The organism is Promicromonospora sp. Marseille-Q5078 (assembly GCF_050315395.1).
Lineage (GTDB): Bacteria > Actinomycetota > Actinomycetes > Actinomycetales > Cellulomonadaceae > Isoptericola.
The window spans coordinates 2,596,790-3,507,827 of sequence record NZ_JBNPQG010000001.1 but is presented as its reverse complement, the minus strand read 5'-3'; the positions used below and the strand labels follow the sequence as shown (position 1 = coordinate 3,507,827).

General features: G+C 74.0%; 777 protein-coding genes, 8 tRNA genes, 3 rRNA genes, 1 other RNA gene, 22 pseudogenes and 2 riboswitches (2 of these 813 cut by a window edge). Of the genes and pseudogenes, 486 read left to right on the top strand and 325 right to left on the bottom strand.

Features of this window, described 5'->3' with window-relative positions; all coding sequences use genetic code 11:
• Both ACQFYA_RS16140 and ACQFYA_RS16135 read left to right on the top strand, forming a co-directional pair.
• Positions 1-370, top strand: the 3' portion of a protein-coding gene (locus ACQFYA_RS16140; protein WP_499125833.1) for a hypothetical protein. Its footprint begins 5 nt before the window's first position; 370 of the gene's 375 nt are visible here — the last part of the coding sequence; its start codon lies beyond the left edge, outside the window; the stop codon is at positions 368-370.
• Positions 367-1,326, top strand: coding sequence for a carbon-nitrogen hydrolase family protein (locus tag ACQFYA_RS16135; RefSeq protein ID WP_499125831.1), 960 nt, complete (start codon positions 367-369; stop codon positions 1,324-1,326). Before ACQFYA_RS16140 ends, ACQFYA_RS16135 begins: the two co-directional genes overlap by 4 nt.
• 165 nt (positions 1,327-1,491) lie before the next feature.
• Here the strand turns inward: ACQFYA_RS16135 and trhA are convergent, their stop codons facing one another.
• The gene (trhA, locus tag ACQFYA_RS16130; protein WP_499127573.1) at positions 1,492-2,169 is read right to left on the bottom strand and encodes a PAQR family membrane homeostasis protein TrhA; all 678 of its coding nucleotides are present in this window, start codon (positions 2,167-2,169) and stop codon (positions 1,492-1,494) included.
• 367 nt (positions 2,170-2,536) lie between these two features.
• Here trhA and ACQFYA_RS16125 point away from each other — a divergent pair, with 367 nt between their 5' ends.
• The 4 genes from ACQFYA_RS16125 (at position 2,537) to hemQ (ending at position 5,896) form a co-directional block, all read left to right on the top strand.
• Positions 2,537-3,298: an isoprenyl transferase gene (locus ACQFYA_RS16125; RefSeq protein WP_499125829.1), complete on the top strand. Its 762-nt coding sequence runs from the start codon at positions 2,537-2,539 to the stop codon at positions 3,296-3,298.
• A gap of 56 nt (positions 3,299-3,354) precedes the next feature.
• The gene (locus tag ACQFYA_RS16120; protein WP_499125827.1) at positions 3,355-3,873 is read left to right on the top strand and encodes a MarR family winged helix-turn-helix transcriptional regulator; all 519 of its coding nucleotides are present in this window, start codon (positions 3,355-3,357) and stop codon (positions 3,871-3,873) included.
• Positions 3,874-3,966: 93 nt separating this feature from the next.
• Complete coding sequence (locus ACQFYA_RS16115) at positions 3,967-5,112, top strand: ferrochelatase (RefSeq protein ID WP_499125825.1); 1,146 nt, start codon at positions 3,967-3,969, stop codon at positions 5,110-5,112.
• A gap of 19 nt (positions 5,113-5,131) precedes the next feature.
• Positions 5,132-5,896 (top strand): hydrogen peroxide-dependent heme synthase, encoded by a 765-nt coding sequence (gene hemQ / locus ACQFYA_RS16110; RefSeq protein ID WP_499125823.1) that lies wholly within the window; start codon positions 5,132-5,134, stop codon positions 5,894-5,896.
• A gap of 92 nt (positions 5,897-5,988) precedes the next feature.
• Here the strand turns inward: hemQ and ACQFYA_RS16105 are convergent, their stop codons facing one another.
• The 4 genes from ACQFYA_RS16105 to ACQFYA_RS16090 all read right to left on the bottom strand — a co-directional run bounded on the left by ACQFYA_RS16105 (position 5,989) and on the right by ACQFYA_RS16090 (position 10,630).
• Positions 5,989-6,846 (bottom strand): putative protein N(5)-glutamine methyltransferase, encoded by an 858-nt coding sequence (locus ACQFYA_RS16105; RefSeq protein ID WP_499125822.1) that lies wholly within the window; start codon positions 6,844-6,846, stop codon positions 5,989-5,991.
• Positions 6,843-8,366 carry a M48 family metallopeptidase gene (locus ACQFYA_RS16100; RefSeq protein ID WP_499125820.1) on the bottom strand — a complete coding sequence of 508 codons (1,524 nt, stop codon included), beginning with the start codon at positions 8,364-8,366 and terminating at the stop codon, positions 6,843-6,845. The genes ACQFYA_RS16105 and ACQFYA_RS16100 overlap by 4 nt, the downstream gene beginning before the upstream one ends.
• Before the next feature lie 129 nt (positions 8,367-8,495).
• The gene (locus ACQFYA_RS16095; RefSeq protein WP_499125818.1) at positions 8,496-9,827 is read right to left on the bottom strand and encodes a Glu/Leu/Phe/Val family dehydrogenase; all 1,332 of its coding nucleotides are present in this window, start codon (positions 9,825-9,827) and stop codon (positions 8,496-8,498) included.
• A gap of 209 nt (positions 9,828-10,036) precedes the next feature.
• A complete protein-coding gene (locus ACQFYA_RS16090; protein WP_499125817.1) occupies positions 10,037-10,630 on the bottom strand; it encodes a biotin transporter BioY in 594 nt (197 codons plus the stop codon).
• Positions 10,631-10,837: 207 nt separating this feature from the next.
• Here ACQFYA_RS16090 and ACQFYA_RS16085 point away from each other — a divergent pair, with 207 nt between their 5' ends.
• Positions 10,838-12,133: an Nramp family divalent metal transporter gene (locus ACQFYA_RS16085; protein ID WP_499125815.1), complete on the top strand. Its 1,296-nt coding sequence runs from the start codon at positions 10,838-10,840 to the stop codon at positions 12,131-12,133.
• Between the two features lie 58 nt (positions 12,134-12,191).
• On the opposite strand, the gene ACQFYA_RS16080 is transcribed toward ACQFYA_RS16085, so the two are convergent.
• Complete coding sequence (locus ACQFYA_RS16080) at positions 12,192-13,013, bottom strand: helix-turn-helix domain-containing protein (RefSeq protein WP_499125813.1); 822 nt, start codon at positions 13,011-13,013, stop codon at positions 12,192-12,194.
• Between the two features lie 53 nt (positions 13,014-13,066).
• Here ACQFYA_RS16080 and ACQFYA_RS16075 point away from each other — a divergent pair, with 53 nt between their 5' ends.
• From ACQFYA_RS16075 to ACQFYA_RS16060, 4 genes are all read left to right on the top strand, one after another.
• Positions 13,067-16,603 carry a proline dehydrogenase family protein gene (locus ACQFYA_RS16075; RefSeq protein WP_499125811.1) on the top strand — a complete coding sequence of 1,179 codons (3,537 nt, stop codon included), beginning with the start codon at positions 13,067-13,069 and terminating at the stop codon, positions 16,601-16,603.
• A gap of 125 nt (positions 16,604-16,728) precedes the next feature.
• Complete coding sequence (locus ACQFYA_RS16070; protein WP_499125810.1) at positions 16,729-17,574, top strand: patatin-like phospholipase family protein; 846 nt, start codon at positions 16,729-16,731, stop codon at positions 17,572-17,574.
• Entirely contained in the window at positions 17,571-18,632 is a 1,062-nt protein-coding gene (locus tag ACQFYA_RS16065; RefSeq protein ID WP_499125809.1) for a 1-acyl-sn-glycerol-3-phosphate acyltransferase, read from the top strand. Before ACQFYA_RS16070 ends, ACQFYA_RS16065 begins: the two co-directional genes overlap by 4 nt.
• A gap of 97 nt (positions 18,633-18,729) precedes the next feature.
• Positions 18,730-20,337: an APC family permease gene (locus ACQFYA_RS16060; RefSeq protein ID WP_499127572.1), complete on the top strand. Its 1,608-nt coding sequence runs from the start codon at positions 18,730-18,732 to the stop codon at positions 20,335-20,337.
• A 100-nt stretch (positions 20,338-20,437) separates the two neighbouring features.
• On the opposite strand, the gene ACQFYA_RS16055 is transcribed toward ACQFYA_RS16060, so the two are convergent.
• The 6 genes from ACQFYA_RS16055 to ACQFYA_RS16030 form a co-directional block, all read right to left on the bottom strand.
• A complete protein-coding gene (locus ACQFYA_RS16055) occupies positions 20,438-21,448 on the bottom strand; it encodes a LacI family DNA-binding transcriptional regulator (RefSeq protein ID WP_499125807.1) in 1,011 nt (336 codons plus the stop codon).
• Positions 21,449-21,457: 9 nt separating this feature from the next.
• Positions 21,458-23,062, bottom strand: coding sequence for a glycoside hydrolase family 1 protein (locus tag ACQFYA_RS16050; RefSeq protein ID WP_499125806.1), 1,605 nt, complete (start codon positions 23,060-23,062; stop codon positions 21,458-21,460).
• A gap of 80 nt (positions 23,063-23,142) precedes the next feature.
• Positions 23,143-24,057: a carbohydrate ABC transporter permease gene (locus tag ACQFYA_RS16045; RefSeq protein ID WP_499125804.1), complete on the bottom strand. Its 915-nt coding sequence runs from the start codon at positions 24,055-24,057 to the stop codon at positions 23,143-23,145.
• A complete protein-coding gene (locus ACQFYA_RS16040) occupies positions 24,054-25,217 on the bottom strand; it encodes a carbohydrate ABC transporter permease (protein WP_499125802.1) in 1,164 nt (387 codons plus the stop codon). The genes ACQFYA_RS16045 and ACQFYA_RS16040 overlap by 4 nt, the downstream gene beginning before the upstream one ends.
• A gap of 107 nt (positions 25,218-25,324) precedes the next feature.
• Positions 25,325-26,650 carry an ABC transporter substrate-binding protein gene (locus tag ACQFYA_RS16035; RefSeq protein ID WP_499125800.1) on the bottom strand — a complete coding sequence of 442 codons (1,326 nt, stop codon included), beginning with the start codon at positions 26,648-26,650 and terminating at the stop codon, positions 25,325-25,327.
• Positions 26,651-26,861: 211 nt separating this feature from the next.
• On the bottom strand, positions 26,862-27,383 hold the full coding sequence (locus ACQFYA_RS16030; RefSeq protein WP_499125798.1) for a DUF2505 domain-containing protein: 522 nt from the start codon (positions 27,381-27,383) through the stop codon (positions 26,862-26,864).
• A 63-nt stretch (positions 27,384-27,446) separates the two neighbouring features.
• On the opposite strand from ACQFYA_RS16030, the gene ACQFYA_RS16025 reads away from it, so the two are divergent.
• Positions 27,447-28,931, top strand: coding sequence for a sensor histidine kinase (locus ACQFYA_RS16025; protein WP_499127570.1), 1,485 nt, complete (start codon positions 27,447-27,449; stop codon positions 28,929-28,931).
• 105 nt (positions 28,932-29,036) lie between these two features.
• On the opposite strand, the gene ACQFYA_RS16020 is transcribed toward ACQFYA_RS16025, so the two are convergent.
• From ACQFYA_RS16020 to ACQFYA_RS16005, 4 genes are all read right to left on the bottom strand, one after another.
• Positions 29,037-29,285, bottom strand: a complete 249-nt coding sequence (locus tag ACQFYA_RS16020; protein ID WP_166849954.1) for a WhiB family transcriptional regulator — start codon at positions 29,283-29,285, stop codon at positions 29,037-29,039.
• 130 nt (positions 29,286-29,415) lie between these two features.
• A complete protein-coding gene (locus tag ACQFYA_RS16015; RefSeq protein ID WP_499125796.1) occupies positions 29,416-34,128 on the bottom strand; it encodes an FtsK/SpoIIIE domain-containing protein in 4,713 nt (1,570 codons plus the stop codon).
• Positions 34,129-34,187: 59 nt separating this feature from the next.
• Entirely contained in the window at positions 34,188-36,815 is a 2,628-nt protein-coding gene (locus ACQFYA_RS16010; RefSeq protein ID WP_499125794.1) for an FtsX-like permease family protein, read from the bottom strand.
• Entirely contained in the window at positions 36,812-37,606 is a 795-nt protein-coding gene (locus tag ACQFYA_RS16005) for an ABC transporter ATP-binding protein (RefSeq protein ID WP_499125792.1), read from the bottom strand. Before ACQFYA_RS16005 ends, ACQFYA_RS16010 begins: the two co-directional genes overlap by 4 nt.
• Positions 37,607-38,013: 407 nt before the next feature.
• Here ACQFYA_RS16005 and ACQFYA_RS16000 point away from each other — a divergent pair, with 407 nt between their 5' ends.
• The gene (locus tag ACQFYA_RS16000) at positions 38,014-38,946 is read left to right on the top strand and encodes a hypothetical protein (RefSeq protein WP_499125791.1); all 933 of its coding nucleotides are present in this window, start codon (positions 38,014-38,016) and stop codon (positions 38,944-38,946) included.
• Positions 38,947-39,060: 114 nt separating this feature from the next.
• On the opposite strand, the gene ACQFYA_RS15995 is transcribed toward ACQFYA_RS16000, so the two are convergent.
• Both ACQFYA_RS15995 and ACQFYA_RS15990 read right to left on the bottom strand, forming a co-directional pair.
• Entirely contained in the window at positions 39,061-39,786 is a 726-nt protein-coding gene (locus ACQFYA_RS15995) for a response regulator (protein WP_499125790.1), read from the bottom strand.
• Between the two features lie 166 nt (positions 39,787-39,952).
• Positions 39,953-41,173, bottom strand: a pseudogene (locus ACQFYA_RS15990) (sensor histidine kinase); the annotation flags it as partial.
• Positions 41,174-41,368: 195 nt separating this feature from the next.
• Between ACQFYA_RS15990 and ACQFYA_RS15985 the strand changes: the two are divergent.
• Genes ACQFYA_RS15985 through purE form a run of 4 tightly spaced genes read left to right on the top strand, consistent with a single transcriptional unit; the run spans position 41,369 to position 45,232 of the window.
• Positions 41,369-42,052 (top strand): response regulator transcription factor, encoded by a 684-nt coding sequence (locus tag ACQFYA_RS15985; RefSeq protein WP_499125788.1) that lies wholly within the window; start codon positions 41,369-41,371, stop codon positions 42,050-42,052.
• A gap of 26 nt (positions 42,053-42,078) precedes the next feature.
• Complete coding sequence (locus tag ACQFYA_RS15980; protein ID WP_499125787.1) at positions 42,079-43,422, top strand: sensor histidine kinase; 1,344 nt, start codon at positions 42,079-42,081, stop codon at positions 43,420-43,422.
• A gap of 32 nt (positions 43,423-43,454) precedes the next feature.
• A complete protein-coding gene (locus ACQFYA_RS15975) occupies positions 43,455-44,696 on the top strand; it encodes a 5-(carboxyamino)imidazole ribonucleotide synthase (protein WP_499125785.1) in 1,242 nt (413 codons plus the stop codon).
• Entirely contained in the window at positions 44,693-45,232 is a 540-nt protein-coding gene (gene purE, locus ACQFYA_RS15970) for a 5-(carboxyamino)imidazole ribonucleotide mutase (RefSeq protein WP_499125783.1), read from the top strand. The genes ACQFYA_RS15975 and purE overlap by 4 nt, the downstream gene beginning before the upstream one ends.
• 27 nt (positions 45,233-45,259) lie before the next feature.
• Here the strand turns inward: purE and ACQFYA_RS15965 are convergent, their stop codons facing one another.
• The 4 genes from ACQFYA_RS15965 to rfbB (ACQFYA_RS15950) form a co-directional block, all read right to left on the bottom strand.
• Positions 45,260-46,315, bottom strand: coding sequence for a TIGR00341 family protein (locus ACQFYA_RS15965; protein ID WP_499125781.1), 1,056 nt, complete (start codon positions 46,313-46,315; stop codon positions 45,260-45,262).
• 247 nt (positions 46,316-46,562) lie between these two features.
• On the bottom strand, positions 46,563-47,924 hold the full coding sequence (locus tag ACQFYA_RS15960; protein WP_499125779.1) for an LCP family protein: 1,362 nt from the start codon (positions 47,922-47,924) through the stop codon (positions 46,563-46,565).
• A 13-nt stretch (positions 47,925-47,937) separates the two neighbouring features.
• The gene (locus tag ACQFYA_RS15955; protein ID WP_499125777.1) at positions 47,938-49,299 is read right to left on the bottom strand and encodes an LCP family protein; all 1,362 of its coding nucleotides are present in this window, start codon (positions 49,297-49,299) and stop codon (positions 47,938-47,940) included.
• Positions 49,300-49,416: 117 nt separating this feature from the next.
• Entirely contained in the window at positions 49,417-50,412 is a 996-nt protein-coding gene (rfbB, locus tag ACQFYA_RS15950; RefSeq protein WP_499125775.1) for a dTDP-glucose 4,6-dehydratase, read from the bottom strand.
• 115 nt (positions 50,413-50,527) lie between these two features.
• On the opposite strand from rfbB (ACQFYA_RS15950), the gene ACQFYA_RS15945 reads away from it, so the two are divergent.
• Genes ACQFYA_RS15945 through ACQFYA_RS15930 form a run of 4 tightly spaced genes read left to right on the top strand, consistent with a single transcriptional unit; the run spans position 50,528 to position 55,387 of the window.
• Positions 50,528-52,228 carry a DUF2142 domain-containing protein gene (locus ACQFYA_RS15945; protein ID WP_499125773.1) on the top strand — a complete coding sequence of 567 codons (1,701 nt, stop codon included), beginning with the start codon at positions 50,528-50,530 and terminating at the stop codon, positions 52,226-52,228.
• Positions 52,225-53,262, top strand: a complete 1,038-nt coding sequence (locus tag ACQFYA_RS15940) for a glycosyltransferase family 2 protein (RefSeq protein WP_499125771.1) — start codon at positions 52,225-52,227, stop codon at positions 53,260-53,262. Before ACQFYA_RS15945 ends, ACQFYA_RS15940 begins: the two co-directional genes overlap by 4 nt.
• Complete coding sequence (locus tag ACQFYA_RS15935) at positions 53,259-54,422, top strand: glycosyltransferase (RefSeq protein WP_499125769.1); 1,164 nt, start codon at positions 53,259-53,261, stop codon at positions 54,420-54,422. The genes ACQFYA_RS15940 and ACQFYA_RS15935 overlap by 4 nt, the downstream gene beginning before the upstream one ends.
• A complete protein-coding gene (locus ACQFYA_RS15930) occupies positions 54,419-55,387 on the top strand; it encodes a lysylphosphatidylglycerol synthase domain-containing protein (protein ID WP_499125767.1) in 969 nt (322 codons plus the stop codon). Before ACQFYA_RS15935 ends, ACQFYA_RS15930 begins: the two co-directional genes overlap by 4 nt.
• 91 nt (positions 55,388-55,478) lie before the next feature.
• On the opposite strand, the gene ACQFYA_RS15925 is transcribed toward ACQFYA_RS15930, so the two are convergent.
• A complete protein-coding gene (locus ACQFYA_RS15925; protein WP_499125765.1) occupies positions 55,479-56,090 on the bottom strand; it encodes a dTDP-4-dehydrorhamnose 3,5-epimerase family protein in 612 nt (203 codons plus the stop codon).
• A gap of 155 nt (positions 56,091-56,245) precedes the next feature.
• On the opposite strand from ACQFYA_RS15925, the gene rfbD (ACQFYA_RS15920) reads away from it, so the two are divergent.
• Together rfbD (ACQFYA_RS15920) and ACQFYA_RS15915 are read left to right on the top strand one after the other, a co-directional pair.
• Positions 56,246-57,082, top strand: a complete 837-nt coding sequence (gene rfbD / locus ACQFYA_RS15920) for a dTDP-4-dehydrorhamnose reductase (protein WP_499127568.1) — start codon at positions 56,246-56,248, stop codon at positions 57,080-57,082.
• 67 nt (positions 57,083-57,149) lie between these two features.
• Complete coding sequence (locus ACQFYA_RS15915; RefSeq protein ID WP_499125763.1) at positions 57,150-57,908, top strand: class I SAM-dependent methyltransferase; 759 nt, start codon at positions 57,150-57,152, stop codon at positions 57,906-57,908.
• Between the two features lie 65 nt (positions 57,909-57,973).
• On the opposite strand, the gene rfbA (ACQFYA_RS15910) is transcribed toward ACQFYA_RS15915, so the two are convergent.
• Positions 57,974-58,837, bottom strand: coding sequence for a glucose-1-phosphate thymidylyltransferase RfbA (gene rfbA, locus ACQFYA_RS15910; RefSeq protein WP_499125761.1), 864 nt, complete (start codon positions 58,835-58,837; stop codon positions 57,974-57,976).
• A gap of 78 nt (positions 58,838-58,915) precedes the next feature.
• Positions 58,916-59,671 (bottom strand): TIGR03089 family protein, encoded by a 756-nt coding sequence (locus ACQFYA_RS15905; RefSeq protein ID WP_499125760.1) that lies wholly within the window; start codon positions 59,669-59,671, stop codon positions 58,916-58,918.
• A gap of 161 nt (positions 59,672-59,832) precedes the next feature.
• Between ACQFYA_RS15905 and ACQFYA_RS15900 the strand changes: the two genes are divergently transcribed.
• The 3 genes from ACQFYA_RS15900 (at position 59,833) to ACQFYA_RS15890 (ending at position 65,338) form a co-directional block, all read left to right on the top strand.
• On the top strand, positions 59,833-60,168 hold the full coding sequence (locus ACQFYA_RS15900) for a WhiB family transcriptional regulator (RefSeq protein ID WP_499125758.1): 336 nt from the start codon (positions 59,833-59,835) through the stop codon (positions 60,166-60,168).
• 92 nt (positions 60,169-60,260) lie between these two features.
• On the top strand, positions 60,261-63,671 hold the full coding sequence (locus tag ACQFYA_RS15895) for a glycosyltransferase (protein ID WP_499125756.1): 3,411 nt from the start codon (positions 60,261-60,263) through the stop codon (positions 63,669-63,671).
• Positions 63,668-65,338, top strand: coding sequence for a DUF5719 family protein (locus tag ACQFYA_RS15890; RefSeq protein ID WP_499125754.1), 1,671 nt, complete (start codon positions 63,668-63,670; stop codon positions 65,336-65,338). The genes ACQFYA_RS15895 and ACQFYA_RS15890 overlap by 4 nt, the downstream gene beginning before the upstream one ends.
• A 22-nt stretch (positions 65,339-65,360) precedes the next feature.
• On the opposite strand, the gene ACQFYA_RS15885 is transcribed toward ACQFYA_RS15890, so the two are convergent.
• Entirely contained in the window at positions 65,361-65,837 is a 477-nt protein-coding gene (locus ACQFYA_RS15885; RefSeq protein ID WP_499125753.1) for a metallopeptidase family protein, read from the bottom strand.
• Between the two features lie 96 nt (positions 65,838-65,933).
• Here ACQFYA_RS15885 and ACQFYA_RS15880 point away from each other — a divergent pair, with 96 nt between their 5' ends.
• The gene (locus tag ACQFYA_RS15880) at positions 65,934-66,290 is read left to right on the top strand and encodes a DUF3499 domain-containing protein (protein ID WP_499125751.1); all 357 of its coding nucleotides are present in this window, start codon (positions 65,934-65,936) and stop codon (positions 66,288-66,290) included.
• A 21-nt stretch (positions 66,291-66,311) separates the two neighbouring features.
• On the opposite strand, the gene manA (ACQFYA_RS15875) is transcribed toward ACQFYA_RS15880, so the two are convergent.
• Positions 66,312-67,520: a mannose-6-phosphate isomerase, class I gene (gene manA / locus ACQFYA_RS15875; protein ID WP_499125749.1), complete on the bottom strand. Its 1,209-nt coding sequence runs from the start codon at positions 67,518-67,520 to the stop codon at positions 66,312-66,314.
• A gap of 103 nt (positions 67,521-67,623) precedes the next feature.
• Here manA (ACQFYA_RS15875) and ACQFYA_RS15870 point away from each other — a divergent pair, with 103 nt between their 5' ends.
• The 8 genes from ACQFYA_RS15870 (at position 67,624) to ACQFYA_RS15835 (ending at position 80,640) form a co-directional block, all read left to right on the top strand.
• Entirely contained in the window at positions 67,624-69,069 is a 1,446-nt protein-coding gene (locus tag ACQFYA_RS15870; protein ID WP_499125747.1) for a phosphomannomutase/phosphoglucomutase, read from the top strand.
• A complete protein-coding gene (locus tag ACQFYA_RS15865; protein ID WP_499125745.1) occupies positions 69,066-69,284 on the top strand; it encodes a Trm112 family protein in 219 nt (72 codons plus the stop codon). The genes ACQFYA_RS15870 and ACQFYA_RS15865 overlap by 4 nt, the downstream gene beginning before the upstream one ends.
• Positions 69,285-69,461: 177 nt before the next feature.
• Positions 69,462-70,880: a polysaccharide pyruvyl transferase family protein gene (locus ACQFYA_RS15860; RefSeq protein ID WP_499125742.1), complete on the top strand. Its 1,419-nt coding sequence runs from the start codon at positions 69,462-69,464 to the stop codon at positions 70,878-70,880.
• 19 nt (positions 70,881-70,899) lie between these two features.
• A complete protein-coding gene (locus tag ACQFYA_RS15855) occupies positions 70,900-73,794 on the top strand; it encodes a glycosyltransferase family 8 protein (protein ID WP_499125740.1) in 2,895 nt (964 codons plus the stop codon).
• Entirely contained in the window at positions 73,784-76,039 is a 2,256-nt protein-coding gene (locus ACQFYA_RS15850; protein WP_499125738.1) for a polysaccharide pyruvyl transferase family protein, read from the top strand. The genes ACQFYA_RS15855 and ACQFYA_RS15850 overlap by 11 nt, the downstream gene beginning before the upstream one ends.
• 28 nt (positions 76,040-76,067) lie before the next feature.
• Positions 76,068-77,978 (top strand): glycosyltransferase, encoded by a 1,911-nt coding sequence (locus tag ACQFYA_RS15845; protein WP_499125737.1) that lies wholly within the window; start codon positions 76,068-76,070, stop codon positions 77,976-77,978.
• Positions 77,979-77,980: 2 nt separating this feature from the next.
• On the top strand, positions 77,981-79,078 hold the full coding sequence (locus ACQFYA_RS15840; RefSeq protein WP_499125736.1) for a sulfotransferase domain-containing protein: 1,098 nt from the start codon (positions 77,981-77,983) through the stop codon (positions 79,076-79,078).
• The gene (locus tag ACQFYA_RS15835) at positions 79,075-80,640 is read left to right on the top strand and encodes a glycosyltransferase (RefSeq protein ID WP_499125734.1); all 1,566 of its coding nucleotides are present in this window, start codon (positions 79,075-79,077) and stop codon (positions 80,638-80,640) included. The genes ACQFYA_RS15840 and ACQFYA_RS15835 overlap by 4 nt, the downstream gene beginning before the upstream one ends.
• Here ACQFYA_RS15835 and ACQFYA_RS15830 read toward each other — a convergent pair.
• Positions 80,624-81,991, bottom strand: coding sequence for a SpoIID/LytB domain-containing protein (locus ACQFYA_RS15830; protein ID WP_499125732.1), 1,368 nt, complete (start codon positions 81,989-81,991; stop codon positions 80,624-80,626). The two genes, ACQFYA_RS15835 and ACQFYA_RS15830, sit on opposite strands and share 17 nt — an antisense overlap.
• Before the next feature lie 156 nt (positions 81,992-82,147).
• Here ACQFYA_RS15830 and ACQFYA_RS15825 point away from each other — a divergent pair, with 156 nt between their 5' ends.
• From ACQFYA_RS15825 to glf, 5 genes are all read left to right on the top strand, one after another.
• Positions 82,148-84,115: a peptidoglycan recognition protein family protein gene (locus tag ACQFYA_RS15825; RefSeq protein WP_499125730.1), complete on the top strand. Its 1,968-nt coding sequence runs from the start codon at positions 82,148-82,150 to the stop codon at positions 84,113-84,115.
• Between the two features lie 169 nt (positions 84,116-84,284).
• Positions 84,285-85,526 carry a hypothetical protein gene (locus ACQFYA_RS15820; protein ID WP_499125728.1) on the top strand — a complete coding sequence of 414 codons (1,242 nt, stop codon included), beginning with the start codon at positions 84,285-84,287 and terminating at the stop codon, positions 85,524-85,526.
• Between the two features lie 10 nt (positions 85,527-85,536).
• A complete protein-coding gene (locus tag ACQFYA_RS15815) occupies positions 85,537-87,429 on the top strand; it encodes a glycosyltransferase (protein ID WP_499125726.1) in 1,893 nt (630 codons plus the stop codon).
• 10 nt (positions 87,430-87,439) lie between these two features.
• The gene (locus ACQFYA_RS15810; protein WP_499125724.1) at positions 87,440-89,311 is read left to right on the top strand and encodes a glycosyltransferase; all 1,872 of its coding nucleotides are present in this window, start codon (positions 87,440-87,442) and stop codon (positions 89,309-89,311) included.
• Positions 89,312-89,366: 55 nt separating this feature from the next.
• Entirely contained in the window at positions 89,367-90,500 is a 1,134-nt protein-coding gene (gene glf / locus ACQFYA_RS15805; protein WP_499125723.1) for a UDP-galactopyranose mutase, read from the top strand.
• A 33-nt stretch (positions 90,501-90,533) separates the two neighbouring features.
• Here glf and ACQFYA_RS15800 read toward each other — a convergent pair whose 3' ends face one another.
• Both ACQFYA_RS15800 and manA (ACQFYA_RS15795) read right to left on the bottom strand, forming a co-directional pair.
• Positions 90,534-91,643 carry a hypothetical protein gene (locus tag ACQFYA_RS15800; RefSeq protein ID WP_499125721.1) on the bottom strand — a complete coding sequence of 370 codons (1,110 nt, stop codon included), beginning with the start codon at positions 91,641-91,643 and terminating at the stop codon, positions 90,534-90,536.
• Positions 91,644-91,769: 126 nt separating this feature from the next.
• Entirely contained in the window at positions 91,770-93,062 is a 1,293-nt protein-coding gene (manA, locus tag ACQFYA_RS15795) for a mannose-6-phosphate isomerase, class I (protein WP_499125719.1), read from the bottom strand.
• Between the two features lie 180 nt (positions 93,063-93,242).
• Between manA (ACQFYA_RS15795) and ACQFYA_RS15790 the strand changes: the two are divergent.
• The 4 genes and pseudogenes from ACQFYA_RS15790 to ACQFYA_RS15775 form a co-directional block, all read left to right on the top strand.
• Positions 93,243-94,367, top strand: a pseudogene (locus ACQFYA_RS15790) (cytidylyltransferase domain-containing protein); the annotation flags it as partial.
• 198 nt (positions 94,368-94,565) lie between these two features.
• Positions 94,566-95,447 (top strand): N-acetylneuraminate synthase family protein, encoded by an 882-nt coding sequence (locus ACQFYA_RS15785; protein WP_499127566.1) that lies wholly within the window; start codon positions 94,566-94,568, stop codon positions 95,445-95,447.
• Between the two features lie 90 nt (positions 95,448-95,537).
• The gene (locus ACQFYA_RS15780; protein WP_499125718.1) at positions 95,538-96,587 is read left to right on the top strand and encodes a glycosyltransferase family 2 protein; all 1,050 of its coding nucleotides are present in this window, start codon (positions 95,538-95,540) and stop codon (positions 96,585-96,587) included.
• Positions 96,588-96,717: 130 nt separating this feature from the next.
• Positions 96,718-98,721, top strand: a complete 2,004-nt coding sequence (locus tag ACQFYA_RS15775) for a CDP-glycerol glycerophosphotransferase family protein (RefSeq protein ID WP_499125717.1) — start codon at positions 96,718-96,720, stop codon at positions 98,719-98,721.
• Here the strand turns inward: ACQFYA_RS15775 and ACQFYA_RS15770 are convergent.
• Both ACQFYA_RS15770 and ACQFYA_RS15765 read right to left on the bottom strand, forming a co-directional pair.
• Positions 98,683-99,882 carry a DUF6716 putative glycosyltransferase gene (locus ACQFYA_RS15770; protein ID WP_499125715.1) on the bottom strand — a complete coding sequence of 400 codons (1,200 nt, stop codon included), beginning with the start codon at positions 99,880-99,882 and terminating at the stop codon, positions 98,683-98,685. The genes ACQFYA_RS15775 and ACQFYA_RS15770 overlap by 39 nt on opposite strands.
• Positions 99,879-100,919, bottom strand: a complete 1,041-nt coding sequence (locus tag ACQFYA_RS15765; protein WP_499125713.1) for a hypothetical protein — start codon at positions 100,917-100,919, stop codon at positions 99,879-99,881. The genes ACQFYA_RS15770 and ACQFYA_RS15765 overlap by 4 nt, the downstream gene beginning before the upstream one ends.
• A gap of 131 nt (positions 100,920-101,050) precedes the next feature.
• Here ACQFYA_RS15765 and ACQFYA_RS15760 point away from each other — a divergent pair, with 131 nt between their 5' ends.
• Complete coding sequence (locus ACQFYA_RS15760; protein WP_499125712.1) at positions 101,051-101,932, top strand: TylF/MycF/NovP-related O-methyltransferase; 882 nt, start codon at positions 101,051-101,053, stop codon at positions 101,930-101,932.
• A 64-nt stretch (positions 101,933-101,996) separates the two neighbouring features.
• Here ACQFYA_RS15760 and ACQFYA_RS15755 read toward each other — a convergent pair whose 3' ends face one another.
• Positions 101,997-104,459 (bottom strand): hypothetical protein, encoded by a 2,463-nt coding sequence (locus tag ACQFYA_RS15755; protein ID WP_499125710.1) that lies wholly within the window; start codon positions 104,457-104,459, stop codon positions 101,997-101,999.
• A gap of 134 nt (positions 104,460-104,593) precedes the next feature.
• On the opposite strand from ACQFYA_RS15755, the gene ACQFYA_RS15750 reads away from it, so the two are divergent.
• The 3 genes from ACQFYA_RS15750 to ACQFYA_RS15740 are packed head-to-tail and all read left to right on the top strand — an operon-like array spanning position 104,594 to position 108,114.
• Positions 104,594-106,099: a glycosyltransferase gene (locus ACQFYA_RS15750; RefSeq protein ID WP_499125708.1), complete on the top strand. Its 1,506-nt coding sequence runs from the start codon at positions 104,594-104,596 to the stop codon at positions 106,097-106,099.
• A 24-nt stretch (positions 106,100-106,123) separates the two neighbouring features.
• Positions 106,124-107,422: a CDP-glycerol glycerophosphotransferase family protein gene (locus ACQFYA_RS15745; RefSeq protein ID WP_499125707.1), complete on the top strand. Its 1,299-nt coding sequence runs from the start codon at positions 106,124-106,126 to the stop codon at positions 107,420-107,422.
• Positions 107,419-108,114, top strand: a complete 696-nt coding sequence (locus ACQFYA_RS15740) for a phosphocholine cytidylyltransferase family protein (RefSeq protein WP_499125705.1) — start codon at positions 107,419-107,421, stop codon at positions 108,112-108,114. Before ACQFYA_RS15745 ends, ACQFYA_RS15740 begins: the two co-directional genes overlap by 4 nt.
• Positions 108,115-108,366: 252 nt before the next feature.
• Here the strand turns inward: ACQFYA_RS15740 and ACQFYA_RS15735 are convergent, their stop codons facing one another.
• Together ACQFYA_RS15735 and ACQFYA_RS15730 are read right to left on the bottom strand one after the other, a co-directional pair.
• Positions 108,367-108,660 carry a GIY-YIG nuclease family protein gene (locus ACQFYA_RS15735; protein WP_499125704.1) on the bottom strand — a complete coding sequence of 98 codons (294 nt, stop codon included), beginning with the start codon at positions 108,658-108,660 and terminating at the stop codon, positions 108,367-108,369.
• A 290-nt stretch (positions 108,661-108,950) separates the two neighbouring features.
• On the bottom strand, positions 108,951-110,210 hold the full coding sequence (locus ACQFYA_RS15730) for a CDP-glycerol glycerophosphotransferase family protein (RefSeq protein ID WP_499125702.1): 1,260 nt from the start codon (positions 110,208-110,210) through the stop codon (positions 108,951-108,953).
• Between the two features lie 216 nt (positions 110,211-110,426).
• Between ACQFYA_RS15730 and ACQFYA_RS15725 the strand changes: the two genes are divergently transcribed.
• Together ACQFYA_RS15725 and ACQFYA_RS15720 are read left to right on the top strand one after the other, a co-directional pair.
• Complete coding sequence (locus tag ACQFYA_RS15725; RefSeq protein ID WP_499125700.1) at positions 110,427-111,425, top strand: ABC transporter permease; 999 nt, start codon at positions 110,427-110,429, stop codon at positions 111,423-111,425.
• Positions 111,418-112,377 carry an ABC transporter ATP-binding protein gene (locus ACQFYA_RS15720; protein ID WP_499125699.1) on the top strand — a complete coding sequence of 320 codons (960 nt, stop codon included), beginning with the start codon at positions 111,418-111,420 and terminating at the stop codon, positions 112,375-112,377. Before ACQFYA_RS15725 ends, ACQFYA_RS15720 begins: the two co-directional genes overlap by 8 nt.
• 65 nt (positions 112,378-112,442) lie before the next feature.
• Here the strand turns inward: ACQFYA_RS15720 and cysC are convergent, their stop codons facing one another.
• Entirely contained in the window at positions 112,443-113,666 is a 1,224-nt protein-coding gene (cysC, locus tag ACQFYA_RS15715) for an adenylyl-sulfate kinase (protein WP_499125698.1), read from the bottom strand.
• Positions 113,663-114,655 (bottom strand): sulfite exporter TauE/SafE family protein, encoded by a 993-nt coding sequence (locus ACQFYA_RS15710; protein WP_499125697.1) that lies wholly within the window; start codon positions 114,653-114,655, stop codon positions 113,663-113,665. The genes cysC and ACQFYA_RS15710 overlap by 4 nt, the downstream gene beginning before the upstream one ends.
• A 129-nt stretch (positions 114,656-114,784) precedes the next feature.
• On the opposite strand from ACQFYA_RS15710, the gene ACQFYA_RS15705 reads away from it, so the two are divergent.
• The 6 genes from ACQFYA_RS15705 (at position 114,785) to ACQFYA_RS15680 (ending at position 124,712) form a co-directional block, all read left to right on the top strand.
• Positions 114,785-115,711, top strand: coding sequence for an inositol monophosphatase family protein (locus ACQFYA_RS15705; RefSeq protein ID WP_499125696.1), 927 nt, complete (start codon positions 114,785-114,787; stop codon positions 115,709-115,711).
• Entirely contained in the window at positions 115,708-116,610 is a 903-nt protein-coding gene (gene cysD / locus ACQFYA_RS15700; protein ID WP_499125695.1) for a sulfate adenylyltransferase subunit CysD, read from the top strand. The genes ACQFYA_RS15705 and cysD overlap by 4 nt, the downstream gene beginning before the upstream one ends.
• Positions 116,611-116,613: 3 nt before the next feature.
• A complete protein-coding gene (gene cysN, locus ACQFYA_RS15695) occupies positions 116,614-117,924 on the top strand; it encodes a sulfate adenylyltransferase subunit CysN (RefSeq protein ID WP_499125694.1) in 1,311 nt (436 codons plus the stop codon).
• A 25-nt stretch (positions 117,925-117,949) separates the two neighbouring features.
• Positions 117,950-118,666, top strand: a complete 717-nt coding sequence (locus ACQFYA_RS15690) for a sulfotransferase family 2 domain-containing protein (protein WP_499125692.1) — start codon at positions 117,950-117,952, stop codon at positions 118,664-118,666.
• A gap of 246 nt (positions 118,667-118,912) precedes the next feature.
• A complete protein-coding gene (locus tag ACQFYA_RS15685) occupies positions 118,913-122,296 on the top strand; it encodes a bifunctional glycosyltransferase/CDP-glycerol:glycerophosphate glycerophosphotransferase (protein ID WP_499125691.1) in 3,384 nt (1,127 codons plus the stop codon).
• A 115-nt stretch (positions 122,297-122,411) separates the two neighbouring features.
• Positions 122,412-124,712, top strand: a complete 2,301-nt coding sequence (locus tag ACQFYA_RS15680; RefSeq protein ID WP_499125689.1) for a LicD family protein — start codon at positions 122,412-122,414, stop codon at positions 124,710-124,712.
• Between the two features lie 19 nt (positions 124,713-124,731).
• On the opposite strand, the gene ACQFYA_RS15675 is transcribed toward ACQFYA_RS15680, so the two are convergent.
• Positions 124,732-126,828, bottom strand: a complete 2,097-nt coding sequence (locus ACQFYA_RS15675; RefSeq protein WP_499125688.1) for an acyltransferase family protein — start codon at positions 126,826-126,828, stop codon at positions 124,732-124,734.
• A gap of 217 nt (positions 126,829-127,045) precedes the next feature.
• Between ACQFYA_RS15675 and ACQFYA_RS15670 the strand changes: the two genes are divergently transcribed.
• Both ACQFYA_RS15670 and rfbB (ACQFYA_RS15665) read left to right on the top strand, forming a co-directional pair.
• Positions 127,046-128,722: a glycosyltransferase family 61 protein gene (locus ACQFYA_RS15670; RefSeq protein WP_499125686.1), complete on the top strand. Its 1,677-nt coding sequence runs from the start codon at positions 127,046-127,048 to the stop codon at positions 128,720-128,722.
• Between the two features lie 165 nt (positions 128,723-128,887).
• Positions 128,888-129,882 (top strand): annotated as a pseudogene (gene rfbB, locus ACQFYA_RS15665) (dTDP-glucose 4,6-dehydratase).
• 85 nt (positions 129,883-129,967) lie between these two features.
• Here the strand turns inward: rfbB (ACQFYA_RS15665) and ACQFYA_RS15660 are convergent.
• A pseudogene (locus ACQFYA_RS15660) lies at positions 129,968-130,584 on the bottom strand (dTDP-4-dehydrorhamnose 3,5-epimerase family protein).
• 43 nt (positions 130,585-130,627) lie between these two features.
• Here ACQFYA_RS15660 and rfbD (ACQFYA_RS15655) point away from each other — a divergent pair.
• On the top strand, positions 130,628-131,512 hold the full coding sequence (gene rfbD / locus ACQFYA_RS15655; RefSeq protein ID WP_499125685.1) for a dTDP-4-dehydrorhamnose reductase: 885 nt from the start codon (positions 130,628-130,630) through the stop codon (positions 131,510-131,512).
• A 1-nt stretch (position 131,513) separates the two neighbouring features.
• Here the strand turns inward: rfbD (ACQFYA_RS15655) and rfbA (ACQFYA_RS15650) are convergent, their stop codons facing one another.
• Both rfbA (ACQFYA_RS15650) and ACQFYA_RS15645 read right to left on the bottom strand, forming a co-directional pair.
• Positions 131,514-132,377 carry a glucose-1-phosphate thymidylyltransferase RfbA gene (gene rfbA / locus ACQFYA_RS15650; protein WP_499125683.1) on the bottom strand — a complete coding sequence of 288 codons (864 nt, stop codon included), beginning with the start codon at positions 132,375-132,377 and terminating at the stop codon, positions 131,514-131,516.
• 46 nt (positions 132,378-132,423) lie between these two features.
• The gene (locus tag ACQFYA_RS15645; protein ID WP_499125682.1) at positions 132,424-133,254 is read right to left on the bottom strand and encodes a class I SAM-dependent methyltransferase; all 831 of its coding nucleotides are present in this window, start codon (positions 133,252-133,254) and stop codon (positions 132,424-132,426) included.
• Positions 133,255-133,495: 241 nt separating this feature from the next.
• On the opposite strand from ACQFYA_RS15645, the gene ACQFYA_RS15640 reads away from it, so the two are divergent.
• Both ACQFYA_RS15640 and ACQFYA_RS15635 read left to right on the top strand, forming a co-directional pair.
• Positions 133,496-135,589: an acyltransferase family protein gene (locus ACQFYA_RS15640; protein ID WP_499125681.1), complete on the top strand. Its 2,094-nt coding sequence runs from the start codon at positions 133,496-133,498 to the stop codon at positions 135,587-135,589.
• A 135-nt stretch (positions 135,590-135,724) separates the two neighbouring features.
• A complete protein-coding gene (locus ACQFYA_RS15635) occupies positions 135,725-136,696 on the top strand; it encodes a polysaccharide pyruvyl transferase family protein (RefSeq protein WP_499125679.1) in 972 nt (323 codons plus the stop codon).
• Positions 136,697-136,856: 160 nt separating this feature from the next.
• Here ACQFYA_RS15635 and ACQFYA_RS15630 read toward each other — a convergent pair whose 3' ends face one another.
• From ACQFYA_RS15630 to ACQFYA_RS15610, 5 genes are all read right to left on the bottom strand, one after another.
• Entirely contained in the window at positions 136,857-138,773 is a 1,917-nt protein-coding gene (locus ACQFYA_RS15630; protein ID WP_499125677.1) for a gamma-glutamyltransferase family protein, read from the bottom strand.
• Positions 138,770-139,462, bottom strand: coding sequence for a YoaK family protein (locus tag ACQFYA_RS15625; RefSeq protein WP_499125676.1), 693 nt, complete (start codon positions 139,460-139,462; stop codon positions 138,770-138,772). Before ACQFYA_RS15625 ends, ACQFYA_RS15630 begins: the two co-directional genes overlap by 4 nt.
• Positions 139,463-139,585: 123 nt before the next feature.
• Positions 139,586-140,509 (bottom strand): glycine betaine ABC transporter substrate-binding protein, encoded by a 924-nt coding sequence (locus ACQFYA_RS15620; RefSeq protein ID WP_499125675.1) that lies wholly within the window; start codon positions 140,507-140,509, stop codon positions 139,586-139,588.
• A gap of 65 nt (positions 140,510-140,574) precedes the next feature.
• On the bottom strand, positions 140,575-141,453 hold the full coding sequence (locus ACQFYA_RS15615; RefSeq protein WP_499125673.1) for an ABC transporter permease: 879 nt from the start codon (positions 141,451-141,453) through the stop codon (positions 140,575-140,577).
• On the bottom strand, positions 141,450-142,796 hold the full coding sequence (locus ACQFYA_RS15610; protein ID WP_499127564.1) for a quaternary amine ABC transporter ATP-binding protein: 1,347 nt from the start codon (positions 142,794-142,796) through the stop codon (positions 141,450-141,452). Before ACQFYA_RS15610 ends, ACQFYA_RS15615 begins: the two co-directional genes overlap by 4 nt.
• 653 nt (positions 142,797-143,449) lie before the next feature.
• Here ACQFYA_RS15610 and ACQFYA_RS15605 point away from each other — a divergent pair.
• From ACQFYA_RS15605 to ACQFYA_RS15580, 6 genes are all read left to right on the top strand, one after another.
• Complete coding sequence (locus tag ACQFYA_RS15605; protein WP_499125671.1) at positions 143,450-145,525, top strand: Rv1352/Rv1906c domain-containing protein; 2,076 nt, start codon at positions 143,450-143,452, stop codon at positions 145,523-145,525.
• A gap of 250 nt (positions 145,526-145,775) precedes the next feature.
• The gene (locus ACQFYA_RS15600) at positions 145,776-146,393 is read left to right on the top strand and encodes a sunset domain-containing protein (protein ID WP_499125669.1); all 618 of its coding nucleotides are present in this window, start codon (positions 145,776-145,778) and stop codon (positions 146,391-146,393) included.
• 180 nt (positions 146,394-146,573) lie between these two features.
• Positions 146,574-148,112, top strand: a complete 1,539-nt coding sequence (ahcY, locus tag ACQFYA_RS15595) for an adenosylhomocysteinase (protein WP_499125667.1) — start codon at positions 146,574-146,576, stop codon at positions 148,110-148,112.
• A 164-nt stretch (positions 148,113-148,276) separates the two neighbouring features.
• A complete protein-coding gene (locus ACQFYA_RS15590) occupies positions 148,277-149,722 on the top strand; it encodes a sensor histidine kinase (protein ID WP_499125665.1) in 1,446 nt (481 codons plus the stop codon).
• Between the two features lie 71 nt (positions 149,723-149,793).
• Positions 149,794-150,462: a response regulator transcription factor gene (locus ACQFYA_RS15585; protein WP_499127562.1), complete on the top strand. Its 669-nt coding sequence runs from the start codon at positions 149,794-149,796 to the stop codon at positions 150,460-150,462.
• A gap of 290 nt (positions 150,463-150,752) precedes the next feature.
• Entirely contained in the window at positions 150,753-151,823 is a 1,071-nt protein-coding gene (locus tag ACQFYA_RS15580; protein ID WP_499125664.1) for an acyltransferase family protein, read from the top strand.
• Positions 151,824-151,899: 76 nt separating this feature from the next.
• On the opposite strand, the gene ACQFYA_RS15575 is transcribed toward ACQFYA_RS15580, so the two are convergent.
• Entirely contained in the window at positions 151,900-152,718 is an 819-nt protein-coding gene (locus ACQFYA_RS15575; protein WP_499127561.1) for an RDD family protein, read from the bottom strand.
• Between the two features lie 48 nt (positions 152,719-152,766).
• On the opposite strand from ACQFYA_RS15575, the gene ACQFYA_RS15570 reads away from it, so the two are divergent.
• Positions 152,767-153,756 (top strand): stage II sporulation protein M, encoded by a 990-nt coding sequence (locus tag ACQFYA_RS15570; protein ID WP_499125662.1) that lies wholly within the window; start codon positions 152,767-152,769, stop codon positions 153,754-153,756.
• Positions 153,757-153,772: 16 nt separating this feature from the next.
• Here the strand turns inward: ACQFYA_RS15570 and ACQFYA_RS15565 are convergent, their stop codons facing one another.
• From ACQFYA_RS15565 to ACQFYA_RS15545, 5 genes are read right to left on the bottom strand one after another with little or no spacing between them, the layout of a single operon-like run.
• Positions 153,773-155,173: a DUF58 domain-containing protein gene (locus ACQFYA_RS15565; protein ID WP_499125660.1), complete on the bottom strand. Its 1,401-nt coding sequence runs from the start codon at positions 155,171-155,173 to the stop codon at positions 153,773-153,775.
• Between the two features lie 13 nt (positions 155,174-155,186).
• Positions 155,187-156,317, bottom strand: coding sequence for an AAA family ATPase (locus tag ACQFYA_RS15560; RefSeq protein ID WP_499125659.1), 1,131 nt, complete (start codon positions 156,315-156,317; stop codon positions 155,187-155,189).
• Entirely contained in the window at positions 156,314-157,594 is a 1,281-nt protein-coding gene (locus ACQFYA_RS15555; protein ID WP_499125658.1) for a DUF4350 domain-containing protein, read from the bottom strand. The genes ACQFYA_RS15560 and ACQFYA_RS15555 overlap by 4 nt, the downstream gene beginning before the upstream one ends.
• On the bottom strand, positions 157,591-158,280 hold the full coding sequence (locus ACQFYA_RS15550; RefSeq protein WP_499125656.1) for a DUF4129 domain-containing protein: 690 nt from the start codon (positions 158,278-158,280) through the stop codon (positions 157,591-157,593). The genes ACQFYA_RS15555 and ACQFYA_RS15550 overlap by 4 nt, the downstream gene beginning before the upstream one ends.
• Entirely contained in the window at positions 158,280-159,506 is a 1,227-nt protein-coding gene (locus ACQFYA_RS15545; protein ID WP_499125655.1) for a DUF7847 domain-containing protein, read from the bottom strand. The genes ACQFYA_RS15550 and ACQFYA_RS15545 overlap by 1 nt, the downstream gene beginning before the upstream one ends.
• 176 nt (positions 159,507-159,682) lie before the next feature.
• Here ACQFYA_RS15545 and mtrA point away from each other — a divergent pair, with 176 nt between their 5' ends.
• The 9 genes and pseudogenes from mtrA (at position 159,683) to ACQFYA_RS15500 (ending at position 171,959) form a co-directional block, all read left to right on the top strand.
• On the top strand, positions 159,683-160,363 hold the full coding sequence (gene mtrA / locus ACQFYA_RS15540) for an MtrAB system response regulator MtrA (protein WP_499125653.1): 681 nt from the start codon (positions 159,683-159,685) through the stop codon (positions 160,361-160,363).
• Complete coding sequence (gene mtrB / locus ACQFYA_RS15535; RefSeq protein WP_499125652.1) at positions 160,350-162,134, top strand: MtrAB system histidine kinase MtrB; 1,785 nt, start codon at positions 160,350-160,352, stop codon at positions 162,132-162,134. Before mtrA ends, mtrB begins: the two co-directional genes overlap by 14 nt.
• Complete coding sequence (locus ACQFYA_RS15530; RefSeq protein WP_499125650.1) at positions 162,131-163,852, top strand: LpqB family beta-propeller domain-containing protein; 1,722 nt, start codon at positions 162,131-162,133, stop codon at positions 163,850-163,852. The genes mtrB and ACQFYA_RS15530 overlap by 4 nt, the downstream gene beginning before the upstream one ends.
• Before the next feature lie 109 nt (positions 163,853-163,961).
• A complete protein-coding gene (locus tag ACQFYA_RS15525) occupies positions 163,962-164,795 on the top strand; it encodes a ComF family protein (protein WP_499125649.1) in 834 nt (277 codons plus the stop codon).
• 187 nt (positions 164,796-164,982) lie between these two features.
• Entirely contained in the window at positions 164,983-165,645 is a 663-nt protein-coding gene (gene hpf / locus ACQFYA_RS15520; protein ID WP_499125647.1) for a ribosome hibernation-promoting factor, HPF/YfiA family, read from the top strand.
• A 238-nt stretch (positions 165,646-165,883) separates the two neighbouring features.
• On the top strand, positions 165,884-167,128 hold the full coding sequence (locus ACQFYA_RS15515; protein ID WP_499125646.1) for a winged helix-turn-helix domain-containing protein: 1,245 nt from the start codon (positions 165,884-165,886) through the stop codon (positions 167,126-167,128).
• 85 nt (positions 167,129-167,213) lie between these two features.
• Positions 167,214-168,827 carry a cation:proton antiporter domain-containing protein gene (locus ACQFYA_RS15510; protein ID WP_499125644.1) on the top strand — a complete coding sequence of 538 codons (1,614 nt, stop codon included), beginning with the start codon at positions 167,214-167,216 and terminating at the stop codon, positions 168,825-168,827.
• Positions 168,828-168,998: 171 nt separating this feature from the next.
• Positions 168,999-171,795, top strand: a pseudogene (gene secA / locus ACQFYA_RS15505) (preprotein translocase subunit SecA); the annotation flags it as partial.
• Between the two features lie 41 nt (positions 171,796-171,836).
• Positions 171,837-171,959 (top strand): SEC-C metal-binding domain-containing protein, encoded by a 123-nt coding sequence (locus tag ACQFYA_RS15500; RefSeq protein WP_499127559.1) that lies wholly within the window; start codon positions 171,837-171,839, stop codon positions 171,957-171,959.
• Between the two features lie 129 nt (positions 171,960-172,088).
• Here ACQFYA_RS15500 and ACQFYA_RS15495 read toward each other — a convergent pair whose 3' ends face one another.
• Together ACQFYA_RS15495 and ACQFYA_RS15490 are read right to left on the bottom strand one after the other, a co-directional pair.
• On the bottom strand, positions 172,089-172,769 hold the full coding sequence (locus tag ACQFYA_RS15495; protein WP_499125642.1) for an Rv3235 family protein: 681 nt from the start codon (positions 172,767-172,769) through the stop codon (positions 172,089-172,091).
• A 46-nt stretch (positions 172,770-172,815) separates the two neighbouring features.
• Positions 172,816-173,706 (bottom strand): LysM peptidoglycan-binding domain-containing protein, encoded by an 891-nt coding sequence (locus ACQFYA_RS15490; protein ID WP_499125641.1) that lies wholly within the window; start codon positions 173,704-173,706, stop codon positions 172,816-172,818.
• A gap of 158 nt (positions 173,707-173,864) precedes the next feature.
• Between ACQFYA_RS15490 and ACQFYA_RS15485 the strand changes: the two genes are divergently transcribed.
• Entirely contained in the window at positions 173,865-174,413 is a 549-nt protein-coding gene (locus ACQFYA_RS15485) for a hypothetical protein (protein ID WP_499125640.1), read from the top strand.
• An 18-nt stretch (positions 174,414-174,431) separates the two neighbouring features.
• Here the strand turns inward: ACQFYA_RS15485 and ACQFYA_RS15480 are convergent, their stop codons facing one another.
• Positions 174,432-174,641 carry a helix-turn-helix domain-containing protein gene (locus ACQFYA_RS15480; RefSeq protein ID WP_499125638.1) on the bottom strand — a complete coding sequence of 70 codons (210 nt, stop codon included), beginning with the start codon at positions 174,639-174,641 and terminating at the stop codon, positions 174,432-174,434.
• A 130-nt stretch (positions 174,642-174,771) separates the two neighbouring features.
• On the opposite strand from ACQFYA_RS15480, the gene ACQFYA_RS15475 reads away from it, so the two are divergent.
• The 6 genes from ACQFYA_RS15475 to ACQFYA_RS15450 all read left to right on the top strand — a co-directional run bounded on the left by ACQFYA_RS15475 (position 174,772) and on the right by ACQFYA_RS15450 (position 180,662).
• Complete coding sequence (locus ACQFYA_RS15475; RefSeq protein ID WP_499125637.1) at positions 174,772-175,428, top strand: CpaB family protein; 657 nt, start codon at positions 174,772-174,774, stop codon at positions 175,426-175,428.
• Complete coding sequence (locus ACQFYA_RS15470) at positions 175,428-176,798, top strand: CpaE/TadZ family protein (protein ID WP_499125635.1); 1,371 nt, start codon at positions 175,428-175,430, stop codon at positions 176,796-176,798. The genes ACQFYA_RS15475 and ACQFYA_RS15470 overlap by 1 nt, the downstream gene beginning before the upstream one ends.
• 33 nt (positions 176,799-176,831) lie before the next feature.
• A complete protein-coding gene (locus ACQFYA_RS15465; RefSeq protein ID WP_499125633.1) occupies positions 176,832-177,362 on the top strand; it encodes a DUF6912 family protein in 531 nt (176 codons plus the stop codon).
• Positions 177,363-177,487: 125 nt separating this feature from the next.
• Entirely contained in the window at positions 177,488-178,018 is a 531-nt protein-coding gene (locus tag ACQFYA_RS15460; protein WP_499125632.1) for a PadR family transcriptional regulator, read from the top strand.
• Positions 178,015-178,731: an ABC transporter ATP-binding protein gene (locus ACQFYA_RS15455; RefSeq protein ID WP_499125631.1), complete on the top strand. Its 717-nt coding sequence runs from the start codon at positions 178,015-178,017 to the stop codon at positions 178,729-178,731. The genes ACQFYA_RS15460 and ACQFYA_RS15455 overlap by 4 nt, the downstream gene beginning before the upstream one ends.
• Complete coding sequence (locus ACQFYA_RS15450) at positions 178,728-180,662, top strand: FtsX-like permease family protein (protein ID WP_499125629.1); 1,935 nt, start codon at positions 178,728-178,730, stop codon at positions 180,660-180,662. The genes ACQFYA_RS15455 and ACQFYA_RS15450 overlap by 4 nt, the downstream gene beginning before the upstream one ends.
• Before the next feature lie 86 nt (positions 180,663-180,748).
• Here ACQFYA_RS15450 and hisN read toward each other — a convergent pair whose 3' ends face one another.
• The 3 genes and pseudogenes from hisN to ACQFYA_RS15435 all read right to left on the bottom strand — a co-directional run.
• On the bottom strand, positions 180,749-181,570 hold the full coding sequence (hisN, locus tag ACQFYA_RS15445; RefSeq protein ID WP_499125627.1) for a histidinol-phosphatase: 822 nt from the start codon (positions 181,568-181,570) through the stop codon (positions 180,749-180,751).
• A gap of 186 nt (positions 181,571-181,756) precedes the next feature.
• Entirely contained in the window at positions 181,757-182,329 is a 573-nt protein-coding gene (locus ACQFYA_RS15440) for a hydrolase (RefSeq protein WP_499125625.1), read from the bottom strand.
• A pseudogene (locus ACQFYA_RS15435) lies at positions 182,329-183,507 on the bottom strand (MFS transporter); the annotation flags it as partial. The pseudogene ACQFYA_RS15435 and the gene ACQFYA_RS15440, both read right to left, overlap by 1 nt.
• A gap of 71 nt (positions 183,508-183,578) precedes the next feature.
• Here ACQFYA_RS15435 and ACQFYA_RS15430 point away from each other — a divergent pair.
• Entirely contained in the window at positions 183,579-183,716 is a 138-nt protein-coding gene (locus tag ACQFYA_RS15430; RefSeq protein ID WP_499125623.1) for a hypothetical protein, read from the top strand.
• 55 nt (positions 183,717-183,771) lie between these two features.
• Here ACQFYA_RS15430 and ACQFYA_RS15425 read toward each other — a convergent pair whose 3' ends face one another.
• The 5 genes from ACQFYA_RS15425 to ACQFYA_RS15405 all read right to left on the bottom strand — a co-directional run bounded on the left by ACQFYA_RS15425 (position 183,772) and on the right by ACQFYA_RS15405 (position 187,576).
• Positions 183,772-184,266 carry a MarR family winged helix-turn-helix transcriptional regulator gene (locus ACQFYA_RS15425; protein ID WP_499125622.1) on the bottom strand — a complete coding sequence of 165 codons (495 nt, stop codon included), beginning with the start codon at positions 184,264-184,266 and terminating at the stop codon, positions 183,772-183,774.
• Positions 184,267-184,339: 73 nt separating this feature from the next.
• A complete protein-coding gene (gene rsgA, locus ACQFYA_RS15420; protein WP_499125620.1) occupies positions 184,340-185,383 on the bottom strand; it encodes a ribosome small subunit-dependent GTPase A in 1,044 nt (347 codons plus the stop codon).
• The gene (aroA, locus tag ACQFYA_RS15415; protein ID WP_499125619.1) at positions 185,383-186,744 is read right to left on the bottom strand and encodes a 3-phosphoshikimate 1-carboxyvinyltransferase; all 1,362 of its coding nucleotides are present in this window, start codon (positions 186,742-186,744) and stop codon (positions 185,383-185,385) included. The genes rsgA and aroA overlap by 1 nt, the downstream gene beginning before the upstream one ends.
• An 85-nt stretch (positions 186,745-186,829) precedes the next feature.
• A complete protein-coding gene (locus ACQFYA_RS15410) occupies positions 186,830-187,384 on the bottom strand; it encodes a DoxX family membrane protein (protein WP_499125618.1) in 555 nt (184 codons plus the stop codon).
• A 45-nt stretch (positions 187,385-187,429) separates the two neighbouring features.
• Positions 187,430-187,576 (bottom strand): hypothetical protein, encoded by a 147-nt coding sequence (locus tag ACQFYA_RS15405; protein ID WP_499125617.1) that lies wholly within the window; start codon positions 187,574-187,576, stop codon positions 187,430-187,432.
• Between the two features lie 93 nt (positions 187,577-187,669).
• Between ACQFYA_RS15405 and ACQFYA_RS15400 the strand changes: the two genes are divergently transcribed.
• The 3 genes from ACQFYA_RS15400 to rsrA are packed head-to-tail and all read left to right on the top strand — an operon-like array spanning position 187,670 to position 189,854.
• On the top strand, positions 187,670-188,641 hold the full coding sequence (locus tag ACQFYA_RS15400; protein WP_499125615.1) for a helix-turn-helix domain-containing protein: 972 nt from the start codon (positions 187,670-187,672) through the stop codon (positions 188,639-188,641).
• A 50-nt stretch (positions 188,642-188,691) separates the two neighbouring features.
• Positions 188,692-189,582, top strand: a complete 891-nt coding sequence (locus tag ACQFYA_RS15395; protein WP_499125614.1) for a sigma-70 family RNA polymerase sigma factor — start codon at positions 188,692-188,694, stop codon at positions 189,580-189,582.
• Positions 189,579-189,854, top strand: a complete 276-nt coding sequence (gene rsrA, locus ACQFYA_RS15390) for a mycothiol system anti-sigma-R factor (RefSeq protein ID WP_499125612.1) — start codon at positions 189,579-189,581, stop codon at positions 189,852-189,854. Before ACQFYA_RS15395 ends, rsrA begins: the two co-directional genes overlap by 4 nt.
• Before the next feature lie 100 nt (positions 189,855-189,954).
• Here rsrA and ACQFYA_RS15385 read toward each other — a convergent pair whose 3' ends face one another.
• Positions 189,955-190,029 (bottom strand): 50S ribosomal protein bL37, encoded by a 75-nt coding sequence (locus tag ACQFYA_RS15385; protein WP_375791718.1) that lies wholly within the window; start codon positions 190,027-190,029, stop codon positions 189,955-189,957.
• Between the two features lie 155 nt (positions 190,030-190,184).
• Between ACQFYA_RS15385 and ACQFYA_RS15380 the strand changes: the two genes are divergently transcribed.
• Both ACQFYA_RS15380 and ACQFYA_RS15375 read left to right on the top strand, forming a co-directional pair.
• Complete coding sequence (locus tag ACQFYA_RS15380) at positions 190,185-190,985, top strand: DUF4097 family beta strand repeat-containing protein (protein WP_499125611.1); 801 nt, start codon at positions 190,185-190,187, stop codon at positions 190,983-190,985.
• A gap of 37 nt (positions 190,986-191,022) precedes the next feature.
• Positions 191,023-191,550: a mycothiol transferase gene (locus ACQFYA_RS15375; protein ID WP_499125609.1), complete on the top strand. Its 528-nt coding sequence runs from the start codon at positions 191,023-191,025 to the stop codon at positions 191,548-191,550.
• Between the two features lie 27 nt (positions 191,551-191,577).
• On the opposite strand, the gene ACQFYA_RS15370 is transcribed toward ACQFYA_RS15375, so the two are convergent.
• Positions 191,578-192,180 carry a GDSL-type esterase/lipase family protein gene (locus ACQFYA_RS15370; protein WP_499125607.1) on the bottom strand — a complete coding sequence of 201 codons (603 nt, stop codon included), beginning with the start codon at positions 192,178-192,180 and terminating at the stop codon, positions 191,578-191,580.
• Between the two features lie 136 nt (positions 192,181-192,316).
• Entirely contained in the window at positions 192,317-193,243 is a 927-nt protein-coding gene (locus tag ACQFYA_RS15365; RefSeq protein WP_499125605.1) for an aldose 1-epimerase family protein, read from the bottom strand.
• Positions 193,244-193,377: 134 nt separating this feature from the next.
• Here ACQFYA_RS15365 and ACQFYA_RS15360 point away from each other — a divergent pair, with 134 nt between their 5' ends.
• On the top strand, positions 193,378-194,373 hold the full coding sequence (locus ACQFYA_RS15360; RefSeq protein WP_499125603.1) for an aldo/keto reductase: 996 nt from the start codon (positions 193,378-193,380) through the stop codon (positions 194,371-194,373).
• 157 nt (positions 194,374-194,530) lie between these two features.
• On the opposite strand, the gene ACQFYA_RS15355 is transcribed toward ACQFYA_RS15360, so the two are convergent.
• The 3 genes and pseudogenes from ACQFYA_RS15355 to ACQFYA_RS15345 form a co-directional block, all read right to left on the bottom strand.
• Positions 194,531-198,361 (bottom strand): multifunctional oxoglutarate decarboxylase/oxoglutarate dehydrogenase thiamine pyrophosphate-binding subunit/dihydrolipoyllysine-residue succinyltransferase subunit, encoded by a 3,831-nt coding sequence (locus ACQFYA_RS15355; protein WP_499127558.1) that lies wholly within the window; start codon positions 198,359-198,361, stop codon positions 194,531-194,533.
• 297 nt (positions 198,362-198,658) lie between these two features.
• Positions 198,659-199,045: pseudogene (locus ACQFYA_RS15350) on the bottom strand (sensor histidine kinase); the annotation flags it as partial.
• A 198-nt stretch (positions 199,046-199,243) separates the two neighbouring features.
• Positions 199,244-199,753 (bottom strand): annotated as a pseudogene (locus tag ACQFYA_RS15345) (response regulator transcription factor); the annotation flags it as partial.
• 291 nt (positions 199,754-200,044) lie between these two features.
• On the opposite strand from ACQFYA_RS15345, the gene ACQFYA_RS15340 reads away from it, so the two are divergent.
• The 3 genes from ACQFYA_RS15340 to ACQFYA_RS15330 all read left to right on the top strand — a co-directional run bounded on the left by ACQFYA_RS15340 (position 200,045) and on the right by ACQFYA_RS15330 (position 203,489).
• Positions 200,045-201,385: a hemolysin family protein gene (locus ACQFYA_RS15340; protein WP_499125601.1), complete on the top strand. Its 1,341-nt coding sequence runs from the start codon at positions 200,045-200,047 to the stop codon at positions 201,383-201,385.
• Positions 201,382-202,419, top strand: a complete 1,038-nt coding sequence (locus ACQFYA_RS15335; RefSeq protein WP_499125599.1) for a hemolysin family protein — start codon at positions 201,382-201,384, stop codon at positions 202,417-202,419. The genes ACQFYA_RS15340 and ACQFYA_RS15335 overlap by 4 nt, the downstream gene beginning before the upstream one ends.
• A gap of 209 nt (positions 202,420-202,628) precedes the next feature.
• On the top strand, positions 202,629-203,489 hold the full coding sequence (locus ACQFYA_RS15330; RefSeq protein ID WP_499125597.1) for a M15 family metallopeptidase: 861 nt from the start codon (positions 202,629-202,631) through the stop codon (positions 203,487-203,489).
• Positions 203,490-203,874: 385 nt separating this feature from the next.
• Here ACQFYA_RS15330 and ACQFYA_RS15325 read toward each other — a convergent pair whose 3' ends face one another.
• The 4 genes from ACQFYA_RS15325 to ACQFYA_RS15310 all read right to left on the bottom strand — a co-directional run bounded on the left by ACQFYA_RS15325 (position 203,875) and on the right by ACQFYA_RS15310 (position 208,236).
• Positions 203,875-204,501, bottom strand: coding sequence for a CYTH domain-containing protein (locus ACQFYA_RS15325; RefSeq protein ID WP_499125595.1), 627 nt, complete (start codon positions 204,499-204,501; stop codon positions 203,875-203,877).
• A 55-nt stretch (positions 204,502-204,556) separates the two neighbouring features.
• Positions 204,557-205,732 carry a bifunctional 2-methylcitrate synthase/citrate synthase gene (locus ACQFYA_RS15320; RefSeq protein ID WP_499125594.1) on the bottom strand — a complete coding sequence of 392 codons (1,176 nt, stop codon included), beginning with the start codon at positions 205,730-205,732 and terminating at the stop codon, positions 204,557-204,559.
• 63 nt (positions 205,733-205,795) lie between these two features.
• Complete coding sequence (gene prpB, locus ACQFYA_RS15315; RefSeq protein ID WP_499125592.1) at positions 205,796-206,707, bottom strand: methylisocitrate lyase; 912 nt, start codon at positions 206,705-206,707, stop codon at positions 205,796-205,798.
• An 11-nt stretch (positions 206,708-206,718) separates the two neighbouring features.
• Positions 206,719-208,236: an MmgE/PrpD family protein gene (locus tag ACQFYA_RS15310; RefSeq protein WP_499125590.1), complete on the bottom strand. Its 1,518-nt coding sequence runs from the start codon at positions 208,234-208,236 to the stop codon at positions 206,719-206,721.
• A gap of 388 nt (positions 208,237-208,624) precedes the next feature.
• Between ACQFYA_RS15310 and ACQFYA_RS15305 the strand changes: the two genes are divergently transcribed.
• Positions 208,625-210,121 (top strand): MFS transporter, encoded by a 1,497-nt coding sequence (locus tag ACQFYA_RS15305; RefSeq protein WP_499125588.1) that lies wholly within the window; start codon positions 208,625-208,627, stop codon positions 210,119-210,121.
• Positions 210,122-210,252: 131 nt separating this feature from the next.
• On the opposite strand, the gene ACQFYA_RS15300 is transcribed toward ACQFYA_RS15305, so the two are convergent.
• Positions 210,253-210,325 (bottom strand) — tRNA-Arg (locus ACQFYA_RS15300).
• A 119-nt stretch (positions 210,326-210,444) separates the two neighbouring features.
• Between ACQFYA_RS15300 and argS the strand changes: the two genes are divergently transcribed.
• The 23 genes from argS to ACQFYA_RS15185 all read left to right on the top strand — a co-directional run bounded on the left by argS (position 210,445) and on the right by ACQFYA_RS15185 (position 234,443).
• The gene (argS, locus tag ACQFYA_RS15295) at positions 210,445-212,112 is read left to right on the top strand and encodes an arginine--tRNA ligase (RefSeq protein WP_499125587.1); all 1,668 of its coding nucleotides are present in this window, start codon (positions 210,445-210,447) and stop codon (positions 212,110-212,112) included.
• A complete protein-coding gene (lysA, locus tag ACQFYA_RS15290) occupies positions 212,109-213,527 on the top strand; it encodes a diaminopimelate decarboxylase (RefSeq protein ID WP_499125586.1) in 1,419 nt (472 codons plus the stop codon). Before argS ends, lysA begins: the two co-directional genes overlap by 4 nt.
• Positions 213,528-213,691: 164 nt before the next feature.
• The gene (locus tag ACQFYA_RS15285) at positions 213,692-215,005 is read left to right on the top strand and encodes a homoserine dehydrogenase (protein WP_499127556.1); all 1,314 of its coding nucleotides are present in this window, start codon (positions 213,692-213,694) and stop codon (positions 215,003-215,005) included.
• Between the two features lie 2 nt (positions 215,006-215,007).
• The gene (gene thrC / locus ACQFYA_RS15280; RefSeq protein WP_499125585.1) at positions 215,008-216,114 is read left to right on the top strand and encodes a threonine synthase; all 1,107 of its coding nucleotides are present in this window, start codon (positions 215,008-215,010) and stop codon (positions 216,112-216,114) included.
• 35 nt (positions 216,115-216,149) lie between these two features.
• Positions 216,150-217,151, top strand: a complete 1,002-nt coding sequence (gene thrB / locus ACQFYA_RS15275) for a homoserine kinase (RefSeq protein WP_499125583.1) — start codon at positions 216,150-216,152, stop codon at positions 217,149-217,151.
• Between the two features lie 262 nt (positions 217,152-217,413).
• Positions 217,414-219,444: a transcription termination factor Rho gene (gene rho, locus ACQFYA_RS15270; protein WP_499125581.1), complete on the top strand. Its 2,031-nt coding sequence runs from the start codon at positions 217,414-217,416 to the stop codon at positions 219,442-219,444.
• 140 nt (positions 219,445-219,584) lie between these two features.
• On the top strand, positions 219,585-219,794 hold the full coding sequence (gene rpmE, locus ACQFYA_RS15265; RefSeq protein ID WP_380325151.1) for a 50S ribosomal protein L31: 210 nt from the start codon (positions 219,585-219,587) through the stop codon (positions 219,792-219,794).
• 175 nt (positions 219,795-219,969) lie between these two features.
• The gene (gene prfA / locus ACQFYA_RS15260) at positions 219,970-221,061 is read left to right on the top strand and encodes a peptide chain release factor 1 (protein WP_499125579.1); all 1,092 of its coding nucleotides are present in this window, start codon (positions 219,970-219,972) and stop codon (positions 221,059-221,061) included.
• An 88-nt stretch (positions 221,062-221,149) separates the two neighbouring features.
• Positions 221,150-222,034: a peptide chain release factor N(5)-glutamine methyltransferase gene (gene prmC, locus ACQFYA_RS15255; RefSeq protein WP_499127554.1), complete on the top strand. Its 885-nt coding sequence runs from the start codon at positions 221,150-221,152 to the stop codon at positions 222,032-222,034.
• 5 nt (positions 222,035-222,039) lie between these two features.
• On the top strand, positions 222,040-222,867 hold the full coding sequence (locus ACQFYA_RS15250; protein WP_499125577.1) for an L-threonylcarbamoyladenylate synthase: 828 nt from the start codon (positions 222,040-222,042) through the stop codon (positions 222,865-222,867).
• Positions 222,864-224,132 carry a glycosyltransferase family 4 protein gene (locus tag ACQFYA_RS15245; RefSeq protein ID WP_499125575.1) on the top strand — a complete coding sequence of 423 codons (1,269 nt, stop codon included), beginning with the start codon at positions 222,864-222,866 and terminating at the stop codon, positions 224,130-224,132. Before ACQFYA_RS15250 ends, ACQFYA_RS15245 begins: the two co-directional genes overlap by 4 nt.
• On the top strand, positions 224,129-224,590 hold the full coding sequence (locus ACQFYA_RS15240; RefSeq protein WP_499125574.1) for a Cg1360 family ATP-synthase-associated protein: 462 nt from the start codon (positions 224,129-224,131) through the stop codon (positions 224,588-224,590). The genes ACQFYA_RS15245 and ACQFYA_RS15240 overlap by 4 nt, the downstream gene beginning before the upstream one ends.
• Before the next feature lie 154 nt (positions 224,591-224,744).
• Complete coding sequence (atpB, locus tag ACQFYA_RS15235) at positions 224,745-225,632, top strand: F0F1 ATP synthase subunit A (protein ID WP_499125573.1); 888 nt, start codon at positions 224,745-224,747, stop codon at positions 225,630-225,632.
• Between the two features lie 101 nt (positions 225,633-225,733).
• Positions 225,734-225,964: an ATP synthase F0 subunit C gene (locus tag ACQFYA_RS15230; protein ID WP_344244801.1), complete on the top strand. Its 231-nt coding sequence runs from the start codon at positions 225,734-225,736 to the stop codon at positions 225,962-225,964.
• A gap of 2 nt (positions 225,965-225,966) precedes the next feature.
• Positions 225,967-226,572, top strand: a complete 606-nt coding sequence (locus tag ACQFYA_RS15225; RefSeq protein WP_499127552.1) for a F0F1 ATP synthase subunit B — start codon at positions 225,967-225,969, stop codon at positions 226,570-226,572.
• Positions 226,572-227,387: a F0F1 ATP synthase subunit delta gene (locus ACQFYA_RS15220; protein ID WP_499125572.1), complete on the top strand. Its 816-nt coding sequence runs from the start codon at positions 226,572-226,574 to the stop codon at positions 227,385-227,387. Before ACQFYA_RS15225 ends, ACQFYA_RS15220 begins: the two co-directional genes overlap by 1 nt.
• Before the next feature lie 83 nt (positions 227,388-227,470).
• Complete coding sequence (gene atpA / locus ACQFYA_RS15215; protein WP_499125571.1) at positions 227,471-229,099, top strand: F0F1 ATP synthase subunit alpha; 1,629 nt, start codon at positions 227,471-227,473, stop codon at positions 229,097-229,099.
• 2 nt (positions 229,100-229,101) lie between these two features.
• Complete coding sequence (locus ACQFYA_RS15210) at positions 229,102-230,001, top strand: F0F1 ATP synthase subunit gamma (protein ID WP_499125570.1); 900 nt, start codon at positions 229,102-229,104, stop codon at positions 229,999-230,001.
• A gap of 58 nt (positions 230,002-230,059) precedes the next feature.
• Positions 230,060-231,541 (top strand): F0F1 ATP synthase subunit beta, encoded by a 1,482-nt coding sequence (atpD, locus tag ACQFYA_RS15205; RefSeq protein ID WP_499125569.1) that lies wholly within the window; start codon positions 230,060-230,062, stop codon positions 231,539-231,541.
• 103 nt (positions 231,542-231,644) lie between these two features.
• Positions 231,645-231,929, top strand: coding sequence for a F0F1 ATP synthase subunit epsilon (locus ACQFYA_RS15200; protein ID WP_499125567.1), 285 nt, complete (start codon positions 231,645-231,647; stop codon positions 231,927-231,929).
• A gap of 11 nt (positions 231,930-231,940) precedes the next feature.
• Positions 231,941-232,360 carry a DUF2550 domain-containing protein gene (locus tag ACQFYA_RS15195; protein WP_499125565.1) on the top strand — a complete coding sequence of 140 codons (420 nt, stop codon included), beginning with the start codon at positions 231,941-231,943 and terminating at the stop codon, positions 232,358-232,360.
• A gap of 55 nt (positions 232,361-232,415) precedes the next feature.
• Positions 232,416-233,111: an endonuclease NucS gene (gene nucS, locus ACQFYA_RS15190; RefSeq protein ID WP_499125564.1), complete on the top strand. Its 696-nt coding sequence runs from the start codon at positions 232,416-232,418 to the stop codon at positions 233,109-233,111.
• Positions 233,112-233,165: 54 nt separating this feature from the next.
• A complete protein-coding gene (locus tag ACQFYA_RS15185) occupies positions 233,166-234,443 on the top strand; it encodes an N-acetylglucosamine-6-phosphate deacetylase (RefSeq protein ID WP_499125562.1) in 1,278 nt (425 codons plus the stop codon).
• A gap of 9 nt (positions 234,444-234,452) precedes the next feature.
• Here the strand turns inward: ACQFYA_RS15185 and ACQFYA_RS15180 are convergent, their stop codons facing one another.
• A complete protein-coding gene (locus ACQFYA_RS15180; protein ID WP_499125560.1) occupies positions 234,453-237,500 on the bottom strand; it encodes a glycoside hydrolase family 3 C-terminal domain-containing protein in 3,048 nt (1,015 codons plus the stop codon).
• Between the two features lie 279 nt (positions 237,501-237,779).
• On the opposite strand from ACQFYA_RS15180, the gene ACQFYA_RS15175 reads away from it, so the two are divergent.
• Genes ACQFYA_RS15175 through ACQFYA_RS15165 form a run of 3 tightly spaced genes read left to right on the top strand, consistent with a single transcriptional unit; the run spans position 237,780 to position 241,419 of the window.
• Entirely contained in the window at positions 237,780-239,450 is a 1,671-nt protein-coding gene (locus ACQFYA_RS15175) for a type 2 periplasmic-binding domain-containing protein (RefSeq protein WP_499125559.1), read from the top strand.
• 47 nt (positions 239,451-239,497) lie between these two features.
• The gene (locus tag ACQFYA_RS15170; protein ID WP_499127550.1) at positions 239,498-240,427 is read left to right on the top strand and encodes an ABC transporter permease; all 930 of its coding nucleotides are present in this window, start codon (positions 239,498-239,500) and stop codon (positions 240,425-240,427) included.
• Positions 240,424-241,419, top strand: coding sequence for a carbohydrate ABC transporter permease (locus tag ACQFYA_RS15165; protein WP_499125558.1), 996 nt, complete (start codon positions 240,424-240,426; stop codon positions 241,417-241,419). The genes ACQFYA_RS15170 and ACQFYA_RS15165 overlap by 4 nt, the downstream gene beginning before the upstream one ends.
• Positions 241,420-241,438: 19 nt before the next feature.
• Here the strand turns inward: ACQFYA_RS15165 and ACQFYA_RS15160 are convergent, their stop codons facing one another.
• Both ACQFYA_RS15160 and ACQFYA_RS15155 read right to left on the bottom strand, forming a co-directional pair.
• A complete protein-coding gene (locus ACQFYA_RS15160; protein ID WP_499125557.1) occupies positions 241,439-242,443 on the bottom strand; it encodes a LacI family DNA-binding transcriptional regulator in 1,005 nt (334 codons plus the stop codon).
• A 2-nt stretch (positions 242,444-242,445) separates the two neighbouring features.
• Positions 242,446-245,007 carry a glycosyl hydrolase family 95 catalytic domain-containing protein gene (locus ACQFYA_RS15155; RefSeq protein WP_499125555.1) on the bottom strand — a complete coding sequence of 854 codons (2,562 nt, stop codon included), beginning with the start codon at positions 245,005-245,007 and terminating at the stop codon, positions 242,446-242,448.
• Positions 245,008-245,219: 212 nt separating this feature from the next.
• Here ACQFYA_RS15155 and ACQFYA_RS15150 point away from each other — a divergent pair, with 212 nt between their 5' ends.
• The 10 genes from ACQFYA_RS15150 to nrdF all read left to right on the top strand — a co-directional run bounded on the left by ACQFYA_RS15150 (position 245,220) and on the right by nrdF (position 258,219).
• Positions 245,220-246,542, top strand: a complete 1,323-nt coding sequence (locus ACQFYA_RS15150) for an ABC transporter substrate-binding protein (protein ID WP_499125554.1) — start codon at positions 245,220-245,222, stop codon at positions 246,540-246,542.
• Positions 246,543-246,546: 4 nt separating this feature from the next.
• Positions 246,547-247,506 (top strand): carbohydrate ABC transporter permease, encoded by a 960-nt coding sequence (locus tag ACQFYA_RS15145; protein ID WP_499125552.1) that lies wholly within the window; start codon positions 246,547-246,549, stop codon positions 247,504-247,506.
• Positions 247,506-248,414, top strand: a complete 909-nt coding sequence (locus ACQFYA_RS15140) for a carbohydrate ABC transporter permease (RefSeq protein ID WP_499125551.1) — start codon at positions 247,506-247,508, stop codon at positions 248,412-248,414. The genes ACQFYA_RS15145 and ACQFYA_RS15140 overlap by 1 nt, the downstream gene beginning before the upstream one ends.
• A gap of 34 nt (positions 248,415-248,448) precedes the next feature.
• Positions 248,449-250,755: an alpha-xylosidase gene (gene yicI / locus ACQFYA_RS15135; protein ID WP_499125549.1), complete on the top strand. Its 2,307-nt coding sequence runs from the start codon at positions 248,449-248,451 to the stop codon at positions 250,753-250,755.
• Positions 250,752-252,191: a GH1 family beta-glucosidase gene (locus ACQFYA_RS15130; protein ID WP_499125547.1), complete on the top strand. Its 1,440-nt coding sequence runs from the start codon at positions 250,752-250,754 to the stop codon at positions 252,189-252,191. Before yicI ends, ACQFYA_RS15130 begins: the two co-directional genes overlap by 4 nt.
• A 31-nt stretch (positions 252,192-252,222) precedes the next feature.
• Positions 252,223-253,641, top strand: a complete 1,419-nt coding sequence (locus ACQFYA_RS15125; RefSeq protein ID WP_499125544.1) for a serine hydrolase domain-containing protein — start codon at positions 252,223-252,225, stop codon at positions 253,639-253,641.
• A gap of 582 nt (positions 253,642-254,223) precedes the next feature.
• On the top strand, positions 254,224-254,466 hold the full coding sequence (gene nrdH / locus ACQFYA_RS15120; RefSeq protein ID WP_499125542.1) for a glutaredoxin-like protein NrdH: 243 nt from the start codon (positions 254,224-254,226) through the stop codon (positions 254,464-254,466).
• A gap of 137 nt (positions 254,467-254,603) precedes the next feature.
• Positions 254,604-255,035: a class Ib ribonucleoside-diphosphate reductase assembly flavoprotein NrdI gene (nrdI, locus tag ACQFYA_RS15115; RefSeq protein ID WP_079569590.1), complete on the top strand. Its 432-nt coding sequence runs from the start codon at positions 254,604-254,606 to the stop codon at positions 255,033-255,035.
• Complete coding sequence (nrdE, locus tag ACQFYA_RS15110) at positions 255,032-257,197, top strand: class 1b ribonucleoside-diphosphate reductase subunit alpha (protein WP_499125540.1); 2,166 nt, start codon at positions 255,032-255,034, stop codon at positions 257,195-257,197. The genes nrdI and nrdE overlap by 4 nt, the downstream gene beginning before the upstream one ends.
• Positions 257,198-257,238: 41 nt before the next feature.
• Entirely contained in the window at positions 257,239-258,219 is a 981-nt protein-coding gene (gene nrdF / locus ACQFYA_RS15105) for a class 1b ribonucleoside-diphosphate reductase subunit beta (protein ID WP_499125539.1), read from the top strand.
• A gap of 107 nt (positions 258,220-258,326) precedes the next feature.
• On the opposite strand, the gene ACQFYA_RS15100 is transcribed toward nrdF, so the two are convergent.
• Both ACQFYA_RS15100 and ACQFYA_RS15095 read right to left on the bottom strand, forming a co-directional pair.
• Complete coding sequence (locus ACQFYA_RS15100) at positions 258,327-258,839, bottom strand: phosphoribosyltransferase (RefSeq protein WP_499125537.1); 513 nt, start codon at positions 258,837-258,839, stop codon at positions 258,327-258,329.
• A 120-nt stretch (positions 258,840-258,959) separates the two neighbouring features.
• Positions 258,960-259,925, bottom strand: a complete 966-nt coding sequence (locus ACQFYA_RS15095; protein WP_499125536.1) for an FKBP-type peptidyl-prolyl cis-trans isomerase — start codon at positions 259,923-259,925, stop codon at positions 258,960-258,962.
• Between the two features lie 119 nt (positions 259,926-260,044).
• Between ACQFYA_RS15095 and ACQFYA_RS15090 the strand changes: the two genes are divergently transcribed.
• The 3 genes from ACQFYA_RS15090 to ACQFYA_RS15080 are packed head-to-tail and all read left to right on the top strand — an operon-like array spanning position 260,045 to position 262,059.
• Entirely contained in the window at positions 260,045-260,344 is a 300-nt protein-coding gene (locus ACQFYA_RS15090) for an Rv1322 family protein (protein ID WP_499125534.1), read from the top strand.
• A 51-nt stretch (positions 260,345-260,395) separates the two neighbouring features.
• Complete coding sequence (locus ACQFYA_RS15085; protein WP_499125533.1) at positions 260,396-261,178, top strand: alpha/beta hydrolase; 783 nt, start codon at positions 260,396-260,398, stop codon at positions 261,176-261,178.
• Positions 261,179-261,213: 35 nt separating this feature from the next.
• A complete protein-coding gene (locus ACQFYA_RS15080) occupies positions 261,214-262,059 on the top strand; it encodes an alpha/beta fold hydrolase (protein WP_499125531.1) in 846 nt (281 codons plus the stop codon).
• Positions 262,060-262,152: 93 nt separating this feature from the next.
• Here ACQFYA_RS15080 and ACQFYA_RS15075 read toward each other — a convergent pair whose 3' ends face one another.
• The gene (locus tag ACQFYA_RS15075; RefSeq protein WP_499125529.1) at positions 262,153-263,655 is read right to left on the bottom strand and encodes a hypothetical protein; all 1,503 of its coding nucleotides are present in this window, start codon (positions 263,653-263,655) and stop codon (positions 262,153-262,155) included.
• 310 nt (positions 263,656-263,965) lie between these two features.
• Here ACQFYA_RS15075 and ACQFYA_RS15070 point away from each other — a divergent pair, with 310 nt between their 5' ends.
• Genes ACQFYA_RS15070 through ACQFYA_RS15060 form a run of 3 tightly spaced genes read left to right on the top strand, consistent with a single transcriptional unit; the run spans position 263,966 to position 267,303 of the window.
• Positions 263,966-265,315, top strand: coding sequence for a hypothetical protein (locus tag ACQFYA_RS15070; protein WP_499125528.1), 1,350 nt, complete (start codon positions 263,966-263,968; stop codon positions 265,313-265,315).
• The gene (locus ACQFYA_RS15065; RefSeq protein ID WP_499125526.1) at positions 265,312-266,325 is read left to right on the top strand and encodes a DUF8094 domain-containing protein; all 1,014 of its coding nucleotides are present in this window, start codon (positions 265,312-265,314) and stop codon (positions 266,323-266,325) included. Before ACQFYA_RS15070 ends, ACQFYA_RS15065 begins: the two co-directional genes overlap by 4 nt.
• Before the next feature lie 24 nt (positions 266,326-266,349).
• Positions 266,350-267,303, top strand: a complete 954-nt coding sequence (locus tag ACQFYA_RS15060; RefSeq protein ID WP_499125525.1) for a tetratricopeptide repeat protein — start codon at positions 266,350-266,352, stop codon at positions 267,301-267,303.
• Positions 267,304-267,406: 103 nt separating this feature from the next.
• Here ACQFYA_RS15060 and glgB read toward each other — a convergent pair whose 3' ends face one another.
• Complete coding sequence (gene glgB, locus ACQFYA_RS15055; RefSeq protein ID WP_499125523.1) at positions 267,407-269,629, bottom strand: 1,4-alpha-glucan branching protein GlgB; 2,223 nt, start codon at positions 269,627-269,629, stop codon at positions 267,407-267,409.
• A 102-nt stretch (positions 269,630-269,731) separates the two neighbouring features.
• On the opposite strand from glgB, the gene ACQFYA_RS15050 reads away from it, so the two are divergent.
• A complete protein-coding gene (locus ACQFYA_RS15050) occupies positions 269,732-270,748 on the top strand; it encodes a LacI family DNA-binding transcriptional regulator (protein WP_499125522.1) in 1,017 nt (338 codons plus the stop codon).
• 112 nt (positions 270,749-270,860) lie between these two features.
• A complete protein-coding gene (locus tag ACQFYA_RS15045) occupies positions 270,861-273,500 on the top strand; it encodes a glycoside hydrolase family 2 protein (protein WP_499125520.1) in 2,640 nt (879 codons plus the stop codon).
• Positions 273,501-273,504: 4 nt separating this feature from the next.
• On the opposite strand, the gene ACQFYA_RS15040 is transcribed toward ACQFYA_RS15045, so the two are convergent.
• The 4 genes from ACQFYA_RS15040 to ACQFYA_RS15025 form a co-directional block, all read right to left on the bottom strand.
• Positions 273,505-274,950, bottom strand: coding sequence for a maltokinase N-terminal cap-like domain-containing protein (locus ACQFYA_RS15040; protein ID WP_499125518.1), 1,446 nt, complete (start codon positions 274,948-274,950; stop codon positions 273,505-273,507).
• On the bottom strand, positions 274,947-276,725 hold the full coding sequence (gene treS / locus ACQFYA_RS15035) for a maltose alpha-D-glucosyltransferase (RefSeq protein WP_499125516.1): 1,779 nt from the start codon (positions 276,723-276,725) through the stop codon (positions 274,947-274,949). Before treS ends, ACQFYA_RS15040 begins: the two co-directional genes overlap by 4 nt.
• A gap of 22 nt (positions 276,726-276,747) precedes the next feature.
• On the bottom strand, positions 276,748-278,823 hold the full coding sequence (locus ACQFYA_RS15030; protein ID WP_499125514.1) for an alpha-1,4-glucan--maltose-1-phosphate maltosyltransferase: 2,076 nt from the start codon (positions 278,821-278,823) through the stop codon (positions 276,748-276,750).
• Between the two features lie 155 nt (positions 278,824-278,978).
• Positions 278,979-280,745, bottom strand: coding sequence for an FAD-binding dehydrogenase (locus ACQFYA_RS15025; RefSeq protein WP_499125513.1), 1,767 nt, complete (start codon positions 280,743-280,745; stop codon positions 278,979-278,981).
• Positions 280,746-280,831: 86 nt separating this feature from the next.
• Here ACQFYA_RS15025 and ACQFYA_RS15020 point away from each other — a divergent pair, with 86 nt between their 5' ends.
• Together ACQFYA_RS15020 and ACQFYA_RS15015 are read left to right on the top strand one after the other, a co-directional pair.
• Positions 280,832-281,071 carry a ribbon-helix-helix domain-containing protein gene (locus ACQFYA_RS15020; RefSeq protein WP_499125512.1) on the top strand — a complete coding sequence of 80 codons (240 nt, stop codon included), beginning with the start codon at positions 280,832-280,834 and terminating at the stop codon, positions 281,069-281,071.
• The gene (locus tag ACQFYA_RS15015; protein WP_499125510.1) at positions 281,071-281,385 is read left to right on the top strand and encodes a type II toxin-antitoxin system PemK/MazF family toxin; all 315 of its coding nucleotides are present in this window, start codon (positions 281,071-281,073) and stop codon (positions 281,383-281,385) included. Before ACQFYA_RS15020 ends, ACQFYA_RS15015 begins: the two co-directional genes overlap by 1 nt.
• A 6-nt stretch (positions 281,386-281,391) precedes the next feature.
• On the opposite strand, the gene glgX is transcribed toward ACQFYA_RS15015, so the two are convergent.
• Positions 281,392-283,686: a glycogen debranching protein GlgX gene (glgX, locus tag ACQFYA_RS15010; protein WP_499125508.1), complete on the bottom strand. Its 2,295-nt coding sequence runs from the start codon at positions 283,684-283,686 to the stop codon at positions 281,392-281,394.
• A 136-nt stretch (positions 283,687-283,822) separates the two neighbouring features.
• On the opposite strand from glgX, the gene ACQFYA_RS15005 reads away from it, so the two are divergent.
• The 8 genes from ACQFYA_RS15005 (at position 283,823) to ACQFYA_RS14970 (ending at position 292,375) form a co-directional block, all read left to right on the top strand.
• On the top strand, positions 283,823-284,269 hold the full coding sequence (locus tag ACQFYA_RS15005) for a hypothetical protein (RefSeq protein WP_499125506.1): 447 nt from the start codon (positions 283,823-283,825) through the stop codon (positions 284,267-284,269).
• 122 nt (positions 284,270-284,391) lie between these two features.
• Positions 284,392-285,198, top strand: a complete 807-nt coding sequence (locus ACQFYA_RS15000; RefSeq protein WP_499125504.1) for an electron transfer flavoprotein subunit beta/FixA family protein — start codon at positions 284,392-284,394, stop codon at positions 285,196-285,198.
• 12 nt (positions 285,199-285,210) lie between these two features.
• Positions 285,211-286,230: an electron transfer flavoprotein subunit alpha/FixB family protein gene (locus ACQFYA_RS14995; RefSeq protein WP_499125502.1), complete on the top strand. Its 1,020-nt coding sequence runs from the start codon at positions 285,211-285,213 to the stop codon at positions 286,228-286,230.
• Positions 286,231-286,314: 84 nt separating this feature from the next.
• Positions 286,315-287,445: an ROK family transcriptional regulator gene (locus tag ACQFYA_RS14990; RefSeq protein WP_499125501.1), complete on the top strand. Its 1,131-nt coding sequence runs from the start codon at positions 286,315-286,317 to the stop codon at positions 287,443-287,445.
• Positions 287,442-288,764, top strand: a complete 1,323-nt coding sequence (locus ACQFYA_RS14985; protein WP_499125499.1) for an extracellular solute-binding protein — start codon at positions 287,442-287,444, stop codon at positions 288,762-288,764. Before ACQFYA_RS14990 ends, ACQFYA_RS14985 begins: the two co-directional genes overlap by 4 nt.
• 43 nt (positions 288,765-288,807) lie before the next feature.
• Positions 288,808-289,773: a carbohydrate ABC transporter permease gene (locus ACQFYA_RS14980; RefSeq protein WP_499125498.1), complete on the top strand. Its 966-nt coding sequence runs from the start codon at positions 288,808-288,810 to the stop codon at positions 289,771-289,773.
• Positions 289,774-289,796: 23 nt separating this feature from the next.
• Positions 289,797-290,672: a carbohydrate ABC transporter permease gene (locus ACQFYA_RS14975; protein WP_499125496.1), complete on the top strand. Its 876-nt coding sequence runs from the start codon at positions 289,797-289,799 to the stop codon at positions 290,670-290,672.
• A gap of 80 nt (positions 290,673-290,752) precedes the next feature.
• Positions 290,753-292,375 carry an alpha-L-arabinofuranosidase family protein gene (locus ACQFYA_RS14970; protein ID WP_499125494.1) on the top strand — a complete coding sequence of 541 codons (1,623 nt, stop codon included), beginning with the start codon at positions 290,753-290,755 and terminating at the stop codon, positions 292,373-292,375.
• A gap of 25 nt (positions 292,376-292,400) precedes the next feature.
• Here ACQFYA_RS14970 and ACQFYA_RS14965 read toward each other — a convergent pair whose 3' ends face one another.
• Genes ACQFYA_RS14965 through ACQFYA_RS14945 form a run of 5 tightly spaced genes read right to left on the bottom strand, consistent with a single transcriptional unit; the run spans position 292,401 to position 296,195 of the window.
• On the bottom strand, positions 292,401-292,685 hold the full coding sequence (locus ACQFYA_RS14965) for a MoaD/ThiS family protein (protein ID WP_499125493.1): 285 nt from the start codon (positions 292,683-292,685) through the stop codon (positions 292,401-292,403).
• Positions 292,682-293,788, bottom strand: coding sequence for a GTP 3',8-cyclase MoaA (gene moaA, locus ACQFYA_RS14960; protein WP_499125492.1), 1,107 nt, complete (start codon positions 293,786-293,788; stop codon positions 292,682-292,684). The genes ACQFYA_RS14965 and moaA overlap by 4 nt, the downstream gene beginning before the upstream one ends.
• A 4-nt stretch (positions 293,789-293,792) precedes the next feature.
• Entirely contained in the window at positions 293,793-294,107 is a 315-nt protein-coding gene (locus ACQFYA_RS14955; RefSeq protein ID WP_499125491.1) for a DUF6457 domain-containing protein, read from the bottom strand.
• Positions 294,104-294,856 (bottom strand): molybdenum cofactor guanylyltransferase, encoded by a 753-nt coding sequence (mobA, locus tag ACQFYA_RS14950; protein ID WP_499125489.1) that lies wholly within the window; start codon positions 294,854-294,856, stop codon positions 294,104-294,106. Before mobA ends, ACQFYA_RS14955 begins: the two co-directional genes overlap by 4 nt.
• A 1-nt stretch (position 294,857) precedes the next feature.
• Positions 294,858-296,195, bottom strand: a complete 1,338-nt coding sequence (locus tag ACQFYA_RS14945) for a molybdopterin molybdotransferase MoeA (RefSeq protein WP_499125487.1) — start codon at positions 296,193-296,195, stop codon at positions 294,858-294,860.
• A gap of 361 nt (positions 296,196-296,556) precedes the next feature.
• On the opposite strand from ACQFYA_RS14945, the gene ACQFYA_RS14940 reads away from it, so the two are divergent.
• The 3 genes and pseudogenes from ACQFYA_RS14940 to ACQFYA_RS14930 all read left to right on the top strand — a co-directional run bounded on the left by ACQFYA_RS14940 (position 296,557) and on the right by ACQFYA_RS14930 (position 301,893).
• Positions 296,557-297,906: an MFS transporter gene (locus ACQFYA_RS14940; protein WP_499125486.1), complete on the top strand. Its 1,350-nt coding sequence runs from the start codon at positions 296,557-296,559 to the stop codon at positions 297,904-297,906.
• A pseudogene (locus ACQFYA_RS14935) lies at positions 297,903-300,208 on the top strand (molybdopterin oxidoreductase family protein). Before ACQFYA_RS14940 ends, ACQFYA_RS14935 begins: the two are co-directional and overlap by 4 nt.
• The gene (locus tag ACQFYA_RS14930; protein ID WP_499125484.1) at positions 300,205-301,893 is read left to right on the top strand and encodes an FAD-dependent oxidoreductase; all 1,689 of its coding nucleotides are present in this window, start codon (positions 300,205-300,207) and stop codon (positions 301,891-301,893) included. Before ACQFYA_RS14935 ends, ACQFYA_RS14930 begins: the two are co-directional and overlap by 4 nt.
• Here ACQFYA_RS14930 and ACQFYA_RS14925 read toward each other — a convergent pair.
• Positions 301,860-302,597, bottom strand: coding sequence for a class I SAM-dependent methyltransferase (locus ACQFYA_RS14925; protein ID WP_499125483.1), 738 nt, complete (start codon positions 302,595-302,597; stop codon positions 301,860-301,862). The genes ACQFYA_RS14930 and ACQFYA_RS14925 overlap by 34 nt on opposite strands.
• Between ACQFYA_RS14925 and ACQFYA_RS14920 the strand changes: the two genes are divergently transcribed.
• From ACQFYA_RS14920 to ACQFYA_RS14900, 5 genes are all read left to right on the top strand, one after another.
• Entirely contained in the window at positions 302,596-303,093 is a 498-nt protein-coding gene (locus ACQFYA_RS14920; RefSeq protein WP_499125481.1) for a P-loop nucleotide/nucleoside kinase family protein, read from the top strand. The genes ACQFYA_RS14925 and ACQFYA_RS14920 overlap by 2 nt on opposite strands.
• 174 nt (positions 303,094-303,267) lie before the next feature.
• Positions 303,268-305,970 carry a nitrite reductase large subunit NirB gene (nirB, locus tag ACQFYA_RS14915; protein ID WP_499125480.1) on the top strand — a complete coding sequence of 901 codons (2,703 nt, stop codon included), beginning with the start codon at positions 303,268-303,270 and terminating at the stop codon, positions 305,968-305,970.
• Entirely contained in the window at positions 305,967-306,404 is a 438-nt protein-coding gene (gene nirD, locus ACQFYA_RS14910) for a nitrite reductase small subunit NirD (protein ID WP_499125478.1), read from the top strand. The genes nirB and nirD overlap by 4 nt, the downstream gene beginning before the upstream one ends.
• Positions 306,401-307,213 carry a uroporphyrinogen-III C-methyltransferase gene (gene cobA, locus ACQFYA_RS14905; RefSeq protein ID WP_499125476.1) on the top strand — a complete coding sequence of 271 codons (813 nt, stop codon included), beginning with the start codon at positions 306,401-306,403 and terminating at the stop codon, positions 307,211-307,213. Before nirD ends, cobA begins: the two co-directional genes overlap by 4 nt.
• 28 nt (positions 307,214-307,241) lie before the next feature.
• Positions 307,242-308,342, top strand: a complete 1,101-nt coding sequence (locus ACQFYA_RS14900) for a uroporphyrinogen-III synthase (protein ID WP_499127548.1) — start codon at positions 307,242-307,244, stop codon at positions 308,340-308,342.
• Positions 308,343-308,345: 3 nt separating this feature from the next.
• On the opposite strand, the gene ACQFYA_RS14895 is transcribed toward ACQFYA_RS14900, so the two are convergent.
• Complete coding sequence (locus tag ACQFYA_RS14895; protein ID WP_499125474.1) at positions 308,346-310,049, bottom strand: DHA2 family efflux MFS transporter permease subunit; 1,704 nt, start codon at positions 310,047-310,049, stop codon at positions 308,346-308,348.
• Between the two features lie 311 nt (positions 310,050-310,360).
• Here ACQFYA_RS14895 and ACQFYA_RS14890 point away from each other — a divergent pair, with 311 nt between their 5' ends.
• Entirely contained in the window at positions 310,361-312,043 is a 1,683-nt protein-coding gene (locus ACQFYA_RS14890; RefSeq protein ID WP_499125472.1) for a polymorphic toxin-type HINT domain-containing protein, read from the top strand.
• Positions 312,040-312,438, top strand: a complete 399-nt coding sequence (locus ACQFYA_RS14885; protein WP_499125470.1) for a hypothetical protein — start codon at positions 312,040-312,042, stop codon at positions 312,436-312,438. Before ACQFYA_RS14890 ends, ACQFYA_RS14885 begins: the two co-directional genes overlap by 4 nt.
• Before the next feature lie 140 nt (positions 312,439-312,578).
• On the opposite strand, the gene ACQFYA_RS14880 is transcribed toward ACQFYA_RS14885, so the two are convergent.
• Genes ACQFYA_RS14880 through ACQFYA_RS14865 form a run of 4 tightly spaced genes read right to left on the bottom strand, consistent with a single transcriptional unit; the run spans position 312,579 to position 315,641 of the window.
• On the bottom strand, positions 312,579-313,634 hold the full coding sequence (locus tag ACQFYA_RS14880; protein ID WP_499125469.1) for a sulfate/molybdate ABC transporter ATP-binding protein: 1,056 nt from the start codon (positions 313,632-313,634) through the stop codon (positions 312,579-312,581).
• Positions 313,631-314,443, bottom strand: a complete 813-nt coding sequence (locus ACQFYA_RS14875; protein ID WP_499125467.1) for an ABC transporter permease — start codon at positions 314,441-314,443, stop codon at positions 313,631-313,633. Before ACQFYA_RS14875 ends, ACQFYA_RS14880 begins: the two co-directional genes overlap by 4 nt.
• Positions 314,440-315,222, bottom strand: coding sequence for a molybdate ABC transporter substrate-binding protein (gene modA, locus ACQFYA_RS14870; protein ID WP_499125466.1), 783 nt, complete (start codon positions 315,220-315,222; stop codon positions 314,440-314,442). Before modA ends, ACQFYA_RS14875 begins: the two co-directional genes overlap by 4 nt.
• A 23-nt stretch (positions 315,223-315,245) precedes the next feature.
• Positions 315,246-315,641 carry a TOBE domain-containing protein gene (locus ACQFYA_RS14865; RefSeq protein ID WP_499125464.1) on the bottom strand — a complete coding sequence of 132 codons (396 nt, stop codon included), beginning with the start codon at positions 315,639-315,641 and terminating at the stop codon, positions 315,246-315,248.
• A 104-nt stretch (positions 315,642-315,745) separates the two neighbouring features.
• Here ACQFYA_RS14865 and ACQFYA_RS14860 point away from each other — a divergent pair, with 104 nt between their 5' ends.
• The 6 genes from ACQFYA_RS14860 (at position 315,746) to mnmA (ending at position 323,591) form a co-directional block, all read left to right on the top strand.
• Complete coding sequence (locus ACQFYA_RS14860) at positions 315,746-317,038, top strand: molybdopterin molybdotransferase MoeA (protein ID WP_499125462.1); 1,293 nt, start codon at positions 315,746-315,748, stop codon at positions 317,036-317,038.
• Positions 317,035-317,571: a cyclic pyranopterin monophosphate synthase MoaC gene (gene moaC / locus ACQFYA_RS14855; protein ID WP_499125460.1), complete on the top strand. Its 537-nt coding sequence runs from the start codon at positions 317,035-317,037 to the stop codon at positions 317,569-317,571. Before ACQFYA_RS14860 ends, moaC begins: the two co-directional genes overlap by 4 nt.
• On the top strand, positions 317,568-318,629 hold the full coding sequence (locus ACQFYA_RS14850) for a molybdenum cofactor biosynthesis protein MoaE (protein ID WP_499125458.1): 1,062 nt from the start codon (positions 317,568-317,570) through the stop codon (positions 318,627-318,629). The genes moaC and ACQFYA_RS14850 overlap by 4 nt, the downstream gene beginning before the upstream one ends.
• A gap of 163 nt (positions 318,630-318,792) precedes the next feature.
• Positions 318,793-321,036, top strand: coding sequence for a PhoX family protein (locus tag ACQFYA_RS14845; RefSeq protein WP_499125457.1), 2,244 nt, complete (start codon positions 318,793-318,795; stop codon positions 321,034-321,036).
• A 234-nt stretch (positions 321,037-321,270) separates the two neighbouring features.
• On the top strand, positions 321,271-322,464 hold the full coding sequence (locus ACQFYA_RS14840) for a cysteine desulfurase family protein (RefSeq protein ID WP_499127547.1): 1,194 nt from the start codon (positions 321,271-321,273) through the stop codon (positions 322,462-322,464).
• On the top strand, positions 322,461-323,591 hold the full coding sequence (gene mnmA, locus ACQFYA_RS14835; RefSeq protein WP_499125455.1) for a tRNA 2-thiouridine(34) synthase MnmA: 1,131 nt from the start codon (positions 322,461-322,463) through the stop codon (positions 323,589-323,591). Before ACQFYA_RS14840 ends, mnmA begins: the two co-directional genes overlap by 4 nt.
• Before the next feature lie 39 nt (positions 323,592-323,630).
• Here mnmA and ACQFYA_RS14830 read toward each other — a convergent pair whose 3' ends face one another.
• Both ACQFYA_RS14830 and ACQFYA_RS14825 read right to left on the bottom strand, forming a co-directional pair.
• The gene (locus tag ACQFYA_RS14830; protein ID WP_499125454.1) at positions 323,631-324,443 is read right to left on the bottom strand and encodes a TrmH family RNA methyltransferase; all 813 of its coding nucleotides are present in this window, start codon (positions 324,441-324,443) and stop codon (positions 323,631-323,633) included.
• Between the two features lie 42 nt (positions 324,444-324,485).
• Positions 324,486-324,956 carry an ester cyclase gene (locus ACQFYA_RS14825; protein ID WP_499125452.1) on the bottom strand — a complete coding sequence of 157 codons (471 nt, stop codon included), beginning with the start codon at positions 324,954-324,956 and terminating at the stop codon, positions 324,486-324,488.
• Positions 324,957-325,133: 177 nt separating this feature from the next.
• Here ACQFYA_RS14825 and ACQFYA_RS14820 point away from each other — a divergent pair, with 177 nt between their 5' ends.
• From ACQFYA_RS14820 to ACQFYA_RS14755, 14 genes and pseudogenes are all read left to right on the top strand, one after another.
• A complete protein-coding gene (locus ACQFYA_RS14820) occupies positions 325,134-326,171 on the top strand; it encodes a uroporphyrinogen decarboxylase/cobalamine-independent methonine synthase family protein (RefSeq protein WP_499125451.1) in 1,038 nt (345 codons plus the stop codon).
• 133 nt (positions 326,172-326,304) lie between these two features.
• Positions 326,305-327,072 (top strand): HAD family hydrolase, encoded by a 768-nt coding sequence (locus ACQFYA_RS14815; RefSeq protein ID WP_499125449.1) that lies wholly within the window; start codon positions 326,305-326,307, stop codon positions 327,070-327,072.
• A complete protein-coding gene (locus ACQFYA_RS14810) occupies positions 327,069-329,546 on the top strand; it encodes a glycoside hydrolase family 65 protein (protein WP_499125448.1) in 2,478 nt (825 codons plus the stop codon). Before ACQFYA_RS14815 ends, ACQFYA_RS14810 begins: the two co-directional genes overlap by 4 nt.
• A 229-nt stretch (positions 329,547-329,775) precedes the next feature.
• A complete protein-coding gene (locus ACQFYA_RS14805; RefSeq protein ID WP_499125446.1) occupies positions 329,776-330,771 on the top strand; it encodes a LacI family DNA-binding transcriptional regulator in 996 nt (331 codons plus the stop codon).
• Positions 330,772-330,907: 136 nt separating this feature from the next.
• Positions 330,908-332,122: a sugar ABC transporter substrate-binding protein gene (locus ACQFYA_RS14800; RefSeq protein ID WP_499125445.1), complete on the top strand. Its 1,215-nt coding sequence runs from the start codon at positions 330,908-330,910 to the stop codon at positions 332,120-332,122.
• On the top strand, positions 332,119-333,069 hold the full coding sequence (locus ACQFYA_RS14795) for a carbohydrate ABC transporter permease (protein ID WP_499125443.1): 951 nt from the start codon (positions 332,119-332,121) through the stop codon (positions 333,067-333,069). The genes ACQFYA_RS14800 and ACQFYA_RS14795 overlap by 4 nt, the downstream gene beginning before the upstream one ends.
• A 6-nt stretch (positions 333,070-333,075) precedes the next feature.
• Positions 333,076-333,888: a carbohydrate ABC transporter permease gene (locus ACQFYA_RS14790; protein ID WP_499125442.1), complete on the top strand. Its 813-nt coding sequence runs from the start codon at positions 333,076-333,078 to the stop codon at positions 333,886-333,888.
• A gap of 53 nt (positions 333,889-333,941) precedes the next feature.
• A complete protein-coding gene (locus ACQFYA_RS14785) occupies positions 333,942-334,763 on the top strand; it encodes a ThuA domain-containing protein (protein ID WP_499125441.1) in 822 nt (273 codons plus the stop codon).
• 32 nt (positions 334,764-334,795) lie between these two features.
• On the top strand, positions 334,796-335,905 hold the full coding sequence (locus ACQFYA_RS14780; RefSeq protein ID WP_499127545.1) for a Gfo/Idh/MocA family protein: 1,110 nt from the start codon (positions 334,796-334,798) through the stop codon (positions 335,903-335,905).
• 55 nt (positions 335,906-335,960) lie between these two features.
• Positions 335,961-337,087, top strand: a pseudogene (locus ACQFYA_RS14775) (Gfo/Idh/MocA family protein).
• A 142-nt stretch (positions 337,088-337,229) separates the two neighbouring features.
• Positions 337,230-337,316: riboswitch (glycine riboswitch) on the top strand.
• A 3-nt stretch (positions 337,317-337,319) separates the two neighbouring features.
• Positions 337,320-337,398: riboswitch (glycine riboswitch) on the top strand.
• A 51-nt stretch (positions 337,399-337,449) separates the two neighbouring features.
• A pseudogene (locus ACQFYA_RS14770) lies at positions 337,450-337,590 on the top strand (DUF5058 family protein); the annotation flags it as partial.
• A 121-nt stretch (positions 337,591-337,711) separates the two neighbouring features.
• The gene (locus tag ACQFYA_RS14765) at positions 337,712-338,206 is read left to right on the top strand and encodes a DUF5058 family protein (RefSeq protein ID WP_499125439.1); all 495 of its coding nucleotides are present in this window, start codon (positions 337,712-337,714) and stop codon (positions 338,204-338,206) included.
• A 125-nt stretch (positions 338,207-338,331) separates the two neighbouring features.
• Entirely contained in the window at positions 338,332-339,060 is a 729-nt protein-coding gene (locus tag ACQFYA_RS14760; protein ID WP_499127544.1) for a hypothetical protein, read from the top strand.
• 56 nt (positions 339,061-339,116) lie between these two features.
• On the top strand, positions 339,117-340,583 hold the full coding sequence (locus tag ACQFYA_RS14755) for an amidohydrolase (RefSeq protein WP_499125437.1): 1,467 nt from the start codon (positions 339,117-339,119) through the stop codon (positions 340,581-340,583).
• A gap of 79 nt (positions 340,584-340,662) precedes the next feature.
• Here the strand turns inward: ACQFYA_RS14755 and ACQFYA_RS14750 are convergent, their stop codons facing one another.
• Positions 340,663-342,885 carry a prolyl oligopeptidase family serine peptidase gene (locus ACQFYA_RS14750; protein WP_499125435.1) on the bottom strand — a complete coding sequence of 741 codons (2,223 nt, stop codon included), beginning with the start codon at positions 342,883-342,885 and terminating at the stop codon, positions 340,663-340,665.
• Between the two features lie 189 nt (positions 342,886-343,074).
• Between ACQFYA_RS14750 and ACQFYA_RS14745 the strand changes: the two genes are divergently transcribed.
• From ACQFYA_RS14745 to ACQFYA_RS14725, 5 genes are read left to right on the top strand one after another with little or no spacing between them, the layout of a single operon-like run.
• Entirely contained in the window at positions 343,075-344,481 is a 1,407-nt protein-coding gene (locus tag ACQFYA_RS14745) for an ATP-binding protein (RefSeq protein WP_499125433.1), read from the top strand.
• Positions 344,478-345,014 carry a roadblock/LC7 domain-containing protein gene (locus tag ACQFYA_RS14740; protein ID WP_499125431.1) on the top strand — a complete coding sequence of 179 codons (537 nt, stop codon included), beginning with the start codon at positions 344,478-344,480 and terminating at the stop codon, positions 345,012-345,014. The genes ACQFYA_RS14745 and ACQFYA_RS14740 overlap by 4 nt, the downstream gene beginning before the upstream one ends.
• Before the next feature lie 10 nt (positions 345,015-345,024).
• Positions 345,025-345,390, top strand: a complete 366-nt coding sequence (locus ACQFYA_RS14735; RefSeq protein WP_499125429.1) for a DUF742 domain-containing protein — start codon at positions 345,025-345,027, stop codon at positions 345,388-345,390.
• The gene (locus tag ACQFYA_RS14730) at positions 345,371-345,976 is read left to right on the top strand and encodes a GTP-binding protein (RefSeq protein WP_499125427.1); all 606 of its coding nucleotides are present in this window, start codon (positions 345,371-345,373) and stop codon (positions 345,974-345,976) included. The genes ACQFYA_RS14735 and ACQFYA_RS14730 overlap by 20 nt, the downstream gene beginning before the upstream one ends.
• Positions 345,973-347,202: a cytochrome P450 family protein gene (locus tag ACQFYA_RS14725; protein ID WP_499125425.1), complete on the top strand. Its 1,230-nt coding sequence runs from the start codon at positions 345,973-345,975 to the stop codon at positions 347,200-347,202. The genes ACQFYA_RS14730 and ACQFYA_RS14725 overlap by 4 nt, the downstream gene beginning before the upstream one ends.
• 32 nt (positions 347,203-347,234) lie before the next feature.
• Here the strand turns inward: ACQFYA_RS14725 and ACQFYA_RS14720 are convergent, their stop codons facing one another.
• The gene (locus tag ACQFYA_RS14720; protein ID WP_499125423.1) at positions 347,235-348,731 is read right to left on the bottom strand and encodes a flavin-containing monooxygenase; all 1,497 of its coding nucleotides are present in this window, start codon (positions 348,729-348,731) and stop codon (positions 347,235-347,237) included.
• A 142-nt stretch (positions 348,732-348,873) separates the two neighbouring features.
• Here ACQFYA_RS14720 and ligA point away from each other — a divergent pair, with 142 nt between their 5' ends.
• Together ligA and ACQFYA_RS14710 are read left to right on the top strand one after the other, a co-directional pair.
• Complete coding sequence (ligA, locus tag ACQFYA_RS14715) at positions 348,874-351,387, top strand: NAD-dependent DNA ligase LigA (RefSeq protein ID WP_499125421.1); 2,514 nt, start codon at positions 348,874-348,876, stop codon at positions 351,385-351,387.
• Between the two features lie 22 nt (positions 351,388-351,409).
• Positions 351,410-352,531, top strand: coding sequence for a hypothetical protein (locus tag ACQFYA_RS14710; RefSeq protein ID WP_499125419.1), 1,122 nt, complete (start codon positions 351,410-351,412; stop codon positions 352,529-352,531).
• Positions 352,532-352,549: 18 nt separating this feature from the next.
• Here the strand turns inward: ACQFYA_RS14710 and ACQFYA_RS14705 are convergent, their stop codons facing one another.
• Together ACQFYA_RS14705 and ACQFYA_RS14700 are read right to left on the bottom strand one after the other, a co-directional pair.
• On the bottom strand, positions 352,550-353,464 hold the full coding sequence (locus ACQFYA_RS14705) for a dihydrodipicolinate synthase family protein (RefSeq protein WP_499125417.1): 915 nt from the start codon (positions 353,462-353,464) through the stop codon (positions 352,550-352,552).
• A 25-nt stretch (positions 353,465-353,489) separates the two neighbouring features.
• Positions 353,490-354,671, bottom strand: a complete 1,182-nt coding sequence (locus ACQFYA_RS14700; RefSeq protein WP_499125415.1) for an ROK family protein — start codon at positions 354,669-354,671, stop codon at positions 353,490-353,492.
• Positions 354,672-354,746: 75 nt separating this feature from the next.
• Between ACQFYA_RS14700 and ACQFYA_RS14695 the strand changes: the two genes are divergently transcribed.
• From ACQFYA_RS14695 to ACQFYA_RS14670, 6 genes are all read left to right on the top strand, one after another.
• Positions 354,747-356,300, top strand: coding sequence for a sugar ABC transporter ATP-binding protein (locus ACQFYA_RS14695; RefSeq protein WP_499125414.1), 1,554 nt, complete (start codon positions 354,747-354,749; stop codon positions 356,298-356,300).
• Entirely contained in the window at positions 356,297-357,301 is a 1,005-nt protein-coding gene (locus ACQFYA_RS14690; protein WP_499125412.1) for an ABC transporter permease, read from the top strand. Before ACQFYA_RS14695 ends, ACQFYA_RS14690 begins: the two co-directional genes overlap by 4 nt.
• A gap of 97 nt (positions 357,302-357,398) precedes the next feature.
• The gene (locus ACQFYA_RS14685; protein WP_499125410.1) at positions 357,399-358,466 is read left to right on the top strand and encodes a substrate-binding domain-containing protein; all 1,068 of its coding nucleotides are present in this window, start codon (positions 357,399-357,401) and stop codon (positions 358,464-358,466) included.
• A 54-nt stretch (positions 358,467-358,520) separates the two neighbouring features.
• Positions 358,521-359,720 carry a Gfo/Idh/MocA family protein gene (locus ACQFYA_RS14680; RefSeq protein WP_499125408.1) on the top strand — a complete coding sequence of 400 codons (1,200 nt, stop codon included), beginning with the start codon at positions 358,521-358,523 and terminating at the stop codon, positions 359,718-359,720.
• Between the two features lie 73 nt (positions 359,721-359,793).
• Positions 359,794-360,795, top strand: coding sequence for a sugar phosphate isomerase/epimerase family protein (locus tag ACQFYA_RS14675; protein WP_499125406.1), 1,002 nt, complete (start codon positions 359,794-359,796; stop codon positions 360,793-360,795).
• A gap of 137 nt (positions 360,796-360,932) precedes the next feature.
• Entirely contained in the window at positions 360,933-361,910 is a 978-nt protein-coding gene (locus ACQFYA_RS14670; RefSeq protein ID WP_499125404.1) for a sugar phosphate isomerase/epimerase family protein, read from the top strand.
• Between the two features lie 33 nt (positions 361,911-361,943).
• Here the strand turns inward: ACQFYA_RS14670 and ACQFYA_RS14665 are convergent, their stop codons facing one another.
• A complete protein-coding gene (locus tag ACQFYA_RS14665; protein ID WP_499125403.1) occupies positions 361,944-362,561 on the bottom strand; it encodes a GNAT family N-acetyltransferase in 618 nt (205 codons plus the stop codon).
• Between the two features lie 506 nt (positions 362,562-363,067).
• Between ACQFYA_RS14665 and ACQFYA_RS14660 the strand changes: the two genes are divergently transcribed.
• From ACQFYA_RS14660 to ACQFYA_RS14630, 7 genes are all read left to right on the top strand, one after another.
• A 16S ribosomal RNA gene (locus ACQFYA_RS14660) occupies positions 363,068-364,593 on the top strand.
• Positions 364,594-365,131: 538 nt separating this feature from the next.
• Positions 365,132-368,245 (top strand): 23S ribosomal RNA (locus ACQFYA_RS14655).
• Between the two features lie 123 nt (positions 368,246-368,368).
• Positions 368,369-368,485, top strand: a 5S ribosomal RNA gene (gene rrf / locus ACQFYA_RS14650).
• The 16S, 23S and 5S rRNA genes sit together here, the layout of an rRNA operon.
• Positions 368,486-368,914: 429 nt before the next feature.
• Positions 368,915-369,418, top strand: a complete 504-nt coding sequence (gene uraD, locus ACQFYA_RS14645; protein WP_499125402.1) for a 2-oxo-4-hydroxy-4-carboxy-5-ureidoimidazoline decarboxylase — start codon at positions 368,915-368,917, stop codon at positions 369,416-369,418.
• A complete protein-coding gene (gene uraH / locus ACQFYA_RS14640) occupies positions 369,415-369,753 on the top strand; it encodes a hydroxyisourate hydrolase (RefSeq protein WP_499125400.1) in 339 nt (112 codons plus the stop codon). Before uraD ends, uraH begins: the two co-directional genes overlap by 4 nt.
• Before the next feature lie 134 nt (positions 369,754-369,887).
• Positions 369,888-370,832 (top strand): factor-independent urate hydroxylase, encoded by a 945-nt coding sequence (gene pucL, locus ACQFYA_RS14635; protein ID WP_499125398.1) that lies wholly within the window; start codon positions 369,888-369,890, stop codon positions 370,830-370,832.
• Between the two features lie 40 nt (positions 370,833-370,872).
• Positions 370,873-372,567, top strand: a complete 1,695-nt coding sequence (locus ACQFYA_RS14630) for a nucleobase:cation symporter-2 family protein (RefSeq protein WP_499125397.1) — start codon at positions 370,873-370,875, stop codon at positions 372,565-372,567.
• Positions 372,568-372,647: 80 nt separating this feature from the next.
• Here the strand turns inward: ACQFYA_RS14630 and ACQFYA_RS14625 are convergent, their stop codons facing one another.
• Positions 372,648-373,397, bottom strand: a complete 750-nt coding sequence (locus tag ACQFYA_RS14625; protein WP_499125395.1) for an IclR family transcriptional regulator — start codon at positions 373,395-373,397, stop codon at positions 372,648-372,650.
• Between the two features lie 186 nt (positions 373,398-373,583).
• Here ACQFYA_RS14625 and ACQFYA_RS14620 point away from each other — a divergent pair, with 186 nt between their 5' ends.
• The 14 genes from ACQFYA_RS14620 (at position 373,584) to ACQFYA_RS14555 (ending at position 390,112) form a co-directional block, all read left to right on the top strand.
• The gene (locus tag ACQFYA_RS14620) at positions 373,584-375,065 is read left to right on the top strand and encodes an NAD-dependent malic enzyme (RefSeq protein WP_499125393.1); all 1,482 of its coding nucleotides are present in this window, start codon (positions 373,584-373,586) and stop codon (positions 375,063-375,065) included.
• Positions 375,062-376,318, top strand: a complete 1,257-nt coding sequence (locus tag ACQFYA_RS14615) for a DUF6986 family protein (RefSeq protein ID WP_499125391.1) — start codon at positions 375,062-375,064, stop codon at positions 376,316-376,318. Before ACQFYA_RS14620 ends, ACQFYA_RS14615 begins: the two co-directional genes overlap by 4 nt.
• Before the next feature lie 260 nt (positions 376,319-376,578).
• Positions 376,579-377,391: a hydroxypyruvate isomerase family protein gene (locus ACQFYA_RS14610; RefSeq protein WP_499127542.1), complete on the top strand. Its 813-nt coding sequence runs from the start codon at positions 376,579-376,581 to the stop codon at positions 377,389-377,391.
• Between the two features lie 49 nt (positions 377,392-377,440).
• Positions 377,441-378,319, top strand: a complete 879-nt coding sequence (locus tag ACQFYA_RS14605; protein ID WP_499125390.1) for a 2-hydroxy-3-oxopropionate reductase — start codon at positions 377,441-377,443, stop codon at positions 378,317-378,319.
• 47 nt (positions 378,320-378,366) lie between these two features.
• Positions 378,367-380,154 (top strand): glyoxylate carboligase, encoded by a 1,788-nt coding sequence (gene gcl / locus ACQFYA_RS14600; protein WP_499125388.1) that lies wholly within the window; start codon positions 378,367-378,369, stop codon positions 380,152-380,154.
• 72 nt (positions 380,155-380,226) lie between these two features.
• A complete protein-coding gene (locus ACQFYA_RS14595; RefSeq protein WP_499125387.1) occupies positions 380,227-381,420 on the top strand; it encodes a glycerate kinase in 1,194 nt (397 codons plus the stop codon).
• On the top strand, positions 381,417-382,754 hold the full coding sequence (gene allB, locus ACQFYA_RS14590; RefSeq protein ID WP_499125385.1) for an allantoinase AllB: 1,338 nt from the start codon (positions 381,417-381,419) through the stop codon (positions 382,752-382,754). The genes ACQFYA_RS14595 and allB overlap by 4 nt, the downstream gene beginning before the upstream one ends.
• A 47-nt stretch (positions 382,755-382,801) precedes the next feature.
• Positions 382,802-383,278 carry a thioredoxin-dependent thiol peroxidase gene (gene bcp, locus ACQFYA_RS14585; protein WP_499125383.1) on the top strand — a complete coding sequence of 159 codons (477 nt, stop codon included), beginning with the start codon at positions 382,802-382,804 and terminating at the stop codon, positions 383,276-383,278.
• 124 nt (positions 383,279-383,402) lie between these two features.
• Positions 383,403-384,989, top strand: coding sequence for a malate synthase A (gene aceB / locus ACQFYA_RS14580; RefSeq protein WP_499125381.1), 1,587 nt, complete (start codon positions 383,403-383,405; stop codon positions 384,987-384,989).
• Between the two features lie 168 nt (positions 384,990-385,157).
• Entirely contained in the window at positions 385,158-385,454 is a 297-nt protein-coding gene (gene gatC / locus ACQFYA_RS14575; protein ID WP_380245487.1) for an Asp-tRNA(Asn)/Glu-tRNA(Gln) amidotransferase subunit GatC, read from the top strand.
• 1 nt (position 385,455) lies between these two features.
• On the top strand, positions 385,456-386,976 hold the full coding sequence (gene gatA / locus ACQFYA_RS14570) for an Asp-tRNA(Asn)/Glu-tRNA(Gln) amidotransferase subunit GatA (RefSeq protein ID WP_499125379.1): 1,521 nt from the start codon (positions 385,456-385,458) through the stop codon (positions 386,974-386,976).
• A gap of 25 nt (positions 386,977-387,001) precedes the next feature.
• Entirely contained in the window at positions 387,002-388,507 is a 1,506-nt protein-coding gene (gene gatB / locus ACQFYA_RS14565) for an Asp-tRNA(Asn)/Glu-tRNA(Gln) amidotransferase subunit GatB (RefSeq protein ID WP_499125377.1), read from the top strand.
• Complete coding sequence (locus ACQFYA_RS14560; protein ID WP_499125376.1) at positions 388,507-389,094, top strand: GNAT family N-acetyltransferase; 588 nt, start codon at positions 388,507-388,509, stop codon at positions 389,092-389,094. Before gatB ends, ACQFYA_RS14560 begins: the two co-directional genes overlap by 1 nt.
• Positions 389,095-389,284: 190 nt before the next feature.
• A complete protein-coding gene (locus tag ACQFYA_RS14555) occupies positions 389,285-390,112 on the top strand; it encodes a bifunctional allantoicase/(S)-ureidoglycine aminohydrolase (RefSeq protein ID WP_499125374.1) in 828 nt (275 codons plus the stop codon).
• 30 nt (positions 390,113-390,142) lie between these two features.
• On the opposite strand, the gene ACQFYA_RS14550 is transcribed toward ACQFYA_RS14555, so the two are convergent.
• Positions 390,143-391,519 carry a cryptochrome/photolyase family protein gene (locus tag ACQFYA_RS14550; protein WP_499125372.1) on the bottom strand — a complete coding sequence of 459 codons (1,377 nt, stop codon included), beginning with the start codon at positions 391,517-391,519 and terminating at the stop codon, positions 390,143-390,145.
• A 108-nt stretch (positions 391,520-391,627) separates the two neighbouring features.
• Here ACQFYA_RS14550 and ACQFYA_RS14545 point away from each other — a divergent pair, with 108 nt between their 5' ends.
• Positions 391,628-393,148 (top strand): peptide MFS transporter, encoded by a 1,521-nt coding sequence (locus ACQFYA_RS14545; RefSeq protein WP_499125370.1) that lies wholly within the window; start codon positions 391,628-391,630, stop codon positions 393,146-393,148.
• Between the two features lie 37 nt (positions 393,149-393,185).
• Here the strand turns inward: ACQFYA_RS14545 and ACQFYA_RS14540 are convergent, their stop codons facing one another.
• Positions 393,186-393,761 carry a DoxX family protein gene (locus ACQFYA_RS14540; RefSeq protein WP_499125369.1) on the bottom strand — a complete coding sequence of 192 codons (576 nt, stop codon included), beginning with the start codon at positions 393,759-393,761 and terminating at the stop codon, positions 393,186-393,188.
• A gap of 319 nt (positions 393,762-394,080) precedes the next feature.
• On the opposite strand from ACQFYA_RS14540, the gene ilvD (ACQFYA_RS14535) reads away from it, so the two are divergent.
• From ilvD (ACQFYA_RS14535) to ilvC, 14 genes are all read left to right on the top strand, one after another.
• Positions 394,081-395,943 carry a dihydroxy-acid dehydratase gene (ilvD, locus tag ACQFYA_RS14535; protein WP_499125367.1) on the top strand — a complete coding sequence of 621 codons (1,863 nt, stop codon included), beginning with the start codon at positions 394,081-394,083 and terminating at the stop codon, positions 395,941-395,943.
• A gap of 88 nt (positions 395,944-396,031) precedes the next feature.
• Positions 396,032-396,946, top strand: a complete 915-nt coding sequence (gene kynA / locus ACQFYA_RS14530; protein WP_499125366.1) for a tryptophan 2,3-dioxygenase — start codon at positions 396,032-396,034, stop codon at positions 396,944-396,946.
• Positions 396,943-397,977, top strand: coding sequence for an amidohydrolase family protein (locus ACQFYA_RS14525; protein WP_499125365.1), 1,035 nt, complete (start codon positions 396,943-396,945; stop codon positions 397,975-397,977). The genes kynA and ACQFYA_RS14525 overlap by 4 nt, the downstream gene beginning before the upstream one ends.
• Complete coding sequence (locus ACQFYA_RS14520) at positions 397,974-399,233, top strand: kynureninase (RefSeq protein ID WP_499125364.1); 1,260 nt, start codon at positions 397,974-397,976, stop codon at positions 399,231-399,233. The genes ACQFYA_RS14525 and ACQFYA_RS14520 overlap by 4 nt, the downstream gene beginning before the upstream one ends.
• The gene (locus ACQFYA_RS14515; RefSeq protein ID WP_499125362.1) at positions 399,230-400,060 is read left to right on the top strand and encodes a PaaX family transcriptional regulator; all 831 of its coding nucleotides are present in this window, start codon (positions 399,230-399,232) and stop codon (positions 400,058-400,060) included. Before ACQFYA_RS14520 ends, ACQFYA_RS14515 begins: the two co-directional genes overlap by 4 nt.
• 104 nt (positions 400,061-400,164) lie before the next feature.
• On the top strand, positions 400,165-401,874 hold the full coding sequence (ilvD, locus tag ACQFYA_RS14510; RefSeq protein ID WP_499125360.1) for a dihydroxy-acid dehydratase: 1,710 nt from the start codon (positions 400,165-400,167) through the stop codon (positions 401,872-401,874).
• Between the two features lie 61 nt (positions 401,875-401,935).
• Positions 401,936-402,505 carry a pyridoxamine 5'-phosphate oxidase family protein gene (locus tag ACQFYA_RS14505; RefSeq protein WP_499125358.1) on the top strand — a complete coding sequence of 190 codons (570 nt, stop codon included), beginning with the start codon at positions 401,936-401,938 and terminating at the stop codon, positions 402,503-402,505.
• A 67-nt stretch (positions 402,506-402,572) separates the two neighbouring features.
• On the top strand, positions 402,573-402,899 hold the full coding sequence (locus ACQFYA_RS14500; RefSeq protein ID WP_499125357.1) for a 4a-hydroxytetrahydrobiopterin dehydratase: 327 nt from the start codon (positions 402,573-402,575) through the stop codon (positions 402,897-402,899).
• A gap of 92 nt (positions 402,900-402,991) precedes the next feature.
• Positions 402,992-404,320: a VOC family protein gene (locus ACQFYA_RS14495; RefSeq protein WP_499125355.1), complete on the top strand. Its 1,329-nt coding sequence runs from the start codon at positions 402,992-402,994 to the stop codon at positions 404,318-404,320.
• Between the two features lie 148 nt (positions 404,321-404,468).
• On the top strand, positions 404,469-405,527 hold the full coding sequence (locus tag ACQFYA_RS14490; RefSeq protein ID WP_499125354.1) for an ABC transporter ATP-binding protein: 1,059 nt from the start codon (positions 404,469-404,471) through the stop codon (positions 405,525-405,527).
• Positions 405,527-406,618 carry an ABC transporter permease subunit gene (locus ACQFYA_RS14485; protein WP_499125353.1) on the top strand — a complete coding sequence of 364 codons (1,092 nt, stop codon included), beginning with the start codon at positions 405,527-405,529 and terminating at the stop codon, positions 406,616-406,618. Before ACQFYA_RS14490 ends, ACQFYA_RS14485 begins: the two co-directional genes overlap by 1 nt.
• Before the next feature lie 287 nt (positions 406,619-406,905).
• Positions 406,906-408,732, top strand: coding sequence for an acetolactate synthase large subunit (locus ACQFYA_RS14480; protein WP_499125352.1), 1,827 nt, complete (start codon positions 406,906-406,908; stop codon positions 408,730-408,732).
• Positions 408,733-408,761: 29 nt separating this feature from the next.
• Positions 408,762-409,283: an acetolactate synthase small subunit gene (gene ilvN / locus ACQFYA_RS14475; RefSeq protein ID WP_499125350.1), complete on the top strand. Its 522-nt coding sequence runs from the start codon at positions 408,762-408,764 to the stop codon at positions 409,281-409,283.
• A gap of 87 nt (positions 409,284-409,370) precedes the next feature.
• Positions 409,371-410,399 carry a ketol-acid reductoisomerase gene (gene ilvC / locus ACQFYA_RS14470; protein ID WP_499125349.1) on the top strand — a complete coding sequence of 343 codons (1,029 nt, stop codon included), beginning with the start codon at positions 409,371-409,373 and terminating at the stop codon, positions 410,397-410,399.
• Positions 410,400-410,562: 163 nt separating this feature from the next.
• Here the strand turns inward: ilvC and ACQFYA_RS14465 are convergent, their stop codons facing one another.
• The gene (locus tag ACQFYA_RS14465; protein WP_499125347.1) at positions 410,563-410,997 is read right to left on the bottom strand and encodes an NUDIX hydrolase; all 435 of its coding nucleotides are present in this window, start codon (positions 410,995-410,997) and stop codon (positions 410,563-410,565) included.
• Positions 410,998-411,047: 50 nt separating this feature from the next.
• Here ACQFYA_RS14465 and ACQFYA_RS14460 point away from each other — a divergent pair, with 50 nt between their 5' ends.
• Complete coding sequence (locus ACQFYA_RS14460) at positions 411,048-411,578, top strand: ASCH domain-containing protein (RefSeq protein WP_499125346.1); 531 nt, start codon at positions 411,048-411,050, stop codon at positions 411,576-411,578.
• Between the two features lie 44 nt (positions 411,579-411,622).
• Complete coding sequence (locus ACQFYA_RS14455) at positions 411,623-412,120, top strand: GNAT family N-acetyltransferase (RefSeq protein ID WP_499125344.1); 498 nt, start codon at positions 411,623-411,625, stop codon at positions 412,118-412,120.
• Positions 412,121-412,146: 26 nt separating this feature from the next.
• Here ACQFYA_RS14455 and ACQFYA_RS14450 read toward each other — a convergent pair whose 3' ends face one another.
• Entirely contained in the window at positions 412,147-412,860 is a 714-nt protein-coding gene (locus ACQFYA_RS14450; RefSeq protein WP_499125343.1) for an SAM-dependent methyltransferase, read from the bottom strand.
• A 139-nt stretch (positions 412,861-412,999) separates the two neighbouring features.
• On the opposite strand from ACQFYA_RS14450, the gene ACQFYA_RS14445 reads away from it, so the two are divergent.
• From ACQFYA_RS14445 to ACQFYA_RS14435, 3 genes are all read left to right on the top strand, one after another.
• Complete coding sequence (locus ACQFYA_RS14445) at positions 413,000-414,055, top strand: 3-isopropylmalate dehydrogenase (protein ID WP_499125342.1); 1,056 nt, start codon at positions 413,000-413,002, stop codon at positions 414,053-414,055.
• 217 nt (positions 414,056-414,272) lie between these two features.
• On the top strand, positions 414,273-415,430 hold the full coding sequence (locus tag ACQFYA_RS14440) for a branched-chain amino acid aminotransferase (protein WP_499125341.1): 1,158 nt from the start codon (positions 414,273-414,275) through the stop codon (positions 415,428-415,430).
• Positions 415,431-415,509: 79 nt separating this feature from the next.
• Positions 415,510-416,688 (top strand): winged helix DNA-binding domain-containing protein, encoded by a 1,179-nt coding sequence (locus ACQFYA_RS14435; protein WP_499125339.1) that lies wholly within the window; start codon positions 415,510-415,512, stop codon positions 416,686-416,688.
• On the opposite strand, the gene ACQFYA_RS14430 is transcribed toward ACQFYA_RS14435, so the two are convergent.
• Positions 416,636-417,121 carry a DUF6069 family protein gene (locus ACQFYA_RS14430; protein ID WP_499125337.1) on the bottom strand — a complete coding sequence of 162 codons (486 nt, stop codon included), beginning with the start codon at positions 417,119-417,121 and terminating at the stop codon, positions 416,636-416,638. The two genes, ACQFYA_RS14435 and ACQFYA_RS14430, sit on opposite strands and share 53 nt — an antisense overlap.
• 404 nt (positions 417,122-417,525) lie before the next feature.
• Between ACQFYA_RS14430 and cimA the strand changes: the two genes are divergently transcribed.
• Entirely contained in the window at positions 417,526-419,175 is a 1,650-nt protein-coding gene (gene cimA, locus ACQFYA_RS14425) for a citramalate synthase (RefSeq protein WP_499125336.1), read from the top strand.
• A gap of 77 nt (positions 419,176-419,252) precedes the next feature.
• Here the strand turns inward: cimA and ACQFYA_RS14420 are convergent, their stop codons facing one another.
• Together ACQFYA_RS14420 and ACQFYA_RS14415 are read right to left on the bottom strand one after the other, a co-directional pair.
• Positions 419,253-420,131 (bottom strand): MurR/RpiR family transcriptional regulator, encoded by an 879-nt coding sequence (locus ACQFYA_RS14420; protein ID WP_499125335.1) that lies wholly within the window; start codon positions 420,129-420,131, stop codon positions 419,253-419,255.
• Complete coding sequence (locus ACQFYA_RS14415) at positions 420,121-421,242, bottom strand: N-acetylglucosamine kinase (RefSeq protein ID WP_499125334.1); 1,122 nt, start codon at positions 421,240-421,242, stop codon at positions 420,121-420,123. Before ACQFYA_RS14415 ends, ACQFYA_RS14420 begins: the two co-directional genes overlap by 11 nt.
• A gap of 140 nt (positions 421,243-421,382) precedes the next feature.
• Here ACQFYA_RS14415 and lplB point away from each other — a divergent pair, with 140 nt between their 5' ends.
• The 6 genes from lplB to murQ all read left to right on the top strand — a co-directional run bounded on the left by lplB (position 421,383) and on the right by murQ (position 429,787).
• Positions 421,383-422,459 carry a lipoate-protein ligase small subunit gene (lplB, locus tag ACQFYA_RS14410; RefSeq protein WP_499125332.1) on the top strand — a complete coding sequence of 359 codons (1,077 nt, stop codon included), beginning with the start codon at positions 421,383-421,385 and terminating at the stop codon, positions 422,457-422,459.
• A 305-nt stretch (positions 422,460-422,764) separates the two neighbouring features.
• A complete protein-coding gene (locus ACQFYA_RS14405; protein ID WP_499125330.1) occupies positions 422,765-424,069 on the top strand; it encodes a sugar ABC transporter substrate-binding protein in 1,305 nt (434 codons plus the stop codon).
• Positions 424,070-424,072: 3 nt separating this feature from the next.
• A complete protein-coding gene (locus ACQFYA_RS14400) occupies positions 424,073-425,044 on the top strand; it encodes a carbohydrate ABC transporter permease (RefSeq protein WP_499125329.1) in 972 nt (323 codons plus the stop codon).
• An 89-nt stretch (positions 425,045-425,133) separates the two neighbouring features.
• Positions 425,134-425,934: a carbohydrate ABC transporter permease gene (locus ACQFYA_RS14395; protein ID WP_499127540.1), complete on the top strand. Its 801-nt coding sequence runs from the start codon at positions 425,134-425,136 to the stop codon at positions 425,932-425,934.
• Positions 425,931-428,807, top strand: a complete 2,877-nt coding sequence (locus ACQFYA_RS14390) for an anhydro-N-acetylmuramic acid kinase (RefSeq protein ID WP_499125327.1) — start codon at positions 425,931-425,933, stop codon at positions 428,805-428,807. The genes ACQFYA_RS14395 and ACQFYA_RS14390 overlap by 4 nt, the downstream gene beginning before the upstream one ends.
• Entirely contained in the window at positions 428,804-429,787 is a 984-nt protein-coding gene (gene murQ / locus ACQFYA_RS14385; RefSeq protein WP_499125326.1) for an N-acetylmuramic acid 6-phosphate etherase, read from the top strand. The genes ACQFYA_RS14390 and murQ overlap by 4 nt, the downstream gene beginning before the upstream one ends.
• A 123-nt stretch (positions 429,788-429,910) precedes the next feature.
• Here the strand turns inward: murQ and ACQFYA_RS14380 are convergent, their stop codons facing one another.
• Positions 429,911-430,675, bottom strand: a complete 765-nt coding sequence (locus tag ACQFYA_RS14380; protein WP_499125324.1) for a YggS family pyridoxal phosphate-dependent enzyme — start codon at positions 430,673-430,675, stop codon at positions 429,911-429,913.
• An 81-nt stretch (positions 430,676-430,756) separates the two neighbouring features.
• Here ACQFYA_RS14380 and ACQFYA_RS14375 point away from each other — a divergent pair, with 81 nt between their 5' ends.
• A complete protein-coding gene (locus tag ACQFYA_RS14375) occupies positions 430,757-431,185 on the top strand; it encodes a YccF domain-containing protein (protein WP_499125323.1) in 429 nt (142 codons plus the stop codon).
• A gap of 28 nt (positions 431,186-431,213) precedes the next feature.
• On the opposite strand, the gene ybaK is transcribed toward ACQFYA_RS14375, so the two are convergent.
• A complete protein-coding gene (gene ybaK, locus ACQFYA_RS14370) occupies positions 431,214-431,714 on the bottom strand; it encodes a Cys-tRNA(Pro) deacylase (protein ID WP_499125321.1) in 501 nt (166 codons plus the stop codon).
• A gap of 37 nt (positions 431,715-431,751) precedes the next feature.
• On the opposite strand from ybaK, the gene ACQFYA_RS14365 reads away from it, so the two are divergent.
• A complete protein-coding gene (locus tag ACQFYA_RS14365; RefSeq protein WP_499125319.1) occupies positions 431,752-432,507 on the top strand; it encodes a sulfite exporter TauE/SafE family protein in 756 nt (251 codons plus the stop codon).
• Positions 432,508-432,531: 24 nt separating this feature from the next.
• Here ACQFYA_RS14365 and ACQFYA_RS14360 read toward each other — a convergent pair whose 3' ends face one another.
• The 3 genes from ACQFYA_RS14360 to ACQFYA_RS14350 all read right to left on the bottom strand — a co-directional run bounded on the left by ACQFYA_RS14360 (position 432,532) and on the right by ACQFYA_RS14350 (position 437,184).
• Entirely contained in the window at positions 432,532-435,285 is a 2,754-nt protein-coding gene (locus tag ACQFYA_RS14360) for a DEAD/DEAH box helicase (RefSeq protein WP_499125317.1), read from the bottom strand.
• Between the two features lie 37 nt (positions 435,286-435,322).
• Positions 435,323-436,090 carry a phosphotransferase gene (locus tag ACQFYA_RS14355; RefSeq protein ID WP_499125316.1) on the bottom strand — a complete coding sequence of 256 codons (768 nt, stop codon included), beginning with the start codon at positions 436,088-436,090 and terminating at the stop codon, positions 435,323-435,325.
• Positions 436,091-436,155: 65 nt separating this feature from the next.
• Entirely contained in the window at positions 436,156-437,184 is a 1,029-nt protein-coding gene (locus ACQFYA_RS14350) for an EamA family transporter (protein WP_499125314.1), read from the bottom strand.
• Between the two features lie 39 nt (positions 437,185-437,223).
• Between ACQFYA_RS14350 and ACQFYA_RS14345 the strand changes: the two genes are divergently transcribed.
• Both ACQFYA_RS14345 and ACQFYA_RS14340 read left to right on the top strand, forming a co-directional pair.
• The gene (locus tag ACQFYA_RS14345) at positions 437,224-437,766 is read left to right on the top strand and encodes a CGNR zinc finger domain-containing protein (protein WP_499125312.1); all 543 of its coding nucleotides are present in this window, start codon (positions 437,224-437,226) and stop codon (positions 437,764-437,766) included.
• A 129-nt stretch (positions 437,767-437,895) separates the two neighbouring features.
• Positions 437,896-438,348 carry a peptidoglycan-binding domain-containing protein gene (locus ACQFYA_RS14340; RefSeq protein ID WP_499125310.1) on the top strand — a complete coding sequence of 151 codons (453 nt, stop codon included), beginning with the start codon at positions 437,896-437,898 and terminating at the stop codon, positions 438,346-438,348.
• Here ACQFYA_RS14340 and ACQFYA_RS14335 read toward each other — a convergent pair.
• Positions 438,326-439,273: a 3-methyladenine DNA glycosylase gene (locus ACQFYA_RS14335; RefSeq protein WP_499125308.1), complete on the bottom strand. Its 948-nt coding sequence runs from the start codon at positions 439,271-439,273 to the stop codon at positions 438,326-438,328. The genes ACQFYA_RS14340 and ACQFYA_RS14335 overlap by 23 nt on opposite strands.
• A gap of 55 nt (positions 439,274-439,328) precedes the next feature.
• Between ACQFYA_RS14335 and ACQFYA_RS14330 the strand changes: the two genes are divergently transcribed.
• The 3 genes from ACQFYA_RS14330 (at position 439,329) to ACQFYA_RS14320 (ending at position 442,453) form a co-directional block, all read left to right on the top strand.
• Complete coding sequence (locus ACQFYA_RS14330; protein ID WP_499125306.1) at positions 439,329-440,198, top strand: PhzF family phenazine biosynthesis protein; 870 nt, start codon at positions 439,329-439,331, stop codon at positions 440,196-440,198.
• 113 nt (positions 440,199-440,311) lie between these two features.
• A complete protein-coding gene (locus tag ACQFYA_RS14325) occupies positions 440,312-441,328 on the top strand; it encodes a phosphodiester glycosidase family protein (protein ID WP_499125305.1) in 1,017 nt (338 codons plus the stop codon).
• Between the two features lie 3 nt (positions 441,329-441,331).
• Positions 441,332-442,453: a glycosyltransferase gene (locus tag ACQFYA_RS14320; RefSeq protein ID WP_499125304.1), complete on the top strand. Its 1,122-nt coding sequence runs from the start codon at positions 441,332-441,334 to the stop codon at positions 442,451-442,453.
• Between the two features lie 439 nt (positions 442,454-442,892).
• Here ACQFYA_RS14320 and ACQFYA_RS14315 read toward each other — a convergent pair.
• Positions 442,893-443,516: pseudogene (locus ACQFYA_RS14315) on the bottom strand (heparan-alpha-glucosaminide N-acetyltransferase domain-containing protein); the annotation flags it as partial.
• Positions 443,517-443,638: 122 nt separating this feature from the next.
• On the opposite strand from ACQFYA_RS14315, the gene ACQFYA_RS14310 reads away from it, so the two are divergent.
• Genes ACQFYA_RS14310 through ACQFYA_RS14290 form a run of 5 tightly spaced genes read left to right on the top strand, consistent with a single transcriptional unit; the run spans position 443,639 to position 448,168 of the window.
• The gene (locus tag ACQFYA_RS14310; RefSeq protein ID WP_499125303.1) at positions 443,639-444,550 is read left to right on the top strand and encodes a methyltransferase domain-containing protein; all 912 of its coding nucleotides are present in this window, start codon (positions 443,639-443,641) and stop codon (positions 444,548-444,550) included.
• Between the two features lie 35 nt (positions 444,551-444,585).
• Positions 444,586-445,368: a fumarylacetoacetate hydrolase family protein gene (locus ACQFYA_RS14305; RefSeq protein ID WP_499125302.1), complete on the top strand. Its 783-nt coding sequence runs from the start codon at positions 444,586-444,588 to the stop codon at positions 445,366-445,368.
• A 1-nt stretch (position 445,369) separates the two neighbouring features.
• The gene (locus ACQFYA_RS14300) at positions 445,370-445,939 is read left to right on the top strand and encodes an NUDIX hydrolase (RefSeq protein WP_499125300.1); all 570 of its coding nucleotides are present in this window, start codon (positions 445,370-445,372) and stop codon (positions 445,937-445,939) included.
• On the top strand, positions 445,936-447,363 hold the full coding sequence (gene gltX, locus ACQFYA_RS14295) for a glutamate--tRNA ligase (protein ID WP_499125299.1): 1,428 nt from the start codon (positions 445,936-445,938) through the stop codon (positions 447,361-447,363). The genes ACQFYA_RS14300 and gltX overlap by 4 nt, the downstream gene beginning before the upstream one ends.
• A complete protein-coding gene (locus ACQFYA_RS14290) occupies positions 447,356-448,168 on the top strand; it encodes an HAD family hydrolase (protein ID WP_499125296.1) in 813 nt (270 codons plus the stop codon). The genes gltX and ACQFYA_RS14290 overlap by 8 nt, the downstream gene beginning before the upstream one ends.
• Positions 448,169-448,172: 4 nt before the next feature.
• Here ACQFYA_RS14290 and ACQFYA_RS14285 read toward each other — a convergent pair whose 3' ends face one another.
• Complete coding sequence (locus tag ACQFYA_RS14285; RefSeq protein WP_499125295.1) at positions 448,173-449,321, bottom strand: YeiH family protein; 1,149 nt, start codon at positions 449,319-449,321, stop codon at positions 448,173-448,175.
• 69 nt (positions 449,322-449,390) lie between these two features.
• On the opposite strand from ACQFYA_RS14285, the gene ACQFYA_RS14280 reads away from it, so the two are divergent.
• Complete coding sequence (locus ACQFYA_RS14280) at positions 449,391-450,299, top strand: LysR family transcriptional regulator (RefSeq protein ID WP_499125294.1); 909 nt, start codon at positions 449,391-449,393, stop codon at positions 450,297-450,299.
• A 20-nt stretch (positions 450,300-450,319) separates the two neighbouring features.
• On the opposite strand, the gene ACQFYA_RS14275 is transcribed toward ACQFYA_RS14280, so the two are convergent.
• The gene (locus ACQFYA_RS14275) at positions 450,320-451,141 is read right to left on the bottom strand and encodes a class I SAM-dependent methyltransferase (protein WP_499125293.1); all 822 of its coding nucleotides are present in this window, start codon (positions 451,139-451,141) and stop codon (positions 450,320-450,322) included.
• A 150-nt stretch (positions 451,142-451,291) separates the two neighbouring features.
• On the opposite strand from ACQFYA_RS14275, the gene ACQFYA_RS14270 reads away from it, so the two are divergent.
• From ACQFYA_RS14270 to ACQFYA_RS14260, 3 genes are all read left to right on the top strand, one after another.
• A tRNA-Gln gene (locus ACQFYA_RS14270) sits at positions 451,292-451,363 on the top strand.
• 95 nt (positions 451,364-451,458) lie between these two features.
• Positions 451,459-451,531 (top strand) — tRNA-Glu (locus ACQFYA_RS14265).
• A gap of 62 nt (positions 451,532-451,593) precedes the next feature.
• Positions 451,594-451,666 (top strand) — tRNA-Glu (locus tag ACQFYA_RS14260).
• Positions 451,667-451,744: 78 nt separating this feature from the next.
• Here ACQFYA_RS14260 and ACQFYA_RS14255 read toward each other — a convergent pair.
• The 3 genes from ACQFYA_RS14255 to ACQFYA_RS14245 all read right to left on the bottom strand — a co-directional run bounded on the left by ACQFYA_RS14255 (position 451,745) and on the right by ACQFYA_RS14245 (position 453,628).
• A complete protein-coding gene (locus tag ACQFYA_RS14255) occupies positions 451,745-452,563 on the bottom strand; it encodes a PH domain-containing protein (RefSeq protein ID WP_499125292.1) in 819 nt (272 codons plus the stop codon).
• Positions 452,564-452,567: 4 nt separating this feature from the next.
• Positions 452,568-452,735, bottom strand: a complete 168-nt coding sequence (locus ACQFYA_RS14250) for a hypothetical protein (protein ID WP_499125291.1) — start codon at positions 452,733-452,735, stop codon at positions 452,568-452,570.
• A gap of 173 nt (positions 452,736-452,908) precedes the next feature.
• Positions 452,909-453,628, bottom strand: coding sequence for an IclR family transcriptional regulator (locus ACQFYA_RS14245; protein ID WP_499125290.1), 720 nt, complete (start codon positions 453,626-453,628; stop codon positions 452,909-452,911).
• A gap of 153 nt (positions 453,629-453,781) precedes the next feature.
• Between ACQFYA_RS14245 and leuC the strand changes: the two genes are divergently transcribed.
• Both leuC and leuD read left to right on the top strand, forming a co-directional pair.
• Positions 453,782-455,257 (top strand): 3-isopropylmalate dehydratase large subunit, encoded by a 1,476-nt coding sequence (leuC, locus tag ACQFYA_RS14240; protein WP_499125288.1) that lies wholly within the window; start codon positions 453,782-453,784, stop codon positions 455,255-455,257.
• Positions 455,258-455,285: 28 nt separating this feature from the next.
• Positions 455,286-455,924 carry a 3-isopropylmalate dehydratase small subunit gene (gene leuD, locus ACQFYA_RS14235; protein ID WP_499125287.1) on the top strand — a complete coding sequence of 213 codons (639 nt, stop codon included), beginning with the start codon at positions 455,286-455,288 and terminating at the stop codon, positions 455,922-455,924.
• Between the two features lie 226 nt (positions 455,925-456,150).
• On the opposite strand, the gene ACQFYA_RS14230 is transcribed toward leuD, so the two are convergent.
• Positions 456,151-457,014 carry an LLM class flavin-dependent oxidoreductase gene (locus ACQFYA_RS14230; RefSeq protein ID WP_499125286.1) on the bottom strand — a complete coding sequence of 288 codons (864 nt, stop codon included), beginning with the start codon at positions 457,012-457,014 and terminating at the stop codon, positions 456,151-456,153.
• A 182-nt stretch (positions 457,015-457,196) separates the two neighbouring features.
• Between ACQFYA_RS14230 and rnhA the strand changes: the two genes are divergently transcribed.
• From rnhA to ACQFYA_RS14210, 4 genes are all read left to right on the top strand, one after another.
• Positions 457,197-457,616: a ribonuclease HI gene (rnhA, locus tag ACQFYA_RS14225; RefSeq protein ID WP_499127539.1), complete on the top strand. Its 420-nt coding sequence runs from the start codon at positions 457,197-457,199 to the stop codon at positions 457,614-457,616.
• A gap of 89 nt (positions 457,617-457,705) precedes the next feature.
• Positions 457,706-459,109, top strand: coding sequence for a dihydrolipoyl dehydrogenase (gene lpdA, locus ACQFYA_RS14220; protein WP_499125285.1), 1,404 nt, complete (start codon positions 457,706-457,708; stop codon positions 459,107-459,109).
• A 365-nt stretch (positions 459,110-459,474) separates the two neighbouring features.
• Positions 459,475-459,756, top strand: a complete 282-nt coding sequence (locus ACQFYA_RS14215) for a BrnT family toxin (RefSeq protein WP_499125284.1) — start codon at positions 459,475-459,477, stop codon at positions 459,754-459,756.
• Complete coding sequence (locus ACQFYA_RS14210; protein ID WP_499125283.1) at positions 459,753-460,085, top strand: hypothetical protein; 333 nt, start codon at positions 459,753-459,755, stop codon at positions 460,083-460,085. The genes ACQFYA_RS14215 and ACQFYA_RS14210 overlap by 4 nt, the downstream gene beginning before the upstream one ends.
• 28 nt (positions 460,086-460,113) lie before the next feature.
• On the opposite strand, the gene ACQFYA_RS14205 is transcribed toward ACQFYA_RS14210, so the two are convergent.
• On the bottom strand, positions 460,114-460,347 hold the full coding sequence (locus tag ACQFYA_RS14205) for a DUF3024 domain-containing protein (protein ID WP_499125282.1): 234 nt from the start codon (positions 460,345-460,347) through the stop codon (positions 460,114-460,116).
• A gap of 43 nt (positions 460,348-460,390) precedes the next feature.
• Between ACQFYA_RS14205 and ACQFYA_RS14200 the strand changes: the two genes are divergently transcribed.
• Entirely contained in the window at positions 460,391-460,867 is a 477-nt protein-coding gene (locus ACQFYA_RS14200; RefSeq protein ID WP_499125280.1) for a hypothetical protein, read from the top strand.
• A 56-nt stretch (positions 460,868-460,923) separates the two neighbouring features.
• Here ACQFYA_RS14200 and ACQFYA_RS14195 read toward each other — a convergent pair whose 3' ends face one another.
• Positions 460,924-461,319 carry a winged helix-turn-helix transcriptional regulator gene (locus ACQFYA_RS14195; RefSeq protein WP_499125278.1) on the bottom strand — a complete coding sequence of 132 codons (396 nt, stop codon included), beginning with the start codon at positions 461,317-461,319 and terminating at the stop codon, positions 460,924-460,926.
• A gap of 113 nt (positions 461,320-461,432) precedes the next feature.
• Here ACQFYA_RS14195 and ACQFYA_RS14190 point away from each other — a divergent pair, with 113 nt between their 5' ends.
• Positions 461,433-462,083, top strand: coding sequence for an NADPH-dependent F420 reductase (locus tag ACQFYA_RS14190; RefSeq protein WP_499125277.1), 651 nt, complete (start codon positions 461,433-461,435; stop codon positions 462,081-462,083).
• 195 nt (positions 462,084-462,278) lie between these two features.
• Entirely contained in the window at positions 462,279-464,975 is a 2,697-nt protein-coding gene (locus tag ACQFYA_RS14185; RefSeq protein WP_499125275.1) for a beta-glucosidase, read from the top strand.
• Positions 464,976-465,105: 130 nt separating this feature from the next.
• Here ACQFYA_RS14185 and ACQFYA_RS14180 read toward each other — a convergent pair whose 3' ends face one another.
• Both ACQFYA_RS14180 and ACQFYA_RS14175 read right to left on the bottom strand, forming a co-directional pair.
• Complete coding sequence (locus ACQFYA_RS14180) at positions 465,106-465,558, bottom strand: MarR family winged helix-turn-helix transcriptional regulator (protein ID WP_499125273.1); 453 nt, start codon at positions 465,556-465,558, stop codon at positions 465,106-465,108.
• Positions 465,555-466,499, bottom strand: coding sequence for an alpha/beta hydrolase family protein (locus ACQFYA_RS14175; RefSeq protein WP_499125272.1), 945 nt, complete (start codon positions 466,497-466,499; stop codon positions 465,555-465,557). The genes ACQFYA_RS14180 and ACQFYA_RS14175 overlap by 4 nt, the downstream gene beginning before the upstream one ends.
• Positions 466,500-466,843: 344 nt before the next feature.
• On the opposite strand from ACQFYA_RS14175, the gene ACQFYA_RS14170 reads away from it, so the two are divergent.
• The gene (locus ACQFYA_RS14170) at positions 466,844-467,152 is read left to right on the top strand and encodes a hypothetical protein (protein ID WP_499125270.1); all 309 of its coding nucleotides are present in this window, start codon (positions 466,844-466,846) and stop codon (positions 467,150-467,152) included.
• A 16-nt stretch (positions 467,153-467,168) separates the two neighbouring features.
• Here the strand turns inward: ACQFYA_RS14170 and ACQFYA_RS14165 are convergent, their stop codons facing one another.
• Complete coding sequence (locus ACQFYA_RS14165; protein WP_499125269.1) at positions 467,169-467,492, bottom strand: hypothetical protein; 324 nt, start codon at positions 467,490-467,492, stop codon at positions 467,169-467,171.
• A 693-nt stretch (positions 467,493-468,185) separates the two neighbouring features.
• Positions 468,186-468,926: an SHOCT domain-containing protein gene (locus tag ACQFYA_RS14160; RefSeq protein ID WP_499125267.1), complete on the bottom strand. Its 741-nt coding sequence runs from the start codon at positions 468,924-468,926 to the stop codon at positions 468,186-468,188.
• A gap of 211 nt (positions 468,927-469,137) precedes the next feature.
• Here ACQFYA_RS14160 and ACQFYA_RS14155 point away from each other — a divergent pair, with 211 nt between their 5' ends.
• A complete protein-coding gene (locus ACQFYA_RS14155) occupies positions 469,138-469,761 on the top strand; it encodes a hypothetical protein (protein WP_499125266.1) in 624 nt (207 codons plus the stop codon).
• A gap of 185 nt (positions 469,762-469,946) precedes the next feature.
• Here ACQFYA_RS14155 and ACQFYA_RS14150 read toward each other — a convergent pair whose 3' ends face one another.
• From ACQFYA_RS14150 to ACQFYA_RS14140, 3 genes are all read right to left on the bottom strand, one after another.
• Positions 469,947-470,675 (bottom strand): 8-oxoguanine DNA glycosylase OGG fold protein, encoded by a 729-nt coding sequence (locus ACQFYA_RS14150; RefSeq protein ID WP_499125265.1) that lies wholly within the window; start codon positions 470,673-470,675, stop codon positions 469,947-469,949.
• Positions 470,676-471,112: 437 nt separating this feature from the next.
• Positions 471,113-472,768, bottom strand: coding sequence for an SIR2 family protein (locus tag ACQFYA_RS14145; protein WP_499125263.1), 1,656 nt, complete (start codon positions 472,766-472,768; stop codon positions 471,113-471,115).
• 102 nt (positions 472,769-472,870) lie between these two features.
• Positions 472,871-474,781 (bottom strand): lipase family protein, encoded by a 1,911-nt coding sequence (locus ACQFYA_RS14140; RefSeq protein WP_499125261.1) that lies wholly within the window; start codon positions 474,779-474,781, stop codon positions 472,871-472,873.
• A gap of 188 nt (positions 474,782-474,969) precedes the next feature.
• Between ACQFYA_RS14140 and ACQFYA_RS14135 the strand changes: the two genes are divergently transcribed.
• Positions 474,970-475,836: an endonuclease/exonuclease/phosphatase family protein gene (locus ACQFYA_RS14135; protein WP_499125260.1), complete on the top strand. Its 867-nt coding sequence runs from the start codon at positions 474,970-474,972 to the stop codon at positions 475,834-475,836.
• A gap of 15 nt (positions 475,837-475,851) precedes the next feature.
• On the opposite strand, the gene ACQFYA_RS14130 is transcribed toward ACQFYA_RS14135, so the two are convergent.
• The 3 genes from ACQFYA_RS14130 to ACQFYA_RS14120 are packed head-to-tail and all read right to left on the bottom strand — an operon-like array spanning position 475,852 to position 482,274.
• Positions 475,852-479,082: a helicase C-terminal domain-containing protein gene (locus ACQFYA_RS14130; protein WP_499125258.1), complete on the bottom strand. Its 3,231-nt coding sequence runs from the start codon at positions 479,080-479,082 to the stop codon at positions 475,852-475,854.
• Positions 479,079-480,950 (bottom strand): phospholipase D family protein, encoded by a 1,872-nt coding sequence (locus ACQFYA_RS14125; protein WP_499125257.1) that lies wholly within the window; start codon positions 480,948-480,950, stop codon positions 479,079-479,081. The genes ACQFYA_RS14130 and ACQFYA_RS14125 overlap by 4 nt, the downstream gene beginning before the upstream one ends.
• A complete protein-coding gene (locus ACQFYA_RS14120; protein ID WP_499125255.1) occupies positions 480,943-482,274 on the bottom strand; it encodes a DUF6361 family protein in 1,332 nt (443 codons plus the stop codon). Before ACQFYA_RS14120 ends, ACQFYA_RS14125 begins: the two co-directional genes overlap by 8 nt.
• On the opposite strand from ACQFYA_RS14120, the gene ACQFYA_RS14115 reads away from it, so the two are divergent.
• Positions 482,255-483,079: a GIY-YIG nuclease family protein gene (locus tag ACQFYA_RS14115; protein ID WP_499125253.1), complete on the top strand. Its 825-nt coding sequence runs from the start codon at positions 482,255-482,257 to the stop codon at positions 483,077-483,079. The genes ACQFYA_RS14120 and ACQFYA_RS14115 overlap by 20 nt on opposite strands.
• A 310-nt stretch (positions 483,080-483,389) precedes the next feature.
• On the opposite strand, the gene ACQFYA_RS14110 is transcribed toward ACQFYA_RS14115, so the two are convergent.
• Genes ACQFYA_RS14110 through ACQFYA_RS14095 form a run of 4 tightly spaced genes read right to left on the bottom strand, consistent with a single transcriptional unit; the run spans position 483,390 to position 484,941 of the window.
• Positions 483,390-483,638: a hypothetical protein gene (locus ACQFYA_RS14110; RefSeq protein WP_499125252.1), complete on the bottom strand. Its 249-nt coding sequence runs from the start codon at positions 483,636-483,638 to the stop codon at positions 483,390-483,392.
• On the bottom strand, positions 483,635-484,150 hold the full coding sequence (locus ACQFYA_RS14105; RefSeq protein ID WP_499125250.1) for a hypothetical protein: 516 nt from the start codon (positions 484,148-484,150) through the stop codon (positions 483,635-483,637). Before ACQFYA_RS14105 ends, ACQFYA_RS14110 begins: the two co-directional genes overlap by 4 nt.
• Before the next feature lie 29 nt (positions 484,151-484,179).
• On the bottom strand, positions 484,180-484,413 hold the full coding sequence (locus tag ACQFYA_RS14100; protein ID WP_499125248.1) for a hypothetical protein: 234 nt from the start codon (positions 484,411-484,413) through the stop codon (positions 484,180-484,182).
• A 21-nt stretch (positions 484,414-484,434) separates the two neighbouring features.
• Positions 484,435-484,941 carry an NYN domain-containing protein gene (locus tag ACQFYA_RS14095; RefSeq protein ID WP_499125247.1) on the bottom strand — a complete coding sequence of 169 codons (507 nt, stop codon included), beginning with the start codon at positions 484,939-484,941 and terminating at the stop codon, positions 484,435-484,437.
• Positions 484,942-485,378: 437 nt separating this feature from the next.
• On the opposite strand from ACQFYA_RS14095, the gene ACQFYA_RS14090 reads away from it, so the two are divergent.
• From ACQFYA_RS14090 to ACQFYA_RS14080, 3 genes are all read left to right on the top strand, one after another.
• Positions 485,379-488,564, top strand: coding sequence for a PD-(D/E)XK nuclease family protein (locus ACQFYA_RS14090; protein WP_499125246.1), 3,186 nt, complete (start codon positions 485,379-485,381; stop codon positions 488,562-488,564).
• A complete protein-coding gene (locus ACQFYA_RS14085; RefSeq protein ID WP_499125244.1) occupies positions 488,561-491,923 on the top strand; it encodes a UvrD-helicase domain-containing protein in 3,363 nt (1,120 codons plus the stop codon). Before ACQFYA_RS14090 ends, ACQFYA_RS14085 begins: the two co-directional genes overlap by 4 nt.
• A gap of 411 nt (positions 491,924-492,334) precedes the next feature.
• A complete protein-coding gene (locus ACQFYA_RS14080; RefSeq protein ID WP_499125243.1) occupies positions 492,335-494,710 on the top strand; it encodes a HelD family protein in 2,376 nt (791 codons plus the stop codon).
• A 201-nt stretch (positions 494,711-494,911) separates the two neighbouring features.
• On the opposite strand, the gene ACQFYA_RS14075 is transcribed toward ACQFYA_RS14080, so the two are convergent.
• Positions 494,912-496,099 (bottom strand): DUF932 domain-containing protein, encoded by a 1,188-nt coding sequence (locus ACQFYA_RS14075; RefSeq protein ID WP_499125241.1) that lies wholly within the window; start codon positions 496,097-496,099, stop codon positions 494,912-494,914.
• 925 nt (positions 496,100-497,024) lie between these two features.
• Here ACQFYA_RS14075 and ACQFYA_RS14070 point away from each other — a divergent pair.
• The 9 genes from ACQFYA_RS14070 to ACQFYA_RS14030 all read left to right on the top strand — a co-directional run bounded on the left by ACQFYA_RS14070 (position 497,025) and on the right by ACQFYA_RS14030 (position 513,044).
• Positions 497,025-497,219, top strand: a complete 195-nt coding sequence (locus tag ACQFYA_RS14070; RefSeq protein ID WP_499125239.1) for a helix-turn-helix domain-containing protein — start codon at positions 497,025-497,027, stop codon at positions 497,217-497,219.
• 67 nt (positions 497,220-497,286) lie between these two features.
• Complete coding sequence (locus tag ACQFYA_RS14065) at positions 497,287-497,889, top strand: DUF1819 family protein (RefSeq protein WP_499125238.1); 603 nt, start codon at positions 497,287-497,289, stop codon at positions 497,887-497,889.
• A complete protein-coding gene (locus ACQFYA_RS14060) occupies positions 497,889-498,497 on the top strand; it encodes a DUF1788 domain-containing protein (protein ID WP_499125236.1) in 609 nt (202 codons plus the stop codon). Before ACQFYA_RS14065 ends, ACQFYA_RS14060 begins: the two co-directional genes overlap by 1 nt.
• 4 nt (positions 498,498-498,501) lie before the next feature.
• A complete protein-coding gene (gene brxC / locus ACQFYA_RS14055) occupies positions 498,502-502,005 on the top strand; it encodes a BREX system P-loop protein BrxC (RefSeq protein WP_499125234.1) in 3,504 nt (1,167 codons plus the stop codon).
• A complete protein-coding gene (gene pglX, locus ACQFYA_RS14050) occupies positions 502,005-505,481 on the top strand; it encodes a BREX-1 system adenine-specific DNA-methyltransferase PglX (protein WP_499125232.1) in 3,477 nt (1,158 codons plus the stop codon). Before brxC ends, pglX begins: the two co-directional genes overlap by 1 nt.
• The gene (pglZ, locus tag ACQFYA_RS14045) at positions 505,474-507,966 is read left to right on the top strand and encodes a BREX-1 system phosphatase PglZ type A (RefSeq protein ID WP_499125231.1); all 2,493 of its coding nucleotides are present in this window, start codon (positions 505,474-505,476) and stop codon (positions 507,964-507,966) included. Before pglX ends, pglZ begins: the two co-directional genes overlap by 8 nt.
• A 7-nt stretch (positions 507,967-507,973) precedes the next feature.
• A complete protein-coding gene (brxL, locus tag ACQFYA_RS14040) occupies positions 507,974-510,175 on the top strand; it encodes a BREX system Lon protease-like protein BrxL (protein WP_499125229.1) in 2,202 nt (733 codons plus the stop codon).
• 662 nt (positions 510,176-510,837) lie between these two features.
• Positions 510,838-512,496, top strand: coding sequence for an arylsulfatase (locus ACQFYA_RS14035; protein ID WP_499125227.1), 1,659 nt, complete (start codon positions 510,838-510,840; stop codon positions 512,494-512,496).
• A complete protein-coding gene (locus tag ACQFYA_RS14030) occupies positions 512,475-513,044 on the top strand; it encodes a hypothetical protein (RefSeq protein WP_499125226.1) in 570 nt (189 codons plus the stop codon). The genes ACQFYA_RS14035 and ACQFYA_RS14030 overlap by 22 nt, the downstream gene beginning before the upstream one ends.
• 15 nt (positions 513,045-513,059) lie before the next feature.
• On the opposite strand, the gene ACQFYA_RS14025 is transcribed toward ACQFYA_RS14030, so the two are convergent.
• Complete coding sequence (locus ACQFYA_RS14025; RefSeq protein WP_499125224.1) at positions 513,060-514,364, bottom strand: DUF1214 domain-containing protein; 1,305 nt, start codon at positions 514,362-514,364, stop codon at positions 513,060-513,062.
• Positions 514,365-514,510: 146 nt separating this feature from the next.
• Between ACQFYA_RS14025 and ACQFYA_RS14020 the strand changes: the two genes are divergently transcribed.
• Genes ACQFYA_RS14020 through ACQFYA_RS14005 form a run of 4 tightly spaced genes read left to right on the top strand, consistent with a single transcriptional unit; the run spans position 514,511 to position 517,261 of the window.
• On the top strand, positions 514,511-515,140 hold the full coding sequence (locus tag ACQFYA_RS14020) for a TMEM175 family protein (RefSeq protein WP_499125222.1): 630 nt from the start codon (positions 514,511-514,513) through the stop codon (positions 515,138-515,140).
• A gap of 10 nt (positions 515,141-515,150) precedes the next feature.
• The gene (locus ACQFYA_RS14015; RefSeq protein ID WP_499125221.1) at positions 515,151-515,876 is read left to right on the top strand and encodes an MSMEG_4193 family putative phosphomutase; all 726 of its coding nucleotides are present in this window, start codon (positions 515,151-515,153) and stop codon (positions 515,874-515,876) included.
• Between the two features lie 10 nt (positions 515,877-515,886).
• A complete protein-coding gene (locus ACQFYA_RS14010; RefSeq protein ID WP_499125219.1) occupies positions 515,887-516,450 on the top strand; it encodes a DUF3090 domain-containing protein in 564 nt (187 codons plus the stop codon).
• A gap of 25 nt (positions 516,451-516,475) precedes the next feature.
• Positions 516,476-517,261, top strand: a complete 786-nt coding sequence (locus ACQFYA_RS14005; protein ID WP_499125217.1) for an SCO1664 family protein — start codon at positions 516,476-516,478, stop codon at positions 517,259-517,261.
• Positions 517,262-517,330: 69 nt separating this feature from the next.
• Here ACQFYA_RS14005 and ACQFYA_RS14000 read toward each other — a convergent pair whose 3' ends face one another.
• From ACQFYA_RS14000 to ACQFYA_RS13975, 6 genes are all read right to left on the bottom strand, one after another.
• The gene (locus ACQFYA_RS14000) at positions 517,331-518,371 is read right to left on the bottom strand and encodes an NAD(P)-dependent alcohol dehydrogenase (RefSeq protein WP_499125215.1); all 1,041 of its coding nucleotides are present in this window, start codon (positions 518,369-518,371) and stop codon (positions 517,331-517,333) included.
• Between the two features lie 102 nt (positions 518,372-518,473).
• Complete coding sequence (locus ACQFYA_RS13995; RefSeq protein WP_499125213.1) at positions 518,474-519,208, bottom strand: SprT-like domain-containing protein; 735 nt, start codon at positions 519,206-519,208, stop codon at positions 518,474-518,476.
• A 99-nt stretch (positions 519,209-519,307) separates the two neighbouring features.
• The gene (locus ACQFYA_RS13990) at positions 519,308-520,729 is read right to left on the bottom strand and encodes a glucosidase family protein (RefSeq protein ID WP_499125212.1); all 1,422 of its coding nucleotides are present in this window, start codon (positions 520,727-520,729) and stop codon (positions 519,308-519,310) included.
• Between the two features lie 161 nt (positions 520,730-520,890).
• A complete protein-coding gene (locus tag ACQFYA_RS13985; protein ID WP_499125210.1) occupies positions 520,891-521,193 on the bottom strand; it encodes a hypothetical protein in 303 nt (100 codons plus the stop codon).
• Between the two features lie 177 nt (positions 521,194-521,370).
• Positions 521,371-522,834 (bottom strand): MATE family efflux transporter, encoded by a 1,464-nt coding sequence (locus ACQFYA_RS13980; protein ID WP_499125209.1) that lies wholly within the window; start codon positions 522,832-522,834, stop codon positions 521,371-521,373.
• Positions 522,835-522,954: 120 nt separating this feature from the next.
• Positions 522,955-523,398, bottom strand: a complete 444-nt coding sequence (locus ACQFYA_RS13975) for a MarR family winged helix-turn-helix transcriptional regulator (RefSeq protein ID WP_499125207.1) — start codon at positions 523,396-523,398, stop codon at positions 522,955-522,957.
• A gap of 163 nt (positions 523,399-523,561) precedes the next feature.
• Here ACQFYA_RS13975 and ACQFYA_RS13970 point away from each other — a divergent pair, with 163 nt between their 5' ends.
• On the top strand, positions 523,562-524,224 hold the full coding sequence (locus tag ACQFYA_RS13970; RefSeq protein ID WP_499125205.1) for an SDR family NAD(P)-dependent oxidoreductase: 663 nt from the start codon (positions 523,562-523,564) through the stop codon (positions 524,222-524,224).
• Positions 524,225-524,235: 11 nt separating this feature from the next.
• On the opposite strand, the gene ACQFYA_RS13965 is transcribed toward ACQFYA_RS13970, so the two are convergent.
• Complete coding sequence (locus ACQFYA_RS13965; protein ID WP_499125203.1) at positions 524,236-525,435, bottom strand: DUF2254 family protein; 1,200 nt, start codon at positions 525,433-525,435, stop codon at positions 524,236-524,238.
• A 28-nt stretch (positions 525,436-525,463) separates the two neighbouring features.
• Complete coding sequence (locus tag ACQFYA_RS13960) at positions 525,464-525,844, bottom strand: SHOCT domain-containing protein (protein WP_499125201.1); 381 nt, start codon at positions 525,842-525,844, stop codon at positions 525,464-525,466.
• 211 nt (positions 525,845-526,055) lie between these two features.
• Here ACQFYA_RS13960 and ACQFYA_RS13955 point away from each other — a divergent pair, with 211 nt between their 5' ends.
• Positions 526,056-526,376, top strand: coding sequence for a carboxymuconolactone decarboxylase family protein (locus ACQFYA_RS13955; protein ID WP_499125199.1), 321 nt, complete (start codon positions 526,056-526,058; stop codon positions 526,374-526,376).
• Between the two features lie 4 nt (positions 526,377-526,380).
• Here ACQFYA_RS13955 and ACQFYA_RS13950 read toward each other — a convergent pair whose 3' ends face one another.
• The 3 genes from ACQFYA_RS13950 to ACQFYA_RS13940 all read right to left on the bottom strand — a co-directional run bounded on the left by ACQFYA_RS13950 (position 526,381) and on the right by ACQFYA_RS13940 (position 531,065).
• Positions 526,381-528,630, bottom strand: a complete 2,250-nt coding sequence (locus tag ACQFYA_RS13950; RefSeq protein ID WP_499125198.1) for a helix-turn-helix transcriptional regulator — start codon at positions 528,628-528,630, stop codon at positions 526,381-526,383.
• 48 nt (positions 528,631-528,678) lie between these two features.
• On the bottom strand, positions 528,679-530,085 hold the full coding sequence (locus tag ACQFYA_RS13945) for an MFS transporter (protein WP_499125196.1): 1,407 nt from the start codon (positions 530,083-530,085) through the stop codon (positions 528,679-528,681).
• 128 nt (positions 530,086-530,213) lie between these two features.
• The gene (locus ACQFYA_RS13940) at positions 530,214-531,065 is read right to left on the bottom strand and encodes a TetR/AcrR family transcriptional regulator (RefSeq protein WP_499125194.1); all 852 of its coding nucleotides are present in this window, start codon (positions 531,063-531,065) and stop codon (positions 530,214-530,216) included.
• Between the two features lie 82 nt (positions 531,066-531,147).
• Here ACQFYA_RS13940 and ACQFYA_RS13935 point away from each other — a divergent pair, with 82 nt between their 5' ends.
• On the top strand, positions 531,148-531,756 hold the full coding sequence (locus ACQFYA_RS13935; RefSeq protein ID WP_499125192.1) for a hypothetical protein: 609 nt from the start codon (positions 531,148-531,150) through the stop codon (positions 531,754-531,756).
• 3 nt (positions 531,757-531,759) lie between these two features.
• Here the strand turns inward: ACQFYA_RS13935 and ACQFYA_RS13930 are convergent, their stop codons facing one another.
• Positions 531,760-532,170: a VOC family protein gene (locus ACQFYA_RS13930; protein WP_499125190.1), complete on the bottom strand. Its 411-nt coding sequence runs from the start codon at positions 532,168-532,170 to the stop codon at positions 531,760-531,762.
• 118 nt (positions 532,171-532,288) lie between these two features.
• Here ACQFYA_RS13930 and ACQFYA_RS13925 point away from each other — a divergent pair, with 118 nt between their 5' ends.
• Positions 532,289-532,474, top strand: coding sequence for a helix-turn-helix transcriptional regulator (locus tag ACQFYA_RS13925; RefSeq protein ID WP_499125188.1), 186 nt, complete (start codon positions 532,289-532,291; stop codon positions 532,472-532,474).
• Between the two features lie 213 nt (positions 532,475-532,687).
• Here ACQFYA_RS13925 and ACQFYA_RS13920 read toward each other — a convergent pair whose 3' ends face one another.
• Together ACQFYA_RS13920 and ACQFYA_RS13915 are read right to left on the bottom strand one after the other, a co-directional pair.
• Positions 532,688-533,317 carry an NADPH-dependent F420 reductase gene (locus ACQFYA_RS13920; RefSeq protein ID WP_499127537.1) on the bottom strand — a complete coding sequence of 210 codons (630 nt, stop codon included), beginning with the start codon at positions 533,315-533,317 and terminating at the stop codon, positions 532,688-532,690.
• 26 nt (positions 533,318-533,343) lie between these two features.
• Positions 533,344-534,438, bottom strand: coding sequence for an LLM class flavin-dependent oxidoreductase (locus ACQFYA_RS13915; RefSeq protein ID WP_499125186.1), 1,095 nt, complete (start codon positions 534,436-534,438; stop codon positions 533,344-533,346).
• A gap of 112 nt (positions 534,439-534,550) precedes the next feature.
• On the opposite strand from ACQFYA_RS13915, the gene ACQFYA_RS13910 reads away from it, so the two are divergent.
• On the top strand, positions 534,551-535,018 hold the full coding sequence (locus ACQFYA_RS13910; protein WP_499125184.1) for a MarR family winged helix-turn-helix transcriptional regulator: 468 nt from the start codon (positions 534,551-534,553) through the stop codon (positions 535,016-535,018).
• A gap of 66 nt (positions 535,019-535,084) precedes the next feature.
• Positions 535,085-536,731, top strand: coding sequence for a DHA2 family efflux MFS transporter permease subunit (locus ACQFYA_RS13905; RefSeq protein WP_499125183.1), 1,647 nt, complete (start codon positions 535,085-535,087; stop codon positions 536,729-536,731).
• Between the two features lie 54 nt (positions 536,732-536,785).
• On the opposite strand, the gene ACQFYA_RS13900 is transcribed toward ACQFYA_RS13905, so the two are convergent.
• Positions 536,786-538,147: an MFS transporter gene (locus ACQFYA_RS13900; RefSeq protein ID WP_499125181.1), complete on the bottom strand. Its 1,362-nt coding sequence runs from the start codon at positions 538,145-538,147 to the stop codon at positions 536,786-536,788.
• Between the two features lie 291 nt (positions 538,148-538,438).
• On the opposite strand from ACQFYA_RS13900, the gene murA reads away from it, so the two are divergent.
• The 3 genes from murA (at position 538,439) to ACQFYA_RS13885 (ending at position 541,654) form a co-directional block, all read left to right on the top strand.
• Positions 538,439-539,755 carry a UDP-N-acetylglucosamine 1-carboxyvinyltransferase gene (gene murA / locus ACQFYA_RS13895; RefSeq protein ID WP_499125179.1) on the top strand — a complete coding sequence of 439 codons (1,317 nt, stop codon included), beginning with the start codon at positions 538,439-538,441 and terminating at the stop codon, positions 539,753-539,755.
• Between the two features lie 85 nt (positions 539,756-539,840).
• On the top strand, positions 539,841-540,599 hold the full coding sequence (locus ACQFYA_RS13890; RefSeq protein WP_499125177.1) for a lysophospholipid acyltransferase family protein: 759 nt from the start codon (positions 539,841-539,843) through the stop codon (positions 540,597-540,599).
• On the top strand, positions 540,596-541,654 hold the full coding sequence (locus tag ACQFYA_RS13885; protein ID WP_499125176.1) for an NAD(P)H-dependent glycerol-3-phosphate dehydrogenase: 1,059 nt from the start codon (positions 540,596-540,598) through the stop codon (positions 541,652-541,654). Before ACQFYA_RS13890 ends, ACQFYA_RS13885 begins: the two co-directional genes overlap by 4 nt.
• Positions 541,655-541,661: 7 nt before the next feature.
• Here ACQFYA_RS13885 and ACQFYA_RS13880 read toward each other — a convergent pair whose 3' ends face one another.
• On the bottom strand, positions 541,662-542,357 hold the full coding sequence (locus tag ACQFYA_RS13880; protein ID WP_499125174.1) for an AMIN-like domain-containing (lipo)protein: 696 nt from the start codon (positions 542,355-542,357) through the stop codon (positions 541,662-541,664).
• A gap of 125 nt (positions 542,358-542,482) precedes the next feature.
• Between ACQFYA_RS13880 and ACQFYA_RS13875 the strand changes: the two genes are divergently transcribed.
• Positions 542,483-543,199, top strand: coding sequence for an HAD-IA family hydrolase (locus tag ACQFYA_RS13875; RefSeq protein ID WP_499125172.1), 717 nt, complete (start codon positions 542,483-542,485; stop codon positions 543,197-543,199).
• Here ACQFYA_RS13875 and ACQFYA_RS13870 read toward each other — a convergent pair.
• From ACQFYA_RS13870 to ACQFYA_RS13860, 3 genes are read right to left on the bottom strand one after another with little or no spacing between them, the layout of a single operon-like run.
• Positions 543,192-544,337 (bottom strand): trans-sulfuration enzyme family protein, encoded by a 1,146-nt coding sequence (locus ACQFYA_RS13870; protein ID WP_499125171.1) that lies wholly within the window; start codon positions 544,335-544,337, stop codon positions 543,192-543,194. The two genes, ACQFYA_RS13875 and ACQFYA_RS13870, sit on opposite strands and share 8 nt — an antisense overlap.
• Before the next feature lie 29 nt (positions 544,338-544,366).
• The gene (locus ACQFYA_RS13865) at positions 544,367-545,923 is read right to left on the bottom strand and encodes a pyridoxal phosphate-dependent decarboxylase family protein (protein ID WP_499125168.1); all 1,557 of its coding nucleotides are present in this window, start codon (positions 545,921-545,923) and stop codon (positions 544,367-544,369) included.
• Positions 545,920-547,296 carry an MFS transporter gene (locus tag ACQFYA_RS13860; protein WP_499125166.1) on the bottom strand — a complete coding sequence of 459 codons (1,377 nt, stop codon included), beginning with the start codon at positions 547,294-547,296 and terminating at the stop codon, positions 545,920-545,922. Before ACQFYA_RS13860 ends, ACQFYA_RS13865 begins: the two co-directional genes overlap by 4 nt.
• A 59-nt stretch (positions 547,297-547,355) precedes the next feature.
• Here ACQFYA_RS13860 and ACQFYA_RS13855 point away from each other — a divergent pair, with 59 nt between their 5' ends.
• The gene (locus ACQFYA_RS13855; protein ID WP_499125163.1) at positions 547,356-548,303 is read left to right on the top strand and encodes an aldo/keto reductase; all 948 of its coding nucleotides are present in this window, start codon (positions 547,356-547,358) and stop codon (positions 548,301-548,303) included.
• A gap of 114 nt (positions 548,304-548,417) precedes the next feature.
• Here the strand turns inward: ACQFYA_RS13855 and ACQFYA_RS13850 are convergent, their stop codons facing one another.
• Genes ACQFYA_RS13850 through ACQFYA_RS13840 form a run of 3 tightly spaced genes read right to left on the bottom strand, consistent with a single transcriptional unit; the run spans position 548,418 to position 552,110 of the window.
• Positions 548,418-549,638, bottom strand: coding sequence for an acyl-CoA dehydrogenase family protein (locus tag ACQFYA_RS13850; RefSeq protein WP_499125159.1), 1,221 nt, complete (start codon positions 549,636-549,638; stop codon positions 548,418-548,420).
• Positions 549,639-549,666: 28 nt separating this feature from the next.
• Positions 549,667-550,707 carry a hemolysin family protein gene (locus ACQFYA_RS13845; RefSeq protein WP_499125157.1) on the bottom strand — a complete coding sequence of 347 codons (1,041 nt, stop codon included), beginning with the start codon at positions 550,705-550,707 and terminating at the stop codon, positions 549,667-549,669.
• Complete coding sequence (locus tag ACQFYA_RS13840; protein ID WP_499125155.1) at positions 550,704-552,110, bottom strand: hemolysin family protein; 1,407 nt, start codon at positions 552,108-552,110, stop codon at positions 550,704-550,706. The genes ACQFYA_RS13845 and ACQFYA_RS13840 overlap by 4 nt, the downstream gene beginning before the upstream one ends.
• 231 nt (positions 552,111-552,341) lie before the next feature.
• Between ACQFYA_RS13840 and ACQFYA_RS13835 the strand changes: the two genes are divergently transcribed.
• Together ACQFYA_RS13835 and ACQFYA_RS13830 are read left to right on the top strand one after the other, a co-directional pair.
• A complete protein-coding gene (locus tag ACQFYA_RS13835; RefSeq protein WP_499125152.1) occupies positions 552,342-553,973 on the top strand; it encodes an AMP-binding protein in 1,632 nt (543 codons plus the stop codon).
• Positions 553,974-554,040: 67 nt separating this feature from the next.
• The gene (locus ACQFYA_RS13830; protein WP_499125149.1) at positions 554,041-555,222 is read left to right on the top strand and encodes a D-alanine--D-alanine ligase family protein; all 1,182 of its coding nucleotides are present in this window, start codon (positions 554,041-554,043) and stop codon (positions 555,220-555,222) included.
• Between the two features lie 7 nt (positions 555,223-555,229).
• Here the strand turns inward: ACQFYA_RS13830 and ACQFYA_RS13825 are convergent, their stop codons facing one another.
• On the bottom strand, positions 555,230-555,643 hold the full coding sequence (locus ACQFYA_RS13825) for a VOC family protein (RefSeq protein ID WP_499125146.1): 414 nt from the start codon (positions 555,641-555,643) through the stop codon (positions 555,230-555,232).
• Positions 555,644-555,709: 66 nt separating this feature from the next.
• Entirely contained in the window at positions 555,710-556,210 is a 501-nt protein-coding gene (locus tag ACQFYA_RS13820; RefSeq protein WP_499125143.1) for a DUF3515 family protein, read from the bottom strand.
• Between the two features lie 53 nt (positions 556,211-556,263).
• Here ACQFYA_RS13820 and ACQFYA_RS13815 point away from each other — a divergent pair.
• A pseudogene (locus ACQFYA_RS13815) lies at positions 556,264-557,252 on the top strand (thiamine-phosphate kinase).
• A 43-nt stretch (positions 557,253-557,295) separates the two neighbouring features.
• Here the strand turns inward: ACQFYA_RS13815 and ACQFYA_RS13810 are convergent.
• Positions 557,296-557,814: a GNAT family N-acetyltransferase gene (locus ACQFYA_RS13810; protein WP_499125141.1), complete on the bottom strand. Its 519-nt coding sequence runs from the start codon at positions 557,812-557,814 to the stop codon at positions 557,296-557,298.
• A gap of 215 nt (positions 557,815-558,029) precedes the next feature.
• Positions 558,030-558,221 (bottom strand): 50S ribosomal protein L28, encoded by a 192-nt coding sequence (gene rpmB, locus ACQFYA_RS13805; protein ID WP_069984843.1) that lies wholly within the window; start codon positions 558,219-558,221, stop codon positions 558,030-558,032.
• 157 nt (positions 558,222-558,378) lie between these two features.
• Between rpmB and ACQFYA_RS13800 the strand changes: the two genes are divergently transcribed.
• The 4 genes from ACQFYA_RS13800 to rsmD are packed head-to-tail and all read left to right on the top strand — an operon-like array spanning position 558,379 to position 563,969.
• Positions 558,379-560,085 (top strand): DAK2 domain-containing protein, encoded by a 1,707-nt coding sequence (locus ACQFYA_RS13800; protein ID WP_499125136.1) that lies wholly within the window; start codon positions 558,379-558,381, stop codon positions 560,083-560,085.
• Positions 560,082-562,346 (top strand): ATP-dependent DNA helicase RecG, encoded by a 2,265-nt coding sequence (locus tag ACQFYA_RS13795; RefSeq protein ID WP_499125133.1) that lies wholly within the window; start codon positions 560,082-560,084, stop codon positions 562,344-562,346. The genes ACQFYA_RS13800 and ACQFYA_RS13795 overlap by 4 nt, the downstream gene beginning before the upstream one ends.
• A 37-nt stretch (positions 562,347-562,383) precedes the next feature.
• Entirely contained in the window at positions 562,384-563,373 is a 990-nt protein-coding gene (locus ACQFYA_RS13790; RefSeq protein WP_499125130.1) for an endonuclease/exonuclease/phosphatase family protein, read from the top strand.
• Positions 563,374-563,396: 23 nt separating this feature from the next.
• Positions 563,397-563,969 carry a 16S rRNA (guanine(966)-N(2))-methyltransferase RsmD gene (rsmD, locus tag ACQFYA_RS13785; protein ID WP_499125127.1) on the top strand — a complete coding sequence of 191 codons (573 nt, stop codon included), beginning with the start codon at positions 563,397-563,399 and terminating at the stop codon, positions 563,967-563,969.
• Here the strand turns inward: rsmD and ACQFYA_RS13780 are convergent.
• A complete protein-coding gene (locus tag ACQFYA_RS13780) occupies positions 563,936-564,301 on the bottom strand; it encodes a hypothetical protein (RefSeq protein WP_499125124.1) in 366 nt (121 codons plus the stop codon). The two genes, rsmD and ACQFYA_RS13780, sit on opposite strands and share 34 nt — an antisense overlap.
• Before the next feature lie 47 nt (positions 564,302-564,348).
• Between ACQFYA_RS13780 and ACQFYA_RS13775 the strand changes: the two genes are divergently transcribed.
• The 7 genes from ACQFYA_RS13775 (at position 564,349) to mutM (ending at position 568,593) form a co-directional block, all read left to right on the top strand.
• A complete protein-coding gene (locus ACQFYA_RS13775; RefSeq protein ID WP_499125121.1) occupies positions 564,349-564,831 on the top strand; it encodes a hypothetical protein in 483 nt (160 codons plus the stop codon).
• A gap of 4 nt (positions 564,832-564,835) precedes the next feature.
• Positions 564,836-565,318, top strand: a complete 483-nt coding sequence (gene coaD, locus ACQFYA_RS13770; RefSeq protein ID WP_499125119.1) for a pantetheine-phosphate adenylyltransferase — start codon at positions 564,836-564,838, stop codon at positions 565,316-565,318.
• A 46-nt stretch (positions 565,319-565,364) separates the two neighbouring features.
• Positions 565,365-565,952 (top strand): hypothetical protein, encoded by a 588-nt coding sequence (locus ACQFYA_RS13765; RefSeq protein ID WP_499125116.1) that lies wholly within the window; start codon positions 565,365-565,367, stop codon positions 565,950-565,952.
• Positions 565,953-566,123: 171 nt separating this feature from the next.
• Positions 566,124-566,675, top strand: a complete 552-nt coding sequence (locus ACQFYA_RS13760; RefSeq protein ID WP_499125114.1) for a YceD family protein — start codon at positions 566,124-566,126, stop codon at positions 566,673-566,675.
• A gap of 2 nt (positions 566,676-566,677) precedes the next feature.
• The gene (gene rpmF, locus ACQFYA_RS13755; RefSeq protein WP_079574722.1) at positions 566,678-566,872 is read left to right on the top strand and encodes a 50S ribosomal protein L32; all 195 of its coding nucleotides are present in this window, start codon (positions 566,678-566,680) and stop codon (positions 566,870-566,872) included.
• 1 nt (position 566,873) lies between these two features.
• Positions 566,874-567,620, top strand: a complete 747-nt coding sequence (gene rnc / locus ACQFYA_RS13750) for a ribonuclease III (protein ID WP_499125111.1) — start codon at positions 566,874-566,876, stop codon at positions 567,618-567,620.
• A complete protein-coding gene (mutM, locus tag ACQFYA_RS13745) occupies positions 567,613-568,593 on the top strand; it encodes a bifunctional DNA-formamidopyrimidine glycosylase/DNA-(apurinic or apyrimidinic site) lyase (protein WP_499125109.1) in 981 nt (326 codons plus the stop codon). Before rnc ends, mutM begins: the two co-directional genes overlap by 8 nt.
• A 45-nt stretch (positions 568,594-568,638) precedes the next feature.
• Here the strand turns inward: mutM and ACQFYA_RS13740 are convergent, their stop codons facing one another.
• Positions 568,639-569,586 carry an NAD(P)-dependent oxidoreductase gene (locus tag ACQFYA_RS13740; protein ID WP_499125108.1) on the bottom strand — a complete coding sequence of 316 codons (948 nt, stop codon included), beginning with the start codon at positions 569,584-569,586 and terminating at the stop codon, positions 568,639-568,641.
• A 126-nt stretch (positions 569,587-569,712) separates the two neighbouring features.
• Here ACQFYA_RS13740 and gadC point away from each other — a divergent pair, with 126 nt between their 5' ends.
• The 3 genes from gadC to ACQFYA_RS13725 are packed head-to-tail and all read left to right on the top strand — an operon-like array spanning position 569,713 to position 573,135.
• The gene (gadC, locus tag ACQFYA_RS13735; protein WP_499125105.1) at positions 569,713-571,215 is read left to right on the top strand and encodes a glutamate/gamma-aminobutyrate antiporter GadC; all 1,503 of its coding nucleotides are present in this window, start codon (positions 569,713-569,715) and stop codon (positions 571,213-571,215) included.
• Position 571,216: 1 nt separating this feature from the next.
• A complete protein-coding gene (locus ACQFYA_RS13730) occupies positions 571,217-571,720 on the top strand; it encodes a hypothetical protein (RefSeq protein WP_499125102.1) in 504 nt (167 codons plus the stop codon).
• Positions 571,717-573,135 carry a dipeptidase gene (locus ACQFYA_RS13725; protein ID WP_499125100.1) on the top strand — a complete coding sequence of 473 codons (1,419 nt, stop codon included), beginning with the start codon at positions 571,717-571,719 and terminating at the stop codon, positions 573,133-573,135. The genes ACQFYA_RS13730 and ACQFYA_RS13725 overlap by 4 nt, the downstream gene beginning before the upstream one ends.
• Here the strand turns inward: ACQFYA_RS13725 and ACQFYA_RS13720 are convergent.
• Positions 573,104-573,607: a hypothetical protein gene (locus tag ACQFYA_RS13720; protein ID WP_499125098.1), complete on the bottom strand. Its 504-nt coding sequence runs from the start codon at positions 573,605-573,607 to the stop codon at positions 573,104-573,106. The two genes, ACQFYA_RS13725 and ACQFYA_RS13720, sit on opposite strands and share 32 nt — an antisense overlap.
• Before the next feature lie 104 nt (positions 573,608-573,711).
• On the opposite strand from ACQFYA_RS13720, the gene ACQFYA_RS13715 reads away from it, so the two are divergent.
• Positions 573,712-575,370 carry a phytoene desaturase family protein gene (locus tag ACQFYA_RS13715; RefSeq protein ID WP_499125095.1) on the top strand — a complete coding sequence of 553 codons (1,659 nt, stop codon included), beginning with the start codon at positions 573,712-573,714 and terminating at the stop codon, positions 575,368-575,370.
• Here the strand turns inward: ACQFYA_RS13715 and ACQFYA_RS13710 are convergent.
• Genes ACQFYA_RS13710 through ACQFYA_RS13685 form a run of 6 tightly spaced genes read right to left on the bottom strand, consistent with a single transcriptional unit; the run spans position 575,367 to position 583,312 of the window.
• The gene (locus ACQFYA_RS13710; RefSeq protein WP_499125093.1) at positions 575,367-576,185 is read right to left on the bottom strand and encodes an ABC transporter permease; all 819 of its coding nucleotides are present in this window, start codon (positions 576,183-576,185) and stop codon (positions 575,367-575,369) included. The two genes, ACQFYA_RS13715 and ACQFYA_RS13710, sit on opposite strands and share 4 nt — an antisense overlap.
• Entirely contained in the window at positions 576,182-577,105 is a 924-nt protein-coding gene (locus tag ACQFYA_RS13705) for an ABC transporter ATP-binding protein (protein WP_499125090.1), read from the bottom strand. Before ACQFYA_RS13705 ends, ACQFYA_RS13710 begins: the two co-directional genes overlap by 4 nt.
• 9 nt (positions 577,106-577,114) lie before the next feature.
• Positions 577,115-578,935 (bottom strand): thiol reductant ABC exporter subunit CydC, encoded by a 1,821-nt coding sequence (gene cydC, locus ACQFYA_RS13700; protein ID WP_499125087.1) that lies wholly within the window; start codon positions 578,933-578,935, stop codon positions 577,115-577,117.
• The gene (gene cydD, locus ACQFYA_RS13695) at positions 578,932-580,698 is read right to left on the bottom strand and encodes a thiol reductant ABC exporter subunit CydD (RefSeq protein WP_499125084.1); all 1,767 of its coding nucleotides are present in this window, start codon (positions 580,696-580,698) and stop codon (positions 578,932-578,934) included. Before cydD ends, cydC begins: the two co-directional genes overlap by 4 nt.
• A 34-nt stretch (positions 580,699-580,732) precedes the next feature.
• Complete coding sequence (gene cydB / locus ACQFYA_RS13690) at positions 580,733-581,782, bottom strand: cytochrome d ubiquinol oxidase subunit II (protein WP_499125081.1); 1,050 nt, start codon at positions 581,780-581,782, stop codon at positions 580,733-580,735.
• 30 nt (positions 581,783-581,812) lie between these two features.
• Positions 581,813-583,312 (bottom strand): cytochrome ubiquinol oxidase subunit I, encoded by a 1,500-nt coding sequence (locus tag ACQFYA_RS13685; RefSeq protein WP_499125078.1) that lies wholly within the window; start codon positions 583,310-583,312, stop codon positions 581,813-581,815.
• 445 nt (positions 583,313-583,757) lie between these two features.
• Between ACQFYA_RS13685 and ACQFYA_RS13680 the strand changes: the two genes are divergently transcribed.
• Positions 583,758-587,339, top strand: coding sequence for an Rne/Rng family ribonuclease (locus ACQFYA_RS13680; RefSeq protein WP_499125075.1), 3,582 nt, complete (start codon positions 583,758-583,760; stop codon positions 587,337-587,339).
• A gap of 117 nt (positions 587,340-587,456) precedes the next feature.
• Positions 587,457-588,044: a thymidine kinase gene (locus tag ACQFYA_RS13675; RefSeq protein ID WP_499125073.1), complete on the top strand. Its 588-nt coding sequence runs from the start codon at positions 587,457-587,459 to the stop codon at positions 588,042-588,044.
• A gap of 59 nt (positions 588,045-588,103) precedes the next feature.
• On the opposite strand, the gene ACQFYA_RS13670 is transcribed toward ACQFYA_RS13675, so the two are convergent.
• The 3 genes from ACQFYA_RS13670 to ACQFYA_RS13660 all read right to left on the bottom strand — a co-directional run bounded on the left by ACQFYA_RS13670 (position 588,104) and on the right by ACQFYA_RS13660 (position 590,797).
• Complete coding sequence (locus tag ACQFYA_RS13670) at positions 588,104-589,198, bottom strand: fatty acid desaturase family protein (protein ID WP_499125070.1); 1,095 nt, start codon at positions 589,196-589,198, stop codon at positions 588,104-588,106.
• Between the two features lie 77 nt (positions 589,199-589,275).
• Positions 589,276-590,148, bottom strand: coding sequence for an inositol monophosphatase family protein (locus tag ACQFYA_RS13665; protein WP_499125067.1), 873 nt, complete (start codon positions 590,146-590,148; stop codon positions 589,276-589,278).
• 31 nt (positions 590,149-590,179) lie between these two features.
• A complete protein-coding gene (locus ACQFYA_RS13660; RefSeq protein WP_499125064.1) occupies positions 590,180-590,797 on the bottom strand; it encodes a protein-L-isoaspartate O-methyltransferase family protein in 618 nt (205 codons plus the stop codon).
• 114 nt (positions 590,798-590,911) lie between these two features.
• On the opposite strand from ACQFYA_RS13660, the gene ACQFYA_RS13655 reads away from it, so the two are divergent.
• The 9 genes from ACQFYA_RS13655 to nadD all read left to right on the top strand — a co-directional run bounded on the left by ACQFYA_RS13655 (position 590,912) and on the right by nadD (position 598,522).
• Positions 590,912-591,121, top strand: coding sequence for a dodecin family protein (locus ACQFYA_RS13655; protein WP_499125062.1), 210 nt, complete (start codon positions 590,912-590,914; stop codon positions 591,119-591,121).
• Positions 591,122-591,341: 220 nt separating this feature from the next.
• Positions 591,342-591,650: a 50S ribosomal protein L21 gene (rplU, locus tag ACQFYA_RS13650; protein WP_430545896.1), complete on the top strand. Its 309-nt coding sequence runs from the start codon at positions 591,342-591,344 to the stop codon at positions 591,648-591,650.
• A gap of 83 nt (positions 591,651-591,733) precedes the next feature.
• The gene (gene rpmA / locus ACQFYA_RS13645) at positions 591,734-591,991 is read left to right on the top strand and encodes a 50S ribosomal protein L27 (protein WP_499125059.1); all 258 of its coding nucleotides are present in this window, start codon (positions 591,734-591,736) and stop codon (positions 591,989-591,991) included.
• 93 nt (positions 591,992-592,084) lie between these two features.
• Positions 592,085-593,605, top strand: a complete 1,521-nt coding sequence (gene obgE / locus ACQFYA_RS13640) for a GTPase ObgE (protein WP_499125057.1) — start codon at positions 592,085-592,087, stop codon at positions 593,603-593,605.
• A 25-nt stretch (positions 593,606-593,630) separates the two neighbouring features.
• A complete protein-coding gene (gene proB / locus ACQFYA_RS13635) occupies positions 593,631-594,752 on the top strand; it encodes a glutamate 5-kinase (protein WP_499125055.1) in 1,122 nt (373 codons plus the stop codon).
• 87 nt (positions 594,753-594,839) lie between these two features.
• Positions 594,840-596,276 carry an alpha/beta hydrolase family protein gene (locus ACQFYA_RS13630; protein WP_499125052.1) on the top strand — a complete coding sequence of 479 codons (1,437 nt, stop codon included), beginning with the start codon at positions 594,840-594,842 and terminating at the stop codon, positions 596,274-596,276.
• 43 nt (positions 596,277-596,319) lie between these two features.
• Positions 596,320-597,645, top strand: a complete 1,326-nt coding sequence (locus ACQFYA_RS13625) for a glutamate-5-semialdehyde dehydrogenase (RefSeq protein WP_499125049.1) — start codon at positions 596,320-596,322, stop codon at positions 597,643-597,645.
• 90 nt (positions 597,646-597,735) lie between these two features.
• A complete protein-coding gene (locus ACQFYA_RS13620) occupies positions 597,736-597,885 on the top strand; it encodes a hypothetical protein (RefSeq protein ID WP_499125047.1) in 150 nt (49 codons plus the stop codon).
• A 19-nt stretch (positions 597,886-597,904) separates the two neighbouring features.
• Positions 597,905-598,522: a nicotinate-nucleotide adenylyltransferase gene (gene nadD, locus ACQFYA_RS13615; protein ID WP_499125046.1), complete on the top strand. Its 618-nt coding sequence runs from the start codon at positions 597,905-597,907 to the stop codon at positions 598,520-598,522.
• A gap of 126 nt (positions 598,523-598,648) precedes the next feature.
• On the opposite strand, the gene ACQFYA_RS13610 is transcribed toward nadD, so the two are convergent.
• Complete coding sequence (locus tag ACQFYA_RS13610) at positions 598,649-598,909, bottom strand: hypothetical protein (protein ID WP_499125043.1); 261 nt, start codon at positions 598,907-598,909, stop codon at positions 598,649-598,651.
• A gap of 390 nt (positions 598,910-599,299) precedes the next feature.
• On the opposite strand from ACQFYA_RS13610, the gene ACQFYA_RS13605 reads away from it, so the two are divergent.
• From ACQFYA_RS13605 to ACQFYA_RS13590, 4 genes are all read left to right on the top strand, one after another.
• The gene (locus ACQFYA_RS13605; protein ID WP_499125040.1) at positions 599,300-599,620 is read left to right on the top strand and encodes a hypothetical protein; all 321 of its coding nucleotides are present in this window, start codon (positions 599,300-599,302) and stop codon (positions 599,618-599,620) included.
• Positions 599,617-600,063 (top strand): ribosome silencing factor, encoded by a 447-nt coding sequence (rsfS, locus tag ACQFYA_RS13600; protein ID WP_499125038.1) that lies wholly within the window; start codon positions 599,617-599,619, stop codon positions 600,061-600,063. Before ACQFYA_RS13605 ends, rsfS begins: the two co-directional genes overlap by 4 nt.
• Positions 600,060-600,749 carry a histidine phosphatase family protein gene (locus ACQFYA_RS13595; RefSeq protein WP_499125036.1) on the top strand — a complete coding sequence of 230 codons (690 nt, stop codon included), beginning with the start codon at positions 600,060-600,062 and terminating at the stop codon, positions 600,747-600,749. Before rsfS ends, ACQFYA_RS13595 begins: the two co-directional genes overlap by 4 nt.
• 91 nt (positions 600,750-600,840) lie before the next feature.
• A tRNA-Ala gene (locus tag ACQFYA_RS13590) sits at positions 600,841-600,913 on the top strand.
• An 84-nt stretch (positions 600,914-600,997) separates the two neighbouring features.
• Here the strand turns inward: ACQFYA_RS13590 and ACQFYA_RS13585 are convergent.
• A complete protein-coding gene (locus ACQFYA_RS13585) occupies positions 600,998-601,762 on the bottom strand; it encodes a DUF4389 domain-containing protein (protein ID WP_499125034.1) in 765 nt (254 codons plus the stop codon).
• Between the two features lie 122 nt (positions 601,763-601,884).
• Here ACQFYA_RS13585 and ACQFYA_RS13580 point away from each other — a divergent pair, with 122 nt between their 5' ends.
• Together ACQFYA_RS13580 and ACQFYA_RS13575 are read left to right on the top strand one after the other, a co-directional pair.
• Positions 601,885-602,643: a TetR/AcrR family transcriptional regulator gene (locus ACQFYA_RS13580; RefSeq protein ID WP_499125031.1), complete on the top strand. Its 759-nt coding sequence runs from the start codon at positions 601,885-601,887 to the stop codon at positions 602,641-602,643.
• A gap of 76 nt (positions 602,644-602,719) precedes the next feature.
• Positions 602,720-603,346, top strand: a complete 627-nt coding sequence (locus ACQFYA_RS13575; RefSeq protein WP_499125028.1) for a methyltransferase domain-containing protein — start codon at positions 602,720-602,722, stop codon at positions 603,344-603,346.
• Here ACQFYA_RS13575 and ACQFYA_RS13570 read toward each other — a convergent pair.
• On the bottom strand, positions 603,318-605,042 hold the full coding sequence (locus ACQFYA_RS13570) for a helix-turn-helix domain-containing protein (protein WP_499125026.1): 1,725 nt from the start codon (positions 605,040-605,042) through the stop codon (positions 603,318-603,320). The genes ACQFYA_RS13575 and ACQFYA_RS13570 overlap by 29 nt on opposite strands.
• An 88-nt stretch (positions 605,043-605,130) precedes the next feature.
• On the opposite strand from ACQFYA_RS13570, the gene ACQFYA_RS13565 reads away from it, so the two are divergent.
• Together ACQFYA_RS13565 and ACQFYA_RS13560 are read left to right on the top strand one after the other, a co-directional pair.
• Entirely contained in the window at positions 605,131-606,243 is a 1,113-nt protein-coding gene (locus ACQFYA_RS13565; protein ID WP_499125025.1) for an alcohol dehydrogenase catalytic domain-containing protein, read from the top strand.
• A gap of 68 nt (positions 606,244-606,311) precedes the next feature.
• Positions 606,312-607,532: an MFS transporter gene (locus tag ACQFYA_RS13560; RefSeq protein ID WP_499125022.1), complete on the top strand. Its 1,221-nt coding sequence runs from the start codon at positions 606,312-606,314 to the stop codon at positions 607,530-607,532.
• A 15-nt stretch (positions 607,533-607,547) separates the two neighbouring features.
• Here the strand turns inward: ACQFYA_RS13560 and ACQFYA_RS13555 are convergent, their stop codons facing one another.
• Positions 607,548-608,321: an NAD(P)H-dependent oxidoreductase gene (locus tag ACQFYA_RS13555; RefSeq protein ID WP_499125020.1), complete on the bottom strand. Its 774-nt coding sequence runs from the start codon at positions 608,319-608,321 to the stop codon at positions 607,548-607,550.
• Between the two features lie 126 nt (positions 608,322-608,447).
• Here ACQFYA_RS13555 and ACQFYA_RS13550 point away from each other — a divergent pair, with 126 nt between their 5' ends.
• From ACQFYA_RS13550 to ACQFYA_RS13535, 4 genes are all read left to right on the top strand, one after another.
• Positions 608,448-609,446, top strand: coding sequence for a GlxA family transcriptional regulator (locus ACQFYA_RS13550; protein WP_499125017.1), 999 nt, complete (start codon positions 608,448-608,450; stop codon positions 609,444-609,446).
• A 51-nt stretch (positions 609,447-609,497) separates the two neighbouring features.
• Positions 609,498-610,745 (top strand): aspartate aminotransferase family protein, encoded by a 1,248-nt coding sequence (locus ACQFYA_RS13545; protein WP_499125015.1) that lies wholly within the window; start codon positions 609,498-609,500, stop codon positions 610,743-610,745.
• Positions 610,746-610,809: 64 nt separating this feature from the next.
• Complete coding sequence (gene doeA / locus ACQFYA_RS13540) at positions 610,810-612,057, top strand: ectoine hydrolase (RefSeq protein ID WP_499125012.1); 1,248 nt, start codon at positions 610,810-610,812, stop codon at positions 612,055-612,057.
• Positions 612,058-612,112: 55 nt separating this feature from the next.
• Positions 612,113-613,495 (top strand): aldehyde dehydrogenase family protein, encoded by a 1,383-nt coding sequence (locus tag ACQFYA_RS13535; RefSeq protein WP_499125008.1) that lies wholly within the window; start codon positions 612,113-612,115, stop codon positions 613,493-613,495.
• 40 nt (positions 613,496-613,535) lie between these two features.
• On the opposite strand, the gene ACQFYA_RS13530 is transcribed toward ACQFYA_RS13535, so the two are convergent.
• The 3 genes from ACQFYA_RS13530 to ACQFYA_RS13520 form a co-directional block, all read right to left on the bottom strand.
• Positions 613,536-615,236: a rhamnogalacturonan lyase gene (locus tag ACQFYA_RS13530; protein WP_499125005.1), complete on the bottom strand. Its 1,701-nt coding sequence runs from the start codon at positions 615,234-615,236 to the stop codon at positions 613,536-613,538.
• A 282-nt stretch (positions 615,237-615,518) separates the two neighbouring features.
• Positions 615,519-615,848, bottom strand: a complete 330-nt coding sequence (locus ACQFYA_RS13525; RefSeq protein ID WP_499125002.1) for a cupin domain-containing protein — start codon at positions 615,846-615,848, stop codon at positions 615,519-615,521.
• A gap of 90 nt (positions 615,849-615,938) precedes the next feature.
• Entirely contained in the window at positions 615,939-616,736 is a 798-nt protein-coding gene (locus ACQFYA_RS13520) for an HAD hydrolase family protein (RefSeq protein WP_499124999.1), read from the bottom strand.
• A gap of 157 nt (positions 616,737-616,893) precedes the next feature.
• Here ACQFYA_RS13520 and ACQFYA_RS13515 point away from each other — a divergent pair, with 157 nt between their 5' ends.
• Positions 616,894-617,547 (top strand): maleylpyruvate isomerase family mycothiol-dependent enzyme, encoded by a 654-nt coding sequence (locus tag ACQFYA_RS13515; RefSeq protein ID WP_499124996.1) that lies wholly within the window; start codon positions 616,894-616,896, stop codon positions 617,545-617,547.
• Between the two features lie 57 nt (positions 617,548-617,604).
• On the opposite strand, the gene ACQFYA_RS13510 is transcribed toward ACQFYA_RS13515, so the two are convergent.
• The 3 genes from ACQFYA_RS13510 to ACQFYA_RS13500 are packed head-to-tail and all read right to left on the bottom strand — an operon-like array spanning position 617,605 to position 621,005.
• Entirely contained in the window at positions 617,605-619,215 is a 1,611-nt protein-coding gene (locus ACQFYA_RS13510) for a UxaA family hydrolase (RefSeq protein ID WP_499124993.1), read from the bottom strand.
• The gene (locus tag ACQFYA_RS13505) at positions 619,212-620,237 is read right to left on the bottom strand and encodes a LacI family DNA-binding transcriptional regulator (RefSeq protein WP_499124990.1); all 1,026 of its coding nucleotides are present in this window, start codon (positions 620,235-620,237) and stop codon (positions 619,212-619,214) included. Before ACQFYA_RS13505 ends, ACQFYA_RS13510 begins: the two co-directional genes overlap by 4 nt.
• A gap of 57 nt (positions 620,238-620,294) precedes the next feature.
• Positions 620,295-621,005: a rhamnogalacturonan acetylesterase gene (locus ACQFYA_RS13500; protein WP_499124987.1), complete on the bottom strand. Its 711-nt coding sequence runs from the start codon at positions 621,003-621,005 to the stop codon at positions 620,295-620,297.
• A gap of 169 nt (positions 621,006-621,174) precedes the next feature.
• On the opposite strand from ACQFYA_RS13500, the gene ACQFYA_RS13495 reads away from it, so the two are divergent.
• The 3 genes from ACQFYA_RS13495 to pntB are packed head-to-tail and all read left to right on the top strand — an operon-like array spanning position 621,175 to position 624,603.
• The gene (locus ACQFYA_RS13495; protein WP_499124984.1) at positions 621,175-621,597 is read left to right on the top strand and encodes a pyridoxamine 5'-phosphate oxidase family protein; all 423 of its coding nucleotides are present in this window, start codon (positions 621,175-621,177) and stop codon (positions 621,595-621,597) included.
• 10 nt (positions 621,598-621,607) lie between these two features.
• Complete coding sequence (locus tag ACQFYA_RS13490; RefSeq protein WP_499124983.1) at positions 621,608-623,176, top strand: Re/Si-specific NAD(P)(+) transhydrogenase subunit alpha; 1,569 nt, start codon at positions 621,608-621,610, stop codon at positions 623,174-623,176.
• A complete protein-coding gene (gene pntB / locus ACQFYA_RS13485) occupies positions 623,173-624,603 on the top strand; it encodes a Re/Si-specific NAD(P)(+) transhydrogenase subunit beta (protein WP_499124981.1) in 1,431 nt (476 codons plus the stop codon). The genes ACQFYA_RS13490 and pntB overlap by 4 nt, the downstream gene beginning before the upstream one ends.
• Before the next feature lie 67 nt (positions 624,604-624,670).
• Here pntB and mqo read toward each other — a convergent pair.
• The 6 genes and pseudogenes from mqo to ACQFYA_RS13455 form a co-directional block, all read right to left on the bottom strand.
• A pseudogene (mqo, locus tag ACQFYA_RS13480) lies at positions 624,671-626,236 on the bottom strand (malate dehydrogenase (quinone)); the annotation flags it as partial.
• Between the two features lie 106 nt (positions 626,237-626,342).
• Entirely contained in the window at positions 626,343-627,035 is a 693-nt protein-coding gene (locus ACQFYA_RS13475) for a maleylpyruvate isomerase family mycothiol-dependent enzyme (RefSeq protein ID WP_499124979.1), read from the bottom strand.
• Entirely contained in the window at positions 627,032-627,745 is a 714-nt protein-coding gene (locus ACQFYA_RS13470) for a pyridoxine/pyridoxamine 5'-phosphate oxidase (RefSeq protein ID WP_499124978.1), read from the bottom strand. Before ACQFYA_RS13470 ends, ACQFYA_RS13475 begins: the two co-directional genes overlap by 4 nt.
• Entirely contained in the window at positions 627,742-628,341 is a 600-nt protein-coding gene (locus tag ACQFYA_RS13465) for a TetR/AcrR family transcriptional regulator (protein ID WP_499124975.1), read from the bottom strand. Before ACQFYA_RS13465 ends, ACQFYA_RS13470 begins: the two co-directional genes overlap by 4 nt.
• Positions 628,342-628,396: 55 nt before the next feature.
• Positions 628,397-629,209, bottom strand: a complete 813-nt coding sequence (locus ACQFYA_RS13460) for a sterol carrier protein domain-containing protein (protein WP_499124974.1) — start codon at positions 629,207-629,209, stop codon at positions 628,397-628,399.
• Between the two features lie 67 nt (positions 629,210-629,276).
• Positions 629,277-629,600, bottom strand: a pseudogene (locus tag ACQFYA_RS13455) (GNAT family N-acetyltransferase); the annotation flags it as partial.
• On the opposite strand from ACQFYA_RS13455, the pseudogene ACQFYA_RS13450 reads away from it, so the two are divergent.
• A pseudogene (locus ACQFYA_RS13450) lies at positions 629,599-631,026 on the top strand (MFS transporter); the annotation flags it as partial. The pseudogenes ACQFYA_RS13455 and ACQFYA_RS13450 overlap by 2 nt on opposite strands.
• A 48-nt stretch (positions 631,027-631,074) precedes the next feature.
• Here the strand turns inward: ACQFYA_RS13450 and ACQFYA_RS13445 are convergent.
• Positions 631,075-633,294, bottom strand: coding sequence for a GNAT family N-acetyltransferase (locus tag ACQFYA_RS13445; protein ID WP_499124971.1), 2,220 nt, complete (start codon positions 633,292-633,294; stop codon positions 631,075-631,077).
• A 140-nt stretch (positions 633,295-633,434) separates the two neighbouring features.
• Here ACQFYA_RS13445 and ACQFYA_RS13440 point away from each other — a divergent pair, with 140 nt between their 5' ends.
• Entirely contained in the window at positions 633,435-634,445 is a 1,011-nt protein-coding gene (locus ACQFYA_RS13440) for an NAD-dependent epimerase/dehydratase family protein (RefSeq protein ID WP_499124969.1), read from the top strand.
• Between the two features lie 38 nt (positions 634,446-634,483).
• On the opposite strand, the gene ACQFYA_RS13435 is transcribed toward ACQFYA_RS13440, so the two are convergent.
• The gene (locus ACQFYA_RS13435; RefSeq protein ID WP_499124967.1) at positions 634,484-635,494 is read right to left on the bottom strand and encodes a S66 family peptidase; all 1,011 of its coding nucleotides are present in this window, start codon (positions 635,492-635,494) and stop codon (positions 634,484-634,486) included.
• Between the two features lie 243 nt (positions 635,495-635,737).
• Between ACQFYA_RS13435 and ACQFYA_RS13430 the strand changes: the two genes are divergently transcribed.
• Positions 635,738-636,505 carry an SDR family NAD(P)-dependent oxidoreductase gene (locus ACQFYA_RS13430; protein WP_499124964.1) on the top strand — a complete coding sequence of 256 codons (768 nt, stop codon included), beginning with the start codon at positions 635,738-635,740 and terminating at the stop codon, positions 636,503-636,505.
• 69 nt (positions 636,506-636,574) lie between these two features.
• On the opposite strand, the gene ACQFYA_RS13425 is transcribed toward ACQFYA_RS13430, so the two are convergent.
• The 3 genes from ACQFYA_RS13425 to ACQFYA_RS13415 are packed head-to-tail and all read right to left on the bottom strand — an operon-like array spanning position 636,575 to position 638,271.
• Positions 636,575-637,081, bottom strand: coding sequence for an SRPBCC family protein (locus ACQFYA_RS13425; protein ID WP_499124963.1), 507 nt, complete (start codon positions 637,079-637,081; stop codon positions 636,575-636,577).
• The gene (locus ACQFYA_RS13420; protein ID WP_499124960.1) at positions 637,078-637,443 is read right to left on the bottom strand and encodes an ArsR/SmtB family transcription factor; all 366 of its coding nucleotides are present in this window, start codon (positions 637,441-637,443) and stop codon (positions 637,078-637,080) included. The genes ACQFYA_RS13425 and ACQFYA_RS13420 overlap by 4 nt, the downstream gene beginning before the upstream one ends.
• A 30-nt stretch (positions 637,444-637,473) precedes the next feature.
• Positions 637,474-638,271: a DUF2599 domain-containing protein gene (locus ACQFYA_RS13415; protein ID WP_499124958.1), complete on the bottom strand. Its 798-nt coding sequence runs from the start codon at positions 638,269-638,271 to the stop codon at positions 637,474-637,476.
• 90 nt (positions 638,272-638,361) lie between these two features.
• Between ACQFYA_RS13415 and ACQFYA_RS13410 the strand changes: the two genes are divergently transcribed.
• Complete coding sequence (locus tag ACQFYA_RS13410) at positions 638,362-639,234, top strand: siderophore-interacting protein (protein ID WP_499124956.1); 873 nt, start codon at positions 638,362-638,364, stop codon at positions 639,232-639,234.
• An 18-nt stretch (positions 639,235-639,252) separates the two neighbouring features.
• On the opposite strand, the gene ACQFYA_RS13405 is transcribed toward ACQFYA_RS13410, so the two are convergent.
• From ACQFYA_RS13405 to ACQFYA_RS13395, 3 genes are all read right to left on the bottom strand, one after another.
• Positions 639,253-640,392, bottom strand: coding sequence for a M24 family metallopeptidase (locus ACQFYA_RS13405; protein WP_499124953.1), 1,140 nt, complete (start codon positions 640,390-640,392; stop codon positions 639,253-639,255).
• Positions 640,393-640,432: 40 nt separating this feature from the next.
• On the bottom strand, positions 640,433-641,356 hold the full coding sequence (locus tag ACQFYA_RS13400; protein WP_499124951.1) for an NADP-dependent oxidoreductase: 924 nt from the start codon (positions 641,354-641,356) through the stop codon (positions 640,433-640,435).
• 68 nt (positions 641,357-641,424) lie between these two features.
• On the bottom strand, positions 641,425-642,648 hold the full coding sequence (locus tag ACQFYA_RS13395) for an amidohydrolase (protein WP_499124949.1): 1,224 nt from the start codon (positions 642,646-642,648) through the stop codon (positions 641,425-641,427).
• 109 nt (positions 642,649-642,757) lie between these two features.
• Here ACQFYA_RS13395 and ACQFYA_RS13390 point away from each other — a divergent pair, with 109 nt between their 5' ends.
• The 3 genes from ACQFYA_RS13390 to ACQFYA_RS13380 all read left to right on the top strand — a co-directional run bounded on the left by ACQFYA_RS13390 (position 642,758) and on the right by ACQFYA_RS13380 (position 644,942).
• The gene (locus tag ACQFYA_RS13390; RefSeq protein ID WP_499124946.1) at positions 642,758-643,402 is read left to right on the top strand and encodes a GntR family transcriptional regulator; all 645 of its coding nucleotides are present in this window, start codon (positions 642,758-642,760) and stop codon (positions 643,400-643,402) included.
• Between the two features lie 83 nt (positions 643,403-643,485).
• Positions 643,486-644,280 carry a hypothetical protein gene (locus ACQFYA_RS13385; RefSeq protein ID WP_499124943.1) on the top strand — a complete coding sequence of 265 codons (795 nt, stop codon included), beginning with the start codon at positions 643,486-643,488 and terminating at the stop codon, positions 644,278-644,280.
• A complete protein-coding gene (locus ACQFYA_RS13380; RefSeq protein ID WP_499124942.1) occupies positions 644,280-644,942 on the top strand; it encodes a class F sortase in 663 nt (220 codons plus the stop codon). Before ACQFYA_RS13385 ends, ACQFYA_RS13380 begins: the two co-directional genes overlap by 1 nt.
• A 12-nt stretch (positions 644,943-644,954) precedes the next feature.
• Here the strand turns inward: ACQFYA_RS13380 and ACQFYA_RS13375 are convergent, their stop codons facing one another.
• Entirely contained in the window at positions 644,955-647,537 is a 2,583-nt protein-coding gene (locus tag ACQFYA_RS13375; RefSeq protein ID WP_499124938.1) for an ATP-dependent DNA ligase, read from the bottom strand.
• Positions 647,538-647,648: 111 nt separating this feature from the next.
• Here ACQFYA_RS13375 and ACQFYA_RS13370 point away from each other — a divergent pair, with 111 nt between their 5' ends.
• Positions 647,649-647,948 (top strand): hypothetical protein, encoded by a 300-nt coding sequence (locus tag ACQFYA_RS13370; protein WP_499124937.1) that lies wholly within the window; start codon positions 647,649-647,651, stop codon positions 647,946-647,948.
• 16 nt (positions 647,949-647,964) lie between these two features.
• On the opposite strand, the gene ACQFYA_RS13365 is transcribed toward ACQFYA_RS13370, so the two are convergent.
• The gene (locus ACQFYA_RS13365; protein ID WP_499124934.1) at positions 647,965-648,510 is read right to left on the bottom strand and encodes a DUF402 domain-containing protein; all 546 of its coding nucleotides are present in this window, start codon (positions 648,508-648,510) and stop codon (positions 647,965-647,967) included.
• A 152-nt stretch (positions 648,511-648,662) separates the two neighbouring features.
• Here ACQFYA_RS13365 and ACQFYA_RS13360 point away from each other — a divergent pair, with 152 nt between their 5' ends.
• Genes ACQFYA_RS13360 through ACQFYA_RS13345 form a run of 4 tightly spaced genes read left to right on the top strand, consistent with a single transcriptional unit; the run spans position 648,663 to position 650,346 of the window.
• Complete coding sequence (locus ACQFYA_RS13360) at positions 648,663-649,001, top strand: YciI family protein (RefSeq protein WP_499124931.1); 339 nt, start codon at positions 648,663-648,665, stop codon at positions 648,999-649,001.
• Between the two features lie 30 nt (positions 649,002-649,031).
• Positions 649,032-649,808, top strand: a complete 777-nt coding sequence (locus ACQFYA_RS13355; protein ID WP_499124928.1) for an SDR family NAD(P)-dependent oxidoreductase — start codon at positions 649,032-649,034, stop codon at positions 649,806-649,808.
• A 38-nt stretch (positions 649,809-649,846) separates the two neighbouring features.
• A complete protein-coding gene (locus ACQFYA_RS13350) occupies positions 649,847-650,128 on the top strand; it encodes a glutaredoxin family protein (RefSeq protein ID WP_499124925.1) in 282 nt (93 codons plus the stop codon).
• The gene (locus tag ACQFYA_RS13345) at positions 650,125-650,346 is read left to right on the top strand and encodes an SCO4848 family membrane protein (RefSeq protein WP_499124923.1); all 222 of its coding nucleotides are present in this window, start codon (positions 650,125-650,127) and stop codon (positions 650,344-650,346) included. Before ACQFYA_RS13350 ends, ACQFYA_RS13345 begins: the two co-directional genes overlap by 4 nt.
• 16 nt (positions 650,347-650,362) lie before the next feature.
• On the opposite strand, the gene ACQFYA_RS13340 is transcribed toward ACQFYA_RS13345, so the two are convergent.
• A complete protein-coding gene (locus ACQFYA_RS13340) occupies positions 650,363-650,665 on the bottom strand; it encodes a hypothetical protein (protein WP_499124921.1) in 303 nt (100 codons plus the stop codon).
• A 74-nt stretch (positions 650,666-650,739) separates the two neighbouring features.
• On the opposite strand from ACQFYA_RS13340, the gene ku reads away from it, so the two are divergent.
• Entirely contained in the window at positions 650,740-651,684 is a 945-nt protein-coding gene (ku, locus tag ACQFYA_RS13335; RefSeq protein WP_499124919.1) for a non-homologous end joining protein Ku, read from the top strand.
• Between the two features lie 21 nt (positions 651,685-651,705).
• Here the strand turns inward: ku and ACQFYA_RS13330 are convergent, their stop codons facing one another.
• Positions 651,706-652,263, bottom strand: a complete 558-nt coding sequence (locus ACQFYA_RS13330) for a TetR/AcrR family transcriptional regulator (protein ID WP_499124917.1) — start codon at positions 652,261-652,263, stop codon at positions 651,706-651,708.
• A 101-nt stretch (positions 652,264-652,364) separates the two neighbouring features.
• Here ACQFYA_RS13330 and ACQFYA_RS13325 point away from each other — a divergent pair, with 101 nt between their 5' ends.
• From ACQFYA_RS13325 to ACQFYA_RS13285, 9 genes are all read left to right on the top strand, one after another.
• Positions 652,365-653,933 (top strand): MFS transporter, encoded by a 1,569-nt coding sequence (locus ACQFYA_RS13325; RefSeq protein WP_499124916.1) that lies wholly within the window; start codon positions 652,365-652,367, stop codon positions 653,931-653,933.
• Between the two features lie 61 nt (positions 653,934-653,994).
• Positions 653,995-655,752 (top strand): metallophosphoesterase family protein, encoded by a 1,758-nt coding sequence (locus tag ACQFYA_RS13320; RefSeq protein ID WP_499124914.1) that lies wholly within the window; start codon positions 653,995-653,997, stop codon positions 655,750-655,752.
• 20 nt (positions 655,753-655,772) lie between these two features.
• Positions 655,773-656,480 carry a metal-dependent transcriptional regulator gene (locus tag ACQFYA_RS13315; protein ID WP_499124912.1) on the top strand — a complete coding sequence of 236 codons (708 nt, stop codon included), beginning with the start codon at positions 655,773-655,775 and terminating at the stop codon, positions 656,478-656,480.
• Positions 656,481-656,674: 194 nt separating this feature from the next.
• Positions 656,675-657,811: an MFS transporter gene (locus ACQFYA_RS13310; protein WP_499127536.1), complete on the top strand. Its 1,137-nt coding sequence runs from the start codon at positions 656,675-656,677 to the stop codon at positions 657,809-657,811.
• A 53-nt stretch (positions 657,812-657,864) separates the two neighbouring features.
• Positions 657,865-658,521, top strand: coding sequence for a vitamin K epoxide reductase family protein (locus tag ACQFYA_RS13305; protein WP_499124911.1), 657 nt, complete (start codon positions 657,865-657,867; stop codon positions 658,519-658,521).
• 43 nt (positions 658,522-658,564) lie between these two features.
• Positions 658,565-661,498 carry a leucine--tRNA ligase gene (leuS, locus tag ACQFYA_RS13300; protein ID WP_499124909.1) on the top strand — a complete coding sequence of 978 codons (2,934 nt, stop codon included), beginning with the start codon at positions 658,565-658,567 and terminating at the stop codon, positions 661,496-661,498.
• A 29-nt stretch (positions 661,499-661,527) separates the two neighbouring features.
• Complete coding sequence (locus tag ACQFYA_RS13295; RefSeq protein ID WP_499124908.1) at positions 661,528-663,096, top strand: DUF3375 family protein; 1,569 nt, start codon at positions 661,528-661,530, stop codon at positions 663,094-663,096.
• Positions 663,093-663,818 (top strand): DUF4194 domain-containing protein, encoded by a 726-nt coding sequence (locus ACQFYA_RS13290; RefSeq protein ID WP_499124906.1) that lies wholly within the window; start codon positions 663,093-663,095, stop codon positions 663,816-663,818. Before ACQFYA_RS13295 ends, ACQFYA_RS13290 begins: the two co-directional genes overlap by 4 nt.
• The gene (locus ACQFYA_RS13285; protein WP_499124904.1) at positions 663,815-667,216 is read left to right on the top strand and encodes an ATP-binding protein; all 3,402 of its coding nucleotides are present in this window, start codon (positions 663,815-663,817) and stop codon (positions 667,214-667,216) included. The genes ACQFYA_RS13290 and ACQFYA_RS13285 overlap by 4 nt, the downstream gene beginning before the upstream one ends.
• A gap of 25 nt (positions 667,217-667,241) precedes the next feature.
• Here ACQFYA_RS13285 and ACQFYA_RS13280 read toward each other — a convergent pair whose 3' ends face one another.
• Complete coding sequence (locus ACQFYA_RS13280) at positions 667,242-667,883, bottom strand: TetR/AcrR family transcriptional regulator (RefSeq protein ID WP_499124901.1); 642 nt, start codon at positions 667,881-667,883, stop codon at positions 667,242-667,244.
• A gap of 180 nt (positions 667,884-668,063) precedes the next feature.
• On the opposite strand from ACQFYA_RS13280, the gene ACQFYA_RS13275 reads away from it, so the two are divergent.
• Positions 668,064-669,569 carry an MFS transporter gene (locus ACQFYA_RS13275; protein ID WP_499124900.1) on the top strand — a complete coding sequence of 502 codons (1,506 nt, stop codon included), beginning with the start codon at positions 668,064-668,066 and terminating at the stop codon, positions 669,567-669,569.
• Between the two features lie 79 nt (positions 669,570-669,648).
• Positions 669,649-672,117 (top strand): glycogen/starch/alpha-glucan phosphorylase, encoded by a 2,469-nt coding sequence (locus ACQFYA_RS13270; protein WP_499124897.1) that lies wholly within the window; start codon positions 669,649-669,651, stop codon positions 672,115-672,117.
• A 27-nt stretch (positions 672,118-672,144) separates the two neighbouring features.
• Here ACQFYA_RS13270 and ACQFYA_RS13265 read toward each other — a convergent pair.
• Positions 672,145-672,440 (bottom strand): annotated as a pseudogene (locus tag ACQFYA_RS13265) (helicase HerA-like domain-containing protein); the annotation flags it as partial.
• Between the two features lie 101 nt (positions 672,441-672,541).
• Between ACQFYA_RS13265 and aztD the strand changes: the two are divergent.
• The 5 genes from aztD to holA all read left to right on the top strand — a co-directional run bounded on the left by aztD (position 672,542) and on the right by holA (position 679,512).
• Positions 672,542-673,828, top strand: a complete 1,287-nt coding sequence (aztD, locus tag ACQFYA_RS13260) for a zinc metallochaperone AztD (protein WP_499124894.1) — start codon at positions 672,542-672,544, stop codon at positions 673,826-673,828.
• Positions 673,829-673,884: 56 nt separating this feature from the next.
• A complete protein-coding gene (locus ACQFYA_RS13255) occupies positions 673,885-674,763 on the top strand; it encodes a DegV family protein (protein WP_499124891.1) in 879 nt (292 codons plus the stop codon).
• Between the two features lie 82 nt (positions 674,764-674,845).
• On the top strand, positions 674,846-675,868 hold the full coding sequence (locus tag ACQFYA_RS13250; RefSeq protein WP_499124889.1) for a ComEA family DNA-binding protein: 1,023 nt from the start codon (positions 674,846-674,848) through the stop codon (positions 675,866-675,868).
• Positions 675,865-678,438, top strand: a complete 2,574-nt coding sequence (locus ACQFYA_RS13245; RefSeq protein ID WP_499124887.1) for a ComEC/Rec2 family competence protein — start codon at positions 675,865-675,867, stop codon at positions 678,436-678,438. Before ACQFYA_RS13250 ends, ACQFYA_RS13245 begins: the two co-directional genes overlap by 4 nt.
• Before the next feature lie 132 nt (positions 678,439-678,570).
• Positions 678,571-679,512: a DNA polymerase III subunit delta gene (gene holA, locus ACQFYA_RS13240; protein WP_499127534.1), complete on the top strand. Its 942-nt coding sequence runs from the start codon at positions 678,571-678,573 to the stop codon at positions 679,510-679,512.
• A 111-nt stretch (positions 679,513-679,623) separates the two neighbouring features.
• Here holA and rpsT read toward each other — a convergent pair whose 3' ends face one another.
• From rpsT to ACQFYA_RS13215, 5 genes are all read right to left on the bottom strand, one after another.
• Entirely contained in the window at positions 679,624-679,884 is a 261-nt protein-coding gene (gene rpsT / locus ACQFYA_RS13235; RefSeq protein ID WP_499124885.1) for a 30S ribosomal protein S20, read from the bottom strand.
• Between the two features lie 221 nt (positions 679,885-680,105).
• Entirely contained in the window at positions 680,106-680,618 is a 513-nt protein-coding gene (locus tag ACQFYA_RS13230; protein ID WP_499127533.1) for a type II toxin-antitoxin system PemK/MazF family toxin, read from the bottom strand.
• Between the two features lie 113 nt (positions 680,619-680,731).
• Positions 680,732-681,541, bottom strand: coding sequence for an alpha/beta fold hydrolase (locus ACQFYA_RS13225; RefSeq protein ID WP_499124883.1), 810 nt, complete (start codon positions 681,539-681,541; stop codon positions 680,732-680,734).
• Positions 681,542-681,599: 58 nt separating this feature from the next.
• Entirely contained in the window at positions 681,600-682,412 is an 813-nt protein-coding gene (locus ACQFYA_RS13220; protein ID WP_499124881.1) for a maleylpyruvate isomerase family mycothiol-dependent enzyme, read from the bottom strand.
• A gap of 20 nt (positions 682,413-682,432) precedes the next feature.
• Positions 682,433-682,996 (bottom strand): DJ-1/PfpI/YhbO family deglycase/protease, encoded by a 564-nt coding sequence (locus tag ACQFYA_RS13215; protein WP_499124878.1) that lies wholly within the window; start codon positions 682,994-682,996, stop codon positions 682,433-682,435.
• A gap of 198 nt (positions 682,997-683,194) precedes the next feature.
• Between ACQFYA_RS13215 and lepA the strand changes: the two genes are divergently transcribed.
• On the top strand, positions 683,195-685,069 hold the full coding sequence (gene lepA / locus ACQFYA_RS13210; protein WP_499124876.1) for a translation elongation factor 4: 1,875 nt from the start codon (positions 683,195-683,197) through the stop codon (positions 685,067-685,069).
• Entirely contained in the window at positions 685,069-686,334 is a 1,266-nt protein-coding gene (gene hemW / locus ACQFYA_RS13205) for a radical SAM family heme chaperone HemW (RefSeq protein ID WP_499124874.1), read from the top strand. Before lepA ends, hemW begins: the two co-directional genes overlap by 1 nt.
• Before the next feature lie 24 nt (positions 686,335-686,358).
• Here the strand turns inward: hemW and ACQFYA_RS13200 are convergent, their stop codons facing one another.
• The gene (locus tag ACQFYA_RS13200; protein ID WP_499124871.1) at positions 686,359-686,640 is read right to left on the bottom strand and encodes a DUF4870 domain-containing protein; all 282 of its coding nucleotides are present in this window, start codon (positions 686,638-686,640) and stop codon (positions 686,359-686,361) included.
• Positions 686,641-686,972: 332 nt separating this feature from the next.
• Between ACQFYA_RS13200 and ACQFYA_RS13195 the strand changes: the two genes are divergently transcribed.
• On the top strand, positions 686,973-687,539 hold the full coding sequence (locus ACQFYA_RS13195; RefSeq protein WP_499124869.1) for a DUF4282 domain-containing protein: 567 nt from the start codon (positions 686,973-686,975) through the stop codon (positions 687,537-687,539).
• 14 nt (positions 687,540-687,553) lie between these two features.
• On the opposite strand, the gene ACQFYA_RS13190 is transcribed toward ACQFYA_RS13195, so the two are convergent.
• From ACQFYA_RS13190 to ACQFYA_RS13175, 4 genes are all read right to left on the bottom strand, one after another.
• Complete coding sequence (locus ACQFYA_RS13190) at positions 687,554-688,435, bottom strand: DUF3097 domain-containing protein (RefSeq protein ID WP_499124867.1); 882 nt, start codon at positions 688,433-688,435, stop codon at positions 687,554-687,556.
• A gap of 95 nt (positions 688,436-688,530) precedes the next feature.
• Positions 688,531-688,725, bottom strand: a complete 195-nt coding sequence (locus ACQFYA_RS13185; RefSeq protein ID WP_499124865.1) for a hypothetical protein — start codon at positions 688,723-688,725, stop codon at positions 688,531-688,533.
• A 162-nt stretch (positions 688,726-688,887) separates the two neighbouring features.
• Positions 688,888-691,722 (bottom strand): ATP-binding protein, encoded by a 2,835-nt coding sequence (locus ACQFYA_RS13180; RefSeq protein ID WP_499124862.1) that lies wholly within the window; start codon positions 691,720-691,722, stop codon positions 688,888-688,890.
• A gap of 101 nt (positions 691,723-691,823) precedes the next feature.
• On the bottom strand, positions 691,824-692,030 hold the full coding sequence (locus ACQFYA_RS13175) for a hypothetical protein (protein WP_499124860.1): 207 nt from the start codon (positions 692,028-692,030) through the stop codon (positions 691,824-691,826).
• Between the two features lie 260 nt (positions 692,031-692,290).
• Here ACQFYA_RS13175 and hrcA point away from each other — a divergent pair, with 260 nt between their 5' ends.
• The 13 genes from hrcA to ACQFYA_RS13110 all read left to right on the top strand — a co-directional run bounded on the left by hrcA (position 692,291) and on the right by ACQFYA_RS13110 (position 707,141).
• Positions 692,291-693,382 carry a heat-inducible transcriptional repressor HrcA gene (hrcA, locus tag ACQFYA_RS13170; protein ID WP_499124859.1) on the top strand — a complete coding sequence of 364 codons (1,092 nt, stop codon included), beginning with the start codon at positions 692,291-692,293 and terminating at the stop codon, positions 693,380-693,382.
• A gap of 75 nt (positions 693,383-693,457) precedes the next feature.
• Positions 693,458-694,582, top strand: a complete 1,125-nt coding sequence (dnaJ, locus tag ACQFYA_RS13165) for a molecular chaperone DnaJ (protein ID WP_499124857.1) — start codon at positions 693,458-693,460, stop codon at positions 694,580-694,582.
• Positions 694,583-694,672: 90 nt separating this feature from the next.
• A complete protein-coding gene (locus tag ACQFYA_RS13160) occupies positions 694,673-695,464 on the top strand; it encodes a 16S rRNA (uracil(1498)-N(3))-methyltransferase (RefSeq protein ID WP_499124856.1) in 792 nt (263 codons plus the stop codon).
• Positions 695,465-695,534: 70 nt separating this feature from the next.
• Positions 695,535-695,891, top strand: a complete 357-nt coding sequence (locus ACQFYA_RS13155; RefSeq protein WP_499124854.1) for an HIT domain-containing protein — start codon at positions 695,535-695,537, stop codon at positions 695,889-695,891.
• Between the two features lie 102 nt (positions 695,892-695,993).
• Positions 695,994-697,082, top strand: a complete 1,089-nt coding sequence (locus ACQFYA_RS13150; RefSeq protein WP_499124851.1) for a PhoH family protein — start codon at positions 695,994-695,996, stop codon at positions 697,080-697,082.
• On the top strand, positions 697,079-697,531 hold the full coding sequence (gene ybeY / locus ACQFYA_RS13145; RefSeq protein WP_499124849.1) for an rRNA maturation RNase YbeY: 453 nt from the start codon (positions 697,079-697,081) through the stop codon (positions 697,529-697,531). The genes ACQFYA_RS13150 and ybeY overlap by 4 nt, the downstream gene beginning before the upstream one ends.
• A 16-nt stretch (positions 697,532-697,547) precedes the next feature.
• A complete protein-coding gene (locus ACQFYA_RS13140) occupies positions 697,548-698,915 on the top strand; it encodes a hemolysin family protein (RefSeq protein ID WP_499124847.1) in 1,368 nt (455 codons plus the stop codon).
• On the top strand, positions 698,912-699,886 hold the full coding sequence (gene era / locus ACQFYA_RS13135) for a GTPase Era (RefSeq protein WP_499124844.1): 975 nt from the start codon (positions 698,912-698,914) through the stop codon (positions 699,884-699,886). The genes ACQFYA_RS13140 and era overlap by 4 nt, the downstream gene beginning before the upstream one ends.
• Before the next feature lie 103 nt (positions 699,887-699,989).
• Positions 699,990-701,555 (top strand): alpha/beta hydrolase family protein, encoded by a 1,566-nt coding sequence (locus ACQFYA_RS13130; protein WP_499124841.1) that lies wholly within the window; start codon positions 699,990-699,992, stop codon positions 701,553-701,555.
• A gap of 164 nt (positions 701,556-701,719) precedes the next feature.
• Entirely contained in the window at positions 701,720-703,495 is a 1,776-nt protein-coding gene (locus ACQFYA_RS13125) for a DUF7937 domain-containing protein (protein WP_499124838.1), read from the top strand.
• A gap of 227 nt (positions 703,496-703,722) precedes the next feature.
• On the top strand, positions 703,723-705,495 hold the full coding sequence (gene leuA / locus ACQFYA_RS13120) for a 2-isopropylmalate synthase (protein ID WP_499124835.1): 1,773 nt from the start codon (positions 703,723-703,725) through the stop codon (positions 705,493-705,495).
• Positions 705,496-705,586: 91 nt separating this feature from the next.
• Complete coding sequence (gene recO, locus ACQFYA_RS13115) at positions 705,587-706,318, top strand: DNA repair protein RecO (protein ID WP_499124832.1); 732 nt, start codon at positions 705,587-705,589, stop codon at positions 706,316-706,318.
• Positions 706,319-706,334: 16 nt separating this feature from the next.
• Complete coding sequence (locus ACQFYA_RS13110) at positions 706,335-707,141, top strand: isoprenyl transferase (protein WP_499124830.1); 807 nt, start codon at positions 706,335-706,337, stop codon at positions 707,139-707,141.
• A gap of 12 nt (positions 707,142-707,153) precedes the next feature.
• On the opposite strand, the gene ACQFYA_RS13105 is transcribed toward ACQFYA_RS13110, so the two are convergent.
• From ACQFYA_RS13105 to ACQFYA_RS13065, 9 genes are all read right to left on the bottom strand, one after another.
• Positions 707,154-708,209, bottom strand: coding sequence for an iron-siderophore ABC transporter substrate-binding protein (locus ACQFYA_RS13105; RefSeq protein ID WP_499124828.1), 1,056 nt, complete (start codon positions 708,207-708,209; stop codon positions 707,154-707,156).
• A gap of 63 nt (positions 708,210-708,272) precedes the next feature.
• Complete coding sequence (locus tag ACQFYA_RS13100; RefSeq protein ID WP_499124826.1) at positions 708,273-709,151, bottom strand: ABC transporter ATP-binding protein; 879 nt, start codon at positions 709,149-709,151, stop codon at positions 708,273-708,275.
• Complete coding sequence (locus tag ACQFYA_RS13095; RefSeq protein WP_499124824.1) at positions 709,148-710,212, bottom strand: FecCD family ABC transporter permease; 1,065 nt, start codon at positions 710,210-710,212, stop codon at positions 709,148-709,150. The genes ACQFYA_RS13100 and ACQFYA_RS13095 overlap by 4 nt, the downstream gene beginning before the upstream one ends.
• Before the next feature lies 1 nt (position 710,213).
• The gene (locus tag ACQFYA_RS13090; protein WP_499124821.1) at positions 710,214-711,257 is read right to left on the bottom strand and encodes a FecCD family ABC transporter permease; all 1,044 of its coding nucleotides are present in this window, start codon (positions 711,255-711,257) and stop codon (positions 710,214-710,216) included.
• Positions 711,254-711,826 (bottom strand): DedA family protein, encoded by a 573-nt coding sequence (locus ACQFYA_RS13085; RefSeq protein ID WP_499124818.1) that lies wholly within the window; start codon positions 711,824-711,826, stop codon positions 711,254-711,256. The genes ACQFYA_RS13090 and ACQFYA_RS13085 overlap by 4 nt, the downstream gene beginning before the upstream one ends.
• Before the next feature lie 79 nt (positions 711,827-711,905).
• On the bottom strand, positions 711,906-712,280 hold the full coding sequence (locus ACQFYA_RS13080; protein WP_499127532.1) for a Fur family transcriptional regulator: 375 nt from the start codon (positions 712,278-712,280) through the stop codon (positions 711,906-711,908).
• 86 nt (positions 712,281-712,366) lie between these two features.
• Positions 712,367-713,290 (bottom strand): metal ABC transporter permease, encoded by a 924-nt coding sequence (locus ACQFYA_RS13075; protein WP_499127531.1) that lies wholly within the window; start codon positions 713,288-713,290, stop codon positions 712,367-712,369.
• Between the two features lie 14 nt (positions 713,291-713,304).
• On the bottom strand, positions 713,305-714,174 hold the full coding sequence (locus ACQFYA_RS13070) for a metal ABC transporter ATP-binding protein (RefSeq protein WP_499124815.1): 870 nt from the start codon (positions 714,172-714,174) through the stop codon (positions 713,305-713,307).
• Positions 714,171-715,148 carry a metal ABC transporter solute-binding protein, Zn/Mn family gene (locus tag ACQFYA_RS13065; protein WP_499124812.1) on the bottom strand — a complete coding sequence of 326 codons (978 nt, stop codon included), beginning with the start codon at positions 715,146-715,148 and terminating at the stop codon, positions 714,171-714,173. The genes ACQFYA_RS13070 and ACQFYA_RS13065 overlap by 4 nt, the downstream gene beginning before the upstream one ends.
• Positions 715,149-715,340: 192 nt before the next feature.
• Here ACQFYA_RS13065 and ACQFYA_RS13060 point away from each other — a divergent pair, with 192 nt between their 5' ends.
• Positions 715,341-716,732 (top strand): glycine--tRNA ligase, encoded by a 1,392-nt coding sequence (locus tag ACQFYA_RS13060; protein ID WP_499124810.1) that lies wholly within the window; start codon positions 715,341-715,343, stop codon positions 716,730-716,732.
• A 103-nt stretch (positions 716,733-716,835) separates the two neighbouring features.
• Here ACQFYA_RS13060 and ACQFYA_RS13055 read toward each other — a convergent pair whose 3' ends face one another.
• Complete coding sequence (locus ACQFYA_RS13055; protein WP_499124807.1) at positions 716,836-717,789, bottom strand: LysR substrate-binding domain-containing protein; 954 nt, start codon at positions 717,787-717,789, stop codon at positions 716,836-716,838.
• A gap of 91 nt (positions 717,790-717,880) precedes the next feature.
• Here ACQFYA_RS13055 and ACQFYA_RS13050 point away from each other — a divergent pair, with 91 nt between their 5' ends.
• From ACQFYA_RS13050 to dusB, 8 genes are all read left to right on the top strand, one after another.
• Positions 717,881-719,071: an NAD(P)/FAD-dependent oxidoreductase gene (locus ACQFYA_RS13050; protein ID WP_499124804.1), complete on the top strand. Its 1,191-nt coding sequence runs from the start codon at positions 717,881-717,883 to the stop codon at positions 719,069-719,071.
• A 17-nt stretch (positions 719,072-719,088) separates the two neighbouring features.
• Entirely contained in the window at positions 719,089-720,465 is a 1,377-nt protein-coding gene (gene hglS, locus ACQFYA_RS13045; RefSeq protein WP_499124802.1) for a 2-oxoadipate dioxygenase/decarboxylase, read from the top strand.
• The gene (amaB, locus tag ACQFYA_RS13040) at positions 720,462-722,003 is read left to right on the top strand and encodes an L-piperidine-6-carboxylate dehydrogenase (RefSeq protein WP_499124800.1); all 1,542 of its coding nucleotides are present in this window, start codon (positions 720,462-720,464) and stop codon (positions 722,001-722,003) included. Before hglS ends, amaB begins: the two co-directional genes overlap by 4 nt.
• 192 nt (positions 722,004-722,195) lie before the next feature.
• Positions 722,196-723,146 carry an ABC transporter ATP-binding protein gene (locus ACQFYA_RS13035; RefSeq protein ID WP_499124797.1) on the top strand — a complete coding sequence of 317 codons (951 nt, stop codon included), beginning with the start codon at positions 722,196-722,198 and terminating at the stop codon, positions 723,144-723,146.
• Positions 723,143-723,949, top strand: a complete 807-nt coding sequence (locus tag ACQFYA_RS13030; protein WP_499124795.1) for an ABC transporter permease — start codon at positions 723,143-723,145, stop codon at positions 723,947-723,949. Before ACQFYA_RS13035 ends, ACQFYA_RS13030 begins: the two co-directional genes overlap by 4 nt.
• A gap of 124 nt (positions 723,950-724,073) precedes the next feature.
• On the top strand, positions 724,074-725,201 hold the full coding sequence (locus ACQFYA_RS13025; protein ID WP_499124793.1) for a histidine kinase: 1,128 nt from the start codon (positions 724,074-724,076) through the stop codon (positions 725,199-725,201).
• The gene (locus tag ACQFYA_RS13020; RefSeq protein ID WP_499124790.1) at positions 725,198-725,803 is read left to right on the top strand and encodes a response regulator transcription factor; all 606 of its coding nucleotides are present in this window, start codon (positions 725,198-725,200) and stop codon (positions 725,801-725,803) included. Before ACQFYA_RS13025 ends, ACQFYA_RS13020 begins: the two co-directional genes overlap by 4 nt.
• A 31-nt stretch (positions 725,804-725,834) precedes the next feature.
• The gene (gene dusB, locus ACQFYA_RS13015; protein WP_499124787.1) at positions 725,835-727,088 is read left to right on the top strand and encodes a tRNA dihydrouridine synthase DusB; all 1,254 of its coding nucleotides are present in this window, start codon (positions 725,835-725,837) and stop codon (positions 727,086-727,088) included.
• A 67-nt stretch (positions 727,089-727,155) separates the two neighbouring features.
• On the opposite strand, the gene ACQFYA_RS13010 is transcribed toward dusB, so the two are convergent.
• Both ACQFYA_RS13010 and ACQFYA_RS13005 read right to left on the bottom strand, forming a co-directional pair.
• Positions 727,156-728,982, bottom strand: a complete 1,827-nt coding sequence (locus ACQFYA_RS13010) for a glycoside hydrolase family 13 protein (RefSeq protein ID WP_499124785.1) — start codon at positions 728,980-728,982, stop codon at positions 727,156-727,158.
• 155 nt (positions 728,983-729,137) lie between these two features.
• Positions 729,138-730,160: a LacI family DNA-binding transcriptional regulator gene (locus tag ACQFYA_RS13005; protein ID WP_499124782.1), complete on the bottom strand. Its 1,023-nt coding sequence runs from the start codon at positions 730,158-730,160 to the stop codon at positions 729,138-729,140.
• A 217-nt stretch (positions 730,161-730,377) separates the two neighbouring features.
• Between ACQFYA_RS13005 and ACQFYA_RS13000 the strand changes: the two genes are divergently transcribed.
• From ACQFYA_RS13000 to ACQFYA_RS12975, 6 genes are all read left to right on the top strand, one after another.
• A complete protein-coding gene (locus ACQFYA_RS13000; RefSeq protein WP_499124779.1) occupies positions 730,378-731,613 on the top strand; it encodes a sugar ABC transporter substrate-binding protein in 1,236 nt (411 codons plus the stop codon).
• Positions 731,613-733,190 carry an ABC transporter permease subunit gene (locus tag ACQFYA_RS12995; RefSeq protein WP_499124777.1) on the top strand — a complete coding sequence of 526 codons (1,578 nt, stop codon included), beginning with the start codon at positions 731,613-731,615 and terminating at the stop codon, positions 733,188-733,190. Before ACQFYA_RS13000 ends, ACQFYA_RS12995 begins: the two co-directional genes overlap by 1 nt.
• Complete coding sequence (locus ACQFYA_RS12990) at positions 733,190-734,098, top strand: sugar ABC transporter permease (protein WP_499124775.1); 909 nt, start codon at positions 733,190-733,192, stop codon at positions 734,096-734,098. The genes ACQFYA_RS12995 and ACQFYA_RS12990 overlap by 1 nt, the downstream gene beginning before the upstream one ends.
• Positions 734,099-734,237: 139 nt before the next feature.
• Complete coding sequence (locus ACQFYA_RS12985) at positions 734,238-734,888, top strand: hypothetical protein (protein WP_499124773.1); 651 nt, start codon at positions 734,238-734,240, stop codon at positions 734,886-734,888.
• 28 nt (positions 734,889-734,916) lie between these two features.
• Positions 734,917-735,705, top strand: coding sequence for a metallophosphoesterase family protein (locus ACQFYA_RS12980; protein WP_499124771.1), 789 nt, complete (start codon positions 734,917-734,919; stop codon positions 735,703-735,705).
• 48 nt (positions 735,706-735,753) lie between these two features.
• Positions 735,754-737,046 carry a deoxyguanosinetriphosphate triphosphohydrolase gene (locus ACQFYA_RS12975; protein ID WP_499127529.1) on the top strand — a complete coding sequence of 431 codons (1,293 nt, stop codon included), beginning with the start codon at positions 735,754-735,756 and terminating at the stop codon, positions 737,044-737,046.
• A 10-nt stretch (positions 737,047-737,056) separates the two neighbouring features.
• On the opposite strand, the gene ACQFYA_RS12970 is transcribed toward ACQFYA_RS12975, so the two are convergent.
• Positions 737,057-737,515 (bottom strand): VOC family protein, encoded by a 459-nt coding sequence (locus ACQFYA_RS12970; protein ID WP_499124770.1) that lies wholly within the window; start codon positions 737,513-737,515, stop codon positions 737,057-737,059.
• A gap of 91 nt (positions 737,516-737,606) precedes the next feature.
• Here ACQFYA_RS12970 and ACQFYA_RS12965 point away from each other — a divergent pair, with 91 nt between their 5' ends.
• Both ACQFYA_RS12965 and dnaG read left to right on the top strand, forming a co-directional pair.
• A complete protein-coding gene (locus ACQFYA_RS12965; RefSeq protein ID WP_499124769.1) occupies positions 737,607-738,527 on the top strand; it encodes a helix-turn-helix domain-containing protein in 921 nt (306 codons plus the stop codon).
• A 9-nt stretch (positions 738,528-738,536) separates the two neighbouring features.
• The gene (dnaG, locus tag ACQFYA_RS12960; protein ID WP_499124766.1) at positions 738,537-740,480 is read left to right on the top strand and encodes a DNA primase; all 1,944 of its coding nucleotides are present in this window, start codon (positions 738,537-738,539) and stop codon (positions 740,478-740,480) included.
• A gap of 37 nt (positions 740,481-740,517) precedes the next feature.
• On the opposite strand, the gene ACQFYA_RS12955 is transcribed toward dnaG, so the two are convergent.
• Both ACQFYA_RS12955 and ACQFYA_RS12950 read right to left on the bottom strand, forming a co-directional pair.
• The gene (locus ACQFYA_RS12955) at positions 740,518-741,057 is read right to left on the bottom strand and encodes a GNAT family N-acetyltransferase (protein ID WP_499124764.1); all 540 of its coding nucleotides are present in this window, start codon (positions 741,055-741,057) and stop codon (positions 740,518-740,520) included.
• A 24-nt stretch (positions 741,058-741,081) separates the two neighbouring features.
• Entirely contained in the window at positions 741,082-742,536 is a 1,455-nt protein-coding gene (locus tag ACQFYA_RS12950; protein WP_499124762.1) for an MDR family MFS transporter, read from the bottom strand.
• A gap of 117 nt (positions 742,537-742,653) precedes the next feature.
• Between ACQFYA_RS12950 and ACQFYA_RS12945 the strand changes: the two genes are divergently transcribed.
• Entirely contained in the window at positions 742,654-743,637 is a 984-nt protein-coding gene (locus tag ACQFYA_RS12945) for a nucleoside hydrolase (protein WP_499124760.1), read from the top strand.
• A gap of 55 nt (positions 743,638-743,692) precedes the next feature.
• Complete coding sequence (locus tag ACQFYA_RS12940) at positions 743,693-744,640, top strand: ribokinase (protein WP_499124758.1); 948 nt, start codon at positions 743,693-743,695, stop codon at positions 744,638-744,640.
• 74 nt (positions 744,641-744,714) lie between these two features.
• Here ACQFYA_RS12940 and ACQFYA_RS12935 read toward each other — a convergent pair.
• Both ACQFYA_RS12935 and ACQFYA_RS12930 read right to left on the bottom strand, forming a co-directional pair.
• Positions 744,715-744,787 (bottom strand) — tRNA-Asn (locus ACQFYA_RS12935).
• 52 nt (positions 744,788-744,839) lie between these two features.
• A complete protein-coding gene (locus ACQFYA_RS12930) occupies positions 744,840-745,355 on the bottom strand; it encodes a hypothetical protein (protein ID WP_499124757.1) in 516 nt (171 codons plus the stop codon).
• A gap of 100 nt (positions 745,356-745,455) precedes the next feature.
• On the opposite strand from ACQFYA_RS12930, the gene ACQFYA_RS12925 reads away from it, so the two are divergent.
• Positions 745,456-746,298, top strand: a complete 843-nt coding sequence (locus ACQFYA_RS12925) for a hypothetical protein (RefSeq protein WP_499124755.1) — start codon at positions 745,456-745,458, stop codon at positions 746,296-746,298.
• Positions 746,299-746,344: 46 nt separating this feature from the next.
• Here ACQFYA_RS12925 and ACQFYA_RS12920 read toward each other — a convergent pair.
• Positions 746,345-746,418 (bottom strand) — tRNA-Ile (locus ACQFYA_RS12920).
• A 69-nt stretch (positions 746,419-746,487) separates the two neighbouring features.
• Positions 746,488-747,666, bottom strand: a complete 1,179-nt coding sequence (locus tag ACQFYA_RS12915) for an acyltransferase family protein (RefSeq protein ID WP_499124754.1) — start codon at positions 747,664-747,666, stop codon at positions 746,488-746,490.
• Between the two features lie 81 nt (positions 747,667-747,747).
• Between ACQFYA_RS12915 and def the strand changes: the two genes are divergently transcribed.
• Positions 747,748-748,233, top strand: a complete 486-nt coding sequence (gene def / locus ACQFYA_RS12910) for a peptide deformylase (RefSeq protein WP_499124752.1) — start codon at positions 747,748-747,750, stop codon at positions 748,231-748,233.
• Positions 748,234-748,393: 160 nt separating this feature from the next.
• Positions 748,394-748,894, top strand: coding sequence for a DUF3145 domain-containing protein (locus tag ACQFYA_RS12905; RefSeq protein WP_499124749.1), 501 nt, complete (start codon positions 748,394-748,396; stop codon positions 748,892-748,894).
• Between the two features lie 105 nt (positions 748,895-748,999).
• Here the strand turns inward: ACQFYA_RS12905 and ACQFYA_RS12900 are convergent, their stop codons facing one another.
• From ACQFYA_RS12900 to ACQFYA_RS12880, 5 genes are all read right to left on the bottom strand, one after another.
• Positions 749,000-750,253, bottom strand: a complete 1,254-nt coding sequence (locus ACQFYA_RS12900) for a beta-ketoacyl-[acyl-carrier-protein] synthase family protein (protein WP_499124748.1) — start codon at positions 750,251-750,253, stop codon at positions 749,000-749,002.
• A gap of 84 nt (positions 750,254-750,337) precedes the next feature.
• Complete coding sequence (locus ACQFYA_RS12895) at positions 750,338-750,589, bottom strand: acyl carrier protein (protein WP_430579608.1); 252 nt, start codon at positions 750,587-750,589, stop codon at positions 750,338-750,340.
• A 126-nt stretch (positions 750,590-750,715) separates the two neighbouring features.
• Complete coding sequence (locus ACQFYA_RS12890) at positions 750,716-751,741, bottom strand: beta-ketoacyl-ACP synthase III (protein ID WP_499124746.1); 1,026 nt, start codon at positions 751,739-751,741, stop codon at positions 750,716-750,718.
• Positions 751,738-752,718 carry an ACP S-malonyltransferase gene (locus ACQFYA_RS12885; protein WP_499124743.1) on the bottom strand — a complete coding sequence of 327 codons (981 nt, stop codon included), beginning with the start codon at positions 752,716-752,718 and terminating at the stop codon, positions 751,738-751,740. Before ACQFYA_RS12885 ends, ACQFYA_RS12890 begins: the two co-directional genes overlap by 4 nt.
• 128 nt (positions 752,719-752,846) lie before the next feature.
• The gene (locus ACQFYA_RS12880; protein ID WP_499124742.1) at positions 752,847-754,097 is read right to left on the bottom strand and encodes a PucR family transcriptional regulator; all 1,251 of its coding nucleotides are present in this window, start codon (positions 754,095-754,097) and stop codon (positions 752,847-752,849) included.
• A gap of 97 nt (positions 754,098-754,194) precedes the next feature.
• Between ACQFYA_RS12880 and ACQFYA_RS12875 the strand changes: the two genes are divergently transcribed.
• The gene (locus tag ACQFYA_RS12875; RefSeq protein ID WP_499124739.1) at positions 754,195-754,869 is read left to right on the top strand and encodes a hypothetical protein; all 675 of its coding nucleotides are present in this window, start codon (positions 754,195-754,197) and stop codon (positions 754,867-754,869) included.
• 78 nt (positions 754,870-754,947) lie between these two features.
• Here ACQFYA_RS12875 and aceE read toward each other — a convergent pair whose 3' ends face one another.
• Positions 754,948-757,695 (bottom strand): pyruvate dehydrogenase (acetyl-transferring), homodimeric type, encoded by a 2,748-nt coding sequence (gene aceE / locus ACQFYA_RS12870; RefSeq protein ID WP_499124737.1) that lies wholly within the window; start codon positions 757,693-757,695, stop codon positions 754,948-754,950.
• Between the two features lie 371 nt (positions 757,696-758,066).
• Between aceE and ACQFYA_RS12865 the strand changes: the two genes are divergently transcribed.
• The 3 genes from ACQFYA_RS12865 (at position 758,067) to ACQFYA_RS12855 (ending at position 759,124) form a co-directional block, all read left to right on the top strand.
• Positions 758,067-758,477, top strand: a complete 411-nt coding sequence (locus ACQFYA_RS12865) for a DUF3052 domain-containing protein (protein WP_499124734.1) — start codon at positions 758,067-758,069, stop codon at positions 758,475-758,477.
• A gap of 15 nt (positions 758,478-758,492) precedes the next feature.
• Complete coding sequence (locus tag ACQFYA_RS12860) at positions 758,493-758,969, top strand: peroxiredoxin (RefSeq protein WP_499124732.1); 477 nt, start codon at positions 758,493-758,495, stop codon at positions 758,967-758,969.
• 78 nt (positions 758,970-759,047) lie between these two features.
• Positions 759,048-759,124, top strand: a tRNA-Val gene (locus tag ACQFYA_RS12855).
• A gap of 865 nt (positions 759,125-759,989) precedes the next feature.
• On the opposite strand, the gene ACQFYA_RS12850 is transcribed toward ACQFYA_RS12855, so the two are convergent.
• From ACQFYA_RS12850 to ACQFYA_RS12840, 3 genes are all read right to left on the bottom strand, one after another.
• A complete protein-coding gene (locus tag ACQFYA_RS12850) occupies positions 759,990-761,258 on the bottom strand; it encodes a DUF1254 domain-containing protein (RefSeq protein WP_499124731.1) in 1,269 nt (422 codons plus the stop codon).
• Positions 761,259-761,503: 245 nt separating this feature from the next.
• Positions 761,504-762,016 carry a GNAT family N-acetyltransferase gene (locus ACQFYA_RS12845; RefSeq protein WP_499124730.1) on the bottom strand — a complete coding sequence of 171 codons (513 nt, stop codon included), beginning with the start codon at positions 762,014-762,016 and terminating at the stop codon, positions 761,504-761,506.
• Between the two features lie 119 nt (positions 762,017-762,135).
• Positions 762,136-762,513: an ArsR/SmtB family transcription factor gene (locus tag ACQFYA_RS12840; RefSeq protein ID WP_499124728.1), complete on the bottom strand. Its 378-nt coding sequence runs from the start codon at positions 762,511-762,513 to the stop codon at positions 762,136-762,138.
• Between the two features lie 84 nt (positions 762,514-762,597).
• Between ACQFYA_RS12840 and ACQFYA_RS12835 the strand changes: the two genes are divergently transcribed.
• Both ACQFYA_RS12835 and ACQFYA_RS12830 read left to right on the top strand, forming a co-directional pair.
• Positions 762,598-764,016: an FAD-dependent oxidoreductase gene (locus tag ACQFYA_RS12835; RefSeq protein WP_499124726.1), complete on the top strand. Its 1,419-nt coding sequence runs from the start codon at positions 762,598-762,600 to the stop codon at positions 764,014-764,016.
• Positions 764,013-764,258 carry a hypothetical protein gene (locus tag ACQFYA_RS12830; protein WP_499124725.1) on the top strand — a complete coding sequence of 82 codons (246 nt, stop codon included), beginning with the start codon at positions 764,013-764,015 and terminating at the stop codon, positions 764,256-764,258. Before ACQFYA_RS12835 ends, ACQFYA_RS12830 begins: the two co-directional genes overlap by 4 nt.
• A gap of 81 nt (positions 764,259-764,339) precedes the next feature.
• On the opposite strand, the gene ACQFYA_RS12825 is transcribed toward ACQFYA_RS12830, so the two are convergent.
• From ACQFYA_RS12825 to ACQFYA_RS12810, 4 genes and pseudogenes are all read right to left on the bottom strand, one after another.
• Entirely contained in the window at positions 764,340-764,768 is a 429-nt protein-coding gene (locus ACQFYA_RS12825) for an arsenate reductase ArsC (protein WP_499124723.1), read from the bottom strand.
• A 23-nt stretch (positions 764,769-764,791) separates the two neighbouring features.
• Positions 764,792-765,772, bottom strand: coding sequence for a metalloregulator ArsR/SmtB family transcription factor (locus ACQFYA_RS12820; protein ID WP_499124721.1), 981 nt, complete (start codon positions 765,770-765,772; stop codon positions 764,792-764,794).
• Positions 765,769-766,884, bottom strand: coding sequence for an ACR3 family arsenite efflux transporter (gene arsB, locus ACQFYA_RS12815; RefSeq protein WP_499124719.1), 1,116 nt, complete (start codon positions 766,882-766,884; stop codon positions 765,769-765,771). The genes ACQFYA_RS12820 and arsB overlap by 4 nt, the downstream gene beginning before the upstream one ends.
• Positions 766,881-767,408 (bottom strand): annotated as a pseudogene (locus tag ACQFYA_RS12810) (NAD(P)/FAD-dependent oxidoreductase); the annotation flags it as partial. The gene arsB and the pseudogene ACQFYA_RS12810, both read right to left, overlap by 4 nt.
• Before the next feature lie 289 nt (positions 767,409-767,697).
• Here ACQFYA_RS12810 and ACQFYA_RS12805 point away from each other — a divergent pair.
• Together ACQFYA_RS12805 and ACQFYA_RS12800 are read left to right on the top strand one after the other, a co-directional pair.
• Complete coding sequence (locus ACQFYA_RS12805; RefSeq protein WP_499124716.1) at positions 767,698-768,153, top strand: MmcQ/YjbR family DNA-binding protein; 456 nt, start codon at positions 767,698-767,700, stop codon at positions 768,151-768,153.
• A gap of 271 nt (positions 768,154-768,424) precedes the next feature.
• Positions 768,425-769,078 (top strand): response regulator, encoded by a 654-nt coding sequence (locus ACQFYA_RS12800; RefSeq protein ID WP_499124714.1) that lies wholly within the window; start codon positions 768,425-768,427, stop codon positions 769,076-769,078.
• A gap of 2 nt (positions 769,079-769,080) precedes the next feature.
• Here the strand turns inward: ACQFYA_RS12800 and ACQFYA_RS12795 are convergent, their stop codons facing one another.
• Genes ACQFYA_RS12795 through ACQFYA_RS12780 form a run of 4 tightly spaced genes read right to left on the bottom strand, consistent with a single transcriptional unit; the run spans position 769,081 to position 773,287 of the window.
• Complete coding sequence (locus ACQFYA_RS12795) at positions 769,081-770,694, bottom strand: GAF domain-containing sensor histidine kinase (protein ID WP_499124711.1); 1,614 nt, start codon at positions 770,692-770,694, stop codon at positions 769,081-769,083.
• Positions 770,695-770,722: 28 nt separating this feature from the next.
• Complete coding sequence (locus ACQFYA_RS12790; RefSeq protein ID WP_499124708.1) at positions 770,723-771,304, bottom strand: DoxX family membrane protein; 582 nt, start codon at positions 771,302-771,304, stop codon at positions 770,723-770,725.
• Positions 771,301-772,317 carry a universal stress protein gene (locus ACQFYA_RS12785; RefSeq protein WP_499124706.1) on the bottom strand — a complete coding sequence of 339 codons (1,017 nt, stop codon included), beginning with the start codon at positions 772,315-772,317 and terminating at the stop codon, positions 771,301-771,303. The genes ACQFYA_RS12790 and ACQFYA_RS12785 overlap by 4 nt, the downstream gene beginning before the upstream one ends.
• Positions 772,318-772,333: 16 nt before the next feature.
• The gene (locus tag ACQFYA_RS12780) at positions 772,334-773,287 is read right to left on the bottom strand and encodes an Acg family FMN-binding oxidoreductase (RefSeq protein WP_499124704.1); all 954 of its coding nucleotides are present in this window, start codon (positions 773,285-773,287) and stop codon (positions 772,334-772,336) included.
• A 267-nt stretch (positions 773,288-773,554) separates the two neighbouring features.
• Here ACQFYA_RS12780 and ACQFYA_RS12775 point away from each other — a divergent pair, with 267 nt between their 5' ends.
• Positions 773,555-774,577 carry an Acg family FMN-binding oxidoreductase gene (locus tag ACQFYA_RS12775; protein ID WP_499124701.1) on the top strand — a complete coding sequence of 341 codons (1,023 nt, stop codon included), beginning with the start codon at positions 773,555-773,557 and terminating at the stop codon, positions 774,575-774,577.
• Between the two features lie 139 nt (positions 774,578-774,716).
• Here ACQFYA_RS12775 and ACQFYA_RS12770 read toward each other — a convergent pair whose 3' ends face one another.
• Positions 774,717-775,241, bottom strand: a complete 525-nt coding sequence (locus ACQFYA_RS12770; RefSeq protein ID WP_499124699.1) for a flavodoxin family protein — start codon at positions 775,239-775,241, stop codon at positions 774,717-774,719.
• A 220-nt stretch (positions 775,242-775,461) separates the two neighbouring features.
• Here ACQFYA_RS12770 and ACQFYA_RS12765 point away from each other — a divergent pair, with 220 nt between their 5' ends.
• Positions 775,462-776,076, top strand: coding sequence for a CBS domain-containing protein (locus ACQFYA_RS12765; protein WP_499124697.1), 615 nt, complete (start codon positions 775,462-775,464; stop codon positions 776,074-776,076).
• On the opposite strand, the gene ACQFYA_RS12760 is transcribed toward ACQFYA_RS12765, so the two are convergent.
• Positions 776,066-776,998, bottom strand: a complete 933-nt coding sequence (locus ACQFYA_RS12760; RefSeq protein WP_499124694.1) for a universal stress protein — start codon at positions 776,996-776,998, stop codon at positions 776,066-776,068. The genes ACQFYA_RS12765 and ACQFYA_RS12760 overlap by 11 nt on opposite strands.
• 375 nt (positions 776,999-777,373) lie before the next feature.
• On the opposite strand from ACQFYA_RS12760, the gene ACQFYA_RS12755 reads away from it, so the two are divergent.
• On the top strand, positions 777,374-777,700 hold the full coding sequence (locus ACQFYA_RS12755; protein ID WP_499124691.1) for a DUF1876 domain-containing protein: 327 nt from the start codon (positions 777,374-777,376) through the stop codon (positions 777,698-777,700).
• The gene (locus tag ACQFYA_RS12750; protein ID WP_499124689.1) at positions 777,684-778,400 is read left to right on the top strand and encodes an SRPBCC family protein; all 717 of its coding nucleotides are present in this window, start codon (positions 777,684-777,686) and stop codon (positions 778,398-778,400) included. The genes ACQFYA_RS12755 and ACQFYA_RS12750 overlap by 17 nt, the downstream gene beginning before the upstream one ends.
• Here the strand turns inward: ACQFYA_RS12750 and ACQFYA_RS12745 are convergent.
• On the bottom strand, positions 778,390-779,178 hold the full coding sequence (locus ACQFYA_RS12745; protein ID WP_499124687.1) for an SDR family oxidoreductase: 789 nt from the start codon (positions 779,176-779,178) through the stop codon (positions 778,390-778,392). The genes ACQFYA_RS12750 and ACQFYA_RS12745 overlap by 11 nt on opposite strands.
• Positions 779,179-779,424: 246 nt before the next feature.
• On the opposite strand from ACQFYA_RS12745, the gene ACQFYA_RS12740 reads away from it, so the two are divergent.
• Positions 779,425-780,129, top strand: coding sequence for a PAS and ANTAR domain-containing protein (locus ACQFYA_RS12740; protein WP_499124684.1), 705 nt, complete (start codon positions 779,425-779,427; stop codon positions 780,127-780,129).
• 221 nt (positions 780,130-780,350) lie between these two features.
• The gene (locus ACQFYA_RS12735) at positions 780,351-781,439 is read left to right on the top strand and encodes an FUSC family protein (protein WP_499124681.1); all 1,089 of its coding nucleotides are present in this window, start codon (positions 780,351-780,353) and stop codon (positions 781,437-781,439) included.
• A 200-nt stretch (positions 781,440-781,639) separates the two neighbouring features.
• On the opposite strand, the gene ACQFYA_RS12730 is transcribed toward ACQFYA_RS12735, so the two are convergent.
• The 4 genes from ACQFYA_RS12730 to ACQFYA_RS12715 all read right to left on the bottom strand — a co-directional run bounded on the left by ACQFYA_RS12730 (position 781,640) and on the right by ACQFYA_RS12715 (position 784,389).
• Positions 781,640-781,984 carry an ANTAR domain-containing protein gene (locus ACQFYA_RS12730; protein ID WP_499124678.1) on the bottom strand — a complete coding sequence of 115 codons (345 nt, stop codon included), beginning with the start codon at positions 781,982-781,984 and terminating at the stop codon, positions 781,640-781,642.
• A gap of 130 nt (positions 781,985-782,114) precedes the next feature.
• Positions 782,115-782,813 carry a GAF and ANTAR domain-containing protein gene (locus ACQFYA_RS12725; RefSeq protein WP_499124676.1) on the bottom strand — a complete coding sequence of 233 codons (699 nt, stop codon included), beginning with the start codon at positions 782,811-782,813 and terminating at the stop codon, positions 782,115-782,117.
• Positions 782,810-783,508: a GAF and ANTAR domain-containing protein gene (locus ACQFYA_RS12720; protein ID WP_499124674.1), complete on the bottom strand. Its 699-nt coding sequence runs from the start codon at positions 783,506-783,508 to the stop codon at positions 782,810-782,812. Before ACQFYA_RS12720 ends, ACQFYA_RS12725 begins: the two co-directional genes overlap by 4 nt.
• Before the next feature lie 113 nt (positions 783,509-783,621).
• On the bottom strand, positions 783,622-784,389 hold the full coding sequence (locus ACQFYA_RS12715; RefSeq protein WP_499124671.1) for an ANTAR domain-containing protein: 768 nt from the start codon (positions 784,387-784,389) through the stop codon (positions 783,622-783,624).
• Positions 784,390-784,528: 139 nt separating this feature from the next.
• Here ACQFYA_RS12715 and ACQFYA_RS12710 point away from each other — a divergent pair, with 139 nt between their 5' ends.
• From ACQFYA_RS12710 to ACQFYA_RS12695, 4 genes are all read left to right on the top strand, one after another.
• Positions 784,529-785,434, top strand: coding sequence for a DUF4397 domain-containing protein (locus ACQFYA_RS12710; protein WP_499124669.1), 906 nt, complete (start codon positions 784,529-784,531; stop codon positions 785,432-785,434).
• Entirely contained in the window at positions 785,431-786,099 is a 669-nt protein-coding gene (locus ACQFYA_RS12705; RefSeq protein ID WP_499124665.1) for a class F sortase, read from the top strand. The genes ACQFYA_RS12710 and ACQFYA_RS12705 overlap by 4 nt, the downstream gene beginning before the upstream one ends.
• Positions 786,100-786,161: 62 nt before the next feature.
• Complete coding sequence (locus tag ACQFYA_RS12700; RefSeq protein ID WP_499124662.1) at positions 786,162-786,803, top strand: RNA polymerase sigma factor; 642 nt, start codon at positions 786,162-786,164, stop codon at positions 786,801-786,803.
• Complete coding sequence (locus ACQFYA_RS12695) at positions 786,787-787,482, top strand: anti-sigma factor (protein WP_499124659.1); 696 nt, start codon at positions 786,787-786,789, stop codon at positions 787,480-787,482. Before ACQFYA_RS12700 ends, ACQFYA_RS12695 begins: the two co-directional genes overlap by 17 nt.
• 14 nt (positions 787,483-787,496) lie before the next feature.
• Here the strand turns inward: ACQFYA_RS12695 and ACQFYA_RS12690 are convergent, their stop codons facing one another.
• The 5 genes from ACQFYA_RS12690 to ACQFYA_RS12670 form a co-directional block, all read right to left on the bottom strand.
• Positions 787,497-787,784, bottom strand: coding sequence for a hypothetical protein (locus ACQFYA_RS12690; protein WP_499124656.1), 288 nt, complete (start codon positions 787,782-787,784; stop codon positions 787,497-787,499).
• Between the two features lie 10 nt (positions 787,785-787,794).
• Positions 787,795-788,010 carry a hypothetical protein gene (locus ACQFYA_RS12685; protein WP_499124653.1) on the bottom strand — a complete coding sequence of 72 codons (216 nt, stop codon included), beginning with the start codon at positions 788,008-788,010 and terminating at the stop codon, positions 787,795-787,797.
• The gene (locus ACQFYA_RS12680; RefSeq protein ID WP_499124652.1) at positions 787,997-788,197 is read right to left on the bottom strand and encodes a hypothetical protein; all 201 of its coding nucleotides are present in this window, start codon (positions 788,195-788,197) and stop codon (positions 787,997-787,999) included. The genes ACQFYA_RS12685 and ACQFYA_RS12680 overlap by 14 nt, the downstream gene beginning before the upstream one ends.
• On the bottom strand, positions 788,194-789,180 hold the full coding sequence (locus ACQFYA_RS12675; protein WP_499124650.1) for a hypothetical protein: 987 nt from the start codon (positions 789,178-789,180) through the stop codon (positions 788,194-788,196). Before ACQFYA_RS12675 ends, ACQFYA_RS12680 begins: the two co-directional genes overlap by 4 nt.
• A gap of 202 nt (positions 789,181-789,382) precedes the next feature.
• Positions 789,383-789,583, bottom strand: coding sequence for a hypothetical protein (locus tag ACQFYA_RS12670; RefSeq protein WP_499124648.1), 201 nt, complete (start codon positions 789,581-789,583; stop codon positions 789,383-789,385).
• 176 nt (positions 789,584-789,759) lie between these two features.
• On the opposite strand from ACQFYA_RS12670, the gene ACQFYA_RS12665 reads away from it, so the two are divergent.
• From ACQFYA_RS12665 to ligD, 3 genes and pseudogenes are all read left to right on the top strand, one after another.
• Complete coding sequence (locus tag ACQFYA_RS12665) at positions 789,760-790,467, top strand: PAS and ANTAR domain-containing protein (protein ID WP_499124646.1); 708 nt, start codon at positions 789,760-789,762, stop codon at positions 790,465-790,467.
• A gap of 93 nt (positions 790,468-790,560) precedes the next feature.
• Entirely contained in the window at positions 790,561-791,424 is an 864-nt protein-coding gene (locus ACQFYA_RS12660; RefSeq protein ID WP_499124644.1) for an SDR family oxidoreductase, read from the top strand.
• Positions 791,425-791,447: 23 nt separating this feature from the next.
• Positions 791,448-792,368: pseudogene (gene ligD / locus ACQFYA_RS12655) on the top strand (non-homologous end-joining DNA ligase); the annotation flags it as partial.
• 230 nt (positions 792,369-792,598) lie between these two features.
• On the opposite strand, the gene ACQFYA_RS12650 reads toward ligD, so the two are convergent.
• The 3 genes from ACQFYA_RS12650 to ACQFYA_RS12640 all read right to left on the bottom strand — a co-directional run bounded on the left by ACQFYA_RS12650 (position 792,599) and on the right by ACQFYA_RS12640 (position 796,505).
• Positions 792,599-794,305 carry a serine/threonine-protein kinase gene (locus ACQFYA_RS12650; protein WP_499124641.1) on the bottom strand — a complete coding sequence of 569 codons (1,707 nt, stop codon included), beginning with the start codon at positions 794,303-794,305 and terminating at the stop codon, positions 792,599-792,601.
• Between the two features lie 169 nt (positions 794,306-794,474).
• Entirely contained in the window at positions 794,475-795,032 is a 558-nt protein-coding gene (locus ACQFYA_RS12645; RefSeq protein WP_499124639.1) for a GNAT family N-acetyltransferase, read from the bottom strand.
• A 57-nt stretch (positions 795,033-795,089) separates the two neighbouring features.
• Positions 795,090-796,505 (bottom strand): dihydrolipoyl dehydrogenase family protein, encoded by a 1,416-nt coding sequence (locus ACQFYA_RS12640; protein WP_499124636.1) that lies wholly within the window; start codon positions 796,503-796,505, stop codon positions 795,090-795,092.
• A 150-nt stretch (positions 796,506-796,655) separates the two neighbouring features.
• Between ACQFYA_RS12640 and ACQFYA_RS12635 the strand changes: the two genes are divergently transcribed.
• The 4 genes from ACQFYA_RS12635 to ACQFYA_RS12620 all read left to right on the top strand — a co-directional run bounded on the left by ACQFYA_RS12635 (position 796,656) and on the right by ACQFYA_RS12620 (position 800,898).
• Positions 796,656-798,440 carry a bifunctional 3'-5' exonuclease/DNA polymerase gene (locus ACQFYA_RS12635; protein ID WP_499124634.1) on the top strand — a complete coding sequence of 595 codons (1,785 nt, stop codon included), beginning with the start codon at positions 796,656-796,658 and terminating at the stop codon, positions 798,438-798,440.
• Positions 798,441-798,521: 81 nt separating this feature from the next.
• Positions 798,522-799,406 (top strand): Nif3-like dinuclear metal center hexameric protein, encoded by an 885-nt coding sequence (locus tag ACQFYA_RS12630; RefSeq protein WP_499124632.1) that lies wholly within the window; start codon positions 798,522-798,524, stop codon positions 799,404-799,406.
• Positions 799,407-799,453: 47 nt separating this feature from the next.
• Positions 799,454-800,203 carry a zinc ribbon domain-containing protein gene (locus tag ACQFYA_RS12625; RefSeq protein ID WP_499124630.1) on the top strand — a complete coding sequence of 250 codons (750 nt, stop codon included), beginning with the start codon at positions 799,454-799,456 and terminating at the stop codon, positions 800,201-800,203.
• Positions 800,203-800,898, top strand: coding sequence for a histidine phosphatase family protein (locus ACQFYA_RS12620; protein ID WP_499124628.1), 696 nt, complete (start codon positions 800,203-800,205; stop codon positions 800,896-800,898). The genes ACQFYA_RS12625 and ACQFYA_RS12620 overlap by 1 nt, the downstream gene beginning before the upstream one ends.
• A 68-nt stretch (positions 800,899-800,966) precedes the next feature.
• On the opposite strand, the gene ACQFYA_RS12615 is transcribed toward ACQFYA_RS12620, so the two are convergent.
• A complete protein-coding gene (locus tag ACQFYA_RS12615; RefSeq protein ID WP_499124625.1) occupies positions 800,967-801,803 on the bottom strand; it encodes a YaaA family protein in 837 nt (278 codons plus the stop codon).
• 79 nt (positions 801,804-801,882) lie between these two features.
• Between ACQFYA_RS12615 and ACQFYA_RS12610 the strand changes: the two genes are divergently transcribed.
• Positions 801,883-802,266: a tautomerase family protein gene (locus tag ACQFYA_RS12610; protein ID WP_499124622.1), complete on the top strand. Its 384-nt coding sequence runs from the start codon at positions 801,883-801,885 to the stop codon at positions 802,264-802,266.
• Positions 802,267-802,314: 48 nt separating this feature from the next.
• Positions 802,315-802,704: RNase P RNA component class A (rnpB, locus tag ACQFYA_RS12605), an RNA gene on the top strand.
• 98 nt (positions 802,705-802,802) lie between these two features.
• Here rnpB and ACQFYA_RS12600 read toward each other — a convergent pair.
• The 5 genes from ACQFYA_RS12600 to ACQFYA_RS12580 form a co-directional block, all read right to left on the bottom strand.
• Positions 802,803-803,111, bottom strand: coding sequence for a toxin (locus ACQFYA_RS12600; protein WP_499124621.1), 309 nt, complete (start codon positions 803,109-803,111; stop codon positions 802,803-802,805).
• 161 nt (positions 803,112-803,272) lie between these two features.
• Positions 803,273-804,115, bottom strand: a complete 843-nt coding sequence (locus ACQFYA_RS12595) for an alpha/beta hydrolase (RefSeq protein ID WP_499124619.1) — start codon at positions 804,113-804,115, stop codon at positions 803,273-803,275.
• A 13-nt stretch (positions 804,116-804,128) separates the two neighbouring features.
• Positions 804,129-804,953, bottom strand: a complete 825-nt coding sequence (locus ACQFYA_RS12590) for an alpha/beta fold hydrolase (RefSeq protein WP_499124616.1) — start codon at positions 804,951-804,953, stop codon at positions 804,129-804,131.
• A gap of 101 nt (positions 804,954-805,054) precedes the next feature.
• Positions 805,055-807,787, bottom strand: a complete 2,733-nt coding sequence (locus tag ACQFYA_RS12585; RefSeq protein ID WP_499124614.1) for a helix-turn-helix transcriptional regulator — start codon at positions 807,785-807,787, stop codon at positions 805,055-805,057.
• Positions 807,788-807,890: 103 nt separating this feature from the next.
• Positions 807,891-808,772, bottom strand: coding sequence for an alpha/beta fold hydrolase (locus ACQFYA_RS12580; RefSeq protein WP_499124612.1), 882 nt, complete (start codon positions 808,770-808,772; stop codon positions 807,891-807,893).
• A 170-nt stretch (positions 808,773-808,942) separates the two neighbouring features.
• Here ACQFYA_RS12580 and ACQFYA_RS12575 point away from each other — a divergent pair, with 170 nt between their 5' ends.
• Positions 808,943-811,657 carry a cation-translocating P-type ATPase gene (locus tag ACQFYA_RS12575; RefSeq protein WP_499124609.1) on the top strand — a complete coding sequence of 905 codons (2,715 nt, stop codon included), beginning with the start codon at positions 808,943-808,945 and terminating at the stop codon, positions 811,655-811,657.
• Positions 811,658-811,673: 16 nt separating this feature from the next.
• Here the strand turns inward: ACQFYA_RS12575 and ACQFYA_RS12570 are convergent, their stop codons facing one another.
• Positions 811,674-814,376: a winged helix-turn-helix domain-containing protein gene (locus tag ACQFYA_RS12570; RefSeq protein ID WP_499124607.1), complete on the bottom strand. Its 2,703-nt coding sequence runs from the start codon at positions 814,374-814,376 to the stop codon at positions 811,674-811,676.
• Between the two features lie 381 nt (positions 814,377-814,757).
• On the opposite strand from ACQFYA_RS12570, the gene ACQFYA_RS12565 reads away from it, so the two are divergent.
• The 3 genes from ACQFYA_RS12565 (at position 814,758) to ACQFYA_RS12555 (ending at position 816,632) form a co-directional block, all read left to right on the top strand.
• Positions 814,758-815,681 carry a DUF8691 family protein gene (locus ACQFYA_RS12565; RefSeq protein WP_499124605.1) on the top strand — a complete coding sequence of 308 codons (924 nt, stop codon included), beginning with the start codon at positions 814,758-814,760 and terminating at the stop codon, positions 815,679-815,681.
• An 85-nt stretch (positions 815,682-815,766) separates the two neighbouring features.
• Entirely contained in the window at positions 815,767-816,066 is a 300-nt protein-coding gene (locus ACQFYA_RS12560; RefSeq protein WP_499124603.1) for an SHOCT domain-containing protein, read from the top strand.
• Positions 816,067-816,248: 182 nt separating this feature from the next.
• Complete coding sequence (locus ACQFYA_RS12555) at positions 816,249-816,632, top strand: STAS domain-containing protein (protein ID WP_499124602.1); 384 nt, start codon at positions 816,249-816,251, stop codon at positions 816,630-816,632.
• 45 nt (positions 816,633-816,677) lie between these two features.
• On the opposite strand, the gene ppgK is transcribed toward ACQFYA_RS12555, so the two are convergent.
• Positions 816,678-817,451 (bottom strand): polyphosphate--glucose phosphotransferase, encoded by a 774-nt coding sequence (ppgK, locus tag ACQFYA_RS12550; RefSeq protein WP_499124600.1) that lies wholly within the window; start codon positions 817,449-817,451, stop codon positions 816,678-816,680.
• Between the two features lie 28 nt (positions 817,452-817,479).
• Here ppgK and ACQFYA_RS12545 point away from each other — a divergent pair, with 28 nt between their 5' ends.
• On the top strand, positions 817,480-817,680 hold the full coding sequence (locus ACQFYA_RS12545; protein ID WP_499124598.1) for an SPOR domain-containing protein: 201 nt from the start codon (positions 817,480-817,482) through the stop codon (positions 817,678-817,680).
• Between the two features lie 149 nt (positions 817,681-817,829).
• Complete coding sequence (locus tag ACQFYA_RS12540; RefSeq protein WP_499124596.1) at positions 817,830-818,690, top strand: alpha/beta fold hydrolase; 861 nt, start codon at positions 817,830-817,832, stop codon at positions 818,688-818,690.
• Positions 818,691-818,705: 15 nt separating this feature from the next.
• Here the strand turns inward: ACQFYA_RS12540 and panB are convergent, their stop codons facing one another.
• On the bottom strand, positions 818,706-819,557 hold the full coding sequence (gene panB, locus ACQFYA_RS12535) for a 3-methyl-2-oxobutanoate hydroxymethyltransferase (protein ID WP_499124594.1): 852 nt from the start codon (positions 819,555-819,557) through the stop codon (positions 818,706-818,708).
• A gap of 129 nt (positions 819,558-819,686) precedes the next feature.
• Between panB and glnA (ACQFYA_RS12530) the strand changes: the two genes are divergently transcribed.
• The 3 genes from glnA (ACQFYA_RS12530) (at position 819,687) to ACQFYA_RS12520 (ending at position 825,317) form a co-directional block, all read left to right on the top strand.
• Positions 819,687-821,024, top strand: a complete 1,338-nt coding sequence (gene glnA / locus ACQFYA_RS12530; RefSeq protein ID WP_499124593.1) for a type I glutamate--ammonia ligase — start codon at positions 819,687-819,689, stop codon at positions 821,022-821,024.
• On the top strand, positions 821,021-824,194 hold the full coding sequence (locus ACQFYA_RS12525; RefSeq protein ID WP_499124591.1) for a bifunctional [glutamine synthetase] adenylyltransferase/[glutamine synthetase]-adenylyl-L-tyrosine phosphorylase: 3,174 nt from the start codon (positions 821,021-821,023) through the stop codon (positions 824,192-824,194). The genes glnA (ACQFYA_RS12530) and ACQFYA_RS12525 overlap by 4 nt, the downstream gene beginning before the upstream one ends.
• Positions 824,195-824,315: 121 nt before the next feature.
• Positions 824,316-825,317 carry a DUF808 domain-containing protein gene (locus tag ACQFYA_RS12520; protein WP_499124588.1) on the top strand — a complete coding sequence of 334 codons (1,002 nt, stop codon included), beginning with the start codon at positions 824,316-824,318 and terminating at the stop codon, positions 825,315-825,317.
• Between the two features lie 21 nt (positions 825,318-825,338).
• Here the strand turns inward: ACQFYA_RS12520 and ACQFYA_RS12515 are convergent, their stop codons facing one another.
• The 8 genes from ACQFYA_RS12515 to ACQFYA_RS12480 all read right to left on the bottom strand — a co-directional run bounded on the left by ACQFYA_RS12515 (position 825,339) and on the right by ACQFYA_RS12480 (position 831,593).
• Positions 825,339-826,052: an ABC transporter permease gene (locus tag ACQFYA_RS12515; RefSeq protein ID WP_499124585.1), complete on the bottom strand. Its 714-nt coding sequence runs from the start codon at positions 826,050-826,052 to the stop codon at positions 825,339-825,341.
• A complete protein-coding gene (locus tag ACQFYA_RS12510; RefSeq protein WP_499124582.1) occupies positions 826,049-826,999 on the bottom strand; it encodes an ABC transporter ATP-binding protein in 951 nt (316 codons plus the stop codon). The genes ACQFYA_RS12515 and ACQFYA_RS12510 overlap by 4 nt, the downstream gene beginning before the upstream one ends.
• Positions 826,999-827,901 (bottom strand): ABC transporter permease, encoded by a 903-nt coding sequence (locus ACQFYA_RS12505; RefSeq protein WP_499124579.1) that lies wholly within the window; start codon positions 827,899-827,901, stop codon positions 826,999-827,001. The genes ACQFYA_RS12510 and ACQFYA_RS12505 overlap by 1 nt, the downstream gene beginning before the upstream one ends.
• Positions 827,888-828,802, bottom strand: coding sequence for an ABC transporter ATP-binding protein (locus ACQFYA_RS12500; RefSeq protein WP_499124578.1), 915 nt, complete (start codon positions 828,800-828,802; stop codon positions 827,888-827,890). Before ACQFYA_RS12500 ends, ACQFYA_RS12505 begins: the two co-directional genes overlap by 14 nt.
• 62 nt (positions 828,803-828,864) lie before the next feature.
• A complete protein-coding gene (locus ACQFYA_RS12495; RefSeq protein WP_499124577.1) occupies positions 828,865-829,323 on the bottom strand; it encodes a maleylpyruvate isomerase N-terminal domain-containing protein in 459 nt (152 codons plus the stop codon).
• A 181-nt stretch (positions 829,324-829,504) separates the two neighbouring features.
• On the bottom strand, positions 829,505-830,086 hold the full coding sequence (locus ACQFYA_RS12490) for a potassium channel family protein (protein WP_499124576.1): 582 nt from the start codon (positions 830,084-830,086) through the stop codon (positions 829,505-829,507).
• A 17-nt stretch (positions 830,087-830,103) separates the two neighbouring features.
• Positions 830,104-831,252 (bottom strand): AI-2E family transporter, encoded by a 1,149-nt coding sequence (locus ACQFYA_RS12485; protein WP_499124574.1) that lies wholly within the window; start codon positions 831,250-831,252, stop codon positions 830,104-830,106.
• A 5-nt stretch (positions 831,253-831,257) separates the two neighbouring features.
• Complete coding sequence (locus ACQFYA_RS12480) at positions 831,258-831,593, bottom strand: carboxymuconolactone decarboxylase family protein (RefSeq protein ID WP_499124572.1); 336 nt, start codon at positions 831,591-831,593, stop codon at positions 831,258-831,260.
• A 241-nt stretch (positions 831,594-831,834) separates the two neighbouring features.
• On the opposite strand from ACQFYA_RS12480, the gene ACQFYA_RS12475 reads away from it, so the two are divergent.
• Complete coding sequence (locus ACQFYA_RS12475) at positions 831,835-832,269, top strand: DUF7144 family membrane protein (RefSeq protein ID WP_499124570.1); 435 nt, start codon at positions 831,835-831,837, stop codon at positions 832,267-832,269.
• 112 nt (positions 832,270-832,381) lie between these two features.
• On the opposite strand, the gene glnA (ACQFYA_RS12470) is transcribed toward ACQFYA_RS12475, so the two are convergent.
• Entirely contained in the window at positions 832,382-833,806 is a 1,425-nt protein-coding gene (gene glnA / locus ACQFYA_RS12470) for a type I glutamate--ammonia ligase (protein WP_499124569.1), read from the bottom strand.
• 190 nt (positions 833,807-833,996) lie between these two features.
• On the opposite strand from glnA (ACQFYA_RS12470), the gene ACQFYA_RS12465 reads away from it, so the two are divergent.
• Positions 833,997-834,458 carry an RDD family protein gene (locus ACQFYA_RS12465; RefSeq protein WP_499124567.1) on the top strand — a complete coding sequence of 154 codons (462 nt, stop codon included), beginning with the start codon at positions 833,997-833,999 and terminating at the stop codon, positions 834,456-834,458.
• A gap of 139 nt (positions 834,459-834,597) precedes the next feature.
• On the opposite strand, the gene ACQFYA_RS12460 is transcribed toward ACQFYA_RS12465, so the two are convergent.
• From ACQFYA_RS12460 to ACQFYA_RS12445, 4 genes are all read right to left on the bottom strand, one after another.
• The gene (locus ACQFYA_RS12460) at positions 834,598-835,347 is read right to left on the bottom strand and encodes a DUF4191 domain-containing protein (protein WP_499124564.1); all 750 of its coding nucleotides are present in this window, start codon (positions 835,345-835,347) and stop codon (positions 834,598-834,600) included.
• 11 nt (positions 835,348-835,358) lie between these two features.
• Positions 835,359-836,369: a lipoyl synthase gene (lipA, locus tag ACQFYA_RS12455; protein ID WP_499124562.1), complete on the bottom strand. Its 1,011-nt coding sequence runs from the start codon at positions 836,367-836,369 to the stop codon at positions 835,359-835,361.
• Between the two features lie 80 nt (positions 836,370-836,449).
• Positions 836,450-837,151: a lipoyl(octanoyl) transferase LipB gene (gene lipB / locus ACQFYA_RS12450; RefSeq protein ID WP_499127527.1), complete on the bottom strand. Its 702-nt coding sequence runs from the start codon at positions 837,149-837,151 to the stop codon at positions 836,450-836,452.
• Between the two features lie 18 nt (positions 837,152-837,169).
• Positions 837,170-837,688 carry a MarR family winged helix-turn-helix transcriptional regulator gene (locus ACQFYA_RS12445; protein ID WP_499124559.1) on the bottom strand — a complete coding sequence of 173 codons (519 nt, stop codon included), beginning with the start codon at positions 837,686-837,688 and terminating at the stop codon, positions 837,170-837,172.
• Between the two features lie 36 nt (positions 837,689-837,724).
• On the opposite strand from ACQFYA_RS12445, the gene ACQFYA_RS12440 reads away from it, so the two are divergent.
• The 3 genes from ACQFYA_RS12440 (at position 837,725) to ACQFYA_RS12430 (ending at position 842,550) form a co-directional block, all read left to right on the top strand.
• Positions 837,725-840,016, top strand: a complete 2,292-nt coding sequence (locus ACQFYA_RS12440; RefSeq protein WP_499124558.1) for an MMPL family transporter — start codon at positions 837,725-837,727, stop codon at positions 840,014-840,016.
• Positions 840,017-840,042: 26 nt separating this feature from the next.
• Positions 840,043-841,131 (top strand): Gfo/Idh/MocA family protein, encoded by a 1,089-nt coding sequence (locus tag ACQFYA_RS12435; RefSeq protein WP_499124556.1) that lies wholly within the window; start codon positions 840,043-840,045, stop codon positions 841,129-841,131.
• Positions 841,132-841,206: 75 nt separating this feature from the next.
• On the top strand, positions 841,207-842,550 hold the full coding sequence (locus tag ACQFYA_RS12430; RefSeq protein ID WP_499124554.1) for a serine/threonine-protein kinase: 1,344 nt from the start codon (positions 841,207-841,209) through the stop codon (positions 842,548-842,550).
• Between the two features lie 66 nt (positions 842,551-842,616).
• Here ACQFYA_RS12430 and sucB read toward each other — a convergent pair.
• Positions 842,617-844,402 (bottom strand): annotated as a pseudogene (gene sucB, locus ACQFYA_RS12425) (2-oxoglutarate dehydrogenase, E2 component, dihydrolipoamide succinyltransferase).
• 251 nt (positions 844,403-844,653) lie between these two features.
• On the opposite strand from sucB, the gene ACQFYA_RS12420 reads away from it, so the two are divergent.
• Complete coding sequence (locus ACQFYA_RS12420; protein ID WP_499124553.1) at positions 844,654-844,998, top strand: oxidoreductase; 345 nt, start codon at positions 844,654-844,656, stop codon at positions 844,996-844,998.
• Positions 844,999-845,012: 14 nt separating this feature from the next.
• Positions 845,013-845,768 carry a class I SAM-dependent methyltransferase gene (locus tag ACQFYA_RS12415; protein ID WP_499124551.1) on the top strand — a complete coding sequence of 252 codons (756 nt, stop codon included), beginning with the start codon at positions 845,013-845,015 and terminating at the stop codon, positions 845,766-845,768.
• 104 nt (positions 845,769-845,872) lie between these two features.
• Here ACQFYA_RS12415 and ACQFYA_RS12410 read toward each other — a convergent pair whose 3' ends face one another.
• Positions 845,873-847,369, bottom strand: a complete 1,497-nt coding sequence (locus tag ACQFYA_RS12410; protein ID WP_499124549.1) for a leucyl aminopeptidase — start codon at positions 847,367-847,369, stop codon at positions 845,873-845,875.
• 129 nt (positions 847,370-847,498) lie between these two features.
• On the opposite strand from ACQFYA_RS12410, the gene ACQFYA_RS12405 reads away from it, so the two are divergent.
• From ACQFYA_RS12405 to ACQFYA_RS12390, 4 genes are read left to right on the top strand one after another with little or no spacing between them, the layout of a single operon-like run.
• The gene (locus ACQFYA_RS12405; protein ID WP_499124547.1) at positions 847,499-847,858 is read left to right on the top strand and encodes a hypothetical protein; all 360 of its coding nucleotides are present in this window, start codon (positions 847,499-847,501) and stop codon (positions 847,856-847,858) included.
• Positions 847,855-848,352 carry a hypothetical protein gene (locus ACQFYA_RS12400; protein ID WP_499124546.1) on the top strand — a complete coding sequence of 166 codons (498 nt, stop codon included), beginning with the start codon at positions 847,855-847,857 and terminating at the stop codon, positions 848,350-848,352. The genes ACQFYA_RS12405 and ACQFYA_RS12400 overlap by 4 nt, the downstream gene beginning before the upstream one ends.
• Positions 848,352-849,452 carry a quinone-dependent dihydroorotate dehydrogenase gene (locus tag ACQFYA_RS12395; protein ID WP_499124544.1) on the top strand — a complete coding sequence of 367 codons (1,101 nt, stop codon included), beginning with the start codon at positions 848,352-848,354 and terminating at the stop codon, positions 849,450-849,452. The genes ACQFYA_RS12400 and ACQFYA_RS12395 overlap by 1 nt, the downstream gene beginning before the upstream one ends.
• Positions 849,449-849,655 carry a hypothetical protein gene (locus tag ACQFYA_RS12390; RefSeq protein ID WP_499124542.1) on the top strand — a complete coding sequence of 69 codons (207 nt, stop codon included), beginning with the start codon at positions 849,449-849,451 and terminating at the stop codon, positions 849,653-849,655. The genes ACQFYA_RS12395 and ACQFYA_RS12390 overlap by 4 nt, the downstream gene beginning before the upstream one ends.
• Positions 849,656-849,661: 6 nt before the next feature.
• Here the strand turns inward: ACQFYA_RS12390 and ACQFYA_RS12385 are convergent, their stop codons facing one another.
• Complete coding sequence (locus tag ACQFYA_RS12385; protein ID WP_499124540.1) at positions 849,662-850,774, bottom strand: aminotransferase-like domain-containing protein; 1,113 nt, start codon at positions 850,772-850,774, stop codon at positions 849,662-849,664.
• A gap of 154 nt (positions 850,775-850,928) precedes the next feature.
• Positions 850,929-851,162 (bottom strand): annotated as a pseudogene (locus tag ACQFYA_RS12380) (GntR family transcriptional regulator); the annotation flags it as partial.
• Between the two features lie 61 nt (positions 851,163-851,223).
• Here ACQFYA_RS12380 and yczE point away from each other — a divergent pair.
• Positions 851,224-852,093: a membrane protein YczE gene (yczE, locus tag ACQFYA_RS12375; protein WP_499124538.1), complete on the top strand. Its 870-nt coding sequence runs from the start codon at positions 851,224-851,226 to the stop codon at positions 852,091-852,093.
• 97 nt (positions 852,094-852,190) lie between these two features.
• Here yczE and ACQFYA_RS12370 read toward each other — a convergent pair whose 3' ends face one another.
• Both ACQFYA_RS12370 and ACQFYA_RS12365 read right to left on the bottom strand, forming a co-directional pair.
• Positions 852,191-853,204, bottom strand: coding sequence for an aldo/keto reductase family protein (locus ACQFYA_RS12370; protein ID WP_499124537.1), 1,014 nt, complete (start codon positions 853,202-853,204; stop codon positions 852,191-852,193).
• Positions 853,205-853,238: 34 nt separating this feature from the next.
• Entirely contained in the window at positions 853,239-853,856 is a 618-nt protein-coding gene (locus ACQFYA_RS12365) for a DUF3043 domain-containing protein (RefSeq protein ID WP_499124535.1), read from the bottom strand.
• Between the two features lie 39 nt (positions 853,857-853,895).
• On the opposite strand from ACQFYA_RS12365, the pseudogene ACQFYA_RS12360 reads away from it, so the two are divergent.
• Positions 853,896-855,337, top strand: a pseudogene (locus tag ACQFYA_RS12360) (dipeptidase).
• A gap of 60 nt (positions 855,338-855,397) precedes the next feature.
• Here the strand turns inward: ACQFYA_RS12360 and ACQFYA_RS12355 are convergent.
• Both ACQFYA_RS12355 and ACQFYA_RS12350 read right to left on the bottom strand, forming a co-directional pair.
• Positions 855,398-855,760: an Hpt domain-containing protein gene (locus ACQFYA_RS12355; RefSeq protein WP_499124533.1), complete on the bottom strand. Its 363-nt coding sequence runs from the start codon at positions 855,758-855,760 to the stop codon at positions 855,398-855,400.
• A complete protein-coding gene (locus tag ACQFYA_RS12350) occupies positions 855,757-856,143 on the bottom strand; it encodes a response regulator (protein WP_499124532.1) in 387 nt (128 codons plus the stop codon). The genes ACQFYA_RS12355 and ACQFYA_RS12350 overlap by 4 nt, the downstream gene beginning before the upstream one ends.
• Positions 856,144-856,253: 110 nt before the next feature.
• Between ACQFYA_RS12350 and ACQFYA_RS12345 the strand changes: the two genes are divergently transcribed.
• From ACQFYA_RS12345 to ACQFYA_RS12335, 3 genes are read left to right on the top strand one after another with little or no spacing between them, the layout of a single operon-like run.
• The gene (locus ACQFYA_RS12345) at positions 856,254-859,202 is read left to right on the top strand and encodes an ATP-binding response regulator (RefSeq protein ID WP_499124530.1); all 2,949 of its coding nucleotides are present in this window, start codon (positions 856,254-856,256) and stop codon (positions 859,200-859,202) included.
• Positions 859,199-859,705 (top strand): pyruvoyl-dependent arginine decarboxylase, encoded by a 507-nt coding sequence (locus ACQFYA_RS12340; RefSeq protein ID WP_499124529.1) that lies wholly within the window; start codon positions 859,199-859,201, stop codon positions 859,703-859,705. The genes ACQFYA_RS12345 and ACQFYA_RS12340 overlap by 4 nt, the downstream gene beginning before the upstream one ends.
• Positions 859,695-860,237: a hypothetical protein gene (locus ACQFYA_RS12335; protein WP_499124527.1), complete on the top strand. Its 543-nt coding sequence runs from the start codon at positions 859,695-859,697 to the stop codon at positions 860,235-860,237. Before ACQFYA_RS12340 ends, ACQFYA_RS12335 begins: the two co-directional genes overlap by 11 nt.
• A 28-nt stretch (positions 860,238-860,265) precedes the next feature.
• Here ACQFYA_RS12335 and ACQFYA_RS12330 read toward each other — a convergent pair whose 3' ends face one another.
• The 3 genes from ACQFYA_RS12330 to nadA form a co-directional block, all read right to left on the bottom strand.
• On the bottom strand, positions 860,266-860,802 hold the full coding sequence (locus ACQFYA_RS12330) for an acyl-CoA thioesterase (protein WP_499127525.1): 537 nt from the start codon (positions 860,800-860,802) through the stop codon (positions 860,266-860,268).
• 62 nt (positions 860,803-860,864) lie between these two features.
• Positions 860,865-861,464, bottom strand: coding sequence for a DJ-1/PfpI family protein (locus ACQFYA_RS12325; RefSeq protein ID WP_499124525.1), 600 nt, complete (start codon positions 861,462-861,464; stop codon positions 860,865-860,867).
• Between the two features lie 55 nt (positions 861,465-861,519).
• Positions 861,520-862,737 carry a quinolinate synthase NadA gene (gene nadA, locus ACQFYA_RS12320; protein ID WP_499124523.1) on the bottom strand — a complete coding sequence of 406 codons (1,218 nt, stop codon included), beginning with the start codon at positions 862,735-862,737 and terminating at the stop codon, positions 861,520-861,522.
• Positions 862,738-862,859: 122 nt separating this feature from the next.
• Here nadA and ACQFYA_RS12315 point away from each other — a divergent pair, with 122 nt between their 5' ends.
• Both ACQFYA_RS12315 and ACQFYA_RS12310 read left to right on the top strand, forming a co-directional pair.
• Positions 862,860-863,348 carry a glycerate kinase gene (locus tag ACQFYA_RS12315; protein WP_499124521.1) on the top strand — a complete coding sequence of 163 codons (489 nt, stop codon included), beginning with the start codon at positions 862,860-862,862 and terminating at the stop codon, positions 863,346-863,348.
• An 89-nt stretch (positions 863,349-863,437) separates the two neighbouring features.
• Entirely contained in the window at positions 863,438-863,788 is a 351-nt protein-coding gene (locus ACQFYA_RS12310) for a HesB/IscA family protein (protein WP_499124519.1), read from the top strand.
• A gap of 64 nt (positions 863,789-863,852) precedes the next feature.
• On the opposite strand, the gene ACQFYA_RS12305 is transcribed toward ACQFYA_RS12310, so the two are convergent.
• Positions 863,853-864,185, bottom strand: a complete 333-nt coding sequence (locus ACQFYA_RS12305) for a sulfurtransferase TusA family protein (RefSeq protein ID WP_499124517.1) — start codon at positions 864,183-864,185, stop codon at positions 863,853-863,855.
• Entirely contained in the window at positions 864,182-865,393 is a 1,212-nt protein-coding gene (locus ACQFYA_RS12300) for a cysteine desulfurase family protein (protein ID WP_499124515.1), read from the bottom strand. Before ACQFYA_RS12300 ends, ACQFYA_RS12305 begins: the two co-directional genes overlap by 4 nt.
• Before the next feature lie 367 nt (positions 865,394-865,760).
• Here ACQFYA_RS12300 and ctaC point away from each other — a divergent pair, with 367 nt between their 5' ends.
• The 5 genes from ctaC (at position 865,761) to ACQFYA_RS12275 (ending at position 870,923) form a co-directional block, all read left to right on the top strand.
• A complete protein-coding gene (ctaC, locus tag ACQFYA_RS12295) occupies positions 865,761-866,684 on the top strand; it encodes an aa3-type cytochrome oxidase subunit II (protein ID WP_499124513.1) in 924 nt (307 codons plus the stop codon).
• Complete coding sequence (gene ctaD, locus ACQFYA_RS12290) at positions 866,684-868,516, top strand: aa3-type cytochrome oxidase subunit I (protein WP_499124512.1); 1,833 nt, start codon at positions 866,684-866,686, stop codon at positions 868,514-868,516. Before ctaC ends, ctaD begins: the two co-directional genes overlap by 1 nt.
• The gene (locus tag ACQFYA_RS12285; RefSeq protein WP_499124510.1) at positions 868,513-868,914 is read left to right on the top strand and encodes a cytochrome c oxidase subunit 4; all 402 of its coding nucleotides are present in this window, start codon (positions 868,513-868,515) and stop codon (positions 868,912-868,914) included. The genes ctaD and ACQFYA_RS12285 overlap by 4 nt, the downstream gene beginning before the upstream one ends.
• Positions 868,915-869,101: 187 nt before the next feature.
• Positions 869,102-869,935 carry an SCO4651 family lipoprotein gene (locus ACQFYA_RS12280; RefSeq protein ID WP_499124508.1) on the top strand — a complete coding sequence of 278 codons (834 nt, stop codon included), beginning with the start codon at positions 869,102-869,104 and terminating at the stop codon, positions 869,933-869,935.
• Positions 869,936-870,149: 214 nt separating this feature from the next.
• Positions 870,150-870,923 (top strand): SCO4651 family lipoprotein, encoded by a 774-nt coding sequence (locus tag ACQFYA_RS12275; protein ID WP_499124506.1) that lies wholly within the window; start codon positions 870,150-870,152, stop codon positions 870,921-870,923.
• Positions 870,924-871,054: 131 nt separating this feature from the next.
• On the opposite strand, the gene ACQFYA_RS12270 is transcribed toward ACQFYA_RS12275, so the two are convergent.
• The 5 genes from ACQFYA_RS12270 to ctaE all read right to left on the bottom strand — a co-directional run bounded on the left by ACQFYA_RS12270 (position 871,055) and on the right by ctaE (position 876,101).
• Complete coding sequence (locus ACQFYA_RS12270; RefSeq protein WP_499124503.1) at positions 871,055-871,681, bottom strand: superoxide dismutase; 627 nt, start codon at positions 871,679-871,681, stop codon at positions 871,055-871,057.
• A 175-nt stretch (positions 871,682-871,856) separates the two neighbouring features.
• Complete coding sequence (gene qcrB / locus ACQFYA_RS12265; RefSeq protein ID WP_499124500.1) at positions 871,857-873,554, bottom strand: cytochrome bc1 complex cytochrome b subunit; 1,698 nt, start codon at positions 873,552-873,554, stop codon at positions 871,857-871,859.
• Entirely contained in the window at positions 873,551-874,603 is a 1,053-nt protein-coding gene (gene qcrA / locus ACQFYA_RS12260) for a cytochrome bc1 complex Rieske iron-sulfur subunit (RefSeq protein ID WP_499124498.1), read from the bottom strand. The genes qcrB and qcrA overlap by 4 nt, the downstream gene beginning before the upstream one ends.
• Positions 874,600-875,379, bottom strand: coding sequence for a cytochrome bc1 complex diheme cytochrome c subunit (qcrC, locus tag ACQFYA_RS12255; RefSeq protein ID WP_499124495.1), 780 nt, complete (start codon positions 875,377-875,379; stop codon positions 874,600-874,602). Before qcrC ends, qcrA begins: the two co-directional genes overlap by 4 nt.
• Before the next feature lie 68 nt (positions 875,380-875,447).
• Positions 875,448-876,101, bottom strand: coding sequence for an aa3-type cytochrome oxidase subunit III (ctaE, locus tag ACQFYA_RS12250; protein ID WP_499124493.1), 654 nt, complete (start codon positions 876,099-876,101; stop codon positions 875,448-875,450).
• 265 nt (positions 876,102-876,366) lie between these two features.
• Here ctaE and ACQFYA_RS12245 point away from each other — a divergent pair, with 265 nt between their 5' ends.
• Both ACQFYA_RS12245 and trpD read left to right on the top strand, forming a co-directional pair.
• Complete coding sequence (locus ACQFYA_RS12245; RefSeq protein ID WP_499124490.1) at positions 876,367-876,807, top strand: response regulator; 441 nt, start codon at positions 876,367-876,369, stop codon at positions 876,805-876,807.
• A 60-nt stretch (positions 876,808-876,867) separates the two neighbouring features.
• Positions 876,868-877,935, top strand: coding sequence for an anthranilate phosphoribosyltransferase (gene trpD, locus ACQFYA_RS12240; protein WP_499124487.1), 1,068 nt, complete (start codon positions 876,868-876,870; stop codon positions 877,933-877,935).
• A gap of 49 nt (positions 877,936-877,984) precedes the next feature.
• Here trpD and ACQFYA_RS12235 read toward each other — a convergent pair whose 3' ends face one another.
• The 3 genes from ACQFYA_RS12235 to ACQFYA_RS12225 all read right to left on the bottom strand — a co-directional run bounded on the left by ACQFYA_RS12235 (position 877,985) and on the right by ACQFYA_RS12225 (position 881,976).
• On the bottom strand, positions 877,985-878,266 hold the full coding sequence (locus ACQFYA_RS12235; RefSeq protein WP_499124485.1) for an Lrp/AsnC family transcriptional regulator: 282 nt from the start codon (positions 878,264-878,266) through the stop codon (positions 877,985-877,987).
• Positions 878,260-880,059, bottom strand: a complete 1,800-nt coding sequence (locus ACQFYA_RS12230; protein ID WP_499124484.1) for a DEDD exonuclease domain-containing protein — start codon at positions 880,057-880,059, stop codon at positions 878,260-878,262. Before ACQFYA_RS12230 ends, ACQFYA_RS12235 begins: the two co-directional genes overlap by 7 nt.
• Before the next feature lie 102 nt (positions 880,060-880,161).
• On the bottom strand, positions 880,162-881,976 hold the full coding sequence (locus ACQFYA_RS12225) for an AMP-dependent synthetase/ligase (RefSeq protein ID WP_499124482.1): 1,815 nt from the start codon (positions 881,974-881,976) through the stop codon (positions 880,162-880,164).
• A 241-nt stretch (positions 881,977-882,217) separates the two neighbouring features.
• On the opposite strand from ACQFYA_RS12225, the gene ACQFYA_RS12220 reads away from it, so the two are divergent.
• The gene (locus ACQFYA_RS12220; protein ID WP_499124480.1) at positions 882,218-883,162 is read left to right on the top strand and encodes an ROK family glucokinase; all 945 of its coding nucleotides are present in this window, start codon (positions 882,218-882,220) and stop codon (positions 883,160-883,162) included.
• A gap of 8 nt (positions 883,163-883,170) precedes the next feature.
• Here the strand turns inward: ACQFYA_RS12220 and ACQFYA_RS12215 are convergent, their stop codons facing one another.
• Positions 883,171-883,725 carry a hypothetical protein gene (locus ACQFYA_RS12215; protein ID WP_499124479.1) on the bottom strand — a complete coding sequence of 185 codons (555 nt, stop codon included), beginning with the start codon at positions 883,723-883,725 and terminating at the stop codon, positions 883,171-883,173.
• Between the two features lie 116 nt (positions 883,726-883,841).
• Here ACQFYA_RS12215 and ACQFYA_RS12210 point away from each other — a divergent pair, with 116 nt between their 5' ends.
• Entirely contained in the window at positions 883,842-884,567 is a 726-nt protein-coding gene (locus ACQFYA_RS12210) for a lysophospholipid acyltransferase family protein (RefSeq protein WP_499124478.1), read from the top strand.
• A gap of 62 nt (positions 884,568-884,629) precedes the next feature.
• Here ACQFYA_RS12210 and ACQFYA_RS12205 read toward each other — a convergent pair whose 3' ends face one another.
• Entirely contained in the window at positions 884,630-885,193 is a 564-nt protein-coding gene (locus ACQFYA_RS12205) for a GNAT family N-acetyltransferase (RefSeq protein WP_499124476.1), read from the bottom strand.
• A 167-nt stretch (positions 885,194-885,360) separates the two neighbouring features.
• On the opposite strand from ACQFYA_RS12205, the gene ACQFYA_RS12200 reads away from it, so the two are divergent.
• Together ACQFYA_RS12200 and ACQFYA_RS12195 are read left to right on the top strand one after the other, a co-directional pair.
• Positions 885,361-886,587: a pyrophosphate--fructose-6-phosphate 1-phosphotransferase gene (locus ACQFYA_RS12200; RefSeq protein WP_499124474.1), complete on the top strand. Its 1,227-nt coding sequence runs from the start codon at positions 885,361-885,363 to the stop codon at positions 886,585-886,587.
• 32 nt (positions 886,588-886,619) lie between these two features.
• The gene (locus ACQFYA_RS12195) at positions 886,620-887,984 is read left to right on the top strand and encodes a class II 3-deoxy-7-phosphoheptulonate synthase (protein WP_499124472.1); all 1,365 of its coding nucleotides are present in this window, start codon (positions 886,620-886,622) and stop codon (positions 887,982-887,984) included.
• A gap of 45 nt (positions 887,985-888,029) precedes the next feature.
• Here ACQFYA_RS12195 and ACQFYA_RS12190 read toward each other — a convergent pair whose 3' ends face one another.
• Both ACQFYA_RS12190 and ACQFYA_RS12185 read right to left on the bottom strand, forming a co-directional pair.
• A complete protein-coding gene (locus tag ACQFYA_RS12190; RefSeq protein WP_499124470.1) occupies positions 888,030-888,794 on the bottom strand; it encodes a PASTA domain-containing protein in 765 nt (254 codons plus the stop codon).
• Complete coding sequence (locus tag ACQFYA_RS12185; RefSeq protein WP_499124468.1) at positions 888,695-890,014, bottom strand: protein kinase domain-containing protein; 1,320 nt, start codon at positions 890,012-890,014, stop codon at positions 888,695-888,697. The genes ACQFYA_RS12190 and ACQFYA_RS12185 overlap by 100 nt, the downstream gene beginning before the upstream one ends.
• Positions 890,015-890,064: 50 nt before the next feature.
• On the opposite strand from ACQFYA_RS12185, the gene ACQFYA_RS12180 reads away from it, so the two are divergent.
• On the top strand, positions 890,065-890,478 hold the full coding sequence (locus ACQFYA_RS12180) for an Rv2175c family DNA-binding protein (protein ID WP_499124466.1): 414 nt from the start codon (positions 890,065-890,067) through the stop codon (positions 890,476-890,478).
• 45 nt (positions 890,479-890,523) lie between these two features.
• Here ACQFYA_RS12180 and ACQFYA_RS12175 read toward each other — a convergent pair whose 3' ends face one another.
• Entirely contained in the window at positions 890,524-891,630 is a 1,107-nt protein-coding gene (locus tag ACQFYA_RS12175; RefSeq protein WP_499124463.1) for a polyprenyl synthetase family protein, read from the bottom strand.
• A gap of 61 nt (positions 891,631-891,691) precedes the next feature.
• Positions 891,692-892,141 (bottom strand): hypothetical protein, encoded by a 450-nt coding sequence (locus ACQFYA_RS12170; protein ID WP_499124460.1) that lies wholly within the window; start codon positions 892,139-892,141, stop codon positions 891,692-891,694.
• Between the two features lie 401 nt (positions 892,142-892,542).
• On the opposite strand from ACQFYA_RS12170, the gene ACQFYA_RS12165 reads away from it, so the two are divergent.
• The 3 genes from ACQFYA_RS12165 to ACQFYA_RS12155 all read left to right on the top strand — a co-directional run bounded on the left by ACQFYA_RS12165 (position 892,543) and on the right by ACQFYA_RS12155 (position 896,137).
• Positions 892,543-893,862, top strand: coding sequence for a DUF4192 family protein (locus ACQFYA_RS12165; protein ID WP_499124457.1), 1,320 nt, complete (start codon positions 892,543-892,545; stop codon positions 893,860-893,862).
• Positions 893,863-893,871: 9 nt separating this feature from the next.
• Positions 893,872-894,228, top strand: coding sequence for a universal stress protein (locus ACQFYA_RS12160; RefSeq protein ID WP_499124454.1), 357 nt, complete (start codon positions 893,872-893,874; stop codon positions 894,226-894,228).
• Positions 894,229-894,544: 316 nt separating this feature from the next.
• A complete protein-coding gene (locus tag ACQFYA_RS12155) occupies positions 894,545-896,137 on the top strand; it encodes an RNA polymerase sigma factor (RefSeq protein WP_499124452.1) in 1,593 nt (530 codons plus the stop codon).
• 89 nt (positions 896,138-896,226) lie between these two features.
• Here ACQFYA_RS12155 and ACQFYA_RS12150 read toward each other — a convergent pair whose 3' ends face one another.
• Positions 896,227-897,654 carry an FAD-binding oxidoreductase gene (locus ACQFYA_RS12150; protein ID WP_499124450.1) on the bottom strand — a complete coding sequence of 476 codons (1,428 nt, stop codon included), beginning with the start codon at positions 897,652-897,654 and terminating at the stop codon, positions 896,227-896,229.
• Positions 897,655-897,830: 176 nt separating this feature from the next.
• Positions 897,831-898,046: a DUF7455 domain-containing protein gene (locus ACQFYA_RS12145; RefSeq protein ID WP_499124448.1), complete on the bottom strand. Its 216-nt coding sequence runs from the start codon at positions 898,044-898,046 to the stop codon at positions 897,831-897,833.
• A 135-nt stretch (positions 898,047-898,181) separates the two neighbouring features.
• On the opposite strand from ACQFYA_RS12145, the gene ACQFYA_RS12140 reads away from it, so the two are divergent.
• The 9 genes from ACQFYA_RS12140 to ACQFYA_RS12100 all read left to right on the top strand — a co-directional run bounded on the left by ACQFYA_RS12140 (position 898,182) and on the right by ACQFYA_RS12100 (position 909,127).
• The gene (locus tag ACQFYA_RS12140) at positions 898,182-900,308 is read left to right on the top strand and encodes a DNA gyrase/topoisomerase IV subunit B (protein ID WP_499124446.1); all 2,127 of its coding nucleotides are present in this window, start codon (positions 898,182-898,184) and stop codon (positions 900,306-900,308) included.
• A 71-nt stretch (positions 900,309-900,379) separates the two neighbouring features.
• A complete protein-coding gene (locus tag ACQFYA_RS12135) occupies positions 900,380-900,799 on the top strand; it encodes a DUF4430 domain-containing protein (RefSeq protein ID WP_499124443.1) in 420 nt (139 codons plus the stop codon).
• On the top strand, positions 900,796-901,440 hold the full coding sequence (locus ACQFYA_RS12130) for a DUF6580 family putative transport protein (RefSeq protein ID WP_499124442.1): 645 nt from the start codon (positions 900,796-900,798) through the stop codon (positions 901,438-901,440). Before ACQFYA_RS12135 ends, ACQFYA_RS12130 begins: the two co-directional genes overlap by 4 nt.
• A gap of 61 nt (positions 901,441-901,501) precedes the next feature.
• Positions 901,502-901,846 (top strand): DUF2200 domain-containing protein, encoded by a 345-nt coding sequence (locus ACQFYA_RS12125; protein ID WP_499124440.1) that lies wholly within the window; start codon positions 901,502-901,504, stop codon positions 901,844-901,846.
• A gap of 116 nt (positions 901,847-901,962) precedes the next feature.
• Complete coding sequence (locus ACQFYA_RS12120) at positions 901,963-902,958, top strand: IS481 family transposase (protein WP_499127523.1); 996 nt, start codon at positions 901,963-901,965, stop codon at positions 902,956-902,958.
• 108 nt (positions 902,959-903,066) lie between these two features.
• Positions 903,067-904,803: an ABC transporter ATP-binding protein gene (locus ACQFYA_RS12115; RefSeq protein ID WP_499124438.1), complete on the top strand. Its 1,737-nt coding sequence runs from the start codon at positions 903,067-903,069 to the stop codon at positions 904,801-904,803.
• Positions 904,803-906,578, top strand: coding sequence for an ABC transporter transmembrane domain-containing protein (locus ACQFYA_RS12110; RefSeq protein WP_499124436.1), 1,776 nt, complete (start codon positions 904,803-904,805; stop codon positions 906,576-906,578). The genes ACQFYA_RS12115 and ACQFYA_RS12110 overlap by 1 nt, the downstream gene beginning before the upstream one ends.
• Before the next feature lie 162 nt (positions 906,579-906,740).
• Positions 906,741-908,015 carry a class I SAM-dependent methyltransferase gene (locus ACQFYA_RS12105; protein ID WP_499124433.1) on the top strand — a complete coding sequence of 425 codons (1,275 nt, stop codon included), beginning with the start codon at positions 906,741-906,743 and terminating at the stop codon, positions 908,013-908,015.
• A 116-nt stretch (positions 908,016-908,131) separates the two neighbouring features.
• Complete coding sequence (locus tag ACQFYA_RS12100) at positions 908,132-909,127, top strand: IS481 family transposase (protein WP_499127521.1); 996 nt, start codon at positions 908,132-908,134, stop codon at positions 909,125-909,127.
• Here the strand turns inward: ACQFYA_RS12100 and ACQFYA_RS12095 are convergent.
• Both ACQFYA_RS12095 and metH read right to left on the bottom strand, forming a co-directional pair.
• A complete protein-coding gene (locus ACQFYA_RS12095; protein WP_499124430.1) occupies positions 909,090-909,686 on the bottom strand; it encodes a hypothetical protein in 597 nt (198 codons plus the stop codon). The genes ACQFYA_RS12100 and ACQFYA_RS12095 overlap by 38 nt on opposite strands.
• 34 nt (positions 909,687-909,720) lie before the next feature.
• Positions 909,721-911,038, bottom strand: the 3' portion of a protein-coding gene (gene metH, locus ACQFYA_RS12090; RefSeq protein WP_499124428.1) for a methionine synthase. 2,258 nt of this gene lie beyond the right edge of the window; 1,318 of the gene's 3,576 nt are visible here — the last part of the coding sequence; the start codon falls outside the window, past its right edge; the stop codon is at positions 909,721-909,723.

Here is a 911,038-nt window from a genome sequence, read left to right as displayed (position 1 = left end):
CGCCGTTTGGACGATGCTGCCGGCGCTCGCCGCGGCCCCGAGCCCGAGCCCCAGCCCCACGCAGGGCCCGACCGAGCTGGAGGTCACGCCGGGCCTCGCGGGCTTCGTCGCGACGTTCGCGGTGGCGCTGGCGTGCGTGCTGCTGTTCCTGTCGCTCACGAGGCACCTGCGCCGGGCGCGGGCCAACGCCGAGGAGCAGGGCATCCCCGTGGAGGAGCCCAAGCGCGTCGGCGTCCGCCGGGCGGACGACGGCGGCGAGACCGACGGGCCCGACGGCGGCACGAGGAGCGGCGGCGACCAGGACGCCGGCCCGGACGACGGGTCGCCCGACGGCGCCGGACCGGACGAGGACGGCCAGGGGCGTCGATGAGCACGGTGCGCGTGACGGTCGGGCAGCTCGCGATCACCGCCGACCACGACGCGAACCGGGAGGCGGTCGCCGAGGCGTTCCTCGCGGCCGGGCGGGTCGGGGCCGACCTGCTGGTGCTGCCCGAGTACGCGTCCGGGTACGACCCGCACGGCGTCGGCGTGGAGCACGCCGAGCCGCTCGACGGGCCGTTCGTCACCGCCCTGCGCCAGCACGCCGCGCGGTACCGCATCGCCGTGGTGGCGGGCACGACGCTGCCCGCGGGCGGCGCCCCCAGCGGCCAGGTCCCGGCGGTCAGCGGCGCGTTCCCTGCGGTGAGCGGCGCGTTCCCGGCCGTCACGGGGTCCTTCCCCGCCGTCACGGGCTCCGTCCCCGCGATCACGGGGACGACGCCCGAGGCCGGCTCGACGTCGCCGGACGACGTGCCGCAGCGGGCGTACAACACCGTCGTCGCCGTCGACGCCACGGGCTCGCTCGTCGGCGCGTACCGCAAGGTGCACCTCTACGACGCGTTCGGTACCCGCGAGTCCGACCGGCTCGAGCCGGGGCCGCCCGGCGTCCCCCCGCTCGTGATCCGGATGGGCGACCTCACGTTCGGGGTCGTGACCTGCTACGACCTGCGCTTCCCGGAGTCGGCCCGCCGCCTCGTGGACGCGGGCGCGGACGTCATCGTCGTGCCGGCGGCCTGGATGGACGGGCCGCTCAAGGCCGACCACTGGCGCACGCTGCTGCGCGCGCGGGCGATCGAGAACACGGCGGTCGTGATCGGCGTCGGGATGGCGGGCCCGGGCCTCGTGGGCCGGTCGCTGCTGGCCGGGCCGGACGGCGTCGTGGGCCTCGAGCTCGACGAGACGCCGCAGGTGCGCACGGTCGACCTCGACCCGGAGCCCCTGGCGCAGGTGCGCCGGCAGAACCCGTCGCTGGCCAACCGCCGCTACCTGGTGGTGCCCGCGGGCTGACCTCGTCGGTCGAGCCTGCTCGTCGGTCGAGCGTGATCTCGTCGGTCGAGCGTGATCTCGTCGGTCGAGCCTGCTCGTCGGTCGAGCCTGATCTCGTCGGTCGAGCCTGTCGAGACCACGCACCGGGTCTCGACGGGCTCGACCAGCGGGGGTCTCGACCAGCGGCTACAGGGCCGCCAGGTAGATCGCCACGGTGTGGCACGCGAAGCCGACGACGGTGAGCGCGTGGAAGATCTCGTGGAACCCGAACCACCGCGGCGACGGGTCGGGGAACTTGGTGCCGTACACGACGGCGCCGAGGATGTAGGCGACGCCGCCCGCGGCGACCAGCCAGGCGACGGCGGCGCCGCCCGCGGCGGCGAACTGCGGGATGTAGCCCACGGCCACGCAGCCGAGCGCCACGTACACCGGCACGTACACCCAGCGCGGCGCGCCCATCCACAGCACGCGGGCGACGAGGCCCAGCAGCGCGCCGCTCCAGACGACCGCGAGCAGCACCGTGGCCGTGTCGCGCGGCAGGAGCATCACGGCCAGCGGCGTGTAGGTGCCCGCGATGATGAGGAAGATGTTCGCGTGGTCCAGGCGGCGCAGCACCGCCGCCGTGCGAGGCGACCACGTGCCGCGGTGGTAGACGGCACTGGTGCCGAACAGCAGGACGGCGGTGACACCGAAGACGCTGCACGCGATCTTGTCCGCCGGGGTGTCGGCCAGCACGACCAGCACGATCGCCGCGGCGAGGGCCAGCGGGGTGGTGACCGCGTGGATCCAGCCGCGCAGGTGGGGCTTGAGCCGCGCCGCCTGCGTGGCGGCGGCCTCGGAGACGGTCTGCACCGCGTCGCTCACGGCGCCCCGCGCCCCGCTGACGGCATCCTTCGCACCGTCGACGACCTCCTTGACGTCGGAGACGTCGTGGTGGTCGCGGGCGCGGCCGTTCGGCCGGGCGGCTGCTGCCACGGGTGCTCTCCTCGCTCGAGACCTCACCTACGGTTCCGTAGGTTACGTCAGCGTAGGGGACGTGGAGCGGGCGGGTCGACCACGCGCCGTGAAGATCGTGCGCAGGGGTTGGGGCGCGTCCTGCACGGTGCCGCAGGGGCGGGACCTGCGGCTCCGCCGGAGCGGTACCGTTGTCCCGCTCTCCGTCCGTCCCGCCCGCCGGGTGCCAGCGCCGTCGCGCGCCGGCGCGGCGTGGCCCGATCCTCCGAGGTCTCGCGTGCGCATGCCCCACCTGCTCTACGGCCTGTACGAGCGGCGCCTCGCCGCCTCGCTGCCGACGGCGCAGTCGCCCCGGCACGTGGGCGTCATCCTCGACGGGAACCGCCGCTGGGCCCGCTCGTTCGGGGAGACCGCGGCCACGGGGCACCGGCGCGGCGCGGACAAGATCGCGGAGTTCCTGGGCTGGGCGGAGGAGCTCGGCGTCGAGGTCGTCACCCTCTGGATGCTGTCCACCGACAACCTCGCGCGCCCCGCGTCCGAGCTCGCCGACCTGCTCGACATCATCCGCGACGCCGTCCAGGACCTCGCGGAGTCGGGGCGCTGGCGGCTGCGCGTCGTGGGCCGCCTCGACCTGCTGCCGGGCGAGCTCGCGGACGCCGTGCGCTCCGCCGCCGAGGCCACGAAGGACGTCCAGGGCCTGCAGGTGAACGTCGCCGTCGGCTACGGCGGCCGGCACGAGATCGCCGACGCCGTCCGGTCCTACCTCAAGCAGGAGTCCGCCACCGGGGCGTCGCTCGAGGAGCTGGCCGAGCGGATCGACGTCGACGACATCGCCGCCCACCTGTACACCAAGGGGCAGCCGGACCCGGAGCTCGTCATCCGCACGTCGGGCGAGCTGCGCGTGGGCGGCTTCCTCATGTGGCAGAGCGCGCACTCCGAGCTGTACTTCTGCGAGGCCTACTGGCCCGACTTCCGCCGCGTGGACTTCCTGCGCGCGCTGCGCGACTTCTCCCGCCGGGAGCGCCGGCTCGGCCGCTGACCCACCCGGCGACCGCCGGGCGCGCGCCCGTCGGTGGCCTGCGGCACACTGCCACGGTGACCCCGCCCGAGCCGACGACGACGTCCGGACCCTCGCCCGAGCCCCGGCCCACCGCGGACGTCCGCCTCGCCGCCGACGCGTGGGAGTCCCTGTTCCGCGCGCAGGTCGCCCTGATGCGCCGCTTCCAGGCCGACGACATCTGGCGCGACCTCACGATGCGCGAGTACGACGTGCTGTTCACCTTGTCGCGCGCGGAGGGCGGCGAGCTGCGGCTGCGCGACCTCAACGAGGGCATGCTGCTGGCGCAGTCGTCCCTGTCGCGGATGGTCGAGCGGCTGGAGGGGCGGGGGCTCGTGGAGCGGACCGTGCCCGCGGACGACGCCCGCGGCACGCTGGTGCGCCTCACCGCGGAGGGCGCGCGGCGGCAGCGCGAGACCGGCCTCGCCCACGTCCGCACGATCGCCGCGTACGTGGGCCCGGCCCTGGAGCCCGCCGAGCTGGAGGAGCTGACGGGCCTGTTGGACCGGCTGCGCGCCGCCCAGGGACGGATCCCGGACCGCCCGTCGTCGCCGTGACCGACTGAGATGACAAGGCGTGCCATCAACGTCACGTCGCCGCACGGGCGTTCTCGGCGGGCCGGGCCGCGCCCTGGTGGGAGGATGGCGGTCATGTCGCTGACCCCCCAGTCGGCCGATGCCGGCCCTTACGACGCCCTGCTCCTGTACTCCTTCGGTGGTCCGAACCAGCCGGAGGACGTGGTGCCGTTCCTCCGCAACGTGACCGCCGGCAAGGGCATCCCCGACGAGCGGCTCGAGGAGGTCGGCGAGCACTACTACGGCTTCGGCGGCAAGAGCCCCATCAACGAGCAGAACCTCGCGCTGAAGGCGGCGCTCGAGGCCGAGCTCGCCGACCGCGGGCTCGACCTGCCGGTCGTGTGGGGCAACCGGAACTGGGAGCCGTACACCACCGACGCGGTCGACGAGCTGGAGCGCCTGGGCGCGAAGCGTGCCGTCGCGCTCGTGACCTCGGCGTACTCGTCGTACTCCGGCTGCCGCCAGTACCGCGAGGACCTCGCGGTGACGCTGGAGAAGCGCGGCCAGCTCGGCGCGGAGGGCTCCACCACCGTGCAGTTCGACAAGATCCGCTCCTACTTCAACCACCCCGGCTTCGTGGCGGCCAACGCCGAGGCCGTGCTCGAGGCGTACGACGCGCTCGAGGCCAAGGGCGGCGACCCCGCCGCGGCGAAGCTGGTCTTCGTCACCCACTCCATCCCCACGACGATGGAGGAGGCGTCGCGCGTCTCGCACGCCACGTACTCCGCGCAGCACCTCGACGTCGCGGCCGTCATCGCGGCCGTGGTCTCCGAGGTGCGCGGGCACGCCGTCGGGTGGGAGCTGGCGTACTGCTCGCGCTCCGGCCCGCCGTCGCAGCCGTGGCTGGAGCCCGACGTCAACGACCTGCTCACCGAGCGGGCGGGCGAGGGGCTGAAGGACGTCGTCATGTCGCCGATCGGCTTCGTCTCCGACCACATGGAGGTGGCCTACGACCTCGACACCGAGGCCATGGCCACCGCCACCGAGCTGGGCATGACGGCGGTGCGGGCCGGCACGGTCGGCACGCGGCCCGTGTTCGTGTCCGGCCTGGTCGACCTGGTCCTGGAGCGCGCGGCCCTCGCGCGCGGCGAGGACGCCGCCGAGGAGACGGTCGGCGCCCTGCCCCCGTTCCGCTCGGTGTGCGCGGCCGACTGCTGCCTGCGCCGCGACGGCGAGCCGAGCGGCGTCCCGGCCCTCTGCAGCGTCGACCTGCACTCCTGACCCGGACCGAGAGGACGTCATGACCGACACGCACACCCACGGCGACACCGGCGAGAGCGTCGACGCCGCCGCGATCAACGAGACCGTCCGGTACGCGATGATCGCCGTCTTCTCGCTGGCCGAGCCGCTGCCGGCGGGCGACGCCGAGCGCGCCGCCGTCGCCGCGGAGGCCGAGGCCGCGCTGTGGGACGGCCAGCCCGACGCCGCCCGCGACGCGGCCCGCGCCGACGGCGACGTCGTCGTGCGCGGCGTGTACGACGTCGCCGGCCTGCGCGCCGACGCCGACCTCATGGTGTGGGTGCACGGCCCGTCCGTCGAGTCCGTGCAGGGCGCCTACCAGCGGCTGCGCGCGTCGCGGCTCGGGTCGGCCCTGGCGCCGAAGTGGTCGGTCGTCGCGCTGCACCGTGCCGCCGAGTTCAACAAGGGCCATGTGCCCGCCTTCCTCGCCGGCGAGCGCCCCCGCGACTACCTCTCCGTGTACCCCTTCGTGCGCTCCTACGAGTGGTACCTGCTGCCCGACGACGAGCGCCGCACCATGCTGCGCGACCACGGCATCGCCGCGGCCGGCTACAAGGACGTGCGCGCCAACACGATGAGCACGTTCGCGCTGAGCGACTACGAGTGGCTGCTGGCGTTCGAGGCCGACGAGCTGCACCGCATCGTCGACCTCATGCGCGACCTGCGCGCCACCGAGGCTCGGCGCCACGTGCGCGAGGAGGTGCCGTTCTTCACCGGCCCGCGTGTCGCGCTGGCCGACTGGGCGGACAAGCAGCCGCGCGCCTGACCCGCGAGATAGAGAAGCTCCTCGCCGAGATAGAGAGGGGTCGGGCCGAAGATCTTCGGCCCGACCCCTCTCTATCTCGGCGAGGAGCTTCTCTATCTCGCGGTACCGAGGACCACCGTGCCGCCGGTGGCGTCGTCGGCGTCCGGGTCCGCGTCGGTGACGACGGCCGGGCGCAGGCCGTGCGCCTCGACCAGCGCCGTCGCCCCGGCGACCTGGTCGGTGCCGACCTCGAAGAGCAGCGAGCCGCCCGGCGCCAGCCAGCCGGGCGCGGCGGCGACCACGCGGCGCAGCACGTCGAGCCCGTCGGCGCCGCCGTCCAGGGCGACGGCGGGCTCGTGCTCGCGGGCCTCGGGCGGCATCGTCGCGATCGCGCAGGTGGGCACGTAGGGCGCGTTGCACAGCAGCAGGTCCACGCGGCCGCGCAGGATGCCGGGGACGGCGCCCAGCAGGTCGCCCTCGTGCACGGCGGCGCCGAGCGGCTCCAGGTTGTGCCGCGCGTGCACGACGGCGGCGGGCTCGACGTCGCTCGCGTGCAGCACGGGCGCCGCCCCGGCGGCCCGCAGGCCGAGCAGCACGGACCCGCCGACCGCGCCGCACCCGCAGCACAGGTCGAGGACCGTCGACGGGGCCGGCAGCGCGAGGGCGGCCGCCACCATCAGCTCGGTGCGCCGGCGCGGCACGAACACGCCCGGCCCCACCGACCAGCGTCGGCCGCCGAACGCGACCCAGCCCAGCAGGTGCTCCAGCGGCTCGCCGGCCACGCGACGCGCGACGAGCTCCTCGAGCGTGCCCGTGTCATCTCCGCGTGTCCGGTCGGGCGCGGCGTCGAGCAGGAGGGCGGCCTCTTCCTCGGCGAACACGCAGCCGGCGGCCCGTAGTCGGGCGACCACGGCGGCGGTGACGTCGTCGCCGGGAGCGTGGCTGCCCTCGACCGGCGGGGGTCCGGTCATCGGCCCGCCGTCGCGGCGGCGGGCAGGTCGGCCGCGGACAGCTCGACGCCCGCGGCGACGAGCCCGGCGCGGGCGTCGGCGACGGTGGCCGGCTCGGTGGCGAGCGCCACGAGCCGGTCGAGCTCGACGGGCTGCCCCGCGGCGTCGCCGGCGACGACCGCGGCGGGCCCGCTCCACGACCCGCGCCAGGCGCCGACGCCCGACCGCACCGCGGACTCGTGGACCCCGAGGCCCAGGAGGTGGGCGAGCGCGTCGCCCAGGGCGCCCGGCTCGTCGACAGGCAGCTCGGGCATCACGGCGCGGACCAGCTCCGTCGCCCGGCCGCCCTCCACCAGGTCGAGCAGGGTGCCGAGCCCCGCCGCGGGCTCTCCGCTCAGGCCACCCGCGGCCGCGTACACCGCCTCTGCGTTCCCGCGCGTGGCCGCGGTCATGAACGCCGGGACGAGGCGGTCCCACTCGAGCCGTTCCCGGCCCTCGAACGCGACCACGTGGCCGGCCAGGGCGGCCGCCGCCTCGTCGAACCCGGGGACCAGGACGGACGCCGGGCGGTCGTCGACGTGCGTCGAGCCGTCGTCGGGCACCCGGTCCATGGCGGCGAGGCGCTGGGCGATCGGCGGGTGCGAGTCCCACCGCGAACGCTCGCCGGGTGCGTCCTCGCCCCGCAGGCGCGCCAGCTCCTCCGAGCGGGCGCCGAGGAGGAGGCCGAAGCCGCCGAAGAACCCGCCGGGCGTGGTGGCGTACCCCGACGACCAGGCCGGGCCGAGATAGCGCTCCTGGTAGAACGACCAGGCGGCGTCGATGACGGGCAGCTCGCGCAGCGCGCCCTGCGCCGCTGCCCGCCCGGCGACCTGGACGGACAGCCGGTCGGCCTCGAGCTCCTGGGCGCGGCTCACCGCCGCGGACGCCGCCAGGTACGCCTTCGCGTACTGCCGCAGCAGCCAGCCCACGATGTTGCCCTCGAGCCGCGTGACGGTCTCGCCGACCACGACCCGGCCGCGGTACGCGATCGGCGTGAGGCGGGTGTGCGCGTTCGAGTAGTGGCCGATCTCGTGGCCGAGCACGGAGCGCAGCTGGCCGACGGTGAGGCCCTGTACCAGCGGCACCCCGAGGACGAGGCGGCGCGGACCCCCGACGAGCCCCAGGAGACGTGACTCCTCGCTCACGGCGGCGTTGACCACGGGCACGAGCACGATGGTGTCCGGCGCTCGCGTGCCCGCGACGTCGGCGAGCTCGCGCACGACGGCCCACAGCTCGGGAGCGGCCTCGGGGGTGACGGCGACGTCGTCCGCGGCGCCGGCCCTGCCGGCCGCTCGCTCCGAGCGCGCGACCCGCACCAGGGCCATGACGATGCCCACGGCCACGATGATCGTGAGGATGCCGAACTTGAGCGCCGCCGCGCCCGAGCTGTGTTGCGCGGCCAGGACCGTGACCACGCCACAGCCGACCAGGAGCGCGAGCGCGAGCACGTAGAAGCCGACGAGCATGAGGACGGAGAGAAGGGCGCGGAACGCCGTGGGCATCGGGTCTCCCGAGAGGTCGGTGCGGGCAGCGTCGTCCGCGTGTCGAGCACGGACGATATCGACCGCAGGCCACCGGGCACCAGAGGGCCCGGCCCCGGGTTCGGGGCCGGGCCGACGCAGGTCAGCGGGTCAGGGGTACAGCCCCCGGATCCGGTGCGCCTCGGCCGTGCGCTGGACGCCGATGACGAGGGCGGCGTCGCGCAGCGACAGGCCCTCCCGCGAGGCGAGCGCGGACACGTCGCCGAACGCGGACGTCATGCGGTGCTCGAGCTTGTCGGCGATCTCCTGCTCCGACCACCAGTACGTCTGGTTGGCCTGCACCCACTCGAAGTAGGAGACGACGACGCCGCCTGCGTTCGCGAGCACGTCCGGCACGACGGTCACGCCGTTCCGCGCGAGGACGCGGTCGCCCTCGGTGGTCGTGGGGCCGTTCGCGCCCTCGACCACCCAGCGGGCCCGCACGCCCGCGGCGCTGACGCCGTCGAGCACGCCCTCCACGGCGGCGGGCACGAGGACGTCGACCTCGAGGGCGAGCAGCTCGTCGTTGGTCAGCGGGTCGCCGCCGTCGAACCCGACGACGGAGCCGGTGGCGCCGACGTGCGAGAACAGCCGGTCCATCGCGAGGCCCGCGTCGTTGCGGACCCCGCCGTACTGGTCGCTCACGGCGACGACGGTGGCGCCGCGGGCGGCGAAGATCGCGGCGGCGTGCGAGCCCACCTTGCCGAAGCCCTGCACGGCGACGGTCACGTCCGACAGCGGCACCCGGGCCTCCCCGAGCGCCGCCGCCGTGACGTGCACGATGCCGGCGCTGGTGGCCGTGCCGCGCCCGCGGGAGCCGCCCACGGCCAGCGGCTTGCCGGTCACGACGGCGGGGATCGTGTACCCGCGGTTCACGGAGTAGGTGTCCATGACCCACGCCATGGTCTGCTCGTCGGTGCCCATGTCGGGCGCCATGACGTCGGTGTCCGGGCCGATCATCGGCATGATCTCCGACGTGTACCGCCGGGTGACGCGCTCCAACTCGGCCGTCGAGTAGTCGCGCGGGTCGATGGCGATGCCGCCCTTGGCGCCGCCGTAGGGCAGGTCGACGATGCCGCACTTCCAGGTCATCCACATGGCCAGCGCCCGCACCTCGTCGATGTCGACGCCGGGGGCGTAGCGCAGGCCGCCCTTGCCTGGGCCGCGGGAGATGTTGTGCTGCACGCGGAAGCCGTGGAACAGGACGGTCTCGCCGTTGTCGCGGCCGAGCGGCACGGCCACGTGGATCTCGCGGCGCGGGGTGGCGAGCATCTCGTGCTGGCCCTCGTCGTAGCCGAGGACGGCCACGGCGCCGGCGAGCTGGCTGTGCGCGGTGGCGAGCGGGGAGCCGGCGCGGGGGCGGGGCCGGCCGGGGCGGCCGGGGTGTCGGGCAGGGGTGTCGAGGTCATCGACGTCGTCGTCGTCACGGGTCCTCCAGGACACGGTGCCGGAGACCCCGGGTGAGGGGCCGGCAGGGTGGCGCGGCCCGGGATGGTGGGCCTCGGCGCCCACGGTAGCCCCTCGCGCGGCGTCCTCGGCGGGCGAAACCCGCGGGTGGCAGAGCCGTGTCCGAGCGTTGACCGGGACATGGTCGTCGGTCGAGCATGTCGAGACCACGGGAGGGCCTCGACAGGCTCGACCGGCGGGCGGCGTCAGCGCACGAACCGCCACGCGGTCGGCAGCAGGGCGGCGGCCAGCGCGGCCTTGAGGGCGTCGCCGGGCAGGAAGACGACGGCGCCGGAGAGCAGCGCCGCGCCCACGGGCATCCCGGTGCTGGCGGCGAGCCACGGCACGCCGACCGCGTACACGGCGAGGGTGCCCAGGGCGTAGGTCCCGACGGTGGAGAGCACGCGGCGGTCGGCGCCGCGGCGCGCGAGCGCACCGACCACGACGCCCGCCAGGAGGAAGCCGACGAGGTAGCCGCCCGACGCGCCGGCGACGGACTCCCAGCCCGCCGTCGCGCCCGCGAAGACCGGCAGACCGGCGACGCCGGCGGTGAGGTAGACCGCCTGGGCGGCGACGCCGCGCCACGGCCCGAGCGCCGCGGCCCCCAGGAGCACGGCGAACGTCTGGCCCGTGAGCGGCACCGGCAGCCCGGGCACAGGGATCACGACCTGGGCGGCCAGCGCGGTGAGGGCGGCCACCGCGACGACGAGCACGACGTCGCGGGCGAGGGCCCCGGGGAGCAGGTCCGCGAGGACGCGGCGCGGGCGGGCGGGGGCGAGGGGGAGTGCGGCAGCGGTCATGCCGACGACGCTAGGGGCACCGGCGGGCGCGGGTCTGACCGTTCTGCGCCCAGACCGGGGGCCGGGCGTTTGTGCAGGGCGCACCCATGGGGCGCGGACACCGGTGAGCCGCGCCCGGGGCTTTGTGGGAATCGTGCACGCCGATCCGCGACACGCCGGGCACGTCTCCGCGGGGGAGGGCGGCGGACGTCGATAGCCTCCGGCACCATGGCCGACAAGGACGTCACCCCCGCCCTCGATCACGAGCTCGTCGACGACCGCGGTGCGGAACGACCACGCTGGCGCATCGTCGGCCCGGGGCTCGTCGTCGCCGCCACCGGCATCGGCGCGGGCGACCTGGTCGCCACGCTGGTGGCGGGCAGCCGGTTCGGCTACACGCTGCTGTGGGCCGCGGTGATCGGCGTCGTCATCAAGATCGTGCTGGTGGAGGGCGCCGGGCGGTGGTCGCTGTCCACCGGCCGCACGATCTTCGACGGCTGGAAGTCGCTCGGGGCGTGGGCGAGCGTCTACTTCGGCGTCTACATCGTGGTGTGGGGCTTCAGCTACGGGGCCGCGGCCATGTCCAGCTCGGCGCTGCCGCTCGTCGCGCTGTTCCCGCAGGTGGACCTCGTCTGGTTCGCGATCGGCACGGGCCTGATCGGCGCCGCGATCGTGTGGCTCGGCCGGTACAAGATGTTCGAGATCGTCATCGCGGTGCTCGTGGGCGTCATGTTCGTGACGATCGTGGGGTCGGCGATCCTCACGGTGCCGAACCTGGGCGAGATCGTCCGCGGCCTCGTGCCGCGCATCCCCGAGGGCTCGATCCTCTACACCCTCAGCCTCGCCGGCGGCGTCGGCGGCACCATCACCCTGGCGGCGTACGGGTACTGGCTCAAGGAGAAGGGCTGGCACACGCCGCGGTGGATGAAGGTCATGCGGATCGACAACGCCATGGCCTACGTGATCTCCGGCGTGTTCGTCATCTCGATGCTCGTCGTGGGCGCGGAGCTGCTGTACTCGTCGGGCATCACCGTCGCGGACGGCGAGGGCGGCCTCGTCGACCTCGCCGACGTGCTCGCCGAGCGGTACGGCTCCTTCATGGCGCCGCTGTTCCTCGTGGGCTTCTGGGCGTCGTCGTTCTCGTCGGTGCTCGGGGTGTGGAACGGCGTCTCGCTGATGTTCGCCGACTTCGTCGCCACGGCCCGCGGCCTGGCCGAGGACGACACGCGGCGCAAGGCCGGCGGCAGCTACTACAAGGCGTACATCCTGTGGCTCACCTTCCCACCCATGCTGCTGCTCCTGCTCGACAAGCCGATCGCCCTCGTCGTGGCGTACGGGGCGCTCGGCTCCCTGTTCATGCCGTTCCTGGCGATCACCCTGCTGATCCTCATGAACTCCTCGCGCGTGCCCGAGCGGTGGCGCAACCGGCCGCTGACCAACGTCGTCCTCGTGCTGGTGGCCGCGATGTTCGTGGTGCTGGGCGTGCAGCAGCTCGTCGAGGCGCTCGCACCGGTCTTCGGCTGACCGTCGGTCGAGCCTGTCGAGACCACGTCCTGGGTCTCGACAGGCTCGACCACCGGGCTCAGCCGGCGGCCCGCGCCCGGCGGCGGAACGACGACGGCGTCTCGCCGGTGAGCCGCGCGAACGTGCGCGTGAACGACGGCTGGTCGTAGAAGCCGGCCGCTGCCGCGACCTCCGCGAGAGGCGTCGTGGTGGACGTGAGCAGGTGCGCTGCGCGGTCCACCCGGGTGCGCAGCACGAGCTGGCGGGGCGAGAGCCCGAACACCTTGCGCACCCGCCGGTCCAGCACGGCGGGGGTGCTGCCCGCCATCGCGGCCAGGTCGGCCACGGACAGCGGGTCGCCGGGGGAGGCGTCGAGGTGCCGCTCGACGGCGGCCACGAGGCGGGCCATCGCGTCCATCGTGGCGTCGTCGGCGTCGCCCGAGCGCAGGTCCTGCGACACGGACACCAGCCCGACCACGCGGCCCGCGTCGTCGCGCACCGGCAGCTTCGCGGTGAGGAACCAGCCCGGGGTGCCCCCCACGCGGCGGATGAGCTCCAGCTCGTTGCTCAGCGGACGGCCGGTGCGCAGCACTTCCGCGTCCTGGGCCTCGTAGCGCTCGGCCAGCTCGGGCACGAAGAGGTCGACGGCGCGCCGGCCCAGCACCTGGCGACGGGAGCGCTCGTTGGTGCGGCGCACGAACACCTGGTTGACGGCCAGATACCGGCCGTCGGCGTCCTTGGCGCAGAACATGACGTCCGACAGCTCGTCCATCAGGGCCACCATCACGGGCGACAGCGCGGCCATGAGGGCGGCGGTGCCGGGCACGTCCACGGGCGCCTGCGCGGGGTCGCCGGAGGTGTCGCCCGGTGTGCCGGTGGTGTTGTCGGAATCTGCGCCCATCGCGCGCCCGATCGTACAAGACGGCACCCGGCGGGAGGGTTCACCCTGGGGGCATGAGTACCTCCGTTCCGGCGCGCGGCGCCCACCCCTCCGCCGCGCGCGACGTCTCGGGCACGCAGAGCGCCGAAGCCCTGGTCGAGGACGCCGTCGCCCTCGCCCACCACTGGATCGCCGTCGCCTCCGGCTCGTCGCCGCAGGGCGGTGGCGGGTCGACGACGCGGGCCGACCGCAAGACCCGCGCCACGGCCGAGCGGCTCGGCTCGCTCGTCTCCGACCCGGCGGGGCTCGAGCTCGCCGTCGGCTTCGTCGACGACGTCGCCCGCCCGCACGACGTGGGCGTCGCCGCCACGGCCCTGGCCCGCCTCGGCCGGGACGCCGGCTCCGCCACGTTCCTCGGCCCCGTCGACCGCGCCCTGTTCAAGGTCGGCGCCGTCGTCGCGCCCGCGCTGCCGTCCGTCGTCGTTCCTGCCGCGCGGATCCGGCTGCGCCAGCTGGTCGGGCACCTCGTGGCCGACGCCGGCAAGGGCCTCGGCCAGCACCTCGCCCGCACCCGAGCCGAGGGCTACACGCTCAACGTCAACCTGCTCGGCGAGGCCGTGCTCGGGGCCGACGAGGCCGCCGCCCGCCTCCAGCGCACCGTCGACCTGGTGCGCCGCCCCGACGTCGACTACGTCTCCGTCAAGGTGTCCTCCGTGGCGGCGCAGCTCGTCACCTGGGACCTGGACGGCTCGCGCGAGCGCGTCGTCGAGCACCTGCTGCCCCTGTACCGGGCGGCGCGCGACCACGGCGTCTTCCTCAACCTCGACATGGAGGAGTACAAGGACCTCGCCCTGACCACCGCGGTCTTCACGCAGGTGCTCGACCGCGACGAGTTCCGCGACCTCGAGGCCGGCATCGTCCTGCAGGCCTACCTGCCCGACGCGATGGGCGCGCTCGACGACCTCACGGAGTTCGCCCAGCGCCGCGTCGCCGCCGGCGGCGCCCGCATCAAGGTGCGCCTCGTCAAGGGCGCCAACCTGGCGATGGAGCACGTCGAGGCCGAGCTGCACGACTGGGCGCAGGCGCCGTACCCGACCAAGCCGGACGTGGACGCGAACTATGTGCGCATCCTCGACCACCACCTGCGCGCCGACCGCACCGCCGCCGTCCGCCTGGGCGTGGCGTCGCACAACCTCTTCCACGTGGCGCTCGCGGTGCTGCTCGCCCGCGGCCGCGGGGTCACCGAGGGCCTCGACATCGAGATGCTGCAGGGCATGGCGCCCATCGAGGCGCGCCTCGTGCGCGACGAGGTGGCCAAGGACGGCGGCCACGTCGTGCTGTACACCCCGGTGGTGCGCGACGAGGACTTCGACGTCGCCATCTCCTACCTGGTGCGCCGGCTCGAGGAGAACGCGGCCGAGCAGAACTTCCTGCACGCCGCCTTCGCCCCGGCCGCCGGGCACGACGGCGTCGAGTCGACGGCGATGGAGCGGCAGGAGCTCGCCTTCCGGACGTCGGTGACGCACGGCGTGCACTACGAGCCGGTGGACGTCGCCCCGCGGCGCCGGGACCGGTTCGCCGGCGGCGCCACCGCGCCCACGGCCGCGGGCTGCCCGTCCGCGGAGCCCTTCCGCAACGCCGTCGACACCGACCCGGCCGTCGCCGCGCACCGCGCCTGGGCCCGCAGCGTCGTCGGCCCCGACTCGGGCTACGTGCCCGTCCAGACGCCCGAGGTCACCGCCACCGCGGAGATCGACGAGGCCGTCGCGCGCGCCGTCGCCGCGCAGCGCGCGTGGGGCGAGGTCGCCCCCGCCGACCGCGCGCGCGTGCTGCGTGCCGCCGCCCGCCAGCTCGAGACGCACCGCACCGACCTCGTCGCCGCGATGGTGCACGAGCCGGGCAAGACCGTCGCCGAGGCGGACCCCGAGGTCAGCGAGGCCATCGACTTCGCCAGCTACTACGCGGCCTCCGCCGAGGCCCTCGAGCAGGTGGACGGCGCCACGTTCACGCCCGACGGCGTCACCCTCGTGACCCCGCCGTGGAACTTCCCCGTCGCCATCCCCACGGGCGGCGTCCTGGCGGCGCTCGCGGCCGGGTCGTCCGTGCTCGCCAAGCCGGCACCGACGACGCCACGCTGCTACGAGCTCGCGATCGAGGCCGTGCACGCCGCGTTCGACGAGGTCGCCCCGGAGATCGGGCTCGACCCGCAGGTCGCGCGCGACGTCGTGCAGCTCCTGCGCGTGCCCGACGGGGACTTCGGCCGGCACCTGGTCACCCACCCCGATGTGGCCCGCGTCCTCCTCACCGGCTCCATCGAGACGGCCGAGATGTTCGCGTCGTGGCGCCCGGAGCGGCCCGTGCTCGCCGAGACGTCGGGCAAGAACGCGCTGGTCGTGACGCCGTCGGCGGACCTCGACCTCGCCGTGTCCGACCTCGTGAAGAGCGCCTTCGGGCACGCCGGGCAGAAGTGCTCCGCCGCGTCGCTGGTCATCCTCGTCGGCTCCGTGGGCGACCCGGCCAGCGAGACGGGCAAGCGGTTCCGGCGCCAGCTCGTGGACGCCGTGCAGTCGCTCGCCGTCGGCTCGGCCACCGAGCTGTCCACCGTCATGGGGCCGCTCACCGAGCCCGCGCAGGGCAAGCTGCTGCGCGCCCTCACGACGCTCGAGCCGGGGGAGTCCTGGCTGGTGCGCCCGCGCCGGCTGGACGACGCGGCCGCGGCCGCGGGGATCGAGGCGGACCGCCTCTGGTCGCCGGGCCTGCGCGACGGCGTCGCCCCGGGGTCGTTCTTCCACCTCACCGAGGTGTTCGGCCCGGTGCTCGGCGTCATGACCGCCCAGGACCTCGACGAGGCGATCCGCCTGCAGAACCAGGTCGACTTCGGCCTCACCGCCGGGATCCACTCCCTCGACGACGACGAGATCGCCACCTGGCTGGACCGCGTCGAGGCCGGCAACGTGTACGTGAACCGGCACATCACCGGCGCCATCGTGCAGCGCCAGTCGTTCGGCGGCTGGAAGGCCTCGGCCGTCGGGCCGGGCGCCAAGGCGGGCGGGCCCAACTACGTGGCCGAGCTGGGCGCGTGGGCGGACGCCGACGGCGTGCCGTCGCGCACCGCCGACCCCGAGGGCTGGCTCGCGGCGGCGCAGGCCTCCGACGACGCGGCCTGGGCCGCCGAGATCGGCGTGGGCCACGACAGGTCGGGCCTGCGGGTGGAGGAGAACACCTTCCGCTACCGGCCGATCGAGCGCCTCACCGTCCGCGTCGGCGAGGGCGCCCTGCCGATCGAGGTGCGGCGCGTGCTCGCCGCGGCGAAGCGGGCCGGTGTCCCGGCCGTCGTCGTCCCGGACTCCGACTCCGGCTGGGGCGTGCCGCACGAGGCGCCGACGTCCCACGAGGACTTCGCGGCGGCCGTCGCGGCGGGCCGCGTCACCGGCCGCGTCCGCGTGGTCGGGCGCGCGCCCGGGCTGCACGAGGCCGCGGCGACGCGCCTCGGCTCGGTCACGGTCCTCGACGCCCCGGTGGTCGCGTCCGGCCGCCGCGAGCTGCTCGCCGTCGTGCGCGAGCAGGCCGTCAGCCGCACCCGGCACCGGTACGGGCACGTGCACGCCTGACCCGCCTTCTCCCGCCGAGATAGAGAGGCAAGTCGGCGAGATAGAGAGCAGCCCGCCCCGTCGGGGCGGCGAGCTCTCTATCTCGCCGACTTGCCTCTCTATCTCGGCGTGGAAGCATCGCGGCCATGACGGTCGCGTTCGTGCTGGGCGGCGGCGGCGTGCGCGGCGCCGTCCAGGTCGGGATGCTCCAGGCGCTGTTCGAGGCGGAGGTGCGCCCCGACCTGGTGGTCGGCACGTCGATCGGCGCGATCAACGGGGCGGCGGTGGCCGCCGAGCCGAGCGTCGCCGTCGTCGACCTGCTCGGCGAGGCGTGGGCGTCGCCCACCGCGAACGAGGTCTACGGCGAGCCCTGGTACCGGCAGCTCTCCCGCCTCGCCCGCTCGCGCACGCACCTGTACGACCCGGAGGCGCTGCGGCGGCTCATCGCCGGCACCGTGGGCGAGCGCACGGCGTTCGAGGACCTGCGGGTGCCGCTGGTCGTCGTCGCGGCGAGCATCGAGCGGGCGTCGGAGCGCTGGTTCGACTCGGGCCCGCTGGTGGAGGCCGTGCTCGCCTCGGCGTCCGTGCCGGGCGCGCTGCCGCCCACCGAGATCGGGGGCGAGCACTTCGTCGACGGCGGCATGGTCAACTCCATCCCGCTCGGCGAGGCCGTGCGGCGGGGCGCGACGACGGTCTACGTGCTGCAGGTGGGCCGCGTCGAGGAGCCGCTGACCGTGCCCACCAAGCCGTCCGACGTCGCGCGCGTGAGCTTCGAGATCGCGCGGCGGCACCGCTACTTCCGGGAGCTGGAGGAGGCCCGCCGGGTCGCGACGGTACACGTGCTGCCGACCGGCGGCGCGCTGCCGGGCGACCAGAAGCTCGGCGCGTTCCGCCGCATGGACGCCACCCACCGGCGCATCAAGCAGTCGTACACGGCCGCCCGGGACTACCTCGCGGGGCTCGCCGCCCCCGGCGCGGGGACGTCGGCGTGATCGCGCCCCCGCCGCGCTGGGTGCGCCGGCTGACGCTGGCGCCGCTCGTGGTGCTGCTCGCGGTGCTCCTGGTCCCGACGACGATCATGCTCGCGCTCGTGGTGGGCGCCGCGCTCACGTGGCTGCTGCCCGGGCGGCTGCGGGTGCTGCGCCTGCTGTGGATGCTGTCGTTCTACGTGCTGTGGGACGCGGCGGCGGTGGTGGTCCTGTTCGTCCTCTGGGTCGCGTCCGGGTTCGGCCTGGCGATGCGCCGGCCGGGGATGCAGCGGGCGCACGTCGCCGTGGCCCGGTGGGCGCTGGCCGTGCTGTTCTGGCAGGTGCGCTGGACGCTGCGGCTGAAGATCGTGGTCGAGGCGCCCACCGGCGCGACCGTGCCCGACGTCCCCGTGCTGGTGCTCAGCCGGCACGCCGGGCCGGGGGACTCGTTCATCCTGGTCGACACGCTGCTCGGCCGTGCCGGGCGCACACCGGCCGTCGTGCTCAAGGACACGCTGCAGTGGGACCCGGCCGTCGACGTGCTGCTGAACCGGCTGCCCGCCGCGTTCGTCACGCCCCGCTCGCGGCGCCGTCCCGGCGCGCCGGGGGCGACGGAGACCGTGGCCCGGATCGCGGGCGACCTCGGGCCCGACGACGCCCTGGTGCTGTTCCCGGAGGGCGGCAACGTGACGCCGCGGCGGCGGGCGGCGCGGATCGAGGCGCTCCGGGCGGCGGGCCAGGGGGCTCTCGCCGACCGGGCCGAGCAGATGCCGCACGTGATGGCGCCCCACACGGGCGGGTACCTCGCCGCGCTCCGCGCCGTCCGGCCGGACGCGGCCGTCCTGGTCGTGGCGCACAGCGGGCTCGAGCGGCTCGTCACCGCGCGGGACATCTGGCGGGAGCTGCCCATGGACAAGACGATCGTGCTCGGGGGGCGGATCACGCGCGTGGCCGACCTGCCCGCCGACGCCGAGGGGCGCGAGCTGTGGCTGTTCGACCAGTGGGAGGGGGTGGACGCGTGGATCGCCGACCAGGACGCCGACCGCCCGACCGTCCGCCTGCGCAAGGATCGCTCCGGCTGAACGCCCCCTTCACGATGTCGTGGCGTCGGGTAAGGTCTCCCAGCCGCCGGGACCCGGTGGTATGGACCACCCAGTAAGGAGCACCCACGTGCAGCTCATGCGGAGGCGCTCGATCGAAGCCACGATCGCAGCGTCCGACGAGCCCCAGCGTCAGCTCAAGCGCACCCTCGGAGCCTGGGACCTCGTGGTCCTCGGCATCTCGGTCGTCATCGGAGCCGGCATCTTCTCGAAGGCCGCGCAGGTCTCGGCCACGCAGACGGGCCCGTCCGTCGTCATCTCGTTCGTCATCGCCGGGATCGTGTGCGCGCTGGCCGCGCTCTGCTACGCGGAGTTCGCCTCGTACATGCCGGTCGCCGGATCGGCGTACACGTTCTCGTACGCCTCGATGGGTGAGCTGCTCGCCTGGATCATCGGCTGGGACCTCATCCTCGAGATGTTCTTCGCCGCGTCCGTGGTCGCGAAGGCGTGGGGGCTGTACTTCGACAACTTCCTCAACGTGTTCGGCCTCGGCGGCGTGGACTCCGAGGGCGTGGCGTCCGGGATCCACAACACGGTGCACCTCGGCGGGGTCTCCTTCGACTGGGGCACCGCGATCCTGATCGCCGTGCTCGCGACCCTGCTCGCCGTCGGGACCAAGCTCTCGACGCGTGTCACCGGCGTCCTCACCGCCATCAAGGTCGCCATCGTGCTGCTCATCATCGTGGTCGGCTTCGCGTTCTTCAGCGCGTCCAACCTGAGCCCGTTCGTGCCCAGCCCCGAGTCGTTCGGCGAGTCCACGACCCACGGCACGACGATGACGCAGACCCTCTTCTCGTGGATGGCGGGCGCCGAGCTCTCCGTCGGCGGCGTCATGGGCATCCTCGCCGGCGCCGGCACGGTGTTCTTCGCGTTCATCGGGTTCGACGTCGTCGCCACGGCGGCCGAGGAGACCAAGGAGCCGCGCAAGAACGTGCCCCGCGGCATCCTGGGCGGCCTCGCCATCTGCACCGGCCTGTACATCGCGGTCTCGATCGCGCTGTCCGGCATGGCCACCCCGCAGCAGCTGCGCGACGCCACGCCCGACGGCGGCGCGTCCGCGACGATCATCACGGCGTTCCAGCTGCAGCCGAACGCGCCGGCGTGGGCCACGCAGGTCATCACGGTCGGCATCCTCGTGGGCCTGACCACCGTGGTCATGGTGCTCATGCTGGGCCTCACCCGCATCGTCTTCGCGATGAGCCGCGACGGCCTCCTGCCCCGCGGCATGTCGAAGACGTCCGAGAAGCGCGGCACCCCGGTCACGATCCAGATCGGCACCGCGGTGCTCCTGGTGATCGTCACCTGCTTCTTCTCGGTCGACGTGCTCGGCAACATGGTGAACATCGGCACGCTGTCCGCGTTCGTGCTGGTGAGCTTCGGCGTCCCGATCCTGCGCCGGCGCCAGCTCAAGGCGGGCGGCGGCGAGGCCAAGGCCGACCACTTCAAGGTGCCGTGGTCGCCCGCGCTGCCGATCATCTCCGGCGTGCTCTGCCTGTGGCTGATGCTCCAGCTGGACGTCGAGACGTGGCTGCGGTTCCTCGTGTGGCTCGCGCTCGGGTTCGCGATCTACTTCGGCTACAGCTACCGCAACTCGCAGCTGGGCAAGCATCCGGAGCACCTCGCCGCCGACTACCGCGAGGGCCGGAAGACGGCCGTCGGGGTCGACGGCGCCGCGTCGCGCGACTGACGCCGAGATCGGTCCTCCGGTTCGAGATCGGTCCGCATGACGACCGATCTCGCACCGGAGGACCGATCTCGCTCTCCGGCCCGATCCTTCGGAGCGGCGGCTAGGCCGACTCGCCCTCGACCAGGCGCGGCACGAAGATCTGCGGCTCGATCGGCTCGTTCGCACCGGCGAGGACGTCGAGCAGCGTCGACGTGGCGGCCGTGACCATCGCGACGACGGGCTGCAGCACGGTGGTGAGCCGCGGCGTGGTGCGCTCCGCGCCGAGGGCGTCGAAGCCGACCACGGCGACGTCGTCGGGCACGCGCCGTCCCGACTCCAGCAGCACCTGCAGCGCTCCGGTGGCCATGAGGTCGGAGGCCGCGAACACGCCGTCGACGTCCGGGTGCTCGGCGAGGATCCGCTCCATCGCCGTGGCGCCGCCGGCGACGGTGAAGTCGCCGTTCTCCACGGCGACCGGCGGCAGCCCGGCGTCTGCGAGCGTGCGCTGCCACGCGTCGTGCCGGTCGACGGCCGCGGTCATGTCGAGGGGCCCGGTGATGGTGGCGATGCGCCGGCAGCCGCGGTCGACGAGCCGCTGCGTGGCGGTGCGCCCGCCCGACGCGTTGTCCACGTCGACGAAGTGCAGCGACTCGGTGTCGAACGGGCGCCCCACGAACACGGCGGGCAGGTGCGAGCGCGCCAGCTCGGGCTCGAGCTGGTCCTCCTTGTGGTGGGACGCCACGATCACGCCGTCCACGTGCCCGGAGCGCAGGTACCGCGCAATGTGCCCCGGCGGCTCGCCCGGCCGCGCGAGCAGCAGCACGAGCTGCAGCTCCGTGCCGGTCAGCCCCTCGCTGACGCCGCGCAGCACCCCCGCGAGGAACGGGTCGGTGAGGATGCGGGCGTCGGGCTCGGGCACGACGAGCGCGATGGAGTCCGTGCGGCGGGTGACCAGGGAGCGGGCCGCCCGGTTCGGGGCGTACCCGAGCCGGGCGACGGCGTCGTCGACGGCGGTCTGTGCCTCGGGCGACACGCGGTCGCCGCCGTTGATGGCGCGGGACGCCGTGGACCGCGAGACCCCAGCGGCCCGGGCGACGTCGTCCAGCGTCGGGCTGGCGTGCTCGATGACCACGAGCGGAGACTACTCTGCGTCCGCGCCGGTCACCGGGCCGGGCGCAGCGCCCGTCCCGGCGGGTGCGCCGAGCGCCGGCACGACGCCCGTGCGGGCGACGTCCGCGTACCAGCGCCCGGACGACTTCACGGTGCGCTCCTGCGTCTCGTAGTCGACGTGCACCAGACCGAAGCGCTTCGAGTAGCCGAGGGCCCACTCGAAGTTGTCCATGAGCGACCACGCGAAGTAGCCGCGCACGTCGGCCCCGGCGTCGATCGCGTCCATGACGGCGCGCAGGTGCGCGTCGACGAACGCGAGCCGGTCCTGGTCGTCGATGCTGCCGTCGGCCTGCACGACGTCCGGGTACGCGGCGCCGTTCTCCGTGATGAACATCGACGCGCCGCGCGGGCCGGTGTAGTCGCGCTGCAGGCGGGTGAGCAGGCGCGTGAGCCCCTCGGGCTGCACCTCCCAGCCCATGTCGGTGGTGGGCAGGCCGCGGCTGTGGTGGTGGATGCCGTCGGGCACCGGGTTCGGGGACCGGGTCTCCCACACCGGGGCGCCCTCGGTGGTCTCGCGCGCGCCGTCGGGGCCGGCGGTCCCCTCGGGGGTCTCGCCGGCGGGCACCTGCGGCGTGGCGGAGACGGCGCCACCGTTGTAGTAGTTCACGCCGAGCACGTCGATCGGGGTGGAGATCACCTCGAGGTCGCCCGCGCGCACGACGTCGGCGAAACCGAGGTGCGCCACGTCGTCGAGCAGGTCCTGCGGGTAGGCGCCGCGCAGGATCGGGTCGAGGAAGAACCGGTTGAACATGCCGTCGTCGCGGCGCGCGACGTCGACGTCGGCGGGGTCCGCCGGGTCGACGGGGTCGGACACGGTGAAGTTCAGCGTGAGGCCGAGGATCGCCTCCGGGTCGCGCTCCCGCAGCGCCTGCACGGCGCCGCCGTGGGCGAGCATCAGGTGGTGCGCCGCGGCGAGGCCGAGCTCGGGCGACTTCTTGCCGGGCGCGTGCGCTCCGGAGGTGTAGCCGAGGAAGGCGGAGCACCAGGGCTCGTTGAGCGTCGTCCAGACCTTCACCCGGTCGCCGAGGGCCTCGTGCATCGTCGTGGCGTAGTCGACGAAGCGGGACGCGGTGTCGCGGTTCGGCCAGCCGCCGAGGTCCTCGAGCGCCTGCGGCAGGTCCCAGTGGTACAGGGTCAGCCAGGGCAGCAGGTCCGCGCCGAGCAGCTCGTCGACGAGGCGCGAGTAGAAGTCCAGGCCCGCGGTGTTGACCGACTTCCCGTCCGGCATGACGCGCGCCCACGACGTCGAGAACCGGTACGTGTCGAGGTGCAGGCGCTGCATCAGCGCGACGTCCTCGCGGTAGCGGTGGTAGTGGTCGTCGGCGACGGACCCGTCGTCGCCGTTCTTCACGGCGCCGGGGATCCGGCAGAAGGCGTCCCAGACCGAGTCCTGGCGCCCGTCCTCGGCGGTCGCGCCCTCGATCTGGAAGGCGGCCGTCGCGGTGCCCCAGAGGAAGCCGTCCGGGAACGTGACCGGTCCCGCGGCGTGCGCGGAGCCCGTGAGGGGTGCGGTGGGCGTGAACGGCACGGCGGTGCCGGGGGCCGCCCGGCGCGCGCCGGGGGTGGGGAGCGTCATGAATTCGGATCTTTCCATCGGTGGGGTGCCCTCGCAGCCGCATGGTGCGGCGGCTGCGAGGGCGGGACGACGAGCGGTGGTCAGCCCTTGACCGCGCCGGCCATGATGCCCGCGACGAGCTGCTTGCCGACGAAGGCGAAGATCACCAGCAGCGGCAGCGTCACGAGGAAGATGCCGCCCATCACGAGCGAGTAGTCCACGAAGAAGTTGGCCTGCAGCGACTGCACCACGAGCGGGAGCGTCGGGTTCTGGCTGTTCAGCACGATGGACGGCCAGAAGAAGTTGGTCCACTGCTGCACGAAGGTGAACAGGCCCAGCATGGCCGCCGCCGGGCGCGCGGCCGGCAGGGCCACGGACCAGAACGTGCGGATCATGGAGGCGCCGTCGACGCGGGCGGCCTCGATGAGCTCGTACGGCAGGGACTCGGAGAGGTACTGGGTCATCCAGAACACCCCGAAGGCCGTGACCAGGCCCGGCACGATGACGGCCTGCAGCTTGCCGATCCAGTCCAGGTCCGACATGAGGATGTACATCGGGATGACGCCGAGCTGGGTGGGCACCGCCATCGTGGCGATCACGAACACCAGCAGCGGCCCGCGCCCGCGGAAGCGGAGCTTGGCGAACGAGTAGCCGGCGAGCGTGGAGAACAGGACGACGGACGCCGAGGTGATCACGGCGACGATCACCGAGTTCACCAGCGCCTTCCAGAAGTTGATCTGCTCGGACGCCATCACCGTGGCGAACTGCTGGAACAGGGTGGCGTCGGGCAGCCACTGCGGCACGGCGTTCTGCGCGATCGTCACGGGGTCGGAGGACCCGAGCAGCAGCGTGAAGTACAGCGGGAACACCGAGATCAGCAGGACGATCCCGAGCAGCACGTAGGTGACGCGGCCCGGACGGCGCTGGGCCGAGCGGGTGCCGCGGCTGCGGCGCTTGGCGGCGGCACGGGCGGCCCGCGGGCCGGCGGTCTGGGCGGTGACGGCGACGGAGCTCATCGGCGGTCCTCCCGGTCGGTGGTGGTGTCGGAGGGCGTTCCCGTCGACGGTGACGTCGGGGGGAAGGAGGGCGGCCCGCCGACGGGAGGCGAGGCGGGACGGCCGGACGCGGCCGCGGCGCCGCCGGCCGCCTGGGCCTGGGCGAGCAGCTGCCGGGTGTGCCGGCGGCTCACCTTCGTCGCCTTCGGCCCGGAGGTGGAGATCCGCTGGGTGATGAGGAAGTTGATCAGGCCGATCACGAGGATCAGCAGGAAGAGCAGCCAGGCGACGGCCGACGCGCGGCCGAAGTTCTTCTGGTTGCCCCACGCGACGTCGTAGAGGTACACGACGGTGGTCATCCAGTCCTTGTCGGGGCCGCCGAGACCCTTCGGGTCGTACATCCGGACCTCGTCGAAGATCTGCAGGCCGCCGATGGTCGACGTGATGACGACGAAGATGATGGTGGCCCGGATCTGCGGCACGGTGACGGAGAAGAACTGGCGCGCCCGGCCGGCGCCGTCGATGACGGCGGCCTCGTAGAGCTCGCGCGGGACGGCCTGCATCGCGGCGAGGAAGATCAGCGCGTTGTAGCCGGTCCAGCGGAAGTTCACCATCGAGGCGATGGCCGCGTGGCTGGCGATGCGGTCGGTGTGCCAGCCCACCGGGTCGATGCCGACGAGCCCCAGGAGCTCGTTGATCAGGCCGTAGTCGTCGGCGAACATGCGCCCGAAGATCATGGAGACCGCGACGGGTGCCACGACGTAGGGGATGAGCACGCCCATCCGCCAGAACGTGGCCGCGCGGAGGTTCTGGTCGAGGAACGCCGCGATCGTGATCGCCAGGATCACCTGCGGCACGCTCGAGAGGACGAAGATCGAGAACGTGTTGACGAGCGTCTTCCAGAACATCGGCTGCGCCAGGACGTCGGCGTAGTTCTGCAGGCCGACGAAGTCGCCCTGCCCGCCGAGCAGGTTCCACTGGTGCAGGGACACGAACGCGGTGTACCCGAGCGGGAACAGGCCGGTGAGCGCGAACAGCAGGAAGAACGGCGAGATGTACAGGTAGGGGGACACCTTCACGTCCCAGCGGCCGAGCCGCTGGGAGAACCCGACGCGTCGGGCGGGACGGGGCCCGGGGGCACCGCGCTGGTGCGTGGGTTGGGTGGGGGAGAGGACGGCCATCTGCTGCTTCCTGTACGTCGCGCCGGTCGGGCCGGTCGCTGGTCGAGCCTGTCGAAACCCGGTTTCGACAGGCTCGACCAGCGTGGGGTCAGTGACTGGTCAGGGGGTCAGAGCCCGAGCGAGGCGTACTCGTCGAGGGCGCCCTGCCAGCTCTTCTCCGGGTCGTCACCGTTGAGGTCGACCCGGTTGAGCGCGTCCTGCACGGCCTGGTGGATCGAGAAGTAGTTCGCACCCTTGAACGGGGCACCCTCGATCGCCTGCGCGCGGGCCGAGAAGATCGGACCCACGGGAGCGTCGTTGAAGAACTCGTTGGTGGACGACTGCACCTGCTCCGAGGCCTGCGCCTCGAGCTGCGACGGGAACGTGTTCGCGTTCTCGTACGCGGTGGTCTGCTGCTCCGGCGCGGTCAGCCACGCGGCGAGCTCCTTGGCTGCCTCGGCGTGCGCGCCGGAGGCCGGGACGGTGAGGAACGAGCCGCCCCAGTTGCCGCCGCCACCGGGGAAGACGTCGGCGACGTCCCAGCCCTTGACGCCGCCGGCGTTCTGCTCGATGGACGCGGTCATCCACGGCGGGCAGAGCATGGTGGCCCAGGCGTTGTTCTGGAACCCGGCGGTCCAGTCCTCGCCCCACTGCTCGAGGCCGGCGGACAGCTTGTCGTCCACCGAGGCCTTGAGGACCTGGTCGTACAGGTCCTTGATCTCCTGGTTGGTCGCGAGGTCCTTCGGCTCGCCCGACGAGGGGTCCTCGTAGGCGCCCTCGAGCTGGTTGACCATGCCCTGGTAGGTGGGCACGGCGCCGTCGAACCAGGCGGACTCCGACTTGGCGACGAACTGCTTGCCGACGTTGAAGTAGTCGTCCCACGTCGCGTCGTCGCCGCCGAGGAGCTCCGCGACCTTCTCGCGGTCGGTGGGCAGGCCGGCCGCCTTGAAGAGGTCGGAGCGGTAGCAGATGGCCTCGGGGCCGATGTCGGTGCCGTAGCCGATGACCTTGCCGTCGGTCGTGGTGGCCTGCTGGACCTTCCAGTCCACCCACCGGCCGTCGAGCTCCGGGTCCGCGAGGTCCTCGAAGAGGTCGGGGTAGGTCATGAGCTCGGGGAGCCAGTCGACCTCGATGGCCTCGATGTCGGCCAGGCCCTCGCCGCCGGCGGCGAGCTTGGTCGTGAGGTTGTTGCGCGCGTCCTCCGAGGTTGCCGCGGTGACCTGCTTGACGGTGACGTTCGGGTGCTCCTCGGTGTACTTGGCGAGCATCTCGTCGGTGTACCCGAACTGGTTGAAGGTGGCGACGGTCAGAGTGACCTTCTCGTCGCCGGATGCGGTGTCGCCGTCGTCGTCCGAGCCGCCGCAGGCGGTCAGGGCGAGAGCGAGGGTCGCGACGCCGGCGGTGACCGCGACGGCGCGGCGGGTTCGGCGGGTGGGTCGGGTGCTGTCGAGCACGGTGACTCCCTTGTCTGGTTCGGGCTTGCGAGTTGGAGGGTTGGTAGCGCTCCCACCTCCGTGGTGGTAGCGCTCCCACAGCCAGGAGATGATGCTGGACTTCGGTAGCCGTGCAAGTCAAGCCCGCTGCGGGCGCCGTTGCCGCTTCGTGACGTGAGCAGTGGTGTCGCCGCAGGTCAGGGACTTGCGCGATGGGGGCGTGTCCGGATCGTTACCGGTCTTCACCCGGTCCGCGACGCTCGGCGAGCCACTCGCGGCCGGCCGCGCCCTCGGCCTCCAGGGTGGTCCTGACGGCCCGCGCGGCGGCCTCGGCCACCGCGGCGCCGAAGAGCGGCACCGTGGCCCGGACCTCGCCGTCGTACACCTGCCGGGTGCCGCCGCCGGGCAGCGGCTCGAGCCGCACGGTGCCGGTCACGCGGACCGGGGCGCCGGCGATCTCGACGGCGATGGTGCCGGTGCGCAGGTCGCCCGCGGGTGCCTCCCAGACCTCCGCCTGCCGGACCTCGAGGTGGTCGCCGACGAACGGCCGGACCTGTGCGGGGATGAGGTCCGTGGGCAGCGTGCGCCGCACCACGACGCTGAACCCCGTGGCCGGGCTGCCCGTGACGTCCGTCTGCTCGACGTCGCCTGTCGGGCCCCGACGCGCGCGCCATCGGACGAACGCCTCGTCGGCGAGCATCGCCGCGACGTCGTCCGCGTCCGCCGCGTAGGTGAGCTCCACGGTCAGGTGCACGAGGTCACCCTACCGACGCCGAGGGAGACCGGGGACGCCCGTAGGCTGGTGGGCGTGTCCGCCATGAGTGACCTCATCGCCCAGAACACCGACCTCTCCGAGGGAGACGTCGAGTGGTTGCACCTGCTCGTCGGCGACTGGCAGCTCGTGTCAGACCTCGCGTTCGCCGACCTGGTGCTCTGGCTCCCGACCACCGACGGCGGGTTCGTCGCCCTCGCGCAGTGCCGGCCGTCCACCGGCGCGACCGTGCACTACGACGACATCGTCGGGTCGTTCGCCCCCGACGGGCAGCGCCCGCAGCTCGCGGCCGCGATGACCGAGGTGCGGTCGCAGCGCTCGCGCGAGCCGCGCTGGTTCGGCGCGTACGCCGTGCGCGAGGAGGCCGTGCCCGTGGTGCACGACGGGCGGCCGATCGCCGTCGTCGCCCGGCAGACCAACCTCGGCTCCGGCCGCACGCCCAGCCGGCTCGAGCTCAACTACGTGGAGTCGGCCGACGACATCCTCGCGATGATCGCGCGCGGCGAGTACCCCGCCCCCAACGCGGCCACCGGGCCCCGGCGCGGCGCCCCGCGCGTCGGCGACGGGCTGATCCGCCTCAACTCCGAGGGCGAGGTGCTGTACGCCAGCCCGAACGCCCTGTCCTGCTTCCACCGGCTCGGCGTGATCGGGCCGCTCGTCGGGCAGTCGCTGGTGGAGGTGACCGCCGACATCGTGCAGTACCAGTCCACCGTGGACGAGTCCCTGCCGCTGGTCGTGATGGGCCGTGCGCCGTGGCGCACCGACATCGAGGCGAAGGGCGTCGCGCTGTCGCTGCGCGCGCTGCCGCTGACCGACCGCGGTCAGCGCATCGGCGCCGTGCTGCTGTGCCGCGACGTGTCCGAGCTGCGCCGGCGCGAGCGCGAGCTCATGACCAAGGACGCGACGATCCGCGAGATCCACCACCGCGTGAAGAACAACCTCGCGACCGTCGCCGCCCTGCTGCGGCTGCAGGCCCGGCGCATGGACGTGCCCGAGGCGCGGGCCGCGCTCGAGGAGGCGATGCGCCGCGTCGCGACCATCTCGATGGTGCACGAGTCGCTGTCGCAGACCCTCGACGAGCACGTGGAGCTCGACGACATGCTGAGCCGCGCCCTGCGCCTCGCCGCCGACGTCGCGTCGACGAACACCCAGGTGCGTACCCGCCAGACCGGGTCGTTCGGGATGGTGCCCGCGCAGGACGCCACGCCCCTCGCGCTGGTCCTCACCGAGCTGGTGACCAACGCGGTCGAGCACGGGTTCCCGGGGCGGGAGTCGGGCACCGTGGAGATCGACGTGCAGCGCGACGGGGGGTCGATGCGCGTGGTCGTCGCCGACGACGGGGTGGGGATGCCGGACGGCATCGCCACGCTCGGTCGGGCGTCGCGCAGCGGCCTCGGGTCCCAGATCGTGCAGACGCTCGTGACCAACGAGCTGGGCGGCACCATCGACTGGGAGGCGCGCGAGGGCGGCGGCACGCAGGTGGTGCTGGAGCTGGAGCTGCGCGACGGCCAGCCGGCGTCGCGCTACTGACGTCGGGCCGCTGACGGCGGGGCGCCGACGAGTGCTCCCGGACGAGACGAAGGGACGGACCGCGGTGCGGTCCGTCCCTTCGGGTGTCTCGTGGCGACCCGGAGGTCAGCCGGCGCGGCGCGCGCGCGCCGTGCGGCGCTTCAGCGCCCGGCGCTCGTCCTCGCTCATGCCACCCCAGACGCCGGCGTCCTGGCCGGACTCGATGGCCCACTTCAGGCACGTGTCGACGACGTCGCAGCGACGGCAGACGGCCTTGGCCTCCTCGATCTGCAGGAGGGCGGGGCCGGTGTTGCCGATGGGGAAGAAGAGCTCAGGGTCCTCGTCGAGGCAGGCGGCCTTGTGGCGCCAGTCCATGTCCATCTCCTCGGTGCAGGGAACCCGGTCCGTCTGGGGGCGCGCCGCGGCGCGCCCGTCCGGGTCCGGTGGGTGGGGGTTGCGGAATCTGCTGTCCAGCGTCACACCTCGTGAAGCGCCGCACAAGGGGTTACGCGGAAGTTTCTCGCGCATGAAGCGTGAGTGCTTCATCACACTGTCGTGAAACTGCAGGTCGCACGTATTCTGACGTGTCATGCGCCCTCCTGTCACCCCCTCGCCCGGCGCCGACGACGGCCCTCACGGCTCCCGGCCACCCGGCCTGCGGGTGGTCGCGGCGGGGATCGCGATCGAGGTGCTGCTGCTGGTCGTCGCCGCGGCGCTGGTCGGTCTCGAGCTGGTGCGCGGCGCCTCGAGCAGCGTCGCCGGGAGCGCCTTCCTGGTCGTCTTCTGCCTCGGGCTCGGCTGGCTGCTCGTCGTCGCGTGCCGCGCCCTGTGGGCCGGGCGTCGTGGCGGGCGCGCGCCGGTCGTCGTATGGCAGATCATGCAGGGCCTCGTCGGCGTCAGCCTGCTCACCGCGGGCGCCCTGTGGGGCGTGCTCGCGGGCGTCGGCCTCCTCGTGGTCGCTGTCGCGGTGCTGCTCGCCGTCATGTCCCGCCGGGTGGTCGAGGTGACCTCCGGCTGACGCGGGCGGGTCGTCCCCCGGCCGCGCCACCTGCACCGCCCGCACCCGGCCCGACACGACGAGCGCGGCCCGACCCGCCCGCGCCGGGCCGGGGTCGGCCGCGTCCGCGAGGGGCACCCCCAGCAGGTCGTCGGCGCCGCGCTCGCCCGGGTGCAGCACGACGCCCGTACGCCGCGCCCGCAGCTCCGCGAGCGCGCCACGGTGTGCGAGCACCGTGCCGGTCGTCGTGGACGACGCGACGAGGGCGCGCCCGCCGGCGTCGACGAGCCCGGCGAGCCGCTCGGCCTCGAGCGGGAGCTGCTGGGCAAGGGCGTCCAGGTCGTCCACGACGAGGACGCCGGGCCCGAGGGCGTCCAGGAACCCGCCCAGGGCGGCCGGGGACGGGGAGACCGCGGGCGCCGCGCCCGCGTCGCGCCGCAGGGCGGCGTCGCGCGAGACCACGCCCGCGAGCCGGCCCGCGGCAGCCAGCCGGCGGGCGACCACCCGCAGCACGGTGGTGCGCCCGCTGCCCCGGGGGCCGGTGACGAGGGCGCCGTGCGCGACGTCGAGCCCGACGGGGGCCGCGTCGTCGCCCCCGACCCCCACCGGGACGACGACTCCCTCGACGACTCCCTCGACGACTCCCTCGACGACTCCCTCGACGGTGCCCGCGCCGCCCGGCGGCGCGGCGCGATGGCGCCCGGCGGGGGCGAGGTCCCGCTCCTCGACCGTGGCGGGGAGCGGGCGCACGACGGGCGGCGGCGTCGCCGGGCGGATCGCCGTGCGTGCCGGGCCGTCGGCGGGGAGGAGCACCTGGCACAGGAGCTGCTGCCGTCCGAGCCAGGCCGCCCGCCCCGGCGGGCCGCCGCGACCCGCCAGGTCCGACGGGGCGCCGAGGACCACGTCGGCGTGCGCCTCCCGGCCCAGCAGCACGATCCTCGGGCCGACGCGCGGGGCCAGCCCCCCGAGGGTCGCGCCGTCCGACGCGAGGGCGAACGCCACCCCGGGCGTCGCCAGCGCGCGTGAGAGCGGGTCCCACGGCTCCGGCCCGGCGAGCGCGGCGCGCAGCTCCTCGACGCCGTCGACCAGCACGAGCGACGGCACGGGCGACGGGCGCTCGGCCAGCAGCCGCAGCAGCCGAGCCGCGCGCCGCGGGGACTGCGGGCCGGCGAGCGTGCCGAGGCCCGGACGGTCCTCGAGGGCGGCGAACCGCGCCAGGACCGCCGACGGGGCGAGCACGTGTACGTGCCACCCGCGGTCGAGGGCGGCCTGCGCCAGCGTCACCAGCGTGGTCGTGCGGCCGGAGCGCGCGCGGCCGACGACGCCCAGGTGACCGGCCTCCGGGTCCCAGCGCAGCAGGGTGCGCCGCTGGCGGTCGGGGTCGTCGCCCATCGCCACGGGCAGCCCGCGCGGCGTGCCGGTGGCACCCGCGTCGTGAGTGCCGGCGTCGTGGGTGTCGGCGTCGTGGGTGTCGGCGGCGTCGGACAGGTCGGCGTCGTCCGCCGGGAGGTGTTCGGGCAGCGGGGGCAGCCACGGTGCCCGGCCGGGCCGCAGGCCGCGTGCCTCGGCCGCGGCGCGGGCACCGTCCACGAGCCGCTCCACCACCCCAGACGCGGTGGCGTCGGCATGGTCGTCGGCATGGTCGTCGGCATGGTCGTCGGCATGGTCGTCGGCCGTCGGCGGCGCGCCCCACGCCGGCGCCCGCCGCACGACGCTCCCGGCGGTGGGACGGCCCGCGGCGTGCGCGCACTGCACCACGACGGGCGGCTCGGCGCCTCGGCGCAGGACCGCGCGACCGGGCACGCCCGGGGGTATCCGCGCGGCCGCGGCCGTCTCGACGACGTCGAGCGAGTCGGCGACGTCCACCACCCGTAGGGCGAGCCGCGCGGACACGTTCGCACGGACGTCGGCGCTCACGGCACCGGCGGGTCGCTGCGTCGCGAGCACGAGGTGCACGCCCAGCGAGCGGCCCTGGGCGGCGACGCGGAGCAGCCCGGGCAGGAAGTCGGGGAGGTCGTCGGCCAGGGCGCGGAACTCGTCCACGACGACGACCAGCCGCGGCGGGGCGTCGGGGAGCCCGGCCGGCAGCGCGGCCAGGTCCGCGACGCCGTGCCGCGCCAGCACGTGCTCGCGCCGGTGCAGCTCGGCCCGCAGGCCGGCGAGGGCGCGCCCCGCGAGCCCGGGGTCGAGGTCGGTCACCTGGCCGACCACGTGCGGCAGCCGTGCGCAGGCGCCGAACGACGCGCCGCCCTTGAAGTCCACCAGCGCCAGCGCGAGGTCCCGCGGGGAGCGGCGCGCGGCGAGCCCCAGCACCAGCGACTGCAGCAGCTCGGACTTGCCCGCGCCGGTGGTCCCCGCCACGAGCAGGTGCGGGCCGTCCGCGACCAGGTCGAAGGGCACCGCGCGCCCCCGGGCGTCCCGGCCGACCGGCACGGCCCAGCCGTCGGCCGCGTCCCAGCCCGCGCCGGGGTCGTCCGGCTCGTCGAGCAGCGTGACGAGGGGGACGACGGCGGGGAGCCGGGGGTCGACGGGGTCGCCGTCACCGGCGCCGACGTCCACCGCACCATGGCCGCTTGCCGCACGGCCGTCCGGGAGGTCCAGGGTGCCGAGGGACCGCCGCAGCCCCGCCAGCCCCGCGACGAGGCGTGCCGCGTGCTCCGCCCGGTCCGCGGTGACCCCGACCAACGGGCCGGAGGCCGCGGAGCCGTCCGGGGCGGACCGACGCACCGACCCTCCCCGCACCCGCCACGTCGTGCGGCACCACGCCGGCACGGGCGCGCCGTCGGGGAGGCACAGGAGCACGGCCCCGCCCCGGGCGGCGACGTCCTCCCGGCGCGCGGCGTCCACGAGCGCGCCGGCGTCGTCCGCCGAGTCCGGCAGGTCGACGACCAGCACGGGCGGGCCTCCCGCGGGCAGCCAGCGGCACCACGACCAGGCGTCGTCCGCGCCCGCGACGTCGACCGACGCGCCCGCCGCGGCGAGCTCCACGACCGCCGACCGTGCGGCGGCCAGCACGTCCGCGCGGCTGCCGACGACCGCCATCGCGCCGTCCGGGACGAGCCGGGCGACGACGCCCTCCGTGGCGGCCGCCCCCGGACCACCCGGGCCGTGCCCGGGAGCGCGCGCCCGGGTCGCGGCCCGGGCGACGGCGGCCCGCCATGCGCCGTCCGAGGCGTGGTGCGCCGCGACCAGCCGGGCGAGCAGCGGGCCCGGCGCGTCGCCCACGACGTGGCCCGCCGGGGTGCCCGGGCCGGCCCCGTCGCCGGGCGCCCCCGGCCCGGCGCCTGCGGGGTCCGGGGCGGTCGCGCCGGTGCGGCGCCGGCGCCGGGCGGCGACGAGCTGCGGGACCAGGGTCGCAAGGCCGAGCAGGGAGAACAGGGCGTAGGCGGGCTGGCGCAGCACGGCGGCGAGGACGAGGGAGCCGACGACGGGGAGCGCGGCCGTGGCGAGCATGCCCGCGCCCGGCGCCCCGGACGTGCCGGCGCTGCCGCCCGCGGCGCGGCCGGGGACGGCGTCGAGCCACGTCGCCGCGTCGCCGGAGCGGTGCAGGGTCCACGCGCGGCTCCCGTGCGGCCCCGCCAGCTCGAGGCGCTCACCCGGTCGCCACCGGCGGGGGAGGCGCCCGACGCGCCGTGGTCGTCGCCGGGCCGGGGCGTCGGGCCGCACGAGACGCGGCGACCCCGCCGCCCGGCCGGCCCGGGCGCGGACCGTGACGCGCTCGGGCCGCCGCGGGTCGGCGCGCACGACGACGCCGGTCGGGGGGCCGCCGTCGCGGGGAGCGCCTGCGGAGCGGTCGTCGTCGCGAAGGGCTGCGGCGACGCCGGGAGCGAGGGAGGCCGCCGTGCCCGCGGCCGAGCCGTCGGCCCGGGCGACGAGCCACGGCCGGCCGAGCACGACGGCGGGGTCGGCGCCGCCGCGGGCGCCCGACCGCTGCCGCTCCGCCGACGGCTCGTGCAGGGTGAGCACCGCCCCCGGCAGCAGCGGGCGGTCCCCGACGACGTCGGCATCGGTCACGGGGACCCCGTCCGCGGCGAGCGGGGAGTGCCGCAGCTCCGGCCGGCGCAGCAGGGCGGCGAGGTCCGCCCGGCAGGCGCCGAGGATCGCCCCGGCCGGCAGCAGGACGTCCTCGCCAGGGTGCACGGTCACGCGCACGTCGCCGTCCCCGCCGGCGCGGGGCGCAGGGCGGGAGACGGCGAGGGCGGGCACCGCGGAGGTCGACATGACCTCCAGGGTGCCCGCCCCGGGCGGCCGTCACGGACGGCCTGTGGACAACTGCCGGGTCACTCGCTCGCGAGCGCCTCCACCGGCGACGTGCGCGCCGCGGTGCGGGCCGGCGCGACCGATGCCACGAGCCCGGCGACGGCGGCCACGACCAGCATCAGCAGCACGTCGCGCCACGGCACGACGATCGCCGGGGTGCCGGCCCAGCCGAGCGCCGCCGCGGCGCCCGCCCAGCCGTAGACCAGGCCGAGCAGCACGCCGAGCACCGCGCCGACGACCGCGATGAGCAGCCCCTCGACGGCGAGCATGCCGCGCAGCTGGCCCTTGGAGAGCCCGATCGCCCGCAGCGTGGCGGACTCCCGCCGCCGTTCGATGACCGACAGGGACAGCGTGTTGGCCACGCCGATCAGCGCGATCACGACCGCCGCGGCCAGCAGGCCCACGACGATCCCCAGCGCGGTGTCGATCACCTGCTGGAAGCCGGCGCGCTCCACCGCCGCGCCCACCACGTCGGCGGGCGCCTCGGTGTCGGCCACCGCGTCCTGGACGTCCGGCACCACGTCGACCGCGTCGGACGGGTCGTCGAGCCCCACCCAGAGGCTGGTCACCGGGGCGTCCGCGTCGAGCGCGGCGAGGTCGTCCGGCACCACGAGGAAGCCGCTGTCGGCGAGGTCGGTGACCGCCGCCGTGACCTCGAGCCTCCCGTCCGGTCCCGCGAGGGTGAGGGTCTGCCCGTCGGTGATGCCCCACGCCTCGGACAGCTCCTCCGGCACGACGGCCGTGCCCGGTGCGAGCGGGGCGACCATCTCGGTGCTGCGCAGCACCGACGTGGCGTCCGCCGGCTGCACGCCGCGGACCGTGACGGCGAGGCCGTCGTCGACGCCGTCCCCGGTGACCTGGGCCGCGGAGGCCGGCGACTCCACCACGGTGGACACGCCGGAGACCTCGCGGACGGTGTCGGCCAGGGTCGTGGGGACCGGCGCGACGGTGCCGTCGCCGGCGGCGACGCTCGTGGGGTCGCTCGACAGGTCGGTCGAGACGGTGACGTCCACCGGGTAGCGGGAGTCGAGCTCGGAGTCCATGGTGACCCGCGCGCTGGCCGCGCCGGTCGACATCATGCCGACGAGCGTGACGCCGATGAGCAGGGCCGTGGACGTGGCGGCCGTGCGGCGCGGGTTGCGCAGCGTGTTCGCGGCCGCGAGCCGCGCCGTCGGGCCCGACAGGCCCACGAGACGCCCGGCGAGCGCCACCACGCGGGGCAGCCAGAACACGGCCCCGACCAGGACGCCGACGAACGACAGGACGCCGCCCGCGACGCCGACGAGGAGGCCCGCGCTGGGCTCGCCGCCCGCGGTGCTCAGGGCGACGCCGCCGCCCAGCACGACGAAGCCGATCACGGAGACGAGGATCGACAGCACCAGGCGGACGCGACCGGCGCCCCGGGCGGCCGAGGGTGCGTCCGCGGGGCGGAGCGCCTCGAGCGGGGCGACGCGGGTCGCGGCACGGGCGGGGGAGAGCGCCGCGACGAGGGTCACGACGACGCCCACGACGAGCGGGACGAGGACCACGGCGGGCGTGACGTGGACCGTCGACGGCAGCGGGACGCCCAGGTCCATGCTCCCGCCCACGGCGAGCGCGGCCTGACCCAGGCCGATCCCGGCCAGCAGGCCCACGGCCGAGGAGAGCAGGCCGAGCACGGCCGCCTCGAACAGCACCGACCGGCGCAGCTGGCCCTTGTCCGCCCCGACGCAGCGCAGCAGCGCCAGCGTGCGGGTGCGCTGGGCGACCAGCACCTGGAACGTGTTCGCGATGACGAGCGCGGCGACGAGCAGCGCGACGGCGGCGAACACGAGCACGAACGCCGTGAAGATGACGTTGTCGCCGCCGGTCATCTCGTTGGCGACGGTCTCCGCGTGCTCGGTCGGCGTCACGACCTGCAGGTCCGCGGTGTCCGCGCCGGAGGCCGACGCGGCGCTGGTGAGCGCGCCCGAGATCGCGGTGCGGGCCTGCTCGACGTCGGTGCCGCCATCGAGCGTGACGAGCGCGGTCGCCGGGTCGGTCGGCTCCTCGCCGGGGGCGCGCAGGGCGTCCTCCCAGGCGGTGACGTCGGCCGCGGGGGCGACGGCGGCGCCGCCCTGCATCGAGTACGCGCCGAACGGGTCGGTGAGGGTGCCGGAGACGGTGAGCCGCTCCCGGACCTCCTTCCACGTCGCCTCCTGCGGGTCGTCGAGGACGTTGCGGACCAGGGTGACCTGGTCGCCCGCCGAGACCTTGAGGCGCTCGGCCACGTCGACCGGCAGCGCGATCTGGCCCGAGGCGTCGGGCAGCGCGCCGTCGGCGACCTCGAGCGGCAGCACCGACGTGTCCGACGGCTCGGCCAGCACGGCCTGGTAGATCGTGCGGCCGCCGTTCTCGAGCTGCTGGAACGACATGAGCTGCTGGTCGGCCGTGGCGACGCCGTCCACGCCGCGCACGGCGTCCAGGTCGGCGTCGTCGACGGGGACGCCGCGGACGACGAGGTCGGCCCCCGTGTACTGGGCGGCGATCGAGTCGTAGGTGGTGCGGGTGATGACGTTGCCCGCGAGCAGCGTGATCGCGACGAACGCCGTGCTGATCACGATCGCGAGGCCGGCGGCGGCGAGGCGCCCGGCGCTCCGCCGCATCTGCGACAGGGTGAGGCGGATCATCGCGCGCCCACCGTCCGCAGCGCGTCGAGGCCGGCGAGGGCGGACTCCGGCGTCGGGTCGGAGATGTCGCCCGCGATCTTGCCGTCGGCGATGAGGACGACGCGGTCGGCGTACGCGGCGGCCGCCGGGTCGTGGGTGACCATGATGATCGTGCGGCCGAGCTCGCGCACGGAGCGGCGCAGGAAGCTGAGCACCTCGGCGCCGGAGCGGGAGTCGAGGTTGCCCGTCGGCTCGTCCGCGAACACCACGTCGGGCTGGGCGACGAGGGCGCGCGCGATCGCGACGCGCTGCTGCTGGCCGCCGGACAGCTCGCTCGGGCGGTGGGTGAGCCGCTTGCCGAGGCCGAGCGTGTCGACGAGCGTGCCGAACCACGCCCGGTCGACCGTGCCGCCCGCCAGCTCCACCGGCAGCGTGATGTTCTGCTCCGCGGTGAACATGGGCAGCAGGTTGAACTGCTGGAAGACGAAGCCCACGCGGGACCGGCGCAGCGCGGTGAGCGCCTTGTCGTTCAGGCCGGTCACCTCGGTGGAGCCGATGAAGGCCTGCCCGCCGGTGGCGCTGTCCAGGCCGGCCAGCAGGTGCATGAGGGTCGACTTGCCCGAGCCGGACGGGCCCATGATCGCGGTGAAGCGGCCGGCCGTGAAGTCGACGTCGACGCCGTCGAGGGCGCGCACCTGCGCCTCGCCGCGCCCGTACGTCTTGGTGAGGGCGCGGGCCCGCACGGCCGGGGTGACGGTGGGCCGGGCGGCGGTGCCCTCGTCGGGGATCGGGACGTACACGGTCGTGTCCACGGAAGCTCTCCGGTGTCTCGGGGTGGTGGTCCGCGGGCTGCCAGCAGGCCGTGGACCAGGACACCAGCGACGCTACGGAGCGCCGGACGCGCGGACATCGGTCCGGGGGCTGGTCCTGCGCGGCTCCCAGGTCATCCTCAGGTATGACACCGACCCTGAGCGCCACCCTGAACTGTCCCTGACCTGCGCGCCTGCGAGTTGTCAGGACCACGCGCGGGTTGCGGTGCTCCTGGTCCTGACAACTCGTCGGCCCGAGCGGCTGTCAGGGCCAAGAGCGTGTTCCGGTGGTCGTGGCCCTGACAACTCGCGGGGGAGAGGCTGCCCACAGACCGGGCGGGGAGGGTGACGTCCACAACGAGCGGCCCGCGGGACGACGCCCGACGCCCGCCCTTGCCACGCTCGCCGCCATGACCGGATCACGCGACGTGTACATGAAGGTCCCCGTGCTGCGGGAGATCATCCGTCGGCAGCACGGCGTCGTCACTCGCACGCAGCTCGCCGCCCTCGGCGTCGGGCACCACGAGGTGGCCTGCCACCTGGCAGCGCTGCGGTGGCGGGCGCTGAGCGAGCAGGTGCTCGTCACCCACCGAGGCCCGCTGAACCGGGCTGGACGACGATGGGCGGCCGTGGTCGGCGCACCGCGGGGCAGCGTGATCGGCTCATGGAGCGCGCTGGAGGTCGACGGGCTGCAGGGCTGGCACCGTGAGCCGATCCACCTCGTCGTCCCGCGCGGCGCCTACCCCGACCGGCACCCGTGGCTCGTGGTGCACGAGTCACGGCGGCTGCGCGACGAGGACGTCGTCGATGCCGGCGGGCTACCGGTGCACAGCGTCGCCCGGGCCGCCGTCGACGCCGCGGCGTGGCAGCGCTCGTGGCGCACCGCTGCCGGGCTGATGGCCGCCGTCGTGCAGCAGCGCCTCGCCACCACCGACGACCTGTTCGCCATGCTCGACACGGTGGGCAAGGTGCGGCACCGCAAGGTCATGCGCCTGGCGCTCGCGGACGTCGTCGGCGGCGCGGACTCGCTCGCCGAGATCGACTTCGCCCGGCTGTGCCGGGACGGTGGGCTGCCCGAGCCGCACCGACAGGCGGTCCGCGTCGACGCACGCGGTCGACGGCGCTTCCTCGACGTCGAGTGGCGGCTGCCGGGCGGGCGGCGGTTCGTCGTCGAGATCGACGGCGTCGGGCACCTGGAGCGCGACCGTTGGTACGACGACCTGCTGCGCGACGCCGAGATCGGCGCCGACGCCGCCACCGTGCGGGTCCGCCTGCCCGCGATGGCCGCACGCTACGAGCCGGACCGGGTGCTCGCCGTCGTGCGCCACCATCTCGGCTGGTGACTTGTCAGGGCCAAGAGCACCAGAACGCGCGCGTGGCCCTGACAACTCGACACGCCCGGCGGTTGTCAGGGTCAGGACCACAGGAACGTGCGTGTGGTCCTGACAGGTCGCGGGTCAGGAGCCGGGGCGGACGAGGCCGGCCTCGTAGGCCGTCACGACGGCCTGCACGCGGTCGCGGGCGTCGAGCTTGGCGAGGATGCGCCCGACGTGGGTCTTGACGGTGGCCTCGGCGACGAACAGGTCGGCGGCGATCTCCGTGTTGGACCGGCCGCGCGCCATGAGGACCAGCACCTCCCGCTCGCGCTCGGTCAGCGCGGCCAGCGCGTCGTGCTGGGGCGCGGCCTCGTCGGCGGGCAGGGCGGTGACGAGGTGCTCCAGCAGGCGGCGGGTGGACGACGGCGCGATGACGGCGTCGCCCGCGTGCACGGTGCGGATCGCGGCGAGCATCTCCTCCGGCGGGGCGTCCTTGAGGAGGAAGCCGGAAGCGCCGCTGCGGATGGCCTCGAGCACGTACTCGTCGAGGTCGAAGGTGGTGAGGACGATGACGCGCGGGGCGTCGGGCGTGGCGGTCAGGCGCGCGGTCGCGGTGAGTCCGTCCAGGTGCGGCATCCGCACGTCCATGAGGACGACGTCCACGCGGTGGTCGGCGAGCAGCCGGAGAGCCTGGGCGCCGTCGCCCGCCTCGAGCGCGACCTCCAGGTCGGGCTGCGAGTCGATGACCATGCGGAACCCCGCGCGCACCAGCTGCTGGTCGTCGACCAGCGCGACGCGCACGACGCCGGCTCCCGGGCTCCCGGCCGGGCCGGGCGGGGGCGGGACGTCGGTGGCGGGCGGGGTCATGCGTCCTCCTGCGGGGTGGTCGTCGGGGTGGGCCGGGCCGCGGGCGGCTCGGCAGCGGGCGGCTCGGCGGTGGCGGGCGCGCCGGGCAGCGGGAGCTCGAGGTGCACGCGGAACCCGCCGCCGGGGCGGGGGCGGCCTCGAGCGCGCCGCCGTACAGGTTGGCGCGCTCGCGCATGCCGCGCAGCCCGAACCCGGGGTCGTTCCCGACGGCGGAGGCGCCGCGTCCGTCGTCGAGCACCTCGAGCTCGACGACGGAGGGCGTCCACCGCACGGCGACCGTGACGGCAGGGTCGGGGCCGGCGTGCTTGCGCACGTTGGTGAGCGACTCCTGGCACACGCGATACAGCGTCAGCCCCATGCCGGCGGGCAGGGTGCGCGGCTCGCCGACGCGCACCAGCGACACGCGCTGGCCGCCGTCGCGCGCCTGGGCCACGAGGTCCTCGATCTCCTCGACGCCGGGCTGCGGGGCGGGGCGCGCCGCGCGGGGCTCGCCCCGGGACGGGGTCGGGGCGGCGCCGGCCGTCGTCCCGGCGGCGGGCGGGGGCGCCGGGGCGGCCCCGCCGTCGGACGACGCCTCGTGCGCGGCGTCCTCGTCGTCCTGCGAGCGCAGCACGCCGAGCAGCCGTCGCATGTCGGTGAGGGCGGTGCGGCCGGTCTCGCTGATCGTGCCCAGCGCGCGCACCGCCGACTCGGGGTCGGACGCGGCGGCGTACCGGCCGCCGTCCGCCTGCGCGACGACGATGGACAGCGAGTGCGCCACGATGTCGTGCATCTCCCGGGCGATGCGGGCGCGCTCCGCGGCGGCGCTGATGCGTGCCTGCTGGTCCCGCTCGACCTCGAGCCGGTGGGCACGGTCGCGCAGGGCGTCCATGGTGACGCGGCGGGAACGGCGCACCAGGGCGAACGCCCAGACGGCGAGCGCGGTGACGAGGCAGAAGATGCCGACCGGCACGACCTCCACCATGCCGGCCGTGCCCGCGTCCCCGAGCATCGCGACGGCGACGGGCAGCACGATCACGGTGCCGACCGCCGTCGAGCAGATCGCGGTCACGTGCGCCCAGGTGGGCCCGTACACGGTGACGGAGAACAGGGCGACGAGGATCAGCAGGTCGCCCGGCATGATCAACGGGTAGCCGGCGAGGACGTGCGCCAGTGCGACGACGTAGACGGCCACGGCCGACGGCACGGGCCGCGTGCGGCGCCAGGGGAGGGGCGCGAGGAGGGCGAAGCTCCAGGCGATCGACGCGTTGCGCGAGAGGTACGGCTCGGCGGAGTACAGGTCGGTGGCCGAGCTGAGCACGAGCACCGCGAGCAGCACGGTCGTCGTGAGGTCGACGCCGAAGCGGTGCGCCTCGAACCAGCGCCCCACCCTCTCGATCCAGCTCATGACCGCCAGGGTAGGTGGGCGCGGTGGCGGGTGCGTCCGTCCCGGGTCGTACCGCCCCGCGCCGGCGTCGGCCCGGGGGAGGACGCCTGGTGCGTCGCCGTGTGCCGCGCACGACCGCGCGCGGGCCGCCGGTGGCGGCGGAGGGTGGTGTCGCTCACGTCCCAGGACCAGCGATGATGCCGCTAGCATGAGGGAATGACCCACGTACTGCTGGCCGAGGACGACCCGGCTATTGCCGAGCCTTTGGCGCGGGCTCTCACGCGTGAGGGTTACGACGTCATCGTGCAAGGAACTGGTCAAGGAGCCGTTGACAACGCCGGGAACGCGGACATCGTCGTCCTCGACCTGGGCCTCCCGGACATGGACGGGCTGGACGTGGCGCGGGAGATCCGCGGGTCCGGGCTGACGGTGCCGGTGCTGGTGCTCACGGCGCGGGCGGACGAGGTGGACCTGGTGGTCGGCCTCGACGCGGGCGCCGACGACTACGTGACGAAGCCGTTCCGCCTCGCCGAGCTGCTCGCCCGCGTCCGCGCGCTGCTGCGCCGCACGCACGGCGAGACGGGCGAGGACGAGGAGCTGCGCGCGCAGGACGTGCGCGTCGACGTGGCGGCGCACCGCGCGTTCCAGGGCGACCGCGAGCTGCACCTCACCACCAAGGAGTTCGACCTGCTGAAGGTGCTGGTCGCGAACTCCGGGTCGGTGGTGGTGCGCGACACGCTGATGCGCGACGTCTGGGGCTCGGACCCGGTGGGCTCGACCAAGACCCTCGACATGCACGTGTCGTGGCTGCGCCGCAAGCTCGGTGACGACGCCAACGCTCCGCGCTACGTCTCCACCGTGCGAGGGCTCGGCTTCCGCTTCGAGCTCGGCGCGAGCTGACGGCGCCGGCGGACCAGGGCTGACCCGTGCGTCGCCGCGTCCTGCTGGCGACCATCTCCGCGGTCGCCGTCGCAGTCCTCCTGCTCGGTGTCCCCCTGGGCATCTTCGGTGCCCGCTACGTGCTCTCCAACGAGGAGCAGCGCGTCACCGACCGGGTGGACACGCTCGCGCGGAGCCTCGACAACACGCTGGAGCGCGGCGACATCGTCGGCGACGTCGTCGTGGAGCGCGCCAGCGAGGGCCGGGACGGCGACCTGCCCGCCTACGTCGTCGTCACGCTCCCGGACGGCACCCAGCTCACCGCGGGGGAGCCGGTCTCGGCGCCCACGATCGAGAAGGCCAAGCTCACGGACCAGAACGTGGCCGTGTCGATGACGGTGTCGGCGGTCAGCGCCTACGTGAAGTCCGCGCAGACCGTCGTGCTCGTCATCATCGCCGGCATCGTCGCGATCGCGGCCGGGATCGCGGTCGCCGTCTGGCAGGCCAACCGGCTGTCCGCGCCGCTGGTGTACCTGGCGGCGTCGGCCGAGCAGCTCGGGTCGGGACAGGTGCGCCCGCGCCTGGAACCGTCGGGGGTCGAGGAGATCGACCTCGTCGCGGCCGAGCTCGCGCGCTCGGCCGACCGCCTCGCCGGGCGCCTCGCCGCCGAGCGGCAGTTCACGCAAGACGCGTCGCACCAGCTCCGCACGCCCCTCACGGCGCTCACGATGCGGCTCGAGGAGATCACGCTCGCCTCGGACGACCCGGAGGCCGTCGAGGAGGCCCGCATCTCGCTCGAGCAGGTGGAGCGGCTCGTCACCGTCGTGGACGACCTGCTCGCCGCGTCGCGCCGGTCGCAGGGCGGCACCACCGAGGCCGTGGTGCTGGCGGACGTCGTGCACCAGCAGGAGGAGGAGTGGGCGCCGACGTTCGAGCGTGCCGGGCGCCGGCTGGTCATCGAGGTCCCCGACGGGATGCAGGTGCTGGCCACCCCCGGCGCCCTGGCGCAGATCATCGCGACCCTGCTGGAGAACTCGCTGAAGTACGGGGACGGCGTCACGACCGTGCGGTCCCGTCCCTCGGGCACGACGGGCGCGGTCGCCGTCGAGGTCGCGGACGAGGGACCCGGGGTGGCGGACGACGTCGCGACCCGCATCTTCGAGCGGGGCACGACGACGGGCGGAAGCACCGGTCTGGGCCTCGCGCTGGCGCGGGACCTGGCCGCCGCCGACGGCGGGCGGCTCGACCTCGTGCAGCGCCGTCCCCCCGTCTTCGCGCTCTTCCTGGCCGGGGTGCCGCGCACCCTCGACCCGCACCTCGTGCTGCCGCCCGGCACCACGATCTCCTCGCGGGGCCGCCGCCGCGGATGGCTCCACCACCACGGGGACTGAGGGCGCGGACCGGGCCGGTATCCTCGGACACCGTGACCGGACGAACCTCAGCCTCCGCACCCGTCGTCGCCGTCGTCGGGGGCGGCCAGCTCGCCCGCATGATGGCGCCCGCCGCCGCCGAGCTGGGGGTGGGCCTGCGGGTCCTCGTGGAGGACCCGGCGTCGTCCGCGGCGCAGGTGGTCACCGACACCCCCGTGGGCGCGGCGAGCGACGACGCGGCGATCCGCGACCTCATCGCACCCGGTGACGGGCGCGCGCCGGCGGCCGTGCTGACCTTCGAGCACGAGCACGTGCCGAACTCGCTGCTGCAGGACCTCATCGACCACGGCACGCCCGTGCGCCCCGGCCCGCACGCGCTGGTCCAGGCGCAGGACAAGATCGTGATGCGGCGCCGGCTCACCGACCTCGGCCTGCCGTGCCCCCGCTGGGCCGCGCTGCCGACCGACCCGGCCGCCGCCCGCGAGGCCCTCGCCGCGTTCCTGGCGGACGAGCCGGCCCACGAGGCGGTCGTGAAGACCTCGCGCGGCGGGTACGACGGCAAGGGCGTGCGCGTCGTGTCGTCCCCGGACGACGTCGCCGACTGGCTGCAGGCCGTCGCCGACGGCGGGCCCGCGCTGCTGGTCGAGCGGAAGGTGCCGTTCGTGCGCGAGCTCGCCGCGCTGGTCGCGCGCCGCCCGTCCGGCGAGGTCCGCACCTGGCCCGTCGTCGAGTCCGTGCAGCGCGACGGCGTGTGCGCGGAGGTCGTGGCGCCCGCGCCCGACCTGGACCCGGCGGTCGACGCCGAGGCGCGCCGGATCGCCGTGGCCGTGGCCGAAGGGCTCGACGTCACCGGCGTGCTCGCGGTCGAGCTGTTCGAGACGCGTGAGGCCGACGGCAGCACCGCGGTCTGGGTCAACGAGCTCGCGATGCGCCCGCACAACTCGGGCCACTGGACCATCGACGGCGCCGTGACGAGCCAGTTCGAGCAGCACCTGCGTGCCGTGCTCGACCTGCCGCTCGGCGACACCGCCGCCCGCGCGCCCTGGACCGTCATGGCGAACGTGCTGGGCTCGACCCTCGACGCCCTCACCGACGCCCTGCCGGAAGTGCTCGCGCGCTTCCCCGAGGCGCGGGTCAACCTGTACGGCAAGGGCATCCGCCCGGGCCGCAAGCTCGGGCACGTCAACGTCAGCGGCTCCGACCTCGACGAGGTGCGCGGCCGCGCCCTCGCCGCGGCCGCGCTGCTGCGCGGGGACTCGAGAGGCTCGACCACCGGGAACGAGGAGCAGGCATGAGCACGCAGCCCGTCGTCGGGATCGTCATGGGGTCGGACTCCGACTGGCCCGTCATGGAGGCGGCCGCCGACGCGCTCGCCGAGCTCGGCGTCGAGGTCGAGGTCGACGTCGTCTCCGCGCACCGCATGCCGACCGAGATGATCGACTACGGCCGCACCGCCTCCGAGCGCGGCCTGCGGGTGATCGTCGCGGGTGCCGGCGGGGCCGCGCACCTGCCCGGCATGCTCGCCGCCGTCACGCCGCTGCCGGTGATCGGCGTCCCGGTGCCGCTGCGCCACCTCGACGGCATGGACTCGCTGTTGTCGATCGTGCAGATGCCCGCGGGCGTGCCCGTGGCGACGGTCTCGATCGGCGGGGCGCGCAACGCCGGGCTGCTCGCCGCACGCATCCTCGGTGCCGGCACGGACGCCGACGCGCTCGCCCTGCGCGAGCGGATGGTCGCCTTCCAGGCCGAGCTCGGCGACGTCGCGCGGGCGAAGGGCGAGAAGCTGCGTGCGGCCCGCGACGGCGCGCAGCGCACCGGCTTCTCCGCCTGACGAGGGCCCCTGGGGGGCCGCCGGGCATCAACCCTCGACGCGCTCGCCCACGGTGTGCACGACGGTCACCTCGGGGTGCCAGGGGACCAGGTCGTCGACCGTGTCCTGGAGCTGCGCGACGTCGGGCAGGTCGCCGGGGCCGCGGACGTCGACGAGCACGTCGGTGCCCTGCCAGGTGACGTCCTCGACGGCGGCGTCGGGGGTGCCCGCGAGCCACGACTCCGCCGCCGACCGTACCTGCCCGGCCCAGACGTCGGCGAGCGTGGCCTGCACGGTGTTCGCGACCATCGGCAGCGCGACCAGGACGACGGCGGCGGCGCCGAGCACGACGGCGCGGCGGGGTCGGCGGCGGCCGCCCGCGTCCTGCCGCACCTGGGCGGCGTCCGACGCATAGCCGGCGCCGGTGAACACCACGGTGGACGCGATGACGAGCGCGACCACGTTCGAGCCGAAGAGCAGCAGCGCGCCCGCCGCGAGCGACGGCTCGCCGGCCCCGAGGCACACGCCCACCACGCCCAGCGGCGGCACCAGGGAGATCGCGATGGCGATGCCGGGCAGCACGTCGCCGAGGTCGCGGCGGGCGAGGGCGATCGCGCCCGCGAACCCGGTGGCGAACGCGGCGACGAGGTCGGCGACCCCCGGGGAGGTGCGCCCCGTGACCTGCGAGTTGGTCACGACGTCCGACGTCTGCGGCAGGACCAGCGCCACGAGCCAGCCGAGCACCACCACGACGACCAGCCCGCCCAGCACGTACAGCGCCGACCGGCCGAGCAGGCGAACGCGCCCGGTGACGACCCCGAGCCCGAACCCGAGGATGGGGGTGGACAGCGGGGCGATGATCATCGCCCCGATCACGGTGGCGGTGGAGTCGGTGACGACGCCCGAGATCGCGATCAGCCCGGACAGCACGAGCATCGACCAGAACGCGGAGTGCTTGGCGCGCACCGCGCCCGAGGACAGGTCGAGGCGGTCGGTCAGCTCCCCGAGGTCGCGGCGCTGGGCGGCGGGGACCAGCACGGACAGGAAGCGACCCCGCCGGGACACGGGTGCGGGTGCGGCGGCATCGGGGACGGTCGCGGACATCGGGCCTCCGTGGGGACGACGCCCCGCGCGCGGCCGGGCAGCCCGGGGCACGGCGCTCCGAGGCGAGGAAAGTATGCCCTCGGCCGGTCGGTTCGGCGAGGTGGTCCAGGTCCCGCCGAGGTAGTTCGAATCTCGCCGAGGTAGTGGACCAGACCACTACCTCGGCGAGATTCGGACTACCTCGGCGAGATTCGGACTACCTCGGCGAGATTCGAACTACCTCGCGGGGACTTGGACTACCTCGGCGTCAGCCGGGCATGCCTCCGACGGTGCTGCCAGGCTTCAGCTCCCCGTCGCGGACGTCGGCCCAGAACTGGTCGACCTTGTCCTCGTCGAGCAGCACGGTGGAGCCGACGCCGGTGCCGGGGTCGTAGCCCGGGTCGGCGATGGGCGGGGTGCCGGTGACGCCCTCGGAGCCGGTCGCCGCCTTGAAGGCCAGGCCGAGGCGGCCGAGGTCGACGATGCCGGACTTCTCGTCCACGGTGAGCGCGTCGGTGCCCGCGTTGACGAGCTGCACCTGGTCCACCGGGTTGAGCAGGACGCTGGGCTTGACCACCTTCGCGGCGACCGCCGCGATGACCTGCTGCTGCCGCTCCGCGCGCCCGATGTCGCCCTTGGGGTCGGAGTAGCGCATGCGGGAGAAGGCCAGCGCCGTCTCGCCGTCCGCCATGTGGCAGCCGGACTCCCAGGTCAGGCCGCTCTTGGGGTCGTCGACGTCGTCGTCGTAGCAGAGCTTGACGCCGCCGACGGCGTCGACGATCTCCTCGACGCTGCCGAACCCGACCTCCGCGTAGTGGTCGACGGTGAGGCCCGTCAGCCCCTCGACGGTCTGGACGAGCAGCGGGGCGCCGCCGTACGAGTAGGCCGCGTTGATCTTGTTGGGGTCGTGGCCCGGGATCTCCGTGTACGTGTCGCGGGGGATGGAGATGAGGGACGCCGGCCCGCTGGAGGGCTTGTGCAGCACCATGATCGTGTCGGTGCGGGCGCCCTCGGTGCCGTCGTCGGCGACGCTGCCCGTGCCGCGCGCGTCAGACCCGGCGAGCAGGTAGGTGGTGCCCGGGGTGTTGTCGGCGCCGGAGAGGGCGTCGACGTGCTGGATCTTGCCGTTGGCCCACACGATCAGGCCGATCGGCCAGGCCAGGAGCAGCACCAGCAGGAGCACGAGGACGAGGGCGGCGACGCGGCCCTTGCGCACGTGGAAGCCGCCGCCGTCGGCCGTCGCCGCGGCCGCTCCGCCCGTCCGTGCGGGCGGCGGGGTGCCCCGTCCCTGCGCGGGCATCACGCGCGTGCCGGAGCCCTGCCGCGCCGCGGGCGCGCGGGACGCCGGGGACGCGGACTGGCTGCCGCGCGGTGCGTACGAGCGCGGCTTCTGCTGCGCACCGCCGCGCCGCTCGGGCGGGGTGGTCGGGATCTCGCGGGAGGACTGGCGGCGCACACGCGGCTCGACCGGCGCGGCGTCGTCGCGCCGCCCGACGCGGCCGCCCGTGGGCGGGGCCGGCGGGCGGGACGTGCCCCCCACCGGGATCGCGTCACCGGCGCCGTGGGGCCGGTCGGACCGGCCGCCGGACGGCGTGAAGCTCGGCGGGATGCGCTGGTCGTCGTTGCTCATCGGGCCCCCGCGCTCATCCGCACACCGACGTCACGTCGGCGCCGGTGAACGCCTCCTGGCCGGCCTCGCGGGTGCGCGTCGGCTCGGGGTCCTGCGTCTTCTCGCCGGACCCGTCGGTGGCCTTCTCCTCGGCGGCGGTGTCGTCGTCGGCCACCGGGGTGGCGCCGTCGACGTCACCCTCGGCCTCGGTCGCGCCGGAGTCGGAGCCCGAGTCCTTCGCGTCGTCCTTCGACTTCTTGCCGTTCTTCGACGCGTCGGCCTTGATCGCGTCGCTGAGGGGCTTGTCGTCGTACAGGTTCTTCCAGACCTCGTCGGCATCGGCCGTGAGCACCACGTTCGCCGCGTTGTTCGGGTCGTACTCGTACGGCGCCGTCATGAACGCGATGGTGTCAGGGCGGACGTTGCGGGCGCTGTACGCGAGCCCGGCGAGTCCCTTGATGGACGCGAAGTTGCTGCTCATGGTCATCGAGTCGGTCACGGCGTTGAGGAACTTGAGCGACTTGCCCGGGTCGGCGAGCGTCCCCGCGCTGAGCACCTCGCGGGCGAGGGCCGCCAGGAGCTCCTGCTGCCGGCCGATGCGGTTCAGGTCCGAGCCGTCGCCCAGCCCGTCGCCGGTGCGCGCCCGCGCGTACTTGAGCGCGGTGTCGCCGTCGAGCTCCTGCACCCCGGCCGACAGCACGAGGTGGTCGGCCTTGGGGGCCCTGACGTCCTCGGGGATGCACAGCTCCACGCCGCCGAGCGCGTTGACCATCTTCTCGAAGCCGGCGAAGTCCACGACGACGAAGCCGTCCATCTGGACGTCGGTGATCGTCTCGATCGTCTTCTGCGCGCACAGGGCGCCCGACTCGACGTCGCCGCCGGACATGACGCCCTGGGAGAAGGCCGCGTTGAACTTCACGCCGTACAAGGGCGAGGTCTCGCCGCCCGAGGACGTCGGGCAGGACGGGACGTCGATGGTCGTGTCGCGCGGGATGGACAGCAGCTCGACGCGGGACCGGTCGGAGGAGATGTGCATGATCATCGTGGTGTCCGAGCGGGCACCCTCGGTGCCGTCCCCGACGATGTCGGCGTTCTCGCCGCCGCGGCTGTCGGAGCCCATGAGCACGATGTTCAACGGCATGTCCGCGTTCGGGTCCTCCGGCATCTTCTTCTCGGGCCGGTCGTCACCGAGCAGCTTGTCCGCGTCGACGGAGGTGATGTTGCCGGTGAGCCGCACCGCCGCGGTCGCGCCGCCGACGGCGGCGAACGCCAGGACGGCGGTCAGCCCCATTCCCAGGGCGCGCGCGAGCGAGTGCCGGCGCAGCGTGTGTGCGTGCGAGGGCCCCTTGACGGACTCGGGGCGCGAGGCGACGTGACGTGGGGTGGAGCGGCTCACGGGAAGCGAGCATAGAGGGTCCGTGTTACGCGGCTGAGGTGCCCGCGGACCGGGACGGTAGAGGAAATGTGTGGGTCGGTCACCGACCGCGCCATGTCGCCGCCCGTCGCCGCCCGATCACTGGCCGGTGCGGGCGTACTTCGCCTCGACGGCGGCCTTGGCGGGCCGCCACCAGTCCTCGTGCTCGCGGTACCAGTCCACGGTCGCGGCCAGCCCGGAGCGGAAGTCGGTGAACCTGGGGGTCCACCCGAGCTCCTCGCGCAGCCGGGTCGCGTCGATCGCGTACCGCAGGTCGTGCCCGGGCCGGTCGCTGACGTGGTCGAAGTCGTCCGGGTCACGGCCGAACAGCTCCAGCAGGGTCCGCACGACGTCCAGGTTGGACGTCTCGCCGTCGGCCCCGATCAGGTACGTCTCCCCGATCCGGCCCGCCTCGATGATCGACCACACCGCGGCGTTGTGGTCGGCCACGTGGATCCAGTCGCGCACGTTCAGCCCGGCCCCGTACAGGCGCGGACGGATCCCGTCGATCAGGTTCGTCACCTGCCGCGGGATGAACTTCTCCACGTGCTGGTACGGCCCGTAGTTGTTCGAGCAGTTCGAGATCGTGGCCTCGATGCCGAACGAACGCACCCAGGCGCGCACCAGCAGGTCCGACCCGGCCTTCGTCGACGAGTACGGGCTCGAGGGGTTGTACGGGGTGGCGGGGGTGAACTTCTCCTCGCCCTCCAGCGGCAGGTCGCCGTACACCTCGTCCGTGGAGACGTGGTGGAACCGCACCCCGTGCCGGCGCACCGCCTCCAGCAGCGTGAACGTGCCCACCACGTTGGTCTGCACGAACGGCGACGGGTCCTCCAGCGAGTTGTCGTTGTGCGACTCCGCGGCGAAGTGCACCACCACGTCCGACCCGGCGACCAGCTCGTCGACCAGCGCGGCGTCCGTGATCGAGCCCTGCACGAACGAGACCTGGTCCGCGACCGGGTCCAACGACGACCGGTCCCCGGCATACGTCAACGCGTCCAGCACCGTCACCACCGCCCCCGGACGCTCCCGGACGGTCTGCTGGACGAAGTTCGCGCCGATGAACCCGGCGCCTCCCGTGACGAGGACCCGCATGCGCGGCACACTACCGGCGGCCGGCCGGCCCAGGGCGGGCGCGTGCGGGCGAAAGTCCGCGCCGGCGACGCCGGTCCGGGCCACCCGCGCGGCGTCGCTCTGGGACACTGTGGTCGTGACGGACACCACGCCGCACGCGCGCCCGGCTCCCGCGCCGGCGGCGGGTGGCACCCCCCTTCCTCGCACGGGCCTCGTCCGGCCCCCCGCCGGCCGCCGGTACCGGCGGGCGCTCGCCGTGCTCACGCTCGCGGTCGCGGCGTGGGGCGTCGTGTGGGCGGTCGTGACGCCGATGTTCCGCTCGCCCGACGAGCAGAACCACGTCAACAGCGTGCTGCGGATCGCGTACGGCGGCGGCTGGCCGGCTCCCGGCGACGCCTACTTCTCGCCCGCGATCGCCGAGGCCGTCGACGAGGCCGGCTACCCGGCCGACCTGCCCGGCCGGTGGCGCCACCGCGAGGACGCGCCGCAGTTCGTCGACGTCGTGCCCGTCCCGCGCGACGAGCGCACCCACGTCGACGCGGGCAACGCCCTGGGCGACGCGTCGACGGGCACGGACGTGGACCAGATGACGCAGCACCCGCCCCTGTACTACGCGCTCGGCGCGGGGCTGCTGCACGCCACCGGGCTCACCGACGCGCGCTGGGACCAGATCACCCTCGCGCTGCGCCTGCTGGACGTGGTGCTGCTCGCGCTCGTCGTCCCGCTCGCGGCGGAGTCCGCGCGCCGCGCCACCGGGTCGGCGTCGGCCGGGCTCGTCGCCGGCGCCTTCCCCCTGGTCCTGCCGCAGCTGGGGCACGTCATGGGGGCCGTGAACAACGACGCCCTCGTCGTGCTGGCCTGCGCCGCCGCGACGTACCTCGCCGTGCGGGTCGTCACGGGCGACCTCCGCTGGCGGGTGGCCGTCGCCCTCGGCGTCGTCCTCGGGCTCGGCATGCTCACCAAGGTGATGGTCGCGTTCGCCGTGCCCATGGTGGTCGCCGCGTACGCGCTCGCGCGCGGACGGCCGTGGACGGCGCGGCTCGGGCGGCTCGCCGGCGCCGGCGCCGTGACGCTCGTCGTCGGCGGGTGGTGGTGGGTGCGCAACGTCGTGACCCTCGGGGCCGTGCAGCCCGTCGGCCGGCCCCGCGAGCTGAACATCCTGGCGACCGTGCCCGACGGCGACGTCCCGTCGATCATCGCGGGGCGCCTCGCGCAGTCGTTCTTCGGCAACCTGTCCTGGCTCGAGGTCCATCTCGCCGGCGCGTGGGTCGTGTGGGGCACCGTCGCGCTCATGGCCGCCGCCCTGGCGGCGCTGGTGCTGCCCGGCGCGCGGCGCACCGCCCTCGTCGTGCTGCTGACGCCCGCGGCGCTCGCGGCCGGCGTCGCCTACAACGCGTGGGACTTCCACTCCGAGACCGGCCGCCTCGTCGCGATCCAGGGCCGCTACGTGTTCGGCGGGGTCTCGGCCCTCGCGGTGGCGGTGGCGATCACCGCGTGGCACCTCGCGCGCCGGTCCGACCGGCGGCTCGCGCGCGGCGTCCCCGTCGTGCTGGCGCTGGCCCTCGCGGCCGCCGTCGGCGGCCTCGTGTGGGCGTTCGGCGCGTTCTACCGGGGGCCGGGGGAGTCGTTCGGCGCCGCCGTCGACCGCTGGCTCGCGTGGAGCACGCTCCCCGAGCCCGCGCTCGTCGCCCTGCTGGCGGTGGCGGGCCTGGTGCTGGCGTCCGCGCTGGCCGTCGGGCTCCGGTGGCCCCGTAGACTCGCGGCGGTCTCGCCGATCGACCCGCCCCCCGGCCCCGCGCCAGCGGTGGTGCCCGGTCCCCCGAAGGATGCGCGATGAAGCTCTTCGTCCAGATCCCGTGCCTCGACGAGGCCGGGACCCTCCCGCTCGTGCTCGCGACGATCCCGCGCGAGGTCCCGGGCTTCGACAGCGTCGAGGTCCTCGTGGTCGACGACGGGTCGACGGACGGCACCTCGGAGGTCGCGCGCCGGCTCGGCGTGCGGCACGTCCTGCGGCACACCAGCACCATGGGGCTGGCGCGGTCGTTCCGTGACGGGGTGGACTACGCGCTCGCCCACGGCGCCGACGTCGTGGTCAACACGGACGGCGACAACCAGTACCCCTCGGAGCGCATCGGCGACCTGGCGGCGCCGATCGTCGCGGGGGAGGCCGACATCGTCGTCGGGGACCGGCAGACCGCGACCATCGAGCACTTCTCCCCGTTCAAGAAGCGGATGCAGCGCCTCGGCAGCCGGGTCGTGAGCGCCGCGGCGGGGACCTCCCTGCCCGACGCCGCGAGCGGGTTCCGCGCGTACTCGCGGGGCGCGCTGCTGCGGCTCAACGTGGTGACGCAGTTCAGCTACACCATGGAGACGATCATCCAGGCGGGGAACAAGCGCCTGCGGATCGCGAGCCTGCCCATCACCACCAACCCGAAGACGCGCGAGTCGCGGCTGTTCTCCAACATCTGGCAGCACATGGGCCGCTCGGGGCGGGCGATCGTGCGCTCGTCGATCATGTTCCGCCCGCACCTGGTGTTCCTCACGCTCGGCGGCCTGTTCTTCGTCGCGGCCGCCGTGCCCGCCGTGCGGTTCCTTGTCTTCCTCGCACAGGGCGACGCGGGCGGGCACGTGCAGTCCCTCGTGTTCGCCGGGGCGATGCTCGTCGGCGCGCTGCTGTGCCTCGCGCTCCTGGTCATCGCCGACCTGCAGCGCACCAACCGCACGCTGATGGAGGAGACCCTCGAACGGGTCAAGGAGCTCCAGTACGGCCCGCGGCCCGCGGTGCGGTCCGTCGTCCCCGACGCCGTGCCCGACGTCATGCCCAAGGCCCTCCCCGACGCGCTGCCCGACGATCAGGACGCGCCCGCGTGATCGTCGCGTTCGGCACGTACGACGCGTCCCGGCACCCACGCGTCGGGGTGCTCGTCGCCGGGCTCCGCGCCCACGGGTACACGGTGCACGAGCTCGACCGGCCGCTCGGCCTGAGCACCGCCGCACGGGTGCGGATGCTGCGCCAGCCGTGGCGGCTCCCGGCCCTGCTGGTACGCCTGCTGCGCTGCTGGGCCCTGCTCGTGGGCGACGTCGCGGCGCACCGACGGCGGCACGGCCGCCCGGACGCGGTGCTCGTGGGGTACCTCGGCCACTTCGACGTCGTGCTCGCGCGCCTGCTCTTCGGCCGCACCCCCGTCCTGCTGGACCACCTCGTCTTCGCGGGCGACACCGCCGCCGACCGGGGCGCCCGCGGGGCGCGGGTCACCCTGCTGCGCGGCCTGGACCGGCTCGCCACGTCGTGCGCCGACGCCGTCCTGCTCGACACCCCGGAGCACGCGCGCCTGCTGGGCGAGCTGGTGCCGTCCCGCGCCCGGCGGGGGCTCGTCGTGCCGGTCGGCGCGCCGCAGGAGTGGTTCGACGCCGCGCCCGGCGCGGGGCCCGGTGCCGCGTCGGGCCCCGAGGGCGACGGCCGGCCGCTGCGCGTCGTCTTCTTCGGCCTGTTCACGCCCCTGCAGGGCACCGACGTGCTCGCCGAGGCCCTCGCCACTGCGCTGCCGCGCGCGGCCGCCGACGCCGCGCGCGGCGGGCGGGGCGTCGAGGTCACCCTCGTCGGCTCCGGGCAGGACCTGCCCGCCGCCCGCGACCGGCTGCGCGACGTCCCCGGCGTCACGTGGCGCGACTGGGTGGAGCCCGCCGACCTGCCCGCGCTCGTCGCGGCCCACGACGTCTGCCTCGGGATCTTCTCCGCCACCCCCAAGGGCCTGCGCGTCGTGCCGAACAAGGTCTTCCAGGGCCTCGCGGCGGGCTGCGTGGTCGTCACCTCGGACACCGAGCCGCAGCGCCGCCTGCTGGGCGGCCACCTCGAGCGGGTGCCGCCCGCCGACCCGGGGGCGCTCGCCGAACGCCTCCTCGCGCTGCGCGACCCGGCCACCCTCGCGTCCGCCCGCGCCCGCGCGTCGGCCGGCCGTGACCTGGTGCGGCCCGAGTCCGTCGTCGACCCGCTGGTGCGGGCGCTCGTCGCGCGCGGGGTCCGCCCGTGACCGGCGAGGTCGGCGAGACCGGCGAGACCGGCGAGACCGGCGGGGCCGGCGCGCTCTCCCGCGCGCTGGCGGCGCTGCGCTCCCCGTGGGTGCGCTGGGGCTTCCTCGTCGTCGCGATCGGCCTCGCCGTCTACGCCGTCGTCGCCGCCCGAGACGACCTGGCCCAGGCGGCCGCGGCGCTGTCCTGGCAGCGGATCGCGCTCGCCCTCGTGCTGTCGGTCGCGTTCGTGCTCTGCACCTTCGCGTCCTGGCGCGTCGTGCTCGCCGACCTCGGGTCCCCGACGGGCCTGCGCGTCGCCCTGCGCGTGTTCGGCGTCAGCCAGCTCGGCAAGTACGTGCCCGGCGGGGTGTGGAACGTGGTCGCGGCGGCCGAGCTCGGCGTCGACCACGGCATCGCCCGCCGCACCTCCGTCACCACCACGGCGGTCGCCACCCTGGTGGGGGTCGTCTCGGGGGCCGTCGTGGGCCTCGTCGCGCTGCCCTTCGTCGCGACCGGGACGCTCGGGTCCGCCGGGCCGGTCCTGTGGGCGCTGCCCGCCGTCGCCGTCGTCCTGCTGCCCCCCGTGCTCAACCGCCTCGTCGCCCGGGCGCTGCGCCTCGCCCGCCGCCCGCCGCTCGAGCGCCCGCTCGGCTGGCGGGGCCTCGGCGGCGCCACCCTGTGGTCCGTGGTCGGCTGGCTGCTCGCCGGCGCGCAGGTCTGGGTGCTGGCCGTCGGCCTCGGCATGACCGCCGACGTCCGGGGCGCCGCCCTCGCCGTCGGCGGCTACGCGCTCGCCTGGGTGGTCGGGTTCCTCGTCGTGGTCGTGCCCGCCGGCGCCGGCGCGCGCGAGCTCGTGCTGCTCGCCGTCCTCGCCGGGGTGCTGCCGCACGCCGCCGTGCTGCTGCTGGTGCTCGCCAGCCGCGTGCTGGTGACGGTCGCGGACCTGCTGCTCGCGGGCCTCGGGGCCCTCGCCCGGCCGAGGTAGTTCATGTCTCGCCGAGGTAGTGGTCCAGTCCACTACCTCGGCGAGAGGTGAACTACCTCGCGGAGAGCCGGACTACCTCGGCGGGCGTGGGTCAGAGGGTGCGCAGGTGCGCGTCCACCGCCGCCTGGGTGGGCAGGATGCCCTGCCGGCGGGCCTCGGCGAGGGTGGGCGCGGCCTGGTCCTTGTCGGACAGCTGGGGGGTGAGCGGGGCGCCGTCGCGCGTGGTGGTGGGCCAGTCGATGCCGAGGTCGGGGTCGAGGGGGCGGATGCCGTGCTCGGCGGTGGGGTTGTAGCCGGTGGAGCAGAGGTAGACGACGGTGGATCCGTCGGCGAGGGACAGGAAGGCGTGGCCGAGGCCTTCGCCGAGGTAGACGGCGCGGCGGTCGATGTCGTCGAGCAGGACGGTGTCCCAGGTGCCGAAGGTGGGGGAGTCGGTGCGCAGGTCGACGACGACGTCGAGGACGGCGCCGGCGGGGCAGGTGACGTACTTGGCCTGGCCGGGCGGGACGTCGGCGAAGTGGATGCCGCGCAGGACGCCGGCGGCGGAGACGGAGGCGTTGGCCTGCTGCAGGTCGAGCGGGTGGCCGACGGCGTCGGCGAAGGTGTCGGCCTTGAACCACTCGAGGAAGCGGCCGCGGGGGTCGCCGAACTGCTTCGGGGTGATCTCGTAGGCGCCGGGCACGGCCAGCTCGCGGAACTGCACGGGTGCTCCCTGGGTGGGTCGGTGAGGTGGTGCGGTGCTGCCGCCCGCCGGTTCCCCGGCGGCGCACGCCTAGGATCCTAGGCGTGAGCACCGCCGACGCGACCTCGACCGCCCCTGCCGGCCCGGCTGCAGGCCCGACCGAGGGACAGCGGTGGGTGGTCACCGGCGCGGGCGGGATGCTCGCCACCGACCTCCTCGCCGTGCTGCGCGCCGCGGGCGCCGACGTCGTCGCGGCACGCCGCGCGGACCTGGACGTCACGGACGCCGCGGCGGCCGCGGCCGTGGTGCGGGGCGCGGACGTCGTGGTCAACTGCGCCGCGTGGACCGCGGTCGACGACGCCGAGTCGCGCGAGCCCGAGGCGTTCGGCGTGAACGCCGTGGGTGCCGCGCTCCTGGCCAGGGCCGCGCACGGGGCGGGCGCGCGGTTCGTGCAGGTGTCCACCGACTACGTCTTCGACGGCCGGGCCGTCGCGCCGTACGCGGAGGACGCGCCGCTGGCGCCGGTGTCCGCCTACGGGCGCACGAAGGCGGCGGGGGAGTGGGCCGTGCGTGCCGAGGCGCCTGACCACCTGATCGTGCGCACCGCCTGGCTGTACGGGGCGCACGGTGCCTGCTTCCCGAGGACGATGGCGCGCCTCGCCTCCGAGCGTGACGAGCTGACGGTCGTGGACGACCAGGTGGGCCAGCCCACGTGGACGCGTGACCTGGCCGACCTGATGGTGCGGCTGGTCGCGGCGGGGGCGCCGGCCGGCACGTATCACGGGACCGCGTCGGGGCAGACGTCGTGGTGCGGGTTCACCCGGCGGATCGTCGCGGGTCTCGGTTCCGGGACCCGGGTCGTGCCGACGACCAGCGACGCGTTCGTGCGGCCTGCCCCGCGGCCCGCGTACTCGGTGCTCGGGCACGACGCCCTGCGCGCGGCCGGTGTCGCGCCGATCGGCGACTGGGCCGCGCGGTGGGACGCCGCCGCAGCCGAGGTGCTGGCAGGCTGACCCCCGCCGACGTCGGCAGATCGCAGAGCCGCCGCCGGTGCCGCCGAGGACGAAGGAGCGCCCGCCCGTGCCGAACCCCGCCACCACCCCGCCCCCGCTCACGCTGTACGGCAGCCTGCGGTGGGACGTCGTGGAACCGCTGCTGCCCGGTGCGGCGGGCCGCGTGCTCGAGGTCGGGTGCGGCCAGGGCGCCGTGGGCGTGCGCCTCGCCGCCCGCGCCGCCGCGTACACCGGGGTCGAGCTCGACGCCGACAGCGCCCGCACCGCCGAGCAGCGCCTCGTCGAGGCGGGCGTGCCGGGCACGGTCGTGCACGGCCCGCTCGACTCCCTGCCCGCCGCCGAGCGCTTCGACCTCGTCTGCGCCTTCGAGGTGATCGAGCACATCGAGGACGACGCCGCCGCCCTGCGCGAGTGGGCCGCGCGCCTGCGTCCGGGCGGCACGCTCCTCCTCTCCACGCCGGCCTGGCAGCGCCGGTACGGCCCGATGGACGAGGCCGTCGGCCACTTCCGCCGCTACGACCCGGCCGTCCTCGTCGCCCTCCTGCGGGACGCGGGCCTCGTCGACGTCGGGCTGCGCCTGTACGGCGTGCCCCTCGGCTACGCGCTCGAGGCGGTGCGCCACCAGGTCGCCCGGCGCCGGCCGGGCCTCCGCGAGGAGGGGAGCGCCGCCGACCGCACCGCCCGCAGCGGCCGCCTCTTCCAGCCGAGCGGCGACGTGCAGGGCGCGGCCGTGCGCGCGGCGACGTGGCCGTTCCGGGTCGCGCAGCGCGCCTTCCCGCGCACGGGCACCGGGCTCGTCGCCTGGGGCCGGGCGCCGCGCGCCTGATCGCCGTGGGTCGAGCCTGTCGAGACCACGCCGTGGGTCTCGACCGGCTCGACCATCGGTCGGAGTCAGGTGTCGAGCAGCCCGAGCAGGTAGGCGCCGTAGCCGGACTTGACCAGCTTCTCGGCACGGACGCGCAGCTCGTCGTCGGACAGGAAGCCCCGGCGCCAGGCGACCTCCTCGGGCGACCCGATCTTGAGGCCCTGCCGCCGCTCGATCGTGCGGACGTAGTCCGACGCCTCGAGCAGGGAGTCGAAGGTGCCCGTGTCGAGCCAGGCCGTGCCGCGGGGGAGCACCTCGACCTGCAGGGTGCCGCGGCTCAGGTACTCGCGGTTGACGTCGGTGATCTCGTACTCGCCGCGGGCGGACGGCCGGAGGCCCTTCGCGATCTCGACCACGTCGTTGTCGTAGAAGTACAGGCCGGGCACGGCGTAGCTGGACCGCGGCTCGCGGGGCTTCTCCTCCAACGACAGGGCGCGGCCGTCCTCGTCGAACTCGACGACGCCGTACGCGGTGGGGTCCGCGACCCGGTAGGCGAAGACGGCGCCGCCGGTGAGGTCGTGGAAGCGGGTGAGCTGCCGCCCGAGTCCGGGGCCGTAGAAGATGTTGTCGCCGAGCACGAGGGCTGCCTCGTCCGCGCCGATGAAGTCCGCGCCGAGCACGAACGCCTGGGCCAGGCCGTTCGGCTCCGCCTGCACCGCGTACTCGATCGACACGCCGAACTGGGAGCCGTCGCCCAGCAGACGGTGGAACTGGTCGGCGTCGTGCGGGGTGGTGATCACCAGGATGTCCCGGATGCCCGCGAGGATCAGCGTGGACAGCGGGTAGTAGATCATCGGCTTGTCGTAGACGGGCACGAGCTGCTTGCTCACGCCGAGCGTGATGGGGTGCAGGCGGGTTCCGCTGCCACCGGCCAGGATGATGCCGCGCATGGCAGTTCATTCTGGACCACGCAGCCCTTTCGGGCCGGGTGAACTCCGTGCAGCGCTCCTGAGGCGCGCCGGGGGAGATCAGGCGGTGATGCGCTCGGTCTCGCGCAGGCGTGCGAGCCGGGCCGGGTCCGCGGCGAGCTCGGCGGCGGTGGCGGCGGACGCGAGCACCACGGAGCCGTCGGCGGCCCAGGTCGCGAGCAGCTCGCGCAGCACGTCGCCGAGCGGTCGCGCGCCGTCGACGAGCACGCGCTCGGCCGTCGGCGCGGGCGTCGGGACCAGGTCGGCGTGGCGCACGGGCTCCGCGCCGGGCGCCTCGAGCGCGACCGCGTCCGCGTCGGTGCCGGGCACCCAGCCGATGACGTCGCCGTACGTCATGACGGCCGCCGCCGCGTCGACCGCGCCGGCCGGCAGGTCGCCGTCGAACGACCGGGCGAGGGCCGGGAGGGCCACGGCCACGAGGTCGGCCGCGCCCGCGCCGGCGAGGACGTCGCCCCACGCGCCGGGGCGGGACGTCACGACGACGTCGCCGCCCGCGGCGGGGGTCTCGGGCGCGAGCTGCACGGTGGCGCCGCTGCGCCACGCGGCGAGCGCCCACAGCACGCTCCGCCAGTGCGCGGGCAGGTCGAGCGTCACGACCGTCCCCGGGGCGGCGTCGAACTCCTCCACGAGCAGGTTGACCGTCTTGCTCACCCAGTTCTGCAGCACGGCGCCGGAGAGCTCGACGCGTTCGCCGCCGTCGCCGTACCAGGTGAGCCGGGGGCGGCCCGGATCGGATATCAACCGATCGAGAATCTGCGAGATCGTCGACGGGCGGGCGGCGGGGGACGGGTTCACGCAGGTCAGCCTACGAGGGTCCGCGGCCGCGCCCGGTCGGGGCGCATGTGAATGGGCAGTGGAGATCGCTATCACTAGCACATTTCGACTTGACGCTTTCGAAGGACACGCGTGTAATTCCAGGTATGCAGTTTCCCTAGAACGGCATGGAGGGGCACGCCATGTGGAACTTGCTCGATGGGGACCGGGGGGTCTTCCCGTCAGACGTCGGTCGTGAGCCCGAGCGCGTTGCGCCGGTGCTGCCGTTGTTCGGTGACGATGCGATCGATGACGAGACTCTCCTGGGGTGGCAGGAACGAGCCCTGTGCGCCCAGACCGACCCGGAGGCCTTCTTTCCCGAGAAGGGCGGGTCCACTCGCGAGGCCAAGAAGGTCTGCACGTCCTGTGAGGTCCGGGCAGAGTGCCTGGACTATGCGCTCGCGAACGACGAGCGGTTCGGCATCTGGGGCGGGCTCTCCGAGCGTGAGCGTCGCAAGCTGAAGCGCCGCGCCGTCTGAGCCGGCACTGACCGGAGGGGATGTCCGGCCCGACACGCACGGGTCGGATATCCCACGACGGGATCGGGGCCCGTCGCATCATGGCGGGCAGGATGACTGCTCCGCACCCGACCCCAGCCCGCCCCGGCGGTGAGGTCGCACCCCCGGGCGCGACCACCACCGTCGCGCCTGCGCCCTCCGGCGACCATCAGCTCGACGGCACCGGTGCCGTCCCCCTGACGGTCACCGTGACGGCCGTGGTCGTCACGCGCGGACGCACCCCCTTCCTCGACGCCACGCTGGACGCCCTCGCGCGTCAGGAGCGCGCCGCGGACGACGTCGTCGTCGTCGACGTGGGCGCCGCGGAGTCGACCGCCCGGCACCCTGACCTCCGGCTCGGCGGCGCACGCTTCGTGGCGGCGTCGGGGGTCCGCAGCCTCGGCGAAGCCGTGGACCGCGCGAACGAGGCGGTGGGCGTCCCCGAGACCGGCTGGCTGTGGATCCTGCACGACGACTCCGCCCCCGAGCCGGACGCGCTGAGCCGTCTGCTGCGCGCGGTCGAGCACTCCAGCGCGGTCGCCGTCGCCGGGTGCAAGCAGCGCCGCTGGCCGGTCGCCGCGGACGGCACCCCCGCCGCCGAGGCGAGCATGCTGGTCGAGGTGGGCAGCACCGTCTCCCCGCTCGGTCGGCGCATGACGGGCATCGACGACACCGAGATCGACCAGGGTCAGCACGACGCCCGCGAGGACGTGCTCGCCGTCGGGCTGGCCGGCGCGCTGGTGCGGGCGCACGTCTGGGCGGAGCTGGGCGGCACCGACCCGGAGCTCGGCCCGTTCGGCGACGGCCTGGACCTCTGCCGCCGGGCGCGGCTCGCGGGGCACCGCGTGGTCGTGGTGCCCGACGCGGTGGTGCGGCACGCGCAGGCGTCGCTGCTCGGGCTGCGCGGCCGGCCGAACGCCACCCCCGACGTCGAGGCCTCGCGCTACGGCCGGCGTCGCAGCCAGCTGTACCTGCGGCTCGTCGAGGCGCCCCTGCCCCTGCTGCCGTTCGTCTGGCTCGCGACCCTGCTGTGGGCGCCGTTCGCTGCCATGTACCGGCTGGCGCTCAAGCGTCCGGCGCACGCCCGCGACGAGCTCCTCGTCGCGGTGGTCACGGCGCTGCGGGTGGTGCCGCTGTACCGGGCGCGGCGGCGGGCCGCGCGCTCCCGGCGGTTGCCGCGGCGGGTGCTCGCCCCGCTGCGCGGCACGTGGCGCCAGGTGCTGGGCGAGCGCCGCGACGTCCGCCTCGCGCGGGCCGAGGCCCAGCGCGCCCGGTGGGCGCCGAGCGAGCTCGAGCGCGCCGACCTGCGGCGGCTCGCGCGCACCCGGCGCATCGTGCTCGCGGTCGTCATGGTGGCGGTGGTGGCCCTCGACGTCGCGCTCTTCGGGCCGTGGCAGGGGGTGCTGGTCGACGGCGGGCGCGTCGTGGGCGGCGGCCTGCTGCCCGCGCCCGGCACGGTCGGCGACGTCTGGGAGGCGGCCACGTCCGGGTGGGTGCGGGACGGGCTCGGCGTCCGGGCCGCGGCCGACCCCCTGCTGCTGCCGCTGACGGCGTTCGCCGCGCTGGCGGGCGGCGGCCTGCAGACGGCGATGAACGCGCTGGTCGTGGCCGCGCTGCCGCTCGCGGCGCTCGGCGGCTGGTTCGCCGCGGGCAGCCTCACCCGGTCGGTCGTGGTGCGCGCCGTCGCCGCGCTGGCGTGGGCGGCGGCACCCGGGTTCCTCGCGTCGCTCGGGTCGGGGCGGCTCGGCGCGCTCGTCGTGCACCTCACGCTGCCCTGGCTGCTCGTCGCGGTGCTGCGCACGGTCGGGGCGCACGCGCGCGACGTCGTGCACACCCCGGTGCGCCGGCGGGGGTCGCTCGGCGCCGCGGGCGCGGCCGGCCTGCTGCTCGCCGTCGCCGTGTGCGCGGCCCCCGTGCTGCTGCCGGTGGCCGTGGTGCTGATCGGGGTCGCCGCCCTCGTGGTGCGGCGGTCGTGGCGGTCGCTGCTGCTCGTGCTGCTGCCCGCCCTGGTGGTGCCGCTGCCGTTCTGGGGCGAGGTGCTGGGCACCTGGTCGGACGGCGGTTGGCGGCTGCTCGTGGCCGAGCCCGGCGCGCCGCTGGTCGCGCAGGGCGCGCCCACGGCCGTCGAGCTGCTGCTCGGCCTGCCCGGGGACACCGCGTGGTTCGGGTCGTGGCTCGGGGACGACGGCGTGCTCGGGCGGGTCGCCGTGGTCGGACCGGCGCTGCTGGGCGGCGCCGTCCTCGTGCTCGCGGCGGTGGCGCTGGTGCGTCGGCGCGCCGTGCGCGGGGTGCGCCTGGCCTGGCTCGCGGCGGCGGCAGGCCTCACGACGTCCGTGCTGGCCGTCGCGACGGCCGTGGCGAGCGGCACCACCGCGGACGGGACGGTCGCGAGCGTGACGGGGTGGCCCGGCGTCGGGCTCTCGGTGCTGCTGCTCGCCCTCGGCGCGGCGGCGATCTGCGCGCTGCCCTCGACCGGGCGGCGGCACACGCCCGTTCCGGTGTCGCCCGCGGACCGCGAGGAGCGCGGCGTGCTGCAGCGTCTGGCGACGGCGGGGGTCGTGGCCCTCGGCGTCGTGGCGGTCGCGCTGCCGGCCGCGCAGCTCGGGTCCTGGGTGCTGGGTTCCACCGGCGGGGGCGCGGTCGGCGAGCTCCGCGCGGCGGAGAACCCGGTGGTGCCCGCCGTGGGCACCCAGATGCAGGCGCCGCCGCGCTCCGCGCGCGTGCTGCAGATCGACCGGGTCCGGCCCGGCGGCGAGGGCGACGACGAGGCCGGGACGTCCGCCGAGGTGGTCGACTACGCGCTGCTGCACGCCGACGGGACCCGGCTGGAGGACTCGTCCACGGTGGTGCGGGCGCGGGCGGCCGGCCTCCTCGCGGGGCCGGAGCGCACGGACACGGCGCTGCTCGACCAGGTCGTGGCCGAGGTGGCCACCGGCCGGTCCACCGACGTGACCGACCGGCTCGCGGCGCTCGGGATCGGGGCCGTGCAGGTCCCGGCGGGCGGCGACGCCGAGCTCGCCACCACGCTCGACCTCGTGCCCGGGCTCGCCCGCGTCACCGAGGAGGGCGCCCTGGTCTGGCGCGTCACGACCGACGGGCCCGCGCCCGGCTGGGCCACCGTGCTGCGGGGCACCGGCGAGGCCGGCGACGGGACGCCGAGCCCGTTCTACGCGCCGGGCGACTCCGTGCGGACCCTGCCGTCGGACGGCACCGGCGCGAGCGGCCGGTTCACGGAGGGTCGCGAGGGCCGCACGCTGCGCCTGGCCGAGACCGCGGACACCGGCTGGCACGCCACCCTCGACGGGCGGCGGCTGCCCGCCGTCGACGCGGGCGGCACGCAGGCGTTCGCCGTCGGGCCGGAGGCGGGCCACGTGCGCGTGGCGTTCGAGACGCCCCACCGCACCGCCTGGCTGGTGCTGGCGGGCGTCGTGCTGCTGGTGCACACGCTGCTCGCGCTGCCCGTCGGACGGCGGCGGGGACGATGACGAGGACGCCGACCGGAGGGACGGGCAAGGACGTGCGGGACACCCGGGTGCGGCGCGGCGTGCGCGCGACGGCGGCCGCGGTCACGGGGGTGGCGGCCGTCGCGGCGCTCGCCGCCGTGGCCGTGCTCGGCGACCAGTGGGCGCAGTCGTGGACGGGCGCGGAGCAGCGCGCCGTCGCGGCCGGGACGCGGACGGTCGGCGTGCAGCCGGCCGACGCGACGCTGGTCTGCCCCACCCCGGTCGCACTCCCGGAGGGCGCCGACGTCGGCGACGCGCAGTTCGACGCCACCCCCGTGCCGACCACGAGCGACCTGGGCGCCCTGGTGCTGGGCGGCGCGGAGGACGGCGCGCGCACGACCGGCCTCGACGGGAAGGACGAGGCGCCGTTCGACACGGGCGACGCCGCGGCGGCGCAGCAGGGCGCGGTGAGCGGCACGCGCGTGCTGCGGGCCACGCCGGTGGCCGACGAGGCGTTCCGCGCCGCGGGCGCGACGGGCTCCGTCACGACGGCGGGCGACCTGCGCGGTCTCGGGGCGGGCGCCTGCACCGCCCCGTCCACGTCGCAGTGGCTGGTGGGCGGCAGCACCCAGGTGGGCGAGACCGCGACGCTCACGGTGCAGAACCCGTCCGAGCGCCCCGCGACGGTGGCCCTCGACGCGTATGGGCCGAACGGCCTGGTGGCGCTCGGCGGCAGCGGCACCTTCACCGTCGCGCCGCACGAGCAGGTCACGACCCGGCTCGAGTCGGTGGCCCCCGAGCAGGAGCGGCTCGCGGTGAACGTGCGCGCGTCCGGGGCGCGGGTCAACGCGACGCTGCAGACGCAGGCCATCGACGGGCTGCTGCCGGCCGGGGTGGACGTGCTGACCGCGGGCGCGACGCCGCGCGAGTCCCTCGCGGTGGGCGCGGTGCTGAGCCGCGGCGAGGCCGTGGACGACCCGCACGCGCCGCGGCTGCGGCTGCTTGCGCCCGGCGACGCCGGCGGGACGGCGCGGGTCACCGTGTACGGGCCGTCGGGGCCGGTCGTGCTGCGCGGCGCCGACGAGGTGGAGCTGGAGGCGGGCGTCGTGACGGACGTCCCGCTGGGCGGGCTGCCGGCGGGCGCGTACACGGTGGTCGTCGACGCGGACGTGCCGGTCGTCGGCGCGGCGCGGTCGGACCAGCCGGGCGAGCAGCCCGAGGACTCCGTGGTCGGCGGCACGCCGTACGACGTGGCGTGGTCGGCCGGCCAGCCGGTGACCGCGTCGGGCAGCGCCGGGCCGGCGGGCCAGGTCGGGGTGCCGGGCGGCGTCCGGACCGGGATCACGCTGGCCGCCGCGCCCGCGGACCGGGACCCCGACACGGACCCCGAGGGCACCGTGGCCGTGACGGTGCGGGCCTACGACGCGTCGGGCGCCGAGATCGGCAGCCACGAGGCCGAGCTCGCCGCCGGGACGACGCAGGCGCTCTCGCTGGGCTCGGTCGCCGACGAGGGCACCGTGCCCGCGGGGGTGAGCGTCGAGCGGGCGGAGCCCGAGGGCGCCGACGGCCTCGCCGTCACGTGGGCCGCGGTGCTGCGCGCCGACGACGGGACGGCGGCGACGGGCACGCTCGTGGCGGCGGTCGCGCCGACGGCGGCCGTCACGACCCCGGGTGCCGTCGACGTGCGCGCGGTGGACGCGGCGGGCTGACGCGACCGGACCCCGCGGCGGGTCAGGCGTCGTAGCCGGGGTCGATCTCCTCCGGGGCGCGCCCGAGCAGGTGCGCCACCTGCTCGACGACGACCTCGCGCACGAGGTCGGCCCGGTCCGTGTCGTCGAGGGCGCGGAACTCGACGGGACGGCGGTACACGACGACGCGGGCCGCGCGCCCGGACTCCGCCGGGAAGCAGCGCCCGAGCGGCACGCCCTCGGTCTCCCACGGCGCGGGCTCGGACGGCGGCACGTCCTCGACGGCGAACTCGGTGCCGGTCAGCTGCGGGCCCCACCGGCGCTGCAGGGCCTCGACGACGTCGAGCACGAGGTCGTCGAACTGCTCGGCCCGGGTGCGGTGAGCGGGCATCCCCGGCGGCAGGAGCGGGCCGCGCACGCCCCGCCCGCGACGGTCGCGGCGGCGGGCCGGAGCGTCGCTCCCAGCCTTGGAGGCAGTACCGGGCTCGGGGTCGGGTGCGGGGCTGGCGAGGTGGTGCACCCGTCGAGCCTATGCCGAGGTCACGACGCGATCACGACCGTCGCCGCCCGGCGAGCCCTGCGCACGGGGGCCGGGGTGCGGCGTAGTGTGCCCGGCGTGAGATCGGTGAGGCAGTGCTCGCGCACGGCGTGCTCGCGCGCCGCCGTGGCGACGCTCACGTACGTGTACGCGGACTCCACGGCCGTGCTGGGTCCGCTCGCGCAGCACGCCGAGCCCCACAGCTACGACCTGTGCGCGGAGCACGCCGAACGGCTGACCGCGCCCCGCGGGTGGGAGGTCGTGCGGCTCACCCCGGCCTTCGAGGAGCCGGCGCCGTCGCCCGACGACCTGTCCGCGCTGGCCGAGGCCGTGCGTGAGGCCGGGCGGGTGCGGCAGGAGCCGGCGGGCGAGCCGTCGTCCGTCACCGAGACCGCGCGCCGCGGCCACCTGCGCGTGCTGCGCGAGGCCGACTGACCGACCCCGCCGCGGGAGGGCTCAGGGCACCCAGGCGCACACGGCGTGGCCGGAGCCGGACAGCCGCAGCGCCCCGGCGTCGTGCGGCACGAAGACGGACCCTCCCCGGCGCAGCGTCGCCGGCGCCGCGCAGCCCTCGGCCGCGAGCTTCAGGTCGCCGGAGAGGCACAGCACGATGCGCGGCCCCTCCGCGGGCAGGTCAACGTCCTCGTCCGGGTCCACGTCGGCCACCGTGAGCGCGAACTCGCGCACCGGCACGCGGTACGTGCTCACCTGCCCGCGCCCGCCGGCGGACCGGGTGCGCGGGGGCTGCGGGGGCCGTGGCACGAAGGACGCGCACTCCACGAGCGCCGCCTCGTCCACCCGCTTGGTCGTGAGGCCGGCGCGCAGCACGTTGTCCGACGACGCCATGATCTCCACGCCGAGGCCGGAGAGGTAGGCGTGCACCTCGCCGGCCGGGAGGTAGAGCCCCTGGCCGGGGTCGAGGGTGACGCGGTTGAGCAGCAACGACGCGAGCGCGCCGGGGTCGCCCGGGTGCTGCCGCGCCAGCTGCAGCACGGTGGCGTCGGCGCGGGAGGACGGCGACCCGGCGGCGAGGCGCGCGGCGACCGCGGCGACCGTCGTCGCGACGTCCGCCGGGGTGCCGGGGTCGCGCCGGGCGGCGACGAGGTGCGAGAAGGCGGCCTTCGCGCCGCGCGGCGACCGGTCCGCCGCCAGGAGGTCGCGGACGGCGCCCACCAGCACGCCGTCGAGCCCGTCGAGGAGGTCCAGGACGGCGCGCGGCGCGCGGAACCCCGCCAGGCCCTCGAACTCGGTGAGCGCGACCACCATCTCCGGCTTGTGCTGGTCGTCGTGGAACGACCGACCCGGATCGCCCGGGGGCAGGCCCAGCCGGTTCTCCCGGTTGAACCCGGCGCGGGCGGCGTGCGGCTTCGGGTGCACCTGGAGCGACAGGGCCCGGTCCGCGGCGAGCACCTTGAGCAGATAGGGCAGCCGGGGGCCGTACTCGTCGGCGACGCGGCGGCCCAGCATCGCGTCCGGAGCCGAGCGGACGAGCTCCCGCAGCGAGCCGTCGCCGCTCACGCGCGACGGGGCGCTGGGGTGGGCGCCGAGCCACAGCTCGGCCGCCGGCTCGCCGTCGGGGGCGGTGCCGAGCAGGTCGTGGAGCCGCGTGGGCGAGCCCCAGTCGTAGTGCTGGACGGCGTTCTCCAGCGGGTAGAGCTCGGGCACGAGGACCACCCTTCCACACGCGGGGCCGCGCGGACCCTCGCGCGGGGCAGAACCACCCGCCCGGCACGGTGCGGGTCGGGCGCGGGCACGTACGCTGTGGGACGTGACGATCGACCTGGCCACCATCATCAAGGCGTACGACGTGCGCGGCACCGTGCCGGACCAGCTCTCGCCGGACGTGGCCCGCGCGATCGGCGCCGCGTTCGCCCGCGTGGTCGCCGCCCCGGAGGGCGCGGGCCGGGTCGTCGTGGGGCACGACATGCGCGACTCGGGCCCCGCGCTCGTCGACGCGTTCACCGCAGGCGTCACCGCCGCCGGGATCGACGTCGTGCGGATCGGCCTGTGCTCGACGGACGGGCTCTACCACGCGTCGGGCGCGCTGGACGCCCCGGGCGCGATGTTCACGGCCTCGCACAACCCCGCCGTCTACAACGGCATCAAGCTCTGCCGCGCGGGCGCCCGGCCCGTGGGGCAGGACACCGGCCTGGCCGACGTCCGCGAGCTCGCGCAGCGGCTCCTCGACGACCCGTCGTCGGTCGAGGTGGAGACCGCGGCCCGGGTTTCGACAGGCTCAACCACCGACGTCGACACCCTCGCCGACTACGCCGCGTTCCTGCGCGGCCTGGTCGACCTGTCGGGCATCCGGCCGCTCAAGGTCGTCGTGGACGCCGGCAACGGCATGGCCGGCCACACCGTGCCGGCCGTGCTCGGCACCGGCGCGGGGCTGCCCGCCCTCCCGCTCGACATCGTGCCGCTGTACTTCGAGCTCGACGGGACCTTCCCGAACCACGAGGCCAACCCGCTGGAGCCCGCCAACCTGCGCGACCTGCAGGCGGCCGTCGTGGAGCACGACGCGGACCTCGGCCTCGCGTTCGACGGCGACGCGGACCGCTGCTTCGTCGTCGACCAGCACGGGGACCCGGTCTCCCCGTCGGCGATCACGGCCCTCGTGGGGCTGCGCGAGGTGGCCAAGGAGCTCGAGGCCGGCCGCACGCCCACGGTGATCCACAACCTCATCACCTCCCGCGCCGTGCCCGACCTGCTGCAGGCGGCCGGCGCGACGACGGTCCGCACGCGCGTGGGCCACTCGTTCATCAAGGCGCAGATGGCGCAGCACGACGCGGTGTTCGGCGGCGAGCACAGCGCGCACTACTACTTCCGCGACTTCTTCTTCGCCGACACGGGCATGCTGGCGGCGCTGCACGTGCTGGCCGCGCTGGGCGGGCAGCCGCACGCGCTGTCGGTGCTCGGGGAGATGTACTCCCCGTACGTGGCGTCCGGGGAGATCAACTCGACGGTGGCCGACGCCGCCGCCGCGACCGCGCGGGTGCGCGAGGCGTACGACGCCGCCTACCCGCAGGCCGACGTGGACCAGCTCGACGGGCTCACCGTGGCCCACTGGGACGGCCACCCGCAGTGGTGGTTCAACCTGCGCGCGTCGAACACCGAGCCGCTGCTGCGGCTCAACGTCGAGGCCGCGGACGAGGACATCATGGTCAAGGTGCGCGACGACGTCCTGTCGCTCGTGCGGCAGACGGAGGAAGCATGAGCGACGGTGTGAGCGACCTGCGACCCGGTACGCCGGGGATCGACCCGTGGGTGCGGGGCATCCTGCGCTGCCCCGTCACCGGGGCGGAGCTGGTCGACGGCGTCGGCCCCGACGGCGAGCCCGAGCTGCGCTCGACCGACCCGGGACGGCCCCTCGCGTACCCCGTGCGCGACGGCGTCCCGGTGCTGCTGGAGAGCGACGCCCGACCGCTCTGAACGGCAAGGACGCGCGGCAGCCCGGACCGGGCGCCGTCGATCCCACCGACCCCGTCCCGGTGGCTGGGAGAACACGCGCGGAGCACTCCGTGGCCCGCAGATGAACAGTCGATGAGCAGCCGGTGATCTCGCCGGATTCCGGCCTTTCGGCGGTCATCCGCTGCCTACGCTCACGCCGTGCCGACTCTCGACGCCGCCCCCCGCGCCGCACGTCCGGGGCGCCGCCTGCGCCTGTTCCACTTCGACATCAAGACGTACGGGAACTACGGCGACACGCTGCTGTTCGAGGCCGTCCGCCAGACGTTCGAGGGGTTCGCCGGGGGCGACGCCTTCGAGGTCGCGGGCAGCCGGTCCCTGCGCGACCCGGTGGGGCCGCGGCTGGTGGACCACATCAACGAGCACTTCGACGCTGTGGTCGTGGGCGGCGGCGGGCTCTTCCTGCGCGACACCAACGCAAACGCGCGCTCCGGCTGGCAGTGGAACATCTCCCTGGAGCAGCTGCGCCGCCTCGAGGTGCCGATCGTCGTCTTCGCCGTCGGCAACAACCGCTTCATCGACCAGGAGGACTTCGCGGACCCGTTCCGCGAGCACCTCAACCTCACGCTCGACAAGTCCGTCTTCTTCGGGCTGCGCAACCACGGCTCGGTCCGCACGATCCGCGAGTACGTGGACCGGGACCCCGAGCGGGTCACCTACCAGCCGTGCCCCACGACGATCTCGTCGTACCTGTTCCCGGACCTGTACCGCGAGCACCCGGCCGGCGCCGGTGAGGGCCGGGTGCTCGCCGTCGAGTCGATCATCGGCAAGCGGCAGATCGCGGCGGGCTTCGACCGGGACCGGATCTACGCCGACCAGGCGGACGTGCTCGCCCGGCTGAAGGGCGAGGGGTGGCGGCTGGTGAGCGTGCCGCACGCCCGCGCCGACATGCTCTTCCACGAGGTGCTCCGCGAGCGGGGCCTCGTCGACTCGGAGCACGTGCTGTGGGGCAGCCGCGACGTGCTGTTCTCCGGGGTCGAGACGTTCGCCGACCTGCCCGTCATCCTCGGCACCCGGGGCCACGCCCAGATGGTGCCGTTCGGGATGGGCGCCGTCCCGCTGTCGCTGTACGTGCACCACAAGACGCGCTACTTCGCGAGCGACCTCGGGCACGCCGAGTGGGCGATCGACCCCCGCGCGGAGACGTTCACCGACGACCTGTACCGCACCGTGCACGACGTCACGGAGCGCCGGGTCGAGCTGCGCGCCGAGCTCGCCGACGTGCGCCGCGGGATGTACGACACGACGCTGACCAACCTCGCGACCATCTACGAGCGCCTCACGGGCGAGGCCGTCGCGCCGTCGTTCACGGCGCTCACGCCCAAGGAGCGCCGCCTCGCGGCCCGGACCTATGACGCCGCCGTCGAGAAGGCGCGGGCCGAGGAACGGCTGAAGAGCAAGGACCAGGAGCTCGGGGCCAAGGACGCCCAGATCCGCACCCTGGGGGCGGAGATCGACCAGGTGCGCGCCACGCTGCGGACCGTGCGGGACTCCGTCGCCCGCGGGTCCCTGGTGTCGCGCGCCGCGAACCGAGCACGCCGCCTCGTGCGGCCGCGCTGAGCAGGGGAGACGACCACCGATGACACATGTGACACAGGTGAACCAGGCGGACCGGGTGACGACGGGCGCGGCGGTGGCACGGCTGACGCCGGCGCCTGCGCCGTGGCCGCGGCCCGCGCCGGCGGCCTCGCCGTTGCGGCGGCTCCCGGGCCGGGGGCTGCGCCGGCTCGCGCGCTCCGCGGACCGGATGACGGGCACGCCGGACCAGGAGCGCGCGCGCCGCCGCGTGCTGGAGGAGCGCACGCGGACCCAGGCCGGCGCGCTCGAGGAGCAGGGCGCGGCGCTCGCCGCCGCCACCGCGGCGGCGGCCGCCGCCACCGTGGAGCTCGAGCGGTACCGGCTGGCCTACCGCCGCCTGGTCGCGGCCGTCCGCGGGGTCGACGAGGCCGAGATGCCGCTGCACGCCGGCACCCCGAACCGGCGCTGGAACCGGCTCGCCGCCGAGACGCGCGGGGAGGCGAACCTGGCCGTGCGCCTGCGCGAGGGGCGCGACGTCCCGGAGGCCGTGGTCGACGCCGTCCGGCCGCTGCTGCGCGACCGCCACGTCGACGCGCGGGCGCTGTGCCACGCGCTGTACGCGCGGCCGGAGACGCGGGTGGCGGGCGCACTCGGCGGCGCGCTGGTCGCGACGCGGCAGGACCTCTTCGACCTGGCGTGGGACCTGTTCGCCGAGGTGCCCGCCGAGCTGGTCGCCCGGCTCGCCCCCGCGGAGTACGTCCGCGTCGGGGTGCGCGTGGGCGACCCGGAGGCCGTCGCGCGGGCGGAGCGCTGGCTCGACGGCGCCGAGACCGGGGACGCCGTCGCGACCGACGCCGCGACCCTCGCGGAGCTGGCCGAGGTGCTGTTCGCGGCCGACGCCCACGCCGCGGCCGTCCGCGCCGCCGACGCCGCGCTCGCGACCGGCACGCTCGACGAGGTCGGGGTACGGCGCGCCGAGCTGCTGCGCGCCTGGGCCCTCCGAGGCGCGGAGCCCGCGGCGCCCGCCGCGGTGCCGGCCGGCCGCGTGTCGTTCGGCGTCATCGACTACAAGCAGCCCGACGAGGCCACGACGTCCTCCAACATCGGCGACTACGTCCAGACGATCGCCAGCCTCGGGCACCTCGTGCGGCACGCGGGGCTGACGTTCCACGGCGACCCCGACCTCGCGCAGGTCGTCACGGAGCTGGGGGAGCGGGTGCGCCCGGGGCTGCGCGTGGACGGCCCGGGCGCGGACGTCGAACTGACGGTCGTGAACCGCGACTCCTCCAGCCTCGACGCCGTCCCGGAGAACACCTGGGCGATCGCTTTCGGCTGGTACATGCAGAGCGCGTTCGGGCTGCGCTACGACTTCCCGTTCCACGAGAACCTGAAGCCGCTGTTCGTCTCGTTCCACGTCAACCGCCCGTCGATGCTCACCCCCGAGGCCGTCGCGTACCTCCGGGCCCACGGCCCGGTCGGCTGCCGCGACTGGAACACGGTGTTCCTGCTGCTCAACAAGGGCGTGCCCGCGTTCTTCTCCGGCTGCCTCACCACGACGATCGACACCGTCTTCCCGGAGCGCACCACCACCGCGCCGCCCGGCGCGCCCACCGTGTACGTGGACACCGCCGCGCCGTCGCCCGACGACCTGACGATCACCCAGGCCCGCGAGGACGTGCGGTGGACGCCGATCGTGCCCAACGTGCGCGAGGCGCTCGGCCTGCTGGAGGACTACCGCACGTCGTACGGCGGCATCGTCACGTCGCGCCTGCACTGCTACCTGCCGTCGTGGTCGATCGGCGCCCCCGTGACGTTCACGCCGCGCAACCGCGCGGACGTGCGGTTCGCGGGCCTGCTCGACGCCGACGAGGACGGCCTGCGGGCGATGCGCTCACGCATCCGCGACCTGCTCGCGCCGAGCGTGGGGCTCCTGCTGTCCGGCGCGCCCGCCGACGAGGTGTACGCCGCGTGGCGCGAGGCCTGCGCGCCGGAGGTGGCCCGCGCCCGGGCCGCGTTCGAGCGCCCCGCCGCCGAGCTGCCGCTGTCCTTCGACGTCGACGCGGCGTGCGCCACCGCCCGCCGGTCGCGCGTCGTCGTGCCGGCCACGGCGTCCCGGCTGGGGGAGACCGTGCACGCCGCGGTCGCGCTCGACGCCAACCTCAAGGCCGAGATGGAGGTCGTGGTGCAGGGGATGGTCGCGGGCACCGAGCGGCCGCTGCACGTGGTCGCGCTCACCCGCGACCACACGTCCGCCGACCACGACCGGCTCGCCGCGCTCTTCCCCGAGGTGACGTTCGAGTGGATCGCCTGCGACGCGATCGACTACGGCCCCGTGCTCGGGATGCTGTCGCACATCACGGTCTCGACCATGGACCGGCTGCTGCTGCCCGAGCTGCTGCCCGACGTCGACCGGCTGGTCTACCACGACATCGACGCCCTGACGCTGGTCGACCTCGCGGACCTGTACGACATGGAGCTGGACGGGGCGCCGCTCGCCGCGCGCGCGTCCGTCGGGCACGGCGTGCGGTCGGGGCTGGGCAACCTGCTGCGGTCCGGCCGGCGGCTCAGCGCCTCGCCCGGCGCGGCGAACGAGCTGTTCCGCACCATGTACCGGCGGCACCCGGGGGACTTCGCGGCGTTCAACGCCGGCATCCTCCTGCTGGACCTGGCGCGGATGCGCGCCGACGCGTTCACCCGGCGGTTCGTGCCGTTCGTCGAGCACTACGGGCTGAACGACCAGGAGGTGCTGAACTGCTACGCGGGCTCGACGTACCGCCCGCTGGACCCGGCGTGGAACATGTGGCCCGCGCAGGAGTCGGTCCGCGACCCCAAGATCCTCCACTGGGCCGGGCACCAGAAGCCCTGGGACACGGGGCGGTACGTGCTCGAGCGCGAGCGCTGGGACGCCGCCGGTGCGGCCGTCGCGGAGCGCCGGCGGGGGACGCGTGTCGGCTGACCGGGCCGGGCGGGCCGACGACGTGGCGCGGGGCAACGCGCACGCCCTCGCGGTGCTGCGCGCGGCGCCCGGCGACGAGGCCGACCGGGCGCTGCGCCGCACCCGGCCCGCGCCGGTCCGGCTGCGGTTGCGCCTCGGCCGGCTCGACTGGACGCAGGTCCCCGGGCTGCGGCCCGCGGTGCACGACCTGGCCCGGGCCCACCTCGACGCGTCCCGGGCGGACGCCGCCCGGCCGCTCGTCGGGCTGCTGGGCGCGCGCGACCCGGGCCGCGCCGCGCACGAGCTGGCCGGCCGGCTGCACCTCCTGGACGGCGACGACGTCGCCGCGGAGGCCCGGCTGACGGCCGCGGCCGAGGGCCCCGACGGCCGCCGCCGCGCCACCGCCCGGCAGCAGGTCGGGGACACCCGGCGCCGCCTCGACCTGCGGGCCGCCGTCGCGGCCCGCCCGGTCGCGACGCCCCGCGCCGCCGCGGCGCGCGACGACGTCCTCGCGGCGCCGTGGTGGACGCCCGGTGCCGTGCCGGAGTCGGACGCCGTGCCGGGTGCGGCGCCGAGCGCCGTGCCCGGTGTCGCGCCCGGTGCCGTCGAGTCCGAGGCCGCCCGCTACCTGGCGGCCGCGGTCGCCGACGGCGACGCCGCCGGCCTGGACCCGGTGCTCGACCTGCTGTTCGCCGGGCAGGCCCTCGCCGTGTCGACCCTCGACGCCCCCGGGGTGACGTACGTCCTGGACCGGGCTGCGGTGCTCGCCGCCGACGCGGACCACGACGGCGCGCTGCGCGCCCTCACCGCGCTCCCGGCGCGTCCCGAGGCGCTCACCGGCCCCGCCCTGCTGCAGCTCGCGACGAGCCTCACCGCGACCAGCCGGTACGACGAGGCCCGCACCCTGCTGCGGCTCGCCGCGACCGCCGACGACGAGCGGGTGGTCGCCGAGGCGCACGTCCTCGCCGCACGCGCGGCGTGGGTGACGCACGACGACGCGGGCACCGTCCGCGAGGCGCGCGCCGCCCTGCGCGCGGGCGCGTCCCGCCGGGTGGCGCGGGGCCTGCAGCGGCGCGGAGAGCAGCCGGTCACGCCGCCCGCGGCCGAGGCGCCCGCCGGGGGGATCGGCCACGTGGCGTTCTACGTCGAGGAGGGGGAGAACTTCGGCGACGTCGCGCTCCCGCTCGCCGTCCGCGAGGCCGTCGAGGCCGCCGCGGGGCCGCAGGAGTGGGTGCCGTTCCATGCGCACCAGCTCTTCGACGCCGAGCGGGTGCGGGTCGCGAACACGCAGCGGGCGCTCGTCGTCGGCGGCGGCGGGCTCTTCCTGCCGGACACGTCCCCGAACGGGCACAGCGGCTGGCAGTGGAACGTGCCCGCCGCGTCGCTGGAGGCGCTCGACGTGCCGCTGTTCGTCTTCGCGGTGGGCTACAACCTGTTCGACGGACAGGAGTTCCACGGCACCCGCTTCCGGGAGTCCCTGGTGGCCCTGGCCGGGCGGGCGGAGCTCGTGGGCCTGCGCAACCACGGCTCGATGGACCGGGTGCGCGACCTGCTCCCCGCCGGCCTGCAGCACAAGGTCCGCTTCGTGCCCTGCCCCACGACGGTCTACGAGCGCCTCCACGCCGACCTCCCGCCGGCCGAGACCGGCACCGGCCGGATCCTGGTCAACGCCGCGTTCGACCGGTCCGCCCGCCGCTTCAAGGACGGGTACCCGGCGTTCCTCGCCCAGGTCCACGACTTCGCCGGGCGCGCGGCGGCCGCGGGCGCCGAGGTGCGCCTGGTCGCGCACACGCGCGGCGACGTCCGCCTCGCCCAGGACCTGCGCGAGGCGCACGGCCTCGACCTGCCCGTCGACGAGCTGCACCTGGCGACCCCCGCCGAGGCGTTCGCGCTGTACCGGCGGGCGTCGCTCGTCGCCGGCATGCGCGGGCACGCGACGATGGTCCCGTTCGGCCTCGGCACGCCCGTGGTGAGCCTCGTCTCCCACCCCAAGATGCGGTACTTCCTCGACGACGTCGGCCGTCCCGAGTGGGGGATCGACGTCGCCGACCCGCGGCTCGCCGACCGGCTCGCCGAGCGGGCGCTCGACGTCCTCGCGCGCGAGGAGGACTACCGCGACGACGTGCGGGCCCTGCAGCTCGAGCTGCTCCCGCACGTCCAGGACGCCGCCGGGAGGGTCGCCGCGGCCCTCGGGCCGGAGGCGCCGGCCCGGCCCGGGCGGGTGCCCGCACCCGAGCCCGCGGGGCTCGCGCACCACCAGCACTGACAGCCACCACCCCCAGAAGGAGCCCTCGATGCCCACCATGCGGAGCGTCCCGCTCGGCCGAGAGCCGGGCGAGCCGGAGATCGAGTCGTTCGCCGACCTCGTCGACCGGCCCCTGCTGATCGTCGGCAACGGCCCGTCGTCGGCGATGCCGCCGTACCACCGCATCCCGGCGGACGTGGTGGTCTTCCGGATGAACTGGTTCTTCCTGGAGAGCAACTACCACTTCGGCGACCGCGTCGACGGCTGGTTCAGCGCCGTCCCGCACGAGCGCCTCGAGAAGCTGCTCCAGGACGAGATCCGGTCCGGCCGCTACGACGTGCGCCGGATCCTGTCGCCCATGCGCCACGCCGCGCACCGCGACGGGGACCGGTACGGCCTCGAGCCCCTCACCGACGTCGCCGAGCTGGACTCCTGGAGCGTGCCGGCCCGCAACCCTCGGCTCGCGCGGCACTTCATGAGCCGGCCCGGCCTGCCCACGACGGGGATGCAGGCGCTGGCGTTCGGCCTGGGCGTCGGCTTCCGCGAGGTCTACCTGGCGGGCATCGACCTGTACGAGTCCAAGGACGTGCGCTACGGGTACACGATGCCGCAGGTGGCCGACCTCGGGCTGCAGACGAAGGACGCGACGCCCGGGTACGAGGCCGCGCACGGCCTCGACTCCGACCTCGCGTTCCTGCGGTCCTGCCTCGCCGCGTACCCCGAGGCCACCGTCCGCTCGGTGAGCCAGTCGGAGATGCTGCACTTGTACGTGCCGCCGGCCGAGGAGCTGCCGGCGGGCCGCCCGGCCCTCGCGCCGGGGGAGGGGTCGACGGTCGGCGCCACCAAGGACACGGTCGAGATCGAGCTGCCGGCCACCGAGGGCGTCCAGGCGCTCACGGTGCCGAAGGTGGACGGCCCCCTGTGGGCGGAGGTGGACGGGCGCCGGTGCGCGTACGTCACCGTCGTCTCGGGCTCCTACCACCACGGCGCGCGGGCGCTCGCGAACTCGCTGCGGCGGGTGAGCGACGTGCCCCTGGTCGCGCTGTGCACCCCCGACGCCGACAAGGCGGCCCTCGCCGCGAGCGGCATCCTCACCCTCGACGTCCCGCCCATCGCCAACCCGGCGCTGGGCAAGGGCCGCAAGCAGAAGGTGCAGGAGCGGTTCGCCGCCACCTACACCAAGCTGCACGTCTTCCGGCTCGACTTCCTCGACCGCGCCGTCTACGTGGACAGCGACGCCGTCGTGAAGCAGAACATCGACGACCTGTTCGCCGGCGACGACTTCGCGGCCGTGCCGGACGCGGGCCTGGACGCCCCGAACCCGGACGTCTTCAACTCCGGGGTGTTCGCCTTCACCCCGTCGTACCCGACGTTCGAGTCGATGATGTCCCGCCTCGCCCACACGCCGTCGTACGACGGCGGCGACCAGGGCTTCCTCAACGTCTTCTTCGACTCCTGGCGCGCGCTGCCGCCGGAGAACAACACGACCAAGCGGATCTTCTCCCACCACCCCGCGCTCTTCCACGACGAGGACGTGCGGGTGCTGCACTACGTGGGGAAGAAGCCCTGGGAGCCGGCCGGTGGCGACGACCGCTACGACACGCTCGACCTCGAGTGGCTCGACTACCTCACGGACACCGAGAAGAACGAGCTGATCCGCGACCTGCGCCGCCAGACGGACCTGTCGACCACGACCGCGGAGCCGCCCGCCGAGGTGCTGCGGGCCGTGAAGGCGCACCTGGCCGCAGGCCGGGCCGAGCCCGCCGCCCGCCTGCTCGCGGACACGGCGCGCAAGCGCCCGCTCACCACCGCCGAGCAGCGCCAGCTCGCGATCGCGTCCATGCGGCTCGGGCGCCGCCGCGACGCCCTGCGCACCCTGGAGCGGGCGAAGGGACCGATCGCCACCGCCGCCGTCGGGAGCGGCATCTTCGTGCAGTACTACCGGAACCGGAGGAAGTGACGATGGTCCGCTGGCTCACCGCCTCGCGCACGGCCAAGAAGGTCCGCGCCGCCGCCGAGGAGCGTCTGCCGCCCCACCTCGGCCCCGCCCTGCTGACCCGCGACTGGGAGACGCTGGCCGCGCACGCGGGCACCACGTCGAAGGACGCCCGCCTCGCCGGCGCGCTCACCGGGCTGCGGGCCGGGGAGGACGCCGAGGTGATCGCCGCGCTGCCCGAGAACCCGGGGGAGGCGCTGCGCTACCTGGGCGACGTCGCCCGGTGGCGGCTCGGGACGCTCGCCGACGCGCGCGGGGACGGCTTCGCCGAGGCGTTCGACCGCCTGCACGCCCCCGACCTGGTGACGGTCGCGACGATCCAGAAGTCGGGCACGCACTGGATGCGGTTCTTCCTCACCAACTACGCGCGCGCCCTCGCCGACCCGGACGTGCGGAACCCGATCTCCTACCCGCAGCTGCTGCAGGAGTTCTACGGCAACAACCGGTGGCAGGTCTTCCGCGAGGCGGAGCCCTACCGCGAGCCGAGCAGCCTGCTCGCCGCGCACGGCGTCTCCGACGTGACGATGCAGCACTTCCGGCACGACGTCGACCCGTTCGTCTTCTCCCCGGGCCGCAAGATCATGCTGTACCGCAACCCGCTCGACTACGTGGTGTCGCTCTTCCACTACACGATCAAGCAGCGGCCGCAGCACCGGGACGAGGCCGCCCACCCGCGCGACGTCATCGAGCGGATGCTCGACACCTACGCCCGCGAGTACCTCACCCTCGACAGCTACCGCGACCACCCCGACGTGCACGTCGCCTCCTACGAGTCGCTCAAGGCGGACCCGGGCGCGCGCTTCCGGGACGTGGTGCGGTTCCTCGGGCTGCCGCTCGAGGACGACGCCGTCGAGGTCGCCCTCGCGCTGTCGGACATCTCCACCATCCGCGCCATGGAGGAGCAGACGGGGCGGTCGATGGTCGTGAAGCTGGACGGCTACTTCACGCGCGACGGCTCGATCGGGCAGTGGAAGCAGTTCTTCGACGACGCCGACGTCGAGCGCGCCCGGCGGACCCTCGCCGCGCACGACATCGACCTCGACGCCTTCACCGTCGACGGATGACCGTCGGTCTCCCGCCCCGGCGGCGTGGCGCGCGGCCGGACGAGGTCGTGATGTTCGTGCGGACCCTCGCGACGACCGTCGCGGGCGGCACCCGCGCGGTGCTCGCCCGCGCGAACGCCTACGCGGCGGCGGGGCACCCCACGACGCTGGTCGTGACGAGCGTCGTGCCGGACGGCGGGGCCTGGGCCCGGGAGACGGGCCTGCTCGACCCCCGGGTGCGGGTGCGGCACTTCTGGCGGGACGGGCCCGGCCCGGCCGAGCGCGCCGCCGCGGCCGGGCTCGCCCCGCTCGAGCCGCCGCGGGTGCCCGACGGCGACGGGGTGGTGCGCCGGCGGCGGCGCACCGACGCGGGGGAGCGGTGGCGCACGACGGTCGACGGCGTGCTGCGCACCCAGGAGCTGCGCAGCCCCGGCACCGGGGCGCTGGTCTCCTTCGTGACGTACGCCGACGACGGCCGTCGCGAGTCCGTGTGGACCTGGGTCGACGGCCGGCTCGCCACCGTCGACCGGTTCGACCCGGCGGGCGGGCGCGTGCGGGAGTTCGTCGTCGACGGGCGGCTGGTCTGGCTGACCGCCGAGCTCACCGGGTCCGAGGGCACCGGCGCGGTGACGTACGCCGTCCGCGACGGCGCCGCGCCCGGCACCTTGCCCCAGGACTACGCCGGGGCGCTGGCGGCCTGGCTGGACGAGGAGCTCGCCGGCCGGGAGCGGGTCGTGGTGGTCGCCGACGGCGAGAACGTCTGGCAGCGCACCCTGCGGCTCCTGCGCCACCCCGGGGTGCGCGGCGTCTCCGTGCTGCACAACTCGCACCTGGCCCCGCCGTACGGCCCCGACGCCCCGACCAAGGAGCACTGGCGGGGGTACTTCGACGACCTGCGGAACGTGGACGCCATGGTCTGCCTCACGGGGCGCCAGCAGCGGGACCTGACCCGGCGCTACCCGGGGCTGCCGCTGCGCGTCGTGCACCACGCCGCCGGGCGTCCCGACGCGGGCCGCGTGCCGCGCGACCCGCGCGCCGTGGTGTTCGTCGGCCGCCTCGCGCCGCAGAAGCAGCTCGACCACCTGCTGCGCGCCTTCGCCCTGGCGCGCCGGGAGGTCCCCGACGCCCGGCTCGACCTCTACGGGGAGGGCCCGCTCGAGGGCGAGCTGCGGGCGCTCGCGGCCGACCTCGGCCTGGACGCCGCGGTCACGTTCCACGGGCTCACCGACGCGCCGCTGCGGGCGTTCGCGGGCGCGCGGGTCGCGGCCATGACGTCGCTGCACGAGGGGCTGCCGCTCACGCTCACCGAGGGGATGTCGGTGGGCACGCCCTTCGTCGCCTACGACTGCTGCTACGGCCCCGGCGAGGTGCTCCGCGACGGGGAGAACGGCTTCCTCGTGGCCCCGGGCGACGTCGACGCGTTCGCCGCCCGGCTCGTCGACGTGCTGCGGGACGATGCGCTCGCCCGCCGCCTCGGCCGCGCCGCCCGCCGGGTGCGGCGCGAGCTCGGCCCGCGGCGCTACCGCCGGGCGTGGCTCGACGTGCTCGACGACGTGCTGGCGGTGCCTACGCCACCGCGGTGATCTTCGTGATCCACGCCGCGGGCATCGAGCCCGCGGTCGTGCGCGCGCCGATCTTCGAGCGCAGCACGTCCGCCTTCCCGGTGACCGTGACCTTGGTGCCGTTCGGCGCGGTGGCCGTCAGCGTGCGGACCTGACCGCTGGACCACTTGGCCGTCACCGCGATCGACTGGACGTTCGTGAGGCCGAAGAGCGCGCGGGCCTGCGCCTGCGTGATCTTCCGGGTCCACGAGGCGTACGAGTTGCCGGGGGCCGCCTTGCTGTACGGGTCCGACACGGACCGCTCGTAGGCGATCCGCGACGACCAGACGTCCTCGGAGTTCGCCGTCCGGCCTCCGCTGGAGGAGAAGTAGTGCGCCACGACGGGCGTGCCGCCCGAGGTCAGCACCCGGGCCCGGGTGCGGCTGGACGTGGTGGCGTCGACGCCCTTCTTCCAGACCTTGCCGTACCTGGCGTCCGTGCCCTCGCTCTCCTTCTTCCAGCCCGAGTAGTACTGGTCGCGCACGTCGTCGACGACGTTGCACCGGCAGGCGGCGAGGACCGGCTTGGTCATCACGTACGAGCGCGCGGTGATCGCCTGGGCGGCCAGCGCGGACAGGCCGCCTCCCAGGCCCCACGACGACGGCATCTCCGCGATGCCGTACAGGTACTCCGTGTTGAGGAGCACGTCGTTGGTGATGTTGGGGACGCCGCCCTTGGCGGACGTGGTGAGCCGGCCGTGCTTGTACGAGCCGTGCGCCCCGGCGACCGTCGCGACCGCGGTCTTCCCGGTGGGCTTGTAGTAGCGGGTGCCCGACCACTGGATGCGCAGCAGCTGGTCGTAGTACTTCGTGCCGTTCACGGTGATCCGGGAGCGACCGCCGGCCGTCACCGTGACGGCGAAGGTCTCGGTGCCGGACCCGGAGGCCAGGGTCTTCCCGTCCTCGTTGTTCAGCCGCCAGTCGCCGCCGCGCACCGTGACGGTGGTCGTCTTGTTCGAGTCGCCGTAGCCGGACCGCCCCACGGGGTCCTTCCCGTAGACCTGGACCAGGATGTTGTTGCCGGTCGTGGTCTTCCAGGCGACCTTCGCCCCGGAGTAGTAGTGCTGGAGGATGTCCCAGCTCGGAGCGCCCTGGCGGGCCATCTGGTAGGCGCCGTACTGGGGCATGCCCACGCCGTGGCCGTAGCCGGAGCCGGTCAGCGTGAACGACGTCGGCACCGCCGCCTGGGCGGAGGAGGCGGCCACGACGGTGCCGCTCACCGCCAGCACGCCGGAGACCACCGCGGCCACGAGCGTCCGTGCCCGGGTGCGTCGTCGGTGGTGCCGGCGCGGCCGGGCCGCGCCGGGCAGGTGCGTCGAAAGCTCGTGCGACATGTCGTACCCCCTCCCCGCACTGTGCCCCACGCGCTGCGGGCAGGCATCCGGAAGGGGCGCGGGATCGCACGTTCGAGGTGCCGCGGGGCCGATCCGTCCCTATCGTCGTGCGGGTCAGGTGCCCGGCGCGACCACGGTGGACGAGCGGAGACGAGCATGACGGCGAGAACCCTGGGACGACGCACGGTCCGGATCACCGTCACGACGACGACCGTCGTGGCGCTGGCGCTCACGGGGGTCGTCCTCCCCACCGTCACCCTTCCGGTCCCGGAGGCGCACGCCGTCTCGCCGGACGTGGAGCACGTGCCCGTGCGCGGCATCGACGCCGACGCCCGGCACGCGAAGGGGGCGCTCGACGAGGCCGTCGGGCACGAGCACGTCGCCCCCGAGAAGTCCGAGGTCGCCCAGGAGGTCGCCCCGGACGACGGCGCCGCGACGACGCTCGCGCAGGAGGAGCCCGACGAGGGCGACCTGGCCGCGCTGAGCGAGCGCACCACCACGCAGGACTTCCTCGTCGCCGGCGTGACGTGGGACGAGGCCGCGAGCAGCGAGGTCACCGAGGTCGCCGTCCGCGTGCGCGAGGGCGGCGCCTGGACCGACTGGCAGTCGCTGGGCCTGGACGGGGTGACGGTCGACGGCGGCCGCGCCGGGACCGAGCCGATCGTCTCGACCGGTGCGGACGGCGTGCAGGCGCGGGTGCGCACCGCCGACGGCACCCCGCCGAGCGGGATCCAGGTGGACGTCGTCGACCCCGGGACGTCGCGGGCCGACGCCTACGTCGGCGACGACTCGGCGCCGGCGTCCTCGGCGAACGCGGGGACGGGCTTCGAGATCCGGCCGCACGTCGTGACGCGGTCCGGCTGGGGCGCCGACGAGTCGCTGGCCGGCACGTGGCCGGAGACGTCCAAGGAGCTCAAGGCGATCTACGTGCACCACACCGCGGGCACCAACGGCTACCGGGAGAGCCAGTCCGCGGCGCTGGTGCGCGGCATCTACGCGTACCACACCAAGTCGCGCGGCTGGCCGGACATCGGCTACCAGTTCCTGGTCGACAAGTACGGCAACATCTTCCAGGGCCGCAAGGACGCGCGCGTCGACAACCCGATCGGCGCCCAGGCCGGCGGGTACAACACCGGCACCATCGGCGTGTCCGCCATGGGCAACTTCGACACCGCGAGGCCCACCAGCGCGCTCCTCACGGCGATGGCGAAGGTGATCGCCTGGAAGTCGTACCAGTACCGCATCGACCCGAAGGGCACGACGACCCTCATGACGGGCGGCAGCACCGGGACGGGCACCCGTGCGAAACCCGGCACCAAGGTCAGGGTGCCCACCGTGCTGATGCACCGGACGACCAACGAGACCGCCTGTCCGGGCCGCTATCTCGCCGCGAAGATGAGCACGCTGCGCAGCGGTGCGGCGTCGCGCAAGGCCGCCGCGATCAAGAAGTACGGGTCGATGCGATGGGCCGTCTCCGCCCCGACGCGGTACTCCCCGACCGCCGCCCAGTCCCCGGTGCAGTGGTCCACCCGGGCCACGTACAAGTGGAAGAAGGTGTCGGGCGCCCGGTACTACCAGGTGCTCTACCGCGACGCGCACTGGAACTCTGACCTGCCCAGCTCGAACTACTGGCGGGTGCTCAAGTCCGCGACGACGGCCACGTCGGTCACCGTGAACCTCGACCGCGGCACGGCCCGGCAGATCGCGGTGCGCGCCGTCAGCAAGAACTACCACCGCGGGCCCATGACGACGCTGGTGTGGACCAGCACCACGATCATGCCGAAGTCGTGGTCGTTCTCCAGCGGGTGGAAGAAGGTGCAGCACAAGGCCTACTACGGCGACTACGCCTACCAGACGTCCACCGGCGGCAAGACCATCACCCTCAAGAGCGCGAACGAGGTGCATCGGGTGGTGGTGCGTGGGGCGACCGCGCCTGGAGACGGCAAGGTGCAGGTGCTCGTGGGAGGCAAGGTCCGAGGGACGTTCGACTTCAACAAGCCCTCCGACGGCGACCGGATCTTCTCGCTCGTCCTCTCCGGTCACCAGGACGGAAACGTGACCCTGCGGAAGGTCGCGGACGGCAAGAAGGTGCGGATCTCCCAGATCTCCCTCGCGCGCTGGTAGTCGACCGCGAGGACGCACCGTCGAGCCTGCCGGGACCAGGTCCCGGCAGGCTCGACGGCGTTCCGAGCCCGAGGCAAGCGCTCGCAGCGAACATGCAAGGCGTGCCGGTAGCCTGCGGGTCACGAGCTCGGTGTCGAGGGGACCCACGCAGGGTCCCGGAGGAGAACTGATGTCTACCAGCGAGGCTCCGGCCGATTCGTTGCAGCTGCCGGAGCGGGCGCTGCTGCTGCACATCGGCCTGATGAAGACGGGCACCACGAGCCTGCAGAACGCCGCCGCGGTGCTGCGGTCGGAGCTGCTGGCCGGCGGGGTCCGGTACCCCGGTACGAGCACCAACCACCGCAGCGCCGTCAACGACTTCATGGGCCACTCGTGGGGCTGGGGGACGACGCCGGTCGCCGGGGCGTGGCGCAAGCTGCGTCGCGAGATCGACCGGGACACGGAGAACCGGGTCTGGATCGGCCACGAGTTCGCGGCCAACGCCGACGACGAGACCGCCAAGGCATGGCGCGAGGAGCTCGGCGAGCGCGCCCACGTCGTCGTGACGCTGCGCAACTACGCCGAGATCCTGCCGTCCCTGTGGCAGCAGATGACCAAGGAGGGCGAGCGGGCCGACGCCGAGTCGTGGCTCCGGGGCGTGCTCTCCGACGACCCGGAGAGCGACCTGCGGTCGTTCCGTGACCGCATCGACCAGGGCCGGGTGGTGACGCGCTGGGCGGAGGCGTTCGGCCCGGAGAACGTCACCGTGGTCGTGGTCGACAAGTCGACGCCGGAGCTGTTGTTCGACGCCTTCGAGTCGATGCTCGGCCTCGAGCCGGGCCTGCTCCGCACCGCGAAGCTGGACGGCAAGGCTTCGAACCGGGGGATGTCCCTGGAGGAGGCGGAGCTCCTGCGCGCGCTGAACCTCAAGCTCCGCACGCAGCTCACCTGGCTCGAGTACTGCAAGTGGCTGCGCGACGCGGCGTCCACCGCCGTGCTCCGGTGGCGCCGCCCCGGTGACCACGACACCAAGCTCGTGCTCCCCACGTGGGCGGCCGAGAAGGCGCAGGAGCGCGCCGCGGCGCACGTCGAGCAGATCGCTGCGTCGGGGGTGCGGGTGGTCGGCGACCTGGGGCTGCTGCGCACCGAGGTCCGGTCGGACGACGACCCGCCGCTGCGCAGCGACGTCGTGCCCCTGGACGCCGCCGTCGAGGCGATCCTCGGGGTGATCCGCCAGGGCCGCCGCGACGAGGAGCGCCTCGCCGCCGCCCGGGCGGAGGTCACGGACCTGAAGGCCGCGGCCGCGGCCGCGGACGCCGCGGCGGCCGCCGCGGCGCGGCGGAAGGCCGGCCCGACGGTGTCCGAGGCGAGCGGTCGCGAGCTCGCCCGGGCGCTCGGCTCGCGCGTCAAGCGTCGCCTGCGGCGGCGCTAGGCTCGCCCGCGTGCACCTCGCCCAACAGCTGGTCCTGCTCTCCGCCGACGGGTCGTCCGACCGCCGCGCCCTGTGCGTGGAGGACGGGCCGGGCGTCGTCGAGCCCGGCGGGGTGCGCGTGCCCGCGGGCACGAGCCAGGGGTTCGCCACCTACTTCTCCGCGTTCCCGGCGTCCTACTGGGTCCGCTGGGCCGGCGTGCGGACGGTGCGGCTGGAGGTCGACGTCGTCGGCGCGGGCGCCGTGCGACTGGTGCGCTCGGACGCGGGCGGTGCGGCCTCGCCGGTCGGGACCGCGTCGGTCGGGACCGTGTCGGTCGAGCCTTCGCCGGTCGAGCCTTCGCCGGTCGAGCCTGTCGAGACCACCGTCGCCCTCGACGTGGACGTGTCCGGCACGGCGGCCGGCGGCTGGCTGTGGTTCGAGGTGGACGCCGCCGACGGCGACGTGGTCGTGTCCGACGCGCGCTGGCTGGTGGACGTCGGCCCCCGCCGGACGGGCGACGTGTGCCTGTCGATCACCACGATGGACAAGCCGGAGTTCTGCGTCGCGACGCTGGAGCGGATCGTGGGCTCGACGGCGCTGGCGGAGGCCGTGGGCACCGTGCTGGTCGTGGACCAGGGCGCGCGCCGCGTCGTCGACCATCCCGGCTACGCCGACGTGGCCGCGGCCCTCGGCGACCGGCTGACGGTGATCGAGCAGCGCAACCTCGGCGGGTCGGGCGGTTTCTCCCGCGGGATGCTCGAGGCGCTGGACCGGCCGGACGCCGACGCCGTCCTCATCCTCGACGACGACGTCGAGGTGGAGCCCGAGGCGCTGCTCCGGGCGATCCGGTTCCACCGCACGGCCCGGACGCCCGTCGTCGTCGGCGGGCACATGCTCGACCTGCACCGCCCCACGGTGCTGAACTCGTTCAGCGAGGTGGTGCACGAGCGGTCGTTCATGTGGGGCCCGCCGCGGCCCGACCAGCAGTGGCACGACCTCGCCGCCGGGCCGCTGCGGGACACCCCGTGGCTGCACGCCCGCGGGGAGAGCGACTTCAACGGCTGGTGGATGTGCCTCCTGCCCACCGACGTGCTGCGCTCCGTCGGGCTGTCCCTGCCCCTGTTCCTCAAGTGGGACGACGCGGAGTTCGGCCTGCGCGCCCGCGACGCCGGCCGCGCCACGGTGTCGTTCCCCGGCGCGGCGCTGTGGCACGTGGCCTGGACCGAGAAGGACGACACCGTCGAGTGGCAGGCCTACCTGCACGTGCGCAACCGCGTGGCCGCCGCGCTGCTGCACGCGCGCCGGCCGCGGGCCGGCCTGCTGCTGCCCCTGCTGCTCGCGAACGACCTCAAGCTGCTGCTCGGCCTGCGGTACTACGCCGTCGACCTGCACGTGCGGGCGCTGCGCGACGTGCTCGCCGGCCCGGGCGACCTGCACGCCGACCTCGAGCGGGTCGTCCCCTCCGCGCGGGCGGTCGGCGCCGCGTACCCGGAGACGGTCGTGCGTCGCGCCGGCGACCCGGCGTTCGACGCCGCCGCGCCGCGGGTGCGCGACGGGGAGCCGGGCCCGAAGCCGACGTCGCCGGTGGTGCTCGCCCGGCTCGCCGCGCGCGGCCTGCTGCGGAACCTGCGCCGCGGCGTCCGGGGCCCCGCCCCGCGGTCCGCCCTCACCCGCGAGCAGGCGACCTGGTGGGAGGTGCCGGCGCACGACTCGGTGCTGGTGCTCGCCGGCGACCGTGCCTCGGGCGTCTGGCTGCGCCGCGACCCGCGCCGCTTCTGGCGGCTGGCCGGCGCCTCCGTCGCGGCGCACGTGCACCTCGCGCTGCGGTGGCGTCAGGTGTCGGCGCGCTGGCGCGCCGCCGCGCCCGGCCTCGTCGACCCCGAGGCCTGGCGGGCGACCTTCGCACCCCGCGCGCCCCACTAGGATGGTCCGGATGTCCACCCCCTCCGTCGTCGCGGTCGTCGTGTCGTACAACAGGGCCGCGCTGCTCGGCGCGGCCCTCGACGCGCTGGCCGCCCAGAGCCGGCCCGTCGACCGCGTGGTCGTGGTCGACAACGCGTCGACCGACGACGCCCTCGACGTGGCGCGGGCCCATGCGAGCGCCCCCGAGGTGGTGGCGCTCCGGCGCAACACCGGCGGCGCCGGCGGCTTCGCGGTCGGCATCGCGACCGCCGTCGCCGACCTCGACGCCGACCTCGTGTGGGTCATGGACGACGACACCGTCCCGACCACGACCGCCCTCGAGGCCCTGCTCGGCGCGCGCGACGCCTACCCCGGCGACGTGACCGCCATGGCCAGCCGCGTCGTGTGGACCGACGGCAGCGACCACCCGATGAACACGCCGCGCACCCGGCCCGGGGCCACGCCCGCGGAGCTGCAGCGGGCGCGCGCCGCCGGCGCGGTGCCGGTGCGGTCGATGTCCTTCGTGTCGATGCTGATCGACGCGCGCTCCGTGCGGGCAAACGGGCTGCCGGTGAGCGACTACTTCATCTGGAACGACGACTTCGAGTACTCCACCCGGCTGCTGCGCCGCGGCACCGGCCTGTACGTGCCGGGCAGCGTCGTCGAGCACCGCACGGCCCGCCTGGTCGGGACCGACGACGACCCCGGCCCGCGCTTCTACTACGAGGTGCGGAACAAGGTCTGGATGTTCACGCGGTCGTCGGCCCTGCGCGCCTCCGAGCGGGTGCTGTACGGCGGGTCGACGCTGCGCCGCTGGGCCCGCACCGTGGCGCGCTCGTCGGACCGCGGCACCCTGCTGAAGGCGGGCGGCCGCGGCCTGTGGCACGGCGTCGTGCGGCGGCCCCGCGCCGACACCGAGGTGCTGTCCGGCGTCGGGCCCGCCGCGCTGAGCGTCGCGCGGGTGGAGGTGGGCGGCGTCGACGGGCCGGTCGCGGTCGAGCTCCCGGCCGTCCCGCGCGCGGCCACGTCGCCCACGGGCCCGCCGCCGGTCCCGCGCGGCGCCCTCGACGACCACCGGTTCTCCGTGCTCCTGCCCGTGTACGCCGGCGACGACGCGGCGCACCTGGAGCGCGGCCTCCTGTCCGTGACGCGCGACCAGACGCTGCGGCCCGACGAGGTCGTCGTCGTGCGCGACGGGCCCGTGGGCGACGAGGTCGCCGCGGTCCTCGGCCGGCTGCACGAGCTGACCGACGTCCCGGTCACGCTGGTGCCGCTGGATCGGAACGTCGGCCTGGCCCGCGCCCTCGAGGCCGGGCTGGAGGCGTGCAAGCACGAGATCGTGGCGCGCGCCGACGCCGACGACATCTCCCGGCCCGAGCGGTTCGCCGTCCAGGTGCCCATGGTCGCGCAGGGGCGCGACATCGTCGGGTCCGCGATCCAGGAGTTCGACGACGACGAGGACGCGCCCGGGATGGTGCGCGTGCCGCCCACCGGCGACGACATCGCGACCACGGCCCGGTTCCGCGACCCGTTCAACCATCCGTCGGTCGTCTACCGGCGCTCCGCCGTCGCCGCCGCGGGCGGCTACGAGCACCTGGACCTCATGGAGGACTACCTCCTGTTCGCCCGCATGATCGCGGGCGGCGCGGACGCGGAGAACGTCGTCGACCCGCTCGTGCTCTACCGCGTCGGCGCCGGCGCGTACGCGCGCCGCGGCGGGCGGCGCCTGCTGGCGTCCGAGCTCGCGCTGCAGCGCACCCTGCACTCCGAGGGCTTCCTCACCGGCCCGCAGATGGTGCGCAACGTCGTGGTGCGCGCGGGCTACCGCGTGGTCCCCGAGTCGGTGCGCAAGGCCGGGTACCGCACGTACACGCGCCTGCGCGGCGGGTACGAGCCCGACTGACCGACCCCACGGTGGTCGAGCCCGTCGAGACCACCACCACCTGGAGGAACCTGACATGACCGACCTCGTCGTCGTCGGCACCGGGCTCTTCGGCCTGACCGTCGCCGAGCGGATGGCCGAGCAGGGCCGCAAGGTGCTCATGATCGACCGCCGCGACCACATCGGCGGCAACGCGTACAGCGAGCAGGACCCGGCCACCGGCATCGAGGTCCACCGCTACGGCGCGCACCTGTTCCACACCTCGAACGAGCGCGTGTGGGAGTACGTCAACCGGTTCACCGCCTTCACGGACTACGTGCACCGCGTGTACACCACCCGCCGCGGCGAGGTGTTCCCGATGCCGATCAACCTCGGCACGATCAACCAGTTCTTCCGGTCCGCGCACGGGCCGGACGCGGCGCGTGCGCTGGTGCGCGAGCAGGCCGCCGAGCTCGAGGGCCGCCGGCCGCAGAACCTGGACGAGCAGGGCGTGTCGCTCATCGGGCGACCCCTGTACGAGGCGTTCATCCAGGGGTACACGGCCAAGCAGTGGCAGACCGACCCGCGCGAGCTGCCGGCGTCGATCATCTCCCGCCTGCCCGTGCGGTACACGTACGACAACCGGTACTTCAACGACACCTACGAGGGCCTGCCGGTCGACGGGTACACCGCCTGGCTGGAGCGGATGGCCGACCACCCGAACATCGAGGTGCGGCTGTCCACCGACTTCTTCGACGACGCGCAGGCGGTGAGCAAGAAGGCCGTCGTCGGGCAGGTGCCCGTCGTGTACACCGGCCCGGTCGACCGGTACTTCGACGACGCCGAGGGGGCGCTGTCGTGGCGCACGCTCGACTTCGAGCGCGAGGTGCTCCCGGTGGGCGACTTCCAGGGCACGCCGGTGATGAACTACGCCGACACCGAGGTGCCGTACACCCGCATCCTCGAGTTCCGGCACTTCCACCCCGAGCGCGAGTACACGGGCGACAAGACCGTCATCGTGCGCGAGTACTCGCGCTTCGCCGAGCGCGGCGACGAGCCGTACTACCCGGTGAACACCGCCGCCGACCGCGAGAAGCTCAAGAGCTACCGCGAGCTGATGGCCGGCGAGCCCGACGTGCACTTCGGCGGCCGCCTCGGCACGTACCAGTACCTCGACATGCACATGGCCATCGGCTCCGCCCTGTCGATGGTGGACAACAAGCTCGTCTAGTGCCGAACATGCAGTTCCGCTCGCTCTGAGCGCTCAGAGCGAGCGAAACTGCATGTTCGGCGCCGCCCGGGCGAGGAATCCTCGCACCTGGCGGCCGACGAGGCGCTCACGGACGTGTCGCACGTCGAAGCGCAGCACGTCGACCCCGGCAGCGGCCGCGAAGGCGTTGTCGCGATCGCGGTCACGTCGGTCGAACCGCTCCTCGCCGTCGTGCCACGCGTGACCGTCCATCTCGACGACGAGCACGCGGCCGTCCGCCAGATCCCAGGCCATGTCGCCGCGACCGAGCAGCCGGCCGGTCCCGTCCCTGACGGGACGCTGGAGCGCGTCGGGCGGCACGCCCTCCTCGATGCACTGCCAGCGCCCGACCGACTCGAGCCAGGACTCGGCGTCGGGATCGGCCCACTCCCAGAGCTCGTGCCGGAGCGCGATCCCACGCCGACCGCGGGCGAGGTCGTGGGCCCGGGCGGCCCCCGCAGGGCGCACGACCTCCAGACGCAGGCTCGAGTCCAGCACCGCGAGCCCGTTCTCGAGGGAGAGCTCCGGGACCGCCTGAGCGAGCGCCCACTCGGGGGAGGCGATCCGACGGGTGCCCGTGCGCGGGTCTCCGAAGGCCACCGTCGTCATGCCGCTCTCGAACTGCCGCAGCCGGATGCCTGCGCGATCCGGGCGGTTCGACCCGCGCGGCAGGGCGACCTCCGGTGAGATCCGGGACGGGAGACCCTCGACTCCGTGGAGCGCCAGGGCGCAGGCACCGACAGCGATCGCCTCGGGCCCGTACGCCAGGAGCCCGGCCCAGGCGGACCGCCGACGGAGATGATCGAAGAGGAGGTCGCTGCCCGAACGCTCACGGAGCACCGCCGCCGTCGCCCGGCTGGACCGACGCTGCGCGGCGTCGAGGTCGGTGACGACGAGCGGCGGCAGAGCGTGCCGGGGCACGTGGTCGACCGACCTGGCTTCGGGCGGGACGGGGACGGTGTCCACGACTCCCCGGGCCACGACCCGCCACCGTCCGGCACGCAGCCACCGCGCACGGCGCGACCGGTCCACTCCGTGCCGTGCGCACTGCGGGGTGCTCAGCAGGCCCTCCTGGGCCGGGGCGAGCGAGAGCAGGGGGGCAGGGAGCTCGGCCGGGATGCGCACGCCGCCATCTCAGCAAGACCCGAGGTCGACCGGGCCGCCCCTGTGGACAAGCCGCCGACCATGCACCTGCGCTCGTTCTCAGCGCTCAGAACGCGCGCAGGTGCATGGTCGAGGCGGGGGGCCGGGTCAGGGAACCCAGGCGCAGACGACGTGGGCGGCGCCGTCGACGGTGAGCGGCCCGGCGGAGTCGGGCACGAAGCACGACTCGCCGCGCCGCAGCTCGAGCTGCCCGGAGGCGGTGAGCAGGCGTGCGTCACCGTCGAGGGCGAGGACGACGCGGGGCCCGTCGACGGCGAGCGCCACGGGCTCGCCGGGAACGACGTCGGCGAAGGTCAGCGCGAACTCCTCGACCGGCGCGCGGTAGGTGACCACGACGCTCTCCCCGCCGGACACCAGCGTGGCGGGCCGGGCGGGCGGGCGGGGGGCGAACGACGCGCACTCCAGCAGCGCGGGGGCGTCGACGTGCTTGGTGGTGAGCCCGGCACGCAGCACGTTGTCCGACGCGGCCATGACCTCCACCCCGAAGCCGCTGAGGTAGGCGTGCACCTCGCCGGCGGGCACGTACATCGCCTCGCCGGGCTCCAGCGTGACGCGGTTGAGCAGCAGGGAGACGAGGGCCCCGGGGTCGCCGGGGTGCTCGTCGGCCAGCGTGAGCACCGTCGCGTCGGCGCGCGCGGTCGGGCCCGCTCCGCCCCCGGCGCGGTGCCGGCGCGCGACGGCGGCCACGGCGGCGGCCACGTCGCCCGCGCACGACGGCGAGCGGCGCGCGGCGACGAGCGCCTCCGTGGCGGCGCGGACGCCCGCGGTGGACGGCCGCTCGGCGAGCGCGGCGCGGACCGCGTCGACGAGGGCGCCGTCGAGCCCGTCCAGCAGCGCGAGCACGGAGCGCGGGCTGCGGAACCCGGCGAGCGCCTCGAACGGGCTGAGCGCGACGATCATCTCGGGCTTGTGCTGGTCGTCGTGGAACGACCGGTGCGGGTGCCCGGCGGGCAGTCCGGCGCGGGTCTCCCGGTGGTAGCCGGCGCGCGCGAGGTGCGGGCGCGGGTGCACCTGCAGGGACAGGGCCCGGTCGGCGGCGAGCACCTTGAGGAGGAACGGCAGGCGCGGCCCGAAGCGGTCCGCGACGCGGCGGCCGAGGGCGTCGTGCGGCTCGGCGCCGACCAGGTCGTCGAGGGTGCGGCCGGTCGTGCCCACCCGCGACGGCGCCCCTGGGTGCGCGCCGAGCCACAGCTCCGCCGCGGGCGTGCCGTCGGCCTCCCGCCCGAGCAGGTCGGGGATGCGGGTGGGTGACCCCCAGTCGTACGCGCGGACAGGGTTGTCGAGTCGCAGCACGGGCAGGCCGCCGGCGGCGGCGGCGGTCGCGCGCGCCCCCGGCGTCGCGCCGGCGCGGGGGTGCGTGCGGGTGGTCAGGGCGTCCATGGGACCTCCTCGGACAGGGGAACTCTCCCGGTGACTTCTCCCATGAAAGGGCACCAGGAATGCGGGACCGACCATTCTCGAAGGGCGTCGGAAAGTGTTCACCTGACGGCATCCTGATGTTCGGCGACAGTTCCCCGGAAAAGGCCGATCGCGTCTTGTCGCGCTCTTAGTGTCGGCGCCATGAACGACATCCACCCGGGGTTCGACCCCGACCGTGGTGCGCTCGTCGTGATCCCCGCCCGCGGCGGCTCGGCCGGCATCCCGCTGAAGAACCTGCAACGCGTGGGCGGCACGACGCTCGTCGCCCGGGCCGTGCGCTCGGCGCTGGCGGCGCCCTCGGTGACCGCCGTCGTGGTCTCCACCGACCACGACGAGATCGCCCGCGAGGCGACGGCGCACGGGGCGCGCGTGATCCGCCGCCCGGCCGACATCGCCGGCGCCACCGCGAGCTCCGAGTCCGCCGTCCTGCATGCGCTCGACGCCGTGCGCGGCGACGCCACGGCTGACGGCGCGGCCGACCCGGCCGTGACCGTGCTGCTCCAGGCCACGTCGCCGTTCGTCGACCCGGCCGACCTCGACGCCGCCGTGCGCCAGGTCGCGGACGGGGAGCACGACGTCGTCGTGGCCGTGTCGCCGACGCACGACTTCCAGTGGCGGCTCGACGGCGACGTGCCCACGCCCGTGGGCCACGGCACCGACCACCGCCCGCGCCGGCAGGACCGCGCCCCGCACTTCCGCGAGACCGGCGCGTTCTACGCGATGCGCACCGCCGGCCTGCGGGAGGCGGGCAGCCGCTTCTTCGGGTCGGTGGGGCTGCAGCCCGTGGCCCCGGAGTGGTCGATGGAGATCGACGAGCCCCGCGACCTGTGGCTCGCGCGCACCCTGCTCGAGCAGCCCGATGAGACCGCCGCGCCGGTCGAGCCTGTCGAAACCTCGACGAGCTCGACCGACGGGGGGCCGATCGACGTCGACGCCCTCGTGACCGACTTCGACGGCGTGCACACCGACGACGCGGCGTACGTGGCGCAGGACGGCACGGAGAGCGTGCGCGTGCACCGGGGCGACGGGCTGGGCGTCGCCCGGCTGCGCCGCACCGGCATCCCGCTGCTGATCCTGTCCACCGAGACCAACCCGGTGGTGGCCGCCCGCGCCCGCAAGCTCGGCGTCGACGTGCTGCACGGCGTCGACGACAAGGCGGCCGCGCTGCGCGACTGGTGCGCCGTCAACCGTCTGGACCCGGGGCGGGTCGCGTACGTCGGCAACGACGTGAACGACCTGCCCGCCCTCGACCTCGTCGGCTGGCCCGTGGCCGTGGCCGACGCCCACCCCGAGGTCGCCGCCACCGCGCGCGTCGTCCTCGACCGACCGGGCGGCCACGGCGCCGTCCGCGAGGTCTGCGAGCGGATCCTCGCAGCCCGCCCGGACGCCGCCGTGCGTCACACCCCGCAGCACCACGAACGGAAGGACACCCCCGTGACCACCACCGCCAGCACGACCAACCCCATCCCCGAGGCGCCCGTCGTCCGCGTCGGCGACCACGAGGTCGGCACCGGTCAGCCGGTGTACGTGATCGGCGAGATCGGCATCAACCACAACGGCGACGTCGAGATCGCCAAGCAGCTGATCGACGTCGCGGTGGCCGCCGGCTGCCAGGCCGTGAAGTTCCAGAAGCGCACGCCGGAGATCAGCACCCCCAAGGACCAGCGGGACAAGATCCGCCAGACGCCCTGGGGCGAGATGACCTACCTCGAGTACAAGTACCGCGTCGAGTTCGAGCACGAGCAGTACACGGAGATCGACCAGTACGCGAAGGCGAACGGCATCCAGTGGTTCGCGTCCCCGTGGGACGTGCCGTCGGTGGCGTTCCTCGAGGAGTTCGGCGTCCCGACGCACAAGATCGCCTCGGCCTCCGTCACGGACCACGACCTGCTCCGCGCGCTGGCCGAGACGGGCAAGCCGCTCATCCTGTCGACGGGCATGTCGACCCTCGAGCAGATCGACGCCGCGGTGGAGATCCTCGGCACGGACGGGCTCGTGATCCTGCACGCGACGTCGACCTACCCGCTGCCCCCCGAGGAGGCGAACCTGCGCACGATCGCGACGCTCCAGGAGCGCTACGGCGTACCGGTCGGCTACTCCGGCCACGAGACGGGCCTGCAGATCTCCCTCGCCGCGGTCGCGCTCGGCGCGGTCGCCGTGGAGCGGCACATCACCCTCGACCGCGCGATGTGGGGCTCGGACCACGCCGCGTCGCTGGAGCCCAAGGGCCTGGCGAACCTGGTGCGCGACATCCGCATCCTGCAGGACGCGCTGGGCGACGGCGAGAAGCGCGTCATGCCCGGCGAGCTGTCGCCGATGTCGCGCCTGCGCCGCGTCGACGCCTGACGGGCGGTTCCGATGTCGGACGCGCATCCGGCGACCGTCGGTCGAGCCGCTCGGGACCAGGTCTCGACAGGCTCGACCGACGGCCGGGACATGGTGGTCGAGGTCGACGCGCCGCCCGGTGTCGCCGTCGTCGCGTGCGTGCGCGACGAGGAGGCGTACCTGGCCGAGGCGGTCGCGTCCGTCCTCGGCCAGGAGTACGCCGGGCCCCTGCGCCTGGTGCTCGCCGTCGGCCCGTCCCACGACGCGACGGCCGAGGTCGCGGCGCGGCTCGCGGCCTCCGACCCGCGGGTCGTCGTGGTGGACAACCCGACGGGCTCGCGATCGATCGGGTTGAACCTCGCGATCGGGCACGCGACCCAGGTGCCGGACGAGGGCGACGCGGTGCTGCTCCGCGTCGACGGGCACACGGTGCTGCCGCCGGACTACGTGACGCGGGCCGTCGCGACGCTCGAGCGCACGGGCGCCGCGGGGGTCGGCGGGCTGATGCACCCGGTCGGCACGTCCACCGTGCAGCGGGCGGTGGCGCGGGCGATGAGCCACCCGGCGGGCATCGGCGCGGCGTCGTTCCACGTGGGCGGCGACGCGGGCCCGTCCGAGACCGTGTACCTCGGGGCGTTCCGGCGCTCGGCCGTCGCGGCGGTCGGCGGGTACGACCCGTCGCTGGTGCGGGCCGAGGACTGGGAGCTGTGCCTGCGCCTGCGCCGCGCCGGCGGGCTGCTCTGGTTCGACCCCGCCCTGCAGGTCACCTACCGCCCGCGGCGCACGCTGCGGGCGGTGGCCAAGCAGTTCTGGCGCACCGGCATGTGGCGCCGCGAGGTGATCCGCCGCGACCGGTCGACGGCGAGCGTGCGCTACCTCGCCCCGCCCGTCCTGGTGCTCGGCCTGGCGGCCTCGGCCGTCGTCGTCGCCGGGGGAGCGCTCGCCGCGCTGCCCGGGGTCGTCGCGGTCGGGGCCGTGGTCCCGGCGGCCTACGCGGCCGGACTCCTGGCCGCCGGCGCGCACGCCGCCGGGCGGCGTCCCCGGCTGGGGCTGCGCGAGGCGCTGCTGCTGCCCCTCGTGGTCGCCATCATGCACGTGGCCTGGGGGGCCGGCTTCGTGCGCGGCCTCACCGAGCGGGCCGTCGCCGACCACCGCGCCTGACCGCGTCGTCGCCTGCTCTCGTTCCGGTACAGTCTCGCTCTCACGGAGACGACCTGGGGGAGCGGTGGCGGAAGTACGGACGGAGCGCGAACGGGTACGGAGCACGTTGGCGGTCGGCCTGCATCCTGAGGTGCTGCGGCTGACCGTCGACCGCGGTGGGGCCTCGCCGGTCGTGGCCGTCGGCACCGCTCGTCGGGGCAGCGCGGTCGACCACTGGACGCCCTGCCGCGCGACCGCTGACGGCGACGTCGCGGAGATCGACCTCTCGGGGGTCGTCGCCCGCTATCCGGCCGACGCCGTCGTCGACCTCTGGTACCGGCTCGAGCCGGGGCCGCGGGCCGGCGCCGCGCCCCGGCCCCGGCGGCTCGGGAGCTTCCCCTGTACCGTCCGGGAGGACCCGAGCGCACAGGTCGTCGTGGACGGTACCCCGGTGCGGCTCCGCGTCAACGTGCACGGCAACCTCGTGCTGCTGACCGGCGAGGCCGTGGGGCCCCGGGGGTTCGGGGTCGAGGGGACCTCGCTCGATCACGACGGCGGCACGCTCTCGTTCGCGGGCAGGGTCACCGCCTTCGACCGGCAGCTCGCGTCCGTCGAGCTGCGGGTCCAGGCGCGGCAGAGCGAGACGGCGACGTCCGTGGTGCTCGCGACCGAGCCGGACCCGGAGGCCTCCGAGCGCGCGTTCGGTGCCGCCGTGCACCGTGTGGCGGGCTCCGTGGACCTCCGCGAGCTCCTCGCGCGGGCAGAGCCGCACGACGTGCTCCTCGACCCGCGGCTCGTCCTGACGGACACGGCGGGGAACGTGCAGACGATGAAGCTGCACGAGCGGCACGCCACGAGCGGCACGCTCGCGCCGGCGCCCGTCCACGTCGGGGGGACGGTCGTCCACCTCGTCCCGCGCTTCACGTTCCTGGGCGGGAACCTCTACCTCAACGCGGATCGCTTCACCCCCGCCGCGCACGCCGCCATGGAGCGGGTCATGCGCCGGCCCTGGTGGACGGCGGTCGCCCGCAGGACCCTCGGCATCTGGCTGATCGGCGAGGTGCCGTACAAGGCGCAGGACAACGGCTACCACTTCTTCCGCTGGGTCCGAGAGCGGCACCCGCTCCGGCTCGCCTTCTACGTCATCGACCGCGACTCCCCGGACCGCGAGCGGGTCGCCGCCCTCGGCCGCGTGGTGGAGCGGGGCTCGGTGAAGCACATGGTGCTGTCGGCCTGCGCGGCGCGGGTGGTGGGGACGCACCACGCGGAGTACCTCCTGCCCACCGCGGACCCGCGGATGCTGCGTGCCGCGCCCGCAGTGCGGGTCATGCTGCAGCACGGCGTCCTCGGGACCAAGAACATGGTCTCCACGTACGGCCGGGACGGTCAGCGGATGCAGCCGCCCGACGTCTTCCACGTGAGCTCGCCCCGTGAGCGCGACATCGTCGTCGGCGACCTGGGCTTCGACCCCGAGCAGGTGCCGGTGACAGGGCTCCCACGCTTCGACCGGCTGCTCGCGCCCGTGACCGATCCCCCGCGGGGGATCCTGGTGATCCCCACCTGGCGCAGCCGGATCGGCACGAGGCAGCAGTTCGAGGCGAGCGACTTCCGCGCGCGGTGGCAGGCGTTCCTGCACCATCCGGCGGTCCGCGAGCTCGTCGAGGACGGCGAGCGGGTCTCGTTCATCCTGCACCCCAACATGCGCAAGTTCGCCGACGGTCTCGACACCGCGGGAGCGACCGTCTACGAGCAGGGGGAGCGGGCCGTCCAGGATCTGCTGCGCGACCATGCAGCGCTCGTCACCGACTACTCCTCGGTGGGGTTCGACTTCGCGCTGCTCGAGCGCCCGGTCTTCTACTTCCAGTTCGACCGCGCCGCCTACTTCGGATCCGCGCCGAGCCACCTGGACCTCGACGCCGAGCTCCCGGGGCCGGTGCACGCCGACGAGGACGCCCTGGCGGCCGCTGTCGCGGAGAGCCGCGCGGGAGGGTTCCGCATGGACGACGAGTACCGGGAGCGCGCCCGGCGGGTGTTCCCCGCGCACGACCGGAAGAGCTCGTCGCGCGTGTACCGGTCCGTGCGGGGTGCGCGGAGGTACCGGGCGCCGCAGGCGGGGTCAGGCGCGCACGAGACGGGACGACAGGCCGACGGGTAGGGCGGACCGGGCGGCGCTCCACCAGTGCCGGCGCCACGACCACGGGGTGACGGACAACGGCGGCAGGTCGCCGGTGCGGGAGCGGCGGGCGAGGTCGTGCACCGCCGCGGGGAGGCCGGACGGTGCGGTGTGCAGGTAGTGCTCGTCGAGCCACGCCGGGTCGGGCGCGGGCCCGCCGGCGCGGAGCGTCGCGGCGACCTCGTCCAGGCGGCGCAGGCACCCCGACGCGGCGAAGGGCTCGTTGAGGAGCGCCGGGCCGACGCCGAAGTCGGCGAGGAACACCGTGGGCAGGCCGCGCGCGAGGGACTCGAGTCCCGCCGTCGAGCTGACCGTGAGCAGGGCCGCCCCCGGGGTGAGCTGGTCGGCCATCGGGCCGGTGACGAACCCGACGGCGTCGGCGGGCCGCCCGAGGCGGGCGTGCTCCGCCGCCCAGAGGGCGTCGAGCGGGTGCTGCTCGTTGTGGGTCTGGCGCTCGCCGGCGCGGGCCCGCAGCTTCACGACGACGTCGAGGCCGTCGGCGGCGAGCCCGGCGAGGCCGTCGAGCAGCGCCACCCGGTCGACGCGGGAGGCCGGCACCTTCGCCTGCGCGGCGAGCACCACGCGTCGCACGCCCGCGGGGGCGTCGCCGGCGGGGCCGTCGAGGAACGGCAGACGGGTGAGCACGAGGTCCGGCCGGGCGCCCTGGCGCGCGAACGCCTCGACGTAGGGGGCCGTCTCGACGCGGGCGTGCACGAGGAACGCGTCGCACCAGCGCCGCCACCCCGCCCCCTGCGGCGTGGCGGGCAGCGCCATGCCGGGGAGCCCGGTCACGAGGGCGGGACGGCGCCCGGGGCGCGTCGCTCGCAGGACCTCGCGGGCCACCAGCTCCGCGACGGGGCCGGTGGCGGCGACGAGGACGACGTCGGGGCGCTTGGTCCGCACGAGCCTGCGCAGGCCCCGCGGGGACAGCACCGCCGGCCCGGGGATGCCCGAGCCTCGGACGGCGGCCGCCACCTGCTCGGGCGTCGGTGCGATCGGGGACCGGACGAGCGCGGCCGAGGCCTCCACGTGCCCGTCGTCGCGTCGCAGGCCAGCCAACGTCCACACCGCCCACTTGAGGTACGAGTCGGAGTCGGCGACGGCGAGCACTCGCGGGGCGGTCGTGGCGGAGCGTGCCCTCATGCGGGCGAGACCGCGGCCGACGGTCGCCCCAGCAGCGGCGTGACCGGGGCGCTCGGCGCGGCGGCGCTCTCGGCGGCCGCGCGGGTGGCGAGCTCGTGCGTGCGCCCCAGGTGCCGGCGCAGCTCGGGCGTCGCGCGGCCGGTCCACCAGGCGTCGGGCACGTCGTGCGGCGCGACGACCACCCCGCGGGGCACGAGCAGGCGCGACAGCGTGACGGCCGACGTCGACGGCAGCATCACCGCCCGCTGACCGGGCCGCAGCCCCCGCAGACGGATCTCGACGGGCGCGCCCGGCTCGTCCACGGTGACGCCGGGCAGCCGCTCCAGCAGCGCGGAGACCAGCGGGTCGTGACGGCGGTGCGGGATGTAGCGCACGGGGCCGTCGGCGGCGATCCCGCGCACCCAGGCGGCGTAGCGGTCGGCCTGCACCAGCCCGTCGGCCACGAGGGCGGAGCCGACGACGACGGTCGACTCGTCGGGCGCGTTGCGCTGCGGGCGGGAGCGCAGCCAGGCGAAGTCCTGCGGGCGCGCGCGCACGCCGAGCGCGCGCAGCCCGGCGAGCACGTCGTCGTCCAGCGGGATCGTCGTGCTGAGGGTGAGGCGGCCCGCGGCGACCAGCCGGCGCAGCCGGCGCGCGGCCAGCGCGCCGAGGCCGTAGCGCAGCGGGTCGGGGGGAGCGGTGAGCCGGACCAGCGGGGAGCCGGTCAGCACCCGGCGCGCGAGGTCGAGGGTGGCCAGGCCGTCGTCGACGACGACGAGGCGCTCCGGCGGGCGCGGCGCGCGCACCAGCGCGGCCTGGAAGGCGCCCGAGAACGGGTCGCCCACGACCACGGTGCCGTCGGGCAGGCGTCGGGGGGCCGGCGCGGCGTCCACGTCCAGCCCGGGGGGCAGGCCGAGGGCGCGGACGGCGTCGATGCCGGCGGTGAGCGCCGGGACGTCGGCACGGGCCAGCACGTGCGTGCTGGCGCCGGCGTGCCCGGCGGCGTGCGCCTCGACGGCGCACAGCAGCTGGAGCGGGGACTCGACGAGCGCTGTCACGCCGCCAGTCTCACCGCGGAGGACGACGCGCAGGGGACCTCGGCGTGGCCGGCGGATGAACGTTGGGTGCCGTCGACCGCGCCCCCGTCCGGCCCCTGGCCATCCGGCCCCCGGTGGGTTTCGATGGGCACATGCCCGAACGGAGTGCGCGGGAAAGGCTCGTGGCCGCCCTGCGGGGAGGTGCACGGGCGACGACCTCGGCGTCGGCTGGCGAGGGGGAGGGGGCCGCCGAGCTGCGCGCGGAGCTGCGCCGCACCCGGCGGGAGCTCGAGGCCCGCCGCACCGACGTGCGCCGGCTGCGGAAGAGCGTGCGCGAGCTCGAGGCGGACCACCTCGACGACCTGCCCGACCCGGTGGCGGCGGCCGTCCGCGCGGTGCGGGAGGAGCACCTGACCCTCCTCGGGATTCGGCCGCTGCACGACCTGGCGCACGCCGTGCTCGACGCCGAGGCGCGGGCGCTGCCGGGCGTGCTGCTCGAGTGCGGCACGGCCCGCGGCGGGTCCGCCATCGTGATCGCGGCCGCGAAGGCGCCGGGCCGGCGCCTCGCCGTCCACGACGTGTTCGGCCTCATCCCGCCGCCCACGGCGGACGACGGCGAGGACGTGCACGCCCGGTACGCGACGATCGTCGAGGGGCGGGCGAAGGGCGGCGGCGGCGAGACCTACTACGGCTACCGCGACGACCTCTACGCCGAGGTGCGCGAGTCCTTCGCCCGGCACGGGCTCCCGGTCGAGACCTCCGACGTCGAGCTCGTGCGGGGGCTGTTCGAGGACACGCTCACGGGCGACGAGCCCGTGGCCGTGGCGCACCTGGACGGCGACTGGTACGCCTCGACGCGCACCTGCCTGGAGCGGGTGGTGCCGCGCCTCGTCCCCGGCGGCCGGGTCGTCGTCGACGACTACCTGGCCTGGTCGGGGTGCCGCACGGCGGTCGACGAGTTCCTCGCCGCGGACCCGGCGCAGCACGGGCTCGTGCGCGAGATGCACTCCCGCCTGCACCTCGTGCGCGCCTGACGCAACGGACCCGCCAGGCCCGGGCCGTCACCGAGGACACGGGCGGCTCGACCGACGGCCGGGATCAGTGCGTGAGGGCGACCGCGGGGGTCTCGGCGCGCTCGAGCCACAGCTCCTGGCGGGCGACGTACGCGTCGTCCCACGGCTTGACCGAGTCCGCCCAGTGCGCGAGCTTCGCCTCCGCCGTCGGGAGGTCGCGCGTGGGCACGTGGTCCCACGCCTCGTCGAGCTCGGTGCGGTGGGGGCCGGCGTACAGGTGCAGGGCCTCGCGGGCGTCGATGCGGAACTCCCGCATGGCGGTGAGGCACTCCGCCGCGAAGCCGTCCGCCCGCAGGCGCGCGAGGTCGAGCACCAGCACGTCCGTGTCGAACGCGTTGAAGTCGAACACGTGGCGCGCGTGGATGCGGCGGTAGAAGTCGTACGCCGTGGCGGAGGCGTCGTCGAGGCGGCGGGCCGCCCGGTACAGCAGGCCGAAGCCGCTCGGGTCGGCGTGCGACGTGTGCCGGGCGGCGACGGCCGTGTCCCCGAGGTCGACGGCGGCGAGCTCGGCGAGGTCGCCCAGCACGACGGCGTCGACGGGGAGCACGACGGCGCGGCCGACGCCGGGCAGCAGGTGCGGCAGCAGCGCGTGGTACGCCCGCTGGCCCGCGGTCACGCCCAGGGCCTTCAGGTCGAGCCCGGTGGTCGGCACCCGGTGCACGGTGGTGCCTTCGGAGAGCTCGGGGAGGCTCACGCTGCTGACCTTCGGGCCCACGAGCCAGACCCGCAGCGGGGCGCCGGCGGCGACGTCCAGCGCCTGCACCGCCGCGCCCACGTGGGGCAGCTCGCCGGGCCGGGGCAGGAGCACGACGTCGACCGCCCCGTCGATGGCCGGCGCGTCCACCGCGGCCGCCGCGGCGAGGACGGCGGGATCCACCGGGAGGTCTGGCAGCGGGGTCGCGGCGGTGTGCCGCGCCCGCGCCGCCTCGACCTCGGGCGCGACGGTCTCCCGCCACAGGGCGTACACGGCGTCGGCGTCCTGGCCGGCGAAGATCGCGCTCAGCACGGGCTCGAGCCGGGCGATCATGCCCGTGCGGATGGCCTCGAAGCCGTCGTGATCGAGCGGGTGCAGACCGCTGAAGCGCACGTCGGCGAAGCTCGCGGGCTGGAAGTCGACGTCCAGCCCGAGCGACGTCGTGGGCAGGTAGCAGTGCAGGCGCTTGGTCACGACGTGCGTGAAGTTCGTCCGGTACCACTCGAGCAGCCGCACGGCCTCGCGCATGTTCTCCACGAACGTGCGGTCCTTGACGCCGCGGTAGCTCTGCTTGATGTTCTCGTGCCCGTCGGGCACGGGCTCGCGCACGGCGTCGACGTAGACGGTGGCGGGCTCCGGCCGCTCCTCGAGCTCGGGGAAGACCGTGCTCACGGTGGTGGTGAGGCAGCCGGAGAAGAAGGCGGGCACGTCGAGCGAGAGGAGCAGGTCGACGGTGGTCCAGTCGCGGCAGCCGATCGGGCCGTGCGCCCGCAGGTAGTCGAGCGCCTCCGGGGTGAGCAGGCCGCGCTTGTTGCAGTGGAACGAGACGAAGACCGGCCGCAGGTTCTCGTGCATCGGGAAGTCCCACACGCCGGTGTCGGCGAGGTCGTGGGAGTGCCAGCCGAACTCCAGCAGCCAGGTGCCCTCGGGGAACGCCTGGAACGACGAACCGTCGCGGTCCACGCGGTACAGCTCGACGTCCGTGGCGTCGCCGTCGAGGCGCAGCTCCGGGCGCACCCGTCCCTGCAGCTCGCGGACGAGGTCGGTCAGCTCGGGCTGGCCGTGGAAGCGCAGGTTCTGCCGCCGCACGACGTGGCCGAGGGACGACAGGGTCTGGACGTGGTCGCCGATGTTCTGCGACGACTTCCCCCGGCCCGGCTGCACGTAGTCCATGACCGCGAACGGCACCCGCGTGCCCGGGGCGGGCGCGGTGGTGTGCCGCTCCGCACGCCTCCACCGCTCGAGCCACGCGACCTCCGCGGCGCCGCCCGGCCACTGCCGCGCGGCCCCGCGGTAGGCCGCCACGAACCGGTCGTGCACGGCGTGCCGCAGCGCGGTGTCCCCGTGGGCGAAGGCGTAGCGGAGCACGGTGTGCCAGGTCCGCGCGTCGAGCGTGGTGGCGCCGTCCAGCCAGGTGCGGGTGAGCGCGAGCCCCCGCTGCGGGTCCACGCGGAAGAGGGACTCGACGAAGGAGCCGGGGCTGACCGCGAGGGCGTCGTCGCCGGCACGGTCGAAGAACGACAGGGCGCGGTCGTGCAGGTGCCGGCGGTGGGCGACCAGCCCGGCCGCGACCAGGACGTCGGCCCCGGGTGACGGCTGCGCCAGCGCCTCGTCCACGAGCGACTGCGCCGCCCGGAGGTCCTTCGCCCCCAGGAGCGCACGCACCTCGTGCACCGTCGGGTGGCTCTGCGCGAGGGCGTCCTGGGGCGAGGAGCCCCTGGGGCCGAGGGCGGAGCGGAGTGCGCGGCGGGCGCCCCGGAGCCAGGTGGCGGGGTGCAGCGGGCGGCGGGGCATGAGGTCTCCCGGGTCGGGGGCCGACGAGTCGGGCGATACTACATCCGGGCGGTCGGATTACCGCCGTCCCGACCGGCGCAGGTTCCACCCCGTGGGACGGCCGGCGGGCGCCTCCGAGCCCCTACGATGGGCCGGTGCCCCACAGTCACGGACACCCGACGACCGAGCTCCCGCCCGGGAGCCACGCCGCGGCGACCTGGACGATCCCCGCCGACTACGGCGGCATGACGTCGGCGTTGCTGCGGCGCTCGCGCGCCTTCGTCCGCGAGGCCGGCGTGCCGGTGCGGATCCTGACGTTCGCTCCGGAGCTCGACCTCGAGGCGACCCGGCAGACGCTGGAGGCGCGGGGCGAGCTGGTGCCCGGGATGACGCTGCACAACGTCTGGCACGACCTGCGCGAGCTGCCGGACGACATCGTGGCCCCGCCGCCGGGCAGCCGCCCGACCGGGCGGCCCCGCGCAGAGCCGGGGGAGCTGGTGCGCACCGTGTCCGGTCCGGACGGGGAGGTGCTGCGGCAGCTGCACTTCCGCGCCGACGGCACGCTCGCCGCGGTGGACGAGCGCGCGGAGGCACGCCGCATCACCCTGTACTCCCGCGACGGCCGGCCGGGCCGCCGCTGGAGCACCGCGTGGTCCCTCTACCGCTACTGGCTCGACACCGTGCTGCCGGAGCGGCCGGGCTACGTCGTCGTCGACAGCAAGACGCTGGTGAGGTTCTTCGCCTCGCTGAGGCGCAAGGACCTGTACACCGCGCACCTGGTGCACGGCGCGCACCTGTCGGCGTCGGCGACCGACGCGCACGGGCCGCTCACGGTGGCCCGGACGCCGCTCGTCGAGCACCTCGACGACTACGACGCCGTGGTCTTCCTCACCGACGGCCAGCGTCGCGACGTCGTGGACCGGGTGGGCGCGCGGATGCATACGTACGTGGTGCCCAACAGCACCGACCTGCCGGACGGGCCGGTGCCCGCTCACGAGGACCGCTACCGCGGCGCGGTGCTGGCGTCCCTGCACGGGCGCAAGCGGGTGGGGCAGGCGATCGTCGGGCTGGACCGCGCGCGGCGCCGGACCGGGCTGGACCTCACCCTCGACGTGTACGGCGACGGCCCGGAGCGCGCGCGGGTCGAGGCGCGCGCGGCGAAGGTGCCCGGGGTCACCGTGCACGGCTTCGTGCGCGGCGCCGCCGACCGCCTCGACGACGCGTCGTTCCTGCTGCTCACCAGCCGGTCCGAGGGGCTGCCGCTGGTCTTCGCGGAGGCGATGTCCCGCGGCTGCGTGCCCATCGCGTACGACATCCGCTACGGGCCCGGGGACATCATCACCGACGGGGTGGACGGCTTCCTCGTGCCCGACGGCGACGTCGACGCCCTCGCGGCGGCGATCGAGCGGTTCGTCACGCTCGACGACGACGCGGTGCGCCGCATGCGTGACGCCGCCGTCGTCACCGCCCAGGGCTACGCGGACCACGCCGTCGTCGCACGCTGGGCGGACGTCCTCACGGACGTGACGCAGCGGCGCCCCCAGCCCGCGACGCGGGCCGCGTCCGGCGTCCGCTCCACCACCTGGCTGCCCGCGGCGCCCGGCTTCCGGCAGGGGGCCATCCGGCGTCTGGCCGGTATGCTGCGACGCGCCCCCCGCTGACCGACGACGCTTCAGGAGACCCTCTTGCCTGCCACACCCCGGGGCGCCACGCTACGGCGCCGGATCCGATCGCTGGGGGGCAAGGCGATCCGCCGCCTGGGCATGCTGCCCGGCGGGATGCCGGACGGTCTGGGCGAGGACCAGGAGCTGCTCGGCACGTCGTGGCCGTACGAGGTGCTCGTCTACTTCGCGGACACCCCCGAGGCGCTGTACCAGATCGAGCAGTGGTACGAGACGCTCCGTGCCCTGCACGTCGAGCACCCCGTGGTCGTCGTCACCCAGGACTCCCGCACGGCCCGCGCGATCCGCCGCGACAGCGGCCTGGACGTGCGCACGGTGGCGCACTACACGACGCTCGACGACGTCCTCGGCCGGTCGTCGACGAAGCTCGCGCTGTACGTCAACCACAACCCCGAGAACTTCACCTGCCTGCGCTTCGGGCAGCTCGTGCACGCCTCCCTCATGCACGGCGACAGCGACAAGCTCGTGACGGTCTCCAACCAGACCAAGGCGTACGACTTCTCCTTCGTGGCCGGCCAGGCCGCCGTCGAGCGGATGGCCCGGTTCAGCACCCTGTACGACGCGCACGCCCGCTGCGTGCCCGTCGGCCGCCCGCAGCTCGACGACCAGCTGCGCCTGCGCGCCCAGACGCCGCGCGGGCCGCTGCCCACCGTCCTGTACGCGCCGACGTGGGAGGGCGGGCAACCGTCCGCGGAGTACGGGTCCGTGGCCACGCACGGGCTCGCGATCGTGCGCGCGCTCGTCGGGGCCGGCCGCTACCGCGTGCTCTACCGTCCGCACCCGCTCACGGGCGTGCGCGTGGCCGCGTACGGCGACGCAGACGCGGCGATCCGCGACTACCTCGCCTCCGCGCCGGCCCCGGCCGAGGGTCCGGGCCACGGCACCGACACGCACGGGGACGTGGCGTCGGCGTTCGCCGCGGCCGACCTGCTGGTCTGCGACGTCTCCGGGGTCGCGATGGACTGGCTCGCCACCGGTGAGCCGATCGTCGTGACCCGGCCGGTGGGCGACGCCGTCATCGCGTCCAGCCCGCTGCTCGAGCTCGCGCCGGCGCTGCCGGCGTCCGCCCTGGGCGAGGTGCTGGCCACGGTGGACCGCGAGCTGACCGAGGACCCGACGCGGGAGCAGCGACTCACGCTGCGCGAGCACTACCTCGGCGACACCGCCCCCGGGGCGGCCACGCGGCGGTTCGTCGCGGCGTGCGAGCGACTGATGGAGATCCGCGACCGCGAGGTCGCGCGGATCGAGGCTTACGGCGCGCCGAGCGCCGCACCGACAGGTAACGAGAGAGGAACGCGATGAGCATCCAGACAGTGATCCTGGCGGCGGGCATGGGGACCCGCCTGGGTCGGCCGCACCCCAAGCCGCTGACGGAGCTGCGCGACGGTCGCACGATCCTCGCCCAGCAGCTCGGCAACCTGCGGTCGGTCTACGGCCGCGAGGCGGAGGTGCTGATCGTCGTCGGGTTCAAGCTCGAGATGATCCTCGAGGCCGCCCCGAACGTGGCCTTCACCTACAACGAGGTCTACGACCAGACCAACACGTCGAAGAGCCTCATGCGCGCCCTGCGCGTCACCGGGGACCGCGGCGTGCTCTGGATGAACGGCGACGTCGTCTTCCACCCGGACGTGCTGCGCCGCGTGCAGCCGCTCATCGACGAGGGCAAGTCGTTCGTGTGCGTCAACACGTCGTCCGTGGGCGACGAGGAGGTCAAGTACACGGTCGACGACGACGGCTACATCAAGGAGCTGTCGAAGAAGGTCGGTGCCGGCGCGCTCGGCGAGGCCGTGGGCATCAACTACGTCGCGGCCCAGGACAAGGAGAAGCTGCTCCGGCGCCTCGACCAGGTGGACGACCAGGAGTACTTCGAGGGCGGCATCGAGCTCGCGATCGCGAACGACGGCGTCAAGGTGACGCCGGTCGACATCTCCGACCTGTACGCCGTCGAGGTCGACTTCGCCGAGGACCTGGAGAGGGCGAACCAGGAGCTCTGAACCCGGTCTCGCTGGTTGAGCCTGTCGAGACCCGGCCTCGCTGGTTGAGCCTGTCGAAACCCGGTGACGTGGTCTCGACAGGCTCGACCGACGGTCTCGCTGGTTGAGCTTGTCGAAACCGGGTGAGGTGGTCTCGACGGGCTCGATCGAGGAACCTGCTGGTTGAGCTTGTCGAAACCCGGCGAGATGGTCTCGACAGGCTCGACCGACGGTCTCGCTGGTTGAGCTTGTCGAAACCCCGACGAGCCCGCGTCAGTCCGCCGACCTGTGCGAGCGACTGCGCGAGAGCTCGACGAGGTCGCCCAAGCGACCGTCAATGAGCGCGCGTCGCTTCGCGCGCGACCACCCTTGAACCTGTTTCTCGAAGGCGTACGCCTCGTCGACCCTGTCGAAAGTGGCGGCGTAGACGAGCCGTACCGGTCGCCGCCGACGGGTGTACGCGGCTCCGTCGCCGGCCTGGTGCTGGGCGAGGCGGAGGTCGAGACTCGTCGTGCTGCCGACGTAGTACGAGCCGTCCGCGCACTCGAGGATGTAGACGTGAGCCATGGCGGCAGCGTGCCGCGGAAGGGTGCTGTCGGGGCCCGCCGGTCCCCGCCCTGTGGACCGTCGCGCGCTGTGGGCAGGCTCGCGGCGGTGGCAGCCTGCGACACGTCGGCAGCTGAGTGAGTGACGGCTGTCGACGGGGCTCGTCGGGGCCATGTCGCTGGGTTTCGACAGGCTCAACCAGCAGGGTCGCTGGTTGAGCTTGTCGAGACCACGTCACCGGGTTTCGACAAGCTCAACCAGCGAGGCCGGGTTTCGACAGGCTCAACCAGCGAGGCCGGGCTTCGGCAGGCTCAATCAGCAGGGTCGACGAGGGCATCGCGCCGCGCGACGCAGTCGGCCACGAAGTCCAGGAACCGCCGGCTGCTCTCGCCGCGCGCGAAGCCGAAGTAGTGGTCGCGCGCGGCGGCACGGGCGTCGCGGTGGGGGTCCTCGGCGAGGTTGGCGGCGAGGAGGCCGGCCACGTCGCCCACGGTGTCGCCGTCGACGATGTCGACGGCGCTCGCGACGGGCGCCTCGGCGACGATCCGGGCGCGGTCCGTCCGTCGGTCGGTGAGCACGATGGGCGCGTCCGGCCGCAGGTAGAGGAAGTCGAGGCCGACCGACGAGATGTCGGTCACCAGGAGGTCGGCGCCCTCGAAGAGGCCCAGGATGTCGGCGTCGAGCGGCAGCGTGTGCGGCTCGCCGGCTCCGGCGGCCGCGGTGACGAGACGCACGATCTCGGCGTGCGCCGCGACGATCGCCGGGTCCACCGCGGTGAGCACGCGGGGGTGCGGCTTGTAGACGAGCCGGACGTCCGGGCGGTCCAGCAGCGCCCGCACGATCGCGACGCCGTACAGGTCCAGGGACGTGTAGTTGTTGGCGGCGTCCTCACCGGACCAGGTGGGTGCGTAGAGCACGGTGCGGCGGCCCTCGACGGGCTTCAGGGCGGGCGGCACGTCCAGGTCGAGCTGCGGGCGCCCGCACACGACCAGCCGGTCGAGGTCGAAGTTGATCAGCGCGCGGCGGTGCCGTTCGACGGCGGCCTGCCCGGCGACGACGACGTGGTCGTAGGCCTTGGCCTGGTTGGAGACCATCGAGATCTTGTCGGACTCGCCGTGGTTGACGTGCACGTGCAGCGCGCGCTGGTAAATGAGCGACTGGAAGTTGCGCCACCCGTTGTTGACGTAGACGACCGTCTTGACGTCGACCTGCTCGTACAGGCGGCGCAGGCCGTCGAGCTGGCGGGTGTAGAGCACGGGCAGGGTCGTGCTGCGCCGCAGCAGCTCGGTGAGGTCCCAGTGACGGGTGACGACGGCGACCGGTTGCCGCTCGGCGACGCGCTCGAGGACGGGGAGCCACTGCCGCAGCTGGTACGCCTGGTCCGGGGTGTCCGCGAAGTAGGCCACGACCGGGTACGCGGGGAGCTGATCGACCGGGGGGTCGAAGAGGGGGAGGTCGACGTCGATCGCCCGTCGGAGCTGCCTCTTGACCCACGCCCCGCCCCGGAGGAGGCCCTGCGCGGCGAGCGCCCTACCTCGGCTGACGAGCCTCGAGCTGCTGACGTGCGACATCCGTTCCTTCCCGCGGTGCCTCGGTGGTGCGGCCGGAGAGAGTGCGCACCGGCGGCGTCGGCCGCTGGGAGTATGTCACGCACGGGCCGCTGCATCGCGTATCGTTGCGGGTCGCCCGGCCACCCGCGTGCGGAATCCGCGACGGGTGCCCGCTGTAGGATCGACAGGGCCGGACAGCCGCCTGGCCGTACCTCGGAAGACAGGTATGCAGGATTCGTGAGCACCGACACCACTACGGGCGCCGCCCCCGGCGACCGCGGGTCGCCGGACACCGAGCGGGACCCGTTGGCCCCGCCGGCACCGATCGTCCCTGACATCAGCTCGTCGGAGCGCCGCGCCCTCGCGGAGCAGTTCGGCCTCCAGCAGATGGGCGTCCGCCCGCCGCTGGGCCGGTATATCCGCGACGTCGCCTCCCGCTGGGCGTTCATCCGCGTGCTCGGCACCGCGACGGCCTACTCCAAGAACCAGAACAACTACCTGGGTCAGCTGTGGGCCGTCCTCAACCCGATCCTCAACGCGACCGTCTACGTGCTGATCTTCGGCATCCTGCTCGGGGCAAACCGCGGGGTGGAGAACACGATCGCGTTCATCACGATCGGGACGTTCCTGTATCGGTTCTTCGAGCAGTCGGTGCACGCCGGGTCGCGGTCGATCGCGCAGAAGACCAACCTCATCCGCTCGCTGCACTTCCCGCGCGCGGTGCTGCCCATCGCGCAGGTGGTCTCCCTGCTCACGACCCTGTTGCCCGCGCTGGTTGTCATGTGCGCGATCGTCCTGCTCAGCGGCCTGCTCCCGGCCTACCCGATGGTGCACATCACCTGGAGCTGGCTGCTGCTGCCGGCGATCATCGCGCTGCTGTGGGTCTTCAACACGGGTATCGCCTTCATCGTCGCCCGGGCGGTGGCCATCACACCCGACCTGGACAACATCATCGGCTTCGTGCTGCGCCTGGTGATGTATGCGTCGGGCGTGATCTTTCCCGTGATGCACTACGTGAAGGACCTGCCCGAGCAGGCGCAGGCCATCATCGGCCCGATCCTCGAGTACCAGCCGATCGGCGTGTTCCTCTACGTGGCGCGCTCGATCCTCACCCAGGAGCCTGAATTCCCGCAGGACCCGTGGATGTGGGTCTGGGCGGCCGGCTGGGCGGTCGTGGCGTTCGTGGTCGGGTTCATCATCTTCTGGCGTGGAGAGGAGCGGTACGGCCGTGACTGAGTCCGACCTTCATCTCGACGTCGACCTCGACGAGGACTTCGAGCCCGAGGACCTCGAGGGGCCGCGGCCCGTCGCGACGCCGGGCGACCCGGTGCTCGTCGTCGACGACCTGCACATCGTCTACCGCGTGTTCGGCGGCAAGGCCAAGCAGGTGGCCGCCAAGGGTGCCGACAACGTCCACGAGGCCAAGGCGCCCAAGCGCTCGCTGCTGCGCCGCCTGGTCAGCTCGACGTCGCAGCACGTGGGCGCCGTGAGCGAGGTGCACGCCGTGCGCGGCATCTCGTTCGTCGCCCGGCACGGCGAGTCCATCGGCATCGTCGGCATCAACGGCTCCGGCAAGAGCACGCTGCTGCGCGCCGTCACCGGCCTCATCCCGCCGCACTCCGGTGGGGTGTACGTGGCCGGCGAGCCGGCGCTGCTGGGCGTGAACGCCGCCCTGATGCCGCAGCTCTCGGGCGAGCGGAACATCTGGATCGGCGGCCTTGCGCTGGGGCTCACGCCCAAGCAGGTCGAGGAGCGCTTCGACGAGGTCGTGGACTTCGCCGACATCGGCGACTTCGTCTACATGCCGATGAAGACGTACTCCTCCGGCATGGGGGCCCGCCTGCGTTTCGCGATCTCGTCGGCGGCGACGCCCGACATCCTCATGATCGACGAGGCGCTCGCCACCGGCGACGCCGCGTTCAAGGCGCGCTCCAAGGCCCGCATCGACGAGGTGCGCAAGAACGCGGGCACGATCTTCCTGGTGAGCCACTCGATCAGCACCGTCGAGGCGATGTGCACCCGCGTGCTGTGGGTGCACCAGGGCCAGCTCGTCATGGACGGCGGTACCGAAGAGGTGCTCGCCGAGTACCGGAAGTTCGTGCGCGCCCACCGCCAGGCCAACTCCTCCGGCCGGGCCGGCGGCGTCGGCCCGCGGGCGCGACGCAAGAAGAAGCCGCAGCAGGTCTGACTCCGTCGCTGGTGGAGCCTGTCGAGATCGTTGGTTGAGCCTGTCGAAACCTGGTTTCGACAGGCTCAACCAGCGAGGCGCTCGTCCAACGCCGCGCGCACCTGCGCGACGGCGTCGGCCACCTCGACCTGCGACGTGTCGATCACGAGGTCCGCGTCGGTCGGGGCCTCGTAGGGCGACGAGATGCCCGTGAACTCGGGGATCTCGCCCCGTCGTGCCTTGGCGTACAGGCCCTTGCGGTCGCGCGCCTCGCACACTTCGAGCGGGGTGCTGACGTGCACGAGCAGGAAGGTGCCCGCCGCCTCGGCGAGCTCGCGCACGCGCGCCCGTCCCGAGGCGAACGGGGCGATGGGGGCCGCGACCGCCACCCCGCCGTGGGAGGACACCAGCGACGCGACGTAGCCGATGCGCTCCACGTTGAGCTCACGCGACTCCTTGTCGAAACCGAGCCCCTTGGACAGGTGGTGCCGCACCTCGTCGCCGTCCAGCAGCGTGGTGTGCAGCCCCTCGTCGTCGAGCTCGGCGGCGAGCGCCCGGGCCACGGTCGACTTCCCCGACCCGGACAGCCCGGTGAAGAACACGACGGCGCCCGTCCGCCGCGCGGTGCGCGCGGCGCGGACGATCTCCGCGGCGGCCGGCGCCGTGTACAGGGCGGCGACCTCGTCGGACCACAGCGTGCTCAGCCGCGCGATCCCCTCGCGGGCCTCGGCGGACCGGTGCTCGGCGAGCACCTCGGTGCGCGCGGCGCCGTAGCGGGCGCCGACGTCCGGCCAGCGCAGCCCCTCGGGCGCGTCCGCCGGCCACGGGACGACGACGACCGTGGCGGGCCGGCCGGCCCGCTCCGCGAGGTCCTGCGCGACCCGCACGAGGCCCGGCGCGCCGACCTCGCCCGCCGCGGGGGAGCGGCGCGCGGCCGGGACGAGCACCAGCACCGACGTCGCGCCCTCGAGGACGCCCGGGAGGGCGTCGACCTCGGAGCGGGTGGGTGGCTCGGTGACGGCGACCGCGACGGTGCCAGGCTCCAGGTCCTCGCGGACGGCGGCCGCCGCCCGGCGCAGCGCCGGGTCCCAGTGCGGCCCGGCGGCGCGGGCGAAGGGCTTGACGGCCTGCGGGCGCCCGCCGGCGGCGGGGTCGAGCACGGCGAGCGGGGTGTTCTCCGCGTCCGTCAGGGTGACCGGCCCCGCGGGCAGGCCGGCCGGCGGGAACCAGGCGGCGCCGTTCGAGAGGGCGAGCTCCAGCAGGTCCAGCTCGTCGGCGGACAGGACGTGGGTGGCGGTGGGCGTGCTCATGACGGGGTGGACTGGTCCTTCGTGGTGGGAGCCGGGTCGTCGTCGGCACCGGCGCCGGTGGCGGGGGCGGTGACGGTGCCGAGGGGGAGGGGCTTGGGCGGCAGCTTCTTGATGCGCTCGCGGACCACGATCCACAGCAGGTTGCCGACGACCAGGGCTCCGACGGCGGCCGCGAGGACGACGCCGAGCGAGGCGCCGAGCAGCTTGAGGCCGGACGCGAGCAGGAGGATCGCGAGGGCGCGCCGGATGATGCCGCCCGGGGCGCGGCTGGACACGTGGGCGCCGAACCAGGCGCCGGGGATCGCGCCGATCAGCAGGGAGGTCGTGAGCCCGAGCTCGAAGTCGCCGTAGAGGATGTGCCCCAGCGAGGCGGCGGCGACCAGCGGAACGGCCTGCACGAGGTCCGTCCCCACCAGCTGCGACGCCTTGAGCGCGGGGTAGAGCAGCAGCAGCACCACGATGATGATCGAGCCCGCGCCCACCGAGGTGAGGCCGACCATGAGGCCGGCGACGGCGCCGAGGATCACCGTGGGCACCTTGCGCACCGCGACGTCGGGGCTGGTCGGGACGGCCGGGCCCTCGCCGAGGGCGGTCCGGCGCTGGAGCATGCCGAGTACCGCCCGCACGACGAGGCCGGCGGAGGCGATGAGCAGCGCGACGCCCAGGACCTGCTTCAGCACCTCGTCGAACCCGTCGCCGAGCGGCAGGTAGCGGATGAGCACCGCCCCGGAGAACGCGGCGGGGACCGAGCCGATGCAGAGCCACAGCACGAGCTGAAGGTTCACGGTGCGGCGCCGGAGGTGGACGATCGCGCCGGCCGGCTTCATGAACAGGCTGGCCACGACGTCGGACGAGACCGCGGTGAGCGGGTCCACGCGGAACACGAAGATGAGCATCGGCGTCATCAGGGCGCCGCCGCCCATCCCCGTCAGCCCCACCACGAAGCCCACGACGAGGCCCCCGAGGACCAACGGGAGTTCGACCGCCAAACCACACCATCCCTATCGGAAAAAGAGAATTCAACAATGCGAACTCTCAGGGAACACTCCAATTCGGAATGGTAGCGTCGGCGGCGGCCCGCCCGGGCCTCCGTCCAGAGCCGTCAGCCGAGGAGCCCCATGTCTGCGTCCGCCCCGTCCTTCCCGGACCCGGGCCTGCCTGACGGCGAGCTCGCCGTCGCGCTGGCCCGTGGTGCCGGCGAGGTGCTGCGTCGCCTGCGGGCCGATGTCGACGCCGCCGGCGGGGCCTTCGTCGCGGGGGAGCTCAAGGACGCCGGCGACACGGCAAGTCAGGCCTGGCTCGCCGCCGCCCTCGCGCACGCCCGCCCCGACGACGCGGTCCTCTCCGAGGAGGCGAAGGACGTCGGGTCCCGCGGGACGGCGGACCGCGTGTGGATCATCGACCCGCTCGACGGGACGCGGGAGTTCGCCGAGCGCGTCTCGCCGGTCGAGCCTGTCGACCCGCCGGTCGAGCCTGTCGAGACCCAGGTCCCGACGAGCCCGACCCACGGGGAGTGGCGCGACGACTTCGCCGTGCACGTGGCCCTCTGGGAGCGCGGCATGGCCCGCTCCGACGGGCTCGTCGCCGGCGCGGTCGGGCTCCCAGCACGCGACGCCGTTCCCAGCACCAGCGCGCCCGCCGCCCGCCCGTCGGACGCGGACGCCGTGCTCGCCGGCCGCCGCCCCCTGCGGATCGCCGCGAGCCGCAGCCGCCCGCCCGAGTTCGTGCGCGAGCTCGCCGAGCGCGGCGACGTCGAGCTGGTGCCCATGGGGTCGGCCGGCGTCAAGGTCGTCTCCGTCGTGGACGGTACTGTGGACGCCTACGTGCACGCCGGCGGGCAGTACGAGTGGGACTCGGCGGCGCCCGTCGCGGTCGCGCTCGCCGCCGGCCTCGAGTGCACCCGCCTGGACGGCACCCCGCTCGTGTACAACCGCCAGGACCCCTGGCTCCCCGACCTCTTCGTCTGCCACCCGGCACTCGCGGCGCGCCTGCGCGCGGCACTGACGGAGGTCGGGGTCGACATCAAGGAAGGTGCCCAGTCGTGACGTCTCACGTCCTGAGCCAGCTCCGCAGCCTCGAGGCGGAGAGCATCCACATCATCCGCGAGGTCGTGGCGGAGATGGAGCGCCCTTGCCTGCTCTTCTCGGGCGGCAAGGACTCGATCGTCATGCTGCACCTCGCAGCGAAGGCGTTCGCCCCGGCGCGGATCCCGTTCCCGATCATGCACGTCGACACGGGGCTGAACTTCCAGTCCGTGCTCGACACGCGGGACCGCTGGGTCGAGCGCACGGGCGTGCAGCTCGTCGTCGCCTCCGTGCAGGACGCGATCGACCGCGGCCTGGTGACCGAGGAGCCGAACGGCTCGCGCAACCGCATCCAGACGCCGGTGCTGCTGGAGGCCGCGGAGAAGAACGGCTTCGACGCACTGTTCGGAGGCGGCCGCCGCGACGAGGAGAAGGCGCGTGCCAAGGAGCGCGTGTTCTCCTTCCGCGACGACTTCGGCCAGTGGGACCCGAAGAACCAGCGCCCCGAGATCTGGAGCCTGTACAACGGTCGCGTCCACCAGGGCGAGTCGATCCGGGTGTTCCCGCTGTCCAACTGGACCGAGCTGGACATCTGGGCGTACATCGCGGCCGAGGAGATCGACATCCCGGACCTCTACCTGGCCGAGGAGCGCGAGGTCGTGGACCGCGGCGGCATGCTGTTCGCCGTGAACGAGTTCACGCCGCTCAAGGACGGCGAGACGGCCGAGGTGCGTTCGGTCCGCTACCGCACGGTCGGTGACGCGAACCTCACCGCGGCGGTCGAGTCGACCGCGTCCACGCTGCTCGAGATCGTCGAGGAGGTGGCAGCGGTCCGGCTCACGGAGCGCGGCGCCACCCGGGGCGACGACAAGGTGAGCGAGGCCGCCATGGAGGACCGCAAGCGAGAGGGCTACTTCTAAGCCATGACCACCACGATCGAGACCACGGCCGAGGCTCTGACCGACGGCTCCACGGACCTCCTGCGCTTCGCGACGGCCGGCTCGGTGGACGACGGCAAGAGCACCCTCATCGGGCGCCTGCTGTTCGACTCCAAGACGATCTTCGAGGACCAGCTCGAGTCCGTCGAGAAGGTCAGCACCGAGCGCGGCAACGACTACACCGACCTGGCGCTGCTCACCGACGGCCTGCGTGCCGAGCGCGAGCAGGGCATCACCATCGACGTCGCGTACCGCTACTTCGCGACGCCGAAGCGCAAGTTCATCATCGCGGACACCCCCGGCCACATCCAGTACACCCGGAACATGGTCACCGGGGCGTCGACGGCGGACGTCGCGCTCATCCTCGTGGACGCGCGCAAGGGCGTCATCGAGCAGAGCCGCCGGCACACGTTCCTGGCGACGCTGCTCGGCGTGCCCCACATCGTGGTCTGCGTCAACAAGATGGACCTCGTCGACTACTCCGAGGAGGTCTTCGAGAACATCCGCAAGGAGTTCACGGAGTTCGCCTCCCGCCTGCGCGTGCCCGACCTCACGTTCATCCCGGTCTCCGCGCTGGTCGGCGACAACGTGGTGAACCGCAGCGAGAACACGCCGTGGTACGAGGGCTCTCCGCTGCTCAGCCACCTCGAGCGGCTGCACGTCGCCTCGGACCGCAACCTGACGGACGTCCGGTTCCCGGTGCAGTACGTGATCCGCCCCCAGTCCCACGAGGCTCGGGACTACCGCGGCTACGCGGGCACGGTCGCCAGCGGTGTCATGAAGCCGGGGGACACCGTGCGGGTGCTGCCGTCCGGGCTGGAGACGACGATCGAGTCCATCGACACGGCCGACGGCCCCGTGGACGAGGCGTACCCGCCCATGTCCGTCACGGTGCGTCTCGCCGACGAGATCGACATCTCCCGCGGCGACATGATCTGCCGGCCCAACAACTCGCCTGCCGCGCTGCAGGACATCGACGCCCAGATCTGCTGGATGGACGAGACGGCGCCGCTGGTCAAGGGCAAGAAGTACGCGATCAAGCACACCAGCCGGTGGGCGCGCGCGATGGTCAAGGACATCAACTATCGCGTGGACGTGAACACGTTGCACCGGGACGAGGAGGCGACCGAGATCAAGCTCAACGAGATCGGCCGCATCCAGCTGCGCGTCACCAAGCCGCTGTTCGTGGACCCGTACCGGCAGAACCGTGAGACGGGCTCGTTCATCCTCGTCGACGAGTCGACCAACAAGACCGTCGCCGCCGGGATGATCGGCAGCCTGCCGCACTCGTCCTGAGCTCGTCCTGAGAACGACGGAGATCATGCCTGTCTTCACCAAGGGCGACCGCAACGTCCTGTTCGTCCATGTCCCCAAGACCGGCGGGTCGGCGCTGGAGAAGCACTTCCGCGCCGACGGCTGGGCGATGTCCTACCACGACGGCAAGATGAGCAAGGGGGACCCGAACTACCTGCGCCGGTGCACCCCGCAGCACATGCACGGCCTGCTCCTGCGCGAGACGTTCCGGCTGCGGCGCTTCGACGCGATCTTCGCGGTGGTCCGCGAGCCGGTGGCACGGTTCCGCTCCGAGTACGTGATGCGGCACAAGCAGGAGCTGTCCACGAGTGCGGACGCCGTCGAGGCGTGGGCGCTCGAGCGCTTCGAGAAGTTCGCGTCGAACCCGTACGTGCACGACAACCACATCCGCCCGCAAGTCGAGTTCCTCGTGCGGCACACGCAGGTCTACCGGCTCGAGGACGGGCTCGACGCGGCGGTCGCGGACCTCAACGAGCGCTTCGACCTCGACCTGCCCACCACCGTGGCGCGGGTGCGCACCAGCGAGCGGACGCGCGGCATCTCGAGCGGCGACGTCGAGGTGTCGGCGTCGCTGCAGGCGCGGCTCGAGAAGTTCTACGCCGCCGACTTCCGCCGGTTCGGGTACAAGGACATCCCGGTGCCGAGGCTGCCCGCGCGCAGCCTCGTGTCGCGGGTCGCGTCGCGGGCGTCGCGCGACCTGGCGAACCTCGCCGACCGGATCTGAGGTCCGTCCGGAGGCCGGCGCAGGCATGCGGGGAGGGTACCCTGCCGCCGGACCCTTAGAGTTGGCTGATGCTCTGCCGCCCGCCGGCGGGGTCCGCCCACGAATCGTCCGTCCGTGCCCGAACGCGAGTTGATGTCTACCGTGCTGCTCACTGATCTCCTGCGGTCCACCTACCGTCGTCTGCCGGTGTCCTGGCGAGCACGTGCCTCGGAGCTGCGGCGACCCGGCCGACGCACCCTCGTCTCGGTGATCGTGCCGGTGTACAACGTCGAGCGGTACGTGGGCGAGTGTCTCGAGTCGATCCTCGCGCAGAGCCACCAGCGGCTCGAGGTCGTCGTCGTCGACGACGGCTCGCCGGACCGCTCCATCGACGTGGTGAACGCGATCGCGGCCGCCGACCGCCGCGTGCGGGTGATACGCCAGGAGAACGCCGGCCTCGGCGCCGCGCGCAACACGGGGGTGCGGCACGCTCGCGGGGCGATGCTGTGCTTCGTCGACTCGGACGACACCGTGCCGCCCCTGGCGGTCGAGGCGATGCTCACGTCGCTCACCCGCAGCGGTTCCGACTTCGCCGTCGGCTCCCTGCTGCGCGACACGTCCGCGGGCAAGCACATGCCGCCGTGGGCGCGGAAGCTGCACGACCGCACCCGCACGGGCGTGACGATCGCCGACGAGCCCGAGGTGCTCAAGAACGTCTTCGCGTGGACCAAGCTGTTCCGCGCCGAGTACTTCCGGCGGGTCGTGGGCGGGTTCCCGGAGGGCCTCTACGAGGACCAGGTGCCCTCGGCCAAGGCGTACCTGCACGGCCGGTTCGACGTGCTGCAGGACGTGGTGTGCCACTGGCGGATCCGTGACGACGAGTCGTCGATCACCCAGCAGAAGTCCACGATGCGCGACCTCACCGGCCGGTGGCGGATGCTCGACGAGCTGCACGAGGTGATGCGCGACGCCCCGGCGCCGGTGCGGCGCGCGTGGGAGGCGAAGGTCGTCGGCTTCGACATGCGCCCCTACTACGAGCAGGTGCCGCGCACGGACGACGAGTACTGGTCGTTCCTGCAGCGGGAGGTGCGCGGCTTCGTCGACATGGCCGGCTACGAGCGGCTGGCGGAGGTCCCGGTGGCCGACCGCCTGCTCGCGGCGGCCACCTACCACGGCCTGCGCGACGACGTCGTCGAGCTGGTCGCGCGCCGCGAGTCCGCGACGTGGAAGGTCCACGGCGTGGCCGAGGACGGCAAGGTCGCCCTCGGGGCCGACTTCATGGCCGGCCTCGAGCTGGCCGCGGACGGTGTCGTGGACGACCTCGAGCCGGATGTCGAGGTCGTGCCCCGCGTGGCCGACGTCGTGCTGGACGACGGCGCGATCACGATCGAGGGGAGCGCGTTCCTGGCCTTCGTCGATCTCGCCGGGACCGCCAGCGAGATCACCGTGGACGCGGTCTCGGACCTCGACCACCGGGTCCCCGGCCGCGTGGAGCGCTTCGCGGACGAGACGATCGACATGCGTGCGGTCGACCCCTGGAACGACCACGCGGCGTCCGGGTTCCGCGCGCGGTTCGACCTCGGCGCGCTCGTGTCCCCGCCCTACCGCTTCGAGGTCGGCGTGCGGGTGGCCGGGGTCGAGCGCACCGCCGCGCTGCCCCTGCCGGACCCGCGGGGCGCGGGCCGCCTCCCGAAGTACGGCGCGCTGGACGCCACCGGGCGGTGGTACGTCGACGCGCCCGCGGGGGCGGAGACCCTCGAGCTGCGCTGCATGACCTCCCCTCGGATCCCGGTCCAGGACGTGCGCCTGGTCGGCCACCGCGTGGAGCTGGTGCTCGCCGGGAGCCTGCCGCCGGTCCGGGGCTGCGTCGCCCGCGCGGGCTCGACGACGGTGCCCGGCGTGCGGCGGCACGAGGACGGGCACGAGATCGTCGCGTTCACGTTGCCGGAGCCGGCCGCGCAGGACCGGGCCCGGAGCTGGGCCTTCGCGGCGCGGCCCGCGGAGGGCGGGCGCGAGCGACGGTTCTCCTGGAGCGTCCCCAGCCGCGCGCTCGAGACTCCGGTCCGCGGCGACGTGCTGGTCGGCTCCACGCGGTTCGGGAACCTCGTCGCGCAGACGGGCCCGCTCCAGGGCGAGGTGGAGGAGCTGAGCCTCGGCCGGGACGGGCTCCGCGTGCGGGGCTGGGCCACCCTCTCCGCCGGGCTGCGGCGCGAGCGGCTGACGCTCGCGCTCGCGCACGACGTCACCCCCGGCAGTGCCGTCCCCGTCGCCCTCGACGCTGACGGCGGGTTCGACGTCACGGTCCCGGTGGTCGACGCGCTCGGTAGCGCGCTGTCGAAGACGGTGAACTTCGTGCTGGCCCTGTCCGCCGGTGAGGTCACGGCGCGACCGCGCGCGGCGTCCGGCCTGGTGCGCACCCTGCCCCTCGACCTGACGGACGGCGTCGTGGCGGCCACGGTCTCGGCGACCCCGAAGGCCGGCTCGGTGAGCGTGCGCCTGCGCACGGGCCTCGACGACGGCGAGCGGAGCAGGCGGGCGCAGCAGCGACTGCACCAGCGGTACCGCCGGGGCGAGCAGCCGCCGCTGGAGGCGGTGCTGCTCGAGTCCTTCGGCGGCCGGACTGTCGGCGACTCGCCGCTCGCCCTGAGCCGAGAGCTGCACCGGCGCGGCGACACCCGGCCGCAGTACTGGTCGGTCGCGTGCCTGTCGACGCCGGTGCCGGAGTGGGCCACCCCCGTGCTGCGGTTCTCGACCGCCTGGTACGACCTGCTCGAGCGGGCCACGCTGCTCGTCAACAACAACAACTGGCCCTGGTACTTCCGCAAGGGGGAGCACCAGACATACCTGCAGACGTGGCACGGCACCCCGCTGAAGCGCATCGGCAACGACGTGCCCGGCGCGAACCTCACGATCACCTACCGCAGGCTCATGCAGCGCGAGGCGCAGTCCTGGGACTACCTGCTCGCGCAGAACGAGTACTCCGCGGAGATCTTCCCGGGGGCGTTCGGCTACGACGGCAAGGTGCTCGTCGAGGGCTACCCGCGCAACGACGCGCTCGTGGACGGCACGGCGGAGGCCACCCGCGCCGCGGTGCGGCAGCGGCTGGGGATCGCGGACGACGTCCGCGTGCTGCTGTACGCGCCGACGTGGCGGGACAACGTCAAGGAGGGCGCGCGGTACGGCCGGGTGGCCTACCTCGACTTCGACGAGCTGGCCCGGGCCGCCGGTGAGCGCACCGTGGTGCTCTACCGCGGGCACTCCAACACCGCGTCGTCGTCGAGCGATCTCCCCGCCGGCGTGGTCGACGTGACGAACCACCCCGACGTGAACGAGCTCATGCTCGCCTCCGACGGGCTCGTCACGGACTACTCCTCGATCATGTTCGACTACGCCGTGCTGAACCGGCCGATCTACTTCCTCGTGCCGGACCTCGAGCTCTACGGCACCAAGACCCGCGGCTTCTACCGCGACCTCGAGGAGGTCGCGCCCGGCCCGCTGTGCGCCGACACGACGGCGCTGGTGTCCGCGCTCGGCGCCGACCACTGGTCGGTGTGGGGGGACGCGCACGGTAGGTTCGTCGCGGAGTTCGCCCCGAGGGACGACGGTGCCGCCTCGGCGCGCGTGCTCGACGTCACCGGCCTGTCCTCCTGACCGCCCATCCACCACCGGAGCACACACCATGTCGATCTACCGTTCCGCCCGGGACCGGCTCGGACGGGTGGTGAGGGCCCGGCGCGGACGTCGACAGCCGGACCCTGTCGAGGCGTTGCTCTCGCAGCGTCTGCTCGACGACTACGAGGTGGCGGAGGACATCCTCGAGGTGGACGGCCGGGTCCCGGTCAACTACTTCACCTTCCGCCCCAGCTTCGGTGACGCGCTGTCGCCGTGGCTCGTCGAGCGGCTGACGGGCCGCGCGACGAAGGTCGCGGACCGTTCCCAGCCCCACTATGCCGTCCTCGGGTCGGTGATCAACCAGGGCACCGACGAGTCGATCTTCTGGGGGACCGGCGCCTATGGCACGGAGGACGTGTCCGAGGTGCCCGCAGGGGCGGTGTACACCGCGGTCCGCGGCCCGCTGACGCGCGCGAAGCTCTCCGCGACGAAGGGTTTCGGGATCCCCGTCCCCGCCGTGTACGGCGACCCGGCGCTCCTTCTCCCGCTCGTGCACCACCCGCAGGTTCCCGTGGTCCACGAGTACGGCGTGATCGTCAGCTGGAACGAGCGTCGCTGGGCGGAGGCGACCTACGGTCCGGGCGTGCTGCTGATCGACGCCGGGCGGGTCGACGTCGACGGGGTGCTGCACGACATCCTCTCGTGCCGGCGGATCGTGTCGTCCGTGCTGCACGGCCTGGTGGTCGCCGACGCCTACGGGATCCCGAGCGCGTGGATGGAGTCGGACGCCCCCCGCGGCGGTGCGTTCCCGTTCTACGACTACTTCGGCGCCGTGCAGAAGTTCCGTCCGCCGCAGGCGTTCGACCCTGCGGCGCAGCCGGTGACGACCGACCTGCTCCGGACGACCCTCACCTTCGCCGGCGACTCGATCCGGTTCGACCACCGCGCCTTGCTGGACGCCAGCCCGATCCTGCAACGCGCGGGGTCTCCGCGCCGGCAGCTCGAGCGACTCCCGCGCCGTGAGACGAGCTCGCTGCTGGAGCTGGAGGGCACCCGGCGGCTGCTTCCCTCGCTGGGCTACTTCGGCGGGATCGCGGCGAGCTATCTACCGATCCGGTGTGCCGGCCCCGTGAGCGAGGTGCGTTTCTCCCTCCCGCGGGACGGGCAGCGCCAGCTCGACCTGCGCGGCCTCGAGCTCTTCCGTCGGGGAAGGCGAGTCGCGGTCGACAGCTCGGCCACGACGGTCAGCCAGAGCTCCGACGTGACGAAGGACGACCGCTCGCCGTTCGGGCTCGGCGGCATCCGCACCGCACGGGAGACCGGGCCCTGGTGGTCGGTCCGGTTCGACCCGCCGATCGACGCGGACGAGATCCGCGTGTACAACCGGCTCGACGGGTACGGCATCCGCAACCGGTCGCTCACCGTGGCCGTCAGCCGCCCGGGAGACGGGCCCCGCACCGTCGTCACGGTGGACTCGGACCGGGTGGTGCGACAGACCGTCGACCTCGCTGCTCGCCTGACCGGGCAGCACCTCGACGACGAGGTCCTCGCGTCGGCCGGGGCCGCCGACGCCGCGCGCGCGGACGTGCTCGCCCGGCTCGCCGACCGCGCCCGCAACGGACTGCTGACCGACGACGCGACGGAGCAGCGACTGCTCGCCTCGCTCCTGCGCACGGACAGGGTGCCCGAGGAGGAGAGCCTCTCGGACGACGAGTGGGCGCTGCTCGGCCACCTCCTGGCCGCGGAGCGACACCGCACGCCCGGGACGGCCACGTCGATGAGGTCCTATCAGCTCGTGCTCCGCTCGAAGGCGGACCTGCATCGACTGGCCGACGAGGTCAACCGCGCAGGCGAGGCGCTCGGCGCCTCCCGGGCGGTGCTCACGCGGCACGGGATCGTCGATGTCGGCGGTCTGCGCGCGCGGTCGGACGAGTACATCGCGACGATCGAGCACGCGGCCGAGGTGCTCGCCTCGTGCGGCTACCCGACGATGCTGGCCTACGGCACGCTGCTCGGTGCGGTGCGCGAACGCGACTTCCTGGCGCACGACGACGACGTGGATCTCATGGTCCCCCTCGTGGCGGCGGACCGCGCCGCCGGCGAGACGGAGCTCGCGGAGCTCCGGCGTGGGCTGCAGGAGAAGGGCTGGAAGGTGTCGCGGCCGAACTCCTATACGAACTTCCACCTGCACGACCCGCAGACCCGGCTCCACGTGGACGTCTTCCCGCTGTTCGTCGACGGTGAGTCGACGACCCTCCACATGGAGAAGATGCGGTTGCGCTCGATCCCGACATCGATCGTGATGCCGCCACGGACGCTGTCGTTCAAGGGACACGACCTCCTGGTCCCGGCTCAGCCCGAGGCCTTCCTCGAGGAACGCTACGGGGAGGGCTGGTCCGTGGCCGACCCGTTCTACGACTGGCCCTGGAAGCTCGCGGACGACGTCGCGGAATGAGCCGGGAGCATCCCCGTGCTCAGGACAGGGCGCCCGCTCTCCTGAGCTCGCGCAGCACGTACGGCGCCATGGTCTGGGTGTAGGTCGTCGTGAGGTGGCTGTTGTCGCGATAGACGTTCACGCCGCCGATCACCGACGGGCACGTCTTCTCGTTGCAGTAGTAGTCCGTCAGGTCGACGGACTTCGCCCCGGGGGTCTCCTTCGCCGTGGCGGCGAAGGTGTCCGGGAACGGGAACGCCTTCTTCCGGGTGGTGTCGCAGCTGTCCGGCTGGACGACGTCGAGCTCCTCGAGGCAGCGCGACGGCCCGGTGCGGTGCCAGGGGTTGTCCGACAGGCCCACGATCGGCACGTCGCGGTCCGCCATCGGCTTCCAGGCGGCGGCCATCTCGCGGCGCTGCTGGTCGGCGTCGCCGGACAGCATCTTGGCGTAGCCGGTCGTGACGATGAGGTCGATGTCCGAGGCGTTCTTCACCAGCCACGGGTCGAGCTGGTCCTTCCACGTCTCGCAGGTCTCGGACCGCTGCGGGTCGTCGAAGTTCATGGTGCCGGTGGTCCACGCGCAGGTCGCCTTGAGCTGCGGGGTCAGGCTGATGGTGCCCTGCTCGGCCATCCGGATGAAGGCGGGGAGCATCGCTCGCGCGTGCGAGTCGCCGATGAGCACCACGTGCGGGACCTTCGGGTCGTCCACGGGACCGAAGGAGCAGTCCTTGAGGCGGTCCTCGTACCCCTCGACCCAGCAGTCCGGGTAGTCCGCGTAGTCGCCGCCGACCGCCTCCGGGGCGGGGACCAGCATGCCGTCGAGGTCCGGGTTGTCGCAGGGCTTGTCCGGGTCCATCGACGCGGCGCCGAAGCAGGGCGGCATGTCGGCCACGAGCCGGGCCGCGAGCTCCTCCTGCTGCTGGGCGCGGTGGTCGGCAACGGCCAGGCCGGCGCCGGCGACGAGGGCGAGCACGGCCGCCGACGCGGCGGTGATCCCGAGGGCACGCCCGGTGCGCTGGAGGCCCCAGCGGGGCGTGAACCGGAACGTGTCCTCGACGTACCGCTTGCTGAGCGCGGCGAGCAGCAGCACGCCCACGAGCAGCGCGACCCGCTCGACGAGGCCGGGGTTGTGCCCGATCACGTACGGCAGGAGCACGATCGCCGGCCAGTGCCACAGGTACAGCGAGTAGGAGATCTCGCCCGTGTACTGCACGGGGCGCCACCGCATGAGCCGAGCGGGGCTGAGCGTCTCCGCGGGCGTGCCCGCCCAGATCACGGCGACGGTCGCGAGCACGGGCAGGATGGCGGCCGTCCCCGGGAAGGGGGTCTGGGCGTCGTAGGCGAAGCCGCAGACGGCGATCCCTGCGAGCCCGGCCCAGCTGACGGCGACCCGCCACCGCCCGCCGAGCAGGGGAGCGGCGGAGCGGGCCAGCACCACGGCGAGGAGGGCGCCGGCGCCGAACTGCCAGGCGCGCGTCGTCGTGACGAAGTAGGCCGACGCGGGGTTCGTGGTGGTGAGCCACAGCGAGAAGCAGAACGACGCCAGCGTCGCCACGGCCAGCAGGGTCCCTGTGACGCCCCGCTGCGACCGGCGGCTCCGGGCCGCGAGCACGGCGGAGAGCAGCACCAGCAGCGGCCAGACGAGGTAGAACTGCTCCTCGGCCGAGAGCGACCAGTAGTGCTGGAACGGCGAGGGCGCGTTCTCGGCGGCGAGATAGTCGACCGAGTCGGCGGCCAGGACCCAGTTCTCCGCGTAGAGCGTGGAGCCGATCGCCTCGCGGAACCACTGGTGCCACTCGGTCATCGGGACGAGCAGGAGGGTCGCCACCACCGAGACGGCGATCACCAGGTACGCCGCCGGCAGCAGACGGCGGGCCCGGCGCGCCCAGAACCGGCCGAGGCGGACCTTGCCCGTGGACTCGACCTCGCGCAGGAGGTGGCCGGTGATGAGGAACCCCGAGATGACGAAGAAGACGTCGACGCCGACGTACCCTCCGGGCACCCGGCCGGGCCAGAAGTGGAACAGCACCACGAGCAGCACGGCGAGCGCCCGCAGCGCCTGGACCTCGTACCGCAAGGTCTTCACGGGGCGAGCGGACGACCCCGCCCGCTCGGCCGCGGTGACGGCCTGGGTCACGATCGGGGTCCGTTCGCTGCGGGAGGGCAGAGAGCCTTCACTGGCAAGGGTCAACCTTCATGTGGGGTGCAAGGGTCAAGGGGTCATGCTAACGGTGGCCCGCTGCGGCCTGGACCGGGATGCGGGCGACGGGCGCTACTCGCGGGGGCTGGGTGACGGCGACCGGTGCCGCACGCATACTAGGACCTTCGCGACGCACGGATGTGAGGAGATCTTGGTGGCGGTTGGCAGGTCGGAGGAGCTGGGCGGCCGTGAGGGCCGTGAGCAGCGTCGGGTCGTCGTCATCGCGGACGACGTGCCGCCCGACGTGTTGCGCGCCGTCGTCGACTCCTACCGTGAGGACGACCTCTTCGTCATCGCGCCGGTCCCGTATGACGAGTGGGCCCTCGACAAGATCCACCAGCGGTACCTGAGGCTCGAGAAGGAGTCGAACCCGCAGTGGTATCTCAAGCTCCACGGACCGGTCGACCGCATCGTCGACGTCCGCCACCGGTGGCCGAATGAGCATGAGGCCACGCTGCGGCGACTGCTCTTCCACCTCGTTCCAGGGGGCGAGTACGTCATCCCCAGGTCGGCGTTCAAGGGGTACAAGTCCGGGAACCCGCTCGAGCTGCGGTTGGCGACGTTCGCCCGGGCCCTCGGCGGGGCTGCAGGAGAGGACGACGACTTCGCCGAGCTGTCTCGGGCTGTCGCGGAGGTGCGCCTCGACCGCGAGGCGATCGTGGTCCGCAAGAGCGGCACGCACTACCTCAAGCTGTCGGACCGCTGGGCCAACCGCATGCTGTCGACGCGTCACCGGCAGACGACGACGGTGCGTGAGCTCGCCCTGCTCCGCGAGCAGAAGTTCGCGTCGGCGACCACGATCGACTCGCACGGTGCCTCGCAAGCGCTTCAGGGTCTGGACACGACGGTGGCGGTGCCCCCGCATCACCTGAGGCACTACAGCGGGCGGATCGGTTTCGTGAGCAACGCACTCACCTACACGGCACACGAGATATTGCCCGACTCGTTCCGCCACCACCTGTCCAACGCGCAGAACGTCCGCCTGGTCGACGTGGACGAGAACTTCGCACGGATTCCGCGGCACGTGCAGCCGACGAAGGAGCTCGCAGGCTCGTACTTCATGCTGGACTCGGAGAACTCCGGGCACTACGGCCACCTCATGACGGAGGTGATCTCCCGCCTGTGGGGGTGGGACGCCGCGAAGAAGGACGACCCCGATCTCAAGGCGATCTTCCGTCTCCGGTATCCGGCCGAGCGTGAACCGCGGCTCGAGCGGACCGTCCTGACCGCCTTCGGCATCAGCCCGGACGACATCGTGACCGTCGACCAACCCGTGTACCTCGAGTCGATGTACGCGGCGACGCCGATGTTCCACAACGCCCGTCCGTACTACGTGCATCCCGAGATCCGAGCGGTGTGGAAGCGGATCCGAGATGGACTGCGCGCGGAGCCGGGGCCCACCTGGGACCGGGTGTTCGTCTCGCGGAAGGACTCGTACGGGAACCGCCGCTGCCTGAACCGCGTCGAGGTGGAGGACTACTTCGCAGCGGCTGGGTTCGAGGTGATCTACCCCGAGGACTACTCGCTGGCCCGGCAGTCCGCGATCTTCGCTCACGCGCGGGTGGTGGCCGGCTTTGGTGGTTCGGCCATGTTCAACACGCTGTTCGCGGAGAACCTGCAGCACATGATCGTCCTCACCCAGGAGGCGTACTCGGCGCGCAACGAAGTGCTGATCTCGCTCCCACTCGGCGTGGGCCTGCACTACTTCTGGAACCCGCCGCGCACCCCGCACCCTCCGGGCGGCTGGTCGTCGGCGGCGTACAAGTCCGACTGGTCCTTCGACTTCTCCCGCCACGGGCGCGAGCTCGACGAGCTGCTGCGATCGCTCTGACGGGCCGGTCTGCTCGGGCAGGCCGTGCCGCTCGTCCCGGCCGCACTCGAACGTGGCACGGGCGCGGAGACGGCCGCGGTCGAGCTCAGGTCCGTCGATGGGCAGTATCGTGCAGACGCCCGGCGCTGAGCCGGTCGTTCCCTCCACAGATTGGTTCAGGTCGTCATGCGGGTTCTGGTCACCGGTGGTGCCGGGTTCATCGGCGCGAACTTCGTCCAGCAGACCGTCCGGGAGCGTCCGGGGGCGGTGGTGACGGTGCTGGACGCGTTGACGTATGCCGGGGACCGGTCGTCGTTGGACCCGGTCGCGGACCAGGTCTCGTTCGTGCAGGGCTCGATCACGGACGCCGCGCTGGTCGACGAGCTGGTCGCCGGGTCGGACGTGGTGGTGCACTTCGCGGCGGAGTCGCACAACGACAACTCGCTGGAGGACCCGTCGCCGTTCGTGCAGACCAACGTGGTGGGCACGTTCACGCTGCTGGAGGCGGTGCGCCGGCACGGGTGCGGTTCCACCACGTCTCCACGGACGAGGTGTACGGGGACCTGCCGCTGGAGGGCGAGGAGAAGTTCACCCCCGCCACCCCGTACAACCCCTCGAGCCCGTACTCGTCGACGAAGGCCGGGTCGGACCTGCTGGTGCGTGCCTGGGTGCGTTCGTTCGGCATCGAGGCCACGATCTCGAACTGCTCGAACAACTACGGGCCGTACCAGCACGTGGAGAAGTTCATCCCGCGGCAGGTGACGAACCTGATCGACGGGATCCGTCCGCGCCTGTACGGGGCCGGGCTGAACGTGCGCGACTGGATCCACGTGGCCGACCACAACGCCGCGGTGTGGTCGATCATCGAGGCGGGCCGGATCGGGGAGACGTACCTGATCGGGGCCGACGGCGAGACGTCCAACCTGGACGTCGTGCGGACCCTGCTGGAGCTGTTCGGCCGTGACCCGGACGACTTCGACCACGTCACCGACCGGCCCGGGCACGACCTGCGGTACGCGATCGACGCGACCCGGCTGCGCGAGGAGCTCGGGTGGGCCCCCAGGTTCACCGACTTCCGCTCCGGGCTGGCCGCGACCGTGGACTGGTACCGCGAGCACGAGGACTGGTGGCGGCCCGCCAAGGCCGCCGTCGAGGCCCGTTACGCCCGCACCGGGCAGTAGCAGGACCAGACACCGAAGGGCTCCGGAACCGCGCAGCGGTTGTTCCGGAGCCCTTCGTCGTGTCAGCGGCCTTCTGTCGGACGGATCAGCCGCGCAGCGACGCGAGGTAGTCCTGGACGGCGTCGTGGCTGGGCAGGAGGCCCTGCCGGCGGGCCTCGGCGAGGGTGGGTGCGGCCTGGTCCTTGTCGGACAGCTGGGGGTGAGTGGGGCGCCGTCGCGGGTGGTGGTGGGCCAGTCGATGCCGAGCTCGGGGTCGAGGGGGTGGATGCCGTGCTCGGCGGCAGGGTTGTAGCCGGTGGAGCAGAGGTAGACGACGGTGGATCCGTCGGCGAGGGACAGGAAGGCGTGGCCGAGGCCTTCGCCGAGGTAGACGGCGCGGCGGTCGATGTCGTCGAGCAGGACGGTGTCCCAGGTGCCGAAGGTGGGGGAGTCGGTGCGCAGGTCGACGACGACGTCGAGGACGGCGCCGGCGGGGCAGGTGACGTACTTGGCCTGGCCGGGCGGGACGTCGGCGAAGTGGATGCCGCGCAGGACGCCGGCGGCGGAGACGGAGGCGTTGGCCTGCTGCAGGTCGAGCGGGTGGCCGACGGTGTCGGCGAAGGTGTCGGCCTTGAACCACTCGAGGAAGCGGCCGCGGGGGTCGCCGAACTGCTTCGGGGTGATCTCGTAGGCGCCGGGCACGGCCAGCTCGCGGAACTGCACAGGTTCTCCTTCGGGGGCGATGGTGGGGCCGTAGGATCCTACGGTGACCGACACGACGACCACGCCGAACGCCACCTCTTCGTCGCGCCGTTGGCTGGTCACCGGCGCGGGCGGGATGCTCGCCACCGACCTCCTCGCCGTGCTGCGCGCTGCGGGCGCCGACGTCGTGGCGGCACGCCGCGCGGACCTGGACGTCACGGACGCGGCGGCGGCCGCGGCCGTGGTGCGGGGTGCGGACGTGGTGGTCAACTGCGCCGCGTGGACGGCGGTCGACGACGCCGAGTCGCGCGAGCCCGAGGCGTTCGGCGTGAACGCGGTGGGTGCCGCGTTCCTGGCCCGTGCGGCGCACGGGGCGGGCGCGCGGTTCGTGCAGGTGTCGACCGATTATGTCTTCGACGGGCGGGCGGTCGCGCCGTACGCGGAGGACGCGCTGCTGGCGCCGGTGTCCGCGTACGGGCGTACGAAGGCGGCGGGGGAGTGGGCGGTGCGTGCCGAGGCGCCTGACCACCTGATCGTGCGGACCGCCTGGTTGTACGGGGCGCACGGCGCCTGCTTCCCGCGGACGATGGCGCGCCTGGCCTCCGAGCGTGACGAGCTGACGGTCGTGGACGACCAGGTGGGTCAGCCGACGTGGACGCGTGACCTGGCGGACCTGATCGTGCGGCTGGTCGGGGCGGGGGCGCCGGCGGGCACGTATCACGGGACGGCGTCGGGGCAGACGTCGTGGTGCGGGTTCACTCGGCGGATCGTGGCTGGTCTCGGTTCGGCGACCCGGGTCGTGCCGACGACCAGCGACGCGTTCGTGCGGCCGGCTCCGCGGCCCGCGTACTCGGTGCTGGGGCACGACGCCCTCCTTGCGGCCGGTGTCGCGCCGATCGGCGACTGGGCCGCGCGGTGGGACGCCGCCGCGGCCGAGGTGCTCGCCTGAGCTACTCCTCGAGCAGTCCCAGCAGGTAGGCGCCGTAGCCCGACTTCGTCAGCTTCTCCGCCCGGGTCCGGAGCTCGTCGTCGGACAGGAAGCCGCGACGCCACGCGACTTCCTCGGGAGCGCCGATCTTGAGCCCCTGACGGTGCTCGACCGTGCGGACGAAGTCGCTCGCCTCGAGCAGCGAGTCGAAGGTGCCCGTGTCGAGCCAGGCCGTGCCCCGAGGCAGCACCTCCACGCGCAGGTCGCCGCGGCGCAGGTACTCGCGGTTGACGTCCGTGATCTCGTACTCGCCCCGTGCCGACGGCGCCAGGTTCTTCGCGATCTCCACGACGTCGTTGTCGTAGAAGTACAGTCCGGGCACCGCATAGCTCGACTTGGGCCGAGTCGGCTTCTCCTCCAGCGAGACGGCCCGCCCGTCGGCGTCGAACTCGACCACGCCGTACGCGGTCGGATCGGCAACCCGGTAGGCGAAGACCGCGCCTCCGTCGACGTCCGTGAAGCGGCCGAGCTGATCGCCGAGACCCTGCCCGTAGAAGATGTTGTCGCCGAGCACGAGAGCGGCCGCGTCGTTGCCGATGAACTCCTCGCCGAGGACGAACGCCTGCGCCAGGCCGTTCGGGACGGCCTGGACCGCGTAGGTGATCGAGATCCCGAACTGCGTTCCGTCGCCCAGCAGGCGGCGGAACTGCCCGGCGTCGTGCGGCGTCGTGATCACCAGGACGTCGCGGATCCCCGCCAGCAGGAGCGTCGACAGCGGGTAGTAGATCATCGGCTTGTCGTACACCGGCACGAGCTGCTTGCTCACGCCGAGAGTGATGGGGTGCAGGCGGGTGCCGCTTCCGCCCGCCAGGATGATTCCGCGCATGGGCGTCAGGCTAGCGTTCGCAGCGGGCATGACCGGACGGCGGGCGTCAGGCGTCGCGGGAGCCCCGCAGCCCCTGGGCCCACGCGCGGGCGGCCCGGCGCCGGCGCCGGTAGGCCTTCGGGTCGTCCAGGGCCTGGCGGATCTCCGCGAGGCCGCGGTCGCGGCGCCGCCACAGGCGGTCACCGCGGTGCAGCAGCCCCCACACGGGCCGGTTCAGCAGCGTGCGGCCGTCCCAGGCGTCGGTCCGGTCGATCACCGACTGCGGCACCGGCTGCGGGTCGTCGTGGAGGTAGGTCTCGAGGATGCGGTCGTAGCTGTCGCTGAGGACCGTGCTCGTCGGGTCGAGGCCAAGCACCACGACCACCCCGGTCGGGCTGGTGTCGACCGGGATCACCGTGAGGTCGGGGCGGTAGGTCCGCAGCACGTCGGCGACGCGGAACACGTCGCCGGTCCACGCGCTGGTGTGCCGCTCGCGGGCCGCCTCGTCCACGTTCCGGGGCAGCATGTCGTCGAGGACGACGACGCTCGACCACCGGCAGTGCTTCTCGACGTTGATGAAGTCGCGCAGCGCGTACTCGAACAGGTGCATGCCGTCGATGAACGCCAGCTCCACCGGGCCGCCCAGCCACTCCTTCGGGTCGGTGGTGGCGAAGTACGCGTCGCCGGTGGTCCGGGCGAGCCGGACCGGCGCGCTGATCTCCTTCCGGATCGCGTACGCGGGGTCGATCCCGACGCTCGGCACGGACGAGAGCCGCAGGCTGGAGCCGTCGGCCACGCCCACCTCGAGGTACGTGCGTGGTCGGAGCTGTCGGTGGAGGCCGGTCAGCAGCGCGTGCCGGCTGAGGCGGGTCTGCGTGGGGGGAGCCTTCGGTGACATGGGACACATCATCGCGACGCGCACCGGTCTTGGGAAGGTTGCCGCGCGGTCTCGACGACCTCGGGGAAGATCGCAAAGGGCCTCGGGTCGGTCTCGACAGGCTCGACCCACGAGGAGCGGGAGGCGACGTCCCGCCCGCAGCGCTCGGGTAGTGTCCGACGCGGCTCCGACGAGAGGGGAGAGCCTTGCCCGCCCACGGTGACCGCCGGCCCGCCCTCCGGAAGGTCGGCAGCCCGACGTGATGACCGAAGCCGGACCCACGCCTGCCGGGTCGCCGGCAGGCGACGCGCGCCCGCGCACGGAGGTCCGCACGGACGTGCAGGGCCTGCGCGCGCTGGCGGTGAGCGCGGTGCTCGTCTACCACCTGCTGCCGGACACGGTGACGGGCGGCTACGTCGGCGTGGACGTCTTCTTCGTCATCTCGGGCTTCCTCATCACGTCGCACCTGCTGCGCCGGCCGGTGCGCGGGGTCCGCGACCTGCTGGAGTTCTGGGCGCGCCGGGTACGGCGCCTGATCCCCGCCGCGACGGTCGTCCTGCTGGCCACGCTGGCCGCGACGCTGCTGTGGCTGCCCACGACGGTGCACGCCCGGGTGGCGCGCGACGTCGCCGCCGCGGCGCTGTACGTGGAGAACTGGTCCCTGGCCCGCTCCGCCACCGACTACCTCGCCGCGGAGGAGCTGGCCTCCCCGGTGCAGCACTACTGGTCGCTGTCGGTCGAGGAGCAGTTCTACGTGCTGTGGCCGGTGCTCGTCGGGGCGGTGGCCTGGGCGACCGTGCGCGCGCGCCGGCGCGGCGCGTGGCTGCCCGCCGCAGCGGTGGGGCTCGTCGTCGTCGCGTCCCTCGCCTGGTCCGTGCACCTGACCGCCACGAACCCGGCGGCGGCGTACTTCGTGACCACCACGCGCCTGTGGGAGCTCGCGCTGGGCGGGCTCGTCGCGGCGGTCCTCGCGGCCCGTCCGCTGCCGCTCGCGCCGGCGGCGCGGGCGGCGGCGGCGTGGGCGGGGCTGGCGGCCGTCGTCGCGGCCGTCGTGCTCTTCGACGGGTCGACGCCGTTCCCGGGGTTCGCGGCCGCGCTGCCGACCGTGGGCACCGCGCTGGTGATCGTCGCCGCGGCGGACGGGGCCCGCGGCAGCCCGGGGCGGATGCTGGCCCTGCGGCCCGTGCAGTGGCTGGGCGACGTCTCGTACAGCGTGTACCTGTGGCACTGGCCGCTGATCGTCGTCGTGCCGTACGCGCTCGGCCGCGCGCTGGGCGCCGCGGAGCTGGTCGGCGTCGTCGTGGCCGCCCTGCTGCTGGCCGCCGTGACCAAGCGGTGGGTCGAGGACCCGCTGCGCCGCTCGCCCCTGCTCGTGCGCCGCCGGGCGGCGACGTTCGGCCTGCTGGCGGTGTGCGTCGGCGTCACCGCGGTCTGGGGGCTCAGCGCGGCGTCGACGGCGGACGCGCGCGAGCGCGAGGCGGTCGCGTCGGCTCCGGCGAACGTCGCCGCGGCGGGGGACTGCGCGGGGGCGGGCTCCGTGCGCGACCCCTCCTGCGACGTCCGCGGGCTGCTCACCCCGCCGGAGGCGGCGGCGCAGGACACGCCCGACGTCTACGCGGACGGCTGCTGGAACGACCCGCCCTTCACCACCCGGCACTCGTGCACCTACGGCGCCGACGACGCGCCGGCGCGGGTGGCGGTGCTCGGCAACTCGCACGCCGGGCACTGGACGCCCGCCCTCGAGCAGGGCGAGGAGGACGGGGACTGGCAGGTGGACACCTACCTGCAGTCGTCCTGCTACCCGGTGGAGCGGCTGCTCGAGTACGAGGCCGACGCCGAGGCGCAGGGCTGCCTCGACACGACCCGGTGGGCCGTCGACTCGGTGGTGGACGGCGGCTACGACCTCGTCGTCATGTCGGCGCGCACCAACCAGCTCCTGGCGGGCGTGCCGGAGGGAGAGCAGCAGGAGCAGGCCCAGAGCGCCTACGCCGAGACGCTCCGCCGGTTCACCGACGCCGGCGTCCCGGTGCTCGTGCTCCGTGACACGCCCGCGATGCCGGACAGCGTGCCGGACTGCCTCGCCACCGGGCCCGTGGCCTGGGACGACTGCGGCGCGCCGCCCGACCAGGCGCTCGAGCCCGACCCGCTCGCCGCGGCGGGCCGCGCCGACACGTCGGGTCTCGTCACGGTCCGCGAGGTCACCGACCTCATGTGCGACGACGAGGTCTGCCACCCGGTGATCGGCGGCGTCGTCGCGTACTTCGACCACGGCCACCTCACGGCGACCTTCGCGCGCACGCTCACCCCGGAGGTCACCGCCGGCGTCCGCGCCGCGCTGCGCACCGCCGGCGGCTGAGCTCGTCCCCACCGGGTCTCGACAGGCCCGACCGCCGGAGGCTCGAGCGGACGTTCGCGCTCGCAAAACCATGTAGTCTCATCGGATTAATGCAGAATGCGTTCGCGCGACCGACCTGAAGCACCGGAGAAGAGCATGCCGACGTACCCCTCTGTCCGCGCCCGACTCTCCCGTGCCGCGAGGGCCGGCCTCGGGCGCCGTGTCCCGGACGTCTTCGGCACCCGGCGCTCGCGCCGTCTGCTCGACGACTACGAGGTGGCGGACCTCATCGAGGTGGAGGGCAAGATCCCGCTCAACTACTTCACCTACCGCCCGAACTTCGGCGACCTGCTCTCGCCCTGGCTCGTGACGACGATGACGGGCAGGAAGGTGGTGGTCGCCGACCGGGCGAAGCCGCACTACGTGGTGATCGGCTCGATCATCAACCAGACCACCGCGCACTCCGTCGTCTGGGGCAGCGGCACCTACGGCACCGAGGGCAAGAGCGAGGTGGCGCCGGACGCGCAGTACACCGCGGTCCGCGGGCCCCTGACGCGCGCGAAGCTCGGCGCGTCCAAGGGCTTCGGCATCGACGTGCCCCAGGTCTACGGCGACCCGGCCCTGCTGCTCCCGCTCTACTACATGCCGAAGGTGCCGGTCACGCACGAGTACGGCGTCGCGGTGCGCTGGAGCGAGCGCCGCTGGGCGCGGGCGACGTTCGGCCCCGGCGTGAAGCTGATCGACTTCGCGCGGACCGACGTCGAGGCCGTGGTCCGGGAGCTGCTCTCGTGCCGGCGGATCGTCACGTCCTCCCTGCACGGGCTCATCGTCGCCGACGCCTACGGCATCCCTAGCGCCTGGCTGGCCTCCGGCTCGCCGCGCGGTGGCGTCTACAAGTTCTACGACTACTTCGCCTCGGTCGGGAAGTTCCGGAACCCGCAGTCCTTCGACCTCGCCGCCGGGCCCGTCACGAAGAAGCGACTGCGCGACGCGCTGTCGTTCAGCGGCGAGGCGATCGAGTACGACTACCGACCGCTCCTCGACGCGTCGCCGTTCCTCCGGCGCAGGTCGTCCGTGCCTCCCCGTGGGGCCGAGACGCTCCCCGAGCTGGTCGCCACCGCCGGTTGACCCTGTCGAAACCGTCGTCGCCGCTGGTTGAGCCTGTCGAAACCGTCGGGTGGTCTCGACAGGCTCGACCGGCGGAACGGCTCGACCGGCGGAACGGCTCGACCGGCGGAACGGCTCGACCGGCGGAACGGCTCGACCGGCGGAACCGGCTCGACCGACGTCAGCGGCCCGCCGCGTACCCCTGCGCGCCGCGCGGGTTCGCCGCGGCGCCGAGCACCCCGGTGGCGGGGTCGCGCGTGACGGCGCTGAGCCGCCCCAGCGCCCAGTCTCCGGCGAGGGTGAGGGCGTGCCCGCGCTCGACCAGCCCGGCGAGGACGTCGGCGCCGAGCCGGTCCTCGACGACGGCGCCGCCGGGCGTCCAGGTGCGCGGCCAGAAGGAGCCGGGGGCGGACGTCGTGTGCAGGGCGGGGGCGTCGATCGCCTCCTGGGGCGTGTAGCCGCCCACGAGCACGCGCAGCAGGAACGCGAGCTGCCACTGGTCCTGCTGGTCCCCGCCCGGCGAGCCGCACGCGAGCACCGGCGCGCCGTCGCGCAGCACGAGGGTGGGCGTCAGCGTCGTGCGCGGCCGGCGGCCGGGCTCCAGCCGCGAGGGCGACGACTCGTCGAGCCAGGTCATCTGCAGCCGCGTGCCCAGCGCGAAGCCGAGGCCGGGCACCGTGGGGGAGGACTGCAGCCAGCCGCCGGACGGCGTCGCGCTGATCATGTTGCCCCAGCGGTCGACGACGTCCAGGTGGCACGTGTCGCCACGGGTCGCGCCGGTGGCGTCGGTCTCGAGGCCGTCGCCGTTCAAGGGTGCGGCGCCCAACGCCGCCGGGACGACGACGGTCGGCTCGCCGACCCCCGCGGCGGCGCCGCCGGTCGGGGCGCCCGGGAGGGCGGCCGCGGGGACGTCGGTGGCGTACGACGTACGCAGCGGCGGCACGGGCGGCGTGGCCCGGCCGGGCACGTCGCCGGGCCGCACCTCGTGGGACGCGCGTTCGCCGATCAGCGCGCGGCGGGCGGCCGCGTACTCGTCGGACAGCAGCACGTCGAGCGGCGCCGCGCCCTCGCCGTCCTCGGCCCCGTCGCCGTACCACGTGTCCCGGTCGGCGAGGGCGAGCTTGAGCGCCTCGAGCACCGTGTGCGCCCCGAGCTCCGTGGACGGGTCGAGCCGCGCGTCGTCGAACCCGTCGAGGATCCGCAGCGCCTCCAGCAGCGCGGGACCCTGCCCCCAGGCGCCGGTCTTGACCACGGTGTGCCCGCGGAACTCGACGGCGACGCCGTCCTCGAACGACGCGTCGAAGCCCGCGACGTCCGCCGCCGTGAGCACCCCCGCGTGGTCCCTGCCGTCGGCGTGCCGGTGCGGCGTGCGCACGAACGCCTCGACGGCCTCGCCCACGACGGCGCGCCAGGCGGCCCGCGCGGCGTCCACCGCGTCGGCCCGGCCGGCGCCTCCCACGGCGGCGTCCCGCTCCGCCGCCACGAGGCGCTCGAGGACGGCGGCGAGCTCGGGGTTCGTCACCAGGTCGCCCGGCCGCGGGGCCCGGCCGTCGGGGAGCCAGCGCGCCGCCGAGGAGGGCCAGTGGTCGCGGAACAGGTCGGCGACGCCCTCGATCGTGCGGCACACGGCCGCGAGGACGGGGTGGCCGTCGCGCGCGTAGCCGAGCGCCGGGGCGAGGGCGTCCTCGAGGGTCCAGGTGCCGTGGTCGCGCAGCAGCAGGAGCCACGCGTCGACCGCCCCGGGCACCGCGGCGGCCAGCGCACCCGAGCCGGGCACCAGGTCCAGGCCCTCGGCGTCGCGGTAGTGCGCGATCGTGGCGCCCGCCGGCGCGGGCCCCTGCCCCATGAGCACCCGCGGCCGCCCGGGCTCGTCCGCCGTCGCGAGGATCGCCGTCATGTCACCGCCCGGACCGTTGAGGTGCGGCTCCACCACGTGCAGCACGAACGCGCCCGCCACCGCCGCGTCGAAGGCGTTGCCGCCCCGTTCCAGCACGGACTGCGCGCTCGCGCTCGCCAGCCAGTGCGTGGAGGCGACCATCCCGAACGTGCCGCGCAGGTCCGGGCGCGTGGCGTGGGCGGGCGGGGGAGTGAACGTCATCGGGTTTCCTCCGTGGTGTGTCCGAGGGTGGCGACGAGGAGCGTGAGCACGGCGCTCACGCCCACGCCCCACGCCAGGTGGGCCTGCAGGAGCAGGGCGCCGACGCCGGCGCCCGCGCAGATGAGGGCGATCGCGGTGAGGCGGCGCCCGGCGTGCTTGCCGGAGCCGCCGGCGAGGCGGGAGTCGGCGGCCAGGCCGGTGATGGTGGAGGTCACGACCACCGTCGTGACGTCCTTGACCGACAGGTGCCGCGCCGTGGCCGCCTGCGTGCCCATCGCCAGCGCCAGCAACCCGGTCACGGTGAGCTGCACCGGGTGCGTCAGGTCGGCGCCGGCGGCCAGGAGCAGCACCGTGATCGCCGCCAGCAGCAGGCCCACCGCGGCGATCAGGGCCGTGGTGCGCGGCGTCCACCCGACCTCGACCGGGCGCAGCACCACGCCCGCGAGCGCCGCGCCGGCCATGAAGGTGCCGAGGGCGAGCAGCGGTCCGACGACGGGCAGGTCGTCTGCCCCGGCGAGCGCCATCCCGAGGATGACGACGTTGCCGGTCATGTTGCCGGTGAACACCCGGTCGAGGCCGAGGTAGCCGACGGCGTCGGCGATGCCGGTCGAGAACGTCAGGGCGAGCATGAGGACCAGGTGCAGCCGGTCGCGGTCACGACCGAGGGGTCCGAGGAACGAGCGGGGCACCAGGTCACCGTACCGATCCCGCCGAGATAGAGAGGCTCCTCGCCGAGATAGAGAGGGGGCGGACCGAAGACGACTTCGGTCCGCCCCCTCTCTATCTCGGCGAGGAGCCTCTCTATCTCGGCATCACTCGGCGGCGGCGCCGCCCGTCACCTGGTCGACGAAGTCCGGGTTGTCCTTCAGCCATGCCTGCACGGCGGCCTCCGGGTCGTCCGAGTACTCCTCGTCGTTGAACATGAGGTTCTCGAGCGAGAACAGCTGCTTGTCGTCGAGGGTGAAGTCCTTCAGCCAGCCGGCCAGCTCCGGGTAGCGGTCGGCGAAGTCGGAGGTGCCGTAGGTGTGGATCTCCTCGGCGTCGCCCATCGCACCCTCGGGGTCCTCGAGGTCGCGGACCGGGAACTCGTCGTAGGCCCAGTGCGGGCGCCACAGCGTGACCGCGATGTTGTTGCCCTTGTCGACGGCGCCCTTGAGCTCGGCGAGCATCGCCGGCGTCGAGGAGATCGTGTAGTCGAGGTCCTCCAGACCGTAGGTCGGGATCGCCTCCTCCTTGGTCACCCGGGTGAGCCCGGCGCCCGCCTCGATGCCGACCAGCTTGTTGTCGTAGTCGTCGGCGTACTTCGCGAGGTCGCCGATGGTCTTGGCCGGCGAGTCCTCGTTCACCGCGATGGTGAGCTTGGCGTCGTCGTACCAGGTGCCGAGGTCGGAGATGTCGTCGCCGAACTTCTCGACGTAGTCGGAGTGCGTGATCGGCAGCCAGGTGTCGAAGAGCACGTCCATGTCGCCGCCGGCCAGGCCGGTGAAGACCACGCCGATGTCGGCGGTCTTGGTGTCGACGTCGTAGCCCTTCTCGTCGAGGACGGCGGCCCAGAGGTTGGAGACGGCGATGCCCTCGTCCCAGCCGGACGGGATGCCGATCGTGATCTCCTTCTCGTCACCGCCGTCGGCGCTGCCGCCGTCCTCTCCGTCCGACGCGCAGGCGGCGAGGGAGAAGGCGAGGGCGAGGGTGCCGCCGGCGGCGGCGAGACGACGGGTGTTGCGTCCGGTGTTCATGGATGTCCTTCCTGACAGGTCCCGTGCGACGACGGTGGTCGCCGCACGGGTGACGAACGGGAGCGTCAGCGGGTGGCCTTGAGGGCCTTGGCGACGGGGGAGCGTTCCGCGAGCGCGGAGGTGACGCGGTCGAGGTAGATCGCGAGGAACACGACGGCGAGGCCGGCCTCGAAGCCGAGCGCGATGTCGACGCTGGAGAGCGCGCCCACGACGTCGCCACCGAGGCCGCCGGCGCCGACCATGCCGGAGATCACGACCATCGACAGGGCGAGCATGATCACCTGGTTGACGCCCGCCATGATGGTGGGCATCGCCAGGGGGATCTGGATCTGCCGCAGGATGCGCCGGTCGTTCGAGCCGAACGCGCGGCCGGCCTCGACCACCTCGGAGTCGACCTGCCGGATGCCCAGCTCGGTGAAGCGCACGCCGGGGGCGAGCGCGAACACGATGGTCGCGATGATGCCCGGCACGGGGCCGGTGAGGAAGATGACGACCGTCGGGATCAGGTAGACGAAGGCGGGCATCGTCTGCATGAAGTCCAGGATCGGCCGCACGATGCGTGAGACGTGCTCGTTGCGCGCGGCCCAGATCCCGAGCGGGATTCCGATCAGCAACGCGACCGCGGAGGCCAGGAGCACGAGCGCCAGGGAGTCCATGGCGTTGTCCCACTGGTCCATCGCGGCGATCAGCACGAAGCCGATCAGCGAGCCGAGGGCGAGCCTCCAGCCCCGCGCCCAGAGCGCGATCGCCGCGAGCACGAGGGCGACGACGAAGAACGGCGGGGTGCTGAGCACCCAGTCCAGGCCGTCGTAGATCGACTCGAAGAACGTCTTGATCGCGTCGAAGAGGGGATCGAACGTGTCGGTGACCCAGTCGATCGCGGTCTCGATCCAGTCGCCGACCGGGACGCGGGGGACGAGGGTGTCGGTGGCGGCGGCGATCATGCCGGGGCTCCTTCCGTGGTCCCGGCAATGTTGTCGTCGGCCAGGCCCTTCTGGGCCTGCATGGCCTCCATCGCCTCCTGCTGCGACTTCTCCGGGGTGGAGACGTTGCCGTTCTCCACGGACTCGCCCGCCATGGCCTCGAGCAGCGTCACGCGCGGCACGACGCCGACCAGACGGCCCTCGTCGTCGACCACCGCGAGGGGCACGGCGGACTCCGCCGCCGGCGCGAACAGCTCGGCGATCGGCGTGTCCTGGTGCACGGAGGTCACGTCGGCGTCGATGAGCCCTGTGAGCTTCTCGATGCCCTCCTTGGTGGCGCGCACGGCGTCGTCCGCCCGGACGAGCCCCTTGAGCACGCGGCGGCGGTCGACGGCGAACGCGCCGGACACCTCCGCCTCGCGCATCTCGCGTGCCGCCTGCCGCGGTCCGCCGCCGGCGGGCACCGTGAGGCGCGGGCGCTGCATGACGGACGAGGCGGTGAGCACGCGCGACCGGTCGACGTCCGCCACGAACTTCTCGACGTACGAGTTCGCCGGGTCGGACAGGATCTGCTCGGCGGTGCCGATCTGGACGATGCGGCCGTCGCGCATGACGGCGATCCGGTCGCCCAGGTGCATGGCCTCGTTGAGGTCGTGCGTGATGAAGACGATCGTCTTGCCCAGCTTCTCCTGGAGCTCGAGGAGCTGCTCCTGCATCTCCGAGCGGATCAGCGGGTCGAGGGCGCTGAACGCCTCGTCCATGAGTAGCACGTCGGTGTCGGCCGCGAGCGCGCGGGCGAGGCCCACGCGCTGGCGCATGCCGCCGGACAGCTGCGACGGCAGCGAGTCCTGCCAGCCGGACAGGCCGACCATGTCGAGCGCCTGGCGCGCCTTCTCCTGGCGCTCGGACTTGCCGACGCCCTGGATCTCCAGCGGGTAGGCGGCGTTGTCGAGCACCGTGCGGTGCGGCAGCAGCGCGAAGTGCTGGAAGACCATGCTGACGCGGGTGCGGCGCAGCTCGCGGAGTCGCTTGCCGTCCACGGTGGCGAGGTTCGCGTCACCGAGGAGGACGTCGCCGCCGCTCGGGGTCCACAGGCCGTTGAGCATGCGGATGAGCGTCGACTTGCCGGAGCCGGACAGGCCCATGACGACGAAGATCTCGCCGGGGGCGACGTCGAAGCTCGCGTCGATCACCGCAGCGGTGCCGAGGCTCTTCACCTCGTCGCGCGTCGCGCCTGCCTTGAGGCGGCGCACCGCTTCGGCGGGCTTGGGGCCGAAGACCTTGTAGACGCCTCTCACCGACACCGCGGGCGTGGCCGCAGGCGTCTCGGCGGGCGTTGTGGTGGTACTGCTGTCTCCCGACATACGGGCAGGGCTCGCCACCTTCCATCACGTTCGGATGCACCCACGGTTCGCCGGGCGGTGCGTCGAGCACCGGTCACGGGTTCCCGTGCTTCCGCGGTTCCGGTGGGCACAAGGGCATCAAGCACCCTCCTACGCCGACGGGTGCCGTGGCGAACCGAGCACCCCGGTCCGATCTGCACGGATATTCCGTGTTGTCCTGGGGAAATACCGGCTTTTGGCTGGTCAGGAGGGTGAAGTGATCGTTATGTGAATGTGATTTTTGGGATGGCGCAGGTCACATATGGGGCCTGGACAGTGTGGCCCCGGCCACCCCGGGGCGCCACTCGAGCGGTCGCGCCTGATGAAGGTTTCGTCATGGGTCGACAAGGTCTGCTTCTTTCGGGCCGGCGTCGGACGACCTCGGCCACCGGGTCGACCGCGTCCTCGGGGAGGCCGGGAGCGGGTGACAACGTCCCGCACAGCGGGTGAAATCGCCCCGGGCGACGTGTGGGGGATCTTCTGGGCGAACCGCCCACCTCATACTCGGGGGCAGCACCGCCGGACCGCGCTGACCGCGCGGCGCGGCGACCGGCATCGACGCCGTCGTGGCCGCTCCGGCCGTGCCTCTCACCCTGTCGGCCGGAGGCCCGGCCGACTCGAGTCCCGGAGGACCCGTGGACCCTGTCCTGCCCGGTCGTGCGCGACACCGCGCGCGCACGACGGCGCTCGTCACCGCCCTCTCGCTGGTGGTCGCCCCGCTGCTGGTCGCCCCCGGCGCGGTCGCCGCCACCGACCCCCCGCCGGAGACCCAGGTCTCCGCCGAGCCGACGACGGAGCCGACGACGGAGCCGACGCCGGATCCGACGACCGAGCCGACGGTGACGGACGTCGTCGCGCCCGCGCCCGAGCAGCTCGCCGTGACGGGCACGGCGCAGGTCGGCGCGGAGGTCGCCGTCGACCCCGTGCCCGCGCTGTGGACGCCGGCCGACGCCGGCCTCACCTTCACCTACCGCTGGCTCGCGGACGACGTCGAGCTCCCCGGTCAGGTGGACTACGCCCTGACCGTCCCGGCGCCGGCCGCCGGGCACGCGCTGAGCGTCGAGATCACCGGGTCCGCGCCCGAGGGTGCCGTGAACGGTGCGGCCTCGGCCACGGTCGTCGTGCACGCGGCGGACGTCGTCGCCCCGGGCGAGCTCGCGACGGACGATCCCCAGGTCACCGGCACCGCGCAGGTCGGGAAGACGCTGACGGCCGTGCCGGGCACCTGGGCCCCTGCCGCGACGTTCACCTACCGCTGGCTCCGCTCGGGAAGCCCGATCAGCGGGGCGACGGCGCGGACCTACACGCTGACGTCTGCGGACGCCGGCCGGTCCGTCGCGCTCGAGGTCACCGGGAAGGCCGCGGGCTACGACCCCGAGACCCGGACGTCCGCGGCGAAGACCGTCGCCCTCGGCACGCTCACGGCGTCCACCCCCACCCTGTCGGGCACGGTCCGCGTCGGGTCCAAGGTCACCGCGAAGGCGGGCACCTGGAGCTCGGGCACGTCGCTGAAGTACCAGTGGTACGCGTCGGGCAGGTCGATCTCCGGGGCGACGAGGTCGACCTACACCCCGACGGCCTCCGTCAAGGGCCGGACGCTCAGCGTCAAGGTGACGGGGACCAGGTCCGGCTACACCCCGACGACCCGCACGAGCAGCGGGAAGAAGGTCGCGGCCGGGGTCATCTCGGCGCCGAGGCCGAAGATCAAGGGCATCGTCCGCGTCGGCAGCAAGGTCTCGGCCTCGCGTGGCACGTGGTCGCCGTCGGCCTCGACCTACCGGTACCAGTGGCGCGTGAACGGCGCGAAGGTCAAGGGTGCGACGAAGTCCACCTACACGCTCCCGTCGAAGCACGCGGGCAAGAAGCTGACCGTCACGGTCACCGGCAGCCGCTCGGGCTACACGACGAAGACGATGACGAGCTCGTCGAGCAGGATCCTGCGGGTCTACTCGAGGACGTCCGCGCCGAAGGTCTCGGGCAGCGCGCGCGTCGGCGCCACCCTCCAGGTGAGCAGCCGCGGCACGTGGACGCCGAAGCCCTCGTCGTGGCGGTACCAGTGGCGGGCGAACGGCACCGCGATCAAGGGGGCGACACGCTCGACCTTCCGCATCACGGGCGCGCAGTACGGCAAGCGGATCACCGTGACGGTGAAGGGCGTGCGGTCGGGCTACTACGCGTCCTCGCGCACGAGTGCGAAGACGGCGCGCGTCACGGTCCCGGCGCCGGTGCTCACGAAGAACGGCGTCTACAAGGTCGGGACCCAGATCAAGCCGGGGACGTACGTGGCGCGGGGCTCGGCCGGGGGCTGCACGGTCAAGCGCCTCGACGGGTCCAAGAAGATGGTCTGGGCCGGCCTCACGTACGGGCAGACCATCGTGACGATCAAGAGCACCGACAAGTACTTCTCGACCAGCGGCTGCGGCACGTGGCGCAAGTACCACGCCTACGGGTCGGCGCGGACCTCGACGGCGACCGACGGCATCTACAAGGTCGGGACCTCCGGGGGCCAGGTCAAGCCGGGGCTGTACTCCACGACGGGGCCGGCCTTCTCGGACGACATCTGCTACGTCGCCGCCCTCAAGAGCTTCGCCATGTCGCACTCCGCGATCGACGAGGCGTCCGAGTTCACCGGGCCGGGCTACTGGAGGGTCCTCCCCGGCGACGTCGGCTTCGAGGCGTACGGCTGCTCCTGGCGGCGCGTGTCGGGCTGAGCATCGAGGCCAGGGCCCACGACGGCGCACCACGCGCCGTCGTGGGCCCGGACCGGGACGAAGATCACGCCGGCGGGGCGGGTGAAGACGGGCGCGACCGGGCCGCGCGCCCGTCGCCGGACCGCATACTTGACCGGCGACACCATCTCCCGCGGCCGGACCCCGTCCGTGCTGCGCGGATCGAGCCGGTGTCGCGCCACCCCGCCCGCCGTCGTCGGCGAACCCCCTTGGCACACCCCAGGAGAAGCCCGTGAAGCACCCCGTCCCCGCGCGCCGTGCCGGTCGCCTCGCCGCGCTCGTCACGGCCGTGACGCTGCTCGCCGCCCCCCTCGCCGTCGTCCATGCCACGGCGACCGCGCCGACGGCCGCGGCCGCCACGACGACGTCGGTGACGGTCAAGAAGATCGGCACGAAGACCGCGCCCTACACGAAGAAGGCGACGGTCAGGCCGAACGTCAGCGCCAAGGGTCACGTCTCCGTGAGGTCGAAGACGCTCACCGTCGCCCAGCACGGCAAGTACCTCGCGAAGAACAAGGCGAAGGTGGCGCTCAAGGCCGGCACGTACAGCGTGACGACGAAGGTCACCTACAAGACCTACAAGCTCTCGTCGGCCAAGAAGAAGATCTGGTCGGGCACCAAGACGAAGAAGCTGTCGCAGAAGCTGGTCGTGAAGCAGGGCAGGAAGCCGTCGCGCACGTCGCCGGTGAGCAAGTACAACTGCCCGAGCTGGGCCCCGATCAAGGGCAACCAGTCCGGCATCTACCACGTGCCCGGCGGTCGGTACTACAAGGTGACCACCCCGGAGGAGTGCTTCACCACGGCGTCGGCCGCCCGCAAGGCCGGCTACCGCGCGTCGAAGAACGGCTGACGACGCCCGCGGGGCACGTGACCCGGCGAGGCCGGCACCCTTGCGGGTGCCGGCCTCGCTGCATGTCAGCGGCCGTGCGGACTACCCTGGGTGCTGGCTCGCGCCGACGACGACGGGCCACGCGCAGACGGGAGCCCCCAGCGCACACGGCTCATACCGCAGAAACCCAGGAGGGCGACCATGTCCACGACCGCTGAGGCACCCGGCACCACCGGCTTCGACGAGGCTCCCGGCCGCTACAAGGTGCGCTCGCTCGCGCTGGCGGAGGCAGGGCGGCACCAGATCCGGCTCGCCGAGCACGAGATGCCCGGCCTGATGGCGCTGCGCGCCGAGTACGGCGCGTCGCAGCCGCTGGCCGGCGCCCGCATCGCCGGCTCGCTGCACATGACGGTGCAGACCGCCGTCCTCATCGAGACGCTCGTCGCGCTCGGTGCCGACGTGCGGTGGGCGAGCTGCAACATCTTCAGCACGCAGGACGAGGCGGCCGCGGCGATCGCCGTCGGCCCGCACGGCACCCCCGACGACCCGCAGGGCGTGCCCGTCTTCGCGTGGAAGGGCGAGAGCCTCGAGGAGTACTGGGACTGCACCGAGCAGATCCTGGTGTGGCCGGGCGCGGAGAACGGCCAGGGCGGCCCGAACCTGATCCTCGACGACGGCGGCGACGCCACGATGCTCGTGCACCTCGGCCTGCAGTACGAGCGCGCCGGCGTGGTGCCGCCCGACACGCTGCAGGGCGAGCCCGACCACACCCACGAGATGAACGTGGTGCGGAACGTGCTGCGCCGGGCGCTGGAGTCCGACCCGCTGCGTTGGACGACGATCGCGCAGGGCATCGGCGGCGTCACGGAGGAGACGACGACGGGCGTGCACCGGCTCTACCACCTCGCGGAGGCGGGCGAGCTGATCTTCCCGGCGATCAACGTCAACGACTCGGTCACCAAGTCGAAGTTCGACAACAAGTACGGCATCCGGCACTCGCTGCCGGACGGCATCAACCGCGCCACCGACATCCTCATCGGCGGCAAGGTCGCGTTCGTCTGCGGCTACGGCGACGTCGGCAAGGGCGCGGCGGAGGCGTTCCGCGGCCAGGGTGCCCGCGTGATCGTGTCCGAGGTGGACCCGATCTGCGCGCTGCAGGCGGCGATGGACGGCTTCCAGGTGGCGCGTCTCGACGACACGATCGGCGAGGCCGACTTCGTCATCACCACCACGGGCAACAAGGACGTGGTCCGCGTCGAGCACATGCTCGGGCTCAAGGACAAGGCCGTGGTCGGCAACATCGGGCACTTCGACAACGAGATCGACATGGCCGGGCTCGCGGCCGTGCCGGGGGTCGTGAAGACCGAGATCAAGCCGCAGGTGCACGAGTGGACGCTGCCCGCGGCCGACGGCCGCCCCGAGCGGTCGATCATCGTGCTGTCGGAGGGGCGCCTGCTCAACCTCGGCAACGCGACCGGGCACCCGTCGTTCGTCATGTCGAACTCGTTCGCGAACCAGGTGATCGGGCAGATCGAGCTGTTCGCCGACATGGCCCGCCCGGCCGAGGAGCGCCAGTACGAGCGCCAGGTCTACCGCCTGCCGAAGGTGCTCGACGAGAAGGTCGCCCGCCTCCACCTCGACGCCCTCGGCGTGCGCCTCACGGAGCTGAGCAAGGACCAGGCCGAGTACCTCGGCGTCCCCGTCGAGGGCCCGTACAAGGCCGAGCACTACCGCTACTGACGAGGGAGCTCCCCTCTCGCCGAGGTAGTGGACCAGACCACTACCTCGGCGAGAGCCGGACTACCTCGGCGAGAGCTGAACTACCTCGGCGACGGGGGACAGCCCCCGCGACGACGGTGGCGGGCCGGGTACCGGCGCGACGGCCGGGCCGGCAGCCTGGAAGCATGACCCGCATGACGTCCACCGACGGCCCCGCCCCGTCGTCCGCCGCCCCGCCGACGAGGGACGGGGCGACGGCGTCCCCGCGAGCGGGGGCCGTTGCCGGCGCGCCGCCGTTCCTCCTCGCCCCCTTCGACGGCCGCACGTGGCGGGCGTACGGGTTCCTGTGGCTCGCGCTGCTGCTGGCCCCGTTCGCGTTCACGTACGCGATCTTCACCGTCGCGTTCATGGCGGGCGTCGCGGTGACGGTGGTGGGGCTGTTCGTGGCGGGCGCCGTGCTGCTCGGCACGCGCGGCTGGGGCTCGATGTACCGGCGCATGGCGGTGCGCTACCTCGGCGTCGACATCGCGGAGCCCGCGCCGCGCCCGGCGCGCCGCGGCTTCTGGAGGCGCCTCGGCGGGATGCTCGGCGACGCGACCGCCTGGCGCGCGCTGCTGTACATGGTGGTGACGTTCCCCCTCGCGATTGCGGGGTTCGTCGTGAGCACGGTGTTCCTCGCCGTGGCGCTCGGCGGCATCACGCACTGGTTCTGGTCGCGCTGGCTGCCGCTGCAGCAGGCGAGCGACGGCAGCTGGCACCGCGGGGCGTCGTTCGGCACGGACTGGTTCGTCGACACCCCGCCGCGCCAGCTCCTGCTCGTCGCCGCCGGCGTGATCCTGCTGTACCTGTGGCCGCAGGTGCAGGCGCTGTTCGTCGGCCTGTTCCGGCTGCTGGCGGTGGGCCTGCTCAGCCCCACCCGGGCCAGCATGCGCGTCGAGTACGCCGAGCGGGCCCGCGCCGTGACCGTCGAGGACGCCGACGCGCGCCTGCGCCGCATCGAGCGCGACCTGCACGACGGCACCCAGGCGCACCTCGTGGCCGTCGCCATGCAGATCGGCGAGGCCCGCGAGCTGCTGCGCGACGGCGCCGACGAGACCGAGCTCGCCGCCGTCCTGGAGACGGCGCACTCCAGCACCAAGGACACGCTCGCGGAGCTGCGCGAGCTCGCCCGCGGCATCCGCCCGCCGGCGCTGGACGCCGGCCTCGCCGTCGCCCTCGAGACGCTCGCCGCCCGCGCGGCGCTGCCCGTGCGGGTGCACGCCGTCGGCATCGACGGGGCCGACCTGCCGCCCAGCGTCACCGCGATCTCCTACTTCGCCGTCGCGGAGCTCGTCGCGAACGCGACCAAGCACGCCCGTGCGACGGGCGTGGACGTCGTCGCCGGCGTGGAGCCGGTCGCCGACGCCGCCACCGGCGCGGCCGTGCGCGCCCTCGTGCTGCGCGTGCACGACGACGGCGTGGGTGCCGCTGCCGTGCGCGCCCCCGACCCCTCGGGTCGCGGCAGCGGGCTCGCCGGGCTCACCGACCGGCTGTCCGGCGTCGACGGCTCGCTCGGGGTGGTCAGCCCCGCGGGAGGGCCTACGGTGATCACCGTGACCATCCCGCTGCCCGCCCCGGGCGCCCGCCGATGACGACCGACTCGACGACCGACTCGACGACCGACGCGACGAACGGCTCGACCGGACCGACCGGTCCGACAGGGCTGCGCGTCGTCGTCGCCGAGGACTCCGCGATCCTGCGCGACGGCCTCGTCGCGCTCCTGTCCCGCCGCGGGTACGACGTCGTCGCGGCGGTGCCCGACGGCGACGCCCTGGTCCGCGAGGTCACGACGCTCGCCGCCGCGGGCGCGCTCCCCGACGTGCTGGTCGCCGACATCCGCATGCCCCCGTCGCACACCGACGAGGGCCTGCGCGCGGCCGAGGCGCTCCGCGCCGCCCACCCCGGGCTGCCCGTGCTCGTCTTCTCCCAGTGGGTCGAGACGCGCTACGCGTCGCGGCTGCTCGAAGGCGACCCGCGCGGCGTCGGCTACCTGCTCAAAGACCGCGTGGCCGACGTCGGGGACTTCGTCGCCGCCCTCGGGCGCGTGGCCGCGGGCGAGACCGTCCTCGACCCCGAGGTGGTGCGCCAGCTCATGGGCGCGCACCGCTCGCCGGAGGACGGCGTCGCCCGCCTGACGCCGCGCGAGCAGGAGGTGCTCGAGCTCATGGCCCAGGGGCGGTCCAACGGCGCGATCGCCGAGTCGCTGTACCTGTCGTACGGGGCGGTGGAGAAGAACGTGGCGTCCATCTTCACCAAGCTCGACCTGCCGCAGGACTCGGCGGACCACCGCCGCGTCCGCGCCGTCCTGCGCTACCTCGGCGTCGACGCCTGACGGGCCGGCGGGGGACGGCCCCCCCCCCGACGCGGGGGAGTGGGCCGGCGCCGCGGGGGTCAGGCCCCTGTCGGACGACGTCGCAGGTCACGAGGCTGAGAAGGTCCCGACCGACCAGCCTCAGGAGCAGCCGTGGCCGTCCTCGACGCCCCCGCCCCACCCGTCCTGTCCGCGCGTCCGCCCGTCAGCAGCACGACGCCCACGGTGCCGATCGCCCGGACGCCGTCGACGAGGGGGTCGCGCGCGGCCCCTTCGTCGACGTCGTCCGGGCGATCGGCACCGTGGGCGTCGTGCTGCTGCACTGGCTCATGGCCGAGGCCGCGTGGGACGGCACCACCCTCGCCGTCGGCAACGCCCTCGGGCACGGCGCCGGCTGGCTCGTGACCTACCTGCAGCCGCTCCCGCTCCTGTTCTTCGCCGCCGGCGCCGCGGCCGGCTACCAGCGGACCGCCACGGCCTCCGCCGGGCGCGGCTGGGGCGGCGTCGTCGCCGCGCAGCTGCGGGCGACCGCGCGCCCTGTCGGGGCGTTCGCCGCCGCGTGGGCGGTCGCCGTCGCGGGGCTGCTCGCCCTCGGCGTCCCCGACCAGGCCGTGTGGCGGATGGCGCGGATGGCGCCGCAGCTCCTGTGGTTCCTCGCCGTGTGGGTGGTGCTCGTGACGCTCACGCCGCTGCTGCGCGCGGCCTGGCAGCGCTGGCGCTGGGGCGCCCTCGGCGTCGCGGTCGCGCTGCCGCTGGCGCTGGACGCGCTGCGGTTCGGGCTGCCGGGGGACGTCACCGCGACCCTCGCCGGGGCCAACGTGCTCCTCGCCTGGGCGGTGCCCTTCCTCGCCGGGATCGCGTACGCCGTCGAGCGCGGCGCCCCGCGGCGCCCGGCGGCCGGCGCGCGCACCCGTCGGCAGTCCCGTCGTCCGTCCAGGTGGCCGCTCGCCGCGGGCGTCGTCGTCGCCGTCGTCGCCCTGGTGGTCCTCGTCGCCGCGGGGCCCTACCCGGCCAGCATGATCGGCATGCCCGGCGACGAGATCTCCAACCTCGGGCCGCCCACGGCGCCCGTCGTCGCGCACGCCGTCGCCCTGGTCTGCGCCGCGCTCCTGGCGCGGGAGGCGCTCGTGCGCCGCGCGTCCACCGACGCCGGACGACGGGTCGTCGGCGCGCTGGCCCGCCGGTCGATGACCGTCTACCTGTGGCACCTCACGGCGATGTTCGCCGTCGTCGGCGTGGCGCTGCTCGGCCTCGGTGAGCGGCTGCCCGCCGCCTGGGGCGCGGACTGGTGGGCGTCCCGCCCGGTCTGGTTCGCCGCCTTCGGCCTCGTGCTGCTCGGCCTGGTGCGTGTCTTCGGCCGTTTCGAGGATCGCCGCCGCTGAACGTTGTGGGTACGAGAACGGCGACAATTCGACCTGGAATTGTCGCCGTTCTCGTACCCACAACGTAGCGGGGGGGTCAGCGGGGCGGGTCGGGGACGGCGTAGGGCAGCCGGTGCAGGCCGGCGGCGCGGGCCTCGGCCCGCTCCTGCTCGGCGCGGCCGCGCTCCAGCTCGCGGTCGCGGCGCTCGTGGAGGACGGCGTGCAGGAACGCCTCGGCCGGCGTCCCGGGCGGCGGCCCCGGCGCGACGAGCGGCTCGACGCGGCCGGCGAGGTCGTCCGCCAGGCCGGCGCGCGAGGCGGGGGCGAGGCGCGGCGCGCGGTCCAGGAACTGGCGAGCAGCGAGCGCCAGGCCGTCCGGGAGGCGCCGGATGTCGGCCGTGCGCGCCCAGCCGGCGAGCTCGGGCGGCATCGCGAGCGGCACCGACCAGCCCTTCCCGCCCCGCACCCGGATGACGTACGTGCCGGCCAGCAGGTCGCCGAGCCGCTTGCCGCGGGAGTTCGCCAGCGAGGTCACGAGGGCGACGCTGCCGAACGTCAGCCACAGCTCGCCCACCCCCACCAGGGCGCGCACGAAGGAGTGCCGGAAGCGCACCGGGCCGCCGTCGTCCCGCACGACGCGCAGGCCTGTCGCGACCTTGCCCAGCGACCGCCCGCGGGTCAGCGTCTCGACCGTCACCGGCACCACGACCATCACCAGCACGGCCGCCACCACGCCCGCGACGGCCAGCCACTGGTCGTCGATCGCGACGTCCTGCACCGTGACCACCACCAGGAACGCGATCAGCACGACCGCGAGCGCCGCCAGGTCGATCAGGGTCGCGAGCACCCGGCTCACGAACGACGCCGGGCGCGCGTCGAGCACCACGCCCTCGCCGATGACGATCCCGTCGTGCATGTGCATCCCCCGCTCGTGCGACGTGTCCCGTGTGGAAGGGTATCGACCGTGGACCTCGACGCCTTCACCGCCGTGCACGGCCCGCAGTGGGACCGGCTGCGGCAGCTCACCCGGAAGCGGCGGCTCGACGGAGCGGAGGCCGACGAGCTGGTGCGGCTCTACCAGGCCGTGGCCACCCACCTGTCCACGGTGCGCTCCGCCGCGCCCGACCCGGTGCTCGTCACGAGGCTGTCCGACCTGCTCAGCCGGGCGCGGGTGCGCGTCGCGGGCACGCACGAGCCCGCGTGGTCCGACGTCGTCCGGTTCGTCGTCGTGACCGTGCCCGCCGCGCTGTACCGCGTGCGGTGGTGGACGCTCGGCGTGATCGTCGTGTGCCTGGCGATCGGGGTGATCGCCGGGTACCGCGTGGCGACGGACCCGAGCGCGCTCGCCGCGATGGGCACCCCGGCGCAGCGGGAGGCGTACGTCAACGAGGCGTTCGCGTCCTACTACGACCCGGGCGCCTCGTTCGCCGCCATGGTGTGGACCAACAACGCGTGGATCGCCGCGCAGTGCGTGGGCCTCGGCATCACCGGCGTGTGGCCGGCGTACGTGCTGGTGCAGAACGCCGTGGGCGTCGGCGCCACGGGCGGCATGATGGCGGCGTACGGGGAGCTCGACCTCTTCCTGCAGCTCATCGCGCCGCACGGGCTGCTGGAGCTCACCGCCGTCTTCGTCGCCGGCGCCACCGGGCTCAAGCTCTTCTGGACGGCCGTGTCCCCGGGCCCGCGGCCGCGGACCGTCGCGCTGGCGCAGGAGGGGCGGGCGCTCGTGACCGTCGCGATCGGCCTCGCGGGGGCGCTCGCGGTGTCCGGGCTGGTCGAGGGCTTCGTCACCGGCTCCACCCTGCCGTGGTGGCTCAAGATCGCGATCGGCGCGCTGGCGCTCGCCGCCTTCTGGGCCTACGTCCTGGTGCTGGGCCGTCGCGCCACAGGGGCCGGGCTCACCGGCGACCTCGACGCCGACCGCGCGGGCGAGGTCGTGCCGACCGTCGGCTGAGCCGCCCCCGCGCGCGTCAGAGGCGGCCGGCGGCCTTGAGCGCGAGATAGGTGTCGGCCAGGCGGGGCGCCAGGTCGTCGGGCAGCGCCTCGACCACCTCCGCGCCGTGCTGGCGCAGGACGGCGGAGACGGCGGCCCGCTCGAGGTCGGCGCGGGCGGCCGCGGCGGCGTCGTAGACGGCGGCCGACGACGACCGGTCGGTGCGCAGCCGGGCGGCGTCCGCGTCCGCCACCGCCGCGACGACCACCTGATGTGTGCCGGAGAGGCGGGCGATCACGGGCAGCAGGCCGGTCTCGACGGCGGCCGGGTCGAGCGACGTCAGCAGCACGACCAGCGACCGCTGGGAGACCCGCTGCCGCGCCTGGCCGACCAGGCCCGGCCAGTCGGTCTCCAGCAGCGCGGGCTCGACCGTCGCGAGCGACTCCGCCAGCGCGGGCAGCAGCCGCGGGCCGGACGCCCCGGCGACGCGGGCGCGCAGCGCTCGGTCGTAGGCCAGCACCTGGACGCGGTCGCCCGCGCGGTCGGCGAGCGCCCCGAGCAGCAGCGCGGCCTCGATGCTCGCCTCCAGCCGGGTGCCGCCGAGCGTCGACGGCGCCTCGTCCGCCCCCTCGGGGCTGTCGCCGCCCACGGGGTCGGTGCCGATGCGCGCGGCCGCCGTGCGGCCGGTGTCGAGCACGATGACGACGCGGCGGTCGCGCTCGGGGCGCCACGTGCGCACGACGACGTCGCCGCGCCGGGCGGTGGCCCGCCAGTCGATCGACCGCACGTCGTCGCCGTCGACGTACTCCCGCAGCGAGTCGAACTCGGTGCCCTCGCCGCGCACCTGTACCGCGGCGCGGCCGTCCATCTCCCGCAGCCGCGCGAGGCGCGACGGCAGGTGCCGGCGGCTCGCGAACTCGGGCAGCACGCGCAGGTGCCCGGGCACCGGGACGGACGCCTGGCGGGCGGCGACGCGCAGCGGCCCGAAGGAGCGGATCGTCACCGGCCCGGCGGCCCGGTCGCCGCGCCGGGTGGGGCGCAGCGGCGTGCGGACGCGGGCCGACTCGCCGGGGGGCAGGTCGACGTCGTGCCGGGCGGAGCGCGCCACGAGCGGCTCGCCGGCCGCGGCGCCGTCCGTGCGCACGGGCGCGTCCACGACGAGCGACGGCGGCCAGGCGTCGCGCACCACGGCGCGCAGGCGGCGGCGGGCCGTGTTGCTGAGGACCAGCTCGGAGCGGGTGGTCACCCCGAGCCGCACCGACCGGGGCGTCCGCCGCTGGACCGCGACGGCGCGCGGGGACGCGGCGAGCGCGAGGTCGACGACGCAGACGGCCACCACGACCAGCGCCCACACCACGACCGTCCCCGGCACGGGGAACAGGACCACCGGGACCACCCCGAGCGCCGCCAGGACGACGGCGCGCCACGTCAGCGCCATGCGGGTGCCCCGGTCAGCGGGGGACGGGCACGGTCGCGAGCACGCTGGTCAGCACGCTCTCGGCGGTGACGCCCTCCAGCTCCGCCTCCGGGCGGAGCTGGACGCGGTGCCGCAGGGTCGGGTGCGTCAGCGCCTTGACGTCGTCGGGCGTGACGTACGCGCGCCCCGACAGCCAGGCCCACGCCCTCGACGTCGCCAGCAGCGCCGTGGCGCCGCGCGGCGAGACGCCGAGGGAGAGCGAGGGGGAGCGGCGGGTGGCGCGGCAGAGGTCGACGGCGTACCCGAGCACCTCCGGGGCCACCTGGACCCGGCGCACCTCGGCCCGCGCGGCGGCGAGCTGCTCGGGACCGGCGACCGGGCGCACGCCGGCGGCGTCGAGGTCGCGCGGGTCGAAGCCCGCGGCGTGCCGCGCCAGGACCTCGATCTCCTGGTCGCGCTCGGGCACCGGCAGCACCACCTTGAGCAGGAAGCGGTCGAGCTGCGCCTCCGGCAGCGGGTACGTGCCCTCGTGCTCCACGGGGTTCTGCGTGGCGATGACGAGGAACGGGTCCGGCAGCGGGCGCGGGGTGCCGTCCACGGACACCTGGCGCTCCTCCATCGCCTCGAGCAGCGACGCCTGCGTCTTCGGGGGCGTGCGGTTGATCTCGTCCGCGAGCATCAGGTTCGTGAACACCGGGCCCTCGCGGAACGAGAACTGCGCGGTCCGCGCGTCGTAGACCAGCGAGCCGGTCACGTCGCCGGGCATGAGGTCGGGCGTGAACTGAACGCGCTTGGTGGACAGGTCCAGCGACGCGCCCAGCGAGCGCACGAGCAGGGTCTTCGCGACGCCGGGCACACCCTCGAGCAGCACGTGGCCCGAACACAGCAGGGCGATGAGCAGGCTCGTCACGGCGGAGTCCTGGCCCACCACGGCCTTGCCGACCTCGGTGCGCACGGCGGCGAGCGCCGAGCGCAGCTCCATCGACGGCGCGGCCGGCGCGGCACCGGGCTCGTCGGTCGAGCTCGTCGAGACCCGGGCGCTCTCGGCAGGCTCGACCGACGAGGTCGGTGCGTGCGGCGCGGCCGGGGGAGCCGGGGCCGGGGCGGGGGTCTCGACAGGCCGCGCGGCCGGGTCGGCCTGCAGGTTCTCGTCGGGGGTCGTCACGATCGGTGGACCTCGCTCTCCAGGGTGTCGAGCCGGCGCGCGAGCTCGGTCAGCGCGTCGTCGTCGGGGGGTGGTGGGCCGTACAGCAGGTCGGCCACGTCGTGCACGGGGCGCCCGGTGGCGCGGGAGACCGCGTCGGTGAGCGCCGTCGGGTCGGCGGACCGCGGGACGCCGAGGCGGCGCGCGACCGTCTCGGCGGTGGCCGCCCGCAGCCCGGCGGCGGCGTGCCCGCGCGACCGTGCCCGTCGGTAGAGGCGGCCGCGGCCCCGCGTGGTCTCGGCGGCGCGCACCACCACGGGCAGCTCCTCGGTGACCAGCGGGCCGAGTCGCCGGGCCCGCCACACCGCGGCGACCAGCACCACGAGCAGCGCCCAGAGACCGACGACACCGGCCCAGGGTGGCAGCACCGACCCGGCGGGCGCGGGCGCGCCGTCGCCGTCGGTCGCGCTGGTGTCCAGAGGGTCGGGCACCAGCCAGACGAGCGTCTCGTGCGTGCCGAGCAGCCCGAGCGCGAGGGCCGCGTTCCCCTCGTCGAGCACGGTGTCGTTGCGCAGGAACGTGGGGTCGTCGACCGCGGTGACGGTCCGGGTGCCGCCGGGGGCGTCGGAGGCGGGCAGCTCGGCGCGGGCGAGCGCGGCCTGGTCCTCGACGGGCCAGCAGAGCGTCACGCCGGAGGCGCCGGGGTCGGCCTGGAGCCCCGGCGCGAGCATCAGCGGCCCCGCCGCCCGGGCGGCGTCGAGGTCGCACCCTGGCTCGAGGGCGGTGGCGGGAGGCACGCCGGCGGCCGGCGACCGGCTCACGGAGCCGTCGGTCGCGGCGCCGACCAGGTCGTCCCCGGCGCCGACCAGCACGAGGTCGGCGCCGACGCCGGCCAGCGCGTCCGCCTGCTCCGGCAGCAGCAGGGTCGAGGGCGTCACCAGGAGGGTGGTGCCCGGCCCCGCGGCCGCGACGGCGTCGGCGACCCGGGTGACGTGGTCGACCTCGACCCCCTGCCGCTCGAGCACCTGCGCCACGGCGCGCGCGCCGCCGGGCCCGGCGTTGTCGGGGGCGTACGGCGTGGTGGACGTGACCGGCCGCAGGACGGCGAGCACCGCGACCACCAGCACGAGGGTGCCGATCACGAGCAGCGCCCAGCGTGCGCCGCGCCAGCGTCGCGCCGCCCGGCTCCCGGCGGTGGTGCCGTCGCCGGTGACCACGGCGGAGGTCACCACGTCGGGCGTCAGCGCGTCGGGAGCCGCGGGGGCCGGCCGTGCGCTCCGGGGCGTCTCGACGCTCACGGCTCGCCCACCCCGCTCGGCACGGGCGACGTCGCGAGGGGGACCGGCCGCAGGTCGCGCACCCGGGCGTCGAGGTCGCGCAGCCGGCCGTCGTCCTCCGGCCCGGCCGGGAGCGTCCCGTAGCAGACGTCGTCGAACAGGGCCGCGGCGCCGTGCAGCCCGGCGGCGACCGACGGCAGGCGGGCCGCGGCGTCGTCCGCGGCCTCCTGCGCGGTCCGACCCGGCCGCTCGTCCAGCACGACCCGCTCCTCGAGCGACCGCACCAGCGCCCGGAAGCGGTCGAGCACCGCGGCCGACCAGTCCTCCCGCGCGGCCGCGGCGTCCGCGGACGCCCGCAGCTCGGCGGCGGACCGCTCGTCACCGTCGAGCACGACGACGGAGCGGCGCGGACGCCGGGAGAGCCGGACGGGCCCGGCCACCCACCAGGCGATCGCGGCGACGAGCACGACAGCCACGACCAGCACGAACGCGAGGGGGAACCGGCCGTCGCCCAGCGTCAGGCCGTCGAACAGGTCGCCGAGCCACCGCAGCAGCCGCTCGAGCAGGGACGGCGACGTGGCGTACTCGGGGCGGGACAGCTCCTCGAGGAGCCAGCGGTGCGCCGTCTCGCGGTCGGGGTCCACGGGCACGACGACGGGCAGGACCGCGACGGCGGCCCCGTGCAGCGCCGTCGACGCGCCGAGCATCACGCGAGCATGCCGGGCGGCGGTCCGGACCGGCCGCCGGGCTGCCCGCCGGACCGACCGGGGTCGGGTGCCTGGGCCGCGGCGGCGAGCTGCACGTCCAGCCCCTCGCGCCGCATGCGCACGTCGATGTACAGCAGCGCCACGACGGACGCCATGAAGATCGTCGTGATGGCCGTGCTGATGACGATCGACACCACGCTGGCCACGATCATCGCGACGCCCATCGTCTGCGTGCTGCCGCTCGTCCCGCCGACCGCGCCGGCGACGAGGGTGATGGGGTACGTGATGAGGTTGGCGGCGAACGAGACGATGATCCACGCGAGCAGGTAGATGCCGAACAGGCGCCAGAACGACCCGCGCGTCAGGCGCCACGCACGGGCGAGGGTGGCGCCGAGGCGCCGGCCCTCGAGCGCGAGCGCGGGGGCGACGAGGCCGACCCGCACCCCGAGCCACACGAGGAGCACGACGAGCCCGACGACGAGCAGCGCGCCGAGGCCGACGGCCGCCCCGGCGGACGAGTCGGAGAACACCGCCACGACCACGACGAGCAGCGCGGTCCACGCCATGAGCAGCACGAACGTGGCCAGGGTGCGCAGCAGCGCCCAGCCGATCAGCACGCCCACGCGCCCGCGCAGCCGGCCCCAGACCTCCGCCAGCGTCTGCTTGCGGCCGATCACCGACTGGCTCACGGACACGGTGAGGATGCCCTCGACCACCGGCTGGGCGACGAGGATCGTCAGCCCGGTGCCGAGGGACGTCGCGACGACCTGCGCGTAGATGGTGTCGAACCCGAGCTCCGCGATCTCCGGGTCCGCCGCCGCGAGGGACGTGAACGACGACGACAGGGCGGGGACGAGGAGCTGCGCGACGAGCACCCCCAGCACGGTGGCGACGAGCAGCACCAGCGTCGCCGCGCCGAGCATCACCTTGGGGTTGTGCCGGATCGCCGTGAACGCGCCGTCGTAGATCTCGCCGAGCGTCAGCGGCCGCAGCGGCACGATGCCGGGCTTCGCGGCCGCGGGCCCGTACGGTCCCGGTGCGCCGCCGTACCGGCCCTGCCCGTACTGGTTCTCCCCGTACTGTCCCTGCCCGTACTGACCCTGCTGACCCTGCTGACCTTGCTGACCCGGCTGCGGAGCGCCGCCCGGCGCGCGCTGCCCGTAGCGCGGCGGCTCGGAGGCGTCGCCCCAGCCGGAGGGGGGCGGGGGCTGGTCGGGCGTGCTCATCGCGGCCTCCCGGGCTGCAGGGCGGTCGGGTCGTGTCGGCGCGGTGCCGACGGACGGGGCGGGTGGACGGGCTGGCGACCGGCGTGACGCCGGTCGCACCGACCCTAGTACGCGGGACGGGGGTCGCTCACGCGGCGCTCCACAGGAGAACGCCCCGCACCTGGCAGAATGGGCGCATGAAGTCCCGAGTCCTGGTGGTCGACGACGACACTGCGCTGTCCGAGATGATCGGTATCGTCCTGAAGTCCGAGGGGTTCGAGCCGACGTTCTGCTCCGACGGCGACGGCGCGCTCGTGGCCTTCCGGGACGAGCAACCCGACCTCGTGCTGCTCGACCTCATGCTGCCCGGCAAGGACGGCATCGAGGTCGCCCGCGAGATCCGCGCCGAGTCCGGCGTGCCGATCATCATGCTCACCGCCAAGACCGACACGGTCGACGTCGTCCTCGGCCTCGAGTCGGGCGCCGACGACTACGTGACGAAGCCCTTCAAGCCGAAGGAGCTCGTCGCGCGCATCCGGGCCCGGCTCCGCGCCACCGACGAGCCCGGCCCCGAGCGCCTGCGCGTGGGCGACGTCGAGATCGACGTCACCGGCCACAACGTGGTGCGCGACGGCGAACGCGTCAGCCTCACCCCGCTCGAGTTCGACCTGCTCGTGGCACTCGCCCGCAAGCCCTGGCAGGTCTTCACGCGCGAGGTCCTGCTGGAGAAGGTGTGGGGCTACCGGCACAGCGCCGACACCCGCCTGGTCAACGTGCACGTGCAGCGCCTGCGCTCGAAGGTGGAGCGCGACCCCGAGAACCCGACGGTCGTCCTGACCGTGCGGGGCGTGGGCTACAAGGCCGGTGCCCCGCGCTGAGCCCGCCGCGCGCCGCGTCCGACGGACGTGGCGGCGGTGGCGCGCCTGGGCAATCTCGCGGACGCGGTACCTCGTCCGGCGGTGGCGGTCGTCGCTGCAGCTGCGGGTGGTGACGTCGGCGCTCGCACTGGGCGTCGTGGCCGTGGCGCTCCTCGGCCTCTACCTGTCGGTCTCGATCCGCGACGGGCTCTTCGAGCAGCGCGTCGACCGCATCGAGCGCGAGAACGCCTCGATGACCGAGCAGGTCCGCACGTCCTTCGCGTCGTCGCCCGCCACGTCCAACTCCGACCTGCAGCTCCTGCTGGCGCAGATGGTGCAGACCCTCGCGGCGGGGGCCTCCAGCGCGCAGGACTTCCTGCTGCTCAACACCCCGGACCAACCGCAGCGGCCCGCCGCGACGGGCACCCAGATCGGGCTCACCGAGATCATCAGCGAGGACCTGCGGGAGGCGACGCGCGACACCGACGGCCAGGTGCTGCAGTCCGTGCAGATCCCCGCGGAGTACACCGACTCCGAGGCGCCGGAGCCCGGCGTCGTCGTGGGCTCCATGGTCGAGGTCCCGTCGATCGGCCCCTACGAGCTCTACGCCATCTACTCGCTCCAGGCGGAGCAGGAGACGTTGTCGTTCGTGCAGCGCACGCTCGCGATCGGCGCCCTGGCGATCCTCGCGCTGCTCGGCGTGCTCACGTGGGTCGTGACCCGGCAGACCGTCGCGCCGGTGCGCCGCGCCGCCGCGGTCGCGTCGCGGCTCGCCGACGGCCACCTCGACGAGCGTCTCTCGGAGGCCCGCGGGCAGGACGAGATGGCGACGCTCACCCGGACGTTCAACGAGATGGCCGCCAACCTCGAGGACCAGATCGCGCGGATGGAGGAGCTCTCCACCGCGCAGCGCCGCTTCGTCTCGGACGTGTCGCACGAGCTGCGCACCCCGCTGACCACGATCCGCATGGCGGGCGAGGTGATCCACGCCTCGCGCGACGAGCTCGACCCGGCCGCGCGGCGCTCCGCCGAGCTGCTCTACACGCAGCTCGACCGCTTCGAGATCCTGCTCACCGACCTGCTGGAGATCAGTCGGTTCGACGCCGGCGCGGCCGTGCTCGACGTCGAGCAGCGGGACGTGCGCGACCTCGTCTCCGCGGTGGCGGACACGGCGATGCCGCTCGCGGAGACGAAGCACGTGTTCCTCTCCGTGACGCTCCCGGACGAGCCGGCGACGGCCGACGTCGACCCGCGTCGCGTCGAGCGCATCGTGCGCAACCTCGTGGTGAACGCCGTCGAGCACGCGGAGGAGAAGCCGGTCGAGGTCACGGTCGGCCTCGACGCGGACGCCGTGGCCGTCGTGGTGCGCGACCACGGCGTGGGCCTGGCGCCCGACGAGATCGAGCGGGTGTTCCACCGCTTCTGGCGCGCCGACCCGGCGCGGGCGCGCACCACGGGGGGCACGGGGCTCGGCCTCGCGATCTCGCTGGAGGACGCCCGGCTGCACGCCGGCTGGCTCGAGGCCTGGGGACGCCCGGGGGCGGGCGCGAGCTTCCGGCTCACGCTGCCCCGCCGGGCGGGGATCCGCCTGGAGCGCTCGCCGCTGCCGATCGAGGGCCCCTCGAAGGGTGTGACGGCGCCGCCCACGGGCCAGCTGCCGGTGGTGAACCCGCCGACCGGCCCCACGCCCACCGCGATCCCGGAGCTCGGCGTCGTCGACCTCGACGGCGTGGACCTCGCCCACGCCCCTGTGCCGCCTGCCCGCCCCGACGTCGACGAGGAGGCCCGATGAGCACCGCGACCACCCGCCGCCGGCGTCCGCTCGCGCTGCTGCTGGCGGCCCTGGCCGTGCTGGCCGTCACCGTGGCGTGCGCGCGCATCCCGACGAACGGGGCCGTGCGCGACGGCGACACGGAGCTGGAGAACGTCAGCGAGATCGGGTACATCCCCACCGGGCCGACCGCCGGCGCGAGCCCCGACCAGATCGTGCAGGGCTTCCTCTCCGTCGCGCAGCTGGGCCCCACCTCGGCGTCCTCCTTCACCGTCGCGCAGGAGTACCTCACCGACGCGGCGTGGGAGGGCTGGGACCGGTACGCTCGCGTGCTCGTGCTCGAGAAGGACCCCGAGCTCGAGGTCGGGGACCTCCCCGCGGACGCGACGGAGGCGACCGTCACGGCGACGGCGCGCGTGGTCGCGACGCTCGACGAGCGGGGCATGTACACCGAGGAGGCGCGGCCGTCCGACATCCCGGTGACCTTCGGCCTGACCCGGCCGGAGGGCGGCGAGTGGCGCATCCAGCAGCTCGAGGACGGGCTGATGCTGCCGACGGCGTTCTTCGGCCAGGCGTTTCACCCCACGACGCTCTACTTCCCGACGCCGGACCTCACGTGGTGGGTGCCCGACACGCGGTGGTTCCCGCGGCAGACGTGGCGCACCGACGCGACCGGAGAGATCCTGGCCGGGCCGCCCGAGTGGCTCCAGGACTCCACCACCGCGGTCATCCCGGAGGGCACCTCGCTCGCCATCGACGCCGTGACGGTGGGCGACGACGGCACGATCGACGTGAGCCTCACCTCCACGATCTCCCAGGCCACCGCCGAGCAGCGCTCGCTCGCCGTCGCGCAGCTGCAGGCGACCCTGGCCGAGGGGGAGGGGCGCACGGTCGTTCTCTCGGACGGGAACACGCCGCTGACGACCGGCGGCACCGACGCCCTGTCCCTCCCGCGGACCTCGGGTGACGCGCTCGCCGTCACCGGCGGCGGCCTCCAGCGCGTCCAGGGCCGCACGCTGTCGGACCTGGACGAGCCCGTCCCGCTCGCCGGGCTCGACCCGACCGCGCTGGCGACCGGCCCGGGCGACGACCCGATCGTGGTCCGCGACGGCACGAAGCGGGTCGTGCGCGTCTCCGGGGAGAGCGCCCCCGACGTGCTGCTCTCGGGCACGAACCTGGTGGCGCCGTCGGTCGACCGGTTCGGGGCCGTGTGGAGCGCGCAGGGCGCGAACCTCCTGGTGTCCCTCGCCTCGGGGGAGACGCGCACGCTCGACGTCGACTGGCTCTCGGCGCGCACGATCCAGTCGGTGCACGTGTCGCCGGAGGGCGCGCGCGTGGCCATCGTCAGCTCCGGGCCCAGCGGCCGGCTCGTGCACGTGGCGGGCATCGTGCGCGACACCGACGACGTCCCGACGGGGCTCTCGGTGCCCGTGCAGGTGGGCGCGTCGGTGCGCCAGGTGACGCAGGCCGTGTGGCAGGACGAGGCCGCGCTCGCGCTGCTGGGCCGCGAGACGGACGGCGACGGCGCGGTGTTCCTCGCCGGCGTGGGCGGCCTCGCCGGGCAGGGCGGGCTGTCGCGGGTGCTGCCCGGCGTGCCCGACCCGCGCTGGGTGACGGCCTCGGTCGGCACGGGCGCGATGCTCACCGTGGACGAGGGCGGCACCCTCTACTCGCGGCAGGGCACCGCGCTGTGGTCGACGGTCTCCGAGAACGTCGACCTGGTGGCCTACCCCGGCTGACGACGCCGCACCACCGGCGGCCCGCCGGAGGCTGCCCCCAGGCCGTCGCCGTCCCCACCGTGCGGGCCCGCCCGGTCGGCCCGGTCGTCGCCGCGGCAGGCTCGGGGGCGTGATCCCGTCCCCGTCCGCCGTGCCGTCCGCCGTGCCGTCCGCCGTCCGCGGGTGGTCCCGTGTGCTCGCGCGCCTGGTCGTGCCGGTCGCGTGCCCCGGCTGCGGCGCCCTCGACCTGCGATGGTGCCCGGACTGCCGGGCGCTGCTGGACGGCCCGCCCGCCCGGGTCGAGGCGGCGGCGCCGCGGCTCGACCGGCTGGACGGCGTCCCGCCCCTGCCCGTGTGGGCCCTGGCCGCCTACGCGGGGCCGGTGCGCGAGCTCGTCGTCGCGTGGAAGGACCGCGGCCGCACCGACCTGGACCGGCTGCTGGCCCCGCGCGTCCGCGACGTGGCACGAGGTCTCGCCCCCCGGGTGCGCGGCGCGTCCGCGGGCCGGACGGTGCTGGTCGTGGGCGCCCCGTCCACGGCGTCCTCCCGGCGCACCCGCGGACGCGACCACGTGCGCGTCCTGGCCCGCGCCGCCGCGGCCGGGCTGCGCGACGCCGGTGCGCCCGCGGCGGTCGTCCCCGCGCTGACCCGGCGGGGGCGCGGGCGCGACCAGGTGGGGCTCGGGTCCCGCGCCCGCGGGCGCAACCTCGCGGGGTCGGTCGTGGTGCGCGCGGGCGCGCTCACGCGGGCCGGCGGGGCGCGCCCGGCCGTCCTCCTGGTGGACGACGTCGTCACCACCGGGGCCACGCTCGCGGCCGCGGAGCGGGCGCTCGAGGACGCCGGGGCGGACGTCGTCGGCGCCCTCGCGGTGGCCGCCACGCCCCCGCCCGGGACCGTTGCGAGACCTGCGACGGACGACCTGGCGCCACCGGTGTACCTCGTGCGCGGGAGGGGGTTAGCCTGAGGGTCCCACGCGGGCGAAACGCCCCCGGAGGCACTCCGGGACGAGTCGTCCGTGCGACCCACGAGCGGTCCGGACCGTGCGTCCGGCGACCCGGGAGGTGGTGCCGAGCACGGCGCCCCATCGGGGTGCCCCGACCAGCACACGGGCCGCTCGCGAGGGTGGCCTCACGACGAAGTGGAGCAACACGATGGAGATCGTCGTCGTCGGCAGGCACACGGAGGTGGCGGACCGGTTCCGCCGTCACGTGGAGGACAAGCTGAGCAAGGTCACCCAGCTCGCACCGGCCGCCCGTCGGGTGGACGTGGAGGTGACGCGCGAGAACAACCCGCGGCTCTCCGAGGTCCGTGAGCGGGTGGAGCTCACCGTGTTTGACAAGGGTCCCGTGATCCGCGCGGAGGCCGCAGCGGACGACCGGTTCGGCGCCCTCGACATCGCGCTGGACAAGCTCTCCGAGAGGTTGCGCCGCTCGCGCGACCGCCGCAAGGACCACCGCCGCCGCGCCAACGGCGTCCTCGCTTCCGTGGACGTCCGCCCCTACGACGAGGTCGCCGCGGCCGAGACCGCCGACCACGTGCCCGCACCCGTCGCCCTGGCCGAGCCGGGCGACGCCGTCGAGCAGCAGCTCGGCGACTCGCCGGTGGTCATCCGCCGCAAGCTGCACCACGCGGAGCCGATGACCGTCGACGACGCGGTCTACCAGATGGAGATGGTGGGGCACGACTTCTTCCTCTTCATCGACAAGGAGACCGCCCGGCCGTCCGCCGTGTACCGGCGCCGCGGCTGGACGTACGGCGTCATCGAGCTGGACTCGATGGTGGACGGCGTGGAGCCGGTCACCGAGCTGACGTGACCTGACCGGGCCCGGCGGTCGAGCTTGTCGAGACCCGTTCCGGGCCGGTCCGAGCCGGTCGAGACCTTCGTCGCGGGGACGCGTTCACGGGCGCCAGGGCGCCCTCCACTTCGGGAGGGATACGTCCCCGCGACCAAGGTCTCGACCGGCTCTCGTCTGTCTGCTCACGGTCCCGGTGGTAGAGCCTGTCGAAGCCCGGCAACGCCGAGGTGTCGGTGGGGCTCGGCAGGATGGGCGGGTGGACTCCCTCTCGCTCGCGCAGGCCCGCCGCGTCGCCCTCGGGGCCCAGGGGCTGCACCGGCCGCGGCCGGGCACGACCGGCGGTGCCGCCGACGACGTGACGATGCGTCGTGCGATGGCGACCGTGGACCGGCTGAACCTGCTGCAGATCGACTCGGTGAACGTGCTGGCCCGCGCGCACCTGATGCCGCTGTACTCCCGCCTCGGGCCGTACGACGTGGGGCTGCTCGACCGGGCGTCCGGGCGGGCGCCGCGCCGCCTCGTCGAGACCTGGGCGCACGTCGCGTCGTACGTGCCCGCAGAGACGTACCCGCTGCTGGAGTGGCGTCGGCGCAACTACGTCGACGAGGCATGGGGCACCATCGCCGGCACGGCGCTGGAGCACGCCGCGGAGCTCGGCCTCGTGCGCCGGATGGTCGCCGAGCAGGGCCCGGTGACGGCGCGCGAGATCCACGACGAGCTCGTGGCCACCGGGCGCTCCGGGCCGCGCTCGCGCGAGGAGTGGGGCTGGAACTGGACGATGGCGAAGCGGTGCCTCGAGTTCCTGTTCTTCACCGGCGAGGTCATGTCCGCCCGGCGCAACACCGCGTTCGAGCGCTGCTACGACCTGCCCGAGCGGGTGCTGCCCCCCGCCGTGCGCGCGGCCGCCCCGGTCCCCGACGACGAGGCGGTGCGCCGGCTCCTCGAGCTCGGGGCGCGGGCGCACGGCGTGGGCACGATCCGCTGCTTCGCCGACTACTTCCGGCTGCGCGGTCCCGCGGTGCGTCGCGCCCAGGCCGAGCTGGTCGAGGACGGCGTGCTCGTGCCCGTCGAGGTGCGCGGCTGGGGCGAGCGCACCTACCGGCACCGCGACGCCCGCGTCCCCCGACGGGCGGCGGCACGCACCCTGCTCAGCCCGTTCGACCCGCTCGTGTGGGAGCGCCGCCGCCTCGAGGCGCTCTTCGACGTCTACTACCGGATCGAGATATACGTGCCCGCGCCGAAGCGCGTGCTCGGCTACTACGTGCTGCCGTTCCTCGAGGGGGACGCGATCACCGCGTTCGTCGACCTCAAGGCCGACCGCCAGGCGGGGGTGCTGCGCGTCCAGTCGGCGCACCCGACCGCCCACGCCGGCCCGGACACGGCGGCGGCGCTCGGCGCGGAGCTCGACCTGCTCGCGGGGTGGCTCGGGCTCGAGGCGACGGGGGTCGCACCCGCCGGGGAGCTGGCGCCCGCCCTCGCGGACGTCGTGCGCGCGGCCTGAGACGACCGGCGCCCGTCGCGCTCGTAGGATCGGCCCACCACGACGTCGGGTGCGCCCGCGTCGGGCGCGACCGTGAGGAGAGCTGATGGCCACCGCCGTGCTGTACCTCGCCGCGGCGCTGGTCGGCGGGCTGGCGGCCACGTCGCTGCGCCTGCCGCCGCTGGTGGGGTTCCTCGCCGCCGGGTTCGTGCTCGGCGCGGCCGGCGCGCCGGACCTGCCGGGCCTGGAGGTCGTCGCCGAGCTCGGGGTGGCGCTCCTGCTGTTCGCGATCGGGCTCAAGCTGGACGTGCGGTCGCTGCTGCGCCCGGAGATCTGGCTGACCACGGTCGCGCACCTGGTGCTCAGCCTCGCGGTGACGGTCGGGTTCCTCGGGCTGCTGGCCGTGGTGGGGATCCGGCTGCTCGCGGACGAGTCGCTCGGGTCGCTCGCGCTGGTCGGGCTGGCGCTGTCGTTCTCGTCCACGGTGTTCGTCGTCAAGGTGCTGGAGGACCGCTCGGACGCGACGGCGCTGTACGGGCGCATCGCGGTGGGCGTCCTCGTGGTCCAGGACGTCGTGGCCGTCGCGTTCCTCGCCGTGTCGACCGGGGAGCCGCCGAGCCCGTGGGCGCTCGCGGTCGTCGCGCTCGTGCCGGGGGCGTGGGTGCTGCGCAAGGTCTGGGACCGGGCCGGCCACGGGGAGCTGCAGGCCCTGTTCGGCGCGTTCGTCGCCCTCGTGCCCGGGTACTGGCTGTTCGACGCGGTCGGGCTGTCGGGCGACCTGGGCGCGCTGGTCATGGGCGCGCTGCTCGCAGGGCACCGGCAGGCCACCGAGCTGTCCCGCTCGCTGCTGACCGTCAAGGACCTGGCGCTCGTCGCGTTCTTCCTGGAGATCGGGCTGCACGGCATGCCGTCCCCGGTCGACGTGGCGCTCGCGCTCCTCCTCCTCCTGCTGCTCCCGGTCCAGGTGGCGGGCTACGCGGTGCTGCTGTGGCTCATGCGCCTGCGGCGGCGGACGTCGTTCCTGGCCGGCCTGGCGCTCGGCAACTACTCCGAGTTCGGCATCATCGTCGTCGCCTTCGGGGCGACGGCGGGCCTGCTCGACGACGAGTGGACGGTGATCGTGTCGATGGCGGTCGCGGCCAGCTTCGTCGTCTCGGCGATCGTGAACCGGCGCGGCGTGGAGCTCGCGACCCGGCTCACCGGCCTCCTGCCGCGCCGCGACACGGCGCGCCTGCACCCCGACGACCGCCTCGTCGACATCGGGCAGGTCGACGCCGTCGTGCTGGGGCTCGGCCGGGTGGGCTCGGCCACCTACCGCCGCCTGCGCGACGCCTACGGGCTGTCGGTGCTCGGCGTCGAGCACGACCGCACCCGCGTGGCGACGCTGCTCCAGGAGGGGGTCGACGTGGTGCCCGCCGACGCCACCGACTCCGAGTTCTGGGCGCGCGTCAAGCGCGTCGGGCAGGTGCGCCTCGCCGTTCTGGCGATGCCGTTCCACAAGGCGAACCTCATCGCCCTCGCGCGGCTGCGCGCCGCCGGGTTCGGCGGCCGGGTGGCGGCGATCGCCCGGTACGACGAGGACGCCGCGGAGCTGCGCCGGCACGGCGCCGACGCCGTCTTCCACCTGTACGGCGCCGCGGGCGCGGAGCTGGCCGACCGCGCGGTGAGCGATCTCCCCGCCGGGCCGGGGTCCGAGAGTCGGGCCGACACGGGCCCGTGACCGTTCGTCCGTCGCGAACCAGCGCCCGCACTCTCAGGTGTTCGTCCTAGGATGGCTCCGGTGTGACCCAGGCGACGGCGCGGACGAGCGAAGTCCCCGCCGCCCCGTCGCCCGTCGTCGCGCCGCACGGTCCCGGCCATCCCCGGGGCGCCACCGACCCTGGAGTACTGCGTGCCTGCGATCCTCGAGAAGGTCCTCCGTCTTGGCGAGGGCCGGATTCTCAAGAAGCTCAACAGCCTGGCCGAGCAGGTCAACCGGCTCGAGCCCAGCTTCGAGGAGCTGAGCGACGCCGAGCTGCACGAGGAGACCGACCGGTTCAAGGAGCGCCTCGAGCACGGTGCGACGCTCGACGAGCTGCTCCCCGAGGCCTTCGCGGCCATTCGTGAGGCGGCGCGGCGCACCCTGGGGCAGCGGCACTTCGACGTGCAGCTCATGGGCGGCGCCGCCCTGCACCTGGGCAACATCGCCGAGATGAAGACCGGTGAGGGCAAGACGCTGGTCGCCACCACGGCCGCCTACCTCAACGCCCTCGAGGGCAAGGGCGTGCACATCATCACGACCAACGACTTCCTCGCGAAGTACCAGGGCGACCTCATGGGCCGCGTCTTCCGCTTCCTGGGCATGACGACGGGCGTCATCGTCTCCGGCCAGTCGCCCGACGAACGGCGCAAGCAGTACGCCGCCGACATCACGTACGGCACGAACAACGAGTTCGGCTTCGACTACCTGCGCGACAACATGGCCTGGTCGCCCGACGACCTGGTGCAGCGCGGGCACCACTTCGCCATCGTCGACGAGGTGGACTCGATCCTCATCGACGAGGCCCGCACGCCGCTCATCATCTCGGGCCCGGCCTCGGGCGACGCGAACCGCTGGTACACGGAGTTCGCCAAGGTGGTGCGCCGGCTGACCGTCGACACCGACTACGAGGTCGACGAGAAGAAGAAGACGGTCGGCGTGCTGGAGCCGGGCATCGAGAAGATCGAGGACTACCTCGGCATCGACAACCTGTACGAGTCGCTCAACACGCCGCTGATCGGCTTCCTCAACAACGCCATCAAGGCGAAGGAGCTGTTCAAGCGCGACAAGGACTACGTCGTGCTCAACGGCGAGGTCATGATCGTCGACGAGCACACCGGCCGTATCCTCGCCGGCCGCCGCTACAACGAGGGCATGCACCAGGCCATCGAGGCCAAGGAGGGCGTGCAGATCAAGGCGGAGAACCAGACGCTCGCCACGATCACGCTGCAGAACTACTTCCGCCTCTACGGCAAGCTCGCCGGCATGACCGGTACGGCCGAGACCGAGGCCGCCGAGTTCCAGGGCACCTACAAGCTCGGCGTGGTGCCGATCCCGACCAACAAGCCGATGATCCGCATGGACCAGGCCGACCTGGTCTACAAGAACGAGGACGGCAAGTTCGGCGCCGTCGTCGACGACATCGTCGAGCGGCACGCCAAGGGCCAGCCGGTGCTGGTCGGCACCACGAGCGTCGAGAAGTCGGAGCTGCTCTCCGGCCTGCTCAAGCGCGCGGGGGTGCCGCACAGCGTGCTCAACGCGAAGGAGCACGAGCGCGAGGCGGCCGTCGTCGCCCAGGCGGGCCGCAAGGGCGCCGTCACCGTGGCGACCAACATGGCCGGCCGCGGCACGGACATCATGCTCGGTGGCAACGCCGAGTTCCTCGCCGTCACCGAGATGGCCGAGCGCGGGCTCGACGCCGCGGAGGACCCGGAGGCGTACGAGGCCGCGTGGCCCGACGTCCTCGAGAAGGCCAAGGAGGCCGTGGGCACGGAGCACGAGGAGGTCACGGACCTCGGCGGGCTGTACGTGCTGGGCACGGAGCGGCACGAGTCGCGCCGTATCGACAACCAGCTGCGCGGCCGCTCCGGCCGTCAGGGCGACCCGGGCGAGTCCCGGTTCTACCTGTCGATGCAGGACGACCTGATGCGCCTGTTCAACTCCGGGCTCGCGTCGTCGATGATGGACCGCGCCGGCTTCCCGGACGACATGCCGCTCGAGTCGAAGATGGTGACGCGCGGCATCCAGAGCGCGCAGTCGCAGGTCGAGGCCCGCAACTTCGAGATCCGCAAGAACGTGCTCAAGTACGACGACGTGCTGTCCCGGCAGCGCTCCGTCATCTACGCCGAGCGCAAGCGCGTGCTCGAGGGTGAGGACCTGGAAGAGCAGGTGCAGCACTTCCTCACGGACGTCGTCACGGCGTACGTCGAGGGTGCGACGGCCGACGGCAACCCCGAGTCGTGGGACCTCGACGCCCTGTGGACGGCCCTGAAGTCGGTGTACCCGGTGACGATCACGCCCGAGGACGTCGTCGAGGAGGCCGGCGGCGTCGGCCGGCTCGACCACGACATGATCCTCACCGAGCTGCTCTCCGACGCGCGCGTCGCGTACGAGGCGCGTGAGGAGACCCTCGGCGAGGCCGCCATGCGGCAGCTCGAGCGCCGCGTGGTGCTCTCGGTGCTGGACCGCAAGTGGCGCGAGCACCTCTACGAGATGGACTACCTCAAGGAGGGCATCGGCCTGCGCGCGATGGCGCAGCGCGACCCCCTGGTGGAGTACCAGCGCGAGGGTTTCCAGCTGTTCCAGGCGATGACGGAGGCCATCAAGGAGGAGTCCGTCGGCTTCCTGTTCAACCTGGACGTGCAGGTGCAGCAGCCCGGCGCCGCCGCCGGGGGCCCCGTGATCTCCGCTGCGAGCGCCGCCGCGGCCGCGCAGACCGGCGCCGGCCAGCTGGTCGGCGGGGCCGCGCCCGCACCCGCCCCGGAGGCGGCGCCGGTCGCGGACGCCGCGCCCGTCGCCGAGCCGGAGGTGCCGGAGGTGGCGCCCGCCGCGCCCGCCACCGAGCCTGCCGCGCCCGCCGCCGAGGCGGAGCCGGTGCTCCTGGCCAAGGGTCTCGACGCCCCCGCCCCGCAGCGGCTGTCGTACTCGTCGCCGAGCGAGGACGGCTCCACCACGACGACGGGCGGCGCCACCCGCCGGTCGCGTCGCGAGCTGCACGGCGAGGCCACCGCGGCCACCAGCGACGGTCGCACGTTCCCCGGGACGCCCCGGAACGCCCAGTGCCCCTGCGGCTCGGGCAAGAAGTACAAGGTGTGCCACGGCATGAACGAGTGACCCGCACGCCGAGATAGGCCGGGACAGACCCGGGACAGAGGGGGACGGACCGTAGCGCCGCTACGGTCCGTCCCCCTCTCGGTGTCTCACTCTCGGTGTCTCTCTCCTCGTGACTCTTTCAGCGACCGGTCAGCCGATCTCGAGCACGGCCACGCGCCACGCACCGCGCCGGGCCTCCAGGCGGACGGCGGCCGCGCGCACGCGCCCGTCGTCGTCCAGCACCACGGTGGCCTCGGCCACGTCCTCGCCCAGGCGGACGAGGCGGACGCGCCGCACCTGGACCGGCAGGTGGTGCTCCGCCCCGCGGAGGCCGTCGTGCGCGAGCCCGATGCGGGCCCGCTCGGCGAGCTGGTCGCGCACCTGCGGCGTGACCCAGCGGGCGAGCTGGCCGGCCGGTCGCTCGCCGCGCAGCACCTCCACGGCGGCCCGCACCACCGCGCAGCACTGCGCGGTCGGGTCGGGCAGCGGCGCGGGGGTGGCCTCCCGGAGCGGTCGCGTCGTCGCGTCCTCCTCGTCGGCGCTCGGGCGTCGCGCGCCGGGCGTCCCGACGCGCACCCGTCGGACGCGCGGCCCGGGCCGGGTGGACGCCTCGGGGTAGCCGGCGGGCCCGGTCGGGCGAGGCGTCGCCGACACCCGGAGCGCGTGCCGGGGCGGGGCGCCCACGGGCTGCGCGGACTCGTCCTCGTCGCCGGCGCGGGCCGGCGCGGCGGCTGCGTCCGCCGCCGCCGGCGGCGGTGTCGGCGTCGCGGGCACGGACGGCCCGGGCACGACCGGTGCGGGGGTGGTCGTCGCCGTGGTGGTCGCGGTCATGAAGCCCTCCGGTGGGTGCGGGGATGTCGTCGGACGCGGCGTGCCGTCAGGCAGGGGCGCGCAGGATCTGGCCGGGCAGGATGTGGTCGGGGTCCGCGCCGATGACGTCGCGGTTGGCGTCGTGCCAGCGCGTCACCTCGCGCAGGACGTCGGCGTCGGTGGGCGTGCCACCGAGGGCGTCGGTGGCGATGGCCCAGAGCGTGTCGCCGCGCAGCACGACCCGGGTGTCGTCGGTCCCGTCGTCGCCCGCCGCCGTGCGAGCGACGGGGGAGGCGGCGGGCGCGACCGGCTCGTCGTCGGGCTCGTCGTCGTCCGGGGCCACCGTGCGGGTCTCCTCGACGAGGTCGGCCTCGGCGCCGGCGTGCTCCGCGTCGGGGACGGCGTCGGCGGTGTCGGCAGTGTCGGCAGTGTCGGCCGGGCCTCCCGTCGCGCTCGCCGGGCCGGCGTGCGACGGGGGCCGCCACCCGAGGGCCCGCACCACGGAGGCGCCGTCGGCGGCGGGGGCGGCGGGGGACACGTCGGCGGCCAGCGCGGCAGTGGGGGCGAGGGCGATGCCCGCGCCGACACCCACGCCGACGGCGGAGCGCACCAGGCGCCGGACGGCGGCGGGGGCGAGACGCTCGACGGCGGCCTCGCCCGCCCGCCAGCGGCCGCCGAGCCGCGACGCCGTCACGCACCCGAGGGCGAGCGCCCCGCTCAGGACCAGCCAGGCGGCAGCGACCATCCCGGCCGCGAGCACGACGAGCTCGACCCAGCGGTCGACGCCGAGGCCCGCGGCGGCGGTCGCGGTCCGCGGGGCGAACGACGCGGCGCGCAGCGCCAGAGCCGTCCCCGCGAGGCCCGCGGCGAGCGTCAGGACGGCGAGCCGGCCCAGCCCTCCGCCGGGGCGCGTGCGGGGACCGCCGCTCCGCGGGTGCCGCTCGATGCTGCCGGACATCCAGGTCTCCTTCGCCCTCGCCGTCGACCTGACATCATTCCGGATGATGCAGGTTGATGGCTGTTGATGTGTTCTGGTGCTCGATATTGAAGCGGACTGGTGCCGGGTCTGTCTACCCGGGCATCCTGTGACCACCGACCTTCGACGAGAGGAGCCTCATGACGGGCACGGGTCCGGCCAGGTGGGAGCTGCTCTTCGCCGATCTCGAGGCGCGGTTCGACGCCGAGGCGGCGGCGGAGCGCGAGGGGACCGTCGCCGAGCTCACGCGGGCGGAGCAGGCGTCGATCCCGCTGGTGGACAGGCTGCGCGCGGCGACGGGCGCCGTCCTGCGGCTCGAGCTGCTCGACGGGGAGGGGGTCGAAGGGCGCGTGGCTCGCGTCGCGCACGCCTGGGTGCTCCTCGACGGGCACGGCGCGCGCGGCCGGGTGCAGCACCTGGTCCCGCTGCCGGCCCTCGCGTCCGTCGTCGGCCTCGGCCGGTTCGCGACCCCGTCGCGCGCGAGGACGGACGGGCTCGGGCTGGGGCATGTGCTGCGCGGCCTCCAGCGCGACCGTGCGCGCGTGCTGGTGCGCACCGCGGGCGGGTCGGTCACCGGCAGGATCGGCCGGGTGGGCGCCGATCACCTCGACGTCGAGGAGGCCGACCGGGCGAGGCCCGTCGTACGCACGGTCCCGTTCGGCGCGGTGCTCCGCGTCAGCGAGGCGTAGGCCGGGGGCCCGCGGCGCTCAGAGGTCGCCCGACGCGATCCGCTCGCGGGTCCGGGCGTACTGGTGCTCGATGTACTCCTCGAGCTTGCTGGTCTCGACCCGCCACACCTTCTTGGGCCCCACCTGGATGGCGGGCAGCTCGCCCGAGCGCACCAGGGAGTACGCCTGCGTGCTGGAGATGTTCAGCATCTCCTGCACGTCGGCGAGGGAGAGGAACCGGCTGGTCATACGGGCATTCTGGCACAGCGGTGATCGGCGATGACCGCGGTTGTCCACAGTGGTTGCCGAAAGCACGCGTGGGGTGCCTGATGATAGGTTCCGCGCGACGTTGCGCCCCTGACAACCCCGGAGGACGTCCGTGAGCACCGACACCCTGCCGGCCCCCGTGGCCGCACGCCTGCGCCGGCCCACGTGGCGCGACCCCCGACTGGTCGTCGGCGTCGTCATCGTCGCCGCGTCCGTGGCCCTCGGGTCCTGGGCCGTGTCCTCGGCGGGCCGCACCGTGCCCGTGTACGTGGCCGACGGCGCCCTCACGCCGGGCGAGGCGGTGCACCCTGACCAGCTGCGCACGGTCGACGTCCGGATCGACTCCGGCACCGAGCTCTACCTGCGGGCCGACCAGGCCCTGCCCGACGAGCTCGTGGCGCTGCGGGTCGTCGACGACGGGGAGCTCGTGGCCCGCTCGGCCCTGGGCGACGCCGCCGACGTGGACGTCCGCTCCGTCTCCGTCCCCGTGGACCAGGCGATGTCGGCGCACGTCACCCCGGGCGCCGTCGTCGACCTGTGGTCCGCGCCCGAGGCCCAGGCCGGGGCGGACGCCCCCGCCGCCGAGCCGGCGCCGCTCGTGACGGGCGTCGTCGTGGAGCAGGTCGACGAGGCGGGCACGGGGCTCGTCGTCTCGGACGGTGCCACGCTGCACGTGCTGGTCCCGACGGACGACCTGCCCGCCGTGCTCCAGGCGCTGGCGGAGCCCGGCAGCGTCACTGTGGTGCCGCAGGCCGGGACCGGCGTCTGATGGCCGCCAACGTCACCGTGCTCTGCGCGGTGCGGGGCGGCATGGAGACGGAGGTCGTCCTCGCGCTCGGCGGGCCCGGCTCGGGGGCGACGGTCACCCGCCGCTGCGGCGACGTCGCCGAGCTCCTGGCCGCGGCCGCCGCCGGGGCGGGCGGCGTCGCGGTGGTCTCCGCGGACCTGCCCGGCCTGGACCGCGAGTCGGTCGGGCGGCTGCACGCCGCGGGCGTGCGCGTCGTCGCGCTGGGCGTCGACACCGCGCCGACGACCCGGCTGCACGCGCTCGGCGTCGACGCGGTCGTGGAGCGGTACGACGAGGCGGTGCTGCTCGGTGCCGTCCGGGAGGCCGCGGCGGTGCGCGCGCCCGCGGCGGCGGACGGCGGCGGTGCGGCCGCGCTGGTCGTCGGCCCCGGTGCCCCGGACGACCAGGACGACCCGCTCGCCGGTCCGGGCGGCCTCGACCTGGACGATCTCGTCGCCGACGACGCCGCGCCGCGGCGCGGCCAGGTGGTCGCCGTGTGGGGCCCCGTCGGTGCGCCCGGCCGGACGACGACCGCCCTGGAGCTCGCGGCGGGGCTCGGCGGCCTCGCGGGGCGCGGCGGGCGGCGCCGTCGTGGCCGGGGGCGGTCGGACGCCGTCGTCCCGGCGCAGGAGAGCGTCCTCCTGGTCGACGCGGACACCTACGGCGCGTCGGTCGCGGCCCGTCTCGGCCTGCTCGACGACGCTCCCGGGCTGGCCGCGGTCGCGCGCGCGGCGGGACAGGGCTCGCTCGACCTGCCGACCCTCGCGCGCCACAGCCCGGTGGTCGGGAGCCGGCTGCGGGTGCTGACGGGGATCACCCGTGCCGCGCGGTGGCCCGAGCTGCCGGCCAGCGCGATCGAGGTGGTGCTCGAGCGCGCGCGTGAGCTCGCCGACTGGACGGTCGTGGACTGCGGCCCGCTCCTCGAGGCCGACGAGCTGCTCATGTACGACACGCACGCGCCGCAGCGGAACGGGGCGACCCTGGCCGCGCTGCAGGCGGCGGACGTCGTCGTGGTCGTCGGGGCCGCCGACCCGGTGGGCATCCAGCGGCTCGTGCGCGGCCTCGAGGACCTGCGCGAGGTGCCCGTGCCGGTCGCGGGGGAGCGGGTCGTGGTCGCGAACCGCGTGCGGTCGTCAGCCGTCGGCGCGCACCCCGAGGCGGGCGTGCGGGACGCGCTCGCGCGCTACGCGGGGGTCGAGGACGTGCACCTGGTCCCGGACGACCCCGCCGGTCTCGACGCCGCGCTCCTGGTGGGGCGCACGCTCGCCGAGCAGGCGCCGGGCTCGCCGGCGAGCGCGGCGTTCGACGGGCTCGCCGAGCGGGTGCGGACGGCGGTCGCCGCCACGGTGTGAGCGGCGGCCTGCCGTTGACGGCAGACTGTGCGCATGCGTATCTACGTTCCCGCCACGCTGGACGAGCTCGAGGGCGCCGTCGTCGCCGCCGGAGGCGCGCGGTGGGACGTGCCCTCGCGCCGGGCGCACGCCGTGACGCCTGCGCTGGTGCGCGAGCTCCCCGACGAGGACGACGAGAGCCGCGAGTACGAGGCGTTCCTCGCCGCGGCGGACGACTCCCTGGCCCTGGTGGCCTTGCGTCGGGGCGCCCCGCCGCTGCGCGTCGTCGTCTCGCTCGACGTGCCCGACGACTCCGTGGCCGCGGCGACGGAGGCCGAGGAGCCCAGCGCCGTGGACGTCACCGCGCTGTCGGGGGTGAGGGTCGTCGCCGTGCACGTCGACGAGCCGGACGCCACGGCCGATGTGCGGACCGTCCTCGCCGCCGCGGACGAGGAGAACGACGCCGAGCGCACCGGCGGCCTCGCGACGTCCGAGGAGGCGCTGGACGGCGCGCTCCAGCGCGTCACCGACCGCGACCTCCTCTGGTACCACCCGACCGAGATCCCGCAGATCCCCCGCCCTTAGCAGCCCGCCTGAGCGTTGTGGGTACGAAGACGGCGAGAATTCCTCGGGGAGTTCTCGCCTTCTTCGTACCCACAAACGACGTCCGACATGCACCCGGTGTATACACCGGGTGTATGGTTCCGCTCATGACCGTACCGATGGCGCTGCTGGCACTCCTCGACGACGGCCCTTCGCACGGCTTCGACCTCAAGCGCCGCTACGACGCCCTGCTCGGTCACGACCGAGAGCTCAAGTACGGCCAGGTGTACTCGACGCTCGCCCGGCTCGAGCGAGACGGGCTCGCGTCCGGCGTGGGCGTCGAGGCCGGCGCGGGCGGCGACCGCAAGGTCTACGCCATCACGCCGGCAGGGGTCACCGAGCTGGACGACTGGCTCGCCGCGCCGCACCCGCCGGGCGGTCGTCCCTCCGAGCTCTTCACCCGGGTCGTCCTCGCCCTGGTCGCCGGTCGGCAGGCCGACCTGGTGCTCGACGCGCACCGCCGCGTCTACCTCGACCGCATGCGCGAGCTGACGGCTGCGCGCCGTGCGGGGGACGTCGTCGACCGGCTGGCGGGCGACTACGAGACCGCCCACCTCGAGGCCGACCTGCGGTGGATCGAGCTGGCGTCGGCCCGGCTCGCGACCATCGCCGACGGGGTGCGCGAGGCCGGGCGATGAGCGCCGTCCTCGAGGGCCGCGGCCTCCGTCACGCCTACGGCGTCACGCCCGTGCTCGACGACGTGGACGTGGCGCTCGCGCCGGGCGAGGTGGTCGCGCTGCTCGGTCCGTCGGGCTCCGGCAAGTCCACGCTGCTGCACCTGCTCGCGGGTCTGCTTCGGCCGGACGGCGGCGAGGTGTGGCTCGCGGGGGAGCGGTTCGACACGCTGTCCGAGCGACGGCGCTCGGACCTGCGGCTGCGCCAGATGGGGTTCGTCTTCCAGATGGGCGACCTCGTGCCCGAGCTGACCATCGCCGAGAACGTGGAGCTGCCGTTGCGCCTCACCGGCGTGCGCGCCACCACGGCGCGGGCCCAGACGCTCGCGATGCTCGACCGGCTCGGCATCGCCGCGCACGCGCACAAGCGGGTGAGCGAGGTGTCCGGCGGGCAGGCGCAGCGGGGCGCGGTCGCGCGGGCGCTGGTGCACCGCCCGCCCGTGGTGCTGGCCGACGAGCCGACCGGGTCCCTCGACACCACGACCGGCGAGCTCGTGCTGGAGGCCCTCGTCGACGCTGCCGTCGCGCAGGGCGCCGCCGTCCTGCTGGTGACGCACGAGCTGCGGGTGGCGTCGTGGGCCCACCGCGACGTGCTGCTGCGCGACGGGCGCGTCGTGGGCTCCGGCGGCGGGGCACCGGCCGCCGTGCCGGCGGTCGCGACGAGCGAGCGGCCGTGAGCGCGACGATCGCGCTCGGGCTGCGGCTCGTGCGCGCGGGCGGCCCCCTGCGCGCCTGGTCGATCGCCGTCGGGAACGTCGTGGGGGTGGCGCTCCTGCTGGTCGCGCTCGTGCTGCCGGCGGCGATCTACCCCGATCCGGTCGAGCGCGGACAGGCTCGGGCCCAGCTCGTGGGCATCGATCTGTTCCTGCTGCTGCCCGCGGTCGTCCTGCTCGTCACGGTCGGGCGGCTGTCCTCGGGGGTGCGCGACCGGCGGCTCGGGGCGTTGCGCATGATCGGGCTCACCCCCGGCCGCGCCCGCGCCGTCGCCGCCGTCGAGAACGGCGTGCCGGCGCTCGCGGGCGCCGTCCCCGGTGCGGTACTCACCATGCTGGCGGTACCTGCCGCGAGCCGCGCCGTCGTGGGTGGACCCGGGTGGCTGGCCCAGCCCGTCGAGGTCTCGTGGGCGACGGCCACCCTTGTGCTCGCCGTGGTGACGATCCTGTCGATGGTCGTCGGGACGGGCGCCTCCTGGAACCGGGAGCTGCCCGGCCGTGCACGGTCCGAGGCCGCGCGGCGCGTCCCGCGGCTCTGGCGGCTCCTGGTCCCCGCGGCAGGACTCGCGCTCCTCGCCTGGGTCGTGGCGATCGACCCGGAGCGCGCCGGAGCCGTCCCCGCGGAGCCACTGCTGCTGGCGGGATCCCTCCTCGCCGCGGTCGGGATCGCGTTGACGACGCCGCTGTTCGCCGGGTGGTGCGCGCGGTTGCTCGTACGTTCCGGTCGGATCGTCGCGGTGCTCGCCGGGCGGTCGATCGAGACGGACTCGGCGGGCGCCGCACGCGTCGTGGCGGGTCTGGGGGTGGCCACGTTCCTGACGATGGGAGCGCTCGGGGTCGTCGGCGCGTTCGAGAGCACGCCGCAGTACCGGTACGCCCTGCAGACCGTGGAGGACGGGCCCCAGAAGCTGTGGCTGTGGGCGTCGCCGGATGGGGACGGCGAGGGCGCGTTCGACCCGGAGACGCTGTCCACGGTCGAGGGCGTTCCCGGCGTCATCGGCGTCGTCGCAGACGCGAACCTGGCCATGCCGTGCGACCCCGAGGTCGATGTCATGGGGTGTGGGGCCGTCTTCGTCGGCACGTGTGCCGAGCTGGCGCTCGTCGTCGAGGCATCCGGGTGCGACGACGCGAGGGCGGCATGGATCGTCGGCGACGGGCCGGCCGACCACGTCGCGGAGCGGCTGCCCGACCAAGGCCCCCTCGACCCCACGGCGTCGTTCTTGGTCACCACCGACGAGTCCGACCCGGCCGCGCCGAGCGTCGATCTCGTGCCCTCGCCGAGGCCGATCGTGGTGGACCAGCGGGCGCAGGTGGATCGGTGGGTCTACGGCGCGGACTACGTGGTCTTCGTGCCCGAGGCGCTGGTGGAGGACATGACCGGTGCGCCGACCCGGGCGGACGTCGTCGCCGACGGCGGCGTCGCGGTGCAGCAGGCCGTCGCGGCCTGGGCCGACGCGCACGGATACCGCGCGGAACCGTACCCGCTCGACGACGTGGAGTACGTGGACCGCGTGCGGGTCGCCGTCCTCTCGCTCGCCGGGCTCTCGGTCGGCGTGGGCCTCCTGGTGCTGGCGCTGACGGCGACGGACCGCGCGGTGGAGCGCCGTCGGGCCGTGGCGCGGCAGGTGATGGTCGGCGTGCCGGGACGCGTGCTGCGCGGGGGACAGCTCCTCCAGGTGCTGGTCCCCGTCGCCGTGTCGGCCGCGCTGGGCGCCGGGTGCGGGCTGGTGCTCGCTCGGGCGTACGCCCGCATGGCCGAGCTGGACGGCCTGCTCGGCCCGGGGCGGTGGGGGATCGCGGTGGCGCTCGTCCTCGGCGGCGGTGCGCTCGTCGCCGTGGCGACGGTGCCGCTGATCCGCACACGCGTCACCCCCGAGCTGCTCCGCCGCGAATAGCCCGCCTCGAGCGTTGTGGGTACGAAGACGGCGAGAATTCCCCGAGGAATTCTCGCCGTCTTCGTACCCACAACGCCAGGGTGGGGTCAGCCCAGGTAGACGAGCACCTCGTCGTGCAGGTGGCCGTTGGTGGCGACCGCGTTGCCGTGCCACGGGCCGGGGGTGCCGTCGAGGGCGGTGAAGCGTCCGCCGGCCTCGGTGACGATCGGCACGAGTGCGGCCATGTCGTAGACCTCGAGCTCAGGCTCGGCGGCGACGTCGGCGGCGCCCTCGGCGACGAGCATGTACGACCAGAAGTCGCCGTAGCCGCGGGTGCGCCACACCTGGCGGGTGAGGTCGAGGAAGCCGTTGAGCTTGCCGTGCGACTCCCAGCCGGACAGGGAGGAGTAGGCGAACGAGGCGTCGGAGAGCGCGCTCACGCCGGAGACCGACATGCGCGAGGCGGACGCGAGCGACTTGCCCGTCCAGGCCCCCGACCCCTTGGCGGCCCACCAGCGACGGCCGAGCGCGGGCGCGGAGACGAGTCCCATGACGACGTCCTCGCCGTCGGCCAGCGCGATCAGCGTGGCCCACACGGGCACGCCGCGCACGAAGTTCTTGGTGCCGTCGATCGGGTCGATGATCCAGCGCCGTGCGCCGCTGCCGGCTGAGCCGTACTCCTCGCCGACGACCGCGTCGCGGGTGCGCGCCCGGTGCAGCTGGGCGCGGATGAACTCCTCGGCGGACCGGTCGGCGTCCGAGACGGGGGTGTCGTCGGGCTTCTGCTCGACGTGCAGGTCGACGGCCTTGAAGCGGGACATCGTGATCGCGTCCACCTGGTCGGCGATCACGTGGGCCAGGCGCAGGTCGTCCTCGTACGTGCGCGCGGGGCCGCTGGTCGGGCTGGGAGACGGCTGTGTGTACGGCACGGTCACACGGTAGCGGTACCCGGCTGCCGTCCGGGCCCCGGCGCGCGGTGGGGGGCCGGAGTGGCGGCGATCGTGTCGGCCCCGGCGCCTGCGGCGGCCGCGTGACGGCGCAGACGGACCACCCGCGGCCGCGCGTCGTGCCGTGCACGACGGAGAGCGTCGCGCGGGACTGACCGGACGTGCGGCTCAGCCGCGCAGGAGGGCGAGCAGCTCGGCCGACGTGCCGCACTCGCCGATGCGGGGGAAGACGCGCTCGACGGAGTGCCGGTGGTCCTCGGCGGAGCGGTCGGCCATCGCGTCGGTGACGAGGGAGAGGTGGTAGCCGTGCTCGTGCGCGGCGCGGGCGGTGGACTCGACGCCGATGCTCGTGGCGATGCCCGTCAGCACGACCTGGGTGATGCCGCGGCGGCGCAGCTGCAGGTCGAGGTCGGTGCCGTAGAAGGCGCCCCAGTTCCGCTTGGTCACGACGACGTCGGACGGCGCGGCGTGCAGCGCGGGCGCGAGCACGTCCCAGCCGTCGGGGCGCGCCCCTCCGCGCGGCGCGTCGGTGCGGCCGGGCACGGCGTCCGCGCCGTCGGGCGCCGCGGTGACGCGCACCAGGACGACCGGCAGGTCGCGGGCGCGGAACGTCTCGGCGAGCTCGACGTTGCGGGCGAGCACGGCGTCGGCCGGGTACGGCTCGACCGGCGCGGCGAGGATGCCGGCCTGCAGGTCGATGACGACGAGCGCGGTGCGGGGGTCGAGGGTGGTGAAGGTCATCAGGGGGTCTCTCCGGGGGTGGGGACGGGCGGGGTGGCGGGCCGGCGCAGGGAGCGGTCGGCCAGGGTGAGGACGAGGACGACGGCGGCGCAGCCGGCCATCGCCAGGGCGAGGTCGTGCAGGCCGGCGGTCGTGGGCCCGTCGGCGTAGAGGGCGGCGATGGCCGCCGTGGAGACGAGCGCGCCGACGTACATGAAGGTGCGCAGCAGGCCCGCCGCCGCGCCGACGGTCGGGCTGTCCGCCTGCTGGGCGAGGGCCTTCTGGTTCGCGAGCCCCGACAGGCCCTGCATGCCACCGATCCCGACGCCGGCGACGACGAGCACCCAGGTGGGGCTGCCGGGCTGCACGGCGGCGAGGACCGCGGCGCCGAGCAGCAGCGACGCCGCCCCGACGAGGAGCGCGGCCCGGACGGGCGCGCGGCGCCCGGTGGCCGACGCCACGGTGACCGCGACGACCGACGTCGGCAGCATGAGCAGCCCGGCGGCCGCCTCGCTGAGGCCCCGGCTCTGCTCGAGCCATTGGACGTAACCGAACATGAACGCGTACGTCGCGGTGGCCGTCAGGAAGGCGCGGGCGTAGGTGAGCAGCAGCGGGCGGTTCCCGGCGAGCAGCCGCAGGTCGATGAACGGGTGGGCGGCGCGCAGCTCGTGCCGGGCGAAGGCGGCGCCCGTCACGAGGGTCACGGCGAGCACCCACCACGGCGTCGCGCCGACCAGCACCAGCATGAACGAGGTGAGCGCCGCCGCGAACAGGACCACCCCTGCCACGTCGAGGCGGGTCGCGACGGAGGGCCGAGGGGCTCCGTCGGAGGCCGGACGGTCGGAGCCCGGCGTGCGGGGCAGGCGCAGCCCACCGAGCACCAGGCACGCGACGGCGAGCGGGACGTTGACGAGGAAGATCGCGCGCCACCCGCCGAGCCCCACGAGGAGGCCGCCGAGCGTCGGCCCCACGATCATCACGACCTGGTTCGTCACGGCCAGGACGGTGAGGACGGCGGCCGTGCCGCGCCCCTCGCCGGACCTGTCGGTGGCCCGCCGCACCAGCGACATCGCCGCCGGGTACGCCGCGCAGGTGCCGAGGCCCAGCAGGGCACGGGCCAGCACGAGCAGGCCGAGCGTGGGCGCGAACGCGCCGAGCAACCCGGCGACCCCGACCAGCGCCGTGCCCACCAGGTGGGGTGCGCGGCCCGACGAGGTCGACCACCCGGCCGACGACGGGCTGCGCGACCGCCGTCACGAGGTAGAGCGCCGTGACCAGCCAGACCGTCTGGGCCGCCGGGGCTCCGAACGCGATCCCGATGGGCACGAGGGCCACCGAGATCATCGACGAGTTGATCGGGTTGAGCAGCGAGCCGAGCGCCAACGGCAGGGTGAGGCGGGTGTCGTAGCCCTCCGGTGCCGCGGCGGCCGTGGCCGGACGAGGCGCGGGGCGGTGCAGCGGGGTCACGGGCGGGCGGCCTCCGTGGGGGTCGTGGCGGGGAGCGCGGCGTCCGGGCCGTCCAGCAGGGTGCGGTCCAAGAGGGCCAGCACGGACGTGACGGCGGCGAGCTCCTCGGCGGCGAGCCGCTCCTGCAGCGCGTGGGTCAGCCACTCCTGCCCGGCCTCGCGCCGACCCTCGACGAACGCGCGGCCGTCGTCGGTCAGGGACACCACCTGGCGGCGGCCGTCGGTCGGGTCGGGGTCGCGCCGCACGAGCCCGCGCACGTCCAGGACGCCCAGCGTGGCGCCGAGCGACTGCGGCCGGACCCGCTCGGCGGCGGCGAGCGCGCTCGGCGACGCCGGCCCGTGCTTGGCGAGCCGGGAGAGCAGCGCCGTCTGCGACGGGGTCAGCTCCTGGTTGTCGCTCAGCTCGATGAACCGGCGGCGCAGGCGGCCCACGAGCGAGCGCAGCTCGCGGGCGGCCTCGGCGGCCAGGGCGGGGTCGGTGGAGGGGGGCACCGCTCCACGATAAAACTCATCAGTCCAGACTGACAAGTCTTGCCTGATGAATCACACCGCGCGCCGTGGAAGGTCAGTCGGCGGCGTGGCGGGCGGTGAGCAGGCGCCGGAACGACGCGACCCGGGCCTCGCGCGCCGGTCGCTCGTCGTCCGGCGACGCCGCGAGCCAGTCGTCGAGCCCGCAGTCCGGGGCGTCCGCGAGGTGCGTGCAGCCCCGCGGGCACTCCGCGGCGACCTCGGCGAGGTCCTCGAAGGCCTGCAGCAGGTGGTCCGTCTCCACGTGCGCCAGCCCGAACGACCGGACGCCCGGCGTGTCGACCACCCAGCCGTCGCGCTCGGCGTCCTGCTCGGGCGACGCCGGCAGCCGCAGCGCCACCGCCGACGTGGACGTGTGGCGCCCCCGCCCGGTGACGTCGTTCACCACGCCGGTGGCGCGGTCGGCGAGCGGCACGAGTGCGTTGATGAGCGTGGACTTGCCGACCCCTGAGTGCCCCACGAGCACGGAGGTGCGGCCGCTCAGGCGCTCGCGGACGGCCTCGACGCTCGTCGGGTCGTCCTGCCGCGTGACCACGACGTCGACCCCGATCGGCGTGTAGAGCTCGCGCAGCGGCGCGGGGTCGGCCAGGTCCGCCTTCGTGAGGCACAGCAGCACGTCCATGCCGGCGTCGTACGCGGCGACGACGCAGCGGTCGATCATCCCCGTGCGGGGCTCCGGCTGGGCGAGCGCCGTGACGACGACCAGCTGGTCGGCGTTCGCGACGACGATCCGCTCGTACGGGTCGGTGTCGTCGGCCGTGCGGCGCAGCACGGACGTCCGGTCCTGGATCCGCACGATCCGCGCCAGGGAGCCCTCGTCCCCGGTGGTGTCGCCGACGACGTCCACGCGGTCGCCCACGACGACGCGGGTGCGAGTGAGCTCGCGCGCCTTCATGGCGAGCACGGTGCGTTCGTCGGGCGTGCCGTCGTCGACCACGAGCGTGTACCGGCCGCGGTCCACCCCCGTCACCATCCCGGTGACGGCGTCGGTGTGCTCGGGGCGCTGCTTGGTGCGGGGGCGCGTGCCGCGCTTCGAGGGCCGCTCGTACTGCGCGTGCTCGTCGACGGCGTGGCGGGCCATCAGGCCCCGACCCCCGCGTCGCCCAGCATCCGCAGCCACATCGCGTCGAAGCCGGGCAGCGTCTTGGCGGTGGTTCCCACGTTCTCGACCCGCACGCCGGGCACCCGGAGCCCCAGCACCGCGGCCGAGGTGGCCATGCGGTGGTCGGCGTAGGTGCGGAACAGCCCGCCGTGCAGCGGCCGCGGCGTGATGACGAGCCCGTCGCGCGTCTCCTCGGCCTGGCCGCCGAGGCGCGTGATCTCCGTGGCGAGCGCGGCCAGGCGGTCCGTCTCGTGGCCGCGCAGGTGCGCGATGCCGCGCAGGCGGCTGGGGGAGTCCGCGAGCGCCGCGAGGGCGGCGAACGTCGGGGCGAGCTCGCCCGCGGCGTGCAGGTCCAGGTCGACGCCCCGGACCTCGCCGGTGCCGGTGACGGCCAGGACGTCGCCGTCCCGCCGGACGTCGGCGCCGAGGCGGGCGAACAGGTCCGGCAGCAGCCCGCCGGGCTGCGTCGTCTCCGCGGGCCAGCCGGGCACGCGCACGGTGCCGCCGCCCACGAGCGCGGCGGCGAGGAACGGGGCGGCGTTCGACAGGTCGGGCTCCACGCGCACGTCGCGGGCGGCGATCGTCCCGGGGGAGACCTGCCAGATGCCGTCGCGGGAGTCGTCGACCTCGACGCCGACGTCGCGCAGCGTGGCCACGGTCATCGCGATGTGCGGCAGGCTCGGCAGGGTGGTGCCGATGTGCCGCAGGGTGAGGCCGCGCTCGAAGCGCGCGCCGGCGAGCAGCAGCGCGGAGACGAACTGCGACGACGCCGACGCGTCGACGTCGACCGCACCGCCCGCCACCCGGCCCGTGCCGTGCACGGTGAACGGCAGGTGGGTGGGGGTGTCGGCGCCACCGTCGGCGGTGACCCGCACGTCGAGGCCGTGCAGGGCCGCGAGCACGGGCAGCATCGGTCGCACGCGGGCCTCGGGGTCGCCGTCGAACCGCACCGGGCCGTCGGCCAGCGCGGCGACCGGGGGCAGGAACCGCATGACCGTGCCGGCGAGGCCGGTGTCCACGTCGACGTCGCCGCGCAGCGGGCCCGGCGTGACGCGCAGGGTGCTGGGGTCGTCGCCCTCGGCGATCCCCGCCCCGAGGGCGCGCAGCGCGCCGATCATCAGGTCGGCGTCGCGCGAGCGCAGCGCCCCGCGCAGGGTGCCCTCGCCGTCCGCGAGCGCGGCGAGGACCAGCAGCCGGTTGGTCAGCGACTTGCTGCCCGGCACCTCGACGGTGGCGTCGAGGGGACCGGTCGCGACCGGTGCCGCCCAGCCGTCGGTCCCCGTGCCGTCCCCGGCGTGGGGGGCGGGCGGGGCGACGTGCGGCGGGACGGCGGAGGTCATGGCACCGAGGCTAGTTCACCGCCCGCCGCGGGGCCGCGCGTCTCGCCGGCCCGGCGGGGCTCGGCGGCACCCGGGGGCTGGCGGTTCAGACCGCCTCGGCGACCTTGGCGCGGAGCTTCGCCGCCTCGGCCGTGGTCGCATGCTTCACGGAGTCCGCCTTCGCCTTGACCGTCTCGGCCTTCGCCTCGGCGACGTGAGCGGCGTGCTTGCGCGCCTGCTGCACGCGATAGGAGACGCCGGGACGACCCTCGAGGTCGACGCCGGCGATCACGGCGGCGCCGATCTTGCCGAGGTCCTTGACGAAGGCCGCGGTGCGCAGGCTGCGCTCCGCGCCCTTGCTGGTGAACGGCTGGTGGGCGACGGCGAGCGGCGCGGAGAGCGCGGCCAGCACGAGCGCCGCGGTGCGCGGGGTGCGCCCGACGGCGAGCAGCACGCCGGCGGCGGCGGTCACGGCGCCGTGCGCCCGGACCAGCAGGCCGAGCTGCCGGTCGCTCAGGGGCTCGGCGCCGACGGCGTCCGTCACGAGGGCGGAGCCGTCGCGGGCGGCGTCCACGTGCTCGGCCGGGTGGATCGCGGCCTGGATCCCGTCATAGACGAACGGGGCGGCGAGCAGGGGTCGGGCGATACGGCGCAGCAACATGGCCCCACTGTGGCAGAGCGTCCCCGGGCTTGCGCGGCGACGTGGTCAGGTGGGGGACGTGTCCTCCCACCAGTCGGGGTGCGAGCGCGGCGGGCGGCGGGAGCCGAGGCCGTCGCGGCGGACCGTGCGGACGAGGCGCGTGGCGTAGGTGGCCACGAGCAGGGCGACGAGGGTCAGGATCATTGCGGTCATGGCAGTAATTCTTCGCGCGCCCAACTTCTGCCACGAGTGGCAGGAGTGACAGGATGCATCGACATTCCGCCACGCGGATGGGACGATGGCGGCATGATCCGGAAGGTGGCCGCCGTCGTGGTCCCCGGCGTCGCGCCGTTCGAGCTCGGCGTCGCCTACGAGGTGTTCGGCATCGACCGCGGCGACACGGGCGGTCCGACGTTCGAGTTCACCCTGTGCGCTCCCGTGCCGGGCCCGGTCATGACCAAGGGCGGCTTCCCCGTCGTCGTGGAGCACGGCCTCGAGGCGCTCGACGACGCCGACCTCGTCATCGCGGTCGCCTACGGCATCGACGACGGCGACGGCGCCCTCCCGACCGCGTACCTCGAGGCGCTGCGGAGGGCCCACGCCCGGGGGGCCCGGCTGTTCGCCATCTGCTCCGGCGCATTCGCGCTCGCCCGCGCGGGGCTGCTCGACGGCCGGCGCTGCACCACCCACTGGATGTACACCGAGCGGCTGGCGGCGGAGGTGCCGACGGCCGTCGTCGACCCCGACGCCCTCTACGTCGAGGACGGGCGCGTGCTCACGTCCGCGGGCACGGCGGCGGGGATCGACGCGGCGCTGCACCTCGTGCGGTCGGAGCTCGGCGCGGAGGCGGCGCGCAGCATCGCGCGGCGCATGGTGGTGCCGCCCCAGCGGGAGGGCGGTCAGGCCCAGTTCGTCGTGGACCCGCTGCCGCGCGAGGGGGAGTCCCTCGCGGGCCTGCTCGCCTGGATGCGCGACCACCTGGCTGAGGAGCACACCGTGCCCCGGCTGGCGCGACGGGCAGCGCTGTCGGAGCGCACCTTCGCGCGGCGCTTCCGGCAGGAGACCGGGACGACGCCGGCCGCGTGGCTGGCCCGCCAGCGGGTGGCCCGCGCCCAGGAGCTGCTCGAGTCGACCGAGGCGCCCGTGGACGAGATCGCCCGTCTCTGCGGGTTCGGCAGCGCGCCCGTGCTGCGCCACCACTTCGCGCGGCAGCTCAGCACCAGCCCGGTCGCGTACCGGCGCCGGTTCGCGGACCCGGTGGGGACGCTGGCCTCCTGAGGCCGAGGCGATGCCTGCGCGTCACGGGAATGCGCGCGCGGGTGCGGAGGTTGCACTGCCACGTGAACACCCGCACCTTCCCGACGGCGCTCGCCGCCACCCCCGCACCCGGACGTGAGTCCGTGCGGCTCTTCGCCGTCCCGGCGGGCGCCCTGCCCGCGGGCTCGGCGGGACGGGCGGCGGAGGACGCGACCACCCTGCACTCCCCGTGGATCGGAGGACCCCACCCAGTGCCTGGACTAGGCTCGACGGTGATGACCCAGGACCTTGACCCGGCGGGCGACGCCCCGCGCGGGAGCACCGGGCAGAACCCGGACGGCGAGGAGATCCCCGAGGACACGGAACGTGCCCCCGAGGGAGAGGGCAGCGCGGCCCGGGCCGCGCGGTTCGAGCGCGACGCCCTGCAGTACCTGGACCAGCTCTACTCGGCCGCGCTGCGCATGACGCGCAACCCCGCGGACGCCGAGGACCTGGTGCAGGAGACGTTCGCCAAGGCGTTCGCCGCGTTCCACCAGTACAAGCCCGGCACCAACCTCAAGGCCTGGCTGTACCGCATCCTCACCAACACGTTCATCAACAGCTACCGCAAGAAGCAGCGCGAGCCGCAGCAGTCCCAGGCCGAGGACGTCGAGGACTGGCAGATCGCGCGCGCCGCGTCGCACACGTCGCAGGGGCTGCGGTCGGCCGAGGCCGAGGCGCTCGACCGGCTCCCGGACTCCGACGTGAAGCGGGCGCTGCAGGAGCTGCCCGAGGACCGGCGCATGGTCGTCTACTACGCCGACGTCGAGGGCTTCCCCTACAAGGAGATCGCCGAGATCATGGGTACGCCGATCGGGACGGTGATGTCCCGGCTGCACCGCGGACGCCGGCAGCTGCGCGAGCTGCTCGCCGACTACGCCGCACAGCGTGGACTGGTCTCTGCTCGCGGAGGAGCGTCATGACCGACCCCGTCACCCCCATCCCGCACGAGCGTGCCGCGGGGGAGAACGAGTGCGAGCACGCGCTCGTGCACCTGAACGAGTACCTGGACTCCGAGATGACGCCCGAGGACGAGCAGCGGATGCGCGCGCACGTGGCGCACTGCTCGCCGTGCCTCGCGGAGCTGAGCGTCGAGGAGCTCGTCAAGCAGCTGGTCCGGCGCTCCTGCTCCGAGCGCGCGCCGGAGACGCTCCGGGTGCGGATCCACCAGCAGATCACGATCCTCGCGAGATAGAGAAGCGTCTCGTCGAGATAGAGAAGAGCCGACCGCAGCCAGCTGCGGTCGGCTCTTCTCTATCTCGACGAGACGCTTCTCTATCTCGCGAGACGGTGAATCAGGCGTTGGGACGCTTGCCGTGGTTCGCGCCGTTGCCCTTGCGGCTGCGACGCTTACGACCGCGCTTGCTCATAGTGGTCTCCTCACGAAAGATGGACGAGGGGTCGGGTCCATGGTCCCACACGCGAGGCCCGGGGTCGGAATCCGGGGGATCCCCGATCCGCCGGGTCGGTGCCCTCTGACAGGGTGGTGCCCGTCCCCAGCAGCCCGAGCACCACAGGGAGCCTCATGAGCACGGAGTCGTGGGCGGTCGCCGCCCCGCAGACCATCGACGTCGAGCAGGTCGCGGGGGTGACGCTGCGCCTGCAGGACGGCCGCGCCGACGTCGTCGCCGACCCGGCGGCCACCGCCGTGCGGATCGAGCTGATCGAGGTGGGCGCCAAGCCCGTGCAGGTCACCCGCGACGGCGACCGGCTGCGCGTCGGCTACGAGAGCTCCGTGCTCGACTCCGTGATGGCGAAGCTGCGCAACCCGCGGCAGAGCGAGCACGCCGTCGTGCGCGTCGTGGTGCCGGCCGAGTCCGCGGTCGACGTCGGCACGCTCGGGGCGGACGTCGAGGTCACGGGCGGGCGGAAGGTCGGGGTCAAGACCGTCACCGGCGCCGTCCGCACGTCCGGCACCACCGGGCCGATGTCGCTCAAGACGGTGTCCGGCACCATGTCGGCGGACGGGCACACCGGCGACGTCGCAGCGAGCAGCGCCGCCGGGTCCATCGCGCTCTCCGGCGACCTCGCGCGGGTGTCCCTCAGCACGGTGTCCGGCGCCGCCACGATCACCGCGGCACAGGCGAGCCCCCTGATCACGGCCAAGACCGTGTCGGGCGCGATCGACCTGCGCCTGCCGGCCGGCACGCCCGTGAACCTCAAGGTGCGCGGCGCGTCGGGCCAGGTGGTCCTCGACGGCTCGGTGCTGCCGAGCTCCGGGGCCACCCTGGTCGTCGACCACGGGGAGCAGCCCGCCGGCGGCCGCAGCGCCGCCTACCTGTCCGCGACGGTGACGTCCGCGCACGTCACCGTCGACCGCCGCTGACCGACGCCCGCCCGGGCGCCGGTGACGAGGAGGCACGATGACGACACCGTCCGCACCCCATGTCGCCCTGCTGACCGACGCCTTCGGGCGCGTCGTCGACGGGGCGCGCCGCGTGCTCCGCGGGGCCACCGCCGAGCAGCTCGCGTACCGGCCCGACCCGGAGGCCAACACGGTCGCGTGGCTGGTGTGGCACCTGGCGCGCGTACAGGACGACCACGTCGCCGACGTGGCCGGCACCGAGCAGCGCTGGACGGCGGGCGGCTGGGCGCAGAAGTTCGCCCTGCCGTTCGACCCGGCCGACACCGGGTACGGCCACACGCCCCAGGATGTCGCGGCCGTGCAGGTCGACGCGCAGCTGCTCGCGGGCTATCTCGACGACGTGCACGCCGCGACGACGGCCTACCTGGAGACCGTCACCGCCGCGGACCTGGAGCGCGTGGTGGACTCCGCGTGGGACCCGCCGGTCACGCTCGGGGTGCGCCTGGTGAGCGTCGTCGCCGACGACCTGCAGCACGTCGGCCAGGCCGCGTACGTCCGCGGCCTGGCCGATCGCGCGGGCCTCTGACGGCCCGACAGGTGACCCGTCGGCGGGTCACTCGTCGGCGGGGAGACCCAGCCACGCGTGCCAGCCGGTGTGCAGCACGAGCCACGCCATGAGGCCGTAGCCGGCCTGCCCCGGGTAGGTGGAGCCGTTCGTCGCGAGGTCGGCGAGCCACTGCTCGTGCTGCGCCAGCGGCGTGTACGTGTCGACGTACGGCACGCGGCGCCGGCTCGCGACGTCCGAGAAGGCGCCGGACAGGTCCGCGATGCGCCCCCCGTCCTCGGGCCGGCCCGGCGGGGGGCCGACGACGAACGCCGGGATCCGGCTGGTCTCCGCGACGTCGAGGATGTTCGCCAGGTTGAGCCGCGACCGCGCCACCGACAGCGACGAGTCGACGTCGTGCCGGCCGAGGGCGACGACGAGGCGGTTCTCGCACGTGCTCTCCGGGCCGAAGCGCGACTCCGTCTCCGCCTGCCAGCGCGCGCCGAGCGCCGAGCTGGTCTCCCCGGGCACGGCGAGCGTGAACGCCATCGCCGGCCGGCCGAACCGGGTGCGGGCCATGACGCGCCCCGTCCACCCCAGGGCGCGGGCGTCCCCGACGCCCACGCTGAGCTCGTCGCCCACGACGCAGATGCGCACCTCGGTCTGGGTCACAGAGCCTTCACCGTCCAAGTCCTGTCTCGCAGTTGCGCGGCCATTCTGGCCCGCGGCCCGGCCGGGTGGCAGGATCCCACGCCGAGCCGGACCGTGCGTCGAGGCCGGGGTTCACCGGCCGGACGTTCGGGCCCGGTCAGAGGAGGGTGGCGCCCCACCGCACGACGTGCTCGTCGCCAGGGGCGAGGCGCACCAGGCGCTCCCCGGTGTTGAAGGCGTCGGCGACGCAGCTCATCGGCTCGGCCGCGAGCCCGAACCGCTCGTAGCCGTCGATGTGGTCGGCCGAGCAGACCTGCCAGCAGTCCATCGAGTCGTCCATCCAGATCGCGGCCGTGCTGCCGTCCGGGCGGCCGAGGCGGGTCCAGGCGAGCCCGGCGTCGTCGCGCGTCGCGCCGACCCACGCGTCGTCGAGGTCCAGGCCCTCGAGCGAACGGGTGGCACGCAGGTCGTAGGGGCCGGCCACGGGCTCGGTGCCCGTGGGCAGCAGGCGGTCGTCGACCGTGACGTGCGTGGTCGCGTCGAGGCTCACGGTGCAGGCGTCCAGCGGGGCGCCGCCCGTGGACAGCCACGGGTGGAAGCCGACGCCGTACGGCGCCGTCCCGGTGCCGACGTTGCGTGCACCCACGACGACCTCCAGGCCGGCGTCGGACACGGCGTACCGGGCCCGGAGGACGAGCTGGAACGGCCAGCCCTTCTGGGCCGGGAGGGCGAGCTCGAGGGTCACGGCGTCGTCGGCGACCTCGACCGGCGTCCACCGGTACCAGCAGACGAGGCCGTGCAGCGCGGTGCCGCGGTCGGGCTCGCTCACGGCGACCTGGTAGCGGACGCCGTCGACGGCGTACACGCCGTCGCGCAGGCGGTTCGGCCAGGGCTGGAGGACGGCGGCGTTGAAGACGGGGGCGGGCTCGTCCTCACGGAACGGCACGAAGACGTCCCGGCCGGCGACGGTGTACTCGCGCACCATCGCGCCGACCTCGGTGATCGTGGCCCGGTGCTCGCCCGAGGCGATGCGGAACTGCCGGCCCGACGGGGCGGGGACGGCGGGGTCATCAGCGGTGTTCACGCTCACACCGTAGTCGGGACGCCGGATCGGTGCGGGCGACGTAGCGTAGAGGCGGCAGATCTGACAGGACGTCCCCTCGCGTGCGCGGGGCCACGCGCCGCTCGTCCACGACGCGCGGCACGAACGGAGGAACGATGGAGAAACAGGTGCTCGGCCGCACCGGCCGGCTGGTGTCGGTCGTCGGCCTGGGAACCTGGCAGCTGGGGGGCGACTGGGGCACGGTCGACGACGACCAGGCCCGAGCGGTCCTCGACGCCGCGTTCGAGTCCGGGGTGACGTTCTTCGACACGGCGGACGTCTACGGCGACGGTCGCAGCGAGTCGGCGATCGGCGCCTTCCTCGCCGACCACCGGGACGACGGGATCACCGTGGCCACGAAGATGGGCCGTCGGGCAGACCAGGTGCCGGAGAACTACGTGCTCGCGAACTTCAGGGAGTGGACCGACCGGTCGCGCCGCAACCTCGGCGTCGACACCCTGGACCTCGTGCAGCTGCACTGCCCGCCCACGGCCGTGTACTCCGACGACGAGGTCTACGACGCGCTGGACACGCTCGTCGCCGACGGTGTGACCTCCGCGTACGGCGTCTCCGTGGAGACGGTCGACGAGGCCCTCACCGCCATCGCCCGTCCCGGCGTCGCCACCGTGCAGATCATCCTCAACGCGTTCCGGCTCAAGCCGCTCGACGAGGTGCTGCCCGCGGCCTCCGCCGCCGGCGTGGGCGTCGTGGCGCGGGTGCCGCTCGCCTCCGGCCTCCTGTCGGGCCGGTACACGCACGACACGACGTTCGGCGAGGACGACCACCGCACGTTCAACCGCGAGGGCAAGGCGTTCGACGTGGGCGAGACGTTCTCCGGGGTCCCGTTCGACGTCGGGGTCGACGCGGCCGCCCGGTTCACGGACCTCGCGGGGTCCGCGCTCAACCAGGACCTCACGCCCGCGCAGGCGGCCATCGCCTGGGTGTGGCAGCAGCCCGGCGTCTCGACCGTCATCCCCGGCGCGCGGAGCGTCGAGCAGGCGCGCCTCAACGCCGCGGCCGGCTCGGCGCAGACGCTGGGCCCGCTGTTCACGTCCGGCGTGCGGGAGATCTACTCCGACTCGATCAGGGAGCACGTGCACGACAGGTGGTGAGCGCCGGCCGTCCGCAGGCCGCCCGCCGAGGGTGACCACGGGGCCGAGATAGAGAAGCTGGATCCGCGAGATAGAGAAGGGGCGGTCCGCACCAGGTGCGGACCGCCCCTTCTCTATCTCGCGGATCCAGCTTCTCTATCTCGGCAGTACGCGCGCATCACGCCCGGTCGAAGGCCTGGGCGACCAGGACCTCCTGCTGCTCCTTGTGCCGCTTGGCGGTGCCGGCGGCGGTCGAGGCGGACGCCGGGCGGGACGCGACGCGCACGCGCGGCAGGTCCTCCGGGAACGCCAGGTGCAGGTAGGACCACGCGCCCTGGTTCTGCGGCTCGTCCTGGACCCACACGACGTCGGCGCCCGCGTACCGCGCGAGCTGCGTGCGGACCTGCTCCTCCGGGAACGGGTAGAGCTGCTCCAGGCGGACGATCGCGGTCCGGGTGTCCTGCCGCTTCGTGCGCTCGGCGAGCAGGTCGTAGTAGAGGCGGCCGGTGCACAGCAGCACCCGGTCGACCTGCGCCGCGTCCACCGTCGTGTCCTGCAGCACCGGCTCGAACGTGCCGGTCGTGAAGTCCTCGACGGACGACGCCGCGGCCTTGAGGCGCAGCAGCTGCTTCGGCGTGAAGACGACCAGCGGGCGGCGCGGACGGGCGTACGCCTGCTGGCGCAGCAGGTGGAAGTACGACGCCGGCGTGGACGGCTGCGCGACCGTCATGTTGTTCTCGGCCGCGAGCTGCAGGAAGCGCTCGATGCGGGCGGAGGAGTGGTCCGGCCCCTGGCCCTCGTAGCCGTGCGGCAGCAGCATGACCAGCGACGAGCTCTGGCCCCACTTCTGCTCCGCCGACGAGATGAACTCGTCGATGACGGTCTGGGCGCCGTTGACGAAGTCGCCGAACTGCGCCTCCCAGAGCACCAGGGCGTCGGGCCGCTCCACGGAGTAGCCGTACTCGAAGCCGAGGGCCGCGTACTCGCTGAGCGAGGAGTCGTACACCCAGAACTTCGCCTGGTCGCCCGACAGGTACAGCAGCGGCGTCCACTCGGCGCCGGTGTTGCGGTCGTGCAGCACGGCGTGGCGCTGGACGAACGTGCCCCGGCGCGAGTCCTGCCCGGCGAGGCGCACCGGGGTGCCCTCCATGAGCAGCGACCCGAACGCGACGAGCTCGCCGAAGCCCCAGTCGATGCCGCCCTCCTTGGCCATGAGCTGGCGCTTCTCCAGCATCTGGGCCAGCTTCGGGTGCACCGTGAAGCCCTCGGGGGCCGACACCTGCACGGCGCCCACGCGCTCGAGCACGGCGTGCGGGACGGCCGTCTGCCAGCCGACCATGTCGCCCGCGCCGGGGCGCTGCGACTCGGGGCGCTCCAGGCCGAGGATCTCGTCCTCGCCGTCGGGCGTGCTGACCGTGCCCGCGGACTTGGTCTCGGTGAAGACCCGCTCGAGCTGCGACTGGTAGTCCTGCAGCGCCTGCTCGGCCTCCTCGACCGTGATGTCGCCGCGCGCCACGAGGTTCTTCGTGTACAGCTTGCGCACCGACTGCTTGGCCTCGATGAGGTTGTACATCAGCGGCTGCGTCATCGACGGGTCGTCGCCCTCGTTGTGGCCGCGCCGGCGGTAGCAGACCATGTCGACGATGACGTCGCGGTCGAACTGCTCGCGGTAGGCGAAGGCCAGCTCGGCCACGCGCACGCAGGCCTCGGGGTCGTCGCCGTTCACGTGGAAGACGGGGATCTGGTACCCCTTGGCGACGTCGGTCGCGTACGTGGTGGAGCGCGACGACGACGGGCCGGTGGTGAAGCCCACCTGGTTGTTGATGATCACGTGGATCGTGCCGCCGGTGCGGTACCCGCGCAGCTGCGCCAGGTTGAGCACCTCGGGCACGACGCCCTGGCCCGCGAAGGCCGCGTCGCCGTGGATGAGGATCGGCAGGACGGAGAAGCCGTCGCCGCCCAGGTCGATGCGGTCCTGCTTGGCGCGCACGATGCCCTCGAGCACCGGGTCGACGGCCTCGAGGTGCGACGGGTTCGCGGCCAGGTAGACCTTGGTCGTGGCGCCGGACTCGGCAGTGAACACGCCCTCGGTACCCAGGTGGTACTTGACGTCGCCGGACCCCTGCACGCTCTTCGGGTCGAGCTGGCCCTCGAACTCCTTGAAGATCTGGCCGTAGCTCTTGCCCGCGATGTTCGCGAGCACGTTGAGCCGGCCGCGGTGGGCCAGGCCGATGCCGACCTCGTCGAGCCCGCCCTCGGCGGCGCGGGACAGGATGGCGTCCAGCAGCGGGATGACCGACTCGCCGCCCTCGAGGGAGAAGCGCTTCTGGCCGACGTACTTCGTCTGCAGGAAGGTCTCGAACGCCTCGGCGGAGTTCAGCTTGCGCAGGACGCGCAGCTGGTCCTCGCGCGGCGTGCGGGCGTAGCCGGACTCGAGCCGCTCCTGCAGCCACTTGCGCTGTGCCGGGTCGGCGATGTGCATGTACTCGACGCCGATGGTGCGGCAGTACGAGTCGCGCAGCAGGCCGAGGATGTCGCGCAGCGTGTCCTTGGTCTTGCCGCCGAAGCCGCCCGTCGGGAACCGGCGGTCCAGGTCCCAGAGCGTGAGGCCGTGGTTCTGGATGTCCAGGTCGGGGTGCTTGCGCTGGCGGTACGCGAGCGGGTCCGTCTCCGCCATGAGGTGGCCGCGCGAGCGGTAGGAGTGGACGAGCTCCGCGATGCGGGCCGGCTTCGCGGCCTCCACGTCGGCGTCGACCGTGTTGTCGCGCACCCAGCGCACGGGCTCGTACGGCACGCGGAGGGCCGCGAACACGCGGTCGTAGAAGCCGTCCAGGCCGATGAGCTTGTTCGCGAGCACCTTGAGGAACTCGCCGGACTGCGCGCCCTGGATGATGCGGTGGTCGTAGGTCGACGTGATCGTCATGACCTTCGAGATGCCCATGCGGGCGAGCTGCTCCTCGGACGCGCCCGCGAACTCCGCGGGGTAGTCCATGGCGCCGACGCCGATGATCGTGCCCTGGCCGGACATGAGGCGCGGCACGGAGTGCACGGTGCCGATGCCGCCCGGGTTCGTCAGGGAGATCGTGGTGCCGGCGAAGTCGTCCATGCCGAGCTTGCCGCCGCGCGCCTTGCGGACGAGGTCCTCGTACGCCGCCCAGAAGCCGGCGAAGTCGAGCTCCTCGGCCTTCTTGACGCTGGGCACCAGGAGCTGGCGCGAGCCGTCCGGCTTCGCGAGGTCGATCGCGAGGCCGAAGCCGACGTGGGCCGGCTGCACGATGTGCGGCTTGCCGTCGATGCTCTCGTAGTGCGCGTTCATCACCGGCATGTCGGACAGCGCCTCGACGAGCGCGAAGCCGATGAGGTGCGTGAACGAGATCTTGCCGCCGCGGCCGCGGGCCAGGTGGTTGTTGATGACGATGCGGTTGTCCACCATGAGCTTGGCGGGCACGGCACGGACCGACGTGGCGGTCGGGACCTCGATCGAGGCCTCCATGTTCGTCACCACGCGGGCCGCCGGGCCGCGCAGCTTCTGCACGTCGTCGGTGGCCTCGTCGTCGGCGGTCTTCGGCGAGGCCTTCGCGACCTCCGCGTAGGGCGCCGTCGAGGGCAGCGCCTCGGCGACCGGGCGTACCGCGGTGGTCTCGGGGTCGGCCGGGACCGGGGCGGCCTTCGCGGCCTTCGTCGCGGCCTTGGCGGCCTCGCGAGCTGCCGTCCCCGACGAGGACGGCGCGGCGGGCTGCGCCGGGGCGGGCTGCGCCGCGGCGGCGGGGGTCACCGGTGCCGCGGGCGCCGCCGGGGCGGGTGCCGCGGGCTGCGCCGGGGCGGCGTCGGACGCCGTGCCGTTGCGCGACTCGCCGGGCTCGTAGTCGGCGAAGAAGTCCCACCACGCGGGGTCCACCGCGTTCTTGTCCTTGAGGTACTGCTCATAGAGCTCGTCGACCAGCCATTCGTTGGCTCCGAACGCGCTCGCCACGCTGATCGACTCTGACCCGTCCTTCGGGGACACCACGCGCGGATCGCCCACTTTCCCACAGTTGCTACGTTCGACCGGAAATACGCACGGCAGCGCCGGTGCGCAGGCCCAGCCTATGCCCTTCGCGCCCCTCCGCCGGGGAGGGGGAGCGGCGCCAGCGGGCCCCTCCGGGCCGCGCGGCCCGGCATCGTGACCGTCGGGTCATGGCGTGGGCAACGACTCCTCAGGACGACCCGATGACTCCGTTGTCCGGCGTCATGTCCGGACCACGGTCGTCGCCTCGGCGCGCACCGCTGTGACCAATCTCACGCGCTCGCGAACGGCGCGTGGGGGTCAGTCGTCCGCCTCCGTCGTGACCCCCGGGGCCGGGCGCGCCTGGGCCGGGAGGGTCACGCGCATCGTCGCGCCGCGGTCGGTGTCCGCGACCTCCACGTGCCCGCCGTGCAGGTCCACCGCCCACCGGACGATGGCCAGCCCGATGCCGGTGCCGCCGCTGGCCATGCCGCCGGTGGGGACCGCGTGCGGGCGGGTGGAGGCCGAGCCGCTCGCGAACCGCTCGAAGATGCGGCCGCGGTCCTCGGGGGCGATGCCGGGTCCCTCGTCGCTCACCTCGAGCACGACGTCGTCGTCCACCGGGTAGGCGTCGAGCCGTACCGTGCCGCCGTGCGGCGAGTGCCGGATCGCGTTCTGGAGCAGGTTGGTGACGACCTGGCGCAGCCGCTCCACGTCGCCCTCGAGCGTGAGGTCCGGCGGGGTGACGTCCACGACGTAGCCGAGGCCCTTCGCGGCGTCGACCATCGACATCGCCTGCGCGGACTCCTCGAGGAAGTCGCCCACCGAGAACTCGCTGAGCACCAGCGCGGACGCGCCCGCCTCCACGCGCGACAGGTCCAGGAGGTACGTCACGAGCCGGGTCAGCCGCTCGGTCTGCTCGAGCGACAGCTCGAGGGCCGACGGCGTGGGCTCGGTGACGCCGTCCACCATGTTCTCGAGCTGGGCCTGCAGCGCCGCCACGGGGGTGCGCAGCTCGTGCGAGACGTTCGCGACGAGCTCGCGCATGGAGAACGGCTTGGTCATGTAGTCGTCGGCGCCGACGCCCAGGCCGACCAGCATGTCGGTCTCGTCGTCGCGGGCCGTGAGCATGAGGATCGGGATCGGGTGGTCGGCCTGGATGCGGCGCGTGACCTCGAGGCCGTCGATGCCGGGCAGCATGACGTCCAGCACGATGGCGTCCGGCTGCAGGCGGGCGGCGGCGTCCACGCCGGCCAGGCCGTCGCGCGCGACCTCGACCCGCCATCCCTCGGCGGAGAGGCGCTGCGCGATCGCGGCCGCGATCGCGGGCTCGTCCTCGACGACGAGCACGGTGGCGTTCTGCTGGCCCGACGTGCCCGGGGTGCCCGGGTTGCTCGGAGGGGTCGCGGTGGTCATGGAGCCATCTTGCACCGGCTCCCTGGGGGAGCGCTGAGCACACGCTGTCCGCACCGACGTCCGGGCGGCGTCGCGGGGACCTCGCGCCGGCCTCGCGCCGGCTCGCGCCGGCCGCGCGCCGGCTCGCACCGGCCTCGCACGGACGACGGCTCGCACGTCCCCGACCTGCCGATAGCATCGGGGCACGATGGACGAGAGCCGATATCGCGCGCGGCCGCCCGCGCCGTTCCGCCTGGCCGCCCCGCCGCCCCGCCGCCCCGTGCGGCGACGCCGCCCCGCAGGGAGCCGCCCGTGCTAGGCGACGTGCTCATGATCGCCCTGGGCGTGGTGCTCACCGCGGGCACCGCGGTGTTCGTCGCCAGCGAGTTCTCGCTCGTCACCCTGGACCCGGCCGTCCTGGGGGCCGACGACGAGGAGGGCGACAGTCCTTCGCCCGGCCAGGGGCGCCCGTCGGACCGACGGGACCGCGCCGTCCGCGCCGGGCTCAAGCACCTGTCGACGGAGCTGAGCTCCGCGCAGGTCGGCATCACCATCACCACGATCCTGCTGGGCTACACCGCCCAGCCGGCGCTGCTGTCGCTGTTCTCCGCGGCGTTCGCCTCGACCGCCCTCGGCCAGGGCGTCGCCGGCGTGCTGGCCGTCGTCCTCGCCCTCGTCGTCGTGAACGCGTTCTCGATGCTGTTCGGCGAGCTGATCCCCAAGAACTTCGCCCTCTCCGCCCCGCACGCCACTGCGCGGCTCGTGGTCCCCGTGCAGCGCGTGTTCACCATGCTGTTCCGGCCGCTCGTCACGGTGCTCAACGGCTCGGCCAACGCGTTGCTGCGCCGGGTCGGCGTGGAGCCCCGCGAGGAGCTCTCCGGCGCACGCTCGTCGTCCGAGCTGCTGTCGCTGGTGCGGCGGTCGGCGCAGGAGGGCACGCTCGACCAGTCGGTCGCGACCCTGCTGACCAACTCGCTCGAGCTCGACGAGCTGTCCGCGCGCGACGTCATGACCGACCGGATGCGCATGGCCGTCGTCGAGCGGGAGACCACCGCCGCGGAGGTCGTGGCCCTCGCGCGGCGCACGGGCCACTCGCGGTTCCCGGTGATCGGCGAGGACCGGGACGACGTCGTCGGCCTGGTGCACCTGCGCCGGGCGGTCGGCGTCCCGCACGACCGGCGCGGCGAGGTCCCGGCCGCCGCCCTCATGGTCGATGCGCCCCGCGTGCCCGAGACCGTGCGCCTCGGCCCCCTGCTGGTCGAGCTGCGTGGCCTCGGCCTGCAGATGGCGGTGGTCGTGGACGAGTACGGCGGCACGTCCGGCATCGTGACCCTGGAGGACGTCGTGGAGGAGCTCGTGGGCGACGTCGCGGACGAGCACGACCCCCGCCGTGCAGGGGTGGTGCGCGGCACGGACGGCTCCTGGGTGGTGCCCGGCGTGCTGCGTCCCGACGAGCTGGAGGAGCGCACCGGCCTGGTCGTGCCCGAGGGCCCGGCGTACGAGACGCTCGGCGGGCTCGTGATGGCCGAGCTGGGGCGGGTCCCCGAGGAGGGCGACGAGGTGGAGACCGACGGCGTGCGGCTGCGCGTCGAGGCGATGGACGGCCGCCGCGTGGAGCGGCTGCGGGTCCTCGCCGAGGGGGAGGGCCGATGACCACCGGGACCGCCCTGCTGGTCGGCGTGCTGCTTCTCGCCGGCAACGCGTTCTTCGTCGGCGCCGAGTTCGCCGTCATCTCCGCGCGCCGCAGCGCCATGGAGCCGCGGGCCGAGGCCGGCGACCGCCGCGCGCGCACCGCGCTGTGGGCGATGGAGCACGTGTCGCTCATGCTCGCGTGCGCGCAGCTCGGGGTCACGGTGTGCTCCACCGGCCTGGGCATCGTCGCGGAGCCGGCCCTCGCGCACCTGCTCGAGGAGCCGTTCCACGCCCTGGGCGTCCCGGAGTCGCTCGTGCACCCGGTCGCGCTGGTCATCGCGCTCTCGGTCGTCGTCTACCTGCACGTGGTGCTGGGCGAGATGGTGCCCAAGAACCTCGCCGTCGCCGGCCCCGAGACCGCGGCGCTCTGGTTCGCGCCGCCGCTCGTGCTGCTGGGCCGGGCGGTGCGCCCCGTGATCTCCGCGCTCAACTGGGTCGCCAACCACGCGGTGCGCCTGGCGGGCGTCGAGCCCAAGGACGAGGTGGCGTCCGCCTTCACCGCGCAGGAGGTGCAGTCGATCGTGCAGCACTCCCAGGCCGAGGGCGTGCTGCGCGACGAGCAGGGCCTCCTCGCGGGCGCGATCGAGTTCTCCTCGCGCACCGCGGGCGACGTCATGGTGGCCGTGGACGAGCTGGTCGTGGTCGGCCCCGAGAGCACCCCGGACGACGTCGAGCACCTCGTGGCGCGCACCGGCTTCAGCCGGTTCCCCGTGGGGGGCGACGACGGCGCCCTGCGCGGCTACCTGCACCTCAAGGACGTGCTGTACGCGTCGGACGGCGACCGGTTCCAGCCGGTCCCCGCCTGGCGTGTGCGCGCGCTCGCGTCCGTGCGGCCCGACGACGAGGTGGAGGACGCGCTGCGCGCCATGCAGCGCTCGGGCGCCCACCTCGCCCGCGTCGAGGGGCCGGGCGGCGTGCTCGGCGTCGTGTTCCTCGAGGACATCCTGGAGGAGCTCGTCGGCGAGGTGCGGGACGCGATGCAGCGTCGTCCGTGACCAGCGTGGACACCCTCCCATCCGGGCGGGGTGCCGTGCCGGCCCGACGGGTCGTGGACAGGGACTTGGCGGGGGGCCGCGTCACCGTTATGGTTCCGTGACGGATCGGTCGTGCGAGCGCGTGCGGGGCACGCGCGCCGGGCGATCCGTGTCTGGGTCCGGGAAGAGGGGCGGCCACGGTGGCCGCCCGGCACGAGCGCGGAGGTGCTGTGGAGGCGACGTCGCAGAGTGACGCAGCCGCGCCGCGCTCACGCCGCGAGATCCGGGAGGCCGAGCTCGCCCGGGCCGGCAAGAAGGCCCGCAAGCGCCCGCCGTCGCCCGCGCGGGGCGACCGCAGCGCCGGCCGGCACGCCGCCCCCGCCGGCCACACCTGGGTCACCCGCCTGACCGTGCTCGGCTCGCTCGCCGCCGCGACCATCGCCGCCCCGCTCGTCACCGACGCACACGCCGGCCCGGGCGGCACCCCGTTCGACCTCGACACCCAGCCCACCGGCCCCTCCACCCTCGCCCTCCTCGAGCAGGGCGTGGACACGCCGCGCACCTCCCAGGCCATCGCCGCAGCCCCGCGCGACGTCCGCGTCGAGGCCGCTGCCGCGAGCCGGTCCACGGAGCGCAGCTCGCTGCCGGACTGCGACGCGAGCGCCCCGATCGAGGGCACCAACGGCGAGCTGGCCGACCACTCGCTCTGCGACCTCTGGCAGCCGGGCGAGCAGCTGCGCGCCGACGCCGCCGTGTCCCTCAGCGCCCTGAACGACGCCTTCCGCGCCCGCTTCGGCCGGGACCTGTGTCTCGTCGACAGCTACCGCTCGCTGTCCTCGCAGTACGCGGTCAAGGCCAGCCGCGGCTACCTCGCCGCCGTCCCCGGTGCGTCCATGCACGGGTGGGGGCTCGCCATCGACCTGTGCGGCGACGAGTACCGCTCCAGCGAGGTCTACGGCTGGCTGTGGGAGAACGGCCCGGCCTACGGCTGGGAGAACCCGCCGTGGGCCCAGCGCGGCGGCTCGGGCAACTACGAGCCCTGGCACTTCGAGTACCGGCCGGGCGTCGAAGAGGTCTCGAACTGGCACTGACCGCCCTCGTCGCCGGTCGAGCCTGTTCACCGCTGGTTGAGCCTGTCGAAACCTCGCTCACCGCTGGTTGAGCCTGTCGAAACCCGGCCTGTCGAGCGTGTCGAGACCTGGCTCACCGACGCGGCAGGTGCGGGTTCCTTCGCGCGGTCGCGTTCGCGCGCCCCAGGGGGCGCTCCACTTCGGGAGGGATACGACCGCGCGAAGGAACCCGCACCTCCCGCTCTCCTGTGAGCTCGCGGTCGTCGCGCAGACGGGCCCGCCGGCCTCTCTCGTGGACGTCGCGCGTTCACGCCGGCCCGTCCACGCCGGTCGCGCCCGTCGCCGTCCGCTGGTCGAGCCTGTCGAGACCCGGTCCACGCCGCGTGCGGGTGGGGGCCCTGCTCCGTCAGGTGGTGATCGTCGAGTTGCCGCCGAAGTCGTCGCGGAAGCGCGGGCCCTGGGCGGAGAGCTCCTGGGCGTAGGCGGCGGTCCACCCGCGGAACGGGTCGATCGCGAGGGACTCGTTGGAGAACCGGCGGTCGTCGGTGAGCTCCGTGACGCAGAAGTCGGGGATCTGCAGGTCGGTGACCGGGCCGGACCGCTCGCACTCCGCGACGACGAGGGGCGCGTTCGAGCCGCCGAACACGTCGATCGACCAGCCGTCCGCGCCCAGCCATGCTGCGTAGCGCGTCTTGATCACCTGCGCGCCTCCGCGGCGCACGAGCTGGGCGCCGACCTGAGGGTCGAGCTGCCGCTCGGCCTCGTACCGGGTGCCGCCCACGGACGGGCCCTTGACCGTGACCGCGGCGAAGTCGATCCGGGACCGGTACAGCTCCAGCACGTCGCGCGCGTCGCTGTCCGGCCCCAGGCGCGCCTCGACGCCGGTGGCCTGCACGCGCACGCGCAACGCGTACCCGCCGTCGGACAGGAAGTACGACTGCACGATGAGGGCGGGTGCGTCGCGGAGCGCGTCGGGCAGGTCGCGGACGAAGAACCGGCGCTCGAACTCGAAGTCGGAGTAGTCCGTGGACATGGCGTCGAGCCTAGCCGTGATCGGCGCGGGGTCAGGCGCGCCCGGGCGCCGCCGGTCAGGAGGCCGGCCGCCCGGGCACCTCGCGCCGCTCGGGGCCCACGTACGCCGACAGCGGGCGGATCAGCGCGTTGGAGGCCTGCTGCTCCAGCACGTGCGCCGTCCAGCCGGTGACGCGGGCCGCGACGAACAGGGGCGTGAACGTGGGCGTGTCGAAGCCCATGAGGTGGTACGCCGGGCCGGACGGGTAGTCCAGGTTGGGGTAGATGCCCTTGCGGCTCACGAACTCGGACTCGAGGGCGTCGTAGAGGGCGCCCAGGTCGGCGCGGTCGTAGTGCTCGACCAGCGTGTCGAGGGCGGCCTTCATGGTCGGGACGCGGGAGTCCCCGTGCTTGTAGACGCGGTGCCCGAAGCCCATGATCTTGCGCTTGGTGGCGAGCGCCTCGTCGAGCCATGCGGCGGCCCGGTCGGCCGAGCCGATCTCGCCGAGGGTGTCCATGACCGCCTCGTTCGCACCGCCGTGCAGCGGCCCCTTGAGCGCCGCGATCGCGCCCACCACGGCGGAGTGCAGGTCGCTGAGGGTCGACGTGATGACCCGGGCCGTGAACGTGGACGCGTTGAACGAGTGCTCCGCGTACAGGATCATCGAGCGGTTGAACGCGTCCACGACCACGGGGTCCGGCTCGACCTCGAAGGTGGTCCAGAGGAAGTTCGCGCAGAAGTCGAGGTCGTCGCGCGGCGCGACCGGCTCGAGCCCCCGGCGGCGGCGCTGGCCGTACGCGACCACGGCGGGCAGCGCGGCGAAGAGGCGCACGCTGCGCTCGAGGTTGACCTCGCGGTCGGCGACGGCCTCCAGCGCCGTGAGCCCCGCGGCCTCGCGCGCGCCGATCACGCTGACCGCGGTGCGCAGCTCGTCCATCGGGTGGGCGCTCGGCGGCAGCAGGTCGATCGCAGCGCGCACGTCGTCGGCCAGCGGCCGGTGCTCGCGCTCGGCGGTGCGCAGCCCGGCCAGCTCGTCGTCCGTGGGGAGCTCGCCGTGCCACAGGAGCCACGCCACGGCCTCGAACGGCTGCGTGGCGGCGAGGTCCTGCACTGGGTAGCCGCGGTACAGCAGGGAGTTGGTCTCGGGGTCGACCTTGGACACGGCCGTCACGTCGGCGACCACCCCCGCCAGCCCGCGGTGGACCTCCGGCTCGGCGGCCTGCGGGGTGGACTGCTCGCTCTGCTCGGTCATCGGTGCTCCTTCGCTGCGATGCGGCCGGCGGTGGCCCGGCGGCGCCCGGGGCGCCGGGGGCGGTCAGCCGTGGTGGTTGTCGTCCAGGGTGAAGTCGAAGACGCCCGTGTCGAACGCCGAGTAGCCGGCGTAGTCCACGAGCTCGTAGAGCCGGGCCCGGGTCTGCATGTGCTCGACCTGCCCGGCCAGCGAGCCCTCGGCCCGCAGGGCGTCCAGCCCGCGCTCGGCGGCGCCCATCGCGAGCCGCAGCAGCGAGACCGGGTAGATCACGAGGGCCACGCCTGAGTCGGCCAGCTGTCGGGTGGTGAACAGCTCGGACTTGCCGAACTCGGTCATGTTGGCCAGCACGGGCACGTCGACGGCGCTCGCGACGGCCTCGAACTCCGCGAGGTCGCGCATGGCCTCGGGGAAGATCGCGTCCGCGCCCGCGTCGACCAGCGCCTTCGCGCGGTCGATCGCCGTGGGCAGCCCGGCCACGGCACGCACGTCCGTGCGGGCCATGACCAGCAGGTTCTCGTCCCGGCGGGCGGCGACGGCGGCGCGCACGCGCTGCAGCGCCGTGGGCTCGTCCACCACCTGCTTGCCGTCCAGGTGCCCGCACCGCTTCGGGTTCACCTGGTCCTCGACGTGCATCCCCGCAACGCCCGCGTCCTCCATGGCCTGCACCGTGCGCGCGACGTTCATGGCCTCGCCGAAGCCCGTGTCGGCGTCCACCAGCGTGGGCAGGTCGGTCATGCGGGCGACCTGCCCGGCGCGGGCCGCCACCTCCGTGAGGGTGGTGAGCCCGACGTCGGGCAGCCCGAGGTCGGCGGCCACCACGGCGCCCGAGACGTAGACGCCGTCGAAGCCCTTGTCCTGGATCAGCCGCGCCGCGAGCGGGTTGAACGCGCCCGGGAGCTGCAGCAGCTCGCCGGAGCGCAGGCGCTCGCGGAAGGCCGCGCGCTTGGCGGCGGGGGTGGTCGTCGAGTAGAGCACGGTCCCGCTCCTCAGAAGATGCCGGGTGCGACGGGGCGGGCGGCGAGCGCGTCGACCAGCGGCGTGACGGTGAGGCCGGACAGCTCGTCGGCAGTGAGCTCGGGGAGGCGCTGCGCGACGTCGAGGAACCGCTCGACCTCCTCGTCCGCCAGCACCCCGGCGGCCAGGGCGCGGAACTTGGCCACGTACTGCGCGCGGGCGAACGGCCGCGCCCCCAGCGGGTGCGCGTCCGCGACGGCGATCTCCTCCACGACGCGCGAGCCGTCGGCGAGCTCGATCTCCACGCGCCCGCCGAACGCCTTCTCCGCCGGGTCGGGGGAGTGGTAGCGCCGCGTCCAGGCGGCGTCCTCGGCCGTCGTGACCTTGCGCCACAGCGCCACGGTGTCGGGCCGGCCGGCCCGTTCGGGGGCGTAGCTGGCCACGTGGTCCCAGGCGCCGTCCTGGAGGGCGACGGTGAAGATGTACGGGATCGAGTGGTCGAGCGTCTCGCGGCTGGCCGTCGGGTCGTACTTCTGCGGGTCGCCGGAGCCGGAGCCGATGACGTAGTGCGTGTGGTGGCTCGTGTGCAGCACGACGGCCGTCACGCGCGCCGGGTCCCGCAGCTCGGGCCGCTCGGTGCCGAGCCGGCGGGCGAGGTCGATCCACGCCTGCGCCTGGTACTCGGCGGAGTGCTCCTTGGTGTACGTGTCGAGGATGGCGCGCCGGTCCTCGCCCGCGGCGGGCAGCGGCACGGTGTAGCGGGCCTCGGGCCCGTCGAGCAGCCAGGCGATCACGCCGTCCTCGCCCTCGTAGATCGGGCTGGGGGAGGTCTGCCCGCGCATCGCGCGGTCCACGGCCTCCACCGCCATCTTTCCCGCGAACGCCGGCGCGTGCGCCTTCCAGGTGGAGATCTCACCCTTGCGGGACTGCCGGGTGGCGGTCGTCGTGTGCAGGGCCTGGCCCACCGCCTGGTAGATGGTCTCCGGCGGGAGGCCGAGCAGCGTGCCGATGCCCGCCGCGGCCGACGGGCCGAGGTGCGCCACGTGGTCGATCTTGTGCGCGTGCAGGGAGATGCCCTTGACGAGGTCGACCTGGATCTCGTAGCCCGTGACGAGCCCGCGCAGCAGCTCGGCGCCGCTGCGGCCCAGGTGCTGCGCGACGGCGAGCACCGGCGGGACGTTGTCGCCCGGGTGCGAGTACTCGGCCGCGAGGAACGTGTCGTGGTAGTCGAGCTCGCGCACGGCCACGCCGTTCGCCCAGGCCGCCCACTCGGGGCTCGTGCGCTGCGGCGAGCCGACGACCGTCGAGCCCGCGCCGCCGCGGGACACCGGGTGAGCCTCCGCCTGCGCGCGGGCGGCGAGGATCGGCGCGCGGCCCAGGGAGGCGGTCGCCACGGCCGCGTTGTCGATCACGCGGTTGATCACCATGTCGGCGACCTCGGGAGCCGGCTCGAGCTGCTCGGCCGCGACCTCCGCGATCTTCCACGCGAGGTGCTGCTCGCGGGGGAACCGTTCGTCGGAACGATGGACGCGGACGTCGTGGTCGATCATGCGGGAGCCCTCCGTCGTGTGCCGGCGCCGTGTGCCGGCGTCGTCGCCGCCCGTGGCCGCGGGCTGCTCCGAGAACGTAACGCCCGGCGCGCGCACGGTCCAGCGAGCGCAGGCCCTCCGGGACCGCCGCGGCGCCGTCGCACGGCCCTGTGGTGGGCTTCACGAACGGCGTGTCAAGGAACGGTGTCGCCGCAGGTGACGGCCTCGCGGGAAGACCGCTCCGCGGCGCTGGTTGCCGCGACGAACTTGCTTTGGGGTCAAGAGTCGGTAACGTTGCCGCCCATGTTCGGGCTCGGCGTCCGCTCCCCGGAGCGGGCGCCGGCTCCCTGTCACGGGCCGGGCCGCTGCGTCACACCGAGTTGACGCCGCGCCGGCCACGGAAGGAAACATGACCGCCGCAACCCCCCAGGAACAGTCAGGCAGCACCCGCAAGGCCTCCGGCCGCCGCCGCAGGCTGCGCGTCTCCGATGTCACCGTCGTCGACAACTCCATGCTCAAGAAGACGATCGGCGGCACCGCCGTCGGGAACCTGATGGAGTGGTACGACGTCGGCGTGTACGGCTACCTGGCCGTCACCATGGGCGCGGTGTTCCTGCCGGAGGCGTCGTCGGGCGTGCAGATCCTCTTCTCCCTCGGCGTGTTCGCCGCCACGTACGTGGCCCGCCCGCTCGGCGGCATCGTGTGCGGCCGCATCGGCGACCGCATCGGCCGGCAGAAGGTGCTGGCCTTCACGCTGGTGATGATGGCGAGCTCGACGTTCCTCATCGGCCTGCTGCCGACCTACGGCGTCCTCGGCGTCGCCGCACCGCTGCTGCTCGTGCTCCTCAAGCTGGTGCAGGGCTTCTCCACCGGTGGCGAGTACGCCGGCGTCACGACCTTCGTGGCGGAGCACGCCCCCGACCGCCGCCGCGGCTGGGCCGCGTCGTTCCTCGACTTCGGCAGCTACCTCGGCTTCGCGCTCGGCGCGGTGGTCGTCACGGTGCTGCAGGTGACGCTCGGCGACCAGGCGATGGTCGACGGCGGGTGGCGCATCCCGTTCCTGGTGGCCGGCCCGATCGGCGCGTTCGCGGTGTGGTTCCGCCTGAAGATCGAGGAGTCCCCGGCGTTCCAGGCGCAGCAGGTCGCGGCCGAGGCCGCGAAGGACCAGGGCGCCCAGATGCCCGCCGCCGAGCTCACCCTCCGCTCGCAGTGGCGTCCCCTCGCGGTCGCGATGGCGCTCGTGGCCGTCGCTAACACCGCGGGCTACGCCCTGACGAGCTACATGCCGACCTACCTCACGGACACCCTCGGTTATGCCGCCACGTCCGGCACGCTGCTGACCGTGCCCGTGCTGGTGCTGCTCGCGGTGATGATCCTCGTCGCCGGCCCGGTCAGCGACCGCATCGGCCGCCGCCCGCTGCTGTGGTTCGGCGCGGGCTCGCTGGCCGTGCTGGCCGTGCCCGCGTTCCTGCTGCTCGCCGCCGGCCACGTGTGGTCGACGCTGCTGGGCCTGTGCTTCATGGCGATCCCGGTGGCGTGCCTGGTCGGTGTCCAGGCGGCGACCCTGCCCGCGATGTTCCCCACGGCCGTGCGCTACCGGTCGATGGGCCTGGCCTACAACCTGGCGCTGGCGATCTTCGGCGGCACGACGCCGCTCATCGTGGAGTCGCTCACGCAGGCCACCGGGTCGAGCCTGGCCCCGGCCTACTACCTCATGGGCTTCGCCGTCGTCGGCGCCGTCGCCGTGTTCTTCGTGAAGGAGAGCGCCGGCAAGCCGCTGCCCGGCTCCATGCCGTCGGTGGACACGGACGCCGAGGCGAAGGCCCTCGTGAAGACGCAGGAGAAGAACCCGGACATCGACCTCGACGCCCTCCCGCCGGAGAGCGGCCTGGTCGGCGCGCGCTGATACGGCACTGACGTAGCGATTCCTCCGCCTCCCGAGACGGGACGCGGAGGAATCGCTACGTCGGGTCTCCGGCTCCGGCGGTACGGAGACGACAAACGGCCCTGGTCGATGACCAGGGCCGTTTCGCTGTGTGCGCCTGAAGGGATTCGAACCCCCGACCTTCTGCTCCGGAGGCAGACGCTCTATCCACTGAGCTACAGGCGCGGGCGCCGATCGGTCAGCAGGGCTGATGCGCTCGGCACGGTGCACGAGAATACCAGCACCTGGGGACGGGGTGGCACACGCTCGCACGGGGCCCGTCGTCGGCTTTGTAGAATCGCCCGGTGACCCCCGACGAGCTCTCCGGAGCACTCAGCGCTGCCCTCGCCTCGGCCGTGGCCGACGGCACCCTCGCCCTGCCCGCCGACGCCGTCCCGGCCTCGGTCCACGTGGAGCGACCCCGGCAGCGCGAGCACGGTGACTGGGCCACGAACGTGGCGCTGCAGCTCGCGAAGAAGGCCGGCACGACGCCGCGCGCCCTCGCGGAGGACCTCGCGGCACGGCTCGCGGCCACGCCGGGCGTCAAGGCGGCCGACGTCGCCGGCCCCGGCTTCCTCAACATCACGCTCGAGGCGGGCGCCGCGGGCGAGCTCGCCCGGACCGTCGTCACCGCCGGCGAGCAGTACGGCCGCACCGACGCCCTGGCGGGCCAGGTGCACAACCTCGAGTACATCTCCGCCAACCCGACGGGCCCGCTGCACATCGGCCACACCCGCTGGGCGGCCCTGGGCGACGCCCTCGCGCGGATCATGCGCGCCGCCGGCGCCGACGTGACCGCCGAGTACTACATCAACGACGCCGGCGCGCAGATGGACAAGTTCGGCGCGTCGATCATCGCCCGCGCCAAGGGGGAGGACGTGCCCGAGGGCGGGTACCCCGGCGAGTACGTCGCCGAGCGCGCCGCCGAGGTGCTCGAGCAGGAGCCCGACCTCCTCGGCCTCCCGGCCGACGAGGCGGTCACGACCGCCCGCGAGCTCGGCTACCAGGCGCAGCTCGAGGCGATCCGCCGCACGCTCGACGCGTTCGGCGTGCACTTCGACGTCTGGTTCTCGGAGCGCACCCTGCACGACTCGGGCGCCGTGGAGCAGGCCGTCGCCCGCCTGCGAGAGCAGGGCCACGTGTTCGACGTCGACGGCGCGGTGTGGCTGCGCACCACCGACTTCGGCGACGACAAGGACCGCGTGATGATCCGCGCGAACGGCGAGCCCACGTACTTCGCCGCCGACGCCGCGTACTACCTGTCGAAGAAGGACCGCGGGTTCCCGGGCAAGATCTACCTGCTCGGCGCCGACCACCACGGGTACATCAACCGCCTCAAGGCGATCGCCGCGTGCGCCGGCGACGACCCGGAGGCGAACATCGAGGTGCTCATCGGCCAGCTCGTCAACATCGGCGGCGAGCGCATGGGCAAGCGCCGGGGCAACGCCCTGTACATGGACGACCTCATCGAGTGGCTCGGGTCCGACCCGCTGCGCTACTCGCTCGCCCGCTACCCGGCGGACTCGCCGCTGTCCCTGTCGGGCGAGGAGATGCTCAAGCAGAGCAACGACAACCCCGTCTACTACGTGCAGTACGCGCACTCCCGCACCTGCGCGGTCGACCGGAACGCCGCCGACCGTGCCGTCGCGCGCACCGCCGCGGACGGGTCGGACGCCTTCGACCCGGCGCTGCTCACGCACGAGACCGAGGCGGCGCTCGTCGGCCGGATCACCGAGTTCCCGCGCATCGTGTCCCAGGCCGCCGAGCTCCGGGAGCCGCACCGCGTGGCGCGCTACCTCGAGGGCCTCGCCGCGGACTACCACAAGTGGTACCAGGAGTGCCGCGTGACGCCGTACCCGGACGAGGAGGTCACCGACACCCACCGCACGCGCCTGTGGCTGAACGACGCGGTGCGCCAGGTGCTCGCCAACGGCCTCGACCTGCTCGGCGTGTCCGCCCCGGAGCGGATGTGACCGCGCCCTCCCGGTCCGGCGCGACGGCCGGCGTCCTCGGCGTGCCCTGGTCGACCGGGGTGCGGCGGGGCGACGACGGCGCCGTCGAGGTGGCCGGCGTCGGCGTGCACGACCTCGCGGCCGAGCACGGCACGCCCGCCTACGTGCTCGACGAGGCGGACTTCCGCGCCCGCGCCCGGGGGTACCGGACGGCCTTCGCCACGGCGTTCGCCGAGGTCGGCACCGGCGTGGACGTCTACTACGCCGGCAAGGCGCTGCTCACCGTCGCGGTGGCGCGCTGGGCCCGCGCGGAGGGGCTGCGCGTCGACACGGCGTCGGGCGGCGAGCTCGCCGTCGCGCTGCGCGCCGGCGTGCCCGGCGCGGAGATCGGCCTGCACGGCAACAACAAGTCGGACGCGGAGATCCTCGCCGCCCTCGACGCCGGGGTCGGGCGGATCATCGTCGACTCGCTCGTCGAGATCGACCGGGTGGCGGCACTCGCGGCCTCCCGCGGCGTCGTCGCGCCGGTCATGGTGCGTGTCACGACGGGCGTCCACGCCGGCGGGCACGAGTACATCTCCACGGCGCACGAGGACCAGAAGTTCGGGCTCTCGGTGAACCCCGCCCCGGTGGTCGAGCCTGTCGAGACCGAGCTCGTCGAGACCACGGACAGCCCCGCGATGCGGGCGCTGCTCGCGGTCGTCGCGCGGCCGGAGCTGCACCTGCTCGGCATCCACTCCCACATCGGCTCGCAGATCCTCGACCCGGCGGGCTTCGAGGCGGCGGCGCGCGTCGTGCTGCGGCTGCGGGCGGAGCTCGCGGAGCGCACCGGCGTGCTGGTCGACGAGGTGGACCTGGGCGGCGGCTACGGCATCGCGTACCTGCCGGGCGAGGTGCCGCTGGACCCGGACCGCATCGCCAAGGACGTCGCGAGCGCGGTGGCCGCGGTCTGCGGCGAGCTGGGCACGCCGCTGCCGCGCCTCTCCATCGAGCCGGGGCGCGCCATCGTCGGCCCGGCCGGGCTCACGCTCTACACGGTCGGCACGGTCAAGCCGGTCGCGCTCGACGACGGCCGCGTGCGCACGTACGTGTCCGTCGACGGCGGCATGAGCGACAACATCCGGCCCGCGCTGTACGAGGCGCAGTACCACGCGGAGCTCGTCGGCCGGGCGTCGGACGCCGAGCCGGTGCTCGCGCGGGTCGTCGGCAAGCACTGCGAGAGCGGCGACATCGTGGTGCACGAGGTGCTGCTGCCCGGCGACGTGCGCGCCGGCGACCTGCTCGCGGTGCCCGCCACGGGCGCGTACGGGCGGTCGATGGCGTCGAACTACAACCTGCTGACCCGCCCGCCCGTGGTCGCCGTGGCCGAGGGCGCGTCCCGCGTCCTCGTCCGGCGCGAGACGGTCGACGACCTGCTCGCCCTCGACCAGGGCTGACCCCGCCCGCCCGGCGGGCCGGCCGCCCGTGGACGGCGGCCCGCCCGCCGCTGCGCCGCGGCTATCCTGGCCACCGTCCCGGCATCCCGTCCGAAGGTTCTCCCGTGCCTGCAGCCCCCGCCCCCGGGCCCCTCTCCGGGGCCACCACCGCACCCACGGCCGACGTGAGCCCCGCCGTGCTGCGCGTCGCCCTGCTCGGCTGCGGCGTCGTCGGCTCGCAGGTCGCCCAGACGCTGGTCCAGCACGCGGACGAGCTCGCCGCCCGGGCGGGGGCGCGCCTGGAGCTGGTGGGCATCGCCGTGCGCGACGCGAGCCGCCCGCGCGACGGCGTCGGCGGCGTCGTGCCCGCGGACCTGCTCACCGAGGACGCGGAGTCCCTCGTGGACGGCGCCGACCTCGTCATCGAGCTCATGGGCGGGATCGAGCCGGCCCGCGGGCTCATCCACCGGGCGATCGCGGCCGGCGCGAGCGTCGTCACGGCCAACAAGGCGCTGCTCGCGGCGCACGGCCCGGAGCTCTTCGAGGCCGCCGACGCGGCGGGCGTCGACCTGTCGTTCGAGGCGGCCGTCGCCGGCGCGATCCCGATCGTCCGCCCCGTGCGGGAGTCGCTCGCGGGCGACCACGTGCGCCGGGTGCTGGGCATCGTCAACGGCACGACCAACTACGTGCTCGACCAGATGACCACGCACGGGCTGGACCTCGAGGAGGCGCTCAAGGACGCGCAGTCGCTCGGCTACGCGGAGGCCGACCCGACCGCCGACGTCGAGGGGCACGACGCCGCGGCCAAGGCGGCGATCCTCGCGTCGCTCGCCTTCCACACCCGGGTCTCCCTGTCCCAGGTCGCGTGCGAGGGCATCACCGGCGTGACGGCGGCCGACGTCGCGGCCGCGCAGCAGACGGGGTACGTCGTGAAGCTGCTGGCCATCGCCGAGCAGACCGCCGAGGGCGTCTCGGCCCGCGTGCACCCGGCGCTCGTCCCCGCGGCGCACCCGCTCGCCGCCGTGCGCGGCGCCTTCAACGCGATCTTCGTCGAGGCCGACGACGCCGGCCCGCTGATGTTCTACGGCCAGGGCGCGGGCGGGCGGCCGACGTCGTCCGCGGTGCTCGGCGACCTCGTCTCCGCCGCGCGCGACCGGCTCGTCGGCGGCCACGGCCCCCGGGAGTCCGCCTACGCCTCGCTGCCCGTGCTGCCGCACGACGCCGCGGTGACGCGCTACCAGGTGCGTCTCGCCGTCGCGGACCGGCCCGGCGTGCTCGCGCAGGTGGCGCAGGTGCTCGCCGACCACGGCGTCTCCATCGACACCGTCCGGCAGGCGCCCGACGAGCCGTACGCCGTCGACGTCGCCGAGGGCACCGCCGCGCTCCTGCTCACGACGCACGCCGCGCGCGAGGCCTCGCTCGCCGCGACCGTCGAGGCGCTGCGCGGCATCGAGCCGGTGCACGAGATCACGTCCGTCCTGCGAGTCGAGGGAGCCTGACCTTGCCTACCGTCCAGCCTGCCCACCAGTGGCGCGGTGTCATCACCGAGTACGCCGACCGGCTGCCCGCCCACCTGAGCGAGCGCGTCGTGACGCTCGGCGAGGGCGGCACGCCGCTCGTGCCCGCACCGGCGCTGTCCGCGCGCACGGGCGCCGACGTGTACGTCAAGGTCGAGGGCATGAACCCCACCGGGTCGTTCAAGGACCGCGGCATGACGACGGCCATCTCGGCGGCTGCGGGCCGCGGCGCGAAGGCCGTGGTGTGCGCGTCGACGGGCAACACGTCCGCCTCCGCGGCGGCGTACGCCACCCGCGCGGGCATGACGTGCGCCGTGCTCGTGCCCGACGGCAAGATCGCGATGGGCAAGCTGAGCCAGGCGGTCGCGCACGGCGCGCGCCTGCTCCAGGTGGACGGCAACTTCGACGACTGCCTCGTCGCGGCGCGCAAGCTCGCCGAGGTCTACCCGGTCGAGCTGGTGAACTCCGTCAACCCGGACCGCATCGAGGGGCAGAAGACGGCGGCCTTCGAGATCGTCGACGCCCTCGGCGACGCCCCCGACATCCACTGCCTGCCCGTGGGCAACGCCGGCAACATCACGGCCTACTGGAAGGGCTACCGCGAGTACGCGGGGCTGGACGGCGGGGACGGGCTCCCGGCCGCCGCCACCCGCACCCCGCAGATGTGGGGCTTCCAGGCCGCGGGCGCCGCGCCGATCGTCAAGGGTCACCCCGTCGACCAGCCCGAGACGATCGCCACGGCGATCCGCATCGGCAACCCGGCGTCGTGGGAGCAGGCCGTGGACGCCCGCGACACGTCGAACGGCGTCATCGAGGCGGTCACCGACGAGCAGATCCTCGTGGCGCACCGCGTGCTGTCGGCGGAGGTCGGCGTCTTCGTGGAGCCGGCGTCGGCGTCCGGCGTCGCCGGCCTGCTCGCCCGCGCCGAGCGCGGGCTCGTCCCCGCCGGCGCGCGCATCGTCGTGACCGTCACCGGCCACGGCCTCAAGGACCCGCAGTGGGCGCTGCGCACGCCGGACGGCGGCGAGGTCGTGCCCACCCGCGTGAGCGCCGACGTCGTGTCCATCGCCGACGCGCTCGGCCTGGACTGAGACACCTCCGACCGGCCCCCGGAGAGGGGAACTCCATGCAGCTCGGCGCCGACCACGTGCTCGTCCGCGTCCCCGCCACCAGCGCCAACCTCGGACCGGGGTTCGACGCGATGGGGCTGGCCCTCGCGCTCCACGACGACCTGGAGGTCGAGCTCCTCGCGAGCGACGACGTCGTCGTCGAGGTCGAGGGCGAGGGCGCCGGGGAGGTGCCGTCGGGGGAGGACCACCTGGTGGTGCGCGCCCTGCGGCACACGCTGGAGCTCGCGGGCGCCCCGCGCACGGGCCTGCGCCTGCGGTGCGTCAACCGCATCCCGCACGCGCGCGGCCTCGGCTCGTCGTCGGCGGCCGTCGTCTCGGGCATCGTCGCGGCCCGGGCCCTGCTCGCCGACCCGCACGTGCTCGACGCGGCCGCGGTGCTGCGCATCGCCACCGAGTTCGAGGGCCACCCGGACAACGCCGCCCCCGCGATCCGCGGCGGCGCGACGCTCGCCTGGCAGTCCGGCGACGGGCCGCGCGCCGTGGACCTGGACGTCGACGAGCGCATCGAGGCCACGGTGCTGGTCCCGGACCACCGGCTGGCCACCAGCCGCGCCCGGGGCGTCCTCCCGGCCGAGGTGCCGCACGTCGACGCGGCGTTCACCGCCGGTCGTGCGGCGCTGCTCGTCGAGGCGCTCGCGCGGCGTCCCGAGCTGCTCCTCGACGCCACGGAGGACCGGCTGCACCAGGACTACCGCGCCGCCGTGATGGCGGGCTCGGCGGAGCTGCTGCGCGCCGTGCGGGCCGAGGGGCTCGCTGCCACGATCTCCGGCGCGGGGCCCACGGTCCTCGTGCTCACCTCGGGAGAGGGGACGGGCCGGCTCGACGCCCTCCTGGCCGACCTGGTCGACGACGTGGCGGGCTGGCGCGCGCTCCGCCCGGGGGTGGACACGGACGGCGCGGTGGCGCGGCGCGTGACCGCACGGGGCGGCGCTCCCGCAGGGTCCGACGGGTCTGGCGTGTCGGCCTCGGGGCGGGCACGAGGTGATATGCTGCGGTGAGCCTTCGGGATGACCGCGAGGGCACTCCCTCTTCCCGCACGACGCGCATGCGTGTCCGGTCAGAGCCTGGTGCCCCGGTGGTTGCGATGCGGTGCACGACCGCCGCGACAGTCCCGCGAGAAGGCGAAACACCAACCCCGCCAGCCGACGTCGTCGTACCACTGATGCGAGGTTCCACGCGTCTCGGTGCCTCCCGCGCCTGGACGGCAGCCACCCCGGCCCGTGACATCTGAGGGCCGCATTCGAGGGGGAAGGGTCCTTCGTGACGAACACCACCGACAGCCGGAACGGCTCCGCCGCATCCGGAAACCTGAGCTCGATGCGTCTGGCCGAGCTCCAGACGCTTGCCTCCGGCATGGGCGTCAAGGGCACGTCCCGGATGCGCAAGAGCGACCTGCAGGACGCGATCCGGGCCGCGCGCGGCCAGGGCGCGCGCACCGCCGGTGCCCCGGTCGCCGCGGCGACCGCCGTGGCGCCCACGGTCCGCAGCGACGCCCCGGCCCAGGCCCCGGCCGAGCAGACCATCTCTGGCGCGCCCGAGCGCGCCCCCCGCGCCGACGGGGCCGAGGCCCCGCGCCGCTCGCGCCGCGCCACCCGCACGGCGGGCTCCGCGGGCGAGGGCGAGGGCGCGCCGCAGCAGCGTGCCGCGGCGGACGCCCCCGCGCACCAGGCCCCCCGGGGCGGCCAGCAGCAGCGTGGCGAGCGCTCCGAGGGCGACCGTGAGGCGCGCCTCGCCGAGCTCGCCGAGGCCGTCGCCGCGCCCCGCGAGCGGGGCGGCCGTCGCTCCGGTGGCCAGAACACCGGCGGTCAGAACGGCGGCGGTCAGAGCGCCGGCGGCCAGGGCGCCGGTGACGGCGACGGTCAGCGATCCGGCCAGGGCCGCTCGAACGACGGCGGCTCCGGCCAGCAGCGCTCCGGCGCGCCGGGCGGTCAGGGAGCGCAGGGCGGGCAGCGCGAGGAGCGTCAGCGCCGCGACGAGGACGACGACCGGGGCGGCTCGCGCCGCCGTCGGGGTCGCGACCGCGGCCGCGACCGCAAGCGCAGCCGCAGCGGCGGCCGGGGCAACGCGCCCGACGTCGCCGGTCTCGAGGACGTCGAGGTGCGCGAGGACGACGTGCTGCTGCCCGTCGCCGGCGTGCTGGACATCCTGGACAACTACGCGTTCGTGCGCACGAGCGGCTACCTGCCGGGCGCAGGCGACGTCTACGTGTCGCTCAACCAGGTGAAGAAGGCCGGCCTGCGCCGCGGCGACGCGATCGTCGGCGCGATCCGCCAGCCCCGCGAGGGCGAGGAGCCGCCGGCGGGCAAGAACGTCCGCAGCAAGTTCAACGCCCTGGTGCGGCTGGACTCGGTCAACGGCATGTCGACCGACGAGGCCCGCCAGCGGCCGGAGTTCACCAAGCTGACGCCGCTGTACCCGCAGGAGCGCCTCCGCCTGGAGAACCCCGAGGCCACGCGCCTCACGCCCCGCGTGATCGACATCGTCGCCCCGATCGGCAAGGGCCAGCGCGGCCTCATCGTCGCGCCGCCCAAGGCCGGCAAGACGATCATCATGCAGCAGATCGCCAACGCGATCGCCGCGAACAACCCCGAGGTCCACCTCATGGTGGTGCTCGTGGACGAGCGGCCCGAAGAGGTCACCGACATGGAGCGGACGGTCAAGGGCGAGGTCATCGCCTCGACGTTCGACCGCCCGGCGTCGGACCACACGATCGTCGCGGAGCTCGCGATCGAGCGCGCCAAGCGCCTGGTCGAGCTCGGCCAGGACGTCGTCGTGCTGCTCGACTCGCTCACCCGCCTGTCGCGCGCCTACAACCTGGCGGCGCCGGCGTCGGGCCGCATCCTCTCCGGTGGTGTCGACGCCGCGGCGCTCTACCCGCCGAAGAAGTTCTTCGGCGCGGCGCGCAACATCGAGAACGGCGGCTCGCTGACCATCCTCGCCTCGGCGCTCGTGGAGACGGGCTCCAAGATGGACGAGGTGATCTTCGAGGAGTTCAAGGGCACGGGCAACATGGAGCTGCGCCTGTCCCGCAACCTCGCCGACAAGCGGATCTTCCCGGCCGTGGACGTCAACGCGTCCGGCACGCGCCGCGAGGAGATCCTCATGGCGAAGGACGAGCTCGGCATCGTCTACAAGCTGCGCCGCGTGCTCGGCGCGCTGGACCAGCAGCAGGCGGTCGAGCTCCTGCTCGGCCAGCTCAAGAAGTCCAAGACCAACGTCGAGTTCCTGCTGCACGTGCAGAAGACGACGCCGGCCGGGCTCTCGGACGAGAACCCGGGCGAGACGATCTGATCGTCCGGTCCGGGCCCCGCGGGGTCCGGACCGGGAATTTCCAGGGCGCGTCCGCGTTCTGGCACAATGGTTCGTCGGCCTTCCGGTTCACGGCCCGCTGTCCTGCGGGGCGACCCGGTGGCATCACACCTAGGAGCATCATGAAGTCCGGTATCCACCCCGAGTACGTCGTCACCGAGGTGTCCTGCACCTGCGGCAACACGTTCACGACGCACAGCACCGCGACCTCCGGCAAGATCAACGTCGAGGTCTGCAGCGCGTGCCACCCGTTCTACACGGGCAAGCAGAAGATCCTGGACACCGGTGGCCGCGTGGCCCGGTTCCAGGCTCGCTACGGCAAGAAGAAGTAGCGTCCCCGCAGCGCCGGTGGTCCGCCCGACAACCTCTCCAGGGGCAGTCGGACGTCGGACCACCGGCGCTGTTGCTTTGCCGAGGTAGTTCTCATCTCGACGAGGTAGTCCGCATCCCGGTGAGGTAGCTCCCCGTCGGGCCCGGTGCCACCTCGCGCCCGGACCGGGAGAACCGATGACCGACTCGTTCGCCGCCGCGCGGCCGCTGCTCGACGAGCACGCCGAGATCGAGCGAGAGCTGGCCGACCCGGCGGTGCACGCCGACGCCGGCCGCGCCCGCTCGCTCGGACGCCGCTACGCGGAGCTCAACCAGGTCGCCGCGGCGTACCGGGCGTGGGAGCAGGCTCGCGACGACGCCGAGGCCGCCGCCGAGCTCGCGGCCGAGGACGAGACGTTCGCCGCGGAGCTGCCCGACCTGCGCGCCGCCGCCGAGGGCGCCTCGGAGCGGCTGCGGCGGGTGCTCGTGCCCCGCGACCCCGACGACGCGCGCGACGTCATCCTCGAGATCAAGGCGGGGGAGGGCGGCGACGAGTCCGCGCTCTTCGCCGGCGACCTCCTGCGCATGTACCTGCGGTACGCCGAGCGGCGCGGCTGGGCCGCCCAGGTACTCGGCGCCACCGAGACCGAGCTCGGCGGCTACAAGGACGTGCAGGTCGCGATCAAGGCGCGAAGCGTGTCCGACCCGGCCGAGGGCGTCTGGGCGAGCCTCAAGTACGAGGGCGGCGTGCACCGCGTGCAGCGCGTGCCGGTCACCGAGTCGCAGGGCAGGATCCACACCTCGGCGGCGGGGGTGCTCGTGCTGCCCGAGGTGGACGACCCGGGCGAGGTGGACATCGACCAGAACGACCTGCGCATCGACGTGTACCGCTCGTCGGGACCGGGCGGGCAGTCGGTGAACACCACGGACTCGGCGGTGCGCATCACCCACGTGCCCACCGGGATCGTGGTCTCGATGCAGAACGAGAAGTCGCAGCTGCAGAACAAGGAGCAGGCGATGCGCGTGCTGCGGGCGCGGCTGCTCGCCGCGCAGCAGGAGGCGGCCGCGGCGGCCGCCGCCGACGTGCGGCGCTCCCAGGTGCGCACCGTGGACCGTTCCGAGCGCATCCGCACCTACAACTTCCCGGAGAACCGCATCGCGGACCACCGCACCGGGTACAAGGCGTACAACCTCGACCACGTGCTCGCGGGCGACCTCGACCCGGTGGTGCGCTCGGCCGTCGACGCCGACGAGGCGGCCCGGCTCGCGGCGGCGGGCTCCGGTGCCTGACACCGTGCCCGACCCAGTGACCGACCCAGTGACCGACGCAGTGCCCGACGCAGTGCCCGACGCGGTGCCCGCCACCGCCGGCGCGGCCGTGCGCTGGGCGACGACGCGGCTCGCCGCGGCCGAGGTACCGAGCCCGCGGGTGGACGCGGAGTCGCTGCTCGCGCACGCCCTCGGCGCGGACCGGGCGGAGACGCGGCGCCTCGCGGTGCTGGACCGGGACCTGCCCGACGGCGTCGCCGCCCGGTTCGCCGGCCACGTCGCGCGCCGCGCCGCCCGCGAGCCGCTGCAGCACCTCACCGGGGTGGCGCCGTTCCGCCACCTGGAGCTCGTCGTCGGGCCGGGGGTCTTCGTGCCCCGCCCGGAGACGGAGCAGGTGGCGCAGGCTGCGGTCGACGAGGCCGCGCGCGTGGTGGCGCTGCGCGGCTCGGCGGTCGTGGTCGACCTGTGCACCGGGTCCGGGGCGATCGCCCTGGCCGTCGCCACGGAGGTGCCGGGCGCCCGCGTGCACGCGGTCGAGCTCGACGCCGCGGCGCACGGCTGGGCGGCGCGCAACGTCGCGGCGGTCGGCGCCTCGACGCCGGCGGCCGTCGTCCACCTGGTCCGCGGCGACGCGCGCACGGCGCTGCGCGACCTCGACGGCACGGTCGACGTCGTGGTGTCCAACCCGCCGTACGTGCCGCCGGGCGCCGTGCCGCGGGACCCGGAGGTGGCCGAGCATGACCCGGCGGTCGCGCTCTACGGGCTGGGCGACGACGGCCTGGAGGTGCCCCGGGGCGTCACCGCGGCCGCGGCGCGGCTGCTCCGCCCCGGCGGGCTCTACGTCATGGAGCACGCGGAGGTCCAGGCGGAGGCCGCGCGGGCGATGGTCGCGGACGCCGGCGGGTTCGACGCCGCGCGCACCGCGGACGACCTCACCGGCCGCCCGCGCATGGTCGTCGCGCGGCGGGCGGCCGGGCGAACCGTGACAGACTGATCCCCGTGAGCAGCGTGCACGACGTCACCGATCCGAACACCTGGGGCCCGGCGATCGACGAGGCGGTGAACACGGTCTCGCGCGGCGGTCTCGTCGTGCTGCCGACCGACACCGTCTACGGCATCGGCGCCGACGCCTTCGACGGCGAGGCCGTCGCGGCCCTGCTCGCCGCCAAGGGCCGCGGCCGCCAGATGCCGCCGCCCGTGCTGGTGCCCGACGTGCGCACCCTCGACGGCCTGGCGACCGACGTCCCCGACGACGCACGCAAGCTGGTCGAGGCGTTCTGGCCCGGCGGGTTCACCATCATCCTGCAGGCGCAGCCCTCGCTGCAGTGGGACCTGGGGGAGACGCACGGCACCGTCGCGCTGCGCATGCCCGACCACCTGGCCGCGCTGGCGCTGCTGCGCCGCACGGGCCCGCTCGCGGTCTCGAGCGCCAACGTGTCCGGCAGCCCGGCGGCGCTCGACGTCGAGGACGCGCGCGCCCAGCTCGGCGACTCCGTGACCATCTACCTCGACGGCGGCGACGCGCCCGGCGGCGTGGCGTCGACGATCGTCGACGCCACCGGGGAGCACCTGCGCGTCGTGCGGCAGGGGGCGATCACGCTCGAGGAGCTGAACGAGGTCGCGCCCGTCCGCGGCGCCGACGAGCCGGACGACACCGCCGGGTCCACCGAGTCCACCGGGTCCACCGGGTCCACCGGGTCCACCGAGTCCACCGGGTCCGCCGACGAGGCCGATGCCGCTCCCGAGGCGGGACCGGCCACACCGACGGCCGGCGGGACGCCCGAGGACGAGCCCGCGACCGCGCCCGCCGAGGAGTCCGCCGGGTGAGGGCGTATCTGCTCCTGATGCTCGTCTCGGCGGCGGTCACGTACCTCGCCACGCCGGGCGCGCGCTGGGTCGCGCGGCGGACGGGCGCGATCTCCGCCGTGCGGGCGCGCGACGTGCACCTGCGGCCCACGCCGCGGCTCGGCGGCCTGGCCATGCTGCTCGGCATCATCGTCGCGGTCGTGCTGGCCTCGCGGATGCCGTTCCTCGCCGGCGTGTACGAGAGCGGGCCCCAGGTGTGGGGCATCGTGGGCGGCGCGACGATCGTCTGCCTGCTGGGCTGGGCCGACGACGTGTGGGACCTCGACTGGATGACCAAGCTGGCCGGCCAGGCGCTCGCCGCGGGCTTCATGGCGTGGCAGCAGGTGCAGCTCACGTCGCTGCCGACGCCGGACGGCCTGGTGATCACGTCGTCGCGGCTCTCGCTGTTCGCGACCGTGCTGGTCGTCGTGGTGGCGATGAACGCCGTGAACTTCGTCGACGGGCTGGACGGACTGGCCGCGGGGGTCATCGCCATCGGCGGCTCCGCGTTCCTGCTCTACACGTACGGCCTGACGCAGCAGGCGACGCCGACGGACTACTCCAACCTCGCGACCCTCATGATGGCCGTGCTGGTGGGGGCGTGCCTCGGCTTCCTGCCGCACAACTTCTTCCCGTCGCACATCTTCATGGGCGACTCGGGATCGATGGTGCTCGGGCTCGTGTTCGCGGGCGCCGCGATCACGATCACGGGGAACATCGACCCCGTGTCGACGGGCGACGCGCTCTCGGGGGCGCAGCGGGTGCCGCTGTTCATCCCGCTGCTGCTGCCGGTCGCGGTGGTGCTGCTGCCGCTGCTCGACATGGGCATGGCGGTGGTGCGGCGCCTCGCCGCCGGCAAGTCGCCGTTCCACCCCGACCGCATGCACCTGCACCACCGCATGCTGGCGCTGGGGCACTCCCACCGCCGTGCCGTGCTCATCCTCTACGTGTGGTCCGCCGTGTTCTCGTTCGGCGCCGCCGCGCTGGTGCGGTGGGACTGGCGGGCCGTGCTCGCCGGGCTCGGGGTCGCCGTGGTCGTCGCGCTGCTGCTCACCCTCGGCCCGCTGCGCACCCGCGGCCGCTTCCTCGACGACGACGTCGCCACCGGCAGCCACCCGACGGTCGCCCCGGCGCAGGGGCACCCGGCGCCGGCGTCCGCCACGTCCTCGAGCTCATCCTCCTCGACCTCCGCCCCGGCCGCGCCGGCCCCGCCCACCCTGACGACGCACGAAGGACGCCCGCGATGACGACGCCCGACACCCCCGGCACCCACCCGACGCCCGAGGCGGCAGAGGACGACTCCACCCGCGCGGAGCGTGCCGTGCTGCGGACGGCGCTGCGGGACACGTTCATCCTCGTCGGCGCCCTGGTGGTGCTCGGCGGCGGGATCGGCCTCCTGGTCGCGGGCCTGCCCGGCCTGTGGGGCGCCCTGGTGGGCGCGGCGATCGCGGCGTTCTTCTGCGCGACGACGATCTGGTCGATGATGCGCACCGTCGGCTCGAGCCCGACGCGCATGGCGGCGTTCGTCATGGGCGCGTGGGTGGCCAAGATCGTGGTCCTGATCGTGGTCCTCGCCCTGCTCCAGGGCGCCACGTTCTACGCGCCCTGGGTGCTGATCGCGGTGCTCGCGGTCGGCGCGATCGGGTCCGCCCTGCTCGACTACCGCGCGGTGAACAGCGGCCGCGTGCCCTACGTGCAGCCGTGAAGGCGCCCGCTCTGACCAGGGTGCTTGCGCCAGGCGACGATCCGTCGCCGGGGGCAACATCGTGCGCTTCTTCACAAGCCGCGGGATCTGGCCGGAAATTCTCCTCCAGGGTGTCGGAGCACCTGTGAACATCCGGTAGGCTGTTCGCGAATCCATGACGGCCAGGTCCGATGGCGTGCCCTCCCAGGAGTGGAACGTCCCCGGCCCGTACGACCTCCGGGAGACCCTCCTGTCTACGCCAGCGATCCCCCTGCTGCTCGCCGCCGAAGGTGACGGCGAGTTCCACGCGCCGACGGTCGCGGACTTCTTCCCGCCGGCCATCTTCTTCGAGGGCACGCCCTTCGAGTTCAACCGGATCATGCTGGTGCGCTTCATCGCCGCCGCCGTCCTGCTGCTGGTCTTCTGCCTCGCGGCCCGCCGTGCGCGGCTGGTGCCCGGCCGGTTCCAGAACGTCATCGAGATGATCCTCGACTTCGTCCGCAACTCGATCGCCATCGAGGTGCTGGGCGAGAAGAACGGCCGCAAGTACTTCCCGTTGCTGGCCACGCTCTTCTGCACGGTCCTGGTCATGAACATCACCGGTGTGGTGCCGTTCCTCAACATCGCCGGCACCTCGGTCATCGGCCTGCCGATCGTGCTGGCCCTGTGGACCTACGTGATGTACCTCGGCGCCGGCATCAAGGCGCACGGCGTCGGCGGGTTCCTCAAGAACTCGCTGCTGCCGCCCGGCGTGCCGGCACCGCTGTACCTGCTGCTCGTGCCGATCGAGTTCCTCCAGGTCTTCATCCTGCGGCCCGCGACGCTCGCCATCCGACTCATGGCCAACATGGTCGCGGGGCACCTCATGCTCGCGATCTGCTTCGCCGCGACGTCCTTCTTCCTGTTCGACGCCTCGGGCGGGATGAAGCTGTTCAGCGCGGGCACGTTCGTGGCCGGCTCGGCGTTCTTCTTCTTCGAGGTCTTCGTGGCGGCCCTGCAGGCCTACGTGTTCGCGATCCTCACCGCCGTCTACCTCAACCTTTCCGTCGAGGCGGAGCACTGACCGTCTCGCGGTTGCCGGCCTGAGCCGGACCAGACCTACAACTGCACCCCACAAAGAGACGCCTGGCCACCGTGGCCCGGCGCCCAACGGAAGGAAACCCAGTGGACGTCACCACCCTCGCCGAGGTCACCGGAAACATCGGCACCGTCGGTTACGGCCTCGCGGCGGTCGGCCCGGGCATCGGCCTCGGCATCCTCATCGGCAAGACGATCGAGGGCATGGCTCGCCAGCCCGAGGTCTCCAGCCAGCTCCGTACCACCATGTTCATCGGTGTCGCCTTCGTCGAGGTGCTCGCGCTCCTCGGCCTGGTGGCCGGCTTCATCGTCCCGTGATGATGACTTCCCCCCTGAACACCGACACGGACGTCCTCGCCGCCGAGGAGACGACGACCAACATCCTGCTGCCGCACACGTATGACATCGTGTGGTCGCTGGTCATCGTCGTCATCGTCGGGCTCGTCTTCTACAAGTACGTCCTGCCCAAGTTCCAGGCCGTGCTGGACGAGCGCACCGCGAAGATCGAGGGCGGCATCGCCAAGGCGGAGAAGGCGCAGGAGGAGGCCGCGGAGGCGCTGAAGGAGTACCACCAGCAGCTCGCCGAGGCCCGTGCCGACGCCGCGAAGACCCGCGAGGAGGCGCGCGCCGAGGGCACCGCCATCATCGCGGAGCTGCGCTCGAAGGGCCAGGAGGAGGCGTCGCGCATCGTCGAGACGGCGCACCGCCAGATCGAGGCCGAGCGTCAGACGGCGGCGGTCTCGCTGCGCACCGAGGTCGGCGCGCTGGCCACGGAGCTGGCGTCCAAGATCGTCGGCGAGTCGCTGCAGGACTCGGCACGCCAGTCGCGCGTCGTCGACCGTTTCCTCGACGAGCTCGAGGCCGGCGACGACTCCCGCGCCGCGCAGCCTGCTTCGGCCGGCAGCTCGGCCGGCAAGGAGAGCTGATGCGGGGCACCAGCGGAGCATCCCTCGACGCGGCGCAGGAGCGGTTCGAGCCCGTGCTGCGGTCGGCCGGTGCCGGCGCGCAGGAGCTCGGCGAGCAGCTGTTCGCCGTCGTCGGGGCGCTCGACGGGTCCGGCCCGCTGCGCCGCTCGCTGGCCGACCCGTCGCGCAGCCCGGAGGACCGGGCTGCCCTCGCCGGCCGCGTGCTGGCGGGCGGCTTCGACGAGCGGGTCGTGGACCTCGTCACCGGGCTGGCGCGGTCGCGCTGGGCCGGCGACAAGGACCTCGCCGACGCCGTGGAGCGTCTCGGGCTCGACGCCCTGCTGGCGTCCGCCGAGGCGCGCGGCACGCTCGAGACCGTCGAGGACGAGCTCTTCCGGCTGACCCGGGCGCTCGTCGGCCAGCGCGAGGCGCGCCAGGTGCTGTCGGACGTCTCGACAGACCCGCAGCGCCGGGCACAGCTCGTCGACACCCTGCTCACGGGCAAGGTGGACGGCGTCACGCTGGCCCTCGCCCGCCGGGCCACGACCTCGCTGCGCGGCCGTCGCTTCGTGGCGACGCTGCTGTGGTACGGCGAGATCGCGGCCGAGCGCCGTCGTCGGCTCGTGGCCACGGTCACCAGCGGCTCCGTCCTCAGCCAGTCCCAGCAGGACCGGCTCGCCGGGCTGCTCGAGCGCGCCTACGGGCGTGCGGTGCAGCTCAACGTCACGGTCGACCCGGCCGTGATCGGGGGCCTGCGCATCCAGGTCGGCGCCGATGTCGTCGACTCCACCGTGCTGTCCCGCCTGGCCGACGCCCGTCGCCGGCTGGCCGGCTGAACCCTTCCAGGCCCAGCGCCGGCCCCCGGTCGGCTACGCAGAACGTGAGGCCGCGCGAGTCGCGGCCACGACAGGAGAGAGCAATGGCTGAGCTGACGATCAGGCCGGAGGAGATCCGCGCCGCTCTGGACAGCTTCGTGAAGTCGTACGAGCCCGAGGGCGCGGTCAGCGAGGAGGTCGGTCGCGTCACCGTCGCCGCCGACGGCATCGCCTACGTCGAGGGTCTCCCCGGCGCGATGGCGAACGAGCTGCTGCGGTTCGAGGACGGCACGCTCGGCCTCGCGCTGAACCTGGACGTCCGGGAGATCGGCGTCGTCGTCCTCGGTGAGTTCACCGGCATCGAGGAGGGGCAGGAGGTCCGCCGCACCGGCGAGGTCCTGTCCGTCCCCGTGGGCGAGGGCTACCTCGGTCGCGTCGTGGACCCGCTGGGCAACCCGATCGACGGTCTGGGCGACGTCGAGAGCGAGGGCCGCCGCGCCCTCGAGCTCCAGGCGCCCGGCGTCATGCAGCGCAAGTCGGTGCACGAGCCGCTGCAGACCGGCATGAAGGCGATCGACTCGATGATCCCGATCGGCCGCGGTCAGCGCCAGCTGATCATCGGCGACCGGCAGACCGGCAAGACGGCGATCGCGATCGACACGATCATCAACCAGAAGGCCAACTGGGAGTCGGGCGACCCGAGCAAGCAGGTGCGCTGCATCTACGTCGCCGTCGGCCAGAAGGGCTCGACGATCGCCTCCGTGCGCGGCGCCCTCGAGGAGGCCGGCGCGCTCGAGTACACGACGATCGTCGCCGCCCCGGCGTCCGACCCGGCGGGCTTCAAGTACATCGCCCCGTACACCGGCTCGGCCATCGGCCAGCACTGGATGTACCAGGGCAAGCACGTGCTGATCATCTTCGACGACCTGTCGAAGCAGGCCGAGGCCTACCGCGCCGTGTCGCTGCTGCTGCGCCGTCCGCCGGGCCGCGAGGCGTACCCCGGTGACGTCTTCTACCTGCACTCCCGTCTGCTCGAGCGTTGCGCGAAGCTCTCGGACGAGCTGGGCGCGGGCTCGATGACCGGTCTGCCGATCATCGAGACGAAGGCGAACGACGTCTCGGCGTACATCCCGACCAACGTCATCTCCATCACCGACGGCCAGATCTTCCTGCAGTCGGACCTCTTCAACGCCGACCAGCGCCCGGCGGTCGACGTCGGCATCTCCGTCTCCCGAGTCGGTGGCGACGCGCAGATCAAGGCGATGAAGAAGGTCTCCGGCACGCTGAAGCTCGAGCTGGCGCAGTACCGGTCGCTCGAGGCGTTCGCGATGTTCGCGTCCGACCTCGACGCCGCGTCGCGCGGTCAGCTCGCCCGCGGTGCGGTGCTCATGGAGCTGCTCAAGCAGCCGCAGTACACGCCGTACCCGGTCGAGGAGCAGGTCGCGTCCGTGTGGGCCGGCACCAAGGGCCGCCTGGACGACGTCCCCGTCGAGGACGTCAAGCGGTTCGAGTCCGAGATGCTCGACCACCTGCGCCGGAAGACCGAGGTGCTCAGCACCATCGCGTCGACGGGCAAGCTCGAGCAGGACACCGAGGACGCGCTGTCCGCGGCGGTCGAGGAGGTCCGGAACGGCTTCCTCAAGGCCGACGGCACCCCGCTCGTCGGTGGCGACACCGAGGGCGACGCCGCGGACGTCGAGCAGGAGCAGCTCGTCGTGCAGAAGAAGGCCTGAGCATGGCCGGTGGAGCCCAGCGGATCTACAAGCAGCGCATCAAGTCGACGCAGTCGCTGAAGAAGATGTTCCGCGCGCAGGAGCTGATCGCGGCGTCCCGCATCGGCAAGGCGCGGGCGCGCACGGCCTCGGCGGCGCCGTACGAGCGGGCCATCACCCGCGCGGTGTCCGCCGTCGCCACGCACACGTCGACCAAGCACCCGCTCACGAGCGAGCGGCACGACACCGACCGCGTCGCGGTCCTCGTGATCGCGTCGGACCGCGGCATGGCCGGCGCCTACTCGGCGTCGATCATCCGTGAGACGGAGCGGCTCGTCGCGCAGCTCCAGGGCGAGGGCAAGAAGGTCGACCTCTACGCGACCGGCCGTCGCGCCGTCTCGTACTACCACTACCGCGGGCGCCAGCTCGCGGGGCAGTGGTCGTACGGCTCGGACAGCCCGGACTCGGACGTCGCCGGCGAGATCGCCGAGACGCTGCTCGGGGCGTTCCTCGCCCCGGCGGACGAGGGCGGGGTCTCGGAGCTGCACGTCGTGTACACGCAGTTCGTCAACATGGTCACCCAGCGGCCGCGCGTCGTGCGGATGCTCCCGCTCGAGGTCGTCGAGGGCGTGTCCGCGCCCGGCGAGCACGAGGTGTTCCCGCTGTACGACTTCGAGCCGTCGCCGGAGAGCGTCCTCGACGCGCTCCTGCCGCGGTACGTCCGCAGCCGCATCTTCAGCTTCATGCTCGACGCCGCGGCGTCCGAGCTGGCCGCGCGCCAGCGGGCGATGCACACGGCGACGGACAACGCCGAGGACCTGATCCGCACCTACACGCGCCTGGCGAACCAGGCCCGCCAGGCGGACATCACCCAGGAGATCAGCGAGATCGTCTCGGGTGCCGACGCCCTCGCGGCATCATGACCCTGATGACGCGGACGACCCTGACACCCGGAACGACCCCTTCGAAGCGAGGCAAGCAATGACCGCCACCACCGTGGAAGCCCCGGTCGAGCACCAGAGCGGACCCGGCGTGGGCCGTGTCGCGCGCGTGATCGGCCCCGTCGTCGACATCGAGTTCCCCGAGGACGCGATCCCCGACATCTACAACGCGCTGACGGTCGACATCGACCTGTCGACGCAGGGCGAGGGCGAGAAGTCCTTCACCCTCATGCTCGAGGTCGCCCAGCACCTGGGTGACTCGCTGGTCCGCGCCATCGCGCTCAAGCCGACCGACGGCCTGGTCCGTGGCGCCGTCGTCACCGACACCGGCGCGCCGATCAGCGTGCCCGTCGGCGACGTCACCAAGGGCAAGGTCTTCAACGTGACCGGCGACGTGCTGAACGCCAAGCCGGGCGAGAAGATCGAGATCAACGAGCGCTGGTCCATCCACCGCAAGCCGCCGGCCTTCGACCAGCTCGAGTCGAAGACGCAGATGTTCGAGACCGGCATCAAGTCGATCGACCTGCTCACCCCGTACGTCCAGGGTGGCAAGATCGGCCTCTTCGGCGGTGCGGGCGTCGGCAAGACGGTCCTCATCCAGGAGATGATCCAGCGCGTCGCCCAGGACCACGGCGGTGTGTCCGTGTTCGCCGGCGTCGGCGAGCGCACCCGTGAGGGCAACGACCTCATCGCGGAGATGGAGGAGGCCGGCGTCTTCGACAAGACCGCGCTGGTCTTCGGCCAGATGGACGAGCCGCCGGGCACGCGCCTGCGCGTCGCCCTGTCCGCGCTGACGATGGCGGAGTACTTCCGCGACGTGCGCAAGCAGGACGTGCTGCTGTTCATCGACAACATCTTCCGGTTCACGCAGGCCGGTTCCGAGGTGTCGACGCTGCTCGGCCGCATGCCGTCCGCGGTGGGCTACCAGCCGAACCTGGCCGACGAGATGGGCGTCCTGCAGGAGCGCATCACGTCGACGCGCGGTCACTCGATCACCTCGCTGCAGGCGATCTACGTGCCGGCGGACGACTACACCGACCCGGCGCCGGCGACGACGTTCGCCCACCTCGACGCGACGACGGAGCTCTCCCGCGAGATCGCGTCGAAGGGTCTGTACCCGGCGATCGACCCGCTGACCTCGACGTCCCGCATCCTCGACCCGCGCTACGTGGGCCAGGAGCACTACGACGTGGCCACCCAGGTGAAGTCGATCCTGCAGCGCAACAAGGAGCTGCAGGACATCATCGCGATCCTCGGTGTGGACGAGCTCTCGGAGGAGGACAAGACGGTCGTCGCGCGTGCGCGTCGCATCCAGCAGTTCCTCTCCCAGAACACCTACATGGCGAAGAAGTTCACCGGCGTGGAGGGTTCCACCGTGCCGCTGAGCGAGACCATCGAGGCGTTCAAGAAGATCGCCGAGGGCGAGTTCGACCACATCGCCGAGCAGGCGTTCTACAACATCGGCGGCCTCGAGATGCTCGAGGAGAACTGGGCCCGTATCCAGAAGGAGTACGGGGCCTGACGGTCTCGTCTCCGCCGCGTCGTCCCGCCGGGAGGCACGCCCTCCCGGCGGGACGACGTGACCGTCGCACGACCCCCCGCACGATGGGAAAGAGGACTTGGCAATGGCAGAGCTGAACGTGGACCTCGTCGCGGCCGACCGCAAGGTCTGGTCGGGCGCGGCGCGCGAGGTCAGTGCCCCGTCCGTCGACGGCCAGGTCGGCATCCTCGCCGGCCACGCCCCGCTCCTCGCGGTGCTCCGCCCGGGCACCGTCCGGGTGTCGACGGCCCAGGGCACGGCGGTCGAGGCGCAGGTCACCGGCGGGTTCGTCTCCGTCGACGGGAACCTCGTCACGATCGTCGTCGACGAGGTGTCGGAGCTGTCCGGCCGCGAGCCGGCGCTCCGCTGAGGCAGGTGCCGGTGGCGTACGTCGTCTGGGTCGCGGTCGCGCTCGTCGTCGCGCTCGGGCTGGTGCTCGCCGCCGGTGCCTCCCGCCTGCGGACCCTCTCCCGGAGGGTCGGCTCCTTCCCCTGCCACGCCCGGCCCGCGGACGACCCGCAGGCCGCGTGGATGGTGGGGATCGCCCACTACGCCGTGGGCCGCATCGACTGGTGGCGGGGCTGGTCGCTGGCCCCGCGCCCCGCGCGCGTCTGGCAGCGCGACGGCCTCACGATCACCGGCCGGGCCCCGCTCGACCAGGCCGGCCAGGCCGACCAGGTCCTGGTGCGGTGCCGCTACGACGGCACGGACTTCGAGCTGCTGATGTCGTCCGGCGCGTACGCCGGCCTCGCCTCCTGGCTCGAGTCCGCGCCCCCGGGGCGGCGCGACCTCGTCCTCTAGGGTTCTGGAGGGCGGCTCCCGCCCCACCCGACCGCCACGAACGAAGAGGGGGACCGTGCGTCTCGTCGTCGCACGCTGCTCGGCCCGGTACACCGGCCGGCTCACCGCACACCTGCCGCTGGCCACGCGGCTGATCGTCGTCAAGGCGGACGGCAGCGTCCTCTTGCACTCCGACGGCGGCTCGTACAAGCCCCTCAACTGGATGAGCCCGCCCTGCGCGACGGGGGTCTCCGACCCGGACGACGAGGCGCGGGAGCGCGGCGTGACCCAGGTCTGGACGGTGCAGCACCAGAAGTCGGACGACCGGCTGGAGATCGAGCTGCACGAGGTGGAGCACGACTCCGCCCACGACCTCGGCGTGGACCCCGGCCTGGTGAAGGACGGCGTCGAGGCGCACCTGCAGGAGCTGCTGGCCGCGCAGATCCACCGGCTGGGCACGGGCCACACGCTGGTGCGGCGCGAGTACATGACCGCGATCGGGCCGGTGGACATCCTCGCCCGCGACGCGTCCGGCGCGACGGTCGCGGTGGAGCTCAAGCGCCGCGGCGACATCGACGGCGTCGAGCAGCTCACGCGCTACCTCGAGCTGCTCAACCGCGACCCGCTGCTGGCGCCCGTGCGCGGCATCTTCGCCGCCCAGGAGATCAAGCCCCAGGCACGCGTGCTGGCGACGGACCGGGGGATCGAGTGCCTGGTCCTCGACTACGACGCCATGCGCGGGGTCGACGACGTCGACTCCCGGCTCTTCTAGGCAGTTTGTGAGCGAACTTTCGTTATTCTCGCTCGGTGCGGCAGGATGAGCGGCATGAGTGCTGGCACCTCCCCGTCCCTGACGTCCGGCGAGATCGTCGCGCTGCGCGGGTGCGTCGTGACCCCGCAGGACCTGATCGAGGACTGCGTCGTGGTCGTCGCCGACGGCCTCGTCCGGTGGGTCGGCCCGCTCGTCGCCGCCGAGCACGCCGACCCCGCGGTGGCCGAGGCCGTGGCGCGGGCCGCCGAGCCCGAGCCCGGGACCGTGCTGCTGCCGGGGCTCGTCGACCTGCACGACCACGGCGGCGGCGGGGTCGGCTTCCCCGACGCGACGAGCGCGGACGAGGCGATGGTCGCGGTGCTGGAGCACCGCCGGCACGGCACGACCACGATGCTCGCGTCGCTCGTCACGGCCGACCGCGAGACCCTCCTGGCCCGCGCGGCCATGCTGGCCGAACTCGCCGAGGCCGGCGAGATCGCGGGCATCCACGCGGAGGGCCCCTTCCTGTCCCACGCGCGCCGCGGGGCGCAGAGCCCGGACGACCTCGTGCCCGGCGACATCGCCCTGGTCCGCGACCTCGTCGAGTCCGCGCGCGGGCACCTGCGGACGATGACGGTGGCCCCCGAGGTCGACGGCGTGGCCGGGCCGGACGGCGTCGCCGCGGCGCTCGTCGCGGCGGGCGTGGTGCCGTCGCTCGGGCACACGGACGCCACCACAGAGCAGGCCGAGGCGCTCGTCGCCGAGGTCGCCGCCGGCCTGGCCGCGCACGCGGCGGAGGGCGAGGCGCCCGCGCGCGAGATGACCGCGACCCATCTGTTCAACGGGATGCGGCCGCTGCACCACCGTGCGCCCGGCCCCGTCGCCGCGTGCCTGGCCGCCGCCGCCCGCGGCGACCTCGTGGTCGAGCTCGTCGCCGACGGCGTGCACCTGGCGCCGGCCACGGTCCGCACCGTGCTGGAGACGGTCGGGGCCGACCAGGTCGCCCTGGTCACGGACGCGATGGCGGCGGCGGGGATGCCCGACGGCTCCTACCAGCTCGGGCCGATGGCCGTCACGGTGCGCGACGGCGTCGCGCGCCTCACCGATCCCGCCGACCCCGAGGGGGGCTCCATCGCCGGGGGCACGGCGCACCTCGTCGACGTCGTGCGCGCCACCGTCGCCGCGGGGGTGCCGCTGGTGGACGCCGTGCGCTCCGCGTCCTGGGTTCCGGCCCGCGTGCTCGGGCGCGCCGACGTGGGCGGGCTGGTGGTCGGCCGGCGCGCCGACGTCGTGGAGACCGACGGCGACCTGCGCGTGCGCCGCGTGTTCCGCGCCGGGGCTCCCGTCGCCTGACGGCGCCGGTCAGCCGGACCTTCCGTCGTCGACGAACGTCGTCCCCGCGAGCCTCGTGCCCGCCACGACGCGGACGCGGACGTCCACCACGGCCCGGTTCCCGAGGATGTCCGGGTCCACCGGCGCCGCCACCGCGCGCCACGCGTACCGTGGCTCGACGTCCACGGGTCCGGCGCCCACGGCGTCCGACACCCGGGCGAGCGTCGTCCAGGGGTCGGCCGACCGCGCGGGGCGAGCCTCGACGACGACCGTCCGGGCGCCGTCGGGCCCGCCCGGTCCGGCGAGCTCGACGCGCACGGCGCGGACCCCGGACAGGTCGAGCAGGTCGTGCCGCACCCAGGCCTCGCCCGCACCGGGCGCGACGTCCACGCAGATCCCGGTCTCGCGGGTGCGGTCGCCGAGGACCGTGCCCGCGTCGGCGTGCGAGGCGTGCGCGGCGAGCCGGAGCCCGGCGGCACCGCGCGGTGCGGGCTCCGGGCCGGTGACGAGGAGGGCGGCGCGGAGCGGCAGGTCCGCGCTGGACGGCCCCGTGGCGAGCACGTACGTGCCCGGGCGCACCCCGAACGCCCCGACGTGCAGGTCGCCGTCCGGCTCGCGCCCGCCGGGCGCCGCCGCTCCCACGTCCCAGGTGGCGAGGCGGCGCAGGTCGACCGGGACCTCGACGTCGCGTCGCTCGCCGGGCGCCAGCCGGACGCGCGCGTGCCCGACGAGGAGGCGCCGCGGGGCACGGCCCGCGGCGTCCGCGGGCGGGAGTGCGTAGACCTGCGCCAGCTCCTCGGCGGGCCGGTCGCCCGTGTTGTGCAGGCCCACGCAGGCGGCCAGCGACGTGCCCGGACCGGGATCGCGGGCGCCCCAGGCAGGCGGCGCGGCCACCTCGTCCCGGTCCAGGGCGAGGCGCTCGTGGGCGACGGTGGTGTAGCTCAGCCCGTGCCCGAAGGCGAAGGCCGGCTCGCCGGTCGCGTACCGGTAGGTCGCGCCCGCCCGGGCGACGTCGTGGTCGTGCAGGTCGCCGGGCTGGTCCTCGGTGGCCGGCCACGCCTGCGCGAGCCGTCCGGCGGGCTCGGCGTCGCCGGACAGCACGTCGACCAGTCCGGGGCCGAGCTCCTGGCCGCCGTGCGACGTCCACACGACGGCCGCGGCGTCCCGCGCGGCGTCGCCCAGCACGTAGGGATAGCTCGACACCACGACCAGGGCCGTGCGCGGGTTCGCCTCGTGGGCGGCGCGCCACAGCTCCTCGGCGGCGCGGGGCAGCCGCAGGTGCGGCCGGTCCTCGGTCTCGCGGCCGGCGACGTGCGGGTCGTTGCCGACGACGACGAGCACGGCGTCGGCGTCGGCCGCCGCACGCGCGACCTCCGCCTCGCCGGAGCGCACCGTGCGCAGGGCGAACCGCTCGGCCTCGTCGGGGGTCGCCGCCTCCGCGACGAGCATCCCGGAGCCCTGCTGCACCCGGAGCCACCGGCCGCTGCCGACGTGCTGCAGCGACCACGTGCCGTCGCGGTGGTGGTGAAGCCGGAACGTCTCCTGCGCGACCCAGCCGCCCACCCGCGGCGCGTCGGCGGTGACGATCCACGCGGCGCCGGTCAGGAGGCGGCCGCTGCCCACGGAGCGCAGGGTCAGGACGCCGTCGCCCCAGTCGGTGACGTCCAGGTGGGTGTCGGGCGCCGCGGCGCTCCGGGCGTCGGCCACCACGGAGGCCGCGTCCGCCGTCACGCGCAGGTACCGGCCCGTGGAGGTGGAGCGCAGGGCGACGAGGTCGGCACCGTCGACGACGGTGACGTCGGCGCCCGGGTACCGGGTGGCGACGGCGTCGGCCACGGAGGTCTCGTAGGGCGGCGTGCCGGAGTACCAGTCCGTGAGGACGCCGTCGGCGAGGGGGCCGACGACGGCGAGCCGCCGGGGGGAGCGCAGGGGGAGGAGCCCGTCGTTGCGCAGCAGCACGACGGAGCGGGCCACCGCCTCCCGGGCGAGCGCCCGGTGCGCCGGGAGGTCGATCGCGTCCGCGCCGATGGCGCGGTAGGGGTCGGCGTCGCCGTCGAGCTCGCCGGTGCGGATGCGGAGCTCGAGCAGGCGCAGGACGGCGCGGTCGACGTCCGCGTCGTCGAGGAGGCCGCGGTCGAGGGCGGCGGTGAGCCGCGCGACCGTGGGCGCCGCGTCGGCGTCGTGGTCGGTGAACGAGTCGACCCCGGCGCGCACGGCGGCGGCGTGCGACGTGGCGTGGTCGGCGAAGTACCGCTCGCCCACCACGAGGTTGGTGGGCGCGCCGGCGTCGGACACCACGGCGAGGGAGGCGTCGGTCCAGGAGCGCAGCTCGTCGAGCAGCTCGCGGGCGACGTGGTTGGGGCGGCCGTTGACGAGGTTGTACGACGGCATGACGGCGCCCACCACGCCGGCCTCGACGGGCCCGCGGTAGGCGGGGAGCTCCCACTCGTGCAGCACGTGCAGGGGGAGGGAGGCGCTCAGCACCGCCCGGTCGGCCTCGATGCCGTAGGCGAGGAAGTGCTTGAGGGTGGGCACCGTCTTCCAGACCCGCGGGTGCTCGCCGCGCAGGCCGCGGGCGTACGCGGCGGCGAGCCGCGCGGTGAGGTGCGGGTCCTCCGACCAGCCCTCCTCGGTGCGCCCCCAGGCGGGGTGTCGCAGCGGGTTCACGAGCGGCGCCCACACGTTGAGGCTGACCGACGGGTCGGCGGCGTGCTTGGCGCGCACCTCGGTCGCGACGGCGTCGCCCACGCGGCGCAGGAGGTCGTCGTCCCAGGTGGCGGCGAGCCCGACGGGCTGCGGGAAGACCGTCGCGGTGCCGAGCCATGCCACGCCGTGCAGGGCCTCGGTGCCCGTGCGGAACGCCGGCAGCCCGAGGCGGTCGACGGCGGGCGTGACCTGGTGCAGCATCGCGAGCCGCTCGGCGCGGCCGAGGCGGGACAGCAGGTCCGCGGCGCGCTCGGCCGGCGGGAGCTCGGGGTCGAGGTAGCGGGGGGTGGTGGTGTCCTGCTCGTACCGGGGCACGGGGGCTCCTCTCGTCGTCGGGATCGAGCCGCCGGGACGTGGGGGAACCGTCGACATGGATTTCGAAACGGTTCGACGCCGCCCTCCCGGTGGGGGCGACGTCCGGGCAGCGAGAATACGTGACCCCGGACGCACGTCAAGGGCAGGCGCGGCGCGTGCCGGCCGACTCTGCGCCGGGATCCGGCGCACAGCGGGCGTCCCGACCCGCGGCGAGGGTATTGCCAGGTCACGCGCTGGTGGATACGCTCCCACGTCGAAGCGCTTCGACTAAGAGGCGCCTGCACCCGCCCCGCGGCACGTCGACGTGCCGCGGTGTCCACGAAGGAGTGACATCGCATGAAGACGCAGTCGTCCGGGCCCGGGAAGCCGGCCCGCAGCATGCTCGACCGACGGTCCTTCCTCGGCCTCGCGGGCCTCGGGGTCGCGGCCGTGGGCGTCCCCTCGTTGCTGACGTCGTGCAGCAGCGGCGCGCCGGCCTCGGTCACCGGGGGCGGCGGCACGGTGAGCACCGGCGTCCTGCCCACGTTCGCGCCGCTCGAGTACGTCAAGCCCGACGTCGCGAGCGTCGACGGGTCCACCGCCGGCTTCACGTCCATCCCGAAGGAGCTGGTCAAGGCCTTCGACGCACCGCCGGGGTCCGGCGGCACGTACACGGCGATGACGCCGCTGTGGGGCACGATCCCGCCCACCAAGGGCAACCAGTACTACGACGCCGTCAACGAGGCGGCCGGGGCGAACGTCACGTTCCAGATCTCCGACGGCAACACCTACGGCGACAAGCTGGCCGCCGTGCTGGCCTCGGAGAAGGACGTGCCGGACTGGGTCAGCATCCCGTCCTGGAACATCCCTCCGAAGTTCGGCCAGGCCGTCGAGGCGCTCTTCGAGGACCTCACGCCGTACCTGTCGGGCGACAACGTCACGAAGTACAAGAACCTCGCGAACCTCCCGACCGACGCCTGGCGGGTCTGCGTGTTCAACGACAAGCTCTACGCGCTGCCGTTCCCGGGCGAGCTGCTGAGCAACGCGATCTTCTATCGCGCCGACCTGTTCGAGGAGCTCGGCATCACCGAGCGGCCCACGAGCGCCGACGAGCTGCTCGACCTCGCCAAGGAGATCAACGACCCGTCGGGCAAGCGGTGGGCCACCGACGACCTGTGGACCGGCGCGACGATGATGTTCGCCGTCCCGCCGAAGTGGAAGGTCGGCGACGACGGCGCGCTGGTGCACCGCATCGAGACCGACGAGTACCGCGCGGCGCTGGAGTGGCAGACCAAGCTGTACGCCGCGGGCGTCGTGCACCCGGACGCGGTGGCGGACAAGAACGCGGACGCCAAGCAGCGGTTCGAGTCGGGCCAGACGCTCATCGTCAACGACGGGCTCGGCGGGTGGCACGAGGCCCTGGGCCGGCAACGGGCGAGCAACCCGGACTACGACCAGCAGCCGTTCGCGCCGATCGCCGGCGACGGCGGCACGCCCCGCCTGTTCAAGTCCGACCCGGCCAGCATGTACTCGTTCCTCAAGAAGAGCGACGACAAGGCGCGGATCGAGGAGCTGCTCGCCGTCGCGGACTTCCTCGCGTCGCCGTTCGGCACGCAGGAGTTCGAGCTGATCAACAGCGGCGTCGAGGGCGTGCACTTCACGCGGGACGACAACCGGCTCCCGGTGCCCACCGAGCTCGCCGCCACGGAGCTGCAGCCCACGTACATCTTCCTCGTGGACCCGCCGATCGTGCAGTCGCGCGTGCAGTACCCGGGCTTCGTCGAGGACTTCTGCGGCTGGATGGCCGACGCGGCCCAGTACGTGGAGGAGCCCGCGTTCTTCGGCATGCAGATCACCCCGCCGTCGCAGTACTCCGGGATCGACGCGCCGTTCGTGGACCTCGAGAAGGACATCTCGCGCGGCCGCAAGACGATGGCCGACCTGGACGAGGCGGTCGAGACGTGGAAGTCCTCGGGCGGTGAGGAGCTGCGCGGGTTCTACCAGGACATCCTGGACGAGCAGCAGTGAGCGCCCCGGCCACGACCGAGGCGGGGGCCGCGGCCCCCGCCCGCGACATGCCGCCCCCGACGCGCCACGTCCCCTGGTACGTCCGCCTGAAGCGGGACCGGTCGCTCATCCTCATGACGCTGCCGGCCGTGATCCTCCTGGCCGTCTTCGCGTACGTGCCGATGGCGGGGAACGTCGTCGCGTGGCAGGACTACTCGCCGTACGTCGGCATCGCGAACAGCCCGTTCGTCGGGTGGTGGAACTTCGAGCGGCTGTTCGCCAACGCGGCGTTCTGGCACGCGGTGGGCAACACGCTGCTCATCACGGGCTTCCAGCTGGTGTTCTTCTTCCCGGTGCCGATCGTGCTGGCGCTGCTGCTCAACAGCGTCATGACGCCGCGGATCCGCACCGCGATCCAGTCGATCGTGTACCTGCCGCACTTCTTCTCCTGGGTGATCGTCGTGACGATCTTCCAGCAGATGTTCGGCGGCGCGGGCTTCGTGGCCCAGCGGCTGGCGGAGCACGGGTACTCCGGGTTCGACCTCATGACGAACCCGGACACGTTCCTGGTGCTCATCACCGCGCAGTCGGTCTGGAAGGACGCCGGCTGGGGGATCATCATCTTCCTCGCGGCGCTGAGCACCGTGGACCCGGCCCTGTACGAGGCGTCCGTCATGGACGGCGCCAACCGGTGGCGCCGCATCTGGCACATCACGCTGCCCGCCCTGCGGGCCACCATCATCCTGCTGCTGATCCTGCGCCTGGGCGACGCGCTCACGGTCGGGTTCGAGCAGCTCATCCTGCAGCGCGGCGCCGTCGGCGCCGACGCGGCCGAGGTGATCGACACGTACGTGTACTACCAGGGCGTGGTCAACGGGGACTGGTCGTTCGCGGCCGCCGCGGGCCTGCTCAAGGGCGTGGTCTCGCTCGTGCTCGTGCTCGGCGCCAACAAGCTCGCCCACCTGTTCGGCGAGGCGGGGGTGTACCAGAAGTCATGATCTCCACGACAGCTCCCGCGGCCCCCGGGCCGCTGGCCGACGACCCCGCCGCCGTCGACGACGGCCGGGCACGGGCGCCACGACGGCGCCGCCGGTCCCCGCACCGCCCCGTGTGGGAGGAGGCGCCGGGCCCGGTCGGGTTCACCGTGAAGGCGGTGGTGCTCGCCGCGATCGTGCTGGTGGTCCTCTTCCCGCTCTACACGATCCTGCTCACCAGCGTCTCCACGCAGGCCGACATCACCCGATCGGGCGGGCTCGTCGTGGTGCCCGGGCAGCTCACCCTGTCCGCGTACCACCAGATCCTGTCCGGCGGCATCGTCACCCGGGCGGCGATCGTGTCGGTGGCGATCACCACCGTCGGCACGCTGCTGTCCACCGTCGTGTCCACGCTCGCGGCGTACGGGCTCAGCCGGCCGGGGTCGTTCGCGCACCGCCCGCTGCTCTTCGTCCTGCTCATCACGATGTTCTTCGGCGCGGGCATGATCCCGACCTACCTGCTGGTCTCGGCGCTCGGGCTGATCGACTCGTACTGGGCGCTGATCCTGCCCACCGCGATCTCGGCGTTCAACGTGCTGATCCTGCGGTCGTTCTTCATGGGGATCGACTCCGCCATCACGGACGCCGCCCGCATCGACGGCGCCGGCGACTGGCGCATCCTCGCGCGGATCGTCGCGCCGATGTCGAAGGCGGCGATCGCCGTCGTCGCGCTGTTCTACGGCGTCGGCTACTGGAACGCGTTCTTCAACGCGATGCTGTACCTCAACGACAACGCCAAGTGGCCGCTGCAGCTGGTGCTGCGCTCGTACGTGCTGCAGGGCGTCACCCTGCCGGGCAGCGGGGTGGGCCAGGTCGACGTCGCCACCGGCGCGGTCACCGGACTGCCGGTGAAGATGGCCGTCATGGTGCTGGCCGTGATCCCGATCCTGCTGGTCTACCCGCTGGTGCAGCGCCACTTCACCAAGGGCGTCATCTTCGGGGCGATCAAGGGCTGACAGGCAGCCCCCCGCGGCCTCAGGCGCCGCGGGGGGCGGTGCTGGCCCGCGCGGTCAGCTCGGGGGCGATCAGCCGGGTCTCGGCCGGCTGGCCGCCCCCGAGCCGTGCCACGACCATGTCCACCGCCACGCCCCCGATGAGCTCGCCGGGGATGTCGATGCTGGTCAGCGGGATCCGCTGCGCGAGGGCGACGTCGGTCGGGCAGATGGCCACCACCGCGACGTCGCCGGGCACGTCGCGGCCGCGCTCGGCCAGGCGCGCGAGCACGTGGGGGAGCGCGCGCTCGTTGTGCACCACCAGGCCGGTGGTCTGCGGGGCGCCGTCGAGCACGGCGTCCACGGCGCGGCGCGCGCCGTCCGGCGTGGGCTCGCAGGGCACGACGTCGTAGGGCACGCCGGCGTCGGTGCACGCCCGCCGGAACCCGCGCACCACGCGGTCGGCGTACGACGTGTGCCGGTCGAGCACCTCCGGCGGCGAGCCGATGAGCGCCACCTCGCGGTGGCCGTCGTCGACGAGCCGGCGGGCGCCCAGCCGGCCGACCGCCTCGAAGTCGAGGTCCACGCAGCTCAGCCCGGCCGGGTCGCGCGGCAGCCCGATGAGCACGGTCGGCTGCCGCAGCGACTGGAGCACCGGGAGGCGCGGGTCGTCGGCCTCGACGTCCATCACGATGATGGCGTCGACCATGGACCCGGCCGCCACGCGCTCGATCCCGCCGGCGTCGTCCTGCGTCAGCAGCAGCACGTCGTGGTCCACGTCGCGCGCGTGGGTGGCGACGCCGGTCACGAACTGCATGATGACCGAGACGTCGACCCCGGAGCGCAGCGGCGCCATGAGCCCGATGACGTTGGTGCGGCTCGACGCGAGCGCGCGGGCCCCGGCATGCGGCCGGTAGCCCAGCGTCGCGATCGCGTGCTCCACCCGCCGGCGCGTGGGGGCCGAGATCGATCGCTTGCCCGAGAGCACGTACGAGACGGTCGACGCCGAGACTCCTGCCGCCTTCGCGACGTCCTCGATGGTGGCCACGGCTAGCTCCTGGGGGCGGTAGGGACGACGGCGCCCGCGACCGGCAGGTCGCGGGCCACGTCGAGGATCACGGTATCGCCCGCGCCGACCGGGACGACGGCTCCGGCGTCCTCGCCGGCCGTGTCACCCGTCACCGCGGCGCCGTGGCGCACGACGACGTCGAGCGCGCGGTCGGCGGGCGCGTGCAGGCGGACCTCGGTGAGCGCGCCGCCGCGCCACGCGAGGTCGACCTCCCCGCCGCCGCGGGCGCGCAGGCCCGTGACCGCGCCGTCGGGCCACGCGGCAGGCAGGGCGGGCAGAACGTCCAGGCAGACGCGGCCGCCCGCCCGCCGGTGCGACTGCAGCAGCATCTCGGCCACGCCCGCCGTGAGGCCGAGGTTCCCGTCGACCTGGAACGGCGGGTGGGCGCTGAACAGGTTGGGGTACAGCCCGCCGCGCTGGCCGGGGCCGGAGTCGTCGGCCGGGCGCAGGGCGAGCAGCACCTGGTCGTGGGCGCGGTCGGCGCGGCCCAGCCGGGCCCACAGGGCCAGGCGCCACGCGAGCGACCAGCCCGTGGACTCGCGGCCCCGCAGCTCCAGCGTCCGGGCGGCCGCCGCCGCGAGGGCAGGGGTCGTGGCGGGGTCGAGGGTGCCCAGCGGGTAGAGGCCGACCAGGTGCGACTGATGGCGGTGCTCGGGCTCGGCCTCGGGCAGCTCGCGGCCCCACTCCAGCAGCTCGCCGCGCGACCCGACGGCGGGGTCGGGGAGCGCGGCGACGGCCGCCTCGAGGCGACCGAGCCACGGCTCGTCGCCGTCACCGAGACCCAGCGCGCCGGCCGCCTCCCGGCAGCCCTCGGCCAGGGCACGCAGGAGCGCGACGTCCATGGCGGCGCTGGTCGTCACCGCGGCGGGGGCCCCGTCGGGCGCGACGAACTGGTTCTCCGGGGAGGTCGACGGGCTCGTCCAGGCCCGCTCAGGGGCGCCGGCGCCGCGCCCGGTCCCGCCCGAGGTCTGCACCCAGTCCAGCGCGAACTCGCCCGCCCCGCGCAGGGCGGGCCAGGCGGCGCGCAGGGCGTCGTCGTCGCCGGTGAACCGGTAGTGCTCCACCAGGTGCTGCGCGAGCCACGTGCCGCCGAGCGCCCAGGCGGACCACTTGGCCTCCCCGCGGCCGTTCCCGACCGGGGCGGCGTGCCCCCACGCGTCCGAGTTGTGGTGGGCCACCCAGCCGGCGGCGCCGTACAGGCCGCGCGCGACCTCGGCGCCCGGCCCCTCAGCGAGCCGCGCGACGAACCGCAGCAGCGGCTCCTGGCACGCGGCCAGCCCGGTGGTCCCGGCCGCCCAGTACGCCATCTGGAGGTTGATGTTCAGCGTGTAGCCGCTGCTCCACGGGCCGGGCAGCCACGGGTTCCACAGCCCCTGGAGCGTGGCGGGCAGCCCGCCCGGTCGCGACGAGGAGAGCAGCAGGTAGCGGCCGTGGTGGAACGCGAGCGCGGCCAGCCCCGGGTCCGGGCGCCCCGCGGCCGCCAGGACCCGGCGGTCCGTGGGCAGGTCGCCCGCCCCGTCCGGCGACGGCAGGTCGAGGTGTACGCGGCCGTAGAGGCGCTCGTGCTCGGCGACGTGCGCGGCCCGCAGGCGCTCGCGGAGGGCGGCGGCGTCCTCGCCGGTGCCCGCCGTGCCGGTGCCGACGGGGAAGGTCCCGGCCGACCCGAGATGAGCCGCGAGCTGGGCCGCGAGCCGGTCGCCCGCCGGCGCGGCGCCGGGCTCCCCGGGCGGGTCGGTGGTGGCGGTGGCGACCAGCAGCACGTGGGTGCGCGCGGCACCGGTGCGCAGCGCGCCGTCGGCCACCGCGGCGTCGGGGGCGGCCGGGGCGGCGACGGCGACGAGCCCGGTGCGTCCGCGCGCGGCGTCGTACCGCAGCTCGCCCTCCGGGTGGTGCGGCGGCGGGACGTCGACGGGCAGGTCGAACGCCCGCACGAGCACATCCGTCGCGGCGGGGCCGAGGGCGCCGTCGTCGAGGGGCCGGGCCGCGGCCCGCAGGAGGCTGTCGAGGCGCACGGCGACGCGGACGGGCCGCTCCGCGCGCACGGTGTGCACCAGCGGGCCGCCGCGGGAGTCCGCCCAGGTCTCCTGCACCACGCGGCCCGCGACCGGGTGCTCCCAGGTGTGCGTCGCGACGCCGGTCCGCAGGTCGAGGTCGCGGTGCACGACGCCGCGGCGGGGCGACGGGCCGGGGGCCTCGCCGTCCGCGGGCTCGACGGAGACGTCGGCCTCCGCGAGGGGGAGGTACGCCTGCGCCCACGGGGTCTGCGTGTCCGCGAGCAGCGCCTCGGCGCCGCGCACGTCGCCGGACGCCACCGCGGCGCGCACGCGGGCGAGATGCTCGGGGCCGCGGGCGCGCGCCCCCGCCAGCGGGTCGCGAGGGGGGCCGGACCAGGCGGTGCCGTCGTTGAGCCACAGGTGCTCGACCCCCGGGCGGCCGGCGCACATCGCGCCGCGGCGGCCGTTGCCCACGGGGTACGCCTCGACCCATCGGGTCGCGCTGCGGTCGGCGTGCAGGACGTGCGTCGTCGCGGGGAGTTCGCCCATGGTCGGCCAGCCTAGTGTGCGGCGAATCGCTTCGACGATCGAATTCGCATCGTGTCGCAGCGAGCGGGCCGGTCGGCAGCCGGGGCCTTGACGATCCACGGCGGCCGGGTTGATACTTCCGTCGAAGCGCTTCGACGACGATATCGACGGCGCTCGCCCGCGGTGGGTCCGTGCACCGCCGCCGCGGCGCTGTACTCGACGAGGAGGACCCCATGCTGCACCGCGCGCGCACCGTCTCCACGGTGGCCCTGATCGCCGCGTCGACCCTGACGCTCACCGCCTGCGTCGGCGGGGGCGGAGGCGGGTCGGCTCCGGGAGGCGGCGACGCCGATGACAAGACCCTGACGATCTGGCACTACGAGAACGACGACTCGGCCATGGGCCAGGCCTGGGCCAAGGCGATCGACATCTTCGAGGAGGAGCACCCGGACGTCACGGTCGACGTCGAGAAGCAGACGTTCGAGCAGATCCAGAAGAACGCGAAGATCGTGCTGACCGGCGACGACGTGCCCGACGTCATGGAGTACAACAAGGGCAACGCGACCGCCGGGCAGCTCGCCGCGCAGGGCCTGCTCACCCCGCTCACCGACGCCGCGGAGAAGAACGGCTGGGCCGACAAGCTCTCCGGCTCGCTCCAGACCACCGCGCGCTACGACGAGAACGGCCTCATGGGCTCCGGCGACTGGTACGGGGTGCCCAATTACGGCGAGTTCGTGGGCGTCTACTACAACAAGGACATGTTCGAGAAGGCCGGCCTCGAGGTGCCGACCACGCTCGACGAGCTCGAGCAGGTCATGAAGGCGTTCAAGGCCGACGGCGTCACGCCCCTCGCCGAGGCGGGCGCGGAGTACCCGATGGGCCAGCTCTGGTACGAGCTCGTTCTCGCGAACGCCGACCGCGAGCTGGTCGACCAGTACCAGCTCTTCGACGGCGACGTCGACTTCCACGGTCCCGAGATGACGGCCGCGACGAAGAAGCTCGACGAGTGGATCAAGGACGGCTACATCGCGTCCGACTCCGCCGGCCTCACCGCGGAGGACATGGGCGTCTCGTTCATGAAGGGCGACTACCCGATGATGGTGTCCGGGTCCTGGTGGTTCGGCCGCGTCGTCGCCGAGATGAAGGACGACTGGGGCCAGTTCAACTTCCCGGGCAACACGCTGCAGGTCGGATCGTCCGGCAACCTGTGGGTGGTGCCGACCAACGCCGACTCGCCGTCGCTCGCCGAGGAGTTCATCGACACCACGCTGCGGCCCGAGGTGCAGGACGTGCTGGCGCAGGCCGGCGGCCTGCCGGTGGCCGGCGACCCGTCGACCATCGACGACGAGAAGACGCGCGAGCTCACCGAGAACTTCCAGGCGGTCCTCGACGACGACGGCCTGGCGTTCTACCCGGACTGGCCCGTGCCCGGCTACTACGACGTGATCGTCAGCCAGCTCCAGTCCCTGGTCAACCAGTCCAAGTCGCCCGACCAGGTGCTCGACGGCCTGGAGTCCGCCTACACGGACGGCAAGGCCGACCTGCTCGGCGAGTGACGACATGACCGCCACCCTCACCCCGCCCGCGGCGGCGCCCCCGACCAGGGCGCGCCGCCGCCGGCGCGGCGGCTCCCTGCCCTACCTGGCGTACCTGCTGCCCGGCGCGGTCCTCTTCGTGCTGGTCATCGGGTACCCCCTGGTCACCAACGTCTACATCAGCCTCTTCTCCTGGCGCGGCGGGCTGGCGCCGCTCACCTGGGTGGGGCTCGACAACTACACGGAGCTGTGGCACGACGCCGCCTTCTGGACGTCGTTCCAGAACTCGGTCGCGATGATCGTCGCGATGGTGCTGGTGCCCACGGTGATCGGCCTGCTGCTCGCCGCGGTGCTGTTCGACTACCTCGGCCGGCGCTTCGGCGGCCGCGTCGCCTCCGTCCTGCGCGCCACCTACTACCTGCCGCAGATCCTGCCGGTCGCGGTCGCGGGCGTGCTGTGGAACTGGATCCTCAACGCCCAGACGGGCGCGCTCAACGAGATCCTGCGCGGGCTCGGCGTCGAGAACCCGCCGAACTGGCTGGGCGACCCCAGCACGGCCCTGCCGAGCGTCATGCTGGTGCTGATCTGGGTGCAGATCGGCTACCCCGTGGTGATCTTCATGGCCGCGCTGCAGCGGGTGGACCCCGAGCTCTACGAGGCGGCGGAGCTGGACGGCGCCGGCTGGTGGCGGCGGTTCCGCGCCATCACGATCCCGCAGATCCGGCCGGAGACGTTCGTCGTGACGCTCACGTGCACCGTCGCCGCCCTCAAGGTGTTCGGCCCGATCTACGTGCTGACGCGCGGCGGCCCGGAGAGCTCCACGCTCGTGCCGAGCTACTACTCGTACCTCAACTTCTTCGACAAGTCGCGGGTGGGCTACGGCGCCGCCGTGGCGACCGTGCTCACGGTGGTGATCGTCGTGGTGGCCGTCGTCATCCTGGCGCTGCAGTCGCGCGCCGAGCGCGCCGAGGAGGTGGGTCGCTGATGGCCACGACGGTCCAGGCTCCGCCGTCCGGCCGGGCCGCGCGCCCGGGGCCCGACGTGCCGCAGAGGCGGGAGGGCGGTCGCCACCGCCGGGGCGCCGCGCGCTGGTTCGTGCTGGCGGGCGCGGTCGTCGTCGCGCTGCTCGTGCTGGCGCCGCTGCTCGTCATGCTCCTCAACGCGTTCAAGTCGCCCGAGGACTACACGCAGAATGGCCCGCTCAGCCTCCCGAGCAGCCTCTACCTCGACGGGCTCGTGAACTTCTGGCAGCGCACGGACTTCCCGGTGAAGCTGTGGAACTCGTTCTTCATCTCCGCGGTGGTGGCGGTGGCGGCGTGCGTGCTCTCGCTCCTCAACGCCTACGCGATCGGCATCGGCCGGATCAGGGGCCGGCTGTGGATCGTGCTGCTGTTCCTGCTCGCGAACATGCTGCCGCAGGAGGCGCTGATCTACCCGCTGTTCGACATGGCCCGGCAGGTGGGGCTCTCGAACTCCCAGTGGTCCGTGATCATCATCTTCACGGTCGTCCAGTCGGCCTTCGGCACGTACCTGCTCGCGTCGGTGCTGGGCACCTTCCCGCCGGCGCTGCTCGAGGCCGCGGCGCTCGACGGCGCAGGCCGCTGGCGGATCCTGTGGCAGGTGGTGTTCCCGATCGTGCGGCCCACCCTCATGGTGCTGATGATCTTCTTCTTCATCTGGACCTGGAACGAGTTCTTCATCCCGCTGGTCATGCTCACGACCAACGACACCCAGACGATCCCGATCGCGCTCGCCTCGCTGCAGGGCGACCGGATGATGGACGCGCCGACCACCAACGCCGGCGCCCTCGTCTCCCTCGTCCCGGCCCTCGTCTTCTTCCTCATCTTCCAGCGCACCCTCACCCGCGGCGTCACCGCCGGCGCGGTGAAGTGAGCGCGACCGACCCCTACGGAGCAGGTGCACCCTGATGAAGTTCACCGACGGTTACTGGCAGACGCGCCCCGGCATCGACCCGCTGTACGCGACGGAGGTCGACGACGTCCGCGTGGACGAGGCGGCCGGCACGATGACGGTGTACGCCCCGACGGCGCGCATCCGTCGCCGGGGCGACACGCTGAACCGGCCGATGCTGACGGTCACGTACGCCTCCCCGGCGCCGGGGGTGGTCAAGGTGCGGGTGGAGCACTTCGCCGGCGCCGCGCGCCGCGGCCCGGAGTTCGCCGTCTCGGGGGAGCCGGGTTTCCGGCCCGTGGTGAAGGTCGACGAGTCGGAGGGCGTGCTGGAGTCGGGTGGCCTCGCGGTGCGCGTGCACCGCGGGGACGGGTGGCGCGTCGACTTCGAGCAGGACGGCCGGGTGCTGACGTCGAGCCTGCCGAAGTCGGTCGGCGCGATGGCGGCGTCCTCGGGGCCGGCCGCGGGCGGGGCGTGGGTGCACGAGCAGCTGTCGCTGGATCCGGGCGAGCACGTGTACGGGCTGGGGGAGCGGTTCGGGCCGTTCGTCAAGAACGGGCAGTCGGTCGACGTCTGGAACGAGGACGGCGGCACGTCGAGCGAGCAGGCGTACAAGAACGTGCCGTTCTACGTGACGTCCAAGGGGTACGGCGTGTTCGTCGCGCACCCCGAGCGGGTCTCGCTCGAGGTCGCGTCGGAGGTCAACACCCGCGTCCAGTTCTCGGTGGCCGGCCAGGCGCTGGAGTACTACGTGGTCGCGGGCCCGACGCCCAAGGACGTGCTGCGCCGGTACACCGCGTTGACCGGGCGGCCGGCGCGCGTGCCGGCGTGGTCGTTCGGGACATGGCTGTCGACGTCGTTCACGACGGACTACGACGAGGCCACGGTGACGGGCTTCGTGGACGGGATGGCCGAGCGCGGGCTGCCGCTCAGTGTGTTCCACTTCGACTGCTTCTGGATGCGCGAGTACCAGTGGTGCGACTTCGAGTGGGACCCTCGGGTGTTCCCGGACCCGGAGGGGATGCTGGCGCGGCTGCACGAGCGCGGGCTGCAGGTGAGCGTGTGGATCAACCCGTACATCGGGCAGCGCTCGCCCCTGTTCGCGGAGGGCGCCGAGAAGGGGTACCTGCTGCGCACCACCGACGGCGGCGTGTGGCAGTGGGACATGTGGCAGGCGGGCATGGCCCTGGTGGACTTCACGAACCCGGACGCGACGGCCTGGTACCTGGGGTACCTGGAGCGGCTGCTGGACCAGGGCGTGGACGCGTTCAAGACGGACTTCGGCGAGCGGATCCCGGTCGAGGGCGTGGTCTGGCACGACGGCTCGGACCCGGCCACGATGCACAACTACTACGCCCAGCTGTACAACGAGGCCGTCTTCGGGCTCCTGGAGCGGCGCCGTGGCCGCGGGGAGGCGGTCGTGTTCGCGCGGGCCGCGACGGCGGGCGGGCAGCAGATGCCGGTGCACTGGGGCGGCGACTGCGACTCCACGTACGCGTCGATGGGGGAGTCGCTGCGCGGCGGCCTGTCGCTCGCGCTGTCGGGGTTCGGGTACTGGAGCCACGACATCGGCGGGTTCGAGGGCACGCCGGACGCCGGGGTGTTCAAGCGGTGGCTGGCGTTCGGGATGCTGTCGAGCCACTCGCGCCTGCACGGCTCGTCGTCCTACCGGGTGCCGTGGGCGTTCGACGAGGAGGCCGTGGACGTCGCGCGCCGGTTCACGCACCTGAAGCTGTCGCTCATGCCGTACCTCGCCGGGGCGGGGGAGCAGGCGCACGCCGCCGGCACGCCGATCATGCGCCCGATGGTGCTGGAGTTCCCGGCCGACCGCGGCACCTTCGGCGTGGACACCCAGTACATGCTGGGCGACTCCCTGCTGATCGCGCCCGTGTTCACCGCCGACGGGACGGTCGAGTACTACGTGCCGGAGGGCACGTGGACGCGGCTGCTCGACGACGCGGAGGGGACGCACGAGCGCACGGTCGTCGGGCCGCGGTGGGTCACCGAGACCCACGGCTTCGACTCCCTGCCCGTGCTGGTGCGCCCGGGCACCGTGCTGCCCGTCGGGGCGCGCACCGACCGGCCCGACTACGCGTGGGCCGAGGGCGTCGAGCTGCGGCTGGTCGAGCTGCCCGACGGGTACGACGCCGAGACCGTCGTGCCGACCGGCGGCCCCGACGGCGCCGCGGCGCGGTTCCGCGTGCGCCGCACCGGCGACGAGGTCGTCGTCACGACCGACGACGCCCCCGCCGCCTGGAGCGTCCGGGCCGGGGAGCAGGTCGCCACCGCCACCGGAGCCGGAGAGCTGAGGATCGCCCTGTGAACGCACGCACCTTTCCCGCCGACTTCCTGTGGGGGACCGCGACGGCCGCCTACCAGATCGAGGGGGCCGCCGCCGAGGGCGGCCGTGGCCCGTCGATCTGGGACACGTACTCCCGCACCCCGGGCCGCACCCGCGACGGCGACACCGGCGACGTGGCGTGCGACCACTACCACCGGTGGTCCGAGGACGTGGACCACCTGGCCCGGCTCGGCGTCGGCGCCTACCGCCTGTCGATCTCGTGGTCCCGGGTGCAGCCCGGCGGTCGTGGCCCGCTCAACGCGGAGGGCGTCGCGTTCTACCGGCGCCTGCTCGAGGCGCTGCGGGCGCGGGGCGTCCGACCGTTCGTCACGCTCTACCACTGGGACCTGCCGCAGGAGCTGGAGGACGCGGGCGGCTGGGCGAACCGCGAGACCGCGGCGGCGTTCGCGCAGTACGCGCGGCACATGGCGGCCGAGCTCGGCGACCTGGTGGAGGCGTGGACGACGCTGAACGAGCCGTGGTGCTCCGCCTACCTGGGGTACGGGTCGGGAGTGCACGCCCCGGGCCGCACGGAGCCCGCGACCGCACTGGCCGCCGTGCACCACCTCAACCTGGCGCACGGGCTCGCCGCCCGCGCGATCCGCGAGGTGCTGCCGGACGCGCAGGTGTCGATCACCCTGAACCTGCACGTCGTGCGGCCGGAGGACCCGTCGTCCGACGCCGACGCGGACGCGGTGCGCACGATCGAGGCGCTCGCGAACCGCGCGTTCCTCGGCCCGCTGCTCGACGGGGCGTACCCCGCCGACCTGCTGGCCGACACCGCGCACGTCTCGGACTGGTCGTTCGTGCACGACGGCGACCTCGAGGCGATCCGCCAGCCGCTGGACGTGCTGGGTGTCAACTACTACTCCACGGTCACGGTGCGCCGCATCGCCGGCGACGCGGGTGGTGGGGAGCGTGCCGCGAACGACGGCCACGGGGCGTCGAGCCACAGCCCGTGGATCGGCGTGACCGACGTCGAGTTCGCCGAGCAGCCCGGCCCGTACACCGCGATGGGATGGAACATCGAGCCGTCGGGCCTCACGGACCTGCTGCTCGACCTGCACCGCACCTACCCCGGGCTGCCGCTGGCCGTCACGGAGAACGGCGCGGCGTTCGACGACGAGCTCGTCGTCACCGACGCCGGGCGCCGGGTGCACGACGACCGCCGCGTGGCCTACCTGCACGACCACGTCGACGCCGTGGGCGCGGCCCGCGACGCGGGCGCGGACGTGCGCGGCTACTTCGCGTGGTCGCTCATGGACAACTTCGAGTGGGGCTACGGGTACTCCCGGCGCTTCGGCATCCTGCACGTCGACTACCCCACCGGGGAGCGCACCTGGAAGGACTCCGCGCACTGGTACCGCCGCCTCGCCACGTCCGGCGAGCTGCCCCCGGTCGACGCCGTCGCGCCCTGACGCGTCCGCGGGTCGGTACTAGCGTGCGGGCATGACCGCGCCTGCCCCGCTCCCTACCGACACCGCCCGCCTCGACCCCGACCTCTTCGACGACGCCCTGCGCCGGCGGCGCCGCGAGACCCGGGTGCCGGCGCTGTCCGCCGCGGTGGGGCGGGGCGGACGGGTCGCATGGGCCGGCACCGCGGGGTGGGCGCCGGCCGACCCGGGCACGGCGTTCCGGATCGGGTCGATCAGCAAGCCCATGACGGCGGTCGCGGTGCTGCGCCTGGTCGCGGCGGGCCGCGTCGCCCTGAACGACCCGGTCGGACGGCACCTGCCCGACGCCCCGGTCCCGGCCGCCACGGTGGCCCAGCTGCTCACGCACACCGCGGGCCTGCCGGCCGAGCCGCCGGGGCCGTGGTGGGAGCGGCACGGCGCGGGCACCTGGGACGAGCTCGTCTCCGCAGGCGTCGAGCCGCTGTGGGAGCCGGGCGAGCGCCACCACTACTCCAACCTGGGGTACGCGGTGCTCGGACGGCTGGTGGAGGAGTCGCACGGCCGGTCGTGGGACGCCGTCCTGCGCGACGAGGTGTGGGCCCCGCTCGGCATGGCGCACACCGGCCGCACGCCCGTCGGCGACGCCGCCGTCGGCTACGCGGTGCACCCCCACGCGGACGCCGTGCTCGTCGAGCCCGTGCCCGCGTACGGCGCGATGGGGCCGGCGGGCGAGGTGTGGTCGACGCCGTCCGACCTGGTGCGGTTCGGTTCCTGGCTGGTCGGCGCGGGCGCCGACGGGGGAGCGGGCGACGACGTGCTCCCGAGGCCGTGGCGGCGGCGGATGACGGCGCCGCGGGCGGTGGTCGACGACGCCGGCGCGCCGTTCGGTGCCGCCTGGGGCCTGGGCGTCTCCGTCCACCACCCCGTCGGCGACGGCGGGACGGCCGGGCGTCGCACGGTCGGGCACGGCGGCTCCGTGCCGGGCTTCACGGCCACGCTGCGCGCCGTCCCGGCGACGGGCGACGTCGTCGCCGTGTGTGGCAGCTCGACCGCCGGGTTCGGGGACGCGGCGTTCCTCCTCGACCTCCTCGACCTCCTCGACCGGCCGAGGGCGGGCGGGACGGGCGACCCCGGCGCCGCCGACCCGGACGTGCTCGCGCTGACCGGCACCTGGTACTGGGGGCCGGTGCCGTACACGCTGGCGCGCCGCGCGGACGGTTGCCTCGCGCTGAGCTCCGCGGGCGGCCGCGGCACGGTGTTCGGCCCGGCGGCGGACGGCGGCTGGGTCGGCGTCGAGGGCGGCTACTGGCTGGGGGAGCGGCTGCGCGTCGTCGCGGCCGGCACGCCGGCCGAGGCGCTCGACGTCGGCACGTTCCACCTCACCCGCGCGCCGTACGCCCCCGCGACCGCCGTGCCCGGCGGCCTCGACCCTCGTGGCTGGCGGGCGGCGCCCGCCGAATCACGCGCCGAGTGACGCGCCGGGTCGGCGGGCTGTGCGACACACCACCGCGCACGACACGCCGACGATCTCGACGAGTTTCGGCCCGGATCGACAGCCGGGAATGTCCGTTCTGACCGGAGGGCGACGTCTCCCGGACGGGGTGCGGGGGTCGGCCGTGCCGGGACCACGGGCACCGGGCGGTCGCGCACATGCTGTGGACGCCCGTCGCCCACCGCCTGTGGACACCCGCGCGCGAGCCGCACGGTGCTGCGGAAGGACGCCTCCGGGTGGTGGGGACGGACCCCCGGTGTGCCTGTGGACGAGGCGTGTCGGACCCCCGTGGGAGGCTCTTCGCAGGGCCGGAGAGCGAAGGGCGTTCGACGAATGACACCGCTGTCAACCACAAGATGTCGGCCCCGCGCGCGCCCCGACCACTAGGTGTAGTGTTTGAGGAACGCGGGGCACACAGCCCTTCGAACAAAGCACACCGGCGTAGTTCCACGGGCGTCATCCCTGGTCCGGGCCCCTCACGGGCCTTTCTGAGGGAGGCTCGCACGGGCTGCGACACGGGTCGGACCAAGCCCCCCGGCGGGGAGCGCAGAGAGGGAGAGACACATGAGCATCACGGTCTACAGCAAGCCGGCCTGTGTGCAGTGCGACGCCACCTACCGCGCCCTCGACCGCAAGGGCGTCGAGTACTCGGTGGTCGACATCACCCAGGACGCGGAGGCGCTCGAGATGGTGCGCGGCCTCGGCTACCTGCAGGCCCCCGTCGTCGTCGCCGGCGACACCCACTGGTCGGGCTTCCGTCCCGACCAGATCGCCGCGGTCGCGGCGCAGCGGGCCGTCTCGGCCTGAGCGAGCGGGCCGCGCGCGTCGCGGCCCCGCTCACCCCATACGGCCGGCGCCCCGGGCTTCGATCCCGACCCGGGGCGCCGTGCGTCTTCGACGGCACGCCCGTCGGCCTGGCAGCAGCATCCGGGGGGAGGCTGAACATGGGTTCTCTCGTCTACTTCTCCAGCGTGTCGGAGAACACCCATCGGTTCGTCCGGCGCCTCGGGCTCGAGGAGCTCGGCATGTCGGTGCACCGGATCCCGGTGCGCAAGACGGACGGGTCCCTTACGGTGACCGAGCCGTACGTGCTCATGGTCCCGACCTACGGCGGGGGCAACGAGGGCGGCGCCGTGCCACGGCGCGTGCGCGAGTTCCTCAACGACCCGCACAACCGGTCGCTCGTCCGCGGCGTCATCGCCGCGGGGAACACCAACTTCGGCGCTGCGTACTGCATCGCCGGCGACATCATCTCCGCGAAGTGCCAGGTGCCCTACCTGTACGCCTTCGAACTCCTGGGGACGGCTGAGGACGCCGTGCGCGTCCGTGACGGATTGGGACGATTTTGGCAACGACAGTCACTGATCTCGGCGTGAGCGCGACGACCCCGGAGGTCGCGGGGGCCGTCCCCGTGCCGCTGCAGGGCGTGCAGCTGGACTACCACGCGCTGAACGCGATGCTGAACCTGTACGGACCGGACGGCGAGATCCAGTTCGACAAGGACCGCGAGGCCACCACGGCCTACTTCGAGCAGCACGTGGTGCCGAACACCATCCAGTTCGAGACGCTGGACGCGAAGCTCGACCACCTGATCGAGAACAAGTACTACGACCCCGAGGTCCTCGGGAAGTACTCGCGTACCTTCGTCAAGGAGCTCTTCCGGCTCGCCTACTCGAAGGACTTCCAGTTCGACTCGTTCCTGGGCGCCTTCAAGTACTACACGTCGTACACGCTGAAGACGTTCGACGGGAAGAAGTACCTCGAGCGCTTCGAGGACCGCGTCTCGATGGTGGCCCTCGGCCTGGCCGACGGCGACGAGCAGGTCGCGCGCGACATCGTCGAGGAGGTCGTCTCCGGGCGGTTCCAGCCGGCGACGCCGACCTTCCTCAACGTGGGCAAGGCGCAGCGCGGCGAGCCCGTGTCCTGCTTCCTGCTGCGCATCGAGGACAACATGGAGTCCATCGCGCGCGGCATCAACTCCGCCCTGCAGCTGTCCAAGCGCGGCGGCGGCGTGGCGCTGCTGCTGAGCAACATCCGCGAGCACGGCGCGCCGATCAAGCACATCCAGAACCAGTCGTCGGGCGTCATCCCCGTGATGAAGCTCCTCGAGGACTCGTTCTCCTACGCGAACCAGCTCGGGGCGCGCCAGGGCGCGGGCGCCGTGTACCTGCACGCGCACCACCCCGACATCATGCGGTTCCTCGACACCAAGCGGGAGAACGCGGACGAGAAGATCCGCATCAAGACGCTGTCGCTGGGCGTCGTGATCCCGGACGTCACGTTCGAGCTCGCGAAGCAGAACGCGGACATGCACCTGTTCAGCCCGTACGACGTCGAGCGCGTCTACGGCAAGCCGTTCGCCGACGTCTCCATCTCGGAGAAGTACGACGAGCTCGTGGCCGACGACCGGATCACGAAGACCACGATCAAGGCCCGCGACTTCTTCCAGACGATCGCCGAGCTGCAGTTCGAGTCGGGCTACCCGTACGTGATGTTCGAGGACACCGTGAACAAGGCGAACCCGATCAAGGGCCGCATCACGCACTCGAACCTCTGCTCCGAGATCCTGCAGGTCTCGACGCCGTCGACGTTCCACGAGGACCTGTCCTACGACCACGTCGGCCGGGACATCTCCTGCAACCTCGGCTCGCTGAACATCGCGAAGACGATGGACTCGCCGGACTTCGCCAAGACGATCGACACCGCGATCCGCGCGCTCACCGCGGTCTCCGACCAGACGGACATCGAGTCGGTGCCGTCGATCCGTCGGGCCAACGACCTCGGCCACGCCATCGGCCTCGGGCAGATGAACCTGCACGGGTACCTCGCGCGCGAGCGGATCTACTACGGCTCCGACGAGGGCATCGACTTCACGAACCTGTACTTCTACACGGTCGCCTACCACGCGATCGCGGCCTCGAACCGGCTCGCGATCCAGCGGGGCAAGGCGTTCGGCGGGTTCGAGGACTCCAAGTACGCGACCGGCGAGTACTTCGACAAGTACACCGACGCCGAGTGGAAGCCCGCCACCGCGCGCGTCGCGCAGATCTTCGCCGACGCCGGCGTGGCGATCCCGACGCAGGACGACTGGCGCGCGCTCAAGGCCTCGGTCATGGAGCACGGCATCTACAACCAGAACCTGCAGGCCGTGCCGCCCACCGGGTCGATCAGCTACATCAACAACTCGACGTCGTCGATCCACCCCGTGCCCGCCAAGATCGAGATCCGCAAGGAGGGCAAGCTCGGTCGCGTGTACTACCCGGCGCCGTACATGACGAACGACAACCTGGACTACTACCAGGACGCGTACGAGATCGGCTACGAGAAGATCATCGACACCTACGCCGCCGCCACGCAGCACGTGGACCAGGGCCTGTCGCTGACGCTGTTCTTCCCCGACACGGTGACCACGCGCGACGTCAACCGGGCGCAGATCTACGCCTGGCGCAAGGGGATCAAGACGCTGTACTACATCCGCCTCCGCCAGATGGCCCTCGAGGGCACTGAGGTGGAGAACTGCGTCAGCTGCATGCTGTGAGTGCGTTGAGCAACGATCGGGAATTCGGGGAAGAGAAGACCATGGCACCCACGGGGAAGCTCAAGCTCATCGATCGCGTCACCGCGATCAACTGGAACCGGCTGCAGGACGAGAAGGACCTCGAGGTCTGGGACCGCCTGGTCGGCAACTTCTGGCTGCCGGAGAAGGTGCCGGTGTCCAACGACATCCAGTCGTGGCACACGCTCAGCGACGCCGAGCGGCTCATGACGACCCGCGTGTTCACCGGCCTGACCCTGCTGGACACCATCCAGGGCACTGTCGGCGCCGTGTCGCTCATCCCCGACGCGCTGACTCCGCACGAGGAGGCGGTGTACACGAACATCGCGTTCATGGAGTCGGTGCACGCCAAGAGCTACTCGTCGATCTTCTCGACGCTGATCTCGACGCGGGAGATCGACGACGCCTTCGCCTGGTCGGAGGAGAATGCGAACCTGCAGCGCAAGGCCGAGATCGTGCTCGACTACTACCGGGGCGACGACCCGCTGAAGCGCAAGGTCGCCTCGACGATGCTCGAGTCGTTCCTGTTCTACTCGGGCTTCTACGCGCCGATGTACTGGTCCAGCCGTGCCAAGCTCACGAACACGGCCGACCTCATCCGCCTCATCATCCGCGACGAGGCCGTGCACGGGTACTACATCGGCTACAAGTACCAGAAGGGGCTGGCGCAGGTCAGCCAGACCGAGCAGGACGAGCTCAAGGCCTACACGTTCGAGCTGCTCTTCGAGCTGTACGAGAACGAGGTGGAGTACACCGACGCCCTGTACGGCGACCTCGGGCTCACCGAGGACGTCAAGGCGTTCCTGCGGTACAACGCCAACAAGGCCCTGATGAACCTGGGCTACGAGGCGCTGTTCCCCAAGGAGGACACCGCGGTGAACCCCGCCATCCTCGCCGCGCTCTCCCCGAACGCCGACGAGAACCACGACTTCTTCTCCGGGTCGGGCTCGTCGTACGTCATCGGCAAGGCCGTGGCCACCCAGGACGACGACTGGGACTTCTGACCCACGCCGAGGTAGTTCGATCCCCGCCGAGGTAGTTCGAAGGGCGGCCCGCAGGTTCTGCGGGCCGCCCTTCGAACTACCTCGGCGGGGATCGAACTACCTCGGCACTAGACGTCGGCGGAGTGGGCGCCCGTCACGGGCGGCTCCGCGGACCAGGGGAACGTGATCCACAGGTCGGTGTCGCGCCACGAGTAGTCCGGCCGGATGATCGTGCGCGGCTTGGTGTAGAGCACCGCGGACCGGGCGTCGGCGCCCAGCTTCCCGAGCATGTCCATGACCAGGGCGAGGGTGCGGCCGGAGTCCGCGACGTCGTCCACCACGAGCACCTTGGAGCCCGGTAGCTCGGACGTGTCCATGAGCGGCGGCAGCACGCGCGGGTCGTCGAGGGTCTTGCCGATGTCCGTGTAGAACTCGACGTTCAGCGTGCCGACCCCCTTGGTGCCCAGCGCGTACGCCATGGCACCGCCGGGGACCAGGCCGCCGCGGGCGACGGCGACGACGACGTCCGGCAGGAAGCCGCTCGCGACGACGCGCTCGGCCAGCTCGCGGATCGCGTCGGGCAGCAGGGTCCAGGTGAGCACCTCGCGCTCGGGTGCCTGCTCGGTGGGCTGTGCGCTCATGGGACCCGACCCTACGCGCGACGGCGGTCCCCCGTGACCGGGGGCCCGCCGTCGTGACCACGCTGACCTGCGCGGCCACCGGGTGACGTGCGGGACGTCACGCCGGCGGCCGGGCGGCCGTCACTCCGCGGCGAGGATGTCGACCACGAAGACCAGCGTCTGGCCGGCGAGCTCGTTGTCGTCGCTCTTCTCCGCGCCGTACGCCTGGTCGGCCGGGATCACCAGCAGCACCTGGCTGCCGACGGTCTGGCCGGCGAGACCCTTGGTCCACCCCGGGATGACCTGCTGGAGCGAGAACGACGACGGGGCGCCGCGGTCCCAGGAGGAGTCGAACTGCTTGCCGTCGAGCGTCCAGCCGGTGTACTGCGCGGTGACGGTCTGGTCCTCCTTGACCTTGGCGCCGTCGCCCTTGATGAGCGGCTGCACCACGAGGTCCTCGGGCTCCTTGTAGCCGTCCGGGATCTTCACGGACGGCTTGCCGGAGTCGTCGAGCGTGACGGTCGGCAGCCCCTTCTCGGGCTCGACGGCCTCGCCGTCGGCGCGGGTCGGGATCTTCTTCGCGCCGGTGACCTCGATGAGGTTGACGGCGGTCACGGCGTTGCCCTGCTGGTCCTGCGAGGGGAACGCGACGAGGACGCGGGAGCCCACCTTCTGCCCGGTGAGGGGCTCGGTGAGGACGCCGTAGCTCGCGTCGCCGAGGACGAAGCTCTGCGGCTTCTTCTGCTGCCAGGTGGAGCCCTGGCTCGAGCCGTCGCTGCCGAGGTAGCCGACGAAGTCGACCGTGACCTGCATGCCCTCGGCGAGCTCGGCGCCGTCGCCCTCGTCGATGACGCGCGACGTCGCGGTGGACACCTCGAGCGGGGCCTTGAAGCTCAGCTTCGGCTCCTTGCCGGCCTCGCCCTCGACCTTGACGGACTCGAGCGCAGCGACGTCCTCCTTGGTGGGTTCGGGCGCCTCCGTGGCCGGGGACGACGAGGCCGAGGCCGACGGCGTGGCGCCGTCGCCCGAGTCGTCGGCGCAGGCGGTGAGGGTCAGGGCCGCGGCCAGCGCCAGCGCGGTGGCGGCGGCGGACGTGCGGAGCTTCACGGGGGAGTCCTTCGGTCGGCGGGGACGAACCGGGCCACTGTAACGGCATCGCCTGACCGCGCCGTCCAGGGGCGCCGAGCCCGGTGCCGCACCCGCGCGAGCACGAGACAATGGGTCCCATGCCCTCGCGTCGCCCCTCCCGCAAGCGTCCCTGGGGCGCCGAGCCGCCGCCCCTCGACCTCGACCGTGCCCTGGGCGGCGTGCGGCGCGAGAGCGCCGAGGACGGCGAGTGGACGGTGCGTCGCCTGCGCGGCGGCGACAAGGGGTACCGCTGCCCCACCTGCCGGCAGGAGATCCCGCCGGGCACGCCGCACGTGGTCGCGTGGCCGCGGGACGTCGTCGGGGGAGAGGCCGCCGGGGTGGAGCAGCGCCGGCACTGGCACTCCTCCTGCTGGGAGCGCCGCGCCCGGCTGCGCTGAACCGCCTCCCGGACCGGCCAGCGGCGCCCGGCCGAACTACGCTGAGCAGTGATGAACGACATCTCCGCCGACTCCGCCGACCGGGCCACCGGCCACCAGATCCGCTCGCTCACGATGCTCCCCGCACGGCGCGAGGACGTCGAGCTGCACACCGCGGACGGGCTCACGCTCGTCGGCGAGCTGGCGCTGCCGGCGGACCGCGACCCGGTCGCGACGCTCCTGACCTTCCATCCCCTGCCCACGCACGGCGGCTACATGGACTCGCACGTCTACCGCAAGGCGGCCTGGCGCCTCCCCGCGCTCGCCGACCTCGCGGTGCTGCGGTTCAACACCCGGGGGACGTCGTCGCCCCGGGGCACTTCCGAGGGCGCCTTCGACGGCGGGGACGCCGAGCGGTACGACGTCGCGGCCGCGATCGAGCTCGCGGAGTTCCGCGAGCTGCCCCGGCCGTGGCTCGTCGGCTGGTCGTTCGGCACCGAGCTGGTGCTCAAGCACGGCGCCGACCCGAGCGTGGAGGGCGCGATCCTGCTCTCGCCCCCGCTGCACCGCGCCACCGACGAGGATCTGGACCGCTGGGCGGCCTTCGGGCGCCCGCTGGTCGTCCTCGTCCCGGAGCACGACGACTACCTGCGCCCCGACGAGGCGCGGCGCCGGTTCGCGCGCGTCCCGCAGGCGGAGGTCATCGGCGTCGACGGCGCGAAGCACCTGTGGGTCGGGGAGCCGGCGGTGCGCCGGGTGCTCGACGAGATCGTCGGGCACGTGCTGCCCGGGCACGACCCGCTGCCGACGCGGTACGACGGTGCCGTGCAGCAGGCCGAGTCGGTACCGAGATGACCTGGCAATGAGACGGCGATGACGAGGAGTCGACGATGACCACCACCTCCGCTCTCCTGGCGACCTTCCCGCTCCACGACGGGGCGGGCACGCCGCTGTTGCTGCTGCACGCCTTCCCGCTGGACCACCGCATGTGGTCGGCCGCCGCCGAGGCCCTCCCCGAGGGGGTGCGCGCCATCGGCGTGGACCTGCCGGGCCAGGGGCATTCCGACCTCGGGGGCGTCCCGCCCCGGATCGAGGACGTGGCCGACGCCGTCTACCGCACCATGCGGGAGCAGGGCGAGGGCAACGCGGTGGTGGTGGGCCTGTCGATGGGCGGCTACGTGGCGCTCGCCCTGGCCGAGCGGCATCCGGGGTTCGTCGTCGGGCTCGGCCTCGTCGACACCAAGTCGACCGCCGACCTCGACGCCGCGCGGGCCAACCGGCTCCGGATCGCCGACGCGGTGGTCGAGGGCCAGACGCTCGACCCGGTGCTCAGCATGCCCGGCGCGCTGCTCGGCGCGACGAGCGCCGAGAGGCGTCGTCACCTCTTCCCGCTCCTCGAGTCGTGGATCCGCGCGCAGTCGCCGGCCGGCGTCGCGTGGGCGCAGCGCACCATGGCGGCGCGGACCGACCGCACGGACGTCCTGCGTCGCTTCGACGGCCCCGTCGCGGTGGTCGTCGGCGCCGAGGACCAGCTGACCCCGCTCGTCGAGGCGGAGCACATGGTGCACGCGGCGGTCGACGCCGCGCTCACCGTCGTGCCCGCCGTCGGGCACATGAGCGCCGTCGAGGACCCGGCCACGGTCGCGGCCGCGCTCGGGCTGCTGCACCGGCGGGTGGCCGAGCGCACCCACCCGCCCCGGTGGCCCTGGCAGAACCGGCCCGCGCCGAGAGGCTGACCCGGGCGCGGGCGGGACGCGCAGACACGGACGCCGCGGGCCGGCCACCCGGTGGGGTGGCCGGCCCGCGGCGCGTCAGGTCCGGTGCGGCCGTCAGGCCTTGGACGTCGCCGGGGCGTCCTGCTCGGCCTCCGCCTCGGCCTCGGCGGGCTCGGCGTCCGCGGCCACGTCCTCCGCGGGCTCGGCGTCCGTCACCTCGGCGGCGGGCTCGACGGCAGGCTCGGCGGCGGGCTCGACATCGTCGACCGGCTCGTCGACCGGCTCTGCCGTCGGCTCGTCCGCCTGCTCCTCGACGGGCTCGACGTGCTCGGGGGCCTGGACGAAGGCGACAGGCTCGGCCTGCTCGACCGCGGACGGCCGGCCCGCGGCGGGGGCGGACTTCTCCGCCCCGAGCAGCCCGCGCAGCTCCTCGAGGTAGGAGTTGATCGAGTCGTGCCGGCGCGTGAGGTCCTCGAGCTGCCGGGTCGCCGTCGTGCGGTGGTGCTCCGCCTCGGTGCGGGCGTCGTTCACCATCTGCTCGGTGAACTCGCGTGCCTCGGCGACGACCGCGTCGGCGGTGCGGCGCGCGTCCGCGACGAGCGCCTTGACGTACGCGTCCGACTCGGCGCGGACCTTCTCGGCCTGCTGCAGGGCCAGCGCCACGCGCTGCTCCGCCTCGGCCGCGTGCTCCTCGGCCGCGCGGACGAGCAGGTCGGTCTCCTGGCGTGCGGTCTCGTGCCGGGCGGCCGCCTCGTGCTCGACCTGCTCGCGGCGCTGCGCGATCTCGAGCTCGGCGTCGGCCAGCGCGGCGCGGGCCTGCTCGCGCAGCTGCTCCAGCTCGGTGGTGACGGTGTCGGAGGCCTCGGCCGCGTGGTGCTTGGCCTCGGCGATGATGCGCGCCGCCTCGCGACGGGTGCGCTCGAGGAGGTCGGTCGACTCCCGGTCGGCCTCCTCGCGCAGGGCGGCGGCCTCGGCGGCGGCCTGCGCCCGCTGCTGCGCGGTGTCCCGCTCGGCGGAGACGCGCAGCTCGGTGGTCTCGCGCTCGGCGGTGGACCGCTGGACGCCGATCTCGCGCTCGAGCGTGGCGCGCCGCTCGCTCTCCTCGGCGGAGAGCGTGGACGTGATGAGGGCGGCCTCGCGCTCGGCGGAGCCGACCAGCTCCTCGGCGCGGCGCTGGGCGGCCAGCAGCGTGCCCTCCGCCTCGGCGGCCGTCGTCGACCGGATCTCGTCGGCCTCGCGCCGGGCGCTGCCCAGCAGCTCGGAGGCCTCGGACTCCGCGCGGGCGCGCACCTGGCCGGCCGAGAGCTTCGCCCGCGCCATGATGTCCGCGGCCTGCTGGTTGGCCTGCGTGAGCACCTCGGTGGACTGCTCCTCGGCGGAGCGCAGGAGGCGCTCGACGCGGGAGCCGAGCCCGGCGTACGACGGCTTCTCGTTCTCGCGGAGCTGGCGCTGCACCAGCGCGAGCTCCGAGGAGATCTGCATGGCGCGCGAGTCGGTGCTCTCGACGTTCCGGCGGGCCTCCTCCAGCGCCTGCTCGAGTCGGGCGATGTGGCCGTCCACCTGGGTGCGGTCGTAACCGCGCATGGTGATCGGGAAGAGCGTGCGCTCGTCGGACACGTGCAGACCTCCGTCGTACGTGGGTGGGTGTCCCAGCCTCGCCAGGATAGTGGTGCGGCTGTGGCGCCGGTACTCGGGACATACTTGCCCTCAAGGACGAATCAGGCATCTTCCCACACCTCGGGGAAACGGCGCGACGCGCGGGTTCCGGCGCCGTCCCGGCGGTCGTGACGGCTGCCGGGAGCCGGGGCGCGGCGGTGGTACGCGAGTCGTGAAGGGTTCGTGAACCGCCGCCCGCCAGGGCCTCCACGTAGACGGGTCGCGCCGCGTCGTCCCTATGCTGGACTGTCCACGTCGAAGGGAAAGCTCGGTGCTGCAACGCATTCTGGGTGGCGTCCTGGTCCTGCTCGGACTGGCCGCCGCCGCGCTCGGTGTCGCCTCCGCCACGGTCTGGCGCGACACCGACACGGTGGTCGCCACGGCCACGCCGGTCGGTGACGGCACGTTCGTCGTGACCGACCCCGGGGTCCTCGGGCTGGTCGGTGGCGACGTCACCGTCAGCGCGTCGGTCCCCGAGGGGCAGAAGGTCACCCTGGCCGTCGGCCGGGACGTCGACGTGGCGGGATGGGTCGGCAACGACCCGTACTCCCGGGTCACCGGCCTCAGCGACTGGGACAACCTCTCGGTCGCGGCGGGCAAGCCCGCGGCCGAGGACGCGAAGACGAACGAGGTCCCGGACCCGGGTCCCGACCCCGCCGGTTCGGACATGTGGGTCGCCGAGGTCTCCGACGAGAACAGCGCCACGCTGCGCTGGAGCGACCGTCCGGGCCGCTGGACCCTGCTGGCCGCGGGCGTGGGCGAGGGCGCGGCGGCGCCGACCCTCGAGCTCACGTGGCCGCGCACCGTCACGACGCCCTACCTGTGGCCGGGCGTCGGCGTCGGCGCGGCGCTGGTCGTGGTGGGCGCCGTGCTCCTCGTGCTCGGCAACCGCCGGGTCCGCGCGGAGCGCGCCGACCGCGCCGACGGCGAGGACGGCCCGTCGCACGACGAGCCCACCGACCTCCCCGGCGACGGCCCGTCGACGGGCGTCGCGGCGCCGTTCGCCCCGGTGCGCGGCGACGACCGTGACGCCGCCGCCCCGGGCGTGACCCCGGCCGAGGGGCCCGCCGCGCCGGAGCCGGGCGAGACCGAGGACGACGGCACGGTGCGCGACTCCGTCGGCACGGCCGAGGTGCCGCTCACCGGCCGCCTGATGCGCCGGTCCCGCCGGCGCCGGAGCGAGGAGGACGCCGAGGCCGGCGCCCCCGCGTCCGCCGAGTCGCCCGCGCCCCAGCCCGCGCCCTTCGGCGCGGTGCCCGCCGAGCCGGCGTCGCACGAGCCGGTGCCCACCGAGCCGGCGCCGCACGAGCCCGTGCCCGCCGAGCCCACCACGGCGACCGGCGCCCTGCGCATGACACGGCGCGAGCTGCGCGCGCAGGAGGAGGCCCGCCGGGCCTCCGAGCAGGGCGGCATGACCCGCATGATGCGGGCCATCACGGGCTCGATCCCGGCGGTGCGCCCGCAGGCCGCGCCGGACGGCGAGACCGCCGGCCGCGCCCGGCCGGACTCCGCCACGCCCGCCGGTCGCGCCGCCGCCTGGCGCGCGACGTGGGGCTTCGGCGACGCCACCCGCACCGGGCAGGCCGCCGACACGAACGACACCGACGGGGAGAACCGATGAACCGCCGAACCACCCGCCGCGGCCTCGCCGTCGCGAGCGTCGTCGTCTCGGCGACGCTGCTCGCCGGCTGCGCCGACGAGGTGCCCCAGCCCGTGGCCGGCGAGGCCTTCGACGGGCCCGTGCTGACCGAGGAGCAGGACACCCAGGTGTTCACCGCGGTCTCGGACACGGTCGCGAAGGCCGACAAGGCGCTGACGGGCAAGGACCTCAAGCCGCGCGTCACCGGGCCGGCCTACGAGGTGCGCGCGAGCCAGCTCGCCGTCGCCAAGGAGCGGGACAACGCGGAGCTCGTCACGGACATCCCGAGCGAGTCCCAGCAGATGATCATCCCCACCACCGAGGGGTGGCCGCGCACGAGCTTCTCGATCACCACCGCCACGGAGGACCTCGAGACGCCGCGCCTGGTCGCTTTCGAGCAGGCCTCCGCCCGCGCGGACTACAAGATGTGGTCGTGGGTGCAGCTCATCCCCGGCGTGGTGATGCCCGCGTTCGCCGACGCCGGCATCGGCTCCGAGGCCGTCGCGGCGGACGACGACACGCTGGTCGCGACGCCGACCGACGCGCTCGCGCAGTACGCCGACATCGTGACCCTCGGGGCGAAGAAGTCGTCGTTCGCGAAGAGCTTCGACCTGCCCGACGCGGACCTGGTCGCGGCCGCCGCGTCGGACGCGGCCGCGTGGCGCGGCATCGACAACTTCGAGGAGACCGGCGCGGAGTACACCCAGAAGTTCACGGCCCGCAAGGACGAGGTGCGCTCCGTGAGCACCGCGGACGGCGGGGCGCTGGTGATGGGCGTCCTCGACGGCAAGACGTCCGTGGAGGCGGAGGAGGACTCCAAGATCCCCGCCCTCTCGGAGACGCAGAAGGCGCTGCTGGGCGACGCCGACCCGACCAACAAGCTGGACACGGAGTACACCGACATGGTGGCGCTGTACGTGCCGCCGAAGGACTCGGACCAGAAGATCCGGCCGCTCGGCTACTCCCACGTGGCGACGGCGGCGTCGAACTGACGCCGCGCTCATAGGATGGCGTCCATGACCAACCCCACGCCCGACCCGAGCTTCAGCACGCGTGGCGCCGTCGACCTGTCGGCGCTGAACCGTCCCCAGTCCCCGCCGCCGGGCGAGCCCGGCGGCGCGCCCTCCGCCGGGGGGTACGTGCTGGACGTGACGGACGCGAACTTCCAGCAGGTCGTGCAGGACTCGACCACCTACCCGGTCGTCATGCTGCTGTGGATCCCGACGGACAAGGCGAACGCCGACCTCGGGGAGCTGCTCGGGCGGCTCGCCGAGGAGCACGCCGGGCGCTTCCTGCTCGGCCGCCTGGACGCGCAGGCGTACCCGCAGGTGGCGGCCGCGTTCCAGGTGCAGGGCGTGCCGACGGTCGTCGCCGTGCTGCAGGGGCAGCCGCTGCCGCTGTTCCAGGGCGCGGCGCCGGAGGAGCAGGTGCGCGACGTGCTCGACCAGGTGCTGGCCGCCGCCGAGCAGAACGGCGTCACCGGCCGCGCCCCGGCCCAGGGCGGCGAGGGCGAGGCCCAGCCCGAGGAGGCGGAGGCGGAGCCCGTCGAGGAGCCGCTGCCGCCGCTGCACCAGGAGGCGTACGACGCGATCGAGCGCGACGACCTGGACACCGCGGTCGCCGCCTACCAGAAGGCGATCAAGCAGGACCCGAAGGACGCCCTGGCCGTGGCCGGCCTGGCGCAGGTCCGCCTGCTGCAGCGCACCCGCGACGCCGACCTCCAGGCCGTGCGCACCGCCGCGGCCGACGCGCCGGCGGACGTCGACGCGCAGCTCGCCGTCGCGGACACGGACATGCTCGGCGGCAAGGTCGAGGACTCGTTCGCGCGCCTCCTCGAGCTGCTGCCCGGCTCCGACGCGGACACGAAGGAGAAGCTCCGCGTGCGCCTCGTCGAGTACTTCGAGATCGTCGGGCCCACCGACCCGCGGGTGGTCAAGGCTCGCCAGCGCCTGGCGATCAGCCTCTACTGACGCCGAGATAGAGAACCCGGACCCGCGAGATAGAGAGGCCGGGACGACGCCGCAGTCTGCTGCGGCGTCGTCCCGGCCGCTCTATCTCGCGGGTCCGGGTTCTCTATCTCGGCGTGGTTGGCACCAGGACCAGGGCGCCCAGCGGCGGGACGCGCACCGTGGTCGAGTGCCGCCGGCCCTTCCAGGGGACGTCCTGGGCCTCCACCCGGCCGAGGTTGCCGACCCCGGAGCCGCCGTAGTCCTGCGCGTCCGTGTTGAGCGCCTCGTCCCAGGTGCCGCCGTCGGGCAGGGCGAGGCGGTAGCTCTCGTGCGGCACGCCCGCAAAGTTCACCACGACGACCACCGGTGCGCCGGCGGCGTCGCGACGCACCCACGAGAGGGTGTCGTGGTCGGCGTCGTCGGCGTCGAGCCACTCGAACCCGGCGGCGTCGAAGTCCCGCTCCCACAGGGCGGGCGTGGCGCGGTAGAGGGCGTTGAGGTCGCGCACCAGGCGCTGCACGCCGGCGTGGCCGGGGTCCTGGAGGTGCCACCAGTCGAGGCCGGATCCCTCGTCCCACTCGGCGTCCTGCGCGAACTCCTGCCCCATGAAGAGCAGCTGCTTGCCCGGGTGCGTCCACTGGTAGGCGAGGAACGCGCGCACCCCGGCGAGCTGCTTCCAGCGGTCGCCGGGCATCCGGCGCAGCAGCGAGCCCTTGCCGTGCACCACCTCGTCGTGGCTGACCGGGAGCACGTACTGCTCGGAGAACGCGTAGACCAGCGAGAACGTCAGCTCGTGGTGGTGGTAGCGGCGGTACATCGGGTCGTGGGCCACGTACCGCAGGCCGTCGTTCATCCAGCCCATGTTCCACTTCAGGCCGAAGCCGAGTCCGCCCGCGTCGGTGGGCCGGGTGACGCCGGGGAAGGCCGTGGACTCCTCGGCGATCATCATGACGCCGGGGGTGCGGCGGTAGGCCGTGGCGTTCGCCTCCTGCAGGAACGCGATCGCCTCGAGGTTCTCGCGCCCGCCGCGCACGTTGGGCAGCCACTCGCCGGGCTTGCGGGAGTAGTCGAGGTAGAGCATCGACGCCACGGCGTCCACGCGCAGGCCGTCGGCGTGGAACTCCTCGAACCAGTAGGTCGCGTTGGCGACGAGGAAGTTGCGCACCTCGCGGCGGCCGAAGTCGAAGACGTACGTGCCCCAGTCGGGCTGCTCGCCCCGGCGCGGGTCGGGGTGCTCGTACAGGGGCGAGCCGTCGAACCGCGCGAGGGCGAACTCGTCGCGCGGGAAGTGGCCCGGCACCCAGTCGAGGATGACGCCGACGCCGGCCCCGTGCAGCCGGTCCACGAGGTGGCGGAAGTCGTCGGGGTGGCCGAACCGCGCCGTCGGCGCGTAGTAGCCGGTCACCTGGTAGCCCCAGGACCCGCCGAACGGGTGCTCCGCCACGGGCAGCAGCTCCACGTGGGTGAAGCCCTGCTCGACGACGTACGCGGTGAGCTCCTCGGCGAGCTCGCGGTAGCCGAGGCCAGGGCGCCAGGAGCCGAGGTGCACCTCGTAGACGCTCATGGGGCCGCCGTGCGGGTCGCTCGCGGCGCGCCGGGCCATCCACTCGGCGTCGTCCCAGGCGTAGGCGGAGTCGACGACGACCGACGCCGTCGCGGGCGGCACCTCCGTGCCCTTGGCGAGCGGGTCGGCCTTGGCCCGCCACACGCGGTCGGGGCCGAGCACCTCGTACTTGTACCGGGTGCCCGCGCCCACGCCGGGCACGAACAGCTCCCACACGCCGCTCGCGCCGAGGGAGCGCATGGGGTGCACGGTGGTCCACCGGTTGTGGTCGCCCACGAGCCGCACGCCGCGCGCGTTCGGGGCCCAGACGGCGAACGCCGTGCCCGTGATCTCCCCGAGCGCGCTCGGGAAGCGGCGGGGGTTCGCGCCGAGCGCGCGCCACAGCTCCTCGTGGCGGCCCTCGGCGATCAGGTGCAGGTCCACCTCGCCGAGCGTGGGCAGGAAGCGGTACGGGTCGTCGACCTCCTGCACGTCTTCGTCGTACCGGGTGCGCACGCGGTACTCGGGGGCGTGCCGCCCGGCGCCGTCGACGCGTGCGGGCACGACCGCCTCCCACACGCCCGCCGCCACGTGCCGCGCGGGCAGCTCGTCGGCGTCGGGGAGCACCACCGCGACCTCGTCGGCCAGCGGCCGCAGCACCCGCACGACGGCCCACGCGCCGGCGTCGTCGAGCAGGTGGGGCCCGAGCAGGGCGTGCGGGTCGTGCAGGGTGCCCTGCGCGACCGCGGTCAGCACCTCGGGGTCGACGGGAGGAGGTGCGGGGACGGCGGCTGGCCCGGTCATGGGGCCACTGTTCCACGAACGACCCGACGGCGACATGGCGGCGCACGCGGGGAGCGCATCCCGCGCGAAGTAGGCTCTCCACGACCTTCAGGAGGACCTCTCGTGCCCAGGATCACGATCTCCGACATCGCCCGCCGGGCCGGTGTCTCGACGGGTGCGGTGTCATACGCGCTGAACGACCGCCCGGGCGTCTCGGAGCAGACGCGCGCCCGCATCCTCGCCATCGCGGACGAGCTCGGCTGGCAGCCGAGCTCGGCGGCCCGGTCGCTGTCGGGGTCGCGCAGCGAGACGGTCGGCATGGTGCTGGCGCGCGACCCCGACACCCTCGGGGTCGAGTCGTTCTACATGCAGTTCCTCGCGGGCATCGAGCTCGAGCTGAGCAAGCGCTCCTACGCGCTGCTGCTCCAGGTGGTGCCGGACCTCGACGCCGAGCTGCGGACGCACCGCGCCTGGCGCGCCGCCCGGCGCGTGGACGGCGTGATCATCATCGACCCGCGCGTGGACGACCCGCGCCTGCCGGCGTTCCAGCTGCCCGACGCGCTGCCCGCCGTCGTCGTGGGGGACACGAGCCTCGCCGGCGGCCTGACGAACGTGTGGACCGACGACGCCGCGGCCGTGCGCGAGTCGGTGCGCTACCTGTACGCGATGGGGCACCGGCGCATCGCCCGCATCTCCGGGGTGGCGGACTTCGGGCACACCACGATCCGCGACCGCGCGTTCGACGAGGAGATCGCGGCGGTCGGGGCGGAGGGCCTCGTGGCCCGCACCGACTACTCCCCGGTGCAGGGCGCCGGGGTGACCCGGGCCGTCCTCACCCTCGCCGACCGCCCGTCGGCGATCATCTACGACAACGACGTGATGGCCGTGGCCGGGCTGGGCGTGGCCGCGGAGGTGGGCCTCCGGGTGCCCGAGGACGTCTCGATGGTGGCGTGGGACGACTCGCCCCTGTGCGAGGCCACGTTCCCGCGCCTCACCGCGCTGAGCCACGACGTGAAGAAGTACGGTGCGCACGTGGCGCGGCGGCTCTTCGACCGGATCGACGGGGCGGAGCCCGGCAGCTTCCTGGACTCGGTCCCCACGCTGCGGGCGCGCGGCACCACCGCGCGGCACGCGGGATGACCGGGGCTGGACTTCCGATCGCTTAACCGCTTCACTATTGCCGGGGTCGCACCGTCGCGACGGGGAAGCGTCACCCCCCAGGGAACGTCCGACCACCCACAGGAGCGACCGCATGAGCCCCACGCCGAGCCCGGCCCCCACCGCCACCCCGAGCCTCCCTGTGACCGGCACCCGGACCGGCACCGGCACCGAGCCCGCCGGCGCGTCGCGCCGCGAGCTGCACCAGGGCTGGTCGGTACGGCTCGCGGGAGGGCCCGCGCCCGCCGGGTTCGCCGCGAGCCTGCCTTCCGAGGGCGTCCCCGCCACGGTGCCGGGCAGCGTGCACACGGACCTGCTCGCCGCCGGGCTGATCCCCGACCCGTACCTCGACGACCACGAGGCCCTGCTGGCGTGGATCGGGCGGTGCGACTGGGAGTACCGCACCACGTTCGCGTGGGAGCCCGACGGCCACGACCGGCACGACCTCGTGCTCGACGGCCTCGACACCGTGGCCGACCTGCGGCTGAACGGCACGCCGGTGGGCGCGACGGCGAACATGCACCGCACCTACCGGTTCGACGTCGCCGCGGCGCTGGTGCCCGGCGACAACGAGCTCGTGGTCCGGTTCTCCTCGCCCGTGCGGTACGCCGACGCGCAGAGCCTCGCCCTCGGCTACCGGCCGCAGGTCAACCACCACCCGTTCAACGCCATCCGCAAGATGGCGTGCAGCTTCGGCTGGGACTGGGGCATCGACACCGCCACCTCGGGCATCTGGCGCCCGGTGCGGCTCGAGTCGTGGAGCGTCGCCCGCCTCGCGGCCGTGCGCCCCGTCGTCACCGTGCCGGCCGTGCCCGCGGTGCCGTCCGGCGCGCCGGCCGCGGACGGCCACGTCGACGTGCACGTGGACCTGGAGCGCGCCGGGTCCGACGGGCCGGTGACCGTCACCGCGACCGTCGCCGGCCACGGCGCGCGGGAGTCCGCGACCGTGACCGTGCCCGCGGGGGAGCGCTCCGCCGTCGTGCCCGTCGACGTGCGCGACGCCCGCCTGTGGTGGCCCCGCGGCCACGGGGAGCACCCGCTGTACGGCGTCGAGGTCACCGTGGCGCCCGAGGCCGGGGACGGCGCGGCCGACGCGTGGGCGGGCCGGGTCGGCTTCCGCTCGGTGCGCCTCGACCTCGTGCCCGACGAGCACGGGACGTCGTTCACGATCGTCGTCAACGACCGCCCCGTGTGGGTCCGGGGAGCCAACTGGATCCCGGACGACGCCTTCCCGCACCGGGTCACGCGGGAGCGGTACGCCGCCCGCCTGGACCAGGCCGAGCAGGCGCACATGAACCTGCTGCGCGTCTGGGGCGGCGGCCTCTACGAGGACGACGCGTTCTACGACCTGTGCGACGAGCGGGGCGTGCTCGTGTGGCAGGACTTCGCGTTCGCCTGCGCCGCGTACGCCGAGGAGGAGCCGCTGCGCGCCGAGGTGGAGGCCGAGGCGCGCGACAACGTGACCCGCCTGATGCCGCACCCGAGCCTCGTGCTGTGGAACGGGAGCAACGAGAACATCTGGGGCCACCAGACGTGGGGCTGGATCAAGCGGCTGGAGGGCAAGACCTGGGGCCTCGGGTACTACACCGAGCTGCTGCCGTCGGTCGTGGCGGAGCTGGACCCGGGCCGCCCGTACACGCCGTCGAGCCCGTGGTCGGGCAGCCTGGACGTGTTCCCGAACGACCCCGAGCACGGCTCGATGCACTCGTGGGAGCTGTGGAACCGCGAGGACTGGCCCCACTACCGCGACGTGGTGCCGCGCTTCATGGCGGAGTTCGGGTGGCAGGGCCCGCCCACCTGGTCCACGCTCACCCGGTCGGTCAGCGACGACCCGCTCACCCCCGAGTCGCCGGGCATGCGCGTGCACCAGAAGGCGATGAGCGGCAACGACAAGCTCACCGACGGCCTGGTGGCGCACGTGCCGCTGCCCGACGACATGGACGACTGGCACTGGGCGATGTCCTGGAACCAGGCCACCGCGGTGCGCGTCGCCCTCGAGCACCTGCGCTCCTGGAGCCCGCGCTGCATGGGTGCCGTGATGTGGCAGCTCAACGACTGCTGGCCGGTCACGTCGTGGGCCGCCGTGGACGGCGACGGCCACGCGAAGCCGCTGCTGCACGGGATCCGGCGCGCGTTCGCCGACCGGCTCGTGACCGTCCAGCCGCGCTCGGCCGACGGCGGCGAGCCGGCCGGCGACGGCACCGACGGGCTGGCCGTCGTCCTCGTCAACGACACCGACGAGCCGTGGGCGGGCGACCTGGAGCTGCGCCGCCTCGGGTTCGACGGCGCGGCGGCCGCGGCCACGACCGTCCCGGTGGACGTCGCGCCCCGCGGCACGCTGACCGTGCCGGTCCCCGCCGACGTGGCGGTCCCCGCCGCCGTCGACCGCGAGCTGGTCGCCGCCGCCGTCGGGGGGCAGCGCGCCACCTGGTTCTTCGCCGAGCCCCGGGACTCGGCGCTCGAGGCGCCCGCGCTGGACACCGACGTGGCGGCCACGGCGACCGGGGCGCGGGTGCGCGTCACGGCGTCGACCCTCGTGCGGGACCTCACCCTGCTGGCCGACAAGGTCCACCCCGACGCCGTGGTCGACACCATGCTGGTCGACCTGCTGCCCGGCGAGAGCGTGGAGCTCGAGGTCACGCTGCCCGACGGCGCGGTCGTGGACCTCGCGGGGCTCGCCGCCCCGGGGGTGCTGCGCTCGCTCAACGAGCTCGCGGCGGCCGGGCGGCGGTGAGGCGTCAGGGGGCGCGGCGAGCCCGGTCGAGCACCCGGTCCACGGCGGTCAGCGGGATGTGCGCCCACGCCGGCCGCTGCCGGGTCTCGTAGACGACCTCGTAGAGCGCCTTGTCGAGCACGAGCGCGGCGAGCACCGCGTCGGCGGTGGGCGGGTCGAGCTCGGGGGTGCGGCGGGTGCCGAGGCTCTGCAGCGCCGCCGACGGGGCGGCCGACTGCCGGTAGCGCGCGAGGAACGCGTGCACGGCCTCGGCCTCCCACGCCGGGTCGTGCGCGCCGCCCACCGCCGCCGCGTACGCGAACGAACGGACCATGCCCGCGACGTCGCGCAGCGGGAGGTCCGGGGCGGCGCGCTCCTCGGCCGGCCGCTGCGGCTCGCCCTCGAAGTCGAGCAGCTTCCAGCCGGTCGCGCCGTGCAGGGCCTGGCCCAGGTGCAGGTCCCCGTGCACGGTCTGGAGCCGCAGCCGGGGCAGCCAGCCCTCCATGTCGCCCAGGAGCGCGTCGATCTCCGCCGCGCGCCGTGCCAGGACGGGCGCCTCGGCGACGGCGAGCGCCGCGCGGTCCCGCAGGCCGGCGACGAACCGGGACGGGTCGAGCAGCGGGCCGGGCGGCATCGCCTGCCGGAGCACGGTGTGCAGCTCCGCCACGACGCGCCCCAGGTCCGCCGCGAGGTGGCCGAACGACTCGCCGCGGCGGGCGTGGTCGCAGGCCAGCTCGAAGCCGTCGCGGGCGTGCGGCACCAGCTCGCTGAGCACGGCGAGGGCCGTCGACCGGGCCTGCCGGGACCCGGTCGTCGTGGTCTCGTCAGGCTCGACCGGCGGGACAGGGACCTGCAGGGCGCCGAGGAACCGCGGCACGCCGTCCCAGCCCGCGCGGGTGAGGGCGCGCGGCACCACGACGTCGGGGTGCGGTCCGGGCGTCACCGTGCGCAGGATCTTGAGCATCCCGCCCGCGCCGTCGGGCGACGGCACACCCGGCAGCACGACGCTCGTGTTCGACTGCTCGCCCGCGACCACGTGGCCGCCGGCCGTCAGCGCGTCGTCCGGCACGCCGTCGCCCACGCCCATGGCGCGCAGCGCCGCGAGCCAGCCGGCGGGGTGGGCGCCGCCGTCGTGCACCGCGACGACGCCCGCCGCGGTCCGCACCTCCGCGACGAACCCCGGGCCGTGCTCGGCCGGGTCGGTGAGCACCAGCGGCACCTGCGCCACCACCTCGCCGCCGGGCACGCCGGCGCCGCGCACGCGGACGAGGAGGACGACGACGCCCGCGCCGTCGCCGCCGGGCGGCCCCGCGTCGTCGTCGTCGAACGTCACCGCCAGCCACGGCTCGACCCGCGCGTCCGCGCCGCTCGCGCCGCCCGCGGGGAACCACCGCCGGCCGGGCAGCCAGGCCGCGAGGAGGTCTCCGACGCTGGGGTCGGGGACGTCCGCGGCCGGCCGCACGACGGTCACGCCGGCTCGCCCCCCGAGGCACCGCCGGGCGACGGCGGGGTGAGGACCAGCCAGTAGAAGTCGCGCGACCCCCACGTCATGGTGACGCCGCCGTCCGGGCTCACGTCGGGGAAGCCGGCGCCGCCGAAGACGTCGGTCAGCGACCATCCGGCGTGCCGCGGCAGCCGCACCCGGGCCGAGCGCGCCGTGGCCGACAGGTTCGCCGCCACGAGCAGCGTCTCGCCCGGCGTCGTCCGCAGGAACGCGATCACCGCCTCGTCGTCCGTGTCGAGCGGGGCGAAGCCCCCGGTGCCGAACGCCGGGTGGAGCCGGCGCACCGCGAGCATGCCGTGCACCCAGTGGAGCAGCGACGACGGCTGCGCGAGCTGCGCCTCGACGTTGGTGTGCTGGTAGTGGTGCACCAGCGACTGCACCAGCGGCAGATACAGCTGGCCGGGGTCGGCGGTGGAGAACCCCGCGTTGCGGTCCGGCGTCCACTGCATGGGGGTGCGCACCGCGTCCCGGTCGGGCAGCCAGATGTTGTCGCCCATGCCGATCTCGTCGCCGTAGTACAGGCACGGGCTGCCGGGCAGGCTCAGCAGCAGCGCGTGCGCCAGCTCGATCTCCTTGCGCGAGTTGTCGAGCAGCGGCGACAGCCGGCGGCGGATACCGATGTTGGCCCGCATCCGCGGGTCGGGCGCGAACCACCCGTACATCGCCGCGCGCTCCTCGGTGGAGACCATCTCGAGCGTGAGCTCGTCGTGGTTGCGCAGGAACGTGGACCACTGGCCGCCCGGCGCCGGGATGCCCGGGGTGTCGGCCAGGATGTCCAGCAGGGGCCGGGCGCGCTGGTCGCGCATCGCGTAGTAGACGCGCGGCATCACGGGGAAGTGGAAGCACATGTGGCACTCGGGCTCGTCCGCGGTGCCGAAGTAGTCCACCACCTCCTGCGGCCACTGGTTCGCCTCGGCCAGCATGATGCGGCCCGGGTACTCGTCGTCGATCATGCGGCGCACCCGGCGCAGGAAGGCGTGCGTCTCCGGCAGGTTCTCGCAGTTGGTGCCCTCGGCCTCGAACAGGTACGGCACCGCGTCCAGGCGGAAGCCGTCCACCCCGATCCCCAGCCAGAACCGCGCCACGTCGAGCATCGCGTCCACCACGCGCGGGTTCTCGAAGTTGAGGTCCGGCTGGTGCTGGAAGAACCGGTGCCAGAAGAACTGCCGCCGCACCGGGTCGAAGGTCCAGTTGGACGTCTCCGTGTCCACGAAGATGATGCGGGCGTCCGGATAGCGCGTGTCGTCGTCCGACCACACGTAGAAGTCGCCGTACGGGCCCTCCGGGTCGGCGCGCGACGACTGGAACCACGGGTGCTGGTCGCTGGTGTGGTTCATCACCAGGTCCACCACCACGCGGATGCCGCGCGCGTGCGCCGCCTCGATGAGGTCCGTGAAGTCGCCGACGGTGCCGTACTGGCTCGCGATCGACGTGTAGTCCGCGATGTCGTACCCGCCGTCGCGCAGCGGCGACGGGTAGAACGGCGGCAGCCACAGGCAGTCCACGCCCAGCCACTGGAGGTAGTCGAGCCGCTCCGTCACGCCGCGCAGGTCGCCCGTGCCCCCGCCGCCCGTGTCCGAGAAGGCCCGCACGATGACCTCGTAGAACACCGCCGTGCGGTACCACTCCGGGTCGTCGGACAGCCCCGGCTTGTCCAGCGGCGGGGGAGCGGGCTGCGGCCGCGTGGGCAGCGCCTGCACCGGCACCTGCCGCGTGATCGGGCGGGGCACCTCGGGGGTCATCCGGGCACGCTCCGCGGCGCGGTCATGCCAGCCCGACCGTGAGCACGTGCGACACCTGCTCGCGCGGGTCGAGACGCACGTACGGGTGCGCGCCCCACGGGTACGTGGCGCCGGACAGCTCGTCGTGCACGACGAAGAACGGCTGGTCCTCCACGCCGTCCGGCCGGGTGAGGCCGAGGGCCTCGAGGTCGAGGAGGACGGTGGACTCCTGCGTCTCCCACGGGTCGAGGTTGAGCACCACGAGCACGACGTCGTCGTGCGTGGCGCCGGGCCGCCCCGCCGCGGGCAGGTGCTCGGCCCGCACCCGGCGGGAGAACGCGACGACCTGGTCGTTCGTCGTCGGGTGCACCGCCAGGTCGCGCAGCTGCTGCAGCGCCGGGTGCGCGCGCCGGACCTCGTTGAGCCGCCGCAGCAGCGTCGAGACGCCGATGACGTCGGCCTGCGACCAGTCGCGCGGCTTGTACTCGTACTTCTCGTTGTCGATCTGCTCCTCGACGCCCGGGCGCGGCACGTTCTCCACCAGCTCGTAGCCCGAGTAGACGCCCCAGGTGGGGGAGCCGGTCGCGGCGAGCACGGCGCGGACGGCGAACCCCGCGACTCCGCCGTGCTGGAGGTAGGGCGGCAGGATGTCGTGCGTCGTCGGCCAGAACGACGGGCGCAGCACCGAGCCCTGCGGGCCGGAGACCTCCCGCAGGTACTCCTCGATCTCGGCCTTGTCGTTGCGCCAGGTGAAGTACGTGTACGACTGGTGGAAGCCGATGCGCGCCAGCGTCTGCATCATCGCCGGGCGGGTGAACGCCTCCGACAGGAAGATCACGTCGGGACGGGTGGCGTGCACCTGCGTGAGCAGCCACTCCCAGAAGTCCAGCGGCTTGGTGTGCGGGTTGTCCACGCGGAACGCCGTCACGCCGCGGTCGATCCACAGCCGCACGATCCGCAGGATCTCCGCCGACAGCCCCTCCGGGTCGCGGTCGAAGTTCAGCGGGTAGATGTCCTGGTACTTCTTGGGCGGGTTCTCGGCGTAGGCGATGCTGCCGTCCGCGCGGACGCTGAACCACTCCGGGTGCTCCGTCACCCACGGGTGGTCGGGCGAGCACTGCAGCGCGAGGTCGAGCGCCACCTCGAGCCCCTCCGTCCGGGCCGCGGCGACGAAGGCCCGGAACTCCTTCTCCGTGCCCAGCCCCGGGTGGATCGCGTCGTGCCCGCCCTCGGGCGAGCCGATCGCGTACGGGCTGCCCGGGTCGCCCGGCTGCGGGTCCAGCGTGTTGTTGCGGCCCTTGCGGAACGTCGTGCCGATCGGGTGCACCGGCGTGAGGTAGACGACGTCGAACCCCATCGCCGCGATCGCGGGCAGGCGCTTCGCCGCCGTGCGGAACGTGCCCGAGCGCCAGGTGCCGTCCTTGCGCCGGGTGGCGCCCTCGGAGCGCGGGAAGAACTCGTACCAGCTCGCCGCGAGCGCCAGCGGGCGGCTGACCCGCAGCGGGTACGCGGCGCTCGCGGTCACCAGGTCGCGCAGCGGGGAGCGCCGGAGCGCGTCCTTGACCGCCGACGTCATCGCCATCGCGAGGCGCGCCTCGGGCGGGCGGGTGGCGTCCGCGAGCTCGCGGGCCGCGGCCTCGAGCGTGGCGGCGTCCTCGGCGGTGCGGGCGGCCTGCAGGTCCGGGGCCACGATGCGCTCGAACAGCCGTCGGCCCTCCGCCAGCACGAGGTCGACGTCCTGCCCCGCGTCGAACTTGATCACGGCGTCGTGCGCCCACGTGCCGTACGGGTCCGACCACGCCTCGACGCGGAACGACCAGTCCGCGGCGCCGTCGGACGTGGCGTCGGGCTGCAGGAAGCCGCGGAACCGGTCGAGGCCGGGGGCGACGTCGACCATCGGGGCGGTGCTGTGCACCTCGCCGTCCGGCGCGAGGAGGACGGCGGTGGCCCCGACGGCGTCGTGCCCCTCGCGGAAGACCGTCGCCTCGACGGGCACGACCTCGCCGACCGTGGCCTTCGCCGGCCAGCGCCCGCCCTCGACGACGGGGGAGAGCTCCAGGACGGGGATCCGTCCGATCGGCACGTGCGGCGTGGGCAGCGGAGACGTCACGGCCTCCACGCTAGCCAGCGCACCTCCCCGGCGCGCGCGGACACCCGGTCCGCGAGGGAGTCCGACTCTCGCCGACGTAGTCCGGATCCCCGCGAGGTAGTGGTCCAGACCACTACCTCGCGGGGATCCGGACTACCTCGCGGGGATCTGAACTACTTCGGCGGTCAGGCGTCGGCGGCGAGGGCGCGGCCGGTGGTGCGGCCGGTGTGCAGGCAGCCGCCGAGGAAGGTGCCCTCCAGGGCGCGGTGGCCGTGCACGCCGCCGCCGCCGAAGCCGGCCGCCTCGCCGACCGCCCACAGTCCCTCCAGCACGGACCCGTCGGCCCGCAGCACGCGGCCGGACGGGTCGCACCAGAGGCCGCCGAGCGTCTTGCGGGTCAGCACGGACAGCCGGACGGCGAGCAGCGGGCCGTCCTTCGGCGTCGTCAGCGGGCGTGGCTTCGCGACGCGGATGAGCTTGTCGACGCGGTAGTCGCGGGCGGCGCGCGTGGCCACCACCTGCGGGTCCTTGCCCAGCCCGGAGGCCACCTGCGCGTCGCGGGCGGCGACCGTCGCGGCGAGCGCGTCCGGGTCGACGTGCCCCGCCGAGCCCGGCGTGGCCTCCACGAGCGCGTTCATCTTCGCCGCGAGCTCGGCGGGGGTGTCGGCCCACAGGAACTCGGGCGACTCCCGCGCGAACCGTTCCACCGGCCCGACGGCGCGCGGCAGCACGCGCTGCGCGAGGAGCTTGACGTCCTTGCCGGTGAGGTCCGGGTTCTGCTCCGACCCGGACAGGGCGAACTCGGACTCCATGATCGCCTTGTTGAGCACGAACCAGGAGTGGTCGTCGCCGCGCCGGGTGACGTGCTGCAGCGCCCCGAGCGCGTCGAAGCCGGGGAACAGCGGGGCGGGCAGGCGGCCGCCGTCGGCGTCGAGCCACAGCGACGACGGCCCGGGGAGGATGCGGATGCCGTGGTTCGTCCAGACCGGGGAGTGGTTCGCGATGCCCTCGGGGTAGTGCCACATCCGGTCCTCGTGCACGAGGGCGGCCCCGGCGTCGGCGGCGATGCCGAGCATGAGGCCGTCGGTCGAGTCCGGGACGCCGGACAGCATGCGGTCGGGCAGCGTGCCCGCCTCGGCGTCCCAGTGCGCGCGGGCCAGGTCGTGGTTCGCGCCGATGCCGCCCGTGGCGACGACGACGGCGCCCGCGACGATCTCCTCGGCGCCCACGACGTCGCGGTTCGACGGCGCGCCGCGCCCGCCGAACGGCAGGCCCGCGACGGGCTGGTCGGCCAGCACCTCGGCCCGGACGCCGGTGACCCGCCCGTCGGTGGTCACGAGCCCGGTGACGCGGCGGCGGCACCGCACGTCGAGCAGCCCGGCGGCGCGCGCGTCCCGCGCCGCGCCCACGAACGGCGTGAGGATCCCGGGGCCCGTGCCCCAGGTGACGTGGAAGCGGGGCACGGAGTTGCCGTGCTCCGTGTGTCCAGGGTGTCCCGTGCGGCCGTCGCCGTGGCCCACCGTGTACCCGCCGCGCTCGGCCCACTGCACCAGCGGGAACCAGCGCACGCCCTTGCCGTGCAGCCAGGACCGCATGTCGCCCGCGGCGAACTCCACGAAGCGCCGCGCCCACGCGTACCCGTGCCGGTCGGGCCCCTCGCCGCGCTCGGCGCCCGGGTCGAACTGCGCGGAGCCCAGCCAGTCCGACCATGCCAGGTCGGGCGAGTCGTGCACGCCCATCGCGCGCTGCTCCGGCGACCCGACGAGGAACAGCCCGCCGAACGACCACCACGCCTGCCCGCCGAACGACGCCTCCGGCTCCTGCTCCAGCAGCACCACCCGCTTGCCCGCCGCGGTGAGCTCGGTCGCGGTGACCAGCCCGGACAGTCCGGCTCCGATGACGACGACGTCGGCGGTCACGGGCGAGGCAGCGGGGGAAGCGTCGGCGCTCATGATCCGCAGTGTGGCAGAGGAGGATGCCTGAGCACACGGGCGAAGATCGGTCGACGCCCTGCATCCCACAGCGGTAGCGTTCTGGGATGACGACGCAGATCGCGGTCCGCCTTCCCGACGAGCTCGTGGCGTGGGTGGACCAGCAGGTGGCCGAGGGGAAGACGCGGAGCCGGGCCTCCGCCGTCGAGCGCGCGCTGCGGCGGGAGGTCCGCCGGCAGCTCGCCGAGCGCGACGCGCAGATCTACGCGGAGATGAAGCCGGGGGACGATGAGCTGGACGAGATGCTGACCTGGGTGAACGACCGGGCGATGCCGGAGCTCGATTGATGCGTCCCATCCACGTCGTGCGGCTGGACAAGCCTCGCCCGGCCGTGATCCTCACGCGTGAGTCCGTGCGAGCGAGACGCCAATGGGTCACCGTCGCGCCCATCAAGACATCGAGCGTCGGGCTCGCGACCGAGGTCGAGGTCGGGCAGCCGAACGGGCTCGACCACGACAGCGTGGTCGACTGCGACAGCATCATCACCGTCGGGGCGTCGCAGGTCGGCCGGCACGTCGGGTTCCTCCTCGACGACCAGGAGGTAGACCTGGCTCGCGCGATCTCGACGGCGTTCGACCTCGAGGACTTCGGGCTCGTGTGATCGGCCCTACCGGGCGAGGAAGACCTCCACGCTCAGCGACTCCAGCGTCACGTCGCCGGGCTCCTCGTCGTCGGGCGGCTCGGGCCGGTCCCAGGTGGAGCTCCACACCCGCTCCCACGCCTCGCCGCCCGGGGACGGTGCCAGCGTGACCGCGAGGTCGTCCAGGCCGCCGTGCAGGACGAGGAGCACGTGGGCGTCGCCGTCGGCCGGCCCGGGGCGCAGCATCTGCAGGGCGCGCCGCCCCGCCACGGCCCAGGCGTCGCGGTCCATCGGCGTGCCGTCTGCCGCGAACCACAGCAGGTCCGTCTCGTCCTCGCCGGGGCGCGGCGTGCCGAGGAAGAACGAGTCGGCGCGCAGGGCCGCGTGCTCGGCGCGCAGCCCCAGCAGGAAGCGCGTGGTGTCCAGCAGGTCGCGGGCGGCGTCGTCGAGGTCCCAGGACACCCACGAGATCTCGTTGTCCTGCGCGTACGCGTTGTTGTTGCCGCGCTGCGTGCGGCCGAGCTCGTCGCCGGCGGTGAGCATCGGGGTGCCCGCCGACAGCAGCAGCATGGCCAGCAGGTTGCGCTGCGATCGGCGGCGCAGCGGGACGACGGCGGACCACGGCTCGGTGTCGACGTCGCCGCCCTCCCCGCCGTCGTCAGGCGCGTGCCCCTCGACGCCGTGGTTCCAGGACAGGTTGTGGTCCGAGCCGTCGCGGCCGTCCTCGCCGTTCGCCTCGTTGTGCTTGTGGTCGAACGCGACGAGGTCGGCGAGCGTGAACCCGTCGTGCGCGGTGACGTAGTTGACCGACGCGACCGGCCCCCGCACCAGCGGCGGGTCCGAGTGCCCGAACAGGTCGGCCGACCCCGCCAGGCGCGTGGTGAGCTCCCGTAGGCCGTGCATCGGCCGGCCGTGCGAGCCCTCGCGGGGCGCGTCGAGCCAGAAGCCGCGCACGGCGTCGCGGAACCGGTCGTTCCACTCCGCCGTCGGCGGCGGGAAGTTGCCGGTCTGCCAGCCGCCGGGGCCCACGTCCCACGGCTCGGCGACGAGCTTGAGCCCGTTCAGCACCGGGTCGGTCTGCAGGGCGACGAGGAAGGGGTGGTCGGGGGAGAAGCCGTGGTGGGTGCGGCCCAGCGTGACGGCGAGGTCGAAGCGGAACCCGTCCACGCCCACCACCTCCGCCCAGTAGCGCAGCGAGTCCAGGGCGAGCTGCACCACGCGCGGGCGGCGGAAGTCGAGCGAGTTGCCCGTGCCGGTGACGTCCGCCAGCGCGGCCGGGGAGGCGCCGTCGTGCAGGTAGTAGCCGGCGTTGTCGAGGCCCCGCCAGCTCACGTGGAGCGCGTCGTCGCCGCCCTCGCACGTGTGGTTGTAGACGACGTCGAGCAGCACCTCGATGCCCGCCTCGTGCAGCAGGTGCACCATGCCGCGCACCTCGTCGAGGACGGCCGCCGGCCCGGCCTCGCGCGCCGCCCGCGTCGCGTACGCGGCGTGCGGGGCGAAGAAGCCGAGGGTCTGGTAGCCCCAGTAGTTGGTCAGCCCCTGCGCGACCAGGCGCGGCTCGCTGGCGAACGCGTGGATCGGCAGCAGCTCGAGGGTCGTGACGCCGAGGCTCGTCAGGTGGGCGACCGTCGCCGGGTGCGCCACCCCCGCGTACGTGCCGCGCAGCTCCGGCGGGACGTCCGGGTGGTTCGCCGTCAGCCCCTTCACGTGCGCCTCGTAGACCACCGTGTCCGCCCACGGCACCCGGGGGCGGCTCAGCGGCGGCGGGCCGTCGTACGCGGGCAGGACGACGGAGTGGGGCACGAAGGCGAGCGAGTCCTCGCCGTCGGCCTCGCCGTAGCGCTCGGCCACCCACCACCGTCCGTCCGGGGCGTCGGGATCGTCGGCGGCGCCCGGGTCGCGCGGCGCGCTCATCGCGCCGAGCGTCTCCGGGCCGTAGGAGAGGTCGCCCGCCAGGCCGCGGGCGTAGGGGTCGACGAGCAGCTTGGCCGGGTTGTGCCGCTGGCCCGCCTCCGGGTCCCACGCTCCGTGCACCCGGAACCCGTACCGCTGGCCGGGCGCGACGTCCGTGACGTGCGCGTGCCACACGCCGTAGACCGGCCCGTCGAGCGGCACGCGTCGCTCGGCGTAGCGGGCCGGGTCGTGGGCGTCCCGGTGCGGCTCGACGACGTCGATCAGGCACAGCTCCACCCCGTCGGCGTGCGACGCCGCGACGGCGACGTCGACGCCGCCGTCCGGCGTCGGGTGCACCCCCAGCGGCGGGACGTGGCTGCGGCGCGCGCTCGGGCGCGTCAGCGGCGTGACCTTCGGGCGCGACTCCATGGGGGACATCGTGCCTGGCGTGGCTGACAGCCGCGCGCGGCCGGCGCGGTCGGTCCTGCTAGTGTCCCGGTCGATCTGACCTACCGTGGGTGCTGATCACGTCAAGAATCGCGCGGCTATGGGAGGGCTGACACCCATGGGGGACAGTCCGGTCCTCGTCCTGGGGGTGTTTGGAGTCATCCTCGCCGGTGCGCTCGTCTATACCTGGATGCTCTGGCGTCTGTGGCGCGGTGATCGACGTGCAGAGCGACGGTTCATGACAGGGGCTGCGGCAATTCACCGTGATCCGGAGCGACAGAGGGGACTCGTCCGAGGTTCGCTGGGGGTCGCCATCGCCTGCTGGGGCATGGCCGTGAGCGGCAGCGCTGCATTCCTCGACTTCTTCGTCCACGGGTGGGGCCGCGGTGACAGCGAACCCCTCTTCTGGGTGCTGGTGATCGGCGGTCTGGTGATGTTGTTCGGTGGATCGCTGCTCGAGTGGTTCATCGTGCAGTTCAACCGGCCCAAGTTCCTTGTCCCCCCGCAGTTCCGTTCGGCACCGGGGATGACCGAAGTGCGTCGGGGGCTCACGACCCGAGAGTGAGGCGACGGACCGAACGGCCCGCGGACCAGGCGTCGGCGGCGGCCTGGCCGCGGGTAGGCTCGGCACCGTCGGCCGCGGGGTCTGCGGCCGGTCGTCACCACCGTGAGCTGGAGGTCGCGCCCGTGCGCATCGTCGTCGCCGTGAAGTACGTGCCGGACATCAACGCGGAACGACGGTTCGTGGACTGTCGCGTCGACCGCGACCCGGGCGTCGGCACCCTCAACGAGCTGGACGAGAACGCGCTGGAGGCCGCGCTGCGGATCCTCGACGGCCTGCCCGAGGACGAGCGCGCGGCCAGCGAGGTCGTCGCGCTCACCGTGGCGCCGGCGGACGGCGACGTGGCCCTGCGCAAGTCGTTCCAGATGGGCGTGGACCGGGCCGTGCGCGTCACGGACGACGCGCTCGCCGGCTCCGACTACTTCGGCACCGCGGCGGCGCTCGCGGCCGGCGTGCGGAGGCTCGAGGCCGACGGCGCGCCCGTCGACCTGGTCATCACCGGCATGGCCGCCCTCGACGGCCTCGGCTCCGTGGTCCCGGCGCTCGTCGCGGCGGAGCTCGGCCGCCCCGCGCTGACGCTGGCCAAGAAGGTCGACGTCGCCGACGGGACGCTGACGGTCACCCGTGAGACCGACGAGGCGAGCGAGACGCTCGCCGCGCCGCTGCCCGCCGTCCTGTCGGTCGCGGACACGGCGAACACGCCGCGGATGCCGAACTTCAAGCTGATCATGGCGGCCCGCACGAAGCAGATCGAGGCGTGGTCGGCCGCCGACCTCGGCCTCGACGCCGCCGCCGTCGGCACCGCGGGCGCCCGCACCGAGGCGCTCAGCGCCGCGGCGCGCCCGCCCCGCCCCGAGGTCGAGCTGGTGGTCGACAAGGGCGAGGGCGGCACCGCGCTGGCCGAGTACCTCATCCGCAACGAGCTGGTCTGAGAGGACGCGAACGTGTCGACGAACGAGCCCACCCGCAACCGCACCGTCCTCGTCCTGCTGGACCCGGCCACCGAGGTCCGCTCCAGCGCGCTGGAGCTGCTGACCATCGGCCGCGGCCTCGGCCGCGTCGAGGCCGTCACCCTCGAGGCCCCGACCGTCGAGGTGCTCGCCCAGCTCGGCGCGTACGGCGTCGAGACCGTGCACCAGGCCGAGGTCCCGACCGATGAGCTGCGCGCCGCCGGGGGCGACGGCGCCCGGCACCTGCCGTCCGTCGTCGCCGCGACCCTCGCCTCCGCCGTGCGGCGCACCGACGCGGACGTCGTCCTGGCCCCCGCCACGTTCGGCGCGAAGGAGGCCGCCGCCCTGGCCGCGCACGCGCTCGGCGCCGGGCTGGTGATCGACGCGGCCGCCGTCGGGGAGGACGAGGCCGGCCGCATCGTCGCCGGCAAGCGCGTGTTCGCCGGCGCCTGGGACACGCGCTGCGCGGTCACCACCGACGTCGCCGTGCTCACCGTCCGCGCGAACGCCGTCGTGCCCGAGCCCGCCGAGGCGGCCGTCGCCACGGACGTGGAGGCGCTGCCCGTCGAGCTGGTCGGCACGTCGGGCGTGGTGGTCACGTCGCGCGAGGTGAAGGAGCGCGCTGCGGGCCGCCCGACGCTGGAGGAGGCGGCCGTGGTCGTCGCCGGCGGGCGCGGCACCGGCGGCGACTTCGGCCCGGTCGAGGAGTTCGCCGACGCCGTCGGCGCGGCGGTCGGCGCGTCCCGCGACGCCGTCTTCGAGGGCTGGTTCGACCGCTACATCGGCCAGACCGGCGTCACGATCGCGCCGCGGCTGTACGTGGGAGCGGGCATCTCGGGCGCGCCGCACCACCGCGGCGGCATGCAGGCGTCGCAGGTGATCGTGGCCGTGAACTCCGACCCCGAGGCGCCGATCTTCGAGATCTGCGACTTCGCCGTCGTGGGCGACCTCACCGACGTGCTGCCCCAGGCGGCGGCCGCCGTCCGCGCGCACCGGGAGGGCACGACCGCGTAGCGGGTTCTGTCTGAATCGGCCGTCATCTCGACAGAAGTTCTGTCGGGTGTTTACGGAGTAATCCGCCGTCCGCAGGATGGCGGGATGGCTCGAGGAGGAGACCGAGGACAGCCGTCGCGGCGGCGCCTGCACGAGACGCGGGTGCTCGACCACCTGCGGCGCCACGGCGGCTGCAGCCGCGCGCAGGTCGCGACGGCGCTGGACCTGTCGCGCGCCACCGTGTCGACGCTGACGCGCGACCTGGCCGACGCCGGCGCGATCCGGGTGACGGTGCCCGACCGCACCTGGAGCGGGGTGGGCCGGCGCCCGGAGATCCTGACGCTCGACCCCGCGGCGGGGCTGGTGGTCGGGATCGACCTCGGGCACCGGCACGTCACCGTCGCGGCGGTGGACGCGGCGCACGAGCTCGTCGGCTCGGGGACCACCCCGTGCCGTGCCGAGGCGTCCTGGGACGAGCGCCGGGCGACGGCGGTCGCGATGACGCGCCGCCTGGTCCGCGCGCGGAACCGGCCGACGGTCGTGGGCATCGGAGTGGGGGTCGCCGGGTCGATCGGGCACCGGGACGAGGTCGTCGAGGCCACCACCGAGCGCCTCGCGGCAGAGTTCGGCGTGCCGGTCCGCGTGGACAACAACGCCCGGCTCGCCGGCCTCGCGGAGCTCGTCTGGGGTGCGGCCCGCGGCCTGCGTGACGTGGCCTACCTGCGCCTGTCCTCCGGCGTCGGCGGGGCGCTCGTGCTGGACGGCGAGCTGCGCCGCGGCCCGCGGTCGCTGGCCGCGGAGTTCGGGCACGTGAGCGTGACCGACGACGTGCAGGGCTGCCGGTGCGGAAAGCGCGGCTGCCTGGAGACGGTCGTCGGCCGCGACGCCCTGCTCGCCGCGGCCGGTCAGACGGACCTTGGCTCCCTCCGGGCCGCGCTCGACCGCGACGACGACCGGGCCCGGCGCGCCGTTCGGGACGCGGGGGCGGCGGTCGGTCTCGTCCTGGCGGGCACCTGCACCGCGCTGGACGTGCCGGACATCGTCCTCGCGGGCGAGCTCACCGTGCTCGGCGAGCACCTCTTCGGGCCCGTGCGGTCGGCGCTCGCCCGCCATGCGCTCGCCGGCGACCCGCCCCGGCTGCACCGGGCCGGCCTGGACCAGCGCTCCGGCGCGCTCGGCGGCATCGGCGTCGTCCTGCGCGACCCGCGGATCCGCCTCGCGGAGGTCGGAGCATGACGCGGCAGCCGTGGCAGGCGCCCGGCCGGCTCTCGCGCCGCGGCTTCCTCGGCGCGCTCGGGCTCGTGAGCCTCGGGGCCTGCTCCGCGTCGGTCGACGCGGGGAGCAGGCCCGCGCAGGCGCGGTTCGTCCGCGGCGAGTACCGGGGGCCCGCCGTCAGGCTGGAGCTCTGGACGCCGTTCACGGGCGGCGACGGGCCCGCGATGGGCAAGGTCGTCGACCGCTTCAACGCGCAGCACGACCGGATCCGGGTCGTGATGACCTCGCTGCCCGCCGACAGCCTGTACGCCAAGGTGGTGCCCGCGGTCGGCGCCGGTCAGGGACCGGACCTCGCGGTCATGCACCTGGACCAGCTGGCCACGTTCGCGGCACGCGGCACGCTCGCGCCGCTGGACGAGCTCGCCGAGGGCCTCGAGGTCGCCGGGGAGGACTTCGTCCCGGCCGTCTGGCGCAGCGGCGTGTACGAGGGCCGGAGGTACGGCATCCCGCTCGACGTGTTCACGATGGGCCAGTACTGGAACGTCCCGCTGCTCCGGGACGCCGGCGTGCCGGGGCCCGCGGCGGACGCGCGGGCGTTCGACACGACGATGCGAGCGCTGCAGCAGGCGGGCGTCGAGCACCCGTTCTGGGTCACGCCGTCCTGGCAGATGTTCGCGTCCCTGCTGCCGCAGTTCGGGGGCCGGCTCTTCGACGAGACCGGCACCCGGGCGCAGATGGCGTCCGCGGGAGGCGCCCAGGCCCTCGAGTGGATGGTGGCGCAGATCGACTCCGGTGTGAGCCCCGGCGGTGCCACCGACCCGCGACTGCCGCTCAAGAACGGCTCGGCCGCCGTACTGGTCGACCTACCGGCGACGATCCCCGACCTGCAGCTGACGGCCCCTGACCTCGACTGGGCCGTGGCGCCGTTCCCGCAGATCGGCCCCGAGGCGGGGGTGTTCGCGAACTCGCACCACCTCGTCCTCACGGGCCAGTCGCAGGCGGACGCCGAGGTGTCCCACGCCGCCCAGACCTTCGTCGACTGGGTGAGCCGGAACTCGGAGCCGTGGATCGCGTCCGGCAACACGCCGGCCCGCGCGTCGGTGCGCGAGGGCGAGGAGTTCCGCGCCTCGCCCCAGGCGGCGCTCGCGACCCCCGAGAACTTCGACAGCGCGGTCTTCCTGCCGCAGATCCCGCAGTCGCGGGTGATCGCCGCGAACAGCTGGCAGCGCGCCGTCGGCGAGGTCGTGCTCGGGGGCGTGGCCCCGGCGGACGCGCTCGAGTTCGCGCAGGCCACCGCGCAGGAGGAGCTCGACGAGACCCTCGAGCTCCTCCAGAGCTGACCACAGGGCTGACCGGGACGAGCGGGACGGGAGACACGTGCACATGACCCAGCTGACGACAGATGCCGAGGCGACGGGGATCGCAGCCGCCGCACGGGCGGCCCCGCGGCAGCGTCTGCGCCGCAACAGCCCGTGGACGGCGCTGGCGTTCCTGCTGCCCTTCCTCGCCCTGTTCGTCGTCTTCGTGATCGTGCCGATCGGCGCCGCGCTGTGGGCGAGCCTGCACCGGTGGAGCCTCGGGCTGCCCGGGCGGCCGTGGGTCGGGGCGAGCAACTACGCCGAGCTCTTCGCCGGCACCTCGGTCACCAGTGTGGAGTTCTGGAAGGGGATGCAGGCCACCGGCATCTTCTCGGCCGCCGCCGCGCCCCTGCTGGTCGTGGTCCCGCTGGCGCTCGCCCTGCTGCTCCACCGTAAGTTCCCCGGGCGCACGTTCTTCCGGGCCGTCTACTTCGCGCCCTACGTGTTCGGCGTGGCGGTCGTGGGCCTGCTGTGGCACTACCTCCTGGACCGCCAGCTCGGGCCGGTGAACCAGCTGCTCGGCGCCGTCGGGCTCCCCGACGACATCGCGTGGACCACCACGCTGCCGGCCGGCTGGTTCGCGCTCGTCGGGGTCACGGTGTGGTGGACGGTCGGCTTCAACGCTGTGATCTACCTGGCGGCCCTGCAGGACATCCCGAAGGAGCTGTACGAGGCCGCCACGATCGACGGCGCCGGGGCGTGGCGACGCTTCCGCACCGTCACGCTGCCGGGGATCGGGCGGGTGCTCCAGTTCGTCGTGACGATCACGATCATCGCCTGCGCCAACATGTACGGGCAGTCCGCCCTCATCACGCAGGAGCAGCCGGGCACGGACACCCGCACGGCCATCGGCTACATCGCGCAGACCGGCATCGAGGCCTTCGACATCGGGACCGCGTCGGCGATGAGCATGATCCTCGCCGTCATCCTCATGGCCGCGAGCGCGCTGGTGCTGCTCGCCTTCCGGAAGGTCGGTGACCTGGACTCATGAGCTCCGAGACGATCCCTGCACCCGTGACACGTCCCGCACCGACGGCGACGAGCCCCGCTCCGCGCCGCCGGCGGGCCCCCCGACCGCGCCGGGTGGTCCTCGCGCTCACCGTGCTGGCGCTGACCGTCGTGTTCGTCGTGCCGCTGCTCATGATGGTGTCGACGTCCTTCAAGTCGGTCGAGGAGGCGAGCTCGCTCGACTTCTCGCTGCTGCCGCAGGAGCCGACACTCGCCGCGTACGGCGAGATCCTGGGCAACCCCCGGCTGCCCGTGCTGCGCTGGCTGGGCAACAGCCTCCTCGTCGCGGTGCTGCACAGCGCCCTGGTGGTGACGATCTCGACCACCGCGGCCTACGCCCTCGCCCGCCTGGAGTTCCCGTTCCGGCGCACGGTGCTGGGTCTCGTGCTGGCCACCATGTTCGTGCCCGGCGTGATCTTCCTGATCCCGCACTTCCTCATCGTCAACGGGCTCGGCTGGCTGAACAGCTACGCCTCCCTCGTCGTCCCGTCCGCCGCGGGCGCGTTCGGCGTGATCCTGCTGCGGCAGTTCTTCCTCGCCGTCAACCCGGCCATCGAGGAGGCCGCCCGGATCGACGGCGCCAACCAGTGGCGGATCTTCTGGAACGTCATGCTGCCGCTCGCGCGCCCCGCTGTCGCCACCCTCGCCGTGCTGGCGTTCCTGTCCAGCTGGAACGACTTCCTGTGGCCGGTGTTCGTGCTGTTCAGCACCGACATGCTCACCCTGCCCGCCGGGCTCGCCCAGCTGCAGGGGGAGTTCGCCTCGCGCTTCGACCTCCTCATGGCGGGCGCCGTCGTCGCCAGCGTGCCCGTGCTCGTGGTGTACGTGATCGCGCAGCGCTACATCATCGAGGGCGTCTCCCAGGGCGGTGTGAAGGCCTGATCCGACGCCCCACCCGACCCAGGACCGGGCTCGCCCCGGACCCGGACCAGCGAACGACCCGCGTCAGCAGAGAGGAACCGATGAGCCACCCCACGGCCACCATCACGATCGACACCACCGCCCGCCAGGCGATCGACCACCGCATCTACGGACACTTCCTGGAGTCGGCGTTCTTCGGGAACATCGAGGGCGGCGTCCTCGACGAGGGCTCGGCGCACTCGGTGACGGAGCCGGGCCCGCTGCAGGGCTGCCGCGCCGACGTCATCGAGGCGTGCCGCGAGCTCGGGCTGCCCGTGGTGCGGTGGCCCGGCGGCAACTTCACGTCGCCGTACTGGTGGCAGGACGGCACCGGCCCGCGCGACGACCGGCCCCGTCGGCTGGAGCTCGCCTGGGGGTCGGAGGAGTCCAACCGGTTCGGCACCTCGGAGTTCCTCGCCTGGTGCGAGGCCGTCGGCGCCGAGCCCTACCTCGCCCACGGCGCGCGGTCGGTGGACGACGCCGTGCGGTGGGTGGAGTACACGAACTACGGGGGCGACACCGAGATGACGCGGCGGCGCGCCGCCGACGGGTCCCCGGCCCCGCACGACGTGCGGATCTGGGGCCTAGGCAACGAGGTGTACGGCCGGTGGCAGATGGGGCACCGCCCGGTCGAGCAGTACGTGCACGACGCCGCCGAGCACGCCCGGTTCATGCGGGCCGTCGACCCGGAGCTGCGGTTCGTCGCCGTCGGGCAGGAGAGCCGCGAGTGGACCCGCCAGGTCGTGGCGGGGCTCGGCGACGTCGTCGACTGGGTCTCGCTGCACCTGTACGGCGCCAGCCGGCACCTGGTGGACCCGAGCGTCGCCGAGTTCGAAGCCGTGGTGGCGCAGGCCGCGTTCGTCGAGCGGGCGATCCACGACCAGGCCGAGACGATCGCCGCCGTGCAGGCCGCCCACGGACGCACCCGCCCGCTGGCGATCGCGATGGACGAGTGGAACATCCGCCACGTCGAGCCGGGGGACTGGCCGGAGCCGCAGCCCGGGGCCGACGGCGGCGTCGCCGCACGCGACCTGCCGGACGCGGGCGACGTGCCGGACGGGCGCCTGGACCGCGTCAACCGGTACAGCTCGCGGACCCTCGCCGACGCGTTGTTCTACGCCGGCGTCTTCCACGCCATGCACCGCGCCAGCACGCTGGACGTGCCGGTGACGATGGCGAACACGGTCAACCTCGTCAACGCCAACGGGCTCCTCGCCGTGCGCCCGGACGGCGTGGTGCGCACCAGCACGTTCCACGTCTGGGACCTGTACCAGAACCACACCGGGAGCGTGCACCTGCCCGCGCGGGTGGACGGGCCCGGCGCCACCCACGCGCTGCGCGAGGGCGACGAGCGCCGGCCCGACGGCTCGTTCCGCACCACGCCCACGGTGATCGGGCACCTCGACGTGTCCGCCTCGACCGACGAGGCCGGTGGCCGGATCTGCGTGACCGTGATCAACCGCTCGCCGTCGGACGAGGTCACCGCGCGCGTCGACGCCGGCCGGGAGCTGTCGGCCACGGCCCGGTGCCGCCAGCTCGGCGCGGACGTCGACGACCTGTTCGCCGTCAACTCCCTCGACGACCCCGAGCGCGTGACCCTCGGCGCCCCTAGGGACGTCGAGGTGGCGGACGGGACGTTCACGTTCCCGGCCCACTCGATCACGCTGCTGGAGTGGGTGCTCTGACCCGTCGGCTGTCGCCGGTGGGGGATCAGCCGCCCGCGAAGGGCGGCAGCAGGTCCAGGCCCGCGCCGTCCGGCACGACGTCGGACGGCGCGGCCCGGCGGCCGTCGAGCAGCACGCTGCAGCGCGCGAGCACGGGCTCGGCCTCGGGTGTGGCGGCGGCGAGGCGGGCGACGACGTCGCCGACGGTCGCGCCCGGCGGCACGGCCAGCGTCTCGGCGGAGCGGCCGAGGGCGGCGCGCGCGGCGGCGAAGTAGCGCAGGGTCACGGTGTGCGCGGTGGTCGTCGGGTCGGACAGCTCGGTCACTCTCATCCTCCGATGGCGCTCATGGTGCGCTCCGGCTGCTCGAACCCGGCGTCGAGGTCGGTGCCGGAGCCGGTGTCGCTCATGCCGTGCCCGGCCTGCTTGGCCCACATGGCGGTGCGCCACAGGTCGGCCAGCACGGCGTCGTCCGCGCCCGCGCGCAGCGGCCCCAGCAGGTCCGTCTCGGTGTGCGCGAACAGGCAGTCGCGCACGCCGCCCTCGGCGGTGAGGCGTGTGCGGCGGCAGTCGTCGCAGAACGGCTCCGTCACCGACGCGATGATGCCCACCCGGCCCAGGCGACGGCCGTCGGCGTCCCGCACGACGAACCGCTCCGCCGGGGCGCCGTCGCGCGGCTCCTCGTCGGGCTCGAGGGCGAACCGGCCGCCGAGCTGCTCGCGCACCTCCGCCGCGGTGACCATCGCCGCGCGGTCCCACGCGTGGTCGGCGTCCAGCGGCATCTGCTCGATGAACCGCAGCTCGAAGCCGCGCTCGAGGCACCAGGCGAGCAGCTCGGACGCGTGGTCGAGGTTCACGCCGCGCACCAGCACCGCGTTGATCTTCACGAGGTCGAACTCCCGCGCCGCGGCGTCGATCCCCGCGAGGGTGCGCTCGAGGAAGGGACGCCGGGCGAGCGTGGCGAACGTGTCCGGGTCCAGCGTGTCGAGCGAGACGTTCACGCGGTCCAGCCCGGCCTCCCGCAGCGCGGCGGCGCGGGAGTCCAGGCCGACGGCGTTGGTCGTGAGGCTCAGCTCCGGCCGGTGCGGGAGTGCGGCGCACTCGCGCACGATCTCCACCAGGTCGCGGCGCAGCAGCGGCTCCCCGCCGGTGAACCGCACCTGGCGGACGCCGAGGTCGCGCGTCGCGATCCCGACGAGCCGCACGATCTCCTCGCGCGTCATCACCTGGTCGCGCGGCAGGGTCGGCAGCCCCTCGGCCGGCATGCAGTATGTGCACCGCAGGTTGCAGCGGTCGGTCAGCGACACCCGCAGGTCGCTCGCCACCCGTCCGAAGCGGTCCACGAGCCCGCCGGTGGCCGGCCGGTCCGCAGGCAGCCGGACGTCCGGCACCCCCGCGGCGGGCAGGCGCGGCATCCCGAGCGCGACGGTCGTCATCCGATCAGCTCCCCTCGCCCGATGTGGACCCGGAGCCCGGGCCCGGGTCCTGCCAGGACAGCGCGGCGGACGTCGCCCGCCCGAGCGCGTCGGAGCCCTCGCCGCGCGCGGCGGCGAGCCCCGCCGCGTACCCCACGGCGTACGCGGTGACCGGCGCGGCGGGCCGGGCGACCTGGTGCGCGGCGTCCCGCGCGAGGTCGAGGACCGCGCCGACGTCCACGCTGCGCGGCGGCAGCCCGAGCTCCGCCTCGAGCGCGTCCACCCACCGGTCGAGCACGCTGGAGCCCGGCTCGGTGGCGCGGGGCGTCTGGTCGGTCATCGGGTTCCTCCCCGGCGGTGGGTCTGCGGTCGGGGCGGCGCCCCGGCGGGCGTCGCGCGGTCAGGTGGCGACGCCGCGGCGCGGGCGGTCACGACGTCGTGAAGTCCTACCGTAAGGCGTCGCGCGTCCTCCCAGGTGTCGACGTCCGCGCTGACGGCGTCGAGGTCCGGCACCTCGAGGCACGACAGGCCGGCGACCAGCCGCCGCACCGGCACGCCGGCCAGGCCCGGCGCGGCCTGCGCGCCCTGGGGACCGGCGAGCTCGTCGAGCGCGCGGCGCAGCGCGGCGCGGCGGTACAGCCCGACCAGCCACTGCGGGCGGCCGTCGCGGACGAGATACGCGCCGTCGGCGCCTCCGTCGTGCCAGGTGCCGGCGGGGACGGCGGCGATCAGCAGCGGCACGGCGTCCGCGGCGCGCGGCACGTCGACGGCGAGCACGAGCACCCAGGGCGGCGGCGCGTCCTCGCGCGCGCCGTCGAGGGCGCGCAGTCCGGCGTCGAGCCCCGCGACGGGGCCGCCGAACGGCGGGTCCTCGCGCGCGACCAGGACGTCCCGCGGCGCGTCGGGGGGCAGGTCGGGCCCGACGAGGACGGTGCGGGCGGCGTCGCAGGTCGCGGCCAGGGCGCGGTCGAGCAGGGTGGCCCCGTCGAGCACGACCGTCGGCTTCGGCACGCCCCCGAGCCGGGTGGCGCGGCCGCCGGCGAGCACCACGGCGTCGTGCCGGGCGCGCGCGTCGGTCGGGGGCGTCATGTCACGCCCCCGCAGGGCCGCCGAAGGGCAGGTCGAGCGGGAGGACGTCGACCTCGTCGCCGGCCTCGACCTTCTCGACGTCCGGCGGCACGAGGGCGAGCCCGTCGGCGCCGAGCAGGGCGGACGTCGCGTGCCCGCCCGCGGCGCCCTGTCGGTCGTCGGCGGGTGCCGAAGCCCGTGCGACGGCTCCCGAGGGCAGCGTCCGCACCGGCACGACGTGCGTCCGTCCCGGCGGGCTGGGCCACGCCTCGGCCGCCGCGCGACGCACCGGGCGGACGGGCGCGCGCCCCGCGAGCACCGCCACGGCGGGGCGGACGAAGAGCGCGAACGACACGAACGCGCTCACCGGGTTGCCGGGCAGCGCCACCCACGGCACGCCCCGCCAGCGGGCCAGGGCCCGCGGACGGCCGGGCCGCAGCGCGACGGCGGCGACGTCGGCGCCGGCCAGCCGCGCGTCGTCGGCGTCGAGCACCGCCCGCACGACGTCCGACGCCCCCGCCGACACCCCGCCGGTCGTGACGACCAGGTCCACGCCAGTCCCGCCCGCCCCGCCCACAACACGGTCGAGGGATGCGCGGAGGGCGTCGGCGTCGTCGGGGACGGCGCCGACGCGCACGACGTCGGCTCCCGCGGCGCGGGCGAGGGCGGCGAGCAGCAGCGAGTTCGAGTCGGGGATGCTGCCGTCGGCGGCCCGGTTCCCCGCCGGCACGAGCTCGGACCCCGTGGACAGGACGGCCACGCGCGGGCGGCGTCGTACCGGCAGCGTCGCCAGCCCGGCCGACGCGGCCACGGCGACCAGCGCGGGCGTCACGGCGTCGCCCTCGCGGCCGAGGAGGTCGCCGGGCCGCAGGTCCTCCCCGCGCCGGCGCACGTGCTCGCGGGGCTGGCGGGCGAGCACGACCTCGCGCTCCGTCGTCGGGCCGCCCGCGACGAACCGCCCGGTGGACGTGCGCTCCACCGGCACCACCGCGTCCGCCCAGGCGGGCACCGGCGCGCCCGTCATGATCCGCACCGCGCCCCCGGCCGCGCCGTGGGTACGAGAACGGTCAGAATTCGGCCGCGAGTTCTGACCGTTCTCGTACCCACAGCGCATGGGGGAGCCGGGGCGGAGGTCGCCCACGACGGGGAGGGCCACCGCCGAGCCGTCCGCGGGGAGGTCCGCCAGGCGCACCGCGTAGCCGTCCATCGCGGCGGCGTCGAACGGCGGGACCTCGGCGACGGCCCGCGCCTGGGCGCCGAGCGTGCGCCCGGGCGGCTCGACGGCGAGGTCGGCGAGCGCGACGTCCTCCGCGGGCAGCGGCGCGACCCGGGCCAGCACGGCGGCGACGTGCTCGGCCACGCTCCGCGGTGCGCCCGGGGTGCCGCCGCGGGGCCGCTCGGGATGCTCGTCGGGGTGCTCACAGGGCCACGCTAGGCCGACGACGTGTCGCCCGTGCGGCGCGCGCCTCACCGCCGGGCCGGGGCCGGGGTGAGGGCGCCGGGGCGAACGGCCTCGCTCACAGCCCGGCCCCGCGGGCTGTGCGTTCGTGCTCACGCGCTTTTCACCGGTGCGCGCCCCAGGGGGAAACACCCCTTCCTAGCGTCGGGGCACCGGCCCGACGACGCGCCGGCGGATCGAACCGTCGCCCGGCGCCCGCCGGACGGCACCGACCGCCCGACCGTCGACGAGAGCGTCGGGCTCGCGCACAGGAGGACACGCGATGGTTGCTCCGACCACGGCGCCCGCACCCCCGGCACCCGCCCCCGGCGTGCACGCCCGCCCCGGCCGCTGGATCGACGAGTGGCGGCCCGAGGACCCGGCGTTCTGGGCCGGCGGCGGCCGGAGCGTCGCGCGGCGCAACCTCGCGCTCTCCGTGTTCGCCGAGTTCCTCGGCTTCTGCGTGTGGGCGCTGTGGTCGATCGTGGTGCCGCAGCTGCCCGCCGCCGGCTTCGCCCTCACCACCGACCAGATGTTCTGGCTCATCGCCGTGCCGTCGCTGGTCGGCGCGACCCTGCGGATCCCGTACACGCTCGCCGTGCCGGTGTTCGGCGGCCGCACCTGGACGGTCGTCTCGGCGTCGCTGCTGTTGATCCCCACCCTCGCGCTGGCGTTCGTCGTGCAGCGGCCCGAGACGTCGTTCGGCGTGCTGCTGGCCGTGGCGGCGCTCGCGGGCTTCGGCGGCGGCAACTTCGCGTCGTCGATGGCGAACATCTCGTTCTTCTTCCCGGAGCGGGAGAAGGGCGCGGCTCTGGGGTGGAACGCCGCGGGCGGCAACCTCGGCACCGCCGTCGTGCAGCTCGTCGTCCCGCTGGTCATCGCCACCGGCGCCGGGATCGCGCTGGAGCGGGCGGGCCTCGTCTTCGTGCCCTTCATCGTGCTGGCGGCGTTCCTCGCCTGGCGGTTCATGGACAACCTGTCGGCCGCGAAGGCGGACCCGCGCTCGTTCGTCGTGGCCGTCCGCGAGCCGCACACGTGGATCATCGCGTTCCTGTACATCGGCACGTTCGGGTCGTTCATCGGGTTCTCCGGCGCGTTCCCCACCCTGCTGGCCGGCCAGTTCCCCGAGGTGACCCTGTCGCTGGCGTTCCTCGGCGCGCTCGTGGGTTCGGTGGCCCGGCCGCTTGGCGGCATCCTCGCCGACCGCGTGGGCGGGGCCGTCGTCACGGTCTGCTGCTACGCGGTGATGATCGTCGGCGCCGTCGGCGCGATCTCCGCGCTCGGGAGCCACCGGTTCGGCCTCTTCTTCGCCTCGTTCCTCCTCCTGTTCGTCGCGACGGGCGTGGGCAACGGGTCGGTGTACCGGATGATCCCGGCGGCGTTCCGGGTCGCCGGGGCCGGGCGCGACGCCGTCGCCACCGCCCGCGCGGCGGCCGGGTGCATCGGCATCGCGGGCGCGGTCGGGGCGTTCGGCGGGTTCCTCATCCCGCGGGGCTTCGCGATCTCGACGTCGGCGACCGGCTCCCTGGTGGCGGCGCTGTGGGTCTTCGTCGGGGCGTACGCCGTGATGGCCGTGGTCACCTGGGCGGTGTACGCGCGGCGCGGCACGGCGATGCGGGCGGCGCGCGTATGACGACGGCCCCGCCCGCCGTCGGGCCCGGGGTGGCGACCCACTGCCCGTACTGCGCGTTGCAGTGCGGCATGGACCTCGCGCCCGCGGGCCCCGCCGCGCCGGGCGACCGGGCCGCGCTGTCCGTGGCCGTGACGCCGCGGCAGTTCCCGACCAACGGCGGCGGGCTGTGCCAGAAGGGCTGGACCAGCGCCTCCGTGCTGCGCGCCCCCGACCGGCTCACGGCGCCCCTGGTGCGCGGGGCCGACGGCGAGCTCGCCCCGGCCTCGTGGGGGGCTGCGCTGGACCTCGTCGTCGGGCGGCTCGCGACGCTGGCGTCGGAGCACGGCCCTCAGGCGGTGGCCGTCTTCGGCGGCGGCGGGCTGACGAACGAGAAGGCCTACACGCTCGGCAAGTTCGCACGGGCCGTGCTGCGCACGCCGAACATCGACTACAACGGCCGGTTCTGCATGTCGTCCGCGGCGGCCGCGGGGAACCGGGCGTTCGGCCTCGACCGCGGGCTGCCGTTCCCGGTGACCGACCTCGCCGGGGCGGACGCGATCGTGCTGCTGGGCTCGAACGTGGCCGAGACGATGCCGCCGTTCGTGCAGCACCTCGCGGGGCGCGCGCGGCCGGCGGGCTCGTGGTCGTCGACCCGCGACGGTCCGCGACGGCGCGCCTGGCCGACCCTTCGGCCGGCTCCGGACGGCGCGACGGCCAGGGCGGCGGCGTGCACCTGCAGCCCGTGCCCGGCACGGACCTCGTGGTGCTGCTGGCCCTGCTGCACGTGCTGCTCGCGGAGCGACTCGTGGACCGGGAGTACCTCGACGCGCGGACCGGCAGGTTCGACGACGTCGCCCGGTCGGTCGCGGCCTGGTGGCCCGAGCGGGCGGAGACGGTGTGCGGCGTCCCGGCCGAGGAGCTGCGCCGGGTGGCGCGGCTGCTGGCCGCGGCGTCCCCCGCACGCGGCGGGCGCGGCGCCTACGTGCTCACCGGTCGCGGCGTCGAGCAGTCCGCGCAGGGCACGGCCACCGTGACGGCGGCGATCAACCTGGCGCTCGCCCTCGGCCTCGTGGGGCGGGAGGGGTCGGGGTACGGCTGCCTGACCGGGCAGGGCAACGGGCAGGGCGGCCGCGAGCACGGGCAGAAGTGCGACCAGCTGCCGGGCTATCGCCGGATCGACGACCCCGCGGCCCGCGCGCACGTGGCGGGCGTGTGGGGCGTGGACCCGGACACCCTGCCCGGGCCGGGGCTGCCCGCCGTCGCGCTGCTGAGCTCACTCGGCACCGACGACGGGCCGCGCGCGCTCCTCGTGCACGGCTCGAACGTCGTCGTGTCGGCGCCGAACGCCGACCGGGTGCGCGAGCGGCTCGCCGCCCTCGACCTCCTCGTGGTGTGCGACGTCGTGCCCTCGGAGACCGCGCTGCTCGCCGACGTCGTGCTGCCCACCACCCAGTGGGCCGAGGAGGAGGGCACGATGACGAACCTCGAGGGGCGCGTCATCCGCCGCCGCCAGGCGGCCGACGCACCCGGCGCGGCCCGCTCCGAGCTGTGGATCCTGGCGGAGCTGGCCCGCCGGCTGGGCTCCGACGTCGCGTTCCCGACCGACCCCGCCGTCGTGTTCGACGAGCTGGCGCGCGCTACGGCCGGCGGCGTCGCCGACTACTCCGGGCTCAGCCACGCCCGCCTCGACGCGCACGACGACGCCGGCGGCGCCGGGCTGTACTGGCCCTGCCCGGCCGCCCCCGCCGAGTTGTCAGAGTCACGTGAGGGTAAGGCCGCGCGTGGCTCTGACAGCTCGCGGGGCGAGCACCCCGGGACACCGCGCGTGTTCCTCGACCGGTTCGCGACGCCGGACGGTCGCGCGCGCATGATCCCGGTGGACCACGGCGGGCCGTCCGACGACGTGCGCCCCGACGCGCCGACCTACCTCGTGACCGGGCGGGTGCTGCAGCACTACCAGTCCGGTGCCCAGACGCACCGCGTGCCCGAGCTGGAGCGCCTCGTGCCCGAGCCGTACGTCGAGCTGCACCCGCTGCTCGGGATGCGCGTCGGCGTCGGGGACGGAGCGCGGGCGCGCCTCGCGTCCGCGCGCGGCGTCGTGGAGGCCGTCGCCCGCTGGACCGACGCCGTCCGCCCGGACACCGTGTTCATGCCGTTCCACTGGAGCGGCGCGGGCAGCGTCAACCGCCTCACGACCGACGCCGTCGACCCCGTCTCCGCGATGCCCGAGTTCAAGGTCTGCGCCGTGTCGGTCACGCCGGCAGCCGCGCCCGCCGGCCCGGCCCCGCAGGCCGAGCCCAGGACCCAGGAGGTCCCCGCATGAGCCTCGAACCGCAGCGCGTCCTCCGCGTGCCGCGCCAGGTGGTCGTCGTCGGGAACGGCATGGTCGGCGCGCGCCTCGCCGACGAGCTCTCCCGCCGCGACACCGACGGCGCGCTCGACGTCACCGTGCTCGGCGCCGAGCCCTACGAGCCGTACAACCGGGTCCTGCTCTCGGACGTCGTCGCCGGGCGCACCGACGTGGCCGCCATCTCCATGCCCGCCGTCGACGACGGCCGCACCCGCGTGCTGCGCGGCACGGCGGCCGTGGCGGTCGACCGGGACGCGCGCGTGGTCCTCGCCGACGACGGCGCCCGCCACCCGTACGACCACCTCGTCCTCGCCACCGGCGCCGCCGCGCGCCTGCCCGACGTGCCCGGGCTCGGCACCGACCCCGGGGCGCTGCCCGCCGGGGTGCACGCCCTGCGCACGCTCGACGACGCGCGGGAGGTGGTCGCCGCCACCGTGAACGCCCCGCGCGCCGTGGTGGTCGGCGGCGGGGTGCTGGGCGTGGAGGTGGCCCTCGGCCTCGCCGGGCGCGGCCTGCCGACGACCCTCGTGCACGGCGCCGGCGCGCCCATGGACCGCCAGCTCGACGACGAGGCGGGTGCCGTGCTGCGCGCCGGGCTGGAGGCGGCGGGCGTCGTCGTGCGCACCGGCGTGCGGCCGCAAGAGGTGCTCGTCGTCGGGGGCCGGGCGGTGGGCGTGCGGCTCGCGGGCACGGCGGCCGACACGTCGGCCGGCACGGCGGAGCCGGGGGAGACCTTCGGCGCCGGGCTGGTCGTGCTCGCGTGCGGCACCGCGCCGGAGACGACGCTGGCGCGGCGGGCGGGGCTCGCCGTCGAGCGCGGCGTCGTCGTCGGGCCCGACCTGGCGAGCGTCTCCGACGCCCGCGTGTTCGCCGTGGGGGACTGCGCCCAGCCGCCGGAGGGCTCGCGCGGGCTCGTCGCGGAGGGCTGGGACCAGGCGCGCCGGCTCGCCGAGGCCCTGGTCGCGCTCGCGGCACGGCCCCGCCCGGCGCCGCCGGCCGCGGCGGGGCCGCGCGAGCACCTGCGGCTCCCCGGCGACGGAGCCGGCCCGTCGATGGCGGTGCGTCTCGGCACGCTGCTGTCCTCCCGCGCGCCCGGCGGGCCGGCCGCCGGCGTGGACACCCGCGGGACCGACGTGGTCAAGGTCAAGGCGGGCCCGCTGAGCGTGGTGGCGATGGGCCGGTGCGGCTCGCGGCGCACGCCGCTCCCGGGGGAGCGTGCCGTCCGGCTCGGCGACCTGGCGGCGGGCCGCTTCGTCGAGGCCGTGGTGGCCGGCGGCGTGCTGGTGGGCGCCACGTGCGTCGGCGACGCGCGCGTGGCGGCCGACCTCACCGCCGCCTACACGCGCCGCACCCCGGTTCCCGCCGACCCGGCGTTCCTGCTGCTCACGCCCGTGGCGCCCGCCGCGGCCGCGGCGTCCAGCCCGGAGCACATGCCCGACGACGCGACCGTCTGCCGGTGCAACGGCGTCACCAAGCACGACATCGCGGCGTGCGTGGCCGACGGCGCCGCGACCGCGGACGACGTCGCGCGCGCCACCCGCGCCACCACCGGCTGCGGCAGCTGCCGCGACGCCGTGTGCGGGCTGGTGGACTGGCTCGGCGCGGCGCGTCAGGAGTCGGACCGTCAGGCGGCGGGGGAGGTCCACTCGAGCGTGTAGCGGAAGAAGAGCCGCCGCCGGAAGCGCGCCCCGGGCAGCACGCGGGCGGCGGTCGCGCGCACCTCGCCGTACGTCTCCCGGGCGTCGCGCACGGGGGCGGCCGGGGCGTCGTCGGCCGTGCCGTCGTCGGCCGTGCCGTCGTCGGCCGGGGAGGTGTCCTGGGCGACGGGCCGCGGGTGCTTGACCATCCCCACCACGGGGTTGGCGGCCGACGAGACGAGGGCGAGGGCGAGGTCGCGCCGCGCGCCGATTCGCGCGAGCCCGACCACCAGCAGGCGCCCGCCCGGTGCGAGCACCCCGGCGGCGTGCCGCAGCGCCGGCTCGAGCTCCATGTGGTGCAGCGAGGCGACCATCGTCACGACGTCGGACGAGCCGTCGGCGGGGAGGTCGAGGAAGCTCCCGTGGTGGACGGTGACGGACGGGTCGTCGGCGAACCGGGCGCGCGTCACCTCCACCATCGGCGCGTCGACGTCGAGGCCCACCACCTCCACGGCCTCCCGGCGCAGGCGGTCCACGAGCGTGCCCGTGCCGCACCCGACGTCCAGGGCCCGCAGCCGCCGCCGGGGCAGGCGGCGCAGGACCCAGCCGTGGAGGCGGTCGTTGTGGTTCCACGGGTGCCGGTCGTTGAGGCGGCCGAGCCACCGGCCGACCGCGCGGACCTGGGGGTGCGTCGTCGTGCGGGGATCGAGCCGGGGATCGGGCATGGACAGCGAGGGTAGCGTCACGAGCGTGCCGAACCTCGTCCTCATGTGCGGCCCCGCCGGGGCCGGCAAGTCCACGCGCGCGCGCCGGTACGCCGCGGCCGGGTTCGCGGTGGCGTCGGTGGACGAGGTCGCGTGGGAGGCGGGGCACGCCGCCGCTCACCCGCTGCCCGACGATGTCGCCGGCCGGGTGGCGGACGCGCTGCGCGCCCGGGTCGAGGAGCTGCTGGACGAGGGCCGTGACGTCGTCGTGGACTCGTCCTTCTGGTTGCGGGCGTCGCGCGACGAGTACCGGGCGCTCGGCGCGGCCCACGGCGCGGAGACCCTGGTGGTGTACGTCGAGACCCCGCGCGGCGTGGCGCTCGCCCGGGTCGCGGCGCGCGGCGCCGCCCACGCGCACGACGTCGTCCTCGCCCCCGACGTCGCGGCCGCCTACCACGACGGCTTCGAGCCACCGACCCCCGACGAGGGCCCGCTGGAGGTCGTCCCGGGCCGATAACCCTTTCGACCACGGGATCCGTATCGCCATCCGGTGGATGGCGATACGGATCCCGTTCTCGAAGGGGGCAGGCGAGGTCCTCTCGCGCGGGATGTTTCGCGCGTGAGGCAGATGTTCCCGTGAGGTAACCGCGGCCTGACGGTGGCGACACGCCGGCTTCCTAGGTTCAGGGACATGAGCAGCGAGCCCCCCACCTCAGGCAGCGTCGACCGGCGCCACGTCGTCGTCGTCGGCGGCGGCATGGTCGCCCAGCGCTTCGTCGAGGCCCTGCGGGCCCGCGACACCGACGGCGCGTGGCGCGTGACCGTCTTCGCCGAGGAGCCGCGCAAGCCGTACGACCGCGTCGGCCTCACCCGCTACTTCGAGGTGCGCGACGCCGAGGAGCTCACCCTCGGCGACCCGGCGCTGTGGGACGACCCTCTGGTCGAGCTGCACCGCGACTGCGCCGTCGCCTCGATCGACCGCGCGGCGCGGACCGTCACGGACCGGCTCGGCCGCGTGCACCCCTACGACGAGCTGGTGCTCGCCACGGGATCGAGCGCCGCGATGCCGCCCATCGAGGGCAACGACCTGCCCGGCGTCTTCGTGTACCGCACCATCGACGACGTCGCGGCCCTGCGCGGCTGGGTGGAGGCCAAGCGGGAGGCCGGGCGCCTCGAGACGCGGGGCGGCGTGGTGGAGCGGCCGGTGCGCGGCGCCGTCGTCGGCGGCGGCCTGCTCGGCCTGGAGGCCGCGGGCGCGCTCAAGGCGCTCGGGGCGCAGGCCACGGTGATCCAGTTCGGCACGCACCTCATGGACGTGCAGATCGACCTGGGCGGCGGGCACGCGCTCAAGCGGCTCATCAACGACAAGGGCATCGCGGTCCGCACGGACACCGCGACGAAGGGGATCCGCCCGCACCGCCGCACCGGGCACGTGGGGCGGATGGACTTCGCCGACGGCGGCCGCCTCGACGTGGACGTCGTCGTGATGGCCACCGGCGTGCGGCCCCGCGACGAGCTGGCCCGCAGCGCCGGCCTCGAGGTGGGCGGGCGCGGTGGCGCCGTCGTCGACCTGACCTGCCGCACCGCGGACGAGCACGTGTGGGCGATCGGCGAGGTGGCGTGCATCGAGGGCCGCTGCCTCGGCCTCGTGGCGCCGGGCAACACGATGGCGGAGGTCGTGGCCGACCGGCTGCTCGGCGGCGGCGCCACCTTCCCGGGCGCGGACACGGCCACGAAGCTCAAGCTGTCGGGCGTCGACGTCGCGAGCTTCGGCGACGCGCACGGCCGCACCGAGAAGTCCGTCGAGATCGTGTGGGCCGACCCGCTGGCCGGCGTCTACAAGAAGCTCGTCATGGCCGACGACGCGCGCACCCTGCTGGGCGGCGTCTTCGTCGGCGACGCCACGCCGTACGCGTCGCTGCGGCCGATGCTCGGCGCGGAGCTGCCGGGCGACCCGTCCGCGTTCCTGCTGCCGGAGGGCACGGGCGGCGCGCCCACCCTCGAGCTGCCCGACGACGCGAACGTGTGCTCCTGCAACAACGTCTCCGCGGGCACGATCCGCGGCGCGGTCAACGGGTCGTTCGAGGGGCACGAGTGCACCGACGTCGCCGGGGTCAAGGCATGCACCCGCGCCGGCACGACGTGCGGGGCCTGCGTGCCGCTGGTCACCAAGCTCACGAAGACCGAGCTCGCCAAGGCGGGCGTCGAGGTGAGCAACGCTCTGTGCGAGCACTTCGAGCTCTCCCGGGCCCAGCTCTTCGACGCCGTGCGGGTGGCCGACCTGCACACCTTCAGCGAGATCATCGCCCGCTTCGGCCGGGTGCCCGACGGCGCCACGGACGCCGGTCGGGGCTGTGACATCTGCAAGCCGGTGGTCGCGTCGGTCCTCGCGAGCCTCGGCAACGGGCACATCCTCGCGGGCGAGCAGGCCACGCTGCAGGACACCAACGACCACATGCTCGCCAACATGCAGAAGGACGGCACCTACTCCGTCGTCCCGCGCATGCCGGGCGGCGAGGTGACGCCCGAGGGGCTGATCGTCGTCGGGCAGGTGGCGAAGGACTTCGGCCTCTACACGAAGATCACCGGCGGGCAGCGGATCGACATGTTCGGCGCCCGCGTCGACCAGCTCCCGGAGATCTGGCGGCGGCTCGTGGACGCGGGCTTCGAGTCCGGTCACGCGTACGGCAAGTCGCTGCGCACCGTGAAGTCGTGCGTCGGGTCCACCTGGTGCCGGTACGGCGTGCAGGACTCGGTGGGCATGGCCGTCGAGCTCGAGCTGCGCTACCGCGGCCTGCGCTCGCCGCACAAGCTCAAGCTCGGCGTCTCCGGCTGCGCCCGCGAGTGCGCCGAGGCGCGTGGCAAGGACGTGGGCGTCATCGCCACCGAGCAGGGGTGGAACGTCTACGTGGGCGGCAACGGCGGCCAGACGCCGCGGCACGCGCAGCTCCTCGCGGAGAACCTGTCGTCCGCCGAGCTGCTGCGCACGATCGACCGCTTCCTCATGCTGTACATCCGCACCGCCGACCGGCTGCAGCGGACCGCCCCCTGGGTGGAGGAGTACGAGGGCGGCCTGGAGGCGATCCGCGCGGTCGTGATCGAGGACTCCCTCGGCATCGGCGCGGACCTCGATGCCGCGATGGCCCGGCACGTCGAGGGGTACGAGGACGAGTGGAGGGCCGTCCTCGAGGACCCGGAGAAGCTCGCCCGCTTCGGCTCCTTCGTCAACGCCCCGACGACGGCCGACCCGGCGCTCGCCTACGTGGCCGAGCGCGGGCAGAAGCGGCCCGCCACGGCCGACGAGGTCGTCGCCGGCCTGTCCGACCCCGACCTCGTCTCCGCCGAGACCAGCCCGGTCCTCGTCGCCGGCCCCACCCTGGAGGTGCGCGCATGACCACGCTGCCGATCGCGACCGACCCGACGACCGACCCGACGTCCGACCCGGCCCCCCGCGCCGTCGACGGCCCCGGCTGGAGCGCCGTCTGCGCGCTGGCCGCGCTGGTCCCGGAGCGCGGCGCGGCCGCCCTGGTGACCGGCTCCGACGGCGAGGAGCGTCAGGTGGCGCTGTTCCGCCTGCTCGACGGCACGGTCTGCGCGGTGCAGCAGCTCGACCCGTACTCGGGCGCGAACGTCATGTCCCGCGGGATCGTCGGCACCCGCGGCGGCACGCCCACGGTGGCGTCGCCCGTCTACAAGCAGGTCTTCGAGCTGCACACCGGCCGCTGCCTCGACGCGGCGGGCAAGGAGCCGCGCGCGGGCCTGTCGGGCGACCTCGCGTCGTACCCGGTCGCCGTCGCGGACGGCGTCGTGCACGTGGGGATCGGATGACGACGCCCGCGCCCGGCGCCGCGACGACCGGGCGGGTCACCCTCGTCGGGGCGGGGCCCGGCGCCGCCGACCTGCTCACCTATCGCGCGTGGCGCGCGCTGGCCGCGGCCGACGTCGTGGTCACCGACCGGCTCGTGCCGCGGGAGGTGCTGGCCGACCTGGACCCCAGCGTCGAGGTGGTCGACGTGGGCAAGACGCCGGGCCGGCACACGCTGCCGCAGGAGGAGATCGACGCGCTGATCGTGGCGCGGGCGCTCGCCGGCGCGCACGTCGTGCGGCTCAAGGGCGGCGACCCGTTCGTCTTCGGCCGCGGCGGCGAGGAGGTCGCGGCCTGCCGCGCCGCGGGCGTGCCGGTCGAGGTGGTGCCGGGGGTCTCGTCCGCGCTCGCCGCGCCCGCGCTGGCCGGCGTGCCGCTCACGCACCGGGGCACGACGACGGCGTTCCACGTGGTCGCGGGACACACCCGCGACGGCGTCGGCGACGGACGCGACGTGCTCGACGACGTGTCCGTCGCGTGCGTGACGTCCCGCGCGGCGACGCTCGTCGTGCTCATGGGCGTGGCGGCCCTGCCCGGGATCGTGGCCCGCCTGCTGGACGCCGGTGCCGCACCGAGCACCCCCGTCGCTATCGTGGAGCGAGGTTCGCTGCCCGACCAGCGGGTCACGCGCGTCGCCCTCGACCTGGCCGCCAAGCGTGCCGAGGAGGTCGGGGTCCGCGCGCCGGCCGTGGTCGTGATCGGCGACGTGGCTGACTCGACGCTGCTGGAGGTCGCTGGTGACGCAGGAGCCGTGGGGTGGGCCGGTGCATGAGGGTGCCAGGCCCGCGCTGGGCCAGGTGATGGCGGGCTGCACGGTGCTCGTCACGGCCGACCGCCGGTCGGGGGAGCTGGCCGCGGCGCTGGAGCGCCGCGGGGCCGCCGTCCGGCACGCGCCCGCGCTGAGCATGGTGCCGCACGTGGACGACGACGCGTTGATCGCCGCCACGCGCGCCCTCGTCACCGACCCGCCGGACGTCGTCGTCGCGACCACCGGCGTCGGGTTCCGCGCCTGGATCGAGGCCGCCGACGCGCACGGCCTCGCGGACGACCTGCTCGCCGTCCTCGGCCGCGCGCGCCTCGTGGCCCGCGGGCCCAAGGCGCGCGGCGCCATCCAGGCCGCGGGGCTGCAGGCCGACTGGGTCGCCGAGTCGGAGACATCGGCCGAGGTCGCCGAGGTGCTGCTGAGCGAGGGTGTCGGCGGGATGCACGTCGCCATCCAGCACCACGGGGCGGGCGCCGACGGGCTGGACGTCGTCTTCGACAAGGCGGGGGCGCGGGTCTCCGCGCTGGTCGTGTACCGGTGGGGCCCGCCGCCCGACCCGGCCGCCGTCGAGGCGTCCGTCCGGGCCGCCGCGGCCGGGGAGATCGACGCCGTCGCGTTCACGTCCGCACCCGGCGCCGAGGCCTGGATGCGCGCCGTGGAGGCGCAGGGCCTGCGCGAGGAGGTCGTGGCGCGGTTCGTGGACGGGTCGATGGTGGCCGCCGCCGTCGGCCCGGTCACGGCCCGCCCGCTGGAGTCGCGCGGCGTCCCGACGCTGCAGCCCGAGCGCGGCCGGCTCGGCGCGCTCGTGCGCTCCCTCGTGGGGCACTACGAGCACCTGGAGTCCGTGGCCCTCGCCACCGTGGCCGGGCCGCTCGTCATCCGCGCGCGCGTCGCCGTCCTCGACTCCCAGGTGCTGCCCCTGTCGCCCACGGGCGTCGAGGTGCTGCGGCTGCTCGCCTCCGCGCGCGGCGACGTCGTGCCGCGCGACCGCGTGCTCGACGTGCTGCCCGGCAGCTCACGCGACCCGCACGCCGTCGAGGTCGCCGTCGCGCGCCTGCGGGACGCCACCGGCCGGCGCGACCTGGTGAAGACGGTCGTCAAGCGCGGCTACCGGCTGGAGCTCGCGCACCCGGCGTAGGTGTCAGGCCTGCGGGTCGTCGTCAGCGGCCTCGGGACGCCGCGAGGCCCGGACGACGGCGGTCGCCGCGGCGAGCCCGAGGAGCAGGAACACCCCGGCCACGAGCAGCGACCCGCGCGTCGCGTCGGCGAACCCCTCCGACAGCGCCTCGACGACCGCCGGCCCCTGGTCGCCCAGCTCGCTCTCCGTCCCCTCGGCGCGCAGGCCGGAGATCACGTTGCCGGCGGATCCGCTGGTGGCGTCGGCGAGCTGGGTGACCTGGTCCTCCGGGAGCCCCTGGCCGTCGAGCGCCGCCGGCACGGTGGACGCCAGGAGGACCGCCAGGGCCGTCCCCACGAGCGCCGTACCCAGCGCCGACCCGACCTGGCGCACGGTCGACTGCGTCGCCGAGCCCTGGCCGGACTCCTCGGGCGGCACGTGCGCGAGCGTCGTGCTGGTGAGCTGCGCCGAGGCGAGCCCGAGCCCGATGCCGTAGACGACGAGGACCCCGGCGAGCAGCCACGGCGAGACGGTCGGGGTCACCACCAGGGCGACGGCGGCGACGCCCACGACCTCGAGCACGAGCCCGATCACGACGACGAGCGGGGCGCCCACCCGCGCGGCAAGGTGCCGGGCCGACGCCCCGGAGACGAACGCGCCGATCGCCATCGCCGCGAGCACGAGACCGGCTCCCAGGGTCGACAGGGCCAGCACGTTCACGAGGAACAGCGGCAGCACGAAGATGATGCCGAACTCGCCCACCGCGACGGCCGTGGCCGCGACGTTGCCCCACCGGAACGTGGGGATGCCGAACAGCGAGAGGTCGAGCAGGGCCGAGCGCCCGATCCTGGCCCGGTGGCGTTCCCACAGCACGAACAGCACCAGCAGGACCAGTCCCAGCGCGAGCAGGACGGGCACCGGGGACACCGGGGCCGAGGCGGGCCACGTCACGCCGAGGACGTCGAGGTCCGCCGTCGGCGTCCACCAGCCCAGCGTCTGGCCCTCGATGAGGCCGAACACCAGCGCGCCGAACCCGAGCGCGGACAGCAGCAGCCCGCCGACGTCCAGCCCGGGTGCCGTCACCGGTGTGCGGGTCTCCGGGACCCACAGGTACGCGCCCACGACGACGGCGACGCCGATCGGCAGGTTGACCAGGAAGATCCAGGGCCAGGTGAACGACGTCGTCAGCCACCCGCCGGCGAGCGGGCCGATCGCCGCGGCGCCGGAGATCACGGCGCCCCACACCCCGAACGCGGCGGCGCGGTCCTTGCCCCGGAACGTCGCGTTCACGGTGGACAGCGTCGACGGCAGGATGGCCGCGGCGCCCAGGCCCTGCACCAGGCGGCCGCCGATCAGCGCGCCGCCGTCGCCCGCCGCGGCGGACAGCACCGACCCGAGCAGGAACAGCACGACGCCCGCCACGAGCAGGCGACGCCGCCCGAGCCGGTCGCCGAGCCGCCCGGCCACCAGCAGGAGCCCGGCGAGCACCACGGCGTACGACGCGCTCACCCACTGCGCGTCGCTCAGGCCCAGGCCGAGGTCGGCGACGATGTCGGGGATCGCGACCGCCACGATCGTGCCGTCGATGACCACCATCGACAGCGCCACCGACAGCACGACGAGCGCGCGCCAGCGATCGGGGTTCTCCGGCGCGACCGCGGTTGCTCGCGGCCCGGCGTCGAAGGCGCCTCGCCCGCCGGGTCCGTCGTGCGCCTGTTCGGGGTCCATCCGTCGTCCTCCACGTGGTCGAGCCGGTTCCGCGACCGCGGACCAGGTGACACCGTGTCAGAACCGTCGGCGGGGCGCGCGGGGACCGTCTGGAGCACCGCGCACCCGCCGACCATGAAGGTTCGTGACCAGGCCTGATGGGTTGTTCTCCCCGTGGTGCATCAACGGTGGGCCTGGTTACTCTCTTGCGGGCGGAGGGGGTGAGGGCAGGTGGCGCAGGCGTTCACGGATATCGACTCGGACCTGGCGGACGGGATCAGTGGTGAGGGGCAGCCCGCGCCGTCCTCCCGGGCGAGCGGTCGGGGGCCGGTGTGAGGCCGGCGGACTGGTCGCCGGTCGGGCTGGACTCCGACCCGACGCCGGGGGACCCGGTGCTGGTGCTCGCGGGCGGGCAGGACTACCTGGAGGTCGCGGGGTCGATCGACGACGCCGCGGGCGCGATGTCGCGTCTGGATGTGGCGGGGACGGTCTCCCAGGCGGTGGACGCGTTGATGGAGACCAAGGAGGACACGGTCTCGCAGATTCGGCGGGCGCACAGCCGGTATCGGGCCACGGGGGACGCGCTGGTGGACTACGCGCACACCCTGGAGCGCGTGCAGTCCGAGACGTTGGCGGCTTTGGAGCGGGCGCGGGCGGCGAAGGACGCGGCGGACTCCGCGGCCGGGTCGCGGGACCGGTTCCAGGACCTGGCCGACGGCGCGACCGACGCGGAGACCCAGCGGGAGTACCAGCAGCAGGCCGACGCCGCGGGGGGGAACGCGGACGACGCGCACGGGCAGGCCGCGGCCGCCCGCTCGGACATCGAGTCGTCGGTGTCGGACCGGGACCGGGCCGCGGGTGATGCGGTGTCCCGGATCGAGGACATCACTTCCGGGGATGACCTGAACGACTCGTGGTGGGACGACTGGGGCTCCAAGGTGGTGGCCGCGATCGCGGACATCGCGGACATGATCTCCACGATCGCGGGGCTGCTCGCGATCGTGGTCGCGTTCATCCCGGTGGTCGGCACCGCGCTGGCCGGGGTGCTGATCGTGGTCGCCGCCGTCGCCGCGATCGTGTCCGCGTTGGCGAACATCACGCTGGCTGCGACCGGGGAGCGGTCGTGGGCGGAGGCGGGGATCGCGATCGCCGGGGCCGCGCTGTCGGTGATCGGGCTGGGCGGTGCGGCGAAGGCCGCGACCGGCCTGTCGAAGGCTGCGTTCAAACAGGGCATGAAGACCGGTGCGAAGAAGGCGTGGTGCAAGGTCGGGTTCGGCACCTGCTTCACCGCCGGCACCCTGATCCGCACGGCCGATGGTGACCGCCCGATCGAGGACCTGCGCGCCGGGGACAAGGTCTACGCCCACAACCTGGCCACCGGCCATGACGAGCTGCAGCTGGTCATGGAGACGTTCGTCCGCACCACGACCACGCTGTTCCACCTAACCATCGGCGGACAGGTCGTGACGACCACCGACGAGCACCCGTTCATGGTCGCGAACATGGGCTGGATCCTGGCCCGCGACCTGCAGCCCGGCGACATCCTCGTCACCAGCGACACCACCGGCACCGGGACGGTCACCCTCGACCGCATCGACATCGAGCACCGCGACCCGGACGACGCGGTCACGGTCTACAACATCCACGTCGAGACCCACCACAACTACTACGTCCTCGCCGGCGACCTGCCCGTCCTGGTCCACAACGCCGGCGGGCACGGCGGTATCCCCGAGGCCGACCGGATCGCGGATGCGGCGGACATCGCCGCAGGGCACGCCGGGTCGAAGCACGCCGGCGACTTCCCCGGTATGTCGGTCGACGATCTCACCCGCCACACGTCGAGCGTCATGTCGGACCCTGCGCGAGCGAAGGACCTGTCTCGACTTCGTCGGGCGTACCAGGGCAAGGACGGCTCGACGATCGTCATCCACGACCCGATGCACGAGGACGTCGGTACCGTGTTCCGGCGCGATCCGACCACCATCGACGACTACTGGGAGAACAACCTCACATGACGGCTCCGCACGACGAGCGCCCGAGCAGTCTGCTCGACCCGCACGAGATCGCGCTCCTGTCCCGAGCATTGTTCGAGTGGGGTGGCCCTGCCCACGCCAGCGACCTTCTCGCGCGAGGGATGGGGTTCGCCGACGCTCCCACGCTGGTGCGGCGGTGCGCCGCGCTCGGTGCGGACCTGAAGCAGGACGCGCCCCTCGAGGCGGCGGACTGGGCGCGGGTCCTCCTCGCGGTGGAGATCGTCTTCGCCAGCGACCTCGTCGGCTCCGGTACGGACTGGCGCACCACGACCGGCATGGACGACGACGAGACGATCCGGCTCCTGCGCACGATCCAGCGCAAGCTCGGCAGGGTCGTCCGGCCCTACTACGGCACGACGCCCGGGACACCGTCCTGACCACCGGGCCGCGCGCGCAGGAACGACCAGCGTCGATCCTCGCCGTGTCGACGCCAGCCCCACATCGGCACTGACAGCAGGAGCGGGTCGAGGAGGTCTACCGCCCCTCCCCGAGCGTCTGACGCGCGGTCGACGGGCCGTCATCCGGGATAGACGTCGACCTCCGCCGCCTTGACGGACAGCCAGACCCGCGTGCCGGGGGTGAGCGACAGCTCGGCGGCGGCCTGGGGCGTGACGTCGGCGGCGAGGTGGTCGGTGCGCACCCGCACGAGGTCGCCGCGCGGCTCCAGGGAGTGCACCGTGCCGCGGAACGTGTTGCGCGGCGAGCCGTGGCGGTCGTCGAGGTAGACAGAGACGGCGGCGGGGCGGAAGACGGCGGTCATGGGCGCGCCGACGCCCAGGCCCTCGCCGGGCCGGTGGCCGTGCACCACTTCGCCGGCGGGCGTGCGGACGCCGTCGCCGGTCCACGTCCCGGTGAGGAGGTTGAGCCCGGCGATCCGGGCGGCGAACGCGCTGCGGGGTCGGGCCAGCACCTGCGCCGTCGGGCCGCGCTCGACGACGCGTCCCCCTTCGATCACGGCCACCTCGTCCGCCAAGAGCAGGGCGTCGAGCACGTCGTGGGTCGTGATGACGGCGGTCTGGCCGGCGAGCAGCCGCTTGAGCGTCTGGCGCAGCTCCGGGGTCACGTCGACGTCGAGCGCGGCCATGGGCTCGTCGAGCAGCAGCAGCCGGGGCTCCGCCGCGAGCGCGCGGGCGACGGCCACGCGTTGCGCCTGCCCGCCGGAGAGGGTCGACGGGGCGCGGTCGGCCAGGTGCGCGAGCCCGATCTGCTCCAGCCTGTGCGCTGCCGCGGCCTCGGCGTCCCGGCGGCGCGCCCCCTGGGACCGCGGCCCGAAGGCGACGTTCTGCCGCACGGACAGGTGCGGGAACAGCAGCGCCTCCTGCGCGAGCAGCGCGACGTGCCGGGCGTGGGGCGGCACCCAGGTGCGGGTGCGGCCGGCGGCGGCGCGCACGAGCGGCCGGCCGTCGAGCGTGACGTGGCCGTCGTGCGGGCGCAGCGTCCCGGCCACGATCCCGAGGGCGGTGGACTTGCCCGCCCCGTTCGGGCCGAGCAGCGCGAGGGTGCGGCCCTCGGCGACGTCGAGCTCGACGTCGAACCCGCGGGCCGGAAGCGTCGCGGCGAAGGAGAGGGTCATAGCGGGCTCCGGCCGCGGCGGGTGGCGGCGATGACGAGGACGGCGACGACGACGAGCAGCAGCGACAGGGCGACGGCCGCGTCGGGGTCGGTCTCGCGCTGCAGGTAGATCTCCAGCGGCAGGGTGCGGGTGACGCCCTGCAGGCTGCCGGCGAACGTGATGGTGGCGCCGAACTCGCCGAGCGCGCGGGCGAACGACAGCACCGCACCGGACAGCAGCCCCGGCCACACGAGCGGGAGGGTCACGCGGCGCAGCACCGTCGTGGGGCGGGCGCCGAGGGACGCCGCGACGACCTCGTACCGGGCGCCGGCGGTGCGCAGCGCGCCCTCGAGGCTCGTCACGAGGAACGGCAGCGCGACGAACGTCTGCGCGAGCACGACCGCGGCCGTGGAGAACGCGATCTGCACGCCCGCCACCTGCAGCGTCTCGCCGAGCAGGCCGCGCCGCCCGAACGTGTAGAGCAGCGCGATGCCGCCCACCACGGGCGGCAGCACCAGGGGGACCATCACCAGCGAGCGCAGCAGGTCGATCCCGGGGAAGCGGTACCGCGCCAGCACCAGCGCCATCGGGACCCCGAGCACGAGGCACGCCACCGTGCTCGCCGCCGACGTCTGCAGGCTCAGCACCAGTGCGGCGCGCGCCGACTCGCTGGTGACCAGGGACCAGTAGCTCGACCAGTCGACCCGCGTGGCCATCGCCACCAGCGGCAGCACCACGAAGAGCCCGCCCAGGGCGGCGGGGACGAACGCCCAGCGCGGCAGGCCGACGGCGCTCCCGCCCCCGGTGGTCGAGCCTGTCGAGACCCTCATCGCATCGGCGACGGCCCGGCGAAGCCGAAGCCCGCGAGCGTCTGCTGCCCGTCGTCGGACAGCACGAGGTCGACGAACTCCTGCGCGAGGTCCGCCTGCGTCGCGTCCGCGACGGGCGCGATCGGGTAGGTGTTCACCGCGCCGGCCGACTCGGGGAGCTCGACGCCCTCGACGTCGTCGCCCGCGGCGGCGACGTCGGTGACGTAGACGAGCCCGGCGTCCGCCTCGCCCGCGATCACCTTGCCGAGCACGTCGGTGACGCTCTGCTCCTCGCTCACCGGCTGCAGGTCGAGGCCTGCGGCCTCCTCGACCTTCGTGGACGCCGCGCCGCACGGCACCTCCGGCGCGCACAGCACGAGGGCGACGTCGGGGTCGGTGAGGTCGGCGAGGGTCTCGACGCCGGCGGGGTTGCCCGGCGGGACGGCGATCTCGAGCGTGTTGGTGGCGAAGTCCTGCGGCGCGGCGACCAGGTCGTCGGCCACGAGCTTGTCCATGTTCGCGGTGTCGGCGGACGCGACGACGTCGGCCGGCGCACCCTGCTGGATCTGCGCCACCAGGTCCGACGACCCGGCGAAGCTGAGCTGTACGTCCACGCCGTCGTGCGCGTCCTCGAACTGCTCGGCGAGGTCCTCGAACGAGCCCTTGAGCGACGCCGCGGCGAACACGGTGAGTGTCGTCGTGTCGCCGTCCGCGCCGTCGTCCCCGGTCGCCGATGTGCCGCAGCCGGCCAGCACCGCCACGGCGAGCGCCGCGACCCCGGCAGCGGCGTGCTTCCTCATGCGTCTCCTCAGTCCTGGGCCGATCACGCCTCGGCCTCGATCACCACGGTCGTCGACTTGATGACCGCCACCGCGACGGAGCCCCGCTCGAGCCCGAGGTCGCGCACGGCCTCGCTGCTCATGAGCGACACCACGCGGAAGGGCCCGCACTGCAGCTCCACCTGGGACATGATCTTGTCGGTCTGGATCTCCGTGACCAGCCCGACGAAGCGGTTGCGCGCCGAGCTCTTCATCCCGCCCGGCAGCGCCGGGGGAGTGGCGTGCTCGCGGGCCACCATCGCCACCTCGTACCCGTCCACGACCTTGCGGCCCGACGCGTCCGTGGTGGACCCGAGCAGGCCCCGGTCGATCCAGCGGCGCACGGTGTCGTCGCTGACCCCGAGGTAGACGGACGCCTCTGACACGCGCATGTGCGGCATGAACCGGATCGTATCCCTGCATCTGCGGAACCGACAGGGCATCCCGGGGGTGCCGATGACGAGCCCGCCAGGGTCTCTGGTCGCCGAGACATAGGCTGGCGCCCGTGCATGAGGACGTGACCCGACGGTCGGTGGCGGACCACGCGACGGCGGTGGCCGAGCTGGTCGCGCCCGCGCTGGCGGTGGCGCGCGGGCAGGGCTCGGCGCGGGTCGACGTCGCGACGCTGCTGACGCAGGTCGGCGCCGGCGCCGGGCTGTCGCCGCGCGTGCTCGCCCGCGACGCGGTGGCCGCCGTCGCGCTGCCCGGCTTCGACAACTCGCAGATGGACGGGTACGCGGTGCGCTCCGCGGACCTCGACGGCGCGTCCCCGGGCGCACCGGTGACGCTGCCCGTGGTCGCCCCCGTTCCTGCCGGCACGCAGCCGCCGCCGCTGGCGCCGGGCTCCGCGGCACCCGTGATGACCGGCGCCCCGGTGCCGCCGGGAGCGGACGCCGTCGTGCGGGTCGAGGACGCCGACCCGCCCGCCTTCCCGTCGTTCGACGACGCGTCCGGCGACGGCGTGGTGCGGTTCGCGGCGCCCGTCGCGCCGGACACGTACGTGCGGGCCGCCGGGTCCGACGTCGCGGCGGGCAGCGTGCTGGTCCCCGCCGGGTCGCCGCTCGGTGCCGCCCAGCTCGGGGCGCTCGTCGCCGCCGGCGTCCGGACCATCGACGTCGCCGCCCCGCCGCACGTGCTGCTCGTCTCGACCGGGTCGGAGCTCGCGCCCGCGGGCGCTCCGCTCGGCCCGGCGCAGGTGCACGACGCCAACGGCGCCGCCCTCACCGCCGCGCTCGCGCAGGCCGGCGCCCGCGTCACGACGCGCGTCGCCCCCGACGAGCCCGACGCCCTGCGCCGTCTGCTCGCCGACGCGCCGAGCGACGTCGCCCTCGTCGTGACCACCGGGGGCGTGTCCGCGGGGGCGTACGAGGTGGTGCGCCAGACGCTCACGGACGCCTGGTTCGGCCACGTCGCCGTCCAGCCCGGCGGACCGCAGGGCCTCGGCACCGTCGCACTCGGCGCGCGGGAGGTCCCGCTCGTCGCGTTCCCCGGCAACCCGGTGAGCGCGCTGGTGTCGTTCGAGCTGTTCCTGCGCCCGCTGCTCGCCGCCGCGACGGGCGCCGTCCCCGCGCGCCGCCCGGCCGGCCGCGCCCCGCTCGCCGAGCCGATCGACTCGCCGCCCGCGCTGCACCAGGTGCGGCGCGGCACCCTCGACGCCGACGGTCGCGTGCGCATGAGCGGCGGCCCCGGCTCCCACCTGCTGACCCATCTCGCCGCCGCGACGGTCCTCGTGCACGTGCCGCCCGGCGTCGCGCGCCTCGAGGCCGGCGACGCCGTCGACTACCAGGAGCTCCGATGACCGACCCGTTGACCGACCCGACACCCGACCCGACGCCGGACCGGTCGCAGGGCCTGTCCCACTACCGGTCCGACGGCGCCGCGCACATGGTCGACGTCTCGGCCAAGGACGTGACGAGGCGCGAGGCCACCGCGACCGGCGTGCTCCGCACCCGGGCCGACGTCGTCGCGCGCATCGCGGCCGGTGACCTGCCCAAGGGGGAGGCGATCGCCACCGCGCGCATCGCGGGGATCCTGGGCGCCAAGCGCACCCCCGACCTCGTGCCGCTGTGCCACCCGCTGCCGATCTCCGGCGTGGAGATCGACGTCGTGCCCGCAGGGGATCGCGTCGGGATCACCGCGACCGTGCGCACCACCGGCCGCACCGGGGTCGAGATGGAGGCGCTCACCGCCGTCACGGTCGCGGGGCTCACGCTCTACGACATGATCAAGGCGGTCGACAAGGCAGCCGTGCTCACCGACGTGCGGGTCGTGGCGAAGTCGGGCGGCAAGTCGGGCGACTGGACGCGCGCGACGGACGGGGAGGGCGCATGAGCGGCACGCACGAGCACGATGGAGGGCGGCCGGAGCGCCGCGTCGCCGTGGTCGTCGCGTCGGACCGCGCGGCGGCGGGGGAGTACGCGGACCGGTCCGGCCCGGCAGCCGTCGAGTGGTTCGCGGCCCGCGGCTGGCGCACGTCGCGGCCGGTCGTCGTCCCCGACGGCGACCCGGTGCGCGAGGCCCTCGCCGACCTGCTGGTGGCGGCGCCCGACGACGTCCCGCACCTGGTCGTCACCAGCGGCGGCACCGGCCTCGGGCCCCGCGACCGCACGCCGGAGGCCACCCGCGCCGTGCTCGACCGGGAGGTGCCGGGGATCGCGGAGCTCGTGCGGGCGCGTTCGGTCGCGCCGACCGACCCCGCGAAGCGGCCCGTCGCGGCGGCGGCGCTGTCCCGCGGCGTCGCCGGGGTGGCCGGGCGCACGCTCGTCGTGAACCTGCCGGGGTCGGTCGGCGGCGTGCGCGACGGCCTCGACGCGCTCGCCGACGTGCTGCCGCACGCCGTCGACCAGCTCGGCGGCGGCGACCACCCCGCCCCGGCGGTCGAGCCTGTCGACACCCCGCCGGTCGGGCCTGTCGAGACCCCGGCATCGACGGGCTCGACCAGCGACGCGGTCGTGCTGCGCGCCGATGTCGTCGACACGCCGCTCGACCCGCTGCTCGCGGAGCTGAGCGACCTCGTGCGGGACGACGCCTGCGGGGCCGTCGCGACGTTCACCGGGTACGTGCGCGACCACGACGAGGGGCGCGGCGTCGAGCGCCTGCACTACGAGGCGCACCCGGACGCCGCCGCGGTGCTGCGCGCCGTGGCGGAGCGCGTCGCGCGGCGCACGGCCGCGGCGACGGGCGACCGCGTGCGCGCCGCCGTCGTGCACCGCACCGGCGACCTGGCCGTGGGCGACGTCGCCGTCGTGGCGGCCGTCGCCGCGGGCCACCGGCAGGCCGCGTTCACCGCGGCGTCCGACCTCGTCGAGGAGCTCAAGGCCGAGGTGCCGATCTGGAAGGAGCAGGGCTTCGACGACGGCACCTCCGAGTGGGTGGCGTCCCTGGGCTGAGCGCGCCCGGCCCCGCGGGTGCCGACCGCGGGCCGCCGAACCTGCGGGTCATCTGCTGTTCACCTGAGGGTCGGTGTCGCGACGGCGGGCGGCCATCGGTGCTCCCTACCGTCGGGCGCGTCACCCCCGGTCACGTCACCGCCCTACCTCAGGAGTGCCACCGATGACGATCGCCCCCGAGTCGCGCCCGCTGCTGGAGCTCGCGGCCACCCCCCACTACGCGCGCGGCAAGCGCAGCCCCGTCACGTGCCGGCTGAAGTGCGCGGACGCCTGCTCGCATCCGGCACCCAACGAGTCCGCCAACGAGTACTTCCGCGACGTCGCGGCCCGCGCCCTGTCCCGGCGCGTCATGCTGGGCGGCCTCGCCGCCGCGGCCGCCACCGTCGCCGTCGGCGCCCAGGTGGCAGGCGCCCCGGGCGCGAGCGCCGCCACGTCGTCCGGAGCCGCCGCAGGCCGCGGGGCCGGCAAGGGCCTCGCCTTCGGCGCGATCGCCCCGCAGGACGCGGGCGTCGACGCGTTCGTCGTCCCGGACGGCTACGAGTGGTCCCCGATCATCCGCTGGGGCGACCCGATCCTGCCCGGCGGCCGCTCGTTCGACGCCGCGCGCCAGACGCCGGAGCAGCAGGCCAAGCAGTTCGGCTACAACGTCGACTACCTCGACATCCTGCCCGCCGACCCGGACGACGTCCGGCCCCGCGGCGGGAAGACGAGGCGCGGCACGCGCGGGCTGCTCGTGAGCAACCACGAGTACACCAACGCCGGCATCATGTTCGACGCCTCCTACGACGCCGCCACCCGGCGCGCGATCGAGCGCGCCGCGTGGGGGATGTCGGTGGTCGAGCTGCGGCGCGACCGCGAGGGCTCCCCGTGGACCTACTCGCGCATCAGCCGCTACAACCGCCGCATCACCGTGGACACCGAGTTCGACGTCGACGGCCCGGCGGCCGGGTCCTACCTCCTGAAGACGGTCGCGGACCCGACCGGCACCCGCGTGCGCGGCACCCTGAACAACTGCGCGGGCGGCACCACCCCGTGGGGCACCGTCGTCTCCGGCGAGGAGAACTACAACGCCAACTTCCGGGTCAACGGCAAGGACCCGCGCGACGCGCGCTACGGCCTCGCCGACAAGGCGACGAGCTACGGCTGGGAGCTCGACGACCCGCGCTTCGACGGCAACAACCCGGGCTACGAGTACGAGAGCCACCGCTTCGGCTGGGTCGTCGAGGTCGACCCGTACGAGCCCGACGAGGCGCCGGTGAAGCACACCGCGATGGGTCGCCTCAAGCACGAGGGCGCCAACGTCATCCTGTCGAAGCGCGGGCACGCCGTCGCGTACATGGGCGACGACGAGCGCTTCGACTACGTGTACAAGTTCGTGTCGAGGGACCGCTTCCGCGAGGGCAGCAGCCGCTGGGCCCGCCGCCACAACAAGACGCTCCTGAGCGAGGGCGACCTGTACGTGGCGCGGTTCACCGGCGACTCGCCGGCCGCCGAGATCGACGGCACGGGCGCGGTCCCGTCCGACGGCGGCTTCGACGGCACGGGCGAGTGGATCCCGCTGGTCAAGGACGGGATGTCCCGCGTGGCCGGCATGACGGTCGAGGAGGTGCTCGTCTTCACGCGCCTCGCGGCCGACGCGGTCGGTGCCACCAAGATGGACCGCCCCGAGGACGTGGAGCCGAACCCGCTCACCGGCCGGATCTACGTGGCGTGCACCAACAACACCGACCGCGGCCAGGAGGGCAAGGAGGGCGCCACCGAGCCCAACCCGCGCACCACCAACCGCGACGGCCACGTCGTCGAGATCATCGAGGACCGCGGCGACCAGACGTCCACCACGTTCACCTGGAACCTGCTGCTCGTGGCGGGCGACCCCGCGGTGAACGGCTCGACGTACTTCTCGGGCTTCCCGGCGGACAAGGTGTCGCCCATCTCGTGCCCGGACAACCTCGCGTTCGACGCCGACGGCAACCTGTGGATCTCCACGGACGGCGCGCCGTCGACCATCCAGAAGTGCGACGGCCTGTTCAAGGTGACCCTCGCGGGCCGCCAGCGCGGGAAGGTGGAGCAGTTCCTCTCCGTGCCGCGCGACGCCGAGACCTGCGGGCCGGTCGTCGACTCGCGCGACGCGATGGTCTACGTCAACGTCCAGCACCCGGGCGAGGACGGCAGCATCGACGCCCAGAACTCCTACTTCCCGGACTACCTCACCGAGGGCGAGAAGGCCCCCGCGGGCGCCTGGCGCGGACCGCGCCCGTCCACGGTGCAGGTCTACAAGGCGGGCCGCGGCGAGCACCCGGGCCACGGGAACGGCCACGGGAACGGCCACGGGAACGGGAACGGGAACGGCCACCGCGACGACGGCTGGGACGGCCCCGGGCCCTTCCCCTGGCCCCGTCACCGCTGACCGCACCACGAGGTAGTTCACATCTCGCCGAGGTAGTTCGCATCTCGCCGAGGTAGTGGTCCAGTCCACTACCTCGGCGAGAACCGGACTACCTCGCGGGCTTTCGAACTACCTCGGCGAGAACGGGATCCCTCGCGGTGGCGAGCGGGTGGCCGGCGGTTCGTAGACTGGGGGACCGTGACCACCCCCGAGGCGCCCGCGGGCGCCTACCTCGACCACGCCGCCACGACCCCCATGTCGCGCGCGGCGCTCGAGGCGTACATGGCGGAGGCGGGTCGCACGGGCAACGCGAGCTCGCTGCACTCGGCGGGGCGCGCGGCGCGCCGGGCGGTCGAGGAGTCCCGCGAGTCGGTAGCGGCGTCGCTCGGCGCGCGGCCCAGCGAGGTGATCTTCACCGCCGGCGGCACGGAGGCGGACAACCTCGCGATCAAGGGGATCTTCTGGGGCCGGCGCCGGCAGGACCCGCGCCGCACCCGGGTGCTGGTGTCCGCCGTCGAGCACCACGCCGTGCTCGACCCGGCGTTCTGGCTCGCGGGCCACGCCGGCGCGGAGATCGTGCTGCTGCCGGTGGACGGCGAGGGCCGCCTCGACCTGGCCGCGCTGCGCGCCGAGCTCGTGGAGCACGCCGACGAGGTGGCGCTCGTGTCCGTGATGTGGGCCAACAACGAGGTGGGCACGCTGCAGCCGGTGCGCGACGTCGTGCGGCTCGCGCACCAGCACGGGGTGCCGGTGCACACCGACGCCGTGCAGGCCGTGGGCCAGGCCGAGGTCGACTTCGCGGCGTCGGGCGTGGACGCGATGACGGTGACGGCGCACAAGCTGGGCGGGCCGATCGGCGTGGGTGCGTTGCTCGCCCGCCGCGACCTGCCGCTCGAGGCGGTGCTGCACGGGGGCGGGCAGGAGCGCGGCGTGCGCTCCGGCACGCTGGACGTGCCCGCCGTCCGGTCGTTCGCCGTCGCGCTGGCCGAGGTGGTCGCCGCGCGCCCGGAGCGCGCGGAGCGCCTCGCGACCCTGCGCGACGCCCTGGTCGCGGGCGTGCGCGCCGCCGACCCGCAGGCCGTGCTGCGCGGACCGGAGCCGGCGGCGGGGGACGGATTGCCCGACGGCGCGCCCGCGCGCCTGCCCGGCAACGCCCACTTCACTTTTCCGGGCGCGGAGGGCGACTCCCTGCTGTACCTGCTGGACTCGGCGGGCGTGCAGGCGTCGACGGGGTCGGCCTGCCAGGCGGGCGTGCCGCAGCCGTCGCACGTGCTGCTCGCCATGGGCGTGCCCGAGCTCGACGCGCGCGGCGCCCTGCGGTTCTCGCTCGGCGCCACGTCGACGGCGGACGACGTCGAGCGCCTCGTCGCGGCCCTGCCGCAGGTCGTGGGGCGGGCGCGCGCGGCGGGCCTGGTCTCCGGCTCCGTCGGGACGGGGGGCGCGGCATGAGGGTGCTGGCCGCCATGTCCGGCGGCGTCGACTCGGCCGTCGCCGCGGCGCTCGCGGTGGAGGCCGGGCACGACGTGGTCGGCGTGCACATGGCCCTGAGCCGCAACCGCGACCAGTTCCGCACCGGCTCGCGGGGCTGCTGCTCCATCGAGGACGCGGGCGACGCGCGCCGCGCCGCGGACGTGCTCGGCATCCCGTACTACGTCTGGGACCTCTCCGAGCGGTTCGAGGAGACGGTGGTCGCGGACTTCCTGGCCGAGTACGAGGCCGGGCGCACCCCCAACCCGTGCGTGCGCTGCAACGAGCACATCAAGTTCGAGGCGCTGCTCGACAAGGCCACCGCGCTCGGCTTCGACGCCGTGGCCACGGGCCACTACGCGCAGGTCGTCACGCGCGAGACCCCGGACGGTACGGTGGCCCGCGAGCTGCACCGGTCGCCGAACGCCGAGAAGGACCAGTCGTACGTGCTCGCGGTGATGGGCCCCGACCGGCTGGCCCGCGCGATGTTCCCCCTCGGCGGGTTCGCGTCGAAGGCGGAGGTCCGCGCGGAGGCCGAGCGGCGCGGCCTGTCCGTGAGCGCCAAGCCCGACTCCTACGACATCTGCTTCGTGGCCGACGGCGACACCCGCGGCTTCCTGCGCGACCGGCTCGGCTCGCGGCCGGGCGAGGTCGTGGACACGGCCGGGAACGTCGTCGGGGAGCACGACGGCGCGTACGGGTTCACGGTCGGGCAGCGCAAGGGGCTCGGCCTCGGTCGCCCCGCCGAGGACGGTCGCGCGCGGTACGTCGTGGACGTGCAGACGTCGTCGAACACGGTGGTCGTGGGCCCGGCGGAGCTGCTGAGCGTGGACCGCGTCGCCACCGAGAAGGCCGTCTGGCTCACCGAGCCGCCGAGCGCGCCCGACGAGCCCGGCTGGCTCGAGGCCGTCGAGGTGCAGGTCCGCGCCCATGGCGCGCCCGTGCCGGCGCGGGTGCGAGCGGGGACGGCCGCCGACGGGACACCGGCGATCGACGTCGAGCTGACCGGGCGGCCGCTGCGCGGCGTGGCGGCAGGCCAGTCGTTGGTCGTGTACCGCGGCACGCACGTGCTGGGGCAGGGCACCGTCGCGCGGGCCTGGCGGGACTGAACCCGCCGGACGCCGCCCCGGTCAGCCCCGTCGGCCCGGTCAGCCCCGCGCGAGCCGCTGCCGGTGCGCCTCGTACAGCACGATCGACGCGGCGTTGGACGCGTTGAGCGAGCTCGCGGAGCCGGCCATGGGGATCGCCACCGTGACGTCGGCGGCCTCGCGCCATCCCTTCGACAGGCCGGCGGTCTCGTTGCCGACGGCCAGGAGCACCGGGCCGGACAGGTCGACGTCGGCGGGCGCGGCGTCGCCGTCCTCGTCGGTCGCGACGACGGTGATCGGCCGCCCGGCGCTCCGGTGCCCGCCGACCCAGTCGAGGACGTCGGTGTGCGAGGCGGCCCGCACCACGGGCAGGGCGAACAAGGAGCCCGTCGAGGCGCGCACCGACTTCGGGTCGTAGGGGTCGGCGGCGTGCCCGGTGACGACCAGGCCGTCGGCGCCGAACGCGTCGGCGGACCGCACGACCGCCCCGACGTTGCCCGGCTGGGTGGGCCGGTCGAACACGACGCCCAGGAACGACGGCCCCACCGGGACGCGGGCCAGGTCGTCCGCCGGCATCGCCACCACGGCGAGCAGCTCGGCGGCGCCGGCGTCCTTCTCGGAGAGCTCGGCGAGCAGGTCGGGCGACATCGCGATCGTCTCGGCGCCGGTGGACTGCAGCACGTCCTGGGCCCACGACGACAGCCGGCGGTCGGTCTCGTGCAGCAGGGTGCGCACCTGCCAGCCGTGCTCGACGGCCAGCGTGATCGGCCGCACGCCCTGCACCAGGAACTCGCCGGCGCGGCCCCGCTTGGTGCGGTTGGTGAGCAACGTCTGCAGCTGCTGGAAACGGGCGTTGCGCACGGTGATCCGCATGCGGGCAGTCTCCCACGGCGCGGTGCGGGTCAGTGGCGCGGGTCAGCGGCGCAGCTCGTGCTCCCACCACACCTGGTCGCGCATCACCCAGTGCTCGGCCTCGAGCCCGTCGTGGACGCGGACCAGGTGCATCTCGCGGACCGTGAAGCGCCGGTGCGACGGCGCGACCCCGAGGAAGAACCCGGAGTGCAGGGCGCTGAACGCGACGTGCAGCGACACGAGGTCGCCCTCGGTGACGGAGTGCAGCACCTCGACCCGCTGCTCGACGAACGCGTCGTGGAACCAGTGCATGGTGGCCACCAGCGCGTCGGGCCCCCCGGCGCAGCCCGGCAGCACGTCGTGGTTGCGGAAGCCGGGCGCGAGCTGGCGGCGCAGCACCGCCTCCGCGCCGGACGGCATCGCGTTGGCGTGCACGCGCGTCGCGACGGCGCGGGCGGTCGACGGCAGGACGGCCTGGCGAAGGTCGGCGGGGCGCGCGACCGCGTCGGGCACCTGGTCGAGGATGACGGACATCGGGACTCCTTCGTCGTGCCGTTACCGTGCTCCTACCCTTCGAGACTGGTGAGCCGTCGCGGCGTGACGCGACGGAAGAGGTGAGGTGGTGGTGAACTCCGTGGTGACGATCTCCGAGACGGTGCGTGCCGTGGTCGGTGGGACCGTCGGGTCCCGGACCGGGCACGAGGTGGACGCATGACGACGGTCTCCGGGCACGGCCCCTGGCCGGGCGGCGCGCGCGACGAGCTGACGGCGCAGCAGACCGTCCTGGACGACCTGGCGTCCCTGCCCACGGGCGTGGACGCACTCCCGTTCCTGACGCAGCTCACGGGCCGCGGGCCGGGCGCCGACGCCGTCGGGCGGACGGCCGCGATGCTCGCGGAGATGCCCGTCGAGCTCGGGCCGCACGGCTGGAAGCTGGCGGACCACCCGGGCACGGACCTGCGGCGGGCCGACGCGCTGCTGCGCGAGGACCTGGGCGCGCTGGCCGTGGCGGCCGTCGGGTACGAGGGCGCCCTCGCCCTCGAGCTCGTCGGGCCGTGGACCCTCGCCGCCGAGCTGTGGTCGGCGCGCGGCGACCGCGTGCTGGCCGACGCCGGGGCCCGCCGCGACCTGTCGCTCGCGCTGGGGGAGGCGGTGCGTGCGCACGTCGCCCAGGTGCGCGCCCAGGTGCCCGGCGCGACCCCGGTCGTGCAGCTCACCGAGCCGCTGCTGGGCCAGGTGCACGCGGGTGTGCTGCCCAGCTTCTCCGGCTACGGACGGCTGCGCGCCGTGCCCGGGCCGGACGTCGTGGAGGGCCTGCGGCCCGTCGTCGACGCCGCGCACGACGCCGGCGCCCGGGTGGTGGTGCACCTCGGCGCGACCTGGGTCGGCGTGCCGCCCGTGGCGCTCGCCGGGGCGGACGCCGTGGGGCTCGACCTCGCCGACGTCGGCCCCGGCGGCTGGAACGAGCGGGCCTGGGAGCTGCTCGCCCGCGCGTCCGAGCGGGGCCTGGGCCTGTGGGCGGGCCTGCCGCCCGCCACGGTCTCGCAGTGCTCGGGGCCGCAGCTCGCGGAGCTCGTGCGCCTCGTCGCGGAGCCGTGGCGCCGCGTCGGGCTGCCGGCGGCCGGCCTTGCGGAGGTCACCCTCCTCGCCGCGACCCGTCGCCGCCTCGAGGCGGTCGACACCCACCGCGCGGAGCTGGCGAACCTCGGCCGCGTGGCGGAGGCGCTCGCGGAGCGCGCCGCGGCCTGAGCACCGGCCGGGCCGGCGCGCGACCGGCCCGGCGGACCGCCGACGGACTGACTAGGCTGAACCACGGCCCCGGGCGCGACGCCGAGCCCTCGCGCCGGCGACCGACCACCGACCTCGACCTCGAAGGATCACCGTGACCAGCCTCCGAGCCGTGCTGTTCGACCTCGACGGCGTGCTCACCCCCACCGCCGAGCTGCACATGCGGGCGTGGGAACGCCTCTTCGCGCCCTACTGCGACGCCCGCGGCCTCGTCCCCTACACGTCCGCGGACTACTTCGCGCACATCGACGGCAAGCCGCGGTACGACGGCGTGGCCACGTTCCTCGCGTCGCGCGGCGTCGAGCTGCCGCGCGGCACGGCCGACGACGCGCCCGGCGAGGACACCGTGTGCGCGCTCGGCAACCGCAAGGACGTCATCGTCAACCGCATGTTCGACGAGGAGGGCATCGCCCCCTACCCGGGCTCGGTGCGGTTCCTGGACGCCGTGACCGCCGCGGGCGCGCAGGTGGCCGTGGTCTCGTCGTCGCGCAACACGCCCGCCGTGCTCGCCGCGGCCGGGCTGACCGCACGGTTCACCGTGGTCGTGGACGGCAACGTCGCGGCGCGCGAGCACCTGGCGGGCAAGCCCGCCCCCGACACGTACCTGCGCGCCGCGGAGCTGCTGGGCGTCCCGGCCGCCGAGGCGGTCGTGGTCGAGGACGCGCTCTCCGGCGTGCAGGCCGGCGCCGCGGGCCCGTTCGGCCTGGTGCTCGGCGTCGACCGCGGCGTGGGCGCCCAGGCGCTCGCCGCGCACGGCGCGGACCGGGTGGTCGCCGACCTGGGCGAGCTCGACGCGTCCGTCCTGGACGCGCCCGCGCGCACCGCCGACCGACAGCACGAGGAGCAGGGGGAGCAGGCATGATCCACCGCACCGCCGACGAGCAGCGGTCCGTGGACCGCCTGCGCTTCCCCGCCGAGCCGTGGCGCCTCGTGGAGGCCGAGTTCTCCGCGGAGGACCTGGGCGTCACCGAGTCGCTCTTCGCCGTGGCGAACGGCTACCTCGGGATGCGCGGCAACGTCGAGGAGGGGCGCGAGTCCCACGCGCACGGCACGTTCGTCAACGGCTTCCACGAGACGTGGCCGATCCGCCACGCCGAGGAGGCCTACGGCTTCGCGAAGGTCGGGCAGACCATCGTCAACGCCCCGGACACCAAGGTGATCCGGCTGTACGTGGACGACGAGCCGCTGCTGCTGCCGGTGGCCGACCTGATCGACTACGAGCGGGCGCTGGACCTGCGCGACGGCGTGCTGCGCCGCGAGATCCTGTGGCGCACGCCGTCGGGCAAGCGCGTCCGCGTGAGCTCGCAGCGCATGGTCTCGTTCGTCGAGCGGCACCTCGCGGTGATGACGTTCGAGGTCGAGCTGCTGGACGCCGACGGCCCGGTGGCGATCTCCTCGCAGATCCTCAACCGGCAGGACGGCCAGGACGAGTACCACGTGCCCGCCGCGTCCCTCGGCGAGGGCTTCGACCCGCGCAAGGCGGAGGCGTTCGCCGGCCGGGTGCTGCAGCCGCTGACGCGCTGGGGAGACGACGAGCGCCTCGTCCTGTCGTACCGGTCCACCAACTCGGGCATGACGCTCGCCGTCGCCGCCGACCACACCCTCGAGACCGAGGACGAGTGGGACGTGCGCACCCAGGTGGACGACGACCTCGCCAAGCACGTCTTCCGCGTGCACGCGAAGGCCGGGCACCCGATCCGGCTGACGAAGGTGGTCACGTACCACACGTCCCGCGGGGTCCCGACGCGCGAGCTCGTCGACCGCTGCCGCCGCACGCTGGACCGCGTCCGGGCGAGCGGCATCGACGCGCAGCTCGCCCACCAGCGCACCTGGCTGGACGACTTCTGGGCCCGGTCCGACGTGGAGATCGCCGGCCGCCCGGAGATCCAGCAGGCCGTGCGCTGGAACCTTTTCCAGCTCGCGCAGGCGACCGCGCGGGCCGAGGGGTCCGGCGTCCCCGCCAAGGGGCTCACCGGAAGCGGCTACTCGGGGCACTACTTCTGGGACACGGAGATCTACGTGCTCCCGTTCCTCACGTACACGAGCCCGCGGTACGCCCGCAACGCCCTGCGCTTCCGCTACCAGATGCTCGACGCCGCGCGGCGCCGCGCGCGGGAGCTGTCGCAGAAGGGCGCCCTGTTCCCCTGGCGCACGATCAACGGCGAGGAGGCGTCGGCCTACTACGCGGCCGGCACCGCCCAGTACCACATCGACGCCGACGTCTGCTTCGCGCTGGTGCAGTACGTGCGCGCCACGGGCGACACGGACTTCCTGCGCCGCGAGGCGGCGGACGTCCTCGTCGAGACCGCCCGCATGTGGCAGGACCTCGGCTTCTGGCGCGCCAACGGGGACGACAACTTCCACATCCACGGCGTCACCGGCCCGGACGAGTACACCACCGTGGTGAACGACAACCTGTTCACCAACGTCATGGCGCGGTTCAACCTGCGCGCCGCGGCGTTCGTCGTGGAGACGATGCGCGCCGAGTACCCGGAGGACTACGAGAAGCTCGCCGAGCGCCTGTCCCTGGGGGTGCACGAGACGGCCGAGTGGACCCGCGCCGGAGACCGGATGTCGATCCCGTACGCGGAGAGCATCGGCATCCACCCGCAGGACTCGCACTTCCTGGAGCGCGAGATCTGGGACCTGGCGGCGACGCCCGTGACCAAGCGGCCGCTGCTGCTGCACTACCACCCGCTGGTCATCTACCGGTACCAGGTGCTCAAGCAGGCGGACGTGGTGCTGGCGCTCTTCCTGCAGGGGCAGCACTTCTCCGCGGAGCAGAAGCTCGCCGACTTCGAGTACTACGACCCGCTGACCACGGGCGACTCCACTCTGTCGGGCGTCGTGCAGTCGATCATCGCCGCCGAGGTCGGGTACCACGAGCTCGCGCTCGAGTACTTCGTCTCCTCGCTGCTGGTCGACCTGGCGAACCTGCACTCCAACGCGGCCGACGGCGTGCACGTCGCCTCCGCCGGCGGCACGTGGTCAGCGCTGGCGTTCGGCTTCGGCGGCATGCGCGACCACGACGGCGTGCTGTCGTTCGACCCGCGCCTGCCGCAGGGCTGGGAGGCGCTGACGTTCCGCGTCACCTGGCACGGCTCGCGCCTGCGCGTCACGGTGCGATCGGACGAGCTCGAGCTCGCGGCCGAGACGGGGGACGGGGCGCAGGTCGTCGTGCGCGGCGAGCAGGTGAAGGTCGCGCCGGGCGAGCCGACCGTCGTCGCCCTCGACGGCCAGGGCCCCGTGCGCCCCGGCCGCCCCAGCCTGCGGGCGCTGTCCGGCAACCGTCGCGACGACGGCACCCTCATCACCGCGACGGTGCCGCACTCCTGACGTCCTTCACGTCGGTCGAGCCTGTGCCGTCGGTCGAGCCTGTGCCGTCGGTCGAGCCTGTGCCGTCGGTCGAGCCCGTGCCGTCGGTCGAGCCTGTCGAGACCACCTCTCGACAGGCTCGGGCCGGCGCGCTGGCCGCAGGACGTTGCGGCGCCGTGGTCCGTTCGTTAGTGTCGTCGGCGACGCGCATCGATGCGCATCGACGACGATCCGCGACGAGGAGGACGGCATGCCGAAGGCCCCCACGAGCGCCGACGTCGCTCGCGAGGCCGGGGTGTCGCAGTCCACCGTCTCGTACGTGATGAGCGGCAAGCGGCCGATCTCCGAGACGACGCGGCGCCGGGTCGAGGACGCGATCGCCCGGCTCACCTACGAGCCGCACGCGGGGGCACGGGCCCTGGCCGGCCACCGCACCAGCACGATCGCGGTCGTCATGCCGCTGCGGCAGAGCTCCAGCGCGGAGCGGCTGATGATGTTCGTCGAGGAGATCACCCTCGCCGCGCGCGGCCGTGACTTCGACGTCCTCCTGGTGACCGCCGACGAGGGGCCGGCCGGGCTGCGCCGCGTCGCCGGGCGGTCGCTGTGCGACGCCGTCGTGGTCATGGAGGTCGGCACCACCGACGAGCGCGTGGAGATCGCGCGGGGCCTGTCGCTCCCGGTCGTGTTCGTCGGCGTCCCCGAGGACTGCGCGGGCCTGGACTGCCTGGACTTCGACTTCGAGTCGGCGGGCGGGCTCCTCGTGGGCGAGCTCGCGGACCTCGGGCACCGGACGGTCGACGTGGTCGGCTGGGGCCCCCAGGTCGTCGCGGAGGGCTTCAACTACGTGCCGCGCCTCCGCCGCGGCGCCCGCCGTGCCGCCGAGGAGCGCGGGGTGGAGCTGCGCTGGCACGAGCCCGCCGGCGAGCGGGACGTGCAGCAGGTGGTCGACGCCGCGCTCGCCGCGGCCGAGCCGGCCGGCCTGCTCCTGGTGACCGCGATCCCCGAGACGCTCCGGGCGCTCGGCGACCGGGGTGCGCGGCCCGGCCGGGACGTCGACGTCGTCGCCCTGGCCACCGACGGCGAGGCGGAGGCCTACGGGCTGACGGCCGCCTCCACCCAGCCGCGGGACGTGTCGCGACGCGTGATGGAGCGCGTGTTCGCGCTCGTCGACCGGGACGTCCCGCCCGGCGGGGGGGCGGCGCTCGTGCCCGCCACGCTCGTCCGCCGGGCCTCGACGCGCCGCTAGCCCCCGCACACACCTCCGCGGCCTGCCCGCGAGCTACCCGAACCGACGACGAGGAAGGTGGAGCCATATGCAGCATCGATGCGCATCGACAACCGGGAGGATCCCCACCGGGGGACCCGCCTGGCACGACCGGCCCGTGTCCAGGCGGGCCGTCACCGCGGCGGGGCTCCTCGCGCCCCTGACCGCCCTGCTGGCGGGCTGCGGGGGCGAGCGGACGGCCGCGCCGCCCCGCACCCTGCGGGTGCTCGACACCTACACCAACGACCCCGACCGCACCGTCATCGGCGCCGCGCTCGACGCGGCCGCCGCGACGGTCGGCGTGACCCTCGAGCGCGTGTCCGTCGGCGGGGACTCGCTGATCCAGCGCGTGCTGCAGCAGGGGTCGTCCGGGACGCTCCCGGACATCCTCATGCTCGACAACCCGGACCTGCAGCAGATCGCCTCCACCACGGCGCTGCGCCCGTTCGACGCGCTCGGGATCCCCACCGACGGGTACACCGACGGGGTCACGGCCGCGGGCACCTACGACGGGCGGGTGTACGGGCTCGCCCCCACCGTCAACACGGTCGCGCTGTTCTACGACGTGCCGGCGCTGGAGGAGGCGGGCGTCGAGCCGCCCACCACCTGGGACGAGCTGCGCGACGCGGCCGCCGCGCTGACCCGGGGCGACCGCTACGGCGTCGCGTTCTGCGGGGCCGCCACGTACGAGGGCACCTGGCAGTACCTGCCCTTCTTCTGGTCGAACGGCGCCGACGAGCGCCGCATCGCGTCGCCGGAGGCGGCGGGCGCCCTCGACCTCCTGTCCGACCTGGTCGGGCAGGGGCACGCGTCGACCTCGGTGCTGAGCTGGAGCCAGGCCGACGTCAAGGACCAGTTCGTGGCCGGGCGCGCCGCGATGATGGTGAACGGGCCCTGGCAGATCCCGGAGCTGTCTGCGGTCGACGGCCTGGAGTACGACGTCGTCACGCTCCCCACGCGCGACCCGTCCACCCAGGAGGCCGTCGCCCCGCTCGGCGGCGAGGTGTGGACGGTCCCGGCCACCGGCGACCACGCGAAGGAGAAGCTCGCCGCCCAGGTCCTCACCGCGTTCCTCGCGGACGACAGCCTCCTGTCGATGGCGGAGAAGCGCTCCACGGTCCCCGGCAGGCCGGACCTCATGGAGGCGTTCCTCGAGCGTCGTCCGGAGATGGCCGCGTTCGCGGAGCTCATCGAGGGCGCGCGTGCGCGCACCGCGGAGCTCGGCCCCGAGTGGCCGACGACGGCCACCGCCCTGTACACCGCCGTCCAGCTCGCCCTGTCCGGTCAGGCCGGGGCCGCGGACGCCCTCGCGGAAGCCCAGGAGTACGTATGACGACCACGGCACCCGCACCCGCCCGGACCGTCGCGCCGCCGGCGGCGCCGCGGCGCCCCGCCCGGAAGCGGAACAACCGGTTGGTGACCGCGCTGTTCCTCGGGCCGGCCGTCCTCTACCTGGTCCTGTTCTACGGCTACCCCGTGGTCCAGAACGTCGTGATGGGCTTCCAGCACTACACGATCTCGACGTTCTTCACGGGCGACGCCCCGTGGGCGGGCCTGGACAACTACCGCGAGGTGGTGACCAGCCCGCTGTTCCGCACGGCCCTGCTCAACACCTTCCTGTTCACCGTCGGCTCCATCGCCGGCCAGTTCGTCCTCGGGCTGGGGCTGGCCCTCTTCTTCCGCCGGCGGTTCCCCCTCTCGGGCCTGCTGCGCTCGCTCATCCTGCTGCCGTGGCTGATCCCGCTGATCGTCGCCAGCGCCGTCTGGAAGTGGCTGCTCGACACCGACTCCGGGGCGCTGAACCGGCTGCTCGTGGGCACCGGGATCACCGACACGGGCGTCCCGTGGCTGACCAGCACGTCGCTGGCGCTTTGCGCGGTGATCGCGGTCAACGTCTGGATCGGCATCCCGTTCAACTCCGTGATCCTGCACGGCGGGCTGCAGGGCATCCCCGACGAGCTCTACGAGGCCGGGGCGCTGGACGGCGCCACCCGCTGGCGCGCGTTCCGCCACATCACCTGGCCGATGCTGCGGCCGGTGGTCTCCGTGGTCCTGGTGCTCGGGGTGGTCTACACGCTCAAGGTGCTCGACATCATCCTCGGGCTGACCGACGGGGGTCCCGCCAACGCGACCCAGACCCTGGCCACGCAGTCCTACCAGCTGTCGTTCGCGACGTTCGACTTCGGCCAGGGCGCCGCGGTGAGCAACATCCTCATCGTGGTCTCGCTGGTCTTCGCCGCCGTCTATCTGCGCCTCAACCGGCGCGCCGTGGATGAGTGAGGTCCCATGAACACCGTCCGTCACCCCTGGCTGCACACCGCGGCCGGCATCGTCGTCATCGCGGTGCTGCTCTTCCCGATCTACTGGATGGTCAACGCGTCGCTCCAGCCGAACGGCGCCACCGTCGACACCTCGTGGTTCCCCCTGTCGCCGGACCTCACGGGGTACCGCACGGCGCTCGCCGAGCAGGGGCCGAACCTCGCGACCAGCCTCGTGGTCGCGCTCGGCAGCGTCGTCCTCAGCCTCGTGATCGCCGTGCCCGCCGCCTACGCGCTGGCGCAGTTCCGGCTGCGCTGGGCGGGCTGGGTGCTCTTCGGCATCCTCATCAGCCAGATGATCCCCGGCATCGTCATCGCGAACGCGCTCTACAGCGCGTACGCGGACCTCGGCCTGCTGAACTCGATCCCCGGCCTGATCCTCGCGGACTCGACCGCCGGCATCCCCTTCGCGATCCTCATCTGCCGCGCGCTGATGCAGGCGCTGCCGCCCGCGATCGTCGAGGCCGCGCTGGTCGACGGGGCGGGCCCGGTGCGCGCCTTCGTCTCCGTGGTGCTCCCGGTGAGCCGCAACGCCCTGATCACCGCCGCCCTGTTCACGTTCCTGTTCACCTGGAGCGACTTCCTGTTCGCGCTGACCCTGACGACCACCGAGGACGTCCGGCCCGTCACGCTCGGCATCTACAACTACCTCGGCGCGTACGTCAACGACTGGAGCTCGGTGATGGCGACGGCGGTGCTCGCCTCCGTCCCCGCCATCGTGCTCCTCGTCGTCGCCCAGAAGTACGTGGCCGCCGGCGCCACCGGAGGGGCGGTCAAGTGACGCCCCGCCGGACCCCCGCACACCGCACCGACACGACCCCGAAGGAGCTCCCCATGTCAGCACAGCCCGCAGCCTCCACCCCGATCCGCGTCACCGTCTGGGGCGAGAACCGCCACGAGCAGCTCGAGCCCGCGGTCGCCGCGCGCTACCCGGACGGGATGCACGGCGCCGTCGCGCAGGGCATCGAGGCGCACCTGGGCGCCGGCGTCCAGGTGCGCACCGCCACGCTCGACGACCCCGAGCACGGCCTCACCGAGGAGGTCCTGCGCGACACCGACGTCCTCACCTGGTGGGGGCACGCCGCGCACGGCGAGGTCTCCGACGAGGTCGTCGAGCGCGTGCACCGGCACGTGCTGGCGGGGATGGGGCTGATCGTGCTGCACTCCGGCCACTGGTCCAAGATCTTCATGAAGCTCATGGGCACCTCGTGCACCCTGCGCTGGCGCGCCGAGCACGACCGCGAGCTGGTGTGGACCGTCGACCCCACGCACCCCATCGCCCAGGGGATCCCGCACCCGATGATCATCGAGGAGGACGAGATGTACGGGGAGTTCTTCGACGTCCCGGCCCCGGACGAGACCGTCTTCCTCAGCACCTTCTCCGGCGGCGAGGTGTTCCGCTCGGGCATCACCTACCGGCGCGGCTTCGGCAAGATCTTCTACTTCCGCCCCGGCGACCAGGAGTACCCCACGTACTTCCACGACGGCGTCCGCAAGGTCATCTCCAACGCGGTCGAGTGGGCCGTCACCGTGCGCCCCGAGCGCACCACCCCGACGCTGCTGCGCTACGAGACCGAGGACTTCTACAGGGGCCAGGGGTACGGCGGGGCCCTGAACGACGAGGCCCGCGCCGCCGCCGCGGAGGCGGGCCTGTGAGCACGCCGCTGGTCCTCGTCGGCGCGGGCGGCATGGGCCGCGCCTGGCTGTCCGCGATCCGGTCCGAGCCCCGCGCCGAGCTGGCGGGCGTCGTCGACCTCGACGTCGACGTCGCCCGCGCGGCCCTCGCCGACGCCGGGCTGCCCGACGTCCCGGTGGGGACCGACGCCGTCGACCTCGCCCGCCGGACCGGGGCGCGCGCCGTCGTCGACGTCACCGTCCCGGTGGCCCACCACCCCGTGACGACGGCGGCGCTGTTCGCCGGGCTGCCGGTGCTGGGGGAGAAGCCGGCCGCGGCGACCGTCGCGCAGACCCTGTCCCTGGTGGCGGCGGCCGAGGTGACCGGGCAGCTCTTCATGGTCAGCCAGTCCCGCCGGTACAACCCGCAGCTCTCCGCGTTCCGGGCGCAGGCGGCCGCGCTCGGGCGGCCGGGCGTGCTCACCACGGAGTTCTTCAAGGCGCCGCGCTTCGGCGGGTTCCGGGAGGAGATGCCGCACCCGCTGCTGGTCGACATGGCCATCCACCCGTTCGACACCGCCCGGTACCTCCTCGACGCCGAGCCGGTCTCGGTCTACTGCGAGTCGTTCAACCCGCCGTGGAGCTGGTACGCCGGCGACGCCGCGGCCACCGCGGTCTTCGAGATGACTGGCGGCGTCCGGTACGCCTACACGGGCAGCTGGTGCAGCCCGGGGCGGGAGACGTCGTGGAACGGGTCGTGGCGGCTGTCGGGCGAGCACGGCAGCGCGGTGTGGGACGGCGACCACGACCCGGTCGCCGAGCCCGCGGCGGCGACGTCGTCGCCGGACGGCCCCGGCGCCGAGGACCGGGGCGAGGGGATCGCGGGGTCGCTCGCGGCCTTCCTCGCCGCCCTCGACGGCGGGCCCGCCCCGCGCGGCGAGGTCCACGAGAACGTGCTGAGCCTGGCGATGGTCGAGGCGGCCGTCGAGTCGGCGACGTCGGGCGCGCGCGTGCTCGTCGACGACGTGCTCGAGCGGGCGTACCAGCGGGCGCTCGCGGACGAGGCGCGGGACGACGTCCGCGCGCGGCTCGGGTCGTGGACGTCGGTCCGGGCGGCGCTCGACCCCGCCCTCGACCCCGCCCTCGACCCCGCCCTCGACCCGGCGGGGCCGACCCGTGGCTGAGCGTCCCGGCGCCGGCCTGCCGGTCGTGGGCGTCGCCGCGGTGGGCCACTCGTTCATGGGCGCCGTGCACTCGCACGCGTGGCGCACCGTCGACCACGTCGGGACGCCCCGCGCGCGGACGGCGATGCGCGTGCTCGCGGGCCGCGACCTCGCGCGGGCAGCCGAGGCCGCCGACCGGCTCGGCTGGGCCGAGGCCACCGACGACTGGCGGTCCGTGCTCGAGCGCGACGACGTCCAGGTGGTCGACATCCTCACGCCGGGCGACACGCACGAGGAGGTCGCCGTCGCCGCCATGGCGGCCGGCAAGCACGTGATCTGCGAGAAGCCGCTCGCGACGTCCGTCGCGGCGGCCGAGCGGATGGCGGCCGCCGCCCGGGCGGCCGCCGCGCGCGGCGTGCGCAGCATGGTGGCGTTCAACTACCGCCAGGTCCCGGCGCTCGCGCTCGCGCGGCGGCTCGTCGCCGCCGGCCGGCTCGGCGCCGTGCGCCACGTGCGCGCCGTCTACCTGCAGGACTTCATCGTGGACGAGTCCTTCCCGCTCACCTGGCGGCTGCAGCGCGACCGGGCGGGCGCGGGCGCGCTGGGCGACATCGGGTCGCACATCGTCGACGTGGCGCAGTTCGTCACCGGCCAGCTCCTCACCGAGGTGAGCGGCACCACCGAGACCTTCGTGACCCACCGCCCGGTCGAGGCCTCGCCCTCGTCGGGCGGCCTGGCGGCCCGCGGGTCCGGCGAGCTCGGCGAGGTCACGGTGGACGACGCCGCCGCCTTCGTGGGCCGGGGCGACGGCGGCGCGCTGATGACCTTCGAGGCCACCCGCATGGCCACGGGCCGCAAGAACGCGATGCGGCTCGAGGTGAACGGGTCGCGGGGGAGCGTCGCCTTCGACTTCGAGGCGATGAACGAGCTCTGGCTGTACGACCGCGACCTGCCCGACGCCGAGAACGGCTTCCGCCGCATCCTGGCGACGGAGCCGGAGCACCCCGGCTCGACAACTGGTGGCCCGCCGGCCACGGGCTCGGCTACGACCACTCCTTCGTGCACGAGCTGCAGGAGTTCCTGGAGGCCGTGCACGACGGGCGGGACCCGGCGCCGTCGTTCGACGAGGGCCTGCAGGTGCAGCGGGTGCTCGACGCCGTGCAGCGCAGCGCCGCCGCCGGGGCGGCGTTCACCGCGGTCTGAGCGCGCCTGCGCCTGGCCCTCGCGGCCCGGCGCAGGACCGGAACCGGATCGATCCACGGCGGAAACCCGCACGAAACGGGCGGCCGGGCACGATGGTGCCCGAAGCAAGCACCGACGTCGGGGCCACCAGCCCCGGCGCCCGACGATCCGTAGGGGAGAGACTCGCTCCGGCGAGCGCCGAAGGGGCAAGCACCCGCAATCTCTCAGGCAGAAGGACTCTACGGTCAGGGAACTCTGGAGAGTGACCCCACACGGGGTCCGCCGACGGGGAAGCGCTCGACCGCGCGACACTCTCAGGCCGAAGGACAGAGCGGGACGGATCACCGGCGCGCCGCGCCGGTGACGCGACCCAGGGAGGCCGCATGTCCGTCGCCGCGTCCGAGCTAGCCCCCGACTCCACCGACGTGCTCGCCGCCGCGAGCCAGCCGATCCTCTGGGTCTCCGCGATCGGGGTGTTCGTCGTCATCGCGCTCCAGAGCGTCATCTACTATCGGGCGGTGCGTCGCGCGGCCCCCGACGCCGGGATGGAGGCCACGGAGGTCGCCACCGCCTTCCGCGCCGGGTCGCCTCGCCTCGATCGGCCCGTCCCTGGCCGTCTCCCTCATCGCGATCACGCTGATCAGCGTGCTCGGCAGCCCCGCGGTCCTCGTGCGGATCGGGCTCATCGGGTCCGCCCCCTACGAGCTGAACGCCGCCTCGCTGGTGGCGACCGGGATGGGTGCCCGGCTCGGCGGGGACGGCTGGACCCAGGAGGTGTTCGCCACCGCTCTGCTCGCCATGGGCATCGCGGGGGCGGGCTGGATGGTCGTGACGCTGATCGTCACGCCGCTGCTCAAGCGCGGGCAGGGCGCGGTCAAGGTCTCGGGCCGGACGGCCGCGGCCATGTCCGTGGTGCCCGGCGCCGCGATGCTCGGGGCGTTCGCCGTCATGGGGCTGCAGCAGCTCGCGTCCGGGGTCGTCCCGGCCGCGGTGGCGGTGTCCTCCGGCGTCGTGATGGCCGGGCTGCTCCACCTCTCGCGGAGGTTCGACGCCGGCTGGCTCAAGGAGTGGGGGCTGGGGATCGCGCTGGTCGCCGGCCTCGCCGTCGCCGTCGCGCTCACCTCCGCCGGGCTCGGCTGACGGCGCCCCCGCGCGTCGACCCCCGCCCGCCCTCGGCCCATCCGGCCCCCGACACTCCGGCACAGAGAGCAGGGATCCTCATGTCTGCAACGACGAACTCGGGTACCGCCAGCTCCACCTCTCCCGTGAGCACCGCCAGCACCGCCAGCACCGCCGACGCCGCGTCCTGGCGCCGGTTCGACACGACGACGTCCCGCTGGGGCCGCATCACCATGCTCCTGGGGATGGTCCTCATGATCGCCGGGCCCGCGGTCCTCGCCGCCGAGCTCGGGGTCCACCTCACGACCGTGCTCGCCGCGGTCGCCACGCTGGCCGTGGCGTTCGGCGTCATCTGGGTCGTGGAGCCCCTGTCGTACTTCCCGATCCTCGGCCCCGCCAGCATGTACCAGGCGTTCATGATCGGGAACATCTCGAACAAGCTGCTCCCGGCGGCGATCGTCGCCCAGTCGACCATCGGCGCCCGGCCCGACACCCGCAAGGGCCAGCTCGCCGCCGTCCTCGCGATCTGCGGGGCCGCGACCACGCACCTCACGTCGCTGGCCGTGTGCGTCGGCCTCCTCGGCACCGTGCTGATGCGGGTCATCCCGGACGCCGTGGTAGGCACCGTCCAGCTGTACGTCCTGCCGGCGATCATGGGCGCGATCCTCGTGCAGATGGTCGCGAGCAACCCGGACTGGCGCACGCTGCGCGTCGCCGTCGCCGTCGGGGTGCTCGTGCAGTTCGTGCTCGTGCCGCTGGTGCCCGCGATCGCCCCGTTCGCCCTGGCCGTGGCGGTGCTCGGCACGACCGGGCTGGTGCTCGCCTCCGCCGTGCGCCGCGCCCCCGCCGCCTCCGAGAACGGCGCGCCCGCGTGACCCCCTCCCCGCCGTCCCCGACCACCGAGACCCGTCCCACCACGAAGGAGCGCCCCATGACCGACGTCCTGAGCACGACCCGCACCCCGCTGGAGACCGTCACGCCGCTCGTCGACGAGCTGGCCCCCCGCCTCACCGACCTGGCCGACGCCATCTGGGCCGAGCCCGAGCTGCGCTGGGAGGAGCACCGGTCCGTGGCCAAGCAGGTCGCCGTCGCCACGGAGCTCGGCGCGTCGGTCACCCGGGACGTGGCAGGGATCCCGACGGCGTTCACCGCGCAGTGGGGCACCACCGGCCCGGTGATCGCGTTCCTCGGCGAGTACGACGCGCTGGCGTCGCTCAGCCAGGCCGCCGGCAGCGTCGAGCGCGCGCCGGACCCGGGCAACGACTCCGGCAACGGCCAGGGCTGCGGTCACCACCTGCTGGGCTCCGGCTCGCTGCTGGCCGCCGCGGCCCTGGCCCGGCACCTGGAGGCCGAGGGGCTGCCGGGCGTGGTGCGCTACTACGGCTGCCCGGCCGAGGAGGGCGCGGCCGGCAAGTCGTTCATGGTGACGGGCGGGGCGTTCCAGGACGTCGACGTGGCCCTCACCTGGCACCCCGGCGACGGGCTGGGCGTCTGGCAGGCGCTGTCCCTCGCCTACACGCAGCTGTACTTCCGGTTCCGGGGCCTGCCCGCGCACGCGGGGGCCAACCCGCAGCACGGGCGCTCCGCGCTCGACGCCGCCGAGCTGATGAACGTCGGCGTGAACTTCCTGCGCGAGCACATGGAGGACAGCGACCGCGTGCACTACGCCTTCACCGACGCGGGCGGGCCCTCGGCGAACGTGGTGCAGCCGACGGCCGAGCTGTACTACATCGTGCGCTCGGCGACGGTGGCCTCGATGCGCACGCTGTGCGACCGGGTGCGCAAGATCGCGGAGGGCGCGGCCCTCATGACCGAGACCGAGGTGGAGGTCGTGTTCGACGGCGCGAGCTCGGAGGTGCTGCCGAACCCGGTCCTCGAGGAGGCGCTGCACGTCACGCTGGACGCGCTCGGCGGGGTGCCGTTCGACGAGGCCGACCAGGAGTTCGGCCGCGCGATGCAGGTGTCGATGCCGGACGGGGCGGTCGCCGCCGCCAAGAAGCGGATCGGCGTGGCGCCGGACGACGACCGCGCCTACTACGACGTGGTCGCCCCGCTCGTCGACCCGCGGCACCGCGAGCAGATGACCGGCTCGACCGACGTGGGCGACGTGAGCTGGGTGGTGCCGACGGTGCAGGTCATGGGCGGCACCCACGCGATGGGGACGCCGGGGCACTCCTGGCAGATGGTGGCGCAGGGGACGTCGTCGCCGGCGCACAAGGGGATGGTGCACGTGGCGAAGGCGATCGCGGCGCTCGGCCTGGAGCTGCTGAGCGACCCGGAGCTGCTCGAGCGCGCCCGGGCCGCGCACGCCGCCACCACCGCGGTGACGCCGTACGACTGCCCGATCCCCGAGGGCGCCGTGGCGCCGCCGCTGCGCGAGGGCTACACCCCGGCCTGACGCGCGGCCCGGACGTCACCACGCGGGCGAGCCCAGGCGAGAGAGCGTCTCGCCGGGGCTCGCCCGCGCGGGCGGGGCCTCAGGCCAGGCGCTCGCGCAGGAACGTCCAGGCGAGGGCCGCCATGTGCGCGGCCTGCGCGTTGTTGGCGGCGCCGCCGTGGCCGCCCTCGACGTTCTCGTACGACGTGACGTCGGCGCCCGCCGCCAGCATCAGCGCCGCCATCTTGCGGGCGTGCCCCGGGTGCACGCGGTCGTCCTTGGTCGACGTCGTGAACAGCACCGGCGGGTAGGCGCGGTCGCCGTCGAACAGGTGGTACGGCGAGAACGTGCGGACGAACTCCCAGTCGTCCGTGTCCGGGTCGCCGTACTCCGCGACCCACGACGCGCCCGCCAGCAGGTGCGAGTACCGCTTCATGTCGAGCAGCGGCACCTGCACCACGACGGCGCCGAACAGCTCGGGGTGCTGCGTGAGCATGTTGCCCGCGAGCAGGCCGCCGTTGGAGCCGCCCTGCGCGCCGAGGTGCGCGGGCGTGGTGATGCCGCGCGCCACGAGGTCGCGCGCGACGGCGGCGAAGTCCTCGTACGCCGTGTGCCGTCGCTCCCGCAGCGCGGCCTGGTGCCACGCGGGCCCGTACTCGCCGCCGCCGCGGATGTTCGCGACCGCGTACACGCCGCCCCGGGCGAGCCAGGCCCGGCCCACGGTCCCGGAGTAGCCCGGCAGCAGCGGGATCTCGAAGCCGCCGTACCCGTACAGCAGGGTGGGCGCGGTGCCGGGGCGCGACGGGTCCGCCGGCTGCACGAGGTCGGCGCGGCCCACGACGAAGTACGGCACGCGGGTGCCGTCGTCGGAGGTGGCGAAGTGCTGCACCGCGACCATGCCGTCGGCGTCGAAGTACGCCGGGGCGGCCTTGAGGGGCTCCGGCTCCCCGGGGGCGGCGCCCGGCCCGGCGACGGTGGTCAGCGCGAGGGTGGACGGCGCGAGGTAGCCGGTCGTCGTGACCCAGACGTCGTCGCTGTCCAGGGGGTCGACGGCCCGCACGCCGACGGTGAGCAGCCCGCCGCCCAGGGGCAGCTCCGAGCGGACCCACGGCGCGCCCGAGGTCGCGCCGGCGGGCGGGGTGAGCACGTGCACGGCGTTCTTCACGTCGTCGAGCACGTTGACGACGAGGTGGTGACGCGTCCAGGACGCGCCGACCAGCGACGTCGACGGCGTCGGCTCGAACAGGACCGTGAGGTCGCGGGAGCCGGCGAGGAACGCGTCGGCGGGCGCGGCGAGCAGCGAGCCGGCGGCGTAGGTGCGCGCGCCGTCCGCCCCGCCGTCGCCGGTCGTCACGGTCCAGTCGTCGCGCAGCTCGACCAGCAGCCACTCGCGGTGGAAGCCGACCTCGGCGGACTCGGGCACGTCGACCTTCACGAGCCGCTGCCCGGGCGTGCCGACGTCCTCGACCAGGTAGGTCTCCGACCGGTAGAACGCGATCGACCGGCTCACGAGGTCGCGCTCGAAACCCGGGGTGCGGGAGCGGCGGGCCGAGATGTACATGTCGGCGTCGGAGCCCTCGTAGACGACGACGGCGTCCTCCAGCGGCGTGCCGCGGCGCCACAGCTTCGCGATCCGCGGGTAGCCCGACGGCGTCGTGGTCCCCGGCCCGAGGTCCGTGAACACGTACACCGTGTCCTCGTCGGCCCACGCCAGGCCGCCCTTGGCGCCGGTGCGGCCGTCCGCCCGCGCGGTGTCCCGCTCGAAGCCGCCCTCCGCCGCGGGCACGAACCGCTTGGCGACGAGGTCGAACTCGCGCGTGACGTCGGCGTCCAAGCCGCCGGGGGAGAGGTCCACCAGGGCACGGCGCCACGGCTCGCCCGCCGCGAGCTGCTCGGGCGTCGGGCGCAGCAGCGACGCCCCGTGCCACACCCAGCTCTCGCCCTCCGCCGCGGCGAGGGCGTCGAGGTCGAGCACGGTCTCCCACTCCGGCGCGTCCGAGCGGTACGAGTCGAGGGTCGTGCGGCGCCACAGGCCGCGCTCGTGCGCGGCGTCGCGCCAGAAGTTGTACAGGTGGTCGCCGATCCGCGACACGTCGGGGATGCGCTCGTCGGAGTCGAGCACCTCCCGGATCGCGACCTGCGTGGCCTCGAAGCCGTCGGCGGCGCCGACGGTGGCGTGCGCGTGGTCGTTGCGCTCGCGGACCCAGGCCAGCGCGGCCTCGCCCTCGACGTCCTCGAGCCACGCGAACGGGTCCGGCGCGGCGGGGTCGAGCGGGGTCGGGGCGGCGGACGGCGGGACGGTCTCGAGGCGCTCGGCGGTCATGGTCGGCACCCTAGCCGCCGGGCCTGCGCCACGGCCGGTCCTCTTTCACCCGGTGGCCGCCCGTGGTAGAAACTCCTGGTCAGGGCATTGATCCCGCTATGGACGTTCCAGGGGTTTCGCGGAGAAGGCCGCTTTCGTGCGGCCGGTGCAGGCGCCGCCGGACCCGATCCTTCCACCCACGGGGGTGCGGTGAGCACGACCTCTGCCAGCCCGCGCGCGGCCGCGCGCGTTCCCGCCATGCTCTGCGCCGCGGCGGCCGTGCTGTGCGTCGCCGCCGGACCGCTGCTCGACGACCGGCTCTCGCGCGCGGAGGTCGCGGCGCTGGCCGCGGCCGCGGCGGTGCTCGTCGCCGTCGCGGTGGCGCTGTCGGTGCGGGCCGCCGGCCGCGCGGAGGCCGACCGCCGGGCGCTCCGGGCCGAGCGTGACGCGCTGGCGTCCGACCTGGCGGCGCGGTCCGCCGCCCTCGAGGACGCGACCTCCGAGCTGTCCCGCACCCGCGAGTCCCGCGACGACCAGCGCGCCGCGGTCGAGACCGCCGTCGTCGCCCTGGGCCGCAAGGTGCAGGCGTCCGCGCACCGCATCCAGGAGGAGGCCGCGCGCATGGTCCAGCGGCACGCGGCGGACCCGGACGTGCTCCAGACGTCCATGCGGATCGACCACGCCGCCGCCCAACACGCGCGGCAGGCGCAGAACCTCGTCGCCCTGTGCGGCCGCCGGCCAGGGCAGACCTGGGACGACCCGCTGCCGCTGCCGGACGTCGTCCGCGCCGCCGCCGGACGCATCACCGCCTTCCAGCGCGTGGAGGTCTCCGGCGACCCGGGGCTGGCGGTGGTCGGCCGCGCGGTCGAGCCGGTCGTCCACGTGGTGGCCGAGCTGCTCGCGAACGCCACGCAGTGCTCCCCGCCGAGCACGCAGGTGCTCGTCTCCGTCCGCCAGGTGCAGCGCGGCGCCGTCATCGAGGTCGACGACTGCGGCGTGGGGATGGTCCCGCGCGAGCTGGAGCGGGTGCGCGCGGTCGTGTCCGGCGCGCGGCCCGTGGGGATCGCCGACCTCGGCGAGGTGCCCCACACCGGGCTCGCGGTGGTCGGGTCGTACGCCCGCGCGCTCGACCTGCGCGTGGACCTCATGGAGTCGGTCTACGGCGGCCTGCGCGCCGTCGTCCTCGTTCCCGGCGACCTGACGACCGCGTCCGCCGCGGCGCCCGAGGCGCTCGCGCCCAGCGTCGACGCTGCGTGGGCCGAGCGTCCCGCCGAGCCGGCGCTCCCGGCGCCGGCGGCGGCGCCCGACCCGCTGACCGACTCGCTGACCGGCCCGGTGCCGGGCGTCGTGCCCGCGCTGCCGCAGCGGCGCGCGCGCCGCGGCGCCCCCGACCCCGCCGCGCTCACCGGCCCCCAGCGCGCCGTGCCGCCGGCGGCGGTCGCGCCCGACCCGGTCCCGGCGCAGACCGCCGAGGAGGCCGGCGCCTGGATCGGCGCCTTCTTCTCCGCCGAGCACGCCGAGCCCGAGCACGCCGACACGGGGCCGGACCACCAGACCGCCGACCACCATGCCCAGGAGCCGTCCGCCGTGACGGACGGGAACCCGGAGGACAGATGACGACCCAGACGACCGGCACCACGCCGCTCGGGACCGCCCATCCGGACAGCTGGATGCTCGACCTCGTGGCGGGGGTGCGCGGGGTCCAGCACGCCGTCGTGCTCAGCTCCGACGGCCTGGTGAAGGTCCGCACGGACGTCACCGACCCGGACACGGCCGACAAGGTCGCGGCCGCCTGCGCCGGGCTCGTCGCGCTCGGCATGAGCATGGGCCGGGAGTTCGGCGCCGGCGACCGGCTGCGCCAGGTGCTCGTCGAGTTCGACGGCGGGTTCCTGTTCGTCCGCGGCGCGGGCGACGGGTCGCGGCTGGCGGTCGTCACCGACGCGGCGGTCGACCCCGGGCTCGTGGCCCAGCAGATGCAGGCCCAGGTGCTCATGATCGGCGAGCGGACGCTCGGCACCGGCCCCGCCCGGCCGGTCGCCCGCCCCGCCGTCCCGCCGGCCGGAGCCGAGACGCCCGCCGAGCCGGCGGAGCCGGTCGAGCGGCCCGCCGTGCCGCTGGCCACCCGCCCCGTCACCCACCTCGAGCGCTGAGGAGGTCCCGATGGCCACGGGCACGCCCACGGACGGCTACCGCGACCACCCGGTGCGCTCGTACGTCCTGACGGGCGGACGCGCGCACCCCAGCCGCAACACGCTGCGGCCCGAGACGCTCCTGTGCGCGGTGGACGACGGGCGCGAGCTGCCCGTGGGCGCCGGTCGCCACGAGCGCGCCCTGCTCGAGACCTGCCGGGGCACGCTCGCCCTGGCCGAGGTCGCCGCCTACCTGCGTCTGCCCACGAGCCTCGTCGCCGTGCTGGCCTCCGACCTGGTCGACGCCGGGTACCTGGCGATCCGCTCGCAGGCGCCGCACGACCTGCCCGCCCTCGACCTGCTGGAGGAGGTCCTCGATGGGCTCCGCCGGTGCTGAGCCGGGGTCGGCGCGGCACCTCGCGCCCACGGTCGAGCGGTCGGTCAAGGTGCTGGTCGTGGGTGCGTACGGCGTCGGCAAGACCACCCTCATCGGCGCCGTGAGCGAGATCCCCGTGCTCAGCACGGAGGAGACCGTGACGGCGGCCAGCGTGGGCGTCGACCCGCGGCGCGGGGAGAAGGCGACGACGACGGTCGCGATGGACTTCGGCCGCGTCACGGTGGGCGGCGCCACCGCGCTCTACCTGTTCGGCACACCGGGGCAGAAGCGCTTCTGGGACCTGTGGGCCGGACTGGCCGACGGCGCCGTCGGGGCGCTGGTCGTGGTGGACACCCGGCGACTGGAGGACAGCTTCGAGGTGCTGGACCAGCTGGAGGGGCACACGCGGCTGCCGGTCGCCGTGGTGGTCAACGAGTTCCCGGACGGCCCGCGGCACCCCACGGACGCCGTGCGGTCCGCGCTCGACCTGCCCGCGGACACCCCGGTGGTGACGGGCGACCTGCGCGAGCGACGCCAGGCGGTGGCGGCGCTCCAGGCGCTCGTCGCGCACGCGGTGCGGCGCGCGGGCGGGAGCGTGGCCGCATGAGCCTCACCGGCGCGGTGCGCGTCGTGCGGCTCGAGGACGTGGCCGACCGGCCGCTGCTGGCCGACCTCGCGGGGGCGCCCGACCCCGCGGAGCGGTACGAGGCGCTGCGCTCGCGCTGGGGCGCCCTCGCGCCGGTGGACCTCGAGCCGGGCGTGCCCGCCTGGCTGGCCCTGGGCCACGCGGAGGTGACCGCCGTGCTGCGCAACGAGGCGCTGTTCTCGCGCGACTCGCGGCACTGGCGGTACGAGGCGGAGCGGCTCGTGGGCTGGCGCTCGCCCACGCGCGCCGTGCTCGCGCAGCGCGACAGCGCCCACGACCGGGACGGCGCGGAGCACCGGCGGCTGCGCACGCCGCTGGCCGACGCCCTCGACGCCGTCGAGCCGAAGCGGGTGGTGCGCACCGCGGAGGTCGCGTGCGCCTCCGTCCTGGACCGGCTGGCCGCCCGCGGCAGCGCCGACATGGTGGCCGAGTACGCCGTCGACGTCCCCGTGCGGGTACTGGCCGACCTGCTCGGCATGACCCTCGCCGACGCCCGCCGCCTGCACGAGCTCACCGTCGCCCAGCGCTCGGGCACCGACGCCGCGTACCCGGCGGCCACGGAGGCCGAGGACCTGCTCGCGGGCTTCGTCGCCGCACGGCGGGCGGAGCCGAGCGACGACCTCACGTCCGCGCTCCTGGCGCACCCGGCGCACGCGAACGACCTCGAGGTGATGGGCGCCGTCGGGCTGGTCTTCGCCACGGCGCACGACGCGGAGATCGCGTGGATCGCCACGACGCTGCAGCGGCTGCTCGCCGACCCGGACTTCGCGGCGCGGCTGCACGGCGGGCGGCTCTTCCTCGACGACGCCCTGGACGAGGTCGCCCGCGACGCGCCCCCGCTGCCGCACCTGCGCCCGCGCTACGCCCTCGCCGACGGCGAGCTGGGCGGTCAGGCCGTCGCCGCCGGGGACGCGGTGGTGCCGGCGGTCGCCGCCGCGAACGCCGACCGCGCGGTCCGGGCGGCCGACCCCTGGGAGCAGGTCGACGCGCGGTTCCACCTCACGTGGGGCACCGGCGCGCACGCGTGCCCGGCGCACCGCACGGCGCCGCTGATCACGCGGACGGTGGTGGGGCACTTCCTGGCGCGGGTGGCCGACATGGAGCTGGCCGTCCCGCCGGCCGACCTCGTGCCGGTGCGCTCGCCGTGGGTGCGCTACCCGCGCGAGCTCCCGGTCCGCTTCCGCTGACCGGCGGAGGCGGCGGGAGTCCGCGCGGGGGGTCAGGCCGGCGCCGCGACCCGGCGGCGCAGTCGGTCGGCCACGCGCCGGTACGCCGCCGGGTCCACGGGCAGCAGCCACTGCACGGCGCGGGTGGGCGCGCCCAGCTGCAGGTCGAGGTCGTCCAGCATCTCGTCGATCTGGTGCAGCGAGAACGGGATGACGTTGGTGCCGCGGGCGTGCTTGCCCTCGGTGCGCTTCTCCATCCAGTCGACGCGGCCGGCCACGTGCTCGCGGCGGACCTCGACCGGAGGCAGGCGCAGGGCGCCGGCCAGGTGGCCGGCGGTCCACACCGCCGCGATCTCGGCCGACAGCGGGCTGAACAGCGACGAGTTGTACCCGGCGAACGTCAGGTGGGGCACGTCGTGCGGCAGCACGTGGCGGTAGAGCTGGAAGTTGCCGCGGTCGTCGAGCAGCCGCGCCTGCAGGTCGTCGTCGAGGAACGGCACGCGCTGGTGGAAGCCCGTGCCGCACACGACGAGGTCGGCCCGCACCGGCGTGCCGTCGTCGAGCACGGCCTGCGGGTTGCCGTCGTCGTCGACCGCGAGCCGCTCGATCTCGGCGTCGCGGTGCACCGTGATCGCGCCGTCGGCCACCTGCTCGAAGAAGTCGTCCGTGGCGAGGGAGACCGTCGATCGGGCGATGTCGGCGAACTCGCCGCGGGGCACCAGGCCGAGCTCCTTGAGGTGCAGCTGCTTGGTGGAGACCGCGCCGACGCTCGAGAGCATCGACCGGCGCACGCCGTCGCCGGGCCCGTGCAGGAAGCGCTCCATGCCGCCGGCCACGGTCTGGTAGCGGAACAGCCCCTCGCCGAGCCGGGTGAGCAGCAGGTACTTGTAGTTCAGCGCGTTGCCGACCCGCTTGGGCAGCTTCCACAGCAGGTGTCGCGCGACGACGTGGGTGCTCGCGGCGACCCGGCCCAGCTCGGCCGCGACGTCGCAGGCCGACTTGCCGTAGCCGACGACGACGACGTGCTTGTCGCGGGCGTCCTCGAGCGACGTGAGCTGGCTGGAGGCGACCACCTTGCCGCCCGCGCGCAGGAGCTGCGCGAGCCCCTCGAACCGCGGGATGACCGGGTCAGAGAAGATGCCGTTGGCGACCACCAGGTGGTCGAACGGCTCCGGGTCGCCCACGGCCTCGCCCGCGCGGCGCGCGGTGACGAGCCAGCCGTCCTCGGCGCCCGTGAGCTCGGCGCGCACGACCTCGGTCGACAGGCGCAGCGTGCCGCGCAGGTCGTGGAGGTCGACGTACCGCTCCATGTAGGCCTGCACCTGCTCGCCGCTGGGCCACTCGGGGTAGTCCTTGGGCATCGGCAGGTCGGAGAAGGCGTAGGAGCCCTTGTTGTTCTGGGTCGTGAGCCCGGAGTAGCGGCGGCTGGCGCTCCACACGCCGCCGACGTCGGGGGTCTTGTCGAACACGGTGACGTCGTGCCCGAACTCGCGGAGCACCTTGGCACTGGCCAGGCCGGCGAAGCCGGCGCCGACGACGGCGATCTTCATGGGCGTCCTTGCTGTCGGTCGAGAGGGGCCAAATCACCAGAATCGTAGCGGTTCGGACAGTGCTGGCGACAGGGTCTCCGGCGGTCGGACGGGACGTCGCGCCGAGAGGGCCGGTGTCGGCGGCACGCGGCAAGATGGGCCCGTGACCGATACCGACACCACCCTGCTCGACGAGGCCGCGGCCCAGCGCCGCTGGGCGGAGCTCGTCGCGCTGGTCGAGGAGGACCAGCGCGCCTACTACGAGGAGGACGCCCCCCGGGTCTCCGACGCGGAGTACGACGCCCGGATGCACGAGCTGCAGGCGATCGAGGCCGCGCACCCGGCGCTCGTCACGCCGGAGTCGCCGACGCAGCGGGTGGGCGGCGCGGCCGCGGGCGGCTTCGCCACGGTCGAGCACGTCGAGCGCATGCTGAGCCTCGACAACGTCTTCTCCGTCGAGGAGCTGCGGGCGTGGGACGCCCGTGTGGCCCGCGACCTGGGAGCCGAGCACGTCGGCTACCTCTCCGAGGTCAAGATCGACGGGCTCGCGATCGCCCTGCTGTACGAGAAGGGCCACCTGGTGCGGGCGGCGACCCGCGGCGACGGCCGCACGGGCGAGGACGTCACGCAGAACGCGCTGCGGATCGCCGACATCCCGCGGCGGCTGGACGGCGACGGCCACCCCGACCTCGTCGAGGTCCGCGGCGAGGTCTTCATCCCCGTCGCGGCGTTCGCGCGGCTGAACGACCTGCAGGCGGAGCTGCGCGAGCGGGTCGTGGCCGAGTCCCGCGAGCGGCACGACACCCGGGCGACGGCCGGGGCGCCGTTCGACGAGGCGAGCGCCCGGGTCGCGGCGCTGCGCCGCTTCCCGCAGTTCGCGAACCCCCGCAACGCGGCGGCCGGCGGCCTGCGCCAGCTGCTCGACAAGAAGGAGGGTCTGGAGCTCGAGGCTGGGCTCGCCCGGGTGGAGTCGCTGCGCCTGTACGTGCACGGGATCGGCGCGCTGCAGTGGACGGCCGGGGAGCACACCGAGCTGGCCCGGCAGTCGGAGGCGTACGAGCACTTCGCGCGGTGGGGGCTGCCCGTCTCGCCGCACAACCGCGTGGTCGAGGGCATCGACGGCGTGGCCGCGATGATCGAGTACTTCGGCGTCCATCGCCACGACATCGAGCACGAGCTGGACGGCATCGTCGTCAAGGTCGACGCCCTGGGCGACCAGCGGCGCCTCGGCGCCACGAGCCGCGCGCCGCGCTGGGCCATCGCCTACAAGTACCCGCCGGAGGAGGTCACCACCCGCCTGCTGGCCATCCAGGTGGGCGTGGGCCGCACCGGCCGCGCCACCCCGTACGCCGTGATGGAGCCGGTCCTCGTGGCCGGCTCGACGGTGCGGCAGGCCACCCTGCACAACCAGGACGTGGTGCGCGCCAAGGGCGTGCGCATCGGCGACATGGTGGTGCTCCGCAAGGCGGGCGACGTCATCCCCGAGATCCTCGGACCGGTGACGGCGCTGGCCGACGACGGCTTCCCGCGCGAGGAGTTCGTCATGCCGGAGCGGTGCCCGGAGTGCGGCACGCCGCTGCGCGCGATGAAGGAGGGCGACGTCGACCTGCGCTGCCCCAACGCGGAGAGGTGCCCGGCGCAGGTGCGCGGACGGGTCAAGCACATCGGCTCCCGCGGGGGCCTGGACGTTGACGCCCTGGGCGAGGTGACCGCTGCGGCGCTCACCCAGCCGCTGGAGCCGAAGGACCCGCCCCTGCGCACGGAGAAGGATCTCTTCGACCTCACGGTCGACCAGCTCGGCCCGATCCGGGTCGTGGTCAGGGACCCGGAGAGCGACCTTCCGAAGCCGAGCGACGGCCGAGGCGAGTCGGCGGACGTCAGCATGTCGGACGGCTCGGTCCTGACGGCCAAGGTGGTGCGGCCCTTCCAGAAGGTCGTCGGTCGCGCCTACCCCCCGGGGTTCGAGGACGCGACGGCGGCCGAGCGCCGCGCCGCAGGCGTGCGCAAGGACGTGCCGGTCTACGGTCCGTCCGCCACGGCGCAGACCCTGGTCTCCGAGCTGAGGCGTGCCCGGACGAAGGACCTGTGGCGGCTCCTGGTCAGCCTGAACATCCGGCACGTCGGCCCGGTCGCCGCGCGGGCGCTCGCGGGCTGGTTCGGCTCGCTCGACGCGATCCGTGCGGCGTCGCGCGAGGAGCTCGCCGCCGTCGAGGGCGTCGGGCCGATCATCGCCGATGCCTTGCTCGCCTGGTTCGACGTCGAGTGGCACCGCGAGATCGTGGGCGCCTGGGCGAAGGCCGGGGTCCGGTTCGAGGTCCCGGGGCACCCGGGCCCCGCGGCGATGGCCACCCAGGCGGACGACGCACCGACCGGGCCGCTCGCGGGTCTGACGGTCGTCGTCACCGGCTCGCTCGAGGGGTACAGCCGGGACGGCGCGAAGGAGGCGGTCCTCGCCGCGGGCGGGAAGTCGGCGGGATCGGTGTCCAAGAAGACGGACTACGTCGTCGTGGGCGCGAACGCCGGGTCGAAGGCGGCCAAGGCGGAGGAGCTCGGCCTGCCGGTCCTCGACGAGGCCGCGTTCACGCGGCTGCTCGAGGGCGGCCCGGCGGCGCTGGGCGACACCACGGGCGACTCGGCGGACGACGCGGACGGTGCGGACGAGGGCGAGGACGACTGACGCCCGCGGCTACGATGCGCGGGTGCCGGACATCCTCGCCCCGAACCAGCCCACCGACCCGAGCCAGGCCCTGACCCTGCGCGGCGCCCACCTCGTGGGCTCCGTGAACCTGCCCACCGCGCGCGACACGCTGCGCACGGTCGCGACGCACCTCGGGGCGCACGCCCGCCGCATCCCGGACGGCGAGGCGGGCGAGCGGTTCCACTGGATCCTCTTCCAGGGCACGCGGTTCGAGGCCGTCGACGGCCTGGCGCGGGTCGGCGACGCCCCGGTGGTGGTGGCCGGCTTCGACGTGCGCCCGCACGTGCTCGACGGCTCGGTGCCCGCGGACGAGCTCCGCTTCGGCCCGCTGGGCTACGCCGAGGCGGCGCGCGCGTCGTACGCCGACTTCGTCGCGCTGCGCGCCGAGGGCGTGATCGCGCCGGGCACGCGGTTCCAGGTCTGCCTGCCCTCGCCGCTCGCGGCCGTCACGACCTTCGTCGCCCCGGCGGACCGCGCCGCGGTGCACCCGGTCTATGAGGCGGCCCTGGTGCGCGAGCTCGAGGAGATCCTCGCGGCGGTCCCGGCCGAGGACCTCGCCGTGCAGGTGGACCTCGCCACCGAGTTCGCGTTCGTGGAGGGCGCGAACCTGGGCGGCGGCGCCGCCCGCGCCTGGTTCGACCGCGACGCGGGCGGCGACGAGGAGGTCGTCGCCGGGTGCGCGCGCCGCGCGGCGCGGTTCGCGGCGCACGTGCCGGAGGGCGTCCAGCTCGGCTTCCACCTCTGCTACGGCGACGTGGCGGAGAAGCACTTCGTCGAGCCCGCGGACACCGGCCACCTGGTGGCGATGGCGAACGCCCTGGTCGCGGCTCTCCCGCGCCCGATCACCTGGGTGCACCTGCCCGTGCCGATCGGCCGGGACGACGTCGCGTACGCCGCCCCTCTGGCCGGCCTCGCGCTCGACGGCGCCACCGAGCTCTACCTCGGCGTCCTGCACCACGAGGACGGCGTCGAGGGGGCGGAGCGCCGGCTCGACGCCGCCGCGCAGGTGCTGGGTGGCCGTGCGGTCGGCGTCGCCACCGAGTGCGGCTTCGGCCGGGGCCCGAGCGAGCGCACGGCCGCGCTGCTCGACCTGCACGTCGCCGTGCTCGAGCGCACCGCCTGAGGCCCCGCGGTCGCTCCGTCAGGGCCGTCGCGCGACGACGTCCCACAGCGCGGCGTGGTCGGCGGCGGTGAGCGGCACGAGCGCGTCGCGCGGCGGCGCGGTCGGCGTGCCCAGCAGGGCCGCGACGGCGTGCAGCGCCGTGACCGGCCTGCCGGTCGCGGCGATCGCGCGGGCGAGGTCGAGCAGCCACGCCCGCGCGGGTGCGGCGCCGCCCGCGTCCGGCCGGTCGACGACCTCGTCGCCGAGCCCCGCGACCCGGGCCCGCCGGACGGCGACGTACTCGGCGGGCGCGAGCGCCGCGAGCCCCGTGTGCCACGCGTCGGCGGCCTCCGCCCCGTCGAGCAGTGCGGCGTCCCCGCTGAGGCCGACGGCCACCCGTGGCGCCGCGTCGCGCAGCCTCGCCACGCGGCCGCCGGGCCGCGAGGGCAGGGACGCGGGGTCCTTGACCGCGACGACGGACCCGTCGGCGGCGAGGTCGGCGAGCAGCTCGGGGGACACGTCGTACCCGAGCTGCACGGGCTTGTTGTAGAAGCAGACCGGACTCTCCGGCACGGCGGCCGCGACCCGGGCGTACAGCGCGCGCACCTCGGCGTCGTCGAGCGGGAGGTAGGCGAACGGGGGCAGCACCAGGCCGGTGGCGCCGGCGTCGGCCACCGCGCGGGCGCGGCCCGCCACCCGGTGCGCCGAGCCCCCGGCCACGCCGGCGTGCACGGGCGCCGCGCCGGCGGCCGCGACCGCGACGCGGACCACGGCGTCGCGCTCGTCGTCGTCGAACGAGACCCCCGCCCCCGAGGTCGCCAGCACGACCACGCCGTCCGCCCCGGCCTCGACGGCGCGGCCGACCAGGCCCTCCAGGGCGTCGAGGTCCACGCCGCCGTCGGCGTCCAGCGGGGTGATCGGGTACGCGAGCAGTCCGGTGAAGGCCGAGGTCATGCGACGCATCGTACGGTCGGCGCCGTCACGCGGTGCGGGCGTCCACCGCCTCGGGCGACAGGGCGTGGTCGGAGGCCATGGCGGCGGCGCCGAGCACGCCGGCCTGCGCGCCCGAGCGCGCGACGGCGATGCGCAGGTGCTGGGTGGCCAGCGGCAGGGACCGCTGGTAGACGACCTCGCGGATCCCCGCGAGCAGGTGCTCGCCCGCCTCGACGAGGATGCCGCCGAGCACGATGACGGACGGGTTGAGCAGGCTGACGGTCGCCGCCAGCACGCTGCCGATCTCGCGGCCGGCCTGGCGCACGGCCCGTCCCGCGGTCACGTCCCCGCCGCGGACCAGGGCGACGACGTCCGCGGGCCCCGCGACGTCGAGGCCCTCGTCGCGCAGCCGGACGGCGAGCGCCTGGGCGCTGGCGATCGCCTCGAGGCAGCCCACGTTGCCGCAGCGGCACACGACGTCCTCGGCCCCCGGCACGGCGATGTGCCCGACGTCGCCGGCCGCGCCCTGCGCCCCGCGCCGCAGAGCGCCGTCGGCGATGATGCCGGCGCCGATGCCGGTGGCGACCTTGACGAGGATGAGGTCGGGCACGTCGGCCCAGGCGATCCGGTGCTCGCCGAGCGCCATGATGTTGACGTCGTTGTCCACGAGCACCGGCGCGTCGAAGTGGCCGCGGAGGATCCCGGGCACGTCCGCGTCGTCCCAGCCGGGCATGATCGGTGGGTTGTTCGGGTGCCCGGTGGCGTGCTCGACCGGCCCGGGCAGGCCGACGCCCACGCCGGCGAGGTCGCCGACGTCGCGGCCCGCGGTCTCGAGCAGCTTGCGGCCGGTCTCGGCCACCCAGTCGAGCACTGCCCGGGGGCCGTCGGCGATGGCGAGCGGCGCGTCGAGCTCGGCGAGCACGGTGGACGCGAGGTCGGTGACGGCGAGCCGGGCGTGCGTGGCGCCGAGGTCGACCCCCAGCACGACCTGCGACGACGGGTTGAAGGCGAAGGTGGCGGGCGGACGGCCGCCCGTCGAGGTGGCCTCGCCGGCGGGGGCGATGAGCCCCGTGGCCATGAGCGCGTCGATGCGCCCGGCGACGGTGGAGCGGGCCTGGCCGGTGAGGGTCGCGAGCTCGGCGCGGGTCCGGGCCCGGCCGTCGCGCAGGAGCTGGAACATCTCGCCGGCCCCGGGGGTCCGGGGGCTGGCTGGCACACCTTCCGTCATGGGCCTAGTGAATCACGCTCGGTTCACCCGCACCTTTTGCTTGACCACCGTCAGAAGTGACCTTAGGTTCGGATCATGGTCGACGTGGACCGCGACGACGCGGCACCGCCGGAGGGCACTGACGCCCCCGCCCCTCTGCTGCGCATGGAGGGCATCGTCAAGCACTTCCCGGGCGCCAAGGCGCTCGACGGGGTGGACCTCGACGTGCTGCCGGGCGAGGTGCACTGCCTGCTCGGCCAGAACGGCGCCGGCAAGTCCACGCTCATCAAGGTCCTCGCCGGCGCGCACCAGCCCACCTCGGGCCGGATCGTGCTCGACGGCGAGGAGATCGCCATCCCGCACCCGGTCGCGGCGCTGCGGCACGGCGTCGCCACCATCTACCAGGAGCTCGACGTGGTCGACGGGCTCACCGTGGCCGAGAACGTCTTCCTCGGCCACGAGCTCGAACGCGGCGGGTTCACGCAGCGGCGCGAGGCCATCCGCCGCACGCGCGAGATGCTCCGCCGGCTCGGCCACCCCGAGATCTCCCCGCACCGCGAGGTCGGCAGGCTGTCGGCCGCCGGCAAGCAGGTGGTGTCGATGGCGCGCGCGCTGTCCCACGACGCGCGCGTCATCGTCATGGACGAGCCCTCCGCCGTGCTCGACGCGGGCGAGGTGCAGAACCTCTTCCGCGTGGTGCGGGGGCTCACCGCGCAGGGGGTGGCGGTCGTCTACATCTCCCACCGCCTGGAGGAGATCCGTCAGATCGGCGACCGCATCACGGTCCTCAAGAACGGACGCACGGTGGGCCGGGACCTCCCGGCGGCCACCACCCCCACGGCCGAGCTCATCCGCCTCATGACGGGGCGCACCGTCGAGTACGCCTTCCCGACCCGGCCCGGGGTGCCCGAGGACGCGCCGGTCGTGCTCGACGTCGAGGATCTCGCCCTCGCGGGCACGTTCGAGGACGTGTCGTTCCAGGTGCGGGCGGGCGAGATCGTGGGCCTCGCGGGGCTCGTCGGGGCGGGCCGGTCGGAGATCCTCGAGACGCTCTACGGCGCCCGCCGGCGGACGGCGGGCAGCGTCGCGGTCAAGGGCCGGCGCCTCCGGAGCGGCTCGGTCGACGCCGCGGTGGCCGCCGGCATCGGCCTGTGCCCCGAGGAGCGCAAGAGCCAGGGGCTCGTCCTCGACGAGCCCGTCTACCGGAACATCACGCTCTCCACGTTCGCGCGCATCGCGCGCGGCGGTTGGCTCGATGAGCGCGCGGAGCGCGCCGCAGCGCGCGAGCAGGTCGCGGCTCTCGACCTGCGGCCCGCCGGCGTGGACCGTGCCGCCCGCACGCTGTCGGGCGGCAACCAGCAGAAGGCCCTGCTCGGCCGGTGGCTCGTGCACGGCTGCGACGTGCTGCTCCTGGACGAGCCCACCCGCGGCGTCGACGTCGGCGCGCGCTCCGAGCTGTACGACCTGGTGCGGCGGCTCGCCGACGCCGGGACGGCGGTGGTCGTCGTCTCCAGCGAGATCCCCGAGGTCCTGGGGCTGGCCGACCACGTGCTCGTGGTCTCCGAGGGACGCGTCGTGCACCGTGCACCGGCGCAGGACATCGACGAGCACCGCGTGCTCGACCTCGTCATGGAAGGAACCGTCGCATGAGCACCCAGGTCGATGCGCCACCCGCGGCCGAGTCGCGGTCCTCGTGGTTGTCCGGTCCCGCCGGGCGCACCGTCGGGCTCGTCGTGGCCCTGGTCCTCCTCGCCGTCGTCGGGGTGATCACGGGCGGCGAGCGCTTCGCCAGCCTCGACAACGTCATGACCATCCTCCGGCTCGCGTCGGTGACCGGGGTCCTGGCGATCGGGATGACGTTCGTCATCACGGCCGGCGGCATCGACCTGTCGGTCGGGTCGGTGCTCGGGCTCGCGACCGTCTGGGCCAGCACGCTCGCCACCCAGACGATGGCCGAGGACCTGCACTGGACGGTCATGGTCCTGACGGGGCTCGCGGTGGGCACCGCCGCCGGCCTCATCAACGGCCTGATCATCGCGTACGGCAAGGTCGTGGCGTTCATCGCCACCCTCGCGATGATGATCGCCGCCCGCGGACTCGCGGAGATGATCTCGGGCCGGCAGACGCAGGTCGTCACCGTGGACGGGTTCCTCGACTTCTTCCGTGAGGACCTCATCGGCGTGCCCGTGCTGGTCTGGATGTTCGCCGTCGTCGCCGTGGCGGGCTGGTTCCTGTTCAACCGCACCACGTTCGGCCGGCGCACGGTGGCCGTGGGCGGCAACGCCGAGGCGTCGCGGCTGGCCGGCATCAAGGTGCAGCGCCACCTGCTGTACGTCTACGGGCTGTCCGGCCTGACCGCCGGCATCGCGGGCGTCATGATGCTCGCCCGGACCACCGCAGGCACCTCGACGAACGGGCTCTACTACGAGCTCGACGTGATCGCCGCGGTGGTCGTCGGCGGCACGCTGCTGATCGGCGGCCGCGGCACGATCGTCGGCACCGTGATCGGCGTCCTCATCTTCTCGATGCTGACCAACGTGTTCACGATCAACAACCTGTCGATCTCCGCCCAGAACGTCGCCAAGGGCGTGATCATCGTGATCGCCGTCCTCCTCCAGCAGCGCTTCGCCAAGCGCTCCACGTCGACCTGACGCCGCCCGCACCTCCCCGCACCACCCCAGCACCACCCAGCACCACCCGCACCGGGCCACCCGCCCGGCAGGGCCGGACCGAATCGAGGATGATCACATGTCCGCACGCACCGCGCTGGAACGCCCCACCCGCCGCCGGCGCACCGCCGCGCTGGCCGCGGTGGCCACCACCGCCGTCCTGCTCGCCGCCGGCTGCACCAGCAACGAGCCGGCCGAGGAGGAGACCTCGGCCGCGCCGCAGGTCGCTGCCGAGGGGAACGACGAGCCGGGGGAGAAGGTCGTCATCGGCTTCTCCGCCCCCGCCGCCGACCACGGCTGGATGGGCGCCATCACCCAGTCGGCGGTCGACACCGCCGACCAGTACTCCGACGTGGAGCTCCGGCAGGCGGAGGCCACCAACGACGTCAACGTGCAGATCAGCCAGGTCGAGCAGTTCATCAACGACGGCGTGGACGCGATCGTGCTCCTGCCGTTCGACGGCGCCGCGCTCACCGAGGTCGCCACGAAGGCGATGGACGCGGGCATCCCCGTCATCAACGTCGACCGGGAGTTCTCCAGCCCGTTCGCGGCCCGCGCCACGGTGCTCGGCGACAACTACGGGATGGGCGTGAGCGCCGGCACCTACATCTGCGAGCAGCTCGGCGACAAGCCCGACGCCGTCGTCGCGGAGATCCAGGGCATCGCGTCGCTGCCGCTCACGCAGGACCGGAGCAAGGGGTTCGCCGACGCGCTCGGCGACTGCGGGCTCAAGGTCTCGACCCAGGTGGCTGCGGACTTCACGGTCCAGGGCGGCGAGACGGCGACGTCGAACCTCCTGCAGGCGGAGCCGCAGATCGACGCCATCTGGAACCACGACGACGACCAGGGCGTCGGCGTCCTGGCCGCGATCGAGAACGCCGGCCGCGACGAGTTCTTCATGGTCGGCGGCGCCGGGTCCCTCGACGTCATGGAGCACATCAAGGCCGACGACTCGGTGCTGCAGGCCACGGTCGTCTACCCGTCGACGCAGGCGGCCGACGGCATCAAGCTGGCCAGGCTCGTGGTGCACGACAAGAACATGGGCGACCTGGTCTCGGCCGGCGTCCCGCGCACCACGCAGCTGTACGCGCCGGTCGTCACGGCGGACAACGTCGACCAGTACATGCCCATCGGGTTCCGGTCCTGACGGTCCGGTCCTGAGTTCCGCACGCACGATCCGCACGACGAAGGAGGGCGCTCGATGAGCGAGCACGCCACGGCAGGGGGCACGCCGACGCTGGGCGTCGGGATGGTCGGGTACGCGTTCATGGGGGCGGCGCACTCGCAGGCGTGGCGCACCGCGCCGCGGTTCTTCGACCTCCCGCTCGCCCCGCGCATGCGGGTCGTGGCGGGCCGGAGCGCCGACGGCGTGCGGGCGGCGGCGGAGCACCTCGGGTGGGACGAGGCCGTCACCGACTGGCGTGAGCTGCTCACGCGGGACGACGTCGACCTCGTGGACGTGTGCACGCCGGGCGACACCCACGCCGAGATCGCCGTCGCCGCGCTCGAGGCGGGCAAGCACGTGCTGTGCGAGAAGCCGCTCGCGAACTCGGTGGCCGAGGCGGAGGAGATGGTCCGCGCGGCCGACGCCGCGGCGGAGCGCGGGGTGTTCGCGGCGGTGGGGTTCACCTACCGCCGCGTCCCCGCGATCCAGCTCGCCCGGCAGCTCGTGCAGCAGGGGCGGATCGGCGAGGTGCGGCACGTGCGCGCCCAGTACCTGCAGGACTGGCTCTCCGACGCCGCGGCGCCGCTGTCGTGGCGGCTCGACAAGGAGAAGGCCGGCTCGGGCGCGCTCGGCGACATCGGGGCGCACGTGGTCGACCTGGCGCAGTTCGTCACGGGGGAGCGGCTGGTCGGGGTGGCCGGGATGCTCGAGACCTTCGTGCGCGAGCGCCCGGTGCCGGCCTCCTTCGCGGGCCTGTCCGGCGAGGCGGGGGAGGGCACCGGCCCCGTGACGGTCGACGACGCCGCCGTCTTCTTCGGCCGCCTGTCGGGCGGCGGGCTCGCGAGCTTCGAGGCCACCCGCTACGCGTGGGGCCGCAAGAACGCGATCCGGCTGGAGGTCAACGGCACGCGCGGCTCGATCGCCTTCGACTTCGAGGACATGAACCTGCTGCACTACTTCGACGCCGCCGACGACGCCCAGGTCGCGGGCTTCCGACGCATCGTCGTCACGGAGCCGGAGCACCCCTACGGCGGCCACTGGTGGCCCGCCGGCCACGGACTGGGTTACGAGCACGCGTTCACCCATCAGGTCGTCGACCTCGTCGGCGACCTCGCCGCCGGGCGGCAGCCGACGCCGTCGTTCGCGGACGGCCTCGCCGTCCAGCGCGTGCTCGACGCCGTCGAGCGCAGCTCAGCCAAGGGCCACGCCTGGATGGACCTGCCCAGCGCTGGTTGAGCCTGTCGAAACCCTGCCTGTCGAAACCCTGACTGTCGAGACCGAACCCGTGAGACCCGAAGGAGCACGCCCGATGTCACGACCGATCACCCTGTTCACGGGCCAGTGGGCCGACCTGCCGCTGGAGGAGGTGGCCCGGCTCGCGTCGGGCTGGGGGTACGACGGGCTGGAGATCGCCTGCTGGGGCGACCACCTCGACCCGTGGCGGTGGGACGACGACGCGTACGTGCAGTCCCGGCTCGACCTGCTGGAGCGGCACGGGCTCAAGGTGTACGCGATCTCCAACCACCTCAAGGGCCAGGCCGTCTGCGACGACCCGATCGACGAGCGGCACCGCGACATCCTGCCCGACGTCGTGTGGGGCGACGGCGACCCCGAGGGCGTGCGGCAGCGCGCCGCAGAGGAGATGAAGCACACGGCGCGGCTGGCGGCGCGCCTGGGGGTCGACACGGTCGTCGGGTTCACGGGGTCGTCGATCTGGAAGTACGTGGCGATGTTCCCGCCGGCCTCGGAGGCGATGATCGAGGCGGGCTACCGGGACTTCGCCGACCGGTGGAACCCGATCCTCGACGTCTTCGACGAGGTGGGGGTGCGGTTCGCCCACGAGGTGCACCCCAGCGAGATCGCCTACGACTACTGGACCACGGTGCGCACCCTCGAGGCGATCGGCCACCGCGAGGCGTTCGGCCTCAACTGGGACCCGAGCCACATGGTGTGGCAGGACCTGGACCCGGTGAGCTTCCTCTGGGACTTCCGGGACCGCATCTACCACGTGGACTGCAAGGACTCGAAGAAGCGCATGGCCAACGGGCGCAACGGCCGGCTGTCGTCGCACCTGCCCTGGGCGGACCCGCGCCGCGGGTGGGACTTCATCTCCACCGGGCACGGGGACGTGCCCTGGGAGGACGCCTTCCGCATGCTCAGCACCATCGGGTACCCGGGGCCGATCTCGATCGAGTGGGAGGACGCGGGCATGGACCGGCTCGTGGGCGCCCCCGCCGCCCTGGAGTTCGTGCGCAGCCACGTCTTCGACCCGCCGGCCGCCGCGTTCGACGCCGCCTTCTCCGCCCGCTGACGCCGCCCGCTGCCGCCGCCCGCTGCCGCCGCCCGCCACGACCTGACCGCCGCCGCACCTGCACCACCATCGACCGCTCGCGACGTACCTGCAGCCCGGCGCCGGACCGTCCGGCGCCCTGATCAAAGGGGATCAGCATGCCCAGTCGTACCGAGCTCGACCGCCGGACGTTCCTGCGTCTGGCGGGGTCCACCGTCGCGGTGGGTGCCGCGACCGTCACCGGGGCGGGGACAGCCGCGGCCGTCCCCGCGGCAGCCGCGGGCGGGGGCGGCCGCCGGCTCGTGCCGCCGGGCAAGCTGGGCATCCAGCTCTTCTCGATCAGGGACAAGGTGTCCTCCCTGGGGTTCCGTGCCGTGTTCGAGCGGCTCGCGCAGCTCGGCTATGCCGAGGTGGAGTTCGCGGGGTACACGCAGGGAGCGCTCGGCGCGATCACCCCGGCGCAGATCCGCACGCTCCTGGACGACAACGGCCTCGTCGCCGTGGGGTCGCACCGCGGGATCGGCAACTTCGCCGCGAACATGGAGGCGGAGCTCGACATCGCCCAGACGCTCGGGATGGCGCACGTCGGCACGGCCAACGCGCCGACGAACGACCGCACGGTCGCCGGCTACCTCGCCGCGGCGGAACAGTTCAACGGGTTCGGGGCGGCGGCCGCGGCGCGGGGCCTGAAGTTCTACCAGCACAACCACCAGCACGAGTTCGGCTTCGCGACCGACGACCCGTCGGTGCGGCTGTACGACGTGTTCCTCGAGAACACCGACCCCGGCGCCGTGTTCCTCGAGATGGACGTGTTCTGGGCCTTCGTGGGCCGGTACCTCTACCCCGGCTTCGAGCCGGTCGAGTACGTCCTGGCGAACCGGAAGCGGTATCCGATGTTCCACCTCAAGGACGGCCGGGTGAACCCCGCGTCGTCGAACGGGTACGACATCGTCGAGTTCGGCGTGGGCGACCTGGACTACCAGGCGTTCCTCGGGGCGCTGCAGGGCTCCGGCCGACAGCACGGCATCTGGGAGCAGGACAACGCGTCCACCGTCGCCGAGCCCCCGTTCCCCGTGGACTCGTTCGGCAACGCCGAGCGCAGCGCGGACGCGATCCTCGACCTGCGGGCGCGGTAGCGCGACGCCTGACGACGTCGTGCGGGTCCGTCGTCAGCCCGCCTGCCGGCGGACCATCACGACGTCGTCGTGCTGCACGCCGCCGACGTCGTAGGTCCGGGTCCCGGCCACCGCGAACCCGTGCTTGCGGTAGAACGCCTGGGCGCGCACGTTCGCGCCGTTCGTGCCGAGCCACAGGGGGGCCTCGCCGCCGCCCGCCGCGGCGAGGCGGGCGGCCGCGTCGACGGCGCCGTCCATGAGACGAGCGGCGACCCCGCCCCCCAGGGCGTCCGGGCGCACGTAGATCTTGGACAGCTCGGCGTAGGGCCCCGTCCCGACGGCGGCCTCGAGCACCGCGCGCTCCTCGGGGCCGTCCGGGAAGCCGAATGCCACGAGCGCGTAGCCGAGCGGCTCGGCGACGACCTCGCCCTCGCCGTCGGGTTCGACGGCGACCAGGAGGGCGTGCCGGCCGGAGACCGTCCACGCCCGGAAGTCCGCCGGCGCGAGGTGCGTCGCCACGTGCGCGGCCATCGTGGCGACGGGCGTACCGGGCGGGCACGCGAGCGGGAAGGTCAGCGCCGCGAGCCACGCCACGTGCGCCGACTCGGCGGCGCGGGCGGGACGGACGACGACGGAGGACGAGCGGGCCGGGGCGGTCTGCGGGGAGGTCACGACACGATTCTCGCCCCCTCCGCGGCGGTGTGCCCCGCGTCACCGCGGACGGAGTTGGCCGGTCGCGGGGGAGCGTGTAATGTTCTACGACGTCAGCCCGACAGGGAGACGGACACCAACGAGCATCATCCGGGAGACCGGAGCTCAGGTGGCCGCCCGGGGCTGGAACTCACATCGAGGATCGGGAAGCATTCGTGCGCCCCGGGCATACGATGTGGGGCTTGCCGACGCAGGTCGGACGGTCCATTGCCTGGAAACGGGCGGTTGGATCGGCCGAAGAAGTCTGGTAAGTTTGAGTGGTTGCCCCGGCGGGGTCAGGGTCTGAAGGTCCTGGTCTTGTGGGTGTGCGTCGGTTGTTTGAGAACTCAACAGTGTGTTTGATAGTCAATGCCAATTATTTGGAACCTTTGTTGGTTTCTTTGGATCGGACTGAGCAGTTCAGCTTGGTCTGGCCAGTATCGTTGAATGCTGCGGGCTCTTTTGGGGTTCGTGGTGTTTTCTCTTCTTTTACGGAGAGTTTGATCCTGGCTCAGGACGAACGCTGGCGGCGTGCTTAACACATGCAAGTCGAACGGTGATGTCCCAGCTTGCTGGGACGGATCAGTGGCGAACGGGTGAGTAACACGTGAGCAACCTGCCCTCCACTTCGGGATAAGCCTTGGAAACGAGGTCTAATACCGGATATGAGCCTGCATCGCATGGTGTGGGTTGGAAAGTTTTTCGGTGGGGGATGGGCTCGCGGCCTATCAGCTTGTTGGTGGGGTGATGGCCTACCAAGGCGTCGACGGGTAGCCGGCCTGAGAGGGCGACCGGCCACACTGGGACTGAGACACGGCCCAGACTCCTACGGGAGGCAGCAGTGGGGAATATTGCACAATGGGCGAAAGCCTGATGCAGCGACGCCGCGTGAGGGATGACGGCCTTCGGGTTGTAAACCTCTTTCAGCAGGGAAGAAGCGCAAGTGACGGTACCTGCAGAAGAAGCGCCGGCTAACTACGTGCCAGCAGCCGCGGTAATACGTAGGGCGCAAGCGTTGTCCGGAATTATTGGGCGTAAAGAGCTCGTAGGCGGTCTGTCGCGTCTGGTGTGAAATCCCGAGGCTCAACCTCGGGCTTGCATCGGGTACGGGCAGACTAGAGTGCGGTAGGGGAGACTGGAATTCCTGGTGTAGCGGTGGAATGCGCAGATATCAGGAGGAACACCGATGGCGAAGGCAGGTCTCTGGGCCGCAACTGACGCTGAGGAGCGAAAGCATGGGGAGCGAACAGGATTAGATACCCTGGTAGTCCATGCCGTAAACGTTGGGCACTAGGTGTGGGGCTCATTCCACGAGTTCCGTGCCGCAGCTAACGCATTAAGTGCCCCGCCTGGGGAGTACGGCCGCAAGGCTAAAACTCAAAGGAATTGACGGGGGCCCGCACAAGCGGCGGAGCATGCGGATTAATTCGATGCAACGCGAAGAACCTTACCAAGGCTTGACATGTACGAGAAAGCCCCCGAGATGGGGTTCTCTTTGGACACTCGTACACAGGTGGTGCATGGTTGTCGTCAGCTCGTGTCGTGAGATGTTGGGTTAAGTCCCGCAACGAGCGCAACCCTCGTCCTATGTTGCCAGCGGGTTATGCCGGGGACTCATGGGAGACTGCCGGGGTCAACTCGGAGGAAGGTGGGGATGACGTCAAATCATCATGCCCCTTATGTCTTGGGCTTCACGCATGCTACAATGGCCGGTACAGAGGGCTGCGATACCGTAAGGTGGAGCGAATCCCAAAAAGCCGGTCTCAGTTCGGATTGGGGTCTGCAACTCGACCCCATGAAGTCGGAGTCGCTAGTAATCGCAGATCAGCAACGCTGCGGTGAATACGTTCCCGGGCCTTGTACACACCGCCCGTCAAGTCACGAAAGTTGGTAACACCCGAAGCTCATGGCCCAACCGGTTTTCCGGGGGGAGTGGTCGAAGGTGGGACTGGCGATTGGGACTAAGTCGTAACAAGGTAGCCGTACCGGAAGGTGCGGCTGGATCACCTCCTTTCTAAGGAGCATCTGAGGCCCCGTTGGGGGTCAGCAGGCCACTTGAGGCGCCGTTCGAGCGTCTGGTGGTTGCTCATGGGTGGAACATTGACTAGCAGGATCGGTTCGGTTCATGCCGGCTGGTGAGTACACGCGTTCGGGGTCTTGCTCCGGGTGTGGCGGAAAGCTGGTGGGTGGGGGCGGGGTCTGGTCCGCAAGCACACTGTTGGGTCCTGAGGCAATCGGCGTCCCTTCCTGGTGGTCGGCACGGGTTTCGTGCTGGCTGGTGGGTGGGCGATGGTGAGGGTCTTGTTGGATCTGCATGGTTACGGGTCGTGGGCCTGGTGTGAACCGCTTCGGTGGGTCTCCTTCGGGGGGCTGGTGCCGGGGTAGGCGTGCCGGTGGGTTCACGGGTTCGTCCGTTGCTTGAGAACTGCACAGTGGACGCGAGCATCCCAGATGTTCAGTACTGGTCTGGTCGGCGCGTGGTGGTGGTCTTCGGACTGGTTGCCGCGTTGTTGGTCGGGCTGGTTTTCTGATCTCTGTGAAATATTGTAGTGTGTCGAAGTTTTTAAGGGCACAGGGTGGATGCCTTGGCACTAGGAGCCGAAGAAGGACGTTGTAGCCTGCGATAAGCCTCGGGGAGTTGGCAAACAAGCTGTGATCCGAGGATGTCCGAATGGGGGAACCCGGCTGGGGTCATGCTCAGTCACCTGCATCTGAATACATAGGGTGTAGGGGGGAACGTCGGGAAGTGAAACATCTCAGTACCGACAGGAAGAGATATTCCGTGAGTAGTGGCGAGCGAAAGCGGATGAGGCCAAACCGTGTGTGTGTCAAGCTGTCAGGCGTTGCACATGCGGGGTTGTGGGACCTTCTGGAGGAGTCTGACAACTCTTCAGCCAGTAAGAAAGCCGTGTCATAGTCGAACCGCATTGAAAGGCGGACCGTAGAGGGTGTGAGTCCCGTAGGCGAAATGTCGCGGCCTGGTAGAGGGGATCCCAAGTAGCACGGGGCCCGAGAAATCTCGTGTGAATCTGGCAAGACCACTTGCTAAGCCTAAATACTACCTAGTGACCGATAGCGGACAAGTACCGTGAGGGAAAGGTGAAAAGTACCCCGGGAGGGGAGTGAAATAGTACCTGAAACCGTGTGCCTACAATCCGTCGGAGCCTCCTTAGCAGGGGTGACGGCGTGCCTTTTGAAGAATGAGCCTGCGAGTTAGTGCTCGGTGGCGAGGTTAACCCGTGTGGGGAAGCCGTAGCGAAAGCGAGTCCGAATAGGGCGATTCAGTCGCCGGGTCTAGACCCGAAGCGAAGTGATCTAGCCATGGGCAGGTTGAAGCGCCGGTAAGACGGCGTGGAGGACCGAACCCACTTAGGTTGAAAACTGAGGGGATGACCTGTGGTTAGGGGTGAAAGGCCAATCAAACTTCGTGATAGCTGGTTCTCCCCGAAATGCATTTAGGTGCAGCGTCACGTGTTCCTTGCCGGAGGTAGAGCTACTGGATGGCCGATGGGCCCTACCAGGTTACTGACGTCAGCCAAACTCCGAATGCCGGTAAGACATAGCGTGGCAGTGAGACTGCGGGGGATAAGCTTCGTAGTCGAGAGGGAAACAGCCCAGATCATCGGCTAAGGCCCCTAAGCGTGTGCTCAGTGGGAAAGGATGTGGAGTTGCACAGACAACCAGGAGGTTGGCTTAGAAGCAGCCACCCTTGAAAGAGTGCGTAATAGCTCACTGGTCAAGTGATTCCGCGCCGACAATGTAGCGGGGCTCAAGTACACCGCCGAAGCCGTGGCACTCACACGTTAGCCCAGCATCGACTTGATCGATGTTCAGGTGTGTGGGTGGGTAGGGGAGCGTCGTGTGGGCAGTGAAGCTGCAGGGTGACCTAGTGGTGGAGCCCACACGAGTGAGAATGCAGGCATGAGTAGCGAATGACGGGTGAGAAACCCGTCCGCCGAATGACCAAGGGTTCCAGGGCCAGGTTAATCCGCCCTGGGTAAGTCGGGACCTAAGGCGAGGCCGACAGGCGTAGTCGATGGACAAGGAGTTGATATTCTCCTACCGGCGAAGAACCGCCCATACCGAGCCCGGTGATGCTAACCGCCCCAAACCTGTCACCGTTGCCTTCGGGCGACACCGGCAGGCGCGGCGTGGGACCCGAACCGGTAGTAGGTAAGCGTGTTAACAGGGGTGACGCAGGAAGGTAGCCCGGCGTGGCGATGGTAGTCCACGTCCAAGGTTGTAGCCCGCTCTGTAGGCAAATCCGCAGAGCACCAAGGGTGAGAACTGATAGTGACCGCGTATGCGGGAAACGGGTGATCCTCAGCTGCCAAGAAAAGCCTCGACGCGAGGTTCTAGCCGCCCGTACCCCAAACCGACTCAGGTGGTCAGGTAGAGAATACCAAGGCGATCGAGCGAATCGTGGTTAAGGAACTCGGCAAAATGCCCCCGTAACTTCGGGAGAAGGGGGGCCTGAACTGTGAACACCCTAGCGGTGGTAAGCGGGGAGGGCCGCAGAGACCAGGGAGAAGCGACTGTTTACTAAAAACACAGGTCCGTGCTAAGTCGCAAGACGATGTATACGGACTGACGCCTGCCCGGTGCTGGAAGGTTAAGAGGACGGGTCAACTTCGGTGAAGCCCAGAATTTAAGCCCCAGTAAACGGCGGTGGTAACTATAACCATCCTAAGGTAGCGAAATTCCTTGTCGGGTAAGTTCCGACCTGCACGAATGGCGTAACGACTTCTCCGCTGTCTCAACCGCGAGCTCGGCGAAATTGCACTACGAGTAAAGATGCTCGTTACGCGCAGCAGGACGGAAAGACCCCGGGACCTTTACTATAGCTTGGTATTGGTGTTCGGTGCGGCTTGTGTAGGATAGGTGGGAGACTATGATTCCCGGCCGCCAGGTCGGGAGGAGTCATCGTTGAAATACCACTCTGGCCGCATCGACCATCTAACCTCGGTCCGTGATCCGGATCAGGGACAGTGCCTGGTGGGTAGTTTAACTGGGGCGGTTGCCTCCCAAAATGTAACGGAGGCGCTCAAAGGTTCCCTCAGCCTGGTTGGCAATCAGGTGTCGAGTGCAAGTGCACAAGGGAGCTTGACTGTGAGACCGACAGGTCGAGCAGGGACGAAAGTCGGAACTAGTGATCCGGCGGTGGCTTGTGGAAGCGCCGTCGCTCAACGGATAAAAGGTACCCCGGGGATAACAGGCTGATCTTGCCCAAGAGTCCATATCGACGGCATGGTTTGGCACCTCGATGTCGGCTCGTCGCATCCTGGGGCTGGAGTAGGTCCCAAGGGTTGGGCTGTTCGCCCATTAAAGCGGTACGCGAGCTGGGTTTAGAACGTCGTGAGACAGTTCGGTCCCTATCCGCTGCGCGCGCAGGAAACTTGAGAAGGGCTGTCCCTAGTACGAGAGGACCGGGACGGACGAACCTCTGGTGTGCCAGTTGTTCCGCCAGGAGCACGGCTGGTTAGCTACGTTCGGAAGGGATAACCGCTGAAAGCATCTAAGCGGGAAGCCTGCTTCAAGATGAGGTTTCCATCCCCCTCGGGGGTGAAGGCACCCAGCTAGACCACTGGGTAGATAGGCCGGATGTGGAAGACAGGACGAAAGACTGTCGGAGCTGACCGGTACTAATAAGCCGACAACTTCACACACCCACCAAACACTGTTTGGTCAATAACATGCTACGCGTCCACTGTGCGGTTCCCGAGAAACGGGCACCAACCCCACCACCACACACGTGGTGGCCGGGGTTCACCCTGACAACTCGATAAAGTTACGGCGGTCATAGCGTTGGGGAAACGCCCGGTCCCATTCCGAACCCGGAAGCTTAGCCCTTCAGCGCCGATGGTACTGCCCTCGAGAGGGGGTGGGAGAGTAGGACGCCGCCGGACACCCATTCACGAAAGGCCCACCCCCGCACGCCGGGGGTGGGCCTTTCGCATACCCAGACACCGGCCGGCTTCGCGTGCCCCAGGTGCAGGCCGCCCCTGAACCTGCCGGCCTTGCCGTACGCCTTCGGTCAACGACGACTCTCCTGGCGGCCCGCGGACCGCGGACCATGGCCGCCTGCCGCAGCCACGACGTGGCCCGCCGTTCGGCGCGCGCGCGTTCCCGACGTCTTCACCGCAGGGGTAGGCGCGGCGGGTCCGCTGGGCTGACCATGGGTGATGCGCACGAGTCGTGGCGGCACCGAGGCGTTGCCCCTCTCGCCTGTGGGAGTGAGCGGCGACTCACTTGACACCGTCGCCGCTGGCGGGTGAGACTTCACTGAACGGAAACCCGCTTCCGGTGGGTGGAATCGCTCGAAGGAGGATCGCTCGATGACGAGTGCTGGTCTCGAGGCATTCAACGCGGCGGCGGACGACGTTGCCCGCGCACAGGTGCTGTCGTGTGCGTCGGTCGCCCGGTGGGCCGGAGAGGTCGTCGCCGGGCGCCCCTACGCCGACGTCGAAGCCGTCCTTTCGGCGGCCCGTACCGTCGCGGACCCCTGGAGCGAGGAGGAGATCGACTCCGCCCTCGCGCGCCATCCGCGCATCGGGGAGCGGGCATCGGGGGACGACCGCGACGCCGCCCACTCGCGGCGGGAGCAGGCCGGGCTGGGCGAGCTGACCGGGTCGGTGGAGGAGCGGCTCCGTGCCGGCAACCGCGCCTACGAGGAGCGCTTCGGGCACGTCTTCCTCATCCGTGCGGCGGGCCGGTCCGCCGAGGACATCCTCGCGTCGCTCGAGGAGCGGCTCGGCAACGATCCGGCCACCGAGCGGCGCATCGCCGGCCAGCAGCTCCGGGAGATCGCCGTGCTGCGCCTGGAAGGAGAGCTCTCATGACCTCGCACGTCACCACCCACGTGCTCGACGCCGTCTCGGGCCTGCCCGCGGCGGGCGTCGCCGTCTCCCTGTGGAGCGTCGGGGCCGACGCCGCGGAGCGGCTCGCGGACGCGACGACCGACGCTGACGGTCGCGTCAAGGACCTCGGCCCTGAGTCGCTCGACGCCGGCACCTACCGGGTCACGTTCGCGACCGGCGACTACTTCGCCGCGCTCGGCACGGCCACGTTCTATCCCTCGATCAGCATCGACTTCACCGTCGAGCCGGGGCGCGACCACTATCACGTGCCGTGCCTGCTCAGCCCGTTCGCGTACTCGACGTACCGCGGGAGCTGACGGGCCGCCGGCCCGCATCACCGGCCGCGGCAGAGCCGCCGCGGCCTGCGTCATCGTCATCGGAGACGCACCAGGGCCGACCCCGCGGGGTCGGTGTGGGACACACGCATCATCAGGATGAAGGAGTCAGCACCATGACCGTCACCGCCACCGACGCCCAGGCCACCACGGGCACGATCGTGCTGGGCGACAACCAGTACGGCAAGGCCGAGGTCCGCGTCATGAAGGTCGACCGCGACCAGGCGCGCCACCGCATCACCGAGCTTTCGGTGACCTCGCAGCTCCGCGGGGACTTCTCCGCCGCGCACATCGACGGCGACCAGGGCCGCGTGGTCCCCACGGACACCCAGAAGAACACGATCTTCGGGCTCGCGAAGGACGGCATCGCGTCCCCCGAGGAGTTCGCCATCCGCCTCGCGGAGCACTTCACCTCGAGCTTCGACTGGATCGAGGGCGGCCGCTGGGAGGCCAAGGAGTACACCTGGGAGCACATCCCGTCCTCGCTGACGACGAACGTCACCGACGGCGAGCACGACCACGCGTTCGTCAAGGGCGGCACCGAGACGCGCAACACCATCGTCCAGCGGGACGGCGACGAGGTCTTCGTGGTCTCGGGCCTCGAGGACCTCAAGGTGCTGAAGTCGACGGGCTCGGAGTTCCACGGCTTCCCGAAGGACCGCTTCACCACCCTGCAGGAGACGACCGACCGCATCCTCGCGACGTCGGTCACGGCCCGCTGGCGCTACACGTCCCTCGACATCGACTTCAACGCCGTCTACGACGACGTCCGCCGGATCCTGCTGGAGACCTTCGCGGACGTGCACTCGCTCGCGCTGCAGCAGACGCTCTACCAGATGGGCAAGCGCGTGCTCGAGGCGCACCCGGAGATCGGCGAGATCAAGTTCTCGATGCCGAACCTGCACCACTTCGTCGTCGACTTCGAGCCCTTCGGCCTGGAGAACCCGAACGAGGTCTTCTACGTCGCCGACCGCCCCTACGGAAAGATCGAGGCGGAGGTGAAGCGGGAGGGCGCGGCCACGGAGCCGCGCGCGTGGGCGACCGTCACGGGGTTCTGCTGATCAGCGTGGCTCCGTGGAGTCGGTTCGAAGGAGCATCGACATGAGCACGACGACGATCGACCAGGCCGCGTCCGTGGACGCGCCGCAGGGCGGTCGGCCGGAGGACGAGCGGTACCCGCCGGGCAAGACGTTCCTCTACGGCCTGCAGCACATCATGACGATGTACGGCGGCGTGATCGCGCCGCCGATCATCGTCGGGCAGGCGGCAGGGCTGGACGGCGCGCAGATCGGCGTCCTGGTCTCGGCCGCGCTGCTCGTGAGCGGCCTGGCCACCGCGCTCCAGACGCTCGGCGTGCGGTTCTTCGGCTCGCAGCTCCCGCTCGTCCAGGGCATCTCGTTCGCCACCGTGTCCACGATGGTCGCGGTGGCGAGCGGGGACGGAGGGCTGCCCGCCGTCTTCGGCGCGATCATCGTGGCCGCCGCCGTCGGCCTGGCGATCAGTCCGTTCTTCGCGCAGGTCGTGCGGTTCTTCCCGCCCGTCGTGACGGGCACGATCATCACCATCATCGGCATCTCGCTGCTGCCGACGGCGGCCGGCTGGATGATGGGCGGGGACGAGGAGTCGGCCGACTGGGGCTCCGTCCCGAACATCATGCTGGCCCTCGGCACCCTGGCCGTGGTGCTGGTGCTCAGCAAGTTCCTCCAGGGCACGATCTCCCGGCTGTCCATCCTGTTCGGGCTCGTCATCGGGACCGTGGTGGCGGTGCCGCTGGGACTGGCGGACTTCTCCGGCGTGCGGCAGGGCGCCGTCTTCGAGCTGCCGACGCCGTTCGCGTTCGGCGCCCCGGTCTTCGAGATCGGCGCGATCATCTCGATGACGATCGTGATCCTCGTGATCATGACCGAGACGACCGCCGACCTGATCGCCATCGGCGAGGTGCTGGACACCAAGGTCGACTCGAAGCGCGTCGGCGACGGGCTGCGCGCCGACATGGCCGCCACGCTCGTGGCGCCGTTCCTCAACTCGTTCCCGGCCTCCGCGTTCGCGCAGAACGTGGGCCTGGTCGCGATCACCGGCATCCGCTCGCGGTTCGCCGTCGCGGCCGGCGGCGGGGTGCTGTTCGTGCTAGGGCTGTTCCCGGTGCTGGGCCGCGTCGTCGCGGCGATCCCGTCGCCCGTGCTGGGCGGCGCCGGCATCGTCCTGTTCGGGTCGGTGGCCGTGTCGGGCATCCGCACGCTGTCGCGGGTCGAGTACGAGGGCAACCTCAACCTCACGCTCGTCGCCGTGGCGCTGGGCTTCGGGATCATCCCCATCGCCGTGCCCGACTTCTACGACCGGTTCCCGGCCTGGGTGGGCATGATCTTCCACTCGGGGATCGCGGCGGCGGCCGTCGTGTCGGTGCTCCTGAACCTCCTCTTCAACGAGATCCGGTGGGGCCGGCGCAGCAAGGACCCGTCGGTGTTCACCGCGGGCTCCTCGGCGCGGCTGGTCGTCACTGAGGAGCAGGAGCAGCGCCGGGCGGAGTACTTCGCGCGGCTCGACGCCGAGCGCCAGGACGCGCGGCGCGCCCGCCTCAACGCGGACGTGCAGGCGCGGGTGCGTCACGGCCACGGCCGGCGCTCGGGCTGCGTGTCGGCGATCGACCTCGACGCCGACGGCGTGCCGGACGTGCTGCAGATCCGCGAGGGGGCGCGCGCCGCGGTCGCCGAGCGGACCGCCGGCCGCGAGCCTGCCGCGCGGCCTCCGTCGGGGCAGCTCGTGCACGCAGGCAGCGCCCGGACGGGGGACGGGTGACCCCGACGGCTGCGCCCGCGCGACGGAGGGCGCGAGCCGGGAGCACCGGCTCGCGCCCCCCGTCGGGCGTCCGGGCGCCGTCAGGCCGCGAGCAGCTCCTTCGAGATGGTCTCCGCCACCTCGTGCAGGAGGGGGAGCGCGGCCTCGCCGAACTCGTAGGTGACGCGGGCCGCGGGCCCGGAGACCGAGAGCGCGGTGGGCGTGGGTGCGTCCTTGACCGGGACGGCGAAGCAGCGCACGCCGATCTCCTGCTCGCCGTCGTCGACGGCGTAGCCCTGCTCGCGGATCGTCCGGATCTCGGTGAGCAGGTCGTCGACGTCCGTGATGGACAGGTCGGTGGCCGGCGGCATCCCGACGCGGCCGACGATGTCGCGGACGGTCTGGTCCGGCAGCTCGGCGAGCACCATCTTGCCGACGCCGGTGCAGTGCGTGTACACGCGGCGGCCCACCTCGGTGAACATCCGCATCGAGTACGAGGACGACGCCTGGGCGACGTAGACCACCATGTCGCGGTCGATCATCGCGAGGTTGGCGCTCTCGCCGAGCTCGCGGGCCAGGCGCTCCAGGTGCGGGCGGGCGCTCGCGCCGAGCTGCCGGCCGGCGCTCTCGCCGAGGCGGATCAGCCGCGGGCCGAGGGTGTACCGGCGGGACGGCAGCTGGCGGGCGTAGCCCCGGCCGACGAGCGTCCGCATGAGCCGGTGGATCGTGGGGAGCGGGAGCCCTGCGGCTGCGGCCAGCTCGCTGAGCGCGGCGTCACCGCCGAGGTCCGTCATGATCTCGAGCAGGTCGATCGCCCGGTCCACCGACTGGACCCCGGTGCCGTTCGCCATGGTCACGTCCCCCTTCGCGTGCGGCCCCGGCGCCGCCGGTCGGCCGGTCGTGAGCGCCCCGCCGCCGTGGGGGAGCACTCAGCCTTCCCGTGAACCGTGATCGGTCCCGGAAAGCATCCTTCCACATCTCGAAACTTTCTGTCATCAGCACCCCGGTCATCAGTACCCCGAAAGGAACCCCAGACCATGGCGATGCCCAGCCCCAGCTACACGATCACCCTCCGCGTCGAGGCGCCCGCGACCCAGCGCGCGACGAGCGAGGTCGTCCACGAGATCGCCACCGCCGGCGGCTCCGTGATGGGCGTCGACATCGCGCAGTCGCACGCCGACACGATCGTCGTCGACGTCACCTGCGACACGGTCGACGCGGAGCACGGCGAGCGGATCGTCGCGGCGCTCGACGCCCTCGAGGGCGTGCGCGTCCTGAAGATGTCGGACTCGACGTTCCTCATGCACCTGGGCGGCAAGATCGCCGTCGCCCCGAAGGTGCCGCTGAAGACGCGCCGCGACCTCTCGCGCGCCTACACGCCGGGCGTCGCCCGCGTCTGCCTCGCGATCGCGGACCACCCCGAGGACGCGCGTCGCCTCACGATCAAGCGCAACACCGTCGCGGTGGTCACCGACGGCACCGCCGTCCTCGGCCTCGGCGACATCGGCCCGGCGGCCGCCATGCCGGTCATGGAGGGCAAGGCGGCGCTGTTCAAGCAGTTCGCGGACGTCGACGCGTGGCCCATCGCCCTCGACACCACGGACACCGAGGAGATCATCCGCACCGTCAAGGCGATCGCGCCGGGCTTCGGCGGCGTCAACCTCGAGGACATCTCCGCGCCGCGCTGCTTCGAGATCGAGAAGCGACTGCGCGACGAGCTGGACATCCCCGTCTTCCACGACGACCAGCACGGCACCGCCATCGTGGTCCTCGCGGCGCTCATCAACGCGCTCAAGGTCGTGGGCAAGAAGATCGAGGACGTGCGCATCGCCGTCTCCGGCGTCGGCGCCGCCGGCTCCGCCATCATCCGCCTCCTGCTGGCCCAGGGCGCCCAGGACATCATCGGCTTCGACCGGCACGGCGCGCTGACCCCCGAGTCGGCCGGCAGCGACGAGAACCGCACCTGGATCGTGGAGAACACGAACCCGTCCGGCTTCACGGGCACGCTCACGGAGGGCCTCGTCGGCGCCGACGTCTTCGTCGGCGTGTCGGCGGGCAACATCCTCACCGGGGCCGACGTCGCGCGGATGGCCGACGACGCGATCGTCTTCGCCCTCGCGAACCCCACGCCCGAGGTCGACCCGATCGCCGCCGGCGAGACGGCCGCCGTCGTGGCCACCGGCCGCAGCGACTACCCGAACCAGATCAACAACGTGCTGGCGTTCCCCGGTCTGTTCCGCGGCCTGCTCGACGCGGGCGCCACGCTGATCACCGACGAGATGCTGCGCGTGGCGGCCGTGGCGATCTCGTCGGTCGTGAGCGACGACGAGCTCAACCCCGCGTTCATCATCCCGGGCGTGTTCGACAGCCGGGTGGCGGAGGCCGTGGCGGACGCCGTCCGGACCGAGGGACTCAAGGAGGTCCCGGTGGACGCGCACCGCGCCGAGGACGCCGAGCACCTCGCCCAGCACCTCGGCCGCGCCCTGCACACGGACGCCGAGCCGGTGGCCGCACGATGAAGGCCTCCCTCGACCGGGCGACGCTCGACGACGTGGAGCGACGGCTCGCGGCGCACGACGCGCACCTCGAGCAGGCCTACCCGGGCGACGACGGCACGCGCCAGCCGGTGCACACCGTGTACGTGCCGGCGCACCGCTACGCGGCGGGGCTGGCGCGGGACTGGGGCGACCGGGCCCGTGCCGCCGTCGACGCGCAGGGCACTGACGCGCTCCTCGACGCGGTCGGCGTGCGCGCCGACCTGCGGGAGGCGGTCGCGGCCCAGGTGGAGCGCAAGCTCGCCACCGAGCCGATCGAGGACCTGCGCATCGACCTCGAGGACGGGTACGGGACGCACCCGGACGCGGCCGAGGACGAGGTGACCGCGGCGGCCGCCGTGGCGCTGCGGGCGGAGCTCGACGCCGGCGGCGCGACGCCCTTCGTCGGCATCCGCTTCAAGTGCTTCGAGCGCCCCACGCGGGCGCGCGGGCTGCGCACGCTCGACGTGTTCGTCAGCACGCTGGCCGCGTCGGGGGACCTCCCGGCCGGGCTCGTCCTGACCCTGCCGAAGGTGACCGCCGTCGCGCAGGTCGAGGCGATGGTCGCGGTGTGCGAGCGGCTCGAGGAGGCGAACGGCCTGGCGGCCGGCCGGCTCCGGTTCGAGGTGCAGGTGGAGACGCCGCAGTCGATCCTGGACTCCGCGGGCACGGCGACCGTCGCGCGGATGATCCACGCCGGTCGCGGGCGGGTCAGCGGCCTGCACTACGGCACCTACGACTACTCGGCGTCGCTCGGCATCGCCGCCGCGTACCAGTCGATGGAGCACCCGGCGGCCGACCTCGCCAAGGAGGTCATGCAGCTCGCGGCCGCGGGGACGGGCGTCCGGCTGTCCGACGGCTCGACGAACGTACTGCCGGTCGGCGACGACGCGCAGGTGCGGGCGGCGTGGGCGAACCACGGGCGCCTCGTGAGCCGCTCGCTGGAGCGCGGCTTCTACCAGGGCTGGGACCTGCACCCTGCCCAGCTCCCGAGCCGGTTCGCGGCGACGTACGCGTTCTACCGCGAGGGCTTCGAGCCCGCGGCCGAGCGGCTGTCGAACTACGTGAACGAGGTGGAGGGTGCCGTGCTCGACGAGCCGGCCACGGCCAAGGCGCTGGCGTGGTTCCTCAAGCGCGGCCTCGACTGCGGGGCACTGGGGGAAGCGGAGATCCTCGAGCGCGCCGGCCTGCGGTCGGCCGAGCTCACCGCGATGGTGACGCGCCCGGTCGGGGCCTGACCGCTCGTCACCTGGACCCATTTGGCGCCCCGGCAGCCGGCACTCCGGCATCCCGGCCACGACGGCTCGGCAGGACGACGTCCTGCCGGGCCGTCGTGCTGTCCGCCCCCGTGGGCGCGACAGGGTGTGCGCCGGATCACGAACGGGCGGCGGGACGCCGCCCCGCGGGGGTTGACCGATCGCTCCGGCCCGGCGTAGCGTTTCCACCACAAGGAACCGAACTTCCATCTGGCGAAAGCGAGTCAGCGATGACGGACCAGATCCCCTACACCGTGAACTGCTCGATCCTCCTCACGGACCTGCCGCTCCTGGAGCGTCCGGCGGCCGCGCGGGCGGCCGGCTTCGACGGCGTCGAGCTCTGGTGGCCCTTCGCGACCCCGACGCCCGCGGCGGACGAGATCGACGCCCTCGTCGGCGCCCTCGCCGACGCGGGCGTGCAGCTCACCGGCCTCAACTTCGACGCCGGGAACATGCCGGGCGGCGACCGCGGCCTGGTCTCGTGGCCCGAGCGCTCGGCCGACCTGCGCGCCAACCTCGACGTCGTCGCCCGCATCGGCGAGCGCACCGGCTGCCGCGCCTTCAACGCGCTGTACGGCAACCGCCTTGAGGGCGTGGACCCGGCGGCCCAGGACGAGCTCGGCGCCGAGAACCTCGCGCTGGCCGCGAAGGCGGTCGAGCGCATCGGCGGCACGGTGCTGGTGGAGCCGGTCTCCGGCACCCCCGCCTACCCGCTGAAGACGTCGGCCGACGCCGTCGCCGTCCTGGACCGCGTCCGCGACGAGCACGGGGCCACCAACCTGGGCCTGCTCTTCGACGTCTACCACCTGTCGGTCAACGGCTCCGACGTCGACCTCGACCTCAAGACCTACGGCGACCGCATCGCCCACGTCCAGGTCGCCGACGCCCCCGGCCGCGGCGCGCCGGGCAGCGGCGACCTGCCGATCCAGCGCTGGGTCGGCGACCTGCGCACCGCCGGCTACGCCGGCCCGGTCGGCCTCGAGTACAAGACGGCCGACGCGGACCCGTTCGCCTGGCTGCCGCGCGAGCAGCGCGGTCACGGCTCCGCCCGCTGACCGCCGCGCCGCACCCGACCTCCCCGACCCCTCCGGAAGGACCCGACCAATGAGCACCATCGCCTTCATCGGCCTCGGCATCATGGGCAGCCCGATGGCCGTCCACCTCCAGGACGCCGGTCACTCCGTCGTCGGCTACAACCGCACCGCCGCCAAGGCGCAGCCCCTCGTCGAGGCAGGCGGCACCGCCGCCTCGTCCGTCGCGGAGGCCGTCAAGGCGGCCGACGTCGTCGCCGTCATGGTGCCGGACTCGCCCGACGTCGAAGGCGTGCTCACCGGCGAGGACGGCGTCCTCGCGAACGCGCAGCCGGGCACCCTGATCATCGACTTCTCCTCGATCCGCCCGGACGTGACGATCGCGCTGGCCGAGCAGGCGAGGGCCGCCGGCTTCCGCTACCTCGACGCGCCGGTGTCCGGCGGTGAGGCGGGCGCCAGGAACGCCGCCCTGTCGATCATGGTCGGCGGCTCCGCCGAGGACTTCGCCGCCGCGTCCGACGTGTTCGACGCCGTCGGCAAGACCGTCGTGCACGTGGGCCCGTCGGGATCCGGCCAGACCGTCAAGGCCGCGAACCAGCTCATCGTCGCCGGCAACATCGCGCTGCTGGCCGAGGCCGTGGTCTTCCTGGAGGCCTTCGGCGTCGACACCGGGGCGGCCGTGAAGGTCCTCGGCGGCGGGCTCGCCGGCTCGGCCGTGCTGAACCAGAAGGCCGAGAAGATGCTGGGACGCGAGTTCGCCCCCGGCTTCCGGATCGACCTGCACCACAAGGACCTGGGCATCTTCACCACCGCCGCCCGCGAGCAGGGCGTCGTCGCCCCGGTGGGCGCCGTCGTCGCCCAGCTCATGGCCGCGGCCCGCGCCGAGGGCGACGGCTCGCTGGACCACTCCGGCCTCTTCAACGCCGTCGCGCGCCTCTCCGGTCGCGACTGACCGTCGCGACCGACCCCGACACCCCAGAAGACTCGAAGGAGAGCACCATGCCCCGCATGCGCGCGGTCGACGCCGCTGTCGCCATCCTGGCGAAGGAGGGTGCCACCGAGGCCTTCGGCCTCCCCGGCGCCGCCATCAACCCGTTCTACGACGCCATGCGCCAGCACGGCGGGATCCACCACGTGCTCGCCCGGCACGTCGAGGGCGCGTCGCACATGGCCGACGGCTACTCGCGCGCCGAGCGCGGCAACGTCGGCATCTGCATCGGCACGTCGGGCCCCGCGGGCACCGACATGATCACGGGCCTCTACGCCGCGTGGGCCGACTCGATCCCGATGCTGTGCATCACGGGCCAGGCCCCGGTGGCCAAGCTCGACAAGGAGGACTTCCAGGCCGTCGACATCGCGTCGATCGCCGCGCCGGTGACCAAGCTGGCGAAGACGGTCCTCGAGGCCTCCCAGGTGCCGGGCGTGTTCCAGCACGCGTTCCAGCTGATGCGCTCGGGCCGCCCGGGCCCGGTGCTCATCGACCTGCCGATCGACGTGCAGCTCACGGAGATCGAGTTCGACCCCGAGACCTACGAGCCGCTGGCCGTCGAGCGCCCGCAGGCCACCCGCGAGCAGGTCGCCAAGGCGCTGGACATGCTGCTGGCCGCCGAGCGCCCGCTGATCGTCGCCGGCGGCGGCATCATCAACGCCGGCGCGGAGGCCGAGCTGGTCGAGCTCGCCGAGACCCTCGGCGTGCCCGTGGTGCCGACGCTCATGGGCTGGGGCGCGATCCCCGACGACCACCCGCTGACCGCGGGCATGGTCGGCATCCAGACGTCGCACCGCTACGGCAACGCCACGTTCCTCGAGTCGGACTTCGTGATCGGCGTGGGCAACCGGTGGGCCAACCGCCACACCGGCGGCCTGTCGACATACACCGAGGGCCGGACGTTCGTGCACGTGGACATCGAGCCCACGCAGATCGGCCGCGTGTTCGCGCCCGACTACGGCGTGGTCTCCGACGCCGGCTCCTTCCTGCGCACCGCTCTGGAGATCGCCGCCGAGCGCAAGGCCGCGGGCACGGTGCCCGACTGGTCGGCGTGGGCGGAGAGCGCGCAGCAGCGCAAGCGGACCCTGCAGCGCAAGACGCACTTCACCGAGGTGCCGATCAAGCCGCAGCGCGTGTACGAGGAGATGAACAAGGCCTTCGACCGCGACACGGTCTACGTCACCACGATCGGCCTGTCGCAGATCGCCGGCGCCCAGCTGCTGCACACCTACCGGCCGCGGCACTGGATCAACGCCGGCCAGGCGGGGCCGCTGGGCTGGACCGGCCCGGCCGCGCTGGGCGTGTCCCGCGCGCTGCCCGACGGCAACGTCGTCGCCCTCTCCGGCGACTACGACTTCCAGTTCATGCTGGAGGAGCTCGCCGTGGGCGCGCAGCACCACCTGCCCTACGTGCACGTCGTGGTGAACAACGCCTACCTGGGCCTCATCCGGCAGTCGCAGCGCGCGTTCGACATGGACTTCCACGTGTCCCTGGCGTTCGACAACATCAACATGGGTCACGGCGACGGGGAGCCCGAGGGCTACGGCGTGGACCACGTGAAGGTCGCCGAGGCGCTGGGCTGCAAGGCGATCCGCGTCACGGACCCCGAGGACCTGGGCGCCGCCTTCGCCAAGGCGCAGGCCATGACGGCCGAGCTCCGCGTCCCCGTGGTGGTCGAGGTCATCCTCGAGCGCGTCACCAACATCGCGATGGGCGTCGAGCTCAACGGCGTGAACGAGTTCGAGGACCTGGCCATCTCGGCCGAGGACTCGCCGACCGCGATCGCGCTGCTGGACTGAGCGGCCGGACCGCGACGGACCTCGCGGCGGGGAGGGACGATGGACCACGACGGACCAGGGAGGGGAGCGGCGGTGACGACGACCGGACGGACCGCGCGGGGGCGCGCGGCGCGCGTGCTGCTGGCCCCCGACAAGTTCAAGGGCTCGCTGTCCGCGGGCGAGGTCGCCGGACACCTCGCGGCGGGCCTGCGCCGGGCCCTGCCGGACGTCGTCGTCGACGAGCTCCCCGTGGCCGACGGCGGCGAGGGCACCCTCGAGGCCGCCCTCGCCGCCGGCTACGCCGCGGTGGACCTGGTCGCGACCGGCCCCCTCGGGGAGCCGGTCGCCGCCCGGTACGCCCGGCGCGGCACCACCGCCGTCATCGAGATGGCGGCGGTCACCGGGCTGGCGATGGTGACACCGACGCGCGAGGCGGCGCTCGGCGCCACGTCGCGCGGGCTCGGCGAGGTGATCGCGCACGCGCTCGACGCCGGGGCCCGGGAGATCGTCGTCGGCGTGGGCGGATCCGCCAGCACCGACGGCGGGGCGGGGATGCTCGCGGCACTCGGCGCGCGCCTCACCTCGGGCGCCGGCGACCTCGCCGACGGCGGCGGGCACCTGCGCGAGCTGGTCGACGTCGACCTCTCCCGCCTGCACCCGGCGCTCGCCGACACCGAGGTCGTGCTCGCGAGCGACGTGGACAACCCGCTGCTCGGCGAGCACGGGGCCGCCGCCGTGTACGGGCCGCAGAAGGGCGCCGACGCCGCTACGGTCGCGGAGCTCGAGCTCGGCCTGGCGACCTGGGTGGACGTGCTCGCGACGGTGGGCGTCACCGGCGCCCGCGGCTGTGCCGACGCGCCCGGCGCAGGCGCGGCCGGCGGCGTCGGCTTCGCCTGCCTGCTGCTCGGCGCCGAGCGTCGCCCCGGCGTGGAGGAGGTGCTCGCCCTCACGGGGTTCGCCGACCGCCTGGCCGGGGTCGACCTCGTCGTCACGGGGGAGGGCAGCCTCGACCGGCAGTCCCTGCACGGCAAGACGCCGGTGGGCGTAGCCGCCGCGGCCGCCGCGGCCGGCGTCCCGACGGTCGCCGTGTGCGGCCGCACCACCCTCGGCCCCGACGAGGCGGCCGCCGCGGGGATCGTGGCCGTGCACGCCCTCACCGACGTCGAGCCGGACGTCGCCCGCTGCATCGCCGGCGCGGGCCCGCTGCTCGAGTCCCTCGCCGCGCGGCTCGCCGCGCACCTGCCCGCACCCACGACGTCCCTGACGACCCCGATGGAGACCGCATGACCACGACCCACGACCTCGTCGTCCGCGCCGCCCGCGCCCTGACCCCCGAGGGGGAGCGCGCCGTCGAGGTGGGCGTCACCGACGGCCGGATCGCGGCCGTCGTCCCGCTCGGCGCGGGTCTCGAGGGCGCCGAGGTGCTCGAGCTCGCCGACGACGAGGTGCTGCTGCCCGGGCTCGTCGACTCGCACGTGCACGTCAACGAGCCCGGGCGCACCGAGTGGGAGGGCTTCGCCACCGCGACGCGCGCCGCGGCCGCGGGCGGCGTGACGACCATCGTCGACATGCCGCTCAACTCGCTGCCGCCCACGACGTCGGTCGCGCACCTCGAGGTGAAGAAGGAGCGCGCGGTCGACCAGGCGTTCGTCGACGTCGGCTTCTGGGGCGGCGCGGTGCCGGGCAACACCCCGGACCTGCGGCCCCTGCACGACGCGGGCGTCTTCGGCTTCAAGTGCTTTCTGGCCGACTCGGGCGTGCCGGAGTTCGGGCACCTCGAGCACGACGAGCTGCGCGCGGACCTCGCCGAGCTGACCACCTTCGGCGGCCTGATGATCGTGCACGCGGAGGACCCGGGCACGCTCGAGGACGCCCCGCAGGAGCCCGGCCGGCTCTACAAGGACTTCCTCGCCTCCCGGCCCGCCAAGGCCGAGTCCACGGCCATCGCCGGGCTCATCGACGCCGCCCGCGCCACGGGCGCCCGCGCGCACGTGCTGCACCTGTCGGACGCCGACTCGCTGCCGATGATCGCCGCGGCCCGCGCCGAGGGCGTCCGGCTGACGGTCGAGACCTGCCCGCACTACCTCTCGCTGGACGCCGACCACGTGCCCGACGGCGCGACGGCCTACAAGTGCTGCCCGCCCATCCGCGAGCACGACAACCAGGACCGGCTGTGGCAGGGCCTGCGCGACGGCCTCATCGACGTCGTCGTCACGGACCACTCGCCGGCCACCGCCGCGCTCAAGGAACCGGCCTCCGGCGACTTCGCGGCCGCGTGGGGCGGCGTCGCGTCGCTGCAGCTCGGCCTCGCCGTCGTCTGGACCGAGGCGCGCCGCCGCGGCGTCCCGCTGGCGGAGGTCGTCCGCTGGATGTCCGCGGGCCCCGCCGCCCTGGTCGGGCTGGAGCGCAAGGGCGGCATCGCGGTCGGCAAGGACGCGGACCTCGCGGTCTTCGCGCCGGAGGCGACGTTCGTCGTCGACCCCGTCCGGCTCCACCACAAGAACCCGGTCACGCCGTACGCCGGCCGTGGCCTGACGGGTGTCGTGCGACGCACGCTGCTGCGCGGGCGTCCCGTGGGCGACGAGCCCACCGGCACCCTGCTGCGCCGCGGCGACGCCTGACGCGCCGCGGTTCCCCCCCCGTCACCGAGAACGAACGAGGACGCACGATGACGCGACTCCAGCCGGGCGACACCGCCCCCGACTTCACCCTGCCCGACCCCGCCGGCACGCCCGTGTCCCTCGCGGAGGTGCGCGCCGGCGCGGACAAGGGCGTGGTCGTCTACTTCTACCCGAAGGCCGGGACCCCCGGCTGCACCACCGAGGCGTGCGACTTCCGCGACAACCTCGCGTCGCTCGCGGGGGCGGGGTACGCCGTCGTCGGGGTCTCCGCGGACCCGGTCGAGGACGTCCGTGCCTTCGTGGAGTCCGAGCACCTGACGTTCCCCCTGCTGAGCGACGCGGACCACACCGTGGCCGACGCGTACGGCACGTGGGGCTCGAAGACGGTCGCCGGCCGGACGTTCGACGGGGTGCACCGCTGCACCTTCGTCGTCGACCCGGACGGCACCCTTCGCACCGCCGAGTACGACGTCGAGGCCATCGGGCACGTGGCCGCGCTGCGCGCCCGGCTCGTGGGTGCCTGAGCGGGCCGAAACCGCTAGGGTTCCCCCAGGAGATTCCGCTAGGCGTAATCACGATTCCGCCATGCAACGTGCAGCGCGGCGTTCAGCACCCGAACCCGCAGGACAAGAACAAGGAGGGACTGTCGTGGAGCTCCCCGACGGCCTGACCATCACCGCCGAGATCGGTGAGCGCGACGCCGAGGTCCTCACCCCGGCCGCGCTCGACCTCATCGTGACCCTGCACCGGCAGCTCGGCGCCCGCCGCCTCGAGCTGCTGGACGCGCGGCAGCGCCGCCGCCAGGAGCTCGCCGACGGCGCCACGCTCGACTTCCTCCCGGAGACGGCGCACGTCCGCGCCGACGACTCCTGGACGGTCGCCGCCCCGGCCCCCGGCCTGGTCGACCGCCGCGTCGAGATCACCGGCCCGACGGACCGCAAGATGACGGTCAACGCGCTCAACTCCGGCGCGAAGACGTGGCTCGCGGACCAGGAGGACGCCAACACGCCGCAGTGGCGCAGCGTGGTGGGCGGCCAGCTCAACCTGCTCGACGCGATCGAGCGGCGCATCGATTTCACCAACGAGGCCGGCAAGTCGTACGCCCTCAAGCCCGACGAGGAGCTCGCCACCATCATCGTGCGGCCCCGCGGGTGGCACATGAACGAGAAGCACGTCCTCGTGGACGGCGAGCAGACCTCCGGCGGCCTCGTCGACTTCGCGCTCTACGTCGCGACGGCCGGCCTGCGGCAGATCGAGAAGGGCCTCGGGCCGTACTTCTACCTGCCCAAGATGGAGTCGCACCTCGAGGCGCGCCTGTGGAACGAGGCGTTCGTCCTCGCGCAGGACGCCCTCGGCATCCCGCGCGGCACCATCCGCGCCACGGTGCTCATCGAGACGATCCCGGCCGCGTTCGAGATGGAGGAGATCCTCTACGAGCTGCGCGAGCACTCGGCCGGCCTCAACGCGGGCCGCTGGGACTACCTGTTCTCGGTGGTGAAGAACTTCCGCACCCGCGGCGAGGAGTTCCTGCTCCCGGACCGCAACCAGATCACGATGACCGTGCCGTTCATGCGCGCGTACACCGAGCTGCTCGTCTCGACGTGCCACAAGCGCGGCGCGCACGCGATCGGCGGCATGGCCGCCTTCATCCCGAGCAAGGACGCCGAGGCCAACGAGCAGGCCTACGCCAAGGTGAGCGCCGACAAGGCGCGCGAGGCCGGCGACGGCTTCGACGGCTCCTGGGTGGCCCACCCCGGGATGGTCAGCACCTGCAAGGACGCCTTCACCCAGGTGCTCGGCGACCGGCCGAACCAGATCGACCGCACGCGCGACGACGTGCACGTCACGGCCGCCGACCTGCTGTCGGTCGACAAGACGCCGGGCACCGTCACGGAGGCCGGCCTGCGCAGCAACGTGTCCGTCGGCATCCAGTACCTGCACGCCTGGCTGGGCGGGCTCGGCGCGGTCGCGATCTTCGGCCTCATGGAGGACGCCGCCACCGCGGAGATCTCGCGGTCGCAGGTGTGGCAGTGGCTGCACAACGGCGTCGTCCTCGCCGACTCCGGCCAGACGGTGACCCGCGAGCTCGTCGACCGCGTCGTCGAGGAGGAGGTGGCGAAGCTTCCGGGCGACGTCGCCGACTACGACGAGGCGCGTGCCCTCTTCGTCGAGGTCGCCGTGGCCGACGAGTACATCGACTTCCTCACGACGGCCGCCTACGAGCGGATGGACTGAGGAACCGGCACGCTCGGCCGCGACGGGGGCGCCGAGCACCGCCGGAGCAGGACGGCCGGCACCACGCCCGACGGGCGAGGTGCCGGCCGTCGTGTCGTGCGGCCGGACATCCGTCCCGTCACGGGCGGACAACCTCCGCGACATGCGCCGACCACTAGACTGGCGGCCATGTCCACCATCTCCCGAGACGAGGTCGCGCGCGTCGCCGCCCTGGCCCGGATCGACCTGCGCGACGACGAGGTCGACCGGCTCGCCGGCGAGCTCGACGTCATCGTCGACTCGATCGCCCGCGTGCGCGAGGTCGCGACGCCCGACGTGCCCGCGACGAGCCACCCGCTGCCCATGACGAACGTGTTCCGCGAGGACGTGCCGCAGCCGGCGCTGCCCGTGGCCGACGTGCTGGCCGCCGCGCCGGACGCGCAGGACGGGCGCTTCGCCGTGCCGCAGATCCTCGGGGAGGAGTGAGATGACGGACCTGACCCGCCTCAGCGCGGCGGACCTCGCCGGCGCCCTCGCCCGCAAGGAGGCCTCCAGCGTCGAGGCCACCCGCGCCCACCTGGACCGCATCGCGGCCGTCGACGGGGACGTGCACGCGTTCCTGCACGTGAACGACGAGGACGCGTTGGCCACGGCCGCCGACGTCGACGCCCGCCGCGCCGCCGGCGAGGAGCTGCACCCGCTGGCCGGCGTGCCGATCGCCGTCAAGGACGTCGTCGTCACGCAGGGCATGCCCTCGACGGCCGGCTCCAAGATCCTCGAGGGCTGGATCCCGCCCTACGACGCGACGCTCGTCGAGAAGCTCCGCGCCGCGGGCCTGCCGATCCTCGGCAAGACCAACATGGACGAGTTCGCGATGGGCTCCTCCACGGAGCACTCGGCCTACGGCAACACGCACAACCCGTGGGACCTGTCGCGCATCCCCGGCGGCTCGGGGGGCGGCTCCGCGGCCGCCGTCGCCGCCTTCGAGGCGCCGCTCGCGATCGGCACCGACACCGGCGGCTCGATCCGTCAGCCGGGCGCCGTCACGGGCACCGTCGGCGTGAAGCCCACCTACGGCGGCGTGTCGCGCTACGGCCTCATCGCGATGGCGTCCTCGCTCGACCAGGCCGGGCCCGTCACCCGCACCGTGCTGGACTCGGCGCTGCTGCACGAGCTCATCGGCGGCCACGACCCGCGCGACTCGACCTCCATCCCCGAGCCGCTGCCGCCGCTGGTGGAGGCCGCCCGGCAGGGCGCGCTGGGCGACCTGTCCGGCCTGCGGGTGGGCGTCGTGACGCAGCTGCAGGGCGAGGGGTACCAGCCCGGCGTGCTCGCGCGGTTCCACGAGTCGCTCGAGCTCCTGACCAAGGCGGGCGCCGAGGTCGTCGAGGTCTCCTGCCCGAGCTTCGACTACGCGCTCGCCGCGTACTACCTGATCATGCCGGCGGAGGCGTCGAGCAACCTCGCGAAGTTCGACGGCATGCGCTTCGGCCTGCGGGTCGAGCCGACCGACGGCCCGGTCACCGCGGAGCGCGTCATGGCCGCGACCCGCGGCGCCGGGTTCGGCGACGAGGTCAAGCGCCGAGTCGTCCTCGGCACCTACGCCCTGTCGGCGGGCTACTACGACGCCTACTACGGCAGCGCGCAGAAGGTCCGCACGCTCATCCAGCGCGACTTCGCCGCCGCGTTCGCCCGGGCCGACGTGCTCGTCTCGCCCACGGCGCCCACCACGGCGTTCCCGCTGGGGGAGAAGCTGGACGACCCGCTGGCGATGTACCTCAACGACGTCGCGACCATCCCGGCCAACCTCGCGGGCGTGCCGGGCATCTCGGTGCCGAACGGCCTGGCCGCGTCGTCGGAGGGTGGCGCCGGCCTGCCCACAGGTTTCCAGATCCTCGCGCCGGCGAAGGCGGACGACCGCCTCTACCGCGTCGGCGCCGCGCTCGAGTCGGCCCTCGAGTCCACCTGGGGCGCCCCCCTGCTGTCGCGCGCGCCCGAGCTGGGCTGACGGCGGAGAACAGGAGAACAGCACTGTGACCACCACGACCCCTGCTCTCGTCGCCTACGACGACGCCGTGCGCCGCTACGACCCGGTGCTCGGCATCGAGGTGCACGTCGAGCTCGGCACCCGCACCAAGATGTTCTGCGCGGCCGAGCAGTCGTTCGGCGCCGAGCCGAACACGCAGACCACGCCGGTGTCGCTCGGACTGCCGGGCGCGCTGCCCGTCGTCAACGGCACCGCCGTCGAGTACGCGATCCGCATCGGCCTGGCGCTCAACTGCCAGATCGCGGAGACCTGCCGGTTCGCGCGGAAGAACTACTTCTACCCGGACGTGCCGAAGAACTTCCAGACCTCGCAGTACGACGAGCCGATCGCCTTCGAGGGCTGGCTCGACGTCGAGCTCGAGGACGGCACCGTGCACCGCGTCGAGATCGAGCGGGCGCACATGGAGGAGGACGCCGGCAAGAACACGCACGTGGGCGGCTCCGCCGGCCGCATCCACGGCGCCGAGTACTCGCTGGTCGACTACAACCGCGCCGGCGTCCCGCTGGTGGAGATCGTCACCAAGCCGATCACCGGCGCGGGGGAGCGGGCGCCCGAGGTGGCGCGCGCCTACGTGCAGGCGCTGCGCGACATCTTCCGCGTGCTCGGCGTGTCCGAGGCGCGCATGGAGCGCGGCAACGTCCGCGCGGACGTCAACCTCTCGCTGCGGCCGACGCCCGAGTCCCCGCTCGGCACCCGCACGGAGACCAAGAACGTCAACTCGTTCCGCTCCGTCGAGCGGGCCGTGCGCTACGAGGTCTCGCGCCAGGCCGCGCTCCTCGACGCCGGCGAGACGGTGATCCAGGAGACGCGCCACTTCCACGAGGAGGACGGCTCGACGTCGCCCGGCCGCGTGAAGTCGGACGCCGAGGACTACCGCTACTTCCCGGAGCCCGACCTGGTGCCGGTGGCGCCGTCGCGGGAGTGGGTCGAGGAGATCCGCGCGACGCTCCCCGAGCTGCCGCAGGCCCGCCGCCGGCGGCTGCACGACGAGTGGGGCTTCGCGGACGCGGAGATGCGCGACGTCGTCAACGCCGGCGCGCTCGACCTCATCGAGTCCACGGTGGCCGCGGGCGCGAGCCCGGCCGCCGCGCGCAAGTGGTGGATGGGCGAGCTGGCCCGCCGCGCCAAGCAGGAGGACGTCGAGCTCGCGGAGCTCGCGATCACCCCGGCGCAGATCGGCGAGCTCCAGCAGCTCGTCGACTCCGGCCGCATCAACGACAAGATCGCCCGGCAGGTGCTCGACGGCGTGCTCGCCGGCGAGGGCGGCCCGGAGGCCGTCGTGGCGGCGCGCGGGCTGGAGGTCGTGTCCGACGACGGCCCTCTCCTGGAGGCGATCGACGCGGCGCTCGCCGCGCAGCCCGACGTCGTGGAGAAGGTCCGCGGCGGCAACCAGGGGCCGGTCGGCGCCATCATCGGCGCGGTGATGAAGGCGACGAAGGGACAGGCGGACGCCAAGCGCGTGCGCGAGCTGGTGCTGGAGAGGATCGGCTGATGCGGTCGCCCGTCCTGCACGGGGAGCTCGTGCGCCTGCGCCCGCTCGAGGCGCGGGACGCCGACCGGCTGTGGGCCTCGCTGCGCGATCCGGACAGCGGCCGGCTGACGGGCATGGGCACCACCGGTGCCTCGACCCGAGCCGAGGTGGCCACGTGGGCGGCGACCGCGGCGGACCTGCCCGGCCGGTACGACTGGGCGATCACGTCGGCGGCCGTCCGTGACGGGGAGCTCGTCAGCGACGACCTCCTCGGCGAGATCTCCCTCGACCAGGTGGACCCCGCGCTGCTGTCGGCGCACCTGCGCCTGCGGATGATGCCGGACTACCGGGGCCGCGGCTACGGCCGCGAGGCCATCGGGGAGGTGCTGCGGTTCGCCTTCGAGCACGCCGGCGGCGGCCTCGGCCTGCACCGGGTGAGCCTCGCGGTGATGAGCATCAACCCGCGGGCGCGCGCCCTGTACGACTCGCTCGGATTCCGCGAGGAGGGCCGCCTGCGCGACGCCTTCCGGGACGGGAGGGGCTGGACCGACGCCGTCGTCATGAGCATCCTCGAGGACGAGTTCCGGGCCGGGGTCGGCACGGACTGAGCGCCCATGCCGGTGGAGCACCTGCCGGCCGAGCATTCGCCGGTCGAGCCTGTCGAGACCCGACAGGCTCGACCGGCGCTCGCCGTTCTTGACACCGTCACCGGCGGCGCATAACTTCATATCGCAGAATCAGTATTCCGAAGCATGGAAACTGCAGCGACAACGGCCCGTCGAGCGAGGAGCGAGATCCATGACCCAGACCACCCGCTACTACACCCCGCAGGGCGGGCTGCCCGGGCAGGACGAGCTGCTGACCGACCGGGCGATCGTCACCGAGGCGTACACGGTGATCCCGCGGGGCGTGCTGCGCGACATCGTCACCTCGAACCTCCCGGGCTGGGACGGGACGCGGCTGTGGGTCCTTGCCCGCCCGATCGAGGGCTTCGCGACGACGTTCGCCCAGTACGTGGTCGAGGTCTCCCCGGGCGGCGGCACCGACCGGGGCGAGATCGAGGAGACCGTGCAGTCGGTCGTCTTCGTCACCGAGGGCAGCCTGGTGCTCACCGTCGGCGGCACCGAGCACCTGCTGGAGCCGGGCGGCTACGCGTACCTCGCCGCGGGCGACCAGTGGGCGCTGCGCAACCGCTCCGACGCCAAGGCCGCGTTCCAGTGGGTCCGCAAGGTCTACGAGCGCATCGACGGCTACGAGGCGAAGACCTTCGTCACCCGCGACCAGGACGTCGAGCCGCGCCCCATGCCGGACACCGACGGCGCCTGGGCGACCACGCGCTTCGTCGACCCCGACGACCTCGCGCACGACATGCACGTCAACATCGTGACGTTCCAGCCCGGCGGCTCCATCCCGTTCGCGGAGACGCACATCATGGAGCACGGCCTGTACGTGCTCGAGGGCAAGGCCGTCTACCGCCTCAACGGCGACTGGGTCGAGGTGCAGGAGGGCGACTTCATGTGGCTGCGCGCCTTCTGCCCGCAGGCCTGCTACGCCGGCGGCCCGAAGCCGTTCCGCTACCTGCTCTACAAGGACGTCAACCGACAGGTGCGGCTCGACCGGCGCTGACCGTCCGCGTCAAGTTGACCGCGGGGCACCTCAGCGGCGCGCGCGCTCGAAGTCGTCGAGCGTGACGCGCCGCTCGTGCGCGTGGTCGACGACCCGGTCCGGGTAGTCCTCCGGCGGCGAGGGCAGCGTCCACGGCTCGTGCACGGCGCGGCCGGACACGCCCCGCAGCTCGGGCACCCAGCGGCGCACGTAGTCGCCGTCGGGGTCGAACTTCTTCGCCTGGGTCACCGGGTTGAAGACGCGGAAGTAGGGGGCCGCGTCGTGGCCCGTGCCCGCCACCCACTGCCAGTTGAGCTGGTTCTGCGACACGTCGCCGTCCACCAGGTGCGCCATGAAGTGCGCGGCCCCGCGCTGCCAGCGCACGTGCAGGTCCTTGACGAGGAACGACGCGACGACCATTCGCACCCGGTTGTGCATCCACCCGGTGGCGAGGAGCTGGCGCATCCCGGCGTCGACGAGCGGGTAGCCGGTGCGCCCCGCGGCCCAGGTGTCGAAGGCGGTGTCGCCGGCCGCGCCGGCGGCCCAGGAGTCGTCGGGCACGACGGCGCGCAGCGAGCGGGTGCGGGCGTCCGGGCGGTGGTGCAGGACGTCGGCGTGGAACTCGCGCCACGCGAGCTCGGACCGGTACGTGGCGACGTCGTCCGCGGGTGCCCCGCCGCCCTGCGCCTCGCCGAGGTCGGCCAGCAGCGTCCGCGGGTGGACCTCGCCCCAGCGCAGGTGCACGGACATCGCGGAGGTGCCGGCGAGGTCCGGCCGGTCCCGGTCCGTCGCGTATCCCGCGAGGCCGTCGCGCAGGAACGCGTGCCACCGGCGCCGTGCGGCGTCCTCGCCGGCGCGGGGCAGGTGCTCCGCCGTCGGCGCGGCGTCGGGCACGTCGTCCGTGCGCAGCGACGCCCACGGGATCTCGCGCGGCCGCGGCGCCGGCGCCCGCCAGCCGTGCTCCAGCCACGCGCCGCGGAACGGCGTGAACACCTGGTACGGCGTGCCCGCGCCGGTCCGCAGCCGGCCCGGGGAGACGGCGTACGCGGAGCCGGTGCGGACCAGGCGCGCGCCGGTCTCGGCCAGGGCGGCCTCCACGGCGTCGTCCCGGCGCCGGCCGTACGGCTCGTGGCTCGCGGCCACATGCACCTCGGCGGCGCCGACCGCGCGGGCGACGCCGGGCACGATGTCGCGCGCGTCCCCGCGGCGCACCACCAGCCGGCCGTCGCAGGCGGCGTCGAGCGCGCGGAGGGAGGCGCCGAGGTACGCCAGGCGGTTGGCGCCCGCGGTTCCCCACAGGGCGTCGTCCAGGACATAGAGCCCCACGACCTCGGCGCCGTCGGAACGGGCCGACTCCACGGCGGCCACCAGCGCGGGGTTGTCGGCGAGGCGCAGGTCGCGGCGGAACCAGATCACGGTCGTCGGCATCCGACCACCGTACGTGCCCGCCCTGCTCCCGACCGGGAACGGGGCGGAGCGGGTGGAAGCCGCCACCACCGGTCGCCGATCCCGGACCCCGGTGCCAGAGTCGTCTCCATGACCGATCAGGCGGCAGCGCCGGCGCCGCACCCGGAGCACGAGGGGGACCGCGCCTTCTTCGGCCACCCGCGCGGGCTGATGACGCTCGCCACGACGGAGGCCTGGGAGCGGTTCAGCTACTACGGCATGCGGGCGATCCTGCTGCTGTACCTGACGGACACCGTCGCCAACGGCGGGCTCGGGATGGACGAGACGACGGGCGCCGCGTTCGTCTCTATCTACGGCACGTCGGTCTACCTGCTGTCGGTCGTGGGCGGCTGGCTCGCCGACCGGGTGATCGGGGCGCGGCGCTCGGTGCTGTACGGCGGGATCGTGATCGCCGCCGGGCACGTGGCGCTCACGGTGCCCACCTATGCCTTCTCGATGCTCGGCATCGGCATGGTCGCGTTCGGCACCGGCCTGCTCAAGCCGAACGTCTCCTCGATGGTCGGCGAGCTCTACTCCCGCGACGACCCGCGCCGCGACCCGGCGTTCTCGATCTTCTACATGGGGATCAACCTGGGGTCGTTCTTCTCGCCCTTCATCGTCGGCTTCGTCCAGCGCATGTGGGGCTACCACGCGGGATTCTCGGTGGCCGCGGTCGGCATGGCGATCGCGCTGGTCTTCTTCGTCGCCGGCTACCGGTACCTGGGCGACGCCGGAACGGACGTCCCCAACCCGATCCGGCCGCAGGACCGGCCGGCCGTCGTCCGCCTCGGCCTCATCGTCCTCGGGGCGATCGCCGTCGCGACGGCGCTCGCCGTGGTCCTCGCCGGGGGATGGGCGGTCTCGACGTTCATCGACGCGGTGTCCTACCTCGCCCTGGCGACCCCGGTCGTGCTGCTGACAGTGATGTATCGCTCCAAGCGGGTGACCGACGCCGAGCGGCCCCGGGTGCTGGCCTACGTGCCGCTGTTCGTCTCGGCGATGCTGTTCTGGATGATCTTCGAGCAGGCGGCGACCACCCTCACGCAGTTCGCCGCGGACCGGACCGAGCTCCAGCTGTTCGGCATCGAGCTGTCGCCGGCGTTCTTCCAGTCGATCAACCCGGCGACGATCATCGTCCTGGCGCCGGTGTTCGCCTGGATCTGGACCAGGACGGGGGACCGCCCGCCCACCGCGTACAAGTTCGTCATGGGGCTGACCCTGGCCGCCCTGTCGTTCCTGTTCCTCGCGGGGATGTCCGAGGTCTTCGCCGAGGAGCTCGCCCCGCCGTGGGTGCTCGGGGTCGTCTACGTCATCCAGACGCTCGGCGAGCTGTGCCTCTCGCCGGTGGGCATCGCGGCGACGACGCTGCTGGCCCCGCGGGCGTTCCGCGGGCAGGCGATGGCGCTGTGGTTCCTGTCGTCGGCCGCCGGGCAGGCGATCACGGCGCAGACGATCGAGGCGACCGAGGGCGTCTCGGACACCGCCTACTTCGGAGGGATCGGCGTCGTGGCGCTGGTGTTCGCGGGGCTCCTGCTGCTGCTCGCCCCGTGGGTCACGCGGCACATCCGGCGCGCCGACGAGATGGAGCACACCCACAGCGCCGGCGCCTGAGCGCGCCGGCGCCGCGGGTGCCGCCCCGGCGCCCCGGTCAGCGCAGCCAGGTGGCGCTGCCGGGCACGGGCGAGGCGGCCCAGGCGCGGCCGAGGCCCCAGGTGTCGCCGGCGCGGGTGAGCGCGAGGGCGGCCAGGAGCGCCGTGAACACGAGGTGCTGGTCGACCACGGGGTTCTGCGAGCCCGCCGCGAAGGGCCAGGTCGAGAGCCACAGGCTCAGCATGATGAGGCTGCCGGCCACGGCCGCGACGCGCAGCCCGATGCCGAGCAGCAGGGCCAGGCCCGTGCCGAGCATCCCCAGCATGAACAGCCAGTCGACGGCGGGGCCGCTGAGCGCGGCGAAGCCCCCGGCGAGCGGGCTCTCGATCGAGCCCAGGTAGCCCGCCGTGGGGGAGCTGCCCACCAGCCAGGCGCGCTCGGCCGGGGTGGCGTAGCCCAGCCCGAAGGTCTTGTCGGCCACGGGCCACAGGAAGACTCCTGCGAGGAGGATGCGACACAGCGCCAGCGCGCGCCGGGCGCCGGGCCGGGTCACGACGGGCGACGCGTCGTCGTCCGTCCGGGTGCGGTCGGTGGGGGTCGTGCCGATCGTGCTGCCTGCGGCGGTCGCGGTCATGAGTGAGCTCCCTGATCGTGGTGCGCTGCGTGGTGCTGAGGTCGGTGACTCCGTGGCGGCGCTGCCCGGAGGCGGGGTCGCTGCTGATGGTGCGGTTCGTGGGCAGCCGGTTTCGGCCGGTTTGCCCGCATCACTAGTTGAACGGTGGACAACATCCCCCGGTTGCCCGGGGATCGCAACCCCGCCGTGACCTGCGGGTCGTCCCGCCGGACAGATCGACCACTGGGCGGACGCGTGCCCGCGATCCGGGACGGCGGGCGTAGCGTGCTCGTGCGCGTCGCCCGCGACGGCGCGGCACCACTCGTCGAAGGAGCTGACAATGAGCCGTCCCCTGCGCTCTCGGACGTCCACCCACGGCCGCAACATGGCCGGTGCCCGCGCGCTCTGGCGCGCCACCGGCATGGGCGCGGACGACTTCGGCAAGCCGATCGTCGCGATCGCGAACTCGTACACGCAGTTCGTCCCCGGTCACGTCCACCTCAAGGACATGGGCGACCTGGTGGCGTCGGCGATCCAGGAGGCCGGCGGCGTCGCCAAGGAGTTCAACACCATCGCCGTCGACGACGGCATCGCGATGGGCCACGGCGGCATGCTCTACTCGCTGCCCAGCCGCGACCTCATCGCGGACTCGGTCGAGTACATGGTGAACGCGCACTGCGCCGACGCGCTGGTGTGCATCTCCAACTGCGACAAGATCACGCCGGGCATGCTCAACGCCGCGCTGCGGCTCAACATCCCGGTGATCTTCGTGTCCGGCGGGCCGATGGAGGCCGGCAAGGCGATCGTCGCCGACGGCGTCGCGAAGACCCCGCTGAACCTCATCAACGCGATCAACTACTCGGCCGACGACAACGTGTCCGACGACGCCCTCGCGGCCGTCGAGGAGAACGCGTGCCCCACCTGCGGCTCGTGCTCCGGCATGTTCACGGCGAACTCGATGAACTGCCTCACCGAGGCGCTCGGGCTGTCGCTGCCGGGCAACGGCTCGACCCTCGCCACCCACGCCGCCCGCAAGGAGCTCTTCCTCGAGGCCGGCCGCACCATCGTCGACCTGGCCAAGCGCTACTACGACGACGAGGACGACTCGGCCGCCCCGCGCTCCATCGCCACCAAGGCGGCGTTCTCGAACGCCATGGCCCTGGACGTCGCGATGGGCGGCTCCACCAACACGGTGCTGCACGTCCTCGCCGCCGCGCAGGAGGGCGAGGTCGACTTCGACCTCACCGACATCGAGCAGATCAGCCGCCGCGTGCCGTGCCTGAGCAAGGTGGCGCCCAACCACCCGAGCTTCCACATGGAGGACGTGCACCGCGCCGGCGGCATCCCCGCCCTGCTGGGCGAGCTGGACCGCGCCGGCCTCCTGGACCACGAGGTCTCCTCGGTGCACACGCCCACGCTGCGCGAGTGGCTGGACGACTGGGACGTGCGCGGCGGCAAGGCGACCGAGCGCGCGACCGAGCTGTTCCACGCCGCTCCCGGCGGCGTGCGCACCACGCAGGCCTTCTCGACCTCCAACGTGTGGGAGAGCCTCGACACCGACGCCGCGAACGGCTGCATCCGCGACCTCGAGCACGCGTACACCGTGGAGGGCGGCCTGGCCGTGCTGCGCGGCAACCTCGCCGAGGACGGCGCCGTGTTCAAGACGGCGGGCGTCGACCCGGACGTCTTCCACTTCGTCGGCCGGGCGCTGGTCTGCGAGTCGCAGGAGGACGCCGTCGAGAAGATCCTCACCAAGCAGGTCGAGCCCGGGCACGTGGTCGTCGTGCGGTACGAGGGCCCGGCCGGCGGCCCCGGCATGCAGGAGATGCTCTACCCGACGTCGTTCATCAAGGGCCGCGGCCTGGGCAAGGTGTGCGCGCTCATCACGGACGGCCGGTTCTCCGGGGGGTCGAGCGGCATCTCCGTGGGCCACGTGTCGCCCGAGGCGGCCGCGGGCGGCGTCATCGGCCTCGTCGAGGACGGCGACGAGATCGAGATCGACGTCGACACGCGCCTCATCCGCGTGAACGTCTCGGACGAGGTGCTCGCCGAGCGGCGCGCCAAGATGGAGGCCCGGGAGAACCCGTGGCAGCCGCTGAACCGCGACCGCTACGTCTCCCCGGCCCTGCAGGCGTACGCGGCGATGGCGACGTCCGCCGACCGCGGCGCCGTGCGCGACGTGTCGCTCATCGCCCGCCGCTGACGGCGGCGTCACCGCCCCGCGGGCGCCCGCCCGGATCCCGTGTTGCGCGATCCGGGCGGGCGTCACGTTCGTGACATAGGCTCCGGTCATGGCCGACCAGCACGAGCCCGCCGACGCCCGCCCCGCCCCGCCCCACGACAACGAGCGCGAGCTCGAGCCGGAGATCGTCACCGACCTCCGCGAGCGGATGACCTACGGCTCCTACCTGCACCTGGACACGCTCCTCGCGGCGCAGGAGCCGATCAGCACCCCGGCGCACCACGACGAGATGCTGTTCATCGTGCAGCACCAGACCACGGAGCTGTGGCTCAAGCTCGTGCTGCACGAGCTGGTCTCCGCGCGCGACCTGCTCGCGGCCGACGAGCTCGGGTCCGCGCTCAAGCGGATCGCCCGCGTCAAGCACATCCAGCGGACGCTCACCGAGCAGTGGTCGGTCCTCGCGACGCTCACGCCGAGCGAGTACGCGCAGTTCCGCGGGTTCCTCGGGAACGCGTCGGGCTTCCAGTCCTGGCAGTACCGGGCGGTCGAGTTCCTGCTCGGCAACAAGAACGCCCGCATGCTCGCGGTGTTCGACGCCGAGCCCGAGGCCCGCGCCGAGCTCGCCCGGCTGCTGGCCGAGCCGAGCGTGTACGACGAGTTCCTGCGCTACCTCGCCCGGCACGGCCACGACGTGCCGCGGCACGTGCTCGACCGCGACGTCACGACCGCGCACGCGCTCGACGAGGACCTCGTCGAGGTGTTCCGGCGCATCTACGCCGACCCCGAGTCCGACTGGTCGGCGTACGAGACCTGCGAGGAGCTCGTCGACCTCGAGGACAACTTCCAGCTCTGGCGCTTCCGGCACATGAAGACGGTGCTGCGCATCATCGGCACGAAGCGCGGCACCGGCGGTTCCAGCGGCGTCGGGTTCCTCCAGCGGGCCCTCGACCTCACGTTCTTCCCCGAGCTCTTCGCCGTCCGCACCGAGATCGGCGCGACCGCCGGGCCGGGCGCCCGGTCGTGACCGGCCCGCTGGTCGTGCCCCCGGGCATCGCCCCGGTGGTCCTCCCCGCCGACGTCCCGCCCGAGGTGCGGCGCCGGCTGGGGGAGTCCGGCACGCTGCTGCCGCCGTTCACCGACGCGCACGTGCACCTGGGCCTCGTGGACCCGGCGCCGCTGCGCGCCCGCGGCGTCGCCGCCGTGCACGACCTGGGCGGGATCCCCGGCGACGTCGCGGCGCTGGCCGCCGACCCGGCCCTCCCGCGCGTCGCGTACGCGGGCGCCTTCCTCACCGCGCCGGGCGGGTACCCGTCCGACCGGTCGTGGGCGCCCGCGGGTGCCGTCGAGGAGGTCGCCGGCCCGGAGGCCGCCGCGGCGGCGGTGGACCGGCAGGTCGCGGCGGGGGCGTCGTTCGTCAAGGTCGCCCTGCACTCCGCGGCGGGGCCGGTGCCCGACGACGTCACCCTGGCCGCCGTCGTCGGCCGGGCGCACCACCACGGCCGGGACGTCGTCGCGCACGCCGAGGGGCCGGGCCAGGCGGCGCGAGCGTTCGCGGCGGGCGTCGACCGCCTGGCGCACGCCCCGTTCAGCGAGCGACTGCCCGACGAGCTGCTCGCGGCCATGGCCGCCCGCGGGGCGACGGGACGGCCGATGACGTGGCTCAGCACGCTCGACATCCACGGCTGGGGCGACCCGAACCCCGAGCACGAGGTCGCCCTCGACAACGTGGGCCGATTCGCCGTGGCGGGCGGCCGGGTCCGCTACGGCACCGACCTGGGCAACGGCCCGCTGCCGGTGGGCCTGAACGCGCGCGAGCTCGCCGGGCTCGCGACGGCCGGGCTCGGCCGACGGTCGCTGCTCGCGGCGCTGGTGGGCGACGACCCGCCTGCCGGGCTCGTGTCGTTCGTCCCGGGACCCGCGCCCGCGCGGACCGACGACGGCGCCGTCCAGGCCGCATGGCTCGCCCGCGCCACCGTCCTCGACGTCGCGGACCTGCGCGATCCCGCGTTCGTCCCGCCCACCGACCTGCCCACCGACACCGGAGGAGCCGCATGACCACCGACGACGCCACCCGTCGCGACCGCGCCGCCGCGCTCGACGCCGCCGACCCGCTGGCCCGGTTCCGCGCCGCGTTCGTCGACTCCGACGAGGTGACCGCCTACCTGGACGGCAACTCGCTCGGGCGTCCGACGCGGGCGTCGGCGGAGCGCCTCGCCCGCTTCGCGCCGGAGGTCTGGGGAGCCCGGCTGATCCGCGGCTGGGACGAGGACTGGTACGACCTGCCCCTGCGGGTGGGCGACCGCATCGGCGCCGTCGCGCTCGGGGCGGCGGCGGGCCAGACGTTCGTCGGCGACTCGACCACCGTGATCCTCTACAAGCTCGTGCGCGCCGCGCTGTCGTCCCGCCGGGTCGCCGGGCGCGACGAGATCGTCCTCGACTCGGGCAACTTCCCGACGGACCGGTTCGTGCTGGAGGGCGTCGCGCGCGAGCACGGCGCCACGCTGCGGTGGATCGCGCCCGACCACGACGGCGGCGTCACGCCCGAGCAGGTCTCCGCGGTCCTGTCCGACCGGACGGCGCTGGTCGTGCTCAGCCACGTCGCGTACCGCTCGGGGTACGTGAGCGACGCCGCCGAGATCACGCGCCGCGCGCACGACGCCGGCGCGCTCGTGCTGTGGGACCTGTGCCACTCGGCGGGCGCGGTGCCCGTCGCGCTGGACGCGTGGGGCGCGGACCTCGCGGCGGGCTGCACGTACAAGTACCTCAACGGCGGGCCGGGGTCGCCCGCGTTCGGGTACGTGCGCGCGGACCTCCAGGGGGAGCTCACCCAGCCCATCCAGGGCTGGATGGGCAGCGCCGAGCCGTTCGAGATGGGTCCCGCCTACGCGCCGCACGCCGGCGTGCGGCGGTTCCTGTCGGGCACGCCGGCGATCGTCGGGACGCTCGCGATGCAGGACATGCTCGACCTGCTCGGGGAGGCCGGCATCGACGCGGTCCGCGCGAAGTCGGTGGCGCTCACCCGGTTCGCGCTGGAGCTGGTGGACGAGCTGCTCGCCCCGCTCGGTGCCCGGGTGGCGTCGCCGCGGGACGACGAGCGGCGGGGGAGCCACGTGACCGTCGACCACGACGCGTTCGCCGACACCCTGCCCCTGCTGTGGGAGCGCGGCGTGATCCCCGACTTCCGCCGGCCGAACGGGCTCCGGCTGGGCCTCTCGCCGCTGTCGACGTCCTTCGACGAGGTGCGGATCGGCGTCGAGGCGGTCCGCGACGCGCTGCTGGAGGTCACCGGGCCCGGGGCGCGGCGGGCGTGATCCTCGACGACCTGGACGCCCGCCCCGGCAGCGCCACCTCGCTGCTGCGGACCGTCGTGGGGCTGTACGCCCGCGACCTCGGCGGCTGGGTGGCGGCCGCGGACCTGGTCGCCCTGCTCGGCGCGGCCGGCGTCGCGCCCGGCGCCGCGCGGTCGGCGCTGTCCCGGGCCAAGGGGCGTGGCCTGCTCGACGGCGAGGCGTCCGGCGGCCGGGCGGGGTACCGCCTCGCGCCGGGCGCGGCCGCCATGCTCGAGCGCGGCGACCGGCGGATCTTCGCCTACCGGCAGCAGGCCGACGACGACCCGTGGTGCCTGGTGTCGTTCTCGATCCCCGAGGCGCGCCGCGACGCCCGCCACCAGCTGCGGCGGCACCTGGCCGGCATCGGCTGCGGCACCGTGGCGGACGGGCTGTGGATCTGCCCGGGCCATCTGGCCGGCGAGGTCGAGGGCATCCTCGACGGGCTGGGCCTGCGCGGCGCCGCGACGGTGTTCGTCGCCGGGACGCCCCGCGTGGCCGGGCCGCTCGCGGACGCCGTCGCCCGCTGGTGGGACCTTCCGCACCTCGCGGCGATGCACGCCGACTTCCTGGCGGCGCACGCCGAGCCCGACGGCGCGACCGCGCCCGGCGCCTCGGGTGAGGCGTTCGCCCGCTGGGTGCGCGCCGTCGACGACTGGCGACCGCTCCCGTACCTCGACCCGGGGCTGCCACCGAGCGTGCTGCCCGCGGGCTGGCCCGGGACGACGGGGGTCGCGCGGTTCGCCGCGCTGCGGGCCGCGCTGGCCGCGCCCGCCGCGGCCTACGTCCGCGAGGTCGTCGCCCGGCCCTGAGCAGGCCGGAGCAGGCCGGAGCAGGCCGGAGCAGGCCGGAGCAGGGTGGTAGGGCCGCGCGCGTCGGGGAGCCACCGGCGCCGGTCGTGCCTAGGCTCGGGTCCATGAGCGCCGACGCCGAAGCCACCCCGGACCTCAAGCCCCGTTCCCGCCAGGTCACCGACGGACTGGAGGCGGCGGCGTCGCGCGGCATGCTGCGCGCCGTCGGCATGACCGACGACGACTGGGTGAAGCCGCAGATCGGCGTCGCGAGCTCGTGGAACGAGATCACGCCGTGCAACCTCTCGCTCGACCGGCTCGCGGGCGCGGTCAAGGGCGGCGTGCACGCGGGCGGGGGCTACCCGCTCGAGTTCGGCACCATCTCCGTCTCCGACGGCATCTCGATGGGCCACGAGGGGATGCACTTCTCCTTGGTGAGCCGCGACGTCATCGCGGACTCCGTCGAGACGGTGATGCAGGCGGAGCGCCTCGACGGCTCCGTGCTGCTCGCCGGGTGCGACAAGTCGCTGCCGGGGATGCTCATGGCCGCCGCGCGCCTCGACCTCGCGAGCGTGTTCCTCTACGCCGGCTCGATCATGCCGGGCTGGGTGAAGCTGTCGGACGGCAGCGAGCGGGACGTCACGCTCATCGACGCCTTCGAGGCCGTCGGCGCGTGCGCGCGGGGGCTCATGAGCACCGAGGACCTCGACCGCATCGAGCGCGCGATCTGCCCGGGCGAGGGCGCCTGCGGTGGCATGTACACCGCGAACACGATGGCGTCGGTCGCGGAGGCCATGGGCATGTCGCTGCCCGGCTCGGCGGCGCCGCCGTCGGCCGACCGCCGCCGCGACGGCTTCGCGCACGCGTCGGGCGAGGCCGTCGTCGAGCTGCTGCGGCGCGGCATCACGGCCCGCCAGATCATGACCAAGGAGGCGTTCGAGAACGCCATCGCGGTGGTGATGGCGTTCGGCGGGTCCACCAACGCGGTGCTGCACCTGCTCGCCATCGCGCACGAGGCGGAGGTGGAGCTCACGCTCGACGACTTCTCCCGCGTGGCCGACCGCGTGCCGCACCTCGGCGACCTCAAGCCGTTCGGCCGGTACGTGATGAACGACGTCGACCGCATCGGCGGCGTGCCCGTGGTGATGAAGGCGCTGCTCGACGCGGGCCTGCTGCACGGCGACTGCCTCACCGTCACGGGCCGCACGGTCGCGGAGAACCTCGCGGAGATCGACCCGCCCGACCCCGACGGCAAGATCCTGCGTGCCCTGGACCGGCCGATCCACCCGACGGGCGGCATCACGATCCTGCACGGGTCGCTCGCCCCCGAGGGGGCGGTCGTGAAGTCGGCCGGGTTCGACTCCGACGTCTTCGAGGGCACCGCCCGCGTCTTCGAGCGGGAGCGCGCCGCGCTCGACGCCCTGGAGGACGGGACGATCACCGCGGGCGACGTCGTGGTGATCCGGTACGAGGGCCCCAAGGGCGGGCCGGGCATGCGCGAGATGCTCGCGATCACCGGCGCGATCAAGGGCGCCGGGCTCGGCAAGGACGTGCTGCTCATCACCGACGGCCGGTTCTCGGGCGGCACCACCGGGCTGTGCGTCGGGCACATCGCGCCCGAGGCGGTGGACGCCGGGCCGATCGCGTTCGTGCGCGACGGCGACCGGATCCGGCTCGACGTCGCGCGCAAGACCCTCGACCTGCTGGTCGACGACGCCGAGCTCGCGGCCCGGCGCGACGGCTGGGCGCCCCTGTCCCACGGCTACACGCGGGGCGTGCTGGCCAAGTACACGAAGCTCGTGGGCTCGGCCTCGCGCGGCGCCGTGCTCGGCTGAGCGGCCGCCCGCCCGGCGAGACGCCTCGACCCCACCGGTGGCCACCGGGCAGGATGCCCGCATGGGCACAGTGCACCCGGCGATCGACGGCCGCCTCCGGACGTTCATCGAGTCCCAGCACGTCTTCTTCGTCGCGACCGCGCCGCTGGCCGACGACGGCCGGGTCAACGTGTCCCCGAAGGGCATCGACGGGTCCTTCGCCGTGGTCGACGAGCACACCGTCGCCTACCTGGACATCACGGCGTCCGGCGCGGAGACCGTCGCGCACCTGCGCGAGAACGGGCGGATCACCCTGATGTTCTGCGCCTTCGACGGACCGCCGAACATCGTCCGGCTGCACGGGCGGGGCCGGGTCGTCACCCTGTACGACGACGAGTTCGCGTCGTGGGCCGGGCGGTTCACGGAGCGCCGGGGCGCCCGCGCGGTGATCGTCGTCGACGTCGAGCGGGTGTCGGACTCCTGCGGCTACGGGGTGCCCCTGCTCGAGTACGGCGGCGAGCGCGACCTGCTGCCGCAGTACATGGACCGCAAGGGCGACGAGGGGCAGGCCGACTACCGGCGGCGCAAGAACCGCACGAGCATCGACGGCCTCCCGGCGTTCGACGACGACCCCGCGCCGGCCGCGGGCTGAGACCCTGCCAGGCCCGGCGGGCCGTCGACCGCGGGCGAGCGGCGGGGCCCCGGGCGATGCTGGGCGCATGAGCGACACCAGCACCGACACGATCACCGCGGCGCAGTTCGCGGCCGCCGACGGCGTGGCCGACTGGCAGGCGGACCAGGGAGCGGCGGCGGCCGAGTTCCGCACCGGCTCGTTCGCGGCCGGCGTGCGGTTCGTCGACGCGATCGGGGAGATCGCCGACGCCGTGAACCACCACCCCGACGTGGACCTGCGCTACGCCGCGGTCACCGTCCGGACGTCGTCTCACGACGTCGGCGGGCTGTCCGCGCGGGACGTCGACCTCGCCCGGCGCATCAGCGACGCGGCCCGCGAGCTGGAGCTGCCGGCGGCGGCGACGCAGCCCTGACCGCGTCCACCAGGGCGCCCCGGCCTCACCGCGCGAGGCGCGCGGGCGCGCGGCAGGGTGGACCGAGGCGAGCGCGAGGGACGGAGGCCGGCATGCCTGACGGGACGACGGACGGGATCACCGCGGCCGGGTTCGAGGCCGCGGAGGGCACCTCCGACTGGCGCGCCCTCGCCCTCGGTGCGAGCGCGCTCTTCCGCACCCGGTCGCCCGGGGAGGGCGCCGTGCTCCTCGAGCACGTGCGCGTGCTGGCGGACGGGGCGAACCATCACCCCGACGTCGACCTGCGCCCGGACGGCGTCGTCGTGCGCGTGCGGTCCCACGACGTCGACGGCCTGAGCGCGCGCGACGTCGCCCTCGCCCGCGAGGTCTCCGCGACCGCCGCGGACCTCGGGCTCGCGGCCGACCCGGCCGCGGTGCAGGAGGTGCAGCTGACGATCGACGCCGAGGACCGGGAGCAGGTGATGCCCTTCTGGGGCGCCGTCCTCGGGCACAAGCGGGACGACGAGGACCTCGTGGACCCGCACGGGCGGTGGCCCGGCATCTGGTTCCAGGGGTCCGACGAGCCCCGCCCGCTGCGCAACCGACTGCACCTGGACGTCTTCGTCCCGCACGACGTGCGGCAGGCGCGCGTCGACGCGGTGCTCGCGGCCGGCGGGCGCGTCACGACCGAGGAGTTCGTGCCGCACTGGTGGACGCTCGCGGACGCCGACGGGAACGAGGCCGACGTCGTCGCGTGGGAGGGGTTCGACGAGGACCTGGCCGAGGGCCTGCTCACCCCCGAGGAGTTCCGGGCGGCGGGCGGCGTGGACGACTGGCGGGTGCTGCAGGGGGCCAGCGCCTACTACGCGACCGGGGACTTCGACACGGGCGTCGAGCTCGTCGCGCGTGCGGCCCGGGCCGCGGAGGAGGAGGGGGTCACGCTGTTCGCCGACCTGCGGTACGCCGGCGCGACCCTGCGGGTGGGCCCGCCCGAGGACGGGTGGATCGACGCCGGACGGCTCCGCGTGGCGCAGCGGGTCCAGGCGGAGGCGCGCGCCCTCGGGCTGCGGGCCGAGCCCGCGGCGCTGCGCGACGTGCAGCTCACGTTCGACGCCCTCGACCTCGGCGCGGTGCAGGCGTTCTGGGCCGCGGCGCTCGGGTACGCCACCCGCGGCGAGACGGACCTGTACGACCCGATGCTGCGCGGCCCGTCGGTGTACCTCCAGCAGATGGACGCCCCGCGCGAGCAGCGTAACCGGATCCACGTGGACGTGTTCGTGCCCGCCGACGTCGCGGACGCCCGCGTGGCGGCGGCCGTCGCGGCCGGCGGCCGCGTGGTCCGGCAGACCGAGTCGCCGTTCTGGCGCACCGTCGCCGACCCCGAGGGCAACGAGGTGGACGTCGCCGTGCTCCCGGGGCGCGCGGAGGCGTGGGGCCGCTGACCGGGCGACCGGGTGAAAGCCCGGGATCCCGCTGACGGCGGCCGGTGCGCCGCTGCCACCCCCGCTGGCCTGCCGCTATGCTCCGGGGCGCGCACCGGAGCGGCCGGGGCGACGACCCGGCCCCGGGTGACGCCGCGGCCACGAGGAGGTGGCGGTGACCGAGCAGGGCGGCGGAGACCTCGCGATCGAGACGCGAGGCCTGCGCAAGACGTACCGCAGCGTGCGGGGGAGGTCGGTCGGGGTCGAGGGCCTCGACCTGCAGGTGCCGGTCGGCGGCGTGCACGGCTTCCTCGGGCCCAACGGCTCGGGGAAGACGACCACGATCCGGATGCTGCTCGGCCTGGTCCGGCCCGACCGGGGCTCGGCCAGGATCTTCGGGCACGAGGTGCCGAAGCGGCTGCCGGAGGTCGTGGGCCGGGTGGGGGCCATCGTCGAGAGTCCCAAGTTCTTCCCGGGGTTCAGCGCCCGCCGCAACCTGCGGCTGCTCGCCGACGGGATCGGCGCGCCCCCGGGGCGCGTGGACGCCGTCATCGACGAGGTCGGCCTCACGGGGCGGACGAAGGACAAGTACCGGACGTACTCGCTCGGGATGAAGCAGCGCCTGGCCATCGCCGCGACCCTGCTCAAGGACCCCGACCTGCTGATCTTCGACGAGCCCACCAACGGCCTCGACCCGGCGGGCATCCGCGAGATCCGCCAGACCATGCGCGGCCTGGCCGACCAGGGCAAGACGGTGCTGGTCTCCAGCCACATCCTCGCGGAGGTGGAGCAGATCGCGGACACGGTGTCGATCGTGGCCCGCGGCCGGCTGGTCGCGTCGGGGCGGGTGGCCGACCTCATCGGCGGCGGCTCTGCCGCGCGCTCGGTCCGCCTGCGCGTGGCGCCCCAGGACCTCACGATCGCGACCAGCGTGCTGGAGACGAGCGGGCTCCTGGTGCGCCGCGAGCACGACGCCATCGTGGTGGACGGCGCGGCCGACGCGGCCTGGGTCAACCGGGCGCTCGGCGAGCGCGGCGTGTGGGTGTCGGAGCTCGCGCCGCTCCAGGCGGACCTCGAGTCCGTCTTCCTCGGGCTCACGGCGCACGAGACGCCGGGCGGCCACTCCCACAAGGGTGGCCGCGCCAAGCGTGGCGGACCGCCGCCCGAGCCGGCCCACGCGGCGCAGGCGACGACGGCGCCGGCCACGAGCGCGGGGGAGGACCGGTGATGCGGCTGCTGCGTGTCGAGCTGCGGAGGCTGTGGGCGCGCCGCCTCACCTGGTGGGCGCTGATCGGGGTGCTCGCCGTGACCGGGCTGACGGTGTTCTCCGTGTACGGGACGGCGAAACCTCCCTCGGCGGCCGAGGTGGCCCAGGCCGAGGAGGCGTACCAGCAGGAGCTGCAGAACTGGGAGGAGACCGGGGACGACCAGGTCGCCGAGTGCGAGGAGGCGGAGGCGGACGACCCGGACCCGGCCGCCGACTACGCCTGCGACGACATGGCGCCGCGACGTGAGTGGTTCCTCCCGCCCCAGCCCGTCTTCGTCCCGGACGCGGTGGACGTCACGGACCAGGCAGAGCTCGACGCCTTCGCGCAGGAGACGGCCACGACCGCCGATCCGCAGGTCGCCGCGATCAACAGCTCCCTGTGGAACGACTGGGAGGCGGGCACGCAGCAGGTCGCCACCAGCTCCCTCGCGATCGTGGCGATCGCCTTCGTGCTGGGCGTCAGCTTCGTGACCGCCGAGACGAGCTCCGGAGCGCTGGGGCTGTGGCTCACGTTCGAGCCCCGGCGCCGGCGCGTCTTCTGGTCGAAGGCCGTGGCCGCGGGCGCGGGGACGGTCCCGCTGTCGGTCGCCGGCATCGCCGCGCTGCTGGGCGGCGTCTACGCCGTCTACGCCGGCTTCGGCACGCTCGGCGACCTCTCGGCCTCGCGCTGGGGCGAGATCGCGGCGTTCGCCGGCCGCCTCGTGGTGACGGCGACGGCGTTCGCGATGATCGGAGCGGCGCTGGGCGCCGTGTTCCGGAACGCGGCGGCCGCGGTCGGCGCCGCGGTCGTCCTGGGCTGGGTCGGCGTCGTCGTCACCGGGGCGATCGGGAGCGCGGAGGCCTGGAGCCCGTCGGTGAACGTCCTCGCGTGGCTCGAGGGCGGCGCCGTCTACGGCAGCCAGACCTGCGCGCCGGGGGAGTCCGGGATCGTCGAGTGCACGTGGGTCGAGAAGGCGGTGTCGCAGACGCAGGGCGGGCTCTTCCTGCTGGCGCTCACGGTCGTGCTGCTCCTGATCGCCGCGGTCGTCTTCCGTCGCCGCGACGTGAGCTGACCGGCCGCGCCCGCCGCGCGTCGTGAGCCCGGCGTCCCCCGTGCAGTCCGCATGATGGGACACCGGGCTCACGACGTGACATCGACGTGTCGCGGGCGTAACGTTCGATCCGTGCAGACGATCCTCGTAGTACTTCTTCCCGGGCGCGCCGACTAGGCCCACGCACCAGGCTTCGTCAGCGCGCTCACCCCTCGTCAGTCCCGTCATCCCGGGACCGGGGGGTTTTTCATTGCAGCGACAACCTCGCCAGACCTTTCGCCCGCAAGACCGACCGGCAGGAGAGACCGATGGTCCAGCCGAACCCGACCCCCGCCCAGGTGGCCGCACGCACCGCGCCGCGCACCGCCGACCGAGCAGTGTCCGGTGAGGAGGTCACCGGCGCCGAGTCGATCGTCCGATCGCTCGAGTCGGTCGGTGTCGAGAACGTCTTCGGCATCCCGGGCGGCGCCATCCTTCCGCTCTACGACCCGCTCATGGACTCGAAGCAGATCCGCCACGTCCTCGTGCGGCACGAGCAGGGCGGCGGGCACGCGGCCCAGGGGTACGCCCACGCGACGGGCCGGGTCGGCGTCACGATGGCGACGTCGGGCCCCGGCGCGACCAACCTCGTGACCCCCCTGGCCGACGCGCACATGGACTCGGTGCCGCTGGTCGCGATCACGGGCCAGGTGGCCGAGTCGCTGATCGGCACCGACGGGTTCCAGGAGGCGGACATCGTCGGCATCACGATGCCGATCACCAAGCACTCCTACCTGGTCACCGACCCGGCGGAGATCCCGCGCACGATCGCGGAGGCGTTCCACATCGCGTCCACGGGCCGGCCCGGCCCGGTGCTGGTGGACATCGCGAAGTCCGCGATGCAGGCGCGCACCACCTTCTCCTGGCCGCAGGACCTGGCGCTGCCCGGGTACCACCCGGTGACCAAGCCGCACGCCAAGCAGATCCGCGAGGCCGCGAAGCTGCTCGCCACCGCCCGCCGCCCCGTGCTGTACGTGGGCGGCGGTGTGATCCGCGCGGGGGCGTCGGAGGCGCTGCGCCGGCTGGTCGACACCTCCGGGGCGGCCGTCGTCACGACGCTCACCGCCCGCGGCGCCGTGCCCGACAGCCACCCGCAGCACCTCGGGATGCCCGGCATGCACGGCACCGTCCCGGCCGTCGCGGCGCTGCAGAAGGCCGACCTCGTGGTGGCCCTCGGCGCCCGCTTCGACGACCGCGTGACCGGCCGGCTGTCGAGCTTCGCGCCGCACGCCGCCGTCGTGCACGCGGACATCGACCCCGCGGAGATCGGCAAGAACCGCCCCGTGGACGTGCCCATCGTCGGCGACCTGCGCGAGGTGATCGCCGACCTCGTGCCCGCCCTCGAGGCCGAGCACGCGAAGGTGGGCAAGCCGGACCTCGCGGCCTGGTGGCACCAGCTCGACACGTGGCGCGAGACCTACCCGCTGGGCTACACCGACACCGCCGACGGGCACCTGGCGCCGCAGCACGTCATCTCCCGGCTGGGCGCGCTCGCCGGCCCGGACGCGATCTACGCCGCGGGCGTGGGCCAGCACCAGATGTGGGCGGCGCAGTTCATCCGCTACGAGCGCCCGCGCACCTGGCTCAACTCCGCGGGCCTCGGCACGATGGGCTTCGCGGTGCCCGCCGCGATGGGCGCCAAGGTGGGCGAGCCCGACCGCGAGGTGTGGGCCATCGACGGCGACGGCTGCTTCCAGATGACCAACCAGGAGCTGGCCACCTGCGCGATCAACGACATCCCGATCAAGGTGGCGCTGATCAACAACAGCTCGCTCGGCATGGTGCGGCAGTGGCAGACGCTCTTCTACGACGAGCGCTACTCCAACACCGACCTGCACACCGGGCACGGCACGGCGCGCATCCCGGACTTCGTGAAGCTCGCCGACGCGTACGGCTGCGAGGGCATCCGGGTGGAGCGCGAGGACGAGGTCGACGCCGCGATCAAGCGGGCGCAGGAGATCGACGACCGGCCGGTCGTGATCGACTTCCAGGTCTCGCGCGACGCCATGGTGTGGCCGATGGTCGCCGCCGGCGTCCCCAACGACGACATCCAGTACGCGCGGGGCATCTCGCCCGCGTGGGACCGCGAAGACTGACCGGCCGACGAGCAGAGACGGAGCCACCCATGTCGCGTCACACCCTGTCCGTGCTGGTCGAGAACAAGCCGGGCGTCCTCACCCGCGTCTCCGCGCTGTTCGCGCGCCGCGCGTTCAACATCCACTCCCTGGCCGTGGGCCCCACCGAGCACGAGGAGATCTCGCGCATCACCGTGGTGGTCGACGTCGAGGCGCACCCCCTCGAGCACGTGACCAAGCAGCTCAACAAGCTGGTCAACGTCATCAAGATCGTCGAGCTCGATCCGGAGTCGTCGGTGCAGCGCGAGCTGTTGCTCGTGAAGGTGCGCGCCGACGCGACCACGCGGGCGGGGGTGCTCGAGGTCGTCGACCTCTTCCGCGCCCACGTGGTGGACGTCGTGCCGGACACGGTCGTCGTGGAGGCGACCGGCACCGCCGCGAAGCTGTCCGCGCTGCTCGCGGCGCTGGAGCCCTTCGGCGTCCGGGAGATCGTGAAGTCCGGCACCCTCGCGGTGGGCCGCGGCTCGCGGTCCATCACCGACCGAGCCCTGGAGCGCGTGCGCACGGCATGACGCCGAGCGCGTACCGTCACCCCTGCCGGTGACTCAAACCGACCAGCAGTACCGAGATTCGAAGTATCGAGACCGAGGAGCATCACCGTGGCTGAGCTGTTCTACGACGACGACGCCGACCTGTCCATCATCCAGCAGCGCAAGGTCGCCGTCATCGGCTACGGCAGCCAGGGGCACGCCCACGCGCTGAACCTGCGCGACTCGGGCGTCGACGTCCGCGTCGGCCTGCGCGAGGGCTCGGGGTCGGCGAAGAAGGCCGAGGACGAGGGCCTGCGCGTGCTGACCGTCGCCGACGCGGTCAAGGAGGCCGACGTCGTCGTCATCCTCGCGCCGGACCAGGTGCAGCGGCACGTGTACCGCGACGAGATCGCCCCGAACCTCAACGAGGGTGCGGCGCTCGTCTTCGGGCACGGCTTCAACATCCGCTTCGGCTACATCAAGCCCGAGGCCGGCCACGACGTGCTCATGGTCGCCCCCAAGGGCCCGGGTCACCTCGTGCGTCGCGAGTACGTCGACGGCCGCGGCGTGCCCGTGATCGTCGCCGTCGAGCAGGACGCGTCCGGCTCCGCCTGGGAGCTCGCCCTGTCGTACGCGAAGGGCATCGGCGGCCTGCGCGCCGGCGGCATCAAGACCACGTTCACCGAGGAGACCGAGACCGACCTGTTCGGCGAGCAGGCCGTGCTCTGCGGCGGCGCCTCGCAGCTGGTCCAGTACGGCTTCGAGACGCTGACCGAGGCGGGCTACCAGCCCGAGGTCGCATACTTCGAGGTGCTGCACGAGCTGAAGCTGATCGTCGACCTCATGGTCGAGGGCGGCATCGCCAAGCAGCGCTGGTCCGTCTCCGACACGGCCGAGTACGGCGACTACGTCTCCGGCCCGCGCGTCATCGACCCGCACGTCAAGGAGAACATGAAGGCCGTCCTCGCGGACATCCAGAACGGCGCCTTCGCCGAGCGTTTCATCGCCGACCAGGACGCCGGCGCCCCCGAGTTCACCGCCCTGCGCGAGAAGGGCGAGGCGCACCCGATCGAGACCACCGGCCGCGAGCTGCGCAAGATGTTCTCGTGGATCAAGCCCGCTGACTCCGACTACACGGAGGGCAGCGCCGCTCGCTGACCCACACCGTCAGCAGCGACGCGCGCGGCCGCCGCCCGGGTGATCCCCGGCCGGCGGCCGCACGTGCGTCCGGCCCCGCGCCGAGGTAGTTCCGGATCCCGCGAGGTAGTTCAAGGTCCCGCGAGGTAGTTCAGGTTCCCGTGAGGTAGTTCGGGCCCGTCAGTCAGTCGAGCAGGCCGGCCCAGCGCCGGACGACGTCGACGAGCTCGACCCGGTCGAGGGCGTCGACGTCGTCGAGCCCGTGCCACGCGACGTCGTCGGTGCTGCCGTCGGCCTCGACGGTGAGGTCGCCCCCGACGACGTGCGCGCGGTAGACGATGCGGATGCCGTGCATCGGCTCGGTCGGGGCGCCGAGGCCGATGTCGAACCGACGCTCGGTGGGGACCACGATGCTGTCGACGCCGAGCAGGCCGTCGAGCGCGACGTCGTACCCCGTCTCCTCCCGCAGCTCGCGGACCGCCGCGTCCTCGGGGTGCTCACCAGGGTCGATGCCGCCGCCGGGCATCGTCCAGCCCGACCCGGTGCCGGCCGACCAGTGGGGGAGCAGGATGCGGTCGCCCTCGACGACGAGGGCGTAGGCGGCGACGCGTGTCAGCATTCCGGCATCGTGCCAGACCTGCCCGGCCATGACCTGGCAGGATGGCGGACATGACCGACGACGTGACCCCGGGCCTGGACGACTCCCGGCAGGCCGACAGCATCACCCGGTTCTGGGACGTGGCCCGGCCGAGCGCGGGGCGCACGAGCCACGGGGGAGCGGTGGGCGAGCGCTCGGAGAACGTGGTGCCGCCGCCGGCCTGGTCGTTCGGCGACTCGCCCGAGCTGGCGGACGAGCTGCTGGCCCTCGTCCTCGACGACGTGAAGACGGGCACCGCCGCCGCCGTGTGGGAGTACGAGGCCGCCGACGAGCCCCTGCCGCGCAAGGGCGACCTGTCGATCGTGCTCGACGGCGCCGGGGAGCCGCGCGTCCTCATCCGGACCACGCAGGTGGAGACCGTGCCGTTCGATGCGGTGACCGCCGAGCACGCGGCCGCGGAGGGCGAGGGCGACCGCTCGCTCGAGGACTGGCGCGAGGGGCACGAGCGGTACTGGCGGCGCACGCTGGCGCAGTTCGGGCGGGAGTTCGACCCGTCGATGCCCGTGGTGTGCGAGCGGTTCGAGATCCTGTTCCGGGACTGAGACCGCGGCCTCGTGCTGCTCCTCGGGTGGGGGAGGATGGCGCGATGCGAGCAGCGCCGCCGACCTTTGTCATCCGCCCTGCCATCCCCGACGACGCAGCAGGGTGCGCGATCGTCCACCACACGTCCTGGGTGGAGACGTACGGCGGTCTGCTCCCGGCAGAACACTGGGAGACCGACACTCTTGAGCGGCGAACGGCGGTCTGGCCACGCCGGATCGGCGAATTGCCTGTGACTGTGGCCGAGTCGTCCGGGCGCGTCGTGGGGTTCGCCACCGGCGGTAGGGCGAGGGAGGTGGGGATCCATCCACCTGTCCGGGACCGTGAGCTGTGGTCGCTCTACGTGCTCGCGGAGCATCACGGAACGGGCGTCGGCCAGGCGCTGCTGGAGGCCGTCGTTCCGTCCGGGGTGCCCGCCCAGCTCTGGGTCGCGGAGCAGAACCCGCGGGCGCGCCGGTTCTACGAGCGCAACGGATTCGTCCCCGACGGTGCACGCTTCGTCGACGGGCGGCTGAACCTCGCTGAGGTCCGACACGTGCGCTGACCGGGACCGCGGGGAGGCGGGAAGCGCTACGCCGGCGTGAGGACCAGCCAGGCGAAGCCGACCACACCGCGGTAGCCGGACACGTACTCGTCGCGCCGCCGGTCGGCGAAGGCCCGGGCGCCGGTCGTGCCGAGCCGCTCGATCCCCGCGCGCCAGTCGGACTCGAAGTCGTCCCACTCGCCCTGGGTCGAGGTGGCGGCGTGCAGCACCCGGAACCCGGCGTCCGTGGCGGCGCGGGCCAGCCCGGCCAGGTCGGGCAGGTCGCCGAAGTCGCGGCGCACGTCGTCGTCCGGCTCGGCCTCGTAGACGCCGTCGCCGAACAGCAGGACGCCGCCGGGCTCGGTGTGGCGGTGGAGTGCGGCGAACGCGTCCGGGGCGTCGCCCCAGATGTACCCGGCGCCCACGTTCAGCACCACCGGCGCCGTCCCCTCCCACGCGGTCGCGTCCGCCTCGTGGAACGCCACCCGGTCGCGCAGGCCGCGCTCGGCCGCGCCACGCCGGGCCCGGCCGAGGTCGCCCGGATGCTTGTCGACGCCGTCCCCGGCGAGGCCGTGCCGCGCGCACAGCCGCAGCAGCAGCTCGCCCGAGCCGCACCCCAGGTCGAGGACGCGGGCGTCCGGCACCGGGGGAGCGAGGCGCTCGAGGAGGTCCGCCGCCCGCACGGCACCGAGCGGGGAGTTGAAGGTCAGGTTCGCGGCGGCCGCGTCGAAGTACGGTCGGAGGTCGTCGTCCAAGGTCATGCGGCGATCGTGGGCGACCCGAGCGCACGGGCCAAGGGAATTGTCGGGAGCTGCCCGTGACCTGCGAGGTCACGGCGCCGGGCGTCCGGGGAATGAGATCGGTGTCCGCATCATGATTCGGCGGGCTTAGGCTCGGCGCATGACGCGGAGCATCGACCTGGCAGTGGTGGCCGGCGACGGCATCGGCACGGAGGTGGTGGAGCAGGGGCTGACGGTCCTCGAGGCGGCGGTGGCCGGCTCGGACGTCAAGATCTCGACCACCGAGTTCGACCTGGGGGCGCGCCGGTGGCACGCCACGGGCGAGACGCTGACCGACGCTGACCTCGAGGCCATCAAGGGCCACGACGCGATCCTGCTGGGCGCCATCGGCGACCCGAGCGTGCCGTCGGGCGTCCTCGAGCGCGGCCTGCTGCTCAAGCTCCGCTTCTCGCTGGACCACTACGTCAACCTGCGCCCGGGCAAGCTGTACCCCGGCGTGACCAGCCCGCTGGCGAACCCCGGCGACGTCGACTTCGTCGTCGTGCGCGAGGGCACCGAGGGCCCGTACGTCGGCAACGGCGGCGCGCTGCGCGTCGGCACCCCGCACGAGATCGCGACCGAGGTGTCGGTCAACACCGCGTTCGGCGTCGAGCGCGTCGTGCGCGACGCCTTCGCCCGCGCCCAGGCCCGCCCGCGCAAGCACCTCACGCTGGTGCACAAGCACAACGTGCTCGTGCACGCCGGCCACCTGTGGCGCCGCACGGTCGAGGCCGTCAACGCCGAGTTCCCGGACGTCACCACGGACTACCTGCACGTGGACGCCGCCACGATCTTCCTCACGACGAACCCGTCGCGGTTCGACGTGATCGTCACGGACAACCTGTTCGGCGACATCCTCACGGACCAGGCCGCCGCGATCACCGGCGGCATCGGCCTCGCCGCGTCGGCGAACATCAATCCCGACCGCACGGCGCCGTCCATGTTCGAGCCGGTGCACGGCTCCGCGCCGGACATCGCCGGCCAGGGCAAGGCCGACCCGACCGCCACCGTGCTGTCGGTGTCCCTGCTCCTCGACCACCTCGGCCTGACCGAGGAGGGCAAGCGCGTCGAGGCGGCCGTCGCGGCCGACCTTGCCGACCGATCTGCCGAGCGTGGCGACCGAGTACGCACGACGGCCGAGGTCGGGCGCGACCTGGCCGCACGCGTCAACGGCTGACGTCGCCCCGCGCGTCGTCACCGGACTGCGCGGCGCCACCCGCGCCGCGCCGTCGGACGAGTCGTCCGAGCCACCGCCCGCCCCGGCCGTCATCCCCCTGTCGATCCCCCGACGTCTCTCTCCGTCCGGGTGGCCGCTGTGGTCGGAGCGACGTCGGTGCCCACGGGGTGCGCGGTCGTGGAAAACTACAGGGGTCACCCGGTGAAGGCCCCCGATCATGACCACATCCAGCACCACCCCCTCCGCCAGCCCCGCCGCGTCGGGCATCCTCCCGGCGGAGCTCGAAGATCTCGTCACGCTCTTCGACGTCCGCGCCACGGACAGCCCCACGCCCGACGCCGAGCGCGAGGCCGCGCTGCAGGCGCCGAAGTTCGGCACCGTGTTCACCGACCACATGGCCCGCGTCAGCTGGCGCGAGGGCGACGGCTGGCTCGACCGCCGCATCGAGAAGTACGGCCCGCTGCAGCTCGACCCGGCCACCGCCGTCCTGCACTACGCGCAGGAGATCTTCGAGGGGATGAAGGCGTACCGGCACGACGACGGCTCGGTCTGGACGTTCCGTCCGGACGCCAACGCGGCGCGGTTCGCCCGGTCGGCGCACCGGCTGGCGCTGCCGGCCCTGTCGGTGGACGACTTCGTCGGCTCCATTGCGGCGCTCGTGCGCACCGACGTCGACTGGGTGCCCTCCGGCGAGGACTCGAGCCTGTACCTGCGCCCGTTCATGTTCGCCTCCGAGTCGTTCCTGGGTGTCCGGCCGGCCGCCGAGGTGGAGTACCTCGTCATCGCCTCGCCCGTCGGCCCGTACTTCGCGGGCGGGGTCAAGCCGGTGTCGATCTGGGTGGCCGAGGACTTCCACCGGTCCGGCCCCGGCGGCACCGGCGACGCGAAGTGCGGCGGCAACTACGCGGCCAGCCTCCTGCCGCAGACGCTCGCCCAGGAGCAGGGCTGCGACCAGGTGTGCTTCCTCGACGCCACGACCAACACCTACCTCGAAGAGCTCGGCGGCATGAACGTGTTCGTCGTGATGGCGGACGGCTCGGTGCACACCCCGGAGCTCACGGGCTCGATCCTCGAGGGCGTCACGCGCTCCTCGATCCTGCAGCTCGTCGCGGACCGCGACCGCGAGGTCGTGGAGCGGCGCATCCCGCTGGCGGAGATCGTCGACGGGCTGGCCGACGGCACCGTGCGCGAGGTGTTCGCATGCGGCACCGCCGCGGTCGTCACCCCGGTCGGCCGCCTCGCCGGCAGCACCTTCGACCACCAGGTCTCGGGCGGCGAGCCGGGCGAGCTCACCATGGCGATCCGTGCCGAGCTCACCGACATCCAGTACGGTCGGGCCGCGGACCGGCACGGCTGGATGCGCCGGCTCGCCTGACGCAGCGCCGCGCAGCAGTCGCGGCGCGGGTGCGACTCAGGCGTGGTCGGTCACGACCACGGACGGAGGCCCTTCCCGCATGGCGACACCGATCACGGCCGACGAGGTCAACCGCACCACGCTGGCCCGCCAGCAGCTGCTCACCCGCTCCGACGACGACGTGCCCGCCGTCGTCGGGCGGGTGGGCGGGCTGCAGGCGCAGCACGCCGACATGCCGTACGTCGCGCTCTGGTCGCGGCGCTCCGGGCAGACGATCGCCTCGCTCGAGGACGCCCTCACCGACGGCTCGGTGGTGAAGGCGACCGTGATGCGGTCCACCCTGCACGTGGTGCCGAGCACGGAGTGGCCGCTGCTGGACGCGGTCTCGGCGGAGCAGCGCCTCGCGGCGTGGCGCGCGAGCGCCCGCCGCGCGGGCGTCGACCTCGTCGGCCTCAACGCGGCGGTGCGCGCCTTCTGCGCCGAGCCGCGCACCCTCGACGAGGTGGAGGCGTTCGCCGCCGAGCAGTACCCGGGGGTGGACGCCGTCGCCGCGATCCCCGGCGGCGTGAGTCGGGCGTGGTGGCGCCTCGCCAGCGCGGGCGGCGGCCTCGTGCACGTGCCGCCGAGCGGCCTGTGGGGCTCCCACGTCGCGGTCCGCTACCAGGACGGGGCGCGCTGGCTGGCCGACCGGCTCGCGCACCCGGTGCCGGTCCTCCCGCCGGACGAGGCGCGCGCTCGCGGGGTCGCGCGCTACCTGCGGGCCTTCGGCCCGGCGTCGGTGCGCGACGTCGCGCGAGGGCTGGGCGTGCGGGGGATCGGCGTGATGAAGCGGGCGCTCGCCCTGCTGGACCTGCGCACCTACGAGACGCCGGACGGCCTCGAGCTGCTCGACCTGGCCGACGGCGACGTCGTGCCGGCCGACGCGCCCGCGCCGGTGCGGCTCCTGCCGCGGTGGGACCAGCTCCTGGTGGCGCTCGACGACCGTTCTCGGCTGCTCGACCCGGAGCACGCCGGCCTCGTGTTCCGGCGCAACGCCGACGTGCTGCCGACCTTCTGGGTCGACGGCCGCGTGGCCGGGACGTGGTCCCTGGACGTCGACGCGCGTCGCGCGACCGTCCACCTCGAGCCCTTCACCGGCGACGCCTGGGCGCGCCACCGGGACGACCTGGAGGCGGAGGCGACGTCGCTGCTCGACGTCGTCGCGGCCGACGCCCCCGAGCGGGAGGTCACCTGGGCTTCCGAGCCTGCCGCACGAGAGTCCGGCCGAGCACGCCGTTGAGCATCGCCGAGACCGCGACGCCCAGCACGACCCACACCAGCGCGGTGACCACCGCCGAGGCGGGGTCGCCGCCGCCCGTGAACGACAGGGCGGCGAGGATCACGGTGACCAGAGCGACCAGCCACCCGAAGAACATCCGGGGGCGGGGCACCACGCGCACGAGCAGCTGCAGCACCACCGCCGCGAGGAACGCGAAGAGGGCGCCCGTCAGCGCCCACGCGAGCCCGGGAGCGTCCGGCGCCAGCCGGGTGGGGCCGAGCAGGCCCACGCCGAACGCGCTGTCGAAGACCACGGAGGCCGCGAGCCCCAGGACGGCGCACACCACGACGGTGACGGCGGCGCCGGACCGGTAGCGCCGGCGGTCGAGGCCCAGCAGGTCGCGCGACGCCGGTGCCGGAGCGCCCCACTCCTCGGTGGACTCCGTCGTCGGCACGGTGCCCGGCGACGTCCCCGCGCGCGGCGAGATCCCGGGCGGTGGCTCCGCCGGTCCGGTAGGACCAGCGGGCGGTCGCGAGTCGGTCATCGGTGGGGCCTCCAGACCTCGGTGACAGGGGCCAGCCGACCACACCAGGTGGTCGGTCGCACGGCCGCCGCGCCACGCGGGGCCCGGGTCGCGGCGTGGACGGCCTGTCGAGCGGGCGGGAACGTGTGGCACCATGTGGCCCATGACACGCCTCGCGCACCAGCGTTGCTCGCTCATCATTCTGTAGCGCGTCCGGCCCACCCCGCCGGACGCGCAGACCTTCCGTACCCGGAGGGTCTTTTTTGTTGAACTGAAGGACCAGAGCTCTCGACGCCGGGCCCCGCGCCTCCGCGTCACCGATTGGGAGTCCCGCCATGACCGCCACCCCGTTCCACGTGTACGACACCACCCTGCGCGACGGCGCGCAGCAGGAGGGCATGAACCTCTCGGTGGCGGACAAGCTGGCCATCGCGCCGCTGCTGGACGAGCTGGGTGTCGGCTTCATCGAGGGCGGCTGGCCCGGCGCGGTACCGAAGGACACGGAGTTCTTCCGGCGCGCGGCCAAGGAGCTCGACCTGCGCCACGCGGTGCTCGCGGCGTTCGGCGCCACCCGCAAGGCGGGCACCCGCGCCTGGGACGACCCGCAGGTGCGGGCGCTCCTCGACTCCGAGGCCCCGGTCGTGACGCTGGTGGCGAAGTCGGACGTGCGGCACGTGGAGCGGGCGCTGCGCACGACCCCCGACGAGGGGCTCGCGATGATCTCCGACACCGTCGAGTTCCTCGTCGGCGAGGGGCGCCGCGTCGTGGTCGACGCCGAGCACTTCTTCGACGGCTACCGGTACGACCCGGCGTACTCCCGCGCCGCCGTCGAGGCGGCCTTCGCGGCAGGCGCCGAGGTCGTGGCGCTGTGCGACACCAACGGCGGCATGCTGCCGCACTGGGTGACCGACGTCGTGACCGAGCTGCGCGAGTCGCTGGGCGTGCCGCACGGGCGCGACGCCGCCCCGGGCGACCGGCTGCTGGGCGTGCACGCGCACAACGACTCCGGCTGCGCGGTCGCGAACACGCTGGCCGCCGTCGCGGCCGGCTGCGCGCACGTGCAGGGCACCGTGAACGGCTACGGCGAGCGCACCGGCAACGTCGACCTGGTGACCGTCGTCGCGAACCTGGAGCTCAAGCACGGCCTGCGCACGCTCGCCGGCGAGGGCCTGGAGGACGCCACCCGCATCGCGCACGCCGTCGCCGAGATCACCAACATCTCGCCGTACGCGCGGCAGCCCTACGTAGGGGCCAGCGCTTTCGCGCACAAGGCGGGCCTGCACGCGAGCGCGATCAAGGTGGACCCGGACCTCTACCAGCACATCGACCCCACCGCGGTGGGCAACGACATGCGCATGCTCGTGTCGGACATGGCCGGGCGGGCGTCCATCGAGCTCAAGGGCCGCGAGCTGGGCTACGACCTCAGCGGCCAGGGCGAGCTGCTCACCCGTGTCACGACCCGGGTCAAGGACGCCGAGGCCCAGGGCTACACGTTCGACGCCGCCGACGCGTCCTTCGAGCTGCTGCTGCGCGAGGAGCTCACCGGCGGCCGCCAGTCGTACTTCCGGGTGGAGAGCTGGCGCACCATCGTCGAGACGGTGGCCGGGGGCGCGGGGCACGACGCCGCGAGCCGGGACGCCGACGCCGTCGCCGAGTCGACGGTGAAGCTGCACGCCGGCGGCGAGCGCATCGTCGCGACCGGCGAGGGCAACGGCCCCGTGAACGCGCTCGACCAGGCCCTGCGCGGCGCGCTCACGCGGGTGTACCCGCAGATCGAGAAGTTCGAGCTCATCGACTTCAAGGTGCGCATCCTCGACGCCCAGCAGGGCACCGACGCCACGACCCGCGTGCTGGTCGAGACGACGGACGGCCAGCACTCCTGGTCCACGGTCGGCGTGGGGCCCAACGTCATCGAGGCGGCGTGGGAGTCGCTCATCGACGCGTACGTCTACGGCCTCCTGCACGCCGAGGTCGAGCCGCGCTGAACGACCTCGCGGGATCTTTGAACTACCTCGCGGGATCCTGAACTACCTCGCGGGACCTTGAGCTACCTCGGCGCGGGTCAGCGGGGCTTGGCCGGCAGGCGGTGGGGCTGCACCGCGTCGTAGGTGACCTTGAGCGCGGCGGTGGTCTGGTCGTAGCGGCGCTGCGCGACGCGCACGAAGAGGAAGTCGACCACCGCGAGCTGGGCGATGCGGCTCGACATGGCGCCGGAGCGGAACTGGGTCTCGCGCGCCGTCGTCGACAGGACGACGTCGGCGAGCTCGGCCAGCGGCGACGCCGGGAAGTTGGTGACGGCCACGGTCGTGGCGCCGGCGTCGCGCGCGAGGGTGAGCGCCTGGACCGTCTCCACCGTGGTGCCGGTGTGCGAGACGGCGACGGCGACGCAGCCCTCGCCGAGAAGGGCCGCCGACTGGAGCTGGCCGTGCAGGTCGACGGGCGCGAAGCAGGCGATGCCGATGCGGGCGAGCTTCTGCGCGAGGTCCTGCGCCGTGAGGCCGCTCGAGCCGACGCCGTAGACGTCCACGCGCGGGGCGGCGGCGACGGCGTCGACCGCACGCTCGAGCGCGTCGAGGTCGAGCATCCGCGCCGTCTCCTCGATCGTCCTCGCCTCGTGGAAGGCGATCTTGGACACGACGTCGGTGGCGGTGTCGGTCCGGTTGATCTCGCCCTCGGCGATACCGGAGCGCTCCAGCTCGACGGCGCGGCGGCTGGTGGCCTGCGCGAGGTCGATGCGGAACTCCGGGTAGCCGGCGTACCCGACGGCGCGGCAGAACCGGACCACGGTCGCCTGCGAGGTCCCGGCCCGCGCGGCGAGCTCGGTGATGGTGGCACCGACGACGCCGGGCGGGTCGTCGAGCACCACCGAGGCGATGCGGGCCTCGGCGGGGCGCAGCGTGGGCAGGGTCTGGCGGAGCCGGACGAGGACGTCACCGTTCATGCGCGGAGGTCTCCTTCCCGGCGGGCGTGCCGGCGGTGGGTGGGGTGGATGACGGGGCCGGGGTCGGGCCGCGCCGGACGGTGAGCCAGGGCTCGTACGGCTCCACGAGCACGCCGTCGCCGGCGGCTCGGGCGTCGACGAGCGACCGGGCGAGCCGCAGCGCGCCGTCGAGCGGGGACCCGTCGGCGGTCACGAGCCGCACGTCGGGCCGCAGTGCCGACAACCGGGCCTTGAGCGGGGTGGTCACGGGGGCGCCGATCTGCAGGACCCCGCCGGTGACCGCGGCCAGCGGCGGGATGCCGGGCCGCAGGGCGGCGGCGATGCTCTCCGCGAGGTGGGTGCCGGCCTCGCGGAGGACGGCGTTCGCGACGAGGTCGCCCGCCCGGGCCGCGTCGGCGACGGCGGGGGTGAACGACGCGAGCACGTGCGCCCGGTCGGGACGCCCGTACAGCGCGGCAGGCCAGCCGTCGACGGGGCCGAAGCGCTCGAGCGCGGCGGCGAGCAGCGTGGGGGAGGGCGTGCCGGGGCGGCCGTCGTGGGTCGCGATCGCCGCGCGCAGCCCGTGCGCGCCGATCCAGGACCCGGAGCCGAGGTCGCCCAGCAGGTGGCCCCAGCCGTCCGCGCGGTGCCAGCGCCGGCGCAGGTCGGTCGCCAGGACGATGGCGCCGGTGCCGACGGCGGCGACGGCGCCGGGCCGCCCGCCGAGCGCGCCCAGGTGGGCGGCGAGGGCGTCCGCGGCGACCGCCGTCGTCCTGGCGCCGGCGTCGTGCAGCACGTCGTGCAGGGCGTCGGGGTCGGGCACGAGCGAGGGGAGCCCGGTGACGGACAGCGCGGCCGCCGCGATCCGGAGGCCCGGCCGCCGCCGCGTCAGGTCGGCGACGAGCTCGGCCACGACGTCCGCGGCGTCGCTGCCCGCCGCGGTGATGCGCACCGGCCGCCCGGTGAGGGTGACCGCGGCGTCGTCCTCCGACCCGGCCGGGCCGCCGAAACGGTGCGCGGGCACGGCGACGAGGCGCGCGCCGCTGCCGCCGACGTCGACGGCGACGACGTGCTCGACGCCGTGCTCGCCGACGACCTCGCCGGTGGTGTTCGCTGCGTCCTGGCCGGTCACGGCACCTAGTGTGGCAGTCATTTTCCCGGGATGGAGGCCTCACAAAAAGAACTTCGCCCGCACGGCGCGAGGGCGTCGCGAGGGCCTGGTGTGACCGACGACGCCTCCGCACCTCGGCGCGTCGCCGCTACCGTGGAGACGTGCATGGTGAGTACAAGGTTCCCGGTGGCAAGCTCGTGACGGTCGACCTCGACGTGCGGGACGGGTCGCTCGCCGACGTCCGGCTCAGCGGCGACTTCTTCCTGGAGCCCGACGACGCGCTCGAGGTGATCGACGCCGCCCTCGTCGGGCTGCCGCGCGAGACGTCCACGGGCGAGCTCGCGCGCGCCGTCGACGACGGGCTGCGGATCGCCGAGCAGGACGGCCGCGTGAGCGGGCAGGTGGCGATGGTCGGCTTCGACGCCTGGGCGGTGGCCGTCGCGGTGCGCCGGGCCCTGGGCATGGCGACCACCTGGGAGGACCACACCTTCGAGGTGCTGCGCCCGGGCCCGCTGCCCCCGCCGACCCTCGCCGCCCTCGACCAGGTGCTCACCGAGGAGCTCGCGGAGGGGCGGCGCGGCCCCACGCTGCGGTTCTGGGACTGGGACGAGCGCGCGGTCTTCATCGGGTCCTTCCAGTCGCTGCGCAACGAGGTGGACCCTGAGGGTGTGCGCGCGCACGACGTGACCGTCGTGCGGCGCATCTCCGGGGGCGGCGCCATGTTCATGGAGGCCGGCAACTGCGTGACGTTCTCCCTCGTGGTGCCGGCGTCCCTGGTCGACGGCCTGACCTTCGAGCAGTCGTACTCCTTCCTCGACTCCTGGGTGCTCGGCGCGCTGCAGGACGTCGGCGTCGAGGCCTACTTCTCGGGCATGAACGACGTGGCGTCGCCCGCGGGCAAGCTCGCCGGGTCGGCGCAGAAGCGGCTGGCGGGCGGTGCCGTGCTGCACCACATGACCATGGCCTACGACATCGACAACGCGAAGATGCTCGAGGTGCTCCGCATCGGGCGCGAGAAGCTCTCCGACAAGGGCACGACCAGCGCCAACAAGCGGGTGGACCCGCTGCGGTCGCAGACCGGGATGTCGCGCGACGCGATCGTCGACGCGTTCGAGGCGCACTTCAAGGCGCACCACCGCACGGTCGATTCCGCGCTGCGGCCCGAGGAGCTCGCCCGGGCCCAGGACCTCGTGCGCACCAAGTTCGCCAACCCCGCCTGGATCAACCGGGTGCCCTGACCTGCTGCCCTGACGCGCGGCCGAGGTCACCGTCCTGTCACGGATCGGTGCGGGGGCTTTCGTGATCCCCGTCCGGTCAGTAATCTCCCTCCCAGAGCGACTCTCCGGAACTTCCTTTCAGCCGGGGTGTCGCCGCACGCACGACCGGCGGTCGCCACGGCGACCACCACGACAGCGGGACGACGAGGTCACGCCGGACGACGACGGCGTCGGCACGACACGAGCGTGCGGTCGGCGCCACGGGCGCCGCGCACGAGGGAGGCGGCCGGCACGGCCGCCAGGGGAGGACGACGATGCGGCGAGACATGTGGACCCGGAAGAGCGTGGGGGCGGCCGCGACCGCGGCGCTCGTGGCGCTCGGCGTCGCGGCCTGCGGGAGCGGCTCCGGCGGCTCCGGCGGCGGGGACGGGACGGTCGACGGCGAGGGCAAGACCCTCGACGTCTGGATCATGCAGGGCACCAACCCGAGCGCCGACACCTTCTTCGACGAGGTGAAGTCGGCGTTCATGGAGGAGACGGGCGCGGAGCTCAACGTCGAGTTCGTCGAGTGGGCGGACGCGCACGACCGGTTCGTCACCGCGATCGCGGGCGGCACGACGCCCGACGTCGCCGAGACCGGCACCACCTGGACGCCGGAGTTCGCCGACGCCGGGGCGCTCGCGCCGCTCGACGACTACGTCGCCGACGCGGGCCTGGGCGACGACCTGGTGGACGGCCTCGTCGAGGCGGGCACCTACGACGGGCAGCTGTACGGCATGCCCTGGTACGCGGGCGTGCGCTCGCTCGTGTACAACACGGAGATCTTCGAGAAGGCCGGCGTCGAGCCGCCCACCACCTGGGCGGAGATCGAGTCGGCGGCCAAGGCGATCAAGGCGAAGTTCCCGGACAAGACCGCGATCGCGGTGCCCGGCGACGCCGAGTTCACGGTGTACCCGTGGGTGTGGGGCGCCGGCGGCGACGTCGCGACGCTCGACGGCGACACCTGGACCTCGGGCCTCGACAGCCCCGAGGCGCAGGAGGGCCTGGACTTCTGGACCGGCCTGGCGAAGGACGGCTACTCCTCCGCCGGCGCGACCACGTGGCGCGAGACCGACGTGCTCGACGCGTTCGCCGCGGGCGACGTGGGCATGGCGCTCATGGGCTCCTGGACGCCGGGCGCCGTCGTCGAGGCCGACGCCGACATGGAGGGCAAGTTCGCCGCGGTGCCGATCCCGGGCAAGGACGGCGGTATCTCGCCGTCGGTGCTGGGCGGCTCGCACCTGTCGGTGTTCGAGAGCGCGGAGGACAAGGACCTCGCGTTCGCCTTCGTCAAGCTCATGACCACGGGCGAGTTCGCCACGAAGTGGGGCGAGCAGGCCGGCTACTTCCCGGGCCAGAAGTCGCTGCTCGACGAGACGCTGAAGAGCACCGACCCGCTCGTGGCGCCGTTCGCGAAGCAGTTCGTCGAGGGCGGCGCGTCCGTCCCGGTGTCGCCGAACTACGGCGCCGTGCAGGCCAAGCTCACGACCAGCACGATGATGCAGTCGATCCTGTCGGGCAGCGAGGACGTGGCGGCCGCCAGCACCAAGGCGGCCGAGGAGATGACGTCGCTGCTGAACGGTGGCAGCTGACGCATGACGAGCACGCTCCCCGTCGCGGCCCCCGCCGGGCCCGGGCAGTCGCCCGGGCCCGGCGGGCGCCGCCCGCTCGGCAAGTCCCTCCTCGCGCGGGTGCGGCCCTGGATGCTGCTCACGCCCGCGCTGCTCGTCCTCGCGGTGCTGCTCCTGTGGCCGCTGGTCCGCGTCGTGCTGTTCTCCCTGCAGGACTACGGCCTGAAGGAGATCGTCACCGGCGATCCGAACTGGATCGGCCTCGACAACTTCGCGGAGATCTTCACGTCCGCACAGCTGTGGCAGGTGGTGCTGCCGAACACGGTGGTGTTCGCCGTGCTGTCGGTCGCGTGCACCGTGGTGTTCGGCACCGCGGTGGCGGTGCTGCTCGCCTCCCTCGGCCGCGTCTGGCGGACGATCGTGTCGAGCGCGATCATGGCGGCCTGGGCCATGCCCGCCGTCACCGGCACCTACGTGTGGGTCTGGATCTTCGACGCCGACCGCGGTGTGTTCAACCACGTGCTCCAGGCGCTCGGGCTGCAGGACGCGCCCGTGAACTGGTTCACCGACCGCTGGTCGTTCTACGCCATCGTGCTGCTCAACGTGGTGCACCACGGCTTCCCGTTCGTGGCCATCACCGTGCTCGCGGGCCTGCTGGGCGTGCCGAAGGAGCTGCTGGAGGCCGCCGAGATCGACGGCGCCGGGCCATGGCGCCGGTTCTTCTCGGTGATCGTGCCGCAGCTGCGGCAGATCTTCGCCGTCGTGATCATCCTGTCGACCATCTGGGACTTCAAGGTCTTCGCGCAGGTCTACCTCATGCCCGGCGGCGCCGGCAGCAACCGCGACGTGCTGAACCTCGGCGTGTGGTCGTACACCGAGTCGTTCGGGCAGAACCGGTACGGGTTCGGCGCCGCCATCGCGGTGCTCCTGACCCTGCTGCTGCTCGGCATCACCGTCGCGTACGTGCGCACGATCCTGAAGGAGGAGGAGCTGTGAGCGTCGCGACCAGCCCGACCCGGCGAGCCGCGGCGGGCGGCACCGCCGCCCGGCGACGCGGGCCCCGCCGCCCGTCGCCCGCCGTCCGGGTGGGCAAGGGCGTGGCCGTCGCGCTGCTGCTCGCCTTCACGCTGTTCCCCGCCTACTGGATGCTCGTCAGCGCGCTCGACGGCAAGGCCGGCCGGGGGGCGTCCTTCCTGCCCGCCGACCCGACCCTCGAGCACTTCCGGTTCGTGCTCACCGACGGCGGCTTCGACGTCTTCCTGCGCAACTCGCTGCTGGTGGCGCTCGCCACCGTGCTGGCGTCGTCGCTGCTCGCCCTGCTGGCGTCCGTCGCGGTGGCCCGTTTCCGCTTCAAGCTGCGCACGCAGGTGCTGCTGCTCGTGCTCGTGGTGCAGATGGTGCCGCTCGAGGCGCTCGTCATCCCGTTGTTCGTGCAGGTGCGCAACCTCCAGCTGCTCGGCACGCTGACCGGCCTCGTCGTCGTGTACGTCGCGCTCGCGCTGCCGTTCGGCATCTGGATGCTGCGGGGCTTCGTCGCGGCCGTGCCGGTCGAGCTGGAGGAGGCGGCCTACCTCGACGGTGCCACCTGGGGGCGGATGTTCCGCTCGATCCTGCTGCCGCTGGTCGCGCCCGGCCTCGTGGCCACGAGCATCTTCAGCTTCATCACGGCGTGGAACGAGTTCGTCTTCGCGATGACGCTGCTCGGCGGCGAGACGCAGAACTACACGGTGGCCATCGGCCTGCGGTCGTTCTTCGGGCAGCACTCGAACGACTGGGGCGCCATCATGGCGGCGTCGACCATCATCACCGTGCCCGTGATGATCTTCTTCATCCTGGTCCAGCGGCGGCTCGCCTCCGGCCTGACCTCCGGGGCGGTGAAGGGGTGACCCCGCCCGACGCCGTCGAGCGGGCCGTGCACGGCGTGCTCCTGCCCGGGTTCACGGGGACCACGCCACCGCCCTGGCTCGAGGCGGCCGCCCGCGCAGGGCTGGCCGGGGTGGTGCTCTTCGCGCACAACACGCCCGACCTGGCGACGACGGCCGCGCTCACCGCCCGGCTGCACGACGTCGCCCCCGACCTGCTCGTCGCGACCGACGAGGAGGGCGGCGACGTCTCGCGGCTCGAGGCCGCGGGCGGCTCGTCGCTGCCCGGGGCGGCGGCGCTCGGCGCCGTGGACGACGCCCGCCTCACGCGCGACGTCGGCGAGGCCCTCGGCCGGCTCCTCACGGCGGTCGGGGTCGACCTCGACCTCGCCCCGGTGCTCGACGTCGACTCCCCGGGGAACCCGGTGATCGGCGTGCGGGCGTTCGGCTCCGACCCCGCGGCCGTCGCCCGGCACGGCGTCGCGTTCGCGCGCGGCTTGCAGCGCGGCGGCGCGGGGACCTGCGCCAAGCACTTCCCGGGGCACGGGTCCACCACCACCGACTCGCACCTCGAGCTGCCCGTCGTCGAGGCCGGCCTCGACGACCTGCGCGCGCGCGACCTCGTGCCCTTCGCGGCCGCGTCCGCGGGGGACGGGCCCGCCGCCGACGCGGTCATGACGGCGCACGTCGTGGTGCCCGCCCTCGGGCCCGCGCCCGCGTCCCTCGAGCCCGCCGTGGCGGCGCTCGCCCGCGAGCTCGGCCTCGCCGGCCCGGTGATCACCGACGCCCTCGACATGCGCGCCGTCTCCGACGGCGCGGACGTGGGCGAGGCCGCGGTGCGGGCCGTCGAGGGCGGCGCCGACCTGCTGTGCCTCGGCACCACCGGGGGCCGGGACGACGAGGCGCTGTTCCGGTCGGCCGTCGACGCGCTCGTCGCCGCCGTCCGCGCGGGCCGGGTCGCCCCCGAGCTGCTCGCCGTGTCCCGGCGGCGCACGGACGTGCTCGTGCGGCGGCTGCGCGACCGGCGTGCGCGCGTCGGCGTCGCCACGGGCCCCGAGGCCGCCGAGCGGGACCGGCGCGTGCTCGCGACGCTCGGCGCCCACGTCGCGCGGCGGGCCGTGCGCGCCGTCGGCCCACCGCCGGAGCCGCTCGCCGGCGCGCCCGACGTCGTCGACCTGCGCCTGCGGCTCGACCACGCGGCCGGGCGCACCGCCCAGCACGTGCAGCGCGCCGTGGCGGCGGCCTGGCCCGGGGCCGTGCTGCACCCCTCGTCCGACGGGCCCGCGCTCGACGACGCCGGCTTCGCGGCACTGCTCGACGGCCTGCGGGAGCCTGTGGGGGCTGCCCGGCCGGTGGTCGTCGTGACGCGCGAGCCCGCGCCCGGCGGCACGGAGCACGCCCGGCTGGCGGCGCTGCAGCGGGTGCGGCCCGACCTCGTCGTCGTGCACACCGGCGTCCCCGACGTGGGGGAGCGCTGGCTCGCCGCGCTGCCTGGCGGGGCGCCGGCGACGGTGCTCGCGTGGCACGGGCCGCGCGAACGCGGAGGCCGCGGTCGCGCTCCTCGCGGCGGGGCGGATCGACGGGCGCCTCGACAGGCGCGTCGGGGCGGGGGCGGGGCGATGATCGTCATCGGGATCTCGTCCGGCACGAGCGTCGACGCGATCGACGCCGCGGCCGCCGACCTCGACCTGCGCGCCGACGGCACCCTGCACCTGCGGCCGCTCGGCCACACCGAGTACGCGTGGCCCGACCACCTGCGCCGCCGGATCCTCGCCGCCCTGCCGCCGGCCGCGGTCGACATGGGGGAGGTGTGCCAGCTCGACACGCTCGTCGGGCAGGAGCTCGGGGACGCCGCGCGCCGCGCCGTCGACGACCTTGCGGGCGGCGACGCCGACCTCGTGGCGTTGCACGGGCAGACCCTGCACCACTGGGTGGTGGCGGGCCGCGCGCGCGGCACGCTGCAGCTCGGCAACCCGGCCTGGGTGGCGGAACGCTCCCGGCGGCCGGTGGTGAGCGACTTCCGGGTCGCCGACATCGCCGCCGGCGGCCAGGGCGCCCCGCTCGTCAGCGTGCTCGACGCGCTGTGGCTCGGGCACGACGGCGCCGCGGGCGCCCGGCACACGGCGGCGCTCAACGTGGGCGGCATCGCCAACGCGACGGTCGTGGGGGCGCACGACGAGCCCGTGCTCGGCTGGGACACGGGTCCCGGCAACTGCCTGATCGACCACGCCGTGCAGCGGCTCACCGGGCAGCCCTTCGACCGGGACGGGGCGCTCGCCGCCGAGGGCCGCGTCGACCGGGACGCCCTGGACGCGCTCCTCGCCGACCCGTACTACGACCTGCCCGCGCCGCGCTCCACCGGCCGGGAGCTCTACGACGGCGAGTACGTCACGACCCGTCTCGCGGCGGCGGGCGTGCCGGCCGACCACCTGAGCACCCCCGACCTGGTCGCCACGCTCACCGAGCTCACCGCGGCCACCGTGGCCCGCTCGCTCGCCGCCCAGGGACCGGCCGGCGGTGTCGAGCGCGTGGTGATCTCCGGCGGGGGTGCCCGCAACCCCGTGCTGCGCGACCGTCTGCAGGTACATCTGCCCGCCACGACGTCGCTCGTGTCCGCGGACGACCTGGGGCTGCCCGCCGACGGCAAGGAGGCGTACCTCTTCGCGCTGCTCGGCTTCCTCGGCGTGCACGGGGTGCCCGGCACCGCGGCCGGGCCGCACCGGCGGCAGGCCACCGGGGCCCGGCGGCCGGTGGTGCTGGGGTCGCTGACGCCGCCGACGCCGCTGCCCGGCGCGGCGGCCCGCGGCCCCGTGCGACGCCTCGTCCTCACGACCTCGCCTCCGAGCCACCCGAGAGCTCCGAGCCTCCAGACGACTCCGAGAGGAAGCACCCGATGAGCGGAGCGGCCGTCCCCGAGCCCACCGACCCCCACGCCGAGGTCCCTACCGACCCGCCGGACGACCTGCTCGTCGTCGCCCGCCTCGTCTCGCCCACGGAGGAGCGCAACCCGCGCACGACCGACATCGACCTGCTCCCCGCCGCGGAGGTGGTGCGGCTCATCCTCGAGGAGGACGCCGGCGTCGCCTCGGTGGTCCGGACCGAGCGGTTCCGCGTCACGCAGGCGGTCGAGCTCGCCGTCGAGGCCATCCGCGCCGGCGGCCGCGTGCACTACGCCGGGGCGGGCACGTCCGGCCGGCTCGGCGTGCTGGACGCCGTCGAGCTGCTGCCCACCTACGGCGTCGGGTCCGAGTGGATCGACGCGCACCTCGCGGGCGGCCGCGACGCGATGACGCTGTCCGTCGAGGGCGCCGAGGACGACGCCGAGGCGGGCCGCCGCGACCTCGACGACGTCGGCCCGCACGACCTCGTCGTCGGGCTGGCCGCCAGCGGCCGCACCCCCTACGTGGCGGGCGCTCTCGACCTGGCCCGCGAGCGCGGCGCGCGCACCGCGCTCGTCAGCGCCAACCCGTCGGCCCCGCTCGCCGACCGCGTGGACGTCGCGATCCTGCTGGACACCGGGCCCGAGGCCGTCACCGGCTCGACCCGCATGAAGGCGGCCACCGCGCAGAAGATCGTGCTCAACACGTTCTCGACCGCGACCATGATCCGGCTCGGCAAGACGTACTCGAACCTCATGGTCGACGTGCGCGCCACCAACGCCAAGCTGCGCGCCCGCCTGGTCCGGCTGCTCAGCCAGGCGACGGGCCTCGCGCCCGAGGTGTGCGCGCCCGTCCTCCTCGACGCCGACGGCGAGGTCCAGGTGGCGCTCGTCGTGCTGCTCGCGGGCGTGGACGCCGCGGCCGCGCGCGCCGCGCTCCAGGGCGGCGACGGGGTCCGGGGCGCGCTCTCCCGGCTCGGTGCCGCCCCGCCGAGGTAGTTCACCAGTCGCCGAGGTAGTTCAGTTCTCCGCGAGGTAGTTCCTGCCCGCGCGAGATGAGAACTACCTCGGCGAGAGGTGAACTACCTCGACGAGATTCGAACTACCTCGGCGAGGATCGGACTACCTCGCGGGGGTGGGGCGGGCGCCGAAGACGGCGGTGCCGACGCGGACGACGGTGGCGCCCTCGGCGACGGCGAGCTCGAGGTCGCCGGTCATGCCCATGGAGAGCTCGGTGGCGCCGGTGGTGCCGGGAGCGCCGGAGGCGACGACGTCGTCGCGGACGGCGCGGAGGCGGGCGAAGCCGGCGCGCACCTCGGCGTCGTCGTCCGAGCGGGCGCCGATCGTCATGAACCCGCGAAGGCGCAGGCCGGGCAGGGCGGCCACCTCGGCGGCGAGCGCCGCGGCGTCGGCGGGAGCGACGCCGGACTTGCTCTCCTCGCCCGAGACGTTGACCTGCACCAGGACGTCGAGCGAGCGGCCGTCGCGCTCGCAGCGCGCCGAGAGCCCGCCCGCGAGCGCGACCGAGTCCACCGAGTCGACGGCCGTGGCGGACGCGAGCACCGCGTTGACCTTGTTCTTCTGCAGGTGCCCGATGAGGTGGGTCTCGACCCGCCCGGCGGCGACGAGGTCGGCCAGCGCCGGCGCCTTCGCGACGAGCTCCTGGACGCGGTTCTCGCCGACCAGCACCGGGCGGTCGTCGCCGGCCGTGTCCGCGAGGTCGAGGGCGGCGCGCACCGCGGCGAGCACGGCCTCGTCGTCCTGGGTCTTGGTGGCCAGCAGGACGCGGACCTCCCGGGGGTCGCGCCCGGCGGCGCGGGCGGCGGCGGCGACGCGGTGGTGGACGGCGGCCAGGCGTGCGGGGATCCCGGGACGATCGGTGGGCATGGCGCCAGTCTACGAACGCCAGGGTCGCCTCAGGGGGATCCCGGGTGGTGCGACGCGGCACCCGGCGGCGACGATGGCGGGGTGAAGGCACTGCTCAACATCATCTGGCTCGTGTTCGGCGGCTTCTGGCTGGCGCTCGGCTACGCGGCGGCCGGCATCCTCTGCTGCATCACGATCGTCGCGATCCCGTGGGGGATCGCCTCGTTCCGGATCGCGGGCTACGCGCTGTGGCCGTTCGGCCGCACCGTCGTGGACAAGCCGGGCGCGGGCGGCTGGTCGGTGCTGGGCAACATCATCTGGATCGTGTTCGCCGGGATCTGGCTCACCATCGGCCACATCACGACCGCCGTCGCGCAGGCGATCACGATCATCGGCATCCCGCTGGCGATCGCGAACCTCAAGATGATCCCGATCTCGCTGCTGCCGCTCGGCAAGGACATCGTGCCCAGCGACGCGCGCTACCCGAGCTACCAGCACCAGCCGCCGCAGGGCTACGCGCCCGCCCGCTGACCGGGCCTGCTGGCCGGCCCGCCGGCGGTCAGGCGCGCCCGATCGGGGCGAGCCGCCCGTCGGTGAGGCGCAGCAGGTCGTCGGGCGCGAGCGAGACGTCGAGCCCGCGGCGACCGCCGGACACGTAGACGACGTCGCACCCCGCCGCCGAGGCGTCCAGCACCGTGGCGTGGCGCTGTTTCTGGCCGAGCGGGGAGATGCCGCCGACGACGTAGCCCGTGGCGCGCTGCGCCGCGGCCGGGTCGGCCATCGCCGCGCGCTTGCCCCCGACGGCCCGCGCCAGCGCCTTGAGGTCGAGGCTGCCGTCCACGGGCACGATGCCGACCACGAGCCGACCGTCGACGTCCGCCAGCAGCGTCTTGAACACCTGCGCCGGGTCGGCGCCGAGCGCCTCGGCCGCCTCCAGCCCGTAACCGATCCCGGACGCCGGGTCGTGCTCGTACGCGTGCAGCCGGTACGCGACGCCGGCCGCGACGAGCGCGACGACCGCCGGCGTCCCGTGCGAGTCCTGCCTGCTCTTCTTCGCCACGGCGCGATTCTGCCCGGCGCTCGCGTACGGTGGGCGCGTGCTCGCCCTCCTCGTCCTCGCGATCCTGGTGGGCGGGGCGCTCCAGCGGGTCACCGGCATGGGCTTCGGCCTCGTCGCCGGCCCGTTCATCGTCCTCCTCGTGGGCCCGCTCGAGGGCGTGCTGTTCGTCAACCTCGCGGGGTCGATCGCCTCGGCGCTCATCCTGGGCCGCGTGGCGCGCGACGTGGACTGGCGCCGGTACGCGTGGCTCGCCGTCACGTCGGTGGCGGTGATGGTGCCCGCCGCCATGCTGCTGCGCGACGCCAGCACCGCCGCCCTCGAGATCACCGTCGGCGCGGTCGTCGTCGCCGCCATGACGCTCGCCGTCGTCACGACCCGCCTGCGCCGCGAGGGCCGGCACCCCGTGCGGGCGGAGGCCCGGGGCCCGCTGGTCGTGACGGGGCTGGCGAGCGGCGTCGGCAGCGTGGCCGCCGGCATCGGGGGCCCGCCGGTGGCGATCTACTCCGTGCTCAGCGGCTGGGACCCGAAGGGCTTCGCCGCGACCGCCCAGCCGTTCTTCGCCACCAACGCGCTCGCGGCGCTCGTGGCCAAGCTGGTGCTCACGGACGCCTCGTTCCCGCCGTTCGCCGCCTGGCAGTGGGCGGTCGTGCTCGGGGCGATCGTCGTGGGCCTCGTCATCGGCGACCTCCTGGCGCCGCGCATCCCGGCGGCCACCGTCCGCCGGGGGCTGATCGTCCTCGCCTACGTGGGCGGCCTCGCGACCCTCACGCAGGGCCTCCTCCACCTGGCCTGAGCCCCGCGGGCGGGCCCGCCGGGGTCAGAAGCGGCCGACGTCCACGACGGTGAGCGCGACGTCCCCGGCCTCGTCGCTGGCGGCGAGGTCCACGACGGCGGTGACCGCCCAGTCGTGGTCGCCGTCGGCGTCGTCGAGCACCTGGCGCACCCACCAGGTGCCCGCGGGCACCTCGGCGTGCTCGACGCCGTCGGGCGTGGTGGTCGTGGCGCCGCCCGGCAGCTCCGCACCGGGCTCGAGGATCGTCAGGAGCGCCGCGGAGCGCGCGGCCGGGCCGATGCCGACGGCGTCGTCGCCCTGCGCCTCGAACAGCGGGTCGAGGGCGGCCGCCCAGGCGTCGCCGTCCCAGCCGTGCGCGCCGTCGAGCGCGCCGAGCGCGCGGTAGTCCTCGCGCGCGGCGAGCTCCACGCGGCGGAACGTCGCGTTGCGCACGAGGCGGCGGAAGGCGCGCGGGTTGCCGGTGACGGGGCGCGCGGGCGCCTCCGCCCCGACCTCCGCGAGCTCGCCCTCGACGACGGCGTCCGCGTCGTCGTCCACCGGGTTCTGCAGCCGCTCCCACTCGTCGAGCAGCGACGAGTCGACGCCGCGCACCAGCTCGCCCAGCCACTCGACGACCTCGTGCACCTCCTCGGTGCGGTGCTCCTCGGGCACCACCTGGCGCAGCGCGCGGTAGGCGTCGGCGAGGTAGCGCAGCACCACGCCCTCGGTGCGCTCCAGCCCGTAGACGCTGACGAGCTCGGCGAACGTCATCGCCTGCTCGAGCATGTCGCGCACCACGGACTTGGGCGCGAGCTCGGCGTCGGACACCCACGGGTTGGCCCGCTTGTACGTGGCGAAGGCGGGCTCGAGCAGGTCGGCGAGCGGCCGCGGCCACGTGACGTCCTCGAGCGCCTCCATGCGCTCCTCGTACTCCATGCCCTCGGCCTTCATGGCCGCGACCGCCTCGCCCTTCGCCTTGCTCTGCTGGGCGTAGAGGATCTGGCGCGGGTCGTCGAGGGTCGCCTCGATGACGGAGACGACGTCGAGCACGTGCGTCGGGCTCTCAACGTCGAGCAGGTCCATGGCCGCGAGGGCGAAGGGTGACAGCGGGGCGTTGAGCGCGAAGTCGCGCGGCAGGTCCACGACGAGCCGCACGCTGGGCCGGTAGCCGGCGGGGCGCGACGGGTCGGGCACGCGGACCTTCTCCACGACGCCGGCGATGCGCAGCGAGCGGTAGATGCGGAACGTCTGGCGCACGTGCCTGGCCTGGAGCGACTCGGAGTCGTGGTTCGCGGTGAGCAGGTGCCGCATCGCCTCGACGGGGTCGGCGCCGCCACGCTCGTCGCGGGTGCGGGCGAGCACGTTGAGCACCATGGCGTGGTTGACGTGGAACTGGCTGGTCAGGGGCTCGGGGTCGGCGTCGCGCAGCCGCTCGAACGTGGAGTCGGTCCAGTTCACGGACCCGGCGGCCGCCTTCTTGCGCACGATCTTCTTGAGCTTCTTGGGGTCGTCGCCGGCCTTGGCGAGGAGCTTGCGGTTCTCGATGACGTGCTCGGGCGCCATGACGAGCACCTCGCCCACGGTGTCGAACCCCGCGCGCCCCGCGCGGCCGGAGATCTGGTGGAACTCGCGCGCGGTGAGGTGGCGCATGCGCTCGCCGTCGTACTTCACCAGGGACGTGAGGAGCACGGTGCGGATGGGCACGTTGATACCCACGCCGAGGGTGTCCGTGCCGCACACGACCTTGAGCATGCCCCGCTGGGTGAGCCGCTCCACGAGCCGCCGGTACTTGGGCAGCATGCCGGCGTGGTGCACGCCGACGCCCGCGCGCAGGAACTTGCTCAGCGTCTTGCCGAAGCCGGTGCCGAACCGGAACGCGCCGATCTCGGCGGCGATCGCGGCCTTCTCGTCCTTGGAGGCGAGGGGTGTCGACAGCAGCGCCTGCGCGCGCTCGACGGCGTCCTTCTGCGTGAAGTGCACGACGTACACCGGTGCGCGGTGCGTGCTGACCAGCTCGGCGATGACGTCGGTGAGCGGCTCGACGACGTAGGAGAACGTCAGCGGCACCGGGCGCTCGGCGCCCGCGACCTCCGCCACCGGGCGGCCGCTGCGCTCCGCGAGGTCCTCGCGCAGGCGGGCGGTGTCGCCGAGGGTGGCCGACATCAGCAGGAACTGTGTGCGCGGCAGCTCCAGCAGCGGCACCTGCCAGGCCCAGCCGCGCTGCCGGTCCCCGTAGAAGTGGAACTCGTCCATGACGACCTGGGCGATCGCGTCGTCCCCGCTCGTGCCGTCCTGCCCGGCGCCGTCGTCGGCGTCGCCGCGTCGCAGGGCGAGGTTCGCGAGGATCTCCGCGGTGCAGCAGATGATCGGGGCGTCGGCGTTGACCGCCGAGTCGCCCGTCATCATGCCGACGTTGCGCGAGCCGAAGGCGGCGACGAGGTCGAAGAACTTCTCGCTCACCAGCGCCTTGAGGGGCGCGGTGTAGAACGTGCGGCCGCCGTGCCCCGAGCGCCGGTTCGCGAGCGCCGCGAACTGCGCGCCCATCGCCACCATCGACTTGCCGGACCCGGTGGGGGTGGCCAGCACCACGTGCGAGCCCGTCATGACCTCGAGGAGCGCCTCCTCCTGGTGCGGGTACAGCGGCCGCCCGGTGCCGGCGGCCCACTCCCCGAAGCCCTCGAAGAGGACGTCGGGATCCGGGGCGCCGCCCGTGGGGGCGGGCAGGTACGGCAGCAGCGTGCCCGCGGGGCGCGGGGCGGGGGCGGTCTCGGCGACGCCGGCGGAGGTCGGGGAAGTCATGGTCGGGCCATTCTTCCAGGCTCGTTCCCGTCGGGCGTCAGCCGAGGTCCCACAGGTGCCGGTAGAAGGCGATGCGACCCGGGTCGGGGGCGATGCCGTAGCCGTCGAAGAAGGCCGGCTCGTACCCGTCGCCGTAGTTCCACTCCAGGCTGTAGCTCGCCACCGCGAGGTCGGCCCACCGGTCCGCCACGCCGAGGGCGTCGAGGTCGACGTGCGCGGTCCAGCGGCCGCCGTCGTCCAGCAGCGTGTTGGGCGCGCACGGGTCGCCGTGGCACACGACGAGCCGGTCGGCGGCGGGCACGTCGCCCACCCGCGCGCGGGCGGCGGGGGAGAGGCGCGCGGCGCGGTCGGCGATGCTCCAGGAGAACGGGCAGTCGTCCACCGGGAGCGCCTCGTGCAGGGCGCGCAGGCCCGCCCCGATCTCCCGGGCGGCCGTTTCCGGGCGGGCGAGCCACCGCGGGTCGACGGCGGACCGCCCCGGGATGCCCTCGGTGAGCAGCCACGCGCCGGCGGCGTCCTCGCCGCGCTCGAGCACCCGCGGGACCGGCGTGTACCGGACCGCCCAGGCGAGGCGCTCCGCCTCCGCGTCGAGGTCGAGCCCGACGACGCCCGCCGGGACCCACTTCACGTACCGGTCGCCCTCGGCGAGCCCCACCGCCGTGCCGCCCGGGGGAGAGAGCCGGAAGGTGAGCCCGCCGAGCTCGTTGTGCCACACCGGGGTGACGTCGTCGCCGCCGGCGAGGACGCGGACCCGCTCGGGCACGGCGACGGGGGCGGACGGGGCGGCGGCGAGCACTCGGGACATGCCCAGATCCTCGCACCGCGTCATCCTCACACCGCGTCGCGGCGTGCCCCAGGGGATTCCGCCGGTCAGCCCCGTGCGGCACGGTCGGGGCCCGGCGGGGCCTCGGCCTCGGCACCGGGCACGGGCTCGACGACGGCGGCCGCGGGCGGCCTGCGCCGGGTCGCGGCCTCGCCCTGCTGCACCACGACCACCCCCGCCAGCACGAGCAGGCCGCCGACGAGCTGGACGGGCCGCGGCAGCTCGCCGAGGAAGACCCAGGCGAAGAACACGGCGCTGACCACCTCGAGCAGGCCGACGAACGACGCAGGCCGCGCCCCGAGGCGCCGGCCCGCGCCGACGCCGGTGACGTACGCGACGCCGGCGGTCACGACGCCCAGCGCGCCGAGCACGGCCCACACGGGCACGACGGCGCCGCCGAGGCCCACGGGGTCGGCCGACGCGGTCAGCGGCATGACGCCCACGGCGCCGAGCAGCCCGAGCAGGACGGCGCCCACGACCAGCCCGCCGGCGGCGAGGCCGAGGGGCGGCAGACCGGTGTCGGTCCGCGCGTTGAGGAGGAAGTACGCCGAGACGCCGACCATCGCCCCGAGGGCCCAGGCCACGCCGACGGGGTCGAGGCGCGCGCCGGCGAGGTCGAGCACGAGCACCAGCCCCGCGGCGGCGAGCGCGATGCCGGCGAGCGTCGTGCGGCCCGGACGCTGGCCGTGCCGCAGCCAGAGCCAGGCGACCACCGCCGCGGGCGACGAGTACTCGATCAGGAGGGCGGGGCCCACCTGCATGTGCTGCACCGCGGCGAAGTAGCAGAACTGGGTGGCGGCGACGCCGAGCGCGCCGTAGGCGAGCAGCAGCCGCAGGTTGCGGCGCACCGGGGCCCAGTCGCCGTGCAGGGCGACGACCCCGAACGGCAGCACGACGACCGCACCGATCGCGACGCGCACCAGGACGACGGCCCCCGGGCTCCACCCGGTCGCGAACAGCCCGGCGGCGAGGGGCCCCGAGAGGCTGAACGTCACCGCGGAGACGATCGCGAGCGCGAGCCCGGCGCCGAGCCCGGTCCGCGCCGCCCGGGGGTCGTCATGCGTCATCGCCGTCATGACTCATGACGCTACGAGCGGTCGGGGTAATGTGTCAACATGCCGTTCGCTCATGACACCGTGGCGGAGCTCCGGGCGGCCGTCGCCCTCGTGAACACCGCCGAGCCGCCGGAGACGCTCGAGACCGTCGCCGACCTCGACGCCTTCTTCTGCGAGCACGAGTACACCGGCCGCCACGACCGGACGGCCGAGGAGCTCGCCCAGGTGCGCGCGCTGCGGCCGCGCCTGCGCCGGATGCTGCTGGCCGACCGCGACGCGGCCGCCGGGCTGGTCAACGAGGCGCTCGCGGGCGTGCCGGTCCACCCGCGCCTCGTGCGGCACGCGGGCGAGGACTGGCACGTGCACGCGACCGCGGACGACGCGCCGTTCGCCACCCGGGTCGTCGTCGAGACCGCGATGGCGATGGTCGACGTCGTCCGCGACGACGAGCACTCGCGCCTCGCCGTGTGCGCCGACCCCGACTGCGACGGGCTCGTGCTCGACCTGTCGCGCAACCGCTCGCGCCGCTACTGCTCCACCGCGTGCACCAACCGCAACGCGCAGGCCGCCCTGCGCGCCCGCCGCGCCTCCGGCGGCCGCTGACCGCGGGTCGTCCGGGCCGGGGTGTCCGCGGGCGTATCTGCGGGGCCCGGCCGCGCTCCCTCGGTGCGAAGGTGCCAGGGCTCCCCAGGGGCGACGACCGCCCCGCCCGGCCCCACGAAGGAGGCGGCGATGCCCGTCACGACCGTACGAGCCCTCGACCCCTGGCCGACCGTCCGCGTGGGCGACCGCACCCACCCCGTCCGCACGCTGCAGCACCTCCTGAACGAGCACGGCCACGACCTCGAGGCGGACCAGTCGTTCGGGCCGCGCACCGAGGCGGCCGTGCGCACGGCGCAGCGCGACTTCGGACGGGAGGACGACGGCGTCGTCGGGCCGCTGACGTGGGGCGCGATCGTCGTCTCCGTCCGCCGGGGCGCCCGCGGGCACGCGGTGCGCGGCGCCCAGGACGAGCTCGACACCCGCGAGGGCTTCGACCTCGCGAGCGACGGCGTCTTCGGCGCGCGGACCGAGGCCGCCGTCCGGGGGTTCCAGACGGCGCTGTCGGCGTTCGGCCTGCTGGTCGACGGCGTCGTGGGCCCCGTGACCTGGCGTGCCATGGTCAGCGGGATGGTCTCCCACTGACGTCTGGCACCAGCACCGCGTCGCAGACGTCGACCAGCCGGGCGCGCAGCTCCTGGCCGCGCGCGGCGAACGCGCGCTGGCGGCGCACGTACTCGGCCTTGCCCTCCGGCGTCTCGATCGCGACGGCCTCGACCCCGTACGACGAGACGTCGTAGGGCGCGGCGGCCATGTCGGTGTACCGGATGTCGCGGGCGAGCTCGAACGCGTCGAGCAGCAGGTCGCCCGGCGTGGCCGGCCCGAGCTTGAGGGCCCACTTGTACAGGTCCATCCCGGCGTGCAGGCAGCCCGGCTGCTCCATCGCCGGCTGCCGCTCGCGGGTGGGGCGCAGCTGGTTGCGGTCGCGGGCCTCGGGCGTGAAGAAGCGGTAGGCGTCGAAGTGCGAGCAGGCGACGCGGTGCGACTCGACGACGGCGTCGGTGCCGTCGTGCCCCAGCCGCAGCGGCAGGGGATGGCGGTGGTCGCGGCCGGCCGCGCGGTCGCGGTACACCATCGCCCACTCGTGCAGCCCGAAGCAGCCGAACGTGCCCGGGCGCCCGGCCGTGGCGGACACGAGGCCCCGCACGAAGCGGACGGTGTCCCCGCGGTCGGCGACGAACGCGGCGGCGTCGAGCGCGGCGCCCGTGCCGCCGTCCGGCAGCGCGACCTCGCGGTACCAGCGCCGGCCGGCGTGCTCCGCGGCGCCCTCGAGCGTCAGGCCGGGGCCGGGGTGCCAGCGGCGCAGGTGGCTCACGCGGGTGGGGTAGTAGGTGAACAGGAAGTCCTCGACGGCGTGCGTCGAGCCCCGGTCGTGGGCGTCGCGCCACACGGCGGTCAGGGCGTCCGCCCGCGCGGCGTGCGCGGACGCCCGCTGCTCCCAGTCGTCGCGGGGCACGACGACGTCCGCGGCCGGGGCGGCCGCCGGCTGGTCGAAGGTCGCCGCGCGCATCCCCCCAGGGTACGAGCGGGGCGGGCACGGCACGGACGGGACTAGCGTGTGACCCGTGCCGCACACCCTCGGATTCCGCCAGGTCGACGTCTTCGCCACGGGCCCGCTCACGGGCAACCCCCTGGCCGTGGTGCACGACGCCGACGACCTCACGGACGCGCAGATGTCGGCGTTCGCGCACTGGACCAACCTGTCCGAGACGACGTTCCTGCTGCGCCCCACGGACCCCGGCGCCGACTACCGCGTGCGGATCTGGACGCCGGGCGGCGAGCTGCCGTTCGCGGGCCACCCCACGCTCGGCACGGCGCACTCCTGGCTCGAGGCCGGCGGCGAGCCCCGCGGGGCCGGACGGGTGGTGCAGGAGTGCGGCGTCGGGCTCGTGACGGTCCGCCGTGACGACAGCGACGACAGCGACGGCGACGGCGCCGGCCGGCTCGCGTTTGCCGGGCCGCCGCTCGTCCGCTCCGGGGCGGTCGGGCCCGAGGACCTCGCGGCGATCGCGCGGGGGCTGCGGGTCGCGGTGTCCGACATAGTCGACGCGGCATGGGTGGACAACGGCCCCGGCTGGGTCGCGGCCCGCCTGCGCGACGCCGCCGCCGTGCTCGCCGTGGAGCCCGACCTCGCCGCGTTCGGCGGCCTCAAGATCGGCGTCGTCGGGCCCTACGCACCCGGGGAGTCCGACGCCGCGGTCGAGGTGCGCGCCTTCGTGCCGGACATCGGCGTGGCCGAGGACCCGGTCACCGGCAGCCTCAACGCCGGGCTCGGGGAATGGCTCGCCGGCACCTTCCTGCCCGCCGAGTACGTCGCGTCGCAGGGCACCGTGCTCGGCCGCCGCGGCCGGGTGCACGTGCGTCGCGACGCCGACGGCGTGGTGTGGGTCGCCGGCGACGCGGTGACGACGATCCAGGGCACCGTGACGCTCTAGGCCCTCGATCCGGCGGGTGGTCCTCCGGCGCGTCCAGCCGGCCCCCAGCGTTCCCCGCGCTCCCGCAGCCTCCACCGACGAGTGTCGCAGGTGCGTCGCCTTCCATGGCGGGCATGACCACACCGACCGACCCGACCGATCCGACCGATCCGACCGACCCCGCCGAGCCCACCGCGCGCCCGCGGCGTCCGCGTCGTCCGCGCCGGCTCGTCGTCCTCGCCACCTCGCTCGCCCTGCTGCTGCCCGTCGGCGGCGTCACCGCGTGGGCGGCGAACCGCTTCCTCGTGGAGCACGTCGAGATCGAGGACGTCTCCGCGTACGAGGCCGCGCAGGCGGGCGCGACGACCGACGACGGCGAAACGGACGACGGGGCCGACGGCACGGTCACCGACGACGGGTACACCTCCGACGACACGGAGATCTCCCTCGACACCGTCACCCAGGGCTCGGGCGACGACACGGTGACGTACTACGTGGCGCACGTCGCGCTCGACAACGCCACCCAGCTGCGCTCGGCGTTCGCGCAGGACGAGTTCGGCACCAACATCACCGAGGACACCAGCGACATCGCCCAGGACAACGGCGCGATCCTCGCGGTGAACGGCGACTACTACGGGTTCCGGGACACCGGCATCGTCATCCGCAACGGCGTCGTCTACCGCGACGAGGGCGCCCGCGAGGGCCTCGCCTTCTACACCGACGGCCGGGTCGAGGTGTACGACGAGACGGCCACCACGGCCGACGAGCTCGTCGCCGCCGGCGTCTGGAACACCCTGTCCTTCGGCCCGGCCGTGGTCGAGGACGGCACGACCGTGGACGGCATCGAGGACGTCGAGGTCGACACCAACGTGGGCAACCACTCCATCCAGGGCGAGCAGCCGCGCACGGCGATCGGGGTGGACGACGACGGGAACCTGGTCATCGTCGTCGTCGACGGCCGCGACACGGGGTACAGCCGCGGCGCGACCATGACCGAGCTGGCGCAGATCATGATCGACCAGGGCGCCACGACGGCGTACAACCTGGACGGCGGCGGATCCTCGACGCTGTACTTCGACGGCGAGGTCGTCAACCGCCCCTCCAACGGCGGCGAGCGCGGCACCTCCGACATCCTGTACGTGGCGGGCTGAGCCGTGACCGCCTCCGCGCCGCCGATCGTCGTCGTCCCCGCCTACCGCCCGGACGCGACGCTGCCGGACCTCGTGCGCGCCCTCGCCGCCCGCGGCCTGCCCGACGTCCTCGTGGTCGACGACGGCTCCGGACCCGCGCACGCCGCCGTGTTCGACGCGCTCGCCCGGCGCGGCGTCGAGGTGCTGAGGCACGACGGCAACCGGGGCAAGGGCGCGGCCCTGCGCACCGCGTTCGCGCGCGTCCTCGAGCGCCACCCCGGGCGCGACGTCGTCACCGCGGACGCCGACGGCCAGCACACGCCCGACGGCGTGCGCGCCGTCGCCGACCGGCTGGCGGCCGGGGGCGCGGACGTCGTCGTGGGGGAGCGCGAGCTCGCCTCCGCGGGCGTGCCGCTGCGCAGCCGCGTCGGGAACGCCCTGAGCGGGGCCGCGTTCCGCGCCGCGACGGGGCTGCCCGTGCGCGACACCCAGACCGGCCTGCGCGGCTTCCGCGCGGCGACCCTCCCGTGGCTGCTCGAGGTGACCGGCGACCGGTACGAGTACGAGCTGCGCGTGCTGCTGGAGACGTCGGCGCGCGGCGCCGTCGTCGCGAGCGTGCCGATCGAGACCGTCTACGTCGACCACAACGCGTCCTCGCACTTCCGGCCGGTCCGCGACTCCCTGACCGTGATGGCGCCGCTGCTCGCGTTCGCGGTCTCGGGGCTGCTCGCCTTCGGGGTCGACGCCGGGGCGCTCCTCGCGCTGCAGGCGGCCACCGGCAGCCTGGCGCTCGCCGTCGTCGGCGCGCGGGTGCTCAGCGCGGCCGTGAACTTCGGCGTGAACCGTGCCCTCGTCTTCGGGCGCTCGCGGCGGCCGGCGCCCGTGCGCGAGTCCGCCGCGCGGTACGCGGCCCTGGCGCTGCTGCTCCTCGCCGCGAGCTACGGCATGCTCGACGCCCTGCACGGCACGCTCGGCGTGCCGCTCCTCGTCGCCAAGGTGCTCACGGACGCCGCGCTGTTCCTCGCGAGCTGGACGGTGCAGCGTCAGGTGGTGTTCCCGCCGCCCGATCCGCGACCCGGCCCACCAGCCGCTCCAGCGGCCCTCGACCCAGGAGGAACCGCCACGCCGTCGCCGCGACGAGCGTGACGAGCACGAGGACGGCCAGCGGGCCGTTGGTGCTGGCCGCGAGCAGGTCCCAGTGCCAGATCGCCACGATCTGCAACGAGTACACCGTCAGCGCCATCGACCCCACCGCGGCCAGCGGGGCGAGCACCCAGCGGCCGACGCCTCCCACGTGCAGGCACAGCCCCACGACCGCCACCGCGAACCCGCCCGACGCGAGCGCCTCGAACGTGGTGTCGTCGTGCGGGCCGGCCAGGAGCAGGCCCGCGGGGCTCGGCCAGGGGTCGTCCCAGGCGAACGTCGCGCCGTCGACCGACGAGGCCGCGTCGCGCTGGGCGACCACCGCCTCCTCGCCGCCGGCGGCGCCCACCAGCCACCCCGAGAGCAGGGAGAACACGGACCAGGCCGCGAGCCCGCCGAGCAGCAGCCCGGAGCGCAGCCGCGCCGGGCGCAGGTCGCAGCGGCCGATCGCCATCCCCGCCAGCACGTACGCCATCCACACGATCGCGGGGTAGGCGCCGGTGAGGACGAAGTCCGTCACGGCCCCGGACCCGTCGCGCGGCAGGCGCAGCCCCGCCCGGGCGAGCACCTCCGGCCCCCAGTACGCGAGCACGGGGCCCACGAGCGCGACCGTCACCGCGAGCGCCACGAGCCGCTGCGGCGGCCAGCGCAGGAACGGCAGCGCGAGCACGAAGTAGCAGGCGTAGAAGCCGAGGATGAGCAGGACGCGGGTGCCGAGCAGGTCGAGCAGGGCGACCAGGGCCAGGAGCAGCACGGCCCGCACGAGCAGGCGGGTGCGCGCCCGGCGCAGCGGCTCGCCGTCCAGGGGCCGCGGGCCGCCCGAGACGATCGCGACGGAGATGCCGGCCACCAGCGCGAACAGGATCGAGGACCGTCCGTGCGACAGGTCCAGCAGCCACCAGGCGGGGCCGGCGTCGGGGGTCGTGACGCCGACGTGGGCGGTGAACATGCCGAGCACGGCGATCCCGCGGGCGACGTCGACTCCCGGGACCCGGCCGGGCCCTCCGGCGACGCGGCGCAGGCCCGTGCGGAGGCGGGAGGTCGTCGCGCCGGTGGCCGCGGTCATGGGCGCGATGATGCCACCCCGGGCCGCTCCGGGCCGCTCCGGGCCGCTCCGGGTGAGGTGCGTCGTCCCGCAGCGTGAGAACCTCTGAGCCGCGCCCTGGTGCGGTCACTACGGTAGGGACCATGAGCGACCTGCGCACGGAGCCCGGCCCCGAGGACACCCCCGAACCGGCCGGTGCCGACCTCAACGACGCGATCGAGGCGCCGAGCACGCACCACACCGTGCCCAGCAAGGAGTCCGAGTCGTACACCCACGGCCACCACGAGTCCGTGCTGCGCTCGCACCGCAGCCGCACCGCCCAGAACTCCGCCGGCTTCCTGCTGCCGCACCTGCGCGACGACATGAGCCTGCTCGACGTCGGCTGCGGCCCGGGCACGGTGACGGCGGACCTCGGACGCATCCTCGCCGGCGGCGAGGTGGTGGGCGTCGACGCGAGCTCCAAGGTGCTGGAGGCGGCGCGCGAGCACGCGGAGGCGCTCGGCTACGGGAACGTCCGCTTCGAGCAGGCGAACGCCTACGAGCTCCCGTTCGCCGACGACACCTTCGACGTCGTGTACGCCCACCAGCTGCTGCAGCACCTGTCCGACCCGGTCGCGGCGCTGCGCGAGATGAAGCGGGTCGCCAAGCCGGGCGGGATGGTCGCCGTGCGCGACGCCGACTACGCTGGCATGGCCTGGTACCCCGAGTCGCCGGGCCTCACCGAGTGGAACGAGCTGTACCACGAGGTCACGCACGCTTTCGGGTTCGAGCCCGACGCGGGCCGGCGCCTCATGTCGTGGGTGCAGGAGGCCGGGCTCGACGGGATCGTGCCGTCCGCGTCGTCGTGGTGCTACGCCACCCCGACCGACCGGCAGTGGTGGGGCGAGCTGTGGGCGGAGCGCTGCGTCGAGTCCAACTTCGCCGTCCAGGCCCAGGAGGCCGGTCTCGCGGACGACGTCGGGCTCGAGCAGATCGCGCAGGACTGGCAGGCGTGGGCGCAGGCGCCCGACGGCTGGTTCGCCATCCTGCACGGCGAGGTCCTCGCCCGCGCCTGACGGTGCCGACCGGGAGGCCCGCGTAACCTGGGCGCGTGCGCATCGCGAGATTCACCACCGGAGACGACCCCCGCTTCGCCCTCGTCCAGCAGGAGGGCGACCGCACCTACCTCGCCGTGCTGGGCGGTGACCCGCTCTACATGCCGGCCATGCCGACGGGGGAGCGGATCGAGCTGGGCGACGGCGTCCGGCTGCTCGCCCCGGTGATCCCGCGGTCCAAGGTCGTGGCGGTCGGCAAGAACTACGCCGACCACGCCAAGGAGATGGGCGGCGAGGTCCCGGCCGCTCCGCTGCTGTTCTTCAAGCCCAACACCGCCGTCGTCGGCCCCGACGACCCGGTCGTGCTGCCGGAGTTCACGCGCGAGGTCAGCTACGAGGCCGAGCTCGCCGTCGTGATCTCCAAGGTGTGCAAGGACGTGGAGCCCGAGAACGTGCGCTCGTACGTGCTCGGCTACACCGTGGCCAACGACGTCACCGCGCGCGACGCGCAGCGCACCGACGGCCAGTGGGCGCGCGCCAAGGGGTTCGACACCTCGTGCCCCCTGGGCCCGTGGATCGACACCGACCTGAACCCCGAGGACGTCGCCGTGCGCTCGCGCGTGAACGGCGAGCCGAAGCAGGACGGCCGCACCTCGGACATGGTGTTCGACGTGCCGTTCCTCGTGTCCTACATCAGCAGGGCGATGACCCTGCTGCCGGGCGACGTCATCCTCACCGGCACGCCCGCCGGCGTGGGCCGCATCGACCACGGCGACCACGTCGAGTGCGAGGTCGAGGGGATCGGCGTCCTGTCCAACCCGGTCTTCCGCCGCGACTGAGGTGCCCGGCCTGACCGCGGACGCGATCGCCGTGCTGGCGTCCGCGACTCCGCTCACCGCGACGCAGGAGGTCCTGCGCGACCGGTTCGTGGCGCACCTGCGCGCGCACCCGGACGGCGTCCACCGCACGTGCCGGCCGGACCATCTCACGGCGTCCACGATCGTGCTCTCGGCGGATCGCACGAAGGTGCTGCTGACCCTGCACGCCAAGGCGCGCCGGTGGTTCCAGCTCGGCGGGCACCTCGAGCCGGGGGACCGCACGCTGCTCGACGCCGCCCGCCGCGAGGCGGTCGAGGAGTCCGGCCTCGACGTCGTCCTCGACCCGGTGCCGGTGCACCTCGACGAGCACGCCGTGCCGTTCTGCGGCCCCGGCGGCGACGCGCACCACCTCGACGTACGCTTCGTCGCCGTGGCGCCCGAGGGCGGGCAGCACGCGGTGAGCGACGAGTCGCTCGACGTCCGCTGGTGGCCGGTCGACGACCTGCCAGACCCGGACCTCCAGGAGCTGGTGGCCGCCGCAGTGGCCCGCGTCCGGTGCCCCGCGGACGGACAACTACGCTTGACCCCGTGATCCCCGCAGCTGGCTCCTCCGCCGTCCGTGTCCGCTTCGCCCCGTCCCCGACGGGCATGTTCCACGTGGGCGGCGCCCGCTCGGCGCTGTTCAACTGGGCGGTCGCCAAGCAGCAGGGCGGCACGTTCGTGCTGCGGGTGGAGGACACCGACGCGGCGCGCAACAAGCCGGAGTGGGTCGATGGGATCCTCAGCGCCCTCGCCGCGCTCGGCATGCACGCCGAGGACCCGACGTTCGAGGGCCCGTACTTCCAGTCGCAGAACGTCGAGAAGCACCGCGCGGCCGCCGGGCGTCTGCTCGAGGCCGGCCGCGCGTACTACTGCGACTGCACCCGCGACGACGTGACCGCCCGCACCGGCAACGCGCAGGGCGGCTACGACGGCTTCTGCCGCGACCGCGGCCTGACCTACGAGCCCGGCCGCGCGCTGCGCTTCCGCACGCCCGACGAGGGCGAGACGCAGGTCGTCGACCTGATCCGCGGCAACCCCGTGTTCCCCAACGCGGCGCTCGAGGACTTCATCGTCGCCCGCGGCGACGGCTCGCCGGTCTTCCTGCTGGCCAACGTCGTCGACGACATGGACGAGGGCATCACGCACGTGATCCGCGGCGAGGAGCACCTGTCCAACACCCCCAAGCAGCAGCTGCTGTGGGAGGCGCTGGGGGCGACCCCGCCGGTGTGGGCGCACCTGCCGGTGATCGTCAACGAGAAGCGGCAGAAGCTCTCCAAGCGCCGCGACAAGGTGGCGCTCGAGGACTATCTCGCCGAGGGCTACCTGCCCGACGCGATGGTCAACTACCTCATGCTGCTCGGCTGGGCGCCGGGCAACGACGAGGAGATCCTGCCGTTCGACGAGCTGATCGAGCGCTTCCGCATCGAGGACGTCAACAGCGCGTCGGCGTTCTTCGACGTCAAGAAGCTCACGGCGTTCAACGGCGAGTACATCCGAGAGATGGACGTCCAGCAGTTCACCGCCGCCGTCGACCCGTGGCTGCACGCCCCGAGGGCGCCGTGGACCGAGGAGCAGTACGACGCCGCGGCGTTCGCGAAGCTCGCGCCGCTCGCGCAGTCCCGCGTCGCGCTGCTGGCCGACATCACCGACAACGTCGACTTCCTCTTCCTCGACGAGCCAGTCGACGACGAGCGCTCCTGGGCCAAGGCCATGAAGGAGGGCGCGGCCGAGCTGCTCACGGACGCCCGCGCGGCGCTCGCGGACCTCGGGACGTGGGAGGCGGAGCCGCTCAAGGACCTGGTCGCGGCGGTCGGGGAGCAGCACGGCCTCAAGCTGGGCAAGGCGCAGGCGCCGGTGCGCGTCGCCGTCACCGGCCGCACGATCGGCCTCCCGCTCTTCGAGTCGCTCGAGGTGCTGGGCCGCGAGCGCACGCTCGCGCGCGTCGACGCCGCCCTGGCGCGCCTCGATGGCTGAGCGCGCCCCGCTGGTCGAGCCCGTCTCGACCCCGCTGGTCGAGCCTGTCGAGACCCGGGACCCGTCCCGTCCCGTCGTCGACGGCGTGCTGCTCGACGTCGACGACACGCTCGTCGACACGAAGGGCGCGTTCGCGAAGGCGCTCTCGGCGGTCGCCGTCGAGCACCTGCCGCACGTGCCCGTGGACCGGTACCCGGAGCTGCTCGCGCACTGGCGCTCCGACCCGGGCGGGCACTACCAGCGCTACACGCGCGGCGAGACGGACGCCCTCACGCAGCGGCGGCTGCGCGCCGACCTCCTGCACCGGACGTTCGGCGGCGAGCCGGTCACCGAGTCGTCGTTCGCCGACTGGGACGCCCTGTTCTGGGGCACGTTCGAGCGGTCGTGGGCGGCGTTCGACGACTCCGCGGCGGCCCTCGACGCGCTGCGCGCCGCCGGCGTCGCGGTCGGCGTCGTGACGAACGCGGCCACCGGGCTGCAGGAGCGCAAGCTGCGCGCCGCCGGCCTCGCGGACGTGCCGGTGCTCGTGGGCGTGGACACCCTCGGCTACGGCAAGCCGCACCCGGACGTCTTCGTCGAGGGCGCCCGGCGCCTGGGCACCGACGTCGCGCGCACGGCCTACGTGGGCGACGAGCCCACGACCGACGCCCGCGCCGCCCGCGACGCCGGGCTGACGGGCGTCTGGCTCGACCGCCCCGGCGCGCGCCGCGACGACGAGCACCACGTGGACGCGGACGCCCTGCGCGCCGACGGGATCGTCGTGCTGCCCGGCCTCGCCGGGCTGGCGGCCGCGCTCGGCCTCTGACAGCTCAGGGGGCGAGGAGCAGCACCGCGCCGAGGCCGGTGCCCGTCACGACGACGGAGCCGAGGGCGCCGAGCAGCAGCGGCCGGCGCGCGGTGCGGGCGAGGCGCGGCACGTCCACGCCGGTGCCGAGGGCGAACATCGCGGCCACGAACAGGACGGTCGTGAGCTGCTGGGCGGTGTCCGTGACGACGTCGGGCAGGATCCCCGTGCTGCGGACCAGCACCGCGGCGAGAAAGCCCAGCACGAACCCGGGCACGAGCGGGGTGCGCCGGCCGTCGGCCGCCGCGGGCGCGGCGTCCCCCTGCCGCGCGGCCGCGAGGGCCGAGCGGCGCGCCAGCACCGCCCCCGCGCCGGCGACGAGGGGCGCGAGCAGCGCGACCCGCGCCAGCTTGGTGACGGTCGCCGTCGCCAGCGCCGCGGCCGAGACGGTGCCCGCCGCGGCGACCACCTGGGCCACCTCCTGCACGCTGGCGCCGATCCACAGGCCCGCCTGGTGGTCGGTGAGCCCGAGGGCCCCCGCGAGCGCCGGCAGCGCGACGATCGCGACCGTGCCGTAGACGGTGACGAGCGCCAGCGCTGCGGCGACGTCGTCGCGCAGGCGGGCGGGGGCCGCGGCGCCCGTGCGCGGGTCGCGCTCGAGCACGCTCGTCATCGCCGAGACGGCCGCCGCGCCGCAGATCGAGAAGCCGGTGGCCACGAGCAGGGCGGTCGCGCGCGGCACGCGCAGCAGCCGCCCGAGGGCGAGGACCGCGGCGAAGGTGCACGTCACCGTGACGACCACGACGGCGATCCCGCGCCAGCCCAGCGCGAGCACGTCGGGGATGGAGAGCTGGAGACCCAGCAGCACCACCCCGGCGCGCAGCACGGTGCGGGCGGTCCAGTCCGTCCCGGGCCCGACCCGCTCGGCGAACCGCGCCGCGCCCCGGCGGCGGGGCACGACCCGCCCGAGCACGGAACCGAGCACCGCCCCGGCCAGCAGCGCGAGGACCAGCGGGGACACGGCGCCGCCCGTCGCGGGCGCGAGGAGCCGGCTCACGCCGAGGAGCACGACCGTCGCCACGGCGGCCAGCGCGAGGCCGGGCGCGAGGCGGGTCGTGGCGCGGGTCCCTGGAGGGGTCTCGGTCCGGCGCGGTGCGGTGAGGGCGGTGGGCACGTGACCAGGCTCGCGACCCGCGCGGCGACGCGGAAGCGTCAGGTGCCGATCGATCCATAGACTGACGCTATGGCTGAACGTCCCCCGCTCGCGGCGCTCGAGCTGCTGGTCGCCCTCGACGCGCACGGCTCCATCAGCGCGGCGGCCCGCGCGGCCGGCGTCTCGCAGCCGACGGCGTCCGCCGGCCTGCACCGCCTCGAGCGGCGGCTCGGCCTCGAGCTTCTCGCCCGGGGCCCGCGGGGGACGGCGCTCACCGCCGCCGGCCACCGGGTGGCGGACGCGGCGCGCGACGTCGTGGCGGCCGTGGACCGGTTCGAGGACGCGGCCGCGGCGCTCCGCTCGGCGCCGGCCCCCGGGCTGCGCGTGGCGGCGAGCCTCACGATCGCCGAGTACCTCGCGCCTCAGTGGCTGGCGGCGTTCGGGCGCGAAGAGCGCGAGCGCGGCGGCACGACGCCGGACGTCGAGCTCGTGGTGCGCAACTCGCGCGAGGTCATGGAGCTGGTGCTCGACGGCGCGGCCGAGCTCGGCTTCGTCGAGAGCCCGACGGTGCGGCACGGGCTGCGGTCGCGCACCGTGGCCCACGACGAGCTCGTCGCCGTCGTGGCGCCGTCGCACCCGTGGGCGCGGCGGCGGTCGGTCGGGCCGGCCACGCTGGTCACGGGCCGGCTCGTGCTGCGCGAGGCCGGCTCCGGCACCCGCGACGTGCTCGAGGACGCGCTCGGCCAGGCCGGGGTGCGGCTGCCGGCGCACGTCACGACGCTCGGCTCCACCGTGGCGGTGAAGACGGCGGTGCGGCACGGTGACGGGTGCACCGTGCTGTCCGCGCTGACCGTGGCTGACGACGTCGACGCCGGTCACCTGGTCACGGTGCCGATCGCGCAGCTCGACCTGTCGCGCCGGCTGCGCGTCGTGTGGCGGGACGGCGCCACCCTGTCCGCGTCGGCGCGGCGGCTGGCCGCGGTCGCCGGCGCCCGCTGAGCCGCCGGGACGTGCCCGGCTCAGCGCCGGCGAGCCCGGTACGCGTGCGTGACGTACGGCAGGTCGACCTCGGTGCGGCCGATCAACGCCGGGTGCGCGGCGACCAGCGCGTCGACCTCGGCCAGCCGGTCCGCCCGCTCGTCCTCGGGCAGCGTGAGCAGGTAGCTGCGCGTCCCGGCGAGCACGCGCAGCGCCGCGACCGGAACCCGGTCGGCCCACCTGACCGTGGACGCCCCGACGGCGGTGAACGCCGCGCCGAGCTCCGGCAGCGGGTCGTTCCCTGCCCTCGGCTCCAGGCCGTCGCCGCGGTGCAGGATCTCGCCGAACCGCGCGACCCAGTCCACCTCGGCGTCGCGGTCGTTCCACACGACGCCCAGCGTGCCGCCCGGTCGCAGCACGCGGGCGATCTCGGCCGCGGCCGCCTCGGCGTCGAACCAGTGCCAGGCCTGACCGACGAGCACGGCGTCCACGGACGCGTCGGCCAGGGGGATGGCCTCGGCGGTGCCGCGGTGGGTCGCGACGCCGGGCAGCCGCGCGGACAGCTCCGCGAGCATCGGGGCCGACGGGTCGACGGCGACGACGTCCGGCTCGTCGCCGAGGACCTCGATCACCCCCGCGGTGAGCTTCCCCGTCCCTGCGGCGAGATCCAGGACGCGCCGCGCCCCGGCCGGCAGGAGCCAGGCGAGGGCCTCGCGCGGGTAGGCGGGCCTGACCTGGGCGTACACGGCGGCGTCGCGGTCGAACGACGCCGCGCGGTCGGCGTGCGAGTGCGGGTCCGCGGACGGCGGGAGGCCGTCAGGAGCGGGCTCGGGCGCGGGGCGGGGCGGCGTGGGGGAGGGCACGGGGCGAGCCTGCCACGGCGGTCCGAGGGGGTGACGTACGGCACCCGCGCGCGTTTTGGCCGAGGGCCTCACGTCCGGTAATGTTTTCCGACGTTGGGCCTGACGCGGTCGCTCCGACGATGTCGGATTTGCCGGGTAGGTCTGATCCATTGGGGTATGGTGTAATTGGCAGCACGAGAGATTCTGATTCTCTTAGTCTAGGTTCGAGTCCTGGTACCCCAGCGCAGCGCTCTTCGCCCGTCCCGGGAAGCCGGGACCCGGTGCGCTAGAGTTCTCACCGGCACGACGCCCAGGACATCCAGGTCGTCGAGTCATAGGCCCCCATCGTCTAGCGGCCTAGGACGCCGCCCTCTCACGGCGGTAACGCGGGTTCAAATCCCGCTGGGGGTACGCAGGTGGTCCGCTCGTCGGACTCCAGCATGGTCCGGCCTCGCGGCCGGGACCAGTTCCAGGCCCCCATCGTCTAGCGGCCTAGGACGCCGCCCTCTCACGGCGGTAACGCGGGTTCAAATCCCGCTGGGGGTACACAGTCGAGAGGCCCGGTCCATGCGGACCGGGCCTTTGTCGTTCCCTTGACTTTCCCCCGCGGGTGCGGCCGGCCGGTCAGAGGTACGGCTCGGGCACGCTCCCGCCGTCGCTGCTGGGGTGGTGGAAGCTCGCGCCGGTGGGCTTCCAGGTGACCGGCGAGGCCCCGGGGCTCGGCTCGGCCTCCGGCGGACGCGGCGCGGGGTGCGCCGGCCGGACCGCGATCGGCTGGGTGGTCGGGCGCGGCCCCTCGGACGAGCTGCGCCCGGGCACGACCGTCGGGCCGGCGGGCACCGGCGTCGGCGCGCCGTCCGGGGGGCGCCGACCGCCGTCGCCGGGGAGGTCGTCGTCATCGTCGTGGGACCGGCCGGGCGTGAACAGGGTGTCGCACAGGGTGCGGTAGGTGGAGTCCGGGCGCGGGACGTACCGGATGGTGCGCAGGGCCTGGTCCTGGCCGGCGGACTCCATGTCGAAGCGGCCGTAGCCGAGGACCTGGCCCGTGGGGCTGCGCGAGTACCCCATGTCGGTGACCTTCTTCATCGGCATCATCGCGACCTTGTGCACGACGAGGCCGTAGAGCAGCAGGAGCCGCTTGTCGGTCGCGACGAACCACTCGTAGCGCCACTCGAGCCACTTCCAGGCCAGGCGCGCCGCCACGACGAACCACGCGACCCACAGCCACTGGACCGTCCCGCGCACGTCGACCGGGGTGGCCATGACGAGGGTTCCGACCAGCAGGAACGCGCCGACCGTCGTCGCGATCGGCGCGAGGAGGCTCGCCCAGTGCCGTCGGGTCGCGACGATGACGCGCTCGTTCGGGAGCACGTACCGGCGCAGATGACCGTGCGCACGGACCGTCTCGCGCTGGCGGCGCTCCTCCCTGACCACGTCGTGCACCAGGTCAGTCGGTCAGGTTCGAGAAGAACTGCCCGAAGCTGGAGAACGCGTTGGTGATGAAGTCCCAGATCGCCGTCACGATGTTCGCCGCACGGTCAGGGCTGCTCACGATCGCGTAGATCAGGAAGATCACGACGATCCAGATCAGCAGTGTCTTGGCCTTCGCGGGCATCAGGTCCTCACGCCTCTCGGGTCTCGGGGCAGGGCTGCCCCGTCAGCCAGGAGCGTACTGACCTGGGCAGGGGCCCGACAGCACCGGGCCCGGCGCGCCGCGTCGGGTGGCGGCGGGCCGGGCCCGGTCGGCCCCGTGGCGGGCCGGTGGTCAGGGGCAGGGTGACGGGGCGATCACTCGCCGGCGCGCCGCAGCACCTCGGTGAGGCGGTTGGCGGCGGAGACGACGGCGGCCGAGTGCAGGCGGCCCGGCTGCCGGGTCAGGCGCTCGACGGGGCCGGAGACGGACACGGACGCCACGACGCGGCCCGACGGCCCGCGCACGGGCGCCGAGACGGACGCCACGCCGAGCTCGCGCTCGGACACGGACTGCGCCCACCCGCGGCGCCGGACGCCGGACAGGATCGTCGCGGTGAACACCGCCTCGCGCAGGCCGCGGTGCAGCCGGTCGGGCTCCTCCCAGGCGAGGAGGATCTGCGCCGCGGAGCCTGCGTGCATCGTGAGCGTGGCGCCGACGGGGATCGAGTCGCGCAGGCCCACCGGTCGCTCGGCGGCGGCCACGCAGACGCGATGGTCGCCCTGGCGGCGGTAGAGCTGGGCGCTCTCGCCCGTGTGGTCGCGCAGGGCGGTGAGCACGGGGTTGGCCGCGGCCAGGAGCCGGTCCTCGCCGGCCGCCGTCGCGAGCTCGTTGAGGCGCGGTCCGAGCACGAACCTGCCCTGCATGTCGCGGCCGACGAGGCGGTGGTGCTCGAGCGCGACGGCAAGCCGGTGGGCCGTCGGCCGGGCGAGCCCGGTCGAGGAGACCAGCTGCGCCAGGGTGGCGGGTCCTGACTCGAGCGCGCCCAGCACGGACGCGGCCTTGTCGAGTACGCCGACTCCGCTAGTATCGTCCATAGGACGATATTGACGTCTCGCCCACTGAGATTGCAAGTCGAGGACCGCATCTCACGGGACGGAACCGTCTCACGGTCCGAGCCGTTCGACGGTATCGATCGAGACAAGCACACGCACGACGGCTGCGGGGACGCGGCGGACGAGGAGCTCAAGATGGCCGGCACGCTGGCGGAGAAGGTCTGGGAGGCGCACCTGGTGCGCCGTGGCAGCGACGGGGCGCCCGACCTCCTCTACATCGATCTGCACCTCGTCCACGAGGTGACGAGCCCGCAGGCGTTCGAGGGCCTGCGGCTCGCCGGTCGCCCGGTCCGTCGCCCGGACCTCACGATCGCGACCGAGGACCACAACACCCCCACGCTCGACATCGACCTGCCCATCGCGGACCTCACCAGCCGCACGCAGATCGACACGCTGCGCAACAACGCGCGCGAGTTCGGCGTGCGCATCCACTCGCTGGGCGACGCGGACCAGGGCATCGTGCACCAGGTGGGCCCGCAGCTCGGCCTCACCATGCCGGGCCTGACGGTGGTGTGCGGCGACTCGCACACGTCCACGCACGGTGCGTTCGGCGCGCTGGCGTTCGGCATCGGTACCTCCGAGGTCGAGCACGTGCTCGCCACGCAGACGCTGCCGCTCGCCCCGTTCAAGACGATGGCGATCACCGTGAACGGCGAGCTGCCCCCGGGCGCGACCAGCAAGGACATCATCCTGGCGATCATCGCCAAGATCGGCACCGGCGGCGGGCAGGGCTACGTGCTCGAGTACCGCGGCGAGGCCATCCGGACGCTCTCGATGGAGGCGCGGATGACCATCTGCAACATGTCCATCGAGGCCGGCGCCCGCGCGGGCATGATCGCCCCCGACCAGACGACGTTCGACTACCTCGAGGGCCGCCCGCACGCCCCCGAGGGCGAGGACTGGGACGCCGCCGTCGAGTACTGGAAGACGCTGCGCAGCGACGACGACGCCGAGTTCGACGCCGAGGTCGTGCTGGAGGCGGCCGACCTCGAGCCGTTCGTCACCTGGGGCACCAACCCCGGCCAGGGCCTGCCGCTGTCGGCGTCGGTGCCCGTGCCGTCCGAGATCGCGGACGAGAACGAGCGCGTCGCCGCGGAGCGCGCGCTGGAGTACATGGGCCTGGAGCCCGGCGTCCCGCTGCGCGACGTGAAGGTCGACACGGTCTTCATCGGTTCCTGCACCAACGGCCGCATCGAGGACCTCCGCTCGGTGGCGAAGGTGCTCCAGGGCCGGCACAAGTCCGACGACGTGCGCGTGCTCGTCGTGCCGGCCTCGGCGCGCGTGCGCCTGCAGGCCGAGGCCGAGGGCCTCGACGTGATCTTCAAGGAGTTCGGCGCCGAGTGGCGCAACGCCGGCTGCTCGATGTGCCTCGGCATGAACCCCGACCAGCTCACGCCGGGCGAGCGCGCCGCGTCGACGTCGAACCGCAACTTCGAGGGCCGGCAGGGCAAGGGCGGTCGCACCCACCTGGTCTCGCCGCTCGTCGCCGCGGCCACCGCCATCCGCGGCACCCTGTCGTCGGTGTCCGACCTGGAGCTCGGCGGCGACGTCGACCTCACGACGTTCGACGGCACCCCCCTGGCGCCGCTGGCCGCCCCGTCGTTCGTCTGAGCACCCCGCGTTTTCGAGGAGAACCCCCATGGAGAAGTTCACCACCCACACCGGCGTCGGGGTGCCGCTGCGCCGCAGCAACGTCGACACCGACCAGATCATCCCCGCCGTCTACCTCAAGCGCGTGACCCGCACGGGCTTCGAGGACGCGCTGTTCGCCGCCTGGCGCGGCGACCCCACGTTCGTGCTCAACCAGGACGCCTACAAGTCCGGCTCGGTGCTCGTCGCCGGCTCCGACTTCGGCACCGGGTCCTCCCGCGAGCACGCCGTGTGGGCGCTCAAGGACTACGGCTTCCGCGTCGTCCTCGCTCCCCGGTTCGCGGACATCTTCCGCGGCAACTCGGGCAAGCAGGGCCTTGTCGCCGGGATCGTCGCGCAGGAGGACATCGAGCTCCTCTGGAAGGTCCTCGAGACGAAGCCGGGCACCGAGGTGACCGTGGACCTCGGCGCGCGCACGGCGCACGCCGACGACGTGACCGTGCCGTTCCAGATCGACGACTACACGCGCTGGCGCCTCATGGAGGGCCTCGACGACATCGGCCTCACGCTGCAGCACGAGGGCGACATCAAGGCGTTCGAGGAGGAGCGGGCCGCCTGGCGTCCCAAGACGCTGCCGGCCAAGCACCTGCCGAGCGTCCCGATCGAGCCCGCGCGCCCGGTGGGCTGACGCCGCGTTCGGCATCGAGCGTGCTGACCTGATCCTCGAACGGCCTGTTGGGGGATCAAGTCAGCACGCTCGATGTCTTTCTGGCGGGCCGTGACAGGCGCTTATCCGACGCCCAGCAGCGGCCCGACGGCGTCCTCGAGGTACGGCGCGAGCGTGCCGCCTTCGAGGAAGGGGGTGCCGGGTGTCGCGCGGATGAACAGTGCGTGGCCTCGCCCGGCGCCGCCGGCTACGGCGTGGGCGGTCCCTGCCGCACCCGCTCGAGGAGGCACTCGGGCGTCGCCGTCGTCGGGTTCCACCACGACTCGATCCACCAGGTGGCCCCGGCGTCGGCCATGGCCTGCGCCTGCGCGGCCGCCTCGCCCGGGTCGGCGGCGAGCGTCCCGGAGGCGACGACGTCGAACGGGCCGGCGTCGGAGCTCCGCTGCCCGGCGATCCACGCGGTGAGCTCGCGGACCGCGTCGGGACCGGCCTCTGCCTCCTCGGGGGTGGTGCCGCGCACCTGCACGACGATCCCGTCCCACTGCAGCGTGCGGCGCAGGTTCTTCAGCGGCGGGCGCTGCGCGTCCCACACCCCGACCGGCCACACGGGGATGCGCCCGTGCACCGGTGGAGCGGCGAACCGGAAGGGCCCCGTCCGCACGTGCTCGCCGTCGGCGGCGAACTCCTCGCCGGACCACGACCGCTCCAGCCACGCGAGCGCCTCGTCGAGCGTCTGCGCGCGGTCCTTCAGCGCCGTGACCTGCCCGGGGACCGACGTGAACCCCCGGTCGTCGAGCACGCCGACGCCCACGGGGAGCACGAGCCGCCCGCCCGACAGGTGGTCGACCGTCAGGGCGCGCTGGGCCAGCTCCCACGCCCGGTGGCGCGGCACCGCGAAGACCATCGCGCCGAGCGTGATCCGCTCGGTCGCGACCGCGGCACCCGCCAGCACCGTGAACGGGTCCCAGGCGGTGAGCGCCTCGCCGCCCCAGTCGCCCATGCTGACCGCGTCCCAGCTGAAGAACCCGTCCCAGCCGTGCTCCTCGCACTCGCGTGCCAGCTGCACGTGCTGCGCCGGCGTGCCGAAGCTGCCGACGAACCCGAACCTCATGCTCGACTCCTTCGCCGTGGGGGAGGCCTCAACGGTGGCCGTTGAGGTGGCCGTCGTCGACGCTACGGGCCGCCTCCGACACCCGCTCGCCCGAGCCGTAGGGTGTGCGGGTGCCTGCCGAGACGCCCGAGAGCCCTGTGACGACCGCGACGCCCGGGACGGACGGGAACCCACCGGTCGAGATGTGGACCGACGGTGCCTGCAAGGGCAACCCGGGGATCGGCGGCTGGGGCGCGCTGCTGCGGTTCGGGGAGCACACCAAGGAGCTCTACGGGGGCGAGAGGGTCACGACGAACAACCGGATGGAGCTGACCGCCGTCGTCGAGGCGCTGCGCGCCCTCACGCGGCCCAGCACGGTGGTGATCCACGTCGACTCGTCGTACGTGATGAACGGCATGAAGACCTGGATCGCGGGGTGGAAGCGCAACGGCTGGACGACGTCCGCCAAGAAGCCCGTGAAGAACGTCGACCTGTGGCAGGCCCTCGACGCCGAGGTCACCAAGCACGACGTGCGCTGGGTGTGGGTCAAGGGGCACGCCGGCGACCCCGGCAACGAGCGCGCGGACGCCCTCGCGAACCTCGGGGTCGACTCCGTCCGCTAGGCACCCCGCCGGACGCGCCGGCGGGCGACGCGCCCAGGTGCGACGGACGTCACGCCGCGGTCGGTCCGGACCGCTAATAGGCTGGGCCCATGGCTTCCCACTACGACGTCGTCCTCCTCGGGGCTGGCCCCGGCGGCTATGTCGCCGCGATCCGCGCGGCCCAGCTCGGCAAGTCCGTCGCCATCATCGAGGAGAAGTACTGGGGTGGTGTCTGCCTCAACGTGGGCTGCATCCCCTCCAAGGCCCTCCTGCGCAACGCGGAGCTCGCCCACATCTTCAACCACCAGGCCGACTTCTTCGGCATGTCGGGTGACGTGACGTTCGACTTCGGCAAGGCGTTCGACCGCTCCCGGGTGGTCGCGGACGGCCGTACCAAGGGCGTCCACTTCCTCATGAAGAAGAACAAGATCACCGAGTACGACGGTCGCGGCACGTTCCGCGACGCGAACACGATCGAGGTGGCGCTGAACTCCGGCGGCACCGAGACGGTGACGTTCGACAACGCGATCATCGCCACCGGCTCGCAGGTCAAGCTGCTCCCGGGCGTCGAGCTCTCCGAGAACGTCGTGACCTACGAGAAGCAGATCATGACGCGCGAGCTGCCGGAGTCGATCGCCATCGTCGGCGCCGGCGCCATCGGCATGGAGTTCGCGTACGTCCTCAAGAACTACGGCGTGGACGTCACGATCATCGAGTTCCTCGACCGTGCGCTGCCGAACGAGGACGCGGACGTCTCCAAGGAGATCGCCAAGCAGTACAAGAAGATGGGCGTCACCATCCTGACGTCCACCGCCGTCCAGACGATCAAGGACAACGGCTCGTCGGTCACCGTCTCCTACAAGGGCGTCAAGGACGACAAGCCCGGCGAGATCGTCGTCGACAAGGTGCTGTCCGCCGTCGGCTTCGCCCCGAACGTCGAGAACTTCGGCCTCGAGAACACCGGCGTGCAGCTCACCGAGCGCGGCGCCATCGCCATCGACGACCACATGCGCACCAACGTGCCGCACATCTACGCCATCGGCGACGTCACCGCCAAGCTCATGCTGGCGCACGTCGCGGAGGCGCAGGGCGTCGTCGCCGCCGAGACCATCGGCGGCGCCGAGACCATGACGCTCGGCGACTACCGCATGATGCCGCGCGCCACGTTCTGCTCCCCGCAGGTCGCGTCGTTCGGCCTCACCGAGCAGCAGGCCAAGGACGAGGGCTACGACGTCAAGGCCACCAGCTTCCCGTTCATGGCCAACGGCAAGGCCCACGGCCTCGGCGACACCACCGGGTTCGTCAAGATCCTCGTCGACACCAAGTACAACGAGCTGCTCGGTGCGCACATGATCGGCCCGGACGTCTCCGAGATGCTGCCCGAGCTGACCCTGGCACAGAAGTGGGACCTCACCGCCGACGAGGTCGCGCGCAACGTGCACACGCACCCGACCCTGTCGGAGTCCGTCCAGGAGGCCATCCACGGCGCCGTCGGGCACATGATCAACCTGTAGTCACCAGGGCAAATCGGACACTGTCCGATCGCCTGGTCAGAGGCCCGGATCCGCGAGTTTTCGCAGGTCCGGGCCTCTTTTCTGTCTTGGGGCGGCCTGGACACCTCGAGACAGAAGGACCCCTGCGTGCCACGAGATGTGGCACGCAGGCGGCACGACACCGGGAGGTCGAGTTGGCCGAGAAGGGTGCGGTGCGACAGCGTCGCGAGGCATGGGGCGCGTGGGCAGGCTCATCCGCACCGATCTCGACAAGCTGCGCGAGCGGCTGGCGGTCGCCATCCCGACTGTCAGGCATGAAGCCGCCGACTGCCCAGGCACTGTCGCGCGCCCTTCCGCTGCGTCGTACGTTGTAATACGCTAGTGCGGTGTTCGAGACGGCGGACTGGTCGCAGCGTGCCGCCCACATGTGGGACGGGCACGGCGTTCGACCTGCCGAAGCGAACGAGGCGCTGGGAGACCCGAACCGTGTCGTGATCGATCCTGACTACAACAGTCGCAGTGGCGATGGAGTTCGGATCGTCGGCTTCTGTGCCAGCCGCGGCGAGGTGTTGACCGTCCTCGTCCACAAGCCGACGGGCTACGGCATCAACGGATGGCCGTCCAACTCGAAGGACTGCCGGATCTACCGAGAGGGAGGAACGCCATGACCAAGGACATCGCGAAGGTCCTCGCTGCCGAGTCACAGGCGGCTGAAGAGGCCGAAGAGCGGGGCGAGCAGCTGCGGGACCTGTCGGAGGTCAGGGTGACCCGTGGACATTCGCGGTCCCGCGTGCTTCAGATCCGGCTCAACAGCGATGAGCTGGAGCGGCTCGAGATCCTCGCCGAGGAACGTGGACTGCCGACATCGACGGTGGCGCGAGCCCTCCTGCTGCAGTCGTTGGACAGCGGCAGCGCAGACCTTCCCGACGTCGAGGCGGCCGTGCGGCATGCGCTTCGAGCGACGCTTCGTCAGGACTTGCTCGCGCCCGCGTCGTGATCAGCCCACTGAGGTAGGGCGTGACGCCTCACCCCAGAAGATCGGGTCCTCGTGGGCTGCCGATGTGGTCGAGCAGGCCCTGGACGTTCTTCGTCGTCCGCGTCCGCTTGTACTCGTGGAACTTCAGGTTCCGGTCGCGCCAGTAGATGCTCCACTGGCCGGACGTCGCGGTGTAGCGCAGTCGGGCGATCGGGAACCGGGTCCAGTCGCCCTGGCCGTCCCATGGCGGGTGGCGCTGGCGGGCACACGCAAGAACGCTCAACCTCGCGACATGATGGTGATGACGGACCACCTCGGGAGGAGCGATGTCGCCATCCGACAGTGATCGACCGCCGGCACCGGAGCGCTCGCGGCGTCTGCGGCTGCCGCTCTGGGCGGCGGTGGCGGCGCTCGGCATCGTGGCGCTCACCGTCGTCGCCGCCGTCGTGGCACCCGACGTGCCCGGGACGCAACGGGCGTGCCCGGCGATCGGCTACTCCAGCGTCCTCGAGGTGACTCTCGACGGAGACACGTCCGAGGTGGCCGTCCTCCAGGTGCGCGACGGTGACCAGTGGCAGCCGCCGTACCCGCCGGACGCGGAGGTGCCCGCGATCCCGACGACGCACGACGGAGACACGTGGACCTTCCAGCTCTTCTCCGGGGCGAGCTCGATCATGCTCCAAGTGCTGGGCGACGAGGGGGACGTGCTCGAGCGGACAGAGGTCGACGTCCGCTGGGTGCGCGTGGGCGGGACAGCCGAGTGCGGCGGCCCGACTGAGGCCGAGACCACCTGGGTGCTCTGACCCTCGGGTCTCCCCGTCGGGTCTCCAGCCCGCGGTCCAGCCCGCCGAGAGCCCTGTCAGCGCGAGAGGATCCACGCGCGGAGTGGCTTTTCGCCGGTCACGGGCTCGCCCTGGCCTCGTAGCAGCTCGTCGCCATGGTCGACCGCCCAGGCGGCGAGGGCGGTCAGAGGTCCGTCGTGCAGGCTCCGCCCCAGGGCGGTGAGCCCGTACATGACCCTCTGCGGCGACTCGCGGTGGCGTTCGCGCTCGACCAGACCCCAGCGGACGAGCCGGGCAAGCGTCTCGGTGAGCGGCTTGTCCTGCATCCCGCCGATCCTGGTCTTCAGGTCGCCGCGCCGCGCCGGGCCTTCGCCGAGGGCGGCGAGGACGACCGGGTCCCATCGGTGCGCCAGGACGTCGGTCGCCGCCCGCACGCGGCAGTCGGCGACGAATTCGTGGTCCGCCGTGCTCATGCGTCCACTCTGCGTCGTTCCGGCGCACCGTTCGGTGCGCAACGCCGTCCCTAGGTTCGTGTCCTGACGTCGATCCCGGCGTCGGTCGGAATGAGAGACGTGGAGGTCGTCGAATGCGGATCGGAATCCTGGGGACGGGAGCGCTGGGGAGCACTCTCGCGCGAGGTTGGGCGTCCGCGGGGCACGAGGTCGTCCTGGCCGGACGATCCCGGCAGAAGGCGGACGAGATCGCCGCGCGACTCGGCTCTCGCGCGTCGTGCGCCTCGCTGTCGGACGCGGTCCGTGAGGTCGACGCCGTCCTCCTGGCGATCTCCTGGACCGGGGTCGCGGAGGTTCTGGACGCGGTCGGCGCGGCGCGGGGCAACCTCGCGGGCACCGTGGTGATCGACCCGACCAACCCCGTGGAGCACGGAGTCGGCGAGCACCTCCTTCCAGCCGGATCTGCGGCAGAGGCGATCTCCTCGTGGGCGCCCGGCGCCAGGGTCGTCAAGGCGCTCAACCTGCACCCGGCGCAGACGTGGTCCGCGCCGGCCACCGGTGTCACGGTGCCCTTCGCGACCGACGACCACGGTGCAGCGCGGTCCGCCGCGGAGCTGGTCGGGAGCCTGGGAGCGACCGCACACCGGATCGGCGGGATCGGTCGCGCACGGCAGCTCGAGGAGCTGGCGGGAGTGGTGATCGCGCTCGCCGCGGCGGGGATCGATCCGCAGTCCGTCGTCCCTGGGTTCCATCGCGTCACGACGCGGGTGCCCATGGTCCCGTAGCCATCGCTGCCGATGCCTTGTGGCTGGGCCTGTCCAGGCCTACAGTCCTAGGCATGGGTGTGGCGTGGATCACACTCGTACCAAGACTCAGACCCAGCCCTGATACGAGTGTGCCGTGGACCGCACCGGCCACCGGAGGCTCGGATGTCATCGTCGACCAGACTCCACCGAACGCCCCTCACCGTGAGTGCGGGCTTGCTGGCTGCGCTGGCGCTGCTGGCGCCGATGTCCTTCGCCGCGGCTGCCGACAGCGACCCGCCGGAGGACAGTCCGTCGGTGTCGGTGGCCTCGACCGACCGCGCCGACGAGGCGTGGCTGGCGCGCGGCCTGACCTCGGACGAGAGGGCGGACCGTCTGGCCGCGGTGATGACCACCGAGGAGAAGCTGAACCTGTTCGAGGCGAACCCGTCGACCCCGATCCCCGAGCTCGGGATCCCCTCGCGCAAGGAGAAGGACGGCTGCTGCGGCATCAGCCTCGCGGACTCCCTGGAGACGCCCACCACGGCTCTGCCGAAGAGCATCTCGTTGGCCGCGACGTTCAGTGACGAGCTGGCCCACGAGTACGGCGTCCAGGTCGGGAAGGAAGCGTGGCGCACGGGGTTCGACGGCGTCACCGCACCCACCTCCGACATCATCCGCAGCCCGCACTTCGGCCGCCGCGGCGAGTCGTTCAGCGAAGACCCGCTGCTGGCCGGCCGTCTGCCTGCCGCTGTGGTCGAGGGGGTGCAGCAGCAGCAGGGCGTGTACTCGCTGGCCAAACACTACGTGGGCAACTACCAGGAGACCTCCAGGGCGGGAGTGAACGAACTGATCGGTGAGCGTGCGCTGCACGAGATCTTCGCCCGCCCCTGGGAGCACATCGTCAAGAGCGCGGAGCCCGGCGCCGTGATGTGTGCCTTCCAGCAGGTCAACGACGAGTTCGCCTGCGCCAACGACCACCTCCTGGAGGACATCCTCAAGGAGGAGTGGGGGTTCCCCGGATGGGTGTCGTCCGACTTCAACGCCTGCCCGGACTACACGGCGTACACCAAGGGCGTCGACATCTGCGCGCCGGACCTCGGACGCGCCTCGGTCGAGCAGGCCTTGGCCGACGGCACGCTGACACAGGCCCGGTTCGACGACATGGTGCACCGGGTGCTGCGGACCTTCTTCGAGCAGGGGGTCATCGACAATCCTCCGAACGGCACCCTCGACGTCCCCTCCCAGGACCTGCCCGGCGGCGTGGTGCCCGGCTTCATGCTGGACGACGGCGCCGAGCTGTCGCGCGAGATCGCGGCCGAAGGCACGGTGCTGCTCAAGAACGACGCCGAGACCCTGCCGCTCTCGCCCGACGACTCCGTCGCCCTGATCGGTCCCGACGCCGACCGGTACATCGACATGTTCGGCAGCCCGTCCGTACCCAACCCGGGCCGTCTCACGACCATCGTCGACGGGGTGACCGAGCGATCGGACGCCGAGGTCACCTACCGGGAAGGCGGCGACACGACGCGCTACGGGGACACGCTGGGCGGACCCGCGCCGGTGCCGTCGGGCGTGCTGACACCCGCAGGCGGAGCGCCGGACGAGCAGGGCGTGCGCGCGTCGTACTTCCTGGGCTTCCAGGGGGACGACCCGCAGGACCCCGGCGAGGTGCGGATCGAGGACCAGGTCAACCACCGCACCGGTAACGGCGGCCTGATCGGCACGTTCGGCCTCAACCCGAGCCCGGCACCGCTGATCCCCATCGAGTACGCGACCCAGCCCATGACCGCGCTGTACGAGGGCACGCTGACGCCGGTGCGGACCGGGAACTACCAGCTCGGCGTCCGCGGCATGGGCACCTTCAGGCTCGCCGTCGACGGGGAGACGCTGGTGGAGGAGAGCCAGGTGGGTCTGAACAACTACCTGGAGCAGATCCGCCTCGTCGCCGGTGAGGAGTACCAGGTCCGGCTCAGCTACCAGGACGACACCCCGGGCCAGTGCTGCGGACCGGAGGTTCCCGGGCCCACCGTCAGGCTCGCGTGGCAGCCGCCGGCCGCCAACGCCTCGCCGCAGATCCGCGAGGCGGTACGCGCCGCGCGGCAGGCGGACGTGGCCGTGGTGGTGGCGTCGACGCTCGAGGGCGAGGCGGCCGACCTGCACTCGCTGCAGCTGCCGCAGGACCAGGACCGCCTCATCCGTGCGGTGTCGAGGGCGAACCCGAACACCGTGGTCGTGCTCGCCACCGGAGGGCCTGTCCTCACGCCGTGGCTGAACAGGGTGGGTGCCGTGCTGGAGGCCTGGTTCCCGGGCGAGGAGCAGGGCGAGGCCGTCGCCGACGTCCTCTACGGCGACGTGAACCCCGGCGGCAAGCTGCCGGTGACCTTCCCGGCCCGGGAGTCCCAGCCCGAGCGGATCGGGATCAGCAACCCGTCACTGGAGTTCAACGTCCCCGACCCGACGACGACGTTCGAGGAGGGCATCGGCGTGGGCTACCGGGGGTACGACGCCCGGTTCCTGACACCCGCCTTCCCGTTCGGTCACGGGCTCTCCTACACCACGTTCGAGTACTCCAACCTAAGGGTCCGCAACCCGCAGGGCAACGCGGACGGCCGGGTCACGGTGCGGCTCCACAACACCGGGGACCGCACGGGCACGGAGGTGGTGCAGGTCTACCACGGGCAGCTCCCCACCCGGACGCCGACCCCGCGCCGGCAGCTCGCCGGATGGGAACGCGTGACGCTGGAGCCCGGTGAGCGGGCCACGGTGCGGATCCGGGTCCAACCCGGCGAGAGCGACCGTCTGATGTCGTACTGGCGGGTCTCGGACAACGAGCTCGGTGGGCGATGGGTCACCCCGTCCGGAGCGGTGCCGATCTACGTCGGTTCCTCCTCCCGTGACATCCGGGTGTCGGGGAGCATGCTGATCGACTGACCGTGACCTGCGCGCTCGCTGCCAGCTCGTCGTCGGCGGTGCCGCGCTGTACGTCGCCGGGCACGGGAGCCCCTCCGAAGGCCTACCCGCTGCCCGAGGCCGTCGCCGTCGATCGTGGCGGCCTGCCCTGCTAGGGGAGCGTGCGTGTGACGTGCTCCAGCCACCGGGTGACGGTCGCCAGCTCGTCGGGGCTGAAGCCGTCGGTGAGGCGGTCGTTCAGCTCGGCCAGCGCGGCGCGGACGTCGTCCAGCGCCGCGGTGCCAGCGGGCGTGAGGTCCAGGCGGACGGTGCGCCGGTCGTCGGGGTCGGTACGACGGCGCACGAGGCCGGCGCGTTCCATGCGGGCCAGCAGGCCGCTGGCGCCCGCGGGGGAGGCCTGCAGCGCAGCCGTCACCTCGCCGATCGTCGCGCCGGGGTGGTCGGCGAGGTGCAGCAGGACGCCAGCCGCGGGGGCGCCGAATCCCTGACGGCCGTTCCCGGCAGTGTGCGCGCCGCCGCGCCGCGCGATCCACCGGCGCAGCTGGCGCTCCGCCGCGGTGGTGAGGAAGACCAGCCGCGGCGGCCGCTGCCGGTCGTCCGTCATTGGCGGGCTTTCTTGCCCCGGAGGCGGACTGCCGAGTCCTGCTGTGCGGGGGCGGCCTCGGCACGCGCGTCGAGCCACGCGAGCAGCTCCGGCCACAGGGTCTCGCGCAGCCCGCGGCGGAAGAACCCGGTGTGCCCGATCGTCGAGACGCCGCCGTCGGCCGGGCTCCACGTACGCCGCTCGACCCGGGCGCCGGTCAGGTGGTCGGTGATCGCGTCGATCTGCGCGGGCGTGGCCCACGGGTCGTCGGTGAAGCCGACGGCGAGCACGTCGCCCGTGACGCGCGCCGCGTCCGCGGCGGCGTTCATGGTCGGGTCGTCGAAGAAGTAGCCCGGCAGCCTCGACCAGCGGCCCCACTCGCGCATCGCCGCGGCGGGCAGGTCCTCCCCGAGGCCCAGGCGGCGGCCGGGCACGTAGCCCAGCACCCGAGCGGTCGCGGGGCCGAGCGCCCGCAGGATCAGCCCGACACGCGCCCGCTCGCGGCGGTCGGGGATGGTGGCCGTCACGCCGGCGTGCGACGCGACCGTGACGAACCCGGCCAGGCCCCGCGACCCGTGACCCAGCGCCAGGGCGTGCCCGCCGATGCTGTGCCCGACGGCGAGCTGCGGCACGTCGCCGAACCGCGGGCGCGCCCACGCGGCGACCGCGGGCACGTCGTCGGCCATCCAGTCCCGCATGCGCAGGCCGCGATGGTCGCGCGGGCTGCCGGACCGCCCAGTGCCGCGGTAGTCGTACGTGACGGCCGCGTACCCGTTGACGGCGAGGAACTCCGCGAACCCCGTGTACAGACGCTCGGGGACCGCCGTCGCGGGGTGGATGACCACGACGCCGCGCGGCGTCTCGTCGGCGGGCTTCCGCACCGTGCCGACGACCCAGCCGCCCGCCGGGATCTGGATCCGCAGCTCGTCGGAGTCCACCGTCGTCGGGTCATCACTTCGCATGCGAAATACCCTAGCGGCACGACGGGACCTGTCGCCGACCGGCGCCCGGAACGGCGGATGTCCCAGGGACGAGCGCTGTGGGCAGCGAGGACGGGAACGACGACGGCGGACCGCGCGGGACCCGAGGCCCGCACGATCCGCCGTCTCGGGGCGCGCCGATCAGACGGTGGCGGTCGCCGCGGCCTCGTTCTCGACGTCCTTCACTGGCACGGCGCGAGCAGATCCTCGGCGCGCTGGTCGATGCGCTCGCGCCCGGCGGATGGCTGGTCGTCACCGACGTCTCCGAGCGTGTTCCCGTCTCCGCGCCGTCCGCTGAGCCGGCCGACGCGGAGCTGTTCGACCACGTGCTCGACGTCGGCACGAACCGTGTCGGCCCCGCGGCCGGCATGAACTTCGAGTGGGCGCGCGACGTCGGCCGGCACATGCGCGACGCCGGACTGGAGGACATCCGCGGGCTGGAGGGCGCCTTCACCGCCCGCGGCGGCTCACCTGGGCTGCTGTACTACCGCAGCGTGGTGCTGCAGGCCGAACGACCGCTCCTGGACGAGGGGCTCACCACGGACGAGCTGCATCGCTTCCGGGACCTGATGTCCGACCCGCGTTTCAGCGCCTGGACGTACCAGTTCGTCACCACCTGGGGTCGGCGGCCGTGACGCGCGTCGGCGGGCGTCATCCGTCGACGGTCGCGTCGGGAACGAAGCTGAGGACGTCGGCGAGAACGTATGGACCGACGATCAGTGCAATCCCGACGGCGACGACGACGCACAGCACTCGCCAGACCGATCTCTTGGGCAGGAACCCTGCGACCACTAGAAGAGCGCCGCAGGCCAGGGCGTAGATCCACACAGCCATGTGCGGCAGCAACACGAACGGCACGAGGGCGAGTGCGCCGACGACCAGCAACGTGGCGGTGACGAGTCCCGCGACTCGGCGTTGGCGTCGGCGACCTGCGGACCGCGTCACCTCGTATGAGAGATCCGCACCGTCAGTCATGGCCAGAACGTACACGGAGCGGGACTGCGCCATTGATACCGCTGGGCGCGTCATCGAGGACCTCGGGCGTCGTCCACCGCGCCACGCTGGCCAGGGCTCTCGCGTCTACACGTCTGGCGCCCGAGGCGTCTCGAAGCGTCGCGCGTCGGTGTCGTCGCCGCTCGCGCTCGACCTACGGCGCCGGTGCCTGTGGCGGGCTGACGAACTGCGGCTTGTCGCCGACCATGGTGCACAACGTGCGCGTACCGGTGTGCCCCGTCGGCCTTCTGTCGGACCTTCGCGATGGTCACGGGGTAACTGCCGTAGTTCAGGTCATCGAGGTGGATCACGGCCTCGGCGATCCAGACAGACTGCTCGTCGCCCGCTCCGGCGATTCCGATGAGTCGATCTCGCCCTGCTGGTCCGGGAGGTTAGGCGTTGTACGCGACGGTGTGGCATCCGCGGACTTGGCGCACGTAGGCGCCGACCAGCTACTCTCCGATCTCCATCGATCACTCCTTCGTCAGAGGGTGCCGTCACTTGGAGACTCGCACACCTGCCGGGTGCGACGGTCTCGTTGCGGGTGATCTCGGCTGGGCGGGAGTATCCGATGGCGGCGGAGCGTGCAGCACGTCGGTCGCACCACCGGGCCGAGCGCCATGGAGGGTGCTGCTGGAAGGGATGTTCCCGGCAGTCTTCGCGGCGCAGGCCGAACTAGAATTCTGAGAGGAGACGTGCCTTCGCTGCCGCGTACTCGTTCTCCCCGAGGATGCCTTCCGAATGGAGGACTGCGAGCTCTCGGAGGCGATCGCTCACGGTCTGGTTCACGGGCGCGGACAGCGGCTCAGTGGCGTCAGCAGCAGGTCCGGGTGTGGTGTGACCGAGAATCTGTGCAGCGGTCGCGGCGAGGATGCGACCTGCCTCGATGTGGTCGGCCTTGGGGATCTTGACCCCCACAGAGTTGCTGACGACGTTGGTGACTGTGTGTATTTCCTTGTCGGTCACGATCGTCAAGGTCGCCTTGTATGTCATCGACATGGCCAGGTGGCTGACGCCCGTTGCTGCGAGGCCCGTGATGGTCGACGACTTCATCGCGGCGCTGCCGCTCCTGAAGACCGCCGTCACGACCTGGCCCACGGTGCCCTCGATTCCGGCGGCGGGTGGCTGGGTGACAGCCTGCCTCTCCGATTCGGGTCCTGTGAAGGTGGCCGACACGAGCTTCTCGTAGGGGGTCTTCTTGGTGATCGGGCTCACTGCAGTGGCGTCCCTGCCGGGGAGTGCAATGCGCGCGTAGCCGCCTTCATACAACTCGACCGTCGTCGTGCCGAACACACCACTGGTCACGAGCCGGCCCGCAGCCTCGGCCCGTCCCGCGTGCTCGCGAGCCCGTTCATCCTTGGTGGTCTGCCACTCTTGCTGCGTCGCCTTGAGCTTCTCGCTGAGCTTCTCGAACACCCTCGCACCTTTGTCGGTTCCCGGTGGTTCGCCAGAGCACTCCTGAGTGAGTTCGCGTTACTGGCGGTCCGCTCGGGAGCCTAGTGGTCGCCGTCGCGAGGTCGTCGCCCGCAGCCCCCTAATTGCGGGTGAAGTCTGCGTGGGCTGGCGAATATCTACTCGTCGACCGAGGACTGACCCGAGCGATGCTTGGATTGCCTCTCTCGCAGCCATGATTGCGCTGGTCCGTGGGGCGAGGCAGCGGGTATTGCGGCCCGAACCGCTGCTTCGCGAGAACGCCGCGTTCTTCATTCCGGACGATGTCGTCGCCACGCGCTACCTTCCGACCATGACCGACCCCGTCCGCCTGCTGCCGGGCTGGGTGGTGGCTGGGACGGGGCAGAAGTCGATGGTGCTCTCGACCGTCATCCGCCTCGGTGGGGAACGCTTTGCCTGGCACGAACTCGCGGGGGCGATCCGTGCCGTCGCCGAGGTGAACAGGATGGATCAGAACGGGGGCGCCGCGGCGCCGGAGGAGAAGAGGGACGAGATGGGCGAAGAACTGTGCATCCATGACATGGCGCCGGGGACTTGTGCGCTGTGCTCGCCGAGGATCGGCAGCGCGAGCGCGTCGATGTTGGCCGACACCGCGGTCGTCTACGTCTCGCCGTCGCACGTCGGCCACCTCGCAGGGTGCAGTCACAAAGACGACGAGGACTTCAGCCGGTGGGGCGAGATCACCCGGCCTGGGGCCTGGCAGGACCTGCGCAACGGACGCGCGGTGGCAGCCGACACCGGCTCGCGAGTCGGTCTCGTCGCGAACGAGGCGTGCAAGTCCTGCATCGCGCGCTCCTGACCTTGCGTGGCCGCTCGTGCGACGTCCATGCGTGGGCGCCGGCAGTGCGGCGCCTGGCGGGAGCGGAAGGTCCGAGTGGCCGAGGGTGGGGCGAATCGCACACCTGACGGCCGTCAGCTCGTCGCCGAGGACGAGATCGTCGCTCACCGAGGACCCACGACGTGACCGACGCGCTGGACGACGCACTACTGCGTGAGCGAGAAGATCGTGCGCTCGACCGTTGCCCGGCTCAGTGTGCCTTCAGGCCGCTTCCCCCACGCGTCGAGCAGTTCCAGATACCGGGCATAGTCACGGGTGCGATCGAGTCGAAGAGCGATCCCCGTCTGCCGGGCGATCCAGCGTTGGACCCGGAGGTCGAGGATCGGAGCAGCGGCGCTATCGTCAGGACCGCCCGTGGCTGTCGTGAAGTAGAGCCACTTGGTGAAGAACGCAGGGCCCAGAAATCGGATCCGGCCCGGTCGGTTGTTCAGGGCATAGAAGCCGGCCAGCGCGCCGTGACGGCGTGCGGCGCCAGCTCCCTCTCGGAGCCGGGTCAGGACGTGCTCGTCAGGCTCGGCCGGTCGGTCGCCACGCAAGACCCGGCTGGTCCGAAAGGGCCCGTATCCGGACGGACCGTAACCCCAGATCATGGCGGCGACGAACGCGAGGTCGTCACGCCCGTCGTCGTACGCATCGAGCACGAGTCGTGCGATAGCCACGCGGTCCACCGTGGGTGGTACCTGGTCCAGGAACGGATCGATGCCTGGCACGCCCTGCAGCCACGACGCCCATCGCTCGCGAGTCCATCGCATCGCCTCCTGCCCCTGCGGTCGGAGGGCGCCGTCTCCGAGCGCCTGAGCGAGATCGCGGGGAATCGGTGGGACGGATTCCAGGGGACGAAGAAGGTGCTCGTACGGCAGGTCGCGTGCGGCCATGGCGTCAGTCCTCCCCATCGACGGACAACGACGCGCGGGTGCTGGTGCGCCGCATCTCTCCACGCCGTCGCCACCGTGAGGGGTACCCCGACGGGTCCTCAGGCGCGTTCCGTTCCACCTGGCCGCGGGTCCAGCCACTTGCCACGATGCCTCTCGGGCCGCCGCCCTGCCGCAGCATGAAGGCGCGTCGCCCTGCGGGGACGGATCGGCGGCGACCCATCGACCAGGCCATGGGCGTTAAACGACCGGACTCCGTGGCCGCCTGCTGCTCGGTGCGCTCGCCTTCCTCGAAGGCCCAACGTTCGGGATTCCACGTGAGCACGATTGCCGACAAGGTGACTCCTTCTCCAAGTTCGTCGCGACCATACGGCAGCACACGCGCTCTACGGCAGGGCATCGCCGTCGTGGCGGAGGGTGAAAACGACGACGGATCTTCTCTAGCGCTCCCGGGCCCCGAATTCTCCGAGCATGAGGACGAGCTGACGCCAGGCGTCATCGGAGTCGAGCGCTCGTGCGCGTTTGGCGATCGCGTTGACGTCGTCCACAAGACGTGCGGTCTCGTCGCCGCGACTGTCGGCATAGCGCGCGTCCAGGAGGTAGGGCGACTCGCGGACGGCGTGCATCGCCACGGTGTCGAGAAAGACCGCGAGGGCGCGGGCCGCCCGTCGACGTTCGGAGGCCTCTCTCACGTCGCGCTCGTCCGCGGGCTCATCGGGATGTGCCACGGCTTCCGGACCATCGATGTGGCCATCCAACTCCGGGACCACGACCCGGAAGCGTCCCTTCCACAGCCGGCTGAATGCCTCGTCCACGGCGAGGCTGACCACCGTGCCGATCTCAGGGCGGCCACGATCGGTCTTCTCGATGGACTCCCGGAGCCCGGCCACCTCGTAGGCGAACCGCAGCAGGTTGTCATCCGTCATCGACGCTCCGATGACGAGGAGGTGTTTGGTGAGCATGAGCGACTGCACGAGCGAGCCGACCGGCTTCCAACGACTGTCGTAGTGCACGAACGAGCTGCGCGACAGGACGATGGACTCGGGACGCTCGACGTCCCCATGCATCTTCAGCAACCAGGGTCGCTCGCTCGACGTCCTGGCCCACGGCAGGACGTCGATGGCCGAGCCGGCGTCCGGCCCGCGGGCCGCGGCGACGGACCGTTCGTAGAGCCTGTCGTAGTTGGTGGTCACGGCCTCCCGCACCTGGAGGCTCGCGAGCAGGGCGTGGGCGAGGCTCGGCCGCGCCGAGCGATCCTCGACGACCTCGGCCACCAGTTGGCCGAGCTCTCCCTGCGAGCCTGCCGGATCGGCCTCACGGGCCGCCGCGATGGTCACCTGGACGAGCTCGGCCTGCTCCAGAGGGCCAAGCTTCTCGATCCGGTCCTTGAGCTCGTCGAGGTCCAGCCTGTGGACGAGCTCGGCGAGCAACTCGCTCCAGGAAGGGAGACCTGCGGCGATGCTGACCCCGGCACCGAAGAACAACGCCACCTCGCCCTGACGGACGCGCTGCCCGAGCTTTTGGGCGACCGTGGCGTCGATCAGGGTCACAGGGGCCCCGGTGTCTCGGCGCCGGTGCTGCAGCGCCGCGTAATCGGAACGCTCTGCGGCGACGAGGGCGACATCGACGCCGAGCCGGTCTGCGGCGTCGCGCAAGGTGGAGACCAGCGCGGCGATGACCTGTCCTCGTCGCCGGCCGAGGCCCCCAGCGCCAGTCCCGACGACGGGCATGGCGATGAGGGGCAGGTCGCGACCGGCTGAGTACGCGGACCGGATCAGGCTCTCGCCCGAGTGCTCGACGATCGCCTCGACGACGCGGAGTGCCGCTTGGCCCACCTCGAACGTTGAGCCCGCGACGACATCGAGGAACCACACCTCGGGCACGGATTCGGCTGTCCGCTTCTGACGTGCTGGCAGTGCAGCGCCTCGGGCCCAGCCCTCGGGTCGCAGCTCGTCCCAGGTGTCGCCTGGACCGAGGCCGACGGTGTCGCGCCACCAGTTCCCGATACCGAACCATGCGTCCGTGGGAATGACGACGGCGTCGGCGCTCAGCGCGTCGAGCCGGCCGTTGACAACGAAGAGGTGTCCGCGCGTCATGTCGGAAAGGTAGAAGAGTGTGCGTCGTCTCGCGCGGCGGCGCTGGGGCCATAAGGGACGTCCAAGGCCCTCGCCGTGAACGGGCACAGCATCGCCGTGGTTCTACGACGCAGTGGTTCGCTCGACCTCGTCGTCAGGGGTGTCGCCGGGCGAGGCATCCGCAGGTCGTCGACGCCGAAGAGTTGCGCCAATCGTGCCGACAGCACCTGCCGAGGGGGACTTCGTGGAGCGCTGTTCTCGAGGCACGTCCGGTCCGAGGCCGACGCTGCTGAGGTAGGTCAGGGCACGGTCGATCGCCTTCAGCTTGCGCTTGATCGCCTTGAGCGACGGTGCATCTTCGTCGGACACCGTCTCGAGATGGGCTTGCTCGCGGCGTAGCTCGATTCCTGTCGCTGCGAGGCTCTCCCAGGTGGTCGGGTCCTGGTCGAAGCCTTGCTTCTTCCGCAGGATCGCAGCAGTGATCTTCGTCGTGACGAATGCCTCGACAGCCTCGGCCGTCGTCGTGGGGCTCGCGAGACCGACCGCGACTCCGCCACCGCCCGCACCGACGAGGGCTCCGGCCGTAAGGAGCCCTCCGATCATCCCGCCGGGCCCGAACGCCGCCAGAGCGCTGGTGATCGCCGCCGCTCCAGCGACGCCGGGTGCTGCAGCGAGCGCGAGGCCTCCGGTCGCCACGACGATCGCGGCGGCTCCGACGGTGATCGCGGCCCACTTGATCCAGTTGGTGCCGTCGCTCGATAGCGTCTTACGCGCGGTCGCCCCGGCGGCGGCGAGATCACGGGCGAACTGACGTCCGAGGCCCATCTCGATGGCAAGATCCTCGAGCGCTTCGATCCGAACCTTGGACGGGATCTCGATCTCGAACGGCTGGACGACGTTCGTCGACATGACTCCGATCAGCGGGAGGACAGCTAGTTCCTTCGACAGGTGCGAGATTCGCTCTGGCTCAGCTGCGGCGGTGTCCGGGTCCGAGAGATCGACAGCCAACTCGGACACGAGGCTGGGAAGCGGCCTGCCTTCGTGCTCCCTTCGAGCGATCATCGAGTCGACCGCCGTGGCCTGCACCTGGCGCCTTGCCTCGACGTAGCGGGCTCGTCGGGCGCCCTCGAGCTTGCTCTCGACGAGGTGGGCGAACCGCAGTGCCAGCAGGACCATGGTCTCGGCCTCGTCGATCGGGACGTCGACTCCGCGTGCAGCGGCGGTCAGCTCCTTGGACATCGACCCGTGGAGGGCATAGCCGACGGCCCTCGCCACCGTCGGGTCCGACAGGTAGGCGACGGCATCGTGCACGTGATGGTCGACCTTCCCGCGGACGCGGTAGTCGGTCATCCAGGGGAAGACCGACGAGACGCCCCTGTGGGTCGTCACCGGGTCGGCGGGATGCCAGAAGCTCACCCACCAACCCAGGTTTGTCGGGGGCTCCTTCAAGGCGTCCCGGACGCCGTCGGCATGAAAGGACGTGCTGGACAGGGGGCTCCCGATCGTCACCATGCCCACGACCTGCACGTCGGCAGGCAGCCGGCGCACGACGTCAGCGGCGATGACCGAGCCCAGGCTGTGGCCGACGACGACGATCCGACCCGAGCGGGGCACCTCCTTGAGCACCAGCTTTAGGACGTGGGCGCGGATGCGACGCTTCGCGAGGTAGTTCTCGGCCTGTCGGAACATCGGGAATCGAAGCGAGGTGGAGGCGATTGCGTCGCTGCCAAGTCGTGCCGTTCCGGCGTCGTGCCGCCCCAGCATGACTTCGACGGCGTGTTCGCGCCGTTCGAAATCACGGCGGTTCTGCCTGGCAGTCTCACCTGTCGGGGCCTTGACGGTCAGCGGCGGGAGCGGTTCGTCGTCGTCCACGCCCGCCAAGGCATGCGCGTACTTGGGTGCAACCACCGAGAGGTCGTCGAGGCCGGGATATCCGAGGTCTCGCAGAGCCTTCTCTAGCGCGGTCCGCCACTCACCCTCCCTGTCGCCGGAGCCGACGCCGTGCAGGAACAGAAGGGACGGTGGCTCGGACATCACGGGCTCCAGCGGGTATGAACGGCATGACTGAAAGGAGCGGTGCCGGGGTAGGCAACGACCTCGGCGCCGAGGCCTGGTTTCGACGCCGGCGCGATAGAGAGACTTTGCACCTGGTGCGCCGGTGGATGGCATAGGTGCGTGGGGTGAAGTTCGCCGAGGGCGGCCGTTCGAGGCACGATCGAGGCGTGTTCACGGTGATGTCATGGAACATGAACCAGCGCGAGTCGGCGTGGGACCGACTGGCGGAGGTCGCGTCCCGCAACAACGTGTCGGTCGCGTTGCTCCAGGAAGCGCGCCGCCCCGAACGGTCGCTACCCGCTGGGTGGAACGTGCACCCGCCGGCGGACGACGGGGCTCGATGGCGCATCGCCGTCCCGCGCCACTATCAGGCGGCAGACGGCAGCCTCCGCGAGACGAGGCGGTGGTTCGCCTCCGCCGTCGTCGGCCGCGACGACCTGTCGCTGACACCGCGGGAGCCGGTGGAACTTCATCAAGCGGCCGAGGGGACCTTCGCAGCCAGCCACCCCGGACAGTTCGCCGTGGCCGACATCGCGCTCGACGGCGGACGCCGCCTGACGGTGGTGAGCCTCTACGGAATCTGGGATCGCATGCTCGACAGCGGTGACATGTACGCCGAGGCCACGCTCCACCGGGCCATCTCCGACCTGACGATGATCTTCCAGGAGCGCGGCAACGAGCACGTGCTGGTGGCCGGGGACTTGAACATCTACTCGTACGCCGACGGGACCGTGTGGGGCGACCGCTACCTCACCGTGTTCAGCCGGCTCGCCGCGTACGGCCTCGAGGCCGTGGGACCGTTCCGGCCTGACGGTGAGCCGCGGCTCGACCGCTGCTCGTGTCCCGATGCCGAGTGCCGGCACGTCAACACGTTCCTGTACCGGTCCGATCGGGGGAGCCGACCGCACCAGCTGGACTACGTCTTCGCGACTCCAGCGCTGCGTGACCGGCTCACGGCCTGTTGGGCGGACCCCGACCCGGACTGGCCGACGCACAGCGACCACCGGCCGGTTCTTGCGTCGTTCGACCTGTGACGCCCCGCCGCGCCGCTACGCCTGACCGGGCGCGCTGAGGTCCACGCGCATTCCTTCGACGTCCTCCGCGCTGAGCTCGGGGTACTGCTGTTGGAGGAGCTCGAGCATGTCTTCCTGCCGCGGCTGGCCGAAGGTCAGCCGGTAGAAGGCGACGTCCTTCTTCAAGCGGGCCAGGCGCGTCTCGTCGGCGCTGAGCGCGAACGGTGCGACATGCCGCTGGATCTTCGCGTCGCCGAGGTAGACCCAGTGGGGCGCGAACGCCCCCAGCCGCGCGTCGGCGGCATCGGCGGCGATCCGGTAGGCGGCGTCCCACGGGTCAGGATCGGTGCTGCGCAGGATCTCGTCGGCGTGCTGCTGGGCGATGTTCCGCCGGACGGCGTGGCCGTCGTATCGGTCGATCCGTCCCTCGCGCTGCTCGAAGTCGATCGGGCTGGCCGGGGTGTTCCAGTGCACGATCGCGTGGCACCACCAGTGGAAGTCGATGCCCTCCTGTCCCACGCTCGTGCTCGCGAGGACGAAGGGCCGGAACGGGCTGTTGAACGCCTGCCGCACCTGGGGCAGGCGGGCGCTCTCCTGCTCCTGGCGGCGTCCGCCATAACGAAGTGCGAAGTGCGAGGTCAGCGTGGGGCGCGACTCCGGATCGGCGGGGTCGAAGATCTCCAGTCGGGCAGGGCGCAGGGCGATCGCCTCGCCGGCGGTCCGTGCGATGTCGAGGAGCCTCTGGTCGTCCAGCGTGCGCGTGCCCTGGGCGACCACCAGATGGTGCAGGTACTCGTCCATGACGGACTGCAGGTTGCCCCACGCGCAGTAGCGAAGCACCGAGCGCCAGTAGACGGCGTCGGGGGTGACCTGGTCGAGGAGCAGCGTCGTCTCCGGCTTCGCGAAGAGGGTGCGCAACGACGACGCCAGGTGCGCGGCGGCGGTCCAGAGGCCCTCGGGGGTGACGTTGTCGCAGGCCGCGCTGATGCGCTGGAGCGCCCGGTACGCGATGTTGGCGGGAGAGTGGGCGGCGACCTCGGCGAGCGACGTCAGGGTGTCCTCGGAGACGTTCCGGTCCTGCGGCATCGATCGGCACGCGAGCGCGAGCTCGACGTGGCGCGAGAGCAGCACGTCGGAGGCGTCCTCGGGGTCGTCGCCGTCATCGGGCTCGGTGTCGTCGTGACCGGCCAGGGCGGCGACGATGGTGCGCAGCGGGTCGCCCGCCCGGGCGATCCCCTCGGGCAGCGAGTCGTCGCGGGTGAACGCCTCGAACCAGTGCGAGGCCTCCTTCGCGCTCGCGGCGTCGTGTCGGTGGGAACCCAGCAGCCCGCGCACGGCGCCGACCATCGTGTCCTGGACGACGGCGGAGCCGCTGCTCCGACGCTGGCCAAGCGGGTCGCCGAGGTGTGCGAGGCCCGGCATCGGCCAGAAGAGTGCGAGGTGGGCCATCGCGGCCGGTCGGTCGTCGGCGGCGCGGTCGACGCGGTACGCGAGCCTGCTGCGTCGGCTCCGGCGGTCGGTCTCGCGCTCCTCCCGGGTCCGGTCCGCCCATTCGTCCCCGGCGGCGAGCCGGTCGGCCTCGTAGCTGAGCAGCGCGGCGACGGACGTCGGCGTCGCCGTCCAGGAAGAGAAGACCAGCCGCTTGGTCATGGTGCTGGCGGCGGCGTCGCGATACGGGCCGCCGGGTGTGAGGTAGGGGAGCGTCGGCGGGAGCCACAGCAGCCGCCACCATCCGTCGTCGAGCGTCTGCTCCCTGAGCCAGCGCAGGCGCGAGTTCCCCATGTCGGGGTCCAGTGGTCGCAGGTCGCGCAGCCGCTCGAGGTCGAGGTGGCGGGTGCGTCCGAGCAGCCCTTTGACCCGGAACTCGCGCTCGGGGTCCTTGAGCGCCTCGCGCACCTTGTCCGCCACCTTGTACCCGTCCATGAAGTTGGCGAAGTACGGCGACGACTTCCAGTACTCCACGCTCAGGGGTGCGTCGACGGCGCGTGCGAGGTCTTTCAGCGCCACGAACCCGAGCAGCGAGTCCGAGCTGACGTCCTCGATCCGCGCGACGTGCTCGCCTCCCATCGCCTGCGCGAGCAGTCGGGGGCGTTCCGTCCGTGTCATGACGCGGAGGAGGTCGGCACGCAGCCCGGACGTGCGCTCGGAGGCGGGCAGTCCGGCGACCACCGTCTCGCGGTAGCGGGCGAGGGCGGCGTCGATCCGGTCGGCGGGGTCGTCGTCGCCCCACCGTGCCAGCCACCGCACGACCTGCATGAAGTCCTTGTGGTGGTCCTCGTCCTCCTCCGCGTAGGTGAACGGCTTGTATGGGGTCGCGGAGAGCAGCAGCGTCTTGGCGACGGGCAGGCCCGTCCCGTCGTCGGCGCTGCCGTGGTCGAAGAGGTGGTGTGCGAGCTCACCGGCTTCCGTCTCCTTGTCGAGGAGGTGCCGGAACCGCTGGAACTCGTCGAGGATGACGAGGTCGGGCTCGAGGAGCTGGACGCTTTCGCGCGCGAGGGTCGAGCGCATCGCGCCCACCAGGCTCCAGACCCGCTCCCAGGGGACGTCGCTCGGCGCGGCGTCGAGGAGCTCCTCGAACCGGCCGATGAGTGATGCGCCGTCGTCGCCAGGCTGCCGTGCGGCGCGGAGGAACGCCGACCGGACCGTCTCGTCGACGTCGCCGGCGAGCTCGGCCCGCAGCGTCTCGACGTAGTGGTCCCCGAAACGCTCCCACGTCCCGACACTGCCCCGCAGGATCCGCAGAGCGCGCTTCGCCCGGACCGACCGGGGCCGCAGCCCGAGCTCGCCCTCGAGCAGCAGGTAGAGCATCGCGCGCTCCTCGGCCTTGCCCGACCGCCACCCGCGCTCGAACGAGGTCCCCGGGGTGAATGACACGAGGTTGACCGGCTTGGTGAGCCCGCGCCCGGTGGCAGGGCGCAGGTGCCGGGAGTGCTTCGCGAGCAAGGTGAGCCTGCTGGCGAACGCGTGGTGGGAGTCGCCGGTGACGTTGAGCTTGCCGAGGTTCTGGTTCGCAAGGTCGCCGTTCGAGCAGACGTACACGACGTCGATGCGGTCCACCGAGTCGTCCTTCTCGAGCTCCTCGATGGCCCGTGCGATCACACCTCGCGCGACGATCGTCTTGCCGAGCCCCGTCTCGTCGGCGACGAGGAACCGGCTCGCGTCGCGTGTGCCGTAGAAACGGTCGATGATGTGCGCCACCGAGTTGCGCTGGAACGGGGTGAGCCCGGCGAGCACGGACTCGGCGCTGAACGGTTGCGGTGCGGTCATGAGCGCTCCCTCCCCGTACGGTCGTCCAGGGTGGCGAGCGCACCGCGGACGGGGGTCCAGAAGGAGCCGAAGCCCCCGGGCAGCACCGCGCGGCCCGCCTCGGTGCTTTCGAGTCGCTCGACCAGCCGGTCGAAGTCCCGGAGAGCACCCGGGTCGGTCGCGAGTGCGGTGACGACGATCTCGAACGTGCCTGCCCCGCGCCCGGAAACGAAGCCCCAGCTCCCACCGTCCGCGGCGGCGTCCGCCGCGGCCAGGAGCGGGCTCCCGTCCCCGACCTTGAGCAGCAGCGCGAGGAAGCGAAGGAACTTCTCGGGGGTGTTCACCTGACGTGCGAGCACCTCGTCCAGGCGCGACGGCGGGTCGCCGTCGAGGGGGGCGTGCACGACCGTGGAGAGCTCGAGCGGGCGCGACACGGTGGAGTGCTCGTCGTCCCGCACGAACAACGCGACGAACGGCGTGACGTCTGCGAGGGGCACGGGGGAGAACACGGCGTCGACCGTCTCGCCTGGCGTCAGACGGACGGCGTGGCCGGGGCGGGTGAGCAGCTCCGCCCGGACGCTGCAGCCGGGCCGGGACGGTAGCGCGGTGGCGCTCTCGAGGTGCAGTGCGTAGACGCCCTCGCCCGCGGACTGGACCGTGAGGGAGAGAGGGATCTCGGCGAGCGCCCGCAGCTGGTTGCGGAGGGAACGAAGCAGCTCCTCCTCCGGGTCGGGCGGCTCGCCCCCGCCGCTTGCGTACTCCTGCAGGATCCCGGCGAACGGCGCCTCGGGTCCGAGATACGTGGCGACGCCGAGCCGTTTCGGGCGACCGACCAGCTCCACCGCGAACTCAAGGTTCCCGCCGTACGCCGCAGAGGTCGCGTTCGGCGAGCCGATCACGACATGGGCCTTCCACTCACGTTCGACAACGGTGATCTTGGCGTGCAGGCCGCTGAGAGTGTCCACCTCGGGGTGGTGCGTCGACGACGGGACCACTGGTGTGTCGTCGTGACCGCCGTCCTGTACGCCGTCGGTCTCGTCGCCGGGGGAGCCGAGTACGGCGAGCGGGTCGAGGATGCGCGTGCTCGCCTTCCGGAGGGCGGCGGGGTCGAGCCGGTCCAGCGCCTCGGGCCGGGAGACCACGGTAACCTCGCGGCTCCCGGCGGTCAGGTGCGCGAGGCCCTCCTCGTCGCAGAACGGCGAGACCACCAGGTGCCGGTACCCGCTGAAGTCGGGTCCCGTCGCCCGGCCAGGTATGCCGATGGCGTGGAACACGATCTCGTCGACGTGTGGCGGAAGGTCCCACTCGACCTGTTCGGCGGCGTCTGCCAGCGCGTGGATGCGTGCGGTACGGGCTGGGTCGAGCGCTCCGACGGTCAGCGTGGGGACATGGCGGAGGAAGGCTGCCAAGGGACGGTTGGCCGGGAGCGCTCGGCCGGACGGGCGCCCGTCGAGGGAGACGACGGCGTCCCAGGCAGTCGAGGCGGTGAGATTGCGGGTGGAGCACAACAGGCGGAAACGATCGGCCTGGCCGTCGGCGCTGTAGCGCAGGAACCACACCTTCGGGTGGAACAGGTAGCCGCGGCGGGGGCGCCGCACGGGGTGGACCATCGGCTCGAGATAGGCCATGAGGTCGGAGTGCTGCGCCGGCACTGCCAGCTGCCCCGCCTGGCAGAAGACGTCGACGCGGTCGGTGCAGGACCGCACCGCCTCGAGCGTCGCGACAGGGTCGGACGTCCCGCGGATCTCGAAGGAGGCGAAGGCCAGGGGTGGGATCAGTGCCGTCGTCATGTCGAGGGTGAACGTGGTGGCCAGGGCCCCCTCCAGCTGGTAGCCGGGCGGTGGTCGGAGCTGGTCGAGGAGCACGGCGCGGCTGTCGGGCTCAAGCATCGGCGCCCGCCTCCTCGGCGCGGGCCAGGCCCTCATGGATGTCTGTGACGAGCCGTCGCACCTGCGCCCACCGGTAGGTCAGGCGCCCCGTACCGGATGCGCCGCTCCACGCCCCGAGCATCTTGGGGTTCTCCAGGCGGGACTGGCCGCGCTTGGTCGTCCGCTCCCGCTGGGCCACGAGCCCGCGGAGCCCGGGGTCGTGAGCGGCACCAGACGCCGTGCCGTCGCGGACGGCTGTCGTCCAGACGGTGACGAACTCGCGCGTCCGCGCGGAGACCCGGGCGGACGCCACGAGGTCCCAGAACGCGCCGCTGTCCCACTGTCGGAGCAGGGCGCCGTGCGCGTGCGCGTCGTCGAGCCAATCGGCGTAGGCGTCCTCGAACCGGGCCACAGGCTCCTCGACCCGCGTGTATCCGGCCGCGACGTAGCGCTCCGCGACGAGCAGGTTGTACAGGAGCGCGGCGCCATTCATCATCAGCGAGAACCCGTGTGCCACGTCGAGCACGTGCCGCGGCGCAGCCGGCGCTCCGAGACTCGCGCGGTCCTCCCACGGTGCCGACGACTCGTCCGGAGGAAGGTCCGACTGGAGCAGGTGCTCGAGGAGCGTTCCACGGGACGCCTCGATCATCCGCTCCCGCAGCCATCGGGCCTCGTCCGCGGTCATGGTGAGCCCGCCGTCGAGCGTTGTCGGAAATCCCGGCGGCGGCGGAGGGATGGTGGGATGCCACTCGCCGACCCGGCGGGCCACCAGCTCGTCCGCGGCATCCCCGTCGCCCATGCCGAGCACTGCGCCTGTCAGCTGGTCGGGATTCAGGGGCCGGATCAGGATGCCGTAGGTCTGCAGGCCCGACCAGAACAGCGCCGACGGTAGGTTCTTCACGGCCGCACCGGCGCGGCGCCCGATCACGCCGTCGTCCGTCCTCTGGACGAGCACCTCGACGAGCCGGCGCTCCGTGTCGCGCGCTCGGCGCGCCATGTCGCGCCGCGAGCCCGTCCTGGCGGCGTGCTGGAACGACCACGGAACGATGAGGAAGTACCGGGCGCGGGTCTGCAGTACCGATGTGCCCGGGAACAGCAGGTCGCTCAGTGCGTCGCGGATCTGCCCGATGCCGAGCTCGTCACGGCTCTCCTGCTGCGAGAACAGCTGGATCACCTCACGGATGCGACGCTGCTCGTCCTCCGACGTGTCCAACCATGCGACTGCCGATGCCATGCAACCTCCGATTGCCTGCGGCACGATCATGGCATCGGCAACGGAGCCATGCTCGTCGGGACGACCCCGCGATACACCCGAATGGAGAGAGATGACGGAGTTCGAAGCCATCGACGCGGACACCGAGTTGGCGCGAGTGCTGGCACCGCGCGAAGAGCTCGCCGAGTTCATCGCCGATCAGGAGGGGCGCATCGGGGATATCTTTACGCTGACAAGCGAAGGCCTCGGCGCCAAGGACATCGCGGAGCGCCTCAACGTCGACACGCAGGGCTTCGTCTATCAGTACCAGGCGTATGCGAACGCAGCACTCGACGGTGTGGTTCCTCACGGACCGACCACGCTCAAGCAGACGCGCTCGGCGCTCAACGGATTGGCCAAGCGAGGTCGCGGCACCCTCTCGATGGCGGCCTTCGACCTTCTTCAGACGAACCGTGCGAGGATCATCGCCGCGCTCGATGATGTCGATCCTGAGCAGGAGGCTCGTGCGGAGATCGAGGCGGAACGGACCGAGCAGAACCAGATCGGTGCGTTGCACGGGTTGGCCGGCATTTATGCGTTCTCGTACGGGTGGTACCTCGAGAGCCCGCTGGACCCGGACGGTGACAACACGCTCATCAAGGTTGGTAAGGCCGAGGACGTCGCCCGTCGGATCGAGGATCACCGCCGCGGTGCACGAGCGCACATCCCCGAGCCCCTCGTCACGATCCGCGTTTACGCCGCAGGGACTCGCGACCTCGACAATACCGAGCGCGACTTCCACCGCCTGCTCAGCACCGCCGGACACGTCAACCCGCGGCGCGAGGAGACGGTGCGCCGTGTGCGCAACGAGGTCGGCCGCGAGTGGTTCCTGACGAACCGGGCCTTCCTCGACGCCATAGCGACGGCTCTCGACCTCCGCACCGTCTACGCCGAGTAGCAGACGGAAGGCACAACATGGACATCAGGAATGCCTCGGACCGTCAGGTCGTCAGAGCCGTCAACTCGGACTTGATCTCGTCCGAGGACCTTGTCAGCCGCGATGGATGGAAGCGCATCTGTCAGGTGCGCGGGCGCAACTTCGCGGCTGTCAGCGAGAGGGCCTGGCAAGACCTCTGCGCCCGCCGCGGCTACCTGCTCCGCCGCGGGAACTCACGGGGATTCTGACCCGAGCTCGACGGCCCCCTCGATGGCGCCCGCCGCCTCGAGGACGGTCTCGACCCCGAGAGGGTCGATGACCTTCCAGCGGGTCATGCCACCCAGAAGGTGTCGCGGCTGCCGGTGAACTCTTGGCCACGGCGCAGAGCGGCGCGGGCCTCGTGGCGGTCGCGCCGCCGGACAGGTCGCTTCGATCCGGAACAGCACCAGCACTGGCCCTTGCGGTCGCGACCGTCCGGGTCGAGGTGCATGTTTCCACCCGTACGGTCGGCGCTGACCCACGACTGGCGTTCCGTGCGTGCCATGAGCCGAGTCTCGCACGACGCCATGGCGGTGATCACGTACACATGGTGCAGCGGCCGCTGAGGGGCAGCTCTAGGAAGCAAGTCCTGCAGATCGGGCGACGAGCGGTCGCCGGCCCGTGCCAGGGCAGCGGCATCGACCCGATCTCCTCGATCCGCTCGCCGTCGTAGGAGTCGACGACCCCCTGGACGATGAACCGGGTGCGGGTCACCTTGGCGCTGATGCGCCAGCCCGGGACGGCGTCGGTCCACGTCCGACCGCTGTACGGGTCGGCCTCGTCGTAGTACCCGAACGCCACGTAGGTCTCCGAGCGAGGGATCCAGTAATGCTCGGGCGGTTCCCAGACGTCCAGGAACTCCCAAAACTCCGTCGAACGCCAGCCCTGTCGGACGAGGCCGCTTCGACCGTCGTCATCCCAGGAGTACTCGTACCTGGCGGGGTCGGACAGCATCTCTTTCACCCAGCTCCAGATGCCCGCGTCGCGGATGCCGAACCGGCGGAGGCCGTCGTAGTAGCTGCGCGGGTCCTTGCGGTAGCGACGTCGGATCACTCGGGTGTCGTCCAGGTGCGCAGCGCAGTTCACTGCGAGCCGCCGTTCTGGCCACTGGCAGTGCCGTAGTTCTCTCCCCAGGTGAGGGGCAGGCGACGGAAGGGGTCGTCTCGGTGGTCGTCGTAGACGCGCAGGACGACCTTCTCGTCGCAGTCGGAGCAGACGATCACGTCGGCGTGCATCCAGCCGTGTGCGCGCTCGCTCACCGGTGTGTGCCGCCCGGAGGTGAAGAGGTGGGCGCAGGCGTTTTTCGGGGTGCTCATGGTGATGATCCTTCGTGGGGTTCAGGCGGCGAGGTTGGTGCCCGAGGCCGCAGTGAGCGACGGCAGCAGGACGACGTGATGGGCGGCGAGGCGCAAGCGAGTGCTGAGCTGCTCAGGGCGGGCGACGACAGTCGTGTCGATGCCATGCGCGGCAAGTCGGGCGAGCGCATCGGCGAAGGTCCCGTCTCCGGAATAGACGACAACGTGCGAGTAGCGGCTGGTCACGTCCTCGTCGAGCACCGCGAGGAGCGCCAGGTCGGCGCCGTCCTTGCCGTGCCGCATGACGCGACGCGCGTTCTCCCAACCGGCCAGGGCGAGAGCACTCGATGAACTGCTCGCGCCGACGATCCAGTGGTGGGCCCCCCGGGTGTGCCGGTGAGGCGCGAGGAGCTCGCGCACTTCGCGGACCCGTTCGGCGCTCAGGCATCCGGTTCCGCAAACGTTTTCGACGTCGACAAGGTGCAGGGTTCTTCCGTATGCCAGTTCGGCGGCATGCTGGGCTCGGCGGGTCTTGCGGCGGGAGGGCATAGTGCCTCCGTTCTGTGGTCAGACCACATAGTAGGAATGGGCAATGTTGATCAACTCTTTGGCATGCCGTCCGCAGCCATGCTGCAGACGCACTTCGCCCCGCGTCCCTGAGGGGCGCGGGGCGAAGATTGTGATCTGTGACGTCCTGAGGTGAGGCCTGGCGCGGTGACCGGTATCCCCGGATTTACCTTCGTAAATCGAGGGCCGAGCCCTTTACCGGTGGGTAAGGAGCGTCGGCCGCGGGGCCTCCGCTCGACTCTCGCCGAACGTGGGCCAAACCTTACCCCAAACTTGGCGATACTGTCAAGTTTGCGTGGTAACACCGTGACCAACGCTCGGCGCCAGGGACTCGTTGCCTCCCTGGCGGCGCTGGTCGTCCGAGCGGCGGCGTGTCTCTCGTGCTTGCATGATCTGGACGACGACGCGAGGGAGGTCGCGTGCTCCGCACAGTCCGTACGCCCTATGGGGCGCCCGCGCTGGACGCGCTGCGCGCGGTGGTCTCTGAGCTCAAGCAGCGCGACCCGATGACCCAGGTCATCGTGGTGGCGCCGACGCATCTGGCGGGCACGGTCGCCCGCCGCCACCTGGCCCGCCACGGCATCGTCCGACCCGGCGCACCCACCAAGCCCGGCATCGCCGGCCTCGAGGTCACGACCCTCGCCCGCCTGGCCGAGCGACTCGCCGCCCCGTCGCTGGCGCCACGGCGTCCAGCCACCGGCCCAGTGGTTGCGGCGGCGTGGCGGGCCGCGCTCGCCCGCGACCCTGGTCTGTTCCACGAGGTCGCCGACCACACCGCCACGGTCGAGGCGCTCACCGCCGCGCATCGCGAGCTGCGCGACGTCGACGCCGTGGACCTCGACACCCTCCACGCCGAGGGCCCTGCCACCACCCGGGACCTTGTGCGTCTGCACCGCGACGTCACCGCCGCGCTCGCTCCGGCCTGGTACGACGCCCGCGACCTCCTCGACGCAGCCAGAGTCCGCGCTGGGGCTGTTACCGAGCCTGTCGTCCTGTACCTACCGCAGGACCTCACGCTCCCCGAACGACGGTTCGTCGACGCGCTCGCGGTCGCCACGGACGTCATCGTCATCGCCGGGGAGACGGGCACCAAGCGCGGTGACGCACACCTCACCCGCCTGCTGGACGACCAGATCGCGGCCGATGCCGGCAGTGACACGGAAGCTGTCGGACCTCTGCACATCCCCACCGCCACGCGCATCGCCAATGCCTCGGACTCGGACGACGAGGTGCGTGGCGCAGTCCGTGAGGTCGTCACAGCGCTCCAGCAGCCAGGTCAACGCGCCGACCGCATCGCCGTCCTGTACACCGCCCGCGACCCGTACGCCCGCCTGCTGCACGAGCACCTGGTGGAGGCGGGTATCCGCGTCAACGGCCCGGGGTCGCGGCCCGTCGTCGAGCGAGCGCTGGCCCGCACCGTGCTGGAACTGCTCGCGCTCGGCCCGGCGGACCTGCCCCGCGCCGACCTGTTCCGGGCCCTGGCGGGAGCGCCGGTCCGGGACTTCGCCGGCTCGCGCATCCCGGTCTCGCGGTGGGAGCGGCTCTCGCGCGAGGCGGGGATCGTCGGCGGGCCGGACTGGGGTGGGCGGCTCGCGGACTTCGTCGCCGCCGCGGAGCGAATCGCTGCGGCCGACGAGGACGACGCACGCCCCGGGGCGATCAGAGCAGCGCGGAACCGCGCCGAGACTGGCGCCGAGCTGCTCGCGTTCACCACCCGCCTGCGCGACGAGCTCGCGCGCGGCGCCGAGATCGCGTCGTGGCGCGAGCTGTCCGTGTGGGCGCTCGACCTGGTCACCGCCCTCATCGGTGAGGGCGAAGACCTGCTGAAGCTCCCGCCCGAGGAGCAGTATGCCGCCACGGCCGTGACCAGCGTGCTGCGCGGACTCGCCGTGCTCGACGACGTCGGCGCGGACGCGTCGCTCGAGGCCCTCGCCGACGTGCTGCGCGCTGAGCTGGAGAACGCACGCCCTCGCGTCGGCAAGACGGGCGACGGCGTGCTCGTCGCGCCGCTGTCGTCCGCCGTCGGGCTCGACCTGGACACCGTCGTCGTGGTCGGCCTCAGCGAGGATCTCTACCCCGGCCGCCCCCGCACCGACGCGCTGCTGCCGGAGGCTGTGCGCACCGCCGTCGAACCGCTGCGCGTCCCGCGCGACCGCCTCAACGCGCAGTTCCGCCACCTGCTCGCGGCGTTCGCGTCCGCACCCGACGCCGTCGCGTCGTTCCCGCGCGGCGACCTGCGGTCGTCCAGCCACCGGCTGCCCAGCCGGTGGCTGCTCTCCTCCTTGCGCGCCCTCGCCGGTGATCCCACCCTGCCTGCGACCCGCTGGGAGGGCGCCGACTATGGCGACGCCATGGCGAAGGCGCCGTCGTTCGCGGGGGAGCTGCGACGTACGGCCCGCCTCGCCACCGGCGGCGAGTGGCGGGTTCGCGCGGCGCTCACCGGGAGCCTCGACGACGACGTCACCATCGCCGCCCAGGAGCTCCTCGAAGCGCGCCGATCAGCTACGCTCACACGCTTCGACGGCAACCTGCAAGGCGTCGAGGGCCTGCCCGACTATGCCTCCGCGGACGACGCCGACGCGCGCGCCATCGCACCCACCACCCTCGAGGCCTACGCGACGTGCCCGCACGCGTTCTTCGTCTCCCGGCTGCTGGGGGTCCGCCCGATCGAGCAGCCGGAGGAGATCGTCACCGTCCGCTCGCTCGACGTCGGGAAAATTGTCCACGGCGCGTACGAGCGCCTCGTCGCCGAGTGCCGGGACGCCGGCGACCTGCCCTGCCACGGCGCGCCGTGGCCCGAGCCGGCCCGCCGCCGTCTCGCCGCTATCACGCGCGAGCTGTGCGACGACGTCGAGCGTCGCGGCCTGTCCGGCCACCCGCGGATGTGGGACGACGAGCGCACCCGCATCGAGGCGGACGTCCTCGCGCTGCTGGACGTCGACGACGCGTGGCGCGCCGATCTCGGAGCCCGCCCGGTGGCCAGCGAGCAGCGGTTCGGGTTCGACGAGGGCGACTCGGCGCCCGCGGTGGAGGTCGCGGTGCCCGGGCCGTACGGGGATAGCCCCACCGGCCGCGTGCGCCTGCGCGGCAGCATCGACAAGGTCGACGTCGGCGCGGGCGGCACGGTCTACGTCACGGACATCAAGACCGGCTCCCGCACGAAATTCAAGGACATCAAGGAAGGCGACGAGCTTGTCGCCGGCACCAAGCTGCAGCTGCCGGTGTACGGGCTCGCGGCACGCGACGCGTTCGGCGGCGGGACGGCGGGCGTGGCGGCGTCGTACTGGTTCGTGCGCAAGGACCCGGGGCGTATCGAGGTGCCGCTCACGCGTGAGCTGGAGACGAGGTTCGCCGCCACGATCGGCGTGCTGACCCGCTCCATCGCCGCCGGCCTGTTCCCGCTGCGCCCGCCGGACGCGCCCGACTTCGCGTTCACCCAGTGCTCCTACTGCAATCCGGACAGCATCGGCCATGGCGAGGCTCGCGGACGGTGGGAGGTCAAGCGCGCTTCTCCCGAGCTGGCGGAGCTGGTGGGCCTCATCGAGCCAGACGCGCTGCCCGCACCTGTCGCGACGGACGACGCTACGGACGGAGACGACGCATGACGACCACCGCTGTCGTCGACCAGGACTCCCGCGACCGTATCGCCGAGGCCACCGACCGCACGCTGTTCGTCAACGCTGGCGCGGGCTCGGGCAAGACGACCGCGCTGGTGCAGCGCGTGCGCACACTCGTGCTGCGCGATGGCGTGCGTCTGCGGAACGTCGCGGCGGTCACCTTCACCGAGAAAGCGGGTGCCGAGCTGCGCGACCGGCTGCGGGTGGAGCTCGAGAAAGCGCGCCGCGACGCGGACGAGTCCGACGATGCCGAGCTCCGCCGTCGCGCCGGCGACGCGCTCGACGACCTGGACGCCGCCGCCATCGGCACGCTGCACTCGTTCGCACAGCGCATCCTCACCGAACACGCGATCGCGGCCGGGCTGCCGCCGCTGCTGGAGGGGATGGACGAGGTCGGGTCGTCGGTGGCGTTCGAGGAGCAGTGGTCGGCGCTGCGGATCGCGCTGCTGGACGACGACGAGATCGCCCCGGCGCTGCTGCTGGCGCTCGCGGGCGGGGTCAAGCTCGACGACGTGCGCGCGCTGACGAAGGCGCTCGGCTCCGACTGGGACCTCATCGACGAGCGCGTGCTCGCGGGGGAGCCGGAGCCGGTGGTTCGGCCGGTGGTGGACGCCGTCGTGCGGCGGGCGCGTGCGGTGCTCTCGCTGCGTGAGCACTGCAACGAGCCGGACGACACGATGCTGCCGAAGCTGGCCGAGCTGGAGGCCGCTCTCGGTGCGCTCGACGCCGCGGTGGACGACGGCGGTCGCCTCGCGGGGCTGCAGAAGCTCAGCGACCTGAAGTACGGCAACAAGGGCCGTGCGGGGAACTGGGCGGGGGTGATCAAGGAGGTCCGCGACGGCGGGAAGGACGTCGCCGAGGAAGCCGCGGCGGAGTTCAAGCGCGTCGTCGACCGCACGCTGCGCATCCTCACCCGCTGGACGGCCGAGCAGGTGCTCGCCGCGGCGGAGGACCGCCGTCGTGAGGGGCGTCTGGAGTTCCACGACCTGCTGGTGCTGGCGCGCCGCCTGCTGCGCCACGACCCCGACGTGCGCGAGGCCCTGCACCGCACGTACACGCACTTGCTGCTGGACGAATTCCAGGACACCGACCCCATCCAGATCGAGCTCGCCACGCGGATCGCGGGCGGCAGGGACGCGACGGCGGAGCGCTGGCAGGACGTCGACGTCCCACCGGGCCGGCTGTTCGTGGTCGGCGACGCGAAGCAGTCCATCTACCGGTTCCGCCGCGCGAACATCGCCACCTACCTGTCGGCGCAGGAGACGCTGGGGGAGCGGGTCAGCCTCACCACCAACTTCCGCACGGTGCCGGCGGTGCTCGACTGGGTGAATGCGGTGTTCGGGCAGGTCATCGTCCCGGACGCCGACCGGCAGCCGGAATACGAGCCGCTGGCCCGCCACCGCCGGTCGAGCCCCAACCGCCGATTGAGCTTGTCGAAATCCAGTGACTCGCGACCGCCGGAGGGTGTCGTCGTCCTCGGCGCCGACGCGCACATCGACAAGCCGTCCGCGACCGTGCTGCGCGAGCGGGAAGCCGCGGACGTCGCGGGCGTCGTGCGGCGGGCGATCGACGAGGGCTGGCAGGTGCAGGACCGCTCGGCCGGTGCTCACGGCGACGGCTGGCGCCCGGTGAGGCCGGGCGACATCGCCGTCCTGGTGCCCGCGCGCACGTCGCTGCCGCAGCTGGAGGACGCGCTCGACGCCGCGGGGGTGCCGTACCGGGCGGAGGCGAGCTCGCTGGTCTACGAGGCAGCCGAGGTGCGCGACCTCCTTGCGTGCGCCCGCGCCGTCGCGGACACGAGCGACGAGCTGTCGCTGGTCACGGCGCTGCGCTCGCCGTTGTTCGGGTGCGGCGACGACGACCTGTGGCGGTGGAAGCACGCCGGCGGCCGGTTCACGGTGTTCTCGACCCTGGAGGGGACGACGGCGCCCGGGGCGTCGGACGGCCCGGTTGCCGAGGCGCTGGCGTGGCTGCGCGACCTGTACTTCCGATCGCGGTGGGCGACGCCGTCGGAGGTGCTCGGCGCGATCGTGGACGGACGGCGAATGCTGGAGGTCGCGGCGCCCGACCCGCGGTCGCGGGACGTGTGGCGGCGGCTGCGGTTCGTCGTCGACCAGGCGAGGGCGTGGGGCGAGGTGTCGCACGGCGGGCTGCGCGCGTACCTCGCGTGGGCGGCGCACCAGGGCACGGAGACCACGCGGGTGGCGGAGTCCGTGCTGCCGGAGACCGACGTCGACGCCGTGCGCGTCATGACCGTGCACGCGGCCAAGGGACTGGAGTTCCCGATGGTGGTGCTGTCCGGGATGACGTCGCAGTCGCGGCGGCGGGCAGGGGTCAAGCTGCTGTGGCCCGAGGGCGGCGGGTACTCGGTGCGGTTCCGTGCGGGCGTGGAGACGGACGACTTCGACGTCGTCCAGCCCGTCGACGAGCAGATGGACGAGCTGGAGAAGCGGCGCCTGCTGTACGTCGCGGCGACGCGGGCGCGCGACCACCTGGTGGTGTCGCTGCACCGGGTCGATGGGTCGAAGGCCGGCTCGGCGGCGAAGCTGCTCGCCGACGAAGGCGGCGCCGGGTCGCTGGGGGAGGAGCGGTTCGCGTCAGCGTCGGACGGCGATGCTTCCGGTAGCGGGGGTGTGCGCGGTGCGCGCGAGGACGACGGCGTCGGGCCGCTCCCGCCGTACGACGAGTGGTTGGCGGGCGTGACCGCCGCACGGGCGAGCAGCGACCGGGACGCCGCGATCAGCGCGTCGGGGCTGGAGGGTACGGAGCCCGCATTGGTGCTGGCTGCACCCGACGCCGTGGCGGAGGGACAGGCGAAGGGCGGCCGGGACCTAGAGCTGCCGCCGTGGTCGAAGGGCCGGTATGGGTCGGCGATCGGCCGGGCCGTGCACGCAGTGCTGCAGGCGGTGGACCTCGCCACCGGCGACGGCGTGGAGGAGGCCGTCGCCGCACAGTGCGTGGTCGAGGGCGTGGTGGGCACCGAGGACCTGGTCGCCGCGCTGGTGCGGTCCGCGCTGGCGAGCGACCTCGTGCAGCGCGCGGCGCAGCGCGAGCACTGGCGGGAGACGTACGTCGGGACGCTTGACGACAACCCGGATTCTGATGGCACCGTGCTCGAGGGGTACGTGGACCTCGTCTTCCGCGACGACGACGGCACGCTCGTCGTCGTGGACTACAAGACCGACGCCGTGCCGCCGGGGGCTTATCCCAGTCGGCTGGAGTACTACGCGCCGCAGCTGCGGGCGTACGCGCGGTGCCTCGGTGACGCGACAGGTGCGACCGTGCGAGCAGAGCTGCTGTTCCTGCACCCACTGCAGGCAATGCCGGTCCCCGTACCCTCGAATTGACGGGGGTCGCGGTCAGGCTCTTCGGTATTCAAGGAGCTTGGTCAGTCGAGGTCGGGGGGCCGGCTTCCCTAGGAGCCCGGGGCCCACACTCCGTCACCGTGGCGGAGTTCATAGTCCGGTCAGTGCGGGTACGCCGCAGATGGGTAGAACGTCTCTGCCGTTTCTTGGCTATTGTGCCGCGGCATAGCCGCGGTCCAAGACTGGTGGCCGAGTTGGGCACTTCGGCTGGACGCCGCCCCCGGGGGCTCGGGAACCTAGAGCACGGTGCTGGTCACATGCCCGATATGGATTTCACGGGCGCACGGGTGCTGACCCCGGCGACATCAGGTCCAGCGAGGCAAGGCAGCGCCTGTCAGTGGCAGCCGCTTCAATTCGCGGCAAGGAGCGAGCACGAGTGCATGGGAGTACGGCGTGACGATCACGGTGCCGGACAGGGGCGCCGCCATCGAGGCGGAGCAGAAATTCTTCGACGACGTCGTTGAGGAGCGCGAAAACAAGCGCGGAGTCCGCCTGAGCTCGGCGAGCAGCACCGGTGACAAGAAGGCTGCCGCGGCGCTGAGGCGAAACGGCGATGGCGGGACCCTGGGTGCGAGCGACGATGCCGCCGCGTTCGCCCGCTATGACACGAAAGACGGCGGGTGCTACTACGTCGGCTACGGTGCGGTGCCGAGCGCCGGCGTCTACTCCTGGAAGGCGCGCTACATCCTCAAGCTCCGGACGGCGACGCACAAACAGCCGGGCGAGGTCGAGCGCCGTCGACGGTTTGAAACTTCGAAGTTCAACCGGATCGACGCTATCGACGACACCGTCTTTGCCGAGCTGGCCGAACGAGTCGCTGCACTCGAGGATGGCGAGTCATTCCCCCCGCTGATCGACGCGCAGCTCCAGGACGCGTTGAACTCTGACCGCAGCACCGAGATGCGCCAGATCGTCGAGACGTTGCAGGCCGCGCAATCGGCTCTCATCGGTGCCGACGCGCGCCAGGTCCTGGTCGTCCAAGGCGGACCGGGCACAGGCAAGACGGCGGTTGCGCTCCACCGTCTGTCGTCGATCCTGTTCAACGAGCCCGGCCTTAACGCCGAGGACGTGCTCGTCGTCGGCCCGAGCGCCACGTTCACGAAGTACATCGGCCGGGTGCTCCCGGAGCTCGGTGACGAGAGCATCCGGGTCGTCGACCTGGGCCATCTCATTGAGGGCGACTACACCGTCGGGCTGCATGACGGCACGGCTGCAGCCCGGCTGAAGGGCGACCTGCGCATGGTGGACGTCCTGGGCCGCGCTCTCGCGAACCGAGTGCGGGTTCCCGGGTCCGAGCTGGAGTTCTCGGTCGCGGATGTCGCGTGGACCATCACCGTGGCGCCGGAGGAGATCGAACGACTCCTCACGCCGTTGCGGGAGCTCTCCTACGAGGCCGGTCGCAGAACGCTGCGACGGATCCTGAGCGACCACGTCGCCGACAAGATTCGGGCGCGATTCGAATCGGAGCGGCGCCTGAGCGGCCAGGAAGACCTTGCGCGCCGCGTCAGTTCCCGTGATCTGGACGCTGCGGTCGAACGCTGTTGGCCCCGCATGACCGCGCATGGGCTCTTGGCAGATCTCTTCGGCTCCCTCGACCGTCTCGTCGATGCGGCGGGAGATGACCTGTCCGGGACGGAGGTCCAGATGCTGCGGCGCGCATCGGCCACGAAGACGTCGGCACAGGTGTGGTCGGCCGGGGACCTCTTCCTGCTGGACGAGGCGAGGGCGTTGCTGGGCGAGAGGCCGAAGCAGTACGGCCACATCGTCGTGGACGAGGCCCAAGACCTGTCGCCGATGCAGGTGCGGGCGATCGCGCGTCGATCCCGCACAGGCGCGATGACGATCGCGGGCGATATTGCCCAATCGACAGGGTTGTGGGCCCGCAATTCGTGGGAGGACCTTCTCGACCTGATCGAGACGGACTTGCCCAAAACGATCGCCAGCCTGGAGTACGGCTACCGCGTCCCCCGCGAGGTCATGGAGTACGCGGCCCAGCTGTTGCCGTGGGCGGCGGAAGGGGTCCAGCCTCCGCGTTCCGTCCGCTCCGTCGGTGCTGAACCAGGCGTGACCGAGCTTGCTGACGGCCCGTCCACGTACGACCCGCTGCTCGAGGTGCTCCTCGATTTCGCGGATGACATGTTCGTCGGAGTGGTCGTTCCGGACACCCTTCGGGCGGACATCGCTGCCGTGTTCGACGATGCTGGCCTGCCTTACACCGACGCTGACGGTGGTGAGCTTGGCCCATCGTTCAACCTGGTCAGCCCCGTCGGTGCGAAGGGTTTGGAGTTCGACACGGTCGTCGTCGTTGACCCGCTGAGCATTGCCATGTCGGACCCGCACGGTTATCGCTTGCTCTACATCGCGCTGACACGCACGACGCGATACCTGGAGATTCTCCATCCGCTTGGTCGGCTCCCGGAGGCTCTCGGCGGCGATGTGCCCATGGATGAGCCCCACGCGACGGTCGATCTGAAGGCAGGGCAGGCTGAAGGAGTGGCTGTGCTCCGCGAACTCCAGGACGTCACCGCGCACAACCTCCACGGGGGCGTTGCCAGTACGCCAGAGGCCGCGGGCGGAGTCGATGCGTCACCGGATGGGTCAGCTACCGCACGGAAGGTGGCACGTTCGCTGACGCCACGCCAGGAGGCGGTCGTCGCGCGGACGGCGGACGAGATCGTCGAGTTGCTGAGCGAGACCGTGCCTCCGGTGCTATGGCAGGAGATTCTGGAGAGGGCAGGCAGGTCGCTGTCCCTGGACTCGGACAATTAGCCGACGCCTGAAACGGACTGCGTACGGCGTATCACGCCCATCGTGCGCGGCAATGGCGGACTTGTCGGCGGCGAGGCGTTCGAGCTCATGCCACACCAGGGGGCCAACGCGCACACCAGGACACCGAGCTGCGGGGACAAGGCCGGCGAGCGTGGCGTTCTGACGACGCAACTGGCCGATCACCCACGCAACCGTCCGGCGTCAGGCAGCCAGCTCGACGACGTCCCGGATTAGCCGATACGTCGTCCGATCTATCTCGTCGAAGCGTCCGTCGACCGTCCGCTGCATGTTGCGGTCGGCGCGCCACGCGTTCTGTGCCTCCAAGTTGTTCTGGAGCGCCTTGCGCTGCGGCTGCCGGGCGTGGTGCTCCCAGGTGTTGACGGCCTGGACCACGCCGTGCGCCGTGCCTGTCCATGGCGAGCATCGCGGATCGTTCCGGTAGAGGAAGTCCAGGGCGTCGCGCTTGCGCTCCTTGAGCTCGAGCAAGTACTTCGCGTCACGCTGGCGGTCGATCGGGACGAGCCGTTCGAGGATCGCGCTCCACTGGGCGTCAGTGACTACCGTCTTACACAGCTCGGCAACCTGCGCCTCGAACGCGTCGGATGCGCTCTCGATGATCTGGAGCGCGTTGCGCGCATCGACGACGTGCAGGTCCGAGTGCTTCGAATGCCGAACTCGTAGCTCGGCTCCTGACTCCCGCAGGGCCGCGGCGCGGGTGTTGTCGCAGACGACGTCTGTGATCGTGCGCTTGTAGATCGTGGCGCTGCCGCCGTCCATCGAGGTCGTCGCGAGGAGGTTTGGGCGGTACTCCACGCCTTGCGAGGTGCTCCGGTTCTCGGCGACGGAGACCTCGACCCACGCGATGGCGCCGCGCTTGAGAAGCCCGGCCGAGCTGATCTGCAGGCCCCCGTGCAGGAGTGTCTCAACGCTGTCGACGAGCCATTCACCGTATTGGTGGAGCTGGTAGTCGCTGCTGACGACCGAGAAGACCTCGCCGGTGGTCCTGTCCGACCTGTCGGTTGCTCGCTTCCCGTCCAGCACCGCCCAGCGCATGGGCTCCCCGTGCTCGTCCTGGTGGGTCCAGTCGTCGAGGCCTGTGGCCGGGACCTCGACGGCAACGCGTCGATAGACGCCCTCCCAGTGGAAGAGCCGCCGACGGACGTCGTCCGGGGGGATCGCACCATCGTAGTGGTTGGGCTCCGTGCCCTGGAGCGTTTTGCGATAGTGCCAGGCGTTGCCCCTCCTCTGCGCGAAGCCGATCAGGGTCTGCGTGTTGAGCCACTCGGCAGTCTCGCGTGACAACGTGTCTTCCTCTCCTGCCTTGGGGCTCGCTCCGTGCGGGAGCCGTCGTCGGGGTTGGCCCGTGAAGTCGGCGGGCGCGACGATCATGAAAGTGGGGTCGGGGGTGGTGCAGCGTCTTTCCGTGGCCAGCAAATGTGCAGGCGGGACGCTTGGCAAGATACGTGACGACCTGCCGGGGGCTGCGGGTCGGACCGGGTGAAAAAACTTGTGCTGCAGCCGTAGATCGTGACCTTGACCTGTGGTGATGCAGCGAGACGGTCTGACAGTGAGACGGCGTCAGGGATCGTTGCTTGTGTGGAACAAGAATCCCGCGATGGACCGCGAGACGCAGGGTAGCGGCGATCGGCAGAAGGCGGACAGGGTGTCCGCGGTGGAACGGGACTCGGACCGGTTCACGCGGCGTGAGCCCTTTGGTCGGGCAGCAGGTTGCTCCCCCGGTTCAGTGGAGGGGCGGAATTGACCCGAAGAGCCTATGCGCACTGCGTAGGATCGCGCCCGCTCGCCGCGGCCCCGGTTCTATCGCTCCGGTTCGGTCGGCCCGCATGCGTCGCTCGACGTGAGCCCGGGCCGGTCACCGGCATCAGTCTCGGCCTGTGTGACCCAGATGCGCCGCGTCTCGGGATTGATCGAGCTACTCATCGACCCTTGTCAGTGCGTCCTCGCTTGCCGCCGGGTCACGCCGTGGATCGATCGCGATGCGGATCGCGTGGCCCGGAGCGTGTCCGGGTGCTTCTTCGGAGCTGCCACGACTCTCAGGCTTCCGGGGAGTGAGGGTCCCCAACGGTTCCTTCACGAGGCACCTTGGTGAGCTTGGTGAGCTTGGTGACCGCACAGCGCGCAGTCGTTGGATGCGTCGTCGGTCATGGACGCCACCATCCTCGACCCGAGGGCGACCTCCAGGGTGAACTATCGCCTTGCGGACCGTCATACCCGGTTAGACCCGGTCTCAGCCGTCGACACCCGGTAGCGTGGCCCTGACCCGTTCGGGGCCCGAGTAGATGGGAGACAGTCCTTGGCTGATCCGTGGCTGTCCGCCGACGGCATCGCCGCGCACCTCGGCGTCACGAAGGACACGGTCTACGCGTGGATCGCGGACAAGGGCATGCCGGCGCACAAGGTCGGCCGCTTGTGGAAGTTCCAGACGAGCGAGGTCGACGCTTGGGTGCGAAGCGGCGGCACAGCGACGTCGACCGACGGCGACGAGTGAGCCCGCGAGTGTCGGTGCCGCGCAGTACCTTGCTCGACCTGCCTGGATCCGGAAGGAGGACCACCCGATGAGCGCTCAAGCGTCCCCCCGCTACGCGCTGTCGTTCACCAATGGTGGCCTCCTGGTGCGCGAGGCCGCGGTCGTGGCCCCTCTATACAAGGAGCATCGCGATTGGGTGAAGGTCCGTGACCTCGCGGTCGACAAGAACCTCCTGCAGGCGCGCGCTTACCGAACCAGTGTTCGCTCCGTGCGCGAGACAGTCAAACGAATGTCGGCGCTCTCCGACCGTGAGGTCGAGATCGTCGCTGACGGCACCTCCACAGAGCGCGGTCACCTCATGTGGGTCGCGGCCTGCCGTCGCTATGACCTCGTCGGAGAGTTCGCCGAGGAGGTGCTCCGCGAGCGCTTCCTCACGCTTGCGGGCGCCGTCTCCCACGAGGACTACGACTCCTTCTACCGAGCGAAGGCGCTGTGGCATGACGAGCTCAACGCCGTCTCCGACACGACCTACAAGAAGCTCCGGCAGGTGCTCTTCAAGATGTTGACCGACGCGGAGCTGCTCACCGCGCAAGGGCAGATCGAACCCGCAATGATGTCCACCCGGGTTGCAGAGTGCCTCAACGAGCACGCGCCGAGCGATGTCCGATTCTTCCCGACGAGGCTCGTCTGATGCCTAACTCCCAGCCCACGCTCGCCCAGCAGGAGGCGCACCTGTTCAAGGTGCTCAGCAGCGAGCGCTTCTTGAAGATGGAGGGCCTCGGAAACGAGGTGGCCCACTTCATCTACGACTACGACCCCGCGTGGGCTCTTGACGTCGCCCAAGCGAAGAAGCGCATCAAGACCAAACTCAACACCGAGCGGGGCATCAAGGTCTTCGAGATCAACCTCTACGACCTGTGCGTCGAGCTGCTCAAGGCGCGCAACGTGTGGGAGCGCGTCCTGGCCGCCGAGCCGACGATGGACAAGCCCGACTTCCTCAAGATGCTCCAGAACATGCTCGACCCGCAGATTCACCTTGCCCCCGCGATCAAGGAGCGAATCGCGGGCGAGTCATTCCAGATCCTGTTCCTGACCGGTATCGGCGAGGTGTTCCCGTTTGTGCGCTCGCACACGGTGCTGAACAACCTGCAAACCGTCGTCTCGGACAATCCGATGCTGATGTTCTTCCCCGGGAGGTACGAGGTGTCGGCCACGCAGGGCTCGGCGCTCGTGCTGTTCGGACAGCTCAAGGACGACTCCTTCTACCGCGCCAAGCGCATCCTCGACCAGGAAGCATGACCCGATGAAACTCAGCGAGATCTTCCTCAAGGACGTCACCCGCTCGATCGAGGGCGTCGTCAAGGCCGACGACGTCGATCACCTGGGCAACGAGGTCGAGGAGTACGTCTTCACCAACGACGCCGCGAAGGGTGTCGCGCCGTTGCTGGAGGAGTACACGAACTACACCAACGCCAATGGCGTGTGGATCTCGGGCTTCTTCGGCTCCGGTAAGTCCCACCTGCTCAAGATGCTCGCCCACCTCCTCGGCGACGTAGAGGGCCAGGCGTTCCCGCGCGAGAAGGTGAGTGAGAGCTTCCTCGCCAAGACCAACGATGCGTTCCTGGTCGCGTCGTTGAAGAAGGCCGCCACGATCCCGGCCAAGAGCCTGCTGTTCAACATCGATCAGAAGGCGACCCTCATCGCCAAGGACCAGACCGACGCCCTGCTGAAGGTGTTCGTCAAGGTCTTCGACGAGAGCCGCGGTTACTTCGGCAACGACGGCGCGGTCGCCCGCTTCGAGGAGGACCTCGACAAGCGCGGCCAGTACGAGGCGTTCAAGGAGGCATTCGCCAGGCACGCTAGCATCGACTGGTCTCAGGGCCGCGAGCAGACCGCGCTTGAGGGCCACAACATCGACAGGGCGTTCGCCGAGGTTAACGGCGAGGCGAACCCCGGCATCATCGCCCAGTACCAGAAGTCCTACGCAGTCTCGATCGAAGACTTCGCCGCGTCGGTCAAGGTCTGGATCGACAAGCAGGAGCCCGGCTTCCGACTCAACTTCTTCGTCGACGAGGTTGGCCAGTTCATCGCCGACGACGTCAAGCTCATGCTCAACCTCCAGACGATCGCCGAGTCCCTCAACACCAAGTGCAAGGGGCGCTCGTGGGTGTTCGTCACGTCGCAGGAGGACATGGATAAGGTCATCGGCGACCGCACCAAGCAGCAAGGCAACGACTTCTCGAAGATCCAGGCTCGCTTCAGCGCCAAGGTCAAGCTGACCAGCCAGGACGTCGAGGAAGTCATCAGCAAGCGTCTGCTGGAGAAGGACGACGCAGGCGCCGCCGCACTGAAGAAGGTCCACTCCACGCAGGCGGCGAACTTCCCGACGATCTTTAACTTCGTCGACGGCGCGAAGACCTACCGCAACTACATCGACGAAGCCCGCTTCATCAACACCTACCCCTTCGTCACCTACCAGATTCCCATGTTCCAGGCCGCGATCGAGGGCCTGTCGGATCACAACATGTTCGAGGGCAGGAACAGCTCGGTGGGTGAGCGCTCGATGCTCGGCGTGGTCCAGGAGGTCGCCAAGGGCATCGGCGGCGAACAGGTGGGCTATCTTGCCACCTTCGACCAGATGTTCGCGGGCATTAGCGCTGCCCTGAAGTCGTCGGCGCAGAGCGCCGTCCTCCAGGCCGAGAAGCACCTTCCCGACCCCGGCTCCGACGTCACGGTCCTCGCCAACCGCCTCCTGAAGGCGCTCTTCCTGGTCAAGTACGTCGACACCTTCAAGGCCACGCCACGCAACCTCACCGTGCTCGTCTACGACCGCTTCGGGCTCGACCTCACAGGGCTGGGCAAGCAGGTGCAGGAGGCGCTCAACCTGCTGGAGACGCAGTCGTACGTCCAGCGCAACGGCAACGTCTACGAGTACCTCACCAACGAGGAGCAGGAGATCGAGAAGGAGATCAAGGCGGTCGACATTGACTCCTCCGAGGTCTCCAGCAAGCTCTTCCGGTACCTGTCGTCCGACATCCTCAAGACCAACAAGCTCAAGTACGCCAAGAACGGCCAAGACTTCTCGTTCGGCCACAAGCTCGACGACATCGTGCAGGGCAACCAGCGCGAGCTGACCATCCACTTCATCACGCCCGAGACGAGCTACAGCGACACCGAGATCCTGTCGCAGAGCATGGGCAAGAACGAGCTGCGGGTCTTCCTGGGGCGCGACAAGCGGCTGCTCGCCGACGTGCGCCTGCTGCTCAAGACGGAGAAGTACACCAAGCAGCGCACGAGCTCGGGTGCAACGCCGTCGATGCAGGCGATTCTTCAGTCCAAACAGGTGCTCAACGCCGACCGTGAGAAGGAACTCATCGAGCGACTCCGCCAGGCCGTCGGCAAGGCGCGGCTGATCATCAACGCCGCCGAGATCACGTCCAGCTCGCAGGACGCAGTCACGCGCGTCACTGACGGGTTCCAGGAGCTCGTCAGCCGCACCTACACGAGCCTCGGCCTTCTCGGCGGCAAGGTCTACCCGGAGCAGGCGGTGGCCGGCGTCGTCCAGAACGACCAAGGGATGTTCAGTGCAGGACACCTCAGCGCGCTCAGCTCGCCCGGCGCCGAGATGGAGTCGTGGGTCATCGCCCAGACGGGACTCGGTGAGCAGGTTACGATCAAGAAGGTCGTCGACCGCTTTGAGGCTAAGCCCTACGGCTGGGACCTCGGCTCCATCGAGGTCGTGCTCGGTTGGCTCGTCGGCAACGGCAAGGTTGCGCTCACCGTCGACTCCAACCCTGTCGTCCGGACAGAGACGGCGGCGCTCATCCGCAACACCGGAAAGCACCAGTACGTCGTCGTCGCACCCCAGAAGGCGTACGACCAGGGGAAGGTCAGCGCATTCAAGAAGTTCTGCACGGACTTCTTCGATGAGGGCGCAGTGCCCAGTGACCCCGCGGAACTCGCCCGCTATGGCAAGGACAAGCTCGAAGCCAAGCGCGACGAGCTCAACGCCCTCGTGACATCCAGCAAGTACCCATTCGTGAGTCAGCTCTCGAATATTGTCACCCTGCTGGATGCAGTCGTCGGCAAGTCCACCGACTGGTACCTGACCGACTTCGACAAGGCCGACGAACTCGTTGAGGCCAAGGAAGAGACGATCGACCCGATCAAGTCGTTCATCAACGGCCAGCAGGCGACGATCTTCGACGAGGCCCAGGCACTCCTCAGTACAAACACGGGCAATCTCGCCTACCTCGCCCCGGGGGCCGCCGACCCTGTCCAGGCACTCCTGTCAGATCCCAACGCGTTTCGCGGCAACAAGATGAACCAGCTCAAGGTTGCCGCCGACACCCTGCGAGGCCAGCTAGACGACGCCGTCACCCAGCAGCGCGTCGCCGTGGCAACCGCCATCGAGGGACGCAAGGCCGAGATCCTCGCCAGCGCCGACTACGCCAACGCCACCTCCGAGGCGCAAGCAAGCGTGACCCAGCGTGTCGGCCAGGTTCTCACACGACTTGCTGGCGAGGACCAGATCGCTCTGATCCTCCAACTCGAATCGAACTTCGAGCAGTCTGGCTACCCGGCACTCCTCGATGCGCTCGCGGCCGCTCAGCAAGGTGGCGACGACGCCGGCGACGACGACGCGCCGAAGCCCAAGCCGAAGCAGACGGTCTCGGTCAAGACGATCAGTGTCCCGGGCGTCTCGGGCAAGGTGCTCGAGTCTGAAGGCGACCTCGACGACTACCTCGCCAAGTACCGCGCCGCGCTCGTTGCGACCCTTAACGACGGAAAGCGAATTACGCTCTGATGGACACCGCACCGCTGAAGTCCTTCGCCACCTCGGCGCGCACGGAACTCATCCGCGAGGTCCGAGCGCGCATCACCGCAGTGCTCGCGCAGGGTTCGCCAGAGCGGGTTGAACAGCCCCGTGCCGTGACCGCGTTGGAGCGGGCGATTGCCGCGGGGGGCGGCGGTGACAAGGGCAGGGCGCATGTTGCTGACAAGGTTGCTTACACCTGGTTCAACCGCATCATTGCGCTGCGCTTTATGGACGCGAACGGCTACACGGGCATCGGCGTTGTCTCACCTGCCGCCGATCAGGTCGGCCAACCCGAAGTCCTCGCTGCGGCCAAGCGCGGCCAGGTCGACGGTGACGTCGTGAAGGGAGCGAACGCGACGATCGTCCCTGGGCTGCTCAATGGCACCCGCCAGCCGCGCCCCGGTGTCGATCCCCAGGCTGAGGCATATGCGCTCCTCCTGGCGGACTACTGCCGCTACTGGAATCGGGCGATGCCGTTTATGTTTGAGCGCGAAGGCGACTACACCGAGCTGGTCATCCCCGCGAACCTGCTCGCTGAGGACTCGGTACTCAGCCGCTCGGTCAAGGTGCTCACCGAGGACGTGTGCCAGGACGTCGAGGTCATCGGATGGCTCTACCAGTTCTACATCTCCGAGCGGAAGGACGAGGTCTTCGCTGGGTTCAAGAAGAACAAGAAGGCCGGCGCCGATGAGATCCCCGCCGCCACCCAGCTCTTCACCCCGCACTGGATCGTCCGCTACCTCGTCGAGAACTCCCTCGGTCGCCTTTGGATGCTCAATCACCCCGAGTCTCGCCTCGTCGACCAGATGGACTACTACATCGCCCCGGTCGATGAGGAGACCGACTTCCTCAAGATCACCAAGCCCGAGGAACTAACGGTGATCGACCCGGCGTGCGGTTCGGGTCACATGCTCACCTACGCCTTCGACCTCCTCTACGCGATCTACGAGGAAGAGGGTTACGCGCCGTCGGCGATCCCAGGCCGGATCCTCACCAACAACCTCTACGGTACCGAGATCGACCCCCGCGCCGGTGCGCTGGCCGCGTTTGCCCTGACGATGAAGGCCGCGGCCAGGCGCAAGCTCTTCCTCAAGAACCCAGTCGAGCCGAACATCTGCGTGCTCGACCCGATCACCTTCACTCCCGACGAACTGGACTACCTCGTCACCAAGGACGGCGACCGGTACGCGGAGCAGGAGTTCTGGAACCAGTTCGCCGAGGCCGACACTCTCGGGTCACTGATCAAGCCTGACCCGGCAATGACCGTTCGTCTCGCGCGTCACTTGGACACCATCGACGACGACGGCGACATGCTTAAGGCCGACGCCCTCGGCTGGGCTCGGCAGGCGATCCGCCAGGCGGAGTTCCTGTTGCCGAGGTACGGCGTGCTGGTGGCTAATCCTCCCTACATGGGTAGCAAGAACATGGGTGGTCACCTCAGCGTGCGGGTCGCTACTGCATTCCCAGAGGCGAAGTCCGATCTCTTCTCCGCCTTTGTCGCACGGTCGCCGGGGCTTCTAGTTCGTTCGGGCTACGCAGGTTTCATGACGCCGAATGTCTGGCTCTACATCGCGTCACATAAGTTACTGCGCAGCGAAGTGATTTTTCCCCGACTCCGGGGGCTAGTGGAACTGCCATTGGGCGGGTTCCGCGGAGCCACGGTTCAAGTCTGCGCGTTCACGATGATCAACGCTGACGAGCGATCAGTCCCGGCAGACTTCGTGAGACTCGTCGGCTCTCCTGGCGGAGAGGCCGAGATGGCAAGCCTAACTAGAGACGCAGTCGCGGACGCGGCGAGCGAATATCGCTTCAAAATCGCACCACGCCGTTTCGAGGCGATCCCGGGTTCCCCCGCGGCCTACTGGTTCTCCGATCCCCTGCTCCAAGCGTTCGAAGGAGCAAGAACTGTGTCGGAAATCGCGCGGGCGGCGAAGGGATTGGTCACCGGCGATAACGCCAAATACATCCGGGCTTGGCATGAGGTGTCCTTTGCGCGTATCGGATTCGGGGTCCCGGACCGTGCCGCAGCCAAGAAGTCGGGTCGGAAGTGGTTCCCTCATGCGAAGGGTGGCGACTTCCGACGATGGGCGGGGAACGTTGACGCGGTCGTCGACTGGTATGACGACGGTGCAGCGCTGCAAACCACCCTTACTGACGACGGAAGTCGCGTTCGGGCGACGAACTTCAATCTAGATCGAATCTTCAAACCGGGGATCGTGTGGACGGTAGTGACGTCGGGAGCTCCGTCGTTCCGTTTGGTCGGCCCGGGCCACCTGTTCGCCGACGCTTCGGGGGTGTGCCAATCAGACAACAACGACTACCTCTTGGCGCTATTCAACTCGGCGGCGGCAGCAGAGGTCTTGAACGGAATCAATCCCACGCTGAACATGCAACCAGGAAACGTGGGCGCCGTTCCGGCACCCCCTGACCCGGCTTCGGCGGAAGCGGCTGCGCTTGCAGCCAGAGCGGTGGACCTCTCTCGCCGCGACTGGGCAAGTCGCGAGACCGCTTGGGAGTTTTCTGGACTTCCCCTCGATCGTCAGGCTGGCACGGTTGCCAAGGCAGTGGGCGCCGCGATCGATGAGGGGCGCCGCTGGGTGGCGGAACTTGGGCAAATCGAGACCGAAGTGAACCTTCACTTTGCGAATCTGTACGGCATCAAGCACGAGGACTTTCGGCCGGCAGATTCGCAGGTCTCGCTGCAGGCTAACCCTGCCTACAGGTACGCGGGGCAGGAGAGTTCGATGCACGAACGGCTCCTTCGTGCAGACCAGGTGAGGGACCTTTTGTCCTACGCGGTCGGCTGCATGTTCGGTCGCTACAGCCTCGACGAGCCGGGGCTGATCCTCGCGGATCAGGGGGCGACCTTGCAGGAATACCTGGCGAAGGTCCCGACCCCGGCCTTCGCGCCGGACGTCGACAACGTCATACCCATCGTTGATGGCGACTGGTTCGAGGACGACATCGTCGGGCGGTTCCGCCAGTTTCTCCGTATCGCGTTCGGCGAGCAGCGCTTTGAGGAAAATCTGCGGTTCGTCGCCGAGACACTCGGGGTGAAGAAGCTGCGCGACTACTTTGTGAAGTCCTTCTACAAGGACCACGTCCAGCGGTACAAGAAGCGCCCGATCTACTGGCTCTTCTCCAGCCCGAGGGGCTCGTTCAACGCGTTGATCTACATGCACCGCTACACACCGTCGACGGTCTCGACGGTCCTGACTTACCTGCGGGAGTACGTGACCAAGCTGGAGTCGGCTCTCCAGCAGGCGGAGCGCGCGGGGAACGCGAAGGAGGCCGACCGGCTTCGCAAGATCCTCGTCGAGTTGAACGAGTACGAGCACGACACGCTCTACCCGAAGGCGTCCGAGAACGTCGCCATCGATCTGGACGATGGCGTCAAGGCGAATTACCCGAAGTTCGGCGTCGCCCTCAAGAAGGTCCCCGGACTGGAGGCAGTGAGTGACTGACCTGACTTCCGTCCAAGACGCGCTGCAAAGCCGGCTCGCCTCGCAACGGGTCGTGTTCTGGCATGACCCCGCCGGTGAGTACGCAGCCGACCTCGACACGCTTGACCTTGGTGCGGTGAACGTGATCCGTGTCGAGGGCAACGAGTTCGGTGCAAAGAACACGATCCTCGCCGACCACGTCAGCAAGCATCTCGTCTATCGCTCCGGCGACGTCCCGCGAGGTACGGCGAACTGGCTGCTCGACCTCGAGTTCGCGTACGGCGTCTTTACGGCCGACAAGACCTCCATGCTTCAGCAGGAGCTTGGGCTGAGCGACCCAGCCCTGCTGCCGGTGATCGAGCAGCATCAGAGGTTCTTCGCCGCGAATAGCCGCAAGCAGGCGTTGGAGAAGCTCCTCATTGACGGCGACGATGCCGCACGCCTTCGCGCCAAGATGTGCCAGGTGCTCGTCAAGGCATCGGGGAACAAGCTGACCGACATTGTCCGCGAACTCCTCGTCGAGAACGCCGCGGGGAAGAGCACCAAGTTCGACGACCTCGTTGCCTTCGGCCTCGACCAGTTCTTCTGGGATGGGCTCGCCAGCATCTACAAGTACTCGAGCGCGACCCCGACCATGGACGACTTCGTGCTGTGGACGTTCGGCCGCGCCATCGAGGAGTTCGCCTCAGACACCCCCGACGAGTTCCGCAACATCCGCAGCGACTTCAACGCCTTGCGATACGACGTGCGCACGCAGGACGTGATGACGACGCTCGCATCCCGCGCGGCCGACGCGCTCGACGTGAAGTCGAAGATCGAGCAGCGCGACTACCGCGAATTGGCCAAGATCACGATCTTCGAGGAGGTCGACCGCAAGGTCATCGTCGACCTCGCCGCTGCCGTCGCCACCCAGTCGGTGACTTCCCGTGAGGTCGCGGACATCGTTCGGCAGCGTCAGCACAGCTTGTGGAGTGGTAAGTACACCAAGCTCTACGACGCGATCCAGAGCGCCTCGGAGCTGCTCGCGTCGATCGCTGCGTTGCCGCACGCCATCGCCTCAGCCGCGGTCGGGCTGGAGAAGTACCAGTCGGACTGGTTCCGCATCGACCAGCACTACCGCTGGTTCACGTACGCCCACCAGACCGCCGACTTCCACAAGCCGCTCGAAGCGCTCAAGGCCGAGGTCGACAAGCAGTACGCCAACAAGTACCTCTACGACTTCGGCGGGCTCTGGCAGCAGGCCCTTGAGCCCATGAGCGAGTGGAAGTCTGCGACGCTCACGCCGCAGGCGAAGTTCTTCGATCGTCACGTTGCCCCCGTCGTCAAGGACGGGCGCACCAAGGTGGTCGTGATCATCTCCGACGGCATGCGGTATGAGATAGCCGAGCAACTCGCGTCGATGGTCCGCGGGGAGGACCGCTTCGATGCCTCGCTCTCCGCCGTGCTCGGCTCGCTGCCGAGTTACACCCAACTCGGCATGGCGTCGTTGCTGCCGCACTCCAGCCTGAAACTCGACCCCGAGGGTCTGCCGGTGCTTGCGGACGGGAAGCCGACGAACGGCACCGCGAACCGCGACAAGATCCTGCAAGCGGTCAAGGGACATGCCATCACCGCGGCCGAGGTGCTGGCCATGCCGGGGAGCGAGCTTCGCGAACTGTACACGAAGCACCAGGTCTTCTACGTCTACCACGACCGCATCGACGCCGCGGGCGACAAGGCCCCGACCGAGCGGACCGTCTTCGAGGCTGCCGAGGAGACCCTTCGCGAGCTGCTGCTCCTGGTGAAGAAGTGGACCAACGCCAACGCGACGAACATACTCATCACCGCCGACCACGGGTTCCAATACCAAGACACCCCGCTGGAGCAGGCCTACTACCTCTCGGAGAGCCCGCAAGGTGACGCGGTCACCAAGACCAACCGCCGCTACGTGCTCGGCCGGTCACTGAAGCCGTCGCCCTCCTTCATGACGTTCACCTCGGCCCATGCAGGGCTCGCGGGAGACATCGACATCCAGATCCCCAAGTCGATCCACCGCATCCCGCTACCCGGCGCCGGCACCCGCTACGTACACGGTGGCGCTTCGCTCCAGGAGATCGTCGTGCCGGTGATCGCGATCAACAAGAAGCGCAAGAGCGACATCCGACCGGTCAATGTCGACCTCATGCCCGAGACCGACAAGATCACCACCGGGCAGCTCGCCATCAAGCTGCTTCAGCGCGAGGCCGTCACCGACAAGATCCAGGCGCGCCAGGTGCGGCTCGGCCTCTACGTCGGCGACACGCTGATCTCCGACCAGCCTGTCCTCACGTTCGACAGCGCCTCCGACGACCAGCGCGACCGCTACCAGAAGGCCGTGCTGTACCTGACCCAGGACGCCGACCAGTACAACAACCGGCCCGTCGAGCTGCGGCTCGAGGAGCCGATCCCGAACACGACGCAGTGGAAGTCGTTCTCGAAGGGGAACTACACCATCAAGCGGTCGTTCACGACGGACTTCGACTTCTAGGACAGCCATGACCAACCTCGAAGACGCCCTCGGCGAGATCGACGTCCTCGCCGCCGCGGAGACGACCGACGCCGCCCCGACGAAGTCTGCGCTCGACGACAAGATCAACGAGCACTTCGCTGGCGCCGTCGTCCGCAAGGACCTCGTCAAGGCGGTCCGCGGCAACGCCGTCGTGCCGTCTTACGTCCTTGAGTACCTGCTGGGCCAGTACGCCGCATCCGACGATGAGGCGACGATCCAGGCTGGGATCGACAGCGTGCGGCAGATCCTCGCGACCCACTACGTCAACCGCAACGAGCACATGCTCGTGAAGTCGGAGATCCGCCGCAAGGGCCGCCACCGCGTGATCGACAAGGTCACCGTCACCCTCAACGAGAAGAACGACGTCCACGAGGCAGAGTTCGAGAACCTCCAGGTCAAGGGCGTCATCATCGACGACGTCACGGTCAAGCAGAACCCCAAGCTCCTCGTCGGCGGCGTCTGGTGCATCTGCGACATCGAGTACTTCCACTCCGACGACCAGCGCGTCGTGCCGTGGATCCTCGGCAGCCTCAAGCCCATCCAGGTCGCCGGCATCGACATCGACCACTACTACGAGGCACGCAAGGCGTTCACGACAGACGAGTGGATCGACCTGCTCATGCAGTCGATCGGCCTCAACCCCGAGCAGTTCAACGAGCGCGGCAAGCTCATCGCCCTGACACGGCTCATCCCGTTTGTCGAGCGCAACTACAACGTCGTCGAGCTCGGCCCCAAGGGCACCGGCAAGTCGCACACGTTCAGCGAGTTCTCCCCGAACGGCATCCTCATCTCCGGCGGAGAGGTCACGGTCGCCAAACTGTTCGTGAACAACGCCAGCGGGCGCATCGGGCTGGTCGGCTACTGGGACTGCGTCGCGTTCGACGAGTTCGCCGCCAACCGTCGCACCGACCAGAATCTAGTCAACGTGATGAAGAACTACCTCGCGAACAAGTCGTTCTCGCGCGGTACGAGCATTTATGGGGCCGAGGCCTCGATGGCGTTCATCGGTAACACCACGCACACTGTGCCCTACATGCTCAAGAACAGTGACCTGTTCGACGAGCTGCCCGACGCCTACCGCGACCCGGCCTGGCTCGACCGCATTCACCACTACATCCCCGGCTGGGAGGTCGCGCCGATCCGCTCGGAGATGTTCTCCACCGGCTACGGGTTCGTCGTCGACTACCTCGCCGAGATCCTGCGCGCGAAGCGGTCCGAGGACTTCTCCGACAAGTACAAGGACTACTTCACCCTCGACAGCTCAATCTCCACGCGCGACCAGGACGGCATCCGCAAGACCTTCTCTGGGCTGATGAAACTCGTGCACCCGACGGGTGAAGCCACGGAGGACGAGGTCCGCACGCTCCTGGAGTTCGCGGTCGAGGGTCGCAAGCGTGTCAAGGACTCGATCCTGCGGATCGACGCCACCATGCGCGACACCCCGGTTCGGTTCCGGTACTCCGACACGTCGGGGGCGTGGCAGGAGGTCGCGACGCTCGAGGAGAGTCAGTACCCGCAGCTGTATCGGCGGGACTGGGACGCAGTGCCCGAGGGTGAGGGCGGAGCGACTGCATACGCGGCCACGGGAGTGCTTCCAGTCCCGGCTACTGCGCCATCTTCCGAGTCCTCGGTGACTACACCGGACGCGCCCGTCCAGCCCGTGCCGTCTGGGTTGGCCGAGGGGCATCGAGACTTCACCGCCGGCCAGCGAGGAGTCTCGTACGAAACCCTCCTCCTGCCGTACCTTCGTGGCGCTTCCAAGATCACCATCACGGACCCCTACATCCGCATGCCGCACCAGGGACGCAACCTCGCGGACCTGCTAAGCCTCGTCGCCGCAGCTAAGGACGACGCCGACGAGATCGACGTCCTGCTTGTCACCACCGAGGAGCCGAAGTCCGAGTTCAAGCACGGCCAGTTGCTGATGCTCAAGTCGATCAAGGACGCTTCCGACGCGGTGGGCGTTCGCCTCGGAGTTCGGCTCGACGACACGATCCACGACCGCCGCATCGAGACCAACCATGGCTGGCGTATCGACCTCGGCAAGGGCCTCGACATCTGGCAGAAGCCGAGCGACAACCCCTTCGACTTCGGACGCAACCGTCAGCAGTTCCGGCTCATCGGCTCGGCGTTCACCGTCCACTACATGAAGGTCCACGTTCTCTCCGACCCGGAGGCAGCGGAGTGACCCGGGCCCGCACTGGCGGCTTGTTGCAGCTGAGAGGCTAGGGGTGTCACCAGGCGCTGTGCTAGGCCGCCACTGTGTGCGCTTCGTCGGGAGGGGTAGAACGGTGCCGTGACCGGCGCTGTCGTACGCTCGACGGGACGCATGGCACGAACGCGTCCGCATCACCGTTTTCAGTGGCACGCGAGTTGCACGGCCACTCGAGGCGAGGGAAAGAACCGCGGAATTTCAACGATCCTTGGGCCTTGAACTACACGATCAACATCTGACCGTGGGTCGGATCGGCCCGGCCTCGATCCCGTTGTCAGAGTATTCGAGCCGCGGGATCCCGCGGTCCCGGGCGCCTTGCTGCTCGGAACTCCGTGCGTCCTTCCCGCACACGAACTCCCGGCGGTGAACGCCCCGCCCGGCGGGCGCCATCGTCCTGCGGAAGGCGCCCAGCGGTCTCCGGTGGCGCCCGCGACGTGCCCGGTTAGTGTCGTTTCCGGAGTTCCGGCCGACAGCTCAGGAGATGCGTAGACATGGGTGCCAGCACGAACGACGTCGATCGCCACCGCCTCCCGATCGGTCGGCGTCGCAGGGCGTCGGACACACCGGTGGATGCGCGGAACGCGGTCAAGCCCGCCCCGTCGACGCCGCTCCGGCCGCCGCAGGGTGCGCCGAACGTGCTGATCGTGCTGGTGGACGACATGGGGTTCGGGGTGAGCAGCGCGTTCGGCGGTCCGTGCGAGATGCCGCGTGCCGAGCAGATGGCCACCGAGGGCACGCGGTTCACGCGCTTCCACACCACGGCGCTGTGCTCGCCGACGCGGCAGTCGCTGATGACGGGGCGCAACCACCACACGGCGGAGATGGGCGCGCTGGCCGAGGTCGCGACGTCGCTGCCGGGCTACACGGGCGTGCGCCCGGACGACTGCGCGACCATCGCGCAGGTGCTGCGGATGAACGGCTACTCCACGGGCATGTTCGGCAAGCACCACCAGACGCCGCCGTGGGAGACGAGCCCGTCGGGGCCGTTCGACCGCTGGCCGACCGGTGAGGGCTTCGAGAAGTTCTACGGGTTCATCGGCGGGGACACCCACCAGTACGTGCCCGCCCTGGTGGAGGGCACGAGGCCGGTCGAGCCGCCCCGCACGCCGGAGGAGGGCTACCACCTGTCGGAGGACCTGGTGGACCAGGCGATCTCGTGGATCAGCGGGCTGACCTCCCTGACGCCGGACAAGCCGTGGTTCACGTACCTGTCCTTCGGTGCGACCCACGCTCCCCACCACGTGCCGCAGCCGTACCTGGACGCCGTCCGGGGGACGTTCGACCACGGCTACGACCGCCAGCGCGAGATCACGTTCGCGCGTCAGCAGGAGCTCGGCATCGTGCCGGAGGACGCGGAGCTGACCGCGCCGAACACGCGGATCCCCGCCTGGGACGACCTGGGCGACGACGACCGGATGGTGGGCACGCGCCTGTTCGAGGCGTACGCGGCGATGGCCCGGCACACCGACGACCAGGTCGCTCGCCTGCTGGACTCGCTGGAGGAGCAGGGCATCCTCGACGACACGCTGATCTTCTACGTCCTGGGCGACAACGGGGCCTCGGCCGAGGCGGGGGCGTACGGCACGTTCAACGAGATGGCATACCAGAACAACGTGCTGATGACGACCGAGGACATCAAGCCGCACCTGGACGAGATCGGCGGCAGGAGCTCGTTCAACCACATGCCGTCGGGGTGGGCGCACGCGATGAACACCCCGTTCCAGTGGAGCAAGATCGTGGCGTCCCACTGGGGCGGCACCCGCACGGGGATGATCGCGGGGCTCCCGGGCCGCATCCCGGCGGGCGAGCAGCGGTCGCAGTTCACGCACGTCATCGACGTCGTGCCGACCATCCTCGAGTTCGCCGGCATCCCCGAGCCCGACCAGGTCAACGGCATCGCCCAGCGGCCCCTGGAGGGCATGAGCTTCAAGTACGCGATCGCCGACGCCGACGCCTCGGAGCGCCACCACACCCAGTACTTCGAGATCGGCGGGAACCGCGGGATCTACCACGACGGCTGGACCGCCGTCACCCAGCACTGGCTGCCCTGGCCCGACCCGGACGACCACGTCCCCGCCCTGACCGACGACACCTGGGAGCTCTACGGCCCGGACGACTGGACGCAGGCGCACGACCTGGCCGCCGAGATGCCCGACAAGTTGCGGGAGCTGCAGGAGAGGTTCCTCATCGAGGGGCCAAGTACAACGTCCTGCCCATCGACGACCGGCAGCGCGAGCGGTTCGACCCCGTGGTGGCGGGTCGCCCCGACCTCATGGGCGGCCGTACCTCCCTGACGCTGCGGCCGGGCATGACGCGGCTCAACGAGAACACGGTGCCGAACGTCAAGAACACCTCGTTCACCGTGTCCGCGACCTTCACGGTGCCCGACGAGGCGCCCGTCGAGGGCGCGCTGGTCGCGCAGGGCGGCAGCTTCGGCGGCTGGGCCCTGTACTTCCGCGAGGGGCGCCTCGCCTACGCCCACAACTTCGTCGGCATGCACACCTCGGTGGTCCGCGCAGACCAGGCGATCGCGGCCGGCGACCACACCGTGCGGATGCGGTTCGACTACGACGGCGGCGGCGCGGGCAAGGGCGGCGACGTCACGCTCTTCTACGACGACGCCGAGGTCGGCAAGGGGCGCGTGGAGCAGACGGTCCCCGGGCTCTTCTCGTTCGACGAGGGGCTCGACGTCGGCACGGACAGCCTCGACCCGGTCGTCGACGACTACGCGACCCCGAAGGGCGCCTTCACCGGAGCCCTCGACAAGGTCGTGATCGACATCGCCCCCGACGCCGAGCACGACCCCGACCTCGTCCTGCGCGCCCGGTACCGCAAGCAGTAGCCGGCGGCGTGCCGCTCAGCGACGTGCGTCGGGGACCACGGCGGGCGGCGTCCACGCCCCGCTGCGGACCTCGGCCCGCGGGAGGTAGGCGCGCAGGATCGCGGTGAACCGCCGCCGGCCGGCCGGCAGCGGGAGCCAGTTCTCCTCGGCGACCTCCGGCGGGCGCTCGGTGGCGTAGACGAGCGTGAACCCGCCGTCGTCGTCGAGCGTGAGCTTGCTGCGGTAGCCGACCTCGTACCGCCCGGCGGGGTTCGGCACGAGCATCATCGACGGGTACGCGTACACGGTCAGCGACCAGTAGCCGTCGACGTGGTCGCCGGGACCGTCGCCGGGCGCGAACCGCTGCCGGTAGACCGTGCCGCCCGTGGGCTCGACGCCGGTCGCGTCCGTCTGCAGCGGCAGGTAGATCGCCTCGGTGGCGGCGTTCCACCAGATGCCCGCGAAGTTCGCGGTGGTGCGGAAGCCGACGTCGTCGCCGAAGCTGTCGCGGTCGCCTGTGGTCGTCCATCCGTCGCGCGCCTCGCTGAGGTGCGTCGACAGGTACAGGAAGTGCGGGAACGACGTCGTGCGGACGAAGTCGTCGAGCGCGGCGGCGTGGGACGGGCCGCTCGCCACATAGGTGGACAGGGCCTCGAGCAGCGGCAGCATGTCCGGGAGGCGTCCGCTGCGGTCGGGCGCCGCCAGCGCCTGCTCCAGTCGCGCGCGCTCGAACAGCACCGACGCGGCCGGCTCCGTGTTCGTGAACATCGGGACGTCCACGGCCGGCTCGATCACCGGGCGCCCGGTCGAGCGCACGGCGAAGCGGTGCTGGAGGTCGACGGCGTCCGTGACGTCGTCGACGATCTGCACGCGGGTGAGCACCTTCGCCTTGGCCGACGGCAGGTCGATCCGGAACGCGCCCTCGGGGATGTCCGGGCTGCTGCCGGCCAGGCAGAGGGCGTAGGTGCCGTGCGGGTGCTCCGGCAGCGTCCGCTCGTTGACGTTCTGCACGATCTCGGCCCACTCGTCGACGATCTGCGCGGTGTAGTAGGTGCCCGCCGGCACGGACGGCACGTCGAGCAGCGCGGGAGTGCGCTCGTCGACGGCGACCCACGCCTCTGAGTAGACGACGTCCAGGTTCGGGTTGACGAAGGTCGGCGCGGCGTCCGCTCCCGTGCCCGCGAGCACCGGCGAGCTGTGCTTGAGCACGTTGTACCCCACGCCCGGCTCGGCCAGGTCGAGGTGCTCCTGCCGCACCACCAGATAGCGCCCGAGCACGTACACCCAGGCCTGGGTGATCTCCTCGCCGGTGAGGTCGAGTCCGTCCAGGGGTTTCGTCACGGGGTCTCCTTCGTGCGGCGGGTCGCCGTGGCCGGCCGCTCCTCTTCATGGCCTGTATATGGCCTGGTGACGGGCGCCGCCACCGCTGGGCTCCCCGCGCGCGGTGGGCGGTTGTCGGTGCCGGCCGACGCTCCTAGCCTGAGCGCATGTCCATGACGCGCCGCGGGGACCGTCAGGGTGACCAGCGCGGACTGGACCGCATGCTCGCGTTCGCGGACGCCGTGGTCGCGATCGCGATCACCCTGGTCGTCCTCCCGCTCGTGGACACCGCCATGGGGGCGACGTCCACCGAGGCCTTCCTCACCGAGCACAGGAGCGAGATCGGCTCGGCGGCGATCAGCTTCGTCGTCATCGCGGCGTTCTGGCGGGCCCACCACTGGCTCTTCGCGCCGGCCACCGGCTACTCGTCGTCCGTGCTCAGCCTGGAGATCGTCTGGCTCGCCTCGATCGTCGCGATCCCCGTCGCCACCGTGCTCGACGTCGCGGCCGGCGACTCCGACCGGCTCACGCTCGGGATCTACATCGGGACGCTCCTCGTCAGCTCGCTCGCCCTCCGCGCCGAGTCGACCGCGCTTCGCCGAGGCGGGTTCCTCGCGGGCACACCCCGGGAGAGCGTGCTGGAGCGATGGCTGGGCTCGGGGCTGATGTTCGTGGCCCTGGTCCTGGCCGTCCTGTTTCCGCAGCCGGGCGCACTGTGGCTGCTCCTCCTGCTCCTCGAGCAGCCGCTCAGACGCGGGGTGCGGCGCCGAGGAACGACAGAGCATTCCACGCCGTAGGCTCCGGACCATGCCGACCGTCCTCCTCGTCCGCCACGGCCGTACCACCGCGAACGCCGAGGGCGTCCTCGCGGGCCGCGCCGCGGGGGTGCGGCTCGACGCCGTGGGCCGCGAGCAGGCGGCCCGGACCGCGAGGCGGCTGGCGGCGGTGCCCCTCGCCGCCGTGGTGACGAGCCCGCTCGAGCGGTGCCGGCAGACGGCCCGCGTCCTCGTCGACCAGCAGGGCGACCAGCAGGGCAACCAGCAGGACGATGCCGCCGCCACGCCGCCGACGCTCGTCGAGCACGGCATCAGCGAGTGCGACTACGGGCGGTGGCAGGGGAAGGCCCTGCGCGACCTGGCGAAGGACCCCCTGTGGTCGCTGGTCCAGACGCAGCCGTCGGCGGTGACGTTCCCGGGCGGGGAGTCGCTCGCGGCGATGCAGAGCCGGTCGGTGGCGGCGATCCGCCGCCATGACGCGGAGCTCGAGGAGCGGCACGGGAAGGGCGCGGTCTGGGCGGCCGTCGCGCACGGAGACATCATCAAGGCGGTGCTCGCCGACGCCCTGGGCATGCACCTCGACCTCTTCCAGCGCATCGCGGTGGGGCCGGCGTCGGTCTCGATCGTGCGGTACGGGCCGCACCGGCCCGAGGTCGTGGCCGTGAACACCGACGCCGGAGACCTCTCGTGGCTCCGCGAGGCGCGACCCGCGGGGGACGCGCCCGTCGGCGGCGGGGCCGGCGCGGGAGCCTCCTAGAGTGGGTCCCATGCCCACTCTCGTGCACGAGTTCGACTGGCCCGACCGGGTCGTGGTCGGGACGGTCGGCCGCCCCGGGTCGCGCACCTTCTACCTCCAGGCCCGCGCCGGACGGCGGACCGCCAGCATCGCCATGGAGAAGCAGCAGTCCGCCGTGCTCGCCGAGATGATCGACGGGCTGCTCGACGAGCTGATGTCGGCGAACGACCAGCTCACCATCCCGTCCGAGGCCCCCGTCGAGCTCCTCGACGACGATCCGCTGGAGCAGCCGGTGGAGGAGGACTTCCGTACGGGGTCGATACGGCTGGGCTGGGACCCCCGCACGCTGCAGATGGTGATCGAGGCCTTCCCCGTCGACGAGGACCCGTCCGACGACGACGTCATCGTCGACGACCCGGAGACCGCGGACGGCGAGCCCAGCGAGATGCTGCGGGTGCGGATACCGGTCGGCACCGCGCGGGCCTTCGCGCAGCGCGCCCGCCGGGTCGTCGCGTCCGGCCGCCCGACGTGCCCGGACTGCGGCATGCCGATGGACGACGACGGCCACGAGTGCGCGCCGGGCGACGACGCGTGAGAGCCGCGAGCCGGCCGAGCGCGCCGTGACCGAGCAGCAGGTCGACCTCGAGCAGGACGCTCTCGAGGTCGTCGGCCGTCTCGAGGTCGCCTCGAACGAGACGTTCCTCGGGCGGATCGGCGGGGCCACCGTCGTCTACAAGCCCGTGGCGGGCGAGAAACCGCTGTGGGACTTCCCGGACGGCACGCTGGCCGGCCGCGAGGTCGCGGCCTACCTCGTCTCCGAGTCGCTCGGCTGGGGCGTCGTGCCCCGGACCTGGCTGCGCGACGGACCTCTCGGCCCGGGCATGGTCCAGCTCTGGCAGGAGCAGGACCGCGACCAGGACCCGGTCGACGTCGTCCCGGCGCACGCCGCGAGACGCGACGGCCGGCGCGTGGTGCTCGAGGGCAGCGACGAGAACGACGAACCGGTCTGCCTGGTCCACGAGGACTCGCCGTCGCTGCGGCGGATGGCGGTGTTCGACGCGGTGGTCAACAACGCGGACCGCAAGGGCGGGCACGTGCTGCCCCTGCACGACGGACGCCGCCTCGGGGTCGACCACGGCGTCACGTTCCACGTCGAGCCGCGGCTGCGCACGGTGCTGTGGGGATGGGTCGGCGAGCCCCTGCTCGACGACGAGCTCGACGGCGTCCGGCGGGTCCGCGCGGGCCTCGAGGACTCCCGGGAGGGCGGGCTCGGCGGTCGGCTCGCCGCCCTGCTCGACGACGTCGAGCTCGTCGCGCTGGCCGCACGGTGCGACCGGCTGCTGCGCACGCCCGTCTTCCCGTCGCCCGAGGGCGACATGCCGGCCGTGCCCTGGCCCCTGTTCTAGGACGTCGAGGCGGGCCCGACCGGCAGCCGCAGGGACGACCTGGCGGGGCGATCAGGTCGAGAGATGTCGCTACAGGGTCGCGGTGTCGATCACGAACCGGTAGCGCACGTCGCTGGCCAGGACGCGCTCGTAGGCGTCGTTGATCTGGTCGGCGCCGATGAGCTCGGTCTCGGGGGCGATCCCGTGCTCGGCGCAGAAGTCGAGCATCTCCTGGGTCTCCGCGATGGAGCCGATGCCGGAGCCGGCGAACGACCGGCGGTTGCCGAACAGCGAGAACACCTGGATGGGCAGCGGCTCCGGCGGAGCGCCGACGTTGACCATGGTGCCGTCGAGGCGCAGCAGCCGCAGGTAGAGGTTCAGGTCGAGCGACGCGCTGACGGTGTTGACGATGAGGTCGAACCGGTTGGCGAGGGCCTCGAACGTGGCGTCGTCCTCGGTCGCGTAGTAGTCGGTGGCGCCGAAGGCGAGGCCATCGTCCTTCTTCGCCAGCGTGCGCGAGAGCACGGTGACCTCGGCGCCCATCGCGGCGGCGATCTTCACGGCCATGTGGCCGAGGCCGCCCATGCCGACGACGGCGACCCGCTTGCCCGGACCGGCGTTCCAGTGCGCGAGCGGCGAGTAGGTGGTGATGCCCGCGCACAGCAGCGGCGCCGCGGCGGCGTAGTCGAGGGCGTCGGGGACGCGGAGCACGAAGTCCTCGTCGACGACGACGTGCGTCGAGTAGCCGCCCTGGGTGATCGTGCCGTCCCGGTCGGTGCTGGCGTACGTGCCGGTGTTGCCGTTGAGGCAGTAGTTCTCCATGCCGGCGCGGCAGTTCTCGCACTCGCGGCAGGAGTTGACCATGCAGCCGACGCCGACGCGGTCGCCCACGGCGTGCTTGGTGACGGCGGGGCCGACCTCGACGACCTCGCCCACGATCTCGTGTCCCACGACCTGGGGGTAGGTGATCGGGCCCCAGTCGCCGCGCACGGTGTGGATGTCGGAGTGGCAGATCCCCGCGTAGCGGATGGCGATCAGGACGTCCTTCGGGCCGACGTCGCGACGCTCGATGGTCGTGGGGACCAGCGGCTCGGTCGCGGACGGGGCGGCGTAGGCGTTGACGGTGCGCAAGAGTTCTCCTTCGTCGGTGGTGCGGCGACCACCGTATGCGCTCCGCGCCGGGCCGGGGGAGGCTCTCTCAGGGCACCCCAGGCGGGAATACGGTCAGGCGGGTCAGGAGGACGGGGCGTCCCGCGGGCCGGCGACCAGCGCGAACGGGACGCGGAGCCGTCGGCCGGAGTCGAGGACGACGGCGTAGCGCGTGTCCAGCAGCTTGGCGACGCGGCCTCGGCGGCCCCGCCACTCGTGGTCGCCGACGAGCTCCACGCGGCTGCCGGGCGTCAGGACGGGGACACCCCGCCACGACCAGGTCAGCAGGAATCGGCGGTCGAAGACCCGGGGAGAGCAGATCCCGCACGAGACCGTGGCGTGCTTCGGCGCGCGGTGCCGGCTGTGGGAGTGGCCCTGGGGGCAGGTGCCGGTCCAGTCGCCGTCGACCTGAGCGATCGACGAGTCGAAGCAGCGCTCCGGGCGGGCGCCGATCTCGGCGGCCTTGGCCTTCCAGGTGCCGTCGTGCCCGTGGCCGTGCCCGACGAGGGCGTGGGCGATCTCGTGCAGGATCGTGTTTCGCGCGTCGTGGCGCGGGAACCGGCGCATCAGCGGCACGGACAGGGAGATGGTGCGCGACCTCCACCGGGTGGCCCCGGCCCGGCGCACCGCACGGTCCCACGCGAACGACCAGTCGTGCAGGCCGTGCCGGTCCATCAGCGCACGGGCGAGCGCGGCCAGTTCGTCCAGCGGCATCGGGCCGTCGTCGGGCTTGGCGCCGGGCAGCTCGTCGGGCTCGGCGAGCAGGTCGAGCAGGTCGGCGTCGTACTGCCCCGTCGGGTCCTGGCGCGCTCGACTCATCCGTGCCCGACGTCCCTTCCGGTCCAGGCCTCGCGCGGTCGCCGGGCCTGCGGCGAACCTAGCGGCCGACACCGACACGGCACGGGGTGCGAGAGCGCCTCAGCCCGCCGCGCCGACGAGGACGTCGACCTGGTGGGTCCCGGCCGCGCCGACCGGCACGTGCACGGCGTCGTCGGAGACGTCGGCGCCGTCGACGAGCACGATGTTGCGGGTGTCGACCTGGCCGTCGATCTGGTCGGCGACCCGGTCGGTGGCGCCGCGGAGCGTGATGTCGAGGGTGGCCGCGCCGTAGGGCAGGCCTCGGAGCTCGATGGTCTCGTCCGCCTCGAGCGGGAGCGGGGCGAACCGCAGGCCGTCGGCGGACGGGGCCAGCCCGACGAGCCCCAGGTGGACGAGCCGCAGCAGCGAGGTCGCGGACCAGGTCTGGTCGGGCTGGCTCGGCCAGACGTGGCCGCACTGCCAGCCGCCGTGGGCCAGGCCGGTCGCGGCGTCGTAGAGCTCGTCGAACCGGCCGCCGCCGGCGTCCACCACGCGGTAGAAGTCCTCGAGCGTGCGGACCACGCCCGCCCGGTCGCCGGCCGTCGCGGAGGCCAGCCCGGCCAGTCCCATGACCATGGGCCAGCAGATCGCGTTGTGCCGCCCGGGGTGGGCGTCGTCGTAGCGGTCGAAGTGCGGGGCGACGTTGACCACGCCCGCGGGCCCGCGGCCGATGGAGTCGAGCACCTCCCGGGTCCGGTCCGCGGGTACGAGGCCGACGACCACGGCGAGCGCGAGGCCTGCGGCCTCGCGGTGGCGGTCGAGGGTGCCCGCCTGCGGACCCGTGCCGTGCAGGAAGTAGCCGTAGGTGTCGCCGTCGCGCAGGTGCTCCTCGATCGCGGCCGCGAGGGCGTCGGCCCGGGCGGCCAGCGCCGCCACGTCGTGGCCGAGCCGGTCCGCGGCCTCGGCGAGGCAGCGCAGGGCGGCGCCGTAGACGACGTTGGTCGACAGCGTCATGATCTCGTGCGCGTCGGGGTAGTCGAGGACGAACGAGGTGGGTTCGTCCGCGGTGGCGGGTGGCGTCGGGAGCCCGGAGATGCCGTCCTGCATCAGCCCCGGGCCGGCATACAGGCCCCAGCGCGGACGGAACCGGTCGCGGTGCAGGATCTCGAGCGAGTCGCGGCCGACGTGCCAGGCGGTCGCGAGGAACTCGTCGTCACCGGTCGTCCACGCGTGGTCGCAGGCGGCGATCACCCAGATGATCTGGTCCCACCACTGGTCGTCCTGCGCGACGACGAGCCGCCCGTCCGGCGCCGGCTCGCAGACGCGCAGCAGGGTCGCGCGCGCGTCGTCGGGCCGCAGCAGGGTGGCGGCGCCCCAGGAGTTGAGCGCGGCGTCGCGGGTCCACGGGTCGGCGTAGCCGCCGCCTGCCCGGATGAACGTGCCGGCGTCGTCGGTGACGACGTTGCGGTCGAGGGTCTCCTGCGCGAGGGCGTAGAGCTCCGAGAGCCAGGGCATGGACGAGGCACCGACGGTGGTGGTCATTCGGAGGATCCTGGCATCGTCAGCCGACCACGGCCAACCACAGTCCACGGGCGGTGTGGAACGCGTCGACCTCGTCGAGGTCGACGGCGGGCTGGTCGCCTGCCCGTCCGCCCAGGCGGTCGACGTGATGGCGCGCGGGTGGCCGTGAGGGCGCGGCCGGCTCAGTCGGCCGGCCGGCGCGTGACGGCCGACGCCCACACCCAGGCGTAGCCCTGGCGCCCGTGCGGGTCGAGGTAGCGCACGTGCACCTGGCGGTCGGTCCACCCCGTCGCCTCCCCGTCGGCCTCGAAGGCGCCGGTCTGGCGCTGTACCACCCACACGCGCACCGGCAGCGGCGTCTCGGGCTGCGTGACGGTGTGACCGCGCCGCTGCTCACCGGGGGCGTCCGCAGCGGTGTCGCGCATCGGGACCTGCTCGATCCGGCTCGCGGCGCCGTTCCGCGGGGCGCGTCGGTCGAGACCCATCGCGTCACCTCATTCGAACGGGTGTTCGACAGCATACCGTGCGACGCGAGGCTCTGAAGCGCGACCGTACCGGTTCTCACCGCTGCTCACCGACCCGGTGCTGCTCACGCTGCGGCGGATGGCGCAGCAGCGGGCGAGCGCCGGGTCGAGCACGCCGGCTGACGGCCGACGTCGCGGTCACGCCGCCTGCTCGAGCGTCTCCTCGGCGCGCTCGGGGCTGCCGTCGGCGAGACCCTTCTCGATCGCGCGCCGCGACGCGAGCAGGAGCCCGACGCCGACGAGGCACACGAGCACCTCGCTGACGGTGAGCGCCCAGACGATGCCGGCGAGCCCGAACCACAGGTTGCCGAGGATGACGATGGGGATGAACAGCACCCCCTGCGACACCGACATGACGATCGCCGGGGTGGCCCGACCTGTCGCCTGGAACAGCGACGTCATGAGCCCGGCGAAGCCGTTGGCGATCATCGCCACGAGCTGGGCGGTGAGGATCGTGGCGCCGATCGTCAGGACGGCGGGGTCGGAGACGAACGCGGAGAACACCTGGTCGCGGAACAGGATCACGACGGCGGAGAACAGCACCCCGAGGCCGCCGACGGTGAGCGCGGACGCGCGCAGCGCCGCCGTGAGGCGGCCGCGGTCGCCCTTGCCGTAGGAGTAGGCGAGCAGCGGCAGGACGCCGAGCGTGATCCCCATGAGCAGGAACTCGGGCACCTGCGCGATGCGGACGGCGACGCCCATGGCCGCGAGCGGGCCGTCGCCGTAGGCGGCGGCGAGGTTGTTGAGCACCAGCGAAGTGACGATGAGGAACGACGCCTGCAGCAGCTCGCCGACGCCGACGCCGAACACGGGCTTGAGCACGGCCGGGGAGAGGGTGAACCAGCGCGGCGCGAGGCTCATGTGCTCGCTGTGGCGGGTCAGCCAGGCGGCGAAGTAGGCGACGACGGCGAGGTTCGACAGGCCGGTCGCGAGGGCCACGCCGGCGACGCCCCAGTGCAGGACGAGGACGAACACGACGTCGAGCACGAGGTTGGCGACCGTGGACGCGACGAGGCCGACCATCACCTGACGCGCGGCGCCCTCCGCCCGCACGAGCTGCTCGAGGCAGAACGCGGCGGTGAGCACGGGGACGAAGGCGAGCATGACGCCGACGTAGGAGCTCGTCGCCGCGGCCGTCGCGGGGTCCGCGCCGAGCAGCGAGACGAGGGGCTGGAGGAACAGCAGCCCGACGACGCCGAGCACGGCGCCGGCGATCGCCGCGCCCCAGACGGCGAACGAGGAGACGTGCTTGACCTGCCCGGCCTGGGCGGGGTCGTGCTCGGCGGCGCCGAGCAGGCGGGAGACGAGCGCGCCGCCGCCCACGCCGAAGACGCCTCCGACGGCCATGACGAGGCCGAGGATCGGGGTGCCGAGCGTGACGGCGGCGAGCAGGGCGTTGTCGTGCAGGGAGCCGATGACACCGGCGTTGATGACGTTGTAGACGGCGCCGACGATCATCGCCGCTGCCATCGGCACGCACAGGTGCAGGAGGGCGCGCACGATCGGCGCGGAGGAGAGGTACCAGCGGTTGGTGCCGACGGCGTCGGCCGGGCTCGGCGAGGCGGCAGGTGGCTGGGCGGGGGAGGTGAGGTCGGTGGTCATGGCTGCTGCTCCTTTTCGGGCAGGCTCGAGCGCACGCCGGCGGTCGCCGGCGCGGCGGAGGAGTCGGTGGGAAGGTCGAGCGAGAGGGATCAGGTGCGCGGCGCGGCCGCGCCGGGCCGGTCAGTCCCGGGTGGGCTGGGGCAGCTCCGCGACGATCTTGGTGAGGAGCGCCTGCAGGGTGGACCGCTCGCTCGGGTCCAGCGGGGCGAGGATCGTGTCGTCGAGGGCGGCCATCGCTTCGGGGAAGCCGGCGACGAGCTCGGCGCCGGCCGGAGTGGCATGGACGCGCTTGACGCGCGCGTTGTCGGGTGCCGCGCGGCGCTCGACGAGGCCGCGCTGCTCGAGCCCCTTGAGGAGGCTCGTGACGCTCGCGGCGCTGGTGCGGCTCACCGCGGCGATGTCGCGCTGGATCGCGCCGGGGTTCTGCACCAGGTAGCCGAGCACGAAGGCCTGCTCGTGGCTGAGCTCGCGCTCGCGGATCCAGTCCTCGCCGGCCTTGCGCTGGGCCCATCCGATCCAGCGGACGAGCTCGAGGTTGCTGGTGGGTAGGGGCATCGCGGTCATGGTTAAGACTCTAAGAGTTAGAGCTCAAACTGTCAACGGTGCCGAGCGTGGTACTCACAGGGCACCCCTCGTACCCGCCACGGCGGCCGCGTCGTACGTAGCGTCGTGGAGGGGGCGACCGCGATGTCGCCCCCGAGGGATCGCCGACCATCGAAGGAGCATCATGTCCACCATCGCCATCGTGGGTGCCGGCCGCGGCCTCGGCGCCGCCGTCGCGCGCGAGTTCGCCACGCACGGCTTCGACGTCGCGCTCGTCTCGCGCACCCAGGAGCACGTCGACGCCCTGGCCGCCGATGTGCGCACCGCCGGCGTCGACGCCCGCGGGTACGCCGCCGACGCGCGCGACCCGCGGCAGCTCGCGGCCGCCCTCGAGTCCGCCGCCGCGGAGCTCGGCACCATCGAGGTGCTCCAGTACAGCCCGGTGCCGCAGCGGGACTTCATGAAGCCTGTGCTCGACACCACCGCCGACGACCTCGTGGCGCCGGTCGAGCAGTCCGTCTACGGCCCGGTCACGGCGGTGCGGCAGGTGCTGCCGGGCATGCGCGCGGCCGGTCGCGGCACCGTCGTGCTCGTCAACGGCGGCAGCGCCGTCCGCCCCGGGCCGAACGTCACGGGCACGTCCGTCGCCTTCGCCGCGGAGAGCGCCTACGGGCAGCTGCTGCACGACGCGCTCGCCCCGGAGGGCATCCACGTCGGCCAGCTGATCATCCCGCGCGGCATCGGGGGCGGCGAGCCGTCGCACGAGCCCGCGGCCCTGGCCGGGCGGATCTGGGCGATGCACCGCGACGGCGGCGAGTTCCGGACCTACGCGGCCGACCTCGACTGAGCCGCGCGGGGCTACGACCGGGACCGCACGTCGTCGCCCAGCCGCCCGAGCACCGCCCGGTGCGACGGCGGGACGAGCGGCGTCAGCTGGTCGAGCAGGCGCCCGATCCGGCCGAGCACCATCGGGGCCGCCGCGGCCGCCGGGAGCAGGTCCGCGACGCCGGTGCGGACGTAGTCCTCCCAGGTCGGGACGACGAGCCGTGCCCGCAGCGCGCCGTCGTCGTCGAGGACGTCCGTGCGGTCGAGGTCGCGGGTGGCGAGGTGGCGCAGCAGGTCGCCGGTCGCGTCGAGCGACTCGACGGCGGTCGCCGGGTCGTTGACGGCGGGGGACAGGGCGCGCAGCCCGATGTCGGCCAGCAGGCGGAAGGCGAGCATCGGGTCCTGGTCGAGGGTCCGCTCGGTGCCGCGGACCACGGCCCGGCGGACGGCGTCGTCCCCCAGGTCTCCGCCGTGGACCGTCGCGAGCGCCGCGCCCACGTGCAGCCGGTCGCCGACCGCGACGCGGAACGCCACGACGGCGTCGGCCCGGGCGGCGTCGGCCACGAGGCGGCGCAGGTCGAGCTGCTGGACAACGCCGGGCCGGCCGGACCAGGCGACGGTGCGCCGCACCGGCGGCAGGTCGGGCGGTGGGGCGCCCTGCCCTGGGCGGGGCGTGTCGGCGGCGGGCGGGTAGCGGCGGTCGACGACCCGCAGGCCGCGGGTCACGACCTCGTCCAGGACGAAGGCCAGCTGGATCGAGAGGAACGCGAGCCCCTGCAGCCGTCGGATGAGCGCCACGGCGACCAGCACCCCGAGGATCGCCGCCCCCGGCACGAGGACGGACACCCGCTGCTCGCCGCCGCCGGTCACGGCCGCGACCGTGCAGAACACGAACACCCCGATCGAGAACGCGAAGGTCCGCCACACCAGCGGGTCGTCGCGGAAGAGGCCCAGGCGGGGGGAGAAGGCGTCGGACGACCACTGCACCACGCCGAACAGGAGCGAGTAGACGACGCTGACCAGGCCGACGACCCCGATCCCGAGGGTGACGAGCGGCTCGACCAGCCGGCTGCCGTCCACGGCGGGGCCGACGCCGGAGGTCGGCAGCGTCAGGCCCGCGGCGACGCCCGCCGCCGCTCCGAGCAGCTGGACGGCACCCGCCCGCAGCCGCCGCCGCGCCCGGAGCGGGCGCCGGAGCGGGCGCCGGTCCGGCGGGCGCCGGGGAAGTCGCACGACCGCTCCGGCCCCGGCGCCGAGGCGCTCAGCCCAGCGCCTTCTCCTTGAGGGCGGCGAACTCCGCGTCGTTGATCACCCCGGCGTCGTAGAGGCCCTTGGCCTCGGTGATCTGCGCGGCGGCGCTCGACCCGCCGGCGGTGGCGCGGATGTACGCGTCGGTGTCCGCGCGGGCCGCGCTCATCCGCGCCGACTGCCGCTCGGCCATCCCGCGCCCGCGGGCGATCAGGTAGACCAGCGCCGACAGGAACGGGATCACGATCAGCGCGACCACCCACAGCGCCTTCCACCAGCCGTTGAGCTCGTGGTCGCGGAACAGGTCGCCGATGATGTGGAACAGCACCATGAGGTACATGACGAACGCGAACCACCAGAGCATGAGCCAGAACCAGTCCATGAAGCTGTCCACGGGGCTGCCCTCCCTGCCGTCGGAGCGATGACCGCAGCGTGTCGCGGATCGCGCCCCGGCGTCGTCACGCAGAGTGCATGAAATCGTGCATGACGTCGGCCGGGGCGCGCTCGGCTGCGGGCCCGGTTCATGTGATCGGGGTGATGCCTCCCGGCGCCCGGCGCGCGTCAATGGAGGGGCAGGCCGACCCGACCTCGGAGAGGTGGACCTCGTGGACTACGTCGACCGACTGCGGCGCTTCGCCGTGAACGACCCCAGCCTCGACGACGGCCGGGGGCTCGAGCCGGCGGAGCTCGAGCAGAGGGACGTCGCGCTCGCCCGCCTCGCCGCGCTGGTCGCCGTCGGCGGCGCCGAGCCCACCTACGGGAGCCTGGTGGACGAGGCGGTCACGGCGGGCGCGACGACGGCCGAGATCGTCGACGTGCTCACCGCCGTCGTGCCGATCGTCGGCCTGCCCAGCGTCGTCGCCGCGGCGCCCATGCTCGCCCTGGCGCTCGGGCACGACGCGCTCGACGACGACGTCGCCGGCTGACGCGTCACGAGCCGAGCAGCCCCATCGCGGTGGCCCGGTCGACCGCGCCGGCGCGCGAGGAGACCCCGAGCTTGCGGTAGATCGACCCGACCTGGGAGCTGGCCGTGTTGCGGGTGACGAACAGCCGGTCCCCGATCTCCCGGATCGTCAGGTGCGTCTGCAGGTACGGCAGGAGCCGCAGCTCGGCCGGCGTGAGCGGAGCCTTCGCGGTGACCGGCATGCCGGGGCGCTCGCCCGTGTCGAACGACTTGCGCAGGTCGGCGGCCTCGTCGACCAGCGTCCCCAGCGCGGGCCGGTGCAGCAGGACGTCGTCGACCTCGCGCAGCAGGTGCCGCACCGCGGCGACGTCCCCGGTCGACCAGCTCGTCCGGGCGAGGTGGAGGCGCACCCGGACGGCGAGCGTCGGGAAGGCGTAGGTGCAGAAGGCCCGCGCCCGCATCGCCTGGGTCAGCCGCCGGCGAGCCCGGGCCGGGTCGCCGAGGTGGAGCGCGAGCCGCGCGGCGGCGGCTTGGACGAGCGCGCTGGTCGGGTAGTCGTCCATCCGGTGCGTCGCGACGGTGTCCAGGGCCAGGCGCACGTGGTCCGCGGCGTCGTCCCAGCGGTCGTGGTCCATGTCGAGCTGCGCGAGCAGCGCCGCGCCGAACGCCAGCGTGTCCCCGTTCCCGACCGCGCTCGCCGTGGCGACGGCCTCCTGGAGGTGCCGCGTCGCACCCGCCGTGTCGCCCGCGAGCAGCAGGGCGTCGCCCGCCAGGGCCAGGGCCGTGTCGCGCCAGCCGCCCCACCCCGGCTCCTCGGCGAGGGCGCGGCGGGCGTCGTCGAGCATCTGCTGCGGGCCGGCCGGGCAGCGCAGGGCGCGGTACATGGCCCGGGCGGAGTCGAACGACGCCGTCCCGTCGACGAGCTCGCCCGCGAACGACGCGGCGTCGGCCACGGCGCCCCAGCGCTCGGCCTCGAAGGCGTGCCCCTCGTACACGGCCACGTAGCCGGCGAGCAGCGCGAGCGGCGGGTAGCCCGCGATGGCGTCGTCGCCGAGGGCGCGCAGCCACCTCTCGATCGTCGCGATGCGCCCGGCCTGGAAGCTCGCCATGACCACCCGCGTGACCAGGCGGACGCACCGGTCGCGCTCGGACGTCGGGAGCAGGTGCTCCACGGCCTGCTCGGGGGAGCCGTGGGCCTCGAACCAGTCCGCGGCGCGGACCCGCAGGGTGTCGGCGAGCCCCGGCTCGACGTCCATCAGCTCGGTGAGCAGGAACTCCCGGAAGAGCGCGTGGTAGCGGAAGAGCTCGCGGCGCCGGTCGAGCGGCACGAGGAACAGGCTCGACGCCTCGAGCCGCCGCAGCAGCTGCTGCGAGGAGCGCTCGCCGAGGACCGCGTCGCACAGCGGCGCGGACATGACGTCCAGCACGGCGGTGCGGCGCAGGAACCTCCGCGTCGTCGCGGGCAGGCGTCGGAACGTCTCGCGCTGCAGGAAGTCGGCGATGTACGGGTCGGCCCCGGAGACCTGCACGTCCCGGGGGTCGCCGTGCCGGGCGACGAGCGAGGCGAGGTAGACCCCTGCCGGCCAGCCCTCGGTCCGCTCGGTCACCGTCGCGGCGACCTCGCGCGACACCGGGACGTGCGCGGCCTCGAACACCTGCTCGGTGTCGGCGACGCCGAGCGCCAGGTCGGTCGCGACGATCTCCACCACCTCGTCCGAAGCGCGCAGCCGCGGGACGTGCGGCTGCTCGTCCCGGCTCGCGGCGACGAGCTGCGACCCGGCGGGGACCCCGGCGATCACGAGGCCGAGCACGTCGTGGCACGCCGGGGACCGGATCTCGTGCAGGTCGTCGAGGACGAGCAGGAACGGCGCCGGGTCGTCGCGCAGGGCGGACACCAGCCGGGGCGCCGCCCGCGCGAGCACGGAGACGTCCGGCCCGATCATGTCCGCCGCCAGGTCCTGCTGTCCCGGCTGGGCCCGGGAGAACGCGGTGGCGAGGACGATGAGGAGGTTCAGCGGGTTGTCGTCGAGCCGGTCGAGGGACACCCAGACGACCTGGCGCTCGTCGCGCGACGCCCACTCGGCCAGCAGCGTCGACTTGCCGTACCCGGCCGGGGCGGTCACGCCGACCACCCGGCGGCCGCTCGCCCGGGCGGCGTCGATCAGCGCGGCCCGGCTCACCGTCCCGTCCCGCCGGCGGGGCACGGCGAACCTCGCCTCGAGGAGCAGGTGGTCGAGCTCCGCGGACGCCGGTTCCCCGCCATGCTCGTGGCCCACGCTCACCACTGTAGGAACGGCGGCCCGCCGGGGACAGGTGCCGGGCCGTCAATCACCCGCTCGCACCCGCTCGGGTCCGCCGGCGCGGCGGGCGGGCGCGAGGGACGCGAGCCCCGCCGCGAGCGCGACGGCGGCGGCGAACCAGTAGCCGGCGGCGAACGTCTCGAACGTGGGGTGGAGCAGCGCCGCGGCGGCGACGCTGGACACGGCGGAGACCCCGGTGGCGGCGCCGAACTCGTGGAACGTGCTGAGGGCGCCGGAGGCGACCCCGGCCTCGTGCGGCTGCACGGCGGAGAAGAGGCTCCCGGCCGCGGCGACGAAGACGGCGCCGATCCCGAGGCCCGCGACGCTGGTGCCGGCGACGAGCACCGTCATCGAGAAGATCCCGGCGGCGGCCGCGAGGCCGGCGGCGGCGACGAGCAGCCCGGCCACCGAGACCGCGCGCACGCCGCGGGCCGGGAGCGTCCGCCCGGCGAGCTGGGCGCCGAGGACGGTGCCGACCGCGACCGGCAGGAAGGACAGCCCGGTTTCCAGGGGGCTGAAGCCGTGCATCTGCTGCAGGGCGAAGGATCCGAGGAAGAACACCGAGATCATCAGCGCCGTGGCGACGAAGATCAGGCCGAGCCCGCGCGCGACGGGCCTCCGGGTGAGCATGCCGGGGTCGAGGAGCGGCGCGGCAGCGGTGCGGAGGCGCAGCGCGAGCAGCGCGTACCCGACCAGCCCGGCGAGCAGCGCGACGATCGTGCGCGGCCCGAGCCAGCCCTGGTCGCCGGCCGCGACCAGGCCGTACACGACGGCGCCGGTCGATCCGGTGGCGAGGGCGGCCCCGAGGACGTCGAGCCGCCCGCCCGAGCCGGGCCAGGGCCGCACCGACCGGAGCAGCGCCAGGAGCAGGGCGGCGCCGACGGGGACGTTGACCCAGAACACCCACGGCCAGCCGGGGCCGGAGGTGAGGAGGCCGCCCACGAGGACGCCGACCGCGGCCCCGGCGCCGCCGAGCGCCGACCACACGCCGAGGGCGCGGGAGAGCTCGTCGCCGCTGAAGGTGCGCACGATCACCGACAGCGCCGCGGGGGACATCGCCGCCGCGCCGACGCCCTGCAGCGCGCGGGCGAGCAGGAGCAGCTCGGCCGTGCCCGCCAGCCCGGCGAGCAGCGAGGCGAGCGTGAACACTGCGAGCCCGGCGAGCACGACGCGGCGGGGCCCGACGACGTCCGCCGCCTTGCCGCCGAGCAGCATGAGGCCGCCGAAGACCAGGGCGTACACGCTCGCCACCCAGGTCAGGCCGGCGCGGTCGAGGCCGAGGTCGGCGCCCATGTCGGGGAGCGCGATCGCGACGACGGTGACGTCGACGATCAGCATGAGCTGGGCGACACCCAGCAGGCCGAGGATGCGCCACCGGCGCGGGTCGGGCGTGGTGGACGGTCCTGGGGCGGTCTTCTCCGGAGCGGTCATGGCGCCGGCCCTCTCTCGTTAACCTGAACACCTGTGTTCACGTAAGTTAAGTCGAACATGTGTGTTCGACAAGAGGATCGAGCGACGTGCGGCGGGTGAATCTGTCGCGGCCGGACCGGCCGGTGCCGTCAGGCGGTGAGGGCGGCGAGCGTCGTGTCGCGGACCAGCGACGGCGCCTGGTCGGCCGAGATCTCGCCGCGGTGCACGGCGAGGGACGCGCCGTGCACGACCGCCTGGACGACGCTGAGCTGCCAGGCGATCGGCATGTCGTCGCGGAAGTCCCCGGCGGCCCGCCCGCGCTCGAGCAGGCCGCGGACGCGGGCGGCGGGCTCCTCGTGCGCGCGGCGCATCTCCTCGGGCGGCAACGCCTGGGAGGCGGCGACCACGAGGGCCCCGAACCGGTGGGTCAGGTGCCAGGTGGCCTCGAGCAGGCGCCCGAGCGCCTCTCGCGGGTCGCCCTCGAGGTCCACCTGGCCCAGCGACTCGTCGGTCTGGGCGATGGCGCGGTCCGCGACCTCGCGCACGAGCGTCGCCCGGGAGTCGAAGTGCCCGTAGAGGGTCACGCGCCCGACGCCCGCGGCCTTGGCGATCTCGTTGATGCTCGCGTCGGGGTCGACGGACAGGAGGCGGATGGCGGCCCCGACGATCGCCTCGATGTTGCGGACGGCGTCGGCCCGCTTGGTCCGGTCCTTGGTGCCGCCCTGGGCGCGATCGGTGACGCCGGTCGTGCTGGTCGTGCCGGGCGTCGTCGGCGTCGTGGCCACCGGGAACCTCCAAGGTTGGACAGGTGTGTCCAGGTTAGCGGCCGGGGGTGGTCGTGCCCGCCGGGCGCGCGCCGCGAAGGAGGCCGGGGTGCGGGCGGCGACGAGCGCCTCGGGGACGTGGCCGAGATGGGCGTCGGCCCAGCCCTCGCGCCAGATGCGCGCCACGTCCTCGGCGTCGTCCGCTCGCGCGGGGCGGAGCTCGGCCGTCACGGGCATCGACGACCTCTTCCGTTAACTCGTACGCGGCTGTACAGTTTAGCGATCTGATCGGGCTCACCACTCGGAGAGCGAGAAGGCCGTGACCCAGGACGAAGACCAGGACCAGGACCAGGACCAAGGCCAGGTGCGACGACCGCCCCGCCCCGGCAGCGGCCGTCGCCTGTTCGGCAGGGTATGGCCTGCGGCGCTGGGCGCCCTGGTGGCGGCGGGCTCGATGGTCGGGCTCGCCGACGCGCGCGACGTCGCGCCGGTGCTCGCCGCCTCCGGGTTCGTCTACGTGGCGGCAGCCGCGGTCGGCCGGCCCGGCGCGGCGTGGCCGGCGTTCGGCGTGACCTTCGTGCTGATCGGCCTCGCCAAGCTCACCGGGCTGGACGCGACGCTCTGGACGATCGCCCTCGCGACCGTGCTGGCGGTCGTCGGGTTCGCGCTCGGCCGGGCGCGGCCGCCGTGGGCTCTCCCCCTGCAGTCCGTGGCGATGCTCGTGCTCGGTGCCGCGGCGCTGCTCGCCGTCCGCGCGGACGCGACCGCGGGCGGCCTGCTCGTCGCCGTGGTGCTGCTCGCCCATGCGGCGTGGGACGTCCACCACCTTCGCACCGGCCGGGTGGTCGGCCGGTCGCTGGCGGAGTTCTGCGTCGTGCTCGACGTGCTGCTGGCGATCGGTGTCGCGGTCGTCGCCCTGTCGGCGTGACCGTCAGCCGCGCAGGGACCCGAGCACCTCGTCGTAGTGCGCGTTCTCCATCACGCCGAGCAGGTTGCCGAACGGGTCGACGACGGCCGCGGTGACGAACCCGGGCCCGCGCTCGATCGGCTCCTGGTACGGGGTGGCGCCGAGCCCGAGCAGCCGGGCGTGGGCGGCGCGGACGTCGTCGACCGCCCAATAGGTGACGACGCCCGCCGCGCCGTCCGGCTGCGGGGGAGCGAAGCGGCGGTCCATGACCCCGAGCTCGTGCTGGTAGTCGCCGATGCGGAACTCCGCGTAGGCGAGGGCGTCGCCGGCCTCCCGGGCGAAGTAGGCGTCCGTGCCGAGCACCTCGGCGTACCAGTCGCGGGCGGCCGCGACGTCGTCGGCGAGGTAGGTGATGGTGGTCAGTCCGCGCAGCATGTCGGCTCCCGATGGTCGGAACGGTCTCGGTGGTCTCGGGGTCGGTGCGATCCCGTGAGACCCACTCTCCCGGTCAAAGTGCTCACCTCCTGATGACTTTTCGTGGGAGTCTCGGAGCATGCGCGCGGACCGGCTCATCCAGGTGCTGCTCCACCTGCAGTCGCGCCCCCGCGTGACCGCGGCGGAGCTCGCCGACGCCCTCGAGGTCTCGGTCGCCACCGCGCGCAGGGACCTCGAGGCGTTGTCGGCGGCGGGCGTGCCGGTCTACCCCCAGGCAGGCGCCGTCAGCCAGTCGGCCCAGTAGGCCTTCCAGTGCTCGGCCTCGGCGGCCGTGGCGATCCGCTCGTGCGTGGCGGTCACGCGCAGCGCGCTCGTACCCGACGGTGACCGACTGCGCCCACCAGCCGGACACGTCGTGGTGCTCGCCCACCCAGGCGGCGACGGTCCCGGGAGGCGCCGTCTGGTGGAGGAGGGCACGGCGGGGCGCGCCGCCGACGTTCGCGGGGCCGGACGCGCGTCAGCCCTGCGCCGCGACCAGCTCCCGCAGCTCCACGCGGGCCACGTTGGCGCCGAACGCCGGGGTGCCGGGCTGCAGGCGTGCTCCGGCGGCCAGGGGGCCGGCGACCACCGGGTCGAAGCCGAGCCGGTCGACGAGGGCGGTCACCTCGCGCACGTCGTCGGGGTCGTCCCCGGCGACGGCGATCGCCCGGCGTCCGGGCGCCCCCGCCGGCCGGGCTCCGGCGTCGAGGTCGTGGTAGCCCATGTGGTTGAACGCCTTGACGACGCGCGACGCCGGGAGGAAGTCCTGCACCAGCTCGCTCGTCGAGGTGGCGGGCTCGGCCAGGTCGCCGCGGTGCCCGTCCACCTCCCACCAGTAGTTCATGGCGTCGACGACGAGCTTGCCGGCCAGCGCGTCCGCGGGCACGGTGCGATAGCGGCCGAGCGGGAGCGCGAGGACGACGACGTCGGCCTTCGCCGCGGCCTCCTGGGCGGTGACGGCCTGCGCGCCGGGCGCGAGGACGTCGACGGTGAGGGCGATCCGCTGCGGGTCGCCGGACCCGGCGACGAGCACGCGGTACCCGGCGGCGGCGGCGAGGCGCGCCAGGACGGTCCCGACCTTCCCGGCGCCGAGGATGCCCAGCGTCATCTCGCGGTCGGCCGACGGCGCCGCGGTCACGCTGCGCCGCCCTGCGAGGTGCCGGCGGCGGCCGGGACGGCGGTCTCGCCCGCCGCGGCGTGCTCGGCGACGAGCTCGCGGACCCGCGGGATCACGCGGGTCCCGTAGAGCTCGACGTTGCGCAGCCGCGCCTCGGCGGGCTGGGCGCCGGTGGTGTAGATCATGTCGAACCGGCCGACCCCGAGCTCGGTGACGGCGGCCGCGATCTTGCGGGCGACCGTCTCCGGCGACCCGATGTACAACGACCCGTGCGCGATCTCGGCGTCGTACTCCTCCCGCCGGATCGGCGGCCATCCGCGCAGCGAGCCGATGCGGTCGCGCTGGAGCCGGTAGTGGGGCCAGAAGACCTCCACGGCCTCCTCGTCGGTGTCGGCGACGAACCCGGGGGAGTGCATGCCGACGGGGTGCGTCGTGGTCCCGAGCTGGGCGGTGGCGCGGCGGTACAGGTCGACGTACGGGGCGAACCGTGCGGGCTCCCCGCCGATGATCGCGAGCATGAGCGGGAGGCCGTAGTGCGCCGCGCGGACCACGGACTGCGGCGAGCCGCCCACCCCGACCCACGTCGACAGGCGGCCGGACTCCGTCTTGGGGAAGACGTCGGCGTCCCGCAGCGCGGGGCGGGTGGTGCCGGACCAGGTGACGGGCTTCTCGGTGAGGAGCTCGGTGAAGAGGTGGATCTTCTCCTCGAAGAGGAGGTCGTAGTCCTCCAGGTCGTACCCGAACAGCGGGAAGGACTCGGTGAACGAGCCACGCCCCAGGATCACCTCGGCACGCCCGTCCGACAGCGCGTCGAGGGTGGCGAAGCGCTGGAACACGCGGACCGGGTCGTCGGAGGACAGGACGGTCACGCCCGACGCGAGCCGGATCCGCTCGGTGCGGGACGCGACGGCGGCGAGCACGGTCTCCGGCGTCGAGATGGCGTACTCCGGCCGGTGGTGCTCGCCGAGCGCGACGACGTCGACTCCGACCTGGTCGGCCAGGACGGCCTCGTCGACGACCTGCCGGATCGCGGCGGCGTGCGAGACGAGCTCGCCGTCGGCGCCGACGGGGCGGTCGCCGAACGAGTCGAGCCCGAGCTGGAGCGTGGTCATGATGTCCTCCCGTGGCGGACCGGGTCGCGGCCCGCCCGACGTGGCGTGTCGGTGTGCGGTCGACGGGGGTAACGTCGGAATTGACATGTCAATTCCCGAGGACGGCGGCCACATGGAACAAGGGCATGACGACGCACGGCGCTCACCCACCCCCGACCAGCTCCGGACGTGGCGCGAGTTCGTGGAGGCGACCGAGGCGCTGCGCTCGCGGCTGTCGTCGCGCCTGCTGGCGGAGACGGGGCTGTCCTGGGCCGACTACGCGGTGCTGCTCGCGCTGCACGACGCCGACGGCCGCTGCCTGCGGTCCTCGGCGCTGGCGGCGGCCGTGGGCTGGGAGCGCAGCCGCCTGTCGCACCAGGTGGGCCGCATGGAGCGGCGGGGCCTGGTCGCGCGGCGGGGCGGCCGAGCGGCCGGCGTCGAGCTCACCGACGACGGCGCGGCGACGTTCCGCCGGGCGTCGGTCGCGCACCTGCGGGTGGTCCGCCACCTGTTCGTCGACGCGCTCACCCCCGACCAGCTCGTCGCGGCCGGCGAGATCGCCGCCGCGCTGCGGGTCGCGCTGGCCGAGCGCGAGGGCTGAGGGTACCGACCGCGCCCTCACGCGGCCCGACCGGCGCGCGTCGGAGGGCCATGTCACTCTCGTCGCATGTCCACCGCGTCCGGGCGCGCCCCGGTGACCCCGCTCGTCGACCTGCAGGGCAGGTCGGCGTGGAGCGTGCTGCCGCCGCTCATCCTCGGCTTCTTCATGATCATGGTCGACACCACGATCGTGAACATCGCCATCCCCACGCTCACCGACCAGTTCTCCGCCTCGCTCATCGAGGTCGGCTGGGTCAACAGCGCCTACCTGCTGTCGTACGCCGTGCTGATGCTCCTCGCCGGCCGGCTCGGCGACCGGTACGGGCAGAAGTCGGTGTTCGTCGCCGGGCTGATCGTGTTCACGACGTTCTCGTTCCTGTGCGGGTTCTCCGGCAACATCGGCTCGGAGCCCGAGATCGGATGGCTCATCGGCTTCCGCGTCGTCCAGGGCGTCGGCGCGGCGATGATGACGCCGCAGACGATGTCGATGATCACGCGCGTCTTCCCGCCCACCCAGCGCGGCGCGGCGTTGGGGCTGTGGGGTGCGACAGCGGGCGTCGCGACGCTCGTCGGCCCGCTGCTCGGCGGCGTCTTCGTGGAGACGATCGGCTGGGAGTGGATCTTCTACGTCAACATCCCCGTGGGCGTCGTCGCCCTGTGGTTCTCGGTCGTGCGGCTGCCGCACCTGTCGTCCCACGGGACGACGATGGACCCGCTCGGCGTGGTCCTGTCGGTGGTGGGCCTCGCCGCCGTGGTCTTCGGCCTGCAGGAGGGCGAGAACTACGACTGGGGCCACATCTGGGGACCGTTCTCGGTGTGGTCGCTCGTGGGGCTGGGCGTCCTGGTGCTCGTGGCGTTCGTGTGGTGGCAGCACCGCCAGGGCCCGCGCGCGCTGCTGCCGCTGCGGCTGTTCCGCTCCCGGAACTTCTCTCTCGCGAACGTGGACGGCATGGTCGTCACGTTCGCCATGATCGGGATCTTCTTCCCGCTGACGATCTACCTGCAGTCGATCCTGGGGCTGACGCCGATCCAGGCGGCGCTGGTGATGATGCCCGGGTCGCTCGTGTCCGGCGTCGTCGCGCCGTTCGCGGGCCGGCTCTCGGACCGGGTGCCGGCCAAGTGGGTGGTCGCGGCCGGGTTCGCGGCGATCGCCGGCGCGGTCCTGTGGCTCGCGGCGGTCCTGGCCCCCGACCTGTCGCCGTACGTGCTGCTGTGGCCGATGGCGCTGTTCGGCGTCGGCACCGGCCTGACGTTCTCGCCGCTGTCCAACCTGGCCACGTCGGGGCTCGACGCGCGGACGGCCGGCGCGGGCGCCGGCGCGTTCAACACCAACCGCCAGGTGGGCGGCGTCATCGGTTCGGCCGTCGTGGTCGCGACCCTCTCGGCCCGGCTCGCCGTCACCGTCCCGGCGGCCGCGCAGGACGTCGCCGCCCAGCTGCCCGAGCAGTACCGCCAGGCGTTCGTCGACGGCATCTCGCAGGCGAGCGGGAGCCTCGGGACCACGTCGGTCGGCTCGGTCCAGCTGCCCGACTCGGTGCCGGCGTCGGTGGCGGAGCAGGTCGGGGCCGCCGCCCAGCAGGCGTTCTTCGCGGGCTTCGCCGACGCCGCGGCGCAGACGCTGCTGCTCGTCGCGGTGGTGCTGGTGGTGGGCGTCGTGTGCGCGGCGGCGATGTCGCCCGTGCAGCACCGCGAGGAGGTCACCGCCGCTGGGTGAGGCTGCCGAGAACTCGTATCGGGTCTCGACAGGCTCGACCAGCGAACGGCGAGGTCAGGCCTTGATGTCGCCGCTGAAGTCGACGTCCCTGGTCTCCTTCTGGAACCACAGCGCGACGAAGGTGATGGCCGCCATGATCGCGAGGTACACGCCGACCAGGACGGGCGAGTCGGCGGCCTCCCACAGCCACACCGCGATGAACGGCGCCACGGCGGCGCCGAGGATCGACGCGACGTTGTAGGAGATGGAGGCGCCCGTGTAGCGGACGTTCGCGGGGAACAGCTCGGGCAGCAGCGCGGCCATCGGGCCGAAGGTCAGGCCCATGAGGGTGAAGCCCAGGATGAGCAGCGACATGACGCCCACCGTGCCGGCGGCGAACAGCGGCACGAACAGCAGGCCGAAGACCGCGATGCCGCCGGTCACGACGAGCAGCATCGGTCGGCGGCCGTAGCGCTCGGCGAGCGGGCCCGACGCGAGGGTGAAGATGCCGAAGAAGACGCACCCCACGATGAGCATCCAGAGGAAGTCGATCTTCTCGTAGCCCAGCCCGGCGGGGGAGCCGTCGGTGGTGGTCGTGGCCGCGATGCCGTAGTTCAGCGTGAACGTGGTCATCAGGTAGAACAGCCCGTAGGTGGCGAGCATGATGAACGTGCCCGAGACGATCTTGCGCCACGACGTGCGGAAGACCTCGGCGACCGGGACCTTCGCGACGGCCTCGGCCTCGACGACCTTGGTGAACGCGGGGGTCTCGATGAGCCGCAGGCGCACCCACAGCCCGACGATCACGAGGATCGAGCTGGCCAGGAACGGCACCCGCCAGCCCCACGAGGTGAACTGCGCGTCGCTCAGGGTCTGGGAGAGGCCGATGAACACCAGGTTGGCGAGGATGAACCCGATCGGGGCGCCCAGCTGCGGGAACGTGCCCCACACGGCCCGCTTGCCGGCCGGCGCGTTCTCCGTGGCGAGCAGCGCGGCGCCGCCCCACTCGCCGCCGAGCCCGAGGCCCTGGCAGAACCGGCACAGCACGAGGACGACGGGCGCGAGGACCGCCCAGCCGGGGGTCGTGGCGGCCGGGATCAGGCCGATGACGACGGTCGCGATCCCCATGGTGAGCAGGGACGCGACCAGGGTCGTCTTGCGGCCGACGCGGTCGCCGAAGTGGCCGAAGAGCACCGATCCGACCGGGCGGGCGACGAACGCCACGCCGAACGCCGCGAACGACGCGAGCAGCGCCGTCGTCCCGTCCTGGTTCGGGAAGAAGAGCGCGGGGAACACGAGCGAGGCCGCGGTCGCGTACGCGTAGAAGTCGTAGAACTCGATGGAGGTGCCGATGAGCGACGCGACGATCACGCGGCCGCGCGAGTTGACGGCCGGCGTCGGCGTGCTCGGGGCGCCTGACGTGACGGAGGTGGACATGGTGGACGACCGTACGACTCCGTTCCGCATCATGAACAGGAGTCCCAGGATGTGAACTCCCTCCCCTGCGAGGCGGTGCCCGGGGCGTGAAGGTGTGGTGAACGTGAATAAGCCCCCGGTGGCGTGTGTTGGCACCACCGGGCCGGGCGGGGCAGGATCGACGGCGCCGCGACGGTCACGGGCGGTCACCCGAGAGGAGCACGATTCCTCGGGTGCGAACCCGCGACACCGCCGCCACACCCGGCGGCACCCTGTGACGACTGCATCCGCAAGACGGGACGAACACGACACATGAACGATCTGCTGCACGTGAACGGCGGGAACCCGCTGGAGGGCACCATCACGGTGCGTGGGGCGAAGAACTTCGTCTCCAAGGCGATGGTGGCGTCCCTGCTGGGGGAGTCGGCGAGCGTGCTGCGGAACGTGCCGCAGATCCGCGACGTGGGCGTGGTCACCGGTCTGCTCGAGCTGCACGGCGTGAACGTGAAGGCGGACCCGGACGCGGGGATCCTGGACCTGGACCCGTCGAACGTGGAGTCCGCGCACGTGGCGGACATCGACGCGCACGCGGGGTCGTCCCGGATCCCGATCCTGTTCTGCGGGCCGCTGCTGCACCGGTTGGGTGAGGCGTTCATCCCGGACCTGGGTGGCTGCCGGATCGGCGACCGGCCGATCAACTACCACCTGGACATCCTGCGGCAGTTCGGCGCCGTGGTGGACAAGATGCCGAACGGCATCCAGCTGCGTGCGCCGCGCCGCCTGCAGGGCACGAAGATCTCGCTGCCGTACCCGTCGGTGGGTGCGACGGAGCAGCTGCTGCTGACGGCCGTGCGCGCCGAGGGCATCACCGAGCTCACGGGCGCGGCGATCGAGCCGGAGATCATGGACCTGATCGCGGTGCTGCAGAAGATGGGCGCGATCATCTCGGTGGACACCGACCGGGTGATCCGGATCGAGGGCGTGGACCGTCTCGAGGGGTACTCGCACACGGCGCTGGGCGACCGGATCGAGACCGCGTCGTGGGCGTCGGCGGCCCTGGCGACCGGCGGCGACGTCACGATCAAGGGCGCGACGCAGCCGGAGATGATGACGTTCCTGAACACGTTCCGGAAGGTCGGCGGCCGGTTCGACGTGCAGGAGGACGGGATCCGGTTCTGGCACCCGGGCGGTGACCTGGACTCGATCGTGCTGGAGACGGACGTGCACCCCGGCTTCATGACGGACTGGCAGCAGCCGCTGGTGGTGGCCCTCACGCAGGCCAAGGGCCTGTCGATCGTGCACGAGACGGTGTACGAGAACCGGTTCGGGTTCGCGGACGCGCTGCGGAAGATGGGCGCGACGATCCAGGTCTACAAGGAGTGCCTGGGTGGTCGGGACTGCCGGTTCGGGCAGCGCAACTTCCACCACTCGGCCGTGATCTCGGGCCCGACGCCGTTGTCGGCGGCGGACATCGTGGTGCCGGACCTGCGCGGCGGGTTCTCGCACCTGATCGCGGCGCTGGCGGCGAAGGGGACCTCGACGGTCCGCGGGATCAGCCTGATCGACCGGGGCTACGAGTCGTTCCAGGACAAGCTCGTCGCGCTGGGCGCGGACGTCACGCGCGGCTGACACCGCTCGCCGGTCGAGCCCGTCGGGACCCGGAACGGTCGCGACGGGCTCGACCCACGAGGAGCGGGAGGTAGGCTCTGGGCCCGTGCCGATCGCCCGTCCTGACTCCCTCGGATTCCGCATCGTCGCGCGCATCGTGCGGCCCCTGCTGTTCGCGATGGTCCGCTACGACTGGGACGGCGGCGAGCGGAACCTGCCCCGCGAGGGCGGGTTCATCGCCGCCGCCAACCACGTCACGGAGTTCGATGCCCTGACCCTGGCGCACTACCTCTTCGACAAGGGGTTCGAGCCGCGGATCCTCGCGAAGCGGGGGCTGTTCACCGCACCGCTGGTCGGGTCCGTGCTCCGCGCCACCCGCATGATCCCCGTGGACCGGGGCACCGCGGCCGCGGCGAAATCGCTCGAGGACGCGGGTTCGCAGCTCGGGCACGGGGCCTGCGTGGCGATCCTCCCGGAGGGCACGCTCACGCGGGACCCCGACCTGTGGCCGATGGAGGGCAAGACCGGCCTCGCGCGGCTGGCGCTGGCGAGCAGGCTGCCCGTCGTGCCGGTGGCCCAGTGGGGCGCGCACCGGGTGCTGCCGCGATACGGCAAGCTCCCGCGGCCGTTCCCGCGCAAGCCGGTGACGATCGTCGCCGGCCCGCCGGTCGACCTGTCCGACCTGTACGACCGACCGCTCGACACCCAGGTGCTGCGCGAGGCGACGAACCGCGTCATGGACGCGATCGGCGCCGAGCTCGCCGGGATCCGCGGCGAGGCGGCCCCGGCCGTCCGCTTCGACCTGCGCAAGCATCCCGAGTACGAGACCAAGCGCACGACCTACCCGCCCGTGGAGCGCCCTTGAGCACCGACCTGACCGCCGAGCCCACCGCCGACACCCGCGCCGCGGGCGCGCCGACCCGGGTCGCCGTCCTGGGTTCCGGATCGTGGGGCACCACGTTCGCGATGGTCCTCGCGGACGCCGGCTGCGACGTCCGACTGTGGGGCCGCGACCCCGCCGTCGCGCACGAGGTCACCACCGCGCACCGCAACGAGAAGTACCTGCCGGGCGTCGAGCTGCCGGCGATGACCGGCACCACGGACGCCGCCGCGGCGCTGGCGGGCGCCCAGATCGTCGTCGTGGCCGTGCCGTCGCAGGTGGCGCGCGCGACGCTGACCGGCCTGCGGGAGCTCGTCGAGCCGGACGCCGTGATCGTCTCGCTGATGAAGGGCGTGGAGCTCGGCACCGACGAGCGCATGACCCAGGTCATCGTCGAGGCGCTCGACGTGGCCGCGTCGCGCGTGGCCGTCGTGTCCGGGCCGAACCTGGCGCCGGAGATCGCCCAGCGTCAGCCGACGGCCACCGTCGTGGCGTGCTCCGACGAGTCCGCGGCCAAGTTCGTCGCGGAGGCCTGCTCGAACGCCTACTTCCGCCCGTACACCAACGACGACGTGGTCGGCGTGGAGCTGTGCGGCGCGGTGAAGAACGTCATCGCCCTCGCGGTCGGCATGGCGCAGGGACGCGGCTTCGGGTCGAACACCGTCGCCACCGTCATCACGCGGGGCCTGGTGGAGATCACCCGCCTCGGCCTCGAGCTGGGCGCCGACGCCGAGACCTTCGCCGGTCTCGCCGGCATGGGCGACCTCGTGGCCACGTGCACGTCGCCGCTGTCGCGCAACAACACGCTCGGCCGCCACATCGGCGAGGGGATGACGCTCGAGGAGGCGGTCGCGGCCACCGGCACCACCGCCGAGGGCGCGAAGTCCTGCCGCTCCGTGCTCGACCTCGCGGGCAAGCACGGCGTCGACATGCCGATCACCGCGGGCGTCGTCGCCGTCCTCTACGACGGCCTGCCCGTCGAGGACATGGCGCGCGCGCTCCTGTCCCGGCCGCAGAAGTCCGAGGGCGTCGACGCCTGACCGGGCCTCAGTCGTCGGCGGGGTCGTGCTGCACGTCGACGACGACGCGCGCCGGGTCCTCCAGCGCGAACACGCGGAACGGGAGCGGTTCGCCCCCGGCCCCGTCGTCGACGCCCACGAACGCCGTCGTGTACCCCTCGAACCAGAACCGGTAGACCACCTCGTCGATCGACTCGGTGCCGTCCGGGTCGATCGGCCCCCCGTCGTACTCCGTGGGGCCGCCGTCCGTCTCGCCGGGCATCGCCATGCCGGACAGCCGCACCTGCAGCACCCGGTCGCCGTCGACCGCGACCGGGTCGCCGCTGCCGTCGTCGGTCGCGGCGTCCACGTACTCGACCGTCCAGCCCGGCGCGCCCTCGCCCTCGAGGTCGAGGACGACGCGGTCGAAGCCCTCGTGCGTGCCCACCCGGACGTCGGTGACGACGAGCGCCGCGTCCCGGCTCGGGTCCGCCGTGTCCGGCGACGCGTCGGCCGGGAACGGCACGTCCTGCGTGGGCTCGTCGGCGCTGGTGTCGTCGGGCGCGGTGTCGTCGGTGCCGTCGTCCGGGGCGCTCGACGCGGTCGCGGTGTCCCCCGGGGAGTCGCTCGGCGCGGAGCCGGGGCCGTCGACCTCGGGGCCGTTGTCCGCGCACCCGGCGAGCGCGACGACGAGCAGTGCCGCGGCGAGCGCACCGGCGGCCGGACGGGTCCTGGTGCTGGTCATGGCGCCTCCCGTGTCGTCGGCCGTCGCTCGGACGGGTCGACCGTAGGCACAAGCCGCCCGTTCCGCACGCGCGTGGGGTCGGTGCCCGGTGAGGCCCGGTCGGGCCCGGTCGGTACGGTGACCGCATGGCGCTGACACGGACGGACCGCCCCGCCCTGGTGTTCGACGTCCTCGGCACGCTGGTCGACCAGGCCGGCAGCCTGCGCGCCGAGGTGCGCGCGGCGGCCGGCGTCGACGACGCCGAGGCGGGGCGGGTGGTCGCGCGGTGGCTCGGGCTCGTGGCGGAGCAGACGCGTGAGGTGGTCGACGGCCGGCGGGACTTCGCCCCGAGCGACCGGCTGGACCGCGAGGCGCTGGCGGCCCTCGTGCGCGACGGCGACCTGCCGGCGGCGGCGGCCGACCGGCTCGCCACGGCGGGCGAGCGGCTCCGCGCCTGGGACGACAGCGTGGCCGGGATCGACGCGCTCGCCCGCGACTTCACGGTGATCGGCCTGTCCGACGCGAGCCGGCGCACCCTCGCCGGGCTGAGCGCCGGCACCGGGCTGCGCTGGCACCAGGTGCTCTCCGCGGAGGACGCCCGCACCTACAAGCCCGGCCCCGCGCTCTACGCGGCGGCCCTCGCCGCGGCCCCCGCCGGCTCGGGCCCGCCGGTCATGGTCGCCGCGCACGCGTGGGACCTGCGCGCGGCCGCGGGGGCCGGGATGCGGACGGCGTACGTGCCGCGGCCGCAGGGGGACCCGCCGGCGGGGGGCGACAGGTTCGACCTGCGCGCGGCCGACCTGCCCGACCTGCATGCCCGGCTGCTGCTGCTGGGCGGGGAGCCCGGCCCGCGGCTCAGCTGACGGCGGCGCGCAGGGCCTGGTCGAGGTCCGCCCAGAGGTCCTCGACGTCCTCGATGCCCACGGACATCCGCAGGAGGTCCTCGGGCACGGTCCGGGACTCGGTGGCGAAGCGCCGACGCCGCTCGAGCATCGACTCCACGCCGCCCAGCGACGTGGCGGGGAGCCACAGGCGCACGGCGGCCACCACGGCGTCGGCCGCGGCGGCCCCGCCGTGCGGGCGCAGGCCGAGCACGGCGCCGAAGCCGTTCATCAGCCCCGCGGCGCGCTCGTGCCCGGGGTCGCCGGGCAGCGACGGGTGGCGCACCTCCGCGACGGCGGGGTGCTCGGCGAGGCGCCGGGCGAGCTCGGCCGCGTTGGAGCCGGCCCGCTCCACCCGCAGGTGCAGCGTGCGCAGGCCGCGCAGCGCCAGCCACACCTCCATCGGGCCCGGGATCGAGCCGTGCAGGGTGCGGTAGGCGCGCAGCCCCGACACGAGCTCGTCGTCGCGCGTGACGGCCGCGCCGAGCACGACGTCGGAGTGCCCGGCCAGGTACTTGGTCACGGAGTGCACCACGATGTCCGCGCCCAGCTCCAGCGGCCGCTGCCCGAGCGGGGTCGCGAAGGTGTTGTCGACGACGGACCGCACGCCGCGCTCCCGCGCGGCGGCGAGGATCGCGGGCAGGTCCGCGACCTCGAGCATGGGGTTGGTGGGCGACTCGGCCAGGAGCACGTCGGCGCCGTCGAGCGCGGCGACGACCTGCGCGGTGTCCGCGATGTCGACGCGCCGCACCTCGACGCCCCGGCGCGCGGCGAGGTCGTCGAGGTAGCCGAGCGACACCTGGTAGGCGTGCCGGGGCGCGACGACGACGCCGCGCTCGGGCACGTGGCCGAGCGCGGCGATCACGGCGGCCATCCCGGACCCGAAGACGACGCCGTGCTGCGCGCCCTCCAGCGCGGCGAGCGCCTCCTCGAAGGGGTGCCACGTCTCGGTGTCCATGCGCGAGTACAGCAGGTCGCCGGGCGCCGAGACGCCCTGGTTCACGTAGGTGGAGCTGAGGACGACCGGCGGGTTCACCGGCGCGCCCTGCGCGCGCGCAGGCCGCCCGGCGGTGACGGCGAGGGTGGCGGGGGAGAGCGTCGCGTGCGGGTCGTGCGTCATGCGCGCAGCGTACGTCCGGGAGGCGGGTGTCAGCCTCGGGGTTCCACCAGGCGCGCGAGCAGCTCGGTGAGCAGCCGCTCCACCAGGGGGGCCGGCAGCACCTCGACCAGCGCGAGCAGCGGCGCCATCGGGCCGACCCCGGGGGCCCCGTCGGCGGCCCCGCCTGCCACGGCCCCGAGGCCGATGGCGTCCAGGAGGGCCGCCGCCGTCCCGGAGTCGAGGGGACGGTCCGGGTCCGCCGCGGGCAGCGCGCCGACCAGGGCGCCCGCGTCCGGGCGCGCCGCACCCCGCACGTCGTCGGCGGCCGCACGCAGCACGGGCACGAGGTCGTCCAGCACCCGCTCGGTGACCGGCGTGACCGTGAGGTGGGTGGTGTGCGGCAGGCGGGTGCCGTCGGGCTGGACCAGCCCCGGCTGCGCCTGGAGCGTCCAGCCCCGCGCGGCCACGGCGTCGGCCCACAGGTGCGGGTCCACCCGGCGGCCGGCCGGGACGTCGTCGTCCGACGCGACGGCGAGGAGCGGGCCCACCGGCGAGCCCACGACGCGCAGGCCCTCGATCCCGTCGACCGCCTCGCGCAGCGCCAGCGTGGCGCGGCGCGCGCGGCCGGCGAGCGTCGCGAGCCCGTCCCGCCCCAGGGCCTGCAGGATCGCCCACGCGGCGGCGAGCGGCCCGCCCGACCGCGAGCCGAGCAGCGTCGGGTTGACCACCGGGTAGCCGGGCCAGCGCGTCGTGGCGAAGTACTGCGCCCGCTGCCGGTCGCGGTCGCGGTGCAGCAGGACGGACGCGCCCTTGGGGGCGAAGGCGTACTTGTGCAGGTCCGCGCTCAGGCTCGTGACGCCGGGCACGCGCAGGTCCCAGGCGGGCAGGCCGGGCCAGAACGGCAGGGCGAAACCGCCGATGCACGCGTCGACGTGCACGGGCACGCCCGCGGCGGCGGCGAGGGTGGCGACCTCCGCCACGGGGTCCGCGGCGGCGTGCGGGTAGGAGGGGGCGGAGACGACGACGAGCGCGACGTCCTCGGCGAGGCCGTCGGCGAGGCCGTCGGCGAGCCGCGCACCGATCGCGGCGGCGTCCACGGCGCCGGCCGAGGCCCCCGCGACGGCCACGGGGACGAGGTCGAGCTCCAGCCCGTACAGGTGCGCGGCCTTCTGGAACGCGGCGTGCACGGTGACGGGCGCGACCAGGCGCGGCCGCGCCTCGCCGGGCCGGAGCCCGCGGGCCGCGAGCCAGGTGTCGCGCGCCGACTGCACGGCCAGCAGGCAGCTCTCGGTGCCGCCGCTGGTGACCGTGCCGACGGTGTCCGCGTCGCCGCCCAGCAGGTCGCGCGCGAAGGCGACGACGTCGCGCTCGAGGGCGGCCACCGAGCCGAACGTGGTCGGGTCCAGCCCGTTGACGGGCTGCATCGCCCGGACGGCGTCCGCGGCGAGGTCGTCGAGCTCCGGGACGCCCGGGTCGTAAACGTAGCTGAGCACGCGCCCGCCGTGCGTCGGCGCGTCGTGGCGGCGCAGCGCGGCGAGGGCGGCGAGCACCGCGGCCGGCTCCTGCTCCAGGTCGAGCGCGGGGACGGACGGGTCGGGGCGGGTCACGAGGCCTCCTGGGGGTGGCCGGCCCTGGTCGGGCCGGGGTCGATGTCGCGCCGCCGCAGCGGGTAGCGACCGAGCGGCAGCAGGCTGGCCGCGACGAGCGCGGCGGGCAGCACGCTGAAGGCGACGACGATGCCGAGGACGGCGCCCGGCGGCTGGTCGAGCGACTGCCCGCCGGTGGACTCGGCGTAGCCCGTGACGGCGAGCACCACGGTGAGCAGCGTGGTGCCGAGCGCCATGCCCGTCGTCTCGCCCGCGGTCCAGACGCCGCCGAACGCGCCGGCGCGGTCGGCGCCCGTCGCGCGGGCGTCGTGCGCGATGACGTCGGGCAGCATCGCCATCGGCAGGGACTGCATGCCCGCGTACGCGGCGCCCGCCAGCGCCACGGGCGCGTACACCCAGGCGCCGGGCGCCCAGGCCAGGGGGAGCAGGGCGAGCGCCGCCACGGCGAACAGCCCCGAGGCCAGCCGGAACGCCCGCTCCTTGCCGACCCGGCGGGCCAGCCCGCCCCACAGCGGCGTCACGACCAGCGCCGGGCCGACCAGCGCGACGAACAGGAGCGTCACGGCGGCCGTGTCCCGCAGCACCCACGTGGCCACGTACTGGGCGCCCGCGAGCATCGCGCCGGTGGCGAGCGCCTGCAGCACGAAGGCGCCGAGCAGGGTGCGGAACGGCGTGCTCGTGCGCAGCAGGCCGAGGCCCTCGCGGTAGTGGGCGGCGAGCCCGGTCCGCGCGGGGACGGGCCGCGGCGCGGCGGGCGGCCCCGCGGACCGCTCCGCCGTCGTCGCGACGAGCAGCGAGGCCCCGAGGACCAGCGCCGCGGCGACGGCCATGAGCAGGTAGCCCAGCCGCTCGTCGTCGCCCCCGAGCGCGCGCAGCGCGGGCCCGCCGCCGCCGAACAGCAGGATCGCGGCGGTGAGGACCACGACCCGCGCCGTGAGCAGCCGGGTGCGGGCGTCGTAGGTGTCCGCCAGCTCCGCGGGGAGGGCGATGTACGGCACCTGGAACAGGCTGAACGCCGTCGCCGCCGCGAGGAACGCGAGCAGCACCCACCCCGCCGCGCCGGCCGGGGCGAGCCCCGCGGGCACGCCGAACGTCAGGACGAAGAAGACGGGGAGCGCGAGCCCGCCGACCACCATGAGCCGGCGGCGACGGCCCGTGCGGGCGCGCTCCCGGTCGCTGGCGGCGCCGATCACGGGGTCGATGACGACGTCCCAGACCTTGGCCGCGGCGACGAGCAGCCCCGCCACGGCGGCGGTGACTCCGAGGGTGTCCGTCAGGTAGAAGACCAGCACCAGCCCGGGCAGCGTCGAGAACCCGCCGGTACCGACGGATCCGACGGCGTACCGGGCCACGGTGCCCTTGCGCAGCGTCATGAGGCGGGATCGTAGCCGCCCGCGGGAATGTTCCGGCCGCCGCGGTGATTGTGCGACGTGTGACTCAGGCGACGGCATCCTCCCAGCTCGGCTCCCTCGACCTCTCCGCGGCACCCCTGGTGCTCGGCGGGAACGTCTTCGGCTGGACCGCCGACGACCCGGCGTCCTTCGCCGTCCTCGACGCGTTCGCCGACGCCGGCGGGCGCATGGTCGACACCGCCGACGTCTACTCGGCGTGGGTACCGGGCAACGCGGGCGGCGAGAGCGAGCGGACGATCGGCCGCTGGCTGGCCCGCTCGGGCCGCCGCGACGACGTGCTGATCGCGACGAAGGTCTCGCAGCACCCGGACTTCCGCGGGCTCGGGGCGTCGAACGTCCGCGCCGCCGCGCACGCGTCCCTCGAGCGGCTGGGCACCGACCGCATCGACCTGTACTACGCCCACTACGACGACGGCGCGACGCCGGTCGAGGAGGTCGCCGCCGCGTTCTCGGCGCTCGTCGACGAGGGTCTCGTGCGCGAGATCGGCCTCTCCAACTCGACGCCCGAGCGCATCGACGCCTGGTTCGCCGCCGCCGACCGCGACGGGCTGCACCGGCCCGTCGCCCTGCAGCCCCACTACAACCTCGTGGAGCGCGGCTTCGAGCAGGACCTGCGGCCGGCCGCCGAGCGGCACGGGCTCGGGGTGCTCCCGTACTACGCGCTCGCGTCCGGGTTCCTCGCCGGCACCTACCGCGACGACGAGGCGCCGGACAGCCCGCGGGCGGGCAAGGCCGCCACCTACCTCGACGACCGCGGCCGCCGCGTGCTCGCCGCGCTCGACGACGTCGCGGCCGCCCACGACGTGCCCGTCGCGTCCGTGTCGCTCGCCTGGCTGCGTGCCCAGGCCACCGTCGTCGCGCCGATCGCCAGCGCCCGGCACACCGGCCAGCTCGACGCCCTCCTGCGCTCGACGACGCTGGAGCTCACCGACGACGAGGTCGCCCGCCTCGACGGCGCCTCCGCCTGACCCTCCTCGCCGGTCGAGCCTGTCGGGACCCAGCCCGATGGTCGAGCCTGCCGAGACCCAGCCCGATGGTCGAGCCTGTCGGGACCAGGTCTCGACAGGCTCGACCGGCGGTCGTCAGTCCTCCAGCGGTCCGAGCACCGACTGCGCGACGGTCGAGTGCGCCGACTCGTCGTCGGACGGGTGGAAGATCCCGGCCAGGACGTCGCGGTAGAGGCGGCCGAGCTCGGAGCGGTTGAAGTACGTGGACCCGCCGGAGCAGCGGATCGCCTCGTCCACAACCTGCCGGGCCGTCTCGGTGACGCGCACCTTGAGCCCCGCCGTCGAGCGGAAGAACCCCGCCCCTGATCCGGACCGCACGTCCACCTGCGCGTCGACCTCGCCGGCCACCAGGTCGAGCTGCGGCCACAGGCCGTCGAGGGCGAGCGCGGCGGTGCCGATGCGCCACCGGATGTCCGGGTCCTGGGAGTACGCCTTGCCGGTCTTCATGGAGCGGCGCTTCTGCACGGCCTCGACCGCGAGGGCCAGCGCCCGGTCGGCGATCCCCAGGTAGACCGACGCGAGCAGGATCTCGAACGACGTGAAGATGCCCAGCACGTACGGGTCGAGGCTCGGGCCGGGCGCGATGCGGCGCAGGACGCGGTCGGCGGGCGCGTGCGCGCCGTCGAGCACCGTGGTGCACGACTGCGAGGCCCGCATGCCGAGCGTGTCCCAGTCGTCCTTGATCTCGAAGCCGCCGCCGTCGCGGGTGACGAACCCGTGCACGATGCGCGGGTCGTCGGGGTCGGTCCGGTCGTCCAGGCCCATGACGCCCAGGCGTGTCCAGCCGGGGGAGTTGGACGTGAAGATCTTGGTGCCGTGGAAGGAGTACCCGCCCTCGCCGTCAGGGCGGGCCTCGGTGCGCGAGCCGAGCAGCACGAGGTCGTTCCCGGCCTCGGAGTAGCCGAAGCCGAAGACCTCGCCGTGGGCCGTCTCCTCGAGCAGCCAGTCGAGGGAGCCGTCGCCGCGCTCGTGCAGGAAGCGGGCGACGCCGACCCACACGTGGTGCATGTTCACCGCGAGCGCGGTCGCCGGCGCGGCACCCGCCAGCCGGGCCTGCTCGCGCGCGGCCTCCCGCAGGGTCAGGCCGGCGCCGCCCAGGTGCTGAGGGACCATCGCCTGGAGGTACCCCGCGGCCTTGAGGTCGGCGAGGTCGTCGGCGAAGAACGTGTTCTCACGGTCGTGCGCCGCCGCGCGGCCGCGGATCGTCTCCAGCAGGTCGTCGGTGAGGATCCGGCGGGGCGTCGACAGGGGCGACGGGAACGGCGACGGCGCGGCGTCCGGCGAGGTCACAGGCATGACCACACCGTACGCCGCGCCCCCGCGTTCAGCCCCCGACGCCGGCCGTCGTCCCCTCCGGCTGGGGCAGCAGGCGGCGCAGCACGTCGGCGAGGGTGACGACCCCCAGCGTCCGGCCGTCGCGGCGGACCAGCGCGAGCTGCTCGCCCGCCACCCGCAGCTGCGAGATCGCGGCGTGCACGGTGGTGGCGGCCTCGAGCACGAACGGCGCGCGCGCCAGCGGCGCGACCTGGGCGTCGTCGTCGAGCAGCAGGGTGTCGCGCACGTGCACCACGCCCCGCACCTCCTCGCCGGTCGTGCCGTCGCCCCGCAGCAGGATGCGCAGGTGGCCGGAGGTGACGGACGCGGCCCGCACGTCGGCCGCCGTCGCCCCGGCCGGGACGGACGTGGGTCGCGACCCGGCGGGCAGCAGCGTGTCGACCGTGAGGGTCTCCAGCTCCAGCGCCCCCGCGATCTGCGAGGAGTAGGCCGCGTCGAGCGCCCCGACGTTGGCGGAGTGCTCCACCAGGTGGCGCAGCGTGGTCGGGTCGTGCCCGGCCTCGATGTGGTCCACCGGCTCCACGCCGACGGCCCGCAGGCACCGGTTCGCGAGGGCGTTGAGCCACCGCAGCACGGGGCGCGTGAGCCACATGAACCCGCGCATCGGCAGCGCGAGCAGCGTCGCCGAGGCCTCGGGGTGCGCGATGGCCCACGACTTCGGCGCCATCTCGCCGACCACGAGGTGCAGGAACGTCACGAGGATCAGCGCGAGCACGAAGCCCGCGACGTCGGCCACCCAGTACGGAGCGCCCCATGTCTCGAACAGCGGGGTGAGCCAGTGGTGCACCGCCGGCTTGGTCACGGCGCCGAGCGCCAGCGTGCAGGCGGTGATGCCCAGCTGCGACCCGGCGAGCAGCAGCGTCAGCTCGGACGAGCTGCGCAGCGCCGCCCGCGCGGAGCGGCTGGTGGGCGCGGCGTCCTCCAGCCGGTGGCGGCGCGCCCCGAGCAGGGCGAACTCCACGGCCACGAAGAACGCGCTGAGCGCGATGATGGCGACGGTCGCGGCGACGACGACCCAGGGGTTGCTCATCGGTCGTCCTCCCTCGGCGTCGTGGCCCGGACGGCAGCGCCGTCGGCGTCCCCGGGCGCGCCCTCGACCAGGCGCACCCGCACCAGGTGCGGCACGTGCCGCTCCACGGCGAGCACCTCGGCCTCGATGCGGCGGGCCACGGGTTCGTCGTGCGCGAGGTCCGCCGGGTCGGGCGGCAGCTCGACGGCGACGTGGTCGCCGGCGCGCGGCAGGGCGCCCAGCTGCGCGATGAGCAGCCCGGCGACGGTCTCCTGGTCGCCGCGCGGCAGGTCGTGCCCGAGGGCCCGCTCGGCCTCGTCGAGGTGGACGTCTCCGCCCATCAGCCACGTGTCGTCGCCCTCGGCCGTCACGGTCGCGGGCTCGTCGGCGTCGTGCTCGTCGGTGATCTCGCCCACGAGCTCCTCCGCGAGGTCCTCGAGGGTCAGCACGCCCGCGAACCCGCCGTACTCGTCGACGACGACCGCGAGCTGGTTGCGGGCCCGGGTCAGCTCGGCGTGCGCGTGCGGCAGGGCCATGAGGGTCGGCAGCACGAGGACCGGCCGCATCAGGTCGGTGACGGGTGCGTCGTCGGGCAGCGGCGTGCGCAGCAGGTCCGTGAGCTGGACGACGCCGATCGCCTGGTCCTCGCCGTCCACCACCGGGTAGCGGGAGTGGCCGCCGGCCATGAGGGCGCGCAGCTCGCCCACCGTGAGCCCGGGCTCGACCGTCCCGACGCGCGAGCGCGGGATCATGGCGTGCTCGACGTCGCGGGCCGGGAAGTCGAGGATCCGGTCCAGCAGCATCGACAGGTCGTCGGGCAGGTCGCCGCTGGAGCGCGAGTCGGCGACGATGTGCTCGAGGTCGCGGGCCGTGGCCGAGTGCTCGACGTCGTGCACCGGCTCGATGCGCAGCACCCGCAGCAGGGCGTTCGACGCCTTGTCGAAGACGGCGATGAGCCAGCCGAGCACGGTGAGGTACGCCGTCGTCGAGCCGGCCAGGCGCAGGGCCGTGGGCTCGGGCCGGGCGATGGCGAGGTTCTTCGGGAACAGCTCGCCGAACAGCATCTGCACCAGGGTCGAGACCGCGAGGGCGGCGACCGTGCCGACGGCCACGCCGACGCCGGCCGGGACGCCGACGCCGCCGAGCAGCGTGCCGAGCGCGTCGCCCACGAGCGGCTCGGCCACGTAGCCGACCAGCAGGCCGGTCACGGTGATGCCGAGCTGCGCGCCCGAGAGCACGAACGACGTGCGGCGCGTGACGGCGAGGGCCCGCTGCGCGGTCGCGTCACCGGCCTCCGCACGGGCGGCGAGCCGGGAGCGGTCCACGGTCATGTAGGCGAACTCCTGGGCGACGAAGTACGCCGTCGCCGCGGTGATCACGAGGATCACGAGGAGGCCGAGGAGGAGGGAGAGGGCGGCGGTCATCGGGGACGCACCGCCTCAGGGCCGACAGGGCCCGGGGGCTGCGGGGAGCCCGGACTATGACTGGGGTCGTCGGCGGGCGCGGCGCTCTCGTCGGCCGCGGGCACCGTGACGATGGTCGTCGCGAGGGTGATGTCCACGATCGCCCCAACGTCGGCCGCACGCGAAGGGTTCCCGGCGTTACGCTCCCTGCCACACGGTCGACGAGGACCGTGGACGCACGAAGGGACCGCCATGCCCGAGACCAGCGTCGGCACCGCCGCCGACCCCAGCGCCGCCGACCGCGCCGTCATCCGCAGCCCGCACCCCGACGTCGAGATCCCCGACGTCAGCCTCTACGACTTCCTCTTCGCCCCGCTCTCCGGCGCCGACCTCGACCGCGTGGCCCTGGTCGACGGCCCGAGCGGCGCCGCGACCACCTACGGCGAGCTGCGCGCGCGGGTGGACGCGGTCGCGGGCGCGTTCGCGGCCCGCGGGCTCGGGGTCGGCGACGTCGTGGCCCTGCACAGCCCCAACGTGCCCGCGTTCGTGGCCGTCTTCCACGGCCTCCTGCGCGCCGGGATCACCGTCACGACGATCAACGCGCTGGCGTCGGGGCGGGAGGTCGCGAAGCAGCTGGGGTCGTCGGGGGCGAAGGCGCTGGTGACGGTCTCGGCGCTGCTGCCCGCCGCGAAGGCGGGCGCGGACGCCGCGGGCCTCGCGCCGGGCGACGTCGTCGTGCTCGACGGCGCGGACGGGCACCTGTCGCTCGCCGAGCTGCTCGCGGGCGGCCACGCGGCGCCCGATGTCGCGTTCGACCCGCGCACCCACCTCGCGGTGCTGCCGTACTCCTCCGGCACCACCGGGCTGCCCAAGGGCGTGATGCTCACCCACCGCAACCTCGTGGCGAACGTGCTGCAGACCGACGCGTACATCCCCCTCGCGCCCGACGACGTGATCCCCGCCGTGCTGCCGTTCTTCCACATCTACGGGATGACGGTGCTCATGAACGGGGCGGTCTACCAGCGCTCGACGCTCGTCACGCTGCCGCGGTTCGACCTCGCGGAGTACCTGCGCGTCGTCGAGCAGCACCGGGCCACGGTGCTCTTCGTCGCGCCGCCCATCGCGCTGGCCCTGGCCAAGCACCCTGCGGCCGCCGACCGCGACCTGTCCAGCGTGCGGATGCTGATGTCGGGTGCGGCGCCGTTCGACGAGCACCTCGCGGCGGCGGTCGGGCGCCGCATGCCGGGCACCCGGGTGCTGCAGGGCTACGGCATGTCCGAGATGTCGCCGGTCTCGCACGTCATCCCGGTCGACCGGACCGACGTCTCGCCCGGCACCGTCGGCATGCTGGTGCCGAACATGCTGGCAAGGATCGTCGACCCCGCCACGGGGGAGGCCGTCGAGCAGCCCGCCGAGGGGGTCAGCGCGCCCGGCGAGCTGCTGTGCGCCGGGCCGAACGTCATGGTCGGGTACCTCGCGGACGAGCAGGCCACCCGCGACACGCTCGAGCCCGACGGCTTCCTGCACACCGGCGACATCGTGACCGTCGACGCGGACGGCGCGTTCACCGTCGTCGACCGGCTCAAGGAGCTCATCAAGCACAAGGGCTACCAGGTGGCGCCGGCCGAGCTCGAGGCGCTGCTGCTCACCCACCCCGAGATCGCGGACGCGGCGGTGATCGGCGTGCCCGACCCTGAGTCGGGGGAGGTGCCGAAGGCGTTCGTCGTGCGGGCCGACGGCAGCGCCCTCACGGCCGACGACGTGCAGGCGTTCGTGGCCGAGCACGTCGCCCCGTACAAGAAGGTGCGGGTCGTGGAGTTCGTGGACCAGGTGCCGAAGTCGGCGGCGGGGAAGATCCTGCGCAAGGAGCTCCGCGCCCGCTGAGACCGGTCGGCGGGTCGCGCGTGGCCCGGCGCGGACGGCGGGGCGGGTTCCGGTAGGGTTCGGCGCGATGTCCGACGCCACCTCCGCTCCGTCCACGAGCCCAGTCCCCGCCGTCCCGTCGCCGGGCGCAGGCGCCCCGCGCAAGACCCGTGTCGCGCTGCTGTTCGGCGGGCGTTCGGGCGAGCACGCCGTCTCGGCCTCGACCGCCGCCGGCGTGCTGCGCGCCATCGACCGCGACCGCTACGACGTCGTGCCCGTGGGCATCACGCGCGAGGGCCGCTGGGTGATCGCCGAGGACGACCCGGAGCGCTGGCAGATCGCCGACGGCCGCCTCCCCGAGGTCACGGCCGAGACGGGCGCCGAGGTCGTGCTGTCGCTCACCCAGGGGGAGCGCACCCTGCGCGTGCTCGAGCAGGGCCAGGTGCCCGGCCTGCTGGGCGAGGTCGACGTCGTCTTCCCGCTGCTGCACGGCCCGTTCGGCGAGGACGGCACGGTGCAGGGCCTGCTCGAGCTCGCGGACGTGCACTACGTCGGCGCGGGCGTGCTCGCGTCGGCCGTCGGTATGGACAAGCACTTCATGAAGCTGGTGCTCGCGGGGCAGGGGCTCGCCGTGGGCCCGTACGTCGTGATCCGCCCGCGGGACTGGGAGCGCGACCGCGCGGCGTGCGTCGCCGCCGTCGAGCCACTGGGCCTGCCGCTCTTCGTCAAGCCCGCGCGGGCGGGCTCGTCGCTCGGCATCACGCGCGTGGACGACCTGGCCGACCTGCCCGCGGCCGTCGAGACGGCGCGGGCGCACGACCCCAAGGTGATCGTCGAGGCCGGGATCGACGGCCGCGAGATCGAGTGCGCCGTGCTCGGCGGGCGCGACGGGGAGCCGCCCCGGGCGTCGCTGCCCGGCGAGATCGTCGTCGACCACGACAGCCACGCGTTCTACGACTTCGAGGCGAAGTACCTGGACGAGGCGCACGTCGACCTGCGCTGCCCGGCGGAGCTCCCGCAGCACGTCATCGACGAGATCCGCGACGTCGCCGTGCGCACCTTCGAGGCCGTGGAGGCCGAGGGGCTGTCGCGCGTCGACGTCTTCGTGACCCCCGACGAGCGCGTCGTCGTCAACGAGATCAACACGATGCCGGGCTTCACGCCGTTCTCGATGTACCCGCGGATGTGGGAGGCCTCCGGCATGAGCTACCCGGAGCTGGTCGACGAGCTCATCCAGCTCGCCCTGGCACGCCCGACCGGCCTGCGCTGACCGGCGGTCAGGGCACCACCAGCGTGCCCAGCGGACCGGGCGCGTGCGCCACCTCCCAGAGGAACCCGTCCGGGTCGGTGAAGTACCCGGAGTAGCCGCCCCACTCGCGCCGCACCCCGTCGCGGACGGTCGGCGCGCCGGCCCGCCGCGCGTCGTCGAGCACGCCGTCCACGTCGTCCGGCGTCCCGACGTTGTGCGCGAGGGTCATCGGGGCGGTGCCGCCACGGGACACCGGGCCGATCTCCTCGGCCGCGTGCGCCTCGTCCCACAGCGAGAGCACGACGTGCTGCCCGACCTGGAACATCAGCACCTCGCCGGGCGCCTCCATGAGCAGGTCCCACCCCAGCCCGTCGACGTAGAACCGCCGGGTGGCGCCGATGTCGGCGACGACGAGGGTGACGAGGCTGAGGCGCTGGTCCATCCCCATACCGTGGCACGGGCTCCCGACGGGCGCCTCAGATGCGGGGTGCTCCGGCCGCCCGGGACGTCAGCTGCACTCGGCGGTCGCGGGCACGTTGCTCACGGCCTGGGCGAGGTCGCCGACGAACGACGTCGAGTGGTCCGCGGTGACCGACGGCGGCACCAGGACCTCGACGGCCGGCTCGCGGCCGTAGGTGGTGAACCGCCACGTGCCGTCGTCGCCCGCCTCGACGATCCAGTCGACGGCGCCCGCGCTGGACTCGACGCGCTGGCAGTCGGGGGACGGCCCGGGCGGGGTGACGCCGCAGCGCAGCGTGACGGCGGCGCCGGGCTCGCCCCAGGCGGCCGTGGCCTGGGCGTTGGTCTTCGCCTTGTCGAGGTCGCCCGCGAGCACGTCGGGCAGCGCGAGCATCACGGGCGCGCAGTCCGGGTTCGCGGCGTCCTCGGCCGGCGTTGCGCCGATGGTGGTGGCGCACGCCGCCAGCGGGACGGCGAGGGCGGTCAGCGCGACGGCGCGGACGGCGCGGACGGCGCGGGACGCGCGCTTCGACGTCAGGGGGCGGGGCACGGCGACCACGCTACCGGGCGGGACGCCCCCGGCGACCGCCTACAGTCGTCTCCGTGACCGACGCCACCCGCCCCCTCGTACGCGACCTGTCCGAGGAGGAGCTCCTCGCGCGGATCTTCCCCCTGCTGCCCGCAGCGGCCGCCACCCTGCTGGGTCCCGGTGACGACGCTGCCGTGGTCGCGGCGCCCGACGCGCGGTTCGTCGTGACCACCGACGTGCTCGTCGAGGACCGGCACTTCCGCCGGCGCTGGTCGGGCGGGTACGACGTCGGCGCGCGCGCCGCGACCGCGAACCTCGCCGACGTCGCGGCCATGGGCGCGCGGCCGACGTCCCTCGTGGTCTCGCTCGTGGTGCCGGGGGACCTGCCGGTCGAATGGGTGACCGGGCTGGCCCGGGGACTGGCGGACGTGTCCGGGCCGGCCGGCGCCGGCGTCGTCGGCGGGGACCTGTCCGGCGGCGACGCCGTGGTCGTGGCCGTCACCGCGCACGGCGACCTGGAGGGCCGCGCGCCGGTGACCCGGTCGGGCGCCCGCCCGGGCGACGTCCTCGCGTACGCGGGGCACCGCGGGCTCTCGGCGGCGGGCCTGGCGCTGCTCGACGCCGGTGTCGCGGACGGCGCGACCGAGGGCGCGCTCGCGGCGTGCGTCGCGGGCTATCTGCGGCCCGAGGCGCCGCTGGCCGCGGGGCCGGGGGCGGCGCGGGCAGGCGCCACGGCGATGCTCGACGTCTCGGACGGGCTGCTGCGCGACGCCGGCCGGCTCGCGCGCGCGAGCGGCGTCCGCGTGGACGTGGCGACCTCGACGCTCGCCGCGGACGTGGAGCGGCTGCTGCCGGCGGCGACGGCGCTCGGGCGCGACCGCGACGCGGCGCTCGGCTGGGCGCTGGCGGGGGCGAGGACCACGGCCTGCTCGCCGCGTTCCCGCCGGACGTGGCGCTGCGGGACGGGTTCCGCCGGGTGGGGGGCGTGCTGGCCGGGGCGGGGGTCGCCGTCGACGGCGCCGAGCCGGGCGTGGCGACGGGGTGGGACCATTTCGCTGGTTGAGCCTGTCGAGACCGAGGCTCCGACCGGCTCGGCCCGCGAACGGTCAGCCGCGGCGGTAGCGGACCTCGGTGACGGGGGTGTCGCCGATGTCGTCCATCCGCTCCACGCCGTCGGGGTGGAAGCCGTGGCGGCGGTAGAAGTGCTGCGCCCGCTCGTTCTGGTTCAGCACCCACAGCGACATCGGCACGCCCTCGGGGACCTCGGCCAGGACGGTGCGCATGAGGTCGCGGGCCACGCCGCGCCCCCAGGACTCGGGGTCGAGGTAGATCGCGTAGAGCTCGAGGTCGCCGTCCTCGGCGTCCTCGTCGCGCGACGGGCCGTAGCTCGCGAAGCCCAGGAGGCGGCCGTCGCCCTCGGCGACGAGCGTGGTGCGGGTGCCCTCGTCGAGGATCCGCTGCCACTGCGCGGCCCGGTCGGCGGCGTCGAGGGACTCGAGGTACTCGGCCGGCAGCACGCTGGCGTAGGCGCCCTTCCAGGACGTGACGTGCACCTGGGCGATGCGCCCGGCGTCGGACACGTCGGCGGGCCGGATCTCCACGTCGCTGTCGGTCTGCACGATCATCTGCTCAGAGTGCCACGCCGGCACCCCCACGCCAAGCCGGTTTGGTGAATCCTTCACGAATTCTTTGCCGGTGGATGCGGGCAACCCCGGCTCCCGCTCCGGCCGCCGCGCAGCACCGGGTTCAGCTGCTCGCGGGCACGCCAAGACGCCCGCCGGGAAGATCCCGACGGGCGTCTCGCGAAAGCGTCGCTACCGGGCGTGCCCGGCGTGCAGGCTCAGGCCTGGCGCGTGACCTTGCCTGCCTTGAGGCAGGAGGTGCAGACGTTGACCCGCTTGGGGGTGCCCGCGACCACGGCACGGACGCGCTGGATGTTCGGGTTCCAGCGGCGCTTCGTGCGGATGTGGGAGTGCGAGATGCTGTGCCCGAAGCCCGGGCCCTTGCCGCAGACGTCGCAGTTGGCAGCCACGGTCTCTCCTGATCGTCGTGCACACGTCCCGCGCCAGGGCAGCAGGACGTGAGGCTTATGGTCTGGGGGAGCCCGGGACCGCCCGGGCAACCACACGAGGATAGCCGATCCGGGGAGTGCTCCTCAACGTGGGGCCGGTCACCGCTACCGTGGTGGCGTGCATCAGCCCGAGCTCCTCGACGCCGCCGTCGTCCGCGCCTGGGTGCGCACCGCCGTCGACGCCCTGGCCGCGGCCCGTGCGGAGCTCGACCGGGTGAACGTCTTCCCCGTGGCGGACGGCGACACCGGCACCAACATGTACCTCACCGCCCGGGACGCCGCCGCCGCCGTCCACGCCGCGCCCGGCGACGCCGGCGGGGCCCGGCTGCTGCGGCTGGCCGCGCGCGCCGCGCTCCTCGGGGCGCGCGGGAACTCCGGGGTGATCCTCAGCGAGTGGCTCCGGGGGCTCACCGTCGCCGCTACGCGCGGCGACAGCCTCGCGATCGCGCTGGACGTCGCGGCCCGGTCCGCGCGGCAGGCGGTCGCGCACCCGGCGCCCGGCACCATCCTCACCGCGGCGGAGTCCGCCGCGGCCGCGGCCCGGCAGGTCGAGGCGGGCGGGATGGTGGGGCCGCCCGGCGCCCCGGCCCGGCTCTCCACGGTCGACGCCGCCTGCCGCGGGGCCCGCGAGGCGGCGCTGCGCAGCGTGGGCGCGCTGGAGACCCTGCGCGTGGCGGGGGTGCTCGACGCGGGCGCGTGCGGCCTCGTGCTCGTGCTCGAGTCCCTGGCCGCGGCCCAGCGCGGCGCCGACGGGCCGGCGTCGGAGGCGGGCGGCAGCATGGCCCCCGTGCTGCTCGACATGGACCTGCGGGGTCACGGCGACCCTGCTCCCGCGACGCCCGCCCCGGACCGCGACGAGGCGTGGGCCGGCGACGTCGGCTCACGCGGCGATACCGACGGCGACGGCGAGGCGCACCGCGACGGCACGACGGACGACGTCGAGCTGATGTTCGTCCTGGAGCGCTCCGCGTCGGCCGCCGGCTTCCGCCCCGGGGCGGTGGCCGACGCCCTGCGCGCGGACCTCGACGACGTCGGCAGCTCGGTGGTCGTGGTGGGGGGCGGCGACGAGGGCGACGCCCCCGAGCGGTCCCTGTGGCAGGCGCACGTGCACACCTCGGACCTCGACGCCGCGCTCGGCGTCGCCCGGAGGTGGGCCTCGCGGGGCGCGGTGTCGCGGGTGTCCGTGCGCCATCTCGCGGTGCCGCCGGACCGGTGGGCGGTCGTGGTCACGACGGCGGCGCCCGCCCTGGCCGCCGAGCTCGCGCGCGGGGGTGCGGTCGTGGTCCTGGACCTGGACGTCCGCCCGACGGCGGACGACCTCGCGGCCGCGGCCCTCGGCGCCGGCGCGCCGCGCGTGCTCGTGCTCGCCCCCGGGGCGCTGCTGGACGGGCTCGACGGGGGCGCGGCCGCGGGCGCCGAGCGGTCGGCCGAGGTGCCCGAGATCGTGCGCGTCGCCGCGCCCGCGGACGTCCACCTCGTCGCGGGCACCTCCGCGCTGGCGGCGGCGCTCGACGCTGCCCGGGAGGAGGACGTGGACGTCCCCGCGGTCGTCGGCTCGGTGGTCGCGGGGCTGCGGGTGGGGACGGGCCCGGCCGTGACGGTCGGCGCGATCGTCAAGCGGCTCGTGGCCGGTTCCCCCGTCGCCATCGTCACGCTGCTGCCGGACGACGACGTGCCCGACGCCACGATGACGGTGCTGGCGGCCCGGGCGTCCGAGGTGTCCGGCGGCGCCGACGTCGTCGTGATGCGGACCGGGCGCCCCGGGGGGCGCGTCGCGATCGGGGTCGAGCCGCTCGTGCCGGACACGGCGGGGGCCCCGCGGTGACCGGCCGGGAGGCGGAGCCGCTGACCAAGGTCCTGGGGGCGCGCAGCGCGGGGCCCTTGGGCAAGCTCGGGCTGGTCACTGCCGGGGACCTGCTGCGGCACTACCCCCGCCGGTACGGCGACCCGGGCACGCTCACGGACATGGACCGGCTCGCCCTGGGCGAGCACGTCACCGTGATGGCGCGCGTCGGGCACGCCACGGTGCGGACGATGCGCTCGCGCTCCGGCGCGATGCTGCAGGCGGTCGTGACCGACGGCCGGCACGAGCTCGCGCTCACGTTCTTCGCCAAGCGCGCCGGTGCGCTGCGCCCGCACGAGGAGAAGCTTCGCCCGGGGCGCGTGGGCCTGTTCACCGGCGTGGTCAGCGAGTACCGCGGCACGCGGCAGCTCACCCACCCCGACTACGTGCTGGTGGGCGTCGACGCCGACGACGCCGAGGCCGCCATGTTCGAGGCGAGCCGCCCCATCCCCATCTACCCCGCGTCGTCGGCCGTGCCCAGCTGGCGCATCCAGCGGGCCGTGCGCACCGTGCTCGACCCGCTCACGGAGGCGGACGTCGACGACCCCGTGCCCGCCGACCTGCGCGACCGGCTCGGCCTGCCGAGCCGCCTCGACGCCCTGCGCGCGATCCACGTGCCGGACGACCAGCGCGCGTGGCAGCGGGCCCGCGACCGGTTCCGCTTCGAGGAGGCGTTCGTGCTGCAGGCGGCGCTCGCACAGCGCCGTGCGCACGCCGCCGAGCAGGAGGCCACGGCCCGTCCCCTCCGGGAGGAGGGGGCACCGAGCCTGCTGTCCGACTTCGACGCGGGCCTGCCGTTCGCGCTGACCGACGGACAGCGGTCGGTCGGGGAGGACCTGGCGCGCGAGCTCGCGCAGGCGCGGCCCATGCAGCGGCTGCTGCAGGGCGAGGTGGGCTCGGGCAAGACGGTCGTGGCGCTGCGCGCGATGCTGCAGGTGGTCGACGCCGGGGGGCAGGCGGCGCTCCTCGCGCCCACGGAGGTGCTCGCCGCCCAGCACGCCCGGACCCTGCGCCAGCTCCTCGGACCGCTCGCCGAGGGCGGCCTGCTCGGCGGCGCCGCGCACGGCACCCGCGTGGCGCTGCTCACCGGCTCGCTCGGGGCCGCGGCCCGCAAGGAGGCGCTGCTGCAGGCGGCGAGCGGCGAGGCCGGGATCGTCGTCGGCACGCACGCGCTGCTCGGCGAGCAGGTGCAGTTCGCCGACCTGGGGCTGGTCGTCGTGGACGAGCAGCACCGGTTCGGCGTCGAGCAGCGCGACGCCCTGCGGGCCAAGGGGCGCGCGGCGCCGCACGTGCTGGTCATGACGGCCACGCCCATCCCGCGCACCGTCGCGATGACGGTGTTCGGCGACCTCGAGACGTCCTCGCTCACCGAGATCCCGGCCGGCCGCGCCGGGATCACGTCGCACGTGGTGCCCGCCGGCAACCCCCGCTGGATGGAGCGCACGTGGGCGCGGGTGCGGGAGGAGGTGGACAAGGGGCACCGCGCGTACGTGGTGTGCCCCCGGATCCACCCCGACGACGACCTCCCGGCCGGGGGCGCCGCCGCGGCGAAGGACTTCGACGACGTCCCGGACCTGCTGGAGATCATGGACGGCGACGCGACCGGCGCGGGGAGCGACCGGCCGCCGCTGCGCGCGGTGCTCGAGGTCGCGGACATGCTGCGGGACGAGACCCCGGCGCTCGCCGGCCTCGACGTCGGCGTCCTGCACGGGCAGATGGCGTCCGCGGACAAGGAGTCCGCGATGGCGCGGTTCGCCGCGGGGGAGCTGCAGGTGCTCGTCTCCACCACCGTGATCGAGGTGGGCGTCGACGTCCCCGAGGCCACCGTGATGGTCGTGTTCGACGCCGACCGCTTCGGGCTGTCCCAGCTGCACCAGCTGCGCGGGCGCGTGGGCCGTGGCGCCGCGGCGGGGCTGTGCCTGCTGGTGTCGACGGCCCAGCCGGGCACGCCGGCGGCGGCGCGGGTCGAGGCGCTCGCGGAGACGACCGACGGGTTCCGGCTCGCCACGCTCGACCTCGAGCTGCGCTCCGAGGGCGACGTGCTCGGGGCCGCCCAGTCGGGGCGCTCCAGCTCGCTGCGGCTGCTGCGCGTGGTGCAGGACGCCGACGTCATCGCCGACGCGCGCCGGGAGGCGTCGGCCGTGGTCGGCGCGGACCTGGAGCTCGCCGACCACCCGGAGCTGCGCGCGGCGATCGAGGCGCAGCTCGACGACGAGCAGGAGGAGTTCCTCGAGCGCGCCTGACGTCGGGCCGCGGGGTCGTGGCGCTACGGTCCCGGTCGTGCGCGACGTCGTGAAGCATGCGAGGGGGACGGGCCGGCCCCGGCGGGGCGGGCGTCGCGGTCGCGTCCTGGTGGCGCTCGCGGCCGTGACGGCGCTGCTGCTCCTCGGGCACCGGTGGGTCCCCGACGCCGGGGGCCTGGGCAGTCTGGTCGAGACGTTCCTGCCGTGGCTGGGACTGGTCGTGCCGCTCCTGGTGGCCGGGGCGGTGCTGCGCCGATCCGCGGCCGTCGCGGTGGCGGCGGTCGTCGTCGTCGCGGTATGGGTGGCGGTCTGCGTGCCCCTGCCCGTGCCCGGCGTGGCCCCCGCCGGGCCGGGCGACGGGGACCGTCTCGTCGTCGTCCAGCACAACGTGAGCGACACGAACGCCGACCCGGACGCCACGGCCGCGGCGCTGCTCGCCGCCGAACCCGATGTCGTCACGCTGGTCGAGGTGACGCCCCCGCTGGCCGCGGCGTTCGGGGACGCGCTCGGCGAGGCCCTGCCGTACCGGTCGTCGCAGGGGACCGTGGCCGTCTGGTCGCGACATCCCTTGACGGAGGCCGAGCCGGTGGACCTGCGCCCTTCCGGTGTCGCCGCGTCGTGGGACCGGGGGCTGCGGGTGACGGTCGACACCCCGGGTCCGGGCGGGGCGCGGCTGTACGCGGTGCACCTGCCCTCGGTGCGCCTGGGCCCGGCGGGCCTCGGGACGACCGCGCGCGACGAGAGCATCGCCCGCCTGGGAGCCGAGCTCGCGGCCGACGCCGCGCCGGTCCTCCTGGTCGCGGGCGACCTCAACACGGCCCTCGAGGACCGGGCGCTCGCGCCGGTCACGGCCGAGGTGACCGGCCGTCGCCAGGTCTTCGGCTTCACGTTCCCCGCGGCGGCGCCCGTCGTGCGGATCGACCACGTCCTCGCCCGCGGCGCGAGCGTCGTGTCGGTGGCGCCCCTGGAGCGGACGGCGAGCGACCACCTGCCCGTCGCGGCCGAGGTCGCGCTGCCGCCGGGGTGAGCACGGCGGATACGCTCGGCCCCATGACGAGGATCGTGGCCGGCCGGTTCGGCGGGCGCACCCTGCAGGTGCCGCCGAAGGGCACGCGACCCACGAGCGACCGTGTCCGCGAGGCGATCTTCTCCCGGCTGGACCACCTGGACGTGCTGGACGGCGCCCGGGTGCTCGACCTGTACGCGGGGTCCGGGGCGCTCGGCCTGGAGGCCGCCAGCCGTGGCGCCGCCGACGTCGTGCTCGTGGACGCCAACCGCCGCGCGGCCGACGTCGCGCGCGGCAACGTCGCCACGCTGGGCCTGCAGCGCGAGGCGCGGGTGGTGGCCGACTCCGCCGAGCGCTTCGCGGCGGGCGCGGCGGGCCGTGGGTTCGGCGTCGTCTTCCTCGACCCGCCGTACGACCTGGCCGAGGACGCGCTCACGGCGGTGCTCGGCCACCTCACGGCGCCGGGGGTGCTCGCCGCCGACGCCGTGGTCGTCGTGGAGCGCTCCACCCGCAGCCCCGAGCCCGCATGGCCCGCAGGGCTGGCGGCGTTCGCCCGCAAGGACTACGGCGAGACGGCGGTGCACTACGCCGAGCCGGTCGCTCCCGCCGGGGCGTAGCGCTCCGCGCCGTCCAGCGTCCCCACCGGCACGCCCCTGAGGGCCGACGGGTCGGCGGGGTCGACCACCGGCACCCGGTCGCCGGACGCGGCCTCCAGCAGGCGCCGGGTCGCGGCGTCGTCGGCGAGCGACCCCTCGCACGCGACGAGGTGCTCGGCGAGGAAGCCGTGCACCGGCCGGCCCGGCACGGACCCCGCCGCGTCGTCCGGGGCGTCGTCCGGGGCGCTGTCCGGTGCGTCGTCGGCGGGGCCGAGCGCGACGAGCAGCATCGCCGGGACCCGCGGCGCCCCCGGCCCGCCCATGCCCGGCCGGAAGGAGGGGAGCGCCAGCACCCGCGCGCCGTGCCGGGCGTAGAAGCGGAGCCGGCCGCGGGGTCGCCGTGCCGGTCGTGCGGCGGGTGGTGCGCCGGGTGCTCGACCTCGGCCAGCACCAACGCCGGGCGCAGCTCGCGACGCCACCGCGCGACCGACCCGTCCAGGAGCCGGCCCCCGACCCCGCCTCCCCGCCCGCCCGGGGCGATGGCGAGGGAGTCGAGCAGCAGCACGCGGGTGCCCGGCGACCAGGACGCGACCGCGCCGGCCGTGACGCGGCCGTCGCGCTCGACGCCGTAGGCCGACTGGAGGCCCGCGCGCCGCCCCGCGCGCAGGTCGTCCAGGGGCACCAGCTCGGCGGGCGGGAACGACGGGGCGAGCACGTCGTGCCACAGCGAGGCGAGCTGGGCGTCGGTCGTGAGCGGCACGACGTCGGGGTCGACGGACATGCCCTCATGGTGTCCCCGGCCGCGGCGTCCGGCAGCCCGGCGGGCACCCGCGACGGGCCCGGCCGGGCTCCCGGGGATCGTGCCCGCGCTGTACTAGCGTGACCGCGTGAGCATCGCCGTCTGCCCCGGGTCGTTCGACCCGATCACTCTCGGCCACCTCGACATCGTCCGGCGCGCGCGCCGGATGTTCGACGTCGTCGTGGTCGGCGTGGCCCGCAACGCCTCCAAGAACGCGCTGCTGGGCCCGGAGCAGCGGGTGGAGCTCGCCCGGGCCGCGCTCGCGGCCGACCCGGAGACCGCCGACGTGCGGGTCGAGGTGGTGCCCGGCCTGCTCGTCGACTTCTGCCGCGAGATCGGGGCGGCCGCGGTCGTCAAGGGCCTGCGGGGCGGCGCGGACTTCGACGCCGAGCTGCCGATGGCCCTCATGAACCGGCACCTGACCGGCGTCGAGACGGTCTTCGTGCCCGGGGAGCAGCGGTACGCGCACGTCGCGTCGTCGCTGGTCAAGGACGTGGCCCGCTTCGGCGGGCCCATCGACGACCTCGTGCCGCCCGGTGTCGCCGACGCGGTGCGCGCGGCGCTGCGCTGACGGGCCGCGCTGACGGGCTGCCATGGAGCACGATCGAGGAGCAGGGATGAGTGACACGACCGAGACCACCGCGACCGGGGCCGGCCAGGCGGAGGACCCCGCCGCCGGGCTCCTGGACATCCTGGAGGACCTGGCGGCGCTGGTCGAGAACGCGCGGTCGGCGCCGCTGTCGACCAACGTCAAGCTCGACCGCGAGCAGGCCCTCGGGCTGGTGGACGAGCTCCGCGACGCGCTGCCCACCCAGGTGGCCCGCGCGGACGAGGTGCTGGCCGCCGCCCGGGACACGCTGGACGACGCGCACCGGCAGGCGGAGGAGATCGTGGCGTCCGCCCGCGCCCGCGCGATCGAGCTGGTGCAGTCGGAGCAGGTCGTGGTGCAGGCCCGGTCCCGCGCGGCGGAGGTCGTCGCCGAGGCCGAGCGACGGGCCGCCGCGCTGCGCACCGACGCGGACGCGTACTGCGACGGGCGGCTCGCGGACCTCCAGCAGGACCTGGAGGCCCTGTCGGGACAGGTGCGCGCGGGCCGGGACAAGCTGGCCGACCGTCGCGAGCAGCGCCTCGACGAGCAGGGCTCGCCCCGCGTGCGCTGGGACGCCGTGCAGGACCCGCGCTGGCCGCAGGAGCGACCGTCCTGACACGACCGTCCTGACACGGGGTGAGGCGGGTCACGTCGGAGGCCGATGCGACCCGTCGCCGTGATGGCCTAGACTAGGTCGCTGGCCCGTTCCGGGCCGCCCCCTTCCTTTCCTGCCAGTCCACGTCTGTCATCGGAGCCTGCCATCGCCACCGCGAAGCCCTCGCCGCTCGTGCTCGACACGCACGAGCTCTCGCGGCGACCCGGGACGATGGAGGAGGTCGCGCGCGTCGTGCCCGCCCCCGCGGACATGGGGACCGCCGTCATCGGCGTGCCCGAGGGCGACGACCTCGTCCTGGGCCTGCGGCTCGAGTCGGTCCTGGAGGGGGTGCTGGTCTCCGGCGTCGTGCGCGGCACGGCGGTGGGGGAGTGCGTGCGCTGCCTCGACCCGGTGTCCCGGCAGGTGACGGTCCACGTGCAGGAGCTCTTCGCCTACCCCGAGCGGGCGAAGGCGGCGGAGGACTCGGGTGACGAGGACGCCGAGGACGAGGCCGTGCTGGTCGACGACCTGGCCGACCTCGAGCCGGCGGTTCGGGATTCGCTGGTGACTGCACTACCATTTCAACCGCTGTGCCGTCCGGACTGCCCCGGCCTGTGCTCCGTCTGCGGGGCGCGGCTGGCGGACGACCCGGACCACGATCACGACCTTGTCGACCCCCGGTGGTCGGCGTTGCAGACCATGCTCGAGCAGTCGAGCGTGTCCGACGAGACGAAAGAGAGCTAGCCGTGGCTGTTCCGAAGCGCAAGATGTCGCGCAGCAACACCCGGGCGCGTCGCTCGCAGTGGAAGACCACCGCGGCCGTCCTCACCACCTGCCCGAGCTGCAAGGGGCAGAAGCTGTCCCACGCCGCGTGCCCCACCTGCGGTGCCTACAAGGGCCGCCAGTACGCCGAGGCGCTGCGCACCGAGCACGCGGGCTGACATGCCTGCACCCGGCACCCGGCAGCGTCCGGAGCCGACCGCTCTTCTCGAGAAGCTCGGGGTCCACCTGGACCCCGAGCTTCTCGTGCTTGCCCTGACGCACCGCTCGTTCGCGCACGAGGCCGGGGGCATCCCGACCAACGAGCGGCTCGAGTTCCTGGGCGACACGGTCCTGGGCCTGGTCGTGACGGAGGCGCTGTACCGCCGCCACCCGGACCAGTCCGAGGGCGAGCTGGCGAAGATGCGCGCGGCCACGGTGTCGCAGCGCGCGCTGGCCGCCGTCGCCCGCAGCCTCGACCTCGGCAGCTACGTGCTGCTGGGCAAGGGGGAGATCCGCACCCGCGGGTTCGACAAGGACTCGATCCTGTCGGACACGGTCGAGTCGCTGATCGGCGCGACGTACCTGTCGCACGGCCTCGAGCCGGCGCGCGAGCTGGTGCACCGGCTCGTCGACAGCACCCTCGACGCCGCGGCCGACCTCGGCGCAGGCCTCGACTGGAAGACGTCGCTGCAGGAGGCCGCCGCCGTGCGTGGGTTCGGCGCCCCCGTGTACGAGGTGACGGGCGAGGGCCCGGAGCACGCCCGCGTCTTCCACGCCCAGGTGACGGCCGGGCCGGTGCTGGGCATCGGCACGGGCTCCGCGAAGAAGCACGCCGAGCAGGCGGCCGCCGAGGAGGCCTACCGGGCGCTGCAGGCGCTGCCCCTGCCGGGCGACGACGTGACGGGCCCGACGGCCGCCGGTGCCTGAGCTCCCCGAGGTCGAGACCGTCCGTGACGGCCTCGACCGCTTCGTGGTCGGCGCCGTCGTGTGCGACGTCGAGGTCTCCCGCGACTACTCCGTGCGCCGGCACGAGGGCGGTCCCGGCGGTTTCGCGGACCAGCTGCGCGGGCGCCGCCTGGACGGCGCGGTGCGCCGCGGCAAGTTCCTCTGGCTGCCGCTGGGCGAGCCCACCTCGTTGGTGGTCGAGCCTGTCGAGACCCGGGTCCCGACAAGCTCGACCGGCGAGGACGGCGGCGCCGCGCTGCTGGCCCACCTCGGGATGTCCGGCCAGCTCCTCGTGCGAGACCCGGCCGTCGCGGGCGACTGGGCGCACCCGCACCTGCGGGTCCGTCTGCACCTGGACGGCGCGCCCTCCGGCGCCCGCTACCTCGACTTCGTCGACCAGCGCACGTTCGGCCACCTGTCCGTCGTGGACCTCGAGCCCACGGCCGACGGAGCCCCCGGCGGCCACGGCAGCCCCCTGGCCGCCGTGCCGGAGCCCGTCGCGCACATCGGCCGCGACCCGCTGGACCCCGCCTTCGACCCCGACGCCGTGGTGGCGGCGGTCCGCCGCCGCCGCACCGGGATCAAGCGTGCCCTGCTCGACCAGACCCTCCTGTCCGGGGTCGGCAACATCTACGCCGACGAGGCGCTGTGGCGGGCCCGCCTGCACTTCGCGCGCGCCACCGACCGGCTGCGGCCGGTCGAGGTGCGTCGCGTGCTCGACGCCGCCACCGAGGTCATGACGGAGTCCCTCGCCCAGGGCGGCACGAGCTTCGACGCGCTCTACGTCAACGTCAACGGCGAGTCCGGGTACTTCGCCCGCGGCCTCGCGGTCTACGGGCGCGAGGGCGAGCCGTGCCCGCGCTGCGGCGCACCGGTGCGGCGCGACGCCTTCATGAACCGCTCGTCGTACACGTGCCCCGTCTGCCAGCCGAGGCCTCGCCAAGGCCGCTGGTAGGCGGACCGCCGGTCGAGCCTGTCGAGACCTGTGGTCTCGGCGGGCTCAGCGACCGGGGCGCTCGACGACGTTGTGCAGCCCTGCCGCGCCGTCGGCCAGCCAGGCGTGGAGCTGCTCGGTGACGAAGCGGGCCGCGCCCTGTGGCCGCCCGCCCGCGACGTGCGGCGTGAGGATCAGGTGCGGCGCGTCCCACAGCGGCGAGTCCTCGGGCAGCGGCTCGGTCTCCGTGACGTCGAGGGCGGCGCCGGCGAGGGTGCCGTCCCGGAGGGCGGCGACCAGCGCGTCCTCGTCCACGGTGGCGCCGCGGCCGGCGTTGACGAACCGGGCGTGCGCCGGCAGCAGGCCGAGGACGCGTGCGTCGAGGGCGTGGTGGGTCGCCTCGGTCGCGGGCAGCAGGGAGATCAGCACGTCCGTGGTGGGCGCGACCTCGTCGATCGAGGCGACCACGGGGAAGCCGTAGCGCTCGCCGGCCGACGAGGCGACGCCGGTGACGCGTGCGCCGAGGGCGGCGAGGAGCGGGGCGAGGACGGCGGCGATCGACCCGAAGCCCCAGATCGTGACGCGGGCGCCGTGCAGCGTGAACTGCGACTCGTGGTTCGCCTGCTCCTTGCCGAGGTCGCGGTCCCACACGTGCTCGCGCTGCGCCGCGAGGGTGCGGTCGAGCCGGCGGACGGACGCGAGGACGAGGGCGAGCGTGTGCTCGGCGACGGTCGCGTCGTGCAGGGACCGCCCCGAGGAGATCACCACGTCGGGCGCGAAGCCGGCCGCGAGCGCCTGGTCGGGGCCGGCGTTGAGGGTCTGCACCCAGCGCAGGCGGGTCATGCGCCGGGCAGCGTCCTCGAGCACGCGCTGCGGGCTGGACCAGGTGACGAGGGCGTCGGCGTCCACGTGCTCCTCGGGCACCGGGTCGCGCATCACGTAGCGCGCCACCTCCACGCCGGGGACGTCGATCGACAGGTCGAAGGGCACGTTGCCCGGCACGAGGATCTTCACGCCTCGCGACGCTATCAGCACCGCCCCGCCGGGAGCCGAGCCGTTCGCCGTGCGGCCCGTGACCTGCCCACATATCGTCGTTCCGTCCGGCGCCTGCCGGACGGCGGTGTGTCGGGAGGGGTCGGCATGACGACGTCGGGGACGGGCGCAGGAGCAGGGGCGGGCACCGTGGACGGCGCGTCGCCGCCGACGCGGGAGCAGGTGCGCCAGGCGATGACCGCCCGCACGCCGCGGAACTACATCACCTGGCTCACGCTCGCGTTCATGATCACGTCGTCGGTGGCGAGCCTGCGCGCGGCGCCGACGATGGCGGTCTACGGGCTGGCGGCGGTGTTCCTGTACGTGGTGCCGGCGATCGTCTTCCTGCTGCCGACGTCGCTCGTGTCGGCGGAGCTGGCGTCGGGCTGGTCCGGCGGCGTCTACCGCTGGGTGGCGGAGGGGCTCTCCAAGCCCCTGGGCTTCCTCGCCGTCTGGTGCCAGTTCGCGATGACGATCTTCTACTACCCGAGCCTGCTCGGGTACGTGGCCAGCACCCTGGCCTACGTCATCAACCCGGCGCTGGCGTCGAACGGCCTGTACGTGGCGATCGTCATCATGGTCATCTACTGGGCCGGCGTCTGGGTGTCGTCGCAGGGCACCACGACGGTGGCCGGGCTGTCGAGCGCCGGCCTCGTGATCGGCACCCTGGTCCCGGCCGTGATCCTCGTCGTGCTCGGCATGGTGTTCCTGGCGCAGGGCAACCCCTCGGCCGCGCCGATGGACGCGAGCCACCTGCTGCCGCAGTGGACCGGCATCGCCTCGCTCGTGCTGATCGTCAACAACTTCCTGTCCTACGCGGGCATGGAGATGAACGCGGTGCACGTGACGACGCTGCGGAAGCCGGCCACGGAGTTCCCGCGGTCGATGTTCCTGGCGATCGGGCTGGTGCTGGTCATCTTCATCGTGCCCGCGGTGGCGATCAGCTGGGTCATCCCGGCCGACCAGCTCAGCCTCACGGCCGGGGTGATGCAGGCGTTCGACGCGTTCTTCGCCAACTTCGGCGTCTCCTGGCTGACGCCGATCATCGGGCTGATGCTCATCGCGGCGTCCGTCGGCGGCATGCTCACGTGGCTGGCCGGGCCGTCCAAGGGGTTGCTCATGGTGGCGCGCGAGGAGGGCTACATGCCGCCGTTCCTGCAGCGGCTGAACAAGAACGGCGTGCAGCAGAACATCCTCGTGGCGCAGGGCGTCTTCACGACGGTCATCGCCCTGCTGTACGCCTTCATCCCCGACGTCTCCAGCGCCTACTGGATCCTGTCGGTGATCACCACGCAGGTGTACCTGATCATGTACCTCCTGCTCTTCGTGGCGGCGGTCCGGCTGCGGCGCACCGCCCCCGACCACCCGCGCGGGTACCGGGCGCCGGCCCTCACCCTGCTGTGCGTCGTCGGCTTCGTCGCCTCGGTGGCCGCCATGCTCATCGGGTTCGTGCCGCCGGCCCAGTTCTCCAGCGGGTCCGTCGGGGTCTACGTGCTCATCGTGGGCGGCGGGCTGGGGATCATCGGCCTGCTGATCCCCGCCCTGTTCCTCCTGCTGCGCAAACCGTCCTGGCGGCAGCCGGCCGCGGCGACCGACGAGACGGAGGCGTGAGATGGCCACGACGACGCCCTCGCACGAGCCCGAGCGCGCGCGCGGCGGCCCGCGCCGCTGGATCACGTACACGGCCGCCGCCGTGCTGCTGCTCCTGCTCGGCGCGATCATGATGATCCAGTTCGCGGGCCACCAGGACCGGCAGGACGAGCGCGAGGCGGAGCAGAAGGCGGCGACCCTGCACGCCGCGTTCGCCGACGTCGGCATCACGGCCTTCACCGAGGAGACCATCGCCCGCGTGCTCGGGTCCGACGGCGGCGGGTTCTGCACCGACCCGGCCGCGCTCGTGGACGCCACCGCGGACCTCGGGTCGGCCAACGGCGCCGCGGGGCCCGGGATCCGGCCCTCCGTGCTCGACGAGCGGCGCCTCGAGGGCGACCGCCTGGTGATCGAGACGTACTGTCCCGACCAGCTCGACGAGTTCGACGCGTACGTCGACTCCCTCCACCTGGACGACACGACGACCCAGCCCGGGTCGCAGCCCGCGACCGAGGAGGCCTCGTGACCACCGCCCCCGACACCGTGCCCGACGCCGTGCCCGACGCCGAGGCCGTGCGCGCCGCCGTCGCGCCGCTGCTGCCGCGCGCGCTGGACGACCTGCGCGCCCTCGTCGCCATCCCGTCGGTCGCGGACGAGCGCCTGTACCCCCGCACCGAGTGCGAGCGCGCCGCGCAGTGGGTGGTCGACGCCTTCCGTGCCGAGGGCATCGACGACGCCCGCCGCGAGCGCACGCCCGACGGGTCGGACGTCGTGGTCGGGTACCGGCCGGGTCCGCCCGGTGCGCCGACCGTGCTGCTTTACGCCCACTACGACGTGCAGCCGCCCCTGGACGACGCCGCGTGGACCACGCCGCCGTTCGAGCTCACCGAGCGGGGCGGCCGGCTCTACGGCCGCGGCGCCGCGGACTGCAAGGGGAACGTCGTCACGCACCTCACCGCGCTGCGCGCGCTGCGGTCGCTCGGGGGCGACGACCTGCCGGTCGGGGTGCGGGTGGTGGTCGAGGGCTCCGAGGAGCAGGGCACGGGCGGGCTGGACCGCTGGGTGGAGCAGAACCCCGGGGCGCTCGCCGCCGACGCCATGCTGGTCCAGGACACCGGCAACGCCCGGCTCGGTCTGCCCACGCTCACCGTGTCCCTGCGCGGCGCGACCACCGTCGTCCTGCACGTCGAGGCGCTCGAGGGGGAGATCCACTCCGGCATGTTCGGCGGCGCCGCCCCCGACGCCCTCGCGGCGCTGGTCGCGATCCTGGCCTCGCTGCGCGACGCCGAGGGGAACACCACGATCGACGGCGTCGACGCGTCGGGCACCTGGCCGGGCGTGCCGTACGACGCCGAGGCGTTCCGCGCCGACGCGGGTGTGCTCCCCGGGACGAGGCTGCTCGGCGACGGCGCCGTGGCCGACATGCTCTGGGCCAGGCCCGTGGTGACGATCCTCGGCATCGACGCGCCGTCGGTCGTGGGCTCGGCCGCGGCGATCCAGCCGCGCGCGGCGGCCCGCCTCAACCTGCGGGTGCCGCCCGGCGCCGACGCGCAGGACCTGCAGGACAGGCTCGTCGCCCACCTCGAGGCGCACGCGCCGTGGGGCGTGCGCGTGACCGTCCAGCGGGACGCGGTGGGGCAGCCGTTCGCCGCGCGCACCGAGGGGCATGTGTTCGACACCCTGTCGGCGGCGCTCGCGGACGCCTACGGCGAGGCGACCGTCACCGCCGGGCAGGGCGGGTCCATCCCGCTGTGCACCGTGCTCGCGGGCCAGTACCCGGACGCCGAGATCGTGCTGCTCGGCGTCGAGGAGCCCGCCTGCCTCATCCACGCGCCGAACGAGAGCGTGCACCCGAGCGAGATCGAGAACCTCGCCGTCGGGGAGGCGCTGTTCCTCGCCCGGCTCGGGGTCAGCCCGCCGTCGGGTCCGTCCTCCGCCTGAGCGGCACCTGCCGGAACCAGCCGTCGGCGGACGGGAGGAACATCGCGACCGTCGCGGCGACGACGGCCGCCACGTGCACCAGGCGCACCGCGGCGAACGCCGGCGCCAGCTCGCCACCGGAGCCCACGGCGTCGAGGAACGCGTCCCCCTGTGTCAGGGCGACGACGGCGGGGACGACCATCGCCGCCAGCCCCACCCCTGACAGGAGGACGGCGAGGGCGACCCGGGCGAGGCGTCGCCGCCGTGCGAGGGCGACCACCAGGAGCGCCGCGACGGCGTACACGACGGCGCGGACGGCGACGTTCGCCCACAGTCCCGCGTCCATCTCGCCCGCCGCCGTCAGCGGGACGACGACCAGGAGCGTCTCGGCGACGCCCGACCCGACGGCGACCGCCCACAGGACGGTCGAGAGCCGGACCGTGGTCGGCGGCCGTCGGGCGGGAGGGGCCGTGGGAGCCTTGAGCGTCTGCATGCCGGCGACGCTACGCACGCGTGCCGCGCGCTCCGAGGGTGCTGTCCTCCGCGCCCGGTAGGGCTGGCCCGACCATCGCGTGACGGGTGCGGCACGATGTGCCCATGACGACGACGTCCCCGCCCTGGTCCCGACCACGGCTCGCCCCGCGCTACGACGCCGTCGTCGTGGGCGGCGGGCACAACGGGCTCACGGCCGCCGCGTACCTGGCGGGGGCGGGGCGCAGCGTGCTGGTCCTGGAGCGGCTCGACCACGTGGGCGGGGCGGCCGTCTCGGCACGCGTCTTCCCCGGCGTGGACGCGCGGCTGTCGCGGTACTCCTACCTCGTGTCGCTGCTGCCGCGCCGGATCGTGGAGGAGTTGGCGCTGCCGATCACGCTGCGGCGGCGCCGGTACTCGTCCTACACGCCGGTGGGCGACACCGGCCTGCTCGTCGACACGGGGGACGGCGACGCGACCCGGGCGTCGTTCGCGGCGGTCGGCGCGGCCGCCGACCACGACGCCTGGGAGCGCTGGTACGCCGCGACCGGACGGCTCGCGCGGCGCCTGTTCCCGACGCTGACCGAGCCCTTGCCGTCCCGCGCCGAGGCCCGCGCGCTGGTCGACGACGACGAGACGTGGCGCGACGTCGTCGAGCGGCCCCTGGGCGAGGCGCTCCGCGCGCGGTTCGCCTCCGACGTCGTGCGCGGCGTCGTCGCCACGGACGGGCTGATCGGCACGTTCGCGGCCCTCGACGACCCGGCGCTGGCCCCGAACCGCTGCTTCCTCTACCACGTGATCGGCGGCGGCACGGGGGACTGGGACGTGCCGGTGGGCGGCATGGGCGCCGTCTCCGGTGCGCTGCGGGACGCGGCGCTCGCGGCCGGGGCCACGGTCGTGACGCGGGCGGAGGTGACCGCCGTCGACCCGGGCCCCGGCGGCGACGCCCAGGTCGCCTGGACCGACGACGAGGGCCGCTCCCGCACGGTGGGGGCAGGCGCGGTGCTGTGCGGCGCGGCGCCGGCCACGCTCGACCGTCTGCTCGCCGCGACCGGGGCGGCGCCGTCGGGCCGGGCCACGGCCGCACCGCCCGAGGGCGCCCAGCTCAAGGTCAACATGCTGCTGAGCCGCCTGCCGCGGCTGCGCGACGGCGTCGACCCGGTCGCCGCGTTCAGCGGCACGTTCCACGTCCACGAGTCGTTCGACCAGCTCCAGGCGGCGCACGCCGAGGCCGCGGCCGGGCGGGTCCCGACGCTCCCGCCGTGCGAGATCTACTGCCACTCGCTGACCGACCCGAGCATCCTCGGGCCGGACCTGCGCGCGTCCGGCGCCCAGACGCTCACCCTGTTCGGCCTGCACATGCCCGGGCGGCTGTTCCGCGCGGACGATCCGGCCGCGCACGACGCCGCGCGGGAGCGGGCGCTCGCGGCCACCCTCGCGTCCCTCGACTCCGTGCTGGCGGAGCCGGTCGAGGACGTGCTGCTGCGCGGCCCCGACGGGCGCCCGTGCCTCGAGGCCCGCACCCCCGCGGACCTGGAGGGCGACGTGGGGCTGCCCGGCGGGCACATCTTCCACCGCGACCTGTCGTGGCCGTGGGCCGCCGACGCCGACGCCGACGCCGACGAGGCGGGCCTCGACCGCCCCGGGTCGTGGGGCGTCGAGACCGTGCACCCGCGGGTGCTGGTGGCCGGCGCGGGCGCGCGGCGCGGCGGGGGAGTGAGCGGAGTCCCCGGCCGCGCCGCGGCGATGGCGGCGCTCGGCCGGACGAGCGCCGGCCCGCGCTAGCGGATCTCCGCCCGCAGCAGCCGGCGCATGCCGACGGCGAGCGGCACCCCGATCCACACGAGGCTCGCCGTCCCGAGCTGGGCCCACTGCTCGCCGGTGACCGCCGGCGCGCCGAGCACGCTCATCGCCAGGCTCAGGTCGAGCCACGTGCCGTGCTCGGCCCACCACGGGGCGAAGCCGGCGACCATGCCGGACAGGGACGGCAGGATCAGGACGAACCCGAGGTAGGCCACCAGGGCCGGCGCGGACGCCCGGATCAGCACGGCGAAGGCGAAGCCCACGGCCAGGGCCACGACGTTGAGGAGCGCGGCACGCGACGCCTGCTCGAGCGTCAGGTCCCAGGCGGGGTCGATCCCGCGGAACGCGGAGGCGGCGAACGTCCCCAGGGCCGCGGCGGCGAGCTGCAGGACGCTGGCCGCCAGCGCCACCGCGACGGTCGCGACGCCCTTCGCGAGGACGACCCGGCCGCGCCGGGGCACCAGCGCGAAGGTCGTCAGGGCGCTGCGCTGGTTCCACTCGCTCGTGACGGCGAGGACGGCCACCATCGGCAGCACGAGCTGCATCGTGAACCCGATCATGGACGTGAACGAGGCGAGACCGACCTCCTCGTCGCGCCCCCACAGCGCCGCGGCACCGACCACGGCCGCGGCGATGAGCGCGATGGAGACCAGCAGCCACGCCCCGGCACGGGTGTCGAGCATCTTGCGCACCTCGACGTCGACGAGGCGGGTCAGCGGTACCGGGGCGGGCGGGCGGCGCCTCGCCGCGGCCGGGACGGGGCGCCCGGAGGCGGTCCCGGTGTCGACGGCGGTCATGCGGCGGCTCCGTTCGTGGTGGTGGCCTGGGCGGGGTCGCGCTGGTCGGCGGCCGTGAGCTCGAGGAACATCTCCTCCAGGCCGGCGCCGTCGGCGGTCCGCAGCTCCGTCACGACGAGCCCGGCCCCGAAGGCCACCCGCCCCGCGGCCGCGAGGTCGGCATCGGTCGCGACGGCGCCGTCGCCGGTGGGCGTGACCTGGAACCCTGCCGCGGCGAGCGCCGAGCCGAGCGCCGCGGCGTCGTCGGACCGCACGAGGGTGCCGACGCCCGCGAGCAGCTCGCGGGTGGGCCCGGAGGCGACGATGCGGCCCCGGCCGATCATGACGATGTCGTCGGCGATCATCTCGATCTCGGCGAGCAGGTGGCTGGAGAGCAGCACCGTGCCGCCGCCGTCGGCGAAGCCGCGCAGGAGGTCGCGCATCCAGCGGATGCCGGCCGGGTCGAGCCCGTTCGCGGGCTCGTCGAGCACGAGCACCTGGGGGTCGCCCAGGAGGGCGGTGGCGATCCCGAGCCGCTGGCGCATCCCGAGGGAGTAGTCGCGGACCCGGCGCCTGCCCTCGGCACCGGTGAGGCCCACGAGGTCGAGCATCGCCTCCACCCGGGCGGCGGGCAGCCCCATCGTGCGCCGGGCGAGGTCGAGGGTCTCGCGGCCCGTCCGGCCGCCGTGCTGCGCCGACGCGTCCAGCAGCACGCCGACCTCGAGCCCCGGGTTCGGCAGGTCGCCGTACCGGTGGCCGAGCACGGTCGCGCTGCCCGACGTCGCCTCGGCGAGGCCCACCAGGATCCGCAGCGTCGTGGACTTGCCGGCACCGTTGGGCCCCAGGAAGCCCGTGACCCGGCCGGGGGCTGCGGTGAACGAGGCGTCGTCGACGGCCACGAAGCCGCCGTACCGCTTGGTGAGGGAATCGATGGTGATCACGCTCGGACGCTATCGGCGCCGCCGGGCCGGGGCGTCATCCCCGGGGCGGACCACGGCGGGGCGGGGGCAGCCGACGGGTGGACCCGCGAGGGCGTGCTCCTGGGCGGCCGCCCACGCGTATCCCGGCTCGTCGCGGAGCAGGGCCGCGTGCGGCCCCCGGGCGACCACCCTCGCCGGCTCGTCGCCGGTCGCGCCGAGCAGGAGCACCTCGTCGGCGGCGGCGAGCGGCGTGAGGCGGTGCGAGGCGACGACGACGGCCCGGCCGGTCCGCCGGGCGTGGTCGGCGAGCGTCGCGACCAGGGTGTCCGCCGTGACGGCGTCGAGGTGCTCGGCGGGCTCGTCGACGAGCAGCGCGCGCGCCGGGGAGAGCAGGGCGCGGGCGACCAGCAGCCGGCGACGTTCGCCGCCGGAGACGTCCGCGCCGTCGGGGCCGAGCATCGCGTCCAGCCCGTCGGGCAGCCCGTCGAGCCAGGCGTCGAGGCCGACGGCGGCCAGGGCGCCGCGGGCGTCGTCCTCCGTCACGTCGGGGCGGGCGACGCGGAGGTTCTCCAGGACGGTCGTGCCGAACAGGTGGCCGTCCTCCGCGACGAACAGCGCGTCGCCGGCGTCGGCCCGCACCTCGCCGGCACGCGGGGGGAGCAGCCCCGCCGCCGTGAGCAGCAGCGTCGTCTTGCCCACGCCGGACGGGCCGGCCACCGCGACGACGGCGCCTGGCCGCAGGGCGAGGTCCACGCCCGCCACGACCGTGCGGTCCGCCCAGCCGACGGCGACCCCGTCGAGCTCCGGCAGGCCACCGGCGGCGGGGCGGCGGGACGCCGGCGCGTCGTGCGGCGCGGCGGCGGGCGCGCCCCCGGGCAGGTCGTCCGGGAGCAGGGCGACGAGCCGGCGGGCGGCCTCCCGCGACCGGCGCAGCTGGACGGCGGCGGCCGGCAGCGTCGACGTGGCCTCGAAGACGGCGAGCGGCGTGAGCACGACGACCGCCAGCTCGACCGGCGCGAGCGTGCCCGCCGCGACGGCGGGGATCCCGAGCAGCAAGGAGCACAGCACGGCGAGGGTCTGCGCGCCGGCGTCGATCGCGGCGGACGTGCCCGAGATGCGGGCCCCGTCGTCGGTGGAGCGCGTCAGCCGGGCGTCGGCGCCGCGGAGCCGGGCGAGCCGGTCGTCGAGCCGGCCCGCGACGCGCAGCTGCTGCCCGTCCTCGAGCAGCTCCAGGGCGCGCGACGTCACCTCCGCGCGGGCGGCGGCGCCCTGCCGCTCGACGGACGCCGCGGCGCGCGACGCCAGCCACGGCGCCAGCACGCCGGTGAGCAGCAGGCAGCCGAGCAGCGTCAGCCCTGCGGCGGGCAGGAACGCCCCCACCAGCACCACGGAGCCCAGGCCGACGCACGCGGCCACCCCGGCGGGGATCAGCGCGCGCACGACGACGTCGCCCACCGCGTCGACGTCCGCGCCGACCCGGGCGAGCAGGTCGCCCCGGCGCAGCGCGATCACGCGGGTGACGGGGCCGCGGGCCAGCGCGTCGTAGAGGTTCGCGCGCAGGGCCGCCATGCCGCGCAGCGCCACGTCGTGGGACGCGAGCCGCTCCAGGTAGCGCAGGACGCCGCGGCCGGTGCCGAACGCCCGCACGGCCACCACGGCCACCGACAGCTGCAGCACCGGCGGCATCTGCGAGGCGCGCGCGATGAGCCAGGCCGCGGTGGCGGCCAGCCCGACCGAGAACCCGAGCGCGAGCGTGCCCAGCGCGACGGCCCGCGCCACGCGGGTCCAGCGCACCTCGAGCATCGGCAGCACCCGGCGCAGCGGGTCCGTGGGCCTCCCGGCGGACCTCATGACGCCACCGCCTCGGAGGCGTCGACCGTGCGCGACGCGACGTCCACCACCTGGTCGGCCAGCGCCAGCAGCGACGCGCGGTGCGCGACGACGACCACGGTGCGTCCCGCGTCGCGCCACGCGCGCACGGTGTCGAGCACCACCTGCTCGCCGTGGGCGTCCAGGTGCGCCGTGGGCTCGTCGAGCAGCACGAGCGGGGGAGCGGCGCCGTCCGACCCCGCGCCGTCGAGCAGCGCCGCCGTCAGCGCGACCCGCTGCCGCTGCCCGACGCTCAGCCCGGTCCCGCCGAGCCCCACGGGGGTGTCCCAGCCCTGCGGCAGCCCGGCGACGACGGCGTCCAGCCCGGTGGTCCGTGCGGCGGCGGCGAGGGCGTCGTCGGCGACGGCGCGACCGTCCGTCACGACCTCGCGCACCGGGCCTGGCGCAAGCGTCGGGCGCTGCGGCACCCACGTGAGCTGCGGCCACCAGGTCGCCGGGTCGACGTCCGCCAGGTCGACCGCGCCCAGGTCGACCGCGTCCAGATCCGCGGCGCCCCCGGCCGCCGGCTCGACGAGCACGCGCCCCTCGTCGGGCCGCAGCAGGCCCAGCAGCACCAACGCCGTCGTCGTCTTGCCCGCGCCGCTCGGTCCGCGCAGGGCGACCACGCGGCCCCCGCCGGGACGGCCGGTGCCGAGCGGGACGCGCGCGGTGAGCCCCGCGGGCGCGGCGACGCCCCGGTCCCCGGCGCGCACGCCCACGCCCTCCAGCACGAGGGTGGCTCCCGCGAGCGCGGGAGCGGCGGCCGTGCCCGCCACCGGCAGCGGCTGCTCGAGGACGGCGAAGGCGCGCTCGGCGGCGGCCAGGCCGTCGGTCGACGCGTGGAACTCCGCGCCGACGCGGCGCAGCGGCAGGTACACCTCCGGCGCGAGCACGAGGACGGCGATGGCGGGGACCAGCGCGATCATCCCCTCGACCAGCCGCAGGCCCACGCCCACCGCGACGATCGCGACGGACAGCGTGGTGAGCAGCTCGAGCACCATCCCCGACAGGAACGCGATCCGCAGCGTGCCCATCGTCGCCCGCCGTGAGGCGTCGCCGAGCGCCCGGACCCGCGCCCCGGGCCCGATCTCCCGCCCGAACGCCCGCAGGGTGGGCAGCCCCGCCAGCAGGTCGAGCACCTGGGCCCCGAGGCGCTCGATGGTGCGCAGCCGGCGCTCGGAGGCGCCGGCCGTCATGACGCCGACCAGCCACATGAACAGGGGCACCAGCGGCAGCGTCACCACGCAGATCACGGCGGAGACCCAGTCCAGCCCGAGCACGACGAGCACCAGCACCGGGGTGAGGATCGCCGTGAGCAGCAGTTGCGGCAGGTACCGCACCAGGTAAGGGGCCAGGTCGTCCAGGCCGCGGGTGGCGAGCGTGGCGGTGGCCGCGGTGCCGGAGCCGCCGCGGGGGCCGAGCGCGACGGTGTGCGCCACGACCTGCTCGCGCAGCTCGGCGACGACGTCGGCCGCGGCCTTCTGCGCGTACCGCTCCTGCGCCCACGCGACGGCCGCCCGCGCCACCAGGGCGGCGACGAGGACGCCGAGCCACGGCGCGACGTCCGCCACGGCGAGCGGCGTCCCCGCGCTGCCGGCCGTGACGGCCGGCCCGAGCGCGTGCGCGATCGCGAACGCCTGCACGACGATCGTCCCGGCGGCGACGACGCCGAGGGCGGCGGTCAGGGCGACGTACCAGCGGGCGGCGCGGGCGCGCTGCAGCAGGCGGGGGTCGAGGGGTCTCACGGGAGCAGGCCAGGCGTCGGCACGGGGGCGGGCGTCAGAACGCCGCGTCCTTGATCTTCTGCCACGACAGCCCGGCCGGGGCGGGGATGTCCTTGCTGGACAGGCGCCGGCGGAACACCCAGTACGTCCACGCCTGGTAGGCGATGACGAGGGGCGTCAGCACGACGGCGACCCACGACATGACGGTGAGCGTGTACGACGTCGACGCGGCGTCGGCCACGCTGAGCGACACGCCGCCGTCGACGGCGGGGATGACGTCGGGGTACATCGAGCCGAAGATCAGCACGACGGCGCTCGCGATGGCGACGGCCGACAGCGTGAACGCGACCCCCTCGCGGCGCGCCCGCGCCGCGACGACGACGCCGATCAGCGCGAGGGCGGCGACCGCGACGGGCACCCAGGTCCACGCCACGGAGTAGGCGACCTGCGCCCAGATCGCCCAGCCGCCCGCCACGACGAGCGCGACGACGGACAGCACGGCCGCGAGCCGGCCCGCGCGCTCGCGCACCTCGCCGTCGGTCTTGAGCGCCACGAAGACGCTGCCGTGCAGCAGGAACAGGACGAGGGTGGTGAGCCCGCCCGCGATCGCGAACGGGTTGAGCAGCGCCCAGAAGCCGCCCACGTACTGGAAGCCGTCGTCGAGCAGCAGCCCGCGCACGAGGTTGCCGAACGCCACGCCCCACATGATCGCGGGGATCCACGACCCGAACTGGATGGCGAGGTCGCAGCGCCGCGCCCAGCGGGCGTCGGCGATCTTGCCGCGGTACTCGAAGGCGACGCCGCGGGCGACGAGCCCGAGCAGGATGATCAGCAGCGGGACGTAGAAGCCCGAGAACATGGTGGCGTACCACTCGGGGAACGCCGCGAAGGTGGCGCCGCCGGCGGTGAGCAGCCACACCTCGTTGCCGTCCCACACCGGGCCGATCGTGTTCACGAGCACGCGGCGCTCGGTCTCGCGCTGCTCCTTGCCGCCGCGCGGCAGGATCGACAGCAGCATGCCGACGCCGAAGTCGAAGCCTTCGAGCACGAGGTAGCCGGTCCACAGGACGGCGATGATGACGAACCAGAGGATCGCGAGGTCCACGGCAGTAGCTCCAGTCTCGGTTCTCGGCGCTCAGTACGCGAAGGACAGCGGGCGGTCGGCGTCGTCGGGGCTCTGCGCCTCGGGCGACTCGTCGCGGACCGAGTCGGGCACGCCCTCGATCGTGTACCGGTGCATGAGGCGGTACCAGATCACCGCGAGCAGCGCGTAGACCAGCGTGAGGACGATCAGCGACCCGAGGATCACCCCGGGTGGCACGGCGGTGGACACGCCCCGCTCGGTGAGCAGGCGCACCTCGTCGATGCCGGACGGGTTGGGCGCCACGACCCAGGGCTGTCGCCCGACCTCGGTGAAGATCCACCCGAACGAGCAGGCGATGAAGGGCATGGGCAGGGCCAGGATGCCCAGCCGCCCGAGCCAGGCGTTGTCGCTCACCCTGCCCTTGCGCGTCATCCAGAGCGCCAGCAGGGCGAGCGCCGCGGAGAAGGCCGCGAACCCGATCATGAGGCGGAACGACCAGTACGCGACGGCGAGCGGCGGGGTGTAGGTGACGGGCTCGCCGGCTTCGGTGGTGTCCCCGTAGCGGGCGGTGTAGTCCTCCTGGACGTCGTACACGCCGGGCAGGTACGACTCGGGCCCGGTGAAGTGGCCGGTGCCGAGGTAGCTCGCCACGTACGGGATGGTCAGGATGTGCTGCACCCCTTCGCAGCCCTCGTTGAGGTTGCCGATCGACAGGATGGAGAAGGACGCGGCCTCCTCGCCCTCGCACAGGGCCTCCGCGGACGCCATCTTCCCCGGCTGCTGCTGGAACATGAGCTTGCCCTGGGTGTCCCCGGACCAGATCACCCCGGCACCGGCGACGATCATCACCCAGGCCCCGAGGACCACGGCGGGGCGGTAGACGTTCCGTGCCTTCTCCACGTTCTCGGTCTTCTTCGACCGGGCGAGCCGGACCATCCACCACGCGGCGATGCCGCAGACGAAGGTGCCGGCGGTGAGGAACGCCGCGGTGATGGTGTGCGGGAACGCCGCCCACAGGGTGCTGTTCGTCAGCACCGCGCCGATCGACTCCATCTCGGCGCGCCCGGTCTCGGGGTTGTAGATCGTGCCGACCGGGTGCTGCATCCACGAGTTGGCCGCGAGGATGAAGAACGCCGAGAGGTTCGTGGCGAGCGCGAAGAGCCAGATGGACGCGAGGTGCACCTTCTTCGACACGCGGTCCCAGCCGAAGATCCACAGGCCGAGGAACACGGACTCCACGAAGAAGGCGGCCAGCGCCTCCATGGCGAGGGGGGCGCCGAAGACGTCGCCCACGAACCGGGAGTACTCGCTCCAGGCCATGCCGAACTGGAACTCCTGCCAGATGCCGGTGACCACGCCGAGCGCGAAGTTGATGAGCAGGAGCTTGCCGAAGAACTTGGTCAGCCGGAGCCAGCGCTCCTTCTTGGTGACGACCCACGCCGTCTGCATCCCGGCGACCAGAGGCGCGAGGCCGATGGTCAGCGGCACGAAGATGAAGTGGTAGACGGTGGTGATGGCGAACTGCCAGCGGGCCAGTGCGAGGGCGTCCACGGGTTCTCCTGTACTCGTCCGGGTCGTGATTCGACGGTAGGGCCACCTGCTCGGAGGCGCACGACCAGCGGGATCGTCGCCACGGGTCCACGTTCGTGAAGACTTTCACGATCTTGGTCGTGAAGGTCTTCACAAGTCAAGCCGGGATCCGTCACGACGCGACGTGCGGGGGTCGGTCACGCGGCGGTGCGCACAGGATGCGATACTGGTCCGAAGCCGTCCGGGCCCACATCCCGGGGAGGCCCACGAGCTCGCAGCACTCGCGATCCGCACGCGATGCCGCCGCCAGGCACGAAGGTCGGGCGGCCGGCGTCCGCGAAGAGCGCGGTGCCGCGGCCGGAACCGAGACTTCCGTCGGCCGGTGCGCTGAGCAGCGCCCCACCGACGACGACCACCGGTGGCCCGCACGTGTGGGGGCGGGGCCGCCGGAGCTGGAGCGCCTTCCGTGACGTCCGACACCCCGACCGACGCAGCAGCCCGCGAGCAGGCCGAGTCCTCGACCCCCGCACCGGCGCGCAAGCCCGCCCGCCGTCGCGCGACCCGCGCCGCCGCCGCCCCCACGGGGCCGGCCGCCGAGAAGCCCGTCGAGAAGTGCACCACCAAGCCCGCCGAGAAGACCTCCGCGAGGGCCACGAAGCCCGCCGCCGAGCCGGCTGCCGCCCCCGTGGAGCCCTCGCCGGAGGCCGCGTCGTCCGACGCCGCGTCCTCCCTCGCCGGCCTCGTCCTGCCGGAGCGCGCGGCCGCTCGCGACGAGGCTCCCGCGGGGACCTCCTCCCTCGCCGACATCGTGCTGCCCGAGGGCCCTGCCGGTCGCGCGGCCGACGACGCCGCGCAGAAGCCCGCGCGCACCCGCCGCCGCGCTACCCGCTCCGCCGGGGTGCAGCCCGCCGCCGAGGCTCCGGAGCCCGTCGCACCGGAGCCCGTCGCCGAGGCCGAGGCGGCGCCCGCCACCAAGGGTCGCGGGCGCGCCGCGTCCGGCACCCGCGCCCGTCGCACGGCCGCGCCCGTGGCCGAGCAGCCCGACGCCGCGCCCGTGGCCGCCGAGGGCGGCGCGGAGCAGGAGGCCGCCGAGGCTCCCGAGAAGGCCGAGCCCGCCCCCGCGAAGAAGGCGCCGAGGAAGGCCGCCGCGCGGAAGAAGGCCGGATCCACGACCAAGGCCGCCGCCGCCGAGGACCAGGTCCCGGCGGACGCCGCCGCGCCGACCGCAGAGCAGTCGGCGCCCCGCTCGCCCGCCGCCCGGGGCGGCGGGTCCGTGACCCCGCGCCTCGCGACGACGGCCGTGCTGTTCCAGGCGCCGGACATGTCGGCGCGCCGCTCGCGCCGCGCCCAGGCCCCGGCCGGCCCGCCCCGCCCGCACGAGGCGCCGACCATGTCGACGATGTCGACGATGGCGAAGGCCGAGGAGCCGGCGACCGCGAGGGACCAGGCCGACCAGGCCGCCAAGGCCGCCAAGGACCAGGCCACCACGGCCGAGGTCGTGAAGGACGAGCCCGCGACGCGCCCCGCGAAGTCGTCGCGCTCCCGGCGCTCGACGCGCGCGTCGAAGGCCGAGGCGCCCGAGAAGGCCGAGACGTCCGACGCGGTCGTCGCGACGGAGGCGACCCCGGAGCCCACGACCGAGGTCACGACCGACACCACGTCGCCCGCAACGTCGCCCGCCACGGAGGCCGCGCCGTCCGCCGCCGAGCTGTCCGAGGACGAGGCCGCCGCGGTCGAGGAGGTCGGGGTCATCGAGTCCGAGCTCGTCGCCGAGGGCGTCGAGCTCGTCGACCTGGGCCCGGAGGACCTCAGCGACGAGGACGGCGAGGAGGACGAGATCCGTCCCCGCCGCCGTCGTCGTCGGGGCGGCCGCGGCCGTCGCGGCGGCCGCCGTCCCGAGGGTGACGCCGAGGACGACGACGCCTCCGACGAGGGCGACACCGAGGACGGCGAGCGCACCGAGGACGCCGACCGTGACGAGCGGTCCGAGGGCCGCTCCGCCGACCGTGGCGACGACCAGGCCGACGACCGTGGCGACGACCAGGGCGAGGACGACGAGGAGGGTGGCGAGTCCGCCTCCGGCCGCCGTCGCCGCCGGCGCCGGCGCGGCACCCGCGCGGAGCGGGCGGAGGCCGCCGTGTCACGCACGCGCGACCGCGACGAGGTGACCGCCCTCAAGGGCTCCACGCGCCTCGAGGCGAAGCGCCAGCGCCGTCGGGAGGGTCGCGACGCCGGCCGCCGCCGGCAGATCATCACCGAGGCGGAGTTCCTCGCACGGCGGGAGTCGGTCACCCGGTCGATGGTCGTGCGGGAGCGCGACGGCCGCACGCAGATCGCCGTGCTCGAGGACGGCGTGCTCGTGGAGCACTATGTCTCGCAGCAGTCGCAGGCGTCGATGGTGGGCAACGTCTACCTCGGCCGCGTGCAGAACGTGCTGCCCAGCATGGAGGCCGCGTTCGTCGACGTCGGCAAGGGCCGCAACGCCGTCCTGTACGCCGGTGAGGTGAACTGGGACGCCGCGGGTCTCGAGGGCGGCCAGCCGCGCCGCATCGAGGAGGCCCTCAAGTCGGGCGACTCGGTGCTGGTGCAGGTCACCAAGGACCCGATCGGGCACAAGGGCGCGCGCCTGACCTCGCAGGTCACGCTCGCAGGCCGGTACCTGGTCTTCGTGCCCGGTGGCGGGATGACCGGCATCAGCCGCAAGCTCCCCGACACCGAGCGCAGCCGCCTCAAGAAGATCCTGCGCGACGTCGTGCCCGACGGTGCGGGCGTCATCGTGCGCACCGCCGCGGAGGGCGCGAGCGAGGCCGAGCTGCGCGCCGACGTCGAACGCCTCGAGGCGCAGTGGGCCTCGATCCAGAAGAAGTCCGCCTCGGCGAGCGCCCCGGCGCTGCTGCAGGGGGAGCCGGACCTCGCGATCCGCGTGGTGCGCGACATCTTCAACGACGACTTCTCGTCCCTGCAGATCCAGGGCGACGCGGCGTGGGGCGAGATCTCGGAGTACGTCGACGCGCTCGCCCCCGACCTGCGCGAGCGTGTGACGAAGTGGACCGAGAACACCGACGTGTTCGCCGTGCACCGCGTGGACGAGCAGCTCGCCAAGGGCATGGACCGCAAGGTCTGGCTGCCCTCGGGCGGGTCGCTGGTCATCGACCGCACCGAGGCGATGACGGTCGTCGACGTCAACACCGGCAAGTTCACCGGTGCGGGCGGCACCCTCGAGGAGACCGTCACGCGGAACAACCTCGAGGCGGCCGAGGAGATCGTGCGCCAGCTGCGGCTGCGCGACATCGGCGGCATCGTCGTCATCGACTTCATCGACATGGTGCTCGAGTCGAACCGCGACCTGGTGCTGCGCCGCCTCGTCGAGTGCCTGGGCCGCGACCGCACCAAGCACCAGGTGGCGGAGGTGACGTCGCTCGGCCTCGTGCAGATGACCCGCAAGCGCGTGGGCCAGGGCCTGGTCGAGGCGTTCTCCGAGACCTGCGAGCACTGCAAGGGCCGCGGGTTCATCGTGCACAGCGAGCCGATCGAGAAGGGCTCGGGCTCGGACCACCAGCACCACGACGGGGACCAGGCCGAGGGCTCGAAGCGCTCGCGCCGCAAGCGCGGCGGCAAGCAGTCCGAGCCCGCGGCGCCGGCGCCCGCGGCCGAGGTGCCGACCCTCCCGGAGGACCGGTCCGAGGCGCGGGAGGCCGTCAAGGCCACGCTCGCCACGATCGCCGCGGCGGCCGCCCACGCGCACGAGCACGAGCACGAGCACGACGGGAAGGACGGCGGGCCCGAGGCCGACGCACCCGTCACGCCCGAGGCGCCCGTCGCACCGACCGCGCCCGTCGCGCCCGAGACGCTCATCGAGCTGCCCGAGCGCACGCCGGAGCCCGCGCCGACCCCGGAGCCGACCCCGACCCCGGAGCCGGAGCCCGCCGCCGCGGAGAAGCCCGTGCGCAAGGCGCCCCGACGGGCGCGCAAAGGAGCCGGAGCCCCGTCGGCTCCTCGACAGGATGCTGGGCAGGCTGCGGAACCGGGAGTGACCGGCACCGAGTGACGGCACCGAGTGACCGGCGCCGCGTGACCGCGTGAGCACCGTGTGAGACACGAGAGGCGCGTCCGACCGGAAGGTCGGGCGCGCGTCTTGTCCGTCCCGGGTGCTTGACTGGCAGCCATGGACGACCGGAGCGGTGGGCGGCTCGAGGTGATCGCCGGCCCGATGTTCGCCGGCAAGACGGAGGAGCTGGTGCGCCGCGTGCACCGTGCGCAGGTCGCGCGCCGCGGCGTCGTCGTGGTCGCGCACGAGCTGGACACGCGCAGCGGGCCGGGCCGGGTCGCGTCGCACTCCGGGCTGGCGGTGCCGTCGAGCGGCGCGGGGACGGCCGCCGAGATCCCGGCGCTCGTCACCGGGGGCACCGAGCTCGTGGCGGTCGACGAGGCGCAGTTCTTCGGCCCGGCGCTGGTCGACGTCGCGACGGGGCTGGCGGACGCCGGGCTCGTCGTCGTGGTCGCCGGGCTCTCGGTCACCTTCGACGGGCGCCCGTTCGTGCCGCTGCCCGAGCTCATGGCCGTGGCGGAGTCGGTCACCAAGCTCACCGCCGTGTGCGCGGTCTGCGGGCGGGACGGCGCCTTCCACGTGCGGCTCCGGGCCGCCCCCGCCGGGGGAGGCGCCGGCTCGGACGACGCCCTGACGCCGACCTCCGGGCACGTCGGCGGCGCGGAGTCGTACGAGGCGCGCTGCCGCGAGCACCGCGCGCCCTGAGGGCGGACGGCGCCCGGCCGTGCCGGGTCGGTGCCGGGTCAGTGCCGGTCGACGCCGGCTCAGTAGCCGCGGAGGCTCTTGCGCATCGGGCAGTCGAACGGGTCTCGCGCCGAGAGGCCGACCTCGTTGAGGTAGCGCACGACGATCGCGTACGACCGGACCAGGCTCGTCTCGGTGTACGGCATCCCGAGCGCGGCGCAGTGCTCGCGCACCATGAGTCGGGCGCGGGCCAGGTGCGGCCGCGGCATGCTCGGGAACAGGTGGTGCTCGATCTGGTGGTTGAGCCCGCCCATGAGCGCGTTCATCCATGCCCCGCCGCGGATGTTGCGTGAGGTCAGGACCTGCTTGGACAGGAAGTCGAGGCGGCTGCCCTCGGGGATCATGGCCATGCCCTTGTGGTTCGGCGCGAACGAGGCCCCCATGTAGACGCCGAACACGGCGAGCTGCACGCCCAGGAACGCGAACGCCATCCCGAGGGGGAGCGCCCAGAACACCACGCCCACGTACAGCGCGAGGCGGGTGGCGATCGTGGCGAGCTCGCGCATGCGGGCGGCGCGGTCGTCCCGCGAGCCCTTCAGCAGCGACCGGAACGCCGTCACGTGCAGGTTGAGCCCCTCGAGCGTGAGCAGCGGGAAGAACAGCCAGCCCTGGTAGCGGGTCAGCAGCGCGAGCAGGCCGCGGTGCTCCTTGGCGCCGGCCTCGGTGAACACGATGACGTCGTTCGCGACGTCCGGGTCCTTGCCCACGTGGTTGGGGTTCGCGTGGTGCCGCGTGTGCTTCGTCATCCACCACGAGTAGCTGATGCCGACGACGGCGTTCGCGAGGATCCGTCCGGCCCGGTCGTTCGCGGGGCCGGACGCGAAGATCTGGCGGTGTGCGGCCTCGTGGGCAAGGAATGCGAGCTGGGTGAAGATCACGCCCAGCGCCCCCGCGACGATCAGCTGGAACCACGAGTCGCCGAGGAGCACGAAGGCGGCGCCGGCACCGGCGAGCGCGAGCGCGAGGACCGCACCCGTCGTCAGGTAATAGCCGTAGGCCCGTCGCAGGAGCCCCGCCTCGCGCACGGTGCGGGACAGCGCGCTGTAGGAGCTGGTGTGCGGTGCCGCGGCAAGCCGGGCGGCGGAGGGGGCGTCGACGACGGTGGCTGTGGTCATGCAGGCCTCGCAGGGGTCGAGGTCGACTTCCCAGCCGAGGTGGTGAGCGGTCGCTCGGTCGTGCGGATGTCTCGAGCCTACGGGGCCGTAGGTTGCGGGCAAGGGGGATGTCCCCCGAGTGCGCGGACCCGGTCGAGGATCACCCGGGACGTGGCCGCGTCGGCCGCGGCGACGATCCCGCGGCCTCCGTGCACCGGCCCGCCGTCGAGGTCGGTGACGACGCAGCCGGCCGCCTCGCAGAGCGCGACGCCGGGCAGGAAGTGGACGCTGCCGGCGACGTCGGCCTCGGTCACGTAGGCGGCCTGGCGACCGGCGGCCACCCACGCGAGCGCCAGCGTCGACGAGGCCACCCGCACCCCGAGGCTCGCGCGGAGGGTCCCGTCGGCCACGAGCGCGGGAGCCACGTCGCCGTTGTCGACGTCCACGTTGACGAGCCGGGTGACGGGGCTGGGGGACAGGGCTTCGTCGTGTCGCCCCGCCCCCGGGGCGCACAGGCCGGTGCGCCCGCCGTCGGCCCAGTACACCTCGCCGGTGAGCGGGTCGGCGACGGCCGCGGCGACGACGCGCTCGTCGCCCCCGGTGTGCTCGGCGAGCGCGACGTTCACCCCGAACGGCGGCACGCCGGCTGCGAAGTTGAGCGTGCCGCACAGGGGGTCGACGTACCAGCGACGGTCGGCGTCCCCGCCGGACGCCCCGAGCTCCTCGCCGACCACCGCGTCGCCCGGCCGGGCCGCGGCGAGGACGGCGCGGACCGCGCGCTCGGCGGCGACGTCGGTGTCGGTGGCGAAGTCCAGCGCGGACTTGGCGTGCCGGGTGACCGGGCGCCGGTAGGCGGCCGCGACCTCGGCCGCGCCGGCGAGCGCGGCGGACACCGCGACCGCGACGTCGGGCGACTCGCGGAGCTGAGCGGCGACGGCGTCGTCGGGAACCGGTGCCGGAGGCTGTGTCACGACCGCATCCTGGCACGCGCCACGACGACCCTCAGTCCTCGACGAGCGGCACGAACGAGTACGTGCCGTGCTCGCTGACCCGCGCCGCTCCGTCGTCGGCACGCTCGACGAGCGTCATGACGTGCCGCACCGGGATCACGAGGCGGCCGCCGGGCGCGACCTGGTCGACGAGCTCGTCGGGCAGCCGCTCGGCGGCCGCCGACACCAGCACGCGGTCCCACCCGCCCCGCCGTGGCGCACCGAGCGCACCCGGGACGGCGCGGGCGACGCGTGCCCACGGCATGCCCGCGCGCCGCACGTTGGCCGCCCCCCACGCGGCGAGGTCGGCGTGCCGCTCGAGGCCGAGCACCTCGCCCTCCGGCCCGACGAGGCGGGCGAGCAGCGCGGTCGTCCAGCCGGAGCCGGAGCCGACGTCGAGCACGTGGGCGCCCACCGGCACCCGCAGCAGCCGGAGCATCGCCGCGACGGTCGACGGCTGCGAGCAGGTCTGTCCGTGCCCGATGTCGATCGGGTGGTCCGCCTCCGCCCAGCGCGCGCCGGCGCGGGGGAGGAACCCGCGCCGGTCGACGTCGCGCAGCGCGGCGGCCACCGCGTCGGCGACGCCGCCGGCGCCCGTCGGCAGGTCGACGGGCCCTGTCCGTCCGGCCATCTCCCCATCGTCGCCCCTCCTGGCGGGCGACACCGGGCGAGCGACACCGGGCGGGGCGACGATCGAGGAAGCGGCCGGCGAGCGTCGCCGGCACGGAGACTCCCGGAGGACGACATGGCAGGCACGGTCGCGCGCGTCACGGAGATCACCGCCCGCTCGGACACGAGCTTCGAGGACGCCATCCGCGTCGGCCTCGAGCGCGCCGGCCGGACGGTCCGCAACATCACCGGCGCCTGGGTCAAGGAGCAGAAGGTCGAGGTGTCCGACGGCTCGATCGTCGCCTGGCAGGTGGACATGCAGGTGACGTTCGTCCTCGAGGGCTGAGCCCTCGGGGGGGCGGTGGCCGACGTCACGCCGACCGCTGCCGGGGAGGTTTGAACCCTTCGCCGTCGTCGCGTAGTCTTGGACGTCGGCGCGCCCTCGGTGTGCCAGTCCCGTGTGCCCACGACGCACCGCACTCGACCGCCGCGGCGGGCCGAGTTGCAGACCAAGTCGGTGACGAACGTCGTGCGGCATGCCCAGACCAGGAGAGATGAGCAACAACGTGGTGTATGCGATCGTCAAGGCCGGTGGCCGTCAGGAGAAGGTGTCCGTCGGGGACATCGTCGTCATGGACCGAGTGAAGGCCCAGGCCGGCGACACGGTGGAGCTGCCCGCCCTGCTCCTGGTGGACGGGGAGAAGGTGACCACCGACGCCGCGAAGCTGGCGAAGGTCACGGTCACCGCGGAGGTCGTGCGGGACGAGAAGGGTCCGAAGATCACGATCCTCAAGTACAAGAACAAGACCGGCTACCGCAAGCGCCAGGGTCACCGCCAGTCGCTGACCCGCCTCAAGGTCACCGGCATCAAGTGACTCCCGCCGGGCCGAGCGCGACACCCCGCAGCGCGGCCCGCGGCACTGATCCCCTCGTTCTTCGCAGAAAGCAGGTCTGACAGATGGCACACAAGAAGGGCGCGAGCTCCTCGCGCAACGGTCGTGACTCGAACGCGCAGCGCCTCGGCGTCAAGCGCTACGGCGGCCAGGTCGTCAAGGCCGGCGAGATCATCGTCCGCCAGCGCGGCACGCACTTCCACCCCGGCGACAACGTCGGCCGTGGCGGCGACGACACGCTGTTCGCGCTGACCGCCGGCTCGGTGGCCTTCGCGACGCGTCGTGGCCGCAAGGTCATCGACATCGTCGCGGCCGAGGTCTGAGCCGCAACACCTTCCTCGACTCCCACCCGAGTCGACGACGAGGGGCGCACCGTCGCGGTGCGCCCCTCGTCGCTTGCCTGAGAGGATCTGACCATGGCCAGCTTCGTCGATCGCGTGGTGCTGCACGCCGTGGGCGGTGACGGCGGCCACGGCGTGGCGTCGATCCGCCGCGAGAAGTTCAAGCCCCTCGCCGGCCCGGACGGCGGCAACGGGGGCGACGGCGGCAGCGTGACGCTGGTCGTCGACCCGCAGACGACGACGCTGCTGGAGTACCACCACTCGCCGCACCGCCGCGGCACCAACGGCACCCAGGGCATGGGCGACGACCGGGACGGCGCCAAGGGCGAGGACCTCGTGCTGCGCGTGCCCGACGGCACCGTCGTGAAGGACCGTGCGGGCGAGGTGCTGGCCGACCTCGTCGGGGCCGGCGCGGAGTTCGTCGTCGCCCAGGGCGGCCGCGGCGGGCTCGGCAACCGGGCGCTGGCGTCCCCGAAGCGCAAGGCCCCGGGCTTCGCGCTGCTCGGCGAGCCGGGCGAGGAGCGCGACGTCGTCCTCGAGCTGAAGACGATCGCCGACGTCGCCCTCGTGGGCTACCCGAGCGCCGGCAAGTCGTCGCTGGTCGCGGCCATCTCGGCCGCGCGCCCGAAGATCGCGGACTACCCGTTCACCACCCTGGTGCCGAACCTCGGCGTCGTGCAGGCGGGGGAGACCCGCTACACCGTGGCCGACGTGCCCGGGCTGATCCCCGGCGCGAGCGAGGGCAAGGGCCTCGGCCTCGAGTTCCTGCGGCACGTCGAGCGCACCGCGGTCCTGGTGCACGTGCTCGACTGCGCCACCCTCGAGCCCGGCCGCGACCCGATCAGCGACCTGGACGTCATCGAGGCCGAGCTGGCCGCGTACTCCGGGGACCTCGGGATCGCGGGCGGGCGCGTGCCCCTCACCGAGCGACCGCGCCTGGTCGTGCTCAACAAGATCGACGTGCCCGAGGCCCGCGAGCTCGCCGAGCTGGTGCGCCCCGACCTCGAGGCCCGCGGGCTGCGCGTCTTCGAGGTGTCGACCGCGAGCCACGAGGGCCTGCGCCCCCTGACGTTCGCGCTGGGCGACCTGGTCGAGCGCGCCCGCGCCGCCGCGCCCGCGCCGGAGCCCGCCCGGACCGTGCTGCGCCCCCGCGCGGTGGACGACCGCGGCGGGTTCACCGTCACGGCCAGGAAGGACCACGACGGCGTCTACTACGAGGTGCGCGGCTCCAAGCCCGAGCGCTGGGTGCGCCAGACGGACTTCAACAACGACGAGGCCGTCGGCTTCCTCGCGGACCGGCTCGCCAAGCTGGGCGTCGAGGACAAGCTCCTCAAGGCCGGCGCGGTCGCGGGCGACGAGGTGCGCATCGGCGACCCGACCAATGCCGTCGTGTTCGACTGGGAGCCCACGCTCATGACCGGCCCCGAGCTGCTGGGCGTGCGAGGCACCGACCTGCGTCTCGACGAGAGCGCGCGGCCCACCCGCGCGGAGCGTCGCCGGGAGTTCACGGACCGCATGGACGCCAAGACCGAGGCGCGCCGCGAGCTGTGGACGGAGCGGGAGTCGGGTCACTGGACGGACCCGGACGACGACTGACGCCGCTTCCGGCGACAATGCCGGGGTGAACGCCGCCACCTCCCGAGCCAGCCTCCCCGGGGCACGTCGGATCGTCGTCAAGATCGGGTCGTCGTCGCTCACCGGTCCGGACGGGCGGCTCGACCTCGCCGCGCTCCAGGCCCTCGTCGACGTGCTGGCCGCGCGGGTCGCGGGCGGCGGGCAGGTCGTGCTGGTGTCCTCGGGCGCGATCGCGGCCGGCATCGGCCCGCTCGGGCTCGCCGCCCGGCCGCGCGACGTCGCGACCATGCAGGCCGCCGCGATGCTGGGTCAGGGGCAGCTCGTGGCCCGGTACACCGAGGCGTTCGCCGCGCACGGGCTGCAGATGGGGCAGGCGCTGCTCACCGCGGAGGACACGGTGCGCCGGTCGCGGTACCGCAACGCGCAGCGCTCCCTCGAGCGGCTGCTCGCGCTCGGCGTGGTGCCCGTGGTGAACGAGAACGACGCCGTCACGACCGACGAGCTGACGTTCGGCGACAACGACCGCCTCGCGGCCCTCGTCTCGCACCTCGTGCGCGCCGACGCGATGGTGCTGCTGACCGACGTCGACGGGCTGCACGACGCCCCGCCGTCGCGGCCCGGCGCCCGTCGCATCCCGCACGTGGCGGATCTCGGGGAGCTCGACGGGGTCGAGGTGACCGCGCGCGGCAGCGCGGTGGGCACCGGCGGCATGGTCACCAAGCTCGAGTCGGCCCGGATCGCGACCGGGGCCGGGGTGCCGGTGGTGCTGACCAGCGCGGCGCACGTCGCGGCGGCGCTGGCGGGCGAGGACGTGGGCACCTTCTTCGCGGTCACCGGCCGGCGCACGTCGGCGCGGCGGCTGTGGATCGCGCACGCCGCGCAGTCCCGCGGGCGCCTGCACCTGGACGCCGGCGCGGCGCGAGCCGTGCTGGGCGGGCGCGCGTCGTTGCTCCCCGCCGGGGTCACGCACGTCGACGGGACGTTCGAGGCGGGCGACCCGGTCGAGCTGGTCGGGCCCGACGGCGCGGTGGTGGCGCGGGGCCTCGTCGCGTTCGACTCCGCCGAGCTGCCGGGTCTCCTCGGGCGCTCGACGTTCGACCTGCGGGCGGAGCTGGGGGAGGGGTACGACCGCGAGGTCGTGCACCGCGACGACCTCGTGCTCGCCTGAGGTCCCGGCGATGAGTTCCGCGGCGCCGCGGCGTCGGTAGGGACAGCGGCGCGCGCAGGAGCGTGCCACCGAACCCGGGAGGCCGGCATGCGCCGTCCGCACCACGTCCTCGCCGTCGTCACCGCCGCCGCGCTCGCGGCCGGGCTGGGCGCTGGGCCGGCTGCCGGCCTTGTCCCCGGCCCGCAGGCCCAGGACCCGACCCCGACGGAGTACGCGGGGGAGCTCGAGGGCGCGCGCTACCGCGTCCTGGTCCCCGACGACTGGAACGGCACGCTCGTGCTGGTCAGCCACGGCCACTACCCGTCGGAGTTCTTCGCCGGCTTCCCCGCGCCGCACGTCCTGGGCAACCAGGAGCTCAGCGAGGAGATGCTCACCGACCACGGGTACGCCGTCGCGGGGTCGCTGTTCCAGGACGACGGCCTCGACTTCACCGTGCCGACGGCGGTGGCCGACCAGTCCCGCGTGCTCGACTGGTTCGAGGAGCACGTGGGCGAGCCGGACCGCACCGTGACCTACGGGCAGTCGATGGGAGCGGTGACGGCGATCAAGCACGCGGAGGTGGAGCCCGACCGCATCGACGGCGTGCTCACCGTGGGCGGCGTCATGGACTGGGTGGGCCAGCTCGACGCGATCCTCGACATGAACGCGGCCACCCGCGCGCTGCTGACCGACGGCACCGACGCCCAGGGGAACCCGATCGAGCTCGTCGAGGCCGCCGACCCGCGGGCCGGCCGCGACGCCCTCGCCGCCGCGCTCACCGCGGCGGCGGAGACGCCCGAGGGGCGCGCCCGCATCTCCCTCATCGCCTCGCTCAACACGGTGACCGGCTGGTACTGGATGAACGAGCCGCGGCCGCGCACCCTCGAGGCGCAGGCCCGGGGCCAGGCCCAGTGGCTGATCGGCGCGTACACGCTCGGGCTCGGGCCCGCCGCCCGCGTCGACCTGGAGGAGAAGCTGGGCGGCAACCCCAGCAGCACGGACCTCCGCGGGCTACGGTCCCGCCTCGCCCGGTCGGGGGCCGCCCCCACGGTCCTCGCGTCCTACGCGAAGGCGGGGCTCGACCTGCGTGCCGACCTGGCGACGCTCGAGGCCGTCACCCCGATCGAGGCGGACCCGGAGGCGCGCGCGGCGATGGCCGTCCACCGGCCGGAGGGCACGACGCCGTCCCCCGTGCTCACCCTGCACACCACCGGCGACGGCGGCGCCCCGCCGTCCGCCGAGCGCTCGTTCGCCGAGCGGGTGCGCCAGGTGGGGCACCCGGAGCGGTTCCGGAGCCTGTACGTGGAGCGCGGCGCCCACCTGTCGGTCAGCCTCGGCGAGGAGCTCGTGGCCCTGCGGACGCTGGAGCGCCGGATCGACACGGGGCGGTGGCCGGCCCGCAGCCCGTGGCTGCTGAACCGCGCCGCGGACGCCCTGGGGCCCGACTACCGCGCCACGTTCGAGGTGGTCACGCTGCAGACCTTCGACCACGCGCCCGCTTTCACCCGCTTCGTGCCGCCCACCGGCCCCCGTCCCTCCTGGTGAGAGGGGTCTGCCGCCGCGCGCGGCGCCGTCGTAGGCTCGGGGGATGACCACGACCCTCACGGAGGACCTGACCGCGGGCGGCTCGGGCGCGGGCACGGAGGGTGACGACGTCACGGCCGCCGTGCACGCCGTCGCCCGGCGGGCGAAGGTCGCGTCGCGGACCCTGGCCACGGCCACCCGGGCCACCAAGGACGCGGCGCTGCGCGCGCTCGCGGACGCGCTCGTGGACGCCGCGGACACGATCGTGACGGCGAACGCCGCCGACCTCGCGCGCGGCCGGGAGCACGGGCTCAGCGACGGGATGCTCGACCGGCTGGCCCTCACCCCCGCCCGCGTCGGCGGCATCGCCGACGCCCTGCGGGAGCTCGCCGGTCTGCCCGACCCGGTGGGCGAGGTGGTGCGGGGCCAGACGCTGCCCAACGGCCTGCGCCTGCGCCAGCTGCGCGTGCCGATGGGCGTGGTCGGGATGATCTACGAGGCGCGGCCCAACGTCACGGTGGACGCCGCCGGCCTGGCGCTGAAGTCGGGCAACGCCGTGATCCTGCGCGGCGGCAGCGCCGCGGCGTCGTCCAACGCGGTGGTCGTGGACGTGCTGCGCCGCGCCCTGGAGGGCCAGGGCCTGCCCGCGGACCTCGTGCAGACCATCGACCCCCACGGGCGCCCGGGCGGGGTCGCCCTCATGCAGGCGCGCGGGCTGGTGGACGTGCTGGTGCCGCGCGGCGGCGCCGACCTCATCCGCACGGTCGTCGAGTCCTCGACCGTGCCCGTCATCGAGACGGGCGTGGGCAACGTGCACGTCTACGTCGACGCGACGGCGGACGTCGCGAACGCCGTCGAGATCGTCATGAACGCTAAGACGCAGCGCGTCGGGGTCTGCAACGCGGCCGAGACGCTGCTGGTGCATGCCGACGCGGCCGACGCCTTCCTGCCCGCCGCCCTCGCGGCGCTCGGCGGGGCCGGGGTGGTGCTGCACGGCGACGAGCGCACGGCGGCGCTGGCGCCCGAGTCCGTCGAGGTCGTCCCCGCGACGGACGCCGACTGGGCCACCGAGTACCTCGCCCTGGAGCTCGCCGTCCGCGTGGTCGACTCGCTCGACGACGCGATCGAGCACATCCGCACGTGGACGTCGGGGCACACCGAGGCGATCCTCACCCGCGACCTGGCCGCGTCCGAGCGGTTCGTCGCGGAGGTCGACTCGGCGGCCGTCATGGTCAACGCCTCGACGCGCTTCACCGACGGCGGCCAGCTCGGGCTGGGCGCCGAGATCGGCATCTCCACGCAGAAGCTGCACGCCCGCGGACCCATGGGCCTGGCCGAGCTCACCACCACCAAGTGGGTGGTGCACGGCGACGGGCACGTGCGCCCGTGACCGCGCCGACGCCCGGCCGGCACGCCCACGCCGCGTGAGAGACTTGCCCCCGACCGCACCCGCCCCGCACACCACGCACAGGAGGAACCCGTGCTGCACACCGCCGTCCAGGTGGCCCAGGAGGTCACCGAGAACGCCGAGACCATCCCGCCGATCGTGATGGGTCTCCTCGCGTTCGGGGGCCTGGTCGCCGCGCTCGTGGTGACGTACGCCTTCCGCAACGTGTCCAACCGCCACTGACGACGGCCGTCCGGTCAGCGTGAACGAGCCGTCGTCGGAGCCGCGCCGTCCGCGTCTGGGCGTGATGGGCGGCACGTTCGACCCCATCCACCACGGGCACCTGGTCGCCGCCAGCGAGGCGACGGCGCTGCTCGACCTGGACGAGGTCGTGTTCGTGCCCACGGGCAAGCCGACGTTCAAGCAGCACCAGCGCGTCTCCCCGGCGGAGCACCGCTATCTCATGACGGTGATCGCGACGGCGTCGAACCCGCGCTTCACCGTGAGCCGCGTCGACATCGACCGACCCGGCCTCACGTACACCGTCGACACGCTGCGGGACCTGCGCGAGGAGCGGCCCGACGCCGACCTGTTCTTCATCAGCGGCGCCGACGCGATCGAGCAGATCCTCACCTGGAAGGATGCCGCGCACCTGTGGGAGATGGCACACTTCGTGGCTGTCACGCGGCCGGGGCACCAGCTCACGGTGGACGGTCTGCCCCACGACGGAGTCACGACGCTGGAGGTCCCGGCGCTGGCGATCTCGTCGAGCGACTGCCGTCGCCGGGCGCAGGCCGGTCAACCGGTGTGGTACCTGGTGCCGGACGGCGTGGTCCAGTACATCGCCAAGCACGGTCTGTATCGAGGTCTCGATGAGTGACAACAACCCGTCCCGCCCCCTGACCCGCCGCGAGATCCGCGAGCGGGAGCAGGCTGCCGCCGCCGCGCAGAACGGCCACGCCGCCCCGGCCGGCCAGGGCTGGTCGGCGCCGCCGGCCGGGCCTGACTATGGTGCTCCCGCCGCCGATCGGTCGTCGTACGGCGCGCCCGCCGCCTCCTCGCCGCCGCCCGCCTCGTCGCGGTTCGCCGCACAGCCGAGCGCACAGTCGAGCGCACAGTCGAGCGCGCCGTCGCGCCGCTCGCTCCGCGAGCAGAGCCCCGCGGCCCCGGCGCCGGCCCCGGCGCCCATGGTGCGGCCGCCGTCGGCGTCGGCGGGCGTGCGCGGGCTGGACGAGACCGGCCGCCCCGCCCCGATCCAGCGGCCCACCCGGGAGATGTCCCGCGCGGTCGCGCCCGCCCCGGCGGTCCCCCCCGCCCCGCCCCCCGCGCCGGCCCAGGCCCCCCCGCGCACCCCCCCGCGCCCGGGCCACGGCGCGGCGGCCGCCCGCGCCCCCGCCGCCCCCGCCGGGGCCGCCCCCCCCCCCCCCGCGCCCCGGGGCCCGCCCCGCCCCCGCCCCCCCCGGGCCCCCCGCCCGACGGGCCGTCGCGCCGCTCGCCGTTCTCGACCACGGGGACCGACTCGCCGTTCGGCTCGGCGGCCGCCGCCGCGGCACCGTCGGCGCCCGCGAGCGCCGCGCCGGCGTCATCGGCCCCGCCGCTGCCGTGGGCGACCACGACGACGGACCGGCCCGCCTCCGTGCCGCCGTCCCGCAGCCCGATGGGCGCTCCGGCGCCGTCGAGCCCCGCGCCGGAGCGCCCCGCGGCGTCGCCGTTCGACGCCCTCGTCGCGTCGGAGCAGCCCGTGCGGGCGCGCTCGGCCGCGCCGCAGGTCGAGGAGGACGACGACGAGGACTGGGACGAGACCGAGGCCTCGTACACCTGGCTGCACTACATCGTGCTCGTCGTCGTCGCGTTCGTGCTGGGCCTGCTGCTCTGGAAGCTCGTGCTCGGGCCCGACGACAACGACTTCAGCACCGACGCTGCCGCCTCCGCGGCCGCCGTCTCCCTCACGTACGAGCACCCCGGAGCCGCTGCATGACCGCAACTCCCCGCGCCGTCGAGCTGGCGATCGTCGCCGCCCGGGCCGCGTCGGACCGCAAGGCCCAGGAGATCATCGCGCTCGACGTGAGCGAGCAGCTCGTCCTCACGGACGTCTTCCTCATCGCGTCCGGCACCAACGAGCGCCAGGTCTCGGCGATCGTGGACGCGGTCGAGGAGGCGATGTTCCGCGCCGGGGTCAAGGCGATCCGCCGGGAGGGCAAGGCGCAGGCGCGGTGGGTGCTCCTCGACTTCGGCGACGTCGTGGTGCACGTCCAGCACGCCGAGGACCGCGTCTACTACGCGCTCGAGCGGCTGTGGAAGGACTGCCCGAGCGTCGAGCTGCCCGAGGACGCGCGCGGAGGCGACGGTGCGGCGGCGGCCGCGGAGTACGGCGACGGCGGGGCGGACGGCGCCATCCGGCTCGCGGGCGACGAGCGGTGACGGCCGGCACCGTCGTCCTCCTGCGGCACGCGCGCACCGCGTACAACGCGTCCCTGCGGCTGCAGGGACAGATCGACATCCCGCTCGACGACGTGGGTCGCTGGCAGGCGACGGAGGGCGGGTCGGCCCTCGCGTCGTCCCACCGCGCCACCCGCATCGTCTCGTCCGACCTGGGCCGGGCCCGCGAGACGGCGTCCGCCTACGCGGACGCGCTCGGTGGAGCGCCGGTGCAGACCGACGCCCGTCTGCGCGAGCGCGGGTTCGGGGCGTGGGAAGGCCTCTCCGCGGAGGAGCTCCGCGAGCGGTGGCCCGAGGAGTACGCGGCCTGGCGCAAGGGCGCCGAGCCGGTGTCCGCCGGCGCGGAGTCCAAGGCGACGGTGGCGGCGCGGATGGCCGAGGCCGTCACGGAGCACGCGGCAGGCCTGGACGACGACGCGACCCTCGTCGTGGTCTCGCACGGCGCCGCCATCTCGCTGGGCGTCACGGCGCTGCTCGGCCTCGACGCGACCTCGTGGCGGGGGCTGGCCGGCATGCACAACGTGCACTGGTCGCACCTGCACCGGTCGGGGGAGGGCGCGGCACCGGCGTGGCGGCTCGTGGCGCACAACGTGGGCGCCGGGTACCCGCTGGACCACTGGCAGGCGGGGCCGGACTGGAATTTGGAACCTGGCCCGAAGTCTGCCTAAGATATCGACGTTCCGCGGGGCGCAAGCCCGGAGGAACACACCGAATCAGACGAATCGCCCGGCTTTGTGCCTGCCGCGAGAGTCTGTTCTCGGGGCTGTGGCGCAGCTGGTAGCGCACCTGCATGGCATGCAGGGGGTCAGGGGTTCGAGTCCCCTCAGCTCCACCCGAGAGAGAAGGCCCTGTTCCGCAGACTGCGGAGCAGGGCCTTCGTCGTTCCCGGTGTCTCTGCCGGGACGGACGAGCGCGGTCAGCCCGTCGGTGCCGGGGGAGCGCTGGGCGGGAGCACGACCGGCGCCGTGGAGGGAGCGAGCGGGCTGCGCGGCGCGGGTTGTCGACCGGGGTCGGTCCCTCCCTGGTCGAGCCGCATCGGCGGGTACGTGTCGGTCATCAGCCCGGTGTAGACCGCGACGCGCTGCGCCCAGCGGTTCATGCCGAGCACGAAGTCGTAGACCGGCTGCGGATAGCGGCCGGTGAACAGCAGCACGACAGCGGCGATCAGGACCAGCAGGGCGATCAGCCCGACCGAGTTGGCGCCCCCGTCCCAGGCGTCGTCCGCCCCGGTGCTGTCGCCGAGCCACAGGGCGCCGCCGACGAAGATCGAGAGCACCAGGAGGTGCGGGACGGCGAGGAGCCACTTCACGAAGATGAGGCCGCGGGACAGCCGCTCCGGGTAGGCCACGGTGAGGTGCGCCGGGTAGTCCGGCACGTCGGCGAGCGTGAACGGCGGATATCGGTCGGTGCCCAGCACGCTGTAGCCGTAGTAGCTCACCCGCCAGGTCCAGCGCAGCACGCCGACGTTGAAGTCGAACAGGCCACGCGGGTAGCGCGCCGTGAACAGGATCGCGAAGAACGCGATCACGGTCACCAGGAGGAAGGCCACCCACAGGAAGAGCAGCACGACGACGTGCGGCACCAGCAACAGCCACTTGACCAGCCACAGGCCGCGGGAGGCGGAGGGTTGCGGCGCCGCGTCGACGAGGATCGGGTAGGAGGGGGCGGGGTTCTCGGTCATCGCGTGCTCCTCGGTACTGGGGCGAGGGTCGTTCGCGTTCCTGGACGATGTACAAAATTTGGACGCTGTACAGATAACGTTGTACCCTGCCGGGGGCAGGCGTCAAGGGGGTGCTCACTCGGATGGCCACATCGACCGTTCCGCGCCGTCGTGGTCCGCGGCGGGCCGTCAGCGAGGAGAAGATCCTCGATGCTGCGCTGAGGATGCTCGACCACGGCGGGCCGGGCGCGGCGTCCGTGCGGCGTATTGCCGCGGAGGTCGGCGTCGCACCCAACGCGATCTACACCTACTTCCCCGACAAGGCCGCCGTCCTCAGGGCGCTCGCCGAACGGCTGCTCGGCGGGGTCGACCACGACGTGTTCGCCGACCCCGAGCAGCACTGGCACGTGCGGGTGGAGTCCCTCGCCCTGGAGCTGAGGGCAACCCTGACCGCGCACCCCGGCGCGGTGGGGCTGCTGGTGGGCGGTCCCCTGGACGGGCCCAGCTCGATGGCGCTCAACGAGCGCCTCCTGCGGCTGTTCGCCGATGCGGGGCTGGGACCGGCCGCCGCCGCCCAGGCGTCCTACCTGCTCATGGTGTACGTCTTCGGGTCGGTGTCCCGCGAGGTCGCCGGGATGCACGAGGGCGGCCCGCTGCCTCCCGAGCCGGAGCGGGTCGCCGCCCGCCGGGCCGAGCTGTCCGCCGTGCCGGCCGACCGGTTCCCGCTCACCGCCGCGGCGGCGGTGACGATGGCCGGGTTCACCTCCACCGAGCAGTACCTCTGGGGCCTTCGCCGCATCCTTGCCGGGCTCTCGGCACTGACCGGGTCGGACGAGAGCGACCCCTCGGACCCGTCGTCGAGCGACGACGGCGATCCGTCCGGGGGAGCTGCGGCGTCCTGACCGCGCGCCGCTCCGGGCGACGCCAGGACGCGGGGACGCGACCGGGCCCGCAGACTCGACCTGAGGAGGCGCGCACATGGCGCACATGGCCCGGCAGGCGCACGACTTCGACGCCCTCTACTCCGCGGACGTTCCGCCGCCGTGGGAGATCGGGCGGCCGCAACCGGCGCTGCTCGCGCTCGTGCGGCGGTCGGTGCTCGCCGACCCGGTGCTGGACGTCGGGTGCGGCACGGGCGTGCTGGCGGTCGCGGTGGCGCGGTCGGGGCACCGGGTCGTCGGGGTCGACGCGGCGCCGCACGCGGTCTCCCGCGCACGGGAGCGGGCCGCCGAGACGATCCTCGCCCCGCCCGGCGAGGTGTCGTTCGAGGTCGCGGACGCCCGGCGGCTCGACCGGCTGGACCTGCGGCCGGGCACCGTCCTCGACTCCGGCCTGCTGCACTCCCTGGACGACGACGGCCGCCGCGACTACGTGGCCGGTCTGGCGGCGGTGTGCGCGGCGGACGCGCTGGTCGCCGTGCTCGCGATGTCGGTGGACGCCGGCCTGGGCTGGGGCATGACCCGCGACCGGCTGGGGGCGGCGTTCGCCGGGCCGGCGTGGACGTCGACGGAGGTCGCGGACGCCGAGATCGCGGCGCGCCCCGTCGACGACGAGCTGCACCTGCCCGCGCTGCTCCTCACGACCCGGCGGTCCGGCGCCGGCTGACGGGTCCATGGTCGGAACCGTCGTCGCCGCGCTCGTGCAGCACGCGCAGCGCCAGGTGGGTGTCCAGGCGCCGCGGCGAGACGTCCCAGCCGGGCCCGAGGACGGCGGTGACGCGGTCCAGGCGCTGCCGCACGGTGTTGCGGTGCAGGTGCAGCAGCTCGCCGGTGCGGGCGGCGCTGCCGTCGGTCTCGAGGTAGTGGAACGCGGTCCGCACCAGCTCGGTGCCGCGGTTCCGGTCGTGCGCGACGAGCGGTTCGACGGCGGCCGTGAGCCCGCGGGGCAGGTCGCCGCGGCGGTCGAGGTCGAGCAGGGCGCCCAGCAGGCCGAGCCGGGCGCCGTCGAGCACGCCGTCGCGGCCGAGCGTCGTGAGCGAGCCGAGCGCGAGCACGGCCGAGCGGTGCGCGTCCGCCAGCGCCCCGACGCCCTTGGCCGGGCCGCCGACGCCCGCGCGCAGCGGCCAGCCCCGCTCCGCGAACAGCCGCCGCACCGGGGCCTCCCAGCGGGTGTCGGCGGTCACCAGGCACACGTGGTCGCGGTGCGCCGCCAGGACCGCCCGCAGCCCGAGGCCCCGCAGGGCCTGCAGCCGGGCGCGCGCGTCTCCCGGGGCGTCGAGCGTCACCGACCACAGCCGGTCGTCGGACCGCAGGCCACGGCGCCGCAGCCCTCGCTCGAGCCGTTCCGGGGCCACGTCGCGACCCTCGAGCAGGTCGTCGAGGAGATCCGACTGCCGGCGCACGTCGGTGTCGTCCGCGGCCCGCGCGAACAGCAGCGCGAGGGCGACGTGCGCGGCGACCCGCTCCAGCAGCGCGACGTCGTGCTCCGCCAGCGCGACGGGAGCGCCGAGGGTGCCGAGCGACTCGGCCGCGGCGGTCACGGGCACCGCGGTGCCACCGTCCCCGTCCCCGTCCCCGGCCCCGTCGCCGTGGTCGTCGGCCGGACCGGGGGCGGTCGTCGCGACGACCGCGCCGTCCGGCCCGGTCAGCGTGAGGTCGCACCCGAGCACGCCCCGCCCCATCTCGAGGATGCGGCGCACGTCGGGGGACAGCGTGACGGCCTCGAGGAGACGGCGGTCGAGGTCGAGCGCGCGGGAGACGAGCGCCAGCTCCTCGGCGCCCCGGCGCTCGCGGTGCACGAGGTCGGCGGCGAGGCGTTCCATCCGCTCGAACCGCAGGGAGTTGTCCAGCGCGACGGCGGCGTGGGTGCCGATCGAGTCGACGACGGCGATCTCCTCGGCGCTGAACCGCCGCGGCCGTCGCTCCGCGACGGTGAGCGCCCCGATGACGCGCCCCTCGACCGTGAGCGGCGCGCCCATGACGGCGTGCACGCCCTCGGCCCGGACGATCTCGTCGACCTCGGGCACGTGCACGAGCGTCTCGTCGGCGAGGTAGTCCGCCGACTGGTAGGGCGCCAGCCCGGTCGCGACCTGGCCGAGCACCCCGGTGCCGAGCGGCATGCGCAGCGTGCGGTAGGCGGCGGTGACGACGCCGTCGGAGTGACGGACGGACGTGTCGCCGCGGTCGGGGTCGTTGAGGCTCACGTACGCCATGTCCGCGCCGACGACGGCGCGGGTGCGGCGGACGATCGCCTGCAGCACGCCCTCGACGTCGCGCCGCGTCGTGAGGTCGGCGGCGGTGTCCAGCAGCACCCGGAGCAGGTCCTCCCGCGACCGGGCCGGCGGCGTCGAGGTGTGCGTCATGCACCGGATCCTCGCACGACGGTGTGCACGGCGACGTCGCCGGGGCGCCGTCCACCTCGCTACCGTGACCGCCGGACGAAGGAGGAGCATGAAGATCACCGGTGCGGTGCTGGAGGAGATCGGGCGCCCGCGCCCGTACGCGTCGACGCGGCCGCTGCGCGTCTCCGAGCTGGAGCTCGCGGGCCCGGGCCCCACGGAGGTGCTGGTCCGGATCGCGGCGGCGGGAGTGTGCCACTCGGACCTCTCGGTCGTCGACGGCCACCGCGTGCGGCCCGTGCCCATGCTGCTCGGGCACGAGGCCGCGGGCCGCGTCGAGGCGGTCGGCTCCGCCGTCGACGACCTGGAGCCGGGCCGGCGCGTGGTCATGGCGTTCCTGCCCCGGTGCGAGGACTGCGCGGGCTGCCGCACCGGCGGCCGGCTGCCCTGCGAGCGGGGCAGCGCGTCGAACAACGCCGGCACGCTGCTGCGCGGCGCGCGCCGGCTCACCCGCGACGGCGAGGACGTGCACCACCACCTCGGCGTCTCCGGCTTCGCGACGCACGCCGTCGTGGACCGCGCGTCCGTCGTGCCCGTGGACGACGACGTCCCGCCCGACGTCGCGGCCGTGCTCGGCTGCGCCGTGCTCACCGGCGGGGGCGCGCTGCTCAACGCCGTCCGGCCCGGGCCGGGGGAGAGCGTCATGGTGGTCGGGCTCGGCGGCGTCGGCATGGCGGCGCTGCTGGCGGCCGTCGCCGAGGGCGTCGAGGACGTGATCGCCGTCGACGCCCTGCCCGCGAAGCTCGACCTCGCCCGCGAGTGGGGCGCCCACCGCGCGTACACGCCCGAGCAGGTGGCGGCCGACGGCGTCCGCGCCGACCACGTGCTGGAGTGCGCGGGCCACCCGCGCGCCTTCGAGACGGCCTTCGCCGCCACCGCGCCCGGCGGCCGCACGGTGACGGTGGGCCTGCCCGACCCGGCCGCCCGGAGCGCGATCTCGCCCCTGACCGTCACCGCCGAGGCGCGGACCGTCGTCGGCAGCTACCTCGGCTCCGCCGTGCCGGCGCGCGACGTCCCGCGCTTCGCGCAGTGGTGGCGCGAGGGCAGGCTCCCGGTGGAGCGGCTCATCACGCGCCGGATCCGGCTCGACGAGATCAACGACGCCATGGACGAGCTGGCCGACGGGCGCGCCGTGCGCCAGGTCGTCCTCTTCGACGAGCCCTGACCCACGCCGTCGTGAGACGCTCCCGGACGCCGGCGCGGCCGCAGGGGCTCGTGCGATAGGAAGGGTGCGTGCCGTCCCCGCCCCTCTTCCCGTTCCGCAGCGTCGTCCTGGGGGCGTTCCTCCCCACCCTCGTGCTGGAGATCGGCATCGGCGCGATGCTGCCCGTCGTGGCGGTCACCGCCACGGACCGCGGCGCGAGCCTCACCGTCGCGGGCCTGGTGGCCGCGCTGCTACCCCTGGGCAAGATCGCCTTCGACCTGCCCGCGGGCGCGCTCGCCCAGCGCCTCGGCGACCGGACGGCGATGCTGCTCGCCGGCGGCGTCGCCGTCGTCGCGTTCACGACGGTCGCGCTCACGTCCGCGCTGTGGGGCCTCGCGGCCGGCGTCCTCGCCCTCGGCGCGTCGAACGCCGTGTTCAACCTCGCCCGGCAGGCGTACCTCACCGAGATCACGCCGCCCCTGCGGCGGGCGCGCGTGCTGTCCACCCTCGCCGGCGTGCACCGCATCGGCCTGTTCCTGGGGCCGTTCGCCGGCGCCGCGGTGATCGCCGCGACGTCGCTGCAGGGCGCGTTCTGGCTCGGCACCGGCGCGGCGCTCGTGGCGGTGGCGGTGCTCGTCGCCGTGCGCCCCGAGGATCGCGCCGACGGCGAGGGCGCGCGCCGCGGGGCCGGCCGCGCCCCGCGGGTCTCGATCGCGCGCGTGGCGCGCGAGCACCGGCAACTCTTCGCGACCCTCGGGGTGGCGATCCTCCTCGTGAGCGCCGTGCGCGGCGCGCGGCAGACCGTCATCCCGCTGTGGGGCGAGCACCTGGGGTTCGACGCCGAGGTCACGTCCCTGATCTTCGGCGTCTCCGGGGCGCTGGACATGCTGCTCTTCTACCCGGCGGGCAAGGTGATGGACCGGTTCGGGCGGCTGTGGGTCGCCGTGCCGTCGATGCTCACGATGGCGGCCGGCCTCGCGGCGCTGCCCTTCGCGCACACCGTCGCCGGCGTGACCGTGGTCGCGGCCGTGCTGGGCGTGGGCAACGGCATGGGCTCGGGCATCGTCATGACCCTCGGCGCCGACGTCGCGCCCGCCGAGGTGCGGCCCACCTTCCTCAGCGTCTGGCGCCTCTTCCAGGACACGGGCGACGCCGTGGGACCCCTGCTGCTCTCGGCGGGGGCGGCCCTCGGGTCGCTCGCGGCGGGCGTGTGGGCCACCGCGACGCTCGGCGCCGCATCCGCGGGCGCCCTCGCCCGCTGGGTGCCGCGGTACTCGCCGCTCGCAAACCTGGTGCGACGGCGGCGCTGAGGTCGCGGCGGGCGCTCACCGGCGCACGTGCGCCCCGAGCCCGGTGCGGCCGGGCGCGACGGGGGCGTGCAGCTCGCCGTGGTCGTCGTAGTCCCCGCCGTCCTGGCTGCGGTACGGCAGCACCGGGCCGTCGGGCAGCGCGAGCAGCCGCCCCCGCAGGCCCGCCGCGACCTCGGCGTAGCGGGCGTCGGCCAGGCGGTTCGCGCCGGCGACCACGACCGGCTCGGCCACCTGCATCCCCGTGTACCAGAACGTGCCGTGCAGCAGCGGGAACAGCACCTCGGTGAGGTCGCCGTGCAGCCCGCGCGGCCCGAGCCCGGTGCCGGCGCCGACCGTCACGACCGCCAGCGCGCGACGCCCGGCCAGCCCGCCGTCGCCGTAGCGGCGCGTGCGCCCGGTCGCGGGGTCGCGCACGCCGTACGCGTAGCCCTGCACCAGCACGCGGTCGAGCCAGCCCTTGAGGATGGCCGGCACGCCGTGCCACCACAGCGGGAACTGCAGGACGACGGTGTCGGCCCGGGCCAGCTTGTCGTGCTCCGCCCGGATGTCCGGGGCGAGCGTGCCGCTGCGCAGCGCGCGTTCGGAGGCGCCGGCGACGTCGAGCCGGGCGTCGGACCCTGCCGCGTCGCCGAAGTCGGCGGCCGTCACCACCGGGTTCCAGCCCATCGCGTACAGGTCGGACTCGACCACCTCGTGCCCGGCGTCCCGCAGCGTCCGGACGCCCTCGTCCCGCAGCCGCCCCGTGAGCGATCGCGGCTCGGGATGGGCGAGCACCCACAGCACGTGCATCGGTCGGCTCCTCCGTGTGGCGGACGGTGGCGGACGGGTGCCGGTCGGCTGCCCGTCCCTCCACCGTGCCGGGCCGTGCCCGGGGCGACCAGTGGCCTGAAGGTCACCCTGTGCAAGGATCGAGCCATGCCCGCCGGAACGACCGAGAACCGCCACCTGGTCGCCGTCCTCGTGCGTGACGGCGTGATGCCGCTGGAGCTGGGCGCGGTGCACCAGCTCTTCGGCGTGGCCCGCGGGCCCGGCGGCCAGCCCCTCTACGACGTGCGCACGTGCGCCGCGACGCCGGGACGGGTGCGCACGGACGCGGACTTCGCCGTCGACGTCGTGCACGGCCCCGAGGTGCTCGCGCGCGCCGGCACCGTCGTGGTGCCGGCGTCGCACGAGCTGGACGACGCGGGGGACGAGGGCGTGACGGACGCCGGTCGCAGCGTCGAGGCGCTGCTCGCGACGGTCCCTGCCGACGCCCGGATCGCGTCCGTCTGCACCGGGGCGTTCGTGCTCGCGCGCGCCGGTCTGCTCGACGGCCGGCGGGCGACGACGCACTGGCTGTCGGCCGAGCGGTTCCGGCGTGCCTTCCCGGCGGTGCGGCTGGACCCGGACGTGCTGTTCACGGAGGACGGGCGGGTCTTCACCTCCGCCGGCGAGGCGGCGGGGATCGACCTGTGCCTGCACCTGATCCGCTCCGACCACGGGGCCGCCGTCGCCAACGACGTCGCCCGCCGCACCGTGGTGCCCCCGTTCCGCGACGGCGGCCAGGCCCAGTACGTGGACGTCCCGGTGCCGGAGCCGGGCGGGGAGGCCACGGCCCGCGCCCGCGCCTGGGCGCTGGAGCACCTGGACGAGCCGCTGCCGCTGGAGGAGCTCTCCCGGCGCGCGGCGATGAGCCCGCGGACCTTCACCCGCCGGTTCCGCCGGGAGGTGGGCCTCTCGCCCGGGGCGTGGCTCGTGCAGCAGCGCGTGCTCCTCGCCCGCGACCTGCTGGAGCGGACGGACCTCCCGGTCGACGGGGTGGCCCGGCGCGCGGGGTTCGGCACCGGCGCGTCGTTCCGGCAGCACTTCTCGAGGGCGACGGGCGTCAGCCCGAGCGCCTACCGGGCGACGTTCGCGGGGCGGGCGACCGCCTGAAAATCATCCTGGCCTGTTGCGTTCCGCCCGGCGAGCCACTAGGTGTGGGAGATGGAGGTCTTCGAGAAGTGGGAATCAGAGATCCGCGGCTACAGCCGCACGTACCCCACGGTCTTCGCCTCGGCGTCGAACGCGCGGCAGACGGACGAGGACGGTCGTAGTTACATCGACTTCTTCGCGGGCGCCGGGGTGCTGAACTTCGGGCACAACAACCCGCGCATGAAGCGGGCGATGATCGCCTTCCTCGAGGCCGACGGCGTCGCGCACAGCCTCGACATGGCGACCACCACCAAGCGCGACTTCATCGAGGCGTTCGTCGGCACCGTGCTCGAGCCGCGCGGCATGACGATGAAGCTGCAGTTCATGGGGCCCACGGGGACCAACGCCGTGGAGGCGGCCCTGAAGCTCGCCCGACGCGTCACCGGCCGCCGGGAGGTGGTGGCGTTCACGCACGGCTTCCACGGCATGACCCTGGGGTCGCTGGCGCTCACGGGCAACGACGCCTTCCGCCGGGCCGCGGGGGTGCCGCTGGAGAACGTGCACCGGCTGCCGTTCGAGACGGCCCCCGGGGGTGGCATCGCCTCCCTCGAGGCGTACCGGGACCAGCTCGCGGACGTGTCGAGCGGGCTGCTGCCGCCGGCGGCGTTCGTCGTCGAGACCATCCAGGCCGAGGGCGGCGTGAACGTCGCGAGCGCCGAGTGGCTGCACGCCGTGCAGGCGCTCGCGCGCGAGGTCGGCGCGCTGTTCGTCATCGACGAGATCCAGGTGGGCTGCGGGCGCACCGGCAGCTACTTCAGCTTCGACGGCATGGGGCTCGACCCAGACATCGTGTGCCTCGCCAAGGGCATCGGCGGCTACGGCACCCCGCTGGCCATGAACCTCAACAAGCCCGAGCTGGACGCGCAGTGGGCGCCCGGCGAACACACCGGGACGTTCCGCGGGCAGGGTCTGTCCTTCGTGGCGGGGCGCGAGGCGCTGACCTACTTCGAGGACGACGCGCTCATGACCGAGGTCCGGGCCAAGTCGGCGCGCATGGAGGACGCGCTGCACGAGCTGGCCGAGGTCGGGCGCGACCGCGGGTTCGCCGTGCGCGGCCGCGGCATGATCCAGGCCCTCGACGTGGTCGACGGCGCGCTGGCCAAGGCGGTCGCCACCCGCTGCTTCGAGACGGGCCTGCTCATCGGGCCCTGCGGCAGCGGCGGCCGCGTGCTCAAGCTCATCCCCCCGCTCACCATCCCCGACGACGACCTCGCGGAAGGCCTCGAGATCCTCGGCCGGGCGGTGCGGAGCGCCGTCTGAACCCACCACGACCTGCCGGGGACGTCGTCGTCACCGGCGCGACCCCCGGCACCAAGGAGGCGGTATGCGACAGCGCGACGACATGACGTTCCCGTTCGAGGAGTACGAGAGGCGGGTGGCGGACCTGCGGGGCCGGATGGCGGACCGGCTGCTCGACGCGGTGGTGATCACCGACCCCGAGAACCTCATGTACCTCACGGACTACCAGACGACCGGGTACTCGTTCTTCCAGGCGCTCGTGGTGCCCCTGGAGTCGGAGCCGTTCATGATCACGCGCGCCATGGAGGAGTCCAACGTGCAGGCGCGCACGTGGGTGGAGCTCACCCGCCCGTACCCGGACACCGGCGACGCGATCCAGAGCCTGGTGCACTCCCTGCGCGAGTTCGGCCTCGACACCCAGGTCGTGGGGTACGAGCGCAACAGCTACTACTTCCCGGCGTACCACCAGGACTACATCCACACGTCGTTCACCGAGGGCCGCCTGCTCGACTGCTTCGGCATCGTCGAGGAGGGCCGGATCACCAAGTCGCCGGCCGAGATCGCAATCATGCGGCGGGCCGCGCGGGCGACCGAGGTCGGCATGGCGGCGGGCATCGAGGCGTGCGCCGCCGGCGTGACCGAGAACGACATCGCGGCCGAGATCAGCGCCGCCATGTTCCGCTCCGGCGGGGAGTTCCCGGCGGTGATGCCGTACGTCACCTCGGGGCCCCGGACGATGATCGGGCACGCCACCTGGGAGGGGCGCACCGTGCTGCCGGGCGAGCACGTGTTCCTCGAGGTCGGCGGCTGCTTCCGCCGGTACCACACGGCGATGATGCGCACCGTCGTGCTCGACGACCTCTCGCGGAGCATGCGCGTGGCGCAGGAGCGGATGAAGCTCGCGCTCGCGGAGGTGAAGGCCGCCATCCGGCCCGGGATCACGGTGTCCGACGCCGACAACATCGTGCGCGGCATCATCTCCGACAACGGGGTCGGGGCCCGGCTCGTCACCCGCTCGGGGTACTCCATCGGCATCGCGTTCCCGCCCAGCTGGGACGAGGGCTACATCGTGAGCCTCAACCAGGGCGACCCGCGCGTGCTGCGCGAGGGGATGACGTTCCACATCATCCCGTGGATGTGGGGCGTCGACGGCGACAAGACCGTCGGGATCTCCGACACCGTGCGCGTCACGGAAGACGGGTGCGAGTCCTTCTTCACCCTGGACGAGGACTTCACCTGCAAGCCCGAGCACTCCGCCGCACGGGTGGACGGCGCGGCGTCGGCGGAACCGCCCGCCGCGGCGCCGCCACCCCTGCAGCCCGACGTCGCCTGAGGGCGACGGCAGGCCCAGCACCGTGAAGCCCCGCACCCTCGTGAAGGAGGAGCACATGCTGATCGCGACCGACCCGAGCACCGGCGAGGTGGTCCGTGAGGTCCCCGCCGCGACCCCCGCGGAGGTGGACGCCGCGCTCGCGGCGGCCGAGGCCGCGCGGGCCGCGTGGCGCGACCGGGGGATCGAGGGGCGGGCCGACGTGCTGCGCGCGGTCGCGGCCGACCTGCGGGCCCGCACGGACGAGCTGGCCCCGCTCATGACGCTGGAGATGGGTAAGCCGATCACCGAGGCGCACGGGGAGGTCGAGAAGGCGGCCTGGTGCGCCGAGCACTACGCGGAGCACGCGGCCGCCTACCTGGCGGACGAGGTGATCGCCTCCGACGCGACACGCAGCTACGTGCAGCACCTCCCGCTCGGCACCGTGCTCGGCGTGCTGCCGTGGAACGCCCCGTTCTGGCTCGCGCTGCGCTTCGCCGCGCCCGCGCTGATGGCGGGCAACACGGCGGTGCTCAAGCACGACCCGCACGTGCCGGGGTGCGCGCAGGCGATCGGCGAGGTGTTCGCGCGGGCGCTGGCGGACGCCGGCGCGCCCGCCGGCGTCTTCGTGAACCTGCCGCTGGAGACGGCGGACGTCGCCGACGTCATCCGCGACCGCCGCGTGCAGGCCGTGTCGTTCACCGGGTCCTCGCGCGGCGGCGCCGCCGTCGCGAGCGTGGCCGCGTCGGAGATCAAGCCGGCCGTGCTGGAGCTCGGCGGCTCGGACCCGTGCGTGGTGCTGGCCGACGCCGACCTGGACGCCGCGGCCGACACCATCGCCCTGTCGCGGATCATCAACGCCGGCCAGTCCTGCATCGCCGCCAAGCGGATCATCGTCGAGGCACCGGTCTACGACGCCCTCCTGGGCCGGCTCCGGGAGCGGCTCGCCGCGCTCAAGACGGGCGACCCTGCGGACCCGGCCACGCAGGTCGGCCCCATCGCGCGCGCCGACCTGCGCGACAACCTGCACCGGCAGGTCACGGAGACGGTCGCCGCCGGCGCCCGGCTGCTGCTCGGCGGCGAGCTCCCCGACGGGCCCGGGTACTTCTACCCGCCGACGCTGCTGGCGGACGTGACCACCGAGATGACCGCGGCCTGCGAGGAGACGTTCGGCCCGGTCATGGCGGTGCTCCGCGCCGAGGACGCCGACGCGGCGCTCGCGGCCGCCAACGCCACGGAGTACGGGCTCGCGGCGAGCGTCTGGACCACCGCCGAGCGCGGCGAGGCGATGGCCGCGGAGATCGCCGCGGGTCAGGTGTCGGTGAACGGCATCGTGAAGACCGACCCGCGGCTGCCCAGCGGCGGCGTGAAGCGCTCCGGGTACGGGCGCGAGCTGGGCCCGCACGGCATCCGGGAGTTCGTCAACGCGCAGCAGGTGTGGGTCGGCCCGCGCCAGGGCTGAGTCGGCGCTGACGCGGGCCGACCCCCTGGGGCGCCCGCCGTCAGTCCACCGTCGCGAAGCTCGGGTGCGGCGGCTGGTTGTACGCCGTGTTCTGCCACGCGACGGCCAGCCGGTACTGGCGGTCCTCCATGAGGGAGGGGTGCGCGATGTCGGTCGGGATGTCGGTGGAGTAGATCCGCAGCGCGCTGGAGTCGGTCGTGCGCCAGACCACCTCCTCGCGCCAGTCGCCGAGGATGTCGGCCTGCAGCGCGGGCGTGGCCTTGGTGCCGTTGTTCGAGGCCACGCCCGCGCCGGTGAGCAGCCGGGTGTCGCCGCTCGCGCCGTACTCGTCGATGTGCGTGTCGTCCAGCAGCTCGCGCTGGCCGTCGCCGTCCCACCAGATGACGACGTTGGTCGAGCCCGGCTTGCGGCCCACCTCGGAGCCGTCCGTGGCGCTGCGCAGCCCGCTCACGGCGGACGACCAGACCTCGGCGCCGGGGCTGTCCGCGGTGATGTCGGCCGCGACGCCGCGGCCGTTGTCCGTGCCGGCCGGGTCGGCGCTGGAGAGGATCTCGCCCGTGGCGGCGTCGGCCACCCAGTGCGCCGGGTCGGTGCCCGACTCCGACGGCTTGAAGACCTCGAGCCCGGGGTTCGAGGGCACCAGGTCGCTCGCGTGGTACGCGTCGCCGTGGTGGGTGCCGTTCTGCCAGAGGCCGGAGCCGTCGTCGTCGATCGCCATCGAGCCGTACAGGATCTCGTCGCGCCCGTCGTCGTCGACGTCCGCGACCGACAGCTGGTGGTTGCCCCGGCCGGTCCAGTCGGGCCCGTTGGTCGACGAGCCCGAGTCGAACGTCCAGCGCCGGGTGAGGGCGCCGTCGCGGAAGTCCCACGCGGCCACGGCGGACTTGGCGTAGTAGCCGCGGCCCATGACGATGCTCGGCCGGGACCCGTCCAGGTAGGCCGTGCCGGCGAGGAAGCGGTCCACCCGGTTGCCGTACGTGTCGCCCCAGTCGCCCACGTTCCCGCGCGCCGGCGCGAAGTCGACCGTGTCGAGCTCGGCGCCGTCGGTGCCGCGGAAGACGGTGAGGAACTCGGGGCCGCTGAGCACGTAGCCGCTGGAGTTCCGGTGGTCGGCGTCGGCGTCGCCGATCACCTGGCCCGTGCCGGACACGCTGCCGTCGCCGGTCTTCACCGCGACCTCCGCGGCGCCGTCCCCGTCGTAGTCGTACACCTGGAACTGCGTGTAGTGGGCGCCGGCGCGGATGTTCCGGCCCAGGTCGACGCGCCACAGCCGCTCGCCGTCGAGCTCGTAGGCGTCGAGGTAGACGTTTCCCGTGACCCCGGACTGCGAGTTGTCCTTCGCGTTGCTGGGGTCCCACTTGAGCACGATCTCGTCCGCGCCGTCGCCGTCGAGGTCGCCGATCGAGGCGTCGTTCGCGGAGTAGGTGTAGCCGTCGCCCGCGGGCGGCACGTCGAGGGGGACGTCGAGCGAGCTCGCGAGCGCGCCCGCGACGGGCTCGAGGGTCAGCGACTCCGGTGCGACGTCCTGCCCGGCGGCGAGGGTCGTGGCGCCGCCGGCAGGGACGACCGCGTAGCCGGCGTCGGGCGGGGCGCCCTCGTCGACGTACGTCGTGGCGCCCTCGACCGGGGCGTCGGTCACCCGCACGCCGTCGCGGTAGACGTGGAACGCCGCCGCGGCGCCGTCGGCGGCGAGGAGCCGCCAGCTCACGCGGTTCCCCCCGTCGGAGGGTGTGCTGATCACGGCCCGCCCGGTCGGCGCGGGCCGGGCATCGGCCGGGGCAGACGTGGTGGACGTGGGGGGAGTAGCGGTCGGCGGGGTGCCCTCGTCGCCCGCGGCGAGGACGGGGCAGGCGAGGGCGAGAGCGCAGAGCGCTCCTACCGAGGTGGTGACCGTGGTCGTGCGCAGTGCCGGCAGCATCGTTGCTCCGTTCCGGTTGAGACGATTCACACCGTTCCCGCCCGACCCTGCCAGAAACCGGTTGCCCGCGTCACCCCCAGGTCCCACGGAATGGGACGTCGAGGCTCAGGGCTTGGGGATGCTCGTCACCGTGGTGAGCAGGAAGACCGAGTCCTCGAGCGCGATGACGGCGTGCCGCTCGTGGGTCAGCACGCGGAGCTGCCCGGCGCCGACCTCCTCGTTCCCCTCGAGCGCGGTCACCCGCAGGCGCCCGTGCAGCACGAGGACGGACGCGGCCGGCGGCGAGTTGTGCTCGCCGAGCTCGACCCCCTCGACCAGGGCGAGCACCGTCTGGCGCAGCGGGCCGTCGTGCACGACCACCTCGGCGCTGCGGCCGTTCTCGGCCGCGCGGGCCTTCTCCAGGTGCGTGGTCGTGAGAGCGTCCAGGTCGGCCATCAGGGCTCCATCCGTCGGGTCGCGAGGCACGGCCCGCGTCGCTGCGGGCCGCCGTCCTCACCGTACCCAGCCGCCACGTACCGTGTGGCGTCAGGCGGCGTCGTCGTCCAGCATGCCCAGCCGGGCGAACGCCTGCGCCACGCCGCCGCCCGCGGGCCCGGGGACCACCAGGTCCGCCTCGGCCAGCACGGCCGGCGGCGCACCCTCGATCGCGACGGCGGTGCCCGCGTACTGGAGCATCTCGACGTCGTTGTACCCGTCGCCCACGCCCACGACCTGCGCCGGCGTGATGCCCAGGTGCTGCACGACGGCCGCCATGCCGACGGCCTTGTGCACCCCGGCCAGGTGGATCTCGCCCGCGTTGTCGCCGGTGTCGGCGTACGACGACGGCAGGATGCCGACCTCCGGCCCGAGCTCGGCCCGCAGCGCCGCGATCGGCACGCGGGAGTCGAAGTAGCTGATCTTCGCGTAGCGCACGCCGGCCAGGTCGCCCGGCATCCGCAGCACGTCGAGGATCTCGTGCGGCGCGGCGTCGCCGCGCCGCTCGAGGCGCGCGTCGAGCCCGACCGGCCCGTACACGGCGTCCGGCGTCTCCAGCAGGTAGGCGACGTCGTGGGCGTCGAGGACGTGCCGCACGCGGTCGGCCAGGTCGTCGGGGAAGCGCAGGTCGGACAGCACCTCGCCGTCGAGCCGCACGAACGCCCCCGCCGTGGCGACGACGCCGTCGAAGCCCGCGGCGAGCAGCGCCGGCGGCAGCATCGACTCCGGCCGCCCGGTGCACAGCAGCACCTTGTGGCCCGCGCTCCGGGCGGCCTTGACGGCCGCCGCGTGCGCCTCCGGCACGGTGCCGTGGTCGGCGTACGTGCCGTCCACGTCCAGGAACGCCACCCGCGCCCCGTCATTCATCGAACCCGACACGTGGGCAGACCTCCAGCTCGGCGGTGTCGTCGTGGGCACCGTCGAGCCTAACCGGGCCCGGACGCCGCTCCGACCTCTCCGACCGTTCCGACCGCTCGGGCGCCGGTGCCCGTGCTTCACTGTCGGCGTGACGCAGACACCGGCGGGCCGCGAGCAGCTCTGGGCGATGGTCCACGCGGAGCGCGCGGCGCTGGCGGACGACCTGGCCGCGCTCGACGACGACGCCTGGCGGACACCGTCGCTCTGCGCGGGGTGGGACGTCGAGGACGTCGTCGCGCACCTGACCGCGGGGGCGAGCACCGGCCGGTGGGCCTGGCTGCGCAGCATCGCGGGCGCCCGGTTCGACGCGGACCTGCACAACGCGCGGCGGCTGGCGGAGCACCGGGGCGCCGGGCCGGAGGGCACCCTGGCCCGGTTCCGCGCCGTGGCCGGGAGCCGGGTGGCCCCCACCGGTGACACCGCGGCCTGGCTGGGCGAGGTCGTGGTCCACGGCCAGGACGTGCGGACGCCGCTCGGGATCGCGACGACCCCGCCGGTGCCGGCCGTGACCGAGGTGGCGCGGTTCTTCGCGGCCCGCGACTTCACGGTGCGGAGCCGCAGCGCCGTGGCCGGGCTGCGCCTGGAGGCCACCGACGGCCCGTTCGTCCACGGCTCGGGGCCGTCGGTCCGCGGCTCGACCCTGGACCTGACGATGGCGATGGCGGGCCGGGCCGCGTTCTGCGACGAGCTGTGGGGCGACGGCGTCGTCGTCCTGCGGGAGCGGATGCCCGTCGCGCGGTGACCGGTCACGGGTAGAGGGCGATGCACGGTTCCGTCGAAGGAGACAGCACGTGAACGCTCAGGTGACGGCGCCGAGCTGCCACGGGACGAACTCGTCGGCCCCGAGGTCGAGCTCCTCGGACACGGTCTGCTCGCCGGAGGCGACGGCGAGGATCTTCTCGAACAGCTCGGCGCCCACCTCCTCGACGGACAGCCCGGTCTCCACGATCCGCCCGGCGTCGAGGTCCATGTCCTCGCGCATGCGGCGGTAGGTGTCGGAGTTCGTCGCGACCTTGATCGACGGCGCGGGCTTGCACCCGAGCACCGAGCCGCGCCCGGTCGTGAAGACGACGACGTTGGCGCCGCCGGCCACGATCCCGGTCACCGACACCGGGTCGTAGCCGGGGGTGTCCATGAAGGTCATGCCGCGCTCGGTGACCGGCTCGGCGTACTCGTGCACGGCGACGAGGTCCGCGGTGCCCGCCTTGGCGACCGCGCCGAGCGACTTCTCGAGGATCGTCGTGAGGCCGCCGGCCTTGTTGCCGGGCGAGGGGTTGTTGTCGAGGGTGCCGCCGCCGGCGGCCGCGTAGCCCTGCCACCAGTCGAGGCGGTCGAGCAGGCGCCGGCCCACCTCCTCGGAGACGGCGCGGCGCAGCAGCAGGTGCTCGGCGCCGAACACCTCGGGCGTCTCGGCGAGGATCGACGTGCCGCCCTGCGCGACGAGCAGGTCGGACGCGTGCCCGAGCGCCGGGTTCGCGGTGATCCCGGAGAACCCGTCGGACCCGCCGCAGTTGAGCCCCAGCACGAGCTCGGAGGCCGGCGCCTCCTCGCGGCGCAGCGCGTCGATCTCCGGCAGCATCTCGGTGATCGCGGCGGCACCCGCGCGCACGGTGGCGCGGATGCCCCCGGTGTCCTGGATCGTCAGTGTGCGCACCGGCAGGTCGTCGCGCAGCTCCAGCCCGTCGAGGACGGAGGCCGCGGGCAGCATCTCGCAGCCCAGGCCGACCACGAGCAGGCCCGCCATGTTGACGTGGCTCGCGTAGCCGCGCAGCGTGCGCAGCGTCACCTGGGCGCCCTCCGACGTGGGCACCAGCCCGCAGCCGGTGTCGTGCGTGAGGGCGACGACCCCGTCCACGTGCGGGTACGCGTCGAGCACCGGGCCGCGGAACTGGTCCGCGATCATCCGCGCCGTCGACGCCGAGCAGTTCACCGACGTGAGGATGCCGACGTAGTTGCGAGTGCCCCAACGGCCGTCCGAGCGGCGGTAGCCGGCGAACGTGCGCCGGGCGGCCGGCGCGGGGAGCGTCGTGCGGGCCGTGCCGAACTCGTACTCGCGGGCGCCGTCGTCCATGCCCAGGTTGTGCGTGTGCACGTGGTCGCCCGGGACGACGTCGCGCTTCGCGCGCCCGATGGACTGCCCGTACTTGCGCACCTCGGTGCCCGCCGCGACCGGCCGGACGGCGAGCTTGTGCCCGCGCGGGAGGGTGGAGCGGGTGGTCGCCTCGGCGCCGCCGGGCAGCCGCACGGTGGTGCCGGCGGGCAGCTGGCGCGTCGTCACGGCCACGTCGTCGGCGGGCCGCAGCAGCAGCGCCACGTCGGCGAGGTCGACGACCCCGGGCAGCGGCTCGGCGTCGGGCGACGCGGGGCTCGCGGCGAGCGGCAGCAGCGGGTGGTGCGGGGCGGTGCTCATCGGATCACGACCTCGGGATCTGCGGTGCGGGGACCAGGACTGGTGTGGGCGGGTGGTGCGGGGGCGGTGGACGCGCGGACGACGAGCTCGACGGGGAGCCGGCGCTGGTCGGGGCCCGTGGCGGACCCGCCGCCGAGCAGGTCGACCGCCTCCCGGCCCGCGCGGGCGAGCGGGACGGCCACCGTGGTGAGCGCCGGCGTCACGAGCGACGCGGCGGCGACGTCGTCGAACCCGACCACGGAGACGTCGCCGGGGGTGGCGGCGCCGCGCGCGTGCAGGCGGGCGAGGACGCCGAGCGCGACGAGGTCGTTGAAGCACAGGACGGCCGAGGCGCCCGCGGCGAGCGCGAGGTCCGCGGCCTGCACGCCGCCGCCGTGGGTGGGACGGAAGCTGCCCAGGTCGACCACGGCGCCTCCGGCGACGGCGTCCAGCGCGTCGCGGCGCTGGGCGTCGGACCATGAGGTCGCGGGACCGCCCGCGTACGCGATCGACCGGTGGCCCAGCGCGCGCAGGTGCGCCACCGCCTGCCGCACGCCCTCCGCGATGTCGAAGGACACGGACGGCGCGCCGGGAGCCTCGCGGTTGACGAGCGCCACCCGGCCGCCCGCGACCTGGTCGGCGAGGAGGTCGCCGAGCGCGTCGGCGGGCATCCGCGGCGAGCAGAGCACCAGGCCGTCCACGCGGTCGCCGAGCCGGGTGACGACCTCCCGCTCGACGGCGACGTCCTCGTCCGTGTCGGCGACCAGCACCTCGCGCCCGGTCTCGCGTGCCCGTGCCTGCACACCCTTCGCGACGGCGGCGAAGAACGGGTTCGCCAGGTCGGGCACCACGAGGCCGACGGCGCCCGTGGTGCCGGTGGTCAGGGCACGGGCCGCGGGGTGCGGGCGGTAGCCGAGCGCCTCCGCGGCGCGCGCCACCTGGTCGCGGTTGGCCGCGGAGACGTGCGGCGCGTCGCTGAGCGCGCGCGAGGCGGTGGCGAGCGAGACGCCCGCCGCGCGCGCGACGTCGCGGAGCGTGACCACAGCGCCTCCCGGGGATCGTCGTCTGGAACCGGTTCCAAGGTGTTCCAGGGTACCCGGTCAGGCCGGGTCGTCGTCCAGCCAGCGGAACCAGTCGTCGGGCACCTCGTCGTCGAGGCGGCGCACCTCGGCCGCGTCGAGCACGCCTGCGCCGACGAGCCCCGCCGCGACCAGCCGCGCCACCGCGCCTGCGCCGGGAGGGTTGAAGTGCGTGTCGTCCCGGCGCCCGTCCTCGGCGTGGAAGAAGTAGTGCAGCGTGCGCTCGGGCCCGAGGTCCTGCCACAGCGCGAGCGACTCCCGCTGGACGTCCACGAGCGGGACGCCCTCGCGCGCTGCGAGCTCGCGCATCGCGTCGGGGTAATCGCCGTGGGCGGGCAGGGCGCGGCCGGCGTCGTCGAACCGGCGGCGCTCGACCGACGTCACCAGGACCGGCCGCGCGCCCGCGGCGCGGGCGACGTCGAGGTACCGGCCCAGGTGCTCGGTGTAGCTGGACCACGGCTCGGTGTACCGCTCCGGGTCATCGAACTTCGCGTCGTTGTGCCCGAACTGCACGAGCAGCACGTCGCCGGGCCGCAGCTCGCGCGCCACGGCGTCGAGGCGGCCCTGCGTGACGAAGCTGCGGGTGCTGCGCCCGTTGCGGGCGTGGTTGGCGACGGCGACCGTGTCGTCGAGGTAGTACGGCAGCGCCATCCCCCAGCCGGTCTCGGGCGCGGCGGCGCGGCTCTTGGGTCCCGCGGTGGAGTCGCCGGCGAGGTGGACGGTGCGGGGCATGCGGGCCTCCAGAGAGTCGTGGCAAGCGCTTGCCGGTCACCCTAGCGGGAGCGGGGGCCGGCCCGACCGCGTGCGTCCGTGCACGTCCAGGGCGTAGCGTCGGCGCCGAGCCATCGACAGTGCCCGACGCCAGTGCCCGACGACAGCGCCCGTCCCGGAGGAGTCAGCGATGCCCCGTCCGCCGTTCCCGGCCCCCGTGCTCGACCTGCTGCGCCGCCCCCAGCCCGCCGTGATCGGCGTCGTTCGCCCGGACGGCTCCCCGGTGACCGCGGCCACCTGGTACCTCCTCGAGGAGGACGACGCCGGGGGCGGGCGCGTCCTCGTGAACCTCGACGCCACGCGCAAGCGCGTGGAGCACATGAGGGCGAACCCGCACGTGAGCCTCACCGTGCTGGGCGAGAACTGGTACACGCACGTCACGCTGCTCGGCCGCGTCGTCGCGTGGCGCGACGACGTCGACCTCGCGGACACCGACCGGATCTCGCGGCACTACGGCGGGGAGCCGTACCGGGTGCGGGACCGCGCCCGGATCACCGCGGTGGTCGAGGTCGACCGCTGGACGGCCTGGGGCGCCCTGCACGACGCCCGCTGAGGAGGCTGCCATGCGACTCGGCGTCCCCCGGACGGCCGGCGCGGACCCGCGACTCGTCGCCGTCACCCCCGACGCGGTGCGGCGCCTCGCCGACCTGGGCCACGACGTCGTCGTGGAGCCCGGCGTCGGGGACGGCGCCCGCCTGCCCGCGCACGACTACGTCGCGGCGGGCGCGCGCGTCGCCGACCGCGCGGACGTGTGGGGGGCGGACGTGGTGGTCACGCTGCGACCGCCCGGGACGGCGGAGCTCGACCTGCTGCGCCCCGGCGCCACGCTCGTCGCCCAGCTCGCGCCGGCGGCGAGCCCCGAGCTGCTGGCGGCCCTCGCCGCGCGCGGCGTGACGGCGCTCGCCCTCGACGCCGTGCCGCGCATCTCCCGCGCCCAGGCCCTCGACGTGCTCTCCGCCCTGTCCAACGTGGCAGGGTACCGCGCGGTGGTCGAGGCCGCCGAGGAGTTCGGCGGCATGTTCGCCGGGCAGGTGACGGCCGCGGGCAGCACACCGCCCGCGCGCGTCTTCGTCATCGGCGCGGGCGTGGCCGGCCTCGCCGCGATCGGCACGGCGGTGAGCCTGGGCGCCGACGTGCACGCCTTCGACGTGCGGCCCGAGGCGGCCGAGCAGATCGAGTCGCTGGGCGCGCGCGTCGTGCGGGCCGACGACGCCGTCCAGCAGGTCAGCGCCGACGGGTACGCGAGCGCGCAGAGCGCGGACCAGGAGGCCGCCGCGCTGCGCGCGTACGCGGAGCAGTCCGCCCAGGCGGACGTCGTCGTGACGACCGCGCTCGTGCGCGGCGGCGCGCCGACCACGATCACCCGCGCGATGGTCGACGCGATGCGGCCGGGGTCGGTGGTCGTGGACCTCGCGGCGCCCGGGGGCGGCAACTGCGAGCTCACGGTGCCGGGGGAGCGGGTGGTGTCCGACCGGGGCGTCGTCGTGCTGGGGTACACCGACCTGGCCGCGCGCCTGCCGCAGCACAGCTCGCGGCTGCTGGGCACCGTCGTGGTCAACCTGCTGACGCTGCTCACGCCGGAGCGCGACGGGCGGCTCGTGCTCGACCTGGACGACCCCGTGGTGCGCGGCATGACCGTGACCCACGGGTCCGAGGTGACCTGGCCCCCGCCGCCGGTGGCGGTGTCCGCCGCGCCGCCGCCCGCCCCGGAGGCACCGCCGGCCCTCGCCGTCGACCACGAGGCGCAGCGGCGACGCCGGTCGATGCGCCGCACCGTGCTCGGCGCGCTCGGCGCCGTCGCCGCCGGCCTGCTGATCGCCGCCTCCCCGCCGGACGCCGTCGGGCACCTCACGGTGTTCGCGCTCGCGGTGGTGGTGGGCTTCTACGTCATCTCGAACGTCACGCACGCGCTGCACACCCCGCTGATGGCCCAGACCAACGCCATCAGCGGCATCATCATGGTCGGCGCGCTGCTGCAGGTCGGGGACCCGTCGCCGGTGGTCACGACGCTCGCCGTCGTCGCCGCGGCGCTGGCGAGCGTCAACGTCTTCGGTGGCTTCCTCGTCACCCGCCGGATGCTCGGCATGTTCACGCGCGACGCCCCGACGGGGCCGGACGGGGGTGCGTCGTGACGGTGTCGTCGGTCGCCCAGGCCGTCTACGTGATCGCCGGCCTGCTGTTCATCCTGTCCCTCGCGGGGCTGTCCGCGCAGGAGTCCGCGCGCCGCGGCACCGTGCTCGGCATGCTCGGCATGGGGCTGGCGATCGTCGCCACGATCGCGCTGGCCCTCGACCGGTCGCAGCGACCCTGGCCGGTGACCGCAGGCCTGATCCTGCTGGTGCTCGTGGTGGGCGCGGCGGTCGGCTCCTGGCGGGCCCGGCGCGTCGAGATGACGCAGATGCCGGAGCTCATCGCGCTGCTGCACTCGTTCGTCGGGCTCTCGGCGGTGCTCGTCGGGTACGGCTCGTTCCTCGCGGAGCCCGCGGGCGCCGCGGCGGCGGGCGGGGACACCGTGCACCGCGTCGAGGTGTTCCTCGGGGTGCTCATCGGCGCCGTGACCTTCACCGGCTCCGTCGTGGCGTTCGGCAAGCTGTCCGGGCGGCTGGCGTCGGCGCCGCTGACGCTGCCCGCCCGCAACCTGCTCAACCTCGTCGCCCTGCTGGCGTGCGCCGCACTGCTGGCCTGGTTCCTGGCCGCCGACCCGGGGGTGGGCGCCGGCCTCGGCCCGCTGCTGCTCATGACGCTGGTGGCGTTCGCGCTCGGCTGGCACCTCGTCGCGGCGATCGGCGGCGGGGACATGCCGGTCGTGGTGTCGATGCTCAACTCGTACTCGGGCTGGGCCGCGGCGGCGGCCGGGTTCACGCTCGGCAACGACCTGCTCATCGTCACGGGTGCGCTCGTCGGCGCCTCCGGCGCGATCCTCAGCTACCTCATGTGCCGGGCCATGAACCGGTCGTTCTGGTCGGTGGTGCTCGGCGGCTTCGGCACGGGCGCCGGCACCGGCGCGGGGCCCGACGGCGGCGCCGCGGTCGCCGGCGAGGTGCGCGAGACGTCGCCCGACGAGGTCGCGGCGCTGCTCACGGCGGCGCGGTCGGTCGTCGTCGTGCCGGGGTACGGCATGGCGGTGGCGAAGGCACAGCACCCGGTGGCGGAGCTCGCGGAGCGGCTGCGGGCGCGCGGCGTGACGGTGCGGTTCGGCGTGCACCCCGTGGCGGGGCGGCTGCCGGGCCACATGAACGTGCTGCTCGCCGAGGCGCGCGTGCCCTACGACGTGGTGCTGAGCATGGAGGAGGTCAACCCCGACCTGCCGGGCACCGACGTCGTGCTCGTCATCGGGGCGAACGACACGGTGAACCCGGCCGCGCTGGACGACCCGTCCTCGCCGATCGCGGGGATGCCGGTGATCGAGGCGTGGCGGGCGCGCGACGTCGTGGTCTTCAAGCGCTCGCTCGCCACCGGCTATGCGGGGGTGCAGAACCCGCTGTTCTTCCGCGAGAACACCCGGATGCTCTTCGGCGACGCCAAGGAGCAGGTGGACAAGATCGTCCAGGCTCTCTGACGCCGCCGAGAGGGGGCCGGCCAGGGATCAGGCCCCAGGATCAGGCACCGGGACGAGACCCCAGGGATCAGATCCGCGAGTCGGCCTGCGCGTCGTAGACCGCGGCGTCCAGGACGCCGTCGGAGTGCAGGTACGGCGTCTCCGGGATGGCGGTGCCGGCGGCGTCGATCGTGCTGGCGTCGGCGGGCACGCCGTCGAGGCTCGGCATGACCGAGGCGAGCTCGGGGCGCCACTTGGTGAACCGGAACGGGAAGCACTGCTCGAGCAGGTCGACCATCGCGGAGGCCGCGGTGGAGGCGCCCGGCGAGGCCCCGAGCAGGCCCGCGATCGAGCCCTCGGCGCCGGTGACGATCTCGGTGCCGAACTGGAGCACGCCCTTGCCGTCCTTGTCCCGCTTGATCACCTGGACGCGCTGGCCGGCGGTGATCTTCTCCCAGTCCTTGGGGTGCGCGGTCGGCATGAACTGCTGCAGCGCCTGGAACTTGGTCTCCGGCGCGGCCATCAGCTGGCCGACGAGGTACTGCGTCAGGTCGAGGTTCTTGAGACCCGCGCCGAGCATCGACGTGACGTTGTTCGCCCGCAGGGAGGTGATCAGGCCCAGGTACTTGCCCTTCTTGAGGTACTTGGGGCTGAAGCCGGCGTACGGGCCGAACATGAGGTAGGTCTTGCCGTCGACCACGCGGGTGTCGAGATGCGGCACGGACATCGGCGGGGCGCCGACGTCGGCCTTGCCGTAGACCTTGGCCTGGTGCTGCGCGACGAGCTCCGGGTCGTCGGTGCGCAGGAACTCGCCCGAGATGGGGAAGCCGCCGAAGCCCTTGATCTCCGGGATGCCGGCGGACTGCAGCAGGGGGAGGGCGCCGCCGCCCGCGCCCACGAAGACGAACTTGGCGGTGACGGTGCTGTTGCGGTTCCGGGCGTTCCAGGAGCGGTCCTTGACGCGCAGGCGCCACCGGCCGTCCTTGGTGCGCTTGAGGCCCTTCACCTCGTGCTGGAGCTTGAGCTCCGCGCCGTTCGCGACCAGGCCGCCGATGAGCTGGCGCGTCAGGTTGCCGAAGTCGACGTCGGTGCCCGAGGTCGCGCGGGTGGCGGCGATCGGCTCGTCGGCGTCGCGCTCCGTGGTCAGCAGCGGCGCCCAGCTGCCGACGGTGGCGCGGTCGGTGCTGTACTCCAGGTCGCGGAACAGCGGGTGCACCCGCAGCGTCTCGTACCGGCGGCGGAGGTAGTCCACGTTCTTCTCGCCGCGCACGAACGTCATGTGCGGGGTGCGGCTGAGGAACGAGTCGTCCTTGATGCGGCCCGTCGCGAGCAGGTGCTGCCAGAGCTCGCGCGAGATCTCGAACTGCTCGTTGATCGCCACCGCCTTGGTGATGTCGATCGAGCCGTCCTTGAGCTCCGGCGTGTAGTTCAGCTCGCAGAGCGCGGCGTGCCCGGTACCGGCGTTGTTCCAGGGGTTCGAAGACTCCTGGGCCACGTCGTCCAGGCGCTCGTAGATACGGATCGACCACGACGGCTCGAGCTGCTGGAGCAGCGTTCCGAGGGTCGCGCTCATGATCCCGCCGCCGATGAGGACGACGTCGACGTCGGCCCCTGTGGGGGCCCCAGCAGTCGTAGCACTCGAAGTCACCGGGCCACCATACGCCGCGCGTGAAAACTGTCACAAAGAATGAGAGCAACCTCACACGGGGCTCTGACCTGCAGTGACGTGGGTCACACCGGCGCTCCGCCGGTCGCGCAGGTCAGCGCGCCGGCGTGGTCGAGGAGGGCCACGGCCCGAGGTCCGGAAGGGGCGCCGGGACGCCGTCGAGAGTCGCCGAGACGGGGCCCGACGGCAATCGCCCGGCGAGCCACGCCGCGACGTCGCGCGGGTCGCCGTCGAGCTCGAGCCGTGCCCCGCCGTCCGGCAGGCGTACCGCGAGGAATTCGCCGAGGTGCGAGCAGAAGGCGTCGTCCCAGGCGTCGTACCCGACGCCGCCGTCGAGCCCGGCGGTCGCGTCCACGGCGTGGATGCGGGCCTCGCGCCACCAGGCCAGCAGCGCGTCCGCGAGGACCCCGTCGCGGTAGGCGACCGGCGCGGACCAGAGTGCGTCCCCCGGCTCCGGCCAGGCCGCGGCGAGCCGCGCGCGGGAGGCCTCCAGCGCCGCGACGTGCTCCGCGACGGTGCGGCCCGCGCCCGCCTCGATCGCGGCGTCCCGGCCGGCCCGTCCGCCGTCGTACGGGGCGACCTTCTCGCCGCGGGCGGCGAACTCCGCCTGGCGCGCGAGCGCGGCGCCGACGTTCGCGACGTGCGACAGCACGTGCCCCCGGGTCCAGCCCTCGAGGGGCGACGCGTCGGCGCCGGCGCCCGCGGGCAGCGTCCGCACCACGTCGATCAGGTCGGCGAGTGCCGCGTCGGCGTCCGCCAGCGCGTGCTCGATCTCGGTGCTCGTCACGGCCACAACAGCTCCTTGGTCCAGACGGGATCGTTCCCGGCGGGGTCGTTCTCGGTGGTGGGGGTGTCGGTGCGGTAGCGCAGGCGGGCCTGCCCCTTGTCGTCGCTCGCCTGCCAGAACTCCACCTCGGCCGGGGCGAGGACCCAGGAGGACCAGGCGGGCGCGACGGCGTCCGGGTGCTCGCGCGTCTCGTCGAGCCGCTCGGCGAAGGCGGCCCAGTACTCCGCGCGCGACCCGAGGAGCTCGCTCTGGTGCCCGACCAGCCCGGCCGCCCGGGAACCCTCGGGCCGGGCGCGGAAGTCGGCGGCGCCGGCCTCGGACCCGGCCGCGACCACCCGGCCGGCCACGCGCACCTGCCGCCCGAGCTCCCGCCAGAAGACCGTGAGGGCCGCGTGCGGGTTCGCGGCGAGGTCGCGGCCCTTGGGGCTCGTCGCGTGACCTGCGAACCACCACCCGTCCCTCGTGACGTCCTTGATCACGAGGGTGCGGGCGTGCACGCGGCCCTCGGCGTCGGCGGTCGAGAGGGTCGCGGCGTGGGGCGCGCCGATCCCGGCGCCGAGAGCGTCGTCGAACCAGCTCGTGAAGAGCTCCTGCGGCGTGGCGGGTGCGGTCGCGAGGTCGTCGAGGTCGACGCCGAACGGCGGCAGCCCGGGCGGGAAGGTGGGCAGGGCGCGCAGGCTCTCGCGGAAGGTCGGTCCGGGGGACGTCATCGGGCTCCTTCGGTGGGGGACTCGGTGGGGGTGGGGCTGGTCAGGAGGGCGACGAAGCCGCGCACGGCGGCCCGCATCGCCTCGGGGTCGCCGGTGGCGCGGGCGAGCACGTAGCCGCCCTGCACGATCGCGACGGCGGCGTGCGCGCGGTCCCGCGCGGCGTCGTCGGGCAGCCCGGCCTCGCGCAAGGTCGCGGCCACCGCCTCGAGCAGCCGGACGAAGTAGGCCGTGACGACGTCCCGGAGGCCGTCGTCGTCCATGACGGCCTGGTCGCTGGTGAGGCGCCCGACCTTGCAGCCGGCGAGGGCGTCGCGGGGGCGCTCGAGGTAGGCCACGACCCGGTCGACGGGGTCCGCGTCGCCCTCGAGGTCGCGCCGGGCCGACGCGAGCGCGTCGTCCACGGTGGCGCCGACGGCGGCGACCGCGAGGTCGTGCTTGGTGGGGAAGTGGTGGTAGAGGCTGCCCTGTCCCACCCCGCTGGCGTGCAGCACCTGGCGCGGGCTGGTGGCGCCCCACACCCTGCGCGGCGAACATCTCCTGCGCGGCGGCGACGAGCCGGGTGCGGGCGTCGGTCGGCGTGTCCATGACGGCACCATACCTACCTCTAGGTATGGGCGCCAGTCGCGTCCGCACGCGACGAGGCGGGAGAGGTCAGAAATAGTCGCGCACGTGCACCTGCCGGCTGCCCCACAGGGCGTCCCACACGGCGTCGTGCTCGGCGGGCCCGGTCAGCCCGCCGCCGAGGCGGACGTTCGCCGTCGACTGCGCGCCGGCCCAGGACTGCGCCAGCCCGGCCGACGTGAACGTGGGGCGGTCGTCGGGCGTCGCGGCGCCGTCGGGCACCACGCGGACCGTCCCGTCGGCGGCCTCGAGGGTCCACGCGCCCTCGAGGTCCGGCGTGCGCGGGTCGGCCACCGCGAACGGCACGCGCGCGACCACCGGGGGCACGCGCACGGCGCCGAGCGCCCCGGGCACGTCGAGCAGGCGCAGCATGTACGGCCGCGGCACGGAGGTGGCCGCGTGGTCCGGCAGCACCAGGCGCGACACGTCGACGCCGGACCAGCCGCCCGAGGTGCAGACCTGGACCCATCCGGCGACCGACGTGAACGACCCGAGCACCCGCCACAGGGCGCGGGCCGCGTCGGGGGTGAGCGCGACGAGGTCGTCGACGTCGATCGTGTTGGTGCAGTCGTACCCGGGACCGCGGGACCAACTCGCGAACCCGAGCACCTCCTCGTCGGCCCCCGTGCCGCGCACGGCGAGGCTGACGCCGGTGTAGTCGGCCTCGGGGCCGACCGTCCCGTCGGCGTCCATTGCGAAGGGCGCCTCGGCGCGCGTCAGCGGGCCGTTCTGCGCCGACGCCCAGGCCTCGTACACGCGTCGGACGGCGGGGACGTCCGCGGCCGTCGCGCGCCGGGCCCGCACCCCGTCGCCGGGCGGCCGCACGGCGGCGAGGGCCGACATCGGGACCCGGACGTCCTCGAAGGCCCCGACGATCTCGTAGCCCAGCCCGCGGTAGATCCGCGGACGACGGGTACAGGGTCGAGACGACGTCGCCCAGGGCGCGCGCCTCCGCGAGGACCGTGTCGACCAGCGGCCGCAGGAGGCCGGTGCCGCGCCGCTCCGCGGCGACCGAGACCCCGGCGAGGCCGGCGGTCGGCAGGCGGGCGCCGTGGAACCACGACGTGAACGCCCGGACCCCGAGCGCCGCAACCACCTCGCCGTCGTCCGTCGCGACCCACGGCCGGGTGTTCGCGGACGGCCACGCGTCGGGCTCGGGGTCCGGGGACGGTCGGGACGACACCCCGAACGCCTCGGCGCCGAGGCGGCGCGCGGCGGGGACGTCGGCGAACATGCTGCGTCGGATGTCCAGGCTCACGTCGGCGACGCTAGCGCGCCCTGCCCGGCGCGTCACCGGCTTTGCGCCGTACCGTGAACCGGTGAGCACGTCATCCGTGCCGGACGCGACGCAGGCCAGGCTCCGCAGCCGGGTCCTGGTGGTCGCGATCCTCGCCTCGTTCGTGTCGTTCCTCGACGGCACCGTCGTCAACGTCGCGCTGCCCGCGATCGGCGACGAGCTCGGCGGCGCCGGGGACGCGCGCCTCGGGCTGCAGCAGTGGGTGGTGGACGGCTACCTGGTGACGCTCGGGTCGCTCATCCTGCTGGCAGGCTCGCTGTCGGACCTGTACGGGCGGCGGCGGGTCCTCGTCGCGGGGCTGGCCGGGTTCGCCGTGGCGTCGGTGCTGTGCGCCGTCGCGCCGACCGGGCCCGTGCTCGTCGCCGCGAGGCTGCTCCAGGGGGTCGCCGGGGCGCTGCTCGTGCCGAGCTCGCTGGCGCTGATCATCTCGAACTTCGACGGCGAGGCGCAGGGGCGCGCGATCGGGCGCTGGACGGCGTGGACCGGCACGGCGATGATCGTCGGGCCGTTCGTCGGCGGCGGGCTGGTCGACCTGCTGTCGTGGCGGTGGGTGTTCTGGATCAACCTGCCGGTCGTCGTCGTCACGCTCGTGCTGCTGCGCGGTGCCGGAGGTGCCGCGGACTCCCGGGCGCCGGCTCGACGTGCCGGGGCGCTGCTCGCCGCGACGGGGCTCGCGGCCGGCGTGTACGGGCTGATCGAGCGGACGTGGCTCGCCGCGGCGATCGGTGCCGCGCTGCTGGTCGCCTTCGTGGTCTACGAGCGGCGGGCGCGCGACCCGATGATGCCGCCCCGGCTGTTCGCCGCCCGGAACTTCGCGTGGGGCAACGTCGCGACGTTCGCCGTCTACGGCGCCCTGTCGCTGGGTGGCTTCGTGCTGGGGCTGTTCCTGCAGCAGGTGGCGGGCTACTCGGCCACGGCCGCCGGGGTGGCGCAGCTGCCCTCGACCCTCGCGATGCTCGCGCTGTCCACGCGGTTCGGCACGCTCGCCGCCCGGTACGGGGCGCGGTGGTTCATGACCGTCGGGCCGCTCGTCGCGGGGGCGGGCTACCTGCTGCTCCTCGCGATGGACGCCGAGGCGCACTACGTCTCGCAGGTGCTCCCGGGGCTGCTCGTGTTCGGGCTCGGGCTGTCGATCACCGTGGCACCCCTGACCGCCGCCATCCTGGGAGCCGCGCCGCCCGCCGACGCCGGGATCGCCTCGGCCGTGAACAACGCCGTCTCGCGCGTGGCCGGGCTGCTGACGGTCGCGTTCGCCGGCGTCATCCTGGGCGGGGTGCTCGACGTCGCGTCGTTCCACCGCGCGCTGCTGGTCACCGCCGGGCTGCTCGTGCTGGGCGGGCTCGTGAGCATGGTCGGCATCCGGGACGTGCGGCGCCCCCGGCCGGCGGGCCCGGGGCCGCGGGGCCCGAAATCACAGGGGCAGCTTGAACCCCTCGTGCGACTGCGCGTAGCCGAGCGACCGGTAGAACCGGTGCGCGTCCGGGCGCTGCTTGTCGGAGGTGAGCTGGGCGAGGACGCAGCCGCGCTCGCGGCCGCGCTCGTGCGCGTGCTCCATGAGCGCGCGGCCCAGGCCCTGCCCGCGCAGGCCGGCGTCCACGCGCACCGCCTCGACGAGCAGGCGCGTGGCGCCGTTGCGGGAGATGCCGGGAACGAACGTCAGCTGCATGACGCCCACCACCTCGCCCTCGATCTCCGCGACGACCAGCTCGTCGTTCGGGCTGGCCTCGATCGCGTCGAACCCGGCCTCGTGCGCGGGGCCGTAGGTGCCGGTGCGCGCGGCCGCGACCGCGTCGTCGGCGATGAGCTCGACGACCCGGGGCAGGTCGTCGCGGGTGGCGGGTCGGAAGCGGACGCGAGCGGCGGGGGAGGCGGGCACGAACCGGAAACTATCAGCGCCGTGGTCGCCTCCGGGCCCCGCGTCGGGTGGCGTCGGGTGCTCAGCACGGAGGATCGTCGAACGGGTCGCGGCCGGGGAGGCCGGGCCCTTCGGCGGTGAGCGCGTGGCCGTGGGGCAGGGTGCGGTGGCGGGTGGTCTCGACGGGTTCGGGTGCGGTGGTGTGCGGCCGGTGGGGGAGGTCCATTCGAGGGTGCCGCCCCAGCCGGTGGCGGTGTCCCGGTCGGCCTGTCTGACGTGTCCGATCTGTGTGACCTGCCAGCGGGTCTGGTGTTTGAGCAGGTGGTGGTGTCGGCACAGGGCGGCGAGGTTGTCGGTGCTGGTGGTGCCGCCGGATGCCCAGGGGGTGGTGTGGTCGAGGTCGGCGGTCCGGGCGGGGTGGGTGCAGCCGGGGAAGCGGCAGGTGGTGTCGCGGGTGGTGACGAGGGCTTTGAGGTCGGCGGGCACGGTGTAGGTGGTGCGTCCCACGGACAGGACGGTGCCGGTCTCGGGGTGGGTGAGGATGCGTCGCAGGGACGGGGCGAGGGCGGTCAGCGTGCGGGCCGTGGTCGGGTCGACGGGCACGTGCCCGTCCATGGTGGCCGGGGCGTCCGTGATGCCGAGCAGGGTCAGGACCGGGACGGTCACGGTGACCTGGGGGCGGATCGAGCGGGCCAGGGTCGCCAGGGCGGACTGTTCGTGCAGCAGGCGCTGCGCTGGATCCGGCGCGGCATCCGGGGCAACGCTCGTCGTCGGGTCCGGTGTGGTGGTGTCGTTCGGGGTGGTGTGGTCGAGGGTGCCGTCGTCCAGGAGCAGCGCGGCAAGGGTGTCGGCGCGGGCCTGGGGCAGGGTGCGTCGGTCTTGCGGGGAGGTGAGGTGTCGGGCGGTGCGGGTGAGGCGGTCGTAGGCGGCGTGCGCGAGGGGTGCGGGCAGGTGGGCGGTGAGCCAGGCCATGCCGTCGCGGCCCTCGTCGAGCCAGACGGCCCGGTGCGTGGCGGCCTCGGTGTGGCGGACGTCGGCGGGGGTGGGGTGGGCGTCCTCGCGGGCGCGGCGTGCCCGGGCGCCGACCTGGGCCGGGGTGCAGGTGATGGTCGTGCCGTCGGGGGGCGGCATGACGGTGGTCAGGACGGCCGTCTCGACGCGGGCGGCTTCGTGCGGGGTGAGGTCGGCCAGGTGCCGGGACAGGGCGGTGGCGTGCGCCCAGGACAGTCGTCCCTGGTGCAGGGCGGTCAGGGTGGCGGGTGCCCTGGTGGTGAGGGTGGTGGCGTGCTCGGCCAGAGTCTCGGTGGCGTGCTCGCCGAGGTGCAGGACGGTCGCGAGCTCGGCGGTCACGGCCCGGCGGGCGAGGTCCAGGCGGCGGGCACCGGGTGCGGACCGGGCGACGGGGTCGGTGTCGTCGACCAGGTCGGTCTCGAGCGCCTCGGCCAGCCGCACGGCGTGCGCGACCAGCTCCGCGCGGCGGGCGTGCAGTGCGGCGACGCGGGCCTCGACCTCGGCGATCTCGTCCAGGGTGGCGTCCAGGTCCGCCAGGCTCGGTGCCGTGACGGCTGGGCGCGTGCCGGCCGTGTCCGGGCCGTCGTCTGTCCGCGCCTGCTGCCGGGCCTCGGCATCCAACAGCTCGCGGATCGACGGCGCCCACGTACGTGGCAGCCCGGCCAGGAGCGCCGCTTCCCGGCCCACGTCCACGGCGACGCCGCGCGCCGGCCGGGCGGCCGGAGCGACCGGGCCGGGCGCGAGGTCGGGGAGCGTCGTCGTCATGCCCCGAGCCTAGCGGCGTTCGAACATCTGTTCTAGGCCTTCGGGTAGATCTGTGGACGACGATCGCAACTCCCTGCCCGGCCTTCTGCCGACCGCAGAACGAGCGGCGCCCGGTCCCCCGTCCGCGCCAGGGTGGGGTCATGAAGCTCCTGGTGCTGGGTGGGTCCGTGTTCCTGTCGAGGGCGGTCGCGGCGGACGCCGTCGCGCGCGGGCACGAGGTGGTCACCGTCAGCCGCGGCCGGTCCGGGGAGGTGCCCGACGGCGTGCGGCACGTGGTCGCCGACCGGGGCGAGCCCTTCCCCGCCGTGCTCGCGGACGAGGGGTTCGACGCCGTCGTCGACGTGTCGCGCACGCCGTCGCACGTGCGCCGGGCGGTGGCGGCCCTGCCCGCCGCGCACTGGGTCTTCGTCTCGACGGTCAACGTGTACGCCGACGACTCCGACCCGGCCGGCCCGGGGGAGGGCAGGCTGCGCGACCCGGAGCCCGAGGACGTCGACCCGTCCGCGAGCGCGGAGGCGTACGGCGCGATGAAGGTCGCGTGCGAGGAGATCGTGCGCGCCGGGGCCGTGAGTGCGGCGGTGGTGCGCCCCGGCCTGATCGTGGGCCCCGGCGACCCGAGCGGGCGCTTCGCCTACTGGCCGGCGCGGATGCGGCGGGTGCTCGACGACGGGGCGGCCGACGTGCTCGCGCCCGGCGACCCGGCGGACCCGGTGCAGGTGATCGACGTGCGCGACCTCGCGGCGTGGGTGGTCGACCTCGCGGCGGCCCGCACGGAGGGCGTCTTCGACTCCGTCGGCCCGGTGACGACGACCGGCACGCTCCTCGCGGACGTGGCCCGCGGCTGCGGAGCCGACCCCCGCTGGGCCTGGGCGGACAGCGACCGGCTCGAGGCCGCCGACGTCCGCCCGTGGTCCGGCGAGCGGTCGCTGCCGCTGTGGCTGCCCCGCCCCGAGTACGACGGGATGCCGGCGCACGACGCCCGCCCGGCTCTGGCCGCCGGGCTGTCGCCCCGGCCGGTCGCGGACACCGCGCGCGACACCCTCGACTGGCTGCGGGCGACGCCCGACGCCGCCGTCACGGGTCTGACGGCGGACGAGGAGGCCCAGGTCCTGGACCAGGTCAGGGAGCACGTCGAGACCCGGACGCCCTGACGGGCGCCCGTGCCGCGCCGCCCGTGCCGCGCCGCCCGTCATGCGAGGTGCTGGCGGATCTCCCGCACGTCCCCGTCGACGGTGAGCGTCGCCAGCGCTCCGTTGACCAGCGGGAGGTGCGGCGGGACGTGCCCGATCTCCATGTCGAAGACGATCGGCAGCCCGAGCCGGCCCAGCGCGTCGAGGACGGCGTCCCGCTGGGTCATCTGGGGGTGGTCCGGCGCGCGCGTCCGGCCGACGAGGATCGCCCTGGCGTCGTCGAACCAGCCCGCGAGCCGAAGGCCGTGGAGGTTGCGACAGATCGCGGCCGCGTCGTCGCCGCCCGCCTCGAGGTAGACGATCAACCCGTCCTCGGCGTGCGCGCGGCCGAACGCGGCGACGTCGCCGTACGGCGTGCCGGCGAGGCTGGACAGCATCTCGACGCAACCGCCCACGAGGCGTCCGGTGACGTGGAGCGCGTCCGCCCCGCGCAGGTACCACCGCCCCGGGCCGGCGACCTTCCACCGCGTGGCGCGGGCGTCCTCGGTGAACGGCCAGTAGTCGGCGACCAGGCCCGAGTCCCGCTGTTCGTGCGGGCCCGTTCCCGCGACGACGTCGAGCCAGCTCAGCAACCCGTCGGGTGCCTCGTACGGGGTGTCGGCGAGGTTGTCCCCGTGCACGGTCGCCCAGCCCAACCGGGTCGTCACCGGCACGAGGAGCGTCGAGATGTCGGAGTAGCCGACCAGCCAGGTCGGCGCGGCGGCGGCCAGGGCGTCCCAGTCCAGCAGGTCGACGAGGTCGATTGCGGTGTCCCCGCCCCACGGGGGGACGACGCACCTGATCGTCGGGTCGCACAGCATCGCCGTGAGCTCGGCCGCGCGGTCGGCCGCCGACCCGGCGGTGATGCCCGTGCCGTCCATGGCCTGACCGACGACGACGTCGAACCCTGCGGCGCGGAGCCAGTCGACGCAGAACCGGATGCGGTCCGCCGCCGGCCCGCTCACCCCGGACGAGGGAGAGGTCACGCCGATGCGATCGCCGCGCCGGAGCGGGGCCGGGAACTGGAGCATGCCGAGCATCCTGCCAACGCGTGCCCGAGGAGCAGAGGGATTTCGGATGGTCGGTCCCGGGCCCGCGTGTGACGCGTCAGACCCCGCGACGGCGTCCGGGCGCCGTCGGGGCGGCGTTACCGTCGAAGGGTCAGCGCCCCCGCCCTCACCAGGGCCGTCGGGGCGGTCGTCGTCCCTCCGAGCGTCGTCTCGCGTCATCCGCGTCCCCGCCCGCCGGGGCGTGGTGCGAAGGAGAGAACGGACATGGCGGTCGAAGGCGGTTTCGGGGGCAGGGTGGCGCTCGTCACGGGCGGCGGCTCGGGCATCGGCGAGGCGGTGAGCAAGGAGCTCGCGGCGCACGGCGCCAAGGTGGTCGTGACGGACATCCGGCTCGACGCCGCGCAGCGCGTGGCCGACGAGATCACGGCGTCGGGCGGCGAGGCCGCCGCGTTCGAGCAGAACACGGCGGTGAAGGAGGACTCGGTCAGGGCGGTCGAGTTCGCGAAGGAGACGTTCGGCGGGATCCACTACGCCGTGAACAACGCGGGCATCGGCGGCAAGCAGGCCCCCGCGGGCGAGACGGACCTGGACGACTGGGACCGCGTCATCGACATCAACCTGAACGGCGTCCTCTACGGGATGCGGGCGCAGATCCCGGCGATGCTCGAGCAGGGCGCGGGCGAGAGCGCCATCGTCAACATGGCGTCGATCCACGGCACGGTCGCGGCGATCGACAACGGCGCGTACACGGCGGCCAAGCACGGCGTCGTCGGCATCACGAAGAACGCCGCCGCCGAGTACGGCCCGCAGGGGCTGCGCATCAACGCCGTCGGCCCCGGCTACATCAAGACCCCGCTGGTGGAGGCGAGCCTGTCTCCCGAGGTGCGCGAGGGCCTGGAGCGCAAGCACGTGCTCGGCCGCCTCGGCACGGCCGAGGAGGTCGCCAGCGTGGTGCGCTTCCTGCTGTCGGACGACGCGTCGTTCGTCACCGGCGCCTACTGGCTGGTCGACGGCGGCTACACCGCGCTCTGAGCGGCCGGTCGCACGACGCGGCCCCGCCCGGTCTCGTGCCGGGCGGGGCCGTCGTCGTTCCCGGGTGTCTCAGCCGGCGGCGAGCCCCGCGGCGAGCTCGTCGACGAGGTCGAAGCCCTCCTGCAGCCCGCCCTCCATGCCCGACTCGACGATCGCGTCCCGGACCTCGCGGCTGGGCGCGCGCGTGACGAGCGTGAGCGTGGTGGCGCCGTCCTCCTCGACGAACTCGTAGGTGTTCACGGTGGCCGCGGCGTCGCCGTCGGGCATCCCCTCGAAGACCTCGGTGTGCACCAGGCGCTCGGGGGGAACCACCTCCGTGAACTCGCCGTGGAAGGCGACCTCGAAGCCGCCCTCGGCCTGCATGACGTAGCGGTACGCGCCGCCCGGCCGCGGGTCGATCTCGACGCTCGTGACCGTGCCGCGCTGCCCCGCCCACCAGCGGGCGATGAGGTCGGGCTCGGTGAACACGCGCCAGACGGCGGCCGCGGGGGCGGCGAACCGGCGGACGACCTGGATGTCCGTGTCGTTCGGCAGCGTCAGGACGGCGCTGCCCTTGGGTGCGGTGGTGCTGGTCATGGTCGTTCTCCTCGTTGATCCGGTCTCGCTTCCGGTGACTCGCCCATCTCGTCGAGCAGCTCGTCGATGAGGTCGAATCGCTCCTCCCACAGCCGCTGGTACCGGCCGACCCATGCGTGGATCTCCTGCAGGGGCCGGGCGTCCGCACGGTAGAGGCGACGACGTCCGTCGTCGCGGACCTCGACCAGCCCGACCTCGCGCAGCACCTTCAGGTGCTTGGAGACCACGGGCTGGGCGACGTGGAGCAGCTCGACGAGATCGCTGACGCTGCGCTCCTGCTGCGCCAAGGCGTCGAGGATCTCGCGGCGCCGGGGCTCGGCCACCGCGTTGAACGCGTCCGTCGTCGTCGCTGCACGTGCCACAGGACAAACATATGCCTATATCGGAATGTGTCAAGGGGTGGGGTTGCAGCGGGCCGCCATGGTCGCGACGAGGCCGACGTCCGGCCGCCACGGCTCGAGGTTCCACGTGGCCTTGTCTCGCGCCCCGATCGCGTGGCACTCGAGCTGGTCGTGCATCGTCGGGACGTCCACCTCGGGGTCGGCCGCCACCAGCTCCGCCCAGACGAGGTCGACGCCGCCCTGCCCCGCGTCGCGGGCCCAGGCGGTGGGCGTGACGGCGAGCGAGCGGCCGCCCTCGCGGTCGCCCCAGTCGGTCCCCGCGACGGCGGCGGTTCCGAGCGTCGTCGCCACCTCGTCGCGGTCGGCCGCGCCCGCGGCGGCTCGGACCTCGAGGTGCGTGTCGTCGACCGCGACGAGCCGCGCGCCCCGCGGGGCGGAGAGCCCGCCGACCGGGGCGCCGCCCTCGCGCACCGTGACGCTGCCGTCGGTGTGGGGCTCGAACGTCCCGCCCGAGGCCAGCGCGATCCCCGGCGGGCCGGCGAACCCGGCGGCGTCCTCGTCGAGGGCCGCGGTGTCGATCGTCACGGTCGCGGTGGACGCGTCGGGTCCGGGGGAGACGTGCGCCCGGGGATCGTCGACCGCCGTTCCGGGCGTCGTCACCTCCAGCGCGACGTCGCCCGCCGTGACGGCGACCCGCAGCGGCGCGCTCGCGGTGGCGGTGGGTGTGGCGGTGGATGTGGCGGCGGGAGTCGGGCTCGACGACGTGCACCCGCCGAGGGCCAGGAGGGCGGCGATCGCGAGGGCCGCGCGCGCCGGGGCGGGCGGCGGCGTCGAGGGGCGGAGGTGCACGTGCCCAGTGTCCGCCACGCTGGGGTCCCGGTCCCTTCGGACCTGGACAGGGCCTGGTCTTCGAAGTGAGGTTCGCCTAACCTCACTTCCGTGAGCACCTACAGCCCGCGCAAGCCGGTGGACCCGCACGTCCTCCCCGCCGAGGTCGTCACGACCAAGCAGGTGAGCCCGCACCTGCGCCGGGTCACCCTCGGCATCGACGACATCGACCGCCTCACACTCGTCGGCGACGACCAGTGGTTCCGGCTGTTCCTGCCGCGCCCGGGGCAGGACGCGCTGCGCCTGCCCACCCGCACCTCCAACCTCGGCTGGTACGCGCAGTACCTCGCGACGCTCCGGTCCCGCCGCCCGCTGGTGCGCAACTACACGATCCGCGCCGCGCGACCCGAGCTGCGGGAGATCGACGTCGACTTCGTGCTGCACGGCCACGACGAGGCTCTGGAGGGAGCCCACGGCGGGGCCGACGCGCGCGTCGGTCCCGGCGCCGGCTTCGCGCTCCGCGCCAGGCCGGGCGACCAGGTCGGCATCCTCGACCAGGGCGCGTACCACCGGCCGCGCGCCGAGTGCGCCTGGACGCTGCTCGTCGCGGACGAGAGCGGCCTGCCCGCCGTGGCCGGGATCTGCGAGTCGCTCCCCGACGACGCGCGCGGCGTCGCCGTCGTCGAGGTGCCCACCGCCGACGACCGCCAGGACTTCCGCGTGCCCGACGGCGTGGACCTGCGCTGGGTGGAGCGGGACCGGGCGGCGTCCGGCGACCCGGCGCTGGGCGAGGTGGCCGGACGCGCCGCGCTCGCGTCCGTCCGCGAGGCCGACCTCCCCGCCGGACCGGGGTACGCGCTGGTCGCCGGGGAGCAGGCGCTCGCCGCCGGTGTCCGTCGGCACCTCGTGGACGACCGGCAGTGGTCGAAGGCGCACGTGGACTTCGTCGGGTACTGGCGGCACGGCAGGGCGTCGCCGAGCTGAGCCGCGGGCCCGGCCGGGCTACGCGACCACGACCACCTCGTGCGGCGAGGTGTTGAGCCGCACCGCGGCGTCGGGGGCGTCGGCCAGGCCGGGCACCCCGGCCGGGAAGGCCACGACGATGTCCTCGATCCGCACGCCGAAGTCGCCGGGCAGGTAGATCCCCGGCTCGACGGAGAAGCACATCCCCGCCTCGATCGGCGTGCCCTCGCCCTCGACCATGTACGGCGGCTCGTGCGTCGTCAGGCCGATCCCGTGGCCGGTGCGGTGCACGAAGAACTCCCCGTACCCGGCGTCGGCGATGACGGCGCGGGACGCGCGGTCGACGTCCTGGCACGCGGCGCCCGGCCGGACGGCGTCGAACCCGGCCTGCTGGGCGGCGCGCACGACGTCGTGCACCTCGCGCTCGCGGGCGGTGGGCTCGCCGACGTGCACGGTGCGGGTCGTGTCGGAGCCGTAGCCGTCGGCCAGCCCGCCGAAGTCCATGACCACCATGTCGCCGTCGCGGATCACGCGGTCGCCGGCCTCGTGGTGGGGGTCGGCGCCGTTCTCGCCCGCGCACACGAGGGTGAAGTCCACCTGCTCGTGCCCGTGGGAGCGCAGCAGGGCGTCGAGGTCGGCCGCGACGTCGCGCTCGCGCCGGCCCTCGAACCGGCCCGTGACGATCTCCGCGAAGACGGCGTCGGCGCCCGCGCCGGCCGCGGCGAGCCGGGCGACCTCCGCGGGGGACTTGGCGGCGCGCAGCATCGGCAGCACGGTGGTCACGGCCGCGTACGACGACGCGGGCAGCGTGCGCTGCAGCCCCAGCACGTGCAGCGCCCACGCCGCGTCGCTGATGGCGTACCGGCCGTCCGGCCGCAGCAGGCCCGCGGCCACGGCGTGCTCGTCCTCGCCGTCCGACCAGGCGACCGCCTCGATGCCGCCGACGGCGCCCACCTCGAGGTCGTGCGCCTCGAGCCTCGGGACCACGGCGACGGCGTCCCCGTCCGCGGGGATGGCGAGCAGTGTGAGCCGCTCGGTGTCCGCGGACGGGGTGTAGCCGAGGAAGTACCGCAGGTCGGGGCCGGGGGTGACGAGCACCCCGGCGAGGCCGGCGCTCGCCGCCTGCTCGGCGGCGCGGCGGCGGCGGTCGGCGTACACGGTGGGGGAGAAGGGCGTCATGTGCCCAGCGTGCCGCGTGACCACCCCGTCTGCAGCACGGTCAGACGCGCACCACGATCTTGCCGCGCCCGTGCCGGGTCTCGCTGGCGCGGTGCGCGTCGGCCGTGTCGGCGAGGTCGAAGACCTGCCCGACCTCGACCGTGACCTGGCCGTCGTCGATGAGCGCACCGAGGGCCTCGAGGTCCGCGCTCGAGGGCCGCACCCAGACGTACTGCCCGCCGTGCTCGGTCCGGGCCGTCGCGTCCGCGATGGACGTCATCGTGCCGCCGGGGGCGAGCAGCTGCGCGCTGGCGGTGACGGCGTCGCCGCCGACATAGTCGAGGGCGACGTCGACCCCCTCGGGGGCCAGTGCCCGCACGCGCTCGACCAGGCCGTCGCCGTACGCCACGGGCTCGGCCCCGAGGCCGCGCAGGAAGTCGTGGTTGGTCTCGCTCGCGGTGCCGATCACGCGGGCGCCCAGGCTCCGGGCGATCTGCACCGCGAACGCGCCGACGCCGCCGGCCGCCGCGTGCACGAGCACCGTCTGGCCCTCGCGGACGCCGGAGCGCAGGATCGACTGGTAGGCCGTGAGCCCGGCCAAGGGCACGGCCGCGGCCTCCTCGAAGCTCAGCGACGCGGGCTTGCGGGCCAGGGTCCGCACCGGCGCCGCCACGAGCTCGGCGAACGTGCCGCCGTGCACCCAGTCCTTGCGCACGTAGCCGTAGACCTCGTCGCCCACCTGGAACTCGGGGGTGTCGAGGCCGACCTGCTCGACGACGCCCGCCACGTCCCAGCCCGGGATCACCGGGAACTGGGTGTCGAGCACGCCCTCGAGGTAGCCCTGACGGACCACCCAGTCGACCGGGTTGACGGACGCGGCGCGCACGCGCACCACGACCACGTCGGCCCCGGGGTGCGGGTCGGGCTGCTCGGTGAGCTCGAGGACGTCGGCTCCGCCGAAGGCGCTGTAGGTGATGGCTCGCATAGCGCGCACAACACGAGCGGGCCCGCGAGTCTTCCCGGGAGCGCCCTCCTGGGCCGGCTGCGCCCTGCTCAGACCAGGACCTCGCCGTCGCGGGCGACCACCCGGCCGCCCGCGACGACGAGCGCGCGCCGCGGTGCGCGGACGACGGCGTCGGGCACGTTCTCGGCGTCCACGAGCACGACGTCGGCCGGGGAGCCCGGCACGAGATCGTGCACCGGCCTGCCCACGAACCGCGCCGCGTCGGACGACGCGACGCGCGCCGCCGTGACGAGGTCCTCGTCGTGCCGGAAGCCCGACAGGCGTGCGAGCTGCGTGGTCAGGGTCAGGAGGTCGCCCGTGCCGTACGGGGACCACAGGTCGCGGATGCCGTCGGTGCCGAGGCCGACGTCGACGCCGGCGTCCCGCAGCGCGTGCAGCGGCAGCGGGACCGCGCCGATCGGCGCGACGGTGGTCATGGTGATGCCGGCCTCGCCCATCGCGGTGACGAGGTCCGCCTGCCGGCTCGGCGGCAGCTGGCCGACGGCGAAACCGTGCGCCACGTTGACCCTGCCCTGCAGGCCCGCGCGCAGGGTGCGCTCGATCATCAGCTCGATCTGGAAGGCGCCCAGCTCGCCGCCGTCGTGCAGGTGCACGTCGACCCCCACGCCGTGGCGCTCGGCGATGCCGAACAGCCCGTCGAGCTGACGCACGGGGTCGCGGTCGATCGACGCCGGGTCGAGGCCGCCGACGTGCTCCGCGCCCGCGGCGGCCGCCTGCTCGAGCAGCTCGAGGACGCCCGGTCGCCGCAGCACGCCGTCCTGCGGGAACGCGACGATCTCCACGTGCACGGCGCCGCCCAGCGCGGCGGCCGCCTCGCGCACCACCTCGATGCCCCGCAGCCCCACGCCGAGGTCGACGTCCACGTGCGAGCGCACCGCCGTCGTGCCGGTCCGGACGGACTCGCGCAGCACCGCGAGCGTGACGTCCACGCCGGGGATGCCGAGCTCGTCGCGGTGCGCGCGCTCGTGCGCGATGCGGCCCTGGGTGCCGCCCTCGCCGCCGTAGCTCACCCACGGCTTGCCCCACCAGGACTTGTCGACGTGCGCGTGCGCGTTGACGAGGCCGGGCAGCGCGAGCAGGCCCTTCCCGTCGACGACGCCGTCGGTCGAGGGGTCGGTCGAGGGGTCCGTGGCGGCGGCCGGGTCGTGCGGGACGACGGCGGTGATCGCGCCGTCCGCGACGTGCAGGTCGGCCGCGGGTCCGCCCCAGGGGCGCACGTTCCGGATCGTCGACACGCGGGGGCTGGTGGTCATGCTGCGTCCTCCTCGAACGGGACGACCGTCTGCGGCCGTCCGGCGATCTCGCGACTTCCGGTGAGATGGTATGCCATTTTGGCGTCCGGTCGGCTGGCAGGATGAGCGCATGTCCTCCGAGCTCTCGGCGCCCTTCGAGCCCGAGTCCGTGCGGGTGGCCCGCGTCGTCCGCGAGCAGATCGTCGACGGCACGCGGGGGCCGGGCAGCCGGCTGGTCGAGCGCGACCTGGCCGCGGAGCTCGGCGTGAGCCGCATCCCGGTGCGCGACGCGCTCCGCACGCTCGTGGCGGAGGGCCTGGTGACCCCGCGCCCCCGCACCTGGGCCGTGGTGCGGGAGTTCACCGACGCCGACGTCGCCCAGCTGCACGAGGTGCGGGAGGCGACCGAGCCGCTGCAGTTCCGGCTGGCCGCCCGGCGTCGCACCGCCGAACAGCTCGACGCGGTCGCCGACGCCTGGGAGCGGGAGGACGCGGCGGCGCGGACCGGCGACGCCCCCGCCGCGCGGCGCGCGGCGGCCGACTTCCACGAGCGGGTGGTGGACGCGGCGGGCAACCCCGTCCTCGCCGAGCTGCACGTCGTCACGGCCAGCCGCGTGCGCTGGCTCCTGGGCCAGCACACCGACCTCGTCGGCATGGCGGACGAGCACCGCGCCCTGCTGGAAGCCGTCCGGGACGGGGACGAGGAGACCGCCGCGTCGCTGGCGCGCGAGCACCTCCGCACGAGCCGGGCGGCCGCCTCCGCACGGCAGCCCTGAGGTCGCACCCATCCGGACCTGCACCGGTGCCGAACCTTCCGTGGGCCGTGGACGTCGCGGCCCGCGACGAAGGGAACACGATCATGAAGGCACGTACACGAGCCGCACTGTCAGCCCCTGCCCTCGCACTCGTCGGTCTCCTGGCCGTCGCCGGCCCCGCGTCGGCCGACGACGGGACGGCTCAGGGCGACCTCACGCCGGTGCCGCTGAACGGCGTCGACGGCGGAGGTGACGCGATGGTCTGGGTCGACGGGACCACCGTCACCGTGGAGTTCGCCGCCAGCGGTCTGCTCGCGGGCAGCCCGCACGCGGCCCACCTGCACTTCGGTGCCGACGCCAAGAACCAGTGCCCCGTCGAGGGCGACGACGCCGACGGCTCCGGCACCATCACCACCAGCGAGGGCATCCCCTCGTACGGCTCCGTCCAGGTCTCGTTGACCACGAAGGGCGACACGTCGGCCGACTCGGCGCTCGCGGTCGACCGGTTCGACACCGCGAAGGGTGGCGACATCGACTACGAGCGCGGCTCGATCGACGTCTCGCAGGACGTCGCGGAGGCGATCGTCGACGGCGACGTCGCGCTCGTCGTGCACGGTGTCGACTACGACGGCAGCGGCCAGTACGACGGCGACGCGAAGTCCGACCTCGACCCGTCCCTGCCCGCCGAGGCCACCGACCCGGCGCTGTGCGGGATCCTCAGCGCCTCGCAGATGGACGAGATGCCCGCCGGCGGGGTACAGACCGGCACGGGCTCCGCCGCGGGCGTCGAGCACGCCGGCCTGATCGCCGCGGGCGGCGGCGCTCTGCTCGCCGGTGCCGCGCTCCTCGCGCGTCGTCGGCCCGCCCGCCGTCAGGCGTCCGAGGACCAGGACTCCTGATGGTCGGCCGGCGCACGACCGTCGTCGTCGCCGCCGGGCTGCTGCTCGGCGGCGGGGCGGCGGTCGGCGTCGGGCTCGCCACGCAGGAGCAGCCTCCGGCGCCGGTGACCGCCGTGGCGACGCCGTCGTCCGACGCCGCCCCGCGACCGAGCGCGAGCGCGACGCCCGGGGCCACCCGCACGACCCCGCCCACGGCGATGCCGGCGGACGCCGCCGCCGCCCCTCCGGCGCGGGTCCGTATCCCCGCCATCGACGTCGACTCCCGGCTGCTGCACCTCGGGCTGAACGACGACGGCACGGTGGCGGTGCCTGCGGGCGACGACATCGACAAGGCCGCCTGGTTCGACGGGTCGCCGCGCCCCGGGGACGTCGGGCCGGCGGTCCTCGAAGGGCACGTCGACAGCCCGAACGGGGAGTCCGTCTTCTACCACCTGTCCGAGCTGGAGCCCGGTGAGAAGGTCCACGTCGACCGCAAGGACGGCTCGACGGTCACCTTCGTCGTCGACAGGGTCGAGGCCTACGACAAGGACGAGTTCCCCACCCGCACCGTCTACGCCAACACCGAGGGGCCCGAGCTGCGCCTGATCACCTGCGGTGGCGCCTGGAACCCCGACATCGGGCACTACGAGGACAACACGGTCGTGTACGCGCACGAGGCGTGACCGCGGCCGGCGTCAGCCCTCGACGACGACGTCCTCGGGGCGCTTGTCGTCGCGCCACCCGCGCCACACGGAGTGCCGCAGCCGCGGGCCCTCGTCGTCGGCCCGGTCCGTGCCGGCGGCGTCCCCGGCGAGGTCGGTCGCGTCGCCCGTCCAGTCGCCGTACCCCACCTCGGCCACGTGCTCCGGCGCGGCCCAGCGCGCGTGCACGGCCTCGGCCCGGGGCACACCGTCCAGCGGGGCGTCGTCGACCGGCCGCAGCCGGCGGACCACCTGTCGGCGGTCGGCCTCCTTGAACCCGGTGCCCACCTTGCCCACGTACCGCAGGGTGCCGTCGTCGTCGGGCACCGCCAGCAGCAGCGACCCGGCGACGCGCGCGTCCTCCCGGCCCGTGCCGGCGTGCAGCGGCCGCCAGCCCACGACCACCACCTCCTGGGTGCGGGCGTGCTTGATCTTCAGCCAGTCGCGCGAGCGGCGGCCTGGCGTGTACGCGGACCCGCGCCGCTTGGCCACCACGCCCTCGAGGCGCATGAGGCGCGAGGTCTCGAGCGCCTCGTCGAGGTCGCCGTCCAGGGCGTCCGGCACGTGCACCGGGCGGCGGGGCGTCACGACCCGCGTCAGCTCGGCGCGGCGCTGCTCGTACCGTCGGTCGGCCACCGACCGACCGGCGACGACCAGCGCGTCGAACAGCACCAGGTCGACCCCGACCTTGCGGCGCGCCTTCTCGACGTCGCGCGGCCGGGCGAGGTTCGCGCGCTGCTGCAGGCGGTGGAACGACGGTCGCCCGGCTGCGTCGAGGGCGACGATCTCGCCGTCGAGCACGAGCGGCAGGTCGTCCGCCGCGACCATGCCCCCCAGCGCCTGCAGCTCCGGGAACGTCACCGTGAGGTCCTGGCCCGAGCGGGACGTGAGGCGCACCCGCGCGGGCTCGCCGCCCTCGGACCGGTCGGCGGGATCGGGCGCGTCCACCTGGACCACCGCGCGGAACCCGTCCCACTTGACCTCGAACGCCCAGTCGTCGGGGTGGAGGCGGGCCAGCTCCGCGGGCGGCGCGGTGGAGGCGAGCATCGGTCGTGGCGCCTCCGCGGGGACCTCGCGACGCGGCTCGCGGCTCGCGGCAGCGGTCGTCGTCGTGTCGTCGGGCTCGCCGACGGGCGCGTCGTCGTCGCCCGGCTGGGCCTTGGTGCGGTGGATCAGCCACGAGTTGTCGTCGTCCCCGCCGCGCCCGCCGGTGCGGATGAGGGCGAGCCGGCGCGAGCCGCGCCGCTCGCTGTGCAGGGTGACGATGACCTCGCCCTCGCGCCACTTCTCCAGGTCGTAGGTGCCGGCGTCCCAGATGGTCACCTCCCCGCCGCCGTACTCGCCCGCCGGGATGGTGCCCTCGAACGAGCCGTACTCGAGCGGGTGGTCCTCCGTCTGCACCGCCAGGTGGTTCTGCTCCGGGTCGGTGGGCTCGCCCCGCGGCAGCGCCCAGCTCACGAGCACCCCCTCGTGCTCGAGCCGGAAGTCCCAGTGCAGCCGGCGGGCGTGGTGCTCCTGGACGACGAACGTCGGGTCCCCGTCCCGGGCGGGCGGGGACGCCGGGCCGAACGGCTCCGGCGTCCGGTCGGGGTCGCGCTTGGCGCGGTAGGTCTCGAGCCGCTCGGCCGGGGTGCGCTCGAACGTGGCCATCCGCTCCGGCGTCGGCTCGAGCTGCGCGAGGTGCCCGGCCGCCAGCGGCTCCAGGAGGTCGCCGTCGCGCTCCAGCCGCTCGAGCACCTCCTGGAAGCCCAGGTGGCGCAGGCCGGGGTCGTCGAGCTCCGCCCACGTGCGCGGGGCGGCGACCGTCGGCTCGTCGCGACCCCGCAGCGAGTACGGCGCGATGGTCGTCTTGGCGCCGTTGTTCTGCGACCAGTCCACGAGCACCTTGCCCGCGCGCAGGGACTTCTTCATGTCGCTGACGACGAGGTCGGGGTGCTCCGACTCCAGGTGGCGCGCGAGCTCGTGCGCCACCGCGGACACGGCGTCGGCGGTGAGCGATTCGTCGTGACCGGTGAGCGCCGCGTACAGGTGGATGCCCTTGGAGCCGCTGGTCACCGGCAGCGGGTCGAGGTCCATGCCGCGCAGGATGTCGCGCGCCAGGCGCGCCACCTCGGCGCACTCGGCCAGGCCCGCACCGGGCCCGGGGTCGAGGTCCAGCACCAGCCGGTCGGGCGGCATCGGCGTGCCCGTGCGGCCGAACCGCCACTGCGGCACGTGGATCTCCAGGGTCGCCGTCTGCCCGAGCCAGGTGAGGGTGGCCAGGTCGTCGACCAGCACGTAGTCGTTGGTCGAGCTGCGGTGCCGGATCGTGCGGCGCGGCACCCACGCCGGCGTCGACGCGTCCAGGTTCTTCTGGAAGAACATCTGCCCGTCGACGCCGTCCGGCCACCGCTTGCGCGTGGCGGGCCGGTGCGACGCGTGCCGCAGCAGCGCAGGCGCCACCTGAGCGAGGTACTGCAGCACCTCGCCCTTCGTCGTCCCCGTGGCCGGGTAGTACACCTTCTCGAGGTTGGTCAGCTGCAGGCGTCGGCCCTCGACCGTGACGGTCTGCGGGGGGCTCGACGACGGGCGTGCCATGCGCACATCGTCGCGCGCGACGCCGTCGTGCGCGCCCCGGGTGACCTGCGGGCCCGTTCGTCGACCTCCCGAGCGGCTGCGGGGGCGGCAGGACCGAGCCACACTGTGGCGATGACCGGTCAGGCGTTCCCCGTCACTCCGGCGGCGACTCCGCCGGCCGCCCGGACGAGGAGCGGCTGGAGGGCGGTGCTGCTGTCGTGGTGGCTGTGGGGCGCCGCGCTGGTCGCTCTGGTGGTCTCGCCGGCGCTCGCCCTGAGCACCCTCGTCCTCGGGCTGGTCGTGGCGGGGCTGGGCGCTGTCGTCCGGACGAGGCGGGGTGCGGCCGCCGTCTGCGCGGCGGGCCTGGGACTCGTCGTCGGCTCGTTGCCCTACATGGCGCTCGTCGTCGCGCAGGTGCTCGGCCGGGGATAGTCGACGGCCGCCCCACTCACCCCCGGAATGGACGCCCGGCGCCGGCGATCGCGTCCGCCCGCTCGAGCCAGGCTCGGTAGTGGCTGCCGAAGGGCTCGACGCCGTCGCGCAGGGCCGCCGTCAGCCACGCGGCCGACGCCTCGGCGCGCCCGACGACGTCCGCCGGGTAGCCGTACCGCACCTGGTGGAGGGCGAACTCGTCCTCGTCGTCGACGTAGACGGACATGTCGTCCCGGACGCGGCAGGCGTCGAGGTCGAGGTCCACCATCGTCACCTCGTCCGGCCCGGACCAGGTCGGCGGGGTGGCGACGTCGCAGTACGCGTCGAGGCGAGCCGGCGCCGCCTGGAACTCGGCCGTCCACCAGGCCTCGCGGGGGAACAGCATGACGCGCGCCTCCTCGGCCGCGAAGACCCCGAGCTTCTCGCCCTTGTCGTAGACCGTTCCGACCGGAGCGCCGAGCCACACCCCGAACTCGTCCTCGCCCAGCCGTCTCATGGAGTAGTGCCAGTGCAGGCTGCCGTCGAACTTGCGCCACACGACCCGGACCTCGTCGTCTCCCATCGCGCGAGGCTATCGGTGGCGCGTGGCAACCGTCTCGTCGCGACGCCGGCGGAGACCTGGGGGAGGCGCCGATGACTTCTGCCGGCGGGCGCGGTCCATCGATCCACGAGCGAGGCCGACCCGAGGCCGCCGCCGACACCTGGAGGTCTGTGATGACCCGCTACCTGATCTCGTTCGACGACGGCGCGATGACGTTCCCCGAGGAGGACCTGCCCGCCGTGGGCAGGGCCGCGCACGCGGTGATGCAGGCGGCGCAGGAGGCCGGCGTCTGGGTCTTCGGCGGCGGGCTGGAGCGCCAGCGGGCGTCCGTCGTGGCGACCGACGGCACCGTGTCCGACGGCCCGTTCCCGGAGACGAAGGCCGTGGTCGGCGGGTTCTCGATCGTCGACGTGCCGTCCCGCGAGGAGGCGCTGCGGTGGGCGGCACGGTTCGCCGAGGCCTGCCGCTGCGCCCAGGAGGTCCGGGAGATCCTGCCGGACGCCGACGTCTGAGCCGGTCGTCCGGATGACAGAGTGTGGCGCGTGACGGACTCCTACCTCTCCTCCCTGTTCTCCCTCGACGGCCGCGTCGCCCTCGTCACCGGCGGCAGCTCCGGCATCGGCCGGGCGATCGCCGGGGCGCTCGCCCGCGCCGGCGCGCGCGTCGTCGTGGTCGCCCGCCGCGAGGCCGAGCTGGACGCGACGGTCGCGGAGCTGCGAGCCGAGGGCTGCACCGCGGACCGCGTCAGCGCCGACCTGGGCTCGCGCGCCGGCGTGCGGGCCGCCGCCGACCAGGCGGCCGCAATCTTCGGGGAGCCCGACGTCGTGGTCAGCTCCGCGGGCATCAACCTGCGCCCGCCGCTGAGCGAGACGGAAGACGCCACCTGGGACGCGACGATGGCGGTCAACCTGGAGGCGCCCTACCTGCTGGGGCAGCGCTTCGGCCCGGGCATGGCCGAGCGCGGCTTCGGCCGGCTGATCCACGTGTCCTCGCAGCAGGCGCACCGGGCGTTCGTCCAGTCGGGCGTGTACGGGGTGTCGAAGGGCGGGCTCGAGTCGCTGGCGCGGTCCCAGGCGGAGGCCTGGTCCCCGCGCGGCGTCACCGCGAACACGCTGGTGCCGGGCTTCGTCCTCACCCCGCTCAACGCCCGCCTGCAGTCCGACCCCGCCCGGGTCGAGGCGCTCGCGGCCCGCACGATGGTCGGTCGCAACGGCCTGGCCGACGACTTCGCGGGCGCCGCCGTCTTCCTGGCGAGCGCGGCCTCCGCGTACGTGACCGGCCAGGCGCTCCACGTCGACGGCGGGTTCTCGGTGCACTGATTCCCGTGCAACCGGTGCCCCGGCGTACCCTGCGGACCATGACCGACGACACCACCACGACCGACCTCCGCCGCCCCGCCACCCTCACGATGTACGGGGCGACGTGGTGCGGCGACTGCCGCCGCGCCAAGCGCGTGCTCGACACCCGCGGCGTGGAGTACGTGAACGTGGACCTCGCGGCCGACCCCACGCGGGCCGACGACGCCGAGGCGATCAGCGGCCGCAAGAACATCCCCGTGGTCGTGTTCCCCGACGGCGAGTTCTTCGTCGAGCCCACGGACGCCGAGCTCGCCGCGAAGCTGGACGCGGTCGGCCTGTGAGCCTTCCCGTCGGCTGGGCGCTCGTCCTGCTCGTGGCCGCCGTGTGGAACCTGCTGGTCTGGCCGTCGTTCTGGCGCCGCGTGACCAAGGACCCGCGCGCCCGCGACGACGCCGGCCGCCCCACCCGCTTCTACACCGTGCACGCCGTGCTGGTGGGCGTCTCGATGCTGCTCGCGCTGCTCGTCGGCGTGGTCGGGGTGCTCGGGCTCGTCGGCTGACGTCCGGCGGCGCTGCTCAGTCGAGGGCGGGGGCGACCGGGATCGCGAGGATCGCCACGAGCATGAACGCGGCGACGACCGCCCAGCCGAAGAGCGCCGCACTCAGCGCGGTGCGGAGCATGGGCAGCGATCCGGGTGGCGTCCCCAGCCCGACGCCGAGCCGCACGGCGGCCGGCACGACCAGTCCCACCACGGGCGACCACGGGCCGAGGACCAGCACACCGACGAACGGGACCATCACGCCGAGCGCCGCACCGAGCGCGACGCCGACGGCGTCGCGGACGGCCGGCGGTCGGGTGACGTCCCCCTGAAGGGTCATGGACCGATCTTGGCACGGGCGGCCGTCGAGCGAGGGCGGTGGCGCGTCCTGCCTGGTCGCGTGACCATGGACCCATGAGGGCGATCTGGAAGGGCGCCGTGACGTTCGGCCTCGTCAACGTCCCGGTCAAGCTGTACAGCGCGACCGAGGACCACGACGTGCCCCTGCACCAGGTGCACGACGAGGACGGCGGGCGCATCCGGTACCGGCGCGTGTGCGAGCTGGACGGCGAGGAGGTGCCGTACCAGCACATCGACCGCGCCTACGACGACGGCGAGCGCACCGTGGTGCTCACCAAGGACGACCTGTCCGCGCTGCCCGCGGAGGCGAACCGGGAGATCGAGGTCGTCGAGTTCGTGCCGAGCGACCAGATCGACCCGATCATGCTCGACCGCACCTACTACCTGGAGCCGGACTCGAAGAGCCCCAAGGCGTACGTGCTGCTGCGCCGCACGCTCGAGGAGACGGACCGCACGGCGATCGTGAAGTTCGCGCTGCGCCAGCGCACCCGGCTCGCGGCGATGCGGGTGCGCGACGAGGTGCTCGTGATCCAGACGCTCCTGTGGGCGGACGAGGTGCGCGAGGCCGCGTTCCCGTCCCTCGACGGCTCCGTCACGGTCTCCGACAAGGAGCTGGCGATGTCGGGGCAGCTCGTCGCGAGCTACGAGGCGGACTTCGCGCCCGAGGACTACGAGGACGAGTACCAGGCGCAGCTGCGCCTGCTCATCGACGCGAAGATCGAGCAGGGCGAGGCGCTCGACACCTCCGAGACCTTCGGCGAGCAGCCGGAGAAGGAGGACGCCGACGTCATCGACCTCATGGAGGCCCTGCGGCGGAGCGTCTCCGGGTCGAAGGGCGGCTCGACGGGGGAGTCGAAGGACGAGAAGAAGGCGCCGCGGAAGACGGCGTCCAAGGCCCCGGCGAAGAAGACGACGAAGGCTCCTGCGAAGAAGGCCGCGGCGAAGAAGTCGCCGGCGAAGAAGACGGCGTCGAAGCAGGCGGAGCGCAAGACCGGCTGAGCCCGATGCTCGTCCCGGGGGTCAGGCCGGGGAGCCCTCGCCCGGGGAGCGGGCCGCCGCGACCTCGCGCACCAGCACGAGCAGGTCGTCGATGTCGCGGTCCTGCAGGCTCGTCGCGCCGAAGGAGGCGAGGGCGTAGAGGCCCTCGCCCATGAGCGACACGGCCCGGGAGAGCACCGGGTCGCCGAGCTCCTCGCGGACGGTCGCCGTCCACGCGGCCTGCGCCTCGTCGAGGACGTCGCGGGCACGCGGGTAGGCGCCCTGCGCGAGCCGCGAGGCGGCGAGATAGACGATGCCGAACTCCCCGTCGATGACGGTCGACGTGCGCAGCAGGTAGTCGGCGGGACCCTCGGGCGCGCCGCGCATCGTGCCGACGTCGGCGGCGGTGAGCTCGCCGAGGTGGTCGAGGAGACCGTCGACGAGGGCGTCCTTGGACGGGAAGTGGTAGAGCAGCCCGCCCTTGGAGACGCCGGCCCGGTCCGCGACCGCCTCGAGCGTCGCGGCGCGCTCCCCGGACTCGACGAGGAGCTCGGCGAACGCGCGCAGGACCTTGGCTCGGGCAGCAGGGGGTGGCGGCATGTGGACAGCCTAGTGGCGGGCTGTTACTGTACCGGCTGGACGGTGCGGAAGTTCGACGTCACCACGTCGCCCCGACCGTCCAGCAGTGTGAAAGGCACCTCATGGTCTCCACCCAGGTGACGACGCACCGCGCCCCTTCCGCCGCGCGACGCCCCGCCGTCCCCGCGCGCCCCGGCAGCACCAGCTCTGCCGGGCGACGCTGGGCGGCCCTCGCCGTGCTGATGCTGCCGGTGCTCCTCGTCTCGATCGACAACACGGTCCTCAGCTTCGCCCTGCCGCAGATCTCGGAGGCGCTCGCCCCCGGCGGCACGCAGCTGCTGTGGATCGTCGACGTCTACCCGCTCGTGCTCGCCGGCCTCCTGGTGCCGATGGGCGCGGTCGCCGACCGCGTGGGCCGTCGTCGCCTGCTCCTGATCGGGGCGGTCGGCTTCGCCGCCGTGTCCGCGGTCGCGGCCTTCGCACCCACCGCCGGCGCGCTGGTCGCCGCCCGCGCGGGGCTCGGCTTCTTCGGCGCGATGCTCATGCCGTCCACGCTGTCGCTGCTGCGCAACGTCTTCACCGACCGCGACGAGCGCCGGCTGGCCATCGCGATCTGGGCCGCCGGCTTCGCCGCGGGCTCGGCCGTCGGGCCGATCGTCGGCGGTCTGCTGCTCGAGCACTTCTGGTGGGGCTCCGTCTTCCTCCTCGCCGTGCCCGTGCTGGCGCTGCTGCTCGTCCTCGCGCCGGTCTTCGTGCCCGAGTCGCGCGACCCCGCGCCGGGCCGCCTCGACCCGCTGTCGATCGTGCTCGTCATGGGCACGATGACGCCGGTCGTCTACGGGATCAAGACGCTCGCCAAGGGGGCGCTGCCGTCCCTGGGCCTCGCCGCGATCGCCGTCGGCCTCCTCCTGGGCGTGCTCTTCGTGCGCCGCCAGCTGCGCCGTCGGGACCCGATGCTCGACGTGCGGCTGTTCGCCGTCCCCGCGTTCACGGGCAGCGTGCTGGTCAACCTGCTGTCGGTGTTCTCGCTGGTCGGCTTCCTGTTCTTCGTCTCGCAGGACCTGCAGCTCGTCATCGGGCTGTCGCCGGTCGAGGCCGGTCTCGTGCTGCTGCCGGGCACGGTGGCGATGGTCGTCGCCGGCCTGGGCGTGGTGCGCGTGGTGCGCCGGGTGCGGCCGTCGTACGTCGTCGCCGCGGGCCTGGCGCTGTCGGCCGTGGGCTACCTCGTCACCGCGCTCGTCGCGGGACGCGGCGAGGCCGGTTGGCTCGCGCTCGCCTTCGTGGTGCTCGCGATCGGCGTCGGCGCCGCCGAGACGGTCTCGAACGACCTCATCGTCTCGACCGTGCCCGCGGCCAAGGCCGGCGCGGCATCGGCGATCTCCGAGACCGCGTACGAGGTCGGCGCCGTGCTCGGCACGGCGGTGCTCGGCGGCATCCTCACCGGGTCGTACCACGCGAACGTCGTGGTCCCGGCGGGGGTGCCGGCTTCCGACGCCGCCGTCGCGGCGGAGACGCTGGGCGGCGCCGCCGGCGTCGCCTCCGACCTGCCGGCCGGGCAGGCGCAGGCCCTGCTCGACTCCGCGCACGCGGCGTTCGGCAGCGGCGTCGTCGTGACGTCCGCGATCGGCTTCGTCGCCGTCCTCGTGGCGGCCGGGATCGCCCTCACGACGCTGCGCGGCGCGCGGTCCTGATCTCGCGGGCGTCCCGGCGGGGCGTTGGCGTTCCATCCCGCGTTCGGCCAGGGTGGACGCGATGACCGAGGAACGACCGGAGCACGAGCACGAGCCCGCGGAGCCCGCGACCGACGAGCCGGAGCGCCCCGCGCGGCGCGTGCGTCGCACGCCCCCGCGCTGGCTGCGCTGGACGCTCGCCGGGGTGGTGGCCGCGGTGGCGTGCCTCGTCCTCGGGATCAGCACCGCCAGCGCGGAGCTGAGCTTCGGGCCGCACGAGGCCGTGTACTCCGTCACGAACGACGGCCTCGTCGTGGCGGACCTCGGCCCGCTCGGGACCCTCGAGATCGACTCGCCGCTGCCGCTCGGGCTGGGCGTGGACGTCGTCGTCAAGGAGATCCCCGCGGACCTCACGACGGTCGGGGCGGCCAACACCCTCGCCGCGCTGGGGGACGACCTGCAGAGCTACCTGCAGTTCTTCTCCAGCCCGGACGTCGCCGTGCGCAGCGTGGCCTTCGCCCTGATCGAGAACGCGCTGTGGCGGTCCCTCGCCGCGGCCGCCGTGCTCGTCGTGGGCGGGTTCGCGCTGCGCCGGCTGCTCGGCCCCGCCCGGCGGCGCGAGCTGGCCACCTCGCTCGCGCCGCGGACGGGGGAGATCGCGGCCGGCGTCGCCGTCGTCGGTCTCGTGGTCGCGACCCTCTCGTCGGGCAGCGTGGGCACGACACCCCAGGGGCGGCCGGCGTCGTCCGTCTTCGAGGGCACGGCCCTCGAGGGGGCACGGATCACCGGTCGTCTGGCGGGCGTGATCGACACCTACGGCGGTCAGCTCGTCGGGCTGTACCAGGACAACGAGGACTTCTACGCGGGCGCGGACGACAGCCTCACCGAGGCGTGGGACGCGCGGCTCGCCTCCGAGTCCCTGGGCTCCGCCACGGACGCCGGGACCCTGTTCGCCTCGCCCGGCGCGACGCCGGCGGCCCCGCTCGCGGTGCCCTCGGGCTCCGAGGACGACCTGGTCACCTTCCTCGTGATCTCCGACCTGCACTGCAACACCGGGATGACGCCGCTCATCGCGCAGACCGTGGAGCGCTCGGGTGCCGACGTCGTGCTCAACGCGGGGGACACGACGATGAACGGCACGTCCGTGGAGAAGGTGTGCGTCGACTCCTTCGCGTCCGCCGTGCCGCGCGGCACCCCCATGGTCGTCTCGGACGGCAACCACGACTCGCAGATCACGTCCGACCAGGAGGCGGCGCACGGCCAGAAGATCCTCGACGGCCAGGTGATCGAGGTCGAGGGGGTGCGCATCCTCGGCGACCGGGACGCCCTCGAGACGCGCGTGGGCGTGGGGACGAACGTCGCGCGGGAGCGGATGCCCGAGCAGCAGGCGAGCGACCTCGCCACCGTCGCCTGCGAGGACGGCGGCGTGGACCTCCTGATGATCCACACGCCGCCGGTGGGCCTGGGCGCCATGGAGACCGGCTGCGTGCCGTTCCAGATCTCCGGTCACACGCACCAGCGGTCCGGGCCGGAGCAGGTGGGCCAGGGCATCCGGTACGTCAACGGGTCCACGGCCGGGGCCGCGCCGAACCAGCCGACCGTCGGCCCGCTGCACGGCACCGCGCAGATGACCGTGCTGCGCTTCGACCCGGAGACGCGCCGGATGGTGGACGTGCAGGTGGTGAGCGTCACGCCCGACGGCGAGGCGACGGTGGGGGAGCGGGAGCCCGTGCCCGAGGTGGTGCCGGCGTCCGACGACGCGCTCTCGTCGTCCGCGGTCGTGCCCGACCAGGACGGCGACCCCGGGACGACGACGAGCGGGACGGCGGGGACGCCTTAGCCCCCGTTAGGCTCGGGACCGTGCACGAACCCACCCCCGCGCAGGCCCTCGACCCGGACGAGCTGACACCCGTCGCCCAGGACTACCTCAAGGCGGTCTGGTCGGCCCAGGAGTGGTCCGACGAGAAGGTCACGACCGGGCTGCTGGCCGACCGGCTGGGCGTGGGGCCCTCGACGGTCTCCGAGACGGTGCGCCGCCTCACGACGCAGGGCCTGCTGGGCCACGAGCCGTACGGCGGCGTCTGGCTCACGGAGACGGGTCGTCGGTACGCGCTCGTGATGGTGCGACGCCACCGGCTGCTGGAGACGTGGCTGGTGCGCGACCTCGGGTACGCCTGGGACGAGGTGCACGACGAGGCCGAGGTGCTGGAGCACGCGGTGTCCGACCGGCTCGTCGAGCGGATCTCGGCGCGGCTCGGCCACCCGGAGCGCGACCCGCACGGCGACCCGATCCCGTTCGCCGACGGGCGTCTGGTGCGCCCGGACGCGGTGCCGCTGGTGGACCTCGAGGCGGGCGCCCGCGGCGTGGTCGCGCGCATCTCCGACGCCGACCCCGAGGCGCTGCGGTACCTGGCCGACCTGGGCATCGACCTGGACCTGCCGGTGCGGCTGACGTCGCGCCGGGAGTTCGCCGGGACGGTCGGCGTGGCGTGGGAGGCCCAGGGCCGCGAGGTCGCCGTGGACCTCGGCCTGCTGGCGGCCTCGCGCATCTGGGTCGTGCGCGCGTAGGCTGACCCGGTTCCCCGACGACGTGCACGCGGCTGACCCGCGTCACATCGTCGAATCGTTTCGAGCGTCTCTCCCGAGCGCGACCACCTGAGAGAGCGAGAGCCCACGTGACCGAGACGACCACGAGCGGCACCCCCGCGACCGGAACCACGTCGACCACGCCCGCGTCGGCGTCCCCGCACGTCGGTGCCGCCCTGTTCGCGCTCGCCGTGGGCGGGTTCACCATCGGCACCACCGAGTTCGCCACGATGGGCCTGCTGCCGCAGATCGGCGCGGACCTGGGCGTCAGCGACCCCGTGGTCGGGCACGCCATCACGGCCTACGCGGTGGGCGTGGTGGTCGGCGCCCCGCTGCTGACGGTCGCGGCCGCGCGGATGTCCCGGAAGCGGCTGCTGCTGTGCCTCATGGGCTTCTACACCGTGGCCAACGTGCTGTCGGCCGCCGCGCCGGGCATCGAGAGCCTCGTCGTGGGCCGCTTCCTCGCCGGCCTTCCGCACGGCGCCTTCTTCGGCGTCGGGGCCGCTGTCGGCGCGTCGGTGGCCGGGCCCGGGCGCCGCGGGCACGCGGTGTCCATGATGATGACCGGCCTGACGGTCGCGAACGTCGTGGGCGTGCCGCTGTCCACCGCGGTGGGCCAGAGCCTCGGCTGGCGCGCCGCGTTCGTGGTCATCGGGGTGCTGGGGGCCGTCACGCTGCTCGGCATCTGGCGGTTCGTGCCCGAGCAGGGGCCGGTGGACACCAGCGTGCGCCGGGAGCTGGGCACCCTGCGCAACGGCCCGCTGTGGATCTCGTTCGCGGCCGGGGCGATCGGCTTCGGCGGGCTCTTCGCCGTCTACACCTACGTGGCGCCGACGGTCACCAAGGTGGCCGGGATGCCCGAGAGCGCCGTGCCCTGGGTGCTCGCCGTGTTCGGCGTCGGCATGACGGTCGGCACGCTGCTGGGCGGCCGGCTGGTCGACCGGAACGTGTTGCGCACCGTGATCTGGGGCTTCGTCGCCACCGCGCTGTCGCTGGTCCTCTTCGCGCTGGTCGGCACGTCCCCGGTGCCGGCCGTGCTGGGCCTGTTCGCGCTCGCGGTCACCTCGCAGACGCTCGGCCTGGCCATGCAGACCCGGCTCATGGACCTGTCCCCGCGGGCGCAGTCCCTCGGCGCGGCCCTGTGCCACTCGGCGCTCAACATCGGCAACGCGAGCGGCGCGTTCTTCGGCGGACTGGTCATCGCCGCCGGCTACGGGTACCTCGCCCCCGCGTGGGTGGGCCTCGCGCTCACGCTCGTGGGCCTCGCCATGGTGCTGGCGTTCGGCCGGCAGCGCGTGGCGCACGCGGGCTGAGGGGTGCCCGCCCGGGGCCCGGACCTCCAGCGAGGTGGGGTACGGTCACGCTCGTGAGCCCGAGCGTGCGCGACGAGACCCACGACGACGACGCGGCCGAGGCCGCGGTCCAGCCCGGCCCTCGCGGCCTGTCGCCCCGTGCCTACGGAACGCTGCTGGTCGTGCTGGGCGCGATCGGCTTCGGCGGGGCGTTCTGGCTGAGCTACGAGAAGATCGAGAGCTTCCTCGACCCGGGCCGGGTGGCCAGCTGCACCATCAACATCTTCCTGTCGTGCAGCGTGGCGATGGAGTCGTGGCAGGGGTCGCTGCTCGGGTTCCCCAACCCGTTCATCGGGCTGGCCGCGTTCCCGGTGGTGGTCACCACGGGTGTGGTGCTGCTGGCCGGCGCCCGGCTGCCGCGGTGGTACCACCTGTGCCTGCTCGCCGGGACCGTGCTCGGTCAGCTGCTGATCTTCTTCCTCATGTGGACGAGCTTTTACGTGCTGGTGAAGCTCTGCCCCGCGTGCATGGTGGTGTGGACGATCATGTGGCCGCTGCTGTGGTTCCAGGTGGTGCACGCGGTGCAGGAGGGGCACCTGCGGGTGGGCGAGGGCCTGCGGAGGGCCGTCGTGCGCAACCGTGGGCTGGTGCTGATCATCGGGTACGTCGTCGCGATCGGGTGGCTCCTGCTGGCCGTGGGCGGTCCGCTCTTCGCGTCGTTCGGCCTGTGAAAACACGGCCGGGGCCGGGGGTCCCGGCCGGTAGACTCGCCGGGTGAGCACGCCCGACACCGCACCCGCCCGATCCGAGGCTCCGACCGAGCCGGTCCACCGCTACACGCCCGCCCTCGCCCAGCAGATCGAGGAGCGCTGGCAGGACCTGTGGGAGGAGCAGGGCACCTTCTGGGCGGCCAACCCGACCGGCGCGCTCACCGACGGCGACGGCGAGCACGGCACCGGCGACCCGTTCTTCATCATGGACATGTTCCCGTACCCGTCGGGCGCGGGGCTGCACGTCGGGCACCCGCTGGGCTTCATCGCCACGGACGTCGTGGGCCGGTACCGGATGATGTGCGGCGACAACGTGCTGCACGCGATGGCGTTCGACGCGTTCGGCCTGCCGGCCGAGCAGTACGCGGTGCAGACGGGCGAGCACCCGCGGCTGGTGACCGAGCGGAACATCACGGTCTACCAGCGCCAGCTGCGCCGGATGGGCCTGGCGCACGACCCGCGCCGGAGCTTCGCCACGATCGACAGCGACTACGTGCGCTGGACGCAGTGGATCTTCCTGCAGATCTTCGACGCCTGGTACGACGCCGAGGCCGACGGCGGCAAGGGCCGCGCGCGCCGGATCTCCGAGCTCGAGGCCGCGTACGCGTCGGGCGAGCGCGCGCTGCCGGACGGTCGGTCCTGGGCCGCGCTGACCGACGTCGAGCGGCGTGACGTGCTGGACGCGCAGCGGCTGGCGTACGTGGACGAGTCGGTCGTCAACTGGTGCCCGGGCCTGGGCACGGTGCTGGCGAACGAGGAGGTCACCTCCGACGGCCGCTCCGAGCGCGGCAACTTCCCGGTGTTCCAGCGCAGCCTGCGCCAGTGGAAGATGCGGATCACGGCCTACGCCGACCGCCTGACCGACGACCTGGAGCTCATCGACTGGCCGGAGAAGGTCAAGTCCATGCAGCGCAACTGGATCGGCCGCTCCACGGGCGCGAACGTGCGGTTCGACGTCGTCGCCGGCGAGTACGACGCGGCGGGCGCGGGCGCGCAGGTCGAGGTCTTCACCACCCGCCCCGACACGCTGTTCGGCGCCACCTTCATGGTCGTCGCGCCCGAGCACCCGCTGCTGGACGAGGTGCCCTCGGCCTGGCCCGACGGCACCCACGGCGTGTGGACCGGCGGGCACGGCACGCCGGCCGAGGCCGTCGCGGCCTACCGCCGCGAGGCGGCCGCCAAGACCGCCGTCGAGCGGCAGGCCGACGCCGGCAAGAAGACCGGCGTCTTCACCGGGCACCTGGCCGTCAACCCCGTCAGCGGCACGCCGGTCCCCGTGTTCACGGCCGACTACGTGCTGATGGGCTATGGCACCGGCGCCATCATGGCCGTGCCGGGCGGCGACCAGCGCGACTTCGACTTCGCCGAGGCGTTCGAGCTGCCGGTGATCCGCACCGTCGAGCCCGCGGGCGGGCTGCCCGAGGACTTCGTCGGCGCGTACACGGGCGACGGCGTGGCCGTGAACTCCGCGAACGACGAGGTCAGCCTCGACGGGCTGGGCGTGGCCGAGGCCAAGGAGCGGATCGTCGCGTGGCTGCAGGCCCGCGGTGCCGGCGAGGGCACCACCACGTACCGGCTGCGTGACTGGCTGTTCAGCCGCCAGCGCTACTGGGGCGAGCCGTTCCCGATCTTGTGGGACGCCGACGACCGCCCGGTCGCGATCCCGGGCCACCTGCTGCCCGTCGAGCTGCCCGAGGTGCCCGACTTCGCGCCGCGCACCTTCGACCCGCAGGACGCCGGGTCCACGCCCGAGGCGCCGCTGGGCCGCAACGAGGACTGGGTGCACGTGACCCTGGACCTGGGTGACGGGCCGCAGCAGTACCGCCGCGACACCAACACCATGCCGAACTGGGCCGGGTCGTGCTGGTACTACCTGCGCTACCTGGACCCCACGGACTCCACGGACGGCCCGTCGGACGGCACCGCCGTGGTCGACCCCGAGCTGGAGTCGTACTGGATGGGTCCGCGCCACAACGCGACGTCCGGCCCGGCCGGCGGCGTCGACCTGTACGTGGGCGGCGTCGAGCACGCGGTGCTGCACCTGCTGTACGCGCGGTTCTGGCACAAGGTGCTGCTGGACCTGGGGTACGTGTCCTCCCTGGAGCCGTTCGGCAAGCTCTTCAACCAGGGCTACGTCCAGGCCTACGCCTTCACCGACGACCGGGGCTTCTACGTGCCCGCCGCCGAGGTCGAGGGCGACGAGCAGTCCGGCTTCACCTACGAGGGCGAGCCCGTCGACCGCGAGTACGGGAAGATGGGCAAGTCCCTGAAGAACGTCGTCACGCCGGACGAGATGTACGAGCAGTACGGCGCCGACACGTTCCGGGTGTACGAGATGTCGATGGGCCCGCTGGACCTGTCGCGCCCGTGGGAGACGCGCGCCGTCGTCGGCTCGCAGCGCTTCCTGCAGCGCCTGTGGCGCAACGTCGTGGACGAGGAGACCGGCGCCCTCACCGTGACGGACGACGAGCCGGACGTCGCCACGCTGCGGGCGATGCACCGCGCGATCGCGGACGTGCGCCTCGAGATGGAGCACATGCGGCCCAACACGGCGATCGCGAAGCTCATCACGTACAACAACCACCTGACCGGCCTGGAGCGGGTGCCGCGCGCGGCGGTCGAGCCGCTGGTGCTCATGGTCGCGCCGATCGCCCCGCACGTCGCGGAGGAGCTGTGGCAGCGGCTCGGGCACGACCGCTCGCTGGCTCGCGCGCCGTTCCCGACGGCCGACGAGCAGTACCTGGTCGAGGACACCGTGACCTGCGTCGTGCAGGTCAAGGGCAAGGTGCGGGGCCGCCTCGAGGTGCCGCCGTCCATCTCGGACGCGGACCTCGAGGCCGCCGCGCTGGCGGAACCGAACGTGGTCCGCGCGATCGACGGAGCGCCGGTGCGCAAGGTGATCGTGCGCGCGCCGAAGCTCGTCAACATCGTCGTCTGAGCTTGTCGACCCCGTTGTCGCGACCCCGGGTGGCGGGCTCCCGCCTCGAGGGCGCCCTGGCACGCAGCCAGGGCGCCTTCGGCACGCCCGCGCTCGCCCTCCTGCACCGCAAGGAGGGGCCGCTGGTCGTCGCGCTGCTGTCCCTGATCTTCACGCCCGGGCGGCCCACGGTGACCACGGAGCAGATGCACGTGGAGGTCGAGGACCTGCTCGCCGAGGCGCGGGCCGTGGGGCACGACGTGCCCGAGGACGCGGCCCGCGCGCTGTGCTCGCGCTGGGTCGCCGGCCGCTGGCTGGTGCGCGCGCTCGACGACGACGGCGTCGAGCAGTACCAGGTGAGCTCGCACGCGGCGGAGGCGCTCGCGTTCGTGGACCGCACGCAGGGCGCCCGTGCCCTGGTGAGCGAGTCGCGCATCCGCACGCTGCTCGTCGCTCTGGACGGGCTCGCGCGCGACGCCCGCCCGGACCGCGAGTCGCAGCAGCGGGCACTGCGCGAGCAGGTCGCCCGTGCCCGCGACGAGATCGCCGCGGCCGAGGCGGAGCTGGCGCGGCTCGAGGCCGGCGGGCCGGTGGTCGAGGCGCCGACGGAACGGCTCGTCGAGCAGTTCGACAACGTCGCAGCGCTGGTGCGCGAGCTGCCGGCCGACTTCGCCCGCGTGGCCGAGTCGATCGCCGAGCTGCAGCGCAGCATCGTCACGAACCTGCGCCAGGACGAGCGCCCGACCGGCGAGGTGCTCGGCGCCTACCTCGAGGCGTCGGACTCGCTCATGCAGCGCACGCCCGAGGGGCGCGCGTTCTCGGGCGCGATGGAGCTGCTGCGCGACCCGCAGCTGCTCGGCCAGGTGGACGAGCGGGTCCGGGCGGTGCTGGCCCACCCCTTCGCGGCCGACCTGCCCGCGGACCGCCGGGAGGCGGTGCGCGCCCTGTACGCGCAGCTGCTGGCCGCCGTCGACGGCGTGCTCGACGCCCAGGCGCGCGCCTCGCGGACCATCACCCAGCAGCTCACGGTGCACAACCCGCTGCGCGACCGCGAGCTCGACGCCGCCCTGCGGGAGGCCACCGCAGCGATGGCCGACTGGTTCCCGACCGCCGGGCGCGCCGCGCGCGTCGAGCCGCTGCGCTGGCTCGAGCGGGCGCGGCTCGGGCGCTTCCGGGCCCAGCTGCACGACCTGCGCCCCGACACGCCGCCCGACGCGCTCTCCGACCTCGACCTCGGCGACGACGACGCGGGCGGCGACGCCGGGGCACTGCTCGGGGGCCTGCTCGGCATGGGCGGCCCGCGATACGACGAGACCATGGCCCATGCCGCGCGCGTGCTGCGCGAGCGCGGCGGGGCGTCCGCCGACGAGGTGTTCGCGGCCGCGCCCGCGGAGCTCCGCCGCCCCGTGGAGCTGCTCGGGTACCTGGAGCTGGCGGCGCCGGGCGCTCTCGACGAGGCGCTGGCGGCCGGCGACGTGCCCGCCGCCGGCCTGCGCCGGGTCACGACGGTGCGTGCCGACGGCAGCACCCGCGAGCTGGTGGTGCCGCGGGTGCGCATCGAGGTGCCGGACGAGGTGCCGGACGGGGCGGCCGCCGCCGACGACGAGGAGGACGCATGACCGGGACGACGGCGGAGCCGGCACGGGAGGACACCTCGTTCGTCGAGGCGCCCGTGATCGTGGACGACGACGCGGCGCTGTTCGCCGGCGACACGGGCGTGCTGCCGTACGACGCGCGGCGCGCGCTGGCGCTGGTGCTGCAGCGCCGGTACCTGTCCGCAGCGGCCCACCCCGCGGAGTGGAAGGCGCTGCTGGCGCATCAGAACGTGCTGGCGTCGCGGTGCCACGACATGTTCGTCGAGCTCGTCGTGGACCGCGACTACGAGATCGCCTACAAGCGGCAGGTGCGGGAGGCGGGCCTCAGCATCCCTGTGCTGCTCAAGGACGAGCCGTACAAGCGGGTCGAGACGCTGCTCATGCTGTTCGCGCGCAACCGCTTCCGGCAGGAGCACGGCGCGGGAGAGCGCGCGGCGCACGTCGACGCGGAGGAGCTGGTGGACTACGCGCTCGGCTTCCTCGCCGCGGACGAGACCAACCTCGCGGCGCGGCGCCGCGAGATCGACAACGCGATCGGCGCGCTGGTGCGCGAGCACGTGCTCGACGAGGTCGCCGACGGCCGTTACCGCGTGCAGCCGGTGGTGGAGATCCTGCTGCCCGTCGAGCGGCTGCGGGCGCTGACGGAGTGGCTGCGCGGCGGGGGCGTCGTCGAGCCCGAGCACGAGCCCGAGGCGGCCGTCGACGAGACGGACGCCGTCGACGAGGACGAGGAGGCCACGGCGTGACCGTCACGAGCGTCACCACCGCCCCGCAGGACGCGCCGCGCATGCAGCAGTCGCTGTTCGGACTGATCCCGACGGCGTCGGACGGCCGGCAGTGGACCGCCCGCTCCATGCAGCTCGTGAGCTGGGGCGGCTACCACGGCTACCACGAGGTGCGGTTCGCGGGCACGACCACGCTGCTCACGGGCGCGTCCGGATCCGGGAAGTCGACGCTGCTGGACGCGTACATCGCACTCATGATGAGCCACACGACGCCGTTCAACGGCGCGTCGAACACGGCGACGAGCGGGCGGGCGCGCGGGCAGGAGCAACGCAACGTCGTGTCGTACGCGCGGGGCAAGCTCGACGAGCAGCGCAGCGCCGGGGCCGCGACGGCCAAGGACCGCGTGCTGCGCGGGGAGAGCGCGGACACCTGGTCGGCGATCGCGATGACGTGGTCGTCGCAGTCGGGCGAACAGCTCACCGCGCTGCGCGCCTGGTACGTGCCGCGGGGCGTGCAGCGCACGGACGAGACGGTCGCCGTGCGCGCCGTCGCCGACCGCGACGTCTCGCTGCGTGAGCTGGAGCCGCTGGTGGCCCAGCGCTTCGCCAAGCCGGGCCTCACGGCGGCGGGCCTGACGACGTTCGACACGGACAAGGCGTTCGCCACCCGGCTGCACGCCGCGCTGGGCATCGGCGCGGCGGGCGACGGCGAGAAGGCGATGCAGCTGCTGGGCCGCATCCAGGCGGGGCAGCAGATCACCACGGTCGACTCCCTGTACAAGGCGATGGTGCTCGAGGAGCCGGAGACGATCCGGGTGGCCGAGCGCGCCGTCGAGCACTTCGACGAGCTGAGCGAGGTGCGCGCCGAGATGGACACGGCGCAGCGGCAGGTGGACGTGCTGCGCCCCATGCTCGAGCACCGCGCCGCGATCGACGAGGCCGCCGCGTCGGCACGGCTCGTGGCCTCGCTCGGCCCCGACGGTGGGCCGGACGGCGGCGTCACGCCGTTCACCGCCTGGCGCGACCGCACCCAGCTCGACCTCCTGCGCGGCGCGGAGGCGGAGAACCGGGCGCAGCACAAGGCCGCGGCCGAGCGGGTCGCCGTCGCCGAGGAGCGGCTCGCGGCGGCCGACGCGGAGCTCGAGCAGGTGCGGGCCGACCAGCGCCGCAACGGCGGCGACGCCATCGAGGCGGCCGAGCGGGAGGTGCGGACGGCCGAGCAGCGGCTCGCCGAGGTGCGGCGTGCCCGCGCCGAGCTCGAGGGGCACCTGGCGCCGCTGGAACGCGAGGTCGGCACCCGGCGCGAGCTGGAGGCGCTGCACGCCGACGCCCGCCGGTACCGGGACGAGCGCGACACCCACACCGACGCGCTGTCGGAGGCAGTGATCGAGGCCAGCGCGCGTGAGAAGGAGGCGGGCCGCGCCCTGGCGGAGCTGGAGCGCGAGGAGGCCTCGCTCAAGGCGCGGCGGGGCAACGTGCCGCGCGAGCTGCACGAGGCACGGGAGGCGATGGCGCGGGCCGCCGGTCTGGGCGCCGAGGACGTGCCGTTCGTCGGTGAGCTGCTCGAGGTGCGCGGCGAGTACGAGCCGTGGCGCGACGCGATCGGCCTCGCGCTCGGCGGATTCGGTGTGACGATGCTGGTCGACGAGGCCCGCCTGGACGCGTTCCGGGCCGCGATCGACACCGTCCGCTCGCCCGTCCGCGTGCGCTTCGAGGGCGTCCCCACGGGGCTGCCGCTGCACGAGGAGGCCGACCGCACGCTGCTGCCCGGCCGGCTCGAGGTCAAGGCCGGCCCGTTCGGCGGCTGGCTCGCGGGGCGGCTCGCGGAGCGGTTCGGCCACGTCTGCGTCGACCACCCCGCCCAGCTCGCCGAGCACGACCTCGCCCTCACGCGGGCCGGGCAGACGTCCGAGGGGCGCCGCGGCGCCCACGGCGGCCAGGGCAGGGCGTCGGTGCTCGGGTTCAGCAACCACCGCCGGCTCGAGCAGCTCGCCGAGCAGATCGGCGCCGCCCACCAGGAGCTCCGGCAGGCCGCCGAGTCGCTCGCCGGCGCGCGCCTGCGGCAGAAGGGGGAGGCGGACCACTTCGTCGCCCACAGCCAGGCGCTGCGCGTGGAGTGGGACGACATCGACCTGGCGGGGGCGGAGTCCCGCGTCGCGGAGCGGCACGAGCGGCTCGCGTCGCTGGTCGCCGGCTCCGACGTGCTGCGCGCGCTCAAGGCGGACGAGGAGGCGCTGCGCGCCCGGGTCGACGAGCTGCACCGCGAGCGCGCGGCGGCGCAGCAGCGCGTGACGGAGCTCGGCGCGGCGTGGGAGCAGATCAGCGACCAGGTGGACCAGGTCGCGGACGCCGTCGAGCGCGCCGACGCCGACGGCGTCGAGCCGACACCGGAGCAGGCCCGTCGCCTGGCCGAGCTCATGACCCAGGTCGGGTGGTCGGGCACGGCCGGCACCCCGGGGAGCGGCCTCGCCGACCTCACGACCGCCGTGGGCGCCGTCGTGCGCGAGCTGCGGCACGAGCTCGAGACGGCCCAGGAGACCGAGCGCACCGCGCGGGCGGCGCTGGCCGCGCTCTTCGAGCGGTTCGACGACGCGTGGCCCGACCCGAACCGCACCGCCGACCCCGATGCCGCGTACGCCGACTTCCTGCGGATCTACGAGGAGCTCGAGTTCCAGCAGCTGTACCGGCTGCGGGACAGGTGGTCCGCGCACCTGCGCCAGATGTCGGGCGACCAGCTCACCCGGCTCAACAACGGCATCGCGCAGGCGGTCGCGGAGATCCGCGACCGGATGGAGCCCGTCAACGCGATCCTCGGGACCCTGCCGTTCCGCGACGACGAGCACCGGTTGCGCATCACCGCGACCCCCGTCGAGGGCAACGACGTGGCGTCGTTCCGGCGCCTGCTGCGCGAGCTGGCGACGACCCCGGCGGGCGACGTGCCGCTGGCCGAGCACGAGCGCCGCTACGCCCGGATGGCCCGGCTGATCGACCGCATCCGGCCGGACAGCCCCGAGCGGCGCCGGCTGGTCGACGTGCGCGACCACGTGCGCATCAGCGCCGAGTGCGTGGACCTGGACGGCAACCACGTGAGCGTCTACGACCACATCGCCGGCAAGTCCGGCGGCGAGTCGCAGGAGCTCGTCGCGTTCATCGTCGGCGCCGCGCTGCGCTACCAGCTCGGCGACGCCGGGGCCGAGCGGCCCCGGTACGCGCCGGTCTTCCTCGACGAGGCGTTCATCAAGGCCGACGCCCGGTTCGCCGGCCGCGCGGTCGGCGCGTGGCGGGGGCTCGGGTTCCAGCTCGTCGTCGGGGCGCCGTTGGACAAGGTGAGCGCGCTGGAGCCGCACGCGGACGTCGTGCTGCAGGCCATCAAGGACGCGACCGGCCGGTCGCGGCTGGTGACGCTCGTGGGGGAGTGAGGCCCCGCCCCGGCGGGTGCGGCCGTCAGCGGGTCGAGGGCGCCGTCGCGAGGGGGGTCAGCACCTCGCGCAGGAGCCGCTCCACGTAGGCGGGGTCGAGCTCGACGCCCTCGACCACCTTGCGGTACGAGATGAGCGCCGGCACCACCGTGCTCACCAGGTCGAGGTCGCGGTCCGCCGGGACCTCGCCGCGGTCCCTGGCGCGCTCGAGGAGCGCACGCATCTGCTGCACCTTCGGTCGCACGAAGCTCGCGTGGAACTGGCGCGCGAGCTCCGGGTCGCGGCGGACCTCCGCCATGAGACCAGGGACGAGGCGGTCGGTGGCCGCCGTCTTGCGCGCGCGCCGCAGCTTCTCCAGCGCCAGCAGGTCGCCCTCGAGGGTGCCGGTGTCGGGGACGTCGGCAGGGTCCAGGTCGTTCCCCAGCCCGCAGGTCACCGCCTCGACGGCGAGGTCGGACTTGGTCGTCCAGCGACGGTAGAGCGTGGCCTTGCTGGCGCCCGCGCGCCCGGCGACGGCGTCCATCGTCATCCCGCCGTAGCCGACCTCGGCGAGGAGCTCCCGCGCGGCGTCGAGGATCGCGACGTCGCGGGAGGCGTCGCGGGGGCGGCCGCCGCGCGCGAGCGGGGTGGCGGGTGCGTCGTCGACGACGTCGTCGGCGGCCTTCATGGTGTGTCCTCCGTCCGGTCCCGGGGCGGTCGCCGGCGGCGCCGTTCGCCGTGGGTGAACTTCCCCGCTGTTTCGGTACTCACAGGTTTCGAAACCGCCGAGTACCGCATACCGTCGATGGTACCCGCGCCGGCAGGCCTCGCGGCCGGGTCCCACTCCATCCCTCTCGGGAGCACCTTCATGACCACCACTCCACCCGCGCCCTCGCGCGCCCCCGCGGACTCACGACGCTGGCTGGTCCTGGCCACGGTCGCCATCGCCCAGCTGATGGTCGTGCTCGACGCGACCATCGTGAACATCGCCATGCCCTCCGCTCAGGCCGAGCTCGGCTTCAGCGACAACGACCGCCAGTGGGTCGTCACCGCCTACGCGCTCGCGTTCGGCAGCCTGCTGCTGCTGGGCGGCCGCCTCTCCGACCTCCTCGGCCGGCGGCGCACCTTTCTCGTCGGGCTCGTCGGCTTCGCCGTCGCCTCGGCGCTGGGCGGCGCGGCGCAGAGCTTCGAGATGCTCGTGGCGGCCCGCGCGCTCCAGGGCGCGTTCGCGGCCGTGCTCGCGCCCGCCGCGCTGTCCGTGCTGACCACGACCTTCACCACGCCTGCCGAGCGCGGGCGTGCCTTCGGCGTCTTCGGCGCGATCGCCGGCATGGGCGGCGCCGTCGGCCTGCTGCTCGGCGGCTTCCTCACCCAGAACTTCGACTGGCGCTGGAACCTGTACGTCAACCTGTTCTTCGCGGCCGTCGCCGTCGTCGCCGGGCTGGTGCTCCTGCCCCGCGGGGAGAAGGGGCGCCGCCAGCGCCTCGACGTCCCCGGTGTCGCCCTGGGCTCGGCAGGCCTCTTCCTGCTCGTGTACGGCTTCTCCCAGGCGGAGCCGCAGGGCTGGAACTCGGCCTGGACGTGGGGCCCGCTCGCGGCGTCCGTGGTCCTCCTCGTCGCGTTCGTGGGGTGGCAGCGCCGTGCGGCCCACCCGCTCCTGCCGCTGTCGATCGTCACCGACCGCGACCGTGCCGGCTCCTTCGTCGCGATCTTCGTCGCGGGCGTCGGGATGTTCGGCGTCTCCCTCTTCCTCACCTACTACCTGCAGGCGACGATGGGGTACGACCCGATGCGCACCGGCGTGGCCTTCCTGCCGATGGTGCTCGCGATCATCGTCACCGCGCAGGTCTCGAACAACGTCACCCTGCCCCGGCTCGGCGCCAAGGTGCTGGTCCCCGCCGGGCTGGCGATCTGCATGGTCGCGATGGCCTGGTTCTCGCGGCTCGACGTCGACAGCACCTACGCCACCGGCGTCCTGCCCGGGCTCGTGCTCCTGGGCGTGGGCATGGGCAGCACGATGCCGCCGTCCATCCAGACGGCGACCGTCGGCGTCCAGGGCCCGTACGCGGGCGTGGCGTCCGCCATGGTCTCGACCTCCCAGCAGGTGGGCGGAGCGCTCGGGACCGCGGTGCTCAACACCCTCGCCGCGACCGCCGCGGCCTCCTACGTCACCGGGCACCTGCCCGCGACGCCCGACGTCGTCGCGCGGGCGGCCGTGGAGAGCTACGACGTGGCGTTCACGTGGTCGGCCGGCATCTTCCTGGTCGGCGCGCTGCTCGCGGCCGCGCTCTTCCGCCGTCGGTCGGCGCGCGCGGCTCAGACCGTGACGCACGCCGAGCCCGTCGCGGCCGCGCTGCGGCCCGCCGAGGCCTGATGGACAGGCCGCGCACGCACGGCGGAGGCCGGCGTCCCCACCACGGGACGCCGGCCGGCGGCGTGTGTAGTGTCGGGGCGTGACCGAGACCACGCCTCTGATCACCAGCCCGGAGCACTCCGTGGAGGGGTTCGTGCGCGAGTACCTGCGCGAGCTGAACTTCTCCCAGGGCACGATCCTGGAGCGGGCCACGACCAACGACCAGTACCTGGCGCTCGCGCGCACGGTGCGGCACTACCTGATGTCGCGGTGGATGCAGACCACCGTGAGCCAGTACCGCACGCAGGCCAAGGCGGTCGCCTACCTGTCGGCGGAGTACCTGCTGGGCCGCCAGCTCGACAACGCGCTCATCGCGACCGGGCTGGAGGAGGTCGCCGCGGAGGCGCTGGCGAGCCTCGGCCTGGACCTCGACGAGCTGCGCGCGGTGGAGGTCGAGCCGGGCCTCGGCAACGGCGGCCTCGGCCGGCTGGCGGCGTGCTTCGTCGACTCGCTCGCGACGATGAGCGTGCCCGCGATCGGGTACGGCATCCGGTACGAGTACGGCATCTTCCGGCAGACGTTCACGGACGGGCGGCAGGTCGAGGAGCCGGACAACTGGCTCGACAACGGCGCGCCGTGGGAGTTCGCGCACCCGGAGCACGAGGTGGCCGTCGGCTTCGGCGGCCGCACCGAGACCTTCACCGACGACGACGGCCGCGAGCGCACCCGCTGGCTGCCGGGCTGGCAGGTGCTCGGCGTCCCGTACAACTACATGGTGCCGGGGTACCGCAACGGCCGCGTCAACACGCTGCGGCTGTGGAGCGCGCGGGCCACGCACGCGTTCGACCTCAAGATCTTCAACTACGGCGACTACGCCGAGGCCGTGCGGTCGCAGACCTTCGCGGAGAACATCTCCAAGGTGCTGTACCCGGAGGACTCCACGCCGCAGGGCAAGGAGCTGCGGCTGCAGCAGCAGTACTTCTTCGTGGCGTGCTCCATCCGCGACTTCATCGACCAGCTGCTGCCGCCGGGCTTCGACCTGCACGACCTGCCCGACCGGATCGTCTTCCAGCTCAACGACACCCACCCCGTCATCGCGATCCCCGAGCTCATGCGGATCCTGGTGGACGAGCAGGGCTTCGACTGGGACGACGCGTGGCAGGTGACGCAGCGGTGCTTCGCGTACACGTGCCACACGCTGCTGCCGGAGGCGCTCGAGGTGTGGCCGGTGGAGCTGGTCGGGCGGCTGCTGCCGCGGCACCTGGAGATCATCTACCGGATCAACGACGAGTTCCTCGCGCAGGTGCGCGAGCGCTCCGGCGGTGATGAGCTGCTGGTGCGGCGCATGTCGATCATCGCGGAGCACCCCGAGCGGTCGGTGCGGATGGCGTACCTCGCCACCGTCGGCGGGTCCAAGGTCAACGGGGTCGCGGAGCTGCACTCCCAGCTGCTGCGCGACAAGGTGCTCGCCGACTTCGCCGACTACTGGCCGGAGAAGTTCACGAACGTCACGAACGGCGTCACGCCGCGGCGCTTCGTCAAGCTCGCGAACCCGGGGCTGTCCGGGCTGATCACCGAGGCGATCGGCGACGGGTGGGTCACCGACCTCGACCGGCTGCGTGAGCTCGAGCCCCTCGCCGACGACGCGGAGTTCCGGCGTCGCTTCCGGGAGGTCAAGGCGGCGAACAAGGACCGCCTGGTGTCCCTGCTCGCCACGCGCGACGGCATCGCGATCGACCCGGCCACGATGCTCGACGTCATGGTCAAGCGGCTGCACGAGTACAAGCGCCAGCTGCTCAAGCTGCTGCACGTCGTGACGCTGTACGACCGCATCACCGCCGGCGACCTCGCGGTCGACGACGTCACGCCGCGCACCGTGGTCTTCGGGGCGAAGGCCGCGCCGGGGTACGTGATGGCCAAGGAGATCATCGCGCTGATCAACCACGTGGGCGCGGTGGTCGGCGCGCACCCGGACGTCTCCCGGGTGCTGCGGATCGCGTTCCCGGCGAACTACAACGTCACCGTGGCCGAGACGCTCGTCCCCGCCGCCGACCTGTCGGAGCAGATCTCCCTGGCCGGCAAGGAGGCCTCCGGCACGGGGAACATGAAGTTCGCGCTCAACGGCGCGCTCACCATCGGCACCGACGACGGCGCGAACGTGGAGATCCGGCAGCTCGTGGGTGACGAGAACTTCTTCCTCTTCGGGCTCACGGAGCCCGAGGCGAGCGCCATCGCCGAGGCGGGCTACCGCCCGTCGACCTACTACGAGGAGAACCCGTCGCTGCGCCGCGCGCTGGACCTCGTCGCGCGCGGCACCTTCTCCGGCGGGGACCCGTCCGTCTTCGAGTCGGTCGTGTCCAACCTGCTCACGGAGGACCGGTTCATGGTGCTCGCGGACTACCAGGCCTACCTCGACGCCCAGGAGCGGGTCGAGCGGGCGTACGCCGACCCGGACGCCTGGAGCCGGTCCGCCGTGCTGAACGTGGCGCGCTCGGGCTTCTTCTCCTCGGACCGGTCGATGCGCGACTACCTCGACCGCATCTGGCACGCGGCCCCGCTCAGGTCCTGACGTCGGCGGCTCGGCCGTGCTCGGCGGTCAGCGCCGCCGGCGCGTGCCGAACACGGTGCGGGTGATCTCCCGCGCGTGCGTGGTGCCGACCGCGGTGAGGATCGTGTCCATCGGGCTGCGCGCGCTGCGGCCCGACGACGAGCGCGACGTCCGCCGGGTGGCGGGCTCCGCCCTGCGACGGGCCTGCTCGGCCTCCTTCTCGAGCTCGCCCGCGCCCGCACGCGCGTCCGGGAGACGGGCGTCGGGGTGAAGGCGCGCAGCGCGGGCTGCACGCGGTTGCCGAGTTGGGCGAGCACGTCGGCGGGGACGTCCTGGGGGGACTGTCACCGCATGTTGAGAACGGTTCTCACATCTGGTTCACTGATCGCACACATGAGAAGCGTTCTCATGTGCATATCTCGCGCCGTCGACCAGAGAGAGACGCATGCCTTCCCTGACCCGAACCTCCCGAGCCCGCCGCCGGTCGCGCCTTCCGGCCCTGGGGCTCGCCCTCGCCGTCCCCGTCACGCTTGCTGGCTGCGCCACGGACGAACCGGCCGCCGGCGACGCCTCGTCCGCGCCGGCGGAGACGGCGCCGGCCACGGAGGCCGCCGCGCCCACGGCGCGCCTGGCCGTCACCTACGACGGCGGCGTCGTCGTCCTCGACGCGCAGACGCTCGAGCAGGTCGCCGACCTCCCGCTCGAGGGCTTCACCCGCCTCAACCCCGCCGGCGACGGCCGGCACCTGCTGGCCTCCACCACGGGCGGCTTCCGGGCGCTCGACCTGGGTGCCTGGGCCGAGGCGCACGGCGACCACCACCACTACTGGACGGCCGAGCCACGCCTCACCGACGTCACGTACGCCGCCGAGGAGCCTGGCCACGTCGTCGTGCACGAGGGCCGCACCGTCCTCTTCGACGACGGGACGGGGCAGGTGCGCGTGCTGGACTCGGCGCACGTCGGCGAGGGGGAGGCGCCCGTGCGGGAGCTCACCGCTCCGTCGGCCCACCACGGCGTCGCCGTCGAGCTGAGCGACGACTCCCTGGTCGTCACGGAGGGCACCGAGGAGTCGCGGTCCGGGGCGCGCGTCCTGGACGCCGACGGTCACGAGGTCGCGGCCAGCGACGAGTGCCCCGGCGTGCACGGCGAGGCCGTCGCCGCCGACGAGGCCGTCGTCCTCGGGTGCGAGGACGGCGTGCTGGTCTACGCGGGCGGCGAGCTCACCAAGGTGGACGCGCCGGACGCCTACGGCCGCATCGGCAACCAGGCCGGGTCCGAGGCGTCGCCCGTCGTCCTCGGCGACTACAAGACGGACCCGGACGCCGAGCTGGAGGAGCCCACGCGCGTCTCGCTCGTCGACACGCGCACCGGCGAGCTCTCCCTCGTCGACCTGCCGTCCAGCTACACGTTCCGGTCGCTCGCCCGCGGCGACGACGGCGAGGCCCTGGTGCTCGGCACCGACGGCGCGCTGCACGTGATCGACCCCGAGAGCGGCGAGCTCGAGAAGTCCGTCCCCGTGCTCGACGCGTGGGAGGAGCCTCTCGAGTGGCAGGAGCCGCGCCCGGCGGTGCTCTCCCTCGACGGCTCGGTCTACGTCACGGACCCGGGCACCCGGTCGATCCACGCGGTGGACGTCGAGTCCGGCGAGGTGTGGAGGTCGGCGGAGCTCACCGTCGTGCCCAACGAGATCTCCGGGGTCTCGGGGAGCGCCGAGACGCACGACCACGGATGACGGGGCGACCGACGCCGTCGGGGCGCTCCCTGGCGGCGTCGGTAGACTCCCCGCCGATGCCCATCGATCCTCAGGCGGTCCGAGTCGTTACCGACTCGACCGCGTGCCTGCCCGCAGGCGACACCGGCGCCGGCGCGCCCGTCGTCGTCCCCCTCCGCGTCGTGTCGGGGGAGTCGTCGTGGCGCGAGGGGGTGGACATCACGCCGGAGGAGGTCGCCGCGCGGATCGCCGGCGGCGAGCGCCTCAGCACGTCGCAGCCCGCCCCGGCGGAGTTCTCCGCCGTCTACCGCGACCTGGCGGCGGACGGCGCCCGCGCGGTCGTGGCCGTGCACCTGTCGGGCGCCCTGTCCGGCACGTTCGAGGTGGCTGCCGGCACCGGTCAGCGCAGCATGATCCCGGTGCAGGCGGTCGACTCCCGCACCGTGGCCATGGGGCTCGGCTTCGCCGCGCAGGAGGCGGCACGGTGCGCCGCCGCCGGCCACGACGCCGCGGAGGTCGCCGCGCGGGCGCGCCAGGTGGCGGCGTCGAGCACGACCGTGTTCCTCGTGGACTCGCTCGACCACCTGCGCCGGGGCGGCAGGCTCTCGGCCCCGGCCGCCGCGCTCGGCACCGCCCTCGGCGTGCGACCGATCCTCACCGTGCGTGACGGGGGGATCGAGATGGCGCAGCGCGTGCGCACCCGGAGGGCCGCGATCGACCGGCTCGTCGAGCTGGCGCAGCGCAGCGCGGAGGGGTGCGAGCGACCGGGCGTGGCCGTCCACCACCTGGGTGTCCCGGACCGGGCGGCCGACCTCGCCGAGCGGCTGCGGGCGGGCACCGGCGCCGAGCCCGTCGTCACGCCCGTGAGCGCGGTGCTCGGGGCGCACGTCGGACCCGGGGCGCTCGCGGTCGTCGTCGCCGAGCTCGGCAGACACGACCACGCCGTCTCGCGCTGAGGAGCCTGCCCCCAGGACGGCGCCGTCCACAGAGCGCCCGGGGGCGCGCCGGCGGAGGGCGCCGCGCTCCTAACGTCGCGGCGTGACCACCACGCTGCCCCACGACCCCGCCGGCGCAGACGGCGTCTCGCCCGCCCGTCCCGAGGCTGATCCCGAGCCCGACACTGAGCCCGCCACGCCGCTCGACGAGGCCGCGGCACGGCTGCAGGCCTGGCACGCCGTCCGGGAGCACCGGGAGCCACCACCTGGCGGAGGACCAGCCCCCGGGGCGACAGGTGCACCGGCGCCCGCGGACGCCGACCCGGAGGAGGACGAGCTCGCCGCGCGTCTGCGCGCCCGTCGCTCCGCGCAGCACGTCGCGGCCGCATACACCGCGGCGCACGGGCACCCGCTCGCCGACCACGACGGCGGCGGCCGGCGGCGGTGGTCCCTCGGCCTGCGCGCGGCGGTCGTGGCGGCGGTCGTCGTGCTGCTCGTCGCGGTCGTCGCCGCAGTGGTGGCGACCGCACGCCCCGACGACGTCATCACCCTCGCCGGGAGCGAGGCCTCGCCCGCGTCGGCGGCCTCCGGACCGGCCCCGTCCGACCCGTCGTCCGCGCCGGAGCCGGAGCCCGCGGCGTCGGCGGCCGGGGTGGTCGTGGTGCACGTCGTGGGGGAGGTGCGCGAGCCGGGGCTGGTCACGGTGCCGACCGGGGCGCGGGTCGCCGACGCGGTGGCCGCGGCGGGCGGCGTCACGAAGCGCGCCGACGCCGCGGCGCTCAACCTCGCCCGCGCGGTGGTCGACGGCGAGCAGATCCGGGTGCCGCGGCCGGGGGAGCTGCCGCCGGAGGGGGACGGGGCGGCCACCCCGGACGGCACCACCGACGACGGCGTTGCCGGCGGCGCCGACGCGGGGTCGGCGGACCCGTCGGGCGGCCAGGTCGACCTCAACACGGCGGCGACCGCGGAGCTCGAGGAGCTGCCCGGGATCGGGCCGGCGCTGGCGGGGCGCATCATCGCGTGGCGCGACGAGAACGGGCCGTTCACCAGCGTCGACGAGCTGGACGAGGTCTCCGGGATCGGGCCGTCGGTGCTCGAGCAGGTCCGCGACCTGGTCCGGCTGTGAACGAGCCCGCGGCCCTCGCCGTCGCGGGGCCCGGACCGCGGCCGGACGACGACGCTCCCGCGCCTCGCCCGGGCGGCACGGGGCAACCGCCGCGCCGCGTGGACCTGCGCCTCGTGCCGGCCGCGCTCGTCGCGTGGGCGGCCGCCTGGCTGCTCACGGGGCCCGCGGCCTCGTGGGCGCCCGCGGTCGCGGTCGGCGCGCTGCTCGGTGCGGTGGCGGCCGGAGTCGCGGTGATTGGTGTCGTGGGCGCCGTGAGCAGCCGGCCGGCCGCGGGGTCCCGCGGACGACGGCGGCGGGCCGCAGGTGCCCACGCCGTGCTGGTGCTCGCCTGCCTCGCGGCCGTGGGGCTGGGGGTGCACGCCCAGACGGCGCGGCAGGCGCCGCTGCGGGAGCTGGCGGGCAGGGGCGCGCACGCGGAGCTCGTCGGACGCGTCGCGTCGGAGGCCCGGCCGGCGGTGTTCGGGGACGGCGTCCGCTGGGTCGTCGCCGTGGAGCAGGTCGCGGCGCGGGGCGTCGCGACCGGCAGCGCGGGCCTCGTCGAGGTGACGTCGGACGCGCCCGCCCCGCGCTACGGCGCCACCGTGGCCGTGAACGGCGTGCTGCGGCCGGTCCCGGTCGGTGACGGGCCGCTGGCGCGGCTCTCGGCGCCGGGCCCGGTGGCGGAGCGGGCGCCGCCGGGTGCCGTGCTGCGCGCGACCCACGCGCTGCGCTCGGCGCTGCTCGACGTCACGGAGCCGATGTCCCCGCAGGCGCGCGGCCTGGTGCCAGGCGTCGCGGTGGGCGACACGAGCCGCGTGCCCGCCGACGTGTCCGAGGCGATGCGCGCCACGAGCCTGACCCACGTGACCGCGGTCTCGGGCGGGCACTTCGCGATCGTCGTCGCCACGCTCACCGCGCTGTGCGCGCTGGCTCGCGCGCCCCGCGGGGTGCGGGTGGCGGTGGTGGCGGCCGCGGCCGGCGCCTTCGTGCTCCTGGTGCGCCCGGAGCCGAGCGTGCTCCGGGCGGCCTGGACGTGCGCGGCGGCCCTGCTCGGCCTCGCCCTCGGTCGGCCGTCGTCGGGCGCCCCGGCGCTCGCGGCCGCGGCGACGGTGCTCCTCGTCGTCGACCCGTGGCTGGCGCGCTCGTACGGGTTCGTCCTGTCGTGCGCCGCGACGGCGGGGCTCGTGCTCCTCGTCGGGCCGTTGGCCCGCCGGCTGGCGCCGTGGACCGGGCGTCCGGCGGCGTTCGCGCTCGCGGTGCCGTGGGCGGCCCAGGCCGCGTGCGGCCCGGTGCTCCTGCTGCTGGACCCGCACGTCCCGCTCGCCTCCGTGCCCGCCAACCTGCTGGCGACCCCGGCGCTGGTCCCGGCCACCGTGCTGGGCCTGGTCGCGACGCTGCTCGCGCCGTGGGCCCCGGGGCTCGCGCTCCCGGTCGCCTGGCTGGCGGGACTGGCCACGGGCTGGATCGCGGGCGTGGCCCAATGGCTCGCGGCCGTGCCGGGAGCGCGCCTGCCGTGGCCGGGGGGCCTCTGGGGCGCGGCCGCGCTGGCGCTGCTGACGGTGGCGGGCCTGGCCCTGGTGCTGCGCCGCCCGCCGGGTGCCGGGTGGCGGCGCGAGTGGCGCGAGGCCGCGCCCCGGGCGGTGCGGAGGGTGCGGAGGCGCGTCCGGCAGGCGACGGCACGGCACGGGCGCGTGCGGGTCGCGACCGCGGCGGGTCTGGCCGGCGTCGCGCTGCTCGCCGTCCTCGCGCTCACGGTGCCGCGCATCGCGGGCGCGGGCCACCGCGTGCCGGACGACTGGCAGGTCGCGGCCTGCGACGTCGGGCAGGGCGACGCGATGGTGGTGCGCACGGGCGCCACGTCGGGGATCGTCGTCGACGTGGGGCCGGACGGCGACGACGCCGGACGGTGCCTCGACCGGCTCGGCGTCACGACCGTCGACCTGCTCGTGCTGAGCCACTTCCACGCCGACCACGTGGGCGGGCTGACCGGGGTGCTGCGGGGGCGCGACGTGACCTCCGCGCTGGTCTCGCGCCTCGACGAGCCGGCGGCACAGGCCGCGGCCGTCCGGGCAGAGCTCGACGCCGCGGGGGTGCCCGTGCACGTCGCGGCCGCAGGTGACGCCGGGGAGGCGGGCACCGCCTCCTGGCAGGTGCTCGCCGCGTCCGGCCCCGGGCCGGGGACCGGCGGCGGGTCGGCGGGCGGCAGCGCCGAGGGAGACGGCGCGAACGGTGCGAGCGTCGCGCTCGAGGTGCGCACCGGCGGCGGGCTCGAGCTCGTCGCGCTGGGCGACCTGGAGGACGCGGGGCAGGACGCGCTGGCGGCCGTGCTGCGGAGGTCCGGTCAGGCGGCCGACGTCGACGTCGTCAAGATGGCGCACCACGGGTCGCGCTCGCAGTCGGCCGAGCTCGCGCACCTCCTCTCCCCGAGGGTGACGCTGGTGAGCGTCGGCGCCGACAACACCTACGGGCACCCGACGGACGACGCGCTGCAGCTGTACGCCTCGACGGGCTCTGCGCTGGTGCGCACGGACGAGTGCGGCACCGCGGCGCTCGTGCAGCGCGGCGCCGAGATCGGGCTGGCGTGCGGGTAGCCGGGTGCGGGCGGCGTCGGCGGTCCGTGGCAGGCTGGGGCCGGGCCCGACGCCTCCACCTCCCGCCCGTCCCGTTCCCCCCGCCGCGGCCGGCCCGCGGCGGCGAACAGCCGACCGTGGGACGACCCGACCCTGGCACCCGTCGTGCTGGTGCGCGGGCCGGAGGGGCTCCTCGCGGAGCGCGCCGTGGACGGCGTGGTGCACCTGGCGCGCGAGCGCGACCCCAGCACCGAGAAGGCCGAGCTCGACGGCGGCACGTACGGCGCCGGGCAGCTCGCGGTGGCGGCCAGCCCGTCGCTCTTCGGCGAGCCGAGCGTGGTCGTCGTGCGCGGGGCCGAGGGCGCCACCGAGGACCTCGTGGCCGACGTGGTCGCGTACGTCACCGCGCCCGACCCGGAGACGGTCGTCGTGGTGGTGCACGGCGGAGGTCAGCGCGGCAAGAAGATGCTCGACGCGATCACGGCCTCCGGCGCCCCGGTCCTCGAGTGCGACCCGATCACCAAGGACGCGGAGAAGGTCCAGTTCGTGACGGCGGAGTTCCGTGCGGCGCGTCGCCGGGCCGACGCCGCGGCGGTCCGGGCGCTCGTCGACGCGCTGGGCACCGACCTGCGGGAGCTCGCGTCGGCGTGCTCGCAGCTCGTGGCCGACACGACCGGGACGATCAGCGAGTCCGTGGTCGACCGCTACTACGGCGGCCGGGTCGAGGCCACCGGGTTCAAGGTGGCCGACGCCGCCGTGGCGGGCGACACGGGCGGCGCCGTCGCCCTCCTGCGCCACGCCCTCGCCACCGGCGCCGACCCCGTGCCGATCGTCGCGGCGCTCGCGCTGCGGCTGCGGACGCTGGCGCGGGTCGCGGCGATCCGGGGCGGGGCGGCCACGGCGCGCCAGCTCGGGCTGCAGGACTGGCAGGTGCGCAACGCCCAGCGGGACCTGTCGCGGTGGACGCCCGAGGGGCTCGCCACCGCCATCGGGGCGGTCGCCCAGGCCGACGCCGACGTCAAGGGCGGCGGCCGCGACCCGGTGTTCGCCGTCGAACGGGCCGTGCTGACCATCGCGCGCTCGCGCCGCGGCTGAGCGCGGCCCCGCCCGCGGCTGGGGCGGGACGCACGAAGGGCGCCGCACCCGGGGGTGCGGCGCCCTTCGGAGCCTTGCTTGTCCGCCGTCAGGCGGACGGAGCGCGACGACTCAGAGAGCCTCGACCGACTTCGCGATGGCCGACTTGCGGTTCGCGGCCTGGTTGGCGTGGATGACGCCCTTCGAGACAGCCTTGTCGAGCTTGCGCGAGGCGGCCTGCAGCGCGGTGCCGGCGGCCTCCTTGTCGCCCGCGGCGACGGCCTCGCGCACCTTGCGCACGTAGGTCTTCAGCTCAGACTTGACGGCCTTGTTGCGCAGGCGCGCCTTCTCGTTCGTCTTGATGCGCTTGATCTGGGACTTGATGTTTGCCACGTGTGTACTTCCTGGTGTGTTCGCCTGCCGGCGAGCGGATAGGTCGTAGAGGGCGGCCACAGCTCCGGGACTGGGGTGGGGAACCCGTGGAGAGGAACTGCGGCGGTGCCCGCCGACCTGGGCGGACACGCAAACATCAACGATAGCAGAGGGCATCGACCCGGTTCACCCCGTGCGGCAGGCGGACCTGTGAGATGCGCTGCGGTACGCGGAAGCAGGGATCAGCGGCGGGCGTCCCGCATCGCGCGGGCGACCCGGTCGAACGTGCGGCGGTCCATGACGGCGCCCTCGCGGCGCACGGCCTGCGGGGCGACGCGGACCACACGGTCGAGGCGCACCTCGCTCGGGCGGCCCCGGGAGTCCCATCCGCCCGCGCCGACGTCCATCCAGAGGCGCCCGTACCGGGCCTCCTGGGCGGCGTCCCGGTCGTGGTCCTGGCTGGTGAGCTGCAGCGCGAGCAGCCACGGGCCGTCGCGCCCCACCAGCAGCACCGGCCGGTCCTTGCCGCGGGCGTGGTCCTCCTCGTACGGCACCCAGGTCCACACGACCTCGCCCGGGTCCGGCGCGCCGTCGGGGCGCGGGGAGTAGGCGGGGCGGACGTCGCCGGTGAAGTCGCCGGGGTAGGCGCCGCCGGTCGCGGGGGCAGGCCGGGCCGGGGCCGGGCGCCCGCCGCGGGTGCGGGAGGTGGAGGACGGTCGCGACGACGGCCTCGTCGCCGACCGCAGCACGTCCATCAGCAGGTTCAGCCATCGGTTCGCCACGGCCGACAGCCTAGGCGAGGCGCCCGGCGGTGCGCGGTGGTCCGGGCGCGCGGGACCGTCGCAGTCGGTCGGCAGGCAGCCCGCGGTCAGTCGAGGACGAACCGCGCCAGGCGGGCCGCCATCGCCTCGGGCTCCCAGGAGTGCTCGGCGCCCGCCACGGTCTCGGCGGTGCCGTCCGGGACGGCGTCGGCCAGGAGCCGGGCCGCCTCCGGCATGCCGGGGAAGGTGTCCGTGCCGGTCATGGCGAGCAGCGGCACGTCGAGCCCGGCGAACCCGCCGTCCTCCAGGGCTCGCGTCGCCCACGCGAGCGCCTGCGCGTCGGCCCGCTGCGACACGACCGACGCCGCGAGCGCCGGCCAGTCCGGCGACGCCTTGGCCCCGGCCAGCCACTCGGGCGGCATGTCCTTCATGAAGTGCTCGGTGGCGCCCTCGAGGTCGCCGGCGTCGGTGCGCCGCTCGATCTCCGCCGCCCACGCCCCGGTCTCGTCGGCCCCGAGCTCCAGCGGCGCCTCCCACAGGGCGAGACCGGTGACCGGCAGCCCGGCGGTGGCCGCGCGCAGCGAGATCGCACAACCCGACGAGTGCCCGCACAGCACGGCGGGCCCGCTCGCGACGTCGATCGCGGCCGCGAGGGCGTCCAGCTCACGGCCCAGGTCGAGCCGCCCGGTGGCGGGGGAGTCGCCGCGGCCGAGCCGGTCGAACACGACGGTCGTGACGCCCGCGTCGGCGAGGAGCTCGGCCGTGCGGGTCGTGATCGGGTCGACGGCCCGGAACGGCCCGGCGCCGGCGACGAACACCACCGCCGGGCCGGTGCCGCGCAGGTCGTAGGTCACGCGGTCGCCGCCTGCCGTGGTGGCGGTGCCCGTGACGGACGGGGTCGTGGGTTCGTGGCTCATGGCGGGTGGACCGGACGGTCCGCGCGGACTCATCGGCGACCGGGGCGCAGGGGTCTTCTCAGGGCACCAAGGGCTGGGCGAGCGCGCGACGCACCGCGGCGTGGTCGCCGGTGATCGCGGCGCCCGCCTCCTCGGGCGTCAGCCGGCCCCACAGCAGCAGCGCGAGGCCGTGCGCGGGGGCGGCGAGCACGGCGTCCGGCGCGCCGGCGTCCCGGTCGGGGGCGCCCAGGGTCCACGACCAGCCGAGGTCGGTCGCCACGACGCGGACGGCGTCGCGCAGCGGCGCCATCCGGCCGAGGCGCACCTGCCGGGGCTGGAACATCGTCACCACCTCGTCGACGGCGTCGGCCCAGACCGCGGGCTCGACGGCCACCGCGCCGAGGGTGCCGGTGGCGGAGCCGAGGCGGGCCGCGTGCAGGTCGTGCAGGTGCACGAGCGTCTCGTGGACCTGCCGCCGCCGCCAGAACGACGCCGGCCCGTCGCCGACGAGCGTCTTCGCCGCGCCGTCGGGCCCGGCGAGGTCGAGCGTCGACCGCAGGTCCGCGGCGTGCCGGGCGTAGAGCCCCGCGAGCGCGGCCGCGCCACCGTCGGGCTCGGGCAGGTCGTCCGAACGCGTCGGGTCGCCCACGGCCATGCCGGCCGCCCAGTGGTGCACGCCCGCGAGGTGGACGACGAGCTCGCGCGCCCGCCAGTCGCCGCACGCAGGCACGCGGGCGGCGGGGTCGGTGTCGGGGACCGTCGCGGCGAACTCGTCCTGGAGGCGGGCGAGCAGGGCGAGGAGGTCGGGCTCGCGCCCGCCGTCGGTGCGGCGCCCGGTGCGCGGGTCGACCTCGGGCCGCAGCGGTGCGAGGGGATCGGGCTCGGTCGGCATGGCGCCGAGGCTAGCGCCCGTCAGGCCCCCAGGACCGCGTCGACCTGCCCGAGGAAGTCGTCCAGGTCGCCCGGGTTGCGGGACGTCACCACGGGGAACCCGGCGGACTCGTCGCGCACCACGGACCGGTCCACCCACGTGCCGCCGGCGTTGCGGACGTCGGTCGCCAGGGACGGGTACGAGGTGAGCGTCGCGCCCCGCACGCAGTCGGCCTCGACCAGGGCCCACGGGCCGTGGCAGATGGCGGCGACCGGCCGCCCGCTGCGTGCCACGTCCCGCACGATGCGGACGGCGGCGTCCTGGAGCCGCAGCGTGTCCGCGTTGATGGTGCCGCCCGGCACCAGCAGCAGGTCGAACCCGCCCGCGTCGACGGCGTCGTAGGTCGTGTCGGAAGGGACGCTGCGCCCCGGGTCCTTGTCGCCGACGAGCGTGCGCACCTCGCCCGGCTCGTTCGACGCGACGACCACCTCCGCACCCGCGCCGCGCAGGTGCTCGAGCGGCACCACCAGCTCGTCCTGCTCGACGCCGTAGCTCGTCACGATCGCCAACACCCGCTTCCCGGTCAGGTCGGCGGCGTCAGTCATGTCAGGCTCCTCTCGTCGCTGGGGTCGATCTCGCAGGGTGGACCACGCCGGGCTGACCACCGCGAGCGGGCACGACCGTAGGCACGCGCGGGCGGTGCACGCACCCGGGCGGGCGTCGCACCGGCTCGTGGGACAATGACCGGGCCGCGTCACCACCGACGACACCCACCCCAGCGACCCTGACGGAGCGAGATCGCGTTGCCCATCCCTGGACCCGCGCTCAGTGCGCGCATCGAGCCGAACGCCACGGCGCCCGAGCTCATCCGCAACTTCTGCATCATCGCGCACATCGACCACGGCAAGTCGACGCTCGCCGACCGGATGCTGCAGCTCACGGGCGTCGTCGAGCCGCGGGCCATGCGTGCGCAGTACCTCGACCGGATGGACATCGAGCGCGAGCGCGGCATCACGATCAAGTCGCAGGCCGTGCGGATGCCGTGGCAGCTGGGCGACCAGGCGCACGCGCTCAACATGATCGACACGCCCGGGCACGTCGACTTCACGTACGAGGTCTCCCGCTCCCTCGCGGCCTGCGAGGGCGCCGTCCTGCTGGTGGACGCCGCCCAGGGCATCGAGGCGCAGACGCTCGCCAACCTGTACCTGGCGATGGAGAACGACCTCGAGATCATCCCGGTCCTCAACAAGATCGACCTGCCCGCCGCGCAGCCGGAGAAGTACGCCGAGGAGCTCGCGAACCTGGTGGGCGGCGACCCCGCGGACGTGCTCAAGGTGAGCGGCAAGACCGGCGCGGGCGTCGAGGCGCTGCTCGACCGGATCGTCGAGCGCATCCCGGCCCCGGTCGGCGATGCCGACGCCCCGGCCCGCGCGATGATCTTCGACTCCGTCTACGACACCTACCGCGGCGTGGTGACCTACGTGCGCGTGGTGGACGGCAGCCTCAGCCCGCGCGAGCGCGTCGTCATGATGTCGACGCGCGCCACGCACGAGCTGCTCGAGATCGGCGTCATCTCGCCCGAGCCGATCACCACGAAGGGACTCGGCGTCGGCGAGGTCGGCTACCTCATCACGGGCGTGAAGGACGTGCGCCAGTCGAAGGTCGGCGACACCGTCACGAACGCGGGCAAGCCGGCGGGCGACGCGCTCGGCGGGTACAGCGACCCGAAGCCGATGGTGTTCTCCGGCCTCTACCCCGTGGACGGCTCCGACTACCCCGCGCTGCGCGACGCGCTGGACAAGCTCAAGCTCAACGACGCGGCGCTCAACTACGAGCCCGAGACGTCGGTGGCGCTCGGCTTCGGGTTCCGCGTCGGCTTCCTCGGGCTGCTGCACCTGGAGATCGTCCGCGAGCGGCTCGAGCGCGAGTTCGACCTGGACCTCATCTCGACCGCGCCGAACGTCGTCTACGACGTCACGCTCGAGGACGGCACCCCGGTCAAGGTGACGAACCCGTCCGAGTTCCCCGTGGGCAAGATCAAGGAGGTCCGCGAGCCCGTGGTGCGCGCGACCATCCTCGCGCCGAGCGAGTTCGTCGGCACCGTCATGGGCCTGTGCAACGACCGCCGCGGGCAGATGCTCGGCATGGACTACCTGTCCGAGGACCGCGTCGAGCTGCGCTTCACGCTGCCGCTGGCCGAGATCGTGTTCGACTTCTTCGACCACCTCAAGTCCCGCACCCGCGGCTACGCGTCGCTGGACTACGAGCCCGCGGGCGACCAGGCGGCCGACCTCGTCAAGGTCGACATCCTGCTGCAGGGCGACCAGGTGGACGCGTTCAGCGCCATCGTGCACCGGGAGAAGGCCTACGACTACGGCGTCATGATGACGGCGAAGCTCAAGGAGATCATCCCGCGCCAGCAGTTCGAGGTGCCGATCCAGGCGGCCGTCGGCGCGCGCGTGATCGCCCGCGAGACGGTGCGCGCCATGCGCAAGGACGTGCTCGCCAAGTGCTACGGCGGCGACATCAGCCGCAAGCGCAAGCTGCTCGAGAAGCAGAAGGAGGGCAAGAAGCGCATGAAGAACATCGGGTCCGTCGAGGTCCCGAAGGACGCCTTCATCGCGGCCCTGTCCTCCGACGGCGCGGGCGGCAAGGAGACCAAGGACAAGAAGAAGTAGTGCCCGCCCTGCCTGACGGCGAGGCGGTCCCCGCCGACGGCGCGCTGCCCTTCTCGCTGGTCGAGCCTGTCGCCCTTCGACAGGCTCAGGAGCCGCGGCCGTTCGGCGTCTACGTGCACGTGCCGTTCTGCTCGGTGCGCTGCGGCTACTGCGACTTCAACACCTACACGGCGTCCGAGCTGGGCGGCGGCGCGAACCAGGCGGCGTACGCGACGACGGCGCTGCGCGAGGTCGGCCTGGCCGCGCGCGTGCTCGACGACGCGGGCCTGGGGTCGCGGCCGGTGTCCACCGTGTTCTTCGGCGGCGGCACGCCCACGATGCTGCCGGCCACCGACCTGGCGCGGGTGCTGCGCGGCGTCGACGACGCGTGGGGCCTGGCCGACGGCGCCGAGGTGACCACCGAGGCCAACCCGGACTCGGTGACGCCGGAGTCGCTGCGGGTGCTGGCCGACGCCGGGTTCACCCGGGTCTCGTTCGGCATGCAGTCGGCCGTGCCGCACGTGCTGGCCACGCTCGAGCGCACCCACGACCCGCGGCGTGTCCCCGACGCCGTCGCGTGGGCGCGGGACGCGGGCCTCGACGTCTCGCTCGACCTCATCTACGGCACGCCGGGGGAGTCGCTCGACGACTGGCGGGCGTCCCTCGAGGCGGTGCTGGCCACCGGCGTCGACCACGTGTCCGCGTACGCGCTCGTCGTCGAGCCAGGCACCAAGATGCACGCGCAGGTGCGCCGCGGCGAGCTCGCCATGCCCGACGAGGACGACCAGGCCGCGAAGTACGAGCTGGCCGACGACCTCCTCACCGACGCCGGCCTGGGCTGGTACGAGGTGAGCAACTGGGCGCGCGGCCCCGAGCACGCGTGCCGGCACAACCTCGCGTACTGGCGCGGCGACGACTGGTGGGGGATCGGCCCCGGCGCGCACTCCTACGTGGCCGGGCCCGCCGGCGGCGAGCACGCCGGCGTGCGCTGGTGGAACGTCAAGCACCCGCGGCGGTACGCGGCGCTGCTGGAGGACGGCGCGTCGCCCGGCGCGGGGCGCGAGCTGCTCACGCCCGCGCAGGCGCAGCTGGAGCGCGTGCTGCTCGGGGTGCGGGTGCGCGAGGGCCTGGACGTCGACGCGCTCGACCCGTCCCGCCGCACGGCCGTGGCCGGGCTGGTGGCGCGCGGCCTGGTGGACGGCGTCGCCGCCGTGCGCGGGCGGGTCGTCCTCACGCGCCGCGGCCGGCTCCTGGCCGACACCGTCGTGCGCGAGCTCACCCCCTGACACGCTCGTTGCGAGCCGAAGGCGTCAGGTGACGATGCGGATGTTGATCGGGTAGCGGTACGGCTCGTGCCGGTTGACGGCGACCGCGGCGATGATGCCGAAGACGATCGACGCGATCCAGATGGCGGGCAGGATGACGAACCCGATGACCACGAAGATCGTGATCCAGCCGATCACGTAGCCGATCAGCAGCGTGATCTGGAAGTTCAGCGACTCCTTGGCCTGGTCGGCGACGTAGGCGCTGCGGTCGCGCAGGAACAGCCAGACCAGCAGCGGCGTGAGGAAGCCGAGGAGCCCGAGGCTCACCAGCGACAGCACCGGCGGCCCCAGGTGCGCGACGATCGCCCAGGTGCGCTCGTCGTCCGGCGTGAGCGGTCGGGGCCCGTACCCGTACGGGGGCTGGCCGCCGTAGGGGGCTGGCCGTACGGGGGCTGGCCGCCGTGGGGCGGCTGGCCCGGGGGAGGCCCGGCCGGGGGCTGCTGCGGCGGGGGTCCGTACGGCGGCTGGCTCATGGGGCCATCCTCCCGCATCTGTGGTGGTCACGTGCGGTGGCGGCGCCCTTCGGGTGCGGCCAGAGTGGGGGCGGGAGGGCGAGCCCTGCCGGTGCGTCAGCCCTGGACGACTCAGGAGGAACGACGATGAGCGAGAACACGCCGCAGCAGCCCGGCGACCCGCAGCAGCCGCCGCACCAGCCCCCGTACCAGGCGCCGCAGCAGGGCGGTCAGCCCGCCCCGCCCTCTGGCCGGCACCCGGCCGGCCCGCCGCCCCACGGCGGTCAGCCGCCGTACGGCGACCAGGACTACGCGCAGGCGCGGCAGCCGTACGAGGGGCAGATGCCGGACCCCGGCATGTACCCCGGCTACGAGTACCCGCCGGACCGGTCGGCGGCGTCGCTCGCGCCGGCGGGGCACTCCAGCAGCTTCCTCAGCGCCATGTTCGACTACTCGTTCGGCCGGTACATCACGCCCAGCGTGGTGAAGGTCGTCTACATCATCGTGACGGTGCTGGTCGCGCTGGCCTGGCTCGCCGGGATCGCCGCCGCGTTCCAGGCGTCCGTCTGGGCAGGGATCCTCTACCTGGCGTTCGGGTGGATCATCGCGCTCGTGTACCTGGCGGTCGCGCGCATCACCCTGGAGTTCTTCATGGCCGTCATCTCGGTCTCGGAGAAGGTCAACGCGTACGCGAAGCGTGACGGCATCTCCTGACCTGCGACAGGTGGTCAGGCGGTGACGAAGTCGATCAGCTCCTCGACCCGGCCCAGCAGGGCCGGGTCGAGGTCGCGGTAGTCGCGCACCGTCCGCAGGATCCGCTGCCAGGCCCGTCCGACGTCCTCCGTGGACGTCGCCGGCCAGCCCAGCTCGCGCAGGATCCCGCGCTTCCACTCCGTGCCGCGCTCGATCGTGGGCCACGACGCCAGGCCCAGCCGCTCCGCCTTCACGGCCTGCCACACGTCCACGTACGGGTGGCCCAGCACCAGCACGGTGCCGCGGGGCACACGCCGCAGCGCGTCGTCGGCCAGCCGCCGTTCCTTCGAGCCGGGCACCAGGTGGTCCACGAGCACGCCCACCCGGCGCTCCGCCGTCGGGACGAACTCCGCCAGGGCGTCGGCGAGGTTGTCCACGCCGTCGAGCAGCTCGACCACCACGCCCTCGACGCGCAGGTCGTCGCCCCACACCTTCTCGACCAGCTCGGCGTCGTGCTTGCCCTCCACCCAGATGCGGCTGCCGCGCGCCACGCGCGCCCGCTGCTCGTGCACCGCGACCGAGCCCGACGCCGTGCGGGCCGGGCGCTCGGGGGCGCGGCTCGTCACCGGTGCGGTGAGCTCGACGGGCTTGCCGTCCACCCAGAACCCGGGGCCGAGCGGGAACGACCGGGTACGGCCGTCGCGGCCCTCGAGGACCACCAGATGGATCCCGCCGGACTTCTCCACCCGCACCACGGCGCCGACCCACCCGGTGGTGACCTCCTCGACCACGAGCCCGTGGTCGGCCGCCTGGGGCCGGGAGACCGGCCGGCGGCGGTGGTGGGCGGAGCCGGCCGGCGCCCCGGGGACGCCGGAGCCGGCGGAGGACAGGACGTCGGAGCCGTAGCGGTCGTGCACGGCGGTGAGCCTACGGTCGGGCCCCGGCGGTCGTGGCCCGACACGCGGCACGCGCCGGACGGGGGCCGGTCGGTGGCCGGTCGCGGGACGGTCGGTCAGGCGTGGCGCGGCAGCTGCAGCAGGACGGTGGCGCGGCGGCGCCGCGGCTGCTGGGGCGCCGGGAGCGAGGCGTCGTCCCGGATCGCGCGGCGGGCGACGCGGAGCTCGTGCGAGAGCCGCCGCAGCGTGACCTCGCGCTCGAGCTCCGCCTGACGTCGCTCGAAGAGCATGTCGTACACGTTCGCATCCATGATGTCCTCCAGACGGGCCGCCTCGGCGGCCGGGCGCGGACCGGGTGGCCCGCCGCGTCCGCCCGCACCATGGCGGGGACGCTGTCACGGCCTAGGGAGGTGGCCCCGCCGCGGTCCGTACACGCCTGCTCCGGGCATGTGTACAGGTGCCCCGCCGAAAGGTCAGGGCCGGTCGGTGCGGGCCACGACGGCGGCCTCGGTCCGGCTGGCGACCCCGAGCTTGCGGAGGATCGCGGAGACGTGCACGGAGGCCGTCTTGCGGCTGATGTACAGCCGCTCGGCGATCTGTCCGTTCGTCAGCCCCTCGGCCACGAGGGCGAGCACCTGCCGCTCGCGGTCGGTGAGGGCCCGGTCGCCCGACGGGCGGCGGACGGCGCGGGCGAGGCCCGCGCCCTCGGCCAGCGACCGCGCCTGGTCGGCGACGAGGCCGCAGCCGATGGCCTCCGCGGCGGACACCGCGTCGTCGAGGCGGTCCCGGGCCGTGGCACGGTCGCCCGCCGCCAGCAGCGACGCGCCGTCCCGGTAGAGCGCGTAGGGGCGCAGGTGCGCCGGGCCGTCCGCCGCGGCGACGGCCTCCCACGACCCGTCGCCGAGCTCGGCGGCGAACACCGCCGCCCACGTCGGGTACGTCGGCCACACGGTGCAGGTCGCGAGCGCCTCCCGGTAGGGCGCGACGTCGACCGTGCGCCCGGCGGACCGGGCGCGGTCGAGCACGCGCGCGGCGACGGCGAGCAGGGTCAGGCGGTAGAAGGGCGAGAGGGCGTCCTGGTCGATCGCGAGGGTGATCAGGTCGAGCGCGTCGTCCAGGTCGTCGCGCAGGAGCGCGAGCTCCGCCAGCGTCCCCGCGACGCGTGCGCGGATCTGCTCCTCGACCCGACCGAAGCGCTGCCACGTGGCGCGGTGCACGCGGGCCCGCGCCTGGGCCGCCTCGACGTCGCCGCGCCACATCGTGAGCCAGGTCCACCGCTCGCCGAGGTAGACGGCGTAGTCGCTCAGGTCGATGAGCGGCACCGACCGCTCGTACCAGGCCTCGGCGTCGGCCCAGCGGCCGAGCCCGATCCAGGCCTCGGCGACGTTCCCCTCGAGCATGGACCGGGTGGCCCAGCCGGCGCCGAGCGACCGCGCGAGCCGGGCGCCCGTCTCGGCCAGCTGCTCCGCCTGCGCGGGGTCCCCGAGCTTGAGCCAGCTGTCCGACGCGTTCGTGTAGTAGTGGCACTGGGCGCGCCAGTCGTCGCCCGCCACCTGGTGGGAGCGCCGGAGCTCGTCGAGGGCGTCGAGGTCCCCGGCGTTGAGCCGGCTCATCGCGCGGAGGTTGATGGCGAGCGAGGCGTTCTGCGCGTCGCCGGCCTCCGTCGCGGAGGCGAGGGCCGCGTCCGCGGAGGCGATCGCCTCGTCGTCGCGCCGGTCCATCATCGCGTTGCGGGCCTTGAGCCGCAGCAGCGGCGCACGCCCCGCGTGGTCGTCGGAGGGCAGCAGCGCGAGCGCCTCGTCGAGGAGGTGGTCGGACCGCGGGTCGCCCGCCTTGCCCAGGATGTGCGCCAGCGTGGACAGGGCCAGCGCGCGCCCGGCCGGGTCGTCGACGGGCCACTCGTCCACCGCCTCCCGCGCCAGCCCCGCCGCGCGGTCGATCTGGGCGGCGTCCTGGAGCGCGACCGACACGTGGCGCAGCAGCGCCGCACGGTGCAGCCCGACGACGCGCTCGGCGTCCGGGACCAGGTCCCACAGCTCGAGAGCACGCTCGCCCGCGGCGACCGCCGTGGACGTGGCGCCGTCGGGCTCGACGGAGGTGACGACCTCGACCGCGGACGCGAGCGCGCGGTCGGGCACGCGGGCCCGCCACCAGTGGTCGGCCGCGGCCGCGATGCGGGCGAGGGTGCGGTCGCCCTCCTCGAGCGCACCCGCGCACGCCGCGTGCAGGCGGCGCGCCTCGCCGGGCAGCAGCTCGGCGTCGACGGCCTCCTGCATGAGGGCGTGCCGGAAGCGGTAGCCGTCCGCCTCGGCGACGAGCACGTGGGCGTCCACCGCCTCGCGGGCGGACTCCTCGGCGCCGTCGAGGCCGGAGGCGCCCAGCATGGCCGTGAGCAGCTCGTGCGGCGCGTGGTGGCCGGCGGCCGCCACGGTGCGGCAGAAGGTACGGGCGGGGCCGCTGAGACTGGAGTACCGCAGGAGCAGCAGGTCCCGCAGGGAGTCCGGCATCGCGTCGCCGGCGAAGTCCGCGAGCTCCTCGGCGTAGAACGGCACGCCCTCGGCGCGTTCGACCAGCTCGCTGAGCACCGTGCCCGGGAGCGCGGGCGCGCTGCTGCGCGACGAGATCAGGGTCGTGACGAGGCGGGTGGCGTCGGCGGGGCCGAGGCGCGGCACGTCCACGCGGGTCGCGAGCCGCGACCGCTCGAGCTCGGCCAGGGTGGTGCGCAGGGGGTGGCGCCGCCCGACGTCGTCGCTGCGGTAGGTGGCGACCACGAGCATCGTCGCGCGGGGCGCGGAGCGGGCGAGCCGGGCGAGGACGGTCCGGGTCACGTCGTCCGACCAGTGCATGTCCTCCAGCACGACGACGACGGCGCGGTCGGCGGCGAGGGCTGACAGCAGGTCGACCAGCACCTCGGGCAGCCGACCCGAGTCCACGTCGCGTCGCACGGCCACGAGGCTCGGGGCGAGTGTGCCGAGCGCGTCGGCGGCGGGGCCGGCCGCGTCGAGGGTCGCCTGGGGGCCCAGGGCGTCCACGACGTCCGCCAGGACGCCCGCGAGGGCGACGTAGGGCAGCGGCCCCGAGCCGGAGTCGGCGCACTGCCCCTGCAGCACCAGGGGCGCGCCGTCGCCGGGGTTCGCGGCGAGGCCGCCGAGGAACTCGGTGACGAGGCGGGTCTTGCCGATGCCCGCCTCTCCGCCGAGGACGACCACGCCGCCGGCGCCGCCGCGCGCGTGCGCGAACGCCTCGCGCAGGGAGTCGAGCTCGGCAGCGCGGCCGACCAGCGGCGACGGGGTGGAGAGGGTGGGCACACCGTCATCGTGCCAGCCCGGGCCGGCGGACGCGGTCGCCGGAGGCCCGGCCTCGGCGACGCTCGTGGCGGGGGCCGCCGGGCCCGCGCTCGTGCCGCCGCTCACTGGGGCCAGGGCCGGACGAGGCCGCCGGGCAGCTCCCACGGCCGGCGCTGCGCGCGCCGGCGCCGCGCCGCCGCACGGCGGCGGGCACGAAGCTCCCGGCGGGTGCGCGCCGGTGCCGTCCGGGACTCCTCCGCCCGGGGCAGCGCCCGCTCGAGCTCGGCCTGGCGGGCGAGGAACTCGTCGTAGTACAGGTACTCGTTCATCACGGATCTCCTTCGCCGGGGCCCCGATGGCCGCCGGTGGTCCCACCCTCGGCTCCTGAGGTACGGGGGCGGATCGGTCAGGTGCCGGATCTTCGCCGCGCGGGGTGCCTCAGACGGCGCGGGAGTACCTCAGGCGGCGCCGCCTCGCGCGGTCCGCGCGGGCCTCCGCCGGACCGTCCCCGGGGCCGCGTAGGATGGCACTCGGGACAGGAGAGTGCTAAGTGTGGGAGCGCCTACAGCGCCCGGCACGAGGGAGGACCGTGAGCGAGGAACGACGGCTGGCCGTGCTCCGCGCGATCGTGGAGGACTACGTCCACACGCGTGAGCCGGTGGGGTCGCGCATGCTCACCGAGCGGCACGGCCTGGGCGTCTCGCCCGCCACGATCCGCAACGACATGGCCGCGCTCGAGGAGGGCGGGTACATCGCCCAGCCGCACACCTCGGCCGGCCGCATCCCCACGGACAAGGGGTACCGCCTCTTCGTCGACCGGCTCGCCGAGGTGCGTCCGCTCACCAGCCCGCAGCGCCGGGCCATCGAGACGTTCCTCTCCGAGGCGATCGACCTGGACGACGTGCTCGGCCGGGCCGGCCGGCTCATCGCCCAGCTCACCGGCCAGGTGGCCGTGGTCCAGTACCCGTCCCTGCGGCTGTCGGGGCTGCGGCACGTGGAGCTCGTCCCCGTCGGCGGCGCGCGGCTGCTGGTCGTGGTGATCACCGACACGGGCCGGGTGGAGCAGCGGTTCCTCGACGTCGGCGCGGCCCCCGGGGCCGAGCCCGCCGTCGTCGCGGTGGACGCCCCCGCCGGCCCGGCGCCGGACCCGGACGCCGTCGACGAGGCCACGCTCGGCGAGCTGCGGGCGCGCCTCAACGCGGCCGCCGCGGGCAAGCGGCTCTCGGAGCTGCCGGACGCGTTCGCACGGGTCGCGGCCGGCGTGGACCCGAGCCTCGCGCCGCTGGTCCGGGGGATCGCCGACCTGGTCGTCGACACCCTCGGCGCGCAGCGCGAGGATCGCATCGTGCTGGCCGGTACCGCCAACCTCGCCCGCGCCGACATGCGGTTCGAGCAGGGGCTCAGCCCCGTGCTGGAGGCGCTCGAGGAGCAGGTCGTGCTGCTGGGGCTCCTCACGGAGCTGGCGACCGGACCCGCCGGCGGCGGGGTCGGCGTCCGCATCGGCCACGAGAACCGCCTCGACGGCCTCACCGAGACGTCCGTCGTCGCGTCCGGGTACGGCAGCGACGGCGACACGGTGTCCATCCTCGGCTCGATCGGGCCCACCCGGATGGACTACCCCGGCACGATCGCGTCCGTGCGCGCCGTCGCCCGCTACCTGTCCCGGGTGCTGCCCAACTGACCGCCGTCATCCCGACCACCGCGCACCAGCCGACCTGACCGTGCACCTCACCGACACGTCACCGAAGAGAGACCTGTGACCGACTACTACGAGATCCTGGGCGTCCCCCGCGACGCCTCGGCAGAGCAGATCAAGAAGGCGTACCGCAAGCTCGCGCGCGAGCTGCACCCGGACGTCGCCGGAGAGGCGGGCGAGGACCGCTTCAAGGACGTCGCCCGCGCCTACGAGGTGCTGTCCAACCCGGACAAGCGCCAGCAGTACGACATGGGGGTCGACCCCAGCTCGCCGTCCGGCGGCGCCGGGGCCGGCTTCGGCAACGGGTTCGGCTTCCAGGACATCTTCGAGACGTTCTTCGGCGGCGGCGGAGCCCCCGCCGGCCCGGTGCCGCGCGCCCGTCGGGGCCAGGACGCCCTCGTGCGCATGGACATCGACCTCGCCGAGGCGGCGTTCGGCGCCAAGCGCGAGCTGCAGGTGGACACCGCCGTGGTGTGCGGCACGTGCAGCGGCAACGGCTGCCGGCCGGGCACCGACCTCAAGACGTGCGACGTCTGCCAGGGCCGCGGCAACGTGCAGCGCGTGGCGCGCTCCTTCCTGGGGCAGGTCATGACGACCGCGCCGTGCGCCGCCTGCCAGGGCTTCGGCACCGTGATCCCCGAGCCGTGCGCCGACTGCTCCGGCGAGGGGCGTGTGCGCTCGCGCCGCACGCTGTCGGTCAACGTCCCGGCCGGCGTCGACACCGGCACGCGCATCAAGCTCACGGCGCAGGGCGAGGTCGGCCCCGGCGGCGGCCCCGCGGGCGACCTGTACGTCGAGATCCGCGAGAAGCCGCACGAGACCTTCGTGCGCCGCGGCGACGACCTGCACTGCACCCTCCAGGTCCCGATGACGGCGGCCGCGCTGGGCACCGTGCTCGACCTCGAGACCCTCGACGGCGAGCAGGAGATCGACCTGCGCCCGGGCACGCAGCCCGGCCAGGTCGTGACGCTCAAGGGCCTCGGCGTCGGACACCTGCACGCCGGTGGGCGCGGCGACCTCAACGTGCACGTGGACGTCCAGGTGCCCGCCGGCCTGGACGAGGAGCAGACGGAGCTGCTGCGCTCGCTGGCCACGCTGCGTGGCGAGGAGCGCCCCGAGCCGCGGCTGACCGCGGCGCACCCCGGCGTGTTCTCCCGGCTGCGCGACAAGCTGAGCGGCCGCTGACGTGAGCGCGAGGAGCCCCCGCGGAGGTACGCCGAGGTACGAGGTGTGCCGGAGCGAGGCCCCGCAGGGTTCGCGTGCGGGGAGCACGACGTGAGCGCGCCGGTGTTCCTCGCCGAGGGCGGCGCGCTCCGCGAGCTCGCCCCGGGGGACGTCTACGTGCTCGACGGCGCGGAGGGGCGGCACGCGGGCGTCGTGCAGCGCCGCGGTCCCGGCGAGCGCCTCGACGTCGTCGACGGCGCGGGGACCCGGCTGCGCTGCGTGGTCGACGCCGTCCAGGACGGCGAGGTGCGCCTGCGCGTGGACGAGGTGGTCGCCGAGCCCGCGCCCGGCGTCGTGCTGACGCTCGTGCAGGCGCTCGCGAAGGGTGACCGCGACGAGCTCGCCGTGGAGGCCGCCGTCGAGGTGGGCGTGGACGCCGTGGTGCCGTGGCAGGCCGACCGCTCCGTCGTCGTGTGGCGCGGGCAGCGGGCGGCGAAGTCCCGGGCGAAGTGGGTGGCCACGGTGCGCTCGGCGGTGAAGCAGGCGCGGCGCGCGTGCGTGCCCCCGGTCGCGGAGCCGGTCACCACCCGTCAGCTCGCGGGCCGCGTGCGGGACGTGGTCGCGGACGGCGGCGGAGTCGTCGTGCTGCACGAGGAGGCGCGCACCCCGCTGGCGCGGGTCCGGCTGCCCGAGGCCGCCGATCCCGCGGCGCCGGGCGCGGGGGGCGCCCCCGCGTTCCTGGTCGTCGTCGGGCCCGAGGGCGGCATCGCGGACGCCGAGCTCGAGGCGCTGGTGGAGGCGGGCGCGGAGGCCGCGCGGCTCGGGCCGCACGTGCTGCGCACGTCCACCGCCGGGCCCGTCGCCGTCGCGCTGCTCAGCGAGCGGCTCGGGCGCTGGGCCTGACCGCTCGCCCTGAACGCTCGTCCTGACCGCTCGCCCTGACCGCGGCGCTCCCGCGCGGTAGCGTCCGAGCATGACGAGCGCCGAGCCCACCACCGACTGCCTGTTCTGCAAGATCGTCGCCGGCGACGTGCCGGCGGACGTGGTCGCCACGTCGGACCGCGTCATCGCCTTCCGGGACATCGCCCCGCAGGCGCCCGTGCACGTGCTGGTGGTGCCCAAGGAGCACCACGGCGACGTGTCCGTGCTCGCCGCGGCGGACCCGGCCCTCCTCGCGGAGGTGGTCGAGATGGCGGACCGCGTCGCGCACGACCTCGCCGACGGCCAGTACCGCTTCATCTTCAACTCCGGCCCCCGCGCGGGGCAGAGCGTGTTCCACGTGCACGGCCACGTGATCGCCGGCACCACGCTGGGGTGGACGCCGGCCTGACGAGGCCGGCACGGAATCCGCGTGCCGGGGGAGGCGTCCGCTCGATAGACTCGTGACGCCACGATCTCGTCTCGCGAAGGAGGGCCCCGGCGCAGCCGGCCCATGACATCGACACCCAGCACCGCACACGGCACCGCCGCCGCGCACGCCGAACGGTCCACCGAGCACCGCATCGTGGTGCCGCCGCACGTGCCGATGGTCGCGCTGCTCGGCAGCAGGGACTCCGTGCTGCGGGCCGTCGAGGACGGCTTCCCCGGGGTCGACGTGCACGCGCGCGGCAACGAGATCGTCGTGAGCGGCCCCGCCGGCGACGTCGCCCTGGTCTCCCGCCTGCTCGACGAGCTGGTCGAGGTGGTCGAGTCCGGGACGCAGCTCACCCCCGAGGTGGTGGCCCGCTCGGTCCAGATGCTCACCGCGGCTTCGGCGCAGAGCCCGGCCGAGGTGCTCACGTTCAACATCCTGTCGAGCCGGGGGCGCACCATCCGGCCCAAGACGGTGGGGCAGAAGCACTACGTGGAGGCGATCGACGCCAACACGATCACCTTCGGGATCGGCCCCGCGGGCACCGGCAAGACGTACCTGGCGATGGCCAAGGCCGTGCAGGCGCTGCAGGCCAAGCGCGTGAACCGGATCGTGCTGACCCGCCCGGCGGTCGAGGCGGGGGAGAAGCTCGGCTTCCTGCCCGGGTCGCTGAGCGACAAGATCGACCCGTACCTGCGCCCGCTGTACGACGCGCTGCACGACATGATGGACCCCGACGCCATCCCGCGGCTCATCGACGCGGGGACGATCGAGGTCGCGCCCCTGGCCTACATGCGCGGCAGAAACCTCAACGATTCTTTTATCATTCTTGACGAGGCGCAGAACACCTCCGCCGAGCAGATGAAGATGTTCCTCACTCGCCTGGGCTTCGGCTCCACGATGGTCATCACGGGTGACGCCACGCAGGTGGACCTGCCCGGCGGCACGACGTCGGGCCTGCGGGTGGTCGAGGACATCCTCACGGGCGTGGACGACGTCGAGTTCTGCCGCCTGACCTCGGCGGACGTCGTCCGGCACAGGCTGGTGGGCGAGATCATCGACGCGTACGCCCGCTGGGACGTCGCGACGTCGCGGGGCGAGGGCGGCACGCAGCGCCGGACCGGCCGGGGCGGGCGAGAGCCCGGCCACGACAGAGGAGCACGCAGGTGAGCATCGAGGTGGCCAACGAGTCCGGCGTCGAGGTGGACGAGGCCGAGTTCGCGGCGCTGGGACGGTTCGTGCTGGACACCCTGCACGTGCACCCGCGCAGCGAGCTGTCGATCATGTTCGTCGACACCACCGTGATGACCGAGCTGCACGTGCAGTGGATGGACGAGCCCGGCCCCACGGACGTGCTCTCCTTCCCGATGGACGAGCTGCGGCCCGGCCGGGAGGGGGAGGAGACGCCGCCCGGCACGCTCGGCGACGTCGTGCTGTGCCCCGAGGTGGCCGCCCAGCAGGCGACGGTCGCGGGGCACTCCACCGCCGAGGAGCTGCTGCTCCTCACGACGCACGGCATCCTGCACCTGCTCGGCTACGACCACGCCGAGCCGGACGAGGAGAAGGAGATGTTCGCGCTGCAGCGCCGCCTCCTGCTCACGTTCCTCGCCGGCCGGTGAGGCGACGGTGATCTGAGTGGACGGACCCGAGCTGCTGCTCGCCCTGGTGGCGGTGGTCGCGCTCGCCCTGGCGGGGATGCTCTCCGCCGGCGAGGCGGCGGTGCTGCGCATCACCCGGACGGCGGTCTCCGACGCCGTGATCGAGGCCGAGACGGCCGAGGACCTCACGTCGACGGCGCGCCGCACGCGCCTCGCCCGGCTGCGCGCCGTGCAGGGCCTGGTCGTCGACCCGACCGCCGCGGTCGCGGCGTTCGCCCTCGTGCGGGTCTTCGCCGAGACCGTGGCGCTCGCGGCGGCGACGCTGATGATCGCCGACTGGTTCGACGCGTGGTGGCAGGTGCTGCTCGCCGCCGCGGTCGTGGGCCTGGTCGCGGGCGTCGTCTTCGTGCGCCTCAGCCCCCGCGCGCTGGGCCTGCGCCGGCCGCTGCCGGTGCTCGTCGCGCTGGTCGGGCCGCTGTCGGCGGTGCACCGGGGCGCGGCCTGGCTCACCGACCGCACGACGGACCGCGGCGCGCCGCGGGGCACGGAGCGCGACGGCGAGCACGACCCCGGCGAGGACGCGCTGCGCGAGGTCGCCGAGCGGGTGCGCGACAACGAGGCGATCGAGGACGCCGAGCGGGAGCTGATCCGCTCGGTCGTCGAGCTGGGCGGCACGCTCACGCGCGAGGTCATGGTGCCGCGCACGGACATGGTGACCGTCGCCGCGACGACGCCCCTGCGCAAGGCGATGCGGCTCTTCCTGCGCTCCGGCTACTCCCGCGTGCCCGTCGTCGGGGAGGAGGTGGACGACCTCGTGGGCGTGGCCTACCTCAAGGACGTCGCCCGCGTGCTCGAGAACGAGCCCGGTGCCGCGGACCGCACCGTGGTCGACGTCGCGCGCGACGCCGTGTTCGTGCCGGAGTCCAAGCCTGCGGACGAGCTGCTGCGCGAGATGCAGGCCTCCCGGTCCCACATCGCCGTCGTCGTCGACGAGTACGGCGGCATCGCCGGTCTCGTGACCGTCGAGGACGTCATCGAGGAGCTCGTCGGCGAGCTGACCGACGAGCACGACACCGCCCCCGCAGTCGAGCCGGAGGACCTGGGGGGCGGCACGTTCCTCGTCTCCGCGCGGATGCCGGTCGACGAGCTCGGCGAGCTCTTCGACCTGCGGCTCGACGACGACGACGTGGACACGGCCGGCGGCCTCCTCGCCAAGGCGCTCGGCAAGGTGCCGCTCACGGGCGCCACCGCCGACGTCGGCGGCCTGCACCTCGTGGCCGACCGCGTGGAGGGTCGCCGCAAGCAGCTCGCGACGCTGCGCGTGCAGCGCGCGGCACCGACGGACGACGACACAGCAGCGGGCGACCGGGTCGCACCGCCAGACCAGAAGGAAGCGCACGCATGACCACCGACCTCTCCCGCCCCGCCGACGCGGGCGCCCCGCACCGTTCCGGCTTCGCCTGCCTCGTGGGCCGCCCGAACGTCGGCAAGTCGACCCTCACCAACGCGCTCGTGGGGGAGAAGGTCGCGATCATGTCCGCGCGGCCGCAGACCACGCGCCACACCATCCGTGGCATCGTGCACCGGGAGGACGCCCAGCTCGTGCTGGTCGACACCCCGGGCCTGCACCGGCCCCGCACGCTGCTGGGGGAGCGCCTCAACGCGCTGGTGCAGGACACGCTCGGCGAGGTGGACGTCATCGCGTTCTGCCTGCCCGCCGACCAGAAGATCGGACCGGGCGACAAGTACATCGCCGGCAAGCTCGCCCCGCTGATGGAGGGCCGGCGCGCGGTGCCGGTGGTCGCGGTGGTGACCAAGTCGGACCTGGTGGACCGCGGACGGCTCGCCGAGCACCTGCTCGCCGTCGACGAGCTCGCCCGGTCGCTCGACCGCGACTGGTCGGCCATCGTGCCCGTCTCGGCGCGCGACGGCTACCAGGTCGACGAGCTGACCGACGTGCTGGCCGCGCACCTGCCCGAGGGGCCCGACCTCTACCCGGGCGGCGAGCTGACGGACGAGCCCGAGCAGGTCATGGTCGCCGAGCTGGTGCGCGAGGCAGCGCTGGAGGGCGTGCGCGACGAGCTGCCGCACTCCCTGGCCGTGGTGGTCGAGGAGATCCTCGAGCGCGAGGGCAGCGGCGACCCCGCGACGGGGAAGCCCCCGCTGCTCGACGTGCGCGTCAACCTGTTCGTGGAGCGCGAGAGCCAGAAGGCCATCGTCATCGGCAAGGGCGGGTCCCGGCTGCGCGAGGTCGGCACCAACGCCCGGCAGGGGATCGAGAAGCTGCTCGGCACCCGCGTGTACCTCGACCTGCACGTCAAGGTGGCGAAGGACTGGCAGCGCGACCCCAAGCAGCTCCAGCGGCTCGGGTTCTGACGGCCGCCCGCGGCGGGCACCCTGCCCGCCGCGGGGGACGTCCTCCGAGGCCGCGGGGGATTTCCGGGCCGTTCGCGATGCCGCCGCCGAGTAGCATCGCTGCGTGGTGTTCCGGACTATTGCGACGACGGCGGCGATCCTGGTGGGGCTGGCACTGACGGGTGCGGTGGCCGGCCCCCAGTGGGACCCGGTGCCCGTGACCGACCACCTCGTCCCGGCGACCGCGGACACCGCGATCGGCGGCGTCGCCCCGGACGCCGAGATCGGCGAGGTGGGCGAGTTCGAGGTCCGGGAGACCGCGGTGACGATCCCGCTCGACGGCGCGGTCGTGGGCGGCCTCCTGCGCCAGCCGTTGGGTGCCGACGGCGGCGTGCTGCCCGACCGGCCCGGCGTCGTGTACGTGCACGGCGCCGGCACGGGCAAGGCCAGCGAGGCCTTCACCGAGTCGGCCACCGCGCTGGCCAGCGCGGGGATCGTCACGCTGGTGCCCGACAAGCGGCTGGACACCTACACCACCCGGGACCGGGACTACGTCGCGATGGCCGCGGACTACCAGCGGTCGGTGGACCTGCTGCGCACGGTCGACGGCGTGGACGCCGCGCAGGTGGGCGTCTACGGCGAGTCCGAGGGCACGTGGATCGTGCCGGTGATGCAGGCCCAGGACCCGTCGATCGCGTTCACGGTCCTGGTGTCGGCCCCGGTGGTCGCGCCGCGCCAGCAGGCCGCCTTCGCCGTCGACAGCTACCTGCGCAACACGGGCGTGCCGGAGCAGGTGTTCCGCGCCATCCCGCGGGCCGTCGGCATGCAGCTGCCGGGCGGCGGGTTCGAGTACGCCGACTTCGACGTGCGGCCGTGGCTCGAGCAGCAGACGGCGCCGGTGCTGGTGGTGTACGGCACCGCGGACCCCTCCATGCCCATCGAGCAGGGCGCCCGCCAGATCATCGCGGACACCGCGGTGAGCGGCGACGACGCCCCGGTCACCGTGCGCTACTACGCCGGGGCGAACCACGGCATCCACGTGCCCGTGGACGGCGGGATGCACCTGCACCCCGACTTCGGGCGCGACGTCGCCACGTGGATCCAGGGCATGCCGGGCACCGCGGACGCCGCGCCGCGGATCGCCGGCGACACCCCGAACCAGCTCTACGTCGCGTCTGCCGTGCCGCAGCCGCGCTGGTGGGGCAACGGGGACATCGTCGTGGGTGCGGTGATCGCGGGCGCGGGGCTGCTCGTCCTCGGCCCGCTGGTCTGGGGCGTGCACGCCCTGGTCCGCCGCGTCCTGCTCCGGCGGCACTCCGGGGACGCCCCCCGCCTCGCGCGCGGCCTGCGCTCGTCCCTGCTGGGCCTCGCTCTCGGTTCCGTCGCGACGATGGTCGCGCTCGTGGTGTACCTCCTCGCGGTCGCGCGCCTCGCGCTCGACTACATGCGTGACGACCTCGTCGTGCAGGGCGGCTGGATCGGCGTGCGCCTGCTCGGCGTCGCCACGGCGGTCGCGGCGGCGCTCGTGATCCGGCGGGTGGCCGACGCCCGGACGGAGCGCCGGGCGGGCGCGGACGTCGCTGTGGCGCGCGGCTGGCCCGCCGTGCTGACGTTCTGGTGCACGCTCGCCGGGTCGGTCGCGCTGCTGTGCACGCTGGCGTACTGGGGCGTGTACCAGCTCGGGATCTGACCGGCCCGCCGGGCCCGCCGCGGCGGGCCGCGGGGGTGGTGTGACCAACCCGCCCGCGCGGGACACGACGCCAGGGCCCCGCGTCAGGTACAAACGAGTCGGAGGAGATGGCGCGGGCACGTCCGCCCCGCCGCACCCGGAGCACCAGCCATGGAGACGTACGCATGACCGATCCCGACACCCTCGACGCCCCCCAGCAGGAGCGCTCGCCGTTCGGCGGGGTGACGGTCCGTGAGCTCGTGCGCGACGTCGTGGCGTCGTTCGCGCTCCTCGTCGCGCTCCCGCTGCCGTGGGACCACGCGCACCGTGGCAGCGACCGGCTCGAGGTCGTGCTCGTGACGGTCCTCGCGCTCCTCGCCGTCGCCGCGCCGTACCTGCGCCGCGGCGGTGTTGGCCCGTCGTCCTGGGACCTCCTGACGTCCCGCCGCACCGTGGCGCTCGCCTGTCTCCCGTACGCGATCGTCGCCCTGGTGTACCTGGCGCTCGACGCGACGGCGCCCGCCGACGCCTCGGGCGGGGTGGGCGCGGGCCTTGCGGTCGGCCTCGCCGGGGCGGCCCTCGCCGCGGCGCCGCGCTGGGCGCACACGCCCGCCGTGGTCGCCGGCGTGGTGGCGCTCGGGACGCTCGCCACCCCGGTCGCCGCGCTCGTGCAGGGCGCCCCGTGGCCCACGACCGTCACCGCGGCGATCAACGCGCTCGTGGTGCTCGGGGTCCTGTGGTTCACGGTGGGCACCTACCTGCGCTCCGGCGACCTGTCCGCCGGGTACGTGCTGATCGCGCTCGGCGGCGCCGTGGCCCTCGAGCTCGTGCTGTTCGCCGGCGGCTCGGAGCGGCCCTGGTTCGAGAGCGTGCACGGCCAGCGCCTGGGGCTGCTCCTGCTTCCGGTGGTCGCCGCCGTCACCGCGCGTCGCATCGTCGACGACGCCGCCGCCACCGCCGCGGACCCCGACGACGTGCGGGCCGAGCGCTGGGTCGCCGTCGCCGTGCGGTCGCTGGGCCTGGTGGCGCTGGTCGCGGGGTTCATCGCGCTCGTGGCCCTGGTGCGGATCATCAGCGACGGCGTCGCGGTGCCCCTGGTGCTGCGCCTGATCGTCGGCGTGCTCATGGTCGCGGTCGCGTTCGCCGCGCGCCGCGCCCTGGCCAGCGACCCCCGGACGGGGCACGTCACCGCCGTCGGCGCCTCGTGCGTGCTCGTGGTCCTCGGCCTGGTCATCGTCGTCGCCCGCGCGGGGCTGGGCACCCAGTCCAACGTCGAGGAGCTGCTGGTGGCCTTCGGGCTGCCGGCGATCGTCCTGGCCGTCCTGCTGGTCCCGTCGTCGGTCCGCGAGCTCGTCGCCTCGGCGCCGCCCGAGACGCCGGAGCCGGAGCCCGCCATGGACGACGACGCCACGACCGACGCTGCGCCGACCAACGGCATTCCGACCCACGGCACTCCGACCCACGGGACGCCGACCCACGGGACGCCGACCCACGGGACGCCGGCCCACGGGACGCCGACCGGCGAGACCGCCTCGGTCGCGTCGCGCGAGCCGGCGGAGGCGTGGACGGTCGCCGCCCCCGCGTCCTCGAGCCGCACGTCGTCGGTCCCCGCGTCGTCGGTCCCCCCCAGGTCCGCCCCGACGGTCGCCGTCTCCGGGGCGGCCGGCCGACCGATGGACGCCACGCAGCAGATGGAGCCCGTGCGCGGGTACGGGTCGCCCGACTCCACGCAGGTGCTGCCGCCGGTGCAGGCCGCGCCTCCCGCCCAGGCGCCGGGGTGGGGCGCCGCGCAGGCGATGGACCCGTCGACGCCGCTCGCCGACCTGGCGCGCATCGCCGCGGAGGCGCCGCACCTGCGCTCGTACGTCGCCGCCAACCCGTCGACGTACCCGGCCCTCCTCGACTGGCTGGGGGCCCTCGGGGACCCCGCCGTCGACGCCGCGCTGCGGTCCCGGCGGTGACCCGACGGGTGCCCGGGCCGGATACCGGACGGTCCTCGACCCGTCCGGGCGAAGGTGTACGGTGACAGCGTGCATCGCACGGTGAGCCTCCTCCTTCGGTGCCGCGGCGGGGCCCTCTAGGCCGGACCCCCCGTCGCGGAGGCTTTGGCGCGCCGGCCGACTGGTCACGATCGTCCGACCCACCCGGGACGACGGTCACCGAGCCCCCACCGAAGGACGCGACACCAATGCAGAACTCCCACCCCCAGGGCATCGCCGGCGCCAACCCGCAGCGCCCCTCCGGGATGCCGTACACCCGCTACGTCCCCTTCCACGAGCAGATCCGCGTGGAGCTGCCGGACCGCACGTGGCCCGACCAGCGGATCACGAAGGCGCCGCGCTGGTGCGCCGTCGACCTGCGGGACGGCAACCAGGCCCTCATCGAGCCGATGGACGCGGAGCGCAAGCTGCGCATGTTCGACCTGCTCGTGCAGATGGGCTACAAGGAGATCGAGGTCGGCTTCCCGTCGGCGTCGCAGACGGACTTCGACTTCGTCCGGCAGCTCATCGACACCGGCCGCATCCCGGACGACGTCGTCATCCAGGTGCTCACCCAGTGCCGCGACCACCTGATCGAGCGGACCTACGACGCGATCCGCGGCGCCAAGCAGGCGATCGTGCACATCTACAACTCGACGTCGATCCTGCAGCGCGAGGTCGTGTTCCGCAGCGACATGGACGGCATCGTCGACATCGCCCTGCAGGGCGCGCGGCTGTGCCGCAAGCTCGAGGAGACGGTCCCCGAGACGACGGTCTACTACGAGTACTCCCCGGAGTCGTACACGGGCACGGAGCTCGAGTTCGCCGCCCGCATCTGCAACGAGGTGCTGGCGGTGCTGGAGCCCACCGCCGAGCGTCCGGTGATCGTCAACCTGCCGGCGACGGTCGAGATGGCCACGCCGAACGTCTACGCCGACTCCATCGAGTGGATGAACCGGAACCTGGCGTTCCGCGAGCACGTCGTCCTGTCGCTGCACCCGCACAACGACCGCGGCACCGCCGTGGCGGCCGCGGAGCTGGGCTACCAGGCCGGCGCGGACCGCATCGAGGGCTGCCTGTTCGGCAACGGCGAGCGCACCGGCAACGTCGACCTGGTGACGCTGGGCATGAACCTGTTCGGCCAGGGCATCGACCCGCAGATCGACTTCTCCGACATCGACGGCATCCGCCGCACCGTGGAGCACTGCAACCAGATCCCGGTGCACGAGCGGCACCCGTACGTCGGCGACCTGGTCTTCACGGCGTTCTCCGGCTCGCACCAGGACGCCATCAAGAAGGGCTTCGACCACATGGCGGCCCGCGCCGAGGACGAGGGCCGGGCCGTGGACACGCTCACCTGGGGCGTGCCGTACCTGCCGATCGACCCGAAGGACGTGGGCCGGTCGTACGAGGCCGTGATCCGGGTCAACTCGCAGTCGGGCAAGGGCGGCATCGCGTACCTGCTGTCCACCGAGCACTCGCTGGACCTGCCCCGTCGCCTGCAGATCGAGTTCTCGGGCGTCGTGCAGCACTACACCGACACCGAGGGCAGCGAGGTCACGGGCGCGGACATCTGGCGGATGTTCAGCGACGAGTACCTGCCGGTCGAGGAGCACGACACGCGCGGCCTCGAGCCCTGGGGCCGCCTGCGGCTGCGCGAGACGCGGACCACCGCGTCCGAGGGCGGCGCGACCACCCTGTCCGTCGACGTCGTGGACCACGGCGAGGCCGTGACGCTCGAGGGCACCGGGAACGGCCCGCTCGCGGCGTTCGTCGACGCGATCTCGAAGGTGGGCGTCGACGTGCGCGTGCTGGACTACGCGGAGCACGCGCTGTCGGAGGGCGGCGACGCCACCGCGGCCGCCTACGTGGAGTGCCAGGTCGGCGACGACGTGCTGTGGGGCGTCGGGATCGACCCGTCCATCACCACGTCGTCCCTCAAGGCGATCGTCTCGGCCGTGAACCGGGCCGCCCGCGGCTGACCCGCCCCCAGGCACCTGTCAGAGCCACGTCGCGCCCCGGCGCGACGTGGCTCTGACCGTTCCCGTGGGTGGGTGCTGAGACAATGACGACGTGCCCCTGTACCGAGACGACGCGATCGTGCTGCGCACCCACAAGCTGGGCGAGGCCGACCGGATCGTCACGTTCCTCACCCGCGAGCACGGCAAGGTGCGCGCGGTGGGGCGGGGCGTGCGCCGCACGTCGTCCCGCTTCGGCGCGCGGCTGGAACCGTTCATGGTGGTGGACCTGCAGCTGCACACGGGCCGCAACCTCGACACGGTGACGCAGGTCGAGACGATCGGACCGTACGCCCGCGCCATCTGCGAGGACTACGGCCTGTACACCTCGGGCGCCGCGATGCTCGAGGCCGCCGACCGCCTGGTCGCCGCCGAGCACGAGCCCGCGGTGCAGCAGTACTGGCTGCTCGCCGGGGCGCTGCGCGCCCTGTCGGAGCGCACGCACGCGCCGGGCCTGGTGCTCGACTCCTACCTGCTGCGTGGCCTCGCCGTCGCCGGCTGGGCGCCGTCCTTCTCCGAGTGCGCCCGCTGCGGCGAGCCGGGCCCGCACCACGCCTTCTCGGTGGGGCAGGGCGGGGCGGTGTGCTCCCGCTGCCGCCCGCCGGGCTCCACCGCGCCGGCGCCGGAGACGTTCATCCTGCTCGGGGCGCTGCTGGGCGGGGACTGGGAGACGGCGGACGCCTCCGACCAGCGTCACCGCACCGAGGCGTCCGGGCTGGTCGCGGCCTACTCGCAGTACTACCTGGAACGCACGCTGCGCTCGTTGCGCATGATCGAGCGCGCATGATCGAGAAAGAGGTCTGATGCCCCGCACCGCCGATCCCCGGCAGCCCCGGTACGCCGAGCCGTACCCGCACCCCTCGGGGGCCACGCCCCCGTCGATCCCGCCGCAGTTCGTGCCGAACCATGTCGCGATCGTCATGGACGGGAACGGCCGGTGGGCCAACGCCCGGGGCCTGCCGCGGGTCGAGGGGCACAAGCAGGGCGAGAAGTCCCTGCTCGACGTCGTCGCCGGCGCCGTGCAGATCGGGGTCAAGCACGTCTCCGCGTACGCGTTCAGCACGGAGAACTGGAAGCGGTCGCCGGACGAGGTGAAGTTCCTCATGAACTTCAACCGCGACGTCATCCGCCGCCGCCGCGACGAGATGTCGTCCTGGGGCGTGCGCATCCGCTGGGCCGGCCGCAAGCCGCGGCTGTGGGGCTCGGTGATCAAGGAGCTGCAGGTCGCCGAGGAGATGACGCGCGACAACGACCGCTGCACCCTGACGATGTGCGTCAACTACGGCGGGCGTGCGGAGATCGCCGACGCGGCCGCCGCCATCGCGCGCGACGCCGCCGCGGGGAAGCTCAACCCGGCGCGGGTCACCGAGAAGACGGTGCAGCGCTACCTCGACGAGCCGGACCTGCCGGACGTCGACCTGTTCCTGCGGTCGTCGGGCGAGCAGCGCACGTCGAACTTCATGATCTGGCAGGCCGCCTACGCGGAGATGGTGTTCCTGCCCGAGCCGTGGCCGGACGTCGACCGGCGCCACCTGTGGCGCGCGGTCGAGGAGTTCGCCCGCCGCGACCGGCGCTACGGCGGCGCGGTCGACGTCCCCGGCGCGGACTGAGCCCGGCGGGGATCAGTCGCCGAGGGTCTCGGCCATGGAGTCGACGAGGGCGGGCAGCCCGTTCTCCCAGTAGACCGAGAGCGCGGTGGGCGGGGACACGGCGGAGACCTCCGGCGTGCCGACGACCTTCACGACCTTGCCGGCCTTGACCGCGGGGATCGCCTGGAGGTCCTTGTTGTCGTCGAAGGCCTGCGCGGCCTCCTTGCTGGCCGAGTAGGAGATGACGAAGTCCGAGTCGAGCTTGTCCAGCTCTTCGTAGGACAGGTCGTAGTAGAAGCTGCCGTTCGACGTGTCGAGCTCCGCGACGGACGGCGCGTTCTTGACGCCCAGGCCCTCGAGGAACACGGTCCGCGGGTCGTTCGACGTGTACACGGACACGATGCCCTTCGTCGGGTCGTCGTAGATGGCCGCGAACGTCTTGCCGGCGAACTCGGGGTGCTCGGCGGCCTCCTTCGCGACGAAGTCGTCGATGTCGTCGAGCACCTGCTCGCCGGCGGCGGAGCGCCCGAGGGCCTGGGCCGTGAGCGTGATCGTGTCCTGCCACGTCGTGGTCCAGGGGGCGTCAGGGTAGGCGACGACGGGGGCGATGTCGCTGAGCACGTCGTACTGCTCCTGGGTGAGGCCGGAGTACGGCGCCACGATGAGGTCGGGCGCGGCCTCGACGAACTCCTCGTACGGCACGGTGCTGCCGCCCTCGGGGTCGGACAGGATGGCGGGCTTGTCCACGCCGGCCTCGTCGTAGGCCTCCTCGACCCACGGCAGCAGCGCGTCCTCGCCGACGGTGTAGATCTGCTCGGCGACCGCGACGGGGTAGACGCCCGCCGCGATGGACGCCTCGGTCGACCCCCAGCCCCAGGTGGCGACGCGCTCGGGCGCCTTCTCGATCACCGTCTCGCCGAGCGCGTGCTCGATCGTGATCGGGAACTCGTCCGTGGCCGCGGAGGCCTGCCCGCTCGGTGCGGGGGAGCCGTCGCTCTCCGGGGTGCCGCCGGAGCCGCAGCCGGCGAGGGTCAGGGCGGCGGTCGCCGCGAGGGCGGCGGCAGCGGCGAGAGGGCGGCGAAGACGCACTGGTTCTCCTCGGTGGTGCGCGCGCCGACGGCGCGAGCGGTTGGTAGGTGAGGCGAGCCTAACCTATGTCGCGCTGTCGTTGTGCGTCCGCCCGAGGGGGACGACCAGTGGCGTTCCGGACACCGGGTCCGGCACTACGCGCGCCTTCAGGCCGAACGCCGCGTGCACCGAGGCGGCGGTCAGCACGTCGCCCGGGCGGCCCTCGGCCACCACCTGGCCGGCGCTCATCACCACGAGGTGGTCCGCGTACCGGGCGGCGAGGTTGAGCTCGTGCAGGACCATGACGACGGTGGTGCCGCGGGTCCGGTTCAGCTCGGTCAGCAGGTCGAGCAGGTCCACCTGGTGGGCCAGGTCGAGGTACGTCGTGGGCTCGTCGAGCAGCACGACGTCGGTCTCCTGCGCCAGCACCATGGCGATCCACACGCGCTGTCGCTGCCCGCCCGAGAGCTCGGCCACGGGGCGGTCGGCGAGGTCCGCGACCCCGGTCGCCTCGAGGGCGCGCAGCACCGCGCTGTCGTCGGAGGAGCTGTGCCGGCCGAACCACCCCTGGTGCGGGTACCGGCCCCGGCCCACGAGCTCCGCGACGCGGACGCCGTCGGGCGCGGTCGACGACTGCGGGAGCACCCCGACCCGCTTCGCAAGCTCCTTGCGGGACAGGGCGCCCACGTCCGCGCCGCCCAGCGTGACGTGCCCGCCCTCGAGCGGGTGCAGGCGCGCCAGGCCGCGCAGCAGCGTCGACTTGCCGCAGGCGTTGGGACCGACGATCGCGGTCACGCTGCCGGCGGGGAGCTCGAGGTCGAGACCGTCGATCACGCGTCGCCCGTCGTACCCGAGGCTCACGCCGTGGGCGCGCAGGGTCGCGTCAGGTGCCGTCCCGGGTGTCGTGGGGGTCGCGGCGGCGGGACGCGCGGGCGCCGCGACGGGCCGGTGCACGTCGGTCATGCGAGTGCCTTCCTTCGGTCGGAGGCCAGGAGCCACAGCAGGTAGGGGGCCCCGATCAGGCCGGTGACGATGCCGGTGGGTGCCTCGACGCCGAACAGCAGGTGCTGACCCACGACGTCCGCCGCGAGCACCAGGAGGGCGCCCGTCAGGACGGAGACGGCGAGCGCGGCGCCGCCGTCGTCGAGCAGCCGGCGCGCGATCGCGGGCGCGACGAGGGCGACGAAAGCGAGCGGGCCGACGAACGACGTCGCGACTCCCACCAGGCCGACGGCGAGCAGCAACGAGGTGACGCGAGCCGCGTCGACCGCCACCCCGAGGGCGCGCGCGTTGTCGTCCCCGAGCGCGAGCGGGCCCTGCCACCGCGAGACCACGGCGACCCCGCCGCCGAGCACGAGGGTGACCACGGCGAACGTCAGGAGGTCCGTGCCGCGCACGTCGGCGACGCTCCCGACCGTCCAGACGAGCGCGGACTGCGCCGCGCGGATCTCGACGCTCGCGAGCAGCCACGCCAGCAGCGACGAGCACAGGTAGGCGAAGCCGACGCCGACCAGGACGAACCGGATCGAGTGCAGGCCCTGGCGCCAGGCGAACACCCAGATCGCCAGCGCGACGAGGAGCGCGCCGACGAACGCCGCCCCGGACACGGCCAGCCCGGTGAGGCCCAGCACGAGCATCGCCGTGACCGCGCCGAGGCTGGCGCCGCTGGCGATGCCGAGGATGTCGGGGCTGGCCAGCGGGTTGCGCAGCGTGGTCTGGAACATGGCGCCCGCGAGGCCGAAGGACGCCCCGGCGAGCACCGCCGTCTCGATGCGGGGCAGCCGCAGCCGGTGCACGACGAACACGTCGGCGTCCGAGCCCACGCCGAAGAGGGCTGCCAGGGCGCGGCCGGGCGCGAGCGAGGCCTCGCCGAGCGTGAGGGCGAGGGTGGCGAACGCCACGAGCAGGACGGCGAGTGCGGTCACCACGAGGGCGAGCCGGCGCCGCCGGCGGTGACGCAGGGCGACGACGGGATCGGCAGGTGTGCCGGGGGCGGCCGGGCGGGCGACGAGGTCGGCGGTCATCTCACACCCCCGCCACGGTCCGGCCGCGGGCGACGGCCACGAGGACGGGGGCACCGATCGCCGCGGCGACGACGCCGGCCTCGAGCTCGGAGTGCGGCAGCACGAGCCGGCCGATGACGTCGGCGCCCAGCAGCATGACGGGGCCGAGGAGGGCGGTCAGCGGCACGATCCACCGGTAGTCCGTGCCGACGAGCCGCCGGGCGGCGTGCGGCACGGCGAGCCCGACCAGCGCGATCGGGCCGGCGAGCGCCGTCGCCGTCCCGGCGAGCAGGACGACGGCGGCCGCCGTGAGGCCGCGGGTCACGCCGACGCGCTGGCCGAGCGCGGCGGCGACGTCGTCGCCGAGCGCGAGCATGGACAACCGGTGCGCGAGGGCGCCGGCGAGCACCACGCCGACGGCGACGAACGGCCACAGCACGGCGAGGGTCTCCATGCCGCGCCCGGTGAGCGAGCCCACGGCCCAGAACCGGTACATGTTGAAGGCCTCGGGGTCCCGCAGCAGCACCAGGGTGATGAGCGGCGTGATGAGCGCGGTCACCGTGGCGCCGACGAGCGCGAGCTTGACCGGCTGCCCCGAGCCGATGGAGAAGACGAGGAGGGCGGCAGCGGCGGTGCCCGCGAACGCGAACCAGACGAAACCGAGCGGCGACGCCACGCCGAGCATCGAGACGGCGACGACGACGGCGAGGGACGCCCCGGAGTTGAGGCCGAGCAGGCCCGGGTCGGCGATGGGGTTGCGCGTGACGCCCTGGACGAGGGTGCCGGCGATGCCGAGGGCGGCGCCCGCGGCGAGGCCGACGAGGGTGCGCGGCACACGCTGGTCGCGCACCACGTCGTGGTCGACGTTTCCGGCGACCGGGTGGGTCAGCGCCTGCCAGACGGTCGCCACGTCGATGTCCCGGACGCCGAGCGCGAGGCTCGCGACGACGACGACCGCCAGCACCACCACCGTGGCGACGACCACGAGCAGGCGGCCCCGGGTGCGCCGGGCGACGAGGGCTGCCGCGGGACGGGGCGCCCGGGTGACGGCGGTGGCGACGCTCACGAAGCGTCCTCGGGGGCGACCGGTTCTGCTGGTCGAGCCTGTCGCGAGCCGGGCGTGCGGTGCGTCAACCGGTAGGCGACCCAGGAGACCAGCGCCACAGCAGCCAGTCCGACGACGACGAGGGTCACGGGGTTGCGCAGCCCGAGGGCGATCGCGCCGTTCACGGCGGCGGTGCCGACGGTCGTCCAGATGCCCGCCCACACGGCGCAGCCGACGAGGAGGGCCGCCAGGTAGCGGCCGAACGGCATGCGGAGGTACCCCGCGGCGAGGTTGACGAGCGTCTGCACCCCGACGGTGAAGAAGGACAGGGTGACCGCGGGCGGGCCCCACCGGTGGACCCGGTCGACGACGGCGGCGGCACCGGGCCGCGCGAGGGCCTCGGCGACGCGGCCGCTCGACGTGCCGCGCGCGACCCCGCGACCCGCCCAGTAGGTGGCCTGCGCGCGCACGAGGACGATGCCGAACGCCGCCGCGTACACGACCCAGAACGGGACGCCGGCGATCGTGAAGACGCCGGTGCCGTCGGCGTCCTCGGCCGCCATGGTGAGCGCGGGAGTGGTCAGGTGCACGGGCTCATTGTGCCCGACTGAGGTATGGCTGCCCTAATGCGCCGGTCGCGGGCCCGGGGCCGGCCGGGTCGGTTGGCGCTCAGCCGCGGCACCGTGCGCAGGTGCCCCAGAGCTCGACCGTGTGGTCGATGTCGGCGAAGCCGTGCGTGGCGCCGACCGACGCCGCCCAGGACTCGACGGTGGGGCCGTCGATCTCGACCGCGCGGCCGCACACGCGGCACACGAGGTGGTGGTGGTGCTCGCGGCGCGCGCACCGGCGGTACAGGCTCTCGCCGTCCTCGCTGCGCAGCACGTCGACGTCGCCACCGTCGGCCAGTGCCTGCAGGGTGCGGTACACGGTGGCGAGGCCGACGGCGTCGCCACGGGCGCGCAGCAGCTCGTGCAGCTGCTGGGCACTGCGGAACTCGTCCGTGTCGCCGAGGGCGTCCGCCACGGCCGCCCGCTGCCGCGTCATCCGCGGGGCGGTCCGCTGCGCGGCCTCGCGATCGGCCTGGCGCTCGGCCTCGCGCTCGGCCTGGCCGGTGCGGTGGGTCGTGTCGTTCACGGCGTGCACTCCTCCTCGGGCGTGCCCCGGCCGACGCCGGCGGGGGCGACGGCGACGTCGTCGGGGATGTCGGGATGCGGGTCGGCGGGCGGCCGGCGGCGGGCCAGCAGCGGGTGCAGCAGCGCGACGACGGCGTAGACGGCGATCGCGAGCACCACGATGAGGGCGCCGGGCGACACGTTGTGCCAGTAGGTGATGGACAGCCCGGTGACGCACACGGCCACGCCGATCACCGAGGCCACGATCATCGTGCGCCGGAACGAGCGCGTCACGAGCTGACCGATCGCCACCGGGACGATCATCAGGGCGGAGACGAGCAGCAGGCCGACGACGCGCATCGCGACGGTCACCGTGAGCGCGGCCAGCACGGCCACCGCCATGTTCAGCGCCCAGACCGGCAGCCCGGAGGAGATGGCGAACTCCTCGTCGTGGCTCACGGAGAACAGCGCGGCCCGCAGCCCGAGCCCGATGAGCAGGATCAGGCCGCACAGGGCCACCGTGACCCAGACGTCGGACAGCGTGACCGACGAGATGGAGCCGAACAGGTACGCCATGAGGCTGCCCGACGAGCCGCCGGCCAGACCGATGAGCAGCACGCCGCCCGCGATGCCGCCGTAGAACAGGATCGCGAGCGCCAGGTCGCCCGACGTGCGGCCGCGGCGGCGCACCACCTCGATCAGCACGGAGCCCGCGACGGCGGCGACCACGGCGCCGGGCACGGCGAGCACGTCGTCCGGCACCAGCCCCATCGCCGAGCCGACGAGCCAGCCGAGCGCGACGCCGGTGAGCGCGACGTGGCCGATGCCGTCGCCCAGCAGCGCGAGCCGCTTCTGCACCAGGTAGGTGCCGACGACGGGCGCGCTGAGGCCCACCAGGAGCGCCGCGACGAGCGCCCGCTGCATGAACGGGTCGGTGACCATCTCCCACAGGCCGCTCACGGTGCCACCTCGTCCTCGCTGCTGTCGGTCCGCGTCTCGAAGGGCCCGTCGGCCAGGCGCACGTCCTCGGCGCGCTGGTACGTGCGGGAGTGCTCGTGCGGGTGCACGTGCTCGTGCGACTCGCCGCCGTGCCCGGGCTGCGGGGTCGGCGGGGCGCCGTCGTGCACCACGCGGCCGTGCCGCAGGACGACGGCGCGCTGCACCAGCGGCGCGAGCTCGCCCAGCTCGTGCAGCACGACGAGCACCGTCATGCCGTCGTCCACGAGGCGCGTCATGGTCGCGGCGAACGCCTCCTGGCTGGGCCGGTCGACGCCCGCCACGGGCTCGTCGAGCACCAGCAGCTCGGGTCTGCGGACCAGGGCGCGGGCGATGAGCACCCGCTGCTGCTGCCCGCCGGAGAGCTGGTGGGTGGCGTACCGGGCGCGGTCCGCGAGCCCGACGAGGTCGAGCGCCTCGCGGACGCGGGCGCGCCAGCCGCGCGGCAGCCGCAGGCGCCGGCCGTGCAGCAGGCCGGAGGCGACGACCTCGGCAGCGGTCGACGGGACGCCGGCGGCGGCGCTCACGCGCTGCGGCACGTAGCCCACGCGCCCCCAGGGCACGTCGTTGCCGAGCGCGTGGCCGAGCAGCCGCACCTCGCCGGCGGTGGCCGGCAGCACGCCGACGAGCGTGCGCACCAGGGTGGACTTGCCGGAGCCGTTGGCGCCGAGCAGCGCGACCACCTCGCCGCGCCGGACGGTGAGGTCCACCCCGCGCAGCACCGGGCTGGCGCCGAGGCGCACGTGCAGGTCGTGGGCCTCGATCGCGGGGACGCCGTCGTCGGGGGGCGTCGCGCACCCGCCCGGGGAGTCGGTGGCGAGCGTCGTCATGAGCACTGGAGCCCTTCGGTGAGCGCGGCCAGGTTGTCCTGCATGACCGAGACGTAGTCGTCCCCGGCCTCGGCCGCGTCCTCGGACAGGCCCTCGAGCGGGTCGAGGACGGCGGTGGTCACGCCGATGTCCTTGGCGAGGGTGTCCGCCACCTTCGGGCTGGTGAGCGTCTCGGTGAAGATCGTGCTGACGTCGTTCTCCTCGACGATGGCACCGACCTCGCGGAGCCGCGCGGGGGAGGGCTCGGCCTCCGGGTCGAGGCCGACGATGCCCACCTGCTCCAGGTCGTAGCGCTCCGCGAGGTAGCCGAACGCCTCGTGCGACGTGACGAGGGTGCGCGACGCGCACTCCTTCAGCCCTGCCGAGTAGTCGCCGTCCAGCTCCTTGAGGGACTTCTCCAGGGTGCGCGCGTTCTCGGCGTACACGGCGGCGTGCTCCGGGTCCGCCTCGCCGAGGGACGCCGCGACCGCGTGCCCGACGTCGACCAGGCGCGTCGGGTCCAGCCAGAAGTGCGGGTCCTGGGCGCCCTCGCCGCCGTGGTCGTGGCCGTCGTCCTCGGAGTGCTCGCCCGTGCTCTCCTCGCTGTCGTCCGCGGCCTCGCTCGGCGTGCCCGGGTGCGCCTCAAGCGTCACGACGTCGCTGGTGTCCACCACGTGCTCCGGGGACTGCGTCTCGACGGCGTCGTCCACGGCGGCCTGGAAGCCGGAGGAGTACACGACGAGGTCGGAGGTGCCGATCTCCCGCACCTGCGCGGGGGAGAGCTCGAGGTCGTGCGGCTCGGCGGCCGGCGGTGTGAGGTTCGAGACCGACACCAGGTCGCCGCCCACCTGCTCGGCCACGTACTGCAGCGGGTAGAACGATGCGAGCACCTCGAGCGTGCCGTCGGAGCCGCCGTCGTCGGTGGAGCACCCGGCGAGCACGGCGGGCAGGGCGAGGACGGGCAGGGCGGCGAGGGCCGCGCGTCGGCGAAGCATGAGAACGATTCTCAGGAGATTGAGAACCGTTGTCAACTCGGTGCGACCTGTCGGCGCCCGGGGGGCCGCGACGGCCCCGGTAGGCTGGTGGCACCGCAGCCGGTCGACGTCGGGCCCCGACGTGCCGACCGGGCGGCGTTCCCCGCACCGGCCCCACGAGCCACGTGGCGGCCCGACACCCAGGAGTGATCCGTGGCAGCACCGTCCCCGACCGCCCAGCTCGACGCCGTCGTCTCCCTCGCCAAGCGGCGAGGCTTCGTGTTCCAGTCCGGCGAGATCTACGGCGGTACGCGCTCCGCGTGGGACTACGGGCCCCTCGGCGTGGAGCTGAAGGAGAACATCAAGCAGCAGTGGTGGCGCGCGATGACGCGCCGCGACGACGTCGTGGGTCTCGACTCCGCCGTCATCCTGCCCACCCCGGTGTGGCACGCGTCGGGCCACCTCGGCGCGTTCAACGACCCGCTGACCGAGTGCCTCTCCTGCCACAAGCGGTTCCGCGAGGACCACATGATCGAGGAGTTCGAGGAGAAGAAGGGCCGCGCGCCCGAGGGCGGCCTCGCCGAGATCGCCTGCCCGAACTGCGGCACCCGCGGTCAGTGGACCGAGCCCCGCGACTTCAACATGATGCTCAAGACCTACCTCGGCCCGGTCGAGGACGAGTCCGGCGTGCACTACCTGCGGCCCGAGACGGCGCAGGGCATCTTCGTGAACTTCTCCAACGTCGCGGCGGCGTCGCGCAAGAAGCCGCCGTTCGGCATCGCGCAGATCGGCAAGTCGTTCCGCAACGAGATCACGCCGGGCAACTTCATCTTCCGCACGCGCGAGTTCGAGCAGATGGAGATGGAGTTCTTCGTCGCGCCGGGCACCGACGCCGAGTGGCACCAGTACTGGATCGACACCCGCATGAGCTGGTACACGGACCTCGGCATCGACCCCGAGAACCTGCGCCTGTACGAGCACCCGGCCGACAAGCTCTCGCACTACTCGACCCGCACGGTGGACATCGAGTACCGGTTCGGCTTTACCGGCAGCGAGTGGGGAGAGCTCGAGGGCATCGCCAACCGCACCGACTTCGACCTGAAGACCCACTCGGAGCACTCCGGCAAGGACCTGTCGTTCTTCGACCAGACGACGAACGAGCGCTGGCTGCCCTACGTCATCGAGCCGGCCGCGGGCCTGACCCGGTCCCTCATGGCGTTCCTCGTCGAGGCGTACGCCGAGGACGAGGCGCCCAACACCAAGGGCGGCGTCGACAAGCGCACGGTGCTGCGGCTGGACCCGCGCCTCGCGCCGGTCAAGGCCGCCGTCCTGCCGCTGTCCCGCAACGAGGCCCTGTCGCCCAAGGCGCGCGACCTCGCCGCCGAGCTGCGCCGGAGCTGGAACGTCGACTTCGACGACGCCGGCGCGATCGGCCGCCGCTACCGCCGCCAGGACGAGATCGGCACGCCGTTCTGCGTCACGGTCGACTTCGACACCCTGGACGACGACGCGGTGACCATCCGCCACCGCGACACGATGGCGCAGGAGCGGGTGTCCCTCGCCAAGGTCACCGCGTACCTCGCGGAGCACCTCGCCGCGTTCTGACCCCCGCGGGACGAGCAGGGGCCCGGGTCCGCAGCTGCGGACCCGGGCCCCGACGCCTGCCGTCCGGACGGGCGCACGTTGTCGTCGACGTCCGTGCTGACCGTCACAGGCTGAGCGAGAACGGGCGCCCGGTGCCGTGCACGACGGCCTCGATCGTGCGCGCCACGGCCTCCACGGCGGGCCGCCGCGGTGCCGTCGACGGCTCGAGGAGCACGATCTCCCGCTCCACGAGGTCGTGGAGCGTGGTGGTGCGCAGGTCGTGCGCCGGCCGCAGGCTCCGCATGATCGGCGTGGCCAGGGTGACGCCCAGCCCCTGCGCCACCAGCGCGAGCGTCGTCGAGGTGTCGTTCACCTCGTGCGCCGCGCGCGGCTCGAAGCCGGCGGCCCGGCACGCCCCGCGCACCGCCGCGCCGTAGTGCGTGGGCAGCGGCGGCAGGATCCACGGCAGGTGCGCGACGTCGGCGAGGTACATCCGGGCCGGCAGGTCCGAGGTCGGCACGGACACCAGCTCGAACCGTTCGGTCCGCAGCGGGCGCAGCGTCGTGCCGGGCAGCCGGGGGATCGGGGCGCCGGGGTAGTCCAGGCCGAGGCCGAGGTCGACGTCCCCGCGGCGCACGGCGCCGGCGACGTCGTCGACGGTCAGCTCGATCCCCACGAGCGTGATGCGCGGGTGCGCCGCCGCGAGGTGGGCGATCAGCTGGGGCAGGAGGCTCGCCGCCACGGTCGCGAAGGCGCCGACGCGGACGGTGCCGGACGCGTCGCCGCTCGCGGCCCGCGCGGCGTCGACGGCGTCCCGCTGGGTGGCGAGCAGCGTCTCGGCACGCTCGGCGAGGGCGAGCCCCGCCTCGGTGAGCGCGACGCCCCGGCCGTGCGGGCGGACCACCTCGGTGCCGAGGGCCCGGGCGAGCGCGGCGAGCTGGTGCGAGACCGCGCCCGTGGTGAAGCCCGTCGCCGCCGCGGCGGCCGTCATCGTGCGGTGCTCGGCCAGCGCGCGCAGGGCGCGCAGCCCCGACCACGGCAGGTCGCGCACGGAGGGTTCGGCAGCGCTGACGTCCACCTGACCAGGCTACAACCGTGCAGAGAAACTTGACGGATTAGGCGACGAACCTTCGATGGTGCTGGACGCTCCCGCGGGCCACGATGAGCGCATGGCTCAGGACCAGGACGTCCCGCGGCGGGCCGACGTCGTGGTGGTCGGGGGCGGCGTCATGGGGACGTCCGTCGCGTTCCACCTGGCCGAGGCAGGGGCCGACGTCCTGCTCCTCGAGTCCGGCGAGCTCGGCCGGGGCAGCTCCGGGAAGCCGATCGGCGGCGTGCGGGCGCAGTTCTCCGACGCGGCCAACGTGACGCTCGGCCACCGCAGCCTCGAGCTGTTCGAGGACTTCCGTCGCCGGCCCGGGGCCCGGATCGGGCTGCGCCAGCCCGGCTACCTCTTCGCGCTGCCGTCCGACGACGACGTCGCGCTGTTCGACCGCTCCGTCGCCGTGCAGCGCGAGTGCGGGGTCGACAGCCGCCTGCTCACGGTGGCCGAGGCCCGGCGCCTCAACCCCTATCTCTCGGCGACGGCCTACGCGGGGGCCGCGTTCGCCCCTCGCGACGGCTGGGCGCACCCCGCCGCCGTCGTGGCCGGCTACGCAGACGGCGCGCGGCGGCACGGGGCGGGCGTCGTCACGCACGCCCCGGTGACGGCCGTCGAGACCTGCGCGGACGGCCGGCTGACCGTCGTCACGCCCCGGGGCCGGGTCACGACCGCCGCGCTCGTGCTGTGCGCCGGCGCCTGGTCCCGCCCGGTGGGCGCGCTCGTGGACCTGGACCTGCCCGTGGACCCCGTGCGGCGGCAGATCGCGCTCACCGCGCCGCTCGAGCCGGCGCCGCCGACGATCCCGTTCACGATCGACTTCGGCACCACCTTCTACCTGCACAACGCGGACACCCGCGGCACGCTGCTGCTCGGCGCCTCCGAGCCCGGCACCCCGGTCGGCTTCGACACCGCCTACGACCCGGGGTGGGAGCCGTGGCTGCGCGACCTCGCCGTCCGCGCCACCCCGGCGCTCGCCGATGCGCCGCTGACCGGGGGCTGGGCCGGGCTCTACGAGCTGACGCCGGACCACGACGCCCTCGTCGGGGAGGCGCCGCGGCCCGCCGGCGACGCCCGCGTGCTGTACGCGTGCGGCTTCTCGGGGCACGGGTTCCTGCAGGCGCCCGCCGTGGGCGAGGCGATCGCCGACCTGTACCTCGGCCGCGCCGGAACGCCCGCCGCGCACGGGGTCGACGTGTCGGCGTTCGACGCCCGGCGCTTCGGTGCGCGACGGGCGCGCACCGAGGCCAACATCATCTGAGAGAGGAAGCGCACACCGTGACGACCGACACCTTCTGGGAACCGTGGCAGCTGCGGGCGGCGTTCGCGCGCTCGCTGTCCGACATGTACGGCCGCGAGGTGCCCGCGTACACGACGCTGCTGGAGGTGTCCCACGAGGTCAACGCCGACGTCGTGCGGGACCGCGGCGCCGACGCCGAGCGACTGGGCTCGATCGACCGCGTCACGGCCGAGCGGCACGGCGCGATCCGGGTGGGCACGCCCGCGGAGATCCAGCAGGTGGCGCGGGTCTTCGGCGCGATGGGGATGCGCCCGGTGGGCTTCTACGACCTGCGCGACGCCTCGTCGTCGTCCGTGCCCGTGATCTCCACGGCGTTCCGGCCCGTGGACCGCGCCGAGCTGGCGCGCAACCCGTTCCGCGTCTTCACGTCCCTGTTGGTGCCGGGCGACCGGCGGTTCTTCAGCGCCGACCTGCAGGACCGGCTCGAGCGGTTCCTGGGCGCGCGCACGCTGTTCGGGCCCGCGCTGCTGGCGCTCGCGGACCGCGCCGAGGCCGACGGCGGCCTGGCCGACGACGACGCCGCGGAGTTCCTGCGCCTCGCTACTGCCGCGTTCGAGCTGGGGCGCGAGCCGGTCGACCAGGCCTGGTACCGCGAGCTCGAGGCCGTCTCCGCCGTGGCCGCCGACATCGGCGGGGTGGCGTCCACGCACATCAACCACCTCACCCCGCGGGTGCTCGACATCGACGACCTGTACGCCCGCATGGAGGCGCGCGGCATCACGATGATCGACGCCATCCAGGGCCCGCCGCGGTGGGAGGGGCCGGACGTGCTGCTGCGGCAGACGTCGTTCCGGGCGCTCGCGGAGCCCCGCACGTTCCGCACGCCGGACGGCGAGGTGGTGCAGGACTCCTTGCGCGTGCGGTTCGGGGAGGTCGAGGCGCGCGGCATCGCCCTGACCCGGCAGGGCCGGGCGCGCTACGACGCCGCCATCGTGCAGGGCGCGACGGCGGACGTCTGGCGCGAGACGTTCCCGGCCACGGAGGCGGGCCTCGTCGAGCAGGGCCTCGGGTACTTCACCTACGAGGTCGCTCCGTCGGTCGAGCCGGTCGAGACCACGGCGGGCCGGGCCGCCGTGGTGCGGCGCGAGCCGATCGTCTACGAGGACTTCCTGCCCCGCTCGGCCGCGGGCATCTTCCAGTCGAACCTCACCGAGGAGGGCGCCAAGGACGCCAGCCAGGCCGGCGCGGAGCGCGACGCCGACTGGATGGCCGGCGCCGTCGGGCGCGAGCTGTACGACCCCTTCGACCTGTACGCCGCGCAGGTGGCGGCGTCGCGCGACCGCGCGGCGCAGCGCCTCGGCGTCGGCCCCCACCACCTTGAGAACTCCTCCACCCAGCAGGGAGCCCAGGCATGACCACCCAGACCCTCAGCCCGTTGACCACCGAGCTGCACGACGCCGCGCTCGCCGCACTGACCCGCATCGGCGCCGAGGTCCCCGCGGCCCCCGCCGACGGCGGGCTGCCGGTCGTCTCGCCGCTGACCGGCGAGGCGCTGCTCACGCTTCCCGAGGCGGACCGCGCGGACGTCGACGCGGCCGTCACCGCCGCCGCGGAGGCGTTCCGCGCCTGGCGCTCGGTCCCCGGGCCCGTGCGGGGCGGCGTCGTGCGCCGCCTCGGCGAGCTGCTCACCGAGCACAAGGCGGACCTGGCCGAGCTGGTGACGATCGAGGCCGGCAAGATCACCTCCGAGGCCCTCGGCGAGGTGCAGGAGATGATCGACGTCTGCGACTACGCCGTCGGCCTCTCCCGGTCCCTGGGCGGGCGCACGATGCCGTCCGAGCGACCCGGCCACCGGCTCATGGAGCAGTGGCACCCGCTCGGCGTCGTCGGCGTGGTCAGCGCGTTCAACTTCCCCGTCGCGGTGTGGTCGTGGAACACCGCCGTCGCGCTGGTCTGCGGCGACACCGTCGTGTGGAAGCCGAGCGAGAAGACGCCGCTCAGCGCGCTCGCGTCGAACGCCCTGCTGCGGCGCGCCCTCGCCGAGGCCGGGTTCCCGGAGGCGGTGAGCACCGTGGTGCTCGGCGCCCGCGAGGCGGGGGAGGCGCTCGTCGCGGACCGGCGCGTCGCGCTGCTGTCGGCCACGGGCTCGGAGCGGATGGGGCAGCAGGTGGCGCCCGTCGTCGCCGGGCGCGGCGGCCGGTACCTGCTGGAGCTCGGCGGCAACAACGCGGCCGTCGTCGCGCCCTCGGCCGACCTGGACCTCGCCGTGCGCGGCATCGTGTTCGCGGCCGCCGGCACGGCCGGGCAGCGGTGCACCAGCCTGCGCCGGCTCATCGTGCACTCGTCCGTGGTGGACGACCTCGTGGGGCGGCTGCAGTCGGTCTACGCCGGGCTGCCCGTCGGCGACCCGCGCGCCGACGGCACGCTGGTCGGACCGCTCACCGACGCCGGCGCCCGTGAGCGGATGCTCGCCGCGCTCGACGAGGCGCGGACCGACGGCGGCACGGTCGTCGTCGGGGGAGAGGCGGCCGAGGTCGACGGCGCGCCCGGCGCCGCGTACGTCTCCCCGGCGCTGGTGCGGATGCCCGCGCAGACGGACGTCGTGCGTCGGGAGACGTTCGCGCCGATCCTCTACGTGCTGACCTACGACACGCTGGAGGAGGCCATCGCCCTGCACAACGACGTCCCGCAGGGGCTGAGCAGCGCGATCTTCACCCTCGACGTGCGGGAGGCGGAGACCTTCCTGTCCGAGGTCGGCTCGGACTGCGGCATCGTCAACGTCAACATCGGCACGTCCGGCGCGGAGATCGGCGGCGCGTTCGGAGGCGAGAAGTCCACCGGCGGCGGGCGCGAGTCCGGCTCCGACTCGTGGAAGCAGTACATGCGCCGCGTCACCAACACCGTGAACTACTCCACCGAGCTGCCGCTGGCGCAGGGCGTGAACTTCGGCTGAACGTCCCGTCCCGCCGAGATAGAGAGGCACCTCGCCGAGATAGAGAAGGGACGGGGCGGCAGCACGTGCGGCCCGTCCCTTCTCTATCTCGGCGAGGAGCCTCTCTATCTCGGCGTACCGATGACAGATGTCATGGCCACGTCGTGACAGGCGACCCTGCAGGTCAGGGCGCCGCGGGACGACGATCGAGTCATGACATCGACGACCCGCCCCGCCCCCGCGCTGAGCCTGCGCGGGCTGCGCAAGGAGTTCCCGTCGTCCGCCGGCCCCGTCCGCGCGGTCGACGGCATCGACCTGGAGATCGCCCCCGGCGAGGTGGTGGCCTTCCTCGGCCCCAACGGCGCCGGCAAGACCAGCACGATCGACATGGTGCTCGGCCTCAGCGCCCCGACCTCCGGCACCGTGGAGGTGTTCGGCACCGACCCCGCTGACGCGATCGCCGCCGGCCGCGTCGCCGCCGTCATGCAGACCGGCGGGCTGCTGCGCGACATCACCGTGGCCGAGACGGTCGCCCTCACCGCGGCGCTGTTCGGCCGGACCGGGTCCCCGGCGCCCTACCTCGAGCGGGCCGGCATCGCCGAGCTCGCCGACCGCATGGTGGGCAAGTGCTCCGGCGGCCAGCAGCAGCGCCTCCGGTTCGCGATGGCGCTGGTCAGCGAGCCCGACCTCCTGCTCCTCGACGAGCCCACCACCGGCATGGACGTGGAGGGTCGCCGCGAGTTCTGGGCGGCCATCCGCGCCGACGCCGCCGCCGGCCGCACCGTCGTCTTCGCCACGCACTACCTGGAGGAGGCCGACACGTACGCCGACCGCGTCGTGCTGGTCAGCCAGGGCCGCGTCGTCGCGGACGGCTCGACGGCGGAGGTCAAGAGCTTCGCGTCCGGCCGCGCGGTGAGCGCCCGGATCGACGACGACGCCGAGCGCGCCGCCGTCGCCGCGCGGTTGCGCGACCTGCCGGTCGTGGACGCCATCGACCACCGCGGGTCGCGCCTGGTCGTGCGGACCGGCGACTCCGACGTCGTCGCCCGCTTCCTGCTCACGCAGACCCCCGCGCGCGACCTCGAGGTCGCCTCGGAGAACCTCGAGGACGCCTTCGTCGCCCTCACCACCGCAGCACCGAGCACGGACGGAGCCACCCGATGAGCGCCACGACCTCGACCCCCGGCACGACGACGGTTCCGGCGGTCGCCGGCCCCCGGCCCGGCATCCGGCCCCTCGCCGCCGCGCGCGTCTACCTCGGCGTCGAGCTGCGTCGCTCGCTGCGCAACCGGCGCACCCTCATCTTCTCGATGGTGATGCCGCCCGTCCTCTTCCTCATCTTCGGGCTGCAGGGCGACTACGCGAACCAGAGCACCGGCAACGGCAACGTCACCGGCTGGATCGGCGTGTCGATGGCGCTGTACGGGGCGATGGTCACCGCCACCGCGGGCGGTGCGAGCGTGTCCGTCGAGCGGGCGCAGGGGTGGACGCGCCAGCTGCGCCTGACCCCGCTGCGGCCCGCCGTCTACGTGGGGATCAAGCTCGCCGGCGCGATGGTGCTGGGGGCGGCCTCCGTCCTGCTCACCCTCGTGGTGGCGGCGTTCGCCGGGGCCCAGATGTCGGCCGGCGCCTGGGTGCTGTGCGCCGTCCTCGCCTGGGTGGGGTCCCTCGTGTTCGCGGCGTTCGGCCTGTTCATGGGCTACCTGCTCCCGGCGGAGAACGTCATGCAGATCCTCGGGCCGCTGCTCGCGCTGCTGTCCTTCGCCGGCGGGCTGTTCGTGCCGCTCGGTGACGGCTGGTGGGGCACCGTCGCGCAGGTCTTCCCCACGTACGGGCTGGCCGAGCTGGTGCACGCGCCGCTCGGCGGCGACCTCGGCGTCGCGGCCGTGGTGAACGTGGTCGCCTGGGCCGCCCTCTTCTCCGTCGGCGCGGCGTGGCGGTTCCGCAAGGACACGGCGCGGGTGTGAGCACCGGCTCCACGGTGCCGGGCGCTCGTGGCACGGTGGGGGGCGTGACGTCGACGCCCCCACCGTCGCCCCCGCCGCCCCCGGTGCTCCCGGCGCCCCGCCGTGGACGAGGCGGCGCATCGGCGTGCTCGTCTCCGTCGTCTGGGTCGTCTTCCTCGCGGAGCCGCTCTCCGTGGCGCTCGACGCCGAGCCCGCCGCGGTGCGGGTCGTCGGCGTGCTCGGCGTGCTCGGCGTGGCCGTCATCTTCGCCGGGACGATCCTCACCCTGCAGCGCCGGGGGCGGGTGCCGCGCCGTGCCGCCGTCGTGCTGCTCGTGATCCAGGCGGCGTGCGTCGCCCTGTCGTGCGTCGCCGCCCAGGAGCACGGCCTCGTCGGGCTCGTCTTCGTGTGCGTCACGGCGATCTACTCCGTCGGGAGCCGGGCGGCGGTGTGGATCGTCGGGGCGAGCATCCTGGTCATGCTCGTGCTGCCCCGCGTGCTGCCGGGCTGGGCGCCGGAGGACGGCAACGCGCTGGCGGTGGTCCTGGCCAGCGCCGCCGTCTACGGGTTCATGCAGGTCATCGACCGCAACCGGCGCCTGATCGCCGCGCAGCAGGAGCTCGCCGACCTGGCCGTCGCCCGCGAGCGCGAGCGGATCGCCCGCGACATGCACGACGTGCTCGGCCACTCCCTGACCGTCATCTCGGTCAAGGCCGAGCTGGCCGCCAAGCTGCTGCGGGCCGACGCCGGCAACCTGCCGGACGGGTCGCCGGGCGCGCGGGCGGCCGCCGAGGTGAGCGACATCCAGGGCCTCGCCCGGTCGGCGCTCGCGGACGTGCGGGGCACGGTGGCCGGGGCCTGGCAGGTGACGCTGGCCGGCGAGCTGGCGGCCGCCCGCTCCGCGCTCGACGCCGCCGGCGTCGTCGCCGAGCTCCCGGGCGCGGTGGACGACGTCCCGGCGGACCGGCGCGAGCTGTTCGCCTGGGTGCTGCGGGAGGGCACCACCAACGTGCTGCGGCACTCGGGCGCCTCGCGCGTGGTCGTGACGGTGGACGCCGACGCGCTCGTCGTCGACGACGACGGCGCCGGGGTGGCGGCCGCCGACGGACGCGGCCGGGGCGACGGCGGCGGGCACGGGCTGACCGGGCTGACCGCGCGCGCCCGCGCCGACGGGGCGGTGCTGGAGACGGGCCCGAGTCCGCTGGGCGGGTTCCGCCTCGCCGTCACCGTGCGCCCGGGCGCACCCGCGGCGGGTGCCAGGATCGACCCGTGATCCGACTGCTGCTCGCCGACGACCAGGCCCTCGTGCGCGGGGCGCTCGCCGCCCTCCTCGACCTCGAGCCCGACCTCGAGGTGGTGGCGCAGGTGGGCCGCGGCGACGAGGTGCTCGACGCGGCCCGGGACTCCGTCGCCGACGTCGCCCTGCTCGACGTCGAGATGCCCGGCCTGGACGGCATCGCGGCGGCTGCCGCCCTGCACCGCGAGCTGCCGTCGTGCCGCGCGCTGGTCGTGACGACCTTCGGGCGGCCGGGCTACCTGCGCCGCGCCCTGGACGCCGGCGCCAGCGGATTCGTGGTGAAGGACACGCCCGCCGAGCAGCTCGCGGACGCCGTCCGCCGCGTGCACGCGGGGCTGCGCGCCGTCGACCCGGACCTCGCCGTCGCCTCGCTCGCCGTGGGCGCGAGCCCGCTCACCGAGCGCGAGCGGCACGTGCTGGCGCTCGCCGCCGACGGGGGCACCGTCGCGCAGATCGCGGCCGAGGCGTTCCTCTCCGAGGGCACGGTGCGCAACTACCTGTCGGCGGCGATGGGCAAGACGGGGGCGCGCACCCGCGCCGAGGCGGTGCGCATCGCGCACGAGAACGGCTGGCTCTGAGCAGCCGACGGGGTTTGCGACAATAGTGGACGTGACTTCCACCCTCGATCCCGTCAGCACGTCGGCGCCCGGCACCCCCGGCCCTGCCGACGGTGTCGTCGACGCCGCGGACGCCGCGCGCGTCCTGCCGCCGCTGCAGATCGGGCCGATCACCGTGGACACCCCGGTGGTGCTGGCCCCGATGGCCGGCGTGACCAACCGCGCCTTCCGCACGCTGTGCCGCGAGGCCGGCGCGTCGCAGGGCTTCGACCCCGGGCTGTACGTCGCGGAGATGGTGACCAGCCGCGCCCTCGTGGAGCGCAACGCCGAGTCGCTCCGCATCGTCACGTTCGGCGACGACGAGACGCCCCGCTCCGCGCAGGTCTACGGCGTGGACCCGGCCACGGTCGGGGCCGCGGTGAAGATCATCGCGGGCGAGGACCGCGCCGACCACGTCGACCTCAACTTCGGCTGCCCGGTGCCCAAGGTGACGCGCAAGGGCGGCGGCTCCGCGCTGCCGTGGAAGCGCCAGCTCTTCACCGACATCGTGCGGTCCGCCGTCCAGGCCGCCGAGCCGTACGGCGTGCCCGTCACCGTGAAGATGCGCAAGGGCATCGACGACGACCACCTCACCTACCTCGAGGCCGGCCGCATCGCCGAGTCGCTGGGCGTGGCCGCGGTCGCGCTGCACGCCCGCACGGCCGCCGACTACTACTCCGGCACGGCCGACTGGACCGCGATCGCGCGGCTCAAGGAGGAGGTGCGCACCGTCCCGGTGCTCGGCAACGGGGACATCTGGTCGGCCGAGGACGCCGTGCGGATGGTCCGCGAGACCGGCGCCGACGGCGTCGTCGTGGGCCGCGGCTGCCAGGGCCGCCCGTGGCTGTTCGCGGACCTCGCGGCCGCGTTCCACGGGGTGACCACGCGGGTGCGCCCCGGCCTGCGCGAGGTCACCGAGACGATCTACCGCCACGGCGAGCTGATGATCGACTACTACGACGGCGACGAGGGCAAGGGCATGCGCGACCTGCGCAAGCACATGGCCTGGTACCTCAAGGGCTACGCGGCCGGGGGAGACGCGCGGCGCGCGCTGGCGATGGTCTCCACGCTGGCCGAGCTGCGCGAGCGTCTCGACGCGCTCGACCTCTCCCTGCCCTACCCGGGCGAGGACGCCGAGGGGCCGCGCGGCCGCGCCGGCTCCCCGAAGCAGCCGCACCTGCCCTACGGCTGGCTCGACTCCCGCGACCTCGACGAGGACTTCGAGGCTCGGCTGCGCGAGGCCGAGCTGAGCGTCAGCGGCGGCTGACGTCCCGTCCGCTGGTGGCGCCTGTCGAGACCTGGTCTCGACAGGCGCCACCAGCGAATGCGGGCGGTCAGGCGCGGAGCCAGACGGTGGTGTCGGCGGGGACGCGCGTCTGCGGGTCGGCGGACCGGTCGGTGGCCACGGGCCCGGACGCGAGCAGCACCTCGGCGCCGCGCGGCAGCAGCACGGGCTCGGAGCCCAGGTTGGCCACGACGACGACGTCCTGGTTGCGCAGGGCGATCACGTCGGCCGACTCGGCCCAGGCCTCGATCCAGGCGAGCCCGCCGTGGCCGAGGCCCTCGGCCTTGCGCAGCGCGAGACCCGCCCGGTACGTCTCGAACGTCGAGCCCGGGACGCCGTACTGCGCGTCCGCGGCGTAACGCGCGAACGACGCGGGCTGCGGCAGCCACGGTTCGCCGGCGGGCCCGAAGCCGAAGCCCGGCGCGTCGGCCGACCAGGGGAGCGGCACGCGGCAGCCGTCGCGGCCCGCCTCGGTGCCTCCGGTGCGGAAGTACGCCGGGTCCTGACGCACCTCGGCGGGCAGGGCCGTGTGCTCCGGCAGCCCGAGCTCCTCGCCCTGGTACAGGTACGCCGAGCCCGGCAGGCCGAGCATGAGCAGGCTGGCGGCGCGGGCGCGGCGCAGGCCGAGCTCCTCGTCGGGCTGCGGGTCGGTCGCGAAGACGCCGTTGGGCCGCACGGACGGGTCGGCCGAGCCGAGGCGCGACGGGTGCCGCACCACGTCGTGGTTGGACAGCACCCAGGTGGTGGGGGCGCCGACCTCGTCGTTCGCGCGGTACGACGCCGCGATGACGGAGCGCAGGGCGGCGGCGTCCCAGCCGGTGGTGAGGAACGAGAAGTTGAACGCCTGGTGCATCTCGTCGGGCCGCACGTACCGGGCGAGCCGGCTCAGCGGCTCCACCCAGGCCTCGGCCACCAGGCAGCGGTCGCCGTCGTACTCGGCGAGCACGCGGTGCCAGGCGCGGTAGACCTCGTGCACCCCGTCCTGGTCGAACATCGGGCCCTGGTTGCCGGCGCCGGTGGAGCCGTCCTCCGGGGCGCCGGGCTCGACGTCGCCGGTCGCCTCGGCGGCGTCGTCGCTGCTGCCGGCGACCATCTCGACGTGCCCGTCCCAGTCGGGCAGGCCGTCGGCCTTGACGAGGCCGTGCGCCACGTCGACGCGGAAGCCGTCCACGCCGCGGTCGAGCCAGAAGCGCAGCACGTCCTCGAACTCGGCGCGCACCTCGGGGTTCTGCCAGTCGAGGTCGGGCTGCGTGGAGTCGAACAGGTGCAGGTACCACTGCGGCCCCCGGGGGCCGTCGTCCTCGCGCGGGGCCAGCCGCGTCCAGGCGGGGCCGCCGAAGATCGACTGCCAGTTGTTGGGCGTCTCGTCGCCGGCGTGGCCGCGCCCGTCGCGGAACACGTAGCGCGCGCGCTCCGGCGAGCCGGGGGCGGCGGCGAGCGCGGCCTGGAACCACGCGTGCTGGTCGGAGGTGTGGTTGGGCACCAGGTCGGCGATCACGCGGATGCCGCGCGCGTGGGCGCCGGCGAGCAGGTCGTCGAAGTCGGCCAGCGTGCCGAACAGCGGGTCGACGTCGCGGTAGTCGGCGACGTCGTAGCCCGCGTCGTTCTGCGGGGAGCGGTAGAACGGCGACAGCCAGACGGCGTCGATCCCGAGCGCGTCGAGGTGGTCGAGGTGGGCGGTGACGCCCGGGATGTCGCCGATCCCGTCGCCGTCGCCGTCGGCGAACGACCGCGGGTAGACCTGGTAGATCACGGCGTCGCGCCACCACTGCCGCGCGGCGTCGTCCCCGGCGTGCACGACGGACCCGGTGCGGAGCAGGTCGCCGTCGGTGTCGCGGGCCGCGGCGGCGGCGGGGATGGGCTGGGTGGAGGTCATCGCTGGCTTCCTCACCTGATCGGGGGCTCGGGTCGGGCAGGCACGGACGCGCACGGGAGCGCGCGGACGTGCTCGGGGCACGGGCGAACCGTGCAGACCGCCGAGTGTAATCGTTGCTGCAAGAATTGCAGGAACCGCCCCCGCCGGGACTGCGATCAGTCGCGCGGGGCCGCCCCCGTGGAGCCCCGGACCACGAGCTCGGGGGCGAAGAGCAGCTCGGTCCGGGGGGCGGTCTCGCCCTGGATCTCGGTGAGCAGCGCGCTCACCGTGGCGCGCGCCATCGCCTCGACGGGCTGCCGGACGGTGGTCAGCGGCGGGTCGGTGAACGCGATGAGCGGGGCGTCGTCGTAGCCCACGACGGACACGTCGTCGGGCACGGACAGCCCGCGGGAGCGCGCGGCCCGGACGGCCCCGAGGGCCATGAGGTCCGACGCGCAGACGACGGCGGTGTGCCCGGCGTCGAGGAGCTCGGCGGCCGCGGCCTGCCCGCCCTCGAGGGTGTACAGGCTCGAGCGGACGTGCTCCCGGGCCGCGGCCTCGTCGTCGGCCAGGCCGTGCCGCACGAGGGCGGCGACGAACGCGGCGAGCTTGCGGCGGGAGGGCACGTACCGTTCGGGGCCGATCGCGAGGCCGATCCGCCGGTGGCCGAGCGTGACCAGGTGCTGCACGGCGACGTCCACGCTGGCGGCGTCGTCGGGGGAGACGAAGGGGGCGTCGATGCCCGGCGCGTAGCCGTTGACCAGCACGATCGGCACGCCCTGGCTGCGCAGCATCGAGTAGCGCGTGTGGTCCGCGCGCGAGTCGGCGTGCAGGCCGGAGACGAACACGATGCCGTCGACGGAGTGGTCGACCAGGGTGCTGACGTACTCGTCCTCGGTGGTGCCGCCGGGCGCCTGGGTGCACAGCAGCGGGGTGTACCCGCGCTGCGCGAGGATCGACTCGATCGCCTGGGCGAAGGCAGGGAAGACCGGGTTCGTGAGCTCCGGGACGATCAGGCCGACGAGACCGGCGGACCGGCTGCGCAGCACCGAGGGACGCTCGTAGCCGAGGACGTCGAGGGCTGCGAGCACCGCCTGCCGGGTGGAGCTCGCGACGCCGGGCTTGCCGTTGAGCACGCGCGACACGGTCGCCGTCGACACGCCTGCCTGCTCCGCCAGGTCGCTCAATCGGGTGCGCACCCGAGGAATCGTAGGGGACACGGGACCTCCTCGTCCTGGAGTGGGATACCAGCGGGTCGTCCGCCGGACCCGGTAGCGCGGCGCGCTCGTTGCGACGCGTTGCTGAAAAGTTATCGCAAGATCTTGCATCGCGCTGCAACGGTCCGTACGTTGTGGGCATTCAAGGCCCGGCGGTGACGCCGGGCCGTTCCACCGATGACAGCTGGGAGTTACCACGATGCGAAGGAGCATCCTTCTCGCCTCTGCCCTGGCCACCACCCTGGCCCTGACGGCGTGCGGCGGCGGCGAGCCGAGCGGCGGCTCGTCCGCCGAGGCGGAGACGAGCGCGGCGCCGGCCGCCTCGGGCACGCTCACGGTGTGGGTCGACGAGACGCGCGAGGCTGCCGTGCAGGCCGCCGCGGAGGCGTACGAAAAGGAGTCCGGCGTCGACGTCGAGCTCGTCCAGAAGAACTTCGAGGACATCCGCGCGGACTTCCTCGCCCAGGTCCCCACCGGCGAGGGCCCGGACATCACCGTCGGCGCGCACGACTGGCTCGGCGAGTTCACCACGAACGGCGTGGTCCAGCCGGTCGAGCTCGGCGACAAGGCCGACGACTTCATCCCGGTCTCGGTGCAGGCGTTCACCCAGGACGGCCAGGTCTACGGCCTGCCCTACGCCATCGAGAACATCGCGCTGATCCGCAACACGGAGCTCGCGCCCGAGGCCCCGACGACCTACGACGACATGATCGCCGCGGGGAAGAAGGCCGGCACCAAGTTCCCGTTCCTCATCCAGTCGGACGGCGACAAGGGCGACCCGTACACGTACTACCCGTTCCAGACGTCGTTCGGCGCTCCCGTGTTCGAGCAGAACGACGACGGCTCCTACCGTCCGGAGCTCGCCCTCGGCGGCGAGAACGGCGAGGCGTTCGCCACCTGGCTCTCCGAGCAGGGCGAGGCGGGCAACCTCAGCACGGACATCTCGTACGACATCGCCGTCGAGGCCTTCGCCAAGGGCAAGTCGCCGTTCATCGTCGGCGGTCCGTGGATGCTCGACCAGTTCAAGGACCTGAAGCTCGCCGTCGACCCGATCCCGGCGCCGGGCGACCAGCCGGCGCAGCCGTTCGTGGGCGTGCAGGGCTTCTACGTCAGTGCGCAGAGCAAGAACGCGCTGCTGGCCAACGACTTCCTCGTGAACTACCTGTCGACCACGGACGCGCAGACCGCGCTGTTCGAGGCCGGCGGCCGCCCGCCGGCGCTGACCGAGGCCGCGGACAAGGCGTCCTCGGACCCGCTGGTCGCGGGCTTCCGTGAGGTCGGCGCGTCCGCCGTGCCGATGCCGTCGATCCCGGAGATGGGCTCCGTCTGGTCGTTCTGGGGCGTCACCGAGGCGAGCATCATCTCGGGCAAGGCCGACGACCCGGTCAAGGCCTGGGACAAGATGGTCTCCGACATCGAGGGCGCGCTCGGCTGATGTTCCGTGCCCGCTACAAGGGCGCCGCGGCCGGCTCCGGGGGCTTCTCCGGAGCCGGCTTCGCCGTCAAGCTCGTGCTCGTCGCGCTCGTGGACGCCCTCGGCGTCTTCGGCGTCCTCGCCGCCTGGCGCGCGGGGTCGTGGGGGATCCTCGCCGCGATGCTGGCGCTCCTCGTCGCCGCCAACTGGGTGTACTTCACCAAGCGGTCCCTGCCGCTGAAGTACATCCTCCCCGGCCTCGCCTTCCTGCTCGTGTACCAGGTGTACGTCATCGGGTACACGGGGTACGTGGCCTTCACCAACTACGGCGACGGGCACAACTCCACCAAGGAGCAGGCGGTCGACGCGCTCCTGGTGCAGAACGAGCGCCGCGTCGAGGGGTCGCCCGCGCTGCCGCTGACCGTCGTGGAGTCGGACGCCGGCGACCTCGGGTTCGCCGTCGTCGACGACGAGGGGGTGGAGGTCGGAACCGCCGACGAGCCGCTCGCCGCCGCCGACGACGCGACGGTCGCCGACGGCGTCGTCACCGAGGTGCCCGGCTGGACGGTGCTGGACCGCGCGACGGTGCTGCAGCGCCAGCAGGAGGTCACCGCGCTGCGGGTAACCGTCTCGGACGACGCGGCCGCCGGCTCGGTACGCACCCAGGACGCCCGCACGGGCTACGTCTTCCGGTCCGTGCTGGAGTACGACGAGGCCGCCGACACGATGACGGACACGTCGACCGGCGTGGTGTACGAGCCGAACGACGACGGCCAGTTCGAGTCCGCGGACGGTGAGACGCTGGCCGTCGGCTGGCGCGTCACCGTGGGCTTCGAGAACTTCGCGACCGCGTTCGGCGACCAGCGGTACGCGGGCCCGTTCGTCAAGATCCTGCTGTGGACGTTCGCGTTCGCCGTGCTGTCGGTCGTGACGACCTTCGCGCTGGGCATGTTCCTGGCGATGGTCTTCAACGACCCGCGCCTGCGCGGCCGCAAGGTGTACCGGACCCTGATGATCCTGCCGTACGCGATGCCGGGCTTCCTCGCGGCCCTGCTGTGGTCCGGGATGCTCAACAAGAGCTTCGGCGTGATCAACCAGGTGCTGCTGGGCGGCGCCGCGATCCCGTGGCTCACCGACCCCTGGCTCGCGAAGCTGTCGGTGCTGGGCGTGAACCTGTGGCTCGGCTTCCCGTACATGTTCCTCATCTGCACGGGCGCGCTGCAGTCCCTGCCGGGCGACGTGTACGAGGCGGCGCGGATCGACGGCGCGGGCCGGTGGCGGATGTGGCGGGCCATCACGATGCCGCTGCTGCTGGTGGCCACGGCGCCTCTGCTCATCTCGAGCTTCGCCTTCAACTTCAACAACTTCACCCTGATCAAGATGCTGACGGGCGGCGGGCCACGGTTCGACGACGCGTCGGTGCCGCTGGGGCACACCGACATCCTCATCTCGATGGTCTACAACGTGTCCGGCCTGGACGGGTCGGCGCCGCGTGACTACGGCCTGGCGAGCGCGCTGTCCATCGTGATCTTCGTGGTGGTCGGGGTCATCTCCGCGATCGCCTTCCGGCAGACCCGCAAGCTCGAGGAGATGAGCTGATGACGACGGTGACCGACGCTGTGCCCCGGGCCGCGGGCGAGCAGGTGCTGCGGCACCGCATGTCGCCGGGCCGCTGGGCCCGGGAGCTGGGCTGGCGGCACGTCGTGGGTGTGGTGGCGGTGCTGTACGCGGTCTTCCCGATCGTCTACGTGGTGTCGGCGTCGCTGTCGCCCACGGGCACCCTCACCGGCTCGAACGAGCTGTTCGCCGAGGTCAGCGGCGCCAACTACGCGGCGCTGGGCGCCACGAAGTTCTGGACGTGGATGGGCAACACCCTCGTCATCGGTGTCGCGACGGCGGCGGGCACGGTGCTCATGGGCGCGGCGGCGGCGTACGCGTTCTCCCGCTTCCGGTTCGCCGGGCGGCGGCCGGGGCTGACGTCGCTGCTGATCATCCAGATGTTCCCGCAGATGCTCGCGTTCGTCGCGATCTTCCTGCTGCTCATCTCGCTGGGGGAGGTCGTGCCGGCGCTGGGGCTCAACTCCAAGCTCGCGCTGATCTGCGTGTACCTCGGCGGCGCCCTGGGCGTGAACACGTTCCTCATGTACGGATTCTTCAACACCGTGCCGCGGGAGCTCGACGAGGCCGCGAAGATCGACGGCGCCACGCACGCCCAGGTGTACTGGACGATCATCCTGCGGCTGGTGACGCCGATCCTCGCCGTCGTGGCGCTGCTGAGCTTCATCAGCACGTTCGGCGAGTTCATCATCGCGCGGGTGGTGCTGCAGTCGGAGTCGAGCTGGACGCTGGCCGTGGGGCTGTACGGCTGGGTGTCGTCGCTGCTGGAGGCCAACTGGGGGCTGTTCGCGGCCGGGGCCGTGCTGTCCGCGATCCCGGTGCTCGCCCTGTTCCTCTTCCTGCAGAAGTACATCGTGGGCGGCCTGACGGCGGGCTCCGTCAAGGGCTGAGTCACGGGCTGAGTCACGGGCTGACAAGTGGCCGCCGCCGGGATCGGGGGCGGCTCCCGGGGAGATCCGTCCGGATCTTTGCGGGATCCACCCCCGATCCTTGTGGCGGCGGTCACAGCGGGGTCCTAGCCTGAGCGTCATGACCGACGACACGCGCACCTACGCCCCGGACCTCGGGCGGCTCACCGAGGCCGCCGACGACTCGTTCTCCGTGCGCCGTGCGTACGGGGAGCCCTACGAGCACCAGGGCCAGCTCATCATCCCCGTCGCCAAGGTGTGGGGCGGGATCGGGACCGGCTCGGGCGGTGGCGCCGGCAACGGCTCCGCCAACGGTGCCGGCAACGGCACGGGCAGCGGCTCCGGCCGCGGCACCGGCAAGAGCGCGGGCGAGGGCTCCGGGCCGGGCTGGCGCCGGTCGTTCAGCGTCGGCTCCGGCGGCTCCGAGGCCCCCGCGACGGACGACGCCGCCGAGACCGGCGGCGCGGCGGGGTCGGCGTCGCCCGACGGCCCGGGCGGCGGGTCCGCTCGCGGTGACGCGTCCGGCGAGGCGCAGGGCGACGCCAAGGGCGAGCTGCAGGGCGAGGCCCACGGCGAGGGTCACGGCGAGGGCGGCGGCGGTGGCGGCGGCTACGGGCTGCGCGTCAAGCCGCTGGGCGTGTTCGTGGTCTCGGCCGAGGGCACGCGCTACCAGCCGGTGCTGGACCTCAACCGGGTGATCCTGGGCGGCCAGGTCGTCGGGATCGCGATCGCGCTCGCCGCCGGCTGGGCGATCGGCCGCCGCCGCCGCTGAACCTGTGCGGCGTGGCAGCATCGACCCCGTGACCCGCGGCCTGGAACGACTCGCCATCATCTCGGACGTCCACGGCAACCTCGGGGCCCTCGAGGCCGTGCTCGCCGACGTCGCCGCGCGAGGGATCACGCGGGTGGTCAACCTCGGCGACGACGCGGGCAAGGGGCCGCGGGGGAGCGCCGTCGTCGACCGGCTCGGCGAGGTGTGCGAGGCGGACGTGCGCGGCAACTGGGACGACTTCCTGCCCGCGATCGGCGACGACGGCGCCGAGGAGATGGTGTGGTGGCGCGACGAGCTGCGCGCCGACCAGCGCGCGTGGCTCGCCGCGAAGCCGCTGAGTCACGACCTGCTGCTCAGCGGCCGGGCGATCCGGCTCTTCCACGCGTCGGCGACGAGCGTGCACACGCGGGTGCGCCGCGAGCACACGCGCGAGGAGTTCCACGGGATGTTCGCGACGACGGACCTCACGGGCCCGGGGCGCGAGCCGTCGACGGTCGGCTACGGCGACATCCACCAGGCGTTCGTCGACGTCCACCGGGGCCGGACGCTGTTCAACGCCGGGTCCGTCGGCAACCCGATCGACGAGCCCACGCCGGTCTACGCGATCCTCGAGGGCGTGCCGGGCTCCGAGGAGCCGGCGCCGTTCTCCCTGCAGCACGTGCGGGTGCCCTACGACGTGGAGGCCGAGCTCGCCGTCGCCCGCGAGCTCGGCATGCCGGGGTACGAGCCCTGGGCGCGCGAGCTGCGCACCGGCCTCTACCGCGGCCTCGTCGCGACCGCCGCCGACGCGGCGGGGCGCGTCGGCGACGATGGCTAGGCTGCCAGCGTGCAGACCTTCGAGCAGGGCGCTTTCGACCCCGACGTGATGGGCCCGGCGGCACGCCCGGACACGGGCGAGGAGTGGCTCGGGTCGTACACGGACGCGGACACCGAGCGCTGGTACCCCGAGCCGCCCAAGTCGAAGCACCGCACGGCGTTCGAGCGCGACCGCGCCCGCGTGGTGCACTCCTCGGGCCTGCGCCGGCTCGGGGCCAAGACACAGGTGCTGGGGCCTGGCAGCGACGACTTCGTGCGCACCCGGCTGACGCACTCGCTCGAGGTCGCCCAGGTGGGACGGGAGATGGGGCGCGCGCTCGGGTGCGACCCCGATCTCGTGGACACCGCCTGCCTCACGCACGACCTCGGGCACCCCCCGTTCGGGCACAACGGCGAGCGGGCGCTCGCGGAGGTCGCGCAGGGGATCGGTGGCTTCGAGGGGAACGCCCAGACGCTGCGGCTCCTCACCCGCCTCGAGCCCAAGGTCTTCGCCGCCGACGGCTCGCCGCGCGGCCTGAACCTCACGCGCGCGAGCCTCGACGCGAGCGTCAAGTACCCCTGGAGCCTCGGTGCGGGGCCCGCGCGCCCGGACGGCGCTGCGACCGGCAAGTTCGGTGTCTACCCCGACGACCGGCCGGTGTTCGAGTGGCTGCGCCGCGGGTCGATCGGCAGCCGGGTCCGGTGCATGGAGGCGCAGGTCATGGACCTCGCCGACGACATCAGCTACTCCGTGCACGACGTCGAGGACGCCGTGGTCGGCGGCCGGCTCGACCTGCGGGTGCTGGACGACGCGGACGAGCGTGCCCGCGTCGCCGCGCACGTGCGCTCCTGGTACGGCGCCTGGCACGAGCCGGAGGCTATCGACGCGGCGCTGTGCCGACTGCGGGACACCGGGTACCTGGTCACGGACTTCGACGGTTCGCGCCGGGCGCTCGCCCGGCTGAAGGACGCGACCAGCCAGCTCATCGGCCGGTTCAGCGGGGCGGCCCAGGACGCGACGCGCGAGGTGTTCGGCGACGGTCCCCTGACTCGTTATGTGGCGCAGCTCGTGGTGCCGCCCGAGACGGCGGACGAGATCCTCGCGCTCAAGGGCGTCGCCGTCGCGTACGTCATGGCGCCGCGCGAGTCCGAGCCCGTGTACGGCGCGCAGCGAGAGATCGTCGCGGAGCTCGTCGGCGTGCTGGCCGACCGCGCTCCGGACGCCCTGGAGCCGCCGTTCGCCGCGGACTGGCGGGCCGCGGCCGACGACGCCGCGCGGCTGCGCGTCGTCGTCGACCAGGTCGCGTCGCTGACGGACGTGTCCGCGCTGCAGTGGCACCGCCAGCTGGTCCGAGGCGCCTGAGACCTTGTCGTCAGGCCTGCTGGTCCGCCATCCACGCGTCGCTGGCGCGCTGCACGTCGGCGGGCGTGACGTGCTCGGCGACCTGCGCGAAGAACCAGCGGTGCCCGGCAGGGCAGCGCACGGCGGCCTGCCGGAACCCGGGGAACCAGTCGGCGGGATCCTGCGTGCTGGTGGCGCCGGCCGCGACGGCGCGGGCGTGCGCGGCGTCGGCGTCGTCCACGTTCAGGGTGAACGAGCCGGTGGTCGGGCCGTCCGGCTCCGGCGCCGCGGCGCCCTCGGCGGGGAACGCGGCGGCCACCGTGAACGTCGACTCCCCGCGGGCCGTGCGGATCCGCAGGTCGGAGTGGACGATCGCGTCCCCGGCGGTGATGGTGTCGAGCAGCTCGGCCCCGAGGCCCGCGACGTAGAAGTCGATGGCGGCGCGCGGGTCGGCGACCGTGAGGTTCGGGTGCAGCGGTGACAGGTCCATGGTTCTCCTCCAACGTCCCTCCGGGCGGTCCCGGCGTCCGCTCCCCATGCTCGTGTCGGCGGGCGGGGGCAGTCTTGGAGGAATGCGACAGGTGTTCGAACCCGACGGGCCCCGACCCGCGCCGACGATGCCGACCGCGCCCACGGCCTCGACCTACGGCATCGTCGACCCGGCCGCGGCCGGGGGCGGGTTCGGGCTGGCGCGCCTCGACCCGGCACCGGACCTCGCGGACCTGGTGGAGCGGCACTGGGTGGTCCGGTGGGACCTGCCGCCCGGGGTCGAGTTCACGCAGACGGTGATCCCGCACCCGAACGCCAACGTCGTGGCGGAGGCCGACGGGTTCGCCGTGCACGGCATGCCTGGCGGCCTGTTCGCGCGGACCCTGCGCGGGTCCGGCGCCGTGCTCGGCACCAAGCTGCGGCCCGGCGCGCTGCGGGTGCTGCTCGACGACCCCGGTGCCGTGCGCCCCGGTCTCGTGGCGCCCGCCGCCGTCGTGCTCGCGGCCGTCCCGGGCGGACCCTCGGGGGCCGACGTCGAGGCGGCGGGCCGGAGGGCGGTCGCGGCCGTCCGCGCGGGGGACGACGCCGCGGCCGTCGCCGCCGTCACACCGGTGCTGCGGGCCGCGGCGGCGGGACGGCGCAGCCCCCGCTCCGCCGACGCCCTGGCCCGGGTCGCGCGGGTGCTCGTCGCGGTGGTCGGGGGAGACCTGGGCCCCGACGCGGGCGTCGGCGACCTCGCGGCGCTCGCGGGCACGACGCCGCGCTCCCTGCAGCGGCTCTTCGCCGCGTGGGTGGGGGTGAGCCCCAAGTGGGTGCTGCAGCGGCACCGCGTCCACCTCGCCGCCGACCTGATCGCCGCGGACCCGCGCCGCCCGCTCGCCGACGTGGCCGCCGTCGTCGGCTACTACGACCAGGCGCACCTCAGCACGGACTTCGCGCGCGCCCTGGGTGTGCCGCCCGCGGCGTACGCGCGGCGCTGCGCGCGCTCCGTCGGAGCCCTCGCGCGGGCCTAGACTGCGCACGTGGCAGGGCTGATCAAGCGGGAGGACGTCGAGGCGGTCCGCGAGCGCGCGCGGATCGAGGAGATCGTCTCGGCGCACGTCACGCTCAAGCCGGCCGGCGTCGGTTCCCTCAAGGGCCTGTGCCCCTTCCACGACGAGCGTTCGCCGTCGTTCCACGTGCGCCCCGGCGTCGGCCGCTGGCACTGCTTCGGCTGCGGCGAGGGCGGCGACGCCATCTCCTTCGTGCAGAAGATCGACGGCATGGGCTTCACCGACGCCGTCGAGTACCTGGCGGACCGGGCAGGCGTGCAGCTGCGCTACGAGGACTCGCGCACGGGCGCCGCGGCGGACCGCGGGCGGCGCGAGGAGCCGGGCAAGCGGCAGCGCCTGATCGAGGCGCACAAGGTGGCCGCCGAGTTCTACGCCGAGCAGCTCTTCGGCCCCGGCGCGCAGGCCGGGCGCGCGTTCCTCGCGGAGCGCAGCTTCGACCGCGCGGACGCCGAGCACTTCGGCGTCGGCTACGCCCCCACGGGCTGGGACGCGCTGCTGCGCCACCTGCAGGGTCGCGGGTTCACCCAGGCCGAGCTGGTCGCGTCCGGGCTCGTCAGCCAGGGACAGAGGGGCATCTACGACCGGTTCCGCGGCCGCCTGGTGTGGCCGATCCGCGACGTCACGGGCGCGGTGATCGGCTTCGGCGCCCGTCGCCTGTACGACGACGATCAGGGTCCGAAGTACCTCAACACCCCCGAGACGTCCCTCTACAAGAAGTCCCAGGTGCTCTACGGCATCGACCTGGCGAAGAAGACGATCGCGCAGGGCAAGCGCGTGGTGATCGTCGAGGGGTACACCGACGTCATGGCGGCGCACCTGTCCGGCGTGGAGTCGGCGGTGGCCACCTGCGGCACCGCCTTCGGCGGCGACCACGCCAAGGTGGTGCGGCGCCTGCTCGGCGACACCACCGCCGGCGGCGGGCTGCAGCTCGCCTCGGGCGCGTCCCTCGGCGGCGAGGTGATCTTCACGTTCGACGGCGACGCCGCGGGGCAGAAGGCCGCCGTGCGCGCCTTCGGCGAGGACCAGCGGTTCCACGCCCAGACGTTCGTGGCGGTCGAGCAGGGCGGCATGGACCCGTGCGAGCTGCGGATGGCCCGCGGCCCGGAGGCGGTACGCGCCCTGGTGGACGGCCGGCAGCCGCTGTTCGAGTTCGTCATCCGCACCACGCTCGACACCTTCGACCTCGACACCGTCGAGGGCCGCGTCGGGGCGCTGCGCGCCGCCGCGCCGCTGGTGTCCGGCATCCGCGACCGGTCGATGCAGCTCGGGTACGCGCGCTCGCTCGCGCGGTGGATCGGCATCGACACGGAGGACGTGCGGCGGGAGGTGGCGCGCGCCGCCTCGGCGCCGTCGCGGGCGCGGCAGCCGGAGCAGGACCGTCGCCGCGACGCGCGGGGCGAGCCGGAGGCGACGCCCGCGGTCCCCGTCCTCGCGGCGCCCGACCCGCGCGACCCGGTGGCGCGGCTGGAGCGCCAGGCGCTGATCGTCGTGCTGCAGTACCCGCAGCACGTGCCCGCGTCGTTCGACGAGCTGGGCGAGGACGCGTTCGGGGTGCCCGCGTGGCGGGCGGTGCACGACGCGATCCGTGCCGCGGGCGGCGTCGCCGCCGGCCGCGACGTCGGCGGCGGCCGGTGGGTGGAGGCCGTGGTGGAGGAGGCCCCCGAGATGGTGGCGCCGCTGGTCACGGAGCTCGCGGTCGCGCCGGTGCCCGAGGACCGCGAGTCGGTCATCGGGGCGTACGTGGCGGACGTCGTGCGCGCTCTCGTGGATCTCGGCCTGACCCGCCGCATCGCCCACGCGAAGAGCCGCCTGCAGCGCCTGGACCAGGAGAAGGACCCGGCCGCCTACCAGCAGGCGTTCACCGACCTGCTCGCCATCGAGCAGCAGCGCCGCACGCTGCGCGACGGCGGCTGAGCACGCTCCCGGGCAGCCGCAGCGGTGCCCGGCGGCGTCACAGGGGCATGGTCAGGTACAGCGAGTCCCCGTGGACCTCGTCCCGGTCCACGCGCCCGGACGCGACGAACCCCAGCTTCGCCAGCACCCGGAGCGACGCGACGTTCCAGTCGCGGACCGTGGCCCACAGCCGCCGGTAGCCCGACTCCCGCGCCCAGCCCAGCACCGCCGCCCCGGCCTCGGTCGCGTACCCCTGCCCCCAGGTCCGGCGCAGCAGCTCGTACGCCAGCTCGGGCTCGTCGGGCGGCAGGTCCGTGCCGGCGACGAGCCCGCAGTACCCGACGACGTCCCCGGCCCCCTTGCGCTCCGCCGCCAGCAGCCCGAGCGTAGGCGGCCGGGAGCCGCTGCGGATCCAGTCCTCGACGTCCGCGAGGGTGGGGCGGCCGTCGGCGTCGATCCGGCGGCGCGGGGGGACGCGCGGGTCGCGCTCGGTCCACAGCTCGCGCTGGACGACGGCCTCGGGCACGCGCCACGGGCGCAGCAGCAGCCGGTCGGTCTCCAGCACGATCTGCGGCCCGTGCGCCGAGATGAGTCCCATGGCGGCGACCCTACGGGTGGCCGCTCAGGCCGGGGCGGCGCCCGCCGTCTGCGCGCGGCGCTCGCGCGCCTCCTCCAGGTCGGTGGGCATGAACGTGGCGAGCACGACCAGCACCGCTGCGACGGCGACCAGCAGGGCGAACACGAGGTGGATCGCGGACATCAGGCCGGGGCCCTCCGGGGTGCCGTCCGCGCCGACGGTGGTGCGCGCGTTGACGATCGCGCCGCAGACCGCCACGCCGACGGCCGAGCCGAGCGACCGGGCGAACATGTTCGTGCCGGTGACGGCGCCGCGCTCGGCGAAGGACGCCTGCGACTGGGCGGCGATGAGCGTCGGCACCGCGGTGAGGCCCATGCCCGCCCCGATGACGAAGCACGCGCCCGCGACGGCGAGCACGGACGACCCGGAGCCCAGCAGCAGCGTGAGCGCCGTCCCGACGACGACGAGCGTCGTGCCGATCACGGCAGTGAGGCGGAAGCCGATCCGCAGGTAGAAGCGCCCGGCGTTCGAGGCCGACAGGGGCCAGCCGATCGTCATGGCGGCCAGGGCGAACCCCGCGACGAGCGGGCCGGTGCCGAGCACGCCCTGCGCGTAGATCGGCACATAGGTGGACAGCGCCAGGACGACGACCCCCACGAGCAGGGAGACGGCGGTCGAGACGCCGACGACCCGGCGGCGCAGGATGGCGAGGTCCACGATCGGGTGCCGCGCGCGGCGCGCCTGCACGACGAACGCGACGAGCAGCAGCACCGCGACGGCGAAGACCACCACCGACGGCAGCGAGCCCCACGCCCAGCGGGTGCCGCCCTCGAGCAGGCCGAGCAGCAGCAGCGTGCTGCCCCCCGCGAGGAGCGCGGCGCCGAGGTAGTCGATCGGTTCGCGGGCGCCCTCGCGCGCGGGCTCGTGGTAGCGGCGGGCGAGCATCCAGGCGGCGAGCAGGCAGAGGGGGATGTTGACGAGGAAGATCCATCGCCAGCTCGTGAACTGCGAGAACACGCCGCCCAGGGTGGGGCCGACGACGGCGGAGATCGCCCAGACCGACGCGAGGTAGCCCTGGGTCTTGGCCCGCTCCTCCAGGGTGTAGATGTCGGCCGCGATCGTCATCGACACGGGCATCACGGCGCCGGCGCCGAGGCCCTGGAGCACGCGCCCGGCGATGAGCACGCCCATGGTCGGGGCGAGGCCTGCGACCAGGGAACCGGCGAAGAAGAGCCCGACGCCGACGAGCATCAGGCGCTTGCGCCCGAGGACGTCGGCCAGGCGGCCGAACACCGGCGTGCTCACGGCCTGGGCGAGCAGGTAGGTGGAGAACAGCCAGGGGAGCTGGTCGAAGCCGCCGAGCTCGCGGGCGATCGTCGCCGACGCCGTGGCGATGATCGTGGCGTCGAGCGCGACCAGCGCCGTCGCGAGCATCAGGGACAGCAGGATGGGGCCGCGCTCGGAGCGCAGGCCGACGGAGGCACGACCGGTCGAGGGCACGTCTGGCACAAGCCCGGCGCCCGCGGCATGTATTCCCGCCACCCCGGTCCGGTGGCCGCGACGGCGCGGCTCGTGCGCGACACTGGACCCCGCCGCCCACCACCCGAAGGACCCTCTGTGACCGAGCGCTCTGCCACCACGCCGTCCCTGCCCGCCGCGCCGCTGTACCTCGACTGCGACACGGGGGTCGACGACTCGCTCGCCCTCGCATACCTGCTCGCCTCGCCGGAGGTGGACCTGGTCGGCGTCGGCAGCGTCAGCGGCAACATCGACGCCCGCCAGGGCGCGGTGAACACCCTCGACCTGCTGGCGCTCGCGGGCCGGGACGACGTGCCCGTCGCCGTGGGCGCGCACGACCCGCTCGCGGGCACCTACGCCGGCGGGGCGCCGCACGTCCACGGACGCAACGGGGTGGGCGACGTCGCCCTCCCGCCGTCGGGCCGCGAGCCCGTGGCGGAGTCCGCGGTGGAGCTGCTGCTCCGGCTGTCGCACGAGCACGCCGGCGGGCTGCGGGTGGTCGCGGTCGGGCCCCTCACCAACCTCGCGCTCGCCCTCCGCGAGGACCCGTCCCTCCCGGCGCGGGTGCACGACGTGACGATCATGGGCGGCGCCGCCCTGCACCCGGGCAACGTGTCGCCGGTCGCGGAGGCGAACATCGCCAACGACCCCGAGTCGGCCGCGGAGGTGCTGTCGGCCGACTGGGACGTCGTGCTCGTGCCGCTCGACGTGACGATGGCGAACCTCCTCGAGGAGACCGACCGCAAGGCGCTGCTCGAGGCGGGCACCGCGCTGGCCCCCTGGCTCGGCGAGGTGCTCGACCTGTACTTCGGCTTCCACGTGCCCGCGTACGGGCGCCGGTGCTCCGCGCTGCACGACCCGCTCGCGGCGGCGCTCGCGGTCGGTGGCGTGACCGCCACCCTGGCCCCGCGCGTGCCGGTCGTCGTCGACGCCACCCGCGGGCCCGGTCGCGGCCAGACGCTGTGCGACCTGCGGGGCCGGTACGCCGGGTACCCCGACGTCCCGGGTGCCCGCACCCGCGTCGTCCTCGCGACGGACGCGCCGCTGGCCCCGCACCTGGTCGAGCGCCTGCGCGGCCTCTGACCGCCGCCCGTCACCCGCCCGCCGCCCACAGCCCGCCAGACCCGACGGAGAGACCATGACCGACAGCCCGCCCGACCTCCCGCCGTCCGTCGTCGTGGTCGGCTCCGCCAACGCCGACCTGCTGGCGCGGACCGCCGTGCACCCGGCGCCGGGGGAGACCGTGCTCGGCCGCGACCTGGCCGTGCTGCCGGGCGGCAAGGGCGCCAACCAGGCGGTGGCGGCCGCGCGTCTGGGGGCGCGGGTCGCGTTCGTCGGCGCGGTCGGCGACGACGAGTTCGCCCACGCGGCGACCTCGGGGCTGCGCGACGCCGGGGTGGACCTCGCACGGCTCGTCACCGTGGAGGGCAGCACGGGCGTCGCGGTCGTGACGGTCGCGGCGGACGGCGAGAACTCGATCGTCGTGATCCCGGGGGCGAACGCGGCCGTCGACGCCGGGTTCGTCGGCCGGCACGCCGACCTCCTCGCCGGCGCAGCGGTCGTCGTGCTGCAGGGCGAGATCCCCCGGGACGGGGTCGAGGCGGCGGCCGGGCTCGCCGGCGGACGGGTGGTGGTCAATCTCGCGCCCGTGATCGACGTCGACCCCGCGGTGCTGCGCCGCGCCGACCCGCTGGTGGTCAACGAGCACGAGGCGCACGGCGCGCTCGGCCTCCTCGAGCCCGGCGACGGCGCGGCCGGCCGCGCCGTCGCCGACGAGGAGGTCGTCGCGCGGCTGCGGGCGCTCGGGGTGCCGTCCGTCGTGCTGACCCGCGGCCCGCAGGGCGCGCTGGTCTCCGTGGCCGGCGCCGACGGTGCCGGGGAGGTCGTCTCCGTGCCCGCGCCGCGGGTGGATGCGGTCGACACCACGGGCGCGGGCGACGCGTTCGTCGGCGCCCTGGCCGCGGAGCTCGCACGGGGGAGCGACCTGGCCGGCGCAGCCCGGCTCGCCGCGCGCGTCGGAGCGTTCGCCGTCCGTGGGGCCGGTGCGCAGCCGTCCTACCCGTGGGCGGGCGACGAGCTGCCCTGACCGCACGCAGGCGCGTCCGCACCACGACGAAGGCCCCTGTCCCGCGTCTGCAGGTCAGGGGCCTTTCTCGTGTGCTCCCGCGGTTGGACTTGAACCAACGACCGTCCGATTAACAGTCGGATGCTCTGCCAGCTGAGCTACGCGGGATCGCGTGGTCGTCCGGCCAGCGGCCTTCGAACCGGAAAGAACGATACCAGGCTCACACGGGTAGCCCGGACGCTCCCCGGACCCTGGACTCCGTGGCGTCCACCACACGGGCGACGGCAGGGTCGGCGAGGTCGACGCCCGGCCCGGCGACCGCCTGGGAGAAGAGCCGGCCGTCGGCCGTGCGCCGCACCGCGACCTTCACGTCGCCCCCGCCGGGCACCGCGACGGTCTCGGCGAGCACCACCGACCACTGGACGCGCTCGCGCAGGGCCTGGGGGAACGAGGTGCGCTCGGCGTCGACGAGCCGCAGCACGGTGTCGGGCGCGGCGTCGACCCACTCGACGGAGAGCTCGGACCTTTCGGGGTCGAACACCCCCCGGTCGACGTCGCACCACGGGCGGCGCGTCGCGACGTCCTGCGGGGCCGGGCCCACGACGACCAGGTCGGCGTTCGTCGCCACGGCCCAGCGGCCGTCGGCGAGCTCGGCCGCCGCGAGGATCCGCTCCCCGCGGGCCAGGGGGAGGGCGCGGCGCACGTCGTCGGGCAGAGGGGAGCGGCGGAACCACATGGCGCCACGGTAGCGGTGACGGTGGTGCCCCGGTGAAGGCACGGCATGATGTGCGGCATGCCGACACACCGGAGTGCCGTCCGCCGCAGAAGGAGGGTCCGTGACTGAGCTCGCGCGGCCGTGGTCGCCGCCGGCACCGCCCGAGCCGGCCCAGGTGACATGGCGTGACCTCGGCGGGTTGGTGGGGGTCGCCCTCGTGACGTACGCCGCGGTGCCGTTCGTGTCCTACGCCTTCGTGGGCGGGGCCTTCGGAGCCGACGGCGTCTACGCGCTGATGCTCGTCCCCGCTCTGGTTGCCGCCGTGCTGGGCGCGGCGCTCATGCGGAGGCGCGGCGGGCCCGGCAAGGCGTTCGGTGCGGCGGGGCCCCTCGTGGCGTTCGTCGTCTGTGGCGGTTACTTCCTCGCCACAGCGCGCGAACCCGTCGTGGCGATCGGGTTCGTCGCGCTGGCGGCGGGTCCGCTCGCCGCCGGGGTCGCTGCCCTGGCGCTGCCCGGCAGATGGGCGCTCGGAGGGGTCGTCGTCCTTGCTCTCGTCGCAGGCGGGTTCGTCGTGGCCCACCGGGCCGGGGAGTCGGAGCGGCTGGACGAGCGGCTCGACGGCCTCGTCCGCCCGTACGTCCTCGACGACCCGGACCTCGTGCTCTACGACGCGCACGTCGGAGCGGACACCGCCGACGTGGCGTACTCCGGACCGGGCTACTCCTACTCGGTGATCACCACCCGCCCCGGGGGGTCGTCCGACGGCGGCGACGCTCCCACGTGCCGGGCCGACGCCGGACGGCCGGCCGTGGTGGACGCACAGGTCCGGTGCGAGGCGACCGGCGTGCCCGACGGGTGGCACGTGTCCGTCACGGCCAACGGTGCGTCGGAGGCCGAGGTGGCGACGCTGGCGTCGCGGGTGGTCCCCATGTCCGACGACGACTTCCGCCGTTGGGCCCGCTGAGTCCGTACCCAGGTGGATGTCGTTGCCACCGCGACCCGGCACCGGGTGCCCCGTGCCGGACTTGAACCGGCGACCGATCGATTATGAGTCGACTGCTCTGACCAGCTGAGCTAACGGGGCGCGCGGCGAGCATACCGGCGCTGACGCGGGACATGGAGGCCAAACCATGGGCTCGCGCGTCCTGCAGGCCTACCGGGACGCGGCAGCCTCCGGCTCGGGCGGCTGAGCGCCGCGCGCCTCGAGCGGCGAGCGGCCGAGCGCGCGGCTCTTTCGCTCGAGGTCGCGATCCACCGCTCGGCGCAGGCGCGGACCGAACGGACGCTCGACGAAGCGGTGCACGAGGTAGGCGGCGGCGAGCATCACCACGGTGACGGCGGCGAACGTGACGGCCGCCGGCAGGTGCGGGCTGGTCTTGCCGATGAGCCACTGGCCCCACGACGAGTGCAGCAGGTACAGCGGGTAGGTCAGGGCACCCACCACCGTGAGCCACCGCCACGACAACCGGTCGAGACGCGTGAGCGCGACGAGGGCGACGAGCACGAAGCAGGTCACGATCGCGATCCAGTACGTCTGCGGGCCGACGGTCACGTCCGTGCTGGTGGCGATCCGCAGCGCCTGGCTGTGCCCGGAGATCACGCCCGCGAGGGCGACGTTGAGCCCCAGCACGAGCCAGAGCACGAGGGAGCGCCGCTCCTTGGTGAGCAGGTAGAGCACCATGCCGCCGGCGAACAGGGGCGCGTCGGTGCCCACGAGGACCGTGGACCACAGCGTGCTCTCCGACCGGACGGCGATGGCGGCCACGACGGGCCAGATCGCGGCGAACGCCACGATCCGGTTCCGCGTCATCCCGACGGCGAGGAGGATCGCCACGAGCACGTAGAACCGCAGCTCGGCCCAGAGGGTCCAGTAGACCGACTCGATGTCCTGGACCCCGAACGCGCGCTGCACCATCGTGAGGTTCGCGGCGGTCTCGGGGATGCCGACGGCCTTGGTCCCGGGCGCGACGACCACGAGCAGCAGGACGACGGCGGCGACCGACAACCAGTACGCGGGGAAGAGCCGGCCGACCCGGGACGCGGCGAACGACCGCACGTCGCGGCCCCACGCGGACATGAGGATGACGAACCCGCTGATCACGAAGAACAGCTGGACGCCGAACGAGCCGAAGGCGGCGACCGGCTGGAGGTTCGGGAACGAGTCCTCGGTACGGGCACCCCAGGCGGAGTGGTTGACCGCGACGTAGTGATAGGCGAGCACCGCCATCGCGGCCAGGAAACGGAGGCCGTCGAGCGCCGCGAGTCGCGGGCGTCCCGCGGCAGGCGCTACCCGCCGCGGGCTGGGGGCGGGCGGCGTTGTTGACTCAGTCATCCGTTGCAGCATCGTCCGGCACGTTATCAAACTGTGATAATCGGCGCCTGCACCTGTTCATGACGTGGGAGAATGCGGGCCATGGCGATGCGAGACATCCGGGTGCTGCCCGATCCCGTGCTGCGCACACCGTGCGACGAGATCACGACCGTCGACGACCGGGTCCGGTCCCTCGTGGAGGACCTGGTCGAGACCGTCGACGCCGAGGGGCGCGCGGGCCTCGCGGCCAACCAGATCGGCGTGAACCTCCGGGCCTTCTCCTGGAACGTGGACGACGAGATCGGGTACGTCCTCAACCCGCGGATCGTCGAGCTCTCCGACGAGACCCAGGACGGCGACGAGGGCTGCCTGTCCGTGCCGGGGCTCTGGTACCCGACGACCCGGGCCTGGTACGCGCGCGTGGTCGGCACCGACCTCGACGGCAACGAGGTCGAGGTCGAGGGCACGGGCCTCATGGCGCGGTGCCTGCAGCACGAGAGCGACCACCTGGACGGCAAGCTCTACCTGGACCGCCTCGAGCGCAGCGTGCGCAAGAAGGCCATGCGGGAGCTCCGCGAACGGCTCTGATGTGCTCAAGGACTGCTCAAGTCCGCGTTTCCTCTCGCACGGTCGCCCGCCATCGGGCAGGATGTGTCAAGACGACACACCGTCAGGAGCTCGCTGACCAGCAAGGCCTACCGGTTCGAGGACGTTGGGGAAGACGGACCTCGGAACCAGGGAGGACAACATGGCTGGTGCGATCACCCGCGGTGTGCTGTTCGTGCACTCGGCACCCCGTGCGCTCTGCCCTCACCTCGAGTGGGCGGCGGGCAACGTGCTCGGAGGGCGCGTGTCGCTGGACTGGACATCCCAGCCGGCGGGGCGCGGACTCTTCCGTGCCGAGTACTCGTGGCAGGGCGCCCAGGGAACGGGTGCCCGGTTGGCCTCTGCCCTGCGGGGCTGGGACCACCTGCGCTACGAGGTGACGGAGGAGGCGAGCCACGGCGCCGACGGCGCGCGCTGGTCGCACACCCCTGACCTCGGCATCTTCCACGCGATGACGGACGTGCACGGCAACGTCGTGGTGCCCGAGGACCGCGTGCGCGCCGCGATGGAGTCCGTCCACGACGGTCGCGGCGTGCGCGAGGCGCTCGACCTCGCCCTCGGCACCGCCTGGGACGACGAGCTCGAGCCCTTCCGCTACGCCGGCGCCGGCGCCCCCGTGCGCTGGCTGCACCGGGTCGGGTAGCCCCGCCCCGGTTCCGTCCTCCACGACGACGCCCCGCCCCGGCAGCTGCCGGGGCGGGGCGTCGTGGCGTCCGAGGAGGACGCCGGGCCGTGCGGACGTGACCGGTCAGGCGTTCGTCACCGTGAGGGCGACGTTGTGCCCGCCGAAGCCGAACGAGTTGTTGATCGCGACGATGTCGCCCTCGGGGAGCGCCTCCGGGGTGTCGCGCACCAGGGGCACCTGGAGCTCGGGGTCCGGGTTCTCCACGTTGATGGTGGGCGGCGCGAGCCGCTCCGACACCGCCTTGATCGTGAAGAGGGCCTCGAGCGCGCCGGCGCCGCCCAGCAGGTGACCGGTCATCGACTTGGTGGCCGAGAGCCGCACGTGGTCGGCCTCGCCGCCCATGAGGGTGCGGATCGACGCGGTCTCGGTGAGGTCGCCGACCTTGGTCGAGGTGGCGTGCGCGTTGACGTGCACGACGTCGCGCGACGTCACGCCGGCGTCCTCGAGGGCCCGCCGCATCGCGGAGACCTGCCCGGTGCCCTCCGGGTCCGGGGACGTGATGTGGAACGCGTCGGCGGACAGGCCGAGACCGGCGATCTTCGCGTAGACGCGCGCCCCCCGGGCCGCGGCGTGCTCGGCGCTCTCGAGGACGACGATCGCCGCGCCCTCGCCGATGACGAAGCCGTCTCGGTCGACGTCGTACGGGCGCGACGCGTGCTGCGGGTCGTCGTTGCGCAGCGACAGCGTGCGCGACGCGGCGAACGCGGCGATGGGCATGGGGTGGATCGTGGCCTCGGTGCCGCCGCACACCACGACGTCGGCGCGACCGTTGCGGATCATGTCGACGCCGTAGCCGATCGCCTCGGCGCCCGACGCGCAGGCGGAGACGAGGGCGTGCGCCCCGGCCTTGGCACCGAACTCGAGCGAGACGTACGCGGCGGGGGAGTTGGGCATGAGCATCGGGACCGTCATCGGGAGCATGCGGCGGGCGCCGCGCTCCTGGAGGGTGTCCCAGCCGTCCAGCGTGGTCCAGATGCCGCCGATGCCGGACGACACCACCGCGCCGAGCCGCTCGCCGTCGACCTCGGGGGCGCCGGCGTCCTGCCACGCCTCGCGGGCCGCGACCATCGCGTACTGCGTGGACGGGTCCATGCGCTTGGTCTCGGGCCGCGAGAGGACCTGGTCGGGCGTGACCTTGATGGTGGCGGCGAAGGTGACCGGGAGCCCGTACTTCTCCGCCCAGTCGTTGTCGAGGGTGCGCGCGCCCGACTCGCCCGCGAGGGCCGCGGCCCAGGTGCTGGGGGCGTCGCCACCGAGGGGGGTGGTGGCGCCGAGGCCGGTGACGACGACGTCGCGCGAGGCGGGTGCGGCAGTCATGGGTGGGTCACTCCTGAGGTGAGAGCGGGTACGGGTCGGTCGGGTTGCCGGGCGGGCCGGGGTCACCGGCCCGCCCGCGCGGCGTCACGCGGCCTGCGCACCCTCGATGTACGAGACGGCGTCGCCGACCGTGGTGAGGTTCTTGACCTCGTCGTCGGGGATGCGGACGCCGAACTTGTCCTCGGCGTGGGTCACGATCGTCATCATCGACAGCGAGTCGATGTCGAGGTCGTCCGTGAACGACTTCTCGCTCGCGACCGCGTCCGTCGGCAGACCGGTCTCCTCGGCGACGATCTCGGCAAGACCCTCGAGGATCTCCTGGGAGGTGTAAGCCATGGGGTGCGCTCTCCTTGAAACGGGGTACCGGCCGTCCGGCACCGTGGGGTGTTGCGGTGCGATTGTCCCGCACCACGGGGGTCGGTCTCGACCCCGGGCGAGGATTGCCCGGGGCGTGACCGGAGGCTAGGGCAGCACGACGACCTGTGCCGCGTAGACGAGGCCCGCGCCGAAGCCGATCTGCAGGGCGAGGTCGCCGGGGCGCGCCCGCCCCTCGGCGAGCAGCCGCTCGGTCGCGAGCGGGATCGACGCGGCGGACGTGTTGCCGGTCTCCGCGATGTCGCGGGCGACGACGACGCTCTCGGGCAGCCGCAGCTGCTTCACGAGCTGGTCGATGATGCGCATGTTCGCCTGGTGCGGCACGAAGACCTGGACGTCCTCGGGCTCGACGCCCGCCTCGGCCAGGGCCTTGGCCGCGACCGGCGCCATCTGGAAGCTGGCCCACTTGAAGACGGTGGGCCCGTCCTGGCGCAGGGTCGGCCAACCGGCCGTCGGGTCCTCGCGGAGGTCGGACCACCCACGGGTCTGCCGGATGGCCTGCGACTTCGCCCCGTCGGAACCCCAGACGGTCGGGCCGATGCCCGGGGTGTCCGAGGGGCCGACGACGGCCGCGCCGGCCCCGTCGCCCAGCAGGAACGAGATGGAGCGGTCGGTCGGGTCCACGAAGTCGGACATCTTCTCGGCGCCGACGACAAGCACGTTCCGTGCCGCGCCGGAACGCACCAGGGCGTCGGCCTGGCCGATGCCGTACGCGTACCCGGCGCAGGCGGCCGACACGTCGTACGCGGCGGCCGGCGTCGCGCCGAGGCGGTCGGCGAGCACGGCGGCGCCCGACGGCGTCTGGTGGAAGTACGTCACCGTGGACAGGATCACGACGTCCACGTCGGCGCCGGTGAGGCCGGCGGCGTCGAGCGCCTTGCGGGCCGCCGCCTCGGCGAGGTCGAGCACGTCGACGTCGGGGGCGGCGTACCGCCGCGTCACGATGCCGGTGCGCTGGCGGATCCACTCGTCCGAGGAGTCAATGGGGCCGGCGACGTCGTCGTTGGTCACGACGCGCTCCCCGCGCTCCCCGGCGATCGCCAGGATCCGCGAGAATCGGACCGGCTCGGCCTGGCGGAGCACCGGGCGGGCGCCGGAGCCGGGCAGGGTCACGCCGTGGTCTCCGCGCCGGCGGCGACGGAGTGGCGTGCGACGAGGTCGCGCGCGGCCTCGATGTCGTCGGGGGACTTCACGGCCACCGACTCGACGCCCTTGAGCGCGCGCTTGGCCAGGCCGGTGAGGACGCCCCCGGGGGCGAGCTCGAGGATGCCGGTGACGCCGCGCTCGGCGAGCGTGGCCTGGCACAGGTCCCAGCGCACCGGGGCCGTCACCTGGGCGGTGAGACGGGCCAGGACGTCCGTGGCCGTGCCGTGGCCGTGCGCGCCCGCGCCGAGGGAGTCGTAGGACGCACCGTCGGCGTCGGACAGGAACGGCAGGCGCGGGTCGGTGGCGAGCCAGCCGGTCGCGACCTGCGAGAACGCGACGCGGGCGGACTCCATGAACGGCGTGTGGAACGCGCCCGCCACCTGCAGCGGGATGACGCGGGCGCGCGCCGGCGGGTCGGCGGCCAGCGCGGCCAGTCGCTCCAGGTCGCCGGCGGCGACGACCTGGCCGCCGCCGTTGACGTTCGCGGGGAAGAGGCCGGCGGCCTCGATGGAGGCCAGCACCTCGTCGGGCTCGCCGCCCACGACGGCGCTCATGCCCGACGGGGCGGCCGCCGCGGCCTCCGCCATCGCCCGCGCGCGGTGGGACACGAGGCCGACGGCGCCGGCGTCGTCCAGGGCGCCCGAGACGGCCGCGGCGCTGAGCTCGCCGACGGAGTGACCGGCCGTGACGTCCACGACCTCGGTCGTGGCGCGCCCGTCGAGGATCGCGCGCAGCGCGAGCAGCGACGACGAGACGATCAGCGGCTGGGCCACGGCGGTGTCGCGGATCGTGTCCGCGTCCGACGTCGTCCCGTGCTGGGCGAGGTCGGTCCCGGCCGCGGCCGAGAAGGAGTCGAGCAGGTCGGCGGTGCCGGGCAGCTCCAGCCAGGGGCTGAGCATCCCGGGGGTCTGAGAGCCCTGTCCAGGGCAGACGACGGCGAGCACGGACCCACGGTGCCACCCCGCCGTCCGCGCGAGTCGTCGCGACCCGCACGAACCTCACGGAAGGCGATTGTGGGAAACCTCCAAGGAGCGCCGCCGGTCGAACCTGCCGAGACCTGGTGTCGACCAGCTCAACCCACGGTGCTGCCGCCCTCGAGCTGGCCGAGGGCCAGCGCGACCTGCAGCACGAACGACTCCCGCGCGTCGAGCGGGTCCCACCCGGTGATCTCGGAGACCTTGCGCAGGCGGTACCGGACGGTGTTGGGGTGCACGTACAGGCGACGGGCGGCGGCCTCCAGGGACCGGCCGGTGCCGAGGTACGCGGAGAGGGTCTCGAGCACGGAGCCGGACGCCTCCTGCAGCGGCCGGAACGCCTGCGCCACGAGGGTGCGCCGCGCGGTGACGTCGCCGGTCAGCACGCGCTCGGGGAGGATCTCGTCGGCCAGCACCGGGCGCGGGGCCTGCGGCCAGGCAGGCGCCGCGGCGAGGCCGGCCAGGGCCGCCGCCGCCGAGGCTGCGGCGTCGGACACGTCCGGCACCACGCCGCCGATCACCACGGGGCCGGGGCCGAAGCGGTCCAGCAGCGAGGTCGCGGCGGCGACCAGGTCGCCCTCGCCGCCCAGGACCAGCACCAGGCGGTCGCCGTGGATGCCCACGAGGGCGTCCCCGGCGGCGCGCCGGGCCAGCCGGCGCAGCTCGGCCGTGCGCACGTCGTCGAGCCGCGTGGTCGCCTCGCCCACCACGACGAGCGCCTGGCCGCGGCCGCTCCATCCCAGTGCCGAGACGCGGGAGCGCAGCGAGTCGTCGCCGTCGCCGCGCACGAGGGCGTCCACGACCAACGCCTCGAGGCGCGCGTCCCAGGCGCCGCGGACCTCGGCGGCGCGGGCGTACACCTCGGCGGCCGAGAACGCGATCTCGCGCGAGTACCGCAGCACGGCCTCGCGCAGCTCGCGCTCGTACCCGGGGGCGGCGATCTCGTCGGAGTGCTGCTCCACGACGTCGACCATGAGCCGCACGAGCTGCAGGGTGTGCTGCAGGGAGATGGAGCGCGTGAGCTCGGGCGGCGCGGCGGCGAACATCTCGCCCACGCCGTGCGGGGTGGGCGTGGGCTCGGCGAACCAGCTCACGAACGCGTTGATGCCCGACTGCGCCACGAGGGCCACGTACGAGCGGTCCTCCGCCGGCAGCTGGCGGTACCAGTGCACCTCCTCGTCGAGGCGGCGCATCGCGGCCGAGGTGAGCACGCCCAGGCCCTCGCGGACCCGCTGGACGTTCTCGCCCCGGGAGACGGGGGTCGGGCCGCCGCCCGTCGCGGGGCCGGCGTCGCCCTCGGGGGCGCTGGTCCCGCTGGCCGTGTGCGTCGGGGTGCGGCTGCTCGTCATGGGTCGAGGATACGGGCGGCGTTGTGGGGAGTGCACAAATGCGGTCGCCCGACGCCCGGCCCGGCCGCCCCGGGCGTCATTGGATAGTGTCGTTCCCATGGCCCTCATGCCCCGGCTCCGGCAGCTGCTGCGCCGGCCGTTCTCCGCCTCCACGGTGGGGGCGCGCCGGCCGTCGTCCTCGCAGCCGCGCGGGGACACCGTCCACGAGGACGCCCTGCGGGCCATGCTGACCGACGACCCGAACGACGCCCGCGCCTTCCACGCGCTCGCCGAGGTCGTGCGCCGGCGCGCGGCCGAGTCGCCCAACGCGGAGGACCCGCTCACCGCCCCGACGGACGAGGCCGCGCAGCAGCGCGCCGCCGACCTCGCCGTCTGGTCGCTCGCGGAGGAGCTCGCCGGCCACCCGCGGGCCTGGCGCCCGCTGCTCGAGCTGGGGCGGCTCTCCGTGGCCGACGACCCCGAGGGCGCGGCGCGGCGGCTCGCGACCGCCGCCGAGCGCGACCCGGGCGGCGAGGCGCTCGCCGAGGGGCTGGCGATCCTGCGCGAGGCCGGGGTGCCCACGGAGGCGCTCGGCCTGGGCGTGGGCCACTGGCGGGTGCGCGAGCACACGCCGGAGGTGGGCCGTCAGCTCGTGCTGGCGGCGCTGGAGGCCGGCCGCGCCGCCGAGGCGCGGCAGCACCTGGAGTCGCTGGCGCTGCGTCCCGGCACCGAGGAGCTGCGCGCGGAGCTCGCGCGGACCATCGCGGCGCGTGAGCGCACCACGCCGAGGTAGCGCGGTCGAGGTGATGCGGAAGGGCCCCCGCCCGCCGGTCGAGACCGGCAGACGGGGGCCCTTGACGCGGCGGGCTCGTCAGCTGTCGCCGCCCGCGACGCCGGACGTGCCGGCGTTGACGTCGAGCAGGCGGTACTTCTCGACCGCCTTGGCGACGACGTCGGCCGGGACCTCGCCGCGGCGGGCGAGCTGCTGCAGCGTCCGGACCACCATCGACGGGCCGTCGATGAGGAAGAAGCGCCGCGCGGCCGCGCGGGTGTCGGAGAAGCCGAAGCCGTCCGCCCCGAGCACCGCGTAGTCGCCCGGCACCCAGGCGCGGATCTGGTCCGGCACCAGGTGGTCGTAGTCGCTCGTCGCGACGAACGGGCCCTGCGCGCCCGACAGCTTCTGCGTCACGTACGGGGTGCGCGGCTCGGCCGTCGGGTTGACGAGGGCGTCCTTCTCGGCGGCCAGCGCGTCCCGACGCAGCTCGTTCCAGCTGGTCACGGACCACACGTCCGCCGACACGCCCCAGTCCTCCGCGAGGAGCTGCTGCGCCTCGAGCGCCCACGGCACGCCCACGCCGGAGGCGAGGAGCTGGGCCTTGGGCCCCTCGGCGTCGGACGCCGAGATGCGGTGGATGCCGCGCAGGATGCCGTCGACGTCCACGTCCTCCGGCTCGGCCGGCTGGATCATCGGCTCGTTGTACACCGTGAGGTAGTACATGACGTTCTGGTCGCGACCGTCGGACCCGTCGCCGTACATGCGCTCGATGCCGTCGCGCACGATGTGGCGGATCTCGTAGCCGTACGCCGGGTCGTACTGCACCATCGCCGTGTTGGTGCCGGCGATGAGCGGCGAGTGGCCGTCGGCGTGCTGCAGGCCCTCACCGGTCAGGGTGGTGCGGCCGGCGGTGGCGCCGATGATGAAGCCGCGGGCGAGCTGGTCGCCGGCCGCCCAGAACTGGTCGCCGGTGCGCTGGAAACCGAACATCGAGTAGAAGATGTAGACCGGCACCATGGCCTCGCCGTGCGTCGCGTACGACGTGCCCACGGACTGGAAGGCCGCGGCGGACCCGGCCTCGTTGATGCCGGTGTGCATGATCTGCCCGGACTCGGACTCCTTGTAGCTCAGCATGAGCTCGCGGTCCACGGCGAGGTAGTTCTGCCCCTGCGTGTTGAAGATCTTCGCGGACGGGAAGATCGCGTCCAGACCGAAGGTGCGGGCCTCGTCCGGGATGATCGGCACGACGCGCTTGCCGAACTCCTTGTCCTTGATGAGGTCCTTGAGCAGGCGCACGAAGGCCATGGTGCTGGCCACGTGCTGCGTGCCGGAGCCTTTCTTGAGGATCTCGTAGGCCTTCGGCTCCGGCAGGGTCAGCGCCTTCGGCGTGGACCGGCGCTCCGGCAGGAAGCCGCCCAGGTGCCGGCGGCGCTCCAGCATGTACTGGATCGCCTCGTCGTCCATGCCCGGGTGGTAGTACGGGGGCAGGTACGGGTCGGCGTCGATCTGCTCGTCCGTCAGCGGGATCCGCAGGTTGTCGCGCAGCGCCTTGAGGTCCTCGTTCTTGACCTTCTTCATCTGGTGCGTGGCGTTGCGGCCCGCGAAGCTGGAGCCGAGGGCGTAGCCCTTGACCGTCTGCGCCAGGATGACCGTCGGCTGGCCCGTGTGGGCGCGCGCCGCGGAGTACGCCGCGTAGATCTTGCGGTAGTCGTGACCGCCGCGCTTCATGTTCCAGATGTCGTCGTCGGTCATGTTCTCGACGAGGGCCTTGGTCCGCGGGTCGCGGCCGAAGAAGTGCTCGCGGATGAACGCGCCGGACTCCGCGCGGTAGGTCTGGTAGTCGCCGTCGGGCGTGGCGTTCATGAGGTTGACCAGCGCGCGGTCCTTGTCCGCGTTGAGCAGGGCGTCCCACTCGCGGCCCCAGACGACCTTGATGACGTTCCAGCCGGCACCCTTGAACTGGGCCTCCAGCTCCTGGATGATCTTGCCGTTGCCGCGGACCGGGCCGTCGAGGCGCTGCAGGTTGCAGTTCACCACGAACGTCAGGTTGTCGAGCGACTGGTGCGCCGCGAGCTGCAGCATGCCGCGCGACTCGGGCTCGTCCATCTCGCCGTCGCCGAGGTACGCCCACACGTCCTGCTGGCTCGTGTCCTTGATACCGCGGTTGTGCAGGTACTTGTTCGTCCACGCCTGGTAGATCGCCGACGCCGGGCCGAGGCCCATCGAGACGGTCGGGAACTCCCAGAACTCGGGCAGCATCCGCGGGTGCGGGTACGAGGGCAGGCCGCCGCCGGCGTGCGACTTCTCCTGGCGGAAGCCGTCGAGCTGCTCGGCGGACATGCGGCCCTCGAGGAAGCTGCGGGCGTACTGGCCGGGCGAGGAGTGGCCCTGGAAGTACACCTGGTCGCCACCGCCCGGGTGGTCCTTGCCGCGGAAGAAGTGGTTCAGGCCCACCTCGTACAGCGTCGCCACCGACGCGTAGGACGAGATGTGGCCGCCCACCGCCACGTCGGGACGCTGGGCGCGCGTCACCATGACGGCGGCGTTCCAGCGGATCCACGAGCGGTAGCGACGCTCCATCGCCTCGTCGCCGGGGAAGTACGGCTCGTCGTGCACGGCGATCGAGTTGACGTAGGGCGTCGCGAACGTCGCAGGGATGTGCACGTTGCGCTCCCGCGCGCGACGCAGCAGGTTGAGCATGACGTAGCGGGCCCGGGGGCCGCCCTTGTCGTCGATCAGACCGTCGAACGACTCGACCCACTCGCCGGTCTCGGCGGGGTCGATGTCCGGGACGGCGCTGAGCAGGCCGTTGATCAACGGTCCGGTCTCGTCGTACGAAGCCACCAGCAACCTCTCTCATCTTCGGACGGTGGCAGCACATGGTCGCCGCCCCGGTCCGTGTCAGGCATCCCGTCGTGAGGGCACCGCGACGCGTGGTCGCGACGGTGCGGACCACGAACGGGTGGTCATCACTCATTGTGTCCCCAGACGGGCCGGGGGAACACCATCGCGCGGTCAAGGATCCGTGATCTACGTCATGCCCGGGCCCTCCGATGTTGCCGACGTCACTGTCCAGGGGCGGCGTCCGGCAAACCGGGTGGTCCTCGGGGGTTGCCGGGCGGCGCCGCGTCCGGTGGACTACGTTGGCGCACACGACCGAAGAGCGTGTCGTGCGCGCGACGGTAGAGGTTCGAGGAGAGGAACGAAGGTCCAACGTGGGTAAGCAGGCGGAATCCCCGGTAGCACGCTTCGGGTTCGCCCCCGGCCAGGTGGTGCAGGAGTTCGGGTGGGGAGAGGACGTCGACGACGCGCTGCGGGCTGACGTCGAGTCCGTGATCGGCAGCGAGCTGGTCGACGAGGACTACGACGACGTCACGGACGGCGTCATTCTCTGGTGGCGCGACGACGACGGCGACCTGACGGACATGATGGTCGACGTCCTGACAGTGCTCGACGACGGCGGCCTGATCTGGCTGCTGACGCCGAAGCCGGGCCGCGACGGCCACGTCGGGCACGACGAGATCCAGGAGGCCGCGACCACCGCGGGCCTCCACGCCACCAGCACCTTCGCGGTCGCGTCGGACTGGTCGGCCACCAAGCTGGCCAACCGCGGTCGTGGGCGCTGAGCCGGTGACCGGTCGGTGACGAGCGCGCCCCCCGAGGTCCGGTGGCGCCCGGGCGACCCGGCGCCCGACTTCACGCTCCCGGACACGCACGGCACGCCCGTGCACCTCGCCGACCTGCGCGGCGAGGCGGTGCTCGTCGTGTTCTTCCCGTTCGCGTTCTCGGGCATCTGCACCGGTGAGCTGTGCGAGCTGCGCGACAACATCGAGGACTTCGAGGCCGCCGGCGTCCGGCTCCTGGCGGTGTCGACCGACCCCGTGTTCGCGCTCAAGGCGTGGCACGAGCAGGAGGGCTTCGGCTTCGACCTGCTCAGCGACTTCTGGCCGCACGGCGCCGTCGCCGAGGCCTACGGCGTCCTCGACACGACCAACGGGCACGCGCTGCGCGGGTCCTTCCTCGTCGACGCGGACGGGATCGTGCGGTGGTCGGTCGTGAACCCGCGCGGGCAGCGCCGTGACCTGGACGCCTACCGGGACGCGCTCGCCGAGATCTGATCCGGGAGGTCGGGTCCCGGAGTGTGACCGCCGTCGGACGGAGGGCCTCGCGCCCGGTATCCTTGCCTGCGCTGCCCAGGGCCTGTAGCTCAGCTGGTCAGAGCGCCACGCTTACACCGTGGATGTCGGGGGTTCGAGTCCCTCCGGGCCCACCACCCCCTCTTCTGCGGCCCTGACCTGCAGTTCTGCGCCCGCCGTCAGTGGGCCTGAGTGGACGGTTCCACCCACACGGGGCCATTCCTACCCCCACCAGACCCCCACAGGGTCGAGGTGCTGGCACCACACCTTCCTCGCTGAGGGGGGTGAACGACGTGGCTCGACCGACGTCCCGAAGGCCGGTCGTACCTCGACGAGGTCACCGTGGCCGACGTCGCCGCGTGGCACGCAGCCGGTGGTGCTCAGCGCGGCGGAGGTCCAGGCCCTCGCGCAGGCCCTGCCCGAGCACCTGCGCGCGCCGGCCGACCTGCTGAGCTGGACCGGCCTGCGGATCGGCGAGGCACCGGCGCTGCGTCGCAGGGACGTGGACCTGCGGGACCCGGCGGCGAGCAATGGGAACGAACTCCGGAGCCGCCGGCGGGGGAGCCAGAGGCGCCTCCTGGGCACGACAGCACACCTACGTCGTGACGACGGCGCACGGGCGTCGCCGGGAAGCAGGACGATCGTGGGAACGACGAGCGCGAAGGGCCGATCGACGACGCGCGGCCATCTCGTGGCCCTGTCCGACGCGGCGGAGACGCGCTTGCGCAGGTCGCGCGGTGCCGTGAGTCCGCGGCACCGTTGAGTTCCCCGAATTGCCCAGGTCGGTGACTGGCGGGAGCTTTTCGACGTCGGAACCCACGGGTTCGAGGCAGCCGAGCGCTCGGCGGTACCGAATCGGCACCGCCGAGGCGTCTCCCAGGGGCGCGGGGACGGCGAGGTATCCACGGCTCGACGGTGCACCCGGTGCATCACCGCAAACGTACGGGGATCGCCTCTTGACGCGGCTACGACAAGCCGGCGAGCCCGAGCGGCGTGCGGCGGCTATGCCTGCTTGTGCACGGCTGGAGGCGTCCATTCGCCGGTGTTGACCTCGGGCCGGGGCCAGTAGGTGCGGATCGTGAGCTCGAACTCGCCTCGCGGTGCGGGGAGCCAGTTCGACTCGTGCTCGGACGCGGGTGCCTCGTGCTGGACGTAGATCGTCAAGGACCCGTCGGCGGCGAGCTGAAGCCCCTTGTTCTTCGTCCCGAGGGAGTAGCGGCCGAGGTCGTTGGGGGCGAAGAAGTGTTCCGGGTTGTACAGGGTCAGCGACCAGAAGCCGTCCACGGGCGGCACCTGGCCGGCGGGGAACGTGAGCGTGTAGTCGTGGTCGCCGTTGAGCCGGCGACCCTCGCTGTCGACCTCGAGGAAGAAGTATCGCGTCTCCTCGGGCTGGTTGACGTACATGTTCGACTTGGCGGTCGCGGTGCGCGTCAGGTAGTCGAAGCCCCAGCGCGCGACGTTCGGCGGCGAGTTCCAGCCCCCGGCGAGGCTCGGCCCGTTGGTGCGGAAGTCGAAGAGCGGGGCGACGACCTCGGTCTCCGTCGCGACGGCCGCTTCCTTGATCGCGGCTGCGACGTCCGGCTCGGCCGCAGCGGCGGCGAGCAGCGCCCGCATCATCGCGTAGCGCGCCTCCTCGCCGGGCAGCGGGGGCACGCGGTCGAGGATGTCCGGCAGCTCGTCGAAGAACGTCTCCGGGTCGACCCACCGCGTCTCGGCGGCGCCGGCGGCGCCTGCCGGGAAGTGCGGTACGTGGCGCCAGTCCACGGTCTTCTTCTCGCCGGTGTACTGGCTCAGGGGGTAGATCACGAGCTTGTTCAGCGTGGCCTGGATGGCCTCCCGGTCCTCGTCCGTGTCGTCGAGGAACGCCCGCGGGCCCATCCCGAGGAGCTCGGTCGGCGAGGTCAGGACCCCGGTGATGCCGTCCGGCACGTCGCCCTGCCAGCCCGGACCCACGACCAGGTAGTTTCCCGGCTCGGTGCCGTACTGGCGCCCGAGGGTGGAGAACTCCTCGCTGCGCGCGTCGTACAGGGCGCACACCCAGAACCGGTCACCGAAGTCGGGGATCTGCAGCACCACAGGGTCGTCGTCGACCGCGCCGTACCCGAACCCGTACACGACGTCCTGGTTCGGGTGCGCCACCCAGCGCTGCGACGGGTCGATGTAGCCGCTGAGCATCGCGACGTACCCCGTCGGTGCGGCGGGCAGCACGCCGCCCATCAGGCCCGGCTCGGGCGCGACGGCGAACGAGGCCCGGCGGTGGAAGGCATTCACGATCGGCCATCCCCAGACGTACACGTCGCGCGCCAGAGCCCTCGCGAAACTCCGCCGTCATCACGGTGCCGGGCGGCACGGCCCCCGGATCGTCGGCGGACTCGTACGACGGACGCTGCAGGCTCATCACGGACCCATCTCTCGGGTGAACAGACGCTGCGACCCTAGCCACCACCAGACACGACCGCGCGACGACCATCCGGACGGCGCCGACGGCGTACGTGTCAGCCCCCAGTGGCCGGTGGTCACAGTGGAGCAAGAAGCATGAGGACCTCATCGTGGTCCTCGCCGTCGGCGACGCGGAGCGCGTCGGGCCATCGGCCGACCTCCGTCCAGCCCAGCTGTCCGTAGAAGGTCTCCAGTCCGACGCCGCCGCGCGCGGCGAGGTGTAGTTGCTCCAGGGTCAGCTCGTCGCGAGCGATGCGGCGGACCTCGTTCATCAGGCCGGCTCCGATGCCTTGGCCTCGCATCGACGTGCGGGTCTGGAGGTGGTGCACGGTGCCCCAGTGGCCGGTGAGCCTCCCGCCGTCGTGGCGGATGTTGACCCAGCCGGCGAACCGTCCATGATGGTGCGCGGTCAGCAGGCGGCTGCGATCGGGGTCGAGGTCCTGGATGATCGCGTCGAGGACCGGCGTGACATCGGCGAGCGTCACCGGCGGGAAGGGGAACCCGGCTGCGCCTCCCGCGTTGGTCACCTCCAGCCAGCAGCCGACCATGGCCTGCCGCAGGTCGGCAGTGACCTGCTCGGGGGTTGCCATCTGTGTGAAGGCGAGGGCGGGGTTGGTCCTGGGCACCGCATGATTATCGTCGGAACCCACCGATTCTGAGGCGCGCCAGAAGCGGGTTCTGGAGGTTTCAAAACCTCCAGGTGCGCGGACTACGCGTTGACCTGCGTTGCGGCCGACAGCGATGCCACGAGGCCGGCGAGGGCTCCGGGTGCGAGTGAGAAGTAGGCCCAGCGGCCGCGCTGTTCACGCTCGAGCAGACCGGCCTCGACGAGGATCTTGAGGTGGTGACTGACGGTGGGCTGCGAGAGGCCGACGGGCTCGGTGAGGTCACAGACGCACGCCTCCGCGCCGGGCTGGTTGGCGACGATCGCGAGGAGCTGGACGCGGGCGGGGTCGGCGAGGGCCTTGAAAGACCGGGCGAGCTTCTGGGCGACCTCAGGCTCGACAGCCTGGGAGAGCGTGGGCGTGCAGCAGCCGCCGTCCGCAGGCGCGGCGAGAGGCAGGGGTGCGGGCACGGTCGTGGTCATGCCCCCCATCCTCGCATGGATTGACATCCATCGATAGGTGGTCCAGGATCGCCGTATCGATGGTTCTCGATGTGAGGAGTGGTGATGAGCGAGGTTGCTCTGAACGAGCTGCCGGTCGTCGTGATCGGCGCCGGCCCGGTGGGCCTGGCCGCGGCGGCGCACCTGCTGGAGCGGGGCCTGGAGCCGCTGGTTCTGGAGGCCGGTGAGCAGGCCGGTGCGGCGATCGGGTCGTGGGGCCACGTGCGGCTGTTCTCGCCGTGGCGGTACGACGTCGACGGCGCGGCTCGCCGTCTGCTGGAGCCGACGGGCTGGGTCGAGCCGGACCTGGACGCACTGCCGACGGGTGCCGAGCTCGTGGAGGGCTACATCGCCCCTCTGGCGGCGACGCCGGAGATCGCCTCGCGGCTACGCACGGGCACGCGGGTGCTCGCGGTGGCGCGGGACGGTGCGGACAAGACGCGCTCGCTCGGTCGTGAGCGGCGCGGGTACCGCGTGCGCACGGTGGGCGCCGACGGACGTGTGCAGGATGTGCTCGCCCGCGCGGTGATCGACGCGTCCGGCACGTTCTCGACGTCGAACCCGCTGGGCGTCAGCGGCCTGCCCGCGGCCGGCGAGGCCGACGCGACGCCGTTCGTCACCGGCCCGCTGCCCGACATTCTCGGCGCCGCCCGCGACCGCTTCGCCGGTCGCCACACCCTCGTCGTGGGGATGGGTCACTCGGCGGCGAACACGCTCCTGAGCCTCGTGGAGCTGTCCGAGACGGCGCCGGGCACCATGGTCACGTGGGCGATCCGGGGCGGCTCCGCCCGCCGGCTGTTCGGCGGCGGCACCGACGACGAGCTCCCCGCTCGCGGGCTGCTGGGCACACGCCTGCGTGAGGCCGTGGACGCCGGTCGGCTGCGCCTCCTCACCCGGGTATCGATCGAGCAGCTCGTGCCGGGCGGCGACTCGGTCCAGGTGCTCGGCACGGCGAAGGACGAGCCCCTCGCGCTGGACGTGCACGCGATCGTGAACGCCACAGGCTTCCGCCCCGACCTGGACATGCTGCGCGAGGTGCGCCTCGACCTCGACCCCGTCGTCGAGGCGCCGAGCGCGCTCGCGCCGCTCATCGACCCGAACCAGCACTCCTGCGGGACGGTGCCCCCGCACGGCGAGGCCGTGCTGTCCCACCCGGACGACGGCTTCTACCTGGTGGGCATGAAGTCCTACGGCCGTGCGCCGACGTTCCTCCTGGCGACCGGGTACGAGCAGGTGCGGTCCGTCGCCGCGGCGCTGGCCGGGGACCGCGAGTCCGCGGACGCCGTCGAGCTGAACCTGCCCGCCACGGGGGTGTGCTCCAGCGATCTGGCCCTGGCCGCCGACGGCGAGTCGTCGGCCGGGTCGTGCTGCGGGACCGCGCCGGCCGAGCCGCAGCTCGTCACGCTCGGCGTCGGCGCCCCGGCAGGTGTCGGGTTCGCGACCGGCGTCGTGCATGGCCTTTCTGGCGACGGCGAGGGCGCGTGAGCCTCACGCTGCGCGCCGCGACCCCCGCCGACATGACGGGCGGCGCGGCCATCGACGACCACGACGTCCTGTCGCTGCACCGGCGGGCCGGGTTCGCCGACGCCGGCCGTCTCGAACGGGTCGGACGCAAGGTCGACCGGTGGCCGGGCACCCCGCTCTGCATTCGTGGTGGTCTGACGCGGGCGTGGGCCAAGCCGGTCGTGCGGGAGCCGGCTGCCTGCTGCGCCAGCGCCGCCGCCTGACCTCCCGAGCCGAGAACGCACGACGGGCCGCAACCTTGTCCGGTTGCGGCCCGTCGCGCTCTGGCGGGGATCCGGTGCGGGTCAGTCCACCGGCTGGACGTCGAGGGACGCGAGCAGCTCGCGGATGCGGCGCTCGATCTCGTCGCGGATGGGGCGCACGGCGTCGATGCCCTGGCCCGCCGGGTCGTCGAGCTGCCAGTCCTCGTACCGCTTGCCGGGGAAGATCGGGCAGGCGTCGCCGCAGCCCATGGTGATCACGACGTCGGACGCCTGCACGGCCTCGGTGGTGAGGACCTTGGGCTGCTCGGCGGTGATGTCGAGGCCGACCTCGGCCATGGCCTGGACGGCGACGGGGTTGATCTTGTCGGCGGGCATGGAGCCGGCGGACCGGACCTCGACGGCACCGCCGGACAGCGCACGCAGGAAGCCCGCGGCCATCTGGGAGCGGCCGGCGTTGTGCACGCAGACGAACAGGGCGGACGGCTTCGCGGTGGTGGGGGTGTCGGTCACGGTGGTCTCCGAAGGTCGGTCGTTCACGGGGTGGGCAGGTCGAGGTCGGGCATCAGGTCGGCCAGGAGGGCACGCACGCGGGTGTCGAGCTCGTCGCGGATGGCCGCGACGCCTGCCGGGGAGGCCAGCGCGGGGTCGCCCACGAGCCAGTCCTCGTACCGCTTGCCGGGCAGGACCGGGCACACGTCGCCGCAGCCCATGGTGATCACGACGTCGGCGGCGCGGACGGCGTCGTCGGTCAGCGGCTTCGGGAACGGCTCGTCGGCGCCGAGGGCGGCGAGCTCGGGGCGCACGGCGGGGTGCACGTCCGCGGCCGGCGTCGATCCGGCGGAGCGGACCGCGACCCGGTCGCCGGCGTAGTGGCGTACGAGCGCGGCGGCGAGCTGGGAGCGTCCGGCGTTGGCGACGCACACGAACAGCACCTGGGGCGCGGTCGTAGCACCGGCGTCACGGGTCAGGTCGGCGAGGCGCTGCCGGGCGAACCGGTCGGTGAGGGTGAGCAGGTGCGCCGAGACCTTGGCCGAGCGGGCCAGCGCCGTGTACGACTCGCGCACGGTGCGCAGGACGACGTCGCGGGCCAGGTCGGGATGCGTGGCCGCGAGGTCGGCGGCGAGCCGGTCGAGTGCCTTGTCGGCGTCCTCGAGCCCGGTCAGGTGCGGGTGCTCGCCCAGGGCGTCCAGGGCGGCGGGGGCGAACGACTCGAGCAGGGTGCTGATCGCGGGCTTGTATCCGGGGGTGATGCGGTACCAGACCCAGGTGCCGCGCCGTTCGGAGGCGAGCACGCCGACGTCGCGCAGCACCTTGAGGTGATGGGACACCGTGGGCTGGGACACGTCGGTCAGCTCGGCCAGGTCGCACACGCACGCCTCGCCGGCGGGCGCCGTGGCGACGAAGGACAGCATGCGCAGCCGCAGCGGCTCGGCCAGGGCCTTGAGCGTGGCCGCGACCACGGCTGCTGCCTCGGTGCCGATCGCGTGCGACTCGGTCGTGTCGGTGGTGGTCATGACCTCACCTCGTCCAGCTCTCGTGCGGGTACCTCGAGGGAGGAGGGGTCGACGGCGAACCAGCGTCGTCCTACCCACAGGGACACGTAGACCAGGCTCACGAGGACCGGTACCTCGATGAGCGGGCCGACGACCCCGGCCAACGCTTCACCGGAGGTGGCGCCGAAGGTGCCGATGGCGACGGCGATCGCGAGCTCGAAGTTGTTGCCCGCCGCGGTGAACGCCAGCGTGGTGGTGCGGGCGTAGCCGAGAGTCAGGAGCTTGCCGAGCACCATGCCGAGGCCCCACATGACGGCGAAGTACACCAGCAGCGGCAGCGCGATGCGCACGACGTCGAGCGGGTTCGAGGTCACGGCGTCGCCCTGCAGGGCGAACAGCAGCACGATCGTGAACAGCAGCCCGTACAGCGCCCACGGGCCGATGCGCGGGACGAACCGCTCCTCGTACCAGTCGTGACCCTTGGTCCGTTCGCCGATCCAGCGGGACGCGAACCCGGCCACGAGCGGGATGCCGAGGAAGACCAGCACGTTGAGCGCGATCTGCCCGACGGACACGTCCAGTCCCTGGGTGTCCAGGCCGAGCCAGCCGGGCAGCACGGTCAGGTAGAAGTAGCCGAGCAGCGAGAACGCCACGACCTGGAACACGGAGTTGATCGCCACCAGCACGGCGGCGGCCTCCCGGTCCCCGCAGGCGAGGTCGTTCCAGATCACGACCATCGCGATGCAGCGGGCCAGGCCCACGATGATCAGGCCGGTGCGGTACTCGGGCAGGTCGGGCAGGAACGCCCAGGCCAGGGCGAACATCAGCGCCGGGCCGATGACCCAGTTCAGGACCAGCGAGGAGACGAGCAGCTTCTTGTCCCCGGTGACGGCGGCGACCTTGTCATAGCGGACCTTGGCCAGCACCGGGTACATCATCACCAACAGGCCGAGGGCGATCGGGACCGAGATGCCGCCGATCTCCATCGAGGCCAGGACGTCGGACAGGCCCGGGACGAACCGGCCCACCAGCAGGCCACCGATCATGGCCAGGCCGATCCAGGCGGGAAGCCAGCGGTCCAGGGTGGACAGGCGCCGGACGGCGTCGGTCCGCGGGGTCGCTGCGTCGCTCACCGAGCCACCTCCCGCGCGTCGGCGTCGGCGAGGGCGGCAGGGAGACCGTCGGGGTTGGGCGCCGCCGGGGTGCCGGCCAGGCCCTGCTCGCCCTCGGCGACCTCGGTGAGGTACGCCTGGGCGTCGAGCGCGGCGGAGCACCCCGAGCCGGCGGCGGTGATCGCCTGGCGGTAGGTGTGGTCGACGGCGTCGCCGCAGGCGAAGACGCCGGGAAGGTTGGTGCGGGTGGACCGCCCCTGGACGAGGATGTAGCCCTCGTCGTCCAGGTCGACCTGGCCCTTGATCAGGTCGGTCCGCGGGTCGTGCCCGATGGCGACGAACAGCCCGGTGGTGTCGAGCTCGCGCTCCTCACCGGTCACCGTGTCGCGCAGCGTGATGCCGGCGACCTTGTCCTCGCCCGAGATACCGGCGACCGAGATGTGCTGGTCGCGGAAGAAGAACCCGTCGCAGGTGGCGCACCAGGAGACACCGCGGCCCGACAGCTGCTTCTCCTCCGGCAGGCCGAGCTCGCGGTACGCGGAACCGGCCGGGCCCGAGCCCGCGATGACAACCTGATAGACCTGCGGTATTGACATGCCTCTATATTGACATAGACCGATGCAGCCTGTTGGCCCCGTGTCACACCGCAGCGGTGGAAGGGATGGCTCACGGCGGTGCCGAGCACCCTCGCGTCGTGATCATGGCGGCTCTTCGTCTCATCGATGAGTCGGAGCGAACCCGGCGCGCTGTCCGATGCTCCGGCCGTCCACGGGGAGTGCCCTACCCGCTCCACCTAGACTGGCCGCGCGGATCCCGAGCGTCGGAGGGTGCGAGTTGGACGGGACGACCATCCAGAACCTTGCCGCTGCCCGGACCGCGGAGCTGCCAGGCACCCACCTTGAGCACCCGTTCGGCCCCGACTGGGAAGTGTTCAAGGTGCGGGGCAAGGTGTTCATGCTCCACACGCGTGTCACCGGCGAGCCGATCGTGATCGTGAAGGCCACACCGGCCGACGGTGCGGTGCTGCGGGAGGCGTTCGCGGAGATCACGCCGGGCTATCACATGAACAAGCGGCACTGGATCACGCTGAACCCGGGCGACGGGATCGACTCGCAGCTGGTGGAGGATCTTGTCACCGAGTCGTACCTGCTGGTGGTCGAGAGGAATCTGCCCAGGGTGCAACGCCCGGTCGACCCTGAGACGTTCGGACAAGCCTCGCCGTCGGTCCCACCGGGATCGCAGCCGTCCGTTCCAGGGATCTCGGGCGAGGCCATCGGCGGCGACCTCTGACGTGGCCCCTGCCCGACCTGCACTGCGGCGCGACGAGCTGGTGTGCGGCGCATGGTCGCGGCGCAGAAGGTCGGACTCCCGGGCTGTGCCCGGAAGGTGGAGGTCCAGTCCTCGTCGCTGGCGGACGGGAGCCGTAACGAGATCGGCTCCGTCGCTGTCGCCTCTCGACGCGGCGAACGGGTACTCGTGGAATGTGGCGCTGTCCAGATCCTGGGCGGGGCGCACCTCGGTACCGATGGTGGTCGACCCGGCAGCGGAGTAGAACGGGGGCATGACGCCCGTCCGGGTCTTTCTCCTCGACGACCACGAGCTGGTGCGTCGTGGCCTGCGTGGGCTCCTCGACTCCGAGGAGGATCTCGAGGTGGTGGGGGAGTCGGGTTCGGCCGTCGAGGCGATGCGGGAGATCCCGCGGTGCCGGCCGGACGTGGCGCTGCTCGACGTGCGGCTGCAGGACGGTTCGGGCATCGAGGTGTGCCGTGAGCTGCACTCCGCGATGCCCGGGCTCCGGGCGTTGATGCTCACGTCCTATGACGACGACGAGGCGCTGTTCTCGGCGATCATGGCGGGGGCGTCCGGTTACCTGCTCAAGCTGATCACGGGCTCGGACGTGGTGGACGCGGTGCGTCGGGTCGCGTCCGGTCAGTCGTTGATCGACCCGGCCCTGACGTCGCGCGTGCTCGAACGTCTCCGCGCGGGGCCCGCCGAGGCGCCCGCCCTGGCGGTGCTGAGCGAGCAGGAGCACAGGGTTCTGACGCTGATCGCCGAGGGGCTGACGAACCGGCAGATCGCCTCGCAGATGTTCCTGTCGGAGAAGACGGTGAAGAACTACGTGTCGAACATCCTGACGAAGCTCGACCTGGAATCGAGGACGCAGGCCGCGGTGCTGGCGACGCGGCTGCTCGGCACGTCCGACCGCCGGGGCTGACGCTAGCCCGCCCGGTCGGGGCTGTGGCCAGGAGCGCCCCCCATCGGGACCCGCCAGACGATCATGCTGCCGCGCGGCTGGCGTGCACTGATCTCGAACGTTCCGCCGAGCTCGGCCGCCCGGTCGGCAAGGTTGACCAGCCCGCTGCGCGCGGCCGCGGCGTCGAAGCCGACGCCGTCGTCGCTGACCGTGCAGGTCAGCTCGCCCGGGGTGGCGGCGACCTCGACCCGGACGGTGGTCGCGGCGGCGTGCCGGGCGGCGTTCGAGAGTCCCTCGCGCAGGACGGCGACGACGTGGTGGTGCAGGGCGGGGTCGACGAGGGTGTCGACGGGCCCGTCGATCCGCAGCACCGGAGCATGCTCCAGGACACGGGCGTACTCCGAGTGGACCGCCTGGACCTTGGCCCGCAGGGAGTGCTGCTGCCGGCTCGGCGGGCGGAGGTCGACGATCGACTGGCGGACCTCGCGGATGGTGGCGTCGAGGTCGGCCGTCACCGCGTGCAGGCGCTCCCGGATGTCGGGGGGGGACCGCCGCTCGACGGCGGTGAGCTGCAGGCCCAGGGCGAACAACCGCTGGGTGACGCCGTCGTGCAGCTCGCGCGCGATGCGGTTGCGTTCCGCGAGCACGGCGATCTCCTGCTGCATGGCGCGGGTGTGCCGTCGTTCGAGGACGAGGGAGGCCTGGCCGGCGAAGCTGGCGACGACGTCGGAGTCCTCGGCGAGGTCCTCCGCGTCGCCTCGCCGAGGGAGCACGATGACGAGCGCCCCGCGGGTGACCGTGTCGATCGACAGCCGGGTCATGACGGCACCGCGATCGTCGGGAAGGTCGGCCCACCGCGTCTCGCTGCTGGCCATCGCGAGCATGAGAGCGGGGCGGAGGTCTGTCAGGGTGCGCTCGGGACGACGCCCGAGGTCGCCGACCGCGGCGCGGACGGTGAACGTCCCGGGCGCGTCCGGGTCGGGGGCGATCGCCATGGCGGTCAGACCGCCCGACGCGCGCAGGCACTCGCGGAGGACGATGTCGACCGCGTCGTCCGTCCCGGACGCGCGAAGGACCGCCGCGGGGATGGCGGCCGTGGCCTCGAGCCAGCGAGCGCGGCGCTCGGCGGTCATGAGGAGGCGCGCGTGGTCGATGGCCAGGCCGGCGAGGCCCGCCAGCGCGGTGACGGCGCTCTCGTCCTCGGGGGTGAACGTCGCGCCGGTCGTCTTGTCGGTGAGGTACAGGTTGCCGAAGACGCGCCCGCGCACCCGGACCGGGACGCCGAGGAACGTCGTCATCGGCGGGTGCTCGGGCGGGAACCCCGCGGAGGACGGATGGCTCGTCAGGTCGTCGAGACGCAACGACTGCTCATGGGCGATGAGGTGTCCCAGGAGGCCGCGCCCGGTCGGCAGGTGCCCGATCCGCGCGTGCTCCTCGTCGCTGATGCCCTCGGTCACGAACTCGATGAGGTGCCTGCGGGAGCTGCCGATCACGCCGAGCGCGCCGTAGCGGGCCCCGGACAGGTCGCAGGCGGCCCGCACGACACCGACCAGCAGGTCGCGCAGGTTGAAGTCGGACGCCAAGCCGCTGACCGCGTGCAGGATGGCGTCCTGCACCTCGGCCGAGGTCTTCTCCACGTCACGAGCGTAGGGCGGTCGTGCTGCCTCACACCAGGACGGGCCAGCGCCGCACCCACGACGTCTGCTGCCACCGGGCGCCGAGACCGAGCGTGCGTCCCGCGTCGCCGAGGGCGAGGGCGACCAGCACCAGCGCGTAGATCAGGTGGTCGTCCATGAACGGGTTGTTCTCCGGCGGCAGCACGGCCGACCACATGAGGACCAGCATCAGCGCCCCGGCCACGGCCGCGATCCGCATCCCGATGCCGAGCAGCAGCGCCATCCCGATCCCGAGCAGGCCGATCATGAAGACCCAGTCGACCCACGCCTGGCCGGCGAGTCCCTGGTAGAAGCCGGCGAGCGGACCGGCGGTCGCGTTCCCGAGGAAGCCCGCGGTGGGCTGACCGCCATCGAGCCACGCGCCTTCGGGCGGGGTCGCTCGACCGAGGCCGAAGAGCTTGTCGAGGAAGGCCCACAGGAAGATCCAACCGAGGCTGAGCCGGATGACGGCACCGACGTAGCGCAATGCCCGTCCCGCGCCCGGGGAGATCCCGATGGGCTCGACGGCGAGGTCCGCTGCTGCGGGGGTCGAGGCTGCAGGAGCCTCGTGACGACTCTCGTACGTGCTCATGATGACGTGCCTCCTGATGACGGGCCGCCGACGGGTGCGACGGCATCGGGTGGGGAGAGGGGGCCCTCGACGGCGGGTGTCCGCGCTTGGTCCGCCACAGCGGGTTCGCGGGACGCCTCCATCGGCGGGCGAGGAGGGACGACCTCGACCGGGCAGTGCGCATGCTGGAGCACGGCACGGGTCACGCTGCCGAGGACGGCCGCGATCATCCGGGACCCCAGGGCACCGTGCCCGTGGCGTCCCATGACCATGAGGTCGGCGCCGGAGGAGCAGCGGACCAGGGCTTCGGCGATGTTGGCGTACTCCAGGTGGAGCTCGTACGCCACGTCGGGGTGGGTGCGAGCCGCCGCGTCGATGAGGCCGTCGATGATGCCGTGTGCCTGGACGCCCCACTCCTCCTGGACCGACCACTCGTCGACCAGGTAGCTGTAGAACGGGTCCAGCCGCCAGCAGTGCACGATCTCGAGCCGCGCGGACCGCTGCGCGGCGACGGCGAAGCCGTGAGCGAGGACGTCGGCCGAGCTGCGTGACCCGTCGACGGCGGCGACGACGCGGTGGGAGTCGGCCTCCTGAGTCCAGTCGTGCGGCACGCTCACCACGGGGCAGGTCGCGCGCGCGACGACGCCGAAAGCGGTGCTGCCGGTGAACATTCGCGCGACGAGGGAGGCGGAGCGGTGCCCGAGCACGACGAGGCGCGCTTGGCCGCCGGCAGCGGCGAGGACCTCGACCGCGGGGCCGAGCGCCGCCTGGAGCCGGACGCCGACCGTGCCGTCGGAGAGGTCCTCCACGACGTCACGGGCCTCCGCGAGCAGCTGGTGCCCGACGTCGACGAGCGGGTCGCCGCTGATCAGAGGAAGCATCGGACCGACCGGGACGATCTCGTGGATCGCGTTGATCAGCCACAACGAGCAGCGGTCACGCTCCGCCTGACGCACGGCGTACGCGAGGGCACGAGACGCCTCCGGAGATCCGTCGATCCCGACGACGATCGGACGGCCTGTCGTGGTGCCCATGGTGTGCTCCGGTCCCTCAGACGGTCGTGGGTGATCCGCCGACGCTGCGGCGGAGGGTGTGTCGTGGCGACGTGCCGTACCCGAGTCGCATGAGCATCTGCGGCGACGCGTCCAGCGAGAGCGCCCGTCGCAGGTCGTGGCGGGTGGTCGGGTTCTCCAGGACCGTGGTCGCGAACGATGCACGGACGAAGTACGTGGTCGCCACCAGCAGGAGGCGTTCGAGGGCCTGGCCCGCGGCGATCCAGTCGCGGGGCGCGTCTTCGTCGGTCAGGAGGACCGCCATCGTCGAACGGTGCTCGAACTCGGCGTTGTCGGCGCTGGCGAGGAAACGGCGGACCGGTGCCTTGTCGTCGGACGACCAGGGCCCGAGCAGCTCCCGCGGGATGCCGTCGCGGCGGTCGTCCGCGACGTCCGTCCACGCCCTCTCCTCGTCGCGGGCGGTGGGGTCCTCGGCGGCCAGCGCCTCGGCCCGCCGCACCAGCGACATGACCTCTGTGCGTCCCGGCTCCGAGGGCTGGACGAGACGCAGCACGGCCCCCTCGTCGTGCGCGGCGATCTGGATCGCCTGCAGGACGTCCGCGTCGAGCGGCTGGTCGTCGAACGGGCTGCGGGCCGTCACGCGGCGCGCGATCGCCACCGCCAGCTCGAGCTCGTCCATGTCGGGGTCGAGGCCCGGCCCCAGCTCGAGCACGGCGACCAGAAGTGGGTCGTCGGGGTCGGGCAGCACGGTGACGATCGGCGTCAGGGACTCACGTCGGGCGGCCATCCGGGCGTTGAACAGGAACGCTCCGCAGCTGATGAACATCTCCCGCCCTCGCGGGTCGGAGTGCCGCAGCTGCCGGGACGGGTCGGCTCGGACGGTGAGGTGGTTGCCGCGCACGCTCACCTGCCACGGCTGGGTGTTGTGCACGCTCGGCGCACGGCCGGCGGCGCGCAAGATCCGCTCGATCCGGGCGTCGAGGACGTCCATGGCGACTCCTCCGTCGGTGCGGCGGATGGTGGGCGACGAACCATCTGTCGTGGCGCCGCCACGAATCGGGGGCGCCACGACCTCAGAGAACCATCGGCAGCACCTGCCCGTTAGGGCAGGAGGACCCTGCGCGTCAGGTCCATGGGCCGCCGCGGCAGGACCTTCGCCTCTGGCCCCGGAGTGCCGACCCCGGGAGCGTAGGACCGGACGCCACCGGGATCCGGCTCCCCCCGCTGCACCCGGAGGCGCTGACGGAGGTGGTCACGCATGGGGCGCGACGAGGTCATCGCACGGATCGTCGACGCCGGCGGTCGGGCGCCCAGCGTGCACAACACGCAACCGTGGCTGGTCCGGATCGAGGATCGACGGCACCTGGTCGTGCGCGCGGACGCGTCGCGGCAGCTCCGCCTCAACGACCCGACGGGTCGGGAGATGTTCATCAGCTGCGGGGCGTTCATCATGAACCTGCGTGTGGCTGCCGCGCACGAAGGCCTGGACGCCCATGCCCAGCTCGTGCCGGACCCCGACGACCCCCTGCTGGCGGCCCGCATCACCCTGAACGACCTCGCGGCACCCGGATTCTTCAACGCCGGCCTGTTCGCGGCGATCGTCGCTCGTCATACGGCTCGTGGCTCCGTCACGTCGCGACCTCTGGACCGCGGTGACGTCGAGCTCCTGCGGCGTGCCGCCACCCTCGAGCAAGCCGGCGTCGTCTTCCTCGGACCTCGCGAGGCTGCGCGAGGCCACCTCGTGTCGAGCATGCGCAGGGCCGAGGCGCTCGCCGTGAGAGAGGAAGGGCACCTGCGCGAGGACGGTGCATGGCTGGGCGGCGACCGCGGTCGTCCGGAGGGCGTGCCGACCGATGCGATGGGCGGCTGGTTCCAGGGGCCCGTCATCGGTCTGCGACCCGTCGCGCGGGACGAGGCCAGCGGCGCACGGACGTTCGAGAGCATCGGCACCACCGCGGTCGTCACGACGCCCGGTGACGACGCCGGCCACTGGCTCGTCGCCGGTCAAGCGCTCGAGCGCATGCTGCTGGTCGCGACGGCCCGGGGGATCCACGCGTCGTTCGCCACGCGCGTGCTGGAGAACTCGGCGACCCGGGCCGAGGTCGAGGAGGCGTTCCAGCTGACCGCCAGGGCCCAGATGCTGGTGCGGTTCGGATACGGGTCCGGTGGGCCCTCGACGCCACGTCGAGACATCGAGGACGTGCTGCGCCGAGACGAGCAGCACGGGAAGAGCGCCGCGTCGGCGCACCGACGGTCGTCCGTCGAGAGGGGCTCGTCATGAGTGACGACCACACGCCGATGATCCCGCTCGATCCGTGCCGCCGCGGAGATCGCACAGATGCGGCGTTGGCTCGCGCGCTGGTTCGGCACAGGGGCCAGCAGCTGTGCGTCGTAGCCAGCAGAGCGTGTCCTCGAGGAGGCTACGTCCTGGCCCAGATCTCGGTGGCCGCTCGCGCGAGTGCCCCGCCCCAGTCGCGGGCGCGGCCCAGCTCGTCGGGGAGGAGCGGGCCCTCGACGTCCGCGACGTAGAACGACTCGGGGTCGCCCACCGGGTCGTGGCCGCTGCGGCGCAGGGCTCGCGCGGCCGCGCGAGCAGCGGACCCGGGCAGGTGCTGGACCTTGGTCACGCGGGTGTCGAACGTGGCGTAGAGCCGGTCGGCGCGGTCGGCCGGCAGGCGCGCGACCCACTCGCGGACACCCTCCTCGACCCCGGACGCGTGGCCGCCACGCTCCTGCGCCTCACGCCTCGTGCCCTCGCGGCTCATGCCGAACGCGTGGGTGGGGCCGCCGACGACGACCAGCGTCTCGTCGTCGGACGCCTCGGACGTCGCGTCCGCGACCGAGACGACCCGTGCGGGCATGTGCTGCGCGATGCCGTCGGCGATCGCCCGGGCGACGGCCTCGGTGTTGCCGAAGCTCGACTCGTACACGACAAGGGCGGACACGGTGATCACGGTCCTTCCGGTGACCGGTAGGGCTGGTGCGTTCATCTCAGAAGACCGCGTCGGCTCTCGCCGCCGGAAGTGGCCGCCGACCCGACCCGGCGGGGTCCAAGGTCCCGTCCGCGCCGGGCCGGTGGCCCCTGTCCCCGACCTGGCGGCGCACCCAGGCTGGGCGGGAAGGGACGCGCCGGCCGGTCGTCCCGGACGCCACAGGAGGACCGCCGTGCTGGCCGCCGACATCATGACCACCCCCGTCGTCACCATCGAGCGCCGAGCCCGCACCGAGCACGCCCTGCGCGAGCTCGGTCACCGTGCGATCACCGCGCTGCCCGTCGTCGACGACGACGGGCAGCTGGTGGGGATCGTCAGCGAGGGCGACCTGCTGGCGAGCGGGGTCGCCCGGGACCCGCGGTCGACCCTTCGACGCGACGGGAGGGCCCGTGCCGACGACGGCCTTCCCGCCGCCGACCCGCAGGTGGGCGACGTCATGACACGCCCGGTGATCACGGCGGCGCCGAACCAGGACGTCGCGAGCCTCGTCGGCACGATGCTCGCCCGTGGCATCCACTCCGTCCCCGTCGTCCTGGGCAGGCGTGTGGTCGGGATGCTCAGTCGCAGCGACGTCGTGCGCGCCCTGGCCCGCACGGACGAGCAGGTCGCCGCCGACGTCACGGCACAGCTGCGGGGTGCCGGCCTCGAGGAGTGCGGGTGCGTGGTCGAGGACGGCACCGTGCACGTCACGGGCGGGTCCGCTGCCGACCTCCGCCTGGCGTCGTCGCTCGCGCGGACCGTCGCGGGGGTGCGCGCGGTGGTCACCGGCCCGCCGGTCAGCTCTTGAGGATCTCGCCGAAGCGCTCGAGGACGAGCGGGGCGTGCGTCGGGACCCCCGTCAGCGGCACCACCTCGACCGGTGCGCCGCCCGCGTGGCCGAGGACCGCTCGCGTGGTGGGGCCGAGACGCCCCGGGTGCTCGATGTCGCGCCGGCGCCGGGCGAGGAGCAGGACGTCCGCGCTCGCCGCGGCGTCGACGAGCGTGTGTGCAGGCTGGCCCGGCACCACCGAGATCTCCACCTCGACGTCCGGGAAGCCGGTGCGCCAGTCGGCCACCGTCGACTCGAGCAGCCGGGTCGCGGCGATCACCCACTCGCCGGTCACGGACCGTTCGTGATCCAGGCCGGCGTACGGGTCGGGCACCTTCCACACGTGCATCACCTGCAGCATCGCGTGGCGGGCCGCGGCGAGCGGGAACGCGTAGGACAGGACCTCTCCGGAGGCCGGCTCGATGCCGACCAGGACGCGTCCGTGCTCGGTCGGCTGCCAGTCGCCGTCGATCACCGCCACCGGCACGGACGCCCGCGCGGCCACCCCCGCCGTGGTCGTGCCCACGTAGACGCGGTCCATGCCGTGCCGGGTCTCCCGGCCGAGCACCACCAGGCAGCCCGTGGCGGCGTCGACGGCGATCTCCACCGCACGCCGACCCTGACGCAGCGCACCCTCGACCGTGAGGTTCGGATCCGTCGCACGGATCCCGGCGACGGCCTCGTCGAGGACCTTCTGTGCCACCTCGATCAGCGCGTCGGGCGGATAGTCCATGTACGGCATGGACCCGCCGACCGGGAGTGCGGCCGGTGCGACGTGGACCACCCTGAGTCCCGTCCTGCGTCGTCGTGCCTCGTGGACCGCGTACCGGACGGCGCCGGCGCTGCGCTCCGTCCCGTCCACGGCGACGACGACCGGTGCGGGGTGTCCGACGGAGTTCATGATGCTGTCCTTCCGAGGTTCTGCGGCGACCGGGACGCCTCCACGGCGGGACCCACCCCGACGGTTGCTTGTCCGGGATGGTCGACCAGCCTCATCTCTTGCTCGTCCACCCGTCGTGTCCTCTCCGCGATGACGTCGCGCCCGTCAGGCCGGGCCGATCGACCGCCCGGACCCTCGCCTGGCGCGAGGTCTTCACGCTGGCAGGGCGGTGAGGAGGACGACAGGGCCGTTGGTCACGAACGGGCGGGACGCAGTCCCCGGTGCGGTTCGGTCCGACGACCCTGTGCCCGTCGCCGGGACCGGACGGACGATCGGCGGAACGGGGGAGCCGGCACGCGCGGCGCGTGCCGCTGACGAGCAACGACGGGAGCCCCCATGACGCACACCTGGAAGGTCGCGATCCAGCTCTTCGACGCCGACGACCCGGGCGGCGACGGCGTCGTCACCGCCGCCCACGCGCACCTGACCACGTCGAGCGGGACGTCGCTCGAGGGACGCGGTGAAGCACGGCGAAGCCCGCGCGACGTCGGCGTGACCGAGATCGGCGAGGAGCTTGCCGCCAGCAGGGCCCTCCGCGAACTGGCAGACCAGCTCCTGGGTGCCACCGAGGACGACATCGCCGAGATCGAGCATCGAGCCGCCCCGGCGGTCGTCGTCGACGGCGGGTCGGAGGTGGTGCCGCGTGGTGACTCGACCTGGTGAGGCGATCTCGGGCCGGCGCAGGCTGCTGATGTCCGTGAGCGCCCTCGGGCTCGGCGCGCACGTGCTGCACATCCACCGCCACTGGGGTGCCTCGGACGGCGAGATCATGGAGCGCCTTCCCGGAGACGGGCTCGTGCCCGAACCGGCCGAGTCCACGACCCTGGGGATCACGGTCGCAGCGCCCGCTACCACGATCTGGTCGTGGCTCGTGCAGATCGGGCAGGACCGCGGGGGGATGTACAGCTACGACTGGGCCGAGAACCTGCTCGGGCTCGACATCCACAGCACGGACCAGGTCCGACCGCAGTGGCAGCAGCTGTCGCCTGGCGATCGGCTCGTCGTCGTGCCGGAGGGCTATGCGGGCATGCCGTCCGGCTACGCGTTCACCGTCGCCCGCGTCGATCCGCCGCGGACGCTCGTGCTGCGCCAGAGCCCTCCGGAACACCCCTGGAACGGCGTGTGGTCCTTCCACGTCATCTCACGCCCCGACGGCTCCTGCCGACTCCTGTCCCGAGCGCGCACCGAGATCCCGGACAGTCCCGCGTTGCGGTTCGCCACGCGTCTCGGCGAGCCGGTCACGCTGGTGATGACCCGACGCATGCTGCGCGGGATCCGCCTGCGCGCCGAGCGGGCGTCGCTTCGTGCTGTCAGGTCGGTGCTCACCAAGCAGTCCGCGGTCCTGCCGGTGATCACGCGATGAGCGACTGCCCCCCGTCGACGAACACCTCGGTGCCGGTCACGTGGCTCGCCGCGTCGGACACGAGGTAGGCGATCGTCTCGGCCACCTGCGCGGCGACGCCCGGCGCCTCGCCCGTGAGCGGGATCTGCCCGTCCGGGAACTCGGCGGGCACGCCGAGGTCGTCGGTGTGCCGCTGCTCGGTGTTGTCGCCGATCTCGGTGTCGATCGCCCCCGGGCACACGGAGTTGACGCGGACGCCGCGCGGCCCGAGCTCGACGGCGGCCATGCGCGCGAACGCCACCTGGCCCGCCTTGCTCGCCGCGTAGGCGGAGGCGCCGGAGTTGCTGAACGTGCGGGTCCCGTTGATCGACGAGACGACGACGACCGCGCCGCCCTGCCGCACGAGCAGGGGCACCGCGAACCGCACGGTGTGGAACGTGCCGGTGAGGTTCGTGGCGATCGTGCTGGCCCACTCCTCCGGCGCGAGCTCCTCGAGCGGGGCCCAGACGCCGTTCACGCCGGCGTTCGCGACGACGGCGTCGAGCCGGCCGAGGTCCCGCCCCACCAGGGCGAGCACGTCGCGCACCGCACCGGCGTCCGCGACGTCGGCCGACACCGGGAGCGCGGTGCCGCCGCCGCGACGGATCTCGTCGGCGACGTCGTCGGCGCTCTCCTGCCGGTGCCCGAGCGCGACCACCGTGGCGCCCTCGCGGGCGAGGAGCACCGCCGTGGCACGTCCGATGCCCGACCCCGCGCCCGTGACCAGCGCGACCTTGGACTCCAGACCCTTCACCGTCATCGTGCCTCCTCCGTGATCGACGGCTCGACGCTAGCGACGAGAGCCGAGGCTCGCGCGTCGGCCCGTGATCAGGGCGCCTCCGCGACGCAGACGAGGACAACCCGTGGACGAGGTCTCTCGGGTGGTCGCAGGCTAGAATTCGTCGTCTTCTTGCGCCGTACCGGTGGTCCCGGGTCGCGGGGGGGGGTTGGCATCGGGTCCACGAAGGCGCAGAGTGACGCTAGAACCACTTCGGGAAGGGGACGTGTGAACCAGGAGCAGTCGTCGGAGAAGGTGCTCGAAGCCGCACTCGTCCCCGGCGTGGAGCCGCCGGTGGGACGATTTCGTCTCGACCTCGCCAGCGGCAGGTGGGCGTGGTCGGACGAGATCTTCGAGATGCACGGGTTTGCCCCGGGCGAGGTCGTGCCGACGACGGAGCTCATGCTCGCGCACAAGCATCCCGACGACCGGGAGCGCGTCGACAGCATCCTGAGGACGGCCGCCGAGGACGGCGAGCCATTCAGCTCCGTGCACCGCATCGTCGACGCGCAGGGCAAGGTCCGCACCCTCGCCGTCACCGGCCAGTGCCGACGGGATCCCGGGAGCCGCAAGGTCACCGAGCTGTTCGGCTACTTCATCGACGTGACCGACGTGAACCGGGACGTGGCACAGAAGGAGGCGACCGCAGCCATCCGGGCGTCGGCGGAGCGGCGGGCCTCGATCGAGCAGGCCAAGGGCGTGCTGATGGTCGGCCTGGCGCTCGAGCCGGAGGAGGCCTTCGACCGACTGCGTGTCGCCTCGAACCTGTCCAACGTCCCCGTGCGCGACGTGGCCGTCTGGCTGGTCGACTGGTTCGCTCGTCCCGGCATGACCGTCTTCCCGACTCCCGAGGAGCTGACCGCGTTCCTCGAGGCGCCCGGCCCCGGCCCTGACGCCGGTGAGACCGCGGCCGAGGCGTCGGCGGCGAGCTGACGTCGCCGAGCCGGTCCCGCCCGGCCGACCTTTCGACGTGGCGCCTCTCGGCGGCGTGGGCCAGGTTCTCGCCGAGCCGAGTGTGCAGCATCGGCGCGTGAGATCTCGACGGGGAGGAGGACCGTGATGACGGCTGCCGTGGCGGTGGGCCTGGCGGTGGCGGCACCGGGCGGACACGTCCGGCGGTCCCCGGGGTATGCCGAGCTCTCGCCGGAGCTCGGATGACGGTGTCGCGGCGCCTCCCTGTCGCCCTGCACCGTGCGTGGGTGCTGCACCCGCGCTGGTCGCTGGCGTTCCGAGGCGCGATCGCCGCGGCCCTCGCATGGACGGTGGCGGTCGTGCTGCCCGCACCGTTCTCCGACTACCCCTACTACGCGCCGCTCGGCGCGGTCGTCGCCACCACGAGCACCCTGGCGCGGTCGGCGCGGGAGTCGCTCCAGACGATCGCGGCTCTGGTGCTCGGGGCGGGAGTCGCCCTCGCTGCCGACGCGGTGCTCCCCACGGGCGCCCTGTCGATCGCGCTGGTGGTGGGGGTCGCGCTGCTGTGCGCAGGCTGGCGGGTGTTCGGAGAGTCGGGCGTCTGGGTGGCGAACTCCGCGATCTTCGTGCTCGTCCTCGGCCGTGGGCAGGACGCCGAGTACGTCGGCGCGTACGCCGGCCTGATCGTCCTCGGTGCCGTCATCGGGACCGCCGTCAACGTCCTCCTGCCGCCGCTCTACCTCACGCCGTCGGAGCTCGCGCTGGACCGGTTGCGGGACGCTCTCGCGGACGAGCTCCGGGACCTCGCGGGCTCGCTCGAGGACGAAGGGCCGCTCGAGCCCGACGTGTGGGAGCGCCGCCGACGGGAGATGTGGCCCACGGCCGAGGTCGCGCGGGCAGCGGTCGCACGGTCGGGCGAGGCGTCGCGGGGCAATCCTCGTGCTTGGCGCCACGGTGGCCGCGCGCGGACCCAGTCTCGCCGCGCCGAGGAGCTCGGGACGGCAGCGGGCGTCGTCGACGAGATCGTGCGCCTTCTCCTCGACTGGGAGCACACGGGTCGCACCCGGGTCGCGCTGGGCCCGCGGCTGCGCCCCGAGCTCGCCGCGACGTTGCGTTCCTTCGCCGACGCGCTGCTGGATGCCGCAGGGCACGACGACACCGCGCAGGACGACGCTCGTGACGACGGCCCGCGCCGTGCGTTCGCCGGGGCCGTCGAGCGGCTGCGCGGCATCGTGCGCGACGCGCGGGACCGGTCGGGCGACGACTACTTCGTCGCGAGCGCCCTGGTCGTCGTGCTGCGGCGATCGTCCTCCGTCCTGGTCCGGTCCTGAGCGCCGCGAGCGCCGGCCCCGGTGAACCCTGCGGGCATCGGGTCTCGGTGCCGCGTGAGGGCATGCGCGTCGTCGTCGTCGGACCGACGATCCGCTCGTGGTCGACGTGCGTGATCTTGTCGCGCCGATGGTGGTCCCCGAGCGTCGTCCTGTCCGCCGTCGACGCCACCGGGCGGGTCGGGGGCGGCGGCGGACGGAGATCAGGAGTCGGGCCGGATCGCGACCGTCCGTGATCTCGCCGGCCTGACACGGCTCGCGGCCTCCTCCAGCGCGTCGAGGAGGGGAGACAGCCTCTCGTGCGGTACCGAGGTCGTCTGCGCGTGCTGCACCAGCCGGGCGGCGAGCTCGCGGACCGGCGTGTTCGTCGCGTAGGAGTAGTGGCGGAGCACCTCGAACGCCTCGTCGTCGCCGAGGTCCAGAGCGAGGCGGATGATGCCCTTGGCCTGCTCGACGTCGCGATGGCCCTCTGCGGTGGCACGGAGCGAACGGAGAACCTGAGCGGCGGCGAACGGTTCGAGGGGAGTGGCGTGGTCCGGTCGAGACAAGGGAGCTCCTTCACCGGGGTGTCCACGGCGCCTCCTTGACCGCGCTCCCGAGACTAGCGGCGCCGAGGGGCGACGCCAAGGCAGTGGACGGAGAGAACCGACGACGGCCCTCCCGGCAGGGGCAGGGCCGTCAGGGTCCGTACGCCTCGGCGACGACCCGCTCCGCCGCGGCGGTCAGCGTCGTGCCCTTCTGGTCCCGCTCGGCGAGGAGGAGCTCGTAGGCGGTGGCCTGGTCGACGCCCAGGCGCTGGGCCAGCACCCCCTTGGCCTGCTCGATGACCACCCGCCCCCGCAGCGCCCGGGCCAGGCGACGGTCGATCTCGCCCTCCGGGTCCCGTTCCGGCTGGGCGACGACCAGCGTCACCATGTCGGCGAACGCGTACGCCATGCGGACGGCCTCCTCGTCGGGAAGACCGGTGTCGCGCCCGAAGATGTTCAGCCCGCCCAGGACGTTCCCTCGCCAGGTGAGGGGGTAGGTGTGCACGTGCCGAAGACCGGCGCTCAGGATCGCCGGGCCGACGACCGGCCAGCGGGCGAGGATCGTCGGCTCCGACGCCGTGACGGCTCGGCCGGTGGCGCACACCTCCACGCACGGGCCTTCGTCCTGCATCGCCTGGTAGAGCTCCAGATGGGACGTGACGTGATCGGTCGCCGCCAGGACCTCGAGGCGGGAGCCGCCCGACGGACGGACGAGCAACCCGGCCGTGCTGCTGCCGGTCAGTTGCGCGGCGTCACGGACGAGCTGGACGAGAAGGTCGCTGATGTCGTGCTCGCGCACCAGGGCGGACGCTGCGTCGGCGAGCGAGTCGGCAGGTGTGCGCGGCGTCATGGCTCCTCGGTTCGTTCGGGGGTGTCGCGGGTCGACTCGTCGAGCGAGAACGTCAACCGTCGGTCGAGCACGTCCTCCGCCACCGACTGCAGAGTCGCCGACCGCGCAAAGGCGTGTGCGCGGATCACCGCGAGCGCGTCCTCCGGAGAGAGGCGCAGCTCGGCGATCACCATGCCGGTGGCCTGGTGGATCTGCGCCTTCTCGGACCAGTCGAGCGACTCGACGTCTCCCAGCAGGGATGCGCCGACAGCGTCGGCGAGGAACTGCAGGTCCTCCTGGCTCCGGGCCAACGAGTCCGCCGTCAGGTAGAGGCTGAACACCCCGACGACGCGTCCGCCCGCGCGCATCGGGACCGCGTACAGCGTCACCTCGCCCCCGACGGACCCCGCGACCTGGGAGAAGACGGGGTAGGCGCTCGTCGCGCCGTCGACCCGCATGACGACGACCCGGTCCTCGGCCAAGGCCTGGTGCACAGGTCCCTCGCCCAGGACCTCCTGCAGAGGTTCGAGCCGCTCGAACGTCCCCGGTGTGCTGACCCCCAACCGTTCTCCCGGTGCCGCCGAGACGGTCAGGGCGCCGCCCTGCGCCCGGAGGATGTCGACGCAGGCCTCGCAGAGCCGGGTCGCCAAGGGGCGGTCGGCGCTGACCTTGGCCAACGACTGCGCGAGCATGCTCAGCAGCTCGGTGGGATCCACGCTCCCTCACCTCCTCCCGAGAGTCCGGACTCGCGTCACGACGACCGTCCTGACGTTCGGCATCGTGTCGTCCCGGCCGCCGACCGTCGCCCGACGGCCGCGGGGCGAGCGCCTCATGGACCTGCGGCGCTGTCGTCGACGATGCCACCGCGTCCTCCGACCACGAGCGACCTCAGGATGGTCTCCGCGATCTCCCGCTCGTCGACCTCCCGTTCCGCGGCGGCCGAGGCCAGCATCTCCCGGGCCTGCGGCTCCGAGCAGTCGTTCATCTGGATGATCGCGCCCACGGCTCGTTCGACCGTCATCGTCTCGGACATCGTGCGGAAGAAGGCTCCGGCGGCGTCCTCCAGGTCCGCGAGCTCCAGCTGCAGCCGGACGCCTGACGCGATGAGGTGTGCATAGGAGTCGGCCGAGCGCACCACCCTCTCGTCCCACGCGGCCGGTGTCCGCGAATAGAGGTTCAGCGCGACGACGATCCCGGGCGCGACCACGGCCGGGAGCGCCAGCGCCTTGACGAAGCCCTCGCGGACCGTCTGCCGCTGCCACGCCTGCCACCGATGATCGGACCCGACGGACGGGACCGGCAGGATCGTGGCGGTCGCCATGGCCTCGACGCAGGGGCCGTCGTCGGCCATCGCCTCGGCCTGGTCGCAGCGCCCTGCATCCGGTGCGCTGCTCCCGCCTCGCAGGGTGATGCCGTGCTGACGCAGCGTGATGCTGGCCTCGACGTCGTCACCCAGCACTCCGGCGGCTCTCGTCGCGTACTCGTGCAGATAACCGGAGATGGCCATGGTCCCCGTCCCGTGGCGACCGACGCCACTTGCGAGCCTCCCCGGTGGCGATCCATCGCGGTCACTCGGTGAGGGCAGCCGCAGGGCCACCGCACGACTTCACGGTACGCCTGTGACGTCCGGCTCACGAGGTACGTGACCAGTGCATCCGAGATCGCGTGGCGAAGGGAAGGAGGGGTATCAGCACCGGACGTCCGGGCAGCCGGAGGTCCACGAACTGGAGGGCATCATGGAACGCACCGCTCGACGCAGCGTCACTCTTGTGGGAGCCACGACCTTCGCCGCTCTGGGACTGGCCGCGGTCGGCCTGGCAGCTCCCGCGGCGGCCGACACCGACGACGGCGCGATCCTGTCGGTCATGCACGGCGTGCCGGACACCCCGGTCGACGTCTGGGTGGACGACGAGCTCACCGTCGACGACTTCGAGCCCGGCGACATGGCCGGTCCGCTGGACCTGCCCGCCGGCACCTACTCGGTCGCCGTCACGGCACCGGACGCCGAGGACACGGGAGACCCGGTGATCGGACCGATCGACCTGGACCTCGAGGCGGGCGGCAACTACACGGCCGTCGCGCACCTGGACGCCGACGGGCAGCCGACCGCCACCCTCTTCACCAACGACATCTCCGCGACCGGCGCCGGTGAGGGACGCCTGACCGTGCGGCACGTGGCCGCGGCCCCGGCCGTGGACGTGCTCGCCGGGGGCGAGGCCGTCATCAGCGGCCTGGAGAACCCCGACGAGGAGGTCCTGGACCTGCCCGCGGGCACGGTCTCCGCATCCGTGGCGGCGGCAGGTACCACCGACCCCCTGCTCGGCCCGACGGACGTGGAGGTCGCTGACGGCGTCAGCACGATCGCGTACGCGTGGGGCAGCCTGGAGGACGACACGCTGGCGCTCGCCACGCAGACGATCGACGGACTGCACTCCTCTCCCGGGGGCGTGCCCGCCGGGACGTCCGGACTCGCGGCCGACTTCGAGGCCCCGAGCACGTCGTTCAGCGCGATCGCGCTGCTCGCGGGAGGTGCCTTCGTGGGGCTCCTCGTCCTGGTCTCGACCGTGATGCTCGTCAAGGCGCTGCGGGAGCACGCACACCGTCACGCGCAGCCCGTCGCAGACACCGGGCGTCGTCGATGACGTCGCACCACCTCGGCACTGCGTCGCGGGCGGCCGGCCCAGGCCCCGCCCGCGGCGTGGCGCTCCTGCTCGCGCTCCTGCTGACCGGGTGCGCGGGCGCGTCCGGGACGACCGGTCGCGCGGACGTCGGCAGCGGGCGTGAGGTCGCGGAGGAACCGCCCTCCGCCGGCAGGCCCGAGGCGCCGGTGCGGCCGGCGACGGACGCGGCCCCTGCGACGCCCCCGGGGCCTGAGCGGGTCGTGGTCCCTGCCCTCGGCATCGACGTTCCCGTCGCGGCCGCCGGCGTGGACGACCGGGGCCGCATGGCCCTTCCCGGGTCGGCGGACGAGGCGGCCTGGTACCGGTTCGGCGCGGGGCCGGCCAGCCCCCGAGGCGCGACCGTCGTCGCCGCGCACGTGGACGACGAGGACAGCGTCGGCCCGTTCGCCAGGCTCACGAGGGCGGAGGCAGGGGCGTCGGTGCACGTCCGCACGTCGGACGGCCGCACCTACAGCTACACAGTGACCCAGGTGCGGTCGGAGCCGAAGCCGGACCTGTCCGTCGACGACCTGTTCGACCGGTCGGGGCCCGCCCGGCTGGTCCTGGTCACGTGCGGCGGCACCTGGGACGCTGCCGCCCGCTCGTACTCGGACAACGTCGTGGTGACGGCGACCCCGGCGGGATGACGACGCCGGCGCAGCCACCCGGCACCACTGGTCGGGTGCGGCTTGCGCCCCTACGATCGGCGGTGTCCGACCGCGGTGGCCCGTTCCGGGGCACCGCCCGAGCCCGAGGACGTGCTCTGAACGCCGACGACGCCGCGCCCGACGACGCCGACCTCGCCGTGCGGCGCCTCGGGCAACGTTTCGCCGAGGGGGACGAGTCCGCCCTCGCGGAGGCCTACCGGCACTGGTCCGCGCTGGTCCACACCATGGCCCTGCGATCGCTCGGCTCGCGCACCGACGCCGAGGACGTGACCCAGCAGGTGTTCGTCGCCGCGTGGCGGGGCCGCGGGAGGTTCGACCCCGAACGCGCCCGCCTGCCGGCCTGGCTGGTCGGGATCACCCGCCACACGGTCGCCGACGCGCACGAGGCCCGCTCCCGCGTCCGCCGGGCGCAGGACGCCGCCGCCCGCAGCGCGGCATCCCCGGCTCCCGGCCCCGAGTCCTCCGTCGACCGCGTCGCGGACCGGATCCTGATCGACGACGAGCTCCGACGGCTCGGAGACCCGGCGCGCACGATCCTGCGCCTGGCCTTCTTCAGGGACCTCACGCACGTGCAGATCGCGCAGGAGCTCGGCCTCCCGCTCGGTACCGTCAAGAGCCACGTACGACGGGGCCTCCTCAGGCTCCGCGACCGATTGGAGGTGGACGGTGCCCCACATCGATGACGAGACGCTCGCGCTCTACGCGCTCGGCGAGGACGTGCTCGAGCCCGAGCAGCGCGTCCACCTCGACGGCTGCGCCCCGTGCGCGCAGGCGGTCCAGGAGTTCGCCCGGGTGGTGGACGTCGCCCGGCCGGACGGCGCCGAGCCCGAGCTGGTGCCACCGGCGCCGGACGTCTGGTCGCGCGTACGCGCGGAACTCGCCCTCACGGACGTGCCCGAGGACGAGCTCTCGTCGCGGCGGGGGGCGCGTGCCTGGTGGCCGGTGCTCGTGGCCGCGTCCACGGCGCTGGTCCTCGGCGCCGTCGGCGGCGTGCTCTGGGAGCGGCGCACCACCGAACCTGCGGAGACCACGATCGCGACGGCCGCCCTGGCCCCGCTGCCCGACTGGCAGGGCTCGTCGGGGGAGGCGGTCGTCGAGGAGGAGCCGGGCGGGCGGCGGCAGGTCGTCGTCACCCTCGACGCGCCCGCACCCGAGGGCACCTACCGCGAGGTGTGGCTGCTCACGCCCGACGTGAGCGGCCTCGTCAGCCTCGGGGTCCTCGAGGGTGACGAGGGGCGGTTCGACGTGCCCGAGGGCCTCGACCTCGCCGACTACCCCGTCGTCGACGTCTCCGAGGAGCCCGTCGACGGCGACCCCGCACACTCCGGCGACTCGGTCGTCCGCGGCTCGCTCGCCACCTGACTCCTTCCTCTGGGCTACCCGCTGCGCCCGCCGTCCGGTGCGCGCAGCGAGGCCAGGATGGTCTCGGCCGCGGCGAGGTCCCGGCCATAGGCCGTCGGCGGTGAGGCGTCGGCGGCTCGGACGGCGGGCGCACGGCCGGCCCGGGAGTCGGCGCCCGCGCCGAGGACGATCGTGCGGTGGCCGGCCGGTCCGCTGTCGCCGGACCCGGTGGAGACGTCGTCGTCCCGGATGGCCACCGCTCCCTCCACCCTCAGCAGAGGGATGCGGACCAGGCGCGCCAGGAGGCGGATCTCGATGATCATGGTCGCCCGGCTAGTCGCCCAGCCTGATGTCCCCGTACGGGTCGTCCTCGTCCGTCGAGGACGAACCGGTCGAGGCCGACGACGTGGCGTCGCCGTCGCGGAGCCTCGAGAGGATCGCCTTGATGCCGGTCTCGATCTGGGCGTACCTCTCCCGGCCGGCCCGGGTGCCGGCCACGTACCCCAGGCCGAAGAAGATCGCGCGGCCGACGGTCTTACGACCGATCATCGTCGCCCTCCTGGCTCCGTCGGTCCCGGATCGCCGAGACGGCCGCGCTCGCGGCCGTGAGCCCGGCCGCCGACCCGAGGGCGATCAGGCCGGACCGCGTCGCGGTGCCGCTGACGCGCGGCCGCTTGCGGCCCACCGCATCCACGACCCGCTCGAGGAACGTCTTCTTGCGGAACAGCCTGATCATGACGCTCTCGCTTTCTGCCCGTGCCCGGTCGCGTGCTTGCGGATCGCCGACACCAGTTCCTGCTTGCGCATGGACCCCTTGAGGTCGAGGCCCATCTCCGTGCCCAGCGCGATCAGCCGGCCCTTGGTCAGGTCGTCGAGGTCCAGCGGGTCGATGTCGGCGTCGGTGCCGAGGCGGCGGCCTTCCGAGGCCACCGCCTCCTGTCGCCCGTCGGCCCGGTCGGCCCTCCGCCGCGCCTCGTCGGCCTCCGCCTCCGCCTCGCCGGCCAGGCGCTCGGCCCGGGCGCGTGCCTCGTCGGCCGCCTTGCGTGCCTCGTCGGCCGCCTCCTCGGCCAGCTCGCGGGCCTGCTGCATCTGCTGGCGGGCCCGCTCCACCGCCTGCTCGGCCTGGGCCCGAGCCTTGTCCGCCTGGACCTGCGCCTGCTCCCGGCGCCTGCCCGCCTCGGCCTCGGTCTCGGCCACCTTCGTGGCAGCGATCTCCTCCGCCCGGGTGCGCTTGGCGGCGACGTAGGCGTCGGCCTCGCGCTGCGCCTCGTCGACCACCCTCGCGGTCTCGCGGTCGCCCTCCTTGCGCGCCGCCGCGACCTGCCGGTCGCCCTCCGCCTCGACCTCCTTCAGGGCGTCGGCGCGCTCCTTCGCCTGCACGGCCTCGTCGTGGGCGCGCGTCTCGAGCTCGTGGGCCCGCTCCATCGCAGCGTCCACCCGGTCCGACCGACCACCACCGCCACTGTGGGTGAACGGGTTCACGTCCGAGAGGGTCGCGGCGGCCTTCTGGCCCGTGGACTGCACGCTGTCGGCGGCCTTCTGGCCCACTGCCTGCATGCTGTCGGCGGCCTTCTGGCCCGCGGACTGCACGGTGTGGCCGGCGGACGCGGCCGGGCTCTTCACGGCCTCGTCGAGCACCCACAGGAGGTTGCGGGGGAGGTCGGTGAGACCTCGTCGTGCCTGGCGCCCCAGCCATGCCACCGGATTGGACCTCGTCATCGGATGCTCCTCACTCGGCGGGCGGTCGACCCGGGGACAGCCTTCTCGGTCGCCGCCCCGGCCGATCAGGACGCCGGGTCGGAGGCGCACGCGCCAGGAGCGGCGAAAACTCCACCGTTCCGACCGATCACGACGTGCCCCCTGGGTTCAGGACACTGCACCACGGTCTTGCACGCACCTCGACCTGCCCGACGGCGCGCGATCACCCCGCCGTCGGGACGTCGCGCGGCTCGCGCATCGTCTGCGCGACGTGTCCGCCCAGGAAGGCGCCGCCGCCGGCCACCGCCATCCCGGCCAGGCCGAGCAGGGCGCCGAGGCCGTCGCGGCCGGCGTGCCGCGCGCGCCACGACGCCAGGGCGACGAGCGTGCTGAGGCCGGTGCACGTGGCGTGGACCGCGGCCACGCGCCGGGCGGGCACGCTGAGCGCGCGGTAGTCGGCGAGGCCGGTGACGGTCGGGCAGGGCGGCGGGCACGGGTGCCTCCTCGGGACGGCCGCGGTGGCCTTCGCCGGAGGGCCCGGCTAGCGTGGGAGCCGGCGTCAGGAAGCGGCACCGACTCTCCGTACCCCTGGAGGTCACCATGTCCACGACTCCCGCCGACACCGACCGACTCACGGCGGCCCTGGCCGTCGGGACGCACCTGCTGACCGGCCGCTACCGGGTCGAGACGCAGACCGGCCGGTGGTGGTGGTCCGACGAGGTCGACGCGATGCTCGGCCATGAGCCCGGCGCGGTCGAGCCCGGGGCCGAGTCCCTGGAGGCGCGGCTGCACCCCGACGAGCGCGAGCACGTGGTGCACGACGCCGCCCGCGCCCTGGCGGTGGGCGGGCCCGTCACGAGCGCTCGCCGCGTCGTCGACGCCCACGGCCGCACCCGGACCCTGCTGTTCACCGCGCAGACGCGCCGGGGCCACGACGGCGGTGCGCCCGAGGTGGCCGGCTACGTCGTCGACGTCACGCCGGTGCAGCGCGAGGCCGTGCAGCGTGACGTGCGGCGCGCGCTCGACAACGCCTTCGTCTCGGCCGCCGCGATCGAGCGGGCCAAGGGGGTGCTCATGGCCGTGCACGGGGTGGACGAGGACGACGCCGAGGCGATGCTCACGGAGGCGGCGGGGGCGTCGGGCACCGGGCTGCGGGACGCGGCCACGCAGGTCATGGACCGGCTCGCGGCGGGCGGCGGCTTCGGCCGCCGGGCACGGGAGGCGCTGGGCGACGCGATCGCCGCCGTCCGGCCCAGCAAGCGCCCGCACGTGCACGAGGCGCAGCTCGCCCGCCGCCGCGCCGCGTGACCGCCGGCCGCACGGACCGGCGGCACGGAGCGTCCGCACGCATCCACCGCATGGATCCGCCCCATATCGAAGGCCACGACCGAGGAGGGACACATGTCCGACGACCAGCAGTCGTTCCCCGCCCAGCAGCAGGAGCCGCCGGGACTCACCGGCGCCATGACACCGCTGCCGGACCACGGCGAGCAGAGCTACCGGGGCTCCGGGCGCCTGTCCGGACTGCGGGCGCTGATCACCGGGGGCGACTCCGGGATCGGCCGGGCGGCGGCGATCGCGTTCGCGCGCGAGGGCGCGGACGTCGCGATCGGATACCTGCCTGTCGAGGAGGACGACGCGCAGGAGACCGCGCGGTGGGTGCGCGACGCCGGCCGCACGGCGGTGCTGGTGCCGGGTGACATCACGCACGAGGGGACGGCCCGGGCGCTCCCGGACCGGGCGGTCGAGGGGCTCGGCGGCCTCGACGTCCTGGTCAACAACGCCGGCTTCCAGATGGCCCGGCGCGAGTCGGTCGAGGACGTCACGACCGACGAGCTCGACCGGGTGCTGAAGACCAACCTGTACGCGCTGGTGTGGATCACGCAGGCGGCGCTGAAGCACCTGGGTGCGGGGTCGAGCATCGTCAACAACTCGTCGATCCAGGCGTACCAGCCGTCCACGTCGCTGCTCGACTACGCGTCGACCAAGGCGGCGATCAACAACCTCACGGTGAACCTCGCGGCCGAGCTCGGCCCGCGGGGCATCCGCGTGAATGCCGTGGCGCCCGGGCCGATCTGGACACCGCTGCAGCCCGCCACACAGCCGGACGAGAAGCTGGAGAAGTTCGGCCAGGACACGCCGTTGGGCCGCGCCGGCCAGCCCGCCGAGGTCGCGCCGGCGTTCGTCTTCCTCGCCTCGCCGCGGGACGCGAGCTATGTCTCGGGGACCGTGCTCGGTGTCACGGGCGGCAAGCCCGTCTTCTGAGGGTCCACCCGGGAGGAAGAGCGATGCTCACGGACGGCGACGAGGACACTCAGGTCGTGCGGGTCGGGAAGCACGGCGTGCGCCTGACGCACCTGTCCAAGGTCATGTACCCGGAGACGGGGACGACCAAGCGCGACGTCGTCGAGTACTACGCGGCGGTGGCCGACACGATGCTGCCGCACGTGAAGGACCGCCCGGCGACCCGCAAGCGCTGGCCGGACGGGGTGGGTGCGGACCCGTTCTTCCACAAGGACCTCGGCCGCGGGACGCCCGACTGGGTGGTGCGGCGCAGCCTCGAGCACCGCACCGGCACCTCGACGTACCCGCTGGTGCAGGACGCGGCGACCCTCGTCTGGCTCGCGCAGATGGCCGCGCTGGAGATCCACGTGCCGCAGTGGCGGTTCGGCCGGCCGACGGGCAAGGACGGGACGCCCCGCCACCCCGACCGCCTGGTGCTGGACCTCGATCCCGGCGAGGGAGCGGGACTCCCGGAGTGCGTCGAGGTCGCCTGGCGCGCGCGCGAGATCCTGCGGGACATGGGCCTCGAGCCCGTGCCGGTCACGAGCGGGAGCAAGGGGATCCACCTCTACGCCCGGCTGGACGGGCGGACGTCGGCGGCGGAGGCCACCGACGTCGCGCACGAGCTGGCCCGCGCGCTCGAGGCCGACCACGCCGACCTCGTGGTGAGCGACATGAAGAAGACGTTGCGGAGCGGGAAGGTGCTCGTCGACTGGTCGCAGAACAACGGCAGCAAGACGACGGTCGCGCCGTACTCGCTGCGCGGCCGGTCCCGGCCCTGGGTCGCGGTCCCCAGGACCTGGCGCGAGCTCGGGTCGCCGCACCTGCGACAGCTCGACCTCGACGACGTCCTGAGCCGCGTCCGTCGTCGCGCCGACCCGCTCGCCGGGGCCGGGCGTGGCCACGTCAGGGCCGGCGGACCGACGGCGGCGTCCGGGGCGCCGGGGCGGGCGACGACGGCTCCATGACCGGCTGAGACGCCGCGGCTCGTCGGAGAGGTCGAGTTCGCCGAGTGGACCGGCGACCGGCTGCCTGCGGCAGCCCGGCGGCGCGGGTGGCGCGGGGACAAGGACGCGGCGCAGGTCCGTCGCGAGTGAGCGAGCGCGGGGCGACGGCGCGGGTCGCGCGCGGTGCTCCGCGTGCTCGAGGCATGTCCTCAGGGCGTGGTGCCTGGGTCGTCCCCGGCCGCCTCGCCCGTGGGCGTGGGCTCGGCCGGCGCGGTCGGTTCGTCCGTCGGGTCGGGTTCCGGCGTGGTCGGGTCGTCGGTGGGGGTCGGGTCGGGTTCCGGCGTGGTCGGCTCGTCGGTGGGTGTCGGCGTGGACGTGGGTGTCGGCGTCGAGGTGGGTGTGGGCGTCGACGTGGGGGTCGGCGTCGAGCTGGGCGTCGGCGTCGGCGTCGGCGTGGGGGTCGAAGTGGGCGTGGGCGTCGACGTCCGCGTGGGCCGGGACGTCGGCTCGGTCGTGGGTGGCGTGGGCGGCGCGGTCGTCGCTCGGGTCGGCGTCGGGCTGGGGGACGGCGACGGGCTCTGCGTGACGGGCGCGACCGGCCCGCGGTCCTGAGGGCCGCCGAAGGGCCAGAAGGCGACGGCGCCGACGGCGGCGGCCGCCAGGACCAGGGTGAGCACCAGGACGGTCACCCGGGTCGGGCTGCTGAAGAAGGCGCGCCAGCGCGACTGGCCGGGCAGCACCGGCACGGGCGGCTCCTCCGCCGACGGTTCGGAGGGTTCGGGGGCGCCCTCGGGCGGCGGCGGTGGCGGCGGGGTGCCGACGGCGCCGAGCTGTCGGGTGCGCTGCAGCTCGGCCTCGGTCTCGGCCGCCGCCGCTGCTGCCGCAGCCGCAGCGGCGGCCCCGACGACGGCCGTGCGGTGGGGGTCCTCGGCGGCGATCTGGCCGAGCGTCATCGTCTGGTCGGGGCCCGGCGCCTCGGGACCCTGGTCGCCGGGCACGGCCGTGGGCGCCCCGGTGCCGAGCAGCGTCGCCACGGCCGCGGCCATCGCGCCGGCCGACGCGAACCGGCGGGCCGGGTTCTTGGCCATCGCCCGCACGACGAAGCGGTCGACGGACGCCGGGACCGTGGCGCGTCGTGCCGACGGCGCCGGGACGGGCGCCTCGACGTGGGCGCGCAGGACGTCGGCGGGCAGGCCTCGCTCGTACGGCGCGTGCCCGGTCAGGGCGAGGTACGTCAGGGCCCCGACCGCGTACAGGTCGCTGCGCGCGTCCAGCGGCCGGCCCTGGGCCTGCTCGGGCGACATGCACACCGCCGAGCCGGCGACGAGCTCCCCGTCGCCGTCGCCGCCCCCGGGGGCGGCGAGACCGAGGTCGAGCAGCCCGACGACCATGGTGCCGTCGTCGTGCCGGTCGACCACGACGTTGCGCGGGCCGACGTCGCGGTGCACCAGGCCGGCGTCGTGCACGGCGGCGAGCGCGTCCAGCAGCCCGCCCACCAGCGTCAGCGCCTCGCGCCAGGGCAGGCCGTCCACGGCCGTCAGCTCGGAGAGGGGGACGCCGGGAAGCCGGCGGGTGAGGATCCAGGGGACGTTCGCGCCGGCGATCTGGTCCTCACCGGTGTCGAGGACCTTCACCACGCCGGGGTGGTCCACCTGGTCCGACGCCGCGATCTCGCGGGCCAGGGCGGCACGCGTCGTCGCGTCGTCGACGAGGTGCGGATGGAGGACCTTGACCAGGAGAGGCTCGGCCTCGGTCCCGGTGGCGCCGCCGCCGGGCTCGGCGTCGTCCGCGTCCACGCGCGAGGCCTCGTAGACGGTGTACGTGCCCCCGGTGCCGAGGATGTCGCCGAGGGCGTACTTCCCGCCGAGCACCACGTGCCCGCCGGCCGACTGCGCGGCCGGCTCCTTCGAGGTCATGCCGTCGCCCGCTGCAGGAGCGGGGCGTCGAGGGCGGTGTCCGCCCGGGGCGGTGTGGTCGGCACGGCAATCTCGGTCATTTCAGTCATGGGCGACCACAGGATATGCGGTGGGGGAACGCGCCGCACGACGCCGCTCGGGGCTCGGTCGATCTCGAGGTCATCGGGCCTCAGCCGTCGACGAGGGCGGCGAGCGTCTCCGTGCCCAGGTCCCGGTCGGCGAAGACGAGGCGCACCGCGGCGGGGTCGGGGTTCCCGGCGTCCGGCCCGCGCCACACGAGCCGCAGGCCGGTGCGCTCGGCCGTCGCGCGCGACGCGACGTTGTGCTCCAGCAGGAACGCGGTGACGGGGACGTCGGCGCGGCGCTCCGCCGCGAGGGCGAGGGCCGCGCGGGAGAGCTCCGCCGCGAACCCGGCGCCCTGCTGGTCGGGGGACAGGCGGTAGTAGAGGTTGAGCACCCCCGCCGGGCGCAGCCGCACGCCCCCGATCCCGACGAACGCGCCGTCGTCGCGCCGACGCGCCGTCCAGTAGCCGATCCCGTCGCGGTCCCAGTCGGCGGCGAAGGTCTCGACCTGCCGGGCCGTCTGCTCGCGGCTGGTGTGCCGCCCGCTCGGGAAGTGCTCCCACACGCGCGGGTCGGCGTGCAGCTCGTGCAGCAGGTCGAGGTCCTCCGGCGCGACGGGCGCGAGGTCGAGGCGGTCGGTGGTGCGGTGGTCGGGGGTCGTCACGCCGCGACGCTAGGGCCGGGCACCGACAACGCCCGGCGGATTCGGTCGTCGACGAGGTCAGGCGTCGGCGAGGTCGGCCAGCGCGCTCTCGATCGCGCGGTGGAACGTGGGGTACGCGTAGATCATGCGCCGCAGCTCTGCGACGGACACGCGCGCCTGTACCGCGAGGGTGAGGACGGCGAGGATCTCGCCGCCGGCGGGGCCGGCCGCCGTCGCGCCCACGAGCACGCCCGCGTCCGCGTCCTCGACCAGCTTCACGAGGCCCTCGTTGCCCGGCCCGTGCACGAACCCGCGCGACGACGCCGCCAGGTCGGTGAGCCCCGTGCGCACCGACAGGCCGGCGTCGCGGGCCGCGGCCTCGGTGAGCCCGACGCCGCCGATCTCCGGGTCGGTGAACGTCACATGGGGGACGGCGCCGTAGTCGGCCCGCTCGTCACCGCCGTCGGCGGCGAGGACGTCCGCGGCCGCGATGCGCGCCTGGTACATCGAGACGTGCGTGAACGCGCCGTGCCCGGTGACGTCCCCGATCACCCAGACGCCGTCGGCGGCGCGCAGCCGGTCGTCGACGGCGATCGTGCGCCCCGTGTCGTCGATGCCGACGGTCGCGACGCCGAGCGCCTTCAGGTCGGTCCGGCGGCCCGCCGCCACCAGCAGCTGCTCGGAGACGAGGGCGGTGCCGTCGTCGAGCGTGAGGGTGAAGCCCGCGCCGTCGTGGGTCACGCGCGACACGCGCGCGTCCGTCCGCACCCCGATCCCCTCGGCGGCGAACCGGGCCGAGAGGAGCTCGCTCGCCTCCGGCTCGTCCAGGGCGAGCAGTCGCGGGCCCGCCTCCACCACCTCGACGGCGGTGCCGAACCGGGCGAACACCTGCGCCAGCTCGCAGCCGATCGCGCCGCCGCCGAGCACCGTGAGCGACGCCGGTGCCTCGGTGGCGCGCACGGCGTCGCGGTTGGTCCAGTACGGGGTGTCGGCCAGGCCGTCCACCGGCGGCACCGCCGGCTCGGTGCCCGGGTTGAGCAGCACCCCGCGCGTCGCGCGGAACCGGAGCTCGCCGTCCGCGGTGGCCACGGCCACCTCGCCCGGGGCGACGAGCCGGCCGCGGCCGCGCACCACGCGGGCGCCGGCCTTCTCCAGCCGCTCGACGGCCGCCGTGTCGTCCCAGTCGGTGGTGGCCTCGTCGCGCACGCGCCGCGCGACCGGGGCCCAGTCCGGCGTGACGTCGACCTGACCCGCGAGCGTGCCCGCCCGGCGGGCCTCGGCGAGGGCGTCGGACGCGCGCACCATCATCTTCGTGGGGATGCAGCCGAAGTAGGGGCACTCGCCGCCCACCAGGCGCGCCTCGACGGCCACGACGTCCAGCCCGGCGCGGGCGAGCCGGCCGGTCGCGTCCTCGCCTCCCGGCCCGGTGCCGATGACGACGACGTCGACGTCGACGGTCTCGACGGACGGGGCTGCGGGTGACGTGGTGGACATCGGTCCTCCTTGCGCTCGGGCGACTGCGCTTCGAGGTCGTCGGGCGGCGACCCCGGGACAGCGCACCACATCAAGGTCGTCGTCGCGCGCCGAACCCGCGGCGTGACGCCCCGTGACGGGCCCGTCGGTGGGGCACGGCAGGATGACGACGTGCACGTCGTCCTGACCCGAGATCCCCGTGGCACGGTCCGTGTGCACCGCGGCGCGCCGCAGGGCACGACCGACGCCGAGATCCCGCCCGCCGACCTGCCCGCCCTCGTGGCGGCGGCCGAGGCCGCAGCGCGGGACGGCGACGCCCCCGTCCTGCGCTGGACGTGGGACGACACGAACCGTTGGTACCTCGGCCTGCTGCGCGCGGGGGTCCGGGTGGAGCGGTCGCACGACCTGCGGCTCGTGCACCGGATCCTGCGGCACTCCGCGCCCGCGTCGGGCTCGGCGCTCGCGGGCGCGCCGACCGGCCCGTGGGACGCGATGGTCCCCGCGCCCGCCGGCGCGGCACCGGCCGGGGGAGCGCGCCGCCCGCCGCAGGGCGACGCCCTCTTCGACCTGGCCCTGCCCGCGCAGTCCTCCCCGGTCGGCGCCCGGGACTCCCAGGGCGCCCAGGGCGCCGAGGGGACCGACCCGGAGCCGGAGCTGCGGCGGCAGGAGGAGGCGGTCCAGGGCTCGGCGGCGCCCGGGCGGCTGCGTCTGCTCGCGGCGGGGGAGTCGGCGGGCGCCCTGGTGGCCGCCGAGATGCACCACGCCGGCCTGCCGTGGCGGGCCGACGTGCACGACGCGATCCTCACCGAGGCGCTGGGGCCGCGACCGCCCGAGGGGCAGCGGCCGGCCCGGCTGGAGGAGCTCGCGCGGCAGGTCCGCGCGGCGATCGACGCGCCGCCGTCGCTCAACCCGGACTCGCACCCCGACCTGCTCAAGGCGATGCAGTACGCCGGGGTGGGGGCACGCAGCCTGCGCAAGTGGGAGCTGTCGACGCTCGACCACCCGGTGGTCGCGCCGCTGCTGGAGTACAAGAACCTGTACCGGCTGCTCACCGCCAACGGCTGGCACTGGCTCGACGAGTGGGTGACGGACGGCCGGTTCCGCACCGAGTACGTGGTGGGCGGCGTGGTGACGGGCCGCTGGGCGTCGACGGGCGGCGGCGCGCTGCAGCTGCCCAAGGGGGTGCGACGCGCCGTGGTGGCCGACCCGGGCTGGTGCCTGGTGGTCGCGGACGTCGCGCAGCTCGAGCCCCGCGTGCTCGCGGGGATGGCTGCCGACGAGGCGATGGCCGGCGCGGGCCGTGCCGGCGACCTGTACGCCGGCATCGTCGCGTCGGGCGCGGTGCCGACCCGCGAGCTGGCGAAGGTCGGCATGCTCGGCGCGATGTACGGCGGCACGACGGGTGCCAGCGCGCAGGTGCTGCCGCGGCTCGGCCGGGAGTACCCGCGGGCGATCGCGCTCGTCGAGGAGGCGGCGCGGACCGGGGAGCGCGGCGGCGTCGTGACGACGTGGCTCGGCCGGTCGTCCCCGGCGCCCGGCTCCGCATGGGACGAGGCGCAGGCGGGCGCGTTCGCGGACGACGCCGGCGCGGACGCGGCGGCCCGCGCCCGGTCCGCCACCCGGTCGTGGGGACGGTTCACCCGCAACTTCGTGGTGCAGGGCACGGCGGCCGAGTGGGCGCTGTGCTGGCTGGCGTCGATCCGTCGCCGGCTCTGGGCGCTCGGGACGACGGGCGCGCGGCCCGGCCTCGCGCCCGCCCCGTTCGCCGACCGCCCGCACCTCGCGTTCTTCCTGCACGACGAGGTCGTGGTGCACGCCCCGCGCGAGCTCGCGGACGCCGTCGCCGCCGAGGTGCGCGCCGCGGCCGAGGAGGCCGGCCGGCTCCTGTTCGGCGACTTCCCCGTCGACTTCCCGCTCACCGTCGCGACCGTGGACTCGTACGCCGACGCGAAGTGACACCAAGCGACGTCAGATGACGCCCGACGCCCGACGCCCGACGCCCGACGCCGGGTGACGGCCGGCGGCTAGGGTCGCGCCATGACCACGAGCACGAGCGACCCCACCCTGCGCGACGTCGTCGCCGTCCTCGACGGCCTGTACCCGCCGTCGACGGCGGAGGGCTGGGACGCCGTCGGCCTGGTCGTGGGCGACCCGGCCGCGCCGGTCCGCAAGGTCCTGCTCGCCGTCGACCCCGTGTCCGACGTGGTCGACGAGGCGATCGCGTGGGGCGCGGACCTGCTCGTCACGCACCATCCGCTGTTCCTGCGGCCGGTGCACTCGGTCGCGGCCACGACGTTCAAGGGGGACGTCGTGCACCGGCTGCTGCGGGCCGGCTGCGGCCTGTACGTCGCGCACACCAACGCCGACGCCGCGCCGCGCGGGGTCGCGGACGCGCTCGCCGACCTGGTCGGCATCACCGACCGCCGGCCCCTGGTGGCGCGCGACGGAGACGCCGACGACGTCGAGCGCGGGATCGGTCGCGTCGGCCGGCTCGCCGAGCCCACGACGCTGGGCGAGTTCGCCGAGCGCGTCGCCGCAGTGCTGCCGGCCACGGCCCAGGGCGTGCGGGTGGCGGGCGACCCGGCCGCCCAGGTCGCGACCGCGGCGGTGGTCGGCGGGTCCGGGGACTCGCTGTTCGACGCCGTCCGTGCCGCCGCCGTCGACGTGTACGTGACGGCCGACCTGCGCCACCACCCGGCCTCGGAGCTGCGCGAGCGGGCAGCCTTCGAGGCCCGCGACGGGGGCGCCGCGGGGGCGACGCCGTTCCTCGTGGACGTGGCCCACTTCGCGAGCGAGTGGCCGTGGCTGCGGTACGCGGCCGAGGATCTTCTCGCGGGCCTGCCAGAGGGTACGGTGACCACCAGGGTGAGCACGATCGGCACCGACCCGTGGTCCGCGCGGGTGGCGAGCACGGCTCGCTGACGACGTCGGCCGCCCCACCACCTGAACACACGCGAGAGGACCCGCCCGTGGCCACTGCACCGTCCGAGGACCAGCGCCGACTGCTCGAGGTCCAGGCCCTCGACACGCGGCTGCAGCAGCTCGTCCACCAGCGCCGGCACCACCCGTCGCTGGCCACCCTCGCGGAGCTGGACGGGCGGATCGGCGACCTGCACTCCTCGCTCGTCGACTCGCGCACCGCGGTGACCGACCTGGAGCGGGAGCTCGCCAAGGCGGAGTCCGACGTCGCGCAGGTGCGCACCCGGGCCGAGCGCGACCAGCAGAAGCTCGACTCCGGCGCGCTGTCCGCGAAGGACTCCCAGGCGCTGGTGAGCGAGCTCGAGTCCCTCGCCCGGCGTCAGTCCGTGCTGGAGGACGCCGAGATCGAGGTCATGGAGCGGCTCGAGGCGCACCAGGGATCGCTCGAGGGGGTCGAGTCGGCGCACGCCGAGCTGGAGTCGGCGAAGGCGACGGCCACGGCCGAGCGCGACGCGGCCTGGGCGGAGATCAACGCGACCGGCTCGAAGGTCAAGGCGGAGCGCGAGGCCGCCGCGGCGGGCCTCGACGCCGGGCTCCTGGCGCTCTACGACAAGCTGCGGGCGCAGCTCGGCGGCGTCGGTGCCGCCGCCCTGCGTGGCGGCCGCTGCGAGGGCTGCCGGCTGGAGCTCAACCCGGGCGACCTCGCGGCCGCGAAGGCGGCCCCGGCCGACCAGATCGTGCGCTGCGAGGAGTGCGGCCGCATCCTCGTGCGCCTGGCGGACGAGGGCGCGGCGGCCTGATGGCGCGCCCGCCCGGGGCGAGTCCGCTGGCGGACGGCGAGGCGCGGACCGTCGTCCTGGTCCGGCACGGCGTGACACCCTTCACGGAGGCGCGTGCCTACTCGGGCGGCGGCGTCCCGGGACCGTCGCTCACGGCGCGCGGCCGCACGCAGGCCGCGCAGGCCGCCGACGCCGTTTTCCGGGTCGGCAAGGACCTGTGGCCCGACCTGCCGCGCGCCGGCGCCCTCGTGGCCTCGCCCCTGGTGCGCACCCTCGAGACGGCGGCCTCGGTCGGCCGGCGCATCGGGCAGCACGTGCGCCCCGACGAGCGGTTCGCGGAGTGCGTCTTCGGCGACTGGGAGGGCCTGACGCCCGACCGCATCGCGGCCGGCTGGCCCGAGGAGTTCGCCGCGTGGTCCCGGACGGGCACCGACCCGGCCCCCGGCGGCGAGTCGTACGCGGACGTGGGCGAGCGCGCGTGGGCGGGGCTGCGGGACGTGGTCGCGGCGGCCGACCCCGCGGCGGCGACGGTGGTCGTCGCCCACACCGTGACCATCCGCTCCCTGCTGGGGCGCGCGCTGGGCTCGCCCCCGGCGGCGTGGCCGCGGCTGCGCGTGCCGCCGTGCTCCCTCACCGTGCTGCGCCTGGGCCTCGGGGAGGACGGCGAGCCCGCGCTCGCGGAGGCCACCGCGGTCGGCTTCCCGACCGACGCCTGAGCGCGTCGTCCCACCGGACCGGACCGGACCGGGCGGCCGCGGTGGCGTGCACGGCGGCGCAGCACGCCTCAGGCGATGACGACCTCGAGCGTCCGCGGGCCGCGGCGCGTCGCGGGGTCGTGCAGGGTCGCCTCGACCATCCGGTAGGACATGCCCGTGCCGACCTCCGTGCCGATGACCTGCCCGTCGAGCTCGCGGGCGGCGTCCGACAGCTCCGCCGCGGTCGACGGCGCCGGCCCGGACCGGCGCAGCAGGTGCCCCGTGAGGACGCCCCGCGTGTGCTTGGCGTTGTGCGACACGACCGTGCGCCGGCCCGCTGCCTCGCGGACCACGCGCACGGTCACCCAGTCCGCCGCGGCGTCGCCGGTGGTGGCCGGCTTCCACGCCGCGAGGTAGGCAGCCGAGCGGCAGTCGACGACGACGTCGCCCGCGGCGCGCGCGTCGAGGGCCGCGGACAGGTGGGGGCGCCAGGCGGTCGCGAGCTTCCCGACTCCCGGCAGGTCCACGCCCATGGACAGGCGGTAGGCGGGGATGCGGTCGGCAGGGGAGACGGCGCCCCACAGGCCGGAGAACACGCGCACGTCGTCCGCGGCCCGTCGTGCGGCGTCGTCGGGGAGGTCCGCGAGCCCCGCCGCGGCGTACAGCACGCCGGTGTAGACGCTGGACGCGGGCGCCGCGGGGGCGGTCTTCAGGTCCACGTTGCGCGCGACCTCGTCCGCGAGGGACGCGCCGACCCCGAGCACCGCCGTCGCGTCCGGGCGGACGCTGACTGCCGCCAGTGCCTCGGCGACGGTGCGGCGGTGGTCGGTCAGCTCCGCCGCCCCCGTGAGCCCCGCGAGGTCGACGGGTGCGGCGTCGGCGGGGGCGGGCGTCTTGCCCTCGGAGGGCGGCAGGCAGATCAGCACCCGGACACCCTACGGCGGGGTGCTCGACCGCCGGACGCGGCGGTGACGGTGGCGTCGGTCACCGCTAGCGTCGGCGGGCATGGTCCAGGTGAAGGTCTACGGCAACCGTCGGGTGTGGGGTCAGCGGCGCGCGGAGGTCTCCGACGCGCTGCACGAGGCGCTGGTCGGGGCCTGGCAGATCCCCGAGGACAAGCGGTTCCACCGGTTCCTGCTGCTGGACGACGGCGATCTCGTGGCGCCGCGCTCCGACGACTACCTCGTGATCGAGGTCGTCGCGTTCGCCGGGCGTTCCCGGGAGGCGAAGCGCGAGCTGATCCGCCGCGTGTACGACGACGTCGCGCCCGCGCTGGGGGTGTCCGCCGACGACGTCGAGCTCGTGGTGATCGAGTCGCCCCCCGAGAGCTGGGGCATCCGCGGGCGGTCCGGCGACGAGCTGTCGCTCAGCTACAAGGTCGACGTCTGACGGCGGGCGTCCGACCGGCTCGACGGCGCATAGACTGTGCGGCGCGGACGAGTCGGTCGGACGGTCGCGTCGGCGGTGCCCTCGGGCGCCGTCGCCGAGGAACGTCCGGGCTCCGAAGGGCAAGGTGGTGGCTAACGGCCACCCGGGGTGACCCGCGGGACAGTGCCACAGAGAACAGACCGCCGTCGCCGGGCGACCGGCGACGGTAAGGGTGAAACGGTGGTGTAAGAGACCACCAGCGTGGCCGGCGACGGTCGCGGCTCGGTAAACCCCACCTGGAGCAAGGTCAGACAGGGAGCGTTCGAGGGTTGCCCGCCCGATGCTCCCGGGTAGACCGCTCGAGCCCTGCGGCAACGCAGGGCCTAGATGGATGACCGTCGCCCGTGCCGGGGTAACCGGGCACGGGGACAGAACCCGGCGTACAGACCGGCTCGTCCGCATCACACGGTCTGACCTGCGGCTTGATGCCGCAGAGGGTGGCCCAGTCCGCAGAGAGTCCGCAAGAGGTGCTGCGTGGGCTCCCGGAGGGCGGTCGATCAGAGCCAGTCGAGGTACTGCTGGCGGGCCTTCATCGCGTGGATCACGAGCTCGTCGCCGGAGTCGAAGGCGAGGATGACGAGCTCCAGCACGCGTCCCGCCGGATCGACGCCCAGCACGAGCCAGCGGCGAGGGTCGTCCTCGTCGTCAAGCGGCTCGCGCAGCAGTGCGTGCACGCCCGCGTACAGGACGACGTCGTCGGTGAGGCGGTCTCGCTTGTTGTGCCCACGGGACCGGCCCGCCGACCCGGAGGAGGCCGGCGGGGTCCTCGCGCCGTGGGAGAGCCGGCCGAGCGCGGGGCTCGGCAACGACGCCGCCGTCCTCCGGGGCCTACGCCGACCCCGCGCGGGGTGTCGCCTTCGCACTCACGGAGACCCCGCTCGTCCCGAGCAGCGACACCGTCCTGTCGGTCGTCAGGATCCTGGACGACCACCTCGCCGGAACCGGCTGACCGCCCTCCGCGGACGGGTCAGGCCGGGGCGGGCTCGGACCGGTTCGCGTGCTCGAGGGCCCAGTCGAGCGCATGGTCGGCGACCTTCTCCCACCCGGGGGCGGCACAGGTCCAGTGGTCCCGGCCCTCGAGCTCGACGTACTCGGTGACCGCGGGGGACTTCTCCCAGTGCTTGGCGTTCGACCGGTTCACCGACGGCGGCATGATGTGGTCCTTCTCCCCGGCGATGAACAGCAGCGGCGCCCGGTCCGTGGCGAAGTCGACCCAGGTCTCCTGGTGACCGGGCTTGAAGTTGGCGATCAGGCCGTACTCCCAGACCCAGCTCCCGGGCGCCGGGATCGCGTAGCGGTCCCACACCGCGCGCGACTCCTCGGCCGACAGCGTGTTCGTGAAGGCGTAGTGGAACTCCTCGGGGGTGAAGCCGACGGCGCGGTGCCGGTTCGCGGGGTTCTTGAGCGCCGGGAAGAGCGACTTCGCCTGGGACGGCGGGTTCACGCGGACGCCCTCGGTGGGCGCCGAGTCGATGACCACGCCGGCGGCGCCGAGCCCCCGCGCCAGGAGGATCTGCGTGAGGGCGCCCCCGAAGGAGTGGCCCATGATGATCGGCGGGGCGTCCAGGGCGGTGATGACGCCGGCGAGGTGCTCGACGGTCGCGGGCACGGTCAGGTCCGCGATGATCTGCGGGTTCTCCCGGAGCGCCTCGACCTCGACCTCGAAACCGGGGTAGGCCGGGGTCACGACGGTGAGTCCCCTCTGCTGGAAGCGCTGGACCCAGCCCTCCCAGCTGCGGGGCGTCATCCAGAGGCCGTGGACGAGGACGACGGTGTCGGGCTTGGTGGTCTCGGTGCTGTCGGAGCTCATGGTGTGCCCTTTCTCAGGAGTCGATGAAGGCGAGCAGGTCCGCGTGCAGCCGGTCGCGGTCGGTGTCGGGCAGGGCGTGCCCGCTGCCCGGGTAGGTGAGGAGGCGGGCGTCGGCGACGAGCTCGACCGTCCGCTTCCCGCCGACGTCGAAGGGCACGATCTGGTCGTCGTCCCCGTGGATCACCAGGGTGGGGACGTCGATCTTTCCCAGGTCGGGCCGGAAGTCGGTCGCGGAGAACGCCGCGATGCACTCGTACGCGGCGCGGTGCCCGCACGCCATGCTCTGCAGCCAGAAGGCGTCGCGGAACCCCTGGTCGACGTCGCCGCGGCGGTTGTGGCCGAAGAACGGCCCGTCGGCGAGGCCCCGGTACAGCTGCGCCCGGTCGGCGCGCTCGCCGGCGCGGATCTGGTCGAAGACCTCGACCGGCAGGCCGTCGGGGTTGTCGTCGGTGCGCAGCATGAGCGGCGGGACGGCGGACACCAGGACGACGCGGGCGACCCGGTCGGTGCCGTGCCGGGCGACGTACCGCACCACCTCGCCGCCGCCGGTGGAGTGCCCGACCAGGGTGACGTCGTGCAGGTCGAGCGCGTCGATCAGGCAGGCCAGGTCGTCGGCGTAGGTGTCCATCGCGTTGCCGTCCCAGGTGCGGCTGGAGCGGCCGTGGCCCCGGCGGTCGTGCGCGACGGCGCGGTGCCCGTGCTCGGCGAGGAAGAGGGCGGCGGCCGCCCAGGCGTCCGCGTTGAGGGGCCATCCGTGGCTGAGGAGGACCGGCGTCCCGTCGGTACCCCAGTCCGTGTAGAAGATCTCGGCGCCGTCGTCGGCGGTGATGTAGGGCACGGTGGGCCTCCTTGCGTCGACCAGAACGAGGACGCCTCGACCGTCCCGCAGGACCGGCCCCGCGCGGACCACGTGGTCCTCGTAGTCCGAGGCGCCCCGCGCTACGGCGCGACCGGGCCGAGGTGCTCGGCGAGCTGCCGGCGCGACGTGACGCCGAGCTTCTGGAAGACCTTCCGCAGGTGGTAGTCGATCGTGTTCGGGCTCAGGAACAGACGGGCCGCGATCTCGGCGTTGGTCCGCCCGGACGCCGCCATCGTCGCGACGGCCTGCTCCTGCGTCGTCAGCTCGACGCCGGACCGGAGCGCCGGCGCGCGTACGGAGCCGCCGGCGGCCACGAGCTCCGCGTCGATCCGGTCGCCGAAGACGGTCGCGCCGCTGCGGGCGGCGTGGCCCTGCGCCAGCCGGAGCTGCGCGACCGCGTCGGCCCGCCGACGGGCCCGTCGCAGCCACTCGCCGTACACGAGGTGCGACCGCGCGAGCTCGACCGCGGCGCCGGTCCTCGCGAGGGCGTCGATCGAGGCCTGGTAGCGGTCCTCGACGTCGTCGGGCTCCGCGAGCGCCAGGGCCCGCTGGGCGAGGCCGCGGCACCACGCGGACCCGTTGACCTCGGCCAGCGCGTGCAGCGCGCCGGCCGTCCGCCGCGCCTCCTCGGGGCGGCCGCTGCGCACGGCCGCCTCGGCGTAGTCGGCATAGTGGAGGGGCGTGACCTGCAGGAACGGGTTGGTGACGAGCGGGTGCAGGCGCTCGAAGGCGGCGTCGTAGCGCCGCTCCGCGAGGTTCCGTACGGCGAGCGCGGCGGTCGTGGACGCCTCGACCCCGCCCCACCCCGCGGCGGCGGCGCCCTGCCCGACCGCGACGACCGTGGGCTCCGGGCTGTCGGTCCACGCCATGACCGCGGCGTTGACGACGTTCTCGCCGTCGTAGCCCATCGCCCGGCGGACCTCGCGGACCGTCGCGTCGAACGCGCGGGCGCGGGCGACCGTGCCGCCCATGAGCTCGGTGAGGGAGGCGACCCAGAGCAGGGTGTCGAGCGCCTGCAGGGCGCCCGTGTCCCGGGCGGCGCGCATCGCCCGTTCCAGGCCGGCGCGGCGCCCGGCGTCGTCCCACAGGAAGGCCCCGATGGCCGCGATCAGGGTGCCGAGGTGCAGCACCTGGCGGTCGGGGAGACCGAGGATCGCGTCGAACGCCGCACGGGCCGGGCCGACGGCGCGCTCGTACGGCTCGAGGATCAGCGCTGCGACCCCCCGGAGGATCACCGACGACGGGCCGGGAGCGTCGGCCCCCGCCGCGATCCGCCGCCCCAGCGTCGGGACGTCGACGCCCTCGACGAGCCGGTCCGCGCTGCTGCACCGCTCGAACGCCTGGAGCAGGGCGCGCTGCTCCCGCCCGACGTCGTGCCCGTGGAACTCGTCGGCCGCGCGGAGATGGTCGGACGTCGACGCCCGGACACCGACGGGGTCGGCGACGAAGATCGCCGTGGCGCTGCGGACGAGGATCGCCCGTCCGCGCGTGACGCGGTCGAGGTCCGCGTCCCGGAGGTCGGCGAGCAGGCGCCCGGCGACGTCGGCGGCCCCGGCCTCCAGCGCGGCCTCGGCGGCGCCGACCAGGCGCTCGCCGCGCAGCGGCCCGGTGGGCGTGAGCTCGGCCGCCCGGGCGAGGATGCTGGCGCGCGACGACGAGCCGCCCCGCCGGGCCGCCAGGTCGGCGGCGTGCACGAGGCGTCCTGCGACGTCCTCGTCCGTCCCGCTCGCCGCGCGCGACGCGTGCCACGCCTCGGCCTCGACCAGGCCGAGCTTCCCCGCCGCCCCCGCCAGCGCCCCGTGGACCCTCCGGCGCTCGGCCCGGGACGCCGACCCGTACACCGCGGAGCGGACCAGCGGGTGCCGGAACCCGACGACGGGGTCCAGGTGCACCAGCCCCGCCGCCTCCGCGTCGTCGCCGCGGGCGGGGTCGAGGGCGAGCGCGGCGCCCGCGACCTCCAGGAGCTCGAGGTTGCCGGTGGAGTCGGCCGCCGCGAGCAGGAGCCACCGCTGCGACTCGGCGGGCAGGTGCATGACGCGGCGCAGGTAGTGCGCCTCCAGGTGCTGCCCGACGGGGACCGGCTCGGGCCCGAGGCCGAGGTCGGTCATCTCCCGCAGCAGCGGGTCGGCCGCCAGGTCGACCAGGGCCAGCGCGTTGCCCTCGGTCGCGCGGACGATCGCTGCGGTGGCGGTCGGCGTGAACGGCCCGGCCACCGACCGGTTCAGCAGGGCCGCCGCCGGTTCGGGGGAGAGCCCTCCGAGCCGGAGCACCGGGACGCCGCGCAGCACCGTCTCCAGGTCGTTCTCCGCGCGCCCGGCGAAGGTCAGCGCCACGCGTTCCGCACCGAGGCGGCGGGCGACGAACGCGAACGCGTCCAGGCTCTCTCGGTCGAGGAGGTGCGCGTCGTCGACGGCGCAGAGCAGCCCCTGCCGGGTGCTCGCGGCGGCGAGGAGGCTGAGCACCCCGAGGCCCACCAGGAACCGGTCCGGCGGGGGGCCGTCGGCGAGGCCCGACGCCACGCGCAGGGTCAGCCGCTGCCGCTCGGGGATCTCCGCCAGGTGCTCGCGCAGCACCCCGGTCAGCCGCTCGACCGCCGCGTACGCCATCGATGACTCCGACTCGTACCCGTCCAGGTGCAGCACCTGCATCCCGGCACCCGGGGAGGAGGCGTCGCCGAGCAGGGCGGTCTTCCCCACGCCGGGCTCGCCGAGGACCAGCAGCGCGCTGCCGTGCCCGTTGCGGGCCGCGCCGAGGACGTCGGCGACCCGTCGCCGTTCGTCCTCGCGGCCGAGCAGGCCACCGGTGCCGCGCACGGACCACACGATAGGGAGCGGCGCGCCCCGGGCGCGCGGCCGACCGCGAAGATCACCCGCCCCGGTCCCGACGTCACGACGGGACCGGGGCCCCGGGCGACGGCTATCGCGCGGCCGCCTTGATGACCTGGAGCACCTGGAGGGGGTGACTGACCATCACCGAGTGCGAGCTACGGATCTCCACGGTCGTCGCCCCGGCGCGCTCCGCCATGGCCCGCTCGGCCTCCGGGGGGATGATGCGGTCGTCCTGCGCCACGACGTACCAGCTCGGGATCGTCTCCCACGCCGGCTCGCCGGACGGCTCGACGAGCGAGGCGAGCGCGCCCGGTCGCTGGGCGCCCGCCATCGTCTCGGCCAGGCGCCGCGGAAGGTCCTGGGCGAACAGCCGGGGGTACCACTCGGGGTCGATGTAGGCGTCGGCGTCGCCCTCCCCGGCGCCGGGGAACGGGCGCAGCACGAGGTGGTCGATCACGTCGGTGTGACCCCCGCCCAGCGCGTTGGCGGCCGCCACCGACTCGCCCTCGTCGAGCGCGTAGCCGGCCACGTACACGAGCGACCGCACCTGGTCGTTCCCCGTCGCCGCGTTCGTGATGACCGCGCCGCCGTACGAGTGGCCCACCAGGACGATCGGTCCGTCCACGGTCTCGAGGAACATCCGCAGGTACTCGGCGTCGTGCGCGATGCCGCGCAGCGGGTTGGAGAAGGCCAGCACCGGGTAACCGGCGTCCTGCAGCCGTTCGGCCACGACGGTCCACCCGCTGGAGTCGGCGAACGCCCCGTGGACGAGGACGACGGTGGGCCTGGGTGCGGAGGGCCGGCCCTCCGCGACGTGGGCGGGGGCGCCCGCGGGCCCCGCCGACGCGGTGAGCGGAGCCAGGCCGAGGACGGCGACGAGCACCGTGACCAGGGCCGCGACGAGGCGGCGTGACCGTCTCGCGCGCGGCGACTTCGATGACTGAGAGGGCTGCGAGGGCTGCGAGGACATGGCATCTCCTTCGACAGGGTCAGGGGACACCCAGCCTCACCGGGGCCCGGCACGTCCGGACCACGCACGGTGCGTAGTCCGAGGGGAGGGGGCGTGTTCGCCTCACCCGGCACGGGTGAGGTCGCGCGCCGGCGGGGCTGTGAGGGTGGGCGCACGGTGAGGAGGCCGCGATGACCGCTGCGCAGATCCCCCGGCACGCCGCAGGCTGGCACACGGCGACCGCCCAGGAGGCGTGCGCGCAGCTCGACGTCGACCCGGCGCGCGGGTTGTCCGCGGCCGAGGTCGTCGAGCGGCGTGCCCGCTACGGGCCCAACGCGCTCGCGGAGCAGCGCGGGGAGCCGGCCTGGCAGGCGTTCGTGCGGCAGTACCGCGACCTGATGCAGCTGGTCCTCGTGGCCGCGGCGGTGGTGAGCGTCGTGGCGCTGGGCGACGTCAGCACGGGCGTGGTCGTCTTCTCGCTGACGGTCCTCAACGCACTCATGGGCCTGCACCAGGAGGGCAAGGCGGCGGAGAGCGTGGCGGCGCTGCGCGAGATGCTCGTGATGACCGCGACCGTCCGCCGGGACGGCCGCCACGTGCAGGTGCCGGCGGAGGAGCTCGTGCCCGGTGACGTGGTCGGCTTCGAGGCGGGCGGCAAGGTGCCCGCCGACGGGCGGCTGCTGGTGGCCGCGTCGCTGGAGATCGAGGAGGCCGGGCTGACGGGGGAGAGCACGCCCGTGCCGAAGAGGGTCGAGCCGGTCGCGGAGGTCGAGGCGCCGCTCGGCGACCGCACCGACATGGCGTACATGAACTCGCAGGTCACGCGGGGCCGCGGGGAGATGGTGGTCACCGCCACCGGGATGGACACCGAGGTCGGGCGGATCTCCGGGATGCTCAGCGGCGTCACGCAGGACAAGACGCCGCTGACACGCCAGCTCGACCGGATCACGGTGATCATCACCGTGATGGCCGCCGCCGCGCTGGTGGTGGTCGTGGTCCTGGGGCTGGCGCGCGGGGAGGACTTCGAGAGCCTCTTCGTGGTCGGCATCAGCCTCGCGATCGCGGCCATCCCCACCGGGCTGCCGGCCGTCGTGACCATGCTGCTGTCGCTCGGTACCCGGCAGCTCGCCGACGCCGGCGCCATCGTCAAGCGGCTCAAGTCCGTCGAGACGCTGGGGTCGACGTCGGCGATCTGTTCCGACAAGACCGGCACCCTCACGCTGAACCAGATGACGGCGCGGCGCCTCGTGCTCGCCGGCCGGCGCTTCACCGTCGAGGGGGAGGGGTACTCGACCACGGGCCGGATCCTCGCCGCGGCGGGCGCCGAGGGCGCGCCCCTCGACCAGGTCGCGCTCCCGATGGCGCTCGCGAGCGACGCCGTGGTCGCCGACGGCGAGTGCGTCGGCGACCCGACGGAGGGCGCGCTGGTGGTGCTGGCGGCCAAGGCGGGTCTGGACGTGGAGGAGACGCGTCGCGAGCACCCGCGGATCGCCGAGGTGCCGTTCGACGCGGAGTACAAGCTCATGGCCACGTTCCACGAGATCGACGGCGCGACGCGCTGCTTCGTCAAGGGCGCGCCCGACGTCCTCCTCGCGCGGGCCGGGAGCGTCCTCGCGGCGGACGGCACCAGGGCGCCGCTGGACGACGTGGGTCGCGCCCGGGTGCTGGCGGAGAACGACGCGCTGGCCGGCGAGGGGATGCGGGTGCTGGCGGTCGCACGCTCGACCGTCTCGCGGGACGACCTGCGCGGCGACCTGCTCGGCCTCGTGCGCGACCTCGAGCTGGTGGCGCTCGTGGGGATCGTCGACCCGCCGCGCCGGGAGGCCCGGGACGCGATCGCGGCGTGCGCGAGCGCGGGGATCCGGGTGCGGATGATCACGGGCGACCACGTGACGACGGCGGCGGCGATCGCCGGGCAGCTCGGGATCGAGGGGCGGTCGCTGACGGGGGCCGAGTTCGCGGCGCTCTCCGACGGGGAGCTCGAGGCCCACGTGGACGAGATCGGCGTCGTGGCGCGCGTCGCGCCGGAGGACAAGGTGCGGCTGGTCGACGTCCTCAAGCGGCGGGGCGACGTCGTCGCCATGACGGGCGACGGCGTGAACGACGCGCCGGCGCTCGCGCGGGCCGACATCGGCGTCGCGATGGGGATCACGGGCACGGAGGTGACGAAGGACGCCGCCGAGATGATCCTCACCGACGACAACTTCGCGACGATCGTCACGGCCGTCGAGGGCGGCCGCGGCCTCTACGACAACCTCATGAAGTACATCCGCTTCCAGATGGTGGTGCTGATCGGGTTCATCCTCACGTTCGTCGGGGCCGGGGTGTTCGTCGTGGCCGCGGGGACGCCGCTGACGCCCCTGCAGATCCTGTGGATCAACTTCGCCATCGACGTGCTGCTGGCGATCGGGCTCGGCTTCGACGCGCCCACGCCCGGCCTCATGGGGCGGCGTCCGCGCTCGCCGTCCGCCCCCGTGATCGGGCGGGCCCTGGCCGTGCGGCTCGCGGTCGGAGGCGTCCTGATCGCGACGGGCACGCTCGTGGCCGTCGGATACGGCGAGGCGCGGTTCGGGCTGGCCGTCGCGACGACGATGGGCCTGACGGTCATGTCGCTGCTGCACGTCGTGGCGGCGCTGGAGTGGCGGGACCAGCGGGCCAGCATCATCTCCTACGACACGCTCGCCAACGGGCGGTTCGTGGTGCTCATGCTCACCGCGCTGGGGCTGACGTTCCTGGTCACGACCCTCGACGGGCTGGAGCGGATCTTCGGCACGACCCCGCTGGACGGCGGGCAGTGGGGAGTGTGCGCGCTCGTCGCCGTCGGCTACCTCGTCGTCGTCGAGCTCGGGAAGTGGGTCCTTCGACTGCGCGAGCGTGCCGGGCGGGCGGGAGCCGCGCGGCGGTGACCCCGCGCGCCGGGGCTCACGGCAGGAGGCCCAGGCGGCGGCCCTGGCGCACGGCGTCGCGCCGCGTGCCGACGCCGAGCTTGCGGTACAGCGCCTTGAGGTGCGCCTTCACGGTGTTGACGGAGACGAACAGCCCTTCGGCGATCTCGACGTTGCTCGCCATCGTCGGCAGCGTGGCCAGCACGGCGAGCTCGCGCGCGGTGAGCGGCTCGACCGGGCGGGGGAGGACGTCGGCGGCCGCGGCGGGCAGGGCGGCGCGGAGCCGTCGGGCGAGCGGGTCCGGCCGGCCCGCGACGGCCGCGGCCACGACCGGTCGGAGCGCCGGCGTGGCGACGGTGAGGAACGGGGCGACCAGGAGCTCGGCGGCGGCGGCGCGCAGCGCGAGGTCGACGGCGGGCTCCGCGTGGCGGGGGCCGGTGCGCACGAGCACGGATCCCTCGACGAGGGCTGCCTCGACGCGCGCGAGGTCGTCGACGTCGGCCGAGCCGCCAGGGTCGGCGTCCGCGAGGCCGCGGACGGCGCGCAGCGCCTCGCCCGGTTCGCCTGCGGCGAGCAGCGGCCGGGCGCGGCACGCGCGCTCGACGGCGCCGCCCGACCCGGTGGTCGCGCCACCCGCCACGCCCGTGCCCGCCGCGCCGCCCCCGGCCAGGGTGGTCTCGGTGGCGGCGCGGGTGCACAGGTCGGCGAGCAGCGGCGGCAGCGGGTGCGGCGACGTGGGCTCGACGGCGTGGGCCAGCGCCCGCCGGGCGTGCCGTGCGTCCCCCTGCCGGGCGGCGAGCAGGGCCTCCAGCAGGCCGGCCGCGACCTCCGCCGCCGGCTCGCGGCCCCCGGAGGTCGCGGCGCGCGCCTGCGCCAGCAGCGCCCCCGCCCGGGCGTGCTCCGCGCGGTGCAGGGCGACCCAGGCGAGCGCGGCGAGCGCGGGAGCGGTCTGCACGTGCCCGACCCAGCCGCGCTCCGACGCCCGGTCCACCACCGCGCGGGCCCGCCCTGCCCCGGCGGTCAGGCGCCCGGACGCGACGTCCTGCAGCGCCGCGACGGAGCGGGCTCCGAGAGTCACGAGCGCGCCCGCCGCCCGCAGGTCGTCGTCGAGGGCGACCCCGGGCCCCGCGTCCTCCGGATCGCGCGCGGGGTCCGGCGGCTCGCCGGCGCGCCCGCGTCGCGGCATGCCGCACCAGGCGCGGCCCGCGTCGTGATGGGCGCGGGCGAGGGTCCGGTAGGTGGCCAGCGCCGGGAACCCGTGCGGCACCCGGTCCGCGGCGGTGAGCGCGGCGCCGGCCGCGCGCAGGAGCCGCCCGACGTCGCCGACGGCGCGCGCGGCCGAGGCGTCGAGCACCTCCAGCAGCACCGCAGCGGCGGGCTCGCGCGCCGCCCCGCCGGGCAGCTTACGCGCCCGCGCGACGTGGTGGAGCGCGGCGTCGGGCCGACCGGCGACGAGGGCGAGCGTCGCGGCGCACAGGTGCAGGGTGGCGGTCGGTGGGAGCGACGAGTACGGCACCTGCTCGAGCGCGTCCACGACGGCCTGCCGACGGGGCCCGACCAGCTGCGCCCCGGCGACGGTGACGAACACGTCGCCCACCAGCTCCCAGTCCGCCGAGGCGACGGCGTGGTCGAGCGCCCGCACCGGTTCCCCTCGCCGGGCGAACCAGCCGGCGGCGGCACGGTGCGCCTCGGCGCTGCCCTCCGGGTCCTCGAGCCTCAGCTCCTGCTGCAACATCTCGCGCAGCAGCGGGTGGTAGCCGAACCACGCCCCCTCCTCGTCGACGCGCGCGACGAACCCGTTCGACTCCGCCAGCTCGTGCAGCAGCCGCGGCGCCGCGGCGCCCGGGGCGAGGGCGGCCGCGAGGTCCGCGCACACCGTCGGGGTCACGCTGGTGCGCAGCAGGAATCGGCGGGCGTCGGGGTCCAGGCGCTGGAGCACCTCCGCGAGCAGGAACTCGGCGGCGGACCGCTGCGCCCGGTCGCGGCGGACCGGGTCCTCCGACCCGTCGAGGTGCAGCCGGACGCCGACGGGCCAGCCGCCGGTGGCCTCCAGGAGGCGCTCGGCCTCGCCGGCGGGCAGCTCCCGCCCCGAGGCGGCGGCGACCGAACGGGTCTCGGCGGGGTCGAGGGCGAGGTCGCCCGCGCCGATCTCGGCGACCTCCCCTTGGGCGCGCAGCCGCTGCAGGTGGAGGGCGGGATCGAAGCGGGTGACCGGCACGAGGTGCAGGGGCAGGGGGTACCGCAGGAGGTCGTCGACCGTCTCGAGCACCTCGGGGCCGGCGAGGTGGAAGTCGTCGAGGACCAGGACGACGGGGCGCGGCAGCAGGTCGACGGCGAGGAGCAGGCGGCGCACGAGGTCGGGCGAGAGACGCGAGGGCACGGTGACCGCGCCCAGCGGGTGGCCCGGCGGGACCCCGCCCGAGCGACGCAGCGCCGTGAGGACGTCGGCCCAGAACGCGGTCGGCGCCCCGTCCGCCTCCTCGAGGGTGAGCCAGGCGACCCGTGGCCCCGGCCCGGCGCGGGCCCAGGCGGCGACGGCGGTCGTCTTGCCCCACCCCGGGCCTGCGGAGACGAGCGTGAGCCGTCGGGCCGCCGAGCCGTCCAGGACGCGCTCGAGGCGCGGCCGGCCGACCACGCCCGGCGTCGGCGGCGGCACGCTCGTGCGGGCGCGCGGAGGGCCGGAGGGGGCGAGCGAGCGGGCCGCGTCCTCCGGCTCGGCGGGGGCGGTCACCGAGGCCATGGCCGCAGGCTAGGGCCGCGCCCGAGGGCTCGCACCGCCCCGGCCGTCCGGTGGGCCGGCCTCGCGTCGGGCGCCGCCGGGCCGACCTCGCGGTCCCCGGGCGTGGACCGGGGCCGCGCGGAAGGTCGAGCAGGTCACCCGGACCGGGTGACGCGGCCGCGGCGGCCGCGCCCTAACCTCGGACGACACCGCTGCTCAGAGGCTCGGGGGCGGTGGCGACGGCGGCGGGCGGCCGCGTGCCGGCGCCACCCGCGAGGGCGAGGGGACGCGCGACGGGCGCGACCTCGCGCTCGGCCACGACCCGGCTGCCGGCCGCGGTCGGGCGGGCGGATTTCACCCGCCGTGCCGGGGACGCCGACGTCGCGGCGAGCAGGAGGGCGGGTGGTCGGGGTGCCGTGGGTCGAGCTGACCGTCGTGGGTCGGGCGGGCGCCGACGCCGCCGGCCTCGCGGAGCTCGGGGCGGTCCGCGCGCGACCGTGCACGGTGCTCGAGATGCCCGTGCGCGACCAGTCCGCCCTGTACGGCCTGCTGCACCGGATGGCGGCCCTGGGGCTGGAGCTCGTCGAGCTGCGCACCGTCCCGTCGCGGGGGCGCGCGGGCATCGAGATCGTCGTGCGGGGCGCGATCGGGCCCGTCGTGCGGGGGATGCTGAGCGGCGTCGACCGGGCGTCGCCGTCCGAGACGACCTCCTACCGGGTGCGGGACGCGGACCTCGGCGCCCTGCTCGCGGTCCTCCGCGACGCGGCCGCCCCAGCTCCGTCCTCACCCGTCGCGGGTGAGGACGGGCGTGCCGTCGCGGGGCACCGTGGGGCTCGGGAGCGGACGGCGCCGGCGCCGCGTCGCGCGGGAACGGGAGGACGACCGATGGACCGTAGTGACGACGAGATGGGCCCCATCGACTACATCGTCGTGGAGTTCCCCGAGAACCGGCTCGACGGCGAGGCGCTGCCGCTGCTCGTCGACCTCGTGGACCGCGGCATCATCCGGGTCCTCGACCTCGTCTTCGTCCGCAAGAGCGTGGACGGGGTGGTGACCGCGGTCGACCTGGAGGACCTCGAGGTCGAGGGCGAGTTCGACGTGTCCGTGTTCGACGGCGCGTCGTCCGGCCTCCTCGACGATGACGACCTGCTGGAGGCCGGGCGTGTGCTCGAGCCGGGCAGCGCCGCCGGCGTGCTCGTGTACGAGAACGCGTGGGCGGGGCCCTTCGCGAGCGCGTTGCGTCGCGGCGGCGGGGTCCTCGTGGCAGGCGGCAGGCTCCCCGTCCAGTCGATCATCGGTGCCCTCGACGCCGCCGAGAACCGTTGACGCCCGGTCGGTAGCCCCGACCGCACCGATCCCGGTCGACAAGATCCTCGACCGCACTGATCCCGACCGACCCGAGGAGGACACGATGCCCGGACTGCTTCGAGGCGTCGCCCGGACCGCCGTCGTCGCCGGCACCGCCAGCGCCGTCTCCGGGCGCGTGCAGCGCCGCCAGCAGGGCCGCTGGGCCGAGCAGGACGCCCAGCAGGCGCGCGAGTCCTATGCGCCGCCCCCGACGTACGCGGCGCCCCCGCCGCCCGCAGCGGCACCGCCGCCCGCGACCGACGCGACGATCGCCCAGCTCCGTGAGCTGGCCACGATGCGCGAGCAGGGCATCCTCACCGACGACGAGTTCGCCGCGCAGAAGGCGCGGATCCTCGGTTCGTAGGCCGGCTCGAGACGAGGCCGACGCAGTGTGAACGGTCGGTAAAGAACACCCCTTGCGAGGTTCCCGACGAGGTCGGCGGAGGTGTAGCGTTGCGGGCGTCGCGACGACGAGGTCGCGAGTCCGGACCGCAGCGCCCGAGACCGAGGCGCGCTGGACGCAGGACGTGGGACGAAGGTGTGGCAGTGACTTTCACCGACGAGACGCATGCCGGGGGCATCGCCCTCGTGGAGCGGGCCGACGTGAGCGTGGTGGACATGTGGGGCGAGATCGACATCGCCCTGCGCAACGAGGCGAGCGCAGCGCTCGCGCGGGCCTTCGAGCGTGACCTTCCCGTCGTGGTCGACACGTCGCGGGTGACGTTCATCGACTCCGCCGGGGTCGCCTTCCTCGTCCAGCTCTGCCGCATCGGCCGGGACGAGGGGCTGCGGGTCTCGCTGCACCGGCCGCCGGCCGCGGTGCTGGACGTGCTGCGGATGCTCGAGCTCGACGTGCCGCCGGACCCGTCCACCGGCTGGGGCGACACCCCGGCGACGGCGCCCACCGCACCGCACAGCCTGGCGGGCTGAACCGACGCGCCGGCCGCCTCGGGTCGGTCGGGAGACGTGGTCGCGTCAGTGGTCGCGGCCGCTCGCGGCCAGGGCCGCGGCGCCGACGATGCCGGCACGGTTGCGCAGGGTGGCCGGGATGATCGGGGCGTGCAGGTCGAGCAGCGGCAGGAACTTGTCGTGGTGCTTGCTGATGCCGCCGCCCACCACGATGAGCTCGGGGGAGAGCAGCATCTCGACCGTCTCGAAGTAGCGCTGCAGCCGCTTGGCCCAGTGGTGCCACGAGAGGTCCTCGCGCTCGCGGGCGGACTCGGCGGCCCGGGACTCGGCGTCGTGCCCGTCGATCTCGAGGTGCCCGAGCTCCGTGTTCGGCACGAGCACGCCGTCCACGAGCAGCGCGGATCCGATGCCGGTGCCGAGCGTGACGACCAGCACGACGCCGTCGCGGCCCTGCGCCGCCCCGTACCGCTGCTCCCCGACGCCCGCGGCGTCGGCGTCGTTGACGGCCGTGACCTCGCGCCCGGTCGCGTCGTGCACGAGGGTGGGCAGGTCCACGCCCTTCCACGACTTGTCGAGGTTGGCGATGAACCGGACGACGCCGTGGTCCATCGGGGCGGGGAACGCGACGCCCACCGGGACGTGCTGCGGCAGCTCGAAGGAGTCGACGAGCTCGGCGAGCACGCCCGCGACGGCCTCCGGGGTGGACTTCTCCGGGGTGGGGATGCGGCGCCGCTCCTCGGTGAACTCTCCGGTCGCCAGGTCGACCGGCGCCGCCTTGATGCCCGACCCGCCGATGTCGATGCCGAGTGCGACCGTGTGCTGCGACGTTGCGTCCACCATGGGGCCCATCCTGGTGCAGGATCGTCCTATGAGCGACACAAGCCCGGTGCAGTACTGGTACAACACCAAGACCGGCAAGGTCGAGGAGAGCCGCGACAGGTCGAGCTGGAGCCACCGCATGGGCCCCTACCCGTCCCGCGAGGCGGCCGAGCGTGCCCTCGACTCCGCCGCCCGGCGCAACGAGGACTGGGACGGCGAGGATGCGGACTGGCGCGGCGGCCGGGACTGATCGCCGGACGTCCGCCGCGCGAGAGGGCGATGAGTTCCCGCGGCGTCCGGGGTCAGACCCGGAGGACGGCCCGGGAGCTCTGACTCGACGACACCGGCCCGGGACGCGATGCGGGGCCGTCCCCGGGCGGGTCACCAGGGAGGATCGGTATGTCGGCGACCGTCGAGGCGAACGGGGTCACGCTCGGTGTCGAGCACTTCGGGGACGCGGGGGCACCGCTGGTCCTCTGCGTGGGCGGCACGACGATGCTCTCCTGGCCCGACGCGCTCTGCGACGCCCTGGCGCGCGGCGGGCGCCACGTGGTGCGGTACGACCTGCGTGACGCGGGGGCGTCGACCACCCTCGACCCCGAGGCGCCGGCGTACGACCTGCGCGACCTCGCCGACGACGCCGCGTCGCTCGCCCGAGCGCTCGACGACAGGCCGGCGCACCTGGCCGGCATCGGCGTCGGCGGCATGGTCGCCCAGGTCGCCGCCGTCGAGCACCCGGGGTCGTTCGCGGCCCTGACGCTCGCGGGGACGCGGCCCGTCGCCCCGGGCCCCGTCGACGACGACCTGCCCGACCACGACGCGGCGACGATGGGCCGGCTGTTCTCGCGGCCGCTGCCCGACTGGACCGACCGCGAGGCCGTCGCCGAGCACGCCGCCGAGAGCGCCGAGATCCTCGGGGACGACCCGGTGGCCGCCCGCACGGTCGCCGGGCGTGTCTGGGACCGCACCCCGGGCACGGCGCCGGCGGTGCACCTGGCCAACCAGCTGGGCACGGTCTTCGCCGCGCTCGACTGCGCGCCGCGCTGGCGAGAACGCCTCGCCGAGGTCGCCGTGCCGACGCTGGTGGTGCACGGCCGGCACGACCCGTTCTTCCCGGTCGGCAACGCGGAGGCGCTCGCCCGCGAGATCCCCGGGGCGCGGCTGCTGGTCCTCGAGGGTGCGTCGACGGCGATCCCCGGGGAGGCCGCCGGTCAGGTCGCGGCGGCGATGCTCGACCTCGCGGCCGGCGTCACCCCGTAGCCGCGGGAGGCCGACCTAGCGCTCGAAGGAGTGCGCGGCGTCGGGGAAGGTGCCGCCGCGCACCTCGTCCGCGTAGTCCTGCGCGGCCTGGCGCAGCAGGTTGCCGACCTCGGCGAACCGGCGGGCGAACCGCGGCGACCAGTCGGTCATGCCGGCCATGTCGGTCCACACGAGCACCTGGCCGTCGACCCGCGGGCCGGCGCCGATGCCGATCGTCGGGATGCGCAGGATCTCCGTGGCGCGCGCGGCGACCTCCACCGGCACCATCTCGAGGACGACGGCGACCGCGCCGGCCTCCTGCACCGCGAGGGCGTCGGCGCACAGCGCCTCGGCGGCCTCGTCGCCGCGGCCCTGCACACGGGGGCCGCCCAGGATGTTCTCGGACTGGGGCGTGAAGCCGAGGTGACCGACGACGGGGATGCCGGCGTCGGTGAGCGCCCGGATCTGGGCGGCCGAGCGGTGCCCGCCCTCGAGCTTGACCGCGGCGGCGCCCGTCTCCTTCATGACCCGCACGGCGGACGCGAGGGCCTGCTCCGGGCCGGCCTCGTAGGTGCCGAACGGCAGGTCGACGACGACGAGCGCGTGCTCGGCCGCGCGCGCGACGGCGCGCGCGGGCGGGATCATGTCGTCCAGGGTGACCGGCAGCGTCGTCGCGTGCCCGTGCATGGTGTTCCCGATCGAGTCGCCCACCAGCAGCAGGTCGAGGCCGGCGGCGTCGAACAGCCGGGCCGTGACCGCGTCGTACGCGGTGAGCATCGTGAGCTTCTGCCCGCGCTCCTTGGCCTCCGCCAGGTGGTGGACCCGCACGCGCCGGCGGCGCTTCAGGTCGGCGGCGGGCGAGGGGGCGTCAGGACCGGGGTTCGCCATGGCGGTCAGCCTATGCCAGGGACTCCCGGTACCGGACAACCGTCCCGCGGGGCCGGCGACCGCTCCGCGGGCCGATCTGGTGGCCGGTCATGACATCCGCTATTAACACTTCTCGTGCAGGATGGACTCATGGACAGGCAGCAGGAGTTCGTGCTCCGCACGGTCGAGGAGCGCGACATCCGCTTCATCCGGCTCTGGTTCACCGACGTGCTCGGGGTGCTGAAGTCGGTGGCGGTCGCACCGGCCGAGCTCGAGCAGGCGTTCACGGAGGGCATCGGCTTCGACGGCAGCTCCATCGAGGGGCTGACGCGGGTCTACGAGGCGGACATGATCGCCAAGCCGGACCCCACGACGTTCCAGGTGCTGCCGTGGCGCGGGGAGCGGCACGGCACGGGCCGGATGTTCTGCGACATCCTCACGCCCGACGGGGAGCCGTCGCTGGCGGACTCCCGCAACGTGCTCAAGCGGGCCCTCGCGAAGGCGAGCGACCGCGGCTTCACCTTCTACACGCACCCCGAGGTCGAGTTCTACCTGTTCAACCAGATCGCCTCCCCGGACGAGACGCTCGTCCCGGTCGACAACGGCGGCTATTTCGACCACCTGGCGCGGGGCAGCACGCACGACTTCCGCCGCGCCGCGATCACGATGCTGGAGTCGATGGGCATCTCGGTGGAGTTCTCCCACCACGAGGCCGGGCCGGGCCAGAACGAGATCGACCTGCGCTACGCCGACGCGCTCACGACGGCGGACAACCTCATGACCTTCCGCACGGTGGTCAAGGAGGTGGCGCTCGAGCAGGGCGTCTTCGCCTCGTTCATGCCCAAGCCGATGGCCGACCAGCCAGGCTCCGGCATGCACACGCACCTGTCGCTGTTCGAGGACGACCGCAACGCGTTCCACGAGCCGGGCGCGCAGTTCGAGCTGTCCAAGACGGCGCGGCAGTTCATCGCGGGGCTGCTCGTGCACGCGGCGGAGATCACCGCCGTCACGAACCAGTACGTGAACTCCTACAAGCGGCTGTGGGGCGGCGCCGAGGCGCCGAGCTACATCTGCTGGGGCCACAACAACCGGTCCGCCCTCGTGCGGGTGCCCATGTACAAGCCGGGCAAGGGCAACTCGGCCCGCGTGGAGTACCGGGCCCTCGACTCCGCGACCAACCCGTACCTCGCGTTCGCGGTGCTCCTGGCCGCCGGCCTCAAGGGGATCGAGGACGGGTACGAGCTGCCCGAGGCCACCGGCGACGACGTGTGGGAGCTGACCGACCGGGAGCGCCGCGCGCTCGGCATCGCGCCGCTGCCGCAGTCGCTCGACGAGGCGATCGAGCTCATGGAGGGCTCGGAGCTCGTGGCCGAGACGCTGGGCGAGCACGTCTACGACTTCGTGCTCCGCAACAAGCGCCAGGAGTGGGACGCCTACCGCTCCCAGGTGACGCCCTACGAGCTGCGCCGGTTCCTGCAGTTCCTGTGACGGCCCGGCGCTCGACCCTCACCGGGCGGCTGCTGCACGCCGGCTTCGCGGACCTCACGCGGTCGGCGTCGCTCTGGTCCGACGCCGGGCTGCAGGAGGTCCTCGCGGAGCCGGGGCGCGAGGACGCGCTGCTGGCCGCGCTGGGGGCGTGCGCCGACCCCGACCTCGCGCTGCTGCAGCTGGTGCGCCTCGCGGAGGCGCCGGGCGCGCAGGCGCGCCTCGCGCGGCTGCTCGACGGCGAGACGCCGCACCGGGCCCGCACCCGCCTGCTGGCGGTGCTCGGGGCGTCCTCCGCCCTCGGCGACGAGGTGGTGCGCCGGCCGGACCTGCTCGACGACCTCGCCGTCCCCGACGGGGCGTCCCGGGACGCGCCGGAGGTCGCCGACACCGACGACACCGACGACGGCCCGCCCGGACCGCCCACGGTCTCCGGCCCGGCGGAGGTGCGGGCCGCGCTGCTGCGCGCCGTGGGCGCCGACCCGGACGCCGAGGTGCCGGTGGCCGCCGCGCCCGACGCCGTGCCGGGGGAGGGGTGGCCCGACGCCGACGCCCGGACCACCACCGACGCGCTGCGCCGCGCCTACCGGGCGCGCCTGCTCGTCGTCGCCGCCGACGACCTCACCGCGGGCGAGCCGCTGACCCGCCTGCCCGTGGTCGGGGCGGCCCTGGCCGACCTCGCCTCCGCCGCCGTCGAGGCCGCCCTCGCCGTCGCGCGCGCGGACCTGGACGACCACGGCGCGGGCGTGCGGCTCGCGGTGATCGGCATGGGCAAGACCGGCGGCCGCGAGCTCAACTACGTCTCCGACGTCGACGTCGTGTACGTGTGCGAGCCGGGCGAGCTGCCCGACGGGAGCGCGCCGGACGAGCGGACGGCGCTGGCCGTCGGCACGCGGCTCGCCACCGGGCTGCAGCGGGTGTGCTCCGGCGCGTCCGACGAGCCCGCGCTGTGGCCCGTGGACGCGGCCCTGCGGCCGGAGGGCGCGCAGGGCCCCCTGGTGCGCACGCTCGCGAGCCACCTCGCGTACTACGAGCGGTGGGCCGAGACGTGGGAGTTCCAGGCGCTGCTCAAGGCGCGCCCGGTGGCCGGCGACGCGGCGCTGGGCCGGGACTACCGCGCCGCCGTGGACCCCTTCGTCTGGTCGGCGGTGCACCGCGAGCACTTCGTGGAGGACTCGCGGGCGATGCGGCGCCGCGTGGAGGACCACGTGCCCGCCGCCGAGGCGGACCGGCAGATCAAGCTCGGCAAGGGCGGCCTGCGCGACGTCGAGTTCACGGTGCAGCTGCTGCAGCTCGTGCACGGCCGCGCCGACCCGCAGATCCGCTCGCCCCACACGCTTGCGGCCCTGGCCGCGCTCGCCGGCGGGGGATACGTCGGGCGTGAGCACGCCGCGCGGCTGGCGGTCTGCTACCGGTTCCTGCGGGCGCTGGAGCACCGCGTCCAGCTGTTCCGGCTGCGGCGCACCCACCTGCTGCCCACGGCCGAGGAGGACCTGCGCCGCCTCGCGCGGTCGCTGGGCATGCGGGCCGAGGGCGCGGCAGGGCTGCTGGAGCGGTGGCGCGCCACGCGTCGCGAGGTGCGGGCGCTGCACGAGGAGGTCTTCTACCGGCCGCTGCTGCCGGCGTCGGCGCAGCTCTCGGACGCCGAGCTGTCGCTGTCCCCGGACGTGGCGCGCGAGCGGTTCGCCGCGGTCGGGTACCGCGACCCGGACGGCGCGATGCGGCACGTCACGGCGCTCACCTCCGGCACGTCGCGCCGGGCCGCCCTGCAGCGCCAGCTCCTGCCCGTGCTGCTCGGCTGGTTCGCCGAGGGGGCCGACCCGGACGGCGGCCTGCTGGCGTTCCGCAAGCTGTCGGACGCCCTCGGCACCACGCCCTGGTACCTGCGCCTGCTGCGCGACTCCGAGAACGCCGCGTACCACCTGACCCAGCTGCTGGCCTCGTCCACCTACCTGGCTGACGCTCTGGCACGGTCGCCGGAGTCGGTGCGCTGGCTGGCCGACACCTCCGGGCTGGAGCCGCGCGGCGCGGAGCGGCTGGCGGCCGAGGTCGACGCGATCCTCACCCGCGCCGACGAGCCCCAGCCCGCCGCGCAGCGCCTGCGTGCGCTGCGACGGCGCGAGCTCGCCCGGACCGGCGCCGCGGAGGTCCTGGGGCTGCTGCCGCCGGTCGCGGCCGCGGCCGCGGTCTCGGACGCCGCCGACATCGTCCTCGTCGGCGGGCTGCGCGTGGCCGAGCACGCCGCGCGCGCCGAGCTCGGGCTGGGGGAGACGGCCGCGTCGAACCCGACGCGGATGCTCGTCGTCGCGATGGGGCGCCTCGGCGGCCGGGAGATGGGGTACGGCTCCGACGCGGACGTCATGTTCGTGCACGAGCCGCTGCCGGACGCCGAGCCGAAGCTCGCCCAGGACTTCGCGACGCGTGTCGCGACCCGGCTGCGGGCGCTCCTGTCCGAGGTCGGGCCGGAGCCCACGCTGCCCGTCGACGCCGACCTGCGCCCCGAGGGGCGGCAGGGGCCGCTGGTGCGCACCCTCGACTCGTACGCGGAGTACTACGGCCGCTGGTCCAGCGTCTGGGAGGCCCAGGCGCTGCTGCGCTCCCGCCCGGTGGCAGGGGACGTCGTCGGGGACGGCTCGCTCGGCGCCCGGTTCGAGGCGCTCGCCGACCCCTTGCGGTACCCGGAGGGCGGGCTCGACGACGCCCGGCTGCGGGAGGTGCGGCACATCAAGGCCCGCGTCGAGGCGGAGCGCCTGCCGCGCGGGGCCGACCCGGCGCGGCACCTCAAGCTCGGCCGCGGCGGCGTCTCCGACGTCGAGTGGACGGCGCAGCTGCTGCAGCTCCAGCACGCCGCCGACGTCCCGGCGCTGCGCACCACCGGGACGGTCGCCGCCCTCGACGGCGCGACCGCCGCCGGCCTGCTCGACGCCGAGGACGCGGGTCAGCTGCGCGACGCGTGGGTGCTCGCCTCGCGCCTGCGGTCGGCCGTCGTGCTCTGGTCCGGGCGCACCACCGGCGCACAGGTCGACCAGCTGCCGCACGACTCGCGCGACCTGACGGGAGTGGCCGCGCTGCTCGGGGACGTCGGCACCGGGGGAGAGCTCGAGGAGCTGTACCTGCGCACCGCCCGCCGCGCCCGCGCGGTCATGGAGCGCGTCTTCTACGGCGAGGACTGAGCCGCCGCCCCGTACGGCCCCTGAGCACCCCTCGGGTACGGCACGATAGGCACATGCACCAGTCATCGACGCCGCCCGCGGGCGCCTCGCCCGTCCGCCCGCGCCCGGCGGGGGCCGCCGCGTGAGCGCCGGCCTGCTCGGCCTGCTCGACGACGTCGCGGCCATCGCCAAGCTCGCGGCCGCCTCGCTCGACGACGTCGGCGCCGCGGCCGCGAAGGCGACGGCGAAGGCCGCGGGCGTCGTCGTCGACGACACGGCCGTGACGCCGCAGTACGTGCACGGCGTCGCCGCGAACCGCGAGATCCCGATCGTCAAGAAGATCGCCTGGGGCTCGATCCGCAACAAGGTGCTGTTCATCCTGCCCGCGGCCCTGATCCTCAGCCAGTGGGCGCCGTGGCTGCTCACGCCGATCCTCATGGTCGGCGGCACGTACCTCGCGTTCGAGGGCGCCGAGAAGATCTGGGGCCGCCTGCGCGGCCACGAGGGTCACGACGCCCCCGCCGCGACGGTCGGGCCCGACGCCGAGAAGACGCTCGTCGCCGGCGCGGTGCGCACCGACCTCATCCTGTCGGCCGAGATCATGGTCATCGCGCTCAACGAGGTGGCGCACGAGCCGTTCTTCGCGCGCCTGGTGATCCTCCTGATCGTCGCGCTCGTCATCACCGCGATCGTGTACGGCGTCGTCGGTCTCATCGTGAAGATGGACGACATGGGACTGGCGCTGGCGGGCCGGGAGTCCCGCGCCAGCCAGCGGCTCGGCCGCGGGCTCGTGTCCGCGATGCCCAAGGTGCTTGCGGTGATCTCCGTCGTGGGCACCGTGGCGATGCTCTGGGTCGGCGGGCACATCCTGCTGACCGGCACCGACGAGCTCGGCTGGCACGCCCCCTACGACTTCGTGCACCACCTCGAGGAGGCCGTCGCGCACGCGGTCCCCGGGATCGGCGGGTTCCTCGGCTGGCTGGTGAACACGTTCTTCTCGGCCCTCGTCGGCGTGATCGTCGGCGCCGTCGTCGTGGCCGTGATGCACGTGCTGCCGTTCGGGAAGAAGCACGACGGGTCGGGCGACGGCGAGGTCGCCACCGGCCACGGGACGACGCCCGAGGGCGGCGAGCCCGCGCACTGAGCGGCGCCTGACCGGGTCCGCTCAGTCCTCGGAGGCGAGGGTGAGGACGCGCAGGCGGTTGCCGGCGAACCACGTCGCGACGGCGAACCCGCCGACGACGAGGACGTACGCCAGGCCCAGGCCGACGTGCGACGTGACCAGGCCCGTCGGCGCGATCGACCCGGTGACGGACAGGGCCCACTGCTGCACGCTGAGGTTCCGCGCGCCCGGCACGAAGCTGCCGACCAGGCTCTCCCAGAGGAGCGCGTAGACCAGGCCGATGATCACCGCGTGCCGGGTGAGGATCGACAGGAGCAGGAACAGCACGCTGTACACCGCGCCCGCGGCCAGGGCGCCGACGCCGAACGCCAGGACCGCGCGGGCGCCCAGGCCGAGGACGGCCGCGGCCAGGACCGTCGGCAGCACGGCGAAGACGACCGTGGCCCCGACGGCCACCGCGAGCTTGCTCTGCACGACCGTGTGCCGCGAGACCGGCTTCGCCAGCAGGTGCACGATCGACCCGTCGTCGATCTCCGGGGCGATCGCGCCCGTGCCGACGATCAGGCCGAACAGCGGCAGGAACGTCGCGAACGCCACCCCTTGCAGCAGGCTCGCCGCCTCGGCGTCGGTGACCGGGACGAGCACCCGCGCGAGGACCGCGATGCCGACGAGGAGCGCGGCGAGGCCGCCGAGCAACCACACGCGCCTGCCGCCCAGCATCCCGCGGGCGGTCAGGCGGACGACGGTGCCGTTCACGACGGGTCCCTCCGTGCCGAGGACGAGGTTCTGGACGAGCTCTCGACGAGGTAGGAGAACACGCTCTCCAGGGACTCGTCGGCCGGGACGACCTCGAGGAGCCGCACGCCCGCGTCGCGCGCGACGCGGGGCAGGAGCGCGGCGAACCGCAGGAACTCGCCGGCCTGCACGCGCAGGAGCCGCCCGTCGATGCTGACGCCGGCCGTCGAGCCGTCCGCGACCAGCGCCGAGGCGAGCGCCCGGTTGTCGCTCGAGGCGATGGTGTACCGGTGCGGCCGGTCGGTCATCAGGCGGCGGATCTCGCGGTAGTCGCCGGACGCGGCGTGGCGGCCGGAGACGATCACCTCGATCTGGTGCGCGAGCTGCTCGACCTCCTCGAGGATGTGGGAGCTGAATAGGACGGTCCGCCCCTCGGCGCCCATGGCGCGCAGCAGCTCGATCAGGTGCAGGCGCTGTCGGGGGTCCATGCCGTTGAACGGCTCGTCCAGCAGCAGCACCCCCGGGTCGTGCACGAGCGCGGAGGCCATCTTCACGCGCTGCTTCATGCCCTTCGAGTACTCGCCCACCTTCCGGTCCTGGGCGTCCGTCATGTCGACGGTGGCCAGGGCGCGGTCGGCGGCGGCCCCGGGGTCGGGCAGGCCGTGCAGCTCCGCGCTGGCACGGACGAGCTGCCGCCCCGTGAGGAAGTCGTAGGTCGCCTCGCGCTCGGTGACGATCCCGAGCGTGCTGTAGACCTCCTGGTTCTTCCAGATGACCGCGCCGTCGAGCGTGACCGACCCGGAGGACGGCGGCAGGAAGCCGCCGAGCATGTGGATCAGCGTGGACTTCCCGGCGCCGTTCGGGCCGAGCAGGCCCGTGATGCCCGGGCCCACCGACATCGTGACGTCGTTGACCGCCACGACGTTGCCGAACCAGCGGGAGCAGGCGTCGATCTGCAGCGTGGCCATCAGAGCCGCACCCTCCGGTATCGGGCGGACAGGGCCACGTAGCAGAGCGCGACGACGCCCAGGGTGACCAGCAGGAAGACGACGCCGGCGGCGTCGGAGGGCGGGCCGGCGGGGGTGGAGGGCTCGGCGCCGAACGCCCAGGCCTGCACGCCGTCCACGAGCGTCATCGGGGAGAACAGGCCGATCCAGCCCGCGGTCGCCGGGTCGTCGGCGTCGAACGCCACCAGGCCCTGGAGGCTGGAGACGATCCCGTAGCTCAGCGCCAGGACGGTGACGATGGCCGCGACGCCGAACCCGCGGCGCGAGGTGAGCGACGCGATCAGCACCGCGAGGCTCGACAAGATCGCGGCGAACAGCACGGCACCGACCAGCGCCTGGAGGAGGTCCAGGGTCTGCTCGCCGGCGTCGAACCTCGCGGCGAGCGCGCCCAGGTACATGACCAGCAGCGGCACCGCGATCAGCAGGAACACGGCGGTGGCCACGGCCGCGAGCTTGGCCCGGGCGTAGTCCACGCGCTCCAGTGGCCGCGAGAGGTACAGCGGCAGCGTGTGGAACCGGAGGTCGAGCGAGACGGCCTGCGGCGCCGCCACGGCGAGGAAGATCGCGATCGCCGCCTGCGTCACCATCGCGTACCGGGTGTAGGGCAGCGCCGGCCCGGTCGCCGCGCCCTGCCCGGCGAGGACCACCGAGACGACCGCGAGCACGACGGCCGGCAGCAGCATCACGACCACCATGCCGACGGGCACGACCTTCGACCGCGGCGCGCGGCCGAGGCCGAAGACGCCCCGCAGGGTGTGCACGTAGAGCCCGTACGCGATCCCGCGGCGGGTGAGCCGCGGGCCGTCGTACTCGCGGTACCCGATGTCGTGGATGACGCCCGTGGGCGGTTCAGACTGCGACATCGCCGGCCTCCCCGTCGAAGACCTCGGAGATGTGGTGGCGGCGCGGTTCCAGCCGGACCAGGCCGAACCCGTGGTCGGCCACGACGTCCCGGACCGTGTCGTAGGTGCCGTCGTCGTCGAGCGCGACGAGCAGCACCTGGCCGTCGCGGGTGACCCGCAGGCCCTCCGCGGCCAGCGCCGCCGCGGCGGCGTCGACGTCCGCGGCCACCTCGACGGCGAGCAGGGCGCTCGCCCGGGTGAAGTCGGCGACGGCGGACGAGCGCAGGAGCACACCGGCGTCGACGACCACGACGTGGTCGCAGATGCGTTCGAGCTCGCCGAGCAGGTGCGACGTGACCAGCACCGAGATGCCGAAGTCGTCGTAGATGCGCCGGACCAGCTCGAGCATCTCGTCGCGGCCGGCCGGGTCGAGGCCGTTGGTCGGCTCGTCGAGGAAGACGACGTCGGGGTCGTGCACCAGGGCCTGCGCGAGCTTGACGCGCTGCTTCATGCCGGTGGAGTAGCCCCCGATCGGCCGATAGCGCTCCTCGTAGAGCCCGACGTGCCGCAGGGTGTCGGCCGCGCGCTCGCGCGCGGCGTCGGTCGGCAGCCCGGACATGCGCGCGAGGTGGACGACGAGCTCGGTGGCCGAGAGGTCGCTGGGCAGGCAGTCGTGCTCGGGCATGTAGCCGACCCGGGAGCGCAGCGCGGCGCCGTCGGAGCGGACGTCGTGACCGAGGACGCGCGCGCTGCCCGAGGTCGGGTCGGCGAGGCCGAGCAGGATCTTGATCAACGTCGACTTGCCCGCGCCGTTCGCGCCGACGAGGCCGGTGACGCCGTCGCCGACGTCGACCGTCAGGCGGTCGAGCGCGGTGACCCGGGGGTACCGCATGGTGAGCTGATCCGTCGCGATGACAGGCACGAGCCGACCGTAGCCCTGCACGTCAGCGACGGGAACCCTCGCGGCGGCGGTTCAGGGAGATCTCAGGGTGAACCCTCAGCGGGCTCGCATCTCGTAGAGATCGTGGACCGTGCGCTCGCCCGGCCCCCGGGCATCCGGCACGTCCGCGCGGTGTCAGTGACCGCCCGACCGAACCGGGCGTTCTCCTCGCGCACGTGCCGGGAGAGGTCGTCGACGTCCCAGCCCGCGCACGGTGTGGCGGCGGTGAGGTCGCCGGGCGTCACCTCCGACAGGTACGCGGCGAATTCCTCGGCGGCCCAGATCGCGTCGCGGACCTCGGCGGCGGTGCGGCGGCCCGAGGGGGTGACGTGGATCAGGTACCTGCGGCGGTCGGACCCGTTGCGCCGTTCGGCGCGACCTCGTTCCTGGAGGACGTCGAGGTCGTTGATGATCCGGTTCCTGCTGTACCCGAGCCGATCGGCGATCTGCGCCTGGCTCTGGCCTCGTGCCGGGACGCGACCGACAGGACGGCGTACTGCCACATGGACAGCCCCGCGTCCTTCGCGCACCGCTCCTCGACCCGCCGGAGGCTTCGGGACAGGGGGCCGATCAGCTCCAGGAGATCGCGCCGCTCGGGAGGTGCCATGTCGAGCGGATTATCACTACCGAGTGATCGTCACGAGGTGATGGCGATGGTGATGGTGTCTGCTCCTGCCGCCCGGGTCACCCGGCCCGACCCTTCTTGACCGCGCCGATGATCACCTTGATCCCCAGCCCGAGGACGACGAGGTCGAGGAGGACCTGTCCCGCCACCAGCAGCCTGACGCCCTCCGCGACGGGGGAGATGTCCCCGAGACCGACGGTGGCGAACGTGGTGATCGTGAAGTACAGCGCGTCGGACCGGTTCAGGCTTTCGCTGAACGACGCGGGCTCCTGGAACGAGAGCATGAAGTACGTCGTCGCGAACACGAGCAGGAACAGCGGGACGACGGTCGCCAGCGCCTGCGTCGCGCGGATGCCCGGGTAGCCGGACCGGATGATCGCGCGGACCTGCCAGACCGTCGTCGCCAGGAGTGCCGTGAGGCCGACGGCGAGGACGAGGACGAGGTACTCGGTCGAGCGGCGGTCGAGGGGCAGCAGGTAGTAGAGCGCCACCAGGAGGACGGCCGTCGCGCCCGCGCGGAGCAGCCCGAGCGTGACCAGCGCCCGCCGCCGCCTGGCGGTGAGGGACTGGAGCGGCGCCAGGTCGGCCGCGGGGCCGGCGTCGTCGCGGCCGTCGTCGGGGTCGTCCGGTCCGTGTGGCACGCCCTGCTCCTTCCCGGCTACCCGAGCATCCGTCGGACCGCGGGCTCGGCGCGCGTGACGACGTGGTCGAAGAAGCCGCGGCGGCGGAGCCGCGCGATGCCCTCGGTCGCGACGACCCAGGCGGGTACCGCCAGGATCAGTCCGACGATGCCGCCGACGAGCCCGCCGAGGGCGGTGACGACGAGCACGACCAAGGGGTGGATGTCCAGGGTGCGGCCCATCACCCGGGGCTCCACGAAGTTCTCCAGCGCGAGGTTGGCCGCGACCACGACGACGAGCATGATCGCAGCCGTGGTCAGGCCCCCCTCACCGAGCGCGACGACGACGGCGAGCCCCCCGCCGAGGAACGCCCCGATGTACGGGACGTAGCCCCCGACGAAGTTGACGACCACGAGGGTGACGACGAGGGGCAGTCCCAGCAGGACCGCGGCGAGCCCGATGGTGACGGCGACGATCGCGGACATCGCGGTGCGGCCTCGTCCGTAGTCGCGCAGGATCCGGCAGGCGTCGCCGATGAAGCCGTCGACCTCGGCGCGCGTGTCGCCGTCGAACAGCGAGGCCGCCGATCTCCGGAGCCGGGTGCCGTCCTTGAGGAGGTAGTACATGATCAGCGCGCCGAGGATCAGCCCGCTGGCCAGGCCGACGACGGTCCCGATCCCGTGGACCAGCCCGGTCAGGACGCCGCCGGTCACGGCGGGGGCGGCCTCCTCGACCGCTCGACGCGCGGCGTCCAGCGCCGCCTGGTCGACGTCCGTCTGGAGCACGAGACGGTCGATCGCCGCGTCGACGGAGGTCCCGATCTCGGCCGACTGCTGGACGACACCGCGCACGGTGGCGACGGCGACGACCGTCGTGAGGGCGATGAGGCCGAGGACGATCACGCCCGCGGCGACCGAGTCCCTGACTCCGTGGCGGCGCAGCAGCCCCGCCGACGGCTTGAAGCACACGGCGAGCACGGCGGCGAACGTGAGCGGCAGGACGATCTCGCTCACTGCCGCGAGCGCGACGACGACGATGACGATCGTGACGACGACGCCCACGAAGCTCCAGGCCCAGATACCGAGCCTCGGCCCCCAGGTGAGCAGCCTCGTCGAGCGGGACGACGTCCCCGTCCCCGCCCTCGACCCGTCGGCGTCTGGGACGGGGACGTCCGCGTCGCCGGTCACGGGCGCTACGCCTCGTTCTGTTCCTCGGCGTCGACGAGGGCGACCGCGATCTCGAGCGCGAGGGACTCCGCGATGCCGTCGGCGGCGGCGATGACGCGAGGAGTCCCGACGATGGGCGCGACCGCCGTGAGCACGCCGGCGACCTGGTCGGCGTCGACGCCCACCTCTGCCGCGGCCTCGAGGTTCGTCAGATAGGACACCGGTGGGGCGTCGACCGCGACGAGCGCGGCGAGCCGGACGAGCACCAGCGTCCGGGTGTCCAGGCTCGATGCGTCGACCGAGTCCGCCGTCAGCTGTGCCAGCAGGTCGAGCACGGGGGTGTCGTCCGTCGGTTCGCTCATGATGGGTCCCTTCCAGGTGTGTCCGATGCAGTGAGGAGGCTGCGCTCCGGGTCACGACGCCGTGCCGGGCCCCGACGATCCGCGCGCCCCTCCAGTGCACCGCCGTCGTGGGCGGACCCGCGTCACGCAGATCAGGTGAACCTGGGCGACTTCACGCGATCTGCATGATTCGTCGTCGGCGCCACGGCGGTGGGATGGGGTGACGGTCCGGTGCCGTCACCGGTCCAGGAAGGGAGCGACGATGACTCAGCAACCCGCGGCGAGCGTCCCGGCGGGCGAGGACCGCGCCGCGCCGCGCAGCGGTTGGGCGACCGGCTTCATCGTGTTCGCCGCCGTCATGATGATGCTGGCCGGAGCCTTCCAGGCCATCGCCGGGCTCGTGGGCCTCCTGCAGGACGACTTCTACGTCACGACCCCGAACTACCTGCTGGAGTTCGACACGACCACCTGGGGGTGGATCCACCTGCTGCTCGGCCTGCTGGTCCTGCTCGCCAGCTTCGCGGTGCTCACCGGGAAGACGTGGGGACGGGTCGTCGGCATCGTCCTGGCGGTGCTCAGCGCGCTGGCGAACTTCCTGTTCATCCCGTACTACCCCGTGTGGTCCCTGGTGGTCATCGCCCTGGACGTCTTCGTCATCTGGGCGCTCGCTGCGCACGGGCGCCAGATGGCGCGCTGACGCTTCGTAGGCGGCGGCGGGAACGGGCAACGCAGAACGGCGGCTGACGCTGCGCGAGGCGCAGGTCAGCCGCCGTTCCGGCGACATCAGGAGGCCCTAGCGGGGCCGCCTGTCAGATGTCGTAGTAGAGCTCGAACTCGTGCGGGTGCGGGCGCAGACGGATCGGGTCGATCTCGTTGCTGCGCTTGTAGTCGATCCAGGTGGCGATGAGGTCCTCGGAGAAGACGTCGCCCTGGGTGAGGAACTCGTGGTCGCGCTCGAGGTTGTCGAGGGCCTCGCCGAGGGACGCGGGCACCTGGGCGATCTGCGCGTGCTCCTCGGGGGGCAGCTCGTACAGGTCCTTGTCGATCGGCGCCGGCGGCTCGATGCGGTTCTTGATGCCGTCGATGCCCGCGAGGAGCTGGGCGGCGAACGCGAGGTACGGGTTGGCCGACGGGTCCGGCACGCGGAACTCGACGCGCTTGGCCTTCGGCGAGGAACCGGTGACCGGGATGCGGATGCACGCGGAGCGGTTGCGGGCCGAGTAGACCAGGTTGACCGGGGCCTCGTAGCCCGGCACCAGGCGGTGGTACGAGTTCACCGACGGGTTGGTGAAGGCGAGCAGCGACGGCGCGTGCTTGAGGAGGCCGCCGATGTACCAGCGGGCCATGTCGGACAGGCCGCCGTAGCCCTTCTCGTCGTAGAACAGCGGCTCGCCGTTCAGCCACAGCGACTGGTGGGAGTGCATGCCCGAGCCGTTGTCGCCGAAGATCGGCTTCGGCATGAAGGTGACCGACTTGCCGGCCTGCCACGCGACGTTCTTGATGACGTACTTGAACTTCATCAGGTCGTCGGCGGAGTGCATCAGCGTGTTGAACCGGTAGTTGATCTCCTGCTGACCGGCCGTGCCCACCTCGTGGTGCGCACGCTCGACGTCGAGGCCGACCTCGGCGAGCGCCGCGCACATCTCGTCGCGCAGGTCGGCGAACTGGTCGTTCGGGGAGACGGGGAAGTAGCCGCCCTTGTAGCGGGTCTTGTACCCGAGGTTGCCACCCTCCTCCTCGCGGCCGGTGTTCCACGCGGCCTCGACGGAGTCGATGTGGTAGTAGCCCTCGTTCGCGGCGGTCTTGAAGCGCACGTCGTCGAAGATGTAGAACTCCGCCTCCGGGGCGAAGAACGCGGTGTCGGCGATGCCGGTCGACTTCAGGTAGGCCTCGGCCTTGGCTGCGATGGTGCGCGGGTCACGCGAGTACGGCTCGTCGGTGAACGGGTCCACGATCGAGAAGTTCATGATGAGCGTCTTGCGCTTGCGGAACGGGTCCAGGTACGCCGTCGTGACGTCCGGGACCAGCTTCATGTCCGACTCGTGGATCGCCTGGAAGCCGCGGATCGACGACCCGTCGAACATGAGGCCCTCGGTGAAGGAGTCCTCCGAGAACTGCTCGGTGGGGATGTTGAAGTGCTGCATCACGCCCGGCAGGTCGATGAACCGGACGTCGATGAACTCCACCCCCTCGCGACGGGTGAAGGCGATGGCCTCCTCGGCGTTCGTGAACATGCATGCGCTCCTTGCGTGGATGGTGCCGTTCGGTCGGTGCCGCCGGACGGTTCCGAAGGATGGGGCGCGGCGGGCTCGCGCTCGCCGCTCGGCGACCTCGACGGTATGGCGGCGGCGTTTCTCCGGCATGGCGCCTTTGTTTCGAACAGGTTACGGGGGAGCGGCGGAGTGTGCCGCGTAGCCTGGAGGCATGGCATCGCGGGAGGACATGGGGTCGTGGCTCGAGGGCGGACGACGTGACGACTCCTCCGGCGCGAGGGGGCGCCTGGGGCTGCCCGAGGCCGGCCCGGGGTCGCTGGCGCGGCTGGGCCGCAGGGTCGTCGCCCTGCTCGTCGACTGGGCGGTGGCGACCCTGATCGCCTACCTCGTGACCGGCCCGGCCTCGTTCGCGGAGCTCGACTCGTGGGTCACGCTGCTCGTCTTCGCGCTCGAGAACCTGCTGCTGGTCAGCACGGTCGGTTTCACCATCGGTCACCGCCTGCTGGGCGTGCAGGTGCGGGTGCTCGGTGCCCCCGACGGGGTCGCACCGGGGTTCGCGCGCGGCGCGGTCCGCGCCGTGTTGCTGTGCCTCGTCATCCCCGCCGTGGTGTGGGACGGCGACGGTCGCGGCCTGCACGACCGCGCCGCAGGCACGGTCCTCGTGCGCCGCTGAGCCGCCGCGCTGAGCCGCCGCTGAGCCGTCGCGCGTCGTCGCCCGCCCTCACGCACCCCGCGCGAGCCCGGACGCACGTCGGGCCGGGTCGCGCGCGGCGACCCGGCCCGGTGCCGGACGTGCTCGAGAGGAAGGCCGATCAGCGGCCCTTGAGCCCCTTGCGGTCGGGGCGGGCGCGCATCGGGTCGACGCCCTTGGGGATGGGCAGACGGGCGCCGCCCAGGGCCTTGAGCCGCTTCTTGATCTGCTCCGCCTCGGGCTTGGTGAGGGTGCGCTTGAGCTTCTGCACCTTCTTCGCGACCTTGGGCAGCGGGACCTGCCCCTCCTCGGTGCCGACCTGGATGAGCGTGATCGGCACGTTGGGCACGATGCGGGACACCTTGCGGCGCTCGTCGTCGAGGAGGCGCTGCACGCGGTGCGACGGGCCCTCGCTGACGAGCACGACGCCGGGCCGGCCGATCCCGCGGAAGACGAAGTCCTGCGTGCGCGGGTTGATCGCGACGGGCTCGTCCGCGAACTCCCAGCCGCCGCGGACGGTGCCGAGCGCTGCGCGCGCGGCGCCGGGCTGGCCCTCGATCTGGGTGTACGCGGCCTTCTCGGCCTTGCGGGTCAGGGTGAACATCGCGCCCAGCGCCGCGAACGGGACGCCGAGCACCACCCAGTACAGGATGCGGAAGCCGGTGGGCAGGTCGAGCAGCAGCACGACCGCCCCGACCACGGCGAGGATCCCGACGAACACGCCGAGGATCAGCCACGTGACCGTGGGGTCCTGCTTGCGCGTCATCTGGTACGCGGCCCACACCTGGTGGTACCAGCGCTGCTTCTTGGGCTTCTTCTGCTTACCGGTGGCGTCGGCGGGCGCGCCGGCGTCGGACTTGGTGCGGGCCATGGTCGTCCAGTCTAGTGCGCCGGACGGGTGAGGAGGCTCGCGGCCTCCTGACGCGCCGTCGTCGGCTCCGCCAGGTGCGCGAGCGACTCCGGGATCGGCAGGCCGCGGCGGGTCATCGCCTGGCCCCAGAGGCGCCCCGCGCGGTACGACGACCGCACCAGCGGGCCGGCCATGACACCCAGGAACCCCATCTCCTCAGCGGCCTCGGACAGCTCGACGAACTCCTCGGGGCGCACCCACCGGTCGACCGGGTGGTGGCGCAGCGACGGGCGCAGGTACTGCGTGATCGTCACGAGGTCGCAGCCGGCGTCGTGCAGGTCCTGCAGCGCCTCGCGCGCCTCGTCGATCGTCTCGCCCATGCCGAGGATGAGGTTCGACTTGGTGACCAGCCCGGCCTCGCGGGCGCGGGTGAGCACCGACAGGGAGCGCTCGTAGCGGAACGCGGGGCGGATCTGCTTGAAGATCCGGGGCACCGTCTCCACGTTGTGCGCCATGACCTCGGGGCGGGACTCGTTCACCTGGTCCAGCAGCTCGGGGATGGCGTTGAAGTCGGGGATGAGGAGCTCGACTCCGGTGCCGGGGTTGAGCGCGTGGATCTGGCGCACGGTCTCGGCGTACAGCCAGGCGCCGCCGTCGGCGAGGTCGTCGCGCGCGACGCCGGTGATCGTCGAGTACCGCAGGCCCATCGTCCGCACCGACTCGGCGACGCGGCGCGGCTCGTCGGCGTCGAAGTCGGCCGGCTTGCCCGTGTCGATCTGGCAGAAGTCGCAGCGGCGGGTGCACTGGTCACCGCCGATGAGGAACGTGGCCTCGCGGTCCTCCCAGCACTCGAAGATGTTGGGACAGCCGGCCTCCTCGCACACCGTGTGCAGGCCCTCGCCCTTGACCAGGCCCTTGAGCTCCCGGTACTCGGGGCCCATCGTGGCCTTGGTCTTGATCCACTCGGGCTTCTTCTCGATGGGGGTGGCGGCGTTGCGGGCCTCGATGCGCAGCATGCGGCGGCCCTCGGGTGCGATCGTCACGGGTGTCTCCCGGTCGTCGTCGAGCAGGTGGACGTCGGACGGACCTGGCCTGTACGGACCCTGACCGCGCCGAACCTTCGTCAGACTACGTGAGCCGCGTGCTCCGCCACCGGGGGGTGCCCAGCGTGTGGACGTGACGTCGGCAACACCTCGGGCGCGGATGCCCGCAGGGGCCCGAGGCGGCGGGCGAGGGCGTCGACGAGCGGGCCGGCCACGTCGTCGAGCGTGACGACGGCCCCGGTCTCGATCGTCAGGGACGTGACGTCGGCGTCGGTGATGCCGCACGGCACGATCCGGTCGAAGCGGCCCAGGTCGGGGCAGCAGTTGAGGGCGATGCCGTGCATCGTCACGCCCTTGGCGGTGCGCACGCCGATGGCGCACACCTTGCGCTCGCGGCGCGTCGCGTCGGCGGCCAGCCACACGCCGGTGCGGCCCTCGACGCGGACGGTCTCGACGCCGAGCCCGGCGCAGACCTCCATGACGGCCTCCTCGAGCGCCCGCACGTACGCGACGACGTCGATCGGTTCGGCCAGCCGCAGGATCGGGTACACGACCTGCTGGCCGGGGCCGTGCCAGGTGACCTTGCCGCCGCGGTCGACGTCGACCACCGGGGTGCCGTCCGTCGGCCGCTCGTCGCGATGCGTGCGCCGCCCGGCGGTGTAGACGTCCGGGTGCTCCACGACGATCAGCGTGTCGGGGCGGTCGCCGGCGACGACGTCGGCGTGCACGGCGCGCTGGAGCTCCCACGCCTCGTGGTAGTCGGTCAGTCCGGGCAGCGTCATCACGTCCACCCGGCGAGGCTAGCCCTCGCCGCGCTGCGAGCGCACGAGAGTGACGAGGATCTCCCGCAGCCGAGCGACCTCGTCGTCGTCGAGGCCGCTGGTCGTGAGGTCCTCGGCCGGCTGGACCCGCGCGGCCTCGGCCGCCGCCGTGCGCCCGGCGCCGGTGACGGACACGGCACGCCGCCGCCGGTCGCGCGGGTCGTCGTCGCGGGTCACGTAACCGGAACGCTCGAGCCGGGCGACGACGCGGCTCATCGTCTGCTCGGTGACGCCGTTCAGGTGCGCGAGCTCGCGCTGCGTGCGCGGGCCGGCGAGCAGGTGCAGGAGCACGGGGAAGCCTGCATGGTTGAGGTCCCACCCGGACAGGTGGGCGTTCCAGTCGTGCTCGATGCGGCGCACCACGGTGAACAGCAGGCGCCCTGTCGGCCACCGCGCGGGGTCGTCGCTCGTCGGGTCGGCCGCGGCGGCGTCCGGCCATGCCGCGTCGGTCGCGGCGGACGCGTCGGTCGCGTCGGTCGGGGCTGCGTCGTCGGTCACTTGCTGCTCACCTCCCAGTCAGGCAGAATACTCAGCATGCTGAGCAATCGTGGATCAGGATTCCTCCGGGGCCTCGCCATTCTGGCAGTGATCGGCGTGTGGCTCGCCGTGGGGGCGATCGGCGGACAGGCGCAGGGCAACCTCAGCAGCGTCCAGACCAACGACGACGCGGCGTTCCTGCCCGCGAGCGCCGAGTCCACGCAGGCGGCCGAGCTCGCCCGCGAGTTCACCGACTCCGAGACGCTCCCCGCGCTGGTGGTCACCGAGACGTCCGACGGGTCCGCGCTGACCCAGGAGCAGCTCGCCGACGTCCAGGCCTTCGCCGACGCGATCGGCGACGCGCCGCTGGAGGGGACCTCCGGTGACGAGCCCCGGACCGTCGGCGACGTGAGCGTCACCGATCCGGTCGTCGTGCCGTCCGAGGACGGGCAGGCCGCGCTCGTGGTGGTCTCGCTCGACGCCGCCCAGGCGTCCGAGGACGTCGGCGCCGAGGAGTCGAGCGTCTCGGAGCTCGCGATCGGCGCGCTGCGGGCGCTGGCGGCCGCCGACACCGCGGACGGAGGGCTCGCCGGCACGGGCCTGGAGACCTGGGTCACCGGCCCGGCCGGGTTCGTCGCCGACCTCGTGAGCGCGTTCGGGGCGATCGACACCGTGCTCCTGCTCGTCGCGCTCGGCGCCGTCCTCGTGATCCTCGCGCTGGTCTACCGGTCGCCGGTCCTGCCGTTCGTCGTGATCCTCACGGCCGTGCTCGCGCTCTGCCTCGCCGGCCTCGTGGTGTACCAGCTGGCGGCGAACGACGTGCTCACCCTCAACGGCCAGTCGCAGGGGATCCTGTCGATCCTCGTGGTGGGCGCGTCGGTGGACTACGCGCTGCTTCTGGTGGCCCGCTACCGGGAGGAGCTGCGCGCGACCGCATCCCCGTACGCGGCGATGCGCCGCGCGCTGCGCGCCTCGGTCGAGCCGATCGCCGCGAGCGCCGGCACGGTGATCGTGGGGCTGCTGTGCCTGCTGCTGTCCGACCTGTCGTCGAACCGCAGCCTCGGGCCGGTCGCGGCCATCGGCATCGTCGCGGCGTTCCTGTCGGCGATGACGCTCCTGCCCGCGATGCTGCTGGTCGGCGGGCGGCGGGCCCGCTGGGTGTTCTGGCCGCGGGTCCCGCACGCGCTCGGGCGGCACTCCGACTCCGCCGACGCGCCCCCTGCGGACGCGTCGGCCGGCACCGAGGACGACACGCACGTGGAGGTCGCGGGGCACGGCGTCTGGTCGCGCGTCGCCGGCTTCGTCGGACGCCACGACCGGGTGGTGTGGGTCGTGACCGCCGTGGTGCTCGCCGCGGGCGCCGCGTTCGTGCCGACGCTCGACGCGAACGGCACGGGGGACTCGGAGGTGTTCCTCACCCAGGTCGACTCGGTCGACGGCGAGAAGGTGCTCACGAGCCACTTCGAGGGGGTCTCCGCCCAGCCCGCGACCGTCGTCGCTCCCGAGGCGGACGCCGACGCCGTGGTGGACGCGGCCGAGGGCACCGACGGGATCACCGCCGCGACCGTCGTCACCGACCAGCCCGCCGCGGCGCCGGGGCAGCCCGCCCAGGGCGACCCGCTCGTCGTCGACGGCAACGTCCGTGTGGACGTCACGACCGAGGCGCCGTCGGACAGCCAGGCGGCCGTCGACACGGTCGCCGACCTGCGCACCGCGGTGCACGACGTGAGCCCCGACGCCCTCGTGGGCGGGGCGGCCGCCGAGCGTCTCGACACGCAGGTCGCCGGACAGCACGACCTGCGCACGATCGTCCCGGTGGTGCTGGGCGTGATCCTCCTGATCCTCGTGCTGCTGCTGCGCTCCGTCCTCGCGGCGGTCCTGCTCATGGCGGCGAACGTGCTGTCGTTCGGGTTCGCGCTGGGCGTCGCGGCCCTGGTGTTCAACCACGTCCTCGACTTCCCGGGCGCCGACCCCGCCGTGCCGCTCTACGCGTTCTGCTTCCTCGTGGCGCTCGGCGTGGACTACTCGATCTTCCTCATGACCCGGGTGCGCGAGGAGAGCCTGCAGGTCGGCACCCGGCGCGGCGTGCTGCGCGGGCTGGCCGTCACGGGCTCGGTGATCACGTCCGCGGGCGTCGTCCTCGCGGCGACGTTCGCGGCGCTCGGCGTCATTCCCCTGTTGTTCCTCGCGCAGCTCGCGTGCATCGTCGCGTTCGGCGTGCTCGTCGACACCCTGGTGGTGCGCAGCCTGCTGGTGCCCGCCCTCGTGCACGACGTCGGCGACCGCGTCTGGTGGCCGTCGCGCCTCGGGCGGACGCCGGCGTCCCCGCGTGGCACTCGGCCGAGCTAGGGGCGGCGTCGGGCACCATGGGAGCCATGGTCACGGACGAGGCGGCGGAGACGGGCGCGACCGACGGCACGGCGGCGTCCCCGCCGCGCCTGGCGATCGTCGGGTACGGGGGAGCGGGGCGGGAGATCCACGCCCGGCTGGCCGCGGAGGCCGGGCTGCGGGTGACGGCGGTCGTGACGCGCGACCCCGGCCGCCGCAACCAGGCGGCGGGGGACTGGCCGGGGGCGCGCCTGCTGTCCGACCTGGACGCGCTGATCGCCGCGCGCCGCACCTACGACCTCGTCGTGGTCGCGAGCCCCACGACCCTGCACGCCGAGCACGCCGCGGCCCTCGCGCGCGCCGAGATCCCGTTCGTGCTGGACAAGCCGATCGGGCTCGACGCGCACCAGGCGCGTGCCGTGGTGGAGGAGGCGGCAGCCACCGGCACCCCGTTCACGGTGTTCCAGAACCGTCGTTGGGACCCGGAGCAGCTCACGCTCGGGAGCCTGCTCGACGCCGGTGAGCTGGGCGACGTGCACACGTTCGAGCGGCACTGGGAGCGCTGGCGGCCCACCCCGAGGCAGCGGTGGAAGGAGAACGACCCGGTCGGCGGCGGGCTCCTGCTCGACCTGGGGCCGCACCTCGTCGACTCGGCGACGCAGCTCTTCGGCCGCGTGGAGTCCGTCTGGGCGCAGACCCGTAAGCTCACGACGCCCACCGAGGACGACGTGTTCCTGGTGCTGCAGCACGAGGCCGGAGGCGGCCGCGCCGCGAGCCCGCACGGCGTGGTGTCCCGGCTCTGGGCGGGCTCCGTGGTGGGCGCCCCGGGGCCCCGCACCCGCGTGCTGGGCTCGGCCGGGGCGTACCTGGTCACGACCTTCGAGCAGGACGCGTCGCCGTTCGAGGTCTTCGACGACGACGCCCCCGAGGGCTCGCTCGGCTGGTTCACGCGCGGCCGCGACCGCCGCGCGGTGCCGGCCGCGCCCGGCGGGCACGCCGACTTCTACCGCGCGCTGGGGCCCTGGCTCGCCGGCGAGGAGCCCGCGCCCGTGGACCCGGAGGACGCCGTGCGCACGGCGGAGGTGCTGGACGCCGCTCGGGTGTCCGCGCGCGAGGGGCGCCGCGTGGGCGTCTGACGGGCCCGACGCCCCCGGGACGGTGCCTGTGGACGACGGCGCGGGTCCGTCGCCGCGAGGGTGTTCGATGGCACCGTGCCCACCCAGACGCTGCCGATCCCGACCGACGCCGGTGCCCGCGACGCCCTCCTGGCGCGGGTGCGCGCCCTCGCCGCGCTGCGCCATCCCTGCGTGGAGCCCGTGGCCGCGGTCGACGTGCGCGACGACGGCACGCTGGCGGTGCGTCGCGGCGGTGCGGCGGCCGACCTGCCGACCGTGCTCGCGGTCCGCGGCCGGCTGACCTCGCGCGAGGCCGCCGGCGTGCTCGTCGCGGTCGCGCGCGGGCTGGCGGCGCTGCACAGCGCGGGGCTCCGGCAGGGCGGGCTCGGGGCGGCCGACGTGGTGCTCGGCCCCGGCGGCGACGCGATGCTGCGTCCACGGGCGGCCGCCGAGGTCGGCGCGACCGACGGGGCAGACAGGGCCGTCGGGGCAGACAGGGCCGACGGGGAGGCGGCCGACGTGCACGCGCTCGCGACCCTCGTCGCGGACCTCCTCGGCGACCGCGCCGACGACGCGGCGACCGCGCTCCGTGCCGTGCTGGCGCCGGCCTCCGCCCCCGACCCGCGGGTCCGGCCCGAGGCGGGCACGCTCGCCGCCCAGGCCGACGCCGCGGTGCCGCCCGAGCCGGTCCGGCTCCCGGAGCGCGCGGCGCTCGCCGGGGCGGCACTCGGCCGGCGCAGCGGCGCGCCGGCGCCGACCGTCACGCCGGCGCGCCGGCGTGCGGTCCGCGGCCCGGGCGGGGGGCGGGTGAGAGGCGTGGCCCGGAGGCCACGGCGCTCCGCGCGGCCGGCGCCCCAGCGGTCCCGACGGGTGCTGGGGGTCGCCGGCGCCGTCGGCCTCGTGGCGGTCCTGACGGCCGTCGTGGTCCAGGTGCGGCTGCCGGGGGACCCGGCGGAGCCGCCACGCCCGACGGACGCGGCGACGGCCGTGGGCGAGGCGGACGGGGGCGAGGCGACGGACCCGACGCAGGAGCGCGCCGACCCGGCGGCCGCCGCGGCCGAGCTCACCCGGCGGCGGGTCGCGCTGCTGTCGGACGGCTCCGGGACGGGTGCCCCGGACGCCCCGGACGTCGCAGACGTCGCGGACCTGGCGGGCGTGGACGTGCCGGGGTCGCCCGCCCACGACGCCGACGCGGCGCTGCTCGACGACATCGGGCAGGCGGGCACCCGTGTGCGCGGCGCCTCGGCCCGCCTGGACGACGTGCGCACGCAGCGGCACGAGGGGGACGAGGCGGACGTGGTGGTGCGCTACGCCGTGGGCGCCCACGAGCAGGTCGCGCCCGGCGGCGTCGTGACGGCGGTGCCGGCCACGGACCCGCGCAGCGCCACGTTGCGCCTCGCGTGGACCGCGGACGGCTGGCGCGTCGCCGAGGTGTCCTGAGCCACGACGACGAAGGGCGCCCCGGCCGCAGCCGGGACGCCCTCCGTCGTCAGGGACGGGTCGAGGTCAGAGACCGACCTCGGACTCGAACGCGCCCTCCTCGATCCGCGCCTTGACGGCGGTGAGGAAGCGCGCGGCGTCCGCACCGTCGACCAGGCGGTGGTCGTAGGAGAGGAACAGGTACGCGAACTGGCGGATGGCGATGGTCTCCTCGCCGTCCGGGCCGGTCACGACGGCCGGCTTCTTGGTGATGGTGCCGGTGCCGAGGATCGCGACCTGACCGCCCGGGACGATCGGCGTGTCGATGAGCGCGCCGCCCGAGCCGGTGTTCGTGATCGTGAAGGTCGCGCCGGACAGCTCGTCCGGGCCGACCTTGTTGGCGCGGGTGCGAGCACCCAGGTCGCCGATCTGGCGGGCGATGCCCGCGAGGTTCAGGTCGCCCGCGTTCTTGATGACCGGGACCACCAGGCCACGCTCGGTGTCGACGGCGATGCCGACGTTCTCCGCGGGGTGGTAGGTGATCTCGCCCTTCTCCTGGTCGATCGACGCGTTGATCTTCGGGAACGCCTTGAGCGCCTCGACCGCGGCGAGCGTGTAGAACGGCAGGTAGGTGAGGTTCGCGCCCTCGCGGGACTTGAACGACTCCTTGGCCTTCGCGCGGAGCTTGGCCACCTTGGTGACGTCCACCTCGACCACGGTGGTGAGCTGGGCCTGCGTGTGCAGGGACTCGACCATGCGCTCGGCGACGATCTTGCGCAGGCGCGACATCTTCTCCGTGGTGCCCCGCAGCGGGGAGACCGGCGGCACGGCCGCCGGCTTCGCGGCGGGGGCAGCGGGAGCGGCGGGTGCCGCGGCGGCCGGAGCAGGGGCGGCGGCCTTCTCGGCCGCGGCCAGCACGTCCTCCTTGCGGATGCGGCCGCCGACGCCGGTGCCCTGGATCGCGGAGACGTCCACGCCCTTCACGGCGGCGAGCTTGCGGACCAGCGGCGTGAGGTACGAGCCCTTGCCCGCGGCGGGGGCGGGGGCGGGCGGGGGCCCGCCCCCCCGCGGCCCCCGCGGCGCCCGGCCCCGCGGGCGCGCGGGCGCTGCCGGCCCAGCCCCCCGCCGCCCTGCCCCCCCCCCCCCCCCCGGGGGGGGGCCCCCCCGCCGCGCGGCCCCGCCCCCCGCCCCCGGGGGGGGGGGGCGGGGGGCCCGGGCTCGGCCGCGGCACCGGAGCCGACGATCGCCAGGACGGCGCCGACCTCGACGGTCGCGTCCTCCTCCACGAGGAGCTGCTGCACGGTGCCGGCCACGGGGACGGGATCTCGGTGTCGACCTTGTCGGTCGAGACCTCGAGCAGCGGCTCGTCGACCTCCACCGAGTCGCCGACGGCCTTGAGCCAGCGGGTGACGGTGCCCTCGGTGACGGACTCGCCCAGGGCGGGCAGCGTCACCTCGGTGCCCTCGCCACCACCGGCGGCGGGCGCCTCGGCGGCGGGGGTCTCGGCGGGCTCGTCGGCGGCGGGTGCGGGGGCCTCGGCGGGCGCGGCCGGTGCGTCGGGCTCGGGGGCGGGTGCCTCGGACTCGGCGGCGGGGGCCTCGGCGGCAGGAGCGGCGTCGCCGCCGCCCGCACCGGAGCCGTCACCGATCACGGCGAGGGTGGCACCGACCTCGACGGTGTCGTCCTCCTCGACGAGGATCTGCTCGAGCACACCGGCGATCGGCGACGGGATCTCCGTGTCGACCTTGTCGGTCGAGACCTCCAGCAGGGGCTCGTCGACGGCGACGGTGTCGCCGACGGCCTTGAGCCATCGGGTGACGGTGCCCTCGGTGACGGACTCGCCGAGTGCAGGGAGCTGCACGTTCTCAGACATGACCTGTGGAGTCTCCTTCGATCAGTGGGTCAGGCGACGTGCCGAGGCGAGCCGGTCCTGCCGGCCCGCGACATCTCTGGTTGCCGCGTTCTGGTCACTGCCCGTCATCTTGTCACCTTCACGGGGGTCGCCCCAATCGTTCGGGGTCCAGGTCGGTGTGACGCTGGGTACACCTGACCGGCCCATGACCTCCAGGACACCTCCGGACCGTCTGCAGAACATGGTGCCGATCGCGGCGGTAGTCTCGCGCCATGTCGCTCAGGACCTCGCTGGGACGCCTGCTGGGCAGGACGTCGTCGCCGGCCCCCGGCGCCGCACCGACCTCCGGCTCGCGGGGCGAGACCGTGGCGTACCTCCAGGACTTCGTCCGGACGCGGGTGGGCGTCGAGGCCTACGTGGAGCCGCCCAACGCGCAGACGCCGACGACGGTGCTGCTGGTCGCGACCACGGGTGAGTGGACGCGCCGCCGTGTCCCCGACGAGCGCACCGGGTTCGAGGTGGCGCGGTCGCTGGGCGTGCCGGTCTACAACGTGCGGTTCACGGGCTACCCGCAGCGCATGCGGGACTGGAGCTCCGCCCAGCGCCGCAAGCGCTGAGCGGGCGGCTTCCGATGGACGGCGGTGGTGCGGAGCGGTGGTCGGCGGTCACCGCGGGGTGGGCGGAGCACTGGGGGTCGTTCGCCGCGCCGGTGTGGGACCCGCTGCTGGCCGCGGCCGGGGTGGGTCCCGGCACGCGCGTGCTCGACGTCGGGTGCGGCACGGGGGAGCTGCTGGCCCGGCTCGAGCGGGCGGGGGCGGTCGTCGTCGGCGTGGACCCGGCGCCCGAGATGGTGGCGCACGCGCGTGAGCACCACCCCGGCGCGACCGTGCGCGACGGCGACGCCGAGCACCTGCCGTTCGACGACGGAGGGTTCGACGTCGTCCTCGCCGTGAACGCGCTCCAGCTCGCGGACGACACCCGCGGCGCGCTGACCGAGGCCGCCCGTGTGCTGGCGCCCGGCGGGCGCGTGGGGCTGGCCGGCTGGGCCGAGGGGGCGCGCAACGACCTGGACGTCGTCGAGCGCGCCGTCGCCGCGGCCTTCGAGGAGGTGGTGGCGCCCGACGGCCCGCTGCGTCCGGAGGGCGGGCTCGAGGAGGCCCTCGCCGACGCCGGCCTGGACGTCGTGGTCGCGGGCGTGGTCGAGGCGGCTTGGACGGCGGCCGACGACGCGCGGCTCGTGCGCGGCGTCCTGCTCGGCGAGGACCCCGCGACGCTGGCCGAGCTCACGCCCGTCGTGGTCGGGGCGGCGGCGCCCTTCCGCGTGCCGGGCGGCGGCTACCGGCTGGTCAACTCGCTCCGGTACGCGGTCGGCCGCACGCGCGGCTGAGTGCCGGCGCCGACCGGGTGCGGGGACGACGACGGCGCCCGTCCGCCGTGGCGGAGGGGCGCCGTGGTCGCGAGTCGAGTCGAGTCGAGTCGGGGCAGGGCGGGTCAGCGCTCCGCGCGGGCCTCGAGGAACGCGAGCAGCGTGCGCACGCCGACGCCGGTGCCGCCGGCCGGGGTGTACCCGAACGACGAGCCCTCGTTGTACGACGGGCCTGCGATGTCGAGGTGCGCCCAGGGGGTGTCTCCCACGAACTCGGAGAGGAAGTGCGCGGCGAACAGCATGCCGCCCCAGCGGCTGGGCGCGGAGTTCACCATGTCCGCGACGTTCGACTTCAGGCCGGCCTTGAGCTCCGCGGGCATCGGCATCGGCCAGAACGCCTCGCCCGCCTCGTCGGCCGCGGCCTTGACCTCGTCGCGGACCTCGTCGGTGCCCATGACGCCGGAGGTGCGGTTGCCGAGCGCGACCATCTGGGCACCGGTGAGGGTGGCGATGTCGAGGACGACGTCGTGCCCGTCCTCGACGGCGGCGACCAGGCCGTCCGCCATGACGAGGCGGCCCTCGGCGTCGGTGTTGGTGACCTCGACGGTCTTGCCGCCGCGGATCGTGATGACGTCGGCCGGGCGCTGGGCGTTGCCGCCCGGCATGTTCTCGGCGAGGCAGAGGTAGCCGGTCACCGCGACGGGCAGCCCGAGGCGCGCGGCGGCGAGCACGGTGTGCAGCACCGCGGCGGCGCCCGCCATGTCGGACTTCATGGTCGGCATGCTGGCCGGCGGCTTGAGCGAGATGCCGCCGGTGTCGAAGGTGATGCCCTTGCCGACGATCGCGACCTTGGCCGTGGCCTTGGCGGGCGCGTACACGAGCTTGACGAGGCGCGGGCCGCGCGACGAGCCCTGGCCGACGCCCACGAGGCCGCCGTAGCCGCCGGCCGCGAGCTGCTTGTCGTCCAGCACGGTCACCTTGACGCCCTTGGCGCCGAGGGTCCGGACCGTCGCCCGGGCGGCGTCGGCGAACGCGGCCGGGTACAGCTCGTTGGGGGCGTCGTTGACGAGGTCGCGGGTGCCGTGCACCGCGGCGGCGAGCACCTCGGCGCGCGCGACGGCGGCCTTGGCGCGGCCCGAGCGGGCGAACGACGTGGCCACCTGGATGCTGCCGACGGCGCCCTTCTGGTCCTTGCCCGAGCGGTAGCGCGTGTAGGAGTAGGCGCCGAGCAGGGCGCCCTCCGCGACCGCGGCGAGCTCGTCCTCGTCCACGGCGGGCAGCGCGACGGCGACGGAGCCCGTGCCCGCGAGCTCGCGGGTCGCGGCGCCGGCGGCGGAGCGCAGCACCTCCTGCGCGAACGTGCCGTCGGCCCCGCGCTCGCCGAGCCCGGCCAGCACGAGGACGTCGGCCGCGACGCCGTCGCCGGCGGGCAGGCGGCGCACCTCGTCGGGGGCGCCCGTGACGCCGAGCCGGGGCGCGAGGGTCTCGATCTGCCGCACGAGCGCCTCGGGGAGCTGGTCCGCGACGACGGCGACGCCGTCCGACGTGGAGCAGGTCCCGACGACGAGCGCGTCGACCTTGAGAGCGGTGGGATTCTTGCCGGTGAGGGTGAGGTCAGCCACGCGCCGATGCTATCCCCGTCCCCGACCGCGCTGCTCCTCGTCCCTCCTCGTCGCTCGCCGCCGGCCTCCGTGCGGCGGCGCCCCCGTCGTGCCGCGTCGTCGCGCCCGGGCGGCCGGTAGTCTGCGGGCGTGGTTCTTCCCCTCCTGCTCCTCGTCCTGGTGGCGTGCGCCGCGCTCGCCGGGTGGGCGACGTGGTTCGCCGTCCGGGACCGGGCGGTGGTGCTGCGCCAGCTGTTCGGCGCCGCCGTGGTCGAGGCGCTCGTGATCGTCCAGGCCGTGGTGGCCGGCGTCCTGATGGTGACCCGGGACCACCCCGTCGACGGGCCGCTGTTCTGGGGCTACGTCGCCACGGCGCTGGTGGTGCTGCCGGTCGCCGCGATCTGGGCGTTCGCCGAGCGCACCAAGTGGTCGTCCGTCGTGCTGGCCGTCGCCGCCGTCACCGTCGGGTTCCTGGACTGGCGGCTCTGGCAGATCTGGGGAGCGGCATGAGCACGACGACACCGGGCACGTCGCCCGCACCGACGCCCGCCGGCCGGGGCCGCCGCACCGGCACCGGCTTCGGACGCCTGCTCGTGACGGTCTACGGCATCCTGGCGTTCGCCGCGATCGGCCGGTCGTCGTACGAGCTGGCGACCAAGTTCTCCGAGGCGCCCGTCGCCTACTGCCTGTCCACGCTCTCCGCCGTCGTGTACGTGCTCGCCACGGTCGCCCTGGCGAAGGGCGGCCCCCGGTGGCGCGTCGTCGCGTGGGTCACGGTGGGCTTCGAGGCCGTGGGCGTGCTCGCGGTCGGCGCGGCCTCGGTCGCGTCGCCGGACGTCTTCGGCGAGACCACCGTCTGGTCCGGCTTCGGGCAGGGCTACGGGTACGTGCCGCTGGTGCTGCCCTTCGTCGGGCTGTGGTGGCTCTGGCACACTCGCCCCGGCGCTCCCGCGCCGTCCGCACCCGAGCCGACAGTCCCTGACCAGCCCAGCCCGGAGGCCTGATGAGCCCGTACACCCTGCTGTTCAACGGCGTCTTCCGCCGGATGGACCCCGAGCGGGCGCACGAGCTCGCGTTCGGCGCCATCTCCCTCGCCGGCCGCGTGCCGGTGCTGCGCGACGTCGTCCAGGGCGCGCTCGCGCCGTTCCTGGGGCGCGGCAGCGGCGGGCCGGGCAGCATCGAGGTGCTCGGGCGCACCGTGCCGGCGCCGTTCGGCCTGGCCGGCGGGTTCGACAAGAACGCGCGGGCGGTCCGGGGCCTGACGATGCTCGGCTTCGGCTTCGTGGAGATCGGCACGGTCACCCCGCGCCCGCAGCCGGGCAACGAGCAGCCGCGCATGTGGCGCGAGCTCGACGTCCGGGGGGTCCGCAACCGGATGGGCTTCAACAACGAGGGCGCCCCCGCCGCCGCGGCCCGGCTGCGCGCGCTGCGCGCCACGCCCGCGGGCCGCGCGGTGGTGGTCGGCGCCAACATCGGCAAGAACAAGACGACGCCCGCCGAGGGTGCGGCCGACGACTACGCCGCCTGCGCGCGCGAGCTCGCGCCCTGGGCCGACTACCTCGTGGTGAACGTCTCCTCGCCGAACACCCCGGGGCTGCGCGACCTGCAGACCACGGCCGAGCTGCGCCCTATCCTCACCGCGGCGCGGGCCGCGGCCGACGAGGCGGCCGCCGTCGCGAGGACGCGCCGGGTGCCGCTGCTGGTGAAGATCGCCCCGGACCTGGCCGACGCCGACGTCGACGCCGTGGCGGACCTCGTCATCGAGCTCGGCCTGGACGGCGTGGTGGCCGTGAACACGACGATCGGCCACGACCGTGGCCCGGGTGGGCTGTCCGGGCCGCCGCTGCTGGAGCGCGGGCTGCAGGTCGTGACCCGGCTGCGCGAGCGGCTCGGGCCCGACCCCGCGGTCATCGGCGTCGGCGGCATCTCGGGCGCCGACGACGTGCGTGCGTACCTGCGCGCGGGGGCGGACCTGACCCAGGGCTACACGTCCTTCATCTACTCGGGCCCGCTGTGGCCGTCGAGGGTCAACCGCGCCCTGACCCGCACCCGCGGGTCGGTCGCGGCCGGGAGCATCTCCGGGGACTCGGGGGACGCAGCATGATCCAGGCACGCTGGGAGTGGACGCTGGACGACGCGGACGACCGCGCCCTGACCGTCCCGAGCCCGGTCTTCACGACGCAGTACGACGCCGAGCAGTGGCTCGGCGAGCACTGGCGAGAGCTGGCGGCCGCCGGCGCGACGCAGGCCCGCCTGCTGCACGACGGGGCCCAGGCGGCGCCCGGCGTGGTGCTGCCCGCCGTCTGACGGGCCTCAGCCGCTCACCTGCGCCCACGCGCGGGCCAGCCGCCCCACGGCGGTGGCCAGCTGCTCGGGCTCCCGGGTGAAGGTCAGGCGCACGCGGTCGCGGGAGGACCCGTCGGGCGTGAACGCGGGCCCGGGCGTGACGAGCACGCCGTGCGTCACGGCCGCCGCGGCCAGCGCCTGCGCGAGGGGCCGGCCCAGGTCGGCCCACAGGCACAGCCCGCCGCCGGGCACGGGCACGTGCCAGTCCGGCAGGGCGTCGCGCACGAGGTCGACGAGCAGGTCGCGGCGCGAGCGCAGCTCGGCGACGCGGCCCGGCAGGATCTCGTCGGCGCGGCGCAGGAGCTCGACGACCGCGAGCTGCTCGAGCACGGGCGTCGCGATGTCCGCGGACTGGCGCACCCGCGCGAGCCGTCGCACCACCTGGGGGTCGGCGCGCACCCACCCGACGCGCACCCCGCCCCAGAAGGACTTGGACGCGGACCCGATGGTGACGACGTGCGGCGACGCGCCGTCGCCGGCGACGGGCCCGGGGACCGCGGCGCCCGGGTCGAGCGCCAGGTCGGTGAGAGTCTCGTCGCCCACCACGGTGACGCCGGCGCGGTCCGCGAGGGCGCGCACGGCGGCGCGCTCGTCGGCGGACATGGTGCGGCCCGTGGGGTTGTGGAAGTCCGGGACGAGGTAGACGAGCCGCGGGCGCGTGCGCCGGACGGCGGACTCCAGCGTCTCGACGTCGCCGACGGGGACGCCGACGACCCGCCCGCCGATCCGGCGCGCGGGCTCGGGAGCGTGGAAGTACGTGGGGGACTCGACGACCATCGTCTCGCCGCGGCCGACGAACGCGTGCGTCAGGACGGCGATCGCCTGCTGCGCCCCGGTCGTCACGAGGATCTGCTCGGGCGTGGTCGGCACGCCGCGGGCGGTGTACCGGTCGGCGACCGCCGCCCGCAGGGCCTCGATCCCCAGGTGTGCGTACCCGCCCGTGCCGAGGTAGCCGGGCAGCACCTCGAGGGCGGCCGTGTAGGCGTCGTGCAGGGCGCTGGTGGCCGACGGGGTGGCCTGGGCGAGGTCGACCGCCCCCGCCGACCCCCCGGCGGCGGCGGCCGCTCCCCCCCACGCCACCCCCCCGGCCCCCCCCGCCCCGCACGCCCCCCCCCCGGCCCCCCCCCCGGCGCCCCCCCGCCCCCCCCGTCCCGGCGCCGCGCGGCAGCGTCGTGACGGTGCCGGAGCCCACGCGGCTGGCGAGGAAGCCGAGCTCGCGCAGGCGGGCGTACGCCCCCGAGGTCGTGGTGCGGGAGACGCGCAGGGCCGCGGCGAGCTCGCGCTCGCTGGGCACGCGCGTGAGCGGCGGCAGGCTCCCGGACAGGACGGCCGCGCGCAGGGCGTCCGCGAGGGCCAGGTAGGCCGGCCCGCCCGCGCGCCAGTCGCCCAGCAGGCGGGCCGTCGCGGCGGGGGAGAGCTGCCGGACGGCGGGCGGCGCGGGCGCGGCGGAGTTCGAGGTGACGGTCACGGGGCCACTGTCCGCCCATTGGATATGGAATGCAAGGCCATTGCGGCGGCAGGGTGGGAGCGTGAGCACGTCGACCACCTCCGCCCGCCGGCCCGCCTTCGCCGGCCCCCGCCGCCTCCAGGGACTGCGCCGCAGACGCGTGGGCGCCCTTCGGCCTGTCCCGTCCGCCGCACCGTCCGTGGGCAAGGCCGCGGTGTCCTGGGGGCCGGTCCGCCGCGGGGCCCAGCTCCTCCTGGGGCTGCTCGGCTACACGTGGTCGATGGCGATGCTGCTGCACGCCGGCCAGGGCGGCACGCCGTGGGACGTGCTGCACCAGGGCGTGGTGCGGGCGACGGGCCTCGGGTTCGGCGCCGTCGTCGCGGTGACGTCGGTGCTGGTGCTGCTCGCCTGGGTCCCGCTGCGGCAGCGGCCCGGCATCGGCACCGTGGCGAACGTCGTCGTCATCAGCCTGGCGGTCGGGCCGTGCCTGGCCGCGATGGCGTGGCTCGCGCCGGACCCCGGGCCGGTCGCCGGCGTCGCCCTGGCCCTCGGTGGCATCGTCCTGAACGGCGTCGCCACGGCGGCCTACATCGGCGTGCGGCTGGGGCCGGGGCCGCGCGACGGGCTGATGACCGGGCTCGTGCAGCGCACCGGCGGGTCCGTGCGGCTCGTGAAGACCGGCATCGAGGTGAGCGTCGTGCTGGCGGGCGTGCTCCTCGGCGGCACCTTCGGCTGGGCGACGGTCGCGTACGCGTTCGGCGTCGGCCCGGTCGTGCAGGCCACGGTGCGCTGGCGGTGGCTCGTGCCCGCGGGCCTCACGGGCGAGGCGGCACGGCCCGCCCCGGGGCGGGCGTCGGTGCCCGGCGCCGTGGAGCGTCGCGGTGTGGAGCGGCGCGGCCGCGAGGTCGCCCGTGCCCTCGACACGATCGCTCGGGAGCACCGGGAACTGTGACCGCCTTCCAGCACGTGATCCCTCGTGTCATGACCTGTCATGACACGAGGGATCACGTGCTGGAAGGCACGAGGCACGACGCCGCGGGCGGGCGTCGTCAGGCGACGCGTGCCCGCGGCGCGTTCTCGGCGGTCTTGGCCGGGTCGCGCTCGACGACGTCGCCGAGGACGTCGTCGATGCGGGCCAGGAGCTCGGCCGGGATGGTCACGCCGGAGGCCTTGACGTTCTCCGCCACCTGCTCGGGCCGCGAGGCGCCGACGAGGGCGGCCGCGACGTTGTCGTTCTGCAGCACCCAGGCGACGGCGAGCTGCGCCATCGACAGGCCGAGCTCGTCGGCGACGGGCCGCAGGCCCTGCACGCGGGTCAGCACGTCGTCGTCGAGGAACCGGCGGATGCTCTGCGCGCCGCCCTTGGTGTCCGTCGCGCGCGAGCCGGCGGGCAGCGGCTGGCCGGGCAGGTACTTGCCCGACAGGACGCCCTGCGCCATCGGCGACCACACGATCTGCGACAGCCCGCACTCCTGCGAGGCCGGCACGACCTCGTCCTCGATGACGCGCCAGAGCATGGAGTACTGCGGCTGGGAGGAGATGAGCTGGAAGCCGAGGTCCTTGGCCAGGGCCGCCCCGGCGCGGATCTGGTCGGCGGACCACTCGGAGACGCCGATGTACAGGGCCTTGCCCTGGCGGACGATGTCCGCGAACGCCTGCATCGTCTCCTCGAGCGGCGTCTCGGTGTCGTACCGGTGCGCCTGGTAGAGGTCGACGTAGTCCGTGCCGAGGCGCTTCAGCGAGCCGTTGATCGACTCCATCACGTGCTTGCGCGAGAGGCCCGTGTCGTTGGGGCCGCCCGGCCCCGTGGGCCAGTAGACCTTGGTGAAGATCTCCAGCGACTCGCGCCGCTCGCCCGCCAATGCGTCGCCGAGCACCTGCTCGGCCTTCGTGTTCGCGTAGACGTCGGCGGTGTCGAACGTCGTGATGCCCGCGTCGAGCGCGGCCCGCACGCACTGCGTCGCGATGTCGTTCTCGACCTGCGAGCCGTGGGTGAGCCAGTTGCCGTAGGTGATCTCGGAGATCTTCAGACCGCTGTTGCCGAGGTACCGGTAGTTGACCATGCGCTCACCCTAGGGCGGGCGCACGGCCCGGAGATCACTCCGGCCAGACGCCGTGCTTCTTCGACGACGGCTTGGGCAGGCGCGAGCGGCGGATCTGGAACGCGCGCATGACGGCGTACATCATCGTGCCCTTCGGGACGTCGCCGAACTTGACCCGCAGCCGCTTCTTGAGGCCGCGCCACAGCAGGAACGCGTCGGCGATGGTCAGCAGCACGACGGCGTACAGCAGCACCAGCACGAGCGCGGAGAGCGTGACGTTCTGCATGAAGATCAGGTTCAGCACGATGAAGCCGAACGCGACGGGCAGGAAGAACTCGCCGAGGTTCCACCGGGCGTCGACGTAACCGCGCACGTAGCGCTTGACCGGGCCCTTGTCGCGGGGCGGCAGGTGGCGCTCGTCGCCGGTCTGCATCGCCTTGTACTCGACGTTGCGCTGCTCGCGCGCCTTCTCCCGCGCCGCCTTCGTCGCGGCCTTGCGGTCGTTCGGGACGAGGGGTCGCTTGTTCGCGGCCTCGGCCACGCTGCGCTTGGGCGTGGGGCGTCCCTTGCCGGTGGCGGGCGCACCCGACCTCTCGATCTCGGACGCCGCGTCGACGGGGTCGGTGGAGTCGGGGGACGACGGCGTCGCGTCGGACTTGTTGCGGGAGAACACGCTCCCAGGGTAGTCGAGCGCGCGGGTAGCGTGAGCCGCGTGACCGACACCCATCGCACCGCTCCCGACGCCACGCCGATCGGCGACGACGCCACCACCCTGCGCGCGCACGTCGAGCGGCTGTTCCCCGCCCTCCAGGCCGACCTCGAGCGCCTGGTGCGCATCCCGAGCGTCTCCGCCGCCGCCTTCGACCAGGCCCACGTGGCCGCGAGCGCCGACGCCGTGGCCGCGATGCTGGGCGACGCGGGTCTGCCCGACGTGCGGATCCTGCGCTCCGACCGGCCCGACGGCACGCCGGGGGCGCCCGCCGTGGTCGCGCGGCGGCCCGCGCCCGAGGGTGCGCCGACCGTGCTGCTCTACGCGCACCACGACGTCCAGCCGCCGGGGGACGCCGCGGCGTGGGCGACCGACCCGTTCGAGCCGGTGCAGGTGGGCGAGCGGCTCTACGGCCGGGGCGCCGCGGACGACAAGGCGGGGCTGGTCGCGCACGTCGGCGCGCTGCGCGCCCTCGCCGCGCTGGGCGACGAGACGGGCGAGGTCTGCCGGTCGGGATCACCGTCTTCGTGGAGGGGGAGGAGGAGTCGGGGTCCCCGAGCTTCCGCCAGTTCCTCGCGGACCACCGCGAGCTGCTCGCCGCCGACGTCATCGTGGTCGCGGACTCCACCAACTGGAAGGTGGGCGTGCCCGCCCTCACCACGTCGCTGCGCGGCCTGGTCGACGGCGTCGTCGAGGTCGAGGTGCTCGGGCACGCGGTGCACTCCGGCATGTTCGGCGGGCCGGTGCTGGACGCGAACACGCTGCTCGCCCGGCTGATCGCGACCCTGCACGACGACGCGGGGAACGTCGCCGTCCCCGGGCTCGTCAGCGCGCCGGAGCCCGAGGTCGACTACGACGAGGCCGCCTTCCGCGCCGACTCCTCCGTGCTCGACGGCATGGCGCTCGCGGGCGAGGGCACCATCGCGGGCCGGCTGTGGACCAAGCCCGCGCTGTCCGTGATCGGCATCGACGCCACGAGCGTCGCGCACGCCTCGAACACGATCGCGCCCCGCGCGGCGGCGAAGCTCTCCCTGCGCATCCCGCCGGGCCAGGAGCCGCAGGCCGCGGAGGACGCGCTGCGCGCCCACCTCGAGGCGAGCGCGCCGTTCGGGGCGCGGGTCACGTGGCGGCCGGGGGAGCAGGGCCGGGCGTTCCACGCCGCGGAGGACACCGCGGCGATGCGCGCCGCCCGGTCGGCGTTCGCCGCCGCCTGGGGCACCGACCCCGTGGACGTCGGGGTGGGCGGGTCCATCCCGTTCATCGCCGACCTGCTCGAGTTCTTCCCCGGGGCCGCCGTGCTCGTCACGGGAGTCGAGGACCCGGACTCCCGCGCCCACGGCGCCGACGAGTCCGTGCACCTGGGGGAGCTGCGCCACGTCGTGCTCGCCGAGGCGCTGCTCCTGCGCCAGGTCGCGCAGGCGGCCGACGAGGTGCGCGAGGGCTGATGGAGGACGTGCCGGGCTGACGCGCCGGCCCGTGTGCCGGGTGACGGCCGCGGGCTCCTGCTAGGCGGAAGCCCGGCGCGCCGCGTCGCGGAGCCGGTCCAGTGCGGCCGGGACGTCGGCGTCGCGCGCGTCGCGCAGGACCGTCTCCAGCCGTCGTGCCGCCTCGGTGAGGGCGGCGTCGCCGAAGGTGCCCGCCGAGCCCGCGACCGTGTGGCACAGCTGCGCCGCCTCGTCGCGCGCCGCGTCCCCGAGGGGGGTGCCGGGCGCCGCGAGCAGCTCGGCCGCGCGCTCGACGCGGTCGACGTTGCGCTCGTGCGCCCGCCGCGCCAGCCGCGCGACGGCCTCGTCCAGCGCGTCGTCCGCCCTGTCGTCCGCCCCGGCGTCCCGGGTGCGCGCACGGGCGCCGTCCTCGGCCGAGGTCACGCGTCCCACCCGAGCGCGTCGGCGAGCTGGCGCGACAGGCTCAGCGGGTCGAACGGCTTGGTGATCACCGTGACCGCCCCGAGCCCGTCGAGGCGCGAGATGTCCTGGGCGCCCACCTTCGCGGTGAGGAAGACGACCGGCACCTCCCGCAGCGACTCGACCTCGCGCATGCGGGCCAGCACCGTCGGGCCGTCGAGCACCGGCATCATGACGTCGAGGAGGACTGCGTCCGGACGGACCCGACGGGCGACCTCGAGACCTTCCGCCCCGTCGCCGGCCGTGTGCACCTCGTGGCCGCCGACCGCGGAGAGCGCCAACGCCGCCACCTCACGGATCGACGGGTCGTCGTCGATGACCACCACGCGCCGGCCGACCGTCCCCACCTGCCGCGTCCCCCCGTCCGCTGGCCACTCGTCCGACGACCGTACCGCGACGCCGCGGACGTCGCTCCTCGTCCGGCGCGTCCGACAACCGTCTCCTACGCTCGGGTCGCATGGGGGAGGCTCGACGGGCTGCTGCGCAGGCCGAGGACAACTTCGAGCGCTGGTGCTGGGTGGCCGGCATCGCGGTCCTCGCACTCGTCGTCGTGCTCGCCGGGCCCTTCGACCAGACGACGCGCGCGGACATCTCCCGGCTGGCCATCGCGGCGGCCGGCGTCGTCGCGGCGGTGAGCTGCGGGTGGCGTGCGGTGCGGTCGACCGGCCGCCGCCGGCGAGCGTGGGGGATGCTCTCCCTCGGCGGGATCGTCGGCCTGCTCGGCAACCTCTACGCCGGGATCGTCGGGGACCCCGAGACCGGGGACGCCGCCTACATCGCCGCCCTCCTGCTCGGCGTGATCGGCCTCGCGTTCTTCCCCACGGTCCGCCCGCGCGGTCAGGAGATCGTGCGCATGCTGCTCGACAGCGTCGTCGTCGGCGGGTCGGTCCTGTACATCGCCCTCTTCGCCGTCGCGCTCGAGGGGAACGTCTGGGAGGCGCAGCCGACTCTCACGGCCTACGCCCTGCCGGTGGTGGACGCGCTGCTCGCCACCCTCGCCGTCCTCGTCCTGACGCGCTCGAGCGCCGCGGAGCGCGTGCCGCTGGGCCTCGTGGGCAGCGGGTTCGTGCTGTACGCGGTGGCCGACGTCGCGTTCGCCCTCCTGTCGGCGCAGGGCGGGTTCACGTTCGGCAGCCCCGTGGACGCCGGGTGGGTCGGGGGCTACGTCGCGATCGCGCTCGCGGCGCGGCACCCGGCGGCGTCCGGCAGCCCGGTCACCAGCCGGCGCACCGACGGGGCGCCGGTGCTCGGCACCGTCGTGACCTTCAGCCTGTTCCTCGTGGCCGCGCTGGTGCGCGTGGTCCAGGCGGGCCAGGGCGCCCCGTGGGTGGCGAACGCGCTGTGGGTCGCCGTGCTCGTCGCCGTCGTCGTGCGGCAGATCCTCGTGGTCGTCGACAACGAGTCCTTGCGCGACGGCCTCGAGCGCCGGGTGGAGGAGCGCACGGACCAGCTGCGCTCCCTGGCGAGCGAGCGCGAGCGCACGTTGGAGTCCGTGGCCGACGGGATCTACGGGGTCGACCCGGCGGGGCGGGTGACCTTCGTCAACGCGGCCGGGGCGCGGACGCTCGGCGCGCACCCCGCGGACCTGGTGGGGCACGACGCGCACGCCACCTTCCACGCGCCCGCCGAGGACGGCTCCCCGTACCCCGCGGAGCACTGCTACATCACCGAGGCCGTGCGCGACGGCGTCACCTCCACGGCCGAGCAGGACGTGTACCGACGGCTCGACGGCAAGGACGTGCCCGTCGAGGTCACGGCCAGCCCCCTGCGCGAGGGCGCGGGGATCCGCGGAGCGGTCGTGGTCTTCCGCGACATCACCGAGCGGCGCGAGGTGGAGCGCATCAAGGACGAGTTCGTGTCCGTGGTGAGCCACGAGCTGCGCACCCCGCTCACGTCCATCCGCGGGGCCCTCGGCCTCCTCGACGGCGGCGTGCTCGCCGGCTCGCCCGAGCAGGCGTCGCGCATGGTCCGCATCGCCCTCACCAGCAGCGAGCGGCTCAGCCGCCTGGTCGACGACATCCTCGACATCGAGCGCATGGACGCCGGCACGACCCCCCTCGACCTGGCGGAGCACCCGGTCGACTCGCTCGTCGCGACCGCGGTGGACCAGGTGTCGATCCTGGCCGACGAGGCCGGGATCGTCCTGGAGCCCGCCGCCGGCCCGGAGCACGTGCGGGCGGACGGTGAGCGCATCGTGCAGACCCTCACCAACCTGCTGAGCAACGCCGTGAAGTTCTCCCCGCGCGGCAGCACCGTGCGGGTGACCGCCGCGCCGGTCGGCGACCTCGTCGAGCTGCGGGTCGACGACGAGGGGCGCGGCATCCCCCCGGACAAGCTCGAGGCCGTGTTCCGCCGGTTCGAGCAGGTGGACGCCTCCGACGCGCGCGAGCGCGGGGGCACCGGCCTCGGGCTGGCCATCGCCCGCAGCGTCGTCGAGCGGCACGGCGGGCGGGTCTGGGCCGTGAGCGAGGGCGAGGGCAGGGGGGCCAGCTTCCGCCTCACCCTGCGTCGCGTCGCGCCGCGCGCCCCGGACGAGGACAGGGCGGGGACCGCCGTCGTGGCAGCCCGCCCGTCCGTCCCGGAGGGACAGCACGCCGCCCCGACGACGCGGGTGGTCGTCGTGGACGACGACCCGTACGTCGTCGCCGTGCTGCGCGCGGTGCTGGAGGACCGGGGGTACCAGGTCGTCGGCGTGACCGACGGCCGGGCGGCGGTCGAGGTCGTCGAGGAGGAGCACCCCGCGGCGATCGTGCTCGACCTCGCGATGCCCGGCACCAGCGGGGCGGAGGTGCTGAGCCGGCTGCGGCACTCCGCCGCCACGGCCGAGGTGCCGGTCGTCGTCGTGTCGGGCACGCGGGCGGCGGACGCCCCGCCGGCGGCGGCGCTCGCGGACGGCTGGCTCGTCAAGCCCGTCGACCCCGAGCGCCTCGCCCGGACCGTCCGCGACGTCATCCGGCTGCGGCCGCACCACGACCGTGTCCTGGTCGTCGAGGACGACGACGACCTCCGGGTCGTCCTGGCGGCGGTCCTCGAGCAGCGCGGGCTCGTCGTGACCCAGGCGGGCTCGGTGCTCGAGGCGCGGCAGGCGATCGCGCAGGGCGACGACCCGGACCTCGTGCTCCTCGACCTCGCGCTCCCGGACGGCACCGGGCACGACCTCGTGGCCGACCTGCGCCGCGGCGGCCGGCTGCGGCGGGTCCCGCTCGTCGTCTACTCGGGTGCGGAGGTCGGGTCCCAGGAGCGCGCGGACCTCAGCCTGGGCCGCACCGTCTTCCTCACCAAGGGCCGCGAGGCCCCGGACGCCGTGCTGCGTCCCGTGCTCGACCTCCTGGACGCCGCCTCCGGCCGTACCGGGAACGAACCCCCTCCCGAATCCCCCGAACCCCCGTCACCGAGGACCTCATGAGCGACCCCCTGACCATCCGTGTGAGCGCCGGCACCGGCACCGGGCGGACGACCCTCGCCGCGTTCGACGCGGCCCTCGTCGCCGCGGGCGTGGGCGACTTCAACCTCGTGCGGCTCAGCTCCGTCGTCCCGCCCGGGAGCGTGATCCTCGAGGTGGACGGCCGCCGGCAGCTGCCCGGCGGCCACGGCGACGCGATGTACTGCGTGTACGCGGAGGCGCACGCCTCGCTCCCGGGCCACGAGGCGTGGGCGGGCGTCGCGTGGTCGCGACGCGACGACGGCAGCGGCGCGGGCCTCTTCGTCGAGCACGAGGGCCCCTCGCACGAGCAGGTCACCACCGACCTCACGCACAGCCTCGAGGACCTCTCGGCCGTCCGTGGGGGCAGGTACCACGCGGAGGGCAGGAAAACCGTGGGCCTCGCCTGCGAGTCGTTGCCCGTGTGCGCCGTGGTCGTCGCGACCTTCCGGCGCGTGGGGTGGGAGGAACTCACCGGTGCGCGCTGACGTGACCTTCGAGCCGACCGTGACCGGTGCGGTCGCCGAGCGCTTCTGGGACCTGTACCTCGAGGCCTTCGAGCCGCTGCGCACGCGGGCCGCCGCCCGGCACGTCCTGCACCGGGAGGAGTTCGACGAGGAGATGGCCGACCCGCGCGTGACCAAGCTCCTTGCCCACGACGAGCACGGCGCCGCGGTGGGGCTGACCACGCTCGCGACGGACCTCGCGGCGGTGCCGTGGGTCAGCCCCGAGTTCTTCGCCGAGCGGTACCCCGAGCACGCGGCCCGCGGGCGGGTCTGGTACATCGGTTTCACGCTCGCCCACCCCGGACGGCGCGCCACGCGCACGTTCATGGACATGATCGACGCCCTCGTCGCCCATCTCGCCGCGCACCAGGTGGTGTGCGCCTACGACGTCTCCCGGTTCAACGACGACTCGCTGCGCTTCGCCGACAACCTGCGCCGCCGGCTCGAGCGCACCCAGGACGTCACCGTGGAGACCGTCGACCGGCAGACGTACTACGCGACGACGTTCCACTGACCGCCCCGCCGGGGGCGACCGGCCGCGCTCAGGCCCGGTCGGCGTCCCGGTGCGCGACGTCGACGGCACGGGCCCACGCGGCCACGTCGTCGGGCAGGTCGGGGCTCCGTGGCGGGGCGTCCTCGCCCATGAGCGCGACCACGTCGGGGGCGGGGACGCGGGCGTTGCCGGGGCCGAGGAAGCGCCCCGCGACGAGGCCGCGCGCGTAGAGCCGGCCCTTGCCGGTGAAGACCTGCTCGATGTAGACGACCCGCTCGTCCCAGCCCAGCAGCCGGGTCGTGATCTCGAACCGGTCCCCGAGCTGCAGCGACCGCTTGTAGGTCATCGTCGAGGCGGCGACGACCGGGTACCACTTGCGGTCGCCGATCTTGCCGAAGCCGTCGATGTCGGCGATGAAGTTCGACCGGGCGACGTCCATCATCTGCAGGTACGAGCCGTTGTTGACGTGCAGGTACAGGTCGAGGTCGCCGGGGTGCACGCGCATCCGCGTCACGGACGGGTCGAGCAGGCCCTGACCGGGGACCGGCTTGCGCGGTCGCAGGGAGGCCCAGGTGAGCTGGATCATTCGGGTCACGCGAGCAGGCTATATCGGCAACTTCCGGTACCAGATACCTTCGCGCGCCGACGTCAGACCGGGGGAGCGGGGTCGTACTGGATCGCACGGCGCACGGCCCGGGCGACCTCAGGCGACTCCAGGCGGGCCACCAGGTGCAGGGCCATGTCGATCCCGGCCGAGACCCCCGCCGCCGTCACGACGTCCCCGTCGTCGACGAACCGGGCCTCCGTGTCCACCACGACGCTCGGGTCGATCTCGGCCAGCTCGTCGTAGTGGTCGCGGTGCGTGGTCGCCGGGCGCCCGGCCAGCAGGCCCGCCGCGGCGAGCACCAGCGCCCCCGTGCACACGCTCGCCAGCACCGGCGTCTGCACGCGCACCTGCCGCAGCCACTCGAGGTGGTCGGGGTCCGCGATCATCGTGCGCGTGCCCCAGCCGCCCGGGTAGACGAGCACGTGCAGGGGGCCGACGTCGTCGGCGGAGTGTGCCGGCACGACGCGCAGTCCCTTCGCCAGGCGCACGCCGTCGCCGTCGCGCGAGAAGGTGCTCACGTGCGGCTTGAGAGCCGAGTGCTGCTCCCAGGCGGCCAGCACCTCGAACGGCCCGACGACGTCGAGCTCCTCCGCGTCGTCGAAGACGAGGATGCCGATGTGGAGCCCGCCGTCGGTGCTCATGACCTCTCCCGTGTGCGTCCCGTGCGTCCCGTGCTCGATCCGGCCGCGCCGTCGGTCAGATCCCCGGCAGCGCCAGCATCTGGTCGAGCGCGACGCGCGCCCAGTGGGCGTCGTCGGCGTCGACCACGATCCGGTTGACCACGCGCCCCTCGGCCAGCGACTCCATCGCCCACACCAGGTGCGGCAGGTCGATGCGGTTCATGGTCGAGCAGAAGCACACGGTCGAGTCCAGGTAGTGCACCTGCTTGTCCGGGTGCGCCTTGGCGAGGCGCCGCACCAGGTTGAGCTCGGTGCCGATCGCCCAGGAGCTGCCGGGCTCGGCCGACTCCAGGGCCTTGATGATGTACTCCGTCGAGCCGACGCGGTCGGCGGCGTTGACCACCTCGTGCCGGCACTCGGGGTGCACCATCACCTCGACGCCCGGCACCTTCGCCCGGACGTCCTCGACGTTGCGCGCGGAGAACCGCCCGTGGACCGAGCAGTGCCCCCGCCACAGGATCATGCGCGCGTCGCGCAGCTGCTGCTCGGTGAGCCCGCCCAGCGGCTTGCGCGGGTCGTAGACGACGCAGTCGTCCAGGCTCAGGCCGAGCTGGAGGACGGCGGTGTTGCGGCCCAGGTGCTGGTCGGGCAGGAACAGCACCTTGCCGGTGCCCTCGACGCCGCCCACGCGCTCGAACGCCCAGCGCAGCGCGACCTGCGCGTTGGACGACGTGCAGACCGTGCCGTCGTGGCGACCCGTGAACGCCTTGATCGCCGCGGTCGAGTTCATGTACGTCACCGGCACGGTGTCGTCGGCGATGCCGACGTCCTGCAGCACGGCCCACGCCTCCTCGACCTGGCCGATCTCGGCCATGTCCGCCATGGAGCAGCCGGCGGCGAGGTCGGGCAGCACGACCTGCTGGGCGTCGGAGGTGAGGATGTCCGCGCTCTCGGCCATGAAGTGCACGCCGCAGAACAGGACGAACTCGGCCTCCGGCCGGGCGGCCGCCTCGCGCGCGAGCTTGAAGGAGTCGCCCGTGACGTCGGCGAAGTCGATCACCTCGTCGCGCTGGTAGTGGTGCCCGAGCACGAAGGCGCGCTCGCCCAGCGCGGCGCGCGCGACGCGGGCGCGCTCCACCAGGTCGGGGTCCGACGGGGACGGCAGGGCGCCCGTGCACTCGACGCCGCGCTCGGAGGCGAGGTCGCGGCCCTGGCCGAGCAGCAGCAGTGCGGAGGGAGCGGGCTCGGCGAAGCCGGTCGTGGTGCCCGCGGTGTCGTTCAGCAGGGTGGTCACCCGCTCATGTTTCCACAGCGCAGGCGTGGGCGAGGCCGTCCGTCCGCCCGCGACCGGTGCTCGCGCCGCGGTCCCGCCGCGGTTCCTGCCGCGTCGTCGGGGGGATGTGCCACGATCGCGGGATGCACGTGCTGCTCTGCGTCGGCGAGGACGACGACACGCTCGGCCACGCGCTCGCGACGGCGTGGCGCGACGCCGCGCCCCGGTGCGTCGTCGAGGCGGTCGCCCTCCCCGGCCCCGTGCCACCCGCGGGCGGCATCCCCGACGGGGACGGCCGCGCGGGCGCCGGCGTGTTCGTCCCCCTCGAGTCGCTCGGCCTGGCGAGCGCGACCCGCGAGGAGTCGCCGCTGGACCGCCGGGTCACGACCGCCGACCTCGTCGTCGTGCACGTGGCCGTCCTGGACGCCACGACCCTGCACGAGGGCCGCGTGCCGGCCGCCGTGCGCGCCGCGGCCCCGCTCGCCGTGCCGGTCGTGGTCCTGGCGGGCGGCAGCGAGGTCACGCGCCGCGAGTGGTCGGGCGCCGGCGTCAGCGGTCTGCACGAGACGGGGACGGACGTGGTGGCGGCCACGGCGCGCGTGGCGCGCACCTGGGCGCCGTCGTGGGCCTGACGCCGCGCCTGTGAGCCGCGTCGTCGCGCACGGCAGATTCGCGCGTAGGATCGGGAACAGCCGCACCGGTCCGCATGTTGGAGGGAAGCATGACCGACACCACCGAGATCGCCACGCACGGCGTGGACCTGTCCGACGTCGCCGCCGACAAGATCCGGAGCCTCCTCGAGCAGGAGGGCCGCGACGACTTGCGTCTGCGTGTCGCCGTCCAGCCCGGGGGCTGTTCCGGACTGATCTACCAGCTCTACTTCGACGAGCGACTGCTCGACGGTGACGCGCTGCGCGACTTCGACGGCGTCGAGGTCGTCGTGGACCGCATGAGCGTGCCCTACCTCGAGGGCGCCGCGATCGACTTCGCGGACACGATCGAGAAGCAGGGCTTCACGATCGACAACCCGAACGCCGGGAGCTCGTGCGCGTGCGGCGGCTCCTTCAGCTGAGCCGCTGACCTGACTCCGACGGCCCGGCCGCCCTCGTGGCGGCCGGGCCGTCGTTCGTCCCGGCTCAGGTCGCGCCGCCGAGGCGCACCGTCAGCGCCCAGGTCGGGAGGCCGTCCTCCTGCCGGGCCTCGGGCGTCGGGCCGGTCATCGTGTGGCCGCGCATCCGCGCCCACGCCGGCACGTCCAGTCGGGCAGCGGGGTCGGTGGCCAGCACCGTCACCAGCGTGCCCGGTGCCAGGTCGCGCGCGGCCGCAGCGAGCCTGATCACCGGCAGCGGGCAGCGCAGCCCGCGCGCGTCGACCATGACGGGGGCCCCGGGGCCCCTGTCCCCGCCCTCGTCCATGTTCTCGGCCCCGTTCTCGGCACCGTTCTCGGCACCGTTCTCGGCAGTGCTCACAGCCCGTCCACCCCGAGCACGTCTCGCACGCGCTGCACGGCGCCCGGCAGCACGGCCAGGAACCGGTCCACGTCGTCCTCGCTCGTCGTCCGGTCGAGCGCGATCCGCACGTTGCCGTGCGTGAGCACGCCCATCGCCGCGAGCACGTGCGACGGCTCCAGCGTGCTGGCGGTGCACGCGGAGCCGGAGCCGACGGCGAAGCCGGCCCGGTCGAGCTCGGTCAGCAGGGCCTCGCCGTCGACGTAGAGGCAGGAGAAGGTCACGACGTGGGGGAGCCGGTCGTCCGGGTCGCCCACCACCTCGACGTCGGGGATCGCGGCGGCGGCGGCGCGCACGCGGTCCGCGAGCGCGCGCCGGCGGGCGTCCTGCGCGGCGCGGTCCGCGACGACGGCCTGCAGCGCGACGGCGGCGGCGAACGCCGCGGGCACGCTCACCCCGCCGGGGGCCCACGGGTCGGCGTCCTCCGGGCCGGGCGGCACCGTCCGCACGCGCTGGCGCACGGCGAGCACGCCCACGCCGGCCGGGCCGCCCCAGTCGGCCGGCTGGGCGGCGAGCACGTCCCAGGCGTCCGGGACCTCGTCGTGGCCGAGGCTGGAGCCGGCGTCCACCACGAGGGGCACGCCGGCGGCGCGCGCGGCGTCGTGGGCGGCCGGCAACGGCTGGCGCGTCCCGACCTCGCCGTTGGCGTGCTGGAGCGCGGCCACCGCGACCCCCGGTCGGGCGAGGGCGGCGCGGAACGCGTCGAGGTCCACGCGGCCGTGGCGGTCGGCGTCCACCGTCACCCGACGGGCGTGGCGTTGCTCCGCGGCGAGGGAGGCGGCGTGCAGCACCGCTGCCCGCTCGGTGGCGCCGACGACGACGTCGCCGCCCGCGCGGTGGCGCGCCGTCGCCGTGCCGAGCACCGCCGCGTGCAGCGAGGCGACGTGGCTGGGCGTGAACCGGACCTCCTGGGTGCGTGCGCCCAGGACGTCGGCCACGGCCTCCCGTGCGCCGTCCAGGAGCCGGGCGGCGCGCCGGCCCTCCGTGTGAAGACGGCGCGGGTCCGCCCACCCGTCATCGAGGGCCTGCACGAGCGCCTGGCGCGCGAGCGGGTGCAGCAGGGCGCCGCCCCCGTTGTCCAGGTGCACCCGCGCGGCGGGCGTCGAGACGGCGGACGCGGACGAGACCGCGGGGGAGAGGCTCTCGGGGGGATCGGTGGTGTCCGTCACAGGGCTGCTCCGTGGGGTGCGACGTGCGGCGCGACCTCCGACGGGCGGCGCGCGAGCGGGCGCGCGACCCGCGCCCGGGGCACGATCGTGCCATCTTCCGCGGGTCCCGGCGCCGCGTCCGCCGCGGAGGCGCCCGGGCGACGATCTGACACCCCGAGGGAACGATCTGACATGCCGAGAGGGTCTGTGTGCAACCGGCAGATGTGGACGTCCCGTGCGGAAAGAGTCACGTCCCGACGGGGCTTTCGCGGCGTCGAACCTGCTCCGGGCGCGCTAGGCTGCATCACATCGAGGACGAAGGTCCCGTCTGTGCGCCCGCCCCTCAAGGCCGCGGCGTTCGGGCAGGACGTGACGTGAAAGGCCTCCCTTGCACTCGAAGAGCCCCACCCGCACCCGGCGGGTCATCCTGCGCGCGACGGTCATCGCCGGTGCCGTCGCGGTGTTGGCGTCCGGTTGTGCCAGCGACTCCGTCAAGCGCGGATACCTGCCCGGCTACAGCGACGGGGAGGTGACCAACCAGACCGAGCGCATCACCAACCTCTGGGTCGGCTCCTGGATCGCAGCGCTGATCATCGGTGTCATCACCTGGGGCCTGATGCTGTGGTGCGTCGCGGCCTACCGCAAGCGCCGCAACGACCATCAGCTCCCGGTCCAGACGCGCTACCACATGCCCCTCGAGATCATGTACACGGCCGTGCCGACCATCATGATCCTGGTCCTGTTCTTCTACACCGACCGCGACATGTCGGCCGTGCAGGACACCAGCGCCGAGCCGGACGTGAACATCCAGGTCATCGGCAAGCAGTGGAGCTGGGACTTCAACTACCTGGACGACGGCGTCTACGACAGCGGGCAGCACCTGCTGGACGTCGGCGGCCAGACGGTCGAGGACGAGGTCGACGGCCAGCGGGGCACCTCGCAGGACGCGCCGACGCTCTACCTGCCGGTCAACCAGTCGGTCGAGTTCACGCTGGACTCCCGCGACGTCATCCACTCGTTCTGGATCCCGGCCTTCCTGTACAAGCAGGACATGGTCCCGGGCCGCACCAACACCTTCCAGGTCACCCCGACCCGCGAGGGCACCTACGCCGGGAAGTGCGCCGAGCTCTGCGGCGAGTTCCACTCCGGCATGCTGTTCAACGTCAAGGTCGTCTCGCAGGACGAGTACGACGCTCACATGGATGACCTGCGCGACGCGGGCCAGACGGGCGAGCTCGGGCTCGACCTGAACCGCCAGCAGCACGACGCGAACTCCTCGCAGGACGAGACGCTCCCGGAGGTCGAGAACTGATGGCCGCCACGACAGCCACCCCGCACGACGTCGAGGTCATCCCCGGCCTCTCCCCGAAGCGTCAGACGCTCGGCCGCACCGTGGTCAAGTGGATCACCTCCACCGACCACAAGACGATCGGGTACCTGTACCTCATCACCTCGTTCATCTGGTTCGCGGTGGGAGGCATCCTCGCGCTGCTGATCCGTGCCGAGCTGTTCATGCCCGGCATCCAGATCGTGCAGAGCAAGGAGCAGTACAACCAGCTCTTCACCATGCACGGCACGATCATGCTGCTGCTGTTCGCGACACCGCTGTTCGCGGGCTTCGCCAACGTGATCATGCCGCTGCAGATCGGCGCGCCGGACGTCGCGTTCCCGCGGCTCAACATGTTCGCCTACTGGCTGTTCCTCTTCGGCGGGCTCATCGCGGGGGCGGGCTTTTTCACCCCGCAGGGCGCCGCGTCCTTCGGCTGGTTCGCCTACGCGCCGTTGTCCAACACGACGTTCAGTCCAGGGCTAGGCGGAGATCTCTGGGTGTTCGGCCTCGCGCTGGCGGGCTTCGGCACCATCCTCGGTGCCGTCAACTTCATCACGACGATCATCACGATGCGCGCGCCGGGCATGACCATGTTCCGGATGCCGATCTTCACGTGGAACACGCTCGTCACGAGCCTGCTCGTGCTGATGGCCTTCCCGCCGCTGGCCTCCGCGCTCTTCGCGCTGGGTGCCGACCGCCGGCTGGGCGCCCAGGTCTTCAACCCCGACAACGGCGGGGCGATCCTGTGGCAGCACCTCTTCTGGTTCTTCGGCCACCCCGAGGTGTACATCATCGCGCTGCCGTTCTTCGGCATCGTGTCGGAGATCTTCCCGGTCTTCAGCCGCAAGCCGATCTTCGGCTACAAGACGCTGATCTACGCGACGATCGCGATCGCCGCCCTGTCCGTGACCGTGTGGGCGCACCACATGTACGTCACCGGCGCCGTGCTCCTGCCGTTCTTCTCCTTCATGACGATGCTGATCGCCATCCCGACGGGCGTGAAGTTCTTCAACTGGATCGGCACGATGTGGCGCGGGAAGCTCACGTTCGAGACACCCATGCTGTGGTCGATCGGCTTCCTCGTGACGTTCCTCTTCGGCGGCCTGACCGGCATCATCCTGTCGAGCCCCGCCCTGGACTTCCACCTGTCCGACTCGTACTTCGTCGTGGCGCACTTCCACTACGTCGTCTTCGGCACCGTGGTGTTCGCGATGTTCGCGGGCTTCTACTTCTGGTGGCCCAAGTTCACCGGACGCATGCTCAACGAGCGGCTCGGCAAGGTCCACTTCTGGATGCTGTTCGTCGGGTTCCACATGACCTTCCTCATCCAGCACTGGCTGGGCGTCGAGGGCATGGCCCGCCGGTACGCGGACTACATGCCCGAGGAGGGCTTCACCTGGGAGAACCAGGTGTCGACCGTCGGGGCGTTCCTCCTGGCCGCGTCGACCCTCCCGTTCCTCTGGAACGTGTACACCACCTGGCGCAACGCGCCGCGGGTGACGGTCGACGACCCGTGGGGCTTCGGTCGCTCGCTCGAGTGGGCGACCAGCTGCCCGCCGCCGCGGCACAACTTCACGTCGCTGCCCCGCATCCGCTCCGAGTCGCCCGCCTTCGACCTGCACCACCCCGAGGTCGCGGCCATGGAGCAGGCGCCCGGACACGGAGGGCTGGACGCCATCTACGGCGACCCGGACCGCCAGGGCCACCAGCAGCTCGTCGAGGAGCGTCGCGACAGCGCGCAGTCGGCGGCAGCGCAGTCGACCACGACCGTGATCGACGACGAGCGTCCTGACGAGGAGGAGAACCGCAAGTGAAGATCGAGATCAAGCTCTTCCTGTTCCTCGCCCCCTTCTTCGTCGTGGTGGGCGTCATCTACGGCGTCGTCACGCACTTCCAGGAGCCGGTCGGCTTCCTCGGCATCCCGCTCGTGGGTGCGCTGGTCGCGATGGTCGGCGCCTACCTCGCTCTGACGGCGCGGCGCATCGACCCGCGGCCCGAGGACGACGAGGAGGGCGAGATCGAGCAGGGCGCCGGCGACCAGGGCGTGTACTCGCCGTGGAGCTGGTGGCCGCTGGTCATCGCCGGTTCCGCAGCGATCGCCTTCCTCGGCCTCGCCGTCGGCTGGTGGGTGCTGTACGTCGGCTTCATCCTGGGCGTCATCGGCCTCGTCGGCTGGGTGTTCGAGTTCAGCCGCGGGCAGCACGCGCACTGACCGCAGACGCAGCACGAAGGGCCCCTCACGCAGCTTCGCGTGAGGGGCCCTTCGTCGTCTCCCGGGGGTGGGACGAGTCCCGGACACGGATCGACAACGATCGTGTGCGGGTCGCGGGGGTTCCGTTCACCCCACGCGTCCACCGTGATGGAATGAAATCTCACCATTCCCTGAGAAGGAGCAGCGCGTGCGCGTCCCCCAGAAGACCATGGCCCTGGCGTCGGCGGGCCTGGTCGCCCTCGCCCTGAGCGCCTGCGGGAGCGAGGGCCCGGCGGCGTCCTCCTCCGGCGGTGACGGCGGCCAGGAGCAGGCCGCCGAGGTCACCACGGCGTCGAACCTCACGGACCTCGCGGCGCAGATGCAGGCCGCGCAGGAGACGGCCTCCACCTCGCACATGGAGATGACCTACAGCGGCGAGCTCGCCGATGCTGCGGGGATGAGCGAGACCACCACCTCCGCGGACCTCGAGTACGGCGCCACCCTCGAGGAGTCGTCGATGCAGATGTCGATGGCCGTCATGGGCATGGACATGGACATCATCCTCGTCGACGGCACGATCTACATGTCCATGGGCGAGATGACGCAGGGCAAGTACCTGTCGCTGACCATGGAGGAGATGGCCGAGGACCCGACGATGTCGGGCACGTTCGACTCGATGGAGTCGATGGACGCGGCCGCCCAGGCCGAGGCGATGGCCGACGCGGTGACGTCCTTCGAGCACACGGGCACCGAGAAGGTGGGCGACGTCGAGACGGACGTCTACACGATGACGGTCGACCCGACGAAGCTCGAGGCGGGCACGGCCGGCATCGACGAGACGACGGCCGACCAGGTGGGGGACATGTCCCTGGTCTACAAGGTCGACCCGGACGGGCTGCCCGTGGAGGCCGACATCACCATGGAGGTCGGCGGCCAGGAGATGGTCGTCGAGTCGGCCTTCAGCAAGTGGGGCGAGCCTGTCGACATCACGGCGCCCGCCGACGACGAGGTCGTCCCGTACTCGGAGTTCGGCCAGGGCTGAGCGCCCGGCCGCACCCCGCCGCGACAGGGCCCCGCTCTCCGGAGCGGGGCCCTGTCGGCGTCGTGATGGGGTGGTTCGTTGCGATTCGATACCGATGCCCGGAACGTCGACTGGGCGTCCCTCCCACGTGGTCGGATGGTGCCTCACCACTCACCTTGAGGAGCATCACGTGGGCGTCGCGCACCAGAAGAACACGGTTGTCGGGTCGGTATCGGTGACGGTTGTCGCGATCGTGGCCGGTGCGGCGCTGCTGGGCGGCTGTGCCCAGGGGCGCGACAGCGACGCTGCTGTGCCGGGCGCCACCGTGTCCACCGCGGCACCGTCCGAGGATGCCGCCGTGCCGGTCGCACTGACTGCCGCGGACTTCATGGACCGGGTCGTGGCGACGCAGACACGGCACCACACGGTACGCGTGGCGATCACGTCGGACGCCGGCCTGGACCTGAGCGCGCAGACGACGCTCGGGGAGCTCGGCCCGTTCCGGATGAGCGCGACCGGGACGTTCGACGGACGGAAGATGGACCTGCGGGTCGACGGCGACACCCTGTACGCCACCTCGCCGGACTTCGACGGGATGTGGCTGAAGGGCGACCTGTCCGACCCCGCGGACACGCTCGGGGCGGGCGTCGGCGACGCGCTCCATGTCGACCCCACCCGCCAGCTGGAGGACCTGCGCGGCGCGGTGACCGACGTGGTGCATGTCGGGCCGGAGGCGATCGAGGGGGAGCCCGTCGAGCACTACGTGGTCACCGTCGACCCCGCCAAGGTGACGGGTGATACCGCGGCGAGCCTCGCCCCGCTGCAGGACATCACCGAGATCGACTACGACTACTGGATCGACGGGCGAGACCGGGCACGGCGGGTCAGCTTCGAGCTGGTCGGCCACACGACCAGAGTGGACCTGACGGGGTGGGACGAGCAGCTGGTGCTCGAGCTCCCGGCCCCGGAGATGGTCGCGAGCCCGGAGGATCTCGGTCTCGCGGGATAGCGCGCCGCCGGACACGACAGGGCCCGGTCGGAGAAGTTCCGACCGGGCCGTTGCCGTGCGTCAGCGATCCCCTACCGCTGGTCGAGCGTGTCGAAACAAGGTCACGGCACGCTCGACCGGCGGAAGGGTGATCAGGCGGGGACGATGAGCCCGGCGGTCTGGGTGCGGGCGCGCTGCAGGCGGGCGGTGACGTCCTGCCAGTTCGCGATGTTCCACACGGCCTTGACGTAGTCGGCCTTGACGTTGAGGTAGTCGAGGTAGAAGGCGTGCTCCCACATGTCGAGCATGAACAGCGGGGTGATGCCGACGGGCACGTTGGCCTGCTGGTCGAAGAGCTGGAAGATCGCGAGGCGCTTGCCGATGGAGTCCCAGCCGAGCACGGCCCAGCCGGAGCCCTGGATGCCGGTGGCGGTGGCGGTGAAGTGGGCCTGGAACTTGGCGAAGGAGCCGAACTGGTCCTTGATGGCCTCGGCGAGCTCGCCCTCGGGCTCGCCGCCGCCCTCGGGGGACAGGTTGTGCCAGAAGACGGTGTGGTTGGTGTGGCCGCCGAGGTTGAACGCGAGGTTCTTCTCGTGCAGGTTCACCGCGGCGAGGTCGCCGGAGTCGCGGGCCTCGGCGAGCTTGTCCAGGGCGGTGTTGGCGCCCGCCACGTAGGTGGCGTGGTGCTTGTCGTGGTGCAGCTCCATGATCTTGCCGCTGATGTGCGGCTCGAGGGCGCTGTAGTCGTAGGGCAGGTCAGGAAGCGTGTAGACAGCCATGCTGGTTGTACCTCCGGTTGTGCGTGCCGCACGTCGTGGCCGGTGTGCGGCGGGGGACGTCGTCGAGGGCTGAGCTCCGGCCGGGCTCACCGGTCGGGAACGACGACGGCCCGCGCGCCCCGCCCGAGAACTCGGGGGAGGGGAGCGCGGGCCATCGTTCCAGCCTGCAGGAGACTCAGTGCTCCCGCTCGACGGTTCCAGACCCCGAGACCAGCTCGGGGGTGTCGTGGGCCGGCTCGAGCTCGTCGTGCTCGCCGTGAGCGTGCGCAGCCGCCAGCTCGGCGGGGGTGACGGGCTCGACGCGGTCCTCGTAGAAGAACTGCGACAGCTTCTGCCAGCGCTTGTCCTTCTTGTAGCCCTTGCGCTTGACGCCGCGGGCGTCGGTCGCGGGCTCGACCTCCAGGGGCCGGCGCGCCTCGAAGTTGACGCGCAGCCAGCGCTCCTGCTCGTCGAGCGGGCGGTGGACCTCGATGTACTCGCCGTTGGCGAACCGCACGATGCGTCCGGTCTCGTGGCCGTGCAGGACCAGCTCGCGGTCCTTGCGCTGCAGGCCGAGGCAGATCCGCTTGGTGATCCAGAAGGCGAAGACCGGCCCGACGAAGAACAGCACCCGGAAGACCCAGGTGATCGTGTTGATCGACAGGGCGAAGTGCGTCGCGATGAGGTCGTTCGACCCGGCCAGCGCCAGGATGACGAACGCCGTGAGGAACGCGACGCCCAGGCCGGTGCGGGTCGGGACGTTGCGCGGCCGGTCGAGCACGTGGTGCTCGCGGTGGTCGCCCGTCACCTTCGCCTCGACGAACGGGTACACGAACAGGAACGTGAACAGCAGGCCCGGGATGACGACCGCGGGGATCAGGATGTTCAGCGAGAGCGTGAAGTCGCCCCACGTGACGATCTCCGCCTGCCCTGGCATGAGGCGCAGCGATCCCTCGAGGAACAGCATGTACCAGTCCGGCTGGGCGCCCGCGGACACCGGTGAGGGGTCGTACGGGCCGTAGTTCCAGACGTTGTTGATCGCCATCGTGCCGCCCATGAGAGCGAGCACCCCGAAGATGATGAAGAAGTTGCCGCCCATCTTCGTGGCGAACGCCGGGACGGCCGGGTAGCCGACGACGTTCTTGTCGGTGCGACCGCCGCCCGGGTACTGCGTGTGCTTGTTCAGCACCATGAGGAACAGGTGTACGCCGATGAGCGCGAGGATCAGCGCGGGCACCAGGAGGATGTGCACCGTGAAGAGCCGCGGGATGATGTGCTCGCCCGGGAACTCGCCGCCGAAGACGAAGTACGAGAGGTACGACCCGATGATCGGGATCGACTTGATGACGCCGTCGGTGATGCGCAGGCCGTTGCCGGAGAGCACGTCGTCCGGGAGCGAGTAGCCGGAGAAGCCGGCCAGGAGGCTCAGGATCAGGAGCATCGTGCCGACGAGCCAGTTCAGCTCACGGGGCTTGCGGAACGCGCCCGTGAAGAAGACGCGCATCATGTGCACCACGATGCCGGCGACGAAGATCAGCGCCGACCAGTGGTGGATCTGCCGCATGAGCAGCCCGCCGCGCACCTCGAACGACATGTCGAGCGTCGACGAGAACGCCACGGACATCAGCTGCCCGTCCATCGTCGTCGGGGCGCCGTGGTGGGTCGTCAGCGCCATCGACGGGTCGAAGAACATCGCCATGAAGACGCCGGAGATGAGCAGCACGACGAACGAGAACAGCGCGATCTCGCCGAGCATGAAGGACCAGTGGTCCGGGAAGACCTTGCGGACGAGCTGCTTCGCGAGCACGCCCATCTTGGTCCGCTGGTCGAGGTAGTCCGCGGACTTGCCGATCAGCGTGGTCGGTTCTGCGGGGGAGGTAGTCGTGGTGCTCACTTCAGGCGCTCCCAGTAGCTCGGGCCGACGGGCTCGTTGAAGTCGTCCTCAGCCACAAGATACCCCTCGTCGTCGACGGTGATGGGGAGCTGCGGCAGCGGGCGCTTGGCCGGCCCGAAGACCACCTTGGCGCCGTCGGCGACGTCGAACGTCGACTGGTGGCACGGGCACAGCAGGTGGTGCGTCTGCTGCTCGTAGAGAGCGACAGGGCACCCCACGTGCGTGCAGATCTTCGAGTAGGCGACGATGCCGTCGTACGAGGCGCCCTCGCGGTGGTCGCGCTTGAGGTCGCGCGGGTCGAGGCGCACGAGCAGGACGACGGACTTGGCCTTCTCGCTGATCCACTCGTGGGTCTCGCGCTCCTCGGCCGGCACGTCGGGGATGACGTGCGCGACCGAGCCGACGGTGATGTCGGAGGCCTTGATCGGACGACCCGAGGGGTCGTAGGCGAGCCGGGTCCCGGACTTCCACAGCGTGTGGCGGAACTTGCCGACGTTCCAGTCGCCGCCGACGCTCGAGACGAGAGGCACGGCGATGGCCAGCGGGAAGAGGGCCAGCGCGGAGACGACGGCGCCCTTCAGCACGGGGCGGCGGGCGATGCCCGAGTCCTCGAGCCCGTCCTTGAACTGCTGCTGGACGACCTCGCGGACGTCTTCCGAGCTGGCGCTCGAGTGCCGCTCCTCCACGTACTCCTTGGCCGACATCAGGGTCTTGGCCCAGTGCACGGCTGCGAAGCCGATGCCGAACAGGGAGATGGCGAGCGCGACGCCGAGCAGGACGGTCGAGAGCCGCACGCCGGGCGTGGTGCCGTCGGGGCGGACGGCGAAGTACGCGACGAGAGAGCCGATCGTGCCGAGGCAGGAGATCGCGAACAGGATCGCGATGATCCGCTCGTTGCGCTTGGCCGCCCGGGTGTCCGTGTCGGCGAGGCGCGGGTGGTGGACCGGGACGCCGGGGTCGGCGAACCGGTCGGTCCGCGCGACGGTGCCGTCGCTGTCGTGCCGGGTCACGTCGTGGGACGGACCCTGGGGGTTCTGGTTCTCGCTCACGAGGACTTCGCTCCGATCCACACGGCGCCGCCGATGATCAGGCCGATGCCGATGATCCACGCCCACAGGCCCTCGCTGACGGGCCCGAGCGAGCCGAGGGTCAGGCCACCGGCCGAGCCCTGGTCCTGCTCGTCGAGGAACGCGATGATGTCGCGCTTCTCGTGAGGGGTGATGTTGGCGTCGTTGAACACCGGCATGGACTGCGGGCCGGTGAGCATGGCCTGGTACACGTTGCGGCTCGAGGTGTCCCACAGCGGCGGGGCGAACTTGCCCTCCGAGAGGGCACCGCCGGCGCCGACGGCGTTGTGGCACATCGCGCAGTTGGTGCGGAACAGGGCCATGCCGTTCGCGGCGTCACCCTTGCTCCCGTCCACCTGCTCGTCGGTGGGGATGGTCGGACCGGCGCCGAGCGACGCGACGTACGCGGCCAGAGCGGCGGTCTGCTCCTCGTCCATCTGGCGGGGCTTCGCCTCCGCCTGGGGGCCGTTCATCTGCATCGGCATCCGGCCGGTGGAGACCTGGAAGTCGACCGCGGCCGCGCCGACGCCGACGAGCGAGGGCGCCTGGGTGGTGCCCTCCGCGTTCGGGCCGTGGCAGGTGGCGCAGTTGGCCTGGAAGAGCTTCTTCCCGGTCTCGATGTCCGCGGTGCTGGCGGTGTCGGCCTGGGCCGGGCTCGGGGCCAGGGCGGCGTAGACGCCGCCCGTGACCAGCAGCGCCAGCAGCAGCAGCACGACCGGCGCCAGCCGGTGGTGCCTGCGGGCGGCGAGTGCCTTCACGAAATGATCCTCGTCTCGCAGATCGAAGGTGCAGGGTCAGGGCCGGCTCCGACGCCGGCCCGGGGGGTTCAGCGCAGGAGGTAGATGACGGCGAACAGGGCGATCCACACCACGTCGACGAAGTGCCAGTAGTAAGACGTGACGATCGCGGTGGTGGCCTCGTGGTGGCCGAAGTTCCGGGCGGCGAACGAGCGGCCGAGGAGGAACAGGAAGGCGATGAGGCCGCCGAGCACGTGGAGGCCGTGGAAGCCGGTGGTCAGGTAGAAGACCGAGCCGTACGGGCTGGAGGAGATGGTCAGGCCCTCGTGCACCAGCTCGGTGTACTCGAAGATCTGGCCGCCGATGAAGAACGCGCCCATCAGGTAGGTGAGGGTCATCCACTCGTGCATGCCCCACCTGCTCACCTGCAGGATGGAGCCGGAGCGCGACGGCTTGAACCGTTCGGCGGCCCACACGCCCATCTGGCAGGTGACCGACGACAGCACCAGCACGGTGGTGTTGATGGCCGAGAAGGTGATGTTGAGCTTGTCGGCCTGCGCGGTCCACTCCGCCTCGGGCATCACCGATCGGACGGTGAAGTACATCGCGAAGAGGCCCGCGAAGAACATGAGCTCGCTGGCGAGCCAGACGATCGTCCCGACCGACACGGGGTTCGGACGGTTGACGCTCACGTGCTGGTGGGCATGGGGGGCAGCAGCCGTTGCGGTCGACACGACAGCCATTATGGCCGATATACGGCCGGTTCGAGCCACTCGAACGGGCGCTGCGCCAAGTCGACGTCCACAGAATCTGCGGAAACCCGCCACTCTGCCGCTACGAGATGACGCGAGGTCGCAGAGTGCCAGTAAAAGACCACGTTCGGCGGCTGCCCGAGGTGACGGGAGTGTGCCACGATGCCAGCAAACGGCGACGGCCGGCGGCGGTGCGGCCGCTCCCGGGCGCCGAGTCCGTGCCCGGTGCCGTGCACGTCCGCGAAGGGGAGCCTCGATGACGGATCAGACGACGGAACGCCCGACCACCGCGGTGACGCCGACCGCCCCGACCCGGGGGCCGCGCGTCCTGCTGTACAGCGACGACCGGACGGTGCGCGAGCACGTGCGCACGGCCGTCGGCCCGCGCCTGCGCGCCCACGCGCCCGAGATCGCCTGGGCGGAGGTCGCGACACCGGCGGCGCTGATCGCCGCGGCCGACCGCGGCGGGTGGGACATGCTCGTCCTGGACGGCGAGGCGGACAAGTCCGGGGGGATGGGCCTGTGCCGGCAGCTCAAGAACGAGGTGTACCGCTGCCCGCCGGTCCTGGTCCTCACCGGCAGGCCGGACGACGGATGGCTAGCATCGTGGTCGCTCGCCGACGCCGTGGTGGCGCGGCCGCTCGACGCGATCGAGCTGCAGCGCACCGTGGCCGGCCTCCTGACCGCTGCAGCCTGACCCGCCGCGGGGCGCCACGTCCCGTCGGAGGGTGCCGGGCACCGAACCGAAGGGACCTCCGTGGCCTCCAACGACCCGGCCTCCGACCTGACCTGGCCCGGCATCCTCACCGAGCTGGTCGCCGGGCGCGACCTGACCGCCGCCGACACGGCGTGGGCCATGGACGAGGTCATGTCGGGCGAGGTGTCGCCCGCGCGTCTGGCGGGCTTCCTCGTGGCCCTGCGGGCCAAGGGAGAGACGGTGGGGGAGCTCACCGGCCTGGCCGACACGATGCTCGCCCACGCACGCCGCTTCAGCGTGCCCGGCCCGACCGTCGACATCGTCGGCAGCGGCGGCGACCGCGCCCACACCGTGAACATCTCGACCATGGCCGCGGTCGTCGTGGCGGGCGCCGGCATCCGCGTGGTGAAGCACGGCAACCGGGCGTCCTCGTCCTCGTCCGGCTCGGCCGACGTGCTGGAGGCCCTGGGCGTCAGGCTCGACCACGGCCCCGAGCGGGTGGCCGCCCTGGCGGAAGAGGTCGGGATCACCTTCTGCTTCGCGATGGTCTTCCACCCGTCGTTCCGGCACGCGGGCGTCGCGCGCAAGGAGCTGGGCATCGCCACCGCGTTCAACTTCCTCGGGCCGCTGACCAACCCCGCCCAGCCGCGCGCCACGGCGGTCGGGGTGGCGGACGCTCGCATGGCACCGCTCGTCGCCGGGGTCTTCGCCACCCGCGGCACCACGGCGCTGGTGTTCCGGGGTGACGACGGCCTGGACGAGCTGGCCGCGACCGGCGGGTCCACGATCTGGGAGGTCCGCGAGGGCCGGGTCACCGAGTCGCGTCTGGACGCGGTCGCCGAGCTCGGCCTGCGCCGGATCGAGGTCGGCGACCTTCGCGGTGCCGACGCCGCCTACAACGCGGGCGTGGCCCGCGACGTCCTCACCGGCGTCGACCACGGACCGGTGCGCGAGACCGTGCTGCTCAACGCCGCTGCGGCGATCGTGGCGGACGGGACCCTGCCGGGGACGGGCTCGGGGTCGCTCGCCGACCGCCTCGCGGCCGGGTTCGGGCACGCCGCACGCAGCGTCGACGACGGCGCCGCCGCGGCAGTGCTGGAGCGCTGGGTGACCGCGACCCGCGCCTGAGCGGCGGCCGCGCCTGTGGGGTCCCGACAGGCTCGACCGGCGCGGTGTCTCAGTCGTCGAGGCCGATGGCGAAGGCCTGCTCGAGGTCGACGTTCGAGTACGCCCGGAAGGCGATGAGGGTCTCCGTGCGGACCACGCCCGGCACCTTGGAGATGCCGTCGGCGATGACGTCGGCGAGGGTCTCGTGCTCGCGCACCCGCACCATGGCGACCAGGTCGGCCTTGCCGGTGACGGAGTAGACCTCGCTGACCCCCTTGATGTCGGTGACCTGGGTGGCGACCTCGGGGATCTGGTCGGCCTCGGTGTCGATGAGCACGATCGCGGTCAGCATGCCGTCATCGTAGCCACGGCCGCAGCCTCCGTGTCGTGGTCGGCGCCCGCCCCGGGCCCGTCCCAGAGCTCGGCGACCGTCGTCGAGACCGCCGCCAGGTCCGCGTGCGCGGCGGCGGAGCGGACCGGGCACGACCACGGGCGGCTCACGTGCACCAGGCGCACCCCCGGCTCCTCCAGCCACGCGAGCACGAGCCCCGCCTCCTCCGGGTGGCACGCGGGGGCGGGAGGGACCGGCGGCGCGACGTCCTCCGCCGTCGCACGGAGGGCGTCCACGACCGGCAGCGGGTCCTCGTCCGGGCCCGTGACGGCCGTGGCGGCCAGGCGGGCGTGCTTGACGACGACGAGCTCCCAGCCGCCCGCGACCGTGGGCCGGGCGGCCACGAGCTCGGCGCACCGGGCCAGGGGGTCGAGCCGTTGGGCGCGGGCCGCGCCCTGAACGAAGGCGCGCAGCCGGTGCGTCACGCGACCGGCCTCCTCGAAGCGCTCCTGGGCCGCGAGCCTCGCGACCCGGGCGGCGAGCGCGTCGACGACGACGGACGGGTCGGCGGTGAACGCGGTCCGCGCCGCGGCCGCGACGTCGTCGTACCCCACGTCGGCGGCGTCCGTGGCGGTGCAGGGCGCGGAGCAGCGGCCCATGCCCGCCAGGGCGCACGGGCTGCCGGCGGCCCGCGCGACGCGCGGGAGGCGGGCGGTGCACTGGCGCAGCGGCAGCGCGTCGTGCAGGGCGTCGACGGCGGCCAGGGCGGTCCGGCGCGACGTGTAGGGGCCGATGTGCGGGGTGCCCGCCCGCACGTCACGCACGACCGAGAGCCGGGGGTAGGCCTCGTCGGTGAGCCGCACCCACGTCTGGCGCTCCGGGTGCTTCGACCGGCGGTTGTACCGCGGGGCGTGCTCGGCGATGAGGCGCAGCTCGCGCACCTGCGCCTCGAGCGGTGTCGCGCACACGACGGGCGTGACGGCCTGCGCGATCCGCACCATCTCCGTGATGCGGCCGCGCTTCTCCGCGGCGGTGAAGTACGACCGCACGCGCTTGCGGAGGTTCGTCGACGTCCCCACGTACAGGACCTCGTCCCCGGGCCCCCGGAAGAGGTAGACGCCGGGCGCCTCGGGCAGCCCGTCGGCCAGGGTGCGCTTGCGGCGCACGTCGGGCGGCACCGGGTCGGCCGCGGTGGCGAGGTCCTCGAGATGGGTGATCCCGAGGGGCGCGAGCCGCTCGAGGAGCGCGTGCAGCACGTCCACCGTCGCGCGGGCGTCCGCCAGGGCGCGGTGCTCGGGCGTCACCCTGGCGCGGAACAGCGCGGCGAGGGTCGACAGCTTGTGGTTGGGCGCCTCGTCGCGCGTGACGACGCGCCGCGCGAGGGGGACGGTGTCGACCACCCGGAACCCCGGCCAGTCGTAGCCGAGCCGGTCGCACGCCGCCCGGAGGAAGCCGACGTCGAACGGCGCGTTGTGCGCCACCAGCACGGCGTCCCGCGCGAACTCCAGGAAGCTCGGCAGCACGAGGTCGAGCGCGGGAGCGGTGGCGACCATGGCGGTCGTGATGCCCGTGAGCCGGGCGATGAAGGCCGGGACCGGGTGGCCGGGGTCGACGAGCGACTGCAGCTCGCCCAGCACCTCGCCCCCGCGCACCTTCACGGCGCCGATCTCCGTGATGCCGCCGTCCGCCGCCCGGCCGCCGGTGGTCTCGAGGTCGACCACGACGAACGTGACGTCGCGCAGCGAGGTGCCGAGGTCCTCGAACGAGGGCTGGACCGCGGCGGGGGCGGGCGCGGCGGGGGTGGTGCTCGGCATGCGGGGACCGTAGCGACGGCCACCGACACGGGCTGCCCGGACAGGGCTCGAGCCCGCCGAGACGGGTCTCGACGGGCTCGACGGGCTGGACCGCGGAGCGGGTCAGCCCGCGGACTTCTGCCGGGTGTCGACGTACAGGTCGTCGATCTCCTGGGCGAAGTCCTTGACGAACACGTGCCGGCGCACGCTCTGCTTGGGCGTCAGGTACCCGTTCTCGACGGTGAGGTCGCCCGGGAGCACCGAGAACTTGCGGATGGACTCGGCCTTCGACACGGCCTGGTTGGCCCGCGTGACGGCGGTGTCGAGCGCGGCGAGCACGTCGGGGTCGGTGGCGGCCTGCGCGGGCGTGAGCTCCGGCTTGTCGTGCATCTTCAGCCAGCCCGGGAGTCCCTCGGCGTCGAGCGTGACGAGCGCGGCGATGAACGGGCGGTTGTCGCCCACGACGACGCACTGGCTCACGAGCGCGTGCGCCCGGATGCGGTCCTCGAGGAGGGCGGGGGCGACGTTCTTGCCGCCGGCCGTCACGATGATCTCCTTCTTGCGGCCGGTGATCGTGAGGAAGCCGTCGTCGTCGAGGGCGCCCAGGTCGCCGCTGCGGAACCAGCCGCCCTCGTCGAACGCCTCGGCGGTCGCCTGCGCGTTGTTGTGGTAGCCCTTGAAGACCTGGATGCCGCGGAGCAGGACCTCGCCGTCCGGGGCGATCTTCACGCCGCAGCCGGGCAGCTGCGGCCCGACCGACCCGATCTTGGTGGCCTCGGGCCGGTTCACGCTGGTGGGCGCCGTGGTCTCCGTGAGGCCGTAGCCCTCGAGGATGATGAGGCCGATGCCGCGGAAGAAGTGGCCGAGGCGCTCGCCGAGGGGGCCGCCGCCCGAGACGGCGTACTGCGCCTGCCCGCCGAGCACGGCACGGAGCTTCGAGAACACCAGGGTGTCCGCGACCTTGTGCTGCAGGCGGAGCCACAGGGACGGGCCGGACGCCGAGTCGAGGGCCCGCGAGTACTCGATGGCGGTCGCGGCCGCCCAGTGGAAGATCTTGAGCTTGCCGCCCGCCGCGGCGCTCTGCTCCGCGGCGTTGTAGACCTTCTCGAAGACGCGCGGCACCGCGAGGATGTACGTGGGCTTGAACGCGCCGAGGCCCGCGGTGACGGTCTTGAGGTCGGCCCAGTGGCCCAGCACCGTGCCGCTCGCGATCGCGAGGATCTCGACGTACCGGGCGAACACGTGCGCCAGCGGCAGGAAGAGGAGCGTGCGGCCGCCGTCCTTGAACACGTCGGGGACCGCGGCGACCGCGTTCACGGCGAGCAGGGACAGGTTGCCGTGGGTGATCTCGGCGCCCTTGGGGGTGCCGGTGGTGCCGGACGTGTAGATGAGCGTCGCGACGTCCGCGAGGCCGGCGAGGCCGCGGCGGCGCGCGATCTCGTCGTCGCCCACCTCGGCGCCGGCGGCGGTGAGCTCGGCGATCGCGCCGCTCTCGATCTGCAGGACCTCGCGCAGCGCCGGCGCGCGGTCGGCGACCTCGGCGACCGTGGCGGCGAGCCCGGCGTCCTCGACGACGAGCAGCGTGATCCCCGAGTCCGTGAGGATCCACTCGACCTGCTCCGCCGACGACGTCTCGTAGATCGGGACGGGGACCGCGCCCGCCGCCCAGGCGGCGAAGTCGAGGAGGGTCCACTCGTAGCGGGTGTGCGACATGATCCCGACCGGGTCGCCGGGCTGCACGCCCCGGGCGACGAGGCCCTTGGCCACGGCCACCACCTCGGCGTCGAACTGCGCGGCCGTGACCGGCTGCCAGCCGTCGCCGGAGGGGCGTTCGGCGAGCGTGGCACGCGGGTCGCTCGCCACGCGGGTGGCGAGGAGGTCGTTGAGGTTCGACGTCGCAGGCAGCTCGACTGCCTGCGGGATGGTGATCTCGTCCATGCTGACTCCATCGTCCACTGAGTGCATTGGCCAGGGGTTCGTTCCCCGGCCGTCACGATACCGGGTCTCAGGCGAGGTCCGGGACACGGTTCGGTGACGAACGCGCGTCGCACCGCCGCGGCAGGGGTGGATACTCTGTCCTTGCGCGCACCGCGCGCCCCCGAGCCGCCCCGGCGACAGGGTGACAGGGTGACGCGCTGCGTGGACGCGGCGTCCCGACACATGAACGCGAGGTTCCTGCATGCACGCCATCGGAGTCGACATCGGCGGCACGAAGATTGCCGTGGGTGTGGTGGACGAGGCGGGCAGGATCCTCGCGAAGGTGCGGCGCGACACCGTGGCGGACGACGTCACCGACATCGACCGGGCCATCGCGGACGCGTGCACGGAGCTGGCCAAGGAGCACGAGGTCAGCGCGATCGGCCTCGCCGCGGCGGGCTTCGTCAGCCCGGACCGGCGCTCCGTCCTGTTCGCGCCGAACATCGCCTGGCGCGAGTACCCGCTGGCCGAGCGGATCGAGAGCCTGCTCGACCTGGACGTCCCGGTGGTCGTGGAGAACGACGCGAACGCCGCCGGCTGGGCCGAGTTCCGGTTCGGGGCCGCCCGCGAGGCGACCGACATGCTCATGCTGACCGTCGGCACCGGGCTCGGCGGCGCGATCGTCGTGGACCGCGAGCTCGTGCGCGGCAAGTGGGGCGTGGCCGCGGAGGTCGGCCACATGCGCGTCGTGCCGGGCGGCCACTACTGCGGCTGCGGGCACGAGGGCTGCTGGGAGCAGTACGCGTCCGGCACGGCCCTCGTGCGCGACGCCAAGCAGGCCGCGATCGCGCAGCCGGAGCGCGCGGCCCGGCTGCTGGAGCTCGCCGGCGGCGAGCCGTCCGGCATCGGCGGCCCCCACGTCACGAAGGCCGCCCAGGAGGGCGACGGCCTCGCGGTCGAGCTGCTCGGCACGCTCGGCCGGTGGATCGGCGAGGGCTCGGCGTCGGTCGCGGCCCTGCTCGACCCCGAGCTGATCGTCATCGGCGGGGGCGTGGGCGCGGCCGGGGACCTGCTGCTGCTGCCGGTGCGCAAGGCCTACGAGGCGCAGCTGTCCGCCCTGGGCCATCGCCCGGTCGCGCAGATCGAGCTCGCCGAGCACGGGAACGAGGCGGGCATCATCGGCGCCGCCGACCTCGCCCGCCGCTGACGGGCGGGTCAGACGACGGCGCCGGTGCCGTCGTCGTCGGGGTCGCGGTGGTGCGGCATCCGCCAGAGCAGGACGCCGAGCCCCACGAGGAACAGCCCGCCCGCCACCGGCCCTGACCAGGCGGGCAGTCGGAGCGCCGGCACCGCGGCGCGCACGACGACGCCCAGCACGACGAGCACCGGGATCCCGACCACGAGCGACCAGGCGAGCGTCAGGAGCGGGTCGCGCGAGAGCACGGGCTCGGGGTCCGGCGGCGTAAAGTGAGACTCAGTCTCTTCCAGGTCCTCGACGTCCGGGGTGACCGGCCAGTCGCGAGGCCCGCTGCCGGTCGTCCGCGCCGCCTCGGCGGAGGTGTCCGGCGTGCTGTCGGGCGTGCCCTCCGGCGCTGCGTCCGCGTCGGCGTCCGCGGGGCCCGCGCCGTCGGACGTGGACGTGCCGTCGGCGTGGGGCTCGTCGAGCGGGCCCAGCTGCGCGATGATGTCCGCCCAGCGTGCCTCGACGGCGTCGTCGGGCAGGTCGTCGTCCGGCAGGTCCGGTTCGGCGTCCGGGTTCGGTGCGGGCATGGGTTCACTCTATTGTCGTGGGCGATGCTTCGTGTCGGCGGTCTCGCCGTCGGCGCCACGGCCCGTGACCGGCGGTCCGCTGACCGGGGCGCTGGCGACACTGGCAAGGAGGACAGTTGTTCTACTGGGTGATGAAGAACGTGCTGGTGGGGCCGTGGCTCCGGCTGGCGTTCCGCCCCTGGACGAAGGGGGTCGAGAACATCCCGTCCTCGGGCCCGGCGATCCTGGCGAGCAACCACCTCGCAGTCATCGACTCGTTCGTGCTCCCGCTGGTGCTCGACCGGCAGGTCCAGTTCCTGGGCAAGTCGGACTACTTCACCGGCGGGGGGGTGCGCGGACGCCTCGTGGCGGGCTTCATGCGCGGCGTCGGCACGATCCCCGTGGACCGGTCCGGCGGCAAGGCCAGCGAGGCCGCGCTCCGGACCGGGCTGCGCGTGCTCGACGAGGGCGACCTGTTCGGCATCTACCCCGAGGGCACGCGCAGTCCCGACGGACGCCTGTACCGCGGCAAGACCGGCGTGGCCCGGCTCGCGCTCGAGTCCGGCGCGCCCGTGATCCCCGTCGCGATGGTCGGCACCGACGTGGCGCAGCCCCTCGGCCGGGCGATCCCGAAGCCGATGCCCATCGGCATCGTCATCGGCGAGCCGCTCGACTTCAGCCGCTACCGCGGGATGGAGAACGACCGGTTCGTGCTGCGTTCCGTGACCGACGAGATCATGTACGCCGTGCTGCGGCTGTCCGACCAGGAGTACGTGGACGTGTACGCCGCCACGATGAAGGCGCGCCTCGCCACCGCGGCGCAGCACCCCGCGCCGCCCGAGGAGCCGGACGCCGGCGCCTGACGGGGGCGCCGGCCTCCCGCTTCGTCAGCACGTCAGCACGTCGGCACGTCGGCAGGTCAGCCTCAGGCGGCCGTCAGCCGGAGCCACGTGTCCGGCGGCAGCTCCGGCCGGCCGGGCACCGCCCGGTGCTCGAGCGTCCAGTCCTCGCCCGCGACGCAGGCCGCGACCCGCGGCCAGAACGCTGCCGCGCCGGTGTTGGCGTCCTGGAACGCCACCTCCCACGGGCCGGGGACGTCGCGCAGCACGGCCGCCGCGACCTCGAGCCCGACGCCGGACCGGCGGGCGGCCCGCGCGACGAAGAACGCGGACAACACCCGCACCGGTGCGTCGAGTCCCCGGACCAGGGCGAACGCCGCCGGCCGGTCGTCGAGGGACGCGAGGTGGGCCCGCCAGACCGGGACCTCGGCGTCGTCGCGGCCGAGGTCGTCGAGGGCCGCGCGCAGCCGTTCGTCCCGGAAGCGTCCGTCGGGGCGGGGCAGCTCTCCCGTGACCGCGGACAGGTCGTGGCGGAAGAGCAGCCACAGCCGCTCGAGGACGTCTCGGTCGGCCGGGCCGGCGCGGCGGACGCGGGGACGGGGCACGGAGGTGGTGGGCCCCGGCGTCGCCGGGGATGTCGGTGTCGTCATGCGCAAGAGCCTCCCGGCGCCGGACGGCGGGGAGGCTCGGGCACATCATCTCACGGGCGGGCCGGCCGGGACGCGTCCCGTTCGCCCGGCGGACGGGCGGGGCCAGGCACCGCCGGTGCTCCTAGGATGGGAGGGCTCCCGTCCCCCACCGAGAGGTAGCCCCTGTCATGTCGGTTCGTCGCGTGGCTCTCCTGACCGCCGGCGGCTTCGCGCCCTGCCTGTCCTCCGCCGTCGGCGGCCTCATCGAGCGCTACAAGGAGCTCGACCCGTCGATCGAGATCATCGCCTACCAGTACGGCTACCACGGGCTCCTCACGGGCACGAAGATCGTGATCGACGAGGAGGGCCGCAAGCAGGCCGGCATCCTGCACCGCTTCGGCGGCTCGCCGATCGGCAACTCGCGCGTGAAGCTCACCAACGCCGCGGACTGCGTCAAGCGCGGCCTCGTCGAGGAGGGGCAGAACCCGCTGGAGGTCGCGGCCGAGCGGCTCAAGGCCGACGGCGTGGACGTGCTGCACACCATCGGCGGCGACGACACGAACACCACCGCCGCCGACCTCGCCGCCTACCTGCACGACAACGGGTACGAGCTCACCGTGGTCGGACTGCCCAAGACGATCGACAACGACGTGGTGCCGATCCGTCAGTCGCTCGGCGCCTGGACGGCTGCCGAGGAGGCCGCGGGCTTCGCCGCGAACGTCATCGGCGAGCACCGCTCCGGCCCGCGCATGCTCATCGTGCACGAGGTCATGGGCCGCCACTGCGGCTGGCTCACCGCGGCCGCCGCGAAGGAGTACCGGAAGTGGCTCGACGCGCAGGAGTGGGCACCCGCCCTCGGCCTGACGCGCGAGCGCTGGGACGTGCACGCCGTCTTCCTGCCGGAGCTCGAGATCGACATCGACGCCGAGGCCGCGCGCCTGCGCGCCGTCATGGACGAGATCGGCAACGTCAACATCTTCCTGTCCGAGGGCGCGGGGATGAACGAGATCGTCCAGCAGCTCGAGGCCGCCGGCGAGGCGGTGCCGCGCGACCCGTTCGGGCACGTCAAGCTCGACACCATCAACCCGGGCCAGTGGTTCGCCCAGCAGTTCGCGGAGAAGCTGGGCGCCGAGAAGGTCATGGTGCAGAAGTCCGGCTACTACTCGCGCGCCGCGGCCGCGAACGCCGAGGACCTGCGTCTCATCAAGTCGATGACCGACCTGGCGGTCGAGTGCGCGCTGCGCGGCGAGCCCGGCGTCATCGGCCACGACGAGGAGGACGGCGACCGCCTCAAGGCGATCGCGTTCCCGCGCATCGCCGGCGGCAAGGCGTTCGACGTCTCGGTGCCGTGGTTCAGCGAGATCCTCGAGGGCATCGGCCAGCCGCTCGTGCCCGCGAAGCCCGCCGCGCACTGACGACCCGGCCACCAGAGGCAGGAGCAGCCCGCATGACCACCGCCGTCGACACCGTGGCGCCCGGGAGCGACCCCGAGGGCCTGGACCGGTTCCGTACCCTCGAGGCGCGCCAGCAGCCCGTGTGGCCGGACGCCGAGGCGCTCGCGGCGGTGGCGGGCCGGCTCTCCGAGGCGGCGCCCCTCGTGGTGCCGGCGGAGGCCAGGCAGCTCACGGAACGTCTCGCCGCGGCCGGCCGCGGCGAGGCGTTCCTCCTGCAGGGCGGCGACTGCGCGGAGACGTTCGCCGACGCGAACGCGACCCGGATCCGCAACAAGATCCGCACCATCCTGCAGATGGCCGTCGTGCTCACGCACGGCGCGAGCACGCCCGTCGTGAAGATGGGCCGGCTCGCGGGGCAGTACGCCAAGCCGCGGTCGTCGGACCTGGAGACGCGTGACGGTGTCACGCTTCCCGCCTACCGCGGCGACATGGTCAACGGGCACGAGTTCACGCCCGGGTCCCGCACGCCCGACCCGGTGCGGCTGGAGCAGGCGTACCGGATCTCGTCGGCGACGGCGAACGTCGTGCGCGCGTTCACGCAGGGCGGCCACGCCGACCTGCGGCGCGTGCACGAGTGGAACCGCGGGTTCATGCGCAACCCGGCCTACGCGCGGTACGAGCGCACGGCCGCCGAGATCGACCGGGCGATCCGCTTCATGGAGGCCTGCGGGGCGGACTTCGACGCCCTGCGCTCCGTCGAGTTCTACCTGAGCCACGAGGCCCTCATCCTCGACTACGAGCGGGCGCTCACGCGGGTGGACGGCCGCTCCGGCGAGGCGTACGCGACGTCGGCGCACTTCCTGTGGATCGGCGAGCGCACCCGGCAGCTCGACGGGGCGCACGTCGAGTTCCTCTCCCGCGTCGCCAACCCGATCGGGGTCAAGCTCGGCCCCACGACGTCGGCCGACGACGCGCTCGCCCTGGCGGCGCGGCTCAACCCGGGCAACGCCCCGGGGCGCCTGACGTTCGTCACGCGCATGGGAGCCGGCAAGGTGCGCGACGTGCTGCCCGGGGTGGTCGAGAAGGTCACGGCCGCCGGCGTGGCCGTCACCTGGGTGACCGACCCGATGCACGGCAACACGATCACGTCGGACAGCGGCTACAAGACGCGGCGGTTCTCCGACGTCCTCGACGAGGTGACCGGCTTCTTCGAGGTCCACCGCGCCCTGGGCACCGTGCCGGGCGGGCTGCACATGGAGCTCACCGGCGACGACGTCACCGAGGTGCTCGGTGGCAGCGAGGAGATCGACGACGCCGGCCTCGCGCTGCGGTACGAGACGCTGGTCGACCCTCGCCTCAACCACCAGCAGTCGCTCGAGATGGCCTTCCGCGTGGCGGAGATGCTCACGAGCTGGTGACGCGCGCCCCCGGGCGGCGTCGGGCGGGACCGCGTCGGGCGTGGGCTACCAGACCGTGAGCGTGACGGTGCTGCCCTTCGGTGCCCTGCCGGTGGTGTCCTGGAAGCGGACCGTGTCCAGCAGGCCGCCCAGGTAGGTGTTCTCCTCGACCTGGAAGCCTGCCTTCTCGAGCGCCTTGCGGGCCGCGTCGGAGCGCCTGCCCACGACGTCCGGCACCTCGACGAGCGGCGGTCCCTGCGAGATCGTCAGCGTCACCGTGTCGGTGCGGTGCGCGGTGGCGCCCTGCTCCGGGTCCTGCGACAGCACGTGGCCCTTCGGGACGTCCTCGGAGTACTCCGGGTCGCCGATCTCGACGACGAGCCCGAGCCCCTCGAGGTCCGTGACGGCGGCGTCCTTCTCCCTGCCCACCTCCTGCGGCACCTGCACCGGGGCGGGCCCCTCGGAGACCGTGAGGGTCACGACCGTGTCGTGCCGCTGGCGGGAGCCCTCCTCGACCGAGACGTCGAGGACCTCGCCGCTCGGCACCTCGTCGTCGTACGCGCGCGTGGGCGAGCCGACGGTGAAGCCCGCGTCCTCCAGGGCCGACGTGGCGTCCTTCCGGCCGGCACCCACCAGGTCACCGGGCACGGTGAGCATCTGCACGCCCCGCGACACCACGACCTCGACGGAGCCGTCGGTCCGCACCCGGTCGCCTGGGGCGGGCACGGTGGTCACGACGGAGCCCTTCGGGACGTCGTCGTCGAACGCGCGGCTCGTGGTGGTGTCGAGACCCGCCTGCCCGAGGGCCGTGCGGGCGTCGTCGGCCGACACCCCGGCGACGCCGGACGGGACGGAGGTCCACGCGCCGGGACCGTCGGCGAACCACCACCAGGTGCCCAGACCGCCGCCGGCCAGCAGGATCGCCAGGACGAGCGACCAGGCGACCGCACGGCGGCGCCGGGAGGGGCGCCGGTAGGTCTCCGTGGGCTGCTCGACCAGCCGGTCCGTGGGCTGCGACGGCGCGCTCGCGGAGACCTCCTGGAAGAACGCGGTGGGGATCTCATCGACCGCGTCCGTCCCCTCGGAGTCCTCCGCGTCGCCGGCGGCGTCCGCGCCGTCGGCCGGGTCGGGCTCGGCGGCGGGGGCGGGTGGCTGGGCGCGGCGGTCGAGCGCGTCGGCGTCGAGGACGCGCGGAGCGCCTCGACGGCGTCGAGCGCCGCCCCCGCGTCGGACGGGCGCAGCTGCGGGTCGCGCGCCGTGAAGGACGCGACCAGCGCGTCGACGCCGGCGGGGAGCCAGTCGGCGCGGTCCGACGGGGCGGGGTGGTCCTCGTGCACGTGGTGGAACGCCACCTGGATCGGGGTCTCGCCGGCGTAGGGGAGCGTGCCGGTCACCAGCTCGTACGCGAGCACGCCGACGGCGTACACGTCCGTGCGCGCGTCGCAGCGTCCGCTCGTGATGACCTCGGGTGCGAGGTACGCGACGGTGCCGAGCACGGTGCCCGTGGCGGTCGTGGTGACCTCCGTCACGGCCCGGGCGAGCCCGAAGTCGGCCACCTTCACGCGGCCCCCCGAGGCGGGGTCGCCGTCGCCGACGACGAGCACGTTCTCGGGCTTGACGTCGCGGTGTACCAGGCCCTTGCGGTGGGCGGCGGCGAGCGCGGCCAGCACCTGCGCCAGGACGTCGAGCGCGCGGCCCAGCGTGAGGGCGCCGGAGTCGTGCAGCTCGCGGCGCAGGTTGGTGCCGGGCACGTACTCCATCGCGAGGTAGCTGGTGTCGCCGTCGACGCCCTGGTCGTAGACGGCGACCACGCCCGGGTGGCTGAGGCGCGCGGCGGCCCGCGCCTCGCGGCGGAACCGCGACACGAAGGCGGCGCCGTCGACGCCGTCCGCGAGGTGCGGGTGCATCACCTTGACGGCGACCTCGCGGTCGAGGCGGCGGTCGGTGGCGCGGTAGACGGTGGCCATGCCGCCCCGGGCGACGCGCGCGACGATCTCGTACCGCCCGTCGACCAGGCGGCCGAGCATCGGGTCGGTCGTCGTGATGGCCACGCGACGAGTGTAGGGGCGCCGCACCGCCGGGGCCCCGTAGGCTTGCCCGTGTGAGCGACACCGCACCCTCCCAGCCCGACCGACCCGACGACCGCACCGCGCTCGAGGCGCTCGTGGGCGAGTGGCTGACCCTGCCCGACGTCGCCGAGGCGCTCGGGATCGAGGTGAAGAAGGTGCGGCGCCTGATCGCCGAGCGGTCGCTCGTCGGGATCAGGCGCGGCGAGCGGAACATCTTCCAGGTGCCCGCCGCGTTCCTCGTCACCGAGGAGGCCGAGGACCGCGCGCGGCACGTGCTGGGCACCCTGCGCGGCACCGTGCTCGTCCTCGGCGACGTCGGGCTCGACGACGCCGGGATCCTGCGCTGGCTGTTCGAGACGGAGCCGTCGATCGGCCGCCCGCCGATCGAGGAGCTGCGCGCGGGCCGGCGCGCGGAGGTGCGGCGGGTGGCGCAGGCGCTGCTCTGACGCGACGCCCGGCGACGCCGGGGGACACCCCGCGGACGAGGGCCCTCAGGCGGCGCGGTCGACGGCGGCGCGCGCCAGGTCCAGCAGCACGTCCCGGCCCGGCTCGGCGAGGTCGGCCGCGGCGAGGCTGTCGAGCCCGCCGCCCGCCAGGGACCCGATGAGGGTCTCGACGCCGTCGAGAGCGCCGGAGCCCGCGATCACGCCGCGGAGCCGCTCCACGGTCTCGTCGTCCAGGTCAGGGTCCCCGAGGTGCGCGACGAGGAGGTCGCGGTCCGCGGGGCCCGCCGCCGCCATGGTGCGGGCTACGAGGACGGTGCGCTTGCCCTCCCGCAGGTCGTCCCCGGCGGGCTTGCCGGTGACCGAGGGGTCCCCGAAGACGCCGAGCACGTCGTCGCGGAGCTGGAACGCCTCGCCGAGCGGCAGCCCCGCGGCGGAGATCGCGTCCACCTGGGCGGGCGCGGCCCCGGCGAGCACCGCGCCCAGGACGAGCGGTCGCTCCACCGAGTAGCGCGCCGACTTCGCGCGCAGCACGGTCCGGGCCCGCTCCTCGTCGGCGGCCGGGTCCAGGCCCCACGGCTCGGCCTGCACCAGGACGTCGAGGTACTGGCCGACGACCACCTCGGTCTGCATCGCGTCGAACAGCGCCCGACCTGCGGCCGCCCGCCCGGCGGGCAGGTCCGCGGCGGCGGCGGCGATCTCCCGCTGGCACGCCACGAGGCACAGATCGCCCAGCAGGATGGCGGCGGACGTGCCGAACCGCTCGGCCGACCCGGCCCAGCGCGCGCCCGCGTGGCGGGCCTCGAAGGCGCGGTGGGCGGTGGGCTCGCCGCGGCGCGTGTCGGACGCGTCCATGACGTCGTCGTGCAGCAGCGCGGCCGCCTGGAACAGCTCGAGAGCGGCCCCGACCCGCACCACGGCGTCCCGCTCGACGCCGTCCGCCGCGCCGCCGTGGGCGCGGTAGGACCAGTAGCAGAACGCCGCGCGCAGACGCTTGCCGCCGCGCAGCAGCACGGCCGCCTGGTCGGTCAGGGCGGTGGCCGCCGCGCCGATGGCGCCGACCTCCTGCGCGAGCCCCACGAGGTGCCGCTCGACCTGGGCGTCGACGTCGTGGCGGAGGTTCTCGAGGTCGACCAGGGACGAGGCGGTGGGCATGCCGACAGCCTAGGCGACCAGCGGGGACGTCCGGCCGCGGGGCGACCCCGCCGGGTCCGGGTCAGCCGACGACGACGGAGCCGCTCACCGTCACCAGTCGGCGCTCGCCGTCGTCGAGGACACCGAGGGTGATCGACTCCATGACCGGGTCCGCGTCCTTCTTCCCCTTCGGGGTGGTCTCGCGGCCGAAGGTGGTCTGCGCCGTGAGGCCCGAGTACGTCTGTGCGCCCGACTCCTCGAAGCCGGCCTTGCCCAGGCGCTTCGCGAGCTGGTCGATGACCTGCTGGGCGCTCCGCGTGGTGCTCAGGTTGAGCGTCACGTCGGTGAGGCTGCCCTCGCCCGGGGTCGCCGAGCTGGCGAGCACCGTGGCGTCCTCGGGGGCGCCCAGGAGGTTCTTCGGGAAACCCTTCGCGTACCCGCCGACCGCGGTGTCCGGGTCGAACGTCGGCAGGGCCGTGGCGTCGCTCGGCTCGGGTGTCGCGGGTGCGCCGGTCTCGCCGGTGCCGCGCACCCCGATGCCCGAGCCGTCCTGCCCGGTCGCGGAGACCTCGTCGTCGGGGGAGTCGGCGCTGCCGAGCAGGCCGCAGCCCGACAGCGCGAGCAGAGCCGTGAGGGCCGCGGCGGCGGCGCCGCGGCCGCGCGATCCGTGCCCCGTGCCTCGTGACCCCGAGCCCCGTGACCCCGAGCCCCGTGGGCAGGTCGGGAGGAGCGCGGGTGGCGGCGGAGCAGAGGCACGGCGCCCACCGTAGCGGCACCGGAGGTGGCCCTGCGGCGGCAACGGTGACGCGAACGCCGTGCGTACGTCGGACGCGCCCGCGGCGGTCGTGGCCGCGAACCTGCCCCCAGCCGCCGCCGCGCGCGCGGCGTCCACAGGGCGATCCGGGGTGCCGCGCGACCGGGTGGGATCGGCGCATGGACACCGCATACGTCACCCATCGCGGCGGGGAGCCGGCCTCCCCGTTCGACCCACCCGTCGTGCTCCGCTCCTCCCGCGACCTGCTCGCGGCCGTGCCCTACCTGCTGGGGTTCCGCCCCCGCGAGTGCTGCGTGGTCGTCTGCGTCACGGACCAGGGGCAGGTCGGCCTCGTCGCCCGGACACCGCTGGACGACCACGCCGCCCGGGGACCCGACGGTGCCGACCTCGACGCGCGCACCGTCGCGCGGGCCGCCGGTCGGGTGGCCGCGCGCCTCGCGCTCGTGGTCCTGTACACGGCCCGCCCGGACGCGGAGGTCGGGCCGTGCGCGGCGGCGGTGGGCGAGGCGTTCGACGAGGTCCTGGGCGGCGCGGTCGACGTCGAGAGCTGGCTGGTGTCGCCCCACGGCTACCGCGGCCTCGACTGCAGGGACGGCGCGTGCTGCCCGCCCGGCGGTCGCCCGGTCGGCGAGCTCGAGCACGGCGAGCTCGGTGCGGCCTTCGTGGTGGCGGGCCGCGCGATCGCGGGCTCGGAGGAGGAGGCGCACCGGATCGTCCGGGCGCCCGCCGCCGTGCGGGACCGGGCTGCGAAGGCGGCCGCCCGGGCGGACCGGGCCCGCGCCGAGACGCAGGCCGACGGGCGCGACGGGCGCGACGGGCGCGACCGGAGTGACGGGGGCGGTGCCGCGCTCGGACGGTGGCGGGCCGAGGCGTACGCGACCTGGTGCGACCTCGTGCGGGAGGCGGCCATCGAGCTGCGGGCGTGTGCGCCCGGGGTCGACCCGAGCCTCCCGCCGGCCCGACTGGGCCGGCTGGCGGCGGCGCTCGCCGACGTGCCGGTGCGGGACGCCGTCCTGCTGTCGCTGGTGCCCGACGCCCGCGAGGCGGCCGACGCCACGGTGGGCCTGGGCCGAGGGAGGTCCGGGGCGGACCCGGGCGCCGCGGGCGTCGGGTGCGGACCGGCGGGGGACGTGGAGGCCGCCACCGCGCGGGCGATCGCGCGGGTCGTCGACCCGCGGGTCGGTGTTCCGCCGGACGCCGCGACGGCCGCGGCGGCGCGGCTCGTGCTCGAGCAGGTGGTGGGCGCCGCCCCGTTCCGGTGGCACGCTCCGCCGCTCGCCCTGCTGGGATTCCTGGCGTGGTGGCGCGGCGAGGGGTGGCTCGCCGCGCGACGGGTGCGCGAGGCCGTCGCACAGGACCCGGAGCACCGCCTCGCCGGCCTCCTCGCCGGGGTGCTGCGGGCGGCGGTGCCGCCCGGCTGGGTGAGCGCGTCGCGGGCACCGGCGCCGGCCGGTGTGGCCGGGCCCACCGTCGGGTAGCGTGCCCCCATGGCGATCGTCGTCGGACTCTTGAGCACGGCCGAAGGACAGGCGGCACTCGCCGCAGCGAAGCGCGAGGCACGCGAGCGGTCCGTCCCGCTCACGGTGGTCGTGACCAGGGACGACGACGGCGTCCAGACACGGGCGGTCGAGGAGGACCTGACGGCCTCTGGGCTCCCGTTCTCCGTCGTCGGCGGTACCGGAGACCTGGCCGAGGACCTGGTGCGGACGGCGCAGGAGGCCGGGGCCGAGCTGATCGTCGTCGGGCTGCGGCGCCGCAGCCCCGTCGGCAAGCTCATCCTCGGCTCGGGCGCCCAGCGCATCCTCCTCGAGGCGCCCTGCCCGGTGCTGGCGGTCAAGCCGTGACGATGTCCGCCGCGTCCGCCGCGCCCGGGCGTGCAGGTGTGACGCTTGCGACGGTCGGCGCCCCCGTGGCCCCGTGGCCGGGGGGGTCGAGACCCGCCGACGCGCCCGGTCCCGCGGGAATCTTCGCGGCGTCCCGTGCGTTGTGCCAGCGTCGGTCAACGGACGACGCGGGTGCGGAGAAGGGCGGGGAAGCCTGAGGTGCCCCACCGTCGCGGTTGTCGCCGGTACAATAGAGGTGTCCGCATGAGCCACGACAGTCCGAGTCGGAGGCCTTGACCGCGGAGCACCGCACCCTCGAATGCCGAAAGGTCGGTTTGTGGCGTCCACTGCGCAGAACCCTGCACTTCCCCGCGAGTTCGAGCACCCTGCCCTGCAGGGGCTGCTTGCTCGCGGCACCGCCGACGGTCGGGTCGCCGCCGAGAGCTTCCGCTCGGCCTGCGAGGACGCGGCCGTGGGGGACCCGAAGCGCCTGAAGGCGGTGCTGCGCGCGTTCGCGACCGCCGGTGTCGAGATCGGCGTGCCCGTGGCCACCAAGGTCGCCGCGGCGAGCACCAGCCGGAGCACGACGACGCGGGCCAAGGCGCCCGCGACGCGGGCCGCGAGCGCGGTGAAGACCTCCACCACGACGTCGGCGTCCGCCGCCGAGGGTGACGAGGCCGAGACCTCGTCGGCCAAGAAGCCGGCGGCGAAGTCGGCCGCGAGGTCGACCGCGGCCAAGGCGACGAAGACCGCCCGCGGACGGAAGGCCGCGTCGAAGGACGAGCCCACCCCGGACGGCATCGAGGACGTGGAGCTCGAGGACGCGAACGACGCCGACGACGAGCAGGAGAACGAGGCCACCGGGCGCTCGGTCGCCTCGAAGGGCGTCAGGGCCGCCGGCAAGGACGGCAAGGGCGAGGACGAGGAGACCGGCTTCGTCGTCTCGGACACCGACGACGACGACCAGCCCGCGCAGCAGGTCGTCACGGCCGGCGCCACCGCCGACCCCGTCAAGGACTACCTGAAGCAGATCGGCAAGGTCGCGCTGCTGAACGCGGAGCAGGAGGTGGAGCTCGCGAAGCGCATCGAGGCCGGCCTGTTCGCGGAGGAGCGCCTGTCCAAGGACTACGCCGACTGGGACAAGTCGAAGGCGAACGCCGACGAGCGCCGCATGTACCGCGACCTCCGGTGGATCGCGCACGACGGCAAGCGCGCCAAGAACCACCTGCTCGAGGCCAACCTGCGCCTGGTCGTCTCGCTCGCGAAGCGCTACACGGGCCGCGGAATGCTGTTCCTGGACCTGATCCAGGAGGGCAACCTCGGTCTGATCCGCGCCGTCGAGAAGTTCGACTACACCAAGGGCTACAAGTTCTCGACGTACGCCACCTGGTGGATCCGGCAGGCGATCACCCGCGCCATGGCCGACCAGGCCCGCACCATCCGTATCCCGGTGCACATGGTCGAGGTCATCAACAAGCTGGCCCGCGTGCAGCGCCAGATGCTCCAGGACCTGGGGCGCGAGCCCACGCCGGAGGAGCTGGCCAAGGAGCTGGACATGACCCCCGAGAAGGTGGTCGAGGTCCAGAAGTACGGCCGCGAGCCCATCTCGCTGCACACCCCGCTGGGCGAGGACGGCGACAGCGAGTTCGGTGACCTCATCGAGGACTCCGAGGCGGTCGTCCCGGCGGACGCCGTGAGCTTCACGCTGCTGCAGGAGCAGCTGCACCAGGTGCTCGACACCCTGTCGGAGCGCGAGGCGGGCGTGGTCTCCATGCGCTTCGGCCTGCAGGACGGTCAGCCCAAGACGCTCGACGAGATCGGCAAGGTCTACGGGGTCACGCGCGAGCGGATCCGGCAGATCGAGTCCAAGACGATGTCGAAGCTGCGGCACCCGTCGCGCTCCCAGGTGCTGCGCGACTACCTGGACTGAGCCCGCGCAGGTCGCGAGAGCCCCGGTACCGGATCTCCGGTACCGGGGCTCTCGTGCGTCCGGACGTGTCGAGGTCACCGCCGGCGGGGTCAGGCCGCGGGGGCGTCGTCCACGAGGTCCCAACGGGCGGACGGGGCGAGCACGCCGTCCGGGTCGAGCTGGTGACGCAGCGCCACCAGGCGCCCGTACGTCGGGCCGTAGGCCCGGTGCACGAGGGAGGCGGCGACGGCGTCGCGCGGGCCGGCGAAGTTCAGCAGGGCGCCGCCGGTGCTCCACGGCGACATCGTGTCGCTCACCCGCTGGAGCTGGTCGGCGATGTCCGGGGGGCCGACCGGCGCGCCGAGCGCCCCCAGGAACAGGGTGAAGGAGGCGTCCCGGCCGCCGACGGCGTTCGGCACCCCGGCGGGCCGGGCGACGGCGCCGCCCAGCAGGCGGATCTCGGCGGCGAGCACGGGGGAGCCGGCCGGCACGGCGCCGAGGAACGCGTCGACGGCCTCCTCGGTCAGCGTGTGGAGCAGCCCGCCGCGGTCGACCAGCGGCATCGGCGTGTCCGGGTCGGCGTGGACCTCGCCGATCCGCGCGTACGGCAGGTCGCCGACCGTGTCGAGGACGGGCGTCGCCACCTGGCGCAGCGTGTCGACCAGCGGGTCGGGGGCGCCGAGGTCCCCGTCGCGCACGTAACGGACGACGAGCAGGGCGCGGCCGCGCAGCGGCTCCGGCACCTCCGGCATCGGCGGCAGGTTCATCCGGGCCACGGAGGTCGAGACGTCCTCGGGGAGGTGGGCGATCTCGGCGCGCCACCGGTGCAGCACGGCCGGGGCGTCGTCGACGTCGAACCAGAGCGTCCCGGCGCGCACGGTCTCGAGCGGGAACAGGGCGAACGTCATCGACACCACGACGCCGAACGCGCCGCCGCCGCCGCGCAGGGCCCAGAACAGGTCCTCGTGCTGGGTCGGGGTCGCGGTGACGAGGTCGCCGGCGGCGGTGACCACGTCGATGGAGCCGACGTGGTCGGCGGCGAAGCCGAAGGTGCGGGCCAGCGGGCCGAGGCCGCCGCCGAGCGTGTAGCCGACCACCCCGACGTGGGGCGACGACCCGCACAGGCCGCCGAGCCCGTGGGCCGCGCCGGCCGTGAGCACGGCCTGCCACGCCACGCCGGGCCCGACGGTGGCCGTGCGGGCGGCCGGGTCGACGTCGAGGCGGTCGAGGGCGGACACGTCGAGGAGGACGTCGTCCGGCCCCGTGGCCGCGGCGCTGTGGCCGGTGGAGCGGACGCCGACGCGGAAGCCGTGGTCCGCGGCGGCGCGGACCGTCGCGACGACGTCCTCGGGCGACGTCGCGCGCACGACGAGCGCGGGCTGGTGGGCCAGCGCGAGGTTGAAGCCGGGGAGCGCGGCGTCGTACGCCGGGTCGCCGGGCAGGATCACGTCGCCGTCGAGCGAGGGGGCGAGCAGCGCCGCGAGGCCGGCGGCGTCGGAGAGGTCACGGGCGGGCGCGGAGGGGACGGAGCTGGACATCGGGTTCTCCCTGGGGTCGGGTTGGTGCCGAGAAGAGGGAGGTGCCCGCGCGGCGGCGTGTGACGGCCACGGAGGGTGAGATGAGGGCCGGACGGGGTGAAACCCGGGCGCCGACGCGCGAGAGCCCCGCACCGGTCGGTGCGGGGCTCTCGTCGGTCGGTGTGCTGCGTCCGGGGTCAGCGGGCCCCGTGCTCGGCGTGGAGCCGGTCCGTCTCGTCCTGGACGTGGACGGCGACGCCCTCGTAGGCGCCCGCGTGCGCGCGTGCGTGGTGTCCGCAGAAGAGGAGCTCTCCGACGGGCAGGACCACTCGCACGTACGCCTGGGCACCGCAGCGGTCGCAGCGGTCGGCGGCGGTCAGCGGCTGGGTCGGTTCGGCTGTCGTGGTGCTCACGTCTCCATCCAACCAGACGGGTGGCCCGGAGCATCCCGGACCCGGGCCAGGTTCGCTCCCGGCATAGCGGCGTGGAGCACACCCGGGCGGCGTGGGCCGACGGTACAGGCGTTCGAGTCGTCTACCCTCGTTCCCGTGACAGCCACCTCCGAGTCCGGGTACACCGCACGCCACCTGACGGTCCTCGAGGGCCTCGAGGCGGTGCGCAAGCGCCCCGGCATGTACATCGGGTCCACGGACTCGCGCGGCCTCATGCACTGTCTGTGGGAGATCATCGACAACTCCGTCGACGAGGCGCTGGGCGGCCACGCGACGACGATCCGCGTCATCCTGCACGCGGACTCGTCCGTGACGGTCGAGGACGACGGGCGCGGCATCCCCGTCGACATCGAGCCGAAGACGGGGCTGTCCGGCGTCGAGGTGGTCTTCACCAAGCTGCACGCGGGCGGGAAGTTCGGTGGCGGGTCGTACACCGCCACGGGTGGCCTGCACGGCGTCGGCGCCTCGGTCGTCAACGCGCTCTCCGCGCGCCTGGACGTCGAGGTCGACCTCTCCGGCAAGACGCACCGCATGACGTTCCACCGCGGCGAGCCGGGCGTCTTCGCCGACCCGGCGGCCGGCCCGTCACCGGAGTCCCCGTTCGAGCCGTTCGTGTCCGGGTCCGAGCTCGCCGTCGTGGGCAAGGTCAAGCGCGGCGTCACCGGCACCCGCGTGCGGTACTGGGCGGACCGGCAGGTCTTCCCGAAGACGGCGGTGTTCAGCTACGACGAGCTGGTCACCCGCGCACGCCAGACGACGTTCCTCGTGCCTGGCCTCAAGCTCACGGTGCGCGACGAGCGCGGGCTGCCCGGCACGCCGGGGGAGACCGGCCCGCACGAGGAGGTCTTCCAGCACGACGGCGGCGCGGTGGACTTCGTCGAGTTCCTCGCCCCGGACGCGCCGGTGACGGCCACCTGGCAGCTGCGGGGCAGCGGGCACTTCACCGAGACCGTCCCGGTGCTGGACTCGCGGGGGCACATGTCCCCGCAGGATGTGCAGCGCGAGTGCGAGGTGGACGTGGCCCTGCGCTGGGGCGGCGGCTACGAGACCGAGCTGCGCACGTTCGTCAACATCATCGCCACGCCCAAGGGCGGGTCGCACCTGTCGGGGTTCGAGCAGGGCCTGCTCAAGACGGTGCGCAAGCAGATCGAGGCGAACGCGCGGCGGCTGAAGGTCTCCACGAAGGACGCCGCGGAGCGCATCGAGAAGGACGACGTCCTCGCCGGCCTGACGGCGGTGGTCACCGTGCGGCTGGCCGAGCCGCAGTTCGAGGGGCAGACCAAGGAGGTGCTCGGCACCGCGCCGGTGCGCGCCATCGTGTCCCGCGTCGTCGAGAAGGAGCTGGGCGCGCTGCTGACGTCGTCCAAGCGCGACGAGAAGGCGCAGTCGGCGCTGCTGCTCGACAAGGTGGTCGCCGAGATGCGCGCCCGTGTCACGGCGCGCAAGCAGAAGGAGATCTCCCGGCGCAAGAACGCCCTCGAGGCGTCGTCGCTGCCGGCGAAGCTCGCCGACTGCCGCAGCGACGACGTGACCCGCAGCGAGCTGTTCATCGTCGAGGGCGACAGTGCCCTCGGCACGGCGAAGCTCGCCCGCTCGAGCGACTTCCAGGCGCTGCTGCCGATCCGCGGCAAGATCCTCAACGTCCAGAAGGCGTCGATCAGCGACATGCTCCGCAACGCGGAGTGCGCCGCGATCATCCAGGTGCTCGGCGCGGGCTCCGGCCGGTCGTTCGACCTGGACGCCGCGCGGTACGGCAAGGTCGTGCTCATGACCGACGCCGACGTCGACGGCGCCCACATCCGGACCCTGCTGCTGACGCTGTTCTACCGGTACATGCGGCCCCTCCTCGAGGCCGGCCGCGTGTTCGCGGCCGTACCGCCGCTGCACCGCGTGGAGGTGCTGGGCGCCGGCCGGCGCAAGAACGAGTACCTGTACACGTACTCGGAGGCCGAGCTGACCGCGACGCTGAAGAAGCTGGACCGCGCCGGCCGCCGGTACAAGGAGGACATCCAGCGCTACAAGGGCCTGGGGGAGATGGACGCGGACCAGCTCGCCGAGACCACGATGGACCCGCGGCACCGCACGCTGCGGCGCGCGACCGTCGAGCACGCCGAGGCGGCCGAGCGCGTGTTCGAGCTGCTCATGGGCAGCGACGTCGCCCCGCGCAAGGAGTTCATCGTCGCCGGCGCGAGCACGCTGGACCAGTCGCGGATCGACGCCTGACCCGGCCGGCGCCGCCGTCCGGATCGCGGCCCGAGCGGCGGGCGGCCTCGGGTGATGGGTACCCTCTGGCCGTGAAGATCCCCCGCACGACCTCCTCCCGACTGCTCGCGCTGCTCCCGGCCGCGGCCCTGGCCGCCGGCCTGCTCGCCGGGTGCTCCGGCGACGGGTCGTCCGACGCCGGCTCCACGGCGTCCGCCAGCGCCTCCGCGGACCCCAGCGAGCAGGTGGCGGAGAACATCAGCGAGTTCTCCTACGCGGGCGAGGACGGCAAGACGGCGCTCGAGCTGCTCGTGCAGCACGACCCGGACGCGCAGGTGCAGGGCAAGGGCGAGCAGGCCTTCGTGACCACGATCCAGGGGCACGAGGCCGACCCGGACACCGAGTTCTGGGGCCTGTACGTCGACGACACGATGGCCCAGGTCGGGGCGGGGTCGCTCGAGACGAAGGACGGGCAGACCATCACGTGGAAGCTCGAGGAGATCGAGAAGTGACCGCCGAGGACCTGACGACCCGCCTCGCCCCTCCGCTCCCCGCGCGCGAGCTCGCGCGCCGCTGGTGGCGCCCGGCGCTCGCCGTCCTGCTCGTCGCGGGCGCCGTCGTCTGGCGCCTGGTGAAGGACGACCTCGGCGCGCCCCCGAACCTCGAGCTCTCGACGGCGGCGGCGTTCGCCGCGGCCGGGCTGCTGCGTCACCGGCTCGCAATGCTCGCGCCCCTGGTCGTCGTCGCCCTGAGCGACGTGCTGCTCGGCAACTCGTCCGTCCTGGTGTTCACCTGGAGCGCGTGGGCCGCGATCGGCGTCGGCGCCTGGTGGGCGGGGCGCACCCGGGGCACGGCGGGCCGCCTGGTCGCCGCGCTGGGGTTCGGCGTCGGCAGCTCGCTGTTCTTCTACCTGTGGACCAACGCGGGCGTGTGGTGGCTGGGGCGCGGCACGTTCTACCCGGAGGGCCTCGACGGCCTGCTCGCGAGCTACGTCGCGGGGCTGCCGTTCCTGCGGCCCATGCTGCTGGGCAACCTGGTGCTGGTGCCGCTCGCGGCGGGGCTCGTCGCCACGGTGGAGCGGCTCGAGCGCGCCGCCGTGCCCGCCGCATCGCTGGCCACGAAGCCCACCGCCCGGGTCTATCCCGCGCGGTAGCCTCGACGGCGACCGACACGACAGGAGGCGACGACCGATGGTCGCAGACCGGATCCGGCGGATGCCCTTCGCCCGCATCTACCCGCTCTACGTGCAGAAGGTGGAGCGCAAGGAGCGCAGCACGGACGACCTCGACCGCGTCCTCACCTGGCTCACCGGGTACGACGACGCCGGGCTCGAGCAGGCGGTCGCCGACGAGGTCGACCTGGAGACCTTCTTCGCCGAGGCGCCGGCCATGAACCCGAACGCGTCGCTCATCACGGGCGTCATCTGCGGCGTGCGCGTCGAGGAGATCGAGGACCCGCTGATGCAGCGGATCCGTTGGATGGACAAGCTGGTCGACGAGGTCGCCAAGGGCAAGAAGATGACCTCGATCCTGCGCGGCGGCGCCGGCGCGGCGGCCTAACTGTGATGTCCAGGGACGTTGTCCCGTTCGGATCCGGTGAGCCTGTCTGACAGACGAAGGCCTCCGGTTGTGAAGTGGAGCTGTCGAGGAACCACTTCCACCCACCGGAGGCCTTCGTGTCCCACGCTAACGCCCTGCTGACTCCGAAGACGCGGCTGCGTCTGGCGCTGCTGATCGTCGAGTCGGGCTGGACCCACGCCGCCGCGGCGAAGATGTTCATGGTCTCGCCGCGCACTGCGAAGAAATGGGCCGATCGATACCGGGCCGAGGGCACGGCCGGCATGGCCGACCGCAGCTCGCGCCCGCACCACAGCCCGACCCGCACTCCGCAGCCGGTCGTCAAGGCGATCGTGCGACTGCGTTGGCGCCACCGGCTCGGCCCGGTTCAGATCGCTGGCCGGCTCGGCATCCCGGCCGCGACCGTGCATGCCGTCCTCGTGCGCTGCCGGATCAACCGGCTCTGGCGCATCGACCGGGTCACCGGAGAACCGTTGCGCCGCTACGAGCACGATCACCCCGGATCGTTGATCCATGTGGACGTGACCAAGTTCGGCAACATCCCCGACGGCGGCGGGTGGCGGTATGTCGGCAAGTCGCAGGGCGACCGCAACCGTGCCGCGACCGTGACCGAACGCCGCAAGGGTCGCGTGCGGGGACCGCTGGTCGGCACCGCATTCGTGCACACCGTGATCGACGACCACTCCCGTGTCGCCTACGCCGAGATCCACGCCGACGAGAAGGCCCCGACCGCGATCGGCGTCCTGCAACGCGCCCAGACCTGGTTCGCCGATCACGGCATCACCATCGAGCGAGTCCTGTCCGACAACGGCGCCGCCTACAAGTCCCACGCCTGGGCCCACGCATGCACGGACCTCGGAATCGTGCACAAGCGCACCCGCCCCTACCGCCCGCAGACGAACGGCAAGATCGAGCGATTCCACCGGACCCTGGCTGACGGATGGGCCTACGCCCGCTTCTACGACTCAACCAGCCAGCGCAACGCTGCCCTGCCCGGATGGCTCCACTTCTACAATCACCATCGAGCCCACTCCGCCATCGGCGGCCAGCCACCGATCACCCGGCTGACCAACCTCCCTGGACATCACACCTAACCCTCCGTCCCTCTCATCTGGCGGCGCTTGCCAAGCGCACGGCTGCCGCTCTAGCGTGCGCGTCAAAGGTGATCGATCACCTCACGATGGCGTCGAGGGGAGCCGAGGGTGCACACGCGGGCCGTTGCACGGGGCGACTGGCTGTTCCTCTGGCCGTACTTCCGGCGCGAGCGGAGGCGCCTCGCGGTCCTCGGTGCGGCGCTGCTCGGCGCGACGGCGGCAGCGCTCGCCAGCCCGTTCGTGGTCCGCGAGTTCATCGACGGCGTCGTCGCGGGCTCGCTCGACGCCGCGGCCTCGACCCGCCTCGTGCTGGTCTTCGGTGCGCTGGGGCTGGCGCGGTACGCCCTGTCGGCGGCCGAGGCCGGCCTGGCCGAGTCCGTGGCCTGGCGCTCGACGAACCGGCTCCGGGAGGACGTGCTGCAGCACGCAGTCGACCTCCCGCTGCAGGCGCACCACGCCGCGACGCCGGGGGAGTGGGTCGAGCGGGTGGACGGCGACATCAGCCTCCTGAGCAACCTGTTCTCCCGGTTCGTGATCACGATCGTGGGCGAGCTGCTGGTCGTCGCCGGCGTGGTGTCGGCCCTGTTCGCGGTCGACCGGCAGATCAGCCTGCTCTTCCTCGTCTGTCTCCTGCTGGGGCTGGCCGGCATCCGCTGGGTCGCGAACCGGGGGCGCGGGGCCTACCGCGTCAGCCGGGGCGCGGTCGCGCGCTTCATGGGGTACGTCGAGGAGCGCCTGCGCGGTGTCGAGGACCTGCAGACCCTCGGCGCCGTCGACCACGCGATGGACGGGTTCATGGGCCACCACCGGAGGGTGCTGCGCACGGACCTGAGGGCCGCCCTGGTCGGCAGCAGCCTGGTCTGGGCCTCCGCGTCGGTCTTCACGGCGGTCGTGACGGCGCTGGCGCTGGGGCTCGCGGGCCTGCGGTTCGGCCAGGGGGCCCTGACGATCGGGACGGTGTACCTGGTGTTCTCCTTCACGCAGCAGCTCCAGGAGCCGCTCATCCGCCTCTCGCACCAGCTGCAGGACTACCAGCGCGCGATGGCCGGACTGAGCCGCACCCGCGAGATCCTCGACACCCCGACCGAGCGGCGCGGCGGGTCGGCGTCGCTCCCCGCCGACCCGCGCGAGGTGGCGTTCGACGGCGTGACCTTCGGGTACACGCCCGGCCGGCCGGTGGTCTCCGGTCTGAGTCTCACGCTGCGGCCCGGTCAGACTCTCGGGGTGGTCGGCCGCACCGGGGCGGGGAAGTCCACGGTCGCCAAGCTGCTGGCCGGGCTGGCACGCCCGGACCGGGGGCAGGTCCGGCTGGGCGGGGTGGACACCGCGAGCGTCGACATCGGCGAGCTGCGCGCCCAGGTGGCACTGGTCACCCAGGACGTCTTCGTGCTGGACGCCACGGTGCGCGACAACGTGACCCTCATGGACCCGGGCGTGACGGAGGCGCAGGTGGTCGACGCGCTGGCCGCCCTCGGCCTGACCGAGTGGGTCCAGCGGCTGCCGGACGGCCTCGACACCCGGGTGAACGAGCATGTGATGTCGGCAGGGGAGGCGCAGCTGCTGGCCCTGACCCGGGTGCTGATCCGCGACCCGGCCGTCGTCGTCCTCGACGAGGCGTCCGCGCGCCTGGACCCGGCGACCGAACGCCGGCTCGACGGCGCGTTGCGCCCGGCGCTGCAGGGCCGCACGGCCGTGGTGATCGCGCACCGTCTCACGACGCTGGACCGGGTGGACCAGATCGCCGTGATCGACGACGGTCGGCTCGTCGAGCTCGGGCCGCGCGACGAGCTCCTGGCCGACGAGAGGTCGCGGTTCGCGACGATGGTGCAGCAGGGAGGTGCGTGATGGCTCGGCGCGGTCGCGGGCTCGAGGGCGCTCGCCGGCGCGGGGACGTCGGCAGGCTCGGGCTGCTGCGGGGCATGACGGCGCCGCACCTGCCGCTGTTCGTCGCCGACGTGGTCACCGGCATCGCCTTCTTCCTCTGCGGGGTCGTGCCCGGGCTCGCGCTGCGCGCGTACCTCAACGGCCTGCCCACCCAGGCCACGGCCTGGGCCGTCCCGCTGGCACCGCTGCTGGCCTACCTCGGATTCAAGGTGGCCGAGGCGGTCGGCGCGGCGGGGTGGATGGCGGTCGACACCGTGTTCCGCTACCGGATCTACCACGACGTGCGGGTCCGGCTCACCGAGCGGCTGCTGCGTCGTCCGGGTGCCGTGCCGCCGCCGGTCCCGACGGGCGACATCCTGTCGCGCTACCGCGAGGACACCGTCGAGGTGGCCGAGGTGCTGGGCAAGCGCGGGTTCCAGCTGGTCACCTCCTCCGTGGTCACCAGCACCGTGACCCTCGGGTTCCTGTTCTCCATCAGCCTGCGGATCACCCTGCTGGCCGTGCTCCCGACGCTCGGGATCGCGGTGCTCGCGTTCGCCGCCAGCCGGCGGATCAAGGAACTGCAGCAGCACACCCGGCAGACCGCCGGCGACGTGTCCGCCTTCCTGCAGGACGCGTTCGCCGGGATCGAGACGATCAAGGCCAACGACGCCGGGCGGAACGTAGTGGCGCGGGCGCGCCAGATCAACGACCGGCGGCGCCACGCCGCCGTCCTGAACGGGGTGTTCGGCGGCATCCTCGCCTCCAGCCAGAGCGTGGTCGTCCTCCTGGGCACCGCCCTGGTGATGTGGACCTCCGCCGCGGGGATCCGCGAGGGCACGTTCGAGGTCGGCGACTTCGCCTACTTCGTCTACGCGCTGGGCACCCTCGGCACCCTGGTGAACGCCGTGGGCCAGTTCGTGAGCCGGTTCCAGCGCTTCAGCGTGACCGGCGACCGGCTCCGGGAGATCCTGCCCGACGGGCGGCTGCGCGACCTCACGGAGCCGACGCCGCGCCTGCCGGACCCTGAGCCCGTACCCGGCGCGGCGCCGGTGCACGGGGCCGCTGCCGACGCCCCCGTCCTCGAGGTCCGCGGGCTGCGCTACGACCACCCCGGCGGCGAGCCCGGCGTCCGCGGGTTCGACCTCACCGCCCGGCCCGGCGAGCTCGTGGTGATCACCGGCCCGGTCGGCGCCGGGAAGACCACGCTGCTGCGGACCATCCAGGGGACCCTGCCGCGCTCGACCGGCAGCGTGTCCGTCCGGGGTCGAGGGCTGCCGCCCGGCGTCGCGCTGGCCCCGCCGTCCATGTCGCTGACGCCCCAGGCGCCCCACGTGTTCAGCGACACCCTCGCCACCAACGTGCTGCTGGGCCGGCCGCGGTCCGTGCTGCCCGGCGTGCTCGCCACCAGCACCCTGGACCACGACGTGGCACGGATCCCCGACGGTGTGGACGCGGAGATCGGGCCGCAGGGTCACCGGCTGTCCGGCGGCCAGCTGCACCGGCTCGCCGCGGCCCGGATGCTCGCCCGGCCCGCCGACGTCCTGCTCGTCGACGACCTGTCCGCCTCCCTCGACGTCGACACCGAGCGGCAGCTCCTGCGCCACCTGCTCGCCGAGGCCCGGGACAGCGTGCTGGTCGTGGTGAGCAACCGGCCCTCGGTGCTCGCGCTCGCCAGCCAGCGGCACGAGCTCCCGGGCCGGGACGTCGGCGAGGTCGGTCCGGGCGCGGCCGCTCGGCGCGCCCCGAGCCCCTAGTCGCCGCCGGGTGCAGCGGTCGACGGCGAGCCCCGGCCGTGTCGGGGGGCCATGGCAGCATCGCTCCTGCTCGTGAGGCGCACGTCACGTCGCCGCGGATGCGGGGTGTGACGAGGACCAGGTCGTCCGGTGCGGCTCGCCGGGGCCCTGGGAGGAGCACGCATGACCGTGGAGGAGCTCGCCCACCGTCGTCGCTTCGTCGACACGATCAGGGCGGAGGGATTCCTGCACCTCGACGCGGTGGAGGCCGCGCTGCTGACGGTCGATCGATCCGCGTTCGCCCCGGGAAGGCCGTTGTCCGAGGTGTACGGCTCGGGCAGCGTCGTCACCGAGACCGACGCCGACGGGAGAGGCACCAGTGCGGTGTCGGCGGGCTGGCTGCAGGCCGTGATGCTCGAGGCGTCCGGCCTGCGCCCCGGGATGCGGGTCGTCGAGGTCGGGTCCGGCGGGTACAACGCCTCGTTGCTGTCCCAGGTGGTCGGTGCCGCCGGCGAGGTCGTGTCCGTCGACATCAGCGGGAGCGTGCTGGAGCGCGCGAGGGCCGGGATGTCGAGCCAGGTCAGGCCACCGGAGAACGTCGTGCTGCTGCGGGCGGACGCCTGGGCGCCCGACGTCCCCGACCCCGGGCCGATCGACTCGCTCGTCGTCACGGTCGACGTCTGGGACCTCCCGTGGGCGCTCGTCGACCGTGTGCACGAGGGCGGCACCGTCGTCGTGCCGATGCGCCTGGACGGCCTGGGCGTCTGCCTGGGGCTCACGAAGCGCGGGCGCGCGTTGGTCGGGGGGATCGCGACCGCCGCCGGCTTCGTCCCGGCGACGGGACAGGGGAGCCATGCCGCGAACTACGTCTGGGACCGCGCGCACGCCACCGCCTTGTCGTCGAGCTGCTCGTTGCCGCTCTCGTCGGACCAGCTGGACGACGTCCTGTCCAGGGGCCGTGAGGTCGTCCGCACGGGCGTGCTCGTCGAGGACGTCGCCGTCGCCGAGCTCTTTCTCTGGCTCCTGTCCCACGGGGGGAGCACGGCGCTGTGGGGCACGGGCTCGGGTGCCAGGGTCGATGGCTTCACGGCGCTGAGCCCTCGCGGGACGCCGGCGTACCTGGCCCCGGGCAGGGGGTTCGCCACCCTCGCCGTCGACAAGCAGGGCGGCCCGCCGTTCGAGCTCACCGTCGCCGTCTACGGCGACGCCGGTGCGGAGGCCTTGGAGATGGTGCGGGTCGTCCGCGAGTGGGAGGCGTGGGCCGAGCGGGCCTCCGGTGTCGACGTCCGGCTCCGGGCACGGTCGGACGCGGACCCGTCGCCCGCCGCCCCGGAGCGGACCTCGGTCGGCTGGGCCCGTGTCCCCGATGGGTCGTTCGAGCTCGACGAGGGCCGGCCGGGCACGGTGGTCCACGTGGGCTGGGGCCCGACGGCGGTCGCCGGCGCCGCGGCCGACTAGCTGTGATGTCCAGGGACGTTGTCCCGTTCGGATCCGGTGAGCCTGTCTGACAGACGAAGGCCTCCGGTTGTGAAGTGGAGCTGTCGAGGAACCACTTCCACCCACCGGAGGCCTTCGTGTCCCACGCTAACGCCCTGCTGACTCCGAAGACGCGGCTGCGTCTGGCGCTGCTGATCGTCGAGTCGGGCTGGACCCACGCCGCCGCGGCGAAGATGTTCATGGTCTCGCCGCGCACTGCGAAGAAATGGGCCGATCGATACCGGGCCGAGGGCACGGCCGGCATGGCCGACCGCAGCTCGCGCCCGCACCACAGCCCGACCCGCACTCCGCAGCCGGTCGTCAAGGCGATCGTGCGACTGCGTTGGCGCCACCGGCTCGGCCCGGTTCAGATCGCTGGCCGGCTCGGCATCCCGGCCGCGACCGTGCATGCCGTCCTCGTGCGCTGCCGGATCAACCGGCTCTGGCGCATCGACCGGGTCACCGGAGAACCGTTGCGCCGCTACGAGCACGATCACCCCGGATCGTTGATCCATGTGGACGTGACCAAGTTCGGCAACATCCCCGACGGCGGCGGGTGGCGGTATGTCGGCAAGTCGCAGGGCGACCGCAACCGTGCCGCGACCGTGACCGAACGCCGCAAGGGTCGCGTGCGGGGACCGCTGGTCGGCACCGCATTCGTGCACACCGTGATCGACGACCACTCCCGTGTCGCCTACGCCGAGATCCACGCCGACGAGAAGGCCCCGACCGCGATCGGCGTCCTGCAACGCGCCCAGACCTGGTTCGCCGATCACGGCATCACCATCGAGCGAGTCCTGTCCGACAACGGCGCCGCCTACAAGTCCCACGCCTGGGCCCACGCATGCACGGACCTCGGAATCGTGCACAAGCGCACCCGCCCCTACCGCCCGCAGACGAACGGCAAGATCGAGCGATTCCACCGGACCCTGGCTGACGGATGGGCCTACGCCCGCTTCTACGACTCAACCAGCCAGCGCAACGCTGCCCTGCCCGGATGGCTCCACTTCTACAATCACCATCGAGCCCACTCCGCCATCGGCGGCCAGCCACCGATCACCCGGCTGACCAACCTCCCTGGACATCACAACTAGCTGGTCGCCAGCCTGGAGCGTCGAGGTTCTTCGCGGCGAGCCAGTCGAGAACGACGTCGGCGACGCTGCGCCATCCGGCGTCGATGGTGAGCGAGTGCCCGCGGCCGTCGAACCCGTGGCACTCGGTGCCGGATGTGAGCAGCAGCGGACCGCGCGCCGCCTGGTGGGTGTCGATCGCCGTGGGCGAGCTGCGTCGGAAGTTGGCCGTGGCGTCCTCGAACAGGGAGCGGCCCGGACCGGGGATCGTCCACGCCTCGAAGAGCGCGTCAGACTCGTCCTGGGTGAGGGCGTTGCCGAAGCTGTAGCGGAACTGCTGGGCGGTCAGCACGACCGTGCGCGTCTTGTTCGCCGGGTCGTCCGGCACCTGGACGGACAGGCTCCGGTCCCGGCCCTGCTCGAGGCGCAGGTAGCACTCGGTGCTGATGCCGGCCAGGACCGCGACCTCCTCGCGCCTGAGCCCGGCGACACGCCGCAGCCCGACGTCGATCGACAGACCGACATCCGCCGGTTGCAGGTACTTGCGCCGCACCACGTACTGCCGGTCGCCGTGCCGCGACACGGACACTCGACGATTTCGCCCGCACCCGGAGCGATCACACCGAGAAGTACTTCGCCTCGGGGTGGTGGAAGACGAAGGCGTCGGTGGACTGTTCGGGGTGCAGCTGCAGCTCGTCGGAGAGCGTCACCCCGACGCGCTCGGGGCGGAGCAGCTCGACGACCTTGCGGCGGTCCTCCATGTCGGGGCACGCGGGGTAGCCGAGGGAGAACCGGGCACCGCGGTACTTCAGCTTGAACAAGCCTTCGACGTCGTCGGGCTCCTCGTCCGCGTAGCCGAGCTCGTCACGCACGCGCGCGTGCCAGAACTCCGCCAGCGCCTCGGTGAGCTGCACGGACAGGCCGTGCAGCTCCATGTACTCGCGGTACTTGTTCGCCTCGAAGAGCTTCGCGGTGTGGGCCGAGACCAGGTCGCCGACGGTCACGAGCTGCACGGGCAGCACGTCGAACCGCCCGGACTCCTCGACGAAGGAGCGCGGCCGCACGAAGTCGGCCAGGCACAGGTGCCGGTCGCGGCGCTGGCGGGGGAACCGGAACCGCAGGCGCTCGGTGCCCGGCTCGCCGCCGGAGCCGCCGTCGGGCCCCTCGTGGTGCGCCACCACCAGGTCGTCGCCGTCGGACCACACCGGGAAGTACCCGTAGACCACCGTGGGGTCCATGATCGTGTCGGTGCGGATCCGCTCGAGCCACTCGGCAAGGCGGGGTCGGCCCTCGGTCTCGACGAGCTCCTCGTACGACGCGCCGTCGTCGCCGCGGCCCGGCTTGAGGCCCCACTGGCCCATGAACGTGGCGCGCTCGTCGAGGAACGCCGCGTAGTCGGCGAGCTGGACGCCCTTGACGACGCGGGTGCCCCAGAACGGGGGAGCGGGCACGGGGTTGTCGGCGGCGACGTCGGAGCGCGCGGGAAGCTCGGACTCGGGGGTCTCGACAAGCTCGACCCGCGAGTGGCGACGCTTGCGCAGCGCGGGCAGCCCGACCTCGTCCGGAGAGGCGCCGCGCGCGATCGCCACCAGCGGCTCCATGAGCCGCAGCCCCTCGAAGGCGTCCTTCGCGTACCGGACGGTGCCGGGGAACGCCGAGGCGAGGTCGTCCTCGACGAACGTGCGGGTCAGGGCCGCGCCGCCGAGCAGCACCGGCCAGCGTCGGTCCAGCCCGCGCGACGCGAGCTCGGCCAGGTTCTCCTTCATCACGACGGTCGACTTCACCAGCAGGCCGGACATCCCGATGACGTCCGCGTCGTGCTGCTCGGCGGCCTCGATCATCGCGGAGACCGGCTGCTTGATGCCGATGTTGACGACGGTGTAGCCGTTGTTCGTGAGGATGATGTCGACGAGGTTCTTGCCGATGTCGTGCACG

Excerpts from the sequence above, each read along its gene's own strand:
- ACQFYA_RS16135 (WP_499125831.1), top strand. The coding sequence starts at position 367 with ATGAGCACGGTGCGCGTGACGGTCGGGCAGCTCGCGATCACCGCCGAC.
- ACQFYA_RS16115 (WP_499125825.1), top strand. The coding sequence starts at position 3,967 with ATGTCGCTGACCCCCCAGTCGGCCGATGCCGGCCCTTACGACGCCCTG.
- hemQ (WP_499125823.1), top strand. The coding sequence starts at position 5,132 with ATGACCGACACGCACACCCACGGCGACACCGGCGAGAGCGTCGACGCC.
- ACQFYA_RS16105 (WP_499125822.1), bottom strand. The coding sequence starts at position 6,846 with ATGACCGGACCCCCGCCGGTCGAGGGCAGCCACGCTCCCGGCGACGAC.
- ACQFYA_RS16100 (WP_499125820.1), bottom strand. The coding sequence starts at position 8,366 with ATGCCCACGGCGTTCCGCGCCCTTCTCTCCGTCCTCATGCTCGTCGGC.
- ACQFYA_RS16090 (WP_499125817.1), bottom strand. The coding sequence starts at position 10,630 with ATGACCGCTGCCGCACTCCCCCTCGCCCCCGCCCGCCCGCGCCGCGTC.
- ACQFYA_RS16085 (WP_499125815.1), top strand. The coding sequence starts at position 10,838 with ATGGCCGACAAGGACGTCACCCCCGCCCTCGATCACGAGCTCGTCGAC.
- ACQFYA_RS16080 (WP_499125813.1), bottom strand. The coding sequence starts at position 13,013 with ATGGGCGCAGATTCCGACAACACCACCGGCACACCGGGCGACACCTCC.
- ACQFYA_RS16075 (WP_499125811.1), top strand. The coding sequence starts at position 13,067 with ATGAGTACCTCCGTTCCGGCGCGCGGCGCCCACCCCTCCGCCGCGCGC.
- ACQFYA_RS16070 (WP_499125810.1), top strand. The coding sequence starts at position 16,729 with ATGACGGTCGCGTTCGTGCTGGGCGGCGGCGGCGTGCGCGGCGCCGTC.
- ACQFYA_RS16060 (WP_499127572.1), top strand. The coding sequence starts at position 18,730 with ATGCGGAGGCGCTCGATCGAAGCCACGATCGCAGCGTCCGACGAGCCC.
- ACQFYA_RS16050 (WP_499125806.1), bottom strand. The coding sequence starts at position 23,062 with ATGACGCTCCCCACCCCCGGCGCGCGCCGGGCGGCCCCCGGCACCGCC.
- ACQFYA_RS16045 (WP_499125804.1), bottom strand. The coding sequence starts at position 24,057 with ATGAGCTCCGTCGCCGTCACCGCCCAGACCGCCGGCCCGCGGGCCGCC.
- ACQFYA_RS16040 (WP_499125802.1), bottom strand. The coding sequence starts at position 25,217 with ATGGCCGTCCTCTCCCCCACCCAACCCACGCACCAGCGCGGTGCCCCC.
- ACQFYA_RS16025 (WP_499127570.1), top strand. The coding sequence starts at position 27,447 with ATGAGTGACCTCATCGCCCAGAACACCGACCTCTCCGAGGGAGACGTC.
- ACQFYA_RS16020 (WP_166849954.1), bottom strand. The coding sequence starts at position 29,285 with ATGGACTGGCGCCACAAGGCCGCCTGCCTCGACGAGGACCCTGAGCTC.
- ACQFYA_RS16015 (WP_499125796.1), bottom strand. The coding sequence starts at position 34,128 with ATGTCGACCTCCGCGGTGCCCGCCCTCGCCGTCTCCCGCCCTGCGCCC.
- ACQFYA_RS16010 (WP_499125794.1), bottom strand. The coding sequence starts at position 36,815 with ATGATCCGCCTCACCCTGTCGCAGATGCGGCGGAGCGCCGGGCGCCTC.
- ACQFYA_RS16000 (WP_499125791.1), top strand. The coding sequence starts at position 38,014 with ATGACCGGATCACGCGACGTGTACATGAAGGTCCCCGTGCTGCGGGAG.
- ACQFYA_RS15995 (WP_499125790.1), bottom strand. The coding sequence starts at position 39,786 with ATGACCCCGCCCGCCACCGACGTCCCGCCCCCGCCCGGCCCGGCCGGG.
- ACQFYA_RS15985 (WP_499125788.1), top strand. The coding sequence starts at position 41,369 with ATGACCCACGTACTGCTGGCCGAGGACGACCCGGCTATTGCCGAGCCT.
- purE (WP_499125783.1), top strand. The coding sequence starts at position 44,693 with ATGAGCACGCAGCCCGTCGTCGGGATCGTCATGGGGTCGGACTCCGAC.
- ACQFYA_RS15965 (WP_499125781.1), bottom strand. The coding sequence starts at position 46,315 with ATGTCCGCGACCGTCCCCGATGCCGCCGCACCCGCACCCGTGTCCCGG.
- ACQFYA_RS15960 (WP_499125779.1), bottom strand. The coding sequence starts at position 47,924 with ATGAGCAACGACGACCAGCGCATCCCGCCGAGCTTCACGCCGTCCGGC.
- rfbB (WP_499125775.1), bottom strand. The coding sequence starts at position 50,412 with ATGCGGGTCCTCGTCACGGGAGGCGCCGGGTTCATCGGCGCGAACTTC.
- ACQFYA_RS15940 (WP_499125771.1), top strand. The coding sequence starts at position 52,225 with ATGAAGCTCTTCGTCCAGATCCCGTGCCTCGACGAGGCCGGGACCCTC.
- rfbA (WP_499125761.1), bottom strand. The coding sequence starts at position 58,837 with ATGCGCGGCATCATCCTGGCCGGTGGCAGCGGAACCCGCCTGCACCCC.
- ACQFYA_RS15900 (WP_499125758.1), top strand. The coding sequence starts at position 59,833 with ATGTGGAACTTGCTCGATGGGGACCGGGGGGTCTTCCCGTCAGACGTC.
- ACQFYA_RS15895 (WP_499125756.1), top strand. The coding sequence starts at position 60,261 with ATGACTGCTCCGCACCCGACCCCAGCCCGCCCCGGCGGTGAGGTCGCA.
- ACQFYA_RS15890 (WP_499125754.1), top strand. The coding sequence starts at position 63,668 with ATGACGAGGACGCCGACCGGAGGGACGGGCAAGGACGTGCGGGACACC.
- ACQFYA_RS15865 (WP_499125745.1), top strand. The coding sequence starts at position 69,066 with ATGAGCGACGGTGTGAGCGACCTGCGACCCGGTACGCCGGGGATCGAC.
- ACQFYA_RS15855 (WP_499125740.1), top strand. The coding sequence starts at position 70,900 with ATGACACATGTGACACAGGTGAACCAGGCGGACCGGGTGACGACGGGC.
- ACQFYA_RS15845 (WP_499125737.1), top strand. The coding sequence starts at position 76,068 with ATGCCCACCATGCGGAGCGTCCCGCTCGGCCGAGAGCCGGGCGAGCCG.
- ACQFYA_RS15840 (WP_499125736.1), top strand. The coding sequence starts at position 77,981 with ATGGTCCGCTGGCTCACCGCCTCGCGCACGGCCAAGAAGGTCCGCGCC.
- ACQFYA_RS15835 (WP_499125734.1), top strand. The coding sequence starts at position 79,075 with ATGACCGTCGGTCTCCCGCCCCGGCGGCGTGGCGCGCGGCCGGACGAG.
- ACQFYA_RS15830 (WP_499125732.1), bottom strand. The coding sequence starts at position 81,991 with ATGTCGCACGAGCTTTCGACGCACCTGCCCGGCGCGGCCCGGCCGCGC.
- ACQFYA_RS15825 (WP_499125730.1), top strand. The coding sequence starts at position 82,148 with ATGACGGCGAGAACCCTGGGACGACGCACGGTCCGGATCACCGTCACG.
- ACQFYA_RS15820 (WP_499125728.1), top strand. The coding sequence starts at position 84,285 with ATGTCTACCAGCGAGGCTCCGGCCGATTCGTTGCAGCTGCCGGAGCGG.
- ACQFYA_RS15810 (WP_499125724.1), top strand. The coding sequence starts at position 87,440 with ATGTCCACCCCCTCCGTCGTCGCGGTCGTCGTGTCGTACAACAGGGCC.
- glf (WP_499125723.1), top strand. The coding sequence starts at position 89,367 with ATGACCGACCTCGTCGTCGTCGGCACCGGGCTCTTCGGCCTGACCGTC.
- manA (WP_499125719.1), bottom strand. The coding sequence starts at position 93,062 with ATGGACGCCCTGACCACCCGCACGCACCCCCGCGCCGGCGCGACGCCG.
- ACQFYA_RS15780 (WP_499125718.1), top strand. The coding sequence starts at position 95,538 with ATGGTGGTCGAGGTCGACGCGCCGCCCGGTGTCGCCGTCGTCGCGTGC.
- ACQFYA_RS15770 (WP_499125715.1), bottom strand. The coding sequence starts at position 99,882 with ATGAGGGCACGCTCCGCCACGACCGCCCCGCGAGTGCTCGCCGTCGCC.
- ACQFYA_RS15760 (WP_499125712.1), top strand. The coding sequence starts at position 101,051 with ATGCCCGAACGGAGTGCGCGGGAAAGGCTCGTGGCCGCCCTGCGGGGA.
- ACQFYA_RS15755 (WP_499125710.1), bottom strand. The coding sequence starts at position 104,459 with ATGCCCCGCCGCCCGCTGCACCCCGCCACCTGGCTCCGGGGCGCCCGC.
- ACQFYA_RS15740 (WP_499125705.1), top strand. The coding sequence starts at position 107,419 with ATGAGCATCCAGACAGTGATCCTGGCGGCGGGCATGGGGACCCGCCTG.
- ACQFYA_RS15735 (WP_499125704.1), bottom strand. The coding sequence starts at position 108,660 with ATGGCTCACGTCTACATCCTCGAGTGCGCGGACGGCTCGTACTACGTC.
- ACQFYA_RS15730 (WP_499125702.1), bottom strand. The coding sequence starts at position 110,210 with ATGTCGCACGTCAGCAGCTCGAGGCTCGTCAGCCGAGGTAGGGCGCTC.
- cysC (WP_499125698.1), bottom strand. The coding sequence starts at position 113,666 with ATGAGCACGCCCACCGCCACCCACGTCCTGTCCGCCGACGAGCTGGAC.
- ACQFYA_RS15705 (WP_499125696.1), top strand. The coding sequence starts at position 114,785 with ATGTCTGCGTCCGCCCCGTCCTTCCCGGACCCGGGCCTGCCTGACGGC.
- cysN (WP_499125694.1), top strand. The coding sequence starts at position 116,614 with ATGACCACCACGATCGAGACCACGGCCGAGGCTCTGACCGACGGCTCC.
- ACQFYA_RS15690 (WP_499125692.1), top strand. The coding sequence starts at position 117,950 with ATGCCTGTCTTCACCAAGGGCGACCGCAACGTCCTGTTCGTCCATGTC.
- rfbA (WP_499125683.1), bottom strand. The coding sequence starts at position 132,377 with ATGCGCGGAATCATCCTGGCGGGCGGAAGCGGCACCCGCCTGCACCCC.
- ACQFYA_RS15645 (WP_499125682.1), bottom strand. The coding sequence starts at position 133,254 with ATGTCACCGAAGGCTCCCCCCACGCAGACCCGCCTCAGCCGGCACGCG.
- ACQFYA_RS15640 (WP_499125681.1), top strand. The coding sequence starts at position 133,496 with ATGACCGAAGCCGGACCCACGCCTGCCGGGTCGCCGGCAGGCGACGCG.
- ACQFYA_RS15635 (WP_499125679.1), top strand. The coding sequence starts at position 135,725 with ATGCCGACGTACCCCTCTGTCCGCGCCCGACTCTCCCGTGCCGCGAGG.
- ACQFYA_RS15630 (WP_499125677.1), bottom strand. The coding sequence starts at position 138,773 with ATGACGTTCACTCCCCCGCCCGCCCACGCCACGCGCCCGGACCTGCGC.
- ACQFYA_RS15620 (WP_499125675.1), bottom strand. The coding sequence starts at position 140,509 with ATGAACACCGGACGCAACACCCGTCGTCTCGCCGCCGCCGGCGGCACC.
- ACQFYA_RS15615 (WP_499125673.1), bottom strand. The coding sequence starts at position 141,453 with ATGATCGCCGCCGCCACCGACACCCTCGTCCCCCGCGTCCCGGTCGGC.
- ACQFYA_RS15610 (WP_499127564.1), bottom strand. The coding sequence starts at position 142,796 with ATGTCGGGAGACAGCAGTACCACCACAACGCCCGCCGAGACGCCTGCG.
- ahcY (WP_499125667.1), top strand. The coding sequence starts at position 146,574 with ATGTCCACGACCGCTGAGGCACCCGGCACCACCGGCTTCGACGAGGCT.
- ACQFYA_RS15590 (WP_499125665.1), top strand. The coding sequence starts at position 148,277 with ATGACCCGCATGACGTCCACCGACGGCCCCGCCCCGTCGTCCGCCGCC.
- ACQFYA_RS15575 (WP_499127561.1), bottom strand. The coding sequence starts at position 152,718 with ATGCACGACGGGATCGTCATCGGCGAGGGCGTGGTGCTCGACGCGCGC.
- ACQFYA_RS15565 (WP_499125660.1), bottom strand. The coding sequence starts at position 155,173 with ATGGCGCTGACGTGGCGCGCCGTCGTCCTGGCGGCGCTCGGGGTGGTC.
- ACQFYA_RS15550 (WP_499125656.1), bottom strand. The coding sequence starts at position 158,280 with ATGCTCGGCGCGTCGACGGCGCTGCACGGGGCCGCCGTCGCGGTCCTG.
- ACQFYA_RS15545 (WP_499125655.1), bottom strand. The coding sequence starts at position 159,506 with ATGAGCACGCCCGACCAGCCCCCGCCCCCCTCCGGCTGGGGCGACGCC.
- mtrA (WP_499125653.1), top strand. The coding sequence starts at position 159,683 with ATGAAGTCCCGAGTCCTGGTGGTCGACGACGACACTGCGCTGTCCGAG.
- ACQFYA_RS15530 (WP_499125650.1), top strand. The coding sequence starts at position 162,131 with ATGAGCACCGCGACCACCCGCCGCCGGCGTCCGCTCGCGCTGCTGCTG.
- hpf (WP_499125647.1), top strand. The coding sequence starts at position 164,983 with ATGGAGATCGTCGTCGTCGGCAGGCACACGGAGGTGGCGGACCGGTTC.
- ACQFYA_RS15510 (WP_499125644.1), top strand. The coding sequence starts at position 167,214 with ATGGCCACCGCCGTGCTGTACCTCGCCGCGGCGCTGGTCGGCGGGCTG.
- ACQFYA_RS15495 (WP_499125642.1), bottom strand. The coding sequence starts at position 172,769 with ATGACCGCGACCACCACGGCGACGACCACCCCCGCACCGGTCGTGCCC.
- ACQFYA_RS15490 (WP_499125641.1), bottom strand. The coding sequence starts at position 173,706 with ATGTCCGGCAGCATCGAGCGGCACCCGCGGAGCGGCGGTCCCCGCACG.
- ACQFYA_RS15485 (WP_499125640.1), top strand. The coding sequence starts at position 173,865 with ATGACGGGCACGGGTCCGGCCAGGTGGGAGCTGCTCTTCGCCGATCTC.
- ACQFYA_RS15480 (WP_499125638.1), bottom strand. The coding sequence starts at position 174,641 with ATGACCAGCCGGTTCCTCTCCCTCGCCGACGTGCAGGAGATGCTGAAC.
- ACQFYA_RS15470 (WP_499125635.1), top strand. The coding sequence starts at position 175,428 with ATGGCCGCCAACGTCACCGTGCTCTGCGCGGTGCGGGGCGGCATGGAG.
- ACQFYA_RS15465 (WP_499125633.1), top strand. The coding sequence starts at position 176,832 with ATGCGTATCTACGTTCCCGCCACGCTGGACGAGCTCGAGGGCGCCGTC.
- ACQFYA_RS15460 (WP_499125632.1), top strand. The coding sequence starts at position 177,488 with ATGACCGTACCGATGGCGCTGCTGGCACTCCTCGACGACGGCCCTTCG.
- ACQFYA_RS15455 (WP_499125631.1), top strand. The coding sequence starts at position 178,015 with ATGAGCGCCGTCCTCGAGGGCCGCGGCCTCCGTCACGCCTACGGCGTC.
- ACQFYA_RS15440 (WP_499125625.1), bottom strand. The coding sequence starts at position 182,329 with ATGACCTTCACCACCCTCGACCCCCGCACCGCGCTCGTCGTCATCGAC.
- rsgA (WP_499125620.1), bottom strand. The coding sequence starts at position 185,383 with ATGGCCCGCCACGCCGTCGACGAGCACGCGCAGTACGAGCGGCCCTCG.
- aroA (WP_499125619.1), bottom strand. The coding sequence starts at position 186,744 with ATGACCTCCGCCGTCCCGCCGCACGTCGCCCCGCCCGCCCCCCACGCC.
- ACQFYA_RS15410 (WP_499125618.1), bottom strand. The coding sequence starts at position 187,384 with ATGTTGCTGCGCCGTATCGCCCGACCCCTGCTCGCCGCCCCGTTCGTC.
- ACQFYA_RS15405 (WP_499125617.1), bottom strand. The coding sequence starts at position 187,576 with ATGACCGCAATGATCCTGACCCTCGTCGCCCTGCTCGTGGCCACCTAC.
- ACQFYA_RS15400 (WP_499125615.1), top strand. The coding sequence starts at position 187,670 with ATGATCCGGAAGGTGGCCGCCGTCGTGGTCCCCGGCGTCGCGCCGTTC.
- rsrA (WP_499125612.1), top strand. The coding sequence starts at position 189,579 with ATGACCGACCCCGTCACCCCCATCCCGCACGAGCGTGCCGCGGGGGAG.
- ACQFYA_RS15380 (WP_499125611.1), top strand. The coding sequence starts at position 190,185 with ATGAGCACGGAGTCGTGGGCGGTCGCCGCCCCGCAGACCATCGACGTC.
- ACQFYA_RS15375 (WP_499125609.1), top strand. The coding sequence starts at position 191,023 with ATGACGACACCGTCCGCACCCCATGTCGCCCTGCTGACCGACGCCTTC.
- ACQFYA_RS15360 (WP_499125603.1), top strand. The coding sequence starts at position 193,378 with ATGGAGAAACAGGTGCTCGGCCGCACCGGCCGGCTGGTGTCGGTCGTC.
- ACQFYA_RS15335 (WP_499125599.1), top strand. The coding sequence starts at position 201,382 with ATGACCACCGGGACCGCCCTGCTGGTCGGCGTGCTGCTTCTCGCCGGC.
- ACQFYA_RS15325 (WP_499125595.1), bottom strand. The coding sequence starts at position 204,501 with ATGTCCACGGACTACTCCGACTTCGAGTTCGAGCGCCGGTTCTTCGTC.
- ACQFYA_RS15320 (WP_499125594.1), bottom strand. The coding sequence starts at position 205,732 with ATGACCGAGCAGAGCGAGCAGTCCACCCCGCAGGCCGCCGAGCCGGAG.
- ACQFYA_RS15310 (WP_499125590.1), bottom strand. The coding sequence starts at position 208,236 with ATGATCGACCACGACGTCCGCGTCCATCGTTCCGACGAACGGTTCCCC.
- ACQFYA_RS15305 (WP_499125588.1), top strand. The coding sequence starts at position 208,625 with ATGACCGCCGCAACCCCCCAGGAACAGTCAGGCAGCACCCGCAAGGCC.
- thrB (WP_499125583.1), top strand. The coding sequence starts at position 216,150 with ATGCAGCTCGGCGCCGACCACGTGCTCGTCCGCGTCCCCGCCACCAGC.
- rpmE (WP_380325151.1), top strand. The coding sequence starts at position 219,585 with ATGAAGTCCGGTATCCACCCCGAGTACGTCGTCACCGAGGTGTCCTGC.
- prfA (WP_499125579.1), top strand. The coding sequence starts at position 219,970 with ATGACCGACTCGTTCGCCGCCGCGCGGCCGCTGCTCGACGAGCACGCC.
- ACQFYA_RS15240 (WP_499125574.1), top strand. The coding sequence starts at position 224,129 with ATGACGACGCCCGACACCCCCGGCACCCACCCGACGCCCGAGGCGGCA.
- atpB (WP_499125573.1), top strand. The coding sequence starts at position 224,745 with ATGACGGCCAGGTCCGATGGCGTGCCCTCCCAGGAGTGGAACGTCCCC.
- ACQFYA_RS15225 (WP_499127552.1), top strand. The coding sequence starts at position 225,967 with ATGACTTCCCCCCTGAACACCGACACGGACGTCCTCGCCGCCGAGGAG.
- ACQFYA_RS15220 (WP_499125572.1), top strand. The coding sequence starts at position 226,572 with ATGCGGGGCACCAGCGGAGCATCCCTCGACGCGGCGCAGGAGCGGTTC.
- atpA (WP_499125571.1), top strand. The coding sequence starts at position 227,471 with ATGGCTGAGCTGACGATCAGGCCGGAGGAGATCCGCGCCGCTCTGGAC.
- ACQFYA_RS15210 (WP_499125570.1), top strand. The coding sequence starts at position 229,102 with ATGGCCGGTGGAGCCCAGCGGATCTACAAGCAGCGCATCAAGTCGACG.
- atpD (WP_499125569.1), top strand. The coding sequence starts at position 230,060 with ATGACCGCCACCACCGTGGAAGCCCCGGTCGAGCACCAGAGCGGACCC.
- ACQFYA_RS15200 (WP_499125567.1), top strand. The coding sequence starts at position 231,645 with ATGGCAGAGCTGAACGTGGACCTCGTCGCGGCCGACCGCAAGGTCTGG.
- ACQFYA_RS15185 (WP_499125562.1), top strand. The coding sequence starts at position 233,166 with ATGAGTGCTGGCACCTCCCCGTCCCTGACGTCCGGCGAGATCGTCGCG.
- ACQFYA_RS15180 (WP_499125560.1), bottom strand. The coding sequence starts at position 237,500 with ATGTCGACGGTTCCCCCACGTCCCGGCGGCTCGATCCCGACGACGAGA.
- ACQFYA_RS15175 (WP_499125559.1), top strand. The coding sequence starts at position 237,780 with ATGAAGACGCAGTCGTCCGGGCCCGGGAAGCCGGCCCGCAGCATGCTC.
- ACQFYA_RS15170 (WP_499127550.1), top strand. The coding sequence starts at position 239,498 with ATGCCGCCCCCGACGCGCCACGTCCCCTGGTACGTCCGCCTGAAGCGG.
- ACQFYA_RS15165 (WP_499125558.1), top strand. The coding sequence starts at position 240,424 with ATGATCTCCACGACAGCTCCCGCGGCCCCCGGGCCGCTGGCCGACGAC.
- ACQFYA_RS15155 (WP_499125555.1), bottom strand. The coding sequence starts at position 245,007 with ATGGGCGAACTCCCCGCGACGACGCACGTCCTGCACGCCGACCGCAGC.
- ACQFYA_RS15150 (WP_499125554.1), top strand. The coding sequence starts at position 245,220 with ATGCTGCACCGCGCGCGCACCGTCTCCACGGTGGCCCTGATCGCCGCG.
- ACQFYA_RS15145 (WP_499125552.1), top strand. The coding sequence starts at position 246,547 with ATGACCGCCACCCTCACCCCGCCCGCGGCGGCGCCCCCGACCAGGGCG.
- ACQFYA_RS15140 (WP_499125551.1), top strand. The coding sequence starts at position 247,506 with ATGGCCACGACGGTCCAGGCTCCGCCGTCCGGCCGGGCCGCGCGCCCG.
- yicI (WP_499125549.1), top strand. The coding sequence starts at position 248,449 with ATGAAGTTCACCGACGGTTACTGGCAGACGCGCCCCGGCATCGACCCG.
- ACQFYA_RS15125 (WP_499125544.1), top strand. The coding sequence starts at position 252,223 with ATGACCGCGCCTGCCCCGCTCCCTACCGACACCGCCCGCCTCGACCCC.
- nrdH (WP_499125542.1), top strand. The coding sequence starts at position 254,224 with ATGAGCATCACGGTCTACAGCAAGCCGGCCTGTGTGCAGTGCGACGCC.
- nrdI (WP_079569590.1), top strand. The coding sequence starts at position 254,604 with ATGGGTTCTCTCGTCTACTTCTCCAGCGTGTCGGAGAACACCCATCGG.
- nrdF (WP_499125539.1), top strand. The coding sequence starts at position 257,239 with ATGGCACCCACGGGGAAGCTCAAGCTCATCGATCGCGTCACCGCGATC.
- ACQFYA_RS15100 (WP_499125537.1), bottom strand. The coding sequence starts at position 258,839 with ATGAGCGCACAGCCCACCGAGCAGGCACCCGAGCGCGAGGTGCTCACC.
- ACQFYA_RS15090 (WP_499125534.1), top strand. The coding sequence starts at position 260,045 with ATGCCCTCGCGTCGCCCCTCCCGCAAGCGTCCCTGGGGCGCCGAGCCG.
- ACQFYA_RS15085 (WP_499125533.1), top strand. The coding sequence starts at position 260,396 with ATGAACGACATCTCCGCCGACTCCGCCGACCGGGCCACCGGCCACCAG.
- ACQFYA_RS15080 (WP_499125531.1), top strand. The coding sequence starts at position 261,214 with ATGACCACCACCTCCGCTCTCCTGGCGACCTTCCCGCTCCACGACGGG.
- ACQFYA_RS15065 (WP_499125526.1), top strand. The coding sequence starts at position 265,312 with ATGAACCGCCGAACCACCCGCCGCGGCCTCGCCGTCGCGAGCGTCGTC.
- ACQFYA_RS15060 (WP_499125525.1), top strand. The coding sequence starts at position 266,350 with ATGACCAACCCCACGCCCGACCCGAGCTTCAGCACGCGTGGCGCCGTC.
- glgB (WP_499125523.1), bottom strand. The coding sequence starts at position 269,629 with ATGACCGGGCCAGCCGCCGTCCCCGCACCTCCTCCCGTCGACCCCGAG.
- ACQFYA_RS15045 (WP_499125520.1), top strand. The coding sequence starts at position 270,861 with ATGAGCCCCACGCCGAGCCCGGCCCCCACCGCCACCCCGAGCCTCCCT.
- treS (WP_499125516.1), bottom strand. The coding sequence starts at position 276,725 with ATGACCCCCGAGGTGCCCCGCCCGATCACGCGGCAGGTGCCGGTGCAG.
- ACQFYA_RS15025 (WP_499125513.1), bottom strand. The coding sequence starts at position 280,745 with ATGAGCGCCGACGCTTCCCCCGCTGCCTCGCCCGTGACCGCCGACGTC.
- ACQFYA_RS15020 (WP_499125512.1), top strand. The coding sequence starts at position 280,832 with ATGACGACGCAGATCGCGGTCCGCCTTCCCGACGAGCTCGTGGCGTGG.
- ACQFYA_RS15015 (WP_499125510.1), top strand. The coding sequence starts at position 281,071 with ATGCGTCCCATCCACGTCGTGCGGCTGGACAAGCCTCGCCCGGCCGTG.
- glgX (WP_499125508.1), bottom strand. The coding sequence starts at position 283,686 with ATGGAGTCGCGCCCGAAGGTCACGCCGCTGACGCGCCCGAGCGCGCGC.
- ACQFYA_RS15005 (WP_499125506.1), top strand. The coding sequence starts at position 283,823 with ATGGGGGACAGTCCGGTCCTCGTCCTGGGGGTGTTTGGAGTCATCCTC.
- ACQFYA_RS14990 (WP_499125501.1), top strand. The coding sequence starts at position 286,315 with ATGGCTCGAGGAGGAGACCGAGGACAGCCGTCGCGGCGGCGCCTGCAC.
- ACQFYA_RS14985 (WP_499125499.1), top strand. The coding sequence starts at position 287,442 with ATGACGCGGCAGCCGTGGCAGGCGCCCGGCCGGCTCTCGCGCCGCGGC.
- ACQFYA_RS14980 (WP_499125498.1), top strand. The coding sequence starts at position 288,808 with ATGACCCAGCTGACGACAGATGCCGAGGCGACGGGGATCGCAGCCGCC.
- ACQFYA_RS14970 (WP_499125494.1), top strand. The coding sequence starts at position 290,753 with ATGAGCCACCCCACGGCCACCATCACGATCGACACCACCGCCCGCCAG.
- ACQFYA_RS14965 (WP_499125493.1), bottom strand. The coding sequence starts at position 292,685 with ATGAGAGTGACCGAGCTGTCCGACCCGACGACCACCGCGCACACCGTG.
- moaA (WP_499125492.1), bottom strand. The coding sequence starts at position 293,788 with ATGACGACCGTCGCGCTCGGGATGCCGCGCCTGCCCGCCGCGGGGGTG.
- ACQFYA_RS14955 (WP_499125491.1), bottom strand. The coding sequence starts at position 294,107 with ATGACCGACCAGACGCCCCGCGCCACCGAGCCGGGCTCCAGCGTGCTC.
- mobA (WP_499125489.1), bottom strand. The coding sequence starts at position 294,856 with ATGACGCCCCCGACCGACGCGCGCGCCCGGCACGACGCCGTGGTGCTC.
- ACQFYA_RS14940 (WP_499125486.1), top strand. The coding sequence starts at position 296,557 with ATGGTTGCTCCGACCACGGCGCCCGCACCCCCGGCACCCGCCCCCGGC.
- ACQFYA_RS14930 (WP_499125484.1), top strand. The coding sequence starts at position 300,205 with ATGAGCCTCGAACCGCAGCGCGTCCTCCGCGTGCCGCGCCAGGTGGTC.
- ACQFYA_RS14920 (WP_499125481.1), top strand. The coding sequence starts at position 302,596 with ATGGACAGCGAGGGTAGCGTCACGAGCGTGCCGAACCTCGTCCTCATG.
- ACQFYA_RS14925 (WP_499125483.1), bottom strand. The coding sequence starts at position 302,597 with ATGCCCGATCCCCGGCTCGATCCCCGCACGACGACGCACCCCCAGGTC.
- nirB (WP_499125480.1), top strand. The coding sequence starts at position 303,268 with ATGAGCAGCGAGCCCCCCACCTCAGGCAGCGTCGACCGGCGCCACGTC.
- nirD (WP_499125478.1), top strand. The coding sequence starts at position 305,967 with ATGACCACGCTGCCGATCGCGACCGACCCGACGACCGACCCGACGTCC.
- cobA (WP_499125476.1), top strand. The coding sequence starts at position 306,401 with ATGACGACGCCCGCGCCCGGCGCCGCGACGACCGGGCGGGTCACCCTC.
- ACQFYA_RS14900 (WP_499127548.1), top strand. The coding sequence starts at position 307,242 with ATGGCGGGCTGCACGGTGCTCGTCACGGCCGACCGCCGGTCGGGGGAG.
- ACQFYA_RS14895 (WP_499125474.1), bottom strand. The coding sequence starts at position 310,049 with ATGGACCCCGAACAGGCGCACGACGGACCCGGCGGGCGAGGCGCCTTC.
- ACQFYA_RS14885 (WP_499125470.1), top strand. The coding sequence starts at position 312,040 with ATGACGGCTCCGCACGACGAGCGCCCGAGCAGTCTGCTCGACCCGCAC.
- ACQFYA_RS14880 (WP_499125469.1), bottom strand. The coding sequence starts at position 313,634 with ATGACCCTCTCCTTCGCCGCGACGCTTCCGGCCCGCGGGTTCGACGTC.
- ACQFYA_RS14875 (WP_499125467.1), bottom strand. The coding sequence starts at position 314,443 with ATGAGGGTCTCGACAGGCTCGACCACCGGGGGCGGGAGCGCCGTCGGC.
- modA (WP_499125466.1), bottom strand. The coding sequence starts at position 315,222 with ATGAGGAAGCACGCCGCTGCCGGGGTCGCGGCGCTCGCCGTGGCGGTG.
- ACQFYA_RS14865 (WP_499125464.1), bottom strand. The coding sequence starts at position 315,641 with ATGCCGCACATGCGCGTGTCAGAGGCGTCCGTCTACCTCGGGGTCAGC.
- moaC (WP_499125460.1), top strand. The coding sequence starts at position 317,035 with ATGACCGACCCGTTGACCGACCCGACACCCGACCCGACGCCGGACCGG.
- ACQFYA_RS14850 (WP_499125458.1), top strand. The coding sequence starts at position 317,568 with ATGAGCGGCACGCACGAGCACGATGGAGGGCGGCCGGAGCGCCGCGTC.
- ACQFYA_RS14845 (WP_499125457.1), top strand. The coding sequence starts at position 318,793 with ATGACGATCGCCCCCGAGTCGCGCCCGCTGCTGGAGCTCGCGGCCACC.
- ACQFYA_RS14840 (WP_499127547.1), top strand. The coding sequence starts at position 321,271 with ATGTCGCGCGCGGCGCTCGAGGCGTACATGGCGGAGGCGGGTCGCACG.
- mnmA (WP_499125455.1), top strand. The coding sequence starts at position 322,461 with ATGAGGGTGCTGGCCGCCATGTCCGGCGGCGTCGACTCGGCCGTCGCC.
- ACQFYA_RS14830 (WP_499125454.1), bottom strand. The coding sequence starts at position 324,443 with ATGCGGATCACCGTGCGCAACGCCCGTTTCCAGCAGCTGCAGACGTTG.
- ACQFYA_RS14825 (WP_499125452.1), bottom strand. The coding sequence starts at position 324,956 with ATGTCCGTCATCCTCGACCAGGTGCCCGACGCGGTCGCGCGCCCCGCC.
- ACQFYA_RS14820 (WP_499125451.1), top strand. The coding sequence starts at position 325,134 with ATGACGACGGTCTCCGGGCACGGCCCCTGGCCGGGCGGCGCGCGCGAC.
- ACQFYA_RS14810 (WP_499125448.1), top strand. The coding sequence starts at position 327,069 with ATGATCCACCGCACCGCCGACGAGCAGCGGTCCGTGGACCGCCTGCGC.
- ACQFYA_RS14805 (WP_499125446.1), top strand. The coding sequence starts at position 329,776 with ATGCCGAAGGCCCCCACGAGCGCCGACGTCGCTCGCGAGGCCGGGGTG.
- ACQFYA_RS14795 (WP_499125443.1), top strand. The coding sequence starts at position 332,119 with ATGACGACCACGGCACCCGCACCCGCCCGGACCGTCGCGCCGCCGGCG.
- ACQFYA_RS14790 (WP_499125442.1), top strand. The coding sequence starts at position 333,076 with ATGAACACCGTCCGTCACCCCTGGCTGCACACCGCGGCCGGCATCGTC.
- ACQFYA_RS14785 (WP_499125441.1), top strand. The coding sequence starts at position 333,942 with ATGTCAGCACAGCCCGCAGCCTCCACCCCGATCCGCGTCACCGTCTGG.
- ACQFYA_RS14780 (WP_499127545.1), top strand. The coding sequence starts at position 334,796 with ATGGGCCGCGCCTGGCTGTCCGCGATCCGGTCCGAGCCCCGCGCCGAG.
- ACQFYA_RS14755 (WP_499125437.1), top strand. The coding sequence starts at position 339,117 with ATGACCGACGTCCTGAGCACGACCCGCACCCCGCTGGAGACCGTCACG.
- ACQFYA_RS14750 (WP_499125435.1), bottom strand. The coding sequence starts at position 342,885 with ATGACCGCCGAGCGCCTCGAGACCGTCCCGCCGTCCGCCGCCCCGACC.
- ACQFYA_RS14740 (WP_499125431.1), top strand. The coding sequence starts at position 344,478 with ATGACGACCCAGACGACCGGCACCACGCCGCTCGGGACCGCCCATCCG.
- ACQFYA_RS14735 (WP_499125429.1), top strand. The coding sequence starts at position 345,025 with ATGGCCACGGGCACGCCCACGGACGGCTACCGCGACCACCCGGTGCGC.
- ACQFYA_RS14730 (WP_499125427.1), top strand. The coding sequence starts at position 345,371 with ATGGGCTCCGCCGGTGCTGAGCCGGGGTCGGCGCGGCACCTCGCGCCC.
- ACQFYA_RS14725 (WP_499125425.1), top strand. The coding sequence starts at position 345,973 with ATGAGCCTCACCGGCGCGGTGCGCGTCGTGCGGCTCGAGGACGTGGCC.
- ACQFYA_RS14720 (WP_499125423.1), bottom strand. The coding sequence starts at position 348,731 with ATGAAGATCGCCGTCGTCGGCGCCGGCTTCGCCGGCCTGGCCAGTGCC.
- ACQFYA_RS14705 (WP_499125417.1), bottom strand. The coding sequence starts at position 353,464 with ATGACCTCGGCCTTCACCGGACTGCTCGCGTACCCGATCACCCCGCTG.
- ACQFYA_RS14700 (WP_499125415.1), bottom strand. The coding sequence starts at position 354,671 with ATGACGGAAGGTGTGCCAGCCAGCCCCCGGACCCCCGGGGCCGGCGAG.
- ACQFYA_RS14695 (WP_499125414.1), top strand. The coding sequence starts at position 354,747 with ATGGTCGACGTGGACCGCGACGACGCGGCACCGCCGGAGGGCACTGAC.
- ACQFYA_RS14690 (WP_499125412.1), top strand. The coding sequence starts at position 356,297 with ATGAGCACCCAGGTCGATGCGCCACCCGCGGCCGAGTCGCGGTCCTCG.
- ACQFYA_RS14685 (WP_499125410.1), top strand. The coding sequence starts at position 357,399 with ATGTCCGCACGCACCGCGCTGGAACGCCCCACCCGCCGCCGGCGCACC.
- ACQFYA_RS14680 (WP_499125408.1), top strand. The coding sequence starts at position 358,521 with ATGAGCGAGCACGCCACGGCAGGGGGCACGCCGACGCTGGGCGTCGGG.
- ACQFYA_RS14675 (WP_499125406.1), top strand. The coding sequence starts at position 359,794 with ATGTCACGACCGATCACCCTGTTCACGGGCCAGTGGGCCGACCTGCCG.
- ACQFYA_RS14670 (WP_499125404.1), top strand. The coding sequence starts at position 360,933 with ATGCCCAGTCGTACCGAGCTCGACCGCCGGACGTTCCTGCGTCTGGCG.
- uraD (WP_499125402.1), top strand. The coding sequence starts at position 368,915 with ATGACGAGTGCTGGTCTCGAGGCATTCAACGCGGCGGCGGACGACGTT.
- uraH (WP_499125400.1), top strand. The coding sequence starts at position 369,415 with ATGACCTCGCACGTCACCACCCACGTGCTCGACGCCGTCTCGGGCCTG.
- pucL (WP_499125398.1), top strand. The coding sequence starts at position 369,888 with ATGACCGTCACCGCCACCGACGCCCAGGCCACCACGGGCACGATCGTG.
- ACQFYA_RS14630 (WP_499125397.1), top strand. The coding sequence starts at position 370,873 with ATGAGCACGACGACGATCGACCAGGCCGCGTCCGTGGACGCGCCGCAG.
- ACQFYA_RS14625 (WP_499125395.1), bottom strand. The coding sequence starts at position 373,397 with ATGGCGAACGGCACCGGGGTCCAGTCGGTGGACCGGGCGATCGACCTG.
- ACQFYA_RS14620 (WP_499125393.1), top strand. The coding sequence starts at position 373,584 with ATGGCGATGCCCAGCCCCAGCTACACGATCACCCTCCGCGTCGAGGCG.
- ACQFYA_RS14615 (WP_499125391.1), top strand. The coding sequence starts at position 375,062 with ATGAAGGCCTCCCTCGACCGGGCGACGCTCGACGACGTGGAGCGACGG.
- ACQFYA_RS14605 (WP_499125390.1), top strand. The coding sequence starts at position 377,441 with ATGAGCACCATCGCCTTCATCGGCCTCGGCATCATGGGCAGCCCGATG.
- gcl (WP_499125388.1), top strand. The coding sequence starts at position 378,367 with ATGCCCCGCATGCGCGCGGTCGACGCCGCTGTCGCCATCCTGGCGAAG.
- allB (WP_499125385.1), top strand. The coding sequence starts at position 381,417 with ATGACCACGACCCACGACCTCGTCGTCCGCGCCGCCCGCGCCCTGACC.
- bcp (WP_499125383.1), top strand. The coding sequence starts at position 382,802 with ATGACGCGACTCCAGCCGGGCGACACCGCCCCCGACTTCACCCTGCCC.
- gatC (WP_380245487.1), top strand. The coding sequence starts at position 385,158 with ATGTCCACCATCTCCCGAGACGAGGTCGCGCGCGTCGCCGCCCTGGCC.
- gatA (WP_499125379.1), top strand. The coding sequence starts at position 385,456 with ATGACGGACCTGACCCGCCTCAGCGCGGCGGACCTCGCCGGCGCCCTC.
- ACQFYA_RS14560 (WP_499125376.1), top strand. The coding sequence starts at position 388,507 with ATGCGGTCGCCCGTCCTGCACGGGGAGCTCGTGCGCCTGCGCCCGCTC.
- ACQFYA_RS14555 (WP_499125374.1), top strand. The coding sequence starts at position 389,285 with ATGACCCAGACCACCCGCTACTACACCCCGCAGGGCGGGCTGCCCGGG.
- ACQFYA_RS14550 (WP_499125372.1), bottom strand. The coding sequence starts at position 391,519 with ATGCCGACGACCGTGATCTGGTTCCGCCGCGACCTGCGCCTCGCCGAC.
- ACQFYA_RS14545 (WP_499125370.1), top strand. The coding sequence starts at position 391,628 with ATGACCGATCAGGCGGCAGCGCCGGCGCCGCACCCGGAGCACGAGGGG.
- ACQFYA_RS14540 (WP_499125369.1), bottom strand. The coding sequence starts at position 393,761 with ATGACCGCGACCGCCGCAGGCAGCACGATCGGCACGACCCCCACCGAC.
- ilvD (WP_499125367.1), top strand. The coding sequence starts at position 394,081 with ATGAGCCGTCCCCTGCGCTCTCGGACGTCCACCCACGGCCGCAACATG.
- kynA (WP_499125366.1), top strand. The coding sequence starts at position 396,032 with ATGGCCGACCAGCACGAGCCCGCCGACGCCCGCCCCGCCCCGCCCCAC.
- ACQFYA_RS14520 (WP_499125364.1), top strand. The coding sequence starts at position 397,974 with ATGACCACCGACGACGCCACCCGTCGCGACCGCGCCGCCGCGCTCGAC.
- ilvD (WP_499125360.1), top strand. The coding sequence starts at position 400,165 with ATGAGCGCCGACGCCGAAGCCACCCCGGACCTCAAGCCCCGTTCCCGC.
- ACQFYA_RS14505 (WP_499125358.1), top strand. The coding sequence starts at position 401,936 with ATGGGCACAGTGCACCCGGCGATCGACGGCCGCCTCCGGACGTTCATC.
- ACQFYA_RS14500 (WP_499125357.1), top strand. The coding sequence starts at position 402,573 with ATGAGCGACACCAGCACCGACACGATCACCGCGGCGCAGTTCGCGGCC.
- ACQFYA_RS14495 (WP_499125355.1), top strand. The coding sequence starts at position 402,992 with ATGCCTGACGGGACGACGGACGGGATCACCGCGGCCGGGTTCGAGGCC.
- ACQFYA_RS14485 (WP_499125353.1), top strand. The coding sequence starts at position 405,527 with ATGCGGCTGCTGCGTGTCGAGCTGCGGAGGCTGTGGGCGCGCCGCCTC.
- ACQFYA_RS14480 (WP_499125352.1), top strand. The coding sequence starts at position 406,906 with ATGGTCCAGCCGAACCCGACCCCCGCCCAGGTGGCCGCACGCACCGCG.
- ilvN (WP_499125350.1), top strand. The coding sequence starts at position 408,762 with ATGTCGCGTCACACCCTGTCCGTGCTGGTCGAGAACAAGCCGGGCGTC.
- ACQFYA_RS14465 (WP_499125347.1), bottom strand. The coding sequence starts at position 410,997 with ATGCTGACACGCGTCGCCGCCTACGCCCTCGTCGTCGAGGGCGACCGC.
- ACQFYA_RS14460 (WP_499125346.1), top strand. The coding sequence starts at position 411,048 with ATGACCGACGACGTGACCCCGGGCCTGGACGACTCCCGGCAGGCCGAC.
- ACQFYA_RS14455 (WP_499125344.1), top strand. The coding sequence starts at position 411,623 with ATGCGAGCAGCGCCGCCGACCTTTGTCATCCGCCCTGCCATCCCCGAC.
- ACQFYA_RS14450 (WP_499125343.1), bottom strand. The coding sequence starts at position 412,860 with ATGACCTTGGACGACGACCTCCGACCGTACTTCGACGCGGCCGCCGCG.
- ACQFYA_RS14445 (WP_499125342.1), top strand. The coding sequence starts at position 413,000 with ATGACGCGGAGCATCGACCTGGCAGTGGTGGCCGGCGACGGCATCGGC.
- ACQFYA_RS14440 (WP_499125341.1), top strand. The coding sequence starts at position 414,273 with ATGACCACATCCAGCACCACCCCCTCCGCCAGCCCCGCCGCGTCGGGC.
- ACQFYA_RS14435 (WP_499125339.1), top strand. The coding sequence starts at position 415,510 with ATGGCGACACCGATCACGGCCGACGAGGTCAACCGCACCACGCTGGCC.
- cimA (WP_499125336.1), top strand. The coding sequence starts at position 417,526 with ATGACCGCCACCCCGTTCCACGTGTACGACACCACCCTGCGCGACGGC.
- ACQFYA_RS14420 (WP_499125335.1), bottom strand. The coding sequence starts at position 420,131 with ATGAACGGTGACGTCCTCGTCCGGCTCCGCCAGACCCTGCCCACGCTG.
- ACQFYA_RS14405 (WP_499125330.1), top strand. The coding sequence starts at position 422,765 with ATGTGGACCCGGAAGAGCGTGGGGGCGGCCGCGACCGCGGCGCTCGTG.
- ACQFYA_RS14400 (WP_499125329.1), top strand. The coding sequence starts at position 424,073 with ATGACGAGCACGCTCCCCGTCGCGGCCCCCGCCGGGCCCGGGCAGTCG.
- murQ (WP_499125326.1), top strand. The coding sequence starts at position 428,804 with ATGAGCGGAGCGGCCGTCCCCGAGCCCACCGACCCCCACGCCGAGGTC.
- ACQFYA_RS14380 (WP_499125324.1), bottom strand. The coding sequence starts at position 430,675 with ATGCCCACCGATCGTCCCGGGATCCCCGCACGCCTGGCCGCCGTCCAC.
- ACQFYA_RS14360 (WP_499125317.1), bottom strand. The coding sequence starts at position 435,285 with ATGACTTCCCCGACCTCCGCCGGCGTCGCCGAGACCGCCCCCGCCCCG.
- ACQFYA_RS14355 (WP_499125316.1), bottom strand. The coding sequence starts at position 436,090 with ATGTCCCGAGTGCTCGCCGCCGCCCCGTCCGCCCCCGTCGCCGTGCCC.
- ACQFYA_RS14350 (WP_499125314.1), bottom strand. The coding sequence starts at position 437,184 with ATGACGGCGATGACGCATGACGACCCCCGGGCGGCGCGGACCGGGCTC.
- ACQFYA_RS14345 (WP_499125312.1), top strand. The coding sequence starts at position 437,224 with ATGCCGTTCGCTCATGACACCGTGGCGGAGCTCCGGGCGGCCGTCGCC.
- ACQFYA_RS14340 (WP_499125310.1), top strand. The coding sequence starts at position 437,896 with ATGCCCGTCACGACCGTACGAGCCCTCGACCCCTGGCCGACCGTCCGC.
- ACQFYA_RS14335 (WP_499125308.1), bottom strand. The coding sequence starts at position 439,273 with ATGCGCGCGGCGACCTTCGACCAGCCGGCGGCCGCCCCGGCCGCGGAC.
- ACQFYA_RS14325 (WP_499125305.1), top strand. The coding sequence starts at position 440,312 with ATGACCACACCGACCGACCCGACCGATCCGACCGATCCGACCGACCCC.
- ACQFYA_RS14310 (WP_499125303.1), top strand. The coding sequence starts at position 443,639 with ATGAGCGACCTGCGCACGGAGCCCGGCCCCGAGGACACCCCCGAACCG.
- ACQFYA_RS14290 (WP_499125296.1), top strand. The coding sequence starts at position 447,356 with ATGGCTGAGCGCGCCCCGCTGGTCGAGCCCGTCTCGACCCCGCTGGTC.
- ACQFYA_RS14280 (WP_499125294.1), top strand. The coding sequence starts at position 449,391 with ATGGCTGAACGTCCCCCGCTCGCGGCGCTCGAGCTGCTGGTCGCCCTC.
- ACQFYA_RS14250 (WP_499125291.1), bottom strand. The coding sequence starts at position 452,735 with ATGCCCGCGAAGGCCAAGACACTGCTGATCTGGATCGTCGTGATCTTC.
- ACQFYA_RS14245 (WP_499125290.1), bottom strand. The coding sequence starts at position 453,628 with ATGGACGATACTAGCGGAGTCGGCGTACTCGACAAGGCCGCGTCCGTG.
- leuC (WP_499125288.1), top strand. The coding sequence starts at position 453,782 with ATGGCCGGCACGCTGGCGGAGAAGGTCTGGGAGGCGCACCTGGTGCGC.
- leuD (WP_499125287.1), top strand. The coding sequence starts at position 455,286 with ATGGAGAAGTTCACCACCCACACCGGCGTCGGGGTGCCGCTGCGCCGC.
- ACQFYA_RS14230 (WP_499125286.1), bottom strand. The coding sequence starts at position 457,014 with ATGAGGTTCGGGTTCGTCGGCAGCTTCGGCACGCCGGCGCAGCACGTG.
- rnhA (WP_499127539.1), top strand. The coding sequence starts at position 457,197 with ATGTGGACCGACGGTGCCTGCAAGGGCAACCCGGGGATCGGCGGCTGG.
- lpdA (WP_499125285.1), top strand. The coding sequence starts at position 457,706 with ATGGCTTCCCACTACGACGTCGTCCTCCTCGGGGCTGGCCCCGGCGGC.
- ACQFYA_RS14210 (WP_499125283.1), top strand. The coding sequence starts at position 459,753 with ATGACCAAGGACATCGCGAAGGTCCTCGCTGCCGAGTCACAGGCGGCT.
- ACQFYA_RS14200 (WP_499125280.1), top strand. The coding sequence starts at position 460,391 with ATGTCGCCATCCGACAGTGATCGACCGCCGGCACCGGAGCGCTCGCGG.
- ACQFYA_RS14195 (WP_499125278.1), bottom strand. The coding sequence starts at position 461,319 with ATGAGCACGGCGGACCACGAATTCGTCGCCGACTGCCGCGTGCGGGCG.
- ACQFYA_RS14190 (WP_499125277.1), top strand. The coding sequence starts at position 461,433 with ATGCGGATCGGAATCCTGGGGACGGGAGCGCTGGGGAGCACTCTCGCG.
- ACQFYA_RS14180 (WP_499125273.1), bottom strand. The coding sequence starts at position 465,558 with ATGACGGACGACCGGCAGCGGCCGCCGCGGCTGGTCTTCCTCACCACC.
- ACQFYA_RS14175 (WP_499125272.1), bottom strand. The coding sequence starts at position 466,499 with ATGCGAAGTGATGACCCGACGACGGTGGACTCCGACGAGCTGCGGATC.
- ACQFYA_RS14165 (WP_499125269.1), bottom strand. The coding sequence starts at position 467,492 with ATGACTGACGGTGCGGATCTCTCATACGAGGTGACGCGGTCCGCAGGT.
- ACQFYA_RS14155 (WP_499125266.1), top strand. The coding sequence starts at position 469,138 with ATGATTGCGCTGGTCCGTGGGGCGAGGCAGCGGGTATTGCGGCCCGAA.
- ACQFYA_RS14150 (WP_499125265.1), bottom strand. The coding sequence starts at position 470,675 with ATGGCCGCACGCGACCTGCCGTACGAGCACCTTCTTCGTCCCCTGGAA.
- ACQFYA_RS14145 (WP_499125263.1), bottom strand. The coding sequence starts at position 472,768 with ATGACGCGCGGACACCTCTTCGTTGTCAACGGCCGGCTCGACGCGCTG.
- ACQFYA_RS14140 (WP_499125261.1), bottom strand. The coding sequence starts at position 474,781 with ATGTCCGAGCCACCGTCCCTTCTGTTCCTGCACGGCGTCGGCTCCGGC.
- ACQFYA_RS14130 (WP_499125258.1), bottom strand. The coding sequence starts at position 479,082 with ATGACCGCACCGCAACCGTTCAGCGCCGAGTCCGTGCTCGCCGGGCTC.
- ACQFYA_RS14125 (WP_499125257.1), bottom strand. The coding sequence starts at position 480,950 with ATGCTTGAGCCCGACAGCCGCGCCGTGCTCCTCGACCAGCTCCGACCA.
- ACQFYA_RS14115 (WP_499125253.1), top strand. The coding sequence starts at position 482,255 with ATGACGGAGTTCGAAGCCATCGACGCGGACACCGAGTTGGCGCGAGTG.
- ACQFYA_RS14120 (WP_499125255.1), bottom strand. The coding sequence starts at position 482,274 with ATGGCTTCGAACTCCGTCATCTCTCTCCATTCGGGTGTATCGCGGGGT.
- ACQFYA_RS14100 (WP_499125248.1), bottom strand. The coding sequence starts at position 484,413 with ATGAGCACCCCGAAAAACGCCTGCGCCCACCTCTTCACCTCCGGGCGG.
- ACQFYA_RS14095 (WP_499125247.1), bottom strand. The coding sequence starts at position 484,941 with ATGCCCTCCCGCCGCAAGACCCGCCGAGCCCAGCATGCCGCCGAACTG.
- ACQFYA_RS14085 (WP_499125244.1), top strand. The coding sequence starts at position 488,561 with ATGACGACCACCGCTGTCGTCGACCAGGACTCCCGCGACCGTATCGCC.
- ACQFYA_RS14075 (WP_499125241.1), bottom strand. The coding sequence starts at position 496,099 with ATGATCGTCGCGCCCGCCGACTTCACGGGCCAACCCCGACGACGGCTC.
- ACQFYA_RS14065 (WP_499125238.1), top strand. The coding sequence starts at position 497,287 with ATGAGCGCTCAAGCGTCCCCCCGCTACGCGCTGTCGTTCACCAATGGT.
- ACQFYA_RS14060 (WP_499125236.1), top strand. The coding sequence starts at position 497,889 with ATGCCTAACTCCCAGCCCACGCTCGCCCAGCAGGAGGCGCACCTGTTC.
- brxC (WP_499125234.1), top strand. The coding sequence starts at position 498,502 with ATGAAACTCAGCGAGATCTTCCTCAAGGACGTCACCCGCTCGATCGAG.
- pglX (WP_499125232.1), top strand. The coding sequence starts at position 502,005 with ATGGACACCGCACCGCTGAAGTCCTTCGCCACCTCGGCGCGCACGGAA.
- brxL (WP_499125229.1), top strand. The coding sequence starts at position 507,974 with ATGACCAACCTCGAAGACGCCCTCGGCGAGATCGACGTCCTCGCCGCC.
- ACQFYA_RS14030 (WP_499125226.1), top strand. The coding sequence starts at position 512,475 with ATGGGCGGCCGTACCTCCCTGACGCTGCGGCCGGGCATGACGCGGCTC.
- ACQFYA_RS14020 (WP_499125222.1), top strand. The coding sequence starts at position 514,511 with ATGTCCATGACGCGCCGCGGGGACCGTCAGGGTGACCAGCGCGGACTG.
- ACQFYA_RS14015 (WP_499125221.1), top strand. The coding sequence starts at position 515,151 with ATGCCGACCGTCCTCCTCGTCCGCCACGGCCGTACCACCGCGAACGCC.
- ACQFYA_RS14010 (WP_499125219.1), top strand. The coding sequence starts at position 515,887 with ATGCCCACTCTCGTGCACGAGTTCGACTGGCCCGACCGGGTCGTGGTC.
- ACQFYA_RS13995 (WP_499125213.1), bottom strand. The coding sequence starts at position 519,208 with ATGAGTCGAGCGCGCCAGGACCCGACGGGGCAGTACGACGCCGACCTG.
- ACQFYA_RS13990 (WP_499125212.1), bottom strand. The coding sequence starts at position 520,729 with ATGACCACCACCGTCGGTGCCTCGTCCATGCCCTGGCTCTCGGAGCTC.
- ACQFYA_RS13985 (WP_499125210.1), bottom strand. The coding sequence starts at position 521,193 with ATGGGTCTCGACCGACGCGCCCCGCGGAACGGCGCCGCGAGCCGGATC.
- ACQFYA_RS13980 (WP_499125209.1), bottom strand. The coding sequence starts at position 522,834 with ATGACCACCGACCTCACCTCCCCCGCCCAGCCACCTGCCGCCTCGCCG.
- ACQFYA_RS13975 (WP_499125207.1), bottom strand. The coding sequence starts at position 523,398 with ATGACCGCGATGCCCCTACCCACCAGCAACCTCGAGCTCGTCCGCTGG.
- ACQFYA_RS13970 (WP_499125205.1), top strand. The coding sequence starts at position 523,562 with ATGTCCACCATCGCCATCGTGGGTGCCGGCCGCGGCCTCGGCGCCGCC.
- ACQFYA_RS13945 (WP_499125196.1), bottom strand. The coding sequence starts at position 530,085 with ATGACCGCTCCGGAGAAGACCGCCCCAGGACCGTCCACCACGCCCGAC.
- ACQFYA_RS13940 (WP_499125194.1), bottom strand. The coding sequence starts at position 531,065 with ATGCCCGTGACGGCCGAGCTCCGCCCCGCGCGAGCGGACGACGCCGAG.
- ACQFYA_RS13930 (WP_499125190.1), bottom strand. The coding sequence starts at position 532,170 with ATGCTGCGCGGACTGACCACCATCACCTACCTCGCCGACGACGTCGCG.
- ACQFYA_RS13925 (WP_499125188.1), top strand. The coding sequence starts at position 532,289 with ATGCGCGCGGACCGGCTCATCCAGGTGCTGCTCCACCTGCAGTCGCGC.
- ACQFYA_RS13920 (WP_499127537.1), bottom strand. The coding sequence starts at position 533,317 with ATGACGCTGGGCATCCTCGGCGCCGGGAAGGTCGGGACCGTCCTGGCG.
- ACQFYA_RS13915 (WP_499125186.1), bottom strand. The coding sequence starts at position 534,438 with ATGACCACGCTCCAGCTCGGGCTCGACTCGTTCGGCGACCGCCCCGTC.
- ACQFYA_RS13910 (WP_499125184.1), top strand. The coding sequence starts at position 534,551 with ATGGAACAAGGGCATGACGACGCACGGCGCTCACCCACCCCCGACCAG.
- ACQFYA_RS13905 (WP_499125183.1), top strand. The coding sequence starts at position 535,085 with ATGTCCACCGCGTCCGGGCGCGCCCCGGTGACCCCGCTCGTCGACCTG.
- ACQFYA_RS13900 (WP_499125181.1), bottom strand. The coding sequence starts at position 538,147 with ATGTCCACCTCCGTCACGTCAGGCGCCCCGAGCACGCCGACGCCGGCC.
- murA (WP_499125179.1), top strand. The coding sequence starts at position 538,439 with ATGAACGATCTGCTGCACGTGAACGGCGGGAACCCGCTGGAGGGCACC.
- ACQFYA_RS13880 (WP_499125174.1), bottom strand. The coding sequence starts at position 542,357 with ATGACCAGCACCAGGACCCGTCCGGCCGCCGGTGCGCTCGCCGCGGCA.
- ACQFYA_RS13875 (WP_499125172.1), top strand. The coding sequence starts at position 542,483 with ATGGCGCTGACACGGACGGACCGCCCCGCCCTGGTGTTCGACGTCCTC.
- ACQFYA_RS13870 (WP_499125171.1), bottom strand. The coding sequence starts at position 544,337 with ATGACGCACGACCCGCACGCGACGCTCTCCCCCGCCACCCTCGCCGTC.
- ACQFYA_RS13860 (WP_499125166.1), bottom strand. The coding sequence starts at position 547,296 with ATGACGCTGCGCAAGGGCACCGTGGCCCGGTACGCCGTCGGATCCGTC.
- ACQFYA_RS13850 (WP_499125159.1), bottom strand. The coding sequence starts at position 549,638 with ATGCCTGTGACCTCGCCGGACGCCGCGCCGTCGCCGTTCCCGTCGCCC.
- ACQFYA_RS13845 (WP_499125157.1), bottom strand. The coding sequence starts at position 550,707 with ATGAGCAACCCCTGGGTCGTCGTCGCCGCGACCGTCGCCATCATCGCG.
- ACQFYA_RS13840 (WP_499125155.1), bottom strand. The coding sequence starts at position 552,110 with ATGACCGCCGCCCTCTCCCTCCTCCTCGGCCTCCTCGTGATCCTCGTG.
- ACQFYA_RS13835 (WP_499125152.1), top strand. The coding sequence starts at position 552,342 with ATGCCCGAGACCAGCGTCGGCACCGCCGCCGACCCCAGCGCCGCCGAC.
- ACQFYA_RS13830 (WP_499125149.1), top strand. The coding sequence starts at position 554,041 with ATGTCCGACGCCACCTCCGCTCCGTCCACGAGCCCAGTCCCCGCCGTC.
- ACQFYA_RS13825 (WP_499125146.1), bottom strand. The coding sequence starts at position 555,643 with ATGGACCAGCGCCTCAGCCTCGTCACCCTCGTCGTCGCCGACATCGGC.
- ACQFYA_RS13810 (WP_499125141.1), bottom strand. The coding sequence starts at position 557,814 with ATGATCGTGCAGACCGACAGCGACGTGGAGATCCGGCCCGCCGACGTG.
- rsmD (WP_499125127.1), top strand. The coding sequence starts at position 563,397 with ATGACGAGGATCGTGGCCGGCCGGTTCGGCGGGCGCACCCTGCAGGTG.
- ACQFYA_RS13765 (WP_499125116.1), top strand. The coding sequence starts at position 565,365 with ATGAGTGACACGACCGAGACCACCGCGACCGGGGCCGGCCAGGCGGAG.
- rnc (WP_499125111.1), top strand. The coding sequence starts at position 566,874 with ATGCCTGCACCCGGCACCCGGCAGCGTCCGGAGCCGACCGCTCTTCTC.
- gadC (WP_499125105.1), top strand. The coding sequence starts at position 569,713 with ATGACGACGTCGGGGACGGGCGCAGGAGCAGGGGCGGGCACCGTGGAC.
- ACQFYA_RS13730 (WP_499125102.1), top strand. The coding sequence starts at position 571,217 with ATGGCCACGACGACGCCCTCGCACGAGCCCGAGCGCGCGCGCGGCGGC.
- ACQFYA_RS13720 (WP_499125098.1), bottom strand. The coding sequence starts at position 573,607 with ATGCAGACGCTCAAGGCTCCCACGGCCCCTCCCGCCCGACGGCCGCCG.
- ACQFYA_RS13715 (WP_499125095.1), top strand. The coding sequence starts at position 573,712 with ATGACGACGACGTCCCCGCCCTGGTCCCGACCACGGCTCGCCCCGCGC.
- ACQFYA_RS13710 (WP_499125093.1), bottom strand. The coding sequence starts at position 576,185 with ATGACCGCCGTCGACACCGGGACCGCCTCCGGGCGCCCCGTCCCGGCC.
- cydC (WP_499125087.1), bottom strand. The coding sequence starts at position 578,935 with ATGAGGTCCGCCGGGAGGCCCACGGACCCGCTGCGCCGGGTGCTGCCG.
- ACQFYA_RS13675 (WP_499125073.1), top strand. The coding sequence starts at position 587,457 with ATGGACGACCGGAGCGGTGGGCGGCTCGAGGTGATCGCCGGCCCGATG.
- ACQFYA_RS13670 (WP_499125070.1), bottom strand. The coding sequence starts at position 589,198 with ATGACCACAGCCACCGTCGTCGACGCCCCCTCCGCCGCCCGGCTTGCC.
- ACQFYA_RS13660 (WP_499125064.1), bottom strand. The coding sequence starts at position 590,797 with ATGGCCGGACGGACAGGGCCCGTCGACCTGCCGACGGGCGCCGGCGGC.
- ACQFYA_RS13655 (WP_499125062.1), top strand. The coding sequence starts at position 590,912 with ATGGCAGGCACGGTCGCGCGCGTCACGGAGATCACCGCCCGCTCGGAC.
- rpmA (WP_499125059.1), top strand. The coding sequence starts at position 591,734 with ATGGCACACAAGAAGGGCGCGAGCTCCTCGCGCAACGGTCGTGACTCG.
- obgE (WP_499125057.1), top strand. The coding sequence starts at position 592,085 with ATGGCCAGCTTCGTCGATCGCGTGGTGCTGCACGCCGTGGGCGGTGAC.
- ACQFYA_RS13630 (WP_499125052.1), top strand. The coding sequence starts at position 594,840 with ATGCGCCGTCCGCACCACGTCCTCGCCGTCGTCACCGCCGCCGCGCTC.
- ACQFYA_RS13625 (WP_499125049.1), top strand. The coding sequence starts at position 596,320 with ATGACCACGACCCTCACGGAGGACCTGACCGCGGGCGGCTCGGGCGCG.
- ACQFYA_RS13605 (WP_499125040.1), top strand. The coding sequence starts at position 599,300 with ATGGGCGCTCCGGCGCCGTCGAGCCCCGCGCCGGAGCGCCCCGCGGCG.
- rsfS (WP_499125038.1), top strand. The coding sequence starts at position 599,617 with ATGACCGCAACTCCCCGCGCCGTCGAGCTGGCGATCGTCGCCGCCCGG.
- ACQFYA_RS13585 (WP_499125034.1), bottom strand. The coding sequence starts at position 601,762 with ATGACCGAGAACCCCGCCCCCTCCTACCCGATCCTCGTCGACGCGGCG.
- ACQFYA_RS13580 (WP_499125031.1), top strand. The coding sequence starts at position 601,885 with ATGGCCACATCGACCGTTCCGCGCCGTCGTGGTCCGCGGCGGGCCGTC.
- ACQFYA_RS13575 (WP_499125028.1), top strand. The coding sequence starts at position 602,720 with ATGGCGCACATGGCCCGGCAGGCGCACGACTTCGACGCCCTCTACTCC.
- ACQFYA_RS13570 (WP_499125026.1), bottom strand. The coding sequence starts at position 605,042 with ATGACGCACACCTCGACGCCGCCGGCCCGGTCGCGGGAGGACCTGCTC.
- ACQFYA_RS13565 (WP_499125025.1), top strand. The coding sequence starts at position 605,131 with ATGAAGATCACCGGTGCGGTGCTGGAGGAGATCGGGCGCCCGCGCCCG.
- ACQFYA_RS13555 (WP_499125020.1), bottom strand. The coding sequence starts at position 608,321 with ATGCACGTGCTGTGGGTGCTCGCCCATCCCGAGCCGCGATCGCTCACG.
- ACQFYA_RS13550 (WP_499125017.1), top strand. The coding sequence starts at position 608,448 with ATGCCCGCCGGAACGACCGAGAACCGCCACCTGGTCGCCGTCCTCGTG.
- ACQFYA_RS13545 (WP_499125015.1), top strand. The coding sequence starts at position 609,498 with ATGGAGGTCTTCGAGAAGTGGGAATCAGAGATCCGCGGCTACAGCCGC.
- doeA (WP_499125012.1), top strand. The coding sequence starts at position 610,810 with ATGCGACAGCGCGACGACATGACGTTCCCGTTCGAGGAGTACGAGAGG.
- ACQFYA_RS13535 (WP_499125008.1), top strand. The coding sequence starts at position 612,113 with ATGCTGATCGCGACCGACCCGAGCACCGGCGAGGTGGTCCGTGAGGTC.
- ACQFYA_RS13525 (WP_499125002.1), bottom strand. The coding sequence starts at position 615,848 with ATGGCCGACCTGGACGCTCTCACGACCACGCACCTGGAGAAGGCCCGC.
- ACQFYA_RS13510 (WP_499124993.1), bottom strand. The coding sequence starts at position 619,215 with ATGAGCACCGCCCCGCACCACCCGCTGCTGCCGCTCGCCGCGAGCCCC.
- ACQFYA_RS13500 (WP_499124987.1), bottom strand. The coding sequence starts at position 621,005 with ATGCCCCGCACCGTCCACCTCGCCGGCGACTCCACCGCGGGACCCAAG.
- ACQFYA_RS13495 (WP_499124984.1), top strand. The coding sequence starts at position 621,175 with ATGCCCCGTCCGCCGTTCCCGGCCCCCGTGCTCGACCTGCTGCGCCGC.
- ACQFYA_RS13490 (WP_499124983.1), top strand. The coding sequence starts at position 621,608 with ATGCGACTCGGCGTCCCCCGGACGGCCGGCGCGGACCCGCGACTCGTC.
- ACQFYA_RS13470 (WP_499124978.1), bottom strand. The coding sequence starts at position 627,745 with ATGACGTCCCCCGGACCGACCTTCCGCGAGAGCCTGCGCGCCCTGCCC.
- ACQFYA_RS13465 (WP_499124975.1), bottom strand. The coding sequence starts at position 628,341 with ATGGTGCCGTCATGGACACGCCGACCGACGCCCGCACCCGGCTCGTCG.
- ACQFYA_RS13460 (WP_499124974.1), bottom strand. The coding sequence starts at position 629,209 with ATGTCGGCCCTCGCCGCCGTGCGGCCGCCCGGCGACGGGGTGCGGGCC.
- ACQFYA_RS13445 (WP_499124971.1), bottom strand. The coding sequence starts at position 633,294 with ATGACGACGACGCTCCCCGACCTCGCGCCCGGCCCGGTCGCTCCGGCC.
- ACQFYA_RS13440 (WP_499124969.1), top strand. The coding sequence starts at position 633,435 with ATGAAGCTCCTGGTGCTGGGTGGGTCCGTGTTCCTGTCGAGGGCGGTC.
- ACQFYA_RS13435 (WP_499124967.1), bottom strand. The coding sequence starts at position 635,494 with ATGCTCCAGTTCCCGGCCCCGCTCCGGCGCGGCGATCGCATCGGCGTG.
- ACQFYA_RS13430 (WP_499124964.1), top strand. The coding sequence starts at position 635,738 with ATGGCGGTCGAAGGCGGTTTCGGGGGCAGGGTGGCGCTCGTCACGGGC.
- ACQFYA_RS13425 (WP_499124963.1), bottom strand. The coding sequence starts at position 637,081 with ATGACCAGCACCACCGCACCCAAGGGCAGCGCCGTCCTGACGCTGCCG.
- ACQFYA_RS13405 (WP_499124953.1), bottom strand. The coding sequence starts at position 640,392 with ATGACGCCCTTCTCCCCCACCGTGTACGCCGACCGCCGCCGCCGCGCC.
- ACQFYA_RS13400 (WP_499124951.1), bottom strand. The coding sequence starts at position 641,356 with ATGCGAGCCATCACCTACAGCGCCTTCGGCGGAGCCGACGTCCTCGAG.
- ACQFYA_RS13395 (WP_499124949.1), bottom strand. The coding sequence starts at position 642,648 with ATGACCACCAGCCCCCGCGTGTCGACGATCCGGAACGTGCGCCCCTGG.
- ACQFYA_RS13390 (WP_499124946.1), top strand. The coding sequence starts at position 642,758 with ATGTCCTCCGAGCTCTCGGCGCCCTTCGAGCCCGAGTCCGTGCGGGTG.
- ACQFYA_RS13385 (WP_499124943.1), top strand. The coding sequence starts at position 643,486 with ATGAAGGCACGTACACGAGCCGCACTGTCAGCCCCTGCCCTCGCACTC.
- ACQFYA_RS13380 (WP_499124942.1), top strand. The coding sequence starts at position 644,280 with ATGGTCGGCCGGCGCACGACCGTCGTCGTCGCCGCCGGGCTGCTGCTC.
- ACQFYA_RS13375 (WP_499124938.1), bottom strand. The coding sequence starts at position 647,537 with ATGGCACGCCCGTCGTCGAGCCCCCCGCAGACCGTCACGGTCGAGGGC.
- ACQFYA_RS13370 (WP_499124937.1), top strand. The coding sequence starts at position 647,649 with ATGACCGGTCAGGCGTTCCCCGTCACTCCGGCGGCGACTCCGCCGGCC.
- ACQFYA_RS13365 (WP_499124934.1), bottom strand. The coding sequence starts at position 648,510 with ATGGGAGACGACGAGGTCCGGGTCGTGTGGCGCAAGTTCGACGGCAGC.
- ACQFYA_RS13360 (WP_499124931.1), top strand. The coding sequence starts at position 648,663 with ATGACCCGCTACCTGATCTCGTTCGACGACGGCGCGATGACGTTCCCC.
- ACQFYA_RS13350 (WP_499124925.1), top strand. The coding sequence starts at position 649,847 with ATGACCGACGACACCACCACGACCGACCTCCGCCGCCCCGCCACCCTC.
- ACQFYA_RS13340 (WP_499124921.1), bottom strand. The coding sequence starts at position 650,665 with ATGACCCTTCAGGGGGACGTCACCCGACCGCCGGCCGTCCGCGACGCC.
- ku (WP_499124919.1), top strand. The coding sequence starts at position 650,740 with ATGAGGGCGATCTGGAAGGGCGCCGTGACGTTCGGCCTCGTCAACGTC.
- ACQFYA_RS13330 (WP_499124917.1), bottom strand. The coding sequence starts at position 652,263 with ATGCCGCCACCCCCTGCTGCCCGAGCCAAGGTCCTGCGCGCGTTCGCC.
- ACQFYA_RS13325 (WP_499124916.1), top strand. The coding sequence starts at position 652,365 with ATGGTCTCCACCCAGGTGACGACGCACCGCGCCCCTTCCGCCGCGCGA.
- ACQFYA_RS13320 (WP_499124914.1), top strand. The coding sequence starts at position 653,995 with ATGACCGAGGAACGACCGGAGCACGAGCACGAGCCCGCGGAGCCCGCG.
- ACQFYA_RS13290 (WP_499124906.1), top strand. The coding sequence starts at position 663,093 with ATGACCGGGACGACGGCGGAGCCGGCACGGGAGGACACCTCGTTCGTC.
- ACQFYA_RS13280 (WP_499124901.1), bottom strand. The coding sequence starts at position 667,883 with ATGAAGGCCGCCGACGACGTCGTCGACGACGCACCCGCCACCCCGCTC.
- ACQFYA_RS13275 (WP_499124900.1), top strand. The coding sequence starts at position 668,064 with ATGACCACCACTCCACCCGCGCCCTCGCGCGCCCCCGCGGACTCACGA.
- aztD (WP_499124894.1), top strand. The coding sequence starts at position 672,542 with ATGCCTTCCCTGACCCGAACCTCCCGAGCCCGCCGCCGGTCGCGCCTT.
- ACQFYA_RS13255 (WP_499124891.1), top strand. The coding sequence starts at position 673,885 with ATGCCCATCGATCCTCAGGCGGTCCGAGTCGTTACCGACTCGACCGCG.
- ACQFYA_RS13230 (WP_499127533.1), bottom strand. The coding sequence starts at position 680,618 with ATGGACGTGCTGCGGTCGGCGACGAGGCCGTCGTCGCGACCGTCCTCC.
- ACQFYA_RS13225 (WP_499124883.1), bottom strand. The coding sequence starts at position 681,541 with ATGAGCCACGAACCCACGACCCCGTCCGTCACGGGCACCGCCACCACG.
- ACQFYA_RS13220 (WP_499124881.1), bottom strand. The coding sequence starts at position 682,412 with ATGCCGACCGAGCCCGATCCCCTCGCACCGCTGCGGCCCGAGGTCGAC.
- ACQFYA_RS13215 (WP_499124878.1), bottom strand. The coding sequence starts at position 682,996 with ATGACTGACGCCGCCGACCTGACCGGGAAGCGGGTGTTGGCGATCGTG.
- ACQFYA_RS13195 (WP_499124869.1), top strand. The coding sequence starts at position 686,973 with ATGAGCGAGAACACGCCGCAGCAGCCCGGCGACCCGCAGCAGCCGCCG.
- ACQFYA_RS13185 (WP_499124865.1), bottom strand. The coding sequence starts at position 688,725 with ATGGATGCGAACGTGTACGACATGCTCTTCGAGCGACGTCAGGCGGAG.
- ACQFYA_RS13175 (WP_499124860.1), bottom strand. The coding sequence starts at position 692,030 with ATGAACGAGTACCTGTACTACGACGAGTTCCTCGCCCGCCAGGCCGAG.
- ACQFYA_RS13155 (WP_499124854.1), top strand. The coding sequence starts at position 695,535 with ATGACGAGCGCCGAGCCCACCACCGACTGCCTGTTCTGCAAGATCGTC.
- ACQFYA_RS13150 (WP_499124851.1), top strand. The coding sequence starts at position 695,994 with ATGACATCGACACCCAGCACCGCACACGGCACCGCCGCCGCGCACGCC.
- era (WP_499124844.1), top strand. The coding sequence starts at position 698,912 with ATGACCACCGACCTCTCCCGCCCCGCCGACGCGGGCGCCCCGCACCGT.
- ACQFYA_RS13125 (WP_499124838.1), top strand. The coding sequence starts at position 701,720 with ATGACCGATCCCGACACCCTCGACGCCCCCCAGCAGGAGCGCTCGCCG.
- leuA (WP_499124835.1), top strand. The coding sequence starts at position 703,723 with ATGCAGAACTCCCACCCCCAGGGCATCGCCGGCGCCAACCCGCAGCGC.
- ACQFYA_RS13110 (WP_499124830.1), top strand. The coding sequence starts at position 706,335 with ATGCCCCGCACCGCCGATCCCCGGCAGCCCCGGTACGCCGAGCCGTAC.
- ACQFYA_RS13100 (WP_499124826.1), bottom strand. The coding sequence starts at position 709,151 with ATGACCGACGTGCACCGGCCCGTCGCGGCGCCCGCGCGTCCCGCCGCC.
- ACQFYA_RS13095 (WP_499124824.1), bottom strand. The coding sequence starts at position 710,212 with ATGACCGCCGACCTCGTCGCCCGCCCGGCCGCCCCCGGCACACCTGCC.
- ACQFYA_RS13080 (WP_499127532.1), bottom strand. The coding sequence starts at position 712,280 with ATGACGCGGCAGCGGGCGGCCGTGGCGGACGCCCTCGGCGACACGGAC.
- ACQFYA_RS13075 (WP_499127531.1), bottom strand. The coding sequence starts at position 713,290 with ATGGTCACCGACCCGTTCATGCAGCGGGCGCTCGTCGCGGCGCTCCTG.
- ACQFYA_RS13070 (WP_499124815.1), bottom strand. The coding sequence starts at position 714,174 with ATGACGACGCTCGCCACCGACTCCCCGGGCGGGTGCGCGACGCCCCCC.
- ACQFYA_RS13065 (WP_499124812.1), bottom strand. The coding sequence starts at position 715,148 with ATGCTTCGCCGACGCGCGGCCCTCGCCGCCCTGCCCGTCCTCGCCCTG.
- ACQFYA_RS13050 (WP_499124804.1), top strand. The coding sequence starts at position 717,881 with ATGGCTCAGGACCAGGACGTCCCGCGGCGGGCCGACGTCGTGGTGGTC.
- amaB (WP_499124800.1), top strand. The coding sequence starts at position 720,462 with ATGACCACCCAGACCCTCAGCCCGTTGACCACCGAGCTGCACGACGCC.
- ACQFYA_RS13035 (WP_499124797.1), top strand. The coding sequence starts at position 722,196 with ATGACATCGACGACCCGCCCCGCCCCCGCGCTGAGCCTGCGCGGGCTG.
- ACQFYA_RS13030 (WP_499124795.1), top strand. The coding sequence starts at position 723,143 with ATGAGCGCCACGACCTCGACCCCCGGCACGACGACGGTTCCGGCGGTC.
- ACQFYA_RS13010 (WP_499124785.1), bottom strand. The coding sequence starts at position 728,982 with ATGACCTCCACCCAGCCCATCCCCGCCGCCGCCGCGGCCCGCGACACC.
- ACQFYA_RS13000 (WP_499124779.1), top strand. The coding sequence starts at position 730,378 with ATGCGAAGGAGCATCCTTCTCGCCTCTGCCCTGGCCACCACCCTGGCC.
- ACQFYA_RS12995 (WP_499124777.1), top strand. The coding sequence starts at position 731,613 with ATGTTCCGTGCCCGCTACAAGGGCGCCGCGGCCGGCTCCGGGGGCTTC.
- ACQFYA_RS12990 (WP_499124775.1), top strand. The coding sequence starts at position 733,190 with ATGACGACGGTGACCGACGCTGTGCCCCGGGCCGCGGGCGAGCAGGTG.
- ACQFYA_RS12985 (WP_499124773.1), top strand. The coding sequence starts at position 734,238 with ATGACCGACGACACGCGCACCTACGCCCCGGACCTCGGGCGGCTCACC.
- ACQFYA_RS12975 (WP_499127529.1), top strand. The coding sequence starts at position 735,754 with ATGGGCCCGGCGGCACGCCCGGACACGGGCGAGGAGTGGCTCGGGTCG.
- ACQFYA_RS12970 (WP_499124770.1), bottom strand. The coding sequence starts at position 737,515 with ATGGACCTGTCACCGCTGCACCCGAACCTCACGGTCGCCGACCCGCGC.
- ACQFYA_RS12955 (WP_499124764.1), bottom strand. The coding sequence starts at position 741,057 with ATGGGACTCATCTCGGCGCACGGGCCGCAGATCGTGCTGGAGACCGAC.
- ACQFYA_RS12940 (WP_499124758.1), top strand. The coding sequence starts at position 743,693 with ATGACCGACAGCCCGCCCGACCTCCCGCCGTCCGTCGTCGTGGTCGGC.
- ACQFYA_RS12930 (WP_499124757.1), bottom strand. The coding sequence starts at position 745,355 with ATGTGGTTCCGCCGCTCCCCTCTGCCCGACGACGTGCGCCGCGCCCTC.
- ACQFYA_RS12915 (WP_499124754.1), bottom strand. The coding sequence starts at position 747,666 with ATGACTGAGTCAACAACGCCGCCCGCCCCCAGCCCGCGGCGGGTAGCG.
- def (WP_499124752.1), top strand. The coding sequence starts at position 747,748 with ATGGCGATGCGAGACATCCGGGTGCTGCCCGATCCCGTGCTGCGCACA.
- ACQFYA_RS12905 (WP_499124749.1), top strand. The coding sequence starts at position 748,394 with ATGGCTGGTGCGATCACCCGCGGTGTGCTGTTCGTGCACTCGGCACCC.
- ACQFYA_RS12900 (WP_499124748.1), bottom strand. The coding sequence starts at position 750,253 with ATGACTGCCGCACCCGCCTCGCGCGACGTCGTCGTCACCGGCCTCGGC.
- ACQFYA_RS12895 (WP_430579608.1), bottom strand. The coding sequence starts at position 750,589 with ATGGCTTACACCTCCCAGGAGATCCTCGAGGGTCTTGCCGAGATCGTC.
- ACQFYA_RS12880 (WP_499124742.1), bottom strand. The coding sequence starts at position 754,097 with ATGACGAGCAGCCGCACCCCGACGCACACGGCCAGCGGGACCAGCGCC.
- ACQFYA_RS12875 (WP_499124739.1), top strand. The coding sequence starts at position 754,195 with ATGGCCCTCATGCCCCGGCTCCGGCAGCTGCTGCGCCGGCCGTTCTCC.
- ACQFYA_RS12845 (WP_499124730.1), bottom strand. The coding sequence starts at position 762,016 with ATGGCAACCCCCGAGCAGGTCACTGCCGACCTGCGGCAGGCCATGGTC.
- ACQFYA_RS12840 (WP_499124728.1), bottom strand. The coding sequence starts at position 762,513 with ATGACCACGACCGTGCCCGCACCCCTGCCTCTCGCCGCGCCTGCGGAC.
- ACQFYA_RS12835 (WP_499124726.1), top strand. The coding sequence starts at position 762,598 with ATGAGCGAGGTTGCTCTGAACGAGCTGCCGGTCGTCGTGATCGGCGCC.
- ACQFYA_RS12820 (WP_499124721.1), bottom strand. The coding sequence starts at position 765,772 with ATGACCACCACCGACACGACCGAGTCGCACGCGATCGGCACCGAGGCA.
- ACQFYA_RS12800 (WP_499124714.1), top strand. The coding sequence starts at position 768,425 with ATGACGCCCGTCCGGGTCTTTCTCCTCGACGACCACGAGCTGGTGCGT.
- ACQFYA_RS12790 (WP_499124708.1), bottom strand. The coding sequence starts at position 771,304 with ATGAGCACGTACGAGAGTCGTCACGAGGCTCCTGCAGCCTCGACCCCC.
- ACQFYA_RS12785 (WP_499124706.1), bottom strand. The coding sequence starts at position 772,317 with ATGGGCACCACGACAGGCCGTCCGATCGTCGTCGGGATCGACGGATCT.
- ACQFYA_RS12780 (WP_499124704.1), bottom strand. The coding sequence starts at position 773,287 with ATGGACGTCCTCGACGCCCGGATCGAGCGGATCTTGCGCGCCGCCGGC.
- ACQFYA_RS12775 (WP_499124701.1), top strand. The coding sequence starts at position 773,555 with ATGGGGCGCGACGAGGTCATCGCACGGATCGTCGACGCCGGCGGTCGG.
- ACQFYA_RS12760 (WP_499124694.1), bottom strand. The coding sequence starts at position 776,998 with ATGAACTCCGTCGGACACCCCGCACCGGTCGTCGTCGCCGTGGACGGG.
- ACQFYA_RS12755 (WP_499124691.1), top strand. The coding sequence starts at position 777,374 with ATGACGCACACCTGGAAGGTCGCGATCCAGCTCTTCGACGCCGACGAC.
- ACQFYA_RS12745 (WP_499124687.1), bottom strand. The coding sequence starts at position 779,178 with ATGACGGTGAAGGGTCTGGAGTCCAAGGTCGCGCTGGTCACGGGCGCG.
- ACQFYA_RS12735 (WP_499124681.1), top strand. The coding sequence starts at position 780,351 with ATGACGGTGTCGCGGCGCCTCCCTGTCGCCCTGCACCGTGCGTGGGTG.
- ACQFYA_RS12725 (WP_499124676.1), bottom strand. The coding sequence starts at position 782,813 with ATGACGCCGCGCACACCTGCCGACTCGCTCGCCGACGCAGCGTCCGCC.
- ACQFYA_RS12710 (WP_499124669.1), top strand. The coding sequence starts at position 784,529 with ATGGAACGCACCGCTCGACGCAGCGTCACTCTTGTGGGAGCCACGACC.
- ACQFYA_RS12705 (WP_499124665.1), top strand. The coding sequence starts at position 785,431 with ATGACGTCGCACCACCTCGGCACTGCGTCGCGGGCGGCCGGCCCAGGC.
- ACQFYA_RS12690 (WP_499124656.1), bottom strand. The coding sequence starts at position 787,784 with ATGATCATCGAGATCCGCCTCCTGGCGCGCCTGGTCCGCATCCCTCTG.
- ACQFYA_RS12685 (WP_499124653.1), bottom strand. The coding sequence starts at position 788,010 with ATGATCGGTCGTAAGACCGTCGGCCGCGCGATCTTCTTCGGCCTGGGG.
- ACQFYA_RS12680 (WP_499124652.1), bottom strand. The coding sequence starts at position 788,197 with ATGATCAGGCTGTTCCGCAAGAAGACGTTCCTCGAGCGGGTCGTGGAT.
- ACQFYA_RS12675 (WP_499124650.1), bottom strand. The coding sequence starts at position 789,180 with ATGACGAGGTCCAATCCGGTGGCATGGCTGGGGCGCCAGGCACGACGA.
- ACQFYA_RS12665 (WP_499124646.1), top strand. The coding sequence starts at position 789,760 with ATGTCCACGACTCCCGCCGACACCGACCGACTCACGGCGGCCCTGGCC.
- ACQFYA_RS12660 (WP_499124644.1), top strand. The coding sequence starts at position 790,561 with ATGTCCGACGACCAGCAGTCGTTCCCCGCCCAGCAGCAGGAGCCGCCG.
- ACQFYA_RS12650 (WP_499124641.1), bottom strand. The coding sequence starts at position 794,305 with ATGACCTCGAAGGAGCCGGCCGCGCAGTCGGCCGGCGGGCACGTGGTG.
- ACQFYA_RS12640 (WP_499124636.1), bottom strand. The coding sequence starts at position 796,505 with ATGTCCACCACGTCACCCGCAGCCCCGTCCGTCGAGACCGTCGACGTC.
- ACQFYA_RS12630 (WP_499124632.1), top strand. The coding sequence starts at position 798,522 with ATGACCACGAGCACGAGCGACCCCACCCTGCGCGACGTCGTCGCCGTC.
- ACQFYA_RS12620 (WP_499124628.1), top strand. The coding sequence starts at position 800,203 with ATGGCGCGCCCGCCCGGGGCGAGTCCGCTGGCGGACGGCGAGGCGCGG.
- ACQFYA_RS12610 (WP_499124622.1), top strand. The coding sequence starts at position 801,883 with ATGGTCCAGGTGAAGGTCTACGGCAACCGTCGGGTGTGGGGTCAGCGG.
- ACQFYA_RS12595 (WP_499124619.1), bottom strand. The coding sequence starts at position 804,115 with ATGAGCTCCGACAGCACCGAGACCACCAAGCCCGACACCGTCGTCCTC.
- ACQFYA_RS12580 (WP_499124612.1), bottom strand. The coding sequence starts at position 808,772 with ATGTCCTCGCAGCCCTCGCAGCCCTCTCAGTCATCGAAGTCGCCGCGC.
- ACQFYA_RS12575 (WP_499124609.1), top strand. The coding sequence starts at position 808,943 with ATGACCGCTGCGCAGATCCCCCGGCACGCCGCAGGCTGGCACACGGCG.
- ACQFYA_RS12570 (WP_499124607.1), bottom strand. The coding sequence starts at position 814,376 with ATGGCCTCGGTGACCGCCCCCGCCGAGCCGGAGGACGCGGCCCGCTCG.
- ACQFYA_RS12560 (WP_499124603.1), top strand. The coding sequence starts at position 815,767 with ATGCCCGGACTGCTTCGAGGCGTCGCCCGGACCGCCGTCGTCGCCGGC.
- ppgK (WP_499124600.1), bottom strand. The coding sequence starts at position 817,451 with ATGGTGGACGCAACGTCGCAGCACACGGTCGCACTCGGCATCGACATC.
- ACQFYA_RS12545 (WP_499124598.1), top strand. The coding sequence starts at position 817,480 with ATGAGCGACACAAGCCCGGTGCAGTACTGGTACAACACCAAGACCGGC.
- ACQFYA_RS12540 (WP_499124596.1), top strand. The coding sequence starts at position 817,830 with ATGTCGGCGACCGTCGAGGCGAACGGGGTCACGCTCGGTGTCGAGCAC.
- panB (WP_499124594.1), bottom strand. The coding sequence starts at position 819,557 with ATGGCGAACCCCGGTCCTGACGCCCCCTCGCCCGCCGCCGACCTGAAG.
- glnA (WP_499124593.1), top strand. The coding sequence starts at position 819,687 with ATGGACAGGCAGCAGGAGTTCGTGCTCCGCACGGTCGAGGAGCGCGAC.
- ACQFYA_RS12510 (WP_499124582.1), bottom strand. The coding sequence starts at position 826,999 with ATGGCCACGCTGCAGATCGACGCCTGCTCCCGCTGGTTCGGCAACGTC.
- ACQFYA_RS12505 (WP_499124579.1), bottom strand. The coding sequence starts at position 827,901 with ATGTCGCAGTCTGAACCGCCCACGGGCGTCATCCACGACATCGGGTAC.
- ACQFYA_RS12480 (WP_499124572.1), bottom strand. The coding sequence starts at position 831,593 with ATGAGCGAACCGACGGACGACACCCCCGTGCTCGACCTGCTGGCACAG.
- ACQFYA_RS12475 (WP_499124570.1), top strand. The coding sequence starts at position 831,835 with ATGACTCAGCAACCCGCGGCGAGCGTCCCGGCGGGCGAGGACCGCGCC.
- glnA (WP_499124569.1), bottom strand. The coding sequence starts at position 833,806 with ATGTTCACGAACGCCGAGGAGGCCATCGCCTTCACCCGTCGCGAGGGG.
- ACQFYA_RS12465 (WP_499124567.1), top strand. The coding sequence starts at position 833,997 with ATGGCATCGCGGGAGGACATGGGGTCGTGGCTCGAGGGCGGACGACGT.
- ACQFYA_RS12460 (WP_499124564.1), bottom strand. The coding sequence starts at position 835,347 with ATGGCCCGCACCAAGTCCGACGCCGGCGCGCCCGCCGACGCCACCGGT.
- lipB (WP_499127527.1), bottom strand. The coding sequence starts at position 837,151 with ATGACGCTGCCCGGACTGACCGACTACCACGAGGCGTGGGAGCTCCAG.
- ACQFYA_RS12440 (WP_499124558.1), top strand. The coding sequence starts at position 837,725 with ATGCTGAGCAATCGTGGATCAGGATTCCTCCGGGGCCTCGCCATTCTG.
- ACQFYA_RS12435 (WP_499124556.1), top strand. The coding sequence starts at position 840,043 with ATGGTCACGGACGAGGCGGCGGAGACGGGCGCGACCGACGGCACGGCG.
- ACQFYA_RS12420 (WP_499124553.1), top strand. The coding sequence starts at position 844,654 with ATGTCGCTCAGGACCTCGCTGGGACGCCTGCTGGGCAGGACGTCGTCG.
- ACQFYA_RS12415 (WP_499124551.1), top strand. The coding sequence starts at position 845,013 with ATGGACGGCGGTGGTGCGGAGCGGTGGTCGGCGGTCACCGCGGGGTGG.
- ACQFYA_RS12400 (WP_499124546.1), top strand. The coding sequence starts at position 847,855 with ATGAGCACGACGACACCGGGCACGTCGCCCGCACCGACGCCCGCCGGC.
- ACQFYA_RS12395 (WP_499124544.1), top strand. The coding sequence starts at position 848,352 with ATGAGCCCGTACACCCTGCTGTTCAACGGCGTCTTCCGCCGGATGGAC.
- ACQFYA_RS12390 (WP_499124542.1), top strand. The coding sequence starts at position 849,449 with ATGATCCAGGCACGCTGGGAGTGGACGCTGGACGACGCGGACGACCGC.
- ACQFYA_RS12370 (WP_499124537.1), bottom strand. The coding sequence starts at position 853,204 with ATGGTCAACTACCGGTACCTCGGCAACAGCGGTCTGAAGATCTCCGAG.
- ACQFYA_RS12345 (WP_499124530.1), top strand. The coding sequence starts at position 856,254 with ATGGGGGAGGCTCGACGGGCTGCTGCGCAGGCCGAGGACAACTTCGAG.
- ACQFYA_RS12340 (WP_499124529.1), top strand. The coding sequence starts at position 859,199 with ATGAGCGACCCCCTGACCATCCGTGTGAGCGCCGGCACCGGCACCGGG.
- ACQFYA_RS12330 (WP_499127525.1), bottom strand. The coding sequence starts at position 860,802 with ATGATCCAGCTCACCTGGGCCTCCCTGCGACCGCGCAAGCCGGTCCCC.
- ACQFYA_RS12325 (WP_499124525.1), bottom strand. The coding sequence starts at position 861,464 with ATGAGCACCGACGGCGGGCTCCACATCGGCATCCTCGTCTTCGACGAC.
- ACQFYA_RS12315 (WP_499124521.1), top strand. The coding sequence starts at position 862,860 with ATGCACGTGCTGCTCTGCGTCGGCGAGGACGACGACACGCTCGGCCAC.
- ACQFYA_RS12310 (WP_499124519.1), top strand. The coding sequence starts at position 863,438 with ATGACCGACACCACCGAGATCGCCACGCACGGCGTGGACCTGTCCGAC.
- ctaD (WP_499124512.1), top strand. The coding sequence starts at position 866,684 with ATGGCCGCCACGACAGCCACCCCGCACGACGTCGAGGTCATCCCCGGC.
- ACQFYA_RS12270 (WP_499124503.1), bottom strand. The coding sequence starts at position 871,681 with ATGGCTGTCTACACGCTTCCTGACCTGCCCTACGACTACAGCGCCCTC.
- ctaE (WP_499124493.1), bottom strand. The coding sequence starts at position 876,101 with ATGGCTGTCGTGTCGACCGCAACGGCTGCTGCCCCCCATGCCCACCAG.
- ACQFYA_RS12245 (WP_499124490.1), top strand. The coding sequence starts at position 876,367 with ATGACGGATCAGACGACGGAACGCCCGACCACCGCGGTGACGCCGACC.
- ACQFYA_RS12235 (WP_499124485.1), bottom strand. The coding sequence starts at position 878,266 with ATGCTGACCGCGATCGTGCTCATCGACACCGAGGCCGACCAGATCCCC.
- ACQFYA_RS12230 (WP_499124484.1), bottom strand. The coding sequence starts at position 880,059 with ATGCCGAGCACCACCCCCGCCGCGCCCGCCCCCGCCGCGGTCCAGCCC.
- ACQFYA_RS12225 (WP_499124482.1), bottom strand. The coding sequence starts at position 881,976 with ATGGACGAGATCACCATCCCGCAGGCAGTCGAGCTGCCTGCGACGTCG.
- ACQFYA_RS12220 (WP_499124480.1), top strand. The coding sequence starts at position 882,218 with ATGCACGCCATCGGAGTCGACATCGGCGGCACGAAGATTGCCGTGGGT.
- ACQFYA_RS12215 (WP_499124479.1), bottom strand. The coding sequence starts at position 883,725 with ATGCCCGCACCGAACCCGGACGCCGAACCGGACCTGCCGGACGACGAC.
- ACQFYA_RS12205 (WP_499124476.1), bottom strand. The coding sequence starts at position 885,193 with ATGACGACACCGACATCCCCGGCGACGCCGGGGCCCACCACCTCCGTG.
- ACQFYA_RS12200 (WP_499124474.1), top strand. The coding sequence starts at position 885,361 with ATGTCGGTTCGTCGCGTGGCTCTCCTGACCGCCGGCGGCTTCGCGCCC.
- ACQFYA_RS12195 (WP_499124472.1), top strand. The coding sequence starts at position 886,620 with ATGACCACCGCCGTCGACACCGTGGCGCCCGGGAGCGACCCCGAGGGC.
- ACQFYA_RS12175 (WP_499124463.1), bottom strand. The coding sequence starts at position 891,630 with ATGCCCACCGCCTCGTCCCTGGTCGACCTCGAGAACCTCCGCCACGAC.
- ACQFYA_RS12165 (WP_499124457.1), top strand. The coding sequence starts at position 892,543 with ATGGACACCGCATACGTCACCCATCGCGGCGGGGAGCCGGCCTCCCCG.
- ACQFYA_RS12160 (WP_499124454.1), top strand. The coding sequence starts at position 893,872 with ATGGCGATCGTCGTCGGACTCTTGAGCACGGCCGAAGGACAGGCGGCA.
- ACQFYA_RS12150 (WP_499124450.1), bottom strand. The coding sequence starts at position 897,654 with ATGTCCAGCTCCGTCCCCTCCGCGCCCGCCCGTGACCTCTCCGACGCC.
- ACQFYA_RS12125 (WP_499124440.1), top strand. The coding sequence starts at position 901,502 with ATGCCCTTCGCCCGCATCTACCCGCTCTACGTGCAGAAGGTGGAGCGC.
- ACQFYA_RS12110 (WP_499124436.1), top strand. The coding sequence starts at position 904,803 with ATGGCTCGGCGCGGTCGCGGGCTCGAGGGCGCTCGCCGGCGCGGGGAC.
- ACQFYA_RS12105 (WP_499124433.1), top strand. The coding sequence starts at position 906,741 with ATGACCGTGGAGGAGCTCGCCCACCGTCGTCGCTTCGTCGACACGATC.